Origin of the sequence: Empedobacter falsenii, from assembly GCF_013488205.1 — a bacterium.
GTDB lineage: Bacteria > Bacteroidota > Bacteroidia > Flavobacteriales > Weeksellaceae > Empedobacter > Empedobacter falsenii_C.
Genome location: NZ_CP040908.1, coordinates 527,501 through 1,450,246, shown reverse-complemented (window position 1 = coordinate 1,450,246; position 922,746 = coordinate 527,501). Strand labels below are relative to the sequence as shown.

Below are 922,746 nucleotides of genomic sequence, written 5' to 3'. Positions count from 1 at the left end.
AAAAAGGTAGTCCACTATGTTACCATACGAACATATCATAATCATAGATAAAGAAAGCAAAATCCCTATTTATAGGCAGATTGCCTTATCCATTATTAACGCAATCAGAAACGGTACTCTGAAACCAGGAACGTACTTACCAAGTAGTCGGGAATTAGCCAAAACATTGGGTATACACCGAAAGACCGTAATTGCAGGTTATGAGGAATTGGAAGCACAAGATTGGATTATGATTTTTCCAAGAAAACACGTTGCTGTTTCGGAACATATTCCATTGCTTAAACCTCAAAAGTGGGGTGAATCTAATACGTCTACACCTTATGAAAATGATTTGAATGTACCTTTTAGAATTATAGAAGAAAACAAGTTTAGTGAAAATGGTATTTCGTATGCTGATGTAGTTATTGATGACGGACACCCTGACGTAAGATTATCTCCAATAGATGATTTATTAAAAATGTATCGTTCACTCACTTCAAAAAAATATGCTATTAAAAACGCAAATATTGGAACAACACAGGGGACTTTGAAACTTCGGGAAGTGTTGGTTAATTATTTGTCAGAAACAAGAGGGTTAAACATTTTTCCTGATAATATTTTAATTACGCACGGAGCACAAATGAGTATTTATTTGTCTGCTCAACTGCTTTTGGGACATACATCTACGATTATTGTAGGCGTTCCAAATTATCCTATTGCCAATAAAACATTTGAGGAAACCGAAGCGAAAATCATTGAGGTAACCGTAGATGATAAAGGTATTGATACCGATGCTATCAAAAAGATTTGCAAACGTCAGAAAATTAATGCTGTGTATGTCATTCCCCACCACCATTACCCTACAACAGTAACATTAAGCGTAGAACGTAGAATGAAACTTTTAGAACTATCTCAACAATATTCTTTTGTGATTATTGAAGATGATTACGATTATGATTATCATTATGCGTCTTCACCATATTTGCCTTTGGCAAGCGGTAATCATAGTGGAAACGTGATTTACATAGGCTCTTTTTCCAAAATATTAGACCCTGCTTTGCGTATAGGTTTTATGGTAGCTCCTAAAAATTTCATAGAACAATGTACAGCTTTCAGAAAAATAGTAGATGTGAGTGGTGATGGATACATGCAAAACGCTTTAGCATCCTTGATTAAAGAGGGTGAATTAAAACGACATCTTAAAAAGGCAAAGAAAATTTATCACGGACGTATGGATTTTTTAGATGTATTGTTAAGAGAAAAATTAGACAATTATGTCTCTTATACATTGCCTACTGGTGGAATGGCTATTTGGTTAAAAGTAAGGTCAGACTTGCCTGTTGAACAACTTTATTCAAACGTAAAACTTCATATCATCAGAATTGATGAAACACAAAATGCATTTAGATTTGGCTTTGCTTCATTGAATGAAAAAGAATTGGAACAAGCTGTTGATACATTAAGAATAGAATTGCAGAAAATTGAAAGTAAGTGTTTATAAATATGATCTATATAACTACTAAAGCATTTAGCGAATAGTCGTGATTGACCAACTATTAATAATTGTACTTTCTTATAAAGAAAAATAAAAAATAGAACTACGCTAATTTTTTAATGCGAGTGTTTTTGTCTCACGCAACAAGGTATAAAATATAATCTTTTTGTATATTTGAGTTTAATTAATGAAATGTAGATATAGGCGTTTTTATGAAACGAAAATATATTTTACTTAGTATAATAATATGTTAGCGGTAATGTTATAAGAATATCTGAAGAAGATGACTTAATTTGAACTTGCTAAAAAATAAAATGTTTTCATAAAATACTGAAAAATTCATATAAATCAAACATCAATCAACTTATTTAAGTAATCCTCACTAAAAAATATATTTTAAAACATGACTACAAACAAAATAATTCGATTAATCCCTAACAATATTCCTACACCAGTTGGAAACTATTCACATGTTACAATAATTCCTAGAAACTCAGATTTATATACTTTTTCGGGGCAAATTGGAATAGATAACAACGGTACAACACCCGAAAATTTTAATGAACAAGTTATCTTAACATTTAAGAACATAAAAGAACTTTTGAATAGTCAAGATTTGGATGCAGAAAATGTAATTAAAGTGAATATTTGGGCTACAGAAGAAATAGATTGGGAGTTTTTCGATCAAGAATGGGAAAATTTATTTAAGAAAAATCATCCTTCAATGACAATTGCATATATAACTGCATTAGGGCTTCCGGAACTGAAAATTGAAATCGAAATTTGGGCTGCAAAATAGAATACATCTATCACTAACAAGAATAGCTAGTTCACAACTATAATTTTAAAAACAATTTCAGAAACTTTTCATATTTAATTATATAATAATCAATAAAATTGATTATTAAAATCTTTTTCATTCATAAGTTTTTTATAACTTATGAATGAAAAATCAATACTTAGAACTTAAATCATTTTATTAATGTAGTTTTTTACAATCGTTATATATCGTTTAAGTCTTCGATACATCTTTTTCCAAACACCCTCCTAATGAAGACAATAAGACAATAAGAAGCTGAAAACGAATTCAGCTTCTTAATTTATTTTATATTTTCAAAAATACCTACTCCTCTTCTCCACTATTTTTCATCGCAGTCAAAAGATAATATGCTCCTTTCGAAACATAGACTTTTCCTGAATTTTGAGGAGATTTTATTTCAATCATTTTATTCGCAGAACCTCCTATTTCTACAGGAACTAATCGAAACTGATTTTTAGTTTGTCTTTCGAACACATAATCTTTTCCTTCAAACTGAATTACAGCTTCTTCTGGTAAAACATTCGCATTAAGCGAATTCACTTGCAATTCAATATTGAAATACATATTCGCTGTTAATCGCGTTCCATTCGCATTCGTAATTCGTGCAAAAACATCAACCGTTCCATCTTCATTCACTTGATTAGAAATTGAAGTGATTTGCGCATCTAACTTTTGATCTGGTTTTGCATTGGTATAAGCTTTCAAAAATTGACCAATCTGAATGTTACTTAGATCTTTTTCAAATACTTTTACGTTCAATAAAGAACGATCAGGATTAATAATTTCTAACATCGCATCTGCTGGCGAAATATATTGTCCTGTATTCGCAAAAACCTGACTCACCATTCCGCTAATTGGTGCATAAACATTGATGGTACGTCTAATATTACTCAACGAGACTGAAGAAGGATTGATATTCATTAACCTAAGTTTCTGTTCCAACGAACTTTTCTTTACCATCAACGATTGACGTGTCGCTTTCGCTTGTTGCATCACTTTGTCACTTGCTGCTTGCTCTGCATTCAAATCCTTTTGACGAACATAATCTGCATTAGCCTGCTCTAACAAAGCTTTTGTTGTGAGATAATCTTCCTGCATTTGGATATACTGCGGATCTTCTAAAACCACTAAAACTTGTCCTTTATTCACATAATTTCCTGGAATTAATGCAATTCGTTTCACATAACCACCAAAAGCATTGGTGATAGATATAGTATTCTCTGGGGTTACAGCCGTCTTTGCATTCAGCCGAATAGTTGTAGGTAAATTCTGATGACGTAAAGAGATAGTATCTATTTCAAAATTCTTTAATTGAGCATCTGTCAACTTTAATATTGAGGTAGAAATAGTTGCTTTTTGCTCTACTTCGGGTTTTGTTTCTTCTTTGTTACAACTCATTATAACAAGAGATGTACAAAGCATTAAGATATATTTTTTCATATTATTGTGCAGTATAAAAAGTCATTGCGGCATAAGCCTGATTACGTAGATTCTTTGCTTCTAAAAACTTTGTTTTCACTTCGATGATTTGATTATTCAGAATCACCCAATCCAAAAAATTAATCTCTCCTTCTAGTAATTGACGATTAATTGTTTTTTGTAAATCATTCGCAGCAGGAAGTTGAGATTGTTCAAAATCCCCTACCATTTCTTCGTAAGCATTTACTTTATTTTTTAATACATCAAAATCTTGTTGCAACTTCGATTGTTGTAAAGTATACGCTTGTTTTGCAAGATCAGTTTTAACTTTTGAGGCTTCGATTGACGAATTAATTCCTCTATTAAATAAAGGTAAGCCAACTCCTACTTGAAAAGAATTGTATCGATTTTTGTCCAAATCAGAAAAGCTTTGATTTGAATATCCAACTGTTAAAACTGGAACTTTTTTCGATTTCTCAACTTCAGTTTCCAGCGTTGAAGTCTGAATATTTTCTTCCGCTAATTTTAACATTGGATGTGTACCTGAAACAGATAATCCTGCAATTTCATTCCAATTTACACCATCTTTTGTTGGATAAATTTTGAATGATGAATTAGTTAAAAATTGAATTTGTCTTGATTCATTTTCTAATTCATTCTCAACTAATCTCAATTGATTTTGAATCGATTTCAACTGAATAATAGCCGTTGAAACCTCACTTCGGTTTGATTCACCTTTTTTCAAACGTAAATTTGCTTTCTTCAAAAACTCTTGGTAAATCCATTCATTTTCTTTCAATAAATCTTGTTGATATTCTGTATTTTGCATATTGACATACAAATTGGCTAATCGTTGTTTAATCTCAACTTTCGTCAATTGTTCATTTGCTTTAGAAGTACTGATCATTTGCTCGTTCAAAGCTTTTTGACGTTTAAAAACCACAGGAAATTGAAACGATTGTGAAATAGTAAATTTGTTATCAAATTCACCCGAATTCACTTGTCCAAATTCCGCAGCTATATCTAAAGGTGAAAGCGAACGATTGGCAAATACATTTTTCTCGTGATAAACAGTTGTCAATTCTGCTTGTTTAATTTCGAGGTTATTCGCGTCAGCTAATTTTACAACCTCATCAAAACTCATACGTTCTTGCGCATTGGCAGTTGCTCCAAACAAAACTAAAACTAATAAAATAGCTGTAGGAATTGATTTATGACGAGTTGATTTCTTTTTAAAATGAATATTTTCGAACATAACATATAAAATTGGTAAAACAAAAAGGGTAAGAAAAGTTGCACCCATTAATCCTCCGATAACAACAGTTGCTAATGGACGTTGAACTTCTGCACCCGAACCATTACTAAGAGCCATTGGTAAGAAACCTAAAGAGGCTACAGCTGCTGTCATTAGGACGGGACGAAGACGAGTTCGTGTTCCCATAATAACAATTCGAGTTGTATTTTTAATTCCGTTATCACGTAGACGATTGTATTCTGAGATTAATACAATTCCGTTTAGAACAGCAATTCCAAAAAGGGCGATAAATCCAACTCCAGCACTGATACTAAAAGGCATATCTCGCGCAGCTAAGAATAGTATTCCACCGATTGAAGAAAGCGGAATGGCTGTATAAATTAATAAACTTTCTTTGATTGATTTGAATGCAAAGAATAACAACACAAAAATCAAAACCAAGGCGACTGGAACAGCAATACCTAAGCGAGCTTTTGCATGATTCAAATTTTCGAAAGCTCCACCATAAGTCGCATAATATCCTGTAGGAAGTTTGACTTGAGCATCAACCTTTTGTTGCAACTCTTGCACAACACTCTCTATATCGCGTCCTTTTACATTAAATCCAACAACAATTCTACGTTTTGCATCTTCGCGCTGAATTTGATTTGGCGTATTTTTATAATCTACTTTTGCTAGTTGATTCAATGGAATCTGAATTCCAGAAGCAGTAGGAATCAATAAATTTCGAATATCTTCGATATTTTCGCGTTTATCTTCTGCTAAACGAACCACCATATCAAAACGTTTTTCACCTTCGAAAACCATTCCAGTAGATTGTCCTGCAAAAGCCATATTAATAATACGATTTGCTTCTCCAATACTCAATCCATATTGCGCTAATAAAGCGCGATCAAACTCAATCACAACTTGCGGAATTCCATTAATTGGTTCAATATATAAGTCTTGCGCTCCTTTTACAGTATTGATTATTTTTCCTAATTTATCTGCATTATTGGCTAAACTATCTAAATTTTCACCAAATATTTTCACCACCACATCTTGTCGTGCTCCTGTCATTAATTCGTTAAAACGCATCTGAACAGGAAATTGAAATCCCGTTGAAAGTCCTGGAACATCTTCCAAAGCTTTACTCATTTTATCCGATAATTCTGGAAAAGTTGTGGCAGAAGTCCATTCTTTTTTAGGTTTCAATACAATAATCATATCTCCTGTATCCATTGGCATTGGGTCAGTAGGAATCTCTCCACTCCCAATTTTTGTCACAACCATTTCAACTTCAGGAAATTCATCTTTTAAGATTTTTGCAGCTTTGGTCGTATATTCTTTCGTTGTCGTAATATTACTTCCTAGTAAAATACGTGCTTCTACAGCAAAATCGCCTTCTTCTAAAGCTGGAATAAATTCACCTCCTAAACGAGACATCACAAAAACAGCAATAGCAAATAGAGAAAGCACAATTGCTAAAATAATAGTACGAACTTTTAAGGCTTTGATTAAATATTTCTGATGGAAAATCTCAATTTTAGCCATTACACGATCCGATAAATTTGGTTTCACTTTCTTCTTTTTACTTAAGAATAAGCTGGTCATCATCGGAACATAAGTCAACGAAAGAATAAATGCACCAATCAATGCGAAAGCAACTGTTTGCGCCATTGGTTTGAACATTTTCCCTTCTATTCCTTGTAAAGTAAAAATTGGTAAATAAACAATTAGAATAATAATTTGACCAAAAACAGCCGAATTCACCATTTTTTTAGCTGAAGAACCAACTGTTTGATCCATTTCTGTTTGTGTTAATTTGTTCTTCAACCCAAACTTTTTGTTGTGTGCTAACTGATGCATCGCCGCTTCTACAATAATCACAGCTCCGTCAACAATTAATCCGAAATCTAATGCGCCTAGACTCATCAAATTTCCACCTACACCAAAAATATTCATCATAATAATCGCGAATAATAAGGCTAGAGGAATAACAGAAGCTACAATAAAACCAGCACGTAAATTTCCTAAGAAAAGCACTAAAATAAAGACAACGATTAAGGCTCCTTCAAGTAAATTTGTTTCAACCGTATGAATGGTATTGTCAACCATTTTTTTACGGTCTAAGAAAGGTTCAATAACAACTCCTTCAGGTAACGTCTTTTTGATCTCTTCGATGCGTTCTTGTACATTCTTCACCACTTCGTTACTATTAGCTCCTTTCAACATCATAACAATTGCACCAGAAACTTCACCTGTATCGTTATATGTCATTGCACCATAGCGTGTAGCAAAACCAGTTTTTACATCTGCAACATCTCTCAATAAAATAGGTGTTCCGCTTTGCGAGCGTTTGACCAAAATATTTTCGATATCTTCTATTTTACCAATTAAACCTTCAGAACGGATAAATAAAGAAGTAGGACCTTTTTCGATATAAGCTCCACCTGTATTTTGATTATTCTCGCTCAGTGCATCAAATAAATCATTAATTGTCAGATTAAAAGATTGTAAACGTTGCGGATCAATCGCTATTTCGTATTGTTTCAATTTTCCACCGAAACTACTCACATCCGCTACTCCAGGAACGCCCAAAAGTTGACGACGAACAATCCAGTCTTGAATTGTTCTTAATTCAGTTTCATCATATTGATCTTCGTAACCTTCGGCAGGACGAACAACATATTGATAGATTTCCCCTAACCCTGTCGAAATTGGACCAAGTTGTGGTTCACCAATACCTTCTGGAATCTCATTTTGAACCTGAATCAACCGTTCACTTACTTGTTGTCGCGCCCAATAAACATCTGTATTGTCATCAAAAACAATGGTTACCAATGATAAACCAAAACGAGAGAAACTACGAATTTCGGTAATTCCACCAATATTAGAATTAGCTTGTTCGATAGGAAAAGTCACCAAGCGTTCTATATCTTCTGCACTAAAAGAAGGCGCTACAGTGATAATTTGAACCTGATTAGATGTAATATCAGGTTGTGCATCAATGGGTAATTTTGTTGCATCGTAGATACCAAATACCAACAAAGCCAACGTAAACAAACCCACGATAAATTTATTCTTGATTGAAAAATCAATAATTTTATTTAACATCGTAAAATTGTATAGATTAAAAATATGCTAAATACAAGTTGTAAATAGCTGAAATTGGATAAACTGAAAGAATCAATCTATCGTAAAATCTAAAAAAATTACGCTTGTTTTGGCGGTTGCCAAATAGAATCTAAATAATGAGTATATAAGAAATCTTCATCAAATGTTTTGATTGAAGTCGTAGAAATTTCTTTATCTAAATGTAAAACATCGAAGAGTTTTATGGGAGAGAAAAAAAAGTCGATATGAACAAACTCAACTTTCATGAAAGGTAATTTTTGGTCAGTTTCCCAATCCGCATCAACCTCATGTCCACCATAATGATGAACTAAAAAAGTTTTCATTTCATCCAAAAAATCTCCTCCTTTATCATGTTCAATAAAATGAGAAATAAACACAGGCAATTTATATAACTGACACAATTGAGTTGAAGTTGTTATATATAAAAAAATTAAAATTTTAGTTGCCCATAGTTTCACAAGTCAAAGGTACACTCTATTTAATAATTTTCAAATTTAATTTGAAATAAAAGTCTTTATAAAAAAACAAAAATTTTACATTATGATTATTGAAGGAACATATTATATCAGACAACATAGTCTTCGCAACTAATCAATTTAAGGTTTTAGAATTTCAACTCCTTCTAAAGAAGGAATTTATCTTCTTAATGGGATTATAGAGATGTTTTTTATAGTTTACGGTTACATTATTTTTAATCAGATTTAGTACCAGATTTTGGCATTCTGAGCTTGTCGAAGAATATTTTACTTTCATTTATAAAATTTTGTCACATAGAACTTCATTTTGATTGTATAATTATCGTCTGAGTCTTCGATACAATATTTTGTAAACGGCATTCTGACTGATAATAATGAGGAATGGGAATGTATAAATTTATAAATGCAGCATACTGTTTATGATTATGACTTACTTGTGTATCTGGTATCCTACTTCTTAAAATTAATTTCGTTCAAAACTTAAAAAATCTTATCAATGAAAAGTATTTATTTAATTATTGTAGGAAGTTTTGTTATCACAAGTTGTGTTGATTATGAAACAGAAGAAATTATTGAGAACAGAAAAAAGAACAACTTAAGGTTGACCTACTTATTGTTGAGAAAGTATCGAATGATAGTACTCAATATCTAGATGAAGCAAACGATCCTCCTCGTGATAAGGATCCCTATGTGAAACGAGGAAATGATGCAGAAAATGATGAAGTTGACGAAAACTAATATTAGATGTTAGATGTTAGATGTTAGATGTTAGATGTTAGATGTTAGATGTTAGATGTTAGATGTTAGAAAGTTAATTTTTATGAATTAAAACTACTATAAAGATGAGAAAAATTGCACCTTTTTTAAGAACACTCATCTGCTACCTTTACATAAGTTTATTTGTCTATGCGGCAGTAAGTAAACTCATCGATTTTGAAACTTTTCAAACTCAGTTGGGACAATCGCCTTTATTAGCTAGTTATGCGATTCCTATTTCGTATGGAGTGATCATCCTGGAACTTCTAACAGCAGTTCTCTTGATGTTTGAGCGAACTAGAAAATTAGCCTTACAGATTTCACTTTTCTTAATGACCATCTTCACTACCTATATTATCATTATCTTGAATTTCACGGATTTTACCCCTTGTTCATGTGGTGGAGTTTTAGAAAAGTTGGGATGGACGGAACATCTAATTTTTAATCTCGTATTCGTAGGATTTGCATTGTGTGCACTTCGACTGGTAGCGACCTCAGAAAATTGGAAAAACTACGGGCTAAACCAACTCGGAATTTTAGTAATCGGAATTGCAAGTGTTTCTATACTTTATGCATTATCCGAAAAAAAATCACAGACCAACAATGCGTTTACTCGTAAATACATCCCACATGCATTACAAAAAATTAAACAAATTACCCTACCTTCAAACGATTATTATATTGCAGGTATAGATAGTTGTGCAATCTATTTAGGGAATTACAATGCTCCACTTTATGTAAAAGAAATTGATTTTAATTTATTTACTGAAAAGACACATCAAATTATAATCGACCAATACAACTTACCATACAAACGGGTTCGAATTGTCGTTCAACCACCCTACTTCTTTGTTGGAGACGGTACTGTGCCTATTTTATTTAGAGGTAAAATAACAAATTGGAAAGCCTCAACCCTTTTCAAAGAAAAAATTTATTTCAATCAATTTGTACCAAAAGATTCTGCAACTATCGCAGTGGTAACAGCGAGCACCAAAACAAATACTACGATACTAGGTGAAATTAAACTGAAACCTAATCAACTTATGTTCACACCAAAAGAAGATATTTTAGTCAAACAAATCAATGGAACCTTTGATACAGATGGACTATTGCAATGGAATAACCAAGCCCATCTCTATACCTATCTCTATTATTACAGAAACCAATACATTGTTCTTGATCAAAATTTACAGCCAATTGTGCACAATAAAACCATTGATACCATTTCCAAAGCACAAATTGATTTAGCCTATTTCGAAAAAAGTAAAGAATACAAATTAGGAAGCTAAACCATTATGGTTAATCTAACCGCAACTGCCAACCACAATTCTTATTTTATTGTAAGCGACCGTATGGGAAGATTCGAAAAAGATGACCTATCAAAAGGAATGACCATCATTGATCAGTACGACTATAAAAATAACCGTTACCAACACAGCTTTTATTTTTATCATCAACCACAACAAACCATGCAACAATTTATGGCTTATCAAAATTATTTGATTGGGATAGTTGACAATCAACTGTGGATGTATAAAATAAAAGACATAAAAAAATAAATTGCGCAATGCAGGGAAAGGCTGAAAACCTGTACAAAAGAGTAAGCCACCACATTAAAATAATACAAAATGAAAACAATTTTTTTAAAAAAAATTCTACCAATTGGGGTAGGAATGATGGCAGTTGCTTTTGCATTTGCCACTGAAGCTCAATCATCAAAAAAAGATGCATTTGTAAATGGTTACATTTTCAATACATTAACCAGTAAATGTGAACCTGTTGACCAAGATTGTAACAATATTGAAAATATACCTTGTACTTATCTGAATTCGTCTGGACCACAAATCTTTCGTTTTAACAACGATACATTTTGTAGTGTACCAATGACTCATCGTCCATAATGACAAAGGAAAGGAGTGTAGAAGTACACTCCTTTCTTATAATTTACTTCAAATAATGGTCAAACCACTTCATAATCAACTCCGACAATGTACGTTGATTTCCGGGCTTCATAATATAATGCCCTTCATTTTCAAACAAAACCAATTGACCTTTTTTATTCAAGCGTTTCATTCCCATAAAAAGAAATTTACTTTGGTACCAATGGGTGTTGAAATCTTCTTTGCCCGCCCATAGTAACAATGGAGTCGTCATCTGTTCAACTTGATCCAAAGGGGAATTATTTTTATAATTTTCTTTTGCATTATAATAGTTCTCTCCCATCCTAGATTGATGACTCTCTGTACGCCAAAACTGATCGGTATCCCATCCATTACCTTGTACATCATGCGACCATGTCTGCAAATCAGTGACAGTTCCTCCTGCAACTGCTGCTTTGATTAGTTTTGATTTTGTCGCAATAAATGCAGTTTCGTATCCACCAAACGAGTGCCCTATTAAACCTACCCGTTTACCATCAATGGATGGATTACTGCTCGTCACTTCTTTAATCACCGATTCGACTGACTTTAAAGCAGATTCCCCTGTATGCCCTATCTCATAATGTAGATTAGGTAATAAAACAAAATACCCATTTGTCACATAATTTAATGCATTAAAACCTTTAACCCCATACAAAGAGGGTGGTTCAAAATTAAATACTTCATTAGCTGTTTGCTCATAAATATTAATCACCATTGGATATTGTTTTGTTGCATCATATCCTACTGGATATAGCAAAGTTGCTTTTAAATGAATCCCATTCGCATAGGTATAATCTATAATTTCTGATCTTCCTAAATCATAGTCTTCTAATAAAGAGTTGCTTTGGTAAATCAACTCCGTTTTTTTCGCTTTAAAATCATACCTATTGATTGTTGGTGAATGATTATAAGTCGTCGTTTGATAAATCAATTGACGAGAAGCAGGAAACAATTGTGGTTTATTAAAATTCAACTCTCCACTAACCAATTTCTTAAACGTTTTGTTTTGCAACATTACAAATCCCTTTTTCAGCTCATCTGTAGTGGTCTCAATAAGTAATGGGCGATCTTCAGCAAAAGTAAATGTATCACGAAAAGTATAGGCCGTAATTTTTTTTTCGACAAGCTGATTATTTGCTTTACTCAACCGATAATGTATCCCTTTGGATTGACCTTTTGTAAGGTTAAGAGAAGTTTTAGCTCCTACCAACCATATATCATATTGATTTTGCAACAACATCTCTGTTTCATCATCCGACCAAATAGGAATGGCTATTGGAGCTTCGTTATGAATAGAATAGTCATATTGATCATAAAAATCGCCTTCCAAAGACTCTGTTAAACAACGGGTAGTTTCGTGTACAACATCATACAGGTACCAATGATGTTCTTTAAAATAAGCAACTGCCAAACCATTTGGAGAAAAAACAGCATATTGATGATAATTTCCCATATAAACTCGTTTTACAACCAATTTCTTTTCTCCAGTTTGCACATTGCGCACATACAAATCGACATAAGTATCTTGGAGATATTGGGGTTCATACTGCATAGCATCATAAACAAGTGCATAAGGTTGATTAAGCCTGTAATAAGCAGAAGGGGTGTCTTTATCTCCAATTGCGGTCAACTGCTGATCCAAAGGAGTCCAATTCGTTAAAAATCTACCATTGATTATTTCACTAGTAGATTTCATACGTGGTGTAATCCATTTATCTGTTGTATTCCATATTTCAACATCTGATTTTTGATCGATTATTTTCTTATTTCTATGAAAAAAAACACTCTTACCATCAGAAGATATCAAAAGATCTGATGCCCCAATACTTGTCTCATCTAATTGCTTTTTAACCTCCTCATTGGTTAACTTCGACAACTGTCCTGTTTCGGTTAAATGATACAAAATGATCTCTCCTTCTCTCTTTTCATTCCATACCAACGCAACTCCATTTGCACTCCAATCCAGTAATGACAATTTATAAGTTGTTTTGTCGCCCCAATAATGGATCTTTTTATCCCATAAATTGTACACCCCAATTGCAGAACTCTTCTGTTTTGTATGTACCAAACCAATTTTATCCCCTTTGGGATTCCATAAAAAGTCAGACACATCTTCAATTCGTGTAATTATTGCCTTTTTCAAATCGTATAAAATAAGATCTGAACCTCCATCCGGTTTTTTTTCAAGATAGGATACATAAGTCGAATGACAATCAAAACTAAATTGATAAGAAACTAAATACTGAAATGTTTTCACATCCAAATTTGATAAATCAATTAACTTCAATTCATTAGCATCTGTCTTATATGCCAACCATTTACCATCATTCGAAAATTCGGTGGTAAGTGCATCCTCCAATTGCAATTTTGTTTTTCGTTTACTATGAATTAAATAGGTTTTCACCCCTTTCCGATAGCTATCTTGTACAATCAACCAGTCCCCGTTATTACTTGTTTTTAGTACATTTGTCGAATGACTCCATTGTTCATTCAAACTAGCCGAATAAGGTTTCTTACTAGGTTCTTGTCCTATTGTTTTATACATCGGGAGTAAATACCCTAACATAAAGAGTAGTATTAATTTTATTATTCTATCCATTTTTGTTTTTTTTTAAGTTTTAAGTAATACGCTCAACGTTTTACGTTTTTATTCTTAATTAATAATCTAATTCACTTTTAACAACAAGCTTTGTCATTCTGAGCTCGTCTCAGAATCGCATCTCGTTGTCATTCTGAGCTTTTAAAGAATTTTATTGTCACTTTTTTTCGTCAAAAAAACTAACGAAAAAAGACTTGGCTGTAAACCTCTCTACTAAAAATGTTCTCACTCCGCTAAAGATTTTACAAACCCTACGGGCTAAAATCTTTTTAACGCTGCACTCAAACATTTTCTTAACGTGAGAGTTTTAATACCATTTTTCTAATCCAATTTCAATATTGAAACTCCTTTTCATTTAGAATCTAAATCGTCGGATTTTTAATTCCTTTTTCAATATTCAAATTCGTTGTCATTTTTAAAACGGATTTTGTCATTCTGAGCTTGTCGAAGAATCTTTCTATCACTTTTTTTAAGAGCAAAAAAGTAATCAAAAAACTCTTGTCTTTGATTTTCGACGGTCAAAATTAGTTTCAGTCATTCAATGTTTTAAATTATTTGCTACGCAAACAGTAAAACATTTTAACCATGACTTTCAGCTTTTTGACACTCGCCTCCAAATCATATGACATTTTCACATCCTTTTTCAATATTCAAATTCGTTGTCATTTTTAAAAACGGATTTTGTCATTCTGAGCTTGTCGAAGAATTGTCTCGACTAAAGCTTGTTAGTACTAGATTTTGTATATAAATATTATTAAAAACCCTAACCCTCCCAACTAAAAAGGGCTAGGTAAACTGTAATCGTTTAGTTTTAATAAAGGAAAACCTCTATTGATGTGTGAGTATTTAAAGTAAAATGGATCGCTATCTTGTTTTTATGAATGCTTGTTTATAGGCTATCATAGTACTTAATGTTCTTTCACATCATCAATTAGATTAACTATCTATACATATGAATTTTAAATGAAATACCCCCTTTACTTGCGTTTTAAAAATTGCTTACCTAACCTAAACCTATGAAAAGAATTTACTTCATTATTTGTACTTTCAAGGGGATATTTTTATTATTCTACTATTAACTTTTTCTATTCATGTTCTAATTCAAATTAGTTGTTATTCTGGATTCGTTTTCGAATCTCATCTCGTTGTCATTCTGAGCTTGTCGAAGAATATTTCTGTCACTTTTTTTTATTCATTAATTTTTAATTTTAATTATCAGTATTCATATGCCCTTCGGGGAACGGTCAAAAAAACTAACGAAAAAAGACTTGTCTTTGATTTTCGACGGTCAAAATTAGTTTCAGTCATTCAATTGACTTCTTTCATTTTTATTCATGTTTTTGTTAATTCTACTTTAAATGAATTCATATGCCCTACGGGGAAGTCTTGACACAAAAACGAAACAAAAAAGTCAAGGCTGTAAAACTCTCTACTAAAAATGTTCTCACTCCGCTAAAGATTTTAAAAACCTTGCAGGCTAAAATCTTTTTAACGCTCCATACAACCATTTTCTTAACGTGAGAGTTTTAATGCCGGTTTTTATTAAGTTCTATGTTTTACACTTAACGTTTTACGTTTTTATTATTAATATTCTAATTGACTTTTAACAACAAGCTTTGTCATTCTGGGCATGTCAAAGAATCCCATTTTTAACCTCTAATACATACTATATTTTACAACTCTAAAATCTGGAATCTAAAATCTCCCCTAATACCCTTCATTCTGAGGTAAAAGATTAGGATTCATCAGCAGTTCATCCTCAGGTAGAGGAAATAAAACATCCGTAGATTTCCATCCCATTTTTATAGGTTTCAAGACTGTTTCTGCTAAATGCAAACGTTTTAAATCAAACCAACGATGGCCTTGTTCAGAAAACAACTCTAATCGTCTTTCTTTTAGAATGGCTGCACTTAGATCAGTTAGTGTATTTGATGTAAAAGGAGTTAATCCTGCTCGTTGACGAATCACATTGAGATCTTCTTTTGCTCCAACGATATTTCCTTGATTTAATCGTGCCTCGGCGCGAATCAAATACTGTTCTGCTAATCGAAAAAGAATGGAATATTCTGTCGAGGTTGTTCCTACTTTATATTGTTTGTATTTATAAGGACAATACCAACTATTTCCATTTGTTGTCACTTTTTTGATCCAATTTTGCTTTCGTTCATCATTTGGTTCAAAATCATTAACCAAACGCTGACTTAACGCCATAGTTACTGGTGGACCTGTTTCAAAAACAAAAACAATAGCTTCGTACGTTCGATCACCCGATTTTTTCGTTTTCAATTGTAGTATCGTCTCTTTACTATCCTTTAAAAAAGTTTTGGAAGCATCATTTTCCATCACATAAACAGCATTCGACGCAATGATACTTGTCGCTTGTTCCTCTGCTTCCTTCCATTTTTCTTGGTACAAAGCCACTCGTGCACGTAATGCTGTTGCTGTAAAATAGTTTGCTCGAATTCGTTCAGATGTTGGATAATCTTTGGGTAACAATTCTTGTGCATGCATCAAATCATCTTTAACTAATTGATACACCTGCTCATGTTTTTGTTTAGAAACAAGTTGATTTTCGGCGTAATTACTAGTGGTCACATAAGGTATATCCCCATAATAATTGGTTAAATAAAAATGTACCAATGCACGTACAAATAAAGCCTCTCCTTCCAATTGATTTTTCGTAGAAACAGGTAATTTTTTTGAACCTTTTAATCGATCTAACGCCAAATTACACATATAGATCAATTGGTAACTTGTCGTCCAAAACGTTTTATTGATGGTACTTGTAGCCAATACGCGATGTTCCATATAATCATTGATAGGACTAATTGAAGAACCGTAATAATCAAATTCATCCGCATAAAATCCCATTGTGACATTCGATCCATATAAATTTTCTGTCAACATCGAATCGTCACGTAACTTCGCATACAACTGATTGATGGCAGCCGTTGCAGTTTCTGAACTCTCAAACACCATTTCGGCAGGAATCTCTCCTTTTGGAGAATCTATTTCAATTAAATTCTCACAACTAGTCAAGATCAAACTGATATACCCCACAATAAAAAGTAGTGCTATTTTATTATTTTTACTATTTCTCATTATTCTATTTTTGAAGTTAAAATGTTAATCGCGCACCGATAGATATACGTTTAGGCGTTGGTAAAAAAGTACGTTCCGTCTCTGGATCAATTCCTTTTATTTTGGATAAAGTCCATAAATTTTGACCTTGTAGATAAAGCAAACAATTGATATTCTCTTTTGATTTTATAGGAAAGCGATAAGAAATAGACATCGATTTTAATCGGATATAAGACGCATCTTCTATAACTGCAGTACTTGTAGAATATTTATCATAAGCTGACAAAGCTTCAGCATTTTTCCCAGTTGTAAAGCGTTGAAATCGTTTGTTTTCATCGCCTGGTTTTTGCCAACGATCTAACACTCCATTTGGCATATTCGTCATAGCGCCTGCAAAACCATAATTATAAAACTCATTATAGCCTTTTTTCTTAACAAATTGAAACAGTACATCGAGCGACCATTGTTTGTATTGGAAATTATTTTGCCAATTCCCTATCAAACGAGGAGTTAAATCAACAAGCACTTGTCGATCATCTGCTGTCAGTTTTCCATCTTGGTTAAAATCTTTGTACTGAAAAATTCCCGTCGTAGGATCTACCCCTTCATATTGGTATACTTTTTTGATGTTTAATGATTCGCCTAACACATACTGATTCACATACGGTGTTTTATCCAATTCATCAAAAGAACGTAAGGTATTACGTGGTAGTGAAAGAAGAAAAGACGAATTCCATTTTACATTCACATTTCGTACGATATCCCCATTCAAAGAAAGCTCAAGCCCTTTATTTTCTACTGTAGCATCCAAATTTGCCTGAATACTTGTAAACCCTGTTGTCGATGGCAAACGGTAACTCATCAGTTGATTCGACGAACGATTGTGGTAATAAGCCAATTCTGCATTCAATCGATGATTGAAAAAAGAAAGTTCAAGGGCTAATTCAAACTTTTTATTTTTCTCCCATCCAAAATTAGGATTCAATAGTCGTGTTGGGGATAATACAACGTTATTATCATATCCACCTTGACTAATTGTATAAGTATCGATATACTGGTAATCCCCTATTTGATCATTTCCTGTTACCCCATAACTTGTTCTGATTTTCCCAAAACTTAACCACGGCTGATCACTTAAGAAATTCTCTTTCGAGAAAATCCAGGCTGCACCTACTGCCCCGAAATTCGCAAAACGGTTGTTTGGACCAAAACGACTCGAACCATCTCGTCTTCCTGTTAAATTAAAAAAATAACGATCCTTCAATTGATAATTCAAGCGTCCGTAGATGGCAGCATATTTGTATTGGGCATCCGATTCGCTTAAGTAATAAACAGAACTTGCAGCCATAATATTAGGCATCAGATAATCATCTGCAAAACCAGATGCCAATAATGAAAGTTGATTTCTATTTTGTTCGGATAATGTCCCTCCAATCGTTCCATTTAATTTTCCACCAATAAACGGATACGTAAAATCTAACTGAGGTTCTACAATCCAACCATTTTGTTGATTATCACTCTTCAATACATAAGAAGATGAACTATCTCCTCCTGAAGCAGGATTTCTCATCGTATGTGGATTGGCTTGAAATTCATCAAAATCTGTTTGTTGATACCCCATACTGGTTTTAAAAGCTACCCCATTTAATACTTGATAACTAACCATAGCATTTGCATTCAGATTCGTCGTTTTATTCCGATACGTACTTCTCAAAGTCGCCAATGGGTTAGACCATGTATTATTCTCCCAATTCAATTCACCAGTTGCCGTATACAATGCAGGTGCATTAGGAGCCAATGTATAAGAAATACGAGTAAGATCTGCTGTGGGCAAAAAATTACGATCATAATTATATTGAGTCGATAAGTTCAACTTGAAACGTTGATTTGGGGATTGATGCTGTAAGGTTGAATAGATACCTAATTTCGAGTAATTAAAATTTCCATCATACACCGCACGTTCTTTCATCATGGTGGTTCCTACACTATAACTTGTGTGATCACTTCCACCACTTACCATTAAACTAAAGCGATTGTTACTTCTTGTTTTTCCAAGTAATTCTTTCTGCCAATCTGTATACCGCGATTGATTCCAACTCCCATTCAAATCATACGCATTGACAGGATATGTTGTAAGTCCATCATTGGCAAAAGCTTCTTTTCTCATTTCAAGATACTCTTCTGTGGACAATAATTGAAGAGACTTTGCTTGTGTGATCATCGTTGTAGAGGCATCAACAGAAAAAGATGTTTTGCCTGACTTTCCTTTTTTTGTGGTAATCAAAATCACCCCATTCGCTCCACGCGAACCATAAATAGCCGTTGCATCCGCATCTTTCAACACCTCAATAGATTCAATGGATTTTGGATCAAGCGTATTCAATGGATTTGCTTTTCCTCCAGGTAATATCGTCCCACCAAGCGCAAACGAACCTAAACTTGTGGTACAAAAAGGCACTCCATCTATCACATACAAAGGATCATTCCCCGCATTAATACTATTCTGTCCTCTAATCTTCACCTCATAGCCTGCTCCCGCATTCCCAGAAGAAGGAGTTATACTTAAGCCTGCTACTCTACCCTGTAAGGCATCCAACACCGTATTCACTGGTTGTTTGTCAATATCCTTTGCCGTAACACGTGCAATAGATCCCGTTCGTTCTTTATCTTTTACAGCATAGTAGCCCGCATTTATTACCACATCTTTTAATTGAATCTCGTTGTCGTCTTTTGTGAAACTTATATTGATCACGCTTCTATTCAACACCTCTTCTTCACGAATAGGAAAATCCAATTGCTCAAAAATTAGTTTAGCATCATCATTTTGTAAGGTCAACGAATAGTATCCATTTGAATCGGTAAAGGTGGTATTATTGGTTCCCTCCTCCTTTATCATTACGCCCACTAATGGGACTTGAAGTTCTTTTACCGTTCCAGTCACGGTTTTTCCTGTTTGTGCCAACAATGGTGTTGTACAAAGCAGACTCAACATAACGGCAAAAGCCTTGCTGTTGATTTTGAAGTAAAATTTTTTCATAATTTTACATAAGTTTTTAATTCAACATTAGTTTTAAAAGCCACTCCTTTTCCAGTACATCGCGGCAACTTTGTTTTTGGGAAGGGAGTTTTTTATACGTTTTACGTAATACGTTTAACGTGATACGGTTTACATATTTAGTTTTAAGCTGTATGCTTAACGTTTGACGTTTTTTTATTAATAGTCTAATTCACATATAACAACAAGCTTTGTCATTCTGAGCTCGTCGAAGAATCTATTTCTGTCACTTTTTACTTGACTAAAAAGTAACTATACTTCGACATGCTCAGCACAAGCAAGTCAAGGCTGTAAAACTCTCTACTAAAAATGTTCTCACTCCACTAAATATTTTAAAAACCTTGCAGGCTAAAATCTTTTTAACGCTCCATACAACCATTTTCTTAACGTGAGAGTTTTAATGCCGGTTTATATTAAGTTCTACGTTGTACGCTTAACGTTTTACGTCTTTTTTTTAATACTCAAATTCTTTATAAATTTCAAAAACAGGTTGTGTCATTCTGAGCTTGTCGAAGAATCTTATTTTCACTTATTCTTCTAACTTTTACCTTAATGCAAAAGTTACAAAACATCAAGTCTTTGATTTTCGACGGTCAAAATTAGTTTCAGTCATTCAATGTTTTAAATCATTTGCTACGCAAACAGTAAAACATTTTAATCATGACTTTCAACTTTTTGACACTCATCTCCAAATCATATGACATTTTCTACATCCTTTTTCAATATTCAAATTCGTTATCATTTTTAAAAACGGATTTTGTCATTCTGAGCTCGTATCAGAATCCCATTTCGTTGTCATTCTGAGCTTGTCGAAGAATCTTATCCTTGATCTTAATCTCAAATACATTTTACATACTTCTTATTACATAATACAATCCTCTCAATACTAAAATCTCATGTCACACATCTAAATAATAGGTAGTAGAACCCCAATAAATTTGGAAAATGATATTAAACGTTTTACATTTAGTGTGCGAATAAAAAAGATAAAACGATTGCCGTCAAAGTCTCCTTACCGAGGCTCTGATAGAGAGTGTGTAAAGAAAGGTTACCCTTTGCTTTACGTTCCGTTAAATGTCTAGAAAAACGGAGTTTGTTCTTTAAAAAGAATGGTTAAACTAACAGACTTTGTCTGGCGGTTTTTTACGGATGAATGGAAATTGTTTCGTTCTCATTTTGTGTTGGGTTTTATGGAACGATGCTTCTAAAGTAAGAAAATATGCTTGTCAAATAGACAAGGAGCGGCCTCACACTTTAGATCCATGGGCGACCAAACCCGTCTTTAAAATCCGAGAATTATAAAGTTACCATCTAAAGCTAACGTGAGAACCGCTCACATGCCTTATACAAAAGTAATACTTTTTTAGACATAGAGCGATTTCACGGTGTTCTCGATGGTAAAATTGGTCGTTTTGGAATCGAGTCACATCGTTTAATTAAGACTATTAAAAGTCTAATTATCAAATCGCTAATACAAATATAACATTATTTTTTAATACACCAACATATTGGTGTGAATATTTTAATTAAAATGATAAAATATTTTGAATTTGAAACTACTCAATTTGATTTTGAGTTAATACAACACATTAAAAGATTAAGAATTAAAGAAAATTTTTCACAAGAAGTACTTAGTCTTAAAATGGGTTTGGCAAAAAGTTTCATTGGTAATGTTGAAAATTATCGTGAAAAACACAAATATTCAACTCGTCATATCACACTTTTAGCAAAAGCATTTGGATATAAAAGTATTGGAGAATTACTAAATTTTTCAACTCCAAAGTACGACAGAATCAAAGTAACCATACAACAAACTTATAATGAATCAGGCACTAAAGTTTTGAAAAGTGAGGTGATGAAAATTGAAGCTATATAGAAGTTAAGCTTATCATTTATTTTATTACAAGATGAGAAACCCAGAAAGAATTACACCAATCATTAAAAAGATTGAGAAATTATGGTTGGAAAATCCTGATTTTAGATTTGGTCAATTGATTATGGCGATTACAAATACTAATGAACATAATCCTATACTTTTTAATATGGAAGAATTAGAATTACTTAAAAAGTTAGAAAAATTTGAAAAAATAAAAGATACTAAGTAATTAAAAACTTTTTGTTTAAAATTAAATATCTAGATTAGTAAGATTAACCAGTAGGCATGGTTAAAGTTAGTAATAGTACTCTGGAGTTAATTAATAAGATTTGATTAACTCCAGAGTTTTATATTTTATACAATAATGTATAAAATATAGTTTTGTTTGTATATTTGAGTTTAATTTTATGGTATACATATATAAGTATTTCTTTAGAATTATTTAGAATAAATAAATTAATTAACTATAATAAGTATGGCAAATCCTAGAGCATTTATCAGTTTTGATTTTGACAACAACGAAGGACAAAAAAAATATTTTATTGGACAATCAATAAATTCAAGAACACCATTCAAAATTGAAGATTGGTCTTCAAAATCCCATTTACCACAAAATGAATGGGAAGCATTAATTAAATCAAAAATCAACAAATGCAATATTTTGATTGTACTTGTTGGTAAAAGTATGTCTACAGCAGGTGGAGTAAAGAAAGAAATTACATTCGCAAAAGAACAAAATGTTCCTGTATTTGGGATTTATGTAGATGGTGCAAATCAAAATTCTACATTACCAGAAGGTTTACAAAGAAATAGAACTATCTCTTGGAACTGGGATGCCATTGCTAATGCAATAGAGCAATGTATGAAAGAAGGAAAAAATAAATAATAGATGAAAAAAAAAGCATTAGTAATTGGTATTAATGAATATTCTTCTCATCCTTTAAAAGGAGCTGTAAATGATGCAAAGATCATTTCTGAACTTTTGAAAGTTAACGGAAATGATGAAACAAATTTTGAAGTAAAAACTATATTTGACGTTCAATCAAAATCCGAATTATTAACTGCTATTTCTGATTTTTATGAAGTTAAGGCAGACATGGATATTCTTTATTTCGCGGGTCATGGTTATGTAAATGAATTAGGTGGTTTTATAGTAACACCAGATCATAAACGTTATGATGAAGGAATTTCAATGGATCATATTCTAAGTTTGGCAAATGTCTCAGAAACTCGAAATAAAGTTATAATACTTGATTGTTGTAAATCTGGAAGCTTTGCTGTTCCTAATAAAAGTGGTTCTATTACACCTATAAGTTCAGGTATATCTATCTTGACATCATCTAGAGAAGATGAGCCTTCAAAGGAGATTAATGGTCACGGTGTTTTTACAAATTTATTAATCGAAGGCCTTAAGGGAGGTGCAGCTGATATTAGGGGGCATATATCTCCAGGAGGGCTTTATGCATATATTGACCAAGCTTTGGGAGCACATGAACAAAGACCAGTTTTTAAAACAAATGTTACTGAGTTTGTAAAATTAAGGAGTGTAATTCCTCAAATCCCATTAAGTGTTATAAGAACACTTACAGAATATTTTCATTCAACATCTGATAACTTTCAGTTAGATCCATCATTTGAGTTTACAAATTCAAATGATGTCTCGCATGAAGTAAAAGAACCTTATGCGAAAGCTGAAAATATAAAAATTTTTAAAAATCTACAAAAACTAGAAAGTGTTGGCTTAATAATTCCTGAAGGTGAGGAACATATGTATTTCGCTGCCATGAACTCAAAAAAATGTAAACTAACTTCATTAGGACATCATTATTGGAGATTAGTTAGAGAAGGTAAAATTTAAATATTTATGAGTGGATATGATAATAAATTTATAAATGATAATCAAGTATTAGAATTACCTGATTATAGTGAATATTATAGTGATCTTGCAATTAATAAAGAAAATGAGACACCAATTCTAGATTATATTTATTATAGTGTTATTCAGAGTAAAAGTAGAAGAGTTCCTATAATAAGTGCTAGTAATATTTACAGAACTGAATTCGAAAAAATTGAAAGGTCTGGTTCATTCAAAAAAGATAGTCGAATAAACGATCACGAACAACTAACAACAAAAGATTATAGTTTATTTAACACTATAAAATCAGCAACCATTGAAAAAGGACACATGACTAAGAGAGAAGATGTTCAATGGGATATGAATGGTAATAAAGAGGAAGCTAAGAATGCCGCTATTAGCACCTTCTATTATCCGAACGCAGTTCCTCAACATGATAATCTAAACAATGGGCTATGGAAACACTTAGAAAATGCTATTATCATTAAAGGACGAGTAACTGAACCTGCTAAAGTATCTGTTTTTACTGGTCCTGTTTTAGACACTTTAGACCCTGAATTTAAAGTAAGACTTCATGACAATACTATATTTAAAATTCCAATTTTATTTTGGAAAGTTATTTATTATTTAAAAGATGATGGTAATCTCTATAGAGCAGGCTTTTTAATGGGACAAATAAATCCATTGAGAAATGACGATTTAATTGATGAGATAGGTTTCCGAGATTTTGACATAGTTGAAAAGAAATCATCATTAAAACCATTTCTTGAATTTAAAGAAGATGAAAACTACCAAGTTTCAGTCACTTTAATTGAAGAATTAACAAAATTAAAATTTCAAGATGCAATCGATCGTCATGAGAATATTAAACCAACAATTTTAAAATTAGAAGAAGTGCAGATTAGAAGTTTTGAAGAGGAAAAATTTAATAACGAAACAAAATTTGAAGTAACAGGCTTATTAGTATAAACAAATATGAATAAAGATACCAATGTTTTTATATCACATCCAACACCTTACAATAAGTATCAAGAGAATTTTCTTTTACTAATAGAGCTTGAATTAAAAAAACACGGATTGAATCCAACCAACTTGGGTAAAAATAATTGGAATTTTAGAAGTCCATTAAAACCTATTAAAGAAATTATGGATACTTGTGTTGCAGCTATAGTTATTGGACTAGAAAGACATCACAGTTATATTGGATATGAAAAAGAATTTTCAAAAAATTCTAAAGAATTAATTCATAAATATACTTCCTCTCCTTGGATTCAAATTGAAGCAGGAATGGCTTACCAAGCTTGTTTACCCATTTTAATCTTAAGAGAAGACAAAGTCTATCCTGAAGGAATATTAGATGCGCAAATAAGTGATTCTTTCGTTTTCGAATTTGAATTAAAAAAAATGCAAAAAAAATTATCATCAGAAATTGTTGAAATTATTAATAGCTGGGTCAGACACTTTAAAAATATTAAGTAATGGAAATATACACAAGTGCATATCTTAAAAACCTTTCGAAAAGGAAAACTGTTCTTTTCAGTAATCAAATACTAAATGAAAGTAAAAAAAATCATACGAGTTTTGATATTTTTCTTTCTCACAGTTTTCTTGACAAAGAAGAAGTTGAAGGCCTTTATATTGAATTAACAAACGAAGGTTATTCTGTATATGTTGATTGGATTGTTGATTCTCATTTAGATAGATCAAATGTAACAAAAGAGGATGCAAAACTAATTCAACATCGATTGAAAATATCAAAGTCATTATTGCTTGCTATTTCAACTAATGCAGCGGTATCGAAATGGATGCCTTGGGAATTAGGTTATGTAGATGGAAACACAAGTAACTGCGCTATAATTCCTGTTTCAAAAAGTTCAAATGCACCAAGTTCATATGTAGGAACAGAATATCTATCTCTTTATCCTTTTATTAAAAAAGTCCAAACAATAGGTTTAGGGAAAAAACTATTTGTTATTGAAGATTCATTAAAGTATACAATTTTTGACGATTGGTTAAAAAATGGAGAAAGACCAAAAAAACAAACAATAAATATTTTCTAGTAATTTATTAATATAGCAAAATCCAACTAGTATCAGTTACTGTTGCACAAATCAAATTATAGGAACAAAGATATAATAGTATAAATAAAGACCTCTTTAAAAGCATTTTTAGAGAGGTTTTGTTTTTACGTAAAACCGTAATTTATTATGAGATGGTTGTTGTATGTTTGAGAAGATTTTTACGAAATGTAGATATGATCATATCTATAAATTTTTATATATTATATTTCGTGAAAAAATAATGTTAGGTATCATTTAAAAAAATATGAAAGCACAATTTGAGGAGAAAACATTTGAAAGTTATTTCAACAATGAACTTGATAGAAGATCTGAAATCTATTTTCCACCTGGACAAGTTTTGGAAGGAAGTTTAGGTTTTGATTCTTCAACATTATCAAAAAATAGACGACTTTGGAGATTACTTGGATACCCTTTTTGGTTTACCCCTCACTTTTTGGGAATAAGTCTTCGCAAAATTGCTGACGAGATGGAAAACTTGTTAGAATATGAAATAAGTAATATTCCCGAAATGAAGGCTAATATACTTTTTCAATATAAACGACCTGAACTAATTACTTCTCCTTTAGGTACAGAATGGAAATTTTGGAATCAAAAATATTTGAGGTATGATATATATATTGAACAACAAAATTTGTTAAATCATATACATCAGAAATTTAATTCTGATGTACTCGTAGTTTATGCTTCTCCTTGTACTAATGACATTAATGAACTTGTTAAAATTAGAAGAAATATTATTGAACATACAAATTTTGCTAAAGCCGTTGATTTAAATGGACATCATAGAAATACTTATATTAAATCAGGAACCTATTCAATAGCTTGCAGTGAACCTACAAAAATTGAAAACATAAATATTCTAGAAACTATTAATAATATAAAAGGAAATGAGGTGTCTTCAGAAAAACGGAGAGACAATAAGAATTTTTTAATTGAGTTTAGCGATAAAATAAAATCGATTGTTAGTGAAAATGAATATTTAGCAAATTCTTTTGCGGATTTAAATAAAGACATAGAAGAAATTAAAAACTACGAATTATTTTATAGCTTGTTAGTAATGAGTAATTTTCGTCAGATTACAGGTTGTCAATGGATTGTAAAAATTTAAACGAGTATCTAATATCGGTAATTGTTACAACCTTATAATTTTAGGTACAAAAACACAAAATAGTATAAATAGTAACCTCGCTAAGTGTTTTTAGGGAGGTTTTTTGTTTTACACAATAATGTATATAATATAGTTTTGTTTGTATATTTAGGGTTGATTTTACGAAATGCTGATATAGTTATCTTTTTAAAAAACTAAACTATTTCGTAAAAACTAATATTATGTGATATTATTCCCCTAAAATATGGATAAAAAATACCAAGTCTTTGTAAGTTCAACTTATATTGATTTACTTGAAGAAAGACAAGAAATTATGCAGGCTTTGTTAGAATTAGATTGTATTCCTGCTGGAATGGAGTTATTTCCTGCTTCAAATGATGATCAATGGAGCTTAATAAAAGGTGTTATCGATGATTGTGATTATTACATTGTTGTAATTGCTGGTAGATATGGTTCTTTAAGTGAAAGTGGTTTAAGCTACACAGAAATGGAATATAGATATGCTTTAGAAACAGGAAAACCTGTAATCGCATTTCTTCATAAAGATCCAGACGCATTACCCAAAAAAAACACTGAAAAAACAGAAGAAGGTCAAAACAAATTGAACGAATTTAGAGGCTTAGCCCAAAAGAAAATGTGTAAATATTGGAGTACTCCACAAGAATTGGGTTCTGTCGTTAGTAGAAGTTTAATTAGTTTACAAAAAAAATATCCTGGAATTGGTTGGATTAGAGGGAATGTTAAAACTAGTACTGAAGCAAATTTAGAAATTTTAAAATTAAAGAATCAAATTGAGGATTTAGAAAATAAATTAATTGAAAGTAGAACCAAAGCTCCAGAGGGAACTTCTGAATTATCACAAGGTAATGACAAATTTTCAATTGAACTTCTTATTAGATTTGGTAGTTCTCGCTATGATTCGAAATTTTATACTGAAACATTGGAAACAACTTGGAATCAAATTTTTTATTGGTTATCTCCAAGTATGATAGATGATGCCTCTACAAACACTCTAAAATTGACTATTAGTAAATATGCTTTTGTTGAATTAAAAAAACGATTTGTAAAAAAATCTGGGCTTCCTAGTGGTGGTAAATTCTATGATTATGAAATTAACGATGCAGATTTTCAAACAATCATAGTACAATTAAGAGCCTTAGGATTATTAAATAAAAGTTCTAAAACTCGCAGTATAAAAGATTCTGGCACATATTGGAGTCTTACAAATTATGGAGATGAAGTTATGACTAGATTGAGAGCGATCAAAAAATAACATCACATAACAAGTGTAACTGTTGCACAACAATAGTATAAATAATAACCTCTTTAAAAGCTATTTTAGGGAGGTTTTTTGTTTTTGAGGGAAACCGTTATTTATTGTTAAATGGTTTTTGTATGTTTGAAATAATATAACGAAATATAGATATAGCTGTTTTTTTTTACGAAACTGACTATATTTTACTTAGTAGAAAAATAATGTTAGTTGTAATTTTTAAAAGACAATCTTTAATATGACAGATGAAGAATATTTATCATTACATTCTAGGATAGAAATTTATGCTCAAATATTATTAGGAATTTTAAGATATACTCCTGTAAAAAATATTTATGAAGAAGAACAATATAGAAAGGAACTAACGAAAAAACTAAAATTCGAAAAAATAACTGATCCAGATTTATTAAGAGCTTGTATAGATTTAATCGAAGATTCTCAATATGCTATTGAAAACGTTTATAAAAATGGTTTATATAAAAAAGAAGAAGATTTAGGAGAAATGTACTTAAGACTTTATGGTGTTTTAAATGCTTCATATTTACAACTTGGTGCAATTTTAGATTTAAATAGGCTTTTTAATGTTTCAAATCAAAAGATAAAAAAAGAGAAATTTAAAAGTCTTAAACTAATTGAAATTAGAAATAAATTAGCTTCTCATACAACAAATTACAATATCCCAAATTCAAATGAAATTGATTTCTACAAGTTATCCCAATCAACTTTAAGTAAATGGGGTGGAAATATATTAATTGTTGGAAAAGATAATTCTGAAGAGGTTGATATCATTGAAATACTCAAAGAGTTTACAAAAGAAATAGAAATGAATTTAGAGGAAATTACTAAAAAAGAATTATTCTCACGTAAATTTAAGAAAGACCACTTTGAATGGTTAGAATTTAGATACAATTTTATTCATAATAACTAAGCTTTCGTTTTGCTAGCATAGCTAATGATGTATTGCAAAGTTATTGAACAAAAAAAACAATAAAATATAAAACCTCGCTAAATGTTTTTAAGCGAGGTTTTTGTTTTTACGTGAAACCGTAAATTATTGTGAGATGGTTGTTATATGTTTGGAATAATATTATGAAATGTAAATATAGTTTTCTTATAAAACTTGACTATATTTTACTTCGTAAAATAATATGTTAACAGAAATAAATACTCCACAATTGAAAAATAAATAAAACCAAAGAAACACAAAAATACTTATGACACCTGCAATACAAAATTTAATTAGAAATGAAATTCATTCCATAAATGGTTCCAATTATATAATTACACAACAACTTTTAGATGAATTTCATTCATTTGAAAACTTAAAAACATCCTTATCTCAATTTTTCATTGAACGATTACAAGATAATGAATTCGTTCAAACACTTCTTGAAGAATTTGAAGCTGAAAATTATATTAAAGCACGTATAGTTAATATCGCGAATACTCACTTAATAAGAAAAAGTGATCTTCAAAAATTTTACGATATTGAAGTATTAAAAAGTATTAAAACTGATATACAAAGAACAAGATATACTCAACATACATTGGTGTTTTTTGAAAATAATGTTCCTAATCCTTCAAAATTCAACTACTTGAGAACTGGAATTAAAAAGTTTTTAGATAAACAGTTTGATTTTATTTTCACAAGCGGGTTTTTGCATAATAGTACTAATATTAATAAAGGTATAATGACTGCTAACGCAGGTGATAGTGCTCAATTTTTATTTTTAAGCAGAGCTATCTTAGCAGGGTTCAATTGTTCCAATGTGGATGTAAGATCAAGCAGATATGATGCAGTAATCGATTATGATAACTTTATTTTACGTATACAGGTAAAAGGAATTTCTAGTGGAAATTCTATAAGTTTTAAAGATCGAGATCGTGGTGGTCAGGGAATTGATCATAGACATGAACGTAATAGAGGTCGTCGAATAACATCTACTGATTGCGACATTTATGTAGCTGTTGACAGGCAAGTTGGCACTTGTTATCTCATTCCTATGAACATCGTAGAAGGATTAGATAATTCGGTTGCAATATCGTTGCTTGAAGAATATAAAGAAAATTGGTCTGTAATTGGGTTGACAGTAAGTAATCTTAGAGATTAGTAATTTCTAAAAACTATTATAAGAATTTAGACAATGAGCAAAAAAATTTCAGATTATATTATTAGTAAATATGGTAACAACTGGGGTACAGAAACTTTGCATGTTTTAAGTTTAGAAAAATTAGATGATGACTTTTTCAATGTTTTAGATCAGGAAATTATAAAAATTTGCTATGGAAAAACGCCAAGAGATTTAAGTGCTGTAAAGAAAAAAGTGCTAAAATTAATAAATAAAGGAGGTAATTTTAAAAAAGGAATAGTATCTGAATTGTTAATGATACTTTATCTAACTACCAAAGGGTACAAACAGGAGTTTTTATTTATAAATTTAGAAGAGGAATCATTCAAGAAAGGGCTTGATGGACTTTATTCAAAAAACAACAAGCATTATGTATTTGAAAGTAAATCAGGAGATAGAATTACTAAAGAATCTAAAAAGCAATTTTTTAATGATAAGATAAAATTAGCTTTAAAAGGGCTTGAAAAATCTACTACAGGAAAAAATGAAAATGTTTGGAATAATGCATTATCTCATGTCCAATTAGCATCAGATAACGAATCTCTTATAAATAAAATAATTTCGTATGCAGATGATCTTGAAAATGAAAAAGTTGAAAGTTTTAAAAAAGAAAATTTCAATGTAATTCCTGCTGCAACATTGTTTTTTGATAATTGTTTAACTGATTGGAAAAATCTTGAAGTTAAAGATCTGGATACAATAGATACTGATTATCTATTATTATTGAAGAATGAATATAAATCATTAAATGTGATTTTATTTAGTAAGAAAAGTTTAAATGAAAGTGTGGAATTATTTAAAAAATATCTAAAAAAATAGCGTGAATAGCACTGAAAAAAGATTTTATACAGATTTATTAAAAAGGGGTAAACATTTCGAAAAAGTATTTAGTAAACTACTTTTAAAAAAGGAATTAAATAAAAAAGAAAAAATATACGTTTTAACTATAGCTATTGTACTTTTTGAAGAATTTAAAAAAGATAATAGAAAAACAAGCTTTGTTGATTTGTCTTATGCAATCATTCTAAAATATAGTATACAATACTTAGATTTCAGACCACTCTATGAATTTTCAATAAATTTCGGCTTTTATCCTATTGTAAATTTTATAATAGAAAATGATCCTTTATTTAATCAAGATTTTAGCATTATAGATTATTTTGGAATTGCAAATATTAAAACCAATTTTTCAAATAAAAAAGGGAAGTATATTGAGACATATGAACAAAATAAGAATATTACAAATATTTTAAATACCGATAATACAGAAAATGCATTTATTGCACCTACCTCTTTCGGTAAAAGTTCATTAATTATTGATTATATACAGCAGCAATTAAATTTATCTCAAAAAGCTATGAAAATAGCAGTTATAGTACCAACTAAATCATTATTACAACAAACTTATCAATTATTAAAAAATTCTATTAAAAATCAACATATTATTTCACATGATGAAATGTATAGAAATAACGATAAAGGGTTTATAGCAGTATTTACACAAGAGAGAGCACTGAGACTAATGAATAGACATGATATTGTATATGATATTTTAATCATTGATGAAGCTCATAATCTTTTTAATAAAGATAGTTTTTTTGGAACGAAGCCAGAAAGCATAAGAAGTATACTTTTAGCACGATTAATTAAACTAAATAAAAACAAGAACAAATATATAAAATTACTTTACTTATCACCACTTGTAAATGATACTAAGAACTTAGCCATTGATAATACCTCTAAAATCAAAGATAATCGAATAAAATTTAATATAAAAGAGCCAGAGCTTTACGATTATTTTGAAATAAACAAAACAACATCAATTTATAATAGGTTCTTAAATACTTTTCATGAAATAGATATAAAATATGAAAACTTTTATTCATTATTGAAAAACGAAGAAGGAAATAAAAATTTTATATTTGAGATATCACCTAGAAACGTTGAACTGGTTGCATCAAAATTAGAAGAGCAATTTGAGAAAATAAATGATTTAGAAATACAAAAAATTGCATCATTAATTAGAAATGAAATTCATAGTGATTATAAAATTGTAAAATCAATTGAAAAAGGAATCATTTATCTACATGCAAAAATCCCCGACTTTATTAAAGAATATCTGGAATATAACTTTAGAACTTTAAATAAATTTAGATATCTAGTTGCAAACAGCGTTGTGTTAGAAGGCATTAATATGCCTATTGATAGAATGTTTTTACTAAGTACTCATAATTTAAGTGAAAAAGAACTAGTTAATCTAATAGGAAGAGTAAATAGATTAGATTCTGTATTCAATAAACAAAGTGATTTAGAAAAACTTTGTCCTAAAATTTATTTTGTAGATACAGCCGTTTTTAAAAATAGAACTAGAAAAGATGAATCAAAAAGTAAACATATTACTAAGATTCAAAAATTAAGGACTTATACACCCTCTGATAAAATAGAAAATCCATTATTGGAAAATTTTAAATTAACAAATGTTCCTAAAAAAGATAGAGAAATAGCAACGGAGCGTATTGGAACTCTAAAAGTTCATGAAAAAATTTTGACCAAAAAAATTAATGATTATGAAACTGACGAATATATTTTACAAAAATTTCTTCAAAATGATATAATTAATATGTTTCATAATATTGATCAATTAGTTAAGGTATTTAAATCAAGACTTAAAAATGATGAATATATTAAAGAAACTAAACGAATACTTACAACACCAATCCAAAAATATGAATCAGAAAAAAATGGCTCATTGGAAAACAATAAAATTATCCAATTAATATATCTTTATTTTATAAAAGATTTTGTAGAAAACATAAATGATTTAGAATTTACAAGACTTAACAATGCCATAGCACGAAACTATTATAGAAATTATATATACAATGATTTACATAAACCTTTCAGTTCAAGGGTAAACAATGCAATTAATTATTATAAAGATTTAGTTAAGAGCAAAGTAAATGAAGATAGTTATTTATATGTAACTAGTTCATATGGAGAGTATAGTTATGATAAAGAATCTAAAACATTTTATAAAAATGACAAAGGAAAACCTGTATATATTAATCTTACTGAAATTATTAACAATCAAGAAAGATTAGTAAATATTGCAGTCGTAAAACAAAAAATGGAAGAGGATTTTATAAGTTTTAAACTAAACAAATTCATTTCATTATTATTTGATTTCAATATTATAAAACAGAAAGATTATGACTTGTCAACTTATGGAACAACTGATCAAAACGAAATAAATTTAGCAAAATTCGGTTTTACACCAAATATTATTCGACTTATTCGTGAAGGTGATCAGTTAGAGAATATTATTTTGAATGAATACGATAATATTCAGATCAAAAACAAAGATAATTTTAATCTTTTCTTAAATACATTAAATGAGTTAGACCGATTTCATATAGAAAAAATGCTATAAAAATTTTATTTCATACAAAACGACATACAATGTCTTTTCTTACTTTTATTTTTGTTGAAAATTATTACCTATTTAGGTAAACAACAATTAAAAAGATGCACATAATTTTTTTGTATCTTGCAGTCATTAATATAAGTAAGCGAAAAGAGAATGTTGATAAAAGAGAAAATAAGCATAGAGGAATTTGATAGTAAAAATTATCAGATAAAGCTTGTTGAACCTTTAGAAGAAGAAAAAGCTGTATTAACCCATTATCTTCATAATATACAAAACGGTGTTTCAAAGCATTACAAAAAAGAAGCAATAAAAATTTTTAAAAATTATGTAGAATATAAAAAAGAAAATAAAACTTCCGTAGCAGAAGAAGAAGCTCTACAACAACTTTTATTTGAAGTAGAAAATGTTCCATTTCCAACTCCGAAGAATTACACGTTCAAATTTATTGATCTTTTTGCAGGAATTGGAGGATTCAGAATCGCAATGCAAAATGTTGGTGGTAAATGTGTCTATACAAGCGAATGGAACAAAGACGCTCAAAAAACGTATCGTGAAAACTTTGGAGAAATACCGTTTGGAGATATAACAAAGGAAAATGTAAAAAATTATATCCCAAAACAATTTGATATTTTATGTGCTGGTTTTCCTTGTCAAGCTTTTTCAATTGCAGGACTCAGAAAAGGATTTTCTGATACAAGAGGAACACTCTTTTTTGACTTAGAACAAATTATTGAAAAACATCAACCCAAAGTTGTTTTTTTAGAAAATGTAAAGAATTTAGTTTCTCATGATAAAGGAAAAACATTTAAAGTAATCCTTGAAATTTTAGAAGAAAAATTAGGTTACAAAGTTTTTCATAAGGTTTTGAATACAATGACTCATGCAAATGTACCTCAAAATCGTGAAAGAATTTTTGTTATTGCTTTTGATCCTAAACAAGTACCTAATTATTCTAATTTTGAATTTCCTGAAGAAATAAAGTTAACAAAAACAATTCATGATATTTTAGATAAAGATAAAAAAGAAGATAAATACTATTATCCTGAAACTCATCAATATTATCCTGAACTTGTAAAAACAATGACAAGTAAAGATACTGTTTACCAATGGCGTAGAGTTTATGTAAGAGAAAACAAAAGTAATGTTTGTCCTACATTAACTGCAAACATGGGAGCTGGAGGACACAATGTTCCATTAATAAAAGATGATTTCGGAATTAGAAAACTGACTCCAAAAGAGTGCTTTGCTTTCCAAGGTTATCCAATGGATAAATATATCTTACCTCCTATTGCAAATAGTAAATTATATATGCAGGCAGGTAATTCTGTCACTACTCCTTTAATTGAAAGAATTAGTAAAGAAATTATTAAGGTTTTATAAGTATGAGTATTTGGGAGCAATATTCTAAAGAGCAAAGAAATGATTATATTCAATTTCTTCAAGTCTATGGTGCCTTATCCAACCTATTTCGTCAAAAACAAGGTGATTTAATCCCATATCTTGATTCTAAATTTCAAGAAACAGTATTTGCTAAAATTTTTAATGGTCAAAATGTAGATATCGGAAATACACCTCACGATGTATTATCCGTTTTTGGGAATGATAGAATTGGTATAGGCTTAAAAACATGGATGAGTAGCAAACCTTCTTTTCAAAAAGTAATGCAACTCAAACGTTATCAAGATGAAATAAAACAAAGTAGAGAATTAGGCTTAGAATCGCTAGCACTCAAAATTTCGGAAATAAAGAACGAAAGAATGAAAAGCGACTACGAGCGTTTAGGATTATCTGAAGATAAAAATATCTATCATTATATAACACGTGATGAAGGAAAATTCATTATCAATGAATGTGCTTATCCTCTAATTGATATAAACAGATTACAAAACTTTAATTTAACATCAACAGCATTTTCATGGTCTGATGGATGTAAAGATTATAAATTCACTTTTGGAGACTCTCAAATATGGCAAAAATTTGATTCTTCAAGAGAAGATACATTTTTATTAAACCAATTTGATGTTAAAATAATTGAAGATCCATTTGAGTTTCTACTTAAAGCATACTTAGATTTAATAGGTACAACTAAAGAAGAAATAGAACCAGATATTGTTGAAGCTTATCTTCCATTATACTCATATAAATCTAAAGAAGTAGAGGAAAAATCTGGTTTAAATGCATGGAATGGTTCTTCTAAAAATAAAGGAAGTGATACTCTACGTCCATTGAATGAGGTTTACATTCCTATTCCTCGAGAGTTTCATAAAAAATATCCAAGTTTTTTTATTGATAATATTTTTGAATTTGAATCATATAAAGAACAATATATGGGTAACAAAAATAATAAACCAGAAGTCCGCTTCCATTTAATATTACCAAACGGAAAAAAAATCCCTACATTAGTAACACAAAGTAATATGAAAGGATTACAATCTGGTAGTAATACAGAATATGATGAAAATGGGAAAAGATTTGGTCAAGCGGCGTTAGGTCAATGGTTACTTGTTGATGTATTAGGATTAAAAGAAAGACAACCAGTAACAAGAGATTGGTTGATAAAAAAAGGTACTGACTCTGTTAAAATCTGGAGAAAAAAGAATGACTATAAGATATTTTATATAGATTTTGCTCCTGTGGGTGCTTTTGAAGCTTTCATGAAAGACGAACCAATACCTCAAGATGAGGATAATTAGTATATATTAAGTTCTTTCGAATGTAAATAAAATATTCAGAAAACCTCGCTTATTAAGTTTAAAACGAGGTTTTATTTTAAGTAAAAACTGATTTTATTAAACTACATCTATAAATTCTCCTCTTTCTTCCACAATTTCATTTCCGCAATTAGTAATTGTGTCTAAAACATGAATAAAAGATTTACCAAAATTGGTTAAGTTATAAACTACTTTAATTGGTGATTTCTTCCCGTAAACTTTTCTCGAGACCAATCCATCTTTTTCAAGTTGCTTTAGCTGAACACTCAATATCATTTCCACACTTCAAAATCACTCTCAAGAGTAGAATTATCATTCTAAAATGGTATAGTTATGGTCTAAGTCTTCGATACAATGTTTTGTTACTAAGGTTAAGCAACATTTACATCAAACTCGTTCTAAAAATCGTCTTCAATAATTTCCTGTACACGTCCAATTTGTCCATCCATCAAACGAACTTTTATACTATGATGATGAAAAGACGCAGAAGTCAATAAATCTTTCACGATACCCTCCGTCAATTCGCCAGTTCGTTGATCCTTTTTCAATACAATATTAACCAGCATACCAGGTTTTATATTTGCTCTTGTTTTACCATCCATATTACAAATATCTTAAAATAAATGGAAAATATATTCATTCTATCGTAAAGGAAATTAAAAAATACATTCATCTGGAAGGTAAAAATGTAACTGTTTTTGAGGTTAAAAAAAGGTGAGACATTGTTCAATGAAAACCTAAATAATTCGAAAATTAATTACATTTTGGAGGTCTACCCCACTCATTTATTGGAAACCTAGTATTTCCAATTATTGAATGATAAAAAATCATTATCGTTATTCTTATGATAGTAGATTCCTCATTCGTTGTCACTTCTTCGGAATGACAGGTATTCTTTGTTATTTCGAAGCATCGAGAAATTTCCTTTCATTTTTTGAGCGCAAAAAACGAAACAAAAAACGCTTGGCTGTAAATCTATTTGACTAAAAATAATTTCTTTTCACTAAAGATTTTAAAAACCCTACGGGCTAAAACCTTTTATACGTTACAATCAATTATTTTCTTAACGTCATAGATTTAATGCCGGTTTTTATTAAGTGCTATGTTGTACGCTTAATGTTTTACGTTTTTTTATTGATAATCAAATTCAGTTTTGGAAACGGGTTTTGTCATTCTGGGCTTGTTTCAGAACGCATCAAATTTGTTATTCATATGACTTAGTATACTATGTTTTGCAAACGTCACTCTGACTGACCTGATATGAATTCAGCTATATAATTCGTGTTTTTATTGATAATCATAATTAATCATTAATGATTAAGGATTTTTCTATCTTATTTGTTTTTGTTCAATTAAAGCTGAGAATTTAGTAGCACCAGAATTAATAATTTTAGTCGTAATATTATCTAATTGATCTGAATTGACAATTTTATATAAATCGTTTTCTTGACTAATTAAAGCTTCATATAATTCTGCATATTTATCGTCATACCCCTTATACTCATCTATAACCAAGAAATGTCGATTGTTTTCTGGATGCATAACTTTATCTTCAGAAAATCTGTTTAGTCTATAACTTAAACTTTCTAATTCTGAAACATCTTTCTGAATATTTTCAAGTGTTCTGTTTGAATTGATATCAATACATTTTACACTATAAATAGAACCGTTAACACCTATTCCATTTAATTTATAATCAAAGAATAATGATGGAATTATTTTTTTTTCTATTCTATAATCTATATCAATAATATGCTCTAAAGGCTTACTAAATTTATTTTCTACACGTTGTATAAATACTTGATCAACTTTTTTATTTCTTGCATTTGATTTAAACTCGCCAATGTATTTATCATAGAATGTATTGAAAAATGCTTCGTTTACATCCATATTCAATTCAACAGGTTTATCAAATTGAATCAAACCATTACTATAAATAGAAAGACGGTCAATGTATAGTTTAAGGTTGTAAGAGTTCTCTTTGACAAATAATTTATCCTTAACATTGATATCTAAATAATCTTTTATTTTTTTTACATTATAATTTAAAAGATCATCACGATGATCTGAAAATTTAGAAATCAATTTAATTTTAGATTCAGAGAATCTATAAAATACATTGGTTGTAGAAATCGCAATTAACCCAATAACAATATTCTCCTTCGATAAGGAGTTATTAAAATACCTGATTAAACTGTAATACGATTTCATCTTAGTAAATTGATTAATTTGTTAGCGACTCTATTGTTTCTTTCTTGATTTTCTAATACCTCTATAATTTTCTTTCTCCCTGCTTTACTTAGTCCTATTTCAGAAGGTAAGAGATCTAAGAAGTTAGGTAAAACATCAAGTGTTATACCAATCTTTTCAAGAATTCTATTATGATACGTTGAAATTATTTCTTTCTCTGCAAATTTACAAATCTTTTTAGTGAAATCGGTAGTTATTAACATATTAGACAAATCACTATCCATGATAGTAATTTTAAGCCCTTTGTAATTGATTTGATTTGCAAATAGCTGCGTATGATCTATCGCAACAAAATCTAATTTACCATAATCTTCAACTAAAAGTAAATTAGTATTATTAATTCTTCGATCTTTATTCCCTAACCATATATCACAAAAAGCTATATCTAAAAATAAATAAGGGTTTAAAAATTTATTGAAATCATTTTTACTCGTAATAGTCAAGTTATGTATATCTACATCTATCTGATTAACAACTTCTTTAACTCCAATAATAAATAATTCTTCTAAATTATAATCACTATATTTAGTAACTATATTATTATCTGTTATAAAACGCTGTAAAAGTTCGTTTTCAATTTTTATTACATTGATTTCAGGTACCCGAATTCCCCAACTACTATAAATAAAATTACCAATCAATTCGTTAATAATATCTTCTAATGGTGGATGAGTTTTAAATATAGTTTTAGCAAAATAAATTTCTGCATCCTCAGCTAACACCTTAATCGGGATGCTATTTGTACCTAAAATATCGATTATTTGAACTGCGTTAATTACTTGCATTATAGATATCATCAAATATATTCACTAAAAATACAAAAATAATTACAACATAAATTACGCATAAACCAACTTATAAAGTTTAATAAGTAAAAGTAATTATTTTAATTCAGATGTCAAAAATTATGAGCTTACATTAAACTCGTTGGAAATTCTTCTTCAATCATTTCAATTGGTTCTATAGTTGATTGTTCTTTTAGTAGTAATGATTCTCTATATTCCATCGCCTCCGCATCTGTTATAAATTCAGCCTCAAAGCCTAACTCTACTATTTTTTCTTTAATTTCTTGAAGAGTTACATTAAAAAACTCTCTTCTATAGTTAAATAAATTGACAGCTTTATCTGCAAAAGCTTTATGCAATTCATATTCTAAAGTTCTGGCTTCATCACTATAAATCATGGCATGAACATCAAATCGAAATGGGACTGAGGCATCTCCTAGTTCTCGTACCCTATCCAAAGGTTCTAACCTTCTTGTCATTCCTATTTTAAATACATTTTCTCCAAAAGAACCAATATTCGAAATAATATACACATGTCCTCTCTTGGTTTGTTGAGCCATAGATAAAGCTCTTTCCTTTTTTAACCTTGCCTCTTCTAATTCTTTTTCGAGTTGCTCTATTTGTAATTTTAATTCTTCCGAATTATTAGTCCCTTGCTCCTTTCTTACTTTTGTAAATCGTCAGCAAAAAGTGGACATCTAAGACCTAAAATTTAAGATAGTGTTTTTAAAAGCATTAATTTTAATTATGGCAAATTCAAAAAAGAAAACTCCTGAAAAATTTGTAAAAGATATTCGTCAAAACACAAGACGAATATTTACAGCGGAACAAAAGATTTTAATTGTGATGGAAGCCTTACGTGCTGAGATTTCAGTAGCTGAACTTTGTCGCAAATATGCTATTTCACAATCTCAATTTTATAAGTGGAACAAAGAGTTTTTAGAAGCTGGTAAAAAGCGATTATCTGGTGATATTACACGTGAAGCAACAAGTGATGAAGTTTCTGATCTCCGCAAAGAAAATTTACAATTAAAAGAGATTGTAGCCGATTTAGTTGTGCGTTATGATATCGTAAAAAAAACCTTGGATTCGTTGGATTAATCAATAAATTTAAGAAATATATGCGATTATCAGCAAGTGAAAAATATGAAATAATTCAGACTGTAACTCGTTCAGAAATTGGAGTTAAACGTACTTTAGAGGAATTTGGAATAGCACGAAGTACATTTTACAAATGGTATTCAAATTATCTAGAAAATGGATTTGAGGGTTTAGAATCTAAACGTTATTCAATGCATCGAAAATGGAATAGTATTCCTGAATCTCAGAAAGATTTAATTGTAGAATTAGCTTTGGATTATCCTGAATTATCTGCTAGAGAACTGGCTTTTAAAATGACCGATGAATTAGGGATTTATATATCGGAATCGAGTGTTTATCGGATATTGAAGCAACGAGATTTAATTCCAGCGCCCAATCACATTCTGATTTCAGCAGCGAATGAATTTAAAGATAAAACGAATTTTGTTCATCAAATGTGGCAAACAGATTTTACTTATTTTAAAATTATTGGATGGGGATGGTATTATTTGAGCACGATTTTAGACGATTACAGCCGATATATTATTCATTGGGAATTATGCAGTTCAATGAAAGCTGAAGATGTGAAAAGAACTGTAAAAACAGCTATTGAAAAAGCGAAATTAAAAACGAAACAGAAACCAAAATTATTATCTGATAATGGACCTTGTTATGTATCAAGTGAGTTAAAAGATTACTTGAAAAATACTCAAAAAATGAAACATGTTAGAGGAAAGCCTCTGCATCCTCAAACGCAAGGGAAAATCGAAAGGTACCACAGAACGATGAAAAATGTAGTAAAACTGGATCATTATTACCATCCTGATGAGCTGATTGAAGCCTTAAATAAGTTTGTAGAAAACTATAACAATTGCAGGTATCATGAGGCTTTGAACAACCTTACACCTTCAGATGTATATTTTGGTAGAGCAGATAAAATTTTAGAACAAAGAGCAATTATTAAACGGCAAACGATTGCCAAAAGAAGGCAATTGTATTTTCAAGAAAAAATAATAAATTTATAAACCAAACCCTCTCTTAATTTTTAGAAAGAGGTGTCCCATTTATTTTGACAACGTACATATGATTATTCATGTTAGAATAATTTCCATTTTTAAACGGAACCCAATCAAAGTCACCAGAAATAAATAGCTGATTATCTTTCGTTTGCATATAATCTAAACCAATAACCGTTCTATTTCTCATTTTACCAAATGTATAATCGAAATTAAAATTTTGTTGAATTTGAAAAGTTGTTTTTTTACTGTCTCTTGTTGATTGATCAGCACGCATAACGCCTAATTCTGTATCTAATGGGTTTTTAGTATATGTACTTTCTGGAGCTACATAAAAATATGGGCTAAATCCATTCGATTGAGAATAAGCAGTACTAATATTTGTAGATGATTTTATATGATCATCAATTATATAATTTACTTGACCAAATATATTTCTAACCTTTGATTTTGCTTTAAGACCATCACCAACATAAGATTGTTTATAATCTAATCCTAAAACTCGTTCTACATCATTCATATTATTAATCCCTAAAGAAGGATTACCAGCTAAGTAAAAAAACATTTGCTCTGCCATTGCATTATTTTCGTACATCTCAAAATCAACATTAATATCTAATCGATCATTTGGTTTGTATCGCAATGAAGGCGCAAAAGCAAAATATTCATTTCCACTATTTTTTTTCTGAAAAGTACCAGAATTTGTATAAGCAGTATTAATTCTGAATAATAATTTATTATCATTTGTAATCGGAGCATTTACATCTGCAGAAGTTCGATAATAATTATAACTTCCACCTGCAATACTCACAGATCCATCAAAATTCTCATGCGGTTTTTTTGTAATTCTATTTACAACTCCACCATACGAAGTAACATTACTACCAAACATCGTAGCGGAAGGTCCTTTCAAAACTTCCAATCTTTCCAAATTTACAGCATCAATAGTTGTAGAAACAGGTGCTACCAAACCGTTACGTAAAGAGTTATTGGAAACAAAACCTCTTAAAGTTACATAAGCTCCTCCATCACCAGAACGTCCAGTAGAATTCCACATTTTTTGTAAACCTGTTACATTACGATAAGCATCGTCAACTGTAAAAATGACCTGATGTTCTAAAACTGATTTATCAATACTCGAAAAAACTTGTGGATTTTCAATGAATTTCAACGGCATTTTATTTGAAGTATCGGTATCCTTTTTAATAAATGTATTGATAATTACTTCGCCTAAAGTATTGGTCTGTATTGAATCCTTTTCTTGTGCAAAGGAAATAGATGCATATAATAATGAAAGTACTATTGTTACTTTTTTCATTTTAAAAAATTTTAACAAAGCTATTTCATTATTCTTATTTATTCTAAATAAATTTTATAGTTTTTTCTTATTTTAAATCCTCCAATAATTAAGTTTTATTTATTATATTTTGATACCAACCCATAATTAGTAAAACAATATTTTTAATGAATAAAACTTCAAAATATGTTAAAATCAAAAATACGTTAGCTAAAATGATCAAAAAATAATTCAAGAAAATGAAATATTACCTGAAGTGAAATTAAAAAATGGTAATGTAGTTCAGACTGGTCCTGTAGCAACTATGCTTCATAATATAGATTTGTATAATAAAAATGAAAAAATATCAGATTTCGAGAGAAAAATATCATTAAAGCAAAAAGTCCTGTACAATTTAAACTTACCAAAGGAAATTAGGATACAGAATTGCAAATCAAAGGAACTTATAAGAATGCAACTATCAAACCTAAATTGAAAAAAGAGTATATTTTTGAAATTAAGGAAAACCCCAATCAATAACCATCGCACAACATCGGTAACTGTTTCACAACTCCAATTTTAGGTACAAAAACACAAAATAGAATAAATAATAACCTTTTTAAAAGCGATTTTAGGGAGGTTGTTAATTTTATACAATAAGGTATACAATCTAATTTTGTTTGTATATTTGAGTTTAATTTTACGAAAATAGTGTTGGCTGTAATTATTCCATGACTTTATAAAAAAATTATGATAAAAAAAATCACCTTAATTATAACTTTAATATCATTAAACTCTTGTGCTACGAATAATAGTATATCTCCAATAATTGGAACTTGGGAAGCTGATTTTGATGGTTGTATTGAAACTTGGATTATTGATAATAAAGGTAATAGAATATCAATATCTGGAGAAGAGGAAACAAATAATAAATTTATTATTAAAAAATTAGAAGAGAACATTTATAAAATGACTGATACAAGGCTTAGGACAAACTCTAAACCTGACTGTAGTGGAGAAATTGTTGATATACCGATTGGAAATGTTACAAACGGTATAATTAAATTTCAAGGAAATGACAGATTTATATTATGTAATACTGAAGAATGTCTTGAAAATTCACCTTTTATAAAAAAATAATAATATAACTCAGCCAACATTGGTAGCTATTTCACATTTCCAATTTTAAATACAAAAACACAAAATAATATAAATAATAACCTCTATAGAAATATTTTAAGGAGATTTATTGTTGAACTGTACAACAACTGGTTTAGTTGAATGGCGGTTGAAGGGAGAATTGAACTTCTACTCTATTTAATTCACCAAAAGCTCTTTGCTTTGGTTCTGAATTCATGAACTTTAGTTCTTCGAATTCCTGCCTTTGCAAAGTTTTTTTAGTAGAAATGCTTGATAAAAAACTAACTATAATAATATAAAATTAATGAAACACTTTAGTATCTTTTTGATTCTATTCTTATTGCCATATCAAATTATTTTAGCTCAAAAACAAAACATTACAGCCGTTAAGTTTGATAAAGAAAATATTTTCCTAAATAATCAAATAGCATTTAATTATCAAAAGAATGGAAATAATTTCTACATCTACAACTTAAAAAATGTTGAAATAATTAAAGGAGAAATCCAACCTTTAGGAAACGGTAAGTTTACAAATAAAGTTACTTTTATACTCCAAGAAAAACAATTTACAAGTAGTAAAATTGTAGGGAGAAATCAATTAATCTTTGCCCTCACTGAAAATAATGTTATTAAAAAAGATTTTTCTATAGATGAGGAAAAGCTTACTGTTTTTTTAAATAAATTGAATGAAGTAGAATAAAACATTTCTGAAAACATAGCTAACTGTTACATAAATAGACATTTCAGATAAAAAATAAACTGTAAAACCTCGCTAAGTTTTTTTAAGCTAGGTTTTTGTTTTTACAAGAAATCGTAATTTATTGTAAAATAGTTGTTGTATGTTTGGAATAATAATACGGAAGATAGATATAGGTGTTTTTTACAAAACTAAAACTATAGTAGTTTCGTAAAAAAGCAATGTTAGCTGCAAGCGTAAATCGAACATACTTGACAAAATGATATCAACTAAAAATATTAATTCACTCCCTGATCCAAGAAAACTAAAGTCAATTTGCAAAGCAATCTCTGTCTTAGATGCTATTCTTTCGCAAGAATGGGAATATCGTTACTATTCGTATAATGACAAGTGGTCAGAAAATGAAGAATTTTTCGAAATGAGAAATGGTGAAGGAGACCAAATGCTAATTTTATTTGTGCAAGAAGGTTGTGTAATAAATGGGTTTGCTCACGAGCTCTATGATTTCGAAGAAAAACTTCCTGCAAAAGAAAAATTAACTCAGGAAATGCCTGAAATATTTAATGAGTTTATATTTGGAGAACCTGTACAATCAATTGGATCAACATTCTGCATTTGGACTACAAAACAAAATAAATGGAAAATCGGAAAACTTGAACATTTTCAAGATGGATCTGATGAATTTTTAGAAATTTTTGATGGTAATCCACAAACTTACATTGATTGGGCTACTGAATATTTTGAAGAAAGTTTTATAGAAACTGGAATCCCATTAAAAACCGTAACAGAAATATATAACGGGAAAACCTTAACAAAAGAAATGGTTTTAACAATCGTAGAGGAACTTGAAGATTGGAAACAACTTGAAAAGGACCTGAAAGAAATAGGATATTCATATGACCTAAAATAACTAAAACGCCTGCAGGTAACATTGGCATGGTAAAATGTATGGTTAAATAGAAATTGGCAATATTTAATTAAAACCAAAAAACTACAAAAAGCCAGGATATAAGATGGACTAATAATCCCTAACATTAAACGTATTGTCAGTTGTTTTGCCTCAATCCTCCATTTTTATATAACCTTCGCCATAATTATCAAAAAATAATTTACGATAAGTAGAACCTATTGCAATCGCAACATCATCGATGTACAAAGTGTTATAATCAAAAGAAGTGATGTGATTCTTATTCACAATATAGGATTTGCTCACTCTATAAAAGCTTGTGTTTGGAAGCTTTGTATGCATCGTTTTCAGATTCATAGCGGTTATCAACTTTTGTTTGTCCGTATAAATGATGACATAATCTTTCAAAGCTTCGATATGTGTAATATCCTCAAAGTTTAGTTTATGAAATCTTCGGTCTGCTTTGATAAACATAAATTGAGCTGAATTAGATTCAATTGTTGATTTTATGGTATTATCTGATAATAATTGATGCAATAATTCTGCTTTATTAATTGCTTTTTTTAGCCGTTCTTGCGAAATAGGTTTCAATAAATAATCTATCGCATCTAACTCGTAGCCATCAATCGCAAACTGTGGATAAGCCGTCGTAAAAATAAATAATGTATTCGTAGACAATTGTTTTGCGAGTTCCAGACCATTTATGGTTGGCATTTCAATATCCAAAAAAACTAAATCGACGTGATTGTTCTTAGTAAAATCAAGCGCTTTGATTGTATTACCAAAACTTCCAATAATTTCAACGGATTCAAAACTAGTAAGTTCCTCCGATAATTCCTCACGTGCAAGAGGTTCATCATCAATTATAATACATTTCATAAAGGTAGATTTAAGTTAACAACAAATTCTTTTTCATTCTTTTTTAGCTTCAACTCATAGCTCTTGCCATATAAAAGTTCTAATCTTCTTTTGATATTCGTAAGACCAATTCCTTTATTTTTTGTGCCAGAAATTTTAAAATCTGGACAGATAGAATTGCTACATTCAAAATGCAACATAAGATTTATTATGCTAAAATTGATATTAATATAAGACGCATTATCATTAACATCGACACTATGTTTAACCGCATTTTCGATAAAAACAGTGAATAAATTTGATGGTATTAAACGTTGATTAAGTGACTCATAATCAATGTTATTGTTGATTTTTATCGTAAAATCGTCCCGTCTTTTTTGCTCTAATTCCAAATAATTGGTAAGAAATAAAATCTCTTGACACAAATTGTTTTTATTGTTTCGATTTTCATACAACTGAAAACGCAGAAATTCAGACAACTTCACAACTGTATTCACAGCTTCTTCGGGATTTTTTCTGATAAGTGCTTTTACGCTATTCAAATTATTAAATAAAAAATGGGGATTAATTTGATTTTTTAATTCAGATAATTCCATTTCATACGTTAGTTTTTCTAATTCAATAATTTTTTCTTTGTCAATAATCCAATTCTGCGCTAATCTTGTTGTTGTTGTAATCATGATAAAACTAATCGAAGTAAAAATTCCATAAATTGGCTGTAACATAAAAAACTCACCTTTTGGAGTATTTAAATGTAAGATATATCGATTCGTTAAAAGTACAATACTTAGGGTTACAATAACTAGACAGATTAAAAGCGAAAAATAGGTCAAATATTTTCTCTCCAAAAATTTAGGAACTAAATAATAGGTGTTGATGTAAAACATGATGACAAAAAAAGTGTACACGCTAACAAACCAATAGATACGGTCTTCTTTGGGGAATCTTAAATAAAATCCAGAGCAATATAAGAAAATGAAGAAAAATAGTAAAAAAATGATTTGTCTAACTAATTTCAATTTCTTGTTCAATAAAAAAGCTATAATTTTCTCCTCCATTTTGATTTATTTAGAGATAATAATTACTCAAAATATTTAGATTGCTAAATTACTTCTTTATAAAAGACATTATATTTTTTTATACAAAATGATTCTGTTTTTATACAAAAACCCGCAATCCTTAGGTTTTGTATAAAATATACATTGGTTCGTATAAAATTGAATTTGGGACTGATTTTTTTGCTTTTTATTTACGTCGAAAAATTAGTAATATGTCGCAAGCAAAAGTATTAGAATTATATAATCTTATAGACGAAACTTCGTTATCAGAAGAACAACTTGAATGTAAAATTATTCAAATAGTTGACCTTATTCGGTTTATAGAAATCTACAATGATTCAATTTTGATCAAAGATTTTTTGAAATACAATTGTAGCATTATTTCACATGAAAACAAATCAATCGGAATTGTGTTTTGTGAGCAACTCGAAGAAATTGAATCGCTTATCGCCACACAAAAACTTTTGATGATAAAGGAAAAAGAATTTCTGAATGAATTATGGATTGTTTTTGTTAAAGATTCTCAACAACCAATTAATATTGAAAGTATTAGCAATGATCATAAATTCAATCTTTTTGACAAAATTTTTAATTTCAATTTTTATAAACAAACAATTTTTCAAGCCAGATAATAGCCATGAAATTAATTAAAACGTCAACAATATTATTTTGTCTTCTAACAAATGTTACCAATGTATATGCGCAAGACAATAAGGAAATAAAAGAACAAGATAGTATTTCCAAAAAAGCCTATATGTATTTGACGCAACAATTTTCTGTTGCAAGACCATTGAATATAGAATACACTTACGCCACGCCAACTAAATTTACTTCGAAAATTGATGGAAATAAAAATGATGGAAATCGAATTAATCATTATTCGCAACTGAATATCAGTACAAATATCAATATTTTGAAAAAAAAGAATTGGATTCTTAGTACGACTCTTGGTTATAAGAATACCAATATGGATATAGAATTTGATAAATCAACGTTTCAAGAAACAAAAAATGTAGATATTAATGCACATTATCATTACGAATCCCTGAATTTGGCTTATAGTACAAAACTTTTTAACAAGCCTACTTTTCTAAGTTCTAGTCTTATTTTTGATGGTAGTGATAAATATTTTGGTCGGGTAAAAGGACTTGTAACAGGAAATATTTTATTAAAATCTACAGATCGAACTAAAATATTAGTAGGATTAGGCTTGAACATTGATGAAAGTACTAAAACACCTGTAATTCCAATGTTTACCTTACAACATAGATTTAATAATGACTTTTTTGCAGATATTATTTTACCAAAGCAAATTCTTTTCAGAATGCATCCTTTCAAAAATTCTCGATTATCAATAGGAACTGAATTGGAAGCTAACACGTTTTATTTATATCATTTGAATCCTAATAATTTATCTGAAAAATACGAATACAGACAAGTCGATTTAAATAATGGATTGAAGTACGAATATTTATTAAAACACAATTTTATTATCACCGCTAAAACAGGAGTAAAAACGCTAATTACAAATGGTTTATTTAATAAAAAAGACACATTTGATGACAAGATTTTCTCTTCGACACAAGATCCTTCGTTTTATTTTAATCTAGGTATTTCTTATAATCCTTTTGTGAAAAAGCGAAAATAAGCTCATATAATTTGTAATAACTTCGTTTATTTTGATTAAAAAAATTAAATTTAATAATTTTAAAGATTCTATAGTTAAAAGAAAACTTAACACAGACTCTAATGAATTTAATCATTCAAAATTATTTAGAGAATATAAAAGCAATCTGCCCAAAGCTGACAGATGAAGCATTGATTTTATTATCAAGCAAAATTGAAATCTTAGAACTTCATCCCAAAGAAAATTTTATTGAAGCAGATGTGTTACAAAAATCTATTGGTTATATTTATTCTGGCTTGCTTCGTGCATTTTATATCAACGAAAAGGGAGAAGATATTACGGTAAATTTCATTGATGAAAAAAAACTTGTGGTTCACCTTGATGCACTGAACAAAAAAAAACCAAGCAAGTTTAGTTTTCAGGCTATAGAACCTTCTATTATTTTAAATATTCCCATCGATCATCTTGAATATTGTACAGAAAAATATCCTCTTTTTGAAAAATATTTGAGAATAATGCTTGAACAAATTTATTCCAGAATGTTTAATCGTCTTGAAGCCTTATTGGATGAAAATGCGGAAGAAAGATACCTGAATTTTGTTGAAGAATTTCCTACAATGTACAACAGAGTAACCATCTCCCATCTATGTACATATCTTGGAATAACACGACAATCTCTAACACGAATTCGGAAAAATATTAACGAAGGAAAATGACACATATGCGTCAATAAAAAAGATTGTTAGTAATGTAATTTTGAATAAAAATACTATTATGCAATCAAAAATCAGTAAAAATATTTGGTCTTCACCCAAAAAAATGGGTCTAAGAGATAATAGACTAATTGCAAGAAAAGTGCATCAAAACCTAGGAGATTCGCTTTTCAAAACTCAAACTTCGGCTAAATGGACAGATATTACCAAACATCTTAATGGAGCGTTACGTGTTCAAATTCAACATGAAGATTCAAAAGGTGTGACACCTAAAATGATAAAATGGTGGTTTGAAAATTTGGCACAAAAAACAACATGGAATGGAAAAAATTTTAGTGGTCCAGAAGTTAGTTTTTACCATTTATGGCATCATCGCGATCATATTGCAGTTCAACCACTCAGTAATCCAAAAGAAGGAAAAAATAATGGTTTTGCAGTTGGAGCTTATAGCAAAATTCAGGAGCAGTTTAATGATTTTAACGAAATTATTAATAATAAAATGCTAACAATAACACTGGATGAAACAGAATTTACTTTTTTAATAAAATTTGGATTTTTGACGGTGGGAAGAATCAATCATTATTATGAACCCTCTGAAAATGGCTCAACATTTTATGCAGAAACCTATATTGGAGTTGATATTCCAGTATTAGGTTGGATTATAAATTGGTGTTTTTTACCATTTGTATTTTCAAAAAAAACCGCCGAACATTGGATAAAACATAATATTGAAGAAACAGGACAAACAGAAAAAATAGTCCCTTTTCTATATCATCATTATAATAAAGAATAAAACGACAGCTAACATATTGGCAAAACTTAACGAAAGCAAATGCTGAATATAATAGATAAACAGAAAAATCTATCTGTCACAACTTTTTATATAATATTTAAAATATTTGAAAACAGCGTATTTACATCTTTATTAAATGTTTTTTTCATAATTTAGTGAAGAGAAAGTGCGTTGAGAATTTATTTTTAATCAATGATATAAAACCACTCAAAGTCAAATACAAATAACAATTACCTTGAATTTTGCTCAATTTTTATCAGAAAAAATCAATTTATCTCAATCTGAAATTGAATTGTTGATGAATAATTGCTCCACGCATAATTTTCAGAAAAAAGAAATCATTTTAGAGCCTTTTTCTCTTTCAAAAAAAATATATTTCGTGGAAGAAGGGATTATCCGAGTTTTTTATGAAACCGATGCAAGGGATATTACCTTGGCTTTTTGTGAAAAAAATGAAATTAGCCTTCCTGTGGAAAGTGTATTTTATGACAAAGAATGCAAATTTGGAATTCAATCGGTTACCGAAACCAAGATTATAAAGCTTAATTATGCTGTCTGGGAGCAACTTTGCGAACAAAATCCCCGTCTTTTACAATTGGACAAAAAGTTTTTAATTGAGAATATCAGAAAATTTACGGAGCATATTTATTCCACTCATTTTAAAACGCCCAAAGAACGTTTTGATGATTTAATGCAAAGCAAACCCGCTATTTTTAATAAAGTTCCGCTAAATACCATTGCAAGTTATTTGGGAATGACGCAAGAAACCTTGAGCCGATTACGAGCCGGAAAATAGCTTTTTTGATTTCAATCAATTTTTTGCTAGAATTTCGCACGTAATTTTGTGTAATCAATACAAAAGAAATGGAAACAATAAAAGTGCATATTTTACATTGTGGCAGCGTTGAAGTGGATTCTTCCTTACCATTTAGCGAAAAAACGTGGAATCCGATTTCCTATACAGGCGTTTTCAGAAGTAAAAAACATCAAGTTTGGCTGCCCGTTTCTGCCTATTTAATTGAACATCCAAAAGGTTTGATTTTAATTGATACAGGTTGGCATACCGATGTAAGAATTGGCGACCAAGGGCGTAAACACATGGGATTTGCACATTGGTTGATTAACAAAGCTGATTTGCCAGCAGGGCAAGCAATTAACGAACAATTGGCAAGATTGGGTTACAAAGATTCGGATATCGATTATCTCGTGTTGAGTCATTTGCATTCTGACCACGTCAGCGGATTGAAATTGGTAAAAAACGCCAAACGAATATTGGTGAGCGACATCGAAATGCGAGATGCCGAACAAATGCCCTATCGTTACGTTCCCAATATGTGGGAAGGAATAAATTTGGAAACCTTTAGTTTTGAAAAATCGAATATAGGTCCACAAAATATTTCCTATGATTTATTTGGAGATAATTCGGTCGTGTTTGTTAATACACCTGGTCACACACACGGTTTGGCTTCAACCATCATCCAGAATAACGGACATTTTTTATTGTTGACAAGCGATACAGGCTACGCCAAAAAATCTTGGGAACAAATGATTCTACCCGGTGTACAAGTAGATAAACAAGAGGTTATTAAGTCTTTGAAATGGACAAAAGAAATTGCCGCGCAACCCAATTGTATTGAAGCGATAGCCAATCACGATTCGGATATAATCCCTAAAACTATTGAAATATAACTTCAGCTAACATTGGTAACCTGCGCACAACTTCGATTTTAGGCACAAAAAATAATATAAATAGTAACCTCTTTAAAAAGGATTTTAAGGAGGTTTTTTTTGAACTGTGCAACAACTGATTTAGTTGAAGGTGGTTGAAGGGAGAATTGAACTTCTACTCTATTTAATTCACCAAAAGCTTTTTGCTTTTGTTTTTTAATTAATTTAACAATCTAAAAAAGTTCCTTGCTCCTTTCTAAATTCATGAACTTTGGTTCTTCGAGTTCTCGTACTTCGTAAAACTTAGCTCAGTTAAAAGCATGTAAAAAAAATTACTGACTGATCCATTTTATTACCTAATCTATATAATGTATGGTATAATCTTTTCTATTTAATTTTCGCCATAATAATTAATTTCTTGTAATTGTATTGATTATTTCACTGTAAGCATCAAGCCATTAATCAGAATTTTAAAGATTTTATATGATTATTTATTCGAATAAACAATTGATAACTAACATTATTGGCTCGGTTTTAGTGTGTGTTTTTTTAAACCACACAACTAAATAATATGGATTTACATTCTGGATTACCTTTTTGGATTGTTAAAAACGAATTTTTCGACTTATATCATCCTCTTCGCAAAAATTATAAAATAGATGTTGCCATCATAGGATCTGGAATTACAGGGGCTTTAGTTGCGCACGAATTATGTGAAGCAGGTATAGAATGCGCTCTTATCGATAAACGAACAATTTCCACAGGAAGTTCTGCAGCAAGTACTGCTCAATTACAATACGAAATTGATACCCCATTAAGTAAATTAATAAATATTGTTCCCGAAAAAATTGCTATTGATGCTTATTTCAATTGCTTGGAATCTATTACAGATATAGAAAATATATTCAAAAAAACTAATATTGATGCTGATTTCACACGTGTTCCTACAGTTTTATTAGCGAGTAATAAGCAAGGTGTAAAATTGTTAGACGAAGAATATGCAATAAGAACAGAAGTCGGTTTGCCTGTGAAGTATTTAGATGCTAAGCAATTGAAAACTTATCAAAATATTGATGGAATTGCAGCATTGCAAAATGATACTTCTGCTCAGATGGATGCATATAAAGGCGCTATCAATTTATTAAAGTATCATCAAGAAAAACATCAATTACAGATTTTCACCCATACAAAAGTGGAAAAAATAGACGAAAATAAGAACAATTGCGAACTATTGACGGAGCATGGACATACTATTTCGTGCAAGTATGTAATTGTTGCAACTGGCTTTGAAGCTGGTCAATTTCTACCTAAAAAAGTAATGAATTTATTATCTACTTACGCGATTTGTTCGGCTCCCATTGATGAAAAAATGGTTTGGCCAAATCGTAGCTTAATATGGGAGACAGCAGAACCTTATCTTTATATGCGAACAACAAAAGATAATCGATTGATCGTTGGTGGTGAAGATGAAGATTTTCAAAATCCTGATAAAAGAGATGATTTACTTCGAACAAAAATCAAAACTCTTGAACGTAAGTTTAGTCGATTATATCCAGAAATTGAATTCAATACCGAAATGGCTTGGTGCGGAACTTTTAGCTCCACAAATGATGGTTTACCTTATATGGGACCATGGAAAAAAGGTGACCGAACATTATTTGCATTAGGTTATGGAGGAAATGGGATTACTTTTTCGATGGTTGCAGCTCAAGTTTTAAAAAATATTATTCTTAACCAAAAAGATAGTCGCTTAGAAACCTTTGGTTTTGATCGACCAACTAAATAATAAAAAAATAAATTTTATAACTACTATCAGAAAGAATATCTAATCTAATTGGATGGTAAATATTAAATAAATATAATTATGAAAAAGAAAACGAAACAAAATATAGCTCGTTATAGCCTAGGTGCTTTTTTAGTGGTAGCGGGTATTACCCATTTAACAATTGCGAGAAAAGAGTTTAAAGCTCAAGTTCCTAATTGGGTGCCCTTAGATAAAGATGACACCGTTGTATATTCAGGGATTTCCGAAATTGCTTTAGGAAGCGCTGTTATTTTAGCTCCAAAAGAAAAAAAAGAGTTTGTTGGAAAAATAACAGCTGTTTTTTTCGCTGCTGTATTTCCTGGAAATTGGGCTCAATATAAAAATCATAGAAATGGATTTGGTCTAGATACGGATCAAAAGCGTTTAGCAAGATTATTTTTACAACCATTATTCATGTTTTGGGCAATCAAATCAACTCAAAAATAACCATCATTCGAAATTTAAACCCTCAAGAATTATTAGTTAGATGGATTAAAATTGAAGTAATATAACACTTATGTTTTTTTTTCCTTCTTCTCCATCATGTCATAAAACCTGTTACTCGTAGAAAAGCACAAATTAAGCTTACAAAAAAAACGAATATTTTGTAGGTAATCTAAAATTGATCAGACATCTATATCATAGTTTGCTCTAACAACTTTTTCTCCAAAGTTTTTATCCTTTGGATCATGTGTATATAGCAATTCTCCTGAATTCTTATCAAAAATTAAACTACTACTACTGATAACATAAAAATAAAGAGAATAACACGAAACAACCTCTTTAGAAGCAATCTATAATGATTAATCATTAATGAATATAAATAAGAAAATATACATAGAATTGAGTAGAATATTTGATGGATTTGAAATAAATTTAGATGATAAAATAATTCACGATGGATAAATTGTCATGTTTAAATAGCATTCATGCGAATGATAAGGGTGTCAGTGCGGTAAGTATTTTCAAAGGAGAGTCAAGTAATGTAACATCAATTCAATTATTGGAAAATAATATTTTAAAAGAGCATACCACAAAAATAGCTGCGCTGCTTTTATGTGTTACTGGAAAAGTGGTGTATTCTGATGAAAATGACCAAACAATAGAGTTAAGCTCTAGTGATTATATAACTATCGAACCTAATGTTATACATAAGTTAGAGGCTTTAGAAAATAGTCAATTGATTTTAGTGAAATAAGGTCATAGAAAAGAACACGATGATGTTGTAAATAACAAACTCGTATAAAATCTTAAACCCAAATGTTGTTATCTTAACAAATATGCACGAATTACATTTATTATTAATCTTTCATTTAATAGGCGCTACAATATGGGTGGGTGGTCATATTATATTAAGTTTAGTTATTTTACCGCAAGTATGGAAAGAAAAATCGGTAGAAAAGTTATTTTCTTTTGAAAGTAAATACGAACGTATTGGACTACCTGCTTTATTAATCATGGTCATTACAGGGGTAAGAATGTCCTATATTTATACCATCAAAATCAGTAATTGGTTTCATTTCGAAAATCCAATCGAACGTGTTGTCTCGCTAAAACTCATAGGCCTTGCTACGATTGTCTTATTGGCTATAAGCGCTCAGTTTTATGTGCTTCCTCGTCTAAAATCAGATTATTCAAAACTTCCTCTGATGACATTTCATATCATAGCCGTAACAACTATTAGTATACTGATGTTAATTTTAGGTAGTTTTGTACGATATGGAGGGATTTAATTAAATTATTGGTAAATAGAATCTCAATCTGTTGTTATTTTGAGATATAGAGTAATACTCTTCTTTTTTCATATCAGTTCTATGTATCTCTGTGGTAGTAATTCTTTTCTGTAATTCTGAATACGGGCTTTGAATCTCTCAACTTTCAGAATTACATCCTCAAAACTTATTACGTAGAACTTAAATCATTTTCAGAAATAAATTTTGTCATTCTGACTTTAACATTAAAACTTATTTCTAAAAACTCAAATTAACTTATCGTTATAAATTTCTTTTCAAATAAAACGAATTTAATATTACGTTAGTTTTGCTGTTTTACACACATGAAAAAACAAATTTCATTTATTTTAATTCTTCTCTTTTCTATATTGAATGCACAACAAAAAGAAATTAAATTAGCCTTTCTTTCTGATATTCATTTTCAAGATTTGTATGGCAACTTTTCGGATAATGATTTTAAAGGAATTATCAATCCGAAAACAGGAAAAGCAACGATCTTGAGAACGATGGAATCTCAATTGCACTCGACAAGGATTTTTAATGAAAACTATTTTGCGTTTATTGCTGCACTAGATGATATTGTTTCTAAAAATATAAAAATTGTAGCAATGCCAGGCGATTTTTCAGATGATGGGCAAGCATATAATCTCAGAGGTTTACATAAAATTTTGGAAGAGTATAAATGCAAATATAACATGAAATTTTACTTAACAACAGGTAATCATGACCCCGTAGGTCCATTTAGGAAAGATGCAGGAAAAGATGACTTTTTAGGAGAGAATGGAAAACCATTTGGAATTTATAGTAAAGAAAAGATAGATGAAAAACCTTCAAAAATTTATACAAAAGACATTGCTGAGTCGGGATATTTAGAAATTTTAAACGAATTGAAAGACTTCGGATTTTATCCGCAAAAAGATGATTTATTTTGGAGTACACCATTTAATAAAAATCTAATTTCCTCTTATTCTTTTGATGATGCTTTAGTAGCAGCCGATTATACTAAAAGGATGTATGAAGTCGAAAAAGGATTTTCGGTTCCTGACCTAAGTTATGTTGTCGAACCGATAAAAGACGTTTGGCTATTGGCCATTGATGGCAATACGTATATTCCAAAGAATTTAAAAGAAAATTCATCTAATCCTTCTAATTATAAAGGTGCAAGTATTGGTTATAACAATGTTTTGACAAACAAAAAACACTTGATAGAATGGGTGAAAAATATTACTGCTGAAGCAAAAAAAAGAAGCAAAACACTAATTGCTTTTACGCACTACCCTATGATTGATTTTAATGATGATGCATCTTCAGAAATAGAAAAATTATTGGGAGATAAAAAATGGCAATTGGAACGTGTTCCACAAGAAGAGGTTGCAAAAGTTTTCTCAGAAGCAGGAATTAAAATTCATTTTGCTGGGCATATGCATATTAATGATACAGGAAGTAGAAAAACAGAAAACGACTTTTTAGTAAATATTCAAGTACCTTCTTTAGCAGCTTACATTCCGGCTTATAAAATTTTGACAATAAAATCAGCTGATAAGATGGAAATTGAAACACAAATCTTAGATGATGTACCTCGTTTTGATGAATTATTTCCATTATATGAAAAAGAATTTTTGGCTTTACAAAAAGACAGCAATAAATTAAGTTGGAACAAAGATATTTTGAAAACGAAATCATACAGAGAATTAATGCTTTTTCATCTAAAAGAATTGGTTCGTTTACGAATGATTCCGAATGATTGGCCTAAAGATTTTATAGAAAAAGGACAAAACTTGAATGGAGAAGATTTACTACTTTTAGGTTACAAAGGAATAAATAGAAAAATAATTCAGTCTAAAAATTTTAAAAAATGGACATTTGATGATTTAATTCTTGATCTCTATAAATTTCAGTCGGCAGATGAATTGGCGAAAAGAGATATTCCAAGAGAGCGATTGGAACAATATAAAGTGCTGGTAGAATTATTTGCAGAGAATCAATCGAAAGATCAATTTATCTTACAATTGAAAATGTTGTTTAAAATACTTTCACATTTATCGAATGGTGAACCTTCAAATCATTTTGAAATTGATTTTAAAGAAAAAAGAATCAAAAATATATAAGCAATAAAAGCTCATTCAACGAAAGACAGCGATAATATTGTGTTTTAATATTACGATTTTAGATTAACGAATAATCCTTGTCAAGGTTTTCAACCTTGACAAGGATTTTATTTCAATACATCTTATATTAAAAAAAGATCATTTACTTTCCTACAACAGGATTTTTTCTTTCGTAAGTATTATCATCGAAACTAATTTTGAAATTAGATTTGAATAATTTACTTGGTTGATAATAATCTGTTGTGATGATTTGAGCACCACTTTTTTTCGCATTTTCAAAACGAGAATAGTCTTCACTTCTAGCTTCCATCGTATCAGCATCTGCTCTTGTGCGGACAATGTAACCTTGTTTTACTAAATTTTTAATTTCATCTGTTTTCTCAGGGTCATTTCTAAATACTATAGCAGATTCTACTGTTCCTGGAGTTGAATTTGTAAAAATCATTCTGTTTTTTAAAGAAGGATGTCCTTTTGTATATAAATCTCGGTTTGCTCCATTATTATCTAATACAAAAATAAATTTCCCTTTCACATCTTTTACTTTAGGCCAATTTCCTTTGGTAATGGCTTCGTTTAAAGTTTTGTAAGAACCCCTTATATCATCTGGAGTGATGATTTTATTTTTTCCTAAATATTTTCTCAATTCATTATCCAAATCATCAAATAATTTTTCTGTGTAATGTTCAGGCTCTGTTTTAAATTCATTTTCTTTGCCATCTTTTGGCTCTAATGTAATAAATACTGGTGTATGATTAGGATTTGCATCAGACCACTTTTTTAAATCTTTCAAACAATCTTCAAGTGTATAATACCATGTCATATAATCGATATCAGTTATATGGATCATTTTATAACCTGGTTTATTCATTTTTTTGTCAGGATCGAAAGGCTGAGTTGTTTTTACAAAATCTAAAATTTTAGGATGCGCATATTTTCCTCCTTTACTATCTGCGTAAACATCAATTTCTAGATTTCGTAAACCTAAATCTAATTGTTGAGGAATTGGAATATGTTCGTACTGAATTCTTGGTAAAAAATTCATAGAATCTCTTTCTGATAAATAGTTATAAACCTCTGGTAATATAGCTTTCTTATAAGAGTTATGCGAACCAATAACTTGAATTTCATTGATTTTTAAATCTTCTAAAGTTTGTGTTTGCGCCAAAGAAAAACTAAAAGGAAGTAAGTATAAACTAAATAAAATGGTCTTTTTCATTGCTCTAATTTTTATAAGAACCGAAATTACATTGTTTATTCTCAAACAATTTTTAGTTATTGTTAAGTCTGTTTTATAGTATTGTAAATTTTCTGTTTGATTTTCAGGAATGTAATCGATTATTTTACCTTATGGTTATGTTTTGATGATTTTAAATTAAAGTGTTTTTAAAGAGTAGAGACTTACTTTGTATTCCGAAAAACAAATCAACAGCTAGCTTAACAAAAACCACTGCTGCGACAACAACAGTGGAATCTAAGTTAAGCATCGTAAATGTGATACTTTACTTAATAATATGTACCATAAAATTAAACATTTTAAACTGAAAAAACTAATTCCTTTGGCATTTGTTTTCTTGTATTGTAACAAGGCGGAAGCAAAGGTTTTGAACGACAATTCTAATTTCGAAATACAAGCAGCAGATGCTACTGTAAAAGGAATTGTACAAGACGAGAATGGATTTGCTGTTTCGGGCGCAAAAGTTATTATCGTAGAAACTGGAAAAGAAGTAATAACAGATGAGAACGGTTTATTTTCTATTGAGGCAGAGGTTGGACAAACTTTAACTGTACAATTAGAAGGATTTACCATTCAGAAAGTTGTAATTGATTCGGCAGAAATGACAATCCATATTTCGAGTGAAACAAGTATTTCTGATGAACATGCTTTACAAGAAGTAACGTTGGTTGGATATGGTTCTCAGAAAAAATCTGATCTAACAGGATCTGTAAGTCAATTAAAATCTGAACAATTTAAAGAAGGAATGAACATTTCTGTGGATAACTTAATCCAAGGAAAAGTAGCTGGTGTTCGTGTTGTGCAAACAAGTGGAGAACCAGGCGCTGGAATGAATGTTTCTATTCGTGGAGTTGGATCTATTCGAAGTGGTAGTACACCTTTATTTGTTGTAGATGGTGTGCCGTTAAGCAATGAAAATGTAAGTTCTGGTGGACCCAATGTTGGTTTAGGAAGTTCAAGCGCAAAAAATCCATTAAACTTTCTAAACACAAGTGATATAGAATCGATAACTGTTCTTAAAGATGCTTCTGCCTCAGCAATCTATGGAGCAAGAGGTTCTAATGGTGTTGTTTTAATTACAACAAAACAAGGAAAAAAAGGTGATGCACTTTTTACGTATGATACTTACTTCGGTGTTTCGAATGTGATTAAAAAATTAGACTTGATGAATGCTGATGAGTATAGAAACGCCGTAGATCCTTCTTACGATCATGGTGGAAATACAGATTGGCAAGATGTATTGTTTCGTTCAGCAACTTCTCAAAATCATGCCTTTTCATTTTCTAAGAAAACGAATACAGGAAGCTACTATGCATCAATTTCTCATATGGATCAAGATGGAATTATTGAAACAAGTAATTTCAGAAGAACTACAGCTCGTTTAAATGCAGAAGAATCTTTCTTAGACAATCAACGTTTAAAAGTTAAGTTCAATTTAACAGCTAGTGATATTAGAGAAACCGGTTTACCAAATGGTTCAAATGCTGGTTCAGATGGACAGTTGGTCATTCATGCCTTAATGGCTAATCCTACACGTTCTGTTTTTGATAAAAATGGTGATTACACAAATTTCAACATGAACGCTCATTATAACCCAATGTATTTATTAAGTAAGTATAATGATCATACAAATACATTTAGAGTTTTAGGAAATGTTGAGGCAACTTTACGTATTCTTCCTGGTTTAAATTATAAATTAAATTACGGTATTGACAAATCAACTTCGGAACGTAATACGACGATGTACCCAAACATTACTGATAGAACGCCGAGAGGAATGTACACACAAAGTAATTTAGAGTCGTTGAGTAATTTAGTTGAGCATTATTTAACTTTTGACAAAACATTCAACAGACACACTATTAATTTATTAGCAGGTTTTTCTTACCAAAAATTTAAATTTTCAGGAACTTATTTTGGCTTGACTAATATTGCAGAACAAGGAAGTGGTGTTGCACCAGAGAATAATCCTGGTTATTCTGGAACTGCATTTATTCCAAGTCCTGGTTACGCACAAGAAAATGAATTACAGTCTTACTTTGGACGTGTAAATTATAACTATGATAGCCGCTATTTATTTACAGCATCTTTACGTGCAGATGGTTCTACTCGTTTTGGAAAAAATAATAAATATGGCTATTTCCCATCTTTAGCAGTTGCTTGGGCCATTAATAAAGAAGAATTTTTAAGAGGTTCTTCTGTTGTAAATGAATTAAAATTAAGAGCAAGTTGGGGACAGACAGGTAACCAAGAAGTTCAGAATAAATTAACGCAAGCGAGTTCGTCATTATCTTCTTCTGCGGGTTATTGGTTATATAATCAAAATGATTTGATTAACGGAGTAATGGTAAACAGAACTGCAAACCCTGATTTGAAATGGGAGGTTGTTGAACAAACAAATTTTGGAGTTGATTTTAGTTTATTCAATAGTAAGTTATATGGGTCGTTAGAATATTATAATAAAACAACTTTAGATCCGATTTTAAATATTCCTTCTGGGCCATTAAGTCCAACGAGTACAGTTTGGCAAAATGTAGATGGAAAAATAGAAAATAAAGGATTTGAATTGACTTTAGGTTCTCAAATTATCGATCAAAAGGATTTTACGTGGTCATTAGATGTAAATGCAGCAACATTATCAAACAAAGTAAAAGACTTACCTGTTTCCGAAATATATTCAGGAGAGATTTCTGGGCCAGGAATGTCAGGTGTTTATGCTAATGTTTATAAAAATGGATACCAAGCAGGATCATTTTATATGCTAAAATATTTAGGAATTGACGAGCAAGGTAAATACATATATGAAGATACTGATGGGAATGGTTCAGTAGGAACTGAAGATAGACAAATTTTCGAAGGTCCACTTCCAAAAGTAACGTACGGGCTTAACAGTTATATGCGTTATAAAAGGTTTGATTTTGCATTCTCTTTTATTGGTCAAGCAGGAGGATATTTAGTCAATAATACTAATCTCAATTTAAATATTAACAATTTAGCATCAGACCGTAACTTGTTAAGAGATTTTTACACTTCTGGAGCAAGTGCTGAAAATTTACCGCAATTATCATCACTTTATTTAGAGAAGTCAGATTTCTTACGTTTAAATAATGTTCGTTTAGGATATAATTTTGGAGTTGAGCAATTAAAATGGGTAAAAAGTTTAAACTTATGTGTAAGCGCTCAAAACTTATGGACAATCACAAATTACAGTGGATATGATCCATTGATTGACACATCAAAAGCTGTATCAGGAAATCAATCATTAGGAATTGATTATGCAACTTACCCATCTGCGAAAACATTTATGGTTGGAGCAACTTTAAAATTTTAATACCAGAATTTATTATCATGAAATTAAAAACAATAAAAATATCTTATCTATTTTTCGCATTACTTTCTGTGAGCATTTTAAGTTGTACAGATTTAGAAGAGCAAGTAGTTGATGAAAGATTAGGATCAGAATCACCAAGTCCAGAAAACGCAATTGCTGCAGCCTATGGACAATTAGGAGACGGAACTTTCGTAGATCACGGAAATGTTTTCGGTTTACAAGAATACTCTACTGATGAAGCAATTTTACCTACACGAGGAAGTGACTGGGGAGATGGTGGAAAATGGAGAGCATTATCTGAGTTTACTTGGGACGCTTCAAATCCTCAAATAAAATCAGCTTGGGATAATTTAAATTTCGGAATAACGAAATCTTTAACCGCCATACAAGCAATAGAGAAAAGTAGTGTTGCTAACAAACAATTATTTTTAGCTGAAGCAAAAGGTTTATTAGTTTTTTATACTTATCATACATTAGACCTATACGGACAGGCTCCTTATAGAGATCCAATGGATGTAAATGCAGAAATTGTAGTAAGAAAAGCTGATGTAGCTATTGATGAATTAATTACAGAAGTAGAAGGTATCATACCAAATTTAGCAAATATTGGAGAGCAATCTACACATATGGGAAGATTCACTAAACAAGCAGCTTATGCTTTATTAGCTGATATGTACATGAACAGAGCTGTTTTAAAAAATAGATACTCCAACACTTTCGATTTTAATGAGAGTGCTGTTAGTGGTGGTGTTTCTGATATGGATAAAGTAATTGAATATTCTTCAAATATAATCAATTCAGGACGTTTTAAGTTAGAATCTAATTTCTTCCGTAATTTTGATATTAGTAATGATGACGGAACAGAATTAATATTTGCGGTAGTACAAAAAGCAACTGCAAATAGTTTAAGAAACAGTTCAAACAGTTTTGCATATATGCCTGTTGAACGTGCACAAAAACCTTCTCCAGACAATAGAGGAACTAATGCTACAGGAACGACACCAGAGTTTTACCACAGTTGGGATGGAAATCATGAAGACCCTCGTTTTCACAGACATTACCAATATGAAGATGGAACTTGGTTTATGAATGATGGAACTGATGTTAGTGTTCCTGCTACAAGTTTAGTAGAAGGTACGGGAAAACCTTGGTTTCATTTTAATAGAGGTATTCAAGCAGGTGTTCAATATGGTCCAACTATTTTAGCGAATGGATCTTTTGAGATGGTAAATGGACGTATAAAAGTAAATCAACTAAAAATGGAAAAAAACACCAATTTACTTGTTAATTTTACTCCAGAATATAACTTTGATAATCCTTTACAAGCTGTACTTTCTCAAAATCAAATTAACAGAGGAGCGCGTGTATTTAAATATGAGTTTGATCCTAGTTTTGGAAACAATGGAAATGGTAGTGTAAATATTTCTTTGTTTCGTTTAGGTGGAATTTATACATTGCGAGCTGAAGCTTATTTCCGTAAAGGAAATACAAGTGCAGCATTAGCAGATATTAACATGTTAAGAACCAGTAGAACAAGAGAAGCATTATTTGGTAATGCGCCAGGTGTTGCAATCACTACTCTTGATGAGGCTACTTTAGTAAAGGAAATCGCTTTCGAAACATATTGGGAATTAGTAAGAAGAAAACAATTAATTCGTTTCGGAAAATTTGAAGAAGCAAGAACTGCAAAATCAGTAACTGCCCCTACAAAAAGAATTTACCCGATTCCGCAAGCAACAATTGATGCTTCTAATGTATTTACACAAAATAAAGGATATTAAAGTAAAATTTTTTATATTATACTTTATTTAGACATTGTATCATAAACTGTGTAAGTATAAAATTCTACTTGGCTAGCCAAGTAGAATTTTTTTATACATCTCATAATAATATAGTTATTAACATATAAATTATTTTTTCCCAAAGACAATACTGTAAGAAAAGCAACTAAAAAGCGTATAATGTCGTAAAAAAATAAAATGCGATTATTAACCAATTCTAATCTTATATCAAAAAAAGTTAGAAGATATTCAGAATTAAGCCAAAAAAAGGAATGTTACTTTTAGTTCAAAATGGAAATTTTTAAATATAAAGAATGTTATTCTTAAAATACTACAAATTAACCAGTTGATCTAGTTGCTTTTGAATTTCTTCATTTTTTATTTTACGATGTGATGCACTGTACACACATTTTCCATCTTTTATTATTAAGATTTGGGGTGACTCATGCTGAACATTGTAACGACGTTCTATCTCATTAGATATTGGTCTATACGTTAATAAATCTAAATAATTCAGTTCAAAATCACTTTCTTTTACAACATCCCAAATGATATCACATAATCCACAAGTTGTACTGTGTTTATAAATAATTTTTGGTTGATTAAAAGATGCTTGATCAATTTGGTCTAAATCATCTAAAGTTGTAATATCTATTTTTTTCATTTTTGTTTCAATTATTTCATCTATAAAATTACATTGAAAAGAAGAAAAAACCTATTCTATTCAATGATTGTATTTCCTTTGTATGTCAAGCCATAGTTAATACTAGATCTAAGATTTTTTTTTATACTTATTATAAAATGTTAAACTTTCAATAAATTCACTCCACCAAAAACACACCTAAATCTTTTAAACTATTGATGAATAAAACACTTAACCCTTTCTGTATATAAAAATAACAGACAATAAAAACCTATTGCTAAATGAACTAGTAGTTGTTATGTTTTTTTCGGTATTTCATGGCTAAATATTTAATCTTAAAAACTGTTTTTAATAATTTCATTTAATTAAGATCTTTTTCAATGTATTTTAATTAAATGAAATAATATCCTTCCTCCTTCTCTCTCCAAAAAATTCCAAACTTCTTCAAAAAATATTTTTAACAAAAAGTTAAATGTTAATGATTTGGCTTGATTTAATTAAATAAACTTAAATTATCATTCGAATAAATATTCATTTTAAAAATATTTTCCTGAATTAATGCGCTACTATGTTATGCATACGTCGTAAAACTACTACATATTCGATTGTAAACGGTTAAAAACGGTTAATTAAAATATCTGTTTCTAATTTAGTCCTAGATAAAAATTAAAATAAATCAATCTTAAAATTTACAACTATGGCTAACAATTCAAGAGGAGTCTTAAAATTCAACGGTGGTGAGGATCAAAAAATCATCAAATTAGATTATCAAGTTTCAAGAACAACTGATGTTTCGGGGCGTGTAGCTTCTGATCCATCTAATGCTTTAATCAAAGTAACAGTAGAGGCAACTGAAAGTTCTACGATTTTGGAGAGTTTATTAAACGGAAAATATAAACCAACTGTTGGTGATATTACGTTCAATAAAGCGCACGAAGAAGGTGTTTTAATTAATTTGAAGTGGGAAAACGGTTACGTTATTCAACACGAATTAAATTTTGACGCGTTAAACGACAACAATATGTTAATTTCATTTGTCGTGAGTGCAGAGAAAATTGATTACGGAACAGCTTCTTACGACGGTGTTTGGCCTTCTGCTCGATAATTTATTTCAATCGAAAATCGCATAAGTTTACTAACCAACTAACTTATGAAATCTTGAAAACTCTTGGTGCGATGCGAAGGCTGCATCAGGAGTTTTTTGTTTGTAAATGAAAAAAGAGTATATTTAAAGTATTAAAAATCAAAACCTCTCACCTATGCAACTACCTTTCAAACCCTACAATGGTGCTAAGGCTATTGACGATAGCCAAGTCGCTGGAATTAATCGTTTAGCCAAATTATTAATCGTAATTGATGGTAAAATTGTTCCGCATTACAAGCATTTTTCTTTAAAACAACATAGCCAAACTCATCATCAATTCGAGTTAGTTTTGGATCATGATACCTTTGGTAATTATGAAAATCATAAACTCGAAACTTCAAATAAATTTTTAGGAAACCGCCTGACAGTCGTTATTCGTTACAAAGATATTGAGGATAGTCCTGAAAGAACTTTTGTCGGAGTCATTACAAAAGTAGGGTATTTACAAGAACATTCTAGCCTTGGAAATATCGTTTTATCGGGGTTTAGTCCAACTATTTTGTTGGATGGCGCACCGCATACACAGAGTTTTGGAGGTGATAGATCGGTTAACATGAGTATTATTGCCAATAAACTAATTAAAGAAGGACTTGGAGATTCTAAATTTGATATTCGGGTTGACGCAAAAGATGCTTCCGATATAGTTTACAGCACGCAATACAATGAAACGCATTACAATTATTTGGCTCGAATGGCTTCTGCTTATGGAGAACAATTTTTTTATGATGGTGAAGTCTTGCATTTTGGACAATTGCCGCCACAAAATAAACCGCTCAATTTGGTTTATGGTCGAAATGTAAATGATATTAGTATTGAGCTGAATGCGGTTCATACTAAACCTCAATTTTATGGCTATAATAGCAGTGATAACGCAAAATTAACTTCTGGTCAAACACCGCTTAAACACAGAAGCGATTTGGCTCAAACAGCTTATAAAAACAACGAGAATATTTTCAAAACTAAAGCTTTACAAGTCGCGCCTATCAAAGCAAATACGGATAAAGATGTAGTAAATGCGCAAGAAAGTGAGGCTGGACAAAAAGGTGTTGAAGTCTTTACAGTAAGCGGTTCTACATCGATTCCATTTTTGTATCCTGGTTGTGTAGCTGATTTAGAAATGCGCAAACAAGACAGCAACAAAACATCGTATTTTACTCGAATTATGATTACGGATGTGGAGCATGATATTGATACTTTAGGACATTATACGGAACGATTTAAAGCAATTGCTTCGGATACTGGATTTTTACCAAAACCTGAATTTACAATCCCAATTGCTCAACCTCAAATTGCAACTGTAATCTCAAATGCTGATCCAAAAGGACAAGGACGAGTGACCATTAAATTTGATTGGCAATTACATGATACAACAAATTTTATCCGCATGATGTCGCCTGATGCTGGAGGTACAGATCAAGTGACACAAAACCGTGGGTATGTTGCCATACCAGAAGTTGGCGATCAAGTAATGGTTGGCTTTGTACACAATCATCCTGACAGACCTTTTGTCATGGGCGGTATGTTTCATGGAAAAGTTGGATTGGGTGGTGGTGCGAATAATAGTGTGAAATCTATACAGACAAGAAGTGGACATCGTATTGTTTTTACAGAAGACGAAAGCATCATCATCACTGACAAATCAGGTAATGAAATTCATCTCGATACTATTGGTAGTAATATCAATATTACCGCTCCTGAAACGATTAATATAAAATGTAAGAATTTTAATATCGATGTTCAAGAGAATATGAATACAAGCGTAGGCTTTAATCAATCTAATTCTGTAACTATGAATAAAACAGAAAATATAGGAATGACTGAAAGCCAAATTGTAGGAGGAATAAAGAATATTTCTGTTGGTGGTAACTTCATGACCAATGTTGTGGGAAGTTTAATGGAATTTGTGAAAGGAAGTAGAGAGTCTAAAGCTAAAGAGGTGAAAGAAAATTCTAAAAAAAGACAAATAATTTCGCAAGAAAATAATGATATTCATTCACAGACAACATTTAATAATAATAGTGGAGAAAACTCTAAAATGCATTAAGTATGTCTATTATTAGAATTACAGAAGGTGAACATATTACTGAAATAGAAAAAAGTTGGACTGTTTTTACAGATGAATTTGAAGCTTATGCAGGTAATTTTAGCCATTTTACAGCTAAAAATGGAACTATTTTCGGAAATCCATCAAAAGATAAAAATAATGATTTAAACTATTTTAAAGAAGGTTGGTGGAGTTCTGATAAAGAAGGAAATAATAGGATAACAGAAGCTTATGTTGGAGATATTGTATATTTTAACATCAAAATGGAAAATGTAAAAGCGACAGATGCAAAAGTTGATTTACAGTTATATGATGATGATGGATGGCCTAATCCTCCTGATGCTATTGATATAATAGAAATAAAAGAAGACGGTAAAGCTGGAAATATTATTAAATCTAAACCTATTATAGACAACAAGGTTAGTTTTCCATTAACTTTAAGTAGTGGTTTGATAGACTTTATAGAAGATGATATAGGTAATGAAATAGAACTTTATTTTCAATGTGGATATAATGATGAAGTACAAATAAAATTACCCTATTCGCAATTAGATTATCTTAAAGTTTTTGAAAAAGAAGTTTTAATTACTGTGATTATAGAGTTACCGCATTCGTTTTACACTTTGTTAAATAATCCAATTAGTGCATTAGGTTTAGCAGGACATTCTGCAATGGCAATAGGTGATAAATATTTTGATTATGGACCAGATTATTATCAATTATTAATGAAGAAGAATATGATTATGATTTTAATAGAGATGGCGATAAAGATGATGATATAAATTTAAAAGAAGTAGATTCAAAAGGAAAACCTATATATGATATTAATGAAAAATTTGCACCAGGAAGACCTTGGTGGGGAGAAATGGTAGCTAGTAGATTAAAAATAAATGCAAAAGATGTAACGCTTAATCAAGTTTTAGATTTTATTGGACTTCATTGGTATAATGATGGAACTAATATATATGGAGAAGTTCATAAAATTGAGTTTTATGTTAAGGAGAGCGAAGCAAATAAAATGTTGAATTGGTGGGAGAAGCGCTATAAACATCTTAAAGTATATAGCGTTTATCCTTGGAAAGGAGAACAATGTACAACAACTGTAAAAACAGCAATTCAGCAAGCCTTTCCATTTGGTGTAACTGCAATTTTGGGTGTTAAAAATTGGATTCCTGATACAACACAAATGCCTAGTGGTTTATTAGAAGATTTGATATCTTTTAAAAGTTCTTCTAAACAACATTTTGACGAACGTGCTAAACATCAAATTATTAAAAAAGAATCGGATGATTTTAAAGGATAATATGAAAAAATATATAATAATTATGGGGATATTTTCATTTTTTAGTTGTGAGAAAAAATATAATTTTGATAGTGAAGAATTTATTAGAATAGAGAAACAAGCAAAAATATCTAGAAATAAAGCATCTGGAATTTATAAGAATACTTTTAAACAAAATTTCAGTTTTGATAAAAGTCCATATGAAATTGATAAATATATAGAACATATATATATATATATATAATGGATTCTATTTCATAGGTTTTTCAAACAAAATAGATAAAGATAATAATAAACTATATTTTTTAGCTAAAATAAACATAGAAACAGGTGAAATTTCAGTGGTAAAATAATAAAAAAATCTTATTTAAAAAGTCAATGAAATTTCATTGACTTTTTATTAATATTTCCTGTAAAGGCGAAGCTAATAAAATGATTGGATGGTGGGAGAAGCGCTATAAACATCTTAAAGTATATAGCGGTTACCCTTGGACAGGAGAACAATGTACAACAACTGTAAAAACGGCAATTCAGCAAGCCTTTCCATATGGTGTAACTGCAATTTTGGGTGTTAAAAATTGGATTCCTGATACAACTCAAATGCCTAGTGGGTTATTAGAGGATTTAAGATCTTTCAAAAGTTCTTCTAGGCAGCATAGTGGTCAATTTGCAAAACAAACAATAATTAAACATGAAAGTAAAAACTTTCCATAAAAATGAAAAAAATTATATTAATGTCAATATTTAGCTCAATAATTTCCTTTATCAGTTGTAAAAGTAATGAAGATAAGTATGCTAAAGAAAATTCTATTATTTATTTTGAAACAAAAGAATTTGAAGAATTTGAAAAAAAATCACCTATCAAATTAGAAGAAGCATGGAATATTCAAAAAAAATATATGAAAAAAAATAATCAAATTCCAGAAAATTGGTTGTTTTTTGTTATTAATGATTACTATGTTTTTAATTCATCTATAAATCCTAAAGAAGCAATTTTTTTTAAATGGGGTTTGAGTAAATTCGAAAACTGGAGATGTTAAGTATAACAATTCAGAAATTTTAATAAAATATAATAATGTATATAATGGGGAAAGTGAAAAATTTCCTTTTTAAATAATCTTTTCTTTTTTCTAAAGCATCATTTTGACGAACTAGTTAAAAATCAACTTATTAAACTAATCGAATGATTTTAAAGAATAATTATGAAAAATAAATTCTTATATCATATCATGTTTTTTCTTTTAGTGGCTATAAATTTATATTCGCAAAAGACAACAAAAGATAATTTTACATTTCTTGTACAAAAAGAAGAAGGTGACCTGAATAATGATAAACAGATTGATAAAGTTGTTTTAGAAATGGATTTAATTGACGAGACAGGTCCATTACGATTACAAATATTTCTTTCGAAACCGAATAAACAAATTCAACTGGCAGTATCTTCTACAAAGTTAATTGAAAACCAATATCCAGTTGATAAAAAAGGCGAACACAATGGTAATCCTATCCCTGATTTTTACATCGAAGATGGTAATTTGGTAATGCTTACAGATATCGAGAATCGAAAAAGCCGTTATGAATTTCGTTATAAACAAAACAATTTTGAATTAACTAAAATATCAAGAGTTAAATGGGACGGAAAAAATACTACATCTGAAACCAATATTAACTTGTTAACCAACACCAAAATAGAATTTAATCAAGAATTAGGTTCAGATAAAGTTTTAAATAAAAAGAAAATCATTATGAAAGTAAATAAGCTACCTAAAATTCAGGATTTGAGCTTTTCTGATTTAGAAAATTTTTAAAATTATTATGAATTAACTAATTTATAACTTTCCAAAAAAATTATCTTCTATAAACAGCTTACCTATCACTACCTAAAGCGCTTATTATAAATAAAATCTTAAACTATACTCCTTTTTTTAAAATATCTAGGAATAATTGTTACACAAGTAAATTTAATATACTAAGCATAATCTTACTTGCTTTTTATCTATTCTTGAAAAAACAGGAGTTAAGTCCTCTTACGTACTATTAATTTTCTTTTAATTGGTTTGGGACAAAATTTAGTTAAAGATCAAAATAATCTAAGTAATAGATCTGTTAATAATAGCATTGATACTTCTTTATAGTTTTCTTATTCTTTTTGTTCGAAATAACTCAGAATCGCTAGCTTTAATTATAATACTAGTAATATCAAATTTAATTTCTTTCTATACAAAATCTGGGGAATATCGGACTAATACAAATGTTTCATTCATGAATGGTCAAGGTTCAATTGTTGATTTGTATTAACTATTATTTATAAAATTCCATTTGATTTAAAATTCTACAAGAAGTATTTAGCTAATTCTATCATTTGAATTGTAGTATTAAATTGATGTAGAGAAGAATAATTGAAAGGTTATTTATCTTATTTATACAAATAAGTAAAAAAAGGTAGTAAATGAGGGGTATAGATGAGCAATTTTTAAATAGAGTGATTGTATTTTCGGAATAATTTTAAGATTTAAATAACAAAATTTAAATTATTTGCTGTTTTCTATAAGTTTTGATAAGAATAGATGGTTATTAAACATTTTCTTAGAATAATGTTGAGTGAAAAGTATTTTATTCTCAGGAGAAAGGAAGTTATTAGAACATATTTTTTTATGAATTAGATATATTTTTAATTACTTCTAAAATTGCATCTTTTCTTTAATTAAAAAGTATAAAACTTTAATTTAAAACAACTTAAACAAACATCACATCTTTTGAAAATGTAATGAAATATGATTTTTTTTTTAAAACTATATATAAAAGAATATGAAAAATAAACTACTTTATTTCATCTTTACTGGATTTCTGACAACACAAACTAGTTATTCGCAAGTGGGAATTAATACAGATAATCCTCAATCAACTTTAGATGTTGTGGCTAGTTTAGCTACAACATCTAAAGACGGTATTTTGCCTCCAAGAGTTACAAAGCAGCAATTAGCAGCAAAAAATTCAGGGACTTATAATACTAATCAAGAAGGAGCTATAGTCTATGTTACAACAGCAGATATCCCAACAGGAGTAACACCTAGTTTATCACAGGTTACCAATATAACAAGTTCAGGATATTACTATTTCAATGGAACTGAATGGTCTCCTTATTTATCAAAAAATATATATAATTCTGACGGAAGTCTTACTGGAAATAGAATCGTTACTCAAGGAAATCATACATTAGCGTACACTTCTTCGGTTGCCAATGGTTTTTCTGTAGATGGACCTACTTTTTCTGTAGATGCAGCTAATCACAAAATAGGTATAGGAACAACAACACCCGAAACGAAGCTTCATGTTGTTTCTACAGATCCTAAATTGAGCAGATACAATTTGATTGATGCAAATTCGGGAAGCAATCAATATGGAATTATGGCTCTAAGAAATATATCTGAATTAGCTATTGGAAACTTATCATTACTTGGTTTTACTAACAATGGTCCAACTGCAGGAGGTGCCAATTGGGCATTAGGATCTATTCGTACAGGAATATCAGATACAAAAGGTTTAGAAGAAGATTTTTATATCGGAAACTCTAATGGAGGTAATTTAATTGAAAGAATGCGGATTAGTGCTTCGGGAAATATTGGAATAGGTACTTCTTCTCCAAATAATAAACTTCACATTAAAGGCAGCAGTAACATCGATCCTGTACGGATAGAAGGTTTACAAAGTGGGGATATGGCTGTTACAGGATCTAAGATGTTGATGATAGATGGAAATAATAATGTAAAGACGACTACTCTCACTCCTGTTGGTGTCACAAATGGACTGAGTAAAACAGCAGCTGGAGATATAAAACTAGGCGGGACATTAACAGAAGCGACCACAATTACCACAGACGGAACAAATACATTAAAATTAGCAGGTTTAACAACTGGCAATGCGTCTAACATTGGTTCAAAAATTTTAATTGTTGATAGTAATAACAATGTACAAGTAACAGATAAAATAGCAAACGATTTATCTATTCCTTCTCCTGCTATTTTTACATTATTAACGGCTCAAAGTAATTTTTTGGATAACACTGCTGCAGGAGCTAAAAAAACTGTACCGATGTCGCTAACAAAAAATGCAATTAAAGGTTTAACTTTTGATGCTAGTAGTGAAACAATTACATTTCCCCCTGGAATTTACCAAATAACCTTTATATATGAAGCTTTTGTAGGAGGAAGCTGCACAGTTAGTTCCTATTTAGTTGATTTCCCTAAAGAAGTAGGAACTCAAAGAATTCATAGCACTGCGTCTCATAAAGCCGATGCTAGTGGTCTTGGTACTAATCACGGTGGTACAATTTCCTATGTTACAACTCTTGCAAATACAACATCATGGGTTATTCAGCTAGGAAGAGGATCTTCTGGAAACTGTTCAAATGGAATGACTTTAGTACAAAATTCAACTCAACTTGTTGTATTCAAATTAGGAGATATCTAAAATACTAACCTTTTTTATGCTTTAGATGATTTAATTTTTTATCAAAACAGATTGTAAAAATTAAAAACAAAAGCAAACTATACTTATAAAAATATAAGGTTAGAATTATCTAACCTTATATTTTTATAAAACCAAATTAATAACATATATGACTTATTATGCATATAGCTTCCAAGATAATATTGAAAATAATGATCATAAAATTTATTAATTTAATATTTTATAAAATATAATTTTGGTATAAACATAAAGTTTAAGTTAAAAATATAACTTTATAGCAATAATTCTTAAAGTTATTCCGAGATTGTATCCGATAGCAGATTCTAACTCTGTTATCTATATATATATGACAAATCACTTTATAGGAATAGGAAAATATATTCCAACTGAAAAAATATCAAATCTTTTTTTTGAAGAACATCAATTTTTTAATGAACAAGGAGAAATTTTAGATCAAAATAATGCTACTATTTCATATAAATTAAAGCAAATAACAGGAATAGAAGAACGTCGATATGCCAGAAAAGATCAAGTAACATCAGACTTAGGCTATATGGCAGCTGCTTCAGCCATCACAAATGCAAATATCGACGCAGAAACTATTGATTATATTATATTCGCTCATAATTTTGGAGATGTAAAACACGATACTATTCAGTCTGATATGGTGCCAAGTCTTGCTGCAAGAGTAAAAAATTTATTGAAAATTCAGAATCCTTATTGTGTTGCTTACGATGTTATTTTTGGTTGTCCAGGTTGGGTAGAAGGTGTTATACAAGCCAATGCATTTATAAAAGCTGGATTAGCAAAAAGATGTTTGGTAATTGGTGCTGAAACTCTTTCGAGAGTAGTAGATGAACACGACCGAGATACAATGATATATGCAGATGGAGCTGGTGCTGCTATTTTAGAAGCTTCTACAAACAATAAAGGAATACAAGCTCATTTATCTGCCTCTTATGCAAACGAAGAAAAAGATTATCTGTTTTTTGGAAAATCATATAATTCAGAAAAATGTCCGAATACCAAATATATCAAAATGTATGGTCGAAAAATCTATGAGTTTGCTTTATCCAAAGTACCTTTAGCAATGAAAAAATGTGTTGATGATAGCTCATATAATATTGACGATATCAGTAAAATAGTGATTCATCAAGCCAATGAAAAAATGGACGAAGCAATTGTAAAACGCTTTTATAGTTTATATGATCAAGATGTTCCAAAAAATATTATGCCAATGAATATTCATAAACTTGGCAATAGTAGTGTGGCAACAATTCCAATTCTTTTGAAAATGATTATGGATAATGATTTGGAAAATCACCAAATAAATGAAGGCGATGTGGTATTATTTGCTTCTGTTGGCGCAGGTATGAATATAAACACATTTATTTACCAATTTTAACGATATCAATTATGATAATATCTAAGTTCTAATCACAATTAGGTTAGAACTTTTTTGTCATATAGAATTCTCTAGAAATTAATACCATTTAATTCATTAAAACTTATTACCTTTGCAACGTACTTAAGAAGATATTTTGTCTTAATAGTTTACAATTGTATTCTTTATTTTACTTTTTTTAATTCACTAATTGACCTAGTCAATATAATTTTAACTTCTGTTTTCTAAAACGTATACTTGTAAGTTTTACTACATTATAATATAAATGTTGTTGGATAATTAATTCATGTTTTCTTAGGTTTTATCAGTATTAATAATAAAAAATCTATACAAACATTTATGGCAGATTCTACATCTAAAAAAGAAAATAGCAAAAAGAAAGCTTTAAAAAAATTAGAGAAATTAAACAAAAGAGAGAACAGAAAAGAGAATAACAACAAAGGAAAATCATTAGAAGATATGATTGTCTATGTTGATGTACTTGGTAATTTTACAGATGTACCACCTCATTTACAAGACAAAGAAGCCGATTTGCTGAATAATAAAAGATTAGAATCTGATAACAAAGATGTTTTTATAGAAGGTATGGTTGATATCTACAACGATTCAAAAGGGTTTGGTTTTATTAAAGTACCAACTTCTAACGATAAAATCTTCTTCCACTTCAAAGAATCAAAAGAATTACTTAAAGTAGGAGATCAAGTGCAGTTCAAAAAAGAAATGTCTGAAAAAGGATTCAGAGCAATTCAAATATCAAAAAAATAAATTAATTAAATATACAACTATGCAAGAAGGAACAGTAAAATTCTTCAACGAATCAAAAGGTTTTGGTTTTATCTCTAACGCAAACGGAGGTGAAGATGTTTTTGTACATGTTTCTGGATTAATTGACAAAGTAATTGAAAATGATCAAGTTACTTTTGATATTGAAAAAGGAAAAAAAGGTCTTATGGCTGTCAATGTAAAAAGAAAATAATTCAACATATAATTATTTCTTATAAATCAAAAAGTCCTTATGTAAATAAGGACTTTTTTGTTTTTAAATACACAATAACACATTTGTTATTATCTTCTACTAAAATTACAGCTTTTATAAGCTATTGTAAATCTTATGTGTAATCACTTTTTTCTAAAGATTTCTAATAATAAACAAATTTGATTATACTAAATCATCTCCTGTAGTTTATTACCTTTTAAATATTTTTAATGCATTTATAAGTAAACTACAAAAAACCACAGAATATCAAAGCGCTATAAATCAATAAAATACAAAACATCATTTCATTATTACTTCCCTCGATGGAAACAGGTATCTACCATGAAAGTAATAATAACTATTTCTAAAGGATTTTATTTCTTTACACTAAATCATTAAACAATATTTTTAAGAACGATAAAGTACTGAAGCAGTAGTTAATACATCTCAAAGTGATGTAGAATTTATCTATCATAGAACAAATCGTTCAAAAAATTCGAATTCATTTTTTAAGGATATAAATTATAGAAATAATAATCAAAATGATATTAATAACAGGAGCGACTGGCAATTTAGGATCTAGTGTAGTTAATCAACTTTTGAAAAAAAGTACACAAGATACTTTTGTCGTTACATCAAGTAATCAAGAAGGAGTCAACAAACTAACATCAAAAGGGTTTCAAGCCAGATTAGCAAACTTTAGCGACAGAGAATCTTTAAAAGAATCTTTTGATGGAATTGAAAAATTACTTTTGATTTCTACAATGGATTCAAACCGTTTCGAACAACATAAAAATGTAATCGATGCAGCAAAGGACCAAGGAGTAAAACATATTGTTTATACTGGTCTAGCAATAAAGGACATTCAAACTTCAGGAGTAAAAGACTTAATGATAAGTCATTTTCAAACAGAAGATTATATTAAAAAAAGTGGTTTAACCTATACAATTTTGAGAAATACAATGTATGCGGATGCATTAAATCAAATATTAGGAGAAAACGCGTTAAATCAAAATATAAATTTACCTGGAGGGAATGGAAAAGTTCCTTATGTTCTTCGTAGAGAAATGGGAGAAGGAACTGCTAATCTGTTACTACAAAAAGGTCATGAAAATAAAACCTATGATATTGTAGGAAATAAAGAATATAGCTATCAAGATATTGCAAATGTATTGTCTAATCTGAGTGGAAAAACAATAAATTATAATGATATTTCTGAAAATGATTTCGAAAAAAATTTAAAACAAATAGGTTTTCCAGATTTCGCTATATACCTAAACACAGGAACTCTATTTGATATTAAAACACATCAATACGAAATAGAAAACAAATTCTTAGAAGAACTACTTGAAAGACCTACAGCTCCAATCGAAGAATTTTTAAAAGAACTATTTAAAATTTAAAAAAATGAAAAACTTTGTTTTATTACTGAGAGTCAATACAAATATGGATCCTGGAGCTTTTACAGACCCAAGAGAAGTAGCTGATAGAGCTAAATGGTTAGAAGACGTTAAAGAAAAGGGAATTGTCAAAAACTTAGGAGGAACTATGCCTCCCATTCCTCCAATGGCAACTACAATTTTTGCTGATGGTTCTGTAAAAGAAGGACCTTTTAAAGAAGTTGAACATTTCTTAACTGGATTTCTAATTATAGAAGTAGAAGATTTAGAAGCTGCCAAAAAAATTGCAGCAACCAATCCTATTCTAGTCGCTGGAGGAAGTGTAGAAATACGAGAAATCTTACTAAGATAGTATTTGATAGCCTTATGAACTTGAAGAAACAAAAAAATTGGACTCTATTTGCCATATTTGGTATTGCCTATTGGTTTTTTGGCAATCTATATGAAGCTATAGTTTTTGGCCCTAATTGGATTATTGAAGATCCTAATCATCTGAAGCACTTAAATATGTTTTTTGTCAATTCTAGTCCAACTCTATATTTTATACCGATGACATTAATTGCAGGAATCTCAATTTGGATTTTAACATTTTTAAATAAAATTAATAGTGTAAAACGCGAATACAGAATGGCAAGTATTTTAGCTCTAATAGTTACCATACTTACATCATTAATAGTCGGTTTTGTATTATCAAAAATGTTTGGTTCAGGATTTTATGCGAATCCAGAAAAAGGAAGTTTTTATGGAAAAATATGGAATGTATCAAATGCATTTAGAATGATATTTGAACTAGCTACCATTTACTATTTATTCAATGCTTATAGAAAATTAGATAAATTAAAATAATCAAACCAATTTAATACCCTTAATATTTAAATGAAATTATTAGAAGCGCTAAACTGGAGATACGCTACAAAACGTATGACAGGAGAAAAATTAGATGATGATACAGTAAATAAAATTATTGAAGCAGCGCGTTTAGCTCCAACATCTGCAGGATTACAACCAGTACATTTGTTTGTAATTAGTAATCCTGAAGTAAAAAAACAAATTCAACCAATAGCATTTAATCAACCTCAAATTGTAGAATCATCACATTTGATTGTTTTTACATCTTGGGCAACAATTCCAGATAAAAAAGTTGATGAAGTATATAATTATACAAATTCAGAACGAGGTATTTCTAATGAAAAAACAGCAGACACAGTAGAAGGTCTAAAACAGTTATTCAGTACATTTTCTGAAGAAGAACAGTACCATCACACTGCTAAACAAGCACATATATCTTTTGGAATGGCAATTGCCGCAGCAGCAGAACTAGGAGTAGATGCTACGCCAATGGAAGGATTTAGTAAAGAAGGAATAGATGAATTTTTGAAATTAAAGGAAAAAGGATTAAGATCAGTTGTTCTTTTAGCTCTAGGCAAAAGACAAATAGAAGAGGATTGGTTATTTCCATTAAAAAAAGTTCGTCAACCTAAAGAAGAGTTTATTACAGAAATTAAGTAATAGAATATTTTTTTACAAATTCTGTATTAACAAAACTCATTTCAAAATAGATTACCTATGTTATTAAAAGACAGCTTAAGAGAAAAACTGTTATTTCGCTAAATAGCATCATACTCATTAAGACAACTTAAAAGATAGGATTTCTGATAATGATCTGTTTCAACAAAAAACTAATCAAATATGAAAATAGAAATTTGGAGCGATGTAATGTGTCCTTTTTGTTATATTGGAAAACATAATTTAGAAAAAGCTTTAGAGAATTTAGAATATAAAGACCAAATTGAAATTATTTGGAAAAGTTATCAATTGGATGCTAGTATTCCCGAAGTTGTTAACGATACATACGCAGGATATTTATCTAAAAAACGTAATGTCAGCGAAGAGCAAGGAAATCAAATGTTAGCCTCTGTATCTACTACTGCTAAGCAAATAGGTCTAGACTATCATTTTGATAAAACAATCATGACCAATTCCTTTAAAGCACATCGTCTTATACAATTTGCTAAAAGTAAAGCAAAAGGATCTCAAATGGAAGAAAGACTTTTCAAAGCATTTTTTACAGAAGGGAAAAATGTATCAGATACAGATACTTTAATACAATTGGCTAAAGAAATCGGCTTAGAGGAAAACGAAATTTCGGCAGCTTTTACTGATGATATATATGCATATCAAGTAAAAAATGATATTAACGAAGCAATTCAATTAGGTGTAACAGGAGTTCCTTTTTTTGTACTTGATAGGAAGTACGGTATTTCCGGAGCACAACCCTCGGATGTATTTTCAAACACTATTGAAAAGGCATTTGAAGAATGGAAATTAAATCAAACTAAAACAAACTTAGATATACAAAATGGGCAATCATGTTCTATAGATGGTCAATGCGACTAAAAACAACTTAAACAATAAAATTATGATTAGACTATTTAAACAATGCTTTTTAATTGCTATTGCAGCAGCCCTTTTAATTGCTTGTAAAAAAGAAAAAACAAAAGTAGATTTATTAATTAAAAACGCAACTGTTTTTGATGCAACAGGAATTGATCCTATTTCTAATGCAAGCGTAACTATCAAAGGTGGAAAAATAGTAGCAGTACAAAAAGGTGAAATAACTGATGTAAAAGCTACAAAAACTATTGATGCAGGAGGTAAGTTTGTTATGCCTGGACTTATTAATTCACATTTACATTTATTCTGGAATATGTATGACATGCCTCCAAAAATGCCTGCAACAAATGATGCTCAAGCAAATAAATTTATTGAAAATGAATTAACTAAACGTTTAAAAGGTCATTTAGAACAAGGAATAACATCTATACTTTCTCCAATAGATTTTGAACCATATATTTATAATGTTAGAGAAAAAGTTGCAAAAGGAGAAATTAGCGGACCTCGTGTTTTTGCTGCTGGTCCTGTTTTACTTAAATCTGGTGATTATTACGCATGTGCTGGACTAGAAGGAGAAGATTTAAAATGGTGTAACGAACATGTAAGATTACCAATTGAAAATCCTGAAGAAGCACGTAAATCTGTTCAAAAATTAGTAAAACAAAAAGCTGATGTTGTTGTTTATGATGGTGTAACAAATCAAACCAAATTCAACAAAGAAGTCTTAACTGCTATTGTTGATGAAGCACACAAAAATAATTTAAAAGTGTTTGTTCATAATGCTGATGCAAAAGATGTTCCTAATATGGTAGCTGCTGGCGTAGATGTATTTATTCATCCTCCAGCAAAAACAAAAGATGTTGATGGAAAATATTTGAAAGTAATTGGAGAAAAGAAAATTCCAATTGCAATTACACTTGGCTTTATGCAACGTTATATGAAACTTGGTTTTGCAACTCCAAAAGACAGAAATGATTATGATATTATGCAAAATAACGTCCAAGTAATGTTGAAAGCAGGAGCAGTTCCATTATTCACTTCTGATGTTCCAGGAATTCCTCCAACAGAAGTAGTACCTATGGTTACAGGAGTAATGACTGGTCAAGGAATTGACAATAAAACAATTCTTTTATCTGCAACAAAAGAAGGCGGAAAAGCTTTGGGAGCAAAAAATTTAGGAACTCTGGAACCAGGTAAAATTGCAGATGTTATTCTTGTTGATGGTAATCCGCTAAAACAAATTGCAGATCTTCAAAAAGTAAAAACAGTCATAAAAGATGGAAAAATTGTAGTTGAAAAATAAGTTCACTTTTTAAATTAAAATTCATATCAAATTAAAAAATTAACCAGCGACATCAAGTTTGCTGGTTTTTTTATTAGGAAAGCATAGTATTTCAGATAATCATCTCTTTAAAAAAAAAAATACAATTTTTGATTCTGATTATAATAAAGTAACCTCAGTAAAAATGAGGTTACATAAGACAGCTTAATAAAGTAAACTTCTTTAAGTTTTTAAAGATAAAATTTTTGTACAAGTAGTTGTTTACTTAAACATTACCTTTTTTGTATAAAAATTCTAAACCAACTCAATTAAAGCTTGACGAATCGTATCATAAATATAATTTAGATCATCAGTCGAAATACAATAAGGAGGAACCAAATAAATTATATTTCCTAATGGACGCAACAATATACCTTTCTCTAAAAAGTAAGGATACAGCTTTTCGTGTATATCACTAAAATAAGACGTTTCTTCGTCTGTATTCCATTCCAACGCCAAAATAGTTCCGCATTGTCTTATCGCTTTTACTTTAGGATGATTTTGAATAGATGCAACAAAAAATTGATGTTGATGCACTATATTTTCAATTTGCTGTTGTGTAGAGGTTTGTAACAACAAATCAAGACTTGCTAACGCAGCAGTACATGCCAATGGACTTGCCGTAAAAGAATGTCCGTGGAATAATGTTTTATTCAAATCATCTGCATAAAAGGCTTGGTAAATTTCGTCTGTACAAGTTGTAACGCCCAAAGGTAAAGTACCACCTGTTAAGCCTTTCGAAAAACACATAATATCTGGAACTTCTGTCAAATGATTTGCTGCAAATAATTTACCTGTACGACCAAATCCAACAAAAATCTCGTCTTGAATCATTAAAATATTATGTGCTCTACAATAACTCATCAATTGATCTAAATATTCAGCCTGATGCATCAACATCCCCGAAGCTCCTTGTATCAAAGGTTCGTAAATAAAACACGCTACTTTAGTTGCAACTTCTTTTATTTGCGATTTAATAGCTTCTATATTTTCTGCATTCGGTGTATCAATAAAAATGACATCAAAAAGCTTTTCGTTAAAAGGTTCTGTCCAAATTCCTCTTCCACTTACCGACATCGCGCCAAAAGTATCGCCATGATAGGCATTTTTGAACGCTAAAATCACAGGTCTATCTTCTTTTTTATTGAAATGATATTGTAAACACATTTTTAATGCAACCTCAATCGCTGTTGATCCATTATCACTGTAAAATGCTTTTTTTTGGTTGGTTGGTAAAAGAGCCAATAAACGTTCAGACAATTCAATTGCAGGTCGATGCGTAAATCCTGCAAAAATAACATGTTCCAAAGTTGTTAGCTGTTCGTGCATTTTCTGTGCGATATACGGATGCGCATGCCCATGCAACGATACCCACCACGATGAAACCGCATCAATATATTGCTTGTTATTTTCATCGTAAATATAACTTCCTTCTCCTCTTACAATTGGAATAATATTATTGGCTTTTTTCATCTGCGTATAAGGATGCCAATTCACCAACTGATCGCGCTCTTTTAATGTGTACATGTCTGATTTGTTTCTTGTTTAACCATTGGTAGTAAACCTAAATTTTCAAACATTTGCATATCCTCTGATACCCCAGGATTAGGTGTTACCAGTAAGGTTTCACGTTCTCCTGTAAAAATAGAATTCGCACCAGCCATAAAACACCAAGCTTGTTCAACTTCTGTCATTTCTATTCGACCAGCACTTAAACGAACAACCGAAGAAGGCATCACAATACGAGCTGTTGCAATCATACGAACCATATCCCAAATATCTACTTTCGGATTATTTTCTAAAGGCGTTCCTTTTACTCTTGCTAAAGCATTTACAGGTACAGATTCTGGGTGTTTTGGCATTGTTGACAAAGTTAATAGCATAGAAATTCGATCTTGATGTGTTTCTCCTAAACCAATAATTCCGCCCGAACAAACTGTAATCCCAGCTTTTCGTACATTTTGTATCGTATTGATTCGATTATCAAATTTACGTGTAGAAATAATCTCATCGTAATAAGCTTCGGAAGTATCTAAATTATGATTATATGCGTGTAAACCTGCTTCTTGTAAACGAATCGCTTGCTCTTCTGTCAACATTCCTAATGTACAACACACTTCTAATCCCAACTCATTTACACCTTTCACCATTTCGATTATTCGATCAAAGTCTCGATTATTTCGTACTTCTCGCCAAGCAGCTGCCATACAAAAACGTGATGAGCCCGCTTCTTTTGCTTTCTTTGCATGTGCTAATACCGTTGCTGTTGGTAACAATGCTTCTACTTTAATATCGGTATGGTAGCGTGCTGCTTGTCCGCAATATGAACAATCTTCGGGACAACCACCTGTTTTTACAGATAACAAGGTACATACTTGTACTTCTCTTGCATTGTGCCATTCTCGATGTGTTTTGGATGCATGATATACTAAATCCAATAAAGGTTGATGATAAATTTTTTCGATTTCTTCTTTCGTCCAATCATGACGTGTTTTGTTTGATATTTTCATTGTATTTTAAATATTAAATTGATGCTTAATTGTTTCTGCAATATTTCTCACTTCGCTTGAGTTTATTGAATTGAGTTTTGGTGTAATGATGATAGAAATATCCGAAGGCAAATGATTTTTTATAACACGAGAAGTGTCTTCATCAAATTCACCATTAAACACAAAATATTCGATAGTGATATTTCTTAATTTCAGTATTTCAATCGTTAATAATGTATGATTAATACAACCCAAATAATTCGTTGCAACCACAACTGTTGGAAGATTAAATTGCTGAACAAGATCAATCATAAAATCTTCTTCATTAATAGGAACAAATAATCCGCCCGCTCCTTCAATAATAAGAGAATTGGTTGTTTTGGGAATTTCAAAATCATTTAAATTGATATCAATTGCTTCTTCTTTTGCAGATTGATGTGGTGAAGCGGCTTTTTGTAAAGCATAACGTTCTTGATGAATCTTCAGTTTTGGAGAAGTTAACGATTCAACCAACAAACTATCTGATGAATCTAAATCTCCTGATTGTATTGGTTTCCAATAATCAGCTTGTAAAGCTTCAGTTAATATTGCTGAAACAATTGTTTTTCCAACTCCTGTCCCTATTCCTGTAACAAATAATTGTTTAGACATTTTCCTTTATCTTTTCTATTAATTGATTAATTTCTTCTTGTGTATTAAAAGCATGCAAACAGATTCGTAAGCGCTCTTCTGCTACTGTAGGTGGAAATACCGCAAAAGTGTTTATTTCAACCTCTTCTAATTGATTTTTGATTTTGGTCAATTGGTTTGTAGACTCAAACTTTAGAATTTGAATTGGACTATTTTTATTCGAAGAACTAGTTAAATTACTATTTCTAAAATGTGATATATTATGTTGTAAACTTTCTTGAAGCGATTTATTTTCTTTGATAAACTGATAACCTTTTCGTAAACCTGTCACATGAAAATCAGTAATAGCTGTGGTGTAAATAAAAGGTGAAGCATAATTAATGAGATAATCAATCACTAACTGATTAGCTAAAATAGAAGCACCGCTCATTCCCATTGCTTTTCCATAGGTTACAACCGTTACAAATACTTTGTGTTGTAATCCCAATTGATGAACCAATCCGTAATCAAAAACACCAAAAGCATGAGCTTCATCTACCACTAATGCAGCATTGTATTTATGGGCTAATTCAACCAGTTCAATTAATGGAGCACAATCACCATCCATCGAATACAAACTTTCTACCGCGATAAAACAACGCTCTTTTACTCTTTGTAATAATTTCTCTAAATGATCTAAATCGTTATGTTTAAATTTTAATTTTTTTGCGTTGGATAATTTAATCCCATCATGCACTGAACGATGTATATTTTCATCAACTATAACAGTATCATGTCGAGTTAAAAGTGCGGAAAAGAGTGCTAAATTAGCATTATATCCAGATGAAAAAAGTATTGCAGCTTCTACTTTATGTTCTTTCGCAATCAGCTCTTCCGTTTCACTTAAATAATCGGAATTCCCACTAATCAAACGTGCTCCAGTAGAACCATAAAGTAAGGTTGGTTGTGCTATAAACTCATTTAAAATTTGCTGATGTAAAATTTCATTTTTAGCTAATCCTAAATAATCATTACTATAAAAATCAATTCCAGAAGAGCGAACTTTTAATGTTCTTTTAATTCCTTTTTGTTCTCTTTCAAATAGAGATAGTCGCAATAAATTAAAAAATTTCGACATTATTCAGTTCATTTTCAATTGCAGAAATCCAATGTGCAAACAACGTTTCTTCTAGTTGTATCACTTGATTTGCATAAATTTCCCATTCATTATGAAATTCTTTTAATTGTGAAATCATTTCTTCAAGATGACCTTCTTCTTCGACAATAATTGATTTCACCATCACTTTTTGTTGATGTGCTGTCAAAACATCTTGATATATTGGATACAATTCATCTGCCCTAACTTCAATAGCGTAAGTCACAAACAAATAGGCTGCGTATTTTAAGTCTTCTCCATCAAGATTAAATTCTTTCTTCAACAAACGACAAACCTGAATATCTAATTGATGTAAATAATACATTGTTGCTTTTGGTACTAAAAGATAAATAGGCTCATAATTGACACAAGCATCCGGAATCAATTTTATAATTTGCTTTTTCAAATAATAAGCATGACGATGTTCCTCTGCTGCATGTTTCAATTGAATAAGATTCACAAAAGTTTTGTGTTCACATGCCGAAATTTTTCGTGCTCCTGCATTTTCCATAAACGAAAGTGTATTAAGCCACTTTACATGTAATTTTGGTTCTAAAACAATATGATTTAATATATTTTTCAATTGATTTTATTTTTGGCCAAAATTATAAGTCAAACGGATCATACATACACTCCACTTTTGTAATATATGATAGTCCGGACGTATTAAACCCATTTTAGAATCTCTGAAAAAGTTTAGAATCATCACTATAAAAAAGTTGAATAATGAAAACTATTATTACAGAAAAATTCATTATTCATCTATTAATTCTATCTTTTACGATTAGATTTTTCTAAATAGCTACTTAAATCTTATTTTTGCAAAAACTTTTAAATTGAGTACTCGAGAAAATTGGATAAGCTGCAAGAATTGTAATGGACTTGGAAAAAAAAGTCAAGGAGTTTCGAAAAGGAAACTATCGCGTTATGAATCAGCTGTTGCTCAATCTAAAAAGAATGAAAATTTTATTACTCCGAATAAACCAAAAAGTTCGATGCAGATCTGTACTATTTGCTCAGGAACTGGTTTGATCACTACAAATGAACGCCCTTCATTTAACGAAAAAAAATATCCTCATGTCGCAATTGTCGGAGCTGGAATTGGTGGAATTGCATTGGCATTAGCGTGTTTACATCGTCAAATTCCTTTTACACTTTTTGAACGTGATCGAGCTTTCAACGATCGTTCGCAAGGTTATGGGCTAACGTTACAACAAGCAAGTAAAGAATTAAAAAAATTTGGAATCCAAACTTTAGAGGAAGGAATAGTTTCTACATTGCATTTAGCACATACTATAGAAGGAAATGTGATTGGCGAATGGGGAATAAGAAAATTGCAAGATAAAGAAGCAATTGAAGCTAAAAACAAGAATAAACATACCAATATTCATATTGCGAGGCAATCTTTACGCTTAGCTTTTTTGAATCAATTAGGTGGTGATAATCAAGTCTTATGGAATCATCAATTAATCGATTTTAAAGTTAATGATAAAATAGAATTAACGTTTGATGTTGATGGAATTCAAAAAAACTTTAAAGCTGATTTACTTATTGGTGCAGATGGCATACGAAGTACAGTTCGTCGATTGGTTATAAATGAGGAAAATAGTCCATTACGTTATTTGGGTTGTATTGTTATTTTAGGCATTTGTAAACTGGATGCTTTAGCAAATTTAGAAAATCATTTGTTGGATGGTGCAACGGTATTTCAAACAGCAAATGGAACAGAACGGATGTATATGATGCCTTATGACAAAAATTCGGTTATGTGGCAATTTAGTTTTCCAATGTTAGAAAATGAAGCGATAGCTTTGAGTAAAAAAGGTTCAGAGGCGTTAAAGATAGAAGTCGCTAAAAGAACGCATTGGCACTCTCCTATTCCTGAAATTATTACAGCTACAGAATCCCAACAAATCACTGGATACCCAGTTTATGATCGAGATTTATTAATGTCAAACTTATTAGAAAATGCTGGTCCAGTTACTTTAATAGGCGATGCGGCTCATCCTATGAGTCCTTTTAAAGGGCAAGGTGCAAATCAAGCTTTGTTAGATGCTTTGTTATTGGCGCAAAAAATTACTTCAGCTTATAACAATATTCAAAATAAACAGATTAATTTGCGTGAAGAAGTTTTACAACAATACGAAAAAGAAATGATGGAACGAAGTAGCGTTAAAGTAAAAAAATCAGCAGATGCAGCCAAATTTCTACATTCAGATATTGTGCTTCAGGAAGGAAACGTTACGTTCGGTTCTAAATGGTCTTCCAGTATTTAAATAATTAAAAAAGGAAACATTTTAAACTCTGTACAAAATGTTTCCTTTTTCATTACATCACAAATATAAATTAATCTAATGTTTGTACTCCCCCACCATTTACAAACAGTACTTGTCCGCTAACCCAAACCGAAACTGGAGCCGCAAAATACAATACAGCACCTGCAATATCTTCTGGTTCTCCAAGGCGTTCTAAAGGTGTATGTTTTAACATGGTTTTCTCTATTTCAGGAGTCAAAACAGTTTGTAAAGCCTGTGTACGAATAGCACCTGGTCCAACAGCATTGATTCTAATTTCTGGTCCAAAATCAAAAGCCAAATTACGTGTCATATGATTAATAGCCGCTTTAGATGAAGCATAAGCACTAATAGCAGGACTTTTATTAATAGATGCCATAGACGACATATTGATAATACTTCCGTAGCCAGAAGATTTCATATGCGGAGAAACTAACTGACATAAACGCCACATACTAAAAACATTCATCTGAAAAACTCGTTCAAACTCATTAACAGAAATTTCATATGGACTTTCTCTTCCAGCTCCACCGCCACCTACATTATTTACTAAAATATTAATTTGTCCATAAGCTTCTAGCGTCTTTTCAACCAAATTTACTAATGCCTCATCTTTTGTCACATCACAATCCAGTGCAATTGCCTTTCCTCCTTTTGATGTAATTTCTTCCACAACTTTATTTGCAGGTTCTATCTTATAATCCGACACCACTACATTAGCTCCATATGCGGCAAGCATTTCACAACAAGCTTTTCCTATACCATTACCACCTCCTGTTACAATAGCAGTTTTTCCTGTTAAATCAAATAATTTTGATGTATCCATATGATTCTTTTTTTTGAATTAAATACTAATAAATAGTAGAAATTGACAATATCTAAAGTTAGTGTTTTTTTTATAAAAGAATTTATTTCTCAATCCTCTGAAAGTGGAGAACGAAAAATTATTTGATACTTAATATCAAAATCAGAGACTAATAATTTGAATGATTTTAAATCCTCTAAATAAATTTTAGTTGATTTCTCCGATTTATTAATTGCTCTTGTAGAAAGAATATTCATTGGGAAATTCACACTATCTTTTATTCCTTTTTCAATTTTTCCGTTTGTAAGTTGATAAACATAAATAGGTGTTTTTCCTTGTTTTACCATACTATCCAAAAGTTTAATCTCATTTGTAAAAATAACTATTTCAGCTTGCTCAAAAGATTTTTCTTTCGTTAACATCTGAACAGTATCATTCGATACTCGTTCATTCTTAAATAAATCAACTTCATATTCGTCTGGTCTTTCATAACTTTTTTTACAGCTATAGAAGAAAATCGGAATAATTAAAATTGTAAGAATAATAGTATAATTGATATTTTTCATTCTGATTAAGTTAAAAAAAGGAACTTACTCGAAAGCAAATTCCTTATAAAAAATCCTTGTAAAAAATTATTCTTGTTGATATTCTGCTTCCCACTCATTTCCATCATCACCTTTGTGACCATCTAATTTGATCACAAAACTTTTTGTTGGAAAATATGGTGTCATACGAATATCTAACCAAACACGATCTTTATTTACTTTATCTTGCTCAAAACGTACAATTTTGAACTTTTCGATTAATTTATCTGGTCCTTTAATTTCATCTAAGAACTGTACGATTTGTCTTCTCAAATCATCTTCATTACGAGGATTCCAGTTTTCAAAAGCACGTCGATTTAAGAAATCTAACAATACTTTCGTCACATAATCAAAAACACGAACGACAGAATAAGTTTGTAAACCAATATTGTCTCCGTTGAACAACGTTTTTGCAGAAAAAGCCATGATTTTCCCATATTCGTTTACCATCGGAACCAATCCCATTTTTTCTAATTGAGAAATTTCACTTTTCTTCAAATCGAATTTAACGGCATCAACTTCGTTGATATTTCCATGTTTTTTTCCTGCTGCAACTTGAGACATCAATGTTTTATAAATTTTACCTACCAAAGACGTTGAAGGTGGCAAATCTACATTTTCTTCTTCACCTACTTCCTCTGCTCTACCGCGTCCTACAAGCCAATTACACGTCATAATTACATTACTTCTGTGCAACTCTCCTCCTGTTAAATTTGCAGAATCAAATAAATCAACTACATCATCTGGTTTATCTAAATTCGCAAAATCAGTAACCAACATTACTTTGTTTTCGTTACAAACTTTTGCCCATTTTTCTACAACTTTATTCGATCCTAGATAACCTGGTAAAGCTAAAATTGAGTAATTATCGCGTAAATCTAAACGATCATAATTTTGTTTAAATTCTTCCGAAATTGCATCAATAAATAAGGGATTATCCAAATCTTGCAATTGCTCTAAACTTGCATTTACAACACTCACATTATTAACTTTATCTAACTCTGTATTTTTATAAAACTGAGCTATTGTACGGTAAGAAGTTTCTAAATCGCGAACAGTATCTAATGTATTTTTTAAGTTTGATTTTAGATTGTTTTCTGCTGATAGTGCTTTATTTTTAGAAGAATCTGCCATTTGATCGATTGATTTATTATCTTCTAATAATTCAACCCAAAGATTAATTTTTTTCAATAAATCTTTACGCTCTTCTTCTTTATTTTGATCATTTAAGAAAATCTCTTTACGCGCTTTTCTTGTCGGATTCATATTTGCAACTCCGTCAACGACAGTTTCTACAAAATTAAATCCTCCTACTTTATTTAAAACATCAAGCGCATTTCCTTTCTTCTGAGCAAATTGCTGTTCTTGACTTTGTTCTTGCTGTTGTCCTTGTATTGGTTGTGGTTTGTTTTCCATGATAGTAAAATTTTAATAGAAAATTATTTCTTCTCTAATTCTTGAGCAATTTCTTTTAAGACATCAATTAAAGCTTCTTTCGTTTGCTCATTTTCAACAATAGTTTTCAAGATTTTATTGTTTTTCAACTGTCTCAAAATCTTATTGTATTGCTCTTGTTCGATACTTAATTGTTTTAAATAATCAGATTTTTGGGTTAATGTTTTAGGTGTAAAATCTCCTAAATTCTGAAATCTAAATTCTTCATCGATAATTGTTCCATCTTCTGTTTGATGTTGTACAGACACAGAAGGCTCGAAATGACGAAATACATCTTCAATCGTTTTTAAACCTTTTACTACTTCTGGTACAAATGGTTCGTCTGATGTTAATTGACTTACAAGTAAAGTTCTGTTTTCTTGTATATTTTGGATAGCTTCGTTAGCATCTACTTTTACTTCGTTACCTCCAACTCCATAATTATATACTGCCATAGTGTTTGATTTTAAGTTAATGTTTTGTTTATGTTTATTTTCTGTATTTTTCTTAAAAATAGAATGATCGATAAAATTTTTAACGATTTGTTTTAAATCAAATATTTTACGAATCATAATGATGATTTTATTTAATCAATTACACTCCATCCTTTTTTAGGATCGATGTTCGATTTTACTTCTTGTTCATTTACAATGATACTTTCTTTGCGTTGTCCGATATAATCTAATTCGCTCAACTTCCCGAAAACAATTTCCAAACTTCTTAGCATATGATTGATTTGCATGAAAGCTTCACCAGAATTATGATGATCATAATTAATTTCAGCAACTGTTGTCAAATTATTCAGAATTGTATGCGGAGCAACTTCACTCCATTCCAAACTATAATTTAACATTTCTTCTAACTCAGCAGGAATCATCATTTGCGTATTATTGTATAAATGAAGCGCGAATTTTGAAAAAATATTCATCATAAATATTGGTGGTTGATTCATCACAATATTCTTAAATTCGAAATAATTTTCACCAATTGTACTAATTACAGTTTGACAAAGTGTTTTTACATTTTGTGCTAAAGCCGTATTTTGATTTTTATGTGCCGATTTTTGAATAATTCGGAAAGCAAATTGACGAATATTACTCAACGAGATTACAAACGAATTATAATGCTCAACCAATTTTGGATGACTTTGAACAGACACACAAGGCGGAATAAAATGTGAATCAATTTGTGCAATATTTGATTTAATCATTACTTTTCCTAAAACCAAATAATCTCCACCAGAATAACTACTATTAAGAATAGTTGTATTTACCAATTCTATCTTATATTTTGGCAAAGTATGAGGATGTCTTGGCGGAATTTCCTCTGGATCAATGTCACCAAAAGGTATTTTCTCAAACAGATTGACAGATGCAATAATGTAATAATCTCCATCTTGCTCTTCCTGTTCTACTCCATCTGTTTTTTTCGTTAACGATCGGATGTTGACGTTATAATCCACCAATTCTATTCGATAACCAGCTTTGGTTACTGCCGAACAACGTTTTATAATTAACTGCGCATCGTTGGTAGCGGTATTCAAGATTTCATAAACAGATTTATCTGCATGTTGATCAGAAATTGGTAATAAACCATAATTAAAATTATTGATTAATATCGAATTAGAATCTCTAAGACTATCAATCACAAAATTCTCTTGATCAATCAAATGCTGTTGAGAAATCTTCATTCCATCTACCCAATTGACAGGATAATGTTTTATTGTCTGTATCATAGGTTTGTATTATTAAGTTTTTTAACTCCTTCTTCTTGATGACGAATTACACGTTTACAAATAATTGTTTCGTTTTCTGTAATTCTGTTTGTTGTAATATCTCGCTCAAAATCAACATATCTTCGCTTGCTAAAGAATGATTTCTTTACATAAAATATCCAATAATAAGATTCTTTATTTTGATCTATTAATTCAATAATCGTATTTGGATTTTTGAAATTATAATCATCCACTACTCTAAAAAACCAATCTCCAAAAGTGATTTCCGTAGGAAGAGTTTTTGCTTTTATCAAAAATCTTTTACTATCATCAATATTTTTTCCTAACTCTACATTTAACACCATCAATCGATCGAAATCTACTCCATCAAAATTGAAAGGTTTTTGATCTGGATCATATCTCCATGTTTTATAAATATCAAAAGGAATACTGATAAATTGAATATAACAATAGTAAAACGCTAAAGGAAAAACAAACGTAAATATACTTGTCGCTGCCATATACGGATTACCTAATCCATCTCCCATGTATTTAAAAATCATTGTAAAAAGATAACCTCCAAATGCAATACACGTTAAAGTCATTACACTTTCAAAAAGGATACTCATCCAAACTTTATCGATATGTTTTCGAAAATATTTGTGCAAAAGATTAACATGAATAATTCCTAATCCCAAGTAAACTATTTGAGAAATTAAGTACCAAAATGGATTGAATAGATTTCCGGAAAAACCAAAAAAACCTGGCAAAGCCAAACATAATCCACTTAATAAGACATATACAATAATATGTTTTATTTGGATTGCAGGTTTTGCTTTTCTAATAAGTCCCATTATAAAAACCAAAATCGCAACGATCAATGGCATTAATAAGTACCTAAAAAAAATTGTTTTCATAGAAGCTGGTTCCATTTCTATATTAGTTGTTGTTAAAAAAATAAACATCACTTTTTTATATAAATGTTGAATAGCCTAATCGGCTTGTATTTTTATTTCCCCCTAAAACGAAGGAGTTCTCGTTATTTTCTGTAATAAAATTTTCAAAAATCTTAACGGTTACAGGCATCAAATAATCATAAATAGATTCTAATAATTCACGAAAAGGATGTCCTGAAACATAACGATAGATTTTATTGTACGGAACTGGACCAATGTTTACTACCCAGTTTCGTTCTCCATCCATATGTTTTCCGTTCGGAATTAATGTTATTCCTAATTTTGCGGTACCTAAAACAGTACTTTTTTCTTCGTCGTCTTGTTCATCGATTTGATTTGGCTGAAAACTAATTGAAACAGGAACATTATTAAATGCGCTCAAAAAATGACTAATCCATTTTGTATTTCCTCTCACCTCATGTAAAAATGGAAGGATATAATAAAAAATCTTTGCTGTTTCACTATCAACCTGTTTTAATAAAGGCCACAACTCCGAAACAATTTTTACAATTTCTCCAGATTTATCAGCAATATCAAACTCAGTTTCTTTTATTAAAGAAAGAACTTCTGTGTTAAAAAATTCTAATTCGAAGGGTTGAAAAAACTTACGTGCATTTTCTTCTACTTCTTTCTGTTTTTTAATCTCAAGAACAACTTTTTCAATATTTCGATTACTAATTCCTAAAGATGCCGGATGAAAAAGCCCTTCTGGCAAATAATCGTATATACTTTCGCGATACGATTCAATTAAAATACTTTCCTCATCAAATCCATAATAAGAAGACGTAATGCTTTTGATATCTTTAAGGTAAGGACGCTCATTAATTCCGACTCGTTTCAAAAATACTGAAGCATTAGATTTGTAATACCTCAAAAGATTTACCGCAACAGCTTCTGCTTTAAAATCAGTTTGTAATTTGTTGTAATTTTTATCCGATATGTTGTATAATATCTGCTCTTCAACTTCCATCATATCATCTTAATTTTCATTAATATTAACACGATATTCAACTCCATCAATTGCTTTTAGCTTAATATTATTCTTCAAAACATCTGCGACATTGTCCCAATATTTTTGTCCATAAAACGCATAATTAATTGGAATAATTTCAACATCTACTGTTCTAATAAAGCCTTCTTTTGGTCGATCACTAATCATTGTTCCACGTTTTACGCTAATCTTTTTAACTTCATCGCGCAACTCCATTTTACAATAATTCTTAACATCTTCTTTCGATATAATTTTATCGCGAGTTGTCAAAGCATATTTATAAGCCAAAATTGTATCCGAACGTTTTTGTTCCTCTAAACCTCCTATTGTTTCGGTTAATAAATAGATTTTCTGTTGATTTTTTTGTGAACTTAATTCAGTTCCAGGACGCAAACTATTCGCCATAGAACAATTTGTCATCCAAAAAGTAGCATATGTATGCCCCGAATTTTCTACAGGTTCTATAATCACATAATTCACATCGTCTTTTAGCTGTCTATTTACTTGATCGGTTTTTATCATCAAACCTTTCACTTTTATAGATATTTCGCCTAAAACATCTTTTACATTATCACGATTGTAAACCGAAAAAGCAGCAACTTCATCACGCAATAATTCCATTACATTTGATAATAAATCAACTGCATTTCGTGCGTTAAAACGCTCCATTCCTCCTCTACGAACTGTATATAAACCACGTTCCAAATCGTTTGTAGGCATAAAAGGAATTTCTGTATATTTTTTCCCTAATTCATCTATTACCTCATCTACATAAAGAAAATATTCGTTATCAGCTGTTTCTAAAGGAATATTGTTTCCCATTATGTCCAAATTATATTCTGTCTTTTTCCATCCTCGATTATAAATTGGAAATGCATTCAAAACAAATGAAAAATTCTCTAAAATATCTTGATCATATTGTGGCGGAAATTCTACCGTCAACCAAACTAAATTTCTATCCTTATACTGTTGAATTAATTGAATTTGATCATATAATTCTTCTGGCCAATTCGAAAAGTTGTCAGCAACTTTAGGATTAAATCCATCAACTTCAATAAATTTATCTGAATAAATATTTTTAATATCTTCCTTCAATTTGAATAAGATTGATTGATCTCGAAACAATCCTTCATATCCTTGAATTTCTTCAATTTTAGGATAATTTTTTCCTGAAGTAATATTTAGTTCATTTTCGTTACACGTAATTTTAATATGCGGCAACAAGCGATACACAAAATCTATATGTTCGAAAGTTGGATTTGAGCAATAAAAATTGAGACTTTCTGGAAAAATTTCAGATGAAAAATTAGAAAAGTCTAATCCTATTTTGATTTTTCTATAATTCTCTATTGAATTCGAAATTCTACTAACTGGTAATTTATTCAATTGCTCATCAATCTCATAAACTGTGTTTCCAGCAACCATCAAAACCGTTTGTGCATTGATAATTTCTACATTATCAATTGGTGTAAATGGAATTTCGATTTGTTGATCGGATTGAACTTTACGGAAAGAATTAAGATGTTTTTTGAAAAAAAACTCCGAATGTTCTAATAACAATTCTTTATCTTCCTCAGCAATACAAAAAGCGATCGCATGTGCAGGATTTGGATGCGTATATTTTGTTGGCGTTAATAGACGCGCCAATTTCTCTAAAATACGTCCATTAACATTTTGTATTTCGTTATTCGCTTTGAAAACTTCTGTACTAAAAGCATCAATTAAAAGTTTAACCAAAGGGTCTAAAGCTTGTATATTTTTTACACCCCATAGTTTTGTTGCATTTTGCAACATCCTCGCTTTTATTGATTCTTTAGAATATATTTGTTGGTTTAGGTTCATTATTTATTCTGTTAATCAATAGACATTGGACTCAAATAAAGTTCTGTTGTAAAATTGAAATTTTCGCCTGTGGATTCTAACCTGGAGTTAATTCCAATTTTAACTTTTTTCTTTACTTCTGTATAACCTTTGGTTTCGTAACTATGTTCTACATAAGTAATATGAGCTTGTACTTTCGGATTTTGTAGCCTCGGCTCATAATCATTAATTTGCCTTATCAAACTTTTTATAAAAATAGTTTCCCAAATCGTTGTACTTATTCCGTTATCGAATTCTACATCCCAAACGTCATTTCCGTACTCTTCATCGTATCTATTTTCACCTTTTTTAGTCTTTATAAGCAGCATGATATTTTGCGCAATGCTTTCGAAAACGTCACAAGTTTCCACTTGTCCGTTGCTTGCCATCAGGTTCAATGGTCTAAAAGGTAGTTTGTAGTTAGAGTTTTCCATTTAGGTAATAGATTGATTCTCTTAAATTAATATATTTTTTTGATTCGACAAAAATTAGTTCATGACTTTTAACGATTGACTTAAAATTTCATCTTGATTTAACGAAAAAATGGTCATTAATTCATTCGGTAATGATAAAATTCCTTCGCCTGTATCACTTAATTCTTTGTTTAAATTTTTATTCCAAATTAATAAATCATTCGGCTTTATTTTTAAGAATTTCGCAATCACATCAAGATTATAAGCAGAATTGATTTGGGTTGTCGAAATACTCGTATCAATTTCTTTTGGAACAAATTTTTGATAAACAACTTCAGGCGTATTTGCTTTTAAACCATTATAATCATTCAAAACATCATCCAAATGTCCGCTTGCATAACTTGCATTCAAATACTTCTGAACATGATTGATTGTTTCTGCTGGTAAATATTGATAAAAATCTGTGTATCGTTTAGAACCTGCTCTATCCATTGCTTTCTGAATATTACCTTCTCCACAATTGTAAGCAGCAACAACCGTCACCCAATTTCCGTATTTATTGTACAAATTCTTTAACGAGCTCATTGCAGCTTTTGTACTTTTATAAATATCATTTCTATCGCGTTCTGTTAATCCGTATTCGCTTGCATGAGCAGTCATAAATTGCCAAATCCCAGAAGCTCCTGCGGAAGAAACTGTTCCTGAATCAAAGCTAGATTCGATAAATGCTAAATTCTTTAGATGACGAGGAAGTCCTCTTTCTACAAGAGAATACTCTATAAAGTCAACAATATCTTTATTGTTTTGTATCACACTTTTATAGCGATTAACACTTTTCTCAGACGTATCTGTTGCACCTAAAGTTTGTGCAGAAAGTGAACATGGTATGCTAAAAAATGCTAATATTATGGCGTATTTTATCATGGTTGGTAGAGAGTTTGTATTATTTCTTAGACTCGATTGTCTTCCATTTAAGCTCTTGTGTTTTTTTATTAATATCAATCTGAATCGTTTGACCAGCTTTTACTTCTTCACGAACGATCATTTTAGAAATTGGTCGCGCAATTTGCGTTCTAATAACCCCAGATATTTGTCGAGCACCGTATTTACTACTAAAACCTGTTGTAGCAAGATGTTTGATGGCTTCTTTCGAAATTTCTAAACCAATATTCATTCGAGTTAAAGAATTGATTAATGATTTTAATTGAATAGAAAATATTTTCTCCGCCATTTCTTCATTAATCGGAGCGAATGGAATAATTTCTGTAATACGAGCCAAGAATTCTGGTCTAAAACGCCCTGAATCAGTCATAATTTTCATCAAATTAGAAGAAGCTGGAATTTCTTTTCTTTCGAAATATTTCACGATTTCTTCACTTCCAATATTAGAAGTAAAAAGAATCAATGAATTACTAAAATCCCCTTCTTTTCCTAATTTATCATGCACTTTACCTTCGTCCATAATTTGTAAGAAAACATCAAAAACAGAAGTATGTGCTTTTTCAATCTCATCAAATAACACAACCGAATAAGGCTGTTGACGAATCTTGTTCACCAGCATCCCTCCTTCTTCATAACCAACATATCCCGGAGGTGCTCCATATAATAATGCTGCCGAATGTTCTTCTTTAAACTCTGACATATCAAAACGAATCATTGCTTTTTCGTCATTAAATAACAATTCTGCAATAGATTTAGCCAATTCTGTTTTTCCTGTTCCTGTTGGACCTAATAAAAAGAATGAACCAATTGGTTGTCCTGGTTTGTTTAAACCACTTCGGTTTTCGATAATTGCATCTGAAAGAATTTTTAAAGCATGATCTTGCCCAACCACACGATTCGTTAGTAATTCTTCCATATTTAGTAATTTTTCTTTCTCTTGCGATTGAATTTTACCAATAGGAATGTTAGTTTTAGCTGCCATTACAGCTGCCATTTCCATTTTACCAACTTTTTCTCTTTTTACAGCAACATGTTTTATAAGTTCATCAAAAGTAGAATCAATAATTTTTTCGACTTCTTCGATGCTCATTTTATCATCCAAAACATGTTGTTCTACGAGTGACCCCCATAAAATTGGACTTAATTTATTCTTCAATAAATTATATTGCCAAATTAATTCATCCACCTTAAATTCATCATTTGATAAATCTTCTTTTAAGGTTTCATAATTTGACTTCCAATCTGCTAATTCTTTTTCAGATAATTCATCTAACATTTTGATAGAAGCCATTGTTCTATCCAATAAATCGATAGCTGAATCTGGTAACTTTTTACCTTTCGCATAACGTTTTGCTAAACGAATACACTCTGGTAAAGCAGTTTTCTCAACTTCAATATTATGATGTTTTGTATAACCATCTAAAACAACTTCAATCATTTTGACACAAGTTGCATCGTCCGGTTCTTCAACAACTAAAACCTCAAAACGACGATCAAAAGCTCGTTCTGGCTCGATAATTTTGCGGTATTCTTCTTGTGTTGTTGCGCCAATTACAGTAATTTCTCCACGTGCTAATTCTGGTTTTAACAGATTTGCAACATTACCAGCAGTTCCTTTAGGATCAAGAAGTGAATGAATCTCATCAATAAATAAAATAGCTTTATTCATTTGTTTACATTCATTGATTACCTTTTTCAATCGGTCTTCTATTTCTCCTTTATATGTTGTTCCTGCAAGTAAAGAACCTGTATCTAATTCTAATAATGTTGCTTCTTGCAACATTTCTGGTACATTAGCATTATTAATTTCGTTCGCGAAACCTTCTATCAAAGCTGTTTTTCCTACACCTGGTTCTCCAACTATAATAACATTAGGTTTTGTACGACGACAAAGAATCTCGACTAAATTTCTTAACTCTTTATCACGCCCAACAATATTATCTAATTTACCATCTTTCGCTTCTTGCGTTTTATCAATACAATAGCTATTAATTGAAGGAAAACTTGAATTATTTTTAGTAGGATTTCCTAAAAGTTGTTCTTCTACAGAAATTACTTTACCATCATCATTTCTGAAAAGGTTGATTATTTCATGTTCGCGAAGTGGTAAAGATTTCAGCTCTTGTGTTGTGTAAGCTACATTTGCTTTTGTAATACTCGCTAATAAACAAATAGGAGATATTTCGTCTAAACCTAGTTTTACACGAATCTCATCTGCTTCTTCAAGAATTTGATCAATTTGATCATCTGGAAGAGCTTCACTTGGTAAATGTGCTGTTTTTAGATATTCTTCCACACGAACATCTGCCCAATCATAAATATAATTTGGATCTTTATCTATTGATTGTAAAAACTCACGAAGTCCTATATCCTTGTGCATTAATGCCATTAGCAAATGCGATGCACCATAGGTAGAATTGTAATTTTCTCTTGCGATAGATTGCGCAATATGAAAAATCTGTTTAATAGTATCATTACTTATTAAAACACTCATATAGTATATTTAGGTTAGTAGAAAGTATTACAAAATCTGTTTAAGAAAAACTATATTTTATAATGTTAGTCCAAAGCTATAATTTTTTTTAAAGAAAAAAAATATTATTAATCAATTATTTACATTTTGAAATAAGTTTTATATATTAGTACCAAACTTATTCTCTACCTAAACATGAATACCAAATCTTCTGCAATAACCAGATTTTCTATTGCTGAAAATGATTATTATTTTAAGCAATTCTTAGTCAAGATGCTCCAAGAAAATCCGTTTTACGAGATCGTAAACGAGTGCAACAATGGAAGCGAATTGATAAATAGGCTGTATAAAAAACAAGAAGATGTTTTTTTAATCAATCTTTTTATGCCTATTATTAGTGGCTTAGAAGCTATAAAATTAATAAGGAAAACAGACGAAAAAACTCCAATACTAACCTATTCTTCCACTTATCAAGAAGATATTTCTATAACGCTAGACGAAATTCCCAACACATTTTATTGTCAAAAAAATAGTATCATTATCAAAGATATTTTGAGCAATTGTGTACTTTCTGACAATTCTGATTACAATGAATATAAGAAAGAATGGGCAGGACAATCAGAAACAGTTCAGAATTATATGAATCGTCAAGAAGCTGAAATTGAACAAGAACTAACTGTTACGGAAATTCAAATTATAAAACTTTGTTATGAAGGTTTTAGCAACAAAGAAATTGGAGATCGAATTAACCTCAGCACGCGTACCATCGATACTTATATCACACGACTAACCGAACGATTAGGATTAAAAAATAAAATAGATTTGGTTCGATTTTGTGTCGAACATGGTTATTACAACACAAGCATCTAAAAAACTATACAACTCTAAACTATGATTACAACTCCCTACGGACAGCAAAAGCTGAATAAAAAAGATGTTCAAAAAGGAACATTCAATTTTATTCTATCATTTATTGTTTTATGTCTTTTTTCTTTTTTTGCCATATTTCTTTTCTTTAAAAGCTCTGAAGTTCAAAAAGATGACATACAAGGCGATATCGAACGATACCGAACAATCATCAACCGAAATAATATTCTACAAACTAAGCTAGATACAATCTATTTCAAATTAGATAAATTATCGAAAGATGAAGTTGGTAATGAGATTTTCTTACGAAATTCTATTGTTCGTGATATTAAAGAATGTCAAATTGTAATGGGAGAAGACAGTATCAGAGAGTTTAAACAATATGCTGCTTTGATGAATAATCTGAAACAAACTATTGAATTTAAAGGACAGATGATGATGACCGTTCATCAAGAAAAAATTGCTTTACGTGATCTGAATGAATGCACGAAAAAAGTGAATGAATTGAATGCTGCTTTAGCTAGATATAGACAATAACCTAAAAAATCAAAAAACTTATGCAAGTTCAGATTACTTTATCTAAGAAAGAAAAACGTTACTATTTTTCTTACTTATTAGCAATGTTACTTTTTGTATCCGCTCTTTTGACAATTGTCTTTGTCAAAAATTTTGAATCACCTTTTGATAACAGCGATTATATCTCAATACAAACATTAAACGAAAAAAATAAATTTGATGTTCAGCAAAATATGGTTCAACCTATTTTAGATAGTACTTTTTCTAAAATCAATAAATTGAATTTTGAAAATAGAAATTCGATGAAAGGTTATGAAATAGAAAATAGCATCAGTGATGTAGCTAATCTATTTGAAATGGGAGATTTCAAAGATCCACGAAAAGAATCTTATCTAAAAATTGCAAAATTCTATAAAATGTATCTCGATGATAAAAAAATAGAATCGAACAGAAAAGATAACGTAGGTATTTATAAAAAACAATTTGAAGATTGTACACTCTCGTACCAAACTAAACAACAACAACTTATTACATTAACAAGCAAAAAATAATCTTACTAAATCTAACGAAATGAATTATATTCAGAAAAACAAAACCAATATAATGATTGGAATCACAGCGCTTTCCGTTATTGGAATTTTGCTTTATTTATGGTTTCAAAGTCGAAATGATATTAATGCGCAAAACATTAATGCACAAGCTTTTCCTAATACTATTAATGTTGGTGATTCTTTAACTTATAAAGATGATACAAAAAATGCAAAAACTTACAAATGGGATTTTGGAGATGGAAAAACTTCAGATAAAAAATCGGGTGTTCACTTTTTTGACAAACCTGGATATTATCAAGTTACAGTTTTGATTAATAATAAGTATCCGAAAACTTTTCCGATTCTTGTTTCTCCTAAAGTTGTTTCTAACCCTGTTATTGAAGTTACAACTATACAAGCTCCACCAACAGCTCAACAATTTACAAATGTATTATTCTCTACCAATAATTTAACAGCAAAAGAATTTCGATGGAAATTTGGAGAATCAGGAGGAATAGATGCATTTGATAGAAATCCTACCTACTCTTATAGTAAACCAGGAGATTATATGGTTACATTATACACAGACGAACAATTAGAACCTGTTGCTACACACCGTATTAGAATCACAAAATCTTTTGAACCTTTAAAAGATGAAGTTGTAATTCCTAAAATAGAAGTAGACCCTACAATTGCAATTAATAATGATTTCAAAATAAAACTTCAAGCAATCGCAAATGGATTGGATTTTAATTCTAATTATAACTATTTACTAAGAAAATATTTATGTAACAATGATAATACTCAAGTAGTTGTAAACGACAAAAATAACAGTTTTTACTACTATACTACAGGATTACAATTTGATAAAAATAATGCAATTAACGAAGTAAAAGTAACACTTGATAACGAAGGAAGTTGCGTTATAAAAGTCGAAGTAAAACAAAGCAAATAACTAACTTATGAAAAAACATATCTTACCTATTACACTTGCCTTAACAGCTTCTTGTTTAATATCAAGCTGTAGTGTAAAACTGCCAGCTCAACGAACGCCTAATCAATCTATTTATGGTTTTATTGAAGAAACTAAAGTAATTGATGGCTATCCGAAGAAAAATAGTCCTTGGGTTGTTATTTCTGATCGTGAAAATAACACTGTTTATGTCGATAAAAGTGATCAAAAATCTCCAAAAGAAATCAAATTTTTAGAACCTTTATTGGTTCTGAATTATAAAAAATCATCTGGTTTAGTAAAAGTTGCAGAATATGTTTCGGATGCTTTATTAAGAAAAACATCTAAAAAAGCAATCAAATCTTATGGTTGGATACCAGAAGATCAGTTGTTATTATGGACAAATGCATTGAAAAATCAAGAAAATGGTTTTACCATCAAAGCTGCGCTTGTACCAAATAATATAGATGTCATGAAAACAGGTGATAAATATCTTCAGAATGATTCTGTTTTAGTTTACACTTCTCCTCAACTAACTCAAGCTAGAAAGAAAAAATTACCAGTTGGTCAGTTAGTTTACATTTACAAACAATCTGAAAACAATAAACGCTATTTGATTGGAAAATCGCCTGAAATCAAAATAGATAGCTACGAAGACAATGTATATGGTTGGGTAAGCTCGAATATGATTTCGTATTGGGGAGAAAAGTATGCAGTTAGAATTCCAAACAAAGAAAATTATGATTCAATTATTAATAAAATTGGATTAACAAAACCTTTACAATCTCCAGAATCCAATGATAAAAAGTATCTGAAAAATAATTATTCTTCAAATGCTTTAGATAATATTATTCCAGTTTCGTTAAAAGATGCGGATAAAGTAGAAAAAAATAAACTGAAATATTCGGCTAATATTTTAGATTACAACAAAAATTTTGTTTTCAATGTTGCTGGTAAACCAATTTATTTTGATCAATATAAAGAAATAATTACCAATAATAAAAACTTAAATATTGTTTTTGCACTTGATATAAGTGCCGAAAATTCTAAAAGTATTGCCATTGCAAAATCTATTTTCCAAGATTTTCAAGTCAAAATAGACAAATTAAGCTATTATAAAAACATCAAATACGGAGTTGTTTTATACAAAAATAACAACTGTGGTGATAATATGGCTGTTTCAGAACTTTCAGATAGTTTCGAGGTTATTTCAAAATACATTGATGATCGTTCTAAAGAAATGAAATGTAACGGTCCTAGTGGTCAACCCTATCAATTAGCTTTAGCATCAGCAGGTAATTTATTAAGAAATGTTCCTGACGAATCTAATATTGTTGTAGCTATTGGCTCTACAGCAGCTTCTGGAACAGGTATTGGAGATGCTATTAGAACATTATCTCAATCTCGTGCTAGAATTGTTGCTTTCCAAAGTTTTTCAGGTGCTGGAAATGAATTTAACAATTTTGTTTTAGCTTCAGAAGGTATAATTACTCAATCTGCAAAGAATGTTGCAAAACTAAAGATGGAAAAAATTGTTGATCAAAATGAAGTAACCAATAAAAACAATTATAATTTAGTTGGAAATGAAGATGGTTTATACTCATTAGATTATCCAAAAACAAGTATGACTCAAGGTTTTGTAATTTATCCACGAAAAGGAGAATTGGCTTCTAATAGTTTATTAGCAAAAGCTCTTGATAGTATTACGACACAAATTACAAAAGAGAACAAAGAAATTGATGCTTCTTTGACAAAATATTTCAAATCAAATGTTGGAGTTGCAAAAACAGAAATAAAACCAAGATATAGAAGTTTATTTCCTGGCGCTCCATCCCCAATGCCAGCAGAATTTTCTTCTCAATTTGTCACAATTGATCATCCTTTTTTAATTAAAGGAGAAATTCAAAATGATTTAAAATATAGTCCACTTATTGATCGCGGAATTTTAATTTCATCGGAAGAATATGAAAATCTTCGTCAATTGTATCTTTCAATTTATCACGAAACAATTATCAAGAACAGAGATTTTAATCAAAGTACAGCGATCAAACGTTATATGAAGATTGTAAAAGATAATTATACTACTTTGAAAGAATTTCAAGCAAAAGATTTAGGCAAAAAAACGATGGCTTATGCAATTGCAACAAGTACTGGATATGATACTTACAACGAAGATATAATGACAAAATATACCTTAAACGATTGGAGAAAAAAGAAAATAATCGACCCTACAATTGTAAAAGAATATTTTGCGAATTACAAAGTTTTAGCAGATCGTTTATTAGAAAATAAAAACAATAAGAAAATCGTTATCAAGCAAAATGGTGAAACTTATTATTGGATTAATCAATACTATTTACCAAACTTGTATAACATTCATGTTGAATAATATTTAAACAAAAAAACTGTCTTAATCGACAGTTTTTTTATTTATTTTATTCTTTATTTCACAGGTGTTTCTCTCGCTGCTTCGTATATAATCGAATCTCTTTGCTCTTGAGTCAAATCATATTTGTAATCAAATATTGCAGATTCCCAATCGCCATATCCAACATTTGGCAATACAATAAATCGTTTTCCAAATTCAGATTTTAAAGTTTCTACAGCTGCCGCTCTTTCTTTTTCAGATTTATGATTATCAAATAAAGAAGAAAAATCTGTCAAACTATCTCCCAACAATAAAACAATGTCATAATCTTTCGAAATATTTTGACGACGCGCTTCTTTACTACTTTCTTTGCTTCTCAAAATTAAATTCTGAGCACTTTGAATTGGATAATTGTATTTCTCTAAATTTGCTAAAGTTCCAGGACGTTCCACTTCATATCGATTTGTAACGTAAAAAATCTGAACTCCCTTACTCGCCGCATACTGAAAAAACTCTTGAGAACCAGCCAAAGGCGTTGCAATTCCTTTAGAGGTCCAATTTGCCCAAGTTTCTTGCGACCACGTTTTTCCTTGACGCGCCATTTCTACTGCATAGTACGAATTATCCAAAAAAGTTTCGTCAATATCCGTTACAATCGCCAAAGGTTTTGCGCCTTTTTTCGCGATTGCTTCATCCAATCTCATTTTAGCAACATTATAAGCTTGCTGGCTTAAGGCTTGATATTCAGCGGCACGTTGTTGAAAAAATGCAGCATAAATTTTACCATCAACTTGCAAACTTTTTTGCTGAACTGGTTGTTGTTCAGTAACTATTTTTGGTGTTTGACAAGCTGTTAATCCAAAAAGCATCAAGCTTCCAAGCATCAATTGTATATGTTTCATATCTCTAAATTCTGAAATGCAAAATTAAGCCTTACAATTCAAATCAAAAAATCAGATTACTGAATGTATTTGATCGATTCGAAAGTTATTTGATGAAAATAGTTTTTGAACTGATAATGTTCCCCATTAATCTCTATATCAATTTCCAAATAATCATTTTGATTAAAATGAATTAAATCTGTTTCGAAAAAATAAATATTTCGGATAACGTGAGATTCGCGTAAAACGGTGTTTTTTAGCAAGATATCATTTGTTCCCATTGCCAATTCTCCATAAAATGTAACATCCGCTTTAATCTTTTTTTGAGAAGAATTTGAATAAAAATCAGCTTCAACGATATTTATACGAACTGTTTTTTCGGTATTATTTTGAATAGAAATTAAAAATTCTAATGTATTTTTTTTCTTTGTTACCGAATCTATTTTTACTTGATAATCTATAATTTGTTGATTGGAATCATCAATCAAATCATCATTTTTTTCAATTTTTAAAAACGATATTTTTGGTTCTTCTTCTTTTGGAAGTGGCTTTTCTATTTGAGCTGTTTTTAGTTTTTTGTAAATAACAAACAACACTAACAATACAAGTAAAATGAATAAATATTTCATTCTACAAATTTAAAAATTAAATTGTTTTTCTGATTTTGAAAAAAAGGATTTGTTTCGCTTTTAGACAATTTTTTTTCTGAAACGAAAAGCACAAAAAGCTAAAACAAGTACACTTCCTGCTACAGCAAAACTAATAGGATTTGAAGATTTAGGGCTATTTTTACTAAAATTTGTTTGTATTAATTGACTATTTAAACCAGAAGATTGAGCAAATGAAATAGTTGTACTTGCTATCAATAGTAATAAAAATTTGAAGAGAGTTTTCATAACAATGAATTAAATAAAAAGATTGGTTTTGGTATTAAAGATTAATAAAACAAATACAATGCCTAATTTTCTTAAAATCAAATAATTTACAATTTAGTAATGACCATTCAATAATACTTTTTTTGGAAGAGGATAAATCACAAACAACTATTTATCAAATATATAATACCAAAAAAACTCAATCCATTTACTGAATTGAGTTTTTTATTTATAATATAAAAACTTTAATCTAGTTCTATTTTAACGAAATGATTGTCCAATAAATGATCAATTAAATCTTGTGATTTATAATCAATTGGGTCTTTTATTTGCTCTTTTGCTTTTGAATGTTCTTCAATTCGATGCAAAGCTTTATAAAAGCGTCGAACTTCGTTCAGATTCTTCAAAATTAATTTTGGAGCTTCAGCTTTTTCTCCATTTTCCTCTTTGCAAATCATCGTAAAATAAGACGAATTACAATGTTTAATTTCACCAGTTTGGATGTTTTGACTTTCTACTCGAATTCCTACCACTATTGACGTTCTTCCAACATAGTTAACCGAAGCTTTTAGTGTTAATAATTCCCCTACTTCTACTGGCGTTAAGAAATCTACTCTATCCACAGATGCCGTGACACAGTACTTTCCAGAGTATTTGGAAGCACATGCGAATGCAATTTGATCGAGTAGAGAAAGAATGAATCCACCATGTATTTTTCCACTAAAATTGGAATGCGATGGAAGCATTAATTGCGAAAAAGTTACTAATGAACTTTTTACCGTTTTGTAAATCATTTTATCTATTGTTGTGTGTGTGTTCAATTTGTAGTAATTAAGTTTAGACTGTAAAATTCATCTGCAATTTCGCGATTATTAGACAAACGAGGAACTTTATTTTGTCCGCCCAATTTCCCTATCGATTTCATATAATGCTGAAAACCTTCTGTTTTAACCTCAGAAACGACAAGCGGACGCAAAATATTTCCCGTTATCAAATCATCATAATACGTATTTTGACGACGCATTTGCGCATCTAATTCTTCATTAAAAATGGTTAGATTCTCAGGTTTTTGATCAAACTCGATTAACCATTCGTGATAAGGCAAACCTTCTGTTGGATTGACTTGAGGCGCAACTGTAAATTCATTTACACTCGCTGGATATTTTTCTAAAGTTTTTTGTAACGCCTGCTCCACTTCGTGACCAATTACATGTTCACCAAAAGCAGATGTATAATGTTTGATTCGACCAGAAACAACAATTCTATAAGGTTTTATCGAGGTAAAACGAACTGTGTCACCAATATTATATCCCCACAAACCTGCATTTGTATTGAGAATTAGAACATAATCTTTTCCAATTTCAACATCTTTCAAGGAAATTCGGATTGGATTTTCATCAAAAAATTCATCAACTGGAACAAATTCATAAAAAATTCCGTTGTTCAATAAAAGCAATAAATCATCACTTTTTTGTGAATCTTGATATGCAATAAACCCTTCTGAAGCAGGATAAGTTTGAATGCAATCTATTTTTCGACCAATTAATTGATTCACTTTATCGCGATAAGGTTCATAATTTACACCTCCTGTTACCATTAGTTGTAAATTCTTAAAAATCGACTGAACGTTTTCTTTTCCAGAAACTTTAATCAATCGTTCAAAATACATAATCAACCAAGGCGGAATCCCAGAAATCAGCGTCATATCAGCTTTCACCGTTTCATCCACTACTCTATCCACTTTCGTTTCCCAATCTTCAATCACATTTGTTTCATAAGACGGCAAACGATTTTTTTGCAAATAATTTGGAACAAAATGAGCACTAATTCCAGAAAGTCGACCAACTTTCAATCCGTTTTTATCTTCGAGAATTGGACTTCCTTGTAAGAAAATCATTTTCCCGTCAACAAAATTAGAATTCTTTGTTTCATTAATATAATACAATAAAGCATTTCGAGCAGAATTTATATGCGATGGAACAGACTCTTCTGTTAGCGGAATATATTTTGCACCAGAAGTTGTTCCAGAAGTTTTAGCTAAATAAAGAGGTTTTCCAGGCCAAAGAATATCAGGTTTCCCTTCAATTACCTCATCAAAATAATGTTTCAAACCTTCGTAATCGTTGATTGGAACTTGCGATTTGAAATCTTCATAATTTTTGATTGATTCAAAATGATGATCAACTCCAAACTTTGTATTTTTTGCAGCAACAATCAATTCATTTAGAATTTTGTCTTGTGTTTCCAGCGGATTATTTATCCACTTTTGTTCTTTATTGACAATGTATTTTGCAAAAATTTTCGCTAAAAAAGCTTTCATGCTGTTCCTTTAAAACATTATTATTGGTCGAATTTAAACGAATATTCTAAATAATTTAACAACAATTGCAATGATTTTTCTTAGTCAAATCACTAATTACATTAAAGCTAAAACGTTAGCTGTCATTTTATAATCATCCCGTAAAAAGTCGCTTCTCTATTATTTCTATTCCACATAAAATTATCTTATTTTTTCGAGGGATACAAGATTTTTTCTAATCGAACGTTTTATTGTAGATTTGTTTTTATTCGCTATCATGAAAAAGATTGTACTGAGTATCTTCGCCGCAAGTTTTTTAATCGGCTGTTCTACGCAAAAAAATAGTTTCAAAAACCGACAATATCACAAGATGACATCGTGGTTTAATGGAGTATTCAATGCTGAAGATGAGTTAGAAAAAAAGAACACAGAACTGCAAACAAATTATGTAGAAAATTACTCGAAGATTTTACCTGTTGGAATAGAATATTTTTCTGTTTCGGATTCTGCCAATTTAGGTGGATTTAATACACCCAATTTTGGTATTGGAGGTGGAAATCGAAATAATCAAGATAAAGTAGAAAAACCTGTCGGATTTGCTGCTGTAGAGGCAAAAGCTTCTAAAGCTATCGAAAAACATTCAATGTTAATCAAAGGAAAAGAAAATAATCCTTTGATGGGTCGCGCTTATTTATTGATTGGAAAATCATTATTTTATCAAAAAAAATACTTTGAAGCGCTTGATGCTTTAAACTATGTTGTCAAAAATTTCAAAGATTCTAAATATGCTCAAGAAGCGCATGTTTACAAAACTGTTGCTGAAATAAAAGGTGGAAATTACTTTGATGGAGCCGAAACTTTGCAAAAACTTTATGAAAACGATCCGTATAAAAGCAAAGAATTAAAAACAATGATTGCGCGAACGTATGCTCAATTTTTAATTGATCAAAAAAAGTACGAAGAAGCTCTTGATCCATTACAAAAAGCCGAATATTTTTCTACAAATAAAGATGAACGCGTTCGTATATTTTATACATTAGGTCAAGTTTTTTCTAAATTAGGAAAACAACAAGAAGCTGGTGAAGCTTTCACGCAAGTTTATAAAATGAAGCCTGGATTTGATATGGAAATCAAATCGCAATTGGCAATTGCTGCTAATTTTGATCCAAAAATTAATAATTACGGAAATTATAAGCAAAACTTGTTAGACATCGCGAATAAAGGAATTTATACATCGAAGAAAAACGAGTTATACTACGGAATTTCTGAAATGGCTTTTCGAGCTGACAAAATGGATGATGCTGTAGAATATGCAAAATTGAGTTTGAAAGAACCAATGTCTGATCCTTATATTCGTGGGCGCGCTTTCGAAAATTATGGAGATATAAAGTTCAAGCAAAACGATTATGTGTACGCTTCGGCTTATTATGATTCGGCACAAACGAGTTATAATTTGCCAGAAGATCAAACGCGTATTCAGAAACGAAATGATGTTTTGAAAAAATTGATGGAGAAACATTATTTAGTTCAGAAAAATGATTCGATTCTAAAACTTGCTGCTCTTCCAAAAGAAGATCAATCAAAATTCTTTACTGATTATATCGAAAAATTAAAGAAGAAAGAAGAAAAGCAAGCTATAGAAGAGCAAAAAGAAATGGAAACTTTTCAGTTAGAGAATAAAACGGCAAGTTTCACGACGAGTTTTAATAATGCTGATAAAGGAAAATTTTATTTCTATAATCAAAATTTAAAATCAACTGGACAGCAAGAATTCCAACGTATTTGGGGAGGAATTTCCTTAAAAGATAATTGGAGAAATTCGAATGCAATAAGTACTGCAATTGAGGATAAACAAAATGAATTGACAGGGCAAATAGCTGCTGGTGATCCAAGACGTTTTGAACTTGATTATTATTTAGATCAAATTCCGACTTCTCAAAAAGCTCTGAATGACTTGAAAGTTGTGAGAGATACAACGCAATTGTCTTTAGGGACTGGATATTTTGATATTTTCAATAACGCTGAGCTAGCTGGAAAAGAGTTGAAAGCCTTGGTTGCTTCTCCTCCAAAATCTGATGATGTGTTATTAAAAGCAACTTATCAATTGTATCGTATTTATAAAAATCGTGATCAAAAATTAGAAGATGAATACAAAAATATCATTCTAACAAAGTATCCAAATACTATTTATGCAGGTTATATTCTTAATCCAGAAGTTGAATACATTACAGCTGAAACAAAAGAAGCTTTAGAAGCTTACAAAGTTGCTTATGCATTGTATCAAGATAAAAAATATGATGACGTAAAGAAAAAAGTACAAGAAGCAATTGTGAAATTTCCGACAGAAATTATCGTTGCTAAATTTGCTTTACTAAATGCTTATGCGATCAAACAAACTGGAAAAGATAGCGATTTTGAGCAAGCTTTGGAAATTGTAATTACTGCTTATGACGGAACTGAAGAAGCTAAGCAAGCAAAACGTTTGTTGGACAAATTGCGTAATCCTAAGAAAAATGTAGAGGAACCTGAAGCTACATCTCCTAAAGCTCCAAAACAATTGGATAGAAATGAAAATATTAATATTAAAGAAGATACAAAAGCTAAAACAGCAAAATAATATAAAAAAAGAGTTAATCTAGATTAACTCTTTTTTTATATTATTACTTGATTTTTCTAATAATCATCTAAATCATTTTTCTTAAAAAACTGGATTTTTAGTACATTGAGAATTCCAGATTTGTTCACGGTATTCTTTTGGTGTGATACCTGCGACTTTTTTGAACAATTGAGTGAAATGTGAAGCGGTCTGAAAATTAAGCTCAAAGGCAATTTCAGAAATTCTTTTACTTGAATGCAATAATGCTTTGCTATAATTAATATCCGTTTCGTTAATCCATTGTTTCGGCTTCTTTTGCGTAATATCTTTCACACATTTGTTGAGATAATTTTCTGTTACAAATAATTTATCTGCATAAAAAGTGACTTTCTTTTCTTCTATATGATGTTTAAAAAGTAAATCTTTAAACTGCAGAGAAAGCTCCATTGGACGCGTAGTTGTACTCGGAATCTTTTTGTAATCGATATTAAGTAACTTTAATAAAACAACATGTAACATCGCGATAATAATCTCATTAATTTCAAGGCTATTCAAGAAAATTTCTTGTTCCATTAAAAACAATAATTGATGAATGGTTTGAAAAGTAACCGCATCGAGTGATAAATAAGGCGACATCAAGAAAATACTCGATTTATATTTTGGCAATTCTAGTTCAGATAAAATATGATTTTCATACGCCAAAAAGAAACCTTCTATATCATCGGACATTTCTACTGTTGCAGTAATGGTTCCTTGTTTTATAAAAATTATTTCATTTTCGTTTACTTCATATTCTTTGTTCTCTAAATATTGTTTCATGCTTCCTTTCGTGACAAACATGATAAAATTAAATGTTGTTCTATATGGAATAACGGGCATTAAAATATCTTTTAGATAATATTCTAATCGATATAACTGTATATCCTCATTATTTCCTAAAACTTGGGTACTTAGATGAGCTAGAAATAGTTCTTTGTATTGTGAGTTTGATATCATTTCCATCGCAATGCTTTTTAAAATGAAACTGTTTTTATTCTTCGAATTTTATGCCAAATTACATTATACTCCAAAAAATCGATCAGTATATTTTTTTATAAATAATGTGCACCAAGTTCCTACAACAAAAGGAAATGTAAGAACTCCTCCAAATGATGCGAAAATATTGATTTTAACAAATAGAACATCTATCAAAACGGTGATAAAAACACCTAATAAAACCCAAAAACCATCTATTCGTTTAGTTCCAGCAAATACAATTGCTGTTAAAACAGCATTAAAACCAAATAATCCCATATGAATTTGCTCTACTGGTTCTCCAAATAAATTTGAAATTTCTGCACTAAAAATAGAAGCTGCCAAACCGTACAAAGCTGCTGCGGGCGAACCTATAAAAACGGCAATAAAAAAGATGATACCAGACATTGGACCACCTTGAAAGATTACTTCTCCGAAACCATTTGTTGATGTAAACAAATCGTTTGTTTCTAATAAAGTTATAGTATTTCCTGCAGTTGCAGGTCCTATTGTTGTAAAATGGTGAATTCCGAAGATTAAACACCATGTTAATAGAATAAATGGTAAAGTAAAAACTGGAATATTTCTTTTGATAAAAAAATGTTGAATAATCGCTGCTAAAGCAGAAGCAACCACCAACAAAATCCAGATAAGAAAAGTAGAGTCGAACATAATTGTTAATGCCACACCAACTAAAGCAGCACTAAATCCATATAAACCTGCGTTGATTTCTTCTTTGTTATATTTTAGTAAGATTGCTGTAATTGTCCCAACTGCTGTCGAAACAATTGCGCCAATTCCTCCTTCTATACTTCCTAAGAAAATACCAATCAAAAACAATAAACCTGTACTACTGTTTTCTTGCAACATGATTTGTCCTAAACCTTTTAGAACTTGATCTATAAATGGAACTTTCGTTAAAATTTTGTCCATGATTTTTTATTTGTTTCTATAATTCCCAAAGTAAATCTTGGGCAACCAAGAAATAATTATACATTGCTTCTCCTCCTTGACTTAGAGCTCTTATGACGAAACCATTTCCGTCCAAAACAGAAATCCCAATTTCTACATTTGTATGTTTTTTTGCGATTTCCAATAATGTTTCTACCAACGCAACTTTATCCGTTTCTGGTTTTGTACTAAAGAAAATAAAACTTCCTTGATGCGTATAATTTTCTAAAATACCAATACTGCTAATCGGAATTAAATCAGGCTGAATTAAGACATTATCTTTGACTACTAATTTGTTTTGATGATAGATTTCTGTCAAATTCTGAAAACGTTTTAACTTAAAAACTTCTCCCGAATGTTTGCGTCCGCAAGTAATAATCTCACTAATAATAATTTGACTATTCTCTCCAATTGTAATAGCAGCGCTACTTTTGAAATTTGAGTTTTCATGCGGAACAACTGGATATGGCACATAAGCAAACGACGCATTGTTGTGGATATTAATCGTTAACTTTTGCGTTGCTTCATCATCCATGTTAAACAATCGTTGGTATGATTGCGATTGTAACTGTAACGCAGCATTATCTTCTACATCAATATTCAGAATATATTCGTCGCCATTCAAAATTCCAGGCGAAGAAGTCATCGTCATTTGATATAATTTATTATCTAATTTTCGTTGCCCAACAGATACAACACGGAAAGGTTTACCGACGTATAAATTTTTGACGAACGATTTACCTTCCTTGTATCCTGCAACAATATCTAATCTACATTCCATCTTATCTCAAAAGATTTGGTTCTTCGATTTCTTCTAAAAGTGCATATTTTTTAATCCAACCAATAACGCTGTCCAAACCTTCTTCTGTTTTTAGGTTTGTGAAAACGAAAGGAGCTCCATTTCTCATGCGTTTTGTATCGCTTTCCATCACTTCTAAACTTGCTCCTACGTGTGGTGCTAAATCTATTTTGTTGATGATTAATAAATCTGAACGTTGGATACCAGGTCCTCCTTTTCTTGGAATTTTTTCTCCTTCTGCCACATCAATAATAAAAATCGTCACATCAGCTAAATCTGGGCTATATGTTGCAGCTAAATTATCTCCTCCACTTTCGATTAAAATCAATTCGATATCAGGAAAACGATCTGCTAATTCATCAACCGCCTCCAAATTCATACTTGCATCTTCACGAATCGCTGTATGAGGGCAACCTCCAGTCTCTACACCAATAATTCTATCTTCTGGTAAAAGACTATTTTTTGCCATAAATTTGGCATCTTCTGAACAAAAAATATCGTTTGTGATCACTCCTAAATTATAATCACTAAACATTTTTCGACTTAATTTTTCTAATAAAGCTGTTTTTCCAGAACCTACAGGTCCACAAACTCCAACTTTGATATATTTTCTATTTTCCATTTTGAATATTGTTTATAAAATTTATGACATGTATAAGCGAGAATATAAGCGCTCGTGTTGCATACATCTGATATCAAACGATGTGTTGCATAAACCTACATATTCTCTATCTAATTCTATTGTTTCTTTGGCTGTTTGAGAAATTGTTTCGTACAAATCGAACATTAAATCTTGTCCATCCAATTGTCCCAAAGGCACTAATTTCACTGCGTTTGTTACAATTCCAGAAGCCGAAGTGTAGTAAAAAGCAAACAATGCTTCGTAAAGTGGAATTTGTAATAAACTGGTATAAATTCCGAAAACAATCGCGTAATTAGAATAAGCGATGTTTTGTTTGATGTTTCGCTCGTATTCCTCAACAAATTCTGATTCTACACGACGCTTGAAAATTTTGATTAAACGCAAGCCTAATTTTTGACTTGCTTGTCTGATTTCTTTTGGCGCTTTTAGAGCAGAACATTCTTCATCTAATTTCAAAATTTCATTCAAATCCGAATTTTGAGTTGCTTCGTAGGCTAATTTTACAAAAGCACCATCATTATATTTCAGATTATATTTCATCATATTTTCTACAAACTCTTGCGCCGTTTGCTTGTTATTAACGATTCCATTCTGAATATAAGTTTCTAATCCATTCGAATGCGTATAAGCACCAATCGGTAAAGTAGGATCAGAAATATGTAATAAACTTGCTAAAAATTCTTGTTTCATTCTTTATCTTTTTACGATAATTTTATTTTCAGATTTTTTGTAGACATTGAACCTCCTACTTTGGTCTCGCGATGATGATCTACATTGGCATTCAATAGATGTAGGAGTTTTAAATCTTGAACTTTTGGATTGTAGCCAGATGATTCTAACCAGCGAAAAATGGTCAATTCGAAAGGCATAAGCAACAAATCATTTTCATTGTAAAGTGGTAAATGTTTGTTTCCTATTTCGTGGCAAAGTGCGCTCATTTCGAGAATAGATTGAGGAGAAAGCACAATCGTTTTGGTTTCTAAAACATTCACAACAATTGCCGTTTCGTCATCTATAAAAAGAATATCTCCATCGTGCAAACGTTGTTTATCTTTCAAAAATTTGATCGCGACATCCTTTCCACCTCTTGTTCTTTTGCGTTGAATTCTCTTGGTTGTTTCGTACCAATCTAAATCCAAATAATCAATTGATTGTAAAATTGATTGTTCTGCAACACTTCCTATTCTCTCATTAATAATCATCTTGCTTAATTTTTTCTTCTAAAATCGATATTTTTAGATACGCCCATTCCAAATGCAGAGCCATTAACTCCAGCAACAGATGTTTTTGTCCAACCTTCTTTTGATTTTGTTTCTAACAGCGAAAAATCTGCAAATCTAAATTTCAATCCCCAGCCGCCGCCTAAAACAATCCCAATCATAGGATAACCTCTCAATCGAAAACCATTAAAATTTTCCATAGATGCTGTTGTTTCAGACAATTGTTGTCCCCAAACATAATGCACATCAAAATGCGCAATTAGCGTAAAATATTTTCCAAGCGCCAAGGACGGACTATACCAAATCCCTGTTTCATTTTGTTTGCTTACAACTTGATGATTGATATTATCTTCTGTATATGCGTAGTTAACCCCAATCGCATCATTATTATTAAAGAAATATCCTATACCAATCGGAGCACTTGAGACGTTACTACTACGACCAGATGGCGACGTAACTTTAGAATAATCCAATGAACCATATAGTGAAAATTGTCCTTTTGGACCTTCATCATTGTCTTTCAATCTCATTCCTCCTAAGATTTGCCCGTTCATTTTCCCTGAAATCAATGACATTCCAATTACTGCAATTGAAAAAACTATTTGATTAAAATTTATCATTTATACTTAAAAACCTGATTTTATTATTTCATTAAAAAATTTGAAAAGGCTCAGCACGTTGTCTGAGCCTATTTTTAATGATTAGAATAAATAATACAATTGAGCTAAAGGAACAACTTCCGATGGTTCGCATGTAATATATTCTCCGTCAACATATACTTTATAATTTTCTGCATTCACTTCAATATTTGGTGTTTTATCGTTGTGAATCAAATCTTTTTTACCAATATTTCTACAGTTTTTAACAGGTAAGAAAACTCTGTTCAAATTATAACTGTCAATTGTTCCGTTATCAATAGAAGCCTGAGAAACGAATGTGATATTCGTTTTCTGAACTGCTTTACCGAAAGAACCAAACATATTTCTATAAATAACTGGTTGTGGAGTTGGAATAGATCCGTTTGGATCTCCCATTTTACTACCTGCGATAAATCCTCCTTTCAAGATCATTTCTGGTTTAACACCAAACATGGCAGGTTTCCAGATTACTAAATCGGCAATTTTACCAACCTCGACAGATCCGATATAATCTGAGATTCCGTGTGCTATTGCAGGATTGATTGTATATTTTGCGATGTAACGTTTTGCACGGAAGTTATCATTGTCATGACCTTTATCTTCTGCAATTTCTCCACGTTGATCTTTCATTTTACTTGCCGTTTGCCAAGTTCTTGAAATCACCTCTCCTGGACGTCCCATTGCTTGAGAATCTGAACTCATGATACTGAAAACACCCATATCATGTAAAATATCTTCGGCAGCAATTGTTTCTGGACGAATACGAGAATCAGCGAATGCTACATCTTCAGGGATATTTTTACTCAAATGGTGACAAACCATTAACATATCCAAGTGCTCATCAATTGTGTTAACTGAATAAGGACGAGTTGGATTTGTAGATGCTGGTAATACATTTGGATACATCGCAGATTTGATGATATCTGGCGCGTGACCTCCACCAGCTCCTTCTGTATGGAATGTATGAATAACACGACCATTGATCGCTTCCATTGTATCTTCTAAGAAACCACCTTCGTTTAATGTATCAGTGTGGATCGCAACTTGTACATCATATTTATCTGCAACTTTCAATGCTGCATCAATTGTAGATGGTGTTGCACCCCAGTCTTCGTGAATTTTTACTCCTAAAGCTCCAGCTTCTATTTGCTCTTCGATTGGCTCAACAGTTGCACAGTTTCCTTTTCCGAAGAATCCAAAGTTCATTGGAAAAGACTCAGTCGCTTCCATCATTTTTTGAATATTGAATTTTCCTGGCGTAACCGTTGTTGCATTAGAACCATCATTAGGTCCTGTACCTCCACCAATCATTGTTGTAATACCACTGAATAAAGAAGTATTAATTTGTTGTGGAGAAATGTAATGAATGTGTGTATCGATACCACCAGCTGTCACAATCATTCCAGCTCCATTGTGTACTTCAGTCGAAGCTCCGATAATCATTCCTTCGGTAATTCCGTCCATTGTATCTGGGTTACCAGCTTTACCAATACCAACGATTTTACCATCTTTGATACCGATATCTGCTTTTACAATTCCCCAGTGATCAATAATAATTGCACGAGTAATACAAAGGTCTAAAACACCTTCTGCACGCAATTTTGTAGAGTTTTGTCCCATACCATCACGTACAGTTTTTCCTCCTCCAAAAATTGATTCATCACCATAATGTCCAAAATCTTTTTCAATTTCGATAATAAGATTTGTATCTCCTAAACGTACTTTATCTCCCGTTGTAGGGCCTAAAATATTGGCGTATTGTTTTCTGTCTACTTCTAAACTCATTTTAAAGACTTTTAAAATTGTGAGATTTCATATTCTCTAATGCTTGTTGTTTTTGCTCGTCTGATTCTATAGAACCTTGAACCAAATTGCTGAATCCGTACATTTTTTTGTCACCAGCGATTTCTACTAATTCAACTTCTTTTTCTTCTCCTGGCTCAAAACGAATAGCTGTACTTGAAATAATGTTTAATCGTTTTCCGAAAGCAGCTTCACGATCAAAAAGCATCGCTTTATTTACTTCGAAAAAGTGGAAATGAGAACCAACTTGTATTGGTCGATCTCCTGTATTAATCACATTAATTTTTACCGTATCTCTACCTTCGTTACAAACAATTGTTCCTTCTTTTACAAAAATTTCTCCTGGTATCATTTTCTTTTATTTTTTAGAATTAACGAATAGGATTATGAACCGTTACCAACTTTGTTCCGTCAGGAAAAGTCGCCTCCACTTGTACATCGTGTATCATTTCTGCAACTCCTGGCATTACATCGTCAGTTGTTAAGATGTTTGCACCTTCTTGCATCAATTCTGCAACTCGTTTCCCATCTCTTGCACCTTCCAAAATAAAGTGGCTGATAAGCGCAATAGATTCTGGATAATTTAATTTTACGCCTCTTGCTTTACGTTTCAACGCAAGCTCTCCAGCAGTATGTAACATTAGCTTTTCTAATTCGCGTGGTGTTAAATGCATTTTTTTATTTTTTAAAAAATTAGATATTTATTCTACACATTGATGTAAACAATTTGTGTATGAATATGTTGAATTTTGACAATAAGAATCCTTCATTGCTTTGTTAAAAACAATGAAATCTATTGTAGATTAATAAAAATTAATTATTTGTAATCAATTTGTAGCGAATGAAATAAGATGTATTTCGGTAAACTTTTTAAAGTCTTAACTTCAACTGTTTCCGATATTTTTTGATAAAAGGTTTGATGAAAATAAATAGCCAAAAAGCGAACAAACAAATCACAATCGAATGTAAAAATTTCTGATTCTGATTTATTTTCATCAACTGATAATAGATTGAAATTATCAAATTGAGTAGATAATTTTTTTCCACAATCTATTTGTTCTGTGTGTTCTCTATGCGCCTCGACAAGACTTCTCGTTTGAGAAAACTTCGAGATACTTATTACGACCGTAATAAATAACATTAAAAATACTATAGAGAAAACCTTTTTCATTACCGATGTAAAATTAGACGTTTTACTTTGTTCGTTTCTTACTTAAAAAATCAGATAAATATTCAAAAACGTGACAATTTCATTCTTTTTGACTATTCTAAAACCTTTGATGAATAATGCTTAATCTTACTTAAAAATGATTAATCTATTCATTTTAAACAATTTAATTATTTATTAAAATAAATCATTATCATCCGAAATCACTTATTTAATTCCTACGGAAGCTTCCAAACCAAATCTACTGCAACATAATGCACACCCGATTTCGCTTCTGAATAATTCCTAATCAAGTTGTTAACATAACCAATATCCATCGTCAATGGAGAATTCGGAATTTGGAACATATAATAAAGTCCCAAACGCATTTCTTTGTACGCATATTTTGTCCAATGTTTTTCCACATCGTTCATATAACTCGTCGCAAATAAACCTTCGGCACTAAGCGCTAAAGATTGTTTATTCTTATCAGAAATTGGATACGTTAATTGCGATTTCACACGTGTTCTTAACTGAAAGTTTTCATCAACTTCATTAAAATCAGCATCAAAAAACTTTCTGAATTCTTGTCTAATTGTATTCTTCCATTTCAACTTTCCTAAATTCGCAGTATACGCATAACGCCCATAAACTCTAAACTCCTGCTCTATTCCTTCTTTGTGAAAAGGTGCTTCGGAATCAAATTCATTTTGACGACGATAGCTTATCGCATAACTATATTGTTGATTAGACTTGAATTTATTGTAAATCTCATAATTCAAGACTAAAATTGCAGGTTTATCAACTGGATTATAATTATCTGGCGAACTTTTTCGTCCCATTCCAACATATGCAACCGCATATTTATTTCCTGTAGAATCTAACTTATGTTGCACGCCAAAAGCAGCCCAAGAAGCGGTTTTAGCTTTCCCTAAACCTGGAGGACTTAGTTGTCCAAAACTATTACTAATCGTGAATAAAAAGGCAGCAACAATGCTTATTTTGCGTGTAATTGAAATCATTTTTATGTTTTGTTTGTTTTATTTTTATTAGAATGAATAGCTTAACGTAGCCATCATATTACTTGGAGATCCAGGGAAAACGCGCGTGTAATCAATTCCTCCTTGGAAATAATATTTGTCGAAAATATTGTTGAACTGTACTGAAATTTTTAATGGGTTCAAATCATAATAAATTGCAGCATTTACCACTGTGTAATCTGGCAAAAATCCCCACTCAGCATTCCCTTGTGCATTTTTCCCAACAGAATTTTCCATACGTCGATCACTTACATAAGAAGCGCCAAGACCAAATCCTAAACCTTTGAAAGTATCATGTAAAACCGAATATTTCAGCCATACATTCGCCATATTTTTCGGTGCATTTGGCAAAGGCATTCCAACTTCCGAAGCAACAGAAGAAGCTTTAACCTCTGTGTCTGTGTACGTATAATTGAAACTCATTTGTAAATTACGATGCAATTGTCCACGTAAATCAAGCTCCAAACCTTTGGAAGAAACTTTACCCGATTGACGATAAACAGGGAAACCAGCATCGCTCAATTGTCCTGTTGGCATCATCATATCATTGCGTTGAATTTGATAAAGCGCTAAATCAATTTGTAATTTCTTCTTGAAAAATTCTGTTTTCAATCCTGTTTCTACTTGGAAACTTCTCTCTGATTTGAATGGTTTATCAGCGCCATAATTTTTGTAATTCGCTACATAATCGGCAGCAATTGGCACATAACCTTGCGAATAATTAGCAAAATAATTTATTGTTGGCGTTACTTTATATGTCAATCCCACACGAGGTAACCATGTATCTTGAGTTGCCGAATAAGGCGTTTTTGGATCTGCACTTTCCGATGTATAATGCTCATAACGCAAACCAAATAACATTTCTAATCGATTAAATTTCACTTGATCTTGTACATAAACACCCGTTGTTTTATAAGAACTCAAAAATGGAAAAGACGCTTGTTTTAACCATTTGTAAGAAGATAAATCTTTCGATTCGTAAATTGGATGATTCAAATCAAATGTCAACGGAACAATTTCTCCATTCACCTCTTTGCTTCTCGCCTCTTTTTGCTGATTGTCCGCATCTGGCTTATATTGTGCATAATCAACACCAAAAATTATATTTTGTTTTACTTGCCCTTTTTGCAATTTATAATTCAAAAAAGCAACAGCATTGTCTGTATAATCAGTTGCTTCACGAGACAAGAAACGCATATTAACAATTGTGTTGTAAGGTGCATCTGCAAAGCTATTCAACGTTCTGTGTTCGTTTAATTTTTCTTTATAAATTGATTTCGAATAATTAAGCGTTAATGATAAATTGTCTAAAATCTTTTGAGTTAATTTTGTACGAAACGAAAATGTTTCTGTTTTGAAAAAATCCGATGGTTGAGACAATGTAAAAGAACGATTGATTGCATATAAATCTGTTTGTTTCACGCCCATTCCACGATCCAAATAGCCATCAAAATTATCGTAAGTTAAATCCACATCGATTTGTGTTCCTTTTCTTGGTTTGAACGTAAAAGATGGCGCAACCGAAACTATTTTTTGATTATTATTTTTTCTGAATGTTTTACTTGTTTGGTAACCTGCATTCAATCGATAAAATAAATTATTACTCAATGGTCCACCAATATCCAAGGTTGTACGCAAAGTTTCAAAACTTCCTGAAGAAAAACTAACCGCTCCTTTAAAATCTTCTAATGGTTTTTTAGTCACTAAATTAATTGTTCCACCTGGCGCAATATCACCAAATAACGTTCCTCCCGAACCTTTCAAAACCTCAATTCTTTCCAAATTAATAGTCAAAGGCGAATTGAAATAACTTGTTCCATAACCAAAACCAGAACGCAAACCATTCACCAAACGCAAACTATTTCCATATCCGCTGCTAAAACCTCTCAACGTATAATCGTCATAAGATGAAGCTTGATTAACACCCGATAAATCATGCACCATATCCGAAACTTTGAACGCTTGTTTATCGTCCATCAATTGGCGATTCGCAATACTAATTGTCTGTGGTAAATCTTTCAGACTTCCATTCAATTTTCCATCAAAAGTGATCGTATGTTGATAATATGAATTCTTTTTATCCGAACTAATTAAAACTTCTCCTAATTGCGTTGATTCCTTTGATAAATAGATTTTAAGACCTGTTTGCTCGTTCCAATTTTGTTTTGTAATCACAAAATTTGTCGAATTCAAACCATCAGCCATAATCGAAATTGTCAACGGAAGTTGAACTTCTTTTTCGAATTTAAACTCTCCATTTTCAGCAGTTTCTACGTTGTACGTGTCATTTTCGATCGAAATAATTGCATTCGAAATTGGTTGATCTTCTTGATTAAGAACTTTACCAAAGATCATTTTTGCTTCTTGTGCAGTAGCTGTTATTCCAAGAAAAATGAAAAAACTGAACGTAATAATTTTATACATGAAAGATGTTTTCATTTTGAGAAATATTATTTTTTAATTCGTTTGTACCAATCTCTTTTTGCATGTGATAAGTCGGAAAATTTGATTCTTCGCAAAACATCATCAAATCAAAACCTTGTTTCAACCAAAATTCATACGCTCCCGGCAAACTTGGATGCGTGTGCAAATACAAACGATGAATATTTTTTTGATGCGCTTGTTTTTCCAATTCCTGAAACAATTGCGTTCCCAAACCAAATCGACGATAAGCCGGCTCCACAAACAAACGAGCAACCTCTACCGTTTTTTCTTTACCAACAGAAAGATGAGGAAAACGATAATCGAAAGGCATCATACCAATAACGCCAATAATTTTATTGTTTTCATCACGCGCCTGAAGAAAAATTCCAGTTTGGCTTTCGATGTAATTGGACATAAAGTTCAACAAGTCTTTTGGAACAATTGTTGGGTCTAATGTTGGAAATAAATCGCGTCTAAACTCGATCACATAAGGCAATATTTCTTCAACCTGATGAGTTTCAACAGGTGTAATTTTTATATTTTTCATTCAATTTTTATTTTAATTGTGGCACAAACAATTGTTTTCCTTGATGAGTTAAATTCAACAAAGGCAATTGATACGTTTCTTGCAGAATATTTTTAATCTCTTCTTGATTATAATTTTCTAAATCAACCAATTGATGATTTTTCATCATATAAAATTGATCACCATACATGAATGCCAAATTAGGATCATGCATCACACAAAGGACGGTTTTTCCTTGTTTGACAAGTTCTTGTAAGGTTTCTAAAACCAAAACTTGGTAATGCAAATCCAAGTGATTCGTTGGTTCATCTAACATCAAAACATCTGGATTTTGAACCAAAACACGACACAACAATACCAATTGTCTTTCTCCACCAGAAAGCGAAGTATAAGCTTTGTCTTTTAAATGCCACAGATTAAACTTCGTCAACATTTCTTCGACAATTTGATAATCGTCATTTTTAGGAGAAAACCTCGAAAAAGAAGCGCGACCAGTCATCACCACATCAAAAACTTTGAACGGAAAAGTAGTTTGATGAAACTGCGTCATAAAGCCTAAACGAAGCGAAGATGATCCAACTTTTATCTTTTTGCGTTCTTCATTTCCAATGAAAACATTTCCGTCGTATTTCTTCTCCAAACCTGCAATGATATTAAACAAAGTCGATTTTCCACTTCCGTTTTTTCCCATCACAACAGATAGTTTTGCTTCAGAAAAATTGACATTTACCTCATTCAGAATTTTATCTTTTCCGTAGGTAAACGATAAATTTCGTATGTTAACTATTGCTTTCATTAGCCCCAATTTGCTGCGTTTTTTCTCATCAGATAAATAAAAATTGGTGCACCAATCAACATTGTAAAAACACCAACCGGAATCTCAAAAGGCATTACCGTTCTCGAAAAATCGTCGATTACCAAAAGAAGAGTTCCTCCAATACTAATATTTGCCCAAACCGTTTTTTCGTTATTTGGTCCAAAAAACATTCGACTAATATGTGGAACGATTAATCCAAATAAACTTATCACACCAACTGCGGCAACACAAGCGGCTGTAATTAAGGTTGCAACACCTATCAAAATAACTTTCAAAAGTCCTGGTTTTACGCCAACTGCAAGCGCTTCTTCATCACCCAAAGACAATAAATTAAGTTTCCAACGGAATAAAATGATAATGGTTAAACCAATTAAAATCGGATAAAAAGCTATTTCTACTTTTTCCCAAGAAGCTGTATGTAAATTTCCCATCGTCCATTGCACAATCATTTGCAATTTGTATGGATCGCTGATGTATTGTAAAAGCGTCAAAACGGCTGTAAAAACTCCAGAAATTATCATCCCTGATAAAACCATATTGATTAACGAGCTTTTGACATTAGTTTTAGAAATTAAATACGTTAATAATACAGCACAAACACCAAATACAAATGCTGAAATATTAATTGACAACACAGGAACAACCATTGCTAAAGCTGCTCCAACAGCAGAACCAGATGATATACCTAATGTAAATGGATCTACAATTGGGTTTCTGAAAATTGCTTGTAAAACATTACCAGAAGATGCCAAAGCTGCGCCAACAATAAACGTTAATACAATACGAGGTAAACGAACTTGCCACAAAATAGTTTCTATACTTGATTGAGGTAAATTAGTTGTTCCCGAAATTAACTTACTGATTGCAGATGAACTGTAACGAATCAACTCCGAAATACCTACAAAATTCGTTGCGCCCATTGTCATAGAAAGGATAACAACCGTTATTGGCAAAATCAAAAGTAGACCGTAAAATTTCAATTTAGATTGCATTTTTCTTGTATAAATCTGGTTTTTGGTACAATTGCATGATATCGTTTTGCACCTCTTTGTTTAATTGTTCAGTCGAATAAGCCGAAGGATAGCACCAATTGCGAAGTTGTTTGGCAAATAATAAAAACTTAACCGTATGCGGATCGTAATAAAATGCAGGATTCATCGCGAAAACTTGTTTCGATTTTACCGCTGGCAAAGCATCCAATTCTTTTAGTTGATACACCTCATCAAGGCTCGAATTCCAAAGTACAATCAAATCTGGATTCCATTTATAAATCGATTCTGCACCAACATTTGGCGATTCCATTTCCAACGGACAAGCATTTTCTGCACCTGATAATTTGATCGCTAAATCTAACAAAGTTCCTTTTCCTGATGTCGAAAAAATACGTCCTTTCGACCATGCGTAATAGACTTTTTTAGGCTTTTCGTTTACAGGAGTTTTCAACTTTTCAGCCTCTGTTTTTACATATGAAACCACTTCCTCTGCTCGTTGTTTTTTCCCTAATAAAGTTCCCATTCCAAGCAATTCTTTGTAAATCTTATCTTGACTTAAACTTGAAACGGTAAAAACTGGAATATTTAACTCTTCTAATTGCTGAATTGTTTCGATATTCTGTTCATAAACAATTGCTAAATCAGGCTGCAAACCAACAATTGTTTCAATATTACTTGATCCACCTCCAAAAGTTGGCGTCGCAATTGTTTTGTTTTTGATTCGCTCATCTAGTTTCGCATAGAACTCATATTTATCTTCATTCTGAAAAACTTGTTGGGGAATTCCAACCACTTTATCTTCGGCGTGTAACATATAAATTTCGTCCAAAGAAGGTTCAAAAAGTACAATCACTCGTTTTGCTTCTTGCGGTAACGAAACTATTTTTCCACGACTATCTTCTGCTTTTATTTCGCCTTGTTGTTCGCTCTTTTTTGAAGAAGAATGACAACTTTGAAAGAAAATAAAGAATGATAAAACAAGGGTTATGCGATGAAATATTTTACAATTCATGGTTTAATTTTTTACCAAATTTTTTAATAAAAATTCACTGATTAATTGTGCTTCGACAAGTTGTATTTTATCTTGATAACGAGTCAAAAGTTGCTCGTACATACGACCATCATAAGGAAGCAAAAGTTGATTATCGTCGTTTTTCCAATAAATAGGAAGGTGACGATTGCCAACGAAGTAACAAAAATCAGCGGCATCGGACTTCGATTTTGCAGAAAACTGAATACACAAACAAGGTTTTATGTAAACTGAAGCTATTAAATTGTTTTCATGAAATAATCGATCGCCGTTCTGCCACTCATTTTTAGTTTGTAATCGAAGTTCTAATGTCAAACCAGCAGTTGTTTTTCGCGTAATTTTTTGTTTTCGAATCTCAAACCATTCAATCGTTAATTGATCCAAAACATTTTCTACTTGTTCAGTTTTTGACTGAATTTTATCTATAATTACCAACTGATTTTCCATTGTTTCGATCTATTATTTTTGTTGAGCAGCTTCTTTTTTCAACTGAACTTTCTCTTTCAACCATTGACACCATTCGTCAATTCCTTCTCCATTCAACGTACTGATTGTTTGTACTTCTAAGTTTGGATTAACCTCTCTTGCATCTTTAGTAACCGCTTCGATAGAAAAAGGTACATATGGTAATAAATCTGATTTAGAAACCAACATCAACTCACTTGTTAAGAACATACGTGGATATTTTTTTGGTTTATCATCACCTTCTGTTGTAGCAATAAGTGTTACACGATAATCTTCACCTAAATCAAAAGCTGATGGACAAAGAAGATTTCCTACATTTTCGATGAATAATAAATCTGTTCCGTCCAAATTAATGTGATCCAAAGCTTGTAAAATCATTTGCGCTTCGATATGACACATTCCACCTGTTACAATTTGTAAAGCATTAATCCCAACTTCGCGCATACGAACTGCATCACGCTCCGTTTCTGGATCACCAACTAAAACAGAAATATTCAATTCTTTTCCCAAACGTTTTCCAATTTCTTGTAACAATGTTGTTTTTCCTGATCCTGGAGACGAACAAACATTGATGATACAAACATCTTTCAGACGTTCGCGAATCGCATTTGCAACATAATCGTTGGCTTTTAATAAATGTAAAGTTGTGTTGTCGCATTGAACAGATCCTACTCTATTCCCAAGACTTTTTGGATTTTGTGTATTTGTTGACATAATTGAAATATGTTTAATTAATGATTATTTATTTTTAAAGATGACTTGCGAGATAAAAAGCTCATTTCCTTTGACAATTGTGCTGGACGGTGTTGAGCAATCTTCGCAAACAAATTTGTGATATTTGACTTCGAAATTCTTGTGACAATGTTCGCAATACGCCACAATTTCATTGACTAAAACCTCTAACTCGATTTCATTATAATTTTGGTTATCAGCTATAAATGCATCAAATGCATTTTGGATTAAAACAGGTTGAACATTTGATAAAAGCCCAGCTGTAATTTGAACTTTTTCTATATCTTCTATCTTCGAATCATAGTGCTCGTTCAACGTATCAAATATGTCTTTGACAATACTTAATTCGTGCATAATTTTTAATTTTTGTGAATAGATCCCCTCCTTCTAAACAAAATAAATGCTTAGAAAATAGCTATGTATAAGAAAGTTTTATGTTTATCAGATAAATGGTAAACCGTAGATATAATGCCTCAACAGGCAAATTTTATTCGTTGAAGTAGAAAATAAATCAGAAAAAATACGAACACAAATCTGTTGATTAAAATTAAATTTAACATCTGCGTTGATAAATTCGTCAAAAGAAAAATCATTGATTTTTAAATCTTCTACAGTAAATGTAAATCCCTCAATAGTGCTATTTGTATTATCACATTTTATTGTCTCTTTTTCTACTTTTTGATGCGCAGAAGATTGATTTGTTTTGTTAGAAAAGCTAAACAGAACAATCAAAAAAAAGACAGAAAATATGTGAAAAATCGTTTTCATTTACGATTGTAAAGGTACTACAACATTCTACCTAAAGGATTATTCAAAATAGAGGATAAATGTTCAAAAACGTTACAAATCAATAAAAATTATTTAGCTTAAAAAAACGACAATTAAATCGTTTATTAATATATTTTTATTGCTTTACAATAAATTTATTTTGTAATTCAAAATATTTCTATTTAATTTGAAAAATAAATTATTACTAAATATGGAAACTAAATCTAAATTTTATTTAAAATTAATTGGAGTATTACTAATCACTCTACCTTTTATTGATTTCTTTTTTAATAATGGATTAAATGATTTCAAAAGAGGTTTGAATGATGGAAATTCAAAAAGAAATTATGAATATTTTAATGTCATTCCAAAAAATAGTGTCAATAACACTATTTCTATTCCAAGAATAGATGGAGACATTTTAACAAACGAAATTAGTTTAGAAGTATATACTGATAGAAGTCTAGACATTTACCCATTTTATATTTGGGTTTTATATTTACTTTTAGGCGTTGTAATAGTTTTTTATTTATTTTCTACAATTCGATTAATTAAAAGATTTATTAACGGTGAATTATTTGAAAAAAGCACATACAATACTTTATTGTACAATGGGTTTGCTGTTATTAGTTTCACTTTAATAGATTCTTTATTAAATTTTATTAAAAATAATCAATTAGAAAAATATCTTGTAAACAGTAATTTCATTATTTCTGAGAATAATATGATTAATATTTCATCTCTATCTGCAGGTTTATTTACACTTGTATTCGCTATAGCCTTAAAACAAAGTATTCAAATGAAACAAGAAAACGATTTAACGATATAAATATGGCAATTATTATCAATTTAGATGTCATGATGGCAAAACGTAAAATGTCTTTGAATGATTTGAGTGAAAAAGTTGGTATTACATTATCTAACTTATCTATTCTAAAAAATGGAAAAGCTAAAGCCATTCGCTTCGAAACTTTGAATGCAATTTGCAAAGCTTTAGATTGTAAACCAGGTGATATTATTGACTATACGGAAGATTAAAACAAAACCCAAAAATTCTAAATTATTAAAAGAAAATACTATATTTGTTGACAACCAAAAGGTTTTAACTTAATTTTCCTTAGTGATAAAGATTTTCAACTATTTTGAATTAAAATAGACAAAATCTTATTTTACGGTTTATCTTCTTCCGACTATAACCGTTTTTAAGGAATAAAATTTAATAAAAAATTAGCAATCAATATACCTTTTCTACCCAAATAATCGGATAGAATTTTGTAAATTTGTAACCAATACATTAGAAAATTTAATGGAATATAATACACTTCGTTCGCAATTGATTATTCCAGAATATGGTCGTCATATTCAAGAAATGGTAAATCATTGTAAAACAATAAAAGACGAAACAGAACGCAACGGATTTGCCGAAATTATAATTGAAGTAATGGGAGAATTAAATCCTCACTTGCGTGATGTACCAGATTTTCAACACAAACTTTGGGATCAACTTTTTATCATGGCTGAATTTGATTTGGATGTAAAATCTCCTTATCCAATTCCGACAAAAAAAGATACGGTAAATAGTAAACCAAATAAAGTAGAATATCCAAAAAGCATCTATAAATACAGATATTACGGAAACAATATTCGTAAAATGATTGATGTTGCTGTAACGTGGGAAGAAGGTGAAAAACGCGAAGGTTTGTACTTTGCGATTGCTAATCACATGAAAAAATGTTATTTACTTTGGAATAAAGATACAGTTGATGATCAAGTTATTTTTAATCATTTGTACGAATTATCTGATGGTAAAATTGATTTGAGAAAAGTTGATGACCACTTGGTTTCACCTGATCGTTTGAATTCGAATAATAATCATTCAAACAACAATCAAAACAATAGAAATTACCAAAACAATAATCGTAATCATCAAAATAACAACAATCGAAATAATAACCAAAATTCGAATAATCGTCAAAACAACAATAACAGAAATAATCAAAATAACAACAATCGAAACCAAAACGTTCGAAACAATAAAGGTTAAATCAAAACTATTTAATACAACTAAATGGCTACATTTCAAATAAAGGGAGGGAAACCTTTGAAAGGAGAAATTACTCCGCAAGGTGCTAAAAATGAAGTACTACAAATTTTATGTGCGGTTTTATTAACCAATGAACAAGTTCGTGTTAAAAATATTCCAGACATTCGAGATGTCAATCGTTTGATTGAAATTTTGGGTGATTTAGGCGTAAAAACACAAAAAAATGGAAAAGGAGATTTCACTTTTCAAGCTGACGAATTACGATTAGATTATTTAAAAGGAAAACAATTTCGCAAAGATGGTGCTGCATTACGTGGATCAATCATGTTAATGGGACCACTTTTAGCTCGTTTCGGAGAAGCTTTTATGCCAAAACCAGGAGGAGATAAAATTGGACGTCGTCGTTTAGATACGCACTTCGAAGGTTTCTTTGCTTTAGGAGCTAAATATCGTTTCAATCCTGACGAAGATTTCTATGGTGTAGAAGTAGACGAAAACGGATTGCAAGGTTCTTATATGTTATTAGAAGAAGCTTCTGTAACAGGAACTGCAAATATTATTATGGCTGCAGTTTTAGCGAAAGGAACAACAACTATTTACAACGCTGCATGTGAGCCTTACATTCAACAATTATGTAAAATGTTGAACAGAATGGGTGCTAAAATTTCTGGAATTTCTTCGAATCTTTTAACGATTGAAGGAGTTGATAAATTAGGTGGAACTGAACATACATGTTTACCAGATATGATCGAAATTGGATCTTGGATTGGTTTAGCAGCAATGACAAAATCTGAATTAACAATCAAAAATGTTTCGTGGGAAAATTTAGGTGTTATTCCAGATGTTTTCAGAAAATTAGGAATCAAATTAGAACGACGCGATGACGATATTTATATTCCAGCTCAAGAACATTACGAAATCGAGCGTTTTATTGACGGTTCTATTTTAACTATTTCTGATGCGCCATGGCCAGGATTTACGCCAGATTTATTGTCAATTATTTTGGTAATTGCCACTCAAGCAAAAGGAAGCGTTTTGATCCACCAAAAAATGTTCGAGTCTCGTTTATTCTTCGTTGATAAATTAATCGATATGGGTGCGCAAATTATTTTATGTGATCCGCACCGTGCAACAGTAATTGGTCTTAATCACGAAACACCGTTGAAAGGAGCTGAATTAACTTCGCCAGATATTCGTGCCGGTATGTCTTTATTGATTGCTGCACTTTCTGCGAAAGGAAAAACTGTTATTCATAATATCGATCAAATTGACCGTGGTTACGAAGATATCGATGTACGTTTACGTGCTATTGGAGCTGATATAATTAGGGCTTAAAAAATAAAAAATGCAATCTATTATTGAGTTTATCACCAATTTTGTTCAACGCCCAGACAAGGTATTAATGGACATTATCAATAATTACGGTTATTGGATATATGTTATTTTATTCCTGATAATTTTCGCTGAAACTGGTTTAATTATCATGTCATTTTTAATGCCTTTTTTACCTGGAGATGCACTAATCTTTTCGATTGGAATGATTGCAGCAAGCGATGACCAAAACCATTTGCATATCGAATATATTATTCCGTTACTGATGGTTGCAGCAATTCTTGGTGATAACGTAAATTATTATGTTGGACGAAAATTTGGCGGTTGGATTTTAGGACGAAAAGACTCATGGTTTCTTAAAAAGAAACATATCGAAAAAGCAACAGAATTTTTTAACGAAAATGGTAAAAAAGCAATTATTATTGCTCGTTTTATGCCTGTTGTTCGTACTATAATTCCATTTATTTGTGGTGTTACAAACCTTAATTATCGCACATTTATTACCTATAGTTTTATAGGTGCGGTGCTTTGGGTTGGCGTTATTTCGCTTTTGGGACACACATTAGGTCAGTTTGACATTGTAAAAAATAATTTAGAGAAATTCATTTTCGGAATTATATTATTGGCGAATATGCCGTTGATTATCCGAATCGTGAAAGCTCAATTCAATAAAAATAAAACAGAAGAATGAGACAATTTGGATTAATCGGAAGAAATATTTCTTATTCATTTTCTAAATCTTATTTTGCTGAAAAATTTAAAAACGAGAACATTGTAGACGCTGTCTACAATGTTTTTGATTTACAGCAAATCGATGAAGTAGAAAAAGTATTCGAAACCGAAGGTTTAGTGGGCTTTAATGTCACAATTCCTTACAAACAAGAAATCATTCCATTTTTGGACGAATTATCGCCAGAAGCCAAAGCAATTGGTGCGGTAAATACGGTTTTAATAAAAGATGGAAAACGAATCGGACATAATACAGATTGTTACGGTTTTCATCATTCGATAGAACCTCTTTTAGAACCTCATCACAAAAAAGGGTTGGTTTTAGGAAATGGAGGCGCTGCAAAAGCGGTTTTTTATATTCTTGATTTATTGAAAATTGACTATAAAATTGTTTCGAGAACAAAAACCGAAAATCATTATTCTTATGATGAATTAAATAAAGAAATCATTCAGAATCATCAAATTATTGTAAATTGTTCGCCAGTTGGTACTTTTCCAACTATTGAAAACGCTCCACTTCTACCCTATCAATTTATTAACGAAAATCATCTATTGTACGACTTGATTTACAATCCACCATTGACAAAATTTTTAGAAAATGGTCAACAAAACGGAGCCAAAATAAAAAATGGTCACGAAATGTTGGTTCTACAAGCTGAAAAAGCTTGGGAAATTTGGAATAATCGTACAAAATAGACTTGATATTGTCCTCAAATTTTATTAGATTTGAGAAACAAAACTTAATTTCTTATGAATACTGAAATGGATAACCTGCAAAATGCAGACGGAGAACAATTACCTAAACCTGCAACTACAAACGACTCTAACACGGAATCTTACAAAACGGAAGAGTTAACGAACCAAGAAAAAATAAGCGATATTTCGTTCAAAGATTACGAAACATTTAGTTTTGATGTTTTGATTAACGAAGCAAAAAATCTATTAAGCAAATATGATGTTCAAGAGATTCGCGAGCATTTTAATCAAATTCGTGATGCATTCAAAGCTAAATTAGAAGAAGATGAAGCTGCGAAAAAAGAAGCTTTCTTAAGTGAAGGTGGTGATGAATTAGATTTTAAATACGAAACATCTTTTAGAGCAAAATTTAACGCTGTTTACAACGATTTTAAAAATCAATTAGCAGTTTTTCATAAAGAAAACGAAAAAAAGGAATCTGATAATTTAAAAGAACGTTTAGAAATTATTGACGAATTGAAAGCCTTGTATCAAGAACCAAGTGATTCTTCGGCGGCAATGTTCAAGAAATTTCGTGAGTTAAAAACTCGTTGGCACAATGCAGGAAGAATTCCGAGCAAAAATGCTGAAAATGTATTCAAAAATTATTTTTTCCACTTAGATAATTTCTACACATATTTGGATATGAATAAGGAATTGCAAACATTGGATTATGCACATAATCTGGAAGTTCGTCAATCGATTATCAAACGTGCAGAAGAATTAATTGGAGAGCAAAACGTGCAAAAAGCCTTGAATGAATTGCAATATTTGCATCGTTTATGGAAAGAAGAAGCCGTTCCTGTACAAGAAGATTTGCGCGAACCAACGTGGCAAAAATTCAAAGAATTAACAAATAAAATTCATGACCGTAAAGGTGAATTGAATGAAAAAATAAAACAAGAGCAAAAAGATAATTTAGAAAAGAAGAATCAAATTATCGCTCGTATCAAAGAAATTTCTGAGCAAGCAACAACAAAATCGCATGGCGATTGGCAAAAAGCTATTTCTGAAATAAACTCTTTGCGTGAGAACTTTATCACAATTGGACGTGTTCCGAAAGATAAAAATTCTGCAACTTGGGAAGCTTTCAAAGAAGTGACAAGACAATTTAATCACATCAAAAATGATTTCTATAAAAATCTAAAATCAGAGCAACAACTGAATCTTGAAAAGAAATTGGCTTTGTTAGAAATTGCAAAACAACATACGGAAAGCACGGATTGGAATGCTTCTGTACAAGTGATTAAAAAAATCCAAAATGATTGGAAAAAAATTGGTCATGTTCCAAGAAAAAATTCAGACAAAATCTGGAAAGAATTCAAAGATACATGTAATCAATTCTTTGATCGTTACAAAAAACGTCACGAACAAGCAAATCAAAAATTGGAACTAAATTTCGAAAAGAAACAAGCTTTCTTAAACGATTTCAAAAATCAAACGATTTCTGAAAACAAAGATGAAGCGTTGAAACAATTAGAAGAAATTCAACATAATTGGACAAGTTTAGGAAAAGTTCCATCAGAAAAAATTTCAATCAATCAAGAATTTACAGATGTTTACCACAAAAAATTAGATGCTTTAAATCTTTCTAAAAATGAATTGAACGATTATAAGTTGAAATCATTTGTCAATAAAGTAAAATCTGGAAATAATGGAAATTTATTGGATGATGAGATTAGAAAAACACGTAAAATAATTGAGGATTTAGAAAAAGAAATCAATCAATTGGATAATAATGTACATTTCTTTTCGAATGCAAATGAGAACAATCCTTTATTAAAAGACGTTTACAAGCAAATTGACGATAAACGAAAAAAATTAATTGAAGCAGAAATCAAACTGAAAACATTATTCAATATTGATTTTAATGCATAATTTTTAGGCATGACACAACAATCTATCGATGAGCAATATATGGCTCGTTGTATACAAATTGCAACAAACGGGTTAGGAACAACATATCCTAATCCGTTTGTTGGTTCTATTATTGTACATAACAACAAAATTATAGGCGAAGGTTTTACGTCAGAATATGGTGGACCGCACGCCGAAGTGAACGCAATTAATTCGATTAAAAATCAAGAATTATTAAAGGAATCTACGTTATATGTTACGTTAGAACCTTGTTCACATCACGGAAAAACACCTCCTTGTGCGGATTTGATTATAAAAAAAGAAATTCCAAAAGTCGTGATTGGAACTTTAGATCCTTTTGCGAAAGTGAATGGGCAAGGTTATTTGCGTTTGCTGAAAAATGGTGTTGATGTAACGCTGGGTGTTTTGGAAAAAGAATGCATCAAACTTAATAAACGTTTTATAACTTTTCATCAGAAAAAACGTCCATATATTATTTTAAAATGGGCGCAAACCGAAGATGGATACATGGGACGCGATGATGTGCAATTGTGGATTACAAATCATTATACAAAACAGTTGGTGCATAAATGGCGAACAGAAGAACAAGCTATTTTGGTTGGAAAAAACACCGCTTTGATTGATAATCCTCAGCTTAACACGCGATTATGGGAAGGTAATAATCCGTTGAGAATTGCGATTGACAAAAACTTAGCGATTCCGAGAAGTTTCCATTTGTTTGATCAAACGCAACCTACTGTTATTTTTAATTCTATTGAAAAATGTTCTGAAGAAAATTTAGAACTTGTTCAACTAGATTTTACGCAAAAAATATTGCCTCAAGTAATGGATTATTTATACGAAAATAATATTCAATCCTTGATTATTGAAGGTGGAAGTGATACCATACAACATTTTATTGATGCCGATTTGTGGGACGAAGCACGAATTTTGAGTTCGGATACCATCTGGAATGAAGGAATTTTAGCTCCTCGACTAAAAGGAACTCGAACTGAAAAACATCGCTTTTTAAATGATGAATTAAATATTTTCGAAAATAGAATAGAAATTGAAGAACCTTAGATTTTAAGGTTCTTTTTTATTATCTTTTATCAATTATTAAATCTGTTTCTAATATCCAAAGAGAATTTTTGATAAGATTATGATTATTAAGATTTAATTCATCTAAATCTTTATCAAATAACACTAAAACTCTTCCTTCAAATAAATCATTATTTATTTCAATAACTTTTCCACTTTCTCCAATTAAAATCCAATAATGATTTTCATCTCTTAAATTATTTGTATTCTTTTTTCCTAAAAAAGTATTTAAAATTACTTTATCATTCAATTTCATTCATAATTTTTTTCATCACTCATAAATATAAAACCTTTTTTCTTTAAAAGTAGTATTTAAACTATCTTTGCGGTACTTTTCAATACAACATGACGGACAATTATCGTACAATCGAGAAAGCTGTGGAAGATGTAATTTTCAAAGAATTGGGTAGTAAGTTTATTAATTTTGCTTATCCTGTTGAAAATGAAGATGACATCAAAATTTATTTGGATCAATTGCGCGAAATTCATCCCGACGCCAATCATCATTGTTACGCGTACGCACTTGGAATTGATGGTAAAAATCATCGTGCAAATGATGATGGAGAGCCAAGCGGCTCGGCTGGTTTACCAATTTATAATCAAATTTTATCAAGTGAAATCACCAATGTTTTGATTGTTTCTGTACGCTATTTTGGCGGAACAAAATTAGGAATTCCTGGTTTGGTAAAAGCGTATAAATATGCGGCACAAGTTGTGTTGGAAGAAGCAAATATTGTAGAAAAATTTGTTTCTAAACGTGTGAAAATGGTTTTTAATTATGATCAACAAGGAATTGTAGAGCGCAATGTCGATCGTATTTCTGGAGAGATTAAAGACAAACATTTTTCTGATAAATGCATGTTTACAATTTCGGTAAGAGAAAGTAAATTGGACGAATTTATTCGCATGTTTGACGAATATTATCAAATGGAAATTAAAATTATTGACTAATGCTAAATAGCTTAACTTCTTTACGTTTTTTCTTTGCTTTTGTAGTTTTCTTAAGCCATTTAACGTTTGTAAAAACCGATTTAGCTTGGTATAATTATCTAAAAAATAACGTCTTTTTCGAAGGTTATCTTGGTGTTGGTTTTTTCTTTATTTTGAGCGGATTTGTTTTGGCGCTTAATTACGAAAAGAAAGTCATCGACAATCCAAATTTTGACAAAAAGAAGTTTTATATCGCGCGAATTGCTCGTATTTATCCGCTTCATGTCCTAACATTTTGTGCCATGTTACCGTTTGTTATCATCAATGTTTGGCAAGGTTATTTTCATTGGGATATTGCAAGTGCGAACTTATTTTTATTACAATCTTATATTCCGGTAAAAGACTTTTATTTCTCTATTAATAACGTTTCGTGGAGTATTTCGACCGAATTATTTTTCTATTTAATGTTTCCTTTTTATGTGATTTGGTTGCATAAATTCCCGAAACTGAAATATATTTTATTACTAATTATTCCGATTATCATTTTTGCTGAACCTTATTTCAGAACAAATATGAAGTTGGAGAAAGCAATTTTTTACATCAATCCAATTGTTCGCAGTTTCGATTTTATTTTAGGAATTATTACCTGTCAAATCTATAAAAAGATAAAAGATACGCCCATCAGTTTTTCGAAAGGAACTTTATTAGAAATCATTGCAATTACAGTTTTGGCAATCTTTTTTTACTTCCACGATGATGTTGCGAGAGCTTTTCGTTACGGAATTTATTATTGGATTCCCATGGTTGGAATTGTCCTAATTTTTGCTTTACAAAAAGGTTTCTTTTCGAAAATTCTTCAACATAAAACATTGGTTTATTTAGGTGAAATCAGTTTTGCGTTTTACATGATTCATATGATTGTGATAAAATATGGAAATCAATATTTACCTAAAATCAATGATTTTCAGAAAATTGGGATTTATTTTGTAATTGCTTTAATTCTAAGTGCATTAACGTTTGAATATTTTGAGAAACCCGTTGCGAAGTGGATCAAAAGTAAAGTGAAGTAGTAGGGACGTTTTTTATATAAATAATTAATCTATATTAAAAAAGAAAAGGCTGTCGTAAAACAGCCTTTTCTTTTTTAATCACTTTATATTTTAAACAGTATGATATTTAAAACTTTGTTCGTTTTTAATTGTTTTCACTGATTCGTAAATCAACTCGATGACATTTTTTACATCAGCTTGATGAACCATTTCAACAGTTGTGTGCATATAACGCAACGGCAACGAAATTAAAGCCGAAGGTACTCCACCATTACTATATGCAAAAGCATCTGTATCCGTTCCTGTTACACGAGAACTAGCCGCACGCTGAAAAGGAATATTATTTTTCTCAGCTGCATCAATAATTAATTCGCGTACATTATTTTGTACCGCTGGCGCATAATAAACAACTGGGCCATCACCACATTTTTGCTCCCCTTCTTTCGATTTCGTAATCATTGGAGTTGTAGTATCGTGTGTAACATCCGTAATAATTGCTACATTTGGTTTGATTGTTTGCGTAATCATTTCCGCACCACGCAATCCTACTTCTTCCTGAACCGCATTTACAACGTATAAACCAAAATCTAATTGATCTTTATTTTCTGCCAATTTACGCGCAACCTCAGCAATCATAAACCCTCCCATTCTATTGTCTATCGCACGACAAACAAAATAACGATCATTCAACGTAAAAAATTCATCTGGATAAGTAATCACACAACCAACATGAATTCCAAGTTCTAAAACTTCTTCTTTCGATGTACAACCTGTATCAATCCAAATTTTATCTGGAGTTGGCGCTTCGTCTTTTCCTGCTTGACGCAAATGAATAGCTGGCCAACCAAAAACTCCTTTTACAATTCCTTTTTTAGTATGAATATTTACGACTTTAGAAGGCGCAATCATATGATCTGATCCTCCGTTACGAATCACATAAATCAACCCATCTTCCGAAATATAATTCACAAACCACGAAATTTCATCAGCATGCGCTTCAATCACAACTTTATACTTCGCTTCAGGATTAATCACTCCATAAGCAGATCCGTAATTATCAGTTTTTACCTCATCTACATATGGTTTGATATAATCCATCCAAACTTTTTGTCCTTCACTTTCAAAACCTGTAGGTGAAGCTGTATTTAAATATTTTGTCAAAAAATCCAAAGATTGTTGATCAAACAAATTATTTGTACTCATTTTAGTTTATTTATCTAACAAATGTACTAATTTTAGGAACAATTTTTGAACTAATTCTGATATGAAATTTTATATCTATCATATAACTGTACTACTTACTTTTATTGGATTATCTAATGTTAATGCTCAAATTTTTGGGTTAGATTTAGGGGGAAAAAATCCTTCTCAAGAAATTAAAAATGATTCAATTAATTTAGATGAATTTGCGTTTAATCCTTTAGACACAATACATCTTAATGAAATGAATAGTTATTCGGTTCATTTAAAAACTGATTTAGAAAAAAAATATTATTTATGGCTAAGAAAGCGCGTTCGCGATGTTTGGCCTTATGTGAGAACTGCTGTTAGAGAATATAATTATGTATCAGATACCATTCAAACAATGGATAAAAGACGAGATAAAAAACGTTTTATTAAATCTCGCCAAAAGGATTTGGCTGATCAATTTGAGAATCAATTAAAAAATATGTCAAGTTCTCGTGGACAAATTCTTACTAAATTAATCTATAAAGAAACAAATAAAACAACATACGATATTATAAAAGAATTACGTGGCGGATTGAATGCTTTTCTTTATCAAGCAGCAAGTGGCGCATTTAATATTGATCTGAAACAAACTTATGATCCGAAGCGAACACGAGAAGATTTGTATATTGCGGTTATTCTTCAACGAGATTTTGCAGACGGAACGTTAAAACCTGTCGACGAAGATTAATTTATCTTTCATACTACCAATTATAATAATATTCTGATTTTTTATTATATTTGATTTAATAAAGGGAAAAACGTGGGAAACAATATAAAAAGAATTGGTGTATTAACCTCTGGAGGTGATGCGCCTGGAATGAATGCGGCCTTACGTGCCGTTGTAAGAGCATGTAAGTACTACGATATCAAATCAGTAGGAATTCGTCAAGGTTACGAAGGTTTGATTAACAATGATATGATTGAACTTGGACCTCGTTCAGTGAAAAATATTATCAATCAAGGTGGTACAATTCTTAAAACTGCTCGTTCTTTAGAATTCAAAACTACAGAAGGTCGTCAAAAAGCATATAATCATCTAAAACAAAATAACATTGATGCTTTAGTTGTAATTGGTGGAGATGGTTCTTTTACTGGAGCAAATATCTTTCATCAAGAGTTTGGTGTTCCATTTATTGGAATTCCAGGAACAATTGACAATGATATTTTCGGAACCGATTTTACAATTGGATACGATACAGCTTTGAATACTGTAATTGATGCAATTGATAAATTAAGAGATACTGCTACATCACATGATCGTGTATTTTTTGTGGAAGTAATGGGACGCGATGCAGGTTTTATTGCTTTAAATAGTGGAATTGCTTCGGGTGCACAGGATATTTTGATTCCAGAACAACGTGATAGCGTCGAAGAATTATGTTCTTCTTTAGAACGTTCAGAAAAATCTGGAAAAAAATCAAGTATAGTTGTAGTTGCAGAAGGTGAAAAGTTAGGTGGAGTTTTTGAATTAGCAAAACAAGTACAAAATCGTCATCCAGAATATGATATTCGTGTAACAGTTTTAGGACACATACAACGTGGTGGTTCTCCATCTTGTCACGATCGTGTTTTAGCAAGTCGTTTAGGAATTGCTGCTGTCGAAGGTTTACTAGAAGGTAAAACAAATCTTATGGCTGGTATTCGTTCTAATAAAGTTGTATTTACAGCCATTGATGAAGCCATCAAAAAACACAATGAGATTGACGAAGAGTTGATCAAAGTAGCTAATATTTTAGCGATTTAAACATTTAATATAAAGGGAAATTATATATACTATGTCAAAAATTAAAATTGGAATCAACGGATTCGGAAGAATTGGTAGCCTTGTTTTCGGGGTTGCTATTGAGAGAAACGATATTGAAATCGTAGGTATTAACGATTTAGTAGACGTTGATTATTTAGCTTATATGCTAAAGTATGATTCAGTTCACGGAAAATTTAACGGAGAAGTTAAAGTAGAAAACGGAAACTTAATTGTTAATGGACAAACAATTCGCGTTACAGCTGAAAGAGACCCAGCGAACTTGAAATGGGACGAAGTTGGAGCTGATATCGTAATCGAAGCAACAGGTTTATTCTTAACAAAAGAAACTGCAGGAAAACACATTGAAGCTGGAGCAAAAAAAGTTGTTTTAACAGGTCCTTCTAAAGATGATACCCCTATGTTTGTAATGGGTGTTAACCACGAATCTGTAACAGCAGAAGACACTATCGTTTCTAATGCTTCTTGTACAACAAACTGTTTAGCACCATTAGCAAAAGTAATTCACGAAAATTTCGGAATTGTGGAAGCTTTAATGACAACAGTTCACGCAACTACTGCAACTCAAAAAACAGTTGACGGACCATCAATGAAAGATTGGAGAGGTGGACGTAGTGCAATGGTAAACATCATTCCTTCATCTACTGGAGCTGCGAAAGCAGTTGGAAAAGTAATTCCAGAATTGAACGGAAAATTAACAGGAATGTCTTTCCGTGTACCAACTGTTGATGTCTCTGTAGTTGATTTAACAGTTAAATTAGCAAAAGAAACAAACTACGACGAAATCAAAAAAGTAATGCGCGAAGCTGCTGAAGGAGATATGAAAGGAATTGTAGGATACACAGAAGATGCTGTTGTATCTCAAGATTTCGTAGGTGATACAAGAACATCTATTTTCGATGCAGAAGCTGGTATCATGTTAAATCCTACTTTCGTTAAGTTAGTTGCTTGGTATGACAACGAAATTGGTTACTCAAACAAAGTAGTTGATTTAGTTCAACACATCGCAAAGATTTAATCCTAGATTAAAAAATAGTTTATTTTAGAAAGTCTTCTCAGATTGAGAAGACTTTTTTACAATAAATTAATATTGTGGACTAATATTTGATTTTAATTTTTTAAACCACTTACATGAAAAAAGAATTAAAAACTTTAGGTCCAAAAAAATCAACCATAGATAAAATTTTATCCTTCTCTAAATCTTTATCAAATGTTAAAATACAAAAAATGAGTTCTAAGAATACAATTCATCTAAATTAATTCTATACAACTCTTATTTATAGCTTTATTAAATCCACAATAAAGTGAATACATTATTATACATAATAGCAAAAATTAACAATTATTTATTTTTTTAAGAAATTTTTAAAAAAAATTATGAATAATTATGTTAAAAAACTTGTAAGAAATTTTTGTTTACCTATATTTGAATAAACAAAAAAATACAGCCTATAGATTTAATTCTACTTTAAAAATTAACAATTGCTACTATGAACTATGAAGACGACTCTTTATTAATCCAAGATTATTTGAGAGGTAATGAAAATGCTTTAGAAACATTGATAGAGAAATACAAAGGAAGAATCTATAGTTTTATATACTCTAAAGTCTTAGATAAAGACGTAACTGAAGATATATTTCAGGACACTTTTATCAAAGTAATCCTTACATTAAAAGGTGGACGATATAACGAAGAAGGTAAATTTTTGCCTTGGGTTATGCGTATTGCTCACAATTTAACTATTGACTATTTTCGATCAAACAAAAGAATGCCTACGGTTAGCGAAACTGTTGGTTACAATGAAGAATATAATATTTTTGACTTTATTGGTATCAGTGATGAATGTTCTGAAACTAAAATCATTAAATCACAAATTGAAAATGATTTAAGAAATTTAGTCACTCAGTTACCAGAAGATCAAAGAGAGGTATTAGAACTTAGAATATTTAAAGAATTAAGTTTTAAGGAAATTGCAGAAGAAACTGATGTTAGTATAAATACAGCATTAGGAAGAATGCGATATGCTATTATCAATCTTAGAAAAGTAATTGAAAATAATAACATTATTTTAACAGTTGATTAAAAAATAAACTTATCTTATTAGCGTTTTAAGTAAAATAAGTTTTTATGATTGAATTTTATTCTGAAAATCAAGAACCACAACAATTTACTATAATCAAAATATTATCTTTTTCAAAGTCAATTAAGTTTGTTAAATCAACGATATTACATGAGGATTATATCATTAATTTAAATTAATTTATCTTTAATAAAGATTAGAAAAGCCTAAAATGTTATACATTTTAGGCTTTTTATATATCTATAATTTGAAACAAAAAAAGACTACTTATCTAAGTAGTCTTTAATATTTATAGAAATTTTTTCTTTTTATTTTGCAACAAATGTTGACGCAATATTCAGTTCATCCATTTGTGTTTGATCAATTGGAGAAGGCGCATCAATCATAACATCACGACCTGAATTATTTTTAGGGAACGCGATGTAATCACGAATTGTTTCAGAACCATCTAAAATCGATACAAAACGGTCAAAACCGAATGCTAAACCTCCGTGAGGTGGCGCTCCGTATTTGAAAGCGTTCATTAAGAAACCAAATTGCGCTTCTGCTTGTTCTGGCGTAAATCCTAATAATTCGAACATTCTTGCTTGAACTTCTTTATCGAAAATACGAATAGAACCTCCACCGATTTCATTACCATTTAAAACTAAATCATATGCATTTGCACGAACTTCACCTGGATTAGTCGCAATTAATTCCATATCCTCTGGTTTTGGAGAAGTAAATGGGTGATGCATTGCGTGATATCTTTCAGATTCCTCATCCCATTCTAATAATGGAAAATCTACAACCCATAAAGGTGCGAAAACTTCTGGATTGCGTAAACCTAAACGTTCTGCAATTTCCATACGTAAAGCCGATAATTGCGCACGTACTTTATTTGTATTACCAGACATTACTAACATCAAATCACCTGGTTTTGCATCCATACGCTCAGCCCAAGCAGCTAAATCTTCTTGTGAATAAAATTTATCTACAGAAGATTTAAACGTTCCGTCTTCGTTGTAACGTGCCCAAACAAGTCCAGTTGCCCCAATTTGAGGACGTTGAACCCACTCAATTAATTTATCAATATCTTTGCGCGTGTAAGAATTACATCCTTCAGCAGCAATACCGACGATTAATTCTTGCTCATCAAATATTTTAAAATCTTTTCCTTTCGCTAAGTCTGTAATTTCACCGAATTCCATTCCAAAACGGATATCTGGTTTATCATTTCCATAACGACGCATTGCTTCTGCAAATGTCATCCTTGGAAATTGATCAAATTCTAAACCTTTGAATGTATGTAATAAATGTTTTGCTAAACCTTCGAAAACATTCATGATATCTTCTTGTTCAACAAACGACATTTCACAGTCAATTTGTGTAAACTCTGGTTGACGGTCTGCACGTAAATCTTCGTCACGGAAACATTTTACAATTTGGAAATAGCGGTCAAGACCTCCTACCATTAACAATTGTTTGAATGTTTGTGGCGATTGTGGTAATGCATAAAATTCACCTGGATTCATACGAGATGGAACCACAAAATCACGTGCACCTTCTGGTGTAGACTTGATTAAAACTGGAGTTTCAACTTCTACAAATTCTTGTGCATCTAAATATTTACGAACTTCCTGCGCAACTTTAGAGCGGAAGATTAATTTTTCTTTTACTGGATTACGACGAATATCTAAATAACGATATTTCATACGGATATCTTCTCCACCATCTGTATTATCTTCGATTGTAAATGGAGGCAATGCAGATTCATTTAAAATTGTAATGTTTTCTGCTAAGATTTCGATATCTCCTGTTGGAATGTTTGGATTTTTTGAAGCTCTTTCGATTACAGTTCCTGTAACTTGAATTACGAACTCACGTCCTAAATGACGAGCAGTTTCAAATAATTCTTTCGAAGAACGTTCTTCATCTAAGATGATTTGTGTGATTCCGTAGCGATCACGTAAATCGATCCACATCATAAAACCTTTGTCACGTAGCGTTGATACCCAACCGCTTAACGTTACTTTTTCATTAATGTTGGCTTGTGTTAATTCACCACAAGTATGAGTTCTAAACATTTGTCGTCAAATTTATAAGACAAAGGTAGAGTTTTGAGGTGAAATAAAGAAGTTATATAACTTTTTTGATGAAATAATTTTAAGAAAAAAGCGATTCAAAATTGAATCGCTTTTTTACTATTATGAATTTTGATTTCTCAACTTACTATGTTTATAACCGTATGTAAAATAAATTGTCAAACCAATTGCGATCCAAATCAAGAAAATCATCCAGTTTTTTAATCCTAATTGTGCCATCATATAAAAACAACATAACATACCTGCAAGTGGAATAATAGAAGTTCTTTTGAAAAACGTTCTAACAACCATAAAAACATAAATCATTAAGAATAGAATCATTGGAATTTTGTGTTTGAAAACATCCCAACCTTTTTCCATCTTCTTATCCTCATAAACTGGCAATTTGCTCAAAGTAGATTTGTATTGTTCTGGTGATAGTTGAGCCAAATAATCATCCAAAAATTCAATTTCAGATCCTGTTAATTCATTAATTGTTGCATAAGAATCTTTTAGTTCTTTTGGCGTTAACGAACTTACAAAATGTTCAACTGGCATAGGTTGCGGTTTATTCGTAAAGAAATCAATCGAATCATCTTTAAACGTTGTTGCGCATAAAAATACAATCACCGCAGTTACAATTGGCATAATGTATTTTGCATTGATAAAAGGCGTTTTAAAATTTCCTCTTTTCGCATTTGGATCAGCATCCATACGAAGTACAGCCGCACAAACCAACACAAAAGCAAACAAAGTTCCGATAGAACAAGCATCAACAACCAATTCTAAATCTGTAAATAAAATAGGAATACCTACAACAAATCCAGTAAAAATAGTCGCAAAAGATGGTGTTTTAAATTTTGGGTGAATAGTAGAAAATTTCTTTGGTAATAAACCATCGCGAGACATTGTCATCCAAATACGAGGTTGCCCAATTTGAAAAACAATAAATACACTCGCCATCGCTACTACAGCCGAAAAAGCAATAATTCCTGCCAACCACTTTAAATCTTGAATTTTATCAAAAACATACGCCAAAGGATCTCCAACATTCAATTCAGAATAATGAACCATTCCCGTAATTACTAAAGCAATCAGCACATATAAAACAGTACAAATAATGATAGACGCAAAAATTCCACGAGGCAAATCTCGCTTCGGATCTTTACATTCTTCCGCAGTTGTGCTAATCGCGTCAAACCCAATATAAGCGTAAAAAACAGACGAAACTCCAGCCAAAACGCCTCCTACTCCATTCGGTGCAAAAGGATTCCAATTATCTGGATTCACATAAAAAGCGCCAACCACAATTACCAAAAGCACCACTGCTAATTTTAACACAACCATTGCGTTACTTGCTTTTCTCGATTCATTAATACCGCGATAAACCAAAGCTGTAATCAAAAAAGTAATGATTAATGCAGGAATATCCACCACTAAATTGAATCCTAAATATGGTGCATCTTTGAAAGCTAAATATTTTGGGATTTCTTGTGCATAAGGCGAATTCGCAATTCCTTCTAATGTTTTACCTTTCGCTAATTCATTCGAAACAAATTCAAAACCTTCTCTCGCCGTAAAATAATCCATTGTCATCCATTCTGGCAGATGTAATCCCATTCCGGAGAGCAAGGTGGTAAAATAATCACTCCACGAAATCGCGAGCACAATATTCCCAATCGCATATTCCATAATCAATGCCCAACCAATTACCCAAGCAAATAATTCTCCAAATGCAACATAGCTATAGGTATACGCACTACCCGAAACAGGCACTAACGAAGCAAATTCTGCATAAGCAAAAGCTGTAAAACCACAGGCAATTGCCGTAAAAATAAAAAGGAAGATAACTGCTGGACCGCCCTCGAAACTTGCTCGACCAATGGTACTAAAAATACCAGCTCCAACAATTGCGGCGATACCAAAACCTGTTAAATCTCGAACACCTAAGGTTCTTTTCATTGTAGACGTGTTCTTTGCAGACTCTGCTAAAATGGATTCGACAGATTTTTTTCTGAATAATTGTGACATAATTTATTTAAAAACGGGCAAATATAAAAAAGACAATCCCAAAATCGGATAGAATCCGTATAAATATTGGTTTTTTATTCAAATTTTCTTTTTTATTCTGCTTGGTTAGATTAATTTTAAATTTAATTCAAAAAATTAACATGAAACAATTTTTATTTGCAATTGCTTTAGCTGCTACTTTAGTAAGTTGTGATTCTACAAAACCAATTTCTCAGGAGAAATATCAAAAGAGTCTTGTAAAATATACAGATAAAATTTCTGAAGCGGAATTAAAAAAACAGCTTTATATTATTGCTGCGCCTGATATGGAAGGTAGAAATGCTGGTACGGAAGGAGAAATAAAAGCGGGGAATTACATTTCAAATTATTACAAAGAATTAGGAATTAATGGTCCAAATAATAATTATTTCCAAATTATTCCTGCTGCTACTTTTAGTCGAGTAAAAGGTCAAATGAGAAATGTAATGGGATTCATCAAAGGTTCAGAAAAACCAGAAGAAATTGTAGTAATTTCTGCTCATTATGATCATGACGGAATCAAAGATGGAAAATTGTATCCTGGTGCTGATGATGATGGTTCTGGAACTGTTGCAGTAATGGAAATTGGTCGTATTTTCCGCGAAGCTGAGAAGAAAGGAATCCGTCCAAAACGTTCGGTTTTATTGTTACATGTTTCTGGTGAAGAAAAAGGGTTATTGGGTTCTAAATATTATTCGGAGCATCCAATTTTTCCTTTAGCAAATACAATTGCAAATGTTAATATTGATATGATTGGGCGCGTAGATTATGAGCACAACGAAAAAACAAGAGATTTTGTGTATGTTATTGGATCTGAAATGTTGTCTTCTGACTTACACAAAGCTGTTTTAGCTGCAAACAATGGATTGGGAATTAATTTGGATATGCGTTACAATACGCCAGATGATCCAAATCGTTTTTATTATCGTTCTGACCACTACAACTTTGCAAAACATAACATTCCATCTGTTTTCTTTTTTAACGGTGTTCACGATGATTACCACAAACCAGGCGATACGCCAGATAAAATTGAATATGATTTATTGACGCGTCGTACAAAATTAGCTTTCAATACAATTTGGATTTTAGCAAACGCCGAAAATAGACCAGTTGTAGACAAAGAATCTCCAATGCCTTCGACAAGATAGTTGAGAGAATTATAATACATTCCTAAAAGCATTTACATTTAAGTAAATGCTTTTTTTTATTGTTAATTTTTATATCGAATTATTTGCAGACAATCAACTAACGTAATTAATTGATTATAAACGGATAAAATAAATTTCGTTTTATATATTTAGGTATTAATATAAATCTAAAAACTATGCCAATCACAAACTTAAACAACAAACACTTATCTACTGATAAAATAAAACAAGCACAAACAGCAATAGAACAACTCGCTTTAGCCGTCAAAGAAATTGATATTAACCTAACGTCAAACGAACGCCAAAAATATGGAAGTATTAATGAGAAAAATAAATTAATCGTTCATAAAGTATATGATTATTTTCAAAATCAACCACAATTATCTTCTCCAGAAGTAAATTGGATAGAATTTGCAAAAGATTATACAAGTCGACAAAATCTAGAAGTTTTAATTTCTCAGTTAGAAAATATTACGACTCAACTACGTAATGCTAAAATTTTGCACGATTTTGATAATTATCAAGCTGCACTTACAGATTATGCTTATACGACCTATAAAGCAAGCACTTCTGTCTCTGGTTACGAAACAAAACGGAATGAAATAAGTCAATTTTTTGCAAAGAAAAAAGGAGGTTCTACTTCAACATCACCAGATACTATGTAATAATATCTATTATTTAATAAAGAAGAGTAAATTGTATTGATTTACTCTTCTTTTTGATTTAGAGACTATATTGTTTGTATTTTTCACTTCTATTTTTTAGTTATTTACTCCTTCATTTAGGTTATGAAATATAAATTCATAGTTCTAAACTTAAATTTTTAGCTTTATTACTTATTTTTTTAGGTTTTTAACCACAAATTTTAAGTTCTTGACTAAACTAATAGGCTTAAATAATAAAATAATTGACTCCTGAACCTAAAGAAAGTAGTCTTTTACCTGAAATTAGGTATTATTTAATATCTTTTATCTAATTAGAAATATGTAATCTATATACCCGTCATGCATTTTGATAATTTTAGCAATTAAACCGTCAATTCGAGTGAAATTCTGTAAGAATTTTGCATTGAGAATAAGGTTTTAGAAAATAAAATTCTATTCTCGATACAATTTTTATTCATTTCATTTCTAAAAATCACTCGAATTGACGAATTTTAATTCAAAATGCACAACGGATTTATCTATTATAAAATGAGAAAAGTAAAAGTAATTAACTTTAGTTACTTATATAGGTCAGTTTAATATCATCATTTTTTTAAAAACTATATTGTCGCAATTCCGTAACTTTGAGGAACAATAAAAAAACAAACAATGAATAACGATATTCTTAATTTGGAACCAAAAGCAATCTGGAAAAACTTCTCAGCATTGAACTCAGTTCCAAGACCTTCTAAAAAAGAAGAAAAAGTTCGTCAGTTTATCATCAAATTTGGTGAAGACTTAGGTTTACCTGTCGAAACAGACGAAGTAGGAAATGTTTTGATCAAAAAAGCTGCGTATCCAGGAATGGAAGACCGTAAAAAAGTGGTGATGCAATCGCATTTGGATATGGTTTGTCAAAAAAATAATGATGTAACATTCGATTTTGAGACACAAGGAATTGAAATGTTGATTGAAGATGGAAAATTTGTTACGGCAAATGGAACAACTTTAGGTGCTGATAACGGAATTGGAGTTGCAACAATTATGTCAATTTTAGAATCGAAAGATATTCCTCATCCAGCTATTGAAGCTTTCTTTACAATTGACGAAGAAACTGGAATGACTGGTGCTTTAGGTTTGAAAGCAGGATTTTTATCTGGAAAAATTTTGTTGAATTTAGATACAGAAGAAGATGACGAATTAGACATTGGTTGCGCTGGTGGTGTTGATGTTACGGCTACAAAAACTTACACTAAAGAAGCTACTAAAGGAACTGCTTTTACCTTAACATTAAAAGGTTTGAACGGTGGACACTCTGGAATGCAAATTCACGAAGGTCTAGGAAATTCGAACAAATTGATTGCTCGTTTATTAAATGCTGCAACTGAATTTGGTTTACAAATCGTGCATATGGAAGGTGGAAGTTTACGCAACGCTATTCCTCGCGAGTCTTGGGCTAACATTGTAATTCCTTCTGACAAAGTGGATGCTTTCAAAGCGTCTTACGAAACTTTACGCGCAGAAATTATTGAAGAATACGAAACGAAAGAACCTAAAATGGTGATTACGTTAGAACCAACTGATGCAACTGATGCAATGTCAGCACAAGATTCTAAAGTTTTTGTTCAAACAATTATGGCAGCTTTCAATGGTGTTTACAGAATGAGTCCAGACGTTGAAGGTTTAGTAGAAACGTCTAACAATGTGGCTCGTGTAGAAGTTATTGATGGTAATGCTCGTGTTTTATGTTTAACTCGTTCTTCTATAGAATCAGGTAAAGAAGCATTAGCGCAAACATTAAAAGCTGGATTCGAATTAGGTGGTTTTGAGGTTAAATTCTCAGGATCTTACCCTGGTTGGAAAGCAAATACTCATTCAGAAATTTTAGAATTGATGAAAGGTATTTATGTTTCAAAATTCGGAGAAGAACCAAAAGTTGTAGCATGTCACGCTGGTCTAGAATGTGGAATTATTGGAACAAATTATCCTGGTTTGGATATGATTTCTTTCGGTCCAAATATCTCTGGCGCTCACTCTCCTGACGAAAAAGTAGAAATTGCTTCAGTTCAAAAATTCTGGGATTATTTATTAGATATTTTAAAAGATATTCCAAACGATGGTCCAGTTGATTACAGCTGTGCAAATTCAAAAAATATATAATTTAAGCTGAAAATTTAATCTAAAGACCACTTTTACAAGTGGTCTTTTTTTTTATATATTTTAATCTTAATTTTAGTTATTATTAAACATAATTAAATGTCATCAAATCGATATCCTCAGCGCATTGTTTGTTTAACCGAAGAAGGAACCGAAATTCTATATAACATTAACGAACAACATCGTTTAGTAGGAATTAGTGGTTTTACGTATCGTCCGCCACAAGCGCGAAAAGAAAAACCTAAAGTTTCGACTTTTTTAGATGCAAAATTTGAAGATATTATCAATTTGAAGCCAGATTTGGTTGTAGGATATTCGGATTTACAAGCTGATATTGCAGCAGAATTAATTAGAAGAGGAATTAATGTTTTTATTTTTAATCACCGAACAATTGACGAAATTTTAAATATGATTTTGCAATTTACGTCATTGATTGGTTGCCAAGAAAAAGGTTTAAAATTAGTCGAATCTTACGAAAAAAAACTCGAAGAAGTAAAACAACAAGCTGCTCTCCTTTCCTATCATCCAACTGTTTTTTTTGAAGAATGGGACGAACCAATTATTTCGGGAAGTGCTTGGGTAAATGATTTGATAGAAATTGCTGGTGGAAAATTAGCTTTTCCAGAACTCAAAAATAAAGCTTTGGCAAAAGATAGAATTTTGTTAGACGAACAAGTAATAGAACGAAATCCTGAAATTATTATCGGTTCTTGGTGTGGAAAAATGTTTAAACCAGAAAAAGTAAAACAACGAATTGGTTTTGAAAATGTAAAAGCTGTACAACAAAATCATCTTTACGAAATAAAATCTGAATTGATTTTACAACCTGGTCCTGCTGCGTTAACCGATGGTTTGGATAAAATTGATTATATTATTAAAAATTACAATTGAATCTCCAATAACATGTGGAAATTGTAATAAATCTGTTCCACTATACAAACTTCCTGTTTATTACGATTATGGATATTTACCAATATTAAGTTGGGAAACAAATTACCAAGCTTGTGATAATTTACAAATGAATTGCGAAGTTGGCGAGCGTTGGGCAACTAATCAAATGCAGCATATTAACTCACAATTATCTAAGCAAGGCTTAAAAATTTGTAAAGAAATAGAGAAATTAACTGGTACACCAACTTATTATTATATTTACAATTACAGAAAAATTAAGAACGATTTTACAACTAATTGTCCTAACTGTAATAATAACTGGAAACTAAAAAGTCAATTATTTAATTTTTATGATTACAAATGTGATCATTGTAAAATTATTTCAACAATCACAATGAATTCATAAAAAAATCCCGTTAAAAGCGGGATTTAATTTATTGCTCATTTTCCAAACGTTTTCTTTCATCAATAATAGACTTTAAACTATTATATAAATTTTTTCCCTCAGTCGAATTTAATTTATTCAAAACAAATCGTTGCCCATTAAAAAGTACAGCTCCATTATTATGACGATAAGTAGATGCGTTAATAAAATATTCTTTACCTTTCTCTATATCAATTTCTAAATATCTTTTTTCAGATAATTCATCACTAGATAAAACTAATTTTCCAATTTTTTTAATAGGAATACTAATCATCTGATTTTCTTTTATACGAACCGTTTTGTCTCCCATAACGATTTTATGTTCTGAAGAAAGCCTATTTTCTCCTTCAAATGTTACAGCTTTTCCTTCTATATAAGTACAAAGTATATGAACCATCGCGTAATCTGCTGTAGCATCAAATGTATTATCAGATTCTTGATGAAAAGTTTCCATTTCTGAAGTTGTATTATAATAAATATTTGCTTTAAGTCTATAACAAGAACTAGCATAGCTTGGTTCTTTAATCTCACTTATTAAAAGAATATTTCCATTGTTCTTTTTTGTTTGTTCAATAGCATTATTAAGAACTTCTCCTTTAGAGCATTCAGTTGAAAAACCTGAATCACCTATCTTAATACTTCCTAATAAAATTGATTTCGAAGGTAAATCCTCCTCATTATAAATCACTAAAACTTCTTTATTCTCTAATTCATTTGTACTCTGATTAATTAATTTTGTTTTTACAGAGGATCCGCAACTAAATAAAAATAACATTAACAAACAATAATATATATACTTCATCCTTTTTTTATCAAATATAACAAAAAAAAATCCCGCTTTCAGCGGGATTTAATTTATTGTATAATATTGACTTCTCGAACCAATGTTACACCATATTTGGCTTTCACATCTTCTATAATTCGTTCAGATAAATCATATATTTCACGTCCAGTTGCATTTCCATAATTCACCAAAACCAAAGCTTGTTTATCATGAACTCCTGCATCACCAAAACGTTTTCCTTTCCAACCTGCATGTTCTATTAACCAACCTGCAGCTAACTTAACACCTGAATCAGTTTTGTAATGAGAAATTTCTGGATGAAGTTTTTCTATTTCAGCAAATTCTTCATTCGAAATGACAGGGTTTTTAAAGAAACTCCCCGAATTCCCAATCTGCGAAGGATCTGGTAATTTACTTTGACGAATTTTGATTACAGCTGCACTAATTTCTTGAATCGTTGGATCAAAAATTTGCTCCTTTTCCAATTCAGATTTTATTGCACCATATTCAACATGAAGTTTATGACTTTTCTTCGTCAACTTAAATGTAACCGCTACCAAAACATATTGTCCTCTCAATTCGTTTTTGAAAACAGATTCGCGGTAACCAAAATGACATTCTTCATTTGTAAAAGTACGCTCATCACCCGTTTCCAAAACTAATGTTTGAACTTCTTCTATATAATCCTTGACCTCAACGCCATAGGCACCAATATTTTGCATCGGCGCAGTACCTACATTTCCAGGAATCAACGAAAGATTTTCTAATCCTCCGAAATCATTTTGCAACGTCCATTCAACAAAATTGTGCCAATTCTCGCTCCCTTGCGCTTTTACGTACACAAAATCATCATCTTCGTTGATAATTTCGATTCCTTTCAAATTTAATTTTAACACAATTCCTGGAAAATCGTCTACAAAAAGCATATTACTTCCTCCACCAATAAATAAGATCGGTAAATCTTTTTGACGACGAAAAACCAAAACTTTTCGCAAATCTTGAATAGTCGCAACATCTGCAAAATATTTTGCCTTTGCCTCTATTCCGAATGTGTTATATAATTTTAATGAATAATTTTCGATGATTTCCATCTTCGTATTTTTCTTATGATCTAATTGTTCCTGGATATTGTTCTAAAGCTTCTTTCAAGATTTCGACAGAACGAACCAAATCTTCTTCTTTCAAAACATAAGCCAAACGAACTTCTTGAATTCCTGAATTTGGAGTTGAATAAAATCCTGCTCCTGGCGCCAACATTACTGTTTCTCCGTTTGACGAGAAAGATTCTAATAACCAAATAGCAAATTTCTCTGCGCTATCAACTGGTAACTGAATCATACAATAGAAAGCTCCTTTTGGATTTGGACAAACCACACCCGGAATTTGCTGTAAACCTGTAACTAATGTATTGCGACGTTTTAAATATTCTGTACGACAATCTTCGAAATAAGTTCCAACATTTCTGTGGGCTAAAGTTGCAATGTATTGAGAAATTTCAACAGGACTTAAACGCGCTTGTGCATATAACATTGCAGCTTTTAAGAATTTCTCGTTACGTGTAATCAAAGCTCCAGAACGTGCACCACATAAAGAAAAACGTTTCGATTCTGAATCAATTACAATTGCATTATCTTTCAGTTCTGGGAAACTTAAAACAGATGTAAATTCTTCTTCAGTATATAAATATTCTGCATAAACCTCATCCGCAATTAAATAGATACCATGCTCTAAAACTAAATCTTTCAATTGATTTAACTCTTCTTTAGAATACACATATCCAGTTGGATTTCCAGGATTACAAATTAAAATTGCACGTGTTTTATCCGTAATTTTTTTCGCAAATTCTTCTATTGCAGGTAAAGCAAAATTATTTTCTATTGAAGATGGAACAGGAACAATATTTACATCATTTTCACATGTAAATCCATTGTAATTTGCATAAAAAGGTTCTGGAATAATGATTTCGTCACCTGGATTTCCAATAATTCCGAAAATAAATAATAAAGCTTCTGAACCTCCTAAAGTTGCAATAAAATTTTCTGGCGTTAAATCAATTCCACGATTTGTAAAATAATCTGCCAAAGCCTGACGATATTCCAACGTTCCTTCTGAGTGCGTATAAGAAATAATGTTTGAAGGGAAATTTTTCAATCCTTCTAAAACAGCTTTTGGCGACTCAATATCAGGTTGTCCAATATTTAAGTGATAAACTTTCGTACCTCTTTTTTTCGCTGCATCTGCGTATGGCACCAACTTTCTGATTGGAGAAGCTGGCATATTTTGTGATTTTTCAGATAATATTAACATTTATTGTAATTTTTTAAATTTGATTTGAATTCTTTGGTATTGTTTTTGTAATTTTAAAGTGTAAATATAAAAAACGTTTAATCTCAAAAAAAACTTTATTATGAGTAAATTAAATAATGCAACTAAATTATTAGCAGGTTTAGCAATCGGAACAGCAATCGGAGCAGTAGTAGGTTTATTATATGCACCAGAATCAGGGAAAGACACTCGCAAAAAATTAAAAAAAGAAGCTGACAAATACAAAAAAGAGTTAGACAAATACGCGAATGATTTTTCTGATAAAGCTAAAAAAACTAAAAAAGAATTAGAAGCTAAATTAGACGAAGTAAAATCAAAATTAGCTGAGCAAAAAGACGAGTTTGTTTCTAAAGCAAAAGAAGCTGGAAAAGATTTAAAATCTAAAGCAAACCAAACAAAAGAAGATTTAAAAGACGAGTTTCAAGAAAACGTAGGAGTTTAATTTCTTCGAAACACAACATTCCTTAAAATTTATAATTAACTTTGTCTGAAATAAATCAATTTTATGTTTAATGAACTAAAAGTTTATATTAATAATAGAATAACTTTAGCTAAATATGATCTCGTAGATTCGCTGAGCAACATGCTGGCGAGCGGTATTTATGTATTAATTATTGCCGTATTTTCTTTGTTTCTATTATTATTAGGAAGTTTAGCATTAGGATTTATTTTGGGAGGTTATTTTAATGATACAGGATTAGGTTTTCTTGCTGTAACTGGAATTTATTTCTTGATGATGGTACTTTCTATTTTATTTAGAAAGAAATTAAAACTTTTCTTGACAAATATTGCCGTAGAAAACGCTATGGAAGCTATGTCTAACCACGATGATGATGACGAAGACGACGATGAAGAATAAAGAACAAATATCTGCGATAAAAAATTTAGACGATTTGCGAATGGCAAAGCGTAAACTAAAATTGCAAATGAAAGTTGCCGAAAATAAGCATGATAATTCATTTGTAAACAAAGCAGTAAGTCTTGTAACAAATTTAAAATCTGATACAAGTTTCACTTCTTCTAAAGTTGAAAGTGCATTAAATTGGGCTGGAGATAAAGCTTCAAAAAAATATCCAATGAAAGGGATTACAAAAATTGTAATTTCTGGATTGATTATGATAGCGGTTCCAATCATTACGAGTAAAATTCAGGAATACATTGAAGAAAAATTATAAAATTATTTGATAATACAAAAACCACTTCGTTTGAAGTGGTTTTTTTGTGTGTTAATTTTAAGCTCGACTAATATTTTTCGTGAAAATATTCGTTTGGTATAATCGTTTTATTCTTTTTATCTACAGCTTCTTGGTTTCGCAATTCTACTCGACGTATTTTTCCTGAAATTGTTTTTGGCAAACTCTCCACAAACTGCACAATACGCGGAATTTTATAACGTGCCAAATGCTCTTCTGTATATCTAAAAATATCTTTCGCTAATTCTTCCGACGCATCATGTCCAGGCGCTAAAATAACAAAAGCTTTTACAGCATTACTGCGTAAATCGTGCGGACTTGCCACAACAGCAGCTTCCATAATGGCATCATGTTCCAACAAAGCGCTTTCTACTTCGAATGGTCCTACACGAAAATCAGACGCTTTTATCACATCATCATCACGTCCAACAAACCAAACATAACCATCTTCGTCCTTATAAGCTTTGTCTCCAGTATAATATAATCCATGCTTGAAAACTTTCGCCATTTTATCTTTCTGAATCAAATAAGTTTTGAAAATTCCGTTGATGGTTTCTTCATTATGCACAACACAAATATTTCCTTCTTCGCAATCTTGCACAATATTTCCATCATCATCTGCAATCACAATATCATACAAAAATGCAGGTTTACCCATCGATCCGTATTTAATCTTCTCATTTGGCAAATTCGCTATCATCGCAGTAGACTCTGATTGTCCGTAACCATCACGAATCGTAATTCCTGTACCTTCTTTCCAGACATCAATAATTTCGGGATTAAGAGGTTCACCAGCTGCAACACATTGACGAAGTTTGAAATCATAACTTTTCAAATCTTCTAAAATTAATACACGCAAAGCTGTTGGTGGCGCACAAAAAGTTGTTACACCCAAATCTTGAATGGTTTGTAATTGTTCTTTCGGAACAAATTTATCTGCATGATACCCCAAAATTGTCGCACCCATATTCCACGGAGCAAAGAAACTACTCCAAAAGAATTTCGCCCAACCTGGTTGAGAAATATTGTAATGCAAATCGCCTTTTTTCATTCCAACCCAAGAAGAAGTCGTGAAACCTCCAAGCGGATAAGTATAATGCGTGTGCACCACTACTTTCGGCATTCCTGTCGTTCCTGAGGTAAAGAAGTAGAATAAATCGTCATCAGGTTTTGTATCAGCAGCCTCAGCTTGCGTAGATTCTTTCCATAACTCATTGATATTTGTCCAACCTTCTCGTTCGCCTTCTGTGATTAATTTTACCTTAATCTTTTTATCAAATTTTGCTTCTGCTTCATCTATTTTTGATGCATTTGCTTGATCTGCTAAAGCAACTTCTGGAAAAGAAGATTCGAATCTAAAGGTTAAATCTCTTGCTTCTAAGGTTGTTGCGGCTGGAATAATAATTAATCCACCTTTGATAGATGCCAAATAACCAATCCAAGTAATCGGTAATAATGGAACTTGAGAAAACATTTTGTCTCCTTGTTTAATTCCTTTGTTTCTTAAATAGTTTAAGAATTGATTGTATTTATCAGCTAAATCCTGAAAAGTATAATCTTCTCGTTGATCATTATACTTCCAAATTAAACCTTTTTGTGTTCCTAATTGAGCTACATTGTAAGGTTCGAAAATATCCTTTACCCAATTGAATTTTTCTGGCTTAAAAATTTTAATTTCTTTTAATTGCGCATAATTCTCTTCTTCGATGGATAATCGAATAGAGTTAAACAATTCTTGTACTGTCATTTATTTGTGGTTTTGAATAAATATAGAAAAATTATTTATTCAAACCGAAGTTTTATGAATAAAAAAAGGATGATTTCATAAAATCATCCTTTTTTCTATTATTTATTGAGAATATATTAATCTCTACCTCTTCTTGAGTTTCCTGTTCTGTTACGATCTCCACCGCGGTAACCACCACGATCTCCTCCTCTAGAATCTCTTGAATCACGGTCACGATCTCCGCCACGGAATCCACCTCTGTCTCCTCCGCGATCACGATCTCCACCACGATAACCTCCACTTCTTTCGCGGTCATTATCACGACGGCTATTGAAACCACGTCCACGAGAATCTCCTCCTCTGTCATTACGACGACGATCTCCTCCACGACGCTCACCATCACCACGTCTTGGTTCTGGTTTAGAGATTTGAACATCTAAATCTACACCATCGCGTTGTGCATCTTTGAAAGATTCTAACACTAATGATTCGAACTGTGTATCAACTTCGAAGAAAGAGAAATTACGTAAAATTTCAATTTTTCCTATTTCGATGTTACGGTTACGAGTTTGCTCGTTGATTAAACCAATTAAGTTTGGAACACGTAAGTTGTGTTTTTGACCAATATTGATAAAGAAACGAGAGAAATCACGACCTCCACGGCGGTTAGAAGAACGATCTCCTCTATCACCACGATCTCCTTCTGAAGAAATATCTTTCGTGTTTTTGTAATATTCTAAGAAAGAATTGAACTCAACTGTCATGAAACGTTTTAATAAATCGTCACGATCTAAGTTTGCCAATTTTTCGTTTACAGTTTCCATGTAAGGCTCGATTAATTCTTCATCAACTTCGATGTTTTCGATTTTATCGATTAAAGAAATTAAACGTTTTTCACAGATTTCTGCTCCAGTTGGTACGTTTTTAGGCTCGATTTTAGAAGCAATTAATTTTTCTAAATCTCTAATTTTACGCGCTTCACGTCCTCCTGAGATAATGATAGAAATCCCTTTGTTACCCGCACGTCCTGTACGTCCTGAACGGTGTACATAAACTTCAGGATCATCTGGTAAATTGAAGTTGATTACGTGAGTCAACTCATTTACGTCGATACCACGAGCAGCAACGTCTGTTGCAACAAGGATTTGAATGTTTTGGTTACGGAATTTCTCCATCACGTGATCACGTTGCGATTGTGATAAATCTCCGTGTAATGCGTCTGCATTGTAACCATCTTGCATCAATTTATCTGCTACATCTTTCGCTTCGCGACGAGTTCTACAGAAAACGATACCATAAATATTTGGGTAATAATCGGCCAAACGTTTTAAAGCTAAGTAACGATCAGAAGAACGTACTAAGTAAACGTGGTGCTCGATATTTTTTGATGCAGTATTTACTTTACTCACAGCAATCTCAACTGGATTGTGCATATATTCTGAAGCGATACGACGAACCTCTGAAGGCATTGTAGCTGAGAATAATAAAGTTTGTTTTTCTTCTGGAGTTGTTTCTAAGATAGAATCGATTTCGTCACGGAATCCCATGTTCAACATCTCATCTGCCTCATCTAAAACTGTCCATGTGATATCATTAATTTTTAATGCACCACGTTTAATTAAGTCCATTGTACGACCTGGTGTTCCTACAACGATTTGTGGATTATCTTTTAATCCTCTAATTTGTTTAACGATGTCAGCACCACCGTAAACTGCCTGTACACGTACTCCACGCATATCAGCAGAAAAAGATTCTAATTCTTTTGCAATTTGTAAACATAATTCACGAGTAGGACACAAAATAATTGCTTGTACTGATTTTGAATTGCTGTCTAATTGATTTAAAACCGGAAGCCCGAATGCTGCAGTTTTTCCTGTACCTGTTTGCGCCAATGCAATAACATCTTGATCTGATGAAAGGATTTGAGGAATAGCTTTTTCTTGGATTGGAGATGGGTTAACGAAGCCCATTTTCTCAATTGCAGTTAGGATTTCTTCTTGAAGTCCTAATTCTTTGAATGTAATCATGTTAGATACGATACCGAGATAATGAAATTCATTTATATTCCATATCACCGGTTTTATTTTAAATTATTTAACCAACAGATATGAAAGAATAAAATTAAATGGCTGAGCAGCCTAAAAAATCCCTAAATGAATATTCTTTAACATCCGTACCTTAACTCTAAAAGGCTGTGCAAATGTAAGGATTATTTTTGAAATACACAACACACATTCATAATCCTTACAATTAATACACATAATATTATTTTATTGATAATGAATAAATTACTAACAGTCTGCAATATTTACAGCAACTGCCAAACCTCCTTCAGAAGTTTCTTTGTATTTATTATTCATATCTTTTGCAGTTTCCCACATCGTATTTACGACTTTATCTAACGGAACTTTCGCAGTCAACGGATCTGTATCCAATGCTAATTCTGCCGCATTTATCGCTTTAATCGCTCCCATTGTGTTACGTTCGATACAAGGAATTTGAACCAAACCTCCAATCGGGTCGCATGTTAAACCTAAATGATGTTCCATTGCAATTTCGGCAGCCATCGTTACTTGCGCAGGAGTTCCTCCCATTAATTCGCATAATGCCGCTGCAGCCATAGCCGAAGATACACCGATCTCAGCTTGACAACCTCCCATTGCTGCAGAAATAGTTGCTCCTTTCTTAAAGATAGAACCAATAACTCCTGCTGTTGTTAAGAATTGTTCAATCTCTTTTTGACCAGCTTTATGATTTTCGATCACCAAATAATACATCAAAACTGCTGGAATAACTCCTGCACTTCCGTTTGTTGGTGCTGTTACTACTCTACCTAATGAAGCATTTACTTCATTAACAGCAAGAGCAAAACAACTTACCCATTTCAAAATTTGACGAAAATATACTTTGGTTTTTCGGATTGAAGCAATCCATTCTTGTGGATTAGAATAAGGTGTTGTTCCAACCAAATTCTTGTGCATATCGTAAGCACGACGTTTCACGTTCAATCCGCCTGGTAAAATACCTTCTGTATGACAACCAATGTACATACACTCTAACATGGTATTCCAAACACGCATTAATTCGTGGTGAATTTCATCTTCAGTTCGGATTGTTTTTTCATTCTCAAACATGATTTCAGAAATCGATTTATTTTCTTTCGAACAAAATTCTAATAACTCTGTTGATGTATTAAATAAATATGGAAAGGCACAAGTGACATCTGTATTGGTAGCACTATCATCCTCTTTTGTAATAAATCCTCCTCCTATCGAATAAAACGTAGAAGAAAATTCTTCGTTCTCATAGAAAGCTGTAAACATCATTCCATTAGCGTGAAAAGATAAAAATTCACGATTGAAAACGATATCAGTTTCGGGATTAAAATCAATTAAAAATTTATTTCCAAAATTTAATTGTTTATTTGTATTGATCGTATTAATAATATTCGAGATATCATCAACAGGAATATATTCAGGATCAGCACCGCTTAGCCCTAACATTACTGCATAATCAGTTGCATGTCCTTTACCTGTAAGCGATAAAGAGCCATACAAATCTACACGAACTTTAGTAATTTTATTAAAGATAGATGCAGCTTCCAATTCTTTCAGAAAAGCTTCTGCAGCGCGCCAAGGACCTAAAGTATGCGAACTTGAAGGACCAACGCCAATTTTGAGCATATCAAATACTGAAATACAATCCATTTTGTACTTTTAATTTATATTTTTTCCACACAAGACAAATATAGCCGTTAAATTCTCATATTCGCTTTATTTAAGCAGTTTTTTTATCAACTTAAACAATTAATAAGCTTAAAATATTCATATTGAATGATATTAATACAAATAATTCAGCATCAAAAAAAGAGGTTACAACTAATTGTAACCTCTTTTCTATACTTTATTAAGTTTTTATTTAAACTTGTGCCAATATGGATAGATAATCGCTAAACCATAACCTATAAACACAAACAATGTAAACATGGTAAAAAGTGTTCCATCTGCCATAAATTCGGGCTGCATTGCTGCTGACACAAATAATGATGTTACAACCATATATACACCAATTCTTTTGTAAGATTTCACTAAAAAGATACCAATTAATGCAATAACTCCTAAAACAAGCGTTGCAATTGGATACCATTTTGGCATTTCTGGTGCATCTTCGTTCATCATTTGGCGGAACAAATAATCATTTGTCACCAATAATTGATAACCACGATAAAGAATACTCAAAATCAAGAAAACCATTATAAAAATCATTGACTTGAAAAGGAATGATGTTTTGTTTCCTTCGTGTTTCAAATCTTTTGTTTTGGTATTATCCGACATTAAAACTTTTGTGTCAAAAATGTCGTCACGTTCTTGATTTTGTTCTACTTTTTGATCTGTCATAGCTTTATTTTAAAATAAGAAATCATATCCTTTCAAACTCAATTTTTCGTATTTTTCTTCATCAAAACGATACAATTTAGATACTTTACGATGTTGTTTAGGATCTGTTGTGTTACCTGTTTCGATAATTAAATTTGAGTTAAAGATTTTCTTTCTAAAGTTACGTTTATCCAATTCACGATTCAAGGCTTTTTCATACAAACTTTGTAATTGTGCAATTGTAAACTCATCTCCAAGTAAGTTAAACCCAACTGGACGACGCTTCACACGACGTTTTACACGTTCTTTTGCATATTTTACAATTTCATTGTGATCAAAAGCTAAATCCGGAACGCGATCGTAAGGAAACCATTCTCCACCTTGTGTTTTCACTTTTTCCTCTATTTGAGGCGTCAATTTAACCAAAGCATAGTAAGCAACATTTACAACACGTCCTAATGGATTACGAAAAACTTTTGTAAAGGCTTTCAATTGTTCAATATATGTTTGATGCTCATCGTAAGCAATTTTCTCAATCAATAATTCGTGAATTGCTTGATCGTTACTTACCGTTGGCGCAATATATTTTCCTGGCAAAACCAATGCTCCTTTGAAAGGATCGTTTAGTTTTTTGTACACCAATATTTTGAGATCTTCTCCATCAAACCCGAAAAGTACGAGACTTGAACATAGAGCGACCTGAAAATATTTTTCTTTTTCTTCGTCTGTCATTTTGTGGGATGATTAATAAATTGAAATTATTTTTAATGAAAAATTGAATGCATCAATCTATTTTTATCGTTGAAAGATTCTTCTAACGAAATCATAGATTCTGTTCTCAATACATCATCAATTTGATCAATTTTGTAGATAACATCTTTCGCATCAGAAGTATCTCTTGCACGAATTTTACAGAAAATATTATATTTCCCAGACACAACGTGAACCACTGTTACGTTAGGAATTTTATATAATTCATCTATCACTTTCTGAGTTTTGTTTGTTTTTGTAAGTAACAATCCTACATACGCAACAAACTGATAACCCATTTTATCATAATCTGTAATTAGTGTAGTTCCTTTGATGATTCCAGCCTCCTCTAATTTCTTGACACGTACGTGAATAGTACCAGCAGAAACATTCATTTTCTTTGCAATTTCTGTAAATGGCATTCTTGTATTGTCAATCAAATACATCAAAATTTTCTTATCAACATCATCAATTATGTAATTCATTTTCCTAATTTTTGATTATTATTATTATTTTAATAAAAAATCGAATTAATTTTTAGCAAAATTATAAATAAAACAAACAAACTTCAAAATATTTTTTAATGATTTATTTAATATTTTACTTTTGTTGTAATAATAGTTCAAAAAAGAAAGAACTAATCACTTTTGTTTGTTTGCGCGAGTTTATTGTCTAACCACAATAAACTCATTTTTTTTTATTTAATTTTGACTAAGCCGCGACGCTTTTGTTCCACCTTAGGTTGAGTAGTTTTTTGATACGTAACTTTGACCGTATCTTTTGTAGTTTGACGGGTAGAATCTATTCTTCTTTCCTCACTTTTAAACTGTTTCGGAAGTACAATCGAATCAAATCTTTCTTGTGGTTGCTCTTCTTTTTTAGCTTTAGTTTTCTTTTTAATTTCATCTAAACCTAAGAAACCTCTAAACGTATCGAAACTTTTGTTGTATTGAATTCCGACTCCGAAACTTTGATTCAAGTTATTTTCCATTCCAGGTAACAAACCGAAAGTTGTAGGTTTTGTAAATGCTTTTAGGACCAAAGATCCATTATTTAATTTTGAAATATCGTAGGAAATATCAAAATTACCATCGAAATTCTCTTGTACATTTCTATTATTTGTAACCGCAATTCCATACGAACCACGCAAACTTAAACGATTATTAACGCGATATGAAACCGAAGTTCTAATTTTATCATTTGTCTCCGATTGTGCACTACCACCAACGTACTCCATTTGTATATCTACATTATTCGCAATAGATGATAACATGCCCGCAATTGTCGATAAACCAATATCAGCAGCTGTACTCGTTACACCAGACTGAACAGCCGATGCGTCACCAAATTTACCTGTCAATAAGATATAACTAAACTGAAGCATCTGTTCTTCTGTATTTGAACGGAATTTTGATTGTAACTGCGAATTGATATCCGAACCTGCATTAGGAATTGTTAATCCAAAATCGATAATAGGTTTCTTCAACGTTTCGGAAATATTAATTGATAAGAGAGCATCATAAATTTGCGAATATCCTACACCTAAATAATCTCCAACATTTGATACCGAACGTTGATATTCAGCTGTAATATTAAGCGTTGCATCGAGCGGATTTCCTGCAAATTGCACAGAAGATCCTTTTTTGATTTTAAAATCTTTCGGAATCAGCGGAAATTGTCTAAACTCATATGTTCCACTTTCTATATTATATACACCTGTAATACTCAATCCTGCTTTATTCATTAAGAATCTAAGATTTTCTGCTGTACCACGCGCTGTCGCTTTATCGTTTGTAGCTGCATCAAAAATCAAATTCACCATTGCATTTGGATACGCATTAATGTTGACATCTATCGACATTCCTTTTGGCGCATGCGGTTCATTATTTTTAGATTTTTCGTCTAAATGTTGGTTAGGAACAAAACGTACCAAGTTATTTTCTGACTCAATTGTTGTACTTCCTGTATTAATTGTCAATTCAGAATTCCCTACAACAGTCGCATCACCAGCAATTTCCAACTCCTCTACCGCACCAAACATAGAGACATTTCCTTTGGCAAATACTTTTCCATAAAACAGTTCATTGTCTTTTATAGATGTATTCATCACCAATAAATTTTGCGTATCGAAATCTAAGTTGAGACCCCATTTAGATAAGTTGCGGAAAAGAATTGCTCCATCAACTTTTCCTTTTGTATTGAATGTTGTGTCTTTGAACGCAATATCATTCAACATAATAATCCCTTGTCCTTTTCCTTGTTTCGAAACAAGCAATTCATTTTCTCCTTCAAATAAATAATCAGTTCCTAAGAAATTCACTTTCAAACCAAGATCTTTTGCTATCATATTTCCGCTAAGATTTGGCAAATCAATTGGTCCAGTAATTTTTAAATCACCAGATAACGTTCCACGCATATTAGAGAAAACAGATTTTAAGAATCCTTCTAAGAAATCGATGTGAAACTCATCAAAATTGGCATCTACATCAACCTCAGGACCTGTTGGTTTATTGATAATATTACCATAAGCAACCAACGATTGAATTTGTTCTTTCTGTAAACTTGTTTCAAAATTAAATTGTTTATCCGCTACATTATAACCTCCTTGTAAAGTCAAATTACCAAGCTCGAAATCATTTAAACCTAACTTATCAATTTTAGCTTCAAGCGTTGGTTCAAGTTTTTCTTTTGTACGAATAATATCTACTTTACCGTTTGCTATACCGACAATTTTTAGGTTATTCAATAATGTTTTAGGAATGATTTTTTCTAAATGCAAATCTTTAAAATCAGCATTGAAATTGTAATCTACATTGTTATTAAATAAACCACTTACTTTTAAATATTGTTCTTCTGATTCTAATGATAAATCTTCAACTTTTAATGATTTATTGATTCGATTAAAAATTACACGATTCGAATTTGCATCATTCAAATGATTAATTGTCCATTGTGTCGAATCAATTTGAATTGTTGAAGGTGAAAATCCAAAAATCAAATCATTATTATTCTGAACTGTATGAAAAAGATTCAGATTAAATAAAATTGGATTTTTTCGACCAATATTAAAATCTGTTTTGACAATCATTGTATCATTCTTCGGAATCGAATTTACGTTAATTGCATTAATCGTTACACCACTTACTTTCAAACTATCAATCTTCGCATTCAACGTTGGCAACTCCGCAATAGTATTTAGATTAACATTAGATTGGAACAATTGAATTCCTGCATATTTAATTCCAGGCGTATCCAAAGTCGCTTCCAACTGATTTTTCGTACCATCAATATAACCTTTTACATGCGTATCAGGCTCAATCGAAATCGATGAATCGATATATTGTAATAAATTTTCTTGCACATAAACATCAAACGAAAAAGCCTGATTTGGTGAAACTTTTTTATGACGGAAAGATGGAACTAAATCTACAAGCGAATTATTGATAACATTGGCAACTTCCGTAATATTATAGCGACCATCTACTGTAGCGCGCATATAATTAGGAACATCCAAAGTCATGATTTTATGCGAACCATTTATTTGAGAATTCAACATGACATGTGACAATTCTAACGTATCTTTTTTCGAACGGAAGTAAAGATTTTTGACATCAATATTTCCTCTGAAATCATTAATATTTGTCAACTTAAAATTCCCTTCAACATCGCCACGTACAATTGCATTTAGATTTTTTGTAACTCCAAGAAAATCTAAATTAATTTGACGAATATTCGAAGTAAAATCAAAATCATAAGGTTTTCCACTAAAGTTAATTTTACCTTTCAATTGCGCATTTAGATTTGGATCTTTGATATCGAACAAGCCATTGAATTGATAATTTTTAACCAAACCGTCAACCGTAATATTTTGATAACGTTTGCCCATCAAATCCATATAACGAAGTGTTCCATCCAGATTTAAATTGATATTTTTCAAATCTGTTCCTCTTCCATCAAATCTAAACTTCCCGCTTACATAACCCAAATCTTTTGCATTAGTTAATTGACGAAGATTTAAGTTTTTCGCATCTAAAGTACCTTTATAAATTAAGGCTTTTACATTTTTATAATTCTTGATTTGCGCTTTAATATCAGCATCTCCAAGTCCAGAAATGGCGTAACCATTCGCATGAATTTCATTTGGATTTAACAAAATATCTCCACGATAATTTAGGTTTCCAAAACGTGTCAACATATTTGGAATTTTCTTCGAAACAAAGGTTGGAAGTAATTTTGTTATTTTTTGATATGATGTATTAATTTTTACATTTCTTGTCGAAAAATTTAACAAAGAACCATGCAAAACATCTTGCAATTGTAAGCGAGAAGCTCCAACATAATTATCTTCACCTTTTAATTCGAAATCAGAAAAAGTCAAATTATTCAGCGTTCCATTTACCTTTCCATATAAATCTACTGACGAATTTTTATCAAATAAAGGTGTGAAATAACGAATTTCTTTAAAGTTAATCTTAGAACCTCGATCAAAAAAAACATCCCAACGAACTTTATTTTCAAAGTCACTCATATCCGAGGGTTCATCGTAACTCAACAATAAATTTCCATTCAAAACAGACGTATCCGTTCTCAAATTCAAATTCCCAACTCGAATTTCTTTTTTCGAATAATGAACTTTTCCTGTAAAGTTTTGTACGTTATACGTTTCTTTATTTTTTGTCGCAACAAAGCAGAAGTTTTCTAAATCAGCCGTAATATCAGAATCAACTAATCGAAACTTTTTTACAGTCATGTTCAACTGTTTTGAATCCAACCAGATATTCCCAGAATTTTGATTAACAATTGAAACTTTACCGTCTTCCAAAATAAAATCTCCATCCAATTTGAAAATCTTTTTCGGATCTTTTGGTTTATCAGAACTAAAACCGTTCACAAATTTGATAAAATTGGAAATCGAATCGCCTTTGTACGTAATCACACGAATTTCGGGCTGAATCAATTTCACTTCACTCAAATCAATGTGATCTTTTTTGATTCCTGGTATAAGTGACCAGACATTTATCGTTGTTTCTAAAGTTTTCGATTTAATAAAATCATATTTATGATCATCTTTTATCTTAACGCCATGGAAATATATTGTTCCAAAAAAATCAATATCCACCGAATCCACATACATTTGCGTGTTCAACGATTTATTTAATTTTTCTAAGGCAAAGTGAGCTATTTTTGTCTGTACCGCAGGGATTTGTATTGCGATTGCTACTGTTAAAACAAGGGTTAAAACGAGTATAATCAACGACAATAAAAATCTTCCTATTCGTCTGACTATTTTCAATGGTTTAAATTTACGATATTTGCAGGGTAAAAATAAGTTATAAATTTTATTCTACAAGGAATTATGAGCGATAAAAACTACATTTTAGCCATAGAATCTTCTTGTGATGATACAGGCGCAGCAATTATTGACAGAAATAAAATTATTTCTAATGTTGTAGCAAGCCAAAAAATTCACGAAATATATGGTGGCGTAGTACCAGAATTAGCTTCGAGAGCACATCAACAAAATATTGTTCCCGTCGTAGATCAAGCCCTAAAACAGGCAAATATTAATAAAGAAGAACTTAAAGCAATCGCGTATACACGTGGTCCAGGATTGATGGGTTCGCTTTTGGTTGGCGGAAGTTTTGCGAAATCTTTCAGTCAATCATTGGATATTCCGTTGATTGAGGTTAATCACATGCAAGCACATATTTTGGCAAATTTTATTGAAGATGCCAACGACGAAAAACCAACTTTTCCATTTTTATGTTTGACTGTTTCTGGTGGACATACACAAATCGTGAAAATCAACAGTTATTTTGAGATGGAAATTTTAGGTGAAACAATTGATGATGCAGCTGGTGAAGCTTTTGATAAAGCAGGTAAAATTTTAAATTTACCTTATCCTGCAGGTCCAATTATTGACAAAAAATCTAAGATTGGAGATCCTACAAAATTCAAATTTGCAAAACCAAAAATTGATGGTTTAAACTTTAGTTTTAGCGGTTTCAAAACGTCAATTTTATATTTTATTCAGAAAGAAGTCAAAACGAATCCAAATTTTATTGAAGAAAATATTGACGATTTGTGCGCTTCTATTCAACATTCTATCGTTAATATTTTGATGGAAAAAGTAAAAAAAGCATCGGACGAAACTGGAATTAAACAAATTGCGATTGCAGGTGGAGTTTCGGCTAATTCTGAAATTCGTCAACGATTAAAAGATGGAGAAACAGAATTTGGTTGGAAAACTTTTATTCCAAAATTTGCTTATACAACAGATAATGCAGCGATGATTGCAATGGTTGGAAGTTTAAAATTTGATCAAGAGTTATTTACAAAAAACACAGCGAAATCTGTGGCTAAATACCATATTTAATGAAATTATTTTTTGGAGAAATTCATCACGAAACAGCTATCCTGAACGAAGAAGAAAGTCATCATTTTGCGAAAGTTTTGCGCGGAAATGAAGGCGATTTGGTTCATGTGACGGATGGAAAAGGAAATTTGGCTCAAGTTGAAATTACGTCGATTTCTAAAAAAGCAGTTGAAGGAAAAATTGTTGATTTAAAAGTAAATTTCGAACAGAAAAATTACTATTTACATGTTGCAATTGCGCCAACAAAAACAATGGAACGTTTGGAATTTTTCTTGGAAAAAGCAACCGAAATTGGTATTGACGAAATTACTTTTTTACAGACTTTTCATTCGGAACGAAAAAATATTAAAATCGAGCGAATTGAAAAAATTGTACAATCTGCAACCAAACAATCGTTGAAAGCGTATTTGCCAAAAGTAAATGATTTGACAAAATTCAATGAATTTATCAAACAGGATTTTGAAGGTTTCACGAAATGTATTGCGCATTGCGAAGCGGATATTGAACGTACGCCTTTACGAACAGTTTTGGAAAATAATCCGCAGAAAATTTTGATTATGATTGGTCCTGAAGGTGATTTTTCGAGAGATGAAATTTTCGCTGCAGAAGATCATAATTTTACAGGAATTAGTCTTGGACATCAACGTTTCCGTACTGAAACTGCAGCTTTACAAGCTGTTTTTGCTGTTGATTGGGGATTGAAATAATATAATTAAGAAAGTTGTTTCAAAAATGTCATTTCGAATGAAACGTAGTGAAATGAGAAATCTAAATTACAGATTTCTCCATGCGTCGAAATGACATGACTAATTTTAGTCTTTTGAAACAGCTTTTTTCTTTCATTCGAAAATAAATATCTTTATCAAAATTTAAAACTTATGAAAAAATTAGCACTTATTTTGGGATTATTCATCGGTAATTTTTCGGTTGCGCAAACTGTAAATGATGTTCCGATTAAAGATATCAATGTTGATTATGTACAGATTATTGGAACTGGGCGAGGTTTGAGTACAAAAATGAATATTCGATTGGATTTTGGACAAGAAACCAAATCTTTTTCACTGAAAAATGGTTTGAAAATAAAAGATGAACGCGGAATTTCAGTGAAATTCAATTCGATGATTGATGCGTTGAATTTTATGTCTGAAAACGGATATGAATTTCAGTTTGCCTACACATCAAAAGAAAATGATAACGATGCGCTTTATTATATTTTAAAGAGAAAAAAATAAAAAAATCCTCAACTTATGTTGAGGATTTATATTGAGAGAAATTCAATTCTTAATTAATTTTTTGAGCAACGTAATCACTTTCGTTTCCTAAACGATCGACAGCTTTTAGTGCAACTGCTGTTAAACTTTTACCATCTTTGTGTTTCAAAATTGTTTGGTTTGTTTTGGTTTTATCCAAAATAGACGTTTCCCAATCGTTGTTGTAACGTGTGTATAAAATCCATTTCGAAACATTTGAATTCATTTTATAATCATTCCAATTCATCACAACTTCTGACGCTTTCATATTTACAGTCAAACTTGGTTTTACCAAACGATCTGCTTTTATCCAATTCATAGTTGGCACCAAAGCTTTAGCTTTGTATGGACCTTCTTTCAGATAACTCAACATCGAAGGATTTTTCGTTAATCCAGCAATACTCCAGTGAATAACACCCACATTGTTTTGTAAAATTTCTCCAGCCATTTTTACCTGATTTGTAATCTCAGTTGTTCTATCCGAAACTTTCACTTCTACAGTATTCAAACCTGGCCAAAGATGACGATTATGTGTGTTTTCTGATTTCCACCATTCTAATAATTTCGGAAAACTTTGTCCTGTCGAATTAATTGGCCAATACAATTGTGGCGAAAAATAATCAACCCAACCTTTGTTCAACCATAATTTTGCATCTGCATACAATTCATCATATTGCGAAGAACCTGTAATTCCAGCAGGATATCCTGGTTTCCAAATTCCAAAAGGACTAATACCAAATTTTACAAAAGGTTTTTCTGCTTTGATTTCTTTATAAATACGCTCAATAATTGTATTCACATTTTGACGACGCCAATCTGCTCTCGACAACATTCCTCCATTATTCTTGTAAACATTCCAAGTTGAATTATCTGGAAAGTCTGCACCACCATTATACGATGCATATGGATAGAAATAATCATCAAAATGAACACCATCAATATCATAACGCGAAACGATATCACGAACAACTTCCGAAACGTGATCTTGCGTTTTTTTGTCAGCAGGATCAAACCAATACATGCCATTTTTCAATCTCACCACATTACTTGGCGATCTTTTCACCATCGATTCGTTTGTCACTGGACCTCCACTACTGTGATGCGCTCTGTAAGGATTTAACCAAACATGCAACTCAATTCCACGTTTGTGTGCTTCTTCCACCCAAAATTCTAACGGGTCATAATATGGCGAAGGCGCCTTACCTTCTTCTCCAGTTAAAAAGTAAGACCAAGGTTCGAAATTACTTTTATACAAAGCATCTGCCGCTGGGCGAACCTGAAAAATAACAGCATTAAAATTGTTTGCTTCTAACATATCCAACAACTTTATTGCTTCATCTTTTTGTTGCGTTGTTGTCAAATCTTTTTTAGAAGGCCAGTTAATATTTGCAACAGAAGCTACCCAAGCTGCACGAAACTCACGATTTACTTCAGGTAGTTTTACTGTAAAAACTTCATCTTTCTTGTTCGGAATTTCAGTTTTTGGCGTAGTAGCAATGGTTGACTTCGTAGATTCGACAGGTTTTATAGGCTGCTTAGATTCTACTTTTTTATAAACTATTTTTTTCGAATTTTTATTTGAAGCACACGAAGATAAGCCAATTGTAGCTATTCCGAAACACATCAAAATATATTTAAAATTAATTTTCATTCGTTGAAATATGTATTTTTAGCGTTACAAAATTAGTAATAAAGCTTTATTAATCCAGATTTTATCAAATATTTAGGATATCTAGATTTTCCTTCTCTATTAAATTTACAAAATTTTTCGCTTCAAAAAGTGTTTTATAAATTTTATTCTTTACATTTTTGTACTCATCTATAATTGATAAAAATATGTTTCTAATTATATGTTTTGGTGTATTGATTATTTGTGTAAATGTTATTTTACAATCAACTGTTACGGTTTATTCGCTAAAATATCTACATAAATTTAATCTCAGAAAACAACGATTAACGTTTAGTGAAGTGCTTTGGCAAATGGCAATTTCAGTATCTTTCTTGACTTTATTGCACGGTGCACAATGTACAATTTGGGCGGCTACTTTTTATTTCAATCCAAATATTGACAATTTATATAGTTTTCAAGAAGCAATCTATTTTTCATTAATCACTTTTACAACCGTTGGTTACGGTGATGTTGTGATTGATAGCGAATGGAAAATTATGGCTGGATTAGAAGCTATAAACGGAATTATGATGGTAGGCTGGTCAACTGCGTTGATGTTTTCTTACCTACAAATTATCTTAAAGAAGAATATTACTCAATAAAAAAATCCCTTCAAAAATTTTTGAAGGGATTTTTAATTAATATTTATTTTTTTCCAAATTAACTTTCAATTCTTTGTAATAATCTGGCGCATTTGCATCTTTTTCTAAAGCTGTATTAACCCATTTCAACGCTTGATTTCGATCCAATTTATTCGAATAATAGAAGTTTGCTGAATTGTAAAAATCTTTTGCAGAAGAATTTTCATTCAATTGATCTCCAATCATTTTTAAAACTTCATTAATTGTATTCGTTTCAATATCCAAAACAACCGTTGTGTTATCCCATGCTAAAACCAAATTCGCCGATTTTTGCGTCACATTTGTAAAACGAATCTCAAACGTTTCTGTCTTATTATTCATCGATTTTGTCGACGGAGCTTTCACTTTCAACGCTATATTCGATTCTTTCCACTCTTTCGGATTCCCCCAGTTTTTCGTGTCTTTATAAAAAATTACCTCCCACTCCTCTTTGTTCGGAATGCTATACAACGCATATTCGCCAGCAGCCAACTCTTGTCCATTCACTTTGATTGGTTTATCAAATTTGATGACCGTATTTTCATTCGCTCCAGTTCGCCAAACTTCTCCATTCAGAACCAATTTTCCAAACACTTTTCTTCCGTTTACATTTGGTCGATTGTATTCAATTTCAAATTCTGTCAAACCTACTTTTTGCTCAACTTCAGCATGAGAACTTACCGCAGGAAATTTCATTTGCGCAAAAGCACAACTTCCTATTAACAAAGCTAAAACTGTTGATGTTATTTTCATATAATTATTTCTTATTCTTTATTTTATCTGTTTTTTTGTCGTATCCATACGGACAATGTTTGCATCCACTTTTGCAACAATATCCTCTTCTTTTTAGATATTGTTCAGTAAATATTCTGAAACCTTCTGGAGATAAATAATAATCTCCTTCTTCAAACTTTTTCATTTCTAATGCTGTGAAATTACAACTTTTATCTATAAACTATCATTAATTTTGGTATGATAATTATTTGTGAAACTTCCTCTAAATTTACGATTTTTAATGCTTTTTAAATCAATATCTTCACAGATTGATTAATTTTGCAACAAAATCGAATTACCTAAATCATGTTTGTAGTTGTTTTGAGTCATTTATTCCGAAAGAATTTTATTGGAATTACCATTTTTCCTTTCATTTTTTTGAGAGATAAAAAACTGAAAAATGATGAAGTTTTAATCAATCACGAAACCATTCATATCATTCAGCAACTCGAACTTTTGGTTGTGTTCTTTTATCCTTTTTACTTGATTGAATATGCGATTCGATTAATTCAATATCGCGATCAACATAAAGCATATCGCAATATTAGTTTTGAGCGTGAAGCTTATGCAAACGAACACAATTTGAATTATTTGAAAAAACGAAAATTTTATAGTTTTCTAAAATATATCTAAATGATTTGGAACGATTATAAAGCTCAAATTCAAAACATTGACATCAAACATTTAACTTCTCTTAATATTCAACTTTCTATATTAAGAGAAGATTTGATTCATCCCGAAATTTCTGGAAATAAATACCGAAAACTGAAATATAATTTTATTGAAGCTGAAAAACAAGGTTTCAAAAAATTGATAACATTTGGAGGTGCTTTTTCTAATCATATTGCGGCAACGGCAGCAGCTGGACTATTACATCATTTCGAAACTATCGGTTTTATTCGCGGAGAAGAATTGAAGGATAAAATCGATGAAAATCCTACATTACGTTTTGCAAAAGAATGTGGAATGCAATTGCATTTTATTTCGAGGGAAGAATACCGAAAAAAGGATGAAGTAGAATTTATTAATCATTTAAACACTAAATATCCAAACACTTACGTTATTCCAGAAGGAGGTACAAATGATTTTGCAATAAAAGGTTGTGAAGAAATTCTGTACGATGATTGTTTCGAATATGATTTTATTGCTTCGGCAATCGGAACTTGTGGAACAATTGCTGGATTGATTGAAAGCTCGAAACCTCATCAAAAAGTTTTAGGTTTTCCGAGTTTAAAGGGAGATTTTATCCAAAATGAAATCGAAAAATTGACAAATAAAACGAATTTCACTATTTTTAATGATTATCATTTTGGCGGATATGGGAAAGTTTCGGATGAATTAATTACTTTTGTAAATGATTTCAAGCGAATTAACCATATTCAATTGGATCCTATTTACACTGGAAAAATGGTTTTTGGAATTTTTCAATTAATTAAAAATCATTATTTTAGTGATAATTCTAAAATTCTTTTGGTTCATACAGGCGGATTGCAAGGAATTGAAGGAATGAACAAACTTTTAAAGAAGAAGAACAAAAATATTATAGAATGAAAAAATTGTTATACGTTTTTAGCTTAGTGTTGACAATTTCGGCGCAAGCACAAGAAAGTAGAGACATAACTTACATTCGAAAACATGCTATTTTAGCTGTTGAAGAAATGCAACTTTACAAAGTTCCGGCAAGTATTACGTTGGCTCAAGGTTTATTGGAAACTGGCGGCGGACAAAGTAAATTAGCCGATCAAGCCAATAATCATTTTGGAATAAAATGTAAAGGTCCTGAAGAATGGTCGTTGGATAAACCTCGTATTTATCACGATGATGATGCAAAAGGCGAATGTTTCAGAAAATATTCTTCAGTTGAAGAAAGCTATAGAGATCATTCTAAATTTTTAGCGTTAAGACCATATTACAAAGCTTTGTTTATTTTAGATCCGACAGATTATAATGCTTGGGCAAATGGTCTGAAAAAATCTGGCTATGCAACTGATCCAAAATATGCTTCAAAATTAATTTCGAGAATTGAAAAATATAATTTAGATCAATTTGATAAGATTTCTCCAGAAGAAGTTTATGCAAAATTGTATACGTTATACAACAATCAAGATGATATGATGTTGGCAAATAATTCGTCAAAATCTAAAACGAAAAAAGAGCCTAAAACCATCAAAGAAGAAGTCGCATTAGCGTCTTATCAACCAAAAGATAATGTTGTAGAGAGTGAGCCAATTGTAAATAACGCTAAAACGATTACTTACGAAACTCGTACGCAAACTCCGACAACGCGCATCAAAAATCATAAAAATAATATTCCTTATATCGTTGCGCAAGCGGGAGAAACAATTGCGACAATTTCTAAAACGTACAACAAAGTTCCTTCGGATATTGCGAATTTCAATGAAATACAAATGGGTTCTAAATTGAAAGATGGACAAATTGTATTCTTCGGAAAAAAGAAAACAAAAGGTTCTGATTATTCGTACAAAGTGCAAGAAGGTGACGATATGTACACGATTTCGCAACGTTTTGGTGTGAAAGTTAACAATTTATACAAGCTAAATCGTATGGAACCAGGTGAACAGCCAAGAGTTGGACAACGAATTAATTTGAAAACAAAAATTAGAGCATAATAAGCTCAATAATAAAAAAAGCTTCATAAGGAAGCTTTTTTTATTTCATCATTTTAGAAATACATTTATTATTTATACTAATCAAATATTTTAGTTGATATCTATAATTTTCAACTATATCAAATCCTAATTTAACAAACTTTGATTATCACATTTATAAATCTTCCACATTTATTAGGCACACTAACAAACAATTAATAATCAGCATTTAACCTAATAAAGTAGATTAATAAAAAAGATAAATAAAGTTAGTATCCTTTTCCTTTAAAAGTTTAGATTCTAAGCTGAATTATATAATGTTTATATGTTTTATTACAATTAGGTTTATCACTAAATAAAATTTCAAATTCAGGGTTTAATTAATTTATAAACGATTAGAATTATATCAAAAAAACGCCACCCAAATTGGGTGGCGTTTGTTATTAAAATTAATATCTAAAGTTAGTTTTTAACAACTTTTGTTGTCTTAGTACTTCCATCAGCATATTTAATTGTTACAATATAAACACCTTTGCTAAGTGCTGATAAATTAAGCTCTGTAGCTGGTTTCATATTTGCTAATGTTCTTCCAGAAAGATCAGTAACAACAATAGAAACAGCATCTTTAACATCAGAGATTCTTAACACATCTTTGAATGGATTAGGATATATTGATATCGTAGTTTTACTCATGTCTGACACGCCTAATTTTCCTACATTAACAGTATAATCTTCCATCTCACCATATGCCTCGTTTGCATTATTTGGTCCGCAAGCGAAATGATGACCAAAAGCATCTGCTTTTGATGCAGATAATACAACTCTCATTCTTGTTTTTCCTAATTTTGCATCAGCAGGAATAATTACATCTTTAGTAAGAACTTCAGCAAGTCCTGTTCCTACGTATGTATACTCATTTTCTTCAAAAGTACCATTCTGGTTAAAATCAATCCACACACCTACAGATTCATATAACCAACCATCACCTGAAGGTCCAACTTTTACAGAAATAGGATAAGTTCCTCCAGTAGACACTTCTGCAACCAATGATGTGAAATCAGAATAACCTGTTGCTCCGCTACAACTAGAATCTTTATTAACTCCTGCAAATGTTACATTTTCAATAACATCACCATCGTTACAAATCATATTAATTCCGTTGTTACAGTAAGTGTAGTTAGCAGCTGTTGTGAATGAAATCTCTTCACATCCTGTTGCATCACCCGTTTCATTTGAAGCTACCACTTTTACAAAATATTTTGTATTGGCAGATAAAGAAACATTATAACTTGTTTCTGTAACTTCTTTACCATCTTCTATATCGTAAGTTCCAGAAGCAGTTCCTATATATACTTTATATTTATCTGCATTATCAATAGTATTCCAAGTGATTTTAGTAGTTGTCATTACATCAACTGCATCTTTTATTGGAGCTGTAATTGTAACACAATCAGGAAGTGTTGCTACCCCTTCTTTTATATCAATTGTATAATCTTCGACTTGACCATATGTAGTGTTTCCACATGGCTGAGGATCTGTAGAATATGTTGTTCTAACTCTCATACGAGTTTTTCCTAATTTTGCATCAGAAGGAATTTTCACAACCCCAGTTGATGTAGCTGCATTTACAGTCATATTTGTTTTTTCGTTGTCTGTAAACACTCCATCTTGATTATAATCTATCCAAACACTTGTTTTATCACCATAGAAATTAGAAATCTTAACCTCAATTGGGTATTTATTATTAGTTTGAACATTCCCTACAATATTAGTGAAATCTTCGTATCCGTTATTATTATATAAAGCTGTCGAAGCATTATCTATATCCGCGAATTTAACATTAACAATTCTTTCAAAACTATTACTTGTAGAAGTCGCTTGAGCATCACAATATGTAAGTGCAGTAGATTTTACATTAATTGTATACTCTTCTACTTGACCATTTCCAATATCTGAACAAGCAGTAGAAAGAGCATTATGAATAACAGAAGTATTTGTGAAATTATACTTCACTCTCATTCTCTTGTCTCCGGCTTTAACACCTGTTGGAATAACTAAATCTCCTTTTAAATTAATTACACCACCTGTTACAACATTTGACACCAACATTGTTGCTGTTGTATTGAAATAAGCTTCTCCCGCATCATCAAAATCACCATCTTCATTCCAGTCGACGTATATAGTAGCAGCAAAATTATTACTTCCTGATCCTATTCCAGATAAAGTAAATGGCACTGACGTTACATCATCATTCATTTCGAATTTTGTTGTTGTAAAATTTTGATGAGCTTCAAACGCTCCAAAAGTAGTAGCCGTTTCATCAGATATTTTTTCAACATCTCCAAATTTGAATGATTTGATTGGGAACATCTGAGCAGGAATAGTAGTAATAATCGGTCCACAATAAGGAGCTAACGCATTTTCACCTGTTGTAAATGTAGTTTCCACACAACCTACAGCATCTCCTAAACTATTAGTTGCAACAATTTTAGCAAAATATTTCGTATTAGCCGCCAACGCTTGAGCTGCAGGTAACATATAACCTGAAGATAGTTCTTCTCCATTTATTGCATTGTAATTAGCTGACACACTTCCTAAATACAATTTGTAAGCATGTGCATTTGCAGCAATTCCCCATGTAAAAGTTGGTCTAACAAAAACACCTGTCGCACCATCTACTGGAGTAGAAAGAGTAGTACAACTTGGAAGAGCATCAACCTTTTGTAAAATAGAAATATTATCTAAAAATACTAATGCTCCGTTAGTATTATTCGCACTTGAACTTGTTACTGAAATTCTAAACCTAAAATTTGCTCCATTAACAATTCCATCAGCTATAGAGGCTGTAACATGTACACATTCACCTGTTGTTCCACTATATGGAATCGTAGAAACTGTTGTAAAAGTAGTCCCTGTAGAAGCAGTAGAATATTGTACAAGAATATCTCCTTTAAGTTCCCCTACATTATTTTGTAAGAAATCCTCTATGACATAATCAAAGCTAATGTCAACTTGCTTTCCATTAGTCACCATCGCTGCAGGCTTAGTATAAGTAAGAGTAGCTGTTTTTCCAGAGGCAGCAGTTCCCACTAAAGCAGCTCCCCAAGCTCTATCAGCTCCAGTACACCCCGCGTTATTATACACTCCTGTATAGTTAGCTGGTGTATAACCTCCAGCTCCAACCCAAGTCGACGGAAGCGTTCCTTCGAACCCCTCTTTAACTGAGACTTGTGCATTCGCGCCAATTCCTAGCGCCATACCACATAATAGTAAAATTTTCTTCATAAATATTAATTAAATATTAGTAATACAAACATACATTTTTAATATCAATACGAAAAAAATAAAGGAAATTATTTAACTAATAATCAATAAAAACATTATTTTAATTAATTATTAAACACTATTTAAGAAAATAAATCTATATTTATTAAAAATAAATAAAAAGAATTCAACAAACTACATTCGGTTTTTTTCATAAAAAATGTCTCTAAAAAGTATAATTTTAGAGACATTTTTTAAAACTTTTTTTTATTTCATTATTTTGAGAATATCAACCAATTGCTGATTGATTTCTCCTGTTTGATAATCCATCGGTGCAGGCGCGCGATCAATCATAATATTTCCTTCTTTGTCTAAAATAATAAAAGTCGGGATATATTCTATCTTATAATCAAAGCCAAAGTTATCTTCTCTTCCTGCAAATAACTGTACACCAGACATCTGATTTTCTCTCACCATTTTTTCCCAAATTGGCTTATCTTCTAATTTATCCAAAGAAACACTTACAAAATGAATTGGTGCATTATGAAATTGTTTTTCCAATTCTTTCATAAAAGGAATTTGAACTTTGCAAGGTCCACACCATGTTGCCCAAATATCCATGTAGACATATTTTCCTTTGAAATCTGATAAGTCAAATCGTTTTCCATTGATATCAGCCAAAGAAAAATCTGGTGCTTTTATCAATTCTTTCGGAATTTCTGATTCTGGTGATTCTTTTTTTGCAACAGAATCAATCTTTTCTATTTCAGCAGATTCTTCAATTTTTTGTTCGGATTTATTACAACTAAAAAATGTAAAAAACATTGATAGTAATAGTAGTTTCGTTTTCATTTTATTTTTCAAATAAGTATTAAAAAACTTGATAATATCTATAAGTCTTTCGTCAAAAATAAACATTTAAACGTTAGCAATTTCATAAAATACCTCAATTCACTTGACAAAGGGGTATCTGACATCGTATATTTGCAAAAAATTGTACAATTATGAAAATGAAAACCTCCGATTTCGACTTTACTTTACCTGAAGAACTTTTAGCAGATCGCCCTTCTGAAAACAGAGACGAAGCTCGCTTAATGGTTGTTCACCGTGACACCGGAGAAATTGAACATAGACAATTTAAAGATCTTATCGAGTATTTCGACGAAGGAGATGTAATGATTCGTAACAATACGAAAGTTTTCCCTGCTCGTTTGATGGGTAACAAAGAGAAAACTGGTGCTCAAATCGAAGTTTTCTTGCTAAGAGAATTAGATGCTGAGACTCGTTTATGGGATGTTTTGGTTGATCCTGCGCGTAAAATTCGTATCGGAAATAAATTATTCTTCGATAATGATGATACATTAGTTGCAGAGGTTGTTGACAATACAACTTCTCGTGGACGTACTTTACGTTTCTTATTTGATGGATCTTACGAAGAATTCCGTGCAAAATTGAAAGAATTAGGAGAAACTCCACTTCCAAAATATATTTTACGTGATGTTGAACCAGAAGATGCAGAGCGTTACCAAACAATTTATGCAAAACACGAAGGAGCTGTTGCTGCACCAACAGCTGGTTTACACTTTTCTAAACACTTATTAAAACGTTTAGAAATTAAAGGTGTTGATTTTGCTGAATTAACATTACACATTGGTTTAGGAACTTTTCAAGCTGTAGAGGTTGAAGATTTATCTAAACACAAAATGGAGTCTGAGCAAGTTATTATTCCTCAAGAATCTGCTGATCTTGTAAATCGTGCAATTGACGAGAAGAAAAAAGTTTGTGCTATTGGTACAACTTCTATGCGTTCTATCGAATCTTCTGTTTCTGCAGATGGTCATTTAAATGCATTTGATGGTTGGACGAACAAATTTATTCACCCACCATACGATTTCTCTATTGCAAATTGTATGATTACAAACTTCCACACACCAAAATCTACATTAATCATGATGATTTCTGCGTTTGCTGGACACGATTTAACAATGAAAGCATACAACGAAGCTGTAAAAGAAGGATACAAATTCTACTCTTACGGAGATGCAATGTTAATCTTATAAGACAAGTTTGAGTACAACAAAAAAAGATATACGAAAGCTTTCACAAGCTGAGATTGAAGATTATTTCAAAGAGATTGGAGAAAAATCATTCCGCGCAAAACAAGTGTACGAATGGTTATGGAAAAAGAATGCGCATCAATTTGATGACATGACGAATATCTCAAAAGCTCTACGTGAGCAATTGGGAGAATCTTTCCAAATTCAACCTGTTGAAGTTGATCTTCTACAAAAATCTAACGACGGAACCATCAAGAATGCGGTTAAACTTCATGATGGTAACGTTGTGGAATCTGTTTTAATTCCGACTGATTCTCGCACAACTGCATGCGTTTCTTCGCAAGTTGGTTGTAGCTTGGATTGTACTTTTTGTGCAACAGCGCAATTAAAACGTATGCGTAACTTAACAGCTGCCGAAATCGTCGATCAAGTTGTGATTATCGATGAAGAAAGTAAACGTTATTTCAATCGTCCTTTAAGCAATATCGTATTTATGGGAATGGGAGAACCTTTGTTAAATTATAACGAAGTAATTTCTGCCATCAAAAAAATCACATTGCCAGAAGGACTAGGAATGGCTCCAAGACGAATTACAGTTTCTACTTCGGGAATTCCTAAAATGATTGAAAAACTGGCTGACGAAGATTTACGTGTTAACCTTGCGGTATCTTTACATTCGGCTCGAGAAGAAGTTCGTAATGTGATTATGCCTTTTTCTGTTAAATTTCCGTTGACGGATTTAATGGATAGTCTTCAATATTGGTACCAACAAACAGGTTTACGAATTACGTTCGAATATATTGTTTGGGGCGGTGTTAATGATAAAAAAGAAGATATCGATGCATTGGTAAAATTCTGTCGAAAAATTCCTTCTAAAGTGAATATTATCGAATATAATTCGATTGATGACGGAATCTACAAACAAGCATCAGAAGAAGCAGTTAACAATTATATCAAAGCTTTAGAATCCAACAATATTGTGGTAAATGTACGTCGTAGTCGCGGAAAAGATATTGATGCAGCTTGCGGACAATTAGCCAATAAAACTGGAAATGATTAAAACATAATCAAATGAAATATTTAGCCATATTTTTATTTTTGATTCTGACTAAATTCTCTTTCGCGCAAATAGTAGAAAACATCGATACAATTTCTATTGATGATTATAAAATGGAAAGTATCAACTTACCGCCTACTTTGAACGAAATTTCGACTTTAGAATATGAAAAAGAAGATAAAAATGTGGCTTCTTTTTGGGGTTTAAACGATTCTGATTCCAAACCAGAATTGTATCGTTTTGATGCAAAAACAGGTAAAATTATCAATACTATTTTCATCACAAATGCTCCAAATATCGATTGGGAAGAAATGTCTTCGGATGATAATCGAATTTATTTTGCAGATTTTGGAAATAATTTGGGCAAACGAAAAGATTTAGCCATTTATTTTATCCAGAAATCAAACATCGATTATTCAAAATCTTATCAGCAATTAAAAGCTGAAAAAATAGAATTTTATTATCCAGAACAAGAAACTTTTCAGTTCAAAAATATGACGACAAATTGGGACGCAGAAGCATTTTTTGTCTACCAAAATCAATTGCATATTTTTACAAAAGAATGGTCAAATATGTCAACGTCTCATTATGTTGTTCCTATTGACTCTTCTAAAAAACACGCAGCCAAAAAGTTAGAAACTTTTCCTACAAATTACGCTGTAGCTGCTGCTTATATCGATGCTGATGTAAATAGTTCTACCAAAGGAATTTATCTATTGGGCTACACAAAAGAAGCGTTAACTTTTATCAATTGGTTCGATTTGCCAAAAGATAACAATCAGTTATTCTTCACTTCTCAAGTTAAAAAAATAAGTTTACCTTTGGGCTTCACGACACAGTTGGGACAATTGGAAGGTATTTCAGTTTTGCCAACCGAAAACAAAATTTGTTTTAGCGGAGAGGAATTTAATTATAAAGGATTCTATGCAAAACAGGTTGTACATTGCATCAATAATTTTACGAATTAAAAAACTAAATTTTGGGTAACACGGTAGATTTGATTAAAGCTCCGATCGCGGAGGAAATGAAATTGTTTGAACAGAAATTCTTCGAATCGATGAAGAGTAATGTTTCGCTTCTTGACCGTATTTCCAATTATATCGTGCGTAGAAAAGGAAAACAAATGCGTCCGATGTTTGTATTTTTAACTGCAAAATTAAATGGCGAAGTACAAGAACGTACCTATCGTGCAGCTTCTTTTATCGAGCTTATTCACACCGCAACTTTAGTACACGATGATGTAGTGGATGATAGTACATTGCGTCGTGGTTTCTTTTCACTTAATGCGATTTGGAAGAACAAAGTAGCTATTTTGGTGGGAGATTATTTTTTGTCAAAGACCTTAATTATTTCGACTAAAAACAAAGATTTTGATTTACTTGAAGTTGTTTCGGTTGCGATACAGGAAATTTCGGAAGGTGAATTATTGCAAATCGAAAAAGCGCGAAAACTTGATATTACAGAAGATGTATACTTCGAGATTATTCGAATGAAAACGGCAACGCTTATCGCAGCTTGTTGTGAGGCTGGAGCACGTTCTGTTGGTTGTTCGGAAGAAGTAGCGAAAAAAATGCATCGTTTTGGTGAATTGGTTGGAATTGCCTTTCAGATTAAAGATGATTTGTTTGATTATACCACTTCTAATGCAATTGGAAAGCCTGTCGGAATTGACATCAAAGAACAAAAAATGACGTTACCGTTGATTTATTCAATCAATACAGCGAATGAAAAAGACAAAAAATGGTTGATTAATTCGGTAAAACGTTACAACAATGACAAAAAACGTGTACGAGAAATTATTCAGTATGTAAAAGATCACGGCGGAATTGAGTACACGCAAAAAATGATGAAACAATATAGCCAAGAGGCTTTAGATATACTATACGAATTCCCAGAAAGTGAATTTCGAAATTCATTGGAAACAATGGTGAAATACGTTATCGAAAGAGAAAAATAACAAAAGGACTTCTAATTGAAGTCCTTTTTGTTTTACATTAAGAATTAACAGTTCTAAGCTCTGGATGCGATATTGAAACAAGTTCAATATGACTCCGATAAATTAAGATCTATTTTCAATAATAAATTAGCGGAAAATGTCAAGCTGAATTGAATTCAGCTTCTCATCACTTTAAAAACTAAATCAACCTCACGACATTACGAATTAAGTCAGCTTGGTTCTAGACACTTTGTTTACAACATAAAAAAAGCCATTACAAACCGTAATGACTTTATATTTTGATTAAAACCTTATTTTTAAATGGATTTCTGATAAATATAATCATCCATAATATATCCATTTCCGATATCAAATGTTTTTGATTCCATATTCTTGAAACCATTTTTCTCATAAAAACGAATTGCTTTCGCATTGTGTTTATTCACTGTTAAATGAACAGCTTTTGCACCTTTTTCTCTCGCATAATCTACAACTCTATTCAACATCAATTGTCCAATTCCTTTGGTTTGATTAGACTCTTTCAAGTAAATTTTGGATAAGAAAACAGTATTATTTTCATCTAATTTGTAATGCAAATAACCAGACGGAACATTATCAATTTTCAGGATTTCCCAAACATCTCCATTTGCAATTCCTTCGTTTACTTTGTCAGTATTATACATCATATCAATCATATAATTGATTTGATCTTGGGATAATAAATCTTTGTAACATTCGTTCCAAATCTCATTTGCTAAAGGTTGAACCAAATGAATATTTTTTTCATTAACCGTATGAAAATGAGGATAAACGTCCAATTTTACTGGATTTATTTTTTGATTAACTTCTAAATTTTGTAGAATTTCATCTTTACGCTTTTCGATATCTGCAGAAAACATTTCCATTGTCCATTTACGTTTAAGATGATAGTAATAGAAAACACCAATAAATAGAAAAATAATTGTTTCTCCAATCCAAACAAATTTTGACTTACTCAATTCAACAGGATTCATGATATCAATATCAATTATACTAGTTACTTTAAGAGCCACTAATGCAAATACTAATAGAACAATTCCAAAAAAATACATTCCAATAACACTTAGAATTGTTTTAACTTTGTTCTTCTTAAAAAACTTAGCTAAAAAATAATATTGTACCGAGAACAAAAATAATATAATAAAATCCACTTAATTTAAATTTTTATATCTCACAAAAATACGAAAAATATGCCCGCAAACATTTATATTTGTATGAAACATATCAAAACAAAAAGTGATTTATTATGTATAGCGATAAATTTCAAAACTACTTACAAACGCAATTGAATGATTTAGAAGAACAAGGATTATTCAAAAAAGAACGCATCATTGCTTCTCCTCAAAGTGCAGAAATTACATTAGAAAATGGTAAAACATTACTTAATTTTTGTGCGAACAACTATTTAGGATTATCTGATAATAAAGACGTTATCTCAGCTTCTCAAAAAATGTTAGATGACCGCGGATACGGAATGTCTTCGGTTCGTTTTATTTGTGGTACGCAAGATGTACACAAACAATTAGAGAAAAAAATCGCTAATTTCTTAGGAATGGAAGATACGATTTTATATGCTGCTGCTTTTGACGCAAATGGTGGTGTTTTTGAGCCTTTGTTTACAGAAGAAGATGCTATTATTTCTGATGAATTAAACCACGCTTCTATTATTGATGGTGTTCGTTTATGTAAAGCTGCTCGTTATCGTTATAAAAACAATAATATGGCTGATTTAGAGGCTCAATTAATTGTAGCTTCAGAAAAAAATCATCGTTTCAAAATTATTGTAACAGACGGAGTTTTCTCTATGGATGGTATCGTTGCAGACTTAAAAGGTGTTTGTGATTTAGCTGATAAATACGATGCTTTGGTAATGGTTGATGATTCTCACGCAACTGGTTTTATTGGAAAAACTGGACGTGGAACACATGAGCACAACGAAGTAATGGGACGTGTAGACATCATTACATCTACTTTAGGAAAAGCTTTAGGTGGTGCAATGGGTGGATTTACTTCTGGTAAAAAAGAAGTAATCGAAATGTTACGTCAAAAATCTCGTCCATATTTATTCTCTAACTCTTTAGCTCCTGGAATTGTTGGTGCTGCTTTACAAGTGTTAGAAATGTTAGAAAATGATACAACTTTACGTGATAAAGTAATGTGGAATGCTGAATATTTCCGCAAAGAGATGGTTGCTGCTGGTTTTGATATTCCAGAAGGTGATGCTGCAATTGTACCTGTTATGTTGTATGATGCAAAATTATCTCAAGTAATGGCTGACAAATTATTAGATGAAGGTGTTTATGTAATCGGATTCTTTTTCCCTGTTGTTCCTCGTGATAAAGCACGTATTCGTGTACAATTATCTGCTGCACATACAAAAGAGCAATTAGATCATACAATTGCTGCTTTTACAAAAGTTGGTAAAGAATTAGGAGTGATTAAGTAAGAATCCTCAATCTTTATATACAAGCCGTTTCATATTTCGAAACGGCTTTTTTTTATTTCTTTTGTAACAGTAAACAAGAAGCAGAATAATTTCGCTTAAAATATTTCAAATAATACTTCATCATAAATCTCCAATCTTGGAATTTATAAAAAGGAAGAAAAATTCGTATTAATTTAATCGGAATTAACCTTGGTTTATCCTTCAATTGTTGATAAAAACTATATCCTGTTGTAATTTCTCTAGCATCTTCCAATTCAAAATTTTGAAATAAATCTTGATATAATTTAGATGGATTTGGTCTATAGTAACTCTCTACCGGATCTGGAGCTGGCGGAAAAATAAAAGAATTAGTTACAATTAAATAACCATCTTTCTCCAAAATTTCATACAATATTTTACAAAGCTTTTTTCGTTGTTCTTGATCGATATACATCAACACATTATTGAACAAAATACATTTCACTTTATATTTTTTAACTTCCTCTAAAAAAGCTAAATCATATAAATCTCCTACCAAATCTACTCCATCAGCAGATTTCATATCTAGATGAATTACATTTTCAGCTTCATTTGGAACTAAACTGAATATATTTTTCTGAATATGACTTTGTCGGTTCGTTCTGTATTCTTTTGTAGAACTACCTACATTTAAAATTGGATATGAATTTGATGATAAATTATTTATTTTTTCTCCGATCCAAATTGATTCTTCAATTAGCATTATTTTCTAGATTGGTTAGTATAAAAGTAATCAAATTCTTCAAAGTATATAAATTTTTAAACGCCACAAATTGTCTCTCAAAATCCTTACTTTTACAACAACTCAACGAAAGAAAATTTCAAAATGGCTCAATTCATAGAAAATGTTGTAAAAGATTTAGTCCAAAATCAAAAAAACTTTATCAACACCACTTTAGTTTTACCAGGAAAACGTCCCATGTTATTCTTCAAACAAGAATTTCAGCGTCAAGCGCAAAATATCATTCTTCCACAAATGAAAAGTATTGAAGAATTGATGAGCGAACTTTCTGGTTTAGAAATTATTTCTGGAATTAATCTATGGTTCAAAGCGTATCAAGCTTATAAAAAAATCGTTGACAAACCTGATTCTTTCGAAGATTTTATCAAATGGGGACCAACTGTTTTGAAAGATTTCGATGATATCGATGCTTCTTTGCAACCTGCGCATAAAGTTTTAGACTATTTGGTTTCAGTGGAACGAATTAGTCAATGGGGAGATGGAAAAATTGAGATTGGAAAAAATGAAATCATTCAAAATCACTTAACTTTTTGGGGAATTGTTTCAAAATTATATTTTCAATTGCAACAAGATCTGTTGGATTCAAAAGAAGGTTATGCTGGAATGGTTTTCAGAATTGCGAGCGAAAAAGTTGAAGAAATTGTTGAAAATAGAACTTCACATTATGTTTTTGCTGGATTTAATGCCTTAACAAAAGCAGAACAAGCGCTTATTTTTCGTTTAGAAAAAGAGAATCTAGCCACTTTATATTTTGATGCGGATAAATATTATTACGAAAATCCTAATCAAGAAGCGGGTTCTTTTCTTCGAAAATATAAAGAGAAAATAAAACCGATAAATTGGGTGGTTGATGAATTTTCGAAGCCAAAAAATTTGCAAACAATTGGTGTTGCAAAGCAAGTTGGACAAGCAAAATATATTGCAGATTTAATTAGAAATCTCAACGAAGATGAAATAAAAAATACGGCTTTGATTTTGGCTGATGAATCTATTTTACCTTCAATTCTTAATTCATTGCCCGAAAATATCACGCACCTTAATATTTCGATGGGAATTCCCTTGCGTTCGGTTCCATTAGCGCAGTTTTTCAAATCAATTTTTGAGTTGCAAATGAATCGGGAGAAGTTAGGAAAAGGGACCATGTTTTATTTCAAAAATGTCTTACAAATTCTTGAAAATAAAACATTATCTCTTTTTAGCACAGAAGAAAGTCGAAAATTAATTGGAGATATTCGATTACAAAATAGAATATTTAATTCTCAAAATTCGATTCAGAATTCGTTAGGAGAATCAATCTTTAAATCTATTTTTCATATTCCGAAAAGTATCACTGAATTTATTCATCATCTAAAAAATTGGACAGACGATTTATTGCATCATCCTTCGATGAACGATTTGTTGATGAAAGAATATTTATTCTTTTTCAAAAAAGTTTTCAATCAATTGCATGAAAATTTGTTGAGTGTTGATGATATCAAAGATTATAGAACCTTGTTTTTATTATACAATAAAATCGTTTCTTCTGAGACAATTTCCTTTATTGGAGAACCTTTGAAAGGTTTACAATTGATGGGATTATTGGAAACTCGTTTATTGAATTTCGATAATATTATCATGACTTCTGTGAATGATGAAATTTTACCTTTGGGACGACAAAACAATACATTTATTCCGTACGATATTCGTAAACAAATGAAATTGAATACTTTTACAGAAAATGATTCTATTTATGCTTATCACTTTTATCGTTTGATTCAGCGTGCGAAAAATGCTTATTTCGTGTATGATACCGAAGCTGACGGAATGGGCTCTGGAGAAAAATCTCGCTTTTTAGCTCAAATCAAATTTGAAAGTAATCACGAAGTGAAAGAAACTTTTGCTGCACCAAGTTTTGTCACAAAACCTTTGAAAGAAATCATTGTTCCAAAAACTGATGAAACAATGGCAAAGCTTCAAAATTGGGCTGAATATGGAATTTCACCTTCTTCACTTTCGACCTATTTACGCAATCCGTTAGATTTTTATGAGCAACGTGTTTTTAATGTAAATGAAGTCGAAGAAGCCGAAGAAATTGTAAGCGCAAGAACATTAGGAAATATTGTTCATGGTGCTTTGGAGGATTTGTATACGCCTTATATTGGACATATTTTGCATGAAAATGATTTCAAAAATATCGAAAAAATAAAAGATAAAACCTTACAAGAACATTTTAGCAAAGAATATAAAGATGGACATTTGGATAAAGGTCCAAATTATTTGATTTATAAAATTGCAGAACGAATTGTAGATGGCGTTTTGTCTAAAGATACGACTACAGCAAAGGAAAATGAATTTGTAATTCGAGCTTTGGAAAGCAAGCACGAAGTTGATTTTGCACTTACAAATGGCAAAATTGTAAAACTGAAAGGGGTAATTGACCGAATTGATTCTGTCAATAATCAAATCCGAATTATTGATTACAAAACTGGTTATGCGAAAGATATTTCGGTGAAAACCGAAGAAATAGAAACCGTTTACCAAAAAGAAGATAAAGCGAAACAATTACAATTAATTTTCTACGCACATTTATTTTATGCAGACAAAGAAAACTTAACTAAAGACATTGAATTGTGTATTTATCCAATCAAATTTCCAAATAAAGAATTAATTAAACTTTCGGTTGATAAAAACACCACCATCGATTATTCGATTGTCGAAAATTCTACAGCACCGATGTCAACATTAATCGAAGAGATTTTAAATCAAGAAATTCCGTTCAAACAACCAGAATAGTACTCAATACACTATAAAGAAAACCCTTTGTAAACACTACATACAAAGGGTTTTATATTTAATTTGGTGTATAAATCAATTTATATTCTTAATAATTTGCTAAAAAATAGTAGTTTTGGAAAAGTTTAAAATCGCATAATGAAAAACAATAAACTTTTTATAGCTATTATTATTGCCCTTCTTATCGGGGTTGCGCTTGGAGGATATGTACATTATAATACCTCGCCAGAATTTATTAAAACATTTTCGACTAACATAAAACTTCTTGGTACTGTTTTTATTCGTCTTATTCAGATGATTATTGCGCCTTTAGTTTTCTCAACTTTAGTAGTTGGTATTGCTAAAATGGGTGATATGAAAATGGTTGGACGAGTTGGTGGACGTGCAATGGGGTGGTTTATCACAGCTTCTCTTACTTCTTTGGTGATTGGTGCTATTGTTATCAATGTAATGAAACCTGGAGAAGGATTGAACATTGAGATCGATTCAAGTTCTGCTCAAGATTTATTAAAAGGTCAAGCTTCGCTTACATTAGAGCATTTCATTACACATATGATTCCTAAATCTGTTTTTGAATCATTTGCAACAAATGAAATCTTACAAATCGTTGTTTTCTCTATTTTCTTTGGTGTCGCGATGGCAGCTTACGGAAAAGAAGGAGAAATGATTACGAAAGCGTTAGACAAAATTTCGCATATCGTCTTAATCATGGTTGGATATATAATGTGGACTGCGCCATTAGGAGTTTTAGGAACTATTTCTGCTGCTATTGCAACGTACGGATTCGGTATATTCTTACTTTATGTTAAATATTTAATTGCATTTGTAATTGGTATTTTGCTTCTTTGGGCTGTTTTAATTTTGGTTGGATATTTCATCTTAGGAAAACGAGTAATCGACTTATTAAGACACATCAAAGCACCTTTACTAATTGCTTTCTCTACAACTTCATCAGAAGCTGTATTCCCAAAATTAGTTGAAGAATTAGAAAAATTTGGAGCTCAAAAGAAAATTATTTCGTTTACTTTACCGCTTGGATACTCCTTCAATTTAGATGGATCAATGATGTACATGACGTTCGCATCGCTATTTATCGCGCAAGTTTATGGAATTCACATGCCAATCGAGAAACAAATTTTGATGTTATTAGTCTTAATGCTTACTTCAAAAGGTGTTGCAGGTGTACCAAGAGCTTCATTAATTGTAGTGGTTGCAACTTGTTCGATGTTTGGAATTCCACCAGAAGGAATCGCATTGATTTTACCAATCGACCATTTCTGTGATATGGCACGTTCGATGACGAATGTTCTTGGAAATGCTTTATCGACTGTTGCAGTTGATAAATGGGAAGGACACCTCGCAATTGAGCAAACATATACACACGATGATGATCATCACAAAGCTTAAATAAATTGCTTTTCAAAAATATAACAAGAAATGCGACCTAATAAAGGTCGCATTTCTTGTTATAATATCATTCGTTAACCGATTACAATTCGTTATATTTCGGAAATTTAGGATGAACAATTCGTTTCCATTCCGGATGCTTTTTGATGTAGGCATACACATAAGGACAATACGGAAACAAAGGATTTTTATGTACCTCCAAATAAAACAATGTTTTTTCTACCAAAGCAGCCGCAACGCCTCTTCCTCCTAATTCTTCAGGAACTTCGGTATGAATCAATTTAATGATATCATCTTCTTGTTTATAATCTATAAAAGCGATGTATCCATCAACATTCAACTCAAAGCGCGAAGTTGATTCATTTTTTAGAACCTGTAAAGGAATTAATTCTTCATTCATTTTATTTCTTTTTTTATAACAATAATCCGATAAAAATCTGTTTTCAGAATTGATATACATCAAAAAAGCAACCAAAAATTTTGATTGCTATTTCCTACTATTTTATACTGATTTCAATTCTATTAACGTGATTTCTGGCCAAATCCCAACTCTTCCAGGATAAAAATGATAACCAAAACCTCTATTCACATTGATGATCTTTCCTTCAAAATCATAAAATCCTGCCCATTGCGGATATACATATTGCGCAGGACTCCAACGCAAACCAATTTTCGGAACTTCAATTCCCAACTGCATTCCGTGCGTATGTCCAGACAAAGTCAAGTCAAAATGTTTGGTATGATTCTTCAAAATTTCATTCCAATGCGAAGGATCATGTGACATCACAATCTTAAAATCTTCTGCATTTACATAATTCGAAGCTACATCAATATCTCCTAATTTCTTAAATCGTGTTCCCCAATTCTGAACGCCAATTAACGCAATTTTTTCACCATTCTTTGTAATAAATCGGTTTTCATTCAATAATAATTTCATTCCAATCTTAGGGAAAATCGCTTTGATTTTCTCGAAATTATCTTGTTTTTCTTCCTCCGTTTTCCAATCCGAATATTCACCATAATCATGATTTCCTAACACTGCAAAATTTCCGTGTGGCGCTTGTTTTATTTTCGAAAAAACATCGTACCATTTATCCATTTCCCAATGAAAATTATTCACAATATCTCCCGTAAACAACAATATATCAAACTCTTGTTGATTGATTAAATCGACTGCATATTCTATCTTTTCACGATTATCCAAACTTCCCGAATGAATATCTGTAATATGTAAAATCTTGAAACCATCAAACGATTTTGGTAAACGTTGATACGCTAATTTTTTCTTGATTACTTTGAAATTATATTTTCCTAAAGTCATTCCATAAATCAAACTAAAAAAAGGTATTGAAGCCACTGTTAATCCAGAAATCATCACAAATTTTCGGCGAGAAGGTAAATAAGAATCTTCTTTTGTTGGATGATTTGTTGCACAATTAAATAGCCAACCAAATCCTCTAAAAATATCTTGAATCAAGAAAAATAGAACCAAAATAATTCGAGGAAAACCAAACAACATAAACAAACCTGTTGCCCACATTGTCATTTGTGTTTGACCGACATTACGATCAAAAAAGATTAGATTATATCCAAAATTACCCAAAACAAGTAACCACAAAAGCATATTCCCAAAAAGAATATAGTTGTTTTGAATGAATTTTTTAAAGTTAAAATACAGGTAAATTTCAAGTATTATTGAAATAATTATTGACGTGATAACACTATAAACAAACATTATTTTATTTGATTTTGAACAAAAATAAACGAAATCTTTTTAACAGTGATTCATTATTAAATTCTTAACAGAACATTATAAAATTTATAGATGATTCTACACAAAAATTTGCGTGATAAAAACGTAACTTTGTAGCATATTTTTAAGCATAAATTATGAAAAATAGACTACCTGTAACGGTACTTTCTGGATTTCTTGGAAGCGGAAAAACAACACTTCTTAATCATATATTACACAACAAAAAAGGGCTAAAAGTAGCAGTTATCGTAAACGATATGGGTGCGGTAAATATTGATGCGCAAATGGTTTCACGTGAAAATGATTTAATTCAAACGGATGAAAAATTGGTTGAATTGAGTAATGGTTGCGTTTGTTGTGAATTACGAGAGGATTTGATTGTAGAAATCGAGAAGTTAGCACAATCAGGGAAATATGATTATTTGGTTATCGAAAGTTCTGGTATTTCTGATCCAGGTCCTATTGCGCAATCATTAGATTTTGTTTCGCCTGATGGTAAAATTGATTTGCCAAAAGTTGCACGTTTAGACACGTTGGTAACAGTAGTTGACGCTTATAATTTCTTCAAAAATTTAGGAACTGATGAAGATGTTTTTGATCGTGGTTTTACAGAAAACAGAGAAGATAATCGTCCGATTGTGAATCTTTTAATCGATCAAATTGAATTTTCGAATGTGATTATTCTAAATAAAATGGATTTGGTTGAAGAAGAAACGTTGATGAATATTGAAGCGTTTGTGACTAAATTAAATCCTTCTGCTAAAATAATTCCTGCAAGTTTTTCTCACGTTGAATTAACTGAAATTTTGAACACCAATCTATTCGATTTTGAGAAAATTCAGGATATGGATGCTTGGGTAAAATTATTAGAAGAGCAAGAAAAAGAGGAACATCACCATCATCATCACGACCATGATCACGAATGTGGTGAACATTGTACGCACGAACACCACGATCATTTGGAAGAAAAATATGGAATGACTTCTTTTGTTTACAGACAAAAAATTCCATTTCATGCAGAACGTTTTTTAACGTATTTGAATGATAATTTCCCTGCAACTATTTACCGTTCGAAAGGTTTATTTTGGTTAGCAAATCGTCCTGATGAAGCTATATTCTTGAGTCAAGCTGGTGGTAGTATCCGAATTGATCCTGCGGGGGCTTGGTGGTGCTCGATGCCATATGACGAAAGAATTCAGTTTGCAGCGTATCAATTTAATCAAAAAACGATTGATGCAAAATGGTCGAAAGAATGGGGAGATCGAATGATAGAACTTGTTTTTATTGGACAAGGTTTGGATAAAGAAAAAGTTACACAAGAATTAAATTCTTGTTTGCTAAATGAGCAAGAAATTGCAGAATGGCAAGCAAAACATAATTAAAATAAAAGAGCCTTATTTCGATTTGAAGTAAGGCTCTTTTTCTTATCATCCTTGTTCTAAAAATTTAAATAGATTTATTTCATTTATCAAATTCACTTGTTCTTTTCTAAGGCTCGGTTAATTACAAACAGCTATGTTTATCCTTTCCCGAGGACTCAGTTGATTACAAACAAGTGCGTTTATAATAAAATCTTCTTGACAGACATTACAAACAAGTATGTTTGTAATAAAATCTTCTTGACGAACATTATAAACAAGTATGTTTGTAATAAAATCCTCTTGACAGACATTATAAACAAGTATGTTTGTAATAAAATCTTCTTGACAAACATTACAAACAAGTATGTTTGTAATAATATTTGGAACGGATATTTATATTTTTTGCTTCTGATTGAACGAATAAATCAAGTAAAATAGAAATGGTAAAATAAATATCGAACCGAGTAATAATGCCCAAGCTAACATATTTATTGTGCTCATTGCACCATAATCTTTCAATAAAGATAATGTTGAACCATCTTTGAATAATACTAAATTTGGAAAGTGTGAATAAGATGCTGCAAACAAAATCATCATCACAATTATTCCTGCATAAACCTTCAAAAGAGAATCTTTCGCTTTATTTAAGGCAGAAAGTAATAATACAATCGAGATTGAAGCAATTGCGATTGCGATATAACCGTAAATTTCTGATGTTATCCAACTAAATAATGGAATGTTTTTCCAAAGTGAAACAGCAAATACCAATGCTCCAGCAACAAAAATTAAAGCTGTATAAATCTTAGCACGTTTTCTCAAAATCACTTTATCTTCTTCGTTTTTAACAGTTTGAATGGAATAAACCGAAGCCAAGAAAGCACAAATCACAACAGTGAAAATTCCGACCGAAAAATTAAACCAACTTAACCACGAAAATATATACGCATCTTGAAAGGAAAGTGCATTGTCATCAATACTTCCCGAAACGATAGATCCTGCTATTATACCCAAAAACAAAGGTGTTACAACACTTGAATAAGTAAAAATGACATCATACAAATTGTGCCATTTATCGTTGATTGCATCATAATTTCTGAACGTAAACGATGTTCCACGCGCTATGATTCCCAACAACATAATCACCAACGGAATATGTAAATAATTAGAAACATCTGCATAAACCTTAGGAAAACCGACAAACAAAATCACAATGGCAATAATTAACCACATATGATTTGCTTCCCAAATTGGTCCAATCGAATTGTACATAATCTTCTGCGTACGTTTTTTGTAACTCTTTTCAGAGAATAATTCGACAATTCCAGCACCGAAATCTGCTCCACCTAAAATTAAATATAAACAGATGGCAACCCACAAAAATGCTATTACTACGTAAATCATACTTAATGTTTTTCTGGTTTATAATTTGGATCTTCTGGATCATAAAGCTTCGCAACCATTTGTATTTGTCGATTCATTAAGAACACCAAAATAATGGACAATGTGATGAATACAAACGTGAAAATGTAAAACGAATATTGGATTCCTGGCATTGGCGTGATGGAATCTACCGTTCGCATAATTCCGTAAATAATCCACGGTTGACGACCAACTTCTGTTACCGTCCAACCTGCTTCTAAAGCGATATATCCAAAAGGTGTCGCAATCATAAACAATTTATAAAACCAGCGTTTTGTTCGCCAATCTTTCTTAAAAAATTGCGCAATCAAATAAATCACAGCTATTCCCATCATCAACATTCCGAATGTTATCATAATCTGAAAAGCATAGTGTACAACTGCCACAGGCGGCCACTCATCTTTCGGAAATTCTTCCAATCCTTTTACAGGCGTTTTGAAATCTGAATGAACCAAGAAACTCAACACACCTGGAACTTTTATTGCGTATTTAATTTCCTCTTTTGATTCGTCCACAATTCCTCCCAAAACAAATGAAGCACTTTCTTCTGTTTTGAAATGCGCTTCCATCGCAGCCAATTTAATCGGTTGACGTTTTGCTACATCTTTCGCTGAAATATCACCACTCAAAGGTGCTAACATTGCTGCTGTAATTGCTAAAACAGAACTAATTTTGAATGCTTCGCGATGAAAATTTACATTCTTACCTTTCAAAATAAGATAAGCATGTAAACCCGCAACCGCAAATCCAGTCGCACAAAAAGCTGCAATTGTCATGTGCAATGCTTGTGAAAACCACGCATCGTTGAACATAGCTTTTACAGGATCTATGTTAAGATATTCGCCATTTACAAAATCGAAACCTGACGGAGAATTCATCCAAGCATTTGCTGCAACAACCAAAATTCCTGAAGCTAAACCGCTAATTCCTACAATTACACCACAAATCCAATGAAACCATTTATTGAATTTGTCCCAACCATAAAGGAAAAACCCTAAAGCAATTGCTTCAATAAAAAAAGCTGTTCCTTCTAACGAAAATGGCATTCCGAAAATTGGTCCAGCGTGTTCCATAAATTTAGGAAACAATAATCCTAACTCAAACGAAAGCATTGTACCAGAAACTGCTCCCGTAGCAAATAAAATCGCAACTCCCTTACTCCAAGCTTTGGTTAACCCTTTGTAAATTTCGTTTTTAGTTTTGAGGTATTTGTAGTGAGCAATTGCCATCATAAAAGGCATCACCATTCCAACACACGAAAAAACAATGTGAAAGGCAAGCGACATCGCCATTTGACTTCTGGCAGCAATAAAATCGTCCATAAGTAATTGTTTATAATTTGTTTGTTGGTTAAAGTTACTAAATAAAAAGAGGCAATTCTATTTTGAATTGCCTCTTTTTTATATGATTTTGATTATAATAATCTATTTAGACGTAGCTGGTAATAACCATTTGAATTGTGGTCCATCTTCAGGAATCACAATACGTTGCGAAATTCTATCCATTCTATCTGGGAATTTCATAATGTAATCTCTTGCTTTTTCAGCCTCGGCATTCAACCCAGAGATTTTATCCAATTGCCAAGCTTCAATTAATTTTCGCATAATATCGATGTAATCAAATGCTGTGTACACACCAATACGTTGCGCTGCATCAGAAAACGCATCAAACAAAGTTCCTCTTTCTTCTCCAGAAGCTCTTAAGAAATGTGCTGGCATTACAATTTTAAGTTTGAACATATGTTGAACAGCTAACATCATTTCTGAAGGATCAGCTTCGAAAATACGACGAACGAACTCTGTGTAAGCTAAATGGTGACGCATTTCATCTCCTGCAATAATTTTACACATACGCGATAATTTTTTCGCTCCGTATTTTTTTGCAATTGCTGATACATTATTATGCGATACATATGTTGCTAATTCTTGGAAACTTGTGTAAACAAAGTTTTTATAAGGATCGTGTGCTGTTCCAATATCAAATCCGTCATTTATCAAATGCTGCGTTGTTACTTCAACCTCGCGCATATTGATACGTCCTGATAAATACAAAAATTTATTCAAAACATCACCGTGACGATTTTCTTCTCCAGTCCAATGGCGAATCCATTTTGCCCAACCATTTTCTAGGTAATTCCCTTCTTCATCTACTACTCCATCCATCTGCATCAACCAAGATTCGTAGGTTGGCAAAGCTTCTTCGGTAATGGTATCTCCAATCAATGTAATCCAGAAATCATCTGGCAAATCTTTCGAAAGCTCTTGTAATTCTTTGATTTCGTCAAAAAAAGAATCTGTTTGAGAATTCGGTAAAAAATCTGTTGGTTGCCAAATTTTATCGGCTGGAACTAAGAATTTGTCCATATAAGCATCAATATCTTTCTCAAGAAATTGCATTACTTCCAGGCGAACATTTTTTATTGACATATAATTATTTTATGCGGTTATACTACTTTTTACAGTTTTTTCGGTAAGCTCGAATATTTCATCAAACTTATAGTCACTCACTTTTAAGGGTTTATGGTATTGTATCGTTACTTTCGCGCCCAAATACATCGGGAATTTACCCCACTTTTCTATTTCCCACGTATTATTTAGCGTAACTGGAACAACATAAGCGTCTTTAGCATATTTCGTCAAAACTTTCAATCCATTTTCTTTGAAAGCCTTTGGTACTCCATTTTTGCTTCTTGTACCTTCTGGAAAAATAATGGCTGAATAATTATTTTTCTGAATGTATTGCGCTAATTTTTTTATTTCTTCTATTGCTTGTTTTCCGTTCTTACGATCGATTAATGCAGAACCTCCATGTGTTAAATTGTACGATACACTCGGAATTCCTTTTCCTAATTCTATTTTCGAAATAAACTTTGGATGATAATCAGCCAAATCATATTCCAACGGAGAAATATCATACATACTTTGGTGATTACTCACAAAAATTAATGGTACATTTTGTATCAAATTTTCGTGTCCCTTATAGGTATATGTTGTACCCAAAATTCTTGTCCAAAAAACCAAAAGACCATTCATCACTTTTACACTTTTGTGATGAGCAGCATAACCTCCCAAATTGTAGCACAACCATTGCACAACATGCATTACCAACAACGTTAATCCATAAAAAATATAAAAGATTATAGATAACGGATAACTTAAAATTTTCTTCAACATTAGAAATTTAGACAAATTTAATAAAAAATTATGCTAAGCATAATATATTTTTCTTGGCGATTTACTTTATTAATTTCAAAGTTAGCTTTTCTTGATGAGCTTCATCATAAAAAGTAATTTGATTTGATGATTTTACTTTAAAATATGCAGTTTTTTGCAAATTTTGAATCAAATTTTGAGGAATTTCGCAATCAGAATTCACTTGTTTTAAATGATTAAAAATTATTGCTTGATTTATTTTGGTATAATCAGCCGTAATTATTCCGCAAGCCGTTTTCATCACCATCTTTTTGGTTGCATCTTCAAAAATAATGTAATCTCCTCCATCATTTATATTCCATTTACCCGACAAATCGCTAATTTCTGGAGTCACAACTTTAGTTTCGGTAACTGTTTTGGTTGGTAAACAACTTATTAATCCTAAAAAGAAAAACAAAAGTATTGCTTGAATTGTATATTTCACGTGGTTTTATTTGTAACGAAGGTAGAAATATTTTGAATATTACGGATTGATTTTTTTAATATTCAATTTTATTAAGAAATTTGTTGTCTAAATAAGAAACAATGGCAAACACAATGAAAGGAGAAGTTTTTACGGATCAAAATAACATCAAAAAAGTAAAAATTGAACGAAAACCAAGTTTTCCTAAAATCTATATTTTAACCGATGATTGTCAATTTGTGGAAGATGGTTTATACGAATTAGATTTTTTTGAAACGCCAAGTGTTACCAATTTCAAATCTGAATTGAATCCAACTATTCCTGCAATTAACTTTAAACAATTGAGTGAAAAAGGAAAAGATTTTTTACAATAATATGCTGAAATAATTTTCTCTAAAAACACAATTAAATAACAACACAATATCCATTGTTGAAAAAATAGAATTCTACATTTTTTCTCCTACTTTCCTTCGAGGTTTCTTCGACCGTTGTTCGACGAAAATGCCGTTTCGTCGAACAACGGTCGAAGAATGGTCGAACAACAATCGAACAAACTAAAAAACAACTAAAAATTCATATCGCTCAAAACGATGATAAATAGAGGCATAAAAAAGAATTTTTCTTTTTACTAATTGAATAAATAATGATAGGACAAATACGGACACAAAAAATGTTTTTTTTATAATTATTCTAACTTTTTAGTATCTTTATGAATCTTCGTTTTTTGAAAAATCAATAAAAGACGAAAATTTATTAAAAACTTCCTCCGAAATTAGCACCTTCAAATAGTTTTAAAATTCCAAAAAAAGGAATAAAACTTAAAAGTAATACAAGATATAATATCCTATTTTTATAGTTAAAAATAATGGATATTACTGAAAAAAGTGGACATAAAATAAAAGACCCAAATCCAGTAATAGCTATAAAATCGAACATAAAATTTTGATTTCTTGCTATTTCAGTTCCATCAATACTATACATAACAATAAAGCATAGAAAGAAGAATATTGTCAATCCTATAAATACTCTTGATATGTTGATTTTGGTTGGCTGATTCATACAATTTATTTGAATAAAAATAAGTAAACTTTACAGAAAGCATCTCACTGAAAATAGTGATTTACAATTTTGCTTAAAATTTGATTGTATTGAAGCAGTAATAAACAAAAAACCCATACTGATAATCAGTATGGGTTTTCTTTAGATTGTGATCCAGTCAGGATTCGAACCTGAGACCTACTGCTTAGAAGGCAGTTGCTCTATCCAGCTGAGCTACTGGACCAATCCAAAATTCTATTACTAAAATTCGTCGTCCTGTCGGGACAATTTTCGAACCATTTTATTAATGATTTAAAACTGTTGTTGTCCGATATTGACTTTTAATATCATAGAAAATTCAAGTAAATGAACTTTATCTTTTTTTATTAACGGTGCAAAAATATGCATTTATAGTAATACAAAGCAACAATTTCGTTGCGAAAATTTCGAAATAATTTATAAAAAACTCTATGCCAATACTTTAATTAAAATTATAAGACAATTTTAAAGCATAAAAGATTAATTTAATCAGTATTTGCAAATAATATGAGTTCTATAAACGCTAAAAATGTTATTGGTAATAATTTAGTAAATTGTATTTACAGCATTTAATTTTTATATAACTATACATACATAACTTCATTTAGTGTATGAAATGTCACACATTTAAACTCTGTTTTCATTTTTCGTCCTGCTCATCCATTCTTTTGATAAGTGCATCGCGAAGACTATCGAGAAATTTGGTTCGATTTATCTTCCTTCCTTTTAATTCTAAATAAGAATGATAGAAGTCTCCTAAATCAATATTAAACATATTCTCAAATGTTTTTGCTATAACCTTAATATCAATATTACCATTTTCAATTGAACCATTGGAATGTAGAGAATAGATTAACTCAACCAAAGCTGTTTTACTACCAGTCCAATTTAAACTTAAATTTTTTGATATATGTTTTTTATTATTGTTATTCAATTGGTCTTCAAGATATACCTGTATTAAATCGTTGGCAATAATTTTAGCTACTTTATAATCGTGTGAGGTTGCAAATTTATGATCTGCTTCAAAATAATAAGTATCTAAGCTTAATTTTATATCATGATTTCCTCTGATAAAGTATTTTTTATCTAAATGGGTGCTATTAGTTCTGTAGTATTTATAAAATTCCAAATTAGCATCAAAAAAACGCTTGATCTTACTAAGCTCAAGATTGAGATATTGTTTAATAATTTTATCACCTCCTCTGGGCCGTTTTGTTTCAATTTTATATATAGAATTTAAATATATCAATTTTGAAACTAACTGAGGTTTAAGTTGTTTGAAAAAGAATATTTCTTCATCTTCATCTTTGAATCCTTTTTTCTTGACATATTCCTTTGCCGAATCAAGCCTTTGTAAAACTAATACAATAGCATTTTCATACAACTCTAACGAGTTATTGCTATGCTCGTAAGTCAGTTCAGTTATTCTATCATCCAATTCATTCATCAAAGAATGGCAATAATCTATCATTAAAACAAGGATTTTAAATTTAAAAACTGGCATAAAAAATAAAATGAGGTAATAATTGCAGGCATCCTACAATAAATTACCTCATTTTAAATTGCGATAGTACAATTATTTAAAAGAATACTATCCATTATCACTCTCAGGATAAAATATAGAGTGATAAATTACTCTGCTAAAGGTTCTGCTTTAAATCCTTTTCTCTTAACGATAGCGATGATCTCATCTTCTGTAATTCCTTCTGATTTTACAGTTAAGATTTTATCATTATTAGCTGTATCTACATTCCATTCACAGATACCTTCCGCACTGTCAAAATCTGCTTTTACTTTTGATACACATCCTCCACAATTAAGGTTTGTCTTGAATTGAAATTCTTTATTTTCCATTTTTTAATTTATTTATAATGTATATTTATACTACAAAATTCTGTATTTTCTTATTTTTTTTATTATGATATTCCTTGTTTGATTTACGATTTTTACTGATTTTTTTTAGTGTTTGTGATGATGATTATGACCTTCGCTCGTTTTGTTACCCTCAGCAACATGTACCGTAAAATCTACAGTGTGCACTTTATTACTAATCTTAAATTGCATCCACATTCTATATAAACCTGGTTTCTTGATCAGTGTTTCTGCATAAATCTGATAACTTTCATTAGACATTGGGTGAATATGCAAAAATTCTTTTTCAGCTTTGCTTATCATTACAATATGAGCTTTTGCTCCTAAATAGTTTTGCAATTCAGCGTCATTAATCTTGTTACCATTTTTTAGAATCTCAAATTGCAATGGCTGGCTTGTATTTGTTTTCAAATCTGCACCATTCAATAATTTGGCAGTATAACCATCTGATTCCGATTCAAATTTTGCATTTGTATCTAACTGTGCTATTTCTGTAGTATTTCCTACTACATTTAACGAATGTTTGTAAACATTCCCTTCCTCGTTCTCAGGCTTATAATCTACAAAAAATAAGTAGTCCCCAGCAGTTGGAAATATTTCATCAATAAGATAAGAACCGTCTTCTTGTTCAATGGGATGGATATGGTCAAACCAAGTTAGTTCTTCATTCACAACTAGAAGATGCATTTTCATTTCATGTACTTCTTCTAATGACACAACTTTATCTTCGTTCTTTACAATGATTTTAAACTGCGTCGATTTCCCTGCTTCAATAACTTCAGGTTCAGAAGATATAATCACATCAAAATGTTTTGCTGTTCCTTTATTTTCTGGAACTAAATTCATTCCACATTTTGAACATTTATCACCTTTATTCCCTTTGACTTCTGGGTGCATAGGGCAAATAAATATATTTTCGCTGCTGGATTGATGTTGTGTATTCATAATATTTTTTTTTAAAACGTTAATTATTTTGATATTATAACTTGATTCTTTTCTAATTACAAAGTTCCTTATTATTTCGTTTTTATTAGTTACGATTTTTTGGAAGATAATTGTGATTTTTACTGATTCTCGTGCGCGCTCTTATTTGTCATTGTAATTTTAATTACCGCAATTAATGTAATAAGAAGCATTGGAATTAAAACAATATTAATGCCATTCCAGCCCCAATTATTAAATAAACTTCCTGCAAAAAAACTGGCAATACTGATTACTGCAAAAACCGTGAAGTCATGAAATGCTTGTGTTTTTTCTTTCTCTTCAGGTCTATATACTTGTGTTAATAATGCGGATCCACCAATAAACAAGAAGTTCCAACCTAAACCAACAATAAATAATGCCGATACGAAATGTGTAAAATCGGTACCAGAAAGAGCAATGAAAATATAGAGAAACAAAATCGACAATCCAGTTGTAATGATTCTATAAACTCCAAATTTCTGAATGAGGATGCCTGTAAAAAATGAGGGCAAAAACATACCTAACACATGCCATTGAATTACAGTTGCCGAATCATCAGAACTATGACCGAAACCATGCATTGCAATAGGCGTAACCGTCATAGACATTCCCATCACCGCAAAAGCTGTAGCTGATGAAAGCACAGCTAAAACGGCATCTTTACTTTTGAAAATTTCTTTTAATGAACGACCTTTTTTTAAAGATTCATTATTTCGAGCTACCGGCTTTGCTTGAAATTTAAGTAACGAAACTACTCCAAATGCCAAGACACTTAAAAGTACAATAGAAAAAAAAGAATATGCATAAGGCATGCTTCCCAAATGCTGTGTAAATCTTGCCAAATTAGGTCCCGCAAATGCTGCAACGACACCTCCGGCAATCACAAAAGAAATGGCTTTACTCTTTGCATTATCCGGCACAGAATCTGCAGCCGCAAAACGATAATACTGTGAAAACCCTTGATAAGCGCCAATCAACATATTTCCAATAGCAAAAATCCAGAACGAATTCTGAACAATTCCATACCAAGAAACTAAGCCAGCAAGAACGCCTATCAATGTTCCAATCATAAAGGCTTTCCTTTGACCTAAATTTTTAATAATTATTGACGCTGGAATCATCATAGCTGCTGCGCCAACTGTAATCATCGCAACTGGAATGGTTGACATGTTTTTATCAGAAGCCATAACCATTCCTACAATTCCTGAAAGTGTAATGACTAATATCGATGCGGTCTGAAATAATGCTTGTGATAAAAACAAGAGGTATACATTATTCCATTTTATTTTAGCTGTCATAATCTTAAAAATTTACAATACAAAATTGTCAAATTAGTTTAATCTTCTTGTTGTGATATTTCTTGTTTGATTTATGAGGTTTACTGATTATTCCGTACTTGTGTAAAATAAAAAACGGTTATGACGTAATGTAATAACCGTTTTTTATTTCCCTTTGTTGTTAATATTAATAATTAACTGATAAACCTACTCCAAAGCCCATATCGCTATCATAATGTGTTCTCACACCGATATGTCTTGTAAGGATATATCGCAAATCTGCCATATATTCCATATCCGTATTTACCATAAACCCTGCTCGCAATCTTTTGGAAAGAGGTATATCCTCTCGCATTAGCGAAACACGAAAAATACCATCGTGATATACCTCCGCTTGTACATTAACCAACATAGGTAAGGTATACATAACACCAAGACTAAATGCTCCTCGTTTATCTTTTTTATTTACTTGTCCAAAAAGATTTTTTTCATGCTCATCCATTCCCATTTTACGATAACGCCAGTCGAAACCAATAAAAGGCATCAACCATTGCATTTTTCCTATATAACGACCAAAATGAGTTTCCACTTCGTAACCGTGCATATCATTGTAACCTAATCTCCATTCTGTACCCAAACTATATCGAGCATTCATAAACATCATTTCACCGTCATTACCATTGGTCGCAAAATCATTCTGAGCCATAAAATGGATCATATTACTTTCACGCTGTAACATTTTATAGGCTTTATCCTTATTGGGCAAATAAGGGTTTTTATAATCACCCACAGCAAAAACTTTGTTCATACCTGCCATCATGTGATACAATATATGACAATGAAAAAACCAATCACCTTCTTCATTTGCGAGGAATTCAATGGTATCGGTTTCCATCGGCATAATGTCAATGATGTTTTTCATCGGAGCGTTTTCTCCTTTATCGTTTAGTAATCTAAAATCGAATCCGTGTAAGTGAATAGGATGTCGCATCATCGAATTATTATAGAGTGTAATGCGCAATACTTCGCCTTTCTTTACAGGTATTTTATCGCTTTCAGATAGTACTTTATCATCCATACTCCATACATAACGGTTCATATTTCCGGTCAATGTAAACTTCAATTCTTTTACGGGTGCATTTTTAGGTAGTTCAGTATTATTTGGAGATTTCAGCATGGCATAATTAAGCGTTACAATCTCGCTTAATGCATTCGCATTATAGCGATTTGGATCTTCATTCATATTCATCTCACCATGGTTCATTTGACTATGATCGGTTTTTTCAGCACTTTGCTTCATGTTCATATCTCCATGATCCATTTTGCTATGATCCATTGCTTCGTCTATTTTCTTTCCTTTTTTCTTTTCCTCGCCCGTAATCTCTGGATACATAACGACATTCATATCCATTTGATTCCAACTCATATTCATTCCCATATCATCAAGGTCTCCATTCATTTTCATCATATCGTTCATCATCTTCATACCTTCAAAATATTTAAGACGAGGCATGGCACCAACCATTGTTTTCTCTCCATTCCCGATAAAATAACTGGTAGATTGGGTACGATCTTCTGTTGTAGCCATGAACTCATAAGCTTTACCGTTTTCAGGAATGGTAACCACCACATCATACGTCTCTGAAACCGCAATTATTAGACGATCAACATCTACAGGTTCTACGTCATTTCCATCACTAGCCACCACTGTCATTTTACCACCAGCATATCTTAACCAGAAGTAGGACGATGCACCTCCATTAGAAATGCGCAAACGTACTTTATCACCTGCTTTCAGAGATTTACCATCTATCGATTTCAAATCTGTCAAATGATTTCCATTCATCAATACTTTGTCGTAGTAAACATCACTTACGTCCATCGCCATCATACGTTTCCATTCATTTTTCAGTTTTGTTTTGAAATTTCCTGTACGAATAGCTTCCGCATAACTTTGAGTTGCTCCCTTTTGTATAGCGAACCAGTCGCTTGCGTTATGTAGCATGCGATGAACATTTTCCGGCTTAAGATTTGTCCATTCACTTAACATAATGGGTATTTCTGGCAAATCGTCAATCCCTTTTCTAAATGTTTTATCATCAGCTTTCTTATGCATGATAAAGCTCCCATACATACCAATCTGCTCTTGCAATCCTGAATGAGAATGATACCAATGCGTTCCCGTTTGAATAATAGGGAAACGATACGTAAAGGTTTCACCAGGTTCAATGGGCATTTGCGTTAAAAAAGGAACGCCATCTTCTTTATTGGGCAGAAATAATCCGTGCCAATGCAATGAGGTACTTTCTTTAAGTTGATTATGTAACACTATTTCTGCCGTATCGCCTTCAGTAAATTCAAGTGTTGGCATTGGTATTTGCCCATTTACAGCGATTGCTCTTTTTTCTTTGCCTGCATAGTTTACGATGGTATCTTTTACATACAAATCGTAACGTACTACTTTTTGGGCTATACCGACCTGTGATATGAAGAGCGCTAACAGAGTTAGCAGCAACAACTTTTTGTGAAGAAATTTTTTATTATTCATTTTAAAAATCGCATTGGTTATACAAATATTAAAAGGCATTGTTCCCTGAGCAATGCCTTAAAGGTTTTTATTATTTAGTTTCTGCAACTTTACCACAAGTAAGCATTGATGAACCATAATAAGGATTTTTAATATCTTTCTCTTTGCTCAACCAATATGCTTTTTTCATAGGACAATACTGATAATAAACAGGTTGATTTACTTTATCGGACGACTTTACCAGTTTCCACATTATAGTAGAAACATCGTTAAAAGCTGCTCTTTGCTTTTCAATATTGTTTCCAGCCTTGTTTAATTTTTCTGTAGCTTTTAATAGATCGGTTTTCTGTGAAAAATTATCTTCACCTTTTACTGCATCGTTGAAAACCGAAATTGCGGTGCTCGCTGCTTTGCTATCACTACTTACTAAAGCGTTTTTTACACTGATGTAACTGTTTAACAGATTGCTTGTGTTTTGTGCAAAAGCAGAAAATCCAAACAACATTACGGTTATTGCTATTATTAACTTTTTCATTTTTTATCTCTTTTTTATGATTAATGAATTGCTTATTATATTATTGTGAAATAGGTTCGGCTTTAAACCCTTTTTTCTTAATAATTGTAACGATTTCGTCTTCGCTAATTCCTTCTGATTTTACCGTAAGGATTTTATCACTATTTGCAGTATCTACATTCCATTCGCTGATACCATTAGCGCTATCTAAATCACCCTGTACTTTAGCAACACAGTTACCACAGTTAAGGTTTGTCTTGAATTGAAGGTTTTTGCTTTCCATTGTTTTGAACTTTTTAATTGTATTTCTTGAGTACAAAGTTCATAAGATAACAGGTAATATTGGTTGTGATATTCTTTGTTTGATTTATGACATTTACTGATTATTTACCAAAAATAGTTCCACTTGTAATATTTCTGGTTTGTTTTATGACTTTTACTGATTATAATGTTTGTTATAAATAAGTGAAATAAATTTACCAAAGAATAACACTAACTAATTATAAAATGTCTATCAAAACCTTTCTTTCGGTTTTGCATCGTGCTATGTTATAGCTGGGATACAAGTTCTAAATACAACTACACTTCATCCAGTGTACACAAATCATGTATCAAAATCATATTATAAAAATAAAAAACAATGACAAATAAATTAAAAAGCGTTGAATACGGTTTAGAAAAAATATTTGAAGGAGCACAAGACTTTCTTCCACTATTAGGAACTGATTATGTAGAATTTTATGTAGGTAATGCTCTTCAGGCAGCGCATTATTACAAAACGGCTTATGGATTCCAATCTGAAGCTTATGCAGGATTAGAGACCGGAGTAAAAGACAAGGTATCCTATGTGGTAAAACAAGACAAGATCCGTATTGTATTGACCACTGCACTTAACTCTTCTTCTCCAATCGGGGAACACGTGAAAAAACATGGAGACGGAATAAAAGTAGTTGCTTTATGGGTGGAGGATGCCAAAAGTGCATTTGAAGAAACTACCAAACGTGGAGCTAAGCCATTTATGGAGCCTACCGTTACTAAAGATGAAAATGGAGAAGCAATACAAGCGGGTGTTTTTGTATATGGTGAAACGGTTTTTATGTTTACAGAACGTAAAAATTACAAAGGAATCTTTTTACCTGGATTTACGAAATGGGAATCAGACTATAATCCGGAACCTGTTGGTCTGAAATTTATTGATCATATGGTTGGAAATGTAGGATGGAACGAAATGGATACATGGGTAAAATGGTTTGAAGATGTAATGGGATTTGTTAATTTCTTATCTTTTGACGATAAACAGGTTTCTACTGAATATTCTGCCCTAATGTCAAAAGTTATGGCAAATGGTAATGGAAGAATTAAGTTCCCGATTAACGAGCCTGCTGAAGGTAAAAAGCGTTCTCAAATAGAAGAGTACTTGGATTTTTATGAAGACGCCGGTGTACAGCATTTAGCTTTGGCTACCGATGATATTATTAAAACGGTAGAAGAAATGAAAAAAAGAGGTGTAGAGTTCCTATCCGTTCCGCCACAGGCATATTATGATGCTATACCTGATCGCATCAAAGCTCATGCCGACAATTTCAAGGAAGATTTAAATGAATTGCAAAAACTGGGAATTCTGATAGATGCTGACGAAGAAGGTTATTTGTTACAGATATTTACAAAACCTATTCAGGATAGGCCTACATTCTTTTTCGAAATTATTCAAAGAATGGGAGCTAGAGGTTTTGGTGCAGGAAACTTCAAGGCTCTTTTTGAATCAATTGAAAGAGAACAGGAACGCAGAGGTACCTTGTAATGTATAATGTGTAATTTTAGTTTAATATATACAAAGCCCTAAAAAAACAGGGCTTTGTTATTGGGACAAACGTTGGAACAAATATTCATAGATAGAGAAAAAATGGATGCCGGATTAAATAAAAACCAATCGATAGGATATCTGGATTTTGATGATAAATCTGGAAATAGGATAAATAGCAATACGCTGCTGGAAGATTACTATAAAATCATTTATATGGAGAAAAACGGTAGCATTATTGTGGATTTCGTAGAGTACAGCTTTACAGAAAACGTCTTGCTTTTCTTCAGTATTGGTCAGCATTTTCAAATATCCAAGGAATCTAGAGGAAGTATTATTTATTTCAATCCTGATTTTTATTGCATAGCTTTCCATGATAAAGAGCTTGCCTGTGACGGGCTCCTTTTTGATAATGTATTCGAGATGCCTTATCTAAATTTGTCGACGAATCTGGACATACTTTTCTTAAAACTAATCTCGTCTATAAAAAGAGAAATTAATCAAAAAGATTTTTGGGCTGAAGAAATGATAAAAACATACATCAAACAAATAATCATTTCAGCAACCAGAACTTTAATAAAATCAAATAATGACAGTCAAATCATTTCATATGATAAGGAGTTAGCCAGAAAATTCAGTCAATTGGTCGAGCTTCATTATCGAAAGCACCATAATGTCTCTGACTATGCAAATATGCTGAATATCACACCTAAAAACCTCAATAAAAAAATTGTATCTGAAAAACAGGTAGCACCAAGCATCATTATTAAGCAAAGAATTATTCTTCAGGCTAAAAGGTTACTTGCCAATACAACCTTAAGCATTAAAGAAATTGCTGATTATCTCGGGTATGAAGACTACTCCTATTTTGTGCGATTTTTCAAATCTCAAACGGGTCTACCACCCCTTTCTTTCCGAAACGGTCTTTAAAGAGTTCGTTGAAGGAAAAAAGTCCTATTAAGAATGAAGTATATGCATTGATGACACGTTTTTTAGATAGTACTTTTGTCAAGTAATTTAAAACAAATTTAAAAATGAAAGCAAAAGTAACAGCTAAGTGGCAAGGTAATTTTAAAAATGGAAGCGGTAATTTCGATGCGGCACATTCAGCCATTGGAAGCAGTGTTTTTAAACACAATAAATCTGAAGGAGAAAATACCGCTACAAATCCAGAAGAATTGATGGCCGCAGCACACGCTGCCTGTTATACAATGACGTTAAACTATATACTTACAAGCAAAGGGATTGAGGCAGAATCTTTAGAAACATCTTGTACAATAACAGCAACCAGCTTCGATATTACGAACTCTGATTTGGTGCTAAATGCAAAAATATCAGGCTTGAATGAAGAAGAATTTTTAAACTATGCTGAACAAGCAAAAGCTATGTGTCCGGTAGGAAAAGCTTATAAATTAGAGGTTTCACTAGTAGCTACACTAAATTAAGACTAATTTCGTTTATTCTTATTAAAAAAGTCACGTTTTATATTCCGTGACTTTTTTAATAATTGAATTAATAGATAGAAGAAAGGCAGATGAAAATATCTGCCTTCTTAAAAATTACCAAATCTGAATTTTAGATCTTTATCAACAATCCGAGAAGTGAAGACAGTAACAGTACGCACTTCCAACAGTTTAGTCTGTTTTTCATAATCAATCAATTTAAAGATAAATGTAAAATAGTATTTTGTATTTATAGATGTATTGCCTCACCTAAGGCATCTTCAATAGCATCTTTTATGGCTTCACTCATAGTTGGATGTGGAAAGATAGTATCCAATTGCTCGTGCCATGTTGTTTCCAATTTACGCGCAGTTGTGGTTTGAGCTATCAACTCCGTTACATTATAGCCAATCATATGCGTACCAATCCATTCTCCATACTTGGCATCAAAAATCACTTTTACAAAACCATCAGTAGCACCTACTGCACTCGCTTTACCACTTGCCATCAATGGAAATTTGCCTACTTTAATATCCATTCCCGCCTCACGTGCCTGCTTTTCGGTAAGACCAACTGAAGCAATTTCAGGTCCGGTGTAGGTACATGCTGGCATATTTCCGTAATCTAAAGGCGTTGGTTGATGGTCGTATTTACTTTCTTTAAAAGCTATAGCTTCGGCACAAATTACAGCTTCTTTCATCGCTTTGTGAGCCAATGCAGGGCCAGGAATAATATCGCCGATTGCATATATATTATCTATATTGGTTTTACACCCTTCATCTACCAGCACTTTTCCACGCTCTGTTTTAATCCCTAACTCTTCAATACCAATATTTTCAAGATTTGTTACAATGCCTACAGCACTTAACAGTATATCCGCTTCCAATACCTGTTCGCCACTACCATCCGTCTTTTTAATTGTAGCTTTTACTCCCGTAGCTGAAACATCTGCTTTTTCTACAGAAGCATTGGTAATTATTTCAATTCCTTTTTTCTTAAATGATTTTTCCAATTCTTTCGAAATATCTTCATCTTCCACAGGAACAATACGAGGCAAGTATTCCACTACAGTCACTTTAGTACCTATACTGTTATAGAAATAGGCAAATTCTACACCTATCGCTCCACTTCCCACAATGATAATGGATTTGGGTTGTTCAGGTAATACCATTGCCTCACGATAGCCAATGATTTTTTTGCCATCTATTGGAAGATTTGGCAATTCTCTAGCTCGTGCACCTGTAGCAAGAACGATGTATTTTGCCTGATAAGTTGCTGTTTTTCCGTCTGATACTTTAACAGTTATTTCATTTTTGGAGATAACTTTACCAACACCGCTAATGACATCAATTTTATTCTTTCTCATCAGAAACTGAACGCCTTTACTCATTTTGTCAGCAACACCGCGGCTTCGTTTTATAATGGCAGCAAAATCTGCAGAATACCCATCTACCTTTGCTCCATAGTTTTCTGCATGAGCAAGATATTCAAATACTTCTGCGGATTTCATTAAAGCCTTTGCAGGAATACACCCCCAGTTTAAGCAAATTCCTCCTAGGCTTTCCCTTTCTACAATGGCTGTTTTAAGCCCCAATTGTGAAGCTCTAATAGCTGCTACATAGCCTCCTGGACCACTTCCTAAAATAATTACATCATATGTCATAGCATTACTTTTTACGGTTAAACCTTATTAAATCTTTCTTTAAAGCTATTTAAAATAACATTTACGATTATTGTACGATTTTTTGTTTAATTTATGATTTTTACTGATTTCTGATCTTTCTAATTGTCTTTTATTGCTGGAATAACCAGTACTGGGATTTTTACTAAATGGCGTACTTGATTTATCGTTGCACCATACAATAGATCTTTTAATCCTTTATGCCCATGTGCACCCATTACAATAAGCTCTGCCCCGGATTTATTTACAATCTCTCCAATGCTGTCGGCTGTTTTTCCAAAACCAAGCTTTGCTTCTGCATGATAGCCTTGTTGTTGTAGTTGTTTTACATATTCGTCCAAAAATTCGCGATCTTTTACCGTTTCTTCATCTGTACTATCTTGAAGATGGGAGGCAGAGGCAACACTTTCTACAACGTGTATAAGTGTATAGGTACAATCTTTTCCACCTTGTGTAATAGCATAGTTGATAACCTTTTGGTCAAGTTGTTTGAAATCGACAGTAATGGCAATTTTATTAAATGAAGCATAAAATTTTAATTGCAAAGGTTCAGGTTTATCATGCGGTGTTATTTCACAAAACGCTTTTCTGCTAAACAAAGGATATAATGTGGTATATACCAACAAGATCATAAAACCAATCCCACCCAAAATGATTAATCCTTTCCAGACTATATTACCTGAAGTAGCAAAGAAAGTGATAGCCTCTTCTACCAATAGTTTGGAGTTGAGATATACCAGTACGATGGTTATAATCCAAGCCGCTATTTTTATTACGGGCTTGATGGCAAATTTGCCCATTGTCTTTTTATCGCTCACAAAATGGATAAGAGGAATGACCGCAAAACCTAATTGCATACTTAACACTACCTGGCTGAAGATAAGCAGGCTATCGACATTACCTTCACCATTAATGAGAATTACCAAAGCCGCTGGAACTATGGCAAGTAACCTTGTGATAAGTCTTCGCAACAAAGGGTTCATTCGAAAGCGTAGATAACCTTCCATTACTATTTGTCCGGCAAGCGTACCCGTAATGGTACTGCTTTGTCCGGCAGCAATCAAAGCTACAGCAAATAGTTTTGCTGTAAAATCGCTTCCGAGGTGCTGTGGCAGTAATTCATAAGCCTGCTTTAGCTCTGCCACGTCGGAACGTCCGGTTTTATAAAAAACTGTAGCGGCAAGAATTAATATAGCTGCATTTACAAGCAATGCCATATTTAGAGCAATGGCACTATCCCAAAAATTGAGCTTAATTGCTTTTTTGATACTGGCATCATCACGATTAAATTTACGTGTCTGCACCAGTGCAGAGTGTAGGTATAAATTATGTGGCATTACCGTTGCACCGATAATACCGATAGCAATGTACAATGCAGTATCATTCTGTATATGTGGTATCAGTCCTGTTGCAATTTCATCTACATTAGGGTCAGCTACCCATATTTGTACAAGAAACGACATTCCTATAACGAATATCAAACCGATGATAAAGGCTTCGAGCTTGCGCATTCCCCATTTTTGCAAAGTCATCAACAGTAATGTATCCAAGGCTGTAATAGCAACACCCCAAATCAAAGGCATTCCCGTGAGCAACTGTAAACCAATTGCCATCCCCAATATTTCTGCAAGGTCTGTCGCAACAATAGCGACTTCAGCAAGTATATATAATACAAAATTGACCTTCTTAGGATAAGTTTCCCGGTTTGCTTGAGCCAAATCTCTATTTCGAACGATCCCTAACCTTGCAGACAAGCTTTGTAGCAACAAGCCCATAATACTACTCATTACTAAAACCCAGAGTAATGAGTAGCCAAATTGGCTACCACCGGCCAAGCCTGTTGCCCAGTTGCCCGGATCCATATATCCAACACTGACAAGATAAGCCGGTCCAAAAAAAGCCAAAACTCTTCGCCAGCGAGATTGACCAGGAACAGTCGTGTCTACAGAATTATGTACTTCGCTTAATGAAGATTGTGATTGTTTTTTAGCCATTTCACAAATATTTTTAGGATAAAAAAACTGCCGCAAGATTTCTTGCGGCAGTCTAGCTTCTTAGTTAGAACTTCATCTTTTGAATTCGAACCGCATTTAGAATAGCTAATAAAGCTACACCTACATCTGCAAATACGGCTTCCCACATGGTAGCCAGCCCGCCTGCACCAAGAATAAGAACAACTGCTTTAACCCCGAAGGCTAAAATAATATTCTGCCAAACAATTTTCTTGGTCTGCTTACCGATGTTAATAGCCATTGGAATTCTAGACGGCATATCATCCTGAATGACAACATCAGCCGTTTCAATAGCGGCATCACTACCTAATCCTCCCATTGCAATCCCAGCATCACTCAACGCAATAACAGGCGCATCATTTACACCGTCTCCAACAAAAGCTACACTGCCATTTCTGGATTTTATTTCTTTAACCTTACTTACTTTGTCTTCCGGTAATAAATCTCCGTAGGCACTATCAATCCCCAATTGTCCAGCTACATGTTCGACTACAGCGCTCTTGTCTCCACTTAGCATAACTGCTCTTACACCCATACTACGCAACTTGTCTATTGTAATCTTAGCATCTACCTTAATACTATCGGAAATGGTCAAATAACCCACGAATTTTCCGCCATATGCTATTGCAATTACGGTATAAACAATATTTGCGGTATCAGCATCATGGTTAATATTAAACTTATCTAATAATTTGAAGTTACCTACCAGTAATTCTTTACCATTTACAGTCGCTTTTAAACCATGACCGGCTATTTCCTCGGTATTTTCTAGCTTGATATTATTATCTATTTCACCGACATAATTATAGATAGCTGTCGCAACAGGATGTGTGCTATGGCTTTCTATCGCGTTTACCAAATTCAGAATTTCAGTTTTGTCAAATTCAGGTTTTAAAATCACTTCCTGAACCTTAAAAACACCTTCTGTCATTGTTCCTGTTTTATCCATCACCACATTCTTAACACTGGCTAGAATGTCAAGATAATTGGATCCTTTAAACAAGATTCCATTGCGACTCGCAGCTCCTATACCTCCAAAATAACCTAGTGGAATAGAAATAACCAAGGCACAAGGACAGGAAATAACAAGAAATACTAAAGCACGATACAACCATTCACTGAACACATACTCGGAAACAAACAATGCTGGTAACAATGCAATTCCGATAGCAAGGAAAGTAACAATAGGTGTATATACTTTTGCAAATTTTCGAATGAATAATTCGGTAGGTGCTTTTTGTGCAGTTGCATCCTGAACCATTTCCAGAATCTTACTCAGTTTACTGTCCGTGTAAGCTGTTGTAACTTTTATCTGACTAACTGTATTCAAATTAATCATTCCTGCCAGTACCGTTTCACCTTTTGATTTGGTATCCGGCTTACTTTCTCCTGTTAAGGCAGCCGTGTTAAAAGATCCCGTTTCTGACTCCAATTCACCATCTAATCCTACTTTTTCTCCAGGCTTTAGCTGGATAATATCGCCAATATTCGCATCTTCTGCTTGAATAATGGTTGCTTTTCCGTCCTTTAAAACAGTAACTTCGTCAGGTCTTTGGTCTAATAGTGCTTTGATATTGCCTTTTGCCCTTGATACAGCCAGTGTTTGAAACACTTCACCTACGGCGTAAAACAACATTACTGCAACACCTTCTGGATATTCCCCAATAGCGAATGCACCAATAGTGGCTATACTCATTAGGAAAAACTCTGAAAAGAAATCTTTGTAACGAATACTTTCAATCGCTTCTTTAATAACAGGTAAACCTACTGGAATATAAGCAACTACATACCAAATAATCCTTACCCAACCCGTAAACCAAGTTTGTGGAAAGTAATTATCAAAACCAATGGCTACCAATAGCAATACCAATGAAATGATTGCCGGAGTAAACAACTGAAGAGCTGTTTTATCTTCTAAATCGTGGCTATGGTCGTGCCCGTCGCCATCGCTATGATCGTGTCCGCCTTTTTTCTTTCCGTGATTGTGTCCGCTGTGGTCATGATCGTCGTGGCTACCGTGATCGTGTCCATCACCATCGCCATGATCGTGTCCACTATGGTCGTGATCGTCGTGATTGACATCTTTCAACAAATCTGCCGCACCGGCATTTTTATAAATTTTTTCTGTTTTCACACAACACAACTGATTACCTTGAGTATCATATTTATGTTTGTGCGGTTTTTTACCCGTAAGATCCAGGCCACCATCATCGGTGCTGCAACATATTTTTGACATAATTATTATTTTTTTAGTAAACTGTATTAGTAGTCGTTTTTAACTAATTCCTATTTGTACAGCAAAATTATAATCTAAATTTGGGAACCTGGTTGCAAATACAAAACTGCTTTTCAGACTCCCCGAAAAACTGATACAAGCCTTAATTTGCTACTAAAAAAACATTAAGGCTTGTAGAATTTTCATTTAAATATGAATAGCTATCTTATCAACATCAAGGCAAGCTTCACGCAAGTTTTCATAATACGTTGGATGCCCGTGCGAAATGCGTGCAATATCTTCTGCTGAAGCTCTGAATGCCATTGCTACAGTCGGTTCACCTATTAAATCAGAGGCTCTTTCACCAATAATGTGAAAACCTAAAATTTCATCCGTTTCCGCATCTGTCAAGACTTTTGCAATACCCTCTGTTTTACCACTTGTGATAGCTCTTCCTGATGCAGAAAAAGGAAATTGTCCTACTTTGTAATTTTTCCCTTCAGTTTTCAGCTCTTCTTCGGTTTTCCCTACACTTGAAACTTCAGGACTGGTATAAACAATTCCAGGAATTAAATTATAATCAATGTGAGGTTTTTGCCCAGCGATGATTTCTGCCACATAAACACCTTCTTCAGACGCTTTGTGAGCAAGCATAGGTCCTACAACAACATCACCGATGGCATAGATTCCTTTTACATTGGTTTCAAGATTGCTATCGGTGGCAACCTGTCCGCGTGGAGTCAATTCAACTCCAACATTTTCCAAACCTAAACCTGTTGTATAAGGTTTTCTACCTATTGCCATTAGACAATAATCCCCTTCAATTGCTACGGTATTACCGTTTTTATCTTCGGCAGTAACGGTTACATTATCACCATTATTGGTTGCTCCGGTAACTTTATGATTTAGCAAAAATTCAAAACCTAAATTCTTTTTTAAAGATTTTTGAAGTTCGACTCCCATTTTTTTGTCCATACTCGGAAGTATTCCTCCTGTATATTCAAGTACGGTTACTTTGCTTCCTAATCTTGCGTAAACCGAACCTAATTCCATTCCGATTACACCACCACCAACTACAATAAGATGTTTCGGAATTTCTTTTAAAACCAACGCTTCGGTAGAACTGATGATTCTTTTTTTATCAATGTCAATTCCCGGAAGCGAAGCGGGCTTAGAGCCCGTCGCTATAATGATATTTTTACCGGTAATTGTTTTTTCTTCGTTTTCGGATTTCAGAAGAATGGTGTTTTTATCCACAAAAGATCCCGTTGCCTGAAATACTTCAACCTTATTCTTCTTCATCAGATAACTTACACCGCCGTTTATTTTAGAAACAACATCTGCTTTTCTGGCAATCATTTTTTCCAAATCAACTTGCAAATTATCAACAGAGATCCCATGAACATTTACGTTATCCTTGATTTCATGGTACCGCTCAGAACTGTCTAACATTGCTTTTGAAGGAATACATCCTACATTTAGACAAGTTCCTCCAAGTACTGCATATTTTTCGATAATAGCTGTTTTTAAGCCTAATTGAGCACAACAGATTGCGGTTACATAGCCACCTGGTCCAGATCCGATAATGATTACATCAAAATTATTTTTCATGATTTTTTTTAAATTATGTTAATGGCTATGACCACCTGTATTACTAAGCTTAGCATTAATAAAAAAAGCACCTTTAGTTACAATCTGAGCATTTTGTGGAATCTCTTTAACCGGAGTAATAGCTGTATATCCCATGTTTGAAGTACCCTTTGCTACTTCAATTTTTTCAAAATTCAATTTCTGTGCTGCTTGGGTAGCATGCTCAGAAGCTTCTTTTTCATTTTTATGCCCATGTGTTGCTTCTCCTTCATCATGACCATGACCATGATCGTCATGACCTCCCTCATTATGTTCTTCCGGTTCCTTATCTGTCTTAATAAATATGTAGTATTTACCATCCGCTTCCACAATTGCCTCATTTGGAACAGCAGAAGTCAACACATCATCAAGACTTACGAGCCCAGTGATATTCATTCCATCTATTAAACCTGATTTGTCTCCAATAATTTCACTATGAACAGCAATTGATTTACTTTCTCCACTAAAAGATGATCCTATAGTAGTTACTTTAGCGGCATAGCTTTTTTGCGGATTATTAGTAATAGTGAAGTTAATTTTCTGTCCTACCTTGATTAATGGAAGATCTTTTTCAAAAACCTGTAAATCTAAATGAATAGAGCTATTATTAATAATTTCAACAATAGGCGAGGAAACGTCCACATAACTTCCAATTTTTGCAAATACATCACTGATGGTACCATCAATTGGACTTGTTACCGTTAGACTTGAACGAAAATTATTATTAGCAATATTGTTGGGGTTAATTCCCATCATCTGAATTTGTTGCTGTAATGAAGCTTTTCTAGCTTTTAGAGTACTTAATTCTGCAGTAGCATTTTGTAAGTTCTTTTTAGCTCCTGCATTTCCTTCGTTCAACTCTCTCTGACGCTCTAACTCTTGTTCTGCAAACGTTATTCTGCTTTGGATGGAAGAGTATTCTTCTTGTAACTGAACAAACTGAGGGTTAGAGATAGTTGCAATCACCTGACCTTTTCTTACATAATCACCAAGTTCAACAGTTAAGGTTTTAATAACTCCACCAAACAAGGAAGTTGCATTAGCTTTGCTCTTATTCGGAACCCGAAGTTTACCGATGGCTTTTAAAGATGCCGTTAGAGACTTTTGCTCAATACTTCCTAATTCAATTCCTGCCGTCTTTATCTGGTCTTCAGTTAACGTTGCTATATTTTCAGCCTCTTCTGAGTGACTTTCTTTTGATGATTCTTGGGAAGTAGAGTGGTCATGTCCATCTCCTTCTTTATGCTCTTTACCTCCACATGATATCAAAAATAAGGATGCTAGAATAATACTTAACACCGATGTTACTTTTATTATATTGACTTTCATTTTGTTTATTTATTTGTTAATGAATAGATAACAATCACAGATTCATTTATTTGCTGTATACTTTTAAGATAGTTTAAATAGGTATCAGTAGCTGTTTGAACGGCATACAGATATTCTACATAAGAAAGGTCTCCTGTGCTATATCCCAAACGTGAAGCATTTATAATTTCTTCTGCATTCGGAATTGCCTGTTCAATAAAATAATTAAACTGACTCACATTTTGCTCATATTGAGTCATGGCATTTTTCATTTCTGTTTTCAAAACATTTTCCTGCCATTGCGCATTCATTTCTGCAGATTCTTTTTGAATTTCCAACGAACGAACCCTTGATCTTGTGGTTGTAAAAATTGGAATAGAAATTCCTACATCGACAAATCCAAATCTTTGACCTCTTCCATAAAACTTTTCTACACCATTTTTGCTATGTTCACCAATCAATGAGATATTGCTGTAACCTAAAGTAAAGTCTGGCAATCCATTCGCTCTTTCTACCTTTTTACTTTTTTCAGCAACAAGTGCTTCTTGATACAGAGATTGAATACTTGGATGATTCCTAACAGCATCATTATCTATTATGTCACTTATAAATACAGGCTTATATTCTAGTGCTTTTTCGATGGTGAAATCCTCCTCAATCTGCATTAGATTTTTTAAATTCAGGTATGCATTTTTTCTTAATACCTCATTTTGTTGAGCAAGAAGGTTGATTTCACCTCGTTTAGTGTTTGCTGTACTTACATCAATTTTACCAATATCACCAGTCTTATATCGCAAGTTAGCTACTCTTATAAAATCAAGATAAATGCTATCAAGGTATTGAAGTTTTTTAGCATTATTTTCAAGATACTCCAACTGATAATAATAGGTACGTACTTGCTTCTTTAATTCATTTTCTGAAAGAGCCTTTGCCCATTCTTTGCTTTTAATTTCTTCTTTAATAAGATCCTTTTTTGCTCCAAATAGTGTGGGAAAAGGAATGTTTTGAGAAATCATAACTCCATCATTATATTCAAATCCTTCGTTATTTCCGTATTGAATATTTAGTTCGGTTTTCGGTAATTCATAAGCTGTTCGTTTCAGACTTTCAGCTGCCCTTACGTCTAAATCTTTAGATTTAATTCCTGAATTATTTTCTAATGCAATTCGGACAGCTTTATCTGCGGAAATATCTTGTGCTTGAATATTTTGTGAGAGACCTAAAAATATGCCCAATAATATTATTGGAGTTATCGATTTAATTTTATTATTATTCATTGCTTTATTTGTTTTCATAAATACCAAATACAGTAGCGGAAGAACAAAGAGTGTTAATGCTGTAGCTGAAATCAGCCCGCCAATTACTACGGTAGCAAGAGGTTTTTGTACTTCAGCTCCCGCACTGGTACTTAAAGCCATAGGAAGAAAACCTAAACTGGCAACAGATGCCGTCATTAGAACAGGACGTAACCTTGTTTTGGTTCCTTCAATTACCCGTGCAACTATGTCATCCCAACCTTCTTTTTCTAACCTATTGAATGTTGCTATAAGTACGATTCCGTTTAGTACCGCCACACCGAACAAAGCAATAAAACCAACTCCGGCTGAAATACTAAATGGCATATCTCTCAACAACAATGCAAATACTCCACCTATGGCACTCATAGGTATTGCAGCATATACAAGTGCCGCTTCTTTAAGTGAACGGAATGTAAAGTAAAGAAGTACAAATATTAGAAGAAGTGAGATCGGCACTGCGATGAGTAAACGATCGCTTGCTTTTTGTAAATTTTCAAATTGACCACCATACGTTACATAGTAGCCGCTCGGAAGTTTCACTTCTTGAGCGAGTTTGTCTTGAATATCTTTCACCACACTTGCAACATCTCTTCCCTGAACGTTAAAGCCAACATATATACGACGTTTTCCGTCTTCACGGCTTATTTGTGCTGGACCTAATTTATAGTTGACATCAGCTACTTGAGAAAGCGGAATTTGTTCTCCACTAGGCGTTGGTATGAATAGATTACTTACATCTTCTATAGAGGTTCTGTGCTCATTGTCCAGACGAACTACCAGATCAAATTTTCGCTCATTTTCATATACTACACCTGCTGCTTTTCCTGCAAAGGCAGTACTCACAATGTCATTAATATCTTGAATTTTTAAACCATAGTTGGCAATTCTCGCCCGATCATAATCAATGTTGATTTGAGGGAGTCCATCCACTCTTTCTACTTGTGGCGCAGTCGCTCCCGGAATTGTCTGTACTATAGTATTAACTTTATTAGCATACACCAATAGAGAATCCAGATTTTCTCCAAAAATTTTCACTGCCACATCCTGACGAATCCCCGTCATTAATTCATTGAATCTCATCTGAATAGGCTGATTAGCTTCAAAGAAAACCCCTGGGATACTTTCTAGTTTTTCCATCATTTCGTTTGAAAGCTCATCATAAGATTTTTTTTCTTTCCATTCTTTTTGTGGCTTAAGAATGACCATTAAATCTGTAGCCTCCGGAGGCATCGGATCAGTAGGTATCTCACCGGCACCTGATTTTCCTACCACCATTTTAACTTCGTCAAATTCTTTCAGAATTCGAGACGCTTGCATAGATGTCTCCAAACTTTGACTTAAAGAAGTCCCTTGAGGTAGAATACAATGCATTGCAAAATCTCCTTCACCTAGTTTCGGTAAGAATTCACCACCCATTCGGGAAAATAAGAATAAGCTGATTGCAAATAAACCTACCGCTGATCCTATCACTACATATTTTAATCTAATAGCTTTTTCTAAAAGGGGCTGATACACTTTGTTTAAGAAATCCATCATTTTATCTGACAGGTTCTTTTTTGTGATAGGTTTCTTTGACAAGAACAGTGCACTCATCATAGGGATATAGGTGAATGAAAGAATTAAAGCTCCAATAATTGCAAAACTGACTGTTTGAGCCATTGGTGTAAACATTTTTCCTTCGATCCCTACTAATGTTAATATTGGGATGTATACAATAAGAATGATGATTTCTCCGAAAGCCGCACTTGTACGTATTTTTCTTGCAGAATCGAACACTTCTTCATCCATTTCTCCCTGTGTAAGTCTCTTATTTGATTTTCTAAGCCCTAGATGATGCATTGTTGCTTCCACTACAATCAAAGAACCATCCACAATCAAACCAAAGTCTATAGCTCCTAAACTCATCAGATTGGCACTCACTCCAAACAATCTCATCATACCTAATGCAAATAGCATTGACAAAGGAATAGCAGAAGCGACAATTAAACCAGCTCTTAAATTACCTAGAAACAGAATTAAGACAAAAATTACAATTAAAGCTCCCTCTATAAGATTTTTCTCAACCGTATCTATGGCACGTCCAACAAGGTCTGTTCTGTCGAGATAAGGTTCGATAACGATATCGTCTGGTAGAGATTGTTGTATTGTCGGAATTTTCTCCTTAATACGTTCTACCACTTTGGCACTGTTTTCTCCTTTGAGCATCATGACGATTCCTCCCACAGCATCTACCTCTCCGTTGTAGGTGAGCGCACCGTAACGAATGGCATTACCAAAACGTACTTCTGCTACATCTTTTACCAGTATAGGAACTCCTGAAATATTCTTTACAACAATATTCCCTACATCTTCAAGTGTGTTTACCAAACCTACACCTCTAATAAAATATGCATTGGGTTTCTTGTCAATATATGCACCTCCTGTATTTTGGTTATTAGTTTCCAATGCAGAAAATATTTCGGAAATACTCACATCCATAGCTCTTAAACGATCTGGATTGACAGAAACTTCATATTGCTTCAGCAGCCCTCCAAAGCTATTGATTTCAGCAATTCCTGGTGTTCCATATAGTTGACGAGCAACAATCCAATCTTGCATTGTTCTCAGATCCATAGCGGTATATTTGTCTTCGCTACCTTTTTTAGGATGTAGTATATACTGATACACTTCACCTAAGCCAGTGCTAACAGGGGATAGTTCCGGTGTGCCTACACCCTCAGGAATTTGCTCCTCAGCTTCTTTCAATTTCTCATTAACTAGTTGTCTAGCAAAGTAGATGTCTACTTCATCCTTAAAAACAACGGTAACGACTGAAAGTCCAAAACGGGAAATACTTCGTATCTCTTCCACATCAGGAAGATTGACAATACTTTGCTCTACTGGAAATGTAACTAATTGTTCAACTTCCTGCCCCGCTAGAGTAGGACATAGAGTTATAACTTGTACCTGATTATTTGTAATATCAGGCTGGGCATCTATAGGAAGTTTTGTAGCACTCCATACGCCCCATATTATCAGCAGCAAAGTCATTACTCCAATAATGAGCTTATTCTTGATACTGAATTTAATTATGTTATCTAACATTTTTGATTAGTATTAATATTTAAAGTATATACGATTTCTATCATTTAAAATGATAGTACAATAATTTTTACTGACGCACACGAAGAAATATTCTTCACAAGCGCAAGAGAAAAGACTAGTAATTACTTTTTAAACATTAATCTTTGGCGGTTGCCATATGCTCCCGGAGTATTGGGAATAGAGATTTACATTTCTAAGAGAAACCTTTTGTTTAGCGTTCAATTTAAGTTTTGGGGATACTACTTCGGTTATGTTGAAATCCGAAATAGCTACAGTAATGGTTCCACAACATTGGCAAGAACAAAAAGGACTACAAAAATCTTTGTGTTCCGTTTTATGATTATCTTCATGTGATAGTCCAATTTCTACTAACTGGTTGTTATTTGCTGTACATTCATACAAAGCGTCTGTGCAGGGAAGTATTGACATCCCTAACATATAAACACTGAATATAAATACAAATATTTTCACCTCTCTAATTTTAAACTTTAATTGATTGATAATCCATCCAATAAGTCGGTACAAACTTACAAAAAATATAATAGCACTCAACTTAACAAATAAGTTATTTTTCTCATGAATGAAATCTATAAAAGATTATGTAATTAGCAATTTATTTAAAATAAATTTAGTCATTTAACACCTCTTTCATTATAAAGCAGCCTGTATATCTATCATCTATCATTACAAGAATCACCTTTTCATTGATATGATTCAAGCTTTCATCATAATAAAAATCGTAACATTTCATCAATTCAAGATTTCCAATAATTACTTCATGATTATCAATAAAACCTTTAATTCCTCCTTGTATTTCTTCAACTTTTTCAATTCTATAGTCTGATAATTGTACAGATGGCAACACTTTAAAAATAGCTCTTGCTATAGGGTGTGATGACATAGATTGAAGTATTGATGTATAGGTATACATTGTTTCTTTTTCAGAAACTACACATTCAATTTTTTTTACCTCAAAATCTGGGTTATCTACGTAACCTGATTTTATTTTCGAGTTATTATTATATCTATTTTCCATATCTATATTATGAATTTTTACACAACAAAATTAGCTGTAGTATTTGGGAACCTGGTTGCAAATGCAAAACAGCCATATTTACATATGGCTGTTTTTTAAAATGCGGTTTTATTTGGAGTTATTTGTTTCTTAAAAAATCTCGAACACTCATTACACATTCCCTTCATTACAAAATTTATACTTTCCAATAAAAAACTATCTGGCAGCTGAATCGGTGGAATAGCAATACTTTCAAGACAAAAAGTATTCTTACAGCGGTTACAGTTGAAATGTACATGTAGGTCACCTACATTGCACATACATGAATCACTACAAATTGAATATTTCATTGAGCCGGAACCATCATCGATCGTATGAATGAGTAAGTTGTCATGAAAAAGGGTCAAGGTCCTAAAAATAGTAGATTTATTTACCGTCTCTAGTTCCGTTTCCAAATCGGTCAGGCTAAATGCTTTTTTAAATTCAGACATTGTCTGAAAAATTAATAATCTAACTGATGTTGGTTTTATACTTCTTTTTTCTAACCTTTCTTCTAAACTTTTCATCTTGCTTTTATGGATTAAATGAGCTAATAAATCCAATGTAAAAGTATAGAAGTCGATTTTATTCCATCTTGTAATATTCTTTGATAGATTTACGAGATTTACTGGTTACTGTATTATAAATAGTGAATGTAGCCTATTTCGGGCAAATATTTACAGTCTTCGCAATTATCGTATTCTAATGTTGATTGCTCAGGTTGCTCAAAATTGGCTTGTAAAAAAGCATTTGAAAACAAAGCATAAGGGGGATATTCTGCAATATGGTTTTTAAGCATTTTGTGTGCTTCTACGACTGGTGCACCATAAAGTTTCTCAAATTTTCCGATTTTGTACTGGGTAAATTCACCGTAATGGACTATTGTCTTTAAAGAAAGAGGTATTTCGATCGCTAACTGTTGAGATAAGCGTTGTAATTCCTTCTGAAAATTACCGTAGATAAGCTCTATCTGCACTAATGTCTCTTCAAATGTTGGCATGTTTTGGTATTTATAAAAAAGAATGGCATCGCCTTCAATTTCAGAAATTTCAAAACACAGAATATTACTGTCCATTATTACTTTAAGTAAATTTTCTATTATATATTTTCCAACAAACATATTCGACTTGACTACAAAATCTGTAAAGCCTGAAATATCCGGTATCATCAATACACCTTTTGGGTTATCAGTATGCTGTTCTTGTATCATTTTATCATAATTTCAATTTTAAAAATGTAGAGGCATATTGAGCCTCTACATTAATTGTTAATGATTACTGTTTTATTTGTCCGATGGCTTTGTGATAAACAGCTTCAGCAATTTTGTATCTTACTTTTGCATCCAGCATACTGCTGTACGCACGCTGCCAAAGTGTTTCTGCTATCAATACATCTTCTCCAGTGATAGTTCCTGCTTGAAAACGATCATTACTTAATTTTAGATTTTCATCAGCTTCAATTAGTGAAGCCTGCATTAAATCTATATTGTTTGCCTGCAGTTGAAGGTTAAGTGTTGCTTGTTCTATCTCCACATTAATCTGGCTTTGAAGTTCTCTCAATCCATATTCTGCCGAACGTATGTTAGCTTCCTGTTGCTTTACTTTCTCTCGCTTACTTCCCCAATCGAATACGGGAATCTTTACGCTTAACATTCCGAAATAAGTAAGCATACTGTTTTTGGTTGGATTTCCAAAATTAATACCTTCTTTTCCAAAGGCAGCCATTCCGTTAAGTGATAAGCCAACTGTCGGTTTTAGATCGGCTCTGAGCATATTCTTTGTAAGTTCACTCATTTTTATGGCACTTGTGGCTAAGTCTACTTCAGGACGATTTACTTGTACGCTTTGTAACATCTCATAGTTTCTAAATTCATCATCACTCAATGAACCAACTACATCAATATCCGTTTGTTCTTCTATTCCAGTTAACTGGATTAATCTTTTTTTGGCTAATATTAGTTTGTTCTCAGCCGCCTGTAATCGAGCTTCATTTTCATTTTGAAGTACTTTTGCCCGAAGCACATCATTTTTATAAATAATACCTGCCTGGAATTGATTATTTAAAAAAGTATAATGGGAAGCTAACTGTCTTTTAACTTGTTTCTCCATTTTTATTTCTTCTTTAGCCTGTACTACAATCCAATAGGCAGTTTCGGTAGCTAACAACACATCGTCTTCGACCAATCTCTGCTGAGCATTGCTCATCTCTATATTGGTTTCCGCCATTTGTTTACCGTACTTAATCTTTCCTCCTGTATAAATTGGTTGAGTAACACTTACCATTGGGGCGAAACCGTACTCAGGAAGCATTGTATTTAAAGGCTCACCAAAGTAAAATGCAGTTGCAGAAGCATCTATTTTGGGTTTTGCCGTTACGTCTGCTATTTGTTTCTCTGATCTGGAAGCAGTTACGTCTTCTCTGGCTTTACCAATCCTGTGATTGTTTTTCAATGCAAGCTCTTTACTTTCTGCAAGGCTCAATTGCTGTTGGGCAAACAGGTTATCTGTTCCCTGTAAAACAGCAAGAGCACATACAAAAGCTTTTACGAATGTTTTATATTTTCTTTGTAACATGATTTATTTTTTTGTCAATTAACTTTCGTGATGAAAATCATATTTATCGTGTATACCTTTATTCAAGGATTTCTTTGACGGTTTTACGAATCTGCTATACAATACCGGAACTATAAATAAGGTAGTAACCATAGAGACTAAAATACCTATTGATATTGTACTCGAGATCGGCCCCCATTCGGGAGAACCACTCGACATTAGCGGGATCAATCCAATAGCTGCTGCCATAGAAGTCAGGAAGATTGGGCGCATTCTTCGCTTAGCTGCTAATAGAGCCGCCTCTTTAATCGTATGTCCATGATCACGCACCAATTCATCAGCGTAGTCTACAAGGATAATTCCGTTTCGAACTACAATACCCAATAAGGCTGTAATACCGATAATTGCCATAAAACCAAATTCATAACCTGTAAGAAATAATCCCAGCATCGCTCCAAGTAAACTCAATGGGAATGATGCCAGTACGATGAACACTTTGCCCACTCGTTTGAATTGGAATAGCAGAACTAAGAATATCAACACGAAACTTATCATAAAAGCTTTTCCCATTTTAGGACCGCTTTCCAGACCATCTTCATACTCTCCTCCATAGGCAATTTTAACTCCTTTTGGTAGTTCTAAGCTATCGATTTTCGGTTGTGCCTCGGCGAACACTTCAGCAGGTTTTCTACCCAATTGTGCTTCAGAAGAAACAGTTAATGTCCGCAATCCGTTACGGTGTACAATAGCTCCCGTATGCCATGAAGGTTGTAAATCCACCACTTGTTTTAAAGGTACTTTCGCTCCAAATGATGAGGTGATGTACATATTTCCCAAAGCATCCAGATTTTGCCTGTCAGCTTCGTCCGTACGCAATAGTATATCTATGGCTTTGTTACCTTCCCACATTTGTGATATAGGAAAACCTTTTATTTTAGCACCTAAAGCCTGTGCAATCTGTGCTTTGGTAACACCTAATCGCAACGCGATATCTTCTTTTACCACAGCCTTAAGACCTACATAATCATCCTGATAATCTGTACGTACCCAATTTGCTCCTTTTGTGTTTTCTAGTATTGTCGCTACTTCTTTGGCTACTTTTTTCTGTTGCGTAATATCTTTACCAATCACACGGATCTCAATCGGAGCAGGCTGTTGTTTTTTACTTAACTGTCTAACGCGGACATATCCATTTGGCAGGAAATTATTGAATTTTTGAACATATTCATCTATCATTTCATTTGTAGCATCATTACTTTCTGTATTGATAAATATTTGCGCAAAATTTTCTCGCGGGTTTTCCGGTGAATATGTTGAATAAAATCGTGGTGAACTTGTACCAATAAAACTTGCTGTGGTAACAATACGCTTGTCTCCTGCGATTTCCTTTTCAATCTTTTTAACCGCTGCTTCTGTTTCGTGAATATTTGTACCGTTGTCCATCCACAATTCAAGATTAAATTGATTTCTTTCCACAATTGGGAAAAACTCGGTTTTCACTTGGCTTCCTACCACAAATGAAAGGAAGAAAATCGCCAGACCTGCAAACAAAGTCGTTTTCTGATATTTCATACAGAACTCTATAGCTCTGTCAAAACCATCCTGCATTCTATCTAAGAAATTCCGTTTTTTAGGTTTTTGTGCATCATGGTTTTTCAATCCTTTTTTAAGGAAATGATAACACATATATGGTGTAAGAAACAACGCGACTAAGAATGAAACTGCCAAGGCTATACTAACCGTAATTGGTATCCATTGTACGAACTCTCGTGTCATTCCTGTTAGTGTAAATGCTAATGGTAAGAATGATAGAACAATAGTAAGTGTCGCAGTGAATATCGGAACCATAAGCTGTGTTGCACTTTGCCAGGCAGCAGTCCATGATGGTACTTTTTCATCTACTTTCTCTATATAGTTGTCTACGACAATTATGGCATCATCGACAACCATTCCAAGTACAATAATCAATGCAGCTAAACTAACCTGGTGCATTTCTACACCTATCATATTCAGAATGGCAAATGTTGCCAAAATGGTTACAGGTGCCGCAATAGCAGAAATAGTAGCTACTCTAAACGGAAGCAAAATCATTACCACCAGAATAACGGCTCCAATGGCAATTGCAAACTCAATAAAGAAATGCCCTAAGTTCATATCTACTACAGCAGGCTGATCTACAATGGTATTGACCTGTACATCTGCAGGTAAAACTTCTTTTACTTCTGTTACTTTTTGGGTCAATGCTTTACCTAAGTCAACAATATTCTGACCAGGTTGCATCTCTACAGTAAGCATCATTACATCATTACCAGCTACAGTAATTTTACTTTTTAGGTCTTCATATCTTCGTTCTATTTTGGCAATATCTTGCAAACGGATATTACCACCTTGAGGAGAACTATATACAATCAGATTGCCGATTTCATTTTCATTTTGGTACTGAGCATCTGTAAAAATCAATAAGCGATTTTTGTCAATTTCAATATCTCCACTTGGGATCGTAACATTCTGCTGGCTCAATGTGGAAGCAATTTCATTGATGCCAAAACCATATTGTTTTAATACATCTTCACGAAGTGTGACATATATCTGTTGCTTCTGACCTCCGTAACGTTTTATTTTTGAAACTTGAGGAATCGTTTTAATACCGTCTTCCAATTCATCCAGATAATTTTCCAATTCGGCATATGTACGTCCAGGTGCAGACACAGCAATCATCTGAACCACCACGTCACCAAAATCACTGTTCACATACGGCCCTTGTACGCCTCGCGGAAGTATCAAAGGCATATTGGCATCTAAACCGTGCTGTAAAGTATTCCAGAATTTTTTAGTATCCTTGACGTAATCTTGCAATTCAACTGTAATTACAACCTGCCCAGGTTTACTTTCTGAATGTGTTTTTTCCTTCTTTATTTCTTCAAAACCGAACAGATATTGTTCCAGTTTATCTGTTACTTCTTTCTCAATCTGTTCTTCGTCACTTCCTGGATAAAAAGCAACGACAAGCCCTTGTCTAACTGTTATACGCGGGTCTTCGCTTCTTGGCATTGTCAATAATGAAATCAGACCTGCAAGCACCATGATAACGGTAATCGCTATCGGTACTTGTGGAAATTTCATTGCCGCTTCAATGAGGTTTATCTTTCTTTTCATAAATTATTCTGTTTTTGCGGTTGGCGCTTTCGCTGAGGCTGTTTCAGTTTTTACTTTTTGTCCTTCTTTCACATTGTTTTGTCCGGCAAGAATAATAGTTTGATTTTCATCAAGTCCGTTGGTTATTATAACCTCATCGCCTGCAATTTTACCCACAGTAACTCTTGTCAGTTTTGCATTGTTATTCTTGTCTATCACATACACATGAGGGATTTTATCAACATTGTTTATGATAGCTGTAAGTGGTACACGCACTTGTTTAACTTTAGCCGGAATACCTGCAGATACTTCGCTAATCATCCCAGGCATTAAAATACCTCCAGAATTGTCAAGACGTACTTTTAAAGTATATGCTTTGGAAATTTCATCAGCGACAGGATTGATAATTGTGATTTTACCTGTGAAATTGCGTTGCAGTGTAGGTATGTTTACTTCTACCTGCATACCTTGTTTGAAGTTTCCTATTTCGCTTTCCGGTACTGAAAACTGAGCGTATACAAGATCTGTTTTAACAATTGTAAAAGCCGGCACTCCTGGTGCTGCCATACCTCCGATTTCAGCTGATTTAACTGTAATTATTCCATTAGTAGGCGACATTAAACGGCTGTCGGCAATACGCTTTTTATTAATTTTTTTATTTGCCTGTGCCTGTGCAACTTTAGTTTTGATATCGATGTAATCTTTTTCAGGAAAACTTCCTTTTTTATACAATTCATCAAACCTTCTGAATGCATCCTCGCTCTGTTCTAATGTAGCATTGGCTATTTGCAAGGCCGCTTCATATTCTGTAGCATCTATACTTGCTAAAAACTGTCCTTTACTAACTTTTTGACCTTCATTGACACTCACATTATTGATTGTTCCGGTAACAGCGAAGCTCACGGTGGTCATATTATCTGGAACGATGGAACCTGAATAAACAACAGATTCTTCTGTTTCTGAACTTTGGATCGTACCTACTGTTACAACCGGAGGCTCATCTTTTAATTGTTTTTCTTCTTTTTGTTTACAACTCTGTATCAAACCTATCCCTATTAGGAAAAGGAATAGTAAACCTATTTTACCTGTTTTCATCATTACATTTATTTTGTTACGTTTATTTTAACTTTAGATTTCAGGGACAAAGGTCGGTTTACAACATACAAACAGCTATACGAAATGACCGCTAAAAGTTGTGAAATTTACTTTTCATAAGGTGTAATAATTGACATAAAACGAAGAGCTACTGAATGATCAGTAGCTCTTCACAGTTACATTTAACTTAAATAACAGGACGTGAATAATTCAGTCTTTTGATTTAAAGAATCAAAGTTTGATTATCCCTATCCTTTAGCTGTTTAAAATAGCTTGATGTAAAGCCTGTATGCTTTTTCAATTGATTGGAAAGGTATGCCTGACTACTATAACCTAATACATTAGCAATCTCGGTCAAAGACATTTCTGTATTCATCAAAAGTTCTTTTACTTTTTCAATCTTACAGTGAATAATGTACTTTTCAAGTGTTATTCCTTCTTCTGAAGAAAACAATGCACTCAGTGTATCGTAATTCTTGTTTAACTTATTACTTATAAGAGCTGTAAATTTTGTAGGTATTCCACTTTCCAATTGCATATTAATACCATTATCAACCAACTCTTTAATATTGTTTATTGCTTTTTGGTTTTTATTATACATTAATTCAAAGCCATTACTTTTCAGCATCGCTTCGATTGCTCCCAGTTTTTGCGAAAAAGCTACTGTATCTTTTATTATCGCTTCTCCTAGTTTTACATCCACTACTTCAAAACCCAAAATAGTTAACTCTTTTTCAAGAACATACATACATCTATTGCACACCATTCCTTTTATTAACAGTGTCATAAGCTCTATATTATATTTAAAAAACAAAATTCAGCATTTACTAAAAATAAGACTTTATGATATTTCGGTTTTCTTTTGTGATATTTTAAGAAAGTATATTCAACAACATTAAATATCATAAACTAATCAAGGAAAAGTATATATCCAGTACCATTAATCATAACGAATTTTGTAATAGACAATATCCATTAAAATGAATAGTAAAGAAATAAACGAACATCCAGTTTTAGATATATTGAAAGATTATAACGCAGGTAAAACCGGTCTGGAACTTTTTGAGAAATATGGTATATATGGTACAAATATTTTTGAATTGAAATCAAAATATAAGGATTTAAGATCCGATATCCTTTTAGAATTGGTAAATTTAAACGAAGAAAATAGCCGATTAAAAATAATGTATGCTGACTTGTCCGTACAACACCGAAAATTAAAAGATTTGTTGCAGGAGGATTTCTAAAAGTACAGCGATAGGATAATAGTAACTTAATAATATTATGATATGACAAATGTAATGTACAAATATGCCACAGTGTTGGTAGCGATTGAAAATCTTCGCAAGGAAGGTTACGATGTAGATTTTAATCTTGAAGACAACTGCTTAATTTGTGGCAACAATAAATATACTATTGATGACTTTGAAATTGAGCAAGTCTACCGATATGAGGGAGATAGCAACCCCAGTGATGAATCTACTGTTTATGGAATAGCCTCAAAAGATGGCTTAAAGGGAATTTTGGTCACTGCTTACGGTGCTTATACAGATGGAATGAGTGCTGCGATGCTTAGGAAATTATCCCTTAAAAATGAGTAGAAATTGTATTTTCAATTAAATTTAAGTACTTAAGAGAAAGTTATTAGAGGAAATTATGTTCACGTTTCAAAAACAATACATTAGCATAACTTTTTGATTAATGAGGATATAAGAAAGCCAGGTTAATTTGTAGTAACTTGGCTTGTGAAAATACATAAATGGGGTTTATTATTTGACTGTTGTTCCACCATCTACGGGTAAATTTACCCCTGTAATGTATTTTGCTTCATCTGATGCCAAGAATAATGCGGCATTCGAAATATCTTCAGCCATTCCCAATTTTTTCATAGGAATAATTCCTAGAAAATAGGCTTGATAGTCTGGACTATTCAAAAATGCCTCGCTCATAGGTGTTAAGATATAGCCCGGATTAATGGCATTTACCCTAATTCCAAAAGGTCCGAAATCTACTGCAGCCGCTCTGGTAATGGCTGAAACCCCTCCTTTGGAAGCCGTATAAACTCCGGGGCCTGACATTCCAGTTAAAGCGGCAATCGAAGAAATATTCACGATACTCCCACCTCTTTCTTTCAGGTGTGGTAGTGCGGCCTGCATTCCCAGCATCACGCTGTTTATGTTGATGTCATATGCTTTTTTCCAGGTGTCTTCGGTTTGATCTTCAAAAGGAACTGCCACTGAAATCCCAGCATTATTGATTAAAATATCCAGTTTTCCAAAAACGCTGATTGTTTCTGGAAGTACTTTTTCAAACCAGTCTTCCCGTTTTGATACGTTATGTACTAGAGCAATGGCATCACCACCATCTGATTTGATTTTTTGTACAATAGTTTCTAATTTATCTTTTTGAATATCGGTCGCTACTACTTTTGCTCCTTCTTTGGCAAAAGAATAAGCCATAGCTTCCCCCATTCCGGAAGCTGCCCCAGTTATTATTGCTACCTTATTATTTAGTCTCATATATCTTATTATTTTTTTGCTGCGTGATGTGCTATAATATAACCAAATACCAATCCCTGCCCGATGGTTCCGCCAGCTCCGGGATATTTATTTCCAAAAATATTTGAGGCATTATTTCCCAAAGCGTACAAGCCCTGGAAAGCGGCCTGATTGGTTTTCAATACTTGTCCATGTTCGTTTGTCATCATTCCACCGCATGTTCCCAAGTCTGATAAAACGATTTTTACCGCATATAATTTTCCAGAAAGCGGTCGAAGACAATTATTAGGCATTTGTGTTGGATCTCCATAATAACGGTCGTAAGCGCTGTTGCCTTTTCCAAAATCGGTATCTTTTCCTGTAGCTGCAATGGTGTTGAACCTGCCAAATGTTTCCGTAAACGCTTCGACAGGTAATCCCACTTTTTGAGCCAGTTCAGATGCATTTTCAGCCGTAAAAGCAATTTTTGCATCAAACCACTCTTGTGGAATTTTCATTCCCGGAAAAAGTGTGCCGGCAAGCAGATAACTATTTCTGTAGTTCTGATCAAAAATCAACCACATATCTTTTATAGGCGTTCCATACTTTTCCTGTTCTAAAACGATTTGTCCAAAACTCATATAATCCACCGCTTCGTTTATAAACCTTTTTCCCGTATAGTTTACCAAAAATGATCCCGGAAGCGAACGCTCTGCCAATAATACTTGTGGTTCGCCTTCTTCTGTTAATGGAGCTATAGCAGGAAACCACCATGTTGAAGTCATATTGGTAATTTCTGCTCCAATCTTTTCTCCTAACAGAATGGTATCACCTGTATTGCCTTCGCTACCTAAACTTACATTTTTTAAAGAGGGAGATTGGTATTGGTGGCGCATTAGCATATTATGATCAAATCCGCCTCCTGCCAAAACCACACCTTTCTTCGCATTTATCTGAACCAATTTTCCGTTTTGAACCGCTTTTATTCCAGTTACTTTATCACCATCAAACAATAATTCTGTAATTGAAGTATTGGTCCAAACCGGTACACCTGACCGAAGCAAACCAGCAAACATCCCTGAAGCCAGTGCCTGACCACCACCAACTAATCGTTTTCCAATCAACAATCCGCCAATTCCCTGAATTCCTCTTTTCAGCATAATCGGTATAGACTTAAATGGTGTTTTTGTCATTAAGTTGAGCCATTTGTAATCGTAACCTGTCACTGGAACTGGTACAGGTGCCTCAAGTTGACCGGGGCGAAACCTTGCTGTGTCTTTTCCTAATAAGTTCATATTGAAAGGACGACATTCGCAGGTTCTTCCTAAGACTTTACCACCTACAACTTCTGGAAAATAATCTGAATATCCTTTTGCCCAAAAGAATTTCATAGGCGTGGTTCTCTCCAACATTTCTACTGCTGCTGAACCATTTTGCAAGAAGTTTTCCCAACGGGATTTAGGAGCATTATCTCCAACTAAATTCGTTAAATATGTTTCTCCATCTTTCAATGTATCATCGGAACCATCTTGTTTCAAAACAGGATTTGCCGGTATCCAAAATGCACCACCGGAGCGTGCAGTAGAGCCACCAACCAAAGCTGTTTTTTCGATAACTAATACTTTTAATCCTAATTCATGGGCTGCTAGTGCAGCTGCCATACCGGTTCCCGAACCTACAACTACCAAATCTACGGTAATATCTGTGGCTGTTGGCCCCGGGATTATTTCTTTCTTGCTCATATTCAGTCTTTTTTAATTATAATTTATACAGGTAGTTTAGACGAAGTAGCGTATTCGGGTATAAAAACACAGTTGGTTGTCTGAAAAACAGTAGACATACATTTATTGCATTGAATACATCTTCCTCTTCCCAACGGATTATCTTTTAATTTATTGATGATATCGGGCTCGCGAAGTAATGCCCTTCCCATCGCAACAAAGTCAAAACCTTCCTGCATAGCCGTTTGCAAATGCACATAATCATTAATTCCTCCCAACAAAATCAGTTGAGCTTTTTTCACTACTGTCTGGAATTGCCGAGCCGATTTAAGCATATAAAGATGTTCGTACGGGTATTCACCTAACACTAATTTTCCAAACCATTTTACCCCCAATCTGAAAATTCCTTTCTGTGTTTTTGACATGCCCTCTAAATCAGTTTCACCTCTGAACAGATACATTTGATTTTTTACCGAAGATCCCATCGTTAACTCAAACGCATCAACAGCGCCTGTTTCGTCCAGAATTCTTGCTGTTTGTGTGGACTCATCTAACCAGATTGAGTTTTTAATACCATCATCCATAGACATTTTAACAATAATTGCCAAACGGTCTTTCACCCTTTCTTTTACGGCAAGAAGGATTTCTTTTGCAAAACGTGTACGATTTTCAATAGAACCGCCATATTCATCTTTTCTTTTGTTGATCCAAGGACTGAAAAAAGAAGATACCAGATACAAATGCCCAAAATGAAGTTCGATCGCATCAAAATTGGCATCGGCAGCAACTTCTGCGGCATCCGCAAATTGCCTGATAATGGTTTTCATTTCCTCTCGGCCGATTTCACGACAAACCTGAAAACTAGAAGGACTTCTAAACCTTGACGGAGCAATTGGTTGTACACCTGTGATTTGTTTGGTGGCTACGGGACCGGCATGCCCTAACTGTGCGGAGGCTTTTCCGCCAGCCTTATGCATCGCCTGTGTAAATTGTTTGAGGCCTGAAATATTTTCACGAACCATCAAAATTTCTCCCGGTGCTGCAAAACCTTCTGCGGAAATAGCGCAGTAGGCAATAGTTGTCATACCAACCCCTCCTTTTATAAAGCCCTCATGAAAGTCTATTAATGATTGTGTAACTTTTCCGTCAGGGCTTCTGCCTTCACTGGTTGCCGCTTTTATAACCCGATTCGGAAGAGTAATGGGTCCTAATTTTGCGGGTGAAAATACTTTATCAGGATTAATTGCATTCATAGGATATTGAAGTTATTGTTTCTTATCAAAGATAAACAAATAACAAATAAATGTTACATAGTGTAACATTTAAAAAATTATTAATTTTGCACCAATTAAAATCATTATATGAATTTGAAAGCTAGATCCGATTCTGTTCAAAATAAAGTAAAAATTGTAAAAACTGCTTTGAATCTATTCATGGAGAAAGGAATAGATATTCCATTGACTGAAATTGCCAAAGAATCTGATGTTTCCAGAATGACTTTTTATCGTCATTTTCCGGATCGGGAAGCTCTTGTGTCGGCAGTATTTCATTACAATCTAGATCAACTTGATTTATACGCTAAAGCATTGCAAGAAAACAAAAATGGATTCTATCTGTTGTTAAAAAAGGTATTGATACAACGGGTGGAATATCATAACTTTTTACCTTATATCAACGGACAGGAACAAACCTTGACTTCTTCCAGATTGTTTGAGATTTTCGAAAAACCAATTCAACTCGCAAAAAATAGCAACTTATTACGAGATGACTTTTGTTGTGAAAAAGATTTACTGATATTAATATCAATGGTAGGTGGCGCAGTTGCATATGTTCAGATGTCTGGTCAATCTGCCATTGAGCGAACATTAGAATTGCTTATGAACGGAATTAAAGTAGTTACAAAAGAGTAAGTTGCACATCTCTAGCTATTTCGATATGTCGTCAGTATTTTAATATCAAATTAAAGGCTTAACAGCATATTATTTAATCAATATCGTTTTTCTTATTCACGATACAGTTACACATACATCCGCATTTGTCGGATAGCTTTGGCACAATAAAATTATTCCCTCGGCAATATCCTGTTCTGTCAGAGCCCCATTATGGAGCATCCGTACTTCGCCATCTGTTTTTACTGCCCAACAAGCCCCACAGGTTCCGTTTTTGCAGGAACTCGCTACTTTGATATGATGCTCTTTCATTGCATCCAAAAGAGATTGCTTCGGCTGCACCTCAATGAGTGATGTGCATTCATAGGTCTGCTTTTCATCATTCTCGTAGTAGTCCTCATAGTAATTTACAATCACATCTTTTACAACACCGTCAGTTTCCAAATCTCCCACATCAACTGGAACTGGGTCGAAATATTCCAAATGAATATTTTCTTCTGGAATATTCAATCCTGTTAAGGCATTTTTATATAAATCCATTAAGCCGGTAGGTCCACAAATGTAGTAATGGGCATCGTTTATTTCAGGAACAAGTCGTTTGATTATGGAACGAAGTACCAATAGAGAGAATCGTCCTGCAATATGATTGATTTTAGTAGAGATAAATTCGGGGGAAGTAAAGGAATAGCATATTTCGAGACTTTCATTTATCTCTAAAGTTTCCAGTTCATTATAAAAAATAGTTTCACTTGGCGTTTTATTACTGTATATCAGTAAGGGAATTTGACGACTACTATCAATACTATTGAGCATAGAGAATAAAGGTGCGATACCGCTACCACCGGCCAAAAGAACTATTTTGGATTGTCCAGCTATTGTATCTTCCAAAACAAAATTCCCAAACGGTGCTTCAATTTCCCATATTTCTATTTGGTCTGCATTTTCAAAAATATAGTTACTCATTTTTCCTCCAGTTACTCTTTTTACAGTAATAGCTGGATTAGGATCTGAGGGTTTGGAACTAAATGAATACGAGCGAATTACCATCTCTCCATCTATGTTGCATCTGATGTTTAGATACTGACCAGGCAAGTAGGAAAATTGTTGTTGATCGGTTTCAAAGTATATGGTCAGAGTATCCTGTGTTTCCTTCACAGTTTTATGGGTTCGCCATGTAAATTTCTTCATTTTAAATAATTTCTATCTGCTTTGTTATCTTTAAAAGGAAACCTCTACTTGTTGTTCACAAAGAGAGGTTCATCAAAACATGATATTTGATAATTAAATTTCGTTTTACTTTTCTTGCTGTCTTCTGATAATTGCCAGCTTGTTTTTTCTTATCTGTTTGAAATGGGCAGACGTTAATCCTGTATAGGTCTTTAATTGCTCGGTAAGCTCCGAAGCTTTTTTATAACCTAACGATTTTGCAATTTGCGTGATAGTTTGCTCGGTATATACCAGCAATTCTTTTACCTTTTCAATTATTCGCTTTGTAAATATAATTTCAAGGCTGACATCACATTTTAAAAGAAACAGATTGTTCAGTTCTTGATAATCCGTATTGAGTTCGCTTGTTATCTGAATCGCAAACGGAGCAGATGAACCTGTATCCAATTGGGTCTGAATAATCTGATCTGCTACCCGGTGTACTTTCGTTATTACATCCGAACAGTCACCTAATTTTAATTGATGTAACATAACTTTTTATGTTAGAGATTGGGAAACACTGTTTTGGTACCCTAAGAGTAAATGGAGAAAAGCCCAGGGATATATTCAGCAAATCCCCGAGCAATATTGAACTTACACGCAGCAAGAGCAGCTTGACGTTTTTTCGCTATCTCCGCCATCTACTTTGTAGCCAGCTTTCTCAATAGCCTGGACCAACTCTTGTTTCACACTATCATTCTCTATTGAAACAGCAAGTTTCCCTGCTTCTAATTTTTCAATAGTAACGCCATTAATATCTTTGATTGCTCCATTTACTCTTGATTGGCAGTGAGCACTTTGCATGTCTGGTATGCTTAATTCCAAATTTTTCATTTTATCTTATTTTTAATGTTTAACAAATTTCCGTCTTAATTTGATACTTATTATTATGGTATTCCTTGTAAGATTTGTGACTTTTACTGATTTTAAAATTATGATTTTATTCTACAATGAACTTACCCTTCATATAGATGTAGTGGCCTGGGAAAGAACATAAAAAATCATAAGAACCTTTTGCAGGAGCATTAAAAGTAATTTCGGTAGTTTGTCCGCCACCAATCATATCTGTTTTGGTAATAACGGCTTTTTCCATTTCTTTTGGAATATAGTCATTATCTTTAGCATTGATTGCTGCATTAGCGAAAGCATTGAAGTCTGTACCTTGTGCAAGAATAACAACATTATGTCCCATTGCTTCAATTGGTGCTTTTCCGGTATGCTTAAGAATCAACTTTACAGTTTGTCCTTCTTTTACTTTAAGTTCGGTTTTATCAAATTTCATATCATCACCGCCACTGATGGTCAACTCAACTTCGTTTGCTTGTTCCGTCGGGACAGTTGTTTGTTCTAATACAGGCTGATTGTTTTCTTGTACACTTTGTTCTGTTTTCTTATTATTGTTACAAGCAGTAAATATGATTACTGACAAGCCTAAAACTAACTTTTTCATTTTCTATGTATTTTTAAATTGTTATCTTATACTGCAAATTTCAGTACATTTGTTATCCTAAATATTATGCAATTCCTTTTTAGATTTATGATATTTACTGAATTGTAAAATTGTATTGTTGATGCAATGCAAAACCCCCATTGTAATTATTACAACGGGTGTCTGTTCCTCTAATTTTATAAGGTTACTTTTGACTATTTGGAACGCTCAATACGATAATAGTACCAAGAATTGCAGGAATTGCCCATACTGCGAAATTAGCAAAGTTGGACAGTTCTGATGCGATAAGAATACCGCCAAGAATGATTGCAACTGCTGCACCTATACGACCTACTGCAAGGATAGTACCTAAAGCTGTACCACGAGTGGCATCGGGATAATAGGTAGCGATAAAGCCATTCAACAAAATTTGTGCACCTATGGAGCCGAAACCAACTACGGCTACAAGCAAGTAAGTAAGGCTCATAGACCATCCATTACCGTCGCCTGTACTAAAGCCAAGAGCCATTAGGAATAATGCAATGCCTGCCATCGCAAATGCCGCTGAAACAACTCTTTTTGCTCCGAACTTGTCTGCCAATGGGGAAGCAATTAGCGAACCTGCTACTGCTCCAGCATTCGTGACCAACAAGAACGTTAATGCTGAAGTAGCCGAATAACCTGCAATAGTTAATAACGTAGGCAACCACGTATTAAGTCCATAGATTAAAATCTGACCAGAAATAGCTGCGAGCAAAAACACAATTGTAATCAATGCCCAGCGACCTGTAAAGATTGCCAATAAAGGATTGCGTTTTTTTTCGACTTGCCGAACTTCTTTTTTAATTGGCGAAGTTGGTTCTATGGGTGTTAAGCCATATTCTGCTATAATTGTATCTGCTTCTCTAATGCGACCTTTTGATCTTAAATATACCGGACTTTCAGGGAGATAATAGAGTAATAGTGGTACAACGGTAATTAATGGCAATGCACCGATCCCTAACATTCCACGGAAACCAATTGTTTCTACTAAACCGATAGCCAACAATGCGGCGAAAATACCTCCCATAGAATAACCGGAAAACATTAAAGCGTTATTGAAATTTTTACGCCCTGCTCTTGAAAACTCTACTGTTGTAGCTACTGCTGTAGGGATTACACCACCGAGACCTAAACCAGAAATAAAGCGAAAAAGCCCGAACAGAAACGGTGTAGGAGCCAACGCCGTCGCAATCATAAAGAGAGAAAAAAATGTGACTGCTCCAATTAAAACTTTTCTACGTCCAATTAAATCTGTAAGATAGCCAACAGTAAGTGACCCTATTGCCATTCCCACAAGAGCCAGACTATTTATAGAGCCTGTTTCAGCGGTAGTTAACCCCCATGCTTCATAAGCTAGAATAGATTTTACTATTGTTCCGTATACTACTAAATCATAGCCATCAAATACTAAGACGATAAATGCTAATGCAATAACAATGGATGGGGATTTTTTTATTTTAGTTTTAGAGTGATTGGACAAACCTGTCTCAAGGGCACTCTCTTGAATATTTTGTTTCATTATTAATATTTGTAAGAATTAAAAAATTGTTTATCAATTTGAGTTGGATTGGTATTTGCCAAACCCAGAAAAAGTAAAGTGTATTATCGGGTTTGAATATAGTCCTCAACAGTGACAACAACAATCAGATTTCTCACTGTGGTAGTGAGTTAATCCAAAAATAATTCTATTAATAATGTTCAACATTTTGTTTTTACTTTAATTATAACTTCTATACTGCAAATTTCGGTATTGCAACCAAGCTTTCCATTATACTTTTCTTTATTAGTTTTATGATATTTACTGATTGTACAAGACATAAAAAAAAGAGGATGTAATACCCTCTTTTTTTTAGAAAAATACTTATTAGATTATGCTGCCATCATTTCTTCACAAGCTTGAGCACATTTTCTACAAGCTTCGGCACATTCTCTACAATGCTCCATTCCCATAGCAACATGTTTTTCACATTCTTCAGCACAAGCGTTGCAAATTTCCATACAAAGTTTGCAAATGTCTTTACTAAATTTACCGTCAAGACTTAGAATATTGGCTGCTGCCTGACAAATTGCAACACATTCTAAATTGAGTTGAATACATTTTTTTAGATGAGCTACTTCTTTCTCATTTAAGCAAGCAATAGCACACTGGTTACAGATCGCCACACAGTCAAGGCAGGCTTCTATACACGATTGGAATTTTGTCTGTATCATATCTATATATTTTTGTGAATACTAAATTTAAAACAAAATAAAGTCATTTTAGTTCTTTTTAAGTTAACTTTAATAAACTTCAATGGTATTTTTATAGGTTCTACATCAACATTCCTTTAATATATTCAACTGCAAATACTGTTCCTTAATAAAAATAGCCTCTTTCAATTTGTCATATCGGCTGGGTAATTGTTCTGAAATTTGATAGTAATTTTTGAGTATGATATTTTTTCTAATATATATTGTTCTCAACAAACTTATCTCAGACACCAGATTTTTCCTATCATTCTTATTTTTTATACTTAATCCAATCAGTTCATAAATCTTATCAAGTTCCTCTGCTATTACTAATTCCAATACCGTATTAATCCCACCAAAGAAACTAAAAAACTTACTTTTAGAAATGTTGGCAACTGAGGTAATATCAGATATTTTAACGTCTTGTATGTTCTTTTTCATCAGAACTGTCCTTATATTTCCAATAGCTTGGTATACAAGGCTAGCATTTCTTCTATCAATATTCGTCATATGAAAAATTCCTCCATTTATTTTGACCATACACAAATCTAGTTGTCTGCAAGGTAGCAAAAGTGCAATTTGACTATTAACAATTGTAATTTTTACGGATTTTGGGCAAATAAAAAGCGGTAGTTCCTTTTCAGAAACCACCGCTTTAGCAAACGCAATAAAGCTACTCGACCTTATTATTTTTTCAACTTGTCCGCAGGCGGATTATAATCAGGTAAAGAGGTTACCCTTACCGTATCTACCCCAGTAATATCCCAGGTAATAGGAATCATCGTCATATACTCGCATTTAGGACACATATCACCTTCAGAGCCTACCATTTCTTTATGTCCGGGACAACCGGTAATCAAGTGTCCGTGTGCATCGATCAATTCACCTTTTTCATTTCTGTCTTTGCCCGCAATTTTATCGACAGACTTCTCAACTTGTTGTTCTGTAGCATGGTTATGTCCATCGCCTTCTGCGTGTGCGTGTCCATCTTTTCCTGCTTTTGTATCACCTCCACAAGCAGTAAAGAAAATGGCTAAAGAGGCTAAAGCCGATATCATTAATTTGTTCATTTTCATTTTATTTATTTTTTAAAGATTAAAGCTTATTTAAGTACTATTGAATGATTCTTAAGTTTAATGCTGATGGTCATGTGCTGAAGGAACAGCTTTTACATTACATAATATTGAATTATCATGTTGATGTTGGGGTGTCTCTAATTGAATAGTTACGTGATTAATACCTAAATGTTCCAATTCATGTTCTATTTTCCGAAGAAGTGTCTCACTTTGACCTATTGTCATTTGTTCATCTACCACAGCGTGACAAGTAAGCGCATTTAACCCACTTGTAATTGTCCAAATATGCAAATCGTGAATAGCTTGGACACCCTCGGTTTTTAAGATTTCTTCTGTTACCTTCTCAATTTCGATATTATCGGGTGTCCCTTCCATCAATACATGAACAGATGATTTGGTAACCAGATATCCACTTCTTAAAACCAAGACAGAGACGATAATACTTGCTAAAGGATCTGCCCAACCCCATCCGAAAAACATAATAAGTAAGGCTGCGATAATTGCCCCTACAGATCCTAGCATATCACTGATGACATGCAGATAGGCACCACGCATATTGAGGTTTTCTTTTACATCCGCTCCACGCATCATTATCCAGGCCACTAAGATATTAACCAGTAATCCTATAAATGCTACAATCAACATTCCGCTAGACTGGATTTCTGGCGGACTCTGAAAACGTTCAACAGCCTCATAGATAATATATCCAGAAATCAATATTAGTGTTGCACCGTTGATAACGGCTGCCAATATTTCAAAGCGTTTATATCCATAGGTTTTAGCATAATCGGCTATTTTGCTACTGAATTTAAAAGCCATTAATGCAATGAATAGTGAAATGGCATCACTTAACATGTGTCCAGCATCCGCTAATAAAGCAAGACTATTTGTCAAAAATCCTCCCACAACTTCTACAGCCATATAAGCTGTAATAATCACCAAACTAATGGTTAGTGTCTTTTTGTTTGCGCTATGCGAGTGATTATGCTCTTGTCCCATAATTTTATAATTATTGTTTTGCTGCTGCAAATATCAGCAGCAAAACGTGTTAAACTATTTCGATATTTTTTGTTTGATTTGTAAGATTTACTTCTTCCACTTCAAACGCAAACTGTTACTAACCACACTTACACTACTTAAAGCCATCGCAGCTCCTGCAATCATCGGATTCAATAAGAAACCATTAATTGGATACAATATACCTGCTGCAATTGGAATGCCTATAAGGTTGTAAATAAAGGCCCAGAACAAGTTTTGTTTGATGGTAGCTACTGTTTGTTTAGACAATCTGATCGCTTGTGGAATCTTAGTCAAATCGGAAGAGATGATGGTCATTTTTGCTACGTCCATCGCAATATCCGAACCTTTACCCATTGCGATACTTACATCGGCTGTTGCCAAAGCGGTACTATCGTTGATACCGTCACCAACCATTGCAACTACTTTGCCTTGGGCCTGTAGTTCTTTTACAAATTCTGCTTTCTGATGTGGTAATACTTCAGCTTTGTAATGACCAATTCCAGTTTGCTCGGCAATAGCTTTTGCTGTGGCTTCATTGTCGCCAGTAAGCATATACAGATCAATACCCATATCTTGCAATTCTTTGATTGCAGCTACTGAAGTTTCTTTGATTTTATCAGAGATAGCCACTACAGAAAGTGCTTCTTTACTATTGGCAAACCAAATTACCGTTTTTGATTCTTTACCCCATTCATCAGCTTGAGATTGTAACTGAGCAGGAATACTAATGTTATTTTCAAACAATAACTTTTTGTTTCCAACATAGTAAGTTTCGTTATTGTAGTCGGCTTTTGCACCTTTACCTGTAATACTGTCAAATCCACTCAAACTTACGGTTGATATACCTTCTAAGTTTTTCACCACCGCTTCTGCCAATGGATGTTCTGATTGTTTTTCGATACTCAACAAAATATTTTTAGTCGTATCATCATTGTTCAACCACGTAATACCGGTTACTTCTGGCTTACCTTCGGTAATGGTTCCTGTTTTATCTAAAATGATAGCTTGCACTTTTTTAGCCAATTCCAAACTTTCAGCATCTTTAATTAAAATACCACTCTCAGCCCCTTTACCTACTCCCACCATAATAGCTGTTGGTGTAGCTAAACCTAAAGCACAAGGACAAGCAATAACCAATACTGTAACAGCTGCTAACAGACCTTGTACCACACCATTGTCACCGCCTAAAATTAACCATAGAATAAAGGTAAAAATAGCGATACCAATAACCACGGGAACAAAAATACCTGCAATTTTATCAACCAGTTTTTGCACTGGTGCTTTACTACCTTGTGCATCTTGCACCATTCTGATGATTTGTGCCAACATAGTTTCTTTACCCACTTTCACGGCTTCAAATTGGAAGCTTCCTTTTTGATTGATGGTTCCGGCAAATACTTTTTCTTTCTCTTTTTTCAATACAGGAACGGGTTCGCCACTCAACATACTTTCATCCACATAAGAATTACCAGATATCACCATTCCGTCCACTGCGATTTTCTCACCTGGCTTTACTAAAATAATATCGCCAGCATTTACATCTTCAATAGCCGTTTGTTTTTCTGTCCCATCTTTTTGAATGACGATAACGGTTTTAGGCTGTAATCCCATCAATTTTTTGATAGCAGTCGAAGTATTTCCTTTTGCTTTTTCTTCCAATAATTTACCTAAAAGAATGAAGGCTATAATAACCGCTGCGGCTTCAAAATACACGTGGGGGTGAATGCCTCTTGCCATCCAGAAATCCATAAACACCATATTGAAAACACTGAACAGATAGGCGATACCGGTGCTCAACGCTACTAAAGTATCCATATTGGCAGATTTATTTTTGGTTTGCTTCCAGGCATTGATAAAGAAATCACGACCAATCCATAACACTACCGGAGTAGAAAATACCAACATAATTTCATTGGCATAAGGCATATCCATAAAGAACATTCCTATAACAACTACAGGTAATGATAGAATGATCGCCCAGGTGGTTTTATTTTTTAACTGTTTGAATTTCTTTTCGTGGATGGCTTCTAAAGTTTCCTGTTGTTTAGACTCATCTTCAATCAACAAGTCATAGCCTCCAGCTTGAACAGCTTTTCGAATAGCATTGGCATCTGTCATATTTGGAAAATATTCAACAGATAGATTACCAGTAGCAAAGTTTACAGATGAATTAACCACGCCTGGCACATAACGCACCACACTTTCTGCACTACCTGCACATGAAGCACAAGTCATCCCCAAAACCGGAAAACTAGCTTTTACTGTTGGTACACCATAACCTAAATCTCTTATGGCATTTACAGCATCAGCGACTACTTCTTCATCCTTAACCGTAATAGCCGCTCTGTGATTATTTATTTCTACTTTGTGACTTTCAACTCCCTTTACTTGTGCAAGTCCTTTTTCTACGATTAATGCACAATGTTCGCTTTCTACATCCTCTAGAGGTATGTAAATTATTTCTTTATTTGTTGCCATATTTCGATTGCTTTATTTTACAATACAAAATTGACAATAAATTGATAGATATTTATTGTGAAATTATGGGTTTGATTTGTAAGATTTACTTAAACCTCATCTAAAGGCTTACGTTTGTCTTCTCGAATTTGTTTAAAATGGCTAGGTGTAAGACCTGTTACCTTCTTGAACTGATTACTTAGATAAGCCACACTTGAATAGTTCATGCGATCGGCAATTTCACTTAATGATAACTCATCATAAACTAAAAGTTCTTTTACTTTTTCTACTTTTTGAGCTATAAAATATTTTTCAATAGTTGTACCCTCAATATCAGAAAACAAATTAGAAAGATAATTATAATCATTATGTAATGCATCACTTAAAACATCGGAAAGATTTGTTTTTACGTCATTGTCCTGATGATGTACCAATTCAATGATAACGTTTTTTATCTTCTCAATCATGCGACTTTTCTTGTCATCAATGACCTGAAAACCTAAGGGATCTAACGCACTTTCTATTGCTTCTCGTTCTTTTGTAGTCAGATCTTTCACGAGAGAAACTTCTCCCAATTTTATATTACTAGCCTCTAAACCGAGCTTATCGAGTTCGTTCTGAACAACGAGAATACAGCGGTTGCAGACCATATTTTTTATAAACAATGTCCCCATATATCACAAAGTCAGTTTTTAATTTACATAAATACACAAATACAAATTTATGATTAATAATTTAGTATTTATCGTTTATGGGTGGTTAAGTGATAAACCGCCGATGAAAAACGATTAAAATCTTTCCCATTGTAGGGACACATTGGTTATTAAATTACTATTTATTGGTAAAATTTGTGTGATACCGATATTGATAGTAAAATCTTCCTTTATGAGAAAGTCAATAAACAATATTGTTAGCGAAATTCAGGAGCAAGAACGGAAACTCTCAGTCACGTGCTCGGGACTAATTGAAGAAGCTTTTCAAATGACGGTCTTTCTTCAGGAGCTATTGGTTTCGGCAAAAGAATATGTGTTAAGTTCGGGATTTGAGAACGAGGCAAAAGAGATTGAATTCTTTAAAATGACTAAGCCCCAAATCCTCGGAAAGCTAATTTACTATAATAAACTGTACCGGATAGAAACCTCGTGCCCGGTCAATAATGGAAAAATCTACCGCAACTATTTCTCGAAACATTTAACAGAGCTGAAGATTGAGTTCAGGGAACATATCTGCAATTCCCACTTTTACCGATACTACCGTTCAGGCAGAATAGATAAAGATCAAGAATATTTTAAACGGGGGCAGATAAATTACCTCGAAGGGCTTAATAGTTATGTGTTTGAAATCGACCCGCTTTTCTCAACCTATTACGATTACAAATTAGCTCGTATTCTCTCCAACGACCTGTTATATGCCTACCTCTTAACCAAAATCAGTCCCGAAGAAAACTCTGATACATTTTTCAGCAGCACCAGCGAAATTAAAGAGCTATCTTGGACGGACAGCAAGAATGCTTTGATTGAGCTAACGTATGCCCTATACGCATCTGGTGCTATTTCGGACGGTAAGTTAGGCATCCGGAAGCTCACTGCTATTTCACAAGTGTTGTTTCGAATACCACTGACCGATGTGCATCACGCATTCCACCGGATGAAAACCCGTGCAGGTTCTCGAACCTTGTTTTTAGATCAGTTGAAACAGGCATTGGAAGAATATATGGATAAAGACTTATAAACACTCCAATCAATAAAGAGTTTGAAAGCGATACGCATCCCGTATTGCTTTTTTGTGTTTGCATCTGCCCATATATGCCAACTGGCATAAGGGCTTGTTTTACCATGGCTCAAATCGGAAAATCTAACGAAAGCCTTATTTAATAAGGCTTTCCGTCAAATTGTAAAATTTTCAAAAAACCGCTAAACCAATTGGCAAGGCTTGGCAGACAAACACTGCCACCTTTCTCAATTTTGCATTGTAAACATTAAAGAGCAATGCGATGAAAATTATAACTATTGAAGCAGCAGCAGGGATACAGCTTAATAACTGGATAAATACTATTGCTGATTATCTACAAAGGCTGAATGATACAAGCTATGATGACTTATGGCAAAAGGCAGAAAGCTGAAAACAGACAAAAAAATAAATCCTTAAAAACATGTGCTATGAATATTGATAGAATGGAATTTATATCGTGGATGGAACGCATCATGGACAGATTTGATATGTTGGGCGACAATATTAACGATTTAAAAAAGAAACGAAATACCATTGATGGAGAGGAACTACTCGACAATCAGGATATTTTGCAAATGCTGAAAGTCAGTAATCGTTCTCTGCAACGTTATCGCTCTATTGGGAAGCTCCCATATTACACGATTAGCGGGAAATTGTATTATAAATTATCAGATGTACATCAGTTTATCAGAGAGAGCTTTAATAAATAGAACAGAACGCCAATGAAAGCCAAACATTTCCATTGACTGCCACTTTAGGCTAAGCAGGAAGCACTTCCTTTACTTTCGGCATAAAAACTTTAAAATTTTCAGATTATGAGCGAAGAAACAAAGAAACAGGAAACTTCCGAGCAATCTGTTCAGAACGTACCAGAACAACTGTCGGACATACTGTTAATATTGGATAAGGAAAAAATGAAAATCCAAGCCGTAAAGAGCATTGACGAAAACGGCAAAATGGAAACCGTTGACCCTACCAAAAAGAACCAATCTGATTTTATGCGTGTGGACAAACACGGCGATTTCGTTTCCAATTTCCTATCCAATTTTTGGAGACAGCTAAAAGATCCTACCAATTTCACATTCTTTAAAGTGCCGGCAGGAGAAGCTGTAGAAAAGGCAAAAAAATTTCAAAAGCAGGTAGATAACCCTACACCGGAGGGTAAAAAAGAAATGGAAAAACACGAGGTGAAAAATGAACCCGAAAAAGAACAAAAACAAGAAAATAAAAATGATATGGCAACAACACACACAACACCAGAAACAAACGAATACCGTTTCAAGCCGGAACAGATTGATTGGGAAACAATGAACAATCTCGGATTAAGCAAGGAATACCTTGAAAAAAAGAACCTCCTTGAACCATTATTGAAAGGTTACAAGACTAATGAGCTTGTACCTATTAGTATTAATCTTGGCGGTGCAGTAGTACGCACAGATGCCCGTTTATCGTTACAGCCTACACCAGATGGAAGTATCGTGGCGGCAGTACATGGTATCAGACGTGAACCCAACCTAAACTTTGAGTTCTTTGGACACAAGTTTAACGAAGAAGACAAAAAGAACTTGCTCGATACGGGTAATATGGGGCGTGTGGTAGATTTGAAAAATCCCAAAACAGAAGAAATGATGCCGTCCATTATCAGTGTGGACAGGCTTACCAATGAGCTGATTGCTTTAAAAACAGAATTTATCAAAATCCCTGATGAATTAAAGGGGATAAAACTGAACGATGTGCAAAAGCAAACCTTAATGGAGGGGAAACCTCTGTTTATCGAGGGAATGATTTCTACAAAGGGAACCACCTTTGATGCAAATGTTCAGTATAATGCTGACAAAAGATTTGTTGAGTTTTTGTTTGACAGAAACAACAATAACCAGCAATCCCAAAATAAGCAACAAAGTAATAAGCAAACCAGTCAACAAAAGCAATCGCACGAAGCTCCGAGAACTTTCAGAGGTAAGGAACTGACTGATGAGCAGTACAACAAATTCAAAGACGGACAAACCGTATATATTGAGTTGAAAGACAAAAAGAACCAGCCCTACCAGGGTTACATCACTTTCAATAAACAAGATGGAAAAACCAATTTTGAGTTCCCAAATCAATATAAGGAACGTGTAAAACCTACCGAAGCTCACAAAACACAAACTGCGGTTAATTCTGAAGGAAAAACCAACGAAGCAACCAAAAATGTGAAAGAACCTTTGCAAAAAGAACAGCAAAAACCGAAGAATGAAAAGCAACAGGAGCAACAGGAAAAACCGAAAGCTCCAGCAAAATCAAAAGGTAAAAAAGTGAGTTAATTATGAAAACAGTTATCGCAGAAAAACCAAGCGTAGCAAGAGAAATAGCCAGCCTGTTGGGAGCATCTGATAAAAAAGACGGCTACTTAACGGGTAATGGCTATTTTATTACGTGGGCATTCGGTCATTTAATTGGCTTAGGAATGCCCGAAGATTACGGGATTTCGGGGTTTGATAAGACTTCATTGCCTATCCTCCCGAACCCGTTCATATTGACCGTTAGAAAGGTCAAAAAAGACAAGGGCTACCAAGCCGATACGGGAGCATTAAAGCAACTGAAAATCATCAAAGAATTGTTCAACAAAAGCGACAGCATTATCGTTGCTACCGATGCAGGACGTGAGGGCGAGTTGATTTTTAGGTATATTTACGAGCATCTAAAATGCTGTAAACCCTTTGAGCGACTTTGGATTAGTTCACTTACCGAAAAGGCAATCAAGCAAGGCTTTGATAGCTTGAAAGACGGCAAAGAATTTGACGGATTGTATCAGGCTGCGCAAGGCAGAAGCCGGGCCGATTGGTTGGTGGGCATCAATGCTACACAAGCATTGAGTATTTCGGCAGGCAATGGTATTTATTCGTTAGGTAGGGTGCAAACGCCTACATTGGCTCTTATTTGTAAACGCTATTTGGAAAACAAAAATTTCTCTATTAAGAAGTATAGGCAAATTCAGCTATCACACAACAAAGAAAATGTTGATTTCAAAAGCCTTTCCAAAACCAAATGGGAAAACCAAAAACTTGCCGATGATACATTGAAAGCCATTCAGCGAAGCGATACGGCAACAATTACATCGGTAGAAACCAAAAGCGTTACAGAGCAACCGCCTTTGTTGTTTGACCTTACAGGACTGCAAAAGGAAGCTAATAAAAAGCTCAACCTTTCTGCCGAAGAAACCCTGAATATTGCCCAAAGCCTTTACGAAAAGAAGTTTATCACTTACCCACGCACCGGAAGTAAATATATCCCTGAAGATATGTGGGCTGAAATTCCCAACCTTGTAAGAGCATTGCAGAATAATGAGCAATTTAAACAAGCGGTATCAAAAGTAAAATGGGGTCGGTTTAATAAGCGTATCGTAAACGATTTACGTGTGACAGACCACCACGGTTTACTTATTACCGACAAAATTCCGTCTGCTCTCAAAACGGACGAAACGAAAGTTTATAATATGATTGCCTTTCGACTGCTCGAAGCCATATCACAACCTTGTATCAAAGAAGTAACAGATATAGCGTTGCAAGTATCGCATTACGATTTTACGTTGAAAGGCTGTAAAGTTTTGGAAGCAGGTTGGCGTTTGATAAAGGGAACTTTCTCGGACGAAGACACTGAACCAATTCAGGACTTACCCGATTTAAAAAAAGGTGACGAACTGAACATTAAGGAAGCCATTTGTTTAGAAAAGAAAACCAAACCGCCTGTGCTTTATACAGAAGCCGGGCTATTGTCGGCAATGGAAAATGCAGGAAAGGAAATTGAAAACGAGGACGAACGGAAAGCCCTGCAAAATATCGGTATTGGCACGCCTGCTACAAGGGCAGCGATAATCGAAACGCTGTTTACCCGCAACTATATCCAACGAGAAAAGAAATCCCTGATACCCACTGAAAAAGGATTGCAGGTATATGAACTAGTAAAAGACCGCAAAATTGCAGATGTGGCAATGACCGCTGAATGGGAACTTGCCTTGCAGAAAATAGAAAACAATGAAGCTGATGTCGGAGCATTTCAAACAGAAATGGAAAAATATGCAATATCTATTACCGATGAACTATTGCAAACTTCCATTGCTCAAAACAACCTGCCTAAACTGAATTGCCCGAAATGTAAAAGCCAGCAACTCATCATCCGGGATAAAATTGTAAAGTGTCCTGATGAAGTTTGTAATTGGATACAGTTCCGTAATGTGTGTGGCGTACAAATTAGGATAGCCGATATTGAAAGTCTTATCAATAAAGGTAAAACTTCACTTATTAAAGGAATGAAAAGCAAGGCAGGAAAGAAGTTCGATGCCTTTATCATATTGGATGAAGAATACAAAACCTCTTTTGAATTTGAAAAAAACAAAAGTTACAAAAAGTAATGGAAAACAAACCTACCATTAGCACAATGGAAATCAAGAGCCTGATTTATTCCTTACGTGGAAAGCAAGTAATGCTAGATAGCGACCTCGCTTCCTTACACCAAGTGGAAACAAAGAACCTCAACAAAGCGGTAAAAAGAAATATGAAAGGTTTCCTATTTCATTTTGCTTTCAATTGACAGATGAAGAATTTGAAAACTTGAGGTTCCAAATTGGAACCTCAAGTTTAAACTATGGTGGAAGACGTTATCTACCTTATGCTTTTACCGAACAAGGTATTGCAATGGCATCTGCTATACTTCGTTCACATATTGCTATTAAAGTGAGCGTTGAAATTATGGAAGCTTTCGTAGAAATGAGAAGAATGCTAATCAGTAACGCCTCTTTATTTCATCGTTTGGATAAGATTGAATTGAAGCAATTACAAGCCGATCAAAAATTTGAGAAAATCTTTAAGGCTTTGGAAAACGACAAGCTCCACAGCGAAAAAGGTATCTTTTACAACGGACAGGTTTTTGATGCCGATGCTTTTGTTTCTGATATTATCCGTAGTGCTGGAAATTCCATTATCCTGCTTGATAATTATGTGGATGATACGGTGCTGACCTTATTGAGTAAGCGCAATACAAATGTAGCCTCCACCATACATACCAAATCTATCAGCAATCAATTACGGCTGGATTTACAACGGTACAACATCCAATATCCTCCCATTATTGAGATTGAGATTTTCTCCGATGCTCACGACCGATTTTTGATTATTGACGATACGGAACTTTACCATATCGGGGCATCACTCAAAGACCTGGGCAAAAAATGGTTTGCCTTTTCACGAATGGATATTGAAGTTTGCAGGATGCTTCAAATATTGAATAAACAATAAAAACCTCTCGTTTCTATAAAGAGTTTGTTTATACCATTCTCAAATTTCAATTGAATGATTTTCTAAATTCTAAAGGAGATTGGTTAGTCTTACTTTTGAATATTCTATTAAAAGATTGAGAATGCTCAAAACCTAATCCATATGCAATTTCACTAACCGTCAAATCTGTTGTTGAAAGTTTTTCTTTAGCTTTTAAAATCAGTTTATCGTGAATGTGTTGCTGCGTGGTCTGTCCTGTCAATATTTTAAGTAAGCCACTTAAATAGTTTGGCGACACGTTTAATTTATCCGATACATATTGAACTGTAGGAAGTCCTCTTGAAGCCAGATCGTTGTCGTTAAAGTAATCGTTTAATAATTTATCCAGTCTGTCCAGGATTTGATGATTAGTGATTTTTCTTGTCAGAAACTGCCGCTCATAAAACCGTTCGGCATAATTGAGCAACGTTTCTATTTGTGAAATAATAATATGCTGGCTGAACTTATCCATATTCGTGTGATACTCCTGCTGAATACCCAGAATAATATTCTTCAATAGTAATTCTTCCTTTTCCGATAGGAATAATGCCTCGTGTACATCATAACCAAAGAACTCGTATTTTAAGATCTTATCAGCGAGGCTCGTATGCCATAAAAAGTCAGGGTGAACAAGCAATATCCACCCTGAAAAATCGGGCGTTGCCTCTTTATCTATTTCAAAACTAAATAACTGCTTCGGTGCAGAAAAATACATAATCCCCTCATCAAAGTCATATTCCTGTTGCCCATATATTGCCTTAGAATACGAAGACCGTTTGAGCGATATGGAATAAAAATCGAGCATCCATCTATAATCACATACGTTGCCTATATGTCGAATGTCGGCACAATTAATCACACTGATAAGAGGGTGCTGTGGCTTGGGCAACTCCCTGACCTTATGGTATTCGCTAATGGTTTTTATTCGATATGTAGGCTTATTTTGCACAGTATAAAGATATTTATTTTTTATTGAAGACGGTTGCAAATTCGCCTGCAAAATCGGTCAATTTTACTTTACCCAATGATTGCGGTTTGTACAAATTGTAATCTTCGTAGGCATCCGTTCTTCGGCTGGCGTTCATTTCTGTATAACCTTTGGCAACCTGTGGATTGAAACCAATAGCCAACAGAGCATTTAAAAATTGTTCATCAGAAACCATCTGCCATTTCAGATCGGGTTTTCCAATTGCCTCGCCCAGCACTTGAGCCACTTTGTTTGGAGAAACTTCATCGCTGGCAATATAACGAATTGTCCTGCCGTTAAATGGTTTTTCCATCTCTTCTACAATGGCACTGGCAATATCTAAAGGCGAAACCCAAGGTTCTTTTTTATCGCCACCATAATTTTGGATAATTGCCCCCTGTGATTTGATAGCAGGTATAAATGCAAACATGTTATAGTAAAAGCCAACAGGTCGCATTTCTTTCAGGGAAACCGATTCCGGTAATTCTTTTAAAATCTGCTCTACCTCATAATGAATTCGGAGCATTCCGTTTCCGTGATCTGTATGTGCACCGATACTGCTCAAATGCACCACTTTGGTTACACCTGCCAATAGAATAGCCTGTACGTAAATATTAGCTATCCTTATCCTGTGTGCGTAAACATCGATAGTTTTATTGAAATAATTTGCGGGCGGTTCCATCAGATAAACGATGTTTGCACCTGTAAAAGTTTTCACAAGAAAACCTACGTCTTCAAGCGAGCCAACAGCAGGAACTGCCCCAATAGCTTCGATCTCATTTTGTCTGCCGACATTACTGCTGATAACCGTTACGGAATGTCCTTTTGCTACCAACCCTTCTGCAAGTGGTTTTCCGATATGCCCTAAAGAACCTGTCAATACAATTTTCATATTTTAAAATTTAATTATTGACAAAGTTCAGTGGTTTAAAAATCCGGGATGTAACCAAATCTATCTTTGTTGTAACCGAAAAAATAAGTATAAAAATTTCTCTATATCAACGACCGTTTTTAAATTATTGACAAGACAGAGCTTTACCACATCGGGTCATCACTCAAAGACCTCGGCAAAAAATGGTTTGCCTCTTCCCGAATGGATATTGAAGTCGGCAGGATGCTTCAAATATTGGGTAGTCAGTAAGTGTGTTAGCAATTTAAGTGGATTTAATATTTTTATCCTTTACAAATTGTTTATTTATGATTTCCATTGAGTTCAGTTAAGCGTTTTCCTTGGTGATTTGAAAATCTGCGGTTCTTTGGTTCGCCAATCATTTGTTTACCGTAAATACTAGTGTGGCCTGACAAGAGATACGAAATTACACAAGCGATAGCTACATATACACCACATTCAACACCAAATAGTTCAATTGCCATAATAATACAAGCTAATGGTGTATTGGTTGCTCCTGCAAATACAGCAACAAATCCCATTCCTGCCAAAAGTCCTGTTGGTAACGGAATGAATAAACTTATAGTATTTCCCAAAGTTGCTCCGATAAAGAATAACGGCGTTATTTCGCCGCCTTTGAAACCTGCCGAAAGTGTGATAATAGTAAAAGCCATTTTCAACGCAAAATCATATGCAGGTAATTGTTGGTCAAACGAGTGAACAATAGTTGGAATACCTAACCCAATGTATTTTGTTGTGCCGATTGCCCAAACCGCAAAAGCCACAATCACTCCGCCAACTAAGGGACGAAAAGGAGCAAATTCAATTTTTGATTTAAAAATCGCACTTGTTTTATGAATGACCTTGCTAAATGTTGCGGAACATAACCCAAAAATAATCCCTGCAATAATTGCATATATAATATTTAGAAATGAAATGTTGGGTACAAAATTGATGTGATAATGTGTGTGATGTGTCTGCCAAAGTTTGGTAACTAAATCGGCAATAATTCCTGCGGCAAATGCAGGAAAAATAGCATCATATTTCAGTCGTCCGATTAGAAAAACTTCCAAACCAAAGACTGCACCTGCTAATGGTGTTCCGAATACGGAGCCGAAACCTGCGGAAATAGCCGAAATAATTAAAATTTTTCGTTCGCTCTCTGTCAATCGAAAAGGTTTGACAAATTGGTCGGCAATAGCACCCGCCATTTGTAAAGCCGTCCCCTCACGTCCTGCCGAGCCGCCAAAAAAATGCGTAGCAATAGTTCCGATATACACATACGGAGCCATTCGGAACGAGATAATTTCTTTTGGATTGTGAATGGTGTCAATAAGCAAATTATTTCCTGCTTCAATGTCTTTGCCCAAATAGTAATAGAGCAAACCGATGAAAAAACCACCAATTGGCAATAATGCAATTAACCATAAATGATTTTCACGATAATTTGTAACCCAGTCCAATGATTGCAGAAAACCTGCTGAAGCACTACCAACACAAAGTCCGATAAGCAAACATAAAAATGTCCATTTAAGGATGTAGGAAATTGAAGGATACTTTCTGAAAAATACTTTCGTAGATAAATTGATTTTTTGACCGAATGACTTTTTGTTATTTATTGACATAACCAACCCGATTAAAATGTTAAACATTTAATTTAATCAGGCGTCATCAGCTTTTAAAAGCGGTTGGGTAAGGAAGAACACCATTTCCTTTTGGAACGACAAATGTATTAAAAAAATATTATAATATATCTGCCGTAAAGAAATATCCTTTTTGTCTTTTCATTCTATTACGCCAAATACCGCCTCTCAACGCCAAACCTTGCAACATTCACAAAGGCATTTGCTTCCGCTTATAATTTTAGGCTTCAAGCAAAATTCTAAACAAAATTATAGTATGAGTACACAGCAAAAAGACCTATCGTATTTCAGGTTACGACTGCAAGAATTATTAAACAGCAGCTTCCCTGAAAAGGCACACGACCAAAAGTTTATCGACCAACGTTCATCGTGGGCTGCCAATGCTTATGAGGTGGCTTTCCGTTCGGGAAACGTAGTTGAGCAATGCAACGAGATTGCCAATTATATCCTGTTTGAAAATCTGCATTTCTCCAAATTCGATACGGTTTTCCAAGTCGTATGCAATGAGTTTGATACCCTAATGGCAGACGAAGAACTACGACCGTTCGCTCTTAAAATGTTCACCGTCTGTGAGCCTGTTTTCTCCAACTATAAATTAACTGATGATTTCGCTTACACCTATGAGTTTGATGCTCTTTATACCGAAGTAACTGGAACCATTGCAATATGGATAGAGAAAAATGGGCTTCAGTAAAAAGCAACATCTCCAACAAAACATTGATGCCTTACGAATTGCTTTTAAACTGGAAAAGGAGAACCGTCAAGCCACCGTAGGCGAAAGACTGCTAATGATGCAATACAGCGGATTTGGCGGTCTTAAATTCGTGCTGAACCCCATAGCGGATGATATAGACATCAACCATTGGAGAAAAACCGAACATAACCTTTTCCCGATTGTGCAGGAACTCCACCAACTGCTAAAAGAAAATCCCCAAGACGAAAAGCAATACCGCAGGTACGTGGACAGTATGAAAAGCTCGGTACTAACCGCTTTTTATACACCACCGCAGGTGATAGATGCCATTTCGCAATCAATGCGTGATAAGGGTTTGCACATTGACAAGTTCCTTGAACCATCGGCAGGTATCGGATCATTTGTCGAATCCTTTGCAGGGAACGAAACCAAAGTTACAGCCTATGAAAAAGATGTGCTCACAGGAAAAATATTAAAACAGCTTTATCCCGAAAGCACTGTCCGTATAAGCGGTTTTGAAGAAATACCCGAAAAAGAACAAAACAGTTACGATGTTGTTGCCAGCAATATCCCTTTTGGCGATACTTCTGTTTTTGACCTTTCGTATTCTCGTAGTAAAGAGAGTGCAAAAGTTCAGGCTGCCCGAAGCATTCACAATTATTTCTTTCTGAAAGGTAACGATATGCTCCGTGAGGGCGGTTTACAGGCTTTTATTACCTCACAAGGGATTTTAAACAGTCCGAATAACGAGCCTATACGCAGAGCGTTGATGGAAAACAACGATTTGGTATCCGTAATTCGCTTACCCAATAATCTATTTACTGATTATGCAGGTACTGAGGTCGGCAGTGATCTTATCATTCTCCAAAAGAATACAGCAAAACAAAATCTGACCGAAAGAGAAGATTTATTTTGCCAAAGTACGAAAACAGGCTACGGTACGCCAAGCAATGCTTTGTTAGATAAAAGTGGACAAATTGTACATACACATTGGAAAGTAGCTACCGACCCTTACGGGCAACCTGCTTTAATCTATACACACAACAAGGGTGTTGAGGGCATTGCAAATAGCCTTGAACAGATGCTTTCCGATGATTTTGGAAAGCATTTAAACTTGTCTTTGTACAAAGAAAAACGGAATGATGAACCTATTGTTCAAATTCCGACACAGCCCATTGTTACACCTCCAGTTATTGAACGTGAAATTCAAGAGCGTGAAATCATTCAGCCGGAACAACATCGTTTAACACAATCAGCCATCATACTGGAAAGTCCGCAGGAATTAAAACAGTTAAGCATTTTCGACCTGTTTGAAAATGATGATGAAAACATAGCGGTTTTAACTCCACCAAAGAAAGCAACGAAATCTAAAAAGCAAACTACCAAAAAACAACGGGCTAACATTGGTCGCCAAATCGACCTGTTCAGTTCAGCAATGCAGCAACCTTATACGCCTTCAGTTTCCAATGGCTCGGTCAATAGAACCGTTCCACCCAACGGAACAAAACAGGAAATTATTCGCGATTTATTTTCGCAGTCTAACGGAAATGACCAGGCTGATAAACCAGCTATTTCCGTACCTGTTCTTGCAGCCATTCCTAAGCCTGCTCCGTATAGTGGCGAATTGCAATCGTTCCATCGTAACGATTGCCTTGTGGTTGATAATGGTTGGGTAGGTCATTTACAGGAAGTAGATAAAGTGGATAAAACTGCAATGTTCTACCCATTGCAATTACCTTCTTTACAGAAAGCAAGAGCCGAAGCGTATATCGGAGTACGTGATATTTACCAACAGCTTTACAATAAAGAAGCGGAACTACAAACCGAACATAAGGCAGAAAGAGAAAATTTAAACCAACTGTACGATGCTTTTGTAAAAAGGTACGGTAGTCTGAACAGCGCCGATAATATCAAGCTGATTAAGACGGATAGTGCCGGAAAAGAAATCCCTTATTTGGAGCGTGTAAAAGGGAGTGTTATCCATAAAGCGGATATTTTCAGCCATCCTGTAAGTTTTTCCACGACAACATTAGCAACCGATAATCCCGAAGAAGCATTAGCATCCTCATTGAATAAATACGGAAGTGTTGATTTGGACTATATGTCCGAAATCAGCAGTATGTCTGCAGATGCCTTGAAAGATGCTCTGCACGGTCGTATTTTTTATAATCCCCTGCAAAGTGAATACGAAATTTCCGAACGCTGGATAGCCGGTAACGTGGTAGAAAAAGCACAGGAAATAATAGAATATGTAGAAAGCAATCCCGAAAATACCGAAGCAAAGCACAGCCTTATGGTATTGGAAGAAGCCCGACCAAGACGTATCGAATTTGAGGAACTGGACTTTAACCTTGGTGAACGCTGGATACCCACAGGTATTTATGCCAAATTTGCTTCGCACCTGTTCGATGCGGAAGTGAATATCCATTATTCCGACAGTTCCGATAATTTTTCCGTAATCTGTAATCGGGGCAATCAAAATATATGGGTAAAATATGCGGTAAAGGCTGAAAGCAGGACGTTTGATGGCGTTGCTCTGCTCAAACACGCTCTTGTCAATACGACGCCCGATATCACCAAAAAAGTCGAAATAGACGGCAAGGAAGTCAAAGTAAAGGATATGGAAGCCATACAGATGGCAAACACTAAAATTGACGAAATACGTACCGCTTTTACCGATTGGTTACACGCACAGAGCAATGAGTTTAAAAAAAGGCTAACCGACCAATACAATGATAAGTTTAATTGTTTTGTTCGCCCAAACTATGATGGAAGCCATCAGGAGTTTCCGGGATTAGACCGTAAAGCATTGGGCATTGAAGACCTGTACGGAAGTCAAAAAGATGCCGTATTGATGATTAAACTCAATAACGGTGCTATCTGCGATCACGAAGTAGGTGCAGGAAAAACATTGATAATGTGTACGGCAGCACAGGAAATGAAGCGTTTGGGACTTGCTCATAAACCAATGATAATCGGGCTGAAAAGTAATGTGCACGAAATCGCCGAAGCCTATCGCACTGCCTATCCACACGCTAAAATCCTCTTTCCGGGCAAAGAAGATTTTACACCGCAAAAACGCCTGCGAATTTTCGGAGATATTAAAAACAACGATTGGGACTGTGTGATTTTAACACACGACCAATTCGGTATGATACCGCAATCGCCAGAAATTCAAAAGGAAATCCTCGAAATAGAATTGGATAATGTGGAGCGAAACCTCGATGCGATGCAGTCGCAGGGAGCTGAAGTAACAAGAGGTATGCTTGCCGGGTCCATTAAACGGAAAGAAAACCTCGAAGTAAAGCTAAAGACTTTACAGCACGATATTGAAAATCGCAAAGATGATATTGTCGATTTTAAAATGATGGGCATAGACCATTTATTTATCGACGAGAGCCATCAGTTTAAAAACCTGATGTTTAACACCCGTCACAGCCGTGTAGCTGGATTGGGTAACGTGGACGGTAGCCAAAAAGCGTTAAACCTGCTGTTTGCAATCAGAACCATACAGGAGCGTACCGATGCAGATATGGGTGCAACCTTTCTTTCGGGTACAACTATCAGCAATTCATTGACGGAATTGTACCTGCTCTTTAAATACCTGCGACCACGGGCATTGGAAAAACAAGGTATTAACTGTTTTGATGCGTGGGCAGCAATCTATGCCCGAAAAACGACTGACTATGAGTTTTCGGTTGCCAACAATATTGTGGCGAAAGAACGTTTTCGATACTTTATCAAAGTACCCGAGCTTGCACAGTTTTACTCGGAAATTACGGATTACCGTACTGCAAAGGATATTGGTATCGACCGACCTGTAAAAAATGAAATCCTGTATAACATTCCACCAACTCCCGACCAGGATGTATTTATTAAAAAACTGATGGAATTTGCCAAAACAGGAAATGCAGTCTTGTTGGGAAGACCGCCCTTATCTCCAACAGAAGAAAAAGCAAAGATGCTGATTGCTACGGACTATGCCCGTAAGATGTCATTAGATATGCAAATGGTAAGCGGAGCTTACAAAGACCATCCCGATAGCAAGGCTTCACATTGTGCAGGTAATATTGCCAAATATTACAACAAATTCAACGCACAGAAAGGAACGCAGTTCGTGTTCTCGGATTTGGGAACGTATAAGCCTAATGAATGGAATGTGTATTCCGAAATTAGACGCAAACTCGTGGAAGACCACGGTATACCTGCAAACGAAGTACGCTTTATACAGGAAGCAAAAACGGACAACCAACGTAAGGAACTGATTAAAGGAATGAATGAGGGCAAAATCCGTGTGTTATTCGGCTCAACAAGTATGCTCGGTACAGGTGTCAATGCACAGAAAAGAGCTGTTGCCATTCATCATCTGGACACACCTTGGCGACCAAGTGACCTTGCCCAACGTGATGGTCGAGCAATCCGCAAAGGCAATGAGATTGCCAAGTTCTTTGCCGATAATAAAGTAGATGTAGTTATCTATGCCGTTGAAAAATCACTAGATAGTTATAAGTTTAATCTGTTGTTCAATAAACAGTTATTTATCGACCAATTAAAATCCAATAATCTCGGTAAACGTACTATTGATGAGGGCAGTATGGACGAAAAATCGGGAATGAATTTCTCAGAATATGTAGCAATTCTTTCGGGAAATACTGACCTGTTGGATAAAGCCAAAGTAGAAAAACAGATTGCTGGATTGGAAAGCGAAAAACAGGCGTTTAACCGTTCCAAATCAAGTGCGAAATACAAGCTGGAAGATTTTACGGCAGAACTGGGTAAAGCTCAATCCCGCTTTGACAGGATGAGCCTTGATTGGACTAACCTTCAAGGACGTATTCAGAAAAAGCAGGACGGTACGATTATTAATGCTGTTCAGTTAGCCGACCTACCAGCTAATGCAAACCCAAAACAGATTGGAACTAAACTCAATGAGCTTGCGGACAAAGCTCGTACAGGTGGAGATTATGAAGAAATCGGAAATCTTTACGGTTTTCAGCTTTTGGTTAAAACCGAAGCCACACAAAAAGATAGTAGCAGTCTTGTAGAAAAACATAACCGTTTCTTTATTCAGGGCGAGGGAAATATCAAATATACCTTCAACAGTGGTGTAATGGCAAAAGAACCCGAAACCGCATCATTGAACTTTTTGAGGGCATTGGAAAAACTGCCAACTTACATAAAAAAAGAGCAAGAGAATATCATAGAGTTCCAAAAAGATATACCTATACTTCAGCAAGTAGTAAACGGAACCTGGGCAAAGGAAAAACGACTAAGCGAACTCAAAACCGAATTAGCAGGTATTGACCGGAAGATACAATTATCCCTTTCGCCAGATAAAAAAGCAGATGCTCTGGAGCAAGTGGAAAAGCAGAAAGAAACTCCAAAATTTCAGGAAGGCATTATACGGACAAAAGGTATTCATATACCTCGTAGTATATTTTAGTAACATAGTATACGGGCAAAATAAAAGGGAGATCTAACATCTTCCTTTTATTTTATCACTCTTGCACCAAATACTGCAAATCTGGATCGTTTTTAATTCGCTCCAATTCACTTTCAATTATATGAACTACGTCTGATTTTATCTGCCGATAGTTTTTTTCAATCTCTTGTTTCATATTATCTGTACCGTTCTTATCTGTGAAAGATAAAATCTGCGGTATTTTTTGATAGGCTTTAGTTTCGGAAGCTACTTTGTCATTATCTACTACGATTTCACAGTGAAATATTTTCTGTTCAATACGTTCATCAAAATTGTCTGAAATTGCTCCTACAAACATCCCTTGTGTTAGCGTCGATATTTTAGATGCCGGTATTAAACTATCTAACTGAGTTGAAATAGAAGTAGATTTATCATTTCGGTTGATGGTCATACTCTGGCGTTTCTGCAACACTTTACCGAAGCGTTCGGAAAGGCTCTTTGCCGTTTCGCCTACAACCTGCCCACTGAAAACATTACCGACGGTATTCTGAATAACCTTGCTTTCCTTATCGCCGTAATCTCTTGTTAATTGCGAAAAGTCCTGAAAACCCAGGCATACCGCCACCTTATTACTTCTCGCCGTTGCGATGAGATTGTCCAGTCCTCTAAAATATATCGTCGGCAGCTCGTCGATGATGACGGAGCTTTTTAACTGTCCTTTTTTGTTGATTAATTTTACGATCCGGGAGTTGTACAAACCCAAAGCTGCCGAATAAATATTTTGGCGGTCGGGGTTATTACCTACGCACAAAATCTTTGGTTCTTTCGGGTTATTGATGTCGAGCGTAAAATCGTCGCCCGTCATAACCCAGTACAGTTGCGGGCTAATCATTCTTGATAAAGGAATTTTTGCCGATGCTATCTGACCTTGTAATTGGTCTTGTGCGCCACTTTGCCAAGCGTCCATAAACGATGACAAATAATTTTCTAAATCGGGATAGGAAGTTAAAATCGTGAACACGTCCGAATACTTTTTATTCAGCAATTCGATGGCGTGCGGGAAAGTGCAATACTTCCCGTTTTCGTAGATTTTGAGATACCAAATAATGGCTGCAAGCAATATAATTGGGCTTTCCACGAAGAAATCCCCTTGCTTCAAAATCCACGACTTGTTAAGATTTAGCATTATCGTATATGCCGCTTCGTAGGCATCCGATATGTCCGTCATAAATTCGGGATTGAGTGGATTACAACGGTGGCTCTTGCGTGGGTCGTCGAAGTTTATCACGTAGAATTTGGGTTGTACTTCGTACTTATCCCGATGCTTCAGTAAGTGATTGTAGGCAATAGTAGAAAGGTCGTCGAACTTGAAATCGTAGATGTACATACTAAACCCTTTCTCTATCTGCTGCTTGATGTAGTTGTTTACAATTGCATAGCTCTTGCCCGAACCTGGTGTGCCCAACACAATCGAGGCTCGAAAAGGGTTCACGATGTTAATCCAACCGTTGTTCCATTTGTTTTTGTAAAAGAACTTTGTGGGTAGATTGACGGAATATTCGTTTTCCATCAGCTTTGTTTCCTGTTGGAAGCTCTCGTTTTCATTATTGAAAACGTCGTCCATCAGGTTGTTCTTTAATAGTCTGCTCATCCATACACCCGCCATCAGCAAAGCGATATAGCCTAACGATATAGTCAGGATATACAGGAACGTGCCTACTGCCGGGGATAGCTTTAGCAATGGTGTGTTCAGGAAAAACAGCACGAAACCGATACCCAAAGTCACGTAAATTTTAGTCCAGGTTATCTTCTCATTCTTTACGCCCTTAGTGCCTAAACAGCTTAAAGCGAGCAATACCAAAGCAAAGGCTTTGGTATATAGGGTATGTGAGAACAAACCCGCCGTTCTGTCGAAATTGCCTAAAATCTTGTTGATTACTTCCAGTGTCCAGCCACGTTCTAAAAAGAACCCGTAGCAGAACCAATAAAGGTGCATCAGTACCAATAGAATACTGACTGCCCGCATAAAAGCCATTATCTTGGCTAAGCCTCTTAAATCGTCCTCTCCCTGCATTATTTTGAGTTTTAATGTTCGGGCGTGAATTTAAAGTCTGTGCGGAATAGTTATAAGATTGTGGTAGTCTAAGGCAGTACGTGGCGGTATTTGGCTTAATCAGTGTATTTATTTAGGAGCGGATTTCATTAATGATTTATAGGAAGTAAGGAATGCGGACAAACTCTTGTATCCTACTTTGAATGCTACTTCTGTAAGGGTATATTTTTTAGTATCAATTAGTTCAATACTCTTCAAAATACGGGTAAGCTGTATATATTTCTGTATGGTTATCCCCGTTTCATTTTTAAAGATACGTTGTAAATTGCGTACCGACATATTCGCAATTTCTACATAATCTTCGACTTTAAACTCATATCTGAAATTTTCATTGATATGACTGCAAATCGGAATTAGTCGCTCGTCTGAAGGTACAGGGATTTCCAAAGCATTATTTTTCTGATAAAAATCTGGAAGGTTTTGCAAAATGGCTAATAAAAAGACTTTCTGATTATCATCTTCAATAAGTTGTTTATTCCACTTAGTTGCATAATTGAGCATTTCGTGTAAGACAATAGGAACACGGAAAATCTTTACGGAATTGTAAAATTGATTTTGCGGAATATACTTAAAGAGCAATACTGTCAGATTAACGGTTTCTGCTGATGATGATATGCGGTGTTTTATATTTGACGGTATCCATATTGCGTGATTTTGAGGTACAAAATAAACCTTATTCTCTATGTAAAAATACTGAAAACCCTCTGTAACATAGGATAGCTGATAACGTGCGTGAGAATGCTCGTAATCATCGTGTTTCCAGTTTTGTTGCTGCCATATATAAGCATCGCTTATAACATCATCTGAATAATTGCCAGGAGTTGTTTCCTTAAGACCACATTTTAGCATTGCGTTTTAAATATACTTTTTGGCAAAGCTAATAAAAACGAAATATTTAATTTTGCAATATTATTAGAAAAATTTCCTGTGCAATGAATAAAACAATCTCATTTTTAGTTTTCACGCTCTCCTTTTTATTATCAATCAACACTACTGCTATGGCTCAAAATAAGAAAACAAACATACTGGTGCTTATCCATTCTGATAATGGCGGCACTTATGAACTGGCAAAGAACATTACCGAAGGAATTGAGAAAAATAGCGATGCTAATGCTACTATAAAGTTGGTGAAAGCATCAGATAATGTCAAGTTGAAAGACATTCCCGTAGCCAACGTTGATGAATTAAGTTCCTACGATGGCATAGCTTTTGGCTCGCCTGTGTACTTCGGGAATATCAGTACGGCAATGAGCGAATTTTTATCAAAAACGGTAGATGTCTGGACAAAACACGAATTAGAAGGTATGCCTGCAACTGTTTTTATGTCTGCAGGAAGCGGAGCCGGAAAAGAACTGGCATTGCAATCTTTCTGGAATAGTCTGGCAGTACACGGTATGATACTGGTATCAAATGGTATTCGTGGATATGAAAACATAGAAAAAAATATACCGCAAGGGAACTCGGTGTTAGGTACAACTAGTCTGGCTTCCTTAAAAGATGTGACAAGACCAAGCAAAAGCGAACGTTATCTTGCCAAATTACAGGGAGAAAATTTTGCTAAAGTTTCCACGGCATTAAAAGGAACTTTCAAACAAAAGTCAATCGAAACTAAATCTGCATACACAGTGGATATCAACGAGGTATTGAAACAGAAAAATATTGTTTTACCTGAATTACCAAAACCTGTAGGAAACTACGAGCTTTTTTCGCGTTCCGGGAATTTAGTATTTATCAATCAGGTTTCACTTAAAGACGGAAAGATTTTATATCCTGGAAAAGTCGGTATTGATGTTACTGAACAACAAGTAGAAGAAGCGACCAAAGTTACTATGCTCAACATTATTGCAATTTTGAAAGAGGCAGTGGGAGGCGATTTGAACAAAGTAAAAAAATGTGTGCAATTGATTGGCGTTTTTAATACTCCTGAAACATATACGCAGCACGCTATGTTGATGAATGCAGCTTCTGACCTGACAGTGGAAATATTCGGAGAAAAGGGAAAGCATACACGAAATACATCGGGGGCATATTCCTTACCAGTTGGTTCTTCTGTATCTATTCAGGCAATTTTTGAAGTTGAGTAGATAGCTGTTATACGCAGATAGATAATTATTGATAATGAGAAAAATAATTCTGATTACCATTCTTTCATTCACTATGTTGCAATATACTGTCTTTCAGAAAGGTCAGCGTAATGTTAAAGAACGAATCCAATATATTTTTAGTGAACTATAAAAGGAAGAATTACATTTTTTTCTTCCTTTTCTTCTTCATCTTGTTAGCAAAATCCTGTTCCTCATAATCCTCGCCCTGGGCTTCGGGTAGCAAACCGCCCAATGCTTCAATCAAACCATCTTCGTGTTTTTCCGTAGTTAAGAAGTCGAACAAATGGTGTGGTTCTTCCGCAGGAAGATCCGCATCATTTGATGTGGATAGTTTGGGGATTGGTACAGCAGCTTCTTTTATATCCGGTTTGATATTATTATTCCAGTAATCATTAAAGACATTGGCAGAAAGCTCCTTGTCTAAACGTGAACCGTTCCAAACTGCTTTGGAATTATGGTCTATGAATGTGATACCATAAATACGACCTGTATCGTTCTGTCGTACCACCACGTTAATGCCCTGTTCAATTAGCTGCTTTTTAAAAGCCTGCTCGTCGCTCGTGGTTTTCAGGGCAACGGTAACGGCAGCTTTTAGGGTCTGCTTGCCTGGGTGGTCTTTCAAAGCCGTTTTGCATTTCGCAAAATGCAATTCCAAAGCCGGAAGCCCTGCGCTCTTTCCGAACAGGGAAGCCTTGAACGGATGCCCGGCTTTTTCGCCATTTTCATTTAAGGGGATGTACAGTAAACCCTGCCGCATCTTTTTGTGTAGTTCGCCCTCCACTTTTTCGGTGGTAATATTGAACAGGGATAGCAGGGCATTGTATTCGCCCAAAGTCTGGTACTGGTAATAGTTTGGCAGGTGACGAACAACCGAAGCGATTTGGCTCTTTACGTCGCCTGCCTTATAATCTATCGGGAGGAAAACATTGTCATTTTGGTTACGCTCTTTATCGGTTGCGGGTATCAATCCATGTTTCTGCTCCAGTTCACGGCACAGGTTCATAGACCGCATTTTCTCGAATTTGTCCGAAATCTTTTTGCCTTGTTCATCAACACAAACCGATACAATATGAATATGGCTTCGGTCAATATCAGTGTGCTTGAATACCACAAAAGGCTGTTCTTCATAACCCAGCTCCCGCATATACTGTTGTGCTATTTCCCGATATTTATCATCACTAACATTATCTTTCGGGTCGGGATTGAGTGAAATATGCAAAGTATGTTTCTCAGTTTTTTGATTTGCCAGAAGATAAGGAGCAAAAGATTGTGCCAATTGCGCAACGGAATATTGCCCGCTTGCCGTTTCAATAATCTTATTTGTAAACAAGATTTGTCCGTTTTCTTTCTCTACTTTTAGATTATTATATGCCAACGCACCGTACAAATTTGCACTTCTACCGATTTTTGCTATCATTTCTGTTATTTTTTGAGGTATTTCTTGTCAAATTCCTCGGTTATTTCCAGCACTTTTTTAAACAGCTCAACCATTTCTGTCGTCTGCTTTTCTAATTTATACAGGTATGCCGATGCTTTTTTCTCCGAAAAGCTCTTGTACAATAGCTTTACAATCTGGTTATAATTGACACCAATAGAACGAAACTGACTGTGAAACGAAGTCAACCGCATATAGAAATCAACCGTTCCTTTGTCAATCTGAACGGACTTCATTTTGTTTCCGAACAGTTGTGTAATGATAAATTTTGCTTTGTTGGGCATTCCTGATCCTTCAAAAAGCGATAAAAATTTGGCGTTTTCTTCGTCCGTAAGACGAAAAACGTGACGGTGGGTACTTGGGTCAAGCTTTGGCTTACGACCGCCCTTATTTCGTTTGTTATTATTGCTCTCGTTCATCACTAATCCATTTTTTAATCCGTACAAAACCTCGACTTCGGAGAGTGTTTTTCAGCTCCCAGCAGGGCAAGTTGTTTTGAGGCACGAACTCGGTTTCGAGTGCCTCAAAACACAACTTGCCGTGTTCTGTTGAACACAAAAATCCGCCCTGCGGGACGGATTGATTTTAACAGGGAAAAACGGCTCGATGCCGTGGCTGTTAAACTCCATTTTGTCCATTCGATTTTGCATAAATCCGTTAATAAAAATCATTATACAAAGTAAAGACCTGTTTTTGAAAGCATTGTACTGTGATACAGTGCCAAACAATGCCTTTGAACGCCAAACAATGCCACATTGAAAGAACTGCTTATTTATCTCTTTTTATTTGTACCAACAAAAGGATATAAGTGCATAAATAGTTATGCACGTAACAACCTAAGTATATAACTATCGAGGTAGATAGATAAAAAAACAAGTACATAGGAAAGTACATGTTCAGATACCTATCTGTGTAATTCTACATGTAGAGATGCAGGCACATCAGTAAATAGGTTTTTCGATACAAACTTACTTACCTGCACACCTACAGAGGTATGTGTTTAGGTGTATAGATACCTGCCTAAATATATCTGTATTGAGTAACATATCTATATGCAGAGATAAATAGGTAGCAGACTGCAAACATAGGCACCTACGCAAATAGGTAAATGAGTATATAAATAATTAAAAAAAAGTTAAAGAGATGAATGCAAAACACAAAACAGTTTTTATCGCCTTTTCTTCTCAAAAAGGTGGCGTAGGTAAGAGTACGTTTACAACACTTGCGGCAAGCATCCTGCATTATCGTTTGGGCTACAATGTAGCTGTATTTGATGCAGATTTTCCACAGCATAGCCTGTTGAAAATGAAAGAGCGTGATTTGAAAATGGTAATGGAAAACGAGGCTTTGAAAAAGCTGGCGTATAAACAGTTTACCACCATCAACAAAAAGGCGTACGAAATTATTCAGCACAGAGCGGATAGCGTACTGGAAGCAGCCAACGAATTTGTTGAGGCTTCTCCGGTTTCAATTGATGCTGTATTTTTTGACCTTCCGGGAACGGTAAACACGCCGGGTATTCTGAAAGCATTGGCGGGAATGCACCACATTTTTACGCCAATCACGGCAGATCGTGTAGTAATGGAAAGCACGCTCGTTTTCACACAGCTCTTGCAAGACGTGATTATGAAAAAAGGCGAAACGTCCATAAAAACGATCAACCTGTTCTGGAACCAGGTTGATGGCAGGGAGAGCACACCTTTATACGATGTGTATAACAACCTTATCAATGATTTGGGATTTAGCCTGATGCAAAGCCAAGTAAAAAACAGCACACGCTTTCGCAAAGAAAGCGAAGTGAACAGCAAAGCTATTTTTCGCTCAACGCTGATGCCTCCGGACGAAAGGTTGATGAACGCCTGCCAACTAGACCTTTTTATGAACGAATTTTTAAAAATCATTCAATTATAATCCCTATGGAAAAAGATAATAAGAAAAAAATTACTCCTGATATTGACGAGGAGCTAATGATGAACCTGATGGTTGACGGTGTAAAGAAAGAAGGGTTACAGCTTCCACCGGAACCTGAACCAAAAGCAACCGAAACTGTGGTCGTTAAGCCAAAGGAACTATCACAGGATAAACAGGCTGTCAAGGATAAGAGCCGTAGTAAGAGAACTTCTGAAATAGATTACGAAAATACATTTTTTAAGAAATCAGACACCAATGCCCGTGACGGAAAAACAGTTTATATCAGACCAGAATTTCATGAAAAATTGACACGCATCATACAGGTGATTGGCGAAGATAAGATTACTATTTATGCTTATTTGGACAACTTACTGGATTATCATTTTCAGGAATTTAGCGAACAGATTACCAAAAGTTATAACGACAAGTATAAACCTATTTAATAATTATGGAAACATTAATTGTAATATGCCTGCTGATAGTCATTGGGCTATTGTTGCATGATAAGATTGTTATCAAAAAGAGGTCGGAGCAAAAGCCGAAACAGGAAAAAGTCAATCCTAATCTTCCAGATATAATGGGGCAACCGAAACCTATAAGATGCCAATTAGTGCCAAACACCGCCACTGAACGCCAAATGGAGGACCTACAGTTTAATCCTGCTAATTTAGACATAGAATACGACGAGAATGAAAACTTAGGTATTCAAATTCCGCAGGAAGAACTGGATGAGGTTTTTAGTAATACGCCTGATTTTGAGGAAGAGGAAGAAGAATGGAACAGGTATGGAATATCCGGTGGCAATAATGGTTTAGCCCAAGGGGTTACTTTTGAAGAACTAAGCTCCGTGGGGGTATTGCTCCAAAAAGAAAAATTGGAAACAGCCCAAAAGGAAACAGCGATAGCTATAGTTCATAAAATACAGGGAACCGAATTATTCAGCCTACTGGAAAATTCCATGGACGGTGCATCCAGAAAAATTGCGGAGCTTTTGGATAATACAATCATTTCTGAAACGGATGCCGGTTCTTCCACTTTGCGGAAAAGTGATTTGAATGATTTTGACATTGGGGAGTTTGTTTAACTCCCCAATGTTTTATGAATGAACCTTAATCAATATCAATCACATTAGCATCTCCAAACCATTCTTTAGCTTTTGCAATAACTTGTGCATCTGGATTGTGAAAGAAAACCGCTAAATTTTCTTTAGCCCTTGTACAACAAACATAGAATATTTTTTGAGTTCTATCCAATACAGTTGCTGACCCTGTTTCTAAGAAAAGATTACCAAAATTATAATTATTCCAACCGCCATTATCAAGTATAACTAAAACATTGTCAAATTCTGCACCTTTGGTTTTATGCTGTGTTGAAAACGGTGTTTGTCCTTCAAGGTATTCATATAGTTTTTGAAATTCACTGAACTTAACATCCTTCACTCGATTATACAAATACTCTTTGTTCTCTTTAAAAGCAATCAGCTTATCATCAATCAAACAAATTCTCTTTTCGTTAGCGTCATTAATAACTTGTTCAATCGTATTATCTCCAACATTCACAAGGCTTTCAATATTTTCTTTTAAGGCTTTTTTGCTTGCAATATTTGTTATTTTAAAATGATAATCTGTGGCTCTTAAAAATTCATTGTACTTTTTATTTTGATACAAAGAAATATTATTCTGAATTTTAAATAAGTGTTTTATAAGATTATCTCTTTTTGAACCTTTCTTGTTTTCATCATCTTCATCTTGCTTTTTATCATCAAGTAATTGGTCTTTGTCAACATACATTTTGGAAAATTCAAGAAACTTTAATGATTTGGCATAATTATACAATTCGGCATTACCATCAATAAAAATCTGCATTGTATTTGTTGGACGAACAGCGTTTAAATCTCTGCCACTTTTTCCTTGCTGTAATACTTCAATTACTTCTCCAAATGTATTTTCTGAAAAATCATTAGCTACGTTATTATCTTTAATGTATTTCTTAATTCTATCTCTATAGCTTAACACGTGGTCTCTATCATAAATATCCATCAAGGTTCTAAAACCAGCCTTACCTGCTATTAAATTGTGAGTAAGGTTCAGTTCTTTTGTTTCCTTTGAATTATTGAAGTCCCAAGCATAATTTGCTGCTAAAAACTCTTCAACCTTATTGATGTTCCCATCAGTGGAATGCAGAAACAAAACAGTGCCTTGCTTTATTACACCACCAGCCATATTAGGAGCTTTCGGGTCGGCAGATGGCTCTTGAGTTATACCATCGGTACGAAGTTTGTTCGCCAAATCAATAATAAGTTTGGGATTTCTTCTATTTTGCTTCTTTGGAATTTCGTTTACTTTTTCAGCATCTTCTCCTTTATAATCGTCTAAGTTACCAATGCCATCTTCATAAATTGATTGCATAGCATCTCCAAAAAAACCTACGATATTCTTTCTTTCACTTTTCTTGAAATGTGTAAGAAATGTTTCTACAACAGCTTTATTTGTATCCTGATATTCATCAATGAAAATGAATTTGTATTTATCTTTTACTATACTGCTAAGTTTGGGGTATTTTTCAAAGAGATAGTTGGCTACTGTAAGTAATTCATCGTGGGATATAATTCCTTCACGTATTCTAACAAACTCTTTGTACTGTACACCATCAGGCAAAACTGCATAATAATCATCTGGAACAGGATTGACTTCTTCAATAGAAATTTTGGTTACTTCGTCATTGTTCGCTAAGGAAATAAGAGCTTCTTTAAGTTCTTTTTGAAAATGTTTAATACTATCCCATAAGAAATCGTGTATAGTGGATACATTAAGATTTTTATGGTTTACCCTTTCTTCAATTTCTTTAACTGCTGCATTAGTGTATGTCATACAAGCAACCTTAGCTGTTGGATTTTCGGCTATTGCTTGACGAATAACACTTACTAATGAATATGTTTTACCACTTCCTGCACCGCCGCTTAATAGGAAATTCCTGCCGTTATCAATTGACTGAAAAATTTCCTGTACTTCCGGTTCTAAATTTAATCTTCCTTCAGCCATAACAAACCATTTTTAATGTAAGCCGGAATATTCCAATTACTAAAGTTTTCATCACTATGATACAATATATCTAAAGCGAAATGGGTTTTCTTCTTAACACACTTATCTGCTAAATCATAAGGGCTTTTCTCATCGTCATCAAAATCAGAAGCGTTTTTTATTCCTTGGAAAGTATCTTTATTTTCTTTTACAAATGCTCTATTCAGATGTATAAAAGCATCTTCAAAACTCCTTGCGTGATAGGTGTTTTCTTCCTGCTGATAGCATATACAAATTGTAGAACTCCCGACAATAATTGTTCTACCTCCAACAGGCAGAGCTTTTAAATCTTCCCAAGTTACAGCATTTAAGAAATGACCAATTGCAGAATTACTTGTTTTGGTGCCTTCTTTAACAGGACAAGCTCCCCAAACATCATCGCCTTTGGTATTTTTACCTGTCACTTTAATAGCATCAATATCTGTTAATATCAATGATTTGATACCTAAGAAATCGATAAACTTCTCAAATATGTGTGAATATGCACCAACTTCTATAATTGAAATATTTTGAGACAGAAGTGGTAAGAATGTATCTGCATTACCTTCTGCTTCTAAACGAACAACTTCTTCTAAGTCTACTTTTCGCATAAAAGTCGGTATCAAAATTCTTTCTGTATCTCCTTCGATTAGGACTGCCTTATCAGCAAAAAAGATTTCAGCTCTGCTAATTGTAAGATATTGTTTTAAGAATTGATAGTGTTTCGGGTCTTTATCATATAGAGCCACTAAATCCTTTAAATTTTTAGCATTCACATCATTTTTTGCTATTGCTTTCAAATATTTTATATCATTGAAATCACTATCTGCAACAATGTGTGATGAATGTGTTGTAATAATGTACTGCAATGGTCTATTTATCCCATCATCTCTTTTAACACCCTCCTTAAGTAGCTTTTTTATATTTTTTATAAAGACGTATTGCATTTGGGGATGGGTATGAGCTTCAGGTTCTTCTATGATAAGTAGATTTATGTCTGCTGGCTTTTTGTCTTTATCCTTTTTGAAATCCTGTACTAAAATTTCAATTTCAAAAATCATACTTATAAGGTTCATATATCCTAAACCATTATAGTGCTCGGGTAATTTATGGTCATCGTGAGTGTAAACCACTGTAGTATTTCCTTCAAGTAATTCTCTGTGTTGTAATGTTGAAATAATTTCAATGTCAGTATCATTTAACTTAACGCCACCAAAATCCTGTACTTTTTTTATCACATCTTTAAATAGGTCTTTGTAGATCTCGCTTAATGTACTATCGGTTTCTGAAAGCTGGTCTTTAAAGTCTTCTGTAGCCTGAGTTTTATCGCTACTATCTTCTTTCTTCTTATAGAGGCTTGAGGTTTGTTTTGATAGTGTGTTTTCCTTTTCCTTATTTGTCACATCTCTCCTTGCACTTATGTACTTGAAACTAATGATGTCTTTTAAATTAATATTTTCACTAATAAGGTCAATTGGTTTAGTGTCAGTAATCTTGTTTGTTGCTGTGTCGTATTCAAAAGAGAATTTATGAATTTTAAAATAAGCTTCTAAGTTTTGCTTTAAAAAATATTTTAGCTCCCTTGGTTTATATTCTTTCTTCTTAACATTTTTTGCATTTTCACTGGCTGCAAAGCCTGCATAATCAGCTTTTATTCTTAAAAAATCATCATAACTTACAGTGTATTCAAAACCTAAAACAATATTGTTATTGTCAGGGTCTAAATCCATTAATACTCTGCTGACATTAGATAAATCATCAGTATCATTATATTCAATATAAACTTTTAGCTTAATGCCTTTGGAAAGAAATTCATCTGGAACATCACCCGACTTAATTAAACCTTCAATTTCGTTTTTGAAATCAATATTAAAGTCATCGTAAGAAAATCTACTTTTCTCATTTATAAATTTATCCAGAACTGATAGAATGGAAGTCTTTCCTGTATTGTTTTTTCCGATAACGAGAGAAAGCTCATCTTCGAGGTCCATAGAGAAAGTCTTCAGCAATCGAAAGTTTTCAACTTCTATTTTTTTTATCTTCATAATAGCTGGTTATAGTATTTGATTATTTTTTATTCTCCTCTTTTTTTAATCTTTTTTGAGATATTTTTAAAACCTGTTTGCTTACAGGCTCATTTTTCAGCAACTCAATTATCTTATCCGACAGCCATAGTATCAATAACTCATTAATCGGAATTTTATAAAATTCTGCAAGCCTTTCAATATGTTTTCTTGGCAATGGTCTTTCTTCATTTTCAACCTTACTGATAAAAGCACTATCCAATTCTAATGCAGCTCCAACTTCTCGTAGAAATAAGCCTTTATCTTCTCTTAGTTCTTTTATATGTTTACCAAATGCCATTTTGCTTTTTTAAGACTTGTCTAAATAAGTCAAATTTAAGTATTTTTTTCTGATAAGTATATATTGTAAAGCCATTAACCGCCAAATAATTCCTCTGACTGCCAATTTGTTAGACTGCCTCGTTTTCCGAAACACCTTTGTCCCGAAAGCCCGCATGGTGCGGGTGAACTTAACAAATTAATGTGTTTCAATTATGGAAAAACAAAGAAAAAAAGTTTTGCTGGCAACTGTAGCGATGTTGTCAGGAATTGGTGCGTTTGCACAGGGAAATGGTTCGGCTGGTATTAATGAGGCAACCCAAATGGTAACGTCGTATTTCGATCCTGCAACTCAACTCATCTATGCCATCGGTGCAGTTGTAGGGCTCATCGGAGGTGTTAAGGTGTATAACAAATTTAGTAGTGGAGATCCTGACACAAGCAAGACGGCAGCTTCTTGGTTCGGTGCTTGTATCTTCCTGATTGTAGCAGCTACCATTCTGCGTTCATTCTTCCTTTAATCCTTTGCCTTATGAATTACAATATCAACAAGGGCATCGGAAGAACGGTGGAATTTAAGGGACTGAAAGCACAGTACCTGTTCATCTTCGCTGGAGGATTGCTCGGTACCTTAATCTTCGTGATGATAATGTATATGGCAGGTGTAAACTCTTACATCTGTCTACTGCTCGGAACCGGAGGTACTTCGCTTATCATCTGGCAGACCTTTTTACTGAACAGGAAATATGGTGAACACGGACTAATGAAGTTGGGAGCCATAAAAAGGCATCCCCGTTACATCATCTGCCGCAAGCCTGTACACAGGTATTTAATATTCACTCCTAAATCCAAAAACGTATGAGAAATGTAGCTAAGACAGCCACATTGGAAAACAAATTTCCTTTGCTGGCAGTAGAGAACAACTGCATTCTTTCTAAAGATGCAGATATTACCGCCTGTTTTGAAGTACGGTTGCCGGAACTATTTACCGTTGCATCGGCAGAATACGAGGCTATTCATTCCGCTTGGCACAAAGCAATCAAAACCTTACCAGACTTTACCGTCATTCACAAACAGGATTGGTACATCAAAGAGAATTACGCTCCCGATTTGGTACAGGAAGACCAGAGCTTTCTGTCAAAATCCTACCAACGTCATTTCAACGAACGACCATTCCTGAACCATTACTGCTATTTGTTTCTGACAAAGACCACTAAGAATAGAATGCGTATGCAAAGCAATTTCAGTTCGCTTTGTAAAGGCACACTCATTCCAAAGGAAATCAATAAAGAAACGATACACCGATTTATGGAAGCGGTGGCTCAGTTTGAGCGGATTGTGAACGATAGCGGATTTATAAGCCTGCGACGTTTGACCGAAGACGACATCATTGGTACGGACGAAACACAGGGATTGCTGGAGCAATACTTAACGCTGTCAAGAGAAAACGGAACGGCAATGCAGGACATCGCACTCAGTGCTGAAGAAGTCCGTATTGGAAACAAAAGGTTGTCCTTGCACACCTTGTCCGATACGGACGACCTGCCTGCAACCGTTTCGGCTGATACCCGGTTTGAAAAACTCTCTACCGACCGAAGCGACTGTCGATTATCGTTCGCTGCACCTGTAGGATTGCTCCTTAGCTGTAACCATATCTATAACCAATACCTGTTTTTGGATAACAGCGAGGATAACCTGCAAAAGTTTGAGAAATCTGCCCGTAACATGCACTCGTTGGCTCGGTACAGCCGTGCCAACCAAATCAACAAAGAGTGGATTGAGAAATACTTGAACGAAGCACATTCATTCGGACTTTCTTCTGTTCGTTCACACTTTAATATTATGGCTTGGTCGGAAGATCCCACGGAACTCAAACAACTAAAGAATGATTGCGGTAGTGCATTAGCATTGATGGAATGCAAGCCACGTCACAATACAACGGATGTAGCCACCTTGTATTGGGCTGGAATGCCAGGCAATGCAGGTGATTTTCCGAGCGAGGAAAGTTTTTACACATTCATAGAACCTGCCTTATGTTTCTTTACCGAAGAAACCAACTACCACAATTCGCCTTCCCCATTTGGTATCAAGATGGCTGACAGGCTTACAGGAAAACCTATCCATTTAGATATTTCGGATTTGCCGATGAAACGAGGGATTATCACTAACCGGAACAAGTTCATACTTGGTCCGTCAGGTTCGGGAAAATCTTTTTTTACAAACCACATGGTTAGGCAATACTACGAGCAAGGTGCTCATGTATTGCTGGTAGATACAGGAAATTCTTATCAAGGATTGTGTGAATTGATTAAGGGAAAAACCAAGGGCGAAGACGGTGTTTACTTCACTTATACCGAAGATAACCCGATTGCCTTTAATCCATTTTACACCGATGATGGTGTGTTCGACATTGAAAAGCGTGAGAGTATCAAAACTTTGATACTCACGCTTTGGAAACGTGACGATGAACCGCCTACAAGGTCAGAGGAAGTTGCCTTGTCCAATGCCGTTTCAGGTTATATCGACCGAATAAAAAACGAGGGCATTTTCCCATCATTCAATGGCTTTTATGAATATGTAAAAGGAGATTACCGCAGGGTACTCGAAGAAAAACAGGTTCGTGAAAAAGACTTTGATATAGCAAATTTCCTCAACGTTTTAGAACCTTATTACAAAGGTGGCGAGTATGATTATCTGCTGAACTCGGACAAGCAGTTAGACTTGTTATCCAAACGCTTTATCGTGTTTGAGATTGATGCGATTAAAGATCACAAAATCCTCTTTCCGATAGTTACCATCATCATTATGGAGGTCTTTATCAACAAGATGAGAAGACTGAAAGGTATCCGAAAGCTCATTTTGATTGAGGAAGCGTGGAAGGCAATTGCAAAAGAAGGAATGGCTGAGTACATAAAGTATCTTTTTAAAACAGTAAGAAAATTCTTCGGAGAAGCTATTGTCGTAACCCAAGAAGTCGATGATATTATCCAGTCGCCTATTGTAAAAGAGAGTATCATCAACAATTCCGATTGTAAAATCCTCTTAGACCAGCGTAAGTATATGAACAAGTTTGATGATATACAAGCAATGCTTGGGCTCACGGATAAAGAAAAAGCACAGGTACTATCCATCAATATGAACAACGATGCCAGTCGCTTGTACAAGGAAGTTTGGATTGGATTGGGCGGAACACACTCGGCAGTGTACGCAACGGAAGTAAGCCTTGAGGAATATTTGGCTTACACGACAGAAGAAACCGAAAAAATGGAAGTGATGCAACTCGCTTCCGAATTGGACGGTAATGTGGAACTCGCCATTAAGCATATCGCTATGCAAAGGCGTGACAACTTAAATCAATAGTTATTAACAATCAAAAATTTTAAGACAATGAAAAAAATATTTTTAATGATGCTTACGGCAATGATGTTTGCCGTAGCACCGTCCGCAAAGGCTCAATTTGTAGTAACTGACCCGGCAAATTTGGCTTCAGGTATTCTCAACTCAGCGAATGAAATCGTACAGACTTCATCCACTGTGAGCAATGTCGTAAAGAACTTCAAAGAGGTTGAAAAAGTGTACAAACAAGGCAAGGAATATTACGATAAACTGCAAGCTATCAACAACCTTGTGAAAGATGCTCGTAAGGTACAGCAAACAGTTTTGCTAGTGGGCGATGTGTCTGAAATGTATGTGACCAATTTCGGTAAGATGATGAACGATCCGAATTTCAAACCAAATGAGTTAGTAGCTATTGGTAACGGGTATTCGGCACTGCTGAATGAAAGTACTGAACTTCTAAAGGAATTGAAGCAGATCATCAGTGCATCAAGTCTTTCACTGAATGACAAAGAGCGTATGGATATTATTGACCGGGTGTACAAAGAAGTAAAAGAATACCACAGCCTTGTACGCTATTACACCAATAAGAACATATCAGTAAGTTACCTGAGAGCAAAAAAGAAAAATGATGCTAAAAGAGTGCTTGATCTGTACGGAACTTCTAACCAAAAATACTGGTAAATTATGGAATGGGATAATCTTCACGAACTTCTGCGTTCGCTCTACGATGATATGATGCCTCTTGCAGGCGATATGGCTGCGGTTGCGAAAGGTTTGGCAGGATTGGGAGCTTTGTTCTATGTAGCATTAAAGGTTTGGCAGGCTTTAAGCCGTGCCGAACCTATTGATGTGTTCCCATTACTTCGTCCGTTTGCTTTAGGACTTTGCATTATGTTTTTCCCAACTATCGTGTTGGGAACCATTAATGCGGTATTAAGTCCTGTGGTAACCGGAACCCATCAAATACTCGAAGACCAGGTACTTGATCTGAACAAGCTACAACAGCAGAAAGACCAATTGGAATATGAAGCAATGGTCAGAAACCCAGAAACAGCCTATATGGTATCGGACGAAGAGTTTGATAAAAAGCTGGAGGAACTGGGCTGGTCGCCATCCGATATTGGAACAATAGCCGGCATGTATATGGACAGACAAGCCTACAAGATCGAAAAAGCCATCAAAGATTGGTTTCGTAACCTACTCGAAATACTTTTCCAAGCTGCGGCTTTAGTCATTGATACTATCCGAACGTTCTTTCTGATTGTTTTAAGCATTCTCGGTCCAATTGCTTTTGCTATCTCCGTATGGGACGGTTTTCAGTCCACGCTCACACAATGGATTACACGGTATGTCAGTGTATATCTCTGGCTTCCCGTTTCGGATCTTTTCAGCTCTATGCTGGCAAGGATACAATCTCTCATATTGGAAAGAGATATAGCTATGCTAGCAGACCCAACATATATACCTGATACCAGCAATACCGTGTACATCATTTTTATGATTATCGGCATTATCGGATACTTCACCATACCAACAGTAACAGGATGGGTAATCCAAGCCGGAGGTGCAGGAAACTTTACACGCAACGTAAACCAAGCGGCTATGAAAACTGGAAATATTGCAGGTGCAGGAGCTGGTTCGGCGGCAGGGAATATCGGTGGCAAATTAATGGGAAAATAAAATAATTAAATCAGTTAACAATGGAATTTAAAACTTTAAGAAATATAGAAAACAGCTTTAGGCAGATACGTTTGTATGCCATAGTATTTGCAGTTCTCTGTATTGGTATTGTAGGATATGCCGTATGGAAATCCTACAGCTTTGCCGATGAGCAACGTCAAAAAATCTATGTACTGGATAACGGTAAATCCTTAATGCTTGCCCTGTCGCAAGATGCCAATATTAATCGACCTGTTGAGGCTCGGGAACACGTTAGGCGTTTTCATGAACTGTTCTTTACGCTGGCTCCCGACAAGAATGCCATTGAAAGTAATATGAGCAGGGCTTTCAATCTTGCCGATAAATCAGCCTTTGATTATTACAAAGACCTTTCTGAAAAAGGGTATTACAGCCGTATTATTTCGGGTAATGTACAGCAACGCATAGAGGTAGATAGTGTAGTGTGCAACTTTGACAATTATCCTTATGCGGTGCGTACCTACGCAAAGCAGTTCATCATTAGGTCAAGTAATGTAACACGTCGTAACCTGGTTACTTCCTGCTATCTCGTAAACTCCGTTCGTTCCGACAACAATCCCCAAGGTTTTAACATCGAAAAATTTGCGGTGGTAGAGAACAAGGATATAGAGGTCATCGAACGTTAAAACAGGATATATGAAAAAATTCAAGGAAAATATGGACAGGTTTTTTGACAAGCTGGACAACAGTTGGAGGGCTTTACCATTGAGGAAGCAACACCTATACACGCTGTACTTCTTTATTGGTTATCTACTGCTTACTGTAGGCGTTGTTACCAAAGTATGGTACGATACAAGCAATTCAAAAAACGATATACAGATAGAGCATATTGAAAACCCTGTCCTTAAAAAGAACGAAAGTCCTGCAAGGTTACAGGACACATTATCAACAATTTTAAAAAATCAGATTTATGAAAGAAAATGAGAACAAAAAGTCGGTTGTTCGGGTAACGGAGGGTAACCCGAAAGAAACCGCCGATGTACTGCAAAACGGTAAGGAGAATAAAACGGAAAAGCTCAAAAAGCCTTTGATTTTTGGTTTGATGGGTATTGTTTTCGTGGGTTGTATGTATTTAATTTTTAAACCGTCGGAAGACAAAAAGGAAATCGAAAACATCGGGCTAAACGATGACGTGCCACAGGCTACCGGAGCAGGAATGCCTGCCGACAAAGGCAAGGCGTATGAACTTGAAATGTTGGAACGCAAAGAACAGGAGAAGCGTAATGGTTTAGCAACGCTTTCAGATTATTGGAACACCGATGACAAGAAAGAGCCTGTGGATGAATTTACCGAAGATGATGATGAAAGCACCGGCTATGGAGGTGGTAGTAGAAATTCGGGAAGAAACAGTAATCCTGCATTGAACAGCTATCGAAATGCACAAAGTACATTGGGTAATTTCTATCAGGACAACAATTCTGAAACAATGGAACTTCGCAAGCAATTGGACGAGTTGAAAGAACAACTAGCTGATAGAGATCTGCCAAAGCCTACAACTGTAGATGACCAGATTGCATTGATGGAAAAATCCTATCAGATGGCGGCAAAATATCTCCCGACAAATACGAATACCAACACCGCAGAACAACCTGTACCTGCAACAAATAGTACCACTTCAGTGGCTTCGGGTGAGAATAAAAAAGAACATTTTGTATCATTTACTGCTGCAAGGAAGAATACCGTATCCGCCTTGTATCGTGAGCCTACAGATAGTGAGTTTTTGGAAAATTGGAGCGAAACCCGAAACAGAGGGTTTTATACAGCAAGTACTACCGAACAAATGGTACAACCCAAAAACAGTATCAAAGCCTGTGTACACGATGCACAAACAGTGGTTGGCGAAACCGGTGTTCGTTTACGATTATTAGAACCTGCAAAAACACCAAGCCGTACTATTCCACAGGGAACCATTGTAACAGCTAATGCCAAATTTCAAGGAGGACGTTTACAGCTTAAAATTACCTCTGTTGAACTGGAGGGCAATATCATTCCGGTTGATATCACCATCTATGATCTGGACGGACAGCAAGGTCTGTATGTTCCGTATTCTCCTGAAATGAATGCTCTTACCGAAATGGCGGGCAATATGAGTCAGACAGGTGGAACCAGTCTGATGCTTACCCAGAATGCAGGACAACAGGTAGCTGCAGATTTAAGCCGTGGCGTGGTGCAGGGAGTTTCGGGCTATTTCGCCAAGAAAGTACGCACTCCAAAAGTTACACTAAAAGCAGGGCATCAGGTCTTTCTTGTATCAAAGCAATAATGTTAAACTCAAATATTAAAAAAATGAAAAATATTTTTAAAACCTTTTGGGCAGTTGCCCTGACTATCGGCTTTGCCGTAACCTCCTTTGCACAGGATAGTGTACCTGTAAAAACACCTCTTGAATTGGGCAGAATTGAGCCATATCGTATGGAAGTAACTTACGATAAAACATCGCACCTGATTTTCCCGACTGCCATTCGTTATGTGGATTTGGGAAGCGAATACCTGATTGCCGGAAAAGCCGAAAATGCAGAAAACGTATTGCGTGTAAAAGCATCAGTTCGGAATTTTGAAGCCGAAACCAACTTTTCCGTAATTACCAATGATGGTCGCTTTTACTCTTTCAATGTGTATTACAGTTCTTACCCCGAAGCGTTGAGCTACGACCTGCTAACAATGCAAAAAGCAGTAGATAAAGCCAATGGAAACGATGTGTTGTTTGAAGAATTGGGGAACAATTCTCCGTCTTTGGCTGGTTTGTTATTGGAAACCATTTACAAGAAAGATAAGCGTATTGTAAAGCACATCGGGGCAAAGAGCTTCGGTATTCAGTTTATCTTGAAAGGTATCTATATCCACAACGGGAAATACTATTTCCATACGGAATTGAGAAACAAGAGCAACGTACCTTTTAATATTGATTTTATCAACTTCAAGGTGGTAGATAAAAAGGTAGCCAAACGTACCGTATTACAGGAACGACCTATGATACCGCTTCGAACTTACAAGCCTTTGGAAGACGGAATAAACGGACAATCTACCGAGCAAAATGTTTTTTTGTTAGACCAATTTACCATTGCCAACGATAAGGTGTTGCTGATTGAAATCTTTGAGAAAAACGGCGGACGACACCAAATGCTTCAGGTAGAAAATTCGGACTTAATCAAAGCCCGTGTAATCAATGATATCCACCTGAAATTTTAATAACCTTTTAAAGTAATTACAATGAAAAAATATATCTACACCGTGATGTTGCTCTTTATGGCCATCACGGTAACACAGGCACAAAGAATGTTACCCAAACAAAAAGGTTTGGAAATAAGTACAGGTATTTTATCTGATGATAAAATCGGTAACGATTATTACATCAGTCTGGGTATGACCGTAAACGGTAAAAACGGAAATTATCAGATATGGGCTTTGGAATACACACATCAATACCACAATTACAAATCGCTTCAAATACCGCAGGAAACCTACACGGCTGAAGGTGGTTACAGTTTCTTTTTATTGGGCGATGCCCGTAAGAATATCACACTCAATGCAGGGATAACAGGTGTTGTTGGTTACGAAAATATCAACCGTGGAGAAACAATGTTGTACGATGGTGCGAAAATAGTTAGCGAGGACAATTTCATCTACGGTGCCAGTGGTCGGCTGACCTTTGAAACGTACCTGTCTGACAGATTTGTATTGGTTTTACAAGGGCATACAAAAGTGTTATGGGGTACAGATTTGCGACAATTCCGACCTTCCGCAGGTGCGGGATTAAGATTTAACTTTTAATACGTAAAATTATGATAGCAATATTTAATAAATTCAGAATAGGATTACTGCCGTTATATTTAATGCTGGCAATCCTGACAGCTTCGGTTTCTTTGGTATCTTGTAGTAAAGATGACGAACTCGAAATACAGAACGATTTTCCTTTTGAGGTCAATGTAATGCCAGTTCCTAAAGAGATTGCCAATGGAAATACCGTTGAGATCCGCATTACCATACAGCGTACAGGAAATTACAGCAACACACAATATTTCCTACGCTACTTCCAATTCGACGGACAAGGCTCGTTGAGGTATTACGATGAACCACCATATCTACCCAACGATTTGTATCCTTTGGCATCGGAACAATTTCGCTTGTATTATACTTCAACGTCATCCGTATCGCAGTCTTTTGATGTGTGGATTTCGGATAGCTTCGGGAATGAAAAGCAAATAAGTTTTCAGTTTAACAGTAATGATTAGAAGTAAAAAGAAATCCTGCCACAAAGCAGGGTTTTCTTTTTTGATGTAGATTGAGGGTGATTTTTTGTAAATTTAAAAGGTAGAATTAAATACATTGGGATATGGTTTCATCGTTAGTTATTTCAATAATATTCTTGGTTGCAGGCTTAGGATTACGGTATTGGCTTAACCGTCGAAAGTTTTACAGACGTGGTCCTATGGGAGCAGAAGGATTTTCCTCATACGAAAGTTCGGTATTCATTAAATTAATTGAAAGGATCGGCAAATGGTTAGCCTATGCATTAATTATCTTTGGGCTATTGTCATTGTGGGTTTATTCGAGGGAGAAAAAGGAAGTAAAAACAGAGCAATCAAATCAAAAATAATTTCTAATTACATTTTTAGGAGAATCGGATATCTAAAAGGTTATCCGATTTTTTGTTTTTTAAAAGAGATAATGATTGATAAGGATTACAATTATAGAGAGTATGCTAATCAATTAAAACGACTTTAGTATATTTGCTTAGTAAAATATAGAAAATCTTAAAGTGTTTTTGCTTTAAGTCTTGGTACTGAAAACTGGTAATTTTTAAGACAACAAGACAATAAGTAGGAACGCTCACGCTATAGGCGTGGGCGCTCGCTTATTCGTTGTCGGGTATACCAGTGCCTCAGTATCGGTAAGTTGTAGTTGCCTACGCTTCTTTTTTTCGTAAGGCCACATCAATTTTTAAAAGTATATTGATATGGAAACAGACACACATCCACAAAAAATGACCCTTGGTTTTATCAATGATAAAAGTCCAATTCTAGATCGTATTTGTAATGACTTAAATGCTTTAGGAATTGAAGCTTTATTCCGATTGGAAAATATTCAAGATGGATTAAATTACTTACTCACACTAAAAATACTTCCTAAAGCTTGTATTATTGATCTTGACTTTTATGACAAGAATGTACTAGCACAGCTTCAATTATTAAGGACACAATATCCAACCATTCAACTTATTGCACATAGTGATATTGATGATAAGAAAGTCGGTAAAAACTTGTTAGATATTGGTGTTTCGAGCTATTTATTAGCTGGTAGTGATGCTGATGATTTTAAATTAGCCATTGACATCCTTGTCAATGGCTAATTTTCAATGTTATGAATAACAATCTAATACTCTATAGACTCTTCTCGTACACTTCTAAAATGATTTTACACAAGATTTTAACGTGTTCATGTTCAATATTTTCAAGCTCATCTATCAATAGAGGATAATGGTCTTTAAACAAACGTAACCTCCCAATGCTGAGAGCATAGAGAAATTCCATTAGTGCTTCACCTTGATATTCATCACTATGTTTTGCAAAGGTCTTTAAAAGCATCAACATGTCCTCAGAATTCTTACGACTAAATGAATAATTAAGCTCGTCATTTTTTGCTGCTCTAAGAATAGACGCTTGAATAATCCCATCATTGAAACGATTAAAAACAAATGGATCAAGTAAATTCTTTACAAAATTAGTCTGATAAAGCCCGTCAATTCTATTATTTCTTAGATTATTTAAAACACAAGAAATAGTAAAATAAATATCCGATTGAGTTACTTGCTCAAAGTAATCATTACTATTAAAAAAAGCGGAATTTTTGCGAATTTGTAATTCATTACCTAGAATATCAGGATAAAATATTTTTTGTGTGCCACCTTTGAATGTTTTATTAGAAAAGTTATTTATTGTCGTTATTCTTTCATTTACAAAACTAGATGGTTCATTTAAGCCCTCTTGTATTTCTCGTAAATGATCTAGCTCAATTTCCCAAGGTGTTTCTATATTGGAGTTATCACAATTAATAGTCTCTATTTCTACGAAAGAACTATTTTCTGCACCATATAGTCCATATTTAATATTACTTTTTAATTCTTTATGCTTATCAGAATCACTAATTCTATTGATACCAATAAAGTATATAAGTCTGATATTATTATAATTTCTGAAATATCTACTCAAATAAAGTAGGTTTTTCCCATTTGTAATACAAGAAGCTACAATCAAAATAGAACCAGATTCTTCTTCAGAAATCTTTTTATCAACTAATTCAGATTGATTAATAACTTCAATTGAATTCTTAGAAAAGCAAGTAGTCTTTTCCAAGATATACTTTGCTAATAATTCTGACCCTTTATCATTCAAATGGATTATATACTTTAATGATGCTGGTACGTATTGATTAACGAAAGCGTCTATCTTACTTTTATGGCTTTTATAGTGTTTCTTTTCAATATTTCTAATGATATTCTCATAATCAATATACAAATTGTATTTTTTTCTATTGATAGTATCTTCACTAAAAGAAACTTTTAAGGAAGTGCCAGTCTCCTCATTATATTTGAATACTTCCACAAAATCTTTTAAGGTTTTGGTTATGTATTTACTAGCAACGATATTTCTAGTATTTATAATAGGTTCATCCAAACTAAAGGAGTCCCCAACAATCTTAATTGCAGTAGATTGATTCTCGCAAAACGAACATCTTTCACCAGCCTTGAATTGCTTATAAATCTCTAATCCGTATTGAAATTTTTCATTACGTTCTAAATTACAGAGAACTCTTTCAAGTGAGAGATTTGACGGCTTTTCTATTGGAAGATAGTAAAGAATACAAACATCTTTTGAATCTATCTCTGGATGATTCCCTTTTAAATAATGAACTAATCCACCAGATGTCGATGCAGATATTAAAAAAATTGAATCTTTATAGAATTTGGTATTTTTACTGTATATGCCATCGTACGATTTAAATGACTCAATATTAAGATCTTCTCTATTATCATATCTTTTCAGATATTGGCTTATGGAGTACCCGACAACATTTATAGATAACGTATCACAATAAATATTTCGAATTTCTGTGTTTTTAAATAAATGCAAAAGATTTAATCCAATGAAATCAATTTCACTTTTTTGTACTAATACATTTGCCGTTCTTAAAAATTTGGTTGAATGCTTTCCTGATGGAAAAACATAATGGTGAGAAATGCCATTACTCTCTACTAGCCCTCCATTTGATATAAAGATGTTTGCTAATCCTTGATTAATAATTTCCTTAAAGTTCTCTTTCAAAAAGCGATCATCTTTTGAAAAGATAAAGTCTGATTTATTGTAACCAACATAAAAAATGCTTTCAACAAGTGAGTTTTCTTCTGCTTTTGGAATACTTTTAAAAATTTTATCGAGATTAATTTTTATAAGAGATTCTACAGAAGATACAGTAGAGCAATGAAGAAAAACGAGGGCACTTGTTTGATGGAAATATCTAAAATGTTCTGTCAATTCATTCTTCAAAGCACCAAAATCAAACTCGATATTAGGGTTGAAAATTATTGTGGCACTTTTATATTTTTTATCTCCGATGTTTGAGTTGTAAATGTAAAATTTTCCCATTATCGATTGCTTTTGAATGGATATAGAATACTGATATAAGAACCTTGCGATTTAATGATATTGTCCGTTCTAAAACCATCATTATTCCAATCCTCAAGCTTTAGATCCTTCAATTTTTCTATGTCAATAGGTTTGTAATTGTCCTTTATTAAATCTCTGTAAACACAATACTTATCGGTTGAAATTTTCACAAAACCTTTTTTATTCAATATATTTAATATACGGTCTAATCCTATACCTTTCTTTGACTTTAGATTAGAGGTTGAAGATGTCTGATTTTTCACAAGACACTTCTTAATAACTTCTAAATCCGTTAATGTTTCTTTCTTAGTAAATTTGTCAATAAATCCTACCCCTGAATCAAAAACTAAAATTTCTAAATAATAAATTTGATTGTGTTCGTTAACGCAGTTTTCCAAAATGAACGGGTGTTGAAAAAAGGATTGAATAGGTGTTTCTTCGAACTCCTCAAATATTTTATTACTATTATTTATATGAAACCTAAAGTAAACTCCGCGTATACTTGCAGGAATATCTATTAAATTTTGGTCAGTCTTCCCCCATTCGTAAGTGTTTTTTGTTAACTCGTAGACTATTGCACCAATATCTTCAATAAGATTCTCAAATTCAATTTTGTTGTTTTTATTAAAGGTCAAAACATAGTCATTGAAAATTTTCTTGATGCTGTATTTGATTTGATCTTCATCATCGTTAAACCCATCAGGACTTTCAAGTAACCTTATTAAACCTTTGTTTTTTGAAAGATGATCCGTATTTGTCAGAATATATTTATTACCCTTTATTCTATCTAACGAATTCATTTTTATGAAAAAATCGTTTTGCAGTTCTCTTAAACGATCCTTAATATTGACATTGTTTTTATCAATGAAATTTGTTGTATTCCATAATAATGAGACTACAGGATAAGCATATTCTTGATCATAAAAATTGTTTAAGTTTTCATTATCTACATCTAATTCTAATGTTTGAATATTTGATTTATTATTTAATGTGATAATGAACTTTAACAAATCTCCCAATAGTCCAAATGTATATTTGTTTAATGAACCTGGCATTTTTAGATTTATAACACCCTCGACCTCATTATTTATATGTTTCCTATATAAAATCTCCATTTTGCGAGGAGTGATATTTTTAGGTATTGATATTTTGATCATATAGTTTCTTTATTTACATTCTTTTACTAAAATCCTTGTAAATTTCAAATAACAAACATACTAAAATATTAAAAGCCAATCTAACCAAGCGGCGTTCTTTTGCTTCTTTTCTTTGGTCGCAGATGTGGAAAGAAAAGAAGTCTCCAAAAACAACGAAAGGGATACTGAATATCCCTGCAAAACAGATCGCAACCTGTTTGATAAAATGAGAAGTGAAGATGGGGTGTAGCCATACATTTTGGCAAAGTGGTTGCACCGCTTAAATGCAAAAAGACTGCCCCGACCTTCGGGAGGGTGTGTCTTTTTGCCGCCAGATTTCTGCTATCGGGCGACTTGTATGGGTTGTGAACGGAAATCTTTCAAATTGAGAAAAAAGCCCCTGTTTTCAGTCAATCCATTACGGAACAAACCCCATAACAAAGAACTTCCCATTTGTGCGAGTGACGAATTGATATATAAATCCTGTTTTTCCAATGCTTCAGCTAAACTGCAACTTGGTGTATCGTCCTGTTGTTCGGACTGCTTCAGCAAATGTCCAAATTCATCGGTAACCATTGGCAGATTAGATACCGTTTCGTATCTGTCGGAATTAGGCTGTTTTATATCTCCAATCGTTGATAATAATACCTGTCCTGTATATTGGCTGTTTCCATAATCCAACCAATATTTTGGTTTATGATGGTAATATTTTCCGTTATCCAATGCTTTCAATATTTCAGCAATACCAAACCTTGCTTTTACAATATCTAAACAGGTAATAAAGATAGTAGCCTGTGCGTTTTCGGGAACTTTGCCCAAACTATCTTTTTCAAACTTCTGTGTTTCGGCTTTCCAGTTAGTACCTGTAAAGCGGTTTGCTCGGTTGATGAGAGCAACGGATTTATACAACCCGACCTCACATTCTGCAAAACGCTGTCTTCCCAAATTTGCTTCTGTGATAACATCATCATCCCAAAGACGAACGGACAATCCTGCGTGTCCTAAAGCTATTAAACTGTGGTTCATTTCCATTAAGGCGGTCAAAACCTTTGAGCCTGTGCCACCTGCACCGATAAGGTTTATCGATATGGGATTGGTGGCATTTATTAAACTATTGTCCGTAAAATGGACTTTTATTCTTTCGTTGTTCATCGCAATATGTCTTTTAAGGTTAGGTTATTTTCTGTCAATACTTCCATTGGAAAGGCGTCGCCTGTGGCGATTAAATTCTCCCAAAGGCTTACGCAATTTCCATTTATCGGGTTATGACCGTGCATTAAATGACTGAAATAGCTGTTAAAGAAAAAGCCTTCCCATTTGTTTATAAATTCTTCCAATGAAGCGGTTTTCTTTATGCGTACATCTACTGTACCCATACATACATTGCCGTCCTCATACACGTTAAAAAAGGGGGCATTGTACAGCTTTGTGTTTATTGTAGGTCTTCTTCTATTCGGTAAGGCGAAAACGGCTAAACCGTTGCGGTTGGCTACCCACAGCATAGGTGGTACATTGGCTTTGCCTTTGGGTATTCCCAGACTTTCAATAAAATATAGTTCCCTTTGTGTGGCTTTTGTAAACCAAACTACTTTGTTTCCATTAGGGTCGAAGTATAAAACCTGATTGCTCAATACTCCCTGCGGTTTCAATAACGGTTCTTTTTCTTCTTTGGCAGTTTTCAACGCCTTTGCCAGTTGGTTTGCTTCTTTTACGGTCAAAGGGTGAGCATTAATGGGAGTACCGTTTTTATCCATATCAAAATGCTCTACATAAGTATTGTTACCCTTTCCAGTAGTCTGATAAAATACCAATGCTGATTTTGGGTAGTATAGCGTTCCGAAATCCTGTGTTATATCGTTCATAGCCTTGTTTTTAAAAATTATTCAAAATGTAGGTCAATTCATTTATCATCGTAAGCAAACGGTTTTCAAACTCCAATGTGTTGGCGGTTATATCACTTCCGTCAAACCGTTTTATAATAATGGGTTCTTCCATCTGTCCGTATTCCTGTAATTCGTTGTTTACTGATTCTACCACATTATCCATAAGCCAGCCTGTACCATCTGCACAGAATGAAACATACTTTTCCATTGAAATGATATTTTCCATGTCTTCTTCATTGGCTTCGCCATTTGGTCGGGCATTGCGGAATACGTTTGCATTAGGGTACTGCTGATAAATTGCATAGGCTTCCTGTGCTACTTTAAAGCAATCAGCATCAATCTTATCTTTCGCTTTAAAACGGTTTAAACGTTCTTTAAAGAGCCTTAAATTAGCTTCGTTGTAAATCTTCTTTTCCATACAGTCGCCAATCCATTCTGCTTGAGAAAATTCGCTGAGGTAGGCTTCTGTATCTTCTCCGTAATCATCCTCGGTTACCCAATCTTTGTGCATTTCATACATCCAGTACAGGTAACTACTTTCCTGTCTGTAGTATGGAATATCGGCAATGTGGTACAAATAACTGCAAACTGACAAAAACAGTTGAGCGGTATGTTTTCGCTTTGGGTCTTTCAACCAACGAAATAAGGGTATTACAGGAATGTAATACAGGGTTGTACCAGTATTATATCTTTCCTCGCTTGTAAAAAACACTTTCTTGCTATCCTGTATCAGTCTGATTTCTTCCCAATCCGTTATTTTAAGTTTTAGCTGTTCTTCGGTGTCTTTTAAAGCCAATGCGATATTGTAGGGATAGCCGTAAGATTGCGTTGATTTCGGAATGATGCCGTAATGCTCTGCCAATTGAGAAAGGGAACTATAAAAATCCCTTTCCATTTTGATATTATCCCTGCAAGCCTGTACTGTTTCTGTTTCGTTCAGTTTAGGGAGAAACGAAGTCCTTAAAAAACCATTGGTAACATGGCTACTGGTACGGACTGTTGTTTGTCCTTTTGGATTTCGTTTGCGTCTTTCGGTCGTTGCATCCAGTTTGCGAACTCGCTCAACTGACGGTGCAATTGCTTTTGCTTGGGTTCTTGGGGCATTTGGAATGTTCCCGATACGGTATGTCGTTGCATAAGTCATTGTTTTACTGTTTTAGTTTAACCTTTTGTTCCCATTGCACTTTCAAAACGGTACTGTACCGTATCGTCCTTGATTTGTGGTGCTGATACTTTTGCGGTAGTCAGAATGGGGTATGTATTGGAATAAAAATTCATTACTGCCTGTACACTCCATTGCGGTTCGGGGTCGTTCAGTTTGATTTCCTGCCCCTTATCATTCAATATAAAAACTCGTTGTAATTGCGTTGCTAATAACATAACATTTGATTTTTGGGTTAGTACTTTTATTCTTCTTCTCCTGCTTCATCAATGGGGTAATCGTCTGTAACTTCTGCCGATTGTATCGGTTCGGGTGTTGCTTCTTCTGTCGCACCGAAAAGGCTCGGTGTGGCAAATTTGCCCGATAGTGAAGTTTTACGTTTGCGTATGGCATCGGCATAGTCGGGAAAATCGGCAGGGTTCGGCACTTTCATCCACGCTTCACTGAATTTACCCTCTTTTTCCAGTTCGTCAGCCTTTGCCATAGCTTCTTTATATTTCTTGTCCCTGGCTTCCTTTTCTTTCTTCTCCTTATCGGCTTTTTCCTTCTCCATTGCCGATTGTTTTTTGACTTCTTCCATTTGCTTTAAGAATTTCTCCATATCCACCATCAAACCCGAAACGGTTTGTACTGGTGCGGTTATCTGTTCAAAAAATCCCTCATCAAACTCCTGTGCGGTAGCATTGAATGTAAGGGGCGGAATAAGGTTTTTTGCATTATCCCCGCATTGTTCATTGTTAAGCATAACCGATACGATTAGCTTGGTTTCTGCTCCCTTTGAAATGTTCAGTTGTAATACTCCTGTAAAGTTCAACTGCTGTATCTGATTGAAAAAATTTGTATTCATCGTTCTAATTTTTTTGTTTGTCCTCTAATCGTTTTTTCTTAGCTGTCAGTTTATTGTACATATCTGTCCAGTATGCGTTCTGTCTCTTGTCGAACTCGTAGAAACTTTCGTCCTCGTGTCTGTAACCAGTGAACCGCTTGCTAATCTTTATGGCTTCATCAAGGTCAGTGACTTCGATAGAGCATCCGTTTAAATCCGTTACTTTCATAGCAATGATAATTTGCGTTCCAAAAGCGTTTCCAGTATTTCGCAATCACTTTCATAAGTTTCCCCCTCAAAATGGTAAGTGTCTGTATCTTCATCAAAATCATACGCTTCTATGTCTTCATCGCTCAAACATACATCGTCCAGTATGCCATTTTGATAGGTTGCTCTACCATATATCCCGTTTCCCATTTCCTCATAATCCTGTACAAAATCAACTTGGTATCGGTCTGCTATGCTCCGCAGTATCTCGGAGTTAGGCGACCATTTGGTTTCGTACTGAAAATTTCCTTCATCGCCCTCGTTCCAGTAGATATTGAAGAAATACCCACCGTTCGTACTGTCTGAAAAGTCGGGCAATTGCCCTTCTTCGGCTTGCTCTTCCTTTTCCTTTAAGATTTGGAAAAGTTGTTGTATCTGTGTGATTGCTTCGGGTTTTCCCTCGAACACAACCGTATTACTACACCAGTTCGCCATTGCTGTTATCATTTAAGGTTATTTCAATCATTTTTTGTTCTCCGAAAAGCAGGTGTATAGCCTGTTTTAGTTGGTGGTTACATTCGGGTTTTTCCGCATATTCTATCAAGCTATTTGAAACAAATATGGCATTGTAACCGTCAAAAAGTTGGTCAGAAAATACTCTTGGGTTTCGCTGTAACATCACGTTGTACTGCTTTAAAATTCTTTCGGTATTCTCTACAAGACCAAACCAAAAATTGGCTGTAATAAGGGTTTTATCTGCCCATATACTCCGCATATATTCCTCGTGTTTTCTGAAACGCTCGGTTTCCTGCTGTATAAAAAGGCTTATTTCCTTAAGGTTTTTGGAAAACAGTTTTGCCAGTATATATCCCTTTTCCACATTGTTCATTTCTTCTAATGCTTTCATTGTAATGCTTTTTAAAGGCTACCACCGTTTGTAAGGCGGTAGCCTGTGGTTTAATTAATTGAGTTGAAAAACGTCTGCACCGACTTTCTGAAAAGAGGTACATAATTCAAATGCTTTCTGTGATTTCAGTTGAGCAGTACCACCCATTACAATACTCTGTAATTTGGCTTCGTTGTCTTTGTAATTTCTTACGTTCTGATAGTAGCCTGTTACCGCATTGTATGCTCCGAACAATGTACCTTTGGTGGTTTCCATTTGTTGGGTATCGCTTATCATTGCATAAGCAAAAGCATCTTCAACAACGTTTTTGAATACGGTGGAAACTTCATCTTCCGCACCTTTTTTCAGCAGTTCCAATGTTTCCTTATTTGGGCAAAGTGCCAATTGGATTAGCTTTTTAACCTCTTGGTCTGATACCTTGACTTTCGTCCACTCATTGAAAATCCCTTCTAACTGGTCGCTGAACTGGTTAGCAAGTCCCATAACTTTATGTGCGTTGTCTAAACGTTGTTTTGCTCCTGCGGTGTGCTTGATGCGTACCACATTGCTCATATTGCGTAAAGAAGCATTTAAGGTATTTTGGCAAACAATTCGGATAGGTGTAAAAGCGGCTGTAATACTTCCGCTACCGTCATGCGAAGTGGTTAGAAAAATGTATTTTTCTGTCACATCATCGCCATTGCCCACACGGATATAACTCGGCAATTTGGCTGTAATAAAAATGCGTTCACCGTTGCCCAAAGCTCCTGCGGTTTCGTATAAAATGCCGTTCGTACCGCCTACAATACTGTCAAAGAATGAAAAAGCATCTCTGTTTTGTACGATATGGTAGTCTTTACCCACAACACCCAAAACCGCATTGTTATCGGTGCGTATGTTGGCGAAATAATTAGGTACTTCCAGTTCGCTATTTCCAATCTCGATACCGTTAGCAGTTTCTATAATGCCTGAGCTTTTTGTAAAGAGTGGAGATTTTACCACTTCATAATCTAACCCTGCGTGTCTGATTGCTTGTTCGCTTGTTGGGTAATCCTGTACGATTTTCCCCAAACCGTGCCACGCTTTTTCCTTTACGCTAAAGAATGAGTAACGTCCTGTCTTGCTGTTGAAATTGATATTATGTGCCATGCTGTTGAAATTTTAAAAGTTTGAAAAATGAGTATTTGATAGCTGTTAAAATGGTAGGTCATCTTCGGTTTGCTCCGCCTTAACCTTACCTTTGTTATTGTCAGTAGCCTGTGTGGTTTCTGTTTTCCTGCTACCTCCGTGCAGTTTGATTTGCGAGGTATGAAAATTCAGTCCTGCTTTTGGTTCTCCGTCATTTCCTGTCCACGCTCTTATACTTACTCTGCCTGTCAGTTCTACCAGTGTGCCTTTTGTGAGTAGTCTGGCTACTTTGGGAGTTATCCAGTACGAGCAGTCGAAATAGGTTGTTTGATCTATGCGTTCGCCCTGCTTGTTTTTGTAGCTGTCGTTTGTTGCTACTGAAAAGTTTACTACTTGTTTGTCCTGTGACGTTGTGCGTACTTCCGCATCCCTTGTCAGTCTTCCTGTGATGTTCATGATTTTCGATTTTTACGTTGTTAAATTCCTGTTTGATTTTTTTTGATTTGATTTTATTCGGCAATGAGAGGAGGTGCTTGTTTTCGTTTCACTTTTTCCATTTCCAATGCTGATATTTTTCATTTCTGACATTTTTTTTATTCGTGTAAAGAGCCGGAGTATGCTTTGTTTCGTTTCACGAGCATAAAAGGTTAGTGTTTAGCAGCAGCAAGGTTTTGTCAAAAAAATACGACCCGCATGGGTGGAGATTATTTTGCAAACCCAAAGGGCACGACCTTGCTGTTGCGTTATGAACACTGAAATACCTTTGCTCTTGAAATGGGACAAAACCAGCATACCGGCTCTTGGATAAAAAACAATGTGGAAGCCAGTGGAAAAGGCATTGGATAATGACCCGATGCGTGTAGAAAACACGCAGCCATCGAAGCTGAATTTTACAACACTTTAGTGTTCAATCAGTAGCTTATTATTTGCTATCTCATTCGGTCGCCAATAATATATGGTCAAATACTGCCTTTAAAAGACAAAGACTACATCTTTGGGCTTTTGCTTTAAAATCATACATAATTTCAAAATCCATATTTTCTAATAGGGTTGGTTATGAGAGATAATTCACAAAAAACTAAGGTTACCGCTGAAAAACTTAAGAAAGTTCTGAAAGGTGATAAGACGGAAATGTCAAATGAAGATGCTACGAGAATGCTTCAGTTTTTAAGAAAACTAGCACGGATCGCTGTAAAAAAATATTTGGAAAGATGAGAGTAAGCAGAGAGCCCATTGCAGACATTTATGTACGTGTAAGCACAGATGAACAGGCCGATAAAGGTTACTCGCAACGTAACCAGGAAGAAATGCTACGCAAATACTGTGAAAGCCATTCCATAGAAATACGTCATGTCATATACGAAGACCATTCTGCCAAAACCTTTAATAGGCCTGAATGGAAAAAATTGATAGCTAATCTGAAGAAAAACAAGAATCGTATCGATCTTATTCTATTTACCAAATGGGACCGTTTTAGCCGTAATGCAGGCGATGCATACCAAATGATAAATCAACTCCGAGATCTCAATGTAGAACCACAGGCAATTGAGCAACCATTGGATCTATCAATACCAGAAAACAAAATGATGCTGGCATTTTACCTTGCAGCTCCAGAAGTTGAAAATGACAGGCGGGCATTAAACGTATTTTATGGTATGCGACGGGCGAAGAAAGAAGGAAGGTATATGGGGCTGGCTCCGGTTGGTTATAAGAACAAGATTGATGAGGCCGGAACTAAATACATTACACCAAAGGAACCAGATGCTTCCACCTTACGGTGGTCGTTTGAGCAATTAGCAAAAGGAACATACAACACCGAACAAATTTGGAAGAAAGCAAAGGAAAAAGGTCTAAAATGCAGCAAGAACGCTTTTTGGCAAGTAATAAGAAATCCACTTTATTGCGGAAAAATATTTATACCCACATTTAAAAATGAAGAGAGTTATTTTGTGCAAGGGCAACATGAAGCGATATTAAGTGAAGAGCTATTTGAACAAGTGCAGGACATTTTGGATGGTAGAGGTAGAAAATACCGCTTAAAGATTGAAACTCGTAATGAATTCCCACTACGAGGATTTCTGATCTGCCCAGAATGTGGAAAATTATTAACAGCAAGCCGTTCCAAAGGCAGAAACAAATATTACAATTATTATCATTGCTATAAAGGATGTTCTATGCGAATCGGTGCGGAACAATTAACTGAATTACTTGAAAATGAGCTAAGACGTTATGTACCTTCAAAAGAAGTATTAGAAGTCTACAGAGATATTTTAGTAGAGAGCTATTTAGAACAGACCAGGGACATTCAAACTTCAAAAAAACAAATTTCTGTACAACTGAAGGATTTAGAAAAGAGGGTATCGCATATCAGGGACTTGTTGGCCACTGACAAGATTGATGCTTCGGAATATCATGAGATAAAGAACCAATACAGTACGTCAATTGACCAGCTAAATAAAAAGTTTCAGGAAGTTTGTGGGCGAATACCAGATATAGACGAGCTGTTGAAAAATGACATTGCAGAATTTCTCAAGCTCGATAAGGTTTTGGAACAAAGCAGCAGTGAAGACTTTAGGGGATTTTTAAGCCTGATCTTTCCAGAAAAGTTGCTATTCGATGGGATATCGTTTTCAAAATCAAAATTCTGCACCGCTGTACAAATAGGTTATAGTTATATCTGATTATCCCAACTATAAAAATTACTGTAGAAAAAGCACCTATCAAAAATGCCCAAGTTGGGCATTTTTTTTTGGTTTATTCCGTACAGGATTGCATGAGATTTATCGCTGACAATCCTGAAAATCATTTTTAAATAAAACGGCTATTTTATACCAATATTCCTGAAAAGTAAGGGATTAGATGATATTGTTTTAGTAATTTAGTGCCAATGAAAGCCAACGAGTGCCATTAAGACAAAAGATACTGTTTAATACTTTGCAACGCAGTTTTTTTATCGGACAACTCTTAGGTCATATTATGTGCAATTTTAGATTTAAAGCGATGGGTTATATAGCAGACATTTACATACGAGTTAGTACAGACGAACAAGCTGATAAAGGTTATTCCCAAAGAAATCAGGAAGAGATGTTACGTAAATATTGTCTTAATCAGTCTATTGAGATAAGGGATGTTATTTATGAAGATCACTCAGCAAAAACATTCAATAGACCGCAATGGAAAAACCTTATCACAACGTTGAAAAAGAAAAAGAATCATGTGAACCTTATCCTTTTCACGAAATGGGATCGTTTCAGCAGAAATACTGGTGATGCCTATCAAATGATTAACATTCTTCGCGGGTTGGGCGTAGAACCGCAGGCGATAGAACAACCACTTGATTTGTCTATCCCTGAGAATAAAATGATGCTGGCATTTTATCTTGCGGCTCCTGAAGTTGAAAATGACCGTCGTGCATTGAATGTATTTTACGGAATGCGCCGAGCGAAGAAAGAGGGTCGCTATATGGGATTAGCTCCTGTAGCATATGAAAATAAAACTTCCGAAAATGGAAAGAAATTTATTGCACCGAAAGAGCCTGACGCTTCCGTTTTAAGGTACGCATTTAAAGAAATAGCGAAAGGTATATTCAATACCGAGCAGGTGTTTAAGCAAGCGAAAGAAAAGGGATTGAAATGTAGCAAGAATGCTTTTTGGCAGGTTATACGAAATCCATTGTACTGTGGTAAAATATTCGTTCCCCAGTTCAAAGACGAAGAAAGCTGTTTCGTTGATGGGCAACACGAGGGAATCATATCTGAATCGCTCTACTATGAAGTACAGGACGTATTAGATGGACGCGGACGAAACTATCGTCCCAAGATAAAAACCATTGATGAGTTTCCGGTTAGAGGATATTTGGTTTGCCCTGAATGCAGTAAGTTATTGACTGGAAGTAAATCAAAAGGTAGAAGCCGTTACTATGCATATTATCATTGTATCGGAGGATGTACGCATCGTGTGAATGCTGAAAAAGTCAACGCGGCTATTGTAGAAGACTTAATTGAATTTCTTCCTAAAATCCAAAATAGATCTTTCTATGAAGAAACCATTTCGAAAGACTACCTAGGTGGAACACTAGAAGTACAATTAGAAAAAAAGGAGATTTTGGCAGAAATTAAAGATTATGAAGATCGATTATCTCACACGCGAGACCTGCTTGCTACTCGTCAGATTGAAGCTGAAGACTATAGAGAAATGAAATCAGTCTATAGTTCAAAGATTTCTGCTCTGGAAGCAAAGCTAAATAGAGTTAATTATGATTCAGATAACATTCAAGACCTTATAAAACAAGGAATTAACAAGATAATTGAGATAGAGAAAAATGTAATGAAAGGAGAACTTGCAGAGATATCAAAAGATATTGGTTCAATTTACCCTGAAAAAATCATTTTTTCAGAAAGCCAAGTTCGAACCGCTCGTCGAAACGATTTTATACAACATATCAACTTGATAAACAAAAAGTTATATACAAAAAAAAACGGGACAAAAGTAGATTTTTCTACTTTGTCCCGTGAAGTCGGGGTGGCAGGATTCGAACCTGCGACCTCCTGCTCCCAAAGCAGGCGCGATGACCGGGCTACGCTACACCCCGAGTGGTGTTTTATTTCTAGCTTTAAAAAAGCGGAGAGACAGGGACTCGAACCCTGGCATCGGTTTCCCGATGACAGATTAGCAATCTGCTCCATTACCGCTCTGGCACCTCTCCTAACTTTTAAAAATAAGACTGATTAGTCTCATAAAGCGGTTGCAAATATATATTGACTTTTATTGCAAAACAAGTCTTTTTAGAAAAAAAATTAAATTATTTGGCTTAATTTTGGCTATTCAAAAGACTATTTAGAACTAAAAGAATGAATTTTAAAGGATTAGTATTTTCGGCAATTTCTTGTTTTTTTATTTTGGCTAGTTGTGCAACTAAAACAGTTCCACCAAAAACAATTACAAAAGTAATTCGTGACACAGTCATTATCAATTCAAAAACAGATCAACCGGAAATGACTCGAGCTGCAAAACTCGACAAGTACAAGGTGACAACAGATTATTATCCATCTATTTCGCAAGATGAACGTGTACGATTTTTAGTGTTACACTACACAGCAATCAACACAGAGTTATCGTTAAAAGTATTGACTCAGAAAGATGTAAGTGCACATTATTTGGTAAATGATTATGATGACAAAACAATTAATCTTTTAGTTGACGAAACAAAACGTGCATGGCATGCAGGTGTTAGTAGTTGGAAAGGATTGGATAATATAAACTTTTCTTCTATTGGTATCGAAATCGTTAATCTTGGAAACAAAGGAACGGATGCTTATCCAAATTACACGCCTTATCCAGATTATCAAATCAAAAAAGTAGGTGAATTGACACAAGATATTGTAAAACGTTATAATATTTCTCCTTTTAATGTAATTGGGCATTCTGATGTTGCGCCAGGAAGAAAACCAGATCCGGGTCCACTTTTCCCTTGGAAAAAATTATATACAGATTACGGTGTTGGTGCTTGGTACGATGATACAGACAAGTATGTATTTATGCAACAATATCCTTGGGATACAACAAGTTCCGTTTTTATCACACAAGTGCAAACTGATCTTAAGAAATATGGGTACAACGTTCCTACAAATGGAATGATAGACGCGCAAACTAAGAATGCGATTGTAGCATTTCAGATGCATTTCCGTCCAGAAAAATACGATGGAGTTGTAGATGCTGAAACTTGGGCAATCTTGAAAGCGTTGAACAAAAAATATAATCCCTAAATCAGTTTTGATTTATTGAATGAAACTCCTACTTGTTAGGAGTTTTTTTATGGAATAAACTTTCGGTAAAATAATATTAACAATATAACCTCTTGTGTACTTTGAATTAAAATTCGTCAGTTCGAGTGATTTTTAGAAAATTATTTCTAAAAATTGTATCGAGAATTAAGATGAATTTTATCTACTAAAACCTTATTCTCGATACAAAATTCTAAATGAATTTCACTCGAATTGACGGTTTTCTTAATAAAATTATCAAAATACACTACGGGTTAATAAATAGCATAATTATCATTAAAAATGGAATTGAGAGTTAAGAAAAATTGAAGTAATTTTATCCAAAATAATATAACATGGCTTTTAAAAGTTTGCGCCCAATTATTTGGACGAAAGATTTACAAAAAACAACAAAATTCTATAAAAAATTAGGATTTAAGATTGCTGATCAAAATGAAGATTGGATTTGGGCTTGCTTGCAAAAAGACGATGTAGAAATTATGTTGGCTTATCCAAATGAAGGAGCAGATTTTGAACGAGCTAATTTCACAGGTTCTTTTTATTTTGTTGTAGACAACGTAGACGAGTTGTGGAATCAAGTAAAAGATGATTGCGAAGTTGTATATGAAATTGAGACCTTTGAATGGGATATGCGCGAGTTTGCAATCTACGACAACAATGGTTATATCTTACAATTTGGACAAGAAATAGAAGTTACATTCGAAGATTAATTATGATCTCAAAACGATATTACAACATTATTTTAGCGATAATTATTCTTATTATTCCAATTGTTTTTTACATGATTATTAACACTATGGTTAGTATAAAATATGAAACCGACGGAGTTGACACTTGTATTTCTACTGTAACAGGAAAAAATCTTTGTTCGCAAATCGATCAACTAAAAGTTACTATTTATATTGACATGATTGTGATGATTTTCTGGTTAGCCTTAAGAAACTTAATCGTAAAAAAATAACTTATGGATTATCATTTCGAAGAAAAATTTGAACAAATTAATTTCTCAGAAAATCAAAATATATCTGGTGAATACGAGAATTGCGAGTTTATAAATTGTGATTTGAATGGATTAGATTTAAGCGATATCAAATTTATTCAATGTCAATTTATCGAATGTAATTTGAGTAATGTAACTTTAGAAAACACAAGCTTTCAGCAAGTTGAGTTTATGAATTGTAAAATGATAGGTTTTAATCTCGAAAATTCGAACAAATTTGGGTTAAGCATTTCATTTGAAAATTGTACGTTAAACGACTCATCTTTTTATGAATTACCGCTAAAAAAGACAAAGTTTAGCAATTGTTCTTTACAAAATGTAGAATTTTCTTTCGCAGATCTTAGTCAAGCTTATTTTATGAATTGTAATTTGGCTCACACCATTTTCTATCAGACCAATTTAAAGCAAGCCAACTTCAAAACGGCTTATAATTTCACGATAAATCCGAATGATAATCAATTGAAAGGCGCGCAGTTTTCCAAAGAAAATTGTGTTGGATTATTAGATTATCTTAGAATTACAATAAATTAAAAAAAGGTTTCGAATAAAATCGAAACCTTTTTTATGCTTTCTACTTATACTATTCTAATCAGAATAAATAATTTCAGATTATATTTTACTAAATCATAACATTTTAGAATAAATTACTTCTATATTTTATCAATTAGTCAATAATTATTTCTTGATTTAATAAATAATAAGATTATTATTGCATCTTTTTTTGATAAATTTTCTGAAATAAATCCAACTCAGATTATCAACTTAAAACTTTTCTTGACATTTTTTTAAGAAATTAAAAAAAATATTAGCGTATTATTTACACTAATAAAATAAAAAAGAAATTCTTTATCAAAAAAAGCATTATTATTATTCAATACATTATTTTAGATAAACTTAAGTCTATTAATTAAGTCAATACAAAATCACAAATAATGTACAACTAACACCATTTATTAAAAAATGAAAAAAATTTTTGTCGCAATTGCTCTACTATCCATTTTTGGAGCCACGGAATTGAAGGCTCAATATGCTTCTGAATATGACGGCGGTTTGGTCGTTAAATTAAATCCAGAAGGAAGTAAATATGTCCGATTTATTCTTTGGGGACAAACTTGGTTTCAGGATTACGAAGGAAAACACGCCAATGATGGATTTTCTATCAAACGAGCGCGCGTTCTTGCTTATTCACAAATCAATGATCGATTTATGATTTTAACACATTTTGGTGCAAATGGAATCTATGATAATAATCTTTCTCCGATGGGAAAAAGTACAGATGTATCGTTTTTCTTGCATGAAATGTTTTTACAATATAAGGTAACAAACAATTTAGCAATTGGTGCTGGAGTTCACAATTTTGGTGGAATTTCTCGTGGAAATGGTCAAGGTTCTATCAATATGTTGACCTTAGATAATAACAGAGCTGACTGGTCAACACTTGGTTTGTCTGATCAATTTTCAAATCATTTGGGAATGTTTGCAAAAGGGCGAATTGGAAAACTGAATTATCGTTTAGCATTAAGTGATGCTATTACTAATACTTTAGATGGAAACTCTTCGACAGTTTTAGAAAACGGACAAGAAAAGTATTTAGGAAAAGCGATACTTGGAGAAGGAAAATATGCGGTTTCAGGATATTTTGATTATCAATTTTTAGATCAAGAATCAAATGCTTTACCTTATCGCGTTGGAACCTATTTAGGAACTAAAAAAGTATTTAACATCGGAGCAGGATTTTTCAATCAAAGTAATGCAATTGTCAAAAAAGAAAATGATAATTTGGTTGGAGAAAATGTAACTCATCTTGCTGTTGATGCTTTTTATGATGCGCCAATCGGAAAATCTTCTTCGATAACAGCTTATGCGAAATATCAAAATTCGGACATGGGCGAAAATTATGTACAAGGAAATGTTGTAGGAGATGGAAATCAGTTTTCTGGACATGTCGGGTATTTATTGCCTAAAAACATCAAAGAAGGAGAAGGAAAATTCCGTAATAGAATTCAGCCGTATGTAGGATATTCTTACAGAGATTTCAAAGGTCTAGTAAAGCCTGCAAACGAATTAAAATTAGGTGGAAACTGGTACATTGATGGTCAGAATGCTAAAATTTCTGTAGAATATCAAAAATCTTTCGATCAACCAAAACACATGGACGACATGATAACAATACAAGCAATGATATTATTATAAAAAAACACACAAGAATTAACACAAAAACACATTATTTATGAGCGAAACTGCTAACAAAAAAACAATCTGGAAAGTGATTGGTGCTTCCTCGATGGGAACGCTAATTGAATGGTATGACTTCTTTATTTTTGGAAGTTTAGCTGTTGTAATTTCTACTAAATTTTTCCCTGCTGACAATCCTACAGCTGCCTTTTTATCAACATTAGCAACATTTGCTGCTGGATTTGTTGTACGTCCATTTGGCGCGTTATTCTTTGGTCGATTAGGAGATATTATTGGTCGTAAATATACATTTATGGCAACTTTAGTATTAATGGGAGGAGCAACTTTTTTAATAGGATGTATTCCATCTTACGAATCAATTGGTTTTATCGCACCTTTATTAGTATTAATCTTACGTTTATTACAAGGTTTAGCACTTGGAGGCGAATATGGAGGTGCTGCAACATACGTAGCAGAACACGCACCAGACGGAGAAAGAGGATATTGGACTTCTTGGATACAAACCACTGCAACAGTTGGTTTATTTGTTTCGTTATTGGTTATTTTATTAACGAAAACATTATTATCAGAAGAGCAGTTTGACCTTTGGGGATGGCGAGTTCCATTTATCTTATCAATCTTAATGGTTTACGTTTCATATTTGATTCGTAAAAATATGGACGAATCGCCAGCTTTCAAAAAAGCAAAAGATGAAGGAACAACTTCTAAAAATCCTTTGAAAGAATCTTTCGGGAATCGTTACAATATGAAATTCGTTTTATTAGCACTTTTTGGAGCTGTGATGGGACAAGGAGTTGTGTGGTATACAGGTCAGTTTTACTCGATGAGTTACATGAAAACGGTGATGAATGTAGAATCTGATCAAGTAGATTCTTTGTTAGGAATTGCTTTATTATTTGGTACACCTTTCTTTGTGTTCTTTGGATGGCTGAGTGATAAAGTTGGTCGAAAATGGGTGATGTTAATCGGAATGATTGTCGCTGTATTCTCGTATCGACCAATTTACGAATCAATGTATCAAACAACAAATCTTGAAAATAAAGAAGTAATTGCAGCACAAACAATTGAAAAAGCTGAAATCAAAAATGTTGACGAAAAATCTGATTCTATTTATACAATTCAAAAATCATTTACAGATGGCACGACTTATAAACAAGTTACAACGCTTCATTTAGAAAATGGTCAAGCAAAAATTGTAGATGGAAAAGTAAGTGAAATTGTAAAAAAATCGACACATATTAATAGTGGTGATAAATGGAAATTAGTTGGATTAATTTGGATTCAAATTATTTTTATCACAATGGTTTATGGTCCAATTGCTGCGTTCTTAGTAGAAATGTTCCCTGTTAAAATTAGATATACATCGATGTCTTTGCCTTACCACGTAGGAAACGGAATTTTTGGAGGTCTTTTACCTGCTGTTTCTACTTATTTGGTAACAAATGCCAAAAACAACGGAGATCCACAGTTTTACTTAGAGGGTCTTTGGTATCCTATTGGAATTGCGGCTGTTTGTTTTATCATCGGAGCAATTTATATCAGTAATAAAGACAGAAATGTTAACTAAAAAACTAATTAGAAATGGAAACAATTAAAAAAATATTAGGAATCGTTTGGATCGCATTATCACTTGTTTTAGCCTACTTTTGTATCATGGAATTTGGAATTCCAAAATTATCATCAGGTTCGCAAGATGATTTAGTATTCGGAATTATTATTCTATTTGTCCTTACACCAATTATAGTTATTGGAATGGCACTTTTTGGATATTATGCTTTACTCGGCGAATATAGCGAAGAAAAAATGTAAAAAACTACACACGAAATCCTCAACACATGTTGGGGATTTTTTATATAAAATGTATTTTCAATAAACGTTTTTATTAAATCCATAAAAAACAAATCATAAAACGTTAATATCTTTTTAAGAGTTTTAGCATAGTTTATGTCAATTAATTTTAAAATCAACAAAGGTACTCGAAGTTAAACTGAAATATAATTCAAATACAAAAAACCTTGCAAATACAAAGCTTTTCATTTATAATATAATTTCTAAAATTGTTTTATATCTGTTCTTTTTCCGTGATAGAAAAGTATTTTCCAGTGTTCTGTTTTCGCATCAACTTCCCACCGCAAACGATCTTCCATCGCTTTTACACCATCTACATCATTCTTGAAAGCAGCATGATATTTAAAATAATTTAATTGAGGTAGATTGTCAGCTCCATAAAATACAATTTCATCATTTTCTTTGATCCAAAAAACTTGTTGAAACGGAACGTGTCCTCCTGTTACTTCGAATTTGATATTATCCGTTATATTTCCACTATCATCATTCATCCATACAATATTTTTGAATGATTTCAACTTTTCTAAACGATCATAGTTATAAGAATTATTTGTTTGAACAACCGCATAATCATACTCGCGTTGTTGAATATAAATTTTTGCTTCAGGAAAGTTACATACAAACTGATCCCCTACCCAATTTCCAATTCCGTTGATATGATCTTTATGTAAATGCGAAATCAATACTTTCGTAATTTGATTTGGATTAATATTATATTCGCGTAATTTTTTTAGAATGATAGGTTCACAATCTACTTCAGTTCCGAAACCACAATCAATCAAAATATTTTCATCTCCAATTTGTATCAAAAATGGACGAACAATAAGATTATATCCGTCAGCGGGATTTTTAACATCAATATTATCACCTAAATAATGAAACTCTTTTTTTGCATCAACATGAAAAACACCTTCTAAAAGAGGAATAACTTTCATTTACTTTTATTTTTTACAAAGGTAATTCGTTTAGATTCTCTCTACAAAAAAAGGCTTCCAAAATAGGAAGCCTTAAAAATTATTATGATTCAAATCTTATTTTACAATTGTCATTTCATCAACGATGTGTTTTGCTCCAGCAAATTTATCAACAACCCATAAAACATAACGAATATCTACAGAAATCGTACGTTGTAATTTAGGATCAAAGATAACGTCACCAGCCATTGCTTCAATGTTTCCGTCGAATGCAATACCGATTAATTCACCTTTACCATTCATTACCGGAGAACCAGAGTTACCTCCTGTAATATCATTGTTTGATAAGAAATTTACGTGTAAATATCCATCTTTATCTCCATATTGTCCATAATCTTTCGCTTTCGCTAAATCTAATAAACGTTGTGGATTTTCGAACTCTTCGTCACCTGCGATGTGTTTTGCAACTGTACCTTCTAATGTTGTGAAATAGTTAGAAGCAACATCTGGTTGACGTTTTGGATTTGTACTTTTTGGTAAATTTTGAATAGAACCGTAAGTTAAACGTAACGTAGAGTTAGCATCTGGATATAAAATATTTCCGATTTTAGACTCACGTAAACCTTTTACCAATAAACGGAAGTTTTTAGAATAAACATCATTCAATTTTGCTTGTTCATCAGTTTGCTTAGAAGCTCTTTCTACTAAAGCATTTGACAAAACATATAAAGGATCTTTTTTCAAGACTTCTACATCTGGAGAAATTAAGAAATTCTCAACTTGTTTTTGATCAGCGAAGAAACTTCTTTCAACAGCATCATTTACATAAGCTGTAAAGTTCTTGTTATTTTGCTTCGCTAAATCAGCAACATAAGGCGCTAAACCAGCTTCGCTCGCTTTAGAAGCATAAAGATTTAATTGAGCAGCCAATAAATCTTTTTCTAAAGGTAAATACATTTTTTCGTAATATGCATTGATTGCATTCTGAATTTTCGGACGCATTTCATCACGTTTTGCATCATTCGCTGCTGCATAGTTTTCTAATGCTTTTCCAATAGAATATGGCGCACTTGCTAAAGTTGAGTAACGCAATAAAATGTTGATGTAATTGTTATGACGAGCATCTAAATTTGTTTTCGCATAATAATTATTCAAATTCGAAACAACATCACCATATTCGGCTTTGTTTGCTCCTTTTAGAGCCCATTTATTGAATTTTTCTTCTTCTTTTGTTTTCTTCGCAACAGTTCCGTGAAGTTTTAAAGCTTCGATCATTCCATCACGATTTTTCCAATAGTTCGCAACTCCAGCATATTTAGAAGCATAATCAATATTTACTTTTTGATTTTGCTCCATATATTTTTTCATTTGATCCATTGTCACTTTAGAAGCTTCAACCCATGCAGGATAAGCGTACTCTACATTTTGAGCAACACCTTGCGCTGGCATCCAACGATTTGTACGACCTGGATAACCTAAAATCATAGCGAAATCATTTGGTTGATATCCTTTTAAAGAAACTGGTAAATGATGTTTTGGTTGCAACGGAACATTGCTTGTAGAATAAGCTGCAGGATTTCCATCTTTGTCACCATATACGCGGAACATAGAGAAATCTCCTGTGTGACGTGGCCATTCCCAGTTATCTGTATCTCCACCATATTTTCCAATAGAACTTGGAGGTGTTCCTACTAAACGTACATCCTCATAGTCTTGGTAAACAAAATAGTAATATTCATTTCCTTGGAAGAATGAACGAACAGAAACAACATATTTTCCGTTTTCACTGTTCTCTTTTTCAATTTTTGCAATCTCTTGGTTAATCGCTTTTTCACGATCTAACTCAGACATTTTATCATTTACAACACCTAAAATACGTTTAGAAACATCATCCATACGAACGAAGAAACGTACTTTTAAGCTTTTTGGTTTTAACTCAGCAGCTTTATCTTTCGCCCAAAAACCATCTTTTAAGTAATCATGTTCTGGAGCAGATAATTCAGCAATAGCACCATAACCACAGTGGTGATTTGTCAAAACTAAACCTTGTCCAGAAACCATTTCAGCAGTACATCCACCACCAAATTGTACAATAGCATCTTTTAAAGAGTTATTGTTGATACTATAAATTTCTTCTGAAGTTAATTGTAAACCTTGTTTTTGCATATCACGGTGATTCAGACGCTCGATGAACATCAAAAACCACATTCCTTCGTCAGCTTTCACTTTAAAAGGAAAAAGCATAACCACTAAAAGCGTGGATAATAAAAATTTTTTCATTATTTGTTTGTCTTCAATTTTACGAATTGCTAAAATAATTGATTATCTGAAGTTCTCCTAATCTTTAAGTATTTAATAAAGTTTTACTGAGGTTTTATTGTTAAAAAAAGATTATTTTTATTTAATTAACACAAAATTTGAATAGTGAAAATTAAAATCATTAATCTACTTTGCTTTCTAATTGGTTTTATTGGAATGGTTGGTTTCATTATTATTTTGAATAATCAAACTAAATCAAAACCTGAATATTTTTTTGATGAAACTAATTTATCATTTGAATATACAGATGAAATTAGAAAATATAATTTTGAAAAAAATCAATTCGAGCAATATTATATCGAAGATACTATTATACTAAAAAATGTTCTTAATCAAAAAGAAAAAGAAAAGATAATTTCCTTAATTAGAGATAAAAATATTTTTAAATTAGACTCTATTTATCAAACAGGTCATGAAATAATTGTTACACTACCTAATCTAAGAAAAAATATTATTATTAGTGATAAAACTATCAATAGACATTTTGTTCTAACTGCTGCCTTTGAAGAAAATAATTATTTATCAAATAAAAAAGATTATAATGAATTAATCAATTTTATTAATGAACTAAATAGCATTTTAGACAAAAATGATAAAATCAAACATCTTAAAAAGACAGATTTAGAATTTATGTAACAAAAAAAATCCGAGAAAATCTCGGACTTTTTACTTTATATCAAAACTTAATTAAGCTTCTTTATTATCTTGAGGTTTATCCTCTTTTTTCTCTGCTGGTTTAGCAGGTTTTTCTGTTCTCTCTGGTTTTGGCAATAAAGCTTTACGAGATAATTTCATTTTCTTTTTATCATCGTAACCTAAGAATTTAACATCAATTTTATCACCGATGTTTACAGAATCCTCAACTTTTTCAAGACGTCTGTGCTCTAATTCAGAAATATGAACTAAACCTTCAACACCTTTAGCAATTTCTACAAACGCTCCAAATGGTTTGATAGATTTTACAACTGAATGATATGTTTCTCCAACTTCTGGAACGAAAGCAATTTGTTTGATTCTTTCTACAACGCGATCGATGTTTTCTTGAATCACACCATTGATTTCTACACGTCCTGTCGTATCTAACTCAGTAATTGCAATAACTGTTTCAGTTTCTTTTTGCATTTCTTGAATTACTTTTCCTCCAGGTCCGATTACTGCTCCAATGAATTCTTTAGGAATTTCGATTACAACAACTTTTGGTGCATTTGGTTTCAATTGTGGACGAGGCGCTGGTAAAGTTTCTAACAATTTACCTAAAATATGCTCACGACCTTCTTTTGCTTGCAACAAAGCTGTTTCCATGATTTCCATAGATAAACCTTGTACTTTAATATCCATTTGACAAGCTGTGATACCATCTGCAGTTCCTGTTACTTTAAAGTCCATATCTCCTAAGTGATCTTCGTCTCCTAAGATATCAGACAATACTGTAAATTTCCCTGATTTAGTATCTGTGATTAATCCCATTGCAATACCTGAAACTGGTTTTTTCATTTGTAAACCTGAATCCATAATTGCTAATGTTCCTGCACAAACTGTTGCCATAGAAGAAGAACCGTTAGATTCTAATACTTCAGAAACGATACGAACTGTATAAGGACAATCGTCTGGTAACATTTGCGCTAAAGCACGTTGTGCTAAGTTTCCGTGACCAACTTCACGACGAGAAGTTCCTCTTAATGGACGAGCTTCACCTGTTGAGAATGGTGGGAAATTATAGTGTAAAAAGAATTTTTCGTCGAAGTTTGTTACAACTCCATCAACCATATTAGCATCTTTAGAAGAACCTAAAGTTACTGTAGCTAATGCTTGAGTTTCTCCACGTGTGAAAATTGCAGAACCGTGAGTTGATGGTAAATAATCAACTTCTGTCCAAATTGGACGAATCGTTTTTGGATCACGACCATCTAAACGAATTCCTTCGTTTAAGATTAATTGACGTACAGCTTCTTTTTGTACATCGTGGAAGTAAATGTGAGCAAAAGGAGCTACACGAGCTAACTCTTCTTCATCTCCTTCGTATTGAGCTAAGAAATCTGCTTCAACTTGAGCAAATTTATCACCTCTTTCGTGTTTATCAGATGGATGTTTAGCGATATCATAAAATTTATCATATCCATAAGCCCACACTTTTTCGCGAATTTCTTCATCGTGTGTTTCGTGGCTATATTCACGTTTTGGTAAAGATTTACCTACTTTCGCTGCTAAACTTTCTTGTGCTTCAATTTGTTTTTTAATTTCAGCATGAGCAAATTCAATTGCGTCTAACATTTCACGCTCAGAAATTTCGCTCATCTCCCCTTCTACCATAACAACAGAATCTTTAGAAGCACCAACCATAATGTCGATATCAGCTTGATCTAATTGCTCTTTTGAAGGATTAATCATTAACTCACCATTCAAACGAATAACGCGAGCTTCTGAAATTAATGTGAAAGGAATATCTGTAATTGCAATGGCTGCTGATGCAGCTAAACCAGCTAAAGCTTCTGGCATTACATTTTTGTCGTAAGAAATAAGTGAGATCATGACCTGAACCTCAGCATGGAAGTCTTCTGGAAACATTGGACGTAAAACACGGTCTACAAGACGCATTGTTAATACTTCATCGTCTGATGGTTTTGCTTCTCTTCTGAAGAAATTCCCTGGGATGCGTCCTGCAGCGTAAAATTTTTCTCTATAATCTACTGTTAAAGGTAAAAAATCTACACCTGGATTTGCTTCTTTGTTTGCTACAACTGTAGCTAATAACATGGTGTCGCCCATGCGTACAACCACAGATCCGTCAGCTTGTTTTGCTAATTTCCCTGTTTCGATTGTAATTTCTCTTCCGTCTGAAAGAGTAATTTTTTCTGTGATCGCCTGTGGAATCATTCGTCTTCTTAGTATTTAATTCGTCTAAAGTTAAAGCCGTTTGCTTTAACCGCATTATATAAAGATATATATCTTATTTTAATTTATAACAAAAAAAAAGGCAATTTCTACGTAATTGCCCTTTTATATTGTGTTTAAAATTACTTACGTAATCCTAATTCAGCGATAATCGCACGGTATCTTGTGATATCTTTTTTCTTTAAGTAGTTTAATAACGCTTTACGCTTACCAACTAACATAACTAATGATCTTTCTGTGTTAAAATCTTTGTGATTTTTTTTCAAGTGACCAGTTAAGTGGTTAATTCTGTAAGTGAATAATGCGATTTGCCCTTCTGCAGATCCTGTATCTGTTGCAGATTTACCATGCTTTGCGAATAATTCGCTTTTTACTTCTGATGTTAAGTACATGCCAATATTATTTAATAATTATTATGTAATGAGGTGCAAATGTACAACTATTATATGAAATAATAAACTTTGTACAAAAATAAAAGTGACCGATTGGTTAATTCGATCACTTTTTAAAAATTTGGTTTAGTTTGATTTAGATAGATAATAGAAAGTGATATTTTAATTTTCTACTAAATCGAATAGGTTTGTTAGTTGTAAAAGACTTGCTTTCACGATTTTTGGTTGGTAGGTTAAAAAGTCGGCTTATTTCAATAATTAAATATAGGTTAGTTAATAATTATTAAAATAGGTTTAGGTAGGCAAGATTAATCTTCTATAATTCGTATTCTTTTATTTGTTATTATTTTAATCGGATAAACTACTTTTTCGTCCGCAGTTTGTATTGTCATACATATATTGTTAATAGCAATTATCACACCTTGTACATCATCTTCGATGATAATTCTTTGTCCAATTTCAAAATTTCTATTGGTATAAAAGGACAATAATAATCTGTAAATAACGTCTTTTGATCCTAATCCAAACGCGATGGCTAATGTCAAGAACACCGACCCTAAGATTAAGGATAAATTATTCGTAATTAAATCTGTATTAACTCCAGCTTGATTTAATGAAGTAACAATTGTAAATATCAAAATGATATAAAAAATGATATTGCTAATAATATTTGCTCCGTTTAAATCAATTGATTTTATTAAACTTCTCAAAAAAGTTTTGATATAGTTAGCTAAATAAAACCCTCCAGCAAATATCAATACTGCACTAAAAAATTGTGGAAGATAATCTACAATTCTTCCTATTTGGTTAGAAACAACTGTTAAACCAAAAATATCTGAGCCAATAATAATAATCAATAAGATGATAAACAATCTTACAAATTGTAATATAATCTTAGATGGATCGACTTCTATTGACGAATTTTTTAATGCTTCATTATTATTTAATGCTTTTTTTAATTTATCTATTTTAGATAATTTCAATATGTACTTGGTCAATATTAGAATCAATCTTAGCAAGATATATGACAGGATAATGAATATAATACCTCCTACAACTTTAGGAAAAACGAGTACCATTTCTTGATATAAACTTTCTAACAAGCTAAAATTTAAACCTATATTCATATAATCTATTTATAGTTAACCTTCTTTATCTTTTTTGTTCGGTTTGTTAGTTGATTTTTTTCCGATTCCGAAGAAATTTCCAATTGTGCTTGGATATTTTACTGAAACCAAATCGGCTACCTCCAACGATAATTTTATTAAAGCAACATCATCCATAACTTTTTGTTTTATTGTTTCTGGAAGCTTTTCATTGGCTAGTATAGTCTTAAAAGGATTTTCCATTTTACAAAGCGTTATAAATTTTTAGTAAACGATTTTTTGCTCTATTCAATCTCATCTTAGTTGCACTTTCACCAATCTCTAAAGTTTCTGAAATTTCTTTGATTGAAAATTCATCTTGATATTTCATGAGTAATATAGATTTCTCTTCGACATCCAACTCCTTTAGGGACTGCGTTAGTTTTTCGATTTTTAATTCAAAAATTTCTTTGTCATCAATAATTTCATCATTATAGTTATCAACCAAATCATCCGTTACCGAATAATTTTTTCTTTCTTCTTTTATCTTTCGTTGCACATGATTGACACAAAAATTATATGTAAAAGAATATAACCAAGTAGAGAATTTAGATTTTGATTGATATGTTTTCAGTTTTACAAACAACTTTACAAATATATCGTGCGTCATATCTTGTGCCTCAGCTTGATCCTCTACAAAACTCAAACATTTATTATATACCGTATGTGCATACCTATCATACAATATACCGAACAAATGCTGATTTTTTGTTTCGACAATCTTATACACCAAAATGTCATCTGCAATATTTTCTATAGAATCTTTTGACATTTTAACTGCTTACATTTATATGACACACCTATTCCTATTTGGTCACTTGTTTTTTTTGATTTTTTTATATTTATTTTAAAATAGCTTTAACTTAAACGAATATCTATCTAAAATACAATAATATATAAAAAAAACCGACAAATAAAAATTTATCGGTTTTTTTATAAAATAATAATTGTTACGAATTATTTCTCCAAAACATCTAAGACATCCTGAAAACCTCCTCCATTAAAAATTTCGTCTACACCTTGTGCTTGTAAATATTGTGCAGCTTGACCAGAACGGTTACCACTTCTACAAAAAACCACAATAGGTCTTGACATTTCTTTAAACTCCTCTACTCTCGTAGGAACTTCTCCTAATGGAATATTGATCGCATTTGGAACAAATCCATCTGTATCCAATTCAAAAGGCTCGCGAACATCTACTAATGTTACATTAGCATTGTTTATTGCTTCAACTGTTGTCATTTTAATAATTCTATTTCTATTTTTTATCCAATCAATAATTTTGCCAAGCATCTTACCAAATTCTAATACGGTCTTTTGGTGCTTTGTACAATTTATCTCCTGGTTTTGTTTTAAACGCATCGTGGAACGCATCAATATTAACGATTGGTCCAAAAGAACGGTAATATCCAGGCGAATGTGGATCTGTTTTCACTTGATTTACTAACGCTTCGTCAGTCGCTTTTGTTCTCCAAATAGTTGCCCAAGATAAGAAGAAACGTTGTTGCGGAGTATATCCATCTATATTTCCGTAAGTTCCTTTATCTTTCAAATACATTTGTAATGCATCAAAAGCAACAGAAGCTCCTCCTAAATCTCCAATATTTTCCCCAGATGTAAATGTACCATTAACGTGTGTTCCTGCTACTGGTTCATAACCATCATATTGCGTAGCCAAAGCTTTAGTAGCTTTTGCAAATTTCTCTTCGTCTTGTGGTGTCCACCAGTTTACTAAGTTACCATCACCGTCAAATTTAGCTCCCGAATCATCGAATCCGTGAGAAATTTCGTGACCGATAACTGCTCCAATTCCACCAAAGTTTACAGCTGCATCCGCTCTATAATCATAGAAAGGTGGTTGTAAAATTGCTGCTGGGAAAACAATTTCGTTATTAGTTGGATTAAAATATGCATTTACAGTTTGTGGCGACATTCCCCAACGAGTTTTGTCAACTGGTTTTCCAAAATCTTTCAAGTTTTCTGCTTGACGCCATTTGCTAATTGCCATTACATCTTCAATTAAGTTTCCTCCATCTGCCAAAGATTTTACTTGTAATCCAGAATAATCTTTCCATTTATCAGGGTAACCAATTTTTACAGTAAACTTGTTTAATTTTTCTAACGCTTTCGTTTTAGTTGCGTCAGACATCCAATCTAATTCTTTGATGTGTTTGTCAAAAGATTTGAATAAATAACTGATTAATTCTTCAGCTTTTGCTTTTGCCTCTGGTGGAAAATTATCTTTCACATAAATTTGTCCTAATAATTCTCCTGTTGCGCCATTTACAAACGCTAAACCTCTTTTTTCTAATGGACGTTGCTCTTTTTGACCAGATAAAGTTTTTCCGTAAAATTCGAAATTAATTTTATCTAAATCAGATGTTGAATAACTTGCATAAGAATTGATTAATTTAAAACGTAAATAATCCTTAATCAAAGGTAAATTCTCTTGATTTAAGATTTTATCTAAATTTTTATAATAATCTAATTCACCAATAATTACCGTTTCTGGATTAATTCCTAACGCTTTTACATAACGCTCAATATCAACATTTTTCGTTAAATTTTTAACTTCTGATAATTTTACAGGATTGTACGATTTATTTGGATCACGATCTTCTTCAACAGTTTTGATGTATTTCGCCATCATTTTTTCGAAAGCCACAATTTTTGGACCTTTCAAATCACGTGTTTTAGAACCTGTATAAGGCATCAATTGATCGATAAACTTGTTCAAATTAGCTAAAGTTTCAGTGTTTTTAGCATCTTCTTTTTGGTAATATGTTTTACCTAAAGTCAAGTCAATATCTCCTAAATAAACAGCATTTTGTTTACTATTTTTAAGGTCAGTATAAACATAAGCACCATAAAAAGGGTTCTCTCCGATAGCAGCTACATCGATTAAATAATCTTGTAAACCTTTCATATCTTTGATTGCATCAATCTGCTTAAAATATTTTTGTAATGGCGCCAAAGCCGTTTTGTTGCGCGCATCAATATTCATATACGCATCATACAAATCCGCAATTTTTTGCTCACTTGTTCCTTTAGCGTGTTTCGTTTTAATAAGATCTTTCACTAATTGCAAAGTGACCTTATCCGTATTTTCTCTTAATTCATCAAAACTTCCCCATCTTGCTCTATCAGAAGGAATTTCTGTAATTTTCATCCAATTACCATTTACATAATTATATAAATCATCTTGAGGACGAACAGACTTATCCATATAATTTGGATTAAAAGCCTGATATGATTCTTGCGCAATTGCCAAAACAGAAGTACATGCAAATGCAGCAACAAATAGTTGTTTTTTCATATTTCTACTAAGTATTTTTGATATGATATGTCGAAATTAATACGACGTTTGTTACAAATTTACTAAATAAAGTATTAATTATTCATTCAATTTTCAACACTTTTTGATGATAAAATAGAACAATTTGAAGATTTTAAATCAAAAACATCCTATTCTGCAAATTTATTTTTCAAAAGAAAGCTTATAAAACAGAATAATATTCTATAAACAACTTCGTGAATATACTTTTTTAACATTAATAAGTCGAATTATATATTAATATCTAAATATTATTTTGTTATATCCAAATTCAATAGAAAATTTTTAAATTTGACACCAAACAAAAGTAACTTTTTAAAATGGAAACCGATACGATTTTGATCACCGGCGCTTTAGGACAAATTGGTTCTGAATTGGCTGAGAAATTAAAAACCATTCATGGAAAAAATAATGTAATTATTTCTGACATACGTGATCCTAAAGATGTTGATTACGATGGAATTTACGAAGTAATTGACGTAATGGATGCTGATCGAATAAAAGAAGTCATTGCAAAACACAATATTAAAACTGTTTATCATTTAGCGGCTCTACTTTCTGGTACAGCTGAAAAAAATCCAATGTTTGGTTGGAAATTAAACATGGACACTTTACTTACTTTCCTTGAATTAGCGAAAGATAAAGTAATCGATAAAATCTTTTGGCCTTCTTCTATTGGCGTTTTTGGTCCAGATACACCAAAAGACAATACACCACAAAATACAATTCAGACTCCTTCTACGGTTTATGGTATTTCTAAATTATCAGGAGAATATTGGTGCAAATGGTACCAACAAAATCATAATGTAGACGTTCGTTCTGTTCGTTTTCCTGGTCTTATTTCTTGGAAAACTCCTGCTGGAGGTGGAACTACAGATTATGCTGTTGATATTTATTACAAAGCAATCGAGGATGGAAAATATACTTCTTTCTTGAAAGAGGGAACTTATTTACCTATGTTGTATATGGATGACGCTATTAATGCAATTGTTGAATTAATGTCTGCTGATCCAAAACAATTAGGTGAATTTAAATCTTATAATTTAGGAGGTTTAAGTTTTGCTCCAGAAGATTTAGCAGCAGAAATCAAAAAACATATTCCAAATTTCACAATCGATTATGCGCCAGATTTCCGTCAAGCTATTGCTGATTCTTGGCCTTCTTCTATCGATGATTCTGTTGCAAAAGCAGATTGGGGATTCGAACCAAAATTTGATATCGATAAAATGACAACAACAATGTTAGATAATTTGAAAATAAAATTAGGTAAACCTTAATTTTTTCTTACAATACAATATTTTAGGAATGCTCTTTGATAATTTTTTGGTTAAAAACCACAAAATATGTCAGGAGCATTTTCTAATTTAAAAAATATCGTTCATCTACTAAAATCTGTTGATTTAGAGCAATTAAATAAAATTTCTCAAAAAGTAGATTTACCTCTTTTAATGGAAAACTTTTCGAAACTCGATGATAAACAACTTCAAGGAATGATGAAAATGTTAAATCCAAATAAAAAACACAAAGAACTTCCTCCAATTGATGGGGATTTCTACGATGTTTTCCACACTTTAACTCCAGAACAACGCGAATTACAGTTAAAAGTAAGAGCTTTTATGGAAAAAGAAGTTAAACCAATCGTTAATGATTATTGGCTTCGTGATCAATTTCCTTTCGAATTAATTCCAAAATTTAAAGAACTCAACATTTGTGGCGTCACTTACGACGGTTATGGTTGTCCAAATTTACCTTTTATTATGGAAGGTGTTTTGGCTATGGAAATGGCTCGTGTAGATGCCTCGATTGCCACTTTTTTTGGCGTACAATCTGGCTTATCAATGGGATCAATTTATATGTGCGGATCGGAAGAACAAAAAGCAAAATGGTTACCACAAATGCAAAAATTTGATAAAATCGGAGCATTTGGACTAACTGAACCCGAAGTTGGTTCTGGTGCAGCAGGAGGTTTAACCACAACATGTAAAAAAACAGAAGAAGGTTGGATTTTAAATGGTCAAAAGAAATGGATTGGTAATGCGACTTTTGCAGATTTAGTCATTATTTGGGCAAGAGATTTGGATGATGGAGAAGTAAAAGGTTTTATTGTAGAGAAAGATAATCCTGGTTTTTCTGTAGAAAAAATCAAAGGAAAAATGGCTTTACGAATTGTTCAGAATGGCTTGATTACTCTGAAAGATTGTTTAATTACTGAAGAAAATCGTTTACAAAAAGCTAATTCATTTAAAGATACAGCAAAAGTATTGCGAATGACAAGAGCTGGAGTTGCTTGGATGGCAACTGGCTGCGCGCGCGGAGCATATGAAAGCGCTTTGGATTACACACGAAATCGAAAACAATTTGGAAAACCAATTGCTTCTTTTCAAATGATACAAGGACATTTGGTCGAAATGTTATCTAATTTAACAGCAATGCAAACTTTAGTTTTTCGCTTATCTGAAATGCAAGATGAAGGAATTTTACTAGACGAACACGCATCTTTAGCAAAAGTTTTTTGTACAATGAGAACACGAGATGTTGTTTCACGAGCACGAGAAGTAATGGGTGGAAATGGAATATTATTAGAGCATGACGTCGCTCGCTTTGTTGCCGACTCCGAAGCTATTTACAGCTACGAAGGCACAAAAGAAATCAATTCACTTATTGTAGGGCGTTCTATCACAGGATTTAGTGCATTTGTTTAAAATTAAAAAAGCTGAGCAACCTACTCAGCTTTTTTGTTGTTTTATATTTTGACAAAACCTATATCTTAGGCTCTTGTTGACTTAAACAATGGAAAGATCCTAATCCCCAAATAATATCTGTAGAATCAATTCCTACAACTTTACGATCTGGAAAACATTTCTGAATTATATCCAAAGCAATCGCATCTTTTACACAACGATAGGTTGGAACAATGACAGATTTATTCGCGATATAAAAATTTGCATAAGAAGCAGGTAGACGCTCACCTTCGCAATAAACCGCATCCGGCATTGGCAATTCGATAATGTTTAATGGACGTCCATCTTCCAATTTCATTTCTTGCAATTGGCGAAGATTCACTTGCAACAATTCGTAGTTATCATCCGATTCATCTGTTTCAACAACCGTCAAAACTGTATCTTCATTTACAAAACGAATTGTATCATCAATGTGTCCATCCGTATCATCACCAACAATTCCGTCTTCTACCCATAGAATTTGCGAAACTCCGTAATAATTTCTTAAAAATTCTTCGATTTGTTCTTGCGAATAATCTGGATTACGATTTTCATTCAATAAACAAGATTTTGATGTCATCAACATATCTTTTCCATTGAATTCGACTGAACCTCCTTCCATAATAATTCCAGGATGAAAAACAGGAAGATTAAATTCTGCACCAATTCTTGTTGGCACAATATCATCATTTTCGAAAGGTGGATATTTTCCTCCCCATGCATTGAAACCCCAATCGACAATAACTTTTGGGTTATAAAGATTGTTTTTATTTAACAAAAATGCAGGACCATGATCGCGACACCATGCATCGTTTGTTTCGTTGAAATAAAACTCAACTTGTGACAAATCAGCATTCGTTTTTTCGATAAAAGATAAAGCAAATGCTTTCATTTCTTCATCTTTTACATTAATGCGAACTTTTTCACCTTTTGATAATTCAGCAATAAATTCAGCATAAGCTGGATAAATTAAATGAATACGATCTGGCCAAGATTCTTCTTTGTGTGGCCAAGACAACCAAGTTGCTTCGTGTTCTTCCCATTCGGCAGGAAATCTATATCCTAAATCTTTTGGGAATTTTGATGTATCTATAGTATTCAATTTTATTTCTTTTCTAAAAGTTTAAACGTATTTTCGATATGTCCAGTAGCTTTCCAATTGTCATGTCCTGGAATAACTTGTTTAATCGTTGGATGTTTTGCAACTAATTTGTGTACTGTTTTTGGCCATTCAGCAACATTAGCTTCGCCTGTATAACCTAAATTTACAGCATCAGCACCTTTTATCAAACAACCCCCGTTCAACACTTTATATTTCGGAAACCAAACCACAACATTATCAGAAGTATGTCCTTCTCCAAAATATTCAACAACAAATTTTTCGTTACCAAATTTGTATGTTTTCCCTAATTCAATCTCAAATTTAGAAGTTGCTTTTCCTTCCTTTTTTAATTTAGAATTGGTTAGAGAAGTTGCATAAGTAGGAATATTCAAATCATTATAAAAACTCAAATCTCCTGCTCTATCATCATGCGAATGTGTTGCAAAGACAGCGATAACTGGCAAATTATACTTTTCTTGCAACATATCATTTAACTCTTGATACTGCGATTTCTGCCAAGGAACATCAAACAAAACAATTCCTTTATTCGTTACCAAATACATTCCATTTGCATTATACTCAACACCATTAAACGAATTAAATGTTTGATAAACAAATAGATTATTATTAATCGAATCAATTTGAATTGGTTTTATTTGACCAAATGCAAAACTTCCTATCAATGCAATAAGTGAAAATATTTTTTTCATTAATCTTCGTCTATAAAACGTTTTGTAATTGGTTGATAAGAATCGATTCGGCGATCTCTTAAGAAAGGCCAGTGTTTACGGAAGAAATCAGATTCATTCAAATCCAATTCAACCACTTCTGTTTCCTCTTGATCATGCGTTGCCAAATACAACAATTTTCCTTGTGCATTTGTCGCAAAAGAACCTCCCCAGAATTTCATCGCTCCATCTTGCTCAAAACCAACACGATTTACAGAAATAACTGGAACTCCATTCGCAACCGCATGTGAACGCTGAATTGTTTGCCAAGCATTGTATTGATCTTGATTTGTTTCTTCGTCTTGCGTTGTATCCCAACCAATCGCAGTAGGATAAAATAAAATTTCCGCACCCATCAATGCTGTAATACGAGAGGCTTCTGGATACCATTGATCCCAACAAATTAATACCCCAATTTTTCCAAATTTAGTATCAAAAACTTTGTAACCTAAATCGCCTGGTGTAAAATAGAATTTTTCATAAAACGCAGGATCATCTGGGATATGCATTTTACGATATTTTCCTAAATATTGTCCATCAGCATCTAAAATAGCTGTTGTATTGTGGTATAAACCTTGCGCACGTTTCTCGAATAATGAAGCAATAATTACAACTCCTAATTCTTTTGCTACAACTGATAACGCATCTGTTGATGGTCCAGGAATTGATTCTGCTAAATCGAAATTGTCGTAATCTTCGACATCACAGAAATATAATGAGGTAAACAATTCTTGCAAACACACAATTTGAGCGCCTTTTGCAGCTGCTACTTTTATTTGTTCGATTGCTTTGTTTAAATTTTCTTGTTTGTTATTAGTACAAGTCATTTGTACCATTCCAACTTTAACTTTTGCCATTTTATAAATAGGTCTAAAAATAAAAATGAATAATAATTACAAAATTAAGAAATTTAGTATGACATAATCTATTAGAAATGATATTTAAGAATATTTTATGTTCAAATGAGATGAAATTTAAAATTCTATCAATCTATCTAACAATGCTATTTTGAGAACAGATTTAAGAAAATTTTAAAAAAAGTTTACCTAAATATTATAATTTTTAACAAGTCTTTATTAAATTGTAACTTCTAATTTTGTCGCGTAATAATTTAAAACATGAAAAAATTAATTGCCCTTTCTTGTCTTTTTAGCGGAATATTTATTTCAGCTCAAAGTCAAGAAAGTTACATTTTAGCAGAAAATTCTGCCTCTTCATCCACTTCTATCTCTACAAAAAAAGTAACTTATGACGACCATTTAATGGCAGCAGAATCATTCAACGTTCCAATCGTTAAGAGTTTTGATGATATTGAAGGTTTAGTTGCTACAAAAAAATTAGTTGCTATTCCTGAGGAAGGAAATGGGTACACAATTGAGAAATTAACACATAGTAAAGCTTTCTTAAACAACAGAGCTAAAACTGTTTTAGAACGAATTGCTTCAAAATTTTTGGACGAAAATAATGCTACAATTACTGTAACTTCACTTACTCGTTCAGAGGAAAGTCAAGCAAGTTTAAGACGAGTAAATAGCAATGCTGCAAAAGATGAAAGTTCTCATAACTATGGAGCTTCTTTTGATTTGTCTTATACAAAATTCAATAATAAATATTCGTATAGCAAAACTCATCGTGATAATTTAGAAGCAATTTTAAAACAATTACAAGATGATGGCAAAATTTACTATATCAAAGAATATAGACAACACTGTTTTCATGTAACGGTTCGTAATCCTGATCAATTTAAATCAACAACAATGTAATATATAAAAGTTCTTTTCTATTTTTGCAGAAGAGAATTGAATCATGAAACAATTTTTAACAACGTTTTTTATTTGCTCTTCTTTATTCGGTTACGCTCAATCGCGAGTTGTTATAGAACCTTCTAAAGAATATGTTCAGCATTTGAATGCCGCAAAATCTCATAAACTTGAGCTAATTGATGGTGATAAAAAGTTGAACAAGTACATTAATCAAGGTAAATTGGTTAAAATAAAACAGCGTGGTTATGGTTGGCGAGTTGGAGATTTAACACATAGTCATTCATATCTTATTCCAAAAGGTCGAGATATTTTGACAAGTATTGCAAGTGATTTTGTAAAAGCAACAGGTCAAAATTTTTTCGTTGTTACATCGATGACACGAACGCTACATGATCAAAATCGTTTGAGAGGAATTAATAAAAATGCATCTTCTAACGATAGTTCGCATAATTTTGGTGCTGCTTTTGATATTTCTTATGTTAGATTTAATCATAAAATTAGACCTGATTCTAAACTAGAAAAAGAATTAGAACAAGTGCTAAAAAATTATGTCAGAACAGGCAAAATTTACTACGTAAAAGAATCTAAAATTAGATGTTTTCATATTATCGTTCGGAATTATTAAATTCTGAACGATTTTTTTTTGTTTGTAAATAATAACTATACAATAACCCTATAAACACAAACAAACTACAAAAACCAAATAAGTTTGACATTCCAAATAAACTGATAACACCACCAATTAGAGGTCCTGTAATTCCCAATGAAATATCAATAAACAAGCCGTACGCAGCTAAGGCAGCTCCTTTACTATTGTCCGAAACCAACGCTACAGCTTCTACTCCCATTGCAGGGAAAACTAATGAAAAACCAATTCCTGTAATTCCAGCACCAATAAGAGCTATAAATGAATTTGGTGCGCTAAAAAGAATTAACAGACCTATCGTTTCGACTATCATGCAGATAATTCCTACTTTTAATCCTCCTAATGTATTAATTGAACTATTAAAAAATAATCGTCCTACGATAAATAATAAGCTGAAAACACTTAAACATAAAGCTGCATTTGACCAACTATAAAAGTCGTAGTAAAGTGTTATAAAATTGGAAATTCCTCCAAATCCAAGACCTGCCAATGCTAAACAAATTCCAAAAGGAGCAACTATTTTCAATACACTTATAAATGGTTGCGGAACTTTTGAAACTGCAGTTAATATATTTTCTTTATTTCTAGCTAAAAAATAACCTATAATCGCACAAACAATACTAAACAAACCAATAAAACCAAGTCCAAAATATTGATTTAAGATCACTCCCAATGGTGCGCCAATTGCCAATGCGCCATAACTTGCAACACCGTTATAAGAAATCGCTTTAGCTGTATGTTCTTGTCCAATTTTTAAAATTGCCCAGTTTATCGGACTTCCACCTACCATTCCTTCTGCTGCTCCAGTAACCAATCTCGCAAGTACAAGAATAGCTAATGACAGAAAATGATTGTTTCTTGTAAAGTAACAAAAGTATAATAAAACTCCAGCTAAAATAAACAAACTCATACTTAATAAAACGGCTGGTTTAGGACCTTTTGTATCTACAATTTTTCCCGCATAACCTCTCAAAATAAAAGTTGTCACATATTGCAAACTAATTACAATACCCGCTACAAGCTCAGTAAAACCTAATGTTTTTGTAATAAAAATAGGTAAAATAGCCAAAGGCAAGCCTATCAGTAAATAACCTATAAATGAAAAACTTACATAACCTATAATTTGCATGAAAATTTGTCGTGAATTCATGCTTAATTTCTCTTCCATAATATAATGCAATCGGTTGCAAATTTAGACTATTTAATAATGAAAGACAATTATTCATCCATTATTAACTTTGAAAATATGTTATTCTTATTTACTTAAATTTAATCTTTACTTATTGTTGTGTTAATCCAAAACCCGCATAAAATATAGAATTTTAGCATCTACAAAACAAGAGATTCACACAATGAAAAAAATCGTATTATCGCTGGTATTATTTGGAAGTTTTTATACTTCTGTCAACGCTCAACAACTTGCTAAAGGAATTATTTTTGAAGATAAAAATCAAAACAACAAATTCGATAAATCGGAAAAACGTTTATCGAATGTACAAGTTAGTAACGGAAAACAAGTTGTTTCGACAAATGATAAAGGAGAATATCAAATCGAGATTGATAACGAAACTATTTTGTTTGTCATTAAACCAACAAATTACAAAGTTCCGACAAACGAATTCAATCAGCCACAATTCTACTACATCAACAAACCTAATGGTTCTCCAAAATTAGAATATGCAGGTTCTACTCCTACTGGAAACACTCCAAAGAGTATTGATTTTGCTTTAATTCCTACAAAGGAAAACGAAAAATTTTCTGCTTTAATTTTTGGTGATCCTCAAGCTTATACAGAAGAAGAAATAGAATATTTCTCTAAAGGTGTAATTGATGATGTTAAAGGAATTAAAGGAATGGAATTCGGACTTTCTTTAGGAGATTTGGTTGGTGATGATTTGAATTTGCATCCATCTTATATAAAAGCTGTTTCAAAAGTTGGTTTGCCTTGGTACAATGTAATGGGAAATCACGATATGAATTATGATGCAAAAGAAGATCAATATTCGGATGAAACGTTCGAGAAAAATTTCGGACCAAATAATTATTCATATAATATCGGTAAAGCACATTTTATTGTTTTAGATGATATTTTATATCCTGATCCTCGCGATGGAAAAGGATACTGGGGAGGTTTCCGTCCTGATCAATTAGAATTTATTAAAAATGATTTAAAATTTGTTCCAAAAGATCATTTAATCGTTTTAGCATTTCATATCCCGTTGCGTGACACACGTCCAGAAGATAGAAATCAATTATTCGAATTGTTAAAGGATTACCCAAATACAATTTCAATGTCTGCTCATACACATTTCCAAGAACAGATTTTTTATGCAAATCAAGATGGTTGGCAACAACAAAAACCTCATCACGAGTACAATGTTGGAACAACTTCTGGTGATTGGTATTCGGGACCGAAAGATGCAAAAGGAGTTCCAGCTTCTACGATGCGCGATGGTACACCAAAAGGTTATGCTTTTTTACATGTAGATGGTAATCAATATAAATTTGATTATAAAGTTGCAAATTCACCAAAAGAAAAACAAATCGATCTGTACCACACAAAAAAAGTAAAAGAAGGTAAACGCAATCGTGCTTTTTTATATGCTAATTTCTTTATGGGACATGAATCAAATAAAGTGGAATATCGTGTAAATAATGGTGAATGGAAAGAGATGAATTGGGATCCAACAGTTGATTACAATTATATGGAAACCATAATGAAAATTGATAATGCAGAAATTACAAATATTGGTAACAGACCTTCTGCTCCAGAAATTTCGAAACATATTTGGTCTGTTCGTTTACCGAATAAGTTAAAAGCTGGAACTTATCCAATTGAAGTTCGCGCAACCGATTTGTACGGAAATACTTTTACAGAAAAATCTTCTTTCGAAGTTATCAAATAATCGTTTTATACACATCTTGATGAGCCACTTCAAACGAAGTGGCTTTTTTAAATAAAATATTCCACAATTTATTCATGTTAAATAAAAATCAATAAACCTTTACTCAAATGTAAAACTAATATCAAGACCTCTATTTTAGTAATGTTTACTTAAAAATCTCTTAACCATGAGTTAAACAACTTCATAAACAGAAGTTCTAGTTTTGTTAAAATTTTTAACACATAAACATTTCATTTTTACAGTCATGAAGCAATTAAAATTACCACTACTTCTACTAGGTGGATTTTTAAGTTTACACGCCAATGCTAAAACTTATACCAAAACAGATTATCATCAATCGATTTCTCAAGATCAAAATCCAATCAAAGGTCAAATCGTTGATCAAAACGGATTAGGAGTTGCAGATGTAGAAATCATCATCAAGGGAACATCTTTTAAAACATTTACAGACGGAGATGGTTTTTTCGAATTTGTTTCAGTAAATGTTGCTCATCCTACATTATTGGTAAATTCATCTCAACACAAATTTATTGAATACACACCGAAAGATATTTCTCAAGTAAAAATTACTTTACAAGAAGAATCTAACCAACTGAATGAGGTAATTGTAACTGCTTTGGGGATAAAGCGAGAGCAGAAAAAATTAGGATTTGCTCAACAAAATATAGGTTCGGAAGAACTTGCAACAGCAGAAGCGAATAACTGGTCTTCGGGATTGAAAGGAAAAGTAGCTGGTCTTAATATTATTTCTGGAGGAAATGGACCAATCAATTCTCAGCAAATTATTTTACGCGGAGCAAATTCAATCGATCAATCAAAAAATTACGCTTTAATTGTCATCGATGGTGTTCCAATGAGCACAGAAATGACTTCTTCTGGAAATAATACTGCTTACATGGGCGATGATTCGCCTATCGATTTTGGTAATGGTATTTCTGATATCAATCAAGCGGATATCGAAAGTGTAACCGTTTTAAAAGGTCCTGCCGCAGCAGCGCTTTATGGAAATAAAGCTGCAAATGGAGCTTTAATTATAACAACAAAATCAGGTAAAAAAGGTAAACAATTAGGTTTAGAATATAAATCAACTGTAGCTATTGACGTTATTAACAATTGGCCAGATTTTCAATATGAATATGGTCAAGGAACTGGAAAGAGTTTCGATAAAAATGGCAATCCTTATTACTCATATCAAACCTCAGCAGATGGACCAAATACAGGAAGTACTTCTTCTGCATTCGGTCCAAAATTTGACGGACAATCATTTTTTCAATATGATCCAACTTTAGAAAAACAAGGGGCTGAAAGAACTTTATGGCGTGCTTATAAAGATAATAGAAAAGGATTTTGGCAAACTGGTTTTACTTTCAGTAATGCAGTTACACTTTCTGGTGGAAATGACAAAGGAAGTATGAGAGCTTCTATTGGACATCAGAAAAATAGCTGGATTATGCCAAATACAGGCTACGAGAATTATACTGCTGCGATTAATGGAAATTATCAAGTGAGTGATCGTATCAAAGTTTCGACTGCCTTAAACTATACTCGAAAAACAAGTGATAATTTACCAGGAACTGGTTACAATAATGGATCTATAGCCTATTTTATGATCTTCCAAAATCCAAACGTAGATTTAAATTGGTACAAACCAATTTGGAAAAAGGATTTCGATGGAGTAAAAATGATTCGCCCATTTAGTTCGTACATGGACAATCCTTATGCTATTGCTTACGAAGCTGTTAATCCATTAAGAAGTAATCAATTGATTGGTAATATTGAAGCCGATATTAAATTAAGTAACAAACTAAGTTTAATGCTTCGTCCTGCAATTAATACCTATACTCAATTGCGCGAACAAAAACGTCCATTTGATATGAATCGTACGCCGAATGGATATTACAAAAGACAAGACATATCTAAAACTGAAACAAATATCGATTTCTTATTAACTTATACTGATAAATGGGGAGATTTTGGTTTCAATGCAAATGTTGGAGGTAATAGAAAAAATTATGAATACAGAAATTTAACGGCTTGGGTAAATGGTTTAGCTTCGCCTGGAGTTTATAAACTTTCGAATGGATTAACTTCTCCTTTTGCAAGAACGTATGATTCTAATTTAAAAGAAAATTCATTATATGGAATGGCTTCATTTGGTTGGAAAGACATGATTTTCGTTGATTTTACAGGTCGTAACGACTGGAATTCTTCTGTTGCAGTAAAATATAGCTCATTCTTTTATCCTTCAGTCTCTTCAAGTTTTATTCTGTCAGATTTATTCAAAATAAAAGGACCAATTAATTACTTAAAATACCGTTTATCATTTGCTAAAGTTGGTAACGGAGGTACAACAGGTTGGACAAATAGATATTACGATCAAAGCGATTTTACAGCATCTGCAGTAGTACCTGGAAGATTATTTAATCCTGATATTAAACCTGAATCTACAACATCATGGGAAACTGGTTTCGAAGCTTTATTATTTAAGAAAAGATTAAGCTTAGATTTTACAGTTTATCAACAAAGTACAAAAAATCAAATCTTCGAATTACCAAATGATATCACAACTGGCTATTCAAGAAGAGTGGTAAATGGAGGAGAGATTGAAAACCGTGGAATTGAAATAGCAGCTACATATTCTCCAATTAAAAGTAAAGATTTTGAATGGAAAATGATAGGAACTTGGTCTAAAAATGAAAACAAAGTAAAATCTTTAGTAGAAGGAATAGAAGGTGATCAAATGATTCTTGGTCAATCTGGAACAGTTTATCAAATTGCTAAAGTTGGCGGTTCTTCTACAGCTCTATATGGTGAAAAATTTGTAAGAAACGATGCGGGACAAATCATTTATGATGCAAAAACAGGTGTTCCACTTAAAAATGGATTAATAGAATATGTTGGAGACGCAACACCTAAATGGAGAGCAGGTTTCACAAATGAAATCAAATTCAAAACATTGCGTTTCAGTTTTACATTAGACGGACAATATGGTGGAATTGTCTATTCACAAACTTATCACAAAATGATGGAGCAAGGAAAATTGGCAGATTCTTTACCTGGTCGAGAAGATGGTTACATCATTGGAAATGGTGTTGTATTGAATGCTGACGGAACTTATTCTCCAAATACAACAAAAGCTGATGTGGCAACTTATTATGCTGAATATAATCGTCGTGCAAATGTAGAATCTAATTCATTCGAAGCTTCATATTTAAAATTAAGAGATGTCAGTTTAACATTTGATTTTCCTAAAAGATTATTATCAAAAACAGGTTTACAAGCATTGTCATTAACAGTTTACGGACGCGATTTATTCACGATTAGTGATTTTCCTTTATACGATCCAGAAACAGCATCATTAAATGGAAATACTTATGTACCTGGAGTTGAAATGGGACAAATGCCGTCAACAGCAACGTATGGAGTAACCTTAAAAGCTTCATTATAATTTACAACATTCAATTTATTAAAATGAAAAAGATTTCAATTCAACTATTTTTTGCCTTCACTATAATTTCAACTGTTTTCTCTTGTACAAACGATTTTGAGAAAGCAAATGAAGATCCAAACTTAATCACAGAAATTAATTCAGGTTCTGTTTTAAATCCTGTTCTTTATGATTTGGCTGAAAATAATGTTTTAAAAAACTACGATATTACAGCTCAATTGATGCAAGTTCATATTCCTTATCCAAGCAATGCAATGGGACTTCATCGTTATGATGTAACAACAGGAACGGGAAATTCGACTTGGAATAATGCCTACACAAATCTTGTTAATTTGGAGGAAATGCTAAAAGTTTCGCAAAAAGCTGGAGATGTCAATTATCAAGCAATTGCATTAACGCTTCGTTCTTTAGTTATTTCTAATTTAACCGATATGTTTGGCGATGTTCCTTTTTCTCAAGCAGCCAAAGCAGAAGAAGGAATTACAAAACCAAAATTTGATACACAACAAGATATTTATAAGCAATTATTAAATGATTTAGAGAAAGCAAATCAATTATATGTAACTAATTTAGGTCTAAAATATGGTACCGATATTTTATTCCCAAGTAGTGAAAAAAACATCAATATAACACGTTGGAAAAAATTCACAAATTCTCTTAAAATGAGATTATTATTAAGAATTTCGAATCGTGATGCATCTGCCTTAACAGAACTTAAAAAAATAATTGATAATCCGACAACTTATCCTATTTTCGAAAGTGAATCAGAATCTGCTATTTTACAAATTTCTGGTTTAGCACCAAGTTTATCTCCTTGGCCAAGAGCACAAGATTATAGAGATAGCCGAACATTCACAACATTTTTTATTGATAAAATGAATGAAACTAATGATCCTCGTTTACCAATTTTAGTCAATAAAGCTTCTAATTTGGATGGTTCTTCATTAGGTTACAAAGGAGTTCCTGCAGCTTACGAAGGAAATAGTTCTGATTACAAATTCAATCCGTCATCTCCTAACAATGCAATTGTTGTCACTCCGATGAAAATTCCATTAATGACTTATGCAGAGGTTGAGTTTATAAAAGCTGAAATGGCTCAAAAAGGTTTAGGTGGTGATGCAAAAACTCATTATGATAAAGCTGTAAAATCTGCTGTACAATTATGGACAAATATCGAGCCAACTGCTGAATTTATGGAGCAAGAAAAAATCAAATACAACAATACTTTAGAACGTATCATTGATCAAAAATATTTTGCTTTATTCTTTACAGATTACCAACAATGGTTTGAATATAAAAGAACTGGTTTTCCAAAATTACCGACAACTTCTACCATGTTGAATGATAAAAAAATGCCTCGTCGTATGCTTTATCCAACAAGTGTTAGAAATTATAATCCAGAAGGCTATCAAAATGCACTTCAACAAATGGGACCAGATAACATCAACACGCGTGTTTGGTGGGATGTAAATTAATTGCATACATTCCACATTTAATAGAAAACGACCTTGTAATTAAGGTCGTTTTCGTTTTATTTGTATCTTCACTAAAAATATCTTTATGCATATCGAAGAATTAAGAGAGTTTTGTTTAGGACTTCCATTGGTCGAAGAAAAATTTCCTTTTGATCAAACTACTTTGGTTTTTTATATCGCTGGAAAAATGTTTTGCCTTTGTGATATTGACAATTTTGATTCTGTAAATATCAAATGTGATCCAGATAACGCAATCGAATTACGTGCAACTTTCGAAGCTGTAATTCCTGGTTATCACATGAACAAAAAGCATTGGAATACCGTTAAAATTCATCAAGATGTAAAAGACGTTCAAATCAAAGAATGGATAAAAGATTCTTACAATTTAGTCATCTTAACTTTACCAAAATCCAAACGACCTGAGGTACTTAAAGAATAATTTAAACTAATTCTTAATATTTTTAGGTTATTTATATAGATATTATCATCTTTGTCTTTCAATGGGGTGCTAAAAAGCTGAGAATATACCCAAGAACAATTTTGTTCTATACCTGATCCAGATAATGCTGGCGGAGGAATTGATGTTAGCAATAACTTCTATCTCCTCATCAAAACAAATTATGATGAAGGAAATTATTTTACAAACAACTTGGCTCGAATGGCTGGGTGTCACTTTTTCTATTTTTCAAGTCGTATTGGCGAGATTCAACAATCCAAAAAATTATTTATTTGGAATTGCAGGAATTACATTATCGCTTTTCGTCATGTTCAATTCTAAGCTATATGCCGAATTCACACTTAATATTTATTATTTAGTAATGAGCATTTATGGTTGGTTGTATTGGAAATTTGGACAACAAAAACACGAAATCGAAATTACGAAAACCAACAAAAAAGAATGGGGAATTGTCGCAGGAATTGTCTTAAGCAGTTTTACTATTTTTTATTTAGCACTCACACATTTCACCGATTCTGACGTTCCTATTTGGGATTCGGTTGTAAGTGCATTTGCTTGGGCAGGTATGTGGTTAATGGCAAAACGTAAACTCGAAAATTGGATTTTATTGAATATTAGTAACATTATTTCAATTCCATTAATGATTCACAAAGATTTGTACTTATACGCTATTTTATCGTTGATTTTATTTTGCGTGGCAATTTCTGGATATTTCAATTGGAGAAAAATTTTGAATGAAAACAATGCTTGATATTCCCAAACTTCGACAAGAATTATTGAATAAAGAATCCTTTAATCAAGTAGTTCTCGATCATATTTATATTCAAAACTGGTTGAATATTTGGGTTCCTAAACAATGCAATGGACTTGGTTTACATTTTTCCGAAGGATTAAAAGTTTTACAATCTGTTGCTAAAATTGACGGAAGTTTAGGTTGGTTTGTAACGCTTTGTAGTGGTGCAAATTATTTTTCTCGAAATTTAAAACCTGATGTTGCTTCTAGTTTATTTTCTTTACAAAAAACGTGTTTTGGAGGAAGCGGAATGCTTGGTGGAACTGCTGAAAAAGTTGGAGATAAATATATCATAAATGGTTTATGGCATTATGCAACTGGCGCTCCTTACCTCACTCATTTTACATTAAATGCGAAAATAATCGAAGATGGAAAAGAAATATTGGACGAAAATGGTGAACCAAAGTTTTTGTCATTCATTTTAAATCAATCTCAAGTTAAATTAATTTCAACTTGGAAATCAATGGGAATGGTTGCAACATCTTCTCATAGTTTTGAAGTAGAAAATGAAATCGTTCATCAAGATTATAGTTTTATTTATAATCAATTTTATAGTGATGATTTGGTCGAAAAAATACCTTTCCGAATTTTTGCTGATTTAACTTTATTGGTAAATTATCTTGGAATGGCTGAACATTTTATCGAAAAAAGTTTAGAAATTATTCATTACCAAAAACAAACAGATTTCGAACATTTCGTTATTAAATCAACTTCGAAAACTATTGAGTTTGCTAAAACAATAGAAAACTTATTAGTAAATAATTCTCCTATTTCAGAAGAAATCGAAACTGAAATTCATTCATTTGGAATAGAAACTGTTGAAAAAATCACTCAATTTATCATTGAAATTTATCCACAACTTGGAATTAAAGCTTCAAAAATCAATGAAGAAATCAATCAAATTTTCAGAGATTATTTTACCGCAACTCAACACCGAAATTTTAGACAAAATATTCAACTCAAATAGTCTATTTATCTATATTTGCAAAACTTTTGACTGCGTAATTTAATGGATAGAATATCAGATTCCGGTTCTGACAGTAAGGGTTCGAATCCCTTCGTGGTCGCTATTTTATTTTTTTTTGCAATTTTTTTTTCATAGTTTAGCATATCACTAATTATTAATTAACACGTTATTATGAGAAAAAAATTACTATCTCTTTTATCGATAGCAGCAGTAGCTGTATCTTTTGGTCAAACTTATACAACACAAAATAGTGGTATTCCATTACAATCCTTTGGAGCAAGAGAATACTCTATTGTAGATCCTAATACAGCATGGATTACTTATTTTGATGGAGCTGGTACTCAAACATATCCTAAATATGTAGGAGTAACAACTAATGGAGGATCAACTTGGAAAGCTAATTTAGTATCTAGTTTACCTTCGAATGCATTAATATCAGATATCGGAGCTGTAAATGGTACAACAGCGTTTATTGTAACAGCACCTGCTTCAGGTTCTGGAGCTGCAAATGGTTTATGGAAAACAACAAATAGCGGAACATCATGGGCTAAAGTTTCAGGAGTATTTGGAACTAGTTCTTTCGGAAATATCATTCATTTCTTTGATGCAAATAATGGTTTGGTTATTGGAGATCCTATTAATGGTAAATACGAAATGTACAAAACGACAGATGGAGGTAATACTTGGAGTACATTAGGCACAGCTCCTTCAACTTTAGTTAGTACTGAATATGGATACGTAGCTGGTAGAGTATTTTTAGGAGAAGATTTATGGTTAACTTCAAATACTGGTAGAATTTTACATACAAATGATAGAGGAGCTACTTGGAAATCTTACTTTTCTCCAGTCGATGATTTTTCAGGTGAAGACTCAAGTGCTAGCATGTCCTTTTCTTCATCTAAATATGGATTGTTAGTAGATAATACAGCTGTATTATGGTTCACTGAAGATAGTGGAGCTAACTGGGATGTTATGTCATCAAATAGTTATTATGATGGAGATATTTCATATATCCCTGGATCTAATGGAATCTTCCTTTCAACAGGATTTAGCTCAGCTTCAGAATTAGGTGTAGGATCTGCTTATTCTAAGGATAATGGTAAAACTTGGACTAAGATTGATGATGGGCAACAAAGATTATTTATCGGAGCTTACGATTGTAAATCTGTTTGGGTTGGTCATTACACTTCAGATACAAAAGGAACAGGTGGCGTTTTAAAATTAAATGATATTCCAGGCTGTACATTAGCGACGACAGAACAAACAGCAACAAAAGTTGAATTAAAAGCTGTTGTAAATGGTGGTACACTTAATGTTATTTCAAACAAAGAAATAAAAAGCGTATTGGTTGGAGACTTAACAGGAAGAAAACTTTCAGAAGTACAATCTAAAGATGTTAATATTTCTGCATTAAAAGCTGGTGTATACTATGCTCGCGTAGCTTATGCTGATGGTGCTTATGGAACAGTGAAGTTTATTGTAAAATAATTTACATCTTATAAAAAAATTAGAAAGGACAAAACCAAGGTTTTGTCCTTTTCTATTTCTACATTTGCCAAAATTTTTCAGTTTTGGAAATCGAGATTTTATTCTATTTATGCATGGCAGCTTTTTGTGCCGGCTTCATAGACTCTATTGTTGGTGGTGGAGGATTAATACAAACGCCTTTATCGCTTGCTTTTTTGCCTAATTTACCTGTTTCAACAGTAATCGGAACACTAAAAATTCCAGCATTTAGTGGAACAGCTTTAGCAACTTCACAATACCTTAAAAAAGTAAAAATAGATTGGAAACTTTTTGCGATTATGGCGATATGTGCTTTTGTTTCCGCTTTTTTAGGATCGCAATTGTTAACGGTTATCAATAATGATTTTATGAAACCTGTTTTATTAATCATTTTGATTGTTTTAGCCATTTACACGATTTTCAAGAAAGATTTTGGACAAGCTACCGAACGTAAAATCCCTTATCACATTGCGATTATTAATGGTTGTATTGTGAGTATCGCTGTAGGTTTTTACGATGGTTTTATTGGTCCAGCAACTGGAACTTTCTTTATTTTGGGATTCGTAACACTTCTTGGAATGGATTTTTTGAAAGCTAATACCAATGCAAAACTGATCAATTTAGCGACTAATTTTGGTTCGATTTGTTTATTTTTAATCAAAGGGCAAATTATCTGGAAAATAGCTTTACCAATGGCTGTTTGCAACGCTTTAGGAGGTTTTATTGGAGCAAAATTAGCCATCAACAAAGGGAATAAATTTATTCGATACATATTTATTTTGGTAATCCTACTCTCAATTTGTAGATTTGGTTATGAAGTAATTTTCAAGTAAATGAAAACCATTTTTTCAATCATTTTTGTTTCGATATTTATCACTGTTTTTGCTCAAAAGTTTGAGTTAAAAGATTCTGTTTTGATTGAAAATAAGACAATCAAATCAATTGATACTGATCTAAATAATTCGATTTATTTGATTTCGGACACTAGAATTGAAAAAATATTTCAATCGAAAAAGAACAAAAGTATTGATCTTAAAAATATCATTACTTCGGTTGATGTCAATAATCCGCTTCGAGCTTATGTGTATTCAAATTTTAATCAACTCACTATTTTAGATGAAGATTTGAATCCTATTCAGGATATTGTAAAGATTAAATCAAACGATTTTATGCCTGCTGCATTAAAAGTTGTTGACACGCAATTTTGTTGGTTTTATGATTTGATTGGGAATAAAATTGTTTACTATAATTATCAGTTGCAAAAACCAATTCTGACATCAAAACAAATCTATTTGAAGCATAATGATCAATCAATCGATAAAATACATGTGTACAAAAATTTGGTGTATTTAAAAGGTCAAAAAACGATTTATGTTTATGATGATTATGGAAATTTCAAATCTAATTTTGAATTTGACACCAATCATCAACCTTTTTATTTTTATAAAGATGTTATTTTCTATATAAATTACAATAAGCTAATATCAAAAAATATTATCAATCAAAATTTGACAACTTTTATTGATTTAGAAAATGTAAAAAGTTTTGCACTTAACGAAAAAAATCTTTATACATTGGTCGAAAATAAAATTTACACTTATACGATTTTAAATACAAACTATTAATAACAAACTATTTAATCAATTAAAATTAATTACTAAACCTTATTTATTTTTAATTTATAATTGAATAAAAAATCATAAATCAATCGGAATAATTTTTTTCTAAAAAAAGATTTTTCTATGAGTCGCTTGCTTAGATTTTGTTTTGAAAATTAAGCTTTAGTATATTTGCAAGCGTTAAAATAATTGGAAAATGCATATCGCCATAGCCGGAAATATTGGAGCAGGTAAAACTACTCTAACAAACCTTTTAGCAAAACAATACAACTGGACAGCTCAGTTTGAAGATGTAGAAATGAATCCATATTTGGATGATTTTTACAACGACATGGAAAAATGGGCGTTCAATCTTCAGATTTATTTCTTAGGAAGCCGTTTTAATCAAGTAAAAGAGATTAGAGAAAGTGGAAAAGACATTATTCAGGATCGTACAATTTACGAAGATGCGCATATTTTTGCGAGTAACTTGAACGATATGGGATTATTGTCTACGAGAGATTACAACAACTATTTGCGTGTTTTTAATTTGATGACAAGTTTTGTAGAAGCACCAGATTTATTGATTTATCTTAAAGCTTCAATTCCTACATTGGTTTCGCAAATTCAGAAACGTGGTCGCGATTACGAAAACTCGATTAGTATTGATTATTTGAATCGTCTAAACGAGAAATACGACAAGTGGATTTCGAATTATAAAGAAGGAAAAGTGTTGGTAATCGACGTGGATAATTTAGATTTTGTTGAAAATAAAGAAGATTTAGGATTCATTTTCAATAAAATAGAAGGAGAAATTAACGGACTTTTTTAGTCAAAAAAAATAAAGTAACTTGCACGGCTTGATTTTAAATTTAATCAGGCCGTTTTTTTGCGTAAAAAATTATGGAAAATAAAAGTATTTTGAAAGGAGTTTTGTTCGTTGCAATGGGCGCCAGCTTCTACGGAATGTTAGCAACATTTGTAAAAATTGCATACGATCAAGGCTATACAACTGCCGAGGTAACGACTTCGCAGTTTGTATTAGGAATTTTGATTTTGGGAATCATCAACTTGTTTATGATGAGTAAAAAAGATTTACCAAAGATTGAACAAAAAGATAAAAAAAGGTTGGTTCTTGCCGGAACTTCGTTAGGTTTCACAAGTTTATTTTACTATCTAGCGGTGCAATATATCAATGTGTCAATCGCAATTGTATTGTTGATGCAAACGGTTTGGATTAGTATTTTGGTTGAAAGTATTTTGGGTAAACAATTTCCTTCTGCCAAAAAATTAATTGCAATGGTTTTGGTATTATTTGGAACTGTTTTGGCTACAAATTTAATCAACCAAGAAGTCGAATTAAATCCTAAAGGATTGTTTTGGGGATTTTTAGCAGCTTGTTCTTTTACAGCTACTATGTTTACATCTAATAGTTTAGCCAATTATTTACCAGCTTACAAAAAAAGTTTGTGGATGCTTTTTGGAGGTGCTATTATTGTGTCTTTATTTTTGTTTTTTAGCCAAATCGGACCTTATTATTTTGATGGTTTAATGAGCTTTTACAACAACTTTTCGAGTGATGTAAATGGAATTCATGCATTCAATTTTAGCATTTTTTATACTTGGGGATTACCATTGGCAATTTTCGGGACTGTGTTACCTCCTATTCTTTTAAACAAAGGTTTTCCGCACACAGGATTAGGTTTGGGAAGTATTGTTTCTTCGTTAGAATTACCCGTTTCCGTAACTATGGCTTTTGTCCTTTTACACGAGCAAGTTCTCGCAATACAATGGACAGGAATCGCCGTTATTATTTTTGCTATTATTATATCAAATCTAAATTTCAAGAAAAAATAAATTCAAAATCCCCAACAAATGTTGGGGATTTTTTTTGAGTTCCATTTTTTATAAGCTGAATTTATTTCAGCTTATCATCATAAATAATATGATTCTAAGATAAATTCTGAATGACAAATTCAATCACAAAAAAAGCCAACTCTAATAAGTTGGCTTTGTATTTTGAATAAAATCTAAATTATTTCACCAAAATTTTATTTGCTAATTGATTTGTTCCATCAATTTTTTCTTGAATTGGCAAACCTAATAACTTCGCAAGCATTGGATAGATTTCTGTATTTGGAAAAACTTTAATCTCTTTACCAGACTTAATATTTGGTCCCCAAGCCATAAAAGTCGCTTTCATTTCTGGCGTTTCTTTTACATAAAAACCATGCGAACCTTTCGGTGCATTTTTGTTTGAAAAATAGTTTGGCGCATGTGCAATCAAAATAATATCTCCAATACGATTGTATCGATCATTCTTTTTATCAAAATGATATTTCGACGGAACATTTGTTGTTTTATAAACTTCGAATGTATTATTCTGAACAGCTTTTATTTCTTTGTAAATAGATTCAATATCATTTTTATCTTTTACAAAAAGGCTTACATAAGATCCATTTGAAGCAACTTGTACTTTCGATTCATCAATTTTGATTGGTAATTTCAATGGATTTTCATCATCGATTCTTGTCATTCCATGATCAGAAACAAACACAAAATTCACTTTCAAACCTGTTTTTGCAACCTCATCATTCAATTTCTTGATTGATTGATCTACAAACTGTACAGCTTCCTTTGTTTCAGGCGCATCAGGACCAAAAGAATGCCCCGCGTGATCTACTTCCGGAAAATAGAACGTAATCAAATGTGGACGTTTTTCAGCTGGTAATTCCAACCAATTAACTACTTGCTGAATACGATAGTCAATTGGTGATTTTTCCGAATACTTGTACGAATACGTTGGAAACATACCATTAATAGGCGCTTCCGAACCTGGCCAATAGTAACAAGCAGCTAACATTTTGTTCTGCTCTGCAAGATTCCAAATTGGCGTTCCTCCGTACCATTTCGGATTGATAACTGCATTTCTATTTCCCAATGAATAACGATCGCCAACTTCTCTATCTAACATATTATTCCCCACCAAACCGTGATGAATAGGCGTTAAACCAGTTACAATTGTGTAATGATTTGGAAATGTAACCGATGGAAAAGACGGATACATGGCATCAGCTTTTACTCCATTTTTAGCCAAAGCTAATAGATTTTTAGCTTCATGTTTTTGAGCATAATCATAACGAAAACCATCTGCCGAAATCAAGATAACATAAGGTTTATCTTGTTGTTTAGCATCATTCACACGATTTTCGATTACTATTTGTTCTTCGATTTCTTGCGCATTTGCTGTAACAGAGAACGTTAAAACAATTGCAGAAAATATACTAAGTATTGATTTTTTCATGCCTCAAATTTAGAAAGTTTTATACTTAGAATGAATTAAAAAAATGTCAAATCTTCATGAAAAACAATAAAAAAACTGATTTATAAATAAACCAGTTTCATAATATGTTAAGCAAAACTTATCAAATCTTCGTAGGCTTTTTTAGCACCTTCAAAAACTTGTTGTTGCTCTTCTTCTGTTGTAAATTCTTGATTGATATAACCAATAAAAGTTTTCCAGATTTGACCAAGGTTTTCACCATAATGTCCAAAATAATTGAAACTTTTATTCTCTAAAAATGGATATTTTTTCAGTGTTTTTGCAATCACATTTCCGCCAAGCATAGAACCTTCTATCACATATAAAGCTCCAATTGCTTCGGCTCTATTTTGTAATTCGAATTGTTTTGGTATATTCAATTCTTCTAAGCCCAACTCGTTAATATCTTGTTCAATCAAAGACAATTTATTGAGTTTTGTTAAGGCTAAATTTTCTAAGTCTTTTTCATTCAAAAATTCTTTAATAGAATCTTCATACGATTTTAGAAAAATATGATTAACCTGCAACATTTTATAATAATTTTTATCTGTAAATGTGCTGTTAAACAATTTATTCGATTCTAATTTATCTTCAATTTCTTTGTGATAAACCGCTGTTTTTTCTTTTAAATAATCAGATAGCATTTGTTAGATTTTTTTAAATGTTAATATAAAAGTTGTTTCTTCTCCCACTTTACTTTCAAAAGATATACCACCATTCATTCTATCCATCATTCTGTGCGCAATAGAAAGCCCTACACCATTTCCAGAGATATTTCCTGTGTTAGACATTCTGCTAAATAGCTTAAACATCTTGTTGTAATCTTCCTGTTTTATTCCGATTCCGTTATCTTTTACTTTAAAAATAACCTCCTCTTCATTCAATTCTGACCATATTTTTATGATTGGATGTTGTGCTTGGGAAGAATATTTTATTGCATTACCAATAATATTCAGAAAAACCTCATAAAACATCGTTTTATCCCCCAAAACATTATGTATTTCTTCTACAACAACTTGTGTATCATTAGTTTTATAATACAATAAAACATCGTGTATAATCTTTTCTATGATTGGTTTTGTTTCGATTGTAGACAATACAATTTCTGATTTTTTAGCTTTACTCAACGCCAAAAGATCCTGCATCATTTGTGTCATTCGATCAATTTCTTCAATAACACTTTTTAATCGATCATTTTTAATTTCATCATCTATCAAACTTCTTTGAAGCATCTGACAATTCAATTTCATCACCGATAAAGGTGTACGTAAATCGTGAGAAACTGTATAGGTAAACGAGTCTAATTCGTCATTTATTTCCTTTAATTGCTCATATAAACTATGAATTTTGAATGATTGTAAATGAAGTGTTTCTATAATTAACTTTATTACTTCTTTGGCAACATATTTCTCCTTATCTAACCAAATAAACGATTTATTCTTAATATTCTCTTGCCAAATTTTGAAAGAAGTTCGAGGAGAAAAACTATGTATTTCATCGCCATTTATAACATCTACATTTTTAATTTTACTTGGTTCTCCAGCCCAATCTAAGGTTTGAACTTGTTCTTTTTTGAACCAAATAATAAAATGTTCGTAAGTTTGATTTAGAAAACAAAACATTACACCAGCCGAACTTGGACTAAGCCTAATCTCTTGTCCATAATCTAGATAAAAAGTATTCGAGGTAAATAAACGTGCTGAGTTTCTTTTAAATGCCCATTCTTTTATTCTCAAAATTTCTTCTTTATCTGGCGTTTCGCCTTCTACAAAAACATCGTCAAAATTAACCAATGCAATTCCATCTGCCTTTGTAAGGTTAAGAACCTCTTTTAGATTATTGTTCATTGATTGCTGAAGATTTTCTTCTGTTAAAAGATTCTCTTTCAATTTAATCGCTGTTTCGTTAAAATGATTTTGGAACTTTAATCGTTCAGTTGATTTAAAATTCACATAAGTCAACCTTGCTTGACGCGTCAATAATTCGGTTTGCAAACGAACTTGATTTGGAATAAATTTCGGCTTGGAATTCTGACATGCTACAATTCCCCACAATTTTTCGTTAATTACAATAGAAATAGAGAAACTTGCTTCACAATTAGCATTGCGTAAATACTGTAGATGTATTGGAGAAAGTGCTCTAACAGAAGAGTACATCAAGTTTATTTTTTGATAATTCTCATTACCAATTAAAATGATTCTTTTACTGTCTACATCTGCAACCAAACGGCTTTTTTTCTCTAAATACAGTTGACGTGCTTGTTTAGGAATATCAAATTCGGGAAAACGCAAACCCATATAAGAATCTAATCCCTTATCAATTTCTTCCGCTATAACAACGCCACTACCATCTTCCAAAAATTTATACAACATTACTCTCTCGTAATGAATCAAACTCTTGATAGACGAAATTAACAAATCCCAAGTTGAGCTTATAGACTTAGAGTACAGGATTTGTTCAGAAAAATTATAATAAGCTAATCTGTTTTCTAAAATAATTAATTCTTCTAACTCTAAATAAATCAATTCATCAAAATGATAAACTGTTAAATGATAGGTTTTTGAATTAACTTTTGTATTAGTTCGGTAAAATTCACCTTGTTCTAAATTCAAAACCTCATCAAAATCAAGCTCAAAATCATGAAGTTGATTAATATGTTGGCTTAATATCTTTTCGGTAGAAATTTCAAATAATTCATCAATATTTTGAGAAAAAAATTCAATTTGATGCGAATTTTTATGAATTCCTATCAAATATCCAAAAGGTTGAATTTCGTTGAGAAACTGAATTTCTTCGTCTTCACAATTTTTGATGATTTGGTTGATCATATAAATGGTTTAGGAGTGTAATTATGAATCTAAGGTAAATTTATTTTTTAATCTTCTTGTCTTTTAATTTTCAGAATATAGTTTTCTAACTCTAATTCATCGGTATCTACTAATTCGAAATCACTAAAATGAGTTAAACTTTTCTCAAAAAATGTTGTAACTTTTTCTTTTTCTAACGAAGGATGAACTTTAATTCCGTTAAATTTTATGTTCTTCATATAGACATAAAAATCGTAATTAAAATCAGTTTCTCCTAAATAAGTATTGGCAATTTTCCCTTTCCATTTGATATCGAAAACACCAAATTCTTCTGTATCTAAAAACGTAATTTCGTGCTGTGCAACCGTGTCATTTCCTAACATTGAAATACCAAAAGCAAGATTTATTGAATCATCAAGATTTACTGGAAGAGGATCAATTTCGAATGTTTTTTTATTGAGTTGATTAAAATCTAATTGCGCATCATTTTCGATCTTTATCCCTTTGTTGTTCCAATATGTACTCGAGATGATAGCATGATCATAATTAATCCAAAGCTGTTTTTCGGCATTCTCTTCAGAAATGTCATCTATCTCATCCAAATCATCTTTATATTCCTCTTCTTCGTCATAATTATCTGACTCTAAATGAAGATCCATCCAAAGGTCAAAATTTTCATCAAGGCGAGCACTCCAAACAAAATCTATTACTTTGTGTCCGTTTGTAAATGGGCTATTCGAAAAATATATTTTGTTATTATCCTTACTCATAAATTGGGTTTTGACTTATGTTTTTGAATTTACAACGATTATTCTACTCTACAAAATTTAAAAAAATAATTGGTTCGTTTATTAGATATTGTCATTGATTTTCAAAGAAATAAAAAAAGTGCAATTTCTATAGAAATTGCACTTTTAAATTATAGTTATGATTTATAAATCAATTGAATTACAAGGTTTCTTTTAACCATTTGAAAAATTCGGTATGCCAAATCACAGAATTCTGAGGTTTTAACACCCAGTGATTTTCTTCAGGGAAATAAATAAAACGAGATTTGATTCCTTTCAATTGTAAAATTTGATAAGCCTCTTGCCCTTGTCCCATTGGCACACGATAATCATGACCTCCAACATAAATTAACATTGGCGTATTCCATTTATTTACTAATTCTGTACTACTTGGATCAAATTTAGAGTACGTTTTTTGCGCAGCTTTGTTATTTGTTTCCCACCAAGCGCCACCAGCATCCCAGTTTGTAAAGAAAATTTCTTCTGTAGTTCCGTACATCGATTTCAAATCGAAAACACCATTATGTGCAATAAAAGATTTGAAACGACCTTCGTGAATACCTGCTAAATAATAAACAGAATATCCTCCGTAAGACGCACCAACAGCACCACGACGATCTTTATCTACATAAGATTCCTTCGAAATATCATCAATCGCAGCCAAATAATCTTGCATTACTTGTCCTCCCCAATCTTTAGAAATTTGCTCATTCCACTCTACTCCATGACCTGGCATTCCACGACGGTTTGGCGCAATTACAATATACCCTTGTGCTGCCATTAATTGGAAATTCCAACGAGGAGAATAGAATTGAGTTAAAGCAGATTGTGGTCCACCTTGACAATACAATAAAATTGGGTATTTTTTATTCGGATCGAAATTTGGCGGATAAATTACCCATGCAAACATTTCTTTTCCGTCTGTTGTTTTAATTTTACGTGCTTTTACATCACTCAACGCAATATTATCGAAGATCTCTTTGTTTTCGTTTGTTAATTGCGTTAATGCTCCAGATTTTAAATCAACCACATAAATTTCTGCAGCGTGATTGATATCTGTTTTTGTAACAATTGCTTTATTACCAACAATTTCTTTGATGTCTGCAATATCAAAATCACCTTTTGTAATTTGTTTGATGAAAGGCATTTTTCTCATTTTGAAGTTTACATCAACCTCAAATAATTGAATTGTTCCTCCTACTGGCGCATTGAAATAAATTTTGTTACCATCATTGCTCCATTTATAACCTTGTACGGTTCCGTCCCAATGTTTTGTAATATTCATTTCGATATCACCACGACGAACGATTAAGTCATTTTTATCTGCTTCGTAACCATCTCGTTCCATGCTCAAAAACGCAAAATCTCCTTGAGAAGAAAAACTTGGTGTATTGTCATAACCCATTTTTCCTTCCGTGATATTTTTTGTCGTTTTCGTTGCTAAATCGTATTGATAAATATCTGTATTTGTGCTTAATGCGTAATCTGTTCCGAATTTTTTCTTAGAAACATACAAAACTTTTGTTCCGTCTGGTGTCCAAACAAATTCTGAAACAGAATATGGTTCGTCTTTTAAAACATCAATTTTAGTCGAACCTTCTTTATTTTCTGACACAAATAAATGATCGTAATTTCCATCATTCCAAGTATCCCAATGTCTGTAATTTAATTCATTATAAATCTGCACATTTGATTTCTCCATTTCTGGATAATAATCAGAACCAAAAACCTTTTGTAATTTAACTTTATCAGTTTCTGCTTTATATTGTTGAGATTTATTCAACGATTCATCAGCCAAAAGCGTTTTATAATCTTCGATTTCCGAAGCTTTTCCTCCTGCCAACGAAATCATATACGTTTTCGATGTATCTTCTTGTGTTTTTACGTTAGTAGAAGTTACTTTGTAAATCAGATTTTTTTGATCTTTCGTTACTCCAACTGGAGCTACTTTTTTTACTTGCCAAAGAAGTTCTGGCGTCATTACTTTTTGTCCCATTGCTGTTGTCGATATCAAAATACTTGCGACTAATACAGAAAATCTATTCATGTTAATTTCAAATCTAAATAATTGTAAAAGTAACAATTCTTTATCGAGAAAGGTTAAATTTATAGATAAAAAAAGACATCATCCAGTACAAATTGTACTTAAATGATGTCTCCGCTAATAATTTTTTTCAAATCGTCTAATCGATTCTTAAAATTAGGCTATATATTTTATATTAAACTACTTAATTAAAAGTTTAACTTATTTTTATGAGTAAAAACTGGAATAATTGCTCCAAAAACTAAATTTTGTTGAGAGAACACAATATCCTGTTTTGCTTTATCAGCTTTGTTTGCAGTTGTACGAATATCACTTAAGTTAGCATATCCACCTTTTAATTCGGCTTGTACAAAGAAATAATCCCAGAAAGTAAAGTTGATCCCAACCATTGCAGCTGTAGCAAAACCTGCTAAGTGAAACTCATCATAACGTTCGTTACCCATTAATTTTACGTTAGAACGTGGATATAAAATCCCTGCTCCCAAACCAGCTGTTACGTTAACATCGATTCCTTTTCCATTTTTTGTAATTGGGAAATGTTGAATATTATCAAAACGACGAACCTCTAAATTAGCATAGTTCAAACCATCTGTATGTTCAAACGTTAAGAAATCTTCTGTTAATTTTTGATCAACATTATTATATGTTCCATCGTAATCTGAACCTGTGTTGATGTGACCATTCATTTTTACAACTTGGTCTTGATCCATCACATATTTCATGTGGTCAATCCCGAAAGAGATATTCCAATTATCCGAAACAAAGTAACCTAAACGGAAGTTATATTGCGGAATCGTCATAGAACTTGGATTGAAATACTTGATTCCAAAAGAAGTTTGACGGTCATGAGCTGCTACATTATCTAACGTAAAATCGTATCCATCTCCTTTGAACTGAATATCTGATTTTGTATACTGCGCGTGATTCCAACCCCAATAAACATAAAATTTACCTTTATTATTTTTTCCTTGCCCGAAAGTAGTTGCAACTAAAGCAACTAAAAACATTACACTTATATACTTTCTCAAAATTTAACTTTTTGCAAATTTATTCTTAAAAAAATTGAGTAAAAATGATTTATGATATCAATTTTATATCTAGACAATATTTAAAATCAATAAACATTGTTAAGCGTCATAAAATAAAATGATAAATATTTATTAAAAATGATGTTCTCTATTTTGTAATTAAAAATTAAAATATATTTTTGTGACATAATGAAAGACTACCTGATAAAACATAGCATTGGAATTTTTTTCACGCTTCTTTTGGTGTTCAGTACGAACATGCAAGGGTTGGCGGGTTATGTAGATTATCAGATGAGAATGGAGCAACAAGACAAAAAAGATTCTTCTGACAATGATCAAAAAGCTTTGTTTTCTCAAACTTCAACTGAAGAAGAAAATAATCAGAAAAATTCTTCGAGCGAAATCACAGAAAAAATACATTATTTCCACGAAATAAAATTGTTTACATTTTTTAATGTGAAACAAACTACACATTCGGATTTTCATCATTCTAATGCATATGCGTCTTTAGACAATGGTGTGACAACTCCACCTCCTGAATTAGTTTAATTTTTTAATTGATTTTTTGCATCATTCTATTCAAATCTATTGAATGGACAGCAAATTTATTTTTATCATTTCAAATTATTAAATAATTCATTTTAAAACTATTATGAATCTTTTTCAAAATTGGAAAAAGGACATACCTGCGAGTATTGTTGTCTTTTTCGTTGCATTGCCTTTATGTTTAGGTGTTGCGTTGGCCAGTGGTGCGCCTTTATTTGCCGGAATTATTGCGGGAATTGTAGGAGGAATTGTTGTTGGTCTTATTTCTAAATCTCAAATTGGTGTTTCTGGTCCAGCGGCTGGTTTGGTCGTTATTGTATTAACTGCTATTACAGATTTGGGTGCTTACGAACTATTTTTAGTCGCGGTTGTTATCGCCGGAATTTTTCAGATATTACTAGGTATTCTAAAGGCTGGAGTTATTGGTTATTACTTTCCATCTTCGGTGATTAAAGGAATGTTGTGCGCGATTGGTATTTCAATTTTCTTGAAACAAATTCCGTTAGCGTTAGGATATACAGAAACGTTTAGTTTTAGTAATTTTAGTTTAGATTTTATCACGCCAGGAGCGATTATTATTACAGCAATCTCTTTATTTATCTTGATTGTTTGGGATAATATTTTAGGAAAAAAATCAAACTTTTTCAAATTATTACCAGGATCATTAGTAGCTGTATTAGTGGGTATTTTGTACCAAGTTACAATTGGTGATACCAACCACGAAGTATTTTCTATCGACCACAATTTATTAGTAAAAGTTCCTGTTCCTGAAAGTGTTTCAGATTTCTTAGGACAATTTACTATGCCCGATTTCGCCTCTGGATTAACAAATCCTATGGTTTGGCAAGTTGCATTTACCATCGCAATTGTAGCATCATTAGAAACTTTATTATCTGTAGAAGCAACTGATAAATTAGATCCTTTAAAGCGTCAAACACCTACAAATCGAGAATTGATTGCACAAGGTGTCGGAAACTCTTTAGCTGGTTTAATTGGAGGTTTACCTGTTACGCAAGTTATTGTACGTTCATCTGCAAATGCAATGAGTGGCGGACTTACAAAACTTTCTACAATTACGCACGGTGTTTTATTATTAGTGAGTGTGATCTCTATTCCAATGTTTTTAAATTTAATTCCAAATGCGGTTTTAGCCTCTATCCTATTGGTTATTGGATACAAATTAGGTAATCCGAAACAATTCTTGGATATGAAAAAATTAGGAAAAGATCAGTTAATTCCGTTCGCAGTAACAGTTATTGCAATTTTGGCAACAGATTTATTAAAGGGTATCATCATTGGTCTTATTGTTGGTGTAGTGGTTTCCTTAATCAAATCTTACAATAACTCGCACGTAATGTTGGTGAAAGAAGGAAATGTTTTCCATATGAATTTTGCTGAGGAGGTAACGTTTGTAAATCGCGGTGCAATTGTAAAAGAATTAGATGGTTTGAAACCTGGTTCTAATCTTGAATTAGATGTTCGTAAAACACGAATTTTAGATTATGATATTATTGAATATTTAGATGAATTTAAAGTCAAAGCAAAAAATAATAACATTAATATTCGACTAATTTCCGAACGTGGAACAGTCGATAATCCACCATCATTCAGAGAGTTTTTTGGTTACGTATTAGTTGCCGGAGCTCATTAATCTGTAAAAAACATATAAAAATTAAAACACACACAATAAAATTAAATATAATGAAAGCACATACATCAGAAACTCAAGCAACAACAACTCCAGATAAAGCGTTAGAATTTTTAAAAGAAGGAAATGCAAGATTTGTTCAAAATTTAAAAGCAAACAGAGATTTACTTTCGCAAGTGAATGACACAAGAGAGGGACAATGGCCGTTTGCGGTTGTTTTGAGCTGTATTGATAGCCGTACTTCTGCAGAACTTATTTTCGATCAAGGTTTAGGAGATATTTTTAGTGTACGAATTGCTGGTAATTTCGTTAATCAAGATATTTTAGGTTCAATGGAATTTGGAACAAATGTGGCTGGCTCTAAATTGATTGTTGTCTTAGGACACTCTAAATGTGGCGCTTTGAAAGGCGGATTAGACGCTGAAGCAATTCACAAAACTGGAATGAATAATTTGTGTCATTTGGTTGATCATTTCAATCCTATTATCGACGAAATCATTCAAGAAGGTGAAGAACGTTCTTCTAAAAATGCAGATTTATTAGAAAGATTAAATCACCAAAACGTTATACAAACAATAGAAGATATTCGTAACCAAAGTACAACCTTGAATACCTTAGAAAAAGAAGGGAAAATCAAGATAATAGGTGCAAACTACTGTGTAGATTCAGGCGTTGTAACTTGGTTATAAAACAATTAATTCTTTAGATATTTTTTAGTAATGTAAAAGCCACTCTGCGAGTGGCTTTTGTTATTTAATTAAATCTATAGTTTCTATTTTATAACCATCATAAAATATTCTATAATTATTTAATTTGTTTTTAATAATCCATTTAACATCATTCAAAACAAAATTATCTTCTAAAGCTCTAATAATATATCTATCATCAATATAAATTTCTAAAAATTTATCATCAAATAGTTTAACATTCGAAATATCCAATGATACTAACTCAAATAATTCGTTATTATCAATATTAAAATTTGTAATCATATTAAATATTTTACATCCAGATACAAATTCTATTATTACTTCATCAATTTTATCATAATAAATTGATTTATTACTAATTGAAAACTTAAACGATAAAATACCCGAATATTCAATTGAATACAAACTTGCATTCAATAATAATTTATTTAATATAGATTCTACTTTTTCATTCATTATTAAATTGGCTTTTGTTGTTTAGAAGTATATTTTTTTCCATTCCTTAAATTTACTATCAATCTTTGCTTTAATAAGTAAATAATTTTGTTCTGAATCTTCAACATGATAAACAGATTTTTTGTCAATTATCTTCTCGAATATCTTTATGTAATCATCTAAATATGATCCATTATTCTTAGAAAAATCACTATTATCTTCGTAATAATCATTTGTAAATTTTCTTCCAATATCACTTAAATCAGTAGATAAAAACTTACCATCAGAATAACTATTAATAAACTCAGCTCCAGTTATTATGTTATTTTTCACAGAATCAATTCCTGCTTGTGAATCTTTTTTCAACTCTGAAGAAATTAAATCATTATCAATACACCACTTCATATACATTCCAATATGAGTTGACGCATTTTCTTGAGCTAAATCTTTTGGAAAATCATTTCCATAATGCCAAGAAGCATCATCATATTTAGAAATTTCTTTAGAAGAACTTTCTTTCTGTTTTAAACAATTCACATTCAAAACAAGTACTATAAGTAGAAATATTTTTTTCAAATTCATTTAATTTAAATTACAAATCAATTCGTTAATAATCTAATTTACTCAGCAAACTTACTTAAAGACTTAGCTGACGACGTTCTGAACCTAGTCAGCTTCCTAATTTACCAAGCTGACGGTGTCTTTTACCAAGCTGGCTTGATTACGAACCAAGAAAACGAGGTAACCTAACCCCAAATTTTACGTTCCTGACATGGTCAGCTAAGTTCTGGACCTCATCAACTAGGTGCAAAACCTCATCAGCTTACTAAAATACAAAGCTAGCTTACTTCGGAACGTACTCAGATTGGTTTAAAACCACGTCGACTACGTTCGGGACGTGTCAGCTACGTTTTGAAACGTAGTCAAGATCCATTAAAATCGCTCGAATTGACAAATTTTCACATCAACACATTAGCTCATTTTCAAATTATCCTTTCTTCGGCAACTCTTTCAAGAAGTTATATCTTTTTTGAACAAAATCCATCATACAATAAAAATGATTCAAACCATTTGTTACCATCAACAATTGAGAACCTAACACAATGTTGTAACGCGCTATTTGATCAAAAGTTGCTTGCGAAATTACAATATGTGGCGCTTTACATTCTACCATAATAAATGGCTTTTCTTGCTGATAAACGACAATATCTGCACGTTTTCGCATTCCTGTAATATCAATTGCAACTTCCAACGCAATCGCCGAAGTAGAATAACCCAAATCGTTGATTAAATAATTCAGAACGTGTTGCCTAACCCATTCTTCGGGCGTATAGACCAACCATTTTTTTCGAATCAAACAAAAGATATACAATTTATCTTGGGCTTGTTTCAATCTTATTTGGTATTTTTCGGAAAAATTTAATTGTACTAATTCAGTCATTGTATGAGTCCTGTAGAATCTTTGATCAAAGATATAAAAAACAAAAACTATAAACCGATTTACTTCTTGGCGGGCGATGAGCCGTTTTTCATCGATCAGGTAACTGATTTATTGGAAGCGAATATTTTAACAGAAGAAAAAAAAGGTTTTAACCAAACAATAGTTTATGGACAAGATGTAGAAGTTGGACAATTGATTGGAATGGCGCGTCAATACCCGATGGGTGCAGAAAAATCTGTAGTCATTGTAAAAGAAGCGCAACATCTTAGCCGTTCGATAGATCAGTTAGAAATGTATGCAAATCAAGTACAAGATTCTACGGTTTTAATCATCAATTACAAAGGAAATTCACTTGATAAACGCAAGAAAATCTATAAAGTTCTGAATGAAAAAGGGTATTACCACGAATTCAAAAAAATTTATGAAAGCGAGTTACCTGCTTGGATAGAACAGAAAGTTGCAGCTAATCAATTTAAAATTGAACCAAAAGCAAAGTTTTTGTTGACAGAATATGTGGGTGCTGATTTATCTCGATTGAATAATGAATTAGAAAAACTCTTTACAATTGTTGGTGCGGATAAAACTATCACACCAAATCATATTGAGAAACATATTGGGATTAGTAAAGATTATAATGTTTTTGAACTTCGTAATGCAATCGAAACGAAGAACATCGAAAAAGCATTCAAAATCATTAAATATTTCGAGAAAAATCCGAAGGATAATCCGTACGTCGTTTCAATCACAACAATTTTTAATCTGTTTACTAACATCATTCAAATTCATGTTACACCCGATAAATCGAAGCAAAATTTGGCAAAAGTCTTAGGAATTAACCCCTACTTTGTACAAGGAATGATGACGGCTGCAAGTAATTATCCGCTGAAAAAAGCTACGAGAATTATCTCATTTATTCGTGAATATGATTTGAAAGGAAAAGGTGTTGGAACTACTGGAAATGTGACGCCAAGCCAATTATTAATTGAATTAGTGTATAAAATTATGAATCTATAATTTTCATCTATTTATAGAATCGATAAAACTAAATAAGAAATACTAAATTTGTAAAAAATAAAACAACACAATGGAAAATAACGTAAGAGATGTTATCATAATAGGATCTGGACCTGCAGGTTATACAGCGGGAATTTATGCTGCACGCGCGAACATGAATCCTTTGATTTTAACTGGTATGGAGCCAGGTGGACAATTAACAACAACTACAGATGTTGAGAATTTCCCAGGTTATCCAGAAGCAGTTACTGGACCAGAATTGATGGCTGATTTACAAAAACAAGCTGAGCGTTTTGGAACTGAAATAAAATACGAATATGTAACGGAAGTAACTTTTGGAGAAAAAGAAGGTGATGTACATACTGTAAAATCGAACAATGGAACTTACCAAGCGCGTTCTATCATTATTTCGACTGGTGCAACTGCGAAATATTTAGGTTTAGATGATGAAACTAAATACGCTGGTAGTGGAGTTTCAGCTTGTGCAACTTGCGATGGTTTCTTTTACCGCGGTAAAGATGTTGCTGTAGTTGGTGGTGGTGATACGGCTGCTGAAGAAGCAACTTACTTATCAAAACTTTGTAACAAGGTTTATTTATTGGTTCGTAAAGAAGAAATGCGCGCGTCTAAAGCGATGCAAGATCGTGTTGCAAATACACATAATTTAGAGGTTTTATATAATCACGAATTAATTGGTTTGGAAGGAAACAATGTTGTTGAAAAAGCTAAAATCATCAACAATGTTACAAACGAAGAAAAAGAATTAATCGTTGATGGAGTTTTTATCGCGATTGGACATAAACCAAATACAGAATTATTCCAAGGTAAATTGGATATGGACGAAACTGGATATTTAATCACGCAAGATCGTTCGTACAAAACAAATGTACCTGGTGTTTTTGCTGCTGGTGATGTACAAGATTCTGTTTACAGACAAGCAATTACTGCTGCTGGTTCTGGTTGCGCTGCTGCATTAGACGCAGAACGTTATGTTGCAGAATTCTTTGAAGCATAATTTTTCAGAAGAAATATATAAATACAAAAATAGCGAGCTAATGCTCGCTATTTTTTTTAATAAAATAAACAACTACAAATTATTTCAGGAATTTCTGTTGATATTCTTTTCTATAGGCATAATAAAATACAACTGGAAGAATTGTAAAGGATAAAATTAAACAAATGATTAATCCTCCTACAATCATAATTGCCAAAGGCTTTTGAATTTCTGATCCCATTCCGGTAGAAAGTGCTGCTGGTAATAATCCCATCGATCCCATAAGCGCAATCATCACAACAGGGCGTATTCTACTTTTAACACCATTAACTATTGCTTCTTTTAATTGCATTTTATGTTTTAAATTATCTCGAATAACACCAATTAAAACAATTCCATCAATTGTTGCTACTCCAAAAAGAATAATAAAACCTATTCCCGCAGATATACCAAAAATAGTTCCTGTTACCCAAAGCGAAATAAATCCTCCAATAAAAGCAAAAGGCAGTGTTAATGCAGCTATCGCTGTGTCTTTTACATTTCCGAAATTAGTGTACAATAATAATAAAATCAAAACTAACGAAATGGGAACGACCATTGCTAATTGCTTTGCTGCGCGCTCTTTACTTTCGAATTCACCAGCCCATTCCATGTAATTTTCTTTCGGTAATTTAACTTCTTTGGCCACTACTTTCTTCGCTTCATCGATTGTACTTCCTAAATCACGACCTTCTATACTGAATCCTACACCGATATATCGACTATTTCCTTCTCGATAAATAAAAGCAGGTCCTGTTTGATAACCAATTGTAGCTATTTCCTGCAAAGGAACATTGTTCCCGTTACTTGTCGGAATCAAGATATTTCCAATTTTCTCAGGAGTATCTCTATAAGCTTCCTGAAAACGAAGAATAACATCAAACTGTCGATCATTTTCATAAAACTTAGTAGCTGCTTGTCCACCAATTGTCATTTCAATTACTGCCTGAACATCCGCTGTACTAATACCATATTTCGCCATTTTTGAATCACTCAACTCTATTCTAAGTTCAGGTAATCCAATATTTTTGTAAACATTGATATCCGTTATTCCATTTACTTTTTCGATAGATGACGCTACCTTATTTGCATATTTTTCTAAATCGTACAAATCATCACCAAAAATCTTAATAACTAATGAGCTTTTTACACCAGCGACATATTCTTCGACATTATCTTGAATTGGTTGCGAAAATCCAAATACAATTCCTGGATAATGATTCAGTTTATCTCGCATCTCTTGAATAATCTCTTCTTTTGAAACCTTGCGCTTCCAATCTTTTTTATCTTTTAATTGAATATTAAATTCAATATTAAAGAATCCTGTTGGATCTGTTCCATCATTTGGACGACCTGTTTGTGTTAAAATAAAATCAATTTCATCACAATCTTTCTGCATCAACTCTTTCATCTCTTTTGTTAATCGAGTTGATTCTTGTAAATTGACACTATTTGGTAAAGTTGCACGAATGTAAATTGCTCCTTCATTCAATTTTGGAAGAAATTCTGATCCATAATGCGAGAACTTAAACAAACAAAGAGCTAAAATTCCTAAAAAGATTCCTATTGTTGCTTTTTTATAACGAAATGCGGTTTCATATAATCCGAAAATAGTTTTCTGAAAAAATCGAGTAATAAAGTTCTCTTTCTCCTCCATATTTTTCTTAAAAAGCAACTTACACATTGCAGGAACATAAGTTAGACTTAATATTAAAGATCCTAATAATGCGTATCCTAATGTAAATGCTAAAGGAGAGAACATTTTACCTTCCACTTTTTGGAATGAAAATATCGGTAATAAAGCAACAATAAGAATAAGTAAAGCAAAGAAAATATAAGAAGCTACACTTCCTGCGCTTTTCTTTATAACGCCCATTTTACTCATTTTCGCGAAACGTTCTGCTCCTACTTTATGTTGCATGGTTGCTAAAGCAACAAAAACTGTTTCCACAATTACCAAAGTTCCTTCTAATAATAATCCAAAATCCAATGAACCCATTGAAATTAAATTCGCTGGTAATCCTTGTATTTTCAACATAATAATTGCGAATAAAAAGGAAAGCGGAATAACCGAAGCTACAATAAATGTTGATTTCCAATTATATAAAAAAACAAAAACAATTAATGAAACTAATAAAATACCTTCAATAATATTTTTAGAAACCGTATGTACTGTATTATCCACCAATTTGGTACGATCTACAACTGTTTCAATTTTCACATTATCTGGTAAAGTTCTTGTGTTTAATTCTTCAATCTTCGCTTTCAGATTTCCAATGACTTCGGATGGATTTTCACCACGTAACATCACTACAATTCCTTCAACCATGTCATCATTTTCATTATAACCAACTTGCCCTAATCTAGGTTTATTTGAAACAACAACATCTGCTACATTTTTGATCAAAATTGGTGTAGAACCATTTAGTTTCACCGTGATATTCCCAATATCTTCTATCTTATCCAACAAACCTACCCCACGAACCACATAAGCTTGATCTCCTTGTTGAATCACATCTCCACCAACATTTATATTTGATTTAGAAACTGCTTCATAAACATCTAAAGGCGATAAATTATAATTCTTTAATTCTGTTGGATTAATTTTAATTTCATACGTTTTTTCTTCTCCACCAAAACTTACAACATCTGCAACTCCTGATACAGAAAGCAATTCACGTTCTATTACCCAATCTTGTATCGCGGTAACTTCCTTGATCGGTAAATCACTTTTGATCACATAACGAAAAATCTCTCCTGTAGCACCAGAAGGCGGTTCAATATCTGCATCAGCTCCTTCTGGTAAATCAACTCCACTCAATTTATTCGATACATATTGTTGTGCATAAAAATCATCTACTCCATCTTCAAACTGAACCGTTACAACAGATAATCCGAAAAGAGAAATTGAACGAATATTAGATTTATGCGGAATACTATTCATTACTTTTGAAACTGGTAGAGTCACCAATTTTTCCATTTCCTCAGCACTTCTTCCTGGCCATTGTGTTATAATACGAGCTCTAGTATTTGTTACATCCGGAAATGCCTCTATTGGTGTATGTTTTAAAGAAAATATACCTGCAAAGAGTAATGCAAATACAGCAAATAAAACAAAGGTTGTATTTCGTAACGAAAAAGTTACGACTGATTGTACTAACTTTTTCATTTATTATTTATTTAATTCCTCAAATATCATTAGAGCGTTTCGAGAAATAACTTTCTCATTTGGAGCAAACTTTTCGCTAACAAATGTGAATTCTTCATTCTGACCAATCGTCGTAATTTTTCGAATTTCCATTGTACAATCATTTTTATATACCACCACATATTCCTTGTTGTTCTCAAAAACTTTGGCTTTGTTTGGTATCGCAAATGCATTTCCTACAATATTTTGTTTATCGATAATAATATCTGCACTCAAACCTGGCATCAAGTTCAAATCTTGATTTTCTAACACAACACGCGCTTTCAAAACGTGTTCATTTTCATCAAACACATTGTATATTTTATCAATTTTTCCAACATAAATTCGATCAGGATACGCCATAGATTTCACTTTTACAGCATCTCCTTTTTTTACATATTGCAGATTATTGGCGTAAATATTTACCATTACCCAAACCTGTTTTAGATTTGAAATAGAGAAAAGATTTTCATCTGAATCAGAAATAATAGACTGACCAACGCTCATGTTTTTCTGAACGATATAACCATTTTTAGGTGATAAAATCTGGAATTGACCATTGCCAACTGCACGATACATCTTCAAGGTAGCATTGATTTTATCAATTTCAATTTGCGCTGATTGTAATTCGTGTTCTGCCTCTGTAACTTCGGGCTGAGAAGCCATTCCATCATTCAACAATTCTTTTTTCGACTTAATTTGTTTTCGAATCAAATCCATTTGATTTTGATGATAACGCTTTTGCTGTACCAAATCTAGTACTTCGTTCGATTTTACAACTGCCAAAACTTGACCTTGACGCACATAATCGCCTAATTCAAAGTTCACTTTATCTACCACTCCTTGTAGCAAACTTTTAAAGCCAACTAAATCATTTTCGTTATATTCAATTTTTCCTGACAAGGTTAATTGTTCGTGAATTGGTTGCTGCAAAACTGGTACAATTTCGGTTGACTTTTTCAATTGCTCGTTCAAACAAAATTTGTTTTCTTTTACCACTTCTTTCTCGGTTTCTTGCTTGTTACAACTACTTAAAACCAAAGTAAAAGCAGCTAAAAAATAAAAAGTTTTTTTCATCATTTTATAAATCTTGTCCAACGATATAATTTAGTTCTTCGAATGTGTTTTGATAATTTTCCAATAAATCCAAATAAGCTTTTTGAGATTCGCGATAAGCCTGCGTAAAATCAATAAATTCTAATAAAGTGATTTGTTTATTTTGGAGATGTTTTTTATAATTGTCAATCATAGTTAATTGCTCTTGATTGTTCAATTTTTTCCATTGAATAAGTGCTTTATCCAATTGACTAATTTGATTTTGAAGTCGATCAATCGAAATATCTAATTCAGAATTCAAGGCATTTTTGGTGATTTGTTGTTGATTCAGTACAATTTCAGAAGCTTTGATGTTTCCTTTATTCGTATTGAAAATCGGTAAATCAATGCTTACACCTACACCTACAAAATCGCGCATAATATTTCCACCTCGATCATAAATTACTTGAAAAGCCAAATCTGGTGTACGTTGTGCTTTTTCTAAAATCAATTGTTTTTCAGCTAAATTGATTTCATTCTCTTGTTTTTTTAACGCTATATTTTGCTCTTTCGCTAATTGTTTAGCATTAAATGGAATTGATTTGGAGTGAGAATTGAATCTTGAAAAATCGATTTCATTTACATTTAAATCTGAGTTTTGCGTTAACAATCGAAGTTTATTGATGTATTCAATTTCTTGATTTTCTAGCTCAATTTGATCTTTTTGTAAACCAATTAATTCGGTTTGAAGTCTGTAAAAATCTGCTTTTGGAACATTTTTTAAATCTGCTTGTCGCTGATATTGCGTCATCATTTGTTCAAACAAATCAACGCTATTTTGCAATTCTTTCTTTTCAGATTGAATACGCGCCAACGAAAAATATGTTTGTCTTAATTCCTTTTTCAGCTCACGCAACAATTCCTCATACTCAAAAAGTGCCGAATTCTTCTCTAATTCTTTAATCGCAACACGCTTTTTTCGTTTACCAGCGGTTTCAATTAATTGCTCTAATTCGACAGAAATTTGTTGATTTTTCCCGTATTTACCGAATAAATAAGGCTGTTCTTCTACATTATAAGTTTTCCAAAGATTAACCTCAGAAATACTCAACGTTGGATTTTGCCATAATTTCTCCTGAATAATTTCAGCATCAATTCTGTCTACATTGAATTTATTCGCAATAAGCGCATAATTTTTTTGTAAAAACGCGGCTTCTAAATTGTCCAACGTTACATTCTGCGCCTGTGTTTGTATCGCAAGAACAATTGGAATTACTGTATAATAGATCTTCTTCACTTCTACTCTTTTTGAAAATTCAAAAGTAAAAGTGTAAGATTAAGGTGAGTTTTAAGTTAGATTAAAAGTAGATTAGAAAATGAGTTTAACAATCGTTCCTTTAGGTTTATTCGGAACAATTTCTATATCAATTTGATGAAGTGTAAGAATAATATTCGCCATCGAAAGCCCAATACCTTTTCCTTGAAAATCTTGCGTGTTTTTTCCTCGAAAAAAGTTTTGTTTAATTTGTTTGATATCAGTTTCTAAAATACCAATTCCTAAATCGGAAATATGAATTTGCAAACGATGATTAATTTCTAAAAACTGTACTAAAATCGGTTGATTGTTCGAATATTTTATTGCATTACTTACTAAATTATTCAACGCAACTTCTAGTAATTTTTCGTTTCCTTGAATGGTTAACAATTGATTATTTTCGACTTGTAAATCCACATTTATACGTGCTTGATGATACAAAATAGCATTTTCAATCACTTGCCAAACTACTTCATCAATTCGAATTTGATTAAATTCAAAACTCGTTTTTGCACCCGAAAGCAACATCATTTGGTCTAACGTTTCTTGCAAATCATTGGTATATTGTTTCAGTTGTACAATCACGTTTTCGTATTCTTCGAGCGTTCTTTTTTTATGATTCGTTACTTCTAAAGTTCCTAATAATGCAGTAATTGGCGTTCGTAATTCGTGCGAAACATAATCGATAAAATTCTTTTGTACATTAAAAGTTTGCGCCATTCGATCAATAAAATGATTGTAGGTTTTGATTAAATCCTCAATCTCTGCATACGACTTATTGAGCTTTAAAGGTTCAGTAAAATTCTTCGCATCACGCTCTTTTATTTGTTCAATAATTTTTGTAATCGGCTCATAAGCAATCACTCCTAAAAAATTAGAAAATAGATAAATAAAGATCAACCCAACCAATGAAACCGAAATCAAAATTTGAAGTAACGATTCCATTTGTTCATTAAATTCTTGTTTAGATTCACGCGTGATTACCACAAAATCACCTTCGTTATCATGATAAAAAATTCCGTTATAAAAGAAATCTTTACTTGTAAAAAAATCGGATTTATTGGCACGAATACTTTCTATAAAATTGGTTGAAATATCATTGTTTGAAGACATATTTCCATTGTACTTTTTGTTGTTATGATCAACAATTAAAATATTTTTTCGAGAAATCGTCTTCTCTAATTGACTTTTGATATTATTATGTTCTAAAACAGGTAATTCGTCCTTTTCTAAATAATAAATAGAAGCCAAAAGTGTCTTATTCTGCAATGACTTGATCTCTTTTTTCTCCATTTCGGTATAAAAAGAAAAGTAAATAATTGTAGAAACAATCAGAATAATGATACTGAAAATAACGACTGAATAAAGCGCTAATCGGTGTTTTAATTTCATAATTTAGGCTTTAAACATATAACCAACGCCTTTTACCGTGTGAATATATTTCGTCCCGTTTTTCTCGATTTTGTTGCGCAAATACGAAATGTAAACATCCACTACATTTGTGTGATTATCGAATGTTATTCCCCAAACGGCGTTTAAAATTTGGATACGAGTAACGGTTTTATCTATATTTTCGATTAAATAATTCAACAACTTAAATTCACGAGGAGAAAGTTCTGTTTCTTCTTTATTGACAAAAACTTTATATTGATCCAAATCGATTTCTAAGTCATCAAAAATCAATTTATTTTCAGGAACTTCTTGCGAACGAAACTGATTTCGACGCGTTAAAGCCTTGATGCGCGATAATAATTCGTCGAAATGAAACGGTTTTGTAATGTAATCATCTGCGCCATAATCCAAAGCCGAAACTTTATTTTGAACCGTATTCAACGCACTTAACATCAAAATTGGAGTGAATATTTTTTTGTAACGAAGTGTTTGCACAAGCTGAATCCCATCCATTTTTGGTAACATAATATCGCAAATAATCAAATCAAACTGAATCGTAAGAAATTCATCTAAAACCGTTTCGGCATCTTTACAAAGCGTAACCAAATGTCCATTTTCTTCTAATCCTTTGATTAAAAAATCGCTAATTCGCTTATCATCTTCGATTACTAAAATTTGCATACACTTTCCATTTTTTCAAAATTAATGAAATTGATTAAGACAAAATGAATTTAAAATATTTTCTAATTGTTTTTTAATTTAAAAAGCTCAACCAATGGTTGAGCTTTGTTTTTATTGTTTAAATCGTTCAAATTGATGCCAATATTTATCTATTGTGAATTGAGATTGAAATCTCGAAGCGACTACAAATTTTAATTATAAATACGTCAAAATATTTCCTCTGGTTTTCAACCAACCTGTGATACTATATCTTGGTCGATGGACGGTTTTTACTTCGTGAGGAATAGTTTTGCTATCAAAAACAGCCAGACGACCAGCAAGAGGTAAAATATCTAATTCTTTTTCTACCTTATTTTCATCTGACAAATACAAAGTCAATTGTCCGCCAAATTCATCTTTCCATTCTTCATCATTCAAATACAACACAATAGAAAGTGTGCGTCTATCATCATTCTTGAAAGCATCAACGTGTTTTTGATAAAATGTCCCTTCGGGATAAATGGCGTAATGAAATTCACTTTCCTCAATGCCCATATAGCATGTTAAATTTAGATATTCTATAAAATCATTGATTTTTGAGAAAAAAATTTCTTCTGTTTCTGTTTTATTTTCTTCATCAATCCATCTGATTTTATCGCCTCTGATTGATTTTACAATTTGTTCGTTAACCGAACTTCCAACGGCTGCTTGATGAAAATCTTTTTTATTTTCTTTTCGAATTATTGCTTCGCGAAGTTGCTTTGTTTCCTCTGTTGAGAAAAAAAAGTCTGAAATAGAGTATTTTTGATTTGATAAGTCATCAATAATCTTTTCATAAATTGGGTTTAATGTAATATTACTCATTCATTATTATGAAAACTTCAGTAAAAGTATATTTTATTACGAAAAACATAATCATATTTTTGAGTTTTTTTTCAAAAAAAAGAACAGAAAAAATCTGTCCTCAAAAAATAGTTTTAATTATCAATTACTTAAACCAGTCAACTTTATTCAACTGATAAATAAAATTTAACTTTGGCTCTTCTCCAAAATATTCAATTTGTTCTTCTTTCACTTTTTTACAACCCAATCGCTCCACTGCTATTTGCGAACGTATATTATCAGCGCCAACATGCAAATAAATTTTGTCAACAAACTGAAAAATATAATCAAACATCAATTTCTTAACGGACGGATTAAAACTTTTTCCCCAACAATTCGTCGAATAAAACGTATAACCAACCAAAATAGACGAATCTTGCTCATCATAATCGTAAAAACGAGAACTACCAACAACTTTATTTGTCTGTTTATCAATAATCTTGAAAGCTCCTTTACTTTGAATTGCACCTTCGAAAAAATTCATAAAAACATCTCTTTTCCAACGATTTTTGTTAGGATGTTGTTCCCAAACTTTCGGATCGGAAGCAGCTAAATATAAGGCTTCAAAATCATTATCGTTGAGTGGTTGGAGCACTACCAAATCATTTTCTAAATTGGGCTGAATATTTATCATTTGTTTCATTTAATACAATACTAATTTACATTTTTCTTATACCATATTCATTAAAAATGATAATTAATTCATTGAAATTTCCAAGTAAATTTTCTTAAAATGAAATCAAATAGCTAACTTTAGTCTAACTAAAAACCAATAAAATTATGACTCAAAAAACAATTGGACTTTTTATAGGAAGTCTACGAAAGGAGGCAAATTCTAGAAAGATTGCTAAGAACTTAATTAAAATGACACCCGAAGGATATTCCTTTAAAGTTATTGAGATTGGACAATTAGAACTCTATAACCAAGATTTTGATGATCATAATCAAGTTCCTGATTCTTACACAGCTTTTCGTAAAGAGGTTTCTGAATTGGATGGCCTAATTTTTATCACACCAGAATATAATCGATCTATGCCAGCGGTTCTAAAAAATGCTTTAGATGTTGCTTCTCGTCCTTTCGGAAAAAATGTTTGGAACAACAAACCTGGTGCTGTTATTAGTAGTTCTACTGGTGCTATAGGTGGTTTTGGAGCGAATCATCATTTGAGACAATCCTTAACCTTTTTGAATATTCCAACCATGCAACAACCCGAAATCTATTTAGGACAATTGAAACCAGATGTGTTTGATGAAAATGGATATTTTAATAACGAAAAAACAACAAGTTTCATTCAGAATTTTGTAGATGCTTATGTAAAATGGTTTGAACAACTAACAAAATAAATCTTGAATTTTATTGATTATTATTATACGACTAACTAACTTCACAGAAAAAATATGTTTTTAAATTTTGAAGATAAAGCCAGTCTTATTTCTAAACTAAAAAGTTTAAAAGTAGATCAACAGCCAGAATGGGGAATTATGACACCTCAACATATGGTTGAACATTTGATTGTAACCACTAAAATTTCAAATGGAGGTTTAACAGTACCTTGTCGAATTCCTGTAGAGCAAATTCCTCAATACAAATCATTTTTACTAGAATCTGATCATGAAATGCAAAAAGGGATAAAAGCAAACGGAATGGATGGTTTGCTGGATTTACGTTACCCTTCTTTAGAAGCTTCAATAGAAAAATTAGAACAAGAAATTGATAAATTCCATTCTTATTTTACAGAAAATCCTGATGCTAAAATTGTCAATCCAGTTTTAAATGATATTGGATACGAAGATTGGAAAACATTTCATAAAAAACACTTTACACATCATTTCAAACAGTTTGGGTTGATCTAAAAAATACAATAAACAAAAAAGCTTTCTCAGTTCTGAGAAAGCTTTTTTGTTATTCATATAATTTCGTTGCAAAATCCTTCATCGGATTTCTAACTTTTTTCATTGGTGCTAACCAATCTTCACTGTCTCGGTATCCCAAAGGAAGCATCAAAACACTTCGCATTCCTTTTTCTTTCAAATCAAGCAAATCATCCAATTCAGCATTATCAAAACCTTCCATTGGCGTGCTATCAATTTTCAATTCTGCAGCTTGAGCAAGAGCAAAACCTAATCCAATGTATGCTTGACGAGCAGTATGCGCAAAATTTTCTTCAGAAGTTTGAGGCAAATAAATTCCTTTCAATTTATCCGTATATGAACCAAAACGACCTCTTGGCAAATCTCTCTCATCCGTTGTATAATCATAGATTGCATCAATACGATCTTCTGTATAACGATCCCAAGCCACGAAAACCAATAAATGCGAACAATCTACAATCGCTTGCTGATCATAGGCAATTGAAACAATTTTCTGCTGTAATTCTTTGTTCTTTATAACCAAAATTCTGAACTGTTGCAAACCTGATGAAGTTGGCGCTAAACGAGCGGCTTCAACAATTTTTTTAACGTCTTCTTCTTCAACAATCAAAGACGGATCATATTTTTTTGTGGCGTAACGCCATTTCAAATCATCTATTAAAGACATAATTACTTATTTAAAATCTTTCTAAAAATACATCAAAAAAGTAATCGATCGACCAAAAAATATGCTAAAATTTATGTTATTTATCTTGTTTCCATTCCAAAAAATAACTTCCAGTTGCATTCGTAGAACTCCAACGAACTTGATAATCACCTTTTGCTAAATCAACTGTAAAATTTTCTTCTTTCGAATTTGTAAGTTGACGATTAAACACAACCTCATTATTTTGATCTACAATTTCAAAATTCATTTCGCCTTCTAATTTGATATTCGAATGAAAATTAGCAGTTAAGCTTTTCGAAATATTTAACTTGATATAACTCGTTCCAGAAGCATCTTCAAACTTCGCTTTTGTCCAATTATCGCCATTCGAATTAGACCATTTCGAATCTCCAACTCCTTTGTCAAAAAAAGTTCCTTGTGATTTGATATTTGGATTATCCACTTTTCTATAAAAATTATTCGAGTCAACATCTGCATTAACTTTTACTGTAATACATGATTGTAACGAAATCATTGCGATAATAAATGCTATTTTTTTCATATTAGTTTCTCTTTTACTAAATAGATGCAGCATTTTGAAAAAAGTTACAGCAAACAAATATTTTTAAATCATTTTTGATATGCGTAACTTTCGCAAAATATTCTGATGAACGATACTACAGCTCAATTTTTGCAAGAAAACTTTACTCAAAAAGCAATTGAAAGTTTAACTCAACTTTCGGGAGGAGGTTCGGCTCGAGTTTATTCGAGATTTTTTGATCAAAATCAATCGTATATTTTAGCGGAAAGCTCTAATATCGAAGAAAATAAAGTGTTTATTCAGTTTTCATTAGATTTAAAAAAAGTTATCAATAATATTCCAGAAATTATTTCAGTTTCAGATAATTTTACAACCTATGTTCAAACAGATTTAGGCGACGAAACTTTGATGAATATTGTATTGAATGATTTCGAGAAAGCAAAACCTTATTATTTTAAGACTTTAGAAAAATTAGCAATTGCTCAAATTCAAGGTGGAACTAAAATCAATTTTAATCATACTTTTTCATATCCTAAATTAGATAAAACATTAATTTTGAGAGATTTATTTCAGTTTAATTTTTATTTTTTAGATGTCTTAAGAATTGATTACAATGCAGGAAAATTAATCAAAGATTTTGATCGTTTTGCGTCTCAATTTGATAAACTTTCGCCACAAGGTTTTGTGTTCAGAGATTTCCAAACGCGCAACATTATGATTCATCAAAATGAACCTTATTTTATCGATTATCAAGGTGGTTTGTATGGACCTGTTGTCTATGATTTGGTTTCGTTAATTTGGCAAGCAAAAGCCAATTTACCATTTGAATTTAAAAAAGAATTGTACGAATTTTATTACCAAGAATTAAACAAACAAATTCCGACTATAGTTCCGATAGATTTTCGTCAATCGTACGAATATTGTGTAGTTGCTCGACTTTTACAAGTTTTAGGAACCTATGGGTTGAGAGGAATTATTGAACGAAAAAAACACTTTTTAGAAAGTATTTCGTTTGGACTTAAAAACTTAGAATCAATAATCGATTATCCTATATTACAAAATTATCCAGAATTAAAACATATTATAAAAATCCTTGTTCTTCCAGAAACGTTAGAACGCATAAATCATAAAATAAATGGCTAAATTAAATATCAACGTTCGTAGTTTTTCATACAAAAAAGGAATTCCAACCGATCCTACTGGAAATGGTGGAGGTTTTGTTTTTGATTGTCGCGGAATCTTAAATCCAGGGCGTATCAAGGAATATAAAACGCAAACAGGGCGCGACGAAGACGTTAAAAAATACTTGGAAACAGAAACTAATATTGCAGTTTTTTTAGAAGGTGTTTTTCAAATTATTGACATTTCAATTGAAGATTATTTGCAACGTGATTTTGAGAATTTAGAAATCAATTTTGGTTGTACAGGCGGGCAACATCGTTCGGTTTATTCTGCTGATGCGACTGCAAAACATATTCAAGAGAAATTTCCAGAAGCGCAAGTTACGTTACATCATGTTGTGCAAGAAGAAAAAAATTGGATAAACGAGGCGTATTAATATGAAAGCAATGATTTTTGCAGCGGGTCTTGGGACTCGTTTAAAACCATTTACTGATAATCATCCCAAAGCTTTAGCCGTTGTAAATGGAAAACCTCTTTTGCAACGAAATATAGAATATTTGAAATCTTTTGGCATTGAAGAAATTGTGATTAATGTTCATCATTTTGCAGATCAAATCATTGAATTTTTAGAAGAAAATAATTATTTCGGAATTGAGATTACTATTTCTGATGAAACGGATCAAGTTCTTGAAACTGGTGGTGGTTTGGTGAAAGCAAAAGCTAATTTTGAGGAAGATTTTTTGGTGATGAATGTTGATATTTTAACAGATCTAAATCTTGCTGATTTTATCAAAGCACATCAAGAAAATAAAGCATTGGTAACATTGGCAGTTTCGGATAGAAATTCGTCTCGCAAACTATTTTTTAATAAACAAAATGAATTGAAAGGTTGGCGAAATCTGAAAACCGAAGAAGAAATAAAAGCTGTAGATTCCTTAGACAATTGCAAAGATTTGGCTTTTAGCGGAATTCATGTTATTTCTCCTTCTCTTTTTGATAAAATTACGGAGAAAGGTAAATTTTCGATCATGAAAGTCTATATGGATTTAATGCAAACTGAATCAATTCTTGGTTTTGATCATTCTGGCGGAATTTTAATAGACGTTGGTCGACCAGAAAGTGTATTAGAAGCGGAAAACTATTTTCAATAAATCTAAAACTCAATTCGCTGAATTGAGTTTTTTTTATGCAAAAAGTTTATATATCTTAGACCGAATGAAATACATCAATTATTTTGTCTATTTAACTATTGTTGCAGTGATAATTCTCTCTTCAATAATTTACTTTTCTTTCAAAACTAAAGTGGGAAGAATAGATAAAAAAGAAATCATCGATAAAGGAACTTCATTTGAGCCTTGTTCTTCTACAATTTATCAATATTATGGCTCTGGTGCAGGTTATAGAACAGAACGTTATGGCATTCGTAAAGTAATTTCTGAACCAATTCATCAATTAAATTTCCCTAATTTTTCTGGGCTTATAGTTGTACGATTTGTAATTAATTGTAAATATGAAATTGGTTATTTCAGAATTAAAGCAGTTGACCAAGATTATAAAAAGGTTGAAATTTCTGATGATTTGCAAAAGAAAATTGTTGCTATTGTTCAGCAATTAAATGATTGGAACGGAAAAAATGTAGATTCGTATTATCAAATTCAAATAAAGTTAAAGAATGGAAAAGTTGAAGACATTTTTTAAGTCAAAAACGTGGCGAATTATTTGGGGATCATTGAAATTATTTATTTCTATTCCAATCTTTTGTATAAGTGTTTTTACTATATATCAATTCTTATTTTCTTCTAACAATAAATTGTTTGTATTTGCTGGTGATACACAAGGCTCTTATTATTCTGATTTTATGTTTGATCGTTTATTAAAATCAGAACCTAAGAATTCTAAATTTTGGTGGGAATCTTCAGTTGCTTATAATAAAAATGGAGATTTTGAAGAAGGAATGCGTCGTTTAAATAAAGCAAATTCTTTAAATGCTACAGATCATTTAGGTTATACAGGTTGGATAAAATATACAAAACTAAAAGATTACGAAAATGCCTTAAAAGATTTTCATAGATTAGATAAATTGTCAAACGTTGTGGAATATCCTTGGGGTGAAAATATTTATTTTCAAATGGGAATTTGTTATCAAGGTTTAGGAAATTATGATTCCGCGATTGTTTATTATGATAAATTTATTGCCTCCGAAAAAAATCCTGATAATATTTATCCAAGAATGTATACTTATCGTGGAAAAATTGAAGCTGATCGAAAAAATTATTCAAAAGCTTTAGATTTTTATAATAAAACAATCAGTCTGGATAAAAATATTGCGGAAGCTTATTATTATAAAGCCGAAACGTATCAACTTACTAATCAAAAGGATTCAGCTAAAGTAAATTATAATAAAAGTTTAGATTTAATGAGAAATAATTATAAAAATCAAGATGCTTATGATGAAGTATTTTTAGAAATATATGATACAGAAATTCATGATAAATTGAAGAAATTGTAAATGTAATTACTCAAAAAAAAAACATTTTTTAGATTTCTCGACTTCGCTCGAAAAGACATTTTTCCGAATTTATTTTTAAAAATCAATAAAACTCGCCATCTACATAAAACCATTTGCCATTCTCTTGCACAAACCTAGAAAGTTCATCATGTTCGTAGATTTCACCTTGTTTGTCTTGGTAATAAGCTCTAAATCGAACTTTATTATCTTTTGCAAAAACAATTTCTAACTTTAACCATTTATTCGATTTTGCCCAATCTTCGATATCACTAAAATCATTATCTTTTTGCGTAGAAGAATGTGTTGTATCAACTAAATATTCAGGCAAAACCATTGCAAAAGCAGCGTAACGAGAACGCATCAACTCTTCGGGAGTTTTTGGCAATTCAATATTCAAATGAAAAGGTTCGCAACAAGTTGCATATTCTTTTCCAGAACAACAAGGACAATTCATTTTATTCTTTATTTTTTGCAAAGATACTGTTTACTTGTCTTTGTGGTAATGATAATGATCCTGAATCACCACTTGAATAAAATCAATATTCCCTAAACCATCACTTTTCACCTCCATTATTTCCTCCAGTTTTCGCGTTAATTTTAATAAAATATCATAATTATTATTGTTCAATGCAGACGTAAAATTTTCTTTTACAATATTAATATCACGATCAGACAAGCGATAAACTTCGGGAAAACGAATTTTATAGGTTTCAGAAACTTCAGCGAAAATAGTTTGTGATAAATCTAATTTCGGATTCAAATCAATCAAACATGTATTCGCAACAATATCACCTAAACGTTGACCATTTTTATTGATAATCATTGTAATCAACGCAATAAGTCCAGTAAATAAAAACAATTCTACAATACCAATCACCCAACGTAAGAAATAATCGAAATTATTGGCGCGGTTTCCATCCATTCGTATTACACGAATCTTCATGATCCATTTTCCAACAGTTTGCCCTTTCATCAAAATCTCTAAAATCAACGGATAAAGTAAAAATATAAAACCTATTATACTATAAATACCCATTCGAAACCATTCGTCTCTATTCGGAATAAACTCCGAAAAATAAGACATGCCGTAAACTAATACGATCCGGATAATCATATCAATAATATAAGCCAGTAAACGTTTTCCGAGTGGCGCAATATTATAAGCAATTTGCACGTTTTGTGGTGTATTGACTAAAAGTTTATTCATATATTTGGTTCACTAACAACTACTCTACTATGAGAGAAGCGCATTTTATTGATAAAAATAAGGCGAAATGGTCTGATATTGAACATAATTTGAAAAATAAAATTGATGTTCATCCAGATATTTTAGCAAAAAACTACATCGAAATTACAAATGATTTGGCGTTTGCTCAAACTTATTACCCAAAAAGTAAGACAAAAGATTATTTGAACGAGTTAGCTTTATTTGCGCATCAGTCAATTTACAAAGATCAAAGAACTTCTGGAAATCAATTTGTACAGTTTTTCAAAGAAGATGTGCCAAATGTAGTCTACAAAAATCACAAAATGTTGTTATATTCATTCCTGATTTTTGCTTTAGCGGTTTTAATTGGCGTTTTATCATCGCATTTCGATCCAGATTTTACACGATTAATTTTAGGAAATCAATATGTAGACGAAACGTTAATGAACATCAAAAAAGGTGATCCTGCAGCAATTTACAAATCAGGAAGCCAGACAGGAAGTTCATTAGCGATTACAATCAATAATATTCGAGTTGCTTTTTTGGCTTTTACATTGGGCTTATTTTTTAGCATTGGATCAGGATATATTCTATTTTCGAACGGGATTATGTTAGGTGCATTCCATTATATGTTTTTCAAAGAAGGTGTTTTGGGAAAGGCGATGTCAGCAATTTGGATGCATGGAACAATTGAAATTTCGGTGATTATTATTGCAGGAGCTTGCGGTTTGATGTTAGGAAATGGCTTTATGTTCCCGAAAACTTTATCGCGAAAAAAATCACTCATAATCAAAGCAAAAGAAGCAGTAATGATTTTATTAAGCACTGTTCCAATGTTTATTATAGCTGGATTTATCGAAGGTTTTATTACGCGTTTATATGATGTAAATATTGTATTGAGTTTATCGGTTATAATCCTTTCATTAATCTTAATTATTTGGTATTATATCATTTATCCGATTCAAAAAAATAGACAAAAAACTTTTTCGTTCAATCAAACTTTAGAATCGAATGAAACAATTTAGACTATTTTTTACATTTACATTATTATTGATTCAATTCGTTGTTTTTGCACAAGAAAAAACAGCAGAATTTAAAGCATTCAAAGAAAAATATGCTGGAAAAGAATTTAATTACGAAGATGTTCCAAAACCTAAAAAAGAATTCGAACCTGGTTTTTTCTCAAAAATAATCGAAGGGATTTTTAGATTTCTTTCTTATTTACCTTGGGAAATCATTTTCTATTTTGTGATTGGATTATTTTTAATTTTTCTTGCCACACGTATTTATAAAAATGGAGGAATACTTAAACGAAATTCGAAAAAATTATATAACGAATCTGATTTTGATTTTATCGAAGAAAATTTAGCAGAAGTTAATTTGAATTCTTTAATCAATAAAGCAGAAACGGAGCAAAATTTTGCTTTAGCAATTCGTTATTTACATTACCAAAATCTACAAAATTTAGATAAAAAAGGTTGGATTGAATGGGATCCAAAGAAAACAAATCAACAATTTATCAATCAAATTAAAGACGAAAAATCAAAAATTTTATTCAATCAAAACACTAAAATTTTTAATCAAGTTTGGTTTGGAGAATTTAAAATTGATGAAAATAAATACCACGAATTCAAGACAAATTTCAATCAGTTTAATCAATATTTAGCCTCATGAAAAAGAAATTAGGTATTCTATTAGGCGCGGTTTTATTGGTCGGAATTTTTGTATTTTCTTTCTCAAAACTTCGTTATAAACTTCCTAAATCATGGGATGTTAGCCTTTATCAAAATAGTAAAGATCCTTACGGATTATTTATTATGCACGAAGAACTTGGGAATTTATCCAATGGAAAAATGAAAGATCTGGAAAAACTTTCTGAATTAAAAATTGATCCTAAAAAAGCAAAAGATTATGCAGTTGTTGTGCTTGGTTCTGAGATTTATTTTGATACAGTTTCCAAAAATCTATTAAGCAAAATTGCCGAAAATGGTGGAATTGTAATGATTGCAGATTATTATGACAATTTTGGTGATGATACAAATGGAAAAGAAGACATTAACGACGAAACGGATTCTACAGATACAATAACAACGGATTCTACGGAATCTGAAGAGAATATGTTGTACAATCAGACTATAAATATTAATAATAATTTTGAACTTAGAACAAATAAATCTTTTAAAATAAAGAAGAAAAAAGAAATTGAACATCACTATTTTAGCGATATCACAAGTGATTCTGAAATCATTGGAACAATTACTTATAAAGATAAAGCTTATCCAAATTATTTAAAAATAAAGCCAAAAGATTACAAAGGCTATTATTTGTATCATGCAGAACCGCTTTATTTTACGAATTATTATTTATTAAATGAAGACAGTTATTTCTATGCTAAATCAGTTTTAGAACCATTAAAAGGGAAAACTATTTTTTGGTACAATACCTCGAAAACTTATGCAGGAAGTTCGTCAATGATGCGTTTCGTAATGGGCGAACCAGCTCTAAAAGCTGCTTGGATAACGCTATTGGTTTTACTTTTCTTCTTTTTAATTTTTAGAAGTAAACGTGAGCAACGCATCATTCCAATTTATACCAAAGAAGAAAATCATACCGTCGAATTTGCTAAGACAATTTCTTCTTTATACCAAGAAAATGGAGAAGTAAAAGACATTGTTTCAAAGAAAATCGATTATTTTTTATATAAATTGAGAAAAACATTTTTAATCGAAACAGACGATATTACGAATAAACAATTCATTGAAATTGTTGCACAAAAAGCAAATTTGAGTCAAGAAGAATGTCTTGAAAAATTCACGATTCTTAAAAATATTTATCAAAAAAATCAACCAAATGAACACGATTTGAAAACTGTGTATCAAATCATCGAAAACTATAAACAAAAAGCAAATATCTAATGAGCGAAAATACATATCAACCATTCGAAAATAGAGTCGATTTTTCGGATGTACAAAATAAAATGCAAACGGTAAAAAATGAATTGAAAAAGGTAATTGTCGGACAAGATGATATTATCGATCAATTAATTTTAGCTTTGCTGTCTAACGGTCATTCTCTTATTGAAGGTTTGCCTGGAGTTGCCAAAACAATGATGGCAAAATTGTTGGCAAAAACGATAGATTCTGATTTTAGTAGAATTCAGTTTACGCCAGATTTAATGCCTTCTGATGTGATTGGAACGTCTATTTTAAATTCTAAAATCAATGAATTTGAGTTCAAAAAAGGACCAATTTTTTCGAATATTATTTTGATTGATGAGATTAACCGTTCGCCTGCAAAAACTCAAGCGGCTTTATTCGAATCGATGTCAGAAAGACAAGTAACAGTTGATGGAACAACTTATCCTTTGCAAGCTCCTTTTTTGGTTTTTGCAACTCAAAATCCAATTGAACAAGAAGGAACGTATCGATTACCAGAAGCGCAATTGGATCGTTTTATTTTTAAGATTTATGTCAAATATCCTTCGTTAGAAAGTGAAATTGAATTATTGAAAGAACAACAAGAACGCAAAAATATCGACAAAGAATCGTTGGTAGAAAAAGTAATTTCAGGAAATGAAATTATTGAGTTCCAAGATCGCATAAAATCGGTTTTCGTGCACGAAGCGCTAATTACGTATATTGCGACAATTGTTCATCAAACCAGAATCGATCAAACCTTGTATATGGGGGCATCGCCACGTGCTTCTATCGCGATTTTAGATGCAGCAAAATCTAATGCAGCGGTGAATGGACGCGATTTTGTGATTCCAGAAGATATCAAACAAATTGCGCATACAATTTTGGGACACCGCGTTGTGATGGTTCCAGAAAAAGAGATGGAAGGTTTTACAACACAACATATTATTCAGCAAATTATTGATCGCGTAGAAATTCCTCGTTAATGAAATTTTTCAGAAGCTTATTTCTTACCAATCGCTTTTTTTATGCGGGATTATTGATTACATTTTGTTATGTGATCGCATTTTTTCTACCTCCTATTTACATTATTGCAAAGATTTTGACATTTGTCTTTATCGTTAGTGTTATTGTCGAAATATTTTTGGTTTATATTCCTAAAACTTCCATTGAAGTTATTCGAAATTATCCAGAACGATTATCAAATGGCGATGAAAATGAATTGGAACTTTTCGTGACAAATCATTATCAATTTCCGCTGAATGTAAGGATTATAGAAGAGTTTCCTGTTCAATTACAATTAAGAGATTTTCAGTTTAGAAAACGATTTAAAAGTGGTCAAAATACTAAATTTGATTTTAAAATTCGACCAACAGAGCGAGGTTCGTATAAATTTGGATTAACAAATGTATTTATTTCTGTTTTTGGATTGATTGAGAAAAAGATCAAAATAAACGAACCTATTTCAATTGCGTGCTATCCTTCTTATTTGCAATTAAAACAATTTCAATTATATTCTACCGCTCAGTTACAGAATCAATTTGGGATGAAAAGAATTCGAAAAATTGGAACAAATACAGAATTTGAAAATATAAAAAATTATACGATTGGTGACGAATATCGTTTAATCAATTGGAAAGCAACGGCGAAAGCAAATCGATTGATGGTAAATCAATTTCAGGAAGAAAAATCGCAGCCTGTTTATTCGTTAATTGATTTGGGAAGAACGATGCGAATGCCTTTTGATGGTTTAAAATTGTTGGATTATTCGATCAATTCGAGTTTAGTTGTCGCAAATATTTCACTTCAAAAAAATGAAAAAGCAGGTTTAATTACATTTAATAAAAGAATTCAAGATCACGTTGTTGCTGATCGAAAAAATCATCAAATGCAATTGATTTTAGAGAAATTATACAATGTACAAACTGATTTTTTGGAAAGTGATTTTGGACAATTATATGCCTATATCAAACGAAAATTAACGCAACGATCGCTTTTATTTATTTACACCAATTTTGAAACAATTGATGGTTTAGAACGTCAATTACCATATCTGAAATTGATTAAAAAATCACATGTTGTCGTTTTGATTCTTTTTAAAAATTCTGAATTGAAAAAACTAAATCATCAGAAAGCAAAAACTACAACTGACATTTATGATCAAACAATTGCCGAAAAGTTTAATTACGACAAAGAATTAATCATAAATCGTTTGCATCAATTTGGGATTTTAACCATTTATTGCGAACCACAAGAATTGTCTATTAACTTAATCAATAAGTATTTAGAGATAAAAGCGCGAGGTTTATTTTAAAAAAAGATTTATTTAACCAATTATTTAGAAAAAAAAGCACAATTATTGCTTAAAGTTGGTCAATTTAATCTGAACAACCATGAAAAAACTATTTCAGATCTTTTGTTTAATCTTAACAACAGGTCTTTTTGCACAAACAAATTTTATCGAAAATAAAACACCTTCTACAAAGCGCGTAATCCTTTTGGATGCTGGACACGGAGGAACAGATACTGGTGTAAAAAAAGATGAATTTCAGGAAAAAGATATTGTGCTGAAAATTGCAGAAATTATTCAAGAAAAAAATCCTTTTACAGACGTTGACTTTGTATTATTGAGAAAAGGTGACGAACAAATTATCAATACAAGTCGTGCGAAAATGATTAATGAAATAAAACCTGATTTGGTTTTATCAATCCACGCAAATTATAATGTAAAAGATTCGAAAAAAGGAACAGAAATTCACCTTTCTCCATTGAATCCTACTTTCGAAGAATGTAAAATACTTGGCGAAAAAATTGGAAAAAGTATAAGTTCTTTAGGTTTTGAAAATTTAGGAATTGTTGAAACAAATTCGAAAATATTACGAGATTCACAAGTTCCAATTATTATGATTGAAATCGGTTATTTGACAAATGACGATGACCGAAAAATCTTAACAAACGAAAGTAATTACCCTAAAATAGCAGATAAAATTTTTGAAGCATTGAAGAATTAGACATAAAAAAATCTCAGAGCATTTTGCTCTGAGATTTTTTGTTTTTTCTCTATTTTCCTCCACTTCTATTTGCTTCTTCTGCATTAGACGTTTGACGTTTACTCACATTGATTTTTGAATTACCAAATTTATATGAAACCGAAAAACGTATCGATTGCGAATCATAATATTGTCTAAACGATTGCGGAATATTTTGCACATTTGTCGATAATGTTGAAAGATCTGTTTTGAAAATATCATACGCCATCAACGACAACGTTAATTTCTTATCCATCGCCAAATATTTAAAACCTATATCTAACGAAGAACTTGAACTATAATTAAATTCTCTGTTTTTTCCTTTTGGTGTAAACGTATAATTAGCTTGAGCCGTAAACGTTTTTTTAGTATTTAAATTCAGGTTATTATAAACCGAAAAATTAGCTCCATTTCCTGTATATTCTTTATCTAATACATCAATTTCATTGATTGATTTATTAAATCCAAAATTAAATTCAAGATTAGATTCCCACCATTTATAAGGTTTTAAAGTTGATGATAAACTAATTCCGTAATTAGACATTTTATAATAATTTAGTCGCTTAAATATTTGTGTTTGCGTCAATTCTCCATCCAATTCTTGTTCTTGATGAAAAGCAATTTGACCAAAACCATCTTGTATATTTTGATAATAAACTTTTGCTTGTAAATAATCTTTGAATCCATAACTTAATTCGAAATTATACACAAAAGCTGGCTGCATAAAAGGATTTCCTTCTGTGTAAGAAATAGGATTACTGTACCATTTATTTGGATTTAATTCCCAAAAAGCTGGTCGTTGAATTCTTCGTCCAAAATTAAAATTGAAGGAATGATCTTCTGTTGGCTGATATTGAATATAAAATGTTGGGAACAATTTGAAATATTCTTTCTCCGTAATAGTATTCGTGGTAATCGAATTGGCTTTAGATTGCATAAATTCTCCTCTAAGTCCAATTTTAGTTGACCATTTATCTGATAATTTTCGTTGATAAGATAAATACAAACTTTCTACATTTTCGGTATAATTAAAATGATCATTTTGTGTCATCAAATTCTCGTTAGTATTGATATCTGTAAAAACTGAATTCAATTTATAATCAGATTCTGTAGAACTTACTTTTGAACCAAATTCCCACGTTCCTTTTTTGTATGGAAAATAAAAATCAATTTTCCCCGAAATATTCTGAATATCCTTATCATTTAGATTATTTGCTAAAATTGTTTTGCGCTCTTTCTTGAAATACATATCCGAAATAAAATCATTTTCATTTGCCCCAGTATTCGACATATAATCTAAATCAACAGAAAATTTCTTTCCAATTGTATCAAACTTGTGAGTAAAATTTAAGTTCAAATTATAGTTATCTCCATCTCCTCCTGTACGAGAATTGGTAGAAAAATCTTTGATAATCTGCCCATTTTGATTACTAATTGTTCTTGTTCTTTCTTTTCCTCCATTGTAATTATGACCTCCATTAAACTGAATTCCAACTGTATTTTTGTCATTTATCTTATAACTTAAAGTTGTCAAACCAGATAAACCTCTATACATATTTTTATTTCTTACCTTTTGATTCCAATGTTCAGTTGGGTAATCATAATTCATATCATTGGTGTAGATATTATTTCCTGTATAATGCGATAAATCAACCAACGCAGAAAATTTATCTTTGGAGTATGAAAAATTAATTCCATCATTCAGAATTCCATAAACACCTTGGGTATACGAACTTCTCAACGTTGTACTCCACGCATTTTGCTTTGCTTCTTTTAATACAATATTGATTAATCCACTATTTCCCTCAGCTTCATATTTTGCAGGAGGATTTGTTATCACTTCAATCTTTTTGATATTTGCAGATGGAATACTTTTGAGATAATTTGTTAAATCGTTTCCACTCATCTGAACAATTCTATCATTTACCAAAACATTCACCGTACTTTTTCCAACAATAGAAATTTGATCATCTTTAATTTTGACAGAAGGTGTATTTTTCAAAGCATCTAAAGCGTCTCCACCTGTTGCCGCAATGGAATTTTCTACATTAAAAACCAAACGGTCAACTAATCGTTCATACGTCTTCGCTTTTCCTTGCACCAAAACTTCCTTCAAACCTAATTGTTGACTTGTTATCACTATATTTCCTACATCCAAATCATTGTATACAGTTATTTTTCGTTGTTCTACAACTTTTCCTATTTCTTCTATCAATAATTCTACTTCTCCTTTTGGAGTTTTAAGAAGAAACTTTCCATCTGTATTTGTTGTAATAAAATCTATAATCGAATCATTTTGAATGATAGAAACATCTAAAAATTCGACAGGTTGATTTTCTTGGTTGACAATTTTACCTTTTATAGAATATTGAGCAGATAAAAAATTCTGGAGTAAAAAAAGCGTTAGAATGGATGCGTAAAATTTCATTTGTGTTAATTTTTATACCTTATAGACGCTTGAATCGCTAAAATGTTACATCTTTTTTAGGCTAAAAATGTAGTTTTTTATAAATAATTGATTATGTTTATATTAATTAAATTATTACGACTATTATGAAAAAGAAACTATATCTATTTGCTATTGCAAGTTTATTCGCAACATCTACCATGTTTGCACAAACTGCTAAAACCTTTGTCATAGATGCTGGACATGGCGGTTTTGATAATGGTTCAAATAATGGAAATATTGTAGAAAGTGAATATTCTTTAGAATTGGCTCAAAAAATTCAACAATTAGCTAAAAAGAAAAATATCAATGTTATTTTAACGAGAGATGGGAATGATTTTCTTGATTTACAATCTCGTGTTGATAAAATGCATAAATTGGATCCTGAATTAGTTATCTCTTTGCATTTGAATAGTGCTTCAAATAAGGAACTAAAAGGAGCTGAAGTTTTTATCAATAAAGATAATACAGATGCAAATACAGAAAAAATAGGGGCTGAATTAGCACAATTAGTTAGTATCAATTCCATTGAAAACAGAGGCTTGAAGAAAGCTAATTTTAAAATATTAAGAGATTCTAAAAAGCCGACTTTTCTAATCGAATTAGGCTTCGCAAGTAATCCTACTGATGCCGAAACTTTGAAAAGTGCTTATCATAAAAATCAATTAGCAGAAAAAATTGTACAATTTTTAGAGAATTATCAATCAATATAATACGAAAAAAAGGACTTCAAATTGAAGTCCTTTTTTATATTTATTTGCAAATTGTTTTAATCACAATTTCCGTCAACATCACAAGAAGCAACATTTTGAGGTTGATCCAAATGATCTTTTTCGTAAGCCTGTGTCAAAGCAGAAACGAAATACTCGACAGGTTGAGCACCAGAAAGTGCATATTTACGGTCAATTACAAAAAACGGAACGCCAGAAACACCAATATTACGTGCATCTAAAATATCCGAAGCAACTTCAAAAACGTTTGCATCAGAATTTAGCATTTCAAGAACTTCGGTTTTGTTCAAACCAATTTCTTCAGCCAATTCAGCCAAAACATCATAATCAGCCACATTTTTACCTTCTGTAAAATATGCTTTAAAAAGTCTTTCTTCTGCTTCTGAACCTTTTCCATTCGCTTGCGCAAAATGAATCAATCGATGTGCATCTCCTGTATTGACAACTTTAGAATTTTGTTGTTGAAAATCAATTCCAACAGCTTTTCCCATTTCAGCCAATTGATTATTCATTGCCGAAACTTGTTCTTCCGAAATTCCTTTTGATTCGATCAAATAATCATTCACAGAAGTAATTTCAGTTTTAGATAAATCAGGATTTAACTGAAAACTTTTCCATTCAACCTGTATTTTATCTTGATAAGGAATTTGCGTTAAAGCTTGTTCAAAATGTTTTTTTCCGATGTAACAGAACGGACACATTACATCCGACCAGATTTCAATTTTCATATGGAAATTTTTGGTGTAAAAGTTTGTAAAAATACGCTTTTTATTTGAATGGATTCGGTTATTTTTCGGTTAATTTAATCTTGAAAAATTATTAACAAAATCTTGAAAAATAATCGTGCTAAATTGAGTTTTAAATTTGTTTAAGACAAGGTTTAAATTACCTTTGCAGTGAACCAAGATAAGATGATTAGTTTCATTTTTATTCCAAAACAAATAACGAACAAACAATATGTCAACACACGTAGTAGTCGGTCTTCAATGGGGTGACGAGGGAAAAGGAAAAATTACAGATGTATTAGCCGAAAAATCAGATTATGTTGTACGCTACCAAGGTGGTAACAACGCTGGTCATACGGTATATGTAGGCGATGATAAATTTGTCTTACACTTATTACCTTCTGGAGTTTTACAATGCAAAGGAAAATGTATTATTGCGAATGGTGTCGTAGTAAATCCTGAAGCTTTTTTTGCAGAAACTGAACAATTAGAAGCAAAAGGTTATTCTACAGATCACGTTTTTATCTCGAGAAGAGCGCATATCATTATGCCTTATCACATTTTGTTAGACGAATATCGTGAAGAATTTGCAGGAAAAGATAGTCAAATTGGTACAACAAAACGCGGAATTGGTCCTTGTTATGAGGATAAAGTAGCTCGTGTTGGTATTCGTGCAATTGATTTATTAAATCCTGAGGTTTTAGCAGAAAAAATCAAAGAAAATTTGGTGGTTAAAAATGCTTTATTCGAAAAATTATTCAATAAAGAGCCATTAAAATTCGAAGATATTTACGAAAAATATTTAGCTTACGGAGAGCGTTTGAAAGAACGTATCATGGATTCTGAATTAGAAATCAATCATGCGATTGACGAAGGTAAAAATGTATTATTCGAAGGTGCGCAGGCATTAATGTTAGACATCGATTTTGGTACATATCCATTCGTTACATCGTCTTCTCCAACAACTGGTGGAGTTTGTGTTGGTGCTGGAGTTCCTCCTACAAAATTGAAAAATTTGATTGGAGTCTCGAAAGCATATTGTACACGCGTTGGTAACGGTCCTTTCCCAACAGAATTGGACAACGAATTGGGAGAACAAATTCGTCAAGTTGGTCACGAATTCGGAGCATCAACAGGTCGTCCACGCCGCACAGGTTGGTTAGATTTAGTAGCATTGAAACACGCTTGTATGATTAACGGAATTACACATTTAGTAATCACTAAATTAGATGTAATGTCGAATATTGATACAGTAAAAGTTTGTACAGGTTACAAAACGGAAGACGGAAAAATCATTGATTATTTCACTTCTTCTACAACTAAATTAGCTGATTACGAAGCACAATACGACGAATTACCAGGATGGAAAGAAGATATTACGAACGTAAAATCTTTTGATGAGTTACCGCAAACAGCGCAAGACTACATCCACTACATTGAGAAATACTTAGGAATCGAAGTTTATTTAGTTTCGGTTGGACCAGAGCGTTCTCAAAACATTATTAGAACAACTTTATTTTAATAAATTAAATAGTATAGCCTGACTTATGTTGGGCTATAACTTTATGAGATATTTTTATGAATGAAATTTTAGAACGATTAAAACAATTGAATTTAGGTATAGATTCTATCGTCCCAATAAAAGGTGGTGATATTAATGATGCTTTTCGATTAGAATCGTTTGATAAAAAATATTTTTTAAAGGTAAATTCCGCAAACAACTTTCCTCATCTTTTCAAGAAAGAAGCACGTGCTTTAGAAGCCATCAAAAAGACCAAAACATTTTCGGTTCCGAAAGTGGTAAATGTTGGTGAAGCTGGAAAAGATTTTCAATATTTATTATTAGAATGGATGGAAACCTCTACTCCAACTGTTGTAAATTGGGAAAACTTAGGAAAAAATTTAGCAAAACTTCATCAAAATACAAGTAAACAATTTGGTTGGTCAGAAGATAATTACATTGCAATTGTCGTTCAACCGAATAGTTTAACGGATTCTTGGAGCGAATTTTATGCAAAAAATCGCATCATGCCAATGATGAAACTACTGCAAAACAAACAATTAATCAATTCAAAACAAATAAAATCTGCAGAGAATTTATGTAAACAATTGAATTCGATATTTCCAGAAGAAAAGCCAGCTTTATTGCATGGAGATTTTTGGAATGGAAATATTTTAGCCAACAAAAAAGGTGAATTCTCGGTTATAGATCCTGCAATTTATTATGGTCATCGCGAAATGGATTTGGCTATTGCAAAGCTTTTTGGAGGATTTGATGATGTATTTTTTGATGCTTATCACGAAAATAATCCTTTAGCACCAAATTTTGAAGAGCGTTTACCGATTGCACAATTATTTCCATTGCTGATACACGCTTATCTTTTCGAAGGTTATTATGTGAAAGATGTGCAAACCATTTTGAAAAAATTTTAAAAAACAAAACAAACAAATACAATGAACAAGTATCAAAATCCTTTAGAATCGAGATATTGTAGCGACGAAATGCTATATATCTTTTCTCCTGAGAAAAAATTTACAACATGGAGACAGCTTTGGATTGCTTTAGCAGAAATTGAAAAGGAACTTGGATTAGATATTACAGACGAACAAATTCAAGAGTTAAAAGATAACGCAACTAATATTGATTATGATGTTGCTGCGGCTTACGAAAAGAAATTTCGTCACGATGTAATGGCTCACGTTCACACGTACGGAGATGTTGCTCCATCTGCAAAAGCGATTATTCACTTAGGTGCTACTTCGGCTTTTGTTGGTGATAATACAGATTTAATTCAAATTCGTGATGGTTTCCAACACATCAAAGGACAATTAATCAATGTAATTGATGGTTTAGCAAAATTTGCACGTCAATACAAAGATTTACCAACTTTAGGATTTACACATTTTCAACCAGCACAATTAACAACTGTAGGTAAACGTGCAACACTTTGGTTACAATCTGTTTTATTAGATTTAGAAGAATTAGAATTCAGAATAGATACTTTACGTTTTCGTGGAGTAAAAGGAACAACTGGTACAGCAGCTTCTTTCAAAGAATTATTTGATGGAGATTACCAAAAAGTAAAAACATTAGACAAAAAATTATCTGAACGTTTTGGATTTAAAAATGTTTTTGCAGTATCTGGACAAACTTACGATCGTAAAATTGATGCACAAGCATTAGAATTATTATCAAACATTGCACAATCTGCACATAAATTTACAAACGATTTACGTTTATTACAGAATTTAAAAGAGATTGAAGAACCTTTTGAGAAAAATCAAATTGGATCTTCTGCAATGGCATATAAACGTAACCCAATGCGTTCTGAGCGCATCGCTTCTTTAGCGAAGTACGTAATGTCTTTAGCTACTTCTCCTGCAATGGTTGCATCAACTCAATGGTTCGAAAGAACGTTAGATGATTCAGCTAATAAACGTTTAGCAGTTCCTCAAGCTTTCTTAGCGATTGATGCAATTTTAATCATTTGGAACAATATTTTAGATGGTTTAGTCGTTTATCCTAAAATAATCGAAAAGCATATCGCGGAAGAATTACCATTTATGGCAACCGAATATATTATTATGGAAGGTGTTAAAAATGGTGGTGATCGTCAAGAATTACACGAAATTATCCGTACACATTCTATGGAAGCTGCAAAACAAGTGAAAATGGAAGGTAAATCAAATGATTTGATTGAGCGTATTATTGCTGATGATAATGTAAAAATTGATAAAGAAAAATTAGTCGAATTATTAGATCCGAAAAACTTTACAGGATTTGCTTCTGAACAAACAGAAGAATTCTTAAATGATTTAGTTGATCCAATTATCGAAGAAAATAAAACACTTTTAGGCGCACATACTGACCTTAAAGTGTAATCCCGCTTAGAATTAACAAGTACACATGAGACAAGAAAAAAGACTTCCAATATTGGAAGTCTTTTTTTAATTTTAACCTTTAATCAATTATAACCAATGAGAAAATTCTTTCTGCTTTTTGCACTTATTTGTTCTTTTCAAGTATTTGCTCAATTAAAATATATTACAAATAAAGATTTCTCTGTTCAAGGAAAAGCATTTAATAACGCACCATTTTATCATAGAATTGACACCAACAAATACGCAAATCTTCCTGACAAAGTGAAAGGTTTGTTTACAACTCCCGCTGGATTATATGTTGCATTCAAATCGAATACGACACAAATAAAATTGGATTGGACAACTCGTTCTACTTATTTAGGCGCAAATACAACTGGAATTATGGCCCGTGGATTGGATTTATATATCAAAGAAAATGGGAAATGGATTTTTGCAGGCGCGGCTTTACCAAATCAGCAAAATATCAAAAGTGAATATGATATTGTCAAGAATCTAACTAAGACAGAAAAGGAATTCATGCTTTATTTACCGCTTTGGAACGAGATAACAGACTTAAAGATCGGAATTGATGCATCTGCTAATTTTATCAATCAACCTATCGCATATAAAAAGAAAATCGTGGTTTATGGTTCAAGCATTGTACAAGGTGCGTCAGCAAGTCGTCCTGGAATGAATTACCCTTCTATTTTAACACGAAAAATGGGTTACGAATTCATTAATTTTGGCTTGAGTGGAAATGCAAAAATTGAAATTGAATTGGCTGAAATGATTAAAGATATTCAAGGTGTTGATTTGTTTATTTTGGATTGTGTTCCTAACAGTTCGCCCGAAGAAATAAAAAGTAGAACAATTCCGTTCGTCAAATTACTCCGAAAATATCACCCAAAAACACCAATCTTGATGGTAGAAAGTTTGATTCGACCAATGAGTAAATTTGATTTAACTGCTCACGAAGATATGACAAGACAAAATCAAACCTATCGTACACAATACGATGCATTGATAAAAGAAGGTGTAAAAGATTTGTATTTATTGAAAGGTGATAATTTAATTGGTTTGGATAACGAAGGTTCTACAGACGGAATTCATCCAAATGATTTAGGTTTTAGCAGATTATCAGAAGCTATTGAGAAAAAAGTAAATGAAATTTTGAGTAAGAAATAGATTATTTTCAAAAAATAATTTTAAAATGTAATCAATAAAAATCTTAACTTAATCACTAATTATTAAACAATTACAACTAACCTATGAGATTAACTATTACCATCCTTATTCTATTTTTTTATTCATGTAAAAAGATGAATAATAATTCAGTTAATATTGTTCAAAATACAAATACTGAAAATCCTAAACCTGATAATAATCAAAATGAAGTCATGAAAACAGATGACATTCTTTTTAATGGAAAACTTAAACGATTTTTTACTAAAAAAGATTTTGAAAACGTTTTTGGTAAAGCTGATAGTATAATGTTGATGTCAGAAGAAGCTCCTTGTTCTTATATTTTCGAAAATAAAGATGGAACCAAAAACATGGATGATAAATACTATTATAAAGATGGCTCTCGTTTTGAAAATTCTAAAAATGAATTTGCAGTTGATGAATTCAGATTCTCAAAGAATAATTACATCTTATACAAAGGAAAAAAATTATCCTCACAAACAACTATTACAGAACTTAAAAAATTGTTTCCAAATGCAATGAATGATATTGGGACAATAGATGTTTATAATGAAGGTAAGTTACAAGTAATTCAATTAAGAGAAGATGAGCATAATATTTCTGATGGACATATCAAAATATTCATTAAAAATGGAAAATTATACAATATGCATTGGTGGTTTCCTTGTTAAAATATTGAGTATAATAGCTGACGAAAAATTAATTACCTTTAAATAATAACTAATATTTTATACCAACTTTTCTCAAAATAAAACCCAACAACCAAATTGGTCCGACCAACAAAAATTGTAAATCTTTGAGAAAACTTGGCTTCTTCCCTTCTATTTTGTGTCCGACAAATTGTAAAATCCACGTGATAATAAATACCACCAAATAAACTATCCAAGATTTTGTACCGAATTGAAGATTGCACAACGAAATAAAATATTCCATAATCAACATTAGAAAAATCATAATTAGACCAACGACAATCGATAATCTAAAATAAAAAACCGAAACAATTACCAACGCAATGATTGAAGCTATACTGATATAACCAAAACTTGGAATATAAAAGTGCGGTGCTGGAATGTAGGAAATAAAACCAAGAATCGTCCAAAAGATTAAAGGAACACAAATCCAATGAATGGTTTTGTTTATCCCATTTTGATGACTTTCTCCATATTCACTAAAAAGTTGTTCTATTTTTCTCATTTTGGATGATTTTATAATTAAATATAAGTTGAATTTTAAGAAATTATAAAACCTAATCGTTAAAATATTTTAATTCACTTCAACTATTTTTACCACAAAAACTGATTATACGAGAAAGCCAACATATAGATGTTGGCTTTCTCGTATACTTTGGAGCAACGACTCGCGAAAAGAAACACGAAGTGTTGATCTATTTTATAAAATTTTTAAGCTTGCATGACAAAAATTGCGGGACGTTTATGAAAATCATACTTTTCATTTTTCCACTCTTTGATCGATAACGTGCGGATGTCTTCGTCCTCTAATGTAATGTGACACGCGACACAAATCTTGGTTTCGGCACGAAGAATTTTCGTTAAATCATCTACCATTTGATTGTTACGATAGGGCGTCTCCATAAAAATTTGAGCAATTCCGGTTTTCGCACTTTCTGCTTCCAAATGAGCCAATTTCTTTTTACGTTCCGTTTTATCGATTGGTAAATAACCGTGAAAAGCAAAGTTTTGACCATTCATTCCAGAAGCCATTAACGCCAACAAAATCGACGATGGACCAATCAAAGGAACTACCTGGATGCGTTTCTGCTGCGCAACTTTTACCAACTGCGCACCTGGGTCTGCAACCGCAGGCAAACCAGCTTCGGAAATAATTCCGATTGTTTTGTTTTGATCCAATAATTTGATCAAATCTAACATTTCTTCTGGCTCTGTATCTTTGTTTAGAATGTAAATATCTAAATCGGCTTGAACTTTTTCGGGGCAAACTTGTTTGATAAATTTACGTGCAGATTTTTCGTTTTCTACCACAAACGTATCAATTGCTCGAATAACGTCAAGATTGTATAAAGGCAATACTCTACTGTGTTCGCTTTCACCTAAAAGTGAAGGAATCAAATAAACTTTAGCCGTTTTCATTGTATAATTTTAAAGATTGTATTTTTTGATGATTCCGTCTGTGGCTTCATCTAATAATTGATAAACATGCTCGAAAGCATCTTCACCATCGTAGTAAGGATCAGGCACATTTTGCGTTTGCCCTATTCCATCTTTCAAAATCAATTTGATTTTACTTTGCACCTCTTCGTTCCGAGCCAATTGTTGCAAATCGATTAAATTTTGTTCATCCATTGCAAAGATTAAATCAAACTCATCGAAAAAAACTGGATTGAAATGCATCGCACGTTGATCAGAAATATCAACACCGTGTTTTTTTGCAACCGAAACCGAGCGTCTATCTGGTTGTTCACCAACATGCCAATCGCCTGTACCAGCAGAATCTACCAAATGATTGTCGCCAACCTTTGCTTGTAAAATCCCTTCTGCCAACGGAGAACGACAAATATTACCTAAACAAACCATCAAAATTTTCATTAAAAAAGTATTTATAGATTAATCTGCAATTTTACGTGAAATATCTTCGATATAACCACGGAATTGCTTATCCGTTTCTTGTAAATTTTTCACTGTTTTACAAGCATGTAAAACTGTTGCGTGATCACGTTTACCGATTTGCGTACCAATACTTGCCAAAGACGCTTTTGTATATTGTTTTGCAAAATACATCGCTAATTGACGCGCTTGTACCACATCACGTTTACGTGTTTTTGACTGAATATCTTCAATCTTCACTTTGAAGTATTCACAAACTGTTTTCTGAATGTAATCAATCGAGATTTCTTTGCGAGCTGTTTGTACTAATTTTGATAACGTACGTGCTGTTAAATCTAACGTAATTTCACGTTTATTCAACGTTGCTTGCGCAATGATTGAATTTAATGAACCTTCTAATTCACGCACATTTGTATCAATATTTTGCGCGATATAATCCATTACTTCATCAGGAAATTCGATACCATCGTTTTCTAATTTTTGTTTCAAAATTGAAAGACGTGTATTGTAATCAGGATTTTGTAAATCGGCTGATAATCCCCATTTGAAACGAGAAATCAAACGATCTTCCATATCTTGAATATCTGCTGGAGATTTATCCGAAGTCAAAATGATCTGATTTCCTCTTTGATGTAAATGGTTAAATATATGGAAGAAAACTTCTTGCGTTTTTGCTTTTCCAGATAAAAACTGAATATCATCCATAATCAAAACGTCAATCATTTGATAAAAGTGAATGAAATCATTTTGATTATTATTTTTTACTGCTTCTATAAATTGTTGTGTAAATTTCTCAGTAGAAACATACAAAACAGTTTTCTCTGGGTGTAAATCTTTTACTTCTAAACCTATCGCATGCACCAAATGAGTTTTTCCTAATCCTACTCCACCATAGATGAATAGTGGATTGAACGAAGTCCCTCCTGGGCGTTTGGCTATCGCACGACCAGCCGCACGAGCTAATCGATTTGATTCTCCTTCGATAAAATTATTGAATGTATAATTATGATTTAATTGCGAATCAATTTTTAATTTTTGCAATCCTGGAATAACGAAAGGATTCATCATTTTACCAGCTTGCAAATTAATTGGCGCTTCTACCTCTTGTGGGCGAGGTTTTTCTTTGTTCGAACTTGGAATACGTACCGTAAATGGCTCACGTCCTTGCGACTTTTGATCCATCAAAATACTGTATACCAATTTTGCATCAGAACCTAATTCTTTTTGTAAGGCACTTTTTAAAATTTTGATATAATGTTCCTCTAACCATTCGTAAAAAAATTTACTTGGTACTTGTATTGTTAAAACATTATTATTTAGTTTGCCCGGACGTATCGGTACAAACCAAGTATTGAAGGCATCTTCCGCAATGTTGTCTTTTATAAAAGACAAGCATTTTTCCCACACAGAATTTGCAGTTATCGTCATAATATTGTCCAAAAGTGCTTAAGTTTTAATGTAAATTACTGAAAGTCAATGTTAAATTTTCATCAACCCTTCTCTACAAAATTGTGAACAAATTTTGAATAAAAAAAATGATTTAGGTATTGATATATTAAAAAATACTTTGTATAATTCAAAATAATCAATAAGTAGTTTTAGATAAAATAAAAGTAATGCAAAGATAATCTTTTCGGACATATTTTGGCTTATAAAACTATTAATTCTTATTTTTGTATCACTATGGAAATTACACAAGAAAAAATTGACTTCGCAATTATCAAAGTAGAAAATCATTTAAATGATTTGGGCATCAAAAATAATTTTTCTCTTTTACGAATTGAACAAGGTGAAGAAGAAAATGTAAGGACTTTTTATTATGAAATAGCAAATCCTACTTTCAAAACGATTATTCAAATTCAATATGATTTCTTAAAAGAAGAGCAAAAAGATTCTTCACAAACTTCTTTTAGTTGGATGGATTACAAAAAAATTACTGAATAGACTTTTTCATTTTTTATATAATTAATGATAAAGTCTTTTTTTTGTTCTCTACTTTTGAAGATTAAAATGATGTTTTAGAAAATTATGGAGAAGATAGAACAAACCGAACAATTAAATGTTTTTCGCACCAAAACTCGTATTCTGTATAAACACACCGATCAAATGAAAGTGGTTTATTACGGAAACTATCCAGAGTTTTATGAAATTGGTCGTGTAGAATTGATGCGTGAACGTGGTTTTCCTTATGCCGAATTGGAAGCAATGGGAATTCAGATGCCGATTATCGAAATGCATACAAAATATATTGGTAGCGCTTTGTACGATGAATTAATAGAAATTGAAACAACAGTTCATGAGCGCGACAAAGGTGTTCGCATTCGATTTGATTACAATATATATAATGAAGCGGGAAAAATAATTAATCAAGGATATACTATTTTATGTTGTATTGATGCCGAAACTCGACGTCTTGTTCGTATTCCGGAACGTATTTGGACAAGTTTAGGTTTATAATATTATTTAGAATGATTAATTATTCGTTAAAACAAATTCTTGCACATGATTTCTCATTAAATTTGTTCCTTAACAAAACATTATTAAAAACGAATGTCAACACTTCAAGAAAAAATCAATCAAACGATTGTAGACGTTATCGATTTTCCAAAAGAAGGAATTGTCTACAAAGATATTACTCCATTGTTCTTAAATCCTGAACTTTCGGACGAAATTGTAGACGCTTTTGTAGAAAAAGCAAAAGGTAAAGTGGATATTGTTTGTGGAATTGAAAGCCGAGGATTTTTGTACGGAATTCAGATTGCACAAAAATTAAAAGTCCCTTTTGTATTAATTCGTAAAGCTGGGAAATTACCTCCTCCAACAATTAGTCAATCGTATGATTTGGAATATGGACAAGCAACGATAGAAGTAAATTCGAATTACATCAAAGATGGTGCGCGAGTTTTAATTCACGATGATGTTTTGGCAACTGGTGGAACTGCCGAAGCTTGTGCTAAATTGGTAGAAAAATGTGGAGGAAAAACAACACAATTTTCATTTATTGTTGATTTGACTTTCTTAAACGGAAAGGATAAATTAACTTCTTTTACAACTGATATTGTTACTTTAACAGAATATTAAACTAAAAACTCCGTTCAAAATTTTGAGCGGAGTTTTTTATTTTTTAGGCGCTATAATCACTTCAGGCGCTCTTTCATTCCCAATATCCAACAAAGCTTTTATATTCGCTAAAATCTCTCTAAAACTCTGTTTACCTTCTGTTTTATAAGGTCCGCTATCTGCATTATATCCAATACAATCTAATCCGAAAACTTTTCCTAAGAAAAGCGCTCTTTTGAGATGATAAGATTGAGAAATTAAAATCACTTTATCAAATTGATAAATATTTTTGGTTCTATAAATCGTGCTATACGTGTCCAAACCTGCCCCATCGAGATAAGTATCTTCAATTTTGACACCTCTATCCAACAAGTATTTTTCCATCACATCAATTTCATTAAAATTCTCGTGAAGTTTTTCTCCAGAAAGTAAAATTACATCCACTTGATCTTCTTTGTAAAGTCGAATTGCAGCATCCAAACGATCTTTTAAAAAACGAGTTGGTTGTCCATTAGCTTGCACTTTTGCACCAAAGACAACTGCTACACGATAATCTGACGGAATATTTCCTTGATAATTGTAAATGTAATACGAAGTAAAAATCTGAATAATCAATGCAACGATCAAAGTAAAAACCGTTATTAATCCAACGATAAACATACTTTTACGCATTACAAATCTTCCTATTTTCACAAGTTTACTCAACTATCTTTTGTTTTAAAAAATTTTAACATTCAAAAGTCTATAAGTTTAGTGATATTTAAAAATTATAAATGTGAAAATTATTTTAAATTTTTCATCGTAATTTTAGAGAATGAATGAGATTGAGTTAAGAACAGTTACCGTTGAACGCTATTTGCAACCTTTGCGCGAAGGTGGTTCTTTGCCAGCACTAGCTGATGCAGATGACGGTTTTAAATATGTTTTAAAATTTAAAGGTGCTGGTCATGGCCCTCGCATGCTGATTTCTGAATTGTTAGGAGGAGAAATTGCACGTGTTTTAGGATTTAAAGTTCCTGAATTAGTTTTTGCAAATTTGGACGAATATTTTGGTCAATCCGAAGCTGATGAAGAAATTCAGGATTTGTTAAAATTTAGCGAAGGAACTAATTTGGCTTTGCATTATTTGTCTGGCGCAATCAATTATGATCCGGCTGTGATGAAAATTGATGATAAATTATCTTCGCAAATCGTTTGGTTAGATGCATTTTTGACGAATGTTGATCGTACTTTTCGCAATACAAATATGTTGATGTGGCACAAAGAATTGTGGTTGATAGATCATGGTGCATCTTATTATTTTCATCATTCGTGGGACAATTGGGAAAAAGCGGCTCTTGCTCCTTTTACACCAATTAAAGACCATGTTTTATTGAAAAATGCGACAAAACTTGAAGAAGTTGATGCAGAATTTAAAGCGATTTTGAATGATGAAATCATTGATAAAATTGTCGATTTGATTCCTGATGAATGGTTAGAAACAGAAGTTACGCATTCTACTCACGAAGAAATGAAAACGGTCTACAAAACATTTATCAAAACTCGATTACAACATACCGAACTTTTTATAAACGAAGCAAACAATGCCAGAAAAAATCTTATATGAGTATGCGATTCTTCGTTTGGTTCCGAAAGTTGAACGCGAAGAATTTATCAATGTTGGAGTGATTATATTTTCTAAAAAAGAAGATTATTTGAAAGTAAAATATTTTATTAATGATAATAGAATCAATGCTTTTTGCCACGAATTAGACCTTGATTTTATTGACAGTAATTTGAATGCTTTGTCTAAAATTGCCGAAGGAATTCATCCCGAATCTGCTGTCTCTAATTTCGAAACGCCTGAACGTTTTCGTTGGTTAACGGCTGTCAGAAGTTCGTCTATCCAAAGTTCTCGTCCGCATCCAGGTAAAACAACAAACCTTGATAAAACCTTGGATCGATTATTTAAAGAACATGTTTTATAAAAGTTAAATACTTAAAAACGAATATTTTAAAAACATTTTCTTAAATTTGGTTATACATTAATTTTAAATTATTTATCGCCATGAGTACATTAAGAAACAAAGTTCAGCTAATTGGGAATGTTGGTAGCAATCCTGAAGTTAAAACATTAGAAAACGAAAAGAAGCTTGCAAAATTTAGTCTAGCAACAAACGAAAGCTACACAAATAGCAAAGGTGAGAAAGTGCAGCAAACGACGTGGCACAATTTAGTTGCTTACGGACCAATTGTAAATGTGATCGAAAAACACGTAGAAAAAGGAAAACAACTTGCTATAGAAGGCAAATTGACTTACCGAGATTATCAAGATAAAGATGATCAACAAAAAACGATTACAGAAATTATAATTGATGAAATTGTACTTCTTTAGCGTTTAAAATAAAAGGGAAACGGATTAGTTCGTTTCCCTTTTATTGTTTTATTAATTAACTTTTTCTAAAATAGTTTCCAAACTCTGGATTTATTACAATCATTAAACCTACTATTAGACTAAATATGATTATTAAAACGATATATGAAAGTATCATTAACAAAAAAATTAAAAAGATTTTCCATATAATCAATTTTACTGATTTTGTTGGATAATAATTCTTATAAAAGAAGAATAAAATAAATGGAAGTAATAAAAAACTTAATGATGTGATTTTAAAAATAATTTCCAAATCATTTTTAAAAAAATACATTAGTGGATAAATTATTAATATTGAACTTATTGTATAAAACGATAAAATAAATGAATTCATCACTACATGTTCATAATAATTTTCACCCCATTTTCTAAAAACAATTTTTGTAAGTATAGCAAAAAATGGAAGTAATGCTAACATCAATAATGCATTATTACTAGCTAAGAAGGCAATTATATCATTTGAAAACTCATTATTAAGTCCCATAGACTTATAAGTCTCTTTAAAAATGTCATTTAAACCAATTACTTGATAACTTAAAAATGATGCAATACCAGAAAGTGCTAGAGCAAACATTAAAGGCTTATAATGATTAACACGGCTTCCTTCAATGAATTCCCTTGCTGTTTTACCAGGATTTATTGCTGTTTTCTTTAATGTATAGTAGAAACCTTTGTTTGTATGCGCATACAAATCTTGCAATTCATCCAATATATAAGTTTTATTAATTCTCTTATTTTTACGTTGACCACAATTTCCACAGAAATTTTCTGTAATCAAATTACCACAAGTCATACATTTATCACTCATAAAAATCTTAAGAATTAATTATTTCTATTTTTTAATTCTTGGTTGATTTGATTTAAACCTGTAATAAATGGAATAAAAATGACAGATAAAGAAACAAAAACGACGTTTATAGGTTTTAAATAATTTGCAAAAACTCCAAGAATAAGTGAAATAGAAATTACAAGTAATATAACTTGAATCGTAATTGTTAGTTTATTAACTTTTTTATGTTTAGTCTGTAATTCATCTAATGTTAGTTCTGATAATTTATTTTTAGTTTGCATAAGTTTTTAGTATTAATTACGTCAAAAATAAAAAATTAATTGAAACAAAAAAGGATTTCAAAAAATGAAATCCTTTTAATATTATCCTAACATTCTAATCGCGGTTTTTAGACCTTCGATAAATGTATCTATTTCTTCTTTTGTATTATAAACAGCGAATGAAGCGCGTACCGTTCCCGGAATATTGAAATGATGCATAATTGGTTGCGCGCAATGATGTCCTGTACGAACCGCAATTCCTTTTTTGTCCAAAATCATCCCGACATCAGATGAATGAACACCATCAAATTTTAAGTTAAAAGAAACAGCACCAGAATGCTCTGCATCTTTTGCATAAATCTCCACTTCATCAAATTCTGATAAACGTTGAATGGTATAATCTACCAATTCTTTTTCATAATCGTGAATCGTTTGCAGTCCGATAGAATTGATAAAATCTACCGCAGCTCCAAGTCCAATAATACCTGCAATATCTGGTGTACCAGCCTCAAATTTAAAAGGTAAACAAGTGTAAGTCGAAACTTCCATCGTTACATCTTTTATCATCTCTCCTCCTCCGTGGAAAGGTGGTAATTCATTCAAGATATCTTCTTTTCCATACAAAATACCGATTCCAGTTGGACCGTACATTTTATGTCCAGAAAAAACCAAGAAATCACAATCCATCGCTTGTACATCGATCACTGTATGTGGAGCAGATTGTGCCGCATCAATCAAAACCCAAGCACCTTTTGCATGCGCTTTTTCAATAATTGTTTTGATCGGATTTACAACACCTAAAGCATTCGAAACTTGATTAACACAAACTAATTTGGTTTTATCTGTCAATAAATCATCCAACTTCTCAATATCCAAAATACCTTCTGCAGTTAATGGAATATATTTCAGTTTTGCACCAGTTCGCTGACACAACAATTGCCAAGGAACGATGTTAGAATGATGCTCGATTTCGGTAATAATAATTTCATCATCTGCTGTTAAAACATTACGAAGTGAATTAGAAACTAAGTTAATTCCTTCCGTTGTTCCACGCGTGAAAATGATTTCGTAATCATGTTTCGCATTGATAAATTTCTGAATCTTACGGCGTGATTCTTCCATCAAATCTGTTGCTTCTTGACTTAATGTATGAATTCCACGGTGCACATTTGCGTTGTACTTTTCGTAATATTCGTCTAAAACATCTAAAACAACTTTCGGTTTTTGAGAAGTTGCACCATTATCTAAATAAACCAATGGTTTTCCGTTGACTTCTCTATTTAAAATTGGAAATTGACTTCTTATTTGTTGAATATCTATTGACATTTTTTTAAGTTTTGAGTAATGAGTTATGAGTGATGTGTAATAAAAAAGTAAGTATTCAAAATAGTTTCAAATACTTACTTTATATTTCAAAATAAGTTCAACTTAAAACTTATTACGTATAACTCAGAACTATATTTTATAATTCGAAATCTAAACTAACTCCTAATTTTTTTGCAATTATAGAGTTTACTCTATTTGAGATTTGTGGAATTTGCACATGTCGCAAAGCGTCTGCAGCAAAGGCATACAATAACATTGCTTTCGCTTCTTTCTTCGGAATACCACGTTGTTGCATGTAGAATAAAGATTCTTCTTCTAATTGCCCAACTGTACATCCGTGAGAACATTTTACATCATCAGCAAAAATCTCTAATTGAGGTTTTGTATTAATTGAAGCTCCATCAGATAACAAAACATTATTATTTTGTTGGAATGCATTCAATTTTTGTGCTTCTTTGTGTACATAGATTTTACCATTGAAAACTCCTTGCGCTTTCTCATCGTAAATCCCTTTATACAATTCGTGCGATTCACAATTCGGGAAATTATGCTCCACAAATGTATGATGATCGATATGTTGTTTTCCATCAATCACCGTAATTCCGTCCATTACAGAGTTACAATTTTCTCCATTCTGGAAGAAATTCAAATTGTTACGAACAATTTTTCCTCCAAAAGCAAATGTAAATACATTGGCACGAGAATCTCTTTCTTGGTTGATATATGTATTGTCAACTAAAGAAGCATCGTTAGAATCATTTTGGAATTTGTACCAATGAATTTCAGAATTACGTCCAACATTCACCTCAGAAACAACATTTGTTAAGTTTGCTTTTTCGTCTAATGTTTGATGTCTTTCGATAATTTGAACTTGTGCATTATCTCCAACTACAACCAAATTACGTGGTTGATACATTGCTTCTTGAGAAGCTCCTGTTGAGAAATAAACAATCTGAATTGGCTTAGATAAAATCACATTATTTGGAACATAAATATAAGCTCCATCTTTTGCAAAAGCTGTATTTAAAGATACTAAGCTTTCGTCTTTTTTCGCAATTTTTCCGTAATAATTCTCAATTACAGCTTGATGAGTTGTTTTATGCATTGCGCTTGACAAGACACAAATATCAGCTTCATCATGTGTTGTATTTGACAAAAACGAAGAATATTTTCCGTTAATGAATACGATTGTGTATGTATCGATATCATTAATCAAATATTTCTTGATGTCTTTGTACTCTACTGCAACTTCGTCTTCTGGGAACAATTTGTAATCCACCTTCAACAAAGGAGCAAGATTTGTATATTTCCATTCTTCGTCTTTACGTGTCGGAAAACCTTTTTGATTAAAGATTTCGATGGCTTCTTGACGTAAACCTTCGATTCCTTTATTCACTTTGTTTTTTTCGTTGAACACTAAATGACGAGAAACTAAATTTTCTTTTAAATCAATCATCTTTATAAGATTTTAGATTTTAGATTTCAGATTTTAGATTTCAGACTTTAGATTTTAGATTTTAGATTCTGGATTTAAAAATATTTTATAACCACTTTCTAACTTCTAATATCTAATATCTAACTTCTAATATCTAACTTCTAAATTAATTAGATTCCTGCTTCTTCTTTTACCCAGTCGTAACCTTTTGCTTCTAATTCTAAAGCTAATTCTTTACCACCAGATTTAATGATTTTTCCGTCTGCTAAAACGTGTACAAAATCAGGAACGATATAGTCTAATAAACGTTGGTAGTGTGTAATTACTAACACTCCATTGTTTTCATTTTTGAATTCGTTTACACCATCCGCAACAATACGTAAAGCATCAATATCTAAACCAGAATCAGTTTCATCTAAGATCGCTAATTTTGGGTTTAACATTAACATTTGGAAAATTTCGTTACGTTTTTTCTCACCTCCAGAAAAACCTTCGTTAAGCGAACGAGATAAGAAATCTTTTTTGATTCCTAATAATTCTGCTTTTGCACGAATTTCTTTCAACATTTCTGAAGCTCCCATTTCTTCTAAACCTTGCGCTTTACGCGTTTCGTTGATAGAAGTTTTAATGAAGTTTGTTACAGAAACTCCAGGAATTTCGATTGGATATTGGAAAGACATAAAAATTCCTTTTTGTGCTCTTTCTTCTGGTGCTAATTCTAAGATTGATTCATTATCAAACTCGATATCACCATCCGTTACTTCATATTCTTCTTTACCTGTAATAACGTTAGACAAAGTTGATTTTCCAGCACCATTAGGTCCCATAATCGCGTGAACTTCACCTGGATTAATTTGAAGGTTTAAACCTTTTAAAATTTCGCGCTCTTCAATACGAGCGTGTAAGTCTTTTATATTTAATAACATAATCTAATTTGTAAATTAGTTAATGTGATAATTTTCTAATTATCTTGATTTTGATATTAGATGTCAGATTTTTAGAATCCTCCAACTATATATCTATTTATTATTGTTAATTTCTAACTTCTCAATTCTAGTTTCTAAAAACTATCCTACAGAACCTTCTAATGAGATTTCTAATAATTTTTTGGCTTCAACGGCAAATTCCATTGGTAATTTGTCTAATACTTCGCGGCTGAATCCGTTTACGATTAATGCAATCGCTTTTTCTGTATCGATACCACGTTGATTACAATAGAACAATTGATCTTCACCAATTTTAGAAGTTGTCGCTTCGTGCTCTAATTGAGCCGATTTATTTTCAATCTCGATGTATGGGAAAGTATGAGCACCACATTCGTTACCCATTAATAATGAATCACATTGAGAGAAATTACGTGCTCCTTCTGCATTCTTCATTACTTTAACTAAACCACGGTAAGAGTTTTGAGATTTACCAGCAGAAATACCTTTCGAAATGATTGTCGATCTTGAATTTTTACCGATGTGAATCATTTTAGTACCTGTATCTGCTTGTTGGTAATTATTCGTTACAGCGATAGAGTAAAACTCTCCTACTGAATTATCACCTTTTAAGATACATGATGGATATTTCCAAGTAACTGCAGATCCAGTTTCTACTTGTGTCCAAGATACTTTTGCATTTTTCTCACAAACAGCACGTTTTGTAACAAAGTTAAATACCCCACCTTTACCTTTATCATCACCAGGATACCAGTTCTGAACAGTTGAATATTTAATCTCTGCATCATCCATAATGATTAATTCAACAACCGCAGCGTGTAATTGATTCTCATCACGCATTGGTGCTGTACAACCTTCTAAGTATGATACATAAGCTCCTTCGTCAGCAATTAATAAAGTACGTTCGAATTGTCCTGTACCAGCAGAGTTGATACGGAAATATGTTGATAATTCCATTGGACAACGAACACCTTTAGGAATATAACAGAACGATCCGTCAGAGAATACTGCAGAGTTTAAAGCTGCATAGAAATTATCTGTTGGCGGAACTACTTTACCAATGTATTTTTTTACCAATTCTGGATGCTCTTTAATCGCTTCAGAAATTGACATAAAAATAATCCCTTTCTCAGCTAAAGTTTCGCGGAAAGTTGTTTTTACTGAAACTGAATCGAAAACGACATCAATTGCAACTCCAGACAAACGTTTTTGCTCATCTAATGAAATTCCTAACTTTTCGAAAGTTTTCAATAATTCTGGATCAACCTCATCTAAACTTGCTAATTCTTTCTTCGGTTTTGGAGCAGCATAATACTGTATAGCTTGGAAATTTGGCTTTTCGTAAGTTACGTTAGCCCATTCTGGTTCTTCCATTTTTTCCCAAGCGCGGAAAGCTTCTAAACGCCATTCCGTCATCCATTCTGGCTCTTCTTTTTTGGCTGAAATAGCACGTACGATATCTTCATTCAATCCGACAGGAAATTCTTCGTATTCCATCTCAGTCGACCAACCAAACTCATATTGTTTTTGGCTAGCAAGATCTTCACGTAGATCGTCTTCTGTATATTTTGTGTTACTCATCTTATTATTTATAAAATGTATAGGTAAAATTATAAGTAAGTGGTTGTTGTTTATCCACTTTGTTACCTAAAAATTTGAATTCTTTTATACGCTGATTTTGATCTAAAACAACTTCAAATTGAGGTTGATTTTTCATCGTAATCACGTATTTATTTTGAGCTATTAACTTAATATCAGACCATTGTCCTTCTACCAAATTAATTTTCTCGGTTCTTGGTTCTACATCTGGTGTATATTCTTTTATTTTGAATGGAACACTAAACGTTGAACTACTAAAACATATCTTATTGATATCTTGACCTAATGATTTTGTGATTCTACAATCATGCATCAATCGATCTTCGAAACCTAATTTCTGATCTAAATAAGTCTTTTTCAACATTACATCTCCTTCTAACCATGTTACATCAAAAAGACTATTTGAGTTTTTGATGTACATTTTGTCAAGATCATAATAAAATTGATTGACTTTAACTTCACTTCCTTTTCGATCAATCGTTTCTGTTGCAATTAAACCATCTTGATACGTATATTTTACTTTCAAAGGTTTTGCAACTTCTTCTGTCAATTCGAAATCAAGAAGATTATTTGCTGCATCGTAATTCGCCTTATAAGCGACTTTTTTTGTTGATGCATTGGTAATTGTGACTGTTTTGATTGATTTTTCATTTAAGTCTAACGCATTAATAAATGGTTTTATACCAAACAAACCAAAAAACATATTGTCTGAATAAGCTTTGTTTAATTTTTTTGAAGATTCTGTTGGTTTAAAAACCATCAAATCTTTTTCAATAATTGTTTTCTGAGCAAATGCTGAAAAACAAACCAAAATCGTAATTAAACTTGCTAACTTTTTCATCCAATTATACTGCAAAACTTTCTCCACAACCACACGTACGCGACGCATTTGGATTATTGAACACGAAACCTTTTCCATTCAATCCTCCCGAATATTCTAATGTCATTCCAACAAGGTATAAGAATGATTTTTTGTCAACCAAAATTCTTACGCCATTGTCGTCAAACAATTTGTCATCTGCACTTTGTTCTTTCGTAAACTCTAAATTATAGTTTAAACCTGAACATCCTCCACTCGTAACTCCTACGCGAACAAAAGATTCTTCGATAGAAGTTCCTTCTTCTTGTAAAAGTGAAATTATTTTATTTTTTGCTGATTCTGAAACCTTAATCATTTGATTCTAATTTTATATTGCAAAGATACTTATTTAAAATGACTTCAAATAATGAACGATATAAATATTAACAATCGCTTAAGTTATATTATTTATCGCCAACTTACAATTTGATCAAATTACTTCAATCCCAATTTGTTTCGTGTACGTTTCAATACTTTTTGTGCAACATCTCTTGCCTTCAATGCTCCATTTTCTAAAAATGCATCTAAAGTCACTTTATCATTCATCAATTCATCAAATTTAGTACGCGCATCTGCATATTTTTCTAAAATCAATTCGTATAAAGCTTGTTTTGCATGACCATATCCGTAACCTCCATTCAAATAATTTTGACGCATTTCCTCTATTTGTTCTGGCGTTGCCAATAATTTGTACAAAGCAAAAACATTATCTGTATCTGGATTTTTAGGATCTTCTAACGGAGTAGAATCCGTTTCAATCGACATTACTTGTTTGCGCAATTGTTTTTCTGGTAAGAAAATATTGATAAAATTATTTCTTGATTTAGACATCTTATGACCATCAGAACCAGGAATCAACATAATATTTTCGTCGATTGCAGCTTGCGGTAAAACAAAAGTTTCTCCCATTTGATGATTGAATTTTTCGGCAACACTACGTGTAATTTCCAAATGTTGCAATTGATCTTTACCAACTGGTACAACTTCTGCATCATACAATAAAATATCAGCAGCCATCAAAATTGGATACGTAAATAATCCTGCATTTACATCTGCTAAATAATCTGCTTTATCCTTGAAAGAATGTGCTAAAGTAAGACGTTGAAATGGAAAGAAGTTCAATAAATACCATGTTAATTCTGTTGTTTCAGTCACATCAGATTGACGGTAAAAAACTACTTTCGAAGGATCTAAACCTAATGCCAGCCAAGTTGCAGCCACTTCGTACGTATTTTGTTTTAACACTGCTGCATCTTTAATTTGCGTTAAAGCGTGTAAATCAGCAATAAAAATGAAAGAGTCATTTCCTTCTTTCTCCGTTAATTCGATTGCGGGAGAAATTGCTCCTAAAATATTTCCTAAGTGCGGAGTTCCAGTAGCTTGAACTCCTGTAAGTATTCTTGGCATTTGTTTAAAAATTTAAGAAGCAAAGATAAACTTAATCAACGAAATGCACCAATTGTAACGAGAAGTTTATTTGAATTAATTGACAAGAATGACGAAAAACATATGGATCCACTAAAAAAGCTTCCCAATTCGTCGAAATGGCCAAGAGATTGTGCGACCTATTTTTTTGATGAAATCTGATTTTTTATAATAAACAACTTCGCCTATAAGAACATCTCCAGTTTCAGTTTTTATATTCTGACATATAGAAGGATTTGTAAAAGTAAACTCTTTAATTCCATAACTATCATATTCTAAAGTATAAGAATCTTGATTAATCGGAACTTTTATTTTAAACTCACCATTTTCATTTGTATATACAATATTTTTCGAATTTTTAAGATTCACAGGAACATCAGATTCTGGAAAACCATTACCATCATTAATAATCCCTTGTACAACAATCGAATCATTCTCAGTTTGTGCTTTTGTCATAGTTGAAAAGCTTAAAAATCCAACTAAAGAAGAAAGTTGTAACCATCTTTTAGATTGATTAGAAATAGATTTTGAAGCTTCGTATGAATTAAACTGTTCTAAATTTCTGGTTTTAATTTTTACACAAGCAGTAGGATTATCATTCAGAAAAGTTTTTAATTCTTTGAATGAATAATGATCCAAATCGTGAACACATTTAGAACAAACATCACAAAACTTTTGTTGCGAATCTGCATCCTTCATTTCGTTCCAATTCTGATTACATTTTTTATCAATTTGTAAGTGCATAAAAATCTACTTTTTAATAAAATTAAACTTTTTTCGAAAATTTTTCAAACCTCAACCAACCTTTTTGCAAAAAGATGAATCTATAAAGAAAAAGGATTCATTAACCTTAAATTATATTGATATGAGTAACAAAGCTTTTTTAGACATTCTTTTCGAAAATCGAAACAAAGAATACGGTGCTTATCAACTAAGACAAGTTGCAAGCCAAGATTTGATGAAATCTCTTTTTGTAGGGATTGGTATTGTTGCATTAATTACTGGCGGAACTATTTATGCAAATAATAGAACAATGAATAATGAAATAACAAAAAAAGGTGATGGTGTAATTGTTATTTTAGATGATGTAACTCCTCCTCCCGATAAAAAAGTTGAAGAAGTTGTTCCTCCAAAAGAAGATCCACCGATGGAAGAAAAAACAATTCAATTGAAAACAGATCAGGCGAAACATATTATTCCAACTCCAACAGAAAGTCCGAAAATTGAAGAAACTATAAAATCTGTTGACGAACTGAAAGGAAAAGATTTAGGCACTTTTGATAGAGATGGTGATAAATCGAATGGACAAGTTGGTGGAGGAAAAGAAAGTGACGAAGGAAATAAAGTAGGTAAACAAAATACAGACATTCCAGAAGGACCAAAAACACCAGCCCCTGTAAAACCTGATGTTGCAATTACAGCGAAAAATGCTGCGGTAATGGCAATTTATCCTGGTTGTGAAAGCGAAAGTAAAAAAGGAAATGCTGCATTGACAAAATGTATGAGTGATAAAATCTCGAAAGAGTTAGGTGGAGAATTAAGTGATTTTGCCGAAACTGCTTCTCGAAATAATATTGGTTCAGCCGTTGCTAAAATGCAATTTATTGTAAACAAAAATGGAGAAATTTCACAAGTAAAACCGTTAAGCGGAAGTAATCAAGATTTAGGGAAAGAAGCTAAATCTGCGTTGGAGCGTATCAATAAACAAATTCTAAGAAAAGGTAAAAAAATAACGCCTGCAAAATTAGAAGATGGTTCTGATGCAAATTTAATTTTCTCAATTCCGGTTAGATTTCAAACAAACGAATAATTAATAATACTTTTCTTTCTGAAACCATTGCATTCATTTTTTTTGAGTGTGATGGTTTCTATTGTTTAAGAAATTGAATATCTATTCAGAAAAAGTTCCTTTAAATGCATATTTGTCGTATAAAATTTAAGTTTTAAGTCAATCTTAACACAATAAAATTGTAACTTCGTCGCGAATTATGAATAAGAATATTGTTTACGGATTGATTGGTTTCGGTTATTTTTTGATTGGAATTTTTACTTGGAAATATCAGTTTTTCATCATCAAATTAGATGAAACAAAAGCCATGTTATTAGGTATTTTATTTATTGTTTATGGCGCTTTTCGTGTTTATCGCGGAATAAAATCTTATAAAAATGATCAAGAAAATTAGTTTACTTTCACTTTCTGCCTTTTTTATTTTTTCTACTTTTAGTTGTAAAGACAAGGAAAAACCAACAAAAGCAGAACAAAAAACTGCTGTAAAGCGCGCTTTGCACGAATATGGAGATTTGGCAATGACGGTAGATCCAAGTTTTAAGAATTTGGCGCAATCGTTGGCAGATATGTACATGGTTGATTATCCGGATGTGAAAATTACGATTAACGAAGAGATTGAAGAAAAAGCAATCAAAGATTTTTACGAGGGTAAAATTCCTGTTTTGATGGTAAGTAAACCGCTTACAAAAGCACAACAACAACATTTATTCGACAAAACAACAACCAAATATATTTCGTCTGTAATTGCTTTGGATGCCACAGTTTTTATTACTTCTATTGATAATCCAATCAATTCTATTACGGTAAATGATATTAAGGATAATTTGTACAAAAAAGATCCGAAAATAACGTTTGTTTACGATCATCCAAACTCAGCGAATTTCAACACAATAAATGATAAACTAAAATTATCTGTAGAAAATGGCGCAAAAGTAACAGCGATGGGTGATGCTGAGAAAGTGATTGATTTTGTGCAAAAAGATAAAACTGCAATCGGAATTATTGGATTGAATATTTTGAGTGACAAAGGAAATCCAAAAGTTGAAGAATATCTTAAAAAGGTAAAAGTATTATCAATTGCTGATGATAAAGGAAATTTGGTGTTGCCAACTATCCCGAATTTGAAATATGGTGTTTATCCTTTTTATCGTCAAATTTATATTTTGAAAAATGAAGTTGGTTTCGGAATTGGAGCTGGTTTTACGAGGTTTGCAGGTTCGCAACGTGGTCAAAAAATTGTAACGCGCGAAAGTCTTCAACCTTATTATATTTATAAACGTGAAGTTCAGATTAACAATTTAGAACAACCTTTACAATAGAACAAAAAACCTTCCGAAATGGAAGGCTTTTTGTTTTATTATGAATAAGTATTAAAATATTTAATTCACTAATAATTTTAATTTTTTATTAAGTTTTTCTACTTCAGATACATTATTAATGCTCTTATAATATTCTATTAAAGTTTCAGTGCATATAATTACATTTTGATCTGAACATTTATTTAATCTTTCAAGAACTATTTTTTTATTTTCTACATCCAAATCTTTTATAGCTGTATAATTATTCGTGAGCATCTCTTTTCTAAGAATAGATCTTGCAATAAAATAATTTGCTCTATTATAATTATATTGGTCAGCCATAATAAAAGAATATTTTAATATTTTATAAGATAGTGAATCTTCTGGAGTTTCATAAACCATCATTAAACTCTTAAAAGAATTTATATCTCCTTTTTCTAAAATATTTTTTTGCAATTGTAATGTATCTGTTTGTAATTGTATTGCTTCTATAACAGAATTATATTCCATCTGTTTATTTTCATTTTTAGAACAAGAAAAAAATCCAACAATGAAAAAGACTAAAAGTAAAATTTTATTCATTATTCATAATATTAATCAAATCTTGCTCCCCAAGGATTTTGTAAATCGAACCCTAAACTAAATAACATTCCGTTCTTGCGACCATCAACTTGATAATCTGACAAGCCAATATCGTAAGAAATTCCAGCTTTTAAAGAACCAACTTTAAACTTTAGAATTGGAGAAACAAACAACGGATTGCTATTTTTAGAATCCATTCCTTGCTTGTACCCTACTCCAATGTCTACACCTTGATTATTGTCTCCAAAACCAATATGCGACATCAAATTGATATCCAAATGACGCTCCGAATTTGAGTTCAAATTATACACCAAAGAAGGTTCTAACGCAATTCCTTCGGAAACGTTCCATTTATATCCAACATTGAAATAATACCACGTTGGCAAAGGTTCTACATTGTTAATATAATACACATTTTGGCTCAATGGAATATCCAAAACCGACACTCCCGCAGAGAAACCAGCATATTTGAAAGACAATCCCAAATTCGCAAAATAAGTAGAATATTTATCTTCTTGTAAAGCAGGATCATTTGGATCTTCCGCAATAATTTTTGAATAATCAAAACGTTGCGAAACATTAGAAGCTCCAACTCCAAACGAAAAAACATTGACTTCGTTTCCATCATAACTTCTATCATCAATAGGAATGTGATAAGCCGCATTAATTCCGAAACCAGTCATCTTAACAGCACCATTTCTATCGTTGAAAAATTGCATTCCCACTGCCAAACGATCTACAATAATTCCGTGCGCACTTACCGTTTGTGTACTTGGACTTTCGGGCAAATCGTCCCACTGATTGCGATGCGTTCCTGTTATAGAAATCACATTCGGATCCTGCCCTGCGTACGAAGGATTAATCAACATTTTATCGCTTACCAAATAGTGATTGTAAAAAGGTAACCCTTGTTGTGCTTCTACTTTCGAAAGTGAAAATAGTGTTAATATGAATAGTGTAATTTTTTTCATAAATATTTTTCAATCAATTAATTGATTTTTCTTTTAACTAATATACTACCAGAATATAAAACTTGCAAATCGTCTGATTGCTTCGAGAACTCTAACAAATACCAATACGTTCCATCTGCAACAGGTTTGCCATTCAGCGTTCCGTCCCATTTTATAATATCTGTTCCTTCTTGTGACAATATCTGTTTTCCGTAACGGTCAAAAATAATCAATTTGTACGAATTTGATGTATCAGTAACTTTACCATCTTTTGTCATTGGTTGCCAAATATCATTAAAACCATCATTATTTGGCGTTACAACATTTGGCAAAGCAAGGTAAATAACATTTTTACGCTCCGAAACTCCGCAATTATTCAATCTTACTCTTACTGTAAAATTATTATTTTTGATATTATCTGGAATAATTAATTCATTCTTTGTTTGCCAATCTACGATTACATTTCCTACAGAATCAAACAACGCATATTCTAACTTTCCATTTCCTTTTGCAGAAACAATAACGCTCTTTTCATTGATAGTAATTTTATTGATAATTGGCGTTTCTGAGTTTGTCAATTTTAAAGTGAACACTTTCGGACAACCCGAATCTTTATTACTAATTGTGATCGTATAATCTCCAACTCCTAATTCATATTGATAAGTTGAAACTTTGATAGCATCTTCTCCAACAACCGAAAAATCATATTGAGTAACGTCCAATCCTTTCTCTTTTGCTAATTGTTCAAAATCTAACTCATATTTTGTAGCAGAACAGATTTCAGCAGAAGCTGGAATAGCAAAGTCTGGTAAAGCATTTTTTTGATAATAGAATTTTATTTTTTCTGTTCCACAATAATTTGGATCTTCAAAAACAATCTCAACAAACCCATTATTAGAATTGAACATCGTATAAATTTCGTCAACCGTAGATTTCGCAACTAAAATTGGATATTTTGATTTGATGTAATCTAAAATATCTTCTATTTGTTTTTTTGCATTTACATCATCTTCTTCACAATAAATAATAGGATGATCTTTTATATACGTTTCTAAAATAGCTATATCAATAATTAAATCTTGTTTTTTATTGATAATAATTTCTTTTTCTATAAAACACGAATTGTCTAATTTATTTTTGAAAAGAACTTTTACACTGGCTTTTCCACTTGCATCGAAAGTTAATGGTGTTGAATTATTATGCAAAATTTCATAATGATAATCAACAATAGAATTTGACCCAAATAAATTGATCAAAACTTGTGCATCGATTGTAATTTTATCATCACAATCAGCTTTTAATTCATGCAAGGCGTTGTTTACATTAGGTTTTGTAATGACTTGTAATTTCAATATCATTTCCTCTGACCAACAACCTTCTCCATTTATTTTCACTTGAAAAGTGATTGTCTTTGATTGATTATCTGTAAGAAATTCATCTGAAATTCCATTAAATGTAATATCTGTTCTGCCAAATTTCGATTTTAAATAAGCTTCGATTTCAGAAATTGTAAAAGTATGTCCTAAGCCAACTTCTGAACAAGAAGAATTTAAAGTCGGAATATTACTTACAGTTTGAAATGTCGATTCATCTAATTTAAATGTTAACTCAACATCTGTATCACAAATTGTATTTCCATTATCAACAGCCAATGCTTTTACAATGATTTTTCCTATTTTATTTGTTTTGATGTAATTAAATAATTCTGATTCTAAAATTTCTGTTCCATCTTGTTTATAAAATCTCAGATTATATATTTTCCCTAGATTGATTATAAGAATGGCTTTATCCAAATCTGTTTGATTAAAATCTGCTAAACAAATTCTATTAATTGAAGCATCTACAATCTTTGCAGGAGAAGTTTTAGTAACTACAAAATCAACCTCATCACTTTCGCAACCTCCTCCTGTTCTTGATTTTATTTTAATTTTATACGTTAAAGTTGTCGTAATTACAGTTGATTGTCCATCAGAAATAGGTAAACCGCCTAAGGTTACAATTACGTCAAAAGCATTTTTATCTTTTCCTAACTTAGAATAAATTCGATCAAAATTTATTTTATAAGAAGAATCACAAGTTGCATCAGAAATATCATCAGTCAAAATTGGTTTTCCCTGAACTAAAGGAATTGAAACTTCATTAGAATCGATTGGACAACCGCCTCCGTAATGAACTTTTATTTTCATCGAAGTGTTTAGACCAACTGCTAAATTTACATTTTGACCTGGTGTATAATTTGTTCCATCGATAACTATTGAAGAGATTGAATAATCTGTATTTACTACAATAAAAAGCTTCTTCAATAAATCTGCTTCACTTGGAATAGTGTAGCTTATTGTACACGCATATTCAGTTTCAATATTAGTTTTAAAATTAAATTGATGTTCCGGAATAAAAGTAATCGGAATTGTATAAATAAACTTTAGATTTCCAGAAGAATCTCTTACTTGCGCATATAGTGTAGTATCTGAACTTATACTAGTCCCTATCGGGATCTCTGTACTAAATGTATTATCTGTAAATAATTTTATATCATTAAAACCAGAATCACTTTGTATAGCATTATAAATTTGACTTGCTGAATAAGATAGACCAAAACATAAATTATTAAAGTTTGTAATCGTTCTCTCTTCAGCTACATTTACTTTTATATCAAAAGGTTCTGTATCACTTCCTCCATAAACAGCTATTACAACAATCTCACCTCTTTTCAAAAGTTCTGATCCTTCAAATGCTTTAGCATAACCATTAGCTCCCGAAAACGTTTCACACAAATCAGGGTCACCTTCTTTCATTCCTTTTAATAACGACGCTCCTTGAACTGACCTATCTGCATTTATTGTTCCTCCATTATAAAAAATTGTTTCAGGTAATTTACCTTTTTGTATTTTCCAAACTAAAAATCTAAAATCTGGTTTTTTCGCTGTTAAATCAAATGCAAAAACCATATCAAAATTAGCTTCAAAAGAATAGAATTTATAAATTTTCCCAGAATTAAACCCACACTGTGAAGTAGTTGATGTAAATTCAGTTAAATGAGTTTCTAGTTTTTCTCCTGTAAAAGTAAAACCTCCAGTCAATGGATGAATTGTCGGATATTGCCCCCAAACAACCCAACTAATCATCAACAGTAAAAAGTAAAAAATCTTTTTCATACGTCTTTCGTCATATATTTTAGAATAACGCAATTTACTTTAGAATATTCTATCAACCATAATGTTTCTAATTTTACTGAGATAAACTATCTTTGCAACCTGAAAATTTGATTAAGATGTCTTTAGAACAAGAAATAAATAAAAGAAAAACCTTTGGAATCATCGCCCATCCCGATGCTGGTAAAACAACTTTAACAGAGAAGTTATTACTTTTTGGAGGTGCAATTCAAGAAGCTGGAGCTGTAAAAAGTAACAAAATTAAAAAAGGTGCAACGTCCGATTTCATGGAAATTGAGCGTCAACGTGGGATTTCTGTTGCAACTTCTGTTTTGGCTTTCGAGTACAAAGGAAAAAAGATTAATATCTTAGATACGCCTGGTCACAAGGATTTCGCCGAAGACACTTTCCGTACTTTAACTGCTGTAGATTCTGCAATTGTGGTAATCGACGTTGCAAAAGGAGTTGAGGAACAAACAATCAAATTGGTAGAAGTTTGTCGTATGCGCAAAATTCCGATGTTAGTTTTCATTAACAAAATGGACCGCGAAGGAAAAGATGCGTTCGATTTGATGGACGAAGTTGAACAAAAATTAGGCTTACAGGTTACTCCTCTTTCTTGGCCAATTGGTATTGGAGCAACTTTCAAAGGAATTTATAATATTTGGGAGAAAAATATCAATATTTTTTCTGGAGATAATAAACAAAAAATTTCTGAAACAACGAAAGTTGAAGATTTATCAAGTCCAGATTTAGACACATTAATTGGAACAACTTACGCAGAAAATCTTCGTAATGAAATTGATTTGATTGATGGAGTTTATCCAGAATTTGATATGCAAGAATATATGGACGGAAATTTACAACCTGTATTTTTCGGTTCTGCTCTTAATAATTTTGGTGTTCGCGAATTGTTAGATGCATTCGTTGATATCGCTCCAACGCCTCAATCTAAAGAAACAGATTTGAGAATTGTTGAACCTTACGAAAATAAATTTTCTGGCTTCGTGTTCAAAATTCACGCAAATATGGATCCTAAGCACCGTGACCGTTTAGCATTTATCAAAATCGTTTCTGGAAAATTTGAACGTAATACCAACTATTTCCATGTTCGTCAAGGTAAAAACATGAAATTCGCTGCGCCAAATGCTTTCTTTGCTGATAAAAAAGAAGTGGTTGACGAATCGTTTGCGGGTGATATTGTAGGTTTACACGATACAGGAAACTTTAGAATTGGTGATACGTTAACAGAAGGTGAAAAATTCTCTTTCAAAGGAATTCCAGCTTTCTCGCCAGAACATTTCCGTTACATTAACAATGCTGATCCAATGAAAGCAAAACAATTAGAAAAAGGAATTGATCAATTAATGGACGAAGGTGTTGCGCAGTTATTTACATTAGAAATGAACAATCGTAAAGTTATCGGAACGGTTGGTGCACTGCAATACGAAGTAATTCAATATCGTTTGGAGCATGAATATGGTGCAAAAGCGACGTACGAACCTTTCTCTGTTCACAAAGCGTGTTGGGTAGAAGTTGAAGATGAAAAATCAGAAGAATTCTTAGAATTCAAACGTGTTAAACAACGTTATTTAGCAAGAGATAAATTCAATCAATTGGTATTTTTAGCGGATTCTGCTTTTACAATTCAAATGACGCAAGATAAATTTCCGTCAGTGAAATTGCATTTTGTAAGTGAGTTTTAAATTTTGGTCAGATAATTGAATTAAGGACTAAAATATTTTTTAGAAAAAATCTAAATGAAAAAGATCATATTAAGTTTAACATTGATTTCAGCATTTGCAGTAAATGCAAAAGCACAAGATTTACAATCAATTTTTGGAACGTTAAAAAAAGAAATCGAAAAAGTAAATACTCAACCGACAACGCAAAATAATTCAACTGTAAAAGTTGTAAATAGTTCAACTGAATCTAAAACAATTTCTGCTGAATCCTTAACAAAGTTAAATGGTTTATCTAACGCAACTGTTGCCTCTGGATTGAAAGAAGCTTTGTCATTAGGATTAACGGACGGAATAAAATCATTGGGTCAAAAGAATGGTTTTTACAATAATTCAGTTGCGAAAATCTTGATGCCAGAAGAGTTACAAAATGTAGAAAAAACTTTGCGTTCTTTGGGAATGGGAAGTTTGGCGGATAAAGGAATCAAATTATTGAATTCTGCTGCTGAAGATGCTGTTTCTGAAGCTGCTCCTATTTTCGTAAATGCTGTAACATCAATGACAATTACAGATGCGAAAGATATTCTAGTAGGAGGAAATAATTCAGCTACAAATTATTTAAAACTAAAAACAACATCTGATTTAACAAAGGCTTTTCAACCAAAAGTGGAAGCTTCTTTGGGAAAAGTTGGTGCGGATAAAGTTTGGAATAATTTGATTACAAAATACAATACGTTAACTGGAAACCAAATTGATCCAAATCTGAATGCATATGTAACACAACAAACAATAAATGGTGTGTTTAACATGGTTGCAGAAAAAGAAGAAGGAATTCGTGGAAATAAAGCGTTGCGTACAACATCATTGTTACAGCAGGTTTTTGGAGCACAAGACAGTAAAAAGTAAGATACTTCTATTTAATAAAAAAAAGACTCGCTACAAATTGTAGCGAGTCTTTTTGGTTAACTCTTCTTCAACAACAACTTCTGAAATTCTTTTCCAATAAGAGGATTAATAATATGTTGAAAGCCTTTTTGTAAAGTAAAAACTGTAATTGTTGCATTAGTTTCTGGTGAATAAATCACATCTGTTCCCCACCAACCACCATGATAATAGGCGTTAAAACCTAGATCAAAGTGATAAATTCCTAAACAATATTTAGATTGATCCGAAGGCAAAACATACGTCGACATCGAATCTAAAATTTGTTTATTCTGAATAATTTTTCCTTCAAACAAATACTGAAAAAATAAAGCCGATTCTTTGGCTGTAGAAGCTATCCCACCACCTCCGTACAAATCCCAAGATGGATTCAAATCATACGAATCCCAATTATATTTATCTGCGTATTGATGAGCAAGCGGAAGCGTTTCTTGTGGATATTTCTCCAAATCGATAAACCACGTTTGTGTCAAACCTAATTCTTTATACTTTAACAAATCTCGAATTGCTTTATAAAAAGGTTGATGTGTTTTTTGCTCAATAATTTCTGCTAAAAGCAAATAATTGATATCTCCATAACTAAACTTTTCTCCAACTTTTTGTGGAGCGCCAATTTCCATGGCTCGCTTTATCTGTTGTTCCTTTGTCCATTTATATTGCGGACGCTGATTGACTAATTCAAAATACGCATCATCGACATAATCCTGTATTCCAGAAGTGTGTGACAACAAATGTTTGACTGTAATCGTATTCAAATCATAACCATCTTTTTCGAGCAATTTAAGAGTCTTCTTAGACAACAAATTCTTGATTGGTTGATCGATTGTGACTTGACCTTTTTCTACTAATCTCAAAATTGCAACAGCCACATAAGGTTTGGTATTACTTGCGATTAAAACCGGTTGTTGATGATTTAAAACTTTATTCGTTTTAATATCCGAAACTCCTTTTGCATAACTCCACGAAATATTTTGTTTTGGCGCTTCAACATGAACAATAATTCCTACAGCGTCTTTATTTTTCTCATAAATCGAATCTATTTTAGATTGAAAAATGGTTTGCAATTGCGCAACTCCGATAAAAGGAATGAGTACAATATTGAATAGAAGTGTTTTCTTCATTTCATGTTATTTGATTTTAAAGATAAATAAAAACGTGATACGCTGAACGCTTTAAGCGATACGTTTTGCGAAATTCGCATAATTCATTATTATACGCTGAACACTTTAAGCTTTATGCAATATGATCCTTTATTCTTTGCGGTTAAACGATAAACCTCTCATAACTCAAAAAAAAAGAGCTAAGATTACTCTCAGCTCTTTTTAGATTTATTAATTTGAATTGATTATTTAATCTCAACACGAATTCCTTCGCTTTGCGCACTCAATTCTGGTGCATACATATTCTGCATCGATGTAATTCCGTTTGAGAAATTACCTGCATTATTCGCTTTCAAATCATATTCGAAAACGTAAGTTCCTTTTCTCATATAATCCGAAAAGAAATTGGTTGCTGCATCGCGCGTGCTTTCGTAATAACCAAATTCTCCTTTCCATTTGTAACCAGAAAGCACATTCACAGGCTCGAAACCACTTGCTCGCATATCTTTGATGTGTACAAATTGCATGTTACGATCAACCGAAATCTCTAAACGAACAGTTACAATATCACCAACTTTTATTGGCGTTGACGTTGTAATTTCTTTCAGAATTGGACCATTTGCAGAATTCGATTTAACAAATAATTTCTTGTTGAACTTGATTCCAGTTTCAGCAGATTTTATTTTATCCAAATCTTCAAAATATTGCCAATACATTGCACCCCAAGCAACACCTGGAGAAGTTTTTGAAACCTCAACTTTGCCCATATCTGGTTTAATTTCTTCCTTGTTCCAAGAAGTTTTTACATAACCCGAACCAGCTTGCGAATTTTTATCTAAATCAAATTTTTGATTTCCAATCTTCACTTCGATTCCTTTATCAGCATCTATCCAAGATTTCCCAAAATTCATTAAAGCATAAACCGCTTTTGTCGTTGCTTTTGTCGAATTCCATTGATTTGTTTGACGATTTTTCAATAACCAAACTTTCATTTCTTCTACTGACTTTTCGTCTTTTGTCACTTCATCAAACGCTTCAATTAACAACGATTGTGTTTCTACAGGCGCTTGATACCAAAACCAACCAGGTTGATTTTCTTTCCAATACATTCCCATTTCATCCGATTCTACTGCTTTTTCTTTGATTGAATTCACAACAATTTTAGCAGCAGATTGCATCTGGAAACGATTCATCACAATTGCAGCCATCACTTTTTGTTGCAACGATAAATCAAGTTTTGTATCATTCAAATTCTTTAACATCGCCGTTTTCATTTCTTCTAACTCTTTCGTCATTGGATAATCTTCTAAGAAGAAAGAACGCGCATATAAATAATGTAAACCGTCTGAATACGTAACATCTTTGAATGATTTTTGATCTTTTTTGAACTCTTTGAAACGTTTCAAATTCTCATCATCAATAAACTGAATTGCTTTTCTGATTAATGGATTCACATCTATTTCAAACGCTTTGAAATTCACATCCATTTTCTTCATATTTCCGAAACCAGAAACAATATGCGTTGTGATATATTCGTTTGGACGACCACCGTCAAACCAAGCAAAGCCACCATTTGATTGTTGTTTATCCGATAATTTTTGGAAAGCCGATTTCATTTCCGTTTGCATTTGATTCAATTGGAATAAAACCGCAATTTGTTTCATTTGCTCTTCTTCGCTTTCCGCATTTTTTACCCAAGGCGTTTCTTCTAAAATGATGTTTTTTAAGTCTTGGTTCAATTGTAATTTCGATTTCAATTCACCTTTTTTGTTCCAATCATCAAAAACAGCTTTAATTTTTGGATTCGAATTAATCACTTTCTCCGAAATCATATTTCCATATAAACGCGAGAACACTTGCTCAGCACATTCGTAAGGATATTCGCGCAAATAAGGCAACGAGAAAATCGCATACCAAATTGGATTCGTTGTCATCTCGAACGTTAATTTGAAATTATCCAAAGAAGTCGATTTATTGTTGATCATATTCTCAAATTGGAACGATTTCTTTTGACCTTCTTTTACATAAATCGGCAATGTTTCTGTCATCATCATACGATTTGTCAAAATTGGTAAAGCCGATTCCTCTCCATCAGAAAAATCTCCAGCCGAAGCCACCACACGATAAACAACCGCTTGTACGTTTTTCGGAACATCAATTGTCCACGTTACTTGATCCGAACTTCCTTTTGCAACAGAGAAATTCTGAACTGCATTTGTCAACTTAAATTGCGCATCAATTGGTTGATTAGTAAACGCATCAAACAACATCAATTTCGCTGAACCATTTAATACCTTATCTGATAAATTATTAATCTTAGACGAAACCGAAATTTGATCACCTTCGCGTAAAAAACGTGGCATATTTGGCACAACCATCAAGTCTTTTTGCGTACGAACATTTTGTTCTAAATAACCTGTTTTAAGGTCTGGTGTATGCGCAATTGCCATGAATTTCCATTCCGTTAAACTTTCTGGCGTTGTAAATTCTATAATTACATTTCCTTTTGCATCCGTTTTTAAGCTTGGATAAAAGAAAGCTGTTTCATTTAGATTTGTGCGCGCTTTTACGTTATCTAAAGCTGCGTTTGCTCCTTTTTTAGTTGTAATTACCACTACTCCATTTGCTCCTCTTGCTCCATATAATGCAGTCGCCTCTTCTCCTTTCAATACATTAATTGATTGAATATCATCTGAATTAAGTTCTGGCATTTTATCATACACAACTCCATCTACTACATAAAGTGCATTTTCATTTCCTTGTAATGATGAGGCTCCACGAATAAAATTATCAGAATTTGTAACTACACCAGCTACTTTACCTTTCAATGCTACATCAACTCCTTCTAAATCAGCCTCAGCAGCAGGCATTTTTAAATATTCTTCATATTCTTTCTTTGCTAATGCTGCAACAGATTTTCTCATCATACGATTCATACGATATTGGTCAAATCCAAAATCAAATAAATTAAGATCTAATCCTGCATATCCTCTTGCATAAAAATCATAATTTGTACGATAATAAATTGCTCGAGAAGGATTTGTTGAATAAAATTGATACAAATTAAATGGATTATTTCTTCTTGAATTCGTAAAATTATAGACATTAAAATCTAACGAATTCGACGCAAATTGATCCAACGAAGCATCGTACATACTTGCTAAAACCTCAGCCGAAACTTTATCTTTATTTGGCCCTTCAATTTTTAGTTGCCATTTTTCTTTTGCGCCTGGCGTCAATTTATCACGTAAAACTTCAGCCGTAACTTTTAGTTCTTTATTCGTAAATGGAATTGCCAAATTAAGACTTCCGGTTTGCACATCATTGAATTTCGTCATCGCATAATTCACATAAATTCCACCACGATATTCTTCTTTGATAGGAATTTCAACGATTGATTTTTTGCTCAAATCCAAGAAACCTTTCTCAATAATTGTTTGATTCGCCTCTACTTCATAATACACAAATATATTTTTAGAACCCGATTTGAATTCAATTTTTGCAACATCTTTTGGCTGATAAGTTGATTGATTTGGCGAAACTGCTAAAAGTGTTTTAATTACATTTGCTTTCTTTTCATTCGAAACATAAACCAATTTATCCACCTCAACTTTTTGCGTTCCATCTAACACAAAACCTTTAATGACATAATAACCTTCTTCTAAATTTGACGCTTGATTGAATTTTATTTCATCAGAAACTTTTGTATCAAAATCACTTTCGAAAACCTTTTGATTAGTTGTCCATGTTTTTGGATTCATTTCATCGCCATAAGGCTCATTCGGAAACAATTTTTTGAATTCTTCTTTCGAATAAAAGTTATAATCTGTTGTGAATTTTTGACGACGAACAACTTCTTTTGGTGCATTTAACGAATAAATTTCAAGATGACCTTTTCCATCTAATTTTTCATCATTCAAGTTTTTCACTTCAACTTTGAAAGCTTTCAAATCGTCCGCTTTTATTTTCTCTGAAACAGCCACATTCAACGACATTCTCGTATCACCAACTTTTACCGAAGAAGACTCAGACTGCGTTTCTCCATTGATATCTGTTGCATTTACTTCGATAAAATAATTGTACGTTCTTACCTCATCTTTCTTTTTCTCCGAAGCTGGTTTTGCGACAAACTCAAAATTAAATTTTCCTTCTGCATCAGTCGTTGTATCACCAAACGTAATTTCTTCTCGCTCTCCACGACCTGCTGGAATTGAACGATACCAAGGCCAAAACGTAAAAATTTCTTGACGATAAACACGATACGAAACTTTTGCATTATCTATATTAGCACCAGAAAAAGCAATCGCCTTTCCTTCTACTTTTACGTTATCATTTAAACTATAAACACCTTTATTTTTCTCTATTTCAACTTTGAATTTTGGACGTTTATATTCTTCCACTTTGAATGAATAATAACCATCTTCGTTAATAGCTCTAATCGAAAAATTCCCTGTTAAAGCAGAACTTGGCAACACAAAACTTCCATTTACAGATCCAAACTCGTTTGTTGTTAAATCAATTTTAGAAAGTTCTTTGTCATTGACATCAAACAAAGCAATCGTCAATTTAGAATTTGGAATGACGTTTCGGGTTTTATCTTTCGATGAATAATAAATTCCTTTGAAATAAACCGTTTGTCCAGGACGATAAATCGCACGATCTGTGAAAATCTTGACAGAAGAATCATCATCTTCATCATAACGATCGTAATCGTAGTAATACGTTGAATAAATAGTATGTTCGTCTTTTACACGATATTGAAAGTTTCTCCAAGTCGCAGGAAAAGTGATTATTCCATCTTTATTCGAAGTTAAAATTTTAAATTCCTTTTTATTATAATCTGACAAATTAGAAAACTCAACCGCAACATTACTTTCTGGTTTTCCAGTTTCACGATTCACAACCGAAACCTTTTCATTCAGCGAGTTTATCGCATATTTCGAAACCATTATATCCAAATAATCGATATCGTCTTTTGTGTTGATTTTGAATTCAGAATTATTCGAAAAAAGGACAATATAACGACCAGATTTTAGTGGATTTAATTTGACTATTGTTGAATGATTTTGATAATCTTCAAACGATTTGACATCAATTGTATATTGATCAACAACTTTTAAACTATTCAGAAATTTTTGCGCTTCTGAAATTCGATTTTCGTTGTAAACGTTTAACGCTTGTATTTTCTGTTTTCCATCAAAACCTTCATTATAAGCGAAAACTTTTACAAAAACTTGCGATAAGTTTTTATGCGTTAATTGAATTGGAGTATTCTGATTTTCGTTGATATATTTCTCGGCTTGCACACTTAATTCTTGCGATTTGATCTTCGAAACTAAATTATTTATATTCTCTAATTCCTCCGAATTTGGATAAAGCTTCGCAACTTTTTGTTGTATCTCAAAAATCTTATTTACGTTAGCCAATTTATCTTCTTGCAAACCATAATAATCTGTTGCTAAAGTTGCGTACACATAAGATGAATACCACGCTTTTGGATATTTTGTTGCTAAAGATTCTTTTTGTTTAATAATTTCTTGAATCGAAGTTGAACCATGTTTTGAATCAATTAAAACCAATTCATTGTACAAAACAGCATTTTCGTTATTTTTTTGTGTATTCAATTGAACTAAATCAGTAAGCAATTGATTTGCTTTATCTTTTTCATTATTCTGATTCAGATAATTGATATATTTTTTCGCTAAAACATCATACAAAGTTGGCGTTAAATCCAATTGTTGTTGCGCATTTTTCTTATCCTCAGCAAGATTCAAAATCATTTTATAATCTTGAGATTTTGCATTGATTAATTCATTTTTTGGTTGAATTGATTTAGAAAAATAATCGTTAATCGTTTTATTGAATGTTTCTTCTGTCCAAAATCTCACATCATTTGTTGCTTGATTTTCGACATTTGTACGACTATTGATTTTCCAACGATTTTCGTTGTAATACAATTGATATAACTCGGCTAAATATGAATAAACAATCGCATTATTGACAGTTGGTTTTTCATCTAAATCCTTTTTAAACAAATCAAAAACGAAGTTTACATCATCTGTTTCATCAGAAGTTGCGACTTTTATTTTTGCTTCATAAAATAAAGCTTTCAGATAACTTTGTTGATTATTTTGCTTTTTTGATAAAGCTTTTAGTTCATCAATTTTTGGTTGGATAGACTTGAATTGACCATTTTGCATTTGTTGGTCAATTTCTTTCCACTTTTGATCAATCGTTGGGGATTGAGCCATAAGCATCGAATTGGTTAAAATTAATAATAAAAACAGTAGCTGTTTCATAGATTCTTTCTTTTATCAGTAGATGCAAGTTACGGAAAAATGGTTGGTTGAGGAAGTAAAAAAATTATCAAATGGTTTATATATAGCACAAAAAAAATCTGAATGTTGCCATTCAGATTTTTTGATATATAAGTTGATTAGTTGTAGTTTTTATAAATCGTCTACGTCTAAATCTTCGTCGATTTGTAAATCATTTAATTCAGCATCTTCTGCAAAATCAATATCTTCTTCATCGTCTAAATCAACCATCATGTCTTTTTTAGGCGCTTTAAGAGGCATTGAACCGAAACGGTAAACCGTTAATGGATAATTAAGAACAGCTGGTTTATCTTCTACAGAAATTAATTCAGCCACAAATGTCCACATTTCCATAAAATCATATACAAAAGCCATACGATCTCCTTGATTAGCAAAAGCTTCTTTGATATAAAAATCAGCCATTGTTTCATCAGTTCCATCATCAGACATATCCTCTAAAGGAATTTCTTTTGTTTGGTTTCCATCTTCATCTACTTCATAGAACGATGCCAACTCCTCACCTTGTAAACTAAAAGCACTAATAATACCTTTGTACAATGTGAATAATGTTTGCTTCTCTTTAATTTCTATGTCTCTAAAAACATCCTCTTTTGCATCAAGGAATACACGAATTTTATATATCACTTTCTAAATATTTTTCGGTTCCAAATTTAAATCTTTTCCCATATTAATTACAAATTCTAATGCAGAATTATAATTATTTTCTACTTCGCCTTCTAAAATTGCTTCTTTGATGGCATTTTTTAAGATTCCAATCTCTTTTCCTGGCTGAATATCAAATATTTTCATTATTTGTTCACCTGTAATTGGTGGTTGAAAATTACGTACTTTATCACGTTCTTCAACATCTTTTATTTTTTGTTCTACAACTTCAAAATTTTGTTTGAAACGTTTTTGTTTACGTTCATTTTTTGTTGTAATATCAGCTTTGCAAAGCGTAATTAAATCGTCGAAATCTTCTCCAGCATCAAACAATAATCTACGTAATGCCGAATCTGTAGCATCGTCTGTTACAACAGCAATTGGTCGAGAACTCATCATGACTAACTTCTGAACATATTTTACTTGCGGTCCTAATGGTAATTTTAATCGTCTGAACAATTTTAATACCATTTTTGATCCAACAAATTCATGCGAATGAAATGTCCAACCTACATTTTTATCAAAACGTTTTGTTACAGCTTTTCCAATATCATGCAACAACGCTGCCCAACGTAACCAAACATTATCTGTGTTGACAGAAATATTATCAACGACTTCTAACGTATGATAAAAATTATCTTTATGTTTCTGACCTTCAACCTCTTCGATTCCTTTTAACGCAACCAATTCTGGTAAAATATGTTGCATTAATCCTGATTGTTCCAACAACAATAATCCGACCGAAGGTTTGTCAGTCATCATAATTTTCTGAAACTCATCCATTACGCGTTCAAAAGATACGATATTAATACGTTCTGCATTATCAATTATTGCCTGAAAAGATTTTTTTTCTATTTCAAAATCCAATTGAGCTGCAAAACGAATCGCACGCATCATGCGTAAAGGATCATCAGAATAGGTAACATTCGGCTCTAAAGGAGTTTTGATGATTTTATTATTCAAATCTTCAACTCCATTGAAAGGATCAATTAATTCACCAAAATTCTCTTTATTCATCGAAATTGCCAATGTATTGATTGTAAAATCACGACGTTTTTGGTCATCTTCCAACGTTCCGTCTTCTACATGTGGTTTTCGACTATCTTCTGAATAACTCTCTTTTCGTGCACCTACAAATTCCAAATCTGTGTCTTTATATTTGAACATTGCTGTTCCAAAACGTTTAAAAACTGAAACTTGTGATGTATGTCCTAATTTATTAGCTAATTCTTTAGCCAATAAAATTCCATTTCCTACTGTTACAAAATCGATGTCTTTTTTCTGACCACGATTCAATAAATAATCGCGTACAAATCCACCAACTACATAAGTTTCTTGATTAATTTCATCAGCAACTTCTGCTACATTATTAAAAATTGGATTTGATACGGCTTCTAAGATTTTCATTCTGCAAAAGTATATGTTTTGAAATAAAAAACTACTCTCTAATAACTTTTACTTCGTTATCTAGACCTAATTTAATTATCGTTGATGCAGTAAACTGAGGCACAAAGGTTTTTGTCTCGTCTGGATAAAAGTCAACACGCTCTAAAATAGTAGGATTAACTTCCGAAAACACTTTTGGAGAAGGTTCTCCTGATAAATTAGCCGATGTAGACACAATTGGTCCACCTAATTTCCCTATGATTTTCTTACAAAACAAATCGTCTGTTAATCGAATAGCAATTGTATTGTCTTCTGCAACTAACGATTGTGGTAAACCTTTTGGATTATCGTAAATAATTGTAAGAGGTTTTTCATTCAAATCAATCAAATCCCAAGCTAATTCTGGCACCTCAACAATATTTTGTAACATGCGTGGTGAGTCAACTAAAATAATCAACGATTTTGATGAAGGGCGATTTTTTATCTGATAAATTTTTTCGATTGCAGCCTCATTCTTCGCATCACAACCCAATCCAAGAATTGTATCTGTTGGATAAAGCATTGTTTCTCCTTGTTTTAGTTTGGCTACAATTTCGTTTATATCTGACATTTTATTTGTTTTATAAATTTGAGTGCAAAGGTATTGTAGGAAAGTTGAATGAAGTCGATTTTCTTCGAAATATTATTTATCGCAAAATAGATTTTAGATTTCATAGACCTTTAGATATTCATTTGCCGCTTTATCCCAACTAAAACTTCCAGCTCTTTTGATATAAGCTTCTATAAAATAATCTGAATTTTGATTGTATTGATTTAACGCATCTTCCACTACATTTTTCATATATTCTGGTTCAAAATCATTCCAATAAAACGCATCTTTTCCACCAATTTCTGGTAAAGACGTTTTATCAGATAAAATAATTGGTTTTCCAAAGCTCATCGCTTCTAAGGGAGGCAAACCAAAACCTTCTCCAGTTGATGGAAATAAGAACGCTTCGCAATTTTGCATATAAAATTGCTTTGCTCGTTCAGAAACTTTACCTGATAAAAAAACTTGGTTTTCTAATTTTTCTTTAGCAATTAAATCTTTTATTTTTTGACCATAGGCATTCGTACAATTCCCAGAAATAATCAAATTAAAATCTGGTAAAAATTTCATCATTTTTACAAGTGATTCAAAATTTTTCTTTTCAAGAAAAGCTCCAATCGTATAAAAATAAGGTTTTGAAATATCTAATGGAGATTGAAAATCATCACAATTTATAATTTCTGAAATTGAATTTCCATTATAAATTATTGTATTTTCTATTCCCGAAATATCAAAATATTGCATAGTTTGTTTCTTTGCATATTCAGAAATAAATGTGATAACATCTACTCGCTTAATCTTTTCTTTAAAATATTTAATGTGATTTGGACTATAATCAAGCGAATTTTCTTCCATAAAATTAACATCATGAATCGTCAAAACATATTTTTTTGGTTTATGACAAGGTTCAACTTTTATATTTTGATTTAAGGAGTGCCAAACATCATACTTTTCACGCGTTCTGAAAAACGGATTGCGCATTAAACTATAATATTTTTTATAATGAAATTTAGTACCAAATTCAGTCCTTAAATCTTCAGGTTTTTTGTAAAGTAAATAAATTTGATCATCAAAATTTAATTTAGAAAGAGCTTTAATCAATTCGTAATTAAAAACTCCGAAACCAGTTGCACGATTCTTTAGATTATGAGATTCTAAAAGAATTTTTTTTACCATAAGTTAGGTTCTAAAATTTTAAAAAAACTTGTTTTAAGTTGTCCTTATTTTCAACAAAAATAGACATATCTTTGACAGATTAAAATGAAATATAGATTTTTTCTATATTAATTATAATATTTTGAAAAATGACACAGAAAATTGTCGTAAATAATAATTATAAAACCACGCAAACTGAAATCAAATCCATTCTTGACAATTTTGACTTGATTGACGATTATATTGCAAAAGGCACAAGAAATTCTATCAAAAAAAAGACATTAGAATCAGGTAAAATTGCTACGATTAAATCATTCAAAATTCCGAATATTGTCAATAAATTTGTATATCGATTTTTCAGAAAATCAAAAGCTGAACGATCTTATGAATATGCAAAACGATTGATTGGTTTAGGATTTTTGACACCATATCCAATTGCTTTTGTAGAAAATAAAACCCTTATAAATTTTAATGATAGTTACTATTTCTGTGAATTAGTTGAAGCTGATTTGACTTATCGTGAATTAGTCGAAATTCCGATTTGGGAAAATCGAAATGAAATCTTGAAACAATTTACAAAATTCACATTTGATTTGCATGAAGCTGGAATTGAATTTTTAGATCATTCTCCTGGAAATACTTTAATTAAGCAAGTTGGAGAAAATCAATATGAGTTTTATTTGGTTGATTTAAATCGCATGAATTTTCACAATTCAATGAGTTTTGATATTCGAATTAAAAATTTTTCTCGTCTAACTCCTCAAAAAGAAATGATAGAAATTATGGGAAAAGAATATGCGAAACTTATTAATAAACCAGAACAAGAAGTAATTGAAGAAATGTGGAATAAAACACAAGAATTTCAACATAAATTTCAAACAAAACAAGCTCGAAAAAAGAAATTGAAAGCCATGATTGGTAAAAAATAATAACAAAAAAGCAGATTTGAAATCAAATCTGCTTTTTTTATTTTATCATTTCAGAAAATGGAATAATTATCTCATATCCTTTTTCTTTAAAATAATCGTGCATTCCTTCTCTATACGTCACTAAAACAAAATCTCCTCCCCAAGCACCAAGACTTTTTACAGTTCCTAAATAATCCGGAAAATACAATTCTTTAACTTGTGGAATTTGCATAAAATTGCTTAACTGAGCTTGATATTCATCCAAAATAGATTCTAAATCAGTTAAATTCTCAACTTTAGTTGCTTTTACAACCAAATCAGAAAGATCCTGAATCATTTTCCAATCTTTTGGTTTGTTTTTATAATGATTTCCAACAACAGCTTGCGTATCTTGCTTTTGATTAAGATAAACAAAATAAAGTTGATCTTTAAAATTCCAATTCAATTCTAAATCTTCAACTTCAATAGGATTATTTGAAAATAAAATAGGTTGATGATGATGAGCACACGCAATATCATAACCACTTGTATTAAAAGTCAATTTATTCAATTCAAAAGGATTTATTTCAATCCATTGACTAATTAAATCAATCAAAGTCGAGCTACTTCCCAATCCCCATTCTTGCGAATATTCTAACTTCGTTAAACATTGATAACTATTATTAGAATTAAAAAAATCAGGATTTAAAGTTTTAGCTTGTTTTAAAATATTTTGTAATGATTGACTTAATTTATCATTTGTAGAAGAAATTATTTCTAAATCATTCAATCTAATTTCAGTTTCAAACCAAATAGAATTATCAAATTTCGTTGCTTTCCAAATGATTAAATTTTCTGTTTCTGATGAATTTTCTACAAACAAACATTGCCCATATTTCGTGGGCAATGCAAATGCTTTCGCTCCATCAATTACAATATATTCCCCGATAAGGAATAATTTTCCATTGGAACGGTATGTTTTCATTTCGTTTAGATTTGTGCCGAAGAAGTCGTTACTTCTCTGTTTATTTTTTTCACTAAACCTTGTAAAGTGTTTCCTGGTCCAACCTCAATAAATTCAGTCGCACCATCAGCAATCATATTTTGTACAGATTGCGTCCATTTTACAGGAGCAGTTAATTGCGCAATCAAGTTTTTCTTGATTTCTGCAGGATCTGTAACAGCAGTTGTACTTACATTTTGATATACTGGACAAATTGGCGTATTGAATGTTGTTTCTTCAATTGCTTTTGCTAATTCTTCTTCTGCAGGTTTCATTAAAGGCGAATGAAAAGCTCCACCAACAGGTAAAACTAAAGCACGTTTTGCGCCTAATTCTTTCAACTTTTCGCATGCTACATTAACCGCTTCAATCTCTCCAGAAATCACTAACTGACCTGGACAATTGTAATTTGCAGCCACTACAACGCCATCAATTTCTGCACAAGCATCTTCAACAATTTTGTCTTCTAATCCTAAAATTGCAGCCATTGTTGATGGATTAGCTTCACACGCCGCTTGCATTGCTAAAGCACGCTTGTACACTAATTTTAATCCAGATTCAAAATCTAAAGTTCCATTTGCAACTAAAGCAGAAATTTCTCCTAAAGAATGTCCTGCAACCATTTCCGGTTTAAAATCTGGTAAAGTTTTCGCTAAAATAACAGAATGTAAAAAAACTGCTGGTTGTGTAACTTTTGTTTGTTTTAGGTCTTCTGCAGAACCTTCAAACATAATTGATTTTATATCAAATCCTAAGATTTCGTTTGCTTTATCAAATAACTCTTTTGCGATTTCAGAATTTTCGTACAAGTCTTTACCCATTCCAGAGAATTGAGCACCTTGTCCTGGAAAAACATATGCTTTCATTATATTATTTTTAATGTATGACAAATGTATAATAAAATCTTAAACTTCTTTATTTAACCTAAGTTTTGATTTTCTTTTCTATAAATTTCGTCTAAATATTTATAGCGATTAGCAACAGAAATTGCGTGTAGTTTCGCTATTGTATAACCATCTTTTCCATCTAAAAAACCAAGTCTCATTACAAAATAATTAAAAAAACGATAAGCAGGCTTTATAGTATAATGATAAAATGTTGGTTTCAAATTTTTAAGACGAAGCTCTTGCGCTCGCAAACGAGAATAGCTATTTAGTTTGTCTAAATATTCTTGTTCATTATCAAATGTAAAATGATCAAGTTTGTTTGTTAAATAACCTGTTCTACCATTACATTCTATAATCTCATGAACCATTCTATCTGATTTATATTGAGATTTAGATTTTTTAAAAATTCGAACAGCTTTATCATTTTGCATGCCCGAATATTTTATATGTTTTTTATTAAAAAAAAATTTTCGATAAACAAAATATGCATCAAAAGTAGGTTGCTGATTAAAAACCGAAACAATTTCTTTTTTTAATTCAAGTGGGATTCCTTCATCTGCGTCAAAAAAAGTAACCCAATCATTTTTTGCCAAAGAAAGTCCATAATTACGTTGATTCGTAAAATTATCAAACTTACGTTTTACAAATTTAGTTTTAGGATTTTGACGAGCAATTTTTTCTGTTTTATCGGTACTAAAAGAATCAATAATAATAATTTCATCAGCAAAATCTACATCATTTAAATAACGATGTAAATTTTTTTCTTCATTATAAGTAATCAGTAAAGCTGAAATTTTAGTAGACATTGATTCTATAGAATATTCTTTTTTAGTTTCTATTTCAACGTTATTATTACTTATTAATTGCCTATCCAATGAGTTATTGTTTAGAAAATTTTCTAACTTTTCTTTAAACAACTCGAAATCAAATATTGAATAAAATTCATCAACTTGTTTTTTTATTTGACGATTGTTTAAATCTCCAAGTTTTTCAGGAAAATAATCTTTCAAATGAACACTTGTGTGATTAATTCCATCTTCGAAAGTTGCCCAAACTTTTTTATCAATCCAAGGAGAAAAAATAATAAATGATTTTTTCCCTAAAGCTTTGGACATATTAATTGCACCTCCATCATTTCCAACAATCACATCACATTCATTTGCAATTGCAATAAACTCGCGCAAATCATTACCCAACAATTCAAAATAAACTTTCGATTTGGTTTCATCAGATAATTGATTATATACTTCTTTTGCTTGCGGTAACTGTTTCGGAAAATAATTGAATAAAATATTGACATTATAATGTTGACCAATAAAATCAACCATTTTTGCCATTTCATTCAACGGATAAGTTTTTGAAGAATCAGAACCAAGCAAACTAATCATAACCGTTTTACGAGTAGAATCAACTTGATGTTTTGTGAATAAATCTTTCGCAAAGTTTATTTCTTCTTCTGTTAAATATAATTTTGGTTCTGTAGCCAAAGGCGTTTCAATTCCTAAAGGCTTCAATAAAGACAAACGATGTTCGATTGCTAAACCTAAATATGAATTTGGTTCGTCATGTTTTTCTACATTATCTGTATACAAAAACGTTCTTCCAATCTTTTTATATGATATTTTTTTTGGTGCATTATTGATAAAAACATCCACCCAACTCTGTAATTTTGAGTAAGCATCAATTACAATATCATATCTATTTTGATTAACTTTTTTCGAGAATTTAATCAAATTCATCAAGCCTTTGTTTTCTTTTTCGTCAAAAACAATTTTATGATCGATGTACGGATTATTCTCTAAAACAGGCAAAGTATTACTATTGATTAAATAATCAACAATAGCATTTGGATAAGCTTTTTTGATATTTTCGCACAACAATGATGTGATTAAAACATCGCCTATCATCTTGTGTTGGATAATCAAAATTTTCATAAAACATAGTTATAAAGCAAAACTACTAAAATATGTTTGATTCGAAAATAAAAAAATCCTCAACAAAACTGCTGAGGATTATATTTTATAAAATTTTATTCTAATTAAACCGCTACATTATGCTCACGCAATGCATCGTTTAATGAAGTTTTTTTATCTGTAGATTCTTTACGAGTTCCGATGATTAATGCACAAGGAACTTGGTATTCACCTGCAGCAAATTTTTTCGTGTAAGAACCTGGAATAACTACTGAACGAGCAGGAACATAACCTTTAATTTCAATTGGTTCGTCACCTGTTACATCAATAATTTTAGTCGATGCTGTTAAAACAACATTTGCTCCTAAAACCGCTTCTTTTCCTACGCGAACTCCTTCTACAACGATACAACGAGATCCAATGAATGCATTATCTTCGATAATTACTGGAGCAGCTTGCAATGGCTCTAAAACTCCACCAATTCCTACACCACCAGATAAGTGAACATTTTTCCCAATTTGAGCACAAGAACCTACAGTAGCCCATGTATCAACCATTGTTCCTTCGTCCACATAAGCACCAATATTTACATAAGAAGGCATTAAAATAACTCCCGAAGAAATATACGCACCATAACGAGCAACAGCATTTGGAACAACACGAATTCCTTTTTCAGCGTAGTTACGTTTCAATTCCATTTTATCATGGTATTCAAAAATTCCAGCTTCTAAAGTTTCCATTTTCTGAATTGGGAAATACATTACAACTGCTTTTTTCACCCATTCGTTTACTTGCCAATCTTCTCCAACTGGTTCTGCACAACGTAATTGTCCGTTATCGATTAACTCAATTACTTCACGAATTGCAATTTGTGTTGACTCTTCTTGTAACAATTCTCTATTGTCCCAAGCTTTTTCTATGATTTGTTTTAAATTCTCCATCTTTATTAATAATAGCCACAAATATAAAAATTATAATCAAGGGATTTCATAGAGATTATTTATTATTGAATCGTTTTTTTAAATTTGCCAAATGTCACGAATATTAGCGTTAGATTACGGAGGAAAAAGAACAGGCGTTGCCGTAACCGATGAATTGCAAATTATAGCTTCGCCAGTTGATACAATTGATACATCAAAATTGATGGATTTCTTGAAACAATATATCGAGAAAGAAAACGTTTCTGACCTTGTAGTTGGATTATCTGTTCGTTTTTCAGGAGAATTAAATGAGATTGAAAATCAAATTCAACCTTTTTTGAAAAAATTTTCTGAACAATTTCCGTTGATCAAAATTCATCGTGAAAATGAGATGTTTACCTCAAAAATGGCTTCTCAAGCAATGTTTGCTGGAGGAATGAAAAAGAAAAAACGTCAAGAAAAAGGAATGGTCGATAAAGTGAGTGCCGTAATAATTTTACAATCATTTTTATCACATAAACTATAACAAATTGTATCTTTGCCGTTAAATTAATAAAAAAAGATCAGAAAATGGTATTACCAGTTGTAGCTTACGGAGATCCTGTCTTGCGTAAAGTTTCACAAGAAATCGATCAAGATTATAAAAATTTACAAGAACTGATCCAAAATATGTTCGATACAATGTATGACTCTAACGGAGTTGGTATCGCAGCGCCTCAGATCGGGAAAGATATACGTTTATTTGTTGTTGATTGCTCGCCTTTCGAAGAAGATGAAGATTATGATGATGTAAAAGATGAATTAAAAGATTTCAAACGAGTTTTCATCAATCCAAAAAAAATCAGTAGTTCTGAAGGTGATGAATGGGCTTTTACAGAAGGATGTTTGAGTATTCCTCACATTCACGAAGATGTAACACGTCCAGAATCGGTAACTTTAGAATATTTTGATGAAAATTGGGTGAAACATACCGAAACTTTTTCGGATATTCGCGCTCGAGTTATTCAACACGAATACGATCATTTGGAAGGAAAGCTTTTTATTGACTATATTTCGAGCTTTAAAAAGAAATTAATAAGTAATAAATTAAAAAATATAACAAAAGGGAAAGTAAACACGAGTTACAAAATGAAATTCCCTTCATAGACCCTTAAACATAATAGAATATGGATTTATCAAGAGTTATCGCAATTTCAGGAAAACCAGGATTATACCGTTTAGTTTCTCAAACAAGAGGTGGTTTTGTTGTTGAAGATTTAGAAAAAGGTAAAAAAATCTCAATCGCTTCTAACTACAATGTTAGTTTATTAGACAACGTTGCGATCTACGGAGTATCACAAGAATTTCCTTTGGCTGAAGTTTTCTTCAGAATTTACAAAAAAGAAAACGGAGGAGAAACGATCGATTACAAAACTTCTGGTGCAGATTTGCGTAAATATATGGAAGAAGTTTTACCAGAATATGACGATTCAAGAGTTTATGATTCTGATTTGAAAAAATTATTCCAATGGTATAATATCTTACACAAAAACGGATTATTAAACATCGACTTAGCTGCTGTAGAAGCTGCAATGGCTGCTCAACAAGCACAAGAAGCTCCTGTTGCTGAAGTAGAAGCTACAGAAGAAGTTGTTGTGGAAGAAAAACCAAAAAAGAAAGCTCCTGCTAAAAAGGCTGCTGACAAAAAAGACGCTGAAGAAAAACCAGCTAAAAAAACTGCTGCTAAAAAAACAACAGCAAAAAAAGATAAAGACGCTGAATAATTAGAGATGAATACACGTAAAGATCAATTACAAGCTTTCGAAAGATTGTTGGATATAATGGATGAATTACGTGAAAAATGTCCGTGGGATCGTAAACAAACAATGGAAACGTTGCGTACGTTATCTATTGAAGAAATTTATGAACTTTCGGATGCTATCATCGAAAAAGATTTGGATGAAATAAAAAAAGAACTAGGTGATGTTTTTCTTCACCTAGTTTTTTATTCTAAAATCGCATCAGAACAAAACAACTTCGATGTTGCTGATGTTTTAAATGGTATTTGTGACAAATTAATTCATCGTCATCCACATATTTATGGCAATGTAGAAGCAAATACGGAAGAAAAAGTTCTTCAAAATTGGGAACAAATCAAGTTAAAAGAAGGTAACAAATCTGTACTTTCTGGCGTTCCTACTTCTCTCCCAGCAATGGTAAAAGCTTACCGAATTCAAGACAAAGTAAAAGGTGTTGGATTTGAATTTGAAAATTCTGATCAAGTTTTTGATAAAATTATCAAAGAAATTAATGAATTTAAAGAAGAACAAAATCCAACAGATAAAGAGATGGAATTTGGTGATATTTTGTTTTCTTTGATTAATTATGGACGATTTAAGGGCATCAATTCTGAAGATGCTTTAGAACGATCGAACAAAAAATTTATCACGCGTTTTCAGAAATTAGAAGAAATCGCGAAAGAAAATGGTCAAAACATAGCTGATTTAACCATTTCCGAATTAGATAAATTATGGAATTTAGCGAAAATTCGCTAGTGTAAACTTGACACTATAAAATTTATTCAAATTCACGAAAACGTTGTAATCAGACGTTTTAACACTATTATAAATAACTTTTATCGACACCAATAAAACAAAGTATTACAAATTATTGTGCATGCACAGAAAACCGACATATATTTGCAATGGTTATAGCGGGCAATAGCTTGTAATAATGGAAGGAAGTTTGTTTACTAAGTAAACAGTTTTCTCATTTTTTTGTGGTTTTGATGAAAAGGTGACTTAAAGTCGCCTTTTTATTTTTTATCAACTTCTTTTAAAATCACAATTCATAACAATCCTTTTTTATCTGAATAATTTGTAAATTTGTGAAATGCAGTTTCAATTAAATTCTGAATTCAAGCCAACCGGTGATCAGCCAAAAGCTATTGAAGAATTATCAAATGGTATTCTAAATAATGATCGTTATCAAACACTTTTGGGTGTTACAGGTTCTGGTAAAACATTTACAATCGCGAATGTTGTGCAAGATGTGCAACGTCCAACTTTGGTTTTGGCGCATAACAAAACATTGGCGGCGCAGCTGTATATGGAATTCAAAGAATTTTTTCCGAATAATGCAGTCGAGTATTTCGTTTCTTACTACGATTATTATCAACCAGAAGCCTATATTCCTTCATCAGGAACATATATCGAGAAAGATTTATCAATTAATGAGGAAATTGAAAAACTTCGTTTAAGTACAACTTCTTCCCTACTTTCTGGCCGTCGCGATATATTAGTTGTCGCTTCAGTTTCGTGTTTATATGGTATTGGAAATCCAACAGAATTTCATAAAAATGTGATTCAGATAGAAACGGGGCAAATTATTTCGAGAACAGCTTTTTTACATAAATTGGTTCAAGCTTTATATTCGAGAACAGAAGGTGTTTTCCAACGCGGAAATTTTAGAATTAAAGGTGATACATTAGATATTTTTCCTGCTTATGCGGATGACGGAATCAGAATTAATTTCTTTGGTGATGAAATCGAAGAAATCTCTGTTTTTAATGTTGAAACAGGTAAAACTTCAACTAAATTAGATAAAATTAATATTTATCCAGCCAATCTTTTTGTGACTTCTAAAGACACTTTGAATGGTGCAATTGCTGATATTCAGATTGATTTAGGTAAGCAAGTTGAATATTATCATGAAATAGGAAAACATCTCGAAGCAAAACGTTTGCAAGAACGTACTGAATTCGATTTGGAAATGATCAAAGAATTGGGATATTGTTCTGGAATCGAGAATTATTCGAGATATTTAGATGGTCGCGAACCAGGAACTCGTCCATTCTGTTTGTTAGATTATTTCCCAGAAGATTATTTGATGGTGATTGATGAGTCGCACGTTACAGTTTCTCAAGTTCATGCAATGTATGGTGGAGATCGCTCTCGCAAGGAGAATTTAGTAGAATATGGTTTTAGACTTCCTGCTGCAATGGACAATCGTCCGTTAAAATTCGAAGAATTTGAAGCTTTACAAAATCAAGTGATTTATGTTTCGGCAACACCTGCAAATTACGAATTAGAAAAATCGGAAGGAATTGTTGTGGAACAAGTCATTCGTCCAACTGGATTATTAGATCCAATTATTGAAATTCGTCCAACACAAAATCAAGTTGATGATTTGATGGAAGAAATCAATAAACGAGTTGAATTAGACGAACGTGTCTTGGTCACAACTTTAACGAAACGAATGGCGGAAGAATTAACGAAATATCTTACAAAATATGGCGTTCGTTGTCGCTATATTCATTCCGATGTGGATACGTTAGAACGTGTTCAGATTATGGCCGATTTACGTGCGGGATTATTTGATGTTTTGGTTGGTGTCAATCTTTTGAGAGAAGGTTTAGATTTACCCGAAGTTTCTTTGGTTGCAATTTTGGATGCTGATAAAGAAGGTTTTTTGAGAAGTCATCGTTCCTTAACGCAAACGGTTGGTCGTGCAGCGCGTAATGTGAATGGTTTGGCGATTATGTATGCAGATAGAATTACGGATAGTATGCAATTAACGATTGATGAAACGAATCGTCGTCGTGAAATTCAGATGCAATACAACAAAGATCACAATAAAGTTCCTCAAGCTTTAAATAAAAAAATAACAAAGCTAAGTTTAGCTGCAGCAGATTTTGAAGAAAATCCTTACGAACAAAAACATTTGATACAACAAGCTGCGGAGATTAATGAAAATTATTCGACAGAAGATAAAGAGAAATTGGTACAGAAATTGCAGAAAGAAATGGAAAAAGCTGCAAAAAATTTAGATTTTATAAAAGCAGCCGAATTAAGAGATCAAATTCAACTCTTAACAAGAGAATAGCAAGTTTTTTTAGTTTTAATGAAATTTTTAAGTTTTACATTTTTAATATTATTTACTCTTTTATCTTCCTGTAATACTCATATTCTAAAATCTTCTACTAATAATGAATTGATAGAAAATGAGGAGTATAGTCTCATTCATTCTCGTGAATTAAAAATTTTTAAAAAATTTGATACACCTCCAAATTATGAAAGGAATCAAAATTATACAGATTTTGGTAAATGGATAAATAATCTTCCGCTCAAAAACAATAATACAGCTGTTTATTCTTTTGATGGTCAAAAAAAATCTAATCCAAATATATATGTAGGAGTTTTAGATTTGGAACAACCAAAAAAAAATGTGCAGTTTAATGCAAATGCGATGATGAGTTTGCGTTTAGAATATTTCTTTCGTACAAAAAAATACAATGAAATAGATAAATTGTCTAAAATTTCTACAAAACCAATTCCTTACACTGACTATGTAAAAGGAGATTATTCTTATACAAAATACATGCAATATTTGATTTATTATTTAGAAAATACAAATTCGAATACAATTGCTGAATTATTAAAACCTGTCTCTATTAAAGAAATTCAAATTGGTGATATATTTTTTCAAAAAGGAAATATAAAAAGTCATGCTGTAATGGTAATTGATTTAGCAAATGATAAAAATGGGAATAAAATATTCATTTTAGCACAAAGTTATTATCCAAGTCAAGACATTCATATTCTTTCTAATCCAAGCAACGATTTAATCTCACCATGGTATATTGCAAAAGAAGGCACACTTCTTACACCCGAATGGAGATTTTTATCTTCGGACTTGATGCGTTTTAAATAGCATTTTACTTTTTCAATCCTTACATTTTACTTAAATTTGTTGTTCAAAACCTCAAAGTAAACAACAATACAGTAAATAATCGATAATGCAAAGAGTATATTTAGACAATGCAGCAACCACAGCAATTCGTCCAGAAGTAGTTGACGAAATGGCAAATGTGATGAAAAATGTTTTCGGAAATCCATCTTCTACCCACGTTTTTGGTAGAGAAGCCAAGGCACTTATAGAAATGGCTCGAAAGAACATTGCGCAGCGTTTAAATATTTCTCCTGCCGAAATTTATTTTACTTCTTGTGGGACAGAATCTAACAATACGATTATACGTTCTTGTGTAAATGATTTAGATGTTACACGTATCATTACTTCGGATATGGAACACAAATGCGTACAAGAAAGTATCAAAGATTTAGAATATCGTGGAAAAGTTGAAGTAATCCGCATCAATATTCAAAAAAATGGAGACATTGATTATGCTCAATTAGAGGAATTAGTTAAAGATCAATCTAAAAAAACATTGGTTTCTTTGATGCATGCTAATAACGAAATTGGAAATTTAACAGATATTAAACGTATTTCGCAATTGTGTCAAGAAAATAATACATTGTTCCACACAGATACGGTGCAAACAGTTGGTCATTACGATTTAGATTTCCAAGATTTGGGAATGGATTTCGCTTCTTGCTCAGCACACAAAATTCATGGACCAAAAGGTGCTGGATTTTTATATGCAAAAAAAGCTTCGCATTTAAAAGCCTTGATTGCTGGAGGAGGACAAGAAAGAGGAATGCGTTCTGGTACCGAAAACGTATACGGAATTGTTGGACTTTCAAAAGCTTTTGATTTAGCGATTGATGAGTTAGATGCTCATGTAAATCACATCAAAGAAATTAAACAATATACAATCGATCAATTAAAAGCAGCTATTCCAGGCGTTTCTTTCAATGGATTATCAGATGATTTAGACAAAAGTTTGTATGCATTATTAAGCATCAAATTACCATTCCATGATGCCTTAATCGGATTCGAATTAGAATTAGCTGGTATCGCTGTTTCACAAGGAAGTGCTTGCAGTTCTGGTGCAGCAAAAGTTTCATTAGTTATGCAAACATTGTACACAGAAGAAGAAATTGATCAAATGACACCTTTACGTGTATCTTTTTCATACGAAACATCTAAAGAAGATATTGATGTCTTAGTTGGAACATTGAAAAAAATCTCTGAAAAACATCAATTACAAAACGCTTAATGACTGATTTCAATCAACTTGATATTCTGATTTTAATTGCATTAGCTTTTGGTTTTATCAACGGATTTTTCAAAGGTTTTATTTCTCAATTAATTGGGTTAGTCGGTTTTTTTGTAGCAATTTGGTTAAGTTTTAAATTTTATCAAATCATCGAAGTTTATGTCGACTCGTACAATATTGTTGCAGATAGCTTAACTTCTTTGGTTGCGTTAGTTATTACATTTGCAATTGCTTTTTTCACGATAAAATTAGCGTCAAGTTTAACACAAAAAACGGTAGAAGCAGTTGGTTTAGGAATCATTAATCGATTTGGTGGAGCGGCTTTAGGATTAATAATCTCTTTACTTTTAACATCAAGTATTTTGTATTATATCGATCCGATTTTAGAATTAGGATTTAAAGAAACAAAAGACGAAAGCCAGATTTTACCAATTTTGAACGAAAGTTCTCAAATCATCAAAAATTCTATCTTCGAAACAAAAGATAATTTAAGGACAGAATCCCAAGATTCTATTCATTTATAATCATACAAAGACAGCTTTTTTCAAGCTGTCTTTTTTCTTAACATTAATTTTATAAAAGGCACAAAAATTATCTAAAGAGATCAAAACAATTAATTTAAGATGAAAAACGATTCTTAGAAGTCGTTTTTTTATGATTTTATTTTTAATAACGACATATTGTGTCGTATAAAATCGTTCCTTTGTTTAAATTTTAAGATTATGAACAGCGCTATCATACTTTCATCCATCCTTTTTTTTATCATTGGAGCCGTTATCAGTTTTTTATATTCAAAGTCGAAAGCAAATTCAGCCATAATTGGAAATGAAATAAAATACCAAGAACTTCAGAAGCAATATGATTCGCTAAAAAATGAATTTATCGAAATAAAAGATGATGCAAATTTCAATTTGGATCAATGGCAAAAAGAGCGCGAAAAAAATACAGAATTAACGGTTCGTCATCAAGAAGCAATGAAAGCTGTGGAGGATCAGAAATCGTTTATGCTCGAAACTAATGAACGATTAAAAGAGCAATTTGAAGCACTTTCAGCTCAAGTTTTGAAAAGTAATAACGAACAATTTCTTGATTTAGCGAAAACAACATTGGATAAACATTTTACTAATTCTCAAAACGATTTAGAAAAACGTCAACAAGCAATTGATTCGTTAATCAAGCCATTAAATGAAAGTTTGAATAAATTTGACGGAAAAATATCCGAAATAGAAAAAGCGCGAGAAGGTGCTTATTCAGAAATTAAAGTTTTTTTAGATTCGATGCGTGGCACAACCGATAAATTGCAAAAAGAAACCAATACATTAGTTTCTGCACTTAAAACTTCGCACACAAGAGGAAAATATGGAGAAATTGGTTTGCGTCGCGTGGTTGAATTTGCAGGAATGTCATCTTTTTGTGATTTTGAAGAACAGACTTCTGTTCAGTCCGAAAATGGTTTGCTTCGCCCAGATTTAATCGTTAATCTTCCTGGAAATAGAAAAGTTATTGTGGATTCTAAAGTTCCGTTAAACCAATATATGCTTGCGTTTGAAACGGAAGATGACAATTTGAGAAAACATCATTTGCAAATGCACGCGAAAGCTGTCCGCGAACATTTAAAGAATTTGAGTTCTAAGGCTTATTGGAATCAATACACAGAAGCGCCCGATTATGTGGTGATGTATTTACAAATTGAAAGTTCTTTTGGTGCTGCGTTAGAATTGGAGCGAACTTTGATAGAAGATGCACTAAACAATAGAATAATTATTGCAACACCAACTACTTTGATTACAATGCTTCGCACAATTGCGTTTAGCTGGCAACAATTAAATGTTGCGGAAAATATATATCAAATGCGAGATGCAGGGATAGAATTATACAATCGTGTGAATGTTTTGATACAACATTTGGCAACTGTTGGTCATAATCTTAACCAAGCAACCCAAAGTTACAATAAAGCTATAGGTTCACTAGAAAATCGTTTTATTCCGCAGGTTAAAAAGCTGAAAGAAATCGGTGGAACTTTGATGGAAAAAGAAATTTCGGAAACTAAGCCAATTGATACAATGATTCGTTCAATAAATAACTTGGATATTCAATAATCATTCTATATTTGTACAACTTTTAGAGAGAATGAAAACAAGCCTATTTACCTTGATTTTACTATACTCTCCTGCCATTTTTGCGCAGGTGAATTTTGAAGAAAAATCTGTACAGGTAAAACCAAATTTAGAATTAAATAAAGTATATAACTACTCATTTACAGATCGTAACTTTTCGATTTCTGTAAATGACACGGTTTCTAAAGTCATCAACCAATCAAATAAATCGATGGAATTGGTTGACAAGAATGATTTTGCTAATAAGTATACATTTGTAAATGGTAAAAATCAATCCAATGATCCTGATGAATTTTACCGCGATTTTATCAATAATTCTGAAGGAATAGAATACGAATTCACAACAAATCCTTCTGGAGAATTTTTAGAATTATTAAATATTCCTCAGATTGAAGAAAAATTGCTTAAAATAACAGATAAACTTGGCAAACAGCGCAAAAAATCTGATGATTATAAAGCAAATATTGCGTACATTGAGGAAATGGTCAAGTCAAAAACGTATGTTCCGTATGTTTTTGAACAAGAAGTTCATGTTTTCAATTATTTTAATGGACAATATTTTCGTTTAGGTGAAACATATGAAGGAAAATCGGTACAAGAAAATATTTTTGGTTTCCCAATTTCTTCTACAACAAATACTTATCTAAAAGACATCAACAAAGAAAAAGGTACGTATACAATTGTTTCTGACCAAAATTTGAGCAAAGATGATTTTGAAAAATTATGGGAAGAAATGGCGTATTATATGTTGAATGATGCTAAACTGAATTTGTCGCAAGAACAGGTGAAAAAAGAAATCAAAAAATATTCGGAAACTGTTGAATTAAAAGTGAAATATGAAAATACATACGATTTGAATTCAATTTTAATCAAATCTGAATATTTATTTAGCTTAAACATCGGTTCTAAGAAAACAGTTAATCAATTAAGTATAAAACTTTTAAATGACTAAGTTTTATTTTTTAACGAATTTCAAACTTCATTTTAGATAATTTGCTCTATTTTTGAATTAGTTTGATTGCTTATAAATGAAAATTAACTTTACATATTATCTGTTTTTTCTATTTTTTTCGATAAAAATATTCGCTCAAGATCCTATACAAGATACAATTTCACCGGTTGTTAAAAATGATACTATTTTTAATGCACCACAGGAAACGATTATTTTCCCGAAAACATATTGGAATATTGGAAACGAGAAACGTTATAATGTAACAACAAGTGAAGTGAAATTGGAAGATGATACGATTTCACATCAAGAACAATATACTTATAACGTTATTATTCAGGTTGAAAATGTCTATCAAAATGAAACCATTGTGAAGTGGAATTTTAGAAATGTACAATTCAATTCAAAATCATTTTTAAATAATCCTTTTTCGTTAGTTAATAATGTTTCGATTTCCTTTAAAATAGATCAAGACGGACGATTTTTAGGTTATACAGATTTAGATAAAACGATCAAACAATTGGTTTTATCATCAGAAGATTTAGAGAATAAATATTTGGATAATCCTACTGCGATTGCGTTAATCAAAAAAAATCTTCAACAATATTCTACAGAAGAAAATATTGTTAAATTATTTGACAAAGACATTCGTCAATTCCATCATTTTTATGGAAAAAGTAATTTTACTTTAGAAAGTGCACCGCTTGTTTATCAGTCGTACATGGACAATTTATTCAGCACTTCTCCTACTCCAGCGACAACAGAATTGAAATTGAATGAGATTGGAGTTTCGCAAACCAATTACATTATGTCAAGTTTTCAGGAAGCCGATAAAGATTGGTTAGCCAATTCTTGGTACAGCTATTTGAAAGATTTGGCAACGAAATTAGGTTCTGAACAACCATCTGAAAAACGATTGAAAGACGACATAAAATATTACGTTAAAACGACTTCGCGTATCAAAGATAACGGTTGGATTTCGTATAGTATCGAAACCAAAAAGGTAAAATTTCAAGATACTGATTACACGTTAGAGCGTCGTTTTGAGTTAGTAGACTAAAACTCGCATCAATACTGATAATTCTTACATTATTAAATCATAAAAACTTCGTGAATCAAGATTATTTTTCATAATTTTGCTTTCATTTTATATAAATTATATTCACTATGCAATTGTCTGAACAAGAAATTATTCGTAGAGAAAAACTACAACAATTAAGAGACTTAGGCGTTGAGCCTTACCCTGCCGAAGAATTCGTGGTAACTTCTAATTCTAAAGAAATTAAGGAAAAGTACGAAGAAGGAAAGGTTGTCAAGCTTGCCGGACGATTGATGAGTGTTCGTGTAATGGGAAAAGCTTCTTTCGCTGAGTTACAAGATAGCGAAGGTCGTGTACAGGTTTATATCTCAAGAGATGATATTTCTTCGTCTGAAGAAGGAATTGAGTACAATACAATTTTCAAGAAATTGATGGATATCGGAGATTTTATTGGAATTGAAGGATATGAATTCAAAACTAAAGTGGGTGAAATTTCTGTTCACGTAACAAAATTAACGTTATTATCAAAAACTTTACGTCCATTACCAATTGTAAAAACTGACGACGAAGGTCATGTATTTGATGCTTTTACAGATCCAGAATTGCGTTACCGTATGCGTTACGTAGACATGGTTGTAAACCCACATGTGAAAGAAATTTTCTTAAAACGTACACGTTTATTCAACGCAATGCGTAACTTCTTCAACGATCGTGGATACATGGAAGTCGAAACTCCAGTTTTACAATCGATTCCTGGAGGTGCAGCAGCTCGTCCGTTTATTACGCATCACAATGCATTAGACATTCCATTATATTTAAGAATCGCAAACGAATTATACCTAAAAAGATTAATCGTTGGTGGTTTTGATGGTGTTTACGAATTTTCTAAAAACTTCCGTAACGAAGGAATGGATCGTACGCATAATCCAGAATTTACAGCAATGGAAATTTACGTTGCTTACAAAGATTATAACTGGATGATGGATTTCACAGAGCGATTATTAGAGCATTGTGCAATCGCTGTTAATGGAACTTCTGAAGCGACATTTGGAGAACATAAAATTGATTTCAAAGCGCCTTACAAACGTGTAACAATGCGTCAATCAATTATTGATTTCACAGGATTTGATATCGATGGAAAATCTGAAGCAGAATTATTTGAAGCTGCTAAAGGAATGGGAATCGAGGTTGATGAGACGATGGGTAAAGGAAAATTGATCGATGAAATTTTTGGTGAAAAATGTGAAGGAAACTACATTCAACCAACTTTCATTACAGATTATCCAAAAGAAATGTCTCCATTGACTAAAAAACACCGTGATAATCCAGAATTAACTGAGCGTTTCGAATTAATGGTTTGTGGAAAAGAAATCGCTAACGCATATTCTGAGTTAAATGACCCGATTGATCAACGTGAGCGTTTTGAAGCACAAATGGCTTTAGCTGATAGAGGTGACGACGAAGCAATGTTTATCGACCAAGATTTCTTGCGTGCTTTAGAATATGGAATGCCTCCAACATCAGGTTTAGGAATCGGAATGGACCGTTTGATTATGTTCTTAACAAATAATCCTTCTATCCAAGAAGTTTTATTCTTCCCTCAAATGCGTCCAGAAAAAGCTGCACCAGCTTACGAATTGACAGAAGAAGAAACTCAAATTATTGAAATTTTAAAAGCTAACGAAAACATTGATTTGAACGAATTAAAATCCAAAGCTGCTTTAAGCGGTAAAAAATGGGACAAATCAATGAAAAATTTAGCAAAATATAACTTGACTAAAGTAACTGTAGACGGCGATGCTAAAACGGTTGCATATTTAGGAGAGTAAATTATCCTTTCATCTATATTTCAAAAGCTCAACTTCTGTTGGGCTTTTTTTATGGAATTATTTGGGCGTTCGCTCGCTCTTTTCCTTTCATTTATACAATTCATCAATTTCTTCTTAATAATTCAATAACAAGTAATGTAAATCGCTCGGTCGGGCTATCCGTTGCAATCTTTTGTAGAAGAAAATTAGAAGTTATTACAGAAAATCCAATTCCTACAAAAGGATTTCCACTACTATCCATAACGTGGGTTGTAAGTTTTGAGTTATAAGTTATAAGACGTAAAATTTAAGGTTTACAAAATAAAATTCTAAACAAAACTATCCCCTTGAGGGGATTATAGAGGTATTCGAGTTATGAGTAGTAAGTTCCTGAGTTAGTTGTAAAAAGGAAGCTTTCTTTTTATTAAGAAGAAGCTTCTTGTTGACTAATTAGAAGCCTCTTATTTGCTGATTGGAAGCTTCTTGTTTTATAAAACATAGTTGATTTGTTAGATGTAGAACTTACATTTTACTTAATACATTTTACAAAAAAGTATAACCATAAAAAAAGCCTCAAGAAATAATCTTGAGGCTTTTAATAAAAACTGGCGACGACCTACTCTCCCGTAAGTAACAGTACCATCGGCGCAGGCAGGCTTAACTTCTCTGTTCGGAATGGGAAGAGGTGAGCCCTGCAGCTATAGTCACCCTAATATTTTTAAATAGGTTTTAGTTCCTACTATATCTTGACATTATTGAGTTCGAAATTCGTTTTTCGTGTTTCGAATTTCGTTTATACAATCTTTTGGTATTACTTCATTAATCCAAATAAGATTAACTAACCTTCTCTATGACGATTAAATCAATCTTAGTATTTAATCTTTTTAATTTTTGATATTGCTATCATTATCTTTGATTCGTTGTACTTTTTAAGAAAAAGTCTATGGGTAATTAGTACTACTCGACTATGACATCACTGCCTTTACATCTATAGCCTATCAACGTTGTAGTCTACAACGACCCTTTAAAGAAGTCTAATCTTGCGGCGAGTTTCGCACTTATATGCTTTCAGTGCTTATCTCTTCCAAACGTAGCTACTCAGCGGTGCACCTGGCGGCACAACTGATACACCAGAGGTTTGTTCAACACGGTCCTCTCGTACTAGAGTCAACTCCGCTCAAACTTCTAACGATCACAACAGATAGAGACCGAACTGTCTCACGACGTTCTGAACCCAGCTCGCGTGCCACTTTAATGGGCGAACAGCCCAACCCTTGGGACCTTCTCCAGCCCCAGGATGTGACGAGCCGACATCGAGGTGCCGAACCTCCCCGTCGATGTGAGCTCTTGGGGGAGACTAGCCTGTTATCCCCGGAGTACCTTTTATCCTTTGAGCGATGGCCCTTCCATACGGAACCACCGGATCACTATGTCCTGCTTTCGCACCTGATCGACTTGTTGGTCTCACAGTCAAGCACCCTTATGCCATTACACTCTACGCACGGTTACCAAGCGTGCTGAGGGTACCTTTGAAAGCCTCCGTTACTCTTTTGGAGGCGACCACCCCAGTCAAACTACCCACCATGCACTGTCCTTCTATAAAGAAGTTAGGCTCCAAGTAAATAAAGGGTGGTATTTCAACAATGACTCCACAATACCTAGCGATACTGCTTCATAGTCTCCCACCTATCCTACACATTATTTACCCGAAGTCAATACAAAGCTATAGTAAAGGTTCACAGGGTCTTTTCGTCCCGTTGCGATTAACCGGCATCTTCACCGATACTACAATTTCACCGAGATCATGGTTGAGACAGTGCCCAGATCGTTACACCATTCGTGCAGGTCGGAACTTACCCGACAAGGAATTTCGCTACCTTAGGACCGTTATAGTTACGGCCGCCGTTTACTGGGGCTTCAGTCAAAACCTTCGAATTACTTCTAAGCTCCTTCCTTAACCTTCCAGCACCGGGCAGGTGTCAGACCCTATACGTCATATTTCTATTTTGCAGAGTCCTGTGTTTTTGATAAACAGTCGCCTGGGCCTTTTTACTGAGGCTGACATTGCTGTCAGCGACCTTTCTCCCGAAGTTACAGGTCTATTTTGCCTAATTCCTTAACCATGAATCGCTCGAGCGCCTTAGGATACTCTCCTCGACCACCTGTGTCGGTTTACGGTACGGGCTGCACATCTCGCTATTTCTTGGAACAATTTTCAGAGGATTATCACTCTAACCGAAGTCTTCGTGTACTATCCCTACTTTACGTAGGTTCAACGTACTATTCCGTCAGTACGCACCTCCTACAATCATTCGTCACTTTTATTGAGTGCAGGTACGGGAATATTAACCCGTTTGCCATCCACTACCCCGTTAGGGTTCGTGTTAGGTCCCGACTAACCCTCAGCTGATTAGCATAGCTGAGGAAGCCTTAGTCTTACGGCGAATAAGTTTCTCACTTATTTTATCGTTACTCATGCCTACATTTTCTTTTCTAAAAGCTCCACCATCCATTACCAGATGACTTCTGCGCCGTTAGAATGCTCCCCTACCAGTAGTACTTTTGTACTAATCCATAGCTTCGGTAATATGCTTATGCCCGATTATTATCCATGCCGGATCGCTCGACTAGTGAGCTGTTACGCACTCGTTAAATGAATAGCTGCTTCCAAGCTAACATCCTAGCTGTCTATGCAATCCAACCGCGTTTTTTCAACTTAGCATATATTTGGGGACCTTAGCTGATGGTCTGGGTTCTTTCCCTCTCGGACATGGACCTTAGCACCCATGCCCTCACTGCCTAGAAACATATATTAGCATTCGGAGTTTGTCAGGAATTGGTAGGCGGTGAAGCCCCCGCATCCAATCAGTAGCTCTACCTCTAATATACTTAACTAAACGCTGCACCTAAATGCATTTCGGGGAGTACGAGCTATTTCCCAGTTTGATTGGCCTTTCACCCCTACCCACAGGTCATCCGAAGACTTTTCAACGTCAACCGGTTCGGTCCTCCACTTTGTGTTACCAAAGCTTCAACCTGCCCATGGGTAGATCACAAGGTTTCGCGTCTAATACTACTGACTATAGCGCCCTATTCAGACTCGCTTTCGCTACGGCTCCGCACCTGAAGTGCTTAACCTTGCCAGCAACATTAACTCGTAGGCTCATTATGCAAAAGGCACGCCGTCACTCCGAAGAGCTCCGACCGCTTGTAGGCGTACGGTTTCAGGTTCTATTTCAACTTTCTATTCGAAATGCTTTTCACCTTTCCTTCACAGTACTAGTTCACTATCGGTCTTTGAGGAGTATTTAGCCTTGGAAGATGGTCCTCCCATATTCGGACAGAATTTCTCGTGTTCCGCCTTACTCGTTATCAACTTAATAAAAATTTCATTTACGGGACTATCACCCTCTACGGTTAACCTTTCCAGGTTATTCTATTATCATTATAAAGTCTTTAGGGCTAATCCGCGTTCGCTCGCCACTACTTACGGAATCTCAATTGATTTCTTTTCCTATTGGTACTTAGATGTTTCAGTTCCCAACGTTCGCTCTCACTTACGTGAGTGACATGTCTTCAACATGCCGGGTTGTCCCATTCGGAAATCTACGGATTAATGCGTATGTGCCGCTCCCCGTAGCTTATCGCAGCTTATCACGTCCTTCATCGCCTCTCAAAGCCTAGGCATCCGCCGTACGCCCTTTGTAACTTTTTTCTCGATTTAACCGTCATATTATTGAGCGGTTATGTTAATCTTACTCGTTTTCTTGATTAATTGTATACCTTATATAAACTTTGATTTATCTCTAAATCTGTTTTGATTGTATGTTTTTTTTCAATAATGTCAATGAACTCTTCTATTAGTCATAAAAACTAATTTTGTGGAGAATATCGGAGTCGAACCGATGACCTCTTGCGTGCAAGGCAAGCGCTCTAGCCAGCTGAGCTAATCCCCCTCTTTTTACGTATTACGTAGAACGTTTAACGTTGTACGTTTGTAGTCTCAGGCAGACTCGAACTGCCGACCTCTACATTATCAGTGTAGCGCTCTAACCAGCTGAGCTATGAGACTCTTTAATACTCTTAAAGAGTGGTCTTTTTAGTTGTAAGATTTTAGTATTGAGAGATAAGTATTTAGATTTATCTAAGTTCTCAATTCTAATATCTAACTTCTAATATATTTATATAATACTACAGAATAAAAAGCCGAATCAAAATCAATCTTCTACTAATAGAAGAAAATTCGTCGTTCTCTAAATATGAGATGTTCCAGCCGCACCTTCCGGTACGGCTACCTTGTTACGACTTAGCCCTAGTTACCAGTTTTACCCTAGGCAGCTCCTTTTACGGTCACCGACTTCAGGTACCCCCAGCTTCCATGGCTTGACGGGCGGTGTGTACAAGGCCCGGGAACGTATTCACCGCATCATGGCTGATATGCGATTACTAGCGATTCCAGCTTCATAGAGTCGAGTTGCAGACTCCAATCCGAACTGAGATAAGTTTTTGAGATTCGCATCTTGTTGCCAAGTAGCTGCCCTCTGTACTTACCATTGTAGCACGTGTGTAGCCCAAGACGTAAGGGCCGTGATGACTTGACGTCGTCCCCACCTTCCTCGCGGTTTGCACCGGCAGTCTCATTAGAGTCCCCGTCTTTAAACGCTGGCAACTAATGATAGGGGTTGCGCTCGTTGCAGGACTTAACCTAACACCTCACGGCACGAGCTGACGACAGCCATGCAGCACCTTGCATTCTGTCCGAAGAAAAATCTATTTCTAGATCTGTCAAATTGCATTTAAGCCTTGGTAAGGTTCCTCGCGTATCATCGAATTAAACCACATGCTCCACCGCTTGTGCGGGCCCCCGTCAATTCCTTTGAGTTTCATTCTTGCGAACGTACTCCCCAGGTGGGATACTTATAACTTTCGCTTAGCCACTGAATCCGAAAATCCAACAGCAAGTATCCATCGTTTACGGCGTGGACTACCAGGGTATCTAATCCTGTTCGCTCCCCACGCTTTCGTCCATCAGCGTCAGTTTATGTTTAGTCACCTGCCTTCGCAATTGGTGTTCTGCGTAATATCTAAGCATTTCACCGCTACACTACACATTCCAGCAACTTCAACATCACTCAAGACTAACAGTATCAATGGCAGTTTCATAGTTAAGCTATGAGATTTCACCACTGACTGATTAATCCGCCTACGGACCCTTTAAACCCAATAAATCCGGATAACGCTTGCACCCTCCGTATTACCGCGGCTGCTGGCACGGAGTTAGCCGGTGCTTATTCTTCTGGTACCTTCAGCTACTTACACGTAAGTAGGTTTATCCCCAGATAAAAGTAGTTTACAACCCATAAGGCCGTCATCCTACACGCGGGATGGCTGGATCAGGCTTCCACCCATTGTCCAATATTCCTCACTGCTGCCTCCCGTAGGAGTCTGGTCCGTGTCTCAGTACCAGTGTGGGGGTTCACCCTCTCAGGCCCCCTAAAGATCATCGTCTTGGTGAGCCGTTACCTCACCAACTAACTAATCTTACGCATGCCTATCCTACTGCGATAAATCTTTCAAAAATTCATGATGCCATGATTTCTATTATAAAGTATTAATCCTCCTTTCGAAGGGCTATCCTTTTCAGTAGGGCAAGTTGCATACGCGTTACGCACCCGTGCGCCGGTCTCTATCTCCCGAAAGAAATATACCCCTCGGCTTGCATGTGTTAAGCCTCCCGCTAGCGTTCATCCTGAGCCAGGATCAAACTCTCCATTGTAAATAATTTTTTTTGAAGCGTTAGCTTCTGTTTTTTACAACTTCGAATTTCCTATAGCTCCATTATTCAAGGATTGACTTCGTTTTATTCGGCTATTTTTTCTTCTGTATATTTTATAATTTCAAATGAACTCCTCATCTTAGCAAAACCTCTCGGTATTTGCGGTTGCAAAGGTAATACTTATTTTTTAACTAACAAATTTTATTTCGAAAATTTTTAAAGTTTTTATTTTAATAAGTCAATTTACTTTCACTCCAAAACTCCTTTCAGAATCGGTTTGCAAAGGTAAAACTTATTTCTAAACTCGCAAATTTATTTTTAAATAATTTTTGTCGCTATATAAGTCCCTATGTCAATTTCAATACTACTCGTCTTTCGTATTGCGGTTGCAAATATACGCCTGCATTATTCGTTTTTCCAAACATAATTTACATTTATTTTACATTCTTCTCTTAAGTTGCTGGTACGATGGGAAATATTTTTTGAAATATTTGACGGTTTACGCTAAACGGTAGACGAAATAGAGAGATTTATGTGAAAAATTAATATTTACTTTCATTTTTTTCTTGATAAAAAAACGAAACAAAAAAATCAAGACCTCAACAAAAAGGCTAAAATGAATCATTCTGCGCGAAAAGATTTAAAAACCTATCGGCTAAATCTTTTTCTTCGCTTCGAATTTCTTCATTTATGAACGCCTTTTTATTGAAAGGTCGTTCTTAAATTCGATTATACAGGAGAATTTGTTTTTTTTATATTTGGGTCGATGTTATATAATTTTTACAGCAATGAAATGATTAGACGATGATGGTTTGCTGAATCAAGCAAAGCAACAGCGGATACTTTGTGGTTATCTACTCGGGAAGAATTGTCGCAAAGTGAGAATAGGTTATTCAATATAGTTAATATATAATATTGAAACGAATTCAATATGACATCATAATTAAGTTTTTATAAAATCGGAATAACAGAAATAAAAAAGGAGAATACTTAGTTCTCCTTTTTTATCTTATTAATGTGGACCGTTACCGTTTTTGTCTTTTTCTAAATCGGTATTCCAAATTTTGATTTTATCTGTTTTTTTCAAGCCAGATTTTACTTGAACGTTCACACCATCTGTAATTCCAAGAGTGATGTATTTCTTTTCGTACTTCGCATCTTGTCCTTTACCAGAAGTGAGAATCTCAACATATGGTTTTTGGTTTTCGTCGTAACGAACATGCGCTGATTTTACCAACAATACATTTTTCGCTTCTTGCGTCACAACCTCAGCGTTTGCAGAATATCCTGCACGAATAAAATTATCAGAATCTAATTGAACCGGCGCTTTAATTTCGAACTGCACTACTCCATTCGTTGCAACTCCTTGAGGGGAAATAAAATCAAGAATCGCTGTAAAAGTTTTGTTCGGAATCGCACCGATCGATACATTAATTTTCATTCCTTCTTTTAATTTACCTACCTCAGCTTCATCAACTTTTCCTTGGAAAATCATTTTCTTAACGTCAGCCATCGTAGCGATCGTCGTTCCTGTAGAGAAATTATTGATCTCCTGAACCATATTCCCAACCTCAACAGGAATATCTAAAATCATTCCCGAAGTTGTTGCCGTAATACGCGTTGTTGCATAAGCTTCCAAACCAGGAGCAATACCTGTTTGCGCAACTTTGTAATCGTTTTCGGCAGCTTTTAATTGTTGTTGAGCTGATTTATATGTTGCATTTGCATTATCATAATCTGCACGAGGCAAAACACCTTGATTGTATAAAGTAGATGTTCGATTAAAATTACGACGTTCTTGATCGACCGTAATTTGTGCCGCTTGAATAGACTGACGAGCTGCATTTAACGATTGAACATTAGGAACAACTTTCAGTTCGCAAATCAACTGACCGCGCTCTACATATTGTCCTTCTGCAACATTAATCGATTTTATAACACCTGAAATATTTGGCTTAATTTCAATTGTTTCCAACGGTTTTACTTCACCAGTTGCAACAGCTTTCACCTCGATATTTCCCATAAAAGGTGTTGTCGTTTCATAAACTTCATTGTCTTGGCTATTCTTTTTACCGAAATACGCAATCACACCGATTACAGCACCGATAAAAACGACAATCATCAAAATCTTTAGAAATTTTTTCATTCTTTTATATCTGTTAAGTTTTAGTTATTCATCTCTCAATGCATCAATAGGTTTGATTTGAATTGCTCGTTGAGCAGGAATCAATCCCGCTAAAGTTGCCATAACCACCATCACCGCTAAAGCTGTAAAAAGTGTAAACAAATCGATTGATGCATTATATAAAGGTATGTTTTTATTTGATGGAATGATGACTTCGTTGAGAACCATTAGCAAGAGTGCTGCAAAAATAATTCCGCCTAAACCTGCAATTAATGTTAAAACTACTGATTCTAACAAAATCTGCCCGCGAATTTGAGCAGGAATCGCACCTAATGCTCTTCGAATTCCAAATTCTTTTGTACGTTCTGAAACCGTAATCAATAAAATACTTGCAATCGCAATAACTCCAGAAAATAATGTCATTCCTCCTACAACAATTGCTAGGAATTGCATTCCTTTTACGAATTTCATAATCTTCCCAAGCATTTCACCTAAATTAAAACCTCCAATTCCTTGGTCGTCATCAGGCGAAATATTTTTAATCTGTTTCAGATATGTTTTTAATTCTTTTTCGAATGCAACAATATCATAATTATTAGGCAAACTCAAACTTAAATATTGAATCGTTTCCCCTTGATTGTATATTTTTTGAAATGTTGTAAACGGAATAAACACTTGATCTTTGCTCTCTACAGGTGAAGAAGGTGTGTCGTAAACGCCGACAATTGTATAATAACTATCGCTAATTCTGATTTCTTTTCCCAAAGGTTTTGGTTTATCACCAAAAAATTGTTCCGCTACTTCAATTCCAATTACACAAACTTTCGATTCAGTTTTGATATCATCTTCATTGATAAAACGACCTTGAATAATATCTTTCCCAAACATTCGGTTTTGATCTGGATAATCTCCATTAACCGTGTAAAAATTATATTTTGTTCCGTAAGTTAATATAGAATTTGGTTTAGAGTTTCGAGGTGCTAACAACGAAATTTGAGGAAAACGAGCCTGAATTTGACGAACATCACTCATTTTCAATTCAATTGTGCGACCTTTCTGAAATCCTTGATACGGCATCGATGTTGTTCCTCCCCAAACAAATAATGAATTGGTTGCGGCATCTGCTAAATTTCGGTCAAAACCATTTTGCAAACCACGTGTTACGCCTAACAATAAGACAAATAAAAACATTCCCCATGCGACACCAATCATCGTCAAAATAGTGCGCAATTTATTTTTACGAATCGCCGCATAGACTTCGCTCCAAGCATCTGGATCAAAAACAAATTTTATAAAGTTCATTATTCGTCTCTTAAAGCATCAATAGGTTTAATACGTGCTGCATTCAAAGCTGGAATTAATCCAGAAACTGTTCCTGCAACAAATAAAATAATACAAGCCATGACCAACGAATTGGTTTCTACGCCTGGATTATAAATAAAATATTCTTCTAAACTATCACCAATATTTTCTACAACAAGTGCCGCTAAAGCAATTCCTATTGCTCCGAAAATAATTGTAATCATAATTGCTTCTTGTAAAATCAATCCCAAAACATTGGCTGGTGTTGCGCCCAAAGCTTTTCGAATACCAATTTCTTTGGTACGCTCTTTTACACTAAACACCATAATATTTCCGATACTTACGATTCCTGCAATCAAACTTCCTCCACCAATTACAAATACAATAATTGTCAAAATCAAGAAAAATTGATTGGTATCTTCCATTGCATCGGCTGCATTTCGCACCCAAATTCCACCATAATCAGAAGGCGCAACATTGTGTCGGCCTTTTATATTATATTCGATTGCATTTGCTAGTTTAGATATATCAGCCAAAGCCATTCCATCTTTTGGCGTTACAATAATTGATGAAACTTTATCCGTCGCATAAATCGTTCTAAATGTTGTAAAAGGCGCATACAAAGCACGCTCAGCATTATCGCCACCATCTTTACTTTCGAAAACACCAACCACTTGATACATACTTGAACCTAATTGCAAATACTTACCAATAGCAATTTGATTTGGAAAAAAATCTTGCGCAACCAATCGTCCAATAACAATTGATTTGGATTGATTTTCCATATCTTTTTTATTGATAAATCGACCAAGCGTTACATTTTCATTAATCATTGATTCATATTCTGGATAAACTCCAGTAATCGAATAACTTCCTGAATTAGCTTCATTTCGAATTGTATCACTTTTTGAAATTGTACTTACAATCGATTTTATTTCATCTGGAAAAGAATGTTTAATAAAATCAAAATCTTTTACGTCCAATTCTATGGTACGTCCTTGTTTGAAACCATTGTAAGGCTCAGTTGTCGTTCCGCCGTTAACAGTAATATTTAATGAATTTGCTTTAAAGAATTCTTGTTGAAATCCGTTCTGCAAACCATTTCCCAATCCATACAATGTAATAAACACAAAAAGCGCTAAAGCGATTGTCAAACCCGACAATGCCGTACGCAATTTATTACTTGCAATGGACGACCATATTTCGCTCCAACGGTCTGTATCAAACATATTTTATATTTACGATTCTTTGATTTATGATTGACGAAGTTTGAAATCCGAAAATCATTAAACTCTTACTTGTTCTACTTTTTCGTCACTTACTATTACACCATCCTTCAGACGAACAATACGTTTACACATATTTGCAATATCATCTTCGTGCGTCACCATTACAATAGTTTTACCTTCGTCATTAATTTCTTGAATCAAGTGCATTACTTCTTGCGACGTCTTCGTATCCAATGCTCCCGTAGGCTCATCTGCCAATAACAATTTTGGTTTTGCAGCCAAAGCACGCGCTATTGCAACACGCTGTTTTTGTCCACCCGAAAGTTCGTTTGGCATATGAGTAGCCCAAGGCTCCAACCCTACTCTCTCCAGATAACTAAGCGCAATTTTATTTCGATCCGAACGTTTTACTTTTTGATAATACAACGGCAAGGCAACATTTTCTAAGACATTTTTGAAACCAATTAAATTATACGATTGAAAAATAAATCCTAAAAATTTGTTTCGATAATTAGCCGCTTTAGTTTCGTTTAATTTCTCGATTCTAACGCCATCCAATTCATAAATACCTGTATCATGCTCGTCCAACATCCCAATGATATTCAATAAAGTTGATTTCCCTGAACCCGAAGATCCCATAATCGCAACAAATTCACCTTCCGCAATCTCAAGGTTAATTCCTTTGAGTACGTGAAGTTTATTTTTTCCCATTATGTAGGATTTATTTAAATCTCGAATAGATATCATAGATTGTTGTAAATTTCAATAAAGATAACAGATAAGTCGAAATTATCAGAAAAATGTTACAAGCAAGTTTAAGATTTATCTAAGAATCTGTTAATGAAATATTTTTTAAAATTAATTTTCAATAATTTTTGAAAGTTTAGAAATTTATATATATTTGTGTAAATAATAATTGCAATGAAATTAGAAGAATCAAAAGAAAAATTTGTTCAAACTTGGGGAACTTTCGCTGTTAATTGGGGAATAAATCGCACAATGGCACAAGTTCATGCATTATTATTAACGTACAACGAACCAATTTCTACTGATCAAATCATGGAAGAACTGCAAATTTCGAGAGGAAATGCAAACATGAATTTGCGTGCTTTGATGGATTGGGGAATTGTGAGAAAAGAATTGATAAAAGGAGAACGTAAAGAATATTTTGTTGCCGATAAAGATGTTTGGTATTTGTTCAAACAAATTACAAAAGAACGCAGAAAGCGTGAAATAGAGCCGGTAATTGATTTTTTAGAATCATTAAAAAACATTGACGATCAATCTGATGATGCAAAAGAATTTGCAAAATTGTTACAAGATTTATCTTCTGTTTCGACAAAAATCAATAATATAATGGACCTTGCCATAAAGTCTGATGAACATTGGTTGGTAGGAAAAATCACGAATTTGATGAAATAATCAATTCGTATTTTTTTGAATTATAAGTTTCAAAAATTATTGAAAATTCAATATGCATAATATTATTTCGTATATCATTTATCTAATTATTACTTTCTACATCACCATTTTTGTTGGTTGGAAAGTGTATAAAATTGGTTTTATATACCTGACAAATTTAATCGACAATCATTCTGTTTGTCAATCTATTAATAATCTTTTATTGATTGGTTATTACTTGGTCAATCTTGGATTTTCGGCAATAAGTTTACAAAATTGGGAGCGAGTTGATTCCATTACCATTATGTTTTCGTCCTTGTCCTACAAAATTGGATTTATATTATTAATTCTCGGAATATTACATTTTATTAATTTATCGATTATTTATATCGCAAGAAAAAGCAAAAAAATAAACACTTAAACACAACAAATTATGACAAATTACAATCTAATTGCATATTTGGTTTACTTACCAGTGGCAATATTAATGACAATCGCAGTTTCTAACGTTTTATTCAAAAATGGAAAAATATTTATGTACGATATTTTTCATCAAAAAGAAGATATTGCAAGCGCAACAAATTCATTGTTCAAAATTGGTTTTTATCTTTTGAATATTGGTTTCGCCATGCTAATTGTTTACATGACTTCTATCGCAACAACCGAAGATTTAATTGTAAGATTAAGCACAAAAATTGGAGGATTCGCCATTTATTTAGGAATAATGTTAATGCTAAATCTATTCTTATTTATGAAAGGTAGACGTCGATCTTTGCAACAACAATATTTAAGAAGCCTAGAATCTTAACAAAAAAACCTTCCAAAAGTTAACTTTTGGGAGGTTTTTATTTTAAACTGGATCTACATCTACATCAATTCGTACAGAGCGAAAAGCCGCAATTGTATGCAGTTGATCTATTTTTGATTGAATTAAATCTTTTACTTTTTGAGGTGATTGATTTGGTCGAATTTTAATCATCACATCTGTGATATACAAATTATTGATTCGTCCAATCGAAGGCGCTTCAGGACCAAGTAAACATTTTGCATCAAAACTTGGTTTAAGCAAAACAACCAATTGAGCCGCTGTTTTATCCAAACGTTCTTTATTTTTATGCTTGAAACGCAACTTGATTAACCGAGAATAAGGCGGATACAAAAATTCTTTGCGCTCATACAAAATATCCTTCATCGTTGGCGCATAACTGTAAGTTGTAACATTTTGCAAAATCTGATGTTCAGGTTGAAAAGATTGAATCAATACTTTTCCTTGCTCTTGTCTACGACCTGCACGACCAGAAACTTGCGTTAACAATTGAAATGCTTTTTCGTGCGCTCTAAAATCTGGAAAATTCAACAAAGAATCCGCTCGAATAACACCAACAAAATTAACATTTCCAAAATCAAAACCTTTTGTAATCATTTGCGTTCCAATTAAAATATCAATTTCTTTATTCTCGAAATCTTCAATTAATTTTTCGTAAGCAAATTTCCCGCGCATCGAATCTACATCCATTCTTCGAACTTTTGCATCAGGAAAAATCGTTTGAACTTGCTGTTCTATCTGCTCCGTTCCCAAACCTTTTGTATTCAATTCGTGCGAACCACAACTTGGACAACGCAAGGGTTTCGCTTGCGCATAACCACAATAATGACATTTTAGTTGATTCGAGAATTTATGATATGTTAAACTGACATCACAATTTGGACATTCGGGCGTATGACCACACGTATTACATTCCATAATCGGTGCATATCCACGCCGATTCTGAAACAAAATGACTTGTTTTTTTTGATGCAATTGATTGAAAATTTCATCACGAAGTGTATGTGAAATATCTTCTGTAATTTCTTTTTCCTTTTGCGCTTTTTTGAGGTCAACCAAATTAATTTCGGGCAATTTTATGTTTCCAAAACGTTCCGTTAATTCGACATAACCATATTTTTTATTTTTTGCATTATAATAACTTTCAGCCGAAGGCGTCGCCGAACCTAACAAAACCTTTGCGTTCATCATTCCTCCAAGCAACATCGCCATATCGCGTGCATGAAAAAATGGTTTTATATCCATCTGCTTGTAAGACGATTCGTGCTCTTCGTCGACGATAATCATTCCCAAATTATCAAAAGGCAAATACAACGCTGTTCGTGGACCAATGATAATATCGAAATCACCATTCAAGGTTTTTTGCCACAATTCGACACGTTCATTTTGATTGAATTTCGAATGATAAACTCCTACTCTTTCTCCAAAATGTTTTTTAATGCGATGAACAATTTGCGTTGTGACCGAAATTTCTGGCAATAAATACAACACTTTATTTCCTTTCGCAATTACTTGCTCCATCAATTTTAGATAAATTTCTGTCTTTCCACTTGATGTTACACCATGCAACAAAACAGTCGATTTATCTTTAAAATCTTCTTTAATTTGATTTAGAGCAGCAGTTTGTTTCAATGTCAATTCTGAAATCTCAGTTACATCTTTCTCCTGTTCTTCTACACGAGAAGTTTGATGTTGATAAATTTCGACCGCTCCTTTTTCTGCTAACGATTTAAGTACTGCATTTGTCGCTCCTTGTTTTACAAAATCTGCCACTTTTAGCGGTTTTTCTTGTAATTGCGTCTCTAATGTAATCAATTGCAACAAAGTTTCGCGCTGTTTTGGCGCTTTATTTAATTGATTTAAAATCTCAATAAAAGCAGTTTCATTTCCTTTTAAATCAGGATGTAATCTGACATAATTATCAATTTTTGGCGTATATTTTTCGTTAAGTTTTTCATCTAATCGAATAATTCCTTTATCAATTAATAATTTAAGTGTTGGAATTGCTGATTTTTCATCCACAATTAAAGCTGCTTCTTCAACCGAAATTATTTCTCTTAATTTCAATGCTTCAAAAACTAAAAATTCATAATCATTTAATTCTTCAATTGTTTCATAATTTGGATTAATTAATCGAACAAAAGTTTGAAATTCTAATTTTAACGCAGAAGGAAAAGCATTTCTGAAAACATCACCCAACGAACACATATAATAATTTGCCATCCATTCCCAAAAATTAATTTGTGTTTGCGTGACCAAAGGTACGTCATCCAAAAAAGCATGAATCGCCTTTGTTTTGTATAACTCTGGTGCATTTTGATGAATAGAATGTACAATTCCTGTATATAATTTTTGCGTTCCGAAAGGCACGGAAACACGCTGACCAACTTTAATTTGCTGTAAATCAATTTCAGAAAGATGATACGTAAATGTTCCATTTAATGAAAGGGGTAAAATAATTTCGGCAAAATAATTAATTGTCATTTTATAGGATTAAAAACGCAAGTTAAACATTTTTTTGTGTTAAGAATGAAGATTACCATTGCTTAAAATTTCACAAATTATTAATATTTCATTTTCAGACAGTTTGAAGAATTAATACTAATTTTAAGAGAATTCAAAAACTATCATTATGTTACATGCCATTTTAGATCAGATTTCGGAATCGGAAAAACCAATTATAAAAATCATTTTCAGAAATGATGATACGCGTGTTGTTGCTTTTGGACTGAAAAAAGGTTTGAAATTAATCGATCATCAATTACCTGTAAATGCAAAAATTTTGATGTTGAAAGGTGAAATAGAAATTGACTCAAAAATTGAGATTGTCAATCTAAAAGAATTTGACGAATATATTCTTCCGCCAAAAGTTATTCATCAAGTGACTTCTTTACAAGATTCGATGATGTTGGTTATTCTAAATTTTAATGAAAAAAGTTTTTAAAATAGTTAAGCTCTATTTATTTACTCTATAAAAAACTTTATATTTATGATTATTAATTTATCAAAATATGAAACTACTTTTCACATTAACTACTCTCTTTACTTTAGCCCTATCTTCTTGTAGTACAAATATCAAACACGATCGATTATTTACAGGAACAATTGTGAGAGATTGTACAGGAACTTACATTCGTGTTGATGATAAAGAGGATTATTTGGTTTGTAATAATGAAATGCTTTCGGACAAAAAAGAAGGTGAAATAGTAAGTGTTATTTATGATTTTGAAAAAACATGCAAAGAGTTAGAAAATAAAGCAACTTGTATGATGTATCACGAACATAAAGGCAAGATTAAAATCAAGAAAAATAATAATTAATTAAAAAATCCACTCAAATTGAGTGGATTTTTGCTTGATATAAAAACACGATTATTTCGATTTTTTACGACGCTCTAATTCTTTTTCGATCAACATCAATTCTCGTCCAGTTTGTCCTGCAACAGATGTATTTTCTTGCGCACGACGAACCAAGTAAGGCATTACTTCTTTGATTGGTCCATATGGTAAATATTTAGCAATATTGTATCCTAAATGCGCCAAGTTGAATGAAATATTATCACTCATTCCGAATAATTGTCCAAACCAAAAATTTGGATTATTTTTCTCGATTCCGTTTTCGTTCATCAATTTGATTAACAATTCGCAACTTTCTTCATTGTGCGAACCTGCGAATAAACCAAAACGTTCATGATGAGAAGCAATAAATTCTAACGCTAAGTTATAATCTCTATCCGAAGCTTCTTTGTTTGGTTGAATTGGAGATGGATAACCTTCAGCTTGCGCACGTGCACGTTCTTTCTCCATATATGCTCCACGCACAATTTTGAATCCTAAGAAATATCCTTCGCGTTCTGCTTTTGCATACATTTCTTTCAAATAAGCCAAACGATCATGACGATACATTTGCAACGTATTCCAAACTAAAGCACGCTTTGTGTTATATTTCACCATCATTTCGTCAGTCAAATCATCTGCAGAACCTTGCATCCAAGTTTCTTCTGCATCTACCATGATATTAACATCTAACTCATATCCTTTTTGACATACAGCCTCGAAACGTTGACGAATATTTGCCCAAGATTTTTCTTCTTCTGCAGTTAACGTTTGTTTCTTTCCTACTTTTTCAAATAATTCGATTCGACCAAATGCAGTTGGTTTAAAAACTACAAATGGAATTGATTGATTAGATTTTGCTAAATCAACCAAGTGTAACATAACGTCACGAACTTCGTCAAATTGTTTTTCTTCTGTTAATCCTTCGATAGAATAATCTAAAATAGAACTTACGTGATATTTAAATAATTCATTTGCGACAACCACACCTTGTTCTGCCGTTTCTCCTCCTACAAATTGTTTGTAGATTGTTTCACGAATTACAGGTTTTACAAATGGGATATCTACCGCAAATGGTAAATTAAAAAACTTAGTTCCAAAACTTGTCAATGCGGGGCTTCCGATTAACTTGTATAAGTAATACGCTTTCTTTAAATCTTTATCTGATTTCGATTCGAAAGCAAACTGTGTATTGTCGAATAAAGACATGTGAGTTAACTATTTTTTGTGTTAATATAACGTTACAAATTTATAATTAAAACCTGATTAAACTAAAAAAACCTACAAGAAATTCTTGTAGGTTTTTGATATATTTTAAAGATTGCAAATAGTTGCCTATTCTTATCCTTTTTTAGCGTATTTGCTTCTGAATTTGTCGATACGTCCTGCAGTATCAACCAATTTAGATTTACCTGTGTAAAATGGGTGAGATGTAGAAGAAATCTCCATTTTGATTAATGGGTACTCTACTCCGTCAACAACTAATGTATCTTTAGTATCAGCACAAGATTTTGTGATGAATACATCTTCGTTAGACATATCTTTGAATGCTACCAAACGGTAATTTGTTGGGTGGATATCTTTTTTCATTTTTTTAATCTTCTTTGTTAACTTTATTGGAGTGCAAAGATAATATTATTTACAGAATGTTACAATCAATTTTATTGAAAAAACATTTAAAACAATACGTTAAGCAAATTTAATTTCGAGTGTAATGGGCTTCTTAAAATTAAACCTGCACTTCTTGTACACATTTTTCGTGGTGCAAATATAAACATTTTAGTAATTCGTACAAATATTTTTGGTGAATCTATTCATAAAAATCTAATTTTTATCTTTGTCCATCTACAATAAAACCTATTATTTGCTGTTTAAACTTATATAATGAATCATAACTTTATGAACGTAAAAACATTAATCGCCGGACTTGGTATTGCTTCTTTGATTGGTTTTCAATCTTGTCGCGATGATTTTGACTATGATCCTATTAGTTCTGAATTGCGTTTTAGCAAAGATACCGTTTCCGTAGATACCGTATATAATTTTTCTAAATCTGAAACTTATCTTCTTAAAATTTATAATCCTGAGAATGATGATCGCGTAATTCCAAAAATATATTTGACACGTGGAAATAATTCATTTTTCAATATAAATGTAGACGGAAAAGCAGGAACAAGTTTCGAAAATGTACCGATTCGCAAAAAAGATAGTTTATTTATTTTTGTTGAAGTAAATGCACAAGAAGCGCCTCTTAATCCACTTTACGATGACGAAATTAATTTTGAAACAACTAATTCTTCTAAAAAAATTAAGTTACTTTCTTGGATAGAAAAAGCTAAAATTCATACAAAAGATGCTACAATTTCTTCTGCAAATTGGAATGTGAACGAAGCCCAAGTAATTGATGGAAATTTAACGGTTACAAGTGATTTAACAATTGATAAAGGAGCTAAAGTTTATTTCAAAAAAGGAGCAAGTTTAACAATTGGAAACAATGCAAAACTTACTGTGAATGGAGCTTTGAATGAAGAAGTAAAATTTCGTTCGGCGCGTCATGACAACAAATACGATTCGATTCCTGATCAATGGAACAAAATCGAATTAGCTCCAAATAGTACATCGAAAATCAATTATACAAAAATTATTGGTGCGGATACTGGTTTACACGTAAATAACTCGAAATTAGATATTAGTAACGCCAAAATTGTCAATAATCAATCGTATGGAATTTTAGCTACAAACGCTACAATTACAGGTTACAATTTAGTGATGAATAATAGTAATTTGGCAACTTTAGCAATAGAATATGGAGGTTCGTACGAATTTTATCATTCTACTTTTGCCAATTATTACCATTTTGCGACAGGTGCTGGTCCAGCTTATTCACTTTTCTTGAGTAATGAAAACAATGATAAAAATGTTTCGGCTTTAACAAAAGCAACCTTCGGGAATTGTATTTTTTATAATGATAATACGCCGAATGCTATTTTATTGGATAAAAAAGATGGTGCGGCTTTCAATTATTTATTTGATACCAATATTATTCATAATGTAGATACTTCAACGTTAAATGTCACAACTGCGCCAAATTTCTTGGCAAGTATTACGTTGGATCCGATGTTTGAAAATACAGAATATTTTGCAAATAAATTAGCGGTGAAAAACGAATCGCCAGCAAAAGGGAAAGGAAAAGTAACTTTTGCACAACAATATCCGTTAGATTACAATGGACAACCACGAGGAACAACTCCTACAATTGGAGCATTTCAATAAAAATAAATAAGGTCGAGTAAAACTCGACCTTATTTATTTTTATTTATTATTTAACTGAACAGATACTTTTCCTTTAAACTCATCTCCTTTAAAATTGATTCTATAACTTTTATAAGATTCTAAATGAATAGATTCTTTTTTATTCATTTTTCCTTTCGAAGCACTACCTATTTGAGTTAATTCTTTTCCTGTATAATCTACTATCGAGAAATCCATTAAACCATTTTTTTGTTTCACTTCATAATCTAATTCAAGTTCTATATCTTGATTTGTTTTCAAGAAATAATAAACTTCTCCTTGCATTTGTGTAAAGTCCAAAACGATTTGATTATTATTTCGTCTAATCACTTTTGTTGCCGAATATGTTGTTCCTTCTGTTTTATAAATTCCATCAATACTCAAATATCTTGACGCATTCGTTGACACATTAGAAACAGTTGAAATTGTCACACAAGATTGTACCAACATCACTGCAAAACACAATAAAATAAATTTTCTCATAACATCATATCTTTACTATTAAGATGCATGTTTTATAAAAAAGTTACAACAAAGGTTTAAATTCTATTCGTTTTTTCTCGTACCAAAACACCCACAACACCTAAAATAACCACCTCATCATTTTCGTGTATTTGTACACAATCTTTGTAATTTGGATTTATTGCTATTAATTTATTGTTTATTTTATCAAAACGTTTCAACGTATAATCTTCATTATTAACGGAAACAATAATATCATCATGATGCAACGGAATAAGATCTGTCCGAATCACCAAAATATCATTTTTTTGATAAACAGGATACATCGAATCTCCACCAACGACAATCAAAAAAATAGATTCGGGATGCGTTAAATAACGTTCATCCAAACTTATTTTATCATCTACAAAATCTTCTGCAGGTGAAGGAAATCCAGCATTTACATGACCAAAATTCGGAATATATTTTTTCTCACCATCTGTATTTATCACAAAAAGATTGAGTTCTTTGTCTAACATTTTTATCTCTCCATTCATTTTTCTATCATTTAATACACCACCAACAAATCTTTCCACTTCGTTGTATAACAAGGTGATAAATTATTTTGACGCATTTTCCACGTTTTATTCAAATCTTGCGAAGCTAATTTTATTTTTGCTGCACCAAATTTTTTGTTCAACAAATCGATGACTTTCATCAAATCTGGATGATTTGGATTTTCTTCTTCAAAAAGCGATAATTGTTTTTGATCTGACGAAACAATTCCAGATACCACTACTCCAGCCTTTTTGTACTCATAACCATCTTTATAAATTTGCTCAAACGCTTTAATTGCAAATTTGGACAACGTAATACTTGAATTCGATTCGTAAGGTAAATGGACCGAAATTGTACGGTAATATTGCGGTTTATTTCTATCAAAATTATTGGTCTGAATAAAAACTGTAACCAAATTGCAAGACGAATTCTGTTTCCGAAGTTTCTCTGCACACGAAACCGCAAAAGTAGCAACACGCTCTTTTACATATTCAAAATCGTTGGTATATTCTTCAAAACTACGCGTCGTTGCAATACTTTTCTTTGCCGAAATCGCTTCTAAATCTAACACCGCTTCACCTAACAAATCTTTTTTCAAACGCAAACCTACTATCGAAAATTCTTTCCGAAGAAAATCATCTTTTAATTGTACAAAGTCCAACGCTTTATTGACACCAATCATTCTCAAACGTCGTGACATTCGTCTACCAACTCCCCAAACATCTTCGATATTTAACCATTTTAACGCTTTATGGATTTGTTCTTGAGTCTGAATAACATAAACTCCTTGATGAACTTCTGGAAATTTTTTCGCAATATGATTCGCTAATTTCGCCAAGGATTTAGTTGGTGCAATTCCAACACAAACTGGCAATTTTGTAAACTGATAAATTTTAGATTTGATTTCTAATCCGTAATTTTTCAAATCAAAACGATCAAATCCATTCAATTTTAAGAAACATTCGTCTATCGAATAAATTTCTTGATCGGGCGAATACAACGATAAAATCGACATTACACGATTGCTCATATCCGCATATAATTGATAATTTGACGAAAAAACTTTGATTTTTTTCTGTTCAAAAATACGTTGAAATTGATGCGCAGGCGCACCCATTGGAATTCCAGCTAACTTCGCTTCGGCAGAACGCGAAATTACACAACCATCATTATTAGACAATACTACAATTGGCTGATGAAGAAGCTTCGGTTGAAAAACACGATGGCAACTGGCGTAAAAATTATTACAATCTATCAATGCGAACATAATACAAAGTTGAGAAGTTAAAACGCCACATTGTGTCATCGAAAATGTTAATTTATTCAAAAAAAAAACCACTCAAATGAGTGGTTTGTATCCTTATTTAATTTTATATTTTTTATGCAAATCTTTTATTACAACAGCTGGTTCATAAACCGTTTGAAATTTTATTGGTTTACTGTTTTTGAAATATTGTACTTTCAGCCACGTATCATTATTATCTAACTTTGTATAGCTGTTACTTTTTTCCAAGACTTTATCGTTCACCGTACTTAAAATTGCAAAATAATCAAAATTATTACGCTGACCAATTTCTGCTGCTCTCAACAAAGCATAGTCAAACGTTTTGTCTTTTTTATTGTATTCGTTTCCATCAAAACTAACAATATACGTATCATTGTTTACCTTTTCTTCGGTATAACCGCCTGTACCATTATCTTTTTGGTATGCAACAGCCTTGCTGTTATGACAACTTGCTAAAGCAAAAATGAAAGCTCCAGCACATAAAATTTGAGTTAATTTTTTCATATCATTATAATTGGTTATTGTGCTTTAACAAAAGTTATTCCTTTTAAGATATGTTTTTGATATTTCTAAATATTTTCTTAACAAATTATTTTTGAAGAAAATACTTTTTTATAAACATTTCTGATTAATAGTATGTTTTTCACATATTTAAAATCAATTTCGGTGCAATATATTTAACATTCTATTAACTCATTGATTCTAATAAAAATCATTTAAGTTTTAATGCTTTATCTGATAAACTCACCTATTTTTGTAAATCAATTATAAGTAATGAGTAAATTAGAAAAATATCTATTTTCTACCAGAACCATGACGGTCTTGCTATTCATCTACGCAATCGCCATGGGTTATGCCACTTTCATTGAAAATGACTACGATACGGCTACTGCAAAAGCTGTTATTTACGAGGCAAAGTGGTTTGAGGTATTAATGATTTGGTTGATCGTTTTGTTCTTAATGAATATCAAACGATACCGATTATGGTCAAAGGAAAAATTGCCTTTATTGGTTTTCCACTTAGCATTTTTGTTTATTTTTATTGGAGGAGGAATTACTCGTTACATCAGTTTCGAGGGTGAAATGCCTATTCCAGAAGGAGGAACAAGTAACGAAATTACATCGTACAAATCTTATTTCAAGATGATGGTTGATGATGGTACACAACGTTTAGCATACGATAATCATCAATACAACATGACGTATTTTGACAGAAAAGATAGTACAAGTTCTTTGTTCCGTAGACACTTTGAAGGTGAATATCAGTTCAAAGATAAAGTCATTAAATTAAAAACTTTTGATTACGTACCTCACGCTTTAGATACAGTTGTAAGAAAAAAAGAAGGAATTAATGTTTTAGAAATCGTGACAGTTGGACAAACTGGACGTAATTCTGTTTTCATCAGAAATGGTGAAATCAAAAGTGTTAATGGAACTTTAGTTTCGTACAATAGACCACAAGATGGTGCGGTACAAATTACTGGAGAAGGAGAAAATTTGGTTATCAAATCGCCTTTCGAAGGAGAATATGTGCAAATGGCTGGACAACAAGTTGGACAAATTACAGACATGCAGAAATTGCAAGAAGGTGCTGGAAAAGTTGAGTTTAATGTCCCTGCTCCATTAAAATTACGTTCGTTATATACAATCAACGGAGCGCAATTTGTAGTTCCAAATCCGGCTTTCAAAGGTGAAGTTTTATATCGACAAGGTTCTAAATTTAAAGCAGAAGAAAAAAATCTTCCTGGTGCAATTAGAGCCGAAGTTATTGTTGGTGATAAACGCGATACAGTAACAATTGTTGGAGGAAAAGGTGTCACAAATTATTCTGCTGACGTACAAATTGACGGAATGAATATTTCGTTAGGTTACGGTTCTAAATTAGTAAAAGTTCCATTTAGTATTCGTTTAGATGACTTTATTTTAGATCGTTACCCTGGTTCTACAAATCCTTCTTCTTTCGAATCTAACATTACAGTTATCGACGAAGGAAAAGAAACAAAACATCACATTTATATGAACAATGTAATGGATTATAAAGGTTACCGTTTCTTCCAATCGAGTTATTTCCCAACAGAAGACGGAACTATTTTACAAGTTAACCAAGACTGGTGGGGAACTAACATTACCTATTTAGGATACTTCTTATTATTTGGAGGAATGTTTGTTTCATTATTCTGGAAAGGAACTCGTTTTACACAATTAAACTCTTTATTAAAAAGTTTACATACCAAAAAAGTAAATATCTTACTTCCACTATTTTTACTTTCTGGATTAGCATTTGCTCAAAATCCTAGTACTACTGATGGAGGAAAAAATGGACATCAAAAAATTCAGACTGATTCGGAAAAAGGTAATGTTCATTCATCAGAACACATTGGTAGTTTTTCTACAAAAATGGCTGATGGAGATGAATTAGCAAAGAATGTAAAAATTCCGGACGAACACGCTGATAAATTTGGTCATTTACTTACACAAGATATCGAAGGACGTATAAAACCTGTTAATACGCAAGCTTTAGAAATTCTTAGAAAAGTTTACAAAAAAGATAAATTTCACGGATTATCTGCCAATAAATGGTTTATTTCTTTGCAATTAGATCCTGCTTATTGGGTAAATGCTCCAATGATTGAAGTTGGTGATAAAGGAGGTGATCGTTTAAAGAAGATTACAAGCGCAAACGAAGATGGTTACACATCTTTAATGAATTTGATTGATCCAAAAACGACTCGTTTCAAATTAGACAAAGCCTATAACGAAGCATTCTCAAGAAAACCTTCAGAGCGTTCTAAATTTGATGAGGAAGTGATTAAAGTTACAGAGCGTTTCAATATTTTAGATCAAACTGCAAAAGGTTATCAATTAAAAATAATTCCAGTTCAGAATGATCCTTCAGAGCGTTGGACTTCTTGGATTTATCAAACACAAGAAAATCCTGTAGAAATCGATACAATGGCACTTGGAATGATTAGTGTTTATTTTAACATGGTTTCGAAAGGATTAGAAAATGGTAATTGGACGCCTGCAGATAATGCAGTAGATTATATCGATAAATACCAACAAAAATGGGGTAAAAATGTTGTGCCTTCTCCAACAAAAGTTGAGATTGAGGTGTTATACAATAAATACAACGTTTTCTTTTGGGTGATGATTGCTTATTGTATGGTTGGTGGAGTCTTAATGATTTTATCATTCATTCAGTTATTTTCAGAAAGCAAAGCACTGCATCGAATTATCAATGTTTGTTTGGGATTAATATTTATTGTCTTTATCATACAAGCCGCAGGACTTGGTGTTCGTTGGTATTTAACGGGACACGCACCTTGGTCTAACGGTTACGAAGCCATTGTATTTATTTCATGGATTAGTGTTTTAGCTGGATTGTTATTATACAAAAACCGAAACGCATTTATTCCAACAACAGGAGCTATGGTTGCTGTAATTATGATGGGATTTGCGCACGGAGGTTCTATGTTAGATCCACAAATTACACCATTAGTACCAGTTCTAAAATCGTATTGGTTAATTGTACACGTTGCGATTATCGTTTCATCTTATGGTTTCTTTGGATTAAGTGCTATTTTAGGAGTTTTCTCATTAATTATCATGATGATTAAACCAAATAAAAAGATTGAAATTTCACTAAAAGAAATGACTTACGTTTCTGAAATGTCATTAACAATTGGAATTTTCTTACTTACTGTTGGTACATTCTTAGGTGGTATGTGGGCAAACGAATCTTGGGGACGTTACTGGTCTTGGGATCCAAAAGAAACTTGGGCTTTCGTTTCTGTAATTGTTTATGCAGTTGTTTTACACATGCGTTTAGTTCCAGGATTAAGAGGGAAATTAACTTTTAACATCGCTGCAATGTGGGCTGTTTGGACAGTAATTATGACGTATTTTGGCGTTAACTATTACTTATCTGGATTACATTCATACGCAGCCGGAGATCCAATTCCAATTCCATTTTGGGTTCCTGCAACAGCAGTCGCAATGTTAGTTTTATCTATTGCAGCTTGGTATTTCCAAAACAAAGTTTACCATGTAAAATCAAAAGATTAATTTCTTTGAATATTATAAATGTTAAAAGCTCATCGAAAGGTGAGCTTTTTTATTTTGGTTTTAATAATCATTAAATATAATTTTTAAAACCTAGACGTTAGAGAAATCTATATTAAATAGATTCTTAGAAGAAGCTTATATTTTATAAAACTAAAAAAGGCAATCCAAAAACTCGGATTACCTTTTTAATTTGAAAAATATTTAAAAGAATTGTTTATTTAAAATCTGTGTCAGAAACGTTTTTATTAATTTCTGTTGTATCAATAACAATTTTGATCGTTTGCTGACCTGTTTCCGTTATCATTTCAGAAGGCATTAATATTCCATCAAACGTTTTATATCCTTTGTTAATTGTCGTTGCAATCATATCTCCTTGTGGAGATTTCATTTTTTGCTCAGATTTCATTAACAAACCTGTTTTTACATCATAAAAATCAGTACGATCAATATCAGCAGCAACAACTTTATAATACTCAACTCCATTTTCAGAAACGATTCCTTCTACTTTAGCTGTTTTATAACCCTCTGACAAAGGTGTAAATAATGAATTTGTCTTAAACAAAGGAGCTGTCATATCTGCTGGTAAATCCATTTTTTGACCTGCTTGAGACATATAACCTTTTTGACCATCAAAAACTTGTTTAATAGTCATTCCCATAATCGTGAATTCAGTTGCAGTTTTATTAGGTGCCGCATTTTTTATGGCATAATCTCCACTCATTCCCATTGTCTCAATTTTTCCTTTTTGAGCAATCGATTTTACAGCTTTCACTTTGTCCGCACCACCAATAGCTTTAAAATAATTATCTGTAATTTGAGCGACAGTAACTGTTGTAGTTTTTGCACCAGAAGTTGGTTTATCTATTTTATTTCCGAAAGAATCGTAATAATTAACTGGGTAGCCTAATTTTTCTAAAGCTGGAGCAATTTGCTCTAATTTCCCTGTTACATTGATTTTTGCTTGATCTGGACGGAAATATTTTTTCGAAACTCGTAAAACATCATCAATTGTTACTGCATTAATATTTTTGATATAATCTGCATAAAAACTATCTGATAATTGATTTGTTTTTTTAGTTAAAGCTTGACTCGCAACTGTAGAAGGACTTTCTAAAGTCAAAATAAAGTTTCCTAAGAATTTCGCTTTTACATCATTCAACGTTTGTTGATCAATTTTGTTTAACGTCATTCCTTTGATTTCTTTCATCGTCTCAACAATTGCAGAATCAGTTACTTCATTACGAACAGTTGCATTAGTATTGAAACGCCCAACGTAACGAGAATCAGAAACTCCTCCACGTGCTCCATATGTCCAACCATGCGCTTCACGAAGATTCATATTCAATTTTGAATTGAAATCTCCTCCTAAAATAGATGACGCAATTAACGCTGCATAATAATCTGGATCTTTCTTTGTCAACTGAACTGGATACGAAACCGAAACCACAGATTGCACTGCATTCGGCATGTTAATCGCATTTAATTCCGTTTTTGTAACTTCTTCTACTTTTGGAAATGCTGGAATATTTAATTTTCCTGTTTGCCAAGAATCAAAGTTTTTCTCCGCCAATGCTTTTACATCTTTTGTCGAAATATCTCCAACAACAATCAAATAAGCATTGTTTGGTTTGTAGTAGGTATTGTAGTAATCCTTCACATCTTGCAATGTAATTTTCTCAATTTGGGCTGGTGTATCAAATTCTGAGAAAGGATTATTTTTTCCGTAAACTAATATATTCGAAACGCGAGATGCTGCAGCTTCTACAGATTTTTCGTCAGCTTTTAAACCTTCGATGTAACGTTTTTTAACATCAGCAAATTCACTTTCGGTAAAGTTTGGATTCATAGCTCCATCAGCCATATAACCAAAAATCTCGTTAAAGTATTTAGTCAAAGAACTTGCAGAAGCTCCTTCTTCCCAAAAATTAACGCGAGCACCTAAAAACTCAATACGCTTATTGAAATCATCTTTGGATTTTGTTTTTGTTCCTGTTCCCAACATTTCGCCTAACAAAGACTCTGCTCCTTTTTTTGCACCTAATGCAAATGGAGGATTATCGATTGTTAATGTCGCAGAAACTCGTGGTAATTTATGATTTTCAACAACGATAACTGTTAAACCATTTTTTAATTTGAATTCGTTCGATTTTCCTAAATTAACCGTTGGTGCTGGACCTGGTTTTGGCATTGGAATCGCCACTTGTGCATTTAAGCTAACTGCCATAAAAGCGATTGCAAGAGATAATATTTTTGTTTTCATAATTCGGTTGTTTTTTATTTTGCAGCTTTTTTAGATTCTGGTAAATAATGAATAATTACACGTTGGTTTTTGTTTAGATACTTTTTAGCAACATTACGAATATCCTCTCTTGTTACAGATTGATAAATTTTCAATTCTTCGTTGATTTTATTTGTATCTCCGCCCAACATATAAGCATCCGCTAAAGCATGTGCAATGTTTTGAACACCCGATTTTGAAGCCACAAAACTATTTTCAATTCCATTTAAGATTTTTTGGTAATCCTCTTCAGAAATCAAATTTGTTTGAACTTTTTCTATATCTTGTTGTAAATCTCCTTCTAATTTATCCAAAGAAACTTCTCCTTGTGGTAAAATTCCGATTGAATAAATTCCGTAATCTTCCATTTGACGATTGAAAGCAAAAATTTGTAATGCTTCTTTTTTCTCGTCAACATATTTTTTATATAAAACTGATGATTTTCCACCTGTTAAATAGCTTGATAACATTTCTAATGCATAAGCATCTTTTGATTTGTTATCTGGCGTACGATAATTAATCGCCAATAAAGGAATCTGAATATTTGCATCATATTCTGTTGCACGAATTTCTGATGTAATTGGATCTTCCTTTACAACCGTTTTCACAACATCTTTTCCTCTTGGAATTACACCAAAATATTTCTCAATTAATTTCTTTGCTTCGTCTTTATTAAAATCACCCGCAACAACTAATACAGCATTGTTTGGCACATAAAAAGTTTGACTAAAGTGTTTGAAATCATCTAATTTCGCATTACTTAAATCCTCAAAAGAACCAATTACACTCCAACGGTAAGGGTGTTTTTTGAAAACGTGAGGATTAACTGCTTCTCCGTACGAAAATTTACCATAAGGTTGATTGTCTAAACGAGAACGTTTTTCTTCTTTTACAACTTCTTTTTGTGTATCGACACCAATTTGATTGATAATTGGTTGACGCAAACGATCAGATTCCATCCATAATCCTAATTCTAAATTATTTGATGGAAAAGTTTCGTAATAATATGTTCTATCTGTTGTTGTATTCGCATTGTTAGAACCTCCGTGAGAAGAAACAATTTTGAACCATTCCCCTCTTTTGATGTTCTCTGTTCCTTCGAATAATAAATGCTCAAAAAAGTGTGCAAAACCTGTTTTACCAACTTGCTCATCTTTCGAACCTACGTGATACATAACACCTGTTGTAATAACTGGAGCAGAATTATCTTGATGAAGGATAACATGCAATCCGTTTGGTAGAGTATACTCATCAAATTTTATTTGCTGACCAAATAACGCTGATCCTGCAAATAAGATAGACATAAAAATTTTCTTCATTTAGTAGTTTTTAAGTTTTTTATCTATTATGCTTATGTAACATTAGTAGCAGTTTTTTTGAAAATGTTACACCAAATTTGCATAATAATTAAAAAAAGTAAAATAATACACGTCTATTGATTTAGTAGGCATTTGTATTAATTTACAACAATATTTCATAATATACCTATAGTAATTGTTATTGTATTTGCTATAGATTTGTAAAAATCGAGAGAAAAAAAATGGATTTTATAGAGTTTTTTGGTTTTGTAGGCGCCTTCTTCATCGGACTAATTATGGGAGTTCTTGGTGGTGGTGGATCTATTTTAGCCGTTCCTATTTTAGCGTATATTTTTCATTTCGACGAAAAAATTGCTACTGCTTATTCATTATGCATCGTTGGATCAACAGGATTGATTGGAGGAATAAAGCAAGCTTCGCAAAAAATGGTTGATTGGAAAGTCGTTTTTCAATTTGGATTACCAGCTGTTGTTGGAATTACATTGGTTCGGGCATTTTTAATTCCTGCTCTACCAAGTAATTTATTTTCTATAGGCGATTTTATCGTCACACGTCGAATGGCAATGTTTGGTTTATTCGCTATTCTAATGGTTTTCGCAGCTATTTCTATGCTAAAAGGCAAGAAAGAAGAGCAAATTGATCAGAAAAATGATAAGCTAAATCCTGTTTTATTAATTCAAGGATTTTTAATCGGAGGATTAACAGGAATGGTTGGTGCTGGCGGAGGTTTTTTGATTGTTCCGGCATTAATGATGGTTGCAAAATTAGATATGAAAAGAGCTTCGGCAACTTCATTGGTAATTATTGCCATCAATTCACTTATCGGATTTTTTATTGGTGATGCTTTACACATCAAAATTGACTGGAGTTTCTTGAGTGTTTTCATTGGAATTTCTATGGTTGGAATTCTTGTCGGAACCTACATCAACAAATTTTTACCGGTACAATTTCTAAAGCGAACATTTGCTATCTTTATTATTTTAATGGCAATTTTTATGTTCATCGAAGAATTTATAATTCAATAATTTAAAGTATGGAACTGAACGAAAATTTTTGGAACGATAAATACACCACAAATCAAACTGGTTGGGATTTAAAAGCTCCTTCTACTCCGCTAAAAGAGTATATCGATCAATTAGAAGATAAAAATATCCGTATTTTGATTCCTGGTTGCGGAAATGCTTACGAAGCAGAATACCTTTTGGAACAAGGTTTTACAAATATTACGTTGATTGACATTTCGGAAATTGTAGTCGAAAAAATTAAAGAAAAATTTAAACATAATCCCAATATCAAAGTTCTTCATCAAGATTTTTTTGAGTTAGATGGTGAGTTTGATTTGATTTTAGAACAAACTTTTTTCTGTGCGTTAGATCCAAAATTACGTCAAAGTTATAGCATCAAAATGAATGAACTACTAGCCGAAAACGGAAAATTAGTTGGTGTATTATTCAACAGAGAATTCGGAAATGACACGCCGCCTTTTGGAGGTGATAAAACTGAATATCAGACGTATTTCAACGATTATTTTGATTTCAAAGTCATGGAAAATTGTTACAATTCTATTCCACCAAGAGCAAAAACTGAATTATTTATTAATCTAAAAAAGATTGCCAAATAACCTATGATTTCATTCATAAATTTTAGGCTAACTATCAATCTTATTTGAGTTTAAATAGAAGAAAAGTATCAGAATTCATCCATCAGAGGAAAATTCTAAATTTAAATATTTGTATTTTTACACACTAAATCATTCTTATGAAAATTGAACAAATTTACACCGGATGTCTTGCGCAAGGTGCTTATTATATAGAAAGCAATGGTGAAGTTGCAATTATTGATCCGTTGAGAGAAACACAATCTTATATCGATCAAGCGACAAAAGACAATGCAAAAATCAAATACATTTTCGAAACGCATTTTCATGCAGACTTCGTTTCTGGACATGTAGATTTAGCTCAAAAAACTGGTGCTACAATTATTTATGGTCCAACTGCTGAACCAAATTTTGATGCACACATCGCAACTGATGGCGAAGTTTTTTCTTTAGGAAATATAACTATTACAGCTTTACACACGCCAGGTCATACAATGGAGAGTACAACGTATTTATTGAAAGATGAAAACGGTAAAGATTATGCAATTTTTACAGGAGATACTTTATTTATTGGTGATGTTGGTCGTCCAGATTTAGCTCAAAAATTAAATACAGATTTAACGCAAGAAAAATTAGCAGGTTATTTATTTGATTCTTTACGAAACAAAATTATGCCTTTAGCTAATGATATTATCGTATATCCTGCACATGGAGCGGGTTCTGCTTGTGGAAAAAACATGAGTAAAGAAACTTTTGATTCGTTAGGACATCAAAAAGAAGTGAATTATGCTTTGAATCCTACTATGACAAAAGAGGAATTTATTACTGAATTAACTTCAGGATTAATGCCTCCTCCATTCTATTTTCCAGAAAATGTGATGATGAATAAATTGGGTGTTGAATCTTTGGATGTAGTGAAAGAACGTGCGAATAAAGCTTTATCTCCTGACGAATTTATTCAAGTTGCGGAAGATACAAATGCTTTAATTTTAGATGTTCGCGACCCGCAAACTTTCGCAGCAGGATTTATTCCAAATTCTATCAATATCGGAATTAGAGGAAATTTTGCACCATGGGTTGGTACATTAATTACAGATATCAAACAACCAATTTTGTTAATTGCAGAAATTGGTGAAGAAGAGGAAGCAGTAACACGTTTGGCTCGCGTCGGATACGACAATGTAATCGGATTTTTGAACAATGGTTTCCAAGCTTGGGTTGAAGCTGAAAAAGATTTCGATGAAATTGTTTCGGTTTCTCCAGAAGAGTTTGTAGAGTTAGTTGACGAAACTGAATTAAAAGTTTTGGACGTTCGTAAACCAGGTGAATACGAAACTTCTCACGTAGAAGGTGCAATTACAGCTCCATTAGATTTTATCAATGAATCAATGAAATTAATCGATCCAGAGGAAACCTATTTAGTACATTGTGCAGGAGGATATCGTTCGATGATTTTTACTTCAATTTTACGCGCTCGTGGTTACGAAAATTTGATTGACGTTGCTGGAGGTTTTGGTAAAATAAAAGAAGTTGAAGGTGTTAAAATTGTAGAAGGAACTTCTCCTTGTCAATCAGGAAATAATTCTTGTTCAACGAAATAAACAATTTATTTTAAATAATAACGTTATAGCCTTGGGATAATCAAGGCTTTTTTTATATTCGTCATCTAAATTCATCCAATGAAAAAATTGTTATTCATCGCCTCTCTTTTTACATGTATTACCGCTTTTGCTCAACAGAAAATACATGGAGCTGAATCATTTGCGTTAACTATTCCGAAAGATTTTCAGCGTACAGTTGGGTTAAATGATTATGCAACTATTCAGTTTGAAAGTCTTGCTCCAAAGCCAAATTCGTATGGTTTTGTGATTTTTGAACACAAAGATGAATTAAAATTAGCAGATTCTAATTTGGATATGATTGATTATACGCTAAATTCTATCGAGCCATATAAAACACAAAAAGGGTTTAATTACATCAAAAAACCTTATGTTGCTTACGAACAGGGATTCAATTATGCCTATACCGAATTTGAAACAAATGATCCCGAATCTGGACATATTTATTTCCTACAAACTGTAATCGAAACGAAAGAATTTGTCTATCAGATTTTACAATATTGCAGTTTCGAAAATCAAGAAATAATGAAAAGCGATTTTGTCAAAATTGTAAATAGCTTCAAAGTAGAATAAAACTTATAATTTTTTAAAAAAAACAATACTTTATATGAAGAAAATTTTATTGGCTTTTACGCTAATGTTATGTCTTATGAACAATACAAATGCGCAGTCAACAATAATTGGCTCTGAAACTTTCTCTGTAAATTTACCAGCTGGATATCAGCGAACAATTGGTACAAATGATTTTTCTATAGTACAATGGGAAAATAACGACAGTACAGCTTATGGTTTTATCATTACTGAAAATATTGATGAATTAAAACTAGGTAATATTTCTGATGATTTAGCTTCTTACATGGATATAACGGTTTCAAATTATTCTAGTAATCCTAAGTTTAAATCTTTAAATACAAAACAATTTAAAACAAGTAAAGGAAAAGAAACTTTTCAAAAACAAATTAGTTATTACAATGAAGAATTAGAGTCTAATGTTTATCTACAAATCAATATTTTTAAGACAAAAAATTTCATCTATCAAGTAGTCAATTTTGGTAGTGACGATTTCTTAAAAAATTCAAAAGAATATACAGATTACATTATCAATAATATCGATTTACCTCTTTAAAAATCATAAAAAAACCTTCCTATTTCGGAAGGTTTTTGTTTTTTTGTTCTATCCAAAGTGACATATATTTTGTACTTTGATGATGATGATGTTGCAAAATTTGACCAATAAAATTTAGATTTCGATGTTGGATTAAATTTGCTTCAATCGATTTAATTTTCTCTAAAAAATCAGTTTCAAATTTAGTTTTATTGTAATTTTCGTTCAGAATTTTGACTCCATTTTGTTGAGCAATTTTCCACTCTTTCTCATTATTGTAAAGCAAAACAGCTTTCTCTACAAACGCTTCAAAATCATCTTCTACAAAGCCATTCCAATCAAAATTACCTTTCATTGCTTCTGCTCCAATCGTCGTTGTAACCGAAGGCGTTCCGGTTTGAATCGCATCTACAAACTTTCCTTTTACACCAGCACCAAAATTAATCGGCGCCAACAAAACTTTGTAATTTGACATCGTTTCTTGTGCATTTTCAGCTCTATTTTTGATAAAAAATCGTTCGGAAGGATTATTTAATTGCAAAACTTTTTGCGTTGCATAAGCACCATAAATATGTAATTCAGCTTTTGGAAGTTTCTTTCTCAAAATTGGCCAAATTTCTTTTTTTAAGGTTTGAACACAATTAAAATTAGGTTCATGAATAAAATTTCCGATAAACATAAAATGTTCTCTTTCTTCAAAATTTTTCCAAGAATAGATTTTTTCTTCTGTAATTTCTTCTTCTAAAAAAGGCAAATAATACAAGATTTTTTCATCAATTTTAAATTGATTTTGTAGAATTTCTATTTCCTTTTTCGAAATTATCAATGATAAATCACAACGTAAAATTGAAGCAATTTCTCGTTTTGCTAAATCTGAAAACAATATATCTTCTGTAAATTCAATTCCTTTTTTGGTTGCTTCTTGTCGCGCATTTCGTAGAAAATGTAAATCTTCTGTATCCAAAATTTTCAACGCATTTGGACATTCTTTCGAAACGCGCCAACCATATTGTTCTTCAATCATAAAACGATCAAAAAGAACAATTTCGGGATTTAATTCTTTGACAAAATCATCAAAACTTTCATCATTTAACTGAATTTCAACTTCTTTTACACCTTTCGAAATCAAATCAAAACTATAATCAGATTTTGAAGCAGCGCACGCAAAAGTTATCTCAAACTCAGCTTTTTTGAAACAATCAATTAACTGAATCATTCGAGTTCCTGCCGCAGAAGAAGTTGGTTCTGGCCAAACTTGACCGATGATTAAAAGTTTTTTCATCCCACAAAATTACGCTTTCTGTTTGTTAATCGGAAGATTAAATATTATGCGCCCAATTGGCTTATTTTAATGTAAATTTGCAGCTAAAATTATATAAAATGTCTTATCAAACTGTTTTTGAAGAATTTTTCGAGCAAGTAAAATCAAGTATCAAAGAAGGAACTTTTGCAAAATTGACAATGGCCAAAACTATTGGAGATACTGATCTTAAAAATATTTTTGTTCGTTTACATCTTTTAGAAAATAATGAGTACAATTTTGCCTTCACTTTTCGTTATAAAACTGAAGAAGTTGAGCAATTTCATAGTGTTGACCAGACTTTTTTAATTTTGAGTTCTTACATCAAAAATCCATTTACAAACGCTTTATTATTTACAACTGAAAAAGATTTGATTTTTAAAGTGAACAAAAAAAATGCAGCAAGTTTAACGGAACAAGCACCAACTTTCAAACATGCATCGGATGTGATGTTAGAAATGATTGAAAAGAAAATCATTTAATAGACGATTTTTCACATTCAATCTTTAAACAATATAATTTCGTAAATTTGGACTTAATATTTTTCGAAAAATGCTTGGATTAAAACTTTTGACAGACCCACGTTGGGCTGATATTGCGGAAAGAAATTTAGAAGAAATTTTAACAGATCATGCGTGGTGTGAGCAAAAAGCGGCAACAAACGCGATTACAATGATTGCGTATAATTCTGAACATGACGAATTTATTCAAGAAATGTCAGATATTGCCATCGAAGAAATGCAACATTTCAAAATGGTTGTAGAAATTATCGAGCGTCGTGGATACAAATTAGGTCGCGAGCGCAAAGATGATTACGTTGGTCAGTTGATGAAATTTTGTAAAAAAGATGGTTCTCGTAATATGGCTTTTGTGGATCGTTTGTTATTTGCAGCGATGATTGAAGCCAGGAGTTGTGAACGTTTCAGAACATTATCTCAAAATATTAATGACGAAGAATTAGCAAAATTTTACTATGATTTGATGGTTTCGGAAGCAAATCACTACACAACTTTCTTAAATTTTGCTCGAAAACTTTCCACTGATGTTGATGTGGACAAACGTTGGAAAGAATGGTTGGATTTTGAAGGAAATTTGATTCAATCTTACGGAAATAAAGAAGCAATACACGGATAGAATTTAGATAAAAAAGTGAAATCAAGGTTTGATTTCACTTTTTTATTCGACATAAATCAATCGACAAGGAACGTCCAAATCTTCCGTCAAATAATAACTACAACACAAGCGATGATAACCATCTGCAATGATTAATTCGTTTGCAGATCGCACCAATAAAATTGGAGAAAGCTTTTTATTTGCTTTTATTTTTTTGAAATTCTCTTGAACATGCCTATTCTCCAAAGGAAGTAAACTCAATTTACTCGCTCTGAAAATATCTTTGGATTTTTTTATGATTGTTTCGGCTTCCGATAATTTTTGAGCAAGTGAAGCAGCTATTTCAGGCTTAAAAATTAACTCCAAATAATCTTGCGCAGCAGGAAAATCGTGGTCTTCTGGTTCATCTAACCAAATATTTTTGTCATCTGTTAGGTTTATCATTCTAATTAAAATTGATAGGTTTTTATAATTTTATCATCTAATAATTGTTTCATCAACATTTTATGTTGTTTACTTTTACCTCTAACCAACCAAGTTGTAGAAACATTTCCATCTGTAGCATGTTGCTTAGCAACCGAAAATTTTAAATCAAATTTTTTAAATAATGTTTGGCAATATTCATATTCCTCTTTCGACTTTGTGAGAATTGTATAATTTTTAATTTTATGGTAATCATCAATATAATTTTGAAGATAAGTTAATCCAACCAAAATAATCAAAACGATAACACTTCCCAATAAACCTAAATAGACATAACCCGCGCCAATACACATTCCCAACGACGCGGTCGCCCAAATAGTAGTTGCGGTCGTAATTCCTGCAACTTTATTATCGTCCTTAAAAATTACTCCGGCTCCTAAAAATCCAATTCCCGTAATAATATTTGCTGCTAATCGATCTGGGTTTCCTACTCCAATTCGGATCGAAAGAATTGTAAACAAACAAGATCCAAAACTAACTAAAATGAATGTTCTTAATCCGGCAGATTTGTTGCGATATTCTCTTTCCGTACCGATCAAAACGCCAATTATAATCGATATACAAATTAAAATCAAATCATTTTGAACCGATTTTGCTAAAAATTCTTCCATAACAGAATATATACATTAATTAAATATACAAATTTGATATTTTATTAACTATCCTACATCAATTTAAATCTAAAATTCTATACGTAAATTTGACTAAATCTAAAATAGTATGGAATTAGGAATAGGAATGTTTGGCGATCTACATATTGATTCTAAAACTGGTTATACGCAAACTCCTCAACAACGTATGAGCGAGATTATAGAAGAAGTAAAATTGATGGACGAAATTGGATTAGATTTCTTTGGAATTGGAGAGCATCATCGTCCTGATTATGCAGTTTCATCTCCAGAAATTATTTTGGCTGCTTTGTCTACAGTTACAAAAAATATTAAGTTGGGAAGTGCCGTTTCTGTCATCAGTTCTACAGATCCTGTAAAGTTATATCAAGATTTTGCAAGTGTTGACAATTTATCGAATGGTCGTGCTGAAATTATGGCTGGACGCGGTTCATTCATCGAATCTTTCCCTCTTTTCGGTTATGATTTAAACGATTACGATGCTCTTTTTGATGAAAAACTTCGTTTACTTTTAGATTTAAATAATAACGAAGTAATCAATTGGCGCGGAAATTTTAGAATGCCAATTATTAATCAAAGTGTTTATCCAAAACCTGTGCAAGAAAAACTACCTATTTGGATTGCTGTTGGCGGAACAAAATCATCAATTGTACGTGCTGCAACATTAGGTTTACCTATTATTTTTGCGATTATTGGAGGCAATCCAGCCGATTTTAACTATCTGTTCGAAATTTATAAACAAGTTTATATCGAAAATGGTCATGATATTAAAACGATGCAAATTGGCGTTCACATGCACTCTTTTTTTGGAGAGGATAGCGAAAAAGTTGCTGAAGAATATTTTCCAATTTATGGTGCACAAATGAATAGAATTGGAGCAAGTAGAGGTTGGCCAAAATATACAAAACCACAGTTTGACTATGGACGTTCTACGAATGGACATTTGATTGTTGGAGACGCTTCTTTAGCGGTTGATCGTATTTTGAAATATCAAGAAATGTTTGGTTTAACTCGCTTTTCTGCTCATATGGATGTTGGAGCACCAAATCATTTGGATATGATGAAATCTATCGAAATTTTTGGGAAAGATATTTTACCAAAAGTTAAAGAGGCAACAAAATAAATTTTAAATATACTGACAAAAGACACGAATCGTTTTCGTGTCTTTTTTTATTTTCGTTAAAATTGAATGAATGAAGAAAATATTAGCCAGTTTTATTGTTTTAGCCAACTTCGGTGTACAGGCGCAAGAAAGTAATTTTAGGACTTGGAGTACCTTAAATATCAATCAAAAAATCAATAAAGATTTTAATTTTCAATCGGATATACAATATCGTTCGTACGAAGATTTAGATCAATTACAACAACTTTTGATTCGAGGAGGAATAGGATACAATTTAACCGAAAATAACAATACAATTTTAGCTGGTTACGCCTACATTCAAAACAGAACTCCTACTGCTACAGATGATTATGCTCATAGTCACGAACATCGTTTGTATCAACAATTTAATACAAAACATGCGTTACAACGTTTTAATTTTGCGCATCGATTTCGTGTTGAAGAACGCTTTTTAGAAAATGATACACAATTTAGATTTCGTTATCAATTGACTGCAACTGTTCCGCTAAATAATGCAAAATTAATCGAAAATACTTGGTATTTGAAAGCGTATGACGAAATTTTTTTACAAGCTGTAAAAGACAAAACGTTTGATAGAAATCGACTTGGTTTAAGCTTTGGATACGTTATTTCGCCAACTTTTAGTTTGGAAGCTGGTTATATGCTTCAAAGTCAGAAAACATCGCATACCGATCATTTGATGATTGGATTGACGATTAATAATCCGTTTTAGATTTTAAGAAATAACGAAAACTTATGTAATCGATTTTCTATTTAATGGTAATTCTTTTTAATTTTTGTTCTGAAATAGTTTATCTTAGTTAACTTGATTTACACTTAATTATATGAAAATTTCACTAAGTCTTTTAATAACATTTCTACTTTTTTCTGCACAAACAAATGCACAAACCGTCTTTAGTGTAAATCTAAAAAGTAAGGCTGATGTAAAAGTATTTGTGGTAAAGACAGAAGCACAAGCAGATTTGAAAGTTTTCAAATTAAATTCTTCTTCCAAAGCAGACAGTAACAACGGAAAATTGTTTTTCACAAAATATGAAAGTCAAGCAAAATTCAACATCTATTTTGTAGATTTAGCCAGTCAAGCAGATGTAAAAGTATACTTTGTGAAATATGAAAGCCAAGCTGGATGGCGAAACAAAAGTAAAATGTATTATTTTTATTGATGAATCAATAACTTTATTAAAAATAGCTTACTAATTACTCTATAAAATAAGACCAGGCTATATCAAATCTTCCTCGTCTTTCTGCTACTTTAAGCCTTTCTCCTTCAAAACTTGAGTAATATTTTCTATAATCTACTTTAATCTCTTTTTCTATAAATGTATTGTTCCAATCTTCAATAATTAAATAATAGTTTGTTCCTCCTTTTACTCTATATTCTTTTTTTTTCAAAATTTGAGTTTCATAAATTTGAGGAGCCGATCTATCATACTTACAATTAATGAATATGACAGAATAAAAAGAAAATACTTCGATTAATATTATGATAAAAACATTATAAACGAAAATTTTCTTGTTGCAAATCAATATTTTAAATTGATTTAAATAATAGATTGTTAAAATTAATAACGCGATAACAATGGAAGGAATCCATACATTTTTATAATCTAAAACATTAAAATCTATAGCGGTTCTAATGATTAACCCAAAACAAGAGCACATAAAACCTATAGAAATTGTTGGAAGATTTGGTCTAATTTCAGGCTCGATTGAGATCAAACCTCGATAATATCTAACTAAAATGATGCAAAAAATAGGATAAACAAAAGATAAATAAATTAAAATTTCATTGAAAAGCTGAGAAACGAATGTACTCAAACCTAAAATGCATCCAATAATATTAATTAATAAAGCTGTTCTTCTCAACAACTTTAAATCAGTAAATTTTTGTTCGATAATAATTAAATCTAAAAATTCATAAAATCTAAAAATCCGCTCAATGAGCGGATTTTTAGATTTGTAATAACATATATCATTTCCTATTAAGCCTCACAAGAAGAACAAGAAACTAAGTTTGCAACTAATTCCTTAGAAACTGATTGTGAACGTTGATAGTACAATGTTTTAACTCCTAATTGCCAAGCTTCGATCATCAAACGGTTAACTTCCTTCACAGGTAAATCTGGTGGAATATTTAAGTTTAATGATTGCGATTGATCTACATATTTTTGACGAATCGCTGCTTGTTGAACAATTTCTAATTGAGAAATTTCTTTGAATGTTTTGAATACATCTTTTTCCTCTTTTGTCAATTGCTCTAAATGTTGCACAGATCCTCCATTCAACATGATTTCGCGCCAAATATCCTCGTTATCGATTCCTTTTTCACGTAATAATCTAGTCAAATATTTATTCTTACGCATAAAGTTACCTTTCGATAAACCTGCTTTGTAATAATTAGAAGCAAACGGCTCAATTCCTGGAGAAGTTTGTCCTAAAATTGCAGAAGAAGATGTAGTTGGCGCAATTGCACAAGTTGTTGTGTTACGACGTCCGTAACCTTTTAAAACTTCTGGTTCGCCATAAATACGTGCTAATTCTTCCGAAGCTTTATCTGCTTTAGATTGAATATGCTTGAAAATTTCTGTTGTACGTAATTTCGCTTCCATTCCTTCGAAAGGAATCATGTTGCGTTGTAAATAAGAGTGCCATCCTAATACACCTAAACCTAATGCACGGTGACGTTTTGCAAAACGATTAGCAGACTCTAAATAATGATTTCCTTCTGTTTTTTCAATGAATTCTTGTAAAACTGCATCCAAGAAGAAAATTGCTAAACGTACTGCTTCTGTATCTTTCCATTCGTCGTATAATTCTAAATTCATAGAAGATAAACAACAAATAAATGATTCGTCCGCAGATGAAGGCAACATAATTTCTGAACAAAGATTAGAAGCATTAATTGACATTCCTAAATCTTTGTAAACCTGTGGTTTATTTTTATTTACATTATCTGTAAAGAATAAATATGGTAATCCTTTTTCTTGACGAGACTCTAAAACTTTCGCCCAAATTTGACGTTTATCCGCATCTCCATCAATCATTTCTTGCATCCAATAATCTGGCACACAAACACCATAAAATAAATTCTGAATTGAACTTCCGATCGATTTAATTTTCAAAAATTCTTCGATATCATCATGGTCAATATCTAAATAAGCAGCAAAAGCTCCACGACGTGTAGAACCTTGAGAAACCACATTCATCGCCGAATTGAACAATTCCATAAACGAAACAGCACCACTACTCTTTCCGTTATCTGTAATTGCTGCTCCACGCTCACGCAATTCACCAAAATAACCAGAAGTACCACCACCGATTTTAGTTTGCATGATAACTTCTCCTAATTTATGCGTAATTCCCTCGATACTATCTGGAATATGAACATTGAAACAAGAAATTGGTAAACCACGCTCTGTTCCCATGTTTGCCCAAATTGGAGATGATAAACTCATCCAACCTCTTTCTATCATTTCTTTGAAAGATTCTTGCAATTCTGGTTTGTATAAACGCTTTGCAGCCGCAGCTGTAATACGATCTATAGCTCCTTCAACTGTTTCTCCTTTCAATAAATAACCTCTATTCAAAATTTGTTCAGATTCAGAGTTTTTCCACCATAATTTTGGTGCTTCACCGTCAAAAAATATGTTTTGAATGTCGTCGTGTGGTATTGGATTCTCCATAGCTTTAGAATTTATAATGATGTGATATTGTTAAATAATTTTATTTATAGTTGTGTTTTTGATGAAAAGTTTCGGCGGTTTAAAATAAATCGTCTGCTGAAATACTTTTGTCGTGTTTAGTATAATCTACTGGTCTTTTTGCGAAGAAATCGTCCAAGCTACTTGCAAAAACTTCTTCCTCAAACCAAGCCATCTGTTTATATTGTTCTTGTGAAATATGAAATATTTTTTTATATCCAATTTTAGCAATCGCTTCATCAATACGGTATTTCATATAGTTTAATAAATCTGCTTTTGAGTAATAACCAAATTCTCCTTTCTCGAAAATCCAATCCAACATCATTTCTTCTTGATCGATATAACCACGAACAGCAGTTTCTACCCAGTTTTGATCTAACTCTTCTGGTAATAAACCTTCTTCACGAATTTTATTAATCAAATAAATCCCAGCATTTGCGTGAATTTGCTCATCTGTAGATGTCCAAGCAATGATGTTTGCTGTATTTTTCATTAAACCGTCAAAACGTGTAAATGCCAAAATATTTGCAAATTTCGAGAACAACGAACTATCTTCGATCACCAATGCAAAGAACAATAATTTCTCTACAATTGATTTGCTCTCGTCGCGCATAATTTCGCCAACAAACGTATTATAGCTTTTGAAAATTGGATTTTGTAAGGCTACATTAAACTCATCCAAATAACCATTTACCTCCAAAATACGCGAATATGCTTCACTGTGTCTAAACTCACATTCTGCAAAAGTAGCACCTAATCCATTCAATTCTGGTTTTGGAAAATAGTGATACAAATCTCCCCAAAATCCTTTTACCGTTACCTCAACTTGCGCAATTGATAAAATAGAACGTTTGTGAATTTCGCGTTTCGCATCATCTAAATTAGCATGATAATCTTGGATATCCGAAGTAAAATCTACTTCTCCATGTACCCAATATGCTTTTTGGATTGCTTCTGTAAAGGTTAAAATTTCAGGATATTCAAATGGTTTATAATTTACCCTTTTATCAAAAATAGACATAGTTTTTTGGACTTTTTAGATTAATAAACTTTGGTAAAAACGATTTTTTCTTCCAAATAAATTAAAGTTGGTTCTTTTATTTTATTTAGAAATTTGAACCTCAATAGGGTTACATTTTCGTTTCAATTACTCATCGATTCTTTCAAAATTAAGATAAGATTTTACAATTAAAAATTTTGTAATCTTAAAAATTAAAAAGGTTATCAACAAGTTGTTAATTACCTGATTATTAATCGATTATTTTCATATTTTTATTCGTTATAATTTAATAATTTTTATCAAAATAACAACTATAACTTGGATTAATTTTCTATAATTTAACACAAAAAAATAGGCAAGCCTTGTTGTAGACTTGCCTAAAGAATATGATTAAATTCTAAATTTTATCTTGCAATATTTACTGCACGCGTTTCACGAATTACAGTTACACGAACTTGACCTGGATAAGTCATTTCGTTTTGAATTTTATCTGAAATTAAGAACGATAATTCAGCTGCTTTTGTATCATCAACTTTATCACTTTCTACAATCACACGCAACTCACGACCAGCTTGAATCGCGTATGCTTTTTCTACACCATCAAAGTTAAGAGCCGTAGCTTCTAAATCTTTTAAACGTTGCATATACGATTCCACAACTTGACGACGAGCACCTGGACGAGCACCAGAAATTGCATCGGCTACTTGTACAAGTGGTGAAATTAAAGAAGTCATCTCAATTTCGTCGTGGTGAGCTCCAATCGCGTTAATTACATCTGGATGTTCCCCATATTTTTCTGCCCATTGCATACCCAAAATTGCGTGAGGCAATTCAGATTCTTGCTCCGGAACTTTACCAATATCGTGTAATAAACCTGCACGTTTCGCTAACTTAGGATTCAATCCTAATTCCGCAGCCAACGTTCCTGCTAAGTTTGCCACCTCGCGAGAGTGTTGCAATAAGTTTTGACCATAAGAAGAACGATATTTCATTCGTCCAACGATACGAACCAAATCTTTGTGTAAACCATGAATTCCTAAATCTAAAATTGTTTTCTTACCAACTTCGATAATTTCGTCCTCGATTTGTTTTGTTGTTTTCGCAACAACTTCCTCAATACGTGCTGGGTGAATACGTCCGTCCGTTACTAAGCGATGCAAAGACAAACGAGCAATTTCACGACGAACAGGGTCGAAACAAGAAAGGATAATCGCTTCTGGCGTATCATCAACAATCACCTCAACTCCAGTCGCAGCCTCAATTGCACGAATGTTACGTCCTTCACGACCAATGATACGTCCTTTAATTTCGTCAGACTCAATATTAAATACAGAAACCGCATTCTCAATAGCTTGCTCTGTACCAATACGTTGAATAGAAGAAATCACAATTTTACGCGCTTCGCTTTTCGCATCTAATTCAGCCTCTTCCATAATTTCTTGGATATGAGCTTGTGCTTTAGTTCTTGCTTCGTCTTTTAAGACTTCAATCAGTTCGGCACGTGCTTCATCAGCAGAATAATTCGAAATTTTTTCAAGGATTTCTACTTGTTTTTTGTGCATCGTATCCACTTCTTTTTGCTTAATATTAAGCTTTTCTGTACGTGCTTGTATATTTCCTTTCTCAGATTTAATCTGATCTTTTTGTTTCTGAATTTCTGCTAAGTCCGTTTTGATTCTCTCTTCACGTTCTTTTACTTTAAGCTCAGCATCAGCTACTTTTCTTTCACGTTGATTAACAACTTCTTCGTGTTTAGATTTTAATTCTAAAAATTTCTCTTTGGCTTGAAAAATTTTCTCTTTTTTAATGGCTTCACCATCTTTCTCAGCATCATTAATCAAATTTTGTGCTTTGCGAGTTGCTTCGTCAATCAGTTCTTGATTCTGTTTATCAACTGATTTTTTTGATAAGAAATATCCCACCGCTGCACCTATGATTAATGTAACAATTGCAATAATTATTGTCATAATTGGGTCCATAGATTATGTAATGTTTATATATAAAAAAACCTACATTAGTAAAGTATGTTTTGAGTTAACTCCTGTAAACAGGATTTGAGTTAGTCCGTCAATCAAGTATCCGCTGTCAAATAAATGAACCTAAAAGGTTGCGGCCCGCTTTCCGAACGGTGTTCACTCGGTAACAAAACTAGTGTTGAGTTAACCAAAATAGCTAGAACTAATGTAGGAATATTGTTTAGTGGACAGTTTCACAACTGTCAGAACTTCTCTTATTTTGCGATTGACTGATCAATCAATTCTAATAACTTCGAAATGCGCTCTGTAGTCATTTCTTCGTTATCTTTCACTTGCTTTTTCAGCTTTGCTTCGCGTAAAGCTAACTGAATTGTCACCATTGCAAGCGCGTCTTGTTTGTCAGAAACAGCGTACTTTTGTTCAAATTGTTTCAAAATACCATTTATTTCTTCTGCACAAGAAAGTAACATTTCTTCCTCGTCAGAATTAATCGTCATTGGATAATGACGTGAAGCAATTTTTATCTCAATTCGTTGAGTTGACATTCTTTTTATTAATTATTAGTTTTAATTTGAGCGATGCACGTATCGACTTCTTTTATTAATTTGTTCATTCTTTGCTTCATCATTTGTTTGTACTCCTGATTTCCGCTCATTGCATTAACGACTTTTAATCGTTTTACCTCCTCATTTAAATTTAAGTTATTCGCTTGCGAATCTCTCAATTTATTTTTCAATCGGGCATTTTCTTCTTTTAGAGAATTGATTTCATTTTGCAATTTTTCCAATTCTTGTATCGAGTTTTCAGCGCCCTTCAATATATCTTTATAATTCCCAAGTTGGCCTAAAACACTTAAAACTTTGTTTTCAAGTTCATTAAATTTTACCATTTTTTCCATCTCCTGAGAATTTCAATTATTCTAGCTTCTATTGCAAAAATAGTATTTTTTTACTTCTAATCAATACAAAAACCTAAATATTATCAGTTTTTTCTTATTCATTTGACAAATAGAGATTTACTTATATTTTTTGTTTCGTTTCTCTATTCTTCACTACTTTCACAACATACTTGATACTAAAAAACAAAAACAATACCGAAAGAATAGTTGGCAGAAATTGACAGAAAATAATCAAAATTGATTTGAAATAATACATTCCATCTTTCCAACTTTGTTTTAACTCATATCCTAAGTTGATTTCTCTATAAGCTTTCAGATCGGTTTGTGGTAAAATATTCGTTACAACTCGTGGTTCTTCTGATAATTGATACGCAATAGTCGCATAAGAAGTCGCATCATTTATCAACGCTTTGTTGACTTTATTTTCGATTTGTTGCGAAATTTTAACTGCTTTATTGTTTTCATTTTTCAACTCATTCTCATATTTCTCGAAGGTCATTTCTTCATTATTAATTAAAATATGATCGATAATAATTCCTTTCTCTACTGCAAATTTGACATGCTCGCGCAATTTATTTGACGGAACTTTTAATTCAATCAAATAAGAACGTTGAATTTTATCTATTTTCTTAACACTTTCTTCCGATAATTCAATTTTATCCGAATCTAAAATTTGATTATTCATTTCGCTATTCAACACAAAACCATTCAGTGCAATCGCATTTTCTTCAATTTGAACCGCATCTTTCATCGCATCTTTTACTTTCATTTCAATCAACGCATTCGATTTGAAAGTCTTCCCTTCTACTTCTGGATTTGCGGCATTAGAAACTGCAACTTCTTCTTTCGCATCCGCAGCCAATTCTGCATTACTTTCCGAACTCTTGTATTGTTTACAACTTGTGATAGAAGCAACTATAAAAAGTGCTAAAATAATTTTTCTCATAATGATGTTTTTTAATGTTTGATTTAAAATTAGTTGCATCATTTTTCAATCATTCACCAAAATCCTTTTCTTTTACTTGTTTATTATTTTACAAATACAAAATACTTATAATCAATTATTTAATTTTATTTTACAAAGATTTATCTTCAAATAATTTTCAGAAATTCAAAAGATTAAAGATGTTTGTAAAAGAATTAGTTTACTTTTAACTGATTTGTTAATTATTGAAAAGAAAAAATGAAAGTGATTAAGCCAATTTTACTAAACTTATTACTAAGTTCTGTTGTTTTTGGACAACGAACTGAACAACCAAAATCTGAAACATATCCAAAAAATATCTTCCAAAATCCTTTAGAAATTACCAATTATTTGGCTGGAAATTTTGGAGAATTACGTGCCAATCATTTCCACGCTGGGCTTGATATCAAAACTCAACAACGCGAAGGTCTGAAAGTAAAAGCGGTTGGAGATGGTTATATATCTCGTATTAATATTTCGCCAACTGGTTACGGAAATGCACTTTATATCGATCATCCAAATGGATATACTTCTGTTTATGCGCATTTGAGAGAATTTACGCCAGAATTGCAGGAATATGTCCGTAAACAACAATATGCGAATGAAACGTTTAAGATCGAATTACATCCAAAACCAAACGAACTTCCTGTTAAAATAGGTGATTTGATTGCGCTTTCAGGGAATTCTGGAGGTTCTGGAGGTCCACATTTACATTTCGAAATTCGTGATACCAAAACGGAAGAACCAATTAATCCTTTTTATTTTGGTTTTGATTTACCTGACACACGAAAACCATCTATTTTAGGTTTGTACGCTTATCCAATTTATGGTGATGTGAATCAAAAAACAAATAGAATTGTTGTAGCAAATGGCGGAACAATTTCTGCTTCTGGCGCAATAGGTTTTGGTGTAAAAGCATATGACAAACTGAATGGAGTTGAAAACAACAATGGTATTCATCAAATAAATATTTATGTAAATGATGACCCGATTTATACGTTTACTTCTAATCGTTTTTCGTTTGATGAAGCGCGAGCTATAAATACAGTTTGCGATTATGCCGATATTCAGAAAAATAATAGTTGGGTGTATCAAGGTTTTGTAAAAGATGGAAATCCTGTCAGAATGTATTCTAACCTAAAAAACAATGGAATTTTAGAGCTTGAAGACGGAAAATCGTACAAAGTAAAAATTGATGTTTCTGATTATGCTGGCAATTTATCTTCGCAATCGTTTACTGTTAATGGAAAAGCATTTGTAGATTCTGCGAAACTTCCTGAAACAAATCCAATGTTGTGGAACAAAGAAAATCATTTCAAATCTGATGGAATCGAAATATTTTTCCCTAAAAATATCTTCTATGAAGATTTTGATTTAGCTTATAAATTCTCGAATGGTAAACATTGGGTTGGCGATTATTATATGCCAGTTCATCAAACTTACACGTTAGCGATAGAGCCAACTGCTGATATTCCTACTGCACAATTGGACAAAGCTGTTATTGTGCGAGAATATCAAAAAAGAGGCGCTTGGAAAAAAGATTATTTAACAACAGACCTCAAAAATGGGAAGCTTGTTGCGAATCCAAAAGATTTTGGCGTTTTTTCTATTTTAATTGACAATACTAAACCGACAATTACTCCGTTAAATATCAAATCAGATAGTCAATTTACTCAAGCTAATGCTATTATCAAATTTACAATTGATGATGCACAATCTGGGATAAAAGACTATAAAGCTTATATCGATGGTAAGTGGGTTTTAGCCGAATATGATCAAAAAATTAAACGATTATCAATTAATTTGAACAAAGAACAGATTTCGGTTGGTGACCATCAATTAGAATTAAACGTGAAAGATGAAAAAAACAACACAGCAACGTACTCTACAACATTCAAAAAGATTTCTTAGTACCATAAGTTTATCTCTTTTGGGTGGAATTTTATTTGCTCAAACAGCGCAAATTAATGGTAAAGTTGTCGACGAAAATAGAATTCCAATTAGTGAAGCTGAGATTATTGTCAACGATCAATCTTATTTTACAGATCAAAATGGTAATTTCAAAATTGATATTCCATCAAATTCTTCCGTTACCGTAACTTTTAACAATAATGGTTATCATTCGTTTGCACAAACGTTTACGCTAAAAGATAAAAACAAAAAAGAAATTTTTGTTCAATTAGTTCCTGATCAAACCAATGCGATAGAATTAGGTGAAGCAACAATTTCTTTTCAATCCAATAAAAATAAACCTTTGCAAAGTACCGTTTTGAGTGCTGCGCAAATGCAACAAGGACCAAGTTTAACTGGCGGAGTTGCCGATTTATTAAAAACATTACCTTTCGTAAATTCGAATACAGAATTGAGTTCGCAATACATGGTTCGCGGAGGAAATTATGACGAAAATTTAATTTACGTTAACGGAATCGAAGTTTACAAACCTCAATTGATTCGTTCTGGTGAACAAGAAGGTTTAGGCTTTGTAAATCCTGCGATGACGCAATTTATCAACTTTTCTGCTGGTGGTTGGGAAGCCAAATATGGCGACAAAATGTCTTCTGTTTTAGATGTTACCTACAAACGTCCAACAAAATTTGAAGGTCAATTAGAAGCTAGTTTAATGGGCGGAAGCTTGACATTAGGCGGAGGTTCTAAAGACAAAAAACTTTCGGCAATTGTTGGAGCGCGTTATCAAAACAGAAATTTAGTATTAAATACCTTAAAAGGTGATACCAATTTCAATCCTGAATATTACGATGTGCAAGCCAATATCAATTATAAATTAAATGATAAATGGAATGTTGCATTTTTGGGAACAATGTCGCGTTCGCGCTACGAAATGTTCCCTATAAAACGTGAAACTTATATCAATACAATGGATACTCCCTTGTTGCTAACTGTTTTTTATGACGGAAAAGAAGATGATAAATTTGCGACAGAAACAGGAAGTTTATCGTTTACGTATCAACCAAATTCTAAAGTAGATTTAGGGTTAGATGTTTTTGCTTATCATTCGAAAGAGCGCGAATATTTTGATATTCAAGGTTCTTATTTCATTTCCGAAGTAGACGAAAAAGGCTTTGCAACTTCTACGAATGATGTTGGTTCGCAAATCGATCATGCACGAAATAATTTTGATGCATTAGTTGCCGGAATTCAACACAAAGGAAAATACAAAATCAACGGAAACAATGATATTGAGTGGGGTGCAAAATTTCAACAAGAAGATATTCGTGATTTATTGGGTGAATGGCAAGCGATTGATTCGACAGGATATGTTGTGAATCCAAATCCTAATAATGGTCTGAATTTAAGTTATTATGTGAATTCTAAAAATAATTTAAAAACTAATCGTATTTCTGGTTATGCGCAATACACGAGCAAATTTATGTGGAATGATGCGAAAGTGATGTTCAATGCTGGTGTACGTGCGGCTTATTGGGATTTTAATGAAGAAACAACCGTTTCGCCTCGTGCTCAAATCGCGATCAAACCAGATTGGGAAAGCGATATGTTGTTCCGTTTTTCGACAGGTGTTTATTATCAACCTCCTTTCTATCGCGAGATTCGTCGTTTAGATGGTTCGTTAAATGATAAAGTAAAATCGCAACAATCTATACACTTTATTTTTGGAAACGATTACGAATTTAAATGGATGGATCGTCCGTTCAAATTAACAACTGAGGTTTATTACAAAATCTTAAATGATTTGAATCCGTATTATGTGGACAATGTGAGAATTCGTTATACAGCAGATAACAACTCGAAAGGTTACGCATATGGACTTGACATGCGTTTATTTGGGCAGTTTGTTCCTGGTATTGATTCTTGGTTCTCGGCTTCATATGCGCGTGCTTATCAAAATATTGATGATAAAGGAAATATTCCATTACCGACAGATCCACGTTTCAAATTATCGGCATTTTTCCAAGATTATATGGAGTTTTTACCTTCCTTCAAGGTGAATGTGAATTTAATTTATGCTTCTGGTTTACCAAACGGAGCACCACAATTTGCAGATCCATATAATTATCAAACAACGCTGACAGATTACAAACGTGTAGATATTGGTTTTGTGAAAGAATTGATTAATCAAAAAGAATTGAAACCATCAAAAGGAACATTTTGGAGTAATTTCAAAGAAATTTCGATTGGTGTAGATGTATTCAATGTGTTTGATATCAAAAATGAAATCAGTAATTCATGGATTCGTGATGTAAATTCGAGTGCAGTTTATACGATGCCAAATTATTTGACAGGACGTTTCTTGAATGGAAAAATTAATTTTAAGTTTTAATATAATTTTTAAAACCCTATGTCAAGTTGAATTCATTTCAACTTCGCATCCTCAGTAAAGCTAACAAGATGTGTTTCTGAAACAAGTTCAGAATGACACTTAGAAACATAAAAAAGATAGTTGTTAAACTATTAATATAATCTATCGAACCTCAAATCAAAAAAACTTTATACATTTACCGAAGCACTTCTCGCGACAGAAGTGCTTCTTTTTTATTTAAAATCTGACAAAACGACACATAATGGGCATTGGCAAACTATTTGATTCAATCAGAAACAAAAAAACTAATAAGAATATGTCTGACCAAAATATACACGAAGAATTAGAGAACGAGAATCTTCAAGAAAACGTTCAAGAAAGTGATAACACTGTAGAACAACCACAAGAAGAAACTGCTGGAAAGTCAGAATTAGAAATTGTTAAGGAACAATTAGCAAAAGAAAAAGACCAATATTTACGTTTATTTGCAGAGTTTGATAACTTCAAAAAACGTACTTCGCGCGAACGCATGGATATTTTCAAGACAGCAAACAAAGAGGTGATTACTTCATTATTGCCTGTTTTAGATGATTTTGGACGCGCAATCAATCAAATTGAAAAATCTGGAGACGACAACTTACTTCAAGGAGTTGAATTGATCAATAATAAATTAGTAGAAACGTTACGTGCAAAAGGTTTGAAAGAAATGGAAGTAAAACCTGGAGACGATTTCAACACAGATTTACACGAAGCAATTACTCAAATTCCTGCTCCAACAGAGGATTTGAAAGGTAAAATTGTAGACGTGGTAGAAACAGGATATTTATTAAATGATGTAGTAGTTCGCTACGCGAAAGTTGTTGTTGGATTATAATTTAGATTAAGAAAATGTCATCAAAAAGAGATTATTACGAAATATTGCAGGTCGAAAAATCTGCAACATCAGAGCATATCAAGAAAGCTTATCGTAAACTTGCCATCAAATATCACCCTGACAAAAATCCTGGTGACAAAGAGGCAGAAGATAAATTTAAAGAAGCTGCAGAAGCTTACGAAGTTTTAAGCGACGACAACAAACGTGCACGTTACGACCAATTCGGACATGCAGGAATGGGCGGAGCTGCTGGCGGAGGATTCGGCGGTGGCGGCGGAATGAATATGGAGGATATTTTCTCTCATTTCGGCGATATCTTTGGAGGCGGAGGATTCGGTGGTGGATTTGGAGGTCAATCTCGTGGTCCACGTCGAATGAAAGGTTCTGATTTGCGTATTCGCGTAAAATTGAACTTAGAAGAAATGGTGAACGGTTGCGAAAAGAAAGTAAAAGTTAAACGTTTCAAACAAGCAGATGGCGTTACATCTAAAACATGTCCATCTTGTGGCGGTTCTGGACAACAAGTTCGTGTTACCAACACATTTTTAGGACAAATGCAAACGGCTACAACTTGTGGAACATGTCAAGGAGTAGGAAAAGTTGCAGATAAAATTCCTTCAGGAGCAAATAATCAAGGATTAATCAAAGTTGAGGAAACAATCGACCTTAAAATTCCAGCTGGAGCAAGAGAAGGAATTCAATTGCAAGTTCGCGGAAAAGGTAACGATGCGCCTTTTGATGGTATTCCTGGTGATTTACTTGTTTTGATTGAAGAAGAAGAACACGACACATTAAAACGTGATGGAAACAACTTACATTTTGATTTGTATGTTTCTATTCCGGATGCTGTTTTAGGTGCTTCAAAAGAAATTCCGACTGTTAATGGAAAAGTAAAAATTAAAGTTGACAAAGGAACTCAATCAGGAAAAGTATTACGTTTAAAAGGCCAAGGTTTACCAGATTTGAATGGTTACGGAAAAGGTGATTTATTTGTGCATGTTAACATTTGGACACCAACTCATTTATCGAAAGACCAAGAAGCGTATTTTGAAAAAATGAGAGACGATGATCATTTCTCACCAGAACCTTCGAAAAATGAAAAATCATTCTTTGAACGTGTAAAAGATATGTTTCAGTAATTGAAAAATATATATCAAAAAAAATCCATCTCAAATGAGATGGATTTTTTATTATGATTTGTATAAGCTAATCCGATTTTATACTGGCCGAAGCATAGTATCAACTTAATTGAAAAATATGATATCTTTGATTGTAGAATTAAACACCATCGAATATGACAAACATATACTTATATGAAAAAAATAATTTATTTATCAATAATCGTTTTAACTTCATGTCATTATAAAAATGATGAGTTAAAGATTCTTAACAATTCGAGTTCTTCTTTATGTTATGAGACTGTAATCTTTAATATAAAAGATAGTATGTATTATTTAGGTCCAGCTAGTGATAAACTAGCTACAGAACAAATAAAATCTCCTATTGTTAAGACTTCTATCCGAAGTAAAATTAATAATGAAAAATATAATGGAATTCTGTATATTTATTTTCTTCCCTGTAATAAAAGAGAAGAATTTTGGAACAATACAGATTCTATAATGAAAAAACAAATTGATAATATTAAAATGTTAAAATTCACGGAAGAGCAATTAGATAGTATAGATTGGTTAGTGATATATAATTAGTGGTTAATATTTCAATTGTATTTTTCCTCTACAATTATCTTTTATTTAAAAAATTAACTATTTATTAATTCAGTTCAATATATAAATGTCCGTTACTGAGTGTTTACTCTAATTATTAATGAGTTGATTTAGCTTTTTTAATCGCTTTTATAATTAATCTTTCTCAACAAATGTTATCGTAATAATCTGATGGCAATTATTAAACCTAAAAAACAGTAGCAACTTGTTAGCTACTACTGTTTAATTTGTATATTTCTAATCATGGCAAATATATGTCTATTTTTCAAGACTAGAATTTTGATACTTATTAATCAACAATAATTTTATTAGATTGATTTTTCGTTTTAACGATATAAACTCCTTTAGGTAGTTTATTTAATCTAACTTTAGAATTATTTGTTACATTTTGAATCGTTTGAACCAATTGTCCATTGATAGTAAAAATTTGAATTGTTTCTTTATTTTCAATTCCATTGACAACAAATTCATGATTTTTAACTGGATTAGGATAAATAACTAATTTATTATTTTGTTTTTTAACCTCATCTGTTGCTAATTTTTCGTAACAAGTCCATGATAAATTATCGAAAGAAACACGATTATTTGAAGTTTCATCAATCAACTCAATTACAACATCTCCTTCAACATTAATATTATCAATTTTTGTTGTTTTAGCTGTTTTAGAATAAGGTATTTGTCCTTTTACTTCTCCATTAATTTTTAATGTATAAAATCCATCAGAATCTGCAAAAGGAAGATATGTTTTTACTGATAAAGATCCTATTCCTCCAGAAATTGTAGATGATTTTAAATTTCCTTTTCTAATACAAATTGCTTTATTACTATCTCCATCGATATAAATTTGCTTGTCTGTTCTTGCATTTGTTGCAGTCCACACAATTCCTCTATTCGACCAAGTTCTATCTGTATAAGATGATGCTGGAGGCGTACTTCCTGTAGATGGAATATTTTCAAAATCCTCTGTTCCACAGCTTGTTCCTTCTCCTGAACCTCCTCCTGTATTAGATTCTTTTGTTGTTACTTGAATTGCTGTACTATTATCCGATTTATTTCCAGCTGCATCTTTTGCAACAACATAAAAAGAATAAGTTGTTGAAGGATTTAATCCAGAAACTGTTCCGTTATTACTATAAACAGTTGTATTATAAGTGTTATCTACATAAATATCATATCTATTAACACCTACATTATCTGTAGAAGCCGTCCAAGTTAACGACACACTTGAAGATGTAATCGTTGTTGAAGCTAAATTTGTTGGTGCAGTAGGTTTTTCAGTATCCTCTTCAGAACCTCCGCCTTCACCAAAAGATTCTGGCCAATTGTTTTGCGCTTTAGGACCTCCCCAAATAACAGTTGCTAAATATGGATTATCAATAAACGGATTTCTATTTCCTTGAACATTCGCTACAACGTTATTTCTTTGAATTTCAAATTGTGAAACAGGATCTTCTACATTCCACTTCAAAAGAATATCAGGGAAATCTGACGAATACGTACTTGGTCCAAAAGTAATATTAAGAGGTAAAGTTCGTTTGTCATAACGTACATACATATACATTAAAATTCTCGCAACATCTCCTTTCCATTCATCACCTGGATACCAACCACCACGGCTCGTTTTCATTGCCATTACTCCTACTCCATCATCAAAAAGCAAACTTCCACGAGTACTATTCAATGTAACATCAGCAGGACGTAAATGATGTCCGTCTGATCCAGGTCCAGAAGTTCCTAAATTTGGCGTTCCTTTAGATTTTGCATAAACATGCTCTCTATTCCAAGATCCTGAAAAAGCACGACTTCTTTGATGTGTACCTGAACTTTGAGATCCATAAATCAACAATAAGTTAGATGGATTTTGAGGATCGGCATCACTTGTTTGAAATAGATTTTTCAAACCTTCTGAATAAGATACATTTTGTTTATGTGTATCTGTAATTAATTTAGCAAAATCATTTTTCAACTCATTCTTCGTCTTGCTAAAATTAATGCTCGAGTAATACGCAGGTGCTTTTTGAGCTTGTGCGAATAATGCTAAAGCAAATGATAAAAAAGTAAATTTCAATTTCATTTTTATAACAATTATTTATTTAATAGTATAACTTCCTTGTTTTCATAAGAAAGCCTTAATGTGTAATTTTTCATTATCAAAGGAATTTGTTTTTCAAACTCCAAAAAATAGATTTTTCCAAATTGATAAAATCTCGCATTTATTTCTTCTTTCAAATGTATAGAAGTAACATTCACTTCTATCTCATCTATTAAAAATGGTTTTTCTAACCAACTTATATTTTGTTCTTCAAAAGAGAATACATCTGTAAAAAGACCTGGATGATTTTTTCCTTGTCCTACAAAAATTCTGTTCTCGCGTTTATCAATTCCAATCACATAAACCGGAAATTCTTTTCCGCTAACATTTAAACCTTTTCGTTGTCCTATTTCAAATTTATCTATTCCAGTATGTTCTCCTACAATAAAACCATCAAACAAAGAATAACTTCTTTGGCTTACCTTCCACGAAAGTTCTTCTTCTTTTGATCGAAAAGATGGTTTTTCTTTATTATAAATAGAAGAATTTTTTGGAATCTCTACAATTTGACCTATTTTCACTTCAATTAATTTATTTGCTCCTTTCCAAAAAAGGAAAGACAACAAAGATAGAATGTTAATGTTAACTAAAAGTTAAAAATAAAATTTTCATTTTTAAACTATTAACATCTTATAAACAAAAAAGGGATTTCTAATTGAAATCCCTTTTTTGTATTTTAAAATCTTTTAATGACTATGCGTGTTAGCTTCCCCAGCTGAACCTTCACGATCATATGAACAACAAGAAGGTAAATTTCCGTACACTTTTTCTTCTGCACGTTTATTATCAGTATCGTGACCAACCGCTACTACAGCGTTTTCTACATCATCCACTTTACTCTTTTTCTCATTCAATATAATATGTAAATTTTGCGTATTACTATCCCATTCAGCAGATTTTACACCTTTTACACCATAAGCTGCTTTTTCTATACGATCTTTGCATTGCCTACAATTTCCTTTAACGTGTAAATCGTGTTTTGCATTTTTATTTTGTGCTTGTGCGCTAATTCCTAAAGTCGCAACCAAAGCAAAGGCTAATAATTTTTTCATTATTTTATATTTTTTATGATTTTTATTTTAAACTAAATCTTAATCCAGCGTAATACATTTGTCCAAAAATTGGCGCATAAACAATCGAACTATCGAAATTTGAACCAAAAGGATTATCTGCTCCTAAAATTACGCGATGTTGTTGATAATTCGTTACATTTTCTCCTCCAATATATACTTCAAAACGTTTTGAAAAAACACGTGTAATCTGGAAATTAATTGTCCCAAATGGATTCGAATATTCATTCAACTGATTTTCTGGTAAATTATCTGATGTATTTGGTAAACGCTGTTTTCCAATCCAATTATACGTTGCATCAAAACGCCAATTTTTACCATTTCTTTCGCGTGTTTCGTATTCTAAATTTGTAAAGAAACGATGTTTCGCTTGCAACGGACGTTCTAATTTTCCTTTTTCATAATCTGTTGCGATATCGTAATATTTATAAGATGCTCTAATTTTGAAATTTGTGAATGGATTATAATTAAAATCAAATTGGAACGAATTTGCATACGAATCTCCTTCTAAATTATAAAATCTTACTTGACGAGCCAAATAATCGATATCAGTTACGATTTGATTTTGAAAATCTGTTCGATAAAAATCTGCTGTAACATCTGCATTTTTACCAAATAATTTAAATTCTTGTGTTACGCTAAATCCATAATTCCATGCAATTTCTGGATCTAAACCATATATTTTTCCATTTCCATCGCCCAGAATATTAAATTGTCTTGAAGATGCAAATAAATTCTGATTTTCTGCAAATATATTATTGATTCGTTTTCCGCGACCAACCGACGCTTTTATTGTTGTTCCTTTTACTGGCATATAACGCGTATGCAAACGCGGTGTCAAGAAAAAGCCCATTCGATTATGATAATCTCCACGAAGCCCAGCAATCATATTGAAATTCTTCATATTATCAAACGTATATTCGAAAAATGCTCCTGCAGAATTATCAATTCGATCATAATTCGCATCCGTTGGAAGCGCTACAAATTCCTTGAATTTATCGTATGTAAAACTAGCTCCTGTAGAGAATTTATTTTTTGTATTGCTAATAATCGAACTAAAAATATAATTGGCATAAAAACTTTGTTGTTCGATATCATATTGATTCAATCCAAAGTAAGAATCTTGTTTATGATAGCTAAACGCCGTTTGTAATCCCATACTTTGATAAGGCATTTCTGGAAAAACATACCCAATTTTTGACGAAACATCCACACGATTTGTATTGATTTCTGATCCCCAATAATTTGTTGTTAATTTATCGCGATCTTTATCAAAATCAACTTGTCCTGCTTGTTTTGTATCATTCAAATAACGTGCTGATAAAAATCCAACCCAACCTTTTTCTAAGTTTTGATATTGCCAACGATTCATCACATTAACTTGATGTCCAAGCGGATTATCTAAAAATCCATCATCGTTCATGTCATTTTTCGAAACACGTGCATTTCCATGCATAAACAAAGAAGTACTCCATTTATCATTCAATTTTTTGTTCAAATGCACATTTCCTTCAAAACGAGAATCTGTCGAACCATAAAGATTCACAAACAACGGAATATCATTTGAAGGTTTTATTAATTCTGTATTAATCTGCCCAGAAATACTTTCGTAACCATTAATCACCGTTCCAGCACCTTTCGTCACCTGAATACTTTCTACCCAAGTTCCTGGCGTAAAACTAAGCCCAAAAGCTTGAGAAGCTCCACGAACATTTGGTATATTTTCTTCTGCAATCAAAATATAAGGAGAGGTTAAACCTAACATTTTAATTTGCTTATTTCCTGTCACAGCATCCGAAAAATTGACATCAATAGAAGGATTTGTCTCGAAAGATTCAGCTAAATTACAACATGCTGCTTTCAACAATTCTTTTCCAGTCATTGTCGTCATATTGGTTGCAAACTTCGATTTTTTAAGCGAACTACTTGTATCACGAACCACAACTTCATTCAACGAAGTATCCCCAAAATGATCTTTTACATTGATAGTGATATTCTGAAATTCGTCTTTTAATTCCTTAAAAGTTGTCGTCTCATTGTCATAAAAAACACCTAAAATTGAAGTTGGTTGATAATTTTCGATCTCAAAATTTCCTTTTTCATCTGTAATAACTGAAATATCTGACGATTGCCAAAACACTTCTGCTCCAACGATTGGTTGTTTATTTTGATCTGTAATTTTTCCCTTTAATGTAGATTGCGCGTAAGATAACGCAGCACTTAGTATAAATACTGAAGTGAATATTTTTTTCATTTTTACGATTTAAGGCTCAATGCCTATTTATTATTGTGTACTTGTTGATTAAATTTTTAACAAATACTTTAATATTTAGATAATAGCTTATTGTTTTCTGATTGATTTAATCAAAAACAACGGTTATTATCCTTCGTAAAATGTTAATTGAGAATTGAGTATATAATTTGGCGGCGCATTTGACGCAACATAAAAGTCAAGAAAATTTGATTGATTACTTACCTCTTCATCTTGAATCGGAATTCTAATTTGAAGAATTTCAGAAGCTATAAAACTAATTGGAACAAGTTTCTGAATTTTGACAATTTGCTTTTCCACAAACTTATCCGAATATGAAATATCTTTGCAACAATCGTCTTTTTTAGATTTATTGTTTTCTGGTAATTCGCAATGTTTTTTTTCTGTTTTTGGAGGGCAGCACGAAGTAGAAACTTCCATTTCGCACGAATTATTATCCAAATGATTCAACTTCACTTGCTCCATTTCTCCTTGACAAAAATGCATAGAAAATGCGTAGTTAAGATTTGAGAAAATCAAAACCACCGACAAAACATACTTTATGTAATGTTGCATTTTCATGTTGGACAAAAATAAACAAAAAATTCAAATCAAAACAAACTGAAAATTTATATCATTTTCCAAGTTTATTATAGAATTTTCAGTTTTCATCACTTTATCTTTTTGCCTGTTTGTCCGTCGGAATATTAATAATCCCAGAACCATTTACTAGCGATTTATTATTCTCGTTAACAACTTTCAAAATGACTTCAAAATCTTGCCAATCTATTCCTTGCAAAGTCACTAAACCTGTTGCCTTATCAATCGATTTTATTTTAAATCCTTTATCCGGAAAATCTTGCCCATCGACAATCGGATCAAAATCCAAACCAACTTCTGGCTCAACTTTATAAGCAGAATCTTGCACAAATTTGTATCGATCTTTAAAACTTTGCGTCAATAATTCGTTTTGTTTATTATACTCATCTTGATTTATTTTACCAATTGTATCCATAATATAATCGACATAATTATTCATAAAATCAAGCGCAACATTATAATTAACATCTGATGGTTTAACTGAATCTTTCACTTCATTTTCAACTTTATTTTCCGTTGATGAACTAGATGAATTATTAGAATTACAACTTGTAACAAAACTTAATAATATAACAGGAAGAATAAACTTTTTCATAAGATTATCATTTTTTTTTATGATTTAAAAGTATGTTTTTTTGATTGAAATATAAATGATTAATTTAGATAAAATATTTTATTATAATGGCATGCATTCAAGTAGAAAAAAATATATCAAACTTTTACCATTTACATTAATCTTATTAATTGGTATTTTATTTTATATAGGAATTTTGAGATTTAATTATCCATCATCTAAAAAATATCCTATACAAGGAATTGATGTTTCTAATCATCAAAATTTAATTGAATGGGAAAAAATAGACAAAACTAAAATTCATTTTGTATATATAAAAGCTACAGAAGGAGGAGATTTTAAAGATAAACGTTTCGATTATAATTGGAAAAACGCTAAAAAAAATCGTTTTTTTGTTGGCGCATATCATTTTTTTACTTTTTGCAAAACAGGTGAAGAGCAGGCTAATAATTTTATAGAAACAGTTCCTATTGAACAAAATAATTTGCCCCCTGTAATTGATTTGGAATATGGTGGAAATTGTAAACTTGTAAAATCGAAAAATGAATTGATTTCTGAAATCAAGATATTTGAAAATATTATTCATTCACATTACAACAAAAAGCCTATTCTTTATGTAACTGAAGAATTTTATAATGATTATTTAATAGGTCAATTTGAGGAAAATATGATATGGTTTAGGGATATATATAAAAAACCAACTATTAAGGATAATAGACATTGGGATTTTTGGCAATTTGCAAATAGAGCGCACATAAAAGGGATAAATACTTATGTTGATTTGAATGTTTTCAATGGAAACCAAGAAGATTTTAATAAATTAGTTGAATAATTATTTTTCTTACTAGCCTAACAATTTGAATTTATTTTTTTATCAAGTGATTAAAGCTTTATGATTTTATCAAAATATACCTCAATAGTCATCAAAAATCACTAAAATTGCACTTTAAATAAGAACACACAATTAATTATGTCAGAAGATATTTTCAAGAAAGTAGTTTCTCATGCGAAAGAATATGGTTTCATTTTTCAATCGAGTGAGATTTATGATGGATTATCAGCCGTTTACGATTATGGTCAAAACGGAGCTGAGCTAAAAAATAACATCAAACAATATTGGTGGAAAGCAATGGTACAAATGCACGAAAACATTGTCGGCATTGATTCTGCTATTTTTATGCACCCTACTACTTGGAAAGCTTCGGGCCATGTTGATGCGTTTAATGATCCTTTGATTGATAACAAAGATTCTAAAAAACGTTACCGTGCCGATGTTTTAATTGAAGATCATTGTGCAAAAATTGAAGGTAAAATCGAGAAAGAAGTTGCAAAAGCTGCAAAACGTTTCGGAGATGCTTTTGATAAAGATCAATTTGTTGCGACAAATCCTCGTGTTGTAGAATATCAAAATCAAATCAATACAATTTTAGCGCGCATGGGAAAATCTTTGGAAAACGAAGATTTAGATGATGTAAAAGCTTTGATTGAAGAATTAGAAATTGCTGATCCTGTAACTGGTTCTAAAAACTGGACAGAAGTTCGTCAATTCAACTTGATGTTCGGAACAAAATTAGGTGCAACAGCTGATCAGGCAATGGATTTATATTTGCGCCCAGAAACGGCTCAAGGTATTTTCTTAAATTACTTGAACGTACAAAAATCTGGACGTATGAAATTACCTTTCGGAATTGCTCAGATTGGTAAAGCTTTCCGTAATGAGATTGTTGCACGTCAATTTATTTTCCGTCAACGTGAGTTTGAACAAATGGAAATGCAATTTTTCGTAAAACCAGGAACTGAGTTAGATTGGTACGAAAAATGGAAAGAAACACGTTTACGTTGGCACCAAACATTAGGTTTAGGAAATGATAATTACCGTTTCCACGACCACGAAAAGTTAGCGCACTATGCAAATGCTGCTGCTGATATTGAGTTTAAATTCCCATTCGGATTCAAAGAATTAGAAGGAATTCACTCTCGTACAGATTTCGATTTGAAAGCTCACGAACAACATTCAGGTAAAAAAATTCAATATTTCGATAACGAAACAAACGAATCGTACACACCTTACGTGGTAGAAACTTCTGTAGGTTTGGATCGTATGTTCTTAGCAGTTTTCTCAAATTCATTGAAAGAAGAAGTTTTAGAAGATGGATCAGAACGTGTAGTATTGTCTTTACCAGCTGCATTAGCGCCAATTAAAGCGGCTGTTTTACCATTAGTTAAAAAAGATGGTTTACCTGAATTAGCGAAAGAAATTTTGAAAAAATTACGTTTAGATTACAACGTAATGTACGAAGAAAAAGATACAATCGGGAAACGCTATCGTCGTATGGATGCGATTGGAACTCCTTTCTGTATCACTGTTGACCATGATTCGTTAAACGACAATTCTGTTACTTTACGTTACCGTGATACAATGGAACAAAAACGTGTTAATATTGATGAGTTAGCTCAAATTATCGACAAAGAAGTGAACATGAAATATCTTTTTGAACAATTATAAAAAGAATATTTTCTCAATACAATAAGATCAAAGCTCAGAAATTTCTGAGCTTTTTTTATTTTTATTAAAATTTTTAACAATTTGGCAAAGCTTTTGATTTTAATTGGAAATATTAATCTAAAAAATACAAATTATGGGCTTTATTATTAATCTTCTGGTATCAGCATTAGTTGTTTTCGGACTTGCTAACATTTTACCTGGAGTATCTGTAAAAGGGTATGGTTCTGCAATTATCGTTGCAATTGTTATTGGACTTTTAAACGCTATTGTAAAACCAGTTTTAAACTTTATTAGTTTACCTGTAACAATCTTAACATTAGGATTATTTTCTTTTGTGATTACAGCAATTATTATCTTATTAGCAAGCGCAATTATGGGAGATAGTTTCCATGTTGACGGATTCTGGTACGCATTATTATTTGGTATTGTTTTAGCGGTTGTCAATTCTTTAGTTGGAGGAATGATGGGAGACTAATTTACACAAATTATTACATATAAAAAGCTGTCCAATTTGGACAGCTTTTGTATTTTATAAAGGTTTATTGAGGATAAAATTTTATTTGCTCAAAAATATAATTATAATGTTTTCTAAGAAGATCAACCAATTGTTTCAATTCGGACTCTTCCCATTTATTCTGAAACATTTCATCATGAATCAACACAACTATATTATTCTTTGTAAAGGTTTTATTCGATTCTAATTGATTAACAATTTGTTTATAAATCGCTTGAACAGATTGCACCGGCGTTCCATCTTTTGCATGATGAGCCCATTCCAAATCCCAGCCAATAACCTTATAACCCAACTTTGCTAAACCATCAGCCGTTTGCACTCCTGAAGCTCCATCATTCTTCGATTTCCCATCCAATCTCCACATGTTTCTTCCGGGTAAACGAACAATTTTATCTTGTAATTTTAAGGTCGATTGATTTTTCAAAATATCCGCAACCGACGTTTGCTCGTTACTATAAAACTTTTTGTACTGATCATTCGCATGTGTCCAACTGTGATTACATTCTTCGATATACGGGTTATCTTCGTAATATTTAAAATAATCCGTCATTGTTTTATTTTTCTCCACATGTTCTCCTACAAGAAAAACAGTCACTTTTAACTTCTCATTTTTGAAAACCTCATCAATATTTTCACTTCCATTCAAAGGTCCATCATCAAAAGTTAAATAGATGTATTTCTTCACAGAATTACTCGTTTTCTGCGCAAACAAACTTGTAGAAAAGCTTAATAAAAAAACACTCAAAAGTGTCATCAATTTTTTATTCCATATCATTTAAGGTAGTTTTTAATGAATTAAATGTATGAAAGAAATTCTATTTTTTATATTTTTCTAATGCTTTTTCTAATCGTGTTTTAATTCTTTTTTTCACTAATCTCGGCGCAAGAACTTCTATTTCTTCTCCAAATCCTAAAAGCTCTCGTTCCAACTCAAAATTATGTACAACTTCTATCGAAAATAAAGTTCCTTCATCCGTCACTTCCAATACTTTTTGCGTCGCATGAATTGGTTTTGTCACCACATAAGGCGCCAATTTTTTATTCACACGAAAAACAACACGTTGCTCTCTTTCTTTCACACTTTTCGTTACACCAATCGCATTGTTGTAATACGTATCAAAATTAATCTCTTGCTCATCCACAAAAGGTTCATTTGCCAACTCATAAAATTCAACTATTCTGTCCAAAGCCAACGTATACAAATTTTTATCTTTTCTCGATTTTGCCAATAAAAACCAACGATTACGATATTCTTTCAACAAATACGGATAATAAACTTGTTGTTTTGGCTCTTGATTTTTTGCCTTGAATGATTGATACGAAATCAACAAAGGTTGCTTCTTCACAATTGCTTGATACAACCGATTCAAATGCTCCAAACCTTTTAATAAAGGATTTTCCTCAAACTGAATATAATTTGGTTGTTGATGAGTTTGTTTGGATAAATTATTTTCGAGACGCGTAATAATCTCGTTCATATCATCAAAATAATTAAAACCATTCAATTGTTTCATCACCGAAATCACTTCTTTCATTTTGTCTAAATCAGCAGACGAAACAGGCGAATTATGAATCGAATAATCACGATCTTCGTATTCATAAAACTTTTTTTCTCGAACAACAATTGGCGCATTATAACCCAATTTATCACTGCGCATCACTTGTATATCGCCCTGAATTGTACGTTTCGAAACACCAGAAGTTATTCCTTCATATTCATACAATGCTTCCGAAACTTTTTCTATCAAATCTTCTAATGTCCATTTTCTAAAATGATTTTGAAGACATTTATCGATCGTTTGATAACGTATTAATGCAATTTTATTGGTTGCCATGGTTGATTTCTTTGTTCAATACTACAAATTTCAAATCAAAGTACGCAATCTATTTGCGTAGAAATTTTTATTTCAACTTTTATTCAAAATATTTTCAATACAAAACCCTCTATTCATAATAGTTTATAAATTATTTTGAAAAAATATTTTATTGCGCAATTCATTCGCACACTTCTACTCCAACTTTGTCAAAGGTTTAACAACCAAACGATTTTAATTGTTCCTTGACAAATGTTTCAGTATAGCATTGTAGTAGAAAATGTTTCATCACTTCTATTCTGAATAATTAAAATCCCAATGATGCACATGGGTTCGAATCCCATTTTCAACTGAGGTTGAAATAGCTGAGCGGTATAGCAATCATTAATGATGGGTCGTAGGTTCGATTCCTACTTTCAGGAAACTGAAATAACTCAGTTGGTAGAGTAATCATTAAAATCAGACTTTTAATCTGTTTTTATCGCCCGAAAGGGTACCATTGGAAACAAAAAAGCTAAAAAGTTTTCTTTTCGAATAGAGAGTTTATTTCATAGAAATGAATTGGAAATAAGATCAAAAACTTGTTTAAAACCTGAATTTGAAACTTTAGTTGATGATTGATTTAAAGTTTAAACTAAAATATCAAGTCAAAATGATTTGAAAGAAATGATTAAAACAAGAAATCAAAATAAGCTGCTCAAACTTCAAATTCCGTTTTGAAAAAGGAAAATGATTTAGCTTTTTTAATTAAAATTTTAAGAAAAAGATTCTTCGACAAAGGAGAAATATAAAATAGTAAAAACCTATAAAAAAATAATAAAATGAAAAAATTAGCAATTAACAACCAAGAAATTGGAATCTATATCAAAAACAACGAAATCGAAAAAGTTTACACAAAAGGAAACTATTGGATTTTATTCAATAAAAACATCGAAAAATTAAACATCAACGAAATAATTGATGAAAAATACCACACAATGTTTTTAGAAAATGAAACTTTGAAATCGATGGTAGATTTTATCGAAGTATTACACAATGAAGTGTTAATTATATGTAAAAACAATCAAATCTATAATTCATTTTACAATAAAAACGTGATGATTTGGAAAAATTCAACTCAATTAAAAGCTGTAAAATTTGAGTTGAATTCTACTGAAGAAATTAAAAATTTAACAAAAAGAGAAATTGATATTTTGAGAAAAGCTGGAGCTATTCGTATCATTTCTGTTGCGCCATATTTCGAAGGAATTTTATTCAAAGACAATGAATTTGATTCGGTTTTAAAAGCTGGTGAATACCAATTTTACAACAACGAAACAAAAATTTCGATGGTTTCTTTTGATATGCGTCCGCAAACAATTGAAATTTCGGGACAAGAAATTTTGACAAAAGATAAAGCGCAATTGCGAATCAATTTTATGGTAAATTATCAAATTACTGATTTGTTAAACGCTTATCAATCGAACAAAGATTTCGAAAAAATGATTTATCAAGCGATTCAATTAGGTTTGAGAGAATTTATTGGAAACATGAATTTTGATGATTTGATGTCGGATAAAAATTCGGTAACGAATTATATCATTCAAAAATATCAAGCTCAATTCCAAGAAATTGGTCTAAAATTGATTGACGCAGGTATGAAAGACATTATTCTTCCAGGAGAAATAAGAGAAATTATGAACCGCGTTTTGATTGCCGAAAAAACGGCTCAAGCCAATTCGATTACGCGTCGTGAGGAAACTGCTTCGACAAGAAGCTTGTTGAACACTGCGAAATTGATGGAAGAAAACGAAACGTTATGGAAATTGAAAGAAATGGAATACATCGAAAAAATTGCTGATAAAGTGGGAGAAATCTCAATTTCTGGCGGATCGAATGTGTTAAATGAACTAAAAACAATGTTTACGAAATGAAACCAATCATTATAAATAAATTAAAAGAAATAGAAGATAAATATAACGTCAAAATTCTTTTTGCTATAGAATCTGGGAGCCGCGCTTGGGGCTTCCCTTCTACTGACAGCGATTACGATGTTCGATTTATTTACAAACGAAAAATTGAAGATTATCTAAAAATTGACCCAATTGATGATTTTATTGATTTAGAAATTATAGATGAACTGGATTTTAAAGGTTGGGATATTCAAAAAGTTTTGCGCTTAATGTTGAAATCAAATTCGAGTATTAACGAATATTTACAATCTCCGATTCATTATATTTCTGATGAAATTTTCGAAAAAGAATTGTTCAATTTAGCTGCTTCACAATTCAATTCTCAAAAAGTTACCATGCATTATTTGGGAATTACAACAAAGCGATTGATTGAAATGGAACATCAAAACGAAATTAAACTCAAAAGTTTGTTTTATACTTTACGTTCGGTTCTTTCAGCGAAATGGATTGTAGAAAATAAAACAATTCCTCCGATGGAATTTGAAAAATTAAAACATTTAATCGGAGATAAAACAATCGAAAACCGAGTGGATAAATATCTTGAAATCAAAGCAAATGTTGATGAAAGTTTTAGAATTTCGAAAAATGATGAACTTTTCGATTGGTTAATTAATTTGAAAAATGAATTAAAAATCGAAACCGAAAAATTACCAAAAATTGAATTTGATAAAAACAAAATCAATGTATTTTTCATTAAAACCGTAACAAAATGAAACTAACAATAGAAGATCTAAAAAGTCAAAATTTAATTCTATTTGAATGTATAAGCGGAAGCAAAGCCTATAATTTGGCAACTAAAAATTCAGACACTGATATTCGTGGCATTTTTTATTTACCTAAAAATGAATTTTATGGTTTCGAATATCAAACGCAAGTGAGCAACGAAACCAATGATATTGTATATTATGAAATTGGTCGATTCATTGAATTATTATTGAAAAATAATCCGAGTTGTTTAGAAATCCTAGCAACTCCAGAAGAATTTGTTCTGTATAAATCGCCTTTGTTAGATGAATTAAATTATAAAGAGTTTATCACATCAGAAGTTGAGAAAACATTTGTTGGATACGCCTTGAGTCAAATCAAAAAAGCAAAAGGATTGAACAAGAAATTTCTAAATCCAATAGATGAAATCAGAAAAACCGTTCTTGATTTTTGTTATATTATTGATGATAACAAAACCATTTCTTTTGTTGATTGGATGAATTCAAATTCTTACAAACAAGCGTTTTGCGGACTAAGTAAAATCAATCATTCGAAAGATTTATTTGCGCTTTATTACAACGAAAAATCGAATTATAAAGGAATCGTAAAAGATAAAAATAATGATGATATTCGTTTGAGTGAAATTCCTAAAAATGAAAAACCAATTGCCTATTTCATTTTCCAAAAAGATGAATATTCCACTTATTGCAAGCAATACAAAGAATATTGGGATTGGATGAAATTGCGAAATGAAGATCGTTACACAACAAACATTGCGCATGAAAAAAATTACGATAGTAAAAATATGATGCACACGATTCGTTTGTTAAAAGTTGCGAAAGAATTAGTGGAAACAGGAAACCTAAATGTAAAACGAACAGAAGATCGTGACGAATTATTAGCGATAAAAAACGGAGATTTTTCTTATGAAGAAGTAATCGAAAAAGCTGAAAATTTACAACGAGAAATTGAAGAAAAATCTAAACTAAATTTTCTTCCAACCGAAATAAACTCTTCGAAAATGGAAGAATTTTTAATCAACCTTAGAACCAAATTATATGAAAACAACTGAACAACAAAATAAACCGATCAATGGAAACGATTTGATTGCCTTGGGTTATCCTGAAAACGAAATTTTAGGAATTGCCTTAAAAATCAACAAAAAAAGAAATGGTTACACAAAAGCCGAAATGCTTGATAAATATGCGCAAGTTTTTTCTTCGCCACAAGATTTTTTAGAAGATAAAATTTTCAAAACGCTTGCAAAAGGCTTTATCGATGGAATTCATTTACCAAATCAAGATGAAAACTTGATTGAATTGAATGAAAATCCAACCGATTTCAAAATTTATGGTGCGGAAAAAATTGAGGACGGCGCTTTAGAACAAATGAAAGTCGCCATGAAACTTCCTGTTACCGTTGCTGGCGCAATTATGCCTGATGCGCATCAAGGTTATGGATTACCAATTGGCGGAGTTTTAGCAACCAAAAATGCGATTATTCCTTATGGTGTCGGCGTTGATATTGGATGTAGAATGGCTTTATCGATTTATGATTTACCTGCTTCTCATTATTTTGAACATCACGATTCATTAAAAGAAACTTTGATCAAAAATACAAAATTTGGTGCAGGACATGGTTTTCATGGTCAATACAAAGCTGAACATCAGATTTTAGATGATGCAAAATTCGAGACGAATTCATTTATTCAAAATTTAAAAGATAAAGCGTGGTCGCAATTGGGTTCTTCTGGTGGAGGAAATCATTTTGTAGAATTTGGTTTGATTGATTTCAAGGAAGATGATGAAAAACTGAACATCAAAAAAGGTTCATATTTGGCTTTGCTAACGCACTCTGGATCGAGAGGTTTTGGCGCTACAATCGCTGGACATTATACAAAAATTGCAAAAGAAATTTGTAAACTTCCGTACAAAGCACAGAATTTGGCTTATTTAGATTTAGATTCAGCCGAAGGTCAAGAATATTGGATTGCGATGAATTTGGCGGGTGAATATGCTTCAGCTTGTCACGAAATTATTCATCAAAAAATTGCAAAATCAATTGGTGCTGAAGTTTTAGCGAAAGTAGAAAATCATCATAATTTTGCTTGGAAAGAAATTTACAATGGCGAAGAAGTCATTGTTCATCGAAAAGGTGCAACGCCAGCTTCTAAAGATATAATGGGAATTATTCCAGGTTCTATGACTGCGCCAGGATTTTTGGTTCGAGGAAAAGGTGAAGAAAATTCGATTCATTCTGCTTCGCATGGAGCTGGTCGACAAATGAGCCGAACACAAGCGATTAAATCATTATCTCAAAATAAGATAAACGATTATTTGAATTATTTTGGAATTACATTAATTGGTGGTGGAAAGGATGAAGCGCCAATGGCATATAAAGATATTCACGAAGTAATGGCTGCGCAACAAGATTTAGTAGATGTTGTGGCTACTTTTACACCTAAAATGGTCAGAATGGCCGATGACGGATCGAGAGAAGATTAAAAAAATGCCTGAACAATTGTTCAGGCATTTTATATATTATAGATTAAATCCAATCTTTTGGATGTTTCAAAACATCGACTAATTTATATTCTTCCGAACCTTCTTCTGGCTGATGATTATAATGCCATTGCACATGTTTTGGCAAACTCATCAAAATAGATTCAATTCGACCATTAGTTTTCAAACCAAACAAAGTTCCTCTATCATGAATTAAATTAAATTCCACATAACGACCTCGTCTAATTTCTTGCCATTCCTTTTGTTCAGCAGAAAATTCATCATTTTTATGTTTTTCAACAATCGGAATATACGCCTCCAAAAATGAGTTTCCTACTTCTGTTACGAAATCATACCATTGTTCAACTGTTTTTTCTGAAGTTGGTTTCAAGTAATCAAAGAACAAACCTCCTATTCCACGCGCTTCTTCTCGATGCGTATTCCAAAAATATTTATCACATTCTTCTTTATACTTCAAATAAAAAGCCGCATCATGCGCATCACAACTTTTTTTACAGATCGTATGCCAATGCATCACATCTTTTTCATCCAAATAATATGGCGTCAAATCTTGACCTCCTCCAAACCATTGATCGACAATATTTCCTTCTTTGTCATACATTTCGAAATACCTCCAATTCGCATGAGTCGTCGGAATATGTGGACTTGTTGGATGAATAACCAAACTCAATCCGCAAGCAAAAAATTTACCCGATGAAACATTCAACGCTTTTTGCATTGTTTCTGGTAATTCTCCATAAACTTTCGAGATATTAACGCCAGCTTTCTCAAAAACAGCTCCGTCTGTTAAAACACAAGAAAGACCTCCGCCGCCTTCTTCGCGTTCCCAATTATCTCGTAGAAATTTGGCTTTACCATCAACTTCTTCAAGTTTGGCAATAATTTTATTTTGTAAGTCTTGTATATATTGAAAAAATTGATCTTTCATCATAAATATTTTTGCAAATATAGAATGATTGATAACGATTCGAAAGAAGATTAATAATTAACTTCTCACAAATGCATATTGAAATGGAATTTTTATAGTGGTTTCTATATATTCTCCTTCATTATTCTTTGCTGGAATAATTTTATATTTACCTCCTTTAATTCTCTCATTTAACCTAAATAAAGACTTTTCTACAATATCTTTCGTGTCCTCACTTCCTTCAAAATCAGAAATAGAAATTATACCATTTTCATCAAAAATAAAATTGAATTTAGCTTTAAGAAGGTAATTCGTAATTAAGTTTCTCGACCTTAATTCCATGCTTACCATTTTATAAAAATCTTTTCTAAAATTTTGTTTAAAACATTTATTCAACTCCTCATTTCCCTTCTGTTCAACTTTTTTACAACTTAGATATATCAAAGGAGTTTTTATAGACTCTTGTGAAAACAACATTATGCTAATACAAACAAAAAATACAAATAAATATTTCTTCATATTCTTAAAATTAATTCATATTATTTAAAACAACTATTATTAATAACTATTTATAATGTAATTTTAATAAATTATATTTATCAAGATAGAAATTATCAAAACCTATGTTTAAAATCATATTTTACTTATAATTAATATTTTAAACAATTAGAACCATTTAAACGACTTAGTTTTGCATCAAACCAACAGTTGATTAAAAAAGTTATTAACAATATTATTCACAAAAGAAATCTTTCTATACCTTTGCTGAAGAAATTTTATAAAACAAAATATAAATGTCACAAAACGGAATTCCATCGGTTAATTTAGCAGACTTTTTATCTGATGATCCTGCAAGAAAACAAAAATTTGTCAACGAAATTGGTAAAGCATACGAAGAAATAGGATTCGTTGCTTTGAAAGGACATTTTTTATCTGACGAATTAGTTGAAAATTTATATAAAAGCGTTCGCGAATTTTACGCTTTACCTACAGAAACAAAACAAAGTTATGTAGTTGAAGGAATTGGTGGTCAACGCGGTTATACAGCTTTCGGTAACGAACATGCAAAAGGTAGAACTGTTGGTGACTTGAAAGAATTTTGGCATTTTGGACAGTATTTATCTGAAGAAGATAAAGCGAAATACAACTATCCAGAAAATGTTGATGTAAATGAAGTTCCAGGTTTTAACACTTATGGTGAAGAAACATACAAACAATTAGAAAAAACAGGAGTTTACGTTTTACGTGCTTTGGCTTTATTCTTAGGTTTAGACGAGTTTTACTTTGATGATAAAGTAAAAAACGGAAACTCTATTTTGAGAGCAATTCACTATCCTCCTATCACAGAAGAGCCTAAAGATGCAGTTCGTGCTGGTGCCCACGGTGATATTAACCTGATTACATTGTTAATGGGAGCGCAAGGTCGTGGATTACAAGTGCAACGTCACGATGGAACTTGGGTTGATGCTATTGCTGCTGACGACGAATTGGTGATTAATGTTGGTGATATGTTATCTCGTCACACAAACAACAGATTAAAATCAACAATTCACCAAGTGGTTAATCCAGAGAAAGAATTATGGGGAACATCTCGTTTTTCTATTCCATTCTTTATGCATCCAGTTTCTGAAATGGATTTATCTGTTTTAGAAGATTGTGTAACAGAAGAAAATCCAAAACAATTTGAAGATATTACAGCTGGAGATTTCTTGACTCAGCGTTTAAGAGAAATTGGTTTAATTAAATAAGCCATATTTAATCTATTATTTCATAAAAAAGAGAGTTGATTTTGTCAACTCTCTTTTCATTTACATGCCTCTTACATACATGTTGTAGTTAAAAATATCCAAACACAACAAAGTGTATTTATAATCATTTTTATTGATATTCACTTCCAAAACTGGATCCGAATTATAAAATCTAATTTTTAGATTATCATTCTTATCCAATAATAAATAAATAGAGGAAATCGTTGGACGAATATCATTCATCCAATTTTTTAAAGATTCTTTTGAATCTTTAATCAACTCAAATTTTTGAAAATATTCGTGAAAAAAATTCTCTAAACGTTGCACTTGTGTCAAACGATCCAATTCACGATATAAATCGATAAAAACGCATAATTTTTCGCGCTTTGGACAAACACATGGATATGGATGTTCTCCATTATAAAGCCATCTTTGCCACTTTTTACAAGACGTTTGTTCTATTGCTTTCTCAAATTCATCTTCGTATTTTAAAAGCCACCAATTCATACGGCAAATCCGTAAATTGCCTTTTGATAACTGCAAAAGCTCGTCTATATAAGCGCTAACGTTTAACATCAATTAAAAATTTGAGTCTTGCTAATTTACAACTTTTCTGATTGAATTTTAATGTTTTAATAATAATTTTTCAAATTTTAGAATCTTAAATTGCTCATCAAACAAAACGTTATAAAAGAACATTTTTTCCTTCATCGTTTTATTTTTCATTTGCACATTTCGAACTGGAATTAAGACGTTAAATTGAAATTCTCTATCCTTCTCAAAATGATTAACAGCCGCATAATAAATCAAATTGTACCACGAATCAATTGGTGCATAAATTCCATAAAAGTCAGGATATAGCGCATCTTCTTCATCTTTGTAAACATTGGCAATCGAATAATTATCAATCTCAAATTTCGAAACGCATTTATAGGTTGTTAATTTAGAACAAATTGAAGTGTCTTGTAGATATTTCGCCGAATCTAATTTCAGCCCAAATTCGTCCATTTTATAATCTTCAAACTTATTAATCGTAGGATCTACCACAATTTTTTTGTTCGGAAATTCTAAACTTTGTTTTTGGATATCTTGTAAAATAGTATCGTAAATTTTTGTTCGAATTTGATTTGGGTTAACATTTTGCGCATCAACAAATAACACAATATGTAAGGAAAAAACCAATAAAAAAAGTCTCATTTTGGCGTTTTGGTTTAAAATTTGTTTAAATTTATGAAGTCTTTACGATTCAAAAATCAAATTTAGTTGAAAAGATTTCAAATCTTATCATTTCATCATATTTTCGTAAACAAATAGTTAAAAAGGTGTTAAAGTACGCTTTCATACAATTACACTTTAACTATTATTGTTTATTTTTAATGGGTTAATATAAAGTTTAATATCCGACAACAAACGATTTATATAAATATTTTCTATATCTATTATAAATAAAATCTTTTACAATTTCTCCAAATAAGACATAAAAGTTAGACATTTGCAGTGTCAAATAATTTATTCATAGATAGTAAGACAAAGAGTAGCAACGAGTATAACGAAATTGATTTATGAAGTTTGAAATTACTCGCACTCTTTTTACTTTTTAGAGTTTTTTATAGTAGTTTAGGTTGGTTAGTAATCCGTTCACTTTGAACGGATTATTTTTTTATAGCTTATTTATAAAATCTTTCAACAAATTATATACTTTTTCGGAGTAACTCAAATCCAAACTTTCAGCTGTATCATTGGGATCATGATAAAATCCTTTTCCTCCTAATGTGTAAATAAAAAACGACGGAACTCCTTTTAGATAAAACGGGCAATGATCAGAATTACATGATTCTCCTCGAGTTTTAACTTCTTTTAGATATTTATTTGTTAGATTTAATTCAACTAATTTTTCAAATTGATTTTTAAAAACTTTACCATTCACAACCTGAATTCCCTGATCTCCAGCTCCCATAATATCTAGGTTTACAAGAAATTTGATTTGACTTAATGGAAAAAGTGGATGATTGACATAATAATCTGCACCTAAAATTCCCGCTTCTTCACCAGCAAAAGCCGTAAAAACCGTTCTGTAATTAGGTTGATGTTTCGAATAATACTTCATCAGTGTCATCATCATCGCTGTTCCGCTCGCATTATCACTCGCTCCAGGAAAAATAGTTTGTCCAACTTTCCCTAAATGATCATAATGAGCCGAAATCACAATTAAGCTATCATTATTTTTTCCGTCAATATAACCAATTATATTATTTGCCTCGAATGAATTATTCAATTCTGAATCAATAGAATAATCGTTTATTTTTAAATTTTTAGAATAAAATTTATCTGAAATAATAAATTCTGAAATCGAAGATTGTCGCTGACTAAGACTTGATGTTAATTTATCTGAAGTAAATCTAAAAATCGCCCGATTTTGATTCTCATCTTTCTCATAAATATTCGCCCATTGTTTGTAATATTTCTGAATAGAATCCACAGAAGTCACTAAAGGCGGCAAAATAATATGTTTCCCTTTTTGCAATTCATCATCTTTCACAATAAAATCTCTCGTTTTATCTTTCGATTGAAAAGATTCGATATAGGCTTTTGTGTCAAAAATATAAAAAGGTAAATTCGTTTTCGAAATTGATTTAGAACTTGGTTTTACAATAAAATCTATTCCATATTTCAATTCTTTTCCATTAATTTTCAGTTTTGCATCTTTAATAACATTAATCGGAAAAGTAAACATTTGATTATAATTACTAGAAAAAGATTTCAATTCATTTTTTTGAAATTCGTTTTGTAAATAAATTCCAGCATTTGTCATTCCATTTTCTACATAACCTCTACCAGCAAACGAATTTGACGTAAGTGAATCTAAAATTGTTTTAAAATATTTTTGATCAAAGGTTTGCGCATTTCCGATTGCAATTGCAAAACACGAAATCAAACCAAATAATATCATTTTTATCTTCAGCATTTTAATCATTTTATCATCCAAAAAATATTCTATTCTAAGATAATTATCATTTTAACAAAAAAAATCAATTATCTGTATTAAGTCAACAACAAATTTAAAAAATCTTTAAAAAGTAAATCAAATTAATACTACTATAAATTTTATATCTTGCATTATTAAGTTATCATAATAAAAACAACAAATCACAATTAAATGAAAGAAGTCGTAATCGTTTCAGCTGTTCGTACAGCAATGGGATCTTTTTTGGGAAGTTTATCTAACGTTCCAGCTACAGATTTAGGCGCAACAGCTATTAAAGGAGCTTTAGATAAAATCAACTTAGATGGATCTTTGGTTGATGAAGTATATATGGGAAATGTATTGCAAGCTGGTGAAGGACAAGCGCCTGCTAAGCAAGCAATGATAAAAGCAGGTTTACCAAATACGATTCCTGCAACAACGGTAAACAAAGTTTGTGCTTCTGGTATGAAAGCTGTGATGTTTGCTACGCAAGCAATTCGTTTGGGTGATGCAGATGTTGTAGTTGCTGGAGGAATGGAAAACATGTCAATGGTTCCTTTTTATTCGCCAAATGCAAGAACTGGAAATAAATACGGAAATACGGTTTTGTTAGATGGAATTGTGAACGATGGTTTGCAAGATTACTACAGCAAAGAAATGATGGGACTTTTTGGAGATACTTGTGCAACTGAGTTCAATATTTCTCGTGAAGAACAAGATGAATTTGCAATCAATTCTTACAAAAAATCTGCTGCAGCTTGGGCTGCTGGAAAATTTAACAACGAAGTTGTTCCTGTAGAAATTCCTCAACGCAAAGGAGAACCAGTTATTTTTAAAGAAGATGAAGAATATAAAAATGTAAACTTTGATAAAGTTCCAGGTTTACGTGCAGTTTTCTCTAAAGACGGAACTGTAACTGCTGCAAATGCATCTACAATCAATGATGGAGCTTCTGCTTTAGTATTAATGTCTTTGGATAAAGCAAACGAATTAGGATTAAAACCTCTTGCAAAAGTTATTGCTTATGCTGATGCTTCTCAAGAACCTTCAAAATTTACAACTGCGCCAGCTAAAGCGGTTGAAAAATTATTGAAAAAAGCAAATATGAAAGCTACTGATGTTGATTTCTGGGAATTTAACGAAGCTTTTTCAGTTGTTGGAATTGCAAATACTAAATTATTAAATCTTGATGCTTCTAAAGTTAATGTAAATGGTGGTGCGGTTTCTATCGGTCATCCACTTGGAAATTCCGGATCAAGAATTTTGGTTACATTATTAAGCGTTTTAGAGCAAAACGGAGGAAAAATTGGAGGTGCAGCTATCTGTAATGGCGGCGGTGGAGCTTCTGCAATGATTATCGAAAAAATTTAATTTTAGATCAAATACACGATGAAAGCGTCTAATCTGTAGACGCTTTTTTATCTTTTGAAATTAAAATACTTGTAAAAAATCTGAAAAACATTCGACATTTATTATAATTGGCTTAAAAACCTTTTCTATATTTGTTGGATTGAACAAACACTTTTGTATGGAATATTTAGAATTTGAACAACCTATCAAAGATTTAGAAGAACAGTTACAAAGCTGTCAAATCGTCGGCGAAGGAAGCGGTGTTAACATCAAACAGGCTTGCGTTGAAATTGAAATTGCAATTGAAAATAAAAAGAAGGAAATCTATGGGAATTTAACACCATGGCAACGTGTACAATTGTCTCGTCATCCTTCTCGCCCTTATACTTTAGACTACGCTTACGCGATTACAGATAACACGTTTATCGAGATTCACGGAGATAGAACTTTTGCTGACGACAAAGCAATGGTTGGTGGTATGGGAAAAATCAATGGTCAAACTTTTATGATTATTGGTCAACAAAAAGGGAAAAATACCAAAGAAAGACAATATCGTCGTTTCGGAATGTCTAATCCAGATGGTTACCGCAAAGCTTTACGATTGATGAAGTTAGCAGAAAAGTTTAATATTCCTGTCTTGACTTTAGTTGACACTCCTGGTGCATATCCTGGTTTAGAAGCTGAAGAAAGAGGTCAAGGTGAAGCTATCGCTAAAAACATCTACGAAATGTTGAAACTTACAGTTCCTATCATTACAATTGTAATTGGTGAAGGAGCTTCAGGTGGAGCATTAGGAATTGGAGTTGGAAACAAAGTTTTCATGTTAGAAAACACTTGGTATTCTGTAATTTCACCAGAAAACTGTTCTACAATTTTATGGAGAAGTTGGGATTACAAAGAGCAAGCTGCTTCGCAAATGAAATTAACTGGTCCTGATATGTTAGAATTAGGATTAATTGAAGATATCATTCAAGAACCGCTTGGTGGAGCACACTACAAACCAGAAGTTGCGTACACAAACTTGAAAAATAAAGTTTTAGACACTTACAACGAATTGAAAAAACTTTCTCCAAAAGAATTACAACAACAACGTCAAGAACGTTACATCAAATTCGGAGAATTTTCAGGATAAAATATTGTTTTACAATAATACTTATTGTAGAATATACAATTTTAAAACGAGATATAAAATTAGTTATATCTCGTTTTTTTATTTAATTTTGAAACTCTTATGGAACAAGCAAATTATAATCCCGAAATACCAGCTAACAAGCACAATGTCATTGGTTTAGAGAAAGGTAAACTTCCTCCACAAGCTGTTGATTTAGAGCAAGCTGTACTTGGTGCGATGATGATTGATAAAAAAGGGTTGGATGAAGTCATTGACATTCTTACACCGCAAGTTTTTTATCGTCCAGAGCATCAAGCGATTTATGCTGTCATTCAAAAATTATTTAACGATTCAGAACCTATTGATTTATTAACGGTTTCGAATGAGTTGAAAAGTGAAGGCAAATTAGATCGTGTTGGAGGTGATTATTATTTGATTCAATTAACGCAAAAAGTTTCTTCTTCTGCACACGTGGAGTATTATGCTCGTGTCATTCAAGAAAAATATATTCTTCGTCGTTTAATTGAAATTTCGAATCAAGTCATTGAAAAATCATACGATGATACTGCCGATGTATTTGATTTACTGGATTATTCTGAATCGAAATTATTCGAAATTACAGAAGGTGGAATCAAGCGTAGTTATTCGGAAGCAAGAGATTTAGTTACAGAAGCGATTGACAAAATTAAAGCCCAATCTACCAAAGAAGGAATGTCTGGTTTATCTTCTGGATTTACAGAAATTGATAAAATTACTTCGGGTTGGCAAGAATCGGATTTGATTATCTTAGCCGCTCGTCCTGGTATGGGGAAAACCGCTTTTATCCTTTCGATGGCGAAAAATATGACGGTGGACAAAAATATTCCAGTTGCTGTTTTTTCATTAGAGATGTCTTCTGTTCAGTTGATTACACGTATGATTTCAGGTGAAACTGGAATTTCGGGTGAAAAATTGCGTAAAGCAAAATTAGCCGATCACGAATGGAAACAATTATATACAAAAGTAAAAGGTCTTGAAAATGCTCCTTTATATATTGACGACACCCCTGCCCTTTCGATTTTCGATTTAAGAGCAAAAGCACGTCGTTTGGTTTCTCAACATGGTGTAAAAATGATTTTGATTGACTACTTGCAGTTGATGACTGCTGGTGGAAAAGCAAATGGAAACCGTGAGCAAGAGATTTCGATGATTTCGCGTTCCTTAAAAGCGATTGCGAAAGAATTAAGTATTCCTGTTATTGCACTTTCGCAGTTGTCTCGTTCGGTAGAAACTCGTGGAGGGAGTAAACGCCCTTTACTTTCGGATTTACGTGAATCTGGAGCGATTGAGCAAGATGCCGATATCGTTTCTTTTATTTATCGTCCCGAATATTATAAATTGGAATATTGGGATGATGAAAGTGAACCTTGTGCTGGGCAAGCTGAGTTTATCATTGCAAAACACCGTAATGGTGCGTTAGAAAATGTACGTTTACGATTCATTAATGAACAAGCTAAATTTACCGATTTAGAAACTTCATTTGGTGGAGATTTCGAAATTCAAAGTTCGATGAATGATGGTTCTCAAGAAATGGGAAGTGCAATGAATTTATCTGCTATTGATCCTTCTGATGCTTTTGGAGATTTTGGCGGAGAATTCACAAGTTCAATGAACAACGACGACGATAATTTACCGTTTTAGAAAATAATTTTCATTAATAAATATTATCTCAAGCTGAATTTATTTCAGCTTGAGATCATTATATTTTTTTATAATAGATAATTTAACGATAATCAACAAACTAGATGTAGAAATCGTTATTTTTTAAATTTATTTTATTAATTATATATGTGATTCTGAAACGAGTTCAGAATGGTTTCTGCTACAATTAATTGTTTTATCAAATTTGTCAAGGAATCTAAAACCTTAAGCATTTCGAAAATAGAAATTTCTTAATTCAGCAAACAATCATCTAGCTCAAATTAATATAAAAACTAAACAATCAACTACATTTAGTTTTATTCAACAAACTATCAGTTTTATTTATCCTAAAAGTTTTGTTAGGAACGAGAATTGCTACAACTTTGTATACATTAAATAAAGAGTGAAATGGCAAGTTCAATCAGAACATTAAATCCTGCTACAGGTAAAATAGAAAAAGAATTTCAAGCCTACACAAGCGAAGAAATCAATCAATATATAGACGACGCAAACGAATTATATCAAACATGGCGATTCGAATCTTTCGAAGAAAGAAAAGCTGTAATGAAACGTGTCGCAAACGAAATGCGCAAGCAAAAAACTCGATTAGCTGCTTTGATTACAACAGAAATGGGAAAACCATTGTATGAGAGCGAAATCGAGATTGATTACAGTGCAAATATTATCGAATATTACGCTGATAATGCAGAAGAATTCTTAGCAAATGTTCCTTTACAAACAGAAAAAGGTGACGCTTATGTGGTTTCAGAACCAATTGGTGTGTTGTTAGGTGTTATGCCTTGGAATTTTCCTTTTTCTCAAATTGCGCGTTTTGCTGGACCTCACATTATGGCTGGTAACACAGTTGTTTTGAAAACGGCTTCTAATATTCCGCAATGTGGAATCGCTTTCGAAGAAATGTTTACAGCTGCTGGCGCTCCAAAAGGTTTGTATAAAAACTTGTTGATGTCAGGAAAAGACACAGATACAATTATCAATAATCCAAAAATTGTTGGTGTTTCTTTAACTGGTTCCGAAGCCGCTGGTGCAGAGGTTGCAAGTATCGCTGGTAAAAATGTAAAACCTTCGGTTTTAGAACTTGGTGGTTCTGATCCAATGATTGTTTTGAATGATGCGGATATCGAAAAAGTGATGAACGGAACAATTAATGGTCGTTTACGTAATGCTGGACAAGCGTGTACTTCTTCGAAACGTATTATTGTACAAGAAGGTATTTACGACGAATATTTGAAAAAAATTACGGATTATGTAAACGGAATGAAAGTTGGTGATCCTACACAGACAGATACCAACATGGGACCTGTAAGTTCGGAAAGTGCATTAGAAAAATTATTGGATCAAATTAATGATTCAGCTAATAAAGGAGCAACAATTGTTTCAGGAGGAAAACGTATTAATCGTGATGGTTTCTTTTTACAACCAACAATTTTGACAGATTTAAAACCTGGAATGAAGGCTTATGACGAAGAAGTTTTTGGACCTGTGGTTTGTATTTGGAAAGTGAAAGATGTAGAAGAAGCAATCAAAATTGCGAATGACACGCCTTATGGATTAGGTGCTTCTATTTACACAGAAGATGTTCCGAATGCGGAGAAAATCGCTCGTAGAATAGATTCGGGAATGGTTTACGTAAACAAACAAGTTTCATCAAGCCCAGATTTACCTTTCGGAGGTGTTAAACATTCAGGTTACGGACGAGAGCTTTCTAAAGCTGGAATTATGGAATTTATCAATAAAAAATTAATCATGATTGCGAAATAATTTTTCAATCATATCTTAATAATAAAAAAATGCAACTTTTATGAAGTTGCATTTTTTTATTGAATAAATCCTTGTTTTTGTTCCATTTGGTCAATTTTGAAAAGAATTAAATCACGCATAATTTTTGCTCGATTTTTTGCTTCATTTGCTATTTCTCCTTCAAAATTTTCGTCAATTATTCCGTACCATAATTCAATCCAACGCTCGAAATGGTGTGGTTTTAATTTCTCCTTTTGACTCAAAACCAAATGTGTTCGCATTGGCCAGCCTTCAAAAGTTGCTTTTCCTAACAAAACAGTTTCCCAAAACTGAATCATATGTGGCAAATGTTCGTCCCAATTTACCTTTGCAACTTCCGAAAAAAAGTAACCAATTACGTCATCTTTTTGCACTTTATCATAAAACGTATTTACCAATAAAGCAACATCTTCTGAAGTTTCGATATCTTTTTTCATTAAAACAAATTTACAAAGAACTTAATTCAATTCATCAATGTTTTTAATCACGAAAAAATGCAGTAATTTTACGGTCTCATAAAAATGAATAGAATTGGATAGCAATAGACAACAAAAAGTAAGTAAATTATTTCAAGAAGAATTAGCAGAAGCTTTTAGAAAATGGGCTGTAAAGGAATTCCCTGGAAATTTGATTAGTGTTACAGAAGTAAAAGTAACACCAGATTTGAGCGTTTCTAAAATCTATGTAAGTATTTTTCCAAGTACTCAAAAAGACGAAATTTTTAAAGAAATTAGAGTTAATACACCATTATTTAGAGGAATTTTATCAAAAAGTGCTTCTAAACAAATGCGTATTACACCAGAATTAATTTTCATTTTAGATAATTCGTTAGACGAAATGGATAAAATCGACAAAGCGCTAAGAGGAGAAGGAAATAATCCAATCTTATAATGAGAAACATTTCACTTTACATTGCGAAACGCTACATTTTTTCGAAAACGAATACAAACGCTGTAAACATTATTACATCGATTGCTGTTGGTGCTATTTTGGTAGCTACAGCGGCTTTGTTTATTATTTTATCCGTTTTTTCGGGATTAGAAAAAATGAATTTAAAGTATTATAGCAATGTAAATCCTGAAATTAAAATTTCTCCTTCGAAAGGAAAAGTATTAGATAGTTTAACTTTTGTTGTGGATCAATTAAAGCAACAAAAAGACGTCAAAGCTTTTTCTAAAATCATCGAAGAAAAAGTCTACATCGATTACAAAGGAAAGCAAGATATTGCCTATTTGAAAGGTGTTGACGAAAACTTTACCAAAGTTACGCGTTTAGATACGGTGATTTATGGTGGACAATATTTAGATTTTAATCGCGATGATAATTTTATTGTTTCGAATGGAATTGCAGAGCGTTTACAACTTTATATCGATCCGATAACGCCAGCAGATTTGATGATGCCAAAAGCTGGAACAGGTTTAATAAAACAAGAAAGCGATGCTTTTACTCGCAAAGATGCATATAGCGTTGGCGTGTTTATTTTGAACGAACAATACGACAAACACGTCTTTACAACTTTAGGTTTGGCGCAAGAATTATTGTTGTTAAACGAAAATCAGTGTTATTCGATTGAAGTAAAAACGACTGGAAAAAAATCGTTTAACGAAGTGAAAATTCAACTTCAAAAAGCATTGGGTTCTCATTATAAAATCGAAACCAGACAAGATTTAGATTCAGCTTTCTTGAAAGTAATGAATATGGAAAATTTAATCAGTTATTTGATTTTCACGTTAGTCATTATTATTGCATGTTTCAATTTGGCAGGAACAATTATTATCTTGATTTTGGATAAAAAGAAAGAAATTCAGACGATGTATAGTTTTGGATTATCACGAAAAAACATTCGTAATATTTTCTTCCAAACTGGTTTTATTATCACCTTTATTGCGATGACAACAGGTTTATTAATCGCCTCTGTTATTGGATTATTACAAATAGATTTTGGTTTGGTTATGGCTTCGCCAACTGTTCCGTTTCCATTTATCTTTTCTGTCGAAAACTTTGTTGCAGTTATAGTGACTGTTTTAGGTCTGGGAAGCTTGGTTTCTTGGATCGTTTCCAGACAAGTGAAATAAAAATATAAGACATAAAAAAAGCTTGAAGAAATCTTCAAGCTTTTTTTATGTCTTAATCCCACCTATTCCAACGAATATAATTTGGTTTTGAGAAGTCGAAATCCATCATTTGATAATCTCTATTATCAATCAAATTTGTCTTGATTAGATTATCACCTTGTCCAGGAATTGAAGGATAATACGACAATGAAAACCTGATATTATTAAACACAAAATAATCATTTGTCAACATCACCCCCAAACTAAAACGCGAATAAATTGGGTTATTATTCAGTATAAATTTTTTGTTATCTCCAATTGCCGCAACCATCGCATTGAAAAATGGCGAAATACGAAATCCTAAAAACTCGTAAGGTGTATAGGATTGCAATTGATACTCGAACATTAATTTCTGTTGACCTGTTAATCCTCTATCCGATTTGAAACCTGCCATTCCCAAATAATCATGTTCATGAAGCGAAAGTTGATCTGCAGGAGAATCTAAACGATCATGTCCCAAAAGATAATTAGTTTTCATGAAGTTTCTGAACTTCCATTTTCCCCAACTTATCAATTTTGCCATATATTGTAATTCTACTGATAGCGTTTTTTGTTCAAATTTTCCTTTATTAAAAAATCCTCCAAACTCTACTCCAAATCCCCAAAAACCAGTATTTAAGAAACCTCCAGCAGAAGCTTTTCCGCCAAGATAATAACGATCAGTTTGGCGAATATTTTGAATACCTCCTATAATTCCCAATGATTTTCCTATCGCAATATCTTCTTCAATATCATAATTGAAAATATATTTTGTTTTGATATATCGTTTCGAAGAAATTCCTATCCCTACTAAATAATTCGTTTGGTCAGAAAAAAAGTTCACAGGATCGTTTTCCGGAGTTGGTGTTTCGGTATAAGATCGATCATAAAATCTCCCTGAGACAATAAAATTGGTAATATTTTCTGAATGACCATCATCAATTCTAAACGCTCTTGCCAACCAATAATCTTGGTAATTATATTTGAAATGATTATCAACCAAAATAGGTTTTTCGAAGTCTAATGAATCTTTAAAATACACTTGTCCAACTGAAACTCCACCCGCATAATGCGCTAATGGCGAATAAAAAGGTCGTACAAAACTGATTGATTTTGTATAATGATTGTCTTCATTTTTGAAATAACGTACATTCCCAATAATTCGAGTTTGAGCAATATTTGGAACCGTATAATTAAATTGATATAACGAATTTCCTGTTTTGTAATTGTGACGATAACGATTATCAAACACATGTCCTAAACCTAAAAAATTTCGCTCTCTAACGCGAATCCCAGCTTTCGAACTCGAAACCGAACCTGTAATAAACATACTCCAAGAATCAATTGAATTAACATACAAATCAACCGAATCATTTCCCACAGCTTCTTCCTTAATCTCTACTCGACGAATAGAACGATTGGTACGAATCAAACGCTCGGATTCCGCTGCCTTAACAGAATCATATCTATCTCCAGGCTTTAACAACATATTTTGGCGCAACACAAATTTTTTGGATTTTCCATGCAATGTATTTCCAGCTCTTTCAATCCATCTTGTCGGTTTTTTTGTCGTATCCTGCAAAGAATATCCAAACGGATCTTGTGTTTTGTAGTAAATATTTCGAATGATTTTACCTTGATATTTTCCATCATCCACATCATTATTGGGCTGAATAGGAAAACTCGTTGGTTTTTTCTTAAATAATAATTTTTGATAAAATTTTCTAAACTTAGAATGATTTTTATTCTCAATTCTAACAGTATCAATTTTTACACTATCTTCTTGAGCATTAACAACTATGGATAAACTAAAAAATAGTAATCCTAGAAAAGTTAATAATATAGTTCTTTTTTTAAGCACACGTCAAGTTATAAAAGTCTAACCGCTTTTACAAATCTAGTTTTCCAATAATTTTCGTCAAGGGAAGAAATGATAACACCTTTTGAAGTAGATGAATGCACAAAACTGATTGAACCATCATGATTAATACTTTCTACAATACCTACATGAGAAATTGAATTCCCCGAAGTATTAAAAAATATCAAATCTCCAATCTTTACATTTTCAATCGTAATTTCTTTTCCATATTCTGCCTGATCACTCGAACGACGAGGCAATTCTAAATTCATTTCCTTGAAACTTATATATACCAATCCCGAACAATCGAAGCCTGTTTTCGTAATTCCGCCATATTTATAAGGTGTTCCTAAGTAAGATTTTGCCGTTTTTAGAATTCTATTTACATCACGAGGCGCACTATCATCAGCATTTTTAGAACGAAAAACCTCTGTAGATTCTGTTTTTTTGGTCGAAGTATACACTTTTTTAGAACCAGTTTTTTTATACGAAGTTACTTTGCTACTTCCACAAGACGTCAAAAATAAACTTGCGATAATAATTGTTGTAAGGTATATGTGCTTCTTCATTTTCGGTTCGGTTTTCTTCAACAAATTTTCAACGAATAAATTTACTAAATATTATCTTGCATCACCTCTGTTAACAATTGTTTGGCTCTTAAAAGTCGAACTTTAACATTTGGCAAGGTTAAATTGAGTTCTTCAGCAATCTCTTTATATGTTTTATCTTCGATATAACGCAGTTCGATAATTTTTTGATAAGGTTCTCTCAATTTTGCAATAGCCTTTATTAGCGTGTCATTATCTTGTTTTAAAATCAAATGCTCTTCTGGTGAGGGATGATCTTCTAAAATTTCTAAAAATTTTGTTTCATCATCAAGAGAAATATTCAGTTTTGGAGATTTTCTGATATGATCAATCATCGTATTATGTGCGATAGAAATCACCCAAGTTGTAAAGTCAAAATCTTCGTTATATAATTTTAATTTTGTAAAAACCTTTGTAAACGTTTCGATAGCGATGTCTTCGGCTTCTTCTTCGTTTCTGATTTTAGAAAAAACATAATGATAAACTTTGTTCCACAAAACCTCTATCACTGCGTTCTGAGCATTTCGTTTCCCTTTTTTAGCTTCTAAAATTATGTTTTCTAATGTCATTTACTAAATCAATTATGATAAATATAACAAAATTTATAGTATAAAAAAAGCTTCAATAAAATTATTGAAGCTTAAAATCTGTAGACCCACAGGGATTCGAACCCCAACTAGCGGCACCAAAAACCGATGTGCTACCGTTACACCATGGGTCTGTCCATGATTATTATGTTAAAAATTGAAAAGAAAAAATTGTAGACCCACAGGGATTCGAACCCCAACTAGCGGCACCAAAAACCGATGTGCTACCGTTACACCATGGGTCTGACTAAATTTTATTTCAATTTTTGCAACTTTTCTCTTAACTAAGTTAGATAAAAATGCCTCAACAATTGCTTATCGAGGCATAAGACTTTTGTAGACCCACAGGGATTCGAACCCCAACTAGCGGCACCAAAAACCGATGTGCTACCGTTACACCATGGGTCTATGTCTTAATTGCTGTGCAAATATAGAAAGGTTTTTTAATTCACCAAAACTAATTTTACAAGTTTTTAGCTAAAACAGACGTTTTATGTGATAAGCTATTGAAAATGAATTTTAAAAAATGATTAAATTTTTTACATTTTTTTTATCAAAGCTTCATACGGATGATTTCGTTCTTGAATTTACGTTTCAAATCTTGTCCACAATCAAAAATCATTTGTTCATTTGATGGAAATGGAGCTGGTCTTCTACCAATCATATTTATGTAATCTCGATCCAAAGAACGTCGATCTCCTTTGTAAGTTCCGTAAGAATCTCTAAAAATAAACTGACTTGCTAAGTTTTTAGAATCAATGGCTTGCTCTTTTTGATTATCGATCAAATAATATCTCGCTGTAATTGCAGCTTCTTTGATGCGTTGTACTTCTTCGAATCTACTTTTTACCGTAATATAACGATCTACCATCACTGGTTTTCCGTCTTTATCCTTTACCACTACTCCATTTTGCACCAATTCTTCTTTACCATCCACAATTTTTTTCTCAAAATTATGTACCTCAATTTTTTCTCTTTCAGGCGAAACATTTATTGTCTCAAAACTTAATTGAATCACATAATCATACGAGCTATTTAGTTTTCCTGTGTAAAATTCAGTCCAATTAGAATCCAATCCATATGAGTTAAAATCTAACAAATCTTTCTCTAGTAGTTTAGGAATAACAACTTCTGTGTTGTTCACCAATTGCACCAAAACTTTATACATTCCGTTTGTACGAGCGGTATTCATCAAACTACGAGTATCTTTATAATTAGAATAAACACTTTCTAAAACTTGAAACTTTTGATAGGCCGTTTGCGCATTCAATTTTCCTCCTTGATTTAAAAAAGATTTTCCTTCATCATATAAAAATTGCGCATATTTTTCTTGAATCGTTTTATAAGCTGCTGAATAATCTTTGGTTTTGAAATTATACGTTTTCCCACTAATCGATCTTCCATCAATTCCTGCAATCGTTTTTTGTCTTTCTTGCAAACGATTAATAATTTGATACGCTTCCTGATATTTAGAAGGATTAGTCAACGTTTCAATTTGTTTTAATCTATTTTCATCTTCTTGCTGTCCTTTGTTATACGCTTCAAAAATTAATGGGACATATTTGATTCCATTTTTCTCCGATGGGTTTTTGAAATAGGCTTGTGTAGATTGCTCAAAAGCTTGCTGAAAATTACCAGAAACCAATGCAGAATTCGCCGATTTGTACGAATTACAATTTGTAAAGAATAGTAAAGAGAGCGTTAAAGCAAGTAATTTTATTTTCATATTATCAAGGTAAGTTTTTTGTTTTTTAAAAGTAAAAAGAAAGCCAATATAAATTGGCTTTTGGTTGATATTTTTTATTCTTCAAAAATAATCGAGTTGTCTCCTAAAGATTTTAATCTTACTAATGATTCAACTCTGATGTTTTCATTCAGTAAACGATCACGACCTTCTTGAAATGATTTCTCAATTATAAAGCCCATTCCCAAAAGGTTTGCGCCAGATTGTTTTATCAAATCTTCAACACCCAACGCTGCATTTCCGTTCGCTAAAAAATCATCAATAAAAATAACATTATCATTTTCATTCAGAAATTGGCTACTTACGCAAACATCGTACGTTCGGTCTTTCGTGAATGAATATACTTGCGACGCATAAAAATCTGCCATTGTTTTAGGTTTAGCTTTTTTCACAAAAACAACAGGCAAATTCAATTCTAATCCAACCATAATCGCTGGTGCAATTCCGCTCGCTTCGATTGTAATGATTTTATTAATGTTTAAATCCGAAAATCGCTGGACAAATTCCGACGCTATTGCTTTCATCAGAACAGGGTCCATTTGGTGGTTGATAAAACTATCAACTTTTAGAATGCCACCATCGAAACTTTTTCCATCCTTCAGAATTCTTTCTTTTAAAAGTTCCATTTAATATTTAGTTTTTTAAAGTTTACATAGAAAAAAAGCCAGCACATTGGCTGGCTTTGATATATTTTTTAGCTTATTCCCACTCGATTGTTGCTGGTGGTTTTGAGCTGATATCGTAGGCTACACGGTTAATTCCTTTTACCTCATTGATAATTCTGTTCGAAACTAATTCTAAGAATTCGTAAGGTAATTTAGACCAAGTTGCTGTCATAAAATCGATCGTATTTGCTGAACGAACAACCGCCGTATATTCGTATGTACGCTCGTCTCCCATTACTCCAACAGATTTTACAGGTAATAACACCACGAAAGCTTGAGAAACTTCGTCGTATAAATTATGTGCATAAAGCTCGTCGATAAAAATTTGATCTGCTTCTTGTAAAATACGTACTTTTTCTTCGTCAACTTCTCCTAAAACACGAATTCCTAAACCTGGTCCTGGGAAAGGATGACGGTAAACTAATTCACGAGGAATTCCTAATTCTACTCCAACTTTACGTACTTCATCTTTGAATAATTCGCGTAATGGTTCTAATAATTGAAGTTTCATATCTTCTGGTAATCCACCAACATTGTGGTGAGATTTGATAGTTGCAGAAGGTCCTTTTACAGATTGCGATTCGATTACATCAGGATAAATAGTTCCTTGCGCTAAGAATGCTGCATCTTCAAATTTATTTGATTCTTCATCAAAAACAGCCACGAAATCTTTACCAATTGATTTACGTTTTGCTTCTGGTTCGTCAATACCTTTCAAGTTTGTTAAGAAACGTTCTGAAGCATCTACCATTTTAATGTTCATGTTGAAGTGTTTTCCGTAATTTTCCATTACTTTTTTTCCTTCATCTTTTCTCAATAAACCAGTATCAACAAAAATACATGTTAATTGATCGCCAATTGCACGATGAATCAAAACCGCAGCAACAGAAGAATCAACACCTCCAGAAAGTCCTAAAATTACTTTTTTATCACCAACTACTTCTTTTATACGAGCAATTTCTGTTTCGATAAAATCTTTTAAAACCCAATTCTTTTCAGCCTGACAAATATTGAAAACAAAGTTTTCTAACATTGTTGAACCATATTCTGAATGCGTTACTTCTGGGTGAAATTGTACTGCAAAAATCTTTTTATCTTCATTTGCGATTGCCGCAATATCTATGTTTGATTTTCCTGAAATTGTAAATCCAGTTGGCGCTGTCATTACTTCGTCGAAATGGCTCATCCAAACTGTAGATTGTTCTGGAACACCTGCAAATAAACTGTTTTGAGCTAAAACTGTTAATTCAGATTTTCCATATTCACCTTTTTCACCTTTCTTAACTTCTCCGCCTAATAAGTGCGAAATCAATTGCATTCCGTAGCAAATTCCTAAAACAGGAACGCCCATTTCGAATAATTCTTTATCTACCAAAGCGGCTTCATCTCCAAAAACTGAAGAAGGTCCTCCTGATAAAATAATTCCTTTTGGATTGTGTTTTTTGATTTCTTCGATCGAAGTGTTGTAGGGAATAATTTCTGTGTAAACTCCAAATTCTCGAATTCGGCGCGCGATTAATTGATTGTATTGCGAGCCAAAATCTAAAATAATAATTCCTTGCGTCATTGTGTTTGTCTTTGTGCAAAATTAAGTGAAATTCGGCGCAATCGCAATTTTATTCCAGTCAAAATTTACTGCTTTTCGACAGATTCTTTTATAAATTCAACTTCTTAATCTTTAGGTAACGTCAAAATCCTTTAAACAAAATAATTTTACTTCGAAAAAACAATTCATCATGAAAAAATTTATATTTACTGCCTTAACAACTTTTATGCTTACGAATATGGCAAATGCTCAAAAAATTATTGCTCATCGCGGTTATTGGGACACCGAGAATAATGCAAAAAATTCGATCAAATCTTTAAAATCTGCACAAGAAATTGGTGCTTATGGTTCTGAATTTGACGTATTAATTAGCGCTGATGATGTTTTGATGGTAAATCATGATGATAATTTTCAAGGTCATGCAATCGAAATGACTAATTCTTCTCTTTTAAAAACGTTGAAATTGGCTAACAACGAAAACATGCCAACTTTAGAAGAATATTTTGAACAAGGAAAAAAGAATAAGAAAGTTAAATTAATTTTCGAATTAAAACCTCATTCATCAAAAGAAAACGAAAATCGTGCAGTAAAAAAAGCAATTGAAATCATCAAAAAACATAAAGTAGAAAAACAAGTTGAAATCATTTCATTTAGTCAAAATATTTGTGATGAATTCAAGAAATTAGCACCTAAATTTCACGTTTCTTATTTGAATGGCGATTTGTCTCCAAAAGATGTAAAAGCGAGAAATTGGAACGGAATTGACTATAATTATAAAGTATTTCAGAAAAATCCGACTTGGGTAAAAGAAGCGAAAGATTTGGGTTTATTGGTGAATGTTTGGACGGTTAACGACCCAAAAGTGATGCAAGAAATGATTGATCTAAAAGTGGATTACATTACAACCGACAAACCTTTGATTTTAAAAGAAATTTTGACTAAATAATTTAGTATATTTAGCAAAATAAGAAATCATTTTATGCCTCAACTTAACTCATTAGAAATCTATTCATTTACAACGTTAAACCAAATTCATAAAGACTATATTTTTAAAATTTGGAACAATGAATATCCTATTAATCTAGCTTTTGAAAGTTTACAAGATACCGAAAATTATTTGAATAGTTTGATTGAAGCTAAACATTTTTTTGCTGTAGATGAAAACAATCAAATGCGAGCTTGGGCGGTGATTTTCGAAAGAGATTATGAGAAATGGTTTGCATTAATTGTAGATAGCGAATTGCATCAAATTGGTTTGGGACGTAAAATTCTTAATCGATTAAAAACATTTTCGACAGAACTAAATGGTTGGGTAATCGATCATGAAAAAGATACAAAAGCGAATGGAGAGCCTTATCGTTCTCCGTTAGCTTTTTATATGAAAAATGACTTCAATTTACTTCCTGAAACTCGTTTGGAATTAGAGAAAATTTCTGCAGTTAAAATTAATTGGAGAGAGTAATAAAAATAAAAAAAGAGAAGCTTATTAACTTCTCTTTTCTATTTTATTCTCCTAAAACCTTTTCCAAATCAGCGCTTCCTTGTATATTTCGCATTTGTCGCTCGATATGACTGGCGCGTCTACTGATAAAAGACGAAGGCGGATTCACATTATATTTTCGTGGCAATGGCAAAGCTGCTGCAATACGAGCCGCTTCATTTTTGGTTAAATCTTTAGCTGGTTTATTGAAATAATATTCAGAAGCAGCTTCAACACCAAAAACACCAATTCCCATTTCAGAAGTATTCAGATACATTTCTAAAATACGTTGTTTGCCCCAAATTTTTTCGATCATAAACGTAAAATAAACTTCTAATCCTTTTCTCAACCAAGAACGACCTTGCCACAAAAACACATTTTTCGCGACTTGTTGAGAAATCGTAGAACCTCCACGAAGTTTTTTACCTTCTTTATTCTTTTCAATCGCTTCCTGTATTCCATCCATATCAAATCCATTGTGCACAGGAAATTTTTGATCTTCAGAACCAATTACAGCCAATTTTATATTTCGTCCCATTTCGTCATAGGAAATATAATCGCGCTTAAATTTTCCTTGTTCAAAACCTTGCTGAACTTGCGTAATCGTGAACGGCGGATTAATCCACTTTAACACAACAATGTATACAAGATGAGCTACAAAAAGATAAAGTATAACCTTACGAATAAATTTAAACATTTTATTTCTTTAAATTTGAAAGCAAAGTTATACGATTTATTGAATTTTGGAAATAAAAGTATTACCTAATTCTCCCTTCCTCTTCATTTACTTTATTCTCTTTCGAGATGGTTTTATTTAATCGGCCAAAATTATATTTAACACCAACAGATAGTTCTTGATAATCGACTAAAAATAGGTTTTTAGAACTTATTTTATCATAATTCAATGTTTCGCTAAATTTCATTTGTTTAAATAAATCATTGAAACGAATAGAAAAATCAAGGTTTTTGTATGATTTGGTCAATCCAAGGTTAACGATAACTTGAGAATTTCGATCATAAATTCCTTCTGTTCGTTTTCTTAGCCAATATCCATCAAGCATAAAATTAAAATCTTTTCCCAATTTGAAATTATGATTAGAGTATAAATAGATATACGGAACAGATTTTTTAAGCACAGCTTTTTTATCAATTATTTTACTATAAATCATAGATAAACTAATTTGTGTTGACCAAAATTTATATTCGAACGGAACATCTAAACCAACAGAAATATTTTTTTCTTTTTCAAAATTAACCGTTGTAAATGTTGAAATATTTCTCACATCATCATAAATCAACGTATAATTCATCGGATTTTTACTTTGATAATACGTCACATTCATGTTCCATTTTTTCAATGAATAATTCGCAGAAAACGTATCGGTGTAAGTAGGTAAAATATTAAAATTTCCGCTGTATTCGATATAAGGACTTCCGTACAAATTCCCAGAAGAAAGGGTGCTGTAATTCGGTCTATCAATTGTACGTTTGTAATAAATTGTCAACGCATCTTTATTCTCAAAAGTGTAATTAATTTCTGCATTCGGAAACCAATCAATGTATTTTTTATCAATATCCGAAAGTTGTTTTATTTCATCAAAACCTTTAGAATTAGTTGCTTCTGTTCTTAATCCGGCTTTATAATTCCATTTTTCATAATTTTTTGTGTATTGCAAATAAGCGGAAAGATTCAGCTCTTTGAAATTATAAAGAAATTCTTCTGATGATTTTTGAGAAAAAAACGTTTGATTAGTTGTTTCTGATTTTGCATGTGTAAAACGTCCTCCAAATTCAATTTTTTGATCAGATTCAAACTTTTTCTCTACATCAAATTTCCCTGCAAAAACCTTAAGACGATATTTTTGATAGCGCGATTGATTGTATTCGATATCATTTTCATTTATCTTATTGTAAAAATCGTATGTCGTTCCTGTATTATAAATCGTGTATTGCAAACCTGTTAAAATACTTACGTCAATTGATTGAATATTTTTATTGTAATTCATCAAGGTATTCACAAAATTTCGATGATTTTCATTATCATTTAAGGTTAAAATAGATTGATTTTCATTGTTTTCTGAATATTCTGTTTTGGTATCAATCAAACCTTTATCTTTTCTGAAATTCGAATTAATAGCAAATGAAAGATAATCTCCAGATTCATTTAATTCTTGAAAAAAGCTTGTATTTACAATAAAATGCGGACGCTTTGTTTGCGATTTTATGAAATAATTGGACTGAATATTTTTATCTTTTACTCGATAATCGAATCCATTTCCTTCCCAAGGATTTAGTTGATTATAAGATGCATTCAATTTAAATTCACTTTTGTTTTTACGAATTTGAAAAGTCGAATTGAAATAATTATTGAACTTTCTTTTGAACGATAATGTTTCCTGTAAAGAGAATTTTAAACCTTCTTTTTTACTTTTTTTAAGGTTAATTTTTACGACAGATCTTCCATTTGCTTCATATTTTGCAGATGGATTTTTAATAATTTCAATCGATTTTATGTCCTCAATTGCTAAACTCGAAATGGTAGAAAAATCAACTTGTTGATCGTCCAAATACAACAAAGGATTTCCTTTTCCAATAATTGTCAATGTTTCTTGATCTGCTCCCAACATGACGCTTGGTAATTTTGAAAATAATTCTTTGGTTGTAGCAAGTTTATTAAAATTTGAATTAGCTACATCAATATTATAATTGCCATTTTCTATTTTGAAAGTTTCCTTTTTTCCATTGATTACAACTTCATTAATTTGTACAGTTTCATCAATATTTAAGTGAAATGTTTTATTTTCGTTCAAATAAAAAGGTTCTTCATCTTGAATTTTATTATCATAAATAACTGAAATTGAATATATTTTTTGTTCTAAATTTTCAAAGTTAAATTTAGAGTTTTCAGTTTCAATTGTTTGAATAACATTTTGAAATTCATCGTGTAAAATAACTTTTGCTTGAATTGTTTTTGACTCATTTTTTGATGAAATATTTCCTGTAATCGAATATTTTTCTTGTGCAAAAGCAAAAGAACTAATCAAAATGAGAATTAATTGTAAAAATTTCATAATAAAATTGTGTTGATTATTGTTTTACTTACATTTAGAGGAAGTAAAATTTTTGTTTGAACAATTTTAATTTATATTTTTAAATGTTTTTCATGAACTTGGTGTCAAATGATAATTGTTTACAATGTTATTCAAATTAAACAAATACAGTATGTTACGTTTTATAATTTCAGGAAATAGATTTCTTAAATTTATCTTAATTATTTTATTCATATTCAGTTCAATAAATATGTTTGGAAAAACACAAAATGATAAAGCTGAATTTTTACGAAAAAAAAATAATGATTTGGTTGAAGAAAATCTTCGAATTATTGATTCTACGATTTCAACAGCTTATCGATTGAATGATAAAGTTGTTTTGAGTGAAGCTTATATCGAAAAAGGAAATTATTTTTTGGAGCAACGTAATTACAATAATGCATTGAAAAATTTCACGATTTCGAAACAACTTTCAACAGAAATAAAAGATGATTATACATTTTATTCTTCTCTTGTTGGAATAGCAAAAACAAAGGAAAATCTGTATGAAATAAAGGAATCTATAGAATTGTATGAAGCTTCTTTACCATATTTCGAGAAATATAAACATCAGTCAAAATCGTTTAGTATTTACCTTTCTATTCTTGGGAAATTGTCTTATTTGTATAGTAAAACAAATCATCTGAACAAAAGCGATTATTACAACAAAATTGAGTTGTCTGAAACGGTTGATACATCAAATTATCAATATGCTTTGAAGAATAAAGGAATTATTGATTTTTACAAAAAAGATTATAATTCGGCATTTAATACATTGAAAAAAGCACAACAAGCTTTCTGGAAGCAAAATGATATTAAATGGTATGTGATTTCAGAGCAATTTTTAGGTGAAATTTTATATCAACAAAAGCGAAATAAAGAAGCAATCCAATATTTTGAAAATGTTGTAGAATTCTCAAAACAATATAAAATTCTTGATGAAGAACTGCGACTTTCCTATGAACGAGTGGTTGAATATAATGAGAAGTATGGAAATAATCGAGATAAATTATTATCTGTAAATAATTTATTGTCTTTTGACAGTTTATTTTATGTGGCTGATCATACTATTTTGAAACCAAATCTTGAGAAATACGAAAATACATTCTTGAAAACAGAACGAAATTTATTGAAAGAAAAGAATCAAAACTTCAAAAGAGCTTCTTTTTTTGGTTTGGTTGCAATTCTAATTTTTGGTGGAATTGTTTTTTATAAAATGAATCAAAAACATCAAAAAAAGAAGAATTATTTACAAAAATGTCTTGATGAAATTTCAATAATTGAAGCAGATATTATGGAAGAAAATCAAGTAGAAAAAACAAAATTTGAAGTTGAAATTGATGAAGATTTCGAGCAAAGTTTGCAATTGTTTGAAGAACAAAAGTTGTTTCTAAATCCAAAATTTTCGTTGAATGACTTGGTTCTAGAATTGAACGCCAATCGAACAATTGTGTCAAATTATATTAATCGTTCGAGATCGAAAAATTTTAACCAATATATCAACGAATTAAGAATTAATCATCTTTTGAAACGATTTGCAGATGAACCAAATCTCAAAAAATATACAATTGATGCTTTAGCAGAAGAAACAGGTTTTAATTCGAGAAAGACTTTTTCGGATGCATTCTTGGAACATACAGGTTTTCGACCGTCTCAATATTTACGGAATATTATTAAATAAAAAAAGCAATCCAATTGGATTGCTTTTTTTATTATTATATCAAATTGATTAATTCACTTTACTTAATGTACGAACTCTAATTTCTTGTAAAACATCTTCTACAGACATTCCTACATATGCACCTTCTTCTACAATTGGGTACAATTGATCATAAGACATAATACGCGTATTGTCGATACGTAAATTTACGTGAGAACGATTGAAATCTCTATGAGATTTAACACCTGTTGCAGAAATTAATTCAGATAAAATATGCATTGTTTTCTTGTGGAAATTATACATACGAGTTGCTTTATCTTCTACATCTAATCCTTTCATCAATTCACGATCTTGGGTCGCAACACCAACTGGACATGTATTTGTATTACATTGTAAAGCTTGGATACATCCTACAGCCATCATCATAGCACGAGCCGAATAAACTAAATCCGCACCAATAGCCATTGCACGAGCAATGTGGAAAGAAGAAATAATTTTTCCAGAAGCTACAACACGAATATCTTTTTTAAGACCATAACCACGTAAAGTATCAACAGCGAAAGCTAAACCATCTAACAAAGGCATACCTAGAGAGTTAGAGAACTCTACAGGAGCAGCTCCAGTTCCACCTTCACCACCGTCAATTGCGATATAATCTGGTTTTATACCAGTTTTGATCATTGCTTCACAAATCTCAATAAACTCGCGTTTAATCCCAATACACAATTTGAAACCAACTGGTTTTCCACCTGATAATTCTCTTAATTGTTTGATGAAATGTAACATTCCTTCTGCATCAGAGAAAGCTGAGTGAGATGGAGGAGAATCAACAGTTGTATATGGTTCTACAGCACGAATCTTAGCGATTTCTGGAGTATTTTTATTTGCTGGTAAAATTCCTCCGTGACCTGGTTTTGCACCTTGAGAAATTTTCAACTCAATCATTTTTACATTTGGTAAAGTAGCACGCTCTACATACTTATCTGGATCGAAACCACCATCAGCTGCACGACATCCAAAATATCCTGTACCAATTTGCCAAATCAAATCTCCACCTGGCTGTAAGTGATATGGAGAAATTCCCCCTTCACCTGTATTGTGCGCAAAGTTTCCTAATTTGGCTCCTTTGTTCATTGCTAATACAGCATTTTCACTTAACGAACCGAAAGACATTGCAGAAATGTTTAATAAACTTGCTAAATAAGGTTGTTTACATTCGCTTCCACCAACTTTTACACGTGGATCATCAGCATGTTTGATTTTTCCTGCATACATCGAGTGATTTAACCACTCATATCCTGGTTCATAAACATCTAATTGCGTCCCAAAAGGAACTGTGTCAATTACATTTTTTGCACGACGATACACCATACTACGCATCAAACGGTCAATAGGCTTTCCTTCAGTATCCGTTTCAACAAAGTATTGCATAATTTCTGGACGAATACTTTCTAACAAATAACGTCCATGTCCAATAATTGGAAAGTTTCTTCTGATAGCGTGCTTTGTTTGCGAGATATCTGCAAATCCTAAAGCAATCAAAGGAAGAATAATTATTAAAGACCATAAGATACCTGGCCAAAAATAAGAGATTACTCCAATTGCAACAAGAGTAACGATAGATCCTACTACGAAAAGTTGTCTTACTTTCATAAGTAAAAATTTAAATGATTTTGATTAAAAATTTGGTGTCAAATATATCTAAAAAAACTCGGTTTAACGCCTATATTTCTGAAATAATTTCTTTTAAATTGTTGATTTCAAACGTTAGAGAAAACCCATTATTTCAAATAAGTTAACAATTATCTAATGTCGTGAAATAAAATGAAATATTATTTAGATTTTTTTAAAAGATGTTCAAACTTTTTGAGAAATGTCAAAGGAATTATTCTTTATAAACTCTCGTTAAATCTAATAATTTGATAGGTCCCATCGAAAAATTCTTAACTTTTTTATTCAAAAATAACGTCGTTTGATCATAAAATAATGGCAAAATTGGAGCGTTTTGCATCATCAATGCATCCATTTTTTGATAAATTTTGGCACGTTCGTCTGAATTATTAGTCAAAAATGCTTGTTCATACATTTTATCAAATTCACCATTTTTGTAATGTGAATAATTTGGTCCTTCTGGCGCAAAGTTTTTCGAATAATATAAGGACAAAAAGTTTTCGGCATCTGGATAATCTGCGCCCCAATTTGCACGAAACAACGTAAATTTTCCCGTTGCTTTTCCATCGCGCATCGTTGGTCCAGGTACAACATTCACTTTTATTGGTAAGCCTAATTTTGCCATTTCTGCCGCAATATATTCACAAACATCTACATATTCTTGCACAGTTGTCAGCTCGATTGGTACAATTTTTTCGTTCGTTTTTTTATAGCTATTGATTAGTTCACGTGCTTTTTCGGGAGAATATTTGTAACCACTTTCTGGCGAATAACCTGGTAAACCTTTCGGAATGAAACCTCCATCTGCTTCAAAAGCTTGACCTTTCATCATATATTTGATGATTTTGTTTTTATCAACTCCATAATTTAATGCTTGACGCAATTTCAAATCAACTGCATTGGGCGCATCAAGATAAAAACATAAATAAACGGTACTTAAATAAGGAACTTTTTGAATCGTTAAAATATTTGAATATTTTGGATTCAAATCTCCGATTGGATTTAAAATTTCATCTTTATAAGAAGGATCCAAATCTGCCATCATATCCAAATTACCTTTGATTAATTCTAAAAATTCTGAATTTTTCTCTGGTAAAAATGATAAATTAACCGCTTCTAAATATGGTAAACGTTGTCCTTTTTCATCAAACTCGAAATACTTTGGATTTTTTCTAAAAACCATTTTCACATTATCTTCCCAAATCTTAAATTGAAAAGGGCCTGTACCAATTGGATGTTTCAAGAATTCATCGTTTCCATTTTTGAATAATTCTTTCGGAACAACCGAAGCATATTTCATCGAAATTAATCCCAAAAATGCAGGATAAGCCTCTTTTAATTTAATTTCAAAAAGTGTATCATTTATCGCTTTATATGAATCAATATTATTCATAATCCAACCTCCAGAACCTCCAGCTTTCGGATCTTTTAAACGATTAAAACTATACTCGAAATCTGAAGCCGTTACAATTCGAGTCGAATCTTTTCCGAAAGCTTCATGTTTATGAAAAAAAACATCATTTCTCAAAGTAAAAGAATACGTTTTTCCATCTTCAGAAATTGTCCAAAATTTTGCAATATCTGGCTGAATTTCTAGTTCGTTATCAATCTTCACTAAACTATTGTACATTAAATTGCATGCCCAATTATTGGCTTGTGTACGTGCATTGATAGGATCTAAAGAAGAAATATTATCGTAACGATTTAATTTAAATACTTTGTTTTCATCGATTTCAATTTTCTTAGAACACGAAAATATTGAAACGAATAACATAATGTAGATAAAGTATTTAGTCATTTTGAATAGCTGATTTATTTATGTTTCAAAACTATGGATAATTTCTTAAATTTGCAGCTATGAATAATCAAACTAAAACAGTTGCATTTCATACATTGGGATGTAAACTTAATTTTTCTGAAACTTCGACGATCGCAAGAAACTTGAAAGATAATGGATATCAGAAGGTTGAGTTTACAGATTCTGCGAATGTGTACGTAATCAATACATGTTCGGTAACCGCAAATGCAGACAAAGAGTGCAGAACGATTGTGAAAAATGCAATGAAAGCAAATCCAGAAGGTTTTGTTGTCGTTGTAGGTTGTTATGCGCAGTTGAAACCGCAAGAAATTGCGGAAATGGAAGGTGTTGATTTGGTTTTAGGAGCTGCAGAAAAATTTAATATTGCTGAATATTTAGACGATATCAATAAAAAAGAAGAAACAATTGTACATTCTTGTGAGATTGAAGAAGCCGATTTTTACGTTGGTTCTTATTCAATTGGCGATCGTACGCGTGCTTTTTTGAAAGTGCAAGATGGTTGCGATTATAAATGTACATATTGTACAATTCCTTTGGCTCGTGGAATTTCGCGTTCAGATACAGTTGAAAATGTTATCAAAAATGCGAATGAGATTGCACAAAAAGGAATCAAAGAAATTGTATTAACGGGTGTAAATATTGGCGATTACGGGAAAGGTGAATTCGGGAATAAAAAACACGAGCATACTTTCTTGGAATTGGTGCAAGAATTGGATCAAGTTGATGCGATAGAACGAATTAGAATTTCTTCGATTGAACCAAATTTATTGAAAAATGAAACGATTGATTTTGTTTCAAAAAGCAATCGATTTGTTCCACATTTCCATATTCCATTACAATCTGGTAGCGATGAGATTTTGAAGAAAATGAAACGTCGTTATTTATCTAATCTTTATTTAGACCGTGTAACAAAAATTCGCGAAGTGATGCCAAAAGCATGTATTGGTGTGGATGTAATTGTTGGTTTCCCTGGAGAAACAGAAGAATTATTTATGGAAACATATAATTTCTTAAACGAATTACCAATTAGCTATTTACATGTATTTACTTATTCGGAAAGAGATAATACAGAAGCGATCGAATTTGAAGGTGTTGTTGATCAAGGAGAACGTAAACGTCGTAATAAAATGTTACGTATTTTATCGGAGAAAAAACGTCAAGCTTTTTATCAATCTCAATTAAATTCGACTCAGAAAGTATTGTGGGAACATGATAATAAAGATGGAAAAATGTTTGGTTTTACAGAGAATTATGTAAAAGTTCAGACAGATTTTAATCCAGAATTAGTCAACGAAACACAAATTGTAGATTTGGTTAGAATCAATCACAATGGAATTGTTGAAGTGAAAATTCAAGAGTTAGAATTAGCAAAATAAAATTGTAAATATTAGTTAAAAAGAAGTTCAAGTATTTTGAGCTTCTTTTTTTTGATTTACCTTTACATTTAGGAATAATAATTGTAGTTTTAAATAAAAAATCAAGGTCATGAAAATTATACACTTTACTTTTATAATTTTGTTGTCATTATTTGTAACAAGCTGTGGAACAGTTCAAGTAAGTACAGATTACGACAGATCAACAAATTTTGCTTCATATAAAACTTATACTTTTCATCAAAAAGGATTAGATAAGTTAAAAGTTAACGATTTGGATAAGAATCGATTAATTAAAGCAATTGATGCGCAAATGGCTACAAAAGGATTTACAAAAGTAAGTTCTGATGCAGATTTAGTCATTAATTTATTGACAAGTTCTAAAGAACAAGTTTCTGTAAATAATAACAATTGGGGTTATGGACCTTATGGTTATTATGGCGGATATTACGGAGGAAATAGCGTTTCGTCTTATCAAGCAGGGACAATTGTTGTAGATATTATTGATGACAAACGTAATATATTGGTTTGGCAAGGTGTTGGTTCTGATCTTAATTTGAGTAATATTAGTGCTAAAGCAGAAAGAATTCCGCAAGCAATACAGGAAATATTAGCTAAATTTCCACCTCAACCAAAGAAATAAATTTTCGAAAATAATATAATAAGCTCTTCATTTGGAGAGCTTTTTTTGTGAAATGAAAATTGTATTAAAAAAAGCTTTAATTTTGTTAAAAATATACAATAACTTATGAAAAATTTAAAAACCAATCTATTAAGTTTATTTCTTTTAAGTTTATCTACTTTTTCTTTTGCTCAAGTTGAATTTGGTGTAAAAGGTGGTGTTGGACTTAGTAACACAACTATTGTTCATGGAGTTTCTAAAGAGAGAGTTGGATTTTTAGCTGGGGGAGTTGCGAAATATCAATTAACTACGCGAAACGAAAACCATTATTTACAAGCCGAAGTTTTATATACTACTCAAGGTGAATATTCGTTATATAAAGAAGGTGGAGAAAAATACAAAGCGTTCTTAAATTACATCAATATTCCAATTATGTACAAATACTATTTTGATGATCAAGGAAAGGATTTCTTCGTGGAAGGTGGTCCTCAATTAGGTTTCAAAGTATCAGAAAAATTTGATGAAGATGAGCCAGAAAGAACTAATAATGTTCCAAAATCGTTTGATTTAGCATTTAATATTGGTGTTGGATATTCTATTGATAGAAAATACGAAATTAATTTAAGATATCAATATGGCTTAATTGATACTTACGACTATAATCGTTGGGATAACGGAACAAATCGTTCATCATTTTTAACTTTAGGAATTACATATTTCTTCAAATAAATTCAAAACCGCTTTATAGCGGTTTTTTTATTATCTTGTTTTAAAATTTAGTCAATGAATTTTAAACAAATTTTTATTTTAGGTTTTCTATTGATTAGTGGTAATCTATTTGCTCAGAATATGATAAAAGGAAAAGTGATTGATGAAAAATCGCTTCCAATTATTAATGCTGAAATCTATGTCGATAATTCTACGATTAAATCAAAAACAAATGAAAAAGGTGAATTTGAATTAAATCTTCCTAATGGACAATATAATTTAATCGTTCGTGCAAGTTTGTTTGAAAATTATATTCTGAATGTTAATACAAATCAAACTAATTTTTATAAAGTTATATTAGAGCCTGAAGTGGTAGCGTTACAAGAAACAGTTGTTCAAGCAATATCTAAAGAAGATTGGTTGTATTATTATCAGACTTTTTTGAGATTGTTTTTGGGAAGTAATGAAGCTGCAAAAAAATGTAAAATCGAAAACTCGAAAGATTTAAGGTTTAAATATGATAAAAATACACGACAATTATCTGCTACTTCCCGAAATCCTTTAATCATTACAAACAATTACCTAGGTTATAAAATAGAATATGATTTGGTTGATTTTAATGTTGATTTCAAGTCAAATTATGTCTTAACTCTTGGAACAGCACTTTTTACTGAGCTAAAATCATCAGCTTCTAAAGAAAAAAAATGGCAAGAAAATCGTCGTAAATCTTATTTAGGAAGTGTGACTCATTTTATGAAAGCAGTTTATGATAATAAAATTGAGGAAGAAGGATATGATATAAAACGATTGATTCGCAAGGATAATCCAGAATATATAAAATTTAAAGAAGAAACTTTGTTAGGAGGTAGAATCGTAGGTAAAGTTCCTCCAAAAATTATTACTTATTTAGTTAATCAAAAAGTTCCATCTGATAGTTTGAAAATCGTTGATAATAATGATCAGTATCTTAATTTTAAAGGATTGTATTCAGTTGAATATAAAAATGAAAAAGAGGATTTGGACTATGCAAAACAAAATGGCGCAAAATATATTTCGAACCAACTTTCTATTTTCGCTATAAAAAGCGATTTACTAAAAATTGAAGAAAATGGAACTTATTATCATCCTGCTAATTTGGTTGTTGAAGGATATTGGAGTTGGGAAAAAATAGCAAACATGGTTCCTATGGATTATAAAATTGAATAAAAAAGTCACTCAATGAGTGACTTTTTTTATAATTATCTGAATTAGTTTTTAATAAACTTAATTGATTCATTTGTTGAATCAGTTTTTATTTTTATGATATAAACTCCTTTATTTAAGAAACTTAAATCAATTTTATTATTCATAATATTGTCTGAGTTCCAAACTTTTTGACCTGCTAAATTATACACTTCAGCAGAATTTATGATAGCTTTTGTATGAATTGTCATTTCATTCATAACAGGATTTGGAGAAATTGTTGTAATAATTTTATCCAAAACATTTTCATTTGTAGACAAAGCTTCTTTCAATTCTATTACAAAACCTTTAAGATCCATTTCATCCCAATTGATTCCTATACCTCCTATATATTTTCCATTCGGAGAAATACCTGTAGGCAGCACAAAAGTAAAACTTTTGCTATCATACCCAACCTCTTTTACATAATCATCAATTTTAACAACTCCTTTATCTTTAAACCAAATAAAACCTTCTCCTTCTGTATTTGTAGCATACCAAGGCTTCCAATAACCCACCGCTGTATTTCCATCATCAGAAACAGCTACAATTGACGTGTTATAATCTGGATCTGAATGAACTATTTCTGTATAAGTATTAGTTGTTGCATTGTAAATATATGCTTCAGGTTCGTTGAAACCAACAATAATATTTCCATCAGCAGAAACTGCTAACGCCTCTCCTACAAGATTACCTTGTTTATCTTTAATAAATGTTTGTACACCGTTTTTCCAATAAACTCCTTTACGGAAACCATTTTCAGAATCTTGCCATCCTACAACAACAGTTCCATCTCCATTTACAGAATTTGGTCTTGAACTTTTACCTGCAACTGTAGAGCCCAAATCTTTCATTCCATTTGCTCTATTCCAAATAACTCCTATAGCTTGAGAAGCAGATTTCCATCCTAATCCAACGATCGTTTTACCATCGCTTGACATTCCCCATGAAGAAGTATCACTACCATTCGCACTCGCTCCTAAATACTCCCATGTTTGCGTAGTTGTATCATATAAAGCCATTTCATCGATTCCTGTAGCTGGATTTGTCATTGTTCCTGATACTAATTTTCCATCAGCAGAAATCGTTGTATTACCTGCTATATAATCATTATTTCCTCCAATTTCTCCAATTACTACAGGACCTTCTTCTTTTGTCCATTTAAAATGCAATACTCCTGCAGCATTTCCTACAGCTACACCGTCATTAGAGATATCTGTAACTTGAGCCCATGTACCCACATCATACACCTGAGCATTTGATTGTAAAAGTATTAACAACGTTAATACACTAAAGTAAATTTTCTTCATAATTTTATTGTGTTAATTCATTACTTTAAAATTATATTATATTTCAACATGTATTAATCAGTAATAATTTAAAGAATTAATTTCCTTAAAAAGGAAAATATAAAATGCTTATAATAAATAAATTATCTATTAAAAATTACATTATTTAAAAAACTGAATTTCTTTAAATCAATTACAAAAACACAAAAAAATAATATTATAAATCAAATCATTACATAAACCAAAAAAGCCATTCTTTCGAATGGCTTTCAATTTATGGATTGTTAGAATGTTTTTATGTATTACAATTCTAAAGCTCTTTTAGCGTCACCGCCCATTAATACGTTTAATGGATCTTCTACCGCTTCTTTAACTGCAACTAAGAATCCTACAGATTCGCGTCCGTCGATGATACGGTGGTCATAAGATAAAGCAACATACATCATTGGAGCGATAACGATTTGTCCGTTTTTAACAACTGGACGTTCAACAATATTGTGCATTCCTAAGATACCTGATTGAGGTGGGTTGATGATTGGTGTAGACATCATAGATCCAAATACACCACCATTAGTGATTGTAAATGTACCTCCTGTCATTTCATCAACAGAAATTTTTCCGTCACGTACTTTGATTGCTAAATCTTTGATAGATTGCTCAACACCACGGAAAGTTAAGTTTTCTGCATTACGTACTACTGGTACCATCAAACCTTTTGGTCCTGATACTGCAACAGAAACGTCAGCAAAGTCAAATTTTACTTGGTAGTCACCGTCAATCATAGAGTTTACGTCTGGGTATAACTCTAATGCACGTGTAACTGCTTTTGTAAAGAAAGACATAAATCCTAAACCAACACCGTGTTTAGCTTTGAATTCGTCTTTATATTGGTTACGTAAAGCAAAAATTGCAGACATATCAACTTCGTTGAATGTAGTTAACATTGCAGTTTCATTTTTAACAGAAACTAAACGTTGTGCAATTTTACGACGTAATGATGATAATTTTTTCTCTGATTGAGCACGAGTTCCTTGAGTAGAAGTTCCCATTGCTGGTGTAAAACGAGCTGCATCATCTTGAGTGATACGTCCGTCACGTCCTGAACCTTTTACTTGAGAAGCATCGATACCTTTTTCGTCTAAAACTTTTTTAGCCGCTGGAGATGGAGTTCCCGTAGCGTAAGTTGCAGCTGGAGCAGCAGGTGCTGGTGTAGCAACTGGAGCTGGAACAGCTTTTACTTCTTCTTTAACTTCAGCCTTAGGAGCTTCCGCAGCTGGTGCGCTACCTCCTTCTGGTCTTGGAGCATCCGTATCAATAAGACAAACAACTTGTCCTACTTCTACAACATCACCTTCTTCAGCTTTTAAAGTAATAATTCCACTTTCTTCTGCTGGCAATTCTAATGTCGCTTTATCTGAGTCAACCTCTGCAATTGCTTGGTCTTTTTCTACGTAATCACCGTCTTTTACTAACCACGTAGCGATCTCTACTTCTGTGATTGATTCCCCTGGTGATGGGACTTTCATTTCTAACATATCTATTAGCTTTATTTTTTAATTGAATACTTTATTAATTACCTCTTCGTAAATTGCAGCCCAACGTTTGCTTGAACCTGGTGCTGTGGCAGCACTTTCTGCTGGAGAAACGACATCGAATGGATATTTTCTTAATTTACGTAAGATGTACATCCAAGCTCCCATATTTTCTGGTTCTTCTTGTGCCCAAACCAATTTAGCATTACCAAATTTAGAGATGATAGCATCTACTTTTTCTTCATTTAAAGGATATAATTGCTCTAAACGAATAATTGCAGTTTCTTTATCTCCTAATTCTTGGCGTTTTTTGTCTAAATCGTAGTAGATTTTTCCTGAACAGAAAACTACTTTTTTCACTTTTTTCGCATCTACTGTTACATCTTCGATAATTTCTTGGAAACCTCCGTTTGAGAAATCTGCTAATGATGATACTGCTGATGGATGACGTAATAATGATTTTGGTGACATTACAACCAATGGTTTGCGGTAATCTGTTACAACCTGTCTTCTTAATGCATGGAAGAAGTTAGCTGGAGTTGTGATATTAGCAACAAACATATTGTTACCAGCACACATTTGTAAGAAACGCTCTAAACGTGCTGAAGAGTGCTCTGCTCCTTGCCCTTCATATCCATGAGGCAATAACATTACTAAACCGTTTTGTAATTTCCATTTATCTTCTGCTGCAGAAATATATTGGTCGATTACGATTTGTGCTCCATTCACAAAATCTCCAAATTGAGCTTCCCAAATAGTTAACGCTTTAGGATTTGCCATAGCATATCCATAATCGAAACCTAAAACTGCATATTCAGATAATAATGAGTTGTAGATTCTTAATTGACCTTGTTCATCATTAATATGGTTTAATAAGATAATTTCTTCTTCTGTGTCTTCAGTTTTTACAACTGCATGACGGTGAGAGAACGTTCCGCGTTCTACATCTTCCCCAGAAACACGCACGTTACGCCCGTCTGTTAAGATAGAACCGAAAGCTAAAGCTTCTCCTAATCCCCAGTCGATTTTATCTTCCTCAATCATTTTTCCTCGTCCTTCAATTAAACGAGAAACTTTTTTAATTAATTTTTTACCTTCTGGAACGGTAGAAACAGCTTTTGCAATTTCTTTTAATTTTGCTTCGTCGTAAGCAGTATTTGCTTGTTCAAAAACTTTTGCATCATCAGCAATTTCAAATCCTTCCCACTCTTCTGGCATGAAAGGGAAAATGTGATTACGCTCAATTTCTTTAGAAGCTTCAAAATTCGTTTCTAATAAAGCTTTAAATTCAGCTTCTTTTTGTTTAACGATTTCCTCACCAATTACACCTTCTTTTAATAATTTATCCTTGTAAATTTCACGAGGATTTGGGTGCTTAGCGATTAAGTTATATAATTTAGGTTGAGTGAATTTTGGCTCATCACCTTCGTTATGTCCATATTTACGGTATCCTAATAAATCGATGAATACATCAGAACCGAACTCTGCACGATAATCTGCTGCAAAACGGAAAGCGTGAACTACCGCTTCTACATCATCAGAATTTACATGCATTACAGGAGACAATGTTACTTTTGCAACATCTGTACAATATGTAGATGTACGCGCATCTAAATAGTTTGTTGTAAACCCAATTTGGTTATTTACCACAACGTGTACTGTTCCACCTGTTTTGTATCCGTCTAATCCTGCCATTTGAACAACCTCGTAAACGATTCCTTGTCCAGCTACAGCAGCATCACCATGAATTAAGATTGGAATAATTTTAGAATAATCATCTTTATAATCTTCCTCAACTTTTGCACGAGTAATCCCTTCTACAACTGCATCTACAGTCTCTAAGTGAGATGGGTTTGGTGCTAAATTGATTCGGATATCTTTTCCATTCAATGCTTTGATTTGATTAGATGATCCCATGTGATATTTAACATCACCAGCCATTAAATCTGTATCAAAAGCTTTTCCTTCGAATTCTGAAAAGATTTGAGAATATGATTTTCCAAAAATGTTAGCCAAAACATTCAAACGTCCACGGTGAGCCATCCCTACGATAACCTCTTGTACGCCGTGATCTGCAGAACGATTAATCAATGTATCCAAAGCAGGAATCAAAGATTCATTTCCTTCTACCGAGAAACGTTTTTGTCCAACATATTTCGTGTGCATAAAGTTTTCAAAAGCAGTTGCTTCATTCAACTTTTCTAAAACACGTTCTTTCTCCTCCTTAGATAATTTTGGTTGATTCAAGTTTTGGTTTAACCAATTCTGAATCCAATTAATTCTTTGAGGTTCTCTTACATACATATACTCGATTCCGATAGATTCGCAGTACATGTTTTCTAAGTGTCCAATGATTTCACGTAAAGTGATTGGTCCACCGATACCTAAAATTTCACCAGCGTTGAATGTTAAATCTAAATCAGCATCAGATAAACCAAAGTTTTTGATGTCTAAAGAAGGTTCAAAAGTTCTACGCGCTCTAACCGGGTTAGTCTTTGTAAATAAGTGTCCACGCGTACGGTAAGCATCAATCAAATTGATAACTTTAAATTCTTTCTGTACGTTGTCTGGAACTTGAGATACTACTGCAGGATTAACTACTGCTTGCGTTGTTTGACTAGCTCTGTTAGGAGCTGTTTGTGTTGCTGGTGCAAATAATGGCTCTCCATCATATGTTGCATTCGCAAAGTCATACCCTTGGAAAAAAGCTTTCCAACTTGGTTCAATACTATCCGGATATTGGACGTATTGATCATATAAGTCGCCTATAAACTCTAAATGAGCGGCATTTAAAAACGAAAAACGATCCATAAATTTTACTCTCTATGAGATTTAGCTACAAAAATAAACTATTTAAGGCTTTAAAAAAAATTACTTTCATCATATTTATCTTATCTCGCCATAAAAATATATTATAATCAAATAATCATTACATTTGATATAAATTTAAGAAAGATTTTACATTTAGATGAGAAATTTTCTAACAAAAAAAATAAACAAACGTTGGATTGGATTCTTTATAATATTTGTGATTTTCGCTATTACAATATGGTCGAGTAACAAAATTGTACAAGAGCTAAAACGTGAAGAACACAAACGTGTAGAGAATTATGCGCGATCGTTAGAGTTGATAAGCTCATCCGAATTTTTAGATCCGAAAACGCAAGATTTTCTATTCAAATTAATTGAAGACAACAAATCAATTCCTGTTGCACTTGTAGACGAAAAAGGCATTATTGTAGACACCAAAAATATTGATGAATCGATCGTAAAAGATTCGGTTCAATTAAAAAAATATGTCAACAAAATGAAATCGTCCGAACAAACAATCGATGTTGAATTAATCGGAACTAAAAATTATGTTTATTTCAAAAATTCAAAACTTCTTAGTCAATTACAATATTATCCGCTCATCATTATTTTATTGATTTTATTGTTTTTTGGATTTTCGTATTGGTATTTCAAAACAATTCGTGACACCGAAAAAAGTTATTTATGGGCCGGAATGGCAAAAGAAACGGCGCATCAAATTGGAACGCCACTTTCTTCGTTGATGGGTTGGGTAGAATTATTGAAATTGGAAGAAATCGATCAAACTTCGGTTATCGAAATTGAAAAAGATGTGGATCGATTGAAACATATTGCCGAACGTTTCTCAAAAATTGGTTCAACTTCTGAACTCAAACAAACTGATATTATTTCAACTTCCAAACAAACAGTGGATTATATTTCCCAACGCATTTCCAAAGGAATTGAAGTAAATTTTGTTACAGATGTAGAAGAATTTAATATTAATCTTAATTCTTCTTTATACAGTTGGGTTATCGAAAATTTGATGAAAAATGCAGCTGACGCCATGCAAAATAAGGGCGTTTTGGATGTCGATATAAAAACGAAGGGTAAATTTGTCGAAATTTCTATTGCTGATACAGGTTCTGGAATTCCGACCAAATTACAGAAAAAAATTTTTCAACCAGGCTTTACAACCAAAAAACGCGGTTGGGGATTGGGATTATCATTAGCTAAACGAATTATCGAAGATTACCACAAAGGAAAAATATTTGTTGCCAAATCATCCAAAGAAATCGGAACTGAGTTTAAGATTTTATTGAAAAAATAATCAGAAATATTACACAAAATCTTGATTATATAATGAGGTATACTTTTTGTGACTTTGTTAGAACGACAACTGTTTTGTAAAATTAATAATTATGAACGCAAAAGATGTATTGAAAGAATTACACGAAAAATATGATTTATAAGACTAGAATTTCTTCTGAAGCTGCCCAAGATATTGAACAAGCTCTTTCTTATTATTCAAACTTTTCTACATCTGCGGCAAAATCTTAAGTTTTGGAAACTTTGGAAATAATCCTTTCTATCAAGTGAACTATAGAAATTTGCGTTCAAAACCTTTTAGATCTTTTCCTTATTTGTTTTTTTTTGAAACTAATGAAGAAGAAAAAACTTTTTTATTTATGCAGTTTTTAATGCGCATAGAAATCCTACAAAATATCCAAAATAAAAAATGAGCTGAAAAGTTTTACTTTCAGCTCATTTTTTTAATATTATTTTCTAATATATCAGTATTAATTACTATTCTTTTACACCAATATAAATCTCAATTTCTGCATCAGCAGGATTTTGAGCTTTTTCGGTGTACAATTCGTAATCATATTTATACGTGCGATTTAGATTTGCATCATCATTCCAAATTTCTGTCCAAGTTTTCCCAACTGCTTCGTGCAATTCTCCTTTGGCAATATATTTTTTGAATGTTTGTGGCTCAAATTCACGACCAACCATACCTTCTGGAATTTCATCTAATGAAGAAACTTCTAAACCAATAATTGTCATATACTTTCCTGTAAAATCACTTTCGTAATCTGTGTAAACAGAATAAATATTAGAACTAATTGTATTTGGAATTTTAGTCATTATATTCTCACCAAAAAATTGATGCCACAGTTTTCCTAAATCTTCAATCGCTTGACTATCGTTATTAGACGTTTGAGTTGCTATTCCTATAATTTTTAATGTATTCATTTTATTTTTTTAAAATCCTAAAATCATTTTCGCAATTGAAAAATAAATCAACAAACCAAAAATATCATTACTTGTTGTGATAAATGGACCTGTAGCAATCGCAGGATCAACACCATATTTATGCAACATAATTGGAATAAATGTCCCAATCAAACTTGCTAAAATCATCACAATAACTAAAGCTAATACAATGGTTGAGGAAATTTCGTAACTCGTACTCATTAAAAAATGCGTCGCCAATAAAAGTACAAAAGCTAATAATGTACTGTTTAATAAAGCCAATAACATTTCTTTTCCTAATCTTTTCCAAATAGAACCCGAAATATTACTATTCGCCAAACCTTGCACAATAATCGCGGAAGATTGCACACCTACATTTCCTGCCATGGCAGCAACAAGCGGCGTAAAAAAGAATAATTGCGGATACAAATTCATCGCATCGCTAAAACTTTGCGACACATTAACTGCAACAAAACTACCTACCAAAGCCAATAAAAGCCAGGGCAAACGAGCGCGAGTTAATTTCAATATATTATCATCAGAATCGACATTTTGAGTAATCCCGGCTGCTAATTGATAATTTTCTTCAGCTTCTTCACGAATCACATCAATCACATCATCCACCGTAATTACACCAACCAAACGCATTAATTCATCTACAACAGGTACTTCGTACAAATCATATTTTTCGATTACTTTCGCAACCTCCATATCTTTTGTATAGGTCTTTACATATTGGATCTTTTCATTGTAAACATCTGCCACTTTTGTATTCGCAGAAGTCGTCAACAAACGCTTCAAACTCAATGTTCCAAGTAATTTTTCATCTTCATCAACAACATAAATTGAAAAAACCTCTTCTAAATCCTCAGCTTGTTTTCGCATTTGTTTTACTGCTGTGATTACCGACCAATCTTTGTTGACTTTTATCAACTCTTTTCCCATCAAACCTCCAGCCGTATCTTCGTCATAACGTAAAAGATCTACAATTTCACGGGCATGTTCTTGGTCTTCTAATTGCGCAATTACCTCATCTTTCTTTTCATCAGAAAGCTCATTAATGACGTCAACAGCATCATCGGTATCCATCTCATTGATGACATCTTCAGCAATTTCTTTTGCAGTAAGCGTTTTCAGGAATTTGCGTCGATCATCTTCCTCTAATTCAAGAAGGATATCTGCAGAAATTTCATTATCGAGTAAATCAATTACAAAAGACTGTTCTTTGGTCGAAAGCTCATCAAACAATTCAGCAATATCAGCGGGGTGCAAATCTTGCAACATCTCCTTAACCGCTTTAGCATTTTGCTGATTAATACTTTCGTTTAAATGTTCAATAAAATCTTTTGTAATTTTTACCTCCATAATCTATTTCATTCTTTTCGTTAACTCAATAAAATCTTCGACAGATAATTGTTCTGCGCGCATGTTCAAAAACTCGTGATCGTTTAAATCTTCAGGAATCCCCAAAGCTTTCAACGAATTACGAAGCGTTTTTCTTCTTTGTCCAAAACCAGCTTTTACCACTTGAAAAAATCGTTTCTGTTCAACTCCTTCAATTTCTGTTCGGTAGCGTTTCATAATAATAACGCCCGATTTCACTTTTGGTGGTGGTGTAAAAACGTGTTCTGGAACGGTGAACAAATACTCGCAATGATAATAAGCTTGCGCTAATACAGAAAGTATACCATAATCTTTTGTACCTTTTTTAGAAGCGATACGTTCGGCTACTTCTTTCTGAAACATTCCACAAATTTCGGGAACAGTATAACGCTCTTCTAAAGCTTTAAAAATAATTTGCGAAGATATATTATACGGAAAATTTCCTAAAATAGCAATTTGTTCATCAAACTTTGATGAAAAGTCCATTTTTAAGAAATCTTCGGAATGAATTTTAAATCCTGGGTAAAATGGTTGATAATATTCTTTTAAATATTCGACTGATTCTGTATCAATCTCCACAACCTCTATATTTTTCTTTGCTTGTAAAATATATTTTGTCAACACGCCCATTCCTGGACCAATTTCTAAGACACGATCATAACCTTCCCAAGTTAACCCTTCGGCGATGTCTCGTGCAATATTTTCATCATTCAAAAAATGCTGACCTAAATGTTTTTTAGCTTTTACTTTCAAAAATTCTAAATTTTAAGTTTTCTTTAACCAACTTACCGTAGAATATATACGGAATATCTTTCTTGCGAAATAAGTTTTTTTTATCTTAGCCCCAAAATTAACCCAAATGTCAAAAACGAACGATAAATTTGAGAAAAAAAGACTGCGATCTTCTAACATCACTGTTGTGATTAGTATTTCGCTTGTTTTATTTCTATTAGGTATTTTCGGCTTAATTGTCATTAATGCACAAAGTTACGCAGAACATCTAAAAAGAGAGTTAAAAATCGAGGCATATTTTAAAGATGTCGAAGATCCAAAATTAAAAGATAAGGAGCTTGATTTACAAAAATCTTATATCGATTCGTTGAAAGTGAAGTATCCTTTTGTTGAAGCTACACAGTATATCAGCAAAGAGGATGCAGCTAAAATTGCGAAAAAAGATTTGGGTACGGATGGTAGTGATTTCTTCGAAGAAAGTATTTTCCCTGCATCAGTTCAAATTACATTGAACCCTGCATTAATACAATCTGTTGAACAAATTGATTCTATTAATAAGGTATTGGCTAAAAATCCGATTGTAGACGAAGTAAAAAGTGACAAAGAAGCGATGGTAACGATTTACCACAGCATCAACAAAATTACTTTCTGGATTATGATTTTTGCTATTATTTTCTTAGTGATCGTTGTTGTATTAATCAACAACTCTATTCGTCTGAAAATTTACGCAAAACGTTTCAGCATCAAAACGATGCAATTAGTTGGTGCGCGTAGACGTTTTATTGTAAAACCTTTCTTGATAGAAGCTGCGATTTTAGGTTTCTTAGCAGCATTTATTGCAGCTATAGGATTAGGTTTCTTATGGTACATTTTAGCAACAAAAGTTGGTTTAGTACTTTGGAACCCAAGCTTCACTCCACTTATTATTATCTTAATTGGAATTGGAGTTATCATTGCCGTTTTCAGTACATTGTTTGCTGCATGGCGTTATTTAAGATTAAAAACTGATCAACTTTATTAATGAAATCAAATTCTATCGATACAACAAAAAAATCAGCATCTACAAATGATGCTGGTTTTACTTTTTTATTCGGAAAAAGAAATTACATTTTCATGGCAATTGGTGTTGCGCTAATTGGTCTTGGATTTTTATTGATGACAGGACACGATGCGAACACAAGACCAGACGGAACGTGGGATGCAAATTATTGGAACGACGAAATCTATTCTTTTCGTAGAATTAGATTAGCGCCATTTTTAGTTGTCGTTGGTTTCATCGTCGAGATTTATGCCATTTTAATCAATCCGAATAAAGAAAAATAATGAACACTTTACAAGCAATTATCATTGCTATTATAGAAGGTCTTACCGAATATTTACCGATTTCTTCTACAGCGCACATGGGATTTACCGCTGCGTTGATGGGTATGGAACCAAGTGATTTCTTAAGTATGTTTCAAGTATCAATACAATTTGGAGCTATTTTATCTATCGTTGTTTTGTATTCGAAAAAATTCTTTGACTTCAAAAACTTCAACATCAATTTTTACATCAAATTAGCATGTGCAGTTGTACCCGCTTTAGTTTTAGGAAAATTATTTGATGATAAAATCGAAGCTGTTTTAAAAGAACAATTCTATATTTCTGGAATGTTGGTTTTTGGAGGAGTTGTTTTATTATTTGTAGACAAATGGTTCAAAAATCCTAAAATTGATGATGAAAAAGACATTTCTTTAAAACAAGCTATTATTATCGGTTTTTGGCAATGTTTGGCAATGATGCCAGGAACTTCTCGTTCTGCTGCCTCTATTATTGGTGGTATGACACAAGGATTATCACGTAAAGCTGCTGCAGAATTTTCATTCTTTTTGGCTGTTCCTACCATGTTAGCAGTTACAGTTTATTCTGTTTTTGTAAAAACTTGGGGAAAAGAAGGTCCAACACCAATGAAAGGCTATGAAATGATTTTACAAGATCAGAATCATATTATATTGTTTGTAATTGGTAATGTTGTCGCATTTATTGTAGCATTAATCGCAGTGAAAACATTTATCGCAGTTTTAACAAAATATGGTTTCAAATTTTGGGGGTGGTACAGAATTATTATCGGAATTATTTTATTGATTTATTTCTCATATAATTCTCCAACACAAGCAGAAAAAGACAATGCCTCTTCAGTAGAAACTACAATGATTCAGCACAAATAAGATGAATGTAGAAAAAATACAAGAAGGTCACGTTTTTTTGATTGATAAACCACTTGATTGGACATCTTTTGATGTCGTAAATAAGATTCGTTGGAACATTAGAAAAGCATATAACTTAAAGAAAATAAAAGTTGGACATGCTGGGACTTTAGATCCAAAAGCTACTGGACTTTTATTGGTTTGTACAGGGAAATGGACAAAACGCATTGATGAATTTCAGGCGCAAGAAAAGACTTATACTGGTACAATTAAATTAGGTGTAACGACGCCTACATATGATTTGGAATCGGAAGAAGATCATACTTTTCCTACTGAACATATCACAGAAGAAATCATTCACGAAGCAACGAAGCAATTTATTGGAGAGATTGAACAATTTCCACCAATGCATTCAGCAGTAAAAGTAGATGGAAAACGTTTGTATGAATTAGCTCGCGAAGGTCAAGAAATAGAACGTAAAGCACGTAAAATAACGATTCACGATTTTAAAATTACAAAAATAGATTTACCTTTTGTCGATTTTGAAGTGAATTGTAGCAAAGGAACCTACATTCGTTCTTTGGCTTTTGATTTTGGAAAAGCAGTCAATTCTGGTGGATATTTAACAGCACTTCGTCGTACAAAAATTGGCGAATTTGATGTCATCAATGCTGAAAATTTCGCTTTAGAAAAAAGCTATTTTGAAGAAGAAAATACAACAGAAGAAGTATAAAATCAGAAAAGCTTGAACAAATGTTCAAGCTTTTTTTAGTTATAAAGTGATTAATACTTTATTTATTTCATCGCTCACTAATTTTGGCTTTTGCATCACCATAATATGTGTTCCGCCTTCTATTTGTATTGCATCTTTGATATATTCAATCGGAAAAACAATATCTTTTGTACCATGAATATGTGTGATATTTTCTTCGTGATAAGCTGTAGAATGTTCCCAGTTTACAATCTTATGAATCGACCAACTTAAATATTCTTTGTTTCGAAACTCAAAAATATCGTCAATATTATCTTTTTCTCGATCAGTATAATATAATTTTCGCATCATCATGTACGAAAATGTCCGATCCGAAGTTAAGAAACTCATCGGAATTATTTTGTGTGCATTAATAGAAGCCGAGAATCGAAATAACTTCGGAAGCTCTGCCCTATTCTTCACTGTCGAAATCAGAAATGTATGTTTTGGATTAATAAAACGATTCATTTCCTGCACAATTATTCCACCAAAAGATAATCCCATCAAAAGAAAATCTTCTGTGGGATTTATTTTATCTAATAATCTTTCGGTATAATGAGCCAAAGTTTCATCTTTCTCTGGATCTAACCAAGGAATATAAACTTGCTCAAAATCTTGTTCCAAGCGTAGATTTCGAAAAGCATTTGCGTTTGCGCCTAATCCACTTACTTGATAAATTTTCATACCTTAATTTATAATATATCTTTTTTCTTTGAGTAATCTGTTGGACGAACTCCAATTACTTTTTGGAATGTATTACTAAATGTTGGTAAACTATTGTAACCAACCATTGTCGAAATTTCACTGATTGAATACGTATTATCAATTAACAATTGTAAAGCGCGTAACATTCTTAAAATAGTGAAATATTGAACAAATGTCATATTCAAATCTTTTTGGAATAATCGTGATAATGATCGTTCAGAGAAACCGAATTCGGCTGTAATTTTCTTCATTGTAATCGAAGAATCCATATTATCATCTAAGAATTGAACGATTTTTTTCAGACGTTCGTCGTGTGGTAATGGAAGAGCTAATCGTAAACTACTTTTGCTTACTTTAGGTAATATTTCTTTAAAAGCTTGTGCAATTACATATTCGCTTCTGTTTTCTGGAACAATATCTCCTTTCCATTGGTTAGAAAATAATAAAAGCTCTAACAACAATCCATCAGCAGGATAGATTCCTACTTTTTTATAAAACGAATTATCACTTTCATTAATAGGGAAATATAAATTTCTCATAATCACCTCTGGTGTATTTGGGTGTATACTATGTTCCACATGAGGCGGTATCCACATATAGTGTCTTGCAGGTAAATAAAAAGTATCTTTTCCTATTTTTACATAAACTATTCCTCCCTCACAATAAAGAAATTGCGCTTTGTTATGTTTATGTTCTACCACGTATGCTTCCGAAATTTCCTTATGGTAACAGAAAATTGAGGTTGGTAATTTGTCAATTTCGGTTAGGTAATATCGTGTTTCGAACTTATTATCCAAATGTATATTCATAGTTTCTTTAATCTGCGAACTAATATAATAATTTATTTGATATGATGTATAATGTACACAAATAAAAATGTCCGAAATAGATAATTATTTGACTATTTTTAATATTAACTTTTTATTAATTAATCCAATATTTGTAATTCCCTTCGTTCAGAAGGGAACAATTATTGAATAGTATTAGAAAGAAAAAGTTGCATTATGTTGGAAAGAATAAAATTAACTAACTTACAGTCAAAAGTAATGACAGCAGAGGAGTCTGCCAAATTTTTTGAAGATGGAATGACTGTTGGTTCTAGTGGTTTTACAAGAGGAGGCGATACAAAAGTTGTATTAAAAGCTGTTGCGGAGCGTGCCAAATCTGAAAATTTAAAAATCACTTTAGTAACAGGAGCTTCATTAGGACATGGTACAGACGCAGCTTTAGTAGAAAGTGGAGCATTAAAAAAACGTTTACCATTCCAAGTAGACACTGTAATGCGTAAAAATATAAATGCAGGTAATGTTTTATTTATCGATCAGCATTTAGGAGAAACTGCTGAACATATTTTAGATGGACAATTTAAAATTAATTTAGGTGTTTTAGAAGTTGCTGAAATTTTAGAAGATGGTTCTTTAGTACCTACAACTTCTATCGGTAATAATGCTGAAATTGCTGCAAATGCAGACAAATTAATCATCGAGATTAACACGTCTATTCCTACAAATATCAAAGGTATTCACGATATTTATAGTGTAGAAGAATATGGAAAACGTACTCCAATTAACATCACTGCTTGTGATACAAAAATTGGAACAGAAACAATAAAAGTAGATCCTTCTAAAATTGTTGGAATTGTTTTTCACGACATTCAAGATGCTCCTGGAGACATTCAACCAGCTGATGAAGCGACTTCTGCAATCGCTCAAAACATTGTAAAATTCTTCGAAAATGAAGTCGAAGAAGGTCGTCTTACAAAATCATTAATGCCATTACAATGTGGTATTGGTAAAGTTGCAAACGCTGTTTTAGGTGGTTTAGAACATTCTGATTTTGAAGATTTAGTCATGTATTCAGAAGTTTTACAAGATTCTACATTTGACTTAATCGATTCTGGAAAAATGAAATTTGCTTCAGCATCTTCTATGACAGTTTCACAAGAATGTTACGATCGTGTAATTGGAAACATCGACAATTATAAAGATAAAATTGTTTTACGTCCACAATCTATTTCTAACTCTGCCGAAGTTATTCGTCGTTTAGGAATTATCGGAATCAATACATCTTTAGAGTGTGATATTTATGGTAACGTAAACTCAACTCACGTTTCTGGTACTCATATAATGAACGGTATTGGAGGTTCTGGAGATTTTGCTCGTAATGCATTTATCTCAATCTTCGTTACAGCTTCTATCGCAAAAGGTGGTAATATTTCGTCTATCGTTCCTATGGTTTCTCACACAGATCACACAGAACACGATGTAGATATTATTGTAACAGAGCAAGGTTTAGCTGATTTGAGAGGTTTAGCGCCACGCGAAAGAGCCATCGAAATCATCAATAACTGTGTTCACCCAGATTATAAAGCAGAATTATTATCTTACTTCGAAAGAGCTTGTGCAGAAAGAGGTGGTCAAACGCCACATATCTTAGAAGAAGCGTTCTCTTGGCACACAAGATTGAAACAAACAGGTTCTATGAAAAAAGAAGAATTATTAGTTTTAAATCATTAGAATAATAAATAATAAGACTATACTTTTTTTAAAGCATAATTCAGAATTTCTGGATTGTGCTTTTTTTGTGAAATAATGTAACTTTGTTAGAAGTCTAAGAAACATGAAAAAAATACTTTTAATAACACTACCATTGACAACTTTTTTCGCGTGTCAATCTAATCAAAACGAAAATCAGAATTTAGAACAAATTGATAAAAAATCGGCTCGTGAAGTTGTTTTAACAACCGAAACAAAAGGCGATTCTGTTTTACATATTACTAAACAAAAAATTTGGTCAAACGATTTGATGATTGCAGAAAAAGTAGATACGTTGATTACGCACAAACAATATACACCTACCGATTCTACTAAAATTCCTATTTACGTAACCATTCAATAATCTACCATGAATAAAAAAGAAAAAAGAGCAAGTAAAGTTGTAACTTTAGTGTTAATTTCTTCGGTTCTTAGTTCATGTATGAATCGTGAAGAAGCACCCGTTACGAACAATGCGCAAAAGGTATATATGCGTGCAGATTCTACTGCGCCTTACACAGATGTTACGTCAAATTATTCGTCGCATTCTGGTGGTTCACATCACGGCGGAATGGGAAGTTCGTTGCTTTGGTTTATGGCTTTTCGTAGCTTAACTGGTGGTGGAATGGGCTATGCAAGTCAAGGTTTGCATCAACAATCTAATGTCGGAACAAACGCGGCAAAAGCACAAGCGTACAAAAGTCAAACTGTTCGTGGTGGATTCGGAAAATCTGCTTCTTCTCGTTCAGTTTCATCTTAAACAAATTTTATGCAATTAAAAAGAATAAAAGCTGACGAAAACTGGCAAGAAAGGTTAGAAAATATCGGCTTTGGTTATCATACAGACGAAAATAAACAAACCTATTGGGTAGAAGATTATTATTATTCGATTTCAGAAAAAGAAGCGGATAAAATTTTTGAAGCGACAAACGAATTATGGGAAATGTGCTTGAATGCTGTCGAACATGTGATTCAAAATAATCGTTTGGACGAATTTAAAATTCCAAAATTTATTCAACCTTATTTGATTGATACATGGGAAAATGATGCGCCAAGTATTTATGGTCGTTTTGATTTTGCTTATGATAATGATCAATTAAAAATGTTAGAATTCAATGCTGATACACCAACTTCTTTGTTCGAATGTGGTGTTATACAATGGCTTTGGATGGAGAATTATTTTGGAGAAACGAAAGATCAATTCAATTCTGTTCATGATAAATTAATTGAAACGTGGAAAATGTTAAAACCTTATTTGAATGGTGAAACTTTACATTTTTCGTGCGTGAGAGAATCGTTAGAAGATTTGACGAATATCGAATATATCAGAGATTGTGCAATACAAGCCGGAATTAATACCAAATTAATTTACGTCGACGAAATCGGTTGGAATAATGTCAATTTTGTTGATTTAGAAGAAGAACCAATTACAGATATTTTCAAACTTTATCCGTGGGAATGGATGATGAACGAGTTGTTTGCGTACAACATCAAAAATGATGAAATCAACGCAAATTGGATAGAACCAGCTTGGAAAATGATTCTTTCAAACAAAGCTATTTTGCCTATTTTGTGGGAATTATATCCAAATCATCCGTTGTTGTTAGAAGCTTATGCAGATTCGCCGAATGAGATGAAAAATTATGTCAAAAAACCATTGTTATCGCGTGAAGGTGCAAATGTAGAAGTTGTAAAAAACGGCACTATTTCTGAACAAACTTCGGGCGAATATGGTGAAGAAGGTTTTATTTATCAAGCTTTAGCAAATTTACATCACGAAGATACGGGTTATACTATTATCGGAAGTTGGATTATTGGACAAGAATCGTGTGGAATTACTTTCCGCGAAAGTGACGAATTTATTACAACCGATAAAAGTCGTTTTGTTCCGCATATTATTGAGTAATGTTAACAACAATCAACGAAAATTGGAAATGGAAAGGCGTAAATGCTATCAAAATAATTGATCAAAATGATTTTGGAAATATTATTTTTCAAAACATTGATAATTCAATTTGGAGAATCTGCCCAGAAGAATTAGAATGTATAAAAATAGCAATCAATTTAGAAGATTTTAATAGTTTAAAATTAGATAATGATTTTATTATTGATTGGAATTTTGAACATTTAGTAAATAAATGCAAGGAAGAAATTGGTAATTTAGAACTAAATGAAAAATATTATTTAATAATTCCGGCTATTCTCGGAGGCAAATACGAAACTTCTAATATAAGTAAGATTAATTTCGAGGAATTAATAAGTATTTCAGCTGATTTAGCTTTTCAAGTAAATAATTTAGCAAATGGTCAAAGAATTATTTTCAAAACATTAAATAAATAAAAATTAAAAAGTCTAATTTCACTCCGAATTAGACTTTTTTAGTTGGAACAAAATCAAATAATTAGCTCAAAAATTGCAAATAGTTTAAAAATTCGTAGGTTTCATCGTATTTATTTCATAAATTATAAAAAGATTCTGTTAAAATGTTTTATCAATTAAAGGTTTAAGAAATAAAACGTTAGATAATTTTTCACGAATCAAAACCAACTAAATACAAACCAAAAAGTAGAAATATGGATTTTTTAGATGATTTGTTTAACTCTTCAACCCTTCCCACAGAGCGCATTTCGCGTATGCTCGAAGAAGATTTGTTTTGGCAAATTATAGAAAATTCTTTGCTCAATGCCAATAATTTGCAAGATCAAGAAAAGGCTTTGGAGCAAGAATTAGAAGATCTAACTGCCGAGGACATTATTGGGTTTCAACTTCGATTAGAGTTCTATTCGTATTCATTACATTCGCCTGAAATATGGTGTGCTGCTTGTATTATGAATGACGATACAGATCCTACGCATTTCTATTATTTCAAAAATTGGATTATTTCGCAAGGACAAGAATTGTTTGAAAAGGCAATTTTGAATCCTGATAATTTAGCCGATTATTTTAACGAAGGCTTTAACGAAGATGATTTATATGAATTTGAAGATTTTCATTTAATCGCTGATGATGTTTTCTACGAAAAATTTGAACACAAAATTATTGATTTTGTAGACAAAGAATGTTTTAAATTTTATACCGAAAAATCTCCAAAACCTGATTTTGATTGGGATGACGAAAATTTAACCAATTTACAAATCATTTGCCCAAGATTATTCAAAGTTTTTATAGAAGATTATTCTCCAGACGACGACGAAATGGAAGATGATTTTGATGATGAAGACGAGTTTTTGTAGTTTTTTTTCTAAATTTAACTTAATAAAGTTATCATTCTAAACTACTCAGTCATCTTTCACTCGTTTCAAGATCAGATCACAACAAAAATATTCCCTTGAGAGAAATGTAGTTGTGTTAAAAAACTAATCCTCTTTCAATAAAATCTCTACTTCTAAATATTCGTGGTAATTTTTGACAAAATCATGTTCAAAATCAATGTCTTCTAAGCGCATTTGCACGCCTTTTTTATCAACATCAATGTAATCTAAAATCGTTTGAACATTATAAAGTTCAAGATTATGAAACGTAGGATACAACGTAATTTGCTTTAAGGTAAGTGCCATAATAAAACAATTGATTCCATTAAAATTAACCCCGATATCAGCGAAATTCTTATAAAAAGCAATCAAATTTGTTTTGAGCTGAAGATTATAATTAAAACTTCTCAACTTGAAATTTTTTAAGACCAATCGATTCGTCGTTTTCAAGACAATTTCTTCTGTGATCTGAAGATTTTTACTCAATAATTCTAAAACTTGTTTATCCTCAACCAATTGATACAAAATATTCAAATATCGTTTAGCTTCATCAAATTCAAACAATTCCAAACTCACTAAAATTGATAAGAAAAGAAATCGTTGATTGGTAGGATACACAATTTCTATTTCTTTCAAATACTTTTGTGCTTCCTCAAATTTCAATTTATGAATATAATATTCGGCAATGTAGAAATTCGCCGCATACAAGTAATAATCTTCCTTTTTTGCTTCTAAAAGATACAAAATCGACTCTTCGTTGAAGTTTAAATTGCGCTGAACAACTCCTTTCAGAAAAAGTGCTTTTTTATCTTTTGGATATTCGTGTAGCAACTGATTTAATAAATCTTGTGCCTTAATTAATTGCTGAATCGGATTGTGAATAAACGAAAAACTTTTCCAAATGGGATATTGATTCTCATCCATCTCGTCGTCAAGAATCAAGAAAAAAATATCATTAAAAAGTTTATTGTAATCCACAGTATAAGTTTTTTAGTAGTGCTAAAATTAAGCTATTTTTAGGTAAAATACACGAACAAAATAAAAAATAGGTCGGTTCTAAAACTGTTGTCTTTTTACTTTTCCACTTTCAGTTCGTGGAAATTGATCGATAAAAACAATTTCTTTCGGTTGTTGGTATTTAGTTAAATCTGCGGAAGAAAAATCCAAGCTCCTCTCCTCTCCTTCCACAACTAAAATTAATTTCTGGCCTAATAATTCATCCGTTTTTGAAGTGATATAAAAATCAGAATTAATGAACGATTTCAGCTTATTTTCTATTTGTTCAGGAAATAATTTTATTCCACCCGAATTAATCACATTATCCGCTCTTCCAATCCAGTTAAATTTACGTTGATCGATGATTTCAACCACATCATTCGTTACAACTTGCAAACCGTCATAAGGCGTATCAATCACCAAACAACCGCGTTCATCTTGCGAAATATTTACCTCATCAAACGCTTCAAAAAATTGTTCTGCATTAGGATATTTTTGATTTGCAACTTGTTTAAACGCAATATGCGTAATCGTCTCCGTCATCGCATACGTTTCATAGACTTCGTTCTCAAAAGCAAACAATTCTTGTTTCACTTTCACCGAAAGAGGCGCTCCTCCTATGATTAACTTCTGACATCTTGAAACAAAATCTAACGAATTTTCGACTTGCATAGGCGTTAACGCAACAAAATCAATCGAGGTAAAATTTTGCGAAATTCCACGATTAATTTCATCCAAAGAAATATGCGAAGTTGGTTGCATACAAATCAATTTCAATCCGATTTCTACTGCACGAATCAACATCAATTTTCCAGCAATATAAGTAACAGGCATCACCAATAAAGCTGAATTTCCTTTTTCTAACTGCAAATATTTCCCCGTCATATTCGCACTTTTTCGCATATTTTCTTTGGTCAAAATAATCTCTTTCGGAGTTCCTGTTGAGCCAGAAGTATGCGCAATCATCACCTCAGAATCAGAAAACCATTCAACCAAAAAATCTTTAACCGACTGCTCAAATTCATTGGTAAATTGAATAGCGTTGACATCAAAATTAGGTTGAGAAAAATCTAAATACAACATTCTATTTATGATAACTTACACCTGCATTAATTTCGACATCCAACACATTATTAGCTGGCGGAATCGGACAATTGTAATGTTTGCTATATGCACAATAAGGATTGTACACTTGGTTAAAATCCAACGTTATTTCATTGGCTTTTGTACCCAAATCTTTTGTTGTCAAATCCAAATAACGTCCGCCTCCATAAGACGTCACGCCGTTTGTTTCGTCCATAAAAGGTAAAAACAAACTGTCAGCATATTTCTCCATAATTGGAGAAGATTGATAAACCGTCAACGTTTGTTCAACATTATCCAACATAAATGTCACCGTTCCGTATTCTTTGTAATTTTTGATTTTCTTCGCAGAAGTAGGAAACGGAATCACCTTTCCATCTTTGATTGGCGTAAATTTCGCTTTCACAATATATTTTTCGCTAATCGGAAAAAATGTAATTCCTTTGAAATTCGTTTTTTCTTCGTCTACCAATGGCGTCGTTTTAGGATCAGTATAAAAAGTAGCCAATTCGGTTTGATATTTTTGGATCGCAGCTAAATCAATTGTTTTTTTTGTCGTTTGACAACTCATTAAAACGATTGTTGCAAAAAATGCGATAATTATTTTATTCATGCTAATTTGTTTCGAAATAAATATTCTCCTCTTAATTCTAATCGACTTGGGAAATTGTTTGTAAACAAACCGCCTGTTCCCAATCCTTGTGGCATTTCTGGGTATAAAATAGCTGTCCATTGTGCAATAGCGTTTAAGCCTATATTACTTTCCAAAGCTGATGTTATCCAAAACGGGATTTCGTATGTATCTGCTGCATTAATCCATTCCAACGAACCTCTAATTCCGCCAACCAAACTTGGTTTTAAAATAATATATTGCGGTTTGATTTGTTCTAATAATTTGAATTTATCTTCTTGATGAACAATTCCGATTAATTCTTCGTCCAAAGCGATTGGTGTTGGTGTAGCAGCGCATAACTCTGCCATCAACTCTACTTGTCCTGCTTTGATAGGTTGTTCAATCGAATGTATTTTTAAATCAGCCAATTGTTGCAACACCCCTTTTGCTTCCTCAAACGTAAAACCTCCGTTCGCGTCTACTCTTAATTCTAATTGATCTGCAGAAAAATCTTGTCTTAATTGTTGAATAATCTTATGCTCATTTTCCCAATCAACACCAATTTTCAGCTTGATACAGTTGAAACCAATCGCTAATTTTTCTTTGATTTGTTCGCGCATAAAATCAATCGAACCCATCCAAATTAAACCATTAGTTTGAATACCTTGATCACCTGTCGAAAAAGCTGATTCATACATATCAGGATTCAATTTATCTGTATAATTTTCATTGTAACGATTCGCAAACATACTCTGAAAAGCCTGCTCTATACCAAACTGAATCGAAGGCCATTCACGCAATTCACGCCACAATTCATCAACTCCTAAGTCAATATTGTCACAAACCCATTGCAATTTTTCTTCATAATCAGGACGATCATCAAAACTCAATCCTTTAAACAATCCACATTCACCAACATATTCTTTCCCATCTTCTTCTAATGTAAAAAGATAGGTCAATTTCTCTGTCAAAACGCCGCGCGAAGTACCGCTTGGATTTTTGAATTTCAAAATATAAGGTTTAAAACTTGCTTTCATACTTCAAATTTAGTCAAATATGATGAGCTCCGAAAGTAGTTTTAGGAGAAATAATCTGTAAAATTTTCCTACCAATTAAGCATTTTCCAATGCAGCGATATCAAACTTTTTCATTTTCATAAAAGCTTGCATCACGCTTTGAGCTTTATCTGGATTACTCAAAAGTTTTGGTAAAACAGTTGGTACAACTTGCCAAGAAAGACCAAATTTATCTTTTAACCAACCACAATTCCCTTCTTCTCCTCCATCCAAAGTAAGATTATTCCAATAAAAATCAATTTCTTCTTGCGTTTCACAATCGATAACAAATGAAGTCGCTTCATTAAACTTAAAATTTGGACCTCCATTCAATCCCATAAACTTTTTTCCGTTCAACTCAAAAATAACCACCATCTGATTATCGGTTATAATTTTTGAGTTAGGAAAAATCGAACAATAAAAATTTGCGGCTTCTTGCGCTTGTCCATCAAACCATAGACATGGATAAATTTCATTTTTCATATTGTGTAGTTTTTAAATTGGTGTTAAATACTATTTTGTTCAGTAATTTAATCAAATATGATTATCTTGAAAAATAGTTTCAATAGAAATAATTGCCAACCATGATGAACATTGATAATTTGAATGTAGAAAAAGATATTCTACCTCTTTTTAATGTAACATTGAATTATAATTCACGTTCAACGTTACTCCAATTATTGGATACAAAACCGAAAACGTTACAAGAAGTCATAGATAGACAAAATATTATCAAAAGTTTTGTACAACAAGTGGAAGGAAAGTCGCTATACAATTATTCTAAAACGGAATATAACGAGGTTTTGAATACAATAAATAACGTTGAATCAGTCGATTTTCTAAAGATAAAATTCTATTCATCTGTTAAATCTACTCTCGAAAGTTCGCTAACACAACTTTATATTTTCTTCAATAAAATTTATACGTTTTTGCAATCGTTAGAAGTACAATTGTTTCCAACTAAATTTCGAAATCTATTAGACAATATGATTGCTACATTGATGTCAATTGAAACGGAAAAAAATTATCAATTCATTCGAAATAGAAAATTTAAGAGCAAGGAAATTCTAAACGCAAACGATTTATTGATTGAAAACAAAGCACAAATCAATTCATTTTTCGAGCAACTTCATCTCTTCGAAGCATATTTATCTATTAGTTTAAAAGTAATTGAACATCGATTTATTTTTCCGACTATTTCACCACAAAACGAACTCGATTTAGTTGACTTTTATTATCCATTACTCAAAAATCCTGTCAAAAATAATTTCAAAACTTCTAAAAATGTTGTTGTATTAACAAGTGCAAATATGTCAGGAAAATCAACTTTTTTTCGTGCAATTGCTTTTTGTAGTTATTTGGGAAATCTTGGACTTCCAGTTTCATGCAAATCAGCAACAATTCCTTTTTATCAAACTATTAGTATCAATATCAATCATACAGACAATGTGTTGAAAGGATATAGTCATTTTATGAATGAAATTATGAACCTAAAAAATTATCTCATTTCGAGTAAAGAAGCAGGTTATAGTTTTGCTATTTTCGATGAATTGTTTAGCGGAACAAATTCGATAGATGCAACGAATTTATTAACAAAAACAATAAAAGGTCTAGATTCACATCAAAATACCTTGACATTTATTTCAACACATCTCAATGAAATTCTGGACGAATTACAACAACTTGATAACACAGAATTTCTGCATTTGGAATGTATTATTGAAGATAATTTGCCAATTTATACCTACAAAATAAAAAATGGTTCTTCCGACATTCGAGTTGGACAATTAATTTTTGAGAAAGAAGGATTAGAAAAATTATTATAAAATATATTTTAAAATTAATAAATAACTTCTTACTTTGTTTTTCAAAGCACTTTTATGAAACAAAATCTTAAATTAATAATATTATTGTTTTTAATTACATCTTGTACGTATAAAAAAGGAATCAAGATTAAAATAATAAATGATTCTAGTTTTAAAATAGAAAACGTAAAATTTTCTGCTGAAAATTCATTTATATATGTAAAAAAACTTGAAAAAGGGAAAAATTTCAATAATGTACTTGATATGAACAATATTTCTCATGGTGATGGATCCTATCAATTAACATATAAAATTAACAATCTAACTAAATCTATTAATACTGGATATTTTACAAATGGTAAACCTTTAGATAAAAATATGCAAATAATTATTAAAAATGACACCGTTTTTGTTGATTATAAAATTAACAGTTTTTAAATTTTTATCAATCATACTTCACATTAAATATATTTAAGAATTGTTTAACATTTAGCCATGTAACTTTTCAAATGTTGTTGCGCCTTATTAATATTAATAACTTAATAACTTAATAACTTAATAACTTAATAACTTAATAACTTAATAACTTAATAACTTAATAACTTAATAACTTAATAACTATGAAAAAATACTTTTTTCCTATTGTTTGCATTGCAGCAATTCAAACGTATGCGCAACAAAATGTAAAAGGAATTATTCAATACACCAATCAAACACCTGTAGCTTTAGCAGATGTTGTGATTTCGCAGGGTGATAAAATTGTAGATGAAATCTCTACAGACGAAAATGGACATTTCTCAGTAGTTTTAGATGAAGGTTCGTATACTTTCAAAATAGAAGAAGCTGGTGTTACATTACATTCAGTTACGCTACAAGTTACTAAAAATGCTGATTTAGGTGTTATTTTAGTTCCAAAAAATGAAAATGTAACGTTAACGGAAGCCGTTGTAACAGGACAAAAAAAATTAGTTGAAAAGAAAGTAGACCGATTAATTTTCAATGTCGATCAAGCAGAAGGTGCAAAAGGAGGAAATGCCTTAGATGCGTTAAAACTTGCTCCTCGTATTAAGGTGGAAGAAGCGACAGACGCTATTTCTATTATTGGAAAAGGCTCGGTTAGCGTCATGATTAATGACCGATTAATGCAAATGAGTAGTGAACAATTGGCAAATTATCTGAAAACCATTCGAACAGAAGATATTGATAAAATTGAAGTCATTACAAATCCTCCAGCCAAATACGATGCGACAGGAAACAGTGGAATCATCAACATTGTATTGAAAAATGCAAAACAAGATAGCATGAATGGTTCTATTTCTACTTCGTACAATCAGCAAAAATACGGTGGATTTAATTTGAGTGGAAATATCAATTACCGCAAAGGAAAATGGACCTTAACTTCTAATATTTACAACGGTGCAGGAAATTGGTATGATAAAAGTAAAAATACAACTTTGTATCCCGACGAAAAATGGAGTTCGGATGACATCAATAAAAATGATAATAATTATTATGGCGGTCGAATTGGAGTCGATTATCAAATTAATGACAATTTAATCACAGGTTTCAATTTTAATATTTCGAAGAGTGAAGGAAAAAATAAAGGAGGTTCAATCTTTGATATTTTCGATTTAGAAAATAACACAACAGATCGTTATATGACAACGAATAGAGATGGTGGAAAGTGGAATTGGAATTATCTAGGATTGAATTACCATATCATCAAAAAATTCAAAACGGATGGACAAAAGTTAACCTTCGATTTTGATTATTCGAACAATGAAAATGATATGAATCTCAAAAATATCAGCAATGAGTTTAATCCTAATTGGACAGAAATTCCTGGTAAATACCAAAATAATTACAGCTTAAATAATGGTTCTTCAAACCGATTCAATGCAAGCATCGATATGGAGCATCCTATTAATTCGTGGAAGATGAATTATGGAACACGTTTACGTTGGGCAACAGATGAAGCAGAAAATCAACGATTTTTAAAACTTAATCCGAATAATGATTTCCATGAAGATACTGATTTTGCTAGCAAATACAAATACAAGGAAAATGTCTATGCGTTATACTATTCGATAGAAAAAAAATTGAGCGAAAAGTTAACAGGAAAAGTTGGTTTACGTTATGAGCATGCACAAGTGAAAAGTATTATGGAAGATCCGAAAGATAATTACGAAAAAACTTACGATGGCTTATATCCAACTGCTTATTTAATGTATCAATCTTCAGAAAATCATTCATTTACTTTAAACTATAGTCGTCGTGTGGATCGTCCATTTATTTGGTATTTAAATCCGAGAAGAACGAAACAAAATGAATATAGTTATTCGGAAGGTAATCCAAATTTAACACCTTCTAATTCAAATAATTTCGAGTTAGAACATGCGTACAAAGATTTATTGGTAACAAGTTTGTATTACCGCAATGCGAACGATCTTTTTGAACAAGTAAGCATAAAAGATCCTGATACAAAGATTACACTTTCTAAGCCTTATAATATTGGAAAAACATATAGTATTGGTCTAAGTGAAAACATTAATATAAAACCTTATAAATGGTGGAAAATAAATGCCTCGGCAGATGTTTTCTATCGTAAAACAACAAGTAAAATTCCGGAAATGAATTATACATTGGATGGAATGAATGGGGAATTTAGAATTACAAATAATTTAGATTTAAATAAAAAGAAAACACTTTTTGCGAATTATACGTATTCATATTACACTAAAAGTACAGATGGTTTGGAGAAATCTGGAGATTTTATGCGCCATAATATAGGATTAAGAGCAATGGTATTTAATAAGAAATTGCAACTTTCGGCAAATATCTCTAACCTTTTCGAAAATAGAAATGGAACTTACACAAATGTATCAAACGACGTAGTCAGCACAAGTATTAGTCAACCATTCAGAATGTATCGTATTGGAATTAGTTACAATTTCGGAAAACAATTTAATATAGAACGTTCAAAATCTAACCAAGAACAAAGCAGTAGTGGAGGAAATGGTTAAAATTTATTCCTGAATGAATAAAACCTGAACAAATCTGTTCAGGTTTTTTTTATAATAATTATTGATCCAATTCTATCAAAAGCTTTTTTAATAGAATAGATAAATTCTCTTGTTCTTTTTTATTCAAAATTTGAATTGAATTTTTAGCTTCATCAAATCTTTTTTTGATAGCTTCATCAATAATTTTCTTTCCTTTTTCTGTAAGTCCAGCCAAACTTATTCGTCCATCATTTTCATCTGCCGCACGATAAATTAATTCTAATTTTGTTAAGCGATTCAAAAGTGCTGTCATCGCTCCGGAAGTAATTACAACAGATTCCATCAATTGTTTTGGCGTTAATTGATAAGGTTCTCCTGAACGACGAAGCGTTGCTAACACATCTAAATCAGTATAATAGATTCCATTTTCCTTTAAAGCCAAACTTGCTCTATTCTCGAAAATCTTACCCAATTTCATCACTCTACCTACAATCTGCATTGCATCAACATCCAAATCTGGACGTTCTATATTCCAATCAGCAATTAATGCATCAATTAAATCTTTATCTTTTTTCATCACAATTAATTGAAAAACAAATGTACAAATTATCTTGATGTAAAGATAATTTGATATATTTTAAATATATCTTGATATAAAGATATATTTAAAATCAATAAGAAAATGAAAATTATTCAAACCGAAAATATGCCAATTGCAAATGGACATTACTCACAATGCATAGAACATAATGGAATTCTATATCTTTCTGGTCAATTACCAATTGACCGCAAAACCAAGAAAATTCCAACAACAATTTCAGAGCAAACTAACTTAGTTTTAAAAAATATCGAAACGATATTACATGAAGCTAATAGCGATAAAAACCATATATTACAGGTTCGAATTTACATTCCGAATATTCAATTGTGGGATGAAGTAAATACCGTTTACAGTAACTTTTTCGGAACTCATAAACCAACGAGATGTGTTATTCCTACAAATAAATTGCACTATGGCGCATTAATCGAAGTTGAAGTAACCGCAATCAAAAAATCCTAACGATGTACAAACAAGCTATTATAGAAACTCATCAACGAATTTCACCTTTTATTCACAATACACCAATCTTAACGTCAAGTTTATTGAACGAAATAGTTGGAGCGAAGTTGTTTTTTAAATGCGAAAACTTTCAAAAAATGGGTGCCTTCAAAATGCGTGGTGCAACAAATGCTATCATGCAACTTACAGACGAACAAAAGCAAAAAGGAGTTGTGACACATTCTTCTGGTAATTTTGCTCAAGCTTTAGCACTTGCAGCAAAAAGCTTGGGAATTGAAGCTTTTATTGTAATGCCCAAAACTGCTCCACAAGTTAAAAAAGACGCTGTAAAAGGATACAATGGGCAAATAATCGAGTGTGAACCAACTTTAGAAGCGAGAGAGAAAACAGCAAAACAAATCGAAATACAAAAAGGTGCAACGTTTATTCATCCTTCAAATGATCTCAATGTTATTCTTGGACAAGGAACTGCAGCGAAAGAATTATTAGAAATACATCCAGACCTGAATTATATATTTACTCCTGTTGGTGGTGGAGGTTTAATTGCGGGAACAGCTATTGCTGTGGAAAATTTTGGTGAAAATTGTAAAGTAATCGGTGGAGAACCTTTTGAAGCAGATGATGCCTATCGTTCGTTAGAAAGTGGAAAAATAGAATCTAACATTACAACAAATACAATTGCAGATGGTTTGAAAACAGAATTAGGTGATATTAATTTTCCCATCATCCAAAAAGGTGTAGAAAAAATAATACGTGTAACAGAACAAGAAATAATTGCAGCAATGAAATTAATTTGGGAACGTTTAAAAATTGTTTGCGAACCTTCTTCTGCTGTGGCTTTAGCTGCATTAATCAAAGAAAAAGAAAGTCATAAAAATATGAATATAGGGATAATCGTTTCTGGTGGAAATGTCAATTTAGACACTTTACCTTTTTAAAAATTTTTCTATAAATAATAAAAAAATAAACCCCTAAAACATAAATTTTAGGGGTTTTGTATTGTAAAAATATTCTATTAAATCGAATAATTACGATGTCCAAAGATCGAACTTCCAATGCGAACCATTGTACTACCTTCTTCTATCGCAATTTGATAATCTCCGGACATTCCCATTGATAAAATAGTTAGATTTTCGAAATTATTTTTCAACGAATCAAAGTTAGATTTTAAAGAACGAAACTCTTCTCTAATTTGATTTTCATCTTCCGTAAACGTTGCCATTCCCATCAATCCAACTACGCGAACATTTGGTAAATGCTGAACTTCTTCTTGCATAATTTGTTGAATTTCTTCTTGATCCAAACCAAATTTAGTTTCTTCATCTGCTATAAATTGTTGCAACAATACATCAATTACGCGATTATTTTTTTCGGCTTGTTTGTGAATTTCTTTCAACAATTTTAGACTATCAACTCCATGAATTAAATGCACAAAAGGCGCCATATACTTCACTTTGTTGGTTTGTACATGTCCAATCATATGCCAACGAATATCCTTTGGAAGAACTTCGTATTTATCACACATTTCTTGAATTTTGTTTTCTCCAAAATCTCGCATTCCAGCCGCATAAGCTTCTTGCAAATCCTCTACAGGTTTTGTCTTAGAAACCGCTACCAATGTCACATGAGCAGGAATTGTAGCTTCGATTGTTTTTAAATTTTCTTGAATACTCATTTTTTATTCTTTCAAATCGAATACAGCAAAACCGCTTAAAGGTTTTGGTTCGATATATGTACTTTTTGGAGGCATTTTAAGCCCTAAATCTGCAATCAATTGCAAATCCTTCACATCCACTGGATAGAAAGCAAAAGCAGCAATATAATCGTGATGATCAACCTTGTTTTTAAGTGCTTCCACTCCTTCTCTATTACGCGTTCCACATTCGTAATGAACACGTTTATCCTTTTTAGAATCTTGAATATTAAGAATTGGTTTCATCACATTTTCTTCGAAAATATACGTATCCAACTCGCTTAATCCTTCGGTTGTCAATAAGTTATTTTTGACATATAAACTATAAAATTGACCATCTAAATACATCACAATATGATGTTTTTTTGTTGGCACAACTAATTCATCAACTTTCGGAATAATTTCAAAATCAACTTCTAAAGCAGTTAAAAATGCTTCTGGAGTTAAGCCATTTAAATCTTTAATTAATCGATTATAATCATTGATAATCAAATCTTCATTCGAAACTAAAAGTGCTAACGTATAATTAAACGCTTCATCACCATAGACTTCATCTTTCGAATTTTCAACCGCAAATTTTGTGTATCGTTCCGAACTTTCCATACGATGATGTCCATCTGCAATGTACAATTCGTCCAATTTCTCGATCGAATCTTTTAATTGTTTTAAATTCAATCGATTATCAACTCTCCACAATAAATGTTGCGTTCCGTTTTCTTCTTCTATTTTTAGAATCGGCTTGCGTTTCATTTCTGTATCAATTAACAAATCTACACGTTGAGCAGGTTTATAAGTCAATAAAACAGGCTCCGCATGGAAGTGAGATTCCTTCAAATAATCAGCAAATAATTCCACACGACGTTCCAATGTTTCTTCGTGTTTTTTAATTTTATTTTGACGATAATCATCAATATTCACCAAGCCCAAAAGTCCTTTTGTTTCGCGTCCATCAGGCTGTATCACTTGATAAATATAAAAAGAAGACTTGTCTTGCGTTAATATTTTTTTCGAAATAAAATTCTCGAAATTCTCGCGAACTTTTCTGAATTTTTCTTTCGGATCTTGAATCGTTTCGTCCCAAGTTGGCAAAATAATATGCAAAAAAGAGTGTTCTCTGTTATTGATATAATAGTCCAATTCTTCTTTCGAATATTGATTAACGGCAAGCGTTACAAATTCTTGAGAAGTTTCTTCTGTAGGTCGAATTCCTTTGAATGGTTTAAATTGAGGCATTTTGAATAGTTTTAGATAGAATGAAACTCAAAATTATTTTCCGTAAATCTCAACGATTTGCGAAGCTAATTCAGTTCCAATTCTGTCCTGCGCTTCATTCGTAGAACCTGCAATATGAGGAGATAACGACAACGATTCGTTCATCAACAAGCCCATTTCTGGTGTTGGCTCATTCTCGAAAACATCTAAAGCCGCACCTGCAACTTTACCATCTTCGATTGCATCAACTAACGCTTTTTCATCAACAACTCCTCCACGAGCCGTGTTAATTACAATCACGCCATCTTTCATTTTTGCAAATTCTTTCTCGCCCAAAATATATCCATCTTGCGCTGGAACATGTAACGAAATGAAATCTGCTTTTGTAATGACTTCATCAAAATCAACAGAAGTGATTGTAAACGTTAATTTTTGACCATCAAAAAATTCTAATTCGATGTCACGTGTTGCTGGAAATTTATCATACACTAAAATATTCATTCCTAAACCAATCGCTTCACGAATTACTTCTACACCGATACGACCAAAACCGATCACACCCATTGTTTTCCCTCTCAATTCGATTGCTTTTGCGTAAGCTTTTTTCAATCCATTGAAGTTAGAATCTCCTTCTAAAGGCATATTACGATTGGCTTGGTGCAAATTACGAACGATAGAAAACAAATGCGCAATCACAAATTCTGCTACCGATTGAGAAGAAGATGCTGGCGTATTAATGACTTGAATTCCTTTTTCGCGTGCATAAGCAACATCGATATTGTCCATACCAACTCCACCACGACCAATAATTTTAAGATTTGTCGCATCAATCAAAGGTTGACGAACTTTAGTCGCAGAACGTACTAAAAGTACTTCTATTCCGTTTTCGTTGATATAATTTTCTAATTGTTCTTGTGCTACGTGAGCAGTTATTACTTCGAAACCTTTTGCTTCTAAAGCTTCTATTCCTGCCTTAGAAATTCCGTCGTTTGCTAATATTTTCATGTTTTTATTATAGAATTAAGATGCGAAATTTTAGATGTTAGATAATATATTTCTCAATACTAATATCTAGCGTCTAATATCTGCTGATTAACCAAATTTTTGTTCAAATTGTTTCATTACTTCTACCAAAACTTGAACAGATTCTAATGGTAAAGCGTTGTACATTGACGCACGGTATCCACCAACATCGCGGTGACCAGCCAAAGAAACAACTCCAGCTTCTTTTAACATTGCGTCAAAATCAGCTTTGAAATCTTCGTTATTTAAGACAAAAGTAGCATTCATTTGAGAACGATCTTCTGTTGTAGCAGTTCCTGTAAATAATCCGTTACGATCAATTTCAGCATACATTGCATCCGCTTTTGCAGTATTAATTTTTGCAATCGCTTCTACTCCACCTTGCTCTTTTAACCATTGTAAATTTAACATAACACCGTAAATTGCAATTACTGGCCAAGTGTTAAACGATGATTCTTTTTTGATATGTGTTTCGTAGTTTAAATAATCAGGAATATTACGTCCTGTTTTACCTAATAAATCTTTTTGAACGATTGCAACGGCAGAACCTGCAGGTCCCATATTTTTTTGAGCTCCAGCATAGATTACTCCGAATTTAGAAACATCAATTGTGCGAGATAAAATATCCGAAGACATATCACAAACCATTGGAACTGGAGAATTTGGAAACTCTTTCATTTGTGTTCCAAAAATAGTATTATTTGATGTGCAGTGAAAATAATCTACATCTGAAGGAACAGTATATCCTTTCGGAATATAATTATAATTTTGATCTTTTGAAGAAGCTATAACTTCAATTTCTCCGAAACGCTTCGCTTCTTTGATAGCATTTTCTGCCCATTTTCCTGTTTGTGTATAAGCTGCTTTTCCGCCTTCTTTCAATAAATTGTAAGCTACAGTAGGAAATTGCAATGAAGCTCCGCCTTGCATAAAAACTACGTCATGCGTTTCTGGAACATTCATCAATTCTTTTACCAACGCTCTTGCTGTATCAATCACTTCTACCGCATCTTTGCGACGGTGAGAAATTTCTAAAATTGATGTTCCTGAATTGTTGAAATCTAAACAAGCTTGAGCCATTTTGTCAAAAACAACTTGTGGTAAAATGCATGGTCCTGCACTAAAATTGTGAATTTTCATAATTAAAATTGTTGTGTGTTTGTGTGTTTAATTTGTAAACAAATATAGTAAATCAAATGTGGAAAGAAGGGAATAATTACTTAACTTTTGAACAGAATACAAACAAAAAACCCTAAACTTATTTAGTTTAGGGTTTTTCTATTATTTGATTGAATATTTATTTTAGTATTGAACAAAATCAACATTCAATTCTTCTGCTTTGCGTTTGTAATATCCGTCAGCTAATTTATCTTTAATCTCAGCAAATGAGTTTAACGTATATTCGATGTGCTCGTCTTCGTGAGCAGCAGTTGGGATAATACGGAAAATAATCATTCCTTTTGGAATAACTGGATAAACCACTACAGAAACGAAAATACCATATTCTTCACGCATTTCTTTCGCTAATACAGTCGCTTCGATAGGAGAACCATTCAATACGATTGGTGTAACACACGTGTTAGAACCTCCAATATCAAATCCTCTTTCTTCTAATCCTTTCTGAATTTTTTCTACATTGTGCCATAACTTATCTTTAAGTTCTGGTTGAGAACGTAACAATTCAAGACGTTTTAAACCTCCGATTACCATTGGCATTGTCAATGATTTAGCGAAAATTTGAGAACGTAAATTATATTTTAAAATACGGATAATATCTTTGTTACCAGCGATAAATGCTCCGAAACCTGCCATAGATTTTGCGAAAGTTGAGAAATAGATATCAATCTTATCTTGACAACCTTGCTCCTCTCCAGCTCCAGCTCCAGTTTTACCTAAAGTACCAAAACCATGTGCATCGTCTACCAATAAACGGAATTTGTATTCGTCTTTGTAAGCTGCAATCTCTTTCAAGATTCCTTGTTTACCTGTCATTCCGAAAACACCTTCTGTAATCACTAAAATTCCACCGCCTTGTTTGTCAGCTAATTTACGTGCACGAATAATTGTTTTTTCGAAACTCTCGATATTATTGTGTTGATAAATAAAACGTTTACCAAAGTGTAAACGAACACCATCAACAATACAAGCATGACATTCAGCATCATAAACGATTACATCATTTTTAGATACTAAAGCATCAATTGTAGATACCATACCTTGGTACCCGAAATTCATTAAATAAGCAGATTCTTTTTGAACGAAATCAGCCAATTCTTGCTCTAATTGAGCGTGATAATCTGTTTGACCAGACATTGCACGAGCTCCCATTGGATAAGCCATACCATATTGTGCCGCAGCATCAGCATCCGCTTTACGAACTTCTGGGTGATTAGCTAAACCTAAGTAGTTATTGATTGACCAAGTAATTACTTTTTTACCTTGGAATTCCATTACGGGTCCAATTTCTCCTTTTAACTGTGGAAAAACATAATAACCTTCACCATAATCAGCGAATTGACCTAATGGTCCAGGGTTCTGTTTTAAACGTTCAAAAATGTCCATTTTATTATAGTTTAATTTTTTATTAATTGAAAAAAAGTAGAAAGTGAACGAACACTACCTACTTTAAATATTTAATTTTTACAAATATACGTATTATTTGATTCTTTCGACTGTTGCTCGAGCTTCTAAACCATTGAGTCTGCTATTTGTAAAGCCTTGCTCTGCCATCCAATCATCACTAAAGACTTTTGTCATATAACGTGATCCGTGGTCTGGATACAAAATTACAACTAAAGAATTTTCGTCAAATTCTCCAGCTTCAGCCAATTGTTTATATGCTTGTGTAGCAGCACCAGAAGTATATCCTGCCATAATTCCTTCTTTCAAAGCAATTTCTCTTGTGCGATAAGCAGCTTCTTCGTCTGTCACTTTGATAAAAGAATCAACCATTTCAAAATCTAAAGCTCCAGGAACCAAATTTTTTCCCATTCCTTCGATTCTGTAAGGATAGATATCATTTTGATCAATTTTACCAGTTTCGTGATAACCTTTCAAGATTGATCCATAAGCATCAACTCCGATGATTTTTACATCTGGGTTTTGCTCTTTTATATAACGTGCACTACCTGTCAAAGTTCCTCCTGTACCTGTACAACCGATTAGGTGAGTAATTTTACCCTCTGTTTGATTCCAGATTTCAGGACCTGTTGTTAAATAGTGAGCTTCTGTATTCCCTTGATTAAAATATTGATTAATATAAAGAGAATTTGGCGTTTCCGCAGCAATACGTTTTGCTACTTCGTAATATGATCTTGGATCATCAGCAGGTACATTCGCAGGGCACAAAAATACTTTTGCTCCCATCGCTTTCAAGAATGAAATCTTTTCTGCCTTTGTTTTATCCGATACCGCTAAGATACATTTGTACCCTTTTACGATAGCCACCATAGCTACAGCAAATCCAGTGTTACCTGAAGTTGTTTCTACAATCGTAGCACCAGGTTTTAATAGACCATTTTTTTCAGCCTCTTCTATAATATGTAAAGCTATTCTGTCTTTTGTTGAATGTCCAGGATTGTAACATTCTAACTTTGCATAAACTTCGCCTGGAATGTCTTGGTTAATTCTGTTTAATTGAACTAATGGAGTATCTCCAATTAACTCTAAAACGTTTTTATATTTACCAGTCATTTCACAAATATTCTTTTCTAACAAAAAGCAAAATTAAGGATTTTTTAATTAATTGTTAAAAGATTAACACGTAAAATTAATCATATTACAATTTTAAACTAAAATTCTTATGATTTACTCGTTATTAAATTAGTTATTATTTAAATTAAAAATATGTTCTAAAATTCTTTTATCAGCAAGTGTAAAAGCAATTTTTCTTCTTTCCATCATTTTTTCTGCAGCTTCACAAGCTTTATCAAAATTAAAAACAGGAGCGTTTGATTGTCCACCCCAACTATAATGTTTAATCATATTTGGTGGAAAACCTGATTGAAAAACGTTCGCACAAACTCCAACAACTGTACCAGTATTAAATTGTGTATTGATTGCAGATTTAGCATAATCGCCCATTATTAAACCACAAAATTGCAAACCTGTTTTTACAAATCTTTTTTGGTTATAACTCCATAACTTTACTTCTGCATAATTATTTTTCAAGTTTGAGTTATTTGTATCCGCGCCTAAATTGCACCATTCTCCAATTACAGAATTCCCTAAAAACCCATCATGTCCTTTATTTGAATATGCTGTTAAGATTGAATTATTTAATTCACCACCAACTTTACAAAAAGGACCAATCGTACAACCAGCGTATATTTTTGCACCCATATTTATTTTTGCATGCTCGCATAAAGCTAATCCGCCACGAATCATAGAACCTTCCATAATTTCGGCATCTTTTCCGATATAAATTGGACCTTCTGATGCATTCAAAATAGAAAATTCAACTTTCGCACCTTCTTCAATAAATATTTTTTCGGGAGCTAAAACTTGGTTGGTTGCTGATATTGGTTGAGAAGTTCTTCCTTTTGTAACTAAATCAAAATCAAATTCAATTGCTTGAAAATTGTATGTAAACATATCCCAAGAATGTTGTAGATGTATTACTTCATCTTCAAATTGAATAACGTCTGATGTGATTTTTGGAGTTTCTTCAGTTGATTTAACTGCTACAAGTTGATTGTCAAAAATTAGGGTTTGATTTGGTTTTAAATCCTTTATCGCTTCAATTAATTTTTCATTCGGAAAAAAAGTTGGGTTGATAAATGTATTTTCTGTTTGAAGTTTAGCAGGAAATTTTTCTTGCAAATAAGGTTTCGTTTGATAAGAAACCTCTGTATTTAGTATTTTTTCCCAACGTTCTGCAAAACTCAATATTCCCATTCTTAGGGCTGCTACAGGTCTTGTAAATGTTAGGGGCAAAAAATCTTCCCATTCTTCGCCATCAAAAAGAACTATGTTCATTGATCTATGAATTTGTGCAAATTTAAAAATAATTATTTTATAAGTCGATAATATCAATATAGATTCTATCGACAGCCCTCCTAAAATAAATCATTCAAAATATTTGGTCGATGTAAAAAGGTCGTCGTAATTTTAGGCACATTTTAAAAACATTTTTCATTTTGAAATCAGCTCCGATTCATTTTGGTTCAATCGCATATATATTAGACGATTACCTTGCAAATAACACTTTTTCTTCTATCTTCTTTTTGGTAGATGAGAACACTCATGTGCATTGTTTACCGCTATTATTAGCCGATTTGGACAATATTTCTGCTTACGAAATCCTTGAAATTGACTCTGGAGAAGAAAATAAAAACATTGATACTGTAACCAATCTTTGGTTAGCATTAAGCGAATTGGGTGCAGATCGTCATTCATTAGTTATCAATGTTGGTGGTGGAGTTTTAACGGATATGGGAGGTTTTATGGCCTCTACTTTCAAGCGTGGAATCAAATTTATTAACATTCCAACTACCTTATTATCGCAAGTCGATGCTTCTGCTGGCGGAAAAAATGGAATTGATTTAGAAGGAATGAAAAACATGATCGGGACATTTACACAGCCAGAAATGGTGTTAGTTGATCCTAAATTTTTGTTGACATTAGAACAACGTCAAGTAAAATCTGGTTTGGCAGAAATGTTGAAACATGGTTTAATCAAAAATCGTGATCATTGGGATAATTTGGTGCAATTACCTTCGCACGATGCTGAAGCTTTGGCGCCTTTTATCATGGATTCTATTCATATCAAAGAAAATGTGGTTGACAATGATCCGTATGAAAAAGGTGAACGCAAAATTTTAAATTTTGGTCATACAATTGGTCATGCCATCGAAAGTGAATCCTTAGAAACTGATTTTCCACTTTTACATGGTGAAGCAATTGTAATCGGAATGATTATTGAAACGTTCCTTAGTTATGATCAAGAATTAATTTCTAAAGCTGATGTAGAAGAAGTTTGTGAAAGTTTTTCGTCAATGTATGCTTTAAATACAATTGATATGAAAATTTTTCCGAACTTAATGGAATGGATGAAACACGACAAAAAAAATCAAAACAATTCAATCAACTTTAGTTTGATCAACAAGATTGGAAATTGTCGTTATGATGTAGTTTGTACTGAAGAAGAAATCAGACAAGCTTTTGAAAAATATAATCAATGGATTGCCTAAAAAAAAATATTTCTTTTTTTGTTGTTGGATTAATATTAAGCCTTATGGTTGCTTGTACATCTCAACACAAGAAAGAAGATGCTAAAGTAGAACAACCTTCAAACACTGTTACGATGAACGAAAAACCTCAATTCAATATCAATAAGTCAAACGAAGAATGGAAAAAAGAACTTTCTTCTGAAGAGTATTATGTTTTAAGAGAAGCTGGTACAGAACGTCCTTTTACAGGAAAATTCAACATGCATTTCGAGAACGGAATTTATACGTGTAATGCGTGTGGAGAAGAATTGTTTTCTTCTTCTTCTAAATTTGACGGACATTGTGGTTGGCCAAGTTTCGACAAAGAAATAAAAGAAGGTAAAATCGTAGAACGCGTAGACACTTCACACGGAATGAAGAGAACAGAAATTCTTTGTGGAAATTGCGGAAGCCACTTGGGACACGTTTTTGATGACGGACCTACAGAAACTGGTTTACGTTATTGTGTAAATTCGCTTTCGTTAGATTTCAAACCTGTAAAATAAAATCAAAAAGCTGTTTCGACAGCTTTTTTTAATGCAAAAATACTTTATGAAAATACTTCGTATCATTATCGTTCTTATCTTATTGTTATTAATTTATAACGGTGTTTACAATTACAATTTAATGGTGAATATAAGAACAACCGATCGTCCGATTAATCCATTACGCTATATCTTTTTCGGTTTTTATTTCTTCTTAATTCTGTTGAATTTGATTGAATATATTCGTGGAAAATTTACATACGGATCATTCAAAAAAGTAATTTATTATTTGATTTTCGCTGGATATTTAGCATGTATTTTTATGTTCAAATACAACGATTATCACATTCCTGGCTTACCACTTTTGGGTTATTTCACATTGGTCGGAACTACCTTATTTATGTTGAGTCAAATCATCAAAAACAAACCGCCATATAAACGCGTAAAAAAATAATTTTTCGAAATGAGTTTGGTTTCGGATAGAATTACGTTCAAACAAATTAATCAATTAGCGATTCCTGCTATTTTTTCGGGAATTGCAGAATCTCTTATTACCTTAACCGATATTGCGATGGTGGGTAATGTAAAAGAATATTCGGTTGAAGCACTTGCTGCTACTGGTTTAGTTGGTTCTTTTCTTTCAGGAATTATCTGGATTGTTGCCCAAACCAAAACCTCTATTTCGTCTTTGGTTTCGCAAAGTTTTGGTGCAAATAAATTGGAAAGTCTCAAAACTTTAGTTCCGCAAGCGTTGTATTTCAATCTATTTTTGAGTTTACTTATTTTTGTTCCAACGTATTTTTTTGCACAAAATCTATTCGAATTGTACAATGCAAAAGATTTGGTTCTTCAATTTTCAGTAGATTATTACAAAATCAGAGCATTTGGTTTTCCATTAACACTTATTTCGCTCACTCTTTTTGGAGCATTTAGAGGAATGCAAAACACCGTTTGGGCAATGAAATGTAGTTTAACAGCTGCATTTGTTCATGTCTTTTTAGACTATATTCTAATCTTTGGAGTAAATGGGATAATTCCCGCTTATCATATTAAAGGCGCTGCTTATGCAAGTTTGATTGCACAATTGATTATGGTAATTATGGCGTTTTACTACTATTTCACGAAAACTTCATTTGGATTAAATCCAGGAAAAACCATTCATCCACTTTTTAAGAAATATATCAACTTAAGTTTCAATTTTATTTTACGAACAGCTTCGTTGAATGTTGCATTTTTTCTTGCGAATTCTTACGCCACCGATTACGGAAAAAATTATATCGCCGCGCAAAGTATTTTGATGAATATTTGGTTGTTCTTTTCATTCTTTATTGACGGATATGCAGGTGCTGGAAACGCGATGGCAGGTCGTTTACAAGGCGAACGAAACTATCCTAAACTTTGGATTTTAAGCAAAGATATTTCCAAATATTCAGTTTTAATTGCGTGTATTTTAATTGCGATTTGTTTCATTTTTTATAATCAAATTGGGCAAATTTTCAATCAAGATCCAAATGTTTTGATCATTTTCAATTCTGTATTTTGGATGGTTTTACTGATGCAACCAATCAACACATTGGCTTATATTTTTGATGGATTTTTCAAGGGAATGGGCGATGCAAAACTCTTGCGAAACAACTTAATTATCGCAACATTTCTTGGATTTCTACCAACCATTTATCTTGCAGATTACTTTGGTTTAAATATTTATGGAATTTGGATTGCATTCGGAATTTGGATGTTTTTACGCAGTTTTCCGTTAATGTACATTTTTAGAAAACGAGTTTTAAATCAATAATAAAAGTCGCACTAAAACGACTTTTACTATTTCATCTAAATTCTATTTTCCTAAAGTGTTGAAATAAAAGATTTTTGAATTTTTCCGTTGAAATATGTCCTAGACATTTAATTGAAAAATCATCACGAATATAATTCATAAATCTTTAGAATTAGTAAAGATTTAAAAATCAATATCCCAAATTCCTACTACTCTTTCTAAATCAATAAGACCTGAAGCACAATTATAAAGAGTTTCCAAATATTGATTTTGAATTTCATTATAAGTTCGTTGAGCATCTAAAACCTCTAACAAAGACGAATTTCCTCTTTTGTAACTGTATTTTTTAGCCTCTAATATTAAATTCGCGTTTTTTAATATTTCAATATCAAATTGTTTCAACTGTTTTTTATAACCTTCATACAACTCATATGCTTCTTTTACTTGAGATTTTATCTCTAATTCTGTTTGTTTATAATTTAGCTCCTCTTGTTTAAATTGCATTTTAGCAACATTCAACTCATTATTATATTTATTCGAAAATTTCAATGGAATATTTACTCCTCCTTTAATTTGTGTGAACTGAGGAGTTTCTGCTATCAAATTTCTAACAGCTGTTGAATGCTCTAATCCTAAAATCAGTCCCAAATCTATTGCACGATTTGCTTTAGCTAACTCAATCATTCTTTGACTAACATCTTTACTTTGCAAGGTAACTAATAAATCTGTTCGATTACTTAAGGCCATTTCAGTCAAATTGATTAAATCAAAATCACGTTGAAACGTTTTCAAATCTCCTACTGTAGAAAATAAATCTGCATATTGATCGATTCCCATAAAAGTTGATAATCGAATTTTTGATGTAGCAAAATCTGTTTCTGCTTGTATTATTTCATTTTTTAATGATTGAGTTTCTAATCGACTTTGTCTTGCATCAGTTTCAGAAATCTCTCCTAATTTGAATCTTATTTCATCCGAATTTGCTAACTGATTCATCATGTTATAAGAATTCTCTTTTACATTCAACATTTCTTTCTGATAGATTGTTTGAAGAAATCCTAACGTTGCGTCTGCTTTCAAGTTTTTGAAATAATCTAAAAGAATTAATTTCGTTAATTCAAATTCACTTTTAGCTAAATTAATTCGAGCTTTTCTTTTTCCTCCTAATTCTAAAACCCATCCAACTTCTGCTGAATATCCAAGTCCCATTTTTCTTTTGGCTTCTCCATTATCAAAATATTCAAATTGAAGTTCGGGATCCGCAAATGCTTTTGCACTTAAAATTTCTGTTTCGGCAATATCTACATTAAAGCGCTCTGCTGTATAAGAAATATTGTTTGCTTGAACTGTTTCTATAAATTTTTTATAATCTAATTCGCTTTCATTTGTTGTTTGAGCAATTAATTTAGTATTTACTATAAATAAACTACACACAACTAATAACCAATATTTTTTCATTTTAATCTTGTTTTTGATTAACTGATTTTTCTACTGAATCTTTTCCCCATTTCTTTTCGATCATATAATACAAAGCTGGAAGGGCAAAAAGTGTAATGATTGTTGAGAATAATAATCCGTATACGATAACCGTTGCTAATGGACGTTGAACATCTGATCCTATTCCTGTTGCTAATGAAGCTGGTAATAATCCTAGAATCGCAACTGTGGCTGTCATCAAAATAGGTCTGAAACGATTTTTTGTACCTTCTATAACAGCTTGAGAAAGTTCCATTCCTTTATTTTTCAGTAAATTGATTTGAGAAATCATAATCACTCCATTCTGAATTGCAACTCCGAATAATGCAATAAAACCAACTGCTGAAGATACATTCAACGTCATTCCTCTTACATTTAAAGCTAACATTCCACCGAATATCGCCAAAGGAATAATTCCTATTAAAAGCAAAGCTTGTCTCAATTTACCGAATGCTGCATATAAAAGTATAAACATGACTAATATTGCAATTGGAATAATAACTGAAAGTCTTTTATAAGCTCTGTCTTGATTTTCAAACTGTCCACTCCATTTAATATGATATTGACTATGATCATAATCAATGTTTTGTTCTATTTTATTTTGAGCTTCTTTTAGGAAAGAACTTAAATCACGGTCTCTCAAATTCAGTTTTATTGTCAAATGACGTTTATTCATTTCACGCGTAATTGTACTTTCTCCTGTATTTAGCTTTACATCGGCAACTTGCGCTAATGGTATTTTTATACCATCTACATTTGTCAAAGTTAATTGTCGTATTTTTTCTGGTGTATTTCTACTATCTTCTTTATATCTACAAGTAAAATCATATACTCTATCATCTGAAAATATTTGAGAAATAGCTTTTCCTCCAATTGCGACTTCTATTAATTCTGAAACATCAGAAACATTCAATCCATATTGTGCAATTTTATCTCGATTAGCATGAATTTGAAGTTGAGGTAAAGGCGGTTCTTGATCTATTGATACATCAGCAGCACCTTTTACCATTTTTAATTCTTTCATGATATTCTCAGTTATTTTGCGTGTTTCAGTAAAATCTTTCCCATATATTTTTACAGCCAACTCACTATGTGCTCCTGAAATTTTATCCATAACCCCATCAATCATTGGTTGAGAAAAACCAACTGTATATCCTGGCATACTAGCATACTCTGATTCTAATTCTCGAATCAAATCATTCTTAGTTTTTCCTCTAGGCCATTCTTTATATGGTTTCAGTCCTATTGAAACTTCAAAATGAGATGCTGTCCATGGATCTGTTCCGTCATCATTTCTACCAGCTTGAACCATTACATAAGTAACTTCATCATATTTCATTGTATGTTCTCTCAATACATCGCTCATTTCTTTTGACTTCTCTACCGATAATCCTGGAGGTAATTCTACTTGTAACCAAATAGAACCTTCGTCTAATGTTGGTAAAAAATCTTTTCCAACAGAAATAGATAATACTATCGCGCTAGCAAGAATTAGAAGTAATGGTAGAATAACTTTTTTGGGTTTAGCAACTATTTTTTTGATAACCTTTGAATAAGATTTCGTCAGCTTTTCCAACCATTTATTATGATAAATTTTTCTTGGTTTTTTATACATTACAAATGCTAATCCTGGGATTAATAAAAGTGCAACTGATAAAGCTCCAAATAATGCATAACCAACAGTAAAAGCCATCGGAGTAAAAAGTTTACGTTCTACTCTTTCAAAAGCGAACAATGGTAAATAAGCTGTTATAATAATTAGTGTTGCAAAAAATATTGGTTTTGCTACTTGCTTTGCAACCGTTGAAATAGTTTTCTCCTTTAATTCTTCTTTTGGATTTTCCTCTCTTTTTTTCAAAACAGTTTCCATCATCACAATAGCTCCATCTACAATAATTCCGAAATCTATAGCTCCTAACGAAAGTAGATTAGCTGGAATAGATGTAAAATGCATTAATATAAATGCAATAAGCAATGAAATAGGAATTGTTATCGCTACTAGAAGAGCTCCTCTCCAACTTCCAAGAAATACAATAAGTACAATAACGACTAAACAAATACCTTCCATTAATGTGTATGAAACAGTATTAAGTGTTGTATCGACTAAATCTGTACGATCTAAAAATGCATGTATTTTTACATCTTTTGGCAACAAATCATTATTCAATTCATCTACAGCTTCATGAATACCTTCTAAAACTACAGAAGTATCTTCTCCTTTTAACAATAAAACTATCCCTTCAATTCCGTCACTATGATTTCGGCTTTTATCGCTATAACCTAAAATTCCTTTTCGTTCTAAGTTTCCATATTTTAACTCTCCAATATCTGATAATAAAACAGTTACACCTTTTTCTGATTTAATAACAATCTTACCAAAATCTTCTAAATCTTTTACAAGACCTATTCCTCTAATCACATATCCTATATCTCCTTGAGGTAATGTACTTCCTCCTGCATTAATGTTGTTTTTTTCTATTGTTTCTACAACATCATTTAACGATACATCATACTGAGTTAATTTATTTGGATCTATTTCTATTTGATATTGCGTTGTGATTCCTCCAAAATTTGTTACTTCTGCAACTCCTGAAACTTGATTAATTCTTGGTACAATAACAAAACGTTGTAAATCTGTTAATTCTCTTAAACTTTTTGTGTCACTTTCAATAATATAACGAAATACTTCTCCAATAGGAGATGTTAAAGGATCTAATCCTGGTTCAGCTCCATACGGCAACTCAATATCATTCAATCGTTCTTGAATTCTCATACGAGCCCAATAATCATCTACTCCATCTTTAAATACAATCGTAATTATAGATAATCCAAATGTACTTTTGCTACGCATAACATGCATACCTGGTAAACCATTTAGCTCTCTTTCTATTGGAATTGTTATTTGTTGTTCTACTTCTTCCGCAGCCAACCCAGGAACTTGAGTTACAACTTGTGAAGTTACATCTGCGATATCAGGATAAGCTTCGATAGATAATTGTTTCCAAGAATAATATCCAAAGAATGCAGCCAAAGAAAACAAAGCTACCATTAACCATTTTTTGGCAATCGCCATTTCTATTAGTTTATTCATCTCAATAGCTTATTTATTTTGCTCCCATTAAAAAGATACCTCCTTCAATCACTACTCTTTCTCCTACTTTTAAACCATCTGTAACACGAACAAAATCGTTATTTTCTGAAGTTCCAATTGCTTTTACATTTACTTTTCGATATTTTCTATCACCTATTTTCACAAAAACATATTGATTTTCTTTTTCTTGAAAAACAGCTTTAGCAGGAAGGATTATCTCTTCTTTATCTAGACTATTCAATGTTACGTTAACATACATTCCTGGTTTTAAAACAAATTGATTATTATCCGTTTCTATAAGCACATCAACACTCCTCGTTTCTTCATTTAATAATTGTCCTATATTAATTACTTTTCCTTCGAATATTTTTGATGGAAAAGCATCAACTGTAAATGTTATATGTTTTAACTCTTCTAAGAAACCTAAATTATGTTCTTTTACTTGTGCCGAAATCCATACCTTTGATAATTCTGCTACTGTAACTAAAGCTTCATGATCTTCTTTTATGAATTGTCCAACAACTAAATCACTGCTTACAACTCGTCCAGAAATAGGAGACCGAACAATTAAAGATTGCCCCATTCCTACTCTAGAAGATGAATTAAAAACTTTCAATGATGCAGCAGTTTGATCTGTTGCTATTTTCTTTAACTTGTAATCTGTCTCAGCCTCCTCTAATTCTCTTTTTACACCTACAGCATGATTGTATAAATCTTTTTGACGTTTCAAATTCATTTCTGCTTGTTTTAACTCTTGCTGAGCTGAAAAATATTCTTGCTGAGCTGAAAAATATTCTGAAGATTTTATTTCAAAAATGGGAGAGCCTTTTTGTACATCCTGTCCCAATGTGACGAAAGATTTTACTATGCGTCCTGCAAAAGGTGATGCTACCTGAGCAAATCGTTCAGGAATTGCTTTTACAACTCCTGTCGAACTTAACTCCGATTCTATCGTTTGAAGTTTTGTTGTTTCTAATTTCAATTTAGATTCTATTAGAGAATTTTCTGATAATTCTATTTCATTATTTACCCAATAAAAATCTGGATTATCAGTTTGCTCTGTTTTATTTTTACAACTATTCGTCAAAAACATTGCACTTCCTACTAAAAGCAGTATAAAATGAGTTAATCTTGTTATTTTCATGAGATATTTTTTCTGTATATTCTTATTACTGTTTATTATTTTTACACTTCGTTACTTATAATTTCCCAACGAATTTTCTGGACATCTTTTTCAATTGTTAATCGACTTGCTATTTTTTCTAAAAGACTATCTTGTTGATTTAAAGCTGATATTTCTGCTGAAATCATTACAGAATCATTTATTAAATCATCATCACTTGAAAGAGACTTCATCATAAGATTTTCATTATTCTCTATTGATCGCATTAGTAATACTCTCAAATGATTTTCTACATCATTTCTACATTTTATTACCAATAAATATTCAGTATCCTTGTGGTTTTTATTTTTGAAAGAATAACGATAAATGTGATTGCTAATTGGTCTTAATAATAGATGGGCTAACATTATAATTGAAGTAAGTATAACTGCTTCTATTGAAAGTCCTGAACCGACAAATAACCCAATTGCTGCTGAACACCAAATCGTAGCTGCAGTATTCAATCCTCTTACACTTAATCCATCTTTCATGATTACTCCAGCGCCCAAAAAACCTATTCCGCTGATAACATATGAAGCTATTCGTCCTACTGCATCACCTCCGATAGAATAAGACATTAATATAAACGCTGCTGAACCTACACATACTAAAGTATTTGTTCTTAATCCAGCACTTTTTTGGCGATATTCTCGCTCTAAACCTATTGCAGCTCCTAATAGAAAAGCTAATCCTAGCTGCATTGTAAAATTCACTAAATTCATTTTTTTCCTTTTTTAAGACAAACCTAAGTTTCAATTATCTCAAAAGCAGTTATAAATGAATCTTAGGTTTATTGTTTGACAAATTGGGAATCTGTTTCCATTATATTTTTTTCTGGTGCAAATCTACAATACATCAAAAGCTACTGCTGTTAGAAACCCTTTAGAAGAATATTAGAATTTTATTAGAACAAAAAAAGCCTGCTAAATAGCAGGCTTCCATTATATTTTTTTAATGATTTAAGTTTTATTATGACTTCTTCAATACGATCTGAAAAATAGTCTCTTTTCCTTCTTCGGAATATAATTCTAAACGAGCATCATGTAAATCGACAATTTTCTTTGTTAAAGGTAATCCTATTCCTTGTCCTTGAATATTTTTATGTTTATCACTTCTAAAAAAAGGTTTAAAAATCAATGCTAATTCTTCTTGATCAATTTTATCTCCTTTATTAATAAAATTAATTTTCACTTCTTTATCATCAAAATCAACTTGAACAATACAACTATTATCAATTGAATATTTGCAAGCATTTTCTATTAAATTAGTAAAAGCAACCTTTAATAAATACTCATTTCCTATAACTGCAACTTCGTTTTCTTCTTCTGGTATTCTAATAAAATTTAAATCTACTTTATACTCTTTATTGCTTTTTTGAATTTGCGCAACAGAATCTAAAAGTATTTCATCAATCCGAATCGTTTTAAAATTTATTTCCGAAGGATCATAACTTGCTTTTGCCATATCAAGTAAACTATTTGAAAGACGAACAATTCTTTTCGTATCATTCAATGCAAATTGGATTAACTGTTGATATTCTTCGTTAGTATGCTCTTTATCTAAAGCCATTTCTAACTCTGTTATAATTGCCGCCAAAGGTGTACGAAGTTCATGCGCAATATTAGAAACAAAGTTTTTTTGTGTATCAAAAGAGTTTTCTAATCGTTGCAACATTTGATTAATTGTTGTTGTTAATTCTGCTAACTCATCTCCTTTTGATTTCAATTCAATTCTCAAATCTAAATTCGAAGCAGAAATTTGTTTGGCTTTATTTGTTATTTCTTTTACTGGATTGATTGCTTTATTTGTAAAAAAGAAAGCAGACAAAATAATTAATAGCAAAGAAAAAATATAAATCAGTATGATGTTTTTCAATAAATTGTTCATCTTACTGTATCCATATTCGTCTAAAGCGGCCGCTGTTACAATGTAATGATTGCCATCTACAACATAATTCATTCCAATTACTTGCCATTTATCTTGATAAAAAATTACAAATCCTTTTTGTTGTATTTCATCAAATAATTCGTCAGTTTCTTTTACAAAATCTATTTCAACAGCATCATGATAAAGTAGTTTTTTGTTTTGATTATAAACCGCAACTTCTACTTCATTGATTGTTTGTCTATTATTATGATAAATATTATGTAAAACTTCTGAAGGAACTTTAGCTTTAAGAAAAAGATTTGATTTTGTAATTGCTTCTTTTTTCAATAATTCAAAAAACTCTTTTTCTCTATCTTTTTTAGCTGAATAATAAATAATAAAAGCAAAAAAGAAAAGTATTGCAGCTGTAAGTAGAGTGAATAAAATCGTCAGTTTAACTTTTATTTTCATCTTTTTTAAATATAAATCCCTGACCTGTTTTTGTGTGAATTAGTTTTGTAGGAAAATGTTTATCAATTTTATTTCTTAAATAATTTATATAAACATCAATAAAATTAGTTCCTGTATCAAAATGTGTGTCCCAAACATTTTCTGCTATTTCATTTCTAGACAAAACTCGTTCTTTGTTTTCTAACATATATTGAAGCAGTCGAAATTCTTTAGGAGTTAAATCAATTTCTTTTTCTTCTCTTTTTATAATTTTAGTATGAAGATTCATCTCTAAAGTATCATATTTTAATAAAAAGGATTGTGAATTATGATTAAAATTTCTTTTTGATAAAACCCTTATTCTAGCAACAAGTTCTCGCATTTCAAAAGGTTTCACCATATAATCATCTGCACCAGCATCAAATCCTTCTACTTTATCATCTGTTGTTCCAAGAGCTGTTAACATAATAATAGGAAGAAAAGGTTTCTTCTTTTTGATTTCTTGACAAAAATCTAATCCACTTAATTTAGGTAAAATTATGTCAGATACAATTAAATCATACTCTTCGCGAAGAGCTAATTTAAGTGCCATTTCACCATCATAAACTACAGTAACTTCGAATCCATTTTCTACTAATCCTCTTCGAATTAATTCAGACATTCTTTGATCATCTTCTACTACTAAAATATGCATACTACAAAAATAAGGTTTTAGTTTTAAGGATATTCCATTAATTTCAAATAAAAAAAATCTGCATAAAAACTTATTTTTTTATGCAGATTATATCTTTTATATAGATTCTTATTACGTTTTTTTTATGGCGTAGAAATAGAAGCTTGTTGAACTTTTCCGTTGAAATATTTCCAACCATTCAATCCAAAATCGACCAAATATTCGGCCATTTCATCTGGTTGCAAAGGCGCAATATAGCCCGGAAAAGCTTCCTCCAACATCTCTGTTTGCACCGCTCCCAACGCCACAGCGTTTATTCTTGGTCCATGATCTTTCAATTCTTCTGCTAATAATTCAGTCAAATTAACCGTTGCCGATTTTGAAGACGAATAAACAGACAAACCTGGAAATTTCACCGAACCTTGTACTGCTCCCATTGTCGAAATATTAACTACATGAGAAGATGTATCAAATTTTGGCATCAAAACTTGTATCAAGCGATAAGGCGCCATAAAATTAATCTGCCAAGAAGTTAACAAATCCTCTTGTTGCATTTCTATGAATGGTTTGTTGATACAAACTCCCGCATTATTGTACAAAACATCTACTTTATTCCAAGATTCCACAGCTTTCAAAACATCTGAAATCTCATCAAAATTAGCCAAATCAACACCGATAAACTGATATTGATTTTCTTTTGCAAAAGCTGTTAATTCCTTCAATTTATCTACATTTCGAGAGACTGTCAACACTCGATTTCCTAATTCCAAATGTTGTTTTGCCAATTCAAAACCAATTCCTCTACTCGCTCCCGTTACAATTATATTTTTCATAATGTTGTACAAAATTTACAATTTCTTCTATCGTTTCAAACTTTATTCCATCAAAGATGATGTTATTTTCTGTGATTTCAATATGATTTTCCGCATTATTTTCGACAGAAATTCCATTTCGAATTAAGGCATTTTTTACCCAAAAAGCCAATTCCGAATTTCCTTTTACACCAATCGTTTTAGAAAATGATTTTTGTGTTGAAAAACGATTATTTTTTTCATCATACGTTAAATTTTGGTTGGATAATTTTTGAATAATTTGATGTTCAAAAGCCATTTGTTCTGGAATATTTTCAAAAAGGTTTCCATTTTCAATCCACCAAATTTTATCCGCTTTTTCCAATGCAAAATCAACTTCGTGTGTGATCATCAAAAACGATTTATCTGTTTTCAATTTTAATTCATTCAACAAATTGAAAATACGATATTGATTCGCTAAATCTAAATTAGAAGTTGGTTCATCTAAAATCACCAATTTCGCATCTTGACACAACGCGCGCGCAATCATCACCAATTGCAATTGACCTTCGCTGATTTCATTCGCAAATTGATTTGCCAAATTCGAAATTCCAACCAATTCTAAAACCTCATCAATTAGGTTTTGTTCTTCCTCAGAAATCTTTTTCAAAACGTTGTGATAAGGCAAACGTCCCATCGCAACCAATTCCGAAACTTTAATTTTTGGAACAATCGACAAACGTGGTAAAACAACTGCAATTTGCTGCGCAATTTCTTGAGAAGATAATTTTTTGATCGAATTATTTTCTAAATAAATTTCTCCATTCAGTGTTTTCTGAAAACCTAAAATCGAATTAATCAACGTTGATTTTCCTGCACCATTTTTACCTAAAACAGCAACTAATTCATTCGAATTTATACTCGCATTTATGGTTGAAACAATTTCTTTTGAACCATATCCAACCGAAAGATTTTCTAATTTCAAAATGGTATTTTTCATCGCACTTCGTTTTTATTATTCAACAAAATACTAATGACAATTGGAGCTCCAAACAACGCGGTAATGATATTAATCGGTAACGTTCCGAACGGAAAAACTTCGGTCAAAATCGAGAATAATAACATGAAAAATATACCTGAAACGAAAATCCATCGGTACAAAATTTTCATATCACCTGTTCGTAACAATGTTCTACAAATATGTGGAACTGCCAATCCAATAAAACTAATTGGACCTGCAAAAGCCGTTGCTGAAGCCGTTAATAAAGCTGTTGAAATTAAAATTGTAAAACGTAATTTTTTGATATTAATCCCTAAAGATTGTGCATATTTTTCACCTAATAATAAGGCTGTAATTCCTCGTAAAGTAAATAATGAAACAATAATTCCGCTCAAAACAAATAAACCAAAAACGCCTAATTGTTCCCACGATAAACCGCTCAACGAACCGAATCCCCAAACTAAATAGGCTTTAATTTTATCGGAAGGAGCAAAATATTGCATCATGCCAATTAATGCGCCCGCTAAACCTGCAATCATAAATCCTATAATCACCAAAGAGGCAGATGATTTGATACGAAATGATAACGAAATCACTAAAAACAAGGCGACAATTGCACCTAAAAATGAAGCAATAATTGTAATCCAAGGATTATTGAGAAATTCTCCTAAACCAATCATCGAAAAAAGAAAAATCACAATCGCAACGCCTAAACTTGCCATCGAAGTTATTCCCAAAACAGAAGGTTCTGCCAACGGATTTTTGAATAATTCTTGCATCAAAAAACCTGAAATCGGCAACGAAATACCAACCAATAAAGCTGTTAATGATTTTGGTAAACGAAAATTGAGCACAAGATTGTGCAACATTTCGTCTGATTGACCAGAAAATACATTAAAAATTTCGGTGAAAAAAATCGAGACTTTTCCAACGCTTAAACTCAAAACAAAAAGTAAAAGTGTCAGAATTATTAAAACAAAAAATAGTGGTTTTTCTTTCATCAAGACAAAGATAGAAATTCTAATAATTTCTTAAAGTTTAATTGTGAATTGGTTTTTATTGAAAATTAATGATTAGTTTCGTTTCATGAATTTTAGAAGTTTCGTTTTAATTATCTCTTCGATTTTTGTGCTACTTACGCCATGTAGCATCAAAGCTTCTATTCATACTATTTTGGACGTAGAAAATGTTCATCAAACAAAAACTTCTCAAGTCAAAATCAATCAAAATCATTCGAATTCATGTTCTGTTGTTAAGTTTGAAACGATAAAAAAATCAACAAAAAATCTTGATGTTCCGAATTTTGATTTACCCGATTCATCGATTCATTTCATTGGGTTAGCACGTTCTTCATTAATCGAAGAAGATATAGATTCGAATGAAATTCAATCACCAAAAATACCTTTTTATCTGTTGTATAAGCAATTGAAATATTCGTTGATGTCTTAATTTTTCACAATTAATTTAGACAACAAATATTCAATCACTTATATAAAAATTCATGCAAAATAAATCTGTTTTATCAATGGGTAATGCTGTATTGGCGTTACGTTTAGTCATTGGTTGGACGTACTTTTCTGCCTTTTGGAGGCGTTTAATTTTAGAAAATAAACTCGATCCAGAAGCTGCGGGTTATATTGGCGAAAAATTCAATCATTTTTTACCAAATGCCCTTTTCATCAAACCACTTATTCAATATTTAGTCGAAAATCCTGAAGCGTTGCTTTGGAATATGTGGATTTTTACCATCGTAGAAGGCGTTGTTGGCTTACTCTTAATGCTTGGTTACAAAACACGAATCATGAGTATTGCCGTTTTCTTTTTGGCAATGGGAATTTTACTTGGTTCGGGCTGGATTGGTACAACTTGTTTGGACGAATGGCAAATTGGCGTTTTAGGATTAGCTGGAGGTTTTACGCTATTTCAGGCTGGTTCAGGAAAAATTTCGTTGGATTATTTCTTCAATAAAAACCAATTTATTCAACAAGAAAATAATTGGAATTCGATTTCATTCCAAAAATATAGACCTTATTTTATAGGTTTTAGTTTTTTTATTTTATTCGTTACTTTGTTTACAAATCAGGTTTTTCATGGTGGAGTTTACGGAACTTTGCACAATAAATCTGTCAAACCAAAAGTAGAAATCTCAAATTTAAAACAACATCAAAACAAGGTTTCATTTGATGTAATGCGAATAGAAGGCGCGGATGTTTATGGCTCTTTTTTGATTCAAATCGATTTTCATAATCATCAAAATGAAATAATTGAAAGTTTGGATATGAAAGAGTTATCAAATTTGGACAAACAACAAATTTCGAATTATTATGTAGCAAAAGTTACACCGCACAAACACAGTTTGGTGTTACCTTTGGGTGCGAAAGCAAATCTGAATTTTGATATTTCAGACAAAATTCACAAAGTAGTTTTAACCGATATAAGCGGATTACAATGGGAACAAACAATAACAAATTTATAGCAATGTTAAAAAGAAATTATTCAACAATTATCATAGGAGCGCTGGCTTTGGTCTTACTTTTTGTGCCAGAAGCAAAAGCAATGATGCAACAAGGTTTAATGAAATTAGGCTTATTTGAACCGAAATTAGAAAAAGTTGAACCAACAACTCAACCAAAATCTGAAGCGAATTATACGTTCGAAATGGTGTATGCTGATGGAAAATCTGTCAATATGGAAGATTTGAAAGGTAAAGTTGTTTTCATGAATTTTTGGGCAACTTGGTGTCCGCCTTGTATTGCGGAAATGCCATCAATTCAAAAATTGTATGATAAAGTAAAAGATGACAAAGACATCGTTATTTTGACGGTTGAAGTAGAAGGAAAACGTGATAAAGTAGCGAAATTTATGGAACGTAAAAATTTATCGTTGCCTGTAGTTTATCCAAATTCAACTATTCCTACTGAGTTTTTTAACGGTTCTTTACCAACAACTGTTATTTTAGACAAGAAAGGAAATATTGCACATACAACAATGGGAATGGCGGATTATTCTGGACAAGATATTGTTGATTTCTTGAATGAATTGAAAGCGATGAATTAATCTTTTAAGAATTATAAAAACATAAAAAAGCTTCGAGAATTTTCTCGAAGCTTTTTGTTTTGTACTATTTATATTTCTAATAAACTAATCGTAATCCTACACCAAAGCCCATATCGCTATCGTAATGAGTTCTAATGTGCATATTTCTGTTTAAGATATAGCTCAATTCACCCATATATTCTTTGTCGGTATTCCACATAAAACCAGCACGAACTCGTTTTGAGATTGGAATATCTTCGCGCATAAATTGCAAACGAACTTTTCCTGTATGATAAATTTCGGTTTGGAAATCAATCAACATTGGTAACTTATACACAAAACCTGTACTGAATAAACCTTTGTTACGATCGGTTTTTTGACTAAAAATATTCTTCTCTACATTTCCGTGTTCTGCTAACATTTTGTGTTGATTCCAATCAAATCCTACAAAAACCTGAAACCATTGATTTCGATCTATAAAACGTCCCAAATGTGTTTCAACCTCGTAACCGTGTTCTGGTTTGTAATCTATACTCCATTCCGAAGTCAATGCCCAACGCGCATCTTGCACCATCAACATACCATCTAAACCATTTGTTGCAAAATCATTTTCTGCCATAACATGCTTCATATTGCTTTCCATTTGCAACATTTTATACGCATGTTTTTTGTTCGGTAAATTCGGATTTTGATAATCTCCAACTTCAAAAACGCGGTTCATTCCGCCCATCATATGGTACAAAATATGACAATGGAAAAACCAATCACCTTCTGTATTCGCTTCAAATTCGATGACATTTGTTTCCATTGGCATAATATCCAACACATTTTTCAGCGGAGAATATTCACCATTTTTATTGATGACACGGAAATCGAAACCATGTAAATGCATCGGATGACGCATCATCGAATTGTTGTATAAGGTAATACGTAGAATTTCGCCTTTTTTGACTGGAATTTTATCCGATTCAGAGAATACTTTGTTATCCATACTCCACACATAACGATTCATATTTCCAGTTAATTCGAAACGCATTTCTTTTATTGGAGCATCTTTCGGAAGTGTTGTATTTTCAGGAGATTTTAGCATTCCATAATTCAAAGTAGTGATGTTTGAGGATGTATTTCCATGCGAAGAATGATCCATTCCACTCATTTCTGAATGGTTTTCAGCAGTATCTTTCTTTGATTTTTTGGATTTCTTTTTCGATTCGCCGGTAATTTCAGGATACATCACGGTATTCATGTCCATTTGCTGCAAACTCATTTTCATGCCCATATCGTTCATTGTTCCGTCCATATTCATCATGTCATTCATCATTTTCATTCCTTCAAAATACTTCAATTTTGGAAGTGGTTCCATCAATTGTTTCTTTCCATCACCAATGAACAACGAAGCCGAACCTGTTCTATCTTCAGAAGTTACTTGAAATTCGTAAGATAAACCACCTTTAGGAACTGTCACTACAACATCATAGGTTTCGGAAACACCAATAATCAAACGATCAACTTCTAAAGGCTCTACATCATTTCCATCATTTGCTACAACCATAATTTTTCCGCCCGCATAACGCAACCAAAAATAAGTCGACGCACCACCATTCGAAATACGTAAACGAACTTTATCACCTGCTTTGAATTGTTTCAGTTGACTTTCATTCTGAGCATTTATCAAGAATTTTTCGTAATAAACATCACTCACATCCATCGCCAACATACGTTTCCATTCGTTGGTCAATTTTGTTTTGAAATGCCCTTCTCGAATTGCTTCAGCATAACTTTGCGTTGAACCTTTTTTGATTCCCGCCCAGTCGTTTGCATTATGCAACATTCGCTGAATATTTTTTGGATTAAGATCTGTCCATTCACTCAACATTACAGGAATTGTAGGTAAATCATCAATTCCTTTTCGGAAAGTGGGATCATTTTTGCGTTTCTTCAAAATCATCGAACCATACATCCCTATTTGTTCTTGATACCCCGAATGACTATGGTACCAATGCGTCCCGTTCTGAATAATCGGAAATGAATACGTGTACGTTTCACCTGGTTTGATTCCCATTTGCGTCAACATCGGAACACCATCTTCTTTATTCGGTAACCACACACCATGCCAATGCAACGAAGTATCTTCGTTCAATTTATTATGTACGCGAATGACAGCCGTATCGCCTTCCGTAAACTCTAAAGTTGGCATAGGAATTTGACCATTTACCGAAATTGCTTTTCTATCTTTCCCAGAAAAATTAACAATGGTATCACGTACATATAAATCGTATTCCACACGTTTTTGAGCTTGTAAAGCAATCGCCGACGGAATAAAAAGTAAACAAAGTAATTTCCTCATGAGAATGATTGATTATAATTGACTAAACTTCTTATAATTCTCCTCATTTTCGAAATAATCAACATTTCCTTGTTGATCTTTCAAAACGATATACGCATTCGCTTTATCAATCTTTTTTCCTGTAAAAGGATCAGTTGCTTTACGAGCCGTTTCATCATTCGGAATTCTTTCTACACACATATTACAACACCCATAATACGTTTTTCCGTCATAAGGAACTTCAAACTGATCTTTGCCCATATACGCATTGTTCACCATACAAACTTGCTTATTCGGAACCTTATCTCCAACATTGTAAGCCATTGTTTGCGAAGGTTGCATCATATCTGACATCTGTTCTTCGAGAGCAATAACTGCTGGTTCTTCTGTTTTATTTTGACAAGATGCTAATACAAAAACACATAATATTGAAACGCCTAAAACTATTTTTAAATTCTTCATTTTCATTCAATTTTTTAATTATTATTTCAATGTTTCAACTGTGCTTCCGCATGTCAACATCATATTTCCGTAGAAAGGATTTTTAATAGCCGAATCTTTACTCAACCAATTCGAACCGCCATTAAACATCGGACAATTTTGATAATAAACTGTATATCCTAGATTTGCTTTTTGAGCTAATTTGTACATTGGTTGTGACAATTTTGCAAAAGTTGTACGTTGTTTTTCAATATTTTTTTCTTGAACTAATTGTTTCGAAGTTGTTTCTAAATCATTCAAAACTTCCATCCAAACCATATGCGATTCATGCGAAAGTTTACCCATTTCTACAGCAGAAAGTGATTGAGAAAATGCTGTAATTTGTTTCGAAATTTCACTTTCATTTGCTTTTACAAAGACATCTTTCAATGAAAAATAAGCATCAAAAACTTGTGATAATTGATTTTTTTGTTGAGAATTTTCAGTTTGATTATGAGTAGAATGATCCATTTCTTGATGGTTCATCAACATTTTTTTATCCCGAGAATATTGACAATCTTTTTCCAATTTTGCATAAGCTTCATCAGGCGCCATATATTCAGCATTATCAAAACCTGCTAACGCAATATTCTTCAAGATTTCATTCGAATTTGTTTTTGCTTTATTGTATGAAATTGAAGCTGTTTGAGTCGTCGCGTCAAAATCTACTTTCGAAATTCGAGCTTGATTTCCAGCTTTTTCTATTAATTCTTTTGCATTTGCACAATTTCCTTTCACTTGAAATTGTTTGGTTTCTTGATTTTTAAATTGTGCATTTGCAGCAAAAGCAAGAAAACTTCCGATGATTAAAAAACTATACTTTTTCATGATTTTTAATTTAGATTTTATCAATTGGTCGACGCGTATGTTTGCTCAATTGCTTGAAAACAGACGGCGTCAAACCAGTTACTTTTTTGAATTGCGCACTAAGATGTGCTACACTCGAATAATTCAATTGAAATGCTATTTCACTCAACGATAATTCATCATAAATCATTAATTCTTTAACTTTTTCTATCTTTTGTTGAATAAAATATTTCTCAATTGTTTGCCCTTCCATTTCCGAAAAAAGATTCGAAATATATTTATAATCTAACTTCGTTTGTTCGCTCAAATAATCAGATAAATTGACTTTCAGTTCGTTATTTTCTTGATGAACCAATTGAATAATCAATGTTTTGATTTGTTCAATCAACTTGCTGCGTTTATCATCGATTAATTCAAAACCAACTTCTTCCAATTCATTTCTAACCAATTCTAATTGATCAGCATCAATCGGATTTTTCAATTCAACTTCTCCCAATTCGATATGATTTGTTTCGATGTTATTCATCTTCAAAATTCGTCCAACCACTACTTTACAGCGATGACAAACCATATTTTTTATAAATAATTTACTTGTATTTTCCATAATATATTCTTCGAAATTGAGCGATTTAATTCACTTAAATTTACAAAATCTTATGTTACAAATTTCGTACAACTTCATTTCAAAAGATTATACAATTTGGAAGATGATGTATATAATTTTCAGATTAATCATTTGTCATTAACCTATTCTTGATAAATGAATTACCAAAATCATCTGTTTTTTTAATATATTTGGTTAGAAATTAATTTCTCAAAACAATAAATTCTATGACAAAAAACGAACTAACTCCAGCAGAACAAAATAACTGCATTCAAATTTTAAAAGAACGTTTTGAGAAAAATATGCACAGACATCAAGATTTAGATTGGCAAAAAGTGGAAGAAAAATTCATCAATCAACCTGAAAAAATTTGGTCTTTGTATCAAATGGAAATTACTGGTGGTGAACCTGATATTATTTTTAATGAGGATAAAACAGATGAGTATTATTTTGTAGATTGTTCGGCAGAAAGTCCGAAAGAGCGTAGAAGTTTAGCGTATGATTACGAAGGGCAAACGTCTCGCAAAGAACATCAACCAAAAAATAATGCGATTGATGTCGCAAAAAGTATGAAAATTGAATTATTGACCGAAGAAGAATATCGTTTGTTGCAAGCTGTAGAAATTGTCGATCAAAAAACCTCAAGTTGGTTAAAAACACCAAAAAAAATTAGAGAATTAGGCGGTGCTATATTTGGCGATTATCGTTATGGAACTGTTTTTATTTATCACAACGGCGCGCAATCTTATTATGCAGCTCGTGGTTTTAGAGGAATTCTAAAAGTTTAAAATCTATGAAATTTGCATTTCCATTAATTGTTTTCCTTTGTGGTACAATTCTATTTATTATTGGCGCTTTGTGTAAAATCACACATTTTCACTTTATCATTTCTGCGAATTTGATGTTATTTTTAGCTTCCATTATTCAAATCATTGGAGTTATCATCTTCATTTTCAAATTAATTATTCACAATAAAAAGACACTTCTTTAAATCCATAACTATCTGATAATCTGAATTTAATTCAACTCGAATATTTCGTTTTATCATTTAAAAAATCTTTCAATAATATTTATTTTAAATTATTCTAAATAAATATTGTCTAACTAAATCTTTTTCTTAATATTTGTATTTTAATTTAGACTTAATACAAATAATAATGAAAAAACTATTTATTTCTACTGCAATCTTAGCGCTATTAGCAAGCTGCACGAATAAAGAAGCAAAAAATGAATCGACTGAAGAAGTAAAAACAGAGAATACGATTTCGAACGAAAAAATTGTTTCTTTAAATGGAGCAATTACTGAAATTTTAGCTGATTTAGGAGAAGAAAATAACCTTGTTGGTGTTGACGTTACAAGTACTTACCCTGTATCTGTAAAGGAAAAAGCGACAGATTTGGGACATACTCGTTCTCTGTCAATCGAGGCTTTATTGGCTTTGAAACCAACAAAAGTATATGCAACGGATAAAGACTTGAATCCAGAACAAATTTCACAACTAAAAAATGCTGGAATTCAAACTGAAATTGTAAAACAAGATTATTCAGTTGAAGGAACGAAAGAGTTAGTAAAAACGGTTGCAACTTCTCTAAATAAACAAGATTTTGATGCTATTACTACTAAAATTGATACAGATTTAAAAGCTGTAAAACCTTTGGCTACAAAACCAAAAGTATTGTTCATTTACGCTCGTGGAGCAGGAAACTTAATGGTTGCTGGAACAAACACACCAATGGAAAAAATTATTGGAATTGCTGGTGGACAAAATGCTATTACAGAATTTGAAGATTTCAAACCATTAACACCAGAAGCAGTTGTAAAATCAAATCCTGATTACATTTTGATGTTTGATAAAGGCTTAGAAAGTATTGGTGGCGTTGACGGCGTATTAAAATTAGAAGGTATTTCTTCTACAAATGCAGGAAAAAACAAAAAAATCATCGCGATGGATGGTCAATTGGTTTCTGGATTTGGACCACGTGTCGGACAAGCAGCAGCGCAATTAAATCAATTACTTCAAAAATAAAAAAGTCTAAAACAATATGTATCCGCAAATCAGAATACATCTTTCTTTATTAAGTTTAGGCATCTTTGGTCTTGCAATTCTTGCATTATTCTTGGGTGTTTATCAATTTAACGAATCCATCCTATCTATTATCAATAAAGCTATTACCAATAGAACTGCCATCAACGACAGCGATTATTATGTGCTTTTCGATTTACGATTACCACGTATTATTATGTCTATTTTGGTTGGTGCTGGTTTGGCTGTTGCAGGAACTTGTCTACAAGGTATTTTCAAAAATCCGTTGGCATCTCCAGATTTGATTGGGATTACATCAGGAAGTATTTTATTTGCTGCAATTACAATTGTTTTGGGAGGATATATCAAAGATTTTGTTCCAGAAATTATCCATTACTCATTGCTTAGTTTGATGGCATTTGTCGGCGCTATGTGTTCCACTGTTTTTGTGTATAAAATTTCTTCACATCATCAAAAAACAAATATCACCATTTTACTGTTAGCAGGAGTTGCCATTTCTGCCTTATGCGGATCTGCAACCGGATTGTTAACATATCTATCATCAGAAGAAGAATTACGCAATCTAACATTTTGGACATTAGGTAGCATTGCAAGTGCCAACTGGGACAAAATCTTAATTTTAACAATCGTAGTTAGTGTAAGTTTTTACTTTTTAATTGGAAAAGGAAAAATACTAAACGCGATGATGTTGGGCGAAAAAGATGCTGAACATTTGGGAATTAATGTCGAAAAAACGAAAAGACAAATCATTGTTTTCTCAGCTTTATTAGTCGGAACAATTGTTTCTTTTACAGGAACAATCGGATTTGTAGGATTAATCGTTCCGTATATTTTACGATTAGTCTTCAAATCAAATTATGTAATCATTCTTCCCTTATCTGCATTTTTAGGCGCGATATTAGTCATTGTTGCAGATACAATCAGTCGAACATTGGTTGCTCCATCTGAAATCCCAATCGGTATTTTAACTTCGTTAATGGGCGCACCAGTTTTTATTTCAATTTTAATGAATTATAAAAAATCATTGTAATGTTAGCGGTAGAAAATATTAATTATCAATACAAATCATTCAAGATTTTAGATACGATTTCGTTTGATGCAAAAGCAGGAAAAATGATTGCAATCGTTGGACCAAACGGTGCAGGAAAATCTTCTTTATTGAGCTATATCGCGAATGAAATTGAACCAAATGCTAACCTAATTCGACTAAAAGATATTGCCTTAAAAAACTGGAAAAAAGAAGATTTACCGCAACATAAAGCTAAATTTTCGCAACATCAACCAACAGATATTCCGCTTACAGTGAAGGAAGTTGTGCTGATGGGACGTTATCCATATTTCCAAAATTCACCTCAACAACAAGACATCGATTCGGTTGATTATTGGATGACCAAAACCGATATCAATCATTTAAAAGACAGGGATTACATTCATCTTTCTGGTGGCGAAAAACAGCGTGTACATTTGGCGCGCGTTTTTGTGCAATTAGAGAATGAAGTCAATCAAAAACTACTATTATTAGACGAACCTTTGAATAATTTGGACGTTTCTCATCAATTTAATTTGTTAGAAATTCTGAATGATTTTAAACAAAAAGGAAACTTAGTAATTTTGGTAATGCACGACCTTAATTTGGCTTCTCAGTTTGCTGATGAAGTGATCTTAATGAACAAAGGAAAAATTGTTTATCAAGATAGTCCAGAAAAGGTTTTCCGACCAGAAATCATTTCCAAAATTTATAGATTTCCTTGTACCATTTGTAAAAATCCAATCGACCAAAAACCACTTATTTTATTCGGTAAAAAAACAATTACAATGAACACACTTACAGATTTAAAACAACAATGGGAAGATTTGAAAGCAAATCAACCTAAAATTAGAATACGTAACGCAGCGAAAGAACTTGGCGTTAGCGAAATGGAACTTTTAGCAACGCAATTAGGCGATAATGTTACAAAATTAAAGCCTGAATTTGTTGCGATTTTACAAGAAATAGAGTCACTTGGAAAAGTGATGGCTTTGACGCGCAACAACGAATGTGTGCACGAACGCAAAGGTATTTATCTGAACCCTGATTTTTCTTCGCCTCACGCACAACTTTTTGTTGGGGAAGATATTGATATGCGAATTTTCTTGAATCATTGGAAAACAGCTTTTGCAGTTGTAGAAAAATCTGAACATGGAGAACGCAAAAGTTTACAATTTTTCGGGAAAGATGGCGAAGCTATTCACAAAATATATTTGGTTCCGCAAAGCAATGTAGAAGCCTTTGATGCATTGGTTGAGAAATACAAAGACGAAGATCAAGAAACTATTCCTGCAACAGAAATCATCGAAAATAATGTTACAGAAAAACCTGATAACGAGATTGATGTTGAAGGTTTTCAACAAGCTTGGGTTGAGTTGAAAGACACGCACAATTTCTTTACAATGTTACGCAAATTCGGAGTTACACGTACGCAAGCATTGCGTTTGGCTCCGACAGATTATCATGCAAAACAAATTTCGAATGAAGCAATTGTTCAGTTCTTAGAAAAATCTGCCGAAACGCAAACGCCAATCATGGTTTTCACAGGAAACAAAGGAAATATTCAGATTCATACTGGTGAAATTAAACGTACGATGTGGCATGAAAACTGGTTCAATATATTGGATCCAGATTTTAATATGCACTTGGATATGTCAAAAATTGCTTCAACTTGGATTGTTAGAAAACCAACTGAAGACGGTATTGTAACAGCGATTGAGGTTTTTAATGATAAAGGAGAAATCATTGTGCAATTCTTTGGAAAAAGAAAACCAGGTATCCCTGAATTGGAGCAATGGCGCGAGATTGTCGCTGAATTGAATTAAGAAGAATCTTACCAAATTTTATATTTCACACTAAATTTTACCCGATTAATAGAAAATGTTAATCGGGTTTTTATTGTACTATAATTTAGTCTTTCATCAAGAGTTTTATATATTTGATTATGCTAACGACAAAAGAAAAAATAAAATTCATTTTCAAACCTTATATATTAAGTATGTTGATTTTTTCAGTAGGATTTACACTATTTTTTACTCTTCTGAAAACCATCTTTCTTGATCATATTGATGTATTTATTGTAGATTTTATTGTTCCTGTTATATTTGGACTCATATATGTTTTTATCTATTTATTCAAGTTTCCTTTTCAAAATTTAGTGTTTGATAATAAATTAAATTTTACACGTTTAGTTTTATTCTGTACAATAACACCTTTATTTTTACTTCAACTTACCATCTCAAAATACTTACTGAATGAAAAGTTGATAGAACCATTAATGCTATTTATTTTTTCAGAAATATTTACTCTTTTTGTTTTTTTGATTAGCCTAAAATTCGCGAAAGTAAAATCTAATAACCAACTTTACAATTCTTTCTAACTTATCAATTTTTAAAGCATTATAAAATCACATAATAAAAAAAGGTCGTCTTTTCAGACGACCTCACACAAAGAGACAAATAAAGTACTCAAAACTTTATTTCAAAACTATTTTTTTCGTTTCAACTTTATCGGCAGATTGTACTTTTACGATGTAAACTCCAGCCGAAAGTTTATTTAATTGTATTGTTTTATTTGTAAATGATGACGTTGGTTGATAGCTTTCTTGATGCACCAATTGTCCATTTATCGCATAAATTTGAATATTTAATGGAGACGATTTCGCTTCTTGAGAATTGTACACCAAACCAATTGTTTTAGGTTGAGAAGTGGTATAAATTTCAAACTTCGTTTTGGCTAATTCTGTTGTTCCTAAATTAGTTGTTACATTTTCGTAATCGAATGTTATTTTTCCTGTAGAAGTTCCTTCAAAAGTTTTGAAAACTAATTTATAAATCTGATTCGTAGATGTATTTTTGATAAAATGATTCGTTGGATTCACTACATAAGACCAACCCGATAAGGTTTTCCAATTATATCCAACTGCATTAATATCTGCTACATAAGCTGTATCATCAGTAGGATTTCCAGATTCTGTTTTCGCTACTTTGATCAAATCACTTTGCAAAACTCCCGTTACCGTATACATCACAATATCACCATCATTCGTCGTAAGTGGTGTAACATATTTTGTAAATTTCAAATCCCATTTACTTTGGTCTGGCTCTGGTGTAACCGCTTTATCAGTCAATAAACTATAATAATTGAACAAATTAGTTGAATTGGTTTTATGTGGAAGATTTACTTTTGTATCAGCAGACCAAGTTCCATTTGTCAATTTAGAATACGTAAAATTATATTCGCCTAAAGGAGCTGCAAAATTATCTATTTTCAATTTTACATATTCTCCTGTTGCATATTTCAAGACAAAAATGATTGAACCATTTACGTAATGATTTGCAATACTATAATTACCCCAACCATATGTCGCAGAACCATTATTGAAAGCGCCTTTTTGCCAATCAGTATCCGAATTATACAAAGCAGTCCAAGTAGATAAATTTGCTACATCAATTGCATTCCATTTCGACAAATCATTTGATGCTTCGTACACCTGAATTCCTGCACCATCATTCACTCGAATTCCTGTTGACATATTCGATTTTCGATAAAATGAAATATCCCAATCGCTTCTATTTACAGAATTCGTCGATTGATCTGCCAATCCATAATAAACATCATTTGCATAAGCTGCACCCATTGTGACTTCACCTTTTATGGTTTGTGCATTTATTGCAACAGATGTTAGAATGATTGTTGCTAAAAGTGTAAATTTGTTTTTCATGATATAATAATTTTTTAATTGTTATTCAGAATTAGAACAGTCAATCCGAGAGATTACACTCTGACCCGTATGACTCGGATTGACGCATTCTAACCACTAATAATGAGTATGTTTATGATAAATTTATTTGATAAGTTTATATTCAAATTTTGGATAACCTCTCACGCCAGAAGCATTCAGAAAAGCTAACATTTTAATTTTGTAATAATTATTTTCTGCATCTTTGATGATATAAAATCGATCCGAAAATAATTTTTGAGGAGCAGTAACTTGTCGCCAAGAATCACCAATTGCACGCTGATCGTCTAAAAATTTTGTTTCATCAATCATCGTTTCATTAAATTTTTCGTAGGTAATTTCATTGGTTACATCCACACGATAGGCTTTTGCGCCTGCTTTCAGATTATTGACTACGTAATCCGAATATCCATAAGAACCATTTCCTGTAATAAGATTAGTGAAAACTGTAAAATTCAAATCCCATTCTAATTTTGGAGGTTCAACATCTACAATATCATTCGTCGTAAAACTGAAGTGAACAAAATTATGCGTCGACGTTTTTGCTATAACTTTTTCTTTGTAAGTCGTATCATCTAAATCGGCATATTGCATCACATATTGCTCATCTTTTTTGATGAATTTCACTTTTTTCCAACCGCGTGAATTTCCAGCAACAGCCGCAGAACCAACCGCAGGCGTTGATGTTCCGACTTCGTAACCCAAATTCAGTAAATAAACTGGGTTATCTGATTCTTTAATTTCCGCAATCGCTGTTTTCAAAATATCTCCAGCAGGATCGTCAACATATTCTTTGTTCGAATCTGTAAATGTTCCTACCGCAACTTCGTTGATTAATTTCCCAACCGATGCTTTTGTTACTTTTGACAAATCGGTTTCGTCCAACGCTTTTACCGCCATATAAATAGAAGTATTTAGCGTCACTCGGAAATTTGTTCCATTGTAAAAACCTAAATCCCAAGAATCCCTTTTTACCTTAGTTTGCGTTCCTTTACTTAAGTCTACATAAACCTGATATTGCTGATTTGGTCCGCCAATTTCCACATCCATTGTTCCGCCAATCGAATTTTCGAAAGAGATTTTTGTTGACGAATATCCTTGAATAATCGCTAATGGATAATCAATTTTTGTAATTTCAAACTGAATTGTTTTATCAGAACGATCAAATGGATAAATCAAATTCTTGAACGTAAAACTTGTTGACGTTTCACCTTTTTTGATTGGAATAATAATTTCTTGATTTGTAACTGCAACAGAAGTTGAATAATCGACATTATAAGTTGCTTTATCTTCGGTTACTTTGATATGAAGTTGTCCATCTTGTTCCGCAACTTTAGAATAAATTAAATTTATTGTTTTCTCATTATCAATCTTACTAAAATCGATACTTGCATCCTTAAAAGCAACAACAAAATCTTGTCCAATTGGATTGTTTTCATCATTACACGACCACAAAAAAGAAAGACTGAACAATAAGGTATATATAAATATTTTTTTCATGATTTTTTTGATTAATTAATTCCTAAATTGAACGTAAGTTTAGCAAAATACGAACGTCCATATCCATACAAAATACTCGTAGAACCTTGGCTGTGCGCGCCATCATTTCCAGATGAACTGTTCAAATATTTCACATCAAACAGATTTCTCGCACCAATTGTCAAATCAAGTTTTTTGTTCCAAAAACTTTGTTTAATCGACGCATCCATCCAGTTAAAAGCTTCTTGTTTGCCTTTTACCAAAATTTGTTCACTTGTATTTGACGGATTATTTTTCAAAACAAATTGCTCTTGAGCTCCATTGTATTTATAGAAAAGTGAGAAAATTGTATTGGTTTTTGGTAATGTATACGAAACATTTGCATTGATTTGCGTTGAATAGAAATACTTATTTTTAACTGAATTTACAGCTACTGCTTCATCGATATCCTGCTTGATTCCTGTCAACGTAAAACCAATTCCACCCATAAATTGATGAACTTTAAATTGATTCAAATACGTAAAACCTTGCACATCATAATTATCAATATTACGATATTGATATTTCAGTGGAGACTCTTCAACAACAATCAAATCAATCTTATCTTTCAGATTAATTTTCCACAACGAAACTTTTTGTTCCAACGAATTATTTTCGCCGATATTCCAATTCTTTTTTAAGTGAACAAAAGCAGAAACTCCTTTTTCTGGATTCAGATTTTCGTTTCCTTGCACATTATGATTGACGTCTACGAAATACGAATACATTTCCTCATAATTTGGCAAACGTGGCGAAGTACCAACAATCGCGCGCAATTCCCACTGTTTTCCAAATAGATATTTCGCACTCAAACTCATCACATATTGCGTATCAAATTGCTCCGAAAACATCACGCGAGCGCCTGGACGAAACGAAAGTTTATCATTTAGATTAATTTCAGAAGAAGCAAAAAAATCATACGTTCCTAATTTTCGTTCTATCGGTTTTTGGAAAAATTCTCCTGCCGAAGTTGAAGCAAAACCTTTGGTTTGATCGATTTCATAACCAAATTGAAAATCGAAATAATCATTTTTATTGATAAAATTGCTGAACATTCCTTTCGAATAATACACTTTTCGACTTTCATATTCGAACTTGTTTACATCATGTTCAACACCTTCAAGAATTTCATAATTATACGATTTCAACTTTCTTTTTTGTTCTTGATACGAAAACGAAACATCATAGTTAATCACTTTTCTAAATCGCCCAGAAGCATTTAAGTGATTGTAAATACGATCTGTCGTATACGTTCTATCTTTTCCAAAATAATCAACCGTCGCAGTTGGCGCATTCGTTGAAGCAATTGGATTGGGATCGTAATACTTGGTTTCTTCGTTGAAATATTCGAATTTATAAAACAAACGATAATTGTCTTTTTTATATTGAACAAATGCTTTTGCTGCATTTTGCTCTTTTGGCAACCATTCGTATCCTCTCAATCCATCATTATTAGGATAATTCTTTCCTTTTTTATCATCAAAAAATCCTTGAAAATCATTACGTGAAAAACTTAAATTAGCGTAGATTTTGTCTGAAAATTTATGCCCGATTTTCAAGGATTGTATATGTCTTCCCTTATTTTTCCAATTGTATTCGTCGCCAATGGTTTCCTCTTGCAAAGTCGCAGAAATATCAAATTTATTCTTCCCTCCTTTTTTAGTAATAATATTGATTACTCCCGCTATAGAATTAGCTCCGTATTCAACTCCCATCGCACCTTCTACGATTTCTATTTGCTGAATATCATCTAAATTAATTTGCGTTAAATCGGTATTATTTCCTAAACCTTCGTCGTTAACTAATGGAATATTATCTACCAAAATTTTGAAATATTGCGCATCCAAACCAAACATTTGCACCGTCGATTTTCCTGTAGAAGAACTCGGAATAATATTCATATTCAATGTTTGATTTAAAACATCTGCCAATGTATTTCCTGCTTGTCGCTCGATCATTTCTTGCGAAATCACTTTTACTTCGTAAATAGATTTCCTGACCGATTGTGCATTATATTGCCCAGAAATAACGGTTTGTTCCAAATTAATCGTCGAATCTTTTGGAAACGAATTAATTTCTTGAGCCTGTAGAGTTAGTGTTGTAAGTAAGCTTAGTAGAAAAAAGCGCCTCTTCATTTGTCCTTAATTTTATTATTTAGAATTAGTCTAATAATTAATAAGACAAATGTAAACGAATTTTTTAATTTATTTTTATTTATTCTAAATTAATTTATTGAACAATGATAAAAATCGAGTTTCATCTTCTAATTCTGATAAAAGAATGAGATGTTAAAACATTATCAATCAACTTAATTTGTTGAAAATTAAATTAAGGAAACTAAAAATTGAAGGAAATTAAAACGAATTATTTTCGTTTAGGTTTTGTTTTTGTAACAGCAAAATAAGACGCTGTAAAAGCAGACAAACTTTTGTAACCGACTTGATAAGCTATTTCGCTCAATGTAAAATTATTGGTATCTATTAATTCAATACTTTTTAGAATTCGGACAAGTTGCATATATTTTTGAAGTGTAATTCCCGTTTCTTGTTTGAAAATTCGTTGCAAATTTCGAGCAGACATATTCGCTTTATCTGTCAATTCATTCAAATTAAAATTTGTCGAATAATGAAAATGAATGTACTCACTCACAGGAATTAAACGTTTATCAACAAGAACTGGCAACTCCAAATTATGGTTTTCATCACAAAAATGAGGCAAACTATACAACATCGAATTTAAGAAAATCTTTTGCTCCTTATCTTCTACCAAAAATTTATTCCATTTTGAAGCATATAGCATCATTTCCTTTAGAATTGGCGGTGCAACAAAAACATGAATATCGTTGTAAAAATCCTCCTTAAAAGTTTCTTTAAACAAAATCAACATTGGATTGACGGTTTTCGCCTCAGAAGTTGTACGATGTAGCTTATTTGCAGGAATCCAAATAACATGATTTTGAGGGACTAAATAAATCTTTTGTTCGATATGAAAATATTGGTAACCTTCTTCAACATAATTCAATTGGAAATAATCATGCGAATGAACCTCATCCGCATTTTTGCGATTCTTCTCGTACCAAACATAAGTATTGGTCGTCATATGATCCGAATATTCTCCAATAATTTGTTTCATAAATGAATTAATTTTTCCTTTTGTACATTTAGCTAATTATAGCAATAAAACCGTCAGTTCGAGTGAAATTCTGGAAGAATTTTATATCGAGAATAAGGTTTTAGAAGATAAAAATTCATCTTAATTCTCGATATAATTTTTATTCATTTCATTTCTAAAAATCACTCGAACTGACGAATTTTAATTCAATATGTACAAGATGTTAATTTTATTTGTCGTTTTAAATATAATATATGGCAAAATTAATAAAAACGACATGATTAATTTTGTAACTGAATTAGAAATATCAAGTCAATGGAAAAAAATAAAAATATTTGGATTGGAATTGCAGTTGTCATTTTAGTTTCAACTAACCTAAGAGCGCCAATTACTGCTGTAAGTCCAATTTTAGATGAAATGAAATCTGTCTTAAAAATAGACAATTTTCAGGCAAGTTTATTAACTTCTATTCCACTTTTCGTATTTGCATTTTGTTCAATTTTAGTGAGTAAAGCCACTGCAAAAATTAATATTCGACATGGATTAATTTATTCCTTAATCATTCTAACTATCGGGATTTACGTCCGTATTTACGGCAATATTTCGATGTTATATATCGGTTCGTTACTAATTGGATTGGGAATTTGTATTGGAAATGTTTTGACACCAGCGTATATAAAAAATACGTTTCCAACAAAAATTGGAATTATGACAGGTATTTTTTCGGTTTCGATGAGTTTAATCGCCGCATTAGCTTCTGGATTGAGTATTGCAATTGGAAACTGGACAAATTTAGGTTGGAAAGGTTCTCTTGGAGTTTGGATTATAGCGGCTATAGCTGCACTTATAATTGTCTGTATTGATTCTTTAAAAAATAAAACAGCAACTCAACAAAAAACTGTTCAATCAGAAGATGTAAAATTCAATATTTTCAAATCGAAACAAGCATGGAACATTAGTATTTTTATGGGATTACAATCGTTGATTTATTATTGTTTGGTTGCATTATTACCTACTTTACTCATCGATTTTGGAATGACAAAAACCAATGCAGGCTGGGTATTTTCGGTTTTACAACTTGCCATGCTACCCGCCATGTTAGTTAGTCCAATTTTAGCTTCGCGCATGAAAAATCCAAAAATTATGATTTACATAACTTCTGCTTTATATTTTATTGGAATCATAACATTGTTAATTTTCAAAGCAAAATTCAGTTATTTGAGTGCGATTTTAATTGGAATTGCAGGAGGGTTTGCCTTTAGTCTTTCTATTTTATTCTTCTCATTGAAAACAAAAACAATGGTTGGAACCATCAAAATTTCGGGAATGGCACAATCTGTTGGTTATTTGATTGCGGCATTTGGACCTCCTATTTTCGGAAAATTATATGATATCGAGTCTACTTGGAGCTATTCATTATACTTTTTAATGTTCTGCATGATTATTCTAACATTTTTTGGAATAAAAGCGTCGCAACCCAAATTTGTGGAGGAAGATTAATTCGTAATTAAATAAAAAAGAACTGTTTTATTATTTTAATAAATTACTATCATTTATTGATATCAATAGTGTATATTAGTATGCAATTAAAACTCTTATTCTACATTACCTTAATCAAAACTTGTTAATTAGAATAATGAAACCTAAATCGAGTCTTTTTATTGCGCTTATTTTAGCAGCTCAGTTTTTATTTGCCAATACAAATAATAGCACAACCCAAAAGATAGACAGCTTACTACAACTTGCCAATCAACATGTTGTAGTAGACTACAATAAAATGCTTATTGAATCAAATAAAGCAATAATTTTAGCAGAAAAACAAAACAACATTCCTAAAAAAATCGAAGGATACAATTTAATTTCTAAAGCATTACTTGCTCTTAACCAATTAGACAAAGCATCATATTATATAGATAAAGCCTTAAAGGAGGATTATGTAAAAAATAATAATAAACAAAAAGCTCTTTTTCTATCTACGCAAGCTACATATTATAGTAGACTAGGGCTACCTAAATTTTATTTACAAAAAAATATTGAAGCTTTAGATTTAATTAAATTTAAAAATGATATCGAGTCAAAGCTTATTAAAGCCAATATTTATATCAAATTTGCAGATTATTATTTTGAGAAACATGATATAAAATCTACACATTTTTATGCAGATAAATCAATTGAAATGATTGAGTCTATTTCTATTAAAGATTACAATAATGCCAAAAATATTTTTAGAATAAAACCTTACGTATATTTTTATAAAGGTTGGTTTTATATTAACAATAATCAGCCTGAAAAAGCAAAAAAATTTATTGATAAAAGTTATAAACTTGCGATTGAGCAAAACTATAAATACCTTGGAATTTTTTATGAATTAAATGGCGATTATTATTTTCAAATAAAAAATTATGAAAAAGCAATAGAATCTTATTTAAAATCAATTGAAAACAATAAATATTTTAATCAAAGTTATTCATATGTAGATTCTAAAATTGCGAAAAGTTATCATATGATTGGTGATTATGAGCAAGAACGTTTACACCTTATTAACGAATCAACTGGTCATAAAGACGAACTAGCCAAAGCTAGAAACTCGTTAGAAAATGAACTTTCTCGTGCGCAAGAAAATGAAACAATTCTAAAGAAAAAAACTCAAAAAGAATATATTTTAATTACCGCAATCATTTCTCTTCTATTTTTAATAGGATTCTTAATTGTTTACAAAATTTTAAAAATACGTAAACGTCGAATAATCGATGAAAAAGAGCTTCAATTAAAAGAAAAAGAAGATATTTTAAGTAAAAACGAACAAGAAATAACAAATTTACATCAAAAAGTAAATGAAAGTTTTGGTGAATTAATGGAAATGGCAAAAAGTAATTCTCCGCATTTTTGGTGTAGATTTCAAGAAGTACATCCTCATTTCACTTCTAAAATGTTAGAAATTAATCCGAATCTAAAAAATAGTGAATTAACTTTTGCTGCCTACATTTATCTTGGTTTTACAACAAAAGAAATTGCTAATTATACACATAAAGCCTTAAAAACAATAGAAAATAATCGATATAACATTCGAAAAAGATTAGCGCTAACACCAGACAAAGATCTTATGGTATGGCTTAAAACTAATATTGATAATTAAGGTTTGTATTCTAGTTATATAAATAAAAAAGAACCTCAAATCTGAAAATAATTCTATTAATTGAGGTTCTAGAATAATTACTAAAACTAAAACATTCTTTAAATAATTTGACTAACAATGTTTTATTATAAATATTACAGTCTTTAGATTCTTCTAACTCTTATCAATCAGATAATATATAAGAGTTTGAATTAATAGTTTAATTAAAATTACTTCCAGTAATTCCAAACAACTCCATCAAAAATCGCCAAGGAAATAGCGGAATTATTAATATTATTTTAAAGAAAAATCCCAATCTTGGCTGGAGCGGGAGTGTAAATTCTTCATATCAACGAAATTCATACAATGGTTTCAGAACAGGCGGAACGCTTAATTATCAATCGAATAAAATAAGTAGTTCATTAAAAATAAATCAAGGTGATATTAATTACAAGCTACGTAATAGCCAAAATTTTATTGGGAAAGAAACCGCAATTTATACAAACGAAGAAAGGCATGATAACCCGAAGATTTTTAGCGTTAATTATAACTTAGATGTCAAAATCAATAAAAACCAAAATACAGGATTTATTTACAGTTATAGTAAGTTGAATTATGATATGGATACAAAAGGAATCAGCCGATACCAAACACATTCGGTTATTGATTCTACTTTGTATACCAATCAAAAACAACATTGGACAACACCTACACATACCTTGAATGCTTATTATGATATAAAATTAGATAGCATTGGAAAAAAGCTAAATTTCACGGCGAATTTTCTAAATAATTCACCCAAAAAATTCAACGATTTTAATACGCAAAATGAATTGAATAACAACGAAACTTTAATTCAGAACAATAGTAAAATGAAATATTCGATCTTTTCGATGCAAGCTGATTTTACTTTGCCTTACAAATGGTCGAACATAGAAACTGGAGCAAAATATACATTATTGGATAACAAATCTGATGTGGAATATTATGAATTTGATGGAGCAGATTTTATTTTGAATCCTACTAATAGTAATGTTTTTCAGTACAAAGAAAATAATTATGCAGCTTATGTGAGTTTCCAAAAAGATTTCAATCAAAAATGGTCAGCAAAAGCAGGTTTGCGATACGAATATACTTCGCTAGAAGGTTTTACACCAAATGACGAAAACAGCAGACTGAAAAAGGACTATGGAAAATTATTTCCTACAGCTTATATCAGTTACAAACCAACTACTAATCATTCGTTCAGTATCAATTATTCCAAAAGAATAAATCGTCCCGATTTTCAATCTTTAAATCCATTCCGTTGGTACACGAATCCGTATATGTATTACACAGGAAATCCTAAATTACAACCATCTTTTAATGATAATATCGAACTAAATTATTCGTACAAAGGAAAATTGACTTTTGGACTTTATAATCAATATAGCCAAAATAATTTGTCTAATATTGCACGATTTTCGGATGGAATTTACAGCAATGTAGTAGAAAATAGTTACGATCAAAACAGAACGGGATTCAATATTGGATATTACAACACCTTTTTCAAAATTTGGGAAACTTCAGTTAATGCGAATGCATCTTATACAACCACAAAACCGACTGTTTCTGAACTGGAAAAGTTAAAAGTTTATTCGATGTCGTATTCTTTTTATAATACCATCACATTGAATAAAGACAAAACATGGTTTTTGATGCTAAACTTCTGGCATACGCTTCCATTCACTTATGCGAACATAAAATTGCAAGATCAATTAGAGTTTTCGCCAGGCATTAAAGCTTCGTTTTTCGATAAAAAATTACAAGCAAATTTTGTAATAAATGATGTATTCAAAACGATAAAAAACAAAGGATATTCGTATAACGGCGATTATCGTTCGGAGTTTAATCAATACAATGATTACAGAGGTTTCAAACTTAGTTTAACATACAATTTTGGAAATAATAAAGTGAAAGAAAACAACAAAAAAGTGAATTTCGAGGAACAAAATAGAGCAAATTAAACTTAATTCAACTCTCAAAAACATCAACTTAATTGTTAAGGTTTAAATTTCGATACTATTTTTCAAAAAATATAAAAATAGTTATGGTGCATTCCGATGAATATGAGATATTTGTTTGATTTAACACATCAATATAAATTAACGAGAACTAAATTTAATGAAGAAAGCATTAGAAAATTATTCAATTCAATTTATCAAAGAAATTATTCCTGTAACCGTAGGTATTTTGATTGCACTGTTTATTGACAATTGGAACACGAATAGAAAAGACCAAGTGTATATTAATCAAGTATTTTCAACGATAAAAAGTGAATTGAATGAAACAACGGAAGAAATAAAATACAATATTCCTTTGCAAAATTCTTATGTCGATTCGCTCGAATACTATGCTGATAACAAAAGTGTTAACATTTTGGATATCACAATGAAATGTAAAGGCGTGTTTATTCCTCAAATTAAAACAAGCGCTTGGAAATCAGTTTCAACTTCCAAAATTGACTTGATAAATTATGATAAAATCACTTCTTTATCTAATATTGAAGAACAAAAAGATATATTGAAGAACAAAACAGAATTTTTCATGAATTTCTTATACTCCAACTTTTATGAAACCGAAAAGAACAAAAAAGAAACCATCAAAATTCTAATATTAGACATTATTCAAACCGAAAAAACAATTCAACGACAAATTGATTTTTATAATAAGAAGTAAGGTGAAAGCTGAATAGTAAACTATGTTTTTATTTAAAATCCTTTTTGGGTAATGGAATTTGAAGTCCCGCTTTCACCGTATGCATGTTGACAAATGTCTTAAAACGTCGAATATTAGAATTACTTAAAAACAATTTTCTTATTAATGATTCATACTCTTGCATGCTCTTAACAACCATAATTAGTATAAAGTCTACTTCTCCTGTCACATAGTAACACTGTTGTACTTGTGGAACCTGACTAAAAGTGTTTTTTATTTCATCAATAAATTCAATTTTATCTGTATCCAAATCCACTTCTACAAATAATAAAATTTGAGAAGCAACTTCTTCAGGGTTAATGACAGAAATATCTGCACGAATTACTTTTTCCTCACGCATTTTTTTGATTCGGCGTTGAACTGCCGCTGCAGATAATCCAATTTTATCACCAATATCACGTTGCGAAGTCATGTTATCTTTTTGTAAAATATCAAGAATTTCTATATCAAATCGGTCTAAATCCATCATAAACAAAGCTTAAATGAAACAAAGTTGCAAAATACATTATAAAATTAAAGATTTTCACCATAGTATTTCAATTATTTTTGCAAAACAAAATAATATATCAAACATTCTATTCATGAAAAATGCGACGTTAAAAGGATTTTTATTTGCAATTATTGCAGCTTCATTATGGGGAATTTCAGGAACATTTGGGCAATTTTTGTTTCAACAACGTGGCATCAATGTAGAATGGATGATTACAGTAAGAATGCTTGTTTCGGGTTTCATTTTGTTGTTATATGCTGCAAGCCAGAAAGAAGCTAAAATCGTTGATGTTTGGCATAATAAAAAGGATGCTTTTCGATTGATACTTTTCTCGATAACAGGGATGCTTATGGTGCAATACACCTACTTTGCAGCCATCAAACACTCTAATGCCGCTACAGCAACAGTATTACAATATGCAGGTCCAGTTCTTATCGCTATTTATTTAGCATTTAAAAATAAAAAAACTCCTCGTTTTATTGATTGTATTGCCATTTCTTTTGCTATTATTGGTACTTTCTTGTTGGTTACTCATGGTAAATTGGATAGCTTAAATATCTCTACAACCGCATTATTTTTTGGTTTAGGATCTGCTGTAGCTTTAGCAATTTATACGTTACAACCTATTCCATTATTGCAAAAATACAATTCGGCAACAATTATCGGTTGGGGAATGTTAATCGGTGGATTAGCCTTTTCGTTTGTTAAAGCTCCTTGGTCAATAGATGGTATTTGGGATCAGAAAACATATTTATATACTTTATTCATCATTCTTTTTGGAACATTAATTCCCTTCTATTTATACCTAACCGCAGTACAAATTATTGGTGGTCAAAAAAGTAGTTTACTTGCTTCTGCTGAACCTCTTTCTGCAACAATTATTGCAATACTTTGGCTTAATGTTTCTTTTGGTATCCTTGATTGGATTGGCAGTTTATTGATTGTTTCGACAATTTTTTTATTGAGTTATGAGAAGAAAAAAGTTAATTAAGTATAATAAATTATTTTAATAAAATGATGAATCACTTTTTTTAAACACGTCAATTTACTTTATTAAAACAACTTATATTTTAATTATGTATTCATTCTAAATCGTGGGATTTTTAATTGTCATTTAAACGTAAAAAAATTAATGAGTGACAGAAATCTCATCTTAAAAAGATACTATGAAATAAAAAAAGGAACTCAAATTTGAGTTCCTTTACTATTTTGATTAAGAATATTTCTTATCCTAAAACTTTTGCAACTGTAGCTCCGATATCAGCAGGAGATGCAACAACGTGGATTCCACATTCTTCCATAATTGCCATTTTAGCTTGTGCTGTATCATCAGCTCCACCTACGATAGCTCCAGCGTGTCCCATTGTACGACCTTTTGGTGCAGTTTGTCCTGCGATAAATCCTACAACTGGTTTAGTTCCATTTGCTTTAATCCAACGAGCAGCCTCAGCTTCTAATTGTCCACCGATTTCACCAATCATTACGATACACTCAGTTTCTGGGTCATTCATAAATAATTCAACAGCTTCTTTTGTTGTAGTACCAATAATTGGATCTCCACCAATTCCGATTGCTGTAGAAATTCCGTAACCAGCTTTTACAACTTGATCAGCAGCTTCGTAAGTTAAAGTTCCTGATTTAGAAACGATACCAACTTTACCTTTTTTGAAAATGAAACCTGGCATAATACCTACTTTAGCTTCCTCAGAAGTAATAACACCAGGACAGTTAGGTCCGATTAATGTTACATCTCTTTGGTCAACATAAGCTTGTACTTTTACCATATCTTCTACTGGAATACCTTCTGTAATACAGATAATTACTTTGATACCTGCTTCTGCAGCTTCCATTACAGCGTCAGCAGCGAATGCTGGTGGAACGAAAATAATAGAAACGTCTGCTCCTGCTTGATCAACAGCATCTTTTACTGTGTTAAAAATTGGTAACCCTAAGTGAGTTTGTCCTCCTTTTCCTGGAGTTACACCACCTACTACTTGTGTTCCATATTCAATCATTTGCTCAGCATGAAAAGTTCCTTCTTTCCCTGTGAAACCTTGAACGATTATTTTTGAATCTTTGTTTACTAATACAGACATTGTGATTTTTAATTTACACAAATATAAAAGGAGTTTTGCATTTTAAAAAATATTCAATGTAAAAAATACACTAAGTCTTTATTGGAACAGGACAAAAAAGTATAAGATATTTATCATAAAAAAAGCCGACCAAACGGTCGGCTGCAAATATATTCTATAAATAATTTTATTTTCTCTTGTAATCGCGAACCATTATCTCTGTGACAGCCATTTTTTTATACAAGCCACGAGCCTCTTCTGCCGGATAACCAAAATATGTTTTTCCTCCTTCCAAAGATTTACTAACCCCTGCTTGTGCTAATAACACCGCTTTTGTACCGATTGTTACACCACTTGTAATCCCAACTTGTCCCCAAATAGAAACTTCGTCTTCTACATTTACACAACCAGCAATTCCGACTTGCGAAGCAATCAAACATTTTTTACCAATAATTGTATCATGACCAATCTGAATTAAGTTATCCATAATTGTTCCTTCTCCAATAATTGTAGACGCAGAAACTCCTCTATCTATCGTACAATTCGCACCAATTTCTACATTATTTTCGATGATAACATTTCCGACAGATTTTAAACGATCAAAACCTGTTTCGCGGTTTTTGTAGTAAAATGCATCAGCTCCTAAAACTGTTCCTGAACGAATAATTACATTATCTCCGATAATTGCATAATCATTGATTGATACATTAGAATGAATCACACAATTTTTTCCAATTTTAACATGATTTCCAATAAATGCCCCTGGCTGAATAATTGTTCCTTCACCTATTTCTGCAGAATCAGAAATTTGTTTTGTAGCAGCTTCAAACGCCATAAAATGTTGTCCAATTTTTACAAAATCACGAAAAGGATCATCAGAAATCAACAAAGCTTTTCCTTCTGGACAATCAACTTCTTTGTTAATCAAAACAATTGTTGCATTCGATTGTAGCGCTTTATCATAATATTTTGGATGATCAACAAAAACAATATCTCCCGCTTCTACACGGTGAATTTCATTGATTCCTTCGACTGGAAAATTTTCGTCTCCAATAAATTTCGCATCGATAATTGATGCTATATCTTTTAATTGATGTGTTTGTGGAAATTTCATCTTTCTCTCCTTTTAAAAAGTATACAAATATAAAAATAAAAAAGCTGTCAAAAAATGACAGCTTTAATGATTTATGAATTGAATTTCATTATTTTTTCTTGAAAACCATTGTTTTAACATCATTTGCAAACAAAACTAATTTTCCGTCTACAATTTCGTATTTATTTACATTATTAAAACGCTCTCCAAAAGCATCAGAATCTACACCTTGACAAGCCATACGCGTTGTTGCGATGTTTTTTACTGTCAATGAATTGCCTACTGCTACATAAGCTCCTGTCAAATTATTACATCCATCATTACCAGAAACCTTGTTATTTTGGAATGTTAATGTAGGTTTTTGATTTGGGAAACGATCGTCTACTGATTTTGCACTTCTATCTTTACCAATAAATTCTTCTAATTCCCAAGAACCTGCTAAAGTACCAGGACGAACAAAAGTCATGATGACAATATCTCCTTGAATTAATAATAATTTATTATCTGAAATAGAGTATTTTAATTTTCCGTTTAATTTTGAACTGAAATTAGAATCTTCTACATTTTGACAAGCTTTCATCGTAGACATCATATTACCAAATGTAATTTCATTTCCAGAAATTGTAACTCCTCCATTCAAAGTGTTACAACCATCCGAAGCATTTAACATACTATTCGAAATAAAATTAAGGTAAGGAGTTCCCATTGGATAAGCTTCTGCAATAGAACCTGCCTTCATAAAATTGATTTGGCTCAACTCCCATTTTCCTAAAATAGAGTTGTTATTTGTGTTTTCAGTATTACCTATCACGTTATTAACAGTAGAACAAGATGTTAAAAATCCTGTTGCTAAAATTGCTGCAAAAGATATTTTTAAAATTGTTGATTTCATAAAATTTAATTTCAAGTTTCAGTCTAATATACGAATATCATACCAAAATCTCAAAAATGTTAAAATTCGTTTCTACAAAGGTTTTGAAAAGATGAAGCCAAGTAAAGAATTTGTTTTAATTTTGAGAAATAATTTGTTTACACAATTCTCAAAAAATAATTCAATTTGATTTCTCAAAGAACGATAGATATAATTTTCGAAACAGCTCGTGTAGAAGAAGTTGTTGGTGATTTTGTAACCTTAAAACGTGCAGGTTCTAGCTTAAAAGGACTCTCGCCTTTTGGGAACGAAAAAACGCCTTCTTTTGTTGTTTCACCTGCCAAACAAATCTGGAAAGATTTTTCTTCTGGAAGAGGTGGAAATGTTGTGACTTTTTTGATGGAAGTTGAACAATTTACTTATCCAGAAGCCTTGCGATGGTTGGCAAAACGTTATAACATCGAGATTGAAGAAGATGGTGATTACACTTTTGAGCAACAACAAGAGGAAAAAGATCGCGAAAGTTTATATATCTTGACTGATTTTGCGAAGAAATTCTTCACTAATCAATTGCATAATTCGGAAGAAGGGAATTTGATTGGATTAAGTTATTTCCGCGAACGTGGCTTTACCAAAGAAACCATCGATAAATTTGAACTTGGTTATTCGCCAAAACAATGGGATGCTTTTGCTGAATATGCCTTAAAAAATGGTTATTCTAAAGAATTGATTGAAGAAGCTGGTTTAGCAACTTTCAAAGAAGATAATAAGAAATATGACAAGTTTCGCGAGCGTGTAATGTTTCCTATTTATAGTTTTTCGGGACGTACGTTGGGTTTTGGTGGACGAATTTTGCGAAATGATGCCAAAGCAGCAAAATATTTAAACTCTCCCGAAAATAAAATTTACCATAAAAGTAAAACGCTTTACGGATTATTTCAGGCGAAACAACACATTACAAAAGCTGATCAATGTTTCTTGGTCGAAGGTTATACAGATGTTTTGTCTTTGCATCAAGCCGGAATTCAAAATGTAGTAGCGAGTTCTGGAACAGCACTTACAAATGAACAAATTCGTTTGATAAAACGTTTGACAGAGAATATCATTGTGATGTACGATGGTGATAATGCTGGTATCAAAGCGTCTTTCCGTGGAATTGATATGATTTTGGAACAAGAAATGAATGTCAAAATTCTTTTGTTACCAGAAGGCGAAGATCCAGATTCGTTTGCGAAAAAACATTCGACAACTGAAATCGAAGCGTATATAAAAGAAAACGCATCTGATTTTATTCGTTTCAAAGCAAATGTTTTGTTGGAAGATGCGAAGAATGATCCAATCAAAAAAGCTGAATTAATTAGAGAAATTGTAAAATCAATTTCGCTTATTCCGAATATTATCAAGCAAGAAGTTTACATTGCAGAAACTTCTAAAATAATGGAAATTCGAGAAGAAGTTTTGTTCAAAGAATTGGCTCAATTGCAAAATTCTGGCGATAAATCGACTTCTTCGTCTTCTCATATTACCGATAATGCGCGAACTAAAAAACCTGCTATTTCGGTTTTTCCGTCTACAAAAGAAGTCATCAATGTTCAGCAAACTGTAGAAAATGAAATCATTAAGTTGATTATGCAATTTGGTGATTTAGAAGTTGATTTGAAGAACGAGAACAACGAGCTATACAAAACAACAGTTAACCAAGAAATCATTTCTCAATTTGATGAAAACGAGTTAAGTTTGAGTAATCCACTTTATCAATCTATTTTAGAAGAAGTGAAAGTTGGTTTGGGAAATGATGAATTGCGAACAGGAACTTATTTTTCTCGATTAACCAATCCAGAAATTGTACAGCTTGCTTCGGAAATGATGTTAGAAAAACATAGTTTAAGCGAAAACTGGACAGTAAAGCAAGGCATCAACATTAAGAAAAAAGAAGAATTTGTGCACAAAGATTTATTTGATGTTTTACTTCGCTTCAAAATTATTTACATAGATAATGTGATTAAAGAATTGATGCATCAAACAAAAAATCCTGAATTATCAATCGAAGAAACAAGTCAAATTCTTCAACAAATTATGCATTTTACTGGATTAAAAAATATCTTAAATCAACATCTTAATCGCGTCATTTAATTTAACATTTACTTGTTAAAAGATTAATATATTGATTAATAAATGTTTACGTAATAATTGTAAATAATTCTTAAAAATTTTAATAAGTAACTATATTTTTAACTTATAGTTAACAATTCTTTCTAAAGCTACTAAACATAGACATTTAGGTATCTTTTCTTTTCTAAAAAACATTAGAAAAAACTATGCATGTACAAACAAAATCTATTATGCTTATTTTAGATAAAGATTCAGAAAGAACTAAAGAATGACAAAGAATATTTTAACATTATTAGTAATGCTGATGATTATCCCAATGGCTCAAGCTAAAGGAAAATCAAACTTTTCAATAGAAAATCCGTTACCAGTTGCTATAACTAAAAATTTGAAACTTAATTTAATCAATAAATTTTCAGATTTTAATAAAACAGATAATACTGCGATTTCGGAAATTGTTGAAAAAGCTGGAAAAAAAGTAAGTGGAATTGTATCCTGGTATGCTGATAAATTTCACGGTAAAAAAACTTCTAGTGGCGAGTTATATAACAAAAACAATTTAACTGCAGCACACAAAACTTTACCATTCGGTACAAAAGTCAAAGTAACCAATACAACTAACGGAAAATCTGTTGTTGTAAAAATAAACGATAGAGGACCGCATACAAAATCTCGTTTATTGGATTTGAGTAAAGCAGCGTTTACTTCTATAGGTTCTACTAATGCGGGAACATTGAACGTAGAAATGGAAGTTGTAGAGTAAAACAATTTTTAGATATTAAAAAGAAAAGGATTGAACAATGTTCAATCCTTTTTTATTTTAGTCATCATAATGTTTATGATGTCCTTTCTTTTTATAATAATTTCCATTATTTTTCTTTTGTTGACCTGGTGCATATCGTTTTGCAGATTTATCACCATGTACTTTTTTGTGTTGACCTGGTGGTAAGCTACGATGGTCGTCATATCTCACTTCGTATTTCGGATATTTCTTATACTTCTTTTTGTGTTTATGCTGATGCTCTAACCCATATATAGTTGTAGAACCATCACACGATACCAAAAATAAAGCAGCGAAAGCAAAAACGGCAATCAAGTTGATTTTTTTTAATACTGTTAGTTTCATAATCATATTCATTATATTCATTTTGAGATAAGACAATAACCTTACCAAAAAAGACTTTACAATATTTTAATGAATATACTGATTGGAATAGTATTTGAGAATCAATAATTAAACTATTAAAATTATGAAAGAAAAAATCCAATACCGCTACAAAACAACGAACGAAGCTTTAGACGAACTAAAAGAAAATGGTTTTACTATTGACTATAATATCGAAAAAGATCAATTAAAACAAGCTCCTGAAATCTTTGATATCGTATGCATTTATCGTTACGAAGGAATGTCTGATCCTGATGATGAGTCTTCGGTTTATGGTATAATTAATAATCAAAACGGAGACAAAGGTGTTTACGTGGTTGGAAATCTATCAACAGATGACGATGTCGATCATTTCTTGGTTGATTTGGAAATAAAACGTAGAACAATTCAAGAATAAAATAACAATTATTAATCAAATAAAAAAAGCTCGATGCAAATGCATCGAGCTTTTAGGTTTTATAACATCTTTCTAATTAGAAAGGATATTCATAAATTTTTGATTCGTGGAAGTAAGGATGACCTTTTGCTTCTAAGTTTAATTTAGAAACTGCATTCATAACTACGAATGTAAATAATCCTCCGATTCCAACTAATGCTCCAATTTCCATTAAACCAAAGTTGTGGAATGGTCCAACAGCTGCTGGCATAATTTGGTTGTAGAAATCCCAGTAGTGTCCGAAGATGATAACGAATCCCATCGCGAAAACGATTTGGTAACGACGTTTCATGCTTGATGAAATTAAAATCAAGAATGGAGCTACTAAGTTAATGATCAACATCCAGAAATATAATGGGTATTGCGCCATACGTTGTTGGAAGTATTGAGCTTCCTCAGGAATGTTTGCGTACCATTGTAACATGAATTGACAGAACCATAGGTAAGACCATAATAATGAGAAACCGAACATGTATTTTGTTAAATCATGTAAGTGGTTATCATTAAATAATGGTAAAGCGTTCTTTCTTTTTAAGTAGATAGAAATAATTGCCATAATAGAAACCGCAGAAACTAAGTATGAAACCATTCCGTACCACATAAATAATGAAGAGAACCAGTGTGGATCTAAAGACATCACGAAATCCCAAGCAAATGCTGCAGAACAAATTGCGAAAATCACTAAGTAAATTACTGATTTTTTGTACAATTGAGCGTACACTTTTAAGTCTCCGTTTGTCTCATCTAATTTACGTGTTGCGTTTTTAATTACTGGTAACATTAAAGATAATACTACTAAGTAAATAACACAACGTACTAACCAGAAGTTAGGGCTTAACCAAAGTTGAGCTTTGTTCGCCATGAAGATATCATACTTCTCGCTATCAGGATTTATTAAATCAGCATCCATCCAGTGGAATAAGTGATTCATGTGAAAATAAGATCCTAAAACGATGATAGCTACAAGTACAGAACCTACTGGTAAAAATGATGCGATAGCCTCCATAACACGAGATACTACCATAGACCAACCAGCGTTAGCTACGAATTGAATACATAAGAAAAACAACGCAGACGCCGCAATACCAAACGATAAATAAGCTGGTACATAGAAAGCTGCCCAAGGTCTGTTTTTCAATAAATTTGTCAAATGCTCCATGTGTCCAGCATGATCTGTATTCATAGATGCATAAGAATCTGAAATGTAGTCACCAAAAAATTGAGTTGGGTGAGCTTCAATCAAACCGTTAATATATTCAGTTGAATTAGCAACATCTTGTTGATGTAAGAAAAATCCTATCCCGTAAAGTACAACACCTATAACAGCTAAGATAAGTGATGCATTTTTTAATTTTGGGGAAAATGTATATTGCATAATAATTAACTTATTTTATTATTTATTAGTTGCTGTTTCAGTTTCTGTTGCAGGTTTTGCTTCAGCAGTTGCTTCTCCGGCTGGAGCAGCGGCAGCTGTAGTAGCACCTTTCAAACTCATTACATATTCAGCAACTCTCCAACGGTCTGCAGGAGTCAATTGAGATGCGTAAGAACCCATCGCATTTTTTCCGTACATAATTACATGATAAACAGAACCTACTGTAACATCTCTTTCGCTATAATTAGGAACACCTGAATAAGCTTTAGATTTTACGATTGATCCTTGTCCATCACCAGCGTCACCGTGACAAACTGCACAGTTTTGTCCAAACAATAACTTACCTCTTTCTAAATCTGCAGCTTTGTTAGCCGCATTCAAAGGAGAAACAGTTACTGCTTTTGCTTGTGCATAACCAGCGTTATTGTTTTTGTAAGTCCATGGTAAAATATCACCATCTGTTCTTGCAACAGCACCTTCTACAGATTCTAATGCAGACATATTGTGATTTTTACTTAATACAGGAACTTCAGAATTTTCTTCGTCATGAGGGTAACCAAAAGTTGCCTTTTCGTAAGGATCATATGCCGTAGGATAATACATATCTGGCATATATACGATACTTGCGTGACGTTTTTTATCAGAACAAGAAGTGATAATAATACTTCCTAATCCTATAAGTAATGCTATCTTTTTCATTATGCTTCTTGTACTAAATTGTTAACACTTGGTTCTACGACTACATCACCTTTTACAGTTACTTCTTCAGCACCAGTCTCTACAAATACATTTTTGATTTTCTCAACATCAGCAGTTCTGATTTCGATTAAGAATTTATCATCTGTTGTACGTGGATCTGGATTTTTAGCTTTAGCTCCTGGATACATTTTATTACGCACTAAGTATGTTAATGACATAAAGTGCGCTGCACAGAATACTGTCAACTCGAACATAATAGGAACGAAAGCTGGCATATTCTCACCCCAAGAAAAAGATGGTTTCCCTCCAATATCTTGAGCCCAGTCATGGTTCATAATAAACCATGTCATCAAAGATGCTAACGTTGTACCAAATGCACCGTAGAAGAAAGCAAGGTCAGAAATACGAGTTTTCTTTAATCCTAAGGCTTTATCTAAACCGTGTACAGGGAAAGGTGTATATACTTCATCTATCGTAATACCTTGTTTACGAATAGATTTTACTGCTTTTAATAAATCATCATCGTCTCCGTAAAGACCATAAACGATTTTAGTGTTCGTGATGCTCATCTTCAGTATGATGTTTTTTATAGCTTTCGCCTGATGATTTCAAAATAGTTTTTAATTCAGATTGTGAAATAACTGGGAATGTACGTGCGTACAATAAGTATAACACAGAAAAGAATCCCATAGTACCTAAGAAGATACCTACGTCTACCCATGAAGGCATAAACATTGTCCAGCTTGATGGTAAATAGTCACGAGATAAGTTGATAACGATAATATCAAAACGCTCGAACCACATACCGATGTTAACTACGATAGAGATAACGAATGTCCAGAAGAAGTTTCTTCTAATTGGACGAATCCATAATAATCCTGGTACTAAAACGTTACAGATAATTAACGCCCAGAATGCCCACCAATAAGGTCCTGTTGCTGCTCCTGGAGAGAAGTATGTAAAGTCTTCGTAACGAGATCCTGAATACCAAGCGATCCATAACTCTGTTAAGTATGCTACTGCAACCATACCACCTGTTACAACGATTACAATGTTCATGTACTCGATGTGTTTACGTGTGATATAATCTTCGTAGTGTAAAACTTTACGCATTACACTTAATAATGTTTGTACCATCGCGAAACCAGAGAAAATAGCTCCGGCAACGAAATATGGAGGATATACTGTTGAGTGCCATCCTTTGATTACCGACGTTGCGAAGTCAAAAGATACAATCGTGTGTACCGAGAATACTAATGGTGTACATAAACCAGCTAATACCAAAGATAACTCTTCGAAACGTTGCCAATGTTTTGCTCCACCTCCCCATCCGAATGATAAGATTCCGTAGATTTTCTTAGCGAATGGTTTTGTTGCACGGTCACGTACCATAGCGAAGTCAGGAATTAATCCCATCAACCAGAAAACTGTTGATACAGAGAAATACGTAGAAATCGCGAATACGTCCCATAATAATGGTGAGTTAAAGTTAGGCCATAAAGATCCAAATTGGTTAGGAATTGGGAATACCCAGTACATTAACCATGGACGACCCATGTGAATTACAGGGAATAACGCTGCCTGTACAACGGCGAAGATTGTCATGGCTTCCGCAGAACGGTTAACCGACATTCTCCATTTTTGACGGAATAATAATAAAACGGCTGAGATTAACGTACCAGCGTGACCGATACCTACCCACCATACGAAGTTGGTGATATCCCATCCCCAGTTAATCGTTCTATTCAATCCCCATACACCAATACCAGTTCCTACTGTATAAGCAATTGCTCCAACACCAAAGATGAATGCAACCATTGCTATACTGAAACATGTCCACCACAACTTACTTGCTGGCGTCTCAATTGGACGAGCAATGTCTACTGTGATATCGTGGTAGGTTTTATGTCCTAAAATAAGGGGTTCTCTTACCTGTGATTCGTAATGTGACATATTTGTTTACCTTATTAATTCTTTACTAATTTAATTAAGCTTGTTCTTTTCTGTTTCTAACTTTTACTTGATAGATAACGTTTGGTTTTGTACCAATTTCTTCTAATAAAACATAAGAACGTTTATCTTTCGATGCAGCTCTTACTTCAGATTTATCATCATTGATATCACCAAATTTCATCGCACCTGTTCCACAAGCAGCAGCACAAGCAGCAGCAGCCATAAACTCTTCGTCTTTAACTACTCTGTTCTCTTTCTTAGCTTTTAAGATTGCAGCTTGAGTTTGTTGGATACAGAATGAACATTTCTCAATTACTCCTCGTGTACGTACAACAACGTCTGGGTTAAGTACCATACGACCTAAATCATTGTTCATGTGGAAGTCGTATTTGTCATTGTTCGCCCAGTTAAACCAGTTGAAACGACGTACTTTGTAAGGACAGTTATTTGCACAGTAACGAGTACCAACACAACGGTTATAAGCCATCATGTTTTGACCTTGACGACCATGAGATGTTGCACCTACTGGACACACAGTCTCACAAGGAGCGTGGTTACAGTGTTGACACATTAATGGTTGGAAAATCACATCTGGATTTTCAGCCTCTGGCTTAATTAAACGTGTATATTGTTGTGGTTCGTTATCTGGATCAGATTCTAACGCAACTTTTTGAGTTAATTTTCCGTCTTTATCTTGGTAAGTAACATCAGAGTAGTAACGGTCAATTCTTAACCAATACATATCTCTCGACATACGCATTTGCTCTTTACCAACAGTTGGTACGTTGTTTTCTGCTTGACAAGCAATCACACACGCTCCACATCCTGTACAAGAGTTCATATCAATTGTTAAATTGAAGTGAGGTCCTGTAGAACGATCAAAACTAGCCCATAAGTCAACTTCACCTACTGGAGAATCTCCTCTCCATGTTGGCATCTTCGCAACTGGATTCCATTCTTGACGATCTGTGTTGATGAAATCTGCTAAAGAAACTTCTCTTGCAATTTCGTAACGTCCCATCAATGTTGGTTGTTGTTGCATGTTAGCAAATTCGTGTTTATCTGAACGAGAAGATTTTTCAATCTTAACATTAGATGCACCTACGTTACCAGTATATAATGCGAAAGCATTAACCCCTACATTGTTTGCAACTTTACCAGCTTTTGTACGACCATAACCGAAAGCTAAACCTACAGTTCCGATTGCTTGACCTGGTTGGATGAATACTGGAACGTTTTCTAAAACTACTCCATTAACAGTTAAGTTTACATACTCACCGTCAAATTGCATTCTTCCGTTTGTAACGTTGTAGTTATCTTGAATTTTGATTCCTAATTTTTCCGCATCATTTGGATTAACTGTTAAATAGTTATCCCAAGAGTTACGTGTAATTGGATCTGGTAATTCTTGTAACCAAGGATTGTTTGCTTGTGTACCATCTCCTAAACCAGCTTTAGAATAGAATTGAATTTCCCATTCTGTTGCTTTAGCTCCAGCTAATTTTGTAGCAGCCGCTGCAGCAACACCAGTGTTAGCAGTAAATGCAGATGTTTCAGTCGTTTCATTATAACCATTGTATAATGCTTTGTTGAAATCTACACCTAATTTTGGTAAAATAGCTGATTCCCAGTTTTGTTTTACATATAAGTAATATGGAGAAACTTTTTGTCTTGTTGCAGAAACCGCCATCACCATAATTGGATCATTTGGATCTTCTACTTCTGTTACTTTAGTTACTCCTGTCATCCATGCGATTAATGAATCTTGGAATTGACGAGAATCAAATACACGTGGAATTGTTGGTTGTTGTAATGAATATACACCTGTTAATGGGTTGAAATCATTCCAAGACTCTAAACCGTGAGTAACTGGAGCAATAACGTCCATTACTGATGCAGTTTCGTCTAATTTTTCAACTAAACCAACTTTAAGTCCAATGTTTTTGAAAGCTGCTTCAATTTCTTTTGCATTTTTAGCATTGTAAATTGGATTTGTTTGGAAGTTTAATAAAACCCCAACTTGTCCAGCTTTAGCTTCTGCAACAAATTGATTAAATACAGCATCGTTAGACTCTTTTAATAAAACAGCTTTATCAGAAACTGCAGCTGATCCTAACAATTGATTAATTGCGTATGCAATTGCGTATGCTTCTTTCGAACCATCTGCCATAACAACCGCTTTAGAACCTTTTGCTGTTAATTCAGCAGCAATAGCTAATGCTTCTTTAGAAGAAGCTGAACCACCTGCTAATTTATTATAAACTTCAGCCAATACTTTTTCAGTATCAGTTGGTTTTAATGGATAACGTGTATCAGCATTTGCACCTGTTAAAGATAAAACAGATTCTACTTGGATGTGACGCATCATGTTTGCTCCTGGTTTACGAGCAACACCATAATCACCTTCCATTCCACCACCATTGTAATCACCTAAGAAATCTGCGTTGAAAGAAACAACTAATTCAGCATTCTTAAGATCGTAGAATGGCAATTCTCTTTTTCCGTAAACTTCTTGCGCTGCATCTAATGCATTCGTAGAAGAAATTGCATCATAAACAACGTGTTGAGTTGTTGGATATTTTGTTGCAAACTCAGCAATCAACTTTTTAGTTGTTGGTGAAGGTAAAGAAGAAGTTAAAATAACTACTTTTTTCCCTCCTACTGATGCTAATGCTTTTGTTACACGTGCATCAAGCTCTTTCCAAGATGTTGCTTTGAAGTTTTCACCTGCGTTTGTTAAAGGTGATTTTATTTTATCAGAATCGTATAATGATAATACAGATGCCTGAACACGTGCATTTGTAGAACCATAATATTTTGCGCCTTTGTTTGCATCAATTCTAATTGGACGACCTTCTCTTGTACGTACTAATACGTTCGCGTAATCGTATCCATCAAAAATTGTAGATGCATAATAAGTAGGTACACCAGGCATAATGTTTTCTGGTTTCACTACATAAGGAACAGATTTTACGATTGGAGCTTCACAGGCTGCTAAAGTAACAGCAGCTGTACTGAACCCTAAAATCTTCAAAAAGTCACGTCGTGAAGTTTGACTATTCTCCATGGCGTTATCATTCCCTAAGAAATTATCTACAGGAATTTCTTCTGCAAATTCGTTGGTAGTTAACTTTTCATTTAATGTATTGTCAGTTAACTCCTCAAAACTTTTCCAGTAATTTTTCTTCGAAGCCATTTATACTCCTCTCTTTTTTATATTAATAATGACATTTACCACACTCTAAACCTCCGATAGCATCAACTGTAATCTTAGTTGCGTCACCGTACTGTTTTTTCAGTTTTTCGTGTAGTTCTGCGTAATATTCTTTGTTATACTCGTTGTCCATATCTACCTCAGTAGTTCTGTGACACTCGATACACCATCCCATTGTGAAATCATTCGCCATTTTTACTTCGTTCATTTCATCAACACGTCCGTGACATGCGAAACAAACTTGGTCTCCTGATCCAATGTTCAATTCTTTAGCATTTGGAATAGTTCCATCTTTAATTGCTTTCTTAATCGCTTTCTCTCCAGCTACAACGTGTTGTGCGTGGCTAAAGAATACGAAATCTGGCATATTGTGGATACGTACCCATTCGATTGGTTTTTGCGGACCATCGTATTTGTTCGTTTCTGGATTCCATCCAATAGCTTTATACATTTTTTGGATTTCTCCTGTATAGAAGTTCTTAACTGCTTCCTCATCAGCGAATTTACCAGAAGTGATTAATTCTTCTTCGAAGTAATCTCCTTTGTATTCTTTGATTGTTTTGTGACAGTTCATACATACGTTTGGTGAAGGAATTCCAGACACTTTACCGTATTTAGCAGAACTGTGACAGTACTGACAGTCGATACCTTGTACACCTGCGTGAACTTTGTGAGAGAAATAAATTGGTTGTTCTGGCTCGTAACCTTTATCAACACCAATTCCCATTAATCCCCAATACACGTTGTACAATGCAAAGAATGCTAATACTGCGATTAACACACCACCAACTTTTTGGTATTTTTGGAAGAAGTTTGCGAAAGAAAAAGCAGCTTTTTCTTCTTTAGAATCTAAATCATCAGTTGCAGTTGCTTTAACTAATGCATTAACGCGAACCAAAATCCACAATAATAATGCTGCTAATACAACAAATCCAACTGCGATAACTCCTGTTCCAGCACCACCTCCGTTTCCGGCAGCAGCAGCTTTAGCAGCAGCAGCTTCTTTCTTTTTTGCAGCTTTTGCATCATCAAAAGCCTTTTTACCACCATCAGGATCGGCAGTATACGCTAGAATATTATCAATATCACCATCAGATAAGTTAGGAAAAGCTAACATTTCAGTGTTATTGTACTCAGCGAAAATTTTGTTTGCATACGCATCTCCAGACGCACGTAAAGCTTTGTTGTCCTTAATCCAAGAGTGTAACCACTCTTTTCCAAGTCCAGCTTCTTCTTGTACGCGTTTCTCAACATTACGTAATTCCGGCCCAATTAATTTACCATCAATCTGGTGACATGCAGTACAGTTGGCTTCGAATAATTCGTAACCTTTACCTGCATCTTGGGCATTTGCTAAGGAGAACGTCGATAGTATTATCGCGCAGCTCCATAAACGTATTCTTTTTAGAAATCTTGCCTTCATTTACTTAAATAATCTCAGTTCGTTGTTTCTTTTAACTCGTTTTTATTTGAACACTTAACTAACAGCAAAAATAGCTTCAATACTTAATAAAATCATAAAGTTTACATACTGAACTTTGTCATTGAGCTTAATTTAAAACGTTTCTAAATTAATTGTTAAAAAATATTGCTGTATAAATATTATCTATTTGATTTGATAGAAAAGATTTAGAACAAGAAAAATTGCTATTTAACATAATTTAAAAAATAATCATTATTGTTTTTATTATAATCTGCCAATCGATTTTACGAAACAACAATCAAATATTTGATTGTTAAAAAAAATTGGAACAATATTCGTTGTAAGAAAATAAAAGTCTATAAAATTTAATAACTTAATTGTAAAAAGTATATTTGCACAAATTAATTTCATCTTATGAAAAAATTTATCTTTTTATTCCTTATTACTTTTTCTTCTTGTGTTTTTGCTCAAGATAAAATTGATACTATTCAAATCATCAATAATGGTACATTGAATATGGAAATTGATAGTAGAATAAATAATGTATTAAAAGCAAAAGAAGATGCTGTTTGTAGTTATACCACTACTGTAAAGAAACCGACAGAGAAAAAACCAGTTATACAATCTAATGATCCTTGCGCAGGTACACCACAGGTTAATGGTTTCAAAATTCAGATTTATTATTCGAAAGATAGAAAAGATGCAGAGAAGGTAAGAAATGAATTTGCACGTTCTTATCCTGACTTATCATCGCAAACAGCTTATTTCTCACCAGACTATCGCGTTTTAGTTGGAGATTATTTTACAAGAGCATCTGCTTCGAGAGATATTCGTCGTTTGAAATCAAAATATAATAGTGCATTTTCTATTCCGTTCAAGGTTTTATGTAGAAAAGCGAAGTAATATTTTATAAAAAGGAAAATGTATCCTTATCACAACAAAATAAAACAGCGAATAAAGAATGGTGAATTAGTTTCGTTTGAGTTTGTAGAAAAATATAAAAATATTTCTCCATGTTTAGTTTTATATTTCAAAACAGAACCTTTTACACGACCTATTCGCGAGCATCGTTTTTCTGAATATAGACTATTACTAAAAATAGAAAACGATTAACTTTCTTTTGGAAGTTGAATTTATTCGAAAAAATAAAAAAAGCGTTATCAATTTTCTTGGTAACGCTTTTTTATATTTTAATGGTAATATTTAGTAGTTGATTCATGCTTTTGTTTTTAGTTGTTCAGAATTCTACCTCTGCCCTCAATTTCTAATTGGATAAGTATCGATGCTAAATTTGTTTGTACAAATCCCAAATTGCCTGCAACTAAAACTCCTTTTTCTCCTGTCGATATTTTTTCGATTCCGTAAACACTTGATTCATCTTCAGGGTTCGAATTTCCTTCGTAACGATAGATATAAATAATTCTAAAATCGTGCGGATGATCAATCAAATCACTTTCTAATAAATTAAAATCTTCTTGATATCCTTTTTCCGCAAGTTCACGTAGCGCAACACTTGACGTTTCATAATTAAATTGCCTTCTTTCAAACATAAAATTTATTTTATTTGGTTAATAATTATAAATCTAATTAATTAATAGACAGAAAGTTGTTAAACATTCGTTAAGTATTTGAGCGCATAAAAAAATTAACATACTTAATGATTTATTGTATTCAAAATAAGTTCTTATTTTTGACAAAAAGATACAATGATTTTAGAAAAATTAAACCAAAACGAAGCTAATTTTGCGGATGTTATCGCGCATATTGAAGAAAATTATACTTATACTGCTTCTGCTTTTGTAAATGGAAATCAGGAAAATGCTGTAGATCAAAATCAAGGAAGTGCTAAAGTTTTTGCGTTCGCAAAATTGAATAATTTTTCTGAAGATGATACATTAAAATTATTTGCCGAACATTATCAAGCGGTTTTAGATACGCCAGAAGGAACAGACCACAACAACATTCGTCAATTTATGAAGAACGGTTGGAATGGTGTCAAATTTGAAAACGAAGTGTTGAGAAAGAAATAATCTCGAAAAGAATGTAAATCGTCAGCAAAAAGTGGACATCTAAGACCTAAAATTTAAGATAGTGTTTTTAAAAGCATTAATTTTAATTATGGCAAATTCAAAAAAGAAAACTCCTGAAAAATTTGTAAAAGATATTCGTCAAAACACAAGACGAATATTTACAGCGGAACAAAAGATTTTAATTGTGATGGAAGCCTTACGTGCTGAGATTTCAGTAGCTGAACTTTGTCGCAAATATGCTATTTCACAATCTCAATTTTATAAGTGGAACAAAGAGTTTTTAGAAGCTGGTAAAAAGCGATTATCTGGTGATATTACACGTGAAGCAACAAGTGATGAAGTTTCTGATCTCCGCAAAGAAAATTTACAATTAAAAGAGATTGTAGCCGATTTAGTTGTGCGTTATGATATCGTAAAAAAAACCTTGGATTCGTTGGATTAATCAATAAATTTAAGAAATATATGCGATTATCAGCAAGTGAAAAATATGAAATAATTCAGACTGTAACTCGTTCAGAAATTGGAGTTAAACGTACTTTAGAGGAATTTGGAATAGCACGAAGTACATTTTACAAATGGTATTCAAATTATCTAGAAAATGGATTTGAGGGTTTAGAATCTAAACGTTATTCAATGCATCGAAAATGGAATAGTATTCCTGAATCTCAGAAAGATTTAATTGTAGAATTAGCTTTGGATTATCCTGAATTATCTGCTAGAGAACTGGCTTTTAAAATGACCGATGAATTAGGGATTTATATATCGGAATCGAGTGTTTATCGGATATTGAAGCAACGAGATTTAATTCCAGCGCCCAATCACATTCTGATTTCAGCAGCGAATGAATTTAAAGATAAAACGAATTTTGTTCATCAAATGTGGCAAACAGATTTTACTTATTTTAAAATTATTGGATGGGGATGGTATTATTTGAGCACGATTTTAGACGATTACAGCCGATATATTATTCATTGGGAATTATGCAGTTCAATGAAAGCTGAAGATGTGAAAAGAACTGTAAAAACAGCTATTGAAAAAGCGAAATTAAAAACGAAACAGAAACCAAAATTATTATCTGATAATGGACCTTGTTATGTATCAAGTGAGTTAAAAGATTACTTGAAAAATACTCAAAAAATGAAACATGTTAGAGGAAAGCCTCTGCATCCTCAAACGCAAGGGAAAATCGAAAGGTACCACAGAACGATGAAAAATGTAGTAAAACTGGATCATTATTACCATCCTGATGAGCTGATTGAAGCCTTAAATAAGTTTGTAGAAAACTATAACAATTGCAGGTATCATGAGGCTTTGAACAACCTTACACCTTCAGATGTATATTTTGGTAGAGCAGATAAAATTTTAGAACAAAGAGCAATTATTAAACGGCAAACGATTGCCAAAAGAAGGCAATTGTATTTTCAAGAAAAAATAATAAATTTATAAACCAAACCCTCTCTTAATTTTTAGAAAGAGGTGTCCCATTTATTTTGACAACGTACATTGCTCATGATATCTTGTGTCTTCCAACAATAATTGTGGGAAAATTAGATTCAGATATTTATAAATATCATACTATTTTTAATCAGATAAAGCAAGAATTTTGTTCTGCTAGATTTCTTTTTTACGATTCTGTAGTTAATCAATCCCCCCATTTTAGTGATAGAGAAACGGTTATTATAGATTTACTTGATTATTCATTACACTCTTATAATGTAGAGAAAACAAAATTAGCATTTAGGACATTATATTCTATTTTAGATAAAATAGCATATTTAATTAATGTATATTTAAAATTAGGATATAATTCTCATGAAGTTACTTACAGAAAAATATGGTATTCAAAAAAAGGAAAACTTAATCCTTTAATAGAACAAAGCCAAAATTGGGCATTAAGAGGACTGTTTTGGCTTTATAAAGATTTTTTTGAAAAAGAAGAATTACATTCATATTTAGAACCAGAAGCTAAAGAGCTTTCAACTATTAGAAATTTCATTGAACATAAATCATTTAAAATTATAGAATTTGGAAGATCAGGAATATCAGAGGATGGTTTTACATATATTATAGAGAGAGAGTATTTTATTGAAAAAACTTTAAAGTTAATGAAAACTATAAGAGCTGGAATTATTTATACATCTCTATTTATAAATATTGAAGAAACTATAAAAGATTATGACTCAGATAAACTAGGAAAGATAAAGTTGTCAATTTTAGATGATAATTTAAAAATTTAGTAGATATAATATAGATAATGTTATTAGATTATAACTAATACCATTATCTATTACTTTATATGTTTTATATAGAATCTTTTATAATCGATAGTCTTCTAAATCAAATTCTCAAAAGCTTCATCAATTTCATAATCTTTAAAATCTTCTAAGTAAGATTCAGTAGTTTTAATAGATTGATGACCAAGAGCCTGTTTAATTTTAGAAACTTGAACACCATTTCTTAAAGATAATGTAGCAAAAGTATGGCGAGCAGTATAGAAATTTATTTTTGTGTCAATTTTTAGTTCTTTAAATATTAGCTTTAATTGTTTGTTGTAATAGCTTCTAACACTATGTTTTCGATTAAATAACTCTTCTTCATTATAATCAAGAATATCTTTTTTTAGTATTGGAAAAATGTAATCGGTAGTAAAAGGACGATATTCTTTGTAGAATTTCAATATTTCGTTTGTAATATCGTTTTCTGGAATTTTTACACGAATGTTGATCCCTGTTTTATTTCTTTTGTAAGAAAATTTACTATATTCTATTTCACCCCATCTTAATTCTGCTAAATCAGTAAAATTCATCCCTCTTGTATAAAAACTAAATAAATATAAATATCGTGCATTAATTGCTGAAGGAATCTTTTTAATATCAAAATCTATTAAATTTTGTAATTGCTCTTTGGTTAGTGCTTTTTTTATTTTTTGAGATTTAAGAGTAGATATTTTGTAATCTTTAAAAGGATATAATTCCTGTTTTGCAATTTTTGATTTTATTGCAATATTGAAAGTTGCACGTATATTTCTCATGTATACTCCAATACCACCATCTTTACATCCAGTTTTTCTTAAAAATGTTTCATAATTTAATAAGAAGTTATAATCAATATCATCAAATGAGTATTTATCAATGTTGCTTTTAAATTTTCTTAAAGAAATTAAAGTATCATTATGAGAATCACTATAACTTATTTGTTTTGATTCATATAATTGCTTTATTCTAAATTCTAAAAATTCAATAAAATTATTATTATCAATAGAATTTTGACGATATAAATTATCAAATTCTATTAATGTAAATGTATTTTTATACTCAAGGAGTTCGTTGAGAATTTTAGAAGCGTCATCCTCAAATCTACTTAATACTCTATTTGATTGATGATAATTTGAATTTTTAGAATTGAATCTACCTTTTGCTTCATTCCATTCTCTTAAATCACAAGAATAAGGGATTTTATAGAATTTAGATTTTCTATCAATCGTAATTCTTAAATAGATTGGAAATTTACCATCAGCTAGCGCATTTTTTTTGCAAACGATTTTAATACTTGATTTCATACATAAATTTTTATAGGTATAACATTCAGACAACATATTGTACTGTATTATCTATTTGAATGAAATCAAAAATAATTTTTAATATTTTTAAAATATTGACTTTCAGTAGTTATGAATATAAATGAAACAATTTGAAAGTTTCATTACGCCCACTCATAATCAGCAAGTCCTTGGTTCGAGCCCAAGTGGGACCACAAAAGCACCTTTTAAAAGGTGCTTTTTTTATTTAATTATATTGATTATTAGTTATTTATCGTTTTTGTTACACTTTGAAATCACCATCTTTTACCATTGTTTTGATATAATTTTGATATAAATAATTACTATAATAATCCTTATTATCAATGATATTTATATGATTCAATAAATTTATAAGCCATAATTATAAATTATTATTTTTTTTGGAAGATTATAACTTAAATCTTTGATTTTGCGTTATATATTTATAAACCAATTACTATTACCTAAATTATGAATCATAAAGATAATTATATAAAAATTAAAATAGAAGGCCTTTTTGACTTAGAAGAGTTAGAAAAAAAATATAGAATAAATGCAAATGATTTAAGAAATTTCCATAATCAACATTGCTCTTTTCAAGAATTTATTCCTACTACCCTTGTTAATTATATTCCTTATATTTATTTACCTATTCCTATTTATAACACTTGGAAAGAGAGACAATTGTCTGAAAAGGGTATAAAAGCTCCTTCTATTAATTATTCTAAAAAATATGGAGTCTTAATAAATTTTATACCGAAGAATCTAAGTATTCATTATGAATTGAGCATAAGTAAAAACAATTTATATACAGAGGTTATTAAAGATAAGTCATTTTTCAATAATGAAGAAGCTGATTTATTAGTAGAACAACTTATACAGCAAGCTAGTAATACATTGTATCCACTTAAATTGATTTTGAAAGACAATGGTGAAATTAATACTATTTTTAATGATGCTGACATTAAAACTCGTTGGGAACAAGATATAAAACCTTCTTTGGATACTTATTATAAAAGTGATATTTCAATTAATATTTTAAATAAAGTAGATTACATTTTTTTCGATATAAATAATAACATTAGTTTACTCAATAATAATCTTTTTTTTAACGTATTTTTTGCACCTATATACGAAGAATACAATGATTATAAAAAACACAAAACGTTAGATTTCCATATTCCAAGTATTAAAGAAAATATAGAGTTCAACTGTTTAATGTCCTTAGACAAAGAATATTCATTTCAAAACAAAATAATCTTAAATATAGAAGGGACGAATATTGATAAGAATGGAGAATTAAGTATTATATATAAACTAAATCGTGATTTTAATACTATTTATTCTATTGTTGGGGAAGTTTCAATTTATGATAAAGATCAAGATTTTAAAATTGCGTTTGAAATTTTTGAATTAGAATAAACTTTCATAAATTTGAATTAACCTACTCCTAAAATTATGAAACAAAAACATTTAGTCTGCCAAGGAGCAATCTGTAAATGCAATTTTGGAACTATACCTGACAAACTTAAGGTAAAGACACAAGGTCGACACTACATTAACGATAAAGAAGGTAAAGAAAAACTTACTGTTACTGATAAAGAAATCGGAAAACCTTTTGAAAAAAACTCGTTTGGAAATTGTGCAAAGTTAAATAACAACCCATGTCAAGTTACAGTAACAGCGTGGAGCGGATTCTACGAAAAAATAACGCTAGAAGATAACAACGGAAAAGTATTATTAGAAGATAGTAAAGCTACATGTCCTATAGGAAGTAAAGATTGTATTACTATAATTAATCATGGACAGACAGCGGAACTCTCTAAAAATAATATAAAAAATGCTCGCCCAGAAGTTGTAAATGAACTATTCCCATTCATAGATTTAGACGATAACAAAAAAGAGATTCTTTTCATTAAAAACACTAGCAATGGGTGACGAATTACACGTAAAAGTTTATGAAACATCGCCTCTTATAGGTGAATTTTATAATGACTTTGGTTCTTTAGTTCTAAAAGATGCTGGTGATTTTTATATTTATGTTGAAGAATATGTAAAAGAAATCAAAGAAATTGACAAAATATTCTCTGATCACATTAATAAATCAAAAGATGCATGGGAAAAAAGACAAAAACAAGGTTGGTCGCATGAAAAGCTTCTAGAAAATTGGAATGCTAATGAAAAATTACGCCATGATAATTATACAAAATCGTTAGAAGAGATAAGAAAAAAATATAACGATGTAAATTGGGCGTGGATTGTTGCTCGAAATAAAATTGAAGCAAAAGATCTAAATCATAATGATTCTTTTACGAAAGGCATTGAGCATGAAAAAATAAAACTAAATTTCCCGAAAGTATTAGAAGGAGGTGGGATGGCTTATTTAGAAGCTTACCATGAAAAAAAACTCCCTAAGGGTGTAAAACCATTTGGTTTATTTGTTCAGGCTTTAGGTACACCTAAAATACTAGATATTGAATGGACTGATTTTAATTACAATTCGCTTAAAGGGAAAACTGTAAAATTTGGTTCTGAAGTCTTGCTTCATATCTATACAGAATCTTTGTTTGGAGAAGAAATCGAAGTTTTATTATATGATCATGATTTAATAGATCCAAATGATAAATTAACAATTGGTACGAGTGATCGATTTACAAGAGAAGTAGATATTTTTGAAACGAAAAGTTTTGAAGCAAAAAAAGAAAATGTTTCTCATTCTATTAATAATGAAAAAGAGAATAATGCTTCATATATCCAAAAGACCGAGATTCAAGTGAAAATAGATCGGGTATGGGAAGCTTTAGCAGGGAAAAATCTAGAGATTTTTCCTTCTATAAGAATATTAAAATCGGAAAAAGTTTTTACAGAATATCCTAAAAATTATTTAAAGGTATCAAATGAAGGTGATGACTATGATACTCCTAAAGAAATAACAAATAATCCTGTTCTTGTCGGAAATATAGAAACAAATATAGCTCGTTTTCATCCCTGTACTTATACAGAAATATTGATAAATTACAAGGAAAAGGAAGCGAAAAAAAGTATTTATCTATTCAAAGAAGTTGCTGGTTTTAGAGGTTCTAATATTCTAAATTTTGGAATGATAGTAGGTAGCACTCCTAAGGATTTTACATTAAATGTAAATGATAATATTGTTACAGATGATTGTAGATATCACGGAAAAACAAACGATCATGCGAAAAATATTTTCAGTTACGATAAAACTAAAACTCCAACCAATGTTAGGATAATTGAAAATACTCCAAAAGAAATTAAAGCGGTAGCTAGTTTCAATTTCGGTGTATTAAATTTAGTCGATTATTTTTGGATAGGAAAGAATAACAAAAAAGTCGTCAATAACTTAGTTGTCCAAGCTTCTTCGTGTAGATATCAACATATTATACACGTGATGATTGTTCCTGATATTGAATGGAATATTAATTTCTTTTACAACACTCCAGATCCTGTTTGGTATGGTAACTCTTCTCCTACTTATGACATATATGGTACAGAAAAAACAGAAGTAAGGGATAATACAAAAATAGGAGATATTGTACGCCCTAAAGATAGAGTTGCTTTGGCAGAGCTAAAAAGAGAGGAGAATGATGCAAATAAAAATACAGCAGACGGGAAAAAGAAAATAGGAACTGCTGCTAACAGATATTTTGGAGATGTAAAATCTAATTTTGGATTGAGTGTTAAAGCAATCTATGATGGTGGTAAAAGTGACGAATTAAGCTGGAAATTCTCCGAAAAATATAGAAAAATATTATCTATTTTAAAAGATATATATGATTTAGCTGAGACTATCGCAGGAGCAAAGGATGCAAAAGAAGCCTCTGAAACTTTACCTCCTGTATTAGCAGGGAGAAGAAGTTTAATGAGTTTATCTCTTCTACCTCCCGCTCCCTCTGTAGGTGTAGGATGGAAATACATAAACAATAGCAATAATAATCTTTCGATAGAATTGGCAGGACGTGTTAAATGCGTCCCTCTAATTGGTGGAGACCTACGAATAGACCTTCTTGCTCTTGCAGACAAAATACCTGTTTATGGGAAATTAATAACAGCCTTAGATTTAACAACGTGGTTACTAGAGAAAATTTCTTTGAACACACTTTCTATTAATTACAGGATAGACCTTACATTTTACGCTAAATTAGATTTGGATGAAGCGGCAATTAAATATCAACAAGACTGTATAACAGAAGAATCTAATCTTGACCTCAATCTTAATGTATCGGGTACATTTGGAGGGAAATTAGAAATAAGTTTTGATACAAAAATCAAAATTGTAACAACAACCGAAATAATTTTTGAATCAGGTATAAAAGGAGATTGTTATTTTAAAATAACACCTAAAAAAGGAACAGAAAAAGACCCAAGCTTAGAATGGGAAACCAAATTCTCGGGATTAATTATTTCTGGATATTATAAATTTTCAGTTAAAAGAAAAGGCTCGGAAAATTCTCCCAATGAAAACTCTTTCGATCCTTTTTCATTAATACCAAGTTATACGGGTACACCTATTAGTATGAAATTTGGAGGTAATTAAAAAAAATATAATGAAAAAAATACTATTAATCATTATGCTAATTTTTAGTATAGCGAGTTGTCAAAACAAACAAGATAAACAAAATAAAATGAGTTCACTTAATCAATCTGAAAACAATTATATATATACTTTTAAAGTTTCTGTAGCAAATCCTTATGAAATTTATTTAAATGATGTTCCTTTCGATAAGAGTATTGAAAAAAGTAGTATAAATTTTGAATTACCTATAAATGATTTGATTTTAAAATCAGGAGAACAAAAAATAAAAATAGTTTTACATTCAGAAAACGATAAAAATATAGATAAAATAGGTCTTGAGCATTTTAAATTAGATGTAATGAGATATAAAAGTATTTCAGAAGTTGGTCAAAATGGATTTTTAGTAAAAGAAGTAAAATTTACTAATATTGTCAGTTCTCCAATAGTTGTTAAAGATGATTTAGTGAATATAGAAATACCATACGAAAATATTGGCTGGTCTTTGTCTTCAGATTTATCTAACGATAATAAAGAAGCTTTGAAAGAAGAAGTTTTGAAAAAATATAACGAACTCAAAGATGTTATAAATAAAGGAGATATAAACTCTTTTTTTTAAATGAATAAGATTAGAGATAATGAGGTGAATACTTCTTTTTATAATGACAAAACTTTAGCCAAAGAGGATAATGATTTCGTCAATGAACGAATCATGAAAAGTAAAGGCAATATGAAAAGTGTAGAAAATTATTCTATGAAGTTATATGGGAATGGTAAATTAGTTACACTTGAAAATCCTAAAGGGAAAAGTGCTTTATACGCTAATGATGGAAAAATGAATTATACATATTTTATTTTACTTCATCGTCCAAAAGATGGTGCACCTTTAGAAATTATTAGATAATGAGATTTTCTTTTAACTTTTATAGCTTATTTTTTCTGTTATTTTGTTTGACTAGCTGTGGACAAGATAATAAAAACTCTGATGCTGTAGAAAAACCAATCTATACTCTAAAAATTCAATCAGCAAATCCTTATGAGATTTATCTAAATGGAATGCCTGTTGAAAAATATTATTCTAATGAAAGTTCTAGTAGTGAAATTCCACTCAATGATTTCATTTTGGAAGGAGGAAATCAATTATTAGAAGTAGTTTTATTACCAAATAAAGATAAAACGGAAGTTGATAAATTAGGTATGGATAATTTTGAAGTTAAATTATATAAATATTCTGAAGGATTATCCAATATATCTAATGAAAATGGTCTATTATTAACAAGTATAGATTTTAAAAACGAACTAAAAGAATTACCCATAATAAAAAAAACTATTAATATAGATTTAGAGGTTTCTTACACTATAAATGGATGGAAAAATAGTGTTAATTTAAAAAATGAAAATCAAGAAACTCTTTTGAAAGAAGTTTTGGAAAAATACGAACAGGTAAGAGAATCAATTAATCAAGGTGACTTCGAAGGTTTTGAAAAACTTTATAGCAAAAAAAATATAGAAACTTATGAATCATATTATAATAATCAAGAAGTTATAAAAGAAGATAAAAATTGGATGAGAGAACGAATTGTAAAAAGTAAACATAATATGTTACCTATCACAGATTACAAACTTATTTATTATTCCAATGGAAAAGTAATAGCATTGGAAAATAAAAATAGAGAATCTCCTTTAATAGCTAATATTAATAATTTTGAGGAAGTATATAGTATTTTACTTCATCGTCCTAAAGCTGGTGCTCCTTTAGAAAAGCTGGTGCTCCTTTAGAAATTATTAGATAATGAGATTATAACACATCTTATGAAATAGAAAATTTCAAAAATGGAGGTTCTTTCGTGTTCTAGCATATCAATATGTTTAAGTTACGTAAAACTATTAATCAGTAATAATTGTTTATTTTTTCATTAAGATAAGTAGTTAATATAAAATAATTGTAACAGCATTATATTGTAATTGAATTTGTTGTAAAAAATATCAAAATTCTTTTATTTTTAACTTGTTTTTTATGTTTTAGATTTTATATATTTGCATTCACAATAAAGGGAATTATTCTTTTATTTTGGTCCTATAACTCAGCTGGTTAGAGTAGCTGACTCATAATCAGCAAGTCCTTGGTTCGAGCCCAAGTGGGACCACAAAAGCACCTTTTAAAAGGTGCTTTTTTTATTTAATTATGCTGATAATTAATGAATTATAAATTTTACTGCATTTTAAAATCTCTATTTTTTACCATTGTTTTGATATAATTTTGATATGATTTTTTGAGATTTATCAATTAAATAAGACTTCAGTTATAAACAATATTATTTTTTTAATTACTTAAAATCAATTTATTATAAAAAATATGGTATATTTAGTACAACTTACTAACCTACCACTATGTCAACTACTGAATTTTATATACATAAAATCCAAAAGAACGATACGTTATTATCTGTTGCAAAACGCCTACAGATTCATCCTGTTGATCTGAAATTCTTTCATAACGAGCGGTGTGAAATTTCTGAACGAATTGTTTTTGACCATTTAAGAGGAATAAACTTTCTTTTTGTTCCGATTTCTATTAATAGTAATTCATCAAGAAATAGAGAAAAAGCAAACGAGCGCCCAAATCAATTCTTCGGGCAGAGTTTTTATAAAAATGAATATCAAATTACCGAAATTATAAATGATAATCATCAAAAACAAAACCTTATTAGCTATAATATTACATTAAACTTTAAAGAAATTGAACATAAAAATATCGTTGAATTTAATCGAAAAGAGTTCCGACGAAATGGAGAGATTCCTGATGAAAAACTTTATCATTTAGCTCAAAAAACGCAACAATCTATTTTTCCTTTTCGATTCGTTATCAATGAAAAAGGAAAATTTATTTCTGTTTTTGAACCCGAAAAATTAATTAAAAACTTCCATAAAAACCGAAAAGAAATCGAAGCTGATTTTATTGGAGATTTAACAGAAAAATACCTCGATGCTTTTGAGTATAATCTTACGAATAAAGATTATTTATTGAATCAATTTACTTCTTCTTTACTTTTTCAAGTCTTATTTATGAATCGTGAAGTATTTCAAACGGAAAATAATTTTCTAAAGAAATTTTATCTCGTACCTAATTCTTTTGCTGTGAATTGTGAATGCAATGTTTCTTATTATCATTTTGAGAACGATGTATCGACGATTATCAATGCAAAAACAATAAACAATTATGATTTGGAAAATATTTTAAACGGAATTAAAAGTGATGAGGAAGATAAAACGAGTTCTTTTTACACTGAACTATTTTTTGAATATAAAACGGATAAGAAAGTCAAACAATTGTTAGAAGCTAATGCAGAAATACAACTTTATGATAACGAAAAACTGTACAGAATCTACAAACTAATCCTAAAATAAAAAACCAACCAAAACGATGAAAACTTATACTGTAAAACCAGGCGACACTTTTACTTCGATAGCCCAAGAAATTGGAGTGAAAGAAGGACATTTCTTATGAATTTATCATAATCTGAATTGTGATGAAAATGATGTGATGTATGGAAATCCGATTGTTGGAAAGACAATTGTATTTCCAGAATCTGAACTTATTATTTTTTCTGATGTCGAAGAATATAACGAGTTTTTAGAGAAAGAAGATGATGTAAGTTCTGAAAATGGAAAAGATATTGAGCAAGAAATTGAGTCTGAAAATCAGGAAGAGAGTGAAGAATCTCAGAAAGAAGAAAAATCTAGCTCAAAAAGCGAACATGATGGCAAACATTTTATTATTCAGAAAGGAATGTGTCAATGTAATCAAGGTTTTAAGTTTCCGAAGTTTAAAGTGACATCGCATCAAAAACATTATTGGAATGATGCAGATGGGCAAGTAGATTATTTAGCTGTCACAGAAGATGATTTAACTTTTGATCCTCCCGCAATGCCTTTCGGAAATTGTAAACTTCGTCCGACTTCGGGTGGTTATTTACCTTGTGTGTATTCGCCTGCGGGTAAATGGCAAAAAGCTTGTGATAAAATTAAAGTGATGGATAAAAGTTGTTTGACAGAAATTTCTGAATTAATGTGTGTAACTGGAGGAAAAATAACGATTCTGAAACACGGACAACAAAGTGAAGTTGGTAAAAAGAACATAGAGAATGCGAGTTCTTTTGAGCAACAAATCTATAATCCCGTGATTGATTTTGATGAGTTTAAAGATCAAATTGTTCAGCAAAATGTAGATTATTATTAACGGTTTTACTATGAAGATAATAGGAGAAAAAAAACCAATTGTAGGTGTTACAGAAATGTATTCAGTAATCGATTCTAATGGAGTTCTGTTTACGAGTAATATGAACAAAGTGACCTATGCATGGTATATTTTTAAGAAATACAAAAACGGTGCTTTTGTAAATGTTACAAAGAATAATATTCCAAAAACGGGACAGTCAGTACCTTATTCTTTTGGTTATAATGTAGAGTATCGTTTGGATATCTATAAACTAGAGAAAGAACTTTTAACACAAAAAGATAAAGCAAGTTTTGTTGCAAGTTATTTTGTTAATCCCACGAAGAAGTCAAGTAAAGCTGAGATAAAGAAAGTTGTTCTTTACAACAAAGGAGCTAAAAATGTAGATTTAGCTGGTATTGGTAATTCGTTAACTGTACGTGTAGAATGTATAAATATGGTAAACAAACAAGTGAAAGTACATGTTTGGAATGCTGAAGATAAAAGTGAACCTAATTTCATGAATTCTAAGTTAATTGATATTAATGATAAAGGAATTGGTTTAGCACAGTTTAATGTCATGCAATTATTATCGCCAACAGAGTCTATGAATTTGATGATAGGTAATATAAAAGCAATCGGATTTTTTGTAACGGCAACCTACGAACAACAATCAGTTACCAATAAAACGCCAGTTGTTGTGGTTTCTGAATTTCAATCTATGGCTGATATTTTTGAGAGTGCTAGATCTATGTCTTCTTATAACGATAATGATGCACCTGAAACTTCTAATGATGGTAAATGTCCGAATTGTGAGAAAGATATTACATGGAATGAAATAAAAGAAATATTTGGAGATAGTGATAAAGACTTTAGAATGAATTGTGTTAATTGGATTAATAAATACAAACTAAATTTTGGTATTAATACTTGTGCAAAAAAAGCACATTTTCTTTCTCAGATAGCTGCAGAAACCCATTTTAGAAAGGACGAAATGTGTGAAGGTAAAATCAAATATATACCAAAAAATATTAGAAGCGGAATTTTTGGAGAGCGAGGGAAAATATTAGACAAAAGAGGTCAAATTGAAGAATTTTGTGATGAAAGACCTGATCAAAAGAAACTTTTCAACTTTTTATATGCTGCAGAAAATGGATTTGGAAATGGAAATGGAAATGAAGCAAGTGGAGATGGATTTAATTTTCGTGGAAAAGGATTAATTCAATTAACAGGTAAAGGAAATTATAAATCAGCTATGGGACTTATTAAAGAATATGTACCTAGTAATATTTATCAAGACTTGATTTCTTCTGAAAGTAGAAAAAAACATTTTAATGAATTTAAGTTCAATGAAGGAAGAAAAGAGAAAACTTTAAAAAATGTTGATTTATTTGATTTCATTACCTATTATGATATGCCAATAGAACCAAAATATGCAGTATTAAGTGCATTAGCAGATTGGAAAGGAAAAGGATTAAGTGACTCTGTTCTAGTGGTGAATGATGTTTCAAAAGTTGAAAAGATTAGAAAAAAAATCAATTTAGCCGGATTAAATACTAATGTAGCTAAGGAATATTTCAAAAAAGGTGTTATAGCATTAAGTGTAGATGAATGTAAAACATTAATCAAAGAAAATACAGAAATAGGAGAAGTGAATATTTACAAAATAGAGATTGAAAAATTCCTGTATTCTAAAATAAAAGAAAATAATGAAAGTAAAAAATATCAGTATCAAATTTACGAAAATAATAAATTGATAAAAACTTATACTTTACAAAAAAATCAACATGGTCTAATACCTTTTCCTGAATCAGGACCCAATTGGGGCAGATTTGGTACTAGAGATAAAGGTGGGGACAATTGGATTAATGAAAAAGTGTGTGCTGCTTTATTAGGATTCTTTTATTCTTTACCTAAAAATGGATATTCAAAATCTTTGTATTTTAATGATATTTCTGCAGATGATGGTAGAAATATAGGACACTCTGGTCATAATCTGAATGGGAATGATGTAGATATTAGATATCCAGGAAGTACAAATGGTGGACGAACTTATTGGTATGATGCAATGAAAAACTATGTAAATGAGAATGCATTTATAGCTGATTTAGAAAATATAATTGCAGTAGGAGTGAAATGGAATTTTATTAAGAATTACGCATATAAAAAGGAAATTAAAAACACAACAGGGAAAGCATTAAGTGTACATCAAGACCATTTCCATTTAGGTTTAAGATAAAATAGAAAAAAATGAAAAAAATAATATTTATATTTTTAGTAAGCTCAATATTTATGAGTTGCAAAAAAAAAGAAATAATTAAAGCTGAAATTACAAAAAATGATACAATAGACATGTTTAATATAGAATTAATTAAAAAGCACCTAAAGCTTCAAGAAAAAATAGAACTTCCTGAAGATGATATGGACATATATCATGTGTATAAATTAACTGATATTGATTTAGACTTAGGTGGACAAGTAACACGAAAAGGGTTGATTAATAATGGTTATAAAATTCCATCACAAGATGAATTTCAAAAAAAAATTAATGCAATATTTCATATAAGTATTAATGAAAAAGACAATGAAAACACTATACCACATGATAATTTTATAACCTATTTAATACCTTCTACAACATCTGAAGATAAAACGCTACGACAGACTGAATATGATTATACTTATAATCATTTATTCTTCTTTTATAATTATGGTTTTATAACTGAGCTCCCTCTTTTAGGAGATATTATTAAAATTAATAATGATAATTCTTACCAGATAGATTTACCACATAATATAATTGCTCGAAATAAATATTTATTTAATGATAGTAAGGGAGACTTAGCTTGGTTGCTTTTCAATGATAAAGAATTTTTAAAAACTCTACTTGTTACGTTTAATTATGATAAGGAACCAAAAATAACAAAAATGGTTTTAGAAAATTATGATTACGATGATGTTAAATTATTTCATGATCTGATATTTGATAAAATTAAAAATAAGTATAGAATACGCGAAAACATTTTAAAAGACATAGAAGAAATTATTTATAATGGTAAAACAAATGAACTATTGTCTCCTGCGAAAGAAGGTAATGGCTATGATTCACTTTCAGAAATTATTGAAAAAATTTATAACAATCCAGATAGTTACATTGATAGTAATAAAATTATTGCTCTTTTAATGGAGAAATCATTAGATGTTGGAAATTTAGGAATTTCCCAAGAATTTTTACGAAACCATGATGAGTATAAAAGAGAATTAGAGAAAAACAACTATTATAATTACGAAAGATTAAAAATATTTTGTGAAAATTTAAGTGCTTTTTAATATGAGTCTTTCTTAATTAAGAAGAATAAATAAAAAGAGAAACTCAAATTAAGATAAATATCAATTGTATTAAGAAGGAACAAATGAATTCAGTGATGTAACAAATGGAGGAACTTCTGGTCTTGTAAATAGAAGAGAATCAGAAATTGAAATATTTAAAAATAATAATTATAAAAATCATAAATAAAATGAGAAGTGCATTTATATATATAAGTTATAGTTTCATTTTTTTCATGCAAAAAAGGTATAGTAAAAGGAAATGAAAATAAAGAAAATGATTCCATTATCAATTCAAATGGTTCAGCTAAACCAATAATAAATAAAGAAGGATATATTCAAAATTGAGAATTAGTTGATGTAACAAGGTTTTTTGATAATCCTATAATAGAAAAAGATGTGGATGATTTTAAGAAAAATATTATTTATTTTGATGAACAAGAGTTTGTTATGAATAATATAAAAACTAGATATTCATTCAATAAACTAAATGTAGTAAAAATTCTTGGTAAAGGAAGTTTCAAAATTTATATAAAAGATAGATTCAAATTAGAACTCCCTAATGATGTATTTTACATAAATATAGGTTATGAAGGAGCAACAGAATAACCTTTTAAGATTTTTTCTTAGATGGTAGTAGCGGAATAGTAATTAATGATTATATGTTTCTATTATCTCATGATGATTATCTACTGACATACAAAGCCAAAGATTTAGAAAATTTAGAAAAAATATATTCTAAATTACCATTAGTGCCTTGATGTAAATTCTCAAAACATCAAAATAGATGAATCAAATGAAAGTAACATTGTTGATTCACTTAAATTATCATTATCTAGTGATTATTATTTAGTAATTAATGAATATCAAAAAGATAGTCAAAGAATTAATTTTTTTGAATCAGTAATTAATGAATTACAACAAAAAAAAATGTATGTACAAATTCTTTATGATAAAAAAAATATTATCATAAATCTTGAAATTGGTGAAAATGCAAATTTATACGAAGATTATTATTTATCTAAAAAGTACCTATTATAATTGAAAAAATAATACATATTACAATAGAGAAGGTAAATTCTATAAGAAAAACTGAATATAAAAAAGGTTGCTTATTACAATTATAAAAAGTCCAATAAACATATTGTCTATCGGACTTTTTAGTGGAAGTTAGTTAGGGGAGTGTATTTGAATTGTTTTAATGTCCGTGATCTCCGGAATTACTTAATTTAGCATTAACGAAAAAGGCTCCTTTTACAACAATCTGTGTAGTTGGATCAATTTCATTTACGGTTGTAATAGCTGTGTAACCCATATCTGAAGAACCTTTTACAACTTCGATTTTTTCAAAGTTCATCAATTTTTCATTTTTATGTTCTTTGTTCTTTTCGTTCGGATCTTTACTTTCTTCGTCTGTATGCTCTTCTACTTTTTTGTTTGTTTTGACAAAGATGTAAAATTTACCATCCGCTTCTACAATTGCTTCATTGGGAACAGCAGGTGTAGAGGAATTACTTAAGCTTACGGCTCCTGTAATATTCATTCCATTTATCAATCCAGATTTATTTCCTCGTACTTTGCTATGTACTGCAATGGTTTTACTTTCATTTTCGAAAGAAGAACCAATACTGTACACGACTGCTTCGTAACTGTTTCCTGGATTGTTTGTTAATTCAAATTGAATGACTTGACCAACTTTCATCTTAGGTAAATCTTTCTCGAAAACTTGCAAATCTAAGTGAATAGAACTATTATCAATGATTTCAGCGACGGGAGATGAGACATCTACATAACTTCCTATTTGCGCAATAATTTTACTTACTGTTCCACTAATTGGTGCTGTAATTACCATTCCATTTCTCAAATTTGCATTGGTTACTTTAGAAGGATTAATTCCCATCATTTGAAGTTGACGAGATAAAGATGCTTTTTGAGAACGTAATGTTTTCAATTCGGCAGAAGAGTTCTGAAGATTCTTTTTTGCACCAGCATCGTTATCAAACAATTCTTTTTGTCGTCTAAATTCTTGCTCTGCATAGGTAATTCGACTCAAAACAGTTAAGTATTGCTCTTGTGTAATAATAAATTCTGGGTTTGAAATTGTCGCAATTACTTGTCCTTTTTTGACATACGAACCTTCCTGAATTGGCAATGTTTGTATTACTCCACCAAACATAGATGCAACACTTGCCATATTGCTATTCGGAACATTCAAAAGTCCATTTGCTTTAATCATAGCCGTTAGCTCCTTTACTTCAATAGTTCCCAGTTTTACACCAACAGCCTTCATTTGTTCTTCTGTTAGCGTAGCAACTGTTTGTGGCGCTTCTTCGTGCTCAGCTTTTTTTTCCTCGATTGGTTGTTCCGTTTTTGTTTCTTTGGTACAACTACTTAGAAATAATATGGCTAACACGCTATAGATAATGATCTTTATTTTTTTCATTTTATTGATTGATGATAGAATTAATATTGACAACAGTTTGATTGACTTGTTGTATCGATTCAAGATATTTTAATTGAATATCCGTTGCGGTTTGTAAGGCAAAAAGATATTCGACATACGAAATTTCACCAGTTTTATAACCCAATTGAGCTGCTTTTACAATTTTTTCTGCATTTGGAATGGCTTGGTTTACATAATACTCATATTGTTCCCAATCTTGTTGATATTGATTAATTGAATTATCAAGTTGAATCGTTAACTGTTGTTTTTGAAAATTGGCTGTTTCTTGAATGGCTTGTTTATCATATTCCAAAGCTTTGATTTTTGCCTTTGTAGCACCAAACGTTAATGGAATTGCAACACCAAGGTTTACAGAAGTAAAACGATCAAGGCCATTGTAATACCTTTGTACTCCATTTTTTTCGTGCATTCCAATCATCGATAAACTGTTTACACCAAGTGAAAATTCTGGTAAACCTTCGGCTTTTACGACTTCTTTGTTTCGTTCTGTAATTTCCATCTGTTGGTAAAAAGCTTTGAGAGTAGGATTATTATCAATTGTAGAACCGTCTAAAATTCCACTCAATTTTAATGGAATATAATTTGTCTCTTTGGTAATTGTAAAATTCTCTTCGGTATTCAATAATACGTTTAGATTTTTGTACGCATTTGCTAAATACACTTTGTTTTGTTTCAGCAACAAATTGATTTCTCCTTGTTGTGTTTCTGCTGTATTAATTTCGATTTTCTTAATATCACCTGCATTAAATCGAACCGAAGCAATTCGAATAAATTCTAAATAAAGTTTATTTAATTGTTCGAGTTGATCATGGTTATATTCTAAATATTCGATCTGATAGAAATAGGTTCTCACTTGTTTCAACAATTCGTTTGTTGTCACTTCCTTTTGTATCTTCTTGTTATTCACTTCTGATTCTAACACTGCCTTTCGGTGTTTAAAAATCGTTGGAAATGGAATACTTTGAGAAATAGATAAACCATAATCAAATTTTGGACTCGCATATTGCCCAAGTTGTGCTTCCACATTTAATTTTGGTAATTCATTTGCGGTTCCTTTTAAAGCTTCACTTGATGAAATACTTCGTTCATTTGCTTTGATTAATGGATTATTTTCAATTGCAATTTGTTGAGCTTCTTGAATATTAATTGAACGAGTTTGCGCTTGAATAGATTGTCCCATCAAAAACATTCCGATGACAAGGAATGGAAGTGAATTTTTTGAATTCAATTTTATTTTCGGAAGTTTTGAATTAAATATTAAATATAACATTGGTAATACAAATAAGGTTAAAAAAGTAGCTGTGATTAATCCTCCAATGACAACTGTTGCTAAAGGTTTTTGAACCTCGGCACCTGCGCCTGTGGAAATTGCCATCGGTAAAAATCCTAACGATGCAACTGTTGCTGTCATTAATACTGGTCGTAATCGGATATTGGTTCCTTCCATTATTCGTTTTAGAATATTTTTTTCTCCTTCTTTTTCTAATTGATTGAATGTTCCAATTAAAACAATCCCGTTTAAAACAGCTACTCCGAACAAAGCAATAAAACCAATTCCGGCACTAATACTAAATGGCATATCGCGAATAATTAATGCAAAAATACCTCCGATTGCACTCATTGGAATTGCTGTGAAAATTAATGCTGCTTGTTTGAATGAATGAAATGTGAAATACAATAACATAAAAATTAATAATAAGGAGATTGGTACAGCAATCATCAAACGTTGACTAGCTGCTTGCAGATTTTCGAACTGCCCTCCATAGGTGAAATAATAGCCAGAAGGTAATTTGATTTCATTGTCTAATTTTGTCTGAATATCTTTTACAACCGATTGTACATCGCGATCTTTTACGTTGAAACCAATTACAATTCTTCGTTTTCCTTCTTCGCGACTAATTTGTGAAGCGCCTAATTTATAACTCACATTTGCCACCTGAGAGATCGGAATTTGATTACCAGAACTTGTAGGAATCATTAAATTGTTAATGTCATCAATGCTTTTTCGATGCGCACTATCCAATCGAACAACCAAATCAAAGCGTCGTTCATTCTCGAAAACTTGTCCAGCTGTTTTTCCAGCAAATGCTGTACTCAACATATCATTTACATCTTGAATGTTTAATCCATAATTTGCCATTCGAATTCGGTCATATTCAACATTAATCTGAGGCAAACCACTTACGCGTTCTACTTGTGGTGCTGTAACACCTTCAACAGATTGAATTGCTTTTGAGGTTTTATCTGCATAATAAGAGAGCGAATCTAAATTTTCGCCAAAAATTTTGACAGCTACATCTTGTCGAACTCCTGTCATCAATTCATTAAAACGCATTTGAATTGGTTGATTTTTTTCAAAGAAAACACCAGGAATAACCTCTAGTTTTTCCATCATTTCATCACCTAATTCTTCATAAGAAATGTTACGTTTCCATTCGTCCTTTGGTTTTAGAACCACAATCATATCTGTTGCTTCAGGAGGCATAGGATCTGTAGGAACCTCAGCGGAACCTGTTTTACCAACGACCATTTTTACTTCATCAAATTCTTTTAAAATTCGAGAAGCTTGCATGGATGTTTCTAAACTTTGGGTTAAGGAACTTCCTTGTGGTAAAATACAGTGAAAAGCAAAATCACCTTCTTGTAATTGTGGAATAAATTCGCCACCCATATTTCTGAATTGAATAATTGATACTGCAAAAATTGCAACAGTAATACCAACTAACCAATATTTGATTCGGATTGCTTTTTCTAATAATGGTTCATAAACTTTATGGATTTTCACCATCATTTTATCTGAAAAAGAAGCTTTGAGAGTAGGCTTTTTTGATAAAAATAAAGCACTCATCATTGGGATGTACGTTAACGAAAGAATCAATGCGCCTAGAATTGCAAAGCCAACTGTTTTAGCCATTGGTGTAAACATTTTTCCTTCTACACCAACCAAAGTAAGAATAGGAATGTAGACAATAAGTATGATGATTTCCCCGAATGCGGCTGAATTTCTAATTTTTGAAGCTGAAAGAAAAACCTCTTCATCCATTTCTTTTTGGGTTAATCGATGCGTTGATTTTCTAAGTCCAAGATGATGTAAAGTCGCTTCTACAATAATAACGGCTCCATCGACTATCAATCCAAAATCAATAGCTCCTAAACTCATTAAATTCGCACTCACACCAAAAACATTCATCATTCCTAATGCAAATAATAAGGATAGAGGAATGGCAGATGCAACGATTAAACCAGCTCTTAGATTACCAAGAAAAATAACCAATACAAAAATGACAATTAATGCACCTTCGATCAGATTTTTTTCTACTGTTTTAATTGCACGATTTACTAAATTCGTTCGATCAAGGAAAGGCTCGATGACGATATCATCTGGTAACGATTTTTGAATTGTTGGTATTTTTTCTTTAATTAGATTAACTACTTCATTAGAATTCGCACCTTTTAACATCATCACAACACCACCAACAGCATCTACTTCACCATTGTAAGTCATTGCTCCGTATCGTATGGCATGTCCTAGTCTTACATCAGCTACATCTTTTATAAAAATAGGAACAGTTCCCGTCGCATTTTTTATAGGAATTAATTTTACATCATCTAAAGAAGTTACCATTCCAATTCCTCGAATAAAGTAAGCATTTGGCTTCTTATCGATGTAAGCTCCTCCAGTATTTTGATTATTTTTTTCTAAGGCATCAAAAATATCCGATACACTAATTCCCATTGCGCGCAATCTATTCGGATCTAAAGCAACTTCGTATTCCTTCAATTCTCCACCAAAACTATTGATCTCAGCAACACCAGGCGTTCCGTTTAATTGTCTACGAACAATCCAATCTTGCATTTCGCGCAGTTGTTTTGAATTGTATTTTTTCTCACTTCCTTTTTTAGGATGTAAAATATATTGATAGACTTCTCCAAGACCAGTACTCACAGGTGATAATTCGGGAATACCAACACCTTGCGGAATGTCTTCTTGTGCTTCTTTTAATTTTTCGTTGACTAATTGACGCGCAAAATAAATATCTACATCTTCTTTAAACACTACCGTAATCACAGATAAACCAAAACGAGAAATACTTCTTGTTTCTTCGATATCAGGAATATTCGCAATACTTTGCTCAATTGGAAAAGTGACCAATTGTTCTACTTCTTGACCAGCTAGAGTAGGGCTGACCGTAATAATTTGGACTTGATTGTTGGTAATATCGGGTACCGCATCTATTGGCAATTTTGTTGCGCTCCATACGCCCCAGATAATCCACAATACAGTCATAATTCCAATAACAATTTTGTTTTGGATACTAAATTTTATGATTTTATCTAACACAGATAATTTGATTAATTGTATTAACATTACCCACTTATTATCAAAATAAATGAGCACAGAAAAGTGTTGACTTCAATTTTATATCAATTGAAATCAATGTGTAGACGAAAAAAGAAATCGTCTCGTTAAGCAATATTTATTTTAGGAGGTTGCCAGATATCGGCATACAATTGGTTTTGAATTGTATTCTTTTTGAATTGTATTTTCTTGGAAGTATTTGGTTCAAAAACTTTAGGAGTTTTTAGTAATCGTGTAAATTTCATTGATGAAATTGTAATTTGACAACAATTACAAACGCACAAAGGACTACATTGATCTTTATGATCTGAATTATCTTTCTCACTATGCACCATAGAAACTTGCGTTCTATTAGTATTTGTGTCTTGACATGGCACAAATGATAGAACATTAACATATAATGCAATTATGAGAATTATAAATTTCATTGTTACAAATGTATAAACATTTTTTTGACTATAATAATTTTACGATGTTAAGATATATTGAAGTTAAGATTGAAAATTTCTATGCATTGATATTATGTGAAATGTAGTTTTATCTTGATACAGATATAAACTTAAAAGCTAGAGGATTCTCGAAATCTCTTTACTCATTAAAAATAAACGAATCAATTTTTATAATATAATTAATAACTATTTAATTTACATTCTATATAAAATAAATTGATTGATTGATAAAACAATTTGATTTTTAATTGATAAGACAAATTGCTATATTTATGATATTTACAAAACAAAAGTATTAAACATAAAAAAAAAAGTATTCATGGAGAATCAAGGAGGTGATATTTCAAAATGCCCTTTTCACAATGGTACAATGTCAAAACCAGTTGCAGGAGAAGGAACACAAAATCAACATTGGTGGCCAAATCAATTAAAAGTTGATATTTTACGCCAACATTCAAATAAATCGAACCCAATGGGGGAAGATTTTAATTACGCCGAAGAATTTAAAAAATTAGATTTAGAAGCGGTTAAAGCTGATTTAAAAGCTTTGATGACTGATTCTCAAGATTGGTGGCCAGCAGATTTTGGGCATTATGGCCCATTTTTCATTCGTATGGCATGGCATAGTGCAGGTACATACCGTGTGCAAGATGGTCGTGGTGGAGCAGGTGAAGGACAACAACGTTTTGCGCCGCTTAACTCATGGCCAGACAACGTTTCGTTGGACAAAGCGCGTCGTTTAATTTGGCCTATCAAACAAAAATATGGTAATAAAATTTCATGGGCAGATTTAATTATCTTAACAGGAAATGTAGCCTTAGAGTCGATGGGATTCAAAACGTTAGGTTTTGCTGGTGGTCGTGCTGATGTTTGGGAACCAAATATGGATGTATATTGGGGTTCTGAAAAAATTTGGTTAGAAGAGAGTGGTGGTCCAAATAGCCGTTATTCTGGTGATCGTGATTTAGAGAATCCGTTGGCTGCGGTACAAATGGGATTGATTTATGTGAATCCAGAAGGTCCAGATGGTAATCCAGATCCTTTGGCTTCGGCACGCGATATTCGTGATACGTTTGCGCGTATGGCAATGAATGATGAAGAAACATTGGCGTTGATTGCTGGTGGTCACACTTTCGGAAAAACGCATGGTGCGGCTTCGGCTGATCATGTTGGCCCAGATCCTGAAGCTTCTGATTTGGAAATGCAAGGTTTGGGTTGGAAAAACTCGTACGGAACAGGAAATGCAGGTGACACAATTACATCAGGTATTGAAGTAACTTGGACAAGTAAACCAACAGAATGGTCAAATTTATTTTTAAGTTATTTATTTGGTTTCGAATGGGAATTAACAAAATCTCCTGCAGGTGCTCATCAATGGGTAGCAAAAGATGTAGGCGAAATTATTCCACATGCACATGATTCTTCAAAAAAAATAAGACCAACGATGTTGACTTCTGATATTGCGTTACGTACAGATCCAGCATATGAAAAAATTGGACGTCGTTTCTTAGAACATCCACAAGAATTTGAAGATGCTTTCCGTAAAGCATGGTTCAAGTTGACACACCGTGACATGGGACCACTTTCTCGTTATTTGGGTGCAGATGTGCCGAAAGAAGTCTTTACTTGGCAAGATCCAATTCCAGCTGTTAAGCATGAATTAATTGATGAGGCTGATATCACTGATTTGAAAGCAAAAATTTTAGCTTCAGGATTATCTGTTTCAGAATTGGTTTCTACAGCTTGGGCTTCGGCTTCAACTTTCCGTGGATCGGATAAACGTGGAGGAGCGAATGGTGCGCGTATTCGTTTGGAACCAATGAAAAATTGGGAAGGGAATAATCCAATTCAATTGAATAAAGTCTTAACAGCTTTAGAAAATATTCAACAAGAATTTAATTCAGCTAATTATTCAAAACAAGTTTCGATTGCCGATTTAATTGTCTTAGGAGGAAATGCAGCGATTGAAAAAGCAGCAAAAGATGCTGGAAAAACAATTACAGTTCCGTTTGCAGCAGGTCGTGGAGATGCAACGCAAGAGGAAACAGAAGTTGAATCTGTAGCGTACTTAGAAACAATTGCAGATGGGGTTAAAAACTACCGCAAAAACACAAGAAGATCTGTTTCGACAGAAGAATTGGTGATTGATAAAGCACAATTGTTAACCTTGACTGCACCAGAATTAACAGTTTTAGTTGGTGGAATGCGTGCGATGAATGCGAATTATGATGGTTCGAAACATGGTATTTTCACTGATCGTCCAGGTCAATTGACAAATGATTTCTTTGTGAATTTATTGGATATGGGTACTGTTTGGAAAGCGACAGATGAAACGAAAGAAATCTACATGGGATCTGATCGTAAAACTGGAGCACCAAAATGGACAGGAACTCGTGCGGATTTAGTATTTGGTTCAAATTCTGAATTACGTGCCGTAGCAGAAGTTTATGCTCAAGCCGATGCGCAAGATAAATTTGTACATGATTTTGTTGCCGCTTGGAACAAAGTGATGAATGCAGATCGTTTTGATTTGAAATAAATATATCATTAAATAAAAAAAACGGATTCTAATTTAGAATCCGTTTTTTTTATTTTTGCTTTACGCTTTACGCTTTACGCTTTACGCTTTACGCTTTACGCTTTACGCTTTACGCTTTACGCTTTACGCTTTACGCTTTACGCTTTACGCTTTACGCTTTACGCTTTACGCTTTACGCTTTACGCTTTTACGCTTTACTTAGAATGGATATCCAATCGCGATGTTCAAGATCAAGTTGTCTTTTCGCCATGCTTTGTCTCCAAAATCTATTTTATCAAATGTCCAACGGTCATTCTTTTCGTAATAAGGTACACGAAGTGGAGTTGCTAAATCTAATCTTAAAATTAAGATATTAAAATCAAGACGTAATCCTAAACCAGCTCCAACAGCAATTTCGCTCATAAAATCTTTTGAGAATTTTGCGCCTGGACGTGTTTTATCTTCGTTGATTAACCAAATGTTTCCTGCATCAACAAATAACGCAAGGTTAAGAAAACTGAATAATTTTTGTCTAAATTCTGCATTTAGTTCCAATTTAATATCACCTGATTGATCAAAAAAGAAATTCGAATTTTGGTTACGAGGATCATAACTTCCTGGTCCTAATGTTCGCGCTCTAAATGCACGAATACTGTTACTTCCTCCTACAAAAAATAGTTTTGAATAAGGAACAAATTCAGAGTTTCCATACGGATAGGCTATTCCGCCAATAAATCGTGTGGCGATTGATGATTTTTCAGAAAATTTGTGATAAAAACGGAAATCGTGCTCCATTTTTGCATATTGACTAAAAGGAATTTTGAAAATTTCTTTTTCCTTGTCTTTTTTCGCATTCGCACCTGTTATTAATCCTGTTAAATTTCCAGCCAAATCAACTAAACCTCGGTAATAGAATGTGCTTTTTCGAGGTAACATTGTTGTGGTATACGTATACGAATATTGTGGACCAAAAATTAATTGTTTGTCGACAACGCGTTTCAAACTTGGGTTGATGATATTTCCAATTGAATCGTAGATTTTGCTGTTGTATTCATCTGTCACTTTTTCTGGAAAGACTAAAGTCGCACTAAAAATCTTTAAATTATATTCTTTTTGCGCATTCTCTTTCCAAACGTAACCAAAAGAAGTATTGAAATTATGAAGTGTATATAATCTCGATCTGTTTTGATATTCGTAACCAATCTCAATATTGGTTCTCGGTACAAACGCACTTGACGAATGAAATTTGAAAGGCGCGACAATTCTTGGAATCGAAAGTTGCGTATTAAAACCAGCTCTAAAAATATTATTCGCATCTTTTTGTCCGCCCAATTGCATGTCAAATGCTCCATATAAAGCCATTTTAAGCTGTTCTGCCCCTTTGAAAATATTGCGATGTGTCCAATTGAGATTTAACTCACCACCACCATAATTCGCCGAGTTTGTTCGTCCTAAAACTTCTAATCTCAACGACTGAAATTCGCGTGGTGTTAAGGTATAATACACATCAAATTTATGGTTAACCGAATCAGAAATCACGAAATCATTTTTCACAAATTTGAAAACACCCAAATTAATTAATCGATTCAGGGTTAAATTATGATCTGCTCGGTTGTAAATCTCTCCCGTTTTAAAATATAACACACGGTCAAAAACTTTTGGTTTGAAACTATTTTTTAGATCAACCATGTAAAAACCATTTTGCTCGTATTTTGCTAAGGAATCGTTGTTCATCGGCATTTTATAGATGCCTTTTCGTGCGTCTCGAATGTTATAATCTGGGAAAACAATAACCTTGTCAATGCTATATTGTTTTTTGGCTTGCTCTGGTGTCTTATCTTTTAACTTGACAAATAGTTCGACATCTTGCTTATTCGTAACTGTACTATCCGCTTGCACAATGATGTTATCAGGATGAAAATAATAATAACCATTTTCTTTCAGACGCGCATCTATTCGTTCTCGTTCTGCCTTGATCACATCCAAATCGAAAGGTTGCTTATCTTTCAGTAACGTATTTGCTTGCGTTTTTTTAATTTCTTTGTTGATCGCTAAAGTGGTATCTTTTGGGAAATTAACTTGGTTGATGTAATAACGTTTGCGCGGTTGTAAGACATAATGCACTTCCGCTTTTTTGTTTGTACTTATTGTATCACCCTGTGCTTTGGCATTGAAATAACCTTTGTTTTCAGAATAATTAACTAAAATATCTTTATTGAATTCGATGTCGACATCACCCAATAAAACAGGTTTTTCACCCACTTTATATTTCAACCAATATTTCAATCCTTTTTGCTTTTTAGGTTCGCTCGTGATGTTGTAAATGTACAAACGAGGACGAAGTCCAAAAAAACTTGAATTAGGTTTGGGGATGATATTTTTTTCGAGATTATCTTTTAATTCTGCTTTGTCAGTTTTGCTTAACGAATCGCCTTTTATCGTTAATTTAGAACCTGTGTAAAGCATCTCACCTTCTTTCAAAAAACGTGTATTGCTACAAGAAGAAATACCTAGAGCAGAAAATGAATATGCAATAATTTTAATATACGTTAAGGTTGATTTTTTCATGGTTTCACTTCTTGATTTTGTGTTTTTCTATTTGCTCTGTTCGCTCTATTTTTTCTTCTTTTCTCGAAAATTTCTTTGAATTTATCGTAATCTAATGTGATGATAAATCCAACGCCTGTCTCTACAATTTGTCCTTGTAATGCGACTTGGTATTCATCTTTTCGATAAGCTCTCAACATGTATCGACCATCACGCGATAAACTATAATCGATCGTAATATCACCTGCAATATTGGTCATGTTTTCATTTTCTCGTGCATCACCATCTAAACCAAAATTACTTCCAACCGAAACTTTCATTCGGTCGTTTAACAAACGTTTGCTCACGGCAACATTCAGGTCTGTTCGTGTATTTTTAGATCCCGAAGAATAATCGTCTTCTGTATCTAATCCCAAATCGATATCAATTCCTTGGATTAAATCATCCGCCAAATTATTCAACTGTTGTGACAAAATATTACTTACACTTTGTAGCGCCATTGTTTCTGCAGAAACACTTGTTTTACTTTCGAATGGATTTTCGCCAATAAAACGATTCAGCAACAATAAGGCAAACACTTGCTTGTTCATTTCGGCTTCATCATTTTTCAACTGATCCAATTTCGATTGTGTATTTTCGATCACCGCAGTTGCAATGGAAGGATTGTCTTTATCCATTGAAATATTGAATTTAATATCAGGTTTTAATAATTCACCTTTCAAAATTAACTCGGTATTGAACGGAATTCGTTGTTTATACATATTCATTTCAGAAGAAGAATAGCCCGAAATTTGTTGTTCGATCAAATCAATAGGAGCGGCTTTTGTTTTGTAAATCGCCGTAATGTCTAAATTGGCTGTAGTTGGCTCACCAGTCCATGTAATGCTACTTCCTTTCTGAATATCAAAACGACGTTTTAACAAGCTCACCGAAAGTTCGTACGCACCTTTTTCTACTTGATAAACGCCAACCAACGTCATTTTTCCTGAAGGATCCATTCCGCCTGTTAATTCGGCTTCACCTTGTATTTCTACAAAATCTCCGTTTGCTTTGTCGATGATAATTGATGTCTTGGCTTCTTTGCTAATTTCAATATTGACACTTACATCTAAACCTTTTATTTTAGATTCGGCTTTTAATTCGTCTGTTTTAATCGTTTCTTGAAGCGCCACTTGATCTTGATCAATGAATTCGACAATTCCTTCGCGCTCTTGTAAAGAAGGCGATGATTGTGGCAAAACAAATGTGAAATTCGTGTCATCAGTTACTGTTAAACTTCCGTTTACTTTTGGTAAATCTAAATCTCCTTTTATCGTCAAGTTTGCATTAACCGCTAACTTTCCGTACATGATGGCGTCGTTCGATTTTTCAGAATTTACAACATTGAAATCTCGTGCATTTGCTGTTAAATTGAAGGCAAAATCACGATATGTTTCGGTTAAAATTTCTCCTCTTATTGTTAAAGAATTTTCTTCGTTGTCATTGATTTTGAATTTATTGAACTCAATTCCTTTGTTCGTGAAATCAATTGCATCATCAATTTTTCTGAAATTACTTCCTGTTTCAGCAATCGTTAAACCAACTTGATTAAATTTGACTTGACCTAAAATGCTCGGTTTATCTATTGTTCCAGCGATTTTTAGATTTCCAGAAATATAACCTTCTGTGTCTTTGATTTGATTCATTGTAAATCCTTGCACCGATTTCATTTCTAATCGATTGATATCTAAAGCTAAATCAAACGCACTTTCTTTGGTATTATAATCTCCAAAAATCTTCATGTTGTTGCTGTTTCCATCTAAGGTAATATCAGCGTTAATCATGGTTGGAGAAGTATTTTTTACTTTTGCGATAATATTTCCAATAGGATTTCCGAAAGCTTTTAAATCTGAAACGGTCAAATCAGCATTGAAGGTCATTTCTTTGTTTAAATCTCTAATTTGAGCTGTTCCATTGATTGTTCCTTCGGCAGGTAAATCATCTTTTTTAATGATTTCTGCAATGGTTTCAATTTTGAAATCTTTGATGGTAATATTCAGCGGACTTGTTCCTTTTTCTGATTCAGATTGCAATAAAATTTGACTTCCATTGTTCATCAAACTGAAATTATGCGCGATAATTCCATCTTTTCTCAACTGAATTAAATTTCCTTCCCCAACTTGCCATTGATCGTAATTTAAAACCAATCCATTCGGATTTAAACTAATTTCCGTTATGTCGTTTAGTGTTTTTAGATTTCCAGCCACCAAAAATTGCGTCGCATCTTTCGCATCCTTTGTCGAAACATTATAATTGATGACATTATTTGTAATATCACCATTCAAATCAATTTTTTGCAATTGAAAACTTTCGCTTTTTAATGCATCCACATTCAACGAATACAACAAGGCTTCATTTTGGTTGGATAGTTTTAAAACTCCGTTGTTAATTGTATTCGTTCCGTACGTTAAATTCGGAATTTTTCCATCCACATTGATTTGTTTTGAATCGGCATCATAAGTTGCGTCAAATGTTATGGTTTCGAAATTTTTCAAATCGGGAACAAATCTTCGAATCAACTCATCATCTTTAATTTTTGCATTCAAAGTAAAGAATTGATGAGGTTCTATTTTTTCGTCTTTATTCGGTTTCTGAAATTCATAATATTGGTTAATCGTTGAAGTTAATGAACCAAAAATTTGCGTCAATTTAAATTTTCCTTTCATATCCAAATCAGCCAATTGTGAAGTCAAATTAATTTGATTCGAATCAGCAGTTGAAGTCGCAATCAAGCTCACTTCTTGCATTGGAAAAATATCTTTTGTATTGGATAATGCAAAGTTTTTTAGATATAAAGAACCATTTAAATAATCTGGATTTAAATCAGCAAAATTGGCATCAATTTCTCCTGCAACAATCATTGGTTCGCTGTAAAGACCAAGTTTTTGAACATCTAATTTCACAATATTTCCGTTCAATTTTACATCAGATAAATCTTTTTTGTACACGCCAGAAGCTGTCAAATTAAGATTAGCGTTTGGATCTTTTGAGAAAACATGCGCATCAAACGCTCCATGATTCACTTTTGCATCGAGTGCAATATTTTGATAAGTATATTTATTGTAATAAGCTGATGAAACGGTTCCCGAAAGTTTTGTAACCATTTTTTCAGGATTGAAACTTGTTCCAATAGCGTTAATTTTTCCAGTTATTTTACCTAAATCCTTGTTGCTAATAAGTGTTCCAACATCCAAATTTTGTAGATCTGCTTTGACATTATATTTCTCAGCATCCTTTTTTTGCATGTCCACAATCGCATCAATTTTCGCATTTCCTAACGTAGAATTTATTGCCAATTGCGTATTGATGATTTCGGTTGTTCCTTTCGCTTTTCCTTTGACAGAAAGCTTTGAAGGAATTCTAATGTTATTTGGAATAGTATTTTTCGGAACTAAATTATAAATCGTTTTTGATGATGTCGAAAAGTTTTTGATGTTTAAATCATAAAATAAATTCTTCGGATTCATCGCATTTTTCACTCTTCCAGAAGCCGAAAGTTGCAAATCATCTAAACCAGAAACTTGTAAATTATTAATCAATAAATCGTTTACTTTTCCTTTTACATTGGTGTTAACACTTAGAATGGCGTTTGGATATTTATCGAAAGGCATTGTATTTCTAAGCGTTGGTGCAAGATTTAGAATATCTGCAAAACCAATTTTTGAGTTTTTGATATTCGCATTGACTAGAACATTTTCTGGATGAGAAGTTAACTCATTAATTGTATTGTAGTGCAAAATAACTTCGTCACGAAGAATAGTTCTTGGTGTTTGTAAATAAAGGTTTTTCAGATACGCTTGTGTATCTGCGTACAAGAAATTTGTTGTCAATTTCTGAATATTCAATCCTCTTGATTCCTTTATTTCAGCATTTTTTACTTGTCCAGCAAATGTGTTATTTTTCATTTCGAAATCGCGCAAATCAAGATTTAATTTAGAAAAATCCAAATGATTAAAATCCATTCCTTGAGCCGTTCGACGTTCTGCAGTATTGTTGTATTTTACTTTTACATTTTCTAATTTCGTTTCGTTCAAAACCAAATTCATTGGGGTTGAAGAAGTAGATGAAGTGGAAGTAGAATTGTTCGAAGAAAGGAATAAATTCGCTTCGATATCAGCGTCTTTCAACAAAATATTTTCGATGTCGAAAATTGAATTTTCAAGATCAAGTTTATTGATTTTCGTTTCGAATTCGTTTAAGTTAATTTTGGCAAAAGTCTTAGAGTTTTCATCACCATAATTGACTTTTATATCATTCAAATTAATTTTGTTTAATGCAATTTGAAGAGGGTTTTGCTTAGATTTTGGATCAATTTTATCAACATTATTTTCTTTGATTTTATTAACCATTTTTTGATCAAAATCAACCAACAAACCATTCACTAAAATATCATCAACCGCATAAGAATTTTGTTGTAAATCAAGTTTTTTAACACGCGTTTTGAAATCTTTGAATTTGACTTTAGCAAACATTCCAGAAATATCATCACCATAATCTACTTCAAAATTGGTTAAATTAATTCCGTTCAATTCAATTTTCATTGGCTTTTGATCATTCAAAGAATCTACTTTTTCTTCTACTTTTTTCGCAACTTCTTTTACAATATCTTGTTTCAATTTTAGTTTTAAACCATCCAAATTGAAATCGCCAATTCCATACGAATTTTGCTCTAAATCGAATTTTTTGACACGCGTATCAAATGAATTTAGATAAACTTTGATGTTATTTGCCGCTTGCTGATCATTGAAGGAAACATTAATATCATTCAGTTTTATTTTATCTAACGAAATGATAAATGGCTTTGAAGGACTTTCGTCTTTTTCGTCTGTTGCAAAAGCATTGATAATATAATTGAAATTGAATTTTCCATCTGGTTTACGAATAACATTCGCGTGAACACCATTTAAATCAATAGATTTTATATCGGCTTTACTTTTGGTCAATTGCCAAATATCTAAACCAACGTCAAATTTTTTGACCGATAAAAGTGTGTCGACATCTTGTCCTTGTAAAAAAAGATTTTCCATGACCAAACTGTTTGGAAAATCGATATAAATACGATCTAATTGAACTTTTGTATGTATTTTATTTTCGAGGTAATTAACTAATTTATTTTTTACAAAATTTTGTACAGCAGGAAACTGTAAACTAAAAATTGCAATGGTCAGCAATAAAATTATTGATAAAAGCGTAAGAGAGAAATATTTGAGTATTTTTTTTGTATTGAATTCCAATTGGTTAGATTTTATTCGTTTTAGTTGGATTCAAGATACAAATTTCCTACAAGGATAATACCAGAAATGTACTTTTTCATACATCGTTTTACCATTTTTGGAAACAATCACAACTCCATTAAAAGGAAATGAATGTTTTGAACGGATAATTTTTTCGAAGTCATGTTTTAATTTCGCGTTTTTTTGCGCAAAAATTGGTTGACAAATAAGGCAAATTAATCCTAAAGTCAAGATTTTTAGAAGAGTTTTCATTTTTGTGTTTTGGCTAATGTAAAAGTAAAATATTATCTGTTTTGAAATTGATAATATTTTAAAATTCTCTTAAAACTTTTTAATTTTCATTGGTAAAACCAATATTCTTTTATTAAATTTGAGTCAAACAATTGAAGCTATGAGAAGAATTTTTTTTGAAAAAGATAGCCACAAAGACTACTTATTTGTTATAATTGATCACGAAAGAGAATTGGATCAAATTTATAAAGTGGATAATTTTACTGACGAAACTGGACGCGAATATGTGTACACCTTGATTGGAGAACGCAAAAAACTGAATGCAGATTTGTTAAAGCCGCATGTTGTTGCGCTAGAGAATGGAAGTTATACAAATTACAATGGAGAGGGAATTGTAACAGATTGTCACGCTTGTTTAGAAAGTATTGTGGATAATAGAGGATTGAATCGAGAACAGGAAATATTTGTTTATGTTCGAAATAAATAGAAATTAGAAAAGGCTTTGAAATTTTACTCAAAGCCTTTTTTTATGAGATTTCAACTTGATTGAAAATTAATTTTTGAACAACTTCATCCAAATGTTCTTTGTGTTTTGCTACATAATCATTGGCAACATCCAATAACGTTTTAATATTACTGTTGGAAACATTTCCTAAATCCAATGCAGATTCTGGAATTTCAGGATTAAATCGATAATAATTTTGTTGGTATTTTGGCTTCAATAAAGCGAACATACTTCTCATTTCCTGATCGACCATATCAACGCCAGTTGAAATAAAAATGTCTACCAAAGGATCTACCCATTTAGATTTTGAAATTCCTGTTAAATGTTCGTGTTTATAAGATTTTGCACGCGAACCATTTCCGAGAGAAATGATAATAAATTCTTGTAAAGGTGCTGTTCCATTATACTTTAATTCATCTTTGAAGTATTTATTGAAATTTATTTTTTGCGTTTCGATAAAACCAACAAAAGTCGGATTGTTTGCAAAAACACCACCATCAATACAGCTAAATTCTTGATCAGCGAATGATTTTATTTTCGCAGGTTCAAAATAAGTTGGCGCAGCTGATGAAGCACGACAAATATCTTTTACATAAAAATTTCGGAAAGGAGAAATTCCATCAATTGAATTGAAAATTTTTGGTTTTTGATGCTCAGTATCATAAGAAACTATTGCGCAAGGACGAATCATATCTTTTAACTCTGCCTCTCCAAAAACGATTTTTAATTGCTCTTCCAATACAAGCGTTGGTAAATTATCTTTCAGCACACTCAACGGATTATTGAGAATTGTCCAGAATGTTTTTGAGAAAATATTTTTCCCTTCGCCTAAATAAATATTCAAAGCATCTGTAATCGAGTGTTTTGCTCTTTTTGGATTTTCGGTAGAAGGAGATAATAACAAAGAAGCGATTAAAGCACCAGTACTTGTACCTGCAATAAAATCGACATAATCGCCTATTTTAGCATTTTCGTCATGAATTTCCTTTAATTTATCTTCGATGTATTTTAAAATGACACACGATATAATTCCTCTAATTCCTCCGCCATCCAAAGAAAGTAAGATAATTTTTTTCTCTTTAAATTCCATTTTTGATGTTCTATTGTTTAAAGTTAAACTTTTCCTTTCAAATATTCTTTATTTTTACACTTGATAATTTGTTTCAAAATGACCAAAAAACTTTTCCCAACATACGATATCTGTAACCTGAATACCGAAAAAAATAGTAATGAGTTGTTTTCCATCGATCGTTTTAGAGGTTATGTTGATAGTAATCCACATTTGCAGGAAGTTCACAGTCATAATTATTACCATTTGGTCTATTTTACAGAAGGTAGCGGCGAACATTTGATCGATTTTGAGAAGTTTGAGGCTAAATCTGGGACAATGTATTTTATGAAACCTGGACAAGTACACCAATGGTATTTTAAGGAAAAATATGATGGGTTTGTCGTGAATTTTTCTGATAATTTTTTTGATTGGATTGGAATTAATTCTTCTATTTTACAAAAATTTAGATTTTTACAATCTATTTTGGTGAAAGATCATGTGGTTGAAATTTCGCCAGATGTACAAGAAAAAATTTCAAGTTATTTTGAGGAAATGATAAATGAAAATCAAGAAAATAATCAATTCTCGAATTTAAAAATTGGTTTTCATTTGATGAATTTATTTATTGATATTGAACGAAGTTTGGAAGCTGTAAAAATTAAAACAAGTGATTATCAATCAGTGTTGCTGAATAATTTTCAGTCGCTTATCGATCAAAATTTCAAGACCAAAAAATTACCGAAAGAATATGCCGAATTGTTGTACATTACACCCAATCATTTGAACGCGTTGTGCAAAGATATTTTGGGAACATCGGCAGGTGAATTAATAAGAAGTCGCATTGTTTTAGAAGCAAAACGGTTACTTGTTAATAAAGAGATTTCTGTTACAGAAATTGCGTATTTACTCAATTTTCAGGATGCTTCTTATTTTGTGAAATTCTTCAAAAAATACACTGAGTTTACGCCAGAACAATTCAGAAAACAATATTATTCGTAATTATTTACTGCATTTTATAACATGATTAAACAGTGTTTTGAATGAAATATTTTATTTTTCTCCTTCTCTCTCCAAAAAATTCTAAATTTCTTCAAAAAATATTTTTTACAAGAAGTTAAATGTTAATGATTTGGCGTGTTTTAATTAAATACATTCAAAATATTATCAGAATAAATATTCATTTTAAAAATATTTTGCAGAATTAATACGCTACTATGTTATGCATATGTCGTAAAACTACTACATATTCGATTGTAAACGTTTAAAAATGGTTAATTAAAAAATCTGTTTCTAATTTAGTCATAGATGAAAATTAAAATAAATCAATCTTAAAATTTACAACTATGGCTAACAATTCAAGAGGAGTCTTAAAATTCAACGGTGGTGAGGATCAAAAAATCATCAAATTAGATTATCAAGTATCAAGAACTACTGATGTTTCGGGACGTGTAGCTTCTGATCCATCTAATGCTTTAATCAAAGTAACAGTAGAAGCAACTGAAAGTTCTACGATTTTGGAGAGTTTATTAAACGGAAAATATAAACCAACTGTTGGTGATATTACGTTCAATAAAGCGCACGAAGAAGGTGTTTTAATCAACTTGAAGTGGGAAAACGGTTACGTTATTCAACACGAATTAAATTTTGACGCGTTAAACGACAACAATATGTTAATTTCATTTGTCGTGAGTGCAGAGAAAATTGATTACGGAACAGCTTCTTACGACGGTGTTTGGCCTTCTGCTCGATAATTTATTTCAATCGAAAATCGCATAAGTTTACTAACCAACTAACTTATGAAATCTTGAAAACTCTTGGTGCGATGCGAAGGCTGCATCAGGAGTTTTTTGTTTGTAAATGAAAAAAGAGTATATTTAAAGTATTAAAAATCAAAACCTCTCACCTATGCAACTACCTTTCAAACCCTACAATGGTGCTAAGGCTATTGACGATAGCCAAGTCGCTGGAATTAATCGTTTAGCCAAATTATTAATCGTAATTGATGGTAAAATTGTTCCGCATTACAAGCATTTTTCTTTAAAACAACATAGCCAAACTCATCATCAATTCGAGTTAGTTTTGGATCATGATACCTTTGGTAATTATGAAAATCATAAACTCGAAACTTCAAATAAATTTTTAGGAAACCGCCTGACAGTCGTTATTCGTTACAAAGATATTGAGGATAGTCCTGAAAGAACTTTTGTCGGAGTCATTACAAAAGTAGGGTATTTACAAGAACATTCTAGCCTTGGAAATATCGTTTTATCGGGGTTTAGTCCAACTATTTTGTTGGATGGCGCACCGCATACACAGAGTTTTGGAGGTGATAGATCGGTTAACATGAGTATTATTGCCAATAAACTAATTAAAGAAGGACTTGGAGATTCTAAATTTGATATTCGGGTTGACGCAAAAGATGCTTCCGATATAGTTTACAGCACGCAATACAATGAAACGCATTACAATTATTTGGCTCGAATGGCTTCTGCTTATGGAGAACAATTTTTTTATGATGGTGAAGTCTTGCATTTTGGACAATTGCCGCCACAAAATAAACCGCTCAATTTGGTTTATGGTCGAAATGTAAATGATATTAGTATTGAGCTGAATGCGGTTCATACTAAACCTCAATTTTATGGCTATAATAGCAGTGATAACGCAAAATTAACTTCTGGTCAAACACCGCTTAAACACAGAAGCGATTTGGCTCAAACAGCTTATAAAAACAACGAGAATATTTTCAAAACTAAAGCTTTACAAGTCGCGCCTATCAAAGCAAATACGGATAAAGATGTAGTAAATGCGCAAGAAAGTGAGGCTGGACAAAAAGGTGTTGAAGTCTTTACAGTAAGCGGTTCTACATCGATTCCATTTTTGTATCCTGGTTGTGTAGCTGATTTAGAAATGCGCAAACAAGACAGCAACAAAACATCGTATTTTACTCGAATTATGATTACGGATGTGGAGCATGATATTGATACTTTAGGACATTATACGGAACGATTTAAAGCAATTGCTTCGGATACTGGATTTTTACCAAAACCTGAATTTACAATCCCAATTGCTCAACCTCAAATTGCAACTGTAATCTCAAATGCTGATCCAAAAGGACAAGGACGAGTGACCATTAAATTTGATTGGCAATTACATGATACAACAAATTTTATCCGCATGATGTCGCCTGATGCTGGAGGTACAGATCAAGTGACACAAAACCGTGGGTATGTTGCCATACCAGAAGTTGGCGATCAAGTAATGGTTGGCTTTGTACACAATCATCCTGACAGACCTTTTGTCATGGGCGGTATGTTTCATGGAAAAGTTGGATTGGGTGGTGGTGCGAATAATAGTGTGAAATCTATACAGACAAGAAGTGGACATCGTATTGTTTTTACAGAAGACGAAAGCATCATCATCACTGACAAATCAGGTAATGAAATTCATCTCGATACTATTGGTAGTAATATCAATATTACCGCTCCTGAAACGATTAATATAAAATGTAAGAATTTTAATATCGATGTTCAAGAGAATATGAATACAAGTGTTGGGATTAACCAAATGAATTCTATAGGCATGAATTTTACAAATAGTGTAGGTGTAAATTATATAGCAACTGCTGGAGGAATGATGACTAATAATGCAATTTTAGATTATAGTTTGATGGCTGCTAATATTATGGAAATTGCCAATGGTAATAAAACGTCTAAATCAAAAGAAGTTTTAGACCAATCAAGTGATAAAAAGATTATTTCTGAAAATAAAAATGAAATACATAGTCAGGGTTCATTTGATAATAATGGAGGTGAAGGAACAAAAATGCATTAATTATGGCAGGAGGAAAAATTACACGAATTGTTAAAGGAACTAACTCTATAGAATGCGAAAAATGGGAAGTTTATACAAATGATTTTTCTGCATATGCTAATAACGGAAGTTACTTTACAGCAGATGGAGGTACTAATTTTGGAACTCCAAAAGATCCACCACCGCCAAATAAATATTTTGTAAAAGGTTGGTGGACAGATAAAGAGGATAAACCTATTAAAGAAGCTAAAATACTAAATGTAGTTCGTTTTCATGTACAAACACAAAATATAGAAAAACCTGAAGGAAAAAATATTATGATAGCCTTGTATGAACATGATTATTCTATTCCTATTCCTTTGACTTTTGGATTAGCTAATTATTCTACAGACGATCATATCCGAATAATGCGAGGAAACAATGAAATAACAACTATGCAGTTGGATAAAGAAGGAAAAGGATATATAGAAATTTCTTTAGATTGGGGTTTGAATAATTTGTTTAACGAAGAAACATTGTATTTTAATGAAGAAGGGGGTGATTTGGAATTATATTTTAAATGTGGTTACGATGACCAAGAGAATGTTCATTTACCTAATAGTTTTGGAGATTATCTGAAGGTAAAACGTTCTGAACAAAATTTGTTTATAAAACCATTTTCAGTGGAAAATCAATACAATTTTCCAGAAATATTTAATCATTTAGGCGAGTTTATACTTTTTGCAATTGATAAAGATGATATATCATTTAAAAAGTTTGCAGCTGTTAAAATAAAAACAACCACATTTTTTAATTCAATAGAAGGAGTTAATTTATTTAAGAAACAAGTATTTACAGAAGGAATAGACTTTAGTACAAGAGCACATAATTTTAAAAATTTCACAGTCAATGAAGTAGAACATTTTTATAAAACAACAAAGCCAATCAAAATGGTTTACATAGAAGAAACTTTAAAGACAATAAAACTTGATCAATCTTATAAAGGCATAATTTCATATAATTCTATCAATAAAGTTTTGAAATACGGAAGAAATGCTAATTTAGTTTATGGCTCTTATCAATTGCTTACAGAAATGAAAGAAATGATACCTGTAATCAGTGAAAATGGAGAGTTCAATAAACCAAGCCTTTCTTCTTTTGTAGGCATGATTCCTATTTCTGCTCCTTTGGCATTTGGTTTTGCTGTACTAGAATGGATATCGATGGATATTGTAAAAGAGTTCGACGATATGTACGAAGAACTGAAAATAATAAAACTAGAAAATGCCAAAAGAAGTGGACTAACACAAGTAAGGAATTTGTTGCATTTTGGTAGAGAAACAGATTATAAAGATTATGAGTTTATAAAAGATGTTCCGCAGATAACTATTGATAAATTGTTGAAAGGAGAAATAAAGAATATTATTGATTTAGAAAAAATTAGAATAAATGATGACTATGCCATTTATGAAAAAAAAATTCAAGGTCAAGAAATTAACGAAACAAAGTATTCTCTAATCATAAGAAAACAAAGAGATGAATTAATTAATGATGATATTTTTATAATAGAAAGTATTATAATACAACCTGAAAAATGAAACAAATAGCATTACTCCTGATTTTAATTCTTTTTAGTTGTAAAGGGCAAAGTGTAGATACATTAGAAGAAGTAAAAAATTCAGAATTAATAAAGATAGAAGTAATAGGATTAAAACCTAAAACAGATAGTCTGTTTACATCCTTTACTATACCTAAAACATATTTATTAAAAAGTAGTAAAAAAATAAAATTTATTGATATTAATTATTATAATCATCCTCATAATAATAATCAAACAGGTTATATAATTTATGATAAAATTATTAATCCAGAGGACAGTATTAATATTAATCTTTTTTATTATAAATTAATATCTATTGAAGATTTTAAAAAAATAACGAATCAAACTGATTTTAAAAATAACGAAATTTATAAAGTAATTGATAATAACGAAATTTATAACATTTTGGAAGGATATAAAAAAGACGATATTAGATGTACGTTGTCAAAATAAATGGGACACCTCTTTCTAAAAATTAAGAGAGGGTTTGGTTTATAAATTTATTATTTTTTCTTGAAAATACAATTGCCTTCTTTTGGCAATCGTTTGCCGTTTAATAATTGCTCTTTGTTCTAAAATTTTATCTGCTCTACCAAAATATACATCTGAAGGTGTAAGGTTGTTCAAAGCCTCATGATACCTGCAATTGTTATAGTTTTCTACAAACTTATTTAAGGCTTCAATCAGCTCATCAGGATGGTAATAATGATCCAGTTTTACTACATTTTTCATCGTTCTGTGGTACCTTTCGATTTTCCCTTGCGTTTGAGGATGCAGAGGCTTTCCTCTAACATGTTTCATTTTTTGAGTATTTTTCAAGTAATCTTTTAACTCACTTGATACATAACAAGGTCCATTATCAGATAATAATTTTGGTTTCTGTTTCGTTTTTAATTTCGCTTTTTCAATAGCTGTTTTTACAGTTCTTTTCACATCTTCAGCTTTCATTGAACTGCATAATTCCCAATGAATAATATATCGGCTGTAATCGTCTAAAATCGTGCTCAAATAATACCATCCCCATCCAATAATTTTAAAATAAGTAAAATCTGTTTGCCACATTTGATGAACAAAATTCGTTTTATCTTTAAATTCATTCGCTGCTGAAATCAGAATGTGATTGGGCGCTGGAATTAAATCTCGTTGCTTCAATATCCGATAAACACTCGATTCCGATATATAAATCCCTAATTCATCGGTCATTTTAAAAGCCAGTTCTCTAGCAGATAATTCAGGATAATCCAAAGCTAATTCTACAATTAAATCTTTCTGAGATTCAGGAATACTATTCCATTTTCGATGCATTGAATAACGTTTAGATTCTAAACCCTCAAATCCATTTTCTAGATAATTTGAATACCATTTGTAAAATGTACTTCGTGCTATTCCAAATTCCTCTAAAGTACGTTTAACTCCAATTTCTGAACGAGTTACAGTCTGAATTATTTCATATTTTTCACTTGCTGATAATCGCATATATTTCTTAAATTTATTGATTAATCCAACGAATCCAAGGTTTTTTTTACGATATCATAACGCACAACTAAATCGGCTACAATCTCTTTTAATTGTAAATTTTCTTTGCGGAGATCAGAAACTTCATCACTTGTTGCTTCACGTGTAATATCACCAGATAATCGCTTTTTACCAGCTTCTAAAAACTCTTTGTTCCACTTATAAAATTGAGATTGTGAAATAGCATATTTGCGACAAAGTTCAGCTACTGAAATCTCAGCACGTAAGGCTTCCATCACAATTAAAATCTTTTGTTCCGCTGTAAATATTCGTCTTGTGTTTTGACGAATATCTTTTACAAATTTTTCAGGAGTTTTCTTTTTTGAATTTGCCATAATTAAAATTAATGCTTTTAAAAACACTATCTTAAATTTTAGGTCTTAGATGTCCACTTTTTGCTGACGATTTACACATGAGCAACTATGTTATTCTGAAAAATATCATTTAAAGGATTTAAAAATAATTTATTTTCTAAACTCCATTTACGATATTCCTTTTCTTCTAAACTATCCCCTATAGAAACATCTTCAAAATCATTTTTATTATTTAAAAATGTAATATCCACTTTACTCTCTATTACTGATAATATACGTAAAAAATCAGTTTTAGCCTCAGGATAAATACCGTCTAACTTAATTGCTTTTTTCAAAAAATTGTTAGATTCTTTTAAAAAAAATGCTCTATGGTGATCATCATAAAGAACTTGAGCATAATGGAATAAACCAAATCCTAAATTTCCTATTGCCATTGGAAAATTATCTTTAAGATTTATAGCTAAACACCAGCATTCTACCGCTTCTGAAAATCTACCTAAATGTGATAAATTATTTCCGAGATTAGTTAAAATTTCACATTTTCTATTTATATTATTTGAATAATTTGAATAATATAAAGCTTTTCTACAGTTCAAAATTTCCTGAACTAATTCTTCACTTTCAAAATCCCAATATAAAGAGGTATTTAATTCCTGAAACATCATTTTTTTATAAGACCAAGCATTTGACAAGTTATAATAAAATGTCATTTTATCTTCATCTGAGTATTTATTTAAATCAACTAAAGAAGATATTTCAATACCTTTATTTAAGGCATCTATTAAATTTAATTCTCTTGAAAACTCATAAATACTCCCTAAAATTAAATTTATTTCATTAGGTTTTTCATTATTAATTTCAGTTATGCCTAAAAAAACATTTAACTTATTTAGCATCTGATTTTCTCTTAACATAGAATAAAATATTTAAGCTACTTATTTTTCATTATTATGAACTATGAATCATAAATAAAATTATATTTTTATGATAAATTTTATTTGGCTATTAATTTCTCCTATTCCAATCCATACTTTTGAATTAAATTGTGATTTTTTATATTTTATATAATTTTCTAAAACTTCTAACAAATTGTCTTCACATGAATCAATCATATAAGTAAATCCAAAACCACCTTCATTTTGAGTATAAATTGAACAATCATGTAATTTTTTATCTATTTTAAATTGATCTATTGTTTTTTTATATTTCTGGGTTAAATCAAAAATTGATTTAGGATTAAAACTTAATAAATATAATGAAGTCTCTATGGAATAATTAAGATTAGACATATCTATTTTGGTAATTAATTCTTTAAAAATCTTATTCTTAAAATAAGAAGGTTTATTTATATTTAAAATTCCCTTTTGAATTTGAAAATAATAATCATTTATAAAATCTGTTTCTGGTGAAAATTGAAAATAACTAAAATCTTTATTTTCCAATAAATTTAGTATATTACCTCCTAGACCTTTCAAGAAATAACCTATTAAATCTAATTCTTCAAAAATATAAGTATTAGAATATTTTAAATAAGAATTTCTAAAATCTAAGTATTTAAAAAACAATGAAGGAGTTTCAAACAAATCATTTATAATAACTAAATCATACAAACTTATTACCCATGGAAAATTTGATTTTTCAAAAAAATCTTCATTATCATTATTTTTAATAATAGGAACGATATTCCCAAATTGCTCCAATGTTAATGAAACCAAATAAACCTCTTTATAATCAGAAATTTTTAAATTTAATTTTTGATTTAGCTTATTACTAAATTCTACTTCTTTTTTTTCTTTCAAATAACTTAAGGCACGTAACGCTTGATTATGTGAACTTATTAAGATATCTTCTAATTGATCTTTTACCTTCAGATAATGACCTGATTTTGCTTTAGAAGATAATTTATTCGCCTTAGCTTCAATTATAAATAAATATTCATTAAATATTATTATACCATCAGTCTCCATTCTGCTTTCAGTTGAACCATAAAACATATTCGAATACTGTTTAGCTCCAGGTAGAATATTTTGAAAATACTTTTCAGAAGTTATTTGCAAAAAATTATGTTTTTGCTTTGTGAATTTTCCAAATAACTTACTATTCTTTTTAAAAAAATTTTCAAATAACTCACTAGCACACCATGTTAAAAGAGGAACTGAAGTTAATAAGTAAGAATCTTTATTTTTTATGAATGGCTTCTTTATTAGGATATTTTCAGAATTAAAAATATCTAAAGAATCAGGTAAAGAATTAAATCCTATAGAAAAAATATCAAATAAAGAAGTAACATTTCTTATATCTATATTTAAGAATTCTGACAACTCTTCCAATTTAAAAACCCAAGACTTTTCAACATTATATAAGAATTGTATTTTAAAAAAGTTTACAAAATATTCTCTAATTTCAGATTCATTTTTTTTGACCAAATCACTAAAATCTATATCATTATATATAATATTCTTTTTTTTAGATTTTCCTTTTTTTAATTTAATTGTTTCTCTTGTAAAGAAATTTGAGAGATTATTATATTGTTTTCTCTGTTTTTCAAGTCTTTTAGTTAAGAACTCTAATAAGCCATCACTAATTAATAATATATCTGATAAAGTAAATCCAAAAGACTGATAAATTTGATCATTAAAAGGTTTATATAATTCTTTTGAAAACTGTAAATGATGAATAGGATGACCAGGGTTTTTAACCGTTTTTGTTTCTAATTCTATTTTGGAACTAATTTCATTAAGTAAATCTCCTTTAATATACTTATCTGATAAATCTTTAGAAGTTCTTAGACTACAATAATTTAAAGTAGCCTCTTGAATTTCAAAATAATAGCTAAGTTTATCTTCGTCATTTACATTAGAATTATCAACAATTTCATTTTTTAAACATTGATTTGCTACAACTTCAGAAACAAAATAATTTCTTCCTTTTCTATAATCCTCATATTCATCTTTAGAATGTAGAGAATTGAAATAAGCCAAGAATGATAATAATTCTAAAGAGTTAATCTTTCTAGATATACCTTCTATTACTTTAAAATTCTCATTTATTTTTTCTTGATAATTAACATTCAATTCCATCTTTAAATTATATAAACTTAATATTCAACCACAAGTTAACAACTAATTATAATAGTTAGACATTAAATTTATATTTTTAGCTATTAATAAAAATGAGAACTCATAAAGTATACATACCTAATTAAATTAAAAAAATGATTTTATCAGCTTTCTATATCCCAAAAGGATCTATTGAACATTTATTCGGAAAAGATCATCAAGGATTTATTATAAATCTTGGAGGTAAAAATTTTTACACGGCAGAATTTAATTCTGATGTTTTATATTTAGAACTAAAACAAAAGAATCAAGAATTTATTTCTGATTTTTTTGCTCCAGAAATTTCTAATATTAGTGCTATTGTAGGTAAAAATGGCATTGGAAAAACTACATTATTAAGAGTTATAAATGAATGCATAGACAAAAAGAGTATTAAGTGTTTATATATATTTGAACATAACGAACAAATATATATTTTAAATGAAATTGAAAATCAATCATATTTACCTATATACTTTAAACCTATTGAAATAGCTAAAAAAAGTTATTCTACTATATTTTATAGTTCTGAAACAGATCTTGATTTAAGAAGTGCAATGCAATTCGTTTATGACATTGAAGGAAATTATACATTAGAAGATTTGAGTTTAAAACAAACAACAAATAATCTTAAATTTCTAACAAATCCTATTTCTCATAAGATCAAAAAAATTTATGATGACTTCCCTTCTTATGATGAATTGCATATTAGTATAACAAATCATAAAAAAGATTATTTTAAATATGTTTATGCAAACGCTAATTTAGGAAACCAAAATAGAGTTGATGTTTTAAAAACCTATATAAACGGAGATTTACAAAGAATAAAAGATAATACATTAACTGATTCAATAAATAATATTTTAATCAATTATTTACAAATAATAAATAGTAATGGATTAAATCATATGTTTGATGAATTATGGAATTTAGATGAATATAAAAAAAATACTACATCACAAACTATTCATCAAAAGCAAGATTTTATCAATAACTTTGAAATTACAATATTAAGTTATCTTATACTTAATACCACATTTCCTAGAACACCATTTCAAGGCTATTATAATTTCAACTTGATCTTAGAAGCTAATTCTTTTGAAGAAAAGCTTAATTGTTTTCTAGAGTTATTTTTAACAAATAGTGATAATTTATTAACCACATCATTATTAGATTGCTTTGGTAAAATTGAGTTAAGTAATTATAGTGAAATATCTAAAAAAGTAACCTATTATAAAACCAATCAAGCTCATAAATTTACTAAAGAGCAATTTAAAGAAATAGATGCTGTAAATCTTGCAGAAATGTATTTAAATCAAATGAATGCGATTTACAATTATTATAACTATTTAAGAAATATAATAAATGATAATAGTTTAAAAATTGAAAAAGACAAATTAATATTTGATACTCAAATACATTCTATTGAAATACTTAATGTTTTTGTAAATAATTATAATAGCTTAATCGATTCAGTAAAGAACTTACCTTTAAAGATAAAATTTTTAGATTTTGAACCAAATAAAGTACTTTCAACAGGTGAAAAATCAATTTTAAAGTTTTATGCTAATATCCATAATTATATTCAATCAAATCTTAATAGAAGTGACTATAAAAAGGAACAATTTTATTTATTTCTCTTAGATGAACCCGAGCTAGGTTACCACCCTTTGTGGAAGAAAAAATTCATTAATGCTTTAAGTACAACTTTTCCTTTGTTATTAGATGAATTTAAAAATGTAGAGATTGAAAATAAATTAATTGAAGACTCTACAAATAATCATTATATACAAATAATATTTACAACACACGACCCTCTGACATTATCAGATATCCCTTCAAAAAACATTGTTTATTTAGATCAAAATAAAGATTCAACAACAAAAATTGATGATGGTTTAACAAATACAAAAAAAACTTTTGGTGCTAATATTCACGAGTTATTAGCAGATAGTTTCTTTATTTCAAACGGATTAATTGGTGAATTTGCAAAAGAAAAAATTGATAAAACACTTCATCTGTTAAATTTAAAAATAACTGAAAATGAAAAACATAAGGTAGAAGTAAAAATTGATGAGTTACAAAAAAAAGAGATAAAAAAAATGATTGATATAATCGATGAACCTATCATCAAATTTAAATTAATTGAAATGTTTAATCTTGCATTTCCTTCTTCAAATCATATTGATGAAGAAATTCAATTATTAGAAGAAAAGCTAAAAGAATTAAAATCTAGAAAAAATGATTAGTATAAGAGGATCTATACCTGATAAAATAATCAATGAAGCTTTTGAAACTCATACAAATTTCGTAATTAAAGAGGTTAATATAAGAATTGATTTTTATATAAATTTATTTGAAACTATAAAAAATATTAAGAAAAATACGAAAGTTACTATAATAGAAGAAAAAGTTAAAAAACATATACATCACACTCAATATGAATCATTTATCAAGATTATATATATTAAAGAAAAATCATTCACCAAAAAAAAATACAGTTGGTTAAAGAAAAGTAATCTTTTTAAAGATGAACTAAGAGATTGTAATAAGGTAATTCATCAACTAAAGTTATTAAAAAAATGCACAAAATATATTATATCATTAGATTTATCAAGCAATGAAAATAATCTTAAAATCTATTTAAAGTTCAGGAATAGAATAAATTTAATTAAATGTTTATTATCTAAAATTTTTGACTACGATAATTGGTTTAATATATTAGATTTAAATAAAGATTGGGGACCATATCAATTAACTACAAAATTAGATTTGAAAACTTGTTGTTATTGTAACAACAATTATACTTTTAGTATTACAGAAGGTCAAAAGAAAGTAATGCGACCAGATTTAGACCATTTTTTACCAAAAAGTGAGCATCCTCTTTTAGCTTTAAGTTTTTATAATTTGATACCCTCTTGCAAAATATGTAACCAAACTTTAAAGCATGACGTTAGTTTTAATTATGAGGACTATATTTCACCTTATGAAAATAATCCAAATCATAATTATTTACAATTTGATTATTATCCAAAAGATTATGAAGCTTCAATAGGTAATTCTGATAAACTATATATAATAACTAAAAATAACGGTTTAGTGTATGGTCAAGAAATCTTTAATAAGTTAAAAAATCATCAAAAAGTTTTTAAATATGATATTGTTTATAATTTACATACAGATATAGTAAGAGATATTATAAAAAAAAGAGTTATATCTAATGATAAGTACATTGAAACGTTGATTAAAACTTTTCCTACTGCAAATTTATCTATAGAACAAGCTTATCAAATTGCCTATGGTAATTACTATAATGAAAAAGACTTTATAAAAAGACCTTTATCTAAACTCACAAAAGACATTGCTATTTCTATAGGAATTATTAAGATTAAAAAGCCATAAATATTTATTAGAATCCATACACTATTAAAGTAACTTAAAACCATCTGTAAGAACAATGAATAACGAAATAAATAAACAAAAAATAAACGCTAGTGCACTTTATAAACTTATCACAAAAGAAATGGTTTATGAAGTTAAAGAGCAATTATTAGCAAGTAGAAATAAACTAAATGACTCTAATTATGTAGTCATAATTAATAATGAGCCTTATCCACCTAAAGATGTTATTAGATTTATAGCTAATCAAAATAATTATGACTTAGATGATAAAACTTTAAAAGGTGGCAAAGCAAATAAACCTTTTGAAGAACTTGGGTTTTTAGTTATTAATAAAAAAGATTATCCAGTTTTTGATGGAACTAGATTAGCTCCACAAATTAGAAAATATCAAGATACAATTAATAATACAGAATGGTTAAGTAAAAATGAAGGTTATAAATTTAACTTTATCAAATGGTTTGAAAAAAATGTAGATATTAATACACTAACTAACGAAGAAGTTATTTCTAAAATAAACGAGTCACAAGAATTATACTTTCAACCAAACTCTAAAGAGAAAGGAGTTAATTTTATAAAGTCTATCAAAAGATATAACGATGATTATGTTACAATTGAAGACTTAATCAAAATTAGAAAAATCATAAATAAGGAGATACCTGTAACTAAAGAAAACCTTACTTTATCCTTTAATTTATTACCAAAAACTAGTGTTTATTTAAATCTTTTTAAACCTGATGAATTCACCTTTTATGACTCCAAATCTTCTCCTTCTTATGAATTTTTAGCAGACTCTAAAAATTATCCTAAAATTGATTTTAAAGCATTTCAATTCAATCAGATTTACTATAAAAACATAAAAAAATATTTAAAAGAAAGTCATTTAAATACTGATGTGTTTAAATCTCTTTTAGAAGTGGATGAATTAAATGAATTACATTGGAATTTCATTACTCAAGACTTTCTTTTTTTCATTGCTAACAAAATTATGATGAAAGAAACTCTTCAAGATACTTATGATAAGTTTTTATACACTTTTGATTTCGAAAATGACAATTGGTATAACCAACTAAAAAAGTATTCTGAAATAGCTCAAATTTTAAAATCTAATAGCAAAGAGAATAAATACAAAAATTATGATGAATTAAATCAAGATTTTAAATCACTTTGTCAAGATGAAAATGAAGATTTTTTACAACGATATTTATTTGAGTCAGATAATGGATTTTCAAGAATTAGAAATCAATTGATTGAAAATACTAATAGAAAACTAATAAGGGATAAGATTAACTCTGAATATTCACTAATTAATGAAATATTAATAAGTTCAGATAAAAGAGAAACATATCAAAAAATACATCATTTAATAGATACAAATAAATGGACTGTAATCACTCGCTTTACTAGAGCATTATTTCCTTTTGATTTTACATCTATTGATTCATATAAGTTTTTTAATTTATTAGTCAAAAAACTTAATGATGAATTTGAGATTGAATTTGAAACTAAAAATCAAATTGATTTAAATGAACAAATCATCAATCTAATTGAGTTTGATGATATTTATAAAGCTCAAATATTCTTCTGGTTTTATACAACTCAAACTTATGATTTGGAGAATTTAGAAGAAAGTGATGTAAATGAAGAAATAAATGAATATGAATTAGCTAACAACTCTATGAAAAATATACACCCTTTAAATCAAATCCTATTTGGCGCTCCTGGTACAGGAAAAACACATGAAACTAAAAAACTTGCTGTAGAAGTCATTGAAAATAGAAAATTAGATTCCCTTTCAAGAGAAGAAATTACTGTATTATACGATAAATATTATGCGAATGGTCAAATAAACTTTACTACATTCCATCAAAGTATTAGTTATGAAGATTTCATAGAGGGGATTAAGCCTCAGGTTTTTACAGATGAAAATGAAAATAAAACCGTAGTATATGATGTAGAAGATGGTATTTTTAAGAAGATGTGTCAATTGTCTGCTACAACGAATAATAATGTTATTAAAAATCAAAATATCAACTTTAGCAAAATAAACTTTTATAAAATGAGCTTAGGAGGTATTAATAACCTTGATTTACATAATTGGTCTTTTGAAAATAATCTTTTATTACTAGGTTGGGGTGATGATAAAGATTTTACAGAATTAAGCAAAATAAAAGATTGGAAACTTTTTAGGGATAAATTTAAACAAGACTTTCCTGAGCTAGTTGAAGAAAGTAAATATGTAATACAAGCTGTATTTACTTTTCAAAAAATGAAAATTGGAGATATCGTTTTTGCATCTAAAGGAAATAAAATTATAGACGCTGTTGGAATAATTGAGAGCGAATACTTTTATGACAGTTCTAAAGAAATTGATAAATATCAATTTAGAGAAGTAAAATGGTTGGCAACAAATTTAGATATTCCTGCCGAAAAATTTTTAAAAGTTAAAATTACTCAAGCGTCTATGTATGAGTTTAACAAAAATGATATTAAAATTAATGAGCTAACTGAATATTTCAATACCAATGAAACTGTTAATAACAACCATGTAATAATTATAGATGAAATAAACAGAGGAAATGTTTCTGCTATTTTTGGGGAGTTAATTACATTGATAGAGGACACTAAAAGAAAAGGAACTACTATTGTAAATAACGAAGCTATTGAAGTTGAATTACCTTACTCTAAAGAAAAATTTTCAGTTCCTGATAACTTATTTATCATTGGAACTATGAATACTGCTGATAGAAGTGTTGAAGCTCTAGACACTGCATTAAGAAGACGTTTTTCATTCGTAGAAATGAAATCTAATCCTGATATCTTAGAAAGTTGTCATAAAAGTAAAGGTATTATTACGACAAATGAAGGAGTAACTATTTACTTAATTGATCTACTTAAAAAAATAAATGAAAGGATTGAAGTTCTTATTGATAAAGACCATCAAATTGGACATTCATTTTTTATCAATGTAAATAGCTTAGATGATTTAAGAGTAGTATTCAAAAATAAAATTAATCCTTTGTTAGAGGAATATTTCTATGGAAACTTTGCTAAAATTGGATTAGTATTGGGTGAAAAGTTCTTAGAAGAAATACATAGTAATAAAGATATTTTCGCAAAATTTGAATATGAAGAACGTTCATTTCTAACTGAAAAGAAAGTTTATCAATTAAAAGATCCTTTTAAACTAAATGCAGACGATTTTGGAAGTATCTAGTTCAAGAAAAAAAATTATCCAAGTATTTGAATTTCAAAAACTAAGACTTGATGAATCCAATGAATTCAATAGATCTCATTTTGATGCTATGGTTTTATTTAATGAAAAAAACCAAAATAAATATTTTACTGTTATTCATAAAGGAGTGCAATTCAATAATTATGTTGGAGTTATACAGATTGGAGGATTAACAATAGAAATATTGCCTAAAGCAGACAAGGAAAGTACTCCAGATAAAAAACTATGGCAAAGTGTATTACTTAATATGTTGAATACTTGTAAACATATAGAAGTAGATAGTGTTTCTGAAACTTCATTAAACAAAAAGTACAATTCTATTTTAGATATATATTATGAAATGTTTCTAAATGAAGTAGAATATTTGATAAAGATTGGGCTTATAAAAAAATATCGAAGAATTGAAAATAACGAAAATTCATTAAAAGGAAAACTTTTATTTTCAAAGAATATTCAACACAACTTAATTCATAAAGAAAAGTTTTATTGTGAAAATCAAGTTTATGATAAAGACCACTTAATTCACCAAATTATTTATAGAGGATTAATAATCTTAAAAAAATTAATTAGTGATTCTTTAGCAGACAAATTAAACCGAATAATAGGTGAATTTGAAGATATTAAAGTTATTAATATAAATGCAACACATTTTGAAAAGTTAATCTTAAATAGAAAAAATGATAGTTATAGAAAAGCTATTGATATAGCTAAAATGATTATACTTAATTATTCTCCAAATTTAAATGTTGGTAACGATAATATGATTGCACTTTTATTTGATATGAATAAACTTTGGGAAGAATACATATTTAGAGTACTTAGTAAGCATAAACCTATTGATTTCTCTATTTCTTATCAAAATTCTGACAAATTTTGGGAATCAAAATCAATAAGACCTGACATTGTTATATCAGATAGTAAAACTAATTACATCATTGATACAAAGTGGAAAATAATTGAAGCTAACAACCCATCGGATAATGATTTAAAACAAATGTTTGTATATAATCTTCATTGGAAATCGTCTAAAAGTATTCTGCTTTATCCAAAAGTACATCAAAAAGATAGTGAATTTGGTAATTATCATTATAAGCACATAGAAGACTCTTTAAATCAATGTAAAATTGGTTTTGTTAGTTTGATAGAAAATAATTTTATGAAAAAATCAGAAAAAATTGCTGAAGAAATTTTTAGAAAGATAATATAATCTGTACAAATATGTGGTGAATAATAACTTATTTACTTATCGTATAAAAAACATGAGCCGATTAGAATTACTAATCGGCTCATGAGTTATTTTCTATTTCCAAACAACGTCTAGATTTTCAAAAATTGCTTCAATTTGTTTTGCCATTACTTCTTTTGGATAAACGATTATTTTTAATTGTCGAATGATTGGAAAAGTTGTTTCGGTTGTTTTGAATGTGACAGTTGCTTTGGTTGGGATGTTAGGCTTGATATTTTCGGCTCGAATTCCGTTATTAAACGAAACAAAAATTTCATAAGTTTGAGCTTGATTCCCTTGTGGATCTATAAAATAAGCCTGCTCACATTGGAAAAAGCCTCGAGTTTCTGCTTCTATATTTTTATACATAAAAGTCACTATAACTGTCTTATCAGCTTTAGAACCAACAACACTTGTAATATCTAATTGCAAACCATCTACTTTCACTGATTTAATTGGTTTAAGTAAATTCAACGTTTCTTTGTAATAACGATTTTCCTCTGATAATTCTCCATTTTTAGCCTTTTGAAACTTAAGTTCGTTTTCTAAATCAGAACATTTTTGTTGAGCATAAGAGAAAGAATTTAAAATCGTATAGAATAAGATGAATGTGATAAGTTTTATTTTCATTTTGTTAAATTTTAATTAATAAAACATAATTCATTATAGTCTTTCAACTGATTTTCTATTGCTGAATCATACCATTCTTTCGTTGCAAAATGCTTTTTATGAGCTATTATCCCTCCTTTTATAGTTAAAATTCGAGCAAAAAATAAATTAACAAATAAGTTATTTTGATTTTTCTTAATTGCTTCAAGAATACCAATATGTATTTCTTCGATACTAGCATCATTTTCATTGAATAAAAAAGCATCTGCTGTGAAATTTCCAGTAGATATCATCATCAAATACAGTTTCTTTCTTTCTGTTTCATTCAAATTTGAAATATATGCTGAAATAGAACTCAAGATAAATGGTTTATAATCTTCTGTTCTATTCAAAATTCCTGATTTAAAAAAATCTGAAAACTCTTTTACTTCAATGTCATTTATTCGTTTAAATTTTGGCGGATTAATATCTCCAAAAAAGGAAATATTTAGAAATTGAGAAATAATTGTTTTTTTCTCTTGTAGTGTTAATTGATTCTCCATGTCTAGATTGTTTTTTAGAAAAAAGTAGCGTGGAACTAAATACATTTCGTGACAGAGGTACCGCGAAGAACCCAACAACCAGAAAGACTTAGCCCACGCCATATATAGACATGGGCGTAAGCCCATCGAAAATTTGGTTGTTTTGAAAATTCGCGGTTTTCTGTCACCAATTGACGATAGCTTACGCGTACGTAATTACTATTTTAATGATGTAAAAATAACTAAATTTTAATTAATAGGATTATTAATAATTTATCTTTTAAAACGAGTTCTTCTCTTTTGTTGATTTTCAATATCCTCATTATTAACACTATTTGGTTTAAGTATTTGAGATATAATAGTAACTACTTTCTCATTAGAAAACAAAGTGTCAATTGTGCTTTGAGGAATTTGATTCTTCTCCATAATTTTAGAAGTGATTTGTTGAACTTCTTTTACTAAAATACCATTTGAAGATCTGTCTTTATATGGATCCCTAAGTTTATTGAATCTTGTTTCATTAATCAATAATTGTAAAACTGAATTCAAATACTCGTTTTTCTCCTTTGCATGAAAATCTTTATCAGTTAAAATCTTAGCATTCTTAATTTTTAAGTTTGAATTTTCATTATTTATAAAAGAATAATTATCCTTTAATTTAATTACTTCTTCATTTTTCTTCTTCAAATTTTGATTTAATGAATTTAATTTTACGTTCAATGACTTGATAACTTTCTCATAATTTTCTAGAGTTTTTTCTTTATCGCTATGTTTAAATCCTAATATATCATTCTTCATTATTTTTAAATCATTTAAAGATTTACCTTGTAATTCTTTAGTAATTAAGTCAATTTTTTCTTGAAGTTGATTTAATTCTTCTTCTTTTTTTGAAATTTTAAACTCAAGTGCTTCTAATCTATTTTTACCACCAAAAGCCCCTCGTTCCATTCCTAAAACTTCAGCAGTAATATCTTGCATTTTTACATAATCAAGTGATTTATGTTTCAAAGTTTTTCCTGTTTCTATATCTTGCCAATCTGCTACTAGATGGGCATGATGGTTTGGTTTCCATTCTTTAGTATCTTTATCAAAATGTCCTTCATCTTTATGAATTGCAATTTGAAAAACTCTAATTTTTAATTCAATTTCTAATCGTTTTGCTAAATTCTGCAAATCTAACATTGTTGTTTTTTCTTTAATTACAACAACTGCTTCACGAATAGGCATAGCATTTTTTTGTAATTTCCTACCTGATTTTTCTTTACAGTATTGCTCGATTTTATTTCTACGAATAGCAATTTTTTCACCTAACCAATATTCATTATTTTTGGTTAGATCTTTTCGAATATAATCGTAAGATTTTTTACGGAAATTATGAACTTCCGAATCATCTTTGACACACTTGAAGTTGATTGAAGTTTTCATTTTTTAATTTATTAAATTATTCTTGTAATAGCCTCGCAGAGCGAAGTAGAAACTTTATGGAAGTGTTAACGACATAAAGTTGCGAATGAGCTCTTAACTTCTTGAGAAGGAGTTAAGCGTAACCGTCTAAATAATATCTTTTATAAAACTTAAATACATATCGTTATATGTATTCATTTAAACTAAATAGATTTTTTACTTAACTCTTCAATTATAAAATCTCCAAGATCAAGTTGTAAATTTCTTTGCTGAATTGTAGCATTTTCTTCCAATAAGTTTGAGATAGAAATAGAACAATTTAATTCATTTGAAAATTTCTCAGATTTAGTTTTCCAATAATCAAATGCCGAGCTTTTAGAATCAATTGGTGATAAATCGGGCATCAAAATAATTTCACGATTTTCTAAAGTTTTCAATTTATCTTTTGTCAAATTCATCAATCCTCCTGTTGCTAAAAACAAATACTCATTCTTAAAATATAACATACCTAACAGTGCAGTCTTTTCTGATTCAACGATTATAATTTTTGATTTTTTAAATTCAGGATGATTTAATAAATGCAAACCAAAAAGACATTGTTTAAGATTCGATTTATTAGGATTATACCATTGGAAAAAATTCTTACTTCGTTTACCTGTTTGAAAATTATATTTCATTTTCTTTATAGTTCGCAGATTAAATTCAAGATCCAATTGAGGAAAAATTGTCAAATAATCTCCATTCAATTTTTCAGTTTTCACTTTATACACATCCAAAACTTCTTCTACTTTACTTTCATCAAAATATGATTTCAAAAAAATAGAAAGTGGATTTTTGAAATTTGTAATTTCAAAAAACTGAAATACTTTTTTATCTAAATACTCAATTTTAGGTTCTACAAATTCATTATTCTTTTCATAATTCAAATTACTTCCTTGAGTTGGAGATTTAAAATATCCACACTTAATAATTCGATTACAGCGACCAAATTCATAAGATAAATACTCTGTAGTTTCAGAGTTTATAAATCTCGTGTATTCTTTCTCTTTACAATTTGGACAGACAAAACGAGATTTAGATCCTGAGTATTTTTCTAAGCTATATTTAAAATTTTCTTTCATAATTCCGAGTAAATCCGAATTTACTATCTAATTAAAATTATTTAAAACACACAATTACAATACCTTATAGTTGTATTTAAAATATTCGGATTCGGACTTGATTAATTTTACCTAAAAAAGGGAGGTGTCCGAATCCGAATGTTAACAACACACACGTAACTAACTTATTTATAAATGATTAATACATACATTTAAATAAGTCAATTCGGATTTACTCGGATTTTAGCATTAATTGTTGAGAATCTATTTCTAGAAGTTTTAATTTATTTCTCACAGTTTTTTCACTTATGCTTAAGATCTTTGCTATTGTTGTGTTAGCAATTCCTAATGTTTTGCATTTTTTAATGATATCAAGCTCTGATACCATTTTTTCATCAGATTTAATAAAATCAGTTCCAATATTATTTAAATGATTTGTTTCTGAATCAAATTTTATAAACTCAAAGACAGGAATTCCATTCTTATTTTGAAGTTCTAGGACTAATACGTTTTCACTATTAAAATGATTTTCATCCATCCTAGTTTTTAACAAACGTAAAATTACTTGTTTTGGATTTGATCTCGACCTTCTCATACCTATTACATAGTCTAGAAAATTACCTATATAGCTGCTCCCAAAAATATCATTTTGATCCATTTCCTGATTAAGATCAATCTCTTTTCTTGGATGTGCGATTATTAAAATAGAAATTGTTGTTTCTTCTCTAAGTTTTTTTAATCCTAACATAAATTCAAGCACCAAGTTTGGTTTATTTAGATCATAAATAATTGTCATGAGATTGTCTATTAATAAAAAATCTATATTGTATTCTAAAACTGACCTTTTAATACTTTGAATTAAATTTTTAAGAAAATCTTTTTCAAGAATGTTAATTGTAAGAGTTGCTCTATAAAAATTTTCACTAAATTGTTTATGATTTCCGTCTTTATCTGTGTATCTATTTTTAATTTGCCTATCATCCATCTCACAGTCGATATACAAACATGTTCTCTTATTAGTCCTTAAATTAGCTATTGAATTTCTTCCTAAAGCTATATCATCTAACATTTGAACACCTAAAGTCGTTTTACCTTGATTTGACTTTGCAAAATAAACCCCAATACCTTCTTCAATTAAACGGTCTATGATGTATTCTAAATCTGGTTGTTTTGCTCCATCCTGAATACATTGATTTAATGTCCTAATATTGAAGACTGATTTATTTATTGGAATAAGATTTTTTTCTATATCTAAATTCATATAACATTTATTTTTAATAGAAAAAAACATTAAATTTGTGCTTTAATCTATTGATTAATAATAATTTTAAATAATTGAGCAAGTAAGTGGGGATTTACTTGCTTTTTCTTTTTTTGTTATAGGATTGATATAACTTCTCTGCGTCATCTTCAGACTGAATAGAATGTTTATCTATCCATTCATGAATTTTTTCTTTAGAGAAGAAAAGAGCACCATTAGTCGGCTTACTAAATGGTATTAATTTACACGAAGTAAGTTTTGAAATTGTTGAATACGAAAATCCAAGATAATACTCCAATTCCTTAGAAGTTAGGATCGGTTTATCATTAATGTAGTTCTGTTTAATAAGAGTCTTCATCTCATGAAGCTCTTGTAGTAATTTAATTTCTGACATAATAAATTTGTTTGAATTATTATGCCGAAATTAGTATTTATGAAAGCGAATGAAAGTGATAAATTAACCCATATTATTAAACATTAATATCTAAAATCAAAAAAATAATTAACCTTACTCATCCATATCTAACTGAGAATAAGCAGAATTTATAGATTTTGTATTAATATTTTTAAATCTTTTAGATTTTGTTTCAATATAAAATAGCTTGGCTAATTCTGACTGATAAATTCCTGTTATTTGATTTAAGTCTTTCAATAATATTTTAATTGATATTCCTTTAAGTTCTGAATCTAACTTAATACGCTCATTAAGACTTAATGTTTTGCTTTTAAAAATTAAGTCAATAAAATAATCAAGTTCATAATCATATTTCTCAAAATAATGATTTGATTTTTCACTATAAAAAACTCTTAATTGATCGATTACTTTTTTGCTTTTAATTTTTTTAGGTTTATAAAAGATAGTATTTCTGTCAAATAATTTAAAAATAAATGTGTTATCAATATCATTAGTTTTACAAGGCTTAAAATCAATACTAACAGCAGTAGATAAATCACCAACTCCTTTTTCAAATTGAATATTTTTTATATTACGTTTTAAATTAATATATAAAAAAAAGATTTTATAATATATTGCTGGAACGACTAATACTAATGAAGATATTACTAAAATTAGTAACGGAGATAGATTTGTTTGTGTAAGGATTAAAGATGATATAATTAAAGGAAAATATATCAACATTAAGAATCGTTCAATATTATTCTTAGACAATATTCTTATTCTATATAAATCTTCTGCTACAATGAAATATTTATCAATTATTCCTAAGATCATTTTAGATTAGTTTTGAATTATTTCTATAAATATACTAAAAATGCAATCAAATGAAAATTATAACTATCTTTGAATCAGATTAATGTGTTGTACTAATGTTGTACTGATAAGTTAAAATGAAGTCAAAAAAAAGACGCTTACACAACTGTAAACGTCTGATTTTCAATAAAGTGGTCCCAGTTGGGCTCGAACCAACGACTTGCTGATTATGAGTCAGCTACTCTAACCAGCTGAGTTATAGGACCAGAGAATTAAGCAATAAAAAGGAAGCTATCACCTAATTCGTTTGCAATATTAAAGCTATTTTTTTGAACTTCAAAATTATTTTACATCTTCGCAAAGCTCTACCAATACGCCATTTGTTGTTTTAGGATGTAAAAAAACAATACGCTTATTATCTGCTCCTAATTTTGGCGTTTCGTTAATAAAAGTAAACCCTTGATTTTTAAGACGCTCTATTTCGACTTCGATATCATCTACGCCAAAAGCAATGTGGTGAATTCCTTCGCGATTTTTTTCTAAATATTTTTCAATAGCACTATCATTTTTTTCAGAACCGACCAATTCGATCTTCGATTCACCTACTTCAAAAAAAGAGGTTCTCACACCTTCCGACTCCACTGCTTCTTCTTTATAAGGCGCTTTTCCTAATAATTTTTCGAACAATTCATTCGATAATCCCAAATCTTTTACGGCAATCCCTAAATGTTCTATTTTCATGTGTGTTGTTTTGCGTAAAGATAAACTTTTCTAAAATTTTTTATTTAAAATTTAAAGAGTTTGTTGTAATATTGAACTATGAGTTTTTATGAAGATGGGAGTCAATATCTCCGCAAAGGTCAGTATAGAAAAGCGATTGATTATTTTACATTATCGATTAAGCGTCAAATAGAAGTGGCAAATTCATATTTCGGTCGTGGATTGAGCCAATATTACATGAAACAAAATACAGATGCAATCAAAGATTTTGATAAAGCAATTGAATTAGATGATAAAAATCCAAACTTCTATTTCTACAGAGGAATGGCAAATTTCAATCAATATAATCCAACAAAAGCAGCAGAAAATTTTGATAAAGTGATCGAGATTGATCCAGCTAGCTTTGTAGCTTATCACCAAAAAGGTTATGTGTTGATGAATTTGAACAAATACGATGAGGCTATCGAATGTTTCAATAAAGCTTTAGAAATTAATCCAGATTACGAATCATGTTACCACAACCGTGCATTTTGTTACGATCAATTGCAACAATTGGATAAAGCAATCGAAGATTATTCGAAAGTGATCGAAATGAAACCACATTTCTTATCGTATTACAACAGAGGAAATACTTATTTTGTGTTGAATGATTTAGAAAATGCATTAAACGATTTTAATCAATCAATCGAATTAAATCCAAATCATTTCTTGTCATATTACAACAAAGGCGCAATCTTAGAAAAATTTGAGAAACAAGCCGAAGCTGTAGAGGAATACAAAAAAGCATTGCAGTTGAATCCTGAATTTTATTTGGCTGCCGAAAGATTAACTCAATTAGAAAATCAACAATAAAACATAGAAATCGTTTCGAATTGGAACGATTTTTTTATGTCTTTTCATTTCTTATCGTAAATCAATGTTAGACCATGCGTTGTGTCGTTACTTTGCTTTAAAATTAATCTGATATGCAAGTACAAATCGCCGTTTATGGTAAAAACAAAGAAATTGTAGACACTTTGGAACGTGTCATCAACAAGAATGAAAACTGGAAGGCATTTTGTACCTGCTCACAAGAAGAATTAAAAGGATATGTATCAACAAACAATATCCAAATAATATTATACAGTAGTGGAATTGGTGCTTCGGAAGTAGAGAAAATGGAGGAATGGATAAGCACTTATTTCCCTACGATAAAGCAAATTCATCATTATGGTGGCGGAAGCGGATTGTTAAAGTGCGAAATTGATGGCGCTTTGGCTGGAATAAAACCCATTTGCAAAGCAGAAATCAATGTTATTCTTTAGCCTTTTAAGAGAAAAAAGCTTTTCAGTTGTAGATGAAAAGCTCTTTTTTTTACATATCTTTTATAATCCAATAGTCGCGCGAAAGCCCAACATCATTGCGATTAATTTCTATTTCATCACAAAAATCTAAAAATAATTCGTCCAAAGTTTTATCAATTTTCGGTGTAGAACCAAACAATCTCGTTAGAACAGGATTGGTTTCGTGCTCCAATAACTTCCCTGTAAACTGCTGAATGTTATTTTCTTTAATTCCAATAAATGTGCTTGGCGCAAAAACCATCACCTCATCCGCATCAATCACCAAAAATGTTTTCGATTTTTTGATTAACTGAATCGATTTCTTTTTATCATCTTCGGTTCCAACTTCTAGACTTTCCAAAAACAACTCGACGTTATCAAAAACTTCTTCCTTATCCTGAACAAATTCCATCTTATAAATTTTGGCAAAATTAAAGTTTTTTTCTGATTGTTCACTTTTATCATGTTACCTATTTATCATTTCAATAGAAAATCTTCCTCTTTTTATGCGAAATTAAATTCAACTTGACATTATTGTCATTCCGAGCTTGTCTAGGAATCTCAGATTATTCATTTCGCTAACGCTGCATTCTGAATCACAAATAAATATTAACATCTTGAACTCGTTTCAAGATCGCATCTAACGTATCATTTCAACGTATTGAAAAATCTTAACCTTAACCTCAATCCCGCACTCCCCTAACCCCGCTCAACAGGGGAATTCTATCAAAAACATCCCCTTGAGGAGATTATAGGGGTGTTATTTTTACGCTTCACATATTTTTCTTATTAATATTTTAATCAGTTTTAGCAACCGATTTTGTTATTCTTAGCGTAGTATTTAATTTGATATTAAGAGGATAATCTCCTACGAGTTTAGGTAATACTTTTATTTTACATCCTTTTTCATTCATAAATTTTGTAGCAACTTAGAACTTAGAAAAAATATTTATTCAAGAGGAAATTTCGGACGATCCATTTTAAATTTAGAACCATTTAGAGCTTCTAAAAAAGATTTCAAAGCAGTTTTTTCCTCTTTTGTCAAATTCAAAGGTTGCAATAATTGGTCTGTATATGGATATAAAGGATCAGCCGCTTTTTTTTCTGGAGTAGGATCTATCATGTGCATTCCGCTGTTGTATACATTAATCAATCCGTCCAAATCATCAAAAAATCCGTTATGCATCCATGGTCTGGTATTTAATAAATCACGTAAAGATGGCGTTTTAAATTTCCCAACATCATCTGCATTTTTTGTGATTTCATACCGTCCCAAGTCTTGAAACTTTCGTTTATAATATGTCAATCCAATATTATGAAAAGATTCGTCTGTTAAGTATTTTCCATTATGACAATTCATACAACGTGCTTTTGTACGAAACAAATGCATACCATAAATCTCCTGATCTGATAAGGCTTTATAATCTCCATCTATAAAACGATCAAATCGACTGGGTTGACTTTTTATCGTTTTTTGAAAACTTGCAAGTGCTTTAGCTATTCTTTCGTTTGTTACAATTTCGTCATCAAAAGCATCTTTAAAAAGTTTTTTATAACCTTTGTATTGATTGATTTTTTCTGATAATTTACTTAGATCCATATCCATTTCATGAAATGCTGATAATGGTCCACTAACCTGATCTTCTAGTGTATTAGCGCGTCCATCCCAAAAAAAAGAAGTTCTTTCTCCTATATTATACAAAGATTGAGTATTTCGAGTACCTTCTAAATGATTATTTCCTAAAGATACTTTTCTTCTATCTGTCCAACCCATTTCTGGATCATGACAAGAGCTACATGATATCTGATTAGAACCTGAAAGTTTAGGATCAAAAAACAACATCTTACCTAATATAACAATTGGTTGATCTTGTGTCACAAAATATGCAGAATCTCTTTTTATAGAACTAAATTCTTTCCATTCTACTCCTTTATCAATAGTTGGTTTAGGCCAAAAGCTGATATTCTTTTTATAACTTTCTACAATATCTTGTATTGTAGGATCTTGGAGATAATTAAGATCATTTTTTACAATAGGGGCAAAACTTAGTAAAAAGTAAGAACAAAGTGTGATGAAAGTAACAACTAGTTTTATTTTCATTTTATATTAGAATGTAATTCCTACCATAACAGTAGAAAAGTTATTATTTTTTGATTGAATTCTTGAATTACTAAATCCAGTCTCTACAAAGAAAGCAGGTATTTTTTCTACTTTGATGTCATATCGTAAACTAGCTCCTAACGTTTGAATATCACTTGCTAAATAATTATAATCTTGATTAATCCAATTGTTCAAAAAAGATAAATCGATCGTTGTTAATGCATTTTTAGAAGAAGTGACAGATTTTATATCAAAAAATGGTCGAAAAGTTAAAACCTGATTATTTGCTATTTTATGTTTATAATCAACGATTAATCCAACTATTGAGTAGTCAAATTTTTGTCCACTATATGGATTTATTCGCTGCTCTTTTATTTCTTGCATACGAAAATATGGCAGGGCTGATAAGCTAAATTTCTCTTTGTTTAGTGAGTATAACAACGAAAAACTAGTTATCGTCTCATCTCTTTTATATGACAATCGCTTGTAGATTTGTTCTAATAATTGTGTATTATTCGTATAACCATATTCTTTTCCTGTAGTTTGGTTGGACAAATAATTTAGTTTTACACCTAATCTATGATCAGCAATTTGGAAAAATTTTGCTCCTTCTACTTCAAAATAATCTTTATTCAAATCAGATAAGTCATAAAATCTATTGCTAGTTCCTCTATAACTCTTCAGCATATTAGATTGACCAATATGAGCTAAAATATAAAAATCCTTTCCCTCTTTATGATTAATTCCTCCACCAAACTTATAACCATATTCTTCGTGAACTGTTGTTAATGAAGTTGTACCCCCACTGAATAGACTGTTGTAAAATCCAAATCCTGTCATTTGATACACTAATGACTGTCCTATTTTACTTGCAAACCTAACTTTACTATTTTGTAAATATCGTTCACCTTCGGCATATAATGAAACATCGAAATTACGGTAAAAAGCATATTTAAGTCCTATTTTCAAATTCAATTCAGAAGTCGTATTATTTATTCTAGGATCTCTAGCTCTTGCTCCCAATTGTGCATTATAACTAGCTTGAGCACCTAAGGTTACTTGATTAATCTTTTGAGAATAACCACCTGAAAACTGGTATTTTTCAATTTCCAAATCTCCTCCAACAGAATCGGATGAAATATATGGAGCTACTCGATCAAAATCTAAATTCTCATTATATTTTATACGTTTTGTTTTTAGATTTTGATAAGAAGCACTACCCCAAAGTACTTTATTTTTGTTCAGTTTCTGATAAGAATTAGTAATCACACCAAATCCTTGTTTTTCTGATCCGTTTTGTTGTCGATATATTTTATCTTTTTGATTGTAATAATCCACATATAACTCTGAAAATGAAGAAGAACTATAATCCAGCATATTAGCTGGATTATAGAAAATATTTACTTTAAAATCTCTTTCAGAATCATATTGATTCTTCAAATTTTGAAAAAGTGAAAGACTGTCTTGTGCACTTATATAATTTGACGTAAACAAGATGATCAATAAAAAACGAAAGCTATTTAAAATTTTCAAAACAAATTATTTTAATTAATGAACAATTCCATTTTTTAAACTTGGTTCAGAGTTTTTGATAAAATCTACCGTAGAATTATTTGTGTCTTTATAAACATTTTTTCCATTTTCCATTTTTCCTAAAATGTTTCTACGAACAGATTTTCCTAAACGATTGGCATCATTCCAAAACTCTCCAACTCCTGTCCAACCTGCATCAATTGTAGGTGATGTCAAGATATGTAAAAATTTATCCGGCACACTATTGTTCATTCCATCTACGATCCATGAGTTAGGAATTTCGTATGTATTTTTCTTTGTAATGTTACCTGCCGAATTGACATATTCATAACTATATTTATATTTTTCTAAGAAAGTCGTTGAACTTTCTCCTTCTGGAAAACGAGCAATTACATAAGATTCTACTCCACTACTATGTAAGAAAAACATATTGTAATTCATTTGCGAATAAATAACACTTACGTTAGGCACGCTAGGATTATCTACTTGCCCTAAAGCAGGATTTTCTGATGGAAATTCAAAATTTGCCTTGCTCAAATCAAAAGCGGTGCTCGTTATCGCATTATGATTGACAGCATTATCTGCAATTACAATAAAATCACCTGGTTGTACAGGATAATCTGTTCCATTTCCTGGTAATACCATTACTCCTTTTACTGCAAACGCTGTATTTGGATGATAAGGTGTAACGTTATTATCTACTTGCGTTAAGAATTCTGATTGTGCTAAAATTAATTTATCTGCATATAATACTTTATCCGTATTATTTGTGATTTTAAAATAACGGCTCGAATTATAATTTTTTCCTTCTGGTGTTTTAACTCCTGTATAAAAAGCCTCTTCGATAATAAAATCTTCATTAAACTGTTTTACAAACAATTCGATAGTTAGATTTTCTGCTGTATTCTTAACATCTATTGCTGACGAACCACCTACTTTTACCTCTTCATTAGCTGTTGTAACAACTGTACCATTTACTGTAACTTTGTAAGATCCTTTAGGTAATTCTAGTGTATATGCGTTGGTACCATCTATTGTTTTAGTAGACGTTGCACCTGTATTTAATTCTTTTACTTCAACTTCTAAAGTTTTATATGTAGAAATATTTTCTCCTTTAAATGATAAAGTCAACGTACTGTTTTGTACGATTTCTGTACCAAAATCATCATCATTAGAACATGATACCAATGTATATGAAGCTGAAATAGCTAAAAAACTTAGTAATAAAACTCTTTTTTTCATATGTTTCTATTTAATATATTTTAAAAATTATAATTCATTTCAACACCAAAATAAGGTGTACTCTTATTTACCATCTCTACTTTTACATTATTGAAATAATAGGGATTTATATAGTTGTATAGTTGATTCACAAACATCGAAGCTCGTAGAGCTTTGTAAATACTTTTTGTGACCTTAAAATTGACATTAATTGTATAACTTTTCTTTTCAGATAATGGTTCTGAAGTTGCTTTATTTCTTTCCAAATGTTGTTTGTATATATCCGTTTTATCAGCTTCTGTATACGGTTTTATCATTCCGTCTAAATCAATATAATATGTTGGAAATGCGATAATTTTCTCTCGAATCTTATGATCAAAAACAGAACCTTGAACAGATGCCGAAAACGTTAAGTCTAAACTTGGAATATACGTATCCATCATCAAGTTATAATTTAGATTAGATATTTTATACGTATCATCATTTTCATAAATTCCTATATACGGGAAAGATCCTATGACTCCTCCTATAGACACATTTGGTTTTTCATAAATAGGAATATCATTGTAATATTTTGTTTTAAACCAAGCACCACTTAAGGTAAATCGTGTATTAATACCTTTGAAACGTGGTGTACTATACTGAAATTCTACTCCTTCTTTATCCGTCACACTTCCGTTCTCTATCGTTGTAAAAGCTGCATGTTCTCTTACAATAGTGTATGGCACATTTGTTAAATCTGGTCCGTTTGCTGTCCAATTGTTAAGATCAACTTTCGTAGCATCATATTTTTTATATGAATTAACTCTGAAATTATTAAATGGTCGAAAACCATTGTTCATATTTTCTTTGTAATAGGTAATCGAGAAGTTATGTTTATTATAAGAAAAATCTGCTCTAACTTCTTTCTTAATATTTTTTGCTGCAGTTATATTTTTATTTTCTAATGATTGTACATACGTCATATAATTTATATAGCGATAACGTGCATCATCATGATAATAATTTAACTGAACATAGTCTGTAAACTGTTTATTAGGATATAAATAATAAGTCGTTGGTTGCTTATAGAATAATCCATATCCTACTGTTACATCAATTTGAAGTGGTTTTCCTGCAATCATGAATTGTGGTAATCCATACTGAAAATTAAGACGTGGTTCTGCAAAAACCTTATCACTTATCGTATAAGATTTATCCACACCTAAAAGCTTACTTATACGTAAACCTCCATATAATGTAAATGAGTGTTTATTTAGTTTATAATCGATACGATCTCCAATAAAAGCAGCAATATTTTGTGTTGCAGGAATATCACGAAATGCTCTAGGACGCGTAGTCATACTAGGAGATGGAGGCTGTGTAACATCATACACATCTCCTCTACCATTATTTTTGCTATAACGCCAATCTAATCCAAGTTCGTAAGTGTTAATTAAGCCTATAAAACTCTTTTTACCAGTTGTTTGTAATTGTGCATTCAAATCCAAAGGTTTACCATCTGTCATATAATCAGATACAAAACTAGTTGCTGCAAAAATCCCTACACTTTCTCCTTCTTCAGTTGATAATGGTAAGGCTCTTGGTCCCGAATATTGAATAAACTGTCTTTGTTCTATACGATCAAAACCTTGTCTAATAGATGTATTTAGAGTTACTAAATCAAAAAATGATTTTTTAGGAAGTTCGTATGTAAAATTATTTGTAACTGTAAATTTTCTTGTATAAGATTTATACCTATCTGTTGGTGCATAAGCATTATCTGGATCAATACTAACATTGTCTAAAGTGCTAGAAAAATCTAAATTAGATCTCCATCTCAACGGATTATTCCATAATTTAGTTTTTAAATCAGATCGCAATGATGCTGTAACGCGCTGATAATTCTCTTGATCATCGCTTGGATCTTCTTTTGCGTTTAGAAAATCGACAGATGTATTCAACTTCCAATTATCGCGTAGACTAAATCCTTTACCTACATAATATTGTTTACTAAAACCATCTACTTTAACACGTGCTTGTAAAGGAGTTACACCTATTTTTCGTTCTATTTTAATTAATCCAGAGGTCAGATCACCATAAGCAGCCGACGGAATTCCTCGTATTATCTCTACTTTTTCTATGTCATTCGTCGAAATACTTCGCATATCAATCCCTGTCGAAATCGTATTTCTATATTTCGGAGCTGAAGAAAATGCAAGTTGATTTAACGAACGTTGCATATCCGAATTGGAATTGATAATATTGTCATCCACCATAAACTGTACTCCTAAAGACGATGTTTCATAACCACCTACAGTTGGTCTTTCAGAACTTTCTCTAATCAAAGCAACATTAGTCGTTGTAAGATTAGGTTGTTTGGCTAATCCACCGGGTAAAAGCTCCATCAAATCAGAAAAACTAGATGGTTGTAGATGTTCCATTGCTTTTCTATCTATTACAGATTTAGATGTCAATCCTTTGTCTTCTTTTGCAGTAAAAACAACTTCTTGTAAAGCAATTTCTTTAGAGACAAGTACATATGTTAACGTTCTGTTTTTGGTAAGATCTATGCTAACATTATTATCTTCATATGCTATATGAGAAATTTTTAAACTATAATTACCAATTGGTAAAGTTATTTCGGCAACTCCATTTTTATCTGTTCGAATAGATTTACTATTGTTGATAATAACATTTACATCTTGTAATGCTATACTATCACTGTCTATTACATGTAATTTTAATTGCTGATTGATATTTTGAGCATTTGCATTTGCACTAAAAACTACAACTACAAGCACATATCTAAACTTCTCCAATAAATTACCTAACATTCTCTTCTCAAATTAGAGTGCGAATATAGAATTATTCTAAATAATTAACAATTTATTTAGACTAATTATTAATAAAGGTTAAAAAAGGAGTATTACATGAACAATTTTGTATTGATACAATTTGTACTTCTCGGGTAAATCATCCCAGCAATATTGATAAAAAGGATAAATTTTTAATCATAAATATAATTATGATATAAATAAACTTTATTGTAAATCACATTCATATTAAAAAAAATAATTCTATATTTTTTTAATAATTAACTAAATCAAAATTAAAATGTCCATAGCATTTTTTTTACTTGTAAATGTGCTATTTGTCTTTAATCTATATAAATACAAATATTTACAAGGTATTTTAAACATATGTACAAGAAAAACAAGTAGATTTATTTAAAATTTAATTTGGATTTCAATGAGAGATAAAACAACATCAACTACTAAATTATTCAGTTTAATTGTGATTTTCTTCATTACTTTTTCTGGATTTGGACAGGCGAAAAAAGACTCATTAAATCAGATAACTCTTTTTAACACTTATAAACCTGAATTTGAAAAGTATGAGAAACAATATGGAAAGTATATACAAACAAAAAATGCGAAAATACATTATTTGGAATGGGGAAATACGAAACATCCTACCTTAATTTGGATCCATGGTACATACAGCAATGCCTATGAAATTTATGAAATTGTAGAAGAACTTGTAAAAATGGATTTACATGTGATTGCGATAGATTATTATGGTCATGGTTTCACAGAAATTCCCAAAAAAAATGTTAGCATTTATGATGTAGCAGATGATATTAAATTCTTAATGGATAAACTCAAAATTGAAAATGCAATTATTGGAGGAACTATTTCATCAGCTTTTTACAACAGTTATCCATCTGCTGTAAAAGCATTGATCTTAGAAGATGGTGGTTCTGTAGCATGGGATTATAATGTTAATGCCATAGAGATACAAAAAGATATTGAAGAAATAAAACAATATTATAGTTCTAAAAAACCATTGATTTTTGACACTCAATTTGATGCATATTGGTACATGTACAACAATTGGGGGATAAAAGGAAAGCAAGATAAAAAACTTAAAAAAGAGATTTTTACTTCATATGCTAGAATTAAAGAGAATAAGTTAGGTAAATTTGAAATAAACCCTGGTGCAGAAGAGCTTACTGGAGAAAATACTGCTCAAGAAAATATTGCAATTATTTATGCACCTTTTACCTCAAAAACGGCTTTCGGTGCATCTACACATCAATTAAATCCGAAAATTATTTATCGAAACTTAGACAATCCTATGCTAATTTTTGATCCCATTAACTCCAATGATTGGTTTGATTTCAAAATTGAAAATGAAAAACTAACCAAAGAGCATCCACAATTTATTACCCATAAAGTATATGAAAAAACATGGCATGGTGTAAAAGATGAAAGGCCTCAAGAAGTAGTAAATGACATTAATATGTTTTTGAAAAAATATAAAATAATCAAGTAAACAAAATCAAAACTTGATGTGATTCTAAACTCGGGTACTATGTTAGCCGAAGTGCAGAACCTCATCCTTCTATCAGTTCGAGATTTCAAATATATTGTATAAAATATTTTTTACATTTCTCAAATATCACCTCTCTTTATTAATAATCTTTTTTCTTTCCATTTATGAACAGTATTTCGACTCATATTGAATATACGTGCCAATTCACTATTGTTCAACTTATTTCGTGTTTGATAATCTAAATAAAATTGTATATCCTCTTCACTATAAGATTTAAATTTCTGATTAGCACTGTGAGTTTCTACAGAATTGTTAAAAATGATTTTATTCAGTGCTATAACATCCATAGATGTAAGGCTTGATTTATTTAAAATTTCATCACACAATGATTTTTTTTCTGGACAGGTTTCATTCAAAATATCAAGGTAAAGTGCTTTATAATTAATTTTTCCCATTGCGATAAAATTTAAAAAACTACTGATTTTTTTTAAAAGAATCAGTAGTAAGAATTGTTAGTAGGCTATTCCTCTTGTTGGATATCATATTTTTCAATCCATTTATGTAAGGTAGTTTTTGGTATATTGTATTTTTTTAATACTTCACTTTTACTCATTTCACCTGTACGTATTTTCTTCAAAACATAGTCTATGATTTCTCTTGTATAAATGTTTTTTCGAAAAGAGGGAAGTCCCTCAGTCTTATTTTCGTTTTCTTTGAGGTAACGATTATTAAAAGGTGCATATAAAATAAGATGTTGACTGTAAATTCTGAAAAAATCATATTCCAACAACTTACTCCATTTTAATAAAGTAGAAGTATCGATCTCTTTTGAAGTATAGGTATCCAACACTTCATTCTCAGTACAATGTAAAAAGTTACAAATACGGGACATTTCTATCCCGTTTTCTGTTACCAATTGTTTGATTAAAGAGCCAATATGAATATTATTGTACAGTGACATCTATTATAATTTTTTATGGAGCTTTTATTTGTTCTATCTTTAAGAATGCTTTTGTACTTGTACAAATACCTGCAGGTAATGGACAATTAGTATCGTTAGCAAGATTATTTGGTGAAGGTGCTCCTAACATAAAAGTAAAAATATATGTTGTTCTATCAGAAGAATCTGTTGTTGTCCATGTATAGCGACGATACTCTGGTGATCCATAATACACATCAGGATCAGACCATGCAGAATTGAAACCTCCTGAAAAAGTTGAACCACTTCCTCCTCCATTTCCGCTCCATAAACCTTGCGCAGAAAAAGTTGTTGCATTATCTCCATATACAATATTACCACTTGTAACATATTGTGTACTATTATTCCACATAATCGTCGGTGTACCCACATTACTACGAATATTAATATCAGCCGAACCAAAACTATAGCCTTTTTCTATTTTTACACGAACTGAAAATTTTCCATCAGGCGAAGTAACAAAACGATGATAAACATCAAGACCTCCAAGTTTTTCTCCAACATTTAAATAAAGAGGACCAATAGAAGCACTTTGAGAGATATCAGCATTTTCTACTTCACCAACAGTTGCACTACAAGTCATACTGCTATCTAAAAAAGGTATAATTGTATTATCAATTGGAATTGTTGTTGCTACTGGAGACGAAACTGTAGGGGTTCCTGATACAGAAAAAACCAATTCTCCATTTCCATATTCCAATTTACCAGCACGTAGTTTAAAGGTAAGCCCATTCACTGTTTTAGAAGCTCCTGTTTGATAAGTTGCTCCATTTCCATTCGTATAATTAATTTTCAAATTCCCAGTATAAGGAGTTCCTGCAATATAGGTACTAGGAGTAAGAGATGCAGAAGTACATTGTATACTTCCAATAGTAGGCACAGCAGATGTAGTATTGTCTATTGTACGCCATTCACTTCCGTTCCAAAAATAATAGCCTCCAGCTAGAGCTCCAGTTCCTCCTATATTATATACCAACAAACCTGTAGCATTAGCAGCACTACTCAATTGCAGGGTATTACTAGTTAGTGTAACTCGAGGAACTAAAATTCCTTTATTGGTTGCAGTTACATCTAATGCTGCAGAAGCATCAGGCTGATTAGTTCCAATACCTACTTGACTATAAGCATAACTACCAATCAAAAGTGATAGTAAAAAAAGATAATAATTTTTCATAATAAATTGGTTGTTTTAAATTTTATATAAATAATTTATTTTACAATAAATCACTTACAGAATTTCATTTAAACAAAATCAATCAACTGAAAAACAATGAATTATATTAATTATTTTCAGAAAATAACTATATAAATTTATGAATACACTGAAAAATAAAGTGATCGAAAAATATAAACAACAACTAATCAGGAGCTACATTTATTTGATGCTTGCTTTTCAAGTTGTATTTTTTCTAATCTTCTATTTGTTAGAACAAAATAGAAATTCGATGATTATATATTTTCCGCTTATCGAATTTATTTTTATTTTTTATACTTACTCTCTAATCAAAAAGAGTTTCAATATTGAGAAAGTAGTTACTATTTATTTGATTATTGCACCATTATTACTTATTTATTCTATACTTAATTTTTGGTCTTATGGTTTAGTCCTTTTAGTATGGCTTATTCCATTACCATTTGGTGCTCAAATATTTTTCTCTCCAAAAAAAGCAAAAAAATTTACCTATTATACCATTATTGTATTAATATTTTCTTTGGCAATGGCCTATTGTATTGATTATGATACAAAAGTATTTGACAAAAAAATCATTAAAATAACTGATTTTTTAAACCTTCTGTTTAATGGAATTATATTATATGTTTTGATTTATTACCAAAACAAAATCAAACAAGTAAGGAACAAAGAAAATGATAATAAATTAGCGTTAGATGAAGAATCCAATCCTAAAAAAATCGTATCTTCTTACGAACTAAATGAAGATAAATGCAATGAAATTTTCAGTCAAATTGACCAAATTATAGTAGAAAAAGAACTTTTTAAAGCAAAAGATTTTTCGTTATCCCAACTTAGTGTTGAATTAAAAATCAATTCTAAATACTTATCCACTTCATTAAAATCAAAAGGGTTTACCAATTTTAATCATTATTTAAATTCTTATCGTATTCAATACGCGAAAGATTTAATCATAAATAGTGATTTGAATAAAGTGACATTACTTTATATATACTCAGAAGCAGGTTTTGCGAATCAATCAACATTCAACCGAGTATTCAAAAATTTAGAAGGAATTACACCTTCCGAGTTTATCAAAAACTATATTTAAATAATTTTTCAAGTCTTCAAGATATATAAAAAGAATTAAAACGAATCTAAATATCAATATTTTAGAAAGTATTAACATTCAAAAAACGGGTTTGGTGCGAAAATTCCATTCAATATTTTCAACTTAAATACCCCTTAAAAATGAATACAACAAGAATTTCTAAAACATTACAAAAAGCACTAAATGATCAAATTACATTAGAAGCTTTTTCGGCACAAATTTATCTAATGCTTGCATGTTGGGCAGACGAAAATCAATTGGACGGAGTCAAAAATTTTATGATGAAACACTCTCAGGAAGAGCGCGTACATATGGCTAAAATTATAGAATATGTGCAAGAACGTGGTGGAACTGTAAAAATTGAAGCCATTAAAAAACCTGGACCTGAACCTAAAAATGTATTAGAGTGTTTTCAAGCTGTTTTAAAACAAGAAATCGAAAATACCGAATCCATCTACAAAATTGTAAAAATGAGTATGGAAGAAGAAGATTGGGCTACATGGAATTTCTTACAATGGTTGGTTGCTGAACAACGTGAAGAAGAAAAATTAGCACTCGATTTATTAGACAAAGCAAAATTAGCAGGTGGTGCTAATATGTCTGATGCTGCAAAATTTGATTTAAACAAAACGATTGGTAATACGGGGCAAGATTTTCCGACAGCAGATCAAATTAATCCATTAGCAGAATAATATATTCATCATTCATCTCAAAGGGCTAATTTCTTAAAAGAAATTAGCCCTTTGAGATGAAACTATATTTATCAACTTATTCTTGTACAGTCCAAGTAAGTTCCTCTATCGCATATCCTTTTTCTTCTGCATACAAAAGAAACTTTTGTTTTGTTGCTTCCGAAATTGTTTTTTGTCGTGATAAAATCCACATATAATCATGACTTTCACCAAAAACCAAAGCCGTTTCATAATCGGGATCCATCAACACAACATTATATCCTGAATAAAATGGACCAAAGAAACTAACTTTTAAAGCTCCTTTCCCCTCTTCTCCATTCAACTTAGCTTTTCCATGAGCTTCTGTCCATTCGTTTTCTTTATAATCAAAACCTCTGTTATGAACTTCTATTACACCTTTCTTATTCAAAAAATAAGTCGCAGTTACATGACTCATATTTTTTTCGTATTTGAAATCTAATCGTGCAATTTCATACCACTTTCCCATGTATTGTTGCGGATCAAAATTTTCGACCGCTGTAACATAATCCGGGATTTTAACTTTTCGACAATTCAACCAAGCGTATGTCAACCCTCCCAAACCTGCTAATGCTAAACCTGAGATCATCTTTTTATTTAATTGCTTCATAATTTATTCTTTTTCGTGTTCTATATTTAACAAAAACTCAACTAAATCCATATTCAATTGCTCTTTATGAGTAATATTTAAACCATGAGGAGCATCTTCGTAAACAATATAAGTGGCATGCGGGATTAATTTAGAAGCTTGATCGCCAGCAGTTTTTATAGGAACAGTTTGATCCTCTTTTCCATGTATAATTAAAGTCGGAACATCAATCATTTGGCATTCTTTTCTAAAATCGGTATCCATCCAAGACAAAGCAGCTTTCAAAGTCGCAACAGGTGAAGCATGAGACGAAACAGAAAAATCAAAATCTAATTGTTCTTTACTCACTGATTTTTTTAATAATCCGTAATTATAAAAACCTTTATGAAAACCATCTAAAAACTCCAATCGATTAGTTTGAAGTTGATGTACAATTTCATCTAAATTTTTCTGCGGAACACCATTTTCATTATCAGCTGTTTGTTTTACCAAAGGAATGATCGAACTAATTAAAGCTACTTTCGAAATATTTTTGTTTCCATAATTCACAATATAGCGCACTACTTCTCCTCCTCCCATAGAAAAACCAACTAACACAACATTTTTCAATTGCAATTCATCAATCAAAGCATGTAAATCTTCTGCTAAAGCATCATAATCATAACCGTCCCAAGTTGCGCAAGACTTTCCAAAACCTTTACGATCATATGCTATACAACGAAAACCCGCATCTACAATTTTTGGAATTTGATATTCCCAAGATTGCAAACTAAGTGGCCAACCATGTATCAAAACAATAGGTTGCGCCATTTTATTACCATAATCTACATAATGTATGTTATAGTCCTTTCTTTTTAATTTCGCCATAGTAATTATTTTTTGTGATTTATTTTTAATGGTAGTCTTCTATACTTCACTACAAGCATTAAGCCAATAATCACATTTCAAAAGGTTTAACATTTGTAACTGTTGTAAAAAAATAATAATTTTCTAATCAACAATATCCAAAGAAGAGTCAATAATTAAAACAAAAAAGTCTGAGAAAAACTCAGACTTTTCATAATTAAAATACAAAAATTTTAATGATTTCTTATTAATTTATTTCTTCCATAATAACCTATAACAACAGCTGTAAATAACAAAACTATTGTATATGAATTTATAGGTGTTCCATCTACAGGATCATCTCCAGGATCGTGTCCTCCAGGATTTGTATTCGAAGTGTCTTCACTAAAAAAACTAATACTAGAATTTCCATCTTCTGCATGTAGATTTGTAAAGGGAAGCAATAAAAATAAACTTCCACATAAAATGTTTTTTAATTGTTTTTTCATCGTACATTATTTTACAATTATTTTTTTAGAAATTTTAGTTCCATCATAAGATTCAACCCAAATAACATAAATTTTAGTAGACGTTGATAAATCAAAATGCGTCTCAAATGTATTTAAAGAAGATATACTTTTTACTAAGCTACCTTCTAGATTATAAACTTTTACAGTTTTTAATTTTTCAGTTGATTGGATATGAACTATATGATTTTCGGTATAAACATTTAGTTTATTTTTTTCATTCAAATCAGTTGTATGCAATAAACTGTTTGTATAAACTATTTCGAAACGATTCGCAAAATAACCTTTATCACTGATGAAATTATAATCCCCTTTTGATAAATCAGTGATTTTATTCAATTCTTTATCAACTAAGTAAATAGATTGTCCTTGCGAAAAAATTCCATTTGTTTTCGCCAACGAAATCGTGTAATTTTCAGCAGTTAAGATGTTAACAACTAAATCAAATTGGTCTTTTTCATCAAACTCAGCTCCTCTACCTTGAATAGACATTTCTTTTTGATCGATCATCGAATAAATACCAGGATAGACTTGCATGGGTTCTGCATCAAAAACCTTTTCATATTGTTTCGATGAACCCTCTTTATACCCAATAAGAGTCGAATTTAACGTTTCATTATTTTGTTTTAAACTCAACCAAAATTTATCATCTTCTTTCGTTTTATATGAAATCACTTCGTTCCCCGTAACACGCATACCATTATTAAAAATAAATGGTATTGATGTTGGTGTTGGTGAGACTACTTTACTTTCTGCTTGTACAATAAAACCTTGTCCAACACCTATTGTTGTTGAGGTTACTGTAGGGTCACTCCATCCCATTTGGTCATTGTAAATCATCCAATTATCTCCAGAAAATTCTCCATTAACGATTGGTTTTTTATGTGTCCAAACAAAGACATTCGAAATAGTTGACATTCCTGAATTGAATGATATAACTTTCTTCAAGTCAATTGGAGATGGATAAGGATTACCAACTGCATTATTACCAAATTTATTCTTTGTTAACATCATTAAAACAGAACCATTATTCGGAACTCCTGTAAAAGTACCTTCAAATGGTTTTGCAACACCTTCTCCATAATTATTAAAATTATTTGGCGCTCTAAACGCAATGTATTCCCCTTTTTGAAAAATATCAGCTGCATTAATATTTGCGATCCAATCATTGGTAGACTCGTCATAGCGATAAAAACGATTTTGTAATGTTTTAGGGGATAAAGCCAAAATATTTTGTCCCAAAACAGGCGAAGACCAATCCAAGGTTTCTAAGCGATAAATTAGCTCTGATTGACGTTTGAAACTAATATTTCCTATGTTTACAGCATTGTCATTTTGTTGCATTAAATAAGCACCATGATCAAAAACAACCTGATGAGAAGTATTGCTAACGTTTCGATCAACTGTATATGTAACGCCTGAAGGAACAGTTACATCTGCCTCAAATGTGAGTGTTTTAGCAACCAAATCATGTGGATATGATGCTCTAAGTATGGCATCTTTGGTAAGTGTTGGTTCTCCATCACTCCAAACGCCATTTTCCCAAATCGTTGGCAAAGACGGAGTAACTTCTGTCCATGTAAATGCATCTAACCCAACATAATTTGCCGGATTACTTGTAGAAATTTCAAGTTCATTGATTACATAATTTGAATAATCTATTCCATTTATGTTTTTCAAATTAACTTGAATATATCCATTCATCATAAGAGCATTTAAAGGAATATAAACTGCTGTAAAAATAATTGTCCCATTCTCTTTTCCATTAATTATAATTGGTACAGGCGTAATAAAAGGAAATTGCTGTAAATTATAATCAGCTAAAAAAAGATAAAAATTTTGCGAAGTAAAATTAAATCCCTCACTTTTAAGCTTAAAACTTGGATTAACTCCAAATTCTGCTGCACCGTCATTATCAATGTATTTATTATCTATTGTTAAACCATTCCACCCTGTACCAGGATAATTTCCTTGTACACGAAATGTTCCTTGCGGATAACGAGATGTAGGAGAACTTTCTATTTTAAATAGCTTTCCATTACTAGTAAAAGAGTAACTATCATTTGTAGCATGTTCAAAATCTTCTGTATAAGGTAAATTTTGAGCTAAAGAAAAAACGAATCCAAAGAAAAATAGAATCGTAAATTTATAATAAAGTAGATTTTTTTTCATAACAAATTTAATATTATACATTACGTAATTCTTTTACTTTTCCGTGAATTTCTGTTGATTTCGCAAAAGAGGATGCTGGCATAATAAATGCATGTTCGAAACTAATTCTATCCTTTTGCATAGAATATACAACACTACTCTTACTGATCAATTCTCCACCCATTCCGCCTTGCGTTAATATTACTTCTTGTTCCTTTTTATTTTTTAAGATATGCGGATAATTAAATTTCTGTCCTTGCACCGAACTCAAAACAAAATCAATTTCTTTACTTTTCAGAGCTAAATCTTTGCTATTCCATTTACTTTTATCCATTCCCAATTGTGATAAACAAATGACCAAATCACATTGATCTTCTGTTTTTAATTTTTTTGCTATTCGATTGGCTGCATTATAAGGATTATCAACACGAATTGAAGCATTAGAAACACTTTCAGCAACCCCAGTTATTCCAATTTTGAACTCTTTAGTATGCAAAATCACATAAGGGAGAATAACTTCATTCCAATCTTTTTCTTGTGAAGAATAATTACAGTTCACAAATGGAAAATCAAAAGATTTTGCTAAATCTAAAAAGGGTTTAACGCCTAATTTCAAATAATTATTACTTAAAGCAACTGCATGATAACCAACAGAATTAATAGATTGAAAGGTTGATTTATTTAATTGTTCTAATCGAAATAAATTACCTGCGTCCAATAAAATTCCATTTGTTGGTTGATCATTGAGCTCGCTTTTAATTTGACTGTAAATGGAACGATTTGTTGACTGATCCATATTGTTGGTTTGATAAATCGTGAGATGCGAATCATCTGTTAATCCTTGTATATTTTTTGAAACATTAGCCAACCCTTTCAACGAAGGATTCAACATCGAAATCCCCATTAAGGATGCGGTATGTTTCAGAAAAGAACGTCTATTACTTTCCATATTTTTCTTATTTAATTACCATCTTTGAGGAAAAATTCCATATAAACAAATCACATAATTCATCCCAATATAAGGTTGCATATTATTATGAGGAATTGATCCACCTGAAACCTGTGTTCTAAATTTCATGTCTATATTCGCATTTAATTCTACTACAGGTTCTTCTAAATTCACCCCCATTGTTGGAGCAAAAGAACCGTTTACCAAAAAACCAGGCTGAGCAATTGATGAACCTGTAATAGGTGTCGTTTGCGTAGCCGGAGACGAACTAACTTTTAACTTTGGTTGATCCGTCATCACAACTCCATGTATATGAGATGGCATATCTTGTGTCGATAATGTTACATTTTCTTCTCCTCCTGTTTCACCTAATACTCTTGCAGAAAGCCCAGGTCCTTGTCCTACACCTATTCCCACATGATTAATAAAATTTGGCAAAGCAAAAGTGTTAATACCATCTCCTCCGTATGTTGTTCCTAATATTGAAAACAAGGCCGTGTTTTGTCTAATAGCGATTAATTGACCACGGCAAAATGCCCAATTTCTTGGTTCAAAATTGCCAGCAAATAATCTCACCTCTCCTATATAAGCTTCTTCCATAAATTCTAATTTTGCGAAGGAAAATTTCCTTCTATTGCTATAATAAAATTAATCCCCAAATAAGGTTGCATATTGTTATGGGGCTGATTTCCTCCAACTGGTAAAGTTGTTTTCGTTAAATCTTCATTTCTCAAGGATGTTTGATGTAATGTCGTGTTAGGTACTTCTTGATTATACCCTAAAGTTGAAATTCCATTATTTGTTGCAACACCCAAACTTTTTCCTTTTGTTGGTTCGTGTGCAGTAGATAACATATTACTCGCAATTCCATTTGTTACTTGTACCGAATTCTTATCTACGACATGAGTATGAGGAGGTAATTGAGTAGCCATAAGTGTTACTCTTTCTGCCCCTACTTGTTCACCCAAAATAATACTTCTTAATCCCAATCCTTGTCCCATTCCAACTGCCACACGGCTAGCAAGGTTTGGTAAAGCAAAAGTAGAAATACCATCTCCGCCATAAATCGTTCCTATAACAGCGAATAACGCTTCATTTTCACTTATAGACAATAATTGTCCCTGGCAAAGCATCCACCCTAAAGGGGCAAAATTCCCCGCAAACATTCTAATTTCTCCTATCGTTTGGTCCATAAATTAATTTCTTGATGGATAGATTCCAAATAAACAAATCACATAATTCATCCCTAAAGAAGGCATACGGTTTTCATGTCCCTGGTTTCCTCCTTGTGGTTCTAGTGTAACATCTCCTAAATCAACGGAGTTACTATTCAGCCCCACATTTGGTTCTGTCTGTACAAAACCTTGTGTAGGAACTTTCATACGACCTCTTGATTCAACAGGTGCAGCCAAACTAGAGCCTGATGTAATCCTTGCTTGAGTAGCACCCTTCGCACTTACCTTAAAATGATTACCTTTTATTTCTACAAGATGTAGATGCGCAGGCATTTCTGTAGAGGTTAAGGCATGCGTTTCTTCACCTGCCGTTTTCCCTAAAGAAATTTCATTTGAAAACCCTACAGGAATTCGGCCTCTAAAATCCGGTAAGGCAAATGTTGTTACGCCATTTCCTCCATACATCGCTCCCAGTATACTAAATAAAGCTTGATTCTGATTAATAGACAAAATTTGTCCATAGCAGAAAGCCCAATTCCTAGGAGCATACGGACCTGCAAACATCCGAATTTCACCAATTGTTCCTTCGTACATATAAATTAAAGTTTTTGAATTATCCTATTTAATAGGAAGGAGAGAGTAGAATGGCAACCTATATAAATTGCGTTATAAATTTACCAAATTATAGAATGAGCTCAACTTTTAGAGGGGGGACAAATAGGGGGGACAAATTCATAAAATAATATTTTTTCCGAAATAATAAAGAATAAATGATTAAAAATAAACAAATTACATTGTTAAAACCTTATAACAGATAAAAAATACAATCCAACTAAAAACAATAAAGTAGCCATGTCGTATGCCATAAAGTAGCTTTGCCGTAGTCAATCTCTTTCCTCAAAAAATAAAAGCCAATAGGTTTGCACATTATTTTAAAACTAAACAAAAAGTATGAAAAAAAGCGTTTTCCTTTTTACAACTTTATTCTCTGTCCTCTCGTTCGGGCAAGTAGGGATTAATACAGAAAATCCTCAAGGAATTTTTAATGTAGATGGTAAATCTTCTCCCGAAACAACAAATCCAAAAACAGGAATTCCAGATCCTTTACAAGCTTCAGATGACTTTGTAATTACGTCTTCTGGTAGTGTTGGAATTGGAACAATATCTCCAGATCCATCAGCTATTTTGGATGTAAATACAGATGGTGCCTCTAATGGCAACAAAAGAGGTTTTTTAGGTCCTAAAGTTTCGTTAGAAAGCAATACAGACCAAACCACAATAGCCAATCCTGCTATAGGATTGCTAATTTACAACTTAGGAAAAAGAGGATTAACAACAGAAGGTTATCTCTATTGGAACGGAACCGAATGGGTTAAATTTTCTACAAGAAGTAGTATTTCTCCTTCAATTAACAAATTAGATTGTAGTTTAGCTTATATCACACCAAAAAAATTCGAACAAGGAGTTCCTTATATTGGAACTTTAGTAATTCCTTATTCAGGAGGAAATGGAGGATCTTATCCTGCTGGTTCGCCAATACTTTCTACAGGAATAACTGGTCTTACAGCTACATTACAATATGGTGATTTAGAATATGGAGTTGGTCAACTAATATACTCAATAACTGGAACTCCTTCTGGTTCATCTCCAAATACCGCAGAATTTGCAATAGATTTTTTTGGACAATCTTGTTCTGCTACTGTAGGAAAAAATGAACTTTCTCGAGGCGAATCAGAATATTTTAGTGGAACAGGGGTTTTAGCAAGTCTTTCCAATGTTTTATTAAGCAGCAATGGAGATAAAATGCCAACGATTGAAGACACTTTTCAGTTTGATGCTTTCGCAATCTCAAGTTCTAATTCCGCAGGTCCTGTATCCATTGTGCCTAGAGTATACAATATAAGTAATGAAGCTCAAAAATTTTGGTGGATGGGAATGACCTCCCAAGAAGGACGTGGTGATGCGAATGTCATCCTAGCTCCTAATGGTTATCAGAATCTTGATAACGGAATGTATTTAGGATATGGTGTAAATATGGTAAAAGGAGTTTCGACTCCAGGTACTGCGGTTACATACTCAAATAATACCGAAGGATATAATTTTGATTTTATCCTCGAAGGAAATAAATGGTACAAAGTAGAAATGTCTTTTACCATTGATAATATGGACACGACAAATAATGCCGATAATGTTCGAAAATGGTACTGCCGAATTACCAGAATGTTTTAACCAAACAAACCTATTAAGTTACAATACGGGATAAAAAAATCCCGTATCTGTAACAATTCATACCACATGAAATATTGAACTTAAAAAATAACAACCATAATTTGTTTAAATAAAAAAAGATAAATTCATGTATGGGATTTTTTCCGAAATAACAAAAACTAAACAACTTAAAAACAATTAATTAAACTTAAAAAAAAATACACAACAGGTAAAAAATACAATCCCTCTAAAAAAGATTAAGTACCTATGTCGTACAAAGGAAGGTAGCTTTGCTGTAGTTGATTTCTTTTCATAAAAAAGAAAAGAGAATAAGTTTGTAAATCATTTAAAACTAAACAAAAGAAGTATGAAAAAAGGCATTTTATTTTTTATAAATTTACTCTCTATCCTCTCTTTTGGCCAAGTAGGTATTAATACTTCCAATCCGCAAGGCTTATTCAATATTGATGGAAAATTAACAGCAGAAACTACCAATCCTTCAAGTGGAGAGCCAACATCTAAACATTTTGAAGATGATTTTATAGTCACTAAATCTGGAGCGACTGGTATAGGTACAAATCCTAATAAATATGCTATGCTTGATGTTTCATCAATAAATAAAGGTTTACTTGTTCCTAGAATTACTTTAAATTCTAATACAACGGATCTTAATGCAGATGGTGATAATGATATTTCAAACCAACCACAGGGTTTACTAGTTTATAATATAGGTACAGCTTTACCAAAAGGATATTATTTCTGGAACGGAACCGAATGGCGAAGCATTGAGGACACTACTTCTGTTAAAGCAAGTGCATCTGTAAATTGCACCGCTTCTACAATAGATCCTTCGCAAAATATTGATGGAACTTCTCCTAAACCTATACTGTCAGGTAGTATCATCAAAGTTCCATATACGGGAGGAAACGGTGGAAAATTTGTAGGTGTTACCTTAACATCTGTAGGTAATCCTAATATTACGGCTACAATTGCAGATGGAAAGTTAGAGTATGGTTCAGGCTACCTAGTTTTTGCAGTACAAGGAATACCCATTGCTTCTCAGTCGTCGCCAATAGGAATCTCATTTGATTTAACTTCTTTTTTTGAAGCAAATACTGATATAACAGGATGTAAAGATATAACTGTTGGTACGCAAATGAACGCTGATATTAAAATAATTGCAGTGATGGATTACATGAAATTTGTAACAGATCCTGATACAGGTGTAAAAGGCTTTACTGTTAATGCTACAACTCCTGACGGTTTATATACTATAAAAGTTTTTATGAGACACTCTATTCAGAATAATACAGCTACTTCAAAAAATAATACTTATCGTACAGACAGTGGTACTGAGAACAACGTCTTGATTCGTAATAATACTGCTGATTTAAAAACAATTATGTGGAATTACAACACAGAATATGGTGGTTATATAGGAGATGCTGGAGGCTCATTAAAAGTACCTTCAAAAACACCTGGAGGAGGTGTAGGAAATACATGGAGAACATTGTCTACTTCAAATACAGGTGCTTGGGCAGATCAGGGAATCTATAATGCAAGTAATTCTGGTCCTGAACATAGAAGATACACTTGGATTGATACAACTTCTAACACAAAAGTAGCATACACAGCTATTGTTATGGCAGGTATGGATCCTACTACTGTGCAAACTGATGTAGAAAAATTAAAAGTATATATAAAAATAGAGCAAGTAACAGGTTTGTAAAACAATCTTTTTATTAATCTCTTATAGATAATAAACTACCTACAACAATTTTTTTAATTAAAATCTCTTTCATTTATCTAAAAATTGAAAGAGATTTTTAACTATCAAAAGCAATAATTTGTCGTATAAAATAAGACTTCATATTTAGAGTTTACTTTTCTATTTCTCTTTATTAAAATTCTATTTTATATTAAATAAATGAAAAATGAATTTCAAAAACATCCATATCGGATCTATTATTCTTCAACGAGTAAATGAATGTAACATTGAAAACACACGTATTTGTAATTTTTTAAAATGCAATGAAATAGATCTTCAAAAAATGTATTCTTCTGAAAGTTTAGACTCAAAAATTTTATTGAGATGGAGCAAATTATTAGAATATGATTTTTTTAGAATTTACTCTCAACATCTCATTTTATTCTCTCCTCCAAATCCTCCAAATCAAACAGATAAAAGAAACTCTTTGCCTCAATTCAGAAAAAACCTTTATACAAAAGAGCTAATTGATTTTATTGTAGATAAAATTAAAACGGATAAAATGACGACAAAACAAGTCATTGAGAATTATAGAATACCTAAAACAACTTTACACAAATGGCTAGAAAAGAACAAATAATAAAACCAAATTATAAAAAAATTTACAATGATATTCTAGATGAAATGTTTCCTGAAAAGAAACAGGAGTTCTCCTATTTTTTTAATAAAAAGCAGGTATCATCTTTAGATATTATTGATATAAATAATAAAATATTTGGCTACAAATCTGAAATTGACCGAAAACATTATGCTTATTTAAAATCAGATATCATTGAGATTCTAAATTATCAGAAAAAACATTGTTTAAATGATGCTCAATTAGCAAAACATTTTAATATCAGTAGAAACTCTGTAGCAAAGTGGAAAAAAATATTTTTATAACCATATTATATCAAAAACAATATTTACACATACACAATATTGATTTAAAACACTTTATCTATTTTATTTATAATGAGACTTAATTAGAAATTACGTTTATTTTAAAGCTTTTCTAACATGTTTCTTAAAATTTTAAAAATAAGATTGGTAGAAGTTACTTCTTCATTGAAAAAGTTTACTTATCTCGTATTTTTATAACTATATCGTTAATTTACAATACTTTGCTAAACTTCTCGAATAATTATATTTGCGGAATGATGATAAAGAAAAGTTGGAATTTTATTTTAAATCGACATATCCCCTCCCAAATAGACGAACTAGAACTTATATATGCACAAAGAATGAATTTATTTTCTTTTGCTTTAGGTATCGTGTTTTATGTAAATGGAATTCGCGATTTATTTTTTGGTCATACCATTTATTTTAGTGCCTTAATAGGTATTGGAACAATTTATATGATTGTGTTATTTGGTTTAAACCTATAGCTTGGCTATTTAACCTCATCTTCTTACTTTTTGTTATTTTCTTTTTCTCCACCACAAAGGGATTTGGAAACGGCTTGTCAATGTATTATTTTGTAATTCTGATTGCTTCGTTATTTATTTTCAATGAAAAGGATACGGTTAAATTAAATATCATCATTTATACTATTGCGTTGATATTATTTATAATAAGTCATTATTATGATTTTAGGATTTTTACAATCGAAGATTCCGAACATAAAACATATACACGAAATCAAAGAATTTTTACATTTATTGAAACGTTCATAGGAATTATTTGCTTCGGATATTTTATTCTATCAAAACATTTTAGAGTAGCTCGTTTATACAAACAAACTATGCGAAGCGAAAAAATGATTATCGAACTAAGGCGAAAACTTAGAACTGATACTCAAATTTATGCGATAGAAGAAGTCGTAAAACTCGCTGTAAAAGACGATATAGCTTATATTCCTAAATTTAAGTTAGTTTTTCCGAATTTCTATGCCAATCTTTTGTCCATTAATCCTGAAATGACGCCAGACGAATTCAAATTTTGTTCTTTACTCAAATTAGGTTTTACAACCAAAGATATTGCAGAATACAACAATCTTGCAATAAGAACTGTGCAAACAAGAAAAAGTAGATTAAGAAAAACCTTTGACATCTCTTCCGAAGTTGATTTGTACAAATGGATTGACGAAGTGTGAATAACTTTTTCTATTCCTTTTTTTTTAAAATGACAAGTTTTGGCGTTATCAAAAAATATCTTAGCCATCCAATCAAATTATTAGGTATGAAAAAAGATTTTTTTTTGACACGTTATGCTCTTATCATTAAAAGATTAGAAAGGTCAGCAGCTACATACGAAGGAATAGAAGATTATCTATTGAATTCATTTGAATTTCAAGATGCTGAGGTTTATACTTATTCTAAACGAACTCTTCAAAGGGATTTGAGAGCAATTCAAAACTTATTTAATATCGAAATTATAAATGATCGGTCTAATTTATTTAAGTATACAATTGTCTCTCGTCCTATCATGGAAGTCGATGAGTACAATCAACGTTTACTAGAATCTTATCAAATTATTAATACACTTAATACTTATCCCGATTTTGAAGACTATGTTTTTCTAGAATCTAGAAAACATCGTGGAATAAATTCTTTTTATGAATTGCTACATGCAATAAGAAATAGAAAAGTAATCCAGTTCTCTTATCACAATTATTTAAAAAATACATTTACGGAACGGAAGGTACATCCATTAATTTTAAAAGAATCGAAAGATCGTTGGTATTTAGTTGCTCTTGATAAAAAGGACGAACAAGTAAAATGTTTTGGTTTAGATCGGATATCTAATTTATCTCTATTCGATGCTACGTTTAAAAAATATGAAATGGATTTTAAAACTTATTTCAAATATGCTTTTGGAATTATATGTTTTCAAGACCAAAAACCGTATCGAATTGTTTTGGAATGTAGCCAAAATCAGAAAGAATATATCAAAAGTTTTCCATTGCATGACTCTCAAATTATAGTAGAAGAAACTACACAAAAATGTGTGTTTGAAATGTTACTTTATCCATCGTATGATTTTATGCAAGAAATTTTGTCCTATGGAAAAGAAGTAAAAGTACTGGAGCCTCCTATTTTAATTAACCAAATAAAAGAACAATTAATTGCTTCTTGTCAAAATTATCAAATTCTTTAAAATAACAACTCTATATATTTTCTATCGATGAAATCAAACAGTTTTTGTACTGCAGATTTCATCGATTTCTTTTTTACCAAAAAATTCATTTCACCTACGACAAGTTTTGGCATAATCTACTTTTAGTTTTGTTTAAAACGACAAAAAAAAGTAAATTTTATGAAAAATGATTATTTAAAAGACCTCGATGATTGGGATAATGAATCGCAACAGATTTTATTATCTCTAGCTAAAAATAACGAATTTATTTCTTTTGAAGAAATGGAAAAAGGAGTTTTAGGAAAAGGAAAAAATATTTTTGATGGAATTAAAACAAACAAAACTTTCCAAGATATTTCAAATGAAATTGCGATAGAAAGTCCATTTGGAAAGCAAAGTATTTTTTATAACTATTTTGTAACAATTAGTAATCCAAAAGACAAAGTAATAAAAGATGAAAAGAAATTCTATACCAATTTTATAGCATGCAAATCTGGTAGTGAAGTTTTTGAACGCTATAATGATGATCAAAATATAGCTGATAATGAAATGAACATTTATTGTGAAGAGGAAGTACTGGAAAGTCAAACTTCTTTGGAACAGCATGTCGTGTAAGAATTGGAAAAGGTTTTAGAGGAATTTTAGAAAGAAATAATTTTAATGTTTTTATAACCAATTTCAATACGACAACAACTTCTTTAAATGATTTTGTATCAAAAATAGCAGCTTCTCATAAAATTTCTTCTTCTTTATTAGAAATAGCGATTAGGATTGAGTTTTTAGAAAAGAATGAGCTTAATCAAGCTTATCAACAAGTAGCTAAATTAAATAATTCTGTAGCAGATTTTTTACAATCAGGAGTAGAAATATTGGATACTTATAAACTGACAGATGTAAGCTATGATTACGAAAAATATTTTCTGAGTCTTAGAAATACAACGAGTCAAAATTATCCTTACAAACCATTATTACCTATCAAAGCTTTTATGACAGAGCAAGATAGAATGTACTCTAAAGATGCAAAAAATTTTGTAACAACAGGTTTAAAAAGTTTAACTAGTTTTTTAGGTACTTTCGAAGAACTAATCACTGGAGTTGGCTATTATTTATTGAAAAAGACAAAAGAGTTTTCGCAAGATGTTGCAGAAGCAATTGTATTTTTTGCAAAAGAACAATTAGAAAAAATAATTCCGGAATCTATAAAAACAATTTTTAAACGATTAAAAAATTGTTTAGTAAAAATAGTTAACGCGATAGATAATGCAGGACAATTAGTTAAAAACAAATTGGGACATGATTTGGCTATGGCAAATGCCTTTTTATGCGGATTAGCAAATGGATTAATTTCTTTGGTACAAACAATATTAATGCTTTTAGCTTTTGTTGTGGATAAGATACCTTTATTGGAGGTAGAAAAAATGACTCCTTCGGAATTAGTTAAACACCAAGAAAAGTTAGAATTTGTAGAAGATACTATTGATTTGTTAGAAGAAAAAGTACCTCATTTAGTAGATGCTATCAAATTATTGATTACAGATAATAAGATATGGAGAGAGTTAACAAGTTTCTGTAAATTATTGAAAAATAAAATTGCTAACCTCAACCAATATTTTTGGATGTTTTTTATTGGAGCCGTCACTTTTGAAATTTTACTAGAAGTTATTATTGTAATTTTTACGGCAGGTAGTGGTAATGTAGTTAGTTTATCATCAAAAATAAGTAGAATTTCTACTAAAGCAGAACAACTTGCCACAAAAACTGCTAACTTCGTTGGTAAACTTACTTCTCAAGTCAAAAATTCTCTCAACCAATTGATCAAATGGCTAAAAAAAGAGTTTGAAGATTTAATAGAAGCTGTAAAAAGTGGAAAATTTGTAGACTATGTAAAAGAAAAATTTTATAGATTAATAGATGATCAAGATGGTTTAAGAAAAATATATCTAAATAAATGGTTACATAAATTTGATGAAAACTTTGTAAATCATTTGAGTGGAGATGTTGAATTTATTAGTCAAAAAGTTTTCAATAAAAAATGGTTGAAATATGAGGAATGGATATATTTAGGAACGAAAGGACAAGGAGGCCATTTTATGAATAAATTTGTAAGGATAGATGAAATTATATATCCAAAGAATACTTATTCTATGTTACAAATAGCCGAAGATATTCCTTTTAAAGCTAAAATATCTGTAAAATCACTAAATGGTAAATCATTTCCTAAACTTGCAGAATCTTCGATGTTTCCTAAAAATTGGGATGTTAAGAGAATACAACAAGAAATAGCCTATGTATACGAAAATACGGTGGAGAAAGGAATAGGATTAAATCCAGATTCATTGAGCAAGAAATTTAAGCAGTATAAATTTAAAGATTCTTCTGGTAAGTTTGATATTTTAATAGAGATCGATGAAGCTGAAAATATTATGAATGCATATCCAAAATTATAATAATAAAAAAAAGTTAAAATGAAATATAATTTTAAAAAACATGATTGGGACGGAACAATGGTTTTTGGAATAGAGTCAGAACAGAGTACAATTAATAATATTGGTAGTTGGGATTGGACTTCAGAAAAAGTTCAAAAAATTATAAATGGAATAGAAGACAGTAAAACCAAACCCAAAGGAGAAGAATATACATGGGGCAATGAAGATGTCAACCTCTATTCGAATAAAAATGGCGTTTTGTTAATAGATGTTCTAGCTCAAAGAGGTAAACAATATGATCCAGATATTATAACATTAAAATTAACGCACGAAGAAATTTTAACATTTCTAAATGATTTTAAAAAATTTGTAGAAGAAAACAGTTAATTTTAAAAACCGCTCAATGAGCGGTTTTTCTTTTTAATAAAAATCCATTTCCACTACGTCAACTTTTGACACAAGCGGCTGTTACTTTTGTCTAAAATCACAATAAAATGGATAAAGTAACACAACAACGCATTGCAACTTTACATCCTTTGGTTAGAGAAGAAGTGGCACAAATTATCAACGAAATAGATAAACGATTAACAGGACGAGCTAAAGTGCGTATTACACAAGCTTTACGAACATTCGAAGAACAAAATAATCTTTATGCGCAAGGTCGTACAAAAAAAGGATTAAAAGTAACGAATGCTAAAGGTGGACAAAGTATTCACAATTATGGATTGGCAGTTGATATCTGTTTAATTATCGATGGAAAAACGGCAAGTTGGGATATGAAAACCGATTGGGACGATGACGGTTTAGCCGATTGGATGGAATGTGTTTCAATCTTCAAAAAATATGGATGGATTTGGGGTGGAGATTGGAAAAATTTCAAAGACGGAAGTCATTTCGAAAAAGAGTTTTTACAGACTTCTAAGGGAAAACAAAAAGTAAATAATTGGAGAGACCTCATCAAAATGAAACAGGACAAATTGGGCTACATTATTTTCTAAACAATTCAAAAAAAACACAAAAAAATGAAAAAGAAAATTACTATTCTCTCCATTGACGGAGGAGGAATACGAGGAATTATACCTTGCATCATCCTCCGTTATATCGAAGAGCAAATACAATTATTAGATAACCCATATGCCAAAATAGGTGATTATTTTGATTTGATTGCAGGAAGTAGTACTGGAGGTTTATTAGCTTCTATTCTGCTTTATCCAAATGATCAAAGAACAGCAAATTATTCGATTAAAACAGCATTTGATTTATACACAGAAAAAGGAAATGATATTTTCAATGTTTCATTTTGGCAACGATTAATCAATCCGTTTGGATTATTTAGTGAAAAAATTTCTGAAGAACAATTGGAAAAACATTTAGCTGATTTCTTTGGTAACCTTGAATTGAAAAGTTTAATAAAACCATCGTTAATTACTGCTTATGATTTAGAAAATAGGAAAGCTAAATTATTTAATTCGTTTAATGCGCATGTAGATTCAAACAATTTTCAGGTAAAAGATATTTGTCGTGCAACATCTGCTGCCCCAACTTATTTTTCTCCAGCTCAAATCAAATCAAAGTATGGCCAATTGTTTACGTTGATTGATGGAGGAGTTTTTGCAAATAATCCTGCTTTGTGTGCATATGCAGAAGCTCGAAAAATTCCTTTTGGAGATTTGTTTCAAGACCTAGAAAAACCAAATTATCCTTCAATCAAAAATATGGTAATCGTTTCTATTGGTACTGGAACTGTTTTGAAAAAATATGCGTACAATAAATTTGAGAATGCAGGAAAGCTAAAATGGATAGAACCACTTATAGATATTTTACTATCTGCAAATGCAGAAACCGTCGATTATCAATTGTCTCAAATGATAAATACGTTAGGCAAGCGAAATCGTCAGAATTATTATCGAATCAATCCATCAATTAAGAATGCATCTTCTGAGATGGATGATGTCCGAAAAGAAAACATTGAAGCATTGATTCAAGCAGGATTAAGCTATGTTGATGAGAATAAAGAAGTATTGCATCAATTGGCACAAAAGTTAATTAAGAATAAAGTTTCAAATCAAAATTCCATTACGACAACTTTTGGCACAATCGCCGTATAGCTTTGTATTGTAAAAGAAAGAGCGCTCTTTTATAATTAAAAACCACAAATTATGACAAATGATTATTTAAGAGATCTCGACGATTGGGACGAGGAGTCTCAGCAAATTTTATTGTCTTTAGCCAAAAATAACGAGTTTATTTCTTTTGAAGAATTGGAAAAAGGAGTTTTTGGAAAAGACCCATTTGAGAAAATTAGAATTAATGAAAATTCTAACCGATTAGTAAGTCCATTTTACAAAGAATTTGGACTAGAAGAAGGTGAAAGTATAAAAGTAGATGTTCCGATTTCTATTTTTAACTATACAGGAAAAAAAACTTCCTCTAATAAAAAATCGACAGAAGAAGATTCTCCAAATGAAAAACCAAAGGAAGTACACGGATATGCGTACGAAACTCATGTACAAGTAGAAGATACTGGTACAAAGGTTTTTGAAGCCTATGATAAAGAAAAATCAAGCTTTAATCCATATCATGTCAAATTGTATTATGAAAAATTGAACAACCAATATTTTAATTTTAGTGGACGAAACTGCATTGTAAATATAGGGAATACATATTATCAAAATTTTATGTCACAATTTCCTAAGCAGAAAATCAGAAGTTGGTATGACAATAGAACAAAATCAATTATTGTAGACTCTATTGAGTTAGAAGCTAAATATACCAAGCTTGTTTTAGATTCTGTTCATCAAGACAATCAACTATCAGAAGTTGATATTTATAAAGCAATCAAACTAAATGCTTGGTCAAAAAGCGAATCAGGTTCTATACTTAATGCAATCGGGAGTATAAACGATGGTATGGCAGAAGCTGTAGCTAAAATAGCAGAATTTATTGGAAAAAGTAAAATAGCAGAAAAACGTTATTTAGCTGATAGAAATGATTATCAACCCTATTTAGTAGAAAAAGCAGTTTCTTCTCCAACAGTTATTTCTATCGGAATCGGAATTTCTGTTTTAGAAAAACTTGTACAGAAGAATCTTAATTTATTAAAAAAGCTGAATGTTGAGAATTATTTACCATCAGGTTTCAAAAAAGTAATAGAAGAATTAACAGGTTTTACAACCAAAGTCAATACTATGATAAAATCTGCTGTAACTATTGTAGCAGATATAGCAGGAGAATATCTGAAACTTGTTAATGCTTTTGTTTGTGGTTTGATTATGTAAATCGTCAGCAAAAAGTGGACATCTAAGACCTAAAATTTAAGATAGTGTTTTTAAAAGCATTAATTTTAATTATGGCAAATTCAAAAAAGAAAACTCCTGAAAAATTTGTAAAAGATATTCGTCAAAACACAAGACGAATATTTACAGCGGAACAAAAGATTTTAATTGTGATGGAAGCCTTACGTGCTGAGATTTCAGTAGCTGAACTTTGTCGCAAATATGCTATTTCACAATCTCAATTTTATAAGTGGAACAAAGAGTTTTTAGAAGCTGGTAAAAAGCGATTATCTGGTGATATTACACGTGAAGCAACAAGTGATGAAGTTTCTGATCTCCGCAAAGAAAATTTACAATTAAAAGAGATTGTAGCCGATTTAGTTGTGCGTTATGATATCGTAAAAAAAACCTTGGATTCGTTGGATTAATCAATAAATTTAAGAAATATATGCGATTATCAGCAAGTGAAAAATATGAAATAATTCAGACTGTAACTCGTTCAGAAATTGGAGTTAAACGTACTTTAGAGGAATTTGGAATAGCACGAAGTACATTTTACAAATGGTATTCAAATTATCTAGAAAATGGATTTGAGGGTTTAGAATCTAAACGTTATTCAATGCATCGAAAATGGAATAGTATTCCTGAATCTCAGAAAGATTTAATTGTAGAATTAGCTTTGGATTATCCTGAATTATCTGCTAGAGAACTGGCTTTTAAAATGACCGATGAATTAGGGATTTATATATCGGAATCGAGTGTTTATCGGATATTGAAGCAACGAGATTTAATTCCAGCGCCCAATCACATTCTGATTTCAGCAGCGAATGAATTTAAAGATAAAACGAATTTTGTTCATCAAATGTGGCAAACAGATTTTACTTATTTTAAAATTATTGGATGGGGATGGTATTATTTGAGCACGATTTTAGACGATTACAGCCGATATATTATTCATTGGGAATTATGCAGTTCAATGAAAGCTGAAGATGTGAAAAGAACTGTAAAAACAGCTATTGAAAAAGCGAAATTAAAAACGAAACAGAAACCAAAATTATTATCTGATAATGGACCTTGTTATGTATCAAGTGAGTTAAAAGATTACTTGAAAAATACTCAAAAAATGAAACATGTTAGAGGAAAGCCTCTGCATCCTCAAACGCAAGGGAAAATCGAAAGGTACCACAGAACGATGAAAAATGTAGTAAAACTGGATCATTATTACCATCCTGATGAGCTGATTGAAGCCTTAAATAAGTTTGTAGAAAACTATAACAATTGCAGGTATCATGAGGCTTTGAACAACCTTACACCTTCAGATGTATATTTTGGTAGAGCAGATAAAATTTTAGAACAAAGAGCAATTATTAAACGGCAAACGATTGCCAAAAGAAGGCAATTGTATTTTCAAGAAAAAATAATAAATTTATAAACCAAACCCTCTCTTAATTTTTAGAAAGAGGTGTCCCATTTATTTTGACAACGTACATTTCAGACTATTCTTCAGGAGCAGGTAATGAAAAAATTTATACTAGAAAAGCAGGTGATATTATAGACTTTACTTCATTTAAACAATCAGTTGATGAGTTTTCTTCTAATATAGATTTATCTACAAAATCTAGTTTTAATAATTTATCTTTTGTTCAAAAATCATATGTAGATAAATCTATTGAAAAACAAATTACTTTTAAAGATGTTACTGATAATTATTTGGTAGAAAATTTTAATTCAAGAGAATTAATTATTGAAGCCAATATTAGAGGACAATCTGATAATCCTGCTGTAAATATTCCGTTATTCACTAATAGTAAAGGTAAAAAAGTAACTATAGTAAATTCAACATCTAAAACAGAAGAATATTCTTCAATTGAGATATATTCAGATGGAAGTGTTTTATTAGGAACTATTGAGCCTGGATTAAAAGTTACATTTATTTCAAATGGAACTAAATGGATTAAGATGGATAATATAATTTCTGCAGGAATAGGTACTAAAATAGATGAATATGGCAATGTAAATTTAGATTTAGATTGGTTAAAAATTTGGATCAATCAATACTTCCTATCTTTAGATGGAGGCACTGTAAATGGTACTGTAACTGCGAATGCTTTTATCGAAAAATAAAAAAATTTCAGAACCAAAAAGAATAGCCACTTTCGAGTGGCTTTATACCAACATATATGATTTTGAAAGGAGATACTCCAACTACTAAAAAAAATGTTACAAAGACAGAATTAATAGCTAATTATAATGTGGATGAAAAGTTATTGACAGGATATTTAGATAAACAGTTAATTACTAGAGAAAGATATGTAAGACATCTAGTAGTATTAGTTGGAGATAATTTTTCAAGATTTAATAACGAATCTTATCTTAATCTAATAATTATGAATCTAAATAATGGACAACCATTAAATACTTTTTCATTTTTAGAAAGTGATTTAATTTATACAAAGTGTGAAACAATGTTTAATTCAAATTTATATAATAGGAGGATTTAATAATTAAACGTATTTTTTATAATACCTAACATACAAATACCTTTAAAATATATAAATACAAAACAATATTCCTTTTCCTTCATCTATAAACTTTAACACATTGATTTTTAAGTATTCATTCTCAAATTGAGACATTTTTCTTAAATTAGTATTTAAACGAATGAAATATGAAAGCCTTATATACTTTATTTACAATTATTTGCTTATCGCAATTTAGCTATGCGCAATATTTTACTTTAACATCAAATGGATTTGTTTCATCTAAAGATAAAACTGATTATATCGTAATTGATAAACCAAATACCAAAAAAAATGAGTTATACAGAAATGTGTTGTCAGCCTTATCGAGTATGTACAAAGATCCAAAGGAAGTATTGAGTTTAGCCGAAAATGAAAGTATAACAATTAACGGGTATGAGCAGGAAGCGTTAGCCGTAAAACAAAAAATGAGTTATATGCAAATAGGAAAATCAAAGATGGAATATGACTTATCTTATTCGATTACAATTCTCTTTAAAGATGATAAAATTCGAATTAATCGACCTTCTTTTGAAGCAAGAAAGTGGAATTCGAGCATAGGAGATTATTATTATCTTCTATTGAATCCAACAAGCAAAAACAAAAATTCTATCTATAATAAAAAGAATGAGGTCGATTATCCTGACGCAGTAACTGGTTTGGAGAATCATTTTAATAAATTAATTCAAGAGATTTTAGATAAATCGAAAAAAATTAATAATTGGTAATTGGTAGAAATTATAGAACCTCTCTATAGAAAATAAATTCAAAAAACTATTCTTTAAAAATTAAGAAACAGCCTATATATTTGTTCTCTCTTACCTATCCTACTCTACGATTTTTTTTACTTTATTAGTTTCAGAATTATTCCTGCAATTATTAATCTTATTTTTTAATTCGATGTTTAATTCCCTTAAAATAAAAAAGCGAATCAAAAGATTCGCTTATCATAAATTAAAAATTGTATGTAAAACTTAGATTAAAAGTTCTTCCTCGTCCAGCGTAATAAAACAATTCTGGAACTTTATATGCACTATACAAAACTTGTGATTTTGCACTCCAAATTGTTTGATAATCTGTATTAAAAATATTTTGAACACCTAAATTAATTTTACCGAAAGGTAATTTGTAAGCAATCATTAAATCTGATGTATTGTATGAATCAATCACATTCTCCAATCCATCAGTGTATTTGAAGCTTTGCAAAGTTTGAAATCTAAAATTCCAATTATCAAATCCATAACCTGCGTAAGCTGTAAATTTAGAAGGTCCAGAAGTTGAAACATCTTGTTTTTGCCAATCACCATTTTTCTCCACTTCAGATTTGATTAACAATGTATTTGCTCCAACATAAAATCCTCCATTTGTATAAGAAACCTCTGCTTCAACGCCCATATTTCTTAATTTCTGATCGACTACTTCTACCCAAAGATTTAATCCATCACGTTTTAAAGCAATATTTTTGTCGGAATTACTGATAAATCCAGAGATTTGTCCTTTAAATCCATTATTTGTCCTGAAACGATAACCAAGTTCAAATTGTCCTGTTTTCACACCAGAAAGAGGAGAATCTTTTACATTCACACTCGAACTTAAATCCCAATTATTGGTTGCAGAATTAAATTTATAATTTCCATATCCATAAAATTTTGATGGATCAGCTAACGAAACACCTTGTGAATAAGTTGTCCAAACTTGGTTCAATTCGTTAATTTTATACAACAAACCAGCATTTAACATCGTCATATTATAGCTACTTTTTCCGCCTGGAATATAATCGGCACTGTTTCCATAACCATTAGCTATTTGCAATTGTTGAGTAGAACCGATAAAATCATCCAACTTAATCGAAATATCTTGGTAACGAATTCCTCCCGAAACTTTCAATTGAGGTAAAATATCATATTCAGCTTGCGCATATCCTGCAAAACTTGTAGAATGATTGGTTGGATAACGATCAATTGTTAAAACAGTGTGATTAATCATTCCTCCACTTGATAATGATTTCTGAGAATCAAACACATTTTGTTGTCCTTCAAACTTTTCAAAGTCAGCATCTACACCGTATGTTAATTTCAATTTCCCCCAATCTTTAACCAAAACAGCTTTTAGACCCGAATAATACGTATCCTGTTGAGAAGCCGACATATAAGGACTTGTTCCAGAAGGCAACGTTAAATTACCTGGAAATGGATAAAATCCTAATTTCTCAACACGAGAAGCAAATTGAACATACACATCTTGCCCTCCTAAAATATTCGTTCCATTATAACTCAATGTTCCCATTACACGCTCTGTTCCTGGATTTTTATCCGTATCAAAACCATCACGCATTTCCAAAACAGAAGCATCTCCTTTGGTTAAAACACTAATGTTTTCACCTAAATATAAACTACGATCTCCACTATATTTAGAACGATAATATTGCACAGATCCATTGATTTGATGTTTCGGATTGAATTTGTAACCTGCTGTTGCCAACACATCAATCGATTGATTATATTGTAAATCTAATTGCGAAATATCTGCAAATATTTGATCTCCATCTGCATCATAAGCTCCGCCATTTTGTTGAAATGCTACAGCCAAACGTCCAGTAAATTTATCATCTTTATAACCAATAGATTGAGCAGCACGCCAATCATGATCATCACTTCCTGAAAAACCTGTACGTGAACCAAGTTCTGTTTCGCCACTAATTCCATTTTTTAGCGCTTTTTTCGTCACAATATTGACAATACCACCTGTCGCATTTCCGCCATAAATTGCGCTTGCACCAGATAAAACCTCAACTCTTTCGATATTAAATGGATCTATTGCATCCAATTGACGACTTATGTTACGGATACTATTTAAGGAAACACCGTCTATCATCACTAACATCGAACGTCCACGCATATTTTGTCCATAATTTGATCTTCCTTGCGAGCCAACATCCATCCCTGGAATCATAATCGCTAAAGCTTCTTTTAATGGAACACCATTTTTAGCTTGTTGCGCAATTTGTTCTTGATTGATCACCCAAACAGTTCCTGCCAAATCAGATATTTTAGTAGGTTTTCTTGAAGCAACTACCACAACATCATTCAAATCTGTGGATATACTATCATTCGTTTGGGCATATGACAGCGAGGCACTCCCAAATAAAATTGTTAAACAGATGATATTTTTTTTCATAGTGTGTTTTTAAATAATTTATATTTGCTGCAAATATAATTTTTATTTATTCTAAATTAATTTTATTGATGAAAAAATATTTTCTTTTCCTTCACAAATGGCTTGGATTATTTACAGGTATTATTGTTTGTATTGTAGCAATAACAGGAGCTATCTTTTGTTTTCAAGATGAAATAAAAGATGCACTGTTTGATTATAGAAAAGTTGAAATTGTTCATCAACCATTCATAAAACCAAGTGAAATTATTCATAAAGTACAAGACAAAAATCCTAAACATGTTGTACTTCGAGTGATGTATATGGATAAAGATCGATCAACGGTTGTGATGACAATGGATGATAAAAAAGAATCTTACTTTGTATATATCAATCCATATTCAGGGAAAATCTTACATCAAGAAAATATGAAACAAGATTTTTTCTTGGTGATTCAATACATTCACATGAATCTTTTGTTGGGTGATATCGGAAAAAATATAATTGGTTTTTCAACTGTTATTTTTATCATGATTATGATAAGTGGTTTAATTCTTTGGTGGCCAAAAAAGAGAAAACAAGCTAAAAATGGATTAACGATAAAATACAAAGCAAAATGGAAACGCATCAATTATGATTTGCATAATGTATTGGGATTTTATGCTTTTAGTATTGCTTTTATTGTTGCTTTATCAGGTATTGCATTTAGTTTCAAACCTGTTCGCAATTCATATACACAAATTGTTAATTTAGAAAAATCATTTCCTAATGAAGAAAAAGGATATGTCTATCAGCCTAAAAAAATGTTAGAAAATAATTACACTATTGTTGATTCGGCATATGCTTATAGTTTAAAAAATAGTCCAACAGCTTCTATGTATTGGATTTATTTACCTGTTCCTGATAAAAATCCTTTAGCCGTAAGAGCATATCATAAAAGTTTGCGCTATTATGCGGTTGACGAATATCAATTTGATTCGGAACAATTTCAGGTTTCTAAATTAATGAATGAGAATTTATCAAATGGTAAAAAGTTTGCAAACTCAATGTACGATATCCATACAGGACAAATATTAGGTTTATTTGGTAAAATATTAGCCTTTACTTCTTCAATAATTGTGGCAAGTTTACCCATTACAGGTTTTATTATTTGGTGGAATAAAAAAAGAAAACAGAAAAAAACTATTCGTTCATAAAGATTTTAAAATTCATTAATCATTTTCATCCGATGATTTTTACCCCAATCAACCAAAACATCTATGATTTCTTTAGTCGTTTTACCATAATCCGTAATTGAATACGCAACGGTTACAGGTTTGGTATTTTGAACTTCACGATACACCATTTTATTGACTTCCAAGTCTTTCAATTCTTTCGATAACATTTTCGCCGAAATTCCCTCAATATCACGTTCCATCTTCTTAAACGTATTCGTATCTCTTTCACGTATAATCAAATAATGTAAAACAAGAAGCTTCCATTTTCCACCTAAAATATCAAGTGTATCATTCATTGCAAGTAAATTTTCTGTACAAAGTGGCGGATCTGATAACGGTTTTTTCATAAATCACTTAATTTTAAATTAGTAGTTACCTCAAGTAAACTGATAGTAAAGATAAGTTTATTCGGGTGTAAATTTGAATATAAATTAAAAATCTAATAACAAATGAAATACTACTCATGAGTATTCCATATAACTATTAAAAACAAAATAAATACATATGAAAGAAATAGTCTTAATCACTGGTGCCAATAGTTTTATCGCAAAACATTTAATTCCGATTCTTGAAAAAGATTATACTATTAAATTATTAACGCGATCGCCAAAAGCTGAAAACGAGTTTGCTTGGAATGTTCATGAAAAAACAATCGATCCAAAAGCCTTAGATGATGTCAATTATATTGTGCATTTGGCGGGTTCTAAATTGAATGACGGAACGCCTTTAACCGATGAACGTAAAGCATTGATTTACGAAAGTAGGATTGGTGCTTCGGATTTTTTGAGAGCTGAATTAAAAAAACGTCAACAAAAGTTAACGGCTTTCGTGTCGGCATCAGCAATTGGTTATTATGGTTACCAAGATAATACCTTGGAAATTGATGAAAATGGACAACGAGGTGTTGGTTTTTCTGCGGATTTAACCGAAGATTGGGAAAAAGCAGCAGATCGTTTCAAAGAAGATTCGGTTGCGAATCACGTTTCAAAAATACGAGTTTCCTTAGTTTTAGGGAAAGAAGCGGGGATTTTCCCGATGTACGAATCGTTGGTAAAAAATAATCCAAGTATCGTTTCTCAACAAAATAATGGTGCTGTTCCTTGGAATCATGTCGATGATATGGCGGGAATTTTTGCGTTTGCAGTTCAGAAAAAATTAGATGGTGTATACAATTCGGTGGCTCCAAATCCAGCTTCACAACAAGATATTTACAAAGAAATTTCAAACGAATTGCATTTGAATACTACTCAAGAAATTACACCTTTTCATGGACAACATTTGGTGGCACATAAAATTCAAAAAGAGGGTTATCAATTTAAATTTCCTACAATTCAAGAAGCGATTCACGCTATTTATCAAGAAAAATAATCAGTTGAAATGGCAATAAGAAACATAGAAAAAATACTACATCCCGGCACGTTCAATTGGGTTGGCGATGCTTTTTATACGACTTCTTTTATTGGTAAAAGCATTTCGAGACGACGAATGGATCCGTTTTTTGCTTTGGGCTACAATGCGGATATTCATTTCGATGCAGAAGAATTTCCTCGTGGCGTTGGCGCACATCCGCACAAAGGTTTTGAAACCGTGACTTTGGCATACCAAGGAAAAATTGCGCACAAAGACAGTCGCGGAAATCACGGTGTGATTGGAGAAGGCGATGTACAATGGATGACGGCTGGTTCGGGAATTTTACATCAAGAATACCATGAAGAAGAGTGGGCAAAACAAGGCGGAACGTTTCAAATGGTGCAGATTTGGATGAATTTACCAGCGAAAGACCGCGAAACGGCTCCACATTATCAGGATTTGTTGTTTGATAAAATGACGCGAATTCCATTAGATGGCGAAACGAGTTTTGTAAACGTAATTGCAGGAGAATACAAAGGCGAAAAAGGAATTGCAACGACATATTCGCCGATCAATATGTACAATGTGTATTTACAAAATGGTATAAAAGCGGATTTTAACTTTCCAAACAACTACAACACAGCGATTTTGGTGATTGCAGGAAGTGTAAAAGTGAATAATACAGAAATTTTGAAAAAAGACACTTTTGCTATGTTTGAGAATAACAATGGCGAAGATTTTTCTATCACTTCAACAAGTGATAATACGATTGTTTTGGTAATGAGTGGCGAACCGCTTAACGAACCAATTGCGCATTATGGACCATTTGTCATGAATACACAAGAGCAATTACAGCAAGCTTTTGAAGATTTTAAAGCAGGAAAATTTGGGATGTTGTAAGAAATGTTTTGAATAGAAATATAGAAAGGCTAATCGCGAAGATTAGCTTTTTTTGTGTCAATAATTTCTATTTGATGTCAATTCATTTTGTAAATTTGTACTTCAAAAATAAGCGAATATGCAAGGACCAATTGGTGTTTTTGACTCTGGTTATGGAGGATTAACCGTTTTCAAAGAAATACAGAAAAAACTTCCGCAATACGATTATATCTATTTAGGTGATAATGCTCGTTGCCCTTATGGAATTCGCTCGTTTGAGACGGTTTATGAATACACCAAAGAATGCGCTTTCAAATTATTTGATTTGGGATGCAATTTGGTTATACTTGCTTGCAATACAGCCTCTGCAAAGGCTTTACGAACAATTCAGCAAAACGATTTACCCGAAGGCAAAAGAGTTTTGGGTGTTATTCGCCCAACAACAGAATCGATAAATGAATACACAAAGAATAACAAAGTCGGAATTTTAGCTACGCAAGGAACTGTTTTGTCCGAATCGTATAAAATTGAGATGAACAAATTTCATCCAACAATTGATGTTTTTCAATTAGCTTGTCCACTTTGGGTTCCTTTGGTTGAGAATAATGAAATTGATAGCAAAGCTGCGCACGATATTGTAGAAAAAGATATTCAACGCTTATTTGATCAATCATCCGAAATCGATACAATTGTATTGGCTTGCACACATTATCCGCTTCTTCTTCCTGTGATTTCGCAATATGTACCAGAAAATGTAACAATTCTTTCGCAAGGAGAATTGGTAGCGAATAAATTAACTGACTATTTACATCGTCATCCCGAAGTAGAAACACAATGCTCAAAAAATGGACATCTTACATTTTATACGACAGATGATGCGAAAAGTTTTGAAGCAAATACGACAATTTTTTATGGTCAGAAAATTACTGCTTCACATTTAGATGTTTAAAATATTTTTTCAAAAAAATACAAATAAAAAAAACCGAGCAAATGCTCGGTTTTTTTTAAGAAATATTTGAAGTATTGAATATAAAATATTGAAAATTATGATGTATTAATATTAAAAAAAAGCTATTTATTCTGAATAAATATTCATTTTTAATTAATTCTTTTACAAAAAAGCCTTCTAATTCTTAATTATTTCTTAATAAAAAATTAAATATTAATTCAAAATACACTTTATTTTTTTTTATTTTTTAAGAAAAAATTTCTACATCTTGTCTACATATCAAGTAAAGCATTTTACATAAATACTTTATAACAAGATATTTAAACTTATACAATGTCTACATTTTGTCTACATAGAAGTTTTTCAATATTTAAGTAAATTTTTTAAAAAACAATTATCTATAATTTTAGTGGACAATTATTGAAATTCCACATTCATGAAAAAAAATTACTTCCTACTGATGCTAATTAGCTTTATTTCTCAAAGCACATTTGCTCAAACACCAGTTCAAGTAGTCGATGATTTTTTGAATCAAGCCAAACAAAAAGGTACTATTGATTCGAAATTAGACTACAATGTCATCACAGAAGATGTGATCGGAAACAATCAAGCAGATTATGTAAAAATTCAACAAACAATCAATGGCATTCCAGTTTATGGAGGTAATGCAACTTTTTTTGTTCAAGATGGTAAAGTTATCAATCATAACGAAACATTTGTTTATGGAAACAATAACAAATCGTTAAATGTTGCTCCAAGTCTTACAGTTGAGCAAGCTATTCAATCAATGGCTCAAAAATTAGGTAAAAACTTTATTGCTACTTCTACAGAGGATTTGGTTAAACAATTCAAAAATAATCAACCTATTAACACTGAAAATTCTGTTTCTTTTCTTAAAGAGTCGCCATCTTATTTGTATTACTATAATAATGATGGAAACCTAAGATTAGCTTGGTTAGCTTTGACAGAAATTAAAGATGAATTACAAGAAAATAATCTGAATAATTTGTATGAAACAATAATTGATGCCAATACAGGTGAATTATTGTCAAAAAAATCAATTATTTATGCTTGTGGTGGTCATGATAATACTTCTGAAAATGTTTACCATAATAATCCTGAAGATTTTAAATGGGTAACCAATGCTTTCGCAGCAGAAACTACAACTTTAGATGCTCCTTTAAATGGAACATATCGTGTGATTCCAGCTAATCAGCAAAGTCCACTTAAATCTGATTTCAAATTATTGACAAATGTTTATGATCCTGTAGCTTCTTTAGAAGGATGGCACAAAGCATTACCAGAAGCATTAAAATTCAATCCGTCGTTAACTAAATATCATACTGTAGGAAATAATGCACAAGTAGGATACGACAAAAATGGTGTATTGACAGATTACGTTTTTGGAAGTGGTGCTCTCTATATTGTTGCCGCACATGTTATGATTGGTAATGAAGCTTACGGAGGAGAAAAACTCTTATTTGACTTTCCAAACCCTGGTAAATCAATGAACTATGATCCATTACAATATACTTCGGCAGCTACAACACAGATGTTTTATTCGGTAAATTCTATTCATGATATTTTACATTACCATGGATTTACACCAAAAGCAGGAAGTTTTCAGATGAATGTTGGTGATAAAGCTCGTGTACTTGGATTTACAACTTCTGGCTACGGAACAAAAGCACCAATGAAAAACAATGCTTTTATGGCATATAGTCCAACAATCATGAAAAATCCTACTACGGCTTTCTTAACATTCGAAACTTTACCAGCTGATGCAGGTTATTTAGAAATTAAAGACGGACCTATAAAAGGTATATACAAAGGAGCTAGTGGAAATAACACTGGTTATACTTATGGTAAATCACCATCGGTAGTTGCTGATATGATGCTAATTAACGATAAAAAAGGAATTAATGAACATGATGGTTGTGAAGCTTTCCCGGATGATAACCAAACAATAAAAGGTAAAATCGCTTTAGTAGATAGAGGTGGATGTACCTTTGATATAAAAGTAAAAAATATTGCACCTCACAATCCCGCAGCCATTATTTTTATTAACAATGATCCAACATCAACATTGGACGGAATGGTTTCTGTAGGACAAGATGAGCTTGGATTAACTATTCCAATTGCTTCTATCGAAAAGGTAGTTGGTGATCAAATCAAAGCTGCCATTGCCAAAAATGAGACGGTGTCAGGAACTATGCCATCTTCTAACTTTAGCTTTAGAACACGTGACAGCGGTTTTGATAGCCAAGTTATTTTGCACGAATATACACACGCCGTTAGTAATCGTTTAACTGGAGGAAATATTAATGGCGAAGAAGGTATGGGTGAAGGTTGGAGTGATTATGTTGCACTTAATTTGACACAACAAGCTTATCAAACATCAAAAGATTTAATCAATATGGGAGAATATGCTTTTGATGGTGCCGGATTAAGAATCCTACCTTATACAACTGATATGAAAGCAAATCCGCATACGTATGATTATTTGAAAGTAATTGGAGCAGGTGAAAATAAAATGCATCCTACAGGTTACGTATGGGCATTGATGTTATGGGAATTACACTGGAAAATGATAGATAAATATGGTTTCAATCCAGATTTCAAATCAAATACAGGCGGTAATAATATGACCTTAGATTTAGTTTTACAAGGTTTAAAAATACAAAAGAATGATCCAGGTTTTGTTGATGGTCGTGATGGAATTTTAATGGCGGATGTTGTTTTAAACAAAGGAACTAACCAATGTTTGATTTGGGAAGCTTTTGCCAAAAGAGGCTTAGGCTATAGTGCTAATCAAGGTGATCCTTTATTAAGAACAGATGGAAAAGAAGCCTTTGATCTTCCTCCTACTTGTGCACGTTTAGGTACTGATGAATTAGAAGTAAACGACGTTACCATTTACCCAAATCCAGTGAAAGATTTAGTGTACATTAACGCAAAAGATAATGTTAATAAATATGAAATTATTGATGTAACAGGACGTCTGATTGAAACAGGACAAGTTGAAAAAGACAATCAAGTCAACCGTGTTTCTACAAATCGTTTAGCTACTGGTGTATATATTTTGAAATTATATACTAATAAAGGTGTTGTAACGAAAAAAATCATTAAAAAATAATATTAATCTTACTTATTATGAAAAAACATCTAAATATAATTCTAATCACATTACTAAGTGCGAATGTTTTTGCGCAACACGCAAAGTCATCCATTCTTGAAAGTTGGTTAGAGCAAGCAAAAACACCAAAAGTTGTCGTTAATCAACTTGCAGACTTTACAAGTCCTCAACCCAAATTGGGATTAACTTATTGTACACCTGCTAACATTCCTACACCAGAGGAAATTACTAAAGTAACTATTAAAAGTAATGCTAACACTTATTTGGTAAACAGCAGTGGTAACGACACTAATATTGGTTATGAAGATTTTACAGCTTTAACTCCAGCCAAATTACAGCAATCGAGTTATTACGACATTACATTAGAGGGTGATACAAAAGGATTATTCTATAGTTCATTTACAGTAATGATAGACTTTAACCAAGATGGAAATTTTAGTAATTATTATGACAATTATAGTGATTCACAATCAGAAATAATTTTTGGTGATGATTTGTTGTATAATTCGAACGGGAAAGATGGAAAATCAATCACTGTTAGAGTAAGAGTTCCACAAGATGCGAAATTAGGACAGACAAGAATGCGTATTCTGAAAAGACAAACTGATGATAGAGCAGCTTTTCATACACGTGATGGCTGTGATATTGGCTCTACTTTTGGGCAAGTAGAAGATTATACAATTAATGTTGTAGAACCTGTCGCATGTACCAATACTCCAAATGGAGCAGTAACAAATGAAGTTATACTTCCTGTCATGAATAGTTTAACAAGCCTGCCTCAAGAAATTAGCATGGGAAGCTATGTAGATATTTTTGTTTATAAAGATGTTAAATATTTTTTTGAAGTAAATAATAACACAAAAATACAATTAGCATTAAAGAATATTAAAACCAATAAAGTTTTAGCTGCAAGTTCTGGTGCAATTAATTTTAGAAGTCCAATAACAGGTGTAGTTCGCTTATATATACATAGTGATGAAAACTGTACAGTGGGTACAGAAAAAGTTAAGCTTGAATTATCAGGTACCAACCCAAATCCGAATCCTATTAATGAAGCTTGTAATTTTGGGATACCTACAACTCAATTTCAATTACTAAAAGAGTTTAAAAGCAATGAAGAACTTGCATTTGATATCAACGCAAGTCCTGGTCGTGCGACAACAATTAGCGGAATTAAAATAAATTTACTTGGAGAAGCCACACAAGTTGATTTTGACCTTTTAGCTGATGCAAATGAATTACCTTCTACTCTAATTTCGAAAATAAAAGGAAAAATTGTTTCTAAAAAATTAATTGCAACAATCAATGGAATAAAAGGTTACGAATATAACATCGATTTTGATCAACCAATTACATTAGATGCATTAGAATCAGATAATGTTACAAAAAAATGGTTAAAATTAGTAACTGATGCGCAAGCAGTAGAAATAAATGCCTTATATAGTCTTGGAAATAAATTTGCTCTTAAATCGCAAGATAAATGGACAAAAAGTCCTTCTTCAGAATTTGTCTATCAGTTAAAAGCAGATTGTAGTTATAGCTCATGTAAACAAACTGTACCAGAAGCTCCAAAAATATTAGAAATGGCTGTTCCTGAACTCTCAGGTGCCACCACTAACAAAAATATATTTGATGTAGTAGTAGACAAAAATTACTCGTTAGAGATTGATGGATTAGACATTGATTACTGGGTAAATGATAAAACAAATAAGCCAGAGATAGTATGGCCAGAAATGCCATTTCTTAAAATATTTCTGTTAGAAAATAATCCAAAAACGGATATGCCCTATATACAAGCGACAGATAAAACAATCAAAAACATTCCTATTTCGACTATAGATACTGCCTTTTTAGAGAATTACCACTTGAAATATGAAGGTGTAATATATTATCATTTAGAAAAATTCCGTGCCAAAATAGATTTTAAAGAGCCATTGAAGTTAGATGGTAAAAATACAAATAGATACTGGCTATCTTTAGAAGAAGAAAGTAATATAGATGCTTGGAGCATTACACCGTATGCTGAACATACAGTAGGTAAGTCTGCTTATACTTTTTCTTTGCCAGCTAATCCAGCTGATCCTTTACTAGATACTGATGCTTGGCTTGATCACAAATCAGAGTTTGTGTATAATTTAAAAATAAGATGTAGTAGTCTTGCAACAACAGAAATAGAAAAATTAGGAGAGACTAAAATCTATCCTAATCCATTCCGAGATATACTTACAATAGAGTCTATCTATAACATCAAAGCTGTAGAAATATACAATATGGCTGGACTAAAAGTAAACTCGAAAGAGATGAATACTAAAACTGCTCAGCTTAATTTGAGTAATTTACCAGTAGGTGTTTATATCTTAAAAGCAATTGATGAAAAAGGAAAAGTTTTTTCTCAAAAAATAATCAAGAAATAAAGTGTTTATAATCACTCATATTTTTCAATTGTGTTAATAAGAAAACCGAGCTAATGCTCGGTTTTTTTATTATGCTTTTGGACAAATTATGAAACTGCTTCTACATTCAGAATTTCATATTTTTTTGAGCCATCATTTGCTGGCCATTCAATTACATCACCAATTTTATAACCAATTGTTGCTAAACCTTCGTCCATTAAAATAGAATGACGATTCTTTTTCGGTTTTGCCTTTTCTGGGCTAACAAAATTTAATTGATATTCTTGATTTGAATTTAATTCTTTTATTGTTACTTTTTTCCCAACAGTCACAATATTATCAGCCAAATCTCTTCTCAAAATTTGTTCTGCATGACGCAATTCTTTTGTTAAGATATTTTCTTGTTCTGCTGTTACTTTTTTTCTTCTTAAATGGTCTTTAATTAAATCGTATAATCCTGTTGTTAAAATAATATTTGTTGTCATTTTGATAAATTCTTAGTTAAACTTTCAATCATTCGAAGAAGATTCTCTAAGACTCAAATATCAAATAACCGAAAATAAAATTCGCTAAAATTTGATACAAATCTCCTTACAGAAAATTGAAAATAATTGATAATTGAAAAAAATAGAAGGTTCCCTGCTTTGGATCGTAACAGGGATTAGTTGATAAACTCTTTTGAGCTTCTTAAGAAAGTATCATCATGCAAATATGCCAACGACAAAGACAACCAAGATTGGTTGTTTCTTCTGTATATGTCGATATAATTAGTCATAATTTTCATGAAAATGATATAACAAAGCTACGATATCTTTCTCAATCTAAAAAATATAACCCTTTTAAGATTATTTTCCTAATATTATTTTAAAAGCAACTTGAATTCAATTTCTGAGAAAAACTGATAATCTTCATTTTCTAATTAAATAAAAACTGTCTAATTTTATAAAAATTTTAAGGAATTGAAATCTTACCTTTTCATAATAACTGTCGTTTTAATAACTTGTAGACCATTGCTACCTGTTATTGACTATTTGGTAAATTATGATAAGATTTCTAAAGAATATTGTGTTAATATAGAGCGTCCAGAATTATTGTGTAATGGAGTTTGTTATCTGAAAGAACAAATTTCCAAGACTGTTAATGATGAACAAAATGATGATAATAAAATTCAAGTTTCTTTGCGTGCAATTGATTATTTTATTTATCAACCTACCTTCGAAATTAACACATCTACCTTTACAAAATCTATTGAAAAAATTTCGACTATCGAGTTAGCTTTCGAAACTCAATATCAATTAGATCAACAACTTCAGCCTCCTATTTGATAAATAATTCTTGTTTATCAAATTATTATCTCATTAACATTTAATCAAGTTGACATTTCATATAAGATTTGTCAAAAGTTTCAATTGTTTATTGATTGCATTGTTCGTGCTTTTAATTGGTTTTCGATCACTAATTCCTTTTACTGTATTCATTAGTACTCAGGAGAAGATTATTGATGAATATTGTATTAATAAAGAGCGACCAGAAATGCAATGCAATGGAAAATGTTATTTATCGAAGCAACTAAAAGAAACAGAACAACAATCTGATTCGGTTTTAGTAAAAAATATTCGATTTGCAGAAATCTATATACATTTCGAATGCTTAGCTATTCCATTTATTCAAGATTTTATTGTAAAAATAAAACATCGATTCTTTTGGCAATCATCCTATTCTATCGATTGGGTTTTTAAATATCTAAAACCTCCAATTGTTTAATTAATAGAACAAATATCCAGTATTGGAGAACAATAATTGTTTTCCAACAGCATTTTTATTCAAAAAAATTAAACAATTATTACAATGAAAACAATCAAATATTTTTTAAACTTATCATTTATTGCATTACTTACTTTATTTACTTCCTGCAACAACGATGATGATTTCTCTGAAATTAAATCTACCGAAACAGGTAAAATTCAATTAAAGTTTGAAAATGGATTTGATAATTTGGGAGGAATTGTTTTAGATCAAACAACGCAAACCTCATCAAACGGACAAAAACATAAATTAACAACATTAAAATATATCATTTCTAACATCACATTAATTGACGAAAAAGGAAATGAATTTGATTATCATAAAAATGATCCAGACAAAGGCGCTTTTGTTATTAATCAAGATTCTGCTATAGCTAATGTCGTTTATTTAAATTTGGATAATATCCCTCAAAATAAATATACAAAAGTACGTTTCGGACTTGGTGTATCTCAGAAAGCTTATTTATTAGGACAGACTGGGCAAGCTACTTTTTGGGAAAAAGCAAAGAAAAATGGAATGACTTGGGCTTGGGCTGCTGGTTATGTTTTCTTTAAAATAGAAGGTTTTTATGGCAAAACTACTACTGATACATTCTTTTTAACTCACACAGGAAATATGGGAGATATTAACAAAAATAATGTTCAAGATTTATATAGAGAAGTAACATTAAATTTGCCTACATCTGCACGAGTAACTTCTAAGATTAAGCCTTCTATTCATATTATGGCAAATTTGAATACCTATTTAAGTGGTGATCATAAATTGATATTAGATGAGTCGAACAATAATATTATGGGATCTTCCAACTTTGCACAATTGGTAACAGAAAATATACAAAATATGTTTCGAGTTGATCATGTACATAACGACGAAAAAAATCAATAAAGTTTATAGCGGTGTTTATAAAACACCGCATAATTCTACAAACAATGAATAAAATAATAACAATTATATTCAGTTTATTCATCTTGTTAAGTTGTAACGATGATGATATTGATTATGGACAAATCGTTTATGAACCTTATCAATTAGAAGTTCCTTCTTATTTTCCTAAAATAACATTTGATACAGATAAATATCCGTTAACTAAAAATGGAGTTGAGTTAGGAAAAAAACTATTTTATGAAGGTCGATTATCTATAAATAATACTATTTCATGTGCTTTTTGCCATATTCAAGAAAATGCCTTTACTCACCACGGACATCCTGTTAGTCATGGAATTGATGACCGATTAGGAATTCGAAATGCCCCTGCTATTCAAAATTTGGCTTTTCTAAATCGATTTATGTGGGATGGCGTTATTCATGATTTAGCTCAACAACCAATTTCTCCTATTACAGCTGAAGAAGAAATGGATACAACTTTTCCCGAAATCATTAAGAAATTATCATCAGATTCTTCTTATCGAAAAATGTTTAAAAATGCTTTCGGAGATGATAAAATCGATGCAAATCGTATTCTCAGCGCATTAGGACAGTTTATGGCTTCAGTTGTATCAAAAGATTCTAAATATGATCAATATTTAAGGAAAGAGGCAGATTTAAACGAAACCGAAAAAAAAGGTTTACAACTTTTTCAACAGAAATGTTCAAGCTGTCATAAAGGAACACTTTTTACAGATGAGTCTTTTCGAAATACAGGAATGTATTATAATAAACAATACAAAGATGGAGGTTTATATCGTGTCACATTAGATTCGACTGATTTTATGAAGTTTAGAGTTCCAAGTTTAAGAAATATTGAAATGACCAAACCTTATATGCACGATGGACGATTCTATAGTTTAGAAGCTGTTTTGAATTTTTATTCAGAAGGTGTACAAAATGATAAATATTTGGATTCTCAACTCAAACAAAATAATCGAATTGGAATTCCTATGACAGAAGAAGAAAAAAAAGCAATTATCTCTTTTCTAAAAACATTAACTGATTACTCATTTATTAATAACCCTGCTTATGCAGAATTTTAAATCTATTCAAATGAAATTATATATCAATTTATTTTTCGTTATATTATTTACACCCATTTCATTATTTGCTCATACAGATAATGATTCTATTGTAATCTCTCATTTATATGATTTAGGATTAGATTGTGATGCTTGCGGTTGTTTTGCGACTTCAACCTCAAATGGAATTGAAAATCTTATAAATTCAAATTTCGTTGGTATTCGTTATCTTCATCAATCTTATAAAGCTAAAGAAGATGCTTTTTCTAATAAAAGAACACAAAAGCAACAATTCAATACCATTCAATTATGGGCAAGAATTCCAATAAATAATAGAATTGACATCAATGCTAGCATTCCTTACCATTTTCATAATAAAGAAGGTAAAAACTCTTCTTCTATTTCTGGTATTGGAGATTTAAATATGATGGGAATAGTTAAAGTCATTAAATCAAATACAAGTTCTAATGAGCTAAAACATGGATTAAGTGCTGCAATAGGTTTAAAAATTCCAATCGCAAAATTTAATCAAGCAAATGCTGAAACAACCAATCCTAGTTTTCAATTAGGTACAGGAAGTTGGGATACTCAGTTTGCAATAAATTACCAATTAGCTTATAAGAATTCGACTTTACAATTAGTAACAGACTATAACTTGAAAGGAGAGAATAAAAAGAAATACAAATTTGGAGATCAATGGAATCAATTAATTCAATTACAACATCTTTTCATTAACAATGAATTAAAATTACTTGGAAAAGTCGGTTTTCAAAACGAACTTTATTATAAAAATGAACAATTTGGGGAGACGATTCCAAAATCTAAGGGAAAAGCTCAATTTGCGAAATTAGGATTAGAAACAGCTGCTCGAAAGTTTAATTTTGGTATAGAATATTTTCAACCTATACTTTCTGATTTAAATTCAGGAGAAATCGAAGTAAAAAACAGAATAGGTTTCTTTTTTAATTACAATTTATTTCAATCTAAAAATCAATAACAATGAAAAAAATATTAACATTAACATTCTTCATCATCTCTTTTTCAATTTTTGCTCAACAAAAACTAAAAGTAAAAGTTGTAAACGAGAAAGATCCTATTTGTGGAATGAATACCGCACAATTCTTAACAGATACCGCAATTTATCAAAAGAAAATTTATGGTTTTTGTAGTAAAAGCTGTAAAGTTGAATTCAAAAAAAATCCAAAAAAATACGTGAAGAAAAAGTAAGAATAAGGAAATAATTTGACAGTAGTTGCACTTGAATCTAAGAAGAATTATTAAGTAACTACTGTCTTTTTTATATCAAAAATTGTTTTACAATTTCCTGTAAATCATCTTCAAACTTTACTCCATAATGTTTCCAAAGTAGCTTTCCTTGATGAAAAAGCATCAAAGTTGGTACACCATTTACTTGATACATTGCATCAAATTGAATAGTACTTACTTTGTCTTTATCTACATCTATTTTTATAATTTCTACATTATCAGGAAATTTTTCTTTCAAATTTTCTAAAAACTGAAATTGTAATTGACATGGAGCACACCAATTTGCATAAAAATCAATCAAATAATAATTATTTCCTTGTATTTTATCCAATAAATCCATTTTAAAATTTAGATATTATTACACTTATTTTATTGTTTGCCAAGGACCGCCGTTTATTGCATCAAATCCATTTTTATTTAAAATTGTTACTGCTTGCGCACTACGAGCTCCACTTCTACAAACTGTTACAATTTTTTTGCTTGGTAATTCCTTTAATCTTACTTCTAATTCTTGCAACGGAATATTCACCGCATCTGCATGATGTCCCGCCAAAAACTCTGCTTTTGTACGAACATCCAACAATAAAGCACCTTCTTGTAGATAATTTTCTACATTCGAATTTGATGTCAACATTTTTAAAATCTTTTTAAAAAACATATTATTTAACTAATGGTTTTTGATTCAATTTCCAGTCAGCAATTCCTCCACTATAATTTTCAACTTCAAAACCTTTCGATTCCAAAAAACTTTGTGCAATCGTTGCTCGATCTCCAGCTTGACAATGCAAGGCAATTTTTTTAGTTGGATCTAGTTCATTGTATCTTTTTGGTAAATAACCAACAAATATATGCTTCGCTCCTTCAATATGACCTTCTTTAAATTCTGCTTCTCCTCTAACATCTAAAATCTGAACCTCATCATTTCCAATGTAATTTTCCATTGTATCTGCATCGATCAAAATAGAAGATTGTAAAGAATTAAAATTACTCAACATATCTGTTGGAGTAATATAACCATAGACATTATCCAAACCAATTCGCATCAATTTTCGCGTCATTTCTTCTACTTCATCCTCTTCTACAATCAACACAATTGGTTCTTGATAATTTACCATCCAACCCATCCATGTATTGAACGTTTTATTGTTTTGAATATTTAATGTTCCTGGTAAATGGAATTGAGAAAAATCTGTTTTGATACGCGCATCAATCACTTTCATTCCAAAATCTTTCGCTTTTTCAAATTCGATGTATGTTAATTTAGCCCATTTCGGAACTTCGATCAATAAAGGACGTTTTGTTTTATTCAGCTTTTTCATCATTGCAAAATAAGCTGGCGCTTCGGGTTGATCTGCCAACAAATAATCAACAAATCCTTTTTCATTCGAATCAAATTGCAACGCCCAATTTCTGATTTTCTCATAACCAACCGTCGTACTTGCTACAGCACCCAAAGCTTTTCCGCAAGCAGAACCTGCTCCATGTGCTGGCCAAACTTGTAGATAATCTGGTAATGCTTGAAATTTTTTCAAGGATTCAAACATCTGCTTCGCTCCTACTTCTTTAGTACCAATTAATCCAGCTGCTTCTTCTAATAAATCTGGACGACCAATATCTCCTACAAAAACAAAATCTCCAGTAAAAATCATAACAGGTTCTTTCGTCGCAGGCGTATCTGTCAACAAAAAACTAATACTTTCTGGCGTGTGACCTGGTGTATGCATCACCTCAAAAATTAGATTTCCAACTTCTATTTTATCGCCATTTTTTAATCCGACATGTTCAAAATCGTATTGCCAATCTTCTCCGCCTTCATCAGACAAATACATCTTCGCACCTGTTACGTAAGCCAACTCTTGACTACCAGAAAGATAATCAGCATGAATATGTGTTTCGGCAATATGCGTAATTTTCAGCTTATTTTCTTCTGCTATTTTTAAGTATGTATCAATATCTCTTTTTGGATCGATTACAATTGCTTCTCCTTTTGCTTGACAACCTACAAGGTAACTTGAATGTGCCAATGACTTTTCAAAAATGTGTTGAAAAAACATATGATAATATTTTTATAGTTTAACCTTTTCTAATTTGTTGAAGCAAAGTTAAGTTGCTAAAAAACAATCGACAGTAACCAATGTTACAGACTTAAAATAGAGAGAATAAAGATTTTAAAAATAATTTAAAACCAAAACCAAAGATAAAATGGAGATAAAAATCCAAAGTAAAATTCCGTATGATAAGGTTTTAAAACCTGCTTGTTTGATGGATTGTAAGTTAATCAACGAGCCAATCATAAATAAAGCAACGACCATTAATTGTTTCGAAATTCCTTGTAAAATATGATAGACTTTTTCGCCTTGAGGAAAATAAGTAGCGATAAGCATTGTTGCTATAAAACCAATTATAAAATAAGGAAATTTGTAAGAAGAGTTCTCTTTTTTGTTGAAATAACCAATTAATAAAGCCAACGGAAAAATCCATAATGTTCGGCTCAATTTTACAGTTGTTGCAACTTCCAAAGCTTGCTCACCGTATTGTTTAGCAGCACCGACAACAGAACTTGTATCGTGAATTGCAATTGCCGACCACAAACCAAATTGATATTGCGATAACTGAAAATAATGTCCGATAAATGGAAAAACCATTAACGCAATCGCATTCAATACAAACACAACTGCCATAGCAATGGTAATTTGATTCGCTTTTGGTTGTAAAACCGAAGAAATTGTAGCAATAGCACTTCCTCCACAAATAGCAGTTCCCGAAGTAATCAGCAGCGATGTATTCTTATTGATTTTTAATAATCGGTAGAATACAAATCCTAATGTAAAAACACTTAACACAGAAATAAAAGTGAGAAAAAATCCATCTTTACTTACCGAAACTGCCTCGTGAAGATTCAAACCTAACCCTAAACCAATGATTGCAATATTCAATAATTTCTTTGAATATCGTTTTGAGATTTCCCCAAATTCATTCTGAAAAATTAAACCATAACCAATCCCTAAAAGTAACGCCACAGACGACTCTACAAAAGGAAAAAAAGTAAATAGCAATAATCCAAAATAAACTATACGGGCAATCATTTGTTTTATGAAATACAAAACAAAAGTAATTGACCGTATCAAAATAGATTGTAACATTTGTTACAAATGATATTATTTTTAGAAAAATTTTCTACTATAAGTTGTTTCAAATAAAAAAAGGAAGCTCTCTACTTGAGCTTCCTTTGTATATATTTTTTAAATAATTTCTTACTTAATCGTGATTTCGTTTCGGTTTAATTGAAGGAAACCTTCTTTTTCTAAAGCTTTCAACAAACGAGAAATAACAACACGAGAAGTATTCAGTTCATAAGCAATTTCTTGATGCGTTTTTACCACTACTTTGCCTTTATTGATACTTGCGACATCCAACAGATATTTTTTCAAACGTTCGTTCATATCGTTGAAAGCTAAATTGTCAATCGCTACCAACATTTCCTCCATTCTATTATTATAACTATCAAAAATGAAACGTCTCCACGATGGATATTTTGCCAACCATTCGTCCATTTTTACAATCGGAATCATTACCAATTCTCCATCAGTTTCAGCTACAGCACGTATTTTACTTTGTTTATCACCCAAACAACACGCCATCGTCATGGCACATGTATCTCCTTTTTCGAGAAAATACAACAACAATTCTCCTTCATCAAAATCTTCGCGCATAATCTTGATTGCACCACTCAAAAGAATTGGCATTCCTTTGATAAATTGGTTCAAATCTATCATCACATCATTCGCTTTAAATTCTATCAAAGATCCTAATTCATCAATTTCATTCAATAATTCATCTTCAAATTGATATGGATAAGTTGCTTCTATTTTCTCTTTTATCATGTTTAATGTGGGATTTTGTTTCTAATTTTTCCGTAAAGAAAAGTACCGATTAATGCACCTACAATTGTAATTAAAATTGGATAAACTCCTGCGCCTAATAACACAAATATTGGTCCAGGACAAGCGCCAACCAACGCCCAACCTAATCCGAAGAAAATTCCTCCGATCAAATAACGAGCTATTGATTTTGTTTTGGGTTGAATCACAATTTTTTCACCATCGATATCTTTTGCTTCTTTCTTTTTCATCCATTGTATTCCAATCAAACCAACAACCAAAGCCGAACCGATAAATCCGTACATGTGGAAAGATTGAAAATTGAACATTTCGAAAATACGAAACCAAGAGGCTGTTTCTGCCTTGTACATGGTCACACCAAAGATAACACCTAATATGATATAAACTAAACTTCTCATGAGATTAAAAAATTAAAGGAAACAAAACGTGAACCATCAAAAGTCCACCGATAAAAAAGCCGATAACAGCGATTAATGAAGGCAACTGCAAATCACTTAAACCCGAAATCGCATGCCCAGATGTACAACCTCCTGCGTAGCGCGTTCCGAAACCAATTAATAATCCGCCAACAAATAATAAAGCAATATTTTTAACAGACATCGTTTCGAAAATTTCGGTCGGAGAATATGCTTTTCCTGCACTTTCGAATCCCATTGTATTCAATTTTGCAATTGTAGCATCTGAAATTTCAGGAATTTGATTATCTGATAAGAAATGTACCGAAACAAAACCTCCGATTACTGCGCCAACTAAGAATAATAAATTCCATTTTTGAGCTTTCCAATCAAACGAGAAAAAATCACATGATTTTCCTCCTCCCAAAGCAGAACAAATCGTTCTGAAATTTGATGAAAACCCAAAACTTTTTCCGAAATAAATCAATAAAAGCATTACAATTGCGATTATTGGTCCGCCAATATACCATGGCCAAGGTTGTAAGATAAATTCCATTTTCTATTTTTTCTAAAACGTGTACAAAGTTGGTAAATCAAAATTAAAATGAAAGTTACAAATGTTACAGTTTACTTAAGATATATTATTTCAAAAGCAATCCAAGAATTTTATACATTTGATCATTAATGAAAAAAATCAATAAACGAAAAGTTTTTAAACGAATGCTTTACTTCCTATTAAGTTTGATTGTAATTCTTGTAATTGCAACCTTCGCTATTCTACAAATGGATACTTTTGGTGCTGATGCAACTGGAAAACGATTGGAACGAATGAAACAATCGAAGTTGTATAAAAATGGACAATTTCAAAATATTCATCACACACCTGCATTTGCAGAAGGTTTTGATACCAAAAAAGTGATGTGGGATTTTTTCTTTGGTGCGAAAAATCCAAAACTCAATCCGAAAGATTCTATTCCGCATATTCAGACGGATATCAAATCTATTGATAAATCTGAAAATGTATTTATTTGGTTGGGACATTCGTCTTATTATATTCAATTGGATGGTGTTAATTTCCTAATCGATCCTGTTTTTAGTGATTACGGTTCGCCTTTACCAATTTTCAATAAAGCATTTAAAGGAGCAAATACGTATCACGCAAAAGATTTCCCAAAGATTGATTATTTGGTTATTTCACACGATCATTACGATCACTTGGATTATGAAACAGTGAAAGAATTACGTCCAAAAGTGGAGAAAGTGATTCTTCCGCTTGGAGTTGGCGCACATTTCGAGAAGTGGAATTATCTACCAGAACAATTAATCGAAGAAGAATGGAACACAAGCGTTTCATTAAAAAATAACTTAAAAATTACTTTTACACCAGCTCGTCATTTTTCTGGTAGAAAATTTAAACGAAATACAACACTTTGGACTTCTTATGTATTGGAAACACCTACGCAAAAAATATTTTTAGGTGGTGATAGCGGTTATGATACGCATTTCAAAGAAATTGGAGAAAAATATGGTCCGTTTGATTTTGCGATTCTAGAAAATGGACAATACAACGATGCTTGGAAATACATTCATGCTTTACCAACAGATTTACCTGCGATCATTACCGATTTAAAAGCTAAACATATTATTCCTGTACATGCTGCAAAATTTGCTTTGGCAAAACATGCTTGGGACGAACCTTTGGAAAAAATTATAGAGAATGGTAAGCAAAATAAGCTCGATATTTTGACGCCTATGATTGGTGAACCACTAAATTTGAACGATTCTGTCTTTCACTTCAAAGAATGGTGGAGGGATTAAAACATTTATTACCGAATAATATTCGAAATATTTTTTAAATCTTTAAACAATATTCGAAATTATTGATTTATAATAAGTTTATTCTGAATTATCTTCAGAAAACCATTTGTATTCCGTAATTTTGGCAACTGAAATTTAACTTTAAACAAAAAAATAAACAAAATGGAACTGAATAGAGAACGTCTATTGGAATTGGTGCAAAAATATGGTGCGCCCTTGTATGTATATGATGCGAACAAAATTAGATCGCAATATGAAAAGATGACAAATGCATTTTCTACAGTCAAACGTTTAAAGTTAAATTATGCATGTAAGGCGAACACAAATCTTAATCTTTTAAAGTATTTCAAATCACTTGGTTCAGGATTGGATACGGTTTCTATTCAAGAAGTAGAATTGGGATTAATGGCGGGTTTCAAGCCTAAAGAAATCATTTATACGCCAAATGGTGTTTCGTATGCTGAAATTAAAAAAGCAATTGATTTAGGTGTTCGCATCAATATCGATAACCTTTCTGTTTTAGAAACATTTGGTCAAGATTTTCCTAAATATCCAGTTTGTGTGCGTATTAATCCACATATTATGGCAGGTGGAAATGCAAATATTTCGGTTGGACATATTGATTCAAAATTCGGAATTTCTATTCACCAATTACCACATATCAAACGTGTTGTAGAAAATACAGGTTTACATTTGGATGGTGTTCACATGCATACAGGTTCTGATATTTTAGATATTGATGTTTTCTTACAAGGAGCTGAAATTTTATTTGAAGTTGCAGCAGAATTCAAGAATTTATCTTACATCGATTTTGGATCAGGATTTAAAGTTCCTTACTATCCAGGCGCAGACGAAACAGATATTGAATATTTAGGAGAGCGTTTATCAGCTCGTTTCAATGAGTTCGAAAAAGCGTACGGAAAACCTTTGACATTAATGTTCGAGCCAGGAAAATATATGGTTTCTGAAGCAGGATCTTTCTTAGCAACTGTAAATGTTGTGAAACAAACAACTTCTACTGTTTTTGCAGGAATTGATACAGGTTTCAACCATTTAATTCGTCCAATGTTTTATAGTGCTCATCACGAAATTGAAAATATTTCAAATCCAGAAGGTCGTAGCCGTTATTACACAGTTGTGGGATATATTTGTGAAACAGATACGTTTGGATCGAATCGTAAAATAAATGAAATTAGCGAAGGAGATGTGTTGTGTTTCCACAATGCAGGAGCATATTGTTTCTCGATGGCTTCGAATTACAATTCGCGTTTCAAACCTGCGGAAGTCTTGTTAATTGACGACAAAGATTATTTAATTCGTCGTCGCGAAACAATTCAAGATTTAATCGCAACAACAGAGGATATAAAATTCTAAGCTCAGAATTTTTATATATTTTTATAGTATTTTAAAGCTCAATTCAAGGATTGGGCTTTTTTTATTTACCTAATTTCAGTGGTTTACTAAAAAACAATTCGTGTACAGTACTTCTAAATAAGTTTTGTCCGTATGTTTTTGAATCATCATATTCGTAAGAAATTCTTTCTACAACAGGTTTTAAAGGAGAAATACTTGTTGGCTGATTAATATAATTCTTCACATTATCCAAGATTAATTCATTATTCTTTTCAAGCGATAAATCTTGCGAATACTTAAAATCAAAATAACCAGATTGTTGAGCAAAATTCATCAACAATTTATTTTTAAGATTATCATTCTGAGCAACTTCTTGCGCAAAAAGAGCAATTGGAAAAAGAAAGAATAAAAGTATTTTCATTATCAATCATTTACTGTTTTAAAGTTATGAAAATATTTTAAAGATTCAATCTATCCAATTTTAAAAACTTTACAATGACATTCATCTTATGCAATTCGAGATGAATTAAATACTTTTGTCACAAAGTTAGCATATGAAAGAAAAAAAAGATAAACGAAGTGCCTCTCAAAAATTAATAGACGATGCTTTCTTCCTATTTTTGATGATTCTTGGGGCTTTTTGTGTGTTAATAATACTTGTTGTTGTCTAAAAAATGAAATTGTTTGATACTTATTTTAGTTTTTATATTCTGAGTTGGATTTTTATCAAACTTACCCGAATTTATTCCATAGAAATTGAGTATCTCAACCATTATTTAACTGATATTTTTGCGGTACCTGCTATGACGCACTTAGGAAGTTATATCATTTCGAAAATTAAATACAACAATCAAGTTTATGTTTATCCAACAAGTTATTTGGTAATTACTGCTTTTGTTTTGAGTCTTTTATTAGAATTTATTATGCCAAAATTTTCTTCGAATTATACAGCAGATATATTAGATGTTGTCTGTTATTTTATGGGAATTATTTTTTACTTAAAATTCCATAAACCACATGTATTAGAGTTTAAGAATAAGATTATTGAATATTAAATTTCTTTAAGAATTTATAAATTTCTTGATTTGCTCCATAGATTACCAATACATCATCTTTTGTAATTACTGTATTTGATGTAGGAAAACCTTGTACTTCTGGAACAATTTTATATTGACCTAAAAAACTAGCTTCTTCTTTGTTTTTAATAATTGTCATTACCAAAATATTATGTTGCTTTTTGAATTGGATTTCATCAAATGTTTTTCCAACCAATTCATTTGGTGTTACAACCTCTATAATGCTAAACTCTTTGTTTAATTCAAAAGAATCTACAACTCCTTTCACATTTAGTTTTTTTGTCCAACGTTCTGCAGATTCAGCTTCGGGTCGAATAATTTCTGTAACTCCAATTGCTTGCAAAACATTTTCGTGTAAAGAATTGATAGAACGACTAATCAAACGTTTTACATTTTTATTTTTAAAAATAGCAGTAGCCATAATATTGGCACCTTCATTTTCCCCAATACTTACAATTACAATATCTGTATTATTTAGTGGTAATTTATTAATTGATAATTCATCTGTTGCATCTAAACAAATGGTATAGGATAACTTATCTTTCAAAGCTTCAACACGTTGAATATTATTGTCAACACCGATAATTTCGTGACCAAGCTTTACCATTTTCTTACCAAGCGCCGCGCCGAAATTTCCTAAACCTATAATTATTATTTTCATAATTTTCTTTTAAATTAAAATATCATCTGATGGATAACGATAATTAGATGAAACAGTTTTCTTAAAAAAAGCCATCAAAATTGTAATCATTGAAACACGACCAATAAACATCATTGTAATGACAACAATTTTACTTGGATCTGATAATGTAGGTGTTAAATTTAATGATAAACCAACAGTAGAATAAGCTGAAAAAGCTTCGAATGCAACATCAATAAGATGTAAATGATTATCAAATTTTGTTATTAAAAATATTCCTATTCCAATGACTAAAAAAGATAAGGTCATTGTAGCAAAAGCTTTTTGTACATTGATAGGGCTTAATTCTCTTTTGTAAATTTCGATTTTATTTTTTCCGCGTGCAATATTAATAAAATTAAGAATTGCAATTGCAAAAGTACTCGTTTTAATTCCTCCTCCTGTTGATGCTGGTGAAGCACCAATCCACATTAACAAAATAACCAAAAGTATGGAAGAGAATTGTAAGTGAGAAAAATCTATATTATTAAAACCTGCTGTACGAGGCGTTATGGCGATAAATAAAGCTGAAATAAACTTTCCGAAACCTTGATGTTGTCCTAATGTAGAATAATATTCTTCGAAGAATAATATGATTGTAGAAATAATTAGTATTGTTAATGAGGTGATTAAATTAACTTTAGAACTTAATGTAAAAACCCAATTCTTACGATTATTTTTATTATGGAGAATTTTTGAAATTAATTTTCTGATTAAATAATCTGTATAACGTAGAATATTAATCAAGATAGGAAAACCTATTCCTCCTAAGAATATCAATGTGATTAGAACAGATTGAAATCCATAATTGTGAACAAAACCTTTGTTCATTAATCCATTTGGCAATGTAGAAAAACCTGCATTACAAAAAGCCGAAACTGAATGAAAAATACTAAAAAATAATTTGTCAACAATACTAATATTATAAGGTGCAATTGAAATATAAATTAATACAGCTCCTACGAATTCGATACCAAAAGTTAAATAGATAATCCTTTTTACAAAAGAAAAAACTTCACTCAAAGAATCGTTGTTTGCAATACTTCCTAATGCTATTTGATTCTCATAAGAACTATTTCCTTTGAAAAAATAAGCAATATATCCAGCAAATGTCAAAATACCTAAACCTCCTGCTTGTATTAATAACATTAAAATAAAATGACCAACAGGCGTATAAGTTATATAAGTATCAACAGAAGTTAATCCTGTTACACAAACTGCGCTCGTCGCTGTAAATAGTGCGTCTAGAAAAGAAATTGGATGATATGTTGCTTTTGGCAACATAAGTAAACAAGCTCCTCCAAAAACTAAAATAAAAAAACTGAAAATAAATAATTGGGGAGGAGTAATTACAGAACGTTTGAAATTAAGGTTAGGTGTAGCAATTTCTCTTACTAATTTTAAAACAATAGCAAATTGCAAATATTTGCTGACAAAAAACCAACTATAATCGGTTATTTGCATTTTAATGCAATAAAGAATAAATAGTATACTTACTATATCAAAAATGATGACTCGCGGAATAATTTTTTCTTTAAAATAAACATATTTAAGTATTGTTCTTAAAATTCCGACAGATAGTAGAATGATAAAAAAAATGTTTATATAAAGTTTATACTCAACAGGAAATCCAAATCCAAACATTACCAATAATGCTATAATAGCTAATGTGTACGATATTGAAAGGATTACGTTAAAAAACTTATTGTTTACTAAAATTCGAAACATATTTGTTTCATAATAATTAAAAAGGCAAATTTATAATTATGTATACTTCTTACAAGTTAATCATTACTTTTTTTTTGAAAAGCTATAAATTAGTTATTAATGTTTTTAAAGATTTTCATTCTACCAACCATAAAAACCATAATCAATCCAAAGCAAGCAAATAACGCATAAGAATATCTCAAATCAAAAGCTTCAGCAATATAACCAATCAGTGGTGGTCCCATTAAAAATCCTAAAAAAGAGATACTCGAAACCATTGCCAATGCAACGCCTGGATTTACATTTTTGTTTTTTCCCGCTACACTATAAACTGTCGGAACATTACACGCAACACCCAATCCAACCATCATAAATGCAATTGTACACACAATAAATTGAGGAAAAAATACTGAAAGCATCAAACCAGAAAACATCAAAATTCCACTAATTTGCATCACGCGTTGTTTTCCATATTTACTGATAAAATAATCACCAACGAAACGTCCTGTTGCCATCATTACCATAAAAGAAGCATAACCAACGACAACCAAATTTTGAGGTGCTTTTACGATATCTTGGAAATAAACACCACTCCAATCGAACATCGCACCTTCTGTTGCCATGCTCAAAAAACCTATAATTCCTAGTTGAACCAAAACAGTATCTGGTTTTGAAAAAATAGATTTCTTTTCCTTCGCTGGAGCTGGTGTAGAATCGACTAAATATTTTTTATTAATGAACCAGCTCAAAATAATTAAGCCATAAATAAATACAAAATGATAAAATGTATTCACATGCAAATTCATCATCAATAAACCAATCAAAGCACCTGTAAAACCAGCTATACTCCACGCACCATGAAAAGAGGACATAATCGATTTTCCATATATTTTTTCGACTTCAACTCCTTGCGTATTCACCGAAATATTGCACATGTTTCCTATTACTCCAAAGAAAAATAAGACAGCACCTAATTGATAAAAATTTTGATCCAAACCTATACAACAAAGTATTAAAGGATAAATTAAAACGACAATTCGTAAGACATTTTTACTTCCAAATTTCGCGACTAATTTTCCTGAAAGTGCCATTGTACACAATTGCCCAATTGGCATCAATAAAAGTAATGTTCCCAATTGACCTTCTGAAATTCCTAAATCTGATTTAATCGTCGGAATGCGACTTGCCCAAGACGAAAAAGCTAAACCTTGCGAAAAAAAGAAGAGTGAAACAGCGAATCGAATGCGATTCTTTTGAGTTGATGATAATTCTGTTAATGAATGCATGGCTAAAAAATATGCGACAAAGTTAAGCTTCTCTCCCGAAATTATAAACTCAAATGCAAAATAGGATAAGCTTTTCCCTCGTTATCTTTTTCAGAACGAGAAGTAACCTTAAAACCTTGGCTTAAATAAAAATCAATCGCTTGCTGATTTTGTTCATTCACATCAACCGATTTCACATTCAATTCCTGAATAGAAAAATCCAACAAAGCCTTCCCTACTCCTTTTCTTCGAAAATCATTGTGAATAAATAACATTTCAAGATTTTGTGCTGCAACACCTACAAATCCTACCAATTGATTTCCGATTTCGTAACCAAATAAGGCTACATGCGGAAAATAATTAGGTAAATTTTCTCTATAATATTCAAAATCTTCTTCTGCTAAAAAATGGTGTGTGTTACTAACCGAACTTTCCCAAATGTCTCTCAATCTCGCAAAATCTACTTCTTCAATTCTTCTAATCATGACTAAAATTAATTACAACAAAGATATAAATGACTATTTTCAAAAAAAAGAATAAAAAATATTCTATTGAGAATCATTTTGTTAAAAAATATTTTAAAAATATTTGTTTTCAGAGTTTGGAAAAACGAAAAAGCGTTCTATATTTGCACTCGCAATACCGCAATAAACTGCGTTATTGGAGAGTTGGCAGAGTGGTCGAATGCGGCAGTCTTGAAAACTGTTGAGGGTCACACCTCCGGGGGTTCGAATCCCTCACTCTCCGCAAAGACAAATGGTACCTTTGGAAGACAAAGAGTACCATTTTTTATTACTTATTATTTGTTTTTCTTCATTTTATTATATTTTTTCTTTATTTTAAATATTTTTAATTTCTTTTATTGTTTCTTATTTTAGCGGTTACTTTTTGAGACTATAAATCCTCAATCATAAATTTCATTTAAAATGTCAGAAGAACAAAAGAAAATATTAGAGCAACAGCTTTGGAATATTGCGAATACGCTACGTGGTAAAATGAATGCTGATGAATTCCGAGATTATATTTTGGGATTTATTTTTTACAAATATTTGGCAGAAAAAATGGAGATTTATGCCAATTCTATTTTAGAAGAAGACAAAATTAAGTTCATAGATATTAATGAAAATACATCTGAAGGTCAAGCATACATCGATGCAGTAAGAGAAGAAGCTTTAGAAACTTTAGGTTATTTTCTAAAACCTTCTGAACTTTTTAGTGAAATTGCGCGACGAGGAAATAGTGATACAGATACATTTATTCTTGAAGATTTACAAAAAATCTTGACAAATATCCAATTAAGTACTATGGGTACTCAAAGTGAAGAAGACTTTGATAACTTGTTTGAAGATATGGATCTCAACAGTACCAAATTGGGTAAAACTGCCGAGGCAAGAAATGAAATCATCGTAAAAGTTTTGGTTCATTTAGATGAAATTGATTTTAAACTAAATGATACAGAATTAGATGTCTTAGGTGATGCGTACGAATATTTGATTGGTCAGTTTGCGAGTGGTGCAGGAAAAAAAGCAGGTGAATTTTATACACCACAAGAGGTTTCCAAGATACTTGCAAAAATTGTGACTACAGGTAAAAATCGTCTAAAATCGGTTTATGATCCTACTTGTGGTTCAGGGTCTTTGTTGTTGCGTGTAGCCAAAGAAGTGAAAGATGTCAATAATTTCTTCGGACAAGAAATGAATCGCACAACTTACAATCTTGCTCGAATGAATATGATTTTGCACGGAGTTCATTATCTTAAATTTGATATTAAACAGGAAGACACTCTTGAAAATCCTCAACATTTAAACGATATGCCTTTTGAGGCTATTGTAGCAAATCCTCCATTCTCGGCAAATTGGAGTGCGAATCCTTTATTTTTAAATGATGATCGTTTTAGCCAATATGGAAAATTAGCTCCTGCAAGTAAAGCTGATTTTGCATTTGTACAACACATGATTTATCATTTGGCAGAAAATGGAACGATGGCGATTGTATTGCCACATGGCGTTTTGTTTCGTGGTGCGGCTGAATTGCATATTCGAAAATATCTGATCGAACAGAAAAATTATTTGGATACCGTTATTGGTTTGCCTGCCAATATTTTTTACGGAACGAGTATTCCGACTTGTATTCTGGTTTTCAAAAAGTGTAAGGAGGATCCAGATCACATTTTGTTTATTGATGCGAGCAAAGATTTTGAAAAAGTGAAAAACCAAAATATGCTTCGTGATGAGCATATTGATAAAATTGTAGAAACCTATCGCAACCGAACTTCTATTGAGAAATACAGTCATTTAGCTACTTTGCAAGAAGTAGCCGAGAATGATTATAATCTTAATATTCCTCGTTATGTGGATACTTTTGAAGAGGAAGAGGAAATTGATATTCACGCAGTAATGCAAGAAATCAAATCTTTGGAAGCTAAACGAGCGGAGTTGGATCAAGAAATTGATGTGTATTTCAAAGAATTAGGACTTGTTTTTTAATTTTTTTATCCTTAATGTTTTTACTAACGAAAATTAAATTATCGAGATGACAAATAAAAAATTAAAAGTAGATAATGTTCCAAATTTGAGATTTCCGGGGTTTACTGACGAATGGAAAACGAGGAAATTGGGGGAAGTAGCAATTGTTTCCTCAGGTGGAACTCCAAATAGATCTACCTCTTCCTACTGGAATGGCAACATTCCTTGGGTTTCTACGAGTTTAATTGATTTCAACTTTATCGAGAAAGTAGACGAATATATAACAGAAGAAGGGCTTACTAATTCATCAGCAAAACTATTTCCAAAAGGTACTTTACTGATAGCCATGTATGGTCAAGGAAAAACGAGAGGTAAAGTTGCAATATTAAATATTGAAGCGACAACAAATCAAGCTTGTGGGGCAATAACAACAAATAATGACGTTCTCAATCCCCTTTTTGCTTTTCAAAATCTCACAAAAAGATATGATGAGATAAGAGATTTAAGTAATCAAGGAGGCCAAGAAAATTTAAGTGCTGGTATTATTAAAGGAATTAAAATTAATTTCCCGGAAGTTCAAGAACAACAAAAAATAGTTTCTTTTATTGATCTTATTGACGAAAGAATCTCAACCCAAAACAAAATAATAGAACAATTAGAAACCTTAATTAAAAGTGTTAGCCAAAAAATATTTACTCAAAAAATTAGGTTTAAAGAGTTATCTGATGAATGGAAATTAGTAAGCTTAGGAGAGGTCGGAGAAATAATTACGGGAAAAACACCTAGTACTAAAGATTTAGATTTATGGAGTGGAAATATTCAATTTGTAACACCAACAGACATAAAGGAAAATAAATATCAGCATTCAACAGAGCGAACAATTAAAAAAACTGATAAACTTAAAATTCTTCCGCCAAAAAGTATAATGTTTACTTGTATAGCATCAATAGGAAAAATGAGTTTATCTCTATATCCATCGGTAACAAATCAACAAATCAACAGTATCATTCCTCACTCGTATTTTAGCAATGAGTTTATATTTTATGCAGTAAAAAACATTGCTGAGATTATAAAATCTACACAAAGTACATCTACTATGCCTATTATTAATAAGACTGAATTTTCAAAATTCAAAATTTCTATTCCTTCATTGAAAGAACAAAATCACATAGCATTTTTTCTATCGAAAATCGATCAAAAAATAGAAACCGAAAAATTAGTTTTACAACAACTTGAAAAACAAAAGAATTATCTTTTACAGCAAATGTTTATATAAAATCTATACAAACATTTGCTGTAATAAAAACTTTTTCTGTTCCTTTAATTTTTGTAATAATTGATTCTCAACTTCAATTTTTGAATCAATCGAGGAAAGGAAATTAGCTATTTTGGTTTGTTCATCAAAAGAGGGTAACATAATTTCTAAATTTGAAAATATTGAAATCCAATGTCTTCCATGTCCACCTGTTTCATATGCAATCATTTGAATTGCTTCAAATAGAAATTTAATATTATTCTTATTTTTAGCTTTTAAAATTTTCATTGCAGATGATTTAGCTTTGAAAGGAAAATTAACAAATTGACTTGCAGTTGTAAAATCATCGAAAATAATAACTGGTAATTTCTCTTTTTCAAAAATTCCTTTTATTTCATTTGTATATCCTAAAACAAAAGTCTTTCCAGCTGTTACTACGGGGGTTTCAAAACTATTATCATATTCTGTACTTGTAACTAAATAATTTGTAGGTTGTTCATAATCTAAAACATCGCCCAATAAAATTTCTTCCCAATATGAAAAATCATTTCCATTATTATCTTTAAATCTAAACTCTTGTGAAAATATCTTTTTAGCAAACGTAGCTTTCGATGCAAGTAACTCCTTAATTATTTTGCTTTGGGTTTGGATTCTCTTGTCCAATAAAGCCAAAAAAGAAGAAATCTTATTCTGTTCATTAAGTTTAGGTATTGCCAAAGAAAGTGAAGATAATTGACTTGAATATAAATGTACTACGGAAATACCTTGCGCCAGATTAGCTATTTCCATTTTCTTTTTACTGTTTAGATAATAAGACAAAAAGATTCCATTATTATTAGTCTTAATAATATTCAAATCACCACCTAGTGCAATGCCCGATTTCAAGACACAGGAAGCTGTCGCAATATCGATTGTTGTTTCGCCAGAAGCAGGAATTATGACGTCATTCTTTTCACTTAAGACTAAAGTTGATGGATTTACATTAGTCTTGGATTTTATCTCGTTGATTACTTCTCTGTAATGCGTATAGAGTTCACCATATCTTATACATTCAATAATTCCATTTTCCTCTATATCACTTTTAGAAATTCCCTTTCCCTTTGAAAACGTAGCAATCTCTCCCAACTTCTTAGTTTCCCACTCTCCCTCAAACTCAGGAAATCTCAAATTTGGAACATTTTGTATCTCAAATCTGAAAGATTAACAATCTTCAATCTCTAAATGTTTTCCTTTGTTAATTAAATTATAAAAGATGGACAAAAAAAACTTTAAGGAAATTGTGGCCCTTTGGAAAACAGACAAAAAGAACTATGTAAAGAAATCAACCTATTCAGCGTATGTATTGTTATTAGAAAATCATTTGTTGCCAATTTTTGGTGAAAATTATGAAGTAGAAGAAGCGGATGTACAAAATTTTGTTTTAAAAAAATTAGAAGCAGGGCTTAGTCAGAAAACGATTAAAGACATTCTGATTGTTTTTAAAATGGTGCTGAAATTTGGTGCAAAGAACAAATGGATTGCTTACGATGCTTTTGAAATTCAATATCCGACAGTACGTGAAAACCAACACGTGGAAGTGCTTTCGAGAACGCATCAGAAAAAAATCATGAACCACATTCAAGAGCATTTCACTTTTCGAAATTTGGGCGTTTTGATGTGTTTATGCTCAGGAATGCGCATTGGGGAAGTTTGTGCCCTTACTTGGGACGATATTGATACAGACAATGGGATTATTAATGTGAATAGAACCATACAGCGAATTTATGTGATTGAAGATGGTGTTCGAAAAACAGAATTGCTTTTGGACACACCTAAAACAAAAAATTCCATCCGTGAAATTCCTATGAACAAAGATTTAATTAGGCTAATCAAACCTATTAAAAAGATAGTCAATCCTTCTTTTTTCGTTCTAACAAACGATGCTAAACCTACAGAGCCTAGAACTTACCGAAGTTTTTATAAAAACCTGATGAGTTATTTAGAGATTCCCGAAATGAAATTTCACGGATTGCGACATAGTTTTGCTACACGTTGCATTGAAAGTAATTGCGATTATAAAACAGTAAGTGTGCTGCTTGGACACTCCAACATCAGTACGACTTTGAATCTTTATGTTCATCCGAATTTAGAGCAAAAGAAAAAAGCAATTGAGCAAATGTCCAAAGCACTTAAATAAATTTTAGATTATGAATTAGGAGATTATTTATTAGATTTGTCTATATACTAAAAGAACCAAATAAACTCTTAATTCATAATTATTTTGAGCAAACAATCCGAGCAAATATTAGAAGAACAATTTGTCTCACAATTACAAAAATTGGGATATAAATATGTGAGCATTAAAGATGAAAAAGCTTTAGAGTCAAATTTGAAATCACAGTTAGAGAAACATAATCATATCCAATTTTCGGGCAGTGAATTTGAAAAGGTATTGAACATTCTTACTAAAGGTTCTGTGTTTGAAAAAGCGAAAACATTACGAGAAAAGAAACATCATATTATCCGTGATAATGGCGATAATTTGTATTTTGAATTTCTAAATGTTGAGCATTGGTGCCAAAATGAATATCAAGTTACCAATCAAATTACACAAGATGGAAAATACGAAAATCGTTACGATGTTACTTTATTAATTAACGGCTTGCCTCTGGTGCAAATTGAATTGAAACGACGCGGTTTGGAAATGAAAGAAGCGTTTAACCAAATTAACCGTTATCAAAAACACAGTTTTGGTGCGGGAAAAGGATTGTTTCACTTTGTGCAATTGTTTATTATAAGCAATGGCGTGAACACCAAATATTTCAGCAACTTTGGTTCTCATCCACAAGAATTTTTGCAGACTTTTCATTGGACAGATGAGCAGAATAATCCATTAAATAATCTTATTACAGAATTTGCCGATACGTTTTTGGAGCCTTGTCATGTAAGTAAAATGATTTGCAAGTATATTGTTCTTAATGAAACTGCGAAAGCCTTAATGGTGCTTCGTCCGTACCAATATTATGCGGTTGAAAGTATCATTAAAAAGGTAAAAGAAAACGAAATTCTGAACGGTTACAATATCGAAAAGAACGGTTATATCTGGCATACGACAGGAAGTGGTAAAACATTGACTAGTTTTAAAGCTAGTCAGATTTTGTCTAACATTCCAGCCATTAAAAAAGTGGTTTTTGTGGTGGATAGAAAAGATTTGGATTATCAAACCAATCGTGAATACGACACATTTAGCAAAGGCTCAGTAAGTTCTGCGACGAATACGGATGATCTTATTCAAAAATTCAAAGACCCCAATGTTCGCATTATTGTTACAACGATTCAGAAATTAAATAATGCAATTTCGGGTAGAAACATTTCGAAAATGAAGCCGATTCAGGATGAAAGAATGGTTTTTATTTTTGATGAATGCCATCGTTCGCAATTTGGTGATACACATAAAAATATCGTTGGTTATTTTAGAAATATTCAGTTGTTTGGATTTACGGGAACGCCTATTCTTGAAAAGAATTCCGATGGCATGAAAACCACAGCAAGTTTATTTGGAAAATGCTTGCACAAATATGTGATTACAGATGCCATTCGAGACGAAAATGTATTGAAGTTTTCAGTGGAATATGTTCAAACTTTCAAGCAGAAAAAGCATATTGTCGATTTGAAAGTAGAGCAAATCAACGAAACCGAAGTTTACGAAGCTCCCGAACGCAAAGAAGCTATTGTTGATTACATTATTCAATATCACGATCAGAAGACGCAAAGTAGAAATTTTTGTGCGATGATGTGTGTGCAGGATATTGATTCGGTTATTCAATACTATGAAATTTTCAAGCGTAAAAAGCTAAATGGCGAACATAATTTGAAAGTGACTACGATTTTTAGTTACGCTCAGAATGAGGAAGAAATGGAAGAGCGCGTTGCAGTACAACTCAATGTTGCTGCAGAACCACAAGCAGAATATGGAACACGTGTTATTCCGCATCGTAGGGAATTGTTGGAAAAATATGTAGAAGATTTCAATGAATTATTTGGAGAGAAACAGAGCATAAAAGACACCGAAGGTTTTTATAATTATTACAATGCAGTTGCAAAAAAGTCAAAACATCCCAAACCAGAAGCCGATATTTTATTGGTTGCCAATATGTTTTTGACGGGGTATGATAGTAAAAATTTGAACACGTTGTATGTTGATAAAAATTTGCAATTTCATGGTTTGATTCAAGCTTTTAGCCGTACCAATCGTATTTTGGATAAAAATAAAACGCAAGGAAATATTGTTTGTTTCCGAAACTTGAAAGATAAGACAGACGAAGCCATTGCATTATTCAGTAATAAAGAAGCCGTTGCCGAAATTATTGTGGAACCATATGAGAAGTATGTCGAACAATTTAACATGGCTGTTGGCAAGCTTATGAGCATTGCGCCAAAAGTGAATTCCGTAGATAAATTGTACAGCGAAGAAGAACAATTAGAGTTTATTAAGTCATTTAGAGATTTAATGCGCTTATTGAAAAAGATGGGGCATTATTCCGAATTTACTTGGGATGATTTAGCTTTAAATCAAGACCTTTTCAACGGATATAGTAGTAAATATCAAGATTTAAAAGATTCAATCAATCTAAAAACGGACGTTCAAAAAACTTCGATTCTTAATGATATCGATTTCGAATTGGAATTGATACGTCGTGATACGATTAATGTTACCTATATCTTGCAATTGCTTATAAAATTTAGTTCGAAACACGGTGCAAAAGACAAGGAAAGTATCGAAAAAGATATTTTTAATTTGTTGAATACTGAAGTTTCTTTGAGGAGTAAAAGAGAATTGATTGAAAAGTTTATTCAGGAAAGTTTACCTCACATTGAAGATTCAGATAGTATTCCAGAAGAGTTTGAAAAATTCTGGAATATCGAACAAGAAAAGGCTATGCAAGAATTGGTGAATGATGAAAATTTATATTTCGAAAAAACTGAAAAACTAATTGAAAACTATCTCTTTACCGAACGAGAGCCACTACGTGATGAGCTTTTAAGTCTTCGAAAAGATGGTAAGCCAAGTGTTTTGAAATTTAAAGAAACGGGTGATCGTATTTTAAATAAAATAAAAGACTTTATCGATACTTTTGTGATTGGCATTGTGGGGGATTGATCTTTTTACAATTACCCAATAACAAAATTAAGAATCCGACGGAGGTATCTTTATAGCTCACAATGACAAATGGTACCTTTGAAATACAAAGAGTACCATTTTTTATTTATTCTTGAATCATATCATTTTCTTCATTCTATTTTATAGAATATTTTTTTTGAAAATCTGAAAATCAAAGTTTATTTAAAAACGTCAAAAACGACATCAAATGTTCGACTGAAGTACCTTTCAGCCCGCTGAAAGCTTGAACATTTGTTCAAGCTTTTTTTGTTTTACATCAACACAAAAAATCCTTCATCTAAAAAGACAAAGGATTTCTAAAAAACTCAAAATGATGATTTCCTAATCATCAACCTTACTATGTTGTTTTCCGTAGAAAAAGTAAATACAAATTCCGATTACTAACCAAATCAAAAGTCTCCACCAACTTTCCATTGTCAAAGATGTCATTAAATAAACACAAACAATAATTCCTAAAATTGGAACTAGAGGAACAAATGGAACTTTAAACTTACGCTCAGCATTTGGCATTTTTCTACGCATCACAATAATTCCAATACAAACTAAAGTAAAAGCAAATAAAGTTCCAATACTTACCATATGACCTAAATCTTTGATTGGTACAAAACCTGCAAAAATGCTAACAAAAACCAAAAAGAATAAATTGGTTTTCCAAGGTGTATGAAATTTTTTGTGAACATCTGAAAAGAAAGAAGGTAACAATCCGTCATTACTCATGCTATAAAATACGCGACTTTGCCCTAATAACATCACTAATATAACCGATGTATATCCTGCGATAATTGCTAAAATCAATACACTTTGCAAAAATGTATATCCTGTTACCGCAAATGCTGTCGCTGCTGGTGAAGCATCTCCTTTAAAGATTTCGTATGGTACTAAACCTGTCATTACCCACGAAAATAATACGTATAAAATGGTACAAATCACCAACGATCCTAAGATACCAATTGGCATTCCTTTTTGTGGATTTTTAGCCTCCTGTGCTGCTGTAGAAACCGCATCAAAACCAACAAAGGCAAAGAAAACAACTGCTGCACCAGCTGCAATACCTGGCATTCCTCCGAATTGTGTTCCTGGAATATTTTTAGGAATAAATGGTATATGATTTTCAGGGTTAATATGACTCCAACCTAAAACAATAAAAACAATTACTACACTTACCTTTAAAATAACAAGAATATTATTAATAATCGCAGATTCTTTTGTCCCTCTGATTAATACTAATGATAATAAACACACAATAAAGATTGCAGGTAAATTTATCATTCCGCCATCAGCTGGAGCATGCAATAATTCTTGAGGTAAATGAATGTTAATTCCTTGCAAAAATTTATCAACATATGCCGACCAACTCACACTTACGGTTGCTGCTGCCAATGCATACTCTAACACCAAATCCCAACCAATAATCCAAGCAATAAATTCGCCCATTGTTGCGTAAGAATACGTGTAAGCACTTCCCGCAACTGGAATCATCGAAGCAAATTCGGCATAACAAAGTCCTGCAAAAGCACAACCAACTGCGGCTAAAACAAAGGATAAAGTAACTGCTGGACCAGCGTGATCTGCTGCTGCAATACCTGTTAAACTAAATAATCCGGCACCAATAATAGCGCCAATACCCAAAGCAACTAAGGCTCCAGAAGATAGAGATCTTTTTAAACCACCTTCCGTTTCTTGCGAATCTTCTATTAGCTTCGCTAATGGTTTAATTTTCCAAATTGACATAAAAATACATGTGTTAAAACTTGATGAAATGTAAAGTGTTTCGGATATATTTTTCAGATTTGAAAAATAAATTTCATATTTTTTGGATATATTTCTAAAAGAAAACTTAAAATTTAATAATAATACAATTTAAAACTATTATTAAACCATATTTTTAAATTATTCATAAAAATTGATTCATATTTTTAACAAAACAAAATTCAATAAATCGAATAAATACGAATAAAATTATTTTTCACTTATTTTATTGAGACAAAAAAAAACCTCGAAAATAATTTTCGAGGTTTTGTATTATTTTATTGAAACGATCTTCTTATTCTGCAATACTTGGAACTGAAACCAATTCGTTTGTATCAGCATCATAATCGATTTCATCAAAACTAAATCCAAACAACTGTAAGAATTCATCATGATAACCTTTGATATCAGAAATTTCTTTGATGTTCTCAGAAGTTACAATTTTCCACAAATCATCTACTTCTTTTTGTACATCTTCGCGCATTTCCAAATCATCGATACGAATACGTCCATTTTCGTCCAAAGGAACTTCTCCGTTTGCAGTATACAAACGCTCTGCAAACAAACGTTGCATTTGCTCTATTGTACCTTCATGAATTCCTTTTGCTTTCATTACTTTGTACAATAACGAAATATATAATGGTACAACTGGAATCGCAGAACTCGATTGTGTTACCAAAGCTTTGTTTACAGAAACGTAAGAAACACCATTCAAATCTGACAATAGTTCGTTGATAACTGGAACCGTTTTTTCTAAATCATTTTTAGCCATACCAATCGATCCATCTTTGTAGATTCTATGAGTCAATTCTGGCCCGATGTAAGAATAAGCAACAGTTTTTACACCTTCAGCTAAAACACCAGCAGCTTTCAAATCTTCCATCCAAAATTTCCAATCTTCACCTCCCATTACAGCAATTGTATTATCAATTTCTTCTTGAGATTCAATCGGATCAATTGTAATATCTGTTACTTCTGCTGTATGAAAATCTACTGTTTTATTTGTAAATGGCTCTCCAATTGGTTTAAGAACTGATGAATACGCAACACCTGTTTTTGGGTGTGTACGACGTGGCGAAGCTAAACTGTAAACCACTAAATCTACTTGACCTAAATCTTGTTTGATTAAATCAATCGTTTGTTGTTTAATCTCATCAGAAAAAGCATCTCCATTAATACTTTTTGCATACAAACCAGCTTCTTGCGCTTCTTTTTCAAAAGCAGCTGTGTTGTACCAACCTGCAGTCCCCGGTTTTCTTGGCGCAGCAGGCTTTTCGAAGAAAACACCTATTGTTGCAGCATTATATCCGAAAGCAGCTGTAATACGAGATGACAGACCAAAACCTGTCGAAGCTCCAATTACCAATACTTTTTTTGGTCCTTCGGCTGAAATATTTTTTGATTTTACGTACTCAATTTGATTGTGAACATTTTTTGCAGTTCCCTCAGGATGAGTCGTAATGCAAATAAAACCTCTTGTTCTTGGTTGAATAATCATTATACTTAATTTAGTCGCATAAATTTATAAAATAAATTCTATATAACGAAACGATCTTTTTGTACATAAAATCATTCTATTTTTGATAAAATTAATAGGAATACTGATTTCGTTTTACTATATTTACAATTACTCAAAACCTACTTACCTATGAAAGATATTCACATAGGCTCTTTAATCAAAAAAAGAGTCGACGAACTTGGAATTGATATATCCCGTATCAAAAGTTTCTTCAAAACTTATTCTGAAAAAGAAATTAATGCTCAATATTTAAGTAAAAGTATACAAACAGACGATTTATTAAAATGGTCGAAGTTGTTGGAATATGATTTTTTTAGAATTTATACGCAGCACATTATTTTATTTGCTCCTGTTGGAAAAAACGCCGCAACTTCAACATCCCCTAAAAGCTCTGTTTTACCAAATTATCGCAAAAGTGTGTATACAAAAGAGATTATAGATTTTGTATTGAATTTATACACTGAAGAAAAAAAGAAAATTCAAGAAATTTCGAATGAATACAATATCCCTAAAAATACCATTCATAATTGGATAAAAAAATACCTACCACAAAATTAAATCTTACTCATTATGGAAAAACCAAACTACCAAAAAATCTATCAAGACATTATCAAACGTAATTTCCCTGAAAAAACTGAACAGACAAAAAAATTGTTAAAAAAGAATATGAATGTCTTGGATGTTATAAAAGTTTCAGAAATCTTAAATGCTAACAAAACAGCCGAAAATCAAAAGCATAAATCTTATGATTTGAATTCTGTTCTAGAAATTTTAAAATTTCAGCAAAAAAATAATTATACCAATACGTATACTGCTGATAAATTTAAAATCAGTCGAAACACTGTAGCTAGTCTCTCCTTAAACTACTTATAATTTACTGATTATTAGTATTTTGGGTTTAAAAAGTTTGTTTTTTATTGCAAGAATTTGTATCTTAGAGCTTTAAAACCTTGCAAATATGTTGGGGAAAAATCCAGAAAAGAAGCCAGAATTATTCCGCCCAATGTTGGTGGATTTTATTGACCACGAGCATGAACTTGTTCTACTTTCAGAAAAAATAGATTGGAATTATTTTGAGAAAGAATTTTCGTCCTTGTATTCCAAAGTGGGCAATCCGAGCCATCCGATTCGGTTTATGGTGGGTTGTTTGCTACTGAAACATTTGTATAATTTGGGCGATGAGACGTTGGAAAAAGCCTGGATCATGAATCCTTATATGCAGCATTTTTGTGGCAGGGTTTTCTTTGAACACGAATTTCCTTGTGACCCGAGTAATTTTGTTCATTTCCGAAAAAGAATTGGCGAAAAAGGCATCGAAAAAATCTTTGCCTACAGCGTAAGAATGCACGATGCCAAGACGAACACCTCAAATTTTGTTTTGTCCGATACTACCGTTCAGGAGAATAATACCTCTTTTCCTACCGATGCAAAATTGTGCAAAAAAGTGATCGATTATTGCAACAAAATAGCCGGAAATGAAGGCATAAAACAAAGACAACGCTACACAAAAGTCAGCAAACAAATGGTGCGCAACACCTACAACGGAAAACATCCCAAGCGGGCAAAAGCGGCAAGGAAATCTCAAAGACAGCTCAAAACCATCGCCATGAGACTGATTCGTGAATTGCAACGGAATTTTAATGCAGAACAGCAAGAATTTTATAAAGATTTAATGACATTGTACACCAAGGTTGTCACACAAAAAAGAAACGATGCCGATAAAATTTACAGCATTCACAAGCCTTTTACCCGATGTATTGCCAAAGGAAAAGCGCATAGCCAGTATGAATTTGGGAATAAGGTAGGTTTGATAACCACCGCCAACAAAGGCAAGAAAATCATTCTCGGGATTAAAGCATTTTTGCAAACTCCTTACGATGGTCACACCATAGAACCACTTTTGGAACAGATGGAAACCGGTGGTCAAAAGCTCCCAAAAGAACTCGTTTACGATAGAGGTGGCAGAGGAAAATCAGAAATAAAGGGCGTGAAAATCTCCATCCCAAGCACTCCAAGAAAAAAAGACACTGCTTATCAAAAGCAGACAAAGCGCAAAAAATTTAGAACCAGAGCGGCAATAGAACCTATCATCGGACATTTAAAAACCGATTTTAGGCTGGCAAAAAATTACTTCATGGGAGAAACGGGACCACAAATCAATGCATTACTAGCTGCAACCGCTTGGAACATGAAGAAAATGATGGAACTACTGAAACAGAAAATTATTATCTTATTTTATAAGATACAAATTATGCTGTTTTCTAATCCTGTTTTTAAAAATAAATTAAATAGTGGGTTTTGTTAAGGAACGACTAGCTAAATGGCGCAAAATATATGGGTATTAAAAAACGGTTTCAAAAAGAAACCGTTTTTTAATTTATCTATTATTTTTATCCTCTTTTATTACTTTATGTACCGCTAAAGTTGCAAACGGAATAAATGCGTACATCACATAAATGATAAAGTCTTCGTCGTCCCATTTATATATTCTTCTAACTCTAAAAAGTAAAATCAAGTAAGCTGTAAACCAAAAACCGTGAAAACAACCAGCAAATGGCATTGGCAACACATAATCGAATTGATATTTTATTGGCATTGCGACCAAAAATAAGAGCGTACAACTTATCGTTTCCCACACACATGATGTGCTAAACCATTTTTTTAACTTTTCGTCAGATACGTTTAACATTTTGCAAATTTAATCGTTTATTGATAGTAGAGGTATGATAATCATTAGTTAAAAAGTTTATTTTTACTCAATTATTGAAATAACTATTAATATTTATGATAATTAAATGTTATAATTATTACTATTTATGATAATTATACATAATAATTATCAATATTATTTATTAAATTTGTGAAAATCCAAAACCTCATAATTAATGCATGTAGATAATTTTCTTTCAAAAAAATTCAATTTAGCTTTACCATATTGGACAATCATCTGTCCCATTCTTGCCATATTTTCACTAACTATAGCCGAAGGATTTAAAGGTCAGATGTGGTTTTCTGGAGTCTTAGGAATCATTTTAATTTCAGCCGTTTTATCAGCTGTACATCACGCAGAAGTTGTAGCGCATAAAGTTGGAGAGCCTTTCGGAACCATTATATTGGCTTTAGCTATTACAGTTATAGAAGTTTCGCTAATTGTTTCATTAATGATGTCCGAACCTACCGGCTTCCCTTCTGTTTTGGCAAGAGATACCGTTTTTGCTGCTGTAATGATCATTCTTACCGGAATTATCGGAATCTGTTTATTGGCTGGAGGAGTTCGTTATAGAGAACAAAATTTCATCAAACAAGGTGTTTCAACTGCTTTAATTACTTTAGTTGCAATATCTATATTAACCTTAGTTTTACCTAATTTTTTAACTTCAGAAAAAGGAGGAGAATTTTCGACAAGTCAATTAATTTTTGTCGCAATTATTTCGTTGATTTTATATGGCGGATTTATTTCTGTCCAAACCATTCGTCACCGTGATTATTTCTTACCACAAAGTAGCAAAGATAATGTGACATCAGAATTGCATGTCGAAAAACCAAATTTACTTACAACAATTTCTAGTTTGGTTTTATTATTAGTTGCTTTGTGTGCAGTTGTTTTGTTATCAAAAAAATTATCGCCAACCATCGAAACAATTGTGATGGATTTAGGCGCTCCAAAATCATTGGTGGGAATTATAATTGCCGGAGTTATCTTATTACCAGAAGGTTTAGCCGCATATAAAGCCGCAAAACAAGACCGTTTACAAACAAGTCTTAACTTGGCTTTAGGTTCTGCATTAGCTTCAATTGGATTAACGATCCCTGCCGTAGCAATTGTTTGTTATTTCACAGGATTGGAAGTTACATTAGGAATCGACGCAAAATCATCTATCTTATTAGTGTTATCCTTGTTCACCGTTTATTTATCATTAAATTCTGGTCGAACAAATATTCAGCAAGGAATTGTTTTATTAACACTTTTTGCCACGTATTTATTTACTACAATAGTTCCATAAAGGAAATTAAAAGACATAAAAAAAAACGACTCAAAATTTAATTTTGAGTCGTTTTTTGTTTTTATTTTTTTGGTAAAGAAACCATATTCGAATCTAATTTTTGATCTTTTTCTAAGAATATTTTTCCTCTCAAAATACTTTGAATTGTATTGATTAATTCTTTTTCGAAAGAATCTCTCAATTGAGATTGATGAAAAATCAACGAAACTTCACGCGTTGGAACTGGCGACTCAAAGTTTTTGACAAATTTCTTATATTCTTGTGGCAAATCATCTGCAACCAAAGCAGGCAACAAAGTCATTCCATAGCCATCATTTGCTAATTTAACTAAAGCTTCAAAACTTCCTGAATCTAACTTAATCGGACGATTTTTCAGATTAGAAGTATCACATAAAGCCAACACATTATTTCTGAAACAATGTCCTTCTTGCAAGATTAATAAATCAGAAGTGTTTAAATCATCTTCATTGATTTTATCTTTGTCAGATAAGCGATGCCCGTTTGGTACATAAGCTACCAATGGCTCATAATAAAGCGGTTTTTCGATAATTTGATCCTCGAAAAGTGGCGAAACCACAATTCCAAAATCCAACGAACCATCTTTTATTCCTTTTATAATTTTATCCGTTTGCAATTCTTTGATAATAAGATTTGATTTCGGATTATTTTTCTGAAATGTTTTATAAAATAAAGGTACCAAAGAAGGTAAAACAGTAGGAATAACACCAATAATGAAATCACCTTCTAATAAACCTTTTTCTTCGTTTACCAAGTGTTTCATTCGGTTAGCTTCCATTAAAATTGTTTTTGCTTGCGCAACAATTTTCTCTCCAATTTGAGTGATTTTGATTGGATGCGATGTTCTATCGAAAATATCAATATTCAATTCTTTTTCCAATTTCTGAATCTGCATACTCAATGTTGGTTGAGTTACAAAGGATTTATCAGCAGCAATTGTAAAGTTCTTATGCTCAGCCACTGCCAGCACATATTGTAATTGTACTAATGTCATATATAAAAATTGATATCTATAAATTTTTGTGATAAAGATATACATTATTATATTATCAATCTATATCATAAATCATAATTTAATCCATAAAAAAAGCTCGAAGAAATTCGAGCTTATCATTAAATATAAATTTAATTATTTGTTTAATTGTTTCTGAATTTCAGCTGTCCAATCTTGTAATTTTTTAGCATCTTCTGGTTTCAAAGTTTGAGTAAAACCTTGTAATTCTTTTTGAAAATCTACTGATTGTTTTGTCAATTCAGCTAATTTATTTGCATCACCAGCAGTTGCAGCTAATTTCATGTCAGCAGCCCATTTGTTGTATTTTCCAACAAATTCAGTAATTTTTGGATCAGAGAAAGTTGGTAAATCTTTTGCTACATCAGCAACTTTATCCATTGTCTCTTTACCAGCTTCTACTTGGTCTTCTACTGTATTCGCTACATTTTCTTGTGTGTTTTCTACTTTTGCATCTACTTTTTCTTTTTCAGATTTACAAGAAGATAAAGAAACTACACCTAATACTGCAGCAGCTAAAAATAATTTTTTCATTTTTAATTAGAGTTTTAAAGTTAATATTATTGATTGTTCAAGTTAAACAAATCTAACGATTTATTTCTGTTAAATTTTTAATTTTCTTTCGAGAATTGGACTTCATATAAATTGGCATAATAACCTTTCTGAGCCAACAATTCGCTATGTGTACCTTGCTCAACAATCATTCCATTATCCATCACAATAATTTTATCTGCATTTTGAATCGTCGCCAAACGATGCGCAATAATAATAGAAGTTCTGTCTTGCGTTAGCTTATCAGTCGCTTTTTGTATCAATTCTTCCGACTCTGTATCAATAGAAGACGTTGCCTCGTCCAACACCAAAATCTCTGGATTATAAATATATGCTCTCAAAAATGAAATCAATTGACGTTGACCTACAGAAAGTGTCGAACCACGCTCGCTTACCTCACTGTAATAGCCTTTTGGTAATGACATGATAAAATTATCAATTCCAATAATTTTCGCAGCATTTTGGACTTCTTCCAACGAAATATCTTTATTACCTAGAACAATATTGTCATAAATCGTTGTATTAAACAAGAAAACATCTTGCAAAACAACCGCAACGTGTTGACGTAAATTCTTCAATTCCATATCATGAATATTTACATCATCTATTTTAATTGTTCCAGAATCTATGTCATAAAAACGACTCAATAAATTAATTATAGTAGATTTTCCTGCACCTGTGGCACCTACAATTGCAATTTTTTCACCTGGTTTTGTCGAAAAAGAAATTCCTTTCAATACTAAATTATTCGGAACATAAGAAAACTTCACATTTTCAAAATCGATTTTACCTTTTACATGATCCAATTTTATTGTTCCATTATCTGGTAAAGTTTGATCATCATCAATAATTTTGAACACACGATCTGCTCCTACCAAACCACGCTGAATGGTATTGAAACGCTCTGCAATTGCACGCATTGGCGCAGTTAACAACGTAACATATTGTGTAAAAGCAATCAAATCTCCAACAGAAACATCTCCATAAACAGCTGTTCTAAGTCCTCCAAACCAAATCAAACTTCCCGTCGCTAAAGCCGAAATAATATCGACAACAGGAAACATTAATGAAAAATAGAAAACTGTTTTAAGATAGTTTTTCTTTAAATCATTATTAATCGAAACGAATTTATCATATTCCGCTTGCTGACGATTAAAAACCTGAATAATATTCATTCCTGTTAATCGTTCTTGCACAAACGTATTCAATTTCGCCACAATTGTACGCTCTTCTTGGTAAACATTTTTCAATGCTTTTTGGAATAATCGTGTAATAATCATCATCAACGGAAGAATCACAATCACAACCGTTGCCAAAACCCAGTTCATCCAATACATCACAAAAACGATGAAAACGATTTTCAATACATCGCCTAACATCACTAAAATTCCGTCATTGAAAACCTCAGCAATCGTTTCAATATCAGAAACTGAACGCGTTACCAAAACTCCATTTGGCGTTTTATCAAAATAACCAAGCTTGAATTTGATCAAATGATTATACAAACGAACGCGCAACAAACGGATAACTCGCTGTGCAACAACATTCGCTAAATAAACCATAAAAAAGGACAAAATACCTTCGAAAACTAATACCAAAGATAGTTTCACGATTTGCATTTGAAGTCCTGGTAAATCTTTTGTCTGAATATAATCATCGATGATATTTCCCGTTAAATACGGACGATATACAGAAAAACACGCACTAAAAACTGCTACAAAAACCACCGACCAAAACATCACTTTGCTTTGCGCCCCGATTTGTAAAACACGTTTTAATCCATTAAAATCAAACGATGTATTTTCGTTATTTGAACTCATTTTTAAATAATTCTTTTGGATATTGAACATCTACCAAATATAATCCTTGCGCTGGAGCCGAAGCTCCTGCCGATGAACGTTGTTTTTGTTCAATAATTTCTTCAAAATCGTGGATAGAAATTCTTCCTAATCCAACCTCAACCAATGTTCCAACAATTGCGCGCACCATATTTCGCAAAAAACGATCGGCAGTGATTTGAAAAATCAATTGTCCGTTTTCATTTTTGCGCCAAAACGCCTCTCTTACATCGCAAATATTTGTTTTCACATCGGTATGTAATTTAGCAAAACTTCCGAAATCTCCTTGCTTAATTAACAATTTTGCTGCTTCATTCATTTTTTCAATATTCAATTCTCTATTAAAAATCCAAGCGCTATCAAACGCAAAAGGATCTTTGAAAGGTGAAATAAAATAATTGTACGAACGCGAAGTCGCATCAAAACGCGCATGCGCTTCATCATCCATCAAAAATAAACGATAAGCAGCGATGTCTTTTGGTAAAAAAGAATTTAATTTTTTGATTAAATCAATCGATAATTCATCTTCATAATCAAAATGAATAAACATCTTTTTCGCATGAACACCAGAATCTGTGCGCCCTGCACCGACAATCGAAATTTCTTTTCTTAAGATTTTAGACAATCTATCTTCAATAACTTCTTGAACCGAAATTTGATTGGGTTGAATTTGATAACCAAAATAATTTTTCCCGTTGTATGCTAATTCTAAAAAATATCGCAATTGTTGTAAATTTGAGCAACAAAAATACAACCTTTTGAAGAAAATTCTTTTACTTTCGGACACGCATTCTTATATCGACGATAGAATTTTGGAATATGCACAACAAGCAGACGAAATTTGGCATGCTGGAGATATTGGCGATATTTCTGTAACCGATAAATTGGCTGAAATAAAACCTTTGCGTGCTGTTTATGGAAATATTGATGATAATAAAGCGCGCGCAGAATTCCCGCTCAACAACAGATTTTCGTTGGAAGATGTTGATGTTTGGATTACGCATATTGGTGGTTATCCAGGAAAATATAATCCTGCAATTCGAAAAGAAATCACAGAAAATCCTCCGAAATTATTTATTTGTGGACATTCACACATTCTAAAAGTGATGCCTGATAAACAATTGGGTTTAATTCATATGAATCCAGGCGCTGTTGGTAAACACGGTTTTCAGAAAGTTCGTACGATGTTACGTTTTGAATTAAATAAAGGAAGAATCGAGAATTTAGAAGTAATTGAATTTAAGAAATGATTTTGCGAATCTCGAAGTGCGAGATTCGAAGTTCGTATTTCGTTTTATTTCGCTAACTTGAATTCTTTCAGAATAGTAATAAACTTCGGATTAGTAATATATTCTCTAAATTCGTGTGAATTTTGTCCTGAAAAATCAGTTTCTTCTAAAAACGTATAATTTTTAGAAAGTTCATCAAACAAATCTTTTTTGTAACCAAAATCTGTCGCAATCAAACTTCGTGATAAAAACCCGATCTTCCCTTTTCCTAACACATAATCCGTGTCATTTATCGTGATATGCATGCGTTTTAACTGAGGTGTAAAGGTTTTTAATTGATTATTATCCAACGTAAAATCAACTTTTCCAATTGCAGGCGCCAACATAATACTGTAAATTTTATTATTATTTTCTAACAACGTTTCTGCATTCGTAAAATCGACATGATGCGCATTTTCAGCACGTTTTATCTCACTTTCACGCAACGAAGGATTCACAAGTGAACTCAAAACAACCGATGCACCACGACTATGCGAAATCAAATAAACATCTTTGTTATGAATGACATTCAAAATTCTACGAAGTCCAAAAACGCCCGCCATTTGGCTATTTGTCGTTGCACTTACCCAAACTTTTGCTGCTCCAAAAAGACTTTCGTTTACCAATCCATCCCAATAAAAATTAATTACCTCATCATTCGAAGAATTAATATTCATATAAGTTTTGGCTTTATTGTAATTTTTTAGGCTAAACAAATAATCATTGTCAATTCCATGCACAAAAATGATGACACGTTTCTTATTTTTAACTCTTTTTTCGATATTTTTCAAACGCAAACTTTCATAAGAAGTTAATTGATTTTGGAAGTTACTTTCAGTCGCAATTTTCATCAACGAATAATCTCTACGACTTGCATTTTTAGGAGGTTTACCATATGATTTCAACCAATTATCTGGATAAAAATTTCCGTTTTGATCCACAAAAGAACTTGTTGTATTCGGTTGAATAAAATTATTTGGATTCTGAGAAGTTGGCACATTATGTATTGCTGCACATGACGTTAAAAAACTAATCACGAAGACATAAAACAAGTTTTTCATATGATAAAAATTGGTATGCGAAGTAACTACAATTTTCTTTATTTCGCAATAGATTTTGTACCTTCAACCATAAGTTTAACAAGGTTTTAAGTGAAATATACAATCAAACAAATTTTAGCCGAAACAAATCATCGTGCTTGGCAATATCCTTCAAAATCGTGGAAATATTATCAAGAATGGAACAAAGCTTTATTTTTTCATTACAAAATTGACAAAAAAATTTTGAGAGAATTAGTTCCAAAAAATCTAGAAATTGATGAAATAAATGATTCTGCTTGGGTTTCGCTTGTCGCTTTTACGATGGAAAAAATTAGACCTCGCTTTTTTCCTGCATTCTCTCCTATTTCTGATTTTGACGAAATTAATTTGAGAACCTATGTGACAAAAGACGAAAAACCTGGCGTTTATTTTTTATCGATTGAAGCTGGAAAATTATTTTCTGCAATTTTAGCTAAATCATTATCAGGTTTACCATACGAAAAATCAAATATCAACAGAACCGAAAATTCTTATCAAGCCAATCATCCCAAACGAAATTTCTCTTTATTAACGGATTTCCATGTTGGAATGCAAGTAAAACACAAAACTGAATTGGATTTATTTTTGACTGAACGATATTGTTTGTATTTGGAAGATCACAATCAATTGTTTCGTTATGAAATTCAACATTTACCATGGAAAATCAATCAACTTGAATTAGATTTTTTAACGATTGATTACCAACTTCAAGATTTAAATATCCATTCGAGACCAGATTTAGTGCATTATTCAGAAGGTGTGCAAGTTGTCGCTTGGGAGAAAGAAAGAGTTTAACAATTAAATTTTCTTCTTCAACAAATGTTGCATTCCATTGAACCATTCACGTTGAGAACCGTCATCTATATAACCGACTTTTAGATACAAATCATATGCTGATTTATTGTTGAAATTAACCGCTAAAACCAATTCATCAATTGTAGGAAAATTATCTTTTACAAAATCATCCATCAAATTCATAGAAATTTTTCCGTAACCCTTTCCTTGAAATTCTGGATTTATCGATAAAGAACGCAACAACAACGAATTCGTATTATTCGTCATCTCCAATTTATCGTCACCATAATCTAACACAAAAAAACCAATTGGCACTTCATCTAACAAAATTGTAATTGGTTTTGCATGTCCATCTGCGCGTAATTTCAAACGCTCAAAAGTCTCGCTAGGCAAGGCTGTAAAAGGAATTTGGTCTTCTGGCAAATTGTATAACAAAGCATCGTGATGTTTGGTTTCTGTATGTTTGAGTTGAATTGTCGACATGCTAATTATTTTAATTAAAATTAATCAAAACATTCTAAATCTTATGTAAAAACAACAAGGTTTATCTATTAAATTTTAACGAATTATCAATAAAAATTTAAAATCATTCTAACTAAAATACTTTTTAAATTGTAGATAATTTCAATCTAAAATCTACAATTATGGATAATCAAAATAAGTTAAATATTCAAATCGGGACAACTCAAAATACAGATGGTATCTATGTAGAAGTCACAGAAAATGGACCTTATATCTTGCACGGAAAACCTAAAATTGTTCAGCAATTTATCGTTCCAAATCAGCAAGGAATTTCTATCAATTACCAAGAAGGAGAAGAATTTGAAGCAAAAGATGCAACTTATATTTGTCGTTGTGGATTATCCCAGCACAAACCTTATTGTGATGGTTCGCATAAAAAAGCAACAGAAAATGGTGTGGATTTAACTGAAAAAGCAACTTTCAATCCCGAATTATTAACTGCAGAAGTTATAGAAGGACCTGTTGTTTCGCTCACTGATGACGAAAAATTATGTGCTTTTGCTCGATTTTGTGACAATGGAAAACGTATTTGGAACCAAGTTCAAGATTCTACACAAAACTCTGTTGATTTGAGTGTTGAAATGGCGCATCATTGTCCTTCTGGACGATTGATTGTTTGGGATGAAAATAATCAACCAATCGAAGATGATAACACCTCAGCTTCTGTTGGAATTATTGAAGATGTTACGAATGATTTAAGTGGTCCTTATGCATTATGGGGAGGAATTCCGCTAAAAAGTGCGAATGGCGAATATTACGAAGTACGAAATCGACAAACAATTTGCCGTTGTGGACAATCTTCTAATAAGCCTTTTTGTGATGGAACACATGCTTCGATGAGATTTCAAGATGGATTACCAAAGCAACCAAAAGCAGATGGAAAAGTTTTTTAATAAAATAATATTAACATAAAAACGCTCAAGAAAATCTTGAGCGTTTCAATATAATAATGATATTTATATTTTTAATTATTAATAACACCAGAACCTAAAAGTTCGTCATCAACATACCACGCACAGAATTGACCTTCTGTAATCGCAGATTGAGGATTTTCAAATTCAACATACATTCCGTTTTCAGCTTTGTGTAAAATTGCTTTTTGCAAAGGTTGACGGTAACGAATACGCGCCATCACTTCCATTGTTTCATCGGTTTTCAAAGTTAAATCTTCGCGAACCCAATGTACTTCTTCCTCTTTTATAAACAATGCTTTCTTCAACAAACCTGAATGATCAGCACCTTGACCTGTGTAAATAACATTTGTCTCTACATCTGTATCAATAATAAACAAAGGTTCTACTTTTCCTCCAACTCCCAATCCTTTTCGTTGACCGCGAGTGAAATAATGCGCACCTTGATGTTTACCTACAATTTCTCCGTCTTCTTGTTTATATGAGAAACCTTTTGCTTCGAAATCTAATGCTTCATATTTATTTGCAAAAGTTGGAATTTCTCTTTTATATCCGTTCCAATCTTTGGCTATTTCTACAATTACACCTTCTTTTGGTTTTAATTGTTGTTGCAAAAATTCGGGTAAACTAACTTTTCCAATAAAACATAAACCTTGCGAATCTTTCTTATTCGCTGTAACCAAGCCTTGCTCTTGTGCAATTCTTCTTACTTCTGGTTTTTCTATATCTCCAATTGGGAATAATGCTTTGCTTAATTGATCTTGCGACAATTGACACAAGAAATACGATTGATCTTTATTGTTATCATTACCTTTTAACAATTGAAAAATCTCTTTTCCATTTTCATCAATTGTAGAAGTTTTTCGTGCATAATGTCCTGTTGCAACGTAATCTGCTCCTAGTTCTAAAGCTGTTTTCAAAAACAAATCGAACTTAATTTCTCGGTTACATAACACATCAGGATTTGGTGTTCTTCCTTGCTCGTATTCATTGAACATATAATCTACAATACGTTCTTTGTACGAATCAGACATATCAATTACCTGAAAAGGAATATCTAATTTTTTAGCTACCAACAAAGCGTCTGCACTATCTTCTATCCATGGGCATTCATCTTCCAACGTTACCGATGCATCGTTCCAATTACGCATAAATAATCCGATCACATCATAACCTTGCTCTTTTAGCAAATAGGCTGTAACACTTGAATCTACTCCTCCAGAAAGTCCTACGACAACTCTTTTCATCTTAAAAAATTTCAGTCTACAAAGTTATAAAATAATATCCGACGAATGATTATCCTACATCAATCTATTTTTTAAATGATTTTGGCTGAAAAAATAAGATAAAAATAAGGGTACAAATTCCTGTTAAAAACGGATAATATAAGTTAGATAATACATCAACAGAAGAAACTTTTGTTGCACTTGAAATTGTATTTGCAGCAGCAACAGCTGCCAAAACTTGTGCTCCATAAGGTAAAATCCCTTGTACAAAACATGAAACTGTATCCAAAATACTCGCCACGCGTCTACCTTCTAAATCGTGATGATCAGAAATGTCTTTTGCTATTTTACCACAAATCAAAATAGTAATCGTGTTATTTGCCAAACAAGCATTTGCTAAAGCTGTAAGCGACGCAATACTCATCTCAGCTTGACGTTTTGTTTTGATATTTTTGGTTAGATGATAAATGATAAAATCTAATCCACCATTTAGACGAATAATTCCTACAATTCCGCCAATGATTAAACAAATAATACTCAACTCAAACATTCCTTTGAAACCTTCATTAATAGAAGAAACTAAGTCTAGTAAAGGAACACCTGAATAGAACAAACCAATTCCAAGAAACGATAGAATTCCTACAATTAAAGCCCAAATCACATTAATTCCAGACATTGCAAGTCCAAAAACTAATAGATAAGGTAAGATTAAAATCAAGTCAAAATCTAACTGTTTTCCTTGAAAATTGGTTGTGTCAAAATGTTGAGAAAGTGAAAAATATATAATCGTCGAAACAATAGCTGCTGGAACTACTATTCGAAAATTAGTTTTAAATTTAGATTTCATACTAACTTCTTGCGTGCGTGTTGCAGCAATTGTTGTATCAGAAATAAACGATAAATTATCGCCAAACATTGCTCCACCAACCACTGCTCCTAACAAAATTGGCATAGAACCTGGAATCATTTTATCCATTTGTACTGCAATCGGCGCAACGGTTACAATTGTTCCAACCGATGTGCCCAAAGCCGTCGATATAAAGCAAGACAACAAAAAGAATCCTGCTACAATAAAGGAAGCTGGAAGGTAATTCAAGAATAAATTAACTGTTGATTCTACAGCACCAATTGTAGACCCTAAACTTCCAAACGCTCCAGCGAGAAGAAAAATTAAAATCATCAACATAATGGTTTCTTCACCTGCATTCTTACAAAAAGCCTCGGCTTTCGTATGAAATGAAACCTTAGGGAATTGAACAAATGCAATTACGAGCGCCAACATGAAAACAACCAATGCTGGAACGGAGTAAAAATCGTTTAGATAAATAGATGCCGAAAAATAGACAAGTATGAAAATGATTAAAGGCAATAAAGCCCAAAAATTTCCTTTTTTTATGATCATATTACTAAAAATTCAGAAAAATATTCTGCAAATATCTATCGAAATTTTAAAACATGAAAATCAAATATTTATTGATTTATAAGTTTTTAGGACAGTAGAATAAAAAAAGGAACATCTTTCGATAGACATTCCTTCATTTAGAAAATTTTTCTAAAAACTGTATTTTTATTTCGCAATTAATTTATTTGTTTGTGTAATTGCGCGCTCATTTTTTTCAAGAATCCAAGCCTGACCTTTTATTTTTCGCATAATATTATCATACGTACGCATCAAAAAAACATTATAAATAGCTTCTGATAAATGCTTTGGTTTATGCGCTAACGAACGCAAACTCATCGAAAAACCTGGCGTCAAATATTTCATGTAATGCCACCAACCTTCTGGCATATAAAGCATTTCTCCGTGTTTTAAATCAGCAACCATAGGATTGATATTTTTCAGCGCTGGCCATTTATCAAAATCTGGATTATCAAAGTCAATATCTTCTCTACAAATTACCGAATGCGGAATTTTGTACATGTATTTCGAATCCTCTGGCGGAACAATAATACAACGTTTTTTTCCTGCAAAATGAAAATGCAAAATGTTCGCTAAATCGATATCATAATGCATAAAAACATTCGATCCTTCACCTCCAAAAAATAACATTGGCATCGATTTGAAAAGATTCAAACCCAAATCTGGCATTTTATAATCTTGTTGCAATTGCGGAACTTGACTCATCAAATTATACAAAAATATACGCAAATCTGTCGGTTCACTTTGCAACAAATCCACATATTCAGACATTTTCATCTTTGCAACTGGTTCATTTACTTTCTTCGTATAATCAACCGGATCATTATTATATAAAGGGACAACCTTGTCGCCAGCAACTTGTTTTATATACTCAAAATTCCACTTTTCGTACGCAGGCCAATCCTCTGTAATTCGCTCTACTACAACTGGTTTTTGAGGTTTAACGTAATATTTCTGAAAATCTTTTGCAGAAATACTTTCTACTCTTTCAACTTCTGTGAAATTAAAATTCATCTTTTATGTAAAATAAAGTGCAAATTTACTTAACTTTTTTGTTAAATCTGAACGATGCAATTATTAAACCAATCTTTTTTAGATATGATTGAATAATTATTTCTGATTTGATAATTTATTAAATATACATTAAACTTTACAATAACTGATGATAGAAAACACATCAATTCTTTCATTATCTTTACATTGAATTTTTAAAATTGATTCGTTGAACGCAAAAAATCTATTTTTTCCCATCTTTTTTATTCTACTGAATACATTTTGTTGTGCACAGCAAATTTTTCCGTATTTGGAACTTAAAAATGAGGAAGATTTTGAAAAAATAGAAGCAATTTCTCTCGAAAACAACTACAGTTTTAATCATTTATTGGGAAATTTGAGTCATATTTTTACTTTTCAGAACAATTCTTCGGAAAATATTTCGGCTAAATTTATTTACCCTTATCAAGCTTCTCAAAATGTATACGAATTAAAAGCTTTTGTAAATGATAAAATTTTTGAAATTCAATCCAAATCAATTGTAGATATTCGAAAAGAGTTGAAAAATATTGACGCTTCAACTATTTTTAAAAATCAACAAAACAATCAAGTTTTACAATTAGATTTAGGAAAAATTCCTGCGAATGCAATAATTAAAATTCAGCTAAAAGTTTCGAAAATTGTTGAAGAAAATAGTTTGAATTATCAAGTTTCGTTTCCAGAATTTATCGTTAAACGAACAGAATCTTTTACGCAAATTCATCGTTGGAACAATCAATTGAATGGTTTTCCGAAAAACATAAATTCAAACATTCATCTTTCTGGAAATTTTCCAATTTCAAAAATTGTTTCTGATTTAAAGTTTTCAAAGGAAAATGATCGAAATTATGTTTCAAAAAATTCGGATAAAAAGATTCCAACTCTTCAATATGCTTATACAAAAAATGAGCTACAAACTGGAATTGAAACATTTACTGAAAATGGTTGCGATTATATTTTAGGAACAATAAATCCTGGGAAAAGTAATTCAAATTTTAATGCCCCTCGAGAATTTTTGTTTGTTTTAGATGCTTCTGGATCAATGATGAATCAACCAATTGAAACCACCAAAAAATTTATGAATCAACTTCTTCCAAATTTGAACGAAACAGATAAATTTAATGTGCTGATTTATTCGACAAAAAATGAATTAGTTTTTAAAGAATCTCAATTTTCAACCAAAGAAAACATCAATTTAGCTTTAAAAAAAATTAATTCCTTGAATGGAATTGGCGAAAAATTACTGGATGAAGCAATAGAGCAAATTCAGAAAAATCCTTTTGATAAAAACTATAAAAGAATCATCGCAATTATATCGGATGGAGCGATGAATTTGAATGAAACTGTTTACAATTCACTTCGAAATTATGCAAAAGACACACAATTTATAACTTTAGGAATTGGAAAAGAATTGGATTATCAAGCGATGAATTTTATTAGCTTAGCGACAGGAACGCTTCCGATTACAGTCAATGATCCAAAAGAATTGAATCAAAAAACAGCTCAATTTCAGCAAGCTGTTTTGAATTCTTCTATTTATCACCTAAAAGTTCAATCATCCCAAATCAACCTCAACGAAACGTTTCCGAAGAATTTCAATACGTATTTAGCTCAAAATTCGGTCAATTTTGTTTCGCGCGATTGTAATCGTCGTTATCCAAAAAAAATCGAAATTATTGGCAATCAATCCGACCAAAATTTCACTCAAAACTTTGAGATTAAACAACCAAATACAAGTGAATTTACAGAAGCAATTAAGTTTTATTGGGCAAAACAAAAGATCGATTATCTCTTAAAAGATGAAGAACGTTGCGGTGAAATGTGCAAAAAAGATGGACGATATCGAAAAGAAATTGAGAAAATTGGAACTGAATTTAACATCTCAACACCTTATAATTTATTGATTCAAGAAGGAAATGTAGAAAATTACAACAATGATTATGATACAGATGGAGATGGCGTGATGGATATCGAAGACGAATGTCCTTATATAAAAGGAAATCGTTTTGGAAATGGTTGTCCTGAAAGTAATTTGAGTGATAAAAAGATTGGAAATTATGTTCAAGATTATTCCAATTATTTAATGGAAACAGTCGAATTTGATTTTGATAAAGCTGAAATCAGAGCGATTGATTATCCAAAATTGAATGAAGTTGTTGCAATTATGAAACGAAATCCATCACATCATTTTATCATCGAAGGTCACACAGACGCAGTTGGAACTGAATCTTACAATTTCGATTTATCACAACGAAGAGCAAATGCGGTTTTGAATTATTTGGTAGAAAAAGGCTTGAATAAAAATCGATTTTCAATTTCTTCTAAAGGTTTTTCAGACTTGAAACACAAAGAATGTAATCCTGCCTCAAATTGTATTGATTGGAAAAATTTTGAGAATAGACGAGTGAGGTTTAGGATTAATTAGTAATTATAAATGATGAGTTATTAATCATACTTGGATTTCATTCATATTTATATAAAACAAAAAACCTCGAATAAATTCGAGGTTTTGTATCTTATATAATTATTAGCTTACGAAATTCTTTCGATCAAAGCCATGTAAAATCCATCATAATTAGTTTGAGATGGATAATGCATTTTATCTGAAACCATTTTATAATTTGGATGATTTTTCAAGAATTTTTCTACTTGTTGCTCATTTTCTTGTGGTAAAATAGAACAAGTTGCATAAACCATCATTCCACCAACTTTAATAATTTTAGAATAATCAGCTAAGATTTTTTCTTGCGTTGCTAAAATTTCGTCAATAAATTCTGGTCTTAATTTCCATTTTGCATCAGGATTACGTTTCAAAACTCCCATTCCAGAACAAGGTGCATCAATCAATAAGCGATCAGCAGAATTCTCCATACGCTTGATTGTTTTTGCTTCAATCACCTTTGTTTGTACATTCTGAACATTGTTACGTTTTGCACGACGTTTCAATTCTTTCAATTTCCAATCGTACAAATCCATTGCAATAATTTGCCCTTTGTTTTCCATCAAAGCAGCTAAATGCAATGTTTTTCCTCCGGCACCAGCACAAGCATCTACCACACGCATTCCTGGCTGAACACGTAAATAAGGCGCAATCAATTGCGATCCTGCGTCTTGAACTTCAAACCAACCATTCTGAAATTCATCTGTACGGAAAATATTTGTTTTCTCTTCAAGCTCTAAAGCATCTTGATATTTCGATAAAACTTTCGTTTTTATTCTACGCTCCTTCAACGCTTTTTGTAATGTTTTACGGTCTGTTTTCAAGGAATTCACACGTAAAACTGTTGGTGCTTGCGAGTTCATTGCATGCACTTCATCTAACCAACGATTTCCCAACGACTTCTCTCCTAACTCGAACATCCAATCTGGATACGATTCTGCAACCGCAATATTTTTAGACGAATTGTGATGTCTTTTCAAGACTTCTTTTGGATAGATTTTTTGAAATTCTTCCCATTTTGGTAACGTTTGCTCTGGATCTAAAGCAAACCAAGTTCCAACAAACTCCCAAATTGTATCAGGAGAAAGCGGACGGCTCATTGCCCCTTCAACCAAACGTTTCCAACGAACTAAATCGTAAACCGTTTCGGCAATAAAAGCACGATCGCGCGCTCCCCATTGCTTATTCGATTTCAATGTTCGCTCAACTTCTTTATCTGCATATTTTCCTTCGAAGAAAATTTGTTGCAATGTGTCGGTAATTCCGACAAATAAATTTTTATATGGTAAAATCTTCATAACTCGGTGCAAATTTACAAAGACTTAAATGATTAGCGTAATTAATTTATAAGATTATACAACTTCAAAAAGATCTTTTATCTTTTGAGGAACCTCAACCACTTTATTTTGCTTATAATCGAAGGTCACAATTCCTGTTTTCGCTTTTGCAATTAATTTATCTTTTGTAGAAATTTTATAGATTACATCAAAACTAACACGCGAAAAATCTTGCACACCAATCTCAATCAACAATTCATCACCATAAAAAGCTTGATTTTTATACTCAATCGCAACATCACCCATAATCACACTTACACCTCCAAAATCTAATTCCGAATAGCCATAATGTTGAAAAAACTGAATTCGCGATTCATGTATAATGGACAATACTTTATCGTTTGCCAAATGATTTCCATAATTGAGATCAGTTATGCGTACTGGTATTATTGTTGAAAATAAAAATTTGTCTGAAAAATCTAATTTTATACGAGCCATTTTGTAGATATATTTGCTCAAAGATAAGAAAGTTGTATAAAAAAAAACGGGTTTAAGCTCCTCAGCTTAAACCCAATTGATTTTTAAAAAAACTTACACTAGTAAGTATAAATTTAACATTAAAAAAAATCAATCTTACTCTCTACTACCTAAGGTCAAATTTAGAAATAATTTAATAAACACCAAAACTTTTTAGAAAATTTTTATTATTCTTTTTTATTTAAAATAAGACTGATATTAAAAACTCTAAATATTAGATTATTATATAAAAAAAGCACTCTATTAAATACGACCTATATAAATAAAACATGCTATTTTTTATGTTTGTGAAAAATAGTAATTTGCAAGACCAAACTTTTAACATGAATTTGATTCAATACATTCATCAACATCTTAATTCTATTTCAGAAAAATCAATCAACAATACAGTAAATTGTTTGAATGAGGATAACACCATACCCTTTATTGCAAGATATAGAAAAGAGGTCACTGGAAATCTTGATGAGGTTCAAATTTCTGCTATAAAAAAACTGCAAAATCAATTCAATGAAATTGTTTCTCGAAAAGAATTTATTTTAAAAACATTAGAAGAACAAAATCAATTGAATAATGAATTACAACAACGTATTCAGAAAAGTTTTGATTTGGTTCAATTAGAGGATTTATATCTTCCTTATAAAAAGAAGAAAAAAACACGTGCGACCATTGCGAAAGAAAAAGGTTTAGAGCCTTTGGCGAAAATCATCATGAAACAAAATAATATTCCTGATTTAGATGATTTAGCAAAAAAATATCTGAATGAAGATGTAACAAGTATCGAAGATGCTTTTGCAGGTGTGCAAGATATTATTGCGGAATGGATCAATGAAAATGAGTATGTGCGTCATCGATTACGAGATATTTTCAAAAAATCTGCATTGATTGAAAGTAAATTGGTCAAATCTAAAATAGACGATGAAGATTCGGCTAAATATTCAAACTATTTTGAATATGAGGAGCCATTGAAAAAAATTGCTTCACATCGATTATTAGCTATTTTACGTGGGGAAAATGAAAATTTCTTGAAAGTAAATGTATCAATTGATAAAAAAGAAGCTTTCAAATTTTTGGAGTATACATTGATCAAATCTATTCAACCAGAAGTTTCTTGGGTTATTGAAGAAGCGATAAAAGATGCGTACAAACGACTTTTAGCTCCTTCAATCTCAAATGAAGTGTTGAAAGAGGCAAAACAAAAAGCAGATGAAATGTCAATCAATGTTTTTTCGAAAAACTTAAATCAATTGCTTTTAGCACCACCTTTGGGAGAAAAAAGAATTTTGGCAATAGATCCAGGTTACAAATCGGGATGTAAAGTTGTAGTGTTAGATGAACAAGGTGATTTGTTGCACAACGAAAACATCTATCCACATGCGCCACAAAATGAAAAAACGCAAGCTATCAAAAAACTAAAATCACTTGTCAATGCTTATAATGTTGATGCAATTTCAATAGGAAATGGAACGGCTTCTCGCGAGACAGAAAATTTGGTACAGAACATTGCATTTGATCGTCCACTAAAAGTTTTTGTTGTGAATGAAGCTGGTGCTTCGGTTTATTCGGCTTCTAAAATTGCCCGCGACGAATTTCCAGATAAAGATGTTACCGTTCGCGGTGCTGTTTATATAGGTCGTCGTTTACAAGACCCTTTGGCAGAATTGGTAAAAATAGAGCCAAAATCGATTGGAGTTGGTCAGTATCAACATGATGTCGATCAAACTTTATTGAAAAATGAGTTGGATGATGTTGTTTCTTTCTGTGTGAACAAAGTTGGTGTAAATCTGAACACGGCAAGTAAACATTTGCTAAATTATGTCGCTGGAATTGGCGAAAAAATAGCTGAAAATATTGTAGAATATCGAAGCGAAAATGGTGCATTTAATTCGAGAAAAGAGTTACTAAAAGTTCCTCGTTTGGGCGAAAAAGCATTCTTGCAAGCTTCTGCTTTTTTACGAATTCCGAATGCAAAAAATCCGTTAGATAATTCTGCTGTTCATCCAGAATCGTATGCTCTTGTAGAGAAAATGGCAAAAGATTTGAAAGTCGATTTGAAAGATTTAATTCAGAATAAAGAATTGATTAATCAACTTGATTTAACTAAATATATTACCGAAAAAGTAGGTTTACCAACTTTAGAAGATATTAAAAAGGAACTCGAGAAACCTGGTTTAGATCCACGTTCTACAGCCAAAGTTTTTAGTTTTGATCAACGATTAAAGAAATTCGAAGATTTGCAATTGGGAATGAAAGTTCCTGGAATTATCAACAATATTACCAATTTTGGTTGTTTTGTAGATATAGGAATTAAAGAAAATGGTTTGATTCATATTTCTAAAATTTCGAATGAATTTATTTCAGATGTGAATTCAAAAGTACATTTGAGTCAACAAATTGAAGTAACCGTAATTGGAATTGACACAGAAAAACGTAAAATTCAATTGTCTTTGATTGATTAAGGAAAATAATATGAAGACAATTTCAATTCTATATTTTGTACTATTTAATTTAAGTATTTTTTCTTGTGCTCAAGAGAAAACGATTAACAAAGATTCTCAAAAAATGTTTACAGAATTTACTCAAAAAGATAAGTTTAATAAAGATGAATCTCTGTTTTATCCTGGGTTAGAGGATAAAAACATTCAATCTAATTTGACAAAAGAAATAAATAAGCTTGCTAAAACATTCGAATCTATTCAAAGTAGTAAAAATCCCAGTAGCGATTTTTATCTTAAAGCAATTGAAAGTAGTTTAAAAACGATTGAAAAATATGATTTAGACACAGAAAATCGAACAAGAGTTGCAAATTATATCGAAGAATTAATGGATATAGTTGAATTAGAAAGTTCAAACGGACTTCTCAATAATTATGTTTATGGTTTTGATCCAACAAAAAAATAATTTCAAAATTAAAAGGCAATCTAACGAAAGATTGCCTTTTTGATTTTATTATTTTCTGAGCAGAAATTAATCCTCAAATTTTACTTTATATTGTTTATCAAACTCTTTTTTCTGCGCATCAGTCATTTTACTACGCATATATTTTATTGTAAATCCACCAATCATTTTATCACCTTTATAATACATCCAATCTGATAATTTAGTTGGATCTATCACAATTGTATCATTGTGTTTAACCAATTTTGTGTATTGTGGAACGTTGTCCACAATTCCTTTTAATTGATCGTTGTCCGAATATACATCACGAATCCAAATATGCTCTTTTTGTGTCGCATTCGGAATATCATACATTTGTTTGACAATAAAATTAGTTGTCGTTGTATCTTTCATCGACAACGCCAATTTGAAATCATCAAACGTTTGTTGCGCTTCCTTCCCAATACTATCCAAATCTTTTTGTTCTTGCTTTTGCTTATCCAAACCTTTGTAAGCACTTACTCCATTATCTTCCTTATTACCACAAGAAAATAATAAAACCGAAAAAGCTATTGCGAATAATGTATATTTCATAATTGTATTTCTTTGATTGTTGTCCTATAAAGTTACATAAATTTATTCAAAATAAGATAAATTCAACTCTTTTGGTGTTGGCTGAATCCATTTTTGATGACCAAAATAACTCCAAGTTGTATAAGCTAAATTGTAATTTGGATTTGTAAATTGATAATAATCGCTACCATTGACAGAAACTTTTGCATCCACAAAAACTTTGACATCTTTCACACCATTTTTCGCATAATCATATTTTACATAACGTGCAAATTGCCACATCATATCTGGGCTAACCGCCATTTTTGACATTTGTTTAAAGGTTAGATATTTAGTCAAATCTACTTTCTCGCGTTTCAAGAATTTACCTTTTTTCTGTGGATCTGGTTTCGAAACATATACCACAACTTCACCCGCTTTATTACGCAACATCATTCGCCAAGCCATGCGATGACCTTCCTCTGTCCAAAAAACATTTCCGGGAATAAAGTAATGGCGAACAGGTAAATATATTTGCCAAACTACGTAGAAAAACATCAAATAAGAGAACATGACACGACGAGTTGTCAATAAATTATCATCATCTGAACGATCCATCATAAATGATTTTTTAGGAAAAACAACTTCCTGAATCTTAACGGGATCATAAAAGAAAATTAACATTGCCAAAGCAAAGAAAGGAAATATCCCAATCCCGAAAACTGCTGAATTGAAAATATGAAAGGCTACAGCACATTTAAAAGCAATTCCGCGCGTTCTATTCATCAACATTGCAGGAATAATCAATAAATCAAAAAAGAAACCACCCCAAGCAAACACTTGTGCAAACTCTAAACTACTTACAACTTTTCCTAAACCAACAAGATTATATTTTGTCGTCAATAAATCGCCATATTCATGGAATTTCATTTGTAAAAAAACACCGTTAAACCAATCTGGATAAATCTTCGCAAAAGCGGCAAAAGTGTATACTATCAACAACTGAATAATGAATAAAGTTGGTACCCAATTGCGCATGGTTAGACGTTTTATTTTCGGGAAAATCAAACTATCAATCGAAAAGAAATGATGTGCAGGAATTATTGTCATCATCCACGAAACTAGCATAAACAGATAATAATGGTTGTTGTAGCTTGTTTTTTGCATGAAATACGTCAACGACCATAAAATCGAAAATACGATAATAGAAAATCGGTAAGCAAAACCAAATACGATAAACCAGCCTAAAACTCCCATGAGTACATACAAATAAATCATATTTTGTCCCAAGAAAACATTGGTCCATTCGAATCCGATGAACGAAAATGTAATGTGCGGTTCAACAAAATTTGTTTGTACCCAACCTGTAAAAATGGCTCCCCAACATTCTGCAACAATTAATAAACCAAAGATTATTCGGAAAATTACAAGTGGAGAATTATCAACTTTTCGGAATAAATATTCGCTAAACATGATTGATTGTTAATTTTGGCTAATTTAAAAATAACCTTTAGAGTTTAGCTACTTTTAGCGTATATTTATTGTATGAAAACGAGGAAAATTATTTTGTTTGATGGAATTTGCAATTTATGCAATCAATCTGTTCAGTTTGTGATTGAACATGACAATAAAAATCAATTTCAGTTTGCTTCATTACAATCTGATTTTGGACAAAATTTTTTGAAAGAAAATAATTTGGATGCCGCTCAATTTGATTCTATCGTTTTTATTGAAGATGATAAATTTTATACCAAATCATCTGCTGCGCTAAAAATTGCTAAATATTTGGACGGAATAACTTCGTGGTTGACTATTTTTATGATTGTTCCAAAGCCTTTGCGCGATGTGGTTTATAGTTTTATTGCGAAAAATCGTTATCGTTGGTTTGGAAAACAAGAAAGTTGTTGGCTTCCCTCTCCAGAATTGAAAGCGAAGTTTTTAGATTAAGTTTTAAACTTCTTGATTCAAATAGTTTTTAATCTTCTTAAAAAGAATTACCCAAAAATAAAAAGTCAATAAAAGGTTTATTACTACAATTATCAAGAGAACAAAGTTTCCATTTAATATTGTTGAATCTATTTCTCCCATTTGAATTAAAAAAGCGAAAAATAAGCAAACAACAAATAAAATGATAATACTCTATATTTCCTTTTTGAAAGAATGCTAATGAATAAAAATAGTATTGTTATCAATCCTAAACTATAAATTGAAACTTCATCTTCACCTCCAGAAGATTGTAATTGGGAAGTATAATAAAAATCATTTCCTTGCATATAGCCTAATCCATCTGTGTATTTAATAAATAAAAAACAACAAATGACTTGAGCAAGATATAAAACTTCAAGGAATGAAAAATGTACTTTCATTTTATTAACCTCTGTTTAAATTATTTAATCTTCTACAACTATTTTTTCATTAATTTTTACAATAGCTTCATTGATTCCTTTAAAATACTTTTCCTCACTAAAGTTTGGAACAACTACCTCATCAATTAGCTTTTGAGAAAAATCGTCAGAAATTATATTTCGAGCAATATCATTCGTCGAAATTCTAACTTCTCTTGATTTTAAATTAAACACAATTATCATATTTCCCTTTTGAAATCGATCAGAACTATTGTTATTAAGGATTGAAAATGAATAATCTGTTATATTTTCATTTGGAAAATAATCATCCGTAGAAATTATAAATAACTGAAAACGATTGGTCTTTTGAATTTCCTTTAATTGTTTTTCAAGTTTTGCTAAATCTTCTCTATTAAAGACTTTTTCTAAATCAACAATATTTGAAAAGGGAACCAAAGAGTAATTCTCTATAAAAGAAAATTCAGTACAATTTTTAATCAAACTCTTTTGTAAATTGAACTGAAAGACATTTACATCTGATATTAAAAATTTATCCGCATCCGTTTTTATAAAATCTCTAAAATCTAAGAATTTTATTTTTCCTGATAATGATTGATCTTTTGTAATTGATTTACAAATTTCTTTGCTAATTTGACCATAATCTTGAGCATAAGAAAATGTAATATTTGTAAATAAAAGAACTGATAAAAGTATTTTTCTTATCATTACAACGAATTAAAATCTACTGATTTCTATATTTCTCTATAGCAGCTTTTATTTTTTCGCGACGATTTGATGGCGATGGATGCGTACTCTGAAATTCTGGAACTTGGCTTCCTCCTGAAGCTTCTTCCAAAATATCCATTACACCAATCAATGCTTCTGGATTATATCCTGCCTGAATCATAAATCGAACGCCCAAATCATCAGACTCCAATTCATCATCTCGACCATATTTCATGTTCACCATATTTGCCACAACTTGCGCATAATAAGCCGAATTTGCATCTCCAGCTGCAACACCAGCCGCTCCTGCAATTCCTTGCGAAAGCTCTTGTTTCGACATTTGTTCTGCACTATGACGCGCAATAACATGACCAACTTCGTGTCCCAAAACTCCAGCCAATTGATCTTCGTTTTGCAAACGCGTCAATAAGGCTTCGGTAATAAAAATTGGTCCACCAGGCAATGCAAAAGCATTTACAGTTCGATTATCTGCTAACACATAAAACTGAAATGGATAATTCGTTTTATGTGCATCACTATTATTAACAACTTTCGCGCCTACTCGTTTTACAAGCTCCTGGTATTGAGCATTTCGAGATAGTCCACCAAACTCTTGTGCCATTTGCGGAGCCGAATTAATTCCCATCGCAATTTCGTCATCTTTGGTTAATGAAATATATTGCTTTTCGCCTGTAATTTCATTGACTTCAGAAGAAGAAAAATATTTTATAACAGAAAAAATAACAATTGCTGCCGCAATTATTAATTTTATCGACGTTCCGCCCTTTTGCATATCAGTGTAAGGTGTTAATTATTTTTTATGCCTTTTCTTTAAAATCTCCAAAACATCTTTCAATTCAAAACCACGTGCATGTAGCGCCATTAGGTAATAAAAGAAAACATCTGCCGATTCTTCTAAAAAGTTTTCGTCGTTATCTTGTTCCGAAGCAATAACCATTTCTACAGCTTCTTCTCCCATTTTTTTAGCGATTTGAGAATTACCTTTTTTATGAACACGTTTCATTTTAGATTTTTTCGCATCCTCTAATTTCGCCTCTTCCATCATTATTTCCAATTTCTTTAAGAATGGAAATTTTTTCGCTTCTTTGACTTCAGAAGTATTTTCATTAAGTTCCATAAAATCGTTTGTTTTCATAGATTTTTTTAAACGTAGAATAAATTTAAGAAATTCTACCGAATTATTTATCTCAATTCTATTGCCAATATTACTATTTTTTGAAAAAAAAGAAAGATTTTATTCACATTTATTTCTAAAAAAATAAAATTCTAATCTATTCATTCAATTAATTTTTAACATTGTTATTCACTTTTATTTTAAGATAAAAAAACGTATTTTTACGCGAAAATAAACATAGCGCAAACACAATGAACACAAACGATTTTTCCATTAGACATATTGGAAACAATGCGCAGCAAGCAGCTGAAATGCTTTCTGTAATTGGGAAAGATTCTATTGATTCTTTAATTGAGGCAACAGTTCCTCAGAACATTCGATTGAAAAATGCTTTGGATTTACCAGAAGCTTTATCAGAATTTGAAGCTATTAATCATTTAGCTGAAATCGCTTCAAAAAATAAAAAAGTAAAAAATTATCTTGGATATGGATATTATGGTACAATTTTACCAGCGCCAATTCAACGTAATGTATTAGAAAATGCTGGTTGGTACACAGCTTATACACCATACCAAGCGGAAATTGCGCAAGGACGTTTAGAAGCTTTATTAAATTTCCAAACTGTTATTTCTGATTTAACAGGTTTACCTATCGCAAATGCCTCTTTATTAGACGAAGGTACTGCATGTGGTGAAGCAATGCACATGTTATTTGAATCTCGTTCTCGTGATCAAAAGAAAAACAATGTCAACAAATTTTTTGTAGCAGATAATTTATTCCCTCAATCTGTAGCGGTTTTAGAAACGAAAGCACACGGTTTAGGAATTGAATTAGTTGTTGGAAACTTTGAAACGACTGAATTAACAGAAGAATTCTTCGGAGCGATTGTACAATACATCGGGAAAGGAGGACAAATCAATAATTATAGATCATTTGTAGAAAAAGCAAATGCAGTTAATGTAAAAGTTGCTGTTGCAACAGATTTATTAGCTTTAACATTATTAACACCTCCAGGTGAATGGGGAGCTGATATCGCAATTGGTACTTCTCAACGTTTTGGTGTTCCTATGGGATACGGTGGACCGCACGCAGCTTTCTTATCTTGTACAGAAGAATACAAACGTGTAATTCCAGGGCGTATTATTGGAGTTTCTCAAGATCGTTTAGGAAACTATGCGTTACGTATGGCTTTACAAACACGTGAGCAACACATCAAACGTGAAAAAGCGACTTCTAATATTTGTACTGCACAAGTATTGTTAGCGGTTATGGCTTCTTTCTACGCGGTTTACCACGGAAAAGACGGTTTACAATATATCGCTGATCAAATTCATACTAAAGCAGCTGTTTTACACGGAGGTTTAGAGCATTTAGGATTTAAATTAGTAAATACTAATTTCTTCGATACAATTCAAATTGAAGTTGAAAACTCAGACGAAATTGTAAAGATTTTTGCAGAAGAAGAAATTAATGTAAATGGATTCGAGAACGGAAAAATTTCAATCACAATTGATGAAATGACTTCTGAAGAAGATATTTTCGAAATTTTAAGTGTTTTTGCAACAATTAAAAATACAGAAGATGGTTTCGAATTTGAAGTAGATGATTCTTATTTACCTCAAGATTTAATCAGAACTTCTGATTTCTTAACACACGAAAACTTCAATTTATATCATACAGAAACAGAATTAATGCGTTACATCAAGCGTTTAGAGCGTAAAGATTTGGCTCTTAACCAATCGATGATTGCATTAGGTTCTTGTACAATGAAATTGAATGCTGCAACAGAATTATTGCACATGTCTTGGGAAAGAATGGGGAATGTACACCCTTTCACTCCAAAAGATCAAGTAGAAGGTTACCAAACATTAATCCAAAACTTAGAAGATTATTTAGCTGTAATCACAGGTTTTGATGCAACTTCTTTACAACCAAATTCTGGTGCGCAAGGAGAATATGCAGGATTGATGGTAATCCGTTCTTACTTTGAAGCAAGGGGAGAAGGACACAGAAATGTTGCTTTAATTCCACAATCTGCTCACGGAACTAACCCTGCTTCTGCTGCAATGGCGGGAATGCAAGTTGTTGTTGTGAAGAACTTAGAATCTGGTGAAACAGATTTAGTTGACTTGAAAGAAAAATGTGAAAAACACAAAGATAACTTAGCTGCATTGATGATTACTTATCCATCAACGTATGGTGCTTTTGATAGCAATATCGAAGAAGTTACTGAAATGATTCACGCATACGGAGGTCAAGTTTATATGGACGGTGCAAACATGAATGCGCAAGTTGGATTAACTTCTCCAGGAAACATTGGTGCAGACGTTTGTCACCTTAACTTACACAAAACATTCGCTATTCCTCACGGAGGTGGAGGACCTGGTGTAGGACCAATCTGTGTAAAAGCACATTTAGCGCCTTTCTTAGGATCTTCTCCATTAATCGAAACTGGAGGAAAAGAAGCGACAAATACATTCGCTGCGGCTCCTTATGGTTCTGCGTTCATTTTACCTATTTCTTACTCTTACATTTTAATGTTAGGTGCAGAAGGTTTATTGAAAGCGACACAAGGTGCAATCTTGAATGCTAATTACATGAAAACTCGTTTAGAGAAGCATTTTGATATTTTATATACAAATGGAAACAATGTAGTGGCACACGAATTTATCTTAGATTGTCGTCCGTTCAAAAAAGCTGGTATCGAAGTAACGGATATCGCAAAACGTTTGATTGATTATGGATTCCATGCGCCAACAGTATCTTTCCCAGTTGCTGGAACATTGATGGTTGAGCCAACAGAATCTGAAAACAAAGCAGAATTAGATCGTTTTTGTGATGCGTTAATTTCTATTCGTCAAGAAATTGATGAGGTTGCAAACGGAGATTATCCAGTTGATAACAACGTATTACACAACGCGCCTCACCCAATTCACTTGATTACGGCAGACGAGTGGGAATATCCTTACTCTCGTTCTAAAGCTGCATATCCAGCAGAATGGGTTCGCGAACGTAAATTCTTTGCATCTGTTTCTCGTATTGATGATGCTTACGGAGATCGTAACTTAATCTGTACTTGTGCTCCTATTGAGGCTTATATGGATTAATTATTCTAGAAAGAATATATTATAAATACAAATCGCTCTGAGAAATCGGAGCGATTTTTTTATTGAAATAATTTAAATGTTTAAAATGTTTTTATTTCTTAAAATTTTCTTAAATTCATTCCAACTAAACTTTTAATATTAAAACATTTATGAAAAATTATGCTGCCGAGTTTTTCGGTACTTTTTGGTTAGTTTTCGGAGGTTGTGGTAGTGCAATCTTTGCGGCTGGTATTCCCGAATTAGGAATTGGTTACGCTGGTGTTGCATTAGCATTTGGTCTTACTGTACTAACAATGGCTTACGCAGTTGGTCATATTTCTGGAGGACATTTCAACCCTGCTGTCTCTTTCGGTTTATTTGCTGGAGGACGATTTGACGGAAAACAATTATTTCCTTACATTATTTCGCAAGTATTAGGAGCAATTGCTGCTGCTGGAGTATTATACTTAATCGCTTCGGGAAATGCAAATTTCGCTATTGACAATACCAAAGCTGGAGCATTTGCTTCCAATGGATATGGCGCATTTTCACCACATGGTTACAGTATGTTATCTGCTTTTTTAATTGAATTTGTCTTAACAGCCTTCTTCTTAATTGTTATTTTAGGTGCGACAGACAAATTTGCAAACGGAAAATTTGCTGGAATCGCAATTGGATTGGCCTTAACGTTAATTCACTTAATTTCTATTCCAATCACTAACACATCTGTAAATCCAGCCCGTTCTACATCACAAGCTATTTTTGTACGGGGCGAACCTTTAATACAATTATGGCTATTCTGGGTTGCGCCTATTACAGGCGCAATTGTAGGTGGATTAATTTATAAAACACTTCTACAGAAAGAAGAAAATTTAGCATAAAACCTGAAAAGCTCCGAATGGAGCTTTTTTTTTAATAAAATATTAAAATGTCAAAAAATAGAAAACCAAATGTTTTATCAATTGACGAATTAGAAAAAATGAATACAAAACAATTATTAGCTTATCTACATAAACTACATACTTGTGAACAATCATTTGAAAAATCTGATATGATTAACAATCCTGAAATAGTAGATAAAAAAACTATTTACTATAAACAATCGGATAATTGGAAGCAAGCTTATAAAAATGTAAAAGAAATTCTAAAAACAAGAGAACATATCCATTAGTTAGTTGTTATTATTTTTTTTCAAAAACTCATCTGTAAAATGCTGTGTTTTCTTACCTGCCGAAAACTTCGTTTGATTGTAACCTGCTGATTTATTTTTTGAATACAAGAATATATCCATCTAAATCACTTCCGTAATTAATTACTAATGAATCTCCAGCAATTTTATAAAAATCACCTTGTTTCTTATTTTCAACATATAAAATTTTATACTCTATTTTATCATTTAGTTTTTCTTTAGAAGTATAAAAATCATAATTACCAGTTACAATTCCAGCAGTTTCATCTACATGATTAACAACACTTAATTTATTTGTCGAAGTATTAAATTCCCAAATAACTTTTCCTTTTTCATGTTGAATAAAAGCTTGATCAGGGTAAAATCCATATGTTTTATCTAAATTCCAAACTCCATTCAACTCTTTATCTACATTGTTATTTTTAGAGTAATCATCATTTTGACATCCAAAAAATGCAAAAATAGAAAATGTACAAAATGCTACTTTTAAAATTGCTTTCATAATGTTATTTTATTAGTTTAATTTCTAATAAGATAATTAATCATAAAAAGGTTGCGTCAAAGTATTATTTAATTATTCTTCTTTCAAAAACTCATCTGTAAAATGTTGTGTCTTTTTCTCTGTAGAAAATTTAATTTGATTATAGTCTGAAGATTTATTCTTTAGAATTGAAAGTGAATTCCATTTATTATCTTTTATTAACTTTCCTATAAAAACAATTTGACCAACATGATATGGATAATGCGCCAATTGACGATTAATGGCTTCTATTACTGTATGTCCTTCATTTCGGATATAGATGATTTGTTCTAAATCTTCATCCGTTTTGATTTGTGCTAAAGCATTAAACAAACACTTCCAACCTTTCTCCCATTTCTCTAAAAGTTGTTCTTTAGTTTTGATTGTATCTTCAAATTCTTCATCACGATTTCGCCACTCTTTTTCACCATCTGTTGTCAAAAAATCAGTCCAACGCGACAACATATTTCCTGAAAGATGATTCACGATAATCGCAATACTATTTGAGTTTTCATTGTATTGCCAAAACAATTCTTCATCTGTTAATTGCGAAAATGTTTTCTCTCCCAATTGTTTATAATACTGGAATTGTTTGATAATCCCGTTTACTAAATTATTTTCCATATTTTGTTAATTGGTTCCTTGTAAATTTTTGTGATTATGTTTGCGTTTATAATGTGTTTCCTTAAATTGATTTTTATCCGTTGTCACAATTGAGATATTTCCATCAATCTCCATCATCGCCAATTTCACATCTTTGATATGTTCCACACCATGTTCGCGCATTGCTTCGTTCAATTCTTCCGAATTAATTCCCAATTTGCACAACATCGTAAAATCAGCTTTTCCATTACGGATTAAAATTTCAGGTTTTTGTTCAATTAAGTTTCCTAAAAATTTATTCTTTAGCAGTATCTTTTTGACAATAAAATTTAAAAGAAACAATACAAAAGCTGCTATCAATCCACCTTGCAAGCTCGAATCTGAACCAACCATAGCATTTTGAACAGCATTACTAATCAATAAAATCAAAATAACATCTGCTGTATTTAATTGCGATAATTGTTGTTTACCAAAAATTCTAAGTGCAATTAACATAAAAAAATACACCGAAATACAGCGCAAAACGATTCCTAAATAACCTTCCATACATTTATTTTAAGGTAAATAAAAGGTACTAAAAAATCCGTTCTGAAATTGGAACGGATTTAAAAATTTATTTTGATTTTCGAAGAATATAAATTCTGGAAACTCTTAAAATTAAATAAATAATTGCGAGATAAAACTTTTTCTCATAAAACAATTCAAGACCTTTTATTGGGAAAAATTTTTCTGATAAAAACGCTAACAATAAAATTACAATAACTGCAATACTAACAATATTAATTGCTTTATCCATTAATCGTTATATTTTGGTTGAATATTTTTCTTCATCATTTCGTATAAAGAATGTCCAATTCCTTGCGTAATTTCTGATAGATTTTCGAAATTAATCACCGAAACTTCATCATTTTTTTGATGATAATGATGTTGATTTTCCATGTTTACAGAAGAAAGCGCATGCGATACCACTTTATGATTTACAAAATTTACATTATCCGAACGATAAAATAATTGTTGTTGTAAATAAGGATCGTTTTCGACTTTGAATGTTCTAGTCGAATTGTTGTTCATCAAATTCATCAAATCCGAACGATCGCTACCTGTCATATACACTTTTCCTTCGCCAAAAGCAGAAACAGTTCCAATCATTTCTAAATTTAACATCACTTTCATATTTGGTAAATAAGACTGAAAATCTGTATTTTCTACCAACATTTTAGAACCAATTAATCCAATTTCTTCAGCATCAAAAGCCATAAACATCATGGTTTGTTTAACTTTTTTATTTTTGAAATAATCAGACAAAGCCATTACAGCCGAAGTTCCACTCGCATTATCATCTGCTCCATTAAAAACTTTATCATCGCCTTTGTCATCTGTTCCAACATGATCAAAATGCGCACCTACAGCGTAAATATCAGACGATTTACCTTCTTTGATTCCGCAAACATTTTGTCCCGTTTTCCCTTTATATTCAAATTCGATTAAATATGAATCACCAACACAAGGTTTTAATTTATTTTGTTTGAATTTTTCAGCAATCAATTCAGCAGCCAATCGATTTTCGGGTGTTCCAAATTTTCGACCTTGCATAGCATCAGAAGCTAATTCTTCGACATATTTCTTTTGATTTTCTTTAGAATATTGCGCGTTTGATTGATTGAATGCAAGTAATCCAATTGCAAGTAAAGTATATTTTTTCATTTTCTGTGTGAGCTTAATTTGACGGAAGATACGAAAAATTAACTTTTCTTCTCAAACATCTAATTATAAACACATGGAAAGATATTTTCTTTTACCAATTCTGTTTTTTCATTTACCTTTTTAAAATACCAAGAAGTAGTATGAGGTCCGGTTGAGATTATATTTGATTTGAAATCATTTAAATTAATCTTAAATCCTAACTTCTTAAAAATCGAATCATTTTCTTTATTTAATCTTATGAAAATAAGGTTATTATTAATCATAGTTGCATAATAATTAGTCTTTATTCCATAAAGTTTGTATCTAGAAATACTTGATAATTGTAAATAATCTTTTTTATAATTTAAATACCAAACATAGCCTTTATTAATACAATAATCATTAAGATTTATATTCGTAATTATTTCTTTTAAATTTTCATCATTTAAAACCACTAATTCAGCAGAAAAATTTTCTTTTATTTCTTGAGCAAAAAGCAAATTAGAAAATAACAATAAAAGTATTATAGTTTTGATACTATTCATATTAACTTTTCTTCTCAAACATCAATTCTTTTACTTTTTCTTTGTCTTCTTTTTCATTCTTTAAGTCGAACATTGTTCCGAAAATACGATCCCAAAATGTATTGGAAACGCCAAAACCTAATTCTTCGTCTTTATAATGATGCAAATGATGATTGCGCCAAAGTGGTTTCATAAACTTGAAAGGCGGCGCAACAGCGTGAATCAAATAATGCATAGACGCATACAATAAATAGCCAATCATAAAACCAGGAAAAAAAGCAAAAGCATATTTACCTAAAATTAAATATTGAATCAAGAAAATGATTGACGCCAAAAGAATACTAGGAACTGGAGGCATAAACAAACGTTGTTTATCGCGCGGATAATGATGATGATTTCCGTGAAAAATGTAAACAATTCGTTTTAGACTTGGTTGTTCAGCTGTCCAATGAAAAAGATAACGATGCGCAAAATATTCGAACAATGTCCAAAATAACATCGCTCCAAAAAATAAGCAGATAACTGTCAAGGCAGATAAATCGTAACGAGAAATTCCATAATAAATACAGTAGGAAAGTAGAGGTATGTACATTCCCCAAATAACTGCGGGATGACCTTTTGTCAACATTTCGAGGTATTTGTTTTCGAAGATTTGTGCTTGACCTTTATTATGTATTTTCTCAAATTTCATGGTTACAAAATTTAATTTACTTAAAAATAAGGCTTTAACACATTTTAAACAAACAATCTCTAAAAATTAATTGTTAAAAAAAATCCGAAAATCAAACTTTGATTTTCGGATTGTATGATGAATAAGATAATTCTTATCTTTTTTCAATTTCAACGTAATCACGTAATGGTGCTCCTGTGTATAATTGACGAGGACGACCAATTGGTTGATTCGTCTCGCGCATTTCCATCCATTGTGCAATCCATCCTGGTAGACGTCCAACAGCAAACATAACTGTAAACATTTCAGTTGGGATATCTAACGCTTTGTAGATAATTCCTGAATAGAAATCTACGTTTGGATATAAGTTTCTTGATTTGAAATACTCGTCTTCTAAAGCAGCTTGCTCTAATTTTTTCGCAATATCTAAAATAGGATCATTGATTCCTAATTTCTCTAAAACGTTATCCGCAGCAACTTTGATGATTTTCGCACGAGGGTCAAAGTTTTTATAAACACGGTGTCCGAATCCCATTAAACGGAATGGATCGTTTTTATCTTTTGCTTTTGCTAAGTATTTTTCAACATCTCCACCATCATTTTTGATCGCTTCTAACATTTCTAATACTGCTTGGTTAGCACCTCCGTGTAATGGTCCCCATAATGCAGAGATACCACCAGAGATAGAAGCAAATAAACCTGCGTGAGAAGAACCTACTAAACGTACACTTGATGTAGAACAGTTTTGTTCGTGATCTGCGTGTAAGATTAATAATTTGTCAATTGCATCAATAATAACTGGATCTAAGTCTAATTCTTGACCTGGTTTTTTGAATAATAATTGATAAAAGTTTTCTACGTAAGATAATTTATCGTTAGAGTAGTTAACTGGTAATCCTTTAATTTTTCTTTGTGTCCAAGACGCTAATACTGGGAATTTACCTAATAAAGTAACTGCCGCTCTATACATATCATCTGGAGAAGTAACGTCTACAACTTTTGGGTTGAATGCTGATAAAGCAGCTGTTAAAGATGTTAATACTCCCATTGGGTGAGCAGAACTTGGGAATGCATCTAAGATTTTGATTAAATCTTCTGACACATAGTTGTACTCATTAATATCAGCGATAAATTTATCTAATTCAGCTTGTGTAGGTAATTCTCCTTTGATTAACAAATACATTACTTCTACGAAAGAAGATTTCTCTGCTAATTGTTCAATAGGATATCCACGGTACATCAATTTACCTTCTTCACCGTCTAAAAATGTAATTTTAGATTCGCATGCCCCTGTATTTTTGTAACCTGGATCCATTGTAATTAATCCAGTAGCACTTCTTAACTTGGAAATATCAATAGATTTTTCATCCATTGTACCAGTTGTAACAGGTAGCTCCAACTCATTTCCGTTGTAATTTAATATTACCTTATCTGACATTTTATAGTTTATATTATTTATTGCGTAATTTACACTTTTTTTATTAATTTGAGACTGATAAATATCAGTCTCAAATTATTTTATCGCTTAACTTTAAAAGCCTTAAGTCCTGGAAAGATTGCAGTTTCTCCAAGAATCTCTTCAATGCGTAATAATTGGTTGTATTTCGCCATACGATCAGAGCGAGAAGCAGAACCAGTTTTGATTTGTCCTGTGTTCAAAGCAACAGCTAAATCTGCAATTGTAGCATCTTCTGTTTCTCCAGAACGGTGAGACATAACTGCTGTATAACGTGCATTTTGCGCCATTTGTACTGCTTTGATCGTTTCTGTTAACGTACCAATTTGATTGAATTTTACTAAGATAGAATTTGCTGTTTCAGCATCAATTGCTTTTTCTAATTTAGTTACATTCGTTACCAATAAATCGTCTCCAACAATCTGAACACGTTTACCGATTTTATCTGTTAAGATTTTCCAACCTTCCCAATCGTTTTCGTCCATACCATCTTCGATAGATATAATTGGATACTTCTCTGTCAATTCTGCTAAATAAGCTGCTTGCTCTGCAGAAGTACGGATAGCTCCTTTTTCTCCTTCGAATTTTGTATAGTCATATTTTCCATCGTGATAGAATTCTGATGATGCACAATCTAATGCAATCATAATTTCTTCACCTGCTTTGTAACCTGCTTTTTCTATTGCAGAAATTACAGTATCTAAAGCATCTTCTGTACCATCAAAAGTTGGTGCAAAACCACCTTCGTCACCTACTGCTGTAGATAAACCACGGTCGTGTAAAATTTTCTTTAATGCATGAAAAACTTCTGTTCCTTTGCGTAAAGCATCAGAAAAAGATTCTGCCTGAACTGGCATAATCATGAATTCTTGGAATGCGATAGGCGCATCAGAATGAGAACCTCCATTTACGATATTCATCATAGGAACTGGTAATGTGTTTGCATTAACTCCACCGATGTATCTAAACAATGGTAAACCTAATTCTTCTGCTGCAGCTTTTGCAACTGCCAAAGAAACACCCAAAATTGCATTAGCACCCAATTTAGCTTTGTTTTCAGTTCCATCTAAATCAATCATTACTTGATCGATTAAATTTTGTTCGAAAACAGAAAAACCAATTAATTCTGGAGCAATCACTTCATTTACATTCTCGATAGCTTTCAAAACTCCTTTACCTAAGTACAAGTCTCCACCATCACGTAATTCTACTGCTTCATACTCTCCTGTAGATGCTCCTGATGGAACAGCTGCACGACCTAAAACACCTGATTCTGTATACACGTCTACTTCTACAGTTGGGTTACCACGAGAATCTAAAATTTGTCTTGCATGGATATGCGAAATAATGCTCATTATTAATATTTTTTAATTGATAAAATTTTGATTTACCAAAAATAATGGATTTGAGTAATCTTTACAACGAAATTATCTTTTTTTAAAAATAATTTAATTCAAAAACCATTCGAAAAATTTATGCATGCATAATAAAGAAGTATAATTTCGATGCCTGCAAAGATTATTATTTTTTGAGTGAATTAAAAAAACTTTCGTTAAAAAATTTAATTCGTTATTGTAAGCGTTCCATTTGCATTTACATACACTTGGTAAGTTCTTGGTGCTCTGTTCGCTACTTTTGTAGGTTGTCCTGTTAATAAAATCCATTCAGAATTATCTGCATCACATACAATACTGATGTCATTCTTTACATACAAAGTAGTTTCTGCACCAGGACAAATATGCGGCGCATTACGATCGTAAGCTTTGAAACCAGAAGCCGTACGCACCACAATCAAACCTCTAGAACCAGCTGTTGCTCCATCTACATATACCCATCCTCCTGGATTGTTTAGATTAGAATACAAAGGTAAATTGATATTGATTGAAACATTCACAATCGTATTTGGCACACAACTTACTACACCGTCATCTGAATTACAACCTTGAAATAAGCTTGCAAAAACACAAACCAAAATAACCTTATTTAGAATCGTTTTAATAAATTGTTTCATTTTTAATTTGCTGTATTTTTTTTATTATCTTTGTAGTACAATAACTAAATAGTCCTGCGCATAGTATTACATATGTGTAGGATTATTTATTTTATAAGACCTATTTAATAAAAAATTAATTAAACATTGTTGTTATGGCAAATATACAATATGTAACGAAAGAAGGATTAGAAAAGTTGCGTGAAGAGCTTCATCAGTTAGAAACTTTTGAGCGTCCAAAAATTTCGCAACAAATTGCTGATGCTCGTGATAAAGGAGATTTATCTGAAAATGCAGAATACGATGCTGCAAAAGAAGCTCAAGGAATGTTAGAGATGCAAATTGCTAAATTGAAAGAAGTTGTAGCATATGCACGCGTAATTGATGAATCTAAATTAGACCATTCTAAAGTATCAATATTATCAAAAGTTAAAATAAAAAATACAGCGAACGGACAAGAATTAGTGTACACTTTGGTACCTGAATCTGAGGCTGATTTAGCTAAAATGCGCATCTCTGTAAATACTCCAATCGCAAAAGGATTGTTAGGAAAATCACTTGGAGAAGTTGCAGAAATTACATTACCTAACGGAATGACTTTAAATTTTGAAATTTTAGAAATATCTTTGGACTAAGATTTCAAAAATTAAAAAACATATGGCAAGCATTTTCACTAAAATTATAAACGGAGAAATACCATCATACAAAATTGCCGAAAACGATAAGTACATCGCTATTTTGGACGCGTTTCCTTTGGTAGAAGGTCATGTATTGGTTATCCCGAAAAAAGAAGTCGATAAAATCTTCGATTTAGACAAAGAAACCTATTTAGGTTTAATGGACTTTTCTTATGAAATTGCACAAGCTATAGAAAAAGCAATACCTTGTTTACGCGTTGGCGTAGCTGTTGTTGGTTTAGAGGTACCACATGTACATGTGCATTTGGTTCCTCTAAATACAATGCAAGATATCAATTTCTCAAATCCAAAACTTCAATTATCTGCCGAGAAAATGATCGAAATTGCAGATAATATCAAATCATATTTATAATCGATGAACAAATACATTAAATTAGTAATCGCCGCTGTATTAATCGCTTTAGCAATCTTTTTGTTTACCATTCGCGAATACGGTTGGGGATTTGTTTCGTTATTAGTCGCTGTATTTCCAATTTTATTCTATTTCAGAAACGAAAACATCTTGTTAGCTTTCTGGTTTTTACGTAAAGAGGATATGGCAAAAGCGAAAAAATGGTTACAAAAGATCAAAAATCCATCATCAGAATTAATTCCTAAACAAATGGGATATTACCATTATATGATGGGAATTACTGAAGCGCAGGACAATGTTGCCGTTTCAGAAAAATATATGAAAGAAGCCTTAAACTACGGTTTATCATTTGATCATGACAGAGCAATGGCTAATTTATCTTTGGCTGGAGCTGCAATGTCAAAAGGTAAAAAGAAAGAAGCGGAAGGTTATATTAAAGAAGCGAAGAAAAACGATTCGAAAGGAATGTTTACAGATCAAATCAAAATGATGAATGATCAAATGAAACGTTTCAACGTAAGTAATTCGCAATTACAAAACCCACATATGCGTCACAAAGGACGTAAATTCTAAATGGATATATCAAAATTTACAGAAGAATCATCATCAAACACCAACAAGTGGAAACTGATTGAAGAATTTTTTCAACAAAATTTCACAGACGGTGAAAGACCAGATTTAGATACCATTCTTTTTTTAATCGGTGTTCAAGAATTAGGACAAGGAAAAAAACGATTTAAAAAAGATGATAAACTCAATTTATTACACATTGCAGTTTGTCGCGTGTTAGAACCTTTTGGTTTTTATCGTTTCGATGGATTAGATCCAGATGGTTGGCCACATTTTGAGTTGTTGGAAGATTTACCACCGCTTAAAACTAATGAGCAAACCTTGTTAATGAAATACGCTGTTATACAGTATTTTGATGATCAAAAAATAATAAACTTCGAGTCTTAAGATTCGAAGTTTTCTTTTTTATACAAATCAACTACCACTTTATCTGCATCCAGTGTAAATTTCTCTACATTCAATTCTTCTTTCGATAACCATAACAATTCGTTGATATCAGCATCCAAAATTTTCAATTTAGCCAATGCTTTCTCTGTAATTGTCGCTTTATAATAAATTAATAAAACCTGTTCTGTTGGATCAAAAGCATTCAGCACAAAAAAATCTTGTGTATAAAAATGCTCATGAACTTCCACTTTCAAATTCAATTCCTCTTTTATCTCTCTCCTTATACAATCTTTAGTTCCTTCACCAAACTCCAGTCCACCTCCAGGAAACTTATAAATTAATTCTCCCTGAAACGGCTCGTGAATCACCAATACCTTTCCCTTGTGCTCCAATAACGCATATACACGCACATTAAATGGTTTCATATCTTCTTTTACTTTAAAACCTAAATATATAAAAATTCTTCATTCAATTGTTTATTATTATGGCGTTCCCTTCGGTCGGGCTATCCGTTCCAATCTTTTGTAGAAGAAGATTCTATTACAGATTAGAAAAATTCAATTCCTACAAAAGGATTTCCACTACTATCCCTAACGCGGGTTTTGAGTTATAAGTTGTAAGTTTTGAGTGATAAGTTATAAGACGTTAGATTTACTAGAATAAAAATCTATGCAAACTATCCTCTTGAGGGGATTATAGGGGTGTTTATGAAGTATTACGTAATAAGTTTTATGTTATACGTAGAACGTAGCACTTAAAACCTATAACTTTATTGAACATAAAAAAGCCTCAAGAAAATAATCTTGAGGCTTTTAATAAAAACTGGCGACGACCTACTCTCCCGTAAGTAACAGTACCATCGGCGCAGGCAGGCTTAACTTCTCTGTTCGGAATGGGAAGAGGTGAGCCCTGCAGCTATAGTCACCCTAATATTTTTAAATAGGTTTTAGTTCCTACTATATCTTGACATTATTGAGTTCGAAATTCGTTTTTCGTGTTTCGAATTTCGTTTATACAATCTTTTGGTATTACTTCATTAATCCAAATAAGATTAACTAACCTTCTCTATGACGATTAAATCAATCTTAGTATTTAATCTTTTTAATTTTTGATATTGCTATCATTATCTTTGATTCGTTGTACTTTTTAAGAAAAAGTCTATGGGTAATTAGTACTACTCGACTATGACATCACTGCCTTTACATCTATAGCCTATCAACGTTGTAGTCTACAACGACCCTTTAAAGAAGTCTAATCTTGCGGCGAGTTTCGCACTTATATGCTTTCAGTGCTTATCTCTTCCAAACGTAGCTACTCAGCGGTGCACCTGGCGGCACAACTGATACACCAGAGGTTTGTTCAACACGGTCCTCTCGTACTAGAGTCAACTCCGCTCAAACTTCTAACGATCACAACAGATAGAGACCGAACTGTCTCACGACGTTCTGAACCCAGCTCGCGTGCCACTTTAATGGGCGAACAGCCCAACCCTTGGGACCTTCTCCAGCCCCAGGATGTGACGAGCCGACATCGAGGTGCCGAACCTCCCCGTCGATGTGAGCTCTTGGGGGAGACTAGCCTGTTATCCCCGGAGTACCTTTTATCCTTTGAGCGATGGCCCTTCCATACGGAACCACCGGATCACTATGTCCTGCTTTCGCACCTGATCGACTTGTTGGTCTCACAGTCAAGCACCCTTATGCCATTACACTCTACGCACGGTTACCAAGCGTGCTGAGGGTACCTTTGAAAGCCTCCGTTACTCTTTTGGAGGCGACCACCCCAGTCAAACTACCCACCATGCACTGTCCTTCTATAAAGAAGTTAGGCTCCAAGTAAATAAAGGGTGGTATTTCAACAATGACTCCACAATACCTAGCGATACTGCTTCATAGTCTCCCACCTATCCTACACATTATTTACCCGAAGTCAATACAAAGCTATAGTAAAGGTTCACAGGGTCTTTTCGTCCCGTTGCGATTAACCGGCATCTTCACCGATACTACAATTTCACCGAGATCATGGTTGAGACAGTGCCCAGATCGTTACACCATTCGTGCAGGTCGGAACTTACCCGACAAGGAATTTCGCTACCTTAGGACCGTTATAGTTACGGCCGCCGTTTACTGGGGCTTCAGTCAAAACCTTCGAATTACTTCTAAGCTCCTTCCTTAACCTTCCAGCACCGGGCAGGTGTCAGACCCTATACGTCATATTTCTATTTTGCAGAGTCCTGTGTTTTTGATAAACAGTCGCCTGGGCCTTTTTACTGAGGCTGACATTGCTGTCAGCGACCTTTCTCCCGAAGTTACAGGTCTATTTTGCCTAATTCCTTAACCATGAATCGCTCGAGCGCCTTAGGATACTCTCCTCGACCACCTGTGTCGGTTTACGGTACGGGCTGCACATCTCGCTATTTCTTGGAACAATTTTCAGAGGATTATCACTCTAACCGAAGTCTTCGTGTACTATCCCTACTTTACGTAGGTTCAACGTACTATTCCGTCAGTACGCACCTCCTACAATCATTCGTCACTTTTATTGAGTGCAGGTACGGGAATATTAACCCGTTTGCCATCCACTACCCCGTTAGGGTTCGTGTTAGGTCCCGACTAACCCTCAGCTGATTAGCATAGCTGAGGAAGCCTTAGTCTTACGGCGAATAAGTTTCTCACTTATTTTATCGTTACTCATGCCTACATTTTCTTTTCTAAAAGCTCCACCATCCATTACCAGATGACTTCTGCGCCGTTAGAATGCTCCCCTACCAGTAGTACTTTTGTACTAATCCATAGCTTCGGTAATATGCTTATGCCCGATTATTATCCATGCCGGATCGCTCGACTAGTGAGCTGTTACGCACTCGTTAAATGAATAGCTGCTTCCAAGCTAACATCCTAGCTGTCTATGCAATCCAACCGCGTTTTTTCAACTTAGCATATATTTGGGGACCTTAGCTGATGGTCTGGGTTCTTTCCCTCTCGGACATGGACCTTAGCACCCATGCCCTCACTGCCTAGAAACATATATTAGCATTCGGAGTTTGTCAGGAATTGGTAGGCGGTGAAGCCCCCGCATCCAATCAGTAGCTCTACCTCTAATATACTTAACTAAACGCTGCACCTAAATGCATTTCGGGGAGTACGAGCTATTTCCCAGTTTGATTGGCCTTTCACCCCTACCCACAGGTCATCCGAAGACTTTTCAACGTCAACCGGTTCGGTCCTCCACTTTGTGTTACCAAAGCTTCAACCTGCCCATGGGTAGATCACAAGGTTTCGCGTCTAATACTACTGACTATAGCGCCCTATTCAGACTCGCTTTCGCTACGGCTCCGCACCTGAAGTGCTTAACCTTGCCAGCAACATTAACTCGTAGGCTCATTATGCAAAAGGCACGCCGTCACTCCGAAGAGCTCCGACCGCTTGTAGGCGTACGGTTTCAGGTTCTATTTCAACTTTCTATTCGAAATGCTTTTCACCTTTCCTTCACAGTACTAGTTCACTATCGGTCTTTGAGGAGTATTTAGCCTTGGAAGATGGTCCTCCCATATTCGGACAGAATTTCTCGTGTTCCGCCTTACTCGTTATCAACTTAATAAAAATTTCATTTACGGGACTATCACCCTCTACGGTTAACCTTTCCAGGTTATTCTATTATCATTATAAAGTCTTTAGGGCTAATCCGCGTTCGCTCGCCACTACTTACGGAATCTCAATTGATTTCTTTTCCTATTGGTACTTAGATGTTTCAGTTCCCAACGTTCGCTCTCACTTACGTGAGTGACATGTCTTCAACATGCCGGGTTGTCCCATTCGGAAATCTACGGATTAATGCGTATGTGCCGCTCCCCGTAGCTTATCGCAGCTTATCACGTCCTTCATCGCCTCTCAAAGCCTAGGCATCCGCCGTACGCCCTTTGTAACTTTTTTCTCGATTTAACCGTCATATTATTGAGCGGTTATGTTAATCTTACTCGTTTTCTTGATTAATTGTATACCTTATATAAACTTTGATTTATCTCTAAATCTGTTTTGATTGTATGTTTTTTTTCAATAATGTCAATGAACTCTTCTGCTTTAAACGAATTTCGAAGTTCGAACTTCGTTTATCGCTTCGTGGAGAATATCGGAGTCGAACCGATGACCTCTTGCGTGCAAGGCAAGCGCTCTAGCCAGCTGAGCTAATCCCCCTCTTTTTACGTATTACGTAGAACGTTTAACGTTGTACGTTTGTAGTCTCAGGCAGACTCGAACTGCCGACCTCTACATTATCAGTGTAGCGCTCTAACCAGCTGAGCTATGAGACTCTTTAATACTCTTAAAGAGTGGTCTTTTTAGTTGTAAGATTTTAGTATTGAGAGATAAGTATTTAGATTTATCTAAGTTCTCAATTCTAATATCTAACTTCTAATATATTTATATAATACTACAGAATAAAAAGCCGAATCAAAATCAATCTTCTACTAATAGAAGAAAATTCGTCGTTCTCTAAATATGAGATGTTCCAGCCGCACCTTCCGGTACGGCTACCTTGTTACGACTTAGCCCTAGTTACCAGTTTTACCCTAGGCAGCTCCTTTTACGGTCACCGACTTCAGGTACCCCCAGCTTCCATGGCTTGACGGGCGGTGTGTACAAGGCCCGGGAACGTATTCACCGCATCATGGCTGATATGCGATTACTAGCGATTCCAGCTTCATAGAGTCGAGTTGCAGACTCCAATCCGAACTGAGATAAGTTTTTGAGATTCGCATCTTGTTGCCAAGTAGCTGCCCTCTGTACTTACCATTGTAGCACGTGTGTAGCCCAAGACGTAAGGGCCGTGATGACTTGACGTCGTCCCCACCTTCCTCGCGGTTTGCACCGGCAGTCTCATTAGAGTCCCCGTCTTTAAACGCTGGCAACTAATGATAGGGGTTGCGCTCGTTGCAGGACTTAACCTAACACCTCACGGCACGAGCTGACGACAGCCATGCAGCACCTTGCATTCTGTCCGAAGAAAAATCTATTTCTAGATCTGTCAAATTGCATTTAAGCCTTGGTAAGGTTCCTCGCGTATCATCGAATTAAACCACATGCTCCACCGCTTGTGCGGGCCCCCGTCAATTCCTTTGAGTTTCATTCTTGCGAACGTACTCCCCAGGTGGGATACTTATAACTTTCGCTTAGCCACTGAATCCGAAAATCCAACAGCAAGTATCCATCGTTTACGGCGTGGACTACCAGGGTATCTAATCCTGTTCGCTCCCCACGCTTTCGTCCATCAGCGTCAGTTTATGTTTAGTCACCTGCCTTCGCAATTGGTGTTCTGCGTAATATCTAAGCATTTCACCGCTACACTACACATTCCAGCAACTTCAACATCACTCAAGACTAACAGTATCAATGGCAGTTTCATAGTTAAGCTATGAGATTTCACCACTGACTGATTAATCCGCCTACGGACCCTTTAAACCCAATAAATCCGGATAACGCTTGCACCCTCCGTATTACCGCGGCTGCTGGCACGGAGTTAGCCGGTGCTTATTCTTCTGGTACCTTCAGCTACTTACACGTAAGTAGGTTTATCCCCAGATAAAAGTAGTTTACAACCCATAAGGCCGTCATCCTACACGCGGGATGGCTGGATCAGGCTTCCACCCATTGTCCAATATTCCTCACTGCTGCCTCCCGTAGGAGTCTGGTCCGTGTCTCAGTACCAGTGTGGGGGTTCACCCTCTCAGGCCCCCTAAAGATCATCGTCTTGGTGAGCCGTTACCTCACCAACTAACTAATCTTACGCATGCCTATCCTACTGCGATAAATCTTTCAAAAATTCATGATGCCATGATTTCTATTATAAAGTATTAATCCTCCTTTCGAAGGGCTATCCTTTTCAGTAGGGCAAGTTGCATACGCGTTACGCACCCGTGCGCCGGTCTCTATCTCCCGAAAGAAATATACCCCTCGGCTTGCATGTGTTAAGCCTCCCGCTAGCGTTCATCCTGAGCCAGGATCAAACTCTCCATTGTAAATAATTTTTTTTGAAGCGTTAGCTTCTGTTTTTTACAACTTCGAATTTCCTATAGCTCCATTATTCAAGGATTGACTTCGTTTTATTCGGCTATTTTTTCTTCTGTATATTTTATAATTTCAAATGAACTTCTCATCTTAGCAAAACCTCTCGGCGTTTGCGGTTGCAAAGGTAATACTTATTTTTTAACTAACAAATTTTACTTAGAAAATTTTTAAAATTTTTATTTCAATAAGTCAAATTTACTTTCACTCTCAAACTCCTTTCGGAGTTGGTTTGCAAAGGTAATACTTATTTCTAAACTCGCAAATTTATTTTCAAATAAATTTTATCGCTATATAAGTCCCTATGTCAATTTCAATACTACTCGTCTTTCGTATTGAGGTTGCAAATATACGTACCCTTTTTCCGCTTTTCCAAACATAATTTACATTTATTTTACATTCTTCTCTTAAGTTACTGGTATGATGAGAAATATTTTTTGAAATGTTTGACGGTTTACGCTAAACGGTAGACGAAATAGAGAAAAACGATCGGTGAAAAATAAAAAATTGGAGAAGATTTGTAGATTAGATTGGCATTTTTGACAGAAAAAGAAGGTTTTTAGATTTACGATTCTAGATTTACCTAAGAAAGGTTATCACTATTATAAAGAAAATTGTTCTTTTACATTATTTTAGAATGTGATGCTGAAACGAGTTCAGCAGGACTGGATGAAGGTATTCATGTTGTGAGTTCCTTTCACTTTTAGTAATTTTACGTAAGTAGTTACAACAGGATACGTTCCAACATAAGCAAATGTATAGTTGTGAGTTCCTTTCACTTTTAGTAATTTTACGTAAGTAGTTACAACGGCTGGTGGTCATGCCCTTCCTGCCGGGCGGTTGTGAGTTCCTTTCACTTTTAGTAATTTTACGTAAGTAGTTACAACAGAACTGAGGTAGCGACGTTTACAAAGTCAGTTGTGAGTTCCTTTCACTTTTAGTAATTTTACGTAAGTAGTTACAACTATTGCTGATCAGTTAAACGGCTTAGGAGTGTTGTGAGTTCCTTTCACTTTTAGTAATTTTACGTAAGTAGTTACAACAGAGTGAAATTTCCAATGTTCAGACATATAGTTGTGAGTTCCTTTCACTTTTAGTAATTTTACGTAAGTAGTTACAACAGCAAAAAAATAAAATTTATTATTAATCAAGTTGTGAGTTCCTTTCACTTTTAGTAATTTTACGTAAGTAGTTACAACATTATAAGTCATTAATTGACCACCCGACAAGTTGTGAGTTCCTTTCACTTTTAGTAATTTTACGTAAGTAGTTACAACTTTATTAATGAAATTATTCGTCAAATTGTGGTTGTGAGTTCCTTTCACTTTTAGTAATTTTACGTAAGTAGTTACAACTCGTCGGATGTCGCCATGATATCTTTTATAGTTGTGAGTTCCTTTCACTTTTAGTAATTTTACGTAAGTAGTTACAACACCTACAAAAGTAAGTCCAGCACCTATAACGTTGTGAGTTCCTTTCACTTTTAGTAATTTTACGTAAGTAGTTACAACCATTTATCAAGTTCTTTTTTTGCAGGTATGGTTGTGAGTTCCTTTCACTTTTAGTAATTTTACGTAAGTAGTTACAACACATTGAACAACAATCTCGTTTGAGCTTGAGTTGTGAGTTCCTTTCACTTTTAGTAATTTTACGTAAGTAGTTACAACCTCATTTTAAAAGTCCTTTATATAAAAGGGTTTGAGATGAAATTTAGATATGAGAAAAAAAGTAAAATCCGATAGAAGTTGAGTTTTCTATCGGATTTTTTTATTCCTAAAATAATTCTAATTGTTGTGGACCTGTTGGTAAATCGGTTTCTTTTTTGGAAAAAAATATTTCCATTTGTCCAAATTGTTTATCAGTAATACAAATTATTCCAACTTTACCAAATTCAGGTAATTTAGATTTTGTTCGTCTTATATGTACCTCTGCATTTTCTCTACTTGGACAATGTCGCAAATAAATAGAAAACTGAAACATAGTAAATCCATCATCTATCAACTCTTTTCTAAAACGAGTAGCCTGACTTCTTTGCTTTTTTGTTTCCGTTGGCAAATCAAACAAAACTAAAACCCACATAATACGATAAGCATTATAACGACTAAAACTCATGTCATTTCAGGAAAACGAATCACACGTTGCTCCCCTATCATACACTTATATAAAGAACTTGTTGTAGAGCTTATCGCTACTAACAAAGGTCTTTTCAAACCATCAATTTTTACATCTTTTGTTGCTATTTGTAATAAATGTGCTTTAGCATCTTTACTCATTTCAGTCGGTCGATAAGGCTTATTCATCCATTCTAAGACCAATTCATCAACATAAGGTCGATAAGGTTCCATTATATCATCAGCCAAACAATATGGATTGTATTTATTGCGATGAAAAATACCAATTGTAGGATTTAGTCCAGAACTCACTAAAGCTCTTGCAACCATACTTCGAAGAATAGCATATCCAAAATTCAGAAAATTATTAGGAGCATCACCATCTCGTTCTCTCGTAAAATTGTCAAATAATTGTTTCCAATAATATTGAGCCGCAATCCCTTCCATATTCGTGGAATCTCCCGATTTTACATTCGTTAAATAATTCTGCAGTGGCTCCTCTACAAAACCAAACTTACTTAACAATGCTTTTTGTTGATAAATCTTAGCTTCAATCGTTTGTTTCCACAACTGTTTGCGCAAAGGTTCCGAAACATTAATTTGATGTTTCAATCGCTCACTATGCTCCACATGCCCATTCATTGGTAACATCAACCCTAAAGGCATATGACTATCGTCGCAACTGATTATCGCCACATTATTTTGTTGTAACATCACTATAAGTTGATGACTTAGGGTAATTTGATAATGATCCAACACCAAAAATCCTAAATCTTCAATATGTATAGAGCCTTTGATTTCTTTGGTTGTCGCATCTTCTATTTTCAATTGATTGTCTTTTAATTTTAAATAAGATGGATTACCAATGTAAATGGTGCGTTTTAACATAAACTTACATTTTAATATTCTCCAATATGGATGATTTCTCCTAAATGGTTTGTTCTGACTTTTACTATGGTTTTCATAAAATCCTTACTATAAAAATCTGAGTAAGTAATAAACCTTAAAGACTTAACTAAATAAACAGAAGTTTCTAAATGATGTCTAAACCAAAAACCAGATTTAGAAAGCTCACCAAATTTCTGCACCCTAAATAAATGTTTACTTATTAACGTCTGATTTTTCCTATCAAACAAATCAATTTCATTTGGATTAAAACCTTCTGATGGAAAAACAAACATTTCGTTTTGCTTCATTGTAAATTTAAATGTCCAACCTAAGTGTTGATTGTAGGCTTTATCTACAATTGGTAAACCTTGATTTACATGAGCTACAGCTTCATAAAATGAAATAACTTTTTCTTGAAGATTCCCTTTCTCATCTTCGTAAATAGCTACATGATGATTATTTCCTGTACTCACAAAATCAATTGGAATTTGATTTCCATCTTCATCAAAAATATCATTTCCTAAATGATCCTTTTAACATGTAATGCTTCAGCATTTTTAACTCCTGATATCGTTACACGTTTTATTGCAATTCCTTTTTCTTCATTCAACCAAATTGGATTTTGTTCCAAATCAGAAAAAGCCTTTTTTGAATCTCCTTTAAATTGATCTAACCGAGTTTGTAAAATTCGTTTTACGCCTTCGTCAATCACTTTGTCAATTTTTAAATCAGGTCCAATATCTTTACGAATCGTATAATCATCTTCCAGCCACATTAATTTTACTTTTTCAGGTAATTCTGTTCCGTCTTTTAATAAAATTGGATTTTTTGACAACGCATTTTTTCCTGTAAATGCTTTTTTAGCATCTTTTCCATTTTCGGCTAAACGCTGTAATAAAAGAGATCTATATTGTGGATTCGAAACCATAGCAATTGTAGCCTCACCAAACTTTGCTGAAACTTTTTCTTCTTTAAAAGCATATTGTTTGATTTTGCCATAAACGGTTTCCTTGTGCATTTGTCCTCGAGGAGTTAAAGCAATCTGAACTTTGTCGGTTCCTTTTATTTTGTTCATATTTCGAGTAACAACTTTATTTTTTGCTTTATGCGATACTAAAACAGCTTCTAAATGTTGTTTCGCCAGTTGTCTGAAATTTGGAATAGGTTCATTGAAAACACGTTTATAATTTCCTTTTCCATCATTTATTTTATGCGTTTCTTTTTCTTCAATTCCTAATGCATCTTTACTCGAAATTCTTAAGCTATTTGTATCAATAGCCTTTTTATCTTTTGCATTTGAAATACTATCATATTCATCATTTCTACACGCATTTAAGTTATTTAAATACTGAATAAAAATACGTTTGGTAAATGCAACAGTCAGCGCATCCATAGCATGATGACGATGATCATTACGCTTTGTCCAATCTTTGATGACTTCTTTCGGATTACCATCTTTTGTTGTTTGCATTTCTGTTAAGCCAGCCAAACGATATTTCTCCAAATTCAACTCTTTCATTACATTCACCAAATCCCAATCGTCACGCAAACGATCTGTAACTGAACCAGAAGTTGAAAGCACCGATTTAGTAATTTGAAACAAGATTTCTTTCGCTTTTTTAGCAATATATTGTGAATCACGTAAATCTCTTTGAATAAAACCTTCGCCAATTTCAGAACCTTTCATTGTTAGTTTCTTGTATTTAGCTTTTGAAATTCCCTCATCATTTAAATCAAACAAAGCTTTTGAACGTATCAAAAATTCATTTAATTTATCTTGTCCAAAGGCATCAAAAATATAATCGTAAACCGTTTTATTTCCTTTATCCAAATTGATCTGACGCGGAACTAATGTTTTATTCGAAAAACTATCATCAAACAAACACGATTGAGGAATAATATGTTCGATATCGTATTTTTTTTGTAAAAATATCTTTTCGTTCGATATATTGATTGGTATACAAATCCTTGTACCCATTATTTTTAAGCTCTTGATACAATTTATAACGAATAATATCATTGCGCGTTGGGAACTTAATTCCATCTTCTGTTTGAAGAATCTTAATAATTTTCTCGTGTTCAATTTTTCCTGCATTCATAGCTTTGGTCATTTCCTCACGTTCTTTTACATTCTTCTTAAGTTCACGTGCTAACTCAATACGGATTTCATCAAATTGAAAATTTCTTGCCCTGCCTGCTTTCTCCAATTTATCATTTTCAGTATCAATCAATGTATTCACTACATTTACCATCTGATTCAGAATTTTCTCAACTACAGGATTGCGCAAACTATTTTTTGGAAGAATATCTAAACGAGATTTTAATTCACGATTTTCTAATTCTTCTTTGGTTAAAGAGTTTTTAGAATGACGATATCCAGCTAAATCACATGCTACAGAATATTCATTTTCTTTTATAAAAGGATATATTTTACGAATTGCTTTACTACTTAGACTTCCATAATCATCTTGAAAGGCAACTGTTCCCATTACTTTAGCTTGCTCTTTATTGAAACCAAATTTTTGTTCTAATAATCGATACAAAGTGTCCATTCCAGTTGGTGAATTGTCTTCTTCATACGCATACAACAAATGCCACAGCTGAAAAGATAATTGCTCATCAAAAACTTTTCCTTCTAACTCTACATTGAAATCTAAAATTTCAGATTTAATTCCTAAATGATTAAAAATAGCTTGCACCATTTCCTTAATTTCAGATGCAGGTTTGTCAATATCAGCTAAAGTAATTTCGTTTTTATTCAATTTTAATTTCAATTCTTCACGCACATCATAACCTTCGTTATCTAGAATAGTCAAATAAGCATTATAAAGGGCTTGATTAGTACGATTTCCTTCTAAACTTGTATAATTAATTTCCCAATCTTTAGGTTTATCAACTAACAATTTTAAAACTTCAGATGCAGTAAGATTTCCCTTTAGATTTAATTCTTCAAATAAGTGATTTTTATCGTTTTCATTTAAAAGCACAACTTCATTTGTAATCTTATTTTTCAATTTTACATTATGAAGAATTTGCCAAATTTTGAATTCTTGAAATAAAGGTGCTGATTTTGGAATAACGCGTAAACCAACAGTTTTCTTTTTATCATCTTTAATTATTTTTCTTTGTTCGAACTCACAAATTGAAATCAAACCTTTTTGAGATTTTAGTTTACGTTGATAGAAAATAACAACATCTCGAATTTCTTCTTTTAAAGAATTGGTAAATATGTTTTCACGATTTTTTGCTTGAACTTCCCAAATCTTTTCAAACTCATCCATATAATCCTGACGATAAAACACTTGATTTTTTAAACGTGCATGCGGATTATTTTGTAACTGAGTATATTGATATTGACCTACGGTTTGGTTATTGAAGTACAACTCTTTGCTTCTATCTGAAATTGCACCTAAATAACCAGAAGAATTAGCTAATTGACCATTAATCTCTTGCAAAACAATCGCAATTTGTTCTAAATTTAATTGGTTAGACAAAGCGTCATTTCGCCATTGGTAATTCTCTAATTTTAAATCATCACGTTTTAAATTGCGCTTTATTCCAACCAAATTAAAAGGGACTTTTAAAAATGCCCAAGTCGCTACTTTTCCTTTTCCCTTTAATTCTTCTTTTAAATTATCTGTAAATAATTCAGTATAAAATTGCTTTTGAAAATCTCATATCTTATCAAATTCAGACTGTAAATCCGAACGATAAAAATCAGGAACCTTTTTCTTTCCAGACTTTAACAAATCCAAAACATATTGCCCTGGTGTAAGATTTTCATGATATAATTTTTTAGCGATGTCCATACCATCAATCAAAGAACCTTCTTCGGTATTGTTCACTTTATGTGAACTTTTGTAACCGCGCTTTTTGTTGATTTGAAACAGAACACGAGCCAATTCGTGAAGCTCCAATTGTTTTTCAGCTGATAATGCTCGTAAACGAAAAGTTTCAAAAGTTGTTTTATTCCCATTCTCAGCTAAAATAGTTTCATTATCAATCCATTTCTGTGCTTTCAGAATTTGTAAAAGATTTTCTCTTCGAAGTTTAAATCGTTGAAGATTACGACGAGCCGAACGCGCTAAAGTTCTACCTGCATTTGTTGTAATAGGTTTACCTTTTTCAAAGTTTGTTTGCTCATCAGTTGTTAAAGTATTTACACGAACACCTATTTTTCTATAGAAGATTGTTCATTATTATTTGTAGCTTCTTTTACAAACGCCCATCCAATAGAGTTGGTTCCTAAATCTAATCCAAGTATATTTTTAGCCATAAGTATTATCTTTTGCGTATTAAATTACATCAAAAATAATTTATACAATTACGGTTTCACGTAATCATATATAAATATTTTATATCAATATTTGTATTGAAAGGAACTCACAATAAGGATTATTCCGTTGTGAAAACATTTAGCGCCTCGACTATCTTCGGGGCTTTTTTTATTTAAATATTTTTGTCCAAAACAAACCAACTTATATAAATAGGTTATTGTATAAACTAAAGAACAACTAGTTTAATTTTATCTAAAATATTAAGTTGTTTAACAATTACCAATTCTAGTAGTTGATGTTTCACGATTTATTCCCTTGATTTAACATCTCAATTCTTTTAGCATCTTCTGATGTAAAATCTGGATCAACATAAATATGTACTCTTTTAATCAGACTGCCTTCAAATTCAAAAACATTACAAAATTTACCAAATGAATTTTTATTATCAGGCCACTTTATTCCCTCTTTCGTTTCTCCACCTTCTTGTCCTTCAACGATTATATATTTATCGGATACTATGATATTAAAGTTTTTAACATCGTGATGAAGGCTTTTTAATCCATTTCCAAGTGTTTCGCCAAAGTGTTTTATACCTTCCTTTCCTTTAGTGTATCCATATTTCGGGAAGTACAATTCAACATCTTCAGTAAATAAATCAAAATAAGTACTATCAAAAGTACCATTATCAATTTTTTCAAAATATTTTAAGACAACTTCTTTTCTTTCTGTAATCATTATTTTCATTTTTAATATTCTGATTGTATTCAGTTATTTAAAACTAAATAACAACAAATTATCAATATTGAAAACGATGATTTTTCTTAATTTTTTAAATTATTTTTTTTTATATTTATAGGTAACAAGAAAATTATTAACGAATTAAGGAAGCGAAAACTTTCAATTTTTCCCTTAGTCGCAATTTCATTATTGCAATGTTAGCCGCAGTTCTTTTTTTCTTCGTAATAATCTAGCCAATTTTTGATTCTTCCAACAAACATTTTAAGATAGTTTTCTGTTAGAAATATATTTGACCAATCAAATCTTTGAGCTTGGACGCCAAGATAAAACACAAAAATTGAAGCTCCGGCTTCAGGGATTAAATTGAGTTCCTTTTCAGATAAGCTTCTTTCTTTTCTGTAACCATTTAAGAAACTTTCCACTTTAGTTTCATATTCATTTTTATCCGTTTCAATGAAAAATAATTGTTTGCAAAAATATCCAATATCTAAAATCAGAGAACCATTTCCACAATTATCAAAATCAAAAATTGTAATTTCATTTTCCTTATTTACACTCAAATTGTCATACCAAATATCAAGGTGTACAATGCCATTTTGAGCTTCGGATAAATGAGTTGTTTCAAAACACTTTGCGATTTTTGAGGATATTTGTTTTAAATATAACATTTCATCTAAATCTTCTGAAAAATATACATTTAACTTCTCATAAGCTTTGTACAGAAGCACATCAGAATTATAATTTATTCGATTGATTTTTTTTGTCGCTGTTACATTATGAATTTTTGCCATTATTGAACCAACAGCAAAACAAGTTTCCTTGCTCATAAAACGCAATTTTTCTCCTTCTGCGAATGTGAAAAGCGCAACATATCTTAAACCTTCTGGCGCAGCAATCTCTTGAATTAAATTTCCATTTTTATCGGAAATTGGAATTGAAACTGAAAGATGATGTGATTTGAGTAAATTTAATAGGGATAATTCTTCTTGGATTTCCGTTTTTGTTCTCCAGTTGCGACAATAAACTCTAACCACATATTTCGTACTTGGAGTAGTTAAAAAATAGGTATGATTTACTCCTGTTCTAAAAAGTTTACAATCGAAATTATGTTCTAATTGATACTTTTCGTTAATAAGTTCTCCTAATTCTGTTGGTGATAAAATTGAAGCTATTACTGGGAAAGTTTTCATTTAAATGTTGAGTTTGTTTTATAATTGCGGTTAACTGGACTTGTCGAAGTGCGAACTTAATTTGAACGAATGTACAATTCAGAGCCAAAGCTGTTCTACTATTTGTAAACTTACAAAAAATACGAATATGGACAGCTTTTGGCGTATTAGAAAACAAGAACGTTCAATTCAGCCAAAACCCCGCATTTTGCTAAGCCGATGTTAAAAGTAGTCTTATGGTAGCTCCTCTTGAGTTCCATATGTACTTATTATTATAAGTCCATATTTGCAAGCCATTCCAAATATTTGAACGCATTTATCTGCTTCCAAAATTTTAATCTTTCTAATTTTCCTTTTTTCAATATTCAACGGTTTAATTTCTTCTTTGTAGAAATAATATTTTGGATCTCCGTCTACAATTATCATTGGGATTTCACCTAATTTTTTTTCAGATTGAAGTTTTCTAATAAGTTTTATTACATAGTACTTTTCAGAGTCTGAATTAGAAAGTATATAATGCTTTTCAATGTTGGTTATTTCAAGAGTATTCTCTTCAACTATTGGTTTTGTAGTTTTACAACTTAAGAAAAAAAGCATTGTTAAGATTAATAAACAATTTCTACTCATATCGATTATCAGCTGAGGTTACCACACTAACTGGACTTGGCTTGGCGAAGTGCGTGGGATTAAATTGAGCGAATATTCAAGTTCAAAATAAACTGAGCCAAAGCTATTTCACTACTTGTAAACTTACAAAAAATACGAATATAAACTGTTTTTTGGCGATTAGAAAATAATAGCGTTCAATCTAACCAAAACCTCGCATTTTGGCAAACCGATATTATAGGCAATTATTGATTTCTAAGTGATTTAAAAACTGTTTTTCACGAATAAATTTTCCACTTTCGTCTTTAAACATAAATAAAGCACTTTGTTCTTTATCAATTAATAAAGTATCTGGTATAAAATCATTATCGTAAAGAACTTTCGTAAAAATTATTGTATCACCGTTAATTTTATATGTCCCAGCAATTCGTTCAGAATATCCAAACATTCCATTAATGTTGTTTTCTACTTCACCATTTTCCCTAAAAACTAAATTATAATAGTATTGATCATCTTTCAATGTTGCAGATAAGATTTTTTTAGATTTAAAAATTTCTGAATCCGTTAAATTGATAATAATAATTATTAAAATTAAAACTGAATGAAAAACAACTTTAATTATATTTTTCTTGAATCCATTTCTGATTAGTAAAGCTAAAGTTTCGAAAAAAGAGAAAACATAAAGTAGAATTATCGGTAATACTAAAAATGGATATGATAGCAAGTAAATAAACATCCCTCCATAAAAGTCTGTAATCATCCAAATAATTATTCCAATTGTTGAAATAATAGCTATTATATTTCTAATCATTTTGTTTAACGATGGTTTTTAATAAAAAAGTAACTATTCAACTAAAAGAATAAATTTATGACATACATAAAGAGCAACAATTTATTGCTTTAAAATCTTAAAGCTATATTGATTCGAATTTATATTAACGAAATAGATTCCTGATGTAAGATGTTCTAAATTAATTTGTGAAACTGTTGTTTGATATTTTTGATGAAATACCTGTTTTCCCGCTGCATTGTAAATTGTAATAATTGGTTGTTGCAAAACTTGAGAAAAATAAAGATTTTTAAGAACAGGATTCGGATAAATTTGTAATGTAGAAATAGCGTTTTCTTTTACATTCAGTTTTTCCTGCGCTTGAGAAAAATGCAATAAAGTCGCCAAAGCTCCTTTCGCTACTTCTGTCAAATAATTCAAATCTAAATTATCGATTATATCTTGCGCAGTATGCGCATAAGGCGTTTCATTCTTTTCAAAAAGTCCAGTTATAGGATAGCCAACTGCCTGAAAAGGCATATAATCGGAACTATAAGCATTCGAAATTTCAGTTTTTAGAGTTGTATACAATGGAAAAATATTCGCCATTTTATTGGTTAATTCAGCTGAAATAGCATTATTAGATGTTGGATTACTTTCATCTTGCTCACAAACAATTGTCGAATTTACCTTATTCGCCACTCCTCCTACCTCATCAATATTCAGAACAGCTTTAATTTTTAAATTCTGAGGAACTGCAATTTGATTTATATACGCCTGACTTCCGATTAAACCTCGTTCTTCCCCTGTAAAATGAATAAATTTTATCGAATAATCTGTTTCGATATCTTTTATTAATCGAGCAATTTCTAATAAAGTAACCGTTCCCGAGCCATTATCATTCGCTCCAGGTCCGTTTAATGTATCATAATGACCATCGATGACAATAAATTCGTCAGGATATTTTTTACCGATTTTTGTCACAATCAAATTATTCCCAACATTACCATATACATTAACCGATTGCTGTTCTATAGTGGTATAACCATAAGCCGTATAATAAGATTTCAACCATGTAAATGTATTTTCGTGAGCAGAAGATCCAACAGTTTTAATTCCGAAATCTTGAAATTTTTGCAATTTCTGATGCACAGAATCATATTTTACTTGTTCAACAACCGATTGATAAAATGGATTCAGCTCTTGAGCAGCCGCATTGATAGAAAAGACTAATAATGGTAGAAATATATACTTCATATCATTTAAAATAATTAACCAAGATTAAAACGTAAAAGATTAAAAATTATTCAAAATTGTTTTTAATTCTTCGATACTTTCTGTTGCTTTTTTCTTGATATGCGTAATAGATGAATTGGTATACGTATCTGATGGATCGATATAGATAATTGGTACATTAGTTTTTGAATAATCTTTGAGCGAAGCAGCTGGATATACTTGCATTGACGTTCCAATAATCACCAAAATATCCGCCTTTAAAACCTCATCAATCGCATTTTCTATTTCTGGAACCATTTCGCCGAACCACACAATATGCGGACGGAGTTGATTTCCATCTTCCGCCAAATCTCCAAGTTTGATATCTTTATTCCAATCAATAATTAGATTTTCGTTTTTTTCGCTTCGCGCTTTTCTCAATTCGCCATGCAAATGAATTATTTTAGACGAACCTGCTCTTTCGTGCAAATCATCAACATTTTGGGTAATAATAGAAACTTCAAAGTCTTGTTCTAACTCTTTCAGAAAAAAATGTGCTGCATTGGGTTCAACATCGAACAATTGTTTTCGGCGTTGATTGTAGAATTCTTGAACCAATTTAGGATTTCTTTGATAACCATCAATCGAAGCGACTTCCATAATATCATGATTTTCCCACAAACCGTTGGCATCTCGAAAAGTTGAAATTCCACTTTCTGCACTAATTCCAGCTCCCGTCAAAACAACTAACTTCTTTTTCATTTCGAATGTATTAATTGAAGTAAATATAACTTTATAAAACAACAAAACTCCATTTATAGAAATGGAGTTTCGGTTTTATTTTATTTTTTTTAATTCATCTAATTTGACTAGACACATAATACTAAATGTTGCAAACATGGTCAACGTAAGAATTGCTGCATTAATTATCATAAGCTTTGTTTTTGGGTTATTAATTTGAATTAAAGTTACTTCAAATCATTTCTATCGAAAAGTATTTCATTAAGAAATAACGACTTAACTCGCTTATTTTTAATGAATAAACTTTAACCTCAAAGTATAAAAAAACCTCAATTGGGAACAACTGAGGCCTTTCTCTACTAAAACTTAAGTACCATGAAAACTCAACTAACTTATATAAAGACTAGTACTTGCCCTAGATTCATCAAACGATATACCAAATTATATTTCAGCATGTTAAAAAAATAAAAGCAGCCAATAAATTGACTGCTTTAAATAATTTGTATTTAAAATATACTTAGAAAGTGTATTTATTTTCTTTGATTAAAAGATCTGCAATTTCAGTTTTCAAGTTAACTACGTTTGGATATTCGTTGTAACGTGTAAATCTTCTTAAACCAGATAACATCATGCGTTGCTCATCTCCTTCTGTGAAAGAAACAATTCCGCGAGTCGCTTCTGTTTTAATAATTTCTACTGATTTGAATAATTGTAATTGAACTAATTTTTCTGCATTTTTCACTGCATCAGCACCTTTTACATTTGCAATTTTTTCTGCACGTAACATCGCCGATTCAACCATATAAATTTCTTGCATAATACGAGAAGCCGCAATAATCAATTGTTGATGTTGTTCTAATTCTGCACCAAATTTTTGCAAAGCAGAACCTGCAACCATAAAGAACGCTTTCTTAAGATTTGCAATGATTTCTTTTTCTTGCGCAAATAATTCCGAATAATCTGGAACATCAAACGATGGAATAGACATTAATTCATTCGCCACATTCATTGCAGGAGACATTAAATCTAATTTTCCTTTGAATGCACGTTTTACTAACATCGAAACACATAATAAGGTATTGATTTCGTTCGTTCCTTCGTAAATTCTCGAAATACGCGCATCTCTCCAAGCTGCTTCCATTGGCATTTCTTTCGAATATCCCATTCCTCCATAAATCTGAATTCCTTGATCGGCAGAAATTTGAGCTGCATCAGAAATCCAAACTTTTAAAATAGAAGCTTCAATCGCATATTCTTCAATACCTTTTAATTCCGCTTCATTATGAGGCATTCCTTTTGCCATATTATCTTCGATTGCATCTTGTACATCTTTCGCTGCACGATACGCACCAGCTTCTGAAGTAAACGCAGAAACAGCCATATCAGCTAATTTCTCTTTAATCGCACCAAACGTATTGATTGACGTATTGAATTGTTTACGCTCTGAAGAATATTGTAAAGAATAATCTAAAATACGACGTTGCGCATCTAAACACGCTGCTCCTAATTTGATACGACCAACATTTAATGCATTCATCGCAATTTTGAAACCTCCATCTCTTTCTCCTAAAAGATTTTCAACCGGAACACGAACTTCGTTAAAGAATACTTGACGTGTTGATGAAGAAACAATTCCTAATTTATCTTCTTCTTCTCCTAATGAGAATCCAGCACCAGCTTTATCTTTTTCTACAATAAAGCCTGTGATATTTTTATCATCATCGATACGTGCAAAAACAATGAATAAATCTGCAAAACCTGCATTTGTAATCCACATTTTTTGACCTGTGATGATATATTCTTTGCCATCTTCTGATAAAACAGCTTTTGTTTTCCCAGAATTTGCATCAGAACCTGCTTCTGGCTCCGTTAAACAATAAGAAGCAAACCACTCACCAGTTGCTAATTTTGGTAAATATTTTTGTTTTTGCTCTTCTGTTCCGTACAATAAAATTGGCATTGTTCCAATTCCAGTATGCGCTCCAAAAGCTGTCGCTAACGAACCTGTTGCTCCAGAAATATAGTCGCACACTAACATTGTTGTAACGAATCCCATTCCCATTCCACCATATTCTTCTGGAACAGAAATTCCTAATAAACCTAATTCACCAATTTTACGCATTAATTCTTCAATCAACGCATAATCTTTTTTCTCAATTTGGTGTTTTTTAGGCACTACTTCTTTATCGATAAATTCTTTTGCAGATTGCAAAATCATTTGTTGTTCTTCTGATAAATCTTCGTACGTGAAAATATCATTGTAAGAGGCATCTTTAATTAAATATTGACCTCCTATTAATCTATTTGGATTTGTAGACATATTTTTATGTTTTGATGTATTATTGTATCATGTATTAAGTAAAATGTACCATACTTAATACATTTTACTTAATACAGTTTTTATTTTAGATATTCGAAAATTGAAGCTGCTCCTTGTCCTGTACCAACACACATCGTTACCATTCCATATTTCGCTTTACGCGCTTCCATTTCATGTAATAATTGTACTGTTAACTTCGTCCCCGAACATCCAAGTGGATGCCCTAAAGCAATTGCACCTCCATTTACATTGACAATATCAGGATTCAAATTCAACTCACGCATAATTGCAACTGATTGAGAAGCGAAAGCTTCATTCAATTCGATTAACTGAATATCTTCTAATTTCATTCCCGCTTGCTCTAATGCTTTTGGAATTGCAAACAAAGGTCCCATTCCCATAATACGAGGCGCTAAACCTACTGTAGAATACGCAACTAAACGAGCAACTGGCTCAAGACCTAACTCTTTCACCATATCTTCTGACATCACCATTACGAAAGCTGCACCGTCCGACATTTGAGAAGAGTTACCTGCTGTAACCGATCCTCCTTGTGCAAAAACAGGACGTAATTTTGCTAAACCTTCAATTGATGTATCCGCACGTGGACCTTCATCCACTTTAAAATCGATTTTCTTTGTTTGAACTTTTTCTTTATCATCTAAGAAACTATATTCAACATCAATCGGAACGATTTGAGAAGCAAATTTTCCTTCCGCATTTGCTTTTAATGCTTTTTGATGTGAATTGAATGCAAATAAATCTTGGTCCTCACGAGAAACTTTAAATTCTTTTGCAACTTCTTCAGCTGTTAATCCCATTCCCCAGTAATAATCTGGATGATCTTTGGCTAAATCTGTTTCTGGAATTGGTTTGTAACCTCCCATCGGGATATACGACATCGATTCTGCACCACCAGCGATGATACATTCTGCCATTCCTGTTCTAATTTTAGCAGCTGCTAACGCAATTGCTTCTGATCCTGATGCACAGTAACGATTTACTGTAACGCCTGGAACTTTGTCTGTATCTAATCCCATTAATGAGATAAGACGTGCCATATTCAATCCTTGTTCTGCCTCTGGCATTGCACATCCAACGATTAAATCGTCGATACGTGCTGGATCTAAAGTTGGATAATCTTGCATTAAGCGCTTGATTACTGTAGCTGCCATTTCATCTGGACGCGTAAAACGCAATGTTCCTTTTGGCGCTTTTCCTACAGCTGTTCTATATCCTGTAACTATATATGCTTGTTTCATTTTATTTAAAAATTTAGATGTTAGATTTTAGATGTTAGATATTAGATTTTAATTTTTGTTGAAATACATAATTCATTTTTTGAATTTCATTTAACAATAAAATGATGTGTTCTACTTTATCTTTTTTCAATAATTGTAATTCTATTCCTAAAATTAATTGAGTCATTAATTCGTAAGAAGAACCATTTGCTATAGATAAAAAATGAACGAATTCTTTATTCGAGTTTCTTCCTGCTCCCTCTGCAATATTAGAAGGAATTGAAATTGTTGCTCTTTTAATTTGACTTGTCAAACCAAATTTTTCGTCTTGAGGTAATTCTAAACAAATCAAGTAAACTTGTTTTGTCAGCTCAATCGCTTTTTTCCAAATTATCAAATCCTCAAGTTTATGCATCTCAATACTAATATCTAAAATCTCAATACTACAATTTTAATTACGCAACGGTTTACCTGTTTTTAACATATGCTGAATACGCTCTAATGTTTTTCTTTCTCCACAAAGAGATAAGAATGTTTCGCGCTCTAAGTCTAACAAGTATTGTTCTGAAACATAAGTTGATTCAGATAAATTACCACCTGTCATTACATATCCTAATTTATTCGCAATTAAACGATCATGATCCGAAGCAAAACGTCCAGCAACCATAGAATCTGTTCCGACATAGAACATACCCATCGCTTCTTTTCCTAACACTTCTACTTTACGTTGAATTGGTTGCGTGTAACCTGCTTCTGCCAAAACAATTGCGTGTTTCTTCGCTTCTGCAATTTGACGTTCTGCATTTACCACTACAATATCTTGCTCACGAATAATTCCCATATTCTTCGCTTCATAAGCTGAAGTCGCCACTTTCGCAGTTGCGATATTCATGAAATTGTCACGTAAATGATTTACTTTCACATCATCTTTTAAAGCAAATTCAGTTGCACGGCGCGCAAATTCTTTGGAACCTCCACCACCTGGGATTAATCCAACTCCAACCTCAACCAAACCAATGTAAGTTTCGGCAGCAGCTACAATTTTATCCGCATGCATTGACATTTCGCAACCTCCACCAAGCGTCATTCCGTGAGGAGCAACAACAACTGGAATAGATGAATAACGAACACGCATCATCGTATCTTGGAACATTTTGATTGCCATGTTCAATTCCCACCAATCTTGTTCTGCAGCCATCATCATAATCATGGCTAAATTAGCTCCAACAGAGAAATTGTCTCCTTCGTTTCCAATTACAACTCCACGATAATCTTTTTCTGCTAACTCGATTCCTTTATTGATTCCTTGTAAAACTCCACCTCCAAGAGAATTCATTTTAGAACGGAACTCAATATTGATGATTCCATCACCTAAATCTTGAATAGATGTTTCTTTATTTGACCAAATCTCATTCGTTTTTCTGATGTTATCTAAAACAATAAATGCATCTTGACCAGGAATTAATTCGAATTGTTTTGATGATTGATTATAGAATAATTTCTTACCGTTTTCGATTTTATAAAAAGAATCTGCACCAGTTGCTGCTAATTCTTTTACCCAATCCGAAACCTTGAAACCTTCTGACTCTACTAATTGAATTCCGTTTTGTAATCCAACCAAATCCCATGTTTCAAATGGACCATATTTCCAAGCGTAACCTGTTTTTAAAGCATCATCAATTGGATAAAGTACATCTGTAATTTCTGGAACACGTTGAGAAACATAAGCGAATAATGAAGCAAAATGTTTGCGGATTAATTCTCCAGCTTTACCAGAATCTTTTAATAAAACACCTAATTTATTACGCATAGATACAGCATTTTTAGCTGTTTCTACTGCTGTAACTTTTGCACGTTCCATTGGGCGATACTCTAACGTATCAAGATTTAAGGCAAAACGATTGGTATTTCCTTCTTTATCAATTTCTTTATAATAGAAACCTTTTTTTGTTTTATCTCCTAAGAATTTATTCTCGATTAAGAAATCCAAGAATTTTGAATCTTTCAAACCTTGAATCATTTCGTCATTTGGCGCATTTTGCTGTAAACCTTTTGTTACATTATATGCTGTATCCAAACCAACCAAATCACCCAATTTGAATGTTCCCGTTTTTGGACGACCTAAAATAGAACCTGTTAACGTATCAACTTCCTCAATCGTTAATCCAATTTCTTGCGCCAATTCCATCACTTTCGCCATCGAATAAACTCCTACTCTATTCCCAATAAAACCTGGGGTATCCTTACATAAAACTGGTGTTTTACCTAAGAATAGTGAGGCATAATTTTGGAAAAACTCAACAACAGATTTATCTGTTTGAGGAGTTGGAATAATTTCGAATAACTTTAAGTAACGTGGTGGATTGAAGAAATGCGTTCCGCAGAAATGTTTCTGAAAATCTTCTGAACGACCTTCAACCATCAAATGAATTGGAATACCAGAAGTATTAGAAGTGACTAAAGTTCCTGGTTTACGGAAGTTATCTACACGTTCGAAAATTGATTGTTTAATATCCAATCTTTCGATCACAACCTCTATTACCCAATCCGAGTTTTTAATCTTCTCGAAATCATCATCAAAATTCCCTACAGTTATACGAGAAGCAAATGCTTTGTCATAAATTGGTGAAGGATTGCTTTTTAAAGCAGCATCTAAGTGATTTTGAGCAGTTCTGTTACGAACTACTTTACTCTCTAAAGTAAGTCCTTTCGCTTGCTCTTGTGGTGTAAGCTCGCGAGGAACCATATCTAACATCAAGACTTCGACTCCGATATTTGCAAAATGACATGCAATACCAGAACCCATCACTCCTGATCCTAATACAGTTACGTGTTTAACGTGTCTTCTCATAATTGTTTTTAAATATTTTTTTGTCCGATATTAATTGGTTAATCTTATAAATCACTTCCAAGAAAATTTGCATTTTCTCTGGATCAATATGATTATTAATTGATTCATTAAATTGCAAAACAAAATGTTTTGAAATATCTCTCATTCTTAATCCTTCTTCAGTCAAAGTAATCAACACACTTCGTCCATCTTCTGGATTTGGTTTTCGAACGATAAAATTTCTTGCTTCTAAGTTTTTTAATGTTCTCGACAAGCTTGTTGGCTCTATTCCCATCTTTGGTCCTAGCGACGTACTTGGCGTACCTCCTTTCGGATCTATTGATAATAATGTAAAGGCATACACCATTGTGGAATCGTAAGCGCCTGCTTGCTCATTATACATTTTCTGAACTGACAACCATGTTGAACGCAATAAATAATCTATCGTTAAATCTTCTCTTAACATATTTTAGTGTATGTCTAACAAATATAATCTTTTTTTATTATGCAAGCATAACAAAGTTTTAAAATTTAATTTTGTTTAACAAATAATGATTCAATTTACTATTTATCAATGAAATGTAACTTTAAATTATGATTAATAAAATAAATAGTATGATTAAATAATACTTAAATTTATTCCATTAATAAAAAACTGACTGTAGTAGTGTAAAAATACGTCATATTTAGTATCGAAAATAAATATAATGTTGGTTTTATATTATAAATAAATAAGATTGTTTAATCTCTTTTCAACGGCATACATTCGTAGAAATTTTAAAATACTGCTTATGAAATCAAACCATACGATGAACAAAGTAACAGCGGCAACGCTATTAATCGCATTTGGAATCATTTACGGTGATATTGGAACAAGTCCTTTATATGTAATGAAAGCGATAATTGGCGAGACTCGCGTGATTGAAGAGAGCATTGTCTACGGAGGCGTATCATGTGTTTTTTGGACTTTGTGTTTTCAGACTTCTATCAAATATGTATGGTTGACACTAAAAGCGGATAATGATGGCGAAGGAGGAATTTTTTCTTTGTATTCATTAATCAAGAAAAAAGGTAAAAACCTAATTATTCCAACCATCATTGGAGCTTCTGCTTTGCTCGCCGATGGAATTATCACTCCCCCCGTTTCCGTCTCTTCCGCTGTTGAAGGACTACGAATGCTAAACGGACTCGAAAATCTACCTACCATACCTATTGTAATCTTCATCCTTTCGATGTTATTTTTCTTTCAACGATTTGGAACAAATAAAGTAGGAAAAATATTTGGACCATTTATGGTTTTATGGTTTACAATGCTTCTAGGCTTAGGAGTTTTACATATTGTACATCATCCAAGTATTATCAAAGCATTAAATCCTTATTATGCGTATAACTTATTGATGAATTATCCTCACGGATTCTGGATTCTTGGCGCTGTATTCTTATGCACAACAGGTGCTGAGGCATTATACTCCGATTTAGGACATTGCGGACGAAAAAATATTAGAATTAGTTGGTTGTACGTTAAAATCTGTTTAGTAACAAACTATTTGGGACAAGCAGCTTGGTTAATGCACCAAGACAATCCTATGTTAGATGGTAGAAATCCTTTCTACGAAATGATGCCAGATTGGTTCTTGATCCCTGGAATTTGTATTGCCACAGGTGCAGCTATTATTGCGTCACAAGCTTTGATTACAGGATCTTTTACCTTAATCAATGAAGCTATCAACTTAGGTTTCTGGCCAAGAACATTAATTATTCAACCAAACGAGCACAAAAGCCAAGTTTACATTCCTACAATCAATTTTATGTTATGGGCTGGCTGTGTCTTTATTGTCTTATATTTCCGAGATTCGTCCCATATGGAAGCCGCCTACGGACTTGCTATTACAGTTACCATGTTAATGACGACCTTCTTGTTATCCTATTATCTTAATTATTACACAAAGTTCAACAAAGTATTTATTGTGGCAATTTTGTCTATTTTCGTAGCAATAGAATCTTCATTTTTCGTAGCAAATGTTGTCAAATTTGTTGATGGTGGATATTTAGCTTTATTAATGGGATGGCTGTTCTTCATAATAATGTATTGTAGTTTTTACGGAAAAATCCTTAATTCAAGAAACTTAGAATTCGTTAAAATAAAGCGCTACGCGAATGTGTTAACAGAATTGAGCGAAGATAAAACAATCAATAAATATTCGACTTTCTTGTTTTACTTAACGAAATCTACGAATCCGAAAAATATCGAGAAATATAGTATTCAATCTATTTTATCAAAACGTCCAAAACGTGCAGATGTCTATTGGTTTGTAAACATTAACCGAGATAGTGAACCTTATACGTTGAGCTATAAAATATTGCCAATTGTTGATCAAAAAATATATCGAATTACATTTAATGTAGGATTTAGAGTTCAACCAAAAACAGAACAGTATATCAAAAAAGTAATCAATGATATGTATGCAAATGGAGAATTAGAGTTAAAATATCTGAGTACATGTTTGAAAAAATACAATCAAGATCCTGATATGAAATTTGTTTTGATTGAAAAATTCCCTTCAATTGAAACCAAATTAAGTATGAAAGAATTTTTCACGCTAAAAGTTTATTATTTATTAAAGAAAATAGAGTTCAATATTCCGAAATCTTTTGGTCTAGAGAAGAACGACGTTGTTGTAGAACACATTCCTCTTTATATGCACAAACATAATATTGACGATTTAAAAAGAATTCAATAAAAGAATAGAAATCCTGAAAATAATTTTTCAGGATTTTTTTTGTAAATATTTTATAGATTGATAATTATCAAATAATTTTTATAAATTTATATCAATCAACAAGATAAAATATTTATAAAAAATTAAATTATGTTCGAAATTTATCAAGACAAAGCAGGAGAATATCGTTTTCGTTTGAAAGCTAAAAATGGACAAAATATTTTAGCAAGCGAAGGTTATAAACAAAAAGCAAGCTGCGAAAATGGAATTGAATCTGTTCGCAAAAATTCTCAAGATGATTCTAAATACGAATTAAAAGAAGGTTCTTCGGGTAAATGGCATTTCAATTTAAAGGCAACAAATGGTCAAGTAATTGGAACAAGCCAATCGTACGAAACTGAATCTGGCGCTAAAAATGGAATTGCTTCTGTAAAAACAAACGCTGCTGATGCAGAAGTAAAAGAAGTAGAAGGTTAATTACAAACCGTTATAAAAAGCTGAAGCCTTGGATAAATCCAAGGCTCAACCTAATTAACACTAATATGAATTAACACTAAAAACTTATGAAGTAAAATAATGTTCAACTTTATTTTAGATGCGATCTAAGCATCCAAGCAGTTTTTTGATGTTGTTCTAATAAACCAACTAAGAAATCCGAAGTTGAAATATCATGAAACTCATCAATTTCTACTACAGCCTGTGCCAAAAAGTCAATAATAACTTCGTGATCGTGTAGTAAATCAGCAATAAAACTTAAACTATCTTTGTTTTCAGTTTTTCTTGTTTCTGATAAGTGAGCTAACTGCAAATACTCTGCCATAGTTGCTGGTGCATAAACATCTTTTTGACGAATTTTTTCTGCAACATCATCTATAACAATTTGTAACTCGTTATATAACGATTCAAAATACACATGTATTGTCTGAAAATCAGGACCTTCTACATTCCAATGTGCATTTCTTGTTTTTAAGTATAAAATATGTTCATCAGCTAATAATTTAATTAAAATATCAGCGATTTTTTGTTTTTTTTCTGGCGATAATAATTTCATATGATTAAATTTTATATTGTCTATTTGATTAACTTTACTAATGCAAATATAGAACCAGAAAACGAATGAATTATAGATTTATCAAATCTTATTTCTATTCTTTTATAATTAAAAACTATGAACGACTCGAATTAACTTAAAATAAATAATGATGTTTACTTAAAAACAGAATTACTATTTTTGATGAGACAAATTTATAGTGGTTTTTTCAATTAGAGCCATTTTTAAAAGTTAAAAATTAATTAAATTTCTATGAAAAAGTTTCTTTTATTTATCATTTCTTTAACCCTAAGCTATACTGCTTTTTCTCAAATTAATCAAAATCAAACGCTTAATAATAATTGGCGTTTTGGAGGTGGTTTGGGACTATCTTTTGGGAATAATAGTTATTTTGGGTTTAATATTTCTCCAAGTGTTGGATATATGGTTGCAAACAATTTAGAATTGGGTGCGACAGCAGGTTATCAGTATGCGAAAGATGACTATGTAAAGCAAAATTTGTTTAATGTTGGTCCTTACATTAACTTTTTTCCAATCGAGAACATTTTCTTGAGAGCCAACTATATGTACTACACAGGAAAACAAAAGTACAACGATCGTACGCCATATTACAACAGTATTTATGAAACTGACATGGACGAATCTGCGTTATGGTTGGGAGCTGGATATCAATCGAATGGACCAGTAAGATTTCAAGCTGGCGTGATGTACAATGTTTTATATAAAGAAAACGAAAGTATATTTTCTTCAGGATTACAACCTTTTATGGGTGTTTCAATCGGATTATAAGTCATAAAAAAATCCATCTAAAAATTTTTAGATGGATTTTTTTATTTATTTCAATTCGTCTGTCAAGAATTTTCCTGTCACACTTTTCGGATTCTTAATGATTTCTTCTGGCGTTCCTTCTGCCACAATTTTTCCACCTTTGCTCCCTCCGTCTGGACCAATATCAATCACATAATCAGCTAATTTTATCACATCCAAATTATGTTCGATAATGATAACAGTATTTCCAAATTCTACAATTTTATTGATTACTTTCATCAGCACATTAACATCTTCAAAATGCAAACCTGTTGTGGGTTCATCTAAAATATAAATTGTTTTTCCTGTTTGTTTTTTAGCCAATTCTGTTGCTAATTTCACACGTTGCGCCTCTCCTCCACTCAATGTTGTCGACTGCTGCCCAAGCGTAATGTAACCCAAACCTACATCTTGCAACATTTTGACATAACGATATATTTTCGGAATCGCTTCAAAGAATTCTACCGCTTCATTTACCGTCATTTCTAACACATCCGAAATCGATTTTCCTTTGTAACGAACCTCCAACGTCTCACGATTAAAACGTTTACCATTACATGTTTCACATTCGACATGAATATCAGGTAAGAAATTCATTTCAATCACACGCAAACCTGCTCCTTGACAAGTTTCACAACGCCCACCTTTTACATTAAATGAAAAACGTCCAGGCTTGTAACCTCTAATTTTGGCTTCAGGTAAATTTGTAAACAACGTACGAATATCAGAGAAAATTCCCGTATAAGTCGCAGGATTAGAACGAGGCGTACGACCAATTGGCGATTGATCCACTTCGATTACTTTATCCAAATGTTCTAAACCTTCGATTTTTTTATAAGGCATCGGATCTTTTTCTGCTCTAAAGAAATGTTGATTCAGAATTCTGTACAATGTTTCATTAATCAATGTTGATTTTCCAGAACCTGAAACCCCTGAAACCACAACCAATTCACCCAAAGGAATAGTAAGATTTACATTTTTTAGATTATTTCCAGATGCACCAAAAAGTTTCAATTCTAATCCATTACCTTTTCTTCGTTCTTTTGGAATTTCGATTTGTAACTGATTGTTTAAGTATTTTGATGTTAATGTATTTGATTTCAACATTTGTTCCGGTTCACCTTCCCAAACAATTTGACCACCATTTTTTCCTGCCTTTGGTCCAACATCAACCACATAATCCGATTCTAAGATCATGTCTTTGTCGTGTTCTACAACCAAAACTGAATTTCCTATATCGCGTAATTTCTTCAACGAATCAATCAATCTGACATTATCGCGTTGATGTAAACCAATACTTGGCTCATCTAAAATATACAACACATTTACCAGTTGAGAACCAATTTGAGTTGCCAAACGAATTCGCTGCGCTTCGCCTCCAGAAAGGGTTCTCGAAGAACGATTAAGACTCAAATAATCTAATCCGACGTCTAATAAAAAAGATAAACGCGTATAAATTTCTTTCAGAATCTCGTGCGCAATTTGTTGTTGATTCGACGTCATCGAAACTGGCGCATTTTCAATCCATTTTTGCAACGATTGAAGATCCATTTCCGCAACTTCTCCAATGTTTTTACTGTCAATTCGGAAGAAAAGCGATTCTTTTTTAAGGCGTTTTCCTTCGCAAGTTGGACAAATAACTTTCTTTCCAAACTTTTTGCTAATCGAACTTGAAGACGGATTATTTTTATCTTCCATTATTTCAGAAAGAAATTCATTCAATCCTTCAAAATCGATTTTATATGTTTTTTTGACTGATGCAAATTTAAGATCGACATTCAAAGTTTCTTTCAAACCATTCATTACATCATCAATTAATGCTTGAGGAAGTTTTTTGAATGCTACTTTTTGGTCTACATTATGTTTGACAAAAATCGCTTCCAATTGTTTTTCTATTCGAGAAGATGATTTTAGCGCTTCAAATAATTCTTCCAAATTATCAAACAACGATTTTTCGCTATCTTGAAATAATTTTTCGTGATTAACCACTTTCAACTCGCCTAAACCTGTACAAGTTGGACAAGCTCCTTTTGGCGAATTGAACGAAAATGTATTCGGTTCTGGCAACGCATATGACATTCCTGTCGATGGACACATTAATGAACGAGAAAAGAATTTGGTTTCATTGGTTTCGTAATCCAAAATCATCGTAATTCCATTTCCTTGATGCATTGCATGATCGATACTTGAACGCAAACGTTGATCATTCACCTTATCATTCAGCAACATTTTATCCACCATCAATTCAATATCATGCGTTTTGTAACGATCTAACATCATTCCTGGTGCAATATCTTTCAACTCGCCATCAATACGCATTTCAAGAAAACCTTTTTTAGAATATGTCACAAAAACCTCTCGATAATGACCTTTTCTTGAACGTACAATTGGTGCTAAAATTGCAATTTTCTTTCCGCTGTATTGTGCACGGATCAACTCAATGATTTGCTCTTCTGTGTAAGCAATCATTTGTTCGTTTGTTTCAACAGAGAAAGCCGTAGAAGCACGCGCATACAACAAACGAAGAAAATCATAAATTTCTGTAATTGTACCAACAGTAGAACGCGGATTTTTATTGGTCGTTTTTTGCTCAATTGCAATAACTGGTGACAAACCATCAATTTTATCAACATCTGGACGTTCCAAACCACCTAAAAATTGACGCGCATAAGCCGAAAAAGTTTCGATATAACGACGTTGTCCTTCTGCATAAATCGTATCAAAAGCCAACGAAGATTTTCCACTTCCACTTAAACCCGTGATTACCACAAGCTCGTTTCGAGGAATCTTTACATCAATATTTTTTAGATTATGTTCACGTGCACCGTAAACTTCAATAAAATCTTTGTCCATGTTCGTTTGTAAGAAGTTGCAAAAATACAAAAAAAGCCACATTTCTGTGGCTAAGTGTACTTTAAAAATTGTTAATTCTTAAGTATTTATTGTTTTTTAATTGGAATATAAATTCGAGAAATTAGTTTTAAACTATCAGTTTCCTTCGGATCGTTTAACATAATTTCTAATTGCTTTGTATCCAATTGTAGTTTTTTCGATTTTGCATAATTCTTCATTTTTTCGATTGTTTGTGCACGTTTAGAACGAGGTCCTAAATGCAATGTTAACAAATAATCTCCACCAGGAACAACCACTTTTTTCATCTCTTTTTGTAAAGGCAAATCTTCTATTAATTGTATTCCTGCAAAAAATGTTGTTTTATCTTTTTCTTTATCAAAATCAGTAAAATAGACATATGGGAAACCTAAATCGAAATCAAAACCACCTTCATCTTTATTCATTAATGATTTATAAATCACCTCAAAAGCGCCATCCACTTTATCCATTATATCTTTTTCTGCTAAACTTGACTGCTTACGAATTGCTAATAAATTTGTTCGACCTAATTCTACAATTCGATATTCACCATAATTCAATCGACCTTCTTTTTGATCCTTATCTAATCTAACTTTCACTTTTTGATTGAGGTTATCCAAAGATTTTTCAAATTTAGATTCAGGATTTTTGAAAAAAGCAAAATAGCGGTAGAAATAAGGAATTTCTTGACTTAAATAATTCAATTTTGCAGTTGTTTTTCCATTTTCTTGTTGTTCAAATTTAACATTAAGACTATCTAATTTTTCCCAACCATCATATTTTATCGTATAATTAACGAAACGATTTATCGAAAAATTTTCAATCGTTACTTTTCCAGAAGCAATTGAAGCATCTTCAGAATCCCAAATCATATAATTTTCGTCCTCTTCTTTTGTATTAGAAAATTTCTTGATTGTCAAAGAATCCGCAGCTGTAAATTGTTGCCATTTCGAAAATTGACGAAGATTATAAAATTCGTCGTACACCAAACCAACAGGGGCATCAAATTCATATTGCATTTCTTCATCGAAACGACTTGGTAAAACGATTGGCAATAAAGCCAAAACCGCAATAATGATTACTAAAAAAAGATTTATTTGTTTCATTTACAAAATTGATTGTACAAAAATAGAAATACTTTGTAGGACTCTTAATATTAATCTGAATTAATCTGTTAAAAATAGTATATTTGAGTAAATAATATAAACTTATGGACTTTACAAATTTAATTCAGGGTGCAATGGGACAACAAATTGTTGGTTCTGCTGCAAAACAATTAGGGATTAATGAATCTCAAGCTCAAACTGCTGTTGCAGCAGCTGTACCTTTTTTATTGTCTGCTTTAAATAAAAATGCACAAGGCGGAGGTGCTGAAGGAATTTCGAATGCTTTAAATCAACATGACGGGAGCATTTTGGATAATCTTTCTGGATTTTTAGGTCAAGGAGGAAATCAACAAGATGGATTAGGAATTTTAGGTCACGTTTTAGGAAATAAACAACAAAATGTAGAATCTGCAATTTCTCAACAATCTGGATTGAATACAGCACAAGTTACTCAAATTTTAGCGTTAGTTGCACCAATTGTAATGGGCTATTTGGGTAAACAAAAACAGTCTGCTGGATTAGATTCAAATGGAATTGCTGGTTTATTAGGCGGTTTAGTTGGTGGTTCTACAACTCAAACAAACCAAAGTGGAGTAAATTTAGGTGGTTTCGAAAAATTGTTAGACCAAGATGGTGACGGACAATTAGGAATTGGAGATGCTATGAGTTTATTGGGTGGATTTTTCAAAAAATAAGCCTTGTCTTAAACTGAATAAAAATACAAAATTTATTAAGCAGGAAATTTTCCTGCTTTTTTTGTTTCAAAAATTATCAACCTAAAGATTCTGAGTAGTCAAAATTATCAACTTCATAAATATTAAAAGTTTACTTTAAAAAATATGTTATTTTTTTTATTGTTAATTGTAATTTTATCAATAATCAAACACAAATAACATGGATACTTTATTTTACTCAGAAAAATTCATTCAAAGAATTAAATCAAAAAACCCAAACGAAAAAGAATTTTTACAAGCAGTTGAAGAAGTTTCCGAAACCATTTTACCATTTGTAGAAGAAAATCCTAAATACAAGAAATTCAAAATTCTTGAAAGAATTGCAGAACCAGAACGCATTATTCAGTTTAGAGTAACTTGGGTTGATGACAAAGGCGAAATCCAAATCAACAAAGGTTATCGTGTACAAATGAATTCTGCGATTGGTCCTTACAAAGGCGGTTTGCGCTTTCATCCGTCTGTTAATTTATCTATTCTTAAATTCTTAGCTTTTGAACAAGTTTTCAAAAATAGCCTGACAACTTTACCTATGGGTGGCGGAAAAGGTGGTTCTGATTTTGATCCAAAAGGAAAATCTGACATGGAAATTATGCGCTTCTGCCAATCTTTTATGAGCGAATTATCTCGTCATATTGGTGCAGATGTAGATGTTCCCGCGGGTGATATTGGCGTTGGAGGACGAGAAATTGGTTATTTATTCGGTCAATACAAACGAATGCGAAACGAATTTACAGGTGTTTTAACTGGAAAAGGTTTGGAATATGGCGGTTCTTTGATTCGTCCTGAAGCAACTGGTTACGGTTTATTATATTTTGTAGAATGTATGCTAGCCGAAAAAAAAGAAACCTTAAAAGGTAAAACTGTTTCTATTTCTGGCTCTGGAAATGTTGCACAATATGCTGCTGAAAAGTCTCTGGAATTGGGTGCTAAAGTGGTAACACTTTCTGATTCTTCTGGATATATTTATGATGAAGATGGTTTTGACACAGAAAAATTAAAGGTCATTTTCAAAATTAAAAATGATAATTATGACAGAATCTCAAAGTATGTTGATTATTATCCAAACGCTAAATTTTTCTCTGACCAAAACCCTTGGAAAGTCCCTTGTGATATAGCTTTGCCATGTGCTACACAAAACGAATTGGATTTGCAAGATGCTCAAACTTTACATCTCAACGGATGCAAATTGGTTGCAGAAGGTGCAAATATGCCAACAACTCCCGAAGCGGTTCATTATTTTTTGGATCATCAAATTTTATACGGACCTGGTAAAGCTGCAAATGCCGGTGGTGTTGCGACTTCTGGATTAGAAATGTCTCAAAATTCGATTCGTCAAAATTGGAACAGAGAAAAAGTAGATTATCGATTAAAAGAAATTATGATCAAAATTCATCACCAATGTAAAAAATATGGAAAAGGTGAATTTCAAGAAAATATAAATTATTACAAAGGCGCTAATATAGCTGGTTTCGTAAAAGTTGCCGATGCTATGATTGCTCAAGGAATATAAAAATCCATTTATAAAATTCGGTTCCCTTTACTGAATTTAGAATTCAATTGTTTGTTATTAAAGCTGAACTTCTGTTCAGCTTTATTTTTAGAGAGGAAAATTAATTTTAAACCCAATTCCACGAACTGATTCAAATTTTATCGTTTCATCGTTCTGAAAATATTTGCGCAAACGTGTCATAAAAACATCCAAACTTCTACCCATAAAATAATCGTTTTCGCCCCAAATTTTTTCTAAAATCTCTTTACGGCTCACTAATTTTTGATTATTCTGAATCAAGAAACTCAACAATTCTGCTTCTTTTTCTGTTAACTGAAATTTTTCTTCTTGATAAGATAATTGCAATTGATTTGGATGAAAAACATAAGTTCCAATTTTAATCAATTCTTCTAAAACAGGTTGATTTCTTTTCAAAATATTTTTTATTCTCAAAACCAATTCTTCTGGATCGCAAGGTTTTGTGATGTAATCATCTGCACCTAATTTCAAACCTAAAACACGGTCAAAACTTTGCGCCTTAGCTGTCAAAAATAAATAGGGAATTGTAATGGTTTCGGCTAATTTTTTCGCTAAAGAAAAACCATCAATTTCTGGTAACATGACATCAAAAATGATTAATTGAGCTGATTTTAACAATTCTATTTCCTTCAATAATTTTTGCGGATGATCAAACCAAGTCACTTCAAAATCAGAAAATTCGAGATATTGTTTGAGAACTGTTCCCAAATCTTGATCATCTTCTACTAAAATTAATTTAGTTTTCATTCTGCAAAACGATTAAAAATTGAACACCTTTGTCTTTATTATTCTGAACGCTAATTGTTCCTAAATATCGTTCGATTGTATTCTTGACCAAAAATAATCCAACACCCAAACCGCTTACATTTTGGTTAACAGAACGGTTTACACGATAATATTTATCAAAAATAAATGACAAATCATTCGTTGGAATTCCAATTCCATTATCCGAAAAACTCAATTTTATTTCTTTTTGAAATTTAAAGTTTAATACAATTTCAGAAGCGCCATATTTCACTGAATTTTCAATCAAATTCTGAGCTATTTGTTGAAAATCTTTTGTTCTTAATACATTATTTTTCTCGAAAATACTTTGATGAATAAGTTTAACTTCTGGATATTGAAGCTGAATATTTTGAATAATTTCACTCAAAATAACCTCATCTAACAACTCAGAATTTTCGTCATTTTTTACAAAAATAGAATCGACAGTTTGCTCCAAACGATTAATTTGTCGATTCATCATTTGTTTCGTTTCTTGATGTTGAACTTGATGCAGAGCAAATTTCATCGTCGTAATTGGCGTATTCAATTCATGCGCAATAGAATCTATTGTCAAATGTAATTGATTGATTTTTTCTTCTTGTCTCGATAAATTTTTAAGGCTTTTCCAATACAAAAAGACAATTAATCCAACAATCAACAAACTCACAATGATTAAAGGAATAATTTTTTTGAGAATTAAAAATTTAAGATTTAATAACTCATAATACGTTTGTGATTTCACTTTGTATTTATGTCGTACACTTTCATCAATTCCTAAATCAGAATCTTTTTGATTACTAATATCATCGGAACTCCATACGCTTTGATTAATCGATTTTGGATGATTTATTTTGGATGATGTACGATACATAACCAACGGTTTGTTAGGTAATAATTCCTTATTATTGATTTCATCATAAATAGAATAAATTTCCATTTTCAGCGCAATTTGATAATTCTCTCCTTTGGAATAAAAATCCACTAACGAATCTACTTTAGACGTAAATATTTGATGATTATTATTTATTTTAAAACGAATAACATTCAGTTCATCAAACTGTTTATCCTTTTCATGTGATAACATCTTAAAACTATTAATCAAATTATCTTCATCGATTACTTTCTGGATTTGATTCATTTCATCTGCAACTTTCAAAGCAATTTCAGACGCCTCTTTATTCATATCTTTTTCTATCAAACGATACGAATTGTAGATATAATAGGCTTGCAATGCAACCAAAACAATCAATGCAAAAGAAAAAATAAATGTATAATGTTTTTTAGATAATTTCATAAGCTTTTCATCAATTCAAAAATACATTGTTTTCGCACATAAATTACACATTAACTCATCGTTAACCGTTCATTAACCAAGTAAAATCGAAACTTGAAAGAGATTTGTTAAAAATCTGAACCATGAAAATAGTAATGACATTTTTTCTGCTACTTCCAAATTTAATTTTCGCACAAATTATTTCTGGAAAAATTATCGATGAACAAAATCAACCAATCAAAAATAGTTCTATTGAAGTTGAAATTCCTTCACAAGATCCAATTATAACTGAATCAAACGAAAATGGCGAATTTAATTTTGAGCTTCATCAAGCACAATCATTTATAATTTATATTAAAGAATTTGGTTACCAAGAATTTGAAAAGACATATCAAGCCAACTCAGAAAATTCTTTGATTATTACACTTCAAAAAGATGAAACAATTAACTTAAAAGACGTTGTTGTTTCTAGTCAAAAACCTTTGTTGAAACGAAAAATTGATCGGATAGAATTTAATGTCGAAAATACGCCTTTGCAAAATTTAAGTGCTTGGGATATCGTGAAAAACACGCCAAATGTTCTTCTAAAAAATGAACAGTTAAGTGTGAGAGGAAATACGCAAATTTTGGTTACGATTAATGATAAAAAAACATTAATGTCGCAAGATGATTTGAAACAATTGTTGGAAAACACTGATGGCGCAACAGTTTCTTCGGTTGAAGTAATTACCAATCCACCTGCAAAATATGAAGCTTCTGGAAGCGCGATTATAAATATTAAAATGAAGAAAAATGTTCTTTCTGGTTACAAAGGACAAATTGCAACACGTTATCATCAATCTATTTATAGCAAAGGAATGCTGGGTACTACCCAATCTTACAATACAGAAAAATGGCAATTGACAGGAAGTTATTATTTTGTGAATGGAAAATATGTTCGTAAAAATTTTGATGTAACAACTTATGAAAAAGATCAAACACGTTGGGAAAGCGACATGATCCGTCGAACAGTTGCGAAACAACAACATATTTACAACTTTGCTTCTCAATATTCAATTGATAGTTTACAGAATTTTCAGTTTGGAATAAATGGTTCTAGAAATCCTGCTTCAATTGGGAATTATAACGTTCCGACAAATATTTACAATACAACGAATAATCAACTTGAATCATTTTATACAACACAAAATCATCGTCGCGAAGCTTCAAATAATTTTAATACGTATTTGGTTTATGACAAAAAAAATGGGAAAAATAATTTGACTTGGAGTAACAATTTTAGTCATCGTTATTACAAAGAAAATCAAGATGTTTTAACAAAACTGAATTTCAAAGATAAACCTTATGAAGAAAATCGTTTTTTGAGTGCTGCACTTCAAAAATTGAATCTATTTTCTACACAAATTGATTATAGTTTCACTAATGAAAATTTCGGCTTGGAAGCGGGAGCGAAATATAGTTTTGTAAAGAATGATAATGATTTGGATTTCTTTGAATCGATCCAAAATCAAATCGAATATCAACCCGAAAAAAGTAATATTTTTAATTACAAAGAACAGATTTTCGCCTTATATATTTCTGGAAATTACAAATGGAAAAAATGGGAAACAAAAGCTGGTTTGAGATCTGAAACAGCTCTTATAAATACGATTTCTGATAATCCAATTAGCCAAAATAAACGAACAAATACCGATCTTTTTCCAACTTTATACGTCATGTATAATTTTGAAAATGCTGGACAAATTGGTTTGAATTATGGAAAAAGAATTGATCGACCTAATTATAATTTCTTGAATCCTTCAAAATCATATTACAATCTATTTTCTTATTTTCAGGGCGATGCCAATGCGATTTCTACGATTATCCACAATTTGAGTTTATCCTACACTTTGAAAGATTGGAATTTCGAAACCTATTATCGATACGAAAAAGATCCGGCAATGGAAATTTCATTACAAAATCCTGAAACTTTTGAAACTGTTTATCATTTTACAAACATCAAAAATGGAGAAGCTTTTGGAGCAAATCTTTCGAAAAATTTTAATCTAAAATCGTGGTGGAAACTGAATTTATTTGCGATGGGAGAATATAATCAAAACTATTATTTTGGTCCAGATAATCTGCAATACAAAAACGATGTCTTTTTTTATCACCTTTCATTGAGCACGCAATTGGATTTAGACAAAGCAAAAACATTTAATATTTCGGCAGGATATCAATATAATTCGAAGGCAATTCAAGGTTCGTTTGATATTAGTTCTTCTCAAAACACCTATTTGATTTTAAACAAAAAAATATGGGATAAACGTTTCGAAATTGGTTTGGTTTTCAATGATATTTTCAAAACTGATCGCAATACGATTTCTACGAAATATGCGAATCAAAATCAGTATTTCAAAGATTATCGCGATACGCAATATTTTATGTTGAATTTAAAATACAATTTCGGAAATCAGAAAGTAAAAGATGCGAAACAAGCGCAAAAAACCGCTGAACAAAATAGAATTTAGCGTTACAAAAAACGTAAGTTTTATTAAATTTGAACAAAAGCAATAAAATGAATTCAGTAAAAATTATTCGAACAAATTCATCTAACAAAGATTTTCAAGAATTGGTAACAGAATTAGATAAAGATTTAGCGATAAGAGATGGAGAATCTCATTCTTTCTTTTCACAATTTAATAAAGTTGATAAGATAAATCACGTTATTATCACCTATTTAAACGAAATTCCTGTTGGTTGTGGTGCAATAAAACATTATTCTGACACAACGATGGAAGTGAAAAGAATGTATGTAAATCCTGATTTTAGAGGAAATAGAATTGCGGCAAAAATTCTGAATGAGTTAGAAAATTGGGCAATCGAATTGGATTATGAACGATGTATTTTGGAAACTGGATTGAAACAACCCGAAGCAATCGCTTTGTATGAGCGATGTGATTACACAAGAATCGAAAATTACGATCAATACAAAGATGTCGAAGAAAGTGTTTGTTATGAGAAAATATTGAACTAAAAAAGCTGAGCGTTGCTCAGCTTTTCTTTTATTTATTCCCTTCTTTTACCATTTTATTCATTTCGGATGCCGTAATTTCACCATCCATAATCATGTACATTTGTTGATCGTCGCTATTAATGCTCATCAACACATTTTTAAAAACTTTTGCATTTGCATTTTCTGTTAAAAAACGAATTTTACTTCCGTCCTTATTTATCGACATCAATTCCTCTAATTTCATTTTATCAAAAGCAGATTTCACTTGATTTTTAGCATCTTTGTTCGTGTTATCAATCATAATCATTTTGATCGAATTCATTTTTTTGAACAAGCCATCCAAATCTTTCAAATCAGAATCATTTGCCGTCATACTTCCCATCATACTAAACATTGCTTTGTTTATGGTAATCGTTGTAACGCCTTTTTTATCCTGAAATTGGTTGTAAATATCGACGAATTTATTTGTCTGCGCATTTGCAAATCCAACAATGAATAATGCAAAAATGAATACATATTTTTTCATATTTTTATTTTTAAAGTTCTATTGATAATGATTTTAATTGTCCGATTGCCTTCGCTCCTTGGTCTACATTTTTCGAAAATAATTTCATTGTAGAATAAGCCAAAGCTTTCGCTTCTTCCATATTTTCAACTGGTTGACCATTTACAATCACAAAATCTGATGAATATTTTTCTGCGCTTTCAGGCTTTATAATCTCTTGCTCAATTGGTTGAATGGTTGATTTTTTATTTTCTTGTTTAATTGATTTTGTCTCTTTTACAAATTGCGAAACTTCGTGTTTTATCTCAATATTATTTGGTTCAGAAATCACTGTATTAGGCTCTTCTCCTGTTTTTTCTTCTTTATTCTTAACAACTTCTACTTCTTTTTTTTGAGGCTCAATTATTTTCACAATTTCTTGATGATCTTCAATTTTATTTGTTTGATTCAAGAAGAAAAATAATCCAACAACAAGTAAAATGGATGCCGCAATTCCCGAAATTTTCCATAGAAAAAATTCTTTCGATTTTGATTCTTCTATAACTTTTGGTTGATTTTCTTCAACTTTTGTCATAAAATCATCAAAACTTAATTCCATTTTGACTTCTTTTTCCTCTTTTAATGTTTCAAAAAAAGAATCATTTTCATTATTTTTCAACTGTTTTTCTTGATCATCGGTTAATTTTCCCTCAAAAAAATCGTCTTTATTTATAATAGATTGCTCTTTCTTCATTTTCAAAAAAAACTTCTAATTGTTCTCTTACTTTTTGTCTTGCTCTCATCAAATTTACTCGAATTGCATTTTCTTCCATTTCCAGAATTTCAGCAATTTCTTTTATTTCGAGTTCTTCTACATCTTTCAGATGCATTACTTTGCGTTGTTTGTCTGGTAATTGATTAATCAAATTTAGAATAATCGGTTTTATTTCTTGTGGATCTTCTTGAATACTCAAATTGATTTGCGTTGTATTTTTATAATTCTCTCGAACATCAAATTTTCGTAATCGATTTATACATTCATAATTTACCATTCGCATTGCATAAGCCTCAATGTTGTCCACTTCAATTAACGAATCGCGTTTTTCCCACAATTTCATTAATATTTCTTGCACAACATCAAACGCTTCATCATCACTAATCAAAATCCTACGCGCAAAACGATACAGCTTATCCTTGTGGACAAATACCGATGTTTTAAACGTTTCTTGATTCATATTGAGTGCTTTTACTAATAAGACAGCTCAATACTAAAAAGTGTTACATCGATTTTGAAACTTTTTTCGAATAAAATAAAAAAGCCTCTAAAATAGAGGCTTTCAATTGAATATATTTTAATAAATTATCCTTTATAAATAACAGTTCCTCCAGCTTGCGCTTTTGGAAAGATTGTAACATCGGCAATTTGTACATGTTCTGGTTGTTGCAACAAATACTCTATTGCATTTGCAATATCCTCTCCAACCAATGGCTCAAAACCTTTGTATACATTATCAGAAAGTTCTTGATTTCCTTTGAAACGAACCAAAGAAAATTCTGTTTCCACTGCTCCTGGCGCAATATTGGAAACTTTGATTCCGTAAGGCAACAAATCATAACGCATTCCTTTGCTCAACGATTCTACTGCCGCTTTCGACGCACAATATGTTCCTCCATTTGGATAAACTTCTTTTCCTGCAATCGACGAAAGGTTGATGATATGCGCATTTGATGATTCTTTAAGAATTGGAATAATTGCTTTCGAAACGTAAATTAATCCTTTTACATTGATATCAATCATCGCTTCCAAATCTTCCAAATCAGCTGTATCAAAAGGTGCTAATCCGTGTGCATTTCCTGCATTATTGATTAAAACATCAATATTTTTCCACTCATTTTCTAAACTTTCTACTGCATTAAAAACAGCTTCCTTGTCTCGAACATCAAATTGAATGGTTTTAACTTCCGTAATTTGACTCAATTCTGCCTGAATTTCATCTAATCGATCTTGACGACGCCCACACAAAATTAAACGATAATTTGGTGCTAATTTCTTTGCTGTCGCCATTCCTATGCCAGATGTTGCTCCGGTTATGAAGACTGTTCTTTTCATTTTCTTAAATAATTAAAAGTGCTTTTTTAAGACCGTCTAAGATACAAGCTAAAAAGAAATTAAAAAATGATTTATCCTGTTTTCGTTCGATATTTTCTACTTTTTCTTCTTTCATTTTTCCACGAGAATCATTCTTTACCGCCGCATTTCCAACTGCTGATAATAATTTCCTTTTCGAACCATCATCACGCAAAACATTCACTTTCAAATTTTGATAATCTATTCCAAAATTTCCTCCAGCAACTTTATCATTTCCATCAAAATTAAATTTTATTTGATTGAAAAATCCGTCTACAGAAACCTTAAGATATGGTTTCACAAAAGGATCGAGATTTTTTGCAGGAAGTTTTGAAATTGAACCATTGATATTAAATTTCTCTGAACGATTCATTGGATTAAATGTCCAATTTGCACGCAAATCTCCATTCATAAATTCTGAACGCCAATCAACATCAACGTCTGGTAAAGATGTTTTACGATAACCCGAATTGACATTTTTAACCGTTGCGTTTATAGATGAAAACGTCAATTTTCCTGTTCCGATACTTTTAGCCGTTTCCTCTTCATATTCTAATTTAGAGTTGACCAATTGCAATTGTTTCACCCCTAAATCAAATTTCATTTCGCGTAATTTTTGTGAAAACATTGTTTTACGTTTTGTGTCATCAGGCGGAACCAAACTTCTATAAATGTTAGCATAAAGCTGGTTCAATTTTATTTGATTTGCTTTCAAAAAGAAATCTTTGGATGGAGAAATTCCCCACTGAATTCCATTTCCTTGTAATTGATTGACAGAAACAGTGTATAAATCGGCCTGTTTATCTAATGAAGCTGTATACGCTTTTCGAGAAAGTTTTGGTGTTAATTTTAATTGGTTTAAGGTCAAATTCCCATTCTGAAACTGCAAAGTTCCAGTATTCATCTTATACGTTTTTCCTAAATCGAAATCAATTCCCGAAGATTTCAGTAATACAGATTTATAAGAAAAAGGAATCGCTTCTTGAATTGTTTTTGGATCAACATTAATATGATTAAATGCTAACTGAATTTGCTTCAATGTTAAATTCGGCGTTTTTTGTTGATAAGGAATCACATCTAAATGTCCATTTACCAACGAAATTTTATCAACTTTTATAACATCATTAAACTCTTTTGAGGTTTTTCCTTCGCGCTGCGCCACTCGTCTTGGCTGTCCATAAATTGTAAATTTTGGATTTTTGAAAATAACATGATTAACATGAAATTCTTTCCCATAATCATTTTTCAATCCTAAAACCGTCAAATTAACATTATTGAAATCAAATTTTTGTGAAGCAATAAAACGAGATTGCTTGATTTGAATCGTATCAATTCCAAGATTAAAATTAATCAAGAACTTTTCTGTTGCTTTTTCAACTTTCTTCGCAATAACTTTTTCATTCTTTTGATCGATGATTTTCACATTTACCTCATCCAATTTGATTGAATTTGTATGAAAATAGAAATCACCATTTTTTATTCCCCAACTGTTATTATTCAACGTCAAAATTGGCGCTTCGACATCTAATAACGTATTTGATTTTGTATAGTTTCTATTAAATTGATTTTTTGAAATCAATGGTTTCATTTTGAAATTTTTCAGAATCAATTTCTTTTCTGTCAAATCAAAATTAGATGCTGTTAATGTGTGCATTTCATTCAATCGATAATACATCGAATCCAACTTAATACGGAAAGTTTTGTAATCAATCGGAATATCATTTGTTCGCGTCAACGCATTCATTTTTATTCCTTCGATATTTAATGCAACATTGTTTATTGCATATTTTACCGTTTTTGCATTAGAGAAAAGTGAACGAATTTTACCGTTTTCTATTTGCAATTTTTTGATATTAATTAACTCCGCATCTTCCGTTTTTATGCTTACTTTTTTGATTGTTTCTTTCTCAACTTTATTCTCTGGTTTAGCAGAAATAATGGTAATTTTTGGATTTTTGAATTTGATTAAATCTGTTTTAAAATATAATTTATCTTCCGAAGTAAATCCCCAATCCATCTTGGAAAGTGAAAGAAGTGGTGATTCAATATCCAATAAATCATTTTCAGAATCGTTTGGAACGTACATTTTTCCGTTCATTTTGAGCGGTTTCATCAAGAAATTGTCCAACTCAAAATCAGTTTCATTAAAACGAACTTTTCGTGCTCTAATCAATTGTTGATCTTTTACTACAAAAAACATCGAATCTAATTTGATGTCAAAAGCAGAATATCTGAACGGAATTTTTTTGTCCGCTGTTCGCTCATTGAAACGAACGCCGTCGAAATCGATCGAAAAATTAGAAACATTTGCAATATGTTTTTTTCCAGATTGAGAATACAAATTAAACTCGCCATTGTTGATATTCACATTGGAAACATCAATACTTTGCCCAACTTTGGATTGTGCTGTATCTTTTTTGACCGAATCTTTTTTCTCTTTAAGATAATAATTTACAGAAGGATTATTGATGTTGATTGAATAGGCAGCAACTTCTTTTTTGGTAATTAATTTTATAAAATTGATACCGACAACATTTATTTCTTTGACTTTTCCTGTTGCGTCAATCGAATCCTTTATTAACAAAGAATCTTTGGGAGAAACTTCGACATTTTTTAGCGATAAAGATGAATTAAAAATAGAAAAGCTCAAATCTTCGTAAGTCAGATTATAAGCCGTATCGTTTTTTTCTGCAATGATTTTTGGAAGTCGATCATTCAGAAAATAGGAGATGTAAAAACTTAAAATAAAAAGTACCGCAATAATAGAAATTAAAGCGATACCGATTCTTTTTATCCAACGGTTGTTAATCATTGATATAGTTTGGTTAACAGTCTTAAAAACAATTATTATACCAAATATAACAAAATGTTAAATTTATTCGTTGATATCGTAGATTTCTTTGATATTTTCTAAGATTGTATCGAAGTTTAAATTCAAATCAATTAATTTTCCAGTAAACAAATCGAACACCCAACCATGTACTTCTAATCCATTTTCCATTGCACGTTGTACAAAAGGATTTTTTACCACATTTACACATTGTTCTTGTACATTTAACTCTACCAAACGGTTGTAACGCATTCCTTCGTTTTCGATTGCATTCAATTCTTCTGAATGTAAACGATAAACATCACGAATATTACGCAACCAAGGATTCATAATTCCTAAATCTTTCGGAATCATTGCAGATTTAATCCCACCACAATTATAATGTCCACAAACTACAATATGTTTCACTTTTAGGTGTTCTACCGCATAGTCCAAAACAGAAGTGGTATTCATATCCAAACTAATTACCATATTAGCTATATTGCGGTGTACAAAAACCTCCCCTGGCTCCGCTCCCAACAACTCTTCTGCCGTCACACGACTATCTGAACAACCAATGTAAAGCACTTCTGGATTTTGACCAGCCGAAAGCTTATCAAAATATTGCTCGTCTTGCCCTAAACGTTTATTTACCCACTCTTGGTTGTGTTCAAAAACTTTTTCTAAATTCATAATTTTCTAAATTACATCTTGCACTTCTGGATGTTTACCAACATAAACGCTCACATAACTACAAAATGGTATGATTTTCAACTGATTTTTTCTTGCATAATCTACAGCTTCTAACACTAACTTTTCTGCCAAACCTTGCCCTCTCAATTTGGGATTAACACCTGTATGATTAATCAACATTTGTTCTTCTTTAAGCATAAAAGTTAATTCGCCAACTTCTTTATTATTCTCATCAAGAAGTATAAAAACGCCGTTTTTTCCTTCTAAATTCAATTCAATTTTCATAGAATATTATTTTAAATTCAAATTAATCTTTTTGGATGAGATTTGGTCAAAAAGATTTGTTAAAAGTCTCGATATACAAGACAAATTTACGGGTGAAAAGTTTTTAATTCAAAGAAAATTTAAACAAATCATAACAATCAATTTACAATCATCTTTCTATTTGATAATCAACAACAAGCCATTCTATATAATATTTAATGTATAGGTTTGAGTTTTTTACTTGATTATTTATTACATTTGTTAGATATATTTAAGGAAATATTCTTCATATGAAATTTATTGTATCGAGCAACACGTTATTAAAAAATGTTAACTTAATCGGAGGAGTTATTAACTCTAATAATACTTTACCAATCCTTGATAATTTTTTATTCGAATTGGATGGTAGCCAATTAACTATCACTGGTTCTGATTTAGAAACAACAATTTCAACAACTTTAGAAGTTGAGTCTAATGATAATGGAAAAATTGCAATTCCATCAAAAATCTTAACTGACACGTTGAAAACTTTCCCAGCGCAACCACTTACTTTTATCCAAAAAGAAGGAAATACGTTGGAAATTGTTTCAGAACAAGGAAATTACCAGTTAGCATTTGAAGACGCAAACGAATATCCTCAAACACCAGATATCGAAGACGCAAGCTCTACAACACTTAGTGCAAGCATTTTATCAGAGGCTATTATCAAAACTATTTTTGCGACAGGGAACGACGAATTACGTCCAATTATGACAGGAGTTTTCTTCCAAGCAAATGCAGATGTTTTCCGTTTTGTTGCTACAGATGCACATCGTTTGGTAAAATACACTCGCAACGGTTTAGATAATTTACAAGCTGCTGAATATATTATGCCTAAAAAACCACTTAACTTATTGAAAAATATTTTAGGAGGAAATAATGACGATGTAACAATCGAATACAACAACACAAATACACGCTTTTCATTCCAAAACATCGTATTAACTTGTCGTTTGATTGATGGTAAATATCCTAATTATGAAGCGGTAATTCCAAAAGAAAATCCAAACGTATTAACGATTAACAGAAACTTATTCTTAACATCTTTAAAACGTGTGGCAATTTTCTCTAACAAAACAACAAACCAAGTTCGATTAAAATTAGTTGGAAATTCATTGACAATTTCTGCTGAAGATATCGATTTTGCAAACAAAGCAGAAGAAAGACTTCCTTGTGATTACAACGGAACTGACTTACAAATTGGTTTCAATTCTCGTTTCTTAATCGAAATGTTGAACAATTTACAATCAGAAGAAATAACATTGGAAATGTCTGAGCCAAATCGTGCAGGAATCATCAAACCAGTTGATGGACTAGAAGATGGCGAAGAAATCTTAATGTTAGTTATGCCAGTTATGTTAAACGCATAATCAAAAAGAATACATAAAATTCATTTATACAATACAATGAAAATTTCATACAATTGGCTAAAAACCTACATTGATACAGATATCACACTTGATGAAGTGTCTGCTACACTTACAAGTACAGGTCTTGAAGTAGAAGGTGTAGAGCAAGTAGGTGGAGCTAAAAATTATTTGGAAACCGTATTAGTTGGTAAAGTTTTATCAGCTGTACCTCATCCAAATGCAGATAAATTAAAAGTTACTAAAATAGATTTAGGAGACGGAAAAGAAACGCAAATTGTTTGTGGTGCTCCTAATGTTGCAGCGGGTCAAAATGTACCTGTGGCAACTGTCGGAACGGTTTTACCTTCGCCAGATGGTGAATTTAAAATCAAGAAGGCAAAAATTCGTGGTGAAGAATCTTTCGGAATGATTTGCTCTGAAGTAGAATTAGGAATTGGTACAGATCATTCTGGTATTTTAGTTTTACCAGAAGATTTAAAACCTGGAACTTCTACGTTTGATCTTTTCGGAAAAAATGATGAAGTTGATCACGAAATCGAAATTGGTTTAACGCCAAATCGTGCAGATGCAATGTCACATTTCGGTGTAGCGCGTGATTTACACGCTGCTCTTAAAACTCGTGATATTGCGTCAACATTCAAAACATATGATGTATCAAATTATCCTACGACAGATTTCGGAAAAAGCCCTATTTCTATCGAGGTTAAAGATACAGAAGCAGCGCCTCGTTATGCAGGTGTTTACTTAAAAAATGTAAAAGTTACTGAGTCGCCAGATTGGTTAAAAAATCGTTTGAAAGTTATCGGATTATCGCCAATTAATAATGTGGTTGATATTACCAATTACATTTTACACGATTTAGGACAACCTTTACATGCTTTTGATGCAGCTAAAATTGAAGGAAATAAAGTGATCGTTCAAAAATTAGCAGAAGGAACAAAATTCACAACTTTAGATGGCGTTGAACGTACATTAAAAGGACATGAATTGATGATTTGCAACGAAAATAATCCAATGTGTATTGCGGGAGTTTTCGGAGGAAAAGATTCTGGAGTTTCAGATGCTACGACAACTATTTTCTTAGAATCAGCATATTTTGAACCTGTAACAATTCGTAAAGGTGCAAAAGCACATGCGTTGAATACAGATGCTTCTTTCCGCTTTGAACGTGGAATTGATCCTAACACAACAATCGATGCATTGAAAAAAGCTGCAATGATGTTAGTTGAAATCGCTGGCGCTGAAATTGCATCTAATATTGATGATATTTACGAAAATCCAATTCAAAACTTTAATGTAAAATTACGTTTACATAAAGTGGTTGAATTATTAGGAGTTGAAATTCCAGAACATAAAATAAAATCGATTTTAGAGAATTTAGAAATTAAAATTTTGGCAGAAAATGATGGAATTTTAGATTTAGAAGTTCCTGCTTATCGTGTAGATGTACAACGTGATGTGGATTTGATTGAAGATATTTTGAGAATTTATGGATACGATAATATTGAAATTCCTTCAAAATTCTCGTTTTCTTATGTTCCAAATCAAAAAGTTAGTCCAGATAAAATCGAAGATTTTATTGCGCGTCAATTGATTTCTTTCGGATTCAATGAAGCGATGAATAACTCGTTAACGAAAAAAGAATACGAAGAAGTTTTCTTTTATCCAGAAGGAGAAAGTGTTGCCATGTTAAATCCGCTTTCGGCTGATTTAGCTGTAATGCGCCGCACTTTGTTGAATGGTTTATTAGAAAATGTTGCGTTTAATATCAACCGTCGTAATTCGGATGTTAAATTATTCGAATTTGGGAAAGTTTACCGCAAAATTGATGGGATTTACGAAGAAAATAAATGTTTAGGAATCGTTCTTTCAGGAAACTTTAATAGCGAATCGTGGACAGGAAATTTACGTAAAGCTTCATTTGCTGATTTAAAAGGTTTGATTAAACAAATTTTTGTTCGATTAGATATTCAAATTACAGATGAATTACCTGCAAAAGATGATAATTTCTTAGATGGAATTGAGTTTATTTCTAGTCAAAAATCATTAGGAAAACTAGGAATCATCAGCAAAAAATTAGCGAAAAAATTAGGCGTTAATCAAGATGTTTTCTTTGCTCAATTAAATTGGGATGCAATGGTTGCTTTAGCAAACAAACACGATTTGAAATACAAAGAAATCTCTAAATTTCCAGGTTCTCGTAGAGATTTAGCTTTATTACTTGATTCTTCTGTGAAATATGAAGAATTGTACAAAGCGACAAAAGAAGTGAAAACGAATTTGTTGAAAGCTGTTAATTTATTTGACGTTTACGAAGGAGATAAATTGCCAACTGGTAAAAAATCGTATGCTTTAAGTTTTATGATTCAAGACGAAAATAAAACATTAAGCGATCAAGAAATTGATGGTTTAATGAATAAATTAATCAAATTGTATCAAGAAAAATTCAACGCTGAGTTGAGATAAAATATTCCGAAAAATGAAAAAGATTGTAACTTTATTTTCAGCAACTATTTTGATGAGTTTTATAGCAACTTCTTGTTCTACAAGCGCAAGTACTGCTAAAATTAAACCTAAATCGGAAGTTTCGATTTCAAATCAAAATTGGTATTTGATCAACGATAACAACGTAGTAAAAGGTTTGTACGATAAGGACGTAATGTTGATTATTGACGAAGCGAATTCGACTGTAAGTGGTTTTGCGGGTTGCAACAATTTCAATGCTGATTTTACAAAAGTTAGCGGCGTAACAAGCTTTGTTAATTTTTCTGAAACTAAAATGGCTTGTCCTAATTTGCAAGAAGAAAAAGCATTTTTATCGATGTTGAAAAGTGTAAATCGTTACGAAGTTTCTGGAAAAGAATTACATCTTTACAAAGGAAATATCTTATTATTAACATTTAAAACTTTGTAAGTTTTAATCATTTTATAAAATCAAAAAAGCGCTCTACGAGCGCTTTTTTGATTTTATATTATTTATTTTGAACTTCTTTAGTTTCTTCAACTGCTGGTTGAGCTGTAGGAGAAATTGCTTCATCACTTTGCTTGAAACCAATTTTAGTAATCGGAATTTCTTTTGATGATAAATAAAACTCTAAATCAGCATTTAATTCGATCAGACGATGTGGAAAATCTTGACCAACATTTTGCTTGGCTTCTGTTAAGAAAATTGCACAATGTTTTAAATAATCAGGCGTTAATTTCGATTTTGCTTCTTGGAATGCCGAAAACAATACCTTTTCTGTCATCACAATATTTTTCGTTTCATCTTTTCTATACAACGCGTACAAACGTTTTTTAAGCGATTGTGTAAAATCAATCATCATTGTGTTTGAAAAAAGTCTCATTTCAGCCGCATAAGGCGTCCAGAAATCTTTGTTCAATGCATTTTGATTTTTCAAAATTGATAATAACGGAGAATCTTGTGCCAGATTTGCGGTCATGTGGTGTAAAAGTAATTGTTTGCGCTCGTCAAAAGTTGGAGGAAAAATAGGAATATGTAAATCAAAACGACCAGGCGCAACGATTTCATCATTCAAATTTGCCAAAGATTCAACAGCTCCAACAATCAAAAGTTCTTTCGTGTCATTTTTCTGAATATGTCTAAGAACGGAATAAAACAAATCGACCATTTCTGGATAAATGGTATTTACAGAAGTAGAATGTAGTATTTCGTCGAACGAATCAATAAACAATAATGTTTTGGGTTGATTCATCTTTTTTGAAAGAAAATCGGAGAATTTATTCTTTTTGTTATCAAAATTCCCAACTAAATAATCATTGAAAATATGTACAAATTCATAACCAATCATATCCGCTATTTTCTTTGCCCAATATATTTTTCCACTACCTGGAGGTCCATACAAAATCAATCCCGCAGGTTTTGAGATTCCCCAACTTTCTATTTGATCTTTGCTTATAAATGGATCTAACATATCAGTCATATAAAAATACAAATCAGTATAACCGACTAAGCTTTTACCAGAAAAATCTTCGCATTGCGGAAATGCTTTTTCTATAAACGGATATTTTCCCCCAATGTAAGAATGAATCAAATAACTTGACACACCCGTTTTCATCTGCTTTGCAACCTCAGCAGGAATTCCATTTGTTACAAAAAAATGAAGCACTTCTTCTTCTTTCGCTCCAATTGTTTTAGCGATTTCTTCTATTGTTTTTTCTTTGGAATAATCTTCTGCATATTTTTTTAAGAAGTCTTTATTCTCTTCCGAAAATGCTATAAATTGTTGTGTTACATTAAAATTTTCGTCAATACAAAAACTCAAATCAATATTAAAATCATTGATAAAATTCTGTAAACTTCCTAAAGATATTTCGAGTTGATTAGATAAATCTTTTAATTTCATTCTGTTGGCTTGTTCTAATTTCTATTAAAAATAAAGATTAATTCGTGAACTAGACCATTTTAAATTCTAAACTTCTGTTAAAGCAACAAGCGCATCTATAGATGCGCTTGTTGCTTTTGCTAATATGAAATTAATTTCTTGTAAAATTCGATTAAAGCTTTCAAAGCTTCTATTTTTTCTTCAAATTCTAAATGGTAAATTGTTTCTATAACCAAATTTTCACCTTCAATTTTACTTGATATTTTAGGTTCGAATAAATTATCCTTTGCTATTTTTTCAAGATTAGTTTCAATCAATAAATTCTGTAAATAATGTTTAAAAGATTCATTGCTACAATCAACTTTTAGAATCTGTTTCTTTCTTAAAAATAAATTGACAAGATGATTAATATTCGTAATCGTAAAAATTGGTAACGATATTTTATCTAAGGTTACTCGAATTTTTCCTAGATTATGATTTCCTAATTCTTGTTCTACATAAATCAAACAATTTTTATAGGGAATGTCGATATAATAGTAAGACAAGTGCAACTTTGCTCCAATTGTACCATCAACCTTAGCGTCATTATTATAAAAAATTGCGTCATCATAAGATTGCGTAAATAATTTTAATTGACTTTCGAACATTACAATTTAGATGAATTAAGATAATCTTCCATTTCTTCTTTATTTGCTTCATCAGATTCGTCTTTTAAAACACGATGTGCTACTTTACCAACAGTTAAACCTTGAATAACAATTGAAAATAAAACAACGATATATGTAATCTCTAATAACAAATCTTTCCATTCCGAATTTGGCATCGAAAGAACTAATGCAATTGAAACTCCACCACGAATTCCTCCCCAAACTAAAACGATAAGCGAACCTTTGGAAAAGGTATTTTTTCTTAAAATAGTACGAGCTGGAATCACAATTGATAATGTTCGAGATAATAAGACGATAAAAATTGTGACAATTCCTAATAGAATTTGATCCATTAAATCTTCTATTAATAACAATTCGAAACCTATAAAAAGGAATAAAATAGCGTTCATTATCTCATCAATAAGCTCCCAAAATTTGTTTAAATAATCTTGAGTTGTTTTGCTCATTGCGAATCTCTTTCCATAATTTCCGATTATTAAACCTGCGATAACCATAGCTAAAGGACTCGAAACATGAAGTTCTTTTGCAATCAAAAATCCTCCCATTACAATCGACAATGTAATTAAAGCTGAAACTTTATAATCATCAATTTTTTTCATGGATCTAGAAGCTGTAAATCCTAATAATAGTCCAAGTAAAATTCCGCCTCCAGCTTCCATCAAGAATAATTTTGAAACACTTGCAAAGTCAGCATCAAAACTTGGATTAGTTGCTATTTGTAAAACTACTGCGAACATTACAACGGCTACACCATCATTAAATAGTGACTCTCCTGTAATTTTTGTCTCAATAATTTTAGGAACTTTTGCTTGTTTCAAAATTCCTAATACAACGATTGGATCAGTTGGAGAAATTAATGTTCCGAACAATAAACAATAGATATACGGAATTTGAATACCAAAATATGGCGCGATATAATATAAAATTGCTGATATAATAAATGCTGATAATACTACCGAAATTGTAGCATAAGTAGCAATTGTCCATCTCAAGTTTTTCAGATCTAAGATATTAACGTGCATTGCGCCTGCAAAAAGCAGAAAATTAAGCATTGCGCCCATCAATATTTCATTAAAGTCTAAACTATTAAAGAGTTGAAACATGTCTTTTGTAGCATCAGGAAAATAGCTATCTCCCAATAAACGGATAGCGACAGATACTAACATGGCGATAATCATAATTCCAATTGTTCCAGGTAATTTTAGGAATCGAAGGTTTGCATAAGAAAATAATGCAGCAAGAACAATTAGAACCGAAAAAGAATAATATAGTTCCATTGGTATTGATTAAAATTTGGAAAAAGTTACAAAAAAAGAGCCACTTTAAAGTGGCTCTTTCTATATTAATTTGATTTTTTTATCAAAATTAGTTTTTTGGAGCTTGCCCAATTAAATCCATAAATTGATCTAACTTAGGTAAGATAATAATTTGTGTACGACGGTTTTTAGATTTTCCTTCCGCAGTAGCATTTGTAGTTAATGGATTAAATTCTCCACGTCCACCAGCTGTTAAACGTTTACCATCAACACCGTATTGGTTTTGTAACGCTTGTACAACAGAAGATGCACGTAAAGCAGATAAATCCCAGTTGTTACGGATGTTTGGTTTAGAAATTGGCACATTATCTGTGTTACCTTCAATCAATACATCGTAATCTTTATAGTCGTTGATGATTTTCGCAATTTTACTTAAAGTTTCTCCTGCAGCAGGCGAAATTTCGTAACTACCAGATTTGTACAACATGTTATCAGCTAACGAAATGTAAACAACACCTTTTAAAACTTTAACATCAACATCTTTTGCTTCGTTGCTAGATAAAGAACGTGTTAGGTTGTTTGTTAAAACCATGTTCAAACTATCCGATTTGCTTTTCGCATCGATCAAATGTTTGATGTATTTGTTAGACTGATTGATTTCGTTCACTAATTCAGAAACATTTTTAGAACCACCATTAATACAATTTTTCAATTGCTCTTGTAATTGTTTAATTTGATTTCTTTCACTCTGAACTGTGTTTTCGTACTGACCTTGGTTAGATTCAAAATTAGCTAATTTAGCTTTCGCTACAGCCAATTCTGTTTGACATCCTTGGTTCTCAGAGTAAGCAGAATTGAATTTATTTTGTAATTCATCATACTTCTTCTGACTCACACAACTAAATAAAGTTGAAGCAGCGATAACCGCTACTGGCAAAATTGAAACTTTCATAATTATTTTTTTTATTTCAGTTATACGAATATATGTTATTATTTTTTATTGCGAGTATATATTCTGCAAAAACCATGCTGTAAAAATATAAAACTCCTACAATCATTTGGTTGTAGGAGTTTTAACCTTAATATTTTATTTCTATTGTATTAATCCTGAGGAATATATAAAACCTGACCTGGATAAATCTTATCTTCGTGTTTTAACATTGGTTTGTTTGCTTCGAAAATTTTTGGATACTGCATTGGATCTCCATAAACTTCTTTTGCAATTTTAGATAAAGAATCTCCACTTTTCACAGTATACATTGTCTTAGATAAGTCTGGAATTTCGATTTTTAAAGGTGTTTTCAATGTTAATTGATCTTCTACTCCTTCCACTCCATCAATGTTACCTGCTGTTGCTAAAATTTTTTGTTTCTCGTTGATGTCCAACGCTTGTCCAGCTACCACAATTTTATCTCCATCAGCAGAAAAAGTTACTCCTGACAAATCAAATCCTTGTTTTGCAACTTGTTCTTGTACTTTAGCTGCTTTTTCTTCTGGTGTTTCTGCACCTCCGAAGACTTTTTCTCCGGCATTTTTGATAAATGAAAATAATCCCATAACGAGTTGATTTTAATAATATTTATTTGTTGATATTTAGTAAATATATAATTTCTCTAACAATTATCGTGCAATTGATGAATATTTCTTTTTTAAATTTTCTGTAATCGAGCGTTGTTGCTGAATTTGACTTGTTAATTGATTAATTTTTGCGTCTAAACCTTTATCGTTCTCTTCAGCAGTTTGTATTTTTCCGCTCAATGTTACTACTTGATCTTCTATCGATCGCAAAGAATTTTCTGTTTTTATCTTTTTCTTCATCAAGCCATCAGTTACTTTATCATTTGATTCTCTTTCCAATTGATTCACCACCAAATCCAATTTATCACCCAAAGCTTGCTTTTTACTTTCTAATTTCAATAAGGTGTTATTATCTTTTAGATATGATTTGATTGAGTTTCCTTTTTTCAATTGTGCATCAGCGTTATCTTTTGTCAATCGAATCATATTTTCGTTCGCTAACCTCAACTCATTTCGTACACAACCTTGTTTCGTTTTAGTCGCTAAATCTTGCAATTGCGCATAAATTTTATCAAACTCTGCCGAATTACTATTAAACGTCATTCCATTTTGATCAGTTAATGTATTAATCACGGTCGTTTTTCCGTTTTCTTCATCAACCAAACTAATCACAGATTTATACACATCTTGCGAATTTTTGAACTTGATATTACTCGCTTCATGTCTTTTCAAAAAAGCAGAAGAACCTTCTTTGTTCGTTACCCAATTTTCCCACGATTTCACAATCAAATTCTGCGCACAATTATCCGTAGAAAAAGCAAAAGATTTCAGTTCTTGTCCGTTCATTTCGTACTCAACTTCAAACAATCCTTCATCAGATTGTGCATTAACATAAGCTGATGTTAACAAAGTTGTAATGGCTAAAAGTAATAGTTTCATCAAGTTGATAGTTTAAATTTATGTTCACAATTATTTATCCAATTTACAAAATATCGGAGTTTAAGAAAAGATGTTGTACAGATTTTTTATAATGGTTAATTTTAACCAGAAATTAATCAAACCGCATGCAAACAAAAATTTTATTAATTTACACAGGAGGAACAATTGGAATGGCGAAAGATTATGGTGACCAATCCTTGAAACCTTTCAATTTTGATAATTTGTTGAAACAAATTCCGGAATTGGGTCTGTTAGATTGTTCTTTCGATTATCATAGTTTCGATACGCCTATAGATTCGTCTGATATGAAACCTAAATATTGGATAGAAATTGCCGAAACCATTCAACAAAACTACGAAAACTATGATGGTTTTGTTGTTTTGCACGGAACAGATACAATGGCGTATACAGCTTCTGCAATGAGTTTTATGATTGATAACCTCGAGAAACCTGTCATTTTCACTGGTTCGCAATTACCAATTGGAGATTTGCGCACAGATGCGAAAGAAAACTTAATTACTTCGATTCAATTGGCTTCGTTACGTAAAAATGACAAACCAATTATCAAGGAAGTTTGTGTGTATTTTGAATATAAATTGTTTCGTGCGAATAGAACAACTAAGATTAATGCAGAAAACTTTGATGCTTTCGAGTCGCCGAATTATCCAGTAATTGGAGTTTCCGGTGTTCATCTGGAAGTGAAAGAAGATTTATTGTTAAAAAATGTTGTTACGGATAAACTTTCGATCAACAAAAATCTAAATGCTGATGTTGGTGTCTTGAAGATTTTCCCTGGAATGAATCGTTCTTTTATCGAAAGTGTTTTAAACGCTCCGAACATGAAAGCTTTTATTATTGAGGCTTTCGGAACAGGAAATATTTTTACCGATAGTTGGTTTATTGAATTGCTGGAAGAAGTAACGAATAAAGGAGTTCATCTTATCATCAACACGCAATGTGCTGGCGGAATGGTAGAACTTGGACGTTATGCTACAAGTGATGCGTTACTAAATATGGGCGCAATTTCGAGTTATGATTTGACAATGGAAGCTGCAATTACCAAAGCCATTTATTTATTAGGTCAAAACCTTTCGAAAGAAGAATTCAAAACGCAATACGAAGCAAACTTGAAAGGTGAACTTCGCCATCATTTTTACAATGATTAAATCAAAATAATATAAAACGAAAAAAATCTCTACTTGGTAGAGATTTTTTTATGTTCTAAATTTTATTTCTTCCCCGACATTGAAGCGCCATCAGATTCTCTTAATTTGAAAAAGATGTAAGTTGATAAAATAGTCATCACGCCCATCGTCAAAAATGAATAACGAAAAGCTTGTACTTCCACTCCATTTACAAATCCTGCTTGTCTAAAAACACCTAAAATTAATGCAGCTACAGAAATTCCAAATGTTAGTGATAATTGTTGTGTAACCGATAATAAACTATTCCCTTCGCTGGATGTATTTTCGTCCAAATCTGCTAAAGACAAGGTATTCATCGCCGTAAATTGAATTGAACTAAAAAATCCATTCAAAACCATTAACGGAATGATATAATAAATTGGTGATTTCGATTCTAAAAAGAAAAACATACAAATGATTAACCCTAAAGTTATTGTATTGGAAATCAACGTATTTCGATAACCAAATTTATTCACAATTGGCACAACAAACGATTTTGCAATAATGTTACTTGTTGCAGATGGAATCATAATTAATCCCGCTACAGTAGCCGAATATCCATAACCAACTTGCAATAAAAGCGGAATAAGAAAAGGTATTCCTCCAATTCCTAATCGTGTAATAAGATTTCCTATAATACCAATTCGCAAAGTTCTAATGTTAAACAAATTCAAATCGATTAAAGGATGTTGTTTATGTTTTGCATGATAAATATACAAACCAATCAAAAAGGCAGAAACTACAGTCAATGCCAATACAGTTTGCAGGCCAATCACACGAGAAGATGTCAATTCCATAATCAATGTTAAGACAGTAACTCCTCCACTAAAAAGAATCAAACCTCTGATATCAAATTTAAAAACTGGATGTTTAAAATCGGGGATCGCAAAAGTTGTCATCCAAAGTGCAATAATTCCGAATGGAATATTCACGATGAAAATCCAATGCCATGATAAAGTTTCAACCAAAATACCTCCAATTGTTGGTCCTAAAAGTGGTCCTATTAACCCTGGTATGGTGATAAAATTAATTACTTTTAATAATTCACTTTTTGGATAAGCATATAAAATTGCTAAACGTACAACAGGAACCATCATCGATCCTCCAATCGCTTGTATAACGCGTGAAATGACTAAAAAAGGTAAAGTTGTGGCAAATGCGCAAAGTGTGGATCCAAGTGTAAAAATCAGTATAGCAGATTGAAAAACTTTTTTCGTTCCGTATTTATCCGAAAGCCAACCACTCAAAGGAATTAACAAAGCGATTGTTAACGTATACGCAACAATAATCGACTGAATTTCTAAAGGCGATTTTCCTAATTCTTTTGCAATTGTAGGTAAAGATGTATTTAAAATTGTAGCGTCCAAAGCTTGCATAAAAATTGCCATCGCACCAAGCCATGGCAAAAACTTCAACATTTTTGGACTTAAAATATGATCTGAATTCATTCAAATTCCTATAGCAAATTCTATTCCTATTTTAACATTTCGAAAAATCATTGAAAAAGATTAAATTTGAACTATGTTTCTCAACGCGCATACACATCATTTATCCGATCAAACAGATGTTTTGGAACTGTATAATCAGTTTCCAAATGAGTTGAATAATGAAGCTAAATTATTTTCAATTGGGATTCATCCAGCTTACATCAAAACCTCATCAATAAAGGAAGAAATCGAAATTATTAATCAAACTATTTCGAATAAAAACTGTTTAGCAATCGGTGAAATTGGATTAGATAAATTGTGCGAAACAGATTTTGAATTACAAATCAACGTTTTTAAAAAACAGTTAGAAATTGCGATGCAATATCAACTTCCAGTCATTATACATTCGGTTCGTGCTTATCAAGAAATTTTACAGATTCGAAAACAAATGAAATTGACGATTCCGTTTATTTTTCATGGTTTCAATAAGAATGAACAGTTACTCAATCAAATTATTGCGCAAAATTGTTTTGCATCTTTTGGTAAAAATCTTCTATCAAACAAAAACTTACAAATTATATTTGCAAATCTTTCTGCGAATCAATTCTTTTTGGAGAATGATGCAAGCGAAATTTCTATTGAAGAAATTTATACTTTTGCAGCGGATTTGAGAAAAATTACAATCGAAGAATTACAACTTCAACAAGCAGAAAATTGGAAAGCAGTTTTCGGTTACGAAGTTCAATCATAATTAAAATACATTTCAATGGCAGTTTGGCAAGAAAGAGCTGAATTATTATTCAAAGAAGAAGGTTTAGAAATCCTAAAAAATTCGAACATTTTAGTTGTTGGTTTAGGTGGAGTTGGCTCTTTTGCCGCAGAATTTATCGCACGCGCAGGAGTTGGAAAAATGACAATTGTTGATGGTGATACTGTTGATATTACAAATATTAATCGACAATTACCCGCTTTACACTCAACTGTTGGAATGAACAAAGTAGACATCGTTGGCGATCGTTTAATGGACATTAATCCTGAATTAGAATTAACGCGTATCAACGAATTTTTGAGTCCAGAACGTACACACGAAATCGTCACACCAGATTTTGATTATGTGTTAGATTGCATCGATTCTGTTACACCAAAAATTAATTTGATTTTAGCTGCAAAACGCAAAAAAATTAAAGTAATCAGCAATATGGGCGCTGGAGGAAAATATTTGGCAAGCAAAGTACAAGTGCGTGATATTAGTAAAACAGATGTTTGTCCTTTGGCAAAAAATGTTAGAAAACGATTAAAAAAAGAAGGAATTAATAAAGGTGTAAAAGCTGTTTTTTCGACAGAAGTTCCTGATGAATCTTCGGTTAAATTAACGGATGGAAAAAATTATAAAAAATCGTTTTACGGAACTAATTCGTGGATGCCTGGTTTATTCGGGTTGCATGCGGCAGAAACGGTGATTCGACATTTATTAAAAAAAGATAAATAATTAAGTACTTTCTTAAAGATTTAATTAATTTAGTTGCGAATTAACAAAGAGACGAAAAAAATGAAAATCAATTACGATTATATCACATACGAGGATGTTTTGAGAGCGCGTCAATTTATGTACGAGCAAGCGTTGGAACAGAATGCGACTAATTCGTTGTTGAACACTGCGAGAGATTTATTTGGAAACAGCAATTTCGAGATGTGTATCAAAATTTGTGAAGGTTTATTGGATGCAAAAGACCCAAAACAAATGTACGATGCTAAGAAATTAATTGCTTTATCATATTATAGTTTACAAGATTTTGAGAATGCGGATAATGCATTTTTCGATATCGCTCAAAACTCTGATAATTCAGACGATTGGTTTAATGTTGTCATTTCTGCAGCTTTAAATAAAAATATCGAACGTAGTAAAGAATCTTTTGGAATTGCATTAGAAAAATACACGAAATTTGGTCATCAACGTAATATGCCTTCAGTACAATTGATGTTGCATTACATGATTACGTTAGAAACTGTAAAAGAATACGTTTTGGCTTTGGAACAATGTAGAATGTTGGTACAAGTTTACGCTAAATTGAAAAAAACAGACGAAAAATTCTTAAGTTCTCGTGGTTTAGAACAAATCGAAAACTTTTTGGAAACTGCAAAACCAGTTTTGAAAAAAGCGAAAAAGAAAGAATTAACTGAAATCAAAAAAGAATTGGTTGAAGCTTTAGATGCAAACGGCGTAGAAAAAGTAGAAGCTTTTTTCGCTGAGTTTTAAGCTAACTATTTTTACAAGAAATAAAAAAATCCACTTCTGTTGAAGTGGATTTTTTGTTTGGATAAATATTGTAAATTAGAGGAAACACTGATTTGAATGAAATACTTTTTTACTTTCATATTTTTAATCTCAACTTTTACGTTTGGTTGTAGTTGTGGAGAATTTCCATCTGTTAAAAATTCATTTGATGAATTTGATGAAATTATAATAGGAAAAGTCATTAAAATTGATACAACTCTTTATGATTATTCTTCAAATCCTGTTTTTGCTTATACATTTGAAATCGAGAAAAATTTCAAAAAAAATATAGATATTACAAATAAAAAACAAAAATATTATACAACTATTTACACACCTGCCTCATCAATGTTTGGAGGTTGCGGAAGTAACTTCGAATTAAATGAAACCTATTTAATTTATGGATTTATCACAGATTTTAGCATCTATACAAATATTTGTACAAGAACTTCTGATTTAAAATTTGTTGAACAATCTGAATTAGAAGAATTAGAAAAACTTAGTAAAGAATATCTGAAAAAAAACACTCTTAATATTCCGCCTCCTCCAAATTCAAGTAAAGAGAATTTAATCCAAAAAGAGTTTGAATTGTATAAATTATCAGCCGAAAAAAGAAATAAATATTATTGGATAGGTTTAAGTCTTTTAGGATTTTTATTGACTATTAGTATATTTTTCAATTTTAGAAAAAGAAAATAAATTTAGATTCCTCCTTTCATCGGAATGACATTTACTCAATTGTCATTTAGAACGAAGCGAAGTAGAGAATCTATCTTTAGTTTATCATAAAATGATGTGATCCTAAAACAAGTTCAGGATGACTTAGAAAGACAAAAAAGCTAATTTTCTTAATCTATATTTAATCAAATATTTCTTCGTGATTATTTCAAAATAAATAATCTTTTTATAGATTTATCATCACTAAGAATTAACACATGAGTCACGGAAAACTAAGAGAAGATCATAATTGCCAAAATTGTGGACATTACGTAGAAGAACATTATTGCACACATTGCGGACAAGAAAATGTAGAAACACGTCAACCGTTTCACTTTTTATTTACTCACTTTATCGAAGATTTTGTTCATTACGATGGAAGTTTTTGGCAAACAATCAAAAAACTATTTTTGAAACCTGGAGTTTTAACCAAAGAATATTTGAGTGGTAAACGAAATAGTTCTGTTAATCCTGTTAAAATGTACATTTTTGTCAGTTTTGTAACGTTTTTCCTTATTTCTATATTTCCTTCTCATAAAACTGAATATAATGATAGTTCCAATGAACCTATATCAATAGAAAATACTGAAAAAATTCAAAAAGCACTTAATGCTACAATAGACACTTTACAGAACAAAGGATTGACAACTGTCGAGCAAAGTGCAAAAATAAAATCTGAAGTTGAAAAAAATAAAAATGCAAACTCTTTAGAAGATTTGAACGAGGAATCTATTGAAAACTTGCAATCTAAAGTAAAAAATAACGTTCCAATATTATCTCCCTTTATTGAAAAATACCAAGAGTTGAGAAAAAGAAAGGTTTCTGATGAACAATTAGGAGAAGCTATTGTTGAGAAATCTTTGCATGTCATTCCGAAAGTTTTGTTTGTATACATGCCTTTGTTTGCTTTCTTCTTATGGATTTTTTACAACAAAAAGAAATGGTGGTATTTTGATCACGGAATTTTTACACTGCATTATTTTACGGTAATTCTTTTATCAATTTTGGTAATTTTTCTTTTGAATAAACTTTCAAATTATATTGATAGTAATGCTGTATCAGCCATAATAGCTTTAATTAATACATTGATTGTTTTATATATTATTGTTTACTTTTTCCTTGCGTTGAAAAAACTCTATAACCAAGGATTTATCATTACAACAATTAAAGGTGCTATACTTTTAGGAATTAATACGTTTATTTTCTCAATAATTGTTATTGGAATTATTGTGTATTCATTTCTTCATGTTTAATCAAGATTATTAGGCAATCACGTATGATGTGTTCCTGAAACAAGTTCAGGATGACTTAAATTGAACTCGTTTCAGCTTCGCATTAAATTTAGATTCCTTCTTTTGTCGGAATGACAAATTCAAAAAAATAACATAAAAAAAGCCTCGCAAATGCGAGGCTTTCTAACTTCTAATATCTAGATTCTAATTTCTATTTATTACGGTATTCATTCCAAGTTTTGATTTTTAAATCATCCATCGATAATTTTGTAAATGCATTAATGAAAGCCGAAGCTAAACGTGCATTTGTTACCAACGGAATATTGAAATCTACAGCTGTACGACGAATTTGATAATCGTTGTCTAATTCCGCTTTTGTTAAGTTTTTCGGAATGTTGATCACCATATCAATTTTCTTGTCATGTAAATAAGACATTACATTTGGCTCTTTTTTATCAGAAGGCCAGTAAACAAGCGTAGAATACACATCATTTTCTGTAAAAAATTTGTGCGTTCCTTCTGTTGCATAAATTTTGTAACCTTTTGCGATTAATTGTTTCGCAGGCTCTAATAAAGCAACTTTAGAAGCAATTGGTCCACCAGAAATTAAAACGGTTTTCTCAGGAATTTCATATCCAACAGATAACATTGATTTTAATAAAGCTTCTTCTGCTGTATCACCGATACACCCTACTTCTCCTGTCGAAGACATGTCAACTGATAAAACTGGGTCAGCTCCTGCTAAACGTGTAAATGAGAACTGAGAAGCTTTCACTCCTACATAATCTAAATCGTAAACGACTTCTGAATGTCCTTTTTCTACTTCTAATCCTAATAAAACTTTTGTTGCTTTTTCGATTAAATTATTTCCTGCAACTTTCGATACGAATGGAAACGAACGAGAAGCACGAATATTAGTTTCGATAACACGAACTGTATTATTTTTTGATAAAAACTGAATGTTCATTGGTCCAGAAATTTCGAAACGTTTTGCAATTTTCGCTGCAACTTTACGCATTTGACGAATTGTTTCGATGTACACTTTTTGTGGTGGATAATACATTGTTGCATCTCCTGAGTGAACTCCCGCAAATTCTACGTGTTCAGAAACTGCGTAATCTACAATTTCTCCATTTTGACAAACTGCATCCAACTCAATTTCTTTTGCTCCTTGTACGAATTCAGAAACTACAACTGGATAATCTGGAGAAACTTCTTTCGCTAATTTTAAGAAAGCATCTAATTCTTCTTTATTTGAAACTACGTTCATTGCAGCTCCAGATAAGACATAAGAAGGACGAATTAATACTGGGAAATTTACTTCTTCTACGAAGTTATGAATCGCTTCTAAAGAAGATAACTCTTTCCAACGTGGTTGGTCGATTCCTAATTCGTCTAAGATTTCAGAGAATTTGTGACGATTTTCTGCATCATCAATTCTTAAAGGAGAAGTTCCTAAAATATTAATTGATTGATCGTACAATTTCATCGCTAAGTTATTTGGAATTTGACCTCCTGTCGAAATAATTGTTCCTTCAGGTTGTTCAAAATCTAAAATATCCATTACACGTTCAAAAGACAATTCTTCGAAGTATAAACGATCTGACTCATCATAATCTGTCGAAACCGTTTCTGGATTATAGTTGATGATAATTGTTTTGTAACCATTTTTTGATGCTGTATGCGCTGCATTTACAGAACACCAGTCAAACTCTACAGACGAACCAATACGATAAACTCCAGATCCTAAAATACAAACTGCTTTCTCAGTTTCTGGCTCCAAATCATTTTCAGTTCCGTGATAGGTTACATATAAATAATTTGTTTGTGCTGGGAATTCTGCTGCTAACGTATCAATTTGTTTTACAACAGGTTTAATTCCGAAGTTTTTACGTAATTCACGAACTGTTAATTCGTTTCTGTGTACGTTTTGATCTCCTTTTACTAAAACTGCAATTTGTTGATCCGAGAATCCTAATAATTTTGCACGTTTTACTAAATCTGCTTCAACTTGTTCAAATCTTTCTAACGCTTCAAATTCTTTTGATACATTAAAAATTCTTTCTAAACGTTGTAAAAACCATAAATCGATTTTTGTTAAATCATGAATTTTTTCAATCGAATATCCCGCTTTGAAAGCTTCAGTAATCGCATATAAACGCTCGTCATTTGGCTCAGCTAACCAAGTATCCAACGATTCTCCTTCTGGAATTTTGAATCCATTTGCTACGAAACCTCTGTGTCCGATGTCTAACATACGAACTCCTTTCTGAATTGCTTCCTCGAAAGAACGTCCAACTGCCATTACTTCTCCAACAGATTTCATTGCAGAACCTATGTTACGACGAACTCCGTAGAATTTATTTAAATCCCAACGAGGCAATTTCACTACACAGTAATCTAACGCAGGTTCGAACATCGCAGATGTCGTTTGCGTTACACTATTTTTCAACTCATCCAAAGAATAACCTAAAGCCAATTTAGCCGCCACGAAAGCTAAAGGATAACCTGTTGCTTTTGACGCCAAAGCTGACGAACGAGATAAACGAGCGTTCACCTCAATTACACGATATTCCTCAGAAACTGTATCGAAAGCATACTGAATGTTACACTCTCCAACTACGCCAAGGTGACGAATCGTACGGATTGCAACTTCACGTAATTTGTGATATTCTGAATTTGATAAAGTTTGAGAAGGCGCAATTACAATTGACTCTCCTGTATGAACTCCAATTGGGTCGAAGTTCTCCATGTTACAAACTGTGATACAGTTATCGTAAGAGTCACGAACTACTTCGTACTCGATCTCTTTCCAACCTTTTAATGACTCTTCCACTAAAACTTGAGAAGAATAATTGAATGCTTTTTCAACTAAATCTAATAATTCTTCTTCGTTATTTGCAAAACCAGAACCTAAACCTCCTAAAGCGTATGCTGCACGGATGATTAATGGAAAACCAATTCGTTTACCAGCTTCCATTGCATCAGCAACAGTTTCTACTGCTTCTGAACGAGCTGTTAATACACCAATTTGGTTTAATTTTTCGATGAAAATATCACGGTCTTCCGTCGCTTCGATTACTGGAATTTGAGTTCCTAAAACCTCAACACCATATTTCTCGAAAATATTTTCTTTGTTCAACTCAACTGCACAGTTTAAGGCAGTTTGTCCACCAAAAGCAACCAAAACTCCGTCTGGTTTTTCTTTTTGAATTACTTTTTCTACAAAGTAAGGTGTTACAGGTAAGAAGTAAACTTCGTCTGCAATACCTTCAGAAGTTTGAACAGTTGCAATATTTGGATTGATTAAAACTGTTTTTATTCCTTCTTCTTTTAACGCTTTTAACGCTTGCGAACCAGAATAATCAAACTCACCAGCTTGACCAATTTTTAATGCTCCTGATCCTAATACTAATACTTTTTTAATATCTTTTTTTAACATCGTGATTCTGATTATGCGTTAGCGTTTTTATATTTTTTTACTTCTTCGATGAACTCATCAAATAAATATTCTGTATCAACTGGTCCTCCCATTGCTTCTGGGTGGAATTGAACTGTAAAAATTGGTTTTGATTCGTGACGAATTCCTTCACATGTTCCATCATTTAAGTTCGTAAAGAATGTTTTAAATCCTTCTGGTAATTTCGAATCATCTACTGCGAAACCGTGGTTTTGAGATGTAATGAAACATCTTTTTGTTCCTACTAATTGTACAGGTTGATTGTGCGAACGGTGTCCGTATTTTAATTTAAAAGTAGATGCACCAGCTGCTAAACTTACCAATTGATTTCCTAAACAAATTCCGAAAATTGGTTTATCTCCTTTCAAAGATTCTTTGATATTATTAATTGTAGGAACACATAAAGCTGGATCACCAGGTCCATTCGAGATAAATAATCCATCATATTCTAATGTTGAATAATCATAATCCCAAGGAACTCGAATTACCTCAACATCACGATTTACAAAACAACGGATGATGTTATTTTTCACTCCACAATCAATCAAAACAATTTTAATATCAGCACCTTCGTTGTAACGAATCACTTCTTTACAAGAAACTTGATCTACTAAATTATCTTCATTTGGATCATAGTATGCGACATCTGTATCAGCAACAATTTTTCCTAAAGTAGAACCTTGCTCACGTAATTTTTTTGTAATCATACGTGTATCAACACCATAAATACCAGGAATGTTTTGACTTTCTAACCAAACTCCTAATTTTTGAATAGCGTTCCAATGCGAATAATCATCAGCATAATAAGAAACAACCAATCCAGTTACTTGAATTTGGTTCGATTCCATCCAAGCTTCAATTTCATTAATCATTGCTTTATCATCTGGAACACCATAGTTTCCGATCATTGGAGCTGTCATCACCATAATCTGCCCTTTGTAAGAAGGGTCAGTCAAACTTTCATTATATCCAACCAAAGCTGTGTTGAATACTACTTCTCCTGCGGCAGAAGTATACGCACCGAAAGATTTTCCTTCGATTTCTAATCCGTCTTGGAATACTAATTTTACTGTCTTATCCATTGATGATAATGTTAATTTCAGTTTCTAAAGCTGATATGAATTTATCTATGTATTGTTTTGTTACTGTTAAAGGTGGTAATAAACGAATAACGTTTGTACCAGCGTAGCCTACAAAAATATTGTGTTTTGTAACTAAGTTATTTTTTAATTCGCCGATTGGGAAATCAAACTCGATTCCAATCATTGATCCTCGACCACGAACTTCTTTAATTTTTGGAAATTTATTTAATTGGATTCCAACATATTCTCCAATTTCTTTTGCATTTTCGATTAAGTTTTCTTGCTCAATCACATCTAAAACGGCTACCGCTGCAGCACAAGCTAAATGATTTCCTCCAAAAGTTGTTCCTAATAATCCGTAAGAAGCTTTAAATTCTGGAGAAATTAAAACACCACCGATTGGAAATCCATTCCCCATTCCTTTTGCCATCGTAATCAAATCTGCTTTGATACCAGAATGTTGATGTGCAAAGAATTTCCCTGAGCGTCCGTAACCACATTGAATTTCATCTGCGATTAAAACCACTCCGTTTTCTGTACATACTTTTCTTAATTCTTGTACAAATTCGTCAGAAGGTAAAATGATTCCTCCAACTCCTTGAATTGGTTCGTAAATTACTGCTGCAACATCTCCTCCAGCGATTACTTCTTTCACTTCATCAATGTTATATTCTACGAAAGATACTTTGTGATGAGCATTATAAGGCGCAACAATTTTTGGGTTATCTGTTAAAGCAACTGTTCCAGAAGTACGTCCGTGAAACGCATCTTTAAACGCAATTACACGATCTTTTCCTGTATGAAAAGACGCTAATTTCACTGCATTTTCGTTGGCTTCAGCTCCAGAGTTGATTAAAAATAAAGTATAATCCTCGTAACCTGATGCTTTTCCTAATTTTTCTGCCAATTCTTGCTGAATCGGGATATTTACTGAGTTTGAATAAAACCCGATATTATTAATTTGTTCTGTTAATTTCTCAACATAATATGGATGCGAGTGACCGATAGAAATCACTGCGTGACCTCCATAAAGGTCCAAATATTCTTTTCCGTTCTCGTCCCAAAGAATACAATCTTTAGCTTTAACCGGAGTTACATTCATTAATGGATATACGTCGAATAGTTTCATTTTTGTTTATGTTTTATGTATTACGTTGTAAGTTATACGTTTTTAATTTTTTGGATTAATTTGATTAACATCGCTTTAATTTGCTCAATTTTATTTTCTAAATCTTGAAAATCTTCTGCGGTGATATAGTTTAAATCCTTTGATAAGAATAATAAGTATGATGTTTCATTGGCTGATCCTAAACTAATATTTAAGAATTGCGATAACTCTTTTTGTGAAAATCTTCCACATCCTTCTGCTATGTTAGTTGGAATTGAACTTGAAGCTCTACGAAGCTGAGATATCAAACCAAATAATTCTTCTTTCGGAAAAACAGAAGTTTTTTGATAAACCACTAATGTTAATTCGTGACTTAATTCCCAAACTTTTAATTTCTTATAATCCTGCATAGAACGTACAACTTATTACTTATAACGTACAACTCTTTAAAACGCCACCGTTTTAAGATTAAGTCCTAAGTTTTCTTCCCAACCGAACATCAAATTCATGTTTTCTACGGCTTGTCCAGAAGCTCCTTTTGTTAAATTATCAATGATAGAAGTAATTAACAATACATCATCTTGTTTCTGTACGTGTAAAAAACATTTATTAGTATTTACAACTTGTTTCAGAGCAATTGGAGCATCAGAAACATGTGTAAAAGGTTCGTTTTTGTAATATTCATTGAAGATATTTTTTGCTTCTTCTTCTGATAAATCAGATTTTAAATAAACACCTGCTAAAATTCCGCGCGCAAAATCTCCTCGCATTGGTAAAAAATATACTTTGTTATTGAAATCTTTTTCTAATTGATTCAATGTTTGGTAAATTTCTCCTTCATGTTGATGCGTAAATTCTTTGTAGAAAGAAACGTTATTATTTCGCCAACTAAAGTGCGTAGAAGCAGATAAACTTTGTCCGGCACCTGTAGAACCCGTTACAGCATTGATGTGAATATCATTTTTGATTTCATTATTCACTGCCAATGGTAACAATGCTAACTGAATAGCCGTTGCAAAACAACCTGGATTTGCAATATTTTGAGCTGTTTTGATTGCTTCTCGGTCTAATTCTGGTAAACCGTAAGCAAACGTTCTATCTTCGAAAATGTGGTTCTCATTTAATCGAAAATCGTTGCTCAAATCAATAATTTTTGTGTTGGCTGAGTAAGTATTGTTTTGTAAAAACTCTGCCGATTTTCCGTGACCAAGGCATAAAAAAACGACATCAGCATTTTCGTCTATTTTATCCGAAAATACGATGTCAGTTTCTCCAAACAAATCGTCGTGCACTTTGGTAACGGGGTTGCCTGCATTTGATGTACTGTACACAGACGAAATATTAACCATCGGGTGATGTATCAATATTCTTAGCAGTTCGCCTGCTGTGTAGCCAGCACCTCCTACAATGCTTACGTTAATTTTGTTTGTCATTTGTTATGTTTTGCGCGTGTTTTTTTAAGGTATAATACCTCTACTATATTTCTAAAATAAAGTGGACTCGTTAGAATCCACTTTAAAGAATCAATTAATCGAAACTATGAACAATCTTTAATTGATTACCGAATATTTTGATGAAACCTCTTGCATCTCTACTGTCCCAAGCTTCGTTTTCTTCTCCATAAGTAGCGACTTTAGATTGCATCATATCATAAGGCGATTCGATTCCAATCATTGAGAAATGATAAGGATTTAATTGTACTTTCACTTTTCCTGTTACATGATTTTGAGAAGATTCTAAGAATGCTTCGATATCACGCATTACTGGATCCAAGTATTGTGCTTCGTGCAATAAAGTTCCGTACCAGTTTGATAACGAATCTTTGTGCAACAATTGCCATCTTGTAAGTGTATGTTTTTCTAATAAGTGGTGAGCTTTGATTAATAAATAAGCTGCTGGCGCTTCGAAACCTACACGTCCTTTGATACCTAAAATTGTATCTCCTACGTGGATGTCGCGACCAATTGCATATTCACCACCGATTTCGTTTAATTTTTGAATTAATGCTACTGGAGATAATTTTTCTCCATCTAAACCTACTGGAATACCTTTCTCAAATTCAATTTCTATAACAGATGGTTCTGTTCTTGATAATTGTGTTGGATAAGCATCTTCTGGTAACGCTTGGTTAGATGTTAATGTTTCTACTCCACCAACAGATGTTCCCCAAATTCCTCTGTTAATAGAGTATTTAGCTTTTTCCCAACTATAGTTTACACCATTTGCTTGTAAATATTCTACCTCTTGTTGACGAGATAATTTTTCGTCGCGAATTGGAGTAATAATTTTAGATTGTGGTGAGATAACTGCAAAAGCAACATCAAAACGAATTTGATCGTTTCCTGCTCCTGTAGATCCATGTACAATGTATTCTGCATCTACATCTTTTGCATACTGAGCAATTGCAATTGACTGAAACATACGTTCTGCACTTACTGATAATGGATAAGTGTTATTTTTCAAGATGTTTCCGTAGATTAAGTAGCGAACACAATCGTTGTAATATTTATCTGTAATATCGATTGTCACGTGTTTAGAAGAACCTAATTCGTAGGCACGTGCTTCGATATCTTTTAACTCTTCTGCCGAAAATCCACCAGTATTTACAATTACTGTGTGCACTTCCATTCCTTGATCTTTTGTTAAGTTAACCAAACAGTACGATGTATCTAAACCTCCACTGTAAGCTAAAACTGCTTTGTTGCTCATTGCTTGTTTATTTGTTTATATTGGGAATAATTCTTCTTAATTCATTGGTAACCTCTTCTCGGCTACTCTCTTCTTTCATTACGATTAATACTGTATCGTCTCCAGCTATTGTTCCAATTATAGTATTGAAATGTGTGTTGTCAATCTCAAAAGCAATTCTGTTTGCATAACCTGGTTTTGTTTTGATAACTCCCAAATTTTTAGAGAAAATCAAACTTGCATTTTCGTTATGTGTAACGGTTGCCGTTGGAGCAGCACTTTCTGTAAGGCGATAAATGTATTGTCCCGAACTATTAGGAACTTTTGAAACTTTCAATTCGCGTAAATCTCTCGATAAAGTTGCTTGAGTAACGGTGATATCTAAATCGATTAATTTTTTTAATAATTCGTCTTGATTACTTATTTCTTGATCTGTTATTAAATCTTTTATAATCTGGAATCTGTATTTTTTATTACTCATTTTGAATATTTATTCGAAATTTTATGCAAATATACTCATTTTAGACAAAAAAAAACCTTAGTTCGTATATTTATTCATCTTCTTTTTTTGATTGATTTGCCAATGCGCGCTTAGCGTACTCGTCATCAAGGTTATCATAAACCAATCCTGTACAAATACAACGCTCGCGATCATTTTCCATCAAGATGTGAAAGTTTTTACAACTTTTACATCCATTCCAAAATTCATCCGATTGTGTTAATTCCGAAAATGTTACTGGCTTGTATCCTAATTTTGTGTTCATACGCATTACAGCTAAAGAAGTTGTAATACTAAAGATTTTTGATTTCGGGAATTTTGTACGTGACAATTCAAAAACAGCATGTTTTATTTCGCGTCCAATTCCTGAACTCCTTAAATCTGTACGAACAATTAAACCTGAGTTTACGACGAATTTTTCTTCTTCGTACGTTTCTATGTAGCTAAACCCTGCTATTTGATCATCATCATCAAAAGCAATCACAGCATTTCCATTACGCATTTTGCGTTCAAGATAAACTGGATTTCGTTTAGCAATACCCGTTTTTCTCATACGAGCTGATTCTTCGTACCATTCGCACAACAATTCTGTGTACTTGGCATCATCTGCATTTGCTATTCTAACATACATAATTTAAGGGAAAGTCGATTAATAAAGAGGAACTGAGAAAAGATGACCTTTTGTCATCACACTTAAGTAAAATATGAGAACCAAAAGGTGTGCTTTCATTGCGAAAGCTACTCTCATAATTGAGAAGAACAATTTCAGTAATTTCTTCCATTAATCAACAAGATATTCAGTTATTATACTGAGATGCAAAGTTAAATATTATATTTTTGTATCACCAAAAAAAAGCAAACAAAATTTACATATTTATTAAAATGTTGAAAATTATTAAAATAGGAGGCGGAATTATCGATAACGAGCAAGACTTAGAGCAATTCCTACAAACGTTTTCCGAAATTAAAGAACCAAAAATTTTGGTTCATGGTGGAGGAAAAGGTGCTTCGAAGATGTTAAATCAATTGGGAATCGAACCAAAAATGATCGAAGGTCGTCGCATTACAGACAAACCAACATTGGATGTTGTGACAGGATTATATGCAGGAAATTTGAACAAATCTATCGTTTCTAAATTGCAAGAATTTGGATGCAATGCGTTAGGTTTATCGGGTGCAGATGGTAATGCTATAAAAGGTTCTAAGCGTCCTGTAAAAACTATTGATTATGGTTTTGTAGGAGATTTGAATGATAAAAGCGTCAACAAAGAATTATTTCAATTATTAATTGACAACAATATTACGCCAGTTGTTTGTGCAATTACACATGATGGAAATGGACAATTGTTAAACACCAATGCAGATACTATTGCCTCTACAATTGCGGTTGCAATGTCACAAGAAAATGAAGTAGAGTTAAATTTCTGTTTTGATAAAATTGGTGTACTTCATGATGTAAATGATGACACAACATTGATCCCAAAAATTAACGAAACTTTATATTTGCAGTTAAAAGAAGAAGGTGTAATTTTCGAAGGAATGATTCCGAAATTAGACAATTCATTCAAAGTAATCAATGCGGGTGTAAAAAATGTATGTTTGGTACACGCGCGCAACATTAACTCAGAGATTAAAACAATTTTATGTTAGAATTAGCTGTTCTCAAAAAGAAAGCTGTCGATTTGTTGTGTCAATTAATCGAAACTCAATCTTTTTCAAGTGAAGAAGATAAAACGGCCGATATTATTTTCAAGTTTTTAACTGATCATGGCGCTACAGCTCATCGTCAGAATAACAATGTTTGGAGTATTCATCCAAATTTTGATGAGAACAAAAAAACAATTTTATTAAACTCTCATCATGACACGGTAAAATTTGGTTCTTCTTGGACGTATGATCCATTGAAAGCAACGATAGAAGGTGATAAATTAGTAGGTTTAGGAAGTAATGATGCAGGAGCTTCTGCGGTAAGTTTATTGGCAACGTATATCAATTTCTTGAATGATGATTTACCATTTAATCTGATTGTCGCAATTACGGCTGAAGAAGAAAGTTCAGGCCAATTGAATGTTGCAAGTATTTTACCGAATCTACCAAAAATCGATTTGGGAATTGTAGGAGAACCTACGCAAATGGACATGGCAATTGCAGAACGTGGTTTGGTTGTGATGGACGTAATTGTAAAAGGAAAAACTGGACATGCTGCAAGAAATGAAGGTGTAAATGCTATTTACGAAGCAATTGATGTGATGAATTGGTTCAAAACTTATCAATTCGAAAGAGTTTCTGATATGTTAGGACCAGTAAAAATGACAGTTACACAAATTGAAGCAGGAAAACAACACAATGTAGTTCCTGATGAATGTCGTTTGGTTGTAGATTGTCGTGTAAACGAATTATATTCAAATCCAGAAGTTGTTGATATTATTTCAAGTTGTTTGCCAAAAGCAGAAGTTAAAGCACGTTCATTGCGTTTAAATTCTTCACGCATTTCAGAAAATCATCCAATTGTACAAAAAGGAATCGAATTAGGTTGTACAACTTATGGTTCACCAACGATGTCAGATCAAGCAATGATGAATTTCGAAACGGTAAAAATGGGACCTGGAGATTCTGCTCGTTCTCATACTCCTGACGAATATATTTATTTATCAGAAATAGAACACGGAATTGAGCGATACACAAGTTTATTAAAAGGCTTTACGTTTTAAATTAATAATAACTCTTATAATCAAAAAAGCATCTTCATTCAATTGAAGATGCTTTTTAATTTTATCAAATCTGATAAAGAAAACCAACGCGGATTTTATTAAAAACATAAAATGTGTTCTAAAAATTATACACAAAAAAAGAGGCTAATTAATTTTAGCCTCTTTTTTATATATGAAATTAAGTCTTACTCAATTTGCATTTTAACTGGAATGTTGAAATTCAACTTCGCAGCACGACCATCTTCTGTTTGAGCAGGAACAATCGTTTTTCCTCTTTTTTGTTGACGTTGTGTAATACGCTCTAAAGCTTTTTTAGCTTCAGGACCTAATTTAGCATCACCCATTGGAGAAATACCTACAATTCTACCATTCGTATCAATTTGGAATGAAAGTTTTGCAGCTACAACACCTGATAAACCTTGACCAGCAGCATCATTCGCAAAATCTTGCAACTCGTCTTGTAAATCTTGAGATAACTTTCTAGATAAACAGTCTGTAGCAGCTTGTTTACCTTTTGCAGCATCTTTCTCACAACCAGGATATACCGCCATTACAGCCGCTGTACGAGCAGTTACTGTAGATGGAGCAGCAGGTTCTGTACCTTTTCCTGGGTTAGGAGTCGCTGGCGTATCTTTTGGTGCTTCTTTTTTAGTATTTACTTCATTAGCACCACCAGTTTGTGTTGTTGATTTTGGACCTTCTCTATCTACTAAACCTAAATCTTTATCTGCCATTTCCTTTACTTCAGGAACGGTTTCTTCTTTTTTAGGCTGAGCTTTAGGTTCTGGCATAACCACTTTCACCTGAGCTGTTTCTTCTTGATATCTTTGTTCTGGCTCTGGTTTTGGTGGTTCTGGTTCAACTACTTCCTCCTCTTTTGGAGGTTCAGGAATATTCAAATCCTCAAGCTGAACATCTACGACTACATCTTCTGACTTTTTACTTTCAAACAAACCTGTCGCAGAAGCAATAAGACCAAAAGCTAAAATCGCAATTACTATAAATCCACGAATGAAAGCTTTCAATAAAGTACTCTTCTCTGACATTCTCATGTCATAAGCTCCATACGCTTTATTTCTACCTTCAAATACTATCTCGTCTAAGGATTTTAGTTTGTTGTTATTTTCTGACATTTTAATTCTTTTAAATTTAACAATTAAACTAATTATTTACCTACTTTTTCGTCAAACACTTTTTGTTCAAAAGGTGCAACAGGTACGATTCCGTAACGAGTAGACTTTGTAATTTCCATTTCATCTAAGATAGTTACTAAATTATCATACGTGGCATCATCCATCGGTTTAATAATTACTGTAAACTTATCTTTATCTGCTCTACCTTGTGCTGCTGTAATAACATCACGAACTTTAGAGTAGTCAGTTTCATTAAGTGTTCCTACATTTAATCCTGCCTCATCTTGTTGATGCCAAAATAACTTGTTATCCTTTCCAATTAAAATAGACAAAGAGTTTGCTAATTTAATTTCAGGAATATCTGTTGGTTTTGGTGTATCAATTTTTGGAGGCATGTTCAAGTTCATTACGTTTGGTTTGATCGATGTCGCTGCAAACATAAAGAAAGTAATTAATAAGAAACCTAAATCAACCAAAGGAGCCATATCGACTTTCGTCGAATTCTTTTTGGAACGGACTTTCTTTCCGCCACCGTCATCGTGACTTTCTATTTGTGCCATTTTCTAATTTCTTAATAATTATTCTTGAGATGTAATTAACTGGAACTTATTCATATTTTTCATTTGCAATTGTTGAATCAAATTTTTGAATTGTTTGTATTCAGATTTTTGATCCCCTTTAATTGCTAAGAAAACATCTGGGTTCACTTCTTTTGCTTCAAATACCCAATCAATTAATTCTTGATTTTTCTCAGGTATCGTATCTAATGGAATACCAGGATGATATGATTGTTGTTTATCAGCAGGCTGATTCAAATAATTTCTCATCTCTTTCATTGGTACACCAAACTCTACTATGCTTTTGAATGCATTCTTTTCAGCATCTGTAAACTTTACTCCGTACTTATCACCCATCTTCTCTAATGTTGCGATACGATCCTTTTCTTCTAATCCGAATAAGAACTTACCTTCACCATCAATTTTAATGATCATCATGTTTTCAGCTGCCATTTTTTGGTTCGAAACAGATGTTGGTGTTACGACAGGAACAACTTCAGGTTCTCTAAAGTTAGATGTCAAAATAAAGAAAGTTAACAAAAGCCAAGCCATGTCAGACATAGCTGTTAAGTCCATCGAAGGACCTCTTCTTTTTGGTTTTACTCTTGCCATTTTCTCTGTATTATTAATTAATATTCTAAATTGTTTGTTGTTTGATTTTGTCCTTATACTATCCTTCTAAGGCTTCGTCAATTGAATATTAATTGTGAGCAGAGAAAGATTGTTGGATACTCATTCCTACTTCGTCAATTTTGAATGTTAAATCATCAATTTTAGAAGTTAAGAAAGCATACATAATAATAGCGAATGCAGAAGCACCAATACCCATACCTGTATTAATTAAGGCTTCGGCAATACCTACTGATAATTGAGCTGCATCTGGAGATCCTCCACCTTCACCTAATGCGAAGAATGCTTTAATCATCCCGATTACTGTACCCATTAAGGCGATTAACGTACCTACAGAAGCAATTGTAGAAATGATTGTCATGTTTTTCTCTAACGTTGGCATTTCTAATGTAGTCGCTTCTTCTAACGTTTTACCTAATTGAGCTAATTTTTGCTCTTTGTTTAACGTTGTGTCGTTTTCTAAAGCTTTGTAAGTTGTTAAACCTTCTTTAACTACGTTACCTACAGCTCCTTTTTGTTTGTCACATAATTCAATTGCTTTGTTAACCTCATTTTTGTTTAATAAAGCACGAATGTCATTTACAAACTTCTCAGCAGACCCTGTTCCTTTTGCTTTGTTTAAAGCGATAACACGGTCAATTGAGAAAACGATTACCATAAAGAAGAAAGACATTAAGAATGGAATAATCACCCCTCCTTTATGAATAATTCCTAAAAAGTTTAAAGGATTACCTTTTTCTACATCACCTCCTTCGAAATTACCTTCTGCTCCAAATACAAATCTGAAGATCCCCATTGCGATTGCAATTAAAATGATCATAGTAATCACAGGGTTAAGACCTCCCTTTTTAGTTTTAGCTGGTACTGTTACATTCTTTTCCATTTACTAATTCTTTTAAATATTATGATTTTTATTAATGTGGGTGTAAATTAAGTGAAAATTTTTTAATTCTTCTAAATTTTTTGCGTTGTTATCACGTTAAATTTCAATTTCACTCAAAATCAACACTATTTTTTACCGAATTGATAACTTAATTTTCAACAATACAGTAAAAATTCCTAAAACAACCTATTAATTTTAAAAACTATTAATCTTTTCATTAACTAACCTAATCGCAAATTTATTCAATAATTATACATATTTATATTTTTTTTTAAGAATTAAATTATTATTTTGACTTTTGCACTTCAATAATTATAAATGCTATGAAAGTTTGTATTGCCGAAAAACCTAGTGTTGCTAAAGATATCGCCAAAGTAATTGGTGCGAATCAAAAGCACGATGGATACTATGAAGGAAATGGATTTCAGGTCACTTGGACTTTCGGACACTTGTGTACATTAAAAGAACCGCAAGATTATACACCCGAGTGGAAAAGCTGGGATCTTAATTATCTGCCAATGATTCCGCAAAGTTTCGGAATTAAATTAATTGCAGATAAAGGTGTCTCGAAACAATTTCATATCATCGAAAAATTAGTCACGAACGATCAAGTCGACGAGATTATAAACTGTGGCGATGCTGGACAAGAGGGAGAATTGATACAACGTTGGGTGTTATTAAAAGCGCGTGCAAAAGCACCAATGAAGCGTTTGTGGATTTCTTCGTTGACAGAAGAAGCGATTAAAGAAGGTTTTGATAACCTGAAAGATGGAGAAAAATATTTCAATCTTTTTTCTGCTGGACAAGCGCGTGCAATCGGCGATTGGTTATTAGGAATGAACGCTACGCGATTGTTTACCAAAAAATTTGCGCCGCCAAAAACGGTTCTTTCTATTGGTCGTGTGCAAACACCTACTTTGGCAATGATTGTTCAACGTCAAAAAGAAATAAATGCCTTTGTGGTTGATGAATATTGGGAATTAAAAACAATTTTCAAAGAAGTAGAATTTAATGCAACAATACCTCGTTTAAAATCTGAAGAAAAAGCTAAACAAGGTTTAGATTTTATCAAAGATCGAGAGTTTGAAATTATTGATTTCGAAGTAAAAGAGGGACGCGAAAAAAATCCTCGCCTATTCGATTTGACTGCTTTACAAGTAGAAGCGAATAAAAAATATGCGTTTTCGGCAGAGAATACCTTAAAATATATACAAAGTCTTTACGAGAAAAAATTTGTGACTTATCCTCGTGTTGATACCACTTATCTTTCAGAAGATATTCATCCTAAAGTTCCAGGAATTTTAAATAAATTAACCGCTTATCAAAATTTGATTGCTCCTTTGATGACGCAACCAATTCCTATGTCGAAAGCAGTTTTTGATAACACAAAAGTAACCGATCACCACGCTATTATTCCGACCGAAATCTTTCCACAAGGTTTATCGAACGAAGAAAAACGTATTTATGATTTGGTTGCACGACGTTTTATTGCTGTTTTTTATCCAGAATGTAAAGTTGCCAACACAACGGTTGAAGGAAAAGTTGAAAATACAGGAAAAGATGGACAACTTTCTGCGATAAATTTTAAAGCTACGGGAAAACAGATTCTCGAAATGGGCTGGCGTGAAGTCTATGCAAAAGATAAAAAGGAAGACGAAAAAGATGAGGAAAAAATAATGCCGATTTTTGAGATTGGAGAAAAAGGTCCTCACGAACCATTTATTCACAAAGGAAAAACAACTCCGCCAAAACATTATACAGAAGCGACTCTATTGCGCGGAATGGAAACTGCTGGACGACAAGTGGATGATGAAGAAATGCGCGAATTGATGAAAGAAAATGGAATTGGTCGACCTTCTACGCGTGCAAATATTATCGAAACCTTGTTTCGTAGAAAATACATCGAAAAGAAAAAACGTAATATAATTGCGACACAAACGGGTATTGATTTAATTGATACCATTCAAGATGAATTATTAAAATCTCCTGAATTGACTGGTGTTTGGGAACGAAAACTTCGTTTGATTGAAAAAGGTGAATACGAATTAGAACAATTCAAACAAGAATTGATTGAAATGGTTTCGAAATTGACATTTGATGTGAAAAATAGTTACTTCAGACCAATTGCTTCTCATCAGAATTCAGCTCAAATAGAGGAAAAACCAAAGAAAGAGCGCAAACCAAAAGAAGAAATTAATCTGGAAAATGCAACTTGTCCAAAATGTAAAACACATAAATTAGTCAAAGGAAAAGCAGCTTATGGATGTGCAAACTTTAAAGAATGTGGATTCAAAATTCCATTTGAGTTTATGGGTAAAAAACTAACTGATAAACAGATTTTGGATTTGGTTACCAAACAAAAAACTGGAAAAATGGCTGGCTTAATCAATCCTGAAAATGGAGAAAAAGTTACTGGTAAAGCTATTTTGGGAATGAATTTCGATTTAGAATTTGAAGAAATGTAAAAAAAGCGAGTTTTGAAATTTGAAACTCGCTAATTATATTTCTCTAATGTCTCATTTAAAATTGTTTTGATTTTTTCTTTCAGTTTTTTTGGTTCGATAATCGTAACCGAACGACTCATAGAAAGAATTTCACTGATAAAATCTTCGGTCAAAAATAATTCTAAACCAATTAAAACTTCATCATCTTTAGTTTCTAAAATTTGCTGAGATTCGTGCAAAGGTAAAGATTCTAAATAGGCTGCTTGTTTTTTGGTCACAGAAAGTACTATTTTCTCTGGTTTTTCTGAACTTGGAACAATAATCCCGTACGAATACTTGTATTTATCATCGTAATTAAACTCAATATTATCATCAATTTTTTCTTTCAGAATAGAAACTTTATTCATTCGTTCCAAACCAAAATTTTTAACAACTCCTTTATCATCAGCAATCAAATACCAACGGTTATTATGCTCTCTAATTGCAATTGGCGAAACTTTACGAATCGTTTCTTTTTCCTCTCCAAATTTTTGATAATGAAATTCAATTTTCTTTTTTCCTTGAATTGCTTGTACAATATCTGGTAAAAATTCGGCGCGTTTTGGTTTTCTTTTTTCCAAATACACAATCGATTCGAGCGAATTTGTCAATTTCAAAGCAGAAAAACTATTGATTTCTTCTAAGGTTTTCAGAAATAAATCAGAACTATAATCATCTTGAATAATATAATATCCACGCTGACTGCGACTATACATTATATCAATTCCCAATATATTTCTGATTTCTCGAATATCGCGTTGCAATGTACGTTTAGAGAAATTAAACTCTAATGTATCATCATTAAGTTGAAGCATTTCAAATTCTCGTTCCAAAAAACGCTCTAAATCTTCATAAGAACAATATTTTTGTTGTGATAATTTACGAACAATATTGAAATAACGCGCGATGTAACCTTGTTTTGACATTGAATTGGAAGTGTTTGAGCAAACTTAAGTTATCTGTAATTAAAAACAAAAAAAAGTAACATTTCATTACAAAATGTTACTTTTTCTTCATTAATAAAAATGAAATATTCGAAAAAACGGATTCTATTTTTTAGATTTTTTTACTTTTGTTTTTGCATCTTTCGTAGCTGCTTTTACATCTTGTACCGCCGCTTCTACTGTTGTTGTAGCTGAGTCTACCGTAGCTGCCGCTGAATCTACTACTACTTCTGATGTTGTTTCAACTGGAGTTGTGCCATCTTCAACTTTCGCTGTTTCGATGAAATTAGAAAGTTTATCAACAATTTCTGCGTTAGAAGTTGGTTCATTCTTCACTTTTACGCTTAAGAAAATTGATGGAGCTGCATTATCTTGAATATAATTTGATTCGTTTTGATAAACTCCGTCATTTTTAACAGCTGTTGAATTTAAGTTTTCTGTTAACTCTTTTGCTACTTTAACTGTTTCGTTAAACGCAACATTTTGTTTAAAAACAACTGCGGCAACTTTATTTGTATTATCATCAGTTTTTTCAAAGTTTAATGTTACAATTAACTCAGGTTTTAAACTATCAATAATTGATCTTTTCTCTTCTTCTTTTAACCCCTTAGTTAAATCTTTCCATAAAAGAACCTGTACATTTTCTTTATTCAAAGATTCTAACTTTGTTTTAAATTCTGTTGCAATATTAGCTCCTGAATCTGCTGCGATATTATCTACAATATCTAAAATAACAACTTTTGGAGCATCTTCTACAACCTTATTTGTAATTTCTGTTGTAGGAACTTTTATTTCATTTTTTGTAGTAAAAGAGAAAGAAACTAACCCTATTGCTACGACTCCTAATACTTGCGTCAATTTTTTCATAATAAATGTGTTTTGTTTAAAAATGATACTTTTTAAATAGTTAGTACATTTAGAACTTTGCAGACACTGTTCCGAAAACTCTTAATTAATCTTAAGAAATGTTATAATTTTCTTAAATCAGACAATAAACCTATTATAACACTGATTAATAGAGAGATTAGAAAAGGAAATAAAAAAACTCAACCTTTCGATTGAGTCATTAACTTTATTTACATGCAGCGATAATCTGCACAAAATCATCATATTTTAGTGAAGCACCACCAACAAGACCGCCGTCGATATCTGGTTGAGCAAAAATTTCGTTCGCATTCTGTGCATTTACACTTCCTCCGTACAAAATACTTGTATCATTCGCGACTTCTACGCCAAATTCATCATTCAAAACTTTACGAATAAATGCATGAATTTCTTGCGCTTGCTCTGGTGTAGCTGTTTTTCCAGTTCCAATTGCCCAAACTGGTTCGTAAGCAATAATCAAACGAGAAAGATCTTCTGGTTTTTGAGCAACTAAAGCATCCATTAATTGGGTTTTTACAACCTCAAAATGTTTCTCAGCTTCACGTTCTTCTAATTTTTCTCCTACACAAAGAATTGGATTAATTTGATGTTTAAAAGCTTGTTTTAATTTCTCAGCAATTACAATATCTGTTTCTCCTTGATATTCTCTACGTTCAGAATGACCAATAATAGCGAAATCTAATCCGATACTATCCAATTGTTCTGCTGAAATATCTCCTGTATACGCTCCTTTTTCGTGAGCAGAAATATCTTGCGAAGAAATCTTAACATATTGCTCATCTACAGCCTCTAACAATGTTTGTAAATAAATAGAAGAAGGCGCAATTATAACTTGTGCAATTGGATGATTATCTGCCACCCAAGCATTAAGATTTGTTGCTAAATGAATTGCTTCTTCATAATTTAAGTTCATTTTCCAGTTTCCTGCTACTATTCTATCACGCATAAAAAAGTGTATTTTATTTGATTTTGGTTTTAATATTTACTGCAAGATAATTATTTCTTGCGAAATTATACCTGATTTATTTTATGCGAACGCGCGGATCTAGAATTCCGTAAAGTATATCAACCAGAATATTAATTACAATAAACATCACCGCAATAACTAAAACAGCTCCCATCACAATTGGTAAATCTAATGTATTTAGTGCATTTACGATTTCTTTTCCTAAACCATTCCAGCCAAAAACAAATTCCACAAAAACAGAACCTGCCAACATCGATGCAAACCAACCTGATATTGCTGTAACAACTGGATTAAGTGCATTTCGTAATGCATGTTTTGTAATCACCGTTTTTCTTGAAAGTCCTTTTGCAAAAGCTGTTCGAATATAATCTTGGTTCAAAACTTCTAACAACGAATTACGCGTTAATTGTGTAAAAACCGCTAACGGACGAGATCCTAATGTAATCGCTGGAAGAATAAGATTTTTCAACATCAAATGTTTTCCTTCTCCCAAATCATCCACTTCGTAGAGACTTCCAATCATATTCAGTCCTGTAATATTATGCATCAAAAATGCAAAAATATACGCAATGATAATCGCCGAAAAGAAAGACGGAATACTCATCCCAAAACTCGTAACAACTAACAAAACACGATCAATCCACGTATCTTTCATCAAAGCAGAAACAATTCCTAACGCAACCCCAATTATCGTTGCAATAATAATGGCCGCAATTGCTAAAACCATTGTATTTGGCAAGGTTTCTCCAATAATTGTACTGACACTTTTTCCTTGTTTTTGAAAAGATTCACGTAAATAAGGCGTTTTCAAAACCATTTCATTTGTTCCGAAATCCATCAATTTTGTGTAATTGTATTTATCAGAACTTAATGAAGTATATGTTGTATTGTTTTCGTCAATATTATGAAATGAAATCGGTGACAAATCATTAATATAAAAAGCATATTGTTTCCACAAAGGTTGATCTAAACCTAAGTTTTTTCTAATTTGAGCCAATTGTTCAGGATCTTCTTTTTGATCGAGCATCATACGAGCAGGATCTCCAGGAAGTACCGAAAACAATAGAAAAACTACAGTCACTACACCAAAAAGCGTTAGAAATCCGTAGAAAATTTTATTTAAAATATAATTAATCACTTTTTAAAATAATTCTTCTAATTGATTAATTGAAGGAAAATCGTTGTCATGATATTTCGCTTTTACCGTTCCTTTTTCTAAAATCATCACTCCTGGATTTGAACGAATAATTGTTTTCATCGTTGTTTGATCCATGAAACAATTCTCCAATTCTAAACCTTTAATTGGATTGTTCGAAACTGCTGTCACAACAAAACCTTTTGCTTTCGCTTCTTTTCCTAAAGTATTTAATTTCGCAATTTGTTTCTCGTTTACTTTTTCAACAAGAGGAATGACAAAAACAATCGCTTTTGGCGCATTCAAAATTTCAGAAGTTTTATCAACTCCATTACAATCAAAATTAAAATCGTGAATTGGTGGTTCGTACCCTTTTTTCTCCACAATTGTACGCGTTTTATCCGCTTCAATCACCCAAGGCGTTCCGTGTTTATACCACTTATCATCCGCAATATATTGTGCATCATCAATTTCAACAACCTTTCCATCTACACTATTTTTCATGGTGTAAATCGTTTTATACGTTGTTGGTTTCAAACCTAATTCTTGTGGAGATTTCATTCCTTCAATCAAATTTTTTCCAACTGCATAAGGTCTAAAATCGATAATTGGTAAATGATTAATTCCGATATAAGCAATAATTGCAGAACCTAAAATTGTTATAAAATTGATTACATAATTCGCTTTTTCGACGAATAATGGTTTGATATATTTTTGACCAATCACTAAAATAATTATCAACACCAAAAGCACAACATCTTTGTAAAATGATGTCCAAGGTTCTAGTTTTAGCGCATCACCAAAACACCCACAATCGGTTACTTTATTGAAGTAAGCTGAATAAAATGTCAAGAATGTGAAGAAAATAATCGTTAACAATAAAGCTATTGTGGTAAATCTTTTCCAAACGCCAAATAATAATAAAACACCTAAAACTATTTCAAAAATGGAGAAAAATGTTGCCAAAGGCAAACTCAAACTTTCTAAAAATGGAATATTAAGAACTGTTGGCGAAAAATATTCTTCTAATTTGAAACTTAATCCAATTGGATCTACATTTTTTACAAATCCAGAAATTATAAAAATAACTCCAACTATAATTCGAGCAAATTGTACCAAATACCTCATGAAATTTTCTTTTCGTTAATTAAAATCATTGCGAAAATCGAATAATTAATCATATCCAAATAATTTGCATCCAAACCTTCTGACACAATTGTTTTTCCTTTATTATCTTCGATACTTTTTGTGCGCAAAACTTTCTGATAAATCAAATCTGTGATCGAGCTAACACGCATATCTCGCCAAGCTTCACCATAATCATGATTTTTTTTCATCATCAAATCATGCGCGATTGTTGCGTATTTATCATAAAAATCGATAGCTTGTTCATCTGTCAAATCTGGCTGATCTGCAAAACCAAGTTCTAGCTGTATCAATGCCATAATCGAATAATTAACGATCGCCACAAATTCTCCTTCTTCGTCTTCATCAACCAAACGCTCTGTCGCTTCTTGCAACGTACGAATGCGATTTACTTTGATAAAAATTTGATCTGTCAACGATGGCAAACGTAGTACACGCCAAGCCGGACCATAATCTTGTAATTTTTTTGTATATAAATCTCGACAAACAGAGATGATTTCTTTAAATTGAATTGAGGTATTTTTCATAATTTCGTTTCGATTTCAAAAATAATTGAAATTGCTTAAAGAACTTCTAAGATATGACAATTAATTGTAATGGTCGTTTGATTGATTTGAACGAGCCTAAAATTATGGGAATTTTGAATACAACGCCAAACTCTTTTTACGATGGTGGTAGTAATCAATCGATGAATTTGATTTTAGAAAAAGTTGAAAAACATTTGTTCGAAGGTGCCGATATGATTGATATTGGTGGTTATTCGACAAAACCTGGAGCTGAAAACATTTCGGAGCAAGAAGAAATTGATAGAACTGCACCAATTATCGAAAAAATTATTGAAGAATATCCAGAATTGATTATTTCGATTGATACTTTTCGAGGAAATGTGGCACGCGAAGCTGCAAAAGCAGGCGCTTCTATTATAAATGATGTTTCGGGTTGGGAATTGGACGAAAATATGTTTGATGCAATAAAAGAACTTCGAGTTCCGTACATTTTGATGCACATGAAAGGAACACCGAAAACGATGCAAAATAATCCTGAATATGCAGATATTACACTGGAAGTAAACGAATATTTTTCGCAGAAAATTGCACAATTAAAAGCTGCAAAAGTGAATGATATTATTTTGGATCCTGGTTTTGGTTTTGCAAAAACATTGGATCATAATTACGAATTATTCAGTAAAATGGAAGCTTTAGGTTTTGAAGGTTTTCCTTTATTAGTCGGAATTTCGAGAAAATCAATGATTTATAATTTGTTCGAAACAACTCCGCAAGAAGCTTTAAACGGAACTTCTGTGCTGAATATGGTTGCGTTACAAAAAGGTGCAAAAATTTTGCGTGTGCATGATGTAAAAGAAGCGAAAGAAACCTTACAAATTTTTCATAAATTGAATCAAAAATAAAAAAGAAAGCCACTAAAAAGTGGCTTTTATTTTTAATCAATGATTTTACTATTTGGAAAGAAAACTTTAAACGTATCTACAATATTGATATCCGAAGTCAAAATTTGCCAATGCGAATCTTTCACAAATTCAAACACGACTTCATTGTCATATAAATTTTCATCCTCAATATTTACATGCAAATTATTTTCTTTTCGATCTCCTATAATTAACGCCTCCGTTACATGTTCCATTTTGTAACACAAACTTTCTAATTGATCATATTCCACAAAAATTCCGTCTTGTTGATCAATCACTTCTTGCAATTCGAAAACCGAATATTCGTCCGTTTCACTTTCGCCATCAACCCAAAGAATTTTCCAAAAATAATCCTGTATATCTTTTATAGGAGCAATCACCTCTTCCATTCGTTGAATTTGGTTTTCGTCTTCTCCGTAAATTTCTATTTTATAAGTTTCCATATCTTGTGCAAAATTAAAAAAGTAACTTCAATTAGAAGTTACTTTTTCATTATTTATGCTTTTTCAAATTCATGTTTGACTCGTTTCTCTGATTTAATATCCATAATCTGAATTGATTCTTTACTAAAAATCTTGAACGAATGTTCATGTTTTTCTAAAAGAAAATCATAAGGTCCTTTTGGCGCAATTAATTTCACCAAAACTGGCGCAGTTTCTAACGAGATAAACACAAGAGCTATAAAAATTGCTGCAGTTCCTAAAATTGGATTATTAACTGACAATTCATCTAAAGCCTGCATACGAGCTGCAAAACCATTGTAATTTTCTTCCGTTGGTTTAGCCGCATCAATTTCTTTCTCTTTCGCCACATTCAATCGATCCAATTCTTTGTTAATTTCAGTCAAACGAGGTGCAGATTGTTGAATATAAGTTTCGATTTCGGCAGCTTTTTGTTTTTTTAATTCTGCTTTTCGTTTCGCATTTGGTCCATAACCTTCGCGTCCAGTTGTTGTTTCAGTTTGTGTACCAACAACTTCTTTTTCCAACTCGGTAGAAGCTGAATTATACTCATTTCTTAATTTATCAATTTCTGCATAAATTTCTTTTCGTTCATTCGAAAAAGGCGTTCCCAATTCAGCATAACGCGCATCAATTCCTTTTTGTAATTCTGCTTTATTTCGATTGACAATAATATTTAATTGCTTGTTAATTTCTTTCTCGAAAATTTTTAATTCTAACGGTTTCGAAATCACAATACCTAATAAAACAGCAACCAAAATACGTGGCAAAGCAATAAAAAACTGACGAAAAAATCCACCTGATTTTTTCATTGATGTGACAATATATCGGTCAAGATTAAAAATCATCAATCCCCACAACAAACCAAAACCTGTTGCTGCATATATATTATCAAAAACAGTATTCAGCGCATATCCAGCAGACAAAGCCGCCAAAATTCCTGTAAATAATATGACACCTCCAATACCGACATGTTTGTTGATATCTGTTGGTGTTTTTTTCAAGAGTTCAAGACTACTCCCTGAACAGATGATTAAAAATTTCTGTAGTCCATTCATTTTGCAAATATAGTACTTTGTATAACATATTATTAAATATCGTGCCAAAAAAAGCTGACAATCAAATTGTCAGCTTATATTTAAAAAAAAACTTACTTAAACTAAATTAGGCTTGTTCTTCGATTTTAATTCTCCATCCATAAGGATCTTCTGCTAATCCATATTGAATATCTTTTAATTTCTTTTTCAATTGTAATGCGAAAGAATCTTCTTCTGCAATAGCTGGTAATTGAGCACGCTCTTCACCAAACCCTACTGCATCGTATTGTGTAATTACAACAGCAGTACCACAACCAAATACTTCTTTCAATTCTCCTGCTTTGTAAGCTTCGTACATTTCTTGCACTTCTACAGGGCGTACTTCTACTTCGTAACCGTTATCTTTTGCTAAAGTCAAAACAGAATCACGAGTAACTCCATTCAAAATACGTTCAGAAGTAGGCGCAGTTAAAATTTTGTTTCCGATACGTACCATTACATTCATTGTACCAGCTTCTTCGATATATTTATGTTCGATAGAGTCTGTCCAAATTACTTGATCATAACCATCTTTTTGCGCTTCAGAAGTTGGGAAAAATGATCCCGCATAATTACCACCACATTTAGCAAAACCAACACCACCTTGTGCAGAACGGCTGTAGAAATCAGCAATTTTAACTGACAAAGGTTTGTCATAATAATTAGGTGCATAAGCTAATAAAATTGCAAAAATATATTCGTTAGATGCTCTTGCAGAAACTGCTTCTTCTGTTGCAAACATTACTGGACGAATATATAATGACGTTCCGTAATCTTTTGGTACCCATTGACGATCGATATCAATAATTGCTTCTAAACCATCAATAAAAATTTCTTTCGGAATTTGAGGCATATTAAGACGAGCCGCAGATAAATTAAAACGTTCGAAGTTTTTCTCTGGACGGAAAATAAATACTTCTTCATTATCATTTTTGTAGGCTTTCATTCCTTCAAAAATTGTTTGACCATAATGGAAAGACATCGCTGCTGGCGTCATTGAAATTGGTCCGTAAGGAACAATTTTTGGCTCATCCCATTTACCATCTTTGTAATGCGCGATCAACATGTGATCTGTAAACTCTTTCCCAAAAGTAGTCGAGTTGAAAACTGAATCGTTAAATTTTGATTCAGCAATTTTTTCTATAATCATTTTACGATATATTTTGTTTGTGCTTATCAAAGGTACATTTTATTTGCACTTTTTCATAATAAAAATCATAACTTTCGACGATGAAAAGAATTATTCAAGAAACGGAAGATGGTTCAAAAACTATCTATATTGAAGATTGGGATGAATCTTATCATTCCAAACATGGCGCTGTACAAGAGGCTTTTCATGTATTTATACAAAATGGATTTCATCATTTTACAGAAACAAAAAATCCTATAAAAATTATAGAAATTGGATTAGGTACGGGACTTAATTCTTTCATTACTTTGATAGAAGCGGAGAAACATAAAATTTCTGTGCAATATGTTGGAATCGAAAAATTTCCGGTTTCTGATGAAGAATTTGAATTGGTGAATTATTTTGAAAATGTTTTCAAACTTTATCCGGAATTTGAACATCGAAAAGAAGAATTTTTAGATTATTATCAACAATTATTTCATTCGAGTTGGGAAAATTGGCATAAAATTTCTCCATATTTTGAAATTAAAAAAGTAGAAGAAGATTTTTTCAATCTGAAAAATATCAACGAAAATAATTTTGATTTAGTTTATTTTGACGCTTTTGGTTCTCGTGTTCAACCAGAATTATGGGAAAAAGAATTGTTAGAAATTGTTGATTCTTTAATTAAAAAATCTGCCATTTTTACTACTTATGCAGCGAAAGGAACCATAAAAAGAGGATTGAAAGATTTGGGCTATATTGTACAAAAACGTCCTGGACCTCCAGGAAAACGTGAAATGATGGTTGGTTTGAAAGACTTTCCATTTGATAAATAATCTCCTTTATCATTAATTATAAAAATCGTAAATTTGCAGCTGAAAACAATTTGATGTTTTCTACATTTTTTTATGACAAATTATATCGAATATAAATTTAAAGTTGCGGAAGTAGAGCCTTTTAATGAAATTATTATTGCAATGATTTCTGAATTACCTTTTGAAAGTTTTGTTGAAAACGAAGAAGGTTTTGATGCTTACATGCCAAAAACTGACGAAAATATTGACCAAGTAAAAGAAGTTATTGATTCTATCGAGAATATTGATTTTTCTTATACGCGTCAAGAAATTGAACAACAAAATTGGAATGCAACTTGGGAAGAAAATTTCACACCAATTTTAGTCAACGACCAATGTTTGATTCGTGCAGAATTTCACGAAACAGTTGAAAATATTCCGTACGAAATTATCATTCAACCAAAAATGTCTTTTGGGACTGGACACCACTCTACAACACACTTGATGGTAGAATATATCTTGGAAACTGAATTTACTGGAAAAGATATTTTGGACATGGGTTGTGGAACGTCAATTCTTGCAATTTTAGGAATGAAACGTGATGCAAATTATGCAGAATGTATCGATATTGACGAATGGGCTGTGGAGAATTCTATCGAAAATGGAAAACGAAATGGTGTTAGTTTAGATGCTAAAATGGGTGATAATTCACTTTTGGGAAGCAAACAATTTGACATTATTTTAGCGAATATCAACAAAAATATTTTAATCAGTCAAATTCCTTCTTATATCAATGTTTTGAATGAAAATGGAGATTTATTCTTAAGTGGATTAATGGAGCAAGATTTTGATGATATCTTAGCTTTCTGTACAGAAAATGGTTTGAAATTTGTATCTAAAAAACAACGAAATGAGTGGATTGCACTACATTTCAAAAAATAAAATGATATGACAAAATACGCAACGCAACCCATGTGGGAAACGGAAAAAGATTCGGCTGTTGATGTATTGGAACAGGAATCGCACAAATATCAAATTATTGTTTACAATGACGATGTGAATACTTTTGATTGGGTAATCGAGTCGTTGATTGATGTTTGTGAACACACGCCAGAACAAGCGGAACAATGTTCTATTTTGATTCACTACAAAGGTAAATGCGAAGTCTTGACTGGTGAATTAGAAGATTTAAAACCTCGATGCACAGAATTATTGAACCGAGGTTTAAGTGCAGAAATTATTTAGAATTTCTTAATAATCATATAAAGCAAAATCAGAATCGTCTAATGTTACATTGGACGATTTTTTGTTTTGATCGCTCACTATATATGAATCATAAATCTTCTCGTAAACGTGATTTTCAGTTTTTGTATCCACAACTTCTGTAGATTTTTCTGTAGAATTAATCACAAAAGGAGTAACAACCAATGCTAATAGCAATATACAAGCAGCTGCCCACCAAATATTGAAATGTATAACTTTTGTTTCTTTTTTATCAATAGTTTTCGATAAAATTGATTGTTCTAAATCATTAAAATAATTAGTTGGAGTTGTATAATTTTCCTTTTGTTTTAAGCTTTTAAGATAAATTTCATCTTCTAAATTCTTAAAATAATTCTCAGGAATTTTAAAATTATTTTTTAATCCATTTTCTTTCATATCATACATAAGACAAAAAAAAGTTAAAAAGGTTTAATCTTCATCCTCTAAAAATTCTTTAATTTTTGTAACAGCATGATGATAAGATGCCTTTAGTGCACCAACAGATGTGCCTAAAATTTCAGAAATCTGCTCATATTTCATTTCATCATAATATTTCATCATAAATACTACACGTTGCTTTTCTGGCAAACTTGCGATTGCTTTTTGTAATTTCAACTCAATTTCGTCACCTGTATAATATTCATCCGTAGATAAATCATCCGCAATATTCATCGAATAATCTTCGAACGAAACATTTTGTTCCTTGGCATTTTTATGAATAAAATTGATTGTTTCATTATAGGCTATCCTAAAAATCCATGTCGATAATTTCGATTCATTTTTGAATGAATTCAAATTTTGATAAATCTTGATAAAAACATTTTGAGCAATATCATCCGCATCTTCATGAATCAAAACCATACGACGAATTTGCCAATAAACTCTCTGATGATAATCTTTTACAAGAAGTTTAAAAGCTTGTTCCCAATCCTTATTTAAAATGTGATCTAATATTTTCTGATCCAATTGAATAATATTAAGCTGTAAAGCTATTAAATTTGAAATGATAAACTTCTAATATTATTTCAAGTAATCTATATTTTATCTTTTTTTTAAGAAGTTTAATTCCCTATCTGATCATTTTAGAGATTATAAATACTTAATAAACGTTTATTTTTTAACAAAACATTAAAATAGCTGATTTAAAACGAATTAAAAACGGTTTATTATTATTAAAAATTTAAAACTTATTCTATATTTGAAATACCAAACTATAACTCTATTACCTATGAAACAATTCAATACAAACAAATTTTGTAAATTATTATATAATTTACTTCTTCCACATTTACATTATAAAATTAAATAAAAAGTTGGGATTACATTCCTTGCTTTCTACTAACATATTTATTATTAACCCAAAAACTATTTAATTATGAAAAAGTCAATTAATGATTTTCAAGTAGAGAAATTAGAAGACAGAAAAGAGTTTATCTTCTATTGTTTGTTACATTTATTCTGTGGAGGTCACGGAGGTGGATCAACAACTCCAGATCCAGGTCCTGGAGGCGGAGATCAATAAGATGTAAAAATAAAAAAGAACTTAGTCATACTAAGTTCTTTTGTTTTTATATAAATAAATCACCTACAAAGTTTATAGGTGATTATTTTTTTTTATCTAGTCACTCCGTATACTGTTACATTAATTGGTGATTGAAAACTAGAATTAGCACAATAAGTACCTGTTGAACCGTTTGTATTACTAAATCCTAATCCTACAGATATTTTGCCATTATTCAACGTGAAATTATTACCAGAGGACTGATTTGTTGAATTGAAATGGTTATTTCCTACAATCTTAAATCCTATTTTTACTTTCTGATCAATATTTGCAGGAATATTATTTACAGGAGCTAAAATTGTAATTTTTCTTCTTGCACAATAACCCTGATCAGCTAGATTAACAAATGGAAATATTTTATTGGCGACTAAAACATCATTAATAAAAACTCCCATTGCAATACTAAAATCAAAAGTTCCTCCTCCTGGTTTTACAAGCATTGCATTTACTTTTACAAAAGCATCAGCTGTTTTTGCAAATTTAAAAGTTGGTTGAAAACCTGCTGGTACAATTGTCCAATAATTTGAAGTCATTGCATTCAAGTTTGTTCCATTAATATGGTTTGAATTAGTCATTGATGATAATGTAGTATTACCTGAGTTATTTATGTTACTAAAAGGAGATAATACATCTACTCCAATACTTGTATTTGAAGCTCCATCATAATTAGTAAAAAAGTAGGGTGAACTAAAGTCTTTATCAGAACTAAATGAAACTGAATCTAATAATTTAACCCATAAATGTTGATCATCATCCCAATAAAAATATCCATAAAAATCTTCATTTAATCCACCATTTTTATTTGGGCTAAAAACAATAGCTCCTCCTTTTGGTTCTTTAGTATAAGGGTGAACATTATATGCCGTTATATTATACTCTGGTAAAGCTACAGCTTGATTAGATGAACTTATTTCTAAACCAACTGAAGAATCTGTAGTTGTATTTGTATCTCTAGATATAATAACTTGAGCTATGCTATATTGAGCTATAAATGGTAATATATATAATAACTTTTTCATAATTAATTATTTAGAATAGATGGATTTTCTTGAATTTTTATACTTAATAATCCTTCATTTACAGATTGATTAGGTAAATACCCATCTGTAGATGATATACCGCAGTTAGAATTTCTACTATTATAAGTTACATTTACAGTAGCATTAGAATTTAATATATTTCTATTCTTAACTGCAACTTGTATGGTATGTTTTCCATTAGACAAATCATTCGTAAGACCTCTTAAACTAAATACATTATACATACAATTTCGAGTAGAATTACCTGCTAAAGAAAAAGGACTATACACAGTTAATTTACCATCTACAAAAATTCCTACATCATAACTTATCGCTTTCTCTGCTGAAGCACTATATGCTTCTACAAAACCTGTTAATCGATAAAAAATAATATTTTTTGAATTATATATTTGAAATTCTTGAGTAAAATTGGGCAACACTTGCCATCTTTTACTTGTATCCGTAATCAAATCCCCTAAATTATTTTGCCAAGAATTCGCATAAGGTCCTGTAGTAGGATTATTAGTCGCCGAAACAATATCGGTTGTACTTGGTAAGGGGTAATTTTTTAAATTAGCAAGATTAGTTAACGAACCTTCATTCTTAGTTGAAACAAAAGGGGTCCAAGCTCCTAAAGATGAAGTATAATTATACCAAAAATAAGGTCCTTTATCATTTCCTAAAGAGGTATTTGTATTATAAATTAATAAACCTGATTGTAAATTTGAACCTAAACTAAGATCTACGTTAGTTTTATCTTTTCGATCCTTCATTGCATTTCTTGGTAAAACAAAGGTCTTATCATTTTTTGTAGAAGTTGTACTTTGTTTAGAATCTAAAATCAAGTTATCATTGGTTACATTAGTCGATAAAGCTACCTGTGCATTAACAGCACTTGATAAGACAATTATTGAAAGTAATATTTTTTTCATAGGTTTACTCTTTTACTGTTAATATTAATCTTGATTTCATTACTTCAGATGGTAAATTAGTACATGTTCCTATAGATTTTCCAAATGTGTAAGCATATGTAGTTGCTGGTGTAGATAAATCATAACTTCTTCGTGGATGTATTCTCACATCTATTGTATGATCTTGAGTAGTTGACAAATTGAGAATTATTCCATCCAAATCTACAGGAACAAAACCACAGCTATTTGAAGTAAAATTACCTGTATAATTTTCAACATATTTTAATTGTCCATCTACAAAAACTCCTATTGCAAAGGTCAATAAACTATTACTTTGTTGAATTTGAGCAATTCCTGTAAACGTAAAAGACACTTTGTTATTAGGCTTATTTGTACGTACTATTTTTGAAATATTTAATGGTATAAAATTTCTATTAGTTGCAATAGTTCCTGATTGATTGAACGTATAATTAGGTAGAGTTGTTTCACTACCTTGAACATAACTCTTATCACTTCCAATATCAATACCATTTGCATTTGCAGAATACATCACAGAAGAATTTAACTGTGCAATAACATTTTCAAAATCTAACAAAGCACGCCATTTTGATCCATCCCAAAAATGAAACCCCTCTCCTAAAGCTCTATTTGTATTATATACAATCATTTGAGAGGCATCTCCTTGTTTAGGAAAATTAACTCCAGAGGAATTTTTAAGTTCTGTTAATGAATTCAATGATATTCGTGGAAGTAAAACACCTTTATCAGAAAAATTAACATAAATACCATCAGTAGCATTATCTATTTCTGGTTTATTTTTATTTGATATTTCTACCTGGGCATATAAAACAGATAAAAATAACGTCGCTAAAAAAGTAAAATTCTTTAACATAGGTTTATAGTTGTTTATGATTATTTACAGATTAATACAATCGTAGATTACAATAAAATTTTTCTAAAAAAAATTAATGTAAAAACGAAATATCCAGTGTTGATTTTATAAAATCTGCATGAAGTAATTTGCAGAAAAAATAATAGAGAGTCTTTTCATAGTAA

828 protein-coding genes, 14 tRNA genes, 6 rRNA genes, 8 pseudogenes, 1 CRISPR repeat array and 1 riboswitch are annotated in these 922,746 nt (G+C 31.9%); of the genes and pseudogenes, 397 read left to right on the top strand and 459 right to left on the bottom strand.

The window, feature by feature from the left end:
• The first annotated feature begins 16 nt into the window (after window positions 1-16).
• Both pdxR and FH779_RS06775 read left to right on the top strand, forming a co-directional pair.
• The gene (pdxR, locus tag FH779_RS06780; protein WP_180906497.1) at window positions 17-1,480 is read left to right on the top strand and encodes a MocR-like pyridoxine biosynthesis transcription factor PdxR; all 1,464 of its coding nucleotides are present in this window, start codon (window positions 17-19) and stop codon (window positions 1,478-1,480) included.
• Between the two features lie 397 nt (window positions 1,481-1,877).
• Window positions 1,878-2,273 (top strand): RidA family protein, encoded by a 396-nt coding sequence (locus FH779_RS06775; RefSeq protein WP_180906496.1) that lies wholly within the window; start codon window positions 1,878-1,880, stop codon window positions 2,271-2,273.
• Between the two features lie 324 nt (window positions 2,274-2,597).
• On the opposite strand, the gene FH779_RS06770 is transcribed toward FH779_RS06775, so the two are convergent.
• The 3 genes from FH779_RS06770 to FH779_RS06760 all read right to left on the bottom strand — a co-directional run bounded on the left by FH779_RS06770 (window position 2,598) and on the right by FH779_RS06760 (window position 8,468).
• A complete protein-coding gene (locus FH779_RS06770) occupies window positions 2,598-3,734 on the bottom strand; it encodes an efflux RND transporter periplasmic adaptor subunit (RefSeq protein ID WP_180906495.1) in 1,137 nt (378 codons plus the stop codon).
• Window position 3,735: 1 nt separating this feature from the next.
• Window positions 3,736-8,064, bottom strand: coding sequence for a CusA/CzcA family heavy metal efflux RND transporter (locus tag FH779_RS06765; protein ID WP_180906494.1), 4,329 nt, complete (start codon window positions 8,062-8,064; stop codon window positions 3,736-3,738).
• A gap of 98 nt (window positions 8,065-8,162) precedes the next feature.
• Complete coding sequence (locus tag FH779_RS06760; RefSeq protein ID WP_152606051.1) at window positions 8,163-8,468, bottom strand: hypothetical protein; 306 nt, start codon at window positions 8,466-8,468, stop codon at window positions 8,163-8,165.
• 935 nt (window positions 8,469-9,403) lie between these two features.
• Here FH779_RS06760 and FH779_RS06755 point away from each other — a divergent pair.
• The 3 genes from FH779_RS06755 to FH779_RS06745 all read left to right on the top strand — a co-directional run bounded on the left by FH779_RS06755 (window position 9,404) and on the right by FH779_RS06745 (window position 11,218).
• Entirely contained in the window at window positions 9,404-10,606 is a 1,203-nt protein-coding gene (locus FH779_RS06755) for a MauE/DoxX family redox-associated membrane protein (RefSeq protein WP_180906493.1), read from the top strand.
• 6 nt (window positions 10,607-10,612) lie between these two features.
• Complete coding sequence (locus FH779_RS06750) at window positions 10,613-10,876, top strand: hypothetical protein (protein WP_180906492.1); 264 nt, start codon at window positions 10,613-10,615, stop codon at window positions 10,874-10,876.
• Window positions 10,877-10,945: 69 nt separating this feature from the next.
• Window positions 10,946-11,218, top strand: coding sequence for a DUF6520 family protein (locus tag FH779_RS06745; protein WP_180906491.1), 273 nt, complete (start codon window positions 10,946-10,948; stop codon window positions 11,216-11,218).
• Window positions 11,219-11,261: 43 nt separating this feature from the next.
• Here the strand turns inward: FH779_RS06745 and FH779_RS06740 are convergent, their stop codons facing one another.
• The 3 genes from FH779_RS06740 to FH779_RS06730 form a co-directional block, all read right to left on the bottom strand.
• The gene (locus FH779_RS06740; protein WP_180906490.1) at window positions 11,262-13,838 is read right to left on the bottom strand and encodes a S9 family peptidase; all 2,577 of its coding nucleotides are present in this window, start codon (window positions 13,836-13,838) and stop codon (window positions 11,262-11,264) included.
• 1,707 nt (window positions 13,839-15,545) lie between these two features.
• The gene (locus FH779_RS06735) at window positions 15,546-16,940 is read right to left on the bottom strand and encodes a RagB/SusD family nutrient uptake outer membrane protein (protein ID WP_221627902.1); all 1,395 of its coding nucleotides are present in this window, start codon (window positions 16,938-16,940) and stop codon (window positions 15,546-15,548) included.
• Window positions 16,941-16,956: 16 nt separating this feature from the next.
• On the bottom strand, window positions 16,957-19,956 hold the full coding sequence (locus FH779_RS06730; RefSeq protein ID WP_244958037.1) for a SusC/RagA family TonB-linked outer membrane protein: 3,000 nt from the start codon (window positions 19,954-19,956) through the stop codon (window positions 16,957-16,959).
• Between the two features lie 1,549 nt (window positions 19,957-21,505).
• Here FH779_RS06730 and FH779_RS06725 point away from each other — a divergent pair.
• The 15 genes from FH779_RS06725 to FH779_RS06655 all read left to right on the top strand — a co-directional run bounded on the left by FH779_RS06725 (window position 21,506) and on the right by FH779_RS06655 (window position 36,416).
• The gene (locus FH779_RS06725) at window positions 21,506-21,850 is read left to right on the top strand and encodes a helix-turn-helix domain-containing protein (protein ID WP_180906489.1); all 345 of its coding nucleotides are present in this window, start codon (window positions 21,506-21,508) and stop codon (window positions 21,848-21,850) included.
• Between the two features lie 31 nt (window positions 21,851-21,881).
• Entirely contained in the window at window positions 21,882-22,079 is a 198-nt protein-coding gene (locus FH779_RS06720) for a hypothetical protein (RefSeq protein WP_180906488.1), read from the top strand.
• 246 nt (window positions 22,080-22,325) lie between these two features.
• Window positions 22,326-22,736, top strand: a complete 411-nt coding sequence (locus FH779_RS06715) for a TIR domain-containing protein (RefSeq protein ID WP_180906487.1) — start codon at window positions 22,326-22,328, stop codon at window positions 22,734-22,736.
• 3 nt (window positions 22,737-22,739) lie between these two features.
• Window positions 22,740-23,708: a caspase family protein gene (locus FH779_RS06710; RefSeq protein WP_180906486.1), complete on the top strand. Its 969-nt coding sequence runs from the start codon at window positions 22,740-22,742 to the stop codon at window positions 23,706-23,708.
• 6 nt (window positions 23,709-23,714) lie between these two features.
• Window positions 23,715-24,674 (top strand): DNA/RNA non-specific endonuclease, encoded by a 960-nt coding sequence (locus tag FH779_RS06705; RefSeq protein WP_180906485.1) that lies wholly within the window; start codon window positions 23,715-23,717, stop codon window positions 24,672-24,674.
• 6 nt (window positions 24,675-24,680) lie between these two features.
• A complete protein-coding gene (locus FH779_RS06700) occupies window positions 24,681-25,184 on the top strand; it encodes a hypothetical protein (protein ID WP_180906484.1) in 504 nt (167 codons plus the stop codon).
• Window positions 25,184-25,765: a toll/interleukin-1 receptor domain-containing protein gene (locus FH779_RS06695; RefSeq protein ID WP_180906483.1), complete on the top strand. Its 582-nt coding sequence runs from the start codon at window positions 25,184-25,186 to the stop codon at window positions 25,763-25,765. Before FH779_RS06700 ends, FH779_RS06695 begins: the two co-directional genes overlap by 1 nt.
• Window positions 25,766-26,030: 265 nt before the next feature.
• Entirely contained in the window at window positions 26,031-26,894 is an 864-nt protein-coding gene (locus FH779_RS06690; RefSeq protein WP_180906482.1) for a hypothetical protein, read from the top strand.
• Between the two features lie 244 nt (window positions 26,895-27,138).
• Window positions 27,139-28,167, top strand: a complete 1,029-nt coding sequence (locus tag FH779_RS06685; RefSeq protein ID WP_180906481.1) for a DUF4062 domain-containing protein — start codon at window positions 27,139-27,141, stop codon at window positions 28,165-28,167.
• Between the two features lie 238 nt (window positions 28,168-28,405).
• Window positions 28,406-29,095 carry a hypothetical protein gene (locus tag FH779_RS06680; protein ID WP_180906480.1) on the top strand — a complete coding sequence of 230 codons (690 nt, stop codon included), beginning with the start codon at window positions 28,406-28,408 and terminating at the stop codon, window positions 29,093-29,095.
• A gap of 286 nt (window positions 29,096-29,381) precedes the next feature.
• Window positions 29,382-30,278 (top strand): group I intron-associated PD-(D/E)XK endonuclease, encoded by an 897-nt coding sequence (locus tag FH779_RS06675; protein WP_180906479.1) that lies wholly within the window; start codon window positions 29,382-29,384, stop codon window positions 30,276-30,278.
• 33 nt (window positions 30,279-30,311) lie between these two features.
• A complete protein-coding gene (locus tag FH779_RS06670; RefSeq protein WP_180906478.1) occupies window positions 30,312-31,115 on the top strand; it encodes a hypothetical protein in 804 nt (267 codons plus the stop codon).
• Between the two features lies 1 nt (window position 31,116).
• A complete protein-coding gene (locus tag FH779_RS06665; protein ID WP_180906477.1) occupies window positions 31,117-33,726 on the top strand; it encodes a DEAD/DEAH box helicase in 2,610 nt (869 codons plus the stop codon).
• A 150-nt stretch (window positions 33,727-33,876) separates the two neighbouring features.
• Window positions 33,877-35,103, top strand: coding sequence for a DNA cytosine methyltransferase (gene dcm / locus FH779_RS06660; RefSeq protein ID WP_180906476.1), 1,227 nt, complete (start codon window positions 33,877-33,879; stop codon window positions 35,101-35,103).
• A 2-nt stretch (window positions 35,104-35,105) separates the two neighbouring features.
• On the top strand, window positions 35,106-36,416 hold the full coding sequence (locus FH779_RS06655) for a phospholipase D-like domain-containing protein (RefSeq protein ID WP_180906475.1): 1,311 nt from the start codon (window positions 35,106-35,108) through the stop codon (window positions 36,414-36,416).
• A 96-nt stretch (window positions 36,417-36,512) separates the two neighbouring features.
• Here the strand turns inward: FH779_RS06655 and FH779_RS06650 are convergent, their stop codons facing one another.
• The 5 genes from FH779_RS06650 to FH779_RS06630 all read right to left on the bottom strand — a co-directional run bounded on the left by FH779_RS06650 (window position 36,513) and on the right by FH779_RS06630 (window position 40,029).
• On the bottom strand, window positions 36,513-36,710 hold the full coding sequence (locus FH779_RS06650; RefSeq protein ID WP_180906474.1) for a winged helix-turn-helix transcriptional regulator: 198 nt from the start codon (window positions 36,708-36,710) through the stop codon (window positions 36,513-36,515).
• A gap of 122 nt (window positions 36,711-36,832) precedes the next feature.
• A complete protein-coding gene (locus FH779_RS06645) occupies window positions 36,833-37,036 on the bottom strand; it encodes a YwbE family protein (protein WP_180906473.1) in 204 nt (67 codons plus the stop codon).
• A gap of 727 nt (window positions 37,037-37,763) precedes the next feature.
• On the bottom strand, window positions 37,764-38,645 hold the full coding sequence (locus FH779_RS06640) for a hypothetical protein (protein WP_180906472.1): 882 nt from the start codon (window positions 38,643-38,645) through the stop codon (window positions 37,764-37,766).
• The gene (locus FH779_RS06635; RefSeq protein ID WP_180906471.1) at window positions 38,642-39,469 is read right to left on the bottom strand and encodes a HipA family kinase; all 828 of its coding nucleotides are present in this window, start codon (window positions 39,467-39,469) and stop codon (window positions 38,642-38,644) included. Before FH779_RS06635 ends, FH779_RS06640 begins: the two co-directional genes overlap by 4 nt.
• A gap of 128 nt (window positions 39,470-39,597) precedes the next feature.
• Entirely contained in the window at window positions 39,598-40,029 is a 432-nt protein-coding gene (locus tag FH779_RS06630; RefSeq protein WP_180906470.1) for a GIY-YIG nuclease family protein, read from the bottom strand.
• A gap of 187 nt (window positions 40,030-40,216) precedes the next feature.
• Here FH779_RS06630 and FH779_RS06625 point away from each other — a divergent pair.
• Window positions 40,217-41,574: pseudogene (locus FH779_RS06625) on the top strand (IS3 family transposase).
• A gap of 13 nt (window positions 41,575-41,587) precedes the next feature.
• Here the strand turns inward: FH779_RS06625 and FH779_RS06620 are convergent.
• Window positions 41,588-42,883 (bottom strand): TonB-dependent siderophore receptor, encoded by a 1,296-nt coding sequence (locus FH779_RS06620; protein ID WP_244958036.1) that lies wholly within the window; start codon window positions 42,881-42,883, stop codon window positions 41,588-41,590.
• Window positions 42,884-43,118: 235 nt separating this feature from the next.
• On the opposite strand from FH779_RS06620, the gene FH779_RS17740 reads away from it, so the two are divergent.
• The 4 genes from FH779_RS17740 (at window position 43,119) to FH779_RS06605 (ending at window position 45,588) form a co-directional block, all read left to right on the top strand.
• On the top strand, window positions 43,119-43,337 hold the full coding sequence (locus FH779_RS17740) for a DUF7709 family protein (protein ID WP_449505734.1): 219 nt from the start codon (window positions 43,119-43,121) through the stop codon (window positions 43,335-43,337).
• 254 nt (window positions 43,338-43,591) lie between these two features.
• Window positions 43,592-43,981 (top strand): hypothetical protein, encoded by a 390-nt coding sequence (locus FH779_RS06615; RefSeq protein WP_180906469.1) that lies wholly within the window; start codon window positions 43,592-43,594, stop codon window positions 43,979-43,981.
• 340 nt (window positions 43,982-44,321) lie between these two features.
• Window positions 44,322-44,681, top strand: coding sequence for a hypothetical protein (locus FH779_RS06610; protein WP_180906468.1), 360 nt, complete (start codon window positions 44,322-44,324; stop codon window positions 44,679-44,681).
• A 256-nt stretch (window positions 44,682-44,937) separates the two neighbouring features.
• Window positions 44,938-45,588, top strand: coding sequence for a hypothetical protein (locus FH779_RS06605; RefSeq protein WP_180906467.1), 651 nt, complete (start codon window positions 44,938-44,940; stop codon window positions 45,586-45,588).
• A 150-nt stretch (window positions 45,589-45,738) separates the two neighbouring features.
• On the opposite strand, the gene FH779_RS06600 is transcribed toward FH779_RS06605, so the two are convergent.
• Both FH779_RS06600 and FH779_RS06595 read right to left on the bottom strand, forming a co-directional pair.
• A complete protein-coding gene (locus FH779_RS06600) occupies window positions 45,739-46,464 on the bottom strand; it encodes a LytR/AlgR family response regulator transcription factor (protein WP_180906466.1) in 726 nt (241 codons plus the stop codon).
• Window positions 46,461-47,168: a sensor histidine kinase gene (locus tag FH779_RS06595; RefSeq protein ID WP_180906465.1), complete on the bottom strand. Its 708-nt coding sequence runs from the start codon at window positions 47,166-47,168 to the stop codon at window positions 46,461-46,463. Before FH779_RS06595 ends, FH779_RS06600 begins: the two co-directional genes overlap by 4 nt.
• A gap of 461 nt (window positions 47,169-47,629) precedes the next feature.
• Between FH779_RS06595 and FH779_RS06590 the strand changes: the two genes are divergently transcribed.
• The 11 genes from FH779_RS06590 to FH779_RS06540 all read left to right on the top strand — a co-directional run bounded on the left by FH779_RS06590 (window position 47,630) and on the right by FH779_RS06540 (window position 57,947).
• Window positions 47,630-48,133, top strand: coding sequence for a hypothetical protein (locus tag FH779_RS06590; protein ID WP_180906464.1), 504 nt, complete (start codon window positions 47,630-47,632; stop codon window positions 48,131-48,133).
• A 5-nt stretch (window positions 48,134-48,138) separates the two neighbouring features.
• Complete coding sequence (locus FH779_RS06585) at window positions 48,139-49,149, top strand: hypothetical protein (RefSeq protein WP_180906463.1); 1,011 nt, start codon at window positions 48,139-48,141, stop codon at window positions 49,147-49,149.
• Between the two features lie 101 nt (window positions 49,150-49,250).
• Window positions 49,251-49,844: a Crp/Fnr family transcriptional regulator gene (locus tag FH779_RS06580; RefSeq protein ID WP_180906462.1), complete on the top strand. Its 594-nt coding sequence runs from the start codon at window positions 49,251-49,253 to the stop codon at window positions 49,842-49,844.
• 58 nt (window positions 49,845-49,902) lie between these two features.
• Entirely contained in the window at window positions 49,903-50,634 is a 732-nt protein-coding gene (locus FH779_RS06575) for a hypothetical protein (RefSeq protein WP_180906461.1), read from the top strand.
• A gap of 235 nt (window positions 50,635-50,869) precedes the next feature.
• Window positions 50,870-51,430, top strand: coding sequence for a Crp/Fnr family transcriptional regulator (locus FH779_RS06570; RefSeq protein WP_180906460.1), 561 nt, complete (start codon window positions 50,870-50,872; stop codon window positions 51,428-51,430).
• A gap of 68 nt (window positions 51,431-51,498) precedes the next feature.
• Window positions 51,499-52,323, top strand: a complete 825-nt coding sequence (locus FH779_RS06565; RefSeq protein ID WP_180906459.1) for an N-acyl homoserine lactonase family protein — start codon at window positions 51,499-51,501, stop codon at window positions 52,321-52,323.
• Window positions 52,324-52,873: 550 nt separating this feature from the next.
• On the top strand, window positions 52,874-54,088 hold the full coding sequence (locus FH779_RS06560; RefSeq protein WP_180906458.1) for an NAD(P)/FAD-dependent oxidoreductase: 1,215 nt from the start codon (window positions 52,874-52,876) through the stop codon (window positions 54,086-54,088).
• A gap of 78 nt (window positions 54,089-54,166) precedes the next feature.
• Complete coding sequence (locus FH779_RS06555) at window positions 54,167-54,553, top strand: DoxX family protein (RefSeq protein WP_180906457.1); 387 nt, start codon at window positions 54,167-54,169, stop codon at window positions 54,551-54,553.
• Between the two features lie 451 nt (window positions 54,554-55,004).
• Window positions 55,005-55,304 (top strand): cupin domain-containing protein, encoded by a 300-nt coding sequence (locus tag FH779_RS06550; protein WP_180906456.1) that lies wholly within the window; start codon window positions 55,005-55,007, stop codon window positions 55,302-55,304.
• A gap of 82 nt (window positions 55,305-55,386) precedes the next feature.
• Window positions 55,387-55,839, top strand: coding sequence for a copper resistance protein CopD (locus tag FH779_RS06545; protein WP_180906455.1), 453 nt, complete (start codon window positions 55,387-55,389; stop codon window positions 55,837-55,839).
• A gap of 323 nt (window positions 55,840-56,162) precedes the next feature.
• Entirely contained in the window at window positions 56,163-57,947 is a 1,785-nt protein-coding gene (locus tag FH779_RS06540) for a metallophosphoesterase family protein (protein WP_180906454.1), read from the top strand.
• A gap of 142 nt (window positions 57,948-58,089) precedes the next feature.
• Here the strand turns inward: FH779_RS06540 and FH779_RS06535 are convergent, their stop codons facing one another.
• Window positions 58,090-59,163 carry a phosphatidylinositol-specific phospholipase C1-like protein gene (locus tag FH779_RS06535; protein WP_180906453.1) on the bottom strand — a complete coding sequence of 358 codons (1,074 nt, stop codon included), beginning with the start codon at window positions 59,161-59,163 and terminating at the stop codon, window positions 58,090-58,092.
• A 295-nt stretch (window positions 59,164-59,458) separates the two neighbouring features.
• On the opposite strand from FH779_RS06535, the gene FH779_RS06530 reads away from it, so the two are divergent.
• Complete coding sequence (locus tag FH779_RS06530; protein ID WP_180906452.1) at window positions 59,459-62,512, top strand: SusC/RagA family TonB-linked outer membrane protein; 3,054 nt, start codon at window positions 59,459-59,461, stop codon at window positions 62,510-62,512.
• A gap of 17 nt (window positions 62,513-62,529) precedes the next feature.
• Entirely contained in the window at window positions 62,530-64,293 is a 1,764-nt protein-coding gene (locus tag FH779_RS06525) for a RagB/SusD family nutrient uptake outer membrane protein (RefSeq protein ID WP_180906451.1), read from the top strand.
• Between the two features lie 331 nt (window positions 64,294-64,624).
• On the opposite strand, the gene ytxJ is transcribed toward FH779_RS06525, so the two are convergent.
• Window positions 64,625-64,957: a bacillithiol system redox-active protein YtxJ gene (ytxJ, locus tag FH779_RS06520; protein ID WP_180906450.1), complete on the bottom strand. Its 333-nt coding sequence runs from the start codon at window positions 64,955-64,957 to the stop codon at window positions 64,625-64,627.
• A 676-nt stretch (window positions 64,958-65,633) separates the two neighbouring features.
• Here ytxJ and tssD (FH779_RS06515) point away from each other — a divergent pair.
• The 18 genes from tssD (FH779_RS06515) (at window position 65,634) to FH779_RS06430 (ending at window position 81,354) form a co-directional block, all read left to right on the top strand.
• Window positions 65,634-66,041: a type VI secretion system tube protein TssD gene (gene tssD / locus FH779_RS06515; protein WP_180904904.1), complete on the top strand. Its 408-nt coding sequence runs from the start codon at window positions 65,634-65,636 to the stop codon at window positions 66,039-66,041.
• 154 nt (window positions 66,042-66,195) lie between these two features.
• On the top strand, window positions 66,196-68,124 hold the full coding sequence (locus FH779_RS06510) for a type VI secretion system Vgr family protein (protein ID WP_180906449.1): 1,929 nt from the start codon (window positions 66,196-66,198) through the stop codon (window positions 68,122-68,124).
• 2 nt (window positions 68,125-68,126) lie between these two features.
• A complete protein-coding gene (locus FH779_RS06505; RefSeq protein WP_180906448.1) occupies window positions 68,127-68,906 on the top strand; it encodes a hypothetical protein in 780 nt (259 codons plus the stop codon).
• A gap of 83 nt (window positions 68,907-68,989) precedes the next feature.
• Window positions 68,990-69,427, top strand: a complete 438-nt coding sequence (locus FH779_RS06500; RefSeq protein WP_180906447.1) for a hypothetical protein — start codon at window positions 68,990-68,992, stop codon at window positions 69,425-69,427.
• A 1-nt stretch (window position 69,428) separates the two neighbouring features.
• Window positions 69,429-69,650 (top strand): hypothetical protein, encoded by a 222-nt coding sequence (locus FH779_RS06495; protein ID WP_180906446.1) that lies wholly within the window; start codon window positions 69,429-69,431, stop codon window positions 69,648-69,650.
• Between the two features lie 188 nt (window positions 69,651-69,838).
• Window positions 69,839-70,120 (top strand): hypothetical protein, encoded by a 282-nt coding sequence (locus FH779_RS06490; RefSeq protein ID WP_180906445.1) that lies wholly within the window; start codon window positions 69,839-69,841, stop codon window positions 70,118-70,120.
• A 2-nt stretch (window positions 70,121-70,122) separates the two neighbouring features.
• Complete coding sequence (locus FH779_RS06485; protein WP_180906444.1) at window positions 70,123-70,446, top strand: hypothetical protein; 324 nt, start codon at window positions 70,123-70,125, stop codon at window positions 70,444-70,446.
• 162 nt (window positions 70,447-70,608) lie between these two features.
• Window positions 70,609-71,214, top strand: a complete 606-nt coding sequence (locus FH779_RS06480; protein WP_180906443.1) for a hypothetical protein — start codon at window positions 70,609-70,611, stop codon at window positions 71,212-71,214.
• Window positions 71,215-72,214: 1,000 nt separating this feature from the next.
• On the top strand, window positions 72,215-73,876 hold the full coding sequence (locus FH779_RS06475) for a hypothetical protein (RefSeq protein WP_180906442.1): 1,662 nt from the start codon (window positions 72,215-72,217) through the stop codon (window positions 73,874-73,876).
• Window positions 73,877-74,222: 346 nt separating this feature from the next.
• Window positions 74,223-75,281 (top strand): 3-oxoacyl-ACP synthase III family protein, encoded by a 1,059-nt coding sequence (locus FH779_RS06470; RefSeq protein ID WP_180906441.1) that lies wholly within the window; start codon window positions 74,223-74,225, stop codon window positions 75,279-75,281.
• Between the two features lie 339 nt (window positions 75,282-75,620).
• Complete coding sequence (locus tag FH779_RS06465) at window positions 75,621-76,046, top strand: cold shock domain-containing protein (protein WP_180906440.1); 426 nt, start codon at window positions 75,621-75,623, stop codon at window positions 76,044-76,046.
• A 19-nt stretch (window positions 76,047-76,065) separates the two neighbouring features.
• Entirely contained in the window at window positions 76,066-76,257 is a 192-nt protein-coding gene (locus FH779_RS06460) for a cold-shock protein (protein ID WP_038335863.1), read from the top strand.
• A gap of 542 nt (window positions 76,258-76,799) precedes the next feature.
• Entirely contained in the window at window positions 76,800-77,660 is an 861-nt protein-coding gene (locus tag FH779_RS06455) for an SDR family oxidoreductase (RefSeq protein ID WP_180906439.1), read from the top strand.
• 4 nt (window positions 77,661-77,664) lie between these two features.
• Window positions 77,665-78,009, top strand: coding sequence for a YciI family protein (locus FH779_RS06450; RefSeq protein WP_180906438.1), 345 nt, complete (start codon window positions 77,665-77,667; stop codon window positions 78,007-78,009).
• A gap of 20 nt (window positions 78,010-78,029) precedes the next feature.
• Window positions 78,030-78,503, top strand: a complete 474-nt coding sequence (locus tag FH779_RS06445) for a hypothetical protein (RefSeq protein WP_180906437.1) — start codon at window positions 78,030-78,032, stop codon at window positions 78,501-78,503.
• Window positions 78,504-78,533: 30 nt separating this feature from the next.
• On the top strand, window positions 78,534-79,166 hold the full coding sequence (locus FH779_RS06440) for an NAD(P)H-dependent oxidoreductase (protein WP_180906436.1): 633 nt from the start codon (window positions 78,534-78,536) through the stop codon (window positions 79,164-79,166).
• 180 nt (window positions 79,167-79,346) lie between these two features.
• A complete protein-coding gene (locus FH779_RS06435; protein ID WP_180906435.1) occupies window positions 79,347-80,054 on the top strand; it encodes a DsbA family oxidoreductase in 708 nt (235 codons plus the stop codon).
• A gap of 22 nt (window positions 80,055-80,076) precedes the next feature.
• Window positions 80,077-81,354, top strand: a complete 1,278-nt coding sequence (locus FH779_RS06430) for an amidohydrolase family protein (RefSeq protein WP_180906434.1) — start codon at window positions 80,077-80,079, stop codon at window positions 81,352-81,354.
• Window positions 81,355-81,627: 273 nt separating this feature from the next.
• Here FH779_RS06430 and bioA read toward each other — a convergent pair whose 3' ends face one another.
• Genes bioA through FH779_RS06405 form a run of 5 tightly spaced genes read right to left on the bottom strand, consistent with a single transcriptional unit; the run spans window position 81,628 to window position 86,209 of the window.
• Window positions 81,628-82,899 (bottom strand): adenosylmethionine--8-amino-7-oxononanoate transaminase, encoded by a 1,272-nt coding sequence (bioA, locus tag FH779_RS06425; RefSeq protein WP_180906433.1) that lies wholly within the window; start codon window positions 82,897-82,899, stop codon window positions 81,628-81,630.
• The gene (gene bioB / locus FH779_RS06420) at window positions 82,887-83,882 is read right to left on the bottom strand and encodes a biotin synthase BioB (RefSeq protein WP_180906432.1); all 996 of its coding nucleotides are present in this window, start codon (window positions 83,880-83,882) and stop codon (window positions 82,887-82,889) included. Before bioB ends, bioA begins: the two co-directional genes overlap by 13 nt.
• 6 nt (window positions 83,883-83,888) lie before the next feature.
• Entirely contained in the window at window positions 83,889-84,512 is a 624-nt protein-coding gene (gene bioD, locus FH779_RS06415; protein ID WP_180906431.1) for a dethiobiotin synthase, read from the bottom strand.
• Entirely contained in the window at window positions 84,505-85,608 is a 1,104-nt protein-coding gene (locus FH779_RS06410; protein ID WP_180906430.1) for an aminotransferase class I/II-fold pyridoxal phosphate-dependent enzyme, read from the bottom strand. Before FH779_RS06410 ends, bioD begins: the two co-directional genes overlap by 8 nt.
• On the bottom strand, window positions 85,592-86,209 hold the full coding sequence (locus FH779_RS06405; protein ID WP_180906429.1) for a hypothetical protein: 618 nt from the start codon (window positions 86,207-86,209) through the stop codon (window positions 85,592-85,594). The genes FH779_RS06410 and FH779_RS06405 overlap by 17 nt, the downstream gene beginning before the upstream one ends.
• A gap of 253 nt (window positions 86,210-86,462) precedes the next feature.
• Between FH779_RS06405 and FH779_RS06400 the strand changes: the two genes are divergently transcribed.
• Window positions 86,463-87,902 (top strand): FAD-dependent oxidoreductase, encoded by a 1,440-nt coding sequence (locus FH779_RS06400; RefSeq protein WP_180906428.1) that lies wholly within the window; start codon window positions 86,463-86,465, stop codon window positions 87,900-87,902.
• A 70-nt stretch (window positions 87,903-87,972) separates the two neighbouring features.
• On the opposite strand, the gene FH779_RS06395 is transcribed toward FH779_RS06400, so the two are convergent.
• From FH779_RS06395 to FH779_RS06345, 11 genes are all read right to left on the bottom strand, one after another.
• Entirely contained in the window at window positions 87,973-88,746 is a 774-nt protein-coding gene (locus tag FH779_RS06395; protein WP_180906427.1) for a glucose 1-dehydrogenase, read from the bottom strand.
• An 89-nt stretch (window positions 88,747-88,835) separates the two neighbouring features.
• Complete coding sequence (locus tag FH779_RS06390) at window positions 88,836-89,291, bottom strand: hypothetical protein (protein WP_180906426.1); 456 nt, start codon at window positions 89,289-89,291, stop codon at window positions 88,836-88,838.
• 66 nt (window positions 89,292-89,357) lie between these two features.
• Window positions 89,358-90,725: a DUF5458 family protein gene (locus tag FH779_RS06385; protein WP_180906425.1), complete on the bottom strand. Its 1,368-nt coding sequence runs from the start codon at window positions 90,723-90,725 to the stop codon at window positions 89,358-89,360.
• A 23-nt stretch (window positions 90,726-90,748) separates the two neighbouring features.
• The gene (locus FH779_RS06380) at window positions 90,749-91,315 is read right to left on the bottom strand and encodes a type VI secretion system contractile sheath small subunit (protein ID WP_244958035.1); all 567 of its coding nucleotides are present in this window, start codon (window positions 91,313-91,315) and stop codon (window positions 90,749-90,751) included.
• Between the two features lie 14 nt (window positions 91,316-91,329).
• Complete coding sequence (locus FH779_RS06375) at window positions 91,330-92,478, bottom strand: hypothetical protein (protein ID WP_180906424.1); 1,149 nt, start codon at window positions 92,476-92,478, stop codon at window positions 91,330-91,332.
• Window positions 92,475-93,374, bottom strand: a complete 900-nt coding sequence (locus FH779_RS06370) for a TssN family type VI secretion system protein (protein WP_244958034.1) — start codon at window positions 93,372-93,374, stop codon at window positions 92,475-92,477. Before FH779_RS06370 ends, FH779_RS06375 begins: the two co-directional genes overlap by 4 nt.
• A 55-nt stretch (window positions 93,375-93,429) precedes the next feature.
• Window positions 93,430-94,386 carry a hypothetical protein gene (locus FH779_RS06365; protein ID WP_244958033.1) on the bottom strand — a complete coding sequence of 319 codons (957 nt, stop codon included), beginning with the start codon at window positions 94,384-94,386 and terminating at the stop codon, window positions 93,430-93,432.
• Window positions 94,387-94,392: 6 nt separating this feature from the next.
• Window positions 94,393-96,246: a type VI secretion system baseplate subunit TssF gene (locus tag FH779_RS06360; protein WP_180906423.1), complete on the bottom strand. Its 1,854-nt coding sequence runs from the start codon at window positions 96,244-96,246 to the stop codon at window positions 94,393-94,395.
• 11 nt (window positions 96,247-96,257) lie between these two features.
• Window positions 96,258-96,698 (bottom strand): GPW/gp25 family protein, encoded by a 441-nt coding sequence (locus FH779_RS06355; RefSeq protein WP_180906422.1) that lies wholly within the window; start codon window positions 96,696-96,698, stop codon window positions 96,258-96,260.
• Window positions 96,699-96,752: 54 nt separating this feature from the next.
• Window positions 96,753-97,601, bottom strand: coding sequence for a lytic transglycosylase domain-containing protein (locus FH779_RS06350; RefSeq protein WP_180906421.1), 849 nt, complete (start codon window positions 97,599-97,601; stop codon window positions 96,753-96,755).
• Window positions 97,602-97,620: 19 nt separating this feature from the next.
• Window positions 97,621-100,113 (bottom strand): ATP-dependent Clp protease ATP-binding subunit, encoded by a 2,493-nt coding sequence (locus FH779_RS06345; RefSeq protein ID WP_180906420.1) that lies wholly within the window; start codon window positions 100,111-100,113, stop codon window positions 97,621-97,623.
• Window positions 100,114-100,287: 174 nt separating this feature from the next.
• Between FH779_RS06345 and FH779_RS06340 the strand changes: the two genes are divergently transcribed.
• From FH779_RS06340 to tssR, 5 genes are read left to right on the top strand one after another with little or no spacing between them, the layout of a single operon-like run.
• Complete coding sequence (locus FH779_RS06340) at window positions 100,288-100,962, top strand: response regulator transcription factor (protein ID WP_180906419.1); 675 nt, start codon at window positions 100,288-100,290, stop codon at window positions 100,960-100,962.
• A gap of 21 nt (window positions 100,963-100,983) precedes the next feature.
• On the top strand, window positions 100,984-101,496 hold the full coding sequence (gene tssO, locus FH779_RS06335) for a type VI secretion system TssO (protein WP_180906418.1): 513 nt from the start codon (window positions 100,984-100,986) through the stop codon (window positions 101,494-101,496).
• Window positions 101,497-101,516: 20 nt separating this feature from the next.
• Window positions 101,517-102,026: a type VI secretion system TssO gene (gene tssO / locus FH779_RS06330; protein WP_180906417.1), complete on the top strand. Its 510-nt coding sequence runs from the start codon at window positions 101,517-101,519 to the stop codon at window positions 102,024-102,026.
• Between the two features lie 52 nt (window positions 102,027-102,078).
• A complete protein-coding gene (locus FH779_RS06325; protein ID WP_244958032.1) occupies window positions 102,079-102,960 on the top strand; it encodes a PKD domain-containing protein in 882 nt (293 codons plus the stop codon).
• A 7-nt stretch (window positions 102,961-102,967) separates the two neighbouring features.
• Window positions 102,968-105,346 (top strand): type VI secretion system protein TssR, encoded by a 2,379-nt coding sequence (gene tssR / locus FH779_RS06320; RefSeq protein ID WP_180906415.1) that lies wholly within the window; start codon window positions 102,968-102,970, stop codon window positions 105,344-105,346.
• A gap of 53 nt (window positions 105,347-105,399) precedes the next feature.
• Here tssR and FH779_RS06315 read toward each other — a convergent pair whose 3' ends face one another.
• From FH779_RS06315 to FH779_RS06295, 5 genes are all read right to left on the bottom strand, one after another.
• Window positions 105,400-106,227, bottom strand: coding sequence for a 5'-nucleotidase, lipoprotein e(P4) family (locus FH779_RS06315; protein WP_180906414.1), 828 nt, complete (start codon window positions 106,225-106,227; stop codon window positions 105,400-105,402).
• Window positions 106,228-106,283: 56 nt separating this feature from the next.
• Window positions 106,284-106,835 (bottom strand): hypothetical protein, encoded by a 552-nt coding sequence (locus tag FH779_RS06310; protein WP_180906413.1) that lies wholly within the window; start codon window positions 106,833-106,835, stop codon window positions 106,284-106,286.
• A 60-nt stretch (window positions 106,836-106,895) separates the two neighbouring features.
• The gene (locus tag FH779_RS06305) at window positions 106,896-107,102 is read right to left on the bottom strand and encodes a hypothetical protein (protein WP_180906412.1); all 207 of its coding nucleotides are present in this window, start codon (window positions 107,100-107,102) and stop codon (window positions 106,896-106,898) included.
• A 224-nt stretch (window positions 107,103-107,326) separates the two neighbouring features.
• Window positions 107,327-107,875 carry an acyl-CoA thioesterase gene (locus FH779_RS06300; protein WP_180906805.1) on the bottom strand — a complete coding sequence of 183 codons (549 nt, stop codon included), beginning with the start codon at window positions 107,873-107,875 and terminating at the stop codon, window positions 107,327-107,329.
• A 23-nt stretch (window positions 107,876-107,898) separates the two neighbouring features.
• The gene (locus FH779_RS06295) at window positions 107,899-109,401 is read right to left on the bottom strand and encodes a GH3 family domain-containing protein (protein WP_180906411.1); all 1,503 of its coding nucleotides are present in this window, start codon (window positions 109,399-109,401) and stop codon (window positions 107,899-107,901) included.
• A gap of 349 nt (window positions 109,402-109,750) precedes the next feature.
• Here FH779_RS06295 and porW point away from each other — a divergent pair, with 349 nt between their 5' ends.
• Window positions 109,751-111,997: a type IX secretion system periplasmic lipoprotein PorW/SprE gene (porW, locus tag FH779_RS06290; RefSeq protein WP_180906410.1), complete on the top strand. Its 2,247-nt coding sequence runs from the start codon at window positions 109,751-109,753 to the stop codon at window positions 111,995-111,997.
• An 81-nt stretch (window positions 111,998-112,078) separates the two neighbouring features.
• Here porW and FH779_RS06285 read toward each other — a convergent pair whose 3' ends face one another.
• The 20 genes from FH779_RS06285 to FH779_RS06190 all read right to left on the bottom strand — a co-directional run bounded on the left by FH779_RS06285 (window position 112,079) and on the right by FH779_RS06190 (window position 128,985).
• Window positions 112,079-112,978, bottom strand: a complete 900-nt coding sequence (locus FH779_RS06285; RefSeq protein WP_180906409.1) for a helix-turn-helix domain-containing protein — start codon at window positions 112,976-112,978, stop codon at window positions 112,079-112,081.
• A gap of 57 nt (window positions 112,979-113,035) precedes the next feature.
• Window positions 113,036-113,923 (bottom strand): urea transporter, encoded by an 888-nt coding sequence (locus tag FH779_RS06280; RefSeq protein ID WP_180906408.1) that lies wholly within the window; start codon window positions 113,921-113,923, stop codon window positions 113,036-113,038.
• A 16-nt stretch (window positions 113,924-113,939) separates the two neighbouring features.
• Complete coding sequence (locus FH779_RS06275) at window positions 113,940-114,722, bottom strand: urease accessory protein UreD (protein WP_180906407.1); 783 nt, start codon at window positions 114,720-114,722, stop codon at window positions 113,940-113,942.
• Window position 114,723: 1 nt separating this feature from the next.
• A complete protein-coding gene (ureG, locus tag FH779_RS06270) occupies window positions 114,724-115,362 on the bottom strand; it encodes an urease accessory protein UreG (RefSeq protein WP_038336646.1) in 639 nt (212 codons plus the stop codon).
• Between the two features lie 21 nt (window positions 115,363-115,383).
• Window positions 115,384-116,073 carry an urease accessory protein UreF gene (locus tag FH779_RS06265; RefSeq protein ID WP_038336648.1) on the bottom strand — a complete coding sequence of 230 codons (690 nt, stop codon included), beginning with the start codon at window positions 116,071-116,073 and terminating at the stop codon, window positions 115,384-115,386.
• A gap of 11 nt (window positions 116,074-116,084) precedes the next feature.
• A complete protein-coding gene (locus FH779_RS06260) occupies window positions 116,085-116,585 on the bottom strand; it encodes an urease accessory protein UreE (RefSeq protein ID WP_038336649.1) in 501 nt (166 codons plus the stop codon).
• A 5-nt stretch (window positions 116,586-116,590) separates the two neighbouring features.
• The gene (locus tag FH779_RS06255) at window positions 116,591-117,223 is read right to left on the bottom strand and encodes a hypothetical protein (protein ID WP_038336650.1); all 633 of its coding nucleotides are present in this window, start codon (window positions 117,221-117,223) and stop codon (window positions 116,591-116,593) included.
• Window positions 117,224-117,304: 81 nt separating this feature from the next.
• Entirely contained in the window at window positions 117,305-119,026 is a 1,722-nt protein-coding gene (gene ureC / locus FH779_RS06250; protein WP_180906406.1) for an urease subunit alpha, read from the bottom strand.
• A gap of 1 nt (window position 119,027) precedes the next feature.
• Window positions 119,028-119,396 (bottom strand): urease subunit beta, encoded by a 369-nt coding sequence (gene ureB / locus FH779_RS06245; RefSeq protein WP_038336652.1) that lies wholly within the window; start codon window positions 119,394-119,396, stop codon window positions 119,028-119,030.
• Between the two features lie 19 nt (window positions 119,397-119,415).
• The gene (ureA, locus tag FH779_RS06240) at window positions 119,416-119,718 is read right to left on the bottom strand and encodes an urease subunit gamma (protein ID WP_038336653.1); all 303 of its coding nucleotides are present in this window, start codon (window positions 119,716-119,718) and stop codon (window positions 119,416-119,418) included.
• 712 nt (window positions 119,719-120,430) lie between these two features.
• Entirely contained in the window at window positions 120,431-121,213 is a 783-nt protein-coding gene (locus FH779_RS06235) for a DUF2490 domain-containing protein (RefSeq protein WP_180906405.1), read from the bottom strand.
• A 27-nt stretch (window positions 121,214-121,240) separates the two neighbouring features.
• Window positions 121,241-123,670: a TonB-dependent receptor gene (locus tag FH779_RS06230; protein ID WP_180906404.1), complete on the bottom strand. Its 2,430-nt coding sequence runs from the start codon at window positions 123,668-123,670 to the stop codon at window positions 121,241-121,243.
• A complete protein-coding gene (locus tag FH779_RS06225) occupies window positions 123,648-124,202 on the bottom strand; it encodes a GNAT family N-acetyltransferase (protein WP_221414075.1) in 555 nt (184 codons plus the stop codon). Before FH779_RS06225 ends, FH779_RS06230 begins: the two co-directional genes overlap by 23 nt.
• 7 nt (window positions 124,203-124,209) lie before the next feature.
• A complete protein-coding gene (locus tag FH779_RS06220) occupies window positions 124,210-124,977 on the bottom strand; it encodes an ABC transporter ATP-binding protein (protein ID WP_180906403.1) in 768 nt (255 codons plus the stop codon).
• Complete coding sequence (locus FH779_RS06215; RefSeq protein ID WP_180906402.1) at window positions 124,977-125,990, bottom strand: FecCD family ABC transporter permease; 1,014 nt, start codon at window positions 125,988-125,990, stop codon at window positions 124,977-124,979. The genes FH779_RS06220 and FH779_RS06215 overlap by 1 nt, the downstream gene beginning before the upstream one ends.
• Complete coding sequence (locus FH779_RS06210; protein ID WP_180906401.1) at window positions 125,980-127,002, bottom strand: ABC transporter substrate-binding protein; 1,023 nt, start codon at window positions 127,000-127,002, stop codon at window positions 125,980-125,982. Before FH779_RS06210 ends, FH779_RS06215 begins: the two co-directional genes overlap by 11 nt.
• Before the next feature lie 3 nt (window positions 127,003-127,005).
• A complete protein-coding gene (locus FH779_RS06205) occupies window positions 127,006-127,467 on the bottom strand; it encodes an urease accessory protein UreE (RefSeq protein ID WP_180906400.1) in 462 nt (153 codons plus the stop codon).
• Window positions 127,468-127,479: 12 nt separating this feature from the next.
• The gene (gene hypB, locus FH779_RS06200) at window positions 127,480-128,199 is read right to left on the bottom strand and encodes a hydrogenase nickel incorporation protein HypB (protein WP_052217937.1); all 720 of its coding nucleotides are present in this window, start codon (window positions 128,197-128,199) and stop codon (window positions 127,480-127,482) included.
• A gap of 24 nt (window positions 128,200-128,223) precedes the next feature.
• Window positions 128,224-128,571, bottom strand: coding sequence for a hydrogenase maturation nickel metallochaperone HypA/HybF (locus FH779_RS06195; protein ID WP_038336663.1), 348 nt, complete (start codon window positions 128,569-128,571; stop codon window positions 128,224-128,226).
• An 87-nt stretch (window positions 128,572-128,658) separates the two neighbouring features.
• Complete coding sequence (locus FH779_RS06190; RefSeq protein ID WP_180906399.1) at window positions 128,659-128,985, bottom strand: hypothetical protein; 327 nt, start codon at window positions 128,983-128,985, stop codon at window positions 128,659-128,661.
• 187 nt (window positions 128,986-129,172) lie between these two features.
• Between FH779_RS06190 and FH779_RS06185 the strand changes: the two genes are divergently transcribed.
• From FH779_RS06185 to ribD, 8 genes are all read left to right on the top strand, one after another.
• Complete coding sequence (locus FH779_RS06185) at window positions 129,173-129,814, top strand: DUF2975 domain-containing protein (RefSeq protein WP_180906398.1); 642 nt, start codon at window positions 129,173-129,175, stop codon at window positions 129,812-129,814.
• 2 nt (window positions 129,815-129,816) lie between these two features.
• Window positions 129,817-130,023: a helix-turn-helix domain-containing protein gene (locus FH779_RS06180; RefSeq protein ID WP_180906397.1), complete on the top strand. Its 207-nt coding sequence runs from the start codon at window positions 129,817-129,819 to the stop codon at window positions 130,021-130,023.
• Between the two features lie 268 nt (window positions 130,024-130,291).
• On the top strand, window positions 130,292-131,029 hold the full coding sequence (locus FH779_RS06175; RefSeq protein ID WP_180906396.1) for a DUF4290 domain-containing protein: 738 nt from the start codon (window positions 130,292-130,294) through the stop codon (window positions 131,027-131,029).
• Window positions 131,030-131,053: 24 nt separating this feature from the next.
• Window positions 131,054-132,364, top strand: coding sequence for a UDP-N-acetylglucosamine 1-carboxyvinyltransferase (gene murA, locus FH779_RS06170; RefSeq protein WP_180906395.1), 1,311 nt, complete (start codon window positions 131,054-131,056; stop codon window positions 132,362-132,364).
• 10 nt (window positions 132,365-132,374) lie between these two features.
• Window positions 132,375-133,052, top strand: coding sequence for a DedA family protein (locus tag FH779_RS06165; RefSeq protein ID WP_038336669.1), 678 nt, complete (start codon window positions 132,375-132,377; stop codon window positions 133,050-133,052).
• Window positions 133,049-133,786 (top strand): shikimate dehydrogenase family protein, encoded by a 738-nt coding sequence (locus FH779_RS06160; protein WP_180906394.1) that lies wholly within the window; start codon window positions 133,049-133,051, stop codon window positions 133,784-133,786. Before FH779_RS06165 ends, FH779_RS06160 begins: the two co-directional genes overlap by 4 nt.
• A gap of 54 nt (window positions 133,787-133,840) precedes the next feature.
• Window positions 133,841-135,703, top strand: coding sequence for a DUF349 domain-containing protein (locus FH779_RS06155; RefSeq protein ID WP_180906393.1), 1,863 nt, complete (start codon window positions 133,841-133,843; stop codon window positions 135,701-135,703).
• Window positions 135,704-135,712: 9 nt separating this feature from the next.
• Complete coding sequence (gene ribD / locus FH779_RS06150; protein ID WP_180906392.1) at window positions 135,713-136,765, top strand: bifunctional diaminohydroxyphosphoribosylaminopyrimidine deaminase/5-amino-6-(5-phosphoribosylamino)uracil reductase RibD; 1,053 nt, start codon at window positions 135,713-135,715, stop codon at window positions 136,763-136,765.
• 19 nt (window positions 136,766-136,784) lie between these two features.
• Here the strand turns inward: ribD and FH779_RS06145 are convergent, their stop codons facing one another.
• Window positions 136,785-137,039, bottom strand: coding sequence for a hypothetical protein (locus FH779_RS06145; protein WP_180906391.1), 255 nt, complete (start codon window positions 137,037-137,039; stop codon window positions 136,785-136,787).
• 89 nt (window positions 137,040-137,128) lie between these two features.
• Between FH779_RS06145 and FH779_RS06140 the strand changes: the two genes are divergently transcribed.
• Window positions 137,129-137,734: an IMPACT family protein gene (locus FH779_RS06140; RefSeq protein WP_038336679.1), complete on the top strand. Its 606-nt coding sequence runs from the start codon at window positions 137,129-137,131 to the stop codon at window positions 137,732-137,734.
• Window positions 137,734-138,783 (top strand): acyltransferase family protein, encoded by a 1,050-nt coding sequence (locus FH779_RS06135; protein WP_180906390.1) that lies wholly within the window; start codon window positions 137,734-137,736, stop codon window positions 138,781-138,783. The genes FH779_RS06140 and FH779_RS06135 overlap by 1 nt, the downstream gene beginning before the upstream one ends.
• Before the next feature lie 90 nt (window positions 138,784-138,873).
• Here FH779_RS06135 and FH779_RS06130 read toward each other — a convergent pair whose 3' ends face one another.
• Window positions 138,874-139,965 carry a M42 family metallopeptidase gene (locus FH779_RS06130; protein WP_180906389.1) on the bottom strand — a complete coding sequence of 364 codons (1,092 nt, stop codon included), beginning with the start codon at window positions 139,963-139,965 and terminating at the stop codon, window positions 138,874-138,876.
• Between the two features lie 61 nt (window positions 139,966-140,026).
• On the opposite strand from FH779_RS06130, the gene FH779_RS06125 reads away from it, so the two are divergent.
• The 5 genes from FH779_RS06125 to FH779_RS06110 all read left to right on the top strand — a co-directional run bounded on the left by FH779_RS06125 (window position 140,027) and on the right by FH779_RS06110 (window position 143,838).
• Complete coding sequence (locus tag FH779_RS06125; RefSeq protein ID WP_180906388.1) at window positions 140,027-140,680, top strand: DUF4294 domain-containing protein; 654 nt, start codon at window positions 140,027-140,029, stop codon at window positions 140,678-140,680.
• Window positions 140,681-140,809: 129 nt separating this feature from the next.
• Complete coding sequence (gene pfkA, locus FH779_RS06120; RefSeq protein WP_221627932.1) at window positions 140,810-141,736, top strand: 6-phosphofructokinase; 927 nt, start codon at window positions 140,810-140,812, stop codon at window positions 141,734-141,736.
• Between the two features lie 31 nt (window positions 141,737-141,767).
• The gene (gene gap, locus FH779_RS06115) at window positions 141,768-142,772 is read left to right on the top strand and encodes a type I glyceraldehyde-3-phosphate dehydrogenase (protein WP_180906387.1); all 1,005 of its coding nucleotides are present in this window, start codon (window positions 141,768-141,770) and stop codon (window positions 142,770-142,772) included.
• Between the two features lie 113 nt (window positions 142,773-142,885).
• Window positions 142,886-143,014, top strand: coding sequence for a hypothetical protein (locus FH779_RS17640; protein ID WP_260442848.1), 129 nt, complete (start codon window positions 142,886-142,888; stop codon window positions 143,012-143,014).
• A 230-nt stretch (window positions 143,015-143,244) separates the two neighbouring features.
• The gene (locus FH779_RS06110) at window positions 143,245-143,838 is read left to right on the top strand and encodes an RNA polymerase sigma factor (protein ID WP_038336347.1); all 594 of its coding nucleotides are present in this window, start codon (window positions 143,245-143,247) and stop codon (window positions 143,836-143,838) included.
• Window positions 143,839-144,143: 305 nt separating this feature from the next.
• Here FH779_RS06110 and aspS read toward each other — a convergent pair whose 3' ends face one another.
• Together aspS and FH779_RS06100 are read right to left on the bottom strand one after the other, a co-directional pair.
• Window positions 144,144-145,901: an aspartate--tRNA ligase gene (gene aspS / locus FH779_RS06105; RefSeq protein WP_180906386.1), complete on the bottom strand. Its 1,758-nt coding sequence runs from the start codon at window positions 145,899-145,901 to the stop codon at window positions 144,144-144,146.
• 120 nt (window positions 145,902-146,021) lie between these two features.
• Window positions 146,022-147,929 (bottom strand): amino acid permease, encoded by a 1,908-nt coding sequence (locus tag FH779_RS06100; RefSeq protein WP_180906385.1) that lies wholly within the window; start codon window positions 147,927-147,929, stop codon window positions 146,022-146,024.
• A 140-nt stretch (window positions 147,930-148,069) separates the two neighbouring features.
• Between FH779_RS06100 and FH779_RS06095 the strand changes: the two genes are divergently transcribed.
• From FH779_RS06095 to FH779_RS06075, 5 genes are all read left to right on the top strand, one after another.
• Window positions 148,070-149,095 carry a M28 family peptidase gene (locus FH779_RS06095; RefSeq protein WP_180906384.1) on the top strand — a complete coding sequence of 342 codons (1,026 nt, stop codon included), beginning with the start codon at window positions 148,070-148,072 and terminating at the stop codon, window positions 149,093-149,095.
• A 176-nt stretch (window positions 149,096-149,271) separates the two neighbouring features.
• Complete coding sequence (locus FH779_RS06090) at window positions 149,272-149,760, top strand: hypothetical protein (protein WP_180906383.1); 489 nt, start codon at window positions 149,272-149,274, stop codon at window positions 149,758-149,760.
• A gap of 648 nt (window positions 149,761-150,408) precedes the next feature.
• On the top strand, window positions 150,409-151,899 hold the full coding sequence (locus FH779_RS06085; protein WP_180906382.1) for an aminoacyl-histidine dipeptidase: 1,491 nt from the start codon (window positions 150,409-150,411) through the stop codon (window positions 151,897-151,899).
• A gap of 96 nt (window positions 151,900-151,995) precedes the next feature.
• Window positions 151,996-152,787 (top strand): cobalamin-binding protein, encoded by a 792-nt coding sequence (locus FH779_RS06080; RefSeq protein ID WP_180906381.1) that lies wholly within the window; start codon window positions 151,996-151,998, stop codon window positions 152,785-152,787.
• Window positions 152,759-153,193 carry a DUF2310 family Zn-ribbon-containing protein gene (locus tag FH779_RS06075; RefSeq protein ID WP_221414074.1) on the top strand — a complete coding sequence of 145 codons (435 nt, stop codon included), beginning with the start codon at window positions 152,759-152,761 and terminating at the stop codon, window positions 153,191-153,193. The genes FH779_RS06080 and FH779_RS06075 overlap by 29 nt, the downstream gene beginning before the upstream one ends.
• 28 nt (window positions 153,194-153,221) lie before the next feature.
• Here the strand turns inward: FH779_RS06075 and FH779_RS06070 are convergent, their stop codons facing one another.
• From FH779_RS06070 to FH779_RS06060, 3 genes are read right to left on the bottom strand one after another with little or no spacing between them, the layout of a single operon-like run.
• Window positions 153,222-154,013 (bottom strand): hypothetical protein, encoded by a 792-nt coding sequence (locus tag FH779_RS06070; RefSeq protein ID WP_180906379.1) that lies wholly within the window; start codon window positions 154,011-154,013, stop codon window positions 153,222-153,224.
• 53 nt (window positions 154,014-154,066) lie between these two features.
• On the bottom strand, window positions 154,067-155,086 hold the full coding sequence (gene murB, locus FH779_RS06065; protein WP_180906378.1) for a UDP-N-acetylmuramate dehydrogenase: 1,020 nt from the start codon (window positions 155,084-155,086) through the stop codon (window positions 154,067-154,069).
• A 13-nt stretch (window positions 155,087-155,099) separates the two neighbouring features.
• A complete protein-coding gene (locus FH779_RS06060; RefSeq protein ID WP_115000008.1) occupies window positions 155,100-156,302 on the bottom strand; it encodes a pyridoxal phosphate-dependent aminotransferase in 1,203 nt (400 codons plus the stop codon).
• 100 nt (window positions 156,303-156,402) lie between these two features.
• Between FH779_RS06060 and FH779_RS06055 the strand changes: the two genes are divergently transcribed.
• The 3 genes from FH779_RS06055 (at window position 156,403) to FH779_RS06045 (ending at window position 157,495) form a co-directional block, all read left to right on the top strand.
• The gene (locus FH779_RS06055; RefSeq protein ID WP_038336332.1) at window positions 156,403-156,762 is read left to right on the top strand and encodes a YtxH domain-containing protein; all 360 of its coding nucleotides are present in this window, start codon (window positions 156,403-156,405) and stop codon (window positions 156,760-156,762) included.
• Between the two features lie 63 nt (window positions 156,763-156,825).
• Window positions 156,826-157,179, top strand: a complete 354-nt coding sequence (locus tag FH779_RS06050) for a phage holin family protein (RefSeq protein ID WP_038336331.1) — start codon at window positions 156,826-156,828, stop codon at window positions 157,177-157,179.
• Window positions 157,169-157,495: a hypothetical protein gene (locus FH779_RS06045; protein ID WP_038336330.1), complete on the top strand. Its 327-nt coding sequence runs from the start codon at window positions 157,169-157,171 to the stop codon at window positions 157,493-157,495. Before FH779_RS06050 ends, FH779_RS06045 begins: the two co-directional genes overlap by 11 nt.
• Window positions 157,496-157,562: 67 nt before the next feature.
• Here FH779_RS06045 and FH779_RS06040 read toward each other — a convergent pair whose 3' ends face one another.
• From FH779_RS06040 to FH779_RS06010, 7 genes are all read right to left on the bottom strand, one after another.
• Window positions 157,563-159,260, bottom strand: coding sequence for an AMP-binding protein (locus FH779_RS06040; RefSeq protein WP_180906377.1), 1,698 nt, complete (start codon window positions 159,258-159,260; stop codon window positions 157,563-157,565).
• Window positions 159,261-159,376: 116 nt separating this feature from the next.
• Window positions 159,377-161,314, bottom strand: coding sequence for a DEAD/DEAH box helicase (locus FH779_RS06035; RefSeq protein ID WP_244958031.1), 1,938 nt, complete (start codon window positions 161,312-161,314; stop codon window positions 159,377-159,379).
• Window positions 161,315-161,530: 216 nt separating this feature from the next.
• The gene (locus FH779_RS06030) at window positions 161,531-162,946 is read right to left on the bottom strand and encodes an L-serine ammonia-lyase (protein ID WP_180906376.1); all 1,416 of its coding nucleotides are present in this window, start codon (window positions 162,944-162,946) and stop codon (window positions 161,531-161,533) included.
• Between the two features lie 207 nt (window positions 162,947-163,153).
• Window positions 163,154-163,636, bottom strand: coding sequence for a hypothetical protein (locus FH779_RS06025; RefSeq protein ID WP_038336323.1), 483 nt, complete (start codon window positions 163,634-163,636; stop codon window positions 163,154-163,156).
• 9 nt (window positions 163,637-163,645) lie between these two features.
• The gene (locus tag FH779_RS06020; RefSeq protein WP_125350221.1) at window positions 163,646-164,347 is read right to left on the bottom strand and encodes an NUDIX hydrolase; all 702 of its coding nucleotides are present in this window, start codon (window positions 164,345-164,347) and stop codon (window positions 163,646-163,648) included.
• Window positions 164,348-164,379: 32 nt separating this feature from the next.
• A complete protein-coding gene (locus FH779_RS06015) occupies window positions 164,380-164,850 on the bottom strand; it encodes an Lrp/AsnC family transcriptional regulator (RefSeq protein WP_038336320.1) in 471 nt (156 codons plus the stop codon).
• A 212-nt stretch (window positions 164,851-165,062) separates the two neighbouring features.
• On the bottom strand, window positions 165,063-169,658 hold the full coding sequence (locus FH779_RS06010; protein ID WP_180906375.1) for a translocation/assembly module TamB domain-containing protein: 4,596 nt from the start codon (window positions 169,656-169,658) through the stop codon (window positions 165,063-165,065).
• A 63-nt stretch (window positions 169,659-169,721) separates the two neighbouring features.
• Between FH779_RS06010 and tsaD the strand changes: the two genes are divergently transcribed.
• The 3 genes from tsaD (at window position 169,722) to FH779_RS05995 (ending at window position 171,973) form a co-directional block, all read left to right on the top strand.
• Entirely contained in the window at window positions 169,722-170,741 is a 1,020-nt protein-coding gene (gene tsaD / locus FH779_RS06005) for a tRNA (adenosine(37)-N6)-threonylcarbamoyltransferase complex transferase subunit TsaD (RefSeq protein WP_180906374.1), read from the top strand.
• The gene (locus FH779_RS06000; protein ID WP_180906373.1) at window positions 170,741-171,448 is read left to right on the top strand and encodes an RsmE family RNA methyltransferase; all 708 of its coding nucleotides are present in this window, start codon (window positions 170,741-170,743) and stop codon (window positions 171,446-171,448) included. The genes tsaD and FH779_RS06000 overlap by 1 nt, the downstream gene beginning before the upstream one ends.
• Window positions 171,449-171,619: 171 nt before the next feature.
• Window positions 171,620-171,973, top strand: a complete 354-nt coding sequence (locus FH779_RS05995; protein ID WP_038336316.1) for a hypothetical protein — start codon at window positions 171,620-171,622, stop codon at window positions 171,971-171,973.
• A gap of 49 nt (window positions 171,974-172,022) precedes the next feature.
• On the opposite strand, the gene FH779_RS05990 is transcribed toward FH779_RS05995, so the two are convergent.
• The gene (locus FH779_RS05990) at window positions 172,023-173,642 is read right to left on the bottom strand and encodes a glycoside hydrolase family 10 protein (RefSeq protein WP_114999991.1); all 1,620 of its coding nucleotides are present in this window, start codon (window positions 173,640-173,642) and stop codon (window positions 172,023-172,025) included.
• A 185-nt stretch (window positions 173,643-173,827) separates the two neighbouring features.
• On the opposite strand from FH779_RS05990, the gene FH779_RS05985 reads away from it, so the two are divergent.
• Complete coding sequence (locus FH779_RS05985; RefSeq protein WP_180906372.1) at window positions 173,828-174,262, top strand: potassium channel family protein; 435 nt, start codon at window positions 173,828-173,830, stop codon at window positions 174,260-174,262.
• Between the two features lie 36 nt (window positions 174,263-174,298).
• Here FH779_RS05985 and FH779_RS05980 read toward each other — a convergent pair whose 3' ends face one another.
• Window positions 174,299-175,033, bottom strand: coding sequence for a DUF2911 domain-containing protein (locus FH779_RS05980; RefSeq protein ID WP_180906371.1), 735 nt, complete (start codon window positions 175,031-175,033; stop codon window positions 174,299-174,301).
• 4 nt (window positions 175,034-175,037) lie between these two features.
• The gene (locus tag FH779_RS05975) at window positions 175,038-175,199 is read right to left on the bottom strand and encodes a DUF5522 domain-containing protein (protein ID WP_180906370.1); all 162 of its coding nucleotides are present in this window, start codon (window positions 175,197-175,199) and stop codon (window positions 175,038-175,040) included.
• Between the two features lie 161 nt (window positions 175,200-175,360).
• Between FH779_RS05975 and FH779_RS05970 the strand changes: the two genes are divergently transcribed.
• From FH779_RS05970 to FH779_RS05960, 3 genes are read left to right on the top strand one after another with little or no spacing between them, the layout of a single operon-like run.
• The gene (locus FH779_RS05970) at window positions 175,361-175,687 is read left to right on the top strand and encodes a hypothetical protein (protein ID WP_114999988.1); all 327 of its coding nucleotides are present in this window, start codon (window positions 175,361-175,363) and stop codon (window positions 175,685-175,687) included.
• On the top strand, window positions 175,688-176,605 hold the full coding sequence (locus FH779_RS05965) for a 1-aminocyclopropane-1-carboxylate deaminase/D-cysteine desulfhydrase (RefSeq protein WP_180906369.1): 918 nt from the start codon (window positions 175,688-175,690) through the stop codon (window positions 176,603-176,605). It begins immediately after the preceding gene.
• A complete protein-coding gene (locus FH779_RS05960) occupies window positions 176,602-177,684 on the top strand; it encodes a glucosaminidase domain-containing protein (RefSeq protein WP_180906368.1) in 1,083 nt (360 codons plus the stop codon). The genes FH779_RS05965 and FH779_RS05960 overlap by 4 nt, the downstream gene beginning before the upstream one ends.
• 441 nt (window positions 177,685-178,125) lie before the next feature.
• Here FH779_RS05960 and FH779_RS05955 read toward each other — a convergent pair whose 3' ends face one another.
• Together FH779_RS05955 and FH779_RS05950 are read right to left on the bottom strand one after the other, a co-directional pair.
• Window positions 178,126-180,948 (bottom strand): GEVED domain-containing protein, encoded by a 2,823-nt coding sequence (locus FH779_RS05955; protein WP_180906367.1) that lies wholly within the window; start codon window positions 180,946-180,948, stop codon window positions 178,126-178,128.
• A gap of 246 nt (window positions 180,949-181,194) precedes the next feature.
• On the bottom strand, window positions 181,195-181,779 hold the full coding sequence (locus FH779_RS05950) for a TlpA family protein disulfide reductase (RefSeq protein WP_180906366.1): 585 nt from the start codon (window positions 181,777-181,779) through the stop codon (window positions 181,195-181,197).
• A 158-nt stretch (window positions 181,780-181,937) separates the two neighbouring features.
• Here FH779_RS05950 and queA point away from each other — a divergent pair, with 158 nt between their 5' ends.
• The 4 genes from queA to FH779_RS05930 are packed head-to-tail and all read left to right on the top strand — an operon-like array spanning window position 181,938 to window position 185,998.
• Window positions 181,938-182,987, top strand: a complete 1,050-nt coding sequence (gene queA / locus FH779_RS05945) for a tRNA preQ1(34) S-adenosylmethionine ribosyltransferase-isomerase QueA (protein WP_038336356.1) — start codon at window positions 181,938-181,940, stop codon at window positions 182,985-182,987.
• A gap of 7 nt (window positions 182,988-182,994) precedes the next feature.
• A complete protein-coding gene (rlmN, locus tag FH779_RS05940; RefSeq protein ID WP_038336309.1) occupies window positions 182,995-184,044 on the top strand; it encodes a 23S rRNA (adenine(2503)-C(2))-methyltransferase RlmN in 1,050 nt (349 codons plus the stop codon).
• Window positions 184,045-184,055: 11 nt separating this feature from the next.
• Complete coding sequence (locus FH779_RS05935) at window positions 184,056-185,009, top strand: hypothetical protein (protein WP_125350211.1); 954 nt, start codon at window positions 184,056-184,058, stop codon at window positions 185,007-185,009.
• 56 nt (window positions 185,010-185,065) lie between these two features.
• Window positions 185,066-185,998: a polyprenyl synthetase family protein gene (locus FH779_RS05930; protein WP_180906365.1), complete on the top strand. Its 933-nt coding sequence runs from the start codon at window positions 185,066-185,068 to the stop codon at window positions 185,996-185,998.
• Between the two features lie 296 nt (window positions 185,999-186,294).
• Here FH779_RS05930 and FH779_RS05925 read toward each other — a convergent pair whose 3' ends face one another.
• Window positions 186,295-187,167, bottom strand: a complete 873-nt coding sequence (locus FH779_RS05925; protein WP_244958030.1) for a GNAT family N-acetyltransferase — start codon at window positions 187,165-187,167, stop codon at window positions 186,295-186,297.
• 95 nt (window positions 187,168-187,262) lie between these two features.
• On the opposite strand from FH779_RS05925, the gene kbl reads away from it, so the two are divergent.
• Entirely contained in the window at window positions 187,263-188,462 is a 1,200-nt protein-coding gene (gene kbl, locus FH779_RS05920) for a glycine C-acetyltransferase (protein ID WP_114999975.1), read from the top strand.
• Between the two features lie 52 nt (window positions 188,463-188,514).
• On the opposite strand, the gene FH779_RS05915 is transcribed toward kbl, so the two are convergent.
• The gene (locus FH779_RS05915) at window positions 188,515-189,183 is read right to left on the bottom strand and encodes a CheR family methyltransferase (RefSeq protein ID WP_180906364.1); all 669 of its coding nucleotides are present in this window, start codon (window positions 189,181-189,183) and stop codon (window positions 188,515-188,517) included.
• Between the two features lie 123 nt (window positions 189,184-189,306).
• Here FH779_RS05915 and FH779_RS05910 point away from each other — a divergent pair, with 123 nt between their 5' ends.
• Window positions 189,307-191,994 carry a PD-(D/E)XK nuclease family protein gene (locus FH779_RS05910; RefSeq protein WP_180906363.1) on the top strand — a complete coding sequence of 896 codons (2,688 nt, stop codon included), beginning with the start codon at window positions 189,307-189,309 and terminating at the stop codon, window positions 191,992-191,994.
• 138 nt (window positions 191,995-192,132) lie between these two features.
• Window positions 192,133-193,401 (top strand): dicarboxylate/amino acid:cation symporter, encoded by a 1,269-nt coding sequence (locus FH779_RS05905; protein WP_180906362.1) that lies wholly within the window; start codon window positions 192,133-192,135, stop codon window positions 193,399-193,401.
• Window positions 193,402-193,483: 82 nt separating this feature from the next.
• Here the strand turns inward: FH779_RS05905 and FH779_RS05900 are convergent, their stop codons facing one another.
• Window positions 193,484-193,801: a GNAT family N-acetyltransferase gene (locus tag FH779_RS05900; protein WP_180906361.1), complete on the bottom strand. Its 318-nt coding sequence runs from the start codon at window positions 193,799-193,801 to the stop codon at window positions 193,484-193,486.
• Window positions 193,802-193,903: 102 nt separating this feature from the next.
• Entirely contained in the window at window positions 193,904-195,025 is a 1,122-nt protein-coding gene (locus tag FH779_RS05895; protein ID WP_317169019.1) for a metallophosphoesterase, read from the bottom strand.
• Window positions 195,026-195,291: 266 nt separating this feature from the next.
• On the opposite strand from FH779_RS05895, the gene FH779_RS05890 reads away from it, so the two are divergent.
• The gene (locus tag FH779_RS05890; RefSeq protein WP_180906359.1) at window positions 195,292-196,536 is read left to right on the top strand and encodes a GTP-binding protein; all 1,245 of its coding nucleotides are present in this window, start codon (window positions 195,292-195,294) and stop codon (window positions 196,534-196,536) included.
• A gap of 372 nt (window positions 196,537-196,908) precedes the next feature.
• Here FH779_RS05890 and FH779_RS05885 read toward each other — a convergent pair whose 3' ends face one another.
• The 5 genes from FH779_RS05885 to FH779_RS05865 all read right to left on the bottom strand — a co-directional run bounded on the left by FH779_RS05885 (window position 196,909) and on the right by FH779_RS05865 (window position 201,570).
• Complete coding sequence (locus FH779_RS05885) at window positions 196,909-197,916, bottom strand: cytochrome d ubiquinol oxidase subunit II (RefSeq protein WP_038333674.1); 1,008 nt, start codon at window positions 197,914-197,916, stop codon at window positions 196,909-196,911.
• Between the two features lie 2 nt (window positions 197,917-197,918).
• Window positions 197,919-199,256 carry a cytochrome ubiquinol oxidase subunit I gene (locus FH779_RS05880; RefSeq protein WP_180906358.1) on the bottom strand — a complete coding sequence of 446 codons (1,338 nt, stop codon included), beginning with the start codon at window positions 199,254-199,256 and terminating at the stop codon, window positions 197,919-197,921.
• A 102-nt stretch (window positions 199,257-199,358) separates the two neighbouring features.
• On the bottom strand, window positions 199,359-200,360 hold the full coding sequence (locus FH779_RS05875; protein ID WP_038333672.1) for an acyl-ACP desaturase: 1,002 nt from the start codon (window positions 200,358-200,360) through the stop codon (window positions 199,359-199,361).
• Between the two features lie 9 nt (window positions 200,361-200,369).
• Complete coding sequence (locus tag FH779_RS05870) at window positions 200,370-201,104, bottom strand: lysophospholipid acyltransferase family protein (RefSeq protein ID WP_180906357.1); 735 nt, start codon at window positions 201,102-201,104, stop codon at window positions 200,370-200,372.
• A gap of 64 nt (window positions 201,105-201,168) precedes the next feature.
• Window positions 201,169-201,570 carry a hypothetical protein gene (locus FH779_RS05865; RefSeq protein WP_180906356.1) on the bottom strand — a complete coding sequence of 134 codons (402 nt, stop codon included), beginning with the start codon at window positions 201,568-201,570 and terminating at the stop codon, window positions 201,169-201,171.
• Window positions 201,571-201,671: 101 nt separating this feature from the next.
• On the opposite strand from FH779_RS05865, the gene FH779_RS05860 reads away from it, so the two are divergent.
• On the top strand, window positions 201,672-201,923 hold the full coding sequence (locus FH779_RS05860) for a hypothetical protein (protein ID WP_180906355.1): 252 nt from the start codon (window positions 201,672-201,674) through the stop codon (window positions 201,921-201,923).
• A 379-nt stretch (window positions 201,924-202,302) separates the two neighbouring features.
• Here the strand turns inward: FH779_RS05860 and FH779_RS05855 are convergent, their stop codons facing one another.
• The 9 genes from FH779_RS05855 to FH779_RS05815 all read right to left on the bottom strand — a co-directional run bounded on the left by FH779_RS05855 (window position 202,303) and on the right by FH779_RS05815 (window position 210,062).
• A complete protein-coding gene (locus FH779_RS05855; RefSeq protein ID WP_180906354.1) occupies window positions 202,303-202,608 on the bottom strand; it encodes a hypothetical protein in 306 nt (101 codons plus the stop codon).
• A gap of 149 nt (window positions 202,609-202,757) precedes the next feature.
• A tRNA-Arg gene (locus tag FH779_RS05850) sits at window positions 202,758-202,831 on the bottom strand.
• A gap of 435 nt (window positions 202,832-203,266) precedes the next feature.
• Window positions 203,267-204,097, bottom strand: a complete 831-nt coding sequence (locus FH779_RS05845) for an RteC domain-containing protein (protein ID WP_038330969.1) — start codon at window positions 204,095-204,097, stop codon at window positions 203,267-203,269.
• A 161-nt stretch (window positions 204,098-204,258) separates the two neighbouring features.
• The gene (locus FH779_RS05840; RefSeq protein WP_038330965.1) at window positions 204,259-204,480 is read right to left on the bottom strand and encodes a heavy-metal-associated domain-containing protein; all 222 of its coding nucleotides are present in this window, start codon (window positions 204,478-204,480) and stop codon (window positions 204,259-204,261) included.
• A 105-nt stretch (window positions 204,481-204,585) separates the two neighbouring features.
• Window positions 204,586-205,443, bottom strand: coding sequence for a heavy metal-binding domain-containing protein (locus FH779_RS05835; protein ID WP_228388405.1), 858 nt, complete (start codon window positions 205,441-205,443; stop codon window positions 204,586-204,588).
• A 119-nt stretch (window positions 205,444-205,562) separates the two neighbouring features.
• Window positions 205,563-206,759 (bottom strand): MFS transporter, encoded by a 1,197-nt coding sequence (locus FH779_RS05830; protein ID WP_038330962.1) that lies wholly within the window; start codon window positions 206,757-206,759, stop codon window positions 205,563-205,565.
• 166 nt (window positions 206,760-206,925) lie between these two features.
• Window positions 206,926-209,286 carry a multicopper oxidase domain-containing protein gene (locus FH779_RS05825; RefSeq protein ID WP_038330961.1) on the bottom strand — a complete coding sequence of 787 codons (2,361 nt, stop codon included), beginning with the start codon at window positions 209,284-209,286 and terminating at the stop codon, window positions 206,926-206,928.
• Window positions 209,287-209,356: 70 nt separating this feature from the next.
• Window positions 209,357-209,800: a DUF3347 domain-containing protein gene (locus FH779_RS05820; RefSeq protein WP_038330958.1), complete on the bottom strand. Its 444-nt coding sequence runs from the start codon at window positions 209,798-209,800 to the stop codon at window positions 209,357-209,359.
• Window positions 209,801-209,840: 40 nt separating this feature from the next.
• Window positions 209,841-210,062, bottom strand: a complete 222-nt coding sequence (locus FH779_RS05815) for a heavy-metal-associated domain-containing protein (protein WP_038330956.1) — start codon at window positions 210,060-210,062, stop codon at window positions 209,841-209,843.
• 357 nt (window positions 210,063-210,419) lie between these two features.
• On the opposite strand from FH779_RS05815, the gene hppD reads away from it, so the two are divergent.
• The 3 genes from hppD (at window position 210,420) to FH779_RS05800 (ending at window position 213,025) form a co-directional block, all read left to right on the top strand.
• Window positions 210,420-211,580: a 4-hydroxyphenylpyruvate dioxygenase gene (gene hppD, locus FH779_RS05810; protein WP_038330954.1), complete on the top strand. Its 1,161-nt coding sequence runs from the start codon at window positions 210,420-210,422 to the stop codon at window positions 211,578-211,580.
• 102 nt (window positions 211,581-211,682) lie between these two features.
• On the top strand, window positions 211,683-212,510 hold the full coding sequence (locus tag FH779_RS05805) for an AraC family transcriptional regulator (RefSeq protein ID WP_038331155.1): 828 nt from the start codon (window positions 211,683-211,685) through the stop codon (window positions 212,508-212,510).
• Between the two features lie 104 nt (window positions 212,511-212,614).
• Window positions 212,615-213,025, top strand: a complete 411-nt coding sequence (locus FH779_RS05800; RefSeq protein WP_038330952.1) for an OsmC family peroxiredoxin — start codon at window positions 212,615-212,617, stop codon at window positions 213,023-213,025.
• Window positions 213,026-213,272: 247 nt separating this feature from the next.
• Here the strand turns inward: FH779_RS05800 and lpdA (FH779_RS05795) are convergent, their stop codons facing one another.
• From lpdA (FH779_RS05795) to FH779_RS05735, 14 genes are all read right to left on the bottom strand, one after another.
• Window positions 213,273-214,685, bottom strand: a complete 1,413-nt coding sequence (gene lpdA, locus FH779_RS05795) for a dihydrolipoyl dehydrogenase (RefSeq protein WP_038330950.1) — start codon at window positions 214,683-214,685, stop codon at window positions 213,273-213,275.
• Between the two features lie 119 nt (window positions 214,686-214,804).
• Window positions 214,805-216,697, bottom strand: a complete 1,893-nt coding sequence (locus FH779_RS05790) for an Nramp family divalent metal transporter (RefSeq protein WP_038330947.1) — start codon at window positions 216,695-216,697, stop codon at window positions 214,805-214,807.
• Between the two features lie 64 nt (window positions 216,698-216,761).
• The gene (locus FH779_RS05785; protein ID WP_052217465.1) at window positions 216,762-218,951 is read right to left on the bottom strand and encodes a heavy metal translocating P-type ATPase; all 2,190 of its coding nucleotides are present in this window, start codon (window positions 218,949-218,951) and stop codon (window positions 216,762-216,764) included.
• 186 nt (window positions 218,952-219,137) lie between these two features.
• Complete coding sequence (lpdA, locus tag FH779_RS05780) at window positions 219,138-220,541, bottom strand: dihydrolipoyl dehydrogenase (protein WP_180906353.1); 1,404 nt, start codon at window positions 220,539-220,541, stop codon at window positions 219,138-219,140.
• Window positions 220,542-220,559: 18 nt separating this feature from the next.
• On the bottom strand, window positions 220,560-221,888 hold the full coding sequence (locus FH779_RS05775; protein WP_083206661.1) for an efflux RND transporter periplasmic adaptor subunit: 1,329 nt from the start codon (window positions 221,886-221,888) through the stop codon (window positions 220,560-220,562).
• Window positions 221,889-221,893: 5 nt separating this feature from the next.
• Window positions 221,894-226,249: a CusA/CzcA family heavy metal efflux RND transporter gene (locus FH779_RS05770; protein ID WP_180906352.1), complete on the bottom strand. Its 4,356-nt coding sequence runs from the start codon at window positions 226,247-226,249 to the stop codon at window positions 221,894-221,896.
• A gap of 129 nt (window positions 226,250-226,378) precedes the next feature.
• Window positions 226,379-226,678: a DUF6660 family protein gene (locus FH779_RS17705; RefSeq protein ID WP_394368126.1), complete on the bottom strand. Its 300-nt coding sequence runs from the start codon at window positions 226,676-226,678 to the stop codon at window positions 226,379-226,381.
• 199 nt (window positions 226,679-226,877) lie between these two features.
• Window positions 226,878-227,285: a hypothetical protein gene (locus FH779_RS05765; RefSeq protein ID WP_038330938.1), complete on the bottom strand. Its 408-nt coding sequence runs from the start codon at window positions 227,283-227,285 to the stop codon at window positions 226,878-226,880.
• Between the two features lie 95 nt (window positions 227,286-227,380).
• The gene (locus FH779_RS05760; RefSeq protein ID WP_052217463.1) at window positions 227,381-227,830 is read right to left on the bottom strand and encodes a Fur family transcriptional regulator; all 450 of its coding nucleotides are present in this window, start codon (window positions 227,828-227,830) and stop codon (window positions 227,381-227,383) included.
• Between the two features lie 113 nt (window positions 227,831-227,943).
• The gene (locus FH779_RS05755) at window positions 227,944-228,513 is read right to left on the bottom strand and encodes a DUF2652 domain-containing protein (protein WP_065720935.1); all 570 of its coding nucleotides are present in this window, start codon (window positions 228,511-228,513) and stop codon (window positions 227,944-227,946) included.
• A 64-nt stretch (window positions 228,514-228,577) separates the two neighbouring features.
• Entirely contained in the window at window positions 228,578-229,876 is a 1,299-nt protein-coding gene (locus FH779_RS05750; RefSeq protein WP_180906351.1) for a TolC family protein, read from the bottom strand.
• Between the two features lie 18 nt (window positions 229,877-229,894).
• A complete protein-coding gene (locus FH779_RS05745) occupies window positions 229,895-233,011 on the bottom strand; it encodes an efflux RND transporter permease subunit (protein ID WP_083206663.1) in 3,117 nt (1,038 codons plus the stop codon).
• Between the two features lie 3 nt (window positions 233,012-233,014).
• Window positions 233,015-234,085 (bottom strand): efflux RND transporter periplasmic adaptor subunit, encoded by a 1,071-nt coding sequence (locus FH779_RS05740; protein ID WP_160279570.1) that lies wholly within the window; start codon window positions 234,083-234,085, stop codon window positions 233,015-233,017.
• Window positions 234,086-234,308: 223 nt separating this feature from the next.
• A complete protein-coding gene (locus tag FH779_RS05735) occupies window positions 234,309-234,872 on the bottom strand; it encodes a helix-turn-helix domain-containing protein (protein WP_038330931.1) in 564 nt (187 codons plus the stop codon).
• A 193-nt stretch (window positions 234,873-235,065) separates the two neighbouring features.
• On the opposite strand from FH779_RS05735, the gene FH779_RS05730 reads away from it, so the two are divergent.
• Window positions 235,066-235,332 (top strand): hypothetical protein, encoded by a 267-nt coding sequence (locus tag FH779_RS05730; protein WP_038330929.1) that lies wholly within the window; start codon window positions 235,066-235,068, stop codon window positions 235,330-235,332.
• Window positions 235,333-235,374: 42 nt separating this feature from the next.
• Entirely contained in the window at window positions 235,375-235,686 is a 312-nt protein-coding gene (locus FH779_RS05725; RefSeq protein ID WP_052217456.1) for a hypothetical protein, read from the top strand.
• A 168-nt stretch (window positions 235,687-235,854) separates the two neighbouring features.
• Here FH779_RS05725 and FH779_RS05720 read toward each other — a convergent pair whose 3' ends face one another.
• The 3 genes from FH779_RS05720 to FH779_RS05710 are packed head-to-tail and all read right to left on the bottom strand — an operon-like array spanning window position 235,855 to window position 239,536.
• Window positions 235,855-236,604, bottom strand: a complete 750-nt coding sequence (locus tag FH779_RS05720) for an SDR family NAD(P)-dependent oxidoreductase (RefSeq protein WP_065720936.1) — start codon at window positions 236,602-236,604, stop codon at window positions 235,855-235,857.
• A gap of 8 nt (window positions 236,605-236,612) precedes the next feature.
• On the bottom strand, window positions 236,613-238,304 hold the full coding sequence (locus FH779_RS05715; protein WP_038330924.1) for a 3-ketosteroid-delta-1-dehydrogenase: 1,692 nt from the start codon (window positions 238,302-238,304) through the stop codon (window positions 236,613-236,615).
• Window positions 238,305-238,327: 23 nt separating this feature from the next.
• Window positions 238,328-239,536 (bottom strand): NADH:flavin oxidoreductase, encoded by a 1,209-nt coding sequence (locus FH779_RS05710; protein WP_065720937.1) that lies wholly within the window; start codon window positions 239,534-239,536, stop codon window positions 238,328-238,330.
• Window positions 239,537-239,644: 108 nt separating this feature from the next.
• Here FH779_RS05710 and FH779_RS05705 point away from each other — a divergent pair, with 108 nt between their 5' ends.
• On the top strand, window positions 239,645-240,193 hold the full coding sequence (locus FH779_RS05705) for a TetR/AcrR family transcriptional regulator (RefSeq protein ID WP_052217454.1): 549 nt from the start codon (window positions 239,645-239,647) through the stop codon (window positions 240,191-240,193).
• A 96-nt stretch (window positions 240,194-240,289) separates the two neighbouring features.
• On the opposite strand, the gene FH779_RS05700 is transcribed toward FH779_RS05705, so the two are convergent.
• From FH779_RS05700 to FH779_RS05650, 11 genes are all read right to left on the bottom strand, one after another.
• The gene (locus tag FH779_RS05700) at window positions 240,290-241,360 is read right to left on the bottom strand and encodes an iron-sulfur cluster-binding domain-containing protein (RefSeq protein WP_038330919.1); all 1,071 of its coding nucleotides are present in this window, start codon (window positions 241,358-241,360) and stop codon (window positions 240,290-240,292) included.
• Window positions 241,361-241,465: 105 nt separating this feature from the next.
• Window positions 241,466-241,870: a helix-turn-helix domain-containing protein gene (locus tag FH779_RS05695; protein WP_052217452.1), complete on the bottom strand. Its 405-nt coding sequence runs from the start codon at window positions 241,868-241,870 to the stop codon at window positions 241,466-241,468.
• Between the two features lie 102 nt (window positions 241,871-241,972).
• Entirely contained in the window at window positions 241,973-242,212 is a 240-nt protein-coding gene (locus FH779_RS05690; RefSeq protein WP_038330917.1) for a heavy-metal-associated domain-containing protein, read from the bottom strand.
• 106 nt (window positions 242,213-242,318) lie between these two features.
• A complete protein-coding gene (locus FH779_RS05685; RefSeq protein ID WP_236688161.1) occupies window positions 242,319-242,807 on the bottom strand; it encodes a plastocyanin/azurin family copper-binding protein in 489 nt (162 codons plus the stop codon).
• Between the two features lie 205 nt (window positions 242,808-243,012).
• On the bottom strand, window positions 243,013-244,368 hold the full coding sequence (locus FH779_RS05680; protein WP_083206665.1) for an MFS transporter: 1,356 nt from the start codon (window positions 244,366-244,368) through the stop codon (window positions 243,013-243,015).
• Between the two features lie 350 nt (window positions 244,369-244,718).
• Window positions 244,719-245,060, bottom strand: a complete 342-nt coding sequence (locus FH779_RS05675; protein WP_038330913.1) for a four-helix bundle copper-binding protein — start codon at window positions 245,058-245,060, stop codon at window positions 244,719-244,721.
• A gap of 105 nt (window positions 245,061-245,165) precedes the next feature.
• The gene (locus FH779_RS05670) at window positions 245,166-245,618 is read right to left on the bottom strand and encodes a hypothetical protein (RefSeq protein WP_038330911.1); all 453 of its coding nucleotides are present in this window, start codon (window positions 245,616-245,618) and stop codon (window positions 245,166-245,168) included.
• A 146-nt stretch (window positions 245,619-245,764) separates the two neighbouring features.
• On the bottom strand, window positions 245,765-246,154 hold the full coding sequence (locus FH779_RS05665; RefSeq protein ID WP_038330908.1) for a hypothetical protein: 390 nt from the start codon (window positions 246,152-246,154) through the stop codon (window positions 245,765-245,767).
• A gap of 57 nt (window positions 246,155-246,211) precedes the next feature.
• Window positions 246,212-247,153, bottom strand: a complete 942-nt coding sequence (locus FH779_RS05660) for a cation diffusion facilitator family transporter (protein ID WP_038330906.1) — start codon at window positions 247,151-247,153, stop codon at window positions 246,212-246,214.
• A gap of 87 nt (window positions 247,154-247,240) precedes the next feature.
• Complete coding sequence (locus tag FH779_RS05655; RefSeq protein WP_038330904.1) at window positions 247,241-249,652, bottom strand: heavy metal translocating P-type ATPase; 2,412 nt, start codon at window positions 249,650-249,652, stop codon at window positions 247,241-247,243.
• Window positions 249,653-249,741: 89 nt separating this feature from the next.
• A complete protein-coding gene (locus FH779_RS05650; protein WP_038330902.1) occupies window positions 249,742-250,305 on the bottom strand; it encodes a helix-turn-helix domain-containing protein in 564 nt (187 codons plus the stop codon).
• Between the two features lie 211 nt (window positions 250,306-250,516).
• On the opposite strand from FH779_RS05650, the gene FH779_RS05645 reads away from it, so the two are divergent.
• The 5 genes and pseudogenes from FH779_RS05645 (at window position 250,517) to FH779_RS05625 (ending at window position 256,638) form a co-directional block, all read left to right on the top strand.
• Window positions 250,517-251,362: an RteC domain-containing protein gene (locus tag FH779_RS05645; RefSeq protein ID WP_038330900.1), complete on the top strand. Its 846-nt coding sequence runs from the start codon at window positions 250,517-250,519 to the stop codon at window positions 251,360-251,362.
• Window positions 251,363-251,790: 428 nt separating this feature from the next.
• Window positions 251,791-252,072, top strand: coding sequence for a helix-turn-helix domain-containing protein (locus FH779_RS05640; protein WP_038331140.1), 282 nt, complete (start codon window positions 251,791-251,793; stop codon window positions 252,070-252,072).
• A 105-nt stretch (window positions 252,073-252,177) separates the two neighbouring features.
• The gene (locus FH779_RS05635; protein ID WP_180906350.1) at window positions 252,178-253,668 is read left to right on the top strand and encodes a DUF3945 domain-containing protein; all 1,491 of its coding nucleotides are present in this window, start codon (window positions 252,178-252,180) and stop codon (window positions 253,666-253,668) included.
• A gap of 2 nt (window positions 253,669-253,670) precedes the next feature.
• The gene (locus tag FH779_RS05630) at window positions 253,671-255,755 is read left to right on the top strand and encodes a type IA DNA topoisomerase (protein ID WP_038330896.1); all 2,085 of its coding nucleotides are present in this window, start codon (window positions 253,671-253,673) and stop codon (window positions 255,753-255,755) included.
• Window positions 255,755-256,638: pseudogene (locus tag FH779_RS05625) on the top strand (ORF6N domain-containing protein). The gene FH779_RS05630 and the pseudogene FH779_RS05625 overlap by 1 nt, the downstream one beginning before the upstream one ends.
• 46 nt (window positions 256,639-256,684) lie before the next feature.
• Here FH779_RS05625 and FH779_RS05620 read toward each other — a convergent pair.
• The 3 genes from FH779_RS05620 to FH779_RS05610 all read right to left on the bottom strand — a co-directional run bounded on the left by FH779_RS05620 (window position 256,685) and on the right by FH779_RS05610 (window position 260,137).
• Window positions 256,685-257,605: a helix-turn-helix domain-containing protein gene (locus tag FH779_RS05620; protein ID WP_038331139.1), complete on the bottom strand. Its 921-nt coding sequence runs from the start codon at window positions 257,603-257,605 to the stop codon at window positions 256,685-256,687.
• Window positions 257,606-257,618: 13 nt separating this feature from the next.
• On the bottom strand, window positions 257,619-258,515 hold the full coding sequence (locus tag FH779_RS05615; protein ID WP_038330895.1) for an NmrA family NAD(P)-binding protein: 897 nt from the start codon (window positions 258,513-258,515) through the stop codon (window positions 257,619-257,621).
• A 299-nt stretch (window positions 258,516-258,814) separates the two neighbouring features.
• Window positions 258,815-260,137 (bottom strand): voltage-gated chloride channel family protein, encoded by a 1,323-nt coding sequence (locus tag FH779_RS05610; RefSeq protein ID WP_084106827.1) that lies wholly within the window; start codon window positions 260,135-260,137, stop codon window positions 258,815-258,817.
• Between the two features lie 30 nt (window positions 260,138-260,167).
• Window positions 260,168-260,234: riboswitch (Fluoride riboswitch) on the bottom strand.
• 177 nt (window positions 260,235-260,411) lie between these two features.
• Between FH779_RS05610 and FH779_RS05605 the strand changes: the two genes are divergently transcribed.
• Together FH779_RS05605 and FH779_RS05600 are read left to right on the top strand one after the other, a co-directional pair.
• Window positions 260,412-260,849 (top strand): DUF1896 domain-containing protein, encoded by a 438-nt coding sequence (locus FH779_RS05605; protein WP_038330892.1) that lies wholly within the window; start codon window positions 260,412-260,414, stop codon window positions 260,847-260,849.
• Window positions 260,836-266,292 carry an N-6 DNA methylase gene (locus FH779_RS05600; RefSeq protein WP_038330890.1) on the top strand — a complete coding sequence of 1,819 codons (5,457 nt, stop codon included), beginning with the start codon at window positions 260,836-260,838 and terminating at the stop codon, window positions 266,290-266,292. The genes FH779_RS05605 and FH779_RS05600 overlap by 14 nt, the downstream gene beginning before the upstream one ends.
• Window positions 266,293-266,347: 55 nt before the next feature.
• On the opposite strand, the gene mobC is transcribed toward FH779_RS05600, so the two are convergent.
• Complete coding sequence (gene mobC, locus FH779_RS05595) at window positions 266,348-268,345, bottom strand: conjugal transfer protein MobC (RefSeq protein ID WP_038330888.1); 1,998 nt, start codon at window positions 268,343-268,345, stop codon at window positions 266,348-266,350.
• Window positions 268,346-268,453: 108 nt separating this feature from the next.
• On the bottom strand, window positions 268,454-269,233 hold the full coding sequence (locus FH779_RS05590) for a helix-turn-helix domain-containing protein (protein ID WP_038330885.1): 780 nt from the start codon (window positions 269,231-269,233) through the stop codon (window positions 268,454-268,456).
• 83 nt (window positions 269,234-269,316) lie between these two features.
• Here FH779_RS05590 and FH779_RS05585 point away from each other — a divergent pair, with 83 nt between their 5' ends.
• Entirely contained in the window at window positions 269,317-270,468 is a 1,152-nt protein-coding gene (locus tag FH779_RS05585; RefSeq protein WP_065720163.1) for an NAD(P)H:quinone oxidoreductase, read from the top strand.
• 160 nt (window positions 270,469-270,628) lie between these two features.
• Here the strand turns inward: FH779_RS05585 and mobB are convergent, their stop codons facing one another.
• Window positions 270,629-271,906 carry a conjugal transfer protein MobB gene (mobB, locus tag FH779_RS05580; RefSeq protein WP_038330880.1) on the bottom strand — a complete coding sequence of 426 codons (1,278 nt, stop codon included), beginning with the start codon at window positions 271,904-271,906 and terminating at the stop codon, window positions 270,629-270,631.
• Window positions 271,907-271,911: 5 nt separating this feature from the next.
• Entirely contained in the window at window positions 271,912-272,343 is a 432-nt protein-coding gene (mobA, locus tag FH779_RS05575; RefSeq protein ID WP_038330878.1) for a conjugal transfer protein MobA, read from the bottom strand.
• A 724-nt stretch (window positions 272,344-273,067) separates the two neighbouring features.
• Here mobA and FH779_RS05570 point away from each other — a divergent pair.
• Genes FH779_RS05570 through FH779_RS05560 form a run of 3 tightly spaced genes read left to right on the top strand, consistent with a single transcriptional unit; the run spans window position 273,068 to window position 274,919 of the window.
• Entirely contained in the window at window positions 273,068-273,835 is a 768-nt protein-coding gene (locus FH779_RS05570; RefSeq protein WP_038330876.1) for a ParA family protein, read from the top strand.
• A gap of 5 nt (window positions 273,836-273,840) precedes the next feature.
• Window positions 273,841-274,278, top strand: coding sequence for a DUF3408 domain-containing protein (locus FH779_RS05565; protein WP_038330874.1), 438 nt, complete (start codon window positions 273,841-273,843; stop codon window positions 274,276-274,278).
• 5 nt (window positions 274,279-274,283) lie between these two features.
• Window positions 274,284-274,919, top strand: coding sequence for a hypothetical protein (locus FH779_RS05560; protein ID WP_038330872.1), 636 nt, complete (start codon window positions 274,284-274,286; stop codon window positions 274,917-274,919).
• Window positions 274,920-274,944: 25 nt separating this feature from the next.
• On the opposite strand, the gene FH779_RS05555 is transcribed toward FH779_RS05560, so the two are convergent.
• The 3 genes from FH779_RS05555 to FH779_RS05545 are packed head-to-tail and all read right to left on the bottom strand — an operon-like array spanning window position 274,945 to window position 279,258.
• On the bottom strand, window positions 274,945-276,876 hold the full coding sequence (locus FH779_RS05555; RefSeq protein WP_038330870.1) for an ATP-dependent helicase: 1,932 nt from the start codon (window positions 276,874-276,876) through the stop codon (window positions 274,945-274,947).
• Entirely contained in the window at window positions 276,858-278,939 is a 2,082-nt protein-coding gene (locus FH779_RS05550) for an ATP-dependent endonuclease (RefSeq protein WP_180906349.1), read from the bottom strand. Before FH779_RS05550 ends, FH779_RS05555 begins: the two co-directional genes overlap by 19 nt.
• Before the next feature lie 22 nt (window positions 278,940-278,961).
• On the bottom strand, window positions 278,962-279,258 hold the full coding sequence (locus tag FH779_RS05545) for a helix-turn-helix domain-containing protein (protein ID WP_038330866.1): 297 nt from the start codon (window positions 279,256-279,258) through the stop codon (window positions 278,962-278,964).
• A gap of 193 nt (window positions 279,259-279,451) precedes the next feature.
• Here FH779_RS05545 and FH779_RS05540 point away from each other — a divergent pair, with 193 nt between their 5' ends.
• The 13 genes from FH779_RS05540 (at window position 279,452) to FH779_RS05480 (ending at window position 289,623) form a co-directional block, all read left to right on the top strand.
• Window positions 279,452-279,757, top strand: coding sequence for a DUF4134 domain-containing protein (locus FH779_RS05540; RefSeq protein WP_038330864.1), 306 nt, complete (start codon window positions 279,452-279,454; stop codon window positions 279,755-279,757).
• An 11-nt stretch (window positions 279,758-279,768) separates the two neighbouring features.
• Window positions 279,769-280,098, top strand: a complete 330-nt coding sequence (locus tag FH779_RS05535) for a DUF4133 domain-containing protein (RefSeq protein WP_038330861.1) — start codon at window positions 279,769-279,771, stop codon at window positions 280,096-280,098.
• Window positions 280,095-282,596 (top strand): TraG family conjugative transposon ATPase, encoded by a 2,502-nt coding sequence (locus FH779_RS05530; RefSeq protein WP_038330860.1) that lies wholly within the window; start codon window positions 280,095-280,097, stop codon window positions 282,594-282,596. The genes FH779_RS05535 and FH779_RS05530 overlap by 4 nt, the downstream gene beginning before the upstream one ends.
• A 27-nt stretch (window positions 282,597-282,623) precedes the next feature.
• The gene (locus FH779_RS05525; RefSeq protein ID WP_038330858.1) at window positions 282,624-283,256 is read left to right on the top strand and encodes a DUF4141 domain-containing protein; all 633 of its coding nucleotides are present in this window, start codon (window positions 282,624-282,626) and stop codon (window positions 283,254-283,256) included.
• A 3-nt stretch (window positions 283,257-283,259) separates the two neighbouring features.
• A complete protein-coding gene (traJ, locus tag FH779_RS05520) occupies window positions 283,260-284,255 on the top strand; it encodes a conjugative transposon protein TraJ (protein ID WP_038330855.1) in 996 nt (331 codons plus the stop codon).
• 20 nt (window positions 284,256-284,275) lie between these two features.
• Window positions 284,276-284,899, top strand: a complete 624-nt coding sequence (traK, locus tag FH779_RS05515) for a conjugative transposon protein TraK (RefSeq protein ID WP_038330852.1) — start codon at window positions 284,276-284,278, stop codon at window positions 284,897-284,899.
• 10 nt (window positions 284,900-284,909) lie between these two features.
• Entirely contained in the window at window positions 284,910-285,197 is a 288-nt protein-coding gene (locus tag FH779_RS05510; RefSeq protein ID WP_038330851.1) for a hypothetical protein, read from the top strand.
• Complete coding sequence (gene traM, locus FH779_RS05505; protein ID WP_038330848.1) at window positions 285,184-286,536, top strand: conjugative transposon protein TraM; 1,353 nt, start codon at window positions 285,184-285,186, stop codon at window positions 286,534-286,536. The genes FH779_RS05510 and traM overlap by 14 nt, the downstream gene beginning before the upstream one ends.
• 23 nt (window positions 286,537-286,559) lie before the next feature.
• Complete coding sequence (gene traN, locus FH779_RS05500; protein WP_180906348.1) at window positions 286,560-287,462, top strand: conjugative transposon protein TraN; 903 nt, start codon at window positions 286,560-286,562, stop codon at window positions 287,460-287,462.
• Window positions 287,463-287,483: 21 nt separating this feature from the next.
• Complete coding sequence (locus FH779_RS05495; protein WP_038330845.1) at window positions 287,484-288,044, top strand: conjugal transfer protein TraO; 561 nt, start codon at window positions 287,484-287,486, stop codon at window positions 288,042-288,044.
• A gap of 11 nt (window positions 288,045-288,055) precedes the next feature.
• Window positions 288,056-288,505, top strand: coding sequence for a DUF3872 domain-containing protein (locus tag FH779_RS05490; RefSeq protein WP_038330842.1), 450 nt, complete (start codon window positions 288,056-288,058; stop codon window positions 288,503-288,505).
• A gap of 197 nt (window positions 288,506-288,702) precedes the next feature.
• Window positions 288,703-288,870: a hypothetical protein gene (locus FH779_RS17735; RefSeq protein WP_442542607.1), complete on the top strand. Its 168-nt coding sequence runs from the start codon at window positions 288,703-288,705 to the stop codon at window positions 288,868-288,870.
• Window positions 288,871-289,230: 360 nt separating this feature from the next.
• Window positions 289,231-289,623: an ANTAR domain-containing protein gene (locus tag FH779_RS05480; protein ID WP_038330839.1), complete on the top strand. Its 393-nt coding sequence runs from the start codon at window positions 289,231-289,233 to the stop codon at window positions 289,621-289,623.
• A gap of 31 nt (window positions 289,624-289,654) precedes the next feature.
• Here the strand turns inward: FH779_RS05480 and FH779_RS05475 are convergent, their stop codons facing one another.
• The 11 genes from FH779_RS05475 to FH779_RS05425 form a co-directional block, all read right to left on the bottom strand.
• Window positions 289,655-291,916: a hypothetical protein gene (locus FH779_RS05475; protein ID WP_038330838.1), complete on the bottom strand. Its 2,262-nt coding sequence runs from the start codon at window positions 291,914-291,916 to the stop codon at window positions 289,655-289,657.
• Entirely contained in the window at window positions 291,916-292,992 is a 1,077-nt protein-coding gene (locus tag FH779_RS05470; protein WP_180906347.1) for a hypothetical protein, read from the bottom strand. Before FH779_RS05470 ends, FH779_RS05475 begins: the two co-directional genes overlap by 1 nt.
• Before the next feature lie 423 nt (window positions 292,993-293,415).
• A complete protein-coding gene (locus tag FH779_RS05465; protein WP_180906346.1) occupies window positions 293,416-294,225 on the bottom strand; it encodes a PRTRC system ThiF family protein in 810 nt (269 codons plus the stop codon).
• Window positions 294,222-294,935, bottom strand: a complete 714-nt coding sequence (locus FH779_RS05460; protein WP_038330833.1) for a PRTRC system protein B — start codon at window positions 294,933-294,935, stop codon at window positions 294,222-294,224. Before FH779_RS05460 ends, FH779_RS05465 begins: the two co-directional genes overlap by 4 nt.
• Before the next feature lie 10 nt (window positions 294,936-294,945).
• Window positions 294,946-296,100, bottom strand: coding sequence for an alpha/beta hydrolase family protein (locus tag FH779_RS05455; RefSeq protein ID WP_038330831.1), 1,155 nt, complete (start codon window positions 296,098-296,100; stop codon window positions 294,946-294,948).
• Between the two features lie 17 nt (window positions 296,101-296,117).
• Entirely contained in the window at window positions 296,118-296,336 is a 219-nt protein-coding gene (locus tag FH779_RS05450) for a PRTRC system protein C (RefSeq protein WP_038330829.1), read from the bottom strand.
• Window positions 296,337-296,362: 26 nt separating this feature from the next.
• Window positions 296,363-296,965, bottom strand: a complete 603-nt coding sequence (locus tag FH779_RS05445) for a PRTRC system protein E (RefSeq protein WP_180906345.1) — start codon at window positions 296,963-296,965, stop codon at window positions 296,363-296,365.
• A gap of 204 nt (window positions 296,966-297,169) precedes the next feature.
• Window positions 297,170-297,658, bottom strand: coding sequence for a DUF1281 family ferredoxin-like fold protein (locus FH779_RS05440; RefSeq protein WP_236688160.1), 489 nt, complete (start codon window positions 297,656-297,658; stop codon window positions 297,170-297,172).
• The gene (locus FH779_RS05435) at window positions 297,630-298,058 is read right to left on the bottom strand and encodes a hypothetical protein (protein ID WP_143884015.1); all 429 of its coding nucleotides are present in this window, start codon (window positions 298,056-298,058) and stop codon (window positions 297,630-297,632) included. The genes FH779_RS05440 and FH779_RS05435 overlap by 29 nt, the downstream gene beginning before the upstream one ends.
• Window positions 298,059-298,112: 54 nt before the next feature.
• Window positions 298,113-299,186, bottom strand: a complete 1,074-nt coding sequence (locus FH779_RS05430) for a DUF932 domain-containing protein (protein WP_038330823.1) — start codon at window positions 299,184-299,186, stop codon at window positions 298,113-298,115.
• Window positions 299,187-299,231: 45 nt separating this feature from the next.
• Window positions 299,232-299,621 (bottom strand): single-stranded DNA-binding protein, encoded by a 390-nt coding sequence (locus FH779_RS05425; RefSeq protein WP_038330820.1) that lies wholly within the window; start codon window positions 299,619-299,621, stop codon window positions 299,232-299,234.
• A gap of 755 nt (window positions 299,622-300,376) precedes the next feature.
• Here FH779_RS05425 and FH779_RS05420 point away from each other — a divergent pair.
• Window positions 300,377-301,846, top strand: a complete 1,470-nt coding sequence (locus tag FH779_RS05420) for a recombinase family protein (protein ID WP_052217447.1) — start codon at window positions 300,377-300,379, stop codon at window positions 301,844-301,846.
• 295 nt (window positions 301,847-302,141) lie between these two features.
• Window positions 302,142-302,903 (top strand): annotated as a pseudogene (locus FH779_RS17565) (recombinase family protein); the annotation flags it as partial.
• 778 nt (window positions 302,904-303,681) lie between these two features.
• Here the strand turns inward: FH779_RS17565 and FH779_RS05410 are convergent.
• Window positions 303,682-303,756: transfer RNA gene (locus FH779_RS05410), tRNA-Pro, on the bottom strand.
• Window positions 303,757-303,786: 30 nt separating this feature from the next.
• Window positions 303,787-303,870, bottom strand: a tRNA-Ser gene (locus FH779_RS05405).
• A 145-nt stretch (window positions 303,871-304,015) separates the two neighbouring features.
• Here FH779_RS05405 and FH779_RS05400 point away from each other — a divergent pair.
• The 7 genes from FH779_RS05400 (at window position 304,016) to FH779_RS05370 (ending at window position 309,953) form a co-directional block, all read left to right on the top strand.
• Entirely contained in the window at window positions 304,016-304,930 is a 915-nt protein-coding gene (locus FH779_RS05400; protein ID WP_114999956.1) for an N-acetylmuramoyl-L-alanine amidase, read from the top strand.
• 353 nt (window positions 304,931-305,283) lie between these two features.
• Window positions 305,284-305,658 carry a VOC family protein gene (locus FH779_RS05395; protein ID WP_038333665.1) on the top strand — a complete coding sequence of 125 codons (375 nt, stop codon included), beginning with the start codon at window positions 305,284-305,286 and terminating at the stop codon, window positions 305,656-305,658.
• Window positions 305,659-305,660: 2 nt separating this feature from the next.
• A complete protein-coding gene (locus tag FH779_RS05390) occupies window positions 305,661-305,909 on the top strand; it encodes a hypothetical protein (protein WP_180906344.1) in 249 nt (82 codons plus the stop codon).
• A 3-nt stretch (window positions 305,910-305,912) separates the two neighbouring features.
• The gene (locus tag FH779_RS05385) at window positions 305,913-306,479 is read left to right on the top strand and encodes a pentapeptide repeat-containing protein (protein ID WP_180906343.1); all 567 of its coding nucleotides are present in this window, start codon (window positions 305,913-305,915) and stop codon (window positions 306,477-306,479) included.
• A gap of 429 nt (window positions 306,480-306,908) precedes the next feature.
• Window positions 306,909-308,141, top strand: a complete 1,233-nt coding sequence (locus tag FH779_RS05380; protein ID WP_180906342.1) for a hypothetical protein — start codon at window positions 306,909-306,911, stop codon at window positions 308,139-308,141.
• A 37-nt stretch (window positions 308,142-308,178) separates the two neighbouring features.
• Window positions 308,179-309,711, top strand: coding sequence for an MFS transporter (locus tag FH779_RS05375; protein WP_180906341.1), 1,533 nt, complete (start codon window positions 308,179-308,181; stop codon window positions 309,709-309,711).
• A gap of 14 nt (window positions 309,712-309,725) precedes the next feature.
• Window positions 309,726-309,953 carry a DUF6814 family protein gene (locus FH779_RS05370; RefSeq protein ID WP_125350389.1) on the top strand — a complete coding sequence of 76 codons (228 nt, stop codon included), beginning with the start codon at window positions 309,726-309,728 and terminating at the stop codon, window positions 309,951-309,953.
• Between the two features lie 242 nt (window positions 309,954-310,195).
• On the opposite strand, the gene FH779_RS05365 is transcribed toward FH779_RS05370, so the two are convergent.
• Together FH779_RS05365 and FH779_RS05360 are read right to left on the bottom strand one after the other, a co-directional pair.
• Window positions 310,196-310,927 (bottom strand): MBL fold metallo-hydrolase, encoded by a 732-nt coding sequence (locus FH779_RS05365; protein WP_038333657.1) that lies wholly within the window; start codon window positions 310,925-310,927, stop codon window positions 310,196-310,198.
• A 96-nt stretch (window positions 310,928-311,023) separates the two neighbouring features.
• Window positions 311,024-313,186 (bottom strand): S46 family peptidase, encoded by a 2,163-nt coding sequence (locus FH779_RS05360; protein WP_180906340.1) that lies wholly within the window; start codon window positions 313,184-313,186, stop codon window positions 311,024-311,026.
• A gap of 144 nt (window positions 313,187-313,330) precedes the next feature.
• Here FH779_RS05360 and FH779_RS05355 point away from each other — a divergent pair, with 144 nt between their 5' ends.
• A complete protein-coding gene (locus FH779_RS05355; RefSeq protein ID WP_180906339.1) occupies window positions 313,331-313,861 on the top strand; it encodes a hypothetical protein in 531 nt (176 codons plus the stop codon).
• Between the two features lie 51 nt (window positions 313,862-313,912).
• On the opposite strand, the gene FH779_RS05350 is transcribed toward FH779_RS05355, so the two are convergent.
• The 7 genes from FH779_RS05350 to FH779_RS05320 form a co-directional block, all read right to left on the bottom strand.
• Window positions 313,913-316,099, bottom strand: a complete 2,187-nt coding sequence (locus FH779_RS05350; protein ID WP_180906338.1) for a polyribonucleotide nucleotidyltransferase — start codon at window positions 316,097-316,099, stop codon at window positions 313,913-313,915.
• A 140-nt stretch (window positions 316,100-316,239) separates the two neighbouring features.
• Window positions 316,240-316,509, bottom strand: coding sequence for a 30S ribosomal protein S15 (gene rpsO / locus FH779_RS05345; RefSeq protein ID WP_038333654.1), 270 nt, complete (start codon window positions 316,507-316,509; stop codon window positions 316,240-316,242).
• A 308-nt stretch (window positions 316,510-316,817) separates the two neighbouring features.
• Window positions 316,818-317,636, bottom strand: coding sequence for a mechanosensitive ion channel family protein (locus tag FH779_RS05340; RefSeq protein WP_180906337.1), 819 nt, complete (start codon window positions 317,634-317,636; stop codon window positions 316,818-316,820).
• A 15-nt stretch (window positions 317,637-317,651) separates the two neighbouring features.
• Window positions 317,652-317,858 (bottom strand): hypothetical protein, encoded by a 207-nt coding sequence (locus FH779_RS05335; RefSeq protein ID WP_038333652.1) that lies wholly within the window; start codon window positions 317,856-317,858, stop codon window positions 317,652-317,654.
• A gap of 1 nt (window position 317,859) precedes the next feature.
• Window positions 317,860-318,426 (bottom strand): RNA polymerase sigma factor, encoded by a 567-nt coding sequence (locus FH779_RS05330; protein ID WP_038333651.1) that lies wholly within the window; start codon window positions 318,424-318,426, stop codon window positions 317,860-317,862.
• Between the two features lie 185 nt (window positions 318,427-318,611).
• Complete coding sequence (locus FH779_RS05325) at window positions 318,612-318,947, bottom strand: rhodanese-like domain-containing protein (protein WP_244958029.1); 336 nt, start codon at window positions 318,945-318,947, stop codon at window positions 318,612-318,614.
• A gap of 1 nt (window position 318,948) precedes the next feature.
• A complete protein-coding gene (locus tag FH779_RS05320; RefSeq protein ID WP_180906336.1) occupies window positions 318,949-320,970 on the bottom strand; it encodes a M13 family metallopeptidase in 2,022 nt (673 codons plus the stop codon).
• 338 nt (window positions 320,971-321,308) lie between these two features.
• Here FH779_RS05320 and FH779_RS05315 point away from each other — a divergent pair, with 338 nt between their 5' ends.
• Together FH779_RS05315 and FH779_RS05310 are read left to right on the top strand one after the other, a co-directional pair.
• On the top strand, window positions 321,309-322,265 hold the full coding sequence (locus tag FH779_RS05315) for an NAD-dependent epimerase/dehydratase family protein (RefSeq protein ID WP_180906335.1): 957 nt from the start codon (window positions 321,309-321,311) through the stop codon (window positions 322,263-322,265).
• A gap of 66 nt (window positions 322,266-322,331) precedes the next feature.
• On the top strand, window positions 322,332-323,690 hold the full coding sequence (locus tag FH779_RS05310) for an acyl-CoA dehydrogenase family protein (protein WP_180906334.1): 1,359 nt from the start codon (window positions 322,332-322,334) through the stop codon (window positions 323,688-323,690).
• A gap of 58 nt (window positions 323,691-323,748) precedes the next feature.
• On the opposite strand, the gene FH779_RS05305 is transcribed toward FH779_RS05310, so the two are convergent.
• The 3 genes from FH779_RS05305 to FH779_RS05295 are packed head-to-tail and all read right to left on the bottom strand — an operon-like array spanning window position 323,749 to window position 326,395.
• Window positions 323,749-324,810: an agmatine deiminase family protein gene (locus tag FH779_RS05305; RefSeq protein ID WP_180906333.1), complete on the bottom strand. Its 1,062-nt coding sequence runs from the start codon at window positions 324,808-324,810 to the stop codon at window positions 323,749-323,751.
• 2 nt (window positions 324,811-324,812) lie between these two features.
• The gene (locus FH779_RS05300; protein ID WP_150823468.1) at window positions 324,813-325,520 is read right to left on the bottom strand and encodes a subclass B1 metallo-beta-lactamase EBR-3; all 708 of its coding nucleotides are present in this window, start codon (window positions 325,518-325,520) and stop codon (window positions 324,813-324,815) included.
• Window positions 325,520-326,395, bottom strand: coding sequence for a carbon-nitrogen hydrolase (locus FH779_RS05295; protein WP_180906332.1), 876 nt, complete (start codon window positions 326,393-326,395; stop codon window positions 325,520-325,522). Before FH779_RS05295 ends, FH779_RS05300 begins: the two co-directional genes overlap by 1 nt.
• A gap of 261 nt (window positions 326,396-326,656) precedes the next feature.
• Here FH779_RS05295 and FH779_RS05290 point away from each other — a divergent pair, with 261 nt between their 5' ends.
• Together FH779_RS05290 and FH779_RS05285 are read left to right on the top strand one after the other, a co-directional pair.
• Window positions 326,657-327,301, top strand: coding sequence for a DUF5715 family protein (locus tag FH779_RS05290; RefSeq protein ID WP_180906331.1), 645 nt, complete (start codon window positions 326,657-326,659; stop codon window positions 327,299-327,301).
• 43 nt (window positions 327,302-327,344) lie between these two features.
• On the top strand, window positions 327,345-327,926 hold the full coding sequence (locus tag FH779_RS05285) for a DUF5715 family protein (RefSeq protein WP_180906330.1): 582 nt from the start codon (window positions 327,345-327,347) through the stop codon (window positions 327,924-327,926).
• On the opposite strand, the gene FH779_RS05280 is transcribed toward FH779_RS05285, so the two are convergent.
• Entirely contained in the window at window positions 327,907-329,115 is a 1,209-nt protein-coding gene (locus tag FH779_RS05280; protein ID WP_221414073.1) for an MFS transporter, read from the bottom strand. The two genes, FH779_RS05285 and FH779_RS05280, sit on opposite strands and share 20 nt — an antisense overlap.
• A gap of 184 nt (window positions 329,116-329,299) precedes the next feature.
• Between FH779_RS05280 and FH779_RS05275 the strand changes: the two genes are divergently transcribed.
• The 12 genes from FH779_RS05275 (at window position 329,300) to FH779_RS05220 (ending at window position 342,954) form a co-directional block, all read left to right on the top strand.
• Window positions 329,300-330,853 (top strand): calcineurin-like phosphoesterase C-terminal domain-containing protein, encoded by a 1,554-nt coding sequence (locus FH779_RS05275; RefSeq protein ID WP_180906329.1) that lies wholly within the window; start codon window positions 329,300-329,302, stop codon window positions 330,851-330,853.
• Window positions 330,854-331,097: 244 nt separating this feature from the next.
• Complete coding sequence (locus FH779_RS05270) at window positions 331,098-334,301, top strand: SusC/RagA family TonB-linked outer membrane protein (RefSeq protein WP_180906328.1); 3,204 nt, start codon at window positions 331,098-331,100, stop codon at window positions 334,299-334,301.
• A gap of 23 nt (window positions 334,302-334,324) precedes the next feature.
• Window positions 334,325-335,776 carry a SusD/RagB family nutrient-binding outer membrane lipoprotein gene (locus FH779_RS05265; protein ID WP_180906327.1) on the top strand — a complete coding sequence of 484 codons (1,452 nt, stop codon included), beginning with the start codon at window positions 334,325-334,327 and terminating at the stop codon, window positions 335,774-335,776.
• An 85-nt stretch (window positions 335,777-335,861) separates the two neighbouring features.
• The gene (locus FH779_RS05260; RefSeq protein WP_180906326.1) at window positions 335,862-336,215 is read left to right on the top strand and encodes an MmcQ/YjbR family DNA-binding protein; all 354 of its coding nucleotides are present in this window, start codon (window positions 335,862-335,864) and stop codon (window positions 336,213-336,215) included.
• Between the two features lie 181 nt (window positions 336,216-336,396).
• The gene (gene pnuC / locus FH779_RS05255; protein ID WP_180906802.1) at window positions 336,397-336,984 is read left to right on the top strand and encodes a nicotinamide riboside transporter PnuC; all 588 of its coding nucleotides are present in this window, start codon (window positions 336,397-336,399) and stop codon (window positions 336,982-336,984) included.
• On the top strand, window positions 336,968-337,993 hold the full coding sequence (locus FH779_RS05250; protein ID WP_180906325.1) for an acyl-CoA dehydrogenase family protein: 1,026 nt from the start codon (window positions 336,968-336,970) through the stop codon (window positions 337,991-337,993). Before pnuC ends, FH779_RS05250 begins: the two co-directional genes overlap by 17 nt.
• Before the next feature lie 28 nt (window positions 337,994-338,021).
• A tRNA-Arg gene (locus FH779_RS05245) sits at window positions 338,022-338,093 on the top strand.
• Window positions 338,094-338,164: 71 nt separating this feature from the next.
• Window positions 338,165-339,481 (top strand): YCF48-related protein, encoded by a 1,317-nt coding sequence (locus FH779_RS05240; protein WP_180906324.1) that lies wholly within the window; start codon window positions 338,165-338,167, stop codon window positions 339,479-339,481.
• A gap of 83 nt (window positions 339,482-339,564) precedes the next feature.
• Window positions 339,565-340,332 (top strand): sulfite exporter TauE/SafE family protein, encoded by a 768-nt coding sequence (locus FH779_RS05235; protein WP_180906323.1) that lies wholly within the window; start codon window positions 339,565-339,567, stop codon window positions 340,330-340,332.
• Window positions 340,333-341,124 carry a hypothetical protein gene (locus FH779_RS05230; protein ID WP_180906322.1) on the top strand — a complete coding sequence of 264 codons (792 nt, stop codon included), beginning with the start codon at window positions 340,333-340,335 and terminating at the stop codon, window positions 341,122-341,124.
• A 190-nt stretch (window positions 341,125-341,314) separates the two neighbouring features.
• Window positions 341,315-341,929 carry a deoxynucleoside kinase gene (locus FH779_RS05225; RefSeq protein WP_038333632.1) on the top strand — a complete coding sequence of 205 codons (615 nt, stop codon included), beginning with the start codon at window positions 341,315-341,317 and terminating at the stop codon, window positions 341,927-341,929.
• 71 nt (window positions 341,930-342,000) lie between these two features.
• Window positions 342,001-342,954, top strand: coding sequence for an EamA family transporter (locus tag FH779_RS05220; RefSeq protein ID WP_180906321.1), 954 nt, complete (start codon window positions 342,001-342,003; stop codon window positions 342,952-342,954).
• 178 nt (window positions 342,955-343,132) lie between these two features.
• Here FH779_RS05220 and FH779_RS05215 read toward each other — a convergent pair whose 3' ends face one another.
• The 6 genes from FH779_RS05215 to FH779_RS05190 all read right to left on the bottom strand — a co-directional run bounded on the left by FH779_RS05215 (window position 343,133) and on the right by FH779_RS05190 (window position 351,086).
• A complete protein-coding gene (locus FH779_RS05215) occupies window positions 343,133-344,401 on the bottom strand; it encodes an alkaline phosphatase family protein (protein WP_180906320.1) in 1,269 nt (422 codons plus the stop codon).
• A 107-nt stretch (window positions 344,402-344,508) separates the two neighbouring features.
• A complete protein-coding gene (locus FH779_RS05210) occupies window positions 344,509-345,063 on the bottom strand; it encodes a biliverdin-producing heme oxygenase (protein ID WP_114999900.1) in 555 nt (184 codons plus the stop codon).
• Window positions 345,064-345,066: 3 nt separating this feature from the next.
• Window positions 345,067-347,247 carry an ATP-binding protein gene (locus FH779_RS05205; RefSeq protein ID WP_180906319.1) on the bottom strand — a complete coding sequence of 727 codons (2,181 nt, stop codon included), beginning with the start codon at window positions 347,245-347,247 and terminating at the stop codon, window positions 345,067-345,069.
• Window positions 347,248-347,294: 47 nt separating this feature from the next.
• Entirely contained in the window at window positions 347,295-347,996 is a 702-nt protein-coding gene (locus tag FH779_RS05200) for a hypothetical protein (protein ID WP_180906318.1), read from the bottom strand.
• Window positions 347,997-348,174: 178 nt separating this feature from the next.
• Entirely contained in the window at window positions 348,175-350,061 is a 1,887-nt protein-coding gene (locus tag FH779_RS05195) for a S9 family peptidase (protein ID WP_180906317.1), read from the bottom strand.
• A gap of 185 nt (window positions 350,062-350,246) precedes the next feature.
• On the bottom strand, window positions 350,247-351,086 hold the full coding sequence (locus FH779_RS05190; RefSeq protein ID WP_236688191.1) for a hypothetical protein: 840 nt from the start codon (window positions 351,084-351,086) through the stop codon (window positions 350,247-350,249).
• 189 nt (window positions 351,087-351,275) lie between these two features.
• Here FH779_RS05190 and FH779_RS05185 point away from each other — a divergent pair, with 189 nt between their 5' ends.
• The 3 genes from FH779_RS05185 to FH779_RS05175 all read left to right on the top strand — a co-directional run bounded on the left by FH779_RS05185 (window position 351,276) and on the right by FH779_RS05175 (window position 353,969).
• On the top strand, window positions 351,276-351,635 hold the full coding sequence (locus tag FH779_RS05185; RefSeq protein ID WP_180906316.1) for a hypothetical protein: 360 nt from the start codon (window positions 351,276-351,278) through the stop codon (window positions 351,633-351,635).
• A gap of 103 nt (window positions 351,636-351,738) precedes the next feature.
• Window positions 351,739-353,283, top strand: coding sequence for a SulP family inorganic anion transporter (locus FH779_RS05180; protein WP_038333625.1), 1,545 nt, complete (start codon window positions 351,739-351,741; stop codon window positions 353,281-353,283).
• A gap of 50 nt (window positions 353,284-353,333) precedes the next feature.
• Entirely contained in the window at window positions 353,334-353,969 is a 636-nt protein-coding gene (locus FH779_RS05175) for a carbonic anhydrase (RefSeq protein WP_125350207.1), read from the top strand.
• 60 nt (window positions 353,970-354,029) lie between these two features.
• On the opposite strand, the gene FH779_RS05170 is transcribed toward FH779_RS05175, so the two are convergent.
• The 3 genes from FH779_RS05170 to FH779_RS05160 all read right to left on the bottom strand — a co-directional run bounded on the left by FH779_RS05170 (window position 354,030) and on the right by FH779_RS05160 (window position 355,866).
• Window positions 354,030-354,446, bottom strand: coding sequence for a hypothetical protein (locus FH779_RS05170; protein ID WP_180906315.1), 417 nt, complete (start codon window positions 354,444-354,446; stop codon window positions 354,030-354,032).
• A gap of 21 nt (window positions 354,447-354,467) precedes the next feature.
• Window positions 354,468-354,962, bottom strand: a complete 495-nt coding sequence (locus FH779_RS05165) for a DUF7832 domain-containing protein (RefSeq protein WP_244958028.1) — start codon at window positions 354,960-354,962, stop codon at window positions 354,468-354,470.
• Window positions 354,963-355,413: 451 nt separating this feature from the next.
• Window positions 355,414-355,866 (bottom strand): type I restriction enzyme HsdR N-terminal domain-containing protein, encoded by a 453-nt coding sequence (locus tag FH779_RS05160; RefSeq protein WP_180906314.1) that lies wholly within the window; start codon window positions 355,864-355,866, stop codon window positions 355,414-355,416.
• Window positions 355,867-355,869: 3 nt separating this feature from the next.
• Here FH779_RS05160 and holA point away from each other — a divergent pair, with 3 nt between their 5' ends.
• On the top strand, window positions 355,870-356,880 hold the full coding sequence (gene holA / locus FH779_RS05155) for a DNA polymerase III subunit delta (protein WP_180906313.1): 1,011 nt from the start codon (window positions 355,870-355,872) through the stop codon (window positions 356,878-356,880).
• Window positions 356,881-356,950: 70 nt separating this feature from the next.
• Window positions 356,951-357,895 carry a thioredoxin-disulfide reductase gene (gene trxB / locus FH779_RS05150; RefSeq protein ID WP_135834533.1) on the top strand — a complete coding sequence of 315 codons (945 nt, stop codon included), beginning with the start codon at window positions 356,951-356,953 and terminating at the stop codon, window positions 357,893-357,895.
• Window positions 357,896-357,974: 79 nt separating this feature from the next.
• On the opposite strand, the gene FH779_RS05145 is transcribed toward trxB, so the two are convergent.
• From FH779_RS05145 to FH779_RS05115, 7 genes are all read right to left on the bottom strand, one after another.
• A complete protein-coding gene (locus FH779_RS05145; protein WP_180906312.1) occupies window positions 357,975-361,082 on the bottom strand; it encodes an efflux RND transporter permease subunit in 3,108 nt (1,035 codons plus the stop codon).
• 3 nt (window positions 361,083-361,085) lie between these two features.
• Entirely contained in the window at window positions 361,086-362,177 is a 1,092-nt protein-coding gene (locus FH779_RS05140) for an efflux RND transporter periplasmic adaptor subunit (protein ID WP_180906311.1), read from the bottom strand.
• A 4-nt stretch (window positions 362,178-362,181) separates the two neighbouring features.
• The gene (locus tag FH779_RS05135; RefSeq protein ID WP_115000065.1) at window positions 362,182-363,432 is read right to left on the bottom strand and encodes a TolC family protein; all 1,251 of its coding nucleotides are present in this window, start codon (window positions 363,430-363,432) and stop codon (window positions 362,182-362,184) included.
• Between the two features lie 72 nt (window positions 363,433-363,504).
• On the bottom strand, window positions 363,505-364,842 hold the full coding sequence (locus FH779_RS05130; RefSeq protein ID WP_244958027.1) for a sensor histidine kinase: 1,338 nt from the start codon (window positions 364,840-364,842) through the stop codon (window positions 363,505-363,507).
• A 3-nt stretch (window positions 364,843-364,845) separates the two neighbouring features.
• A complete protein-coding gene (locus tag FH779_RS05125; protein ID WP_180906310.1) occupies window positions 364,846-365,523 on the bottom strand; it encodes a response regulator transcription factor in 678 nt (225 codons plus the stop codon).
• A gap of 195 nt (window positions 365,524-365,718) precedes the next feature.
• A complete protein-coding gene (locus FH779_RS05120) occupies window positions 365,719-366,366 on the bottom strand; it encodes a 2OG-Fe(II) oxygenase (protein ID WP_180906309.1) in 648 nt (215 codons plus the stop codon).
• 124 nt (window positions 366,367-366,490) lie between these two features.
• Complete coding sequence (locus tag FH779_RS05115; RefSeq protein ID WP_317169017.1) at window positions 366,491-367,027, bottom strand: GNAT family N-acetyltransferase; 537 nt, start codon at window positions 367,025-367,027, stop codon at window positions 366,491-366,493.
• Window positions 367,028-367,164: 137 nt separating this feature from the next.
• On the opposite strand from FH779_RS05115, the gene FH779_RS05110 reads away from it, so the two are divergent.
• Both FH779_RS05110 and FH779_RS05105 read left to right on the top strand, forming a co-directional pair.
• Entirely contained in the window at window positions 367,165-367,728 is a 564-nt protein-coding gene (locus tag FH779_RS05110) for an NADPH-dependent FMN reductase (protein WP_180906308.1), read from the top strand.
• A gap of 54 nt (window positions 367,729-367,782) precedes the next feature.
• Window positions 367,783-368,238, top strand: a complete 456-nt coding sequence (locus FH779_RS05105) for a hypothetical protein (protein WP_180906307.1) — start codon at window positions 367,783-367,785, stop codon at window positions 368,236-368,238.
• 49 nt (window positions 368,239-368,287) lie between these two features.
• Here the strand turns inward: FH779_RS05105 and FH779_RS05100 are convergent, their stop codons facing one another.
• Window positions 368,288-368,923 carry an NAD(P)H-dependent oxidoreductase gene (locus FH779_RS05100; protein WP_180906306.1) on the bottom strand — a complete coding sequence of 212 codons (636 nt, stop codon included), beginning with the start codon at window positions 368,921-368,923 and terminating at the stop codon, window positions 368,288-368,290.
• 76 nt (window positions 368,924-368,999) lie between these two features.
• The gene (locus tag FH779_RS05095) at window positions 369,000-369,464 is read right to left on the bottom strand and encodes a hypothetical protein (protein WP_180906305.1); all 465 of its coding nucleotides are present in this window, start codon (window positions 369,462-369,464) and stop codon (window positions 369,000-369,002) included.
• Between the two features lie 105 nt (window positions 369,465-369,569).
• Between FH779_RS05095 and FH779_RS05090 the strand changes: the two genes are divergently transcribed.
• From FH779_RS05090 to FH779_RS05070, 5 genes are all read left to right on the top strand, one after another.
• Window positions 369,570-370,586, top strand: coding sequence for an aminoglycoside phosphotransferase family protein (locus FH779_RS05090; protein ID WP_180906304.1), 1,017 nt, complete (start codon window positions 369,570-369,572; stop codon window positions 370,584-370,586).
• Window positions 370,579-371,001, top strand: coding sequence for a RapZ C-terminal domain-containing protein (locus tag FH779_RS05085; protein WP_180906303.1), 423 nt, complete (start codon window positions 370,579-370,581; stop codon window positions 370,999-371,001). Before FH779_RS05090 ends, FH779_RS05085 begins: the two co-directional genes overlap by 8 nt.
• A gap of 1 nt (window position 371,002) precedes the next feature.
• On the top strand, window positions 371,003-371,716 hold the full coding sequence (locus FH779_RS05080) for a nucleotidyltransferase family protein (RefSeq protein WP_180906302.1): 714 nt from the start codon (window positions 371,003-371,005) through the stop codon (window positions 371,714-371,716).
• 151 nt (window positions 371,717-371,867) lie between these two features.
• Entirely contained in the window at window positions 371,868-372,263 is a 396-nt protein-coding gene (locus tag FH779_RS05075) for a hypothetical protein (protein ID WP_180906301.1), read from the top strand.
• Window positions 372,238-373,074, top strand: coding sequence for a tetratricopeptide repeat protein (locus FH779_RS05070; RefSeq protein WP_180906300.1), 837 nt, complete (start codon window positions 372,238-372,240; stop codon window positions 373,072-373,074). The genes FH779_RS05075 and FH779_RS05070 overlap by 26 nt, the downstream gene beginning before the upstream one ends.
• An 82-nt stretch (window positions 373,075-373,156) precedes the next feature.
• Here the strand turns inward: FH779_RS05070 and FH779_RS05065 are convergent, their stop codons facing one another.
• Window positions 373,157-373,528, bottom strand: coding sequence for a YchJ family protein (locus FH779_RS05065; protein WP_180906299.1), 372 nt, complete (start codon window positions 373,526-373,528; stop codon window positions 373,157-373,159).
• A 30-nt stretch (window positions 373,529-373,558) separates the two neighbouring features.
• On the bottom strand, window positions 373,559-374,281 hold the full coding sequence (locus FH779_RS05060) for an RDD family protein (protein ID WP_180906298.1): 723 nt from the start codon (window positions 374,279-374,281) through the stop codon (window positions 373,559-373,561).
• 29 nt (window positions 374,282-374,310) lie between these two features.
• Between FH779_RS05060 and FH779_RS05055 the strand changes: the two genes are divergently transcribed.
• The 6 genes from FH779_RS05055 (at window position 374,311) to FH779_RS05030 (ending at window position 380,207) form a co-directional block, all read left to right on the top strand.
• Complete coding sequence (locus FH779_RS05055; RefSeq protein WP_180906297.1) at window positions 374,311-375,306, top strand: stage II sporulation protein M; 996 nt, start codon at window positions 374,311-374,313, stop codon at window positions 375,304-375,306.
• The gene (locus FH779_RS05050) at window positions 375,293-375,955 is read left to right on the top strand and encodes a hypothetical protein (protein WP_180906296.1); all 663 of its coding nucleotides are present in this window, start codon (window positions 375,293-375,295) and stop codon (window positions 375,953-375,955) included. The genes FH779_RS05055 and FH779_RS05050 overlap by 14 nt, the downstream gene beginning before the upstream one ends.
• Window positions 375,952-377,196: a hypothetical protein gene (locus FH779_RS05045; RefSeq protein ID WP_180906295.1), complete on the top strand. Its 1,245-nt coding sequence runs from the start codon at window positions 375,952-375,954 to the stop codon at window positions 377,194-377,196. Before FH779_RS05050 ends, FH779_RS05045 begins: the two co-directional genes overlap by 4 nt.
• On the top strand, window positions 377,196-378,182 hold the full coding sequence (locus FH779_RS05040; RefSeq protein ID WP_180906294.1) for an AAA family ATPase: 987 nt from the start codon (window positions 377,196-377,198) through the stop codon (window positions 378,180-378,182). The genes FH779_RS05045 and FH779_RS05040 overlap by 1 nt, the downstream gene beginning before the upstream one ends.
• On the top strand, window positions 378,182-379,510 hold the full coding sequence (locus FH779_RS05035) for a DUF58 domain-containing protein (RefSeq protein WP_180906293.1): 1,329 nt from the start codon (window positions 378,182-378,184) through the stop codon (window positions 379,508-379,510). Before FH779_RS05040 ends, FH779_RS05035 begins: the two co-directional genes overlap by 1 nt.
• A gap of 79 nt (window positions 379,511-379,589) precedes the next feature.
• Window positions 379,590-380,207, top strand: coding sequence for an N-acetylmuramoyl-L-alanine amidase family protein (locus FH779_RS05030; protein ID WP_180906292.1), 618 nt, complete (start codon window positions 379,590-379,592; stop codon window positions 380,205-380,207).
• A gap of 49 nt (window positions 380,208-380,256) precedes the next feature.
• Here the strand turns inward: FH779_RS05030 and FH779_RS05025 are convergent, their stop codons facing one another.
• Entirely contained in the window at window positions 380,257-382,653 is a 2,397-nt protein-coding gene (locus FH779_RS05025; protein WP_180906291.1) for an outer membrane beta-barrel family protein, read from the bottom strand.
• Between the two features lie 125 nt (window positions 382,654-382,778).
• Here FH779_RS05025 and FH779_RS05020 point away from each other — a divergent pair, with 125 nt between their 5' ends.
• Window positions 382,779-383,384, top strand: a complete 606-nt coding sequence (locus tag FH779_RS05020; RefSeq protein ID WP_180906290.1) for an N-acetylmuramoyl-L-alanine amidase family protein — start codon at window positions 382,779-382,781, stop codon at window positions 383,382-383,384.
• A 56-nt stretch (window positions 383,385-383,440) separates the two neighbouring features.
• On the opposite strand, the gene FH779_RS05015 is transcribed toward FH779_RS05020, so the two are convergent.
• On the bottom strand, window positions 383,441-384,130 hold the full coding sequence (locus tag FH779_RS05015) for a DsbA family oxidoreductase (protein WP_180906289.1): 690 nt from the start codon (window positions 384,128-384,130) through the stop codon (window positions 383,441-383,443).
• 229 nt (window positions 384,131-384,359) lie between these two features.
• On the opposite strand from FH779_RS05015, the gene FH779_RS05010 reads away from it, so the two are divergent.
• From FH779_RS05010 to FH779_RS04990, 5 genes are all read left to right on the top strand, one after another.
• Window positions 384,360-385,649, top strand: coding sequence for an adenylosuccinate synthase (locus tag FH779_RS05010; RefSeq protein ID WP_038333598.1), 1,290 nt, complete (start codon window positions 384,360-384,362; stop codon window positions 385,647-385,649).
• 56 nt (window positions 385,650-385,705) lie between these two features.
• Window positions 385,706-386,560: a fructosamine kinase family protein gene (locus tag FH779_RS05005; RefSeq protein ID WP_038333597.1), complete on the top strand. Its 855-nt coding sequence runs from the start codon at window positions 385,706-385,708 to the stop codon at window positions 386,558-386,560.
• Between the two features lie 21 nt (window positions 386,561-386,581).
• Window positions 386,582-388,009 (top strand): adenylosuccinate lyase, encoded by a 1,428-nt coding sequence (purB, locus tag FH779_RS05000; protein WP_180906288.1) that lies wholly within the window; start codon window positions 386,582-386,584, stop codon window positions 388,007-388,009.
• A 96-nt stretch (window positions 388,010-388,105) separates the two neighbouring features.
• On the top strand, window positions 388,106-389,173 hold the full coding sequence (locus FH779_RS04995; RefSeq protein WP_180906287.1) for an SGNH/GDSL hydrolase family protein: 1,068 nt from the start codon (window positions 388,106-388,108) through the stop codon (window positions 389,171-389,173).
• Between the two features lie 134 nt (window positions 389,174-389,307).
• Window positions 389,308-389,862 (top strand): hypothetical protein, encoded by a 555-nt coding sequence (locus FH779_RS04990; protein WP_180906286.1) that lies wholly within the window; start codon window positions 389,308-389,310, stop codon window positions 389,860-389,862.
• A gap of 49 nt (window positions 389,863-389,911) precedes the next feature.
• Here the strand turns inward: FH779_RS04990 and FH779_RS04985 are convergent, their stop codons facing one another.
• The 4 genes from FH779_RS04985 to dnaA form a co-directional block, all read right to left on the bottom strand.
• Entirely contained in the window at window positions 389,912-390,385 is a 474-nt protein-coding gene (locus tag FH779_RS04985; RefSeq protein ID WP_180906285.1) for an Mpo1 family 2-hydroxy fatty acid dioxygenase, read from the bottom strand.
• A 206-nt stretch (window positions 390,386-390,591) separates the two neighbouring features.
• The gene (locus FH779_RS04980; protein ID WP_180906284.1) at window positions 390,592-391,299 is read right to left on the bottom strand and encodes an SAM-dependent methyltransferase; all 708 of its coding nucleotides are present in this window, start codon (window positions 391,297-391,299) and stop codon (window positions 390,592-390,594) included.
• A 9-nt stretch (window positions 391,300-391,308) separates the two neighbouring features.
• Entirely contained in the window at window positions 391,309-391,755 is a 447-nt protein-coding gene (locus tag FH779_RS04975) for a low molecular weight protein-tyrosine-phosphatase (RefSeq protein ID WP_180906283.1), read from the bottom strand.
• Between the two features lie 18 nt (window positions 391,756-391,773).
• Window positions 391,774-393,201, bottom strand: a complete 1,428-nt coding sequence (gene dnaA / locus FH779_RS04970) for a chromosomal replication initiator protein DnaA (RefSeq protein ID WP_038333589.1) — start codon at window positions 393,199-393,201, stop codon at window positions 391,774-391,776.
• 255 nt (window positions 393,202-393,456) lie between these two features.
• On the opposite strand from dnaA, the gene FH779_RS04965 reads away from it, so the two are divergent.
• From FH779_RS04965 to FH779_RS04955, 3 genes are all read left to right on the top strand, one after another.
• Window positions 393,457-393,717 (top strand): hypothetical protein, encoded by a 261-nt coding sequence (locus FH779_RS04965; RefSeq protein ID WP_114999876.1) that lies wholly within the window; start codon window positions 393,457-393,459, stop codon window positions 393,715-393,717.
• An 84-nt stretch (window positions 393,718-393,801) separates the two neighbouring features.
• Window positions 393,802-394,230 (top strand): acyl-CoA thioesterase, encoded by a 429-nt coding sequence (locus tag FH779_RS04960; RefSeq protein ID WP_180906282.1) that lies wholly within the window; start codon window positions 393,802-393,804, stop codon window positions 394,228-394,230.
• 93 nt (window positions 394,231-394,323) lie between these two features.
• Window positions 394,324-394,854 carry an adenine phosphoribosyltransferase gene (locus FH779_RS04955; RefSeq protein ID WP_114999872.1) on the top strand — a complete coding sequence of 177 codons (531 nt, stop codon included), beginning with the start codon at window positions 394,324-394,326 and terminating at the stop codon, window positions 394,852-394,854.
• A gap of 36 nt (window positions 394,855-394,890) precedes the next feature.
• Here FH779_RS04955 and FH779_RS04950 read toward each other — a convergent pair whose 3' ends face one another.
• Window positions 394,891-395,526: a SanA/YdcF family protein gene (locus FH779_RS04950; protein WP_180906281.1), complete on the bottom strand. Its 636-nt coding sequence runs from the start codon at window positions 395,524-395,526 to the stop codon at window positions 394,891-394,893.
• 121 nt (window positions 395,527-395,647) lie between these two features.
• Between FH779_RS04950 and FH779_RS04945 the strand changes: the two genes are divergently transcribed.
• The 3 genes from FH779_RS04945 (at window position 395,648) to FH779_RS04935 (ending at window position 397,207) form a co-directional block, all read left to right on the top strand.
• Window positions 395,648-396,439 carry a HipA family kinase gene (locus tag FH779_RS04945; RefSeq protein WP_180906280.1) on the top strand — a complete coding sequence of 264 codons (792 nt, stop codon included), beginning with the start codon at window positions 395,648-395,650 and terminating at the stop codon, window positions 396,437-396,439.
• Window positions 396,417-396,800 (top strand): DUF3037 domain-containing protein, encoded by a 384-nt coding sequence (locus FH779_RS04940; protein ID WP_180906279.1) that lies wholly within the window; start codon window positions 396,417-396,419, stop codon window positions 396,798-396,800. Before FH779_RS04945 ends, FH779_RS04940 begins: the two co-directional genes overlap by 23 nt.
• Window positions 396,801-396,880: 80 nt before the next feature.
• Window positions 396,881-397,207 carry a single-stranded DNA-binding protein gene (locus FH779_RS04935; protein ID WP_180906278.1) on the top strand — a complete coding sequence of 109 codons (327 nt, stop codon included), beginning with the start codon at window positions 396,881-396,883 and terminating at the stop codon, window positions 397,205-397,207.
• Window positions 397,208-397,262: 55 nt separating this feature from the next.
• On the opposite strand, the gene FH779_RS04930 is transcribed toward FH779_RS04935, so the two are convergent.
• From FH779_RS04930 to FH779_RS04885, 10 genes are all read right to left on the bottom strand, one after another.
• Window positions 397,263-398,054 carry a DUF3667 domain-containing protein gene (locus FH779_RS04930; protein WP_180906277.1) on the bottom strand — a complete coding sequence of 264 codons (792 nt, stop codon included), beginning with the start codon at window positions 398,052-398,054 and terminating at the stop codon, window positions 397,263-397,265.
• 14 nt (window positions 398,055-398,068) lie between these two features.
• A complete protein-coding gene (locus tag FH779_RS04925; RefSeq protein WP_180906276.1) occupies window positions 398,069-398,317 on the bottom strand; it encodes a hypothetical protein in 249 nt (82 codons plus the stop codon).
• A gap of 81 nt (window positions 398,318-398,398) precedes the next feature.
• Window positions 398,399-399,622 (bottom strand): aminotransferase class V-fold PLP-dependent enzyme, encoded by a 1,224-nt coding sequence (locus FH779_RS04920; RefSeq protein ID WP_221627901.1) that lies wholly within the window; start codon window positions 399,620-399,622, stop codon window positions 398,399-398,401.
• Window positions 399,623-399,758: 136 nt separating this feature from the next.
• Window positions 399,759-401,078, bottom strand: a complete 1,320-nt coding sequence (gene sufD, locus FH779_RS04915) for a Fe-S cluster assembly protein SufD (protein ID WP_180906275.1) — start codon at window positions 401,076-401,078, stop codon at window positions 399,759-399,761.
• Window positions 401,079-401,227: 149 nt separating this feature from the next.
• A complete protein-coding gene (gene sufC, locus FH779_RS04910) occupies window positions 401,228-401,983 on the bottom strand; it encodes a Fe-S cluster assembly ATPase SufC (protein ID WP_038333580.1) in 756 nt (251 codons plus the stop codon).
• 141 nt (window positions 401,984-402,124) lie between these two features.
• Window positions 402,125-403,582: a Fe-S cluster assembly protein SufB gene (sufB, locus tag FH779_RS04905; RefSeq protein ID WP_180906274.1), complete on the bottom strand. Its 1,458-nt coding sequence runs from the start codon at window positions 403,580-403,582 to the stop codon at window positions 402,125-402,127.
• 4 nt (window positions 403,583-403,586) lie between these two features.
• Complete coding sequence (locus FH779_RS04900; protein ID WP_180906273.1) at window positions 403,587-404,489, bottom strand: hypothetical protein; 903 nt, start codon at window positions 404,487-404,489, stop codon at window positions 403,587-403,589.
• Window positions 404,446-404,775 carry a HesB/IscA family protein gene (locus FH779_RS04895; RefSeq protein WP_180906272.1) on the bottom strand — a complete coding sequence of 110 codons (330 nt, stop codon included), beginning with the start codon at window positions 404,773-404,775 and terminating at the stop codon, window positions 404,446-404,448. The genes FH779_RS04900 and FH779_RS04895 overlap by 44 nt, the downstream gene beginning before the upstream one ends.
• A 119-nt stretch (window positions 404,776-404,894) precedes the next feature.
• Window positions 404,895-405,866, bottom strand: coding sequence for a tryptophan--tRNA ligase (gene trpS / locus FH779_RS04890; protein WP_180906271.1), 972 nt, complete (start codon window positions 405,864-405,866; stop codon window positions 404,895-404,897).
• 111 nt (window positions 405,867-405,977) lie between these two features.
• The gene (locus FH779_RS04885) at window positions 405,978-406,628 is read right to left on the bottom strand and encodes a peptidase associated/transthyretin-like domain-containing protein (protein WP_180906270.1); all 651 of its coding nucleotides are present in this window, start codon (window positions 406,626-406,628) and stop codon (window positions 405,978-405,980) included.
• A gap of 121 nt (window positions 406,629-406,749) precedes the next feature.
• On the opposite strand from FH779_RS04885, the gene FH779_RS04880 reads away from it, so the two are divergent.
• From FH779_RS04880 to FH779_RS04870, 3 genes are all read left to right on the top strand, one after another.
• Window positions 406,750-407,694 (top strand): energy transducer TonB, encoded by a 945-nt coding sequence (locus FH779_RS04880; RefSeq protein ID WP_180906269.1) that lies wholly within the window; start codon window positions 406,750-406,752, stop codon window positions 407,692-407,694.
• A 178-nt stretch (window positions 407,695-407,872) separates the two neighbouring features.
• Window positions 407,873-408,067: a hypothetical protein gene (locus tag FH779_RS04875; protein WP_038333573.1), complete on the top strand. Its 195-nt coding sequence runs from the start codon at window positions 407,873-407,875 to the stop codon at window positions 408,065-408,067.
• Window positions 408,051-408,992 (top strand): PstS family phosphate ABC transporter substrate-binding protein, encoded by a 942-nt coding sequence (locus FH779_RS04870; protein ID WP_180906268.1) that lies wholly within the window; start codon window positions 408,051-408,053, stop codon window positions 408,990-408,992. The genes FH779_RS04875 and FH779_RS04870 overlap by 17 nt, the downstream gene beginning before the upstream one ends.
• A gap of 60 nt (window positions 408,993-409,052) precedes the next feature.
• On the opposite strand, the gene FH779_RS04865 is transcribed toward FH779_RS04870, so the two are convergent.
• From FH779_RS04865 to FH779_RS04855, 3 genes are read right to left on the bottom strand one after another with little or no spacing between them, the layout of a single operon-like run.
• Entirely contained in the window at window positions 409,053-409,553 is a 501-nt protein-coding gene (locus tag FH779_RS04865; RefSeq protein WP_180906267.1) for a hypothetical protein, read from the bottom strand.
• A gap of 11 nt (window positions 409,554-409,564) precedes the next feature.
• Window positions 409,565-410,524 (bottom strand): PorP/SprF family type IX secretion system membrane protein, encoded by a 960-nt coding sequence (locus FH779_RS04860; RefSeq protein ID WP_180906266.1) that lies wholly within the window; start codon window positions 410,522-410,524, stop codon window positions 409,565-409,567.
• A gap of 17 nt (window positions 410,525-410,541) precedes the next feature.
• Window positions 410,542-413,658: a T9SS type B sorting domain-containing protein gene (locus FH779_RS04855; RefSeq protein ID WP_180906265.1), complete on the bottom strand. Its 3,117-nt coding sequence runs from the start codon at window positions 413,656-413,658 to the stop codon at window positions 410,542-410,544.
• Window positions 413,659-413,774: 116 nt separating this feature from the next.
• On the opposite strand from FH779_RS04855, the gene FH779_RS04850 reads away from it, so the two are divergent.
• Together FH779_RS04850 and FH779_RS04845 are read left to right on the top strand one after the other, a co-directional pair.
• The gene (locus FH779_RS04850; RefSeq protein WP_180906264.1) at window positions 413,775-415,361 is read left to right on the top strand and encodes a peptide chain release factor 3; all 1,587 of its coding nucleotides are present in this window, start codon (window positions 413,775-413,777) and stop codon (window positions 415,359-415,361) included.
• A gap of 54 nt (window positions 415,362-415,415) precedes the next feature.
• On the top strand, window positions 415,416-416,243 hold the full coding sequence (locus tag FH779_RS04845; protein ID WP_180906263.1) for a DUF4197 domain-containing protein: 828 nt from the start codon (window positions 415,416-415,418) through the stop codon (window positions 416,241-416,243).
• A gap of 56 nt (window positions 416,244-416,299) precedes the next feature.
• Here FH779_RS04845 and FH779_RS04840 read toward each other — a convergent pair whose 3' ends face one another.
• From FH779_RS04840 to FH779_RS04815, 6 genes are all read right to left on the bottom strand, one after another.
• Window positions 416,300-417,400, bottom strand: coding sequence for a serine hydrolase domain-containing protein (locus tag FH779_RS04840; RefSeq protein WP_180906262.1), 1,101 nt, complete (start codon window positions 417,398-417,400; stop codon window positions 416,300-416,302).
• 224 nt (window positions 417,401-417,624) lie between these two features.
• Entirely contained in the window at window positions 417,625-423,678 is a 6,054-nt protein-coding gene (locus tag FH779_RS04835) for an alpha-2-macroglobulin family protein (protein ID WP_180906261.1), read from the bottom strand.
• A 150-nt stretch (window positions 423,679-423,828) separates the two neighbouring features.
• A complete protein-coding gene (locus FH779_RS04830) occupies window positions 423,829-424,341 on the bottom strand; it encodes an IS1096 element passenger TnpR family protein (protein WP_038333549.1) in 513 nt (170 codons plus the stop codon).
• 3 nt (window positions 424,342-424,344) lie between these two features.
• The gene (locus FH779_RS04825) at window positions 424,345-425,766 is read right to left on the bottom strand and encodes a CCA tRNA nucleotidyltransferase (protein WP_180906260.1); all 1,422 of its coding nucleotides are present in this window, start codon (window positions 425,764-425,766) and stop codon (window positions 424,345-424,347) included.
• Window positions 425,767-425,797: 31 nt separating this feature from the next.
• Entirely contained in the window at window positions 425,798-426,355 is a 558-nt protein-coding gene (locus FH779_RS04820; protein WP_221627900.1) for an L-threonylcarbamoyladenylate synthase, read from the bottom strand.
• Between the two features lie 93 nt (window positions 426,356-426,448).
• On the bottom strand, window positions 426,449-427,510 hold the full coding sequence (locus tag FH779_RS04815) for a glycosyltransferase family 4 protein (RefSeq protein WP_125350144.1): 1,062 nt from the start codon (window positions 427,508-427,510) through the stop codon (window positions 426,449-426,451).
• Between the two features lie 128 nt (window positions 427,511-427,638).
• Here FH779_RS04815 and FH779_RS04810 point away from each other — a divergent pair, with 128 nt between their 5' ends.
• Complete coding sequence (locus tag FH779_RS04810) at window positions 427,639-428,418, top strand: lipopolysaccharide kinase InaA family protein (RefSeq protein ID WP_180906259.1); 780 nt, start codon at window positions 427,639-427,641, stop codon at window positions 428,416-428,418.
• A gap of 37 nt (window positions 428,419-428,455) precedes the next feature.
• Here the strand turns inward: FH779_RS04810 and FH779_RS04805 are convergent, their stop codons facing one another.
• The 4 genes from FH779_RS04805 to FH779_RS04790 all read right to left on the bottom strand — a co-directional run bounded on the left by FH779_RS04805 (window position 428,456) and on the right by FH779_RS04790 (window position 433,120).
• Window positions 428,456-429,361 carry a GYDIA family GHMP kinase gene (locus tag FH779_RS04805; RefSeq protein ID WP_180906258.1) on the bottom strand — a complete coding sequence of 302 codons (906 nt, stop codon included), beginning with the start codon at window positions 429,359-429,361 and terminating at the stop codon, window positions 428,456-428,458.
• A gap of 5 nt (window positions 429,362-429,366) precedes the next feature.
• Window positions 429,367-430,245 (bottom strand): ACP S-malonyltransferase, encoded by an 879-nt coding sequence (fabD, locus tag FH779_RS04800; RefSeq protein WP_180906257.1) that lies wholly within the window; start codon window positions 430,243-430,245, stop codon window positions 429,367-429,369.
• A 53-nt stretch (window positions 430,246-430,298) separates the two neighbouring features.
• On the bottom strand, window positions 430,299-432,200 hold the full coding sequence (locus FH779_RS04795) for a glycosyltransferase (RefSeq protein ID WP_180906256.1): 1,902 nt from the start codon (window positions 432,198-432,200) through the stop codon (window positions 430,299-430,301).
• Window positions 432,201-432,304: 104 nt separating this feature from the next.
• Window positions 432,305-433,120 carry a 2,3,4,5-tetrahydropyridine-2,6-dicarboxylate N-succinyltransferase gene (locus tag FH779_RS04790; protein ID WP_114999820.1) on the bottom strand — a complete coding sequence of 272 codons (816 nt, stop codon included), beginning with the start codon at window positions 433,118-433,120 and terminating at the stop codon, window positions 432,305-432,307.
• Window positions 433,121-433,211: 91 nt separating this feature from the next.
• Here FH779_RS04790 and ruvX point away from each other — a divergent pair, with 91 nt between their 5' ends.
• The 12 genes from ruvX to lysS all read left to right on the top strand — a co-directional run bounded on the left by ruvX (window position 433,212) and on the right by lysS (window position 445,970).
• Window positions 433,212-433,625, top strand: coding sequence for a Holliday junction resolvase RuvX (gene ruvX / locus FH779_RS04785; protein ID WP_038333513.1), 414 nt, complete (start codon window positions 433,212-433,214; stop codon window positions 433,623-433,625).
• 44 nt (window positions 433,626-433,669) lie between these two features.
• Window positions 433,670-434,245 carry a peptide deformylase gene (gene def, locus FH779_RS04780; RefSeq protein WP_114999818.1) on the top strand — a complete coding sequence of 192 codons (576 nt, stop codon included), beginning with the start codon at window positions 433,670-433,672 and terminating at the stop codon, window positions 434,243-434,245.
• 20 nt (window positions 434,246-434,265) lie between these two features.
• A complete protein-coding gene (locus FH779_RS04775; protein WP_180906255.1) occupies window positions 434,266-434,862 on the top strand; it encodes a DUF5606 family protein in 597 nt (198 codons plus the stop codon).
• A 6-nt stretch (window positions 434,863-434,868) separates the two neighbouring features.
• On the top strand, window positions 434,869-435,633 hold the full coding sequence (gene mazG, locus FH779_RS04770; protein ID WP_180906254.1) for a nucleoside triphosphate pyrophosphohydrolase: 765 nt from the start codon (window positions 434,869-434,871) through the stop codon (window positions 435,631-435,633).
• A gap of 337 nt (window positions 435,634-435,970) precedes the next feature.
• Complete coding sequence (gene uvrB / locus FH779_RS04765; protein WP_180906253.1) at window positions 435,971-437,962, top strand: excinuclease ABC subunit UvrB; 1,992 nt, start codon at window positions 435,971-435,973, stop codon at window positions 437,960-437,962.
• 108 nt (window positions 437,963-438,070) lie between these two features.
• Entirely contained in the window at window positions 438,071-438,790 is a 720-nt protein-coding gene (locus FH779_RS04760; RefSeq protein WP_180906252.1) for a DUF4846 domain-containing protein, read from the top strand.
• Between the two features lie 85 nt (window positions 438,791-438,875).
• The gene (locus tag FH779_RS04755; RefSeq protein WP_180906251.1) at window positions 438,876-440,036 is read left to right on the top strand and encodes a cysteine desulfurase family protein; all 1,161 of its coding nucleotides are present in this window, start codon (window positions 438,876-438,878) and stop codon (window positions 440,034-440,036) included.
• Window positions 440,036-440,560, top strand: a complete 525-nt coding sequence (locus FH779_RS04750; protein ID WP_114999807.1) for a CvpA family protein — start codon at window positions 440,036-440,038, stop codon at window positions 440,558-440,560. The genes FH779_RS04755 and FH779_RS04750 overlap by 1 nt, the downstream gene beginning before the upstream one ends.
• A 198-nt stretch (window positions 440,561-440,758) precedes the next feature.
• Window positions 440,759-442,135 carry a DNA recombination protein RmuC gene (rmuC, locus tag FH779_RS04745; protein WP_180906250.1) on the top strand — a complete coding sequence of 459 codons (1,377 nt, stop codon included), beginning with the start codon at window positions 440,759-440,761 and terminating at the stop codon, window positions 442,133-442,135.
• 31 nt (window positions 442,136-442,166) lie between these two features.
• A complete protein-coding gene (locus tag FH779_RS04740; RefSeq protein WP_180906249.1) occupies window positions 442,167-443,105 on the top strand; it encodes a hypothetical protein in 939 nt (312 codons plus the stop codon).
• 76 nt (window positions 443,106-443,181) lie between these two features.
• A complete protein-coding gene (locus FH779_RS04735) occupies window positions 443,182-444,162 on the top strand; it encodes a hypothetical protein (protein WP_180906248.1) in 981 nt (326 codons plus the stop codon).
• Between the two features lie 107 nt (window positions 444,163-444,269).
• Complete coding sequence (gene lysS, locus FH779_RS04730) at window positions 444,270-445,970, top strand: lysine--tRNA ligase (protein ID WP_180906247.1); 1,701 nt, start codon at window positions 444,270-444,272, stop codon at window positions 445,968-445,970.
• 582 nt (window positions 445,971-446,552) lie between these two features.
• On the opposite strand, the gene rrf (FH779_RS04725) is transcribed toward lysS, so the two are convergent.
• The 9 genes from rrf (FH779_RS04725) to FH779_RS04685 all read right to left on the bottom strand — a co-directional run bounded on the left by rrf (FH779_RS04725) (window position 446,553) and on the right by FH779_RS04685 (window position 457,128).
• Window positions 446,553-446,661 (bottom strand): 5S ribosomal RNA (gene rrf / locus FH779_RS04725).
• Window positions 446,662-446,880: 219 nt separating this feature from the next.
• Window positions 446,881-449,664, bottom strand: a 23S ribosomal RNA gene (locus tag FH779_RS04720).
• Window positions 449,665-449,831: 167 nt separating this feature from the next.
• Window positions 449,832-449,905 (bottom strand) — tRNA-Ala (locus FH779_RS04715).
• A gap of 42 nt (window positions 449,906-449,947) precedes the next feature.
• Window positions 449,948-450,021, bottom strand: a tRNA-Ile gene (locus tag FH779_RS04710).
• Window positions 450,022-450,206: 185 nt separating this feature from the next.
• Window positions 450,207-451,725, bottom strand: a 16S ribosomal RNA gene (locus tag FH779_RS04705).
• The 16S, 23S and 5S rRNA genes sit together here with 2 tRNA genes alongside, the layout of an rRNA operon.
• A 1,012-nt stretch (window positions 451,726-452,737) precedes the next feature.
• Window positions 452,738-453,871, bottom strand: coding sequence for an efflux RND transporter periplasmic adaptor subunit (locus tag FH779_RS04700; RefSeq protein ID WP_115001196.1), 1,134 nt, complete (start codon window positions 453,869-453,871; stop codon window positions 452,738-452,740).
• A gap of 24 nt (window positions 453,872-453,895) precedes the next feature.
• Entirely contained in the window at window positions 453,896-455,152 is a 1,257-nt protein-coding gene (locus FH779_RS04695) for an ABC transporter permease (RefSeq protein ID WP_180906246.1), read from the bottom strand.
• The gene (locus FH779_RS04690) at window positions 455,152-456,381 is read right to left on the bottom strand and encodes an ABC transporter permease (protein ID WP_038335694.1); all 1,230 of its coding nucleotides are present in this window, start codon (window positions 456,379-456,381) and stop codon (window positions 455,152-455,154) included. The genes FH779_RS04695 and FH779_RS04690 overlap by 1 nt, the downstream gene beginning before the upstream one ends.
• Before the next feature lie 57 nt (window positions 456,382-456,438).
• Window positions 456,439-457,128, bottom strand: a complete 690-nt coding sequence (locus FH779_RS04685) for an ABC transporter ATP-binding protein (protein ID WP_135836687.1) — start codon at window positions 457,126-457,128, stop codon at window positions 456,439-456,441.
• A 174-nt stretch (window positions 457,129-457,302) separates the two neighbouring features.
• Here FH779_RS04685 and FH779_RS04680 point away from each other — a divergent pair, with 174 nt between their 5' ends.
• Window positions 457,303-457,803 carry a GbsR/MarR family transcriptional regulator gene (locus FH779_RS04680; protein ID WP_180906245.1) on the top strand — a complete coding sequence of 167 codons (501 nt, stop codon included), beginning with the start codon at window positions 457,303-457,305 and terminating at the stop codon, window positions 457,801-457,803.
• A gap of 412 nt (window positions 457,804-458,215) precedes the next feature.
• Window positions 458,216-458,590: a membrane protein gene (locus FH779_RS04675; protein ID WP_038335690.1), complete on the top strand. Its 375-nt coding sequence runs from the start codon at window positions 458,216-458,218 to the stop codon at window positions 458,588-458,590.
• A gap of 42 nt (window positions 458,591-458,632) precedes the next feature.
• Here the strand turns inward: FH779_RS04675 and priA are convergent, their stop codons facing one another.
• Window positions 458,633-461,092 carry a replication restart helicase PriA gene (gene priA / locus FH779_RS04670; RefSeq protein ID WP_180906244.1) on the bottom strand — a complete coding sequence of 820 codons (2,460 nt, stop codon included), beginning with the start codon at window positions 461,090-461,092 and terminating at the stop codon, window positions 458,633-458,635.
• A 148-nt stretch (window positions 461,093-461,240) separates the two neighbouring features.
• On the opposite strand from priA, the gene FH779_RS04665 reads away from it, so the two are divergent.
• Window positions 461,241-461,552 carry a cupin domain-containing protein gene (locus FH779_RS04665; protein ID WP_180906243.1) on the top strand — a complete coding sequence of 104 codons (312 nt, stop codon included), beginning with the start codon at window positions 461,241-461,243 and terminating at the stop codon, window positions 461,550-461,552.
• A gap of 67 nt (window positions 461,553-461,619) precedes the next feature.
• Window positions 461,620-461,928 carry a hypothetical protein gene (locus tag FH779_RS04660; protein ID WP_180906242.1) on the top strand — a complete coding sequence of 103 codons (309 nt, stop codon included), beginning with the start codon at window positions 461,620-461,622 and terminating at the stop codon, window positions 461,926-461,928.
• 51 nt (window positions 461,929-461,979) lie between these two features.
• Here FH779_RS04660 and FH779_RS04655 read toward each other — a convergent pair whose 3' ends face one another.
• Window positions 461,980-463,152: a proline dehydrogenase family protein gene (locus FH779_RS04655; RefSeq protein WP_180906241.1), complete on the bottom strand. Its 1,173-nt coding sequence runs from the start codon at window positions 463,150-463,152 to the stop codon at window positions 461,980-461,982.
• 132 nt (window positions 463,153-463,284) lie between these two features.
• Entirely contained in the window at window positions 463,285-463,533 is a 249-nt protein-coding gene (locus FH779_RS04650) for a type B 50S ribosomal protein L31 (protein WP_180906240.1), read from the bottom strand.
• Window positions 463,534-463,827: 294 nt separating this feature from the next.
• On the opposite strand from FH779_RS04650, the gene FH779_RS04645 reads away from it, so the two are divergent.
• Window positions 463,828-465,216 carry a hypothetical protein gene (locus FH779_RS04645; RefSeq protein ID WP_244958026.1) on the top strand — a complete coding sequence of 463 codons (1,389 nt, stop codon included), beginning with the start codon at window positions 463,828-463,830 and terminating at the stop codon, window positions 465,214-465,216.
• A gap of 39 nt (window positions 465,217-465,255) precedes the next feature.
• Here the strand turns inward: FH779_RS04645 and FH779_RS04640 are convergent, their stop codons facing one another.
• The 4 genes from FH779_RS04640 to FH779_RS04625 form a co-directional block, all read right to left on the bottom strand.
• A complete protein-coding gene (locus FH779_RS04640) occupies window positions 465,256-465,717 on the bottom strand; it encodes a hypothetical protein (RefSeq protein WP_180906239.1) in 462 nt (153 codons plus the stop codon).
• A 56-nt stretch (window positions 465,718-465,773) separates the two neighbouring features.
• Window positions 465,774-466,232: a LexA family protein gene (locus FH779_RS04635; RefSeq protein ID WP_180906238.1), complete on the bottom strand. Its 459-nt coding sequence runs from the start codon at window positions 466,230-466,232 to the stop codon at window positions 465,774-465,776.
• A gap of 11 nt (window positions 466,233-466,243) precedes the next feature.
• Window positions 466,244-467,500 carry a Y-family DNA polymerase gene (locus tag FH779_RS04630; protein WP_180906796.1) on the bottom strand — a complete coding sequence of 419 codons (1,257 nt, stop codon included), beginning with the start codon at window positions 467,498-467,500 and terminating at the stop codon, window positions 466,244-466,246.
• 93 nt (window positions 467,501-467,593) lie between these two features.
• On the bottom strand, window positions 467,594-468,022 hold the full coding sequence (locus tag FH779_RS04625; protein WP_180906237.1) for a CC0125/CC1285 family lipoprotein: 429 nt from the start codon (window positions 468,020-468,022) through the stop codon (window positions 467,594-467,596).
• 270 nt (window positions 468,023-468,292) lie between these two features.
• Between FH779_RS04625 and ccsA the strand changes: the two genes are divergently transcribed.
• A complete protein-coding gene (ccsA, locus tag FH779_RS04620; RefSeq protein ID WP_180906236.1) occupies window positions 468,293-471,583 on the top strand; it encodes a cytochrome c biogenesis protein in 3,291 nt (1,096 codons plus the stop codon).
• 214 nt (window positions 471,584-471,797) lie between these two features.
• Here ccsA and FH779_RS04615 read toward each other — a convergent pair whose 3' ends face one another.
• Both FH779_RS04615 and FH779_RS04610 read right to left on the bottom strand, forming a co-directional pair.
• Window positions 471,798-473,843: a M16 family metallopeptidase gene (locus FH779_RS04615; RefSeq protein WP_244958025.1), complete on the bottom strand. Its 2,046-nt coding sequence runs from the start codon at window positions 473,841-473,843 to the stop codon at window positions 471,798-471,800.
• 14 nt (window positions 473,844-473,857) lie between these two features.
• Entirely contained in the window at window positions 473,858-475,180 is a 1,323-nt protein-coding gene (locus FH779_RS04610; protein ID WP_180906235.1) for a M16 family metallopeptidase, read from the bottom strand.
• Window positions 475,181-475,401: 221 nt separating this feature from the next.
• Between FH779_RS04610 and FH779_RS04605 the strand changes: the two genes are divergently transcribed.
• From FH779_RS04605 to FH779_RS04585, 5 genes are all read left to right on the top strand, one after another.
• The gene (locus FH779_RS04605; RefSeq protein WP_180906234.1) at window positions 475,402-476,205 is read left to right on the top strand and encodes a sulfite exporter TauE/SafE family protein; all 804 of its coding nucleotides are present in this window, start codon (window positions 475,402-475,404) and stop codon (window positions 476,203-476,205) included.
• 8 nt (window positions 476,206-476,213) lie between these two features.
• A complete protein-coding gene (locus FH779_RS04600; protein WP_180906233.1) occupies window positions 476,214-476,801 on the top strand; it encodes a methyltransferase domain-containing protein in 588 nt (195 codons plus the stop codon).
• Window positions 476,802-476,938: 137 nt separating this feature from the next.
• The gene (locus tag FH779_RS04595) at window positions 476,939-478,378 is read left to right on the top strand and encodes an MBL fold metallo-hydrolase (protein WP_180906232.1); all 1,440 of its coding nucleotides are present in this window, start codon (window positions 476,939-476,941) and stop codon (window positions 478,376-478,378) included.
• Between the two features lie 78 nt (window positions 478,379-478,456).
• Window positions 478,457-478,969, top strand: coding sequence for a hypothetical protein (locus FH779_RS04590; protein ID WP_180906231.1), 513 nt, complete (start codon window positions 478,457-478,459; stop codon window positions 478,967-478,969).
• A gap of 34 nt (window positions 478,970-479,003) precedes the next feature.
• Window positions 479,004-479,522 carry a hypothetical protein gene (locus FH779_RS04585; protein ID WP_180906230.1) on the top strand — a complete coding sequence of 173 codons (519 nt, stop codon included), beginning with the start codon at window positions 479,004-479,006 and terminating at the stop codon, window positions 479,520-479,522.
• Window positions 479,523-479,541: 19 nt separating this feature from the next.
• Here FH779_RS04585 and FH779_RS04580 read toward each other — a convergent pair whose 3' ends face one another.
• A complete protein-coding gene (locus FH779_RS04580; RefSeq protein ID WP_180906229.1) occupies window positions 479,542-480,783 on the bottom strand; it encodes a glycosyltransferase in 1,242 nt (413 codons plus the stop codon).
• Window positions 480,784-480,881: 98 nt separating this feature from the next.
• Here FH779_RS04580 and FH779_RS04575 point away from each other — a divergent pair, with 98 nt between their 5' ends.
• Both FH779_RS04575 and miaE read left to right on the top strand, forming a co-directional pair.
• Complete coding sequence (locus FH779_RS04575) at window positions 480,882-481,283, top strand: hypothetical protein (protein ID WP_180906228.1); 402 nt, start codon at window positions 480,882-480,884, stop codon at window positions 481,281-481,283.
• 70 nt (window positions 481,284-481,353) lie between these two features.
• Window positions 481,354-481,935 (top strand): tRNA-(ms[2]io[6]A)-hydroxylase, encoded by a 582-nt coding sequence (gene miaE / locus FH779_RS04570; protein ID WP_115001228.1) that lies wholly within the window; start codon window positions 481,354-481,356, stop codon window positions 481,933-481,935.
• Window positions 481,936-481,977: 42 nt separating this feature from the next.
• On the opposite strand, the gene FH779_RS04565 is transcribed toward miaE, so the two are convergent.
• Both FH779_RS04565 and FH779_RS04560 read right to left on the bottom strand, forming a co-directional pair.
• The gene (locus FH779_RS04565; protein ID WP_180906227.1) at window positions 481,978-482,358 is read right to left on the bottom strand and encodes a hypothetical protein; all 381 of its coding nucleotides are present in this window, start codon (window positions 482,356-482,358) and stop codon (window positions 481,978-481,980) included.
• A 5-nt stretch (window positions 482,359-482,363) separates the two neighbouring features.
• Entirely contained in the window at window positions 482,364-483,008 is a 645-nt protein-coding gene (locus FH779_RS04560) for an MgtC/SapB family protein (protein ID WP_180906226.1), read from the bottom strand.
• Between the two features lie 109 nt (window positions 483,009-483,117).
• On the opposite strand from FH779_RS04560, the gene FH779_RS04555 reads away from it, so the two are divergent.
• From FH779_RS04555 to FH779_RS04545, 3 genes are all read left to right on the top strand, one after another.
• A complete protein-coding gene (locus tag FH779_RS04555) occupies window positions 483,118-484,149 on the top strand; it encodes an Atu2307/SP_0267 family LLM class monooxygenase (protein WP_180906225.1) in 1,032 nt (343 codons plus the stop codon).
• A gap of 70 nt (window positions 484,150-484,219) precedes the next feature.
• Window positions 484,220-484,882, top strand: coding sequence for a DUF2490 domain-containing protein (locus tag FH779_RS04550; RefSeq protein ID WP_180906224.1), 663 nt, complete (start codon window positions 484,220-484,222; stop codon window positions 484,880-484,882).
• A gap of 112 nt (window positions 484,883-484,994) precedes the next feature.
• A complete protein-coding gene (locus FH779_RS04545) occupies window positions 484,995-485,333 on the top strand; it encodes a DUF6150 family protein (RefSeq protein ID WP_180906223.1) in 339 nt (112 codons plus the stop codon).
• Between the two features lie 34 nt (window positions 485,334-485,367).
• On the opposite strand, the gene FH779_RS04540 is transcribed toward FH779_RS04545, so the two are convergent.
• The 7 genes from FH779_RS04540 to FH779_RS04510 all read right to left on the bottom strand — a co-directional run bounded on the left by FH779_RS04540 (window position 485,368) and on the right by FH779_RS04510 (window position 492,691).
• The gene (locus FH779_RS04540; RefSeq protein WP_180906222.1) at window positions 485,368-485,562 is read right to left on the bottom strand and encodes a hypothetical protein; all 195 of its coding nucleotides are present in this window, start codon (window positions 485,560-485,562) and stop codon (window positions 485,368-485,370) included.
• A gap of 590 nt (window positions 485,563-486,152) precedes the next feature.
• The gene (locus FH779_RS04535; protein WP_180906221.1) at window positions 486,153-487,853 is read right to left on the bottom strand and encodes a ribonucleoside-diphosphate reductase subunit alpha; all 1,701 of its coding nucleotides are present in this window, start codon (window positions 487,851-487,853) and stop codon (window positions 486,153-486,155) included.
• A gap of 79 nt (window positions 487,854-487,932) precedes the next feature.
• Window positions 487,933-488,892: a ribonucleotide-diphosphate reductase subunit beta gene (locus tag FH779_RS04530; RefSeq protein ID WP_180906220.1), complete on the bottom strand. Its 960-nt coding sequence runs from the start codon at window positions 488,890-488,892 to the stop codon at window positions 487,933-487,935.
• Between the two features lie 383 nt (window positions 488,893-489,275).
• Window positions 489,276-490,850, bottom strand: a complete 1,575-nt coding sequence (rny, locus tag FH779_RS04525) for a ribonuclease Y (RefSeq protein WP_180906219.1) — start codon at window positions 490,848-490,850, stop codon at window positions 489,276-489,278.
• 251 nt (window positions 490,851-491,101) lie between these two features.
• The gene (locus tag FH779_RS04520) at window positions 491,102-491,392 is read right to left on the bottom strand and encodes a cell division protein ZapA (protein WP_038335658.1); all 291 of its coding nucleotides are present in this window, start codon (window positions 491,390-491,392) and stop codon (window positions 491,102-491,104) included.
• Window positions 491,393-491,400: 8 nt separating this feature from the next.
• Window positions 491,401-491,736 (bottom strand): hypothetical protein, encoded by a 336-nt coding sequence (locus tag FH779_RS04515; protein ID WP_146810388.1) that lies wholly within the window; start codon window positions 491,734-491,736, stop codon window positions 491,401-491,403.
• A gap of 130 nt (window positions 491,737-491,866) precedes the next feature.
• Window positions 491,867-492,691 carry a hypothetical protein gene (locus tag FH779_RS04510; RefSeq protein ID WP_180906218.1) on the bottom strand — a complete coding sequence of 275 codons (825 nt, stop codon included), beginning with the start codon at window positions 492,689-492,691 and terminating at the stop codon, window positions 491,867-491,869.
• Window positions 492,692-492,928: 237 nt separating this feature from the next.
• On the opposite strand from FH779_RS04510, the gene FH779_RS04505 reads away from it, so the two are divergent.
• The 5 genes from FH779_RS04505 (at window position 492,929) to FH779_RS04485 (ending at window position 499,565) form a co-directional block, all read left to right on the top strand.
• The gene (locus FH779_RS04505) at window positions 492,929-494,620 is read left to right on the top strand and encodes a M23 family metallopeptidase (protein ID WP_180906217.1); all 1,692 of its coding nucleotides are present in this window, start codon (window positions 492,929-492,931) and stop codon (window positions 494,618-494,620) included.
• Window positions 494,568-497,006 (top strand): TonB-dependent receptor, encoded by a 2,439-nt coding sequence (locus FH779_RS04500; RefSeq protein ID WP_180906216.1) that lies wholly within the window; start codon window positions 494,568-494,570, stop codon window positions 497,004-497,006. The genes FH779_RS04505 and FH779_RS04500 overlap by 53 nt, the downstream gene beginning before the upstream one ends.
• 295 nt (window positions 497,007-497,301) lie before the next feature.
• Window positions 497,302-497,859, top strand: a complete 558-nt coding sequence (locus FH779_RS04495) for a nucleotide exchange factor GrpE (protein WP_038335626.1) — start codon at window positions 497,302-497,304, stop codon at window positions 497,857-497,859.
• Window positions 497,860-497,873: 14 nt separating this feature from the next.
• On the top strand, window positions 497,874-498,998 hold the full coding sequence (gene dnaJ, locus FH779_RS04490) for a molecular chaperone DnaJ (RefSeq protein ID WP_180906215.1): 1,125 nt from the start codon (window positions 497,874-497,876) through the stop codon (window positions 498,996-498,998).
• A gap of 174 nt (window positions 498,999-499,172) precedes the next feature.
• Window positions 499,173-499,565: a hypothetical protein gene (locus tag FH779_RS04485; protein ID WP_180906214.1), complete on the top strand. Its 393-nt coding sequence runs from the start codon at window positions 499,173-499,175 to the stop codon at window positions 499,563-499,565.
• A 307-nt stretch (window positions 499,566-499,872) separates the two neighbouring features.
• Here the strand turns inward: FH779_RS04485 and FH779_RS04480 are convergent, their stop codons facing one another.
• From FH779_RS04480 to FH779_RS04455, 6 genes are all read right to left on the bottom strand, one after another.
• A complete protein-coding gene (locus tag FH779_RS04480) occupies window positions 499,873-501,657 on the bottom strand; it encodes an endonuclease (RefSeq protein ID WP_180906213.1) in 1,785 nt (594 codons plus the stop codon).
• Window positions 501,658-501,668: 11 nt separating this feature from the next.
• A complete protein-coding gene (locus FH779_RS04475; RefSeq protein ID WP_180906212.1) occupies window positions 501,669-502,196 on the bottom strand; it encodes a tRNA methyl transferase PRC-barrel domain-containing protein in 528 nt (175 codons plus the stop codon).
• A 165-nt stretch (window positions 502,197-502,361) separates the two neighbouring features.
• On the bottom strand, window positions 502,362-502,727 hold the full coding sequence (locus FH779_RS04470; protein ID WP_115001258.1) for a heavy-metal-associated domain-containing protein: 366 nt from the start codon (window positions 502,725-502,727) through the stop codon (window positions 502,362-502,364).
• Window positions 502,728-502,749: 22 nt separating this feature from the next.
• Window positions 502,750-504,999 (bottom strand): TonB-dependent receptor, encoded by a 2,250-nt coding sequence (locus tag FH779_RS04465; RefSeq protein ID WP_180906211.1) that lies wholly within the window; start codon window positions 504,997-504,999, stop codon window positions 502,750-502,752.
• A gap of 126 nt (window positions 505,000-505,125) precedes the next feature.
• Window positions 505,126-505,572, bottom strand: a complete 447-nt coding sequence (locus FH779_RS04460; protein ID WP_180906210.1) for an HYC_CC_PP family protein — start codon at window positions 505,570-505,572, stop codon at window positions 505,126-505,128.
• A gap of 100 nt (window positions 505,573-505,672) precedes the next feature.
• Window positions 505,673-506,191 carry a hypothetical protein gene (locus FH779_RS04455; protein WP_180906209.1) on the bottom strand — a complete coding sequence of 173 codons (519 nt, stop codon included), beginning with the start codon at window positions 506,189-506,191 and terminating at the stop codon, window positions 505,673-505,675.
• 91 nt (window positions 506,192-506,282) lie between these two features.
• Between FH779_RS04455 and FH779_RS04450 the strand changes: the two genes are divergently transcribed.
• From FH779_RS04450 to FH779_RS04440, 3 genes are all read left to right on the top strand, one after another.
• Entirely contained in the window at window positions 506,283-507,002 is a 720-nt protein-coding gene (locus FH779_RS04450; protein WP_180906208.1) for a glycoside hydrolase family 25 protein, read from the top strand.
• A gap of 138 nt (window positions 507,003-507,140) precedes the next feature.
• Window positions 507,141-508,676 (top strand): glycine--tRNA ligase, encoded by a 1,536-nt coding sequence (locus FH779_RS04445; RefSeq protein ID WP_135836741.1) that lies wholly within the window; start codon window positions 507,141-507,143, stop codon window positions 508,674-508,676.
• Between the two features lie 133 nt (window positions 508,677-508,809).
• Window positions 508,810-509,151 carry a phage holin family protein gene (locus tag FH779_RS04440; protein ID WP_180906207.1) on the top strand — a complete coding sequence of 114 codons (342 nt, stop codon included), beginning with the start codon at window positions 508,810-508,812 and terminating at the stop codon, window positions 509,149-509,151.
• A gap of 64 nt (window positions 509,152-509,215) precedes the next feature.
• Here FH779_RS04440 and FH779_RS04435 read toward each other — a convergent pair whose 3' ends face one another.
• Both FH779_RS04435 and FH779_RS04430 read right to left on the bottom strand, forming a co-directional pair.
• On the bottom strand, window positions 509,216-509,965 hold the full coding sequence (locus FH779_RS04435; RefSeq protein ID WP_180906206.1) for a polysaccharide deacetylase family protein: 750 nt from the start codon (window positions 509,963-509,965) through the stop codon (window positions 509,216-509,218).
• A 40-nt stretch (window positions 509,966-510,005) separates the two neighbouring features.
• On the bottom strand, window positions 510,006-511,025 hold the full coding sequence (locus tag FH779_RS04430; protein WP_180906205.1) for a helix-turn-helix transcriptional regulator: 1,020 nt from the start codon (window positions 511,023-511,025) through the stop codon (window positions 510,006-510,008).
• Window positions 511,026-511,825: 800 nt separating this feature from the next.
• On the opposite strand from FH779_RS04430, the gene FH779_RS04425 reads away from it, so the two are divergent.
• Genes FH779_RS04425 through FH779_RS04410 form a run of 4 tightly spaced genes read left to right on the top strand, consistent with a single transcriptional unit; the run spans window position 511,826 to window position 516,165 of the window.
• Window positions 511,826-512,917: a slipin family protein gene (locus FH779_RS04425; protein WP_180906204.1), complete on the top strand. Its 1,092-nt coding sequence runs from the start codon at window positions 511,826-511,828 to the stop codon at window positions 512,915-512,917.
• Window positions 512,914-513,669 carry a nucleotidyltransferase domain-containing protein gene (locus FH779_RS04420; RefSeq protein WP_180906203.1) on the top strand — a complete coding sequence of 252 codons (756 nt, stop codon included), beginning with the start codon at window positions 512,914-512,916 and terminating at the stop codon, window positions 513,667-513,669. The genes FH779_RS04425 and FH779_RS04420 overlap by 4 nt, the downstream gene beginning before the upstream one ends.
• Window positions 513,666-514,733: a DNA polymerase beta superfamily protein gene (locus FH779_RS04415; RefSeq protein WP_180906202.1), complete on the top strand. Its 1,068-nt coding sequence runs from the start codon at window positions 513,666-513,668 to the stop codon at window positions 514,731-514,733. The genes FH779_RS04420 and FH779_RS04415 overlap by 4 nt, the downstream gene beginning before the upstream one ends.
• Window positions 514,720-516,165 carry an RtcB family protein gene (locus tag FH779_RS04410; protein ID WP_180906201.1) on the top strand — a complete coding sequence of 482 codons (1,446 nt, stop codon included), beginning with the start codon at window positions 514,720-514,722 and terminating at the stop codon, window positions 516,163-516,165. Before FH779_RS04415 ends, FH779_RS04410 begins: the two co-directional genes overlap by 14 nt.
• Before the next feature lie 43 nt (window positions 516,166-516,208).
• Here FH779_RS04410 and hemF read toward each other — a convergent pair whose 3' ends face one another.
• Both hemF and FH779_RS04400 read right to left on the bottom strand, forming a co-directional pair.
• On the bottom strand, window positions 516,209-517,111 hold the full coding sequence (gene hemF / locus FH779_RS04405) for an oxygen-dependent coproporphyrinogen oxidase (protein ID WP_180906200.1): 903 nt from the start codon (window positions 517,109-517,111) through the stop codon (window positions 516,209-516,211).
• Window positions 517,112-517,168: 57 nt separating this feature from the next.
• Window positions 517,169-517,432 carry an SH3 domain-containing protein gene (locus FH779_RS04400; RefSeq protein ID WP_180906199.1) on the bottom strand — a complete coding sequence of 88 codons (264 nt, stop codon included), beginning with the start codon at window positions 517,430-517,432 and terminating at the stop codon, window positions 517,169-517,171.
• Between the two features lie 452 nt (window positions 517,433-517,884).
• Here FH779_RS04400 and FH779_RS04395 point away from each other — a divergent pair, with 452 nt between their 5' ends.
• Window positions 517,885-518,838 (top strand): isopenicillin N synthase family dioxygenase, encoded by a 954-nt coding sequence (locus FH779_RS04395; protein ID WP_125349043.1) that lies wholly within the window; start codon window positions 517,885-517,887, stop codon window positions 518,836-518,838.
• Between the two features lie 60 nt (window positions 518,839-518,898).
• On the opposite strand, the gene FH779_RS04390 is transcribed toward FH779_RS04395, so the two are convergent.
• The 3 genes from FH779_RS04390 to FH779_RS04380 form a co-directional block, all read right to left on the bottom strand.
• On the bottom strand, window positions 518,899-519,345 hold the full coding sequence (locus tag FH779_RS04390) for a hypothetical protein (RefSeq protein WP_115001277.1): 447 nt from the start codon (window positions 519,343-519,345) through the stop codon (window positions 518,899-518,901).
• A 117-nt stretch (window positions 519,346-519,462) separates the two neighbouring features.
• Window positions 519,463-520,035: a hypothetical protein gene (locus tag FH779_RS04385; RefSeq protein ID WP_180906198.1), complete on the bottom strand. Its 573-nt coding sequence runs from the start codon at window positions 520,033-520,035 to the stop codon at window positions 519,463-519,465.
• A gap of 463 nt (window positions 520,036-520,498) precedes the next feature.
• Window positions 520,499-521,803, bottom strand: coding sequence for a M28 family metallopeptidase (locus tag FH779_RS04380; protein WP_180906197.1), 1,305 nt, complete (start codon window positions 521,801-521,803; stop codon window positions 520,499-520,501).
• 192 nt (window positions 521,804-521,995) lie between these two features.
• Here FH779_RS04380 and FH779_RS04375 point away from each other — a divergent pair, with 192 nt between their 5' ends.
• The 4 genes from FH779_RS04375 (at window position 521,996) to FH779_RS04360 (ending at window position 527,726) form a co-directional block, all read left to right on the top strand.
• A complete protein-coding gene (locus tag FH779_RS04375; protein WP_180906196.1) occupies window positions 521,996-523,174 on the top strand; it encodes a thiolase family protein in 1,179 nt (392 codons plus the stop codon).
• A gap of 157 nt (window positions 523,175-523,331) precedes the next feature.
• On the top strand, window positions 523,332-524,285 hold the full coding sequence (locus FH779_RS04370) for an acetyl-CoA carboxylase carboxyltransferase subunit alpha (RefSeq protein WP_038334644.1): 954 nt from the start codon (window positions 523,332-523,334) through the stop codon (window positions 524,283-524,285).
• Between the two features lie 99 nt (window positions 524,286-524,384).
• Entirely contained in the window at window positions 524,385-525,944 is a 1,560-nt protein-coding gene (gene dnaB / locus FH779_RS04365) for a replicative DNA helicase (RefSeq protein ID WP_115001280.1), read from the top strand.
• A 408-nt stretch (window positions 525,945-526,352) separates the two neighbouring features.
• Window positions 526,353-527,726, top strand: coding sequence for an NAD-dependent succinate-semialdehyde dehydrogenase (locus FH779_RS04360; RefSeq protein WP_180906195.1), 1,374 nt, complete (start codon window positions 526,353-526,355; stop codon window positions 527,724-527,726).
• A gap of 56 nt (window positions 527,727-527,782) precedes the next feature.
• Here FH779_RS04360 and FH779_RS04355 read toward each other — a convergent pair whose 3' ends face one another.
• On the bottom strand, window positions 527,783-528,181 hold the full coding sequence (locus FH779_RS04355) for a group III truncated hemoglobin (RefSeq protein ID WP_180906194.1): 399 nt from the start codon (window positions 528,179-528,181) through the stop codon (window positions 527,783-527,785).
• Window positions 528,182-528,275: 94 nt separating this feature from the next.
• Here FH779_RS04355 and rbfA point away from each other — a divergent pair, with 94 nt between their 5' ends.
• Together rbfA and FH779_RS04345 are read left to right on the top strand one after the other, a co-directional pair.
• Window positions 528,276-528,635: a 30S ribosome-binding factor RbfA gene (gene rbfA, locus FH779_RS04350; protein ID WP_038334637.1), complete on the top strand. Its 360-nt coding sequence runs from the start codon at window positions 528,276-528,278 to the stop codon at window positions 528,633-528,635.
• Window positions 528,635-529,819: an ABC transporter permease gene (locus FH779_RS04345; protein WP_125349036.1), complete on the top strand. Its 1,185-nt coding sequence runs from the start codon at window positions 528,635-528,637 to the stop codon at window positions 529,817-529,819. Before rbfA ends, FH779_RS04345 begins: the two co-directional genes overlap by 1 nt.
• 52 nt (window positions 529,820-529,871) lie before the next feature.
• Here the strand turns inward: FH779_RS04345 and FH779_RS04340 are convergent, their stop codons facing one another.
• From FH779_RS04340 to guaA, 9 genes are all read right to left on the bottom strand, one after another.
• Window positions 529,872-531,698: a BamA/TamA family outer membrane protein gene (locus FH779_RS04340; RefSeq protein WP_180906193.1), complete on the bottom strand. Its 1,827-nt coding sequence runs from the start codon at window positions 531,696-531,698 to the stop codon at window positions 529,872-529,874.
• 8 nt (window positions 531,699-531,706) lie between these two features.
• Complete coding sequence (locus FH779_RS04335) at window positions 531,707-532,264, bottom strand: C40 family peptidase (RefSeq protein WP_180906192.1); 558 nt, start codon at window positions 532,262-532,264, stop codon at window positions 531,707-531,709.
• A 44-nt stretch (window positions 532,265-532,308) separates the two neighbouring features.
• A complete protein-coding gene (locus tag FH779_RS04330; protein ID WP_180906191.1) occupies window positions 532,309-532,851 on the bottom strand; it encodes an RNA polymerase sigma factor in 543 nt (180 codons plus the stop codon).
• 81 nt (window positions 532,852-532,932) lie between these two features.
• Window positions 532,933-533,003, bottom strand: a tRNA-Gln gene (locus FH779_RS04325).
• Window positions 533,004-533,043: 40 nt separating this feature from the next.
• A tRNA-Gln gene (locus FH779_RS04320) sits at window positions 533,044-533,114 on the bottom strand.
• A 92-nt stretch (window positions 533,115-533,206) separates the two neighbouring features.
• Window positions 533,207-533,277, bottom strand: a tRNA-Gln gene (locus FH779_RS04315).
• Window positions 533,278-533,422: 145 nt separating this feature from the next.
• Entirely contained in the window at window positions 533,423-534,595 is a 1,173-nt protein-coding gene (locus FH779_RS04310) for a hypothetical protein (protein WP_180906190.1), read from the bottom strand.
• Between the two features lie 74 nt (window positions 534,596-534,669).
• Window positions 534,670-535,239 (bottom strand): xanthine phosphoribosyltransferase, encoded by a 570-nt coding sequence (gene xpt, locus FH779_RS04305; RefSeq protein WP_038334617.1) that lies wholly within the window; start codon window positions 535,237-535,239, stop codon window positions 534,670-534,672.
• Between the two features lie 73 nt (window positions 535,240-535,312).
• A complete protein-coding gene (gene guaA, locus FH779_RS04300; protein WP_180906189.1) occupies window positions 535,313-536,845 on the bottom strand; it encodes a glutamine-hydrolyzing GMP synthase in 1,533 nt (510 codons plus the stop codon).
• Window positions 536,846-537,014: 169 nt separating this feature from the next.
• Between guaA and FH779_RS04295 the strand changes: the two genes are divergently transcribed.
• Window positions 537,015-537,770, top strand: coding sequence for a glycerophosphodiester phosphodiesterase (locus FH779_RS04295; RefSeq protein ID WP_052217751.1), 756 nt, complete (start codon window positions 537,015-537,017; stop codon window positions 537,768-537,770).
• Between the two features lie 33 nt (window positions 537,771-537,803).
• Window positions 537,804-538,286: an N-acetyltransferase gene (locus FH779_RS04290; protein WP_180906188.1), complete on the top strand. Its 483-nt coding sequence runs from the start codon at window positions 537,804-537,806 to the stop codon at window positions 538,284-538,286.
• A 43-nt stretch (window positions 538,287-538,329) separates the two neighbouring features.
• On the opposite strand, the gene mtgA is transcribed toward FH779_RS04290, so the two are convergent.
• A complete protein-coding gene (gene mtgA / locus FH779_RS04285; RefSeq protein ID WP_038334606.1) occupies window positions 538,330-539,001 on the bottom strand; it encodes a monofunctional biosynthetic peptidoglycan transglycosylase in 672 nt (223 codons plus the stop codon).
• A gap of 61 nt (window positions 539,002-539,062) precedes the next feature.
• The gene (locus FH779_RS04280) at window positions 539,063-541,375 is read right to left on the bottom strand and encodes an outer membrane beta-barrel family protein (RefSeq protein WP_180906187.1); all 2,313 of its coding nucleotides are present in this window, start codon (window positions 541,373-541,375) and stop codon (window positions 539,063-539,065) included.
• Window positions 541,376-541,604: 229 nt separating this feature from the next.
• Between FH779_RS04280 and FH779_RS04275 the strand changes: the two genes are divergently transcribed.
• Window positions 541,605-543,074, top strand: coding sequence for a helix-turn-helix domain-containing protein (locus FH779_RS04275; RefSeq protein WP_180906186.1), 1,470 nt, complete (start codon window positions 541,605-541,607; stop codon window positions 543,072-543,074).
• Between the two features lie 48 nt (window positions 543,075-543,122).
• Here the strand turns inward: FH779_RS04275 and FH779_RS04270 are convergent, their stop codons facing one another.
• Window positions 543,123-544,706: an FMN-binding glutamate synthase family protein gene (locus FH779_RS04270; protein ID WP_038332397.1), complete on the bottom strand. Its 1,584-nt coding sequence runs from the start codon at window positions 544,704-544,706 to the stop codon at window positions 543,123-543,125.
• 232 nt (window positions 544,707-544,938) lie between these two features.
• A complete protein-coding gene (locus tag FH779_RS04265; protein ID WP_244958024.1) occupies window positions 544,939-546,522 on the bottom strand; it encodes an ABC transporter substrate-binding protein in 1,584 nt (527 codons plus the stop codon).
• Between the two features lie 59 nt (window positions 546,523-546,581).
• Here FH779_RS04265 and mtaB point away from each other — a divergent pair, with 59 nt between their 5' ends.
• The 4 genes from mtaB (at window position 546,582) to FH779_RS04245 (ending at window position 550,452) form a co-directional block, all read left to right on the top strand.
• Window positions 546,582-547,919: a tRNA (N(6)-L-threonylcarbamoyladenosine(37)-C(2))-methylthiotransferase MtaB gene (mtaB, locus tag FH779_RS04260; protein ID WP_180906185.1), complete on the top strand. Its 1,338-nt coding sequence runs from the start codon at window positions 546,582-546,584 to the stop codon at window positions 547,917-547,919.
• Window positions 547,920-548,028: 109 nt separating this feature from the next.
• Window positions 548,029-548,559, top strand: a complete 531-nt coding sequence (locus tag FH779_RS04255) for a DUF4136 domain-containing protein (protein WP_180906184.1) — start codon at window positions 548,029-548,031, stop codon at window positions 548,557-548,559.
• 105 nt (window positions 548,560-548,664) lie between these two features.
• Complete coding sequence (locus tag FH779_RS04250) at window positions 548,665-549,267, top strand: porin family protein (protein ID WP_038332409.1); 603 nt, start codon at window positions 548,665-548,667, stop codon at window positions 549,265-549,267.
• A 54-nt stretch (window positions 549,268-549,321) separates the two neighbouring features.
• Window positions 549,322-550,452, top strand: a complete 1,131-nt coding sequence (locus FH779_RS04245; RefSeq protein WP_180906183.1) for a carboxypeptidase-like regulatory domain-containing protein — start codon at window positions 549,322-549,324, stop codon at window positions 550,450-550,452.
• Window positions 550,453-550,493: 41 nt separating this feature from the next.
• On the opposite strand, the gene FH779_RS04240 is transcribed toward FH779_RS04245, so the two are convergent.
• The 3 genes from FH779_RS04240 to FH779_RS04230 form a co-directional block, all read right to left on the bottom strand.
• Window positions 550,494-551,777, bottom strand: coding sequence for a T9SS type A sorting domain-containing protein (locus tag FH779_RS04240; protein ID WP_180906182.1), 1,284 nt, complete (start codon window positions 551,775-551,777; stop codon window positions 550,494-550,496).
• A 281-nt stretch (window positions 551,778-552,058) separates the two neighbouring features.
• Window positions 552,059-553,297, bottom strand: coding sequence for a 2-oxoglutarate dehydrogenase complex dihydrolipoyllysine-residue succinyltransferase (odhB, locus tag FH779_RS04235; protein WP_180906793.1), 1,239 nt, complete (start codon window positions 553,295-553,297; stop codon window positions 552,059-552,061).
• Between the two features lie 12 nt (window positions 553,298-553,309).
• Entirely contained in the window at window positions 553,310-556,099 is a 2,790-nt protein-coding gene (locus FH779_RS04230; protein ID WP_114999514.1) for a 2-oxoglutarate dehydrogenase E1 component, read from the bottom strand.
• Window positions 556,100-556,256: 157 nt separating this feature from the next.
• On the opposite strand from FH779_RS04230, the gene FH779_RS04225 reads away from it, so the two are divergent.
• A complete protein-coding gene (locus tag FH779_RS04225) occupies window positions 556,257-557,408 on the top strand; it encodes a sensor histidine kinase (protein ID WP_180906181.1) in 1,152 nt (383 codons plus the stop codon).
• Between the two features lie 476 nt (window positions 557,409-557,884).
• Here the strand turns inward: FH779_RS04225 and FH779_RS04220 are convergent, their stop codons facing one another.
• From FH779_RS04220 to rsmA, 3 genes are read right to left on the bottom strand one after another with little or no spacing between them, the layout of a single operon-like run.
• The gene (locus tag FH779_RS04220) at window positions 557,885-558,334 is read right to left on the bottom strand and encodes a GyrI-like domain-containing protein (protein ID WP_180906180.1); all 450 of its coding nucleotides are present in this window, start codon (window positions 558,332-558,334) and stop codon (window positions 557,885-557,887) included.
• A gap of 9 nt (window positions 558,335-558,343) precedes the next feature.
• Window positions 558,344-559,699 (bottom strand): magnesium transporter, encoded by a 1,356-nt coding sequence (gene mgtE / locus FH779_RS04215; RefSeq protein WP_038332427.1) that lies wholly within the window; start codon window positions 559,697-559,699, stop codon window positions 558,344-558,346.
• A gap of 3 nt (window positions 559,700-559,702) precedes the next feature.
• Window positions 559,703-560,470 (bottom strand): 16S rRNA (adenine(1518)-N(6)/adenine(1519)-N(6))-dimethyltransferase RsmA, encoded by a 768-nt coding sequence (gene rsmA, locus FH779_RS04210; RefSeq protein ID WP_180906179.1) that lies wholly within the window; start codon window positions 560,468-560,470, stop codon window positions 559,703-559,705.
• A gap of 106 nt (window positions 560,471-560,576) precedes the next feature.
• Between rsmA and FH779_RS04205 the strand changes: the two genes are divergently transcribed.
• The 4 genes from FH779_RS04205 to truB are packed head-to-tail and all read left to right on the top strand — an operon-like array spanning window position 560,577 to window position 563,368.
• Window positions 560,577-561,470 (top strand): cell division protein FtsX, encoded by an 894-nt coding sequence (locus tag FH779_RS04205; RefSeq protein ID WP_180906178.1) that lies wholly within the window; start codon window positions 560,577-560,579, stop codon window positions 561,468-561,470.
• Entirely contained in the window at window positions 561,470-561,772 is a 303-nt protein-coding gene (locus tag FH779_RS04200; protein WP_052217597.1) for a DUF3098 domain-containing protein, read from the top strand. Before FH779_RS04205 ends, FH779_RS04200 begins: the two co-directional genes overlap by 1 nt.
• On the top strand, window positions 561,772-562,656 hold the full coding sequence (locus tag FH779_RS04195; protein WP_180906177.1) for an undecaprenyl-diphosphate phosphatase: 885 nt from the start codon (window positions 561,772-561,774) through the stop codon (window positions 562,654-562,656). Before FH779_RS04200 ends, FH779_RS04195 begins: the two co-directional genes overlap by 1 nt.
• A 1-nt stretch (window position 562,657) precedes the next feature.
• On the top strand, window positions 562,658-563,368 hold the full coding sequence (gene truB / locus FH779_RS04190; RefSeq protein WP_180906176.1) for a tRNA pseudouridine(55) synthase TruB: 711 nt from the start codon (window positions 562,658-562,660) through the stop codon (window positions 563,366-563,368).
• A gap of 39 nt (window positions 563,369-563,407) precedes the next feature.
• On the opposite strand, the gene FH779_RS04185 is transcribed toward truB, so the two are convergent.
• Window positions 563,408-564,070, bottom strand: coding sequence for an alpha/beta fold hydrolase (locus tag FH779_RS04185; protein ID WP_114999497.1), 663 nt, complete (start codon window positions 564,068-564,070; stop codon window positions 563,408-563,410).
• A gap of 8 nt (window positions 564,071-564,078) precedes the next feature.
• Window positions 564,079-564,900 carry an AraC family transcriptional regulator gene (locus tag FH779_RS04180; protein ID WP_180906175.1) on the bottom strand — a complete coding sequence of 274 codons (822 nt, stop codon included), beginning with the start codon at window positions 564,898-564,900 and terminating at the stop codon, window positions 564,079-564,081.
• Between the two features lie 195 nt (window positions 564,901-565,095).
• Here FH779_RS04180 and FH779_RS04175 point away from each other — a divergent pair, with 195 nt between their 5' ends.
• The 6 genes from FH779_RS04175 to FH779_RS04150 all read left to right on the top strand — a co-directional run bounded on the left by FH779_RS04175 (window position 565,096) and on the right by FH779_RS04150 (window position 569,858).
• Window positions 565,096-566,607: a succinate CoA transferase gene (locus FH779_RS04175; RefSeq protein ID WP_180906174.1), complete on the top strand. Its 1,512-nt coding sequence runs from the start codon at window positions 565,096-565,098 to the stop codon at window positions 566,605-566,607.
• A gap of 103 nt (window positions 566,608-566,710) precedes the next feature.
• A complete protein-coding gene (locus FH779_RS04170) occupies window positions 566,711-566,989 on the top strand; it encodes a hypothetical protein (RefSeq protein ID WP_038337307.1) in 279 nt (92 codons plus the stop codon).
• A gap of 6 nt (window positions 566,990-566,995) precedes the next feature.
• On the top strand, window positions 566,996-567,385 hold the full coding sequence (locus FH779_RS04165; RefSeq protein ID WP_180906173.1) for a hypothetical protein: 390 nt from the start codon (window positions 566,996-566,998) through the stop codon (window positions 567,383-567,385).
• A gap of 9 nt (window positions 567,386-567,394) precedes the next feature.
• The gene (locus FH779_RS04160) at window positions 567,395-568,531 is read left to right on the top strand and encodes a glutathionylspermidine synthase family protein (protein ID WP_180906172.1); all 1,137 of its coding nucleotides are present in this window, start codon (window positions 567,395-567,397) and stop codon (window positions 568,529-568,531) included.
• A complete protein-coding gene (locus FH779_RS04155; RefSeq protein ID WP_180906171.1) occupies window positions 568,531-568,965 on the top strand; it encodes a T6SS immunity protein Tdi1 domain-containing protein in 435 nt (144 codons plus the stop codon). The genes FH779_RS04160 and FH779_RS04155 overlap by 1 nt, the downstream gene beginning before the upstream one ends.
• Before the next feature lie 233 nt (window positions 568,966-569,198).
• Window positions 569,199-569,858, top strand: coding sequence for a DUF4240 domain-containing protein (locus FH779_RS04150; protein ID WP_180906170.1), 660 nt, complete (start codon window positions 569,199-569,201; stop codon window positions 569,856-569,858).
• A gap of 123 nt (window positions 569,859-569,981) precedes the next feature.
• Here the strand turns inward: FH779_RS04150 and FH779_RS04145 are convergent, their stop codons facing one another.
• The 5 genes from FH779_RS04145 to FH779_RS04125 form a co-directional block, all read right to left on the bottom strand.
• A complete protein-coding gene (locus FH779_RS04145; protein WP_180906169.1) occupies window positions 569,982-570,854 on the bottom strand; it encodes a tetratricopeptide repeat protein in 873 nt (290 codons plus the stop codon).
• Between the two features lie 78 nt (window positions 570,855-570,932).
• Window positions 570,933-571,955 carry an AMP-binding protein gene (locus FH779_RS04140; protein WP_180906168.1) on the bottom strand — a complete coding sequence of 341 codons (1,023 nt, stop codon included), beginning with the start codon at window positions 571,953-571,955 and terminating at the stop codon, window positions 570,933-570,935.
• 1 nt (window position 571,956) lies between these two features.
• The gene (locus FH779_RS04135; protein ID WP_244958023.1) at window positions 571,957-572,568 is read right to left on the bottom strand and encodes a DUF1684 domain-containing protein; all 612 of its coding nucleotides are present in this window, start codon (window positions 572,566-572,568) and stop codon (window positions 571,957-571,959) included.
• Entirely contained in the window at window positions 572,565-573,605 is a 1,041-nt protein-coding gene (locus FH779_RS04130) for an o-succinylbenzoate synthase (protein WP_180906167.1), read from the bottom strand. Before FH779_RS04130 ends, FH779_RS04135 begins: the two co-directional genes overlap by 4 nt.
• A gap of 75 nt (window positions 573,606-573,680) precedes the next feature.
• Window positions 573,681-574,106: a VOC family protein gene (locus FH779_RS04125; RefSeq protein ID WP_180906166.1), complete on the bottom strand. Its 426-nt coding sequence runs from the start codon at window positions 574,104-574,106 to the stop codon at window positions 573,681-573,683.
• Window positions 574,107-574,207: 101 nt separating this feature from the next.
• On the opposite strand from FH779_RS04125, the gene FH779_RS04120 reads away from it, so the two are divergent.
• The 3 genes from FH779_RS04120 (at window position 574,208) to FH779_RS04110 (ending at window position 578,451) form a co-directional block, all read left to right on the top strand.
• On the top strand, window positions 574,208-575,449 hold the full coding sequence (locus FH779_RS04120) for a MutS-related protein (protein WP_180906165.1): 1,242 nt from the start codon (window positions 574,208-574,210) through the stop codon (window positions 575,447-575,449).
• A 54-nt stretch (window positions 575,450-575,503) separates the two neighbouring features.
• The gene (locus tag FH779_RS04115) at window positions 575,504-575,866 is read left to right on the top strand and encodes a hypothetical protein (RefSeq protein WP_180906164.1); all 363 of its coding nucleotides are present in this window, start codon (window positions 575,504-575,506) and stop codon (window positions 575,864-575,866) included.
• 182 nt (window positions 575,867-576,048) lie between these two features.
• A complete protein-coding gene (locus FH779_RS04110) occupies window positions 576,049-578,451 on the top strand; it encodes an outer membrane beta-barrel family protein (protein ID WP_180906163.1) in 2,403 nt (800 codons plus the stop codon).
• A gap of 58 nt (window positions 578,452-578,509) precedes the next feature.
• Here the strand turns inward: FH779_RS04110 and FH779_RS04105 are convergent, their stop codons facing one another.
• A complete protein-coding gene (locus FH779_RS04105) occupies window positions 578,510-579,007 on the bottom strand; it encodes a MarR family winged helix-turn-helix transcriptional regulator (protein WP_180906162.1) in 498 nt (165 codons plus the stop codon).
• A gap of 105 nt (window positions 579,008-579,112) precedes the next feature.
• On the opposite strand from FH779_RS04105, the gene FH779_RS04100 reads away from it, so the two are divergent.
• On the top strand, window positions 579,113-579,490 hold the full coding sequence (locus FH779_RS04100; RefSeq protein WP_180906161.1) for a RidA family protein: 378 nt from the start codon (window positions 579,113-579,115) through the stop codon (window positions 579,488-579,490).
• 2 nt (window positions 579,491-579,492) lie between these two features.
• Window positions 579,493-580,428, top strand: a complete 936-nt coding sequence (locus FH779_RS04095; RefSeq protein ID WP_180906160.1) for a pyridoxal-phosphate dependent enzyme — start codon at window positions 579,493-579,495, stop codon at window positions 580,426-580,428.
• 77 nt (window positions 580,429-580,505) lie between these two features.
• On the opposite strand, the gene FH779_RS04090 is transcribed toward FH779_RS04095, so the two are convergent.
• The 7 genes from FH779_RS04090 to FH779_RS04060 all read right to left on the bottom strand — a co-directional run bounded on the left by FH779_RS04090 (window position 580,506) and on the right by FH779_RS04060 (window position 588,395).
• Window positions 580,506-581,165, bottom strand: a complete 660-nt coding sequence (locus FH779_RS04090) for a YggS family pyridoxal phosphate-dependent enzyme (protein WP_180906159.1) — start codon at window positions 581,163-581,165, stop codon at window positions 580,506-580,508.
• A 3-nt stretch (window positions 581,166-581,168) separates the two neighbouring features.
• Complete coding sequence (locus FH779_RS04085; protein ID WP_180906158.1) at window positions 581,169-582,416, bottom strand: DUF1015 domain-containing protein; 1,248 nt, start codon at window positions 582,414-582,416, stop codon at window positions 581,169-581,171.
• A 33-nt stretch (window positions 582,417-582,449) separates the two neighbouring features.
• Window positions 582,450-583,400, bottom strand: a complete 951-nt coding sequence (locus FH779_RS04080; RefSeq protein ID WP_180906157.1) for a D-2-hydroxyacid dehydrogenase — start codon at window positions 583,398-583,400, stop codon at window positions 582,450-582,452.
• Between the two features lie 87 nt (window positions 583,401-583,487).
• Window positions 583,488-584,558 (bottom strand): 3-phosphoserine/phosphohydroxythreonine transaminase, encoded by a 1,071-nt coding sequence (serC, locus tag FH779_RS04075; RefSeq protein WP_180906156.1) that lies wholly within the window; start codon window positions 584,556-584,558, stop codon window positions 583,488-583,490.
• A gap of 162 nt (window positions 584,559-584,720) precedes the next feature.
• Window positions 584,721-585,980: an aminotransferase class I/II-fold pyridoxal phosphate-dependent enzyme gene (locus tag FH779_RS04070; RefSeq protein ID WP_180906155.1), complete on the bottom strand. Its 1,260-nt coding sequence runs from the start codon at window positions 585,978-585,980 to the stop codon at window positions 584,721-584,723.
• A gap of 93 nt (window positions 585,981-586,073) precedes the next feature.
• A complete protein-coding gene (locus FH779_RS04065; RefSeq protein ID WP_038336998.1) occupies window positions 586,074-587,111 on the bottom strand; it encodes a PLP-dependent cysteine synthase family protein in 1,038 nt (345 codons plus the stop codon).
• Window positions 587,112-587,240: 129 nt separating this feature from the next.
• Window positions 587,241-588,395, bottom strand: a complete 1,155-nt coding sequence (locus tag FH779_RS04060; protein WP_180906154.1) for a GlmU family protein — start codon at window positions 588,393-588,395, stop codon at window positions 587,241-587,243.
• Window positions 588,396-588,556: 161 nt separating this feature from the next.
• Here FH779_RS04060 and aroB point away from each other — a divergent pair, with 161 nt between their 5' ends.
• The 4 genes from aroB to FH779_RS04040 are packed head-to-tail and all read left to right on the top strand — an operon-like array spanning window position 588,557 to window position 591,907.
• Window positions 588,557-589,609 (top strand): 3-dehydroquinate synthase, encoded by a 1,053-nt coding sequence (gene aroB / locus FH779_RS04055; RefSeq protein WP_084106957.1) that lies wholly within the window; start codon window positions 588,557-588,559, stop codon window positions 589,607-589,609.
• The gene (msrB, locus tag FH779_RS04050) at window positions 589,597-590,133 is read left to right on the top strand and encodes a peptide-methionine (R)-S-oxide reductase MsrB (protein WP_180906153.1); all 537 of its coding nucleotides are present in this window, start codon (window positions 589,597-589,599) and stop codon (window positions 590,131-590,133) included. Before aroB ends, msrB begins: the two co-directional genes overlap by 13 nt.
• Window positions 590,134-590,179: 46 nt before the next feature.
• Entirely contained in the window at window positions 590,180-590,566 is a 387-nt protein-coding gene (locus tag FH779_RS04045) for a hypothetical protein (RefSeq protein WP_147279964.1), read from the top strand.
• Window positions 590,567-590,575: 9 nt separating this feature from the next.
• On the top strand, window positions 590,576-591,907 hold the full coding sequence (locus FH779_RS04040; RefSeq protein WP_180906152.1) for an MATE family efflux transporter: 1,332 nt from the start codon (window positions 590,576-590,578) through the stop codon (window positions 591,905-591,907).
• A 162-nt stretch (window positions 591,908-592,069) separates the two neighbouring features.
• Here the strand turns inward: FH779_RS04040 and FH779_RS04035 are convergent, their stop codons facing one another.
• From FH779_RS04035 to FH779_RS03995, 9 genes are all read right to left on the bottom strand, one after another.
• Complete coding sequence (locus tag FH779_RS04035; RefSeq protein WP_180906151.1) at window positions 592,070-593,344, bottom strand: TolC family protein; 1,275 nt, start codon at window positions 593,342-593,344, stop codon at window positions 592,070-592,072.
• Window position 593,345: 1 nt separating this feature from the next.
• Window positions 593,346-596,453: an efflux RND transporter permease subunit gene (locus FH779_RS04030; RefSeq protein WP_180906150.1), complete on the bottom strand. Its 3,108-nt coding sequence runs from the start codon at window positions 596,451-596,453 to the stop codon at window positions 593,346-593,348.
• A gap of 13 nt (window positions 596,454-596,466) precedes the next feature.
• Window positions 596,467-597,597 carry an efflux RND transporter periplasmic adaptor subunit gene (locus FH779_RS04025; protein WP_180906149.1) on the bottom strand — a complete coding sequence of 377 codons (1,131 nt, stop codon included), beginning with the start codon at window positions 597,595-597,597 and terminating at the stop codon, window positions 596,467-596,469.
• 41 nt (window positions 597,598-597,638) lie between these two features.
• Window positions 597,639-598,337, bottom strand: a complete 699-nt coding sequence (locus FH779_RS04020; RefSeq protein ID WP_114999368.1) for an MgtC/SapB family protein — start codon at window positions 598,335-598,337, stop codon at window positions 597,639-597,641.
• A gap of 247 nt (window positions 598,338-598,584) precedes the next feature.
• On the bottom strand, window positions 598,585-599,952 hold the full coding sequence (locus FH779_RS04015) for a HAMP domain-containing sensor histidine kinase (RefSeq protein ID WP_180906148.1): 1,368 nt from the start codon (window positions 599,950-599,952) through the stop codon (window positions 598,585-598,587).
• The gene (locus tag FH779_RS04010) at window positions 599,936-600,625 is read right to left on the bottom strand and encodes a response regulator transcription factor (protein ID WP_038334112.1); all 690 of its coding nucleotides are present in this window, start codon (window positions 600,623-600,625) and stop codon (window positions 599,936-599,938) included. Before FH779_RS04010 ends, FH779_RS04015 begins: the two co-directional genes overlap by 17 nt.
• A 122-nt stretch (window positions 600,626-600,747) precedes the next feature.
• Entirely contained in the window at window positions 600,748-601,437 is a 690-nt protein-coding gene (locus FH779_RS04005) for an SDR family NAD(P)-dependent oxidoreductase (RefSeq protein WP_180906147.1), read from the bottom strand.
• Window positions 601,406-602,395: an ABC transporter ATP-binding protein gene (locus FH779_RS04000; RefSeq protein ID WP_180906146.1), complete on the bottom strand. Its 990-nt coding sequence runs from the start codon at window positions 602,393-602,395 to the stop codon at window positions 601,406-601,408. Before FH779_RS04000 ends, FH779_RS04005 begins: the two co-directional genes overlap by 32 nt.
• Complete coding sequence (locus FH779_RS03995; protein WP_180906145.1) at window positions 602,392-603,396, bottom strand: FecCD family ABC transporter permease; 1,005 nt, start codon at window positions 603,394-603,396, stop codon at window positions 602,392-602,394. The genes FH779_RS04000 and FH779_RS03995 overlap by 4 nt, the downstream gene beginning before the upstream one ends.
• Before the next feature lie 85 nt (window positions 603,397-603,481).
• Between FH779_RS03995 and FH779_RS03990 the strand changes: the two genes are divergently transcribed.
• Genes FH779_RS03990 through FH779_RS03980 form a run of 3 tightly spaced genes read left to right on the top strand, consistent with a single transcriptional unit; the run spans window position 603,482 to window position 605,452 of the window.
• A complete protein-coding gene (locus FH779_RS03990; protein ID WP_180906144.1) occupies window positions 603,482-603,844 on the top strand; it encodes a hypothetical protein in 363 nt (120 codons plus the stop codon).
• A 52-nt stretch (window positions 603,845-603,896) separates the two neighbouring features.
• Window positions 603,897-604,871 (top strand): TQO small subunit DoxD, encoded by a 975-nt coding sequence (locus FH779_RS03985; RefSeq protein WP_244958022.1) that lies wholly within the window; start codon window positions 603,897-603,899, stop codon window positions 604,869-604,871.
• Between the two features lie 2 nt (window positions 604,872-604,873).
• Complete coding sequence (locus FH779_RS03980) at window positions 604,874-605,452, top strand: TlpA family protein disulfide reductase (protein ID WP_244958021.1); 579 nt, start codon at window positions 604,874-604,876, stop codon at window positions 605,450-605,452.
• A gap of 76 nt (window positions 605,453-605,528) precedes the next feature.
• Here the strand turns inward: FH779_RS03980 and FH779_RS03975 are convergent, their stop codons facing one another.
• Genes FH779_RS03975 through FH779_RS03960 form a run of 4 tightly spaced genes read right to left on the bottom strand, consistent with a single transcriptional unit; the run spans window position 605,529 to window position 609,648 of the window.
• Window positions 605,529-607,778: a multicopper oxidase domain-containing protein gene (locus FH779_RS03975; protein ID WP_180906142.1), complete on the bottom strand. Its 2,250-nt coding sequence runs from the start codon at window positions 607,776-607,778 to the stop codon at window positions 605,529-605,531.
• 12 nt (window positions 607,779-607,790) lie between these two features.
• Window positions 607,791-608,219: a hypothetical protein gene (locus FH779_RS03970; protein ID WP_244958020.1), complete on the bottom strand. Its 429-nt coding sequence runs from the start codon at window positions 608,217-608,219 to the stop codon at window positions 607,791-607,793.
• Window positions 608,220-608,240: 21 nt separating this feature from the next.
• On the bottom strand, window positions 608,241-609,065 hold the full coding sequence (locus FH779_RS03965) for a DUF3347 domain-containing protein (protein ID WP_180906140.1): 825 nt from the start codon (window positions 609,063-609,065) through the stop codon (window positions 608,241-608,243).
• Window positions 609,066-609,075: 10 nt separating this feature from the next.
• Entirely contained in the window at window positions 609,076-609,648 is a 573-nt protein-coding gene (locus tag FH779_RS03960) for a helix-turn-helix domain-containing protein (protein WP_180906139.1), read from the bottom strand.
• Between the two features lie 227 nt (window positions 609,649-609,875).
• Here FH779_RS03960 and FH779_RS03955 point away from each other — a divergent pair, with 227 nt between their 5' ends.
• The 6 genes and pseudogenes from FH779_RS03955 (at window position 609,876) to FH779_RS03930 (ending at window position 614,546) form a co-directional block, all read left to right on the top strand.
• Window positions 609,876-610,436 (top strand): DUF4256 domain-containing protein, encoded by a 561-nt coding sequence (locus tag FH779_RS03955; RefSeq protein ID WP_180906138.1) that lies wholly within the window; start codon window positions 609,876-609,878, stop codon window positions 610,434-610,436.
• 5 nt (window positions 610,437-610,441) lie between these two features.
• Window positions 610,442-610,639: a hypothetical protein gene (locus FH779_RS03950; protein ID WP_180906137.1), complete on the top strand. Its 198-nt coding sequence runs from the start codon at window positions 610,442-610,444 to the stop codon at window positions 610,637-610,639.
• Between the two features lie 166 nt (window positions 610,640-610,805).
• Entirely contained in the window at window positions 610,806-611,675 is an 870-nt protein-coding gene (locus FH779_RS03945; RefSeq protein WP_180906136.1) for a heme/hemin ABC transporter substrate-binding protein, read from the top strand.
• Between the two features lie 16 nt (window positions 611,676-611,691).
• Window positions 611,692-612,723 (top strand): FecCD family ABC transporter permease, encoded by a 1,032-nt coding sequence (locus tag FH779_RS03940; protein ID WP_038334102.1) that lies wholly within the window; start codon window positions 611,692-611,694, stop codon window positions 612,721-612,723.
• Window positions 612,723-613,427, top strand: a pseudogene (locus FH779_RS03935) (heme ABC transporter ATP-binding protein); the annotation flags it as partial. The gene FH779_RS03940 and the pseudogene FH779_RS03935, both read left to right, overlap by 1 nt.
• 81 nt (window positions 613,428-613,508) lie before the next feature.
• On the top strand, window positions 613,509-614,546 hold the full coding sequence (locus FH779_RS03930; RefSeq protein ID WP_180906790.1) for a hemin-degrading factor: 1,038 nt from the start codon (window positions 613,509-613,511) through the stop codon (window positions 614,544-614,546).
• Between the two features lie 650 nt (window positions 614,547-615,196).
• Here the strand turns inward: FH779_RS03930 and FH779_RS03925 are convergent.
• From FH779_RS03925 to FH779_RS03910, 4 genes are all read right to left on the bottom strand, one after another.
• A complete protein-coding gene (locus tag FH779_RS03925; protein ID WP_180906135.1) occupies window positions 615,197-616,444 on the bottom strand; it encodes a T9SS type A sorting domain-containing protein in 1,248 nt (415 codons plus the stop codon).
• Between the two features lie 123 nt (window positions 616,445-616,567).
• Complete coding sequence (locus FH779_RS03920; RefSeq protein ID WP_180906134.1) at window positions 616,568-617,962, bottom strand: HmuY family protein; 1,395 nt, start codon at window positions 617,960-617,962, stop codon at window positions 616,568-616,570.
• An 11-nt stretch (window positions 617,963-617,973) separates the two neighbouring features.
• Window positions 617,974-620,115 carry a TonB-dependent receptor plug domain-containing protein gene (locus FH779_RS03915; protein WP_180906133.1) on the bottom strand — a complete coding sequence of 714 codons (2,142 nt, stop codon included), beginning with the start codon at window positions 620,113-620,115 and terminating at the stop codon, window positions 617,974-617,976.
• Window positions 620,116-620,344: 229 nt separating this feature from the next.
• The gene (locus FH779_RS03910) at window positions 620,345-621,112 is read right to left on the bottom strand and encodes a helix-turn-helix domain-containing protein (RefSeq protein ID WP_180906132.1); all 768 of its coding nucleotides are present in this window, start codon (window positions 621,110-621,112) and stop codon (window positions 620,345-620,347) included.
• 294 nt (window positions 621,113-621,406) lie between these two features.
• On the opposite strand from FH779_RS03910, the gene FH779_RS03905 reads away from it, so the two are divergent.
• From FH779_RS03905 to FH779_RS03890, 4 genes are all read left to right on the top strand, one after another.
• Window positions 621,407-622,591 carry a CynX/NimT family MFS transporter gene (locus tag FH779_RS03905; protein WP_180906131.1) on the top strand — a complete coding sequence of 395 codons (1,185 nt, stop codon included), beginning with the start codon at window positions 621,407-621,409 and terminating at the stop codon, window positions 622,589-622,591.
• Between the two features lie 136 nt (window positions 622,592-622,727).
• Window positions 622,728-624,227 (top strand): tetratricopeptide repeat protein, encoded by a 1,500-nt coding sequence (locus FH779_RS03900; protein ID WP_180906130.1) that lies wholly within the window; start codon window positions 622,728-622,730, stop codon window positions 624,225-624,227.
• A 599-nt stretch (window positions 624,228-624,826) separates the two neighbouring features.
• Window positions 624,827-626,212 carry an outer membrane beta-barrel family protein gene (locus FH779_RS03895; protein ID WP_180906129.1) on the top strand — a complete coding sequence of 462 codons (1,386 nt, stop codon included), beginning with the start codon at window positions 624,827-624,829 and terminating at the stop codon, window positions 626,210-626,212.
• Window positions 626,213-626,369: 157 nt separating this feature from the next.
• Window positions 626,370-626,924, top strand: a complete 555-nt coding sequence (locus FH779_RS03890) for a hypothetical protein (protein WP_180906128.1) — start codon at window positions 626,370-626,372, stop codon at window positions 626,922-626,924.
• Between the two features lie 28 nt (window positions 626,925-626,952).
• Here the strand turns inward: FH779_RS03890 and FH779_RS03885 are convergent, their stop codons facing one another.
• Complete coding sequence (locus FH779_RS03885) at window positions 626,953-627,429, bottom strand: Lrp/AsnC family transcriptional regulator (protein ID WP_244958019.1); 477 nt, start codon at window positions 627,427-627,429, stop codon at window positions 626,953-626,955.
• Window positions 627,430-627,445: 16 nt separating this feature from the next.
• Between FH779_RS03885 and FH779_RS03880 the strand changes: the two genes are divergently transcribed.
• Complete coding sequence (locus tag FH779_RS03880) at window positions 627,446-628,444, top strand: EamA family transporter (RefSeq protein WP_244958018.1); 999 nt, start codon at window positions 627,446-627,448, stop codon at window positions 628,442-628,444.
• 235 nt (window positions 628,445-628,679) lie between these two features.
• Here FH779_RS03880 and sucD read toward each other — a convergent pair whose 3' ends face one another.
• The 3 genes from sucD to FH779_RS03865 all read right to left on the bottom strand — a co-directional run bounded on the left by sucD (window position 628,680) and on the right by FH779_RS03865 (window position 631,513).
• Window positions 628,680-629,549: a succinate--CoA ligase subunit alpha gene (gene sucD, locus FH779_RS03875; RefSeq protein WP_038337297.1), complete on the bottom strand. Its 870-nt coding sequence runs from the start codon at window positions 629,547-629,549 to the stop codon at window positions 628,680-628,682.
• A 166-nt stretch (window positions 629,550-629,715) separates the two neighbouring features.
• Window positions 629,716-630,642: a UDP-3-O-(3-hydroxymyristoyl)glucosamine N-acyltransferase gene (locus FH779_RS03870; RefSeq protein ID WP_114999484.1), complete on the bottom strand. Its 927-nt coding sequence runs from the start codon at window positions 630,640-630,642 to the stop codon at window positions 629,716-629,718.
• A gap of 88 nt (window positions 630,643-630,730) precedes the next feature.
• Complete coding sequence (locus FH779_RS03865; RefSeq protein ID WP_114999482.1) at window positions 630,731-631,513, bottom strand: META domain-containing protein; 783 nt, start codon at window positions 631,511-631,513, stop codon at window positions 630,731-630,733.
• Between the two features lie 165 nt (window positions 631,514-631,678).
• On the opposite strand from FH779_RS03865, the gene dnaG reads away from it, so the two are divergent.
• Complete coding sequence (gene dnaG, locus FH779_RS03860) at window positions 631,679-633,625, top strand: DNA primase (RefSeq protein ID WP_180906126.1); 1,947 nt, start codon at window positions 631,679-631,681, stop codon at window positions 633,623-633,625.
• A 247-nt stretch (window positions 633,626-633,872) separates the two neighbouring features.
• Window positions 633,873-634,364, top strand: coding sequence for a septal ring lytic transglycosylase RlpA family protein (locus FH779_RS03855; protein WP_221414072.1), 492 nt, complete (start codon window positions 633,873-633,875; stop codon window positions 634,362-634,364).
• 57 nt (window positions 634,365-634,421) lie between these two features.
• Here FH779_RS03855 and FH779_RS03850 read toward each other — a convergent pair whose 3' ends face one another.
• Window positions 634,422-634,727: a hypothetical protein gene (locus FH779_RS03850; protein ID WP_221627946.1), complete on the bottom strand. Its 306-nt coding sequence runs from the start codon at window positions 634,725-634,727 to the stop codon at window positions 634,422-634,424.
• Window positions 634,728-634,851: 124 nt separating this feature from the next.
• Between FH779_RS03850 and FH779_RS03845 the strand changes: the two genes are divergently transcribed.
• Window positions 634,852-635,163 carry a hypothetical protein gene (locus FH779_RS03845; RefSeq protein WP_180906125.1) on the top strand — a complete coding sequence of 104 codons (312 nt, stop codon included), beginning with the start codon at window positions 634,852-634,854 and terminating at the stop codon, window positions 635,161-635,163.
• Between the two features lie 76 nt (window positions 635,164-635,239).
• Here the strand turns inward: FH779_RS03845 and FH779_RS03840 are convergent, their stop codons facing one another.
• The 6 genes from FH779_RS03840 to FH779_RS03815 are packed head-to-tail and all read right to left on the bottom strand — an operon-like array spanning window position 635,240 to window position 643,866.
• Entirely contained in the window at window positions 635,240-636,577 is a 1,338-nt protein-coding gene (locus FH779_RS03840) for a hypothetical protein (protein ID WP_180906124.1), read from the bottom strand.
• Window positions 636,578-636,595: 18 nt separating this feature from the next.
• Window positions 636,596-637,276 carry a c-type cytochrome gene (locus FH779_RS03835; protein WP_180906123.1) on the bottom strand — a complete coding sequence of 227 codons (681 nt, stop codon included), beginning with the start codon at window positions 637,274-637,276 and terminating at the stop codon, window positions 636,596-636,598.
• Window positions 637,276-637,845, bottom strand: coding sequence for a DUF3341 domain-containing protein (locus FH779_RS03830; RefSeq protein WP_221627898.1), 570 nt, complete (start codon window positions 637,843-637,845; stop codon window positions 637,276-637,278). Before FH779_RS03830 ends, FH779_RS03835 begins: the two co-directional genes overlap by 1 nt.
• Window positions 637,826-639,229 (bottom strand): NrfD/PsrC family molybdoenzyme membrane anchor subunit, encoded by a 1,404-nt coding sequence (gene nrfD / locus FH779_RS03825; protein WP_038336919.1) that lies wholly within the window; start codon window positions 639,227-639,229, stop codon window positions 637,826-637,828. The genes FH779_RS03830 and nrfD overlap by 20 nt, the downstream gene beginning before the upstream one ends.
• Window positions 639,230-639,263: 34 nt before the next feature.
• On the bottom strand, window positions 639,264-642,425 hold the full coding sequence (locus tag FH779_RS03820) for a TAT-variant-translocated molybdopterin oxidoreductase (protein ID WP_180906122.1): 3,162 nt from the start codon (window positions 642,423-642,425) through the stop codon (window positions 639,264-639,266).
• Window positions 642,426-642,447: 22 nt separating this feature from the next.
• Complete coding sequence (locus tag FH779_RS03815; protein WP_180906121.1) at window positions 642,448-643,866, bottom strand: c-type cytochrome; 1,419 nt, start codon at window positions 643,864-643,866, stop codon at window positions 642,448-642,450.
• Between the two features lie 414 nt (window positions 643,867-644,280).
• Between FH779_RS03815 and FH779_RS03810 the strand changes: the two genes are divergently transcribed.
• Window positions 644,281-644,769 (top strand): SPOR domain-containing protein, encoded by a 489-nt coding sequence (locus FH779_RS03810; RefSeq protein WP_180906120.1) that lies wholly within the window; start codon window positions 644,281-644,283, stop codon window positions 644,767-644,769.
• Between the two features lie 18 nt (window positions 644,770-644,787).
• Window positions 644,788-644,979, top strand: a complete 192-nt coding sequence (locus FH779_RS03805; RefSeq protein WP_180906119.1) for a hypothetical protein — start codon at window positions 644,788-644,790, stop codon at window positions 644,977-644,979.
• Between the two features lie 116 nt (window positions 644,980-645,095).
• On the opposite strand, the gene FH779_RS03800 is transcribed toward FH779_RS03805, so the two are convergent.
• A complete protein-coding gene (locus FH779_RS03800; RefSeq protein ID WP_180906118.1) occupies window positions 645,096-645,416 on the bottom strand; it encodes a hypothetical protein in 321 nt (106 codons plus the stop codon).
• 156 nt (window positions 645,417-645,572) lie between these two features.
• Between FH779_RS03800 and FH779_RS03795 the strand changes: the two genes are divergently transcribed.
• The 3 genes and pseudogenes from FH779_RS03795 to FH779_RS03785 all read left to right on the top strand — a co-directional run bounded on the left by FH779_RS03795 (window position 645,573) and on the right by FH779_RS03785 (window position 648,133).
• Complete coding sequence (locus FH779_RS03795; protein ID WP_180906117.1) at window positions 645,573-645,896, top strand: HopJ type III effector protein; 324 nt, start codon at window positions 645,573-645,575, stop codon at window positions 645,894-645,896.
• Between the two features lie 88 nt (window positions 645,897-645,984).
• A pseudogene (locus FH779_RS03790) lies at window positions 645,985-647,342 on the top strand (IS3 family transposase).
• A gap of 92 nt (window positions 647,343-647,434) precedes the next feature.
• On the top strand, window positions 647,435-648,133 hold the full coding sequence (locus tag FH779_RS03785; protein ID WP_180906116.1) for an LA2681 family HEPN domain-containing protein: 699 nt from the start codon (window positions 647,435-647,437) through the stop codon (window positions 648,131-648,133).
• Window positions 648,134-648,228: 95 nt separating this feature from the next.
• On the opposite strand, the gene FH779_RS03780 is transcribed toward FH779_RS03785, so the two are convergent.
• Entirely contained in the window at window positions 648,229-649,455 is a 1,227-nt protein-coding gene (locus FH779_RS03780) for a site-specific integrase (protein WP_180906115.1), read from the bottom strand.
• A 471-nt stretch (window positions 649,456-649,926) separates the two neighbouring features.
• On the opposite strand from FH779_RS03780, the gene FH779_RS03775 reads away from it, so the two are divergent.
• The 12 genes from FH779_RS03775 (at window position 649,927) to FH779_RS03720 (ending at window position 662,138) form a co-directional block, all read left to right on the top strand.
• Complete coding sequence (locus tag FH779_RS03775; RefSeq protein ID WP_180906114.1) at window positions 649,927-650,877, top strand: hypothetical protein; 951 nt, start codon at window positions 649,927-649,929, stop codon at window positions 650,875-650,877.
• A gap of 36 nt (window positions 650,878-650,913) precedes the next feature.
• Window positions 650,914-651,393, top strand: coding sequence for a DUF4280 domain-containing protein (locus tag FH779_RS03770; protein WP_180906113.1), 480 nt, complete (start codon window positions 650,914-650,916; stop codon window positions 651,391-651,393).
• Entirely contained in the window at window positions 651,386-654,010 is a 2,625-nt protein-coding gene (locus FH779_RS03765; protein WP_180906112.1) for a hypothetical protein, read from the top strand. Before FH779_RS03770 ends, FH779_RS03765 begins: the two co-directional genes overlap by 8 nt.
• Before the next feature lie 10 nt (window positions 654,011-654,020).
• The gene (locus tag FH779_RS03760; protein ID WP_180906111.1) at window positions 654,021-654,605 is read left to right on the top strand and encodes a hypothetical protein; all 585 of its coding nucleotides are present in this window, start codon (window positions 654,021-654,023) and stop codon (window positions 654,603-654,605) included.
• On the top strand, window positions 654,606-654,890 hold the full coding sequence (locus FH779_RS03755; protein WP_180906110.1) for a hypothetical protein: 285 nt from the start codon (window positions 654,606-654,608) through the stop codon (window positions 654,888-654,890). It begins immediately after the preceding gene.
• Entirely contained in the window at window positions 654,890-655,765 is an 876-nt protein-coding gene (locus FH779_RS03750) for a hypothetical protein (RefSeq protein WP_180906109.1), read from the top strand. Before FH779_RS03755 ends, FH779_RS03750 begins: the two co-directional genes overlap by 1 nt.
• 294 nt (window positions 655,766-656,059) lie before the next feature.
• A tRNA-Ile gene (locus tag FH779_RS03745) sits at window positions 656,060-656,133 on the top strand.
• A gap of 244 nt (window positions 656,134-656,377) precedes the next feature.
• A complete protein-coding gene (locus FH779_RS03740) occupies window positions 656,378-657,394 on the top strand; it encodes a hypothetical protein (RefSeq protein ID WP_180906108.1) in 1,017 nt (338 codons plus the stop codon).
• A 136-nt stretch (window positions 657,395-657,530) separates the two neighbouring features.
• Complete coding sequence (locus tag FH779_RS03735; RefSeq protein WP_244958017.1) at window positions 657,531-658,226, top strand: DUF4280 domain-containing protein; 696 nt, start codon at window positions 657,531-657,533, stop codon at window positions 658,224-658,226.
• Between the two features lie 10 nt (window positions 658,227-658,236).
• Window positions 658,237-660,441, top strand: coding sequence for a hypothetical protein (locus tag FH779_RS03730; RefSeq protein WP_180906107.1), 2,205 nt, complete (start codon window positions 658,237-658,239; stop codon window positions 660,439-660,441).
• An 11-nt stretch (window positions 660,442-660,452) separates the two neighbouring features.
• Window positions 660,453-661,532 (top strand): hypothetical protein, encoded by a 1,080-nt coding sequence (locus tag FH779_RS03725; protein WP_180906106.1) that lies wholly within the window; start codon window positions 660,453-660,455, stop codon window positions 661,530-661,532.
• Window positions 661,533-661,928: 396 nt separating this feature from the next.
• Window positions 661,929-662,138 (top strand): hypothetical protein, encoded by a 210-nt coding sequence (locus FH779_RS03720; protein ID WP_180906105.1) that lies wholly within the window; start codon window positions 661,929-661,931, stop codon window positions 662,136-662,138.
• 589 nt (window positions 662,139-662,727) lie between these two features.
• On the opposite strand, the gene FH779_RS03715 is transcribed toward FH779_RS03720, so the two are convergent.
• From FH779_RS03715 to FH779_RS17695, 3 genes are all read right to left on the bottom strand, one after another.
• Complete coding sequence (locus FH779_RS03715) at window positions 662,728-663,972, bottom strand: efflux RND transporter periplasmic adaptor subunit (protein ID WP_180906104.1); 1,245 nt, start codon at window positions 663,970-663,972, stop codon at window positions 662,728-662,730.
• Window position 663,973: 1 nt separating this feature from the next.
• Window positions 663,974-668,335 carry a CusA/CzcA family heavy metal efflux RND transporter gene (locus FH779_RS03710; RefSeq protein ID WP_180906786.1) on the bottom strand — a complete coding sequence of 1,454 codons (4,362 nt, stop codon included), beginning with the start codon at window positions 668,333-668,335 and terminating at the stop codon, window positions 663,974-663,976.
• A 125-nt stretch (window positions 668,336-668,460) separates the two neighbouring features.
• Window positions 668,461-668,781, bottom strand: coding sequence for a DUF6660 family protein (locus FH779_RS17695; protein WP_280061562.1), 321 nt, complete (start codon window positions 668,779-668,781; stop codon window positions 668,461-668,463).
• A 340-nt stretch (window positions 668,782-669,121) separates the two neighbouring features.
• Here FH779_RS17695 and katG point away from each other — a divergent pair, with 340 nt between their 5' ends.
• Complete coding sequence (katG, locus tag FH779_RS03705; RefSeq protein WP_180906103.1) at window positions 669,122-671,341, top strand: catalase/peroxidase HPI; 2,220 nt, start codon at window positions 669,122-669,124, stop codon at window positions 671,339-671,341.
• A 198-nt stretch (window positions 671,342-671,539) separates the two neighbouring features.
• On the opposite strand, the gene tamL is transcribed toward katG, so the two are convergent.
• The 3 genes from tamL to FH779_RS03690 are packed head-to-tail and all read right to left on the bottom strand — an operon-like array spanning window position 671,540 to window position 679,392.
• On the bottom strand, window positions 671,540-673,888 hold the full coding sequence (gene tamL / locus FH779_RS03700; protein ID WP_180906102.1) for a translocation and assembly module lipoprotein TamL: 2,349 nt from the start codon (window positions 673,886-673,888) through the stop codon (window positions 671,540-671,542).
• Entirely contained in the window at window positions 673,885-679,119 is a 5,235-nt protein-coding gene (locus tag FH779_RS03695) for a translocation/assembly module TamB domain-containing protein (RefSeq protein WP_449505735.1), read from the bottom strand. The genes tamL and FH779_RS03695 overlap by 4 nt, the downstream gene beginning before the upstream one ends.
• 51 nt (window positions 679,120-679,170) lie before the next feature.
• Window positions 679,171-679,392, bottom strand: coding sequence for a hypothetical protein (locus FH779_RS03690; protein ID WP_038336897.1), 222 nt, complete (start codon window positions 679,390-679,392; stop codon window positions 679,171-679,173).
• 139 nt (window positions 679,393-679,531) lie between these two features.
• Here FH779_RS03690 and FH779_RS03685 point away from each other — a divergent pair, with 139 nt between their 5' ends.
• Complete coding sequence (locus FH779_RS03685) at window positions 679,532-679,858, top strand: hypothetical protein (RefSeq protein ID WP_125349744.1); 327 nt, start codon at window positions 679,532-679,534, stop codon at window positions 679,856-679,858.
• A 40-nt stretch (window positions 679,859-679,898) separates the two neighbouring features.
• Here the strand turns inward: FH779_RS03685 and FH779_RS03680 are convergent, their stop codons facing one another.
• Window positions 679,899-680,966: a patatin-like phospholipase family protein gene (locus FH779_RS03680; RefSeq protein ID WP_180906101.1), complete on the bottom strand. Its 1,068-nt coding sequence runs from the start codon at window positions 680,964-680,966 to the stop codon at window positions 679,899-679,901.
• Window positions 680,967-681,044: 78 nt separating this feature from the next.
• Here FH779_RS03680 and FH779_RS03675 point away from each other — a divergent pair, with 78 nt between their 5' ends.
• The 5 genes from FH779_RS03675 (at window position 681,045) to FH779_RS03655 (ending at window position 686,769) form a co-directional block, all read left to right on the top strand.
• The gene (locus FH779_RS03675; RefSeq protein ID WP_180906100.1) at window positions 681,045-681,926 is read left to right on the top strand and encodes an AraC family transcriptional regulator; all 882 of its coding nucleotides are present in this window, start codon (window positions 681,045-681,047) and stop codon (window positions 681,924-681,926) included.
• Window positions 681,927-682,270: 344 nt separating this feature from the next.
• Window positions 682,271-682,678 (top strand): type VI secretion system tube protein TssD, encoded by a 408-nt coding sequence (gene tssD, locus FH779_RS03670; RefSeq protein WP_180904904.1) that lies wholly within the window; start codon window positions 682,271-682,273, stop codon window positions 682,676-682,678.
• A gap of 154 nt (window positions 682,679-682,832) precedes the next feature.
• The gene (locus FH779_RS03665) at window positions 682,833-684,758 is read left to right on the top strand and encodes a type VI secretion system Vgr family protein (protein ID WP_180906099.1); all 1,926 of its coding nucleotides are present in this window, start codon (window positions 682,833-682,835) and stop codon (window positions 684,756-684,758) included.
• Between the two features lie 2 nt (window positions 684,759-684,760).
• Window positions 684,761-686,314, top strand: a complete 1,554-nt coding sequence (locus tag FH779_RS03660; RefSeq protein WP_180906098.1) for a hypothetical protein — start codon at window positions 684,761-684,763, stop codon at window positions 686,312-686,314.
• A complete protein-coding gene (locus FH779_RS03655; protein ID WP_180906097.1) occupies window positions 686,311-686,769 on the top strand; it encodes a hypothetical protein in 459 nt (152 codons plus the stop codon). Before FH779_RS03660 ends, FH779_RS03655 begins: the two co-directional genes overlap by 4 nt.
• Window positions 686,770-686,808: 39 nt before the next feature.
• Here the strand turns inward: FH779_RS03655 and FH779_RS03650 are convergent.
• The 3 genes and pseudogenes from FH779_RS03650 to FH779_RS03640 all read right to left on the bottom strand — a co-directional run bounded on the left by FH779_RS03650 (window position 686,809) and on the right by FH779_RS03640 (window position 691,225).
• Window positions 686,809-688,166: pseudogene (locus FH779_RS03650) on the bottom strand (IS3 family transposase).
• Window positions 688,167-688,237: 71 nt separating this feature from the next.
• Window positions 688,238-689,059, bottom strand: coding sequence for a hypothetical protein (locus tag FH779_RS03645; protein WP_180906096.1), 822 nt, complete (start codon window positions 689,057-689,059; stop codon window positions 688,238-688,240).
• A 60-nt stretch (window positions 689,060-689,119) separates the two neighbouring features.
• Entirely contained in the window at window positions 689,120-691,225 is a 2,106-nt protein-coding gene (locus FH779_RS03640; protein WP_180906095.1) for a hypothetical protein, read from the bottom strand.
• 134 nt (window positions 691,226-691,359) lie between these two features.
• On the opposite strand from FH779_RS03640, the gene FH779_RS03635 reads away from it, so the two are divergent.
• Genes FH779_RS03635 through FH779_RS03620 form a run of 4 tightly spaced genes read left to right on the top strand, consistent with a single transcriptional unit; the run spans window position 691,360 to window position 699,084 of the window.
• A complete protein-coding gene (locus tag FH779_RS03635) occupies window positions 691,360-693,492 on the top strand; it encodes an AAA family ATPase (protein ID WP_180906094.1) in 2,133 nt (710 codons plus the stop codon).
• On the top strand, window positions 693,485-694,645 hold the full coding sequence (locus FH779_RS03630) for an HNH endonuclease (protein WP_180906093.1): 1,161 nt from the start codon (window positions 693,485-693,487) through the stop codon (window positions 694,643-694,645). The genes FH779_RS03635 and FH779_RS03630 overlap by 8 nt, the downstream gene beginning before the upstream one ends.
• A gap of 55 nt (window positions 694,646-694,700) precedes the next feature.
• Window positions 694,701-697,859 carry an AAA family ATPase gene (locus FH779_RS03625; RefSeq protein ID WP_221414071.1) on the top strand — a complete coding sequence of 1,053 codons (3,159 nt, stop codon included), beginning with the start codon at window positions 694,701-694,703 and terminating at the stop codon, window positions 697,857-697,859.
• Window positions 697,846-699,084 carry an McrC family protein gene (locus FH779_RS03620; RefSeq protein ID WP_244958015.1) on the top strand — a complete coding sequence of 413 codons (1,239 nt, stop codon included), beginning with the start codon at window positions 697,846-697,848 and terminating at the stop codon, window positions 699,082-699,084. Before FH779_RS03625 ends, FH779_RS03620 begins: the two co-directional genes overlap by 14 nt.
• A gap of 93 nt (window positions 699,085-699,177) precedes the next feature.
• Here the strand turns inward: FH779_RS03620 and FH779_RS03615 are convergent, their stop codons facing one another.
• From FH779_RS03615 to mce, 9 genes are all read right to left on the bottom strand, one after another.
• The gene (locus FH779_RS03615) at window positions 699,178-699,732 is read right to left on the bottom strand and encodes a hypothetical protein (RefSeq protein WP_180906091.1); all 555 of its coding nucleotides are present in this window, start codon (window positions 699,730-699,732) and stop codon (window positions 699,178-699,180) included.
• An 11-nt stretch (window positions 699,733-699,743) separates the two neighbouring features.
• Window positions 699,744-700,253 (bottom strand): hypothetical protein, encoded by a 510-nt coding sequence (locus tag FH779_RS03610; RefSeq protein WP_180906090.1) that lies wholly within the window; start codon window positions 700,251-700,253, stop codon window positions 699,744-699,746.
• Window positions 700,254-700,505: 252 nt separating this feature from the next.
• Window positions 700,506-701,657, bottom strand: coding sequence for a hypothetical protein (locus tag FH779_RS03605; protein WP_180906089.1), 1,152 nt, complete (start codon window positions 701,655-701,657; stop codon window positions 700,506-700,508).
• A gap of 182 nt (window positions 701,658-701,839) precedes the next feature.
• The gene (locus FH779_RS03600) at window positions 701,840-702,757 is read right to left on the bottom strand and encodes a DUF6371 domain-containing protein (protein ID WP_180906088.1); all 918 of its coding nucleotides are present in this window, start codon (window positions 702,755-702,757) and stop codon (window positions 701,840-701,842) included.
• 211 nt (window positions 702,758-702,968) lie between these two features.
• A complete protein-coding gene (locus FH779_RS03595) occupies window positions 702,969-703,997 on the bottom strand; it encodes an AAA family ATPase (RefSeq protein WP_072929974.1) in 1,029 nt (342 codons plus the stop codon).
• Window positions 703,998-704,091: 94 nt separating this feature from the next.
• Window positions 704,092-704,391 (bottom strand): helix-turn-helix transcriptional regulator, encoded by a 300-nt coding sequence (locus FH779_RS03590; protein ID WP_072929972.1) that lies wholly within the window; start codon window positions 704,389-704,391, stop codon window positions 704,092-704,094.
• 114 nt (window positions 704,392-704,505) lie between these two features.
• On the bottom strand, window positions 704,506-705,228 hold the full coding sequence (locus FH779_RS03585; protein WP_180906087.1) for a hypothetical protein: 723 nt from the start codon (window positions 705,226-705,228) through the stop codon (window positions 704,506-704,508).
• Window positions 705,229-705,399: 171 nt separating this feature from the next.
• A tRNA-Ile gene (locus tag FH779_RS03580) sits at window positions 705,400-705,473 on the bottom strand.
• Between the two features lie 76 nt (window positions 705,474-705,549).
• Complete coding sequence (gene mce, locus FH779_RS03575; protein ID WP_180906086.1) at window positions 705,550-705,948, bottom strand: methylmalonyl-CoA epimerase; 399 nt, start codon at window positions 705,946-705,948, stop codon at window positions 705,550-705,552.
• 78 nt (window positions 705,949-706,026) lie between these two features.
• Here mce and FH779_RS03570 point away from each other — a divergent pair, with 78 nt between their 5' ends.
• Both FH779_RS03570 and FH779_RS03565 read left to right on the top strand, forming a co-directional pair.
• The gene (locus FH779_RS03570; protein ID WP_180906085.1) at window positions 706,027-706,779 is read left to right on the top strand and encodes a tetratricopeptide repeat protein; all 753 of its coding nucleotides are present in this window, start codon (window positions 706,027-706,029) and stop codon (window positions 706,777-706,779) included.
• A gap of 113 nt (window positions 706,780-706,892) precedes the next feature.
• Window positions 706,893-707,231, top strand: coding sequence for a hypothetical protein (locus tag FH779_RS03565; RefSeq protein ID WP_180906084.1), 339 nt, complete (start codon window positions 706,893-706,895; stop codon window positions 707,229-707,231).
• 49 nt (window positions 707,232-707,280) lie between these two features.
• On the opposite strand, the gene FH779_RS03560 is transcribed toward FH779_RS03565, so the two are convergent.
• The 5 genes from FH779_RS03560 to FH779_RS03540 form a co-directional block, all read right to left on the bottom strand.
• Window positions 707,281-707,661 carry a hypothetical protein gene (locus FH779_RS03560; RefSeq protein ID WP_180906083.1) on the bottom strand — a complete coding sequence of 127 codons (381 nt, stop codon included), beginning with the start codon at window positions 707,659-707,661 and terminating at the stop codon, window positions 707,281-707,283.
• Window positions 707,662-708,198: 537 nt separating this feature from the next.
• A complete protein-coding gene (locus tag FH779_RS03555) occupies window positions 708,199-709,350 on the bottom strand; it encodes a cytochrome-c peroxidase (RefSeq protein ID WP_180906082.1) in 1,152 nt (383 codons plus the stop codon).
• A 6-nt stretch (window positions 709,351-709,356) separates the two neighbouring features.
• Window positions 709,357-710,790 carry a DUF6850 family outer membrane beta-barrel protein gene (locus FH779_RS03550; protein WP_180906081.1) on the bottom strand — a complete coding sequence of 478 codons (1,434 nt, stop codon included), beginning with the start codon at window positions 710,788-710,790 and terminating at the stop codon, window positions 709,357-709,359.
• Between the two features lie 108 nt (window positions 710,791-710,898).
• Entirely contained in the window at window positions 710,899-712,125 is a 1,227-nt protein-coding gene (locus FH779_RS03545) for a DUF4876 domain-containing protein (protein WP_180906080.1), read from the bottom strand.
• Window positions 712,126-712,145: 20 nt separating this feature from the next.
• Window positions 712,146-714,920 (bottom strand): TonB-dependent receptor plug domain-containing protein, encoded by a 2,775-nt coding sequence (locus tag FH779_RS03540; RefSeq protein WP_180906079.1) that lies wholly within the window; start codon window positions 714,918-714,920, stop codon window positions 712,146-712,148.
• 415 nt (window positions 714,921-715,335) lie between these two features.
• On the opposite strand from FH779_RS03540, the gene FH779_RS03535 reads away from it, so the two are divergent.
• Window positions 715,336-716,421, top strand: coding sequence for an alpha/beta fold hydrolase (locus tag FH779_RS03535; RefSeq protein ID WP_180906078.1), 1,086 nt, complete (start codon window positions 715,336-715,338; stop codon window positions 716,419-716,421).
• Window positions 716,422-716,540: 119 nt separating this feature from the next.
• On the opposite strand, the gene FH779_RS03530 is transcribed toward FH779_RS03535, so the two are convergent.
• The 3 genes from FH779_RS03530 to FH779_RS03520 form a co-directional block, all read right to left on the bottom strand.
• On the bottom strand, window positions 716,541-716,876 hold the full coding sequence (locus tag FH779_RS03530; protein ID WP_180906077.1) for a helix-turn-helix domain-containing protein: 336 nt from the start codon (window positions 716,874-716,876) through the stop codon (window positions 716,541-716,543).
• A 65-nt stretch (window positions 716,877-716,941) separates the two neighbouring features.
• Window positions 716,942-717,382, bottom strand: coding sequence for a transposase (locus tag FH779_RS03525; protein WP_180906076.1), 441 nt, complete (start codon window positions 717,380-717,382; stop codon window positions 716,942-716,944).
• Between the two features lie 13 nt (window positions 717,383-717,395).
• Window positions 717,396-718,574, bottom strand: coding sequence for a hypothetical protein (locus tag FH779_RS03520; protein ID WP_180906075.1), 1,179 nt, complete (start codon window positions 718,572-718,574; stop codon window positions 717,396-717,398).
• 139 nt (window positions 718,575-718,713) lie between these two features.
• Here FH779_RS03520 and FH779_RS03515 point away from each other — a divergent pair, with 139 nt between their 5' ends.
• On the top strand, window positions 718,714-719,682 hold the full coding sequence (locus tag FH779_RS03515) for a helix-turn-helix domain-containing protein (RefSeq protein ID WP_180906074.1): 969 nt from the start codon (window positions 718,714-718,716) through the stop codon (window positions 719,680-719,682).
• A 140-nt stretch (window positions 719,683-719,822) separates the two neighbouring features.
• The gene (locus tag FH779_RS03510; protein WP_038334091.1) at window positions 719,823-720,374 is read left to right on the top strand and encodes a ferritin; all 552 of its coding nucleotides are present in this window, start codon (window positions 719,823-719,825) and stop codon (window positions 720,372-720,374) included.
• A gap of 76 nt (window positions 720,375-720,450) precedes the next feature.
• On the opposite strand, the gene FH779_RS03505 is transcribed toward FH779_RS03510, so the two are convergent.
• From FH779_RS03505 to FH779_RS03470, 8 genes are all read right to left on the bottom strand, one after another.
• Window positions 720,451-721,002, bottom strand: a complete 552-nt coding sequence (locus FH779_RS03505; protein WP_180906073.1) for a lipocalin family protein — start codon at window positions 721,000-721,002, stop codon at window positions 720,451-720,453.
• Window positions 721,003-721,005: 3 nt separating this feature from the next.
• A complete protein-coding gene (locus FH779_RS03500; protein WP_180906072.1) occupies window positions 721,006-721,848 on the bottom strand; it encodes an alpha/beta fold hydrolase in 843 nt (280 codons plus the stop codon).
• A 212-nt stretch (window positions 721,849-722,060) separates the two neighbouring features.
• Window positions 722,061-722,315: a hypothetical protein gene (locus FH779_RS03495; RefSeq protein WP_180906071.1), complete on the bottom strand. Its 255-nt coding sequence runs from the start codon at window positions 722,313-722,315 to the stop codon at window positions 722,061-722,063.
• A gap of 6 nt (window positions 722,316-722,321) precedes the next feature.
• The gene (locus tag FH779_RS03490; RefSeq protein ID WP_180906070.1) at window positions 722,322-724,505 is read right to left on the bottom strand and encodes a hypothetical protein; all 2,184 of its coding nucleotides are present in this window, start codon (window positions 724,503-724,505) and stop codon (window positions 722,322-722,324) included.
• 13 nt (window positions 724,506-724,518) lie between these two features.
• Window positions 724,519-725,433, bottom strand: coding sequence for a bifunctional UDP-sugar hydrolase/5'-nucleotidase (locus tag FH779_RS03485; protein WP_180906069.1), 915 nt, complete (start codon window positions 725,431-725,433; stop codon window positions 724,519-724,521).
• Between the two features lie 15 nt (window positions 725,434-725,448).
• Window positions 725,449-726,033, bottom strand: coding sequence for a phage tail protein (locus FH779_RS03480; protein ID WP_180906068.1), 585 nt, complete (start codon window positions 726,031-726,033; stop codon window positions 725,449-725,451).
• A 5-nt stretch (window positions 726,034-726,038) separates the two neighbouring features.
• Window positions 726,039-726,626: a phage tail protein gene (locus FH779_RS03475; RefSeq protein WP_180906067.1), complete on the bottom strand. Its 588-nt coding sequence runs from the start codon at window positions 726,624-726,626 to the stop codon at window positions 726,039-726,041.
• A gap of 3 nt (window positions 726,627-726,629) precedes the next feature.
• Window positions 726,630-727,172, bottom strand: coding sequence for a phage tail protein (locus FH779_RS03470; protein WP_244958014.1), 543 nt, complete (start codon window positions 727,170-727,172; stop codon window positions 726,630-726,632).
• A gap of 387 nt (window positions 727,173-727,559) precedes the next feature.
• On the opposite strand from FH779_RS03470, the gene FH779_RS03465 reads away from it, so the two are divergent.
• From FH779_RS03465 to FH779_RS03385, 17 genes and pseudogenes are all read left to right on the top strand, one after another.
• Window positions 727,560-728,837 (top strand): hypothetical protein, encoded by a 1,278-nt coding sequence (locus tag FH779_RS03465; protein ID WP_180906065.1) that lies wholly within the window; start codon window positions 727,560-727,562, stop codon window positions 728,835-728,837.
• A gap of 346 nt (window positions 728,838-729,183) precedes the next feature.
• Window positions 729,184-730,545: a hypothetical protein gene (locus FH779_RS03460; protein ID WP_180906064.1), complete on the top strand. Its 1,362-nt coding sequence runs from the start codon at window positions 729,184-729,186 to the stop codon at window positions 730,543-730,545.
• Window positions 730,546-730,750: 205 nt separating this feature from the next.
• The gene (locus FH779_RS03455; protein WP_180906063.1) at window positions 730,751-731,164 is read left to right on the top strand and encodes a transposase; all 414 of its coding nucleotides are present in this window, start codon (window positions 730,751-730,753) and stop codon (window positions 731,162-731,164) included.
• Complete coding sequence (locus tag FH779_RS03450; protein ID WP_180906062.1) at window positions 731,143-731,466, top strand: helix-turn-helix domain-containing protein; 324 nt, start codon at window positions 731,143-731,145, stop codon at window positions 731,464-731,466. The genes FH779_RS03455 and FH779_RS03450 overlap by 22 nt, the downstream gene beginning before the upstream one ends.
• Before the next feature lie 341 nt (window positions 731,467-731,807).
• Window positions 731,808-731,951 (top strand): hypothetical protein, encoded by a 144-nt coding sequence (locus tag FH779_RS03445; RefSeq protein WP_180906061.1) that lies wholly within the window; start codon window positions 731,808-731,810, stop codon window positions 731,949-731,951.
• 80 nt (window positions 731,952-732,031) lie between these two features.
• Complete coding sequence (locus FH779_RS03440; RefSeq protein WP_180906060.1) at window positions 732,032-732,658, top strand: helix-turn-helix transcriptional regulator; 627 nt, start codon at window positions 732,032-732,034, stop codon at window positions 732,656-732,658.
• A gap of 86 nt (window positions 732,659-732,744) precedes the next feature.
• Window positions 732,745-733,662, top strand: a complete 918-nt coding sequence (locus FH779_RS03435) for a helix-turn-helix transcriptional regulator (protein ID WP_180906059.1) — start codon at window positions 732,745-732,747, stop codon at window positions 733,660-733,662.
• Between the two features lie 159 nt (window positions 733,663-733,821).
• A complete protein-coding gene (locus tag FH779_RS03430; RefSeq protein ID WP_180906058.1) occupies window positions 733,822-734,256 on the top strand; it encodes a hypothetical protein in 435 nt (144 codons plus the stop codon).
• 254 nt (window positions 734,257-734,510) lie between these two features.
• Window positions 734,511-736,088: an EndoU domain-containing protein gene (locus tag FH779_RS03425; protein ID WP_180906057.1), complete on the top strand. Its 1,578-nt coding sequence runs from the start codon at window positions 734,511-734,513 to the stop codon at window positions 736,086-736,088.
• An 18-nt stretch (window positions 736,089-736,106) separates the two neighbouring features.
• Entirely contained in the window at window positions 736,107-736,454 is a 348-nt protein-coding gene (locus tag FH779_RS03420; RefSeq protein ID WP_180906056.1) for a hypothetical protein, read from the top strand.
• Window positions 736,455-736,561: 107 nt separating this feature from the next.
• Window positions 736,562-737,065, top strand: a complete 504-nt coding sequence (locus tag FH779_RS03415) for a M15 family metallopeptidase (protein ID WP_180906055.1) — start codon at window positions 736,562-736,564, stop codon at window positions 737,063-737,065.
• Window positions 737,066-737,089: 24 nt separating this feature from the next.
• Complete coding sequence (locus FH779_RS03410) at window positions 737,090-738,175, top strand: patatin-like phospholipase family protein (RefSeq protein ID WP_180906054.1); 1,086 nt, start codon at window positions 737,090-737,092, stop codon at window positions 738,173-738,175.
• A gap of 51 nt (window positions 738,176-738,226) precedes the next feature.
• Window positions 738,227-739,345 carry a hypothetical protein gene (locus FH779_RS03405; protein WP_180906053.1) on the top strand — a complete coding sequence of 373 codons (1,119 nt, stop codon included), beginning with the start codon at window positions 738,227-738,229 and terminating at the stop codon, window positions 739,343-739,345.
• 71 nt (window positions 739,346-739,416) lie between these two features.
• A pseudogene (locus FH779_RS03400) lies at window positions 739,417-740,774 on the top strand (IS3 family transposase).
• Window positions 740,775-740,818: 44 nt separating this feature from the next.
• A complete protein-coding gene (locus FH779_RS03395) occupies window positions 740,819-741,466 on the top strand; it encodes a hypothetical protein (protein ID WP_180906052.1) in 648 nt (215 codons plus the stop codon).
• A 62-nt stretch (window positions 741,467-741,528) separates the two neighbouring features.
• On the top strand, window positions 741,529-741,843 hold the full coding sequence (locus FH779_RS03390) for a hypothetical protein (protein WP_180906051.1): 315 nt from the start codon (window positions 741,529-741,531) through the stop codon (window positions 741,841-741,843).
• A gap of 167 nt (window positions 741,844-742,010) precedes the next feature.
• Window positions 742,011-742,589 carry a DUF4468 domain-containing protein gene (locus FH779_RS03385; protein ID WP_180906050.1) on the top strand — a complete coding sequence of 193 codons (579 nt, stop codon included), beginning with the start codon at window positions 742,011-742,013 and terminating at the stop codon, window positions 742,587-742,589.
• 226 nt (window positions 742,590-742,815) lie between these two features.
• Here FH779_RS03385 and FH779_RS03380 read toward each other — a convergent pair whose 3' ends face one another.
• A complete protein-coding gene (locus tag FH779_RS03380; RefSeq protein ID WP_180906049.1) occupies window positions 742,816-745,038 on the bottom strand; it encodes a TonB-dependent receptor in 2,223 nt (740 codons plus the stop codon).
• A 68-nt stretch (window positions 745,039-745,106) separates the two neighbouring features.
• Here FH779_RS03380 and FH779_RS03375 point away from each other — a divergent pair, with 68 nt between their 5' ends.
• Entirely contained in the window at window positions 745,107-746,210 is a 1,104-nt protein-coding gene (locus tag FH779_RS03375; protein ID WP_180906048.1) for a PepSY-associated TM helix domain-containing protein, read from the top strand.
• Window positions 746,211-746,215: 5 nt separating this feature from the next.
• Here the strand turns inward: FH779_RS03375 and FH779_RS03370 are convergent, their stop codons facing one another.
• Window positions 746,216-746,578: a winged helix-turn-helix transcriptional regulator gene (locus FH779_RS03370; protein WP_180906047.1), complete on the bottom strand. Its 363-nt coding sequence runs from the start codon at window positions 746,576-746,578 to the stop codon at window positions 746,216-746,218.
• Window positions 746,579-746,735: 157 nt separating this feature from the next.
• Here FH779_RS03370 and FH779_RS03365 point away from each other — a divergent pair, with 157 nt between their 5' ends.
• From FH779_RS03365 to FH779_RS03345, 5 genes are all read left to right on the top strand, one after another.
• The gene (locus FH779_RS03365; RefSeq protein ID WP_180906046.1) at window positions 746,736-747,599 is read left to right on the top strand and encodes an NAD-dependent epimerase/dehydratase family protein; all 864 of its coding nucleotides are present in this window, start codon (window positions 746,736-746,738) and stop codon (window positions 747,597-747,599) included.
• A 9-nt stretch (window positions 747,600-747,608) separates the two neighbouring features.
• Entirely contained in the window at window positions 747,609-748,481 is an 873-nt protein-coding gene (locus FH779_RS03360) for a pirin family protein (RefSeq protein ID WP_180906045.1), read from the top strand.
• A gap of 118 nt (window positions 748,482-748,599) precedes the next feature.
• Window positions 748,600-749,409, top strand: a complete 810-nt coding sequence (murI, locus tag FH779_RS03355; protein ID WP_180906044.1) for a glutamate racemase — start codon at window positions 748,600-748,602, stop codon at window positions 749,407-749,409.
• A 436-nt stretch (window positions 749,410-749,845) separates the two neighbouring features.
• The gene (locus tag FH779_RS03350) at window positions 749,846-752,545 is read left to right on the top strand and encodes a M36 family metallopeptidase (protein WP_180906043.1); all 2,700 of its coding nucleotides are present in this window, start codon (window positions 749,846-749,848) and stop codon (window positions 752,543-752,545) included.
• 17 nt (window positions 752,546-752,562) lie between these two features.
• The gene (locus FH779_RS03345; RefSeq protein WP_180906042.1) at window positions 752,563-754,959 is read left to right on the top strand and encodes a T9SS type A sorting domain-containing protein; all 2,397 of its coding nucleotides are present in this window, start codon (window positions 752,563-752,565) and stop codon (window positions 754,957-754,959) included.
• Window positions 754,960-755,045: 86 nt separating this feature from the next.
• Here FH779_RS03345 and FH779_RS03340 read toward each other — a convergent pair whose 3' ends face one another.
• Window positions 755,046-755,423: a GreA/GreB family elongation factor gene (locus FH779_RS03340; RefSeq protein ID WP_125350614.1), complete on the bottom strand. Its 378-nt coding sequence runs from the start codon at window positions 755,421-755,423 to the stop codon at window positions 755,046-755,048.
• Between the two features lie 525 nt (window positions 755,424-755,948).
• On the opposite strand from FH779_RS03340, the gene FH779_RS03335 reads away from it, so the two are divergent.
• The 6 genes from FH779_RS03335 (at window position 755,949) to FH779_RS03310 (ending at window position 759,920) form a co-directional block, all read left to right on the top strand.
• On the top strand, window positions 755,949-756,263 hold the full coding sequence (locus FH779_RS03335; RefSeq protein WP_114999329.1) for a hypothetical protein: 315 nt from the start codon (window positions 755,949-755,951) through the stop codon (window positions 756,261-756,263).
• Window positions 756,264-756,471: 208 nt separating this feature from the next.
• Entirely contained in the window at window positions 756,472-756,702 is a 231-nt protein-coding gene (locus FH779_RS03330) for a hypothetical protein (protein WP_125350616.1), read from the top strand.
• A gap of 84 nt (window positions 756,703-756,786) precedes the next feature.
• Window positions 756,787-757,629 (top strand): MbnP family protein, encoded by an 843-nt coding sequence (locus tag FH779_RS03325; RefSeq protein WP_125350617.1) that lies wholly within the window; start codon window positions 756,787-756,789, stop codon window positions 757,627-757,629.
• 44 nt (window positions 757,630-757,673) lie between these two features.
• Window positions 757,674-758,714, top strand: coding sequence for a cytochrome-c peroxidase (locus FH779_RS03320; protein ID WP_180906041.1), 1,041 nt, complete (start codon window positions 757,674-757,676; stop codon window positions 758,712-758,714).
• Between the two features lie 10 nt (window positions 758,715-758,724).
• Window positions 758,725-759,690 (top strand): hypothetical protein, encoded by a 966-nt coding sequence (locus FH779_RS03315; protein ID WP_244958013.1) that lies wholly within the window; start codon window positions 758,725-758,727, stop codon window positions 759,688-759,690.
• Between the two features lie 2 nt (window positions 759,691-759,692).
• Entirely contained in the window at window positions 759,693-759,920 is a 228-nt protein-coding gene (locus FH779_RS03310) for a YHS domain-containing protein (protein ID WP_038334051.1), read from the top strand.
• Between the two features lie 70 nt (window positions 759,921-759,990).
• On the opposite strand, the gene FH779_RS03305 is transcribed toward FH779_RS03310, so the two are convergent.
• The 7 genes from FH779_RS03305 to FH779_RS03275 form a co-directional block, all read right to left on the bottom strand.
• Window positions 759,991-760,299, bottom strand: coding sequence for a thioredoxin family protein (locus FH779_RS03305; RefSeq protein ID WP_180906039.1), 309 nt, complete (start codon window positions 760,297-760,299; stop codon window positions 759,991-759,993).
• Between the two features lie 24 nt (window positions 760,300-760,323).
• Window positions 760,324-760,593: a rhodanese-like domain-containing protein gene (locus tag FH779_RS03300; protein WP_244958012.1), complete on the bottom strand. Its 270-nt coding sequence runs from the start codon at window positions 760,591-760,593 to the stop codon at window positions 760,324-760,326.
• Between the two features lie 25 nt (window positions 760,594-760,618).
• Entirely contained in the window at window positions 760,619-762,013 is a 1,395-nt protein-coding gene (locus FH779_RS03295; protein ID WP_180906037.1) for an MBL fold metallo-hydrolase, read from the bottom strand.
• Window positions 762,014-762,127: 114 nt separating this feature from the next.
• Window positions 762,128-763,045, bottom strand: coding sequence for a YeiH family protein (locus FH779_RS03290; RefSeq protein ID WP_038334035.1), 918 nt, complete (start codon window positions 763,043-763,045; stop codon window positions 762,128-762,130).
• Window positions 763,046-763,213: 168 nt separating this feature from the next.
• Complete coding sequence (locus FH779_RS03285; protein ID WP_038334031.1) at window positions 763,214-763,843, bottom strand: Crp/Fnr family transcriptional regulator; 630 nt, start codon at window positions 763,841-763,843, stop codon at window positions 763,214-763,216.
• Window positions 763,844-763,845: 2 nt separating this feature from the next.
• Window positions 763,846-764,259, bottom strand: coding sequence for a YeeE/YedE family protein (locus FH779_RS03280; RefSeq protein WP_135836085.1), 414 nt, complete (start codon window positions 764,257-764,259; stop codon window positions 763,846-763,848).
• A 4-nt stretch (window positions 764,260-764,263) separates the two neighbouring features.
• Window positions 764,264-764,812: a YeeE/YedE family protein gene (locus FH779_RS03275; protein WP_038334022.1), complete on the bottom strand. Its 549-nt coding sequence runs from the start codon at window positions 764,810-764,812 to the stop codon at window positions 764,264-764,266.
• Between the two features lie 128 nt (window positions 764,813-764,940).
• On the opposite strand from FH779_RS03275, the gene FH779_RS03270 reads away from it, so the two are divergent.
• Complete coding sequence (locus tag FH779_RS03270) at window positions 764,941-766,074, top strand: MBL fold metallo-hydrolase (protein WP_180906036.1); 1,134 nt, start codon at window positions 764,941-764,943, stop codon at window positions 766,072-766,074.
• A gap of 162 nt (window positions 766,075-766,236) precedes the next feature.
• A complete protein-coding gene (gene lysA / locus FH779_RS03265; protein ID WP_180906035.1) occupies window positions 766,237-767,448 on the top strand; it encodes a diaminopimelate decarboxylase in 1,212 nt (403 codons plus the stop codon).
• A gap of 61 nt (window positions 767,449-767,509) precedes the next feature.
• Here the strand turns inward: lysA and FH779_RS03260 are convergent, their stop codons facing one another.
• A complete protein-coding gene (locus tag FH779_RS03260; protein WP_180906034.1) occupies window positions 767,510-767,848 on the bottom strand; it encodes a hypothetical protein in 339 nt (112 codons plus the stop codon).
• A 253-nt stretch (window positions 767,849-768,101) separates the two neighbouring features.
• Here FH779_RS03260 and FH779_RS03255 point away from each other — a divergent pair, with 253 nt between their 5' ends.
• On the top strand, window positions 768,102-768,482 hold the full coding sequence (locus tag FH779_RS03255; protein WP_180906033.1) for a hypothetical protein: 381 nt from the start codon (window positions 768,102-768,104) through the stop codon (window positions 768,480-768,482).
• On the opposite strand, the gene FH779_RS03250 is transcribed toward FH779_RS03255, so the two are convergent.
• From FH779_RS03250 to FH779_RS03235, 4 genes are all read right to left on the bottom strand, one after another.
• The gene (locus tag FH779_RS03250) at window positions 768,469-769,164 is read right to left on the bottom strand and encodes a potassium channel family protein (RefSeq protein ID WP_135836030.1); all 696 of its coding nucleotides are present in this window, start codon (window positions 769,162-769,164) and stop codon (window positions 768,469-768,471) included. The genes FH779_RS03255 and FH779_RS03250 overlap by 14 nt on opposite strands.
• Window positions 769,165-769,173: 9 nt before the next feature.
• A complete protein-coding gene (locus FH779_RS03245) occupies window positions 769,174-770,646 on the bottom strand; it encodes a TrkH family potassium uptake protein (protein WP_244958011.1) in 1,473 nt (490 codons plus the stop codon).
• A gap of 353 nt (window positions 770,647-770,999) precedes the next feature.
• Window positions 771,000-772,175: an MFS transporter gene (locus FH779_RS03240; RefSeq protein WP_180906031.1), complete on the bottom strand. Its 1,176-nt coding sequence runs from the start codon at window positions 772,173-772,175 to the stop codon at window positions 771,000-771,002.
• Between the two features lie 41 nt (window positions 772,176-772,216).
• Complete coding sequence (locus FH779_RS03235) at window positions 772,217-772,639, bottom strand: GNAT family N-acetyltransferase (protein WP_180906030.1); 423 nt, start codon at window positions 772,637-772,639, stop codon at window positions 772,217-772,219.
• Between the two features lie 177 nt (window positions 772,640-772,816).
• On the opposite strand from FH779_RS03235, the gene FH779_RS03230 reads away from it, so the two are divergent.
• The 3 genes from FH779_RS03230 to FH779_RS03220 all read left to right on the top strand — a co-directional run bounded on the left by FH779_RS03230 (window position 772,817) and on the right by FH779_RS03220 (window position 775,895).
• Window positions 772,817-772,901: transfer RNA gene (locus FH779_RS03230), tRNA-Ser, on the top strand.
• A gap of 179 nt (window positions 772,902-773,080) precedes the next feature.
• The gene (locus FH779_RS03225; RefSeq protein WP_180906029.1) at window positions 773,081-774,640 is read left to right on the top strand and encodes a type I restriction-modification system subunit M; all 1,560 of its coding nucleotides are present in this window, start codon (window positions 773,081-773,083) and stop codon (window positions 774,638-774,640) included.
• A gap of 46 nt (window positions 774,641-774,686) precedes the next feature.
• A complete protein-coding gene (locus FH779_RS03220; protein WP_180906028.1) occupies window positions 774,687-775,895 on the top strand; it encodes a restriction endonuclease subunit S in 1,209 nt (402 codons plus the stop codon).
• 3 nt (window positions 775,896-775,898) lie between these two features.
• Here FH779_RS03220 and FH779_RS17540 read toward each other — a convergent pair whose 3' ends face one another.
• Window positions 775,899-777,041 carry a restriction endonuclease subunit S gene (locus tag FH779_RS17540; protein ID WP_221414070.1) on the bottom strand — a complete coding sequence of 381 codons (1,143 nt, stop codon included), beginning with the start codon at window positions 777,039-777,041 and terminating at the stop codon, window positions 775,899-775,901.
• A gap of 85 nt (window positions 777,042-777,126) precedes the next feature.
• Here FH779_RS17540 and FH779_RS03210 point away from each other — a divergent pair, with 85 nt between their 5' ends.
• Complete coding sequence (locus tag FH779_RS03210) at window positions 777,127-778,050, top strand: tyrosine-type recombinase/integrase (protein WP_180906027.1); 924 nt, start codon at window positions 777,127-777,129, stop codon at window positions 778,048-778,050.
• Between the two features lie 84 nt (window positions 778,051-778,134).
• Window positions 778,135-781,014 carry a type I restriction endonuclease subunit R gene (locus FH779_RS03205; protein WP_180906026.1) on the top strand — a complete coding sequence of 960 codons (2,880 nt, stop codon included), beginning with the start codon at window positions 778,135-778,137 and terminating at the stop codon, window positions 781,012-781,014.
• A gap of 342 nt (window positions 781,015-781,356) precedes the next feature.
• Here FH779_RS03205 and FH779_RS03200 read toward each other — a convergent pair whose 3' ends face one another.
• On the bottom strand, window positions 781,357-782,766 hold the full coding sequence (locus tag FH779_RS03200) for an amino acid permease (RefSeq protein WP_180906025.1): 1,410 nt from the start codon (window positions 782,764-782,766) through the stop codon (window positions 781,357-781,359).
• A 313-nt stretch (window positions 782,767-783,079) separates the two neighbouring features.
• Entirely contained in the window at window positions 783,080-784,282 is a 1,203-nt protein-coding gene (gene fabV, locus FH779_RS03195) for an enoyl-ACP reductase FabV (RefSeq protein WP_180906024.1), read from the bottom strand.
• 150 nt (window positions 784,283-784,432) lie between these two features.
• Between fabV and FH779_RS03190 the strand changes: the two genes are divergently transcribed.
• The 3 genes from FH779_RS03190 to FH779_RS03180 all read left to right on the top strand — a co-directional run bounded on the left by FH779_RS03190 (window position 784,433) and on the right by FH779_RS03180 (window position 786,608).
• Window positions 784,433-784,861: a transposase gene (locus tag FH779_RS03190; RefSeq protein ID WP_180906023.1), complete on the top strand. Its 429-nt coding sequence runs from the start codon at window positions 784,433-784,435 to the stop codon at window positions 784,859-784,861.
• A gap of 12 nt (window positions 784,862-784,873) precedes the next feature.
• Window positions 784,874-785,176, top strand: coding sequence for a helix-turn-helix domain-containing protein (locus FH779_RS03185; protein ID WP_180906022.1), 303 nt, complete (start codon window positions 784,874-784,876; stop codon window positions 785,174-785,176).
• Window positions 785,177-785,261: 85 nt separating this feature from the next.
• Complete coding sequence (locus FH779_RS03180) at window positions 785,262-786,608, top strand: IS5 family transposase (RefSeq protein ID WP_180904470.1); 1,347 nt, start codon at window positions 785,262-785,264, stop codon at window positions 786,606-786,608.
• A gap of 72 nt (window positions 786,609-786,680) precedes the next feature.
• Here FH779_RS03180 and FH779_RS03175 read toward each other — a convergent pair whose 3' ends face one another.
• Window positions 786,681-786,992, bottom strand: a complete 312-nt coding sequence (locus tag FH779_RS03175) for a DUF3817 domain-containing protein (RefSeq protein WP_038333915.1) — start codon at window positions 786,990-786,992, stop codon at window positions 786,681-786,683.
• A gap of 196 nt (window positions 786,993-787,188) precedes the next feature.
• Here FH779_RS03175 and FH779_RS03170 point away from each other — a divergent pair, with 196 nt between their 5' ends.
• Window positions 787,189-788,307: a calcium:proton antiporter gene (locus FH779_RS03170; protein ID WP_180906021.1), complete on the top strand. Its 1,119-nt coding sequence runs from the start codon at window positions 787,189-787,191 to the stop codon at window positions 788,305-788,307.
• A gap of 61 nt (window positions 788,308-788,368) precedes the next feature.
• Here the strand turns inward: FH779_RS03170 and FH779_RS03165 are convergent, their stop codons facing one another.
• The 4 genes from FH779_RS03165 to truA form a co-directional block, all read right to left on the bottom strand.
• The gene (locus FH779_RS03165; protein ID WP_038333906.1) at window positions 788,369-789,319 is read right to left on the bottom strand and encodes a LysR substrate-binding domain-containing protein; all 951 of its coding nucleotides are present in this window, start codon (window positions 789,317-789,319) and stop codon (window positions 788,369-788,371) included.
• A gap of 135 nt (window positions 789,320-789,454) precedes the next feature.
• Window positions 789,455-789,871: a hypothetical protein gene (locus tag FH779_RS03160; RefSeq protein WP_180906020.1), complete on the bottom strand. Its 417-nt coding sequence runs from the start codon at window positions 789,869-789,871 to the stop codon at window positions 789,455-789,457.
• 77 nt (window positions 789,872-789,948) lie between these two features.
• Window positions 789,949-791,709, bottom strand: a complete 1,761-nt coding sequence (locus FH779_RS03155) for an ABC transporter ATP-binding protein (RefSeq protein ID WP_244958010.1) — start codon at window positions 791,707-791,709, stop codon at window positions 789,949-789,951.
• Window positions 791,696-792,451: a tRNA pseudouridine(38-40) synthase TruA gene (gene truA, locus FH779_RS03150; protein WP_180906018.1), complete on the bottom strand. Its 756-nt coding sequence runs from the start codon at window positions 792,449-792,451 to the stop codon at window positions 791,696-791,698. The genes FH779_RS03155 and truA overlap by 14 nt, the downstream gene beginning before the upstream one ends.
• A 34-nt stretch (window positions 792,452-792,485) precedes the next feature.
• Between truA and FH779_RS03145 the strand changes: the two genes are divergently transcribed.
• On the top strand, window positions 792,486-792,977 hold the full coding sequence (locus FH779_RS03145) for a metallophosphoesterase family protein (RefSeq protein WP_180906017.1): 492 nt from the start codon (window positions 792,486-792,488) through the stop codon (window positions 792,975-792,977).
• A 44-nt stretch (window positions 792,978-793,021) separates the two neighbouring features.
• On the opposite strand, the gene FH779_RS03140 is transcribed toward FH779_RS03145, so the two are convergent.
• Window positions 793,022-794,056: an alpha/beta hydrolase gene (locus tag FH779_RS03140; protein ID WP_180906016.1), complete on the bottom strand. Its 1,035-nt coding sequence runs from the start codon at window positions 794,054-794,056 to the stop codon at window positions 793,022-793,024.
• 90 nt (window positions 794,057-794,146) lie between these two features.
• Here FH779_RS03140 and FH779_RS03135 point away from each other — a divergent pair, with 90 nt between their 5' ends.
• Window positions 794,147-794,869, top strand: coding sequence for a YqjF family protein (locus tag FH779_RS03135; protein WP_180906015.1), 723 nt, complete (start codon window positions 794,147-794,149; stop codon window positions 794,867-794,869).
• Between the two features lie 3 nt (window positions 794,870-794,872).
• On the opposite strand, the gene FH779_RS03130 is transcribed toward FH779_RS03135, so the two are convergent.
• Window positions 794,873-795,352, bottom strand: a complete 480-nt coding sequence (locus tag FH779_RS03130) for a GNAT family N-acetyltransferase (protein WP_180906014.1) — start codon at window positions 795,350-795,352, stop codon at window positions 794,873-794,875.
• 161 nt (window positions 795,353-795,513) lie between these two features.
• Between FH779_RS03130 and FH779_RS03125 the strand changes: the two genes are divergently transcribed.
• Entirely contained in the window at window positions 795,514-796,284 is a 771-nt protein-coding gene (locus tag FH779_RS03125; RefSeq protein ID WP_180906013.1) for a CDGSH iron-sulfur domain-containing protein, read from the top strand.
• A 71-nt stretch (window positions 796,285-796,355) separates the two neighbouring features.
• Here the strand turns inward: FH779_RS03125 and mnmA are convergent, their stop codons facing one another.
• The 3 genes from mnmA to FH779_RS03110 all read right to left on the bottom strand — a co-directional run bounded on the left by mnmA (window position 796,356) and on the right by FH779_RS03110 (window position 799,962).
• Window positions 796,356-797,549 (bottom strand): tRNA 2-thiouridine(34) synthase MnmA, encoded by a 1,194-nt coding sequence (mnmA, locus tag FH779_RS03120; protein ID WP_180906012.1) that lies wholly within the window; start codon window positions 797,547-797,549, stop codon window positions 796,356-796,358.
• Between the two features lie 64 nt (window positions 797,550-797,613).
• The gene (locus FH779_RS03115; RefSeq protein ID WP_180906011.1) at window positions 797,614-798,930 is read right to left on the bottom strand and encodes a Na+/H+ antiporter NhaC family protein; all 1,317 of its coding nucleotides are present in this window, start codon (window positions 798,928-798,930) and stop codon (window positions 797,614-797,616) included.
• A gap of 165 nt (window positions 798,931-799,095) precedes the next feature.
• Window positions 799,096-799,962 carry a cupin-like domain-containing protein gene (locus tag FH779_RS03110; RefSeq protein WP_180906010.1) on the bottom strand — a complete coding sequence of 289 codons (867 nt, stop codon included), beginning with the start codon at window positions 799,960-799,962 and terminating at the stop codon, window positions 799,096-799,098.
• A gap of 289 nt (window positions 799,963-800,251) precedes the next feature.
• Between FH779_RS03110 and FH779_RS03105 the strand changes: the two genes are divergently transcribed.
• Entirely contained in the window at window positions 800,252-802,405 is a 2,154-nt protein-coding gene (locus FH779_RS03105; protein WP_180906009.1) for an OmpA family protein, read from the top strand.
• Between the two features lie 107 nt (window positions 802,406-802,512).
• On the opposite strand, the gene FH779_RS03100 is transcribed toward FH779_RS03105, so the two are convergent.
• Entirely contained in the window at window positions 802,513-803,718 is a 1,206-nt protein-coding gene (locus tag FH779_RS03100; RefSeq protein ID WP_180906008.1) for an RsmB/NOP family class I SAM-dependent RNA methyltransferase, read from the bottom strand.
• A 54-nt stretch (window positions 803,719-803,772) separates the two neighbouring features.
• Window positions 803,773-804,195, bottom strand: coding sequence for an acyl-CoA thioesterase (locus FH779_RS03095; RefSeq protein ID WP_180906007.1), 423 nt, complete (start codon window positions 804,193-804,195; stop codon window positions 803,773-803,775).
• A gap of 362 nt (window positions 804,196-804,557) precedes the next feature.
• On the opposite strand from FH779_RS03095, the gene FH779_RS03090 reads away from it, so the two are divergent.
• A complete protein-coding gene (locus FH779_RS03090; RefSeq protein WP_180906006.1) occupies window positions 804,558-806,690 on the top strand; it encodes a Tex family protein in 2,133 nt (710 codons plus the stop codon).
• 10 nt (window positions 806,691-806,700) lie between these two features.
• Entirely contained in the window at window positions 806,701-807,132 is a 432-nt protein-coding gene (locus FH779_RS03085) for a DUF4844 domain-containing protein (protein ID WP_180906005.1), read from the top strand.
• A gap of 66 nt (window positions 807,133-807,198) precedes the next feature.
• Here FH779_RS03085 and FH779_RS03080 read toward each other — a convergent pair whose 3' ends face one another.
• Window positions 807,199-807,702 carry a DUF2314 domain-containing protein gene (locus FH779_RS03080; protein WP_114999247.1) on the bottom strand — a complete coding sequence of 168 codons (504 nt, stop codon included), beginning with the start codon at window positions 807,700-807,702 and terminating at the stop codon, window positions 807,199-807,201.
• A gap of 42 nt (window positions 807,703-807,744) precedes the next feature.
• Window positions 807,745-809,133, bottom strand: a complete 1,389-nt coding sequence (locus FH779_RS03075) for an HTTM domain-containing protein (protein ID WP_180906004.1) — start codon at window positions 809,131-809,133, stop codon at window positions 807,745-807,747.
• 72 nt (window positions 809,134-809,205) lie between these two features.
• Here FH779_RS03075 and FH779_RS03070 point away from each other — a divergent pair, with 72 nt between their 5' ends.
• Window positions 809,206-809,607: a thiol-disulfide oxidoreductase DCC family protein gene (locus FH779_RS03070; protein WP_038333840.1), complete on the top strand. Its 402-nt coding sequence runs from the start codon at window positions 809,206-809,208 to the stop codon at window positions 809,605-809,607.
• Window positions 809,608-809,753: 146 nt separating this feature from the next.
• Here the strand turns inward: FH779_RS03070 and FH779_RS03065 are convergent, their stop codons facing one another.
• Genes FH779_RS03065 through hisE form a run of 4 tightly spaced genes read right to left on the bottom strand, consistent with a single transcriptional unit; the run spans window position 809,754 to window position 811,887 of the window.
• Entirely contained in the window at window positions 809,754-810,026 is a 273-nt protein-coding gene (locus FH779_RS03065; protein WP_038333836.1) for a hypothetical protein, read from the bottom strand.
• Window positions 810,027-810,050: 24 nt separating this feature from the next.
• Complete coding sequence (locus FH779_RS03060; RefSeq protein WP_180906003.1) at window positions 810,051-810,731, bottom strand: TPM domain-containing protein; 681 nt, start codon at window positions 810,729-810,731, stop codon at window positions 810,051-810,053.
• Window positions 810,732-810,747: 16 nt separating this feature from the next.
• On the bottom strand, window positions 810,748-811,524 hold the full coding sequence (locus tag FH779_RS03055; protein ID WP_180906002.1) for a M48 family metalloprotease: 777 nt from the start codon (window positions 811,522-811,524) through the stop codon (window positions 810,748-810,750).
• A gap of 18 nt (window positions 811,525-811,542) precedes the next feature.
• Window positions 811,543-811,887: a phosphoribosyl-ATP diphosphatase gene (gene hisE, locus FH779_RS03050; protein WP_180906001.1), complete on the bottom strand. Its 345-nt coding sequence runs from the start codon at window positions 811,885-811,887 to the stop codon at window positions 811,543-811,545.
• A 230-nt stretch (window positions 811,888-812,117) separates the two neighbouring features.
• Between hisE and gcvP the strand changes: the two genes are divergently transcribed.
• The 3 genes from gcvP to FH779_RS03035 all read left to right on the top strand — a co-directional run bounded on the left by gcvP (window position 812,118) and on the right by FH779_RS03035 (window position 816,123).
• A complete protein-coding gene (gene gcvP / locus FH779_RS03045; protein ID WP_180906000.1) occupies window positions 812,118-814,973 on the top strand; it encodes an aminomethyl-transferring glycine dehydrogenase in 2,856 nt (951 codons plus the stop codon).
• Between the two features lie 149 nt (window positions 814,974-815,122).
• Window positions 815,123-815,833 (top strand): aquaporin Z, encoded by a 711-nt coding sequence (gene aqpZ, locus FH779_RS03040; protein ID WP_114999241.1) that lies wholly within the window; start codon window positions 815,123-815,125, stop codon window positions 815,831-815,833.
• A gap of 47 nt (window positions 815,834-815,880) precedes the next feature.
• The gene (locus tag FH779_RS03035) at window positions 815,881-816,123 is read left to right on the top strand and encodes a hypothetical protein (protein WP_114999239.1); all 243 of its coding nucleotides are present in this window, start codon (window positions 815,881-815,883) and stop codon (window positions 816,121-816,123) included.
• A gap of 91 nt (window positions 816,124-816,214) precedes the next feature.
• Here FH779_RS03035 and FH779_RS03030 read toward each other — a convergent pair whose 3' ends face one another.
• The 9 genes from FH779_RS03030 to FH779_RS02990 all read right to left on the bottom strand — a co-directional run bounded on the left by FH779_RS03030 (window position 816,215) and on the right by FH779_RS02990 (window position 823,608).
• Window positions 816,215-816,643, bottom strand: coding sequence for a hypothetical protein (locus FH779_RS03030; RefSeq protein WP_114999237.1), 429 nt, complete (start codon window positions 816,641-816,643; stop codon window positions 816,215-816,217).
• Between the two features lie 72 nt (window positions 816,644-816,715).
• The gene (locus tag FH779_RS03025; RefSeq protein ID WP_114999235.1) at window positions 816,716-817,285 is read right to left on the bottom strand and encodes a DUF1572 family protein; all 570 of its coding nucleotides are present in this window, start codon (window positions 817,283-817,285) and stop codon (window positions 816,716-816,718) included.
• Window positions 817,286-817,291: 6 nt separating this feature from the next.
• Window positions 817,292-817,810 (bottom strand): DUF421 domain-containing protein, encoded by a 519-nt coding sequence (locus tag FH779_RS03020; RefSeq protein WP_114999233.1) that lies wholly within the window; start codon window positions 817,808-817,810, stop codon window positions 817,292-817,294.
• A 249-nt stretch (window positions 817,811-818,059) separates the two neighbouring features.
• Window positions 818,060-818,968, bottom strand: coding sequence for a M28 family metallopeptidase (locus FH779_RS03015; protein ID WP_114999229.1), 909 nt, complete (start codon window positions 818,966-818,968; stop codon window positions 818,060-818,062).
• 59 nt (window positions 818,969-819,027) lie between these two features.
• Window positions 819,028-819,492, bottom strand: a complete 465-nt coding sequence (locus FH779_RS03010; RefSeq protein WP_114999226.1) for a hypothetical protein — start codon at window positions 819,490-819,492, stop codon at window positions 819,028-819,030.
• Window position 819,493: 1 nt separating this feature from the next.
• Window positions 819,494-820,162 (bottom strand): sterol desaturase family protein, encoded by a 669-nt coding sequence (locus tag FH779_RS03005; RefSeq protein WP_114999224.1) that lies wholly within the window; start codon window positions 820,160-820,162, stop codon window positions 819,494-819,496.
• 133 nt (window positions 820,163-820,295) lie between these two features.
• Window positions 820,296-821,579 carry a citrate synthase gene (locus FH779_RS03000; protein ID WP_114999222.1) on the bottom strand — a complete coding sequence of 428 codons (1,284 nt, stop codon included), beginning with the start codon at window positions 821,577-821,579 and terminating at the stop codon, window positions 820,296-820,298.
• An 80-nt stretch (window positions 821,580-821,659) separates the two neighbouring features.
• Window positions 821,660-822,952, bottom strand: a complete 1,293-nt coding sequence (eno, locus tag FH779_RS02995) for a phosphopyruvate hydratase (protein ID WP_038333789.1) — start codon at window positions 822,950-822,952, stop codon at window positions 821,660-821,662.
• A gap of 206 nt (window positions 822,953-823,158) precedes the next feature.
• Window positions 823,159-823,608: a hypothetical protein gene (locus tag FH779_RS02990; protein ID WP_114999220.1), complete on the bottom strand. Its 450-nt coding sequence runs from the start codon at window positions 823,606-823,608 to the stop codon at window positions 823,159-823,161.
• 134 nt (window positions 823,609-823,742) lie between these two features.
• Between FH779_RS02990 and greA the strand changes: the two genes are divergently transcribed.
• From greA to FH779_RS02970, 4 genes are read left to right on the top strand one after another with little or no spacing between them, the layout of a single operon-like run.
• Complete coding sequence (greA, locus tag FH779_RS02985; protein ID WP_019976987.1) at window positions 823,743-824,222, top strand: transcription elongation factor GreA; 480 nt, start codon at window positions 823,743-823,745, stop codon at window positions 824,220-824,222.
• A gap of 22 nt (window positions 824,223-824,244) precedes the next feature.
• Entirely contained in the window at window positions 824,245-824,637 is a 393-nt protein-coding gene (locus FH779_RS02980) for an HIT family protein (RefSeq protein ID WP_114999218.1), read from the top strand.
• Between the two features lie 3 nt (window positions 824,638-824,640).
• On the top strand, window positions 824,641-825,210 hold the full coding sequence (locus FH779_RS02975; protein WP_038333778.1) for a tetratricopeptide repeat protein: 570 nt from the start codon (window positions 824,641-824,643) through the stop codon (window positions 825,208-825,210).
• On the top strand, window positions 825,211-825,594 hold the full coding sequence (locus FH779_RS02970) for a hypothetical protein (RefSeq protein ID WP_052217679.1): 384 nt from the start codon (window positions 825,211-825,213) through the stop codon (window positions 825,592-825,594). It begins immediately after the preceding gene.
• On the opposite strand, the gene FH779_RS02965 is transcribed toward FH779_RS02970, so the two are convergent.
• The 20 genes and pseudogenes from FH779_RS02965 to FH779_RS02870 all read right to left on the bottom strand — a co-directional run bounded on the left by FH779_RS02965 (window position 825,591) and on the right by FH779_RS02870 (window position 851,024).
• A complete protein-coding gene (locus FH779_RS02965) occupies window positions 825,591-826,019 on the bottom strand; it encodes an NUDIX domain-containing protein (protein WP_180905999.1) in 429 nt (142 codons plus the stop codon). The two genes, FH779_RS02970 and FH779_RS02965, sit on opposite strands and share 4 nt — an antisense overlap.
• A 395-nt stretch (window positions 826,020-826,414) precedes the next feature.
• Window positions 826,415-826,523 (bottom strand): 5S ribosomal RNA (gene rrf, locus FH779_RS02960).
• 219 nt (window positions 826,524-826,742) lie between these two features.
• Window positions 826,743-829,526, bottom strand: a 23S ribosomal RNA gene (locus FH779_RS02955).
• 187 nt (window positions 829,527-829,713) lie between these two features.
• A tRNA-Ala gene (locus tag FH779_RS02950) sits at window positions 829,714-829,787 on the bottom strand.
• Window positions 829,788-829,829: 42 nt separating this feature from the next.
• Window positions 829,830-829,903, bottom strand: a tRNA-Ile gene (locus tag FH779_RS02945).
• A gap of 185 nt (window positions 829,904-830,088) precedes the next feature.
• Window positions 830,089-831,607 (bottom strand): 16S ribosomal RNA (locus FH779_RS02940).
• A 729-nt stretch (window positions 831,608-832,336) separates the two neighbouring features.
• A CRISPR array of direct repeats spans window positions 832,337-833,320; the repeat unit is 48 nt; unit sequence GTTGTGAGTTCCTTTCACTTTTAGTAATTTTACGTAAGTAGTTACAAC.
• Between the two features lie 106 nt (window positions 833,321-833,426).
• The gene (cas2, locus tag FH779_RS02935) at window positions 833,427-833,765 is read right to left on the bottom strand and encodes a CRISPR-associated endonuclease Cas2 (protein ID WP_180905998.1); all 339 of its coding nucleotides are present in this window, start codon (window positions 833,763-833,765) and stop codon (window positions 833,427-833,429) included.
• Entirely contained in the window at window positions 833,762-834,652 is an 891-nt protein-coding gene (gene cas1, locus FH779_RS02930) for a type II CRISPR-associated endonuclease Cas1 (RefSeq protein ID WP_180905997.1), read from the bottom strand. The genes cas2 and cas1 overlap by 4 nt, the downstream gene beginning before the upstream one ends.
• 11 nt (window positions 834,653-834,663) lie before the next feature.
• Window positions 834,664-838,928: pseudogene (gene cas9, locus FH779_RS02925) on the bottom strand (type II CRISPR RNA-guided endonuclease Cas9).
• 301 nt (window positions 838,929-839,229) lie between these two features.
• Entirely contained in the window at window positions 839,230-839,664 is a 435-nt protein-coding gene (locus FH779_RS02920) for a nuclear transport factor 2 family protein (protein WP_180905996.1), read from the bottom strand.
• Window positions 839,665-839,864: 200 nt separating this feature from the next.
• On the bottom strand, window positions 839,865-840,857 hold the full coding sequence (locus FH779_RS02915) for a homoserine kinase (RefSeq protein WP_180905995.1): 993 nt from the start codon (window positions 840,855-840,857) through the stop codon (window positions 839,865-839,867).
• 213 nt (window positions 840,858-841,070) lie between these two features.
• A complete protein-coding gene (locus FH779_RS02910) occupies window positions 841,071-841,463 on the bottom strand; it encodes a hypothetical protein (protein ID WP_180905994.1) in 393 nt (130 codons plus the stop codon).
• A 214-nt stretch (window positions 841,464-841,677) separates the two neighbouring features.
• Window positions 841,678-842,253, bottom strand: a complete 576-nt coding sequence (locus FH779_RS02905; protein ID WP_180905993.1) for a hypothetical protein — start codon at window positions 842,251-842,253, stop codon at window positions 841,678-841,680.
• An 81-nt stretch (window positions 842,254-842,334) separates the two neighbouring features.
• A complete protein-coding gene (locus FH779_RS02900; RefSeq protein WP_180905992.1) occupies window positions 842,335-843,468 on the bottom strand; it encodes a M20/M25/M40 family metallo-hydrolase in 1,134 nt (377 codons plus the stop codon).
• Between the two features lie 39 nt (window positions 843,469-843,507).
• Window positions 843,508-844,188: an SIR2 family NAD-dependent protein deacylase gene (locus FH779_RS02895; RefSeq protein WP_180905991.1), complete on the bottom strand. Its 681-nt coding sequence runs from the start codon at window positions 844,186-844,188 to the stop codon at window positions 843,508-843,510.
• A 496-nt stretch (window positions 844,189-844,684) separates the two neighbouring features.
• On the bottom strand, window positions 844,685-846,487 hold the full coding sequence (locus FH779_RS02890) for an acyl-CoA dehydrogenase family protein (protein WP_180905990.1): 1,803 nt from the start codon (window positions 846,485-846,487) through the stop codon (window positions 844,685-844,687).
• Between the two features lie 80 nt (window positions 846,488-846,567).
• Complete coding sequence (locus FH779_RS02885) at window positions 846,568-847,749, bottom strand: acetyl-CoA C-acyltransferase (RefSeq protein ID WP_038336965.1); 1,182 nt, start codon at window positions 847,747-847,749, stop codon at window positions 846,568-846,570.
• A gap of 34 nt (window positions 847,750-847,783) precedes the next feature.
• On the bottom strand, window positions 847,784-848,143 hold the full coding sequence (locus FH779_RS02880; protein ID WP_180905989.1) for a four helix bundle protein: 360 nt from the start codon (window positions 848,141-848,143) through the stop codon (window positions 847,784-847,786).
• Window positions 848,144-848,179: 36 nt separating this feature from the next.
• The gene (locus FH779_RS02875; RefSeq protein WP_180905988.1) at window positions 848,180-850,579 is read right to left on the bottom strand and encodes a 3-hydroxyacyl-CoA dehydrogenase/enoyl-CoA hydratase family protein; all 2,400 of its coding nucleotides are present in this window, start codon (window positions 850,577-850,579) and stop codon (window positions 848,180-848,182) included.
• Window positions 850,563-851,024, bottom strand: a complete 462-nt coding sequence (locus tag FH779_RS02870) for a MarR family winged helix-turn-helix transcriptional regulator (RefSeq protein ID WP_038336958.1) — start codon at window positions 851,022-851,024, stop codon at window positions 850,563-850,565. The genes FH779_RS02875 and FH779_RS02870 overlap by 17 nt, the downstream gene beginning before the upstream one ends.
• Window positions 851,025-851,349: 325 nt before the next feature.
• Here FH779_RS02870 and FH779_RS02865 point away from each other — a divergent pair, with 325 nt between their 5' ends.
• Entirely contained in the window at window positions 851,350-853,299 is a 1,950-nt protein-coding gene (locus tag FH779_RS02865; RefSeq protein ID WP_180905987.1) for a KUP/HAK/KT family potassium transporter, read from the top strand.
• 129 nt (window positions 853,300-853,428) lie between these two features.
• On the top strand, window positions 853,429-853,755 hold the full coding sequence (locus tag FH779_RS02860; protein WP_114999163.1) for a YegP family protein: 327 nt from the start codon (window positions 853,429-853,431) through the stop codon (window positions 853,753-853,755).
• Between the two features lie 109 nt (window positions 853,756-853,864).
• Here the strand turns inward: FH779_RS02860 and FH779_RS02855 are convergent, their stop codons facing one another.
• Complete coding sequence (locus FH779_RS02855) at window positions 853,865-854,329, bottom strand: Dps family protein (RefSeq protein WP_114999161.1); 465 nt, start codon at window positions 854,327-854,329, stop codon at window positions 853,865-853,867.
• Window positions 854,330-854,581: 252 nt separating this feature from the next.
• On the opposite strand from FH779_RS02855, the gene FH779_RS02850 reads away from it, so the two are divergent.
• Entirely contained in the window at window positions 854,582-855,118 is a 537-nt protein-coding gene (locus FH779_RS02850) for a hypothetical protein (protein ID WP_180905986.1), read from the top strand.
• A 45-nt stretch (window positions 855,119-855,163) separates the two neighbouring features.
• Here the strand turns inward: FH779_RS02850 and uvrA are convergent, their stop codons facing one another.
• Together uvrA and FH779_RS02840 are read right to left on the bottom strand one after the other, a co-directional pair.
• Window positions 855,164-857,989, bottom strand: a complete 2,826-nt coding sequence (gene uvrA, locus FH779_RS02845) for an excinuclease ABC subunit UvrA (RefSeq protein WP_180905985.1) — start codon at window positions 857,987-857,989, stop codon at window positions 855,164-855,166.
• A gap of 86 nt (window positions 857,990-858,075) precedes the next feature.
• On the bottom strand, window positions 858,076-859,113 hold the full coding sequence (locus FH779_RS02840) for a GyrI-like domain-containing protein (protein WP_180905984.1): 1,038 nt from the start codon (window positions 859,111-859,113) through the stop codon (window positions 858,076-858,078).
• 104 nt (window positions 859,114-859,217) lie between these two features.
• Here FH779_RS02840 and FH779_RS02835 point away from each other — a divergent pair, with 104 nt between their 5' ends.
• Together FH779_RS02835 and gdhA are read left to right on the top strand one after the other, a co-directional pair.
• On the top strand, window positions 859,218-859,808 hold the full coding sequence (locus FH779_RS02835; RefSeq protein WP_180905983.1) for a DUF937 domain-containing protein: 591 nt from the start codon (window positions 859,218-859,220) through the stop codon (window positions 859,806-859,808).
• A gap of 199 nt (window positions 859,809-860,007) precedes the next feature.
• A complete protein-coding gene (gene gdhA / locus FH779_RS02830) occupies window positions 860,008-861,357 on the top strand; it encodes an NADP-specific glutamate dehydrogenase (protein WP_180905982.1) in 1,350 nt (449 codons plus the stop codon).
• 87 nt (window positions 861,358-861,444) lie between these two features.
• On the opposite strand, the gene FH779_RS02825 is transcribed toward gdhA, so the two are convergent.
• Window positions 861,445-862,122 (bottom strand): response regulator transcription factor, encoded by a 678-nt coding sequence (locus FH779_RS02825; RefSeq protein ID WP_180905981.1) that lies wholly within the window; start codon window positions 862,120-862,122, stop codon window positions 861,445-861,447.
• The gene (locus FH779_RS02820; RefSeq protein WP_180905980.1) at window positions 862,112-863,434 is read right to left on the bottom strand and encodes a sensor histidine kinase; all 1,323 of its coding nucleotides are present in this window, start codon (window positions 863,432-863,434) and stop codon (window positions 862,112-862,114) included. The genes FH779_RS02825 and FH779_RS02820 overlap by 11 nt, the downstream gene beginning before the upstream one ends.
• A 122-nt stretch (window positions 863,435-863,556) precedes the next feature.
• Between FH779_RS02820 and FH779_RS02815 the strand changes: the two genes are divergently transcribed.
• Both FH779_RS02815 and FH779_RS02810 read left to right on the top strand, forming a co-directional pair.
• A complete protein-coding gene (locus FH779_RS02815; RefSeq protein WP_180905979.1) occupies window positions 863,557-865,923 on the top strand; it encodes an outer membrane beta-barrel family protein in 2,367 nt (788 codons plus the stop codon).
• Window positions 865,924-865,970: 47 nt separating this feature from the next.
• Window positions 865,971-866,429, top strand: a complete 459-nt coding sequence (locus FH779_RS02810) for a GNAT family N-acetyltransferase (protein ID WP_180905978.1) — start codon at window positions 865,971-865,973, stop codon at window positions 866,427-866,429.
• A gap of 28 nt (window positions 866,430-866,457) precedes the next feature.
• Here the strand turns inward: FH779_RS02810 and FH779_RS02805 are convergent, their stop codons facing one another.
• From FH779_RS02805 to FH779_RS02775, 7 genes are all read right to left on the bottom strand, one after another.
• A complete protein-coding gene (locus FH779_RS02805) occupies window positions 866,458-866,934 on the bottom strand; it encodes a DUF4252 domain-containing protein (protein WP_180905977.1) in 477 nt (158 codons plus the stop codon).
• A 10-nt stretch (window positions 866,935-866,944) separates the two neighbouring features.
• A complete protein-coding gene (locus FH779_RS02800; protein ID WP_180905976.1) occupies window positions 866,945-867,646 on the bottom strand; it encodes a hypothetical protein in 702 nt (233 codons plus the stop codon).
• Window positions 867,618-868,127 (bottom strand): RNA polymerase sigma factor, encoded by a 510-nt coding sequence (locus FH779_RS02795; RefSeq protein ID WP_180905975.1) that lies wholly within the window; start codon window positions 868,125-868,127, stop codon window positions 867,618-867,620. Before FH779_RS02795 ends, FH779_RS02800 begins: the two co-directional genes overlap by 29 nt.
• A 125-nt stretch (window positions 868,128-868,252) precedes the next feature.
• Entirely contained in the window at window positions 868,253-869,002 is a 750-nt protein-coding gene (locus FH779_RS02790; protein ID WP_180905974.1) for an SDR family NAD(P)-dependent oxidoreductase, read from the bottom strand.
• Window positions 869,003-869,006: 4 nt separating this feature from the next.
• The gene (locus FH779_RS02785; RefSeq protein ID WP_180905973.1) at window positions 869,007-871,832 is read right to left on the bottom strand and encodes a DUF748 domain-containing protein; all 2,826 of its coding nucleotides are present in this window, start codon (window positions 871,830-871,832) and stop codon (window positions 869,007-869,009) included.
• A gap of 63 nt (window positions 871,833-871,895) precedes the next feature.
• Window positions 871,896-872,522, bottom strand: coding sequence for a carbonic anhydrase (locus tag FH779_RS02780; protein ID WP_180905972.1), 627 nt, complete (start codon window positions 872,520-872,522; stop codon window positions 871,896-871,898).
• A 6-nt stretch (window positions 872,523-872,528) separates the two neighbouring features.
• The gene (locus FH779_RS02775; RefSeq protein WP_180905971.1) at window positions 872,529-872,807 is read right to left on the bottom strand and encodes a GNAT family N-acetyltransferase; all 279 of its coding nucleotides are present in this window, start codon (window positions 872,805-872,807) and stop codon (window positions 872,529-872,531) included.
• A gap of 269 nt (window positions 872,808-873,076) precedes the next feature.
• Between FH779_RS02775 and dnaN the strand changes: the two genes are divergently transcribed.
• From dnaN to FH779_RS02760, 3 genes are read left to right on the top strand one after another with little or no spacing between them, the layout of a single operon-like run.
• Window positions 873,077-874,195: a DNA polymerase III subunit beta gene (gene dnaN, locus FH779_RS02770; protein ID WP_180905970.1), complete on the top strand. Its 1,119-nt coding sequence runs from the start codon at window positions 873,077-873,079 to the stop codon at window positions 874,193-874,195.
• Window positions 874,196-874,231: 36 nt separating this feature from the next.
• Window positions 874,232-876,661, top strand: a complete 2,430-nt coding sequence (gene pheT / locus FH779_RS02765) for a phenylalanine--tRNA ligase subunit beta (protein ID WP_180905969.1) — start codon at window positions 874,232-874,234, stop codon at window positions 876,659-876,661.
• Between the two features lie 13 nt (window positions 876,662-876,674).
• Window positions 876,675-877,109 carry an META domain-containing protein gene (locus FH779_RS02760; protein ID WP_180905968.1) on the top strand — a complete coding sequence of 145 codons (435 nt, stop codon included), beginning with the start codon at window positions 876,675-876,677 and terminating at the stop codon, window positions 877,107-877,109.
• Window positions 877,110-877,167: 58 nt separating this feature from the next.
• Here FH779_RS02760 and FH779_RS02755 read toward each other — a convergent pair whose 3' ends face one another.
• From FH779_RS02755 to FH779_RS02730, 6 genes are all read right to left on the bottom strand, one after another.
• A complete protein-coding gene (locus tag FH779_RS02755; protein ID WP_180905967.1) occupies window positions 877,168-878,562 on the bottom strand; it encodes an AAA family ATPase in 1,395 nt (464 codons plus the stop codon).
• Between the two features lie 119 nt (window positions 878,563-878,681).
• Window positions 878,682-879,188 (bottom strand): hypothetical protein, encoded by a 507-nt coding sequence (locus FH779_RS02750; protein ID WP_114999127.1) that lies wholly within the window; start codon window positions 879,186-879,188, stop codon window positions 878,682-878,684.
• A complete protein-coding gene (locus FH779_RS02745; protein ID WP_180905966.1) occupies window positions 879,188-880,486 on the bottom strand; it encodes a cation:proton antiporter in 1,299 nt (432 codons plus the stop codon). The genes FH779_RS02750 and FH779_RS02745 overlap by 1 nt, the downstream gene beginning before the upstream one ends.
• 88 nt (window positions 880,487-880,574) lie before the next feature.
• Window positions 880,575-881,417 carry an OmpA/MotB family protein gene (locus tag FH779_RS02740; RefSeq protein WP_038336837.1) on the bottom strand — a complete coding sequence of 281 codons (843 nt, stop codon included), beginning with the start codon at window positions 881,415-881,417 and terminating at the stop codon, window positions 880,575-880,577.
• A 149-nt stretch (window positions 881,418-881,566) separates the two neighbouring features.
• Window positions 881,567-882,022: a peptidoglycan-binding protein LysM gene (lysM, locus tag FH779_RS02735; RefSeq protein WP_038336838.1), complete on the bottom strand. Its 456-nt coding sequence runs from the start codon at window positions 882,020-882,022 to the stop codon at window positions 881,567-881,569.
• A 63-nt stretch (window positions 882,023-882,085) separates the two neighbouring features.
• Window positions 882,086-882,922, bottom strand: a complete 837-nt coding sequence (locus FH779_RS02730; RefSeq protein WP_180905965.1) for a hypothetical protein — start codon at window positions 882,920-882,922, stop codon at window positions 882,086-882,088.
• Window positions 882,923-883,047: 125 nt separating this feature from the next.
• On the opposite strand from FH779_RS02730, the gene FH779_RS02725 reads away from it, so the two are divergent.
• The gene (locus FH779_RS02725) at window positions 883,048-884,088 is read left to right on the top strand and encodes an asparaginase (RefSeq protein WP_180905964.1); all 1,041 of its coding nucleotides are present in this window, start codon (window positions 883,048-883,050) and stop codon (window positions 884,086-884,088) included.
• Between the two features lie 62 nt (window positions 884,089-884,150).
• Here the strand turns inward: FH779_RS02725 and mdtD are convergent, their stop codons facing one another.
• Window positions 884,151-885,554: a multidrug transporter subunit MdtD gene (mdtD, locus tag FH779_RS02720; protein ID WP_038336841.1), complete on the bottom strand. Its 1,404-nt coding sequence runs from the start codon at window positions 885,552-885,554 to the stop codon at window positions 884,151-884,153.
• Window positions 885,555-885,627: 73 nt separating this feature from the next.
• Here mdtD and FH779_RS02715 point away from each other — a divergent pair, with 73 nt between their 5' ends.
• The 5 genes from FH779_RS02715 to FH779_RS02695 all read left to right on the top strand — a co-directional run bounded on the left by FH779_RS02715 (window position 885,628) and on the right by FH779_RS02695 (window position 889,778).
• Window positions 885,628-886,284 carry a TatD family hydrolase gene (locus FH779_RS02715; RefSeq protein ID WP_180905963.1) on the top strand — a complete coding sequence of 219 codons (657 nt, stop codon included), beginning with the start codon at window positions 885,628-885,630 and terminating at the stop codon, window positions 886,282-886,284.
• A 15-nt stretch (window positions 886,285-886,299) separates the two neighbouring features.
• The gene (locus FH779_RS02710; RefSeq protein WP_038336843.1) at window positions 886,300-887,022 is read left to right on the top strand and encodes a tRNA threonylcarbamoyladenosine dehydratase; all 723 of its coding nucleotides are present in this window, start codon (window positions 886,300-886,302) and stop codon (window positions 887,020-887,022) included.
• A gap of 60 nt (window positions 887,023-887,082) precedes the next feature.
• Window positions 887,083-887,790, top strand: coding sequence for a hypothetical protein (locus tag FH779_RS02705; protein WP_038336844.1), 708 nt, complete (start codon window positions 887,083-887,085; stop codon window positions 887,788-887,790).
• A gap of 96 nt (window positions 887,791-887,886) precedes the next feature.
• Entirely contained in the window at window positions 887,887-888,507 is a 621-nt protein-coding gene (locus FH779_RS02700; protein WP_038336845.1) for a hypothetical protein, read from the top strand.
• A gap of 236 nt (window positions 888,508-888,743) precedes the next feature.
• Entirely contained in the window at window positions 888,744-889,778 is a 1,035-nt protein-coding gene (locus tag FH779_RS02695; RefSeq protein WP_180905962.1) for a DUF3667 domain-containing protein, read from the top strand.
• 190 nt (window positions 889,779-889,968) lie between these two features.
• Here FH779_RS02695 and carB read toward each other — a convergent pair whose 3' ends face one another.
• The 8 genes from carB to FH779_RS02655 form a co-directional block, all read right to left on the bottom strand.
• Window positions 889,969-893,199 carry a carbamoyl-phosphate synthase (glutamine-hydrolyzing) large subunit gene (gene carB, locus FH779_RS02690; protein WP_180905961.1) on the bottom strand — a complete coding sequence of 1,077 codons (3,231 nt, stop codon included), beginning with the start codon at window positions 893,197-893,199 and terminating at the stop codon, window positions 889,969-889,971.
• 11 nt (window positions 893,200-893,210) lie between these two features.
• The gene (gene carA / locus FH779_RS02685; protein ID WP_114999100.1) at window positions 893,211-894,299 is read right to left on the bottom strand and encodes a glutamine-hydrolyzing carbamoyl-phosphate synthase small subunit; all 1,089 of its coding nucleotides are present in this window, start codon (window positions 894,297-894,299) and stop codon (window positions 893,211-893,213) included.
• The gene (locus tag FH779_RS02680; protein ID WP_180905960.1) at window positions 894,292-895,428 is read right to left on the bottom strand and encodes an aspartate aminotransferase family protein; all 1,137 of its coding nucleotides are present in this window, start codon (window positions 895,426-895,428) and stop codon (window positions 894,292-894,294) included. The genes carA and FH779_RS02680 overlap by 8 nt, the downstream gene beginning before the upstream one ends.
• Before the next feature lie 32 nt (window positions 895,429-895,460).
• The gene (locus FH779_RS02675; protein ID WP_180905959.1) at window positions 895,461-895,817 is read right to left on the bottom strand and encodes a four helix bundle protein; all 357 of its coding nucleotides are present in this window, start codon (window positions 895,815-895,817) and stop codon (window positions 895,461-895,463) included.
• A 36-nt stretch (window positions 895,818-895,853) separates the two neighbouring features.
• Window positions 895,854-896,840, bottom strand: a complete 987-nt coding sequence (argC, locus tag FH779_RS02670; RefSeq protein ID WP_180905958.1) for an N-acetyl-gamma-glutamyl-phosphate reductase — start codon at window positions 896,838-896,840, stop codon at window positions 895,854-895,856.
• Between the two features lie 94 nt (window positions 896,841-896,934).
• On the bottom strand, window positions 896,935-898,116 hold the full coding sequence (gene argG / locus FH779_RS02665; protein ID WP_180905957.1) for an argininosuccinate synthase: 1,182 nt from the start codon (window positions 898,114-898,116) through the stop codon (window positions 896,935-896,937).
• A gap of 7 nt (window positions 898,117-898,123) precedes the next feature.
• Complete coding sequence (locus FH779_RS02660; protein ID WP_180905956.1) at window positions 898,124-898,576, bottom strand: arginine repressor; 453 nt, start codon at window positions 898,574-898,576, stop codon at window positions 898,124-898,126.
• Window positions 898,577-898,646: 70 nt separating this feature from the next.
• Window positions 898,647-899,225, bottom strand: a complete 579-nt coding sequence (locus FH779_RS02655) for a GNAT family N-acetyltransferase (RefSeq protein WP_180905955.1) — start codon at window positions 899,223-899,225, stop codon at window positions 898,647-898,649.
• Between the two features lie 251 nt (window positions 899,226-899,476).
• On the opposite strand from FH779_RS02655, the gene argB reads away from it, so the two are divergent.
• Together argB and FH779_RS02645 are read left to right on the top strand one after the other, a co-directional pair.
• Window positions 899,477-900,244, top strand: coding sequence for an acetylglutamate kinase (gene argB, locus FH779_RS02650; RefSeq protein ID WP_180905954.1), 768 nt, complete (start codon window positions 899,477-899,479; stop codon window positions 900,242-900,244).
• Window positions 900,238-901,305 carry a M20 family metallo-hydrolase gene (locus FH779_RS02645; protein WP_180905953.1) on the top strand — a complete coding sequence of 356 codons (1,068 nt, stop codon included), beginning with the start codon at window positions 900,238-900,240 and terminating at the stop codon, window positions 901,303-901,305. The genes argB and FH779_RS02645 overlap by 7 nt, the downstream gene beginning before the upstream one ends.
• Before the next feature lie 185 nt (window positions 901,306-901,490).
• Here FH779_RS02645 and FH779_RS02640 read toward each other — a convergent pair whose 3' ends face one another.
• The 4 genes from FH779_RS02640 to FH779_RS02625 all read right to left on the bottom strand — a co-directional run bounded on the left by FH779_RS02640 (window position 901,491) and on the right by FH779_RS02625 (window position 904,508).
• Window positions 901,491-902,438 carry a hypothetical protein gene (locus FH779_RS02640; RefSeq protein WP_180905952.1) on the bottom strand — a complete coding sequence of 316 codons (948 nt, stop codon included), beginning with the start codon at window positions 902,436-902,438 and terminating at the stop codon, window positions 901,491-901,493.
• A 32-nt stretch (window positions 902,439-902,470) separates the two neighbouring features.
• Window positions 902,471-902,998 carry an ExbD/TolR family protein gene (locus FH779_RS02635; protein ID WP_180905951.1) on the bottom strand — a complete coding sequence of 176 codons (528 nt, stop codon included), beginning with the start codon at window positions 902,996-902,998 and terminating at the stop codon, window positions 902,471-902,473.
• An 18-nt stretch (window positions 902,999-903,016) separates the two neighbouring features.
• Complete coding sequence (locus FH779_RS02630) at window positions 903,017-903,607, bottom strand: biopolymer transporter ExbD (protein ID WP_180905950.1); 591 nt, start codon at window positions 903,605-903,607, stop codon at window positions 903,017-903,019.
• 88 nt (window positions 903,608-903,695) lie between these two features.
• Window positions 903,696-904,508: a MotA/TolQ/ExbB proton channel family protein gene (locus FH779_RS02625; RefSeq protein WP_180905949.1), complete on the bottom strand. Its 813-nt coding sequence runs from the start codon at window positions 904,506-904,508 to the stop codon at window positions 903,696-903,698.
• A 323-nt stretch (window positions 904,509-904,831) separates the two neighbouring features.
• Here FH779_RS02625 and FH779_RS02620 point away from each other — a divergent pair, with 323 nt between their 5' ends.
• Window positions 904,832-906,973 (top strand): type IA DNA topoisomerase, encoded by a 2,142-nt coding sequence (locus FH779_RS02620; RefSeq protein ID WP_180905948.1) that lies wholly within the window; start codon window positions 904,832-904,834, stop codon window positions 906,971-906,973.
• 29 nt (window positions 906,974-907,002) lie between these two features.
• Here FH779_RS02620 and FH779_RS02615 read toward each other — a convergent pair whose 3' ends face one another.
• The 6 genes from FH779_RS02615 to FH779_RS02590 all read right to left on the bottom strand — a co-directional run bounded on the left by FH779_RS02615 (window position 907,003) and on the right by FH779_RS02590 (window position 912,595).
• On the bottom strand, window positions 907,003-907,917 hold the full coding sequence (locus FH779_RS02615) for a helix-turn-helix transcriptional regulator (protein ID WP_180905947.1): 915 nt from the start codon (window positions 907,915-907,917) through the stop codon (window positions 907,003-907,005).
• 123 nt (window positions 907,918-908,040) lie between these two features.
• Complete coding sequence (locus FH779_RS02610) at window positions 908,041-908,802, bottom strand: hypothetical protein (RefSeq protein ID WP_180905946.1); 762 nt, start codon at window positions 908,800-908,802, stop codon at window positions 908,041-908,043.
• Between the two features lie 205 nt (window positions 908,803-909,007).
• Window positions 909,008-909,766: a triose-phosphate isomerase gene (tpiA, locus tag FH779_RS02605; RefSeq protein ID WP_180905945.1), complete on the bottom strand. Its 759-nt coding sequence runs from the start codon at window positions 909,764-909,766 to the stop codon at window positions 909,008-909,010.
• A gap of 76 nt (window positions 909,767-909,842) precedes the next feature.
• The gene (locus tag FH779_RS02600; protein WP_180905944.1) at window positions 909,843-910,925 is read right to left on the bottom strand and encodes an ABC transporter permease; all 1,083 of its coding nucleotides are present in this window, start codon (window positions 910,923-910,925) and stop codon (window positions 909,843-909,845) included.
• Window positions 910,926-910,928: 3 nt separating this feature from the next.
• A complete protein-coding gene (locus FH779_RS02595) occupies window positions 910,929-912,050 on the bottom strand; it encodes a BT_3928 family protein (RefSeq protein ID WP_180905943.1) in 1,122 nt (373 codons plus the stop codon).
• Window positions 912,047-912,595: a DUF1599 domain-containing protein gene (locus FH779_RS02590; protein ID WP_180905942.1), complete on the bottom strand. Its 549-nt coding sequence runs from the start codon at window positions 912,593-912,595 to the stop codon at window positions 912,047-912,049. The genes FH779_RS02595 and FH779_RS02590 overlap by 4 nt, the downstream gene beginning before the upstream one ends.
• Window positions 912,596-912,648: 53 nt before the next feature.
• Here FH779_RS02590 and folP point away from each other — a divergent pair, with 53 nt between their 5' ends.
• Window positions 912,649-913,476 (top strand): dihydropteroate synthase, encoded by an 828-nt coding sequence (folP, locus tag FH779_RS02585; RefSeq protein ID WP_180905941.1) that lies wholly within the window; start codon window positions 912,649-912,651, stop codon window positions 913,474-913,476.
• Window positions 913,477-913,508: 32 nt separating this feature from the next.
• Here the strand turns inward: folP and FH779_RS02580 are convergent, their stop codons facing one another.
• The 3 genes from FH779_RS02580 to FH779_RS02570 all read right to left on the bottom strand — a co-directional run bounded on the left by FH779_RS02580 (window position 913,509) and on the right by FH779_RS02570 (window position 916,181).
• On the bottom strand, window positions 913,509-913,937 hold the full coding sequence (locus FH779_RS02580; RefSeq protein WP_125350302.1) for a hypothetical protein: 429 nt from the start codon (window positions 913,935-913,937) through the stop codon (window positions 913,509-913,511).
• Window positions 913,938-913,990: 53 nt separating this feature from the next.
• Complete coding sequence (locus FH779_RS02575; protein WP_180905940.1) at window positions 913,991-915,013, bottom strand: DUF4407 domain-containing protein; 1,023 nt, start codon at window positions 915,011-915,013, stop codon at window positions 913,991-913,993.
• Between the two features lie 106 nt (window positions 915,014-915,119).
• Window positions 915,120-916,181, bottom strand: coding sequence for a branched-chain amino acid aminotransferase (locus FH779_RS02570; RefSeq protein WP_180905939.1), 1,062 nt, complete (start codon window positions 916,179-916,181; stop codon window positions 915,120-915,122).
• A gap of 80 nt (window positions 916,182-916,261) precedes the next feature.
• On the opposite strand from FH779_RS02570, the gene mnmD reads away from it, so the two are divergent.
• The 3 genes from mnmD to FH779_RS02555 all read left to right on the top strand — a co-directional run bounded on the left by mnmD (window position 916,262) and on the right by FH779_RS02555 (window position 918,181).
• The gene (gene mnmD / locus FH779_RS02565) at window positions 916,262-916,978 is read left to right on the top strand and encodes a tRNA (5-methylaminomethyl-2-thiouridine)(34)-methyltransferase MnmD (protein WP_180905938.1); all 717 of its coding nucleotides are present in this window, start codon (window positions 916,262-916,264) and stop codon (window positions 916,976-916,978) included.
• 72 nt (window positions 916,979-917,050) lie between these two features.
• Window positions 917,051-917,878 carry a 50S ribosomal protein L11 methyltransferase gene (prmA, locus tag FH779_RS02560; protein WP_180905937.1) on the top strand — a complete coding sequence of 276 codons (828 nt, stop codon included), beginning with the start codon at window positions 917,051-917,053 and terminating at the stop codon, window positions 917,876-917,878.
• A 6-nt stretch (window positions 917,879-917,884) separates the two neighbouring features.
• Window positions 917,885-918,181: an ATP-dependent Clp protease adaptor ClpS gene (locus FH779_RS02555; RefSeq protein WP_180905936.1), complete on the top strand. Its 297-nt coding sequence runs from the start codon at window positions 917,885-917,887 to the stop codon at window positions 918,179-918,181.
• A gap of 6 nt (window positions 918,182-918,187) precedes the next feature.
• On the opposite strand, the gene FH779_RS02550 is transcribed toward FH779_RS02555, so the two are convergent.
• The gene (locus FH779_RS02550) at window positions 918,188-918,595 is read right to left on the bottom strand and encodes a hypothetical protein (protein ID WP_180905935.1); all 408 of its coding nucleotides are present in this window, start codon (window positions 918,593-918,595) and stop codon (window positions 918,188-918,190) included.
• Window positions 918,596-918,628: 33 nt separating this feature from the next.
• Window positions 918,629-919,171 carry an RNA polymerase sigma factor gene (locus FH779_RS02545; protein ID WP_221414077.1) on the bottom strand — a complete coding sequence of 181 codons (543 nt, stop codon included), beginning with the start codon at window positions 919,169-919,171 and terminating at the stop codon, window positions 918,629-918,631.
• A 403-nt stretch (window positions 919,172-919,574) separates the two neighbouring features.
• Here FH779_RS02545 and FH779_RS02540 point away from each other — a divergent pair, with 403 nt between their 5' ends.
• On the top strand, window positions 919,575-919,721 hold the full coding sequence (locus tag FH779_RS02540) for a hypothetical protein (RefSeq protein WP_180905933.1): 147 nt from the start codon (window positions 919,575-919,577) through the stop codon (window positions 919,719-919,721).
• Between the two features lie 92 nt (window positions 919,722-919,813).
• Here FH779_RS02540 and FH779_RS02535 read toward each other — a convergent pair whose 3' ends face one another.
• From FH779_RS02535 to FH779_RS02525, 3 genes are read right to left on the bottom strand one after another with little or no spacing between them, the layout of a single operon-like run.
• On the bottom strand, window positions 919,814-920,779 hold the full coding sequence (locus FH779_RS02535) for a hypothetical protein (RefSeq protein ID WP_180905932.1): 966 nt from the start codon (window positions 920,777-920,779) through the stop codon (window positions 919,814-919,816).
• A gap of 2 nt (window positions 920,780-920,781) precedes the next feature.
• Window positions 920,782-921,711, bottom strand: a complete 930-nt coding sequence (locus tag FH779_RS02530; RefSeq protein ID WP_180905931.1) for a hypothetical protein — start codon at window positions 921,709-921,711, stop codon at window positions 920,782-920,784.
• A gap of 4 nt (window positions 921,712-921,715) precedes the next feature.
• Window positions 921,716-922,582: a hypothetical protein gene (locus FH779_RS02525; protein WP_180905930.1), complete on the bottom strand. Its 867-nt coding sequence runs from the start codon at window positions 922,580-922,582 to the stop codon at window positions 921,716-921,718.
• Between the last annotated feature and the right edge of the window lie 164 nt (window positions 922,583-922,746).

Coding starts and splice junctions, on each gene's coding strand:
- pdxR (WP_180906497.1), top strand. CDS start 17: ATGTTACCATACGAACATATCATAATCATAGATAAAGAAAGCAAAATC.
- FH779_RS06775 (WP_180906496.1), top strand. CDS start 1,878: ATGACTACAAACAAAATAATTCGATTAATCCCTAACAATATTCCTACA.
- FH779_RS06770 (WP_180906495.1), bottom strand. CDS start 3,734: ATGAAAAAATATATCTTAATGCTTTGTACATCTCTTGTTATAATGAGT.
- FH779_RS06765 (WP_180906494.1), bottom strand. CDS start 8,064: ATGTTAAATAAAATTATTGATTTTTCAATCAAGAATAAATTTATCGTG.
- FH779_RS06755 (WP_180906493.1), top strand. CDS start 9,404: ATGAGAAAAATTGCACCTTTTTTAAGAACACTCATCTGCTACCTTTAC.
- FH779_RS06750 (WP_180906492.1), top strand. CDS start 10,613: ATGGTTAATCTAACCGCAACTGCCAACCACAATTCTTATTTTATTGTA.
- FH779_RS06745 (WP_180906491.1), top strand. CDS start 10,946: ATGAAAACAATTTTTTTAAAAAAAATTCTACCAATTGGGGTAGGAATG.
- FH779_RS06740 (WP_180906490.1), bottom strand. CDS start 13,838: ATGGATAGAATAATAAAATTAATACTACTCTTTATGTTAGGGTATTTA.
- FH779_RS06735 (WP_221627902.1), bottom strand. CDS start 16,940: ATGAGAAATAGTAAAAATAATAAAATAGCACTACTTTTTATTGTGGGG.
- FH779_RS06730 (WP_244958037.1), bottom strand. CDS start 19,956: ATGAAAAAATTTTACTTCAAAATCAACAGCAAGGCTTTTGCCGTTATG.
- FH779_RS06725 (WP_180906489.1), top strand. CDS start 21,506: ATGATAAAATATTTTGAATTTGAAACTACTCAATTTGATTTTGAGTTA.
- FH779_RS06720 (WP_180906488.1), top strand. CDS start 21,882: ATGAGAAACCCAGAAAGAATTACACCAATCATTAAAAAGATTGAGAAA.
- FH779_RS06715 (WP_180906487.1), top strand. CDS start 22,326: ATGGCAAATCCTAGAGCATTTATCAGTTTTGATTTTGACAACAACGAA.
- FH779_RS06710 (WP_180906486.1), top strand. CDS start 22,740: ATGAAAAAAAAAGCATTAGTAATTGGTATTAATGAATATTCTTCTCAT.
- FH779_RS06705 (WP_180906485.1), top strand. CDS start 23,715: ATGAGTGGATATGATAATAAATTTATAAATGATAATCAAGTATTAGAA.
- FH779_RS06700 (WP_180906484.1), top strand. CDS start 24,681: ATGAATAAAGATACCAATGTTTTTATATCACATCCAACACCTTACAAT.
- FH779_RS06695 (WP_180906483.1), top strand. CDS start 25,184: ATGGAAATATACACAAGTGCATATCTTAAAAACCTTTCGAAAAGGAAA.
- FH779_RS06690 (WP_180906482.1), top strand. CDS start 26,031: ATGAAAGCACAATTTGAGGAGAAAACATTTGAAAGTTATTTCAACAAT.
- FH779_RS06685 (WP_180906481.1), top strand. CDS start 27,139: ATGGATAAAAAATACCAAGTCTTTGTAAGTTCAACTTATATTGATTTA.
- FH779_RS06680 (WP_180906480.1), top strand. CDS start 28,406: ATGACAGATGAAGAATATTTATCATTACATTCTAGGATAGAAATTTAT.
- FH779_RS06675 (WP_180906479.1), top strand. CDS start 29,382: ATGACACCTGCAATACAAAATTTAATTAGAAATGAAATTCATTCCATA.
- FH779_RS06670 (WP_180906478.1), top strand. CDS start 30,312: ATGAGCAAAAAAATTTCAGATTATATTATTAGTAAATATGGTAACAAC.
- dcm (WP_180906476.1), top strand. CDS start 33,877: ATGTTGATAAAAGAGAAAATAAGCATAGAGGAATTTGATAGTAAAAAT.
- FH779_RS06655 (WP_180906475.1), top strand. CDS start 35,106: ATGAGTATTTGGGAGCAATATTCTAAAGAGCAAAGAAATGATTATATT.
- FH779_RS06650 (WP_180906474.1), bottom strand. CDS start 36,710: ATGATATTGAGTGTTCAGCTAAAGCAACTTGAAAAAGATGGATTGGTC.
- FH779_RS06645 (WP_180906473.1), bottom strand. CDS start 37,036: ATGGATGGTAAAACAAGAGCAAATATAAAACCTGGTATGCTGGTTAAT.
- FH779_RS06640 (WP_180906472.1), bottom strand. CDS start 38,645: ATGAAATCGTATTACAGTTTAATCAGGTATTTTAATAACTCCTTATCG.
- FH779_RS06635 (WP_180906471.1), bottom strand. CDS start 39,469: ATGCAAGTAATTAACGCAGTTCAAATAATCGATATTTTAGGTACAAAT.
- FH779_RS06630 (WP_180906470.1), bottom strand. CDS start 40,029: ATGGCTCAACAAACCAAGAGAGGACATGTGTATATTATTTCGAATATT.
- FH779_RS06620 (WP_244958036.1), bottom strand. CDS start 42,883: ATGAAAAAAGTAACAATAGTACTTTCATTATTATATGCATCTATTTCC.
- FH779_RS06615 (WP_180906469.1), top strand. CDS start 43,592: ATGATAAAAAAAATCACCTTAATTATAACTTTAATATCATTAAACTCT.
- FH779_RS06605 (WP_180906467.1), top strand. CDS start 44,938: ATGATATCAACTAAAAATATTAATTCACTCCCTGATCCAAGAAAACTA.
- FH779_RS06600 (WP_180906466.1), bottom strand. CDS start 46,464: ATGAAATGTATTATAATTGATGATGAACCTCTTGCACGTGAGGAATTA.
- FH779_RS06595 (WP_180906465.1), bottom strand. CDS start 47,168: ATGTTACAGCCAATTTATGGAATTTTTACTTCGATTAGTTTTATCATG.
- FH779_RS06585 (WP_180906463.1), top strand. CDS start 48,139: ATGAAATTAATTAAAACGTCAACAATATTATTTTGTCTTCTAACAAAT.
- FH779_RS06580 (WP_180906462.1), top strand. CDS start 49,251: ATGAATTTAATCATTCAAAATTATTTAGAGAATATAAAAGCAATCTGC.
- FH779_RS06575 (WP_180906461.1), top strand. CDS start 49,903: ATGCAATCAAAAATCAGTAAAAATATTTGGTCTTCACCCAAAAAAATG.
- FH779_RS06565 (WP_180906459.1), top strand. CDS start 51,499: ATGGAAACAATAAAAGTGCATATTTTACATTGTGGCAGCGTTGAAGTG.
- FH779_RS06560 (WP_180906458.1), top strand. CDS start 52,874: ATGGATTTACATTCTGGATTACCTTTTTGGATTGTTAAAAACGAATTT.
- FH779_RS06555 (WP_180906457.1), top strand. CDS start 54,167: ATGAAAAAGAAAACGAAACAAAATATAGCTCGTTATAGCCTAGGTGCT.
- FH779_RS06550 (WP_180906456.1), top strand. CDS start 55,005: ATGGATAAATTGTCATGTTTAAATAGCATTCATGCGAATGATAAGGGT.
- FH779_RS06545 (WP_180906455.1), top strand. CDS start 55,387: ATGCACGAATTACATTTATTATTAATCTTTCATTTAATAGGCGCTACA.
- FH779_RS06540 (WP_180906454.1), top strand. CDS start 56,163: ATGAAAAAACAAATTTCATTTATTTTAATTCTTCTCTTTTCTATATTG.
- FH779_RS06535 (WP_180906453.1), bottom strand. CDS start 59,163: ATGAAAAAGACCATTTTATTTAGTTTATACTTACTTCCTTTTAGTTTT.
- FH779_RS06530 (WP_180906452.1), top strand. CDS start 59,459: ATGTACCATAAAATTAAACATTTTAAACTGAAAAAACTAATTCCTTTG.
- FH779_RS06525 (WP_180906451.1), top strand. CDS start 62,530: ATGAAATTAAAAACAATAAAAATATCTTATCTATTTTTCGCATTACTT.
- ytxJ (WP_180906450.1), bottom strand. CDS start 64,957: ATGAAAAAAATAGATATTACAACTTTAGATGATTTAGACCAAATTGAT.
- tssD (WP_180904904.1), top strand. CDS start 65,634: ATGGCTAACAATTCAAGAGGAGTCTTAAAATTCAACGGTGGTGAGGAT.
- FH779_RS06510 (WP_180906449.1), top strand. CDS start 66,196: ATGCAACTACCTTTCAAACCCTACAATGGTGCTAAGGCTATTGACGAT.
- FH779_RS06505 (WP_180906448.1), top strand. CDS start 68,127: ATGTCTATTATTAGAATTACAGAAGGTGAACATATTACTGAAATAGAA.
- FH779_RS06500 (WP_180906447.1), top strand. CDS start 68,990: ATGGTAGCTAGTAGATTAAAAATAAATGCAAAAGATGTAACGCTTAAT.
- FH779_RS06495 (WP_180906446.1), top strand. CDS start 69,429: ATGAAAAAATATATAATAATTATGGGGATATTTTCATTTTTTAGTTGT.
- FH779_RS06490 (WP_180906445.1), top strand. CDS start 69,839: ATGATTGGATGGTGGGAGAAGCGCTATAAACATCTTAAAGTATATAGC.
- FH779_RS06485 (WP_180906444.1), top strand. CDS start 70,123: ATGAAAAAAATTATATTAATGTCAATATTTAGCTCAATAATTTCCTTT.
- FH779_RS06480 (WP_180906443.1), top strand. CDS start 70,609: ATGAAAAATAAATTCTTATATCATATCATGTTTTTTCTTTTAGTGGCT.
- FH779_RS06475 (WP_180906442.1), top strand. CDS start 72,215: ATGAAAAATAAACTACTTTATTTCATCTTTACTGGATTTCTGACAACA.
- FH779_RS06470 (WP_180906441.1), top strand. CDS start 74,223: ATGACAAATCACTTTATAGGAATAGGAAAATATATTCCAACTGAAAAA.
- FH779_RS06465 (WP_180906440.1), top strand. CDS start 75,621: ATGGCAGATTCTACATCTAAAAAAGAAAATAGCAAAAAGAAAGCTTTA.
- FH779_RS06460 (WP_038335863.1), top strand. CDS start 76,066: ATGCAAGAAGGAACAGTAAAATTCTTCAACGAATCAAAAGGTTTTGGT.
- FH779_RS06455 (WP_180906439.1), top strand. CDS start 76,800: ATGATATTAATAACAGGAGCGACTGGCAATTTAGGATCTAGTGTAGTT.
- FH779_RS06450 (WP_180906438.1), top strand. CDS start 77,665: ATGAAAAACTTTGTTTTATTACTGAGAGTCAATACAAATATGGATCCT.
- FH779_RS06440 (WP_180906436.1), top strand. CDS start 78,534: ATGAAATTATTAGAAGCGCTAAACTGGAGATACGCTACAAAACGTATG.
- FH779_RS06435 (WP_180906435.1), top strand. CDS start 79,347: ATGAAAATAGAAATTTGGAGCGATGTAATGTGTCCTTTTTGTTATATT.
- FH779_RS06430 (WP_180906434.1), top strand. CDS start 80,077: ATGATTAGACTATTTAAACAATGCTTTTTAATTGCTATTGCAGCAGCC.
- bioA (WP_180906433.1), bottom strand. CDS start 82,899: ATGTACACATTAAAAGAGCGCGATCAGTTGGTGAATTGGCATCCTTAT.
- bioB (WP_180906432.1), bottom strand. CDS start 83,882: ATGAAAATATCAAACAAAACACGTCATGATTGGACGAAAGAAGAAATC.
- bioD (WP_180906431.1), bottom strand. CDS start 84,512: ATGTCTAAACAATTATTTGTTACAGGAATAGGGACAGGAGTTGGAAAA.
- FH779_RS06410 (WP_180906430.1), bottom strand. CDS start 85,608: ATGTCGAAATTTTTTAATTTATTGCGACTATCTCTATTTGAAAGAGAA.
- FH779_RS06395 (WP_180906427.1), bottom strand. CDS start 88,746: ATGGATACATCAAAATTATTTGATTTAACAGGAAAAACTGCTATTGTA.
- FH779_RS06390 (WP_180906426.1), bottom strand. CDS start 89,291: ATGAAAAATATCAATTATACTATTATTCTTACAATTTTAATTATTCCG.
- FH779_RS06385 (WP_180906425.1), bottom strand. CDS start 90,725: ATGGAAAACAAACCACAACCAATACAAGGACAACAGCAAGAACAAAGT.
- FH779_RS06380 (WP_244958035.1), bottom strand. CDS start 91,315: ATGATTCGTAAAATATTTGATTTAAAACAAATCGTTAAAAATTTTATC.
- FH779_RS06375 (WP_180906424.1), bottom strand. CDS start 92,478: ATGATACAGACAATAAAACATTATCCTGTCAATTGGGTAGATGGAATG.
- FH779_RS06370 (WP_244958034.1), bottom strand. CDS start 93,374: ATGAAAACAATTTTTTTTAGGTACTTATTAATGCCATTGATCGTTGCG.
- FH779_RS06365 (WP_244958033.1), bottom strand. CDS start 94,386: ATGATGGAAGTTGAAGAGCAGATATTATACAACATATCGGATAAAAAT.
- FH779_RS06360 (WP_180906423.1), bottom strand. CDS start 96,246: ATGAACCTAAACCAACAAATATATTCTAAAGAATCAATAAAAGCGAGG.
- FH779_RS06355 (WP_180906422.1), bottom strand. CDS start 96,698: ATGGAAAACTCTAACTACAAACTACCTTTTAGACCATTGAACCTGATG.
- FH779_RS06350 (WP_180906421.1), bottom strand. CDS start 97,601: ATGATAAAATACGCCATAATATTAGCATTTTTTAGCATACCATGTTCA.
- FH779_RS06345 (WP_180906420.1), bottom strand. CDS start 100,113: ATGAGTGTTTTAATAAGTAATGATACTATTAAACAGATTTTTCATATT.
- FH779_RS06340 (WP_180906419.1), top strand. CDS start 100,288: ATGAATACCAAATCTTCTGCAATAACCAGATTTTCTATTGCTGAAAAT.
- tssO (WP_180906418.1), top strand. CDS start 100,984: ATGATTACAACTCCCTACGGACAGCAAAAGCTGAATAAAAAAGATGTT.
- tssO (WP_180906417.1), top strand. CDS start 101,517: ATGCAAGTTCAGATTACTTTATCTAAGAAAGAAAAACGTTACTATTTT.
- FH779_RS06325 (WP_244958032.1), top strand. CDS start 102,079: ATGATTGGAATCACAGCGCTTTCCGTTATTGGAATTTTGCTTTATTTA.
- tssR (WP_180906415.1), top strand. CDS start 102,968: ATGAAAAAACATATCTTACCTATTACACTTGCCTTAACAGCTTCTTGT.
- FH779_RS06315 (WP_180906414.1), bottom strand. CDS start 106,227: ATGAAACATATACAATTGATGCTTGGAAGCTTGATGCTTTTTGGATTA.
- FH779_RS06310 (WP_180906413.1), bottom strand. CDS start 106,835: ATGAAATATTTATTCATTTTACTTGTATTGTTAGTGTTGTTTGTTATT.
- FH779_RS06305 (WP_180906412.1), bottom strand. CDS start 107,102: ATGAAAACTCTCTTCAAATTTTTATTACTATTGATAGCAAGTACAACT.
- FH779_RS06300 (WP_180906805.1), bottom strand. CDS start 107,875: ATGATTTACAAAACGGTAAAAAGTTCATTAGTAACTTTTTCGCAATTA.
- FH779_RS06295 (WP_180906411.1), bottom strand. CDS start 109,401: ATGAAAGCTTTTTTAGCGAAAATTTTTGCAAAATACATTGTCAATAAA.
- porW (WP_180906410.1), top strand. CDS start 109,751: ATGACATCGTGGTTTAATGGAGTATTCAATGCTGAAGATGAGTTAGAA.
- FH779_RS06285 (WP_180906409.1), bottom strand. CDS start 112,978: ATGGAAATGATATCAAACTCACAATACAAAGAACTATTTCTAGCTCAT.
- FH779_RS06280 (WP_180906408.1), bottom strand. CDS start 113,923: ATGGACAAAATTTTAACGAAAGTTCCATTTATAGATCAAGTTCTAAAA.
- FH779_RS06275 (WP_180906407.1), bottom strand. CDS start 114,722: ATGGAATGTAGATTAGATATTGTTGCAGGATACAAGGAAGGTAAATCG.
- ureG (WP_038336646.1), bottom strand. CDS start 115,362: ATGGAAAATAGAAAATATATCAAAGTTGGAGTTTGTGGACCTGTAGGT.
- FH779_RS06265 (WP_038336648.1), bottom strand. CDS start 116,073: ATGAAACAAGAATTTTTAGCAAGTTTATTACATATTTCTGATCCTACT.
- FH779_RS06260 (WP_038336649.1), bottom strand. CDS start 116,585: ATGATTATTAATGAGAGAATAGGAAGTGTTGCAGAACAATCAATTTTA.
- FH779_RS06255 (WP_038336650.1), bottom strand. CDS start 117,223: ATGATAAATTTTAATCAAATAGTTTTTTCAATTGCAGTAATTGGAATG.
- ureC (WP_180906406.1), bottom strand. CDS start 119,026: ATGAGTTTAGAAGTAGACAGAAAACAATACGCCAATATTTTAGGCCCT.
- ureB (WP_038336652.1), bottom strand. CDS start 119,396: ATGATACCAGGAGAAATTTTTGTAAAAGAAGGAACAATTGTTTGTAAC.
- ureA (WP_038336653.1), bottom strand. CDS start 119,718: ATGCATTTAACACCACGCGAATTAGAAAAGCTAATGTTACATACTGCT.
- FH779_RS06235 (WP_180906405.1), bottom strand. CDS start 121,213: ATGATTTCAATTACACGCAAAATAAGCATTGTTGCTGCCTTTTTATTC.
- FH779_RS06230 (WP_180906404.1), bottom strand. CDS start 123,670: ATGAAAACATCTTTCATGTATAAAATTATTACGTTCAGTTTTTTCATT.
- FH779_RS06225 (WP_221414075.1), bottom strand. CDS start 124,202: ATGAAAAATATAAAAATTACACCTGTTGAAACTCATCAGGTTGAAGAA.
- FH779_RS06220 (WP_180906403.1), bottom strand. CDS start 124,977: ATGAAAGCAATAGTTAACATACGAAATTTATCGTTTACCTACGGAAAA.
- FH779_RS06215 (WP_180906402.1), bottom strand. CDS start 125,990: ATGCAATCTAAATTGAAATTTTACGGTCTACTTTTGATTTTGCCAATA.
- FH779_RS06210 (WP_180906401.1), bottom strand. CDS start 127,002: ATGAATTGTAAAATATTTCATCGCATAACCCTTGTTTTATCATTCTTT.
- FH779_RS06205 (WP_180906400.1), bottom strand. CDS start 127,467: ATGGAAAATCAGTTGGTAATTATAGATAAAATTCAGTCAAAAACTGAA.
- hypB (WP_052217937.1), bottom strand. CDS start 128,199: ATGTCAACAAATACACAAAATCCAAAAAGTCTTGGGAATAGAGTAGGA.
- FH779_RS06195 (WP_038336663.1), bottom strand. CDS start 128,571: ATGCACGAATTAAGTATTGTCAAAGACATATTTGATACGTTGAACGAG.
- FH779_RS06190 (WP_180906399.1), bottom strand. CDS start 128,985: ATGAAAACGATTTTTCACATATTTTCTGTCTTTTTTTTGATTGTTCTG.
- FH779_RS06180 (WP_180906397.1), top strand. CDS start 129,817: ATGGCAATTATTATCAATTTAGATGTCATGATGGCAAAACGTAAAATG.
- FH779_RS06175 (WP_180906396.1), top strand. CDS start 130,292: ATGGAATATAATACACTTCGTTCGCAATTGATTATTCCAGAATATGGT.
- murA (WP_180906395.1), top strand. CDS start 131,054: ATGGCTACATTTCAAATAAAGGGAGGGAAACCTTTGAAAGGAGAAATT.
- FH779_RS06165 (WP_038336669.1), top strand. CDS start 132,375: ATGCAATCTATTATTGAGTTTATCACCAATTTTGTTCAACGCCCAGAC.
- FH779_RS06160 (WP_180906394.1), top strand. CDS start 133,049: ATGAGACAATTTGGATTAATCGGAAGAAATATTTCTTATTCATTTTCT.
- FH779_RS06155 (WP_180906393.1), top strand. CDS start 133,841: ATGAATACTGAAATGGATAACCTGCAAAATGCAGACGGAGAACAATTA.
- ribD (WP_180906392.1), top strand. CDS start 135,713: ATGACACAACAATCTATCGATGAGCAATATATGGCTCGTTGTATACAA.
- FH779_RS06145 (WP_180906391.1), bottom strand. CDS start 137,039: ATGAAATTGAATGATAAAGTAATTTTAAATACTTTTTTAGGAAAAAAG.
- FH779_RS06140 (WP_038336679.1), top strand. CDS start 137,129: ATGACGGACAATTATCGTACAATCGAGAAAGCTGTGGAAGATGTAATT.
- FH779_RS06135 (WP_180906390.1), top strand. CDS start 137,734: ATGCTAAATAGCTTAACTTCTTTACGTTTTTTCTTTGCTTTTGTAGTT.
- FH779_RS06130 (WP_180906389.1), bottom strand. CDS start 139,965: ATGAGTACAAATAATTTGTTTGATCAACAATCTTTGGATTTTTTGACA.
- FH779_RS06125 (WP_180906388.1), top strand. CDS start 140,027: ATGAAATTTTATATCTATCATATAACTGTACTACTTACTTTTATTGGA.
- pfkA (WP_221627932.1), top strand. CDS start 140,810: ATGAATGCGGCCTTACGTGCCGTTGTAAGAGCATGTAAGTACTACGAT.
- gap (WP_180906387.1), top strand. CDS start 141,768: ATGTCAAAAATTAAAATTGGAATCAACGGATTCGGAAGAATTGGTAGC.
- FH779_RS17640 (WP_260442848.1), top strand. CDS start 142,886: ATGAAAAAAGAATTAAAAACTTTAGGTCCAAAAAAATCAACCATAGAT.
- FH779_RS06110 (WP_038336347.1), top strand. CDS start 143,245: ATGAACTATGAAGACGACTCTTTATTAATCCAAGATTATTTGAGAGGT.
- aspS (WP_180906386.1), bottom strand. CDS start 145,901: ATGTTTAGAACTCATACTTGTGGTGAATTAACACAAGCCAACATTAAT.
- FH779_RS06100 (WP_180906385.1), bottom strand. CDS start 147,929: ATGTCACAATTATTCAGAAAAAAATCTGTCGAATCCATTTTAGCAGAG.
- FH779_RS06095 (WP_180906384.1), top strand. CDS start 148,070: ATGAAACAATTTTTATTTGCAATTGCTTTAGCTGCTACTTTAGTAAGT.
- FH779_RS06090 (WP_180906383.1), top strand. CDS start 149,272: ATGCCAATCACAAACTTAAACAACAAACACTTATCTACTGATAAAATA.
- FH779_RS06085 (WP_180906382.1), top strand. CDS start 150,409: ATGAATAACGATATTCTTAATTTGGAACCAAAAGCAATCTGGAAAAAC.
- FH779_RS06080 (WP_180906381.1), top strand. CDS start 151,996: ATGTCATCAAATCGATATCCTCAGCGCATTGTTTGTTTAACCGAAGAA.
- FH779_RS06070 (WP_180906379.1), bottom strand. CDS start 154,013: ATGAAGTATATATATTATTGTTTGTTAATGTTATTTTTATTTAGTTGC.
- murB (WP_180906378.1), bottom strand. CDS start 155,086: ATGGAAATCATCGAAAATTATTCATTAAAATTATATAACACATTCGGA.
- FH779_RS06060 (WP_115000008.1), bottom strand. CDS start 156,302: ATGTTAATATTATCTGAAAAATCACAAAATATGCCAGCTTCTCCAATC.
- FH779_RS06055 (WP_038336332.1), top strand. CDS start 156,403: ATGAGTAAATTAAATAATGCAACTAAATTATTAGCAGGTTTAGCAATC.
- FH779_RS06050 (WP_038336331.1), top strand. CDS start 156,826: ATGTTTAATGAACTAAAAGTTTATATTAATAATAGAATAACTTTAGCT.
- FH779_RS06045 (WP_038336330.1), top strand. CDS start 157,169: ATGAAGAATAAAGAACAAATATCTGCGATAAAAAATTTAGACGATTTG.
- FH779_RS06040 (WP_180906377.1), bottom strand. CDS start 159,260: ATGACAGTACAAGAATTGTTTAACTCTATTCGATTATCCATCGAAGAA.
- FH779_RS06030 (WP_180906376.1), bottom strand. CDS start 162,946: ATGGATTGTATTTCAGTATTTGATATGCTCAAAATTGGCGTTGGTCCT.
- FH779_RS06025 (WP_038336323.1), bottom strand. CDS start 163,636: ATGACAGATCAAAAAGTAGAACAAAATCAAGAACGTGACGACATTTTT.
- FH779_RS06020 (WP_125350221.1), bottom strand. CDS start 164,347: ATGACAGACGAAGAAAAAGAAAAATATTTTCAGGTCGCTCTATGTTCA.
- FH779_RS06015 (WP_038336320.1), bottom strand. CDS start 164,850: ATGAATTACATAATTGATGATGTTGATAAGAAAATTTTGATGTATTTG.
- tsaD (WP_180906374.1), top strand. CDS start 169,722: ATGAGCGATAAAAACTACATTTTAGCCATAGAATCTTCTTGTGATGAT.
- FH779_RS06000 (WP_180906373.1), top strand. CDS start 170,741: ATGAAATTATTTTTTGGAGAAATTCATCACGAAACAGCTATCCTGAAC.
- FH779_RS05995 (WP_038336316.1), top strand. CDS start 171,620: ATGAAAAAATTAGCACTTATTTTGGGATTATTCATCGGTAATTTTTCG.
- FH779_RS05990 (WP_114999991.1), bottom strand. CDS start 173,642: ATGAAAATTAATTTTAAATATATTTTGATGTGTTTCGGAATAGCTACA.
- FH779_RS05985 (WP_180906372.1), top strand. CDS start 173,828: ATGTTTCTAATTATATGTTTTGGTGTATTGATTATTTGTGTAAATGTT.
- FH779_RS05980 (WP_180906371.1), bottom strand. CDS start 175,033: ATGAAAATAACATCAACAGTTTTAGCTTTGTTAATAGGAAGTTGTGCT.
- FH779_RS05975 (WP_180906370.1), bottom strand. CDS start 175,199: ATGAAAAAGTTTGAAGAAGGAGATTATTATTTATCTCCAGAAGGTTTC.
- FH779_RS05970 (WP_114999988.1), top strand. CDS start 175,361: ATGTTTGTAGTTGTTTTGAGTCATTTATTCCGAAAGAATTTTATTGGA.
- FH779_RS05965 (WP_180906369.1), top strand. CDS start 175,688: ATGATTTGGAACGATTATAAAGCTCAAATTCAAAACATTGACATCAAA.
- FH779_RS05960 (WP_180906368.1), top strand. CDS start 176,602: ATGAAAAAATTGTTATACGTTTTTAGCTTAGTGTTGACAATTTCGGCG.
- FH779_RS05955 (WP_180906367.1), bottom strand. CDS start 180,948: ATGAAGAAAATTTTACTATTATGTGGTATGGCGCTAGGAATTGGCGCG.
- FH779_RS05950 (WP_180906366.1), bottom strand. CDS start 181,779: ATGAAAACGAAACTACTATTACTATCAATGTTTTTTACATTTTTTAGT.
- queA (WP_038336356.1), top strand. CDS start 181,938: ATGAAAACCTCCGATTTCGACTTTACTTTACCTGAAGAACTTTTAGCA.
- FH779_RS05935 (WP_125350211.1), top strand. CDS start 184,056: ATGAAATATTTAGCCATATTTTTATTTTTGATTCTGACTAAATTCTCT.
- FH779_RS05930 (WP_180906365.1), top strand. CDS start 185,066: ATGAAATTGTTTGAACAGAAATTCTTCGAATCGATGAAGAGTAATGTT.
- kbl (WP_114999975.1), top strand. CDS start 187,263: ATGTATAGCGATAAATTTCAAAACTACTTACAAACGCAATTGAATGAT.
- FH779_RS05915 (WP_180906364.1), bottom strand. CDS start 189,183: ATGCTAATTGAAGAATCAATTTGGATCGGAGAAAAAATAAATAATTTA.
- FH779_RS05910 (WP_180906363.1), top strand. CDS start 189,307: ATGGCTCAATTCATAGAAAATGTTGTAAAAGATTTAGTCCAAAATCAA.
- FH779_RS05905 (WP_180906362.1), top strand. CDS start 192,133: ATGAAAAACAATAAACTTTTTATAGCTATTATTATTGCCCTTCTTATC.
- FH779_RS05900 (WP_180906361.1), bottom strand. CDS start 193,801: ATGAATGAAGAATTAATTCCTTTACAGGTTCTAAAAAATGAATCAACT.
- FH779_RS05895 (WP_317169019.1), bottom strand. CDS start 195,025: ATGCTTTTGTGGTTACTTGTTTTGGGTAATTTTGGATATAATCTAATC.
- FH779_RS05890 (WP_180906359.1), top strand. CDS start 195,292: ATGAAAAATAGACTACCTGTAACGGTACTTTCTGGATTTCTTGGAAGC.
- FH779_RS05885 (WP_038333674.1), bottom strand. CDS start 197,916: ATGATTTACGTAGTAATAGCATTTTTGTGGGTTGCCATCTGTTTATAT.
- FH779_RS05880 (WP_180906358.1), bottom strand. CDS start 199,256: ATGGACGATTTTATTGCTGCCAGAAGTCAAATGGCGATGTCGCTTGCC.
- FH779_RS05875 (WP_038333672.1), bottom strand. CDS start 200,360: ATGTCAATAAAAAATGTTCGCCTGGAAGTAATGCAATTTCTTGAGAAA.
- FH779_RS05860 (WP_180906355.1), top strand. CDS start 201,672: ATGGCAAACACAATGAAAGGAGAAGTTTTTACGGATCAAAATAACATC.
- FH779_RS05855 (WP_180906354.1), bottom strand. CDS start 202,608: ATGAATCAGCCAACCAAAATCAACATATCAAGAGTATTTATAGGATTG.
- FH779_RS05845 (WP_038330969.1), bottom strand. CDS start 204,097: ATGATAGATTATTGCCATTCTTTGATGAATGAATTGGATGATAGAATA.
- FH779_RS05840 (WP_038330965.1), bottom strand. CDS start 204,480: ATGGAAAATAAAGAATTTCAATTCAAGACAAACCTTAATTGTGGAGGA.
- FH779_RS05835 (WP_228388405.1), bottom strand. CDS start 205,443: ATGAATACACAACATCAATCCAGCAGCGAAAATATATTTATTTGCCCT.
- FH779_RS05830 (WP_038330962.1), bottom strand. CDS start 206,759: ATGACAGCTAAAATAAAATGGAATAATGTATACCTCTTGTTTTTATCA.
- FH779_RS05825 (WP_038330961.1), bottom strand. CDS start 209,286: ATGAATAATAAAAAATTTCTTCACAAAAAGTTGTTGCTGCTAACTCTG.
- FH779_RS05820 (WP_038330958.1), bottom strand. CDS start 209,800: ATGAAAAAGTTAATAATAGCAATAACCGTAATGTTGTTTGGATTTTCT.
- FH779_RS05815 (WP_038330956.1), bottom strand. CDS start 210,062: ATGGAAAGCAAAAACCTTCAATTCAAGACAAACCTTAACTGTGGTAAC.
- hppD (WP_038330954.1), top strand. CDS start 210,420: ATGACAAATAAATTAAAAAGCGTTGAATACGGTTTAGAAAAAATATTT.
- FH779_RS05805 (WP_038331155.1), top strand. CDS start 211,683: ATGGATGCCGGATTAAATAAAAACCAATCGATAGGATATCTGGATTTT.
- FH779_RS05800 (WP_038330952.1), top strand. CDS start 212,615: ATGAAAGCAAAAGTAACAGCTAAGTGGCAAGGTAATTTTAAAAATGGA.
- lpdA (WP_038330950.1), bottom strand. CDS start 214,685: ATGACATATGATGTAATTATTTTAGGAAGTGGTCCAGGAGGCTATGTA.
- FH779_RS05790 (WP_038330947.1), bottom strand. CDS start 216,697: ATGGCTAAAAAACAATCACAATCTTCATTAAGCGAAGTACATAATTCT.
- FH779_RS05785 (WP_052217465.1), bottom strand. CDS start 218,951: ATGTCAAAAATATGTTGCAGCACCGATGATGGTGGCCTGGATCTTACG.
- lpdA (WP_180906353.1), bottom strand. CDS start 220,541: ATGAAAAATAATTTTGATGTAATCATTATCGGATCTGGACCAGGTGGC.
- FH779_RS05775 (WP_083206661.1), bottom strand. CDS start 221,888: ATGAAAGTCAATATAATAAAAGTAACATCGGTGTTAAGTATTATTCTA.
- FH779_RS05770 (WP_180906352.1), bottom strand. CDS start 226,249: ATGTTAGATAACATAATTAAATTCAGTATCAAGAATAAGCTCATTATT.
- FH779_RS17705 (WP_394368126.1), bottom strand. CDS start 226,678: ATGTCAATACTTCCCTGCACAGACGCTTTGTATGAATGTACAGCAAAT.
- FH779_RS05765 (WP_038330938.1), bottom strand. CDS start 227,285: ATGGAAAATAGATATAATAATAACTCGAAAATAAAATCAGGTTACGTA.
- FH779_RS05760 (WP_052217463.1), bottom strand. CDS start 227,830: ATGAAAAGTTTAGAAGAAAGGTTAGAAAAAAGAAGTATAAAACCAACA.
- FH779_RS05755 (WP_065720935.1), bottom strand. CDS start 228,513: ATGATACAAGAACAGCATACTGATAACCCAAAAGGTGTATTGATGATA.
- FH779_RS05750 (WP_180906351.1), bottom strand. CDS start 229,876: ATGTTACAAAGAAAATATAAAACATTCGTAAAAGCTTTTGTATGTGCT.
- FH779_RS05745 (WP_083206663.1), bottom strand. CDS start 233,011: ATGAAAAGAAAGATAAACCTCATTGAAGCGGCAATGAAATTTCCACAA.
- FH779_RS05740 (WP_160279570.1), bottom strand. CDS start 234,085: ATGAAAACAGGTAAAATAGGTTTACTATTCCTTTTCCTAATAGGGATA.
- FH779_RS05735 (WP_038330931.1), bottom strand. CDS start 234,872: ATGACACTGTTAATAAAAGGAATGGTGTGCAATAGATGTATGTATGTT.
- FH779_RS05730 (WP_038330929.1), top strand. CDS start 235,066: ATGAATAGTAAAGAAATAAACGAACATCCAGTTTTAGATATATTGAAA.
- FH779_RS05725 (WP_052217456.1), top strand. CDS start 235,375: ATGACAAATGTAATGTACAAATATGCCACAGTGTTGGTAGCGATTGAA.
- FH779_RS05720 (WP_065720936.1), bottom strand. CDS start 236,604: ATGAGACTAAATAATAAGGTAGCAATAATAACTGGGGCAGCTTCCGGA.
- FH779_RS05715 (WP_038330924.1), bottom strand. CDS start 238,304: ATGAGCAAGAAAGAAATAATCCCGGGGCCAACAGCCACAGATATTACC.
- FH779_RS05710 (WP_065720937.1), bottom strand. CDS start 239,536: ATGAATGCAATTAATCCTGATAAAGTATTTTCACCCGCAAAATTAGGA.
- FH779_RS05705 (WP_052217454.1), top strand. CDS start 239,645: ATGAATTTGAAAGCTAGATCCGATTCTGTTCAAAATAAAGTAAAAATT.
- FH779_RS05700 (WP_038330919.1), bottom strand. CDS start 241,360: ATGAAGAAATTTACATGGCGAACCCATAAAACTGTGAAGGAAACACAG.
- FH779_RS05695 (WP_052217452.1), bottom strand. CDS start 241,870: ATGTTACATCAATTAAAATTAGGTGACTGTTCGGATGTAATAACGAAA.
- FH779_RS05690 (WP_038330917.1), bottom strand. CDS start 242,212: ATGAAAAATTTGGAATTAAGCATACCAGACATGCAAAGTGCTCACTGC.
- FH779_RS05680 (WP_083206665.1), bottom strand. CDS start 244,368: ATGAAACAAAATATTCAAGAGAGTGCCCTTGAGACAGGTTTGTCCAAT.
- FH779_RS05675 (WP_038330913.1), bottom strand. CDS start 245,060: ATGATACAGACAAAATTCCAATCGTGTATAGAAGCCTGCCTTGACTGT.
- FH779_RS05670 (WP_038330911.1), bottom strand. CDS start 245,618: ATGGTCAAAATAAATGGAGGAATTTTTCATATGACGAATATTGATAGA.
- FH779_RS05665 (WP_038330908.1), bottom strand. CDS start 246,154: ATGAAAATGAACAAATTAATGATATCGGCTTTAGCCTCTTTAGCCATT.
- FH779_RS05660 (WP_038330906.1), bottom strand. CDS start 247,153: ATGGGACAAGAGCATAATCACTCGCATAGCGCAAACAAAAAGACACTA.
- FH779_RS05655 (WP_038330904.1), bottom strand. CDS start 249,652: ATGGCAACAAATAAAGAAATAATTTACATACCTCTAGAGGATGTAGAA.
- FH779_RS05650 (WP_038330902.1), bottom strand. CDS start 250,305: ATGGGGACATTGTTTATAAAAAATATGGTCTGCAACCGCTGTATTCTC.
- FH779_RS05645 (WP_038330900.1), top strand. CDS start 250,517: ATGAGAAAGTCAATAAACAATATTGTTAGCGAAATTCAGGAGCAAGAA.
- FH779_RS05640 (WP_038331140.1), top strand. CDS start 251,791: ATGAATATTGATAGAATGGAATTTATATCGTGGATGGAACGCATCATG.
- FH779_RS05635 (WP_180906350.1), top strand. CDS start 252,178: ATGAGCGAAGAAACAAAGAAACAGGAAACTTCCGAGCAATCTGTTCAG.
- FH779_RS05630 (WP_038330896.1), top strand. CDS start 253,671: ATGAAAACAGTTATCGCAGAAAAACCAAGCGTAGCAAGAGAAATAGCC.
- FH779_RS05615 (WP_038330895.1), bottom strand. CDS start 258,515: ATGAAAATTGTATTGACAGGTTCTTTAGGGCATATCGGAAAACCACTT.
- FH779_RS05610 (WP_084106827.1), bottom strand. CDS start 260,137: ATGTCAATAAATAACAAAAAGTCATTCGGTCAAAAAATCAATTTATCT.
- FH779_RS05605 (WP_038330892.1), top strand. CDS start 260,412: ATGAGTACACAGCAAAAAGACCTATCGTATTTCAGGTTACGACTGCAA.
- FH779_RS05600 (WP_038330890.1), top strand. CDS start 260,836: ATGGGCTTCAGTAAAAAGCAACATCTCCAACAAAACATTGATGCCTTA.
- mobC (WP_038330888.1), bottom strand. CDS start 268,345: ATGCAGGGAGAGGACGATTTAAGAGGCTTAGCCAAGATAATGGCTTTT.
- FH779_RS05590 (WP_038330885.1), bottom strand. CDS start 269,233: ATGCTAAAATGTGGTCTTAAGGAAACAACTCCTGGCAATTATTCAGAT.
- FH779_RS05585 (WP_065720163.1), top strand. CDS start 269,317: ATGAATAAAACAATCTCATTTTTAGTTTTCACGCTCTCCTTTTTATTA.
- mobB (WP_038330880.1), bottom strand. CDS start 271,906: ATGATAGCAAAAATCGGTAGAAGTGCAAATTTGTACGGTGCGTTGGCA.
- mobA (WP_038330878.1), bottom strand. CDS start 272,343: ATGAACGAGAGCAATAATAACAAACGAAATAAGGGCGGTCGTAAGCCA.
- FH779_RS05570 (WP_038330876.1), top strand. CDS start 273,068: ATGAATGCAAAACACAAAACAGTTTTTATCGCCTTTTCTTCTCAAAAA.
- FH779_RS05565 (WP_038330874.1), top strand. CDS start 273,841: ATGGAAAAAGATAATAAGAAAAAAATTACTCCTGATATTGACGAGGAG.
- FH779_RS05560 (WP_038330872.1), top strand. CDS start 274,284: ATGGAAACATTAATTGTAATATGCCTGCTGATAGTCATTGGGCTATTG.
- FH779_RS05555 (WP_038330870.1), bottom strand. CDS start 276,876: ATGGCTGAAGGAAGATTAAATTTAGAACCGGAAGTACAGGAAATTTTT.
- FH779_RS05550 (WP_180906349.1), bottom strand. CDS start 278,939: ATGAAGATAAAAAAAATAGAAGTTGAAAACTTTCGATTGCTGAAGACT.
- FH779_RS05545 (WP_038330866.1), bottom strand. CDS start 279,258: ATGGCATTTGGTAAACATATAAAAGAACTAAGAGAAGATAAAGGCTTA.
- FH779_RS05540 (WP_038330864.1), top strand. CDS start 279,452: ATGGAAAAACAAAGAAAAAAAGTTTTGCTGGCAACTGTAGCGATGTTG.
- FH779_RS05535 (WP_038330861.1), top strand. CDS start 279,769: ATGAATTACAATATCAACAAGGGCATCGGAAGAACGGTGGAATTTAAG.
- FH779_RS05530 (WP_038330860.1), top strand. CDS start 280,095: ATGAGAAATGTAGCTAAGACAGCCACATTGGAAAACAAATTTCCTTTG.
- FH779_RS05525 (WP_038330858.1), top strand. CDS start 282,624: ATGAAAAAAATATTTTTAATGATGCTTACGGCAATGATGTTTGCCGTA.
- traJ (WP_038330855.1), top strand. CDS start 283,260: ATGGAATGGGATAATCTTCACGAACTTCTGCGTTCGCTCTACGATGAT.
- traK (WP_038330852.1), top strand. CDS start 284,276: ATGGAATTTAAAACTTTAAGAAATATAGAAAACAGCTTTAGGCAGATA.
- FH779_RS05510 (WP_038330851.1), top strand. CDS start 284,910: ATGAAAAAATTCAAGGAAAATATGGACAGGTTTTTTGACAAGCTGGAC.
- traM (WP_038330848.1), top strand. CDS start 285,184: ATGAAAGAAAATGAGAACAAAAAGTCGGTTGTTCGGGTAACGGAGGGT.
- traN (WP_180906348.1), top strand. CDS start 286,560: ATGAAAAATATTTTTAAAACCTTTTGGGCAGTTGCCCTGACTATCGGC.
- FH779_RS05495 (WP_038330845.1), top strand. CDS start 287,484: ATGAAAAAATATATCTACACCGTGATGTTGCTCTTTATGGCCATCACG.
- FH779_RS05490 (WP_038330842.1), top strand. CDS start 288,056: ATGATAGCAATATTTAATAAATTCAGAATAGGATTACTGCCGTTATAT.
- FH779_RS17735 (WP_442542607.1), top strand. CDS start 288,703: ATGGGAGCAGAAGGATTTTCCTCATACGAAAGTTCGGTATTCATTAAA.
- FH779_RS05480 (WP_038330839.1), top strand. CDS start 289,231: ATGGAAACAGACACACATCCACAAAAAATGACCCTTGGTTTTATCAAT.
- FH779_RS05475 (WP_038330838.1), bottom strand. CDS start 291,916: ATGGGAAAATTTTACATTTACAACTCAAACATCGGAGATAAAAAATAT.
- FH779_RS05470 (WP_180906347.1), bottom strand. CDS start 292,992: ATGCCAGGTTCATTAAACAAATATACATTTGGACTATTGGGAGATTTG.
- FH779_RS05465 (WP_180906346.1), bottom strand. CDS start 294,225: ATGAACAACGAAAGAATAAAAGTCCATTTTACGGACAATAGTTTAATA.
- FH779_RS05460 (WP_038330833.1), bottom strand. CDS start 294,935: ATGAACGATATAACACAGGATTTCGGAACGCTATACTACCCAAAATCA.
- FH779_RS05455 (WP_038330831.1), bottom strand. CDS start 296,100: ATGACTTATGCAACGACATACCGTATCGGGAACATTCCAAATGCCCCA.
- FH779_RS05450 (WP_038330829.1), bottom strand. CDS start 296,336: ATGTTATTAGCAACGCAATTACAACGAGTTTTTATATTGAATGATAAG.
- FH779_RS05445 (WP_180906345.1), bottom strand. CDS start 296,965: ATGAATACAAATTTTTTCAATCAGATACAGCAGTTGAACTTTACAGGA.
- FH779_RS05440 (WP_236688160.1), bottom strand. CDS start 297,658: ATGATAACAGCAATGGCGAACTGGTGTAGTAATACGGTTGTGTTCGAG.
- FH779_RS05435 (WP_143884015.1), bottom strand. CDS start 298,058: ATGAAAGCATTAGAAGAAATGAACAATGTGGAAAAGGGATATATACTG.
- FH779_RS05430 (WP_038330823.1), bottom strand. CDS start 299,186: ATGGCACATAATATCAATTTCAACAGCAAGACAGGACGTTACTCATTC.
- FH779_RS05425 (WP_038330820.1), bottom strand. CDS start 299,621: ATGAACATCACAGGAAGACTGACAAGGGATGCGGAAGTACGCACAACG.
- FH779_RS05420 (WP_052217447.1), top strand. CDS start 300,377: ATGAGAGTAAGCAGAGAGCCCATTGCAGACATTTATGTACGTGTAAGC.
- FH779_RS05400 (WP_114999956.1), top strand. CDS start 304,016: ATGAATTTTAAAGGATTAGTATTTTCGGCAATTTCTTGTTTTTTTATT.
- FH779_RS05395 (WP_038333665.1), top strand. CDS start 305,284: ATGGCTTTTAAAAGTTTGCGCCCAATTATTTGGACGAAAGATTTACAA.
- FH779_RS05390 (WP_180906344.1), top strand. CDS start 305,661: ATGATCTCAAAACGATATTACAACATTATTTTAGCGATAATTATTCTT.
- FH779_RS05385 (WP_180906343.1), top strand. CDS start 305,913: ATGGATTATCATTTCGAAGAAAAATTTGAACAAATTAATTTCTCAGAA.
- FH779_RS05380 (WP_180906342.1), top strand. CDS start 306,909: ATGAAAAAAATTTTTGTCGCAATTGCTCTACTATCCATTTTTGGAGCC.
- FH779_RS05375 (WP_180906341.1), top strand. CDS start 308,179: ATGAGCGAAACTGCTAACAAAAAAACAATCTGGAAAGTGATTGGTGCT.
- FH779_RS05370 (WP_125350389.1), top strand. CDS start 309,726: ATGGAAACAATTAAAAAAATATTAGGAATCGTTTGGATCGCATTATCA.
- FH779_RS05365 (WP_038333657.1), bottom strand. CDS start 310,927: ATGAAAGTTATTCCTCTTTTAGAAGGTGTTTTTCATGTTGATGCAAAA.
- FH779_RS05360 (WP_180906340.1), bottom strand. CDS start 313,186: ATGAAAAAATTTTTATTATCCACGCTTTTAGTGGTTATGCTTTTTCCT.
- FH779_RS05350 (WP_180906338.1), bottom strand. CDS start 316,099: ATGATTCCACAGGCGATCACAGAAAAAATTACTCTTTCAGACGGAAGA.
- rpsO (WP_038333654.1), bottom strand. CDS start 316,509: ATGTACTTAACATCAGAAGTAAAAAGCGAATTATTCGCAAAGCATGGT.
- FH779_RS05340 (WP_180906337.1), bottom strand. CDS start 317,636: ATGAATATAGGTTTAAATTTTAGCTTGTTAGAAAGTTTATATCAAGAA.
- FH779_RS05335 (WP_038333652.1), bottom strand. CDS start 317,858: ATGGAAAATCCTTTTAAGACTATACTAGCCAATGAAAAGCTTCCAGAA.
- FH779_RS05330 (WP_038333651.1), bottom strand. CDS start 318,426: ATGTCAAAAGATTCTATAGAAAATATTGCAGATGACATTTTGGTGTAT.
- FH779_RS05325 (WP_244958029.1), bottom strand. CDS start 318,947: ATGCTTGGCAAAATTATTGATTGGATAAAAAATAGAAATAGAATTATT.
- FH779_RS05320 (WP_180906336.1), bottom strand. CDS start 320,970: ATGAAAAAACAACTATTTGTTGCTGCATTTGCATGTACTTCTGTTTTG.
- FH779_RS05315 (WP_180906335.1), top strand. CDS start 321,309: ATGGAAACCGATACGATTTTGATCACCGGCGCTTTAGGACAAATTGGT.
- FH779_RS05310 (WP_180906334.1), top strand. CDS start 322,332: ATGTCAGGAGCATTTTCTAATTTAAAAAATATCGTTCATCTACTAAAA.
- FH779_RS05300 (WP_150823468.1), bottom strand. CDS start 325,520: ATGAAAAAAATATTTTCACTTATTGCATTGATAGGAAGTTTTGCATTT.
- FH779_RS05295 (WP_180906332.1), bottom strand. CDS start 326,395: ATGGCAAAAGTTAAAGTTGGAATGGTACAAATGACTTGTACTAATAAC.
- FH779_RS05290 (WP_180906331.1), top strand. CDS start 326,657: ATGAAAAAATTAATTGCCCTTTCTTGTCTTTTTAGCGGAATATTTATT.
- FH779_RS05285 (WP_180906330.1), top strand. CDS start 327,345: ATGAAACAATTTTTAACAACGTTTTTTATTTGCTCTTCTTTATTCGGT.
- FH779_RS05280 (WP_221414073.1), bottom strand. CDS start 329,115: ATGGAAGAGAAATTAAGCATGAATTCACGACAAATTTTCATGCAAATT.
- FH779_RS05275 (WP_180906329.1), top strand. CDS start 329,300: ATGAAAAAAATCGTATTATCGCTGGTATTATTTGGAAGTTTTTATACT.
- FH779_RS05270 (WP_180906328.1), top strand. CDS start 331,098: ATGAAGCAATTAAAATTACCACTACTTCTACTAGGTGGATTTTTAAGT.
- FH779_RS05265 (WP_180906327.1), top strand. CDS start 334,325: ATGAAAAAGATTTCAATTCAACTATTTTTTGCCTTCACTATAATTTCA.
- FH779_RS05260 (WP_180906326.1), top strand. CDS start 335,862: ATGCATATCGAAGAATTAAGAGAGTTTTGTTTAGGACTTCCATTGGTC.
- pnuC (WP_180906802.1), top strand. CDS start 336,397: ATGATGAAGGAAATTATTTTACAAACAACTTGGCTCGAATGGCTGGGT.
- FH779_RS05250 (WP_180906325.1), top strand. CDS start 336,968: ATGAAAACAATGCTTGATATTCCCAAACTTCGACAAGAATTATTGAAT.
- FH779_RS05240 (WP_180906324.1), top strand. CDS start 338,165: ATGAGAAAAAAATTACTATCTCTTTTATCGATAGCAGCAGTAGCTGTA.
- FH779_RS05230 (WP_180906322.1), top strand. CDS start 340,333: ATGAAAACCATTTTTTCAATCATTTTTGTTTCGATATTTATCACTGTT.
- FH779_RS05225 (WP_038333632.1), top strand. CDS start 341,315: ATGCATATCGCCATAGCCGGAAATATTGGAGCAGGTAAAACTACTCTA.
- FH779_RS05220 (WP_180906321.1), top strand. CDS start 342,001: ATGGAAAATAAAAGTATTTTGAAAGGAGTTTTGTTCGTTGCAATGGGC.
- FH779_RS05215 (WP_180906320.1), bottom strand. CDS start 344,401: ATGAAAAAATCAATACTTAGTATATTTTCTGCAATTGTTTTAACGTTC.
- FH779_RS05210 (WP_114999900.1), bottom strand. CDS start 345,063: ATGCTATCTGATTATTTAAAAGAAAAAACAGCGGTTTATCACAAAGAA.
- FH779_RS05205 (WP_180906319.1), bottom strand. CDS start 347,247: ATGATCAACCAAATCATCAAAAATTGTGAAGACGAAGAAATTCAGTTT.
- FH779_RS05200 (WP_180906318.1), bottom strand. CDS start 347,996: ATGAGTAAGGATAATAACAAAATATATTTTTCGAATAGCCCATTTACA.
- FH779_RS05195 (WP_180906317.1), bottom strand. CDS start 350,061: ATGAATAGATTTTCTGTATTAGTCGCAAGTATTTTGATATCGACAACA.
- FH779_RS05185 (WP_180906316.1), top strand. CDS start 351,276: ATGAAAGACTACCTGATAAAACATAGCATTGGAATTTTTTTCACGCTT.
- FH779_RS05180 (WP_038333625.1), top strand. CDS start 351,739: ATGAATCTTTTTCAAAATTGGAAAAAGGACATACCTGCGAGTATTGTT.
- FH779_RS05175 (WP_125350207.1), top strand. CDS start 353,334: ATGAAAGCACATACATCAGAAACTCAAGCAACAACAACTCCAGATAAA.
- FH779_RS05170 (WP_180906315.1), bottom strand. CDS start 354,446: ATGAATGAAAAAGTAGAATCTATATTAAATAAATTATTATTGAATGCA.
- FH779_RS05160 (WP_180906314.1), bottom strand. CDS start 355,866: ATGACTGAATTAGTACAATTAAATTTTTCCGAAAAATACCAAATAAGA.
- holA (WP_180906313.1), top strand. CDS start 355,870: ATGAGTCCTGTAGAATCTTTGATCAAAGATATAAAAAACAAAAACTAT.
- trxB (WP_135834533.1), top strand. CDS start 356,951: ATGGAAAATAACGTAAGAGATGTTATCATAATAGGATCTGGACCTGCA.
- FH779_RS05145 (WP_180906312.1), bottom strand. CDS start 361,082: ATGAAAAAGTTAGTACAATCAGTCGTAACTTTTTCGTTACGAAATACA.
- FH779_RS05140 (WP_180906311.1), bottom strand. CDS start 362,177: ATGAAAAAAACTTTTTATTTTTTAGCTGCTTTTACTTTGGTTTTAAGT.
- FH779_RS05130 (WP_244958027.1), bottom strand. CDS start 364,842: ATGAAATTAAAACACCGATTAGCGCTTTATTCAGTCGTTATTTTCAGT.
- FH779_RS05125 (WP_180906310.1), bottom strand. CDS start 365,523: ATGCAAATTTTAGTAATCGAAGATGATAAGCGAATTAGCGATTTTTTA.
- FH779_RS05120 (WP_180906309.1), bottom strand. CDS start 366,366: ATGAGTAATATTACATTAAACCCAATTTATGAAAAGATTATTGATGAC.
- FH779_RS05115 (WP_317169017.1), bottom strand. CDS start 367,027: ATGAAACAAATGATAAATATTCAGCCCAATTTAGAAAATGATTTGGTA.
- FH779_RS05110 (WP_180906308.1), top strand. CDS start 367,165: ATGACTCAAAAAACAATTGGACTTTTTATAGGAAGTCTACGAAAGGAG.
- FH779_RS05105 (WP_180906307.1), top strand. CDS start 367,783: ATGTTTTTAAATTTTGAAGATAAAGCCAGTCTTATTTCTAAACTAAAA.
- FH779_RS05100 (WP_180906306.1), bottom strand. CDS start 368,923: ATGTCTTTAATAGATGATTTGAAATGGCGTTACGCCACAAAAAAATAT.
- FH779_RS05095 (WP_180906305.1), bottom strand. CDS start 369,464: ATGAAAAAAATAGCATTTATTATCGCAATGATTTCGTTACAATCATGT.
- FH779_RS05090 (WP_180906304.1), top strand. CDS start 369,570: ATGAACGATACTACAGCTCAATTTTTGCAAGAAAACTTTACTCAAAAA.
- FH779_RS05085 (WP_180906303.1), top strand. CDS start 370,579: ATGGCTAAATTAAATATCAACGTTCGTAGTTTTTCATACAAAAAAGGA.
- FH779_RS05080 (WP_180906302.1), top strand. CDS start 371,003: ATGAAAGCAATGATTTTTGCAGCGGGTCTTGGGACTCGTTTAAAACCA.
- FH779_RS05070 (WP_180906300.1), top strand. CDS start 372,238: ATGGAAAAGTTGAAGACATTTTTTAAGTCAAAAACGTGGCGAATTATT.
- FH779_RS05065 (WP_180906299.1), bottom strand. CDS start 373,528: ATGAATTGTCCTTGTTGTTCTGGAAAAGAATATGCAACTTGTTGCGAA.
- FH779_RS05060 (WP_180906298.1), bottom strand. CDS start 374,281: ATGAATAAACTTTTAGTCAATACACCACAAAACGTGCAAATTGCTTAT.
- FH779_RS05055 (WP_180906297.1), top strand. CDS start 374,311: ATGAGAGAAGCGCATTTTATTGATAAAAATAAGGCGAAATGGTCTGAT.
- FH779_RS05050 (WP_180906296.1), top strand. CDS start 375,293: ATGAAACAATTTAGACTATTTTTTACATTTACATTATTATTGATTCAA.
- FH779_RS05045 (WP_180906295.1), top strand. CDS start 375,952: ATGAAAAAGAAATTAGGTATTCTATTAGGCGCGGTTTTATTGGTCGGA.
- FH779_RS05040 (WP_180906294.1), top strand. CDS start 377,196: ATGAGCGAAAATACATATCAACCATTCGAAAATAGAGTCGATTTTTCG.
- FH779_RS05035 (WP_180906293.1), top strand. CDS start 378,182: ATGAAATTTTTCAGAAGCTTATTTCTTACCAATCGCTTTTTTTATGCG.
- FH779_RS05030 (WP_180906292.1), top strand. CDS start 379,590: ATGAAAAAACTATTTCAGATCTTTTGTTTAATCTTAACAACAGGTCTT.
- FH779_RS05025 (WP_180906291.1), bottom strand. CDS start 382,653: ATGAAATTTTACGCATCCATTCTAACGCTTTTTTTACTCCAGAATTTT.
- FH779_RS05020 (WP_180906290.1), top strand. CDS start 382,779: ATGAAAAAGAAACTATATCTATTTGCTATTGCAAGTTTATTCGCAACA.
- FH779_RS05015 (WP_180906289.1), bottom strand. CDS start 384,130: ATGAAAATTGAAATCTGGTCGGATGTAATGTGTCCGTTCTGTTACATC.
- FH779_RS05010 (WP_038333598.1), top strand. CDS start 384,360: ATGTCAACACACGTAGTAGTCGGTCTTCAATGGGGTGACGAGGGAAAA.
- FH779_RS05005 (WP_038333597.1), top strand. CDS start 385,706: ATGAATGAAATTTTAGAACGATTAAAACAATTGAATTTAGGTATAGAT.
- purB (WP_180906288.1), top strand. CDS start 386,582: ATGAACAAGTATCAAAATCCTTTAGAATCGAGATATTGTAGCGACGAA.
- FH779_RS04995 (WP_180906287.1), top strand. CDS start 388,106: ATGAGAAAATTCTTTCTGCTTTTTGCACTTATTTGTTCTTTTCAAGTA.
- FH779_RS04990 (WP_180906286.1), top strand. CDS start 389,308: ATGAATAATAATTCAGTTAATATTGTTCAAAATACAAATACTGAAAAT.
- FH779_RS04985 (WP_180906285.1), bottom strand. CDS start 390,385: ATGAGAAAAATAGAACAACTTTTTAGTGAATATGGAGAAAGTCATCAA.
- FH779_RS04980 (WP_180906284.1), bottom strand. CDS start 391,299: ATGAAAACGGCTAAAGTTTATTTGATTCCTTCACTTTTAGGTGAAAGC.
- FH779_RS04975 (WP_180906283.1), bottom strand. CDS start 391,755: ATGAAAATTTTGATGGTTTGTTTAGGTAATATTTGTCGTTCTCCGTTG.
- dnaA (WP_038333589.1), bottom strand. CDS start 393,201: ATGACGATAACTGCAAATTCTGTGTGGGAAAAATGCTTGTCTTTTATA.
- FH779_RS04965 (WP_114999876.1), top strand. CDS start 393,457: ATGGAAATTACACAAGAAAAAATTGACTTCGCAATTATCAAAGTAGAA.
- FH779_RS04960 (WP_180906282.1), top strand. CDS start 393,802: ATGGAGAAGATAGAACAAACCGAACAATTAAATGTTTTTCGCACCAAA.
- FH779_RS04955 (WP_114999872.1), top strand. CDS start 394,324: ATGTCAACACTTCAAGAAAAAATCAATCAAACGATTGTAGACGTTATC.
- FH779_RS04945 (WP_180906280.1), top strand. CDS start 395,648: ATGAATGAGATTGAGTTAAGAACAGTTACCGTTGAACGCTATTTGCAA.
- FH779_RS04940 (WP_180906279.1), top strand. CDS start 396,417: ATGCCAGAAAAAATCTTATATGAGTATGCGATTCTTCGTTTGGTTCCG.
- FH779_RS04935 (WP_180906278.1), top strand. CDS start 396,881: ATGAGTACATTAAGAAACAAAGTTCAGCTAATTGGGAATGTTGGTAGC.
- FH779_RS04930 (WP_180906277.1), bottom strand. CDS start 398,054: ATGAGTGATAAATGTATGACTTGTGGTAATTTGATTACAGAAAATTTC.
- FH779_RS04925 (WP_180906276.1), bottom strand. CDS start 398,317: ATGCAAACTAAAAATAAATTATCAGAACTAACATTAGATGAATTACAG.
- FH779_RS04920 (WP_221627901.1), bottom strand. CDS start 399,622: ATGTCAATAGATATTCAACAAATAAGAAGTCAATTTCCAATTTTAAAT.
- sufD (WP_180906275.1), bottom strand. CDS start 401,078: ATGATTGATTTAAAAGAAAATTTAGTTTCTCGTCATTTAGTGTTCAAC.
- sufC (WP_038333580.1), bottom strand. CDS start 401,983: ATGTTATTAAATATAAAAGACTTACACGCTCGTATTGAAGAGCGCGAA.
- sufB (WP_180906274.1), bottom strand. CDS start 403,582: ATGAGTAACACAAAATATACAGAAGACGATCTACGTGAAGATCTTGCT.
- FH779_RS04900 (WP_180906273.1), bottom strand. CDS start 404,489: ATGCGTCGCGTACGTGTGGTTGTGGAGAAAGTTTTGCAGTATAATTGG.
- FH779_RS04895 (WP_180906272.1), bottom strand. CDS start 404,775: ATGATTAAGGTTTCAGAATCAGCAAAAAATAAAATAATTTCACTTTTA.
- trpS (WP_180906271.1), bottom strand. CDS start 405,866: ATGCCAAGAATACTTACAGGAGTTCAAGCTACTGGAACTCCGCACTTA.
- FH779_RS04885 (WP_180906270.1), bottom strand. CDS start 406,628: ATGCACTTACAAATTGATAAAAAATGTAATCAGAATTGGAACGAAATG.
- FH779_RS04880 (WP_180906269.1), top strand. CDS start 406,750: ATGAGTAACAAAGCTTTTTTAGACATTCTTTTCGAAAATCGAAACAAA.
- FH779_RS04875 (WP_038333573.1), top strand. CDS start 407,873: ATGAATAAGAATATTGTTTACGGATTGATTGGTTTCGGTTATTTTTTG.
- FH779_RS04870 (WP_180906268.1), top strand. CDS start 408,051: ATGATCAAGAAAATTAGTTTACTTTCACTTTCTGCCTTTTTTATTTTT.
- FH779_RS04865 (WP_180906267.1), bottom strand. CDS start 409,553: ATGAATAAAATTTTACTTTTAGTCTTTTTCATTGTTGGATTTTTTTCT.
- FH779_RS04860 (WP_180906266.1), bottom strand. CDS start 410,524: ATGAAAAAAATTACACTATTCATATTAACACTATTTTCACTTTCGAAA.
- FH779_RS04855 (WP_180906265.1), bottom strand. CDS start 413,658: ATGAAAAAGATTTTTTACTTTTTACTGTTGATGATTAGTTGGGTTGTT.
- FH779_RS04850 (WP_180906264.1), top strand. CDS start 413,775: ATGTCTTTAGAACAAGAAATAAATAAAAGAAAAACCTTTGGAATCATC.
- FH779_RS04845 (WP_180906263.1), top strand. CDS start 415,416: ATGAAAAAGATCATATTAAGTTTAACATTGATTTCAGCATTTGCAGTA.
- FH779_RS04840 (WP_180906262.1), bottom strand. CDS start 417,400: ATGAAGAAAACACTTCTATTCAATATTGTACTCATTCCTTTTATCGGA.
- FH779_RS04835 (WP_180906261.1), bottom strand. CDS start 423,678: ATGAAACAGCTACTGTTTTTATTATTAATTTTAACCAATTCGATGCTT.
- FH779_RS04825 (WP_180906260.1), bottom strand. CDS start 425,766: ATGAAAATCTTAGAAGCCGTATCAAATCCAATTTTTAATAATGTAGCA.
- FH779_RS04820 (WP_221627900.1), bottom strand. CDS start 426,355: ATGTCAGATATAAACGAAATTGTAGCCAAACTAAAACAAGGAGAAACA.
- FH779_RS04815 (WP_125350144.1), bottom strand. CDS start 427,510: ATGGTAAAAAAAATTCTTTTAGAATCTCATAATCTAAAGAATCGTGCA.
- FH779_RS04810 (WP_180906259.1), top strand. CDS start 427,639: ATGACACAGAAAATTGTCGTAAATAATAATTATAAAACCACGCAAACT.
- FH779_RS04805 (WP_180906258.1), bottom strand. CDS start 429,361: ATGAAAACATACCGTTCCAATGGAAAATTATTCCTTATCGGGGAATAT.
- fabD (WP_180906257.1), bottom strand. CDS start 430,245: ATGAAAGCATATGTTTTTCCAGGACAAGGTGCTCAATTCTCTGGAATG.
- FH779_RS04795 (WP_180906256.1), bottom strand. CDS start 432,200: ATGAAAATTTTGATTATCCAACACAAGATGATAGGCGATGTTTTAATC.
- FH779_RS04790 (WP_114999820.1), bottom strand. CDS start 433,120: ATGGAGAATTTAAAACAAATCATAGAAAAAGCTTGGGACAATAGAGAA.
- ruvX (WP_038333513.1), top strand. CDS start 433,212: ATGTCACGAATATTAGCGTTAGATTACGGAGGAAAAAGAACAGGCGTT.
- def (WP_114999818.1), top strand. CDS start 433,670: ATGGTATTACCAGTTGTAGCTTACGGAGATCCTGTCTTGCGTAAAGTT.
- FH779_RS04775 (WP_180906255.1), top strand. CDS start 434,266: ATGGATTTATCAAGAGTTATCGCAATTTCAGGAAAACCAGGATTATAC.
- mazG (WP_180906254.1), top strand. CDS start 434,869: ATGAATACACGTAAAGATCAATTACAAGCTTTCGAAAGATTGTTGGAT.
- uvrB (WP_180906253.1), top strand. CDS start 435,971: ATGCAGTTTCAATTAAATTCTGAATTCAAGCCAACCGGTGATCAGCCA.
- FH779_RS04755 (WP_180906251.1), top strand. CDS start 438,876: ATGCAAAGAGTATATTTAGACAATGCAGCAACCACAGCAATTCGTCCA.
- FH779_RS04750 (WP_114999807.1), top strand. CDS start 440,036: ATGACTGATTTCAATCAACTTGATATTCTGATTTTAATTGCATTAGCT.
- rmuC (WP_180906250.1), top strand. CDS start 440,759: ATGAACAGCGCTATCATACTTTCATCCATCCTTTTTTTTATCATTGGA.
- FH779_RS04740 (WP_180906249.1), top strand. CDS start 442,167: ATGAAAACAAGCCTATTTACCTTGATTTTACTATACTCTCCTGCCATT.
- FH779_RS04735 (WP_180906248.1), top strand. CDS start 443,182: ATGAAAATTAACTTTACATATTATCTGTTTTTTCTATTTTTTTCGATA.
- lysS (WP_180906247.1), top strand. CDS start 444,270: ATGCAATTGTCTGAACAAGAAATTATTCGTAGAGAAAAACTACAACAA.
- FH779_RS04700 (WP_115001196.1), bottom strand. CDS start 453,871: ATGAAAAAATTTCTAAAGATTTTGATGATTGTCGTTTTTATCGGTGCT.
- FH779_RS04695 (WP_180906246.1), bottom strand. CDS start 455,152: ATGAACTTTATAAAATTTGTTTTTGATCCAGATGCTTGGAGCGAAGTC.
- FH779_RS04690 (WP_038335694.1), bottom strand. CDS start 456,381: ATGTTTGATACAGACCGTTGGAGCGAAATATGGTCGTCCATTGCAAGT.
- FH779_RS04685 (WP_135836687.1), bottom strand. CDS start 457,128: ATGATATCTATTCGAGATTTAAATAAATCCTACATAATGGGAAAAAAT.
- FH779_RS04680 (WP_180906245.1), top strand. CDS start 457,303: ATGAAATTAGAAGAATCAAAAGAAAAATTTGTTCAAACTTGGGGAACT.
- FH779_RS04675 (WP_038335690.1), top strand. CDS start 458,216: ATGACAAATTACAATCTAATTGCATATTTGGTTTACTTACCAGTGGCA.
- priA (WP_180906244.1), bottom strand. CDS start 461,092: ATGACAATTAATTATTTTGCCGAAATTATTTTACCCCTTTCATTAAAT.
- FH779_RS04665 (WP_180906243.1), top strand. CDS start 461,241: ATGTTACATGCCATTTTAGATCAGATTTCGGAATCGGAAAAACCAATT.
- FH779_RS04660 (WP_180906242.1), top strand. CDS start 461,620: ATGAAACTACTTTTCACATTAACTACTCTCTTTACTTTAGCCCTATCT.
- FH779_RS04655 (WP_180906241.1), bottom strand. CDS start 463,152: ATGTCTTTATTCGACAATACACAGTTTGCTTTCGAATCGAAATCAGAT.
- FH779_RS04650 (WP_180906240.1), bottom strand. CDS start 463,533: ATGAAAAAAGATATCCACCCAACAAATTACCGTTTGGTAGCATTCAAA.
- FH779_RS04645 (WP_244958026.1), top strand. CDS start 463,828: ATGAATCATAACTTTATGAACGTAAAAACATTAATCGCCGGACTTGGT.
- FH779_RS04640 (WP_180906239.1), bottom strand. CDS start 465,717: ATGAGAAAATTTATTTTATTGTGTTTTGCAGTGATGTTGGTACAATCT.
- FH779_RS04635 (WP_180906238.1), bottom strand. CDS start 466,232: ATGAATGGAGAGATAAAAATGTTAGACAAAGAACTCAATCTTTTTGTG.
- FH779_RS04630 (WP_180906796.1), bottom strand. CDS start 467,500: ATGTTCGCATTGATAGATTGTAATAATTTTTACGCCAGTTGCCATCGT.
- FH779_RS04625 (WP_180906237.1), bottom strand. CDS start 468,022: ATGAAAAAATTAACTCAAATTTTATGTGCTGGAGCTTTCATTTTTGCT.
- ccsA (WP_180906236.1), top strand. CDS start 468,293: ATGAGTAAATTAGAAAAATATCTATTTTCTACCAGAACCATGACGGTC.
- FH779_RS04615 (WP_244958025.1), bottom strand. CDS start 473,843: ATGAAAACAAAAATATTATCTCTTGCAATCGCTTTTATGGCAGTTAGC.
- FH779_RS04610 (WP_180906235.1), bottom strand. CDS start 475,180: ATGAAGAAAATTTTTATGTCTATCTTATTTGCAGGATCAGCGTTATTT.
- FH779_RS04605 (WP_180906234.1), top strand. CDS start 475,402: ATGGATTTTATAGAGTTTTTTGGTTTTGTAGGCGCCTTCTTCATCGGA.
- FH779_RS04600 (WP_180906233.1), top strand. CDS start 476,214: ATGGAACTGAACGAAAATTTTTGGAACGATAAATACACCACAAATCAA.
- FH779_RS04595 (WP_180906232.1), top strand. CDS start 476,939: ATGAAAATTGAACAAATTTACACCGGATGTCTTGCGCAAGGTGCTTAT.
- FH779_RS04590 (WP_180906231.1), top strand. CDS start 478,457: ATGAAAAAATTGTTATTCATCGCCTCTCTTTTTACATGTATTACCGCT.
- FH779_RS04585 (WP_180906230.1), top strand. CDS start 479,004: ATGAAGAAAATTTTATTGGCTTTTACGCTAATGTTATGTCTTATGAAC.
- FH779_RS04580 (WP_180906229.1), bottom strand. CDS start 480,783: ATGAAAAAACTTTTAATCATCGGTCAAGTTTGGCCAGAACCAACTTCT.
- FH779_RS04575 (WP_180906228.1), top strand. CDS start 480,882: ATGTCTTATCAAACTGTTTTTGAAGAATTTTTCGAGCAAGTAAAATCA.
- miaE (WP_115001228.1), top strand. CDS start 481,354: ATGCTTGGATTAAAACTTTTGACAGACCCACGTTGGGCTGATATTGCG.
- FH779_RS04565 (WP_180906227.1), bottom strand. CDS start 482,358: ATGATAAACCTAACAGATGACAAAAATATTTGGTTAGATGAACCAGAA.
- FH779_RS04560 (WP_180906226.1), bottom strand. CDS start 483,008: ATGGAAGAATTTTTAGCAAAATCGGTTCAAAATGATTTGATTTTAATT.
- FH779_RS04555 (WP_180906225.1), top strand. CDS start 483,118: ATGGAATTAGGAATAGGAATGTTTGGCGATCTACATATTGATTCTAAA.
- FH779_RS04550 (WP_180906224.1), top strand. CDS start 484,220: ATGAAGAAAATATTAGCCAGTTTTATTGTTTTAGCCAACTTCGGTGTA.
- FH779_RS04545 (WP_180906223.1), top strand. CDS start 484,995: ATGAAAATTTCACTAAGTCTTTTAATAACATTTCTACTTTTTTCTGCA.
- FH779_RS04535 (WP_180906221.1), bottom strand. CDS start 487,853: ATGGAGAATCCAATACCACACGACGACATTCAAAACATATTTTTTGAC.
- FH779_RS04530 (WP_180906220.1), bottom strand. CDS start 488,892: ATGTCTATTTTTGATAAAAGGGTAAATTATAAACCATTTGAATATCCT.
- rny (WP_180906219.1), bottom strand. CDS start 490,850: ATGGACCCAATTATGACAATAATTATTGCAATTGTTACATTAATCATA.
- FH779_RS04520 (WP_038335658.1), bottom strand. CDS start 491,392: ATGTCAACTCAACGAATTGAGATAAAAATTGCTTCACGTCATTATCCA.
- FH779_RS04515 (WP_146810388.1), bottom strand. CDS start 491,736: ATGGTAAAATTTAATGAACTTGAAAACAAAGTTTTAAGTGTTTTAGGC.
- FH779_RS04510 (WP_180906218.1), bottom strand. CDS start 492,691: ATGAGAAAAATTATTTTAGCACTTTTTATAGTTGCTTCTATCACAAGT.
- FH779_RS04505 (WP_180906217.1), top strand. CDS start 492,929: ATGAAAGTGATTAAGCCAATTTTACTAAACTTATTACTAAGTTCTGTT.
- FH779_RS04500 (WP_180906216.1), top strand. CDS start 494,568: ATGAAAAAAACAACACAGCAACGTACTCTACAACATTCAAAAAGATTT.
- FH779_RS04495 (WP_038335626.1), top strand. CDS start 497,302: ATGTCTGACCAAAATATACACGAAGAATTAGAGAACGAGAATCTTCAA.
- dnaJ (WP_180906215.1), top strand. CDS start 497,874: ATGTCATCAAAAAGAGATTATTACGAAATATTGCAGGTCGAAAAATCT.
- FH779_RS04485 (WP_180906214.1), top strand. CDS start 499,173: ATGAAAAAAATAATTTATTTATCAATAATCGTTTTAACTTCATGTCAT.
- FH779_RS04480 (WP_180906213.1), bottom strand. CDS start 501,657: ATGAAATTGAAATTTACTTTTTTATCATTTGCTTTAGCATTATTCGCA.
- FH779_RS04470 (WP_115001258.1), bottom strand. CDS start 502,727: ATGAAAAAATTATTAGCCTTTGCTTTGGTTGCGACTTTAGGAATTAGC.
- FH779_RS04465 (WP_180906211.1), bottom strand. CDS start 504,999: ATGAAAAAAATATTCACTTCAGTATTTATACTAAGTGCTGCGTTATCT.
- FH779_RS04460 (WP_180906210.1), bottom strand. CDS start 505,572: ATGCAACATTACATAAAGTATGTTTTGTCGGTGGTTTTGATTTTCTCA.
- FH779_RS04455 (WP_180906209.1), bottom strand. CDS start 506,191: ATGAAAAAGTTTATTCTTCCTGTTATATTATTAAGTTTTGTTACAAGT.
- FH779_RS04450 (WP_180906208.1), top strand. CDS start 506,283: ATGCATTCAAGTAGAAAAAAATATATCAAACTTTTACCATTTACATTA.
- FH779_RS04445 (WP_135836741.1), top strand. CDS start 507,141: ATGTCAGAAGATATTTTCAAGAAAGTAGTTTCTCATGCGAAAGAATAT.
- FH779_RS04440 (WP_180906207.1), top strand. CDS start 508,810: ATGGGCTTTATTATTAATCTTCTGGTATCAGCATTAGTTGTTTTCGGA.
- FH779_RS04435 (WP_180906206.1), bottom strand. CDS start 509,965: ATGATATGGAATAAAAAATTGATGACACTTTTGAGTGTTTTTTTATTA.
- FH779_RS04430 (WP_180906205.1), bottom strand. CDS start 511,025: ATGGCAACCAATAAAATTGCATTAATACGTTATCAAACGATCGATAAA.
- FH779_RS04425 (WP_180906204.1), top strand. CDS start 511,826: ATGAAAAAATTAGCAATTAACAACCAAGAAATTGGAATCTATATCAAA.
- FH779_RS04420 (WP_180906203.1), top strand. CDS start 512,914: ATGAAACCAATCATTATAAATAAATTAAAAGAAATAGAAGATAAATAT.
- FH779_RS04415 (WP_180906202.1), top strand. CDS start 513,666: ATGAAACTAACAATAGAAGATCTAAAAAGTCAAAATTTAATTCTATTT.
- FH779_RS04410 (WP_180906201.1), top strand. CDS start 514,720: ATGAAAACAACTGAACAACAAAATAAACCGATCAATGGAAACGATTTG.
- hemF (WP_180906200.1), bottom strand. CDS start 517,111: ATGAAAGATCAATTTTTTCAATATATACAAGACTTACAAAATAAAATT.
- FH779_RS04400 (WP_180906199.1), bottom strand. CDS start 517,432: ATGGAATTAAGGTCGAGAAACTTAATTACGAATTACCTTCTTAAAGCT.
- FH779_RS04395 (WP_125349043.1), top strand. CDS start 517,885: ATGTCACAAAACGGAATTCCATCGGTTAATTTAGCAGACTTTTTATCT.
- FH779_RS04390 (WP_115001277.1), bottom strand. CDS start 519,345: ATGAATTGGTGGCTTTTAAAATACGAAGATGAATTTGAGAAAGCAATA.
- FH779_RS04385 (WP_180906198.1), bottom strand. CDS start 520,035: ATGAGACTTTTTTTATTGGTTTTTTCCTTACATATTGTGTTATTTGTT.
- FH779_RS04380 (WP_180906197.1), bottom strand. CDS start 521,803: ATGCTGAAGATAAAAATGATATTATTTGGTTTGATTTCGTGTTTTGCA.
- FH779_RS04375 (WP_180906196.1), top strand. CDS start 521,996: ATGAAAGAAGTCGTAATCGTTTCAGCTGTTCGTACAGCAATGGGATCT.
- FH779_RS04370 (WP_038334644.1), top strand. CDS start 523,332: ATGGAATATTTAGAATTTGAACAACCTATCAAAGATTTAGAAGAACAG.
- dnaB (WP_115001280.1), top strand. CDS start 524,385: ATGGAACAAGCAAATTATAATCCCGAAATACCAGCTAACAAGCACAAT.
- FH779_RS04360 (WP_180906195.1), top strand. CDS start 526,353: ATGGCAAGTTCAATCAGAACATTAAATCCTGCTACAGGTAAAATAGAA.
- FH779_RS04355 (WP_180906194.1), bottom strand. CDS start 528,181: ATGAAAAAAGATATCGAAACTTCAGAAGATGTTGCTTTATTGGTAAAT.
- FH779_RS04345 (WP_125349036.1), top strand. CDS start 528,635: ATGAGAAACATTTCACTTTACATTGCGAAACGCTACATTTTTTCGAAA.
- FH779_RS04335 (WP_180906192.1), bottom strand. CDS start 532,264: ATGAAGAAGCACATATACCTTACAACAATTATTATCGCAAGTTTATTT.
- FH779_RS04330 (WP_180906191.1), bottom strand. CDS start 532,851: ATGACATTAGAAAACATAATTTTAGAAGCTAAAAAAGGGAAACGAAAT.
- FH779_RS04310 (WP_180906190.1), bottom strand. CDS start 534,595: ATGAAAATAAAATTACTTGCTTTAACGCTCTCTTTACTATTCTTTACA.
- xpt (WP_038334617.1), bottom strand. CDS start 535,239: ATGGAACTTTTAAAAGAAAGAATTCTGAAGGATGGAAAAAGTTTCGAT.
- guaA (WP_180906189.1), bottom strand. CDS start 536,845: ATGACGCAAGGAATTATTATTTTAGATTTTGGCTCGCAATACAATCAA.
- FH779_RS04295 (WP_052217751.1), top strand. CDS start 537,015: ATGAAAAAATTTATATTTACTGCCTTAACAACTTTTATGCTTACGAAT.
- FH779_RS04290 (WP_180906188.1), top strand. CDS start 537,804: ATGCCTCAACTTAACTCATTAGAAATCTATTCATTTACAACGTTAAAC.
- mtgA (WP_038334606.1), bottom strand. CDS start 539,001: ATGTTTAAATTTATTCGTAAGGTTATACTTTATCTTTTTGTAGCTCAT.
- FH779_RS04280 (WP_180906187.1), bottom strand. CDS start 541,375: ATGAAATTTTTACAATTAATTCTCATTTTGATTAGTTCTTTTGCTTTT.
- FH779_RS04275 (WP_180906186.1), top strand. CDS start 541,605: ATGTTTGGAAAAACACAAAATGATAAAGCTGAATTTTTACGAAAAAAA.
- FH779_RS04270 (WP_038332397.1), bottom strand. CDS start 544,706: ATGAAAGTAAGACAACTTTTCGTAGTAGGATCTATCGTTACTCTTGTT.
- FH779_RS04265 (WP_244958024.1), bottom strand. CDS start 546,522: ATGACTAAATACTTTATCTACATTATGTTATTCGTTTCAATATTTTCG.
- mtaB (WP_180906185.1), top strand. CDS start 546,582: ATGAATAATCAAACTAAAACAGTTGCATTTCATACATTGGGATGTAAA.
- FH779_RS04255 (WP_180906184.1), top strand. CDS start 548,029: ATGAAAATTATACACTTTACTTTTATAATTTTGTTGTCATTATTTGTA.
- FH779_RS04250 (WP_038332409.1), top strand. CDS start 548,665: ATGAAAAATTTAAAAACCAATCTATTAAGTTTATTTCTTTTAAGTTTA.
- FH779_RS04245 (WP_180906183.1), top strand. CDS start 549,322: ATGAATTTTAAACAAATTTTTATTTTAGGTTTTCTATTGATTAGTGGT.
- FH779_RS04240 (WP_180906182.1), bottom strand. CDS start 551,777: ATGAAGAAAATTTACTTTAGTGTATTAACGTTGTTAATACTTTTACAA.
- FH779_RS04230 (WP_114999514.1), bottom strand. CDS start 556,099: ATGGATCGTTTTTCGTTTTTAAATGCCGCTCATTTAGAGTTTATAGGC.
- FH779_RS04225 (WP_180906181.1), top strand. CDS start 556,257: ATGAGAAATTTTCTAACAAAAAAAATAAACAAACGTTGGATTGGATTC.
- FH779_RS04220 (WP_180906180.1), bottom strand. CDS start 558,334: ATGAATACATTAAAAATTATAGGAATAGCAACTCAAACGTCTAATAAC.
- mgtE (WP_038332427.1), bottom strand. CDS start 559,699: ATGGAGGTAAAAATTACAAAAGATTTTATTGAACATTTAAACGAAAGT.
- FH779_RS04205 (WP_180906178.1), top strand. CDS start 560,577: ATGTCAAAAACGAACGATAAATTTGAGAAAAAAAGACTGCGATCTTCT.
- FH779_RS04200 (WP_052217597.1), top strand. CDS start 561,470: ATGAAATCAAATTCTATCGATACAACAAAAAAATCAGCATCTACAAAT.
- FH779_RS04195 (WP_180906177.1), top strand. CDS start 561,772: ATGAACACTTTACAAGCAATTATCATTGCTATTATAGAAGGTCTTACC.
- truB (WP_180906176.1), top strand. CDS start 562,658: ATGAATGTAGAAAAAATACAAGAAGGTCACGTTTTTTTGATTGATAAA.
- FH779_RS04185 (WP_114999497.1), bottom strand. CDS start 564,070: ATGAAAATTTATCAAGTAAGTGGATTAGGCGCAAACGCAAATGCTTTT.
- FH779_RS04180 (WP_180906175.1), bottom strand. CDS start 564,900: ATGAATATACATTTGGATAATAAGTTCGAAACACGATATTACCTAACC.
- FH779_RS04175 (WP_180906174.1), top strand. CDS start 565,096: ATGTTGGAAAGAATAAAATTAACTAACTTACAGTCAAAAGTAATGACA.
- FH779_RS04170 (WP_038337307.1), top strand. CDS start 566,711: ATGAAAAAAATACTTTTAATAACACTACCATTGACAACTTTTTTCGCG.
- FH779_RS04165 (WP_180906173.1), top strand. CDS start 566,996: ATGAATAAAAAAGAAAAAAGAGCAAGTAAAGTTGTAACTTTAGTGTTA.
- FH779_RS04160 (WP_180906172.1), top strand. CDS start 567,395: ATGCAATTAAAAAGAATAAAAGCTGACGAAAACTGGCAAGAAAGGTTA.
- FH779_RS04155 (WP_180906171.1), top strand. CDS start 568,531: ATGTTAACAACAATCAACGAAAATTGGAAATGGAAAGGCGTAAATGCT.
- FH779_RS04150 (WP_180906170.1), top strand. CDS start 569,199: ATGGATTTTTTAGATGATTTGTTTAACTCTTCAACCCTTCCCACAGAG.
- FH779_RS04140 (WP_180906168.1), bottom strand. CDS start 571,955: ATGTTGTATTTAGATTTTTCTCAACCTAATTTTGATGTCAACGCTATT.
- FH779_RS04135 (WP_244958023.1), bottom strand. CDS start 572,568: ATGAATAAAATAATTATCGCATTTTTTGCAACAATCGTTTTAATGAGT.
- FH779_RS04130 (WP_180906167.1), bottom strand. CDS start 573,605: ATGAAAGCAAGTTTTAAACCTTATATTTTGAAATTCAAAAATCCAAGC.
- FH779_RS04125 (WP_180906166.1), bottom strand. CDS start 574,106: ATGAAAAATGAAATTTATCCATGTCTATGGTTTGATGGACAAGCGCAA.
- FH779_RS04120 (WP_180906165.1), top strand. CDS start 574,208: ATGATGAACATTGATAATTTGAATGTAGAAAAAGATATTCTACCTCTT.
- FH779_RS04115 (WP_180906164.1), top strand. CDS start 575,504: ATGAAACAAAATCTTAAATTAATAATATTATTGTTTTTAATTACATCT.
- FH779_RS04110 (WP_180906163.1), top strand. CDS start 576,049: ATGAAAAAATACTTTTTTCCTATTGTTTGCATTGCAGCAATTCAAACG.
- FH779_RS04105 (WP_180906162.1), bottom strand. CDS start 579,007: ATGAAAAAAGATAAAGATTTAATTGATGCATTAATTGCTGATTGGAAT.
- FH779_RS04100 (WP_180906161.1), top strand. CDS start 579,113: ATGAAAATTATTCAAACCGAAAATATGCCAATTGCAAATGGACATTAC.
- FH779_RS04095 (WP_180906160.1), top strand. CDS start 579,493: ATGTACAAACAAGCTATTATAGAAACTCATCAACGAATTTCACCTTTT.
- FH779_RS04090 (WP_180906159.1), bottom strand. CDS start 581,165: ATGAGTATTCAAGAAAATTTAAAAACAATCGAAGCTACAATTCCTGCT.
- FH779_RS04085 (WP_180906158.1), bottom strand. CDS start 582,416: ATGCCTCAATTTAAACCATTCAAAGGAATTCGACCTACAGAAGAAACT.
- FH779_RS04080 (WP_180906157.1), bottom strand. CDS start 583,400: ATGAAAATATTAGCAAACGACGGAATTTCTAAGGCAGGAATAGAAGCT.
- serC (WP_180906156.1), bottom strand. CDS start 584,558: ATGAAAATTCACAATTTTAGTGCAGGACCATGCATTTTACCACAAGTT.
- FH779_RS04070 (WP_180906155.1), bottom strand. CDS start 585,980: ATGGACATTTTTGAACGTTTAAAACAGAACCCTGGACCATTAGGTCAA.
- FH779_RS04065 (WP_038336998.1), bottom strand. CDS start 587,111: ATGACTGGTAAATATAAAAACGTTTTAGAGTTAATTGGAGATACTCCA.
- FH779_RS04060 (WP_180906154.1), bottom strand. CDS start 588,395: ATGAACATAGTTCTTTTTGATGGCGAAGAATGGGAAGATTTTTTGCCC.
- msrB (WP_180906153.1), top strand. CDS start 589,597: ATGGATTGCCTAAAAAAAAATATTTCTTTTTTTGTTGTTGGATTAATA.
- FH779_RS04045 (WP_147279964.1), top strand. CDS start 590,180: ATGAAAATACTTCGTATCATTATCGTTCTTATCTTATTGTTATTAATT.
- FH779_RS04040 (WP_180906152.1), top strand. CDS start 590,576: ATGAGTTTGGTTTCGGATAGAATTACGTTCAAACAAATTAATCAATTA.
- FH779_RS04035 (WP_180906151.1), bottom strand. CDS start 593,344: ATGAAAAAATATTGGTTATTAGTTGTGTGTAGTTTATTTATAGTAAAT.
- FH779_RS04030 (WP_180906150.1), bottom strand. CDS start 596,453: ATGAATAAACTAATAGAAATGGCGATTGCCAAAAAATGGTTAATGGTA.
- FH779_RS04025 (WP_180906149.1), bottom strand. CDS start 597,597: ATGAAAATAACAAGATTAACTCATTTTATACTGCTTTTAGTAGGAAGT.
- FH779_RS04020 (WP_114999368.1), bottom strand. CDS start 598,337: ATGAATTTAGTGAATTTTACAATGCAGCTAGGATTAGCTTTTCTATTA.
- FH779_RS04015 (WP_180906148.1), bottom strand. CDS start 599,952: ATGAAAATAAAAGTTAAACTGACGATTTTATTCACTCTACTTACAGCT.
- FH779_RS04010 (WP_038334112.1), bottom strand. CDS start 600,625: ATGCATATTTTAGTAGTAGAAGATGATCAAAGAATGTCTGAATTAATT.
- FH779_RS04005 (WP_180906147.1), bottom strand. CDS start 601,437: ATGAAAAATATAATTGTAACGGGAGCGAGTAGAGGAATTGGTTTTGAA.
- FH779_RS04000 (WP_180906146.1), bottom strand. CDS start 602,395: ATGAAAAATACCATTTTGAAATTAGAAAATCTTTCGGTTGGATATGGT.
- FH779_RS03995 (WP_180906145.1), bottom strand. CDS start 603,396: ATGAAAGAAAAACCACTATTTTTTGTTTTAATAATTCTGACACTTTTA.
- FH779_RS03990 (WP_180906144.1), top strand. CDS start 603,482: ATGAATTTTAGAAGTTTCGTTTTAATTATCTCTTCGATTTTTGTGCTA.
- FH779_RS03985 (WP_244958022.1), top strand. CDS start 603,897: ATGCAAAATAAATCTGTTTTATCAATGGGTAATGCTGTATTGGCGTTA.
- FH779_RS03980 (WP_244958021.1), top strand. CDS start 604,874: ATGTTAAAAAGAAATTATTCAACAATTATCATAGGAGCGCTGGCTTTG.
- FH779_RS03975 (WP_180906142.1), bottom strand. CDS start 607,778: ATGAGGAAATTACTTTGTTTACTTTTTATTCCGTCGGCGATTGCTTTA.
- FH779_RS03970 (WP_244958020.1), bottom strand. CDS start 608,219: ATGAAGAATTTAAAAATAGTTTTAGGCGTTTCAATATTATGTGTTTTT.
- FH779_RS03965 (WP_180906140.1), bottom strand. CDS start 609,065: ATGAAAAAGTATAGTTTTTTAATCATCGGAAGTTTTCTTGCTTTTGCT.
- FH779_RS03960 (WP_180906139.1), bottom strand. CDS start 609,648: ATGGAAAATACAAGTAAATTATTTATAAAAAATATGGTTTGTCATCGC.
- FH779_RS03955 (WP_180906138.1), top strand. CDS start 609,876: ATGACAAAAAACGAACTAACTCCAGCAGAACAAAATAACTGCATTCAA.
- FH779_RS03950 (WP_180906137.1), top strand. CDS start 610,442: ATGAAATTTGCATTTCCATTAATTGTTTTCCTTTGTGGTACAATTCTA.
- FH779_RS03945 (WP_180906136.1), top strand. CDS start 610,806: ATGAAAAAACTATTTATTTCTACTGCAATCTTAGCGCTATTAGCAAGC.
- FH779_RS03940 (WP_038334102.1), top strand. CDS start 611,692: ATGTATCCGCAAATCAGAATACATCTTTCTTTATTAAGTTTAGGCATC.
- FH779_RS03930 (WP_180906790.1), top strand. CDS start 613,509: ATGAACACACTTACAGATTTAAAACAACAATGGGAAGATTTGAAAGCA.
- FH779_RS03925 (WP_180906135.1), bottom strand. CDS start 616,444: ATGAAAAACAAATTTACACTTTTAGCAACAATCATTCTAACATCTGTT.
- FH779_RS03920 (WP_180906134.1), bottom strand. CDS start 617,962: ATGAAAAAAATATTTATATATACCTTATTGTTCAGTCTTTCTTTTTTG.
- FH779_RS03915 (WP_180906133.1), bottom strand. CDS start 620,115: ATGAAGAGGCGCTTTTTTCTACTAAGCTTACTTACAACACTAACTCTA.
- FH779_RS03910 (WP_180906132.1), bottom strand. CDS start 621,112: ATGAAACAAATTATTGGAGAATATTCGGATCATATGACGACCAATACT.
- FH779_RS03905 (WP_180906131.1), top strand. CDS start 621,407: ATGGAAAAAAATAAAAATATTTGGATTGGAATTGCAGTTGTCATTTTA.
- FH779_RS03900 (WP_180906130.1), top strand. CDS start 622,728: ATGAAACCTAAATCGAGTCTTTTTATTGCGCTTATTTTAGCAGCTCAG.
- FH779_RS03895 (WP_180906129.1), top strand. CDS start 624,827: ATGGATACAAAAGGAATCAGCCGATACCAAACACATTCGGTTATTGAT.
- FH779_RS03890 (WP_180906128.1), top strand. CDS start 626,370: ATGAAGAAAGCATTAGAAAATTATTCAATTCAATTTATCAAAGAAATT.
- FH779_RS03885 (WP_244958019.1), bottom strand. CDS start 627,429: ATGGATTTAGACCGATTTGATATAGAAATTCTTGATATTTTACAAAAA.
- FH779_RS03880 (WP_244958018.1), top strand. CDS start 627,446: ATGAAACAAAGTTGCAAAATACATTATAAAATTAAAGATTTTCACCAT.
- sucD (WP_038337297.1), bottom strand. CDS start 629,549: ATGTCTGTATTAGTAAACAAAGATTCAAAAATAATCGTTCAAGGTTTC.
- FH779_RS03870 (WP_114999484.1), bottom strand. CDS start 630,642: ATGAAATTTCCACAAACACATCAATTAAAAGATATAGCATCAATTATC.
- FH779_RS03865 (WP_114999482.1), bottom strand. CDS start 631,513: ATGAAATCAACAATTTTAAAAATATCTTTTGCAGCAATTTTAGCAACA.
- FH779_RS03855 (WP_221414072.1), top strand. CDS start 633,873: ATGACAAAGAATATTTTAACATTATTAGTAATGCTGATGATTATCCCA.
- FH779_RS03850 (WP_221627946.1), bottom strand. CDS start 634,727: ATGAAACTAACAGTATTAAAAAAAATCAACTTGATTGCCGTTTTTGCT.
- FH779_RS03845 (WP_180906125.1), top strand. CDS start 634,852: ATGAAAGAAAAAATCCAATACCGCTACAAAACAACGAACGAAGCTTTA.
- FH779_RS03840 (WP_180906124.1), bottom strand. CDS start 636,577: ATGCAATATACATTTTCCCCAAAATTAAAAAATGCATCACTTATCTTA.
- FH779_RS03835 (WP_180906123.1), bottom strand. CDS start 637,276: ATGAAAAAGATAGCATTACTTATAGGATTAGGAAGTATTATTATCACT.
- FH779_RS03830 (WP_221627898.1), bottom strand. CDS start 637,845: ATGAGCATCACGAACACTAAAATCGTTTATGGTCTTTACGGAGACGAT.
- nrfD (WP_038336919.1), bottom strand. CDS start 639,229: ATGTCACATTACGAATCACAGGTAAGAGAACCCCTTATTTTAGGACAT.
- FH779_RS03820 (WP_180906122.1), bottom strand. CDS start 642,425: ATGGCTTCGAAGAAAAATTACTGGAAAAGTTTTGAGGAGTTAACTGAC.
- FH779_RS03815 (WP_180906121.1), bottom strand. CDS start 643,866: ATGAAGGCAAGATTTCTAAAAAGAATACGTTTATGGAGCTGCGCGATA.
- FH779_RS03810 (WP_180906120.1), top strand. CDS start 644,281: ATGAAAAAATTTATCTTTTTATTCCTTATTACTTTTTCTTCTTGTGTT.
- FH779_RS03805 (WP_180906119.1), top strand. CDS start 644,788: ATGTATCCTTATCACAACAAAATAAAACAGCGAATAAAGAATGGTGAA.
- FH779_RS03800 (WP_180906118.1), bottom strand. CDS start 645,416: ATGTTTGAAAGAAGGCAATTTAATTATGAAACGTCAAGTGTTGCGCTA.
- FH779_RS03795 (WP_180906117.1), top strand. CDS start 645,573: ATGATTTTAGAAAAATTAAACCAAAACGAAGCTAATTTTGCGGATGTT.
- FH779_RS03780 (WP_180906115.1), bottom strand. CDS start 649,455: ATGAAATCAAGTATTAAAATCGTTTGCAAAAAAAATGCGCTAGCTGAT.
- FH779_RS03775 (WP_180906114.1), top strand. CDS start 649,927: ATGAATCATAAAGATAATTATATAAAAATTAAAATAGAAGGCCTTTTT.
- FH779_RS03770 (WP_180906113.1), top strand. CDS start 650,914: ATGAAACAAAAACATTTAGTCTGCCAAGGAGCAATCTGTAAATGCAAT.
- FH779_RS03765 (WP_180906112.1), top strand. CDS start 651,386: ATGGGTGACGAATTACACGTAAAAGTTTATGAAACATCGCCTCTTATA.
- FH779_RS03760 (WP_180906111.1), top strand. CDS start 654,021: ATGAAAAAAATACTATTAATCATTATGCTAATTTTTAGTATAGCGAGT.
- FH779_RS03755 (WP_180906110.1), top strand. CDS start 654,606: ATGAATAAGATTAGAGATAATGAGGTGAATACTTCTTTTTATAATGAC.
- FH779_RS03750 (WP_180906109.1), top strand. CDS start 654,890: ATGAGATTTTCTTTTAACTTTTATAGCTTATTTTTTCTGTTATTTTGT.
- FH779_RS03740 (WP_180906108.1), top strand. CDS start 656,378: ATGTCAACTACTGAATTTTATATACATAAAATCCAAAAGAACGATACG.
- FH779_RS03735 (WP_244958017.1), top strand. CDS start 657,531: ATGTATGGAAATCCGATTGTTGGAAAGACAATTGTATTTCCAGAATCT.
- FH779_RS03730 (WP_180906107.1), top strand. CDS start 658,237: ATGAAGATAATAGGAGAAAAAAAACCAATTGTAGGTGTTACAGAAATG.
- FH779_RS03725 (WP_180906106.1), top strand. CDS start 660,453: ATGAAAAAAATAATATTTATATTTTTAGTAAGCTCAATATTTATGAGT.
- FH779_RS03715 (WP_180906104.1), bottom strand. CDS start 663,972: ATGAAAAAAATAAAGATCATTATCTATAGCGTGTTAGCCATATTATTT.
- FH779_RS17695 (WP_280061562.1), bottom strand. CDS start 668,781: ATGAAATTTATAATTCTCATAATTGCATTATATGTTAATGTTCTATCA.
- katG (WP_180906103.1), top strand. CDS start 669,122: ATGGAGAATCAAGGAGGTGATATTTCAAAATGCCCTTTTCACAATGGT.
- tamL (WP_180906102.1), bottom strand. CDS start 673,888: ATGAAAAAATCAACCTTAACGTATATTAAAATTATTGCATATTCATTT.
- FH779_RS03690 (WP_038336897.1), bottom strand. CDS start 679,392: ATGAAAACTCTTCTAAAAATCTTGACTTTAGGATTAATTTGCCTTATT.
- FH779_RS03685 (WP_125349744.1), top strand. CDS start 679,532: ATGAGAAGAATTTTTTTTGAAAAAGATAGCCACAAAGACTACTTATTT.
- FH779_RS03680 (WP_180906101.1), bottom strand. CDS start 680,966: ATGGAATTTAAAGAGAAAAAAATTATCTTACTTTCTTTGGATGGCGGA.
- FH779_RS03675 (WP_180906100.1), top strand. CDS start 681,045: ATGACCAAAAAACTTTTCCCAACATACGATATCTGTAACCTGAATACC.
- tssD (WP_180904904.1), top strand. CDS start 682,271: ATGGCTAACAATTCAAGAGGAGTCTTAAAATTCAACGGTGGTGAGGAT.
- FH779_RS03665 (WP_180906099.1), top strand. CDS start 682,833: ATGCAACTACCTTTCAAACCCTACAATGGTGCTAAGGCTATTGACGAT.
- FH779_RS03660 (WP_180906098.1), top strand. CDS start 684,761: ATGGCAGGAGGAAAAATTACACGAATTGTTAAAGGAACTAACTCTATA.
- FH779_RS03655 (WP_180906097.1), top strand. CDS start 686,311: ATGAAACAAATAGCATTACTCCTGATTTTAATTCTTTTTAGTTGTAAA.
- FH779_RS03645 (WP_180906096.1), bottom strand. CDS start 689,059: ATGTTAAGAGAAAATCAGATGCTAAATAAGTTAAATGTTTTTTTAGGC.
- FH779_RS03640 (WP_180906095.1), bottom strand. CDS start 691,225: ATGGAATTGAATGTTAATTATCAAGAAAAAATAAATGAGAATTTTAAA.
- FH779_RS03635 (WP_180906094.1), top strand. CDS start 691,360: ATGATTTTATCAGCTTTCTATATCCCAAAAGGATCTATTGAACATTTA.
- FH779_RS03630 (WP_180906093.1), top strand. CDS start 693,485: ATGATTAGTATAAGAGGATCTATACCTGATAAAATAATCAATGAAGCT.
- FH779_RS03625 (WP_221414071.1), top strand. CDS start 694,701: ATGAATAACGAAATAAATAAACAAAAAATAAACGCTAGTGCACTTTAT.
- FH779_RS03615 (WP_180906091.1), bottom strand. CDS start 699,732: ATGAAAATAAAACTTATCACATTCATCTTATTCTATACGATTTTAAAT.
- FH779_RS03610 (WP_180906090.1), bottom strand. CDS start 700,253: ATGGAGAATCAATTAACACTACAAGAGAAAAAAACAATTATTTCTCAA.
- FH779_RS03605 (WP_180906089.1), bottom strand. CDS start 701,657: ATGAAAACTTCAATCAACTTCAAGTGTGTCAAAGATGATTCGGAAGTT.
- FH779_RS03600 (WP_180906088.1), bottom strand. CDS start 702,757: ATGAAAGAAAATTTTAAATATAGCTTAGAAAAATACTCAGGATCTAAA.
- FH779_RS03595 (WP_072929974.1), bottom strand. CDS start 703,997: ATGAATTTAGATATAGAAAAAAATCTTATTCCAATAAATAAATCAGTC.
- FH779_RS03590 (WP_072929972.1), bottom strand. CDS start 704,391: ATGTCAGAAATTAAATTACTACAAGAGCTTCATGAGATGAAGACTCTT.
- FH779_RS03585 (WP_180906087.1), bottom strand. CDS start 705,228: ATGATCTTAGGAATAATTGATAAATATTTCATTGTAGCAGAAGATTTA.
- mce (WP_180906086.1), bottom strand. CDS start 705,948: ATGAAAATAGAACATTTAGGGATTGCCGTAAAAGATTTGGGATTATCG.
- FH779_RS03570 (WP_180906085.1), top strand. CDS start 706,027: ATGAGTTTTTATGAAGATGGGAGTCAATATCTCCGCAAAGGTCAGTAT.
- FH779_RS03565 (WP_180906084.1), top strand. CDS start 706,893: ATGCAAGTACAAATCGCCGTTTATGGTAAAAACAAAGAAATTGTAGAC.
- FH779_RS03560 (WP_180906083.1), bottom strand. CDS start 707,661: ATGGAATTTGTTCAGGATAAGGAAGAAGTTTTTGATAACGTCGAGTTG.
- FH779_RS03555 (WP_180906082.1), bottom strand. CDS start 709,350: ATGAAAATAAAACTAGTTGTTACTTTCATCACACTTTGTTCTTACTTT.
- FH779_RS03545 (WP_180906080.1), bottom strand. CDS start 712,125: ATGAAAAAAAGAGTTTTATTACTAAGTTTTTTAGCTATTTCAGCTTCA.
- FH779_RS03540 (WP_180906079.1), bottom strand. CDS start 714,920: ATGTTAGGTAATTTATTGGAGAAGTTTAGATATGTGCTTGTAGTTGTA.
- FH779_RS03535 (WP_180906078.1), top strand. CDS start 715,336: ATGAGAGATAAAACAACATCAACTACTAAATTATTCAGTTTAATTGTG.
- FH779_RS03530 (WP_180906077.1), bottom strand. CDS start 716,876: ATGGGAAAAATTAATTATAAAGCACTTTACCTTGATATTTTGAATGAA.
- FH779_RS03525 (WP_180906076.1), bottom strand. CDS start 717,382: ATGTCACTGTACAATAATATTCATATTGGCTCTTTAATCAAACAATTG.
- FH779_RS03520 (WP_180906075.1), bottom strand. CDS start 718,574: ATGAAAAATTATTATCTTTTTTTACTATCACTTTTGATTGGTAGTTAT.
- FH779_RS03515 (WP_180906074.1), top strand. CDS start 718,714: ATGAATACACTGAAAAATAAAGTGATCGAAAAATATAAACAACAACTA.
- FH779_RS03510 (WP_038334091.1), top strand. CDS start 719,823: ATGAATACAACAAGAATTTCTAAAACATTACAAAAAGCACTAAATGAT.
- FH779_RS03505 (WP_180906073.1), bottom strand. CDS start 721,002: ATGAAGCAATTAAATAAAAAGATGATCTCAGGTTTAGCATTAGCAGGT.
- FH779_RS03500 (WP_180906072.1), bottom strand. CDS start 721,848: ATGGCGAAATTAAAAAGAAAGGACTATAACATACATTATGTAGATTAT.
- FH779_RS03495 (WP_180906071.1), bottom strand. CDS start 722,315: ATGAAAAAACAATTAAAAAACATTTTATGTGGAAGTTTATTTTTATTG.
- FH779_RS03490 (WP_180906070.1), bottom strand. CDS start 724,505: ATGAAAAAAAATCTACTTTATTATAAATTTACGATTCTATTTTTCTTT.
- FH779_RS03485 (WP_180906069.1), bottom strand. CDS start 725,433: ATGGAAAGTAATAGACGTTCTTTTCTGAAACATACCGCATCCTTAATG.
- FH779_RS03480 (WP_180906068.1), bottom strand. CDS start 726,033: ATGGAAGAAGCTTATATAGGAGAGGTGAGATTATTTGCTGGCAATTTT.
- FH779_RS03475 (WP_180906067.1), bottom strand. CDS start 726,626: ATGGACCAAACGATAGGAGAAATTAGAATGTTTGCGGGGAATTTTGCC.
- FH779_RS03470 (WP_244958014.1), bottom strand. CDS start 727,172: ATGTTTGCAGGTCCGTATGCTCCTAGGAATTGGGCTTTCTGCTATGGA.
- FH779_RS03465 (WP_180906065.1), top strand. CDS start 727,560: ATGAAAAAAAGCGTTTTCCTTTTTACAACTTTATTCTCTGTCCTCTCG.
- FH779_RS03460 (WP_180906064.1), top strand. CDS start 729,184: ATGAAAAAAGGCATTTTATTTTTTATAAATTTACTCTCTATCCTCTCT.
- FH779_RS03455 (WP_180906063.1), top strand. CDS start 730,751: ATGAATTTCAAAAACATCCATATCGGATCTATTATTCTTCAACGAGTA.
- FH779_RS03450 (WP_180906062.1), top strand. CDS start 731,143: ATGGCTAGAAAAGAACAAATAATAAAACCAAATTATAAAAAAATTTAC.
- FH779_RS03445 (WP_180906061.1), top strand. CDS start 731,808: ATGAATTTATTTTCTTTTGCTTTAGGTATCGTGTTTTATGTAAATGGA.
- FH779_RS03440 (WP_180906060.1), top strand. CDS start 732,032: ATGTATTATTTTGTAATTCTGATTGCTTCGTTATTTATTTTCAATGAA.
- FH779_RS03435 (WP_180906059.1), top strand. CDS start 732,745: ATGAAAAAAGATTTTTTTTTGACACGTTATGCTCTTATCATTAAAAGA.
- FH779_RS03430 (WP_180906058.1), top strand. CDS start 733,822: ATGAAAAATGATTATTTAAAAGACCTCGATGATTGGGATAATGAATCG.
- FH779_RS03420 (WP_180906056.1), top strand. CDS start 736,107: ATGAAATATAATTTTAAAAAACATGATTGGGACGGAACAATGGTTTTT.
- FH779_RS03415 (WP_180906055.1), top strand. CDS start 736,562: ATGGATAAAGTAACACAACAACGCATTGCAACTTTACATCCTTTGGTT.
- FH779_RS03410 (WP_180906054.1), top strand. CDS start 737,090: ATGAAAAAGAAAATTACTATTCTCTCCATTGACGGAGGAGGAATACGA.
- FH779_RS03405 (WP_180906053.1), top strand. CDS start 738,227: ATGACAAATGATTATTTAAGAGATCTCGACGATTGGGACGAGGAGTCT.
- FH779_RS03385 (WP_180906050.1), top strand. CDS start 742,011: ATGAAAGCCTTATATACTTTATTTACAATTATTTGCTTATCGCAATTT.
- FH779_RS03380 (WP_180906049.1), bottom strand. CDS start 745,038: ATGAAAAAAAATATCATCTGTTTAACAATTTTATTTGGGAGTGCCTCG.
- FH779_RS03375 (WP_180906048.1), top strand. CDS start 745,107: ATGAAAAAATATTTTCTTTTCCTTCACAAATGGCTTGGATTATTTACA.
- FH779_RS03370 (WP_180906047.1), bottom strand. CDS start 746,578: ATGAAAAAACCGTTATCAGATCCGCCACTTTGTACAGAAAATTTACTT.
- FH779_RS03365 (WP_180906046.1), top strand. CDS start 746,736: ATGAAAGAAATAGTCTTAATCACTGGTGCCAATAGTTTTATCGCAAAA.
- FH779_RS03360 (WP_180906045.1), top strand. CDS start 747,609: ATGGCAATAAGAAACATAGAAAAAATACTACATCCCGGCACGTTCAAT.
- murI (WP_180906044.1), top strand. CDS start 748,600: ATGCAAGGACCAATTGGTGTTTTTGACTCTGGTTATGGAGGATTAACC.
- FH779_RS03350 (WP_180906043.1), top strand. CDS start 749,846: ATGAAAAAAAATTACTTCCTACTGATGCTAATTAGCTTTATTTCTCAA.
- FH779_RS03345 (WP_180906042.1), top strand. CDS start 752,563: ATGAAAAAACATCTAAATATAATTCTAATCACATTACTAAGTGCGAAT.
- FH779_RS03340 (WP_125350614.1), bottom strand. CDS start 755,423: ATGACAACAAATATTATTTTAACAACAGGATTATACGATTTAATTAAA.
- FH779_RS03330 (WP_125350616.1), top strand. CDS start 756,472: ATGCAATGCAATGGAAAATGTTATTTATCGAAGCAACTAAAAGAAACA.
- FH779_RS03325 (WP_125350617.1), top strand. CDS start 756,787: ATGAAAACAATCAAATATTTTTTAAACTTATCATTTATTGCATTACTT.
- FH779_RS03320 (WP_180906041.1), top strand. CDS start 757,674: ATGAATAAAATAATAACAATTATATTCAGTTTATTCATCTTGTTAAGT.
- FH779_RS03315 (WP_244958013.1), top strand. CDS start 758,725: ATGAAATTATATATCAATTTATTTTTCGTTATATTATTTACACCCATT.
- FH779_RS03310 (WP_038334051.1), top strand. CDS start 759,693: ATGAAAAAAATATTAACATTAACATTCTTCATCATCTCTTTTTCAATT.
- FH779_RS03305 (WP_180906039.1), bottom strand. CDS start 760,299: ATGGATTTATTGGATAAAATACAAGGAAATAATTATTATTTGATTGAT.
- FH779_RS03300 (WP_244958012.1), bottom strand. CDS start 760,593: ATGTTGACATCAAATTCGAATGTAGAAAATTATCTACAAGAAGGTGCT.
- FH779_RS03295 (WP_180906037.1), bottom strand. CDS start 762,013: ATGTTTTTTCAACACATTTTTGAAAAGTCATTGGCACATTCAAGTTAC.
- FH779_RS03290 (WP_038334035.1), bottom strand. CDS start 763,045: ATGATTGCCCGTATAGTTTATTTTGGATTATTGCTATTTACTTTTTTT.
- FH779_RS03285 (WP_038334031.1), bottom strand. CDS start 763,843: ATGATAAAAGAGAAAATAGAAGCAACTTATCCATATCAATTTGAAGAT.
- FH779_RS03280 (WP_135836085.1), bottom strand. CDS start 764,259: ATGAGAAGTTTAGTTTATATCATATTAGGTGTTATCTTTGGTGTGACC.
- FH779_RS03275 (WP_038334022.1), bottom strand. CDS start 764,812: ATGGAATTTATCTTACAACCTTGGCCATGGTATATTGGCGGACCAATA.
- FH779_RS03270 (WP_180906036.1), top strand. CDS start 764,941: ATGAAAAAAATCAATAAACGAAAAGTTTTTAAACGAATGCTTTACTTC.
- lysA (WP_180906035.1), top strand. CDS start 766,237: ATGGAACTGAATAGAGAACGTCTATTGGAATTGGTGCAAAAATATGGT.
- FH779_RS03260 (WP_180906034.1), bottom strand. CDS start 767,848: ATGAAAATACTTTTATTCTTTCTTTTTCCAATTGCTCTTTTTGCGCAA.
- FH779_RS03255 (WP_180906033.1), top strand. CDS start 768,102: ATGAAATTGTTTGATACTTATTTTAGTTTTTATATTCTGAGTTGGATT.
- FH779_RS03250 (WP_135836030.1), bottom strand. CDS start 769,164: ATGAAAATAATAATTATAGGTTTAGGAAATTTCGGCGCGGCGCTTGGT.
- FH779_RS03245 (WP_244958011.1), bottom strand. CDS start 770,646: ATGCAAATAACCGATTATAGTTGGTTTTTTGTCAGCAAATATTTGCAA.
- FH779_RS03240 (WP_180906031.1), bottom strand. CDS start 772,175: ATGCATTCATTAACAGAATTATCATCAACTCAAAAGAATCGCATTCGA.
- FH779_RS03235 (WP_180906030.1), bottom strand. CDS start 772,639: ATGATTAGAAGAATTGAAGAAGTAGATTTTGCGAGATTGAGAGACATT.
- FH779_RS03225 (WP_180906029.1), top strand. CDS start 773,081: ATGTCAGAAGAACAAAAGAAAATATTAGAGCAACAGCTTTGGAATATT.
- FH779_RS03220 (WP_180906028.1), top strand. CDS start 774,687: ATGACAAATAAAAAATTAAAAGTAGATAATGTTCCAAATTTGAGATTT.
- FH779_RS03210 (WP_180906027.1), top strand. CDS start 777,127: ATGGACAAAAAAAACTTTAAGGAAATTGTGGCCCTTTGGAAAACAGAC.
- FH779_RS03200 (WP_180906025.1), bottom strand. CDS start 782,766: ATGTCAATTTGGAAAATTAAACCATTAGCGAAGCTAATAGAAGATTCG.
- fabV (WP_180906024.1), bottom strand. CDS start 784,282: ATGATTATTCAACCAAGAACAAGAGGTTTTATTTGCATTACGACTCAT.
- FH779_RS03190 (WP_180906023.1), top strand. CDS start 784,433: ATGAAAGATATTCACATAGGCTCTTTAATCAAAAAAAGAGTCGACGAA.
- FH779_RS03185 (WP_180906022.1), top strand. CDS start 784,874: ATGGAAAAACCAAACTACCAAAAAATCTATCAAGACATTATCAAACGT.
- FH779_RS03180 (WP_180904470.1), top strand. CDS start 785,262: ATGTTGGGGAAAAATCCAGAAAAGAAGCCAGAATTATTCCGCCCAATG.
- FH779_RS03175 (WP_038333915.1), bottom strand. CDS start 786,992: ATGTTAAACGTATCTGACGAAAAGTTAAAAAAATGGTTTAGCACATCA.
- FH779_RS03170 (WP_180906021.1), top strand. CDS start 787,189: ATGCATGTAGATAATTTTCTTTCAAAAAAATTCAATTTAGCTTTACCA.
- FH779_RS03165 (WP_038333906.1), bottom strand. CDS start 789,319: ATGACATTAGTACAATTACAATATGTGCTGGCAGTGGCTGAGCATAAG.
- FH779_RS03160 (WP_180906020.1), bottom strand. CDS start 789,871: ATGAAAAAATTATTTTTAGCTGCTGCAGTATTAGGTGTAGTTTCTTTA.
- FH779_RS03155 (WP_244958010.1), bottom strand. CDS start 791,709: ATGAGTTCAAATAACGAAAATACATCGTTTGATTTTAATGGATTAAAA.
- FH779_RS03140 (WP_180906016.1), bottom strand. CDS start 794,056: ATGAAAAACTTGTTTTATGTCTTCGTGATTAGTTTTTTAACGTCATGT.
- FH779_RS03130 (WP_180906014.1), bottom strand. CDS start 795,352: ATGTCGACAATTCAACTCAAACATACAGAAACCAAACATCACGATGCT.
- FH779_RS03125 (WP_180906013.1), top strand. CDS start 795,514: ATGGATAATCAAAATAAGTTAAATATTCAAATCGGGACAACTCAAAAT.
- mnmA (WP_180906012.1), bottom strand. CDS start 797,549: ATGAAAAGAGTTGTCGTAGGACTTTCTGGAGGAGTAGATTCAAGTGTT.
- FH779_RS03115 (WP_180906011.1), bottom strand. CDS start 798,930: ATGATCATAAAAAAAGGAAATTTTTGGGCTTTATTGCCTTTAATCATT.
- FH779_RS03110 (WP_180906010.1), bottom strand. CDS start 799,962: ATGAATTTTAATTTCACAGAAGTTGAAAGAGTAGAAAGTATTTCTGCA.
- FH779_RS03100 (WP_180906008.1), bottom strand. CDS start 803,718: ATGAAGATTTTACCATATAAAAATTTATTTGTCGGAATTACCGACACA.
- FH779_RS03095 (WP_180906007.1), bottom strand. CDS start 804,195: ATGGCTCGTATAAAATTAGATTTTTCAGACAAATTTTTATTTTCAACA.
- FH779_RS03090 (WP_180906006.1), top strand. CDS start 804,558: ATGAATTTGATTCAATACATTCATCAACATCTTAATTCTATTTCAGAA.
- FH779_RS03085 (WP_180906005.1), top strand. CDS start 806,701: ATGAAGACAATTTCAATTCTATATTTTGTACTATTTAATTTAAGTATT.
- FH779_RS03080 (WP_114999247.1), bottom strand. CDS start 807,702: ATGAAATATACATTATTCGCAATAGCTTTTTCGGTTTTATTATTTTCT.
- FH779_RS03075 (WP_180906004.1), bottom strand. CDS start 809,133: ATGTTTAGCGAATATTTATTCCGAAAAGTTGATAATTCTCCACTTGTA.
- FH779_RS03070 (WP_038333840.1), top strand. CDS start 809,206: ATGAAAACGAGGAAAATTATTTTGTTTGATGGAATTTGCAATTTATGC.
- FH779_RS03065 (WP_038333836.1), bottom strand. CDS start 810,026: ATGAAAGTACATTTTTCATTCCTTGAAGTTTTATATCTTGCTCAAGTC.
- FH779_RS03060 (WP_180906003.1), bottom strand. CDS start 810,731: ATGATAAGAAAAATACTTTTATCAGTTCTTTTATTTACAAATATTACA.
- FH779_RS03055 (WP_180906002.1), bottom strand. CDS start 811,524: ATGCAAAAGGGCGGAACGTCGATAAAATTAATAATTGCGGCAGCAATT.
- hisE (WP_180906001.1), bottom strand. CDS start 811,887: ATGAAAACAAACGATTTTATGGAACTTAATGAAAATACTTCTGAAGTC.
- gcvP (WP_180906000.1), top strand. CDS start 812,118: ATGAACACAAACGATTTTTCCATTAGACATATTGGAAACAATGCGCAG.
- aqpZ (WP_114999241.1), top strand. CDS start 815,123: ATGAAAAATTATGCTGCCGAGTTTTTCGGTACTTTTTGGTTAGTTTTC.
- FH779_RS03035 (WP_114999239.1), top strand. CDS start 815,881: ATGTCAAAAAATAGAAAACCAAATGTTTTATCAATTGACGAATTAGAA.
- FH779_RS03030 (WP_114999237.1), bottom strand. CDS start 816,643: ATGAAAGCAATTTTAAAAGTAGCATTTTGTACATTTTCTATTTTTGCA.
- FH779_RS03025 (WP_114999235.1), bottom strand. CDS start 817,285: ATGGAAAATAATTTAGTAAACGGGATTATCAAACAATTCCAGTATTAT.
- FH779_RS03020 (WP_114999233.1), bottom strand. CDS start 817,810: ATGGAAGGTTATTTAGGAATCGTTTTGCGCTGTATTTCGGTGTATTTT.
- FH779_RS03015 (WP_114999229.1), bottom strand. CDS start 818,968: ATGAAAAAATATACTTTACTTGCAATTGGATTACTTGCATTCAATCAA.
- FH779_RS03010 (WP_114999226.1), bottom strand. CDS start 819,492: ATGAATAGTATCAAAACTATAATACTTTTATTGTTATTTTCTAATTTG.
- FH779_RS03005 (WP_114999224.1), bottom strand. CDS start 820,162: ATGAAATTTGAGAAAATACATAATAAAGGTCAAGCACAAATCTTCGAA.
- FH779_RS03000 (WP_114999222.1), bottom strand. CDS start 821,579: ATGTCAGATAAGGTAATATTAAATTACAACGGAAATGAGTTGGAGCTA.
- eno (WP_038333789.1), bottom strand. CDS start 822,952: ATGAGCATTATTTCGCATATCCATGCAAGACAAATTTTAGATTCTCGT.
- FH779_RS02990 (WP_114999220.1), bottom strand. CDS start 823,608: ATGAAACAATTTATTAAAACGATTCTAAATAAGGTTATTTTGGTTTGT.
- greA (WP_019976987.1), top strand. CDS start 823,743: ATGGCAAATATACAATATGTAACGAAAGAAGGATTAGAAAAGTTGCGT.
- FH779_RS02980 (WP_114999218.1), top strand. CDS start 824,245: ATGGCAAGCATTTTCACTAAAATTATAAACGGAGAAATACCATCATAC.
- FH779_RS02975 (WP_038333778.1), top strand. CDS start 824,641: ATGAACAAATACATTAAATTAGTAATCGCCGCTGTATTAATCGCTTTA.
- FH779_RS02970 (WP_052217679.1), top strand. CDS start 825,211: ATGGATATATCAAAATTTACAGAAGAATCATCATCAAACACCAACAAG.
- FH779_RS02965 (WP_180905999.1), bottom strand. CDS start 826,019: ATGAAACCATTTAATGTGCGTGTATATGCGTTATTGGAGCACAAGGGA.
- cas2 (WP_180905998.1), bottom strand. CDS start 833,765: ATGAGTTTTAGTCGTTATAATGCTTATCGTATTATGTGGGTTTTAGTT.
- cas1 (WP_180905997.1), bottom strand. CDS start 834,652: ATGTTAAAACGCACCATTTACATTGGTAATCCATCTTATTTAAAATTA.
- FH779_RS02920 (WP_180905996.1), bottom strand. CDS start 839,664: ATGATTACAGAAAGAAAAGAAGTTGTCTTAAAATATTTTGAAAAAATT.
- FH779_RS02915 (WP_180905995.1), bottom strand. CDS start 840,857: ATGAAAACTTTCCCAGTAATAGCTTCAATTTTATCACCAACAGAATTA.
- FH779_RS02910 (WP_180905994.1), bottom strand. CDS start 841,463: ATGAGTAGAAATTGTTTATTAATCTTAACAATGCTTTTTTTCTTAAGT.
- FH779_RS02905 (WP_180905993.1), bottom strand. CDS start 842,253: ATGATTAGAAATATAATAGCTATTATTTCAACAATTGGAATAATTATT.
- FH779_RS02900 (WP_180905992.1), bottom strand. CDS start 843,468: ATGAAGTATATATTTCTACCATTATTAGTCTTTTCTATCAATGCGGCT.
- FH779_RS02895 (WP_180905991.1), bottom strand. CDS start 844,188: ATGAAAAAGAAGTTAGTTGTTTTGACGGGAGCTGGAATTAGTGCAGAA.
- FH779_RS02890 (WP_180905990.1), bottom strand. CDS start 846,487: ATGTCTACAAATCCAAATAGATTAATAGGAGGTCAATATTTAATTAAA.
- FH779_RS02885 (WP_038336965.1), bottom strand. CDS start 847,749: ATGAAACAAGCATATATAGTTACAGGATATAGAACAGCTGTAGGAAAA.
- FH779_RS02880 (WP_180905989.1), bottom strand. CDS start 848,143: ATGCATAAACTTGAGGATTTGATAATTTGGAAAAAAGCGATTGAGCTG.
- FH779_RS02875 (WP_180905988.1), bottom strand. CDS start 850,579: ATGAGAAGACACGTTAAACACGTAACTGTATTAGGATCAGGAGTGATG.
- FH779_RS02870 (WP_038336958.1), bottom strand. CDS start 851,024: ATGTTAAGAGAAGATTTAACGATAGATTATTTATTGCGTTCAACATGG.
- FH779_RS02865 (WP_180905987.1), top strand. CDS start 851,350: ATGAAATCAAACCATACGATGAACAAAGTAACAGCGGCAACGCTATTA.
- FH779_RS02860 (WP_114999163.1), top strand. CDS start 853,429: ATGTTCGAAATTTATCAAGACAAAGCAGGAGAATATCGTTTTCGTTTG.
- FH779_RS02855 (WP_114999161.1), bottom strand. CDS start 854,329: ATGAAATTATTATCGCCAGAAAAAAAACAAAAAATCGCTGATATTTTA.
- FH779_RS02850 (WP_180905986.1), top strand. CDS start 854,582: ATGAAAAAGTTTCTTTTATTTATCATTTCTTTAACCCTAAGCTATACT.
- uvrA (WP_180905985.1), bottom strand. CDS start 857,989: ATGGACAAAGATTTTATTGAAGTTTACGGTGCACGTGAACATAATCTA.
- FH779_RS02840 (WP_180905984.1), bottom strand. CDS start 859,113: ATGAAACAAATAAATCTTTTTTTAGTAATCATTATTGCGGTTTTGGCT.
- FH779_RS02835 (WP_180905983.1), top strand. CDS start 859,218: ATGGACTTTACAAATTTAATTCAGGGTGCAATGGGACAACAAATTGTT.
- gdhA (WP_180905982.1), top strand. CDS start 860,008: ATGGATACTTTATTTTACTCAGAAAAATTCATTCAAAGAATTAAATCA.
- FH779_RS02825 (WP_180905981.1), bottom strand. CDS start 862,122: ATGAAAACTAAATTAATTTTAGTAGAAGATGATCAAGATTTGGGAACA.
- FH779_RS02820 (WP_180905980.1), bottom strand. CDS start 863,434: ATGAAATTATCTAAAAAACATTATACATTTATTTTTTCTTTTGCATTG.
- FH779_RS02815 (WP_180905979.1), top strand. CDS start 863,557: ATGAAAATAGTAATGACATTTTTTCTGCTACTTCCAAATTTAATTTTC.
- FH779_RS02810 (WP_180905978.1), top strand. CDS start 865,971: ATGAATTCAGTAAAAATTATTCGAACAAATTCATCTAACAAAGATTTT.
- FH779_RS02805 (WP_180905977.1), bottom strand. CDS start 866,934: ATGAAAAAATATGTATTCATTTTTGCATTATTCATTGTTGGATTTGCA.
- FH779_RS02800 (WP_180905976.1), bottom strand. CDS start 867,646: ATGAAGAAAGAGCAATCTATTATAAATAAAGACGATTTTTTTGAGGGA.
- FH779_RS02795 (WP_180905975.1), bottom strand. CDS start 868,127: ATGAATCAAGAAACGTTTAAAACATCGGTATTTGTCCACAAGGATAAG.
- FH779_RS02790 (WP_180905974.1), bottom strand. CDS start 869,002: ATGAAAAGAACAGTCTTCATAACCGGAGCAACATCTGGCATAGGAATG.
- FH779_RS02785 (WP_180905973.1), bottom strand. CDS start 871,832: ATGATTAACAACCGTTGGATAAAAAGAATCGGTATCGCTTTAATTTCT.
- FH779_RS02780 (WP_180905972.1), bottom strand. CDS start 872,522: ATGAATTTAGAAAAAGTTTTTGAACACAACCAAGAGTGGGTAAATAAA.
- FH779_RS02775 (WP_180905971.1), bottom strand. CDS start 872,807: ATGAAAATTGAATTGAATTTAGAAGGAAAAAACGGCGTTTTTATACTT.
- dnaN (WP_180905970.1), top strand. CDS start 873,077: ATGAAATTTATTGTATCGAGCAACACGTTATTAAAAAATGTTAACTTA.
- pheT (WP_180905969.1), top strand. CDS start 874,232: ATGAAAATTTCATACAATTGGCTAAAAACCTACATTGATACAGATATC.
- FH779_RS02760 (WP_180905968.1), top strand. CDS start 876,675: ATGAAAAAGATTGTAACTTTATTTTCAGCAACTATTTTGATGAGTTTT.
- FH779_RS02755 (WP_180905967.1), bottom strand. CDS start 878,562: ATGAAATTAAAAGATTTATCTAATCAACTCGAAATATCTTTAGGAAGT.
- FH779_RS02750 (WP_114999127.1), bottom strand. CDS start 879,188: ATGTTCGAAAGTCAATTAAAATTATTTACGCAATCTTATGATGACGCA.
- FH779_RS02745 (WP_180905966.1), bottom strand. CDS start 880,486: ATGGAACTATATTATTCTTTTTCGGTTCTAATTGTTCTTGCTGCATTA.
- FH779_RS02740 (WP_038336837.1), bottom strand. CDS start 881,417: ATGAAAGTTTCAATTTTGCCAGTAGCGGTTATCGCTGCTTCAACTTTA.
- lysM (WP_038336838.1), bottom strand. CDS start 882,022: ATGGGATTATTTTCATTTATCAAAAATGCCGGAGAAAAAGTCTTCGGA.
- FH779_RS02730 (WP_180905965.1), bottom strand. CDS start 882,922: ATGAAACTATTACTTTTAGCCATTACAACTTTGTTAACATCAGCTTAT.
- FH779_RS02725 (WP_180905964.1), top strand. CDS start 883,048: ATGCAAACAAAAATTTTATTAATTTACACAGGAGGAACAATTGGAATG.
- mdtD (WP_038336841.1), bottom strand. CDS start 885,554: ATGAATTCAGATCATATTTTAAGTCCAAAAATGTTGAAGTTTTTGCCA.
- FH779_RS02715 (WP_180905963.1), top strand. CDS start 885,628: ATGTTTCTCAACGCGCATACACATCATTTATCCGATCAAACAGATGTT.
- FH779_RS02710 (WP_038336843.1), top strand. CDS start 886,300: ATGGCAGTTTGGCAAGAAAGAGCTGAATTATTATTCAAAGAAGAAGGT.
- FH779_RS02705 (WP_038336844.1), top strand. CDS start 887,083: ATGAAAATCAATTACGATTATATCACATACGAGGATGTTTTGAGAGCG.
- FH779_RS02700 (WP_038336845.1), top strand. CDS start 887,887: ATGAAATACTTTTTTACTTTCATATTTTTAATCTCAACTTTTACGTTT.
- FH779_RS02695 (WP_180905962.1), top strand. CDS start 888,744: ATGAGTCACGGAAAACTAAGAGAAGATCATAATTGCCAAAATTGTGGA.
- carB (WP_180905961.1), bottom strand. CDS start 893,199: ATGTTAAAAAAAGATATTAAAAAAGTATTAGTATTAGGATCAGGAGCA.
- carA (WP_114999100.1), bottom strand. CDS start 894,299: ATGGATAAGACAGTAAAATTAGTATTCCAAGACGGATTAGAAATCGAA.
- FH779_RS02680 (WP_180905960.1), bottom strand. CDS start 895,428: ATGAAACTATTCGACGTATATCCATTAATGAATGTAACTCCGGTTAAA.
- FH779_RS02675 (WP_180905959.1), bottom strand. CDS start 895,817: ATGCAGGATTATAAGAAATTAAAAGTTTGGGAATTAAGTCACGAATTA.
- argC (WP_180905958.1), bottom strand. CDS start 896,840: ATGACAAACAAAATTAACGTAAGCATTGTAGGAGGTGCTGGCTACACA.
- argG (WP_180905957.1), bottom strand. CDS start 898,116: ATGAGCAACAAAGCAGTTTTAGCTTACAGTGGAGGTTTAGATACATCG.
- FH779_RS02660 (WP_180905956.1), bottom strand. CDS start 898,576: ATGAGTAATAAAAAATACAGATTCCAGATTATAAAAGATTTAATAACA.
- FH779_RS02655 (WP_180905955.1), bottom strand. CDS start 899,225: ATGTATGTTAGAATAGCAAATGCAGATGATGCCAAGTACACAGAATTG.
- argB (WP_180905954.1), top strand. CDS start 899,477: ATGTTGAAAATTATTAAAATAGGAGGCGGAATTATCGATAACGAGCAA.
- FH779_RS02645 (WP_180905953.1), top strand. CDS start 900,238: ATGTTAGAATTAGCTGTTCTCAAAAAGAAAGCTGTCGATTTGTTGTGT.
- FH779_RS02640 (WP_180905952.1), bottom strand. CDS start 902,438: ATGTCAGAAAATAACAACAAACTAAAATCCTTAGACGAGATAGTATTT.
- FH779_RS02635 (WP_180905951.1), bottom strand. CDS start 902,998: ATGGCACAAATAGAAAGTCACGATGACGGTGGCGGAAAGAAAGTCCGT.
- FH779_RS02630 (WP_180905950.1), bottom strand. CDS start 903,607: ATGGCAAGAGTAAAACCAAAAAGAAGAGGTCCTTCGATGGACTTAACA.
- FH779_RS02625 (WP_180905949.1), bottom strand. CDS start 904,508: ATGGAAAAGAATGTAACAGTACCAGCTAAAACTAAAAAGGGAGGTCTT.
- FH779_RS02620 (WP_180905948.1), top strand. CDS start 904,832: ATGAAAGTTTGTATTGCCGAAAAACCTAGTGTTGCTAAAGATATCGCC.
- FH779_RS02615 (WP_180905947.1), bottom strand. CDS start 907,917: ATGTCAAAACAAGGTTACATCGCGCGTTATTTCAATATTGTTCGTAAA.
- FH779_RS02610 (WP_180905946.1), bottom strand. CDS start 908,802: ATGAAAAAATTGACGCAAGTATTAGGAGTCGTAGCAATAGGGTTAGTT.
- tpiA (WP_180905945.1), bottom strand. CDS start 909,766: ATGCGTGATAGAATAGTAGCAGGAAACTGGAAAATGAACTTAAATTAT.
- FH779_RS02595 (WP_180905943.1), bottom strand. CDS start 912,050: ATGAGGTATTTGGTACAATTTGCTCGAATTATAGTTGGAGTTATTTTT.
- FH779_RS02590 (WP_180905942.1), bottom strand. CDS start 912,595: ATGAAAAATACCTCAATTCAATTTAAAGAAATCATCTCTGTTTGTCGA.
- folP (WP_180905941.1), top strand. CDS start 912,649: ATGACAATTAATTGTAATGGTCGTTTGATTGATTTGAACGAGCCTAAA.
- FH779_RS02580 (WP_125350302.1), bottom strand. CDS start 913,937: ATGGAAACTTATAAAATAGAAATTTACGGAGAAGACGAAAACCAAATT.
- FH779_RS02575 (WP_180905940.1), bottom strand. CDS start 915,013: ATGAATGGACTACAGAAATTTTTAATCATCTGTTCAGGGAGTAGTCTT.
- FH779_RS02570 (WP_180905939.1), bottom strand. CDS start 916,181: ATGATTATAGAAAAAATTGCTGAATCAAAATTTAACGATTCAGTTTTC.
- mnmD (WP_180905938.1), top strand. CDS start 916,262: ATGAAAAGAATTATTCAAGAAACGGAAGATGGTTCAAAAACTATCTAT.
- prmA (WP_180905937.1), top strand. CDS start 917,051: ATGACAAATTATATCGAATATAAATTTAAAGTTGCGGAAGTAGAGCCT.
- FH779_RS02555 (WP_180905936.1), top strand. CDS start 917,885: ATGACAAAATACGCAACGCAACCCATGTGGGAAACGGAAAAAGATTCG.
- FH779_RS02550 (WP_180905935.1), bottom strand. CDS start 918,595: ATGAAAGAAAATGGATTAAAAAATAATTTTAAAATTCCTGAGAATTAT.
- FH779_RS02540 (WP_180905933.1), top strand. CDS start 919,575: ATGAAAAAGTCAATTAATGATTTTCAAGTAGAGAAATTAGAAGACAGA.
- FH779_RS02535 (WP_180905932.1), bottom strand. CDS start 920,779: ATGAAAAAGTTATTATATATATTACCATTTATAGCTCAATATAGCATA.
- FH779_RS02530 (WP_180905931.1), bottom strand. CDS start 921,711: ATGAAAAAAATATTACTTTCAATAATTGTCTTATCAAGTGCTGTTAAT.
- FH779_RS02525 (WP_180905930.1), bottom strand. CDS start 922,582: ATGTTAAAGAATTTTACTTTTTTAGCGACGTTATTTTTATCTGTTTTA.